867 protein-coding genes, 9 tRNA genes, 2 other RNA genes, 9 pseudogenes and 3 other annotated features (2 of these 890 cut by a window edge) are annotated in these 922,746 nt (G+C 55.4%); of the genes and pseudogenes, 406 read left to right on the forward strand and 481 right to left on the reverse strand.

Annotation, left to right across the window (positions count from 1 at the left end):
• The 10 genes from ACN1CO_RS04195 to ACN1CO_RS04240 all read left to right on the forward strand — a co-directional run.
• Positions 1-961, forward strand: the 3' portion of a protein-coding gene (locus ACN1CO_RS04195; RefSeq protein ID WP_419137921.1) for a sigma 54-interacting transcriptional regulator. The gene continues 32 nt to the left of window position 1, outside the view; the window shows 961 of its 993 coding nt (coding positions 33-993); its start codon lies off the left edge, out of view; it ends in the stop codon at positions 959-961.
• 141 nt (positions 962-1,102) lie between these two features.
• Positions 1,103-1,342 carry a hypothetical protein gene (locus ACN1CO_RS04200; protein WP_058956631.1) on the forward strand — a complete coding sequence of 80 codons (240 nt, stop codon included), beginning with the start codon at positions 1,103-1,105 and terminating at the stop codon, positions 1,340-1,342.
• 63 nt (positions 1,343-1,405) lie between these two features.
• Positions 1,406-1,774, forward strand: coding sequence for an EscI/YscI/HrpB family type III secretion system inner rod protein (locus tag ACN1CO_RS04205; protein ID WP_419137924.1), 369 nt, complete (start codon positions 1,406-1,408; stop codon positions 1,772-1,774).
• 5 nt (positions 1,775-1,779) lie between these two features.
• Positions 1,780-2,544 (forward strand): type III secretion system inner membrane ring lipoprotein SctJ, encoded by a 765-nt coding sequence (gene sctJ / locus ACN1CO_RS04210; protein WP_419137926.1) that lies wholly within the window; start codon positions 1,780-1,782, stop codon positions 2,542-2,544.
• 6 nt (positions 2,545-2,550) lie between these two features.
• Positions 2,551-3,132 (forward strand): serine kinase, encoded by a 582-nt coding sequence (locus tag ACN1CO_RS04215; RefSeq protein WP_419138970.1) that lies wholly within the window; start codon positions 2,551-2,553, stop codon positions 3,130-3,132.
• On the forward strand, positions 3,119-3,715 hold the full coding sequence (gene sctL, locus ACN1CO_RS04220) for a type III secretion system stator protein SctL (RefSeq protein WP_419137928.1): 597 nt from the start codon (positions 3,119-3,121) through the stop codon (positions 3,713-3,715). Before ACN1CO_RS04215 ends, sctL begins: the two co-directional genes overlap by 14 nt.
• 75 nt (positions 3,716-3,790) lie before the next feature.
• Positions 3,791-4,018 carry an HrpF protein gene (locus tag ACN1CO_RS04225; protein WP_419137930.1) on the forward strand — a complete coding sequence of 76 codons (228 nt, stop codon included), beginning with the start codon at positions 3,791-3,793 and terminating at the stop codon, positions 4,016-4,018.
• Positions 4,019-4,042: 24 nt separating this feature from the next.
• Positions 4,043-6,091, forward strand: a complete 2,049-nt coding sequence (sctC, locus tag ACN1CO_RS04230; RefSeq protein ID WP_419137932.1) for a type III secretion system outer membrane ring subunit SctC — start codon at positions 4,043-4,045, stop codon at positions 6,089-6,091.
• A 17-nt stretch (positions 6,092-6,108) separates the two neighbouring features.
• Entirely contained in the window at positions 6,109-6,294 is a 186-nt protein-coding gene (gene hrpT / locus ACN1CO_RS04235) for an HrpT family type III secretion system protein (RefSeq protein ID WP_419137934.1), read from the forward strand.
• Positions 6,295-6,405: 111 nt separating this feature from the next.
• A complete protein-coding gene (locus ACN1CO_RS04240) occupies positions 6,406-6,576 on the forward strand; it encodes a hypothetical protein (RefSeq protein WP_419137936.1) in 171 nt (56 codons plus the stop codon).
• A gap of 51 nt (positions 6,577-6,627) precedes the next feature.
• On the opposite strand, the gene sctU is transcribed toward ACN1CO_RS04240, so the two are convergent.
• The 11 genes from sctU to sctW are packed head-to-tail and all read right to left on the reverse strand — an operon-like array spanning position 6,628 to position 16,973.
• On the reverse strand, positions 6,628-7,713 hold the full coding sequence (sctU, locus tag ACN1CO_RS04245) for a type III secretion system export apparatus subunit SctU (RefSeq protein ID WP_419137938.1): 1,086 nt from the start codon (positions 7,711-7,713) through the stop codon (positions 6,628-6,630).
• Complete coding sequence (sctT, locus tag ACN1CO_RS04250) at positions 7,710-8,525, reverse strand: type III secretion system export apparatus subunit SctT (protein ID WP_419137940.1); 816 nt, start codon at positions 8,523-8,525, stop codon at positions 7,710-7,712. Before sctT ends, sctU begins: the two co-directional genes overlap by 4 nt.
• Positions 8,525-8,785 (reverse strand): type III secretion system export apparatus subunit SctS, encoded by a 261-nt coding sequence (sctS, locus tag ACN1CO_RS04255; RefSeq protein WP_419137942.1) that lies wholly within the window; start codon positions 8,783-8,785, stop codon positions 8,525-8,527. Before sctS ends, sctT begins: the two co-directional genes overlap by 1 nt.
• A gap of 7 nt (positions 8,786-8,792) precedes the next feature.
• The gene (gene sctR / locus ACN1CO_RS04260; protein WP_419137944.1) at positions 8,793-9,446 is read right to left on the reverse strand and encodes a type III secretion system export apparatus subunit SctR; all 654 of its coding nucleotides are present in this window, start codon (positions 9,444-9,446) and stop codon (positions 8,793-8,795) included.
• A 5-nt stretch (positions 9,447-9,451) separates the two neighbouring features.
• Positions 9,452-10,495 carry a FliM/FliN family flagellar motor switch protein gene (locus tag ACN1CO_RS04265; protein ID WP_419137946.1) on the reverse strand — a complete coding sequence of 348 codons (1,044 nt, stop codon included), beginning with the start codon at positions 10,493-10,495 and terminating at the stop codon, positions 9,452-9,454.
• Positions 10,492-11,031, reverse strand: coding sequence for a type III secretion system HrpP C-terminal domain-containing protein (locus tag ACN1CO_RS04270; RefSeq protein ID WP_419137948.1), 540 nt, complete (start codon positions 11,029-11,031; stop codon positions 10,492-10,494). The genes ACN1CO_RS04265 and ACN1CO_RS04270 overlap by 4 nt, the downstream gene beginning before the upstream one ends.
• The gene (locus tag ACN1CO_RS04275) at positions 11,028-11,492 is read right to left on the reverse strand and encodes a hypothetical protein (protein ID WP_419137949.1); all 465 of its coding nucleotides are present in this window, start codon (positions 11,490-11,492) and stop codon (positions 11,028-11,030) included. The genes ACN1CO_RS04270 and ACN1CO_RS04275 overlap by 4 nt, the downstream gene beginning before the upstream one ends.
• Positions 11,470-12,828, reverse strand: a complete 1,359-nt coding sequence (gene sctN / locus ACN1CO_RS04280; protein WP_419137951.1) for a type III secretion system ATPase SctN — start codon at positions 12,826-12,828, stop codon at positions 11,470-11,472. Before sctN ends, ACN1CO_RS04275 begins: the two co-directional genes overlap by 23 nt.
• Positions 12,828-13,694, reverse strand: coding sequence for an FHA domain-containing protein (locus tag ACN1CO_RS04285; RefSeq protein ID WP_419137953.1), 867 nt, complete (start codon positions 13,692-13,694; stop codon positions 12,828-12,830). The genes sctN and ACN1CO_RS04285 overlap by 1 nt, the downstream gene beginning before the upstream one ends.
• A gap of 2 nt (positions 13,695-13,696) precedes the next feature.
• On the reverse strand, positions 13,697-15,820 hold the full coding sequence (gene sctV, locus ACN1CO_RS04290; RefSeq protein WP_419137955.1) for a type III secretion system export apparatus subunit SctV: 2,124 nt from the start codon (positions 15,818-15,820) through the stop codon (positions 13,697-13,699).
• 10 nt (positions 15,821-15,830) lie between these two features.
• Complete coding sequence (gene sctW, locus ACN1CO_RS04295) at positions 15,831-16,973, reverse strand: type III secretion system gatekeeper subunit SctW (protein ID WP_419137957.1); 1,143 nt, start codon at positions 16,971-16,973, stop codon at positions 15,831-15,833.
• A 275-nt stretch (positions 16,974-17,248) separates the two neighbouring features.
• On the opposite strand from sctW, the gene ACN1CO_RS04300 reads away from it, so the two are divergent.
• The 3 genes from ACN1CO_RS04300 to ACN1CO_RS04310 all read left to right on the forward strand — a co-directional run bounded on the left by ACN1CO_RS04300 (position 17,249) and on the right by ACN1CO_RS04310 (position 20,033).
• Complete coding sequence (locus tag ACN1CO_RS04300) at positions 17,249-17,794, forward strand: RNA polymerase sigma factor (RefSeq protein WP_419137959.1); 546 nt, start codon at positions 17,249-17,251, stop codon at positions 17,792-17,794.
• Positions 17,795-17,920: 126 nt separating this feature from the next.
• Positions 17,921-19,399, forward strand: a complete 1,479-nt coding sequence (locus ACN1CO_RS04305; protein ID WP_419137961.1) for a PAS domain-containing sensor histidine kinase — start codon at positions 17,921-17,923, stop codon at positions 19,397-19,399.
• The gene (locus ACN1CO_RS04310; RefSeq protein WP_419137963.1) at positions 19,392-20,033 is read left to right on the forward strand and encodes a response regulator; all 642 of its coding nucleotides are present in this window, start codon (positions 19,392-19,394) and stop codon (positions 20,031-20,033) included. The genes ACN1CO_RS04305 and ACN1CO_RS04310 overlap by 8 nt, the downstream gene beginning before the upstream one ends.
• A gap of 191 nt (positions 20,034-20,224) precedes the next feature.
• Here ACN1CO_RS04310 and ychF read toward each other — a convergent pair whose 3' ends face one another.
• Both ychF and pth read right to left on the reverse strand, forming a co-directional pair.
• Positions 20,225-21,316, reverse strand: coding sequence for a redox-regulated ATPase YchF (ychF, locus tag ACN1CO_RS04315; protein ID WP_419137965.1), 1,092 nt, complete (start codon positions 21,314-21,316; stop codon positions 20,225-20,227).
• Positions 21,317-21,424: 108 nt separating this feature from the next.
• Positions 21,425-22,012, reverse strand: a complete 588-nt coding sequence (pth, locus tag ACN1CO_RS04320) for an aminoacyl-tRNA hydrolase (protein ID WP_135909094.1) — start codon at positions 22,010-22,012, stop codon at positions 21,425-21,427.
• Between the two features lie 255 nt (positions 22,013-22,267).
• On the opposite strand from pth, the gene ychH reads away from it, so the two are divergent.
• Positions 22,268-22,543 carry a stress-induced protein YchH gene (gene ychH, locus ACN1CO_RS04325; RefSeq protein WP_419137968.1) on the forward strand — a complete coding sequence of 92 codons (276 nt, stop codon included), beginning with the start codon at positions 22,268-22,270 and terminating at the stop codon, positions 22,541-22,543.
• Here the strand turns inward: ychH and ACN1CO_RS04330 are convergent.
• The 4 genes from ACN1CO_RS04330 to lolB form a co-directional block, all read right to left on the reverse strand.
• Positions 22,540-23,691, reverse strand: a complete 1,152-nt coding sequence (locus ACN1CO_RS04330; protein WP_419138971.1) for a GGDEF domain-containing protein — start codon at positions 23,689-23,691, stop codon at positions 22,540-22,542. The genes ychH and ACN1CO_RS04330 overlap by 4 nt on opposite strands.
• 213 nt (positions 23,692-23,904) lie before the next feature.
• Positions 23,905-24,852, reverse strand: coding sequence for a ribose-phosphate diphosphokinase (gene prs / locus ACN1CO_RS04335; protein ID WP_003850825.1), 948 nt, complete (start codon positions 24,850-24,852; stop codon positions 23,905-23,907).
• Positions 24,853-24,988: 136 nt separating this feature from the next.
• Positions 24,989-25,846: a 4-(cytidine 5'-diphospho)-2-C-methyl-D-erythritol kinase gene (gene ispE, locus ACN1CO_RS04340; protein ID WP_419137971.1), complete on the reverse strand. Its 858-nt coding sequence runs from the start codon at positions 25,844-25,846 to the stop codon at positions 24,989-24,991.
• On the reverse strand, positions 25,843-26,466 hold the full coding sequence (gene lolB, locus ACN1CO_RS04345) for a lipoprotein insertase outer membrane protein LolB (protein ID WP_150015460.1): 624 nt from the start codon (positions 26,464-26,466) through the stop codon (positions 25,843-25,845). The genes ispE and lolB overlap by 4 nt, the downstream gene beginning before the upstream one ends.
• A 216-nt stretch (positions 26,467-26,682) precedes the next feature.
• Between lolB and hemA the strand changes: the two genes are divergently transcribed.
• From hemA to kdsA, 6 genes are read left to right on the forward strand one after another with little or no spacing between them, the layout of a single operon-like run.
• Entirely contained in the window at positions 26,683-27,939 is a 1,257-nt protein-coding gene (gene hemA, locus ACN1CO_RS04350; RefSeq protein WP_419137973.1) for a glutamyl-tRNA reductase, read from the forward strand.
• Between the two features lie 43 nt (positions 27,940-27,982).
• Positions 27,983-29,065 carry a peptide chain release factor 1 gene (prfA, locus tag ACN1CO_RS04355; protein ID WP_179895952.1) on the forward strand — a complete coding sequence of 361 codons (1,083 nt, stop codon included), beginning with the start codon at positions 27,983-27,985 and terminating at the stop codon, positions 29,063-29,065.
• Positions 29,065-29,898, forward strand: coding sequence for a peptide chain release factor N(5)-glutamine methyltransferase (gene prmC, locus ACN1CO_RS04360; RefSeq protein WP_419137975.1), 834 nt, complete (start codon positions 29,065-29,067; stop codon positions 29,896-29,898). Before prfA ends, prmC begins: the two co-directional genes overlap by 1 nt.
• Before the next feature lie 23 nt (positions 29,899-29,921).
• The gene (locus ACN1CO_RS04365) at positions 29,922-30,314 is read left to right on the forward strand and encodes a SirB2 family protein (RefSeq protein ID WP_419138972.1); all 393 of its coding nucleotides are present in this window, start codon (positions 29,922-29,924) and stop codon (positions 30,312-30,314) included.
• Between the two features lies 1 nt (position 30,315).
• Positions 30,316-31,125, forward strand: a complete 810-nt coding sequence (gene sirB1, locus ACN1CO_RS04370) for an invasion regulator SirB1 (RefSeq protein WP_419137977.1) — start codon at positions 30,316-30,318, stop codon at positions 31,123-31,125.
• Between the two features lie 25 nt (positions 31,126-31,150).
• Positions 31,151-32,005 (forward strand): 3-deoxy-8-phosphooctulonate synthase, encoded by an 855-nt coding sequence (gene kdsA / locus ACN1CO_RS04375; protein ID WP_419137979.1) that lies wholly within the window; start codon positions 31,151-31,153, stop codon positions 32,003-32,005.
• A gap of 60 nt (positions 32,006-32,065) precedes the next feature.
• Here kdsA and chaA read toward each other — a convergent pair whose 3' ends face one another.
• A complete protein-coding gene (chaA, locus tag ACN1CO_RS04380; protein ID WP_419137981.1) occupies positions 32,066-33,157 on the reverse strand; it encodes a sodium-potassium/proton antiporter ChaA in 1,092 nt (363 codons plus the stop codon).
• Positions 33,158-33,530: 373 nt separating this feature from the next.
• Here chaA and chaB point away from each other — a divergent pair, with 373 nt between their 5' ends.
• Together chaB and ACN1CO_RS04390 are read left to right on the forward strand one after the other, a co-directional pair.
• The gene (gene chaB, locus ACN1CO_RS04385) at positions 33,531-33,761 is read left to right on the forward strand and encodes a putative cation transport regulator ChaB (protein ID WP_419137983.1); all 231 of its coding nucleotides are present in this window, start codon (positions 33,531-33,533) and stop codon (positions 33,759-33,761) included.
• Positions 33,762-33,987: 226 nt separating this feature from the next.
• Positions 33,988-34,662 (forward strand): gamma-glutamylcyclotransferase, encoded by a 675-nt coding sequence (locus ACN1CO_RS04390; protein ID WP_419137985.1) that lies wholly within the window; start codon positions 33,988-33,990, stop codon positions 34,660-34,662.
• A gap of 83 nt (positions 34,663-34,745) precedes the next feature.
• On the opposite strand, the gene ACN1CO_RS04395 is transcribed toward ACN1CO_RS04390, so the two are convergent.
• From ACN1CO_RS04395 to ACN1CO_RS04430, 8 genes are all read right to left on the reverse strand, one after another.
• Entirely contained in the window at positions 34,746-36,173 is a 1,428-nt protein-coding gene (locus ACN1CO_RS04395) for a serine/threonine protein kinase (RefSeq protein ID WP_419137987.1), read from the reverse strand.
• Between the two features lie 44 nt (positions 36,174-36,217).
• A complete protein-coding gene (locus ACN1CO_RS04400) occupies positions 36,218-37,171 on the reverse strand; it encodes a hypothetical protein (protein WP_419137989.1) in 954 nt (317 codons plus the stop codon).
• A gap of 14 nt (positions 37,172-37,185) precedes the next feature.
• Positions 37,186-37,962 carry a PP2C family protein-serine/threonine phosphatase gene (locus ACN1CO_RS04405; RefSeq protein ID WP_419137991.1) on the reverse strand — a complete coding sequence of 259 codons (777 nt, stop codon included), beginning with the start codon at positions 37,960-37,962 and terminating at the stop codon, positions 37,186-37,188.
• A complete protein-coding gene (tagH, locus tag ACN1CO_RS04410) occupies positions 37,959-39,095 on the reverse strand; it encodes a type VI secretion system-associated FHA domain protein TagH (protein WP_419137993.1) in 1,137 nt (378 codons plus the stop codon). The genes ACN1CO_RS04405 and tagH overlap by 4 nt, the downstream gene beginning before the upstream one ends.
• A gap of 36 nt (positions 39,096-39,131) precedes the next feature.
• Complete coding sequence (gene tagF, locus ACN1CO_RS04415; protein WP_419137995.1) at positions 39,132-39,830, reverse strand: type VI secretion system-associated protein TagF; 699 nt, start codon at positions 39,828-39,830, stop codon at positions 39,132-39,134.
• Positions 39,831-39,843: 13 nt separating this feature from the next.
• Positions 39,844-41,958 (reverse strand): type VI secretion system membrane subunit TssM, encoded by a 2,115-nt coding sequence (tssM, locus tag ACN1CO_RS04420; protein ID WP_419138973.1) that lies wholly within the window; start codon positions 41,956-41,958, stop codon positions 39,844-39,846.
• Complete coding sequence (gene icmH / locus ACN1CO_RS04425; protein ID WP_419137997.1) at positions 41,958-43,175, reverse strand: type IVB secretion system protein IcmH/DotU; 1,218 nt, start codon at positions 43,173-43,175, stop codon at positions 41,958-41,960. The genes tssM and icmH overlap by 1 nt, the downstream gene beginning before the upstream one ends.
• A gap of 85 nt (positions 43,176-43,260) precedes the next feature.
• On the reverse strand, positions 43,261-43,752 hold the full coding sequence (locus ACN1CO_RS04430) for an SH3 domain-containing protein (protein WP_419137999.1): 492 nt from the start codon (positions 43,750-43,752) through the stop codon (positions 43,261-43,263).
• Between the two features lie 488 nt (positions 43,753-44,240).
• On the opposite strand from ACN1CO_RS04430, the gene ACN1CO_RS04435 reads away from it, so the two are divergent.
• The 8 genes from ACN1CO_RS04435 (at position 44,241) to ACN1CO_RS04470 (ending at position 56,992) form a co-directional block, all read left to right on the forward strand.
• Positions 44,241-45,455, forward strand: coding sequence for a nitrate- and nitrite sensing domain-containing protein (locus ACN1CO_RS04435; RefSeq protein WP_419138001.1), 1,215 nt, complete (start codon positions 44,241-44,243; stop codon positions 45,453-45,455).
• Between the two features lie 262 nt (positions 45,456-45,717).
• Positions 45,718-46,968: a CmpA/NrtA family ABC transporter substrate-binding protein gene (locus tag ACN1CO_RS04440; RefSeq protein WP_419138974.1), complete on the forward strand. Its 1,251-nt coding sequence runs from the start codon at positions 45,718-45,720 to the stop codon at positions 46,966-46,968.
• A gap of 11 nt (positions 46,969-46,979) precedes the next feature.
• Positions 46,980-47,852, forward strand: coding sequence for a nitrate ABC transporter permease (gene ntrB, locus ACN1CO_RS04445; RefSeq protein ID WP_419138003.1), 873 nt, complete (start codon positions 46,980-46,982; stop codon positions 47,850-47,852).
• 10 nt (positions 47,853-47,862) lie between these two features.
• Positions 47,863-48,654: an ABC transporter ATP-binding protein gene (locus tag ACN1CO_RS04450; protein ID WP_370426366.1), complete on the forward strand. Its 792-nt coding sequence runs from the start codon at positions 47,863-47,865 to the stop codon at positions 48,652-48,654.
• Positions 48,655-48,664: 10 nt separating this feature from the next.
• Positions 48,665-52,729, forward strand: a complete 4,065-nt coding sequence (gene nirB / locus ACN1CO_RS04455) for a nitrite reductase large subunit NirB (protein ID WP_419138006.1) — start codon at positions 48,665-48,667, stop codon at positions 52,727-52,729.
• Positions 52,726-55,344 carry a molybdopterin-dependent oxidoreductase gene (locus tag ACN1CO_RS04460; protein WP_419138007.1) on the forward strand — a complete coding sequence of 873 codons (2,619 nt, stop codon included), beginning with the start codon at positions 52,726-52,728 and terminating at the stop codon, positions 55,342-55,344. Before nirB ends, ACN1CO_RS04460 begins: the two co-directional genes overlap by 4 nt.
• Positions 55,344-56,225: a uroporphyrinogen-III C-methyltransferase gene (gene cobA / locus ACN1CO_RS04465; RefSeq protein ID WP_419138975.1), complete on the forward strand. Its 882-nt coding sequence runs from the start codon at positions 55,344-55,346 to the stop codon at positions 56,223-56,225. Before ACN1CO_RS04460 ends, cobA begins: the two co-directional genes overlap by 1 nt.
• Before the next feature lie 458 nt (positions 56,226-56,683).
• Positions 56,684-56,992, forward strand: coding sequence for an addiction module antidote protein (locus ACN1CO_RS04470; protein ID WP_419138008.1), 309 nt, complete (start codon positions 56,684-56,686; stop codon positions 56,990-56,992).
• Between the two features lie 358 nt (positions 56,993-57,350).
• Here ACN1CO_RS04470 and ACN1CO_RS04475 read toward each other — a convergent pair whose 3' ends face one another.
• Complete coding sequence (locus tag ACN1CO_RS04475) at positions 57,351-58,163, reverse strand: DeoR/GlpR family DNA-binding transcription regulator (protein WP_039660387.1); 813 nt, start codon at positions 58,161-58,163, stop codon at positions 57,351-57,353.
• 352 nt (positions 58,164-58,515) lie between these two features.
• Here ACN1CO_RS04475 and ACN1CO_RS04480 point away from each other — a divergent pair, with 352 nt between their 5' ends.
• From ACN1CO_RS04480 to ACN1CO_RS04515, 8 genes are all read left to right on the forward strand, one after another.
• The gene (locus ACN1CO_RS04480) at positions 58,516-59,313 is read left to right on the forward strand and encodes a GolD/DthD family dehydrogenase (RefSeq protein WP_419138009.1); all 798 of its coding nucleotides are present in this window, start codon (positions 58,516-58,518) and stop codon (positions 59,311-59,313) included.
• A 54-nt stretch (positions 59,314-59,367) separates the two neighbouring features.
• Complete coding sequence (locus ACN1CO_RS04485) at positions 59,368-60,303, forward strand: D-ribose ABC transporter substrate-binding protein (protein ID WP_179895931.1); 936 nt, start codon at positions 59,368-59,370, stop codon at positions 60,301-60,303.
• A 45-nt stretch (positions 60,304-60,348) separates the two neighbouring features.
• Positions 60,349-60,960 carry a DUF2291 family protein gene (locus tag ACN1CO_RS04490; protein WP_419138010.1) on the forward strand — a complete coding sequence of 204 codons (612 nt, stop codon included), beginning with the start codon at positions 60,349-60,351 and terminating at the stop codon, positions 60,958-60,960.
• A gap of 10 nt (positions 60,961-60,970) precedes the next feature.
• Complete coding sequence (locus ACN1CO_RS04495) at positions 60,971-62,503, forward strand: sugar ABC transporter ATP-binding protein (RefSeq protein WP_419138011.1); 1,533 nt, start codon at positions 60,971-60,973, stop codon at positions 62,501-62,503.
• A gap of 38 nt (positions 62,504-62,541) precedes the next feature.
• Entirely contained in the window at positions 62,542-63,609 is a 1,068-nt protein-coding gene (locus tag ACN1CO_RS04500) for an ABC transporter permease (protein WP_136198982.1), read from the forward strand.
• Between the two features lie 11 nt (positions 63,610-63,620).
• On the forward strand, positions 63,621-64,418 hold the full coding sequence (locus ACN1CO_RS04505) for an SDR family oxidoreductase (RefSeq protein WP_419138012.1): 798 nt from the start codon (positions 63,621-63,623) through the stop codon (positions 64,416-64,418).
• Between the two features lie 174 nt (positions 64,419-64,592).
• Positions 64,593-66,026 (forward strand): YchO/YchP family invasin, encoded by a 1,434-nt coding sequence (locus tag ACN1CO_RS04510; protein ID WP_419138013.1) that lies wholly within the window; start codon positions 64,593-64,595, stop codon positions 66,024-66,026.
• A 192-nt stretch (positions 66,027-66,218) separates the two neighbouring features.
• Entirely contained in the window at positions 66,219-67,541 is a 1,323-nt protein-coding gene (locus ACN1CO_RS04515) for a methyl-accepting chemotaxis protein (RefSeq protein ID WP_419138014.1), read from the forward strand.
• A 140-nt stretch (positions 67,542-67,681) separates the two neighbouring features.
• Here the strand turns inward: ACN1CO_RS04515 and ACN1CO_RS04520 are convergent, their stop codons facing one another.
• The 3 genes from ACN1CO_RS04520 to ACN1CO_RS04530 all read right to left on the reverse strand — a co-directional run bounded on the left by ACN1CO_RS04520 (position 67,682) and on the right by ACN1CO_RS04530 (position 70,380).
• Positions 67,682-67,882, reverse strand: a complete 201-nt coding sequence (locus ACN1CO_RS04520) for a hypothetical protein (RefSeq protein ID WP_419138015.1) — start codon at positions 67,880-67,882, stop codon at positions 67,682-67,684.
• An 85-nt stretch (positions 67,883-67,967) separates the two neighbouring features.
• Entirely contained in the window at positions 67,968-68,462 is a 495-nt protein-coding gene (locus ACN1CO_RS04525; RefSeq protein WP_419138016.1) for a MarR family winged helix-turn-helix transcriptional regulator, read from the reverse strand.
• Positions 68,463-68,835: 373 nt separating this feature from the next.
• Positions 68,836-70,380 carry a methyl-accepting chemotaxis protein gene (locus ACN1CO_RS04530; protein ID WP_419138017.1) on the reverse strand — a complete coding sequence of 515 codons (1,545 nt, stop codon included), beginning with the start codon at positions 70,378-70,380 and terminating at the stop codon, positions 68,836-68,838.
• Between the two features lie 549 nt (positions 70,381-70,929).
• On the opposite strand from ACN1CO_RS04530, the gene ACN1CO_RS04535 reads away from it, so the two are divergent.
• Positions 70,930-72,486: a putative bifunctional diguanylate cyclase/phosphodiesterase gene (locus ACN1CO_RS04535; RefSeq protein ID WP_419138018.1), complete on the forward strand. Its 1,557-nt coding sequence runs from the start codon at positions 70,930-70,932 to the stop codon at positions 72,484-72,486.
• Positions 72,487-72,541: 55 nt separating this feature from the next.
• On the opposite strand, the gene ACN1CO_RS04540 is transcribed toward ACN1CO_RS04535, so the two are convergent.
• Positions 72,542-73,615, reverse strand: coding sequence for a porin (locus ACN1CO_RS04540; RefSeq protein WP_419138019.1), 1,074 nt, complete (start codon positions 73,613-73,615; stop codon positions 72,542-72,544).
• A 929-nt stretch (positions 73,616-74,544) separates the two neighbouring features.
• On the opposite strand from ACN1CO_RS04540, the gene ACN1CO_RS04545 reads away from it, so the two are divergent.
• From ACN1CO_RS04545 to spy, 6 genes are all read left to right on the forward strand, one after another.
• Positions 74,545-75,765 carry an aspartate aminotransferase family protein gene (locus ACN1CO_RS04545; protein WP_419138020.1) on the forward strand — a complete coding sequence of 407 codons (1,221 nt, stop codon included), beginning with the start codon at positions 74,545-74,547 and terminating at the stop codon, positions 75,763-75,765.
• On the forward strand, positions 75,762-76,793 hold the full coding sequence (gene astA / locus ACN1CO_RS04550) for an arginine N-succinyltransferase (protein ID WP_419138021.1): 1,032 nt from the start codon (positions 75,762-75,764) through the stop codon (positions 76,791-76,793). The genes ACN1CO_RS04545 and astA overlap by 4 nt, the downstream gene beginning before the upstream one ends.
• The gene (gene astD / locus ACN1CO_RS04555) at positions 76,790-78,259 is read left to right on the forward strand and encodes a succinylglutamate-semialdehyde dehydrogenase (RefSeq protein WP_419138022.1); all 1,470 of its coding nucleotides are present in this window, start codon (positions 76,790-76,792) and stop codon (positions 78,257-78,259) included. Before astA ends, astD begins: the two co-directional genes overlap by 4 nt.
• Positions 78,256-79,584 carry an N-succinylarginine dihydrolase gene (gene astB / locus ACN1CO_RS04560; RefSeq protein WP_419138023.1) on the forward strand — a complete coding sequence of 443 codons (1,329 nt, stop codon included), beginning with the start codon at positions 78,256-78,258 and terminating at the stop codon, positions 79,582-79,584. The genes astD and astB overlap by 4 nt, the downstream gene beginning before the upstream one ends.
• Before the next feature lie 50 nt (positions 79,585-79,634).
• Positions 79,635-80,630 (forward strand): succinylglutamate desuccinylase, encoded by a 996-nt coding sequence (astE, locus tag ACN1CO_RS04565; protein WP_419138976.1) that lies wholly within the window; start codon positions 79,635-79,637, stop codon positions 80,628-80,630.
• A gap of 307 nt (positions 80,631-80,937) precedes the next feature.
• Complete coding sequence (gene spy / locus ACN1CO_RS04570; protein ID WP_419138024.1) at positions 80,938-81,432, forward strand: ATP-independent periplasmic protein-refolding chaperone Spy; 495 nt, start codon at positions 80,938-80,940, stop codon at positions 81,430-81,432.
• A gap of 73 nt (positions 81,433-81,505) precedes the next feature.
• On the opposite strand, the gene cho is transcribed toward spy, so the two are convergent.
• The 4 genes from cho to ACN1CO_RS04590 all read right to left on the reverse strand — a co-directional run bounded on the left by cho (position 81,506) and on the right by ACN1CO_RS04590 (position 85,533).
• Positions 81,506-82,366, reverse strand: coding sequence for an excinuclease Cho (cho, locus tag ACN1CO_RS04575; protein WP_419138025.1), 861 nt, complete (start codon positions 82,364-82,366; stop codon positions 81,506-81,508).
• Positions 82,367-82,433: 67 nt separating this feature from the next.
• The gene (yddG, locus tag ACN1CO_RS04580; RefSeq protein ID WP_419138026.1) at positions 82,434-83,327 is read right to left on the reverse strand and encodes an aromatic amino acid DMT transporter YddG; all 894 of its coding nucleotides are present in this window, start codon (positions 83,325-83,327) and stop codon (positions 82,434-82,436) included.
• Positions 83,328-83,387: 60 nt separating this feature from the next.
• Positions 83,388-84,212, reverse strand: coding sequence for an ammonia-dependent NAD(+) synthetase (gene nadE / locus ACN1CO_RS04585; RefSeq protein ID WP_419138027.1), 825 nt, complete (start codon positions 84,210-84,212; stop codon positions 83,388-83,390).
• Positions 84,213-84,330: 118 nt separating this feature from the next.
• Positions 84,331-85,533: a multidrug effflux MFS transporter gene (locus tag ACN1CO_RS04590; RefSeq protein WP_419138028.1), complete on the reverse strand. Its 1,203-nt coding sequence runs from the start codon at positions 85,531-85,533 to the stop codon at positions 84,331-84,333.
• Positions 85,534-85,828: 295 nt separating this feature from the next.
• Here ACN1CO_RS04590 and osmE point away from each other — a divergent pair, with 295 nt between their 5' ends.
• The gene (osmE, locus tag ACN1CO_RS04595; RefSeq protein ID WP_010245718.1) at positions 85,829-86,164 is read left to right on the forward strand and encodes an osmotically-inducible lipoprotein OsmE; all 336 of its coding nucleotides are present in this window, start codon (positions 85,829-85,831) and stop codon (positions 86,162-86,164) included.
• 66 nt (positions 86,165-86,230) lie between these two features.
• Here osmE and ACN1CO_RS04600 read toward each other — a convergent pair whose 3' ends face one another.
• The 6 genes from ACN1CO_RS04600 to hxpB form a co-directional block, all read right to left on the reverse strand.
• Positions 86,231-86,638 (reverse strand): DUF6515 family protein, encoded by a 408-nt coding sequence (locus ACN1CO_RS04600; RefSeq protein WP_419138029.1) that lies wholly within the window; start codon positions 86,636-86,638, stop codon positions 86,231-86,233.
• A gap of 188 nt (positions 86,639-86,826) precedes the next feature.
• On the reverse strand, positions 86,827-88,218 hold the full coding sequence (locus ACN1CO_RS04605; RefSeq protein WP_419138030.1) for an L-cystine transporter: 1,392 nt from the start codon (positions 88,216-88,218) through the stop codon (positions 86,827-86,829).
• A 151-nt stretch (positions 88,219-88,369) separates the two neighbouring features.
• Positions 88,370-88,960, reverse strand: coding sequence for a metal-dependent hydrolase (locus ACN1CO_RS04610; protein WP_419138031.1), 591 nt, complete (start codon positions 88,958-88,960; stop codon positions 88,370-88,372).
• Between the two features lie 137 nt (positions 88,961-89,097).
• Positions 89,098-89,859, reverse strand: a complete 762-nt coding sequence (gene kduD, locus ACN1CO_RS04615; protein WP_419138032.1) for a 2-dehydro-3-deoxy-D-gluconate 5-dehydrogenase KduD — start codon at positions 89,857-89,859, stop codon at positions 89,098-89,100.
• 16 nt (positions 89,860-89,875) lie between these two features.
• A complete protein-coding gene (kduI, locus tag ACN1CO_RS04620; RefSeq protein ID WP_419138033.1) occupies positions 89,876-90,712 on the reverse strand; it encodes a 5-dehydro-4-deoxy-D-glucuronate isomerase in 837 nt (278 codons plus the stop codon).
• 176 nt (positions 90,713-90,888) lie between these two features.
• Positions 90,889-91,557, reverse strand: a complete 669-nt coding sequence (gene hxpB, locus ACN1CO_RS04625) for a hexitol phosphatase HxpB (RefSeq protein WP_419138034.1) — start codon at positions 91,555-91,557, stop codon at positions 90,889-90,891.
• Positions 91,558-91,706: 149 nt separating this feature from the next.
• Between hxpB and ACN1CO_RS04630 the strand changes: the two genes are divergently transcribed.
• The gene (locus ACN1CO_RS04630; RefSeq protein ID WP_003848337.1) at positions 91,707-92,243 is read left to right on the forward strand and encodes a YniB family protein; all 537 of its coding nucleotides are present in this window, start codon (positions 91,707-91,709) and stop codon (positions 92,241-92,243) included.
• A 13-nt stretch (positions 92,244-92,256) separates the two neighbouring features.
• Here the strand turns inward: ACN1CO_RS04630 and ACN1CO_RS04635 are convergent, their stop codons facing one another.
• Together ACN1CO_RS04635 and ghoS are read right to left on the reverse strand one after the other, a co-directional pair.
• Positions 92,257-93,150 carry a fructosamine kinase family protein gene (locus ACN1CO_RS04635; protein ID WP_419138035.1) on the reverse strand — a complete coding sequence of 298 codons (894 nt, stop codon included), beginning with the start codon at positions 93,148-93,150 and terminating at the stop codon, positions 92,257-92,259.
• Between the two features lie 78 nt (positions 93,151-93,228).
• Positions 93,229-93,549: a type V toxin-antitoxin system endoribonuclease antitoxin GhoS gene (ghoS, locus tag ACN1CO_RS04640; RefSeq protein WP_419138036.1), complete on the reverse strand. Its 321-nt coding sequence runs from the start codon at positions 93,547-93,549 to the stop codon at positions 93,229-93,231.
• Between the two features lie 351 nt (positions 93,550-93,900).
• On the opposite strand from ghoS, the gene ACN1CO_RS04645 reads away from it, so the two are divergent.
• The 15 genes from ACN1CO_RS04645 (at position 93,901) to ACN1CO_RS04715 (ending at position 107,719) form a co-directional block, all read left to right on the forward strand.
• Entirely contained in the window at positions 93,901-94,662 is a 762-nt protein-coding gene (locus ACN1CO_RS04645) for a DUF481 domain-containing protein (RefSeq protein ID WP_090961591.1), read from the forward strand.
• A 247-nt stretch (positions 94,663-94,909) separates the two neighbouring features.
• Positions 94,910-96,838, forward strand: a complete 1,929-nt coding sequence (thrS, locus tag ACN1CO_RS04650; protein ID WP_419138037.1) for a threonine--tRNA ligase — start codon at positions 94,910-94,912, stop codon at positions 96,836-96,838.
• 3 nt (positions 96,839-96,841) lie between these two features.
• Positions 96,842-97,393 (forward strand): translation initiation factor IF-3, encoded by a 552-nt coding sequence (gene infC / locus ACN1CO_RS04655; protein WP_029519030.1) that lies wholly within the window; start codon positions 96,842-96,844, stop codon positions 97,391-97,393.
• Between the two features lie 99 nt (positions 97,394-97,492).
• A complete protein-coding gene (rpmI, locus tag ACN1CO_RS04660) occupies positions 97,493-97,690 on the forward strand; it encodes a 50S ribosomal protein L35 (protein WP_010245683.1) in 198 nt (65 codons plus the stop codon).
• 44 nt (positions 97,691-97,734) lie between these two features.
• On the forward strand, positions 97,735-98,091 hold the full coding sequence (gene rplT / locus ACN1CO_RS04665) for a 50S ribosomal protein L20 (RefSeq protein ID WP_003853267.1): 357 nt from the start codon (positions 97,735-97,737) through the stop codon (positions 98,089-98,091).
• A 119-nt stretch (positions 98,092-98,210) separates the two neighbouring features.
• Positions 98,211-98,336, forward strand: a sequence feature (Phe leader region).
• Positions 98,216-98,260 carry a pheST operon leader peptide PheM gene (gene pheM / locus ACN1CO_RS04670; RefSeq protein ID WP_106120997.1) on the forward strand — a complete coding sequence of 15 codons (45 nt, stop codon included), beginning with the start codon at positions 98,216-98,218 and terminating at the stop codon, positions 98,258-98,260. Its footprint overlaps the feature before it by 45 nt.
• Positions 98,337-98,407: 71 nt before the next feature.
• On the forward strand, positions 98,408-99,391 hold the full coding sequence (pheS, locus tag ACN1CO_RS04675) for a phenylalanine--tRNA ligase subunit alpha (RefSeq protein WP_419138038.1): 984 nt from the start codon (positions 98,408-98,410) through the stop codon (positions 99,389-99,391).
• Positions 99,392-99,405: 14 nt separating this feature from the next.
• A complete protein-coding gene (gene pheT, locus ACN1CO_RS04680) occupies positions 99,406-101,793 on the forward strand; it encodes a phenylalanine--tRNA ligase subunit beta (RefSeq protein ID WP_419138039.1) in 2,388 nt (795 codons plus the stop codon).
• Positions 101,794-101,797: 4 nt separating this feature from the next.
• Entirely contained in the window at positions 101,798-102,100 is a 303-nt protein-coding gene (gene ihfA, locus ACN1CO_RS04685; RefSeq protein ID WP_003853259.1) for an integration host factor subunit alpha, read from the forward strand.
• 179 nt (positions 102,101-102,279) lie between these two features.
• Positions 102,280-103,263: a vitamin B12 ABC transporter permease BtuC gene (gene btuC, locus ACN1CO_RS04690; RefSeq protein ID WP_419138040.1), complete on the forward strand. Its 984-nt coding sequence runs from the start codon at positions 102,280-102,282 to the stop codon at positions 103,261-103,263.
• 61 nt (positions 103,264-103,324) lie between these two features.
• On the forward strand, positions 103,325-103,870 hold the full coding sequence (locus ACN1CO_RS04695) for a glutathione peroxidase (RefSeq protein WP_419138041.1): 546 nt from the start codon (positions 103,325-103,327) through the stop codon (positions 103,868-103,870).
• Positions 103,871-104,620 (forward strand): vitamin B12 ABC transporter ATP-binding protein BtuD, encoded by a 750-nt coding sequence (gene btuD, locus ACN1CO_RS04700; RefSeq protein WP_419138042.1) that lies wholly within the window; start codon positions 103,871-103,873, stop codon positions 104,618-104,620.
• A gap of 68 nt (positions 104,621-104,688) precedes the next feature.
• The gene (locus ACN1CO_RS04705) at positions 104,689-105,147 is read left to right on the forward strand and encodes a C40 family peptidase (protein ID WP_419138043.1); all 459 of its coding nucleotides are present in this window, start codon (positions 104,689-104,691) and stop codon (positions 105,145-105,147) included.
• Positions 105,148-105,441: 294 nt separating this feature from the next.
• On the forward strand, positions 105,442-106,188 hold the full coding sequence (locus ACN1CO_RS04710) for an EAL domain-containing protein (RefSeq protein WP_419138044.1): 747 nt from the start codon (positions 105,442-105,444) through the stop codon (positions 106,186-106,188).
• 79 nt (positions 106,189-106,267) lie between these two features.
• Complete coding sequence (locus tag ACN1CO_RS04715) at positions 106,268-107,719, forward strand: protein adenylyltransferase SelO (protein ID WP_419138977.1); 1,452 nt, start codon at positions 106,268-106,270, stop codon at positions 107,717-107,719.
• Between the two features lie 7 nt (positions 107,720-107,726).
• Here ACN1CO_RS04715 and ACN1CO_RS04720 read toward each other — a convergent pair whose 3' ends face one another.
• The gene (locus ACN1CO_RS04720) at positions 107,727-108,773 is read right to left on the reverse strand and encodes a 3-deoxy-7-phosphoheptulonate synthase (protein ID WP_419138045.1); all 1,047 of its coding nucleotides are present in this window, start codon (positions 108,771-108,773) and stop codon (positions 107,727-107,729) included.
• A 153-nt stretch (positions 108,774-108,926) separates the two neighbouring features.
• Positions 108,927-109,754: a pyruvate, water dikinase regulatory protein gene (locus ACN1CO_RS04725; RefSeq protein WP_003853242.1), complete on the reverse strand. Its 828-nt coding sequence runs from the start codon at positions 109,752-109,754 to the stop codon at positions 108,927-108,929.
• A 437-nt stretch (positions 109,755-110,191) separates the two neighbouring features.
• On the opposite strand from ACN1CO_RS04725, the gene ppsA reads away from it, so the two are divergent.
• Positions 110,192-112,573 carry a phosphoenolpyruvate synthase gene (gene ppsA / locus ACN1CO_RS04730; protein ID WP_419138046.1) on the forward strand — a complete coding sequence of 794 codons (2,382 nt, stop codon included), beginning with the start codon at positions 110,192-110,194 and terminating at the stop codon, positions 112,571-112,573.
• Positions 112,574-112,641: 68 nt separating this feature from the next.
• Here ppsA and rprA read toward each other — a convergent pair.
• Together rprA and ydiK are read right to left on the reverse strand one after the other, a co-directional pair.
• An RNA gene (gene rprA / locus ACN1CO_RS04735) (antisense sRNA RprA) lies at positions 112,642-112,749 on the reverse strand.
• Positions 112,750-113,041: 292 nt separating this feature from the next.
• Entirely contained in the window at positions 113,042-114,160 is a 1,119-nt protein-coding gene (gene ydiK, locus ACN1CO_RS04740; RefSeq protein WP_419138047.1) for an AI-2E family transporter YdiK, read from the reverse strand.
• A gap of 205 nt (positions 114,161-114,365) precedes the next feature.
• Here ydiK and ACN1CO_RS04745 point away from each other — a divergent pair, with 205 nt between their 5' ends.
• Positions 114,366-117,419, forward strand: coding sequence for an FAD-binding and (Fe-S)-binding domain-containing protein (locus ACN1CO_RS04745; RefSeq protein ID WP_419138048.1), 3,054 nt, complete (start codon positions 114,366-114,368; stop codon positions 117,417-117,419).
• Between the two features lie 33 nt (positions 117,420-117,452).
• On the opposite strand, the gene ACN1CO_RS04750 is transcribed toward ACN1CO_RS04745, so the two are convergent.
• Positions 117,453-117,857 (reverse strand): hypothetical protein, encoded by a 405-nt coding sequence (locus ACN1CO_RS04750; protein ID WP_419138978.1) that lies wholly within the window; start codon positions 117,855-117,857, stop codon positions 117,453-117,455.
• Between the two features lie 388 nt (positions 117,858-118,245).
• On the opposite strand from ACN1CO_RS04750, the gene sufA reads away from it, so the two are divergent.
• From sufA to ACN1CO_RS04785, 7 genes are read left to right on the forward strand one after another with little or no spacing between them, the layout of a single operon-like run.
• A complete protein-coding gene (gene sufA, locus ACN1CO_RS04755) occupies positions 118,246-118,620 on the forward strand; it encodes a Fe-S cluster assembly scaffold SufA (protein WP_033782940.1) in 375 nt (124 codons plus the stop codon).
• Between the two features lie 7 nt (positions 118,621-118,627).
• Positions 118,628-120,121 (forward strand): Fe-S cluster assembly protein SufB, encoded by a 1,494-nt coding sequence (gene sufB, locus ACN1CO_RS04760; RefSeq protein ID WP_283545526.1) that lies wholly within the window; start codon positions 118,628-118,630, stop codon positions 120,119-120,121.
• A 42-nt stretch (positions 120,122-120,163) separates the two neighbouring features.
• Complete coding sequence (gene sufC, locus ACN1CO_RS04765) at positions 120,164-120,910, forward strand: Fe-S cluster assembly ATPase SufC (protein ID WP_090961543.1); 747 nt, start codon at positions 120,164-120,166, stop codon at positions 120,908-120,910.
• Complete coding sequence (sufD, locus tag ACN1CO_RS04770) at positions 120,885-122,165, forward strand: Fe-S cluster assembly protein SufD (RefSeq protein ID WP_419138049.1); 1,281 nt, start codon at positions 120,885-120,887, stop codon at positions 122,163-122,165. Before sufC ends, sufD begins: the two co-directional genes overlap by 26 nt.
• Entirely contained in the window at positions 122,165-123,388 is a 1,224-nt protein-coding gene (sufS, locus tag ACN1CO_RS04775) for a cysteine desulfurase SufS (RefSeq protein ID WP_419138979.1), read from the forward strand. Before sufD ends, sufS begins: the two co-directional genes overlap by 1 nt.
• A 21-nt stretch (positions 123,389-123,409) precedes the next feature.
• Entirely contained in the window at positions 123,410-123,826 is a 417-nt protein-coding gene (gene sufE, locus ACN1CO_RS04780) for a cysteine desulfuration protein SufE (RefSeq protein ID WP_419138050.1), read from the forward strand.
• 56 nt (positions 123,827-123,882) lie between these two features.
• Positions 123,883-124,908, forward strand: coding sequence for a L,D-transpeptidase family protein (locus ACN1CO_RS04785; RefSeq protein ID WP_419138051.1), 1,026 nt, complete (start codon positions 123,883-123,885; stop codon positions 124,906-124,908).
• A gap of 79 nt (positions 124,909-124,987) precedes the next feature.
• Here ACN1CO_RS04785 and ACN1CO_RS04790 read toward each other — a convergent pair whose 3' ends face one another.
• The 6 genes from ACN1CO_RS04790 to ACN1CO_RS04815 form a co-directional block, all read right to left on the reverse strand.
• Positions 124,988-125,224: a major outer membrane lipoprotein gene (locus ACN1CO_RS04790; protein WP_003853216.1), complete on the reverse strand. Its 237-nt coding sequence runs from the start codon at positions 125,222-125,224 to the stop codon at positions 124,988-124,990.
• Positions 125,225-125,528: 304 nt separating this feature from the next.
• The gene (gene pykF, locus ACN1CO_RS04795; RefSeq protein ID WP_419138052.1) at positions 125,529-126,941 is read right to left on the reverse strand and encodes a pyruvate kinase PykF; all 1,413 of its coding nucleotides are present in this window, start codon (positions 126,939-126,941) and stop codon (positions 125,529-125,531) included.
• Positions 126,942-127,285: 344 nt separating this feature from the next.
• Positions 127,286-127,362: transfer RNA gene (locus ACN1CO_RS04800), tRNA-Val, on the reverse strand.
• A gap of 20 nt (positions 127,363-127,382) precedes the next feature.
• Positions 127,383-127,459 (reverse strand) — tRNA-Val (locus ACN1CO_RS04805).
• A 3-nt stretch (positions 127,460-127,462) separates the two neighbouring features.
• Positions 127,463-127,539 (reverse strand) — tRNA-Val (locus ACN1CO_RS04810).
• 153 nt (positions 127,540-127,692) lie between these two features.
• The gene (locus ACN1CO_RS04815; protein ID WP_419138053.1) at positions 127,693-129,066 is read right to left on the reverse strand and encodes an MATE family efflux transporter; all 1,374 of its coding nucleotides are present in this window, start codon (positions 129,064-129,066) and stop codon (positions 127,693-127,695) included.
• 201 nt (positions 129,067-129,267) lie between these two features.
• Here ACN1CO_RS04815 and ACN1CO_RS04820 point away from each other — a divergent pair, with 201 nt between their 5' ends.
• Positions 129,268-129,927: a riboflavin synthase subunit alpha gene (locus tag ACN1CO_RS04820; protein WP_283545521.1), complete on the forward strand. Its 660-nt coding sequence runs from the start codon at positions 129,268-129,270 to the stop codon at positions 129,925-129,927.
• 248 nt (positions 129,928-130,175) lie between these two features.
• Here the strand turns inward: ACN1CO_RS04820 and cfa are convergent, their stop codons facing one another.
• Together cfa and punC are read right to left on the reverse strand one after the other, a co-directional pair.
• Complete coding sequence (gene cfa, locus ACN1CO_RS04825; RefSeq protein ID WP_419138054.1) at positions 130,176-131,324, reverse strand: cyclopropane fatty acyl phospholipid synthase; 1,149 nt, start codon at positions 131,322-131,324, stop codon at positions 130,176-130,178.
• 308 nt (positions 131,325-131,632) lie between these two features.
• Complete coding sequence (gene punC, locus ACN1CO_RS04830; RefSeq protein WP_419138055.1) at positions 131,633-132,835, reverse strand: purine nucleoside transporter PunC; 1,203 nt, start codon at positions 132,833-132,835, stop codon at positions 131,633-131,635.
• A gap of 107 nt (positions 132,836-132,942) precedes the next feature.
• Between punC and punR the strand changes: the two genes are divergently transcribed.
• Positions 132,943-133,848: a DNA-binding transcriptional activator PunR gene (punR, locus tag ACN1CO_RS04835; protein WP_283545518.1), complete on the forward strand. Its 906-nt coding sequence runs from the start codon at positions 132,943-132,945 to the stop codon at positions 133,846-133,848.
• Here punR and purR read toward each other — a convergent pair.
• Entirely contained in the window at positions 133,845-134,870 is a 1,026-nt protein-coding gene (purR, locus tag ACN1CO_RS04840) for an HTH-type transcriptional repressor PurR (RefSeq protein WP_283545517.1), read from the reverse strand. The two genes, punR and purR, sit on opposite strands and share 4 nt — an antisense overlap.
• Positions 134,871-135,151: 281 nt before the next feature.
• Here purR and ACN1CO_RS04845 point away from each other — a divergent pair, with 281 nt between their 5' ends.
• Positions 135,152-135,241 (forward strand): YnhF family membrane protein, encoded by a 90-nt coding sequence (locus tag ACN1CO_RS04845; protein ID WP_419138056.1) that lies wholly within the window; start codon positions 135,152-135,154, stop codon positions 135,239-135,241.
• A 47-nt stretch (positions 135,242-135,288) separates the two neighbouring features.
• Here the strand turns inward: ACN1CO_RS04845 and ACN1CO_RS04850 are convergent, their stop codons facing one another.
• Positions 135,289-136,098, reverse strand: a complete 810-nt coding sequence (locus ACN1CO_RS04850; RefSeq protein ID WP_419138980.1) for a C40 family peptidase — start codon at positions 136,096-136,098, stop codon at positions 135,289-135,291.
• Positions 136,099-136,463: 365 nt separating this feature from the next.
• Between ACN1CO_RS04850 and ACN1CO_RS04855 the strand changes: the two genes are divergently transcribed.
• On the forward strand, positions 136,464-136,799 hold the full coding sequence (locus tag ACN1CO_RS04855; RefSeq protein WP_170933470.1) for a Grx4 family monothiol glutaredoxin: 336 nt from the start codon (positions 136,464-136,466) through the stop codon (positions 136,797-136,799).
• Positions 136,800-136,842: 43 nt separating this feature from the next.
• Here ACN1CO_RS04855 and rnt read toward each other — a convergent pair whose 3' ends face one another.
• The 4 genes from rnt to ACN1CO_RS04875 all read right to left on the reverse strand — a co-directional run bounded on the left by rnt (position 136,843) and on the right by ACN1CO_RS04875 (position 139,901).
• Entirely contained in the window at positions 136,843-137,511 is a 669-nt protein-coding gene (rnt, locus tag ACN1CO_RS04860) for a ribonuclease T (RefSeq protein ID WP_419138057.1), read from the reverse strand.
• A gap of 120 nt (positions 137,512-137,631) precedes the next feature.
• Positions 137,632-138,039, reverse strand: a complete 408-nt coding sequence (gloA, locus tag ACN1CO_RS04865; protein ID WP_008926200.1) for a lactoylglutathione lyase — start codon at positions 138,037-138,039, stop codon at positions 137,632-137,634.
• 116 nt (positions 138,040-138,155) lie between these two features.
• Positions 138,156-139,253, reverse strand: coding sequence for an alkene reductase (locus tag ACN1CO_RS04870; protein WP_283545515.1), 1,098 nt, complete (start codon positions 139,251-139,253; stop codon positions 138,156-138,158).
• A 51-nt stretch (positions 139,254-139,304) separates the two neighbouring features.
• Positions 139,305-139,901 (reverse strand): TetR/AcrR family transcriptional regulator, encoded by a 597-nt coding sequence (locus ACN1CO_RS04875; RefSeq protein WP_419138058.1) that lies wholly within the window; start codon positions 139,899-139,901, stop codon positions 139,305-139,307.
• A 174-nt stretch (positions 139,902-140,075) separates the two neighbouring features.
• On the opposite strand from ACN1CO_RS04875, the gene ACN1CO_RS04880 reads away from it, so the two are divergent.
• The 4 genes from ACN1CO_RS04880 (at position 140,076) to ACN1CO_RS04895 (ending at position 142,481) form a co-directional block, all read left to right on the forward strand.
• Positions 140,076-140,315, forward strand: coding sequence for a DUF1289 domain-containing protein (locus tag ACN1CO_RS04880; protein ID WP_003850275.1), 240 nt, complete (start codon positions 140,076-140,078; stop codon positions 140,313-140,315).
• A gap of 68 nt (positions 140,316-140,383) precedes the next feature.
• Entirely contained in the window at positions 140,384-141,280 is an 897-nt protein-coding gene (locus tag ACN1CO_RS04885; protein ID WP_419138059.1) for an aldo/keto reductase, read from the forward strand.
• 84 nt (positions 141,281-141,364) lie between these two features.
• On the forward strand, positions 141,365-141,883 hold the full coding sequence (sodC, locus tag ACN1CO_RS04890) for a superoxide dismutase [Cu-Zn] SodC (RefSeq protein WP_419138060.1): 519 nt from the start codon (positions 141,365-141,367) through the stop codon (positions 141,881-141,883).
• A gap of 130 nt (positions 141,884-142,013) precedes the next feature.
• Entirely contained in the window at positions 142,014-142,481 is a 468-nt protein-coding gene (locus ACN1CO_RS04895; RefSeq protein WP_419138061.1) for a hypothetical protein, read from the forward strand.
• 6 nt (positions 142,482-142,487) lie between these two features.
• Here the strand turns inward: ACN1CO_RS04895 and ACN1CO_RS04900 are convergent, their stop codons facing one another.
• Genes ACN1CO_RS04900 through ACN1CO_RS04910 form a run of 3 tightly spaced genes read right to left on the reverse strand, consistent with a single transcriptional unit; the run spans position 142,488 to position 145,584 of the window.
• Positions 142,488-144,488, reverse strand: coding sequence for an FUSC family protein (locus ACN1CO_RS04900; RefSeq protein ID WP_419138062.1), 2,001 nt, complete (start codon positions 144,486-144,488; stop codon positions 142,488-142,490).
• Complete coding sequence (locus tag ACN1CO_RS04905) at positions 144,485-145,342, reverse strand: efflux RND transporter periplasmic adaptor subunit (RefSeq protein WP_419138063.1); 858 nt, start codon at positions 145,340-145,342, stop codon at positions 144,485-144,487. The genes ACN1CO_RS04900 and ACN1CO_RS04905 overlap by 4 nt, the downstream gene beginning before the upstream one ends.
• Positions 145,343-145,347: 5 nt before the next feature.
• On the reverse strand, positions 145,348-145,584 hold the full coding sequence (locus ACN1CO_RS04910; protein WP_010245554.1) for a DUF1656 domain-containing protein: 237 nt from the start codon (positions 145,582-145,584) through the stop codon (positions 145,348-145,350).
• Positions 145,585-145,734: 150 nt separating this feature from the next.
• Here ACN1CO_RS04910 and slyA point away from each other — a divergent pair, with 150 nt between their 5' ends.
• Positions 145,735-146,172, forward strand: coding sequence for a transcriptional regulator SlyA (gene slyA / locus ACN1CO_RS04915; protein ID WP_419138064.1), 438 nt, complete (start codon positions 145,735-145,737; stop codon positions 146,170-146,172).
• Between the two features lie 40 nt (positions 146,173-146,212).
• On the opposite strand, the gene slyB is transcribed toward slyA, so the two are convergent.
• Positions 146,213-146,680 (reverse strand): outer membrane lipoprotein SlyB, encoded by a 468-nt coding sequence (slyB, locus tag ACN1CO_RS04920; protein ID WP_419138065.1) that lies wholly within the window; start codon positions 146,678-146,680, stop codon positions 146,213-146,215.
• A 282-nt stretch (positions 146,681-146,962) separates the two neighbouring features.
• Here slyB and anmK point away from each other — a divergent pair, with 282 nt between their 5' ends.
• Positions 146,963-148,084, forward strand: a complete 1,122-nt coding sequence (gene anmK / locus ACN1CO_RS04925; RefSeq protein WP_419138981.1) for an anhydro-N-acetylmuramic acid kinase — start codon at positions 146,963-146,965, stop codon at positions 148,082-148,084.
• 46 nt (positions 148,085-148,130) lie between these two features.
• Here anmK and ACN1CO_RS04930 read toward each other — a convergent pair whose 3' ends face one another.
• The 3 genes from ACN1CO_RS04930 to ACN1CO_RS04940 all read right to left on the reverse strand — a co-directional run bounded on the left by ACN1CO_RS04930 (position 148,131) and on the right by ACN1CO_RS04940 (position 150,424).
• Positions 148,131-148,364: a DUF4060 family protein gene (locus ACN1CO_RS04930; protein WP_003850264.1), complete on the reverse strand. Its 234-nt coding sequence runs from the start codon at positions 148,362-148,364 to the stop codon at positions 148,131-148,133.
• Between the two features lie 226 nt (positions 148,365-148,590).
• Positions 148,591-149,802: a diguanylate phosphodiesterase gene (locus ACN1CO_RS04935; protein WP_419138066.1), complete on the reverse strand. Its 1,212-nt coding sequence runs from the start codon at positions 149,800-149,802 to the stop codon at positions 148,591-148,593.
• Positions 149,803-149,902: 100 nt separating this feature from the next.
• Entirely contained in the window at positions 149,903-150,424 is a 522-nt protein-coding gene (locus ACN1CO_RS04940) for an N-acetyltransferase family protein (protein WP_419138067.1), read from the reverse strand.
• Between the two features lie 296 nt (positions 150,425-150,720).
• On the opposite strand from ACN1CO_RS04940, the gene ACN1CO_RS04945 reads away from it, so the two are divergent.
• Positions 150,721-150,954, forward strand: coding sequence for a hypothetical protein (locus tag ACN1CO_RS04945; RefSeq protein ID WP_090961461.1), 234 nt, complete (start codon positions 150,721-150,723; stop codon positions 150,952-150,954).
• 154 nt (positions 150,955-151,108) lie between these two features.
• Here ACN1CO_RS04945 and ACN1CO_RS04950 read toward each other — a convergent pair whose 3' ends face one another.
• The 3 genes from ACN1CO_RS04950 to ACN1CO_RS04960 are packed head-to-tail and all read right to left on the reverse strand — an operon-like array spanning position 151,109 to position 152,958.
• Positions 151,109-152,257: an MFS transporter gene (locus tag ACN1CO_RS04950; protein ID WP_419138068.1), complete on the reverse strand. Its 1,149-nt coding sequence runs from the start codon at positions 152,255-152,257 to the stop codon at positions 151,109-151,111.
• Positions 152,254-152,796 carry a TetR/AcrR family transcriptional regulator gene (locus ACN1CO_RS04955; RefSeq protein WP_419138069.1) on the reverse strand — a complete coding sequence of 181 codons (543 nt, stop codon included), beginning with the start codon at positions 152,794-152,796 and terminating at the stop codon, positions 152,254-152,256. Before ACN1CO_RS04955 ends, ACN1CO_RS04950 begins: the two co-directional genes overlap by 4 nt.
• 3 nt (positions 152,797-152,799) lie before the next feature.
• Entirely contained in the window at positions 152,800-152,958 is a 159-nt protein-coding gene (locus ACN1CO_RS04960; protein ID WP_419138070.1) for a hypothetical protein, read from the reverse strand.
• Between the two features lie 380 nt (positions 152,959-153,338).
• On the opposite strand from ACN1CO_RS04960, the gene ACN1CO_RS04965 reads away from it, so the two are divergent.
• On the forward strand, positions 153,339-153,611 hold the full coding sequence (locus ACN1CO_RS04965) for a hypothetical protein (RefSeq protein WP_419138982.1): 273 nt from the start codon (positions 153,339-153,341) through the stop codon (positions 153,609-153,611).
• A gap of 92 nt (positions 153,612-153,703) precedes the next feature.
• Here the strand turns inward: ACN1CO_RS04965 and ACN1CO_RS04970 are convergent, their stop codons facing one another.
• The 4 genes from ACN1CO_RS04970 to treZ all read right to left on the reverse strand — a co-directional run bounded on the left by ACN1CO_RS04970 (position 153,704) and on the right by treZ (position 161,038).
• Positions 153,704-154,468: an SDR family NAD(P)-dependent oxidoreductase gene (locus tag ACN1CO_RS04970; RefSeq protein WP_419138071.1), complete on the reverse strand. Its 765-nt coding sequence runs from the start codon at positions 154,466-154,468 to the stop codon at positions 153,704-153,706.
• Between the two features lie 127 nt (positions 154,469-154,595).
• On the reverse strand, positions 154,596-156,671 hold the full coding sequence (glgX, locus tag ACN1CO_RS04975) for a glycogen debranching protein GlgX (protein ID WP_419138072.1): 2,076 nt from the start codon (positions 156,669-156,671) through the stop codon (positions 154,596-154,598).
• Positions 156,672-156,728: 57 nt separating this feature from the next.
• Positions 156,729-159,257, reverse strand: a complete 2,529-nt coding sequence (gene treY, locus ACN1CO_RS04980) for a malto-oligosyltrehalose synthase (protein ID WP_419138073.1) — start codon at positions 159,255-159,257, stop codon at positions 156,729-156,731.
• Positions 159,254-161,038 (reverse strand): malto-oligosyltrehalose trehalohydrolase, encoded by a 1,785-nt coding sequence (gene treZ / locus ACN1CO_RS04985; RefSeq protein ID WP_419138074.1) that lies wholly within the window; start codon positions 161,036-161,038, stop codon positions 159,254-159,256. Before treZ ends, treY begins: the two co-directional genes overlap by 4 nt.
• A gap of 410 nt (positions 161,039-161,448) precedes the next feature.
• On the opposite strand from treZ, the gene ACN1CO_RS04990 reads away from it, so the two are divergent.
• Positions 161,449-161,745, forward strand: coding sequence for a hypothetical protein (locus ACN1CO_RS04990; RefSeq protein WP_419138075.1), 297 nt, complete (start codon positions 161,449-161,451; stop codon positions 161,743-161,745).
• A gap of 58 nt (positions 161,746-161,803) precedes the next feature.
• Here ACN1CO_RS04990 and ACN1CO_RS04995 read toward each other — a convergent pair whose 3' ends face one another.
• Positions 161,804-163,057, reverse strand: a complete 1,254-nt coding sequence (locus tag ACN1CO_RS04995) for a mechanosensitive ion channel family protein (RefSeq protein WP_419138076.1) — start codon at positions 163,055-163,057, stop codon at positions 161,804-161,806.
• 223 nt (positions 163,058-163,280) lie between these two features.
• On the opposite strand from ACN1CO_RS04995, the gene ACN1CO_RS05000 reads away from it, so the two are divergent.
• Positions 163,281-164,939, forward strand: a complete 1,659-nt coding sequence (locus ACN1CO_RS05000) for a methyl-accepting chemotaxis protein (protein WP_419138077.1) — start codon at positions 163,281-163,283, stop codon at positions 164,937-164,939.
• Between the two features lie 98 nt (positions 164,940-165,037).
• Here the strand turns inward: ACN1CO_RS05000 and katE are convergent, their stop codons facing one another.
• Positions 165,038-167,302: a catalase HPII gene (gene katE, locus ACN1CO_RS05005; RefSeq protein WP_419138078.1), complete on the reverse strand. Its 2,265-nt coding sequence runs from the start codon at positions 167,300-167,302 to the stop codon at positions 165,038-165,040.
• 387 nt (positions 167,303-167,689) lie between these two features.
• Here katE and zinT point away from each other — a divergent pair, with 387 nt between their 5' ends.
• From zinT to ACN1CO_RS05020, 3 genes are all read left to right on the forward strand, one after another.
• On the forward strand, positions 167,690-168,340 hold the full coding sequence (gene zinT, locus ACN1CO_RS05010; RefSeq protein WP_419138079.1) for a metal-binding protein ZinT: 651 nt from the start codon (positions 167,690-167,692) through the stop codon (positions 168,338-168,340).
• A 140-nt stretch (positions 168,341-168,480) separates the two neighbouring features.
• Positions 168,481-168,801 (forward strand): type II toxin-antitoxin system RelE/ParE family toxin, encoded by a 321-nt coding sequence (locus tag ACN1CO_RS05015; RefSeq protein ID WP_419138080.1) that lies wholly within the window; start codon positions 168,481-168,483, stop codon positions 168,799-168,801.
• Positions 168,794-169,078 (forward strand): helix-turn-helix domain-containing protein, encoded by a 285-nt coding sequence (locus ACN1CO_RS05020; protein WP_419138081.1) that lies wholly within the window; start codon positions 168,794-168,796, stop codon positions 169,076-169,078. The genes ACN1CO_RS05015 and ACN1CO_RS05020 overlap by 8 nt, the downstream gene beginning before the upstream one ends.
• Before the next feature lie 106 nt (positions 169,079-169,184).
• Here the strand turns inward: ACN1CO_RS05020 and ACN1CO_RS05025 are convergent, their stop codons facing one another.
• Positions 169,185-169,550: an MmcQ/YjbR family DNA-binding protein gene (locus ACN1CO_RS05025; RefSeq protein WP_419138082.1), complete on the reverse strand. Its 366-nt coding sequence runs from the start codon at positions 169,548-169,550 to the stop codon at positions 169,185-169,187.
• Between the two features lie 101 nt (positions 169,551-169,651).
• Here ACN1CO_RS05025 and ACN1CO_RS05030 point away from each other — a divergent pair, with 101 nt between their 5' ends.
• A complete protein-coding gene (locus ACN1CO_RS05030; protein WP_419138083.1) occupies positions 169,652-170,662 on the forward strand; it encodes a UV damage endonuclease UvsE in 1,011 nt (336 codons plus the stop codon).
• Here ACN1CO_RS05030 and ACN1CO_RS05035 read toward each other — a convergent pair.
• From ACN1CO_RS05035 to ACN1CO_RS05045, 3 genes are all read right to left on the reverse strand, one after another.
• On the reverse strand, positions 170,655-171,518 hold the full coding sequence (locus ACN1CO_RS05035) for a glucose 1-dehydrogenase (RefSeq protein WP_419138084.1): 864 nt from the start codon (positions 171,516-171,518) through the stop codon (positions 170,655-170,657). The genes ACN1CO_RS05030 and ACN1CO_RS05035 overlap by 8 nt on opposite strands.
• Before the next feature lie 62 nt (positions 171,519-171,580).
• The gene (locus tag ACN1CO_RS05040) at positions 171,581-172,429 is read right to left on the reverse strand and encodes a manganese catalase family protein (RefSeq protein ID WP_419138085.1); all 849 of its coding nucleotides are present in this window, start codon (positions 172,427-172,429) and stop codon (positions 171,581-171,583) included.
• Positions 172,430-172,709: 280 nt separating this feature from the next.
• Positions 172,710-172,904 carry a biofilm development regulator YmgB/AriR family protein gene (locus ACN1CO_RS05045; protein ID WP_419138086.1) on the reverse strand — a complete coding sequence of 65 codons (195 nt, stop codon included), beginning with the start codon at positions 172,902-172,904 and terminating at the stop codon, positions 172,710-172,712.
• 601 nt (positions 172,905-173,505) lie between these two features.
• Between ACN1CO_RS05045 and ACN1CO_RS05050 the strand changes: the two genes are divergently transcribed.
• A complete protein-coding gene (locus ACN1CO_RS05050) occupies positions 173,506-173,730 on the forward strand; it encodes a hypothetical protein (protein ID WP_283545489.1) in 225 nt (74 codons plus the stop codon).
• 108 nt (positions 173,731-173,838) lie between these two features.
• Here the strand turns inward: ACN1CO_RS05050 and ACN1CO_RS05055 are convergent, their stop codons facing one another.
• Positions 173,839-174,090: a hypothetical protein gene (locus tag ACN1CO_RS05055; RefSeq protein WP_419138087.1), complete on the reverse strand. Its 252-nt coding sequence runs from the start codon at positions 174,088-174,090 to the stop codon at positions 173,839-173,841.
• Between the two features lie 336 nt (positions 174,091-174,426).
• Here ACN1CO_RS05055 and umuD point away from each other — a divergent pair, with 336 nt between their 5' ends.
• Together umuD and umuC are read left to right on the forward strand one after the other, a co-directional pair.
• A complete protein-coding gene (umuD, locus tag ACN1CO_RS05060) occupies positions 174,427-174,846 on the forward strand; it encodes a translesion error-prone DNA polymerase V autoproteolytic subunit (protein WP_419138088.1) in 420 nt (139 codons plus the stop codon).
• Positions 174,847-174,848: 2 nt separating this feature from the next.
• Complete coding sequence (gene umuC, locus ACN1CO_RS05065; RefSeq protein ID WP_419138089.1) at positions 174,849-176,117, forward strand: translesion error-prone DNA polymerase V subunit UmuC; 1,269 nt, start codon at positions 174,849-174,851, stop codon at positions 176,115-176,117.
• A 341-nt stretch (positions 176,118-176,458) separates the two neighbouring features.
• On the opposite strand, the gene ycgZ (ACN1CO_RS05070) is transcribed toward umuC, so the two are convergent.
• The 5 genes from ycgZ (ACN1CO_RS05070) to ACN1CO_RS05090 form a co-directional block, all read right to left on the reverse strand.
• The gene (ycgZ, locus tag ACN1CO_RS05070) at positions 176,459-176,698 is read right to left on the reverse strand and encodes a regulatory protein YcgZ (RefSeq protein ID WP_419138090.1); all 240 of its coding nucleotides are present in this window, start codon (positions 176,696-176,698) and stop codon (positions 176,459-176,461) included.
• Positions 176,699-176,930: 232 nt separating this feature from the next.
• Entirely contained in the window at positions 176,931-177,203 is a 273-nt protein-coding gene (locus ACN1CO_RS05075) for a hypothetical protein (protein WP_419138091.1), read from the reverse strand.
• Positions 177,204-177,644: 441 nt separating this feature from the next.
• On the reverse strand, positions 177,645-177,875 hold the full coding sequence (locus ACN1CO_RS05080; protein ID WP_003848985.1) for a YgdI/YgdR family lipoprotein: 231 nt from the start codon (positions 177,873-177,875) through the stop codon (positions 177,645-177,647).
• Between the two features lie 15 nt (positions 177,876-177,890).
• Complete coding sequence (locus tag ACN1CO_RS05085) at positions 177,891-178,124, reverse strand: YgdI/YgdR family lipoprotein (protein ID WP_283545467.1); 234 nt, start codon at positions 178,122-178,124, stop codon at positions 177,891-177,893.
• Positions 178,125-178,467: 343 nt separating this feature from the next.
• A complete protein-coding gene (locus tag ACN1CO_RS05090) occupies positions 178,468-178,671 on the reverse strand; it encodes a hypothetical protein (protein ID WP_009090370.1) in 204 nt (67 codons plus the stop codon).
• A 190-nt stretch (positions 178,672-178,861) separates the two neighbouring features.
• On the opposite strand from ACN1CO_RS05090, the gene ACN1CO_RS05095 reads away from it, so the two are divergent.
• From ACN1CO_RS05095 to pdxY, 4 genes are all read left to right on the forward strand, one after another.
• Positions 178,862-179,176 carry an MliC family protein gene (locus ACN1CO_RS05095; RefSeq protein ID WP_419138092.1) on the forward strand — a complete coding sequence of 105 codons (315 nt, stop codon included), beginning with the start codon at positions 178,862-178,864 and terminating at the stop codon, positions 179,174-179,176.
• Between the two features lie 26 nt (positions 179,177-179,202).
• On the forward strand, positions 179,203-179,859 hold the full coding sequence (gene pdxH / locus ACN1CO_RS05100) for a pyridoxamine 5'-phosphate oxidase (RefSeq protein ID WP_419138093.1): 657 nt from the start codon (positions 179,203-179,205) through the stop codon (positions 179,857-179,859).
• Positions 179,860-179,999: 140 nt separating this feature from the next.
• Positions 180,000-181,274 (forward strand): tyrosine--tRNA ligase, encoded by a 1,275-nt coding sequence (tyrS, locus tag ACN1CO_RS05105; RefSeq protein ID WP_419138094.1) that lies wholly within the window; start codon positions 180,000-180,002, stop codon positions 181,272-181,274.
• Between the two features lie 56 nt (positions 181,275-181,330).
• Positions 181,331-182,191: a pyridoxal kinase PdxY gene (gene pdxY / locus ACN1CO_RS05110; protein WP_419138095.1), complete on the forward strand. Its 861-nt coding sequence runs from the start codon at positions 181,331-181,333 to the stop codon at positions 182,189-182,191.
• Positions 182,192-182,223: 32 nt separating this feature from the next.
• Here pdxY and gstA read toward each other — a convergent pair whose 3' ends face one another.
• Entirely contained in the window at positions 182,224-182,829 is a 606-nt protein-coding gene (gene gstA / locus ACN1CO_RS05115) for a glutathione transferase GstA (RefSeq protein WP_419138096.1), read from the reverse strand.
• Between the two features lie 163 nt (positions 182,830-182,992).
• On the reverse strand, positions 182,993-184,480 hold the full coding sequence (dtpA, locus tag ACN1CO_RS05120; RefSeq protein ID WP_419138097.1) for a dipeptide/tripeptide permease DtpA: 1,488 nt from the start codon (positions 184,478-184,480) through the stop codon (positions 182,993-182,995).
• A gap of 668 nt (positions 184,481-185,148) precedes the next feature.
• On the opposite strand from dtpA, the gene ACN1CO_RS05125 reads away from it, so the two are divergent.
• The gene (locus ACN1CO_RS05125; protein ID WP_419138098.1) at positions 185,149-185,844 is read left to right on the forward strand and encodes a CTP synthase; all 696 of its coding nucleotides are present in this window, start codon (positions 185,149-185,151) and stop codon (positions 185,842-185,844) included.
• A 39-nt stretch (positions 185,845-185,883) separates the two neighbouring features.
• Here ACN1CO_RS05125 and ACN1CO_RS05130 read toward each other — a convergent pair whose 3' ends face one another.
• The 12 genes from ACN1CO_RS05130 to ydgT all read right to left on the reverse strand — a co-directional run bounded on the left by ACN1CO_RS05130 (position 185,884) and on the right by ydgT (position 197,251).
• A complete protein-coding gene (locus ACN1CO_RS05130; protein WP_419138099.1) occupies positions 185,884-187,227 on the reverse strand; it encodes an enolase C-terminal domain-like protein in 1,344 nt (447 codons plus the stop codon).
• On the reverse strand, positions 187,205-188,548 hold the full coding sequence (locus ACN1CO_RS05135) for an MFS transporter (RefSeq protein ID WP_419138100.1): 1,344 nt from the start codon (positions 188,546-188,548) through the stop codon (positions 187,205-187,207). Before ACN1CO_RS05135 ends, ACN1CO_RS05130 begins: the two co-directional genes overlap by 23 nt.
• A gap of 264 nt (positions 188,549-188,812) precedes the next feature.
• Positions 188,813-189,532, reverse strand: a complete 720-nt coding sequence (locus tag ACN1CO_RS05140; RefSeq protein WP_419138101.1) for an HPP family protein — start codon at positions 189,530-189,532, stop codon at positions 188,813-188,815.
• Between the two features lie 205 nt (positions 189,533-189,737).
• The gene (gene nth / locus ACN1CO_RS05145) at positions 189,738-190,370 is read right to left on the reverse strand and encodes an endonuclease III (protein WP_003849001.1); all 633 of its coding nucleotides are present in this window, start codon (positions 190,368-190,370) and stop codon (positions 189,738-189,740) included.
• Positions 190,367-191,071 (reverse strand): electron transport complex subunit E, encoded by a 705-nt coding sequence (locus ACN1CO_RS05150; protein ID WP_419138102.1) that lies wholly within the window; start codon positions 191,069-191,071, stop codon positions 190,367-190,369. Before ACN1CO_RS05150 ends, nth begins: the two co-directional genes overlap by 4 nt.
• Positions 191,064-191,696 carry an electron transport complex subunit RsxG gene (rsxG, locus tag ACN1CO_RS05155; protein ID WP_419138103.1) on the reverse strand — a complete coding sequence of 211 codons (633 nt, stop codon included), beginning with the start codon at positions 191,694-191,696 and terminating at the stop codon, positions 191,064-191,066. The genes ACN1CO_RS05150 and rsxG overlap by 8 nt, the downstream gene beginning before the upstream one ends.
• A 3-nt stretch (positions 191,697-191,699) precedes the next feature.
• Positions 191,700-192,758 (reverse strand): electron transport complex subunit RsxD, encoded by a 1,059-nt coding sequence (gene rsxD / locus ACN1CO_RS05160; protein WP_419138104.1) that lies wholly within the window; start codon positions 192,756-192,758, stop codon positions 191,700-191,702.
• Positions 192,759-195,206, reverse strand: a complete 2,448-nt coding sequence (rsxC, locus tag ACN1CO_RS05165; RefSeq protein ID WP_419138105.1) for an electron transport complex subunit RsxC — start codon at positions 195,204-195,206, stop codon at positions 192,759-192,761. It lies immediately after the preceding gene.
• A complete protein-coding gene (gene rsxB / locus ACN1CO_RS05170; protein ID WP_010245386.1) occupies positions 195,199-195,777 on the reverse strand; it encodes an electron transport complex subunit RsxB in 579 nt (192 codons plus the stop codon). The genes rsxC and rsxB overlap by 8 nt, the downstream gene beginning before the upstream one ends.
• Positions 195,777-196,358: an electron transport complex subunit RsxA gene (gene rsxA / locus ACN1CO_RS05175; RefSeq protein ID WP_003853423.1), complete on the reverse strand. Its 582-nt coding sequence runs from the start codon at positions 196,356-196,358 to the stop codon at positions 195,777-195,779. Before rsxA ends, rsxB begins: the two co-directional genes overlap by 1 nt.
• Before the next feature lie 123 nt (positions 196,359-196,481).
• On the reverse strand, positions 196,482-196,925 hold the full coding sequence (locus tag ACN1CO_RS05180; RefSeq protein WP_419138106.1) for a DUF2569 domain-containing protein: 444 nt from the start codon (positions 196,923-196,925) through the stop codon (positions 196,482-196,484).
• 110 nt (positions 196,926-197,035) lie between these two features.
• Entirely contained in the window at positions 197,036-197,251 is a 216-nt protein-coding gene (ydgT, locus tag ACN1CO_RS05185) for a transcription modulator YdgT (protein WP_090961338.1), read from the reverse strand.
• A 685-nt stretch (positions 197,252-197,936) separates the two neighbouring features.
• On the opposite strand from ydgT, the gene ytfQ reads away from it, so the two are divergent.
• From ytfQ to yjfF, 4 genes are all read left to right on the forward strand, one after another.
• Complete coding sequence (ytfQ, locus tag ACN1CO_RS05190) at positions 197,937-198,893, forward strand: galactofuranose ABC transporter, galactofuranose-binding protein YtfQ (RefSeq protein WP_283545454.1); 957 nt, start codon at positions 197,937-197,939, stop codon at positions 198,891-198,893.
• Positions 198,894-198,969: 76 nt separating this feature from the next.
• Positions 198,970-200,490, forward strand: a complete 1,521-nt coding sequence (locus tag ACN1CO_RS05195; protein WP_419138107.1) for a sugar ABC transporter ATP-binding protein — start codon at positions 198,970-198,972, stop codon at positions 200,488-200,490.
• Complete coding sequence (gene ytfT / locus ACN1CO_RS05200; RefSeq protein ID WP_419138108.1) at positions 200,483-201,499, forward strand: galactofuranose ABC transporter, ATP-binding protein YtfT; 1,017 nt, start codon at positions 200,483-200,485, stop codon at positions 201,497-201,499. The genes ACN1CO_RS05195 and ytfT overlap by 8 nt, the downstream gene beginning before the upstream one ends.
• Positions 201,496-202,482: a galactofuranose ABC transporter, permease protein YjfF gene (gene yjfF, locus ACN1CO_RS05205; protein WP_090961327.1), complete on the forward strand. Its 987-nt coding sequence runs from the start codon at positions 201,496-201,498 to the stop codon at positions 202,480-202,482. Before ytfT ends, yjfF begins: the two co-directional genes overlap by 4 nt.
• 43 nt (positions 202,483-202,525) lie before the next feature.
• On the opposite strand, the gene ACN1CO_RS05210 is transcribed toward yjfF, so the two are convergent.
• The 3 genes from ACN1CO_RS05210 to ACN1CO_RS05220 all read right to left on the reverse strand — a co-directional run bounded on the left by ACN1CO_RS05210 (position 202,526) and on the right by ACN1CO_RS05220 (position 206,760).
• Positions 202,526-202,993: a GNAT family N-acetyltransferase gene (locus ACN1CO_RS05210; RefSeq protein ID WP_419138983.1), complete on the reverse strand. Its 468-nt coding sequence runs from the start codon at positions 202,991-202,993 to the stop codon at positions 202,526-202,528.
• A 573-nt stretch (positions 202,994-203,566) separates the two neighbouring features.
• Positions 203,567-205,066, reverse strand: a complete 1,500-nt coding sequence (gene araA, locus ACN1CO_RS05215) for an L-arabinose isomerase (RefSeq protein ID WP_419138109.1) — start codon at positions 205,064-205,066, stop codon at positions 203,567-203,569.
• An 8-nt stretch (positions 205,067-205,074) separates the two neighbouring features.
• The gene (locus ACN1CO_RS05220; protein WP_419138110.1) at positions 205,075-206,760 is read right to left on the reverse strand and encodes a ribulokinase; all 1,686 of its coding nucleotides are present in this window, start codon (positions 206,758-206,760) and stop codon (positions 205,075-205,077) included.
• Positions 206,761-207,125: 365 nt separating this feature from the next.
• Here ACN1CO_RS05220 and ACN1CO_RS05225 point away from each other — a divergent pair, with 365 nt between their 5' ends.
• From ACN1CO_RS05225 to ACN1CO_RS05245, 5 genes are all read left to right on the forward strand, one after another.
• Complete coding sequence (locus ACN1CO_RS05225; RefSeq protein WP_003853437.1) at positions 207,126-208,109, forward strand: arabinose ABC transporter substrate-binding protein; 984 nt, start codon at positions 207,126-207,128, stop codon at positions 208,107-208,109.
• A gap of 99 nt (positions 208,110-208,208) precedes the next feature.
• Entirely contained in the window at positions 208,209-209,729 is a 1,521-nt protein-coding gene (gene araG, locus ACN1CO_RS05230; protein ID WP_003853438.1) for an L-arabinose ABC transporter ATP-binding protein AraG, read from the forward strand.
• Positions 209,730-209,741: 12 nt separating this feature from the next.
• On the forward strand, positions 209,742-210,725 hold the full coding sequence (gene araH, locus ACN1CO_RS05235) for an L-arabinose ABC transporter permease AraH (protein ID WP_419138111.1): 984 nt from the start codon (positions 209,742-209,744) through the stop codon (positions 210,723-210,725).
• A 76-nt stretch (positions 210,726-210,801) separates the two neighbouring features.
• Positions 210,802-211,719: an arabinose operon transcriptional regulator AraC gene (gene araC, locus ACN1CO_RS05240; protein ID WP_419138112.1), complete on the forward strand. Its 918-nt coding sequence runs from the start codon at positions 210,802-210,804 to the stop codon at positions 211,717-211,719.
• A gap of 102 nt (positions 211,720-211,821) precedes the next feature.
• Entirely contained in the window at positions 211,822-212,868 is a 1,047-nt protein-coding gene (locus ACN1CO_RS05245; protein WP_419138113.1) for an oxidoreductase, read from the forward strand.
• Positions 212,869-212,948: 80 nt separating this feature from the next.
• Here the strand turns inward: ACN1CO_RS05245 and add are convergent, their stop codons facing one another.
• The 3 genes from add to malX all read right to left on the reverse strand — a co-directional run bounded on the left by add (position 212,949) and on the right by malX (position 216,866).
• Complete coding sequence (gene add, locus ACN1CO_RS05250) at positions 212,949-213,944, reverse strand: adenosine deaminase (RefSeq protein WP_419138114.1); 996 nt, start codon at positions 213,942-213,944, stop codon at positions 212,949-212,951.
• A gap of 143 nt (positions 213,945-214,087) precedes the next feature.
• Positions 214,088-215,260 (reverse strand): MalY/PatB family protein, encoded by a 1,173-nt coding sequence (locus tag ACN1CO_RS05255; RefSeq protein ID WP_419138115.1) that lies wholly within the window; start codon positions 215,258-215,260, stop codon positions 214,088-214,090.
• Between the two features lie 16 nt (positions 215,261-215,276).
• Positions 215,277-216,866, reverse strand: a complete 1,590-nt coding sequence (gene malX, locus ACN1CO_RS05260) for a maltose/glucose-specific PTS transporter subunit IIBC (RefSeq protein WP_419138116.1) — start codon at positions 216,864-216,866, stop codon at positions 215,277-215,279.
• A 174-nt stretch (positions 216,867-217,040) separates the two neighbouring features.
• On the opposite strand from malX, the gene malI reads away from it, so the two are divergent.
• Complete coding sequence (gene malI / locus ACN1CO_RS05265) at positions 217,041-218,066, forward strand: Mal regulon transcriptional regulator MalI (protein WP_419138117.1); 1,026 nt, start codon at positions 217,041-217,043, stop codon at positions 218,064-218,066.
• Between the two features lie 40 nt (positions 218,067-218,106).
• On the opposite strand, the gene ACN1CO_RS05270 is transcribed toward malI, so the two are convergent.
• A complete protein-coding gene (locus tag ACN1CO_RS05270; protein WP_419138118.1) occupies positions 218,107-219,606 on the reverse strand; it encodes a YdgA family protein in 1,500 nt (499 codons plus the stop codon).
• 132 nt (positions 219,607-219,738) lie between these two features.
• Complete coding sequence (gene manA / locus ACN1CO_RS05275) at positions 219,739-220,914, reverse strand: mannose-6-phosphate isomerase (RefSeq protein WP_419138119.1); 1,176 nt, start codon at positions 220,912-220,914, stop codon at positions 219,739-219,741.
• A 195-nt stretch (positions 220,915-221,109) separates the two neighbouring features.
• Between manA and fumC the strand changes: the two genes are divergently transcribed.
• Positions 221,110-222,507, forward strand: coding sequence for a class II fumarate hydratase (fumC, locus tag ACN1CO_RS05280; protein ID WP_419138120.1), 1,398 nt, complete (start codon positions 221,110-221,112; stop codon positions 222,505-222,507).
• A 44-nt stretch (positions 222,508-222,551) separates the two neighbouring features.
• Here fumC and tus read toward each other — a convergent pair whose 3' ends face one another.
• Positions 222,552-223,481 carry a DNA replication terminus site-binding protein gene (tus, locus tag ACN1CO_RS05285; RefSeq protein ID WP_419138121.1) on the reverse strand — a complete coding sequence of 310 codons (930 nt, stop codon included), beginning with the start codon at positions 223,479-223,481 and terminating at the stop codon, positions 222,552-222,554.
• Between the two features lie 188 nt (positions 223,482-223,669).
• Between tus and ACN1CO_RS05290 the strand changes: the two genes are divergently transcribed.
• The 4 genes from ACN1CO_RS05290 (at position 223,670) to ACN1CO_RS05305 (ending at position 226,398) form a co-directional block, all read left to right on the forward strand.
• A complete protein-coding gene (locus ACN1CO_RS05290) occupies positions 223,670-224,869 on the forward strand; it encodes an MFS transporter (RefSeq protein WP_419138122.1) in 1,200 nt (399 codons plus the stop codon).
• A gap of 207 nt (positions 224,870-225,076) precedes the next feature.
• On the forward strand, positions 225,077-225,571 hold the full coding sequence (locus ACN1CO_RS05295) for an RrF2 family transcriptional regulator (RefSeq protein WP_161732429.1): 495 nt from the start codon (positions 225,077-225,079) through the stop codon (positions 225,569-225,571).
• A 196-nt stretch (positions 225,572-225,767) separates the two neighbouring features.
• Positions 225,768-225,950 (forward strand): type II toxin-antitoxin system HicA family toxin, encoded by a 183-nt coding sequence (locus ACN1CO_RS05300; protein WP_419138123.1) that lies wholly within the window; start codon positions 225,768-225,770, stop codon positions 225,948-225,950.
• A gap of 22 nt (positions 225,951-225,972) precedes the next feature.
• A complete protein-coding gene (locus ACN1CO_RS05305; RefSeq protein WP_419138124.1) occupies positions 225,973-226,398 on the forward strand; it encodes a type II toxin-antitoxin system HicB family antitoxin in 426 nt (141 codons plus the stop codon).
• A 90-nt stretch (positions 226,399-226,488) separates the two neighbouring features.
• Here the strand turns inward: ACN1CO_RS05305 and oqxB are convergent, their stop codons facing one another.
• Both oqxB and ACN1CO_RS05315 read right to left on the reverse strand, forming a co-directional pair.
• Complete coding sequence (oqxB, locus tag ACN1CO_RS05310; RefSeq protein WP_419138125.1) at positions 226,489-229,641, reverse strand: multidrug efflux RND transporter permease subunit OqxB; 3,153 nt, start codon at positions 229,639-229,641, stop codon at positions 226,489-226,491.
• 12 nt (positions 229,642-229,653) lie between these two features.
• Positions 229,654-230,808 (reverse strand): efflux RND transporter periplasmic adaptor subunit, encoded by a 1,155-nt coding sequence (locus tag ACN1CO_RS05315; protein WP_419138126.1) that lies wholly within the window; start codon positions 230,806-230,808, stop codon positions 229,654-229,656.
• 302 nt (positions 230,809-231,110) lie between these two features.
• On the opposite strand from ACN1CO_RS05315, the gene ACN1CO_RS05320 reads away from it, so the two are divergent.
• From ACN1CO_RS05320 to ACN1CO_RS05330, 3 genes are all read left to right on the forward strand, one after another.
• Positions 231,111-231,452 (forward strand): helix-turn-helix domain-containing protein, encoded by a 342-nt coding sequence (locus ACN1CO_RS05320; protein ID WP_003853463.1) that lies wholly within the window; start codon positions 231,111-231,113, stop codon positions 231,450-231,452.
• 86 nt (positions 231,453-231,538) lie between these two features.
• Positions 231,539-231,973 (forward strand): ribonuclease domain-containing protein, encoded by a 435-nt coding sequence (locus tag ACN1CO_RS05325; protein WP_419138127.1) that lies wholly within the window; start codon positions 231,539-231,541, stop codon positions 231,971-231,973.
• Between the two features lie 2 nt (positions 231,974-231,975).
• The gene (locus ACN1CO_RS05330) at positions 231,976-232,239 is read left to right on the forward strand and encodes a barstar family protein (protein ID WP_150009996.1); all 264 of its coding nucleotides are present in this window, start codon (positions 231,976-231,978) and stop codon (positions 232,237-232,239) included.
• Here the strand turns inward: ACN1CO_RS05330 and ACN1CO_RS05335 are convergent.
• The 4 genes from ACN1CO_RS05335 to ACN1CO_RS05350 all read right to left on the reverse strand — a co-directional run bounded on the left by ACN1CO_RS05335 (position 232,236) and on the right by ACN1CO_RS05350 (position 240,303).
• Entirely contained in the window at positions 232,236-234,602 is a 2,367-nt protein-coding gene (locus ACN1CO_RS05335; RefSeq protein WP_419138128.1) for a virulence factor SrfC family protein, read from the reverse strand. The two genes, ACN1CO_RS05330 and ACN1CO_RS05335, sit on opposite strands and share 4 nt — an antisense overlap.
• Complete coding sequence (locus ACN1CO_RS05340) at positions 234,599-237,562, reverse strand: virulence factor SrfB (protein ID WP_419138129.1); 2,964 nt, start codon at positions 237,560-237,562, stop codon at positions 234,599-234,601. The genes ACN1CO_RS05335 and ACN1CO_RS05340 overlap by 4 nt, the downstream gene beginning before the upstream one ends.
• Positions 237,563-237,564: 2 nt before the next feature.
• Positions 237,565-238,959, reverse strand: coding sequence for an SrfA family protein (locus ACN1CO_RS05345; RefSeq protein ID WP_419138130.1), 1,395 nt, complete (start codon positions 238,957-238,959; stop codon positions 237,565-237,567).
• Between the two features lie 171 nt (positions 238,960-239,130).
• Entirely contained in the window at positions 239,131-240,303 is a 1,173-nt protein-coding gene (locus ACN1CO_RS05350) for a benzoate/H(+) symporter BenE family transporter (protein ID WP_419138131.1), read from the reverse strand.
• 120 nt (positions 240,304-240,423) lie between these two features.
• On the opposite strand from ACN1CO_RS05350, the gene ACN1CO_RS05355 reads away from it, so the two are divergent.
• From ACN1CO_RS05355 to ACN1CO_RS05365, 3 genes are all read left to right on the forward strand, one after another.
• The gene (locus ACN1CO_RS05355; protein ID WP_090961256.1) at positions 240,424-240,981 is read left to right on the forward strand and encodes a helix-turn-helix domain-containing protein; all 558 of its coding nucleotides are present in this window, start codon (positions 240,424-240,426) and stop codon (positions 240,979-240,981) included.
• 66 nt (positions 240,982-241,047) lie between these two features.
• The gene (locus ACN1CO_RS05360) at positions 241,048-241,473 is read left to right on the forward strand and encodes a MarR family winged helix-turn-helix transcriptional regulator (protein WP_419138132.1); all 426 of its coding nucleotides are present in this window, start codon (positions 241,048-241,050) and stop codon (positions 241,471-241,473) included.
• A gap of 15 nt (positions 241,474-241,488) precedes the next feature.
• Complete coding sequence (locus ACN1CO_RS05365) at positions 241,489-242,049, forward strand: isochorismatase family protein (RefSeq protein WP_419138133.1); 561 nt, start codon at positions 241,489-241,491, stop codon at positions 242,047-242,049.
• Between the two features lie 241 nt (positions 242,050-242,290).
• Here ACN1CO_RS05365 and ACN1CO_RS05370 read toward each other — a convergent pair whose 3' ends face one another.
• Together ACN1CO_RS05370 and pqqU are read right to left on the reverse strand one after the other, a co-directional pair.
• Positions 242,291-242,563: a hypothetical protein gene (locus tag ACN1CO_RS05370; protein WP_419138134.1), complete on the reverse strand. Its 273-nt coding sequence runs from the start codon at positions 242,561-242,563 to the stop codon at positions 242,291-242,293.
• 187 nt (positions 242,564-242,750) lie between these two features.
• On the reverse strand, positions 242,751-244,871 hold the full coding sequence (gene pqqU / locus ACN1CO_RS05375) for a TonB-dependent receptor PqqU (protein WP_419138135.1): 2,121 nt from the start codon (positions 244,869-244,871) through the stop codon (positions 242,751-242,753).
• 195 nt (positions 244,872-245,066) lie between these two features.
• Here pqqU and ACN1CO_RS05380 point away from each other — a divergent pair, with 195 nt between their 5' ends.
• Together ACN1CO_RS05380 and ACN1CO_RS05385 are read left to right on the forward strand one after the other, a co-directional pair.
• The gene (locus tag ACN1CO_RS05380; RefSeq protein WP_419138136.1) at positions 245,067-245,927 is read left to right on the forward strand and encodes an NAD(P)-dependent oxidoreductase; all 861 of its coding nucleotides are present in this window, start codon (positions 245,067-245,069) and stop codon (positions 245,925-245,927) included.
• Positions 245,924-246,703 carry an AraC family transcriptional regulator gene (locus tag ACN1CO_RS05385; RefSeq protein ID WP_419138137.1) on the forward strand — a complete coding sequence of 260 codons (780 nt, stop codon included), beginning with the start codon at positions 245,924-245,926 and terminating at the stop codon, positions 246,701-246,703. Before ACN1CO_RS05380 ends, ACN1CO_RS05385 begins: the two co-directional genes overlap by 4 nt.
• Here ACN1CO_RS05385 and leuA read toward each other — a convergent pair.
• The gene (gene leuA, locus ACN1CO_RS05390) at positions 246,624-248,339 is read right to left on the reverse strand and encodes a 2-isopropylmalate synthase (RefSeq protein ID WP_419138138.1); all 1,716 of its coding nucleotides are present in this window, start codon (positions 248,337-248,339) and stop codon (positions 246,624-246,626) included. The two genes, ACN1CO_RS05385 and leuA, sit on opposite strands and share 80 nt — an antisense overlap.
• A 164-nt stretch (positions 248,340-248,503) precedes the next feature.
• Here leuA and ACN1CO_RS05395 point away from each other — a divergent pair, with 164 nt between their 5' ends.
• From ACN1CO_RS05395 to ACN1CO_RS05470, 16 genes are all read left to right on the forward strand, one after another.
• The gene (locus tag ACN1CO_RS05395) at positions 248,504-249,520 is read left to right on the forward strand and encodes a dipeptidase (protein ID WP_419138139.1); all 1,017 of its coding nucleotides are present in this window, start codon (positions 248,504-248,506) and stop codon (positions 249,518-249,520) included.
• 143 nt (positions 249,521-249,663) lie between these two features.
• On the forward strand, positions 249,664-249,735 hold the full coding sequence (gene pqqA / locus ACN1CO_RS05400) for a pyrroloquinoline quinone precursor peptide PqqA (RefSeq protein ID WP_010245082.1): 72 nt from the start codon (positions 249,664-249,666) through the stop codon (positions 249,733-249,735).
• A gap of 54 nt (positions 249,736-249,789) precedes the next feature.
• Entirely contained in the window at positions 249,790-250,707 is a 918-nt protein-coding gene (pqqB, locus tag ACN1CO_RS05405; RefSeq protein WP_419138140.1) for a pyrroloquinoline quinone biosynthesis protein PqqB, read from the forward strand.
• A 3-nt stretch (positions 250,708-250,710) separates the two neighbouring features.
• Positions 250,711-251,466 (forward strand): pyrroloquinoline-quinone synthase PqqC, encoded by a 756-nt coding sequence (gene pqqC, locus ACN1CO_RS05410; protein WP_010245074.1) that lies wholly within the window; start codon positions 250,711-250,713, stop codon positions 251,464-251,466.
• Positions 251,467-251,469: 3 nt separating this feature from the next.
• Positions 251,470-251,748 carry a pyrroloquinoline quinone biosynthesis peptide chaperone PqqD gene (gene pqqD, locus ACN1CO_RS05415; protein ID WP_013357814.1) on the forward strand — a complete coding sequence of 93 codons (279 nt, stop codon included), beginning with the start codon at positions 251,470-251,472 and terminating at the stop codon, positions 251,746-251,748.
• On the forward strand, positions 251,711-252,877 hold the full coding sequence (gene pqqE / locus ACN1CO_RS05420; RefSeq protein ID WP_419138141.1) for a pyrroloquinoline quinone biosynthesis protein PqqE: 1,167 nt from the start codon (positions 251,711-251,713) through the stop codon (positions 252,875-252,877). Before pqqD ends, pqqE begins: the two co-directional genes overlap by 38 nt.
• Positions 252,877-255,153, forward strand: a complete 2,277-nt coding sequence (pqqF, locus tag ACN1CO_RS05425; protein WP_419138142.1) for a pyrroloquinoline quinone biosynthesis protein PqqF — start codon at positions 252,877-252,879, stop codon at positions 255,151-255,153. The genes pqqE and pqqF overlap by 1 nt, the downstream gene beginning before the upstream one ends.
• A 115-nt stretch (positions 255,154-255,268) precedes the next feature.
• A complete protein-coding gene (locus ACN1CO_RS05430) occupies positions 255,269-255,853 on the forward strand; it encodes a YceI family protein (RefSeq protein ID WP_013357817.1) in 585 nt (194 codons plus the stop codon).
• Between the two features lie 448 nt (positions 255,854-256,301).
• Complete coding sequence (locus ACN1CO_RS05435) at positions 256,302-257,282, forward strand: 6-phosphofructokinase (protein WP_419138143.1); 981 nt, start codon at positions 256,302-256,304, stop codon at positions 257,280-257,282.
• A 10-nt stretch (positions 257,283-257,292) separates the two neighbouring features.
• Positions 257,293-257,607 (forward strand): PTS sugar transporter subunit IIB, encoded by a 315-nt coding sequence (locus ACN1CO_RS05440; RefSeq protein ID WP_090961135.1) that lies wholly within the window; start codon positions 257,293-257,295, stop codon positions 257,605-257,607.
• Entirely contained in the window at positions 257,600-258,967 is a 1,368-nt protein-coding gene (locus tag ACN1CO_RS05445) for a PTS sugar transporter subunit IIC (RefSeq protein WP_419138144.1), read from the forward strand. Before ACN1CO_RS05440 ends, ACN1CO_RS05445 begins: the two co-directional genes overlap by 8 nt.
• Positions 258,954-259,796, forward strand: a complete 843-nt coding sequence (locus tag ACN1CO_RS05450) for a class II fructose-bisphosphate aldolase (RefSeq protein WP_419138145.1) — start codon at positions 258,954-258,956, stop codon at positions 259,794-259,796. Before ACN1CO_RS05445 ends, ACN1CO_RS05450 begins: the two co-directional genes overlap by 14 nt.
• A 95-nt stretch (positions 259,797-259,891) precedes the next feature.
• Positions 259,892-260,161, forward strand: coding sequence for a hypothetical protein (locus tag ACN1CO_RS05455; RefSeq protein WP_010245053.1), 270 nt, complete (start codon positions 259,892-259,894; stop codon positions 260,159-260,161).
• Between the two features lie 9 nt (positions 260,162-260,170).
• Positions 260,171-260,608 carry a PTS sugar transporter subunit IIA gene (locus ACN1CO_RS05460; RefSeq protein ID WP_419138146.1) on the forward strand — a complete coding sequence of 146 codons (438 nt, stop codon included), beginning with the start codon at positions 260,171-260,173 and terminating at the stop codon, positions 260,606-260,608.
• Positions 260,605-261,228 (forward strand): AAA family ATPase, encoded by a 624-nt coding sequence (locus tag ACN1CO_RS05465; protein ID WP_419138147.1) that lies wholly within the window; start codon positions 260,605-260,607, stop codon positions 261,226-261,228. The genes ACN1CO_RS05460 and ACN1CO_RS05465 overlap by 4 nt, the downstream gene beginning before the upstream one ends.
• Entirely contained in the window at positions 261,197-261,646 is a 450-nt protein-coding gene (locus ACN1CO_RS05470) for a thiol-disulfide oxidoreductase DCC family protein (protein ID WP_419138148.1), read from the forward strand. Before ACN1CO_RS05465 ends, ACN1CO_RS05470 begins: the two co-directional genes overlap by 32 nt.
• Here ACN1CO_RS05470 and ACN1CO_RS05475 read toward each other — a convergent pair.
• Complete coding sequence (locus ACN1CO_RS05475; RefSeq protein ID WP_419138149.1) at positions 261,633-262,571, reverse strand: quinone oxidoreductase family protein; 939 nt, start codon at positions 262,569-262,571, stop codon at positions 261,633-261,635. The two genes, ACN1CO_RS05470 and ACN1CO_RS05475, sit on opposite strands and share 14 nt — an antisense overlap.
• Before the next feature lie 73 nt (positions 262,572-262,644).
• Between ACN1CO_RS05475 and ACN1CO_RS05480 the strand changes: the two genes are divergently transcribed.
• Together ACN1CO_RS05480 and ACN1CO_RS05485 are read left to right on the forward strand one after the other, a co-directional pair.
• Positions 262,645-263,136, forward strand: coding sequence for a MarR family winged helix-turn-helix transcriptional regulator (locus tag ACN1CO_RS05480; RefSeq protein WP_419138150.1), 492 nt, complete (start codon positions 262,645-262,647; stop codon positions 263,134-263,136).
• Positions 263,137-263,150: 14 nt separating this feature from the next.
• The gene (locus tag ACN1CO_RS05485; RefSeq protein ID WP_419138151.1) at positions 263,151-264,050 is read left to right on the forward strand and encodes a LysR family transcriptional regulator; all 900 of its coding nucleotides are present in this window, start codon (positions 263,151-263,153) and stop codon (positions 264,048-264,050) included.
• Here ACN1CO_RS05485 and ACN1CO_RS05490 read toward each other — a convergent pair.
• The 5 genes from ACN1CO_RS05490 to ACN1CO_RS05510 form a co-directional block, all read right to left on the reverse strand.
• Positions 264,025-264,834: a molybdate ABC transporter substrate-binding protein gene (locus ACN1CO_RS05490; RefSeq protein WP_419138152.1), complete on the reverse strand. Its 810-nt coding sequence runs from the start codon at positions 264,832-264,834 to the stop codon at positions 264,025-264,027. The genes ACN1CO_RS05485 and ACN1CO_RS05490 overlap by 26 nt on opposite strands.
• A gap of 9 nt (positions 264,835-264,843) precedes the next feature.
• Positions 264,844-266,151 (reverse strand): MFS transporter, encoded by a 1,308-nt coding sequence (locus ACN1CO_RS05495; protein ID WP_419138984.1) that lies wholly within the window; start codon positions 266,149-266,151, stop codon positions 264,844-264,846.
• Between the two features lie 320 nt (positions 266,152-266,471).
• Positions 266,472-267,182: an ArsR/SmtB family transcription factor gene (locus ACN1CO_RS05500; protein WP_419138153.1), complete on the reverse strand. Its 711-nt coding sequence runs from the start codon at positions 267,180-267,182 to the stop codon at positions 266,472-266,474.
• A 4-nt stretch (positions 267,183-267,186) separates the two neighbouring features.
• Positions 267,187-267,570, reverse strand: a complete 384-nt coding sequence (locus ACN1CO_RS05505) for an amino acid-binding protein (protein ID WP_419138154.1) — start codon at positions 267,568-267,570, stop codon at positions 267,187-267,189.
• 1 nt (position 267,571) lies between these two features.
• Positions 267,572-267,886, reverse strand: coding sequence for an antibiotic biosynthesis monooxygenase family protein (locus ACN1CO_RS05510; protein WP_419138155.1), 315 nt, complete (start codon positions 267,884-267,886; stop codon positions 267,572-267,574).
• Positions 267,887-268,041: 155 nt separating this feature from the next.
• Here ACN1CO_RS05510 and ACN1CO_RS05515 point away from each other — a divergent pair, with 155 nt between their 5' ends.
• A complete protein-coding gene (locus ACN1CO_RS05515; protein ID WP_419138156.1) occupies positions 268,042-268,935 on the forward strand; it encodes a dihydrodipicolinate synthase family protein in 894 nt (297 codons plus the stop codon).
• Positions 268,936-268,947: 12 nt separating this feature from the next.
• Here ACN1CO_RS05515 and ACN1CO_RS05520 read toward each other — a convergent pair whose 3' ends face one another.
• The 3 genes from ACN1CO_RS05520 to ACN1CO_RS05530 form a co-directional block, all read right to left on the reverse strand.
• Positions 268,948-269,442 (reverse strand): AAA family ATPase, encoded by a 495-nt coding sequence (locus ACN1CO_RS05520; protein ID WP_419138157.1) that lies wholly within the window; start codon positions 269,440-269,442, stop codon positions 268,948-268,950.
• 260 nt (positions 269,443-269,702) lie between these two features.
• Positions 269,703-269,942 (reverse strand): hypothetical protein, encoded by a 240-nt coding sequence (locus ACN1CO_RS05525; protein WP_419138158.1) that lies wholly within the window; start codon positions 269,940-269,942, stop codon positions 269,703-269,705.
• A gap of 272 nt (positions 269,943-270,214) precedes the next feature.
• Positions 270,215-270,535 carry a cupin domain-containing protein gene (locus ACN1CO_RS05530; protein WP_419138159.1) on the reverse strand — a complete coding sequence of 107 codons (321 nt, stop codon included), beginning with the start codon at positions 270,533-270,535 and terminating at the stop codon, positions 270,215-270,217.
• Between the two features lie 139 nt (positions 270,536-270,674).
• Between ACN1CO_RS05530 and ACN1CO_RS05535 the strand changes: the two genes are divergently transcribed.
• A complete protein-coding gene (locus ACN1CO_RS05535; protein ID WP_419138160.1) occupies positions 270,675-271,313 on the forward strand; it encodes an RpiB/LacA/LacB family sugar-phosphate isomerase in 639 nt (212 codons plus the stop codon).
• Positions 271,314-271,379: 66 nt separating this feature from the next.
• Here the strand turns inward: ACN1CO_RS05535 and ACN1CO_RS05540 are convergent, their stop codons facing one another.
• The 6 genes from ACN1CO_RS05540 to ACN1CO_RS05565 form a co-directional block, all read right to left on the reverse strand.
• Positions 271,380-272,144: an ABC transporter ATP-binding protein gene (locus ACN1CO_RS05540; RefSeq protein ID WP_419138161.1), complete on the reverse strand. Its 765-nt coding sequence runs from the start codon at positions 272,142-272,144 to the stop codon at positions 271,380-271,382.
• 9 nt (positions 272,145-272,153) lie between these two features.
• Positions 272,154-273,020 carry an ABC transporter ATP-binding protein gene (locus ACN1CO_RS05545; protein ID WP_419138162.1) on the reverse strand — a complete coding sequence of 289 codons (867 nt, stop codon included), beginning with the start codon at positions 273,018-273,020 and terminating at the stop codon, positions 272,154-272,156.
• Entirely contained in the window at positions 272,992-273,897 is a 906-nt protein-coding gene (locus tag ACN1CO_RS05550; protein WP_419138163.1) for an ABC transporter permease, read from the reverse strand. Before ACN1CO_RS05550 ends, ACN1CO_RS05545 begins: the two co-directional genes overlap by 29 nt.
• Positions 273,894-274,925, reverse strand: coding sequence for an ABC transporter permease (locus ACN1CO_RS05555; RefSeq protein ID WP_419138164.1), 1,032 nt, complete (start codon positions 274,923-274,925; stop codon positions 273,894-273,896). Before ACN1CO_RS05555 ends, ACN1CO_RS05550 begins: the two co-directional genes overlap by 4 nt.
• Positions 274,922-276,448, reverse strand: a complete 1,527-nt coding sequence (locus ACN1CO_RS05560; RefSeq protein ID WP_419138985.1) for an ABC transporter substrate-binding protein — start codon at positions 276,446-276,448, stop codon at positions 274,922-274,924. Before ACN1CO_RS05560 ends, ACN1CO_RS05555 begins: the two co-directional genes overlap by 4 nt.
• Before the next feature lie 201 nt (positions 276,449-276,649).
• Complete coding sequence (locus ACN1CO_RS05565) at positions 276,650-277,804, reverse strand: mandelate racemase family protein (RefSeq protein ID WP_419138165.1); 1,155 nt, start codon at positions 277,802-277,804, stop codon at positions 276,650-276,652.
• Between the two features lie 335 nt (positions 277,805-278,139).
• Here ACN1CO_RS05565 and ACN1CO_RS05570 point away from each other — a divergent pair, with 335 nt between their 5' ends.
• The 4 genes from ACN1CO_RS05570 to ACN1CO_RS05585 all read left to right on the forward strand — a co-directional run bounded on the left by ACN1CO_RS05570 (position 278,140) and on the right by ACN1CO_RS05585 (position 282,402).
• The gene (locus ACN1CO_RS05570) at positions 278,140-279,255 is read left to right on the forward strand and encodes an ABC transporter substrate-binding protein (protein ID WP_419138166.1); all 1,116 of its coding nucleotides are present in this window, start codon (positions 278,140-278,142) and stop codon (positions 279,253-279,255) included.
• Between the two features lie 165 nt (positions 279,256-279,420).
• A complete protein-coding gene (locus ACN1CO_RS05575; protein ID WP_419138167.1) occupies positions 279,421-279,828 on the forward strand; it encodes a DUF2231 domain-containing protein in 408 nt (135 codons plus the stop codon).
• A 12-nt stretch (positions 279,829-279,840) separates the two neighbouring features.
• Positions 279,841-281,142, forward strand: a complete 1,302-nt coding sequence (locus ACN1CO_RS05580) for a PQQ-dependent sugar dehydrogenase (protein ID WP_419138168.1) — start codon at positions 279,841-279,843, stop codon at positions 281,140-281,142.
• A gap of 627 nt (positions 281,143-281,769) precedes the next feature.
• A complete protein-coding gene (locus ACN1CO_RS05585; protein ID WP_419138169.1) occupies positions 281,770-282,402 on the forward strand; it encodes a DapH/DapD/GlmU-related protein in 633 nt (210 codons plus the stop codon).
• An 11-nt stretch (positions 282,403-282,413) separates the two neighbouring features.
• Here ACN1CO_RS05585 and ACN1CO_RS05590 read toward each other — a convergent pair whose 3' ends face one another.
• Positions 282,414-283,298: an EamA family transporter gene (locus ACN1CO_RS05590; RefSeq protein WP_419138170.1), complete on the reverse strand. Its 885-nt coding sequence runs from the start codon at positions 283,296-283,298 to the stop codon at positions 282,414-282,416.
• Positions 283,295-284,500 carry an MFS transporter gene (locus ACN1CO_RS05595; protein WP_419138171.1) on the reverse strand — a complete coding sequence of 402 codons (1,206 nt, stop codon included), beginning with the start codon at positions 284,498-284,500 and terminating at the stop codon, positions 283,295-283,297. Before ACN1CO_RS05595 ends, ACN1CO_RS05590 begins: the two co-directional genes overlap by 4 nt.
• Before the next feature lie 125 nt (positions 284,501-284,625).
• Between ACN1CO_RS05595 and ACN1CO_RS05600 the strand changes: the two genes are divergently transcribed.
• Together ACN1CO_RS05600 and ACN1CO_RS05605 are read left to right on the forward strand one after the other, a co-directional pair.
• On the forward strand, positions 284,626-285,081 hold the full coding sequence (locus ACN1CO_RS05600; protein WP_419138172.1) for a winged helix-turn-helix transcriptional regulator: 456 nt from the start codon (positions 284,626-284,628) through the stop codon (positions 285,079-285,081).
• A 236-nt stretch (positions 285,082-285,317) separates the two neighbouring features.
• Positions 285,318-286,748, forward strand: coding sequence for a purine-cytosine permease family protein (locus ACN1CO_RS05605; RefSeq protein WP_419138173.1), 1,431 nt, complete (start codon positions 285,318-285,320; stop codon positions 286,746-286,748).
• A gap of 82 nt (positions 286,749-286,830) precedes the next feature.
• Here ACN1CO_RS05605 and ACN1CO_RS05610 read toward each other — a convergent pair whose 3' ends face one another.
• The 4 genes from ACN1CO_RS05610 to ACN1CO_RS05625 all read right to left on the reverse strand — a co-directional run bounded on the left by ACN1CO_RS05610 (position 286,831) and on the right by ACN1CO_RS05625 (position 290,628).
• Positions 286,831-288,153 (reverse strand): MFS transporter, encoded by a 1,323-nt coding sequence (locus ACN1CO_RS05610; RefSeq protein WP_419138174.1) that lies wholly within the window; start codon positions 288,151-288,153, stop codon positions 286,831-286,833.
• A gap of 188 nt (positions 288,154-288,341) precedes the next feature.
• The gene (locus ACN1CO_RS05615; protein ID WP_419138175.1) at positions 288,342-289,355 is read right to left on the reverse strand and encodes a GT-D fold domain-containing glycosyltransferase; all 1,014 of its coding nucleotides are present in this window, start codon (positions 289,353-289,355) and stop codon (positions 288,342-288,344) included.
• 421 nt (positions 289,356-289,776) lie between these two features.
• A complete protein-coding gene (locus tag ACN1CO_RS05620; protein WP_419138176.1) occupies positions 289,777-290,334 on the reverse strand; it encodes a helix-turn-helix transcriptional regulator in 558 nt (185 codons plus the stop codon).
• Between the two features lie 69 nt (positions 290,335-290,403).
• Positions 290,404-290,628, reverse strand: a complete 225-nt coding sequence (locus ACN1CO_RS05625; RefSeq protein WP_419138177.1) for a hypothetical protein — start codon at positions 290,626-290,628, stop codon at positions 290,404-290,406.
• Positions 290,629-291,103: 475 nt separating this feature from the next.
• Between ACN1CO_RS05625 and ACN1CO_RS05630 the strand changes: the two genes are divergently transcribed.
• From ACN1CO_RS05630 to ACN1CO_RS05660, 7 genes are all read left to right on the forward strand, one after another.
• Positions 291,104-293,461, forward strand: coding sequence for a membrane-bound PQQ-dependent dehydrogenase, glucose/quinate/shikimate family (locus ACN1CO_RS05630; RefSeq protein WP_419138178.1), 2,358 nt, complete (start codon positions 291,104-291,106; stop codon positions 293,459-293,461).
• 302 nt (positions 293,462-293,763) lie between these two features.
• Positions 293,764-294,744, forward strand: coding sequence for a TIM barrel protein (locus ACN1CO_RS05635; RefSeq protein ID WP_419138179.1), 981 nt, complete (start codon positions 293,764-293,766; stop codon positions 294,742-294,744).
• A gap of 53 nt (positions 294,745-294,797) precedes the next feature.
• Complete coding sequence (locus ACN1CO_RS05640; RefSeq protein WP_419138180.1) at positions 294,798-295,838, forward strand: substrate-binding domain-containing protein; 1,041 nt, start codon at positions 294,798-294,800, stop codon at positions 295,836-295,838.
• A gap of 16 nt (positions 295,839-295,854) precedes the next feature.
• On the forward strand, positions 295,855-297,357 hold the full coding sequence (locus ACN1CO_RS05645; RefSeq protein ID WP_419138181.1) for a sugar ABC transporter ATP-binding protein: 1,503 nt from the start codon (positions 295,855-295,857) through the stop codon (positions 297,355-297,357).
• A gap of 32 nt (positions 297,358-297,389) precedes the next feature.
• Complete coding sequence (locus ACN1CO_RS05650) at positions 297,390-298,361, forward strand: ABC transporter permease (protein ID WP_419138182.1); 972 nt, start codon at positions 297,390-297,392, stop codon at positions 298,359-298,361.
• The gene (locus ACN1CO_RS05655; protein ID WP_090961029.1) at positions 298,361-299,218 is read left to right on the forward strand and encodes a MurR/RpiR family transcriptional regulator; all 858 of its coding nucleotides are present in this window, start codon (positions 298,361-298,363) and stop codon (positions 299,216-299,218) included. The genes ACN1CO_RS05650 and ACN1CO_RS05655 overlap by 1 nt, the downstream gene beginning before the upstream one ends.
• Positions 299,219-299,220: 2 nt before the next feature.
• The gene (locus ACN1CO_RS05660) at positions 299,221-300,081 is read left to right on the forward strand and encodes a PfkB family carbohydrate kinase (RefSeq protein WP_419138183.1); all 861 of its coding nucleotides are present in this window, start codon (positions 299,221-299,223) and stop codon (positions 300,079-300,081) included.
• Positions 300,082-300,122: 41 nt separating this feature from the next.
• Here the strand turns inward: ACN1CO_RS05660 and ACN1CO_RS05665 are convergent, their stop codons facing one another.
• Entirely contained in the window at positions 300,123-301,154 is a 1,032-nt protein-coding gene (locus ACN1CO_RS05665; RefSeq protein WP_419138184.1) for an NADP-dependent oxidoreductase, read from the reverse strand.
• Between the two features lie 342 nt (positions 301,155-301,496).
• Between ACN1CO_RS05665 and ACN1CO_RS05670 the strand changes: the two genes are divergently transcribed.
• Positions 301,497-301,640: a hypothetical protein gene (locus ACN1CO_RS05670; protein ID WP_419138185.1), complete on the forward strand. Its 144-nt coding sequence runs from the start codon at positions 301,497-301,499 to the stop codon at positions 301,638-301,640.
• Positions 301,641-301,880: 240 nt separating this feature from the next.
• The gene (locus ACN1CO_RS05675) at positions 301,881-302,399 is read left to right on the forward strand and encodes a glutamate racemase (protein ID WP_419138186.1); all 519 of its coding nucleotides are present in this window, start codon (positions 301,881-301,883) and stop codon (positions 302,397-302,399) included.
• On the opposite strand, the gene ACN1CO_RS05680 is transcribed toward ACN1CO_RS05675, so the two are convergent.
• Complete coding sequence (locus ACN1CO_RS05680; RefSeq protein ID WP_419138986.1) at positions 302,392-303,141, reverse strand: DeoR/GlpR family DNA-binding transcription regulator; 750 nt, start codon at positions 303,139-303,141, stop codon at positions 302,392-302,394. The genes ACN1CO_RS05675 and ACN1CO_RS05680 overlap by 8 nt on opposite strands.
• An 83-nt stretch (positions 303,142-303,224) precedes the next feature.
• Between ACN1CO_RS05680 and ACN1CO_RS05685 the strand changes: the two genes are divergently transcribed.
• A complete protein-coding gene (locus tag ACN1CO_RS05685; protein WP_419138187.1) occupies positions 303,225-303,809 on the forward strand; it encodes an NUDIX domain-containing protein in 585 nt (194 codons plus the stop codon).
• A gap of 43 nt (positions 303,810-303,852) precedes the next feature.
• Here the strand turns inward: ACN1CO_RS05685 and ACN1CO_RS05690 are convergent, their stop codons facing one another.
• Both ACN1CO_RS05690 and ACN1CO_RS05695 read right to left on the reverse strand, forming a co-directional pair.
• Positions 303,853-304,953, reverse strand: a complete 1,101-nt coding sequence (locus ACN1CO_RS05690) for an NADH:flavin oxidoreductase/NADH oxidase (RefSeq protein ID WP_419138188.1) — start codon at positions 304,951-304,953, stop codon at positions 303,853-303,855.
• A gap of 180 nt (positions 304,954-305,133) precedes the next feature.
• The gene (locus tag ACN1CO_RS05695) at positions 305,134-305,883 is read right to left on the reverse strand and encodes a glucose 1-dehydrogenase (RefSeq protein ID WP_419138189.1); all 750 of its coding nucleotides are present in this window, start codon (positions 305,881-305,883) and stop codon (positions 305,134-305,136) included.
• Positions 305,884-306,036: 153 nt separating this feature from the next.
• Here ACN1CO_RS05695 and ACN1CO_RS05700 point away from each other — a divergent pair, with 153 nt between their 5' ends.
• Positions 306,037-306,954 (forward strand): LysR family transcriptional regulator, encoded by a 918-nt coding sequence (locus tag ACN1CO_RS05700; RefSeq protein WP_419138190.1) that lies wholly within the window; start codon positions 306,037-306,039, stop codon positions 306,952-306,954.
• A gap of 17 nt (positions 306,955-306,971) precedes the next feature.
• Here ACN1CO_RS05700 and uraH read toward each other — a convergent pair whose 3' ends face one another.
• A complete protein-coding gene (uraH, locus tag ACN1CO_RS05705; protein ID WP_419138191.1) occupies positions 306,972-307,394 on the reverse strand; it encodes a hydroxyisourate hydrolase in 423 nt (140 codons plus the stop codon).
• A 368-nt stretch (positions 307,395-307,762) separates the two neighbouring features.
• On the opposite strand from uraH, the gene ACN1CO_RS05710 reads away from it, so the two are divergent.
• Both ACN1CO_RS05710 and ACN1CO_RS05715 read left to right on the forward strand, forming a co-directional pair.
• Positions 307,763-308,956, forward strand: coding sequence for a thioredoxin domain-containing protein (locus tag ACN1CO_RS05710; protein ID WP_419138192.1), 1,194 nt, complete (start codon positions 307,763-307,765; stop codon positions 308,954-308,956).
• 880 nt (positions 308,957-309,836) lie between these two features.
• The gene (locus tag ACN1CO_RS05715; RefSeq protein ID WP_419138193.1) at positions 309,837-310,172 is read left to right on the forward strand and encodes a gamma-glutamylcyclotransferase family protein; all 336 of its coding nucleotides are present in this window, start codon (positions 309,837-309,839) and stop codon (positions 310,170-310,172) included.
• Between the two features lie 343 nt (positions 310,173-310,515).
• On the opposite strand, the gene ACN1CO_RS05720 is transcribed toward ACN1CO_RS05715, so the two are convergent.
• The 5 genes from ACN1CO_RS05720 to hipB form a co-directional block, all read right to left on the reverse strand.
• The gene (locus ACN1CO_RS05720) at positions 310,516-312,561 is read right to left on the reverse strand and encodes an FUSC family protein (RefSeq protein WP_419138194.1); all 2,046 of its coding nucleotides are present in this window, start codon (positions 312,559-312,561) and stop codon (positions 310,516-310,518) included.
• A 114-nt stretch (positions 312,562-312,675) separates the two neighbouring features.
• On the reverse strand, positions 312,676-314,049 hold the full coding sequence (locus tag ACN1CO_RS05725; protein ID WP_419138195.1) for a M24 family metallopeptidase: 1,374 nt from the start codon (positions 314,047-314,049) through the stop codon (positions 312,676-312,678).
• A gap of 209 nt (positions 314,050-314,258) precedes the next feature.
• Positions 314,259-314,465: a type II toxin-antitoxin system MqsA family antitoxin gene (locus tag ACN1CO_RS05730; RefSeq protein WP_013357880.1), complete on the reverse strand. Its 207-nt coding sequence runs from the start codon at positions 314,463-314,465 to the stop codon at positions 314,259-314,261.
• A gap of 94 nt (positions 314,466-314,559) precedes the next feature.
• A complete protein-coding gene (locus ACN1CO_RS05735; RefSeq protein WP_419138196.1) occupies positions 314,560-315,873 on the reverse strand; it encodes a type II toxin-antitoxin system HipA family toxin in 1,314 nt (437 codons plus the stop codon).
• Positions 315,873-316,121 carry a type II toxin-antitoxin system antitoxin HipB gene (gene hipB, locus ACN1CO_RS05740; RefSeq protein WP_419138197.1) on the reverse strand — a complete coding sequence of 83 codons (249 nt, stop codon included), beginning with the start codon at positions 316,119-316,121 and terminating at the stop codon, positions 315,873-315,875. The genes ACN1CO_RS05735 and hipB overlap by 1 nt, the downstream gene beginning before the upstream one ends.
• A gap of 219 nt (positions 316,122-316,340) precedes the next feature.
• Here hipB and ACN1CO_RS05745 point away from each other — a divergent pair.
• A pseudogene (locus tag ACN1CO_RS05745) lies at positions 316,341-316,517 on the forward strand (N-acetyltransferase); the annotation flags it as partial.
• Between the two features lie 29 nt (positions 316,518-316,546).
• Here ACN1CO_RS05745 and ACN1CO_RS05750 read toward each other — a convergent pair.
• The 4 genes from ACN1CO_RS05750 to ACN1CO_RS05765 all read right to left on the reverse strand — a co-directional run bounded on the left by ACN1CO_RS05750 (position 316,547) and on the right by ACN1CO_RS05765 (position 321,759).
• Positions 316,547-317,338: an inositol monophosphatase family protein gene (locus ACN1CO_RS05750; protein ID WP_419138198.1), complete on the reverse strand. Its 792-nt coding sequence runs from the start codon at positions 317,336-317,338 to the stop codon at positions 316,547-316,549.
• Positions 317,339-317,361: 23 nt separating this feature from the next.
• The gene (locus tag ACN1CO_RS05755; protein ID WP_419138199.1) at positions 317,362-318,423 is read right to left on the reverse strand and encodes an ABC transporter ATP-binding protein; all 1,062 of its coding nucleotides are present in this window, start codon (positions 318,421-318,423) and stop codon (positions 317,362-317,364) included.
• Positions 318,420-320,645 carry an ABC transporter permease gene (locus ACN1CO_RS05760; RefSeq protein ID WP_419138200.1) on the reverse strand — a complete coding sequence of 742 codons (2,226 nt, stop codon included), beginning with the start codon at positions 320,643-320,645 and terminating at the stop codon, positions 318,420-318,422. Before ACN1CO_RS05760 ends, ACN1CO_RS05755 begins: the two co-directional genes overlap by 4 nt.
• Positions 320,646-320,733: 88 nt before the next feature.
• On the reverse strand, positions 320,734-321,759 hold the full coding sequence (locus ACN1CO_RS05765; protein WP_283545364.1) for an ABC transporter substrate-binding protein: 1,026 nt from the start codon (positions 321,757-321,759) through the stop codon (positions 320,734-320,736).
• A gap of 222 nt (positions 321,760-321,981) precedes the next feature.
• Here ACN1CO_RS05765 and ACN1CO_RS05770 point away from each other — a divergent pair, with 222 nt between their 5' ends.
• The 3 genes from ACN1CO_RS05770 (at position 321,982) to ACN1CO_RS05780 (ending at position 326,084) form a co-directional block, all read left to right on the forward strand.
• Positions 321,982-323,016 carry a LacI family DNA-binding transcriptional regulator gene (locus ACN1CO_RS05770; RefSeq protein ID WP_419138201.1) on the forward strand — a complete coding sequence of 345 codons (1,035 nt, stop codon included), beginning with the start codon at positions 321,982-321,984 and terminating at the stop codon, positions 323,014-323,016.
• Positions 323,017-323,279: 263 nt separating this feature from the next.
• Positions 323,280-324,173, forward strand: a complete 894-nt coding sequence (locus ACN1CO_RS05775; protein WP_419138202.1) for an SDR family oxidoreductase — start codon at positions 323,280-323,282, stop codon at positions 324,171-324,173.
• A 93-nt stretch (positions 324,174-324,266) separates the two neighbouring features.
• Entirely contained in the window at positions 324,267-326,084 is a 1,818-nt protein-coding gene (locus ACN1CO_RS05780; RefSeq protein WP_419138203.1) for a glycoside hydrolase family 15 protein, read from the forward strand.
• Between the two features lie 35 nt (positions 326,085-326,119).
• On the opposite strand, the gene ACN1CO_RS05785 is transcribed toward ACN1CO_RS05780, so the two are convergent.
• The 5 genes from ACN1CO_RS05785 to ACN1CO_RS05805 all read right to left on the reverse strand — a co-directional run bounded on the left by ACN1CO_RS05785 (position 326,120) and on the right by ACN1CO_RS05805 (position 329,812).
• Positions 326,120-326,590, reverse strand: coding sequence for an RES family NAD+ phosphorylase (locus ACN1CO_RS05785; protein ID WP_419138204.1), 471 nt, complete (start codon positions 326,588-326,590; stop codon positions 326,120-326,122).
• Positions 326,590-327,042, reverse strand: coding sequence for an antitoxin Xre/MbcA/ParS toxin-binding domain-containing protein (locus tag ACN1CO_RS05790; RefSeq protein WP_419138205.1), 453 nt, complete (start codon positions 327,040-327,042; stop codon positions 326,590-326,592). The genes ACN1CO_RS05785 and ACN1CO_RS05790 overlap by 1 nt, the downstream gene beginning before the upstream one ends.
• An 88-nt stretch (positions 327,043-327,130) precedes the next feature.
• The gene (gene ampC / locus ACN1CO_RS05795) at positions 327,131-328,285 is read right to left on the reverse strand and encodes a class C beta-lactamase (RefSeq protein WP_419138206.1); all 1,155 of its coding nucleotides are present in this window, start codon (positions 328,283-328,285) and stop codon (positions 327,131-327,133) included.
• A gap of 31 nt (positions 328,286-328,316) precedes the next feature.
• Positions 328,317-328,562: a hypothetical protein gene (locus ACN1CO_RS05800; protein WP_419138207.1), complete on the reverse strand. Its 246-nt coding sequence runs from the start codon at positions 328,560-328,562 to the stop codon at positions 328,317-328,319.
• A 68-nt stretch (positions 328,563-328,630) separates the two neighbouring features.
• Positions 328,631-329,812: a glycosyltransferase family 4 protein gene (locus tag ACN1CO_RS05805; protein ID WP_419138208.1), complete on the reverse strand. Its 1,182-nt coding sequence runs from the start codon at positions 329,810-329,812 to the stop codon at positions 328,631-328,633.
• Positions 329,813-330,443: 631 nt separating this feature from the next.
• On the opposite strand from ACN1CO_RS05805, the gene hpxO reads away from it, so the two are divergent.
• Positions 330,444-331,601, forward strand: a complete 1,158-nt coding sequence (gene hpxO / locus ACN1CO_RS05810; protein WP_419138209.1) for an FAD-dependent urate hydroxylase HpxO — start codon at positions 330,444-330,446, stop codon at positions 331,599-331,601.
• Between the two features lie 38 nt (positions 331,602-331,639).
• Here the strand turns inward: hpxO and dcp are convergent, their stop codons facing one another.
• The 5 genes from dcp to guaD all read right to left on the reverse strand — a co-directional run bounded on the left by dcp (position 331,640) and on the right by guaD (position 339,630).
• Positions 331,640-333,682, reverse strand: a complete 2,043-nt coding sequence (dcp, locus tag ACN1CO_RS05815; protein ID WP_419138210.1) for a peptidyl-dipeptidase Dcp — start codon at positions 333,680-333,682, stop codon at positions 331,640-331,642.
• Between the two features lie 61 nt (positions 333,683-333,743).
• Complete coding sequence (xdhC, locus tag ACN1CO_RS05820; RefSeq protein WP_419138211.1) at positions 333,744-334,520, reverse strand: xanthine dehydrogenase accessory protein XdhC; 777 nt, start codon at positions 334,518-334,520, stop codon at positions 333,744-333,746.
• Positions 334,507-336,873: a xanthine dehydrogenase molybdopterin binding subunit gene (gene xdhB, locus ACN1CO_RS05825; protein ID WP_419138212.1), complete on the reverse strand. Its 2,367-nt coding sequence runs from the start codon at positions 336,871-336,873 to the stop codon at positions 334,507-334,509. Before xdhB ends, xdhC begins: the two co-directional genes overlap by 14 nt.
• The gene (gene xdhA / locus ACN1CO_RS05830; protein ID WP_419138213.1) at positions 336,863-338,305 is read right to left on the reverse strand and encodes a xanthine dehydrogenase small subunit; all 1,443 of its coding nucleotides are present in this window, start codon (positions 338,303-338,305) and stop codon (positions 336,863-336,865) included. Before xdhA ends, xdhB begins: the two co-directional genes overlap by 11 nt.
• Positions 338,302-339,630, reverse strand: a complete 1,329-nt coding sequence (guaD, locus tag ACN1CO_RS05835; protein WP_419138214.1) for a guanine deaminase — start codon at positions 339,628-339,630, stop codon at positions 338,302-338,304. Before guaD ends, xdhA begins: the two co-directional genes overlap by 4 nt.
• A gap of 397 nt (positions 339,631-340,027) precedes the next feature.
• On the opposite strand from guaD, the gene ydfG reads away from it, so the two are divergent.
• A complete protein-coding gene (ydfG, locus tag ACN1CO_RS05840) occupies positions 340,028-340,774 on the forward strand; it encodes a bifunctional NADP-dependent 3-hydroxy acid dehydrogenase/3-hydroxypropionate dehydrogenase YdfG (protein WP_419138215.1) in 747 nt (248 codons plus the stop codon).
• A 31-nt stretch (positions 340,775-340,805) separates the two neighbouring features.
• Here the strand turns inward: ydfG and ACN1CO_RS05845 are convergent, their stop codons facing one another.
• Complete coding sequence (locus ACN1CO_RS05845; protein ID WP_419138987.1) at positions 340,806-341,132, reverse strand: YnfA family protein; 327 nt, start codon at positions 341,130-341,132, stop codon at positions 340,806-340,808.
• A 133-nt stretch (positions 341,133-341,265) separates the two neighbouring features.
• Here ACN1CO_RS05845 and ACN1CO_RS05850 point away from each other — a divergent pair, with 133 nt between their 5' ends.
• Together ACN1CO_RS05850 and ACN1CO_RS05855 are read left to right on the forward strand one after the other, a co-directional pair.
• Complete coding sequence (locus tag ACN1CO_RS05850) at positions 341,266-341,589, forward strand: DUF1283 family protein (RefSeq protein WP_419138216.1); 324 nt, start codon at positions 341,266-341,268, stop codon at positions 341,587-341,589.
• Positions 341,590-341,634: 45 nt separating this feature from the next.
• Positions 341,635-341,931 carry a DUF1161 domain-containing protein gene (locus tag ACN1CO_RS05855; RefSeq protein ID WP_179895728.1) on the forward strand — a complete coding sequence of 99 codons (297 nt, stop codon included), beginning with the start codon at positions 341,635-341,637 and terminating at the stop codon, positions 341,929-341,931.
• Between the two features lie 39 nt (positions 341,932-341,970).
• Here the strand turns inward: ACN1CO_RS05855 and ACN1CO_RS05860 are convergent, their stop codons facing one another.
• Positions 341,971-343,437 (reverse strand): MDR family MFS transporter, encoded by a 1,467-nt coding sequence (locus ACN1CO_RS05860; RefSeq protein WP_419138217.1) that lies wholly within the window; start codon positions 343,435-343,437, stop codon positions 341,971-341,973.
• A 392-nt stretch (positions 343,438-343,829) separates the two neighbouring features.
• Here ACN1CO_RS05860 and osmY point away from each other — a divergent pair, with 392 nt between their 5' ends.
• From osmY to osmV, 4 genes are read left to right on the forward strand one after another with little or no spacing between them, the layout of a single operon-like run.
• Complete coding sequence (osmY, locus tag ACN1CO_RS05865; protein ID WP_136197944.1) at positions 343,830-344,546, forward strand: osmoprotectant ABC transporter permease OsmY; 717 nt, start codon at positions 343,830-343,832, stop codon at positions 344,544-344,546.
• A 17-nt stretch (positions 344,547-344,563) separates the two neighbouring features.
• The gene (locus ACN1CO_RS05870) at positions 344,564-345,475 is read left to right on the forward strand and encodes a glycine betaine ABC transporter substrate-binding protein (RefSeq protein ID WP_419138218.1); all 912 of its coding nucleotides are present in this window, start codon (positions 344,564-344,566) and stop codon (positions 345,473-345,475) included.
• Between the two features lie 9 nt (positions 345,476-345,484).
• Positions 345,485-346,132: an osmoprotectant ABC transporter permease OsmW gene (osmW, locus tag ACN1CO_RS05875; RefSeq protein ID WP_003853661.1), complete on the forward strand. Its 648-nt coding sequence runs from the start codon at positions 345,485-345,487 to the stop codon at positions 346,130-346,132.
• Positions 346,132-347,268 (forward strand): osmoprotectant ABC transporter ATP-binding protein OsmV, encoded by a 1,137-nt coding sequence (gene osmV / locus ACN1CO_RS05880; protein ID WP_090960909.1) that lies wholly within the window; start codon positions 346,132-346,134, stop codon positions 347,266-347,268. Before osmW ends, osmV begins: the two co-directional genes overlap by 1 nt.
• Before the next feature lie 339 nt (positions 347,269-347,607).
• Here osmV and ACN1CO_RS05885 read toward each other — a convergent pair whose 3' ends face one another.
• The 4 genes from ACN1CO_RS05885 to ACN1CO_RS05900 all read right to left on the reverse strand — a co-directional run bounded on the left by ACN1CO_RS05885 (position 347,608) and on the right by ACN1CO_RS05900 (position 352,218).
• The gene (locus ACN1CO_RS05885) at positions 347,608-348,984 is read right to left on the reverse strand and encodes a nucleobase:cation symporter-2 family protein (protein WP_419138219.1); all 1,377 of its coding nucleotides are present in this window, start codon (positions 348,982-348,984) and stop codon (positions 347,608-347,610) included.
• 180 nt (positions 348,985-349,164) lie between these two features.
• On the reverse strand, positions 349,165-349,863 hold the full coding sequence (bioD, locus tag ACN1CO_RS05890; protein WP_419138220.1) for a dethiobiotin synthase: 699 nt from the start codon (positions 349,861-349,863) through the stop codon (positions 349,165-349,167).
• Between the two features lie 113 nt (positions 349,864-349,976).
• Positions 349,977-351,194: an ROK family transcriptional regulator gene (locus ACN1CO_RS05895; RefSeq protein WP_419138221.1), complete on the reverse strand. Its 1,218-nt coding sequence runs from the start codon at positions 351,192-351,194 to the stop codon at positions 349,977-349,979.
• Positions 351,195-351,324: 130 nt separating this feature from the next.
• Complete coding sequence (locus ACN1CO_RS05900) at positions 351,325-352,218, reverse strand: LysR family transcriptional regulator (protein ID WP_419138222.1); 894 nt, start codon at positions 352,216-352,218, stop codon at positions 351,325-351,327.
• A 100-nt stretch (positions 352,219-352,318) separates the two neighbouring features.
• On the opposite strand from ACN1CO_RS05900, the gene ACN1CO_RS05905 reads away from it, so the two are divergent.
• The 3 genes from ACN1CO_RS05905 to ACN1CO_RS05915 all read left to right on the forward strand — a co-directional run bounded on the left by ACN1CO_RS05905 (position 352,319) and on the right by ACN1CO_RS05915 (position 355,460).
• Complete coding sequence (locus ACN1CO_RS05905; protein ID WP_419138223.1) at positions 352,319-353,569, forward strand: MFS transporter; 1,251 nt, start codon at positions 352,319-352,321, stop codon at positions 353,567-353,569.
• A gap of 159 nt (positions 353,570-353,728) precedes the next feature.
• Positions 353,729-353,989, forward strand: coding sequence for a hypothetical protein (locus ACN1CO_RS05910; protein WP_419138224.1), 261 nt, complete (start codon positions 353,729-353,731; stop codon positions 353,987-353,989).
• Positions 353,990-354,275: 286 nt separating this feature from the next.
• Positions 354,276-355,460: a sugar transporter gene (locus ACN1CO_RS05915; protein ID WP_419138225.1), complete on the forward strand. Its 1,185-nt coding sequence runs from the start codon at positions 354,276-354,278 to the stop codon at positions 355,458-355,460.
• Between the two features lie 76 nt (positions 355,461-355,536).
• Here ACN1CO_RS05915 and bhsA (ACN1CO_RS05920) read toward each other — a convergent pair whose 3' ends face one another.
• Both bhsA (ACN1CO_RS05920) and bhsA (ACN1CO_RS05925) read right to left on the reverse strand, forming a co-directional pair.
• Positions 355,537-355,794: a multiple stress resistance protein BhsA gene (bhsA, locus tag ACN1CO_RS05920; RefSeq protein WP_419138226.1), complete on the reverse strand. Its 258-nt coding sequence runs from the start codon at positions 355,792-355,794 to the stop codon at positions 355,537-355,539.
• 38 nt (positions 355,795-355,832) lie between these two features.
• A complete protein-coding gene (gene bhsA / locus ACN1CO_RS05925; RefSeq protein ID WP_419138227.1) occupies positions 355,833-356,090 on the reverse strand; it encodes a multiple stress resistance protein BhsA in 258 nt (85 codons plus the stop codon).
• 308 nt (positions 356,091-356,398) lie between these two features.
• Here bhsA (ACN1CO_RS05925) and ACN1CO_RS05930 point away from each other — a divergent pair, with 308 nt between their 5' ends.
• A complete protein-coding gene (locus tag ACN1CO_RS05930; protein ID WP_419138228.1) occupies positions 356,399-357,049 on the forward strand; it encodes a TetR/AcrR family transcriptional regulator in 651 nt (216 codons plus the stop codon).
• Positions 357,050-357,081: 32 nt separating this feature from the next.
• On the opposite strand, the gene rhaM is transcribed toward ACN1CO_RS05930, so the two are convergent.
• From rhaM to rhaB, 4 genes are read right to left on the reverse strand one after another with little or no spacing between them, the layout of a single operon-like run.
• A complete protein-coding gene (gene rhaM, locus ACN1CO_RS05935; protein ID WP_419138229.1) occupies positions 357,082-357,396 on the reverse strand; it encodes an L-rhamnose mutarotase in 315 nt (104 codons plus the stop codon).
• Entirely contained in the window at positions 357,386-358,228 is an 843-nt protein-coding gene (gene rhaD, locus ACN1CO_RS05940; RefSeq protein WP_419138230.1) for a rhamnulose-1-phosphate aldolase, read from the reverse strand. The genes rhaM and rhaD overlap by 11 nt, the downstream gene beginning before the upstream one ends.
• A 10-nt stretch (positions 358,229-358,238) precedes the next feature.
• Positions 358,239-359,495: an L-rhamnose isomerase gene (locus ACN1CO_RS05945; protein ID WP_419138231.1), complete on the reverse strand. Its 1,257-nt coding sequence runs from the start codon at positions 359,493-359,495 to the stop codon at positions 358,239-358,241.
• Complete coding sequence (gene rhaB, locus ACN1CO_RS05950) at positions 359,488-360,960, reverse strand: rhamnulokinase (protein ID WP_419138232.1); 1,473 nt, start codon at positions 360,958-360,960, stop codon at positions 359,488-359,490. The genes ACN1CO_RS05945 and rhaB overlap by 8 nt, the downstream gene beginning before the upstream one ends.
• Before the next feature lie 291 nt (positions 360,961-361,251).
• Between rhaB and rhaS the strand changes: the two genes are divergently transcribed.
• On the forward strand, positions 361,252-362,073 hold the full coding sequence (gene rhaS, locus ACN1CO_RS05955; RefSeq protein WP_419138233.1) for an HTH-type transcriptional activator RhaS: 822 nt from the start codon (positions 361,252-361,254) through the stop codon (positions 362,071-362,073).
• Positions 362,074-362,084: 11 nt separating this feature from the next.
• Positions 362,085-362,951: an HTH-type transcriptional activator RhaR gene (gene rhaR, locus ACN1CO_RS05960; protein WP_419138234.1), complete on the forward strand. Its 867-nt coding sequence runs from the start codon at positions 362,085-362,087 to the stop codon at positions 362,949-362,951.
• A 286-nt stretch (positions 362,952-363,237) separates the two neighbouring features.
• On the opposite strand, the gene rhaT is transcribed toward rhaR, so the two are convergent.
• Positions 363,238-364,272 carry an L-rhamnose/proton symporter RhaT gene (gene rhaT, locus ACN1CO_RS05965; protein WP_090960865.1) on the reverse strand — a complete coding sequence of 345 codons (1,035 nt, stop codon included), beginning with the start codon at positions 364,270-364,272 and terminating at the stop codon, positions 363,238-363,240.
• Positions 364,273-364,631: 359 nt separating this feature from the next.
• On the opposite strand from rhaT, the gene ACN1CO_RS05970 reads away from it, so the two are divergent.
• Both ACN1CO_RS05970 and ACN1CO_RS05975 read left to right on the forward strand, forming a co-directional pair.
• A complete protein-coding gene (locus ACN1CO_RS05970) occupies positions 364,632-364,955 on the forward strand; it encodes a hypothetical protein (protein WP_090960862.1) in 324 nt (107 codons plus the stop codon).
• 43 nt (positions 364,956-364,998) lie between these two features.
• Positions 364,999-365,097, forward strand: coding sequence for a YoaK family small membrane protein (locus ACN1CO_RS05975; protein ID WP_008925225.1), 99 nt, complete (start codon positions 364,999-365,001; stop codon positions 365,095-365,097).
• Positions 365,098-365,100: 3 nt separating this feature from the next.
• Here ACN1CO_RS05975 and ACN1CO_RS05980 read toward each other — a convergent pair whose 3' ends face one another.
• A complete protein-coding gene (locus ACN1CO_RS05980) occupies positions 365,101-365,367 on the reverse strand; it encodes a DksA/TraR family C4-type zinc finger protein (protein WP_419138235.1) in 267 nt (88 codons plus the stop codon).
• Positions 365,368-365,563: 196 nt separating this feature from the next.
• Here ACN1CO_RS05980 and aldA point away from each other — a divergent pair, with 196 nt between their 5' ends.
• Complete coding sequence (gene aldA, locus ACN1CO_RS05985) at positions 365,564-367,000, forward strand: aldehyde dehydrogenase (RefSeq protein WP_419138236.1); 1,437 nt, start codon at positions 365,564-365,566, stop codon at positions 366,998-367,000.
• Between the two features lie 306 nt (positions 367,001-367,306).
• On the opposite strand, the gene ACN1CO_RS05990 is transcribed toward aldA, so the two are convergent.
• The gene (locus tag ACN1CO_RS05990; protein WP_419138237.1) at positions 367,307-368,575 is read right to left on the reverse strand and encodes an MFS transporter; all 1,269 of its coding nucleotides are present in this window, start codon (positions 368,573-368,575) and stop codon (positions 367,307-367,309) included.
• Positions 368,572-369,993 carry a M20 family metallopeptidase gene (locus tag ACN1CO_RS05995; protein ID WP_419138238.1) on the reverse strand — a complete coding sequence of 474 codons (1,422 nt, stop codon included), beginning with the start codon at positions 369,991-369,993 and terminating at the stop codon, positions 368,572-368,574. Before ACN1CO_RS05995 ends, ACN1CO_RS05990 begins: the two co-directional genes overlap by 4 nt.
• A 139-nt stretch (positions 369,994-370,132) precedes the next feature.
• On the opposite strand from ACN1CO_RS05995, the gene ACN1CO_RS06000 reads away from it, so the two are divergent.
• On the forward strand, positions 370,133-371,047 hold the full coding sequence (locus tag ACN1CO_RS06000; protein ID WP_419138239.1) for a LysR family transcriptional regulator: 915 nt from the start codon (positions 370,133-370,135) through the stop codon (positions 371,045-371,047).
• A 244-nt stretch (positions 371,048-371,291) separates the two neighbouring features.
• Here the strand turns inward: ACN1CO_RS06000 and ACN1CO_RS06005 are convergent, their stop codons facing one another.
• Positions 371,292-372,887, reverse strand: coding sequence for an ABC transporter substrate-binding protein (locus ACN1CO_RS06005; protein WP_419138240.1), 1,596 nt, complete (start codon positions 372,885-372,887; stop codon positions 371,292-371,294).
• 127 nt (positions 372,888-373,014) lie between these two features.
• Here ACN1CO_RS06005 and pepT point away from each other — a divergent pair, with 127 nt between their 5' ends.
• Positions 373,015-374,241: a peptidase T gene (gene pepT, locus ACN1CO_RS06010; protein ID WP_419138241.1), complete on the forward strand. Its 1,227-nt coding sequence runs from the start codon at positions 373,015-373,017 to the stop codon at positions 374,239-374,241.
• 36 nt (positions 374,242-374,277) lie between these two features.
• On the opposite strand, the gene ACN1CO_RS06015 is transcribed toward pepT, so the two are convergent.
• Entirely contained in the window at positions 374,278-375,054 is a 777-nt protein-coding gene (locus ACN1CO_RS06015; RefSeq protein ID WP_419138242.1) for a transporter substrate-binding domain-containing protein, read from the reverse strand.
• 60 nt (positions 375,055-375,114) lie between these two features.
• On the reverse strand, positions 375,115-376,281 hold the full coding sequence (locus tag ACN1CO_RS06020; RefSeq protein ID WP_419138243.1) for a methionine aminotransferase: 1,167 nt from the start codon (positions 376,279-376,281) through the stop codon (positions 375,115-375,117).
• Between the two features lie 125 nt (positions 376,282-376,406).
• Here ACN1CO_RS06020 and ACN1CO_RS06025 point away from each other — a divergent pair, with 125 nt between their 5' ends.
• Entirely contained in the window at positions 376,407-377,288 is an 882-nt protein-coding gene (locus ACN1CO_RS06025; RefSeq protein ID WP_419138244.1) for a LysR family transcriptional regulator, read from the forward strand.
• Here ACN1CO_RS06025 and ACN1CO_RS06030 read toward each other — a convergent pair.
• From ACN1CO_RS06030 to ACN1CO_RS06045, 4 genes are all read right to left on the reverse strand, one after another.
• On the reverse strand, positions 377,246-378,910 hold the full coding sequence (locus ACN1CO_RS06030) for a methyl-accepting chemotaxis protein (protein WP_419138245.1): 1,665 nt from the start codon (positions 378,908-378,910) through the stop codon (positions 377,246-377,248). The genes ACN1CO_RS06025 and ACN1CO_RS06030 overlap by 43 nt on opposite strands.
• Positions 378,911-379,127: 217 nt before the next feature.
• Positions 379,128-380,648, reverse strand: coding sequence for a carboxylesterase/lipase family protein (locus ACN1CO_RS06035; RefSeq protein WP_419138246.1), 1,521 nt, complete (start codon positions 380,646-380,648; stop codon positions 379,128-379,130).
• Positions 380,649-381,076: 428 nt separating this feature from the next.
• Entirely contained in the window at positions 381,077-382,420 is a 1,344-nt protein-coding gene (locus ACN1CO_RS06040) for a VOC family protein (RefSeq protein WP_419138247.1), read from the reverse strand.
• 67 nt (positions 382,421-382,487) lie between these two features.
• A complete protein-coding gene (locus tag ACN1CO_RS06045) occupies positions 382,488-383,822 on the reverse strand; it encodes an MFS transporter (RefSeq protein WP_419138248.1) in 1,335 nt (444 codons plus the stop codon).
• Between the two features lie 322 nt (positions 383,823-384,144).
• Here ACN1CO_RS06045 and ACN1CO_RS06050 point away from each other — a divergent pair, with 322 nt between their 5' ends.
• Positions 384,145-385,065 (forward strand): LysR substrate-binding domain-containing protein, encoded by a 921-nt coding sequence (locus tag ACN1CO_RS06050; RefSeq protein ID WP_003853723.1) that lies wholly within the window; start codon positions 384,145-384,147, stop codon positions 385,063-385,065.
• Here ACN1CO_RS06050 and smrA read toward each other — a convergent pair.
• A complete protein-coding gene (gene smrA, locus ACN1CO_RS06055) occupies positions 385,062-385,628 on the reverse strand; it encodes a DNA endonuclease SmrA (RefSeq protein ID WP_419138249.1) in 567 nt (188 codons plus the stop codon). The genes ACN1CO_RS06050 and smrA overlap by 4 nt on opposite strands.
• A 315-nt stretch (positions 385,629-385,943) precedes the next feature.
• Here smrA and ACN1CO_RS06060 point away from each other — a divergent pair, with 315 nt between their 5' ends.
• The gene (locus ACN1CO_RS06060; RefSeq protein ID WP_010244686.1) at positions 385,944-386,696 is read left to right on the forward strand and encodes an FNR family transcription factor; all 753 of its coding nucleotides are present in this window, start codon (positions 385,944-385,946) and stop codon (positions 386,694-386,696) included.
• A 117-nt stretch (positions 386,697-386,813) separates the two neighbouring features.
• A complete protein-coding gene (gene uspE, locus ACN1CO_RS06065) occupies positions 386,814-387,770 on the forward strand; it encodes a universal stress protein UspE (RefSeq protein WP_419138250.1) in 957 nt (318 codons plus the stop codon).
• Between the two features lie 47 nt (positions 387,771-387,817).
• On the opposite strand, the gene pntB is transcribed toward uspE, so the two are convergent.
• Positions 387,818-389,206, reverse strand: a complete 1,389-nt coding sequence (gene pntB / locus ACN1CO_RS06070; RefSeq protein ID WP_283545310.1) for a Re/Si-specific NAD(P)(+) transhydrogenase subunit beta — start codon at positions 389,204-389,206, stop codon at positions 387,818-387,820.
• Positions 389,207-389,209: 3 nt separating this feature from the next.
• Positions 389,210-390,742 (reverse strand): Re/Si-specific NAD(P)(+) transhydrogenase subunit alpha, encoded by a 1,533-nt coding sequence (gene pntA, locus ACN1CO_RS06075; RefSeq protein WP_419138251.1) that lies wholly within the window; start codon positions 390,740-390,742, stop codon positions 389,210-389,212.
• Positions 390,743-391,281: 539 nt separating this feature from the next.
• Here pntA and ydgH point away from each other — a divergent pair.
• Positions 391,282-392,235: a DUF1471 family protein YdgH gene (gene ydgH / locus ACN1CO_RS06080; RefSeq protein WP_419138252.1), complete on the forward strand. Its 954-nt coding sequence runs from the start codon at positions 391,282-391,284 to the stop codon at positions 392,233-392,235.
• Between the two features lie 203 nt (positions 392,236-392,438).
• The gene (locus ACN1CO_RS06085) at positions 392,439-393,830 is read left to right on the forward strand and encodes a basic amino acid/polyamine antiporter (protein ID WP_419138253.1); all 1,392 of its coding nucleotides are present in this window, start codon (positions 392,439-392,441) and stop codon (positions 393,828-393,830) included.
• A gap of 19 nt (positions 393,831-393,849) precedes the next feature.
• Here ACN1CO_RS06085 and ACN1CO_RS06090 read toward each other — a convergent pair whose 3' ends face one another.
• The gene (locus tag ACN1CO_RS06090) at positions 393,850-394,263 is read right to left on the reverse strand and encodes a hypothetical protein (RefSeq protein ID WP_003853740.1); all 414 of its coding nucleotides are present in this window, start codon (positions 394,261-394,263) and stop codon (positions 393,850-393,852) included.
• A 179-nt stretch (positions 394,264-394,442) separates the two neighbouring features.
• Between ACN1CO_RS06090 and rstA the strand changes: the two genes are divergently transcribed.
• The 5 genes from rstA to ACN1CO_RS06115 all read left to right on the forward strand — a co-directional run bounded on the left by rstA (position 394,443) and on the right by ACN1CO_RS06115 (position 399,758).
• Positions 394,443-395,168, forward strand: a complete 726-nt coding sequence (gene rstA, locus ACN1CO_RS06095; protein WP_419138254.1) for a two-component system response regulator RstA — start codon at positions 394,443-394,445, stop codon at positions 395,166-395,168.
• Positions 395,165-396,466 carry a two-component system sensor histidine kinase RstB gene (rstB, locus tag ACN1CO_RS06100; protein WP_419138255.1) on the forward strand — a complete coding sequence of 434 codons (1,302 nt, stop codon included), beginning with the start codon at positions 395,165-395,167 and terminating at the stop codon, positions 396,464-396,466. Before rstA ends, rstB begins: the two co-directional genes overlap by 4 nt.
• 19 nt (positions 396,467-396,485) lie before the next feature.
• Positions 396,486-397,973, forward strand: a complete 1,488-nt coding sequence (locus ACN1CO_RS06105) for a carboxypeptidase M32 (RefSeq protein ID WP_419138256.1) — start codon at positions 396,486-396,488, stop codon at positions 397,971-397,973.
• Positions 397,974-398,132: 159 nt separating this feature from the next.
• Entirely contained in the window at positions 398,133-398,657 is a 525-nt protein-coding gene (gene asr, locus ACN1CO_RS06110) for an acid resistance repetitive basic protein Asr (protein WP_419138257.1), read from the forward strand.
• 291 nt (positions 398,658-398,948) lie between these two features.
• Positions 398,949-399,758 (forward strand): trypsin-like serine peptidase, encoded by an 810-nt coding sequence (locus ACN1CO_RS06115; protein ID WP_419138258.1) that lies wholly within the window; start codon positions 398,949-398,951, stop codon positions 399,756-399,758.
• A gap of 54 nt (positions 399,759-399,812) precedes the next feature.
• On the opposite strand, the gene hrpA is transcribed toward ACN1CO_RS06115, so the two are convergent.
• Positions 399,813-403,715: an ATP-dependent RNA helicase HrpA gene (gene hrpA, locus ACN1CO_RS06120; RefSeq protein WP_419138259.1), complete on the reverse strand. Its 3,903-nt coding sequence runs from the start codon at positions 403,713-403,715 to the stop codon at positions 399,813-399,815.
• A gap of 257 nt (positions 403,716-403,972) precedes the next feature.
• Here hrpA and ACN1CO_RS06125 point away from each other — a divergent pair, with 257 nt between their 5' ends.
• Positions 403,973-404,572: an FMN-dependent NADH-azoreductase gene (locus tag ACN1CO_RS06125; RefSeq protein WP_419138260.1), complete on the forward strand. Its 600-nt coding sequence runs from the start codon at positions 403,973-403,975 to the stop codon at positions 404,570-404,572.
• Positions 404,573-404,636: 64 nt separating this feature from the next.
• On the opposite strand, the gene ACN1CO_RS06130 is transcribed toward ACN1CO_RS06125, so the two are convergent.
• The 3 genes from ACN1CO_RS06130 to ACN1CO_RS06140 are packed head-to-tail and all read right to left on the reverse strand — an operon-like array spanning position 404,637 to position 407,802.
• Positions 404,637-404,975, reverse strand: a complete 339-nt coding sequence (locus tag ACN1CO_RS06130) for a YdbL family protein (RefSeq protein ID WP_419138261.1) — start codon at positions 404,973-404,975, stop codon at positions 404,637-404,639.
• A gap of 11 nt (positions 404,976-404,986) precedes the next feature.
• Positions 404,987-405,175, reverse strand: coding sequence for a YnbE family lipoprotein (locus tag ACN1CO_RS06135; RefSeq protein WP_003853757.1), 189 nt, complete (start codon positions 405,173-405,175; stop codon positions 404,987-404,989).
• Complete coding sequence (locus ACN1CO_RS06140) at positions 405,172-407,802, reverse strand: YdbH family protein (RefSeq protein WP_419138262.1); 2,631 nt, start codon at positions 407,800-407,802, stop codon at positions 405,172-405,174. Before ACN1CO_RS06140 ends, ACN1CO_RS06135 begins: the two co-directional genes overlap by 4 nt.
• 145 nt (positions 407,803-407,947) lie before the next feature.
• Here ACN1CO_RS06140 and ACN1CO_RS06145 point away from each other — a divergent pair, with 145 nt between their 5' ends.
• Positions 407,948-408,940 carry a 2-hydroxyacid dehydrogenase gene (locus ACN1CO_RS06145; protein WP_419138263.1) on the forward strand — a complete coding sequence of 331 codons (993 nt, stop codon included), beginning with the start codon at positions 407,948-407,950 and terminating at the stop codon, positions 408,938-408,940.
• A gap of 46 nt (positions 408,941-408,986) precedes the next feature.
• On the opposite strand, the gene ACN1CO_RS06150 is transcribed toward ACN1CO_RS06145, so the two are convergent.
• Positions 408,987-409,262, reverse strand: coding sequence for a DUF333 domain-containing protein (locus ACN1CO_RS06150; protein WP_003853763.1), 276 nt, complete (start codon positions 409,260-409,262; stop codon positions 408,987-408,989).
• Between the two features lie 184 nt (positions 409,263-409,446).
• On the opposite strand from ACN1CO_RS06150, the gene ACN1CO_RS06155 reads away from it, so the two are divergent.
• The 3 genes from ACN1CO_RS06155 to ttcA all read left to right on the forward strand — a co-directional run bounded on the left by ACN1CO_RS06155 (position 409,447) and on the right by ttcA (position 412,546).
• Positions 409,447-410,103: an MgtC/SapB family protein gene (locus tag ACN1CO_RS06155; protein ID WP_090960761.1), complete on the forward strand. Its 657-nt coding sequence runs from the start codon at positions 409,447-409,449 to the stop codon at positions 410,101-410,103.
• A gap of 207 nt (positions 410,104-410,310) precedes the next feature.
• Positions 410,311-410,568 (forward strand): hypothetical protein, encoded by a 258-nt coding sequence (locus ACN1CO_RS06160; protein ID WP_419138264.1) that lies wholly within the window; start codon positions 410,311-410,313, stop codon positions 410,566-410,568.
• A 1,042-nt stretch (positions 410,569-411,610) separates the two neighbouring features.
• On the forward strand, positions 411,611-412,546 hold the full coding sequence (gene ttcA / locus ACN1CO_RS06165; protein WP_419138265.1) for a tRNA 2-thiocytidine(32) synthetase TtcA: 936 nt from the start codon (positions 411,611-411,613) through the stop codon (positions 412,544-412,546).
• A 46-nt stretch (positions 412,547-412,592) separates the two neighbouring features.
• On the opposite strand, the gene ACN1CO_RS06170 is transcribed toward ttcA, so the two are convergent.
• From ACN1CO_RS06170 to ACN1CO_RS06180, 3 genes are all read right to left on the reverse strand, one after another.
• Positions 412,593-412,739, reverse strand: a complete 147-nt coding sequence (locus ACN1CO_RS06170) for a hypothetical protein (RefSeq protein WP_292992381.1) — start codon at positions 412,737-412,739, stop codon at positions 412,593-412,595.
• 324 nt (positions 412,740-413,063) lie between these two features.
• On the reverse strand, positions 413,064-414,047 hold the full coding sequence (zntB, locus tag ACN1CO_RS06175; RefSeq protein WP_419138266.1) for a zinc transporter ZntB: 984 nt from the start codon (positions 414,045-414,047) through the stop codon (positions 413,064-413,066).
• 118 nt (positions 414,048-414,165) lie between these two features.
• Positions 414,166-415,785 carry a peptide ABC transporter substrate-binding protein gene (locus tag ACN1CO_RS06180; RefSeq protein WP_419138267.1) on the reverse strand — a complete coding sequence of 540 codons (1,620 nt, stop codon included), beginning with the start codon at positions 415,783-415,785 and terminating at the stop codon, positions 414,166-414,168.
• A gap of 152 nt (positions 415,786-415,937) precedes the next feature.
• Between ACN1CO_RS06180 and mpaA the strand changes: the two genes are divergently transcribed.
• Complete coding sequence (gene mpaA / locus ACN1CO_RS06185; RefSeq protein WP_419138268.1) at positions 415,938-416,645, forward strand: murein tripeptide amidase MpaA; 708 nt, start codon at positions 415,938-415,940, stop codon at positions 416,643-416,645.
• Here mpaA and ycjG read toward each other — a convergent pair.
• A complete protein-coding gene (gene ycjG / locus ACN1CO_RS06190) occupies positions 416,620-417,603 on the reverse strand; it encodes an L-Ala-D/L-Glu epimerase (protein ID WP_419138269.1) in 984 nt (327 codons plus the stop codon). The genes mpaA and ycjG overlap by 26 nt on opposite strands.
• Before the next feature lie 146 nt (positions 417,604-417,749).
• Between ycjG and tpx the strand changes: the two genes are divergently transcribed.
• Entirely contained in the window at positions 417,750-418,253 is a 504-nt protein-coding gene (gene tpx / locus ACN1CO_RS06195; RefSeq protein ID WP_419138270.1) for a thiol peroxidase, read from the forward strand.
• 50 nt (positions 418,254-418,303) lie between these two features.
• Here the strand turns inward: tpx and tyrR are convergent, their stop codons facing one another.
• Complete coding sequence (tyrR, locus tag ACN1CO_RS06200; RefSeq protein ID WP_419138271.1) at positions 418,304-419,869, reverse strand: transcriptional regulator TyrR; 1,566 nt, start codon at positions 419,867-419,869, stop codon at positions 418,304-418,306.
• A 414-nt stretch (positions 419,870-420,283) separates the two neighbouring features.
• On the opposite strand from tyrR, the gene ACN1CO_RS06205 reads away from it, so the two are divergent.
• Complete coding sequence (locus tag ACN1CO_RS06205) at positions 420,284-421,702, forward strand: hypothetical protein (RefSeq protein ID WP_419138272.1); 1,419 nt, start codon at positions 420,284-420,286, stop codon at positions 421,700-421,702.
• Between the two features lie 43 nt (positions 421,703-421,745).
• Here the strand turns inward: ACN1CO_RS06205 and ACN1CO_RS06210 are convergent, their stop codons facing one another.
• From ACN1CO_RS06210 to pspA, 6 genes are read right to left on the reverse strand one after another with little or no spacing between them, the layout of a single operon-like run.
• Positions 421,746-422,807: a YcjF family protein gene (locus ACN1CO_RS06210; RefSeq protein WP_419138273.1), complete on the reverse strand. Its 1,062-nt coding sequence runs from the start codon at positions 422,805-422,807 to the stop codon at positions 421,746-421,748.
• A complete protein-coding gene (locus ACN1CO_RS06215) occupies positions 422,804-424,201 on the reverse strand; it encodes a YcjX family protein (RefSeq protein ID WP_419138274.1) in 1,398 nt (465 codons plus the stop codon). The genes ACN1CO_RS06210 and ACN1CO_RS06215 overlap by 4 nt, the downstream gene beginning before the upstream one ends.
• Positions 424,182-424,430 carry a phage shock protein PspD gene (pspD, locus tag ACN1CO_RS06220; protein WP_419138275.1) on the reverse strand — a complete coding sequence of 83 codons (249 nt, stop codon included), beginning with the start codon at positions 424,428-424,430 and terminating at the stop codon, positions 424,182-424,184. Before pspD ends, ACN1CO_RS06215 begins: the two co-directional genes overlap by 20 nt.
• Before the next feature lie 55 nt (positions 424,431-424,485).
• Complete coding sequence (gene pspC / locus ACN1CO_RS06225) at positions 424,486-424,836, reverse strand: envelope stress response membrane protein PspC (protein WP_419138276.1); 351 nt, start codon at positions 424,834-424,836, stop codon at positions 424,486-424,488.
• Positions 424,833-425,060 carry an envelope stress response membrane protein PspB gene (gene pspB / locus ACN1CO_RS06230; protein ID WP_090960717.1) on the reverse strand — a complete coding sequence of 76 codons (228 nt, stop codon included), beginning with the start codon at positions 425,058-425,060 and terminating at the stop codon, positions 424,833-424,835. The genes pspC and pspB overlap by 4 nt, the downstream gene beginning before the upstream one ends.
• A 35-nt stretch (positions 425,061-425,095) precedes the next feature.
• Positions 425,096-425,761: a phage shock protein PspA gene (gene pspA, locus ACN1CO_RS06235; RefSeq protein ID WP_419138277.1), complete on the reverse strand. Its 666-nt coding sequence runs from the start codon at positions 425,759-425,761 to the stop codon at positions 425,096-425,098.
• A 164-nt stretch (positions 425,762-425,925) separates the two neighbouring features.
• Between pspA and pspF the strand changes: the two genes are divergently transcribed.
• Entirely contained in the window at positions 425,926-426,927 is a 1,002-nt protein-coding gene (gene pspF / locus ACN1CO_RS06240) for a phage shock protein operon transcriptional activator (protein WP_419138278.1), read from the forward strand.
• 98 nt (positions 426,928-427,025) lie between these two features.
• Here pspF and ACN1CO_RS06245 read toward each other — a convergent pair whose 3' ends face one another.
• Complete coding sequence (locus ACN1CO_RS06245; protein ID WP_419138279.1) at positions 427,026-428,252, reverse strand: MFS transporter; 1,227 nt, start codon at positions 428,250-428,252, stop codon at positions 427,026-427,028.
• 439 nt (positions 428,253-428,691) lie between these two features.
• Between ACN1CO_RS06245 and ACN1CO_RS06250 the strand changes: the two genes are divergently transcribed.
• From ACN1CO_RS06250 to ACN1CO_RS06260, 3 genes are read left to right on the forward strand one after another with little or no spacing between them, the layout of a single operon-like run.
• A complete protein-coding gene (locus tag ACN1CO_RS06250; protein WP_419138280.1) occupies positions 428,692-429,177 on the forward strand; it encodes an Hcp family type VI secretion system effector in 486 nt (161 codons plus the stop codon).
• A gap of 3 nt (positions 429,178-429,180) precedes the next feature.
• Positions 429,181-429,597, forward strand: a complete 417-nt coding sequence (locus ACN1CO_RS06255) for a polymorphic toxin type 44 domain-containing protein (protein ID WP_419138281.1) — start codon at positions 429,181-429,183, stop codon at positions 429,595-429,597.
• Positions 429,575-430,003, forward strand: a complete 429-nt coding sequence (locus tag ACN1CO_RS06260; protein WP_419138282.1) for a hypothetical protein — start codon at positions 429,575-429,577, stop codon at positions 430,001-430,003. The genes ACN1CO_RS06255 and ACN1CO_RS06260 overlap by 23 nt, the downstream gene beginning before the upstream one ends.
• A 33-nt stretch (positions 430,004-430,036) precedes the next feature.
• Here the strand turns inward: ACN1CO_RS06260 and ACN1CO_RS06265 are convergent, their stop codons facing one another.
• Positions 430,037-430,162, reverse strand: a complete 126-nt coding sequence (locus tag ACN1CO_RS06265; RefSeq protein WP_419138283.1) for a hypothetical protein — start codon at positions 430,160-430,162, stop codon at positions 430,037-430,039.
• Positions 430,163-430,333: 171 nt separating this feature from the next.
• Here ACN1CO_RS06265 and sapA point away from each other — a divergent pair, with 171 nt between their 5' ends.
• The 5 genes from sapA to ACN1CO_RS06290 all read left to right on the forward strand — a co-directional run bounded on the left by sapA (position 430,334) and on the right by ACN1CO_RS06290 (position 434,710).
• Positions 430,334-431,956 carry an ABC transporter substrate-binding protein SapA gene (sapA, locus tag ACN1CO_RS06270; protein ID WP_419138284.1) on the forward strand — a complete coding sequence of 541 codons (1,623 nt, stop codon included), beginning with the start codon at positions 430,334-430,336 and terminating at the stop codon, positions 431,954-431,956.
• The gene (gene sapB / locus ACN1CO_RS06275) at positions 431,957-432,922 is read left to right on the forward strand and encodes a putrescine export ABC transporter permease SapB (RefSeq protein WP_419138285.1); all 966 of its coding nucleotides are present in this window, start codon (positions 431,957-431,959) and stop codon (positions 432,920-432,922) included.
• A gap of 157 nt (positions 432,923-433,079) precedes the next feature.
• Entirely contained in the window at positions 433,080-433,286 is a 207-nt protein-coding gene (locus ACN1CO_RS06280; RefSeq protein ID WP_419138286.1) for a hypothetical protein, read from the forward strand.
• 536 nt (positions 433,287-433,822) lie between these two features.
• Positions 433,823-434,251 (forward strand): SRPBCC family protein, encoded by a 429-nt coding sequence (locus tag ACN1CO_RS06285; protein WP_419138287.1) that lies wholly within the window; start codon positions 433,823-433,825, stop codon positions 434,249-434,251.
• A gap of 3 nt (positions 434,252-434,254) precedes the next feature.
• On the forward strand, positions 434,255-434,710 hold the full coding sequence (locus ACN1CO_RS06290; RefSeq protein WP_419138288.1) for a MarR family winged helix-turn-helix transcriptional regulator: 456 nt from the start codon (positions 434,255-434,257) through the stop codon (positions 434,708-434,710).
• Between the two features lie 173 nt (positions 434,711-434,883).
• Here the strand turns inward: ACN1CO_RS06290 and ACN1CO_RS06295 are convergent, their stop codons facing one another.
• The 8 genes from ACN1CO_RS06295 to ACN1CO_RS06330 all read right to left on the reverse strand — a co-directional run bounded on the left by ACN1CO_RS06295 (position 434,884) and on the right by ACN1CO_RS06330 (position 441,737).
• Positions 434,884-435,576 carry an amino acid ABC transporter permease gene (locus tag ACN1CO_RS06295; protein ID WP_419138289.1) on the reverse strand — a complete coding sequence of 231 codons (693 nt, stop codon included), beginning with the start codon at positions 435,574-435,576 and terminating at the stop codon, positions 434,884-434,886.
• Positions 435,577-435,592: 16 nt separating this feature from the next.
• Entirely contained in the window at positions 435,593-436,282 is a 690-nt protein-coding gene (locus ACN1CO_RS06300) for an amino acid ABC transporter permease (RefSeq protein WP_419138988.1), read from the reverse strand.
• 79 nt (positions 436,283-436,361) lie between these two features.
• Complete coding sequence (locus ACN1CO_RS06305) at positions 436,362-437,177, reverse strand: transporter substrate-binding domain-containing protein (protein WP_419138290.1); 816 nt, start codon at positions 437,175-437,177, stop codon at positions 436,362-436,364.
• 20 nt (positions 437,178-437,197) lie between these two features.
• The gene (locus tag ACN1CO_RS06310; protein WP_419138291.1) at positions 437,198-437,935 is read right to left on the reverse strand and encodes an amino acid ABC transporter ATP-binding protein; all 738 of its coding nucleotides are present in this window, start codon (positions 437,933-437,935) and stop codon (positions 437,198-437,200) included.
• Between the two features lie 12 nt (positions 437,936-437,947).
• Entirely contained in the window at positions 437,948-438,514 is a 567-nt protein-coding gene (locus ACN1CO_RS06315; RefSeq protein ID WP_419138292.1) for a peroxidase-related enzyme, read from the reverse strand.
• Positions 438,511-438,993, reverse strand: a complete 483-nt coding sequence (locus ACN1CO_RS06320) for a CMD domain-containing protein (protein ID WP_419138293.1) — start codon at positions 438,991-438,993, stop codon at positions 438,511-438,513. The genes ACN1CO_RS06315 and ACN1CO_RS06320 overlap by 4 nt, the downstream gene beginning before the upstream one ends.
• Positions 438,990-440,444 (reverse strand): NAD(P)-binding domain-containing protein, encoded by a 1,455-nt coding sequence (locus ACN1CO_RS06325; protein ID WP_419138294.1) that lies wholly within the window; start codon positions 440,442-440,444, stop codon positions 438,990-438,992. The genes ACN1CO_RS06320 and ACN1CO_RS06325 overlap by 4 nt, the downstream gene beginning before the upstream one ends.
• A gap of 333 nt (positions 440,445-440,777) precedes the next feature.
• Positions 440,778-441,737, reverse strand: coding sequence for a LysR family transcriptional regulator (locus ACN1CO_RS06330; protein WP_419138295.1), 960 nt, complete (start codon positions 441,735-441,737; stop codon positions 440,778-440,780).
• 304 nt (positions 441,738-442,041) lie between these two features.
• On the opposite strand from ACN1CO_RS06330, the gene ACN1CO_RS06335 reads away from it, so the two are divergent.
• Entirely contained in the window at positions 442,042-442,245 is a 204-nt protein-coding gene (locus ACN1CO_RS06335) for a hypothetical protein (RefSeq protein WP_313699353.1), read from the forward strand.
• Between the two features lie 5 nt (positions 442,246-442,250).
• Here the strand turns inward: ACN1CO_RS06335 and ACN1CO_RS06340 are convergent.
• Positions 442,251-442,352, reverse strand: a pseudogene (locus ACN1CO_RS06340) (DUF4102 domain-containing protein); the annotation flags it as partial.
• Positions 442,353-442,540: 188 nt separating this feature from the next.
• On the opposite strand from ACN1CO_RS06340, the gene sapC reads away from it, so the two are divergent.
• From sapC to ACN1CO_RS06365, 5 genes are all read left to right on the forward strand, one after another.
• Positions 442,541-443,431, forward strand: a complete 891-nt coding sequence (gene sapC / locus ACN1CO_RS06345) for a putrescine export ABC transporter permease SapC (protein ID WP_419138296.1) — start codon at positions 442,541-442,543, stop codon at positions 443,429-443,431.
• Positions 443,432-444,427 (forward strand): putrescine export ABC transporter ATP-binding protein SapD, encoded by a 996-nt coding sequence (sapD, locus tag ACN1CO_RS06350; protein WP_419138297.1) that lies wholly within the window; start codon positions 443,432-443,434, stop codon positions 444,425-444,427.
• Between the two features lies 1 nt (position 444,428).
• Positions 444,429-445,232 carry a putrescine export ABC transporter ATP-binding protein SapF gene (gene sapF, locus ACN1CO_RS06355; RefSeq protein ID WP_419138298.1) on the forward strand — a complete coding sequence of 268 codons (804 nt, stop codon included), beginning with the start codon at positions 444,429-444,431 and terminating at the stop codon, positions 445,230-445,232.
• A gap of 141 nt (positions 445,233-445,373) precedes the next feature.
• The gene (gene fabI, locus ACN1CO_RS06360) at positions 445,374-446,162 is read left to right on the forward strand and encodes an enoyl-ACP reductase FabI (RefSeq protein ID WP_419138299.1); all 789 of its coding nucleotides are present in this window, start codon (positions 445,374-445,376) and stop codon (positions 446,160-446,162) included.
• Between the two features lie 217 nt (positions 446,163-446,379).
• Positions 446,380-447,489, forward strand: a complete 1,110-nt coding sequence (locus tag ACN1CO_RS06365) for a CMD domain-containing protein (RefSeq protein ID WP_419138300.1) — start codon at positions 446,380-446,382, stop codon at positions 447,487-447,489.
• A gap of 5 nt (positions 447,490-447,494) precedes the next feature.
• Here ACN1CO_RS06365 and ACN1CO_RS06370 read toward each other — a convergent pair whose 3' ends face one another.
• From ACN1CO_RS06370 to ACN1CO_RS06385, 4 genes are all read right to left on the reverse strand, one after another.
• Complete coding sequence (locus ACN1CO_RS06370; protein ID WP_419138989.1) at positions 447,495-448,391, reverse strand: LysR family transcriptional regulator; 897 nt, start codon at positions 448,389-448,391, stop codon at positions 447,495-447,497.
• Positions 448,392-448,581: 190 nt separating this feature from the next.
• Complete coding sequence (locus ACN1CO_RS06375) at positions 448,582-449,313, reverse strand: YoaK family protein (protein ID WP_419138301.1); 732 nt, start codon at positions 449,311-449,313, stop codon at positions 448,582-448,584.
• A gap of 153 nt (positions 449,314-449,466) precedes the next feature.
• Entirely contained in the window at positions 449,467-451,011 is a 1,545-nt protein-coding gene (locus tag ACN1CO_RS06380) for a methyl-accepting chemotaxis protein (protein WP_419138302.1), read from the reverse strand.
• Between the two features lie 178 nt (positions 451,012-451,189).
• Positions 451,190-452,776, reverse strand: coding sequence for a PTS transporter subunit EIIC (locus ACN1CO_RS06385; protein ID WP_419138303.1), 1,587 nt, complete (start codon positions 452,774-452,776; stop codon positions 451,190-451,192).
• Between the two features lie 260 nt (positions 452,777-453,036).
• On the opposite strand from ACN1CO_RS06385, the gene ACN1CO_RS06390 reads away from it, so the two are divergent.
• From ACN1CO_RS06390 to pdeR, 5 genes are all read left to right on the forward strand, one after another.
• Positions 453,037-455,340 (forward strand): FdhF/YdeP family oxidoreductase, encoded by a 2,304-nt coding sequence (locus ACN1CO_RS06390; RefSeq protein WP_419138304.1) that lies wholly within the window; start codon positions 453,037-453,039, stop codon positions 455,338-455,340.
• Between the two features lie 112 nt (positions 455,341-455,452).
• Complete coding sequence (locus tag ACN1CO_RS06395) at positions 455,453-457,387, forward strand: exoribonuclease II (protein ID WP_419138305.1); 1,935 nt, start codon at positions 455,453-455,455, stop codon at positions 457,385-457,387.
• Between the two features lie 200 nt (positions 457,388-457,587).
• Positions 457,588-459,657, forward strand: coding sequence for a carbon starvation CstA family protein (locus tag ACN1CO_RS06400; RefSeq protein WP_419138306.1), 2,070 nt, complete (start codon positions 457,588-457,590; stop codon positions 459,655-459,657).
• Positions 459,650-459,940 carry a YbdD/YjiX family protein gene (locus ACN1CO_RS06405; protein ID WP_419138307.1) on the forward strand — a complete coding sequence of 97 codons (291 nt, stop codon included), beginning with the start codon at positions 459,650-459,652 and terminating at the stop codon, positions 459,938-459,940. Before ACN1CO_RS06400 ends, ACN1CO_RS06405 begins: the two co-directional genes overlap by 8 nt.
• Before the next feature lie 159 nt (positions 459,941-460,099).
• Positions 460,100-462,085, forward strand: coding sequence for a cyclic di-GMP phosphodiesterase (gene pdeR / locus ACN1CO_RS06410; protein ID WP_419138308.1), 1,986 nt, complete (start codon positions 460,100-460,102; stop codon positions 462,083-462,085).
• Between the two features lie 12 nt (positions 462,086-462,097).
• Here the strand turns inward: pdeR and ACN1CO_RS06415 are convergent, their stop codons facing one another.
• The 3 genes from ACN1CO_RS06415 to araD form a co-directional block, all read right to left on the reverse strand.
• Positions 462,098-462,964, reverse strand: a complete 867-nt coding sequence (locus tag ACN1CO_RS06415) for a crotonase/enoyl-CoA hydratase family protein (RefSeq protein ID WP_003853843.1) — start codon at positions 462,962-462,964, stop codon at positions 462,098-462,100.
• A gap of 145 nt (positions 462,965-463,109) precedes the next feature.
• Positions 463,110-464,093 (reverse strand): 2-keto-3-deoxygluconate transporter, encoded by a 984-nt coding sequence (kdgT, locus tag ACN1CO_RS06420; RefSeq protein WP_419138990.1) that lies wholly within the window; start codon positions 464,091-464,093, stop codon positions 463,110-463,112.
• A 217-nt stretch (positions 464,094-464,310) separates the two neighbouring features.
• The gene (gene araD / locus ACN1CO_RS06425) at positions 464,311-465,009 is read right to left on the reverse strand and encodes an L-ribulose-5-phosphate 4-epimerase (protein WP_419138309.1); all 699 of its coding nucleotides are present in this window, start codon (positions 465,007-465,009) and stop codon (positions 464,311-464,313) included.
• Positions 465,010-465,361: 352 nt separating this feature from the next.
• Between araD and osmB the strand changes: the two genes are divergently transcribed.
• Positions 465,362-465,577 carry an osmotically-inducible lipoprotein OsmB gene (gene osmB, locus ACN1CO_RS06430; RefSeq protein ID WP_003853848.1) on the forward strand — a complete coding sequence of 72 codons (216 nt, stop codon included), beginning with the start codon at positions 465,362-465,364 and terminating at the stop codon, positions 465,575-465,577.
• Between the two features lie 78 nt (positions 465,578-465,655).
• Here osmB and yciH read toward each other — a convergent pair whose 3' ends face one another.
• The 5 genes from yciH to pgpB form a co-directional block, all read right to left on the reverse strand.
• Positions 465,656-465,979: a stress response translation initiation inhibitor YciH gene (gene yciH / locus ACN1CO_RS06435; protein ID WP_039660138.1), complete on the reverse strand. Its 324-nt coding sequence runs from the start codon at positions 465,977-465,979 to the stop codon at positions 465,656-465,658.
• Positions 465,979-466,698, reverse strand: a complete 720-nt coding sequence (gene pyrF / locus ACN1CO_RS06440; RefSeq protein WP_419138310.1) for an orotidine-5'-phosphate decarboxylase — start codon at positions 466,696-466,698, stop codon at positions 465,979-465,981. The genes yciH and pyrF overlap by 1 nt, the downstream gene beginning before the upstream one ends.
• A gap of 198 nt (positions 466,699-466,896) precedes the next feature.
• Positions 466,897-468,066, reverse strand: a complete 1,170-nt coding sequence (gene lapB, locus ACN1CO_RS06445) for a lipopolysaccharide assembly protein LapB (RefSeq protein ID WP_419138311.1) — start codon at positions 468,064-468,066, stop codon at positions 466,897-466,899.
• Positions 468,067-468,072: 6 nt separating this feature from the next.
• Entirely contained in the window at positions 468,073-468,381 is a 309-nt protein-coding gene (locus ACN1CO_RS06450; protein WP_419138312.1) for a LapA family protein, read from the reverse strand.
• A 134-nt stretch (positions 468,382-468,515) separates the two neighbouring features.
• Positions 468,516-469,274 (reverse strand): phosphatidylglycerophosphatase B, encoded by a 759-nt coding sequence (pgpB, locus tag ACN1CO_RS06455; RefSeq protein WP_419138313.1) that lies wholly within the window; start codon positions 469,272-469,274, stop codon positions 468,516-468,518.
• Between the two features lie 227 nt (positions 469,275-469,501).
• Between pgpB and ribA the strand changes: the two genes are divergently transcribed.
• Positions 469,502-470,095: a GTP cyclohydrolase II gene (gene ribA, locus ACN1CO_RS06460; protein ID WP_419138314.1), complete on the forward strand. Its 594-nt coding sequence runs from the start codon at positions 469,502-469,504 to the stop codon at positions 470,093-470,095.
• 32 nt (positions 470,096-470,127) lie between these two features.
• On the opposite strand, the gene acnA is transcribed toward ribA, so the two are convergent.
• The 4 genes from acnA to topA form a co-directional block, all read right to left on the reverse strand.
• The gene (gene acnA, locus ACN1CO_RS06465) at positions 470,128-472,809 is read right to left on the reverse strand and encodes an aconitate hydratase AcnA (protein ID WP_419138315.1); all 2,682 of its coding nucleotides are present in this window, start codon (positions 472,807-472,809) and stop codon (positions 470,128-470,130) included.
• Between the two features lie 606 nt (positions 472,810-473,415).
• Entirely contained in the window at positions 473,416-473,574 is a 159-nt protein-coding gene (locus ACN1CO_RS06470) for a YmiA family putative membrane protein (protein ID WP_003853864.1), read from the reverse strand.
• A gap of 496 nt (positions 473,575-474,070) precedes the next feature.
• Positions 474,071-475,045 carry an HTH-type transcriptional regulator CysB gene (gene cysB, locus ACN1CO_RS06475; protein ID WP_003853865.1) on the reverse strand — a complete coding sequence of 325 codons (975 nt, stop codon included), beginning with the start codon at positions 475,043-475,045 and terminating at the stop codon, positions 474,071-474,073.
• A gap of 238 nt (positions 475,046-475,283) precedes the next feature.
• Complete coding sequence (gene topA / locus ACN1CO_RS06480) at positions 475,284-477,908, reverse strand: type I DNA topoisomerase (protein ID WP_419138316.1); 2,625 nt, start codon at positions 477,906-477,908, stop codon at positions 475,284-475,286.
• 371 nt (positions 477,909-478,279) lie between these two features.
• Here topA and ACN1CO_RS06485 point away from each other — a divergent pair, with 371 nt between their 5' ends.
• A complete protein-coding gene (locus ACN1CO_RS06485; protein WP_090960590.1) occupies positions 478,280-478,528 on the forward strand; it encodes a YciN family protein in 249 nt (82 codons plus the stop codon).
• A gap of 27 nt (positions 478,529-478,555) precedes the next feature.
• On the opposite strand, the gene sohB is transcribed toward ACN1CO_RS06485, so the two are convergent.
• Positions 478,556-479,602, reverse strand: coding sequence for a protease SohB (gene sohB / locus ACN1CO_RS06490; protein ID WP_419138317.1), 1,047 nt, complete (start codon positions 479,600-479,602; stop codon positions 478,556-478,558).
• 173 nt (positions 479,603-479,775) lie between these two features.
• Here sohB and ACN1CO_RS06495 point away from each other — a divergent pair, with 173 nt between their 5' ends.
• Entirely contained in the window at positions 479,776-480,537 is a 762-nt protein-coding gene (locus tag ACN1CO_RS06495; protein ID WP_419138318.1) for a YciK family oxidoreductase, read from the forward strand.
• Positions 480,537-481,127, forward strand: coding sequence for a cob(I)yrinic acid a,c-diamide adenosyltransferase (cobO, locus tag ACN1CO_RS06500; protein WP_419138319.1), 591 nt, complete (start codon positions 480,537-480,539; stop codon positions 481,125-481,127). The genes ACN1CO_RS06495 and cobO overlap by 1 nt, the downstream gene beginning before the upstream one ends.
• Positions 481,128-481,181: 54 nt before the next feature.
• On the opposite strand, the gene rluB is transcribed toward cobO, so the two are convergent.
• Positions 481,182-482,072: a 23S rRNA pseudouridine(2605) synthase RluB gene (gene rluB, locus ACN1CO_RS06505; protein ID WP_013358018.1), complete on the reverse strand. Its 891-nt coding sequence runs from the start codon at positions 482,070-482,072 to the stop codon at positions 481,182-481,184.
• A gap of 782 nt (positions 482,073-482,854) precedes the next feature.
• Between rluB and ACN1CO_RS06510 the strand changes: the two genes are divergently transcribed.
• Complete coding sequence (locus tag ACN1CO_RS06510; protein ID WP_419138320.1) at positions 482,855-483,502, forward strand: serine protease; 648 nt, start codon at positions 482,855-482,857, stop codon at positions 483,500-483,502.
• A 12-nt stretch (positions 483,503-483,514) separates the two neighbouring features.
• Here the strand turns inward: ACN1CO_RS06510 and ACN1CO_RS06515 are convergent, their stop codons facing one another.
• Entirely contained in the window at positions 483,515-484,135 is a 621-nt protein-coding gene (locus ACN1CO_RS06515; protein WP_419138321.1) for an L-threonylcarbamoyladenylate synthase, read from the reverse strand.
• Positions 484,136-484,147: 12 nt separating this feature from the next.
• On the reverse strand, positions 484,148-485,032 hold the full coding sequence (gene rnm / locus ACN1CO_RS06520; protein WP_419138322.1) for an RNase RNM: 885 nt from the start codon (positions 485,030-485,032) through the stop codon (positions 484,148-484,150).
• Between the two features lie 153 nt (positions 485,033-485,185).
• Positions 485,186-485,287 (forward strand) — a sequence feature (Trp leader region).
• Between the two features lie 24 nt (positions 485,288-485,311).
• Between rnm and ACN1CO_RS06525 the strand changes: the two genes are divergently transcribed.
• The 6 genes and pseudogenes from ACN1CO_RS06525 to ACN1CO_RS06550 all read left to right on the forward strand — a co-directional run bounded on the left by ACN1CO_RS06525 (position 485,312) and on the right by ACN1CO_RS06550 (position 492,339).
• On the forward strand, positions 485,312-486,877 hold the full coding sequence (locus ACN1CO_RS06525) for an anthranilate synthase component 1 (RefSeq protein ID WP_419138323.1): 1,566 nt from the start codon (positions 485,312-485,314) through the stop codon (positions 486,875-486,877).
• Positions 486,877-488,471, forward strand: a pseudogene (trpD, locus tag ACN1CO_RS06530) (bifunctional anthranilate synthase glutamate amidotransferase component TrpG/anthranilate phosphoribosyltransferase TrpD). The gene ACN1CO_RS06525 and the pseudogene trpD overlap by 1 nt, the downstream one beginning before the upstream one ends.
• A 2-nt stretch (positions 488,472-488,473) precedes the next feature.
• A complete protein-coding gene (gene trpCF / locus ACN1CO_RS06535; RefSeq protein ID WP_419138324.1) occupies positions 488,474-489,835 on the forward strand; it encodes a bifunctional indole-3-glycerol-phosphate synthase TrpC/phosphoribosylanthranilate isomerase TrpF in 1,362 nt (453 codons plus the stop codon).
• Positions 489,836-489,881: 46 nt separating this feature from the next.
• The gene (trpB, locus tag ACN1CO_RS06540; RefSeq protein ID WP_419138325.1) at positions 489,882-491,072 is read left to right on the forward strand and encodes a tryptophan synthase subunit beta; all 1,191 of its coding nucleotides are present in this window, start codon (positions 489,882-489,884) and stop codon (positions 491,070-491,072) included.
• Positions 491,072-491,875 carry a tryptophan synthase subunit alpha gene (gene trpA, locus ACN1CO_RS06545; protein ID WP_419138326.1) on the forward strand — a complete coding sequence of 268 codons (804 nt, stop codon included), beginning with the start codon at positions 491,072-491,074 and terminating at the stop codon, positions 491,873-491,875. Before trpB ends, trpA begins: the two co-directional genes overlap by 1 nt.
• A gap of 149 nt (positions 491,876-492,024) precedes the next feature.
• Positions 492,025-492,339: a BON domain-containing protein gene (locus ACN1CO_RS06550; RefSeq protein WP_003853895.1), complete on the forward strand. Its 315-nt coding sequence runs from the start codon at positions 492,025-492,027 to the stop codon at positions 492,337-492,339.
• A gap of 48 nt (positions 492,340-492,387) precedes the next feature.
• Here ACN1CO_RS06550 and ompW read toward each other — a convergent pair whose 3' ends face one another.
• Positions 492,388-493,023: an outer membrane protein OmpW gene (gene ompW, locus ACN1CO_RS06555; RefSeq protein ID WP_175501398.1), complete on the reverse strand. Its 636-nt coding sequence runs from the start codon at positions 493,021-493,023 to the stop codon at positions 492,388-492,390.
• A gap of 250 nt (positions 493,024-493,273) precedes the next feature.
• Between ompW and ACN1CO_RS06560 the strand changes: the two genes are divergently transcribed.
• Genes ACN1CO_RS06560 through yciA form a run of 4 tightly spaced genes read left to right on the forward strand, consistent with a single transcriptional unit; the run spans position 493,274 to position 495,526 of the window.
• The gene (locus ACN1CO_RS06560; protein ID WP_419138327.1) at positions 493,274-493,690 is read left to right on the forward strand and encodes a YkgJ family cysteine cluster protein; all 417 of its coding nucleotides are present in this window, start codon (positions 493,274-493,276) and stop codon (positions 493,688-493,690) included.
• A gap of 27 nt (positions 493,691-493,717) precedes the next feature.
• Positions 493,718-494,452 (forward strand): YciC family protein, encoded by a 735-nt coding sequence (locus ACN1CO_RS06565; RefSeq protein ID WP_419138328.1) that lies wholly within the window; start codon positions 493,718-493,720, stop codon positions 494,450-494,452.
• A 51-nt stretch (positions 494,453-494,503) separates the two neighbouring features.
• On the forward strand, positions 494,504-495,043 hold the full coding sequence (locus tag ACN1CO_RS06570; RefSeq protein ID WP_419138329.1) for a septation protein A: 540 nt from the start codon (positions 494,504-494,506) through the stop codon (positions 495,041-495,043).
• A 60-nt stretch (positions 495,044-495,103) separates the two neighbouring features.
• Positions 495,104-495,526, forward strand: a complete 423-nt coding sequence (gene yciA / locus ACN1CO_RS06575; protein WP_419138330.1) for an acyl-CoA thioester hydrolase YciA — start codon at positions 495,104-495,106, stop codon at positions 495,524-495,526.
• Between the two features lie 36 nt (positions 495,527-495,562).
• Here yciA and tonB read toward each other — a convergent pair whose 3' ends face one another.
• On the reverse strand, positions 495,563-496,306 hold the full coding sequence (gene tonB, locus ACN1CO_RS06580; protein ID WP_419138331.1) for a TonB system transport protein TonB: 744 nt from the start codon (positions 496,304-496,306) through the stop codon (positions 495,563-495,565).
• 197 nt (positions 496,307-496,503) lie between these two features.
• Here tonB and ACN1CO_RS06585 point away from each other — a divergent pair, with 197 nt between their 5' ends.
• Together ACN1CO_RS06585 and ACN1CO_RS06590 are read left to right on the forward strand one after the other, a co-directional pair.
• Positions 496,504-496,800, forward strand: a complete 297-nt coding sequence (locus tag ACN1CO_RS06585) for a YciI family protein (protein ID WP_003853909.1) — start codon at positions 496,504-496,506, stop codon at positions 496,798-496,800.
• 76 nt (positions 496,801-496,876) lie between these two features.
• A complete protein-coding gene (locus tag ACN1CO_RS06590; RefSeq protein ID WP_090960535.1) occupies positions 496,877-497,062 on the forward strand; it encodes a hypothetical protein in 186 nt (61 codons plus the stop codon).
• Positions 497,063-497,069: 7 nt separating this feature from the next.
• Here the strand turns inward: ACN1CO_RS06590 and ycgZ (ACN1CO_RS06595) are convergent, their stop codons facing one another.
• On the reverse strand, positions 497,070-497,306 hold the full coding sequence (ycgZ, locus tag ACN1CO_RS06595; protein WP_419138332.1) for a regulatory protein YcgZ: 237 nt from the start codon (positions 497,304-497,306) through the stop codon (positions 497,070-497,072).
• A gap of 346 nt (positions 497,307-497,652) precedes the next feature.
• On the opposite strand from ycgZ (ACN1CO_RS06595), the gene ACN1CO_RS06600 reads away from it, so the two are divergent.
• Positions 497,653-497,970, forward strand: coding sequence for a hypothetical protein (locus tag ACN1CO_RS06600; protein ID WP_419138333.1), 318 nt, complete (start codon positions 497,653-497,655; stop codon positions 497,968-497,970).
• Positions 497,971-497,986: 16 nt separating this feature from the next.
• Here the strand turns inward: ACN1CO_RS06600 and ACN1CO_RS06605 are convergent, their stop codons facing one another.
• Entirely contained in the window at positions 497,987-498,160 is a 174-nt protein-coding gene (locus ACN1CO_RS06605; RefSeq protein WP_090960525.1) for a YciY family protein, read from the reverse strand.
• A gap of 162 nt (positions 498,161-498,322) precedes the next feature.
• Here ACN1CO_RS06605 and cls point away from each other — a divergent pair, with 162 nt between their 5' ends.
• Entirely contained in the window at positions 498,323-499,783 is a 1,461-nt protein-coding gene (gene cls, locus ACN1CO_RS06610; protein ID WP_003853919.1) for a cardiolipin synthase, read from the forward strand.
• Between the two features lie 45 nt (positions 499,784-499,828).
• Positions 499,829-500,152, forward strand: a complete 324-nt coding sequence (locus ACN1CO_RS06615) for an HI1450 family dsDNA-mimic protein (protein ID WP_003853921.1) — start codon at positions 499,829-499,831, stop codon at positions 500,150-500,152.
• Between the two features lie 48 nt (positions 500,153-500,200).
• Here the strand turns inward: ACN1CO_RS06615 and oppF are convergent, their stop codons facing one another.
• The 7 genes from oppF to ACN1CO_RS06650 form a co-directional block, all read right to left on the reverse strand.
• On the reverse strand, positions 500,201-501,202 hold the full coding sequence (gene oppF, locus ACN1CO_RS06620) for a murein tripeptide/oligopeptide ABC transporter ATP binding protein OppF (protein WP_419138334.1): 1,002 nt from the start codon (positions 501,200-501,202) through the stop codon (positions 500,201-500,203).
• Positions 501,199-502,215, reverse strand: coding sequence for an ABC transporter ATP-binding protein (locus ACN1CO_RS06625; protein ID WP_283547858.1), 1,017 nt, complete (start codon positions 502,213-502,215; stop codon positions 501,199-501,201). Before ACN1CO_RS06625 ends, oppF begins: the two co-directional genes overlap by 4 nt.
• Before the next feature lie 11 nt (positions 502,216-502,226).
• Entirely contained in the window at positions 502,227-503,135 is a 909-nt protein-coding gene (oppC, locus tag ACN1CO_RS06630) for an oligopeptide ABC transporter permease OppC (protein WP_419138335.1), read from the reverse strand.
• Positions 503,136-503,149: 14 nt separating this feature from the next.
• Positions 503,150-504,070 carry an oligopeptide ABC transporter permease OppB gene (oppB, locus tag ACN1CO_RS06635; protein WP_283547856.1) on the reverse strand — a complete coding sequence of 307 codons (921 nt, stop codon included), beginning with the start codon at positions 504,068-504,070 and terminating at the stop codon, positions 503,150-503,152.
• Positions 504,071-504,161: 91 nt separating this feature from the next.
• Entirely contained in the window at positions 504,162-505,802 is a 1,641-nt protein-coding gene (gene oppA / locus ACN1CO_RS06640; protein ID WP_419138336.1) for an oligopeptide ABC transporter substrate-binding protein OppA, read from the reverse strand.
• 153 nt (positions 505,803-505,955) lie between these two features.
• Positions 505,956-507,581 (reverse strand): ABC transporter substrate-binding protein, encoded by a 1,626-nt coding sequence (locus ACN1CO_RS06645; protein ID WP_419138337.1) that lies wholly within the window; start codon positions 507,579-507,581, stop codon positions 505,956-505,958.
• Positions 507,582-508,162: 581 nt separating this feature from the next.
• On the reverse strand, positions 508,163-508,810 hold the full coding sequence (locus ACN1CO_RS06650) for a YchE family NAAT transporter (RefSeq protein WP_090960502.1): 648 nt from the start codon (positions 508,808-508,810) through the stop codon (positions 508,163-508,165).
• Positions 508,811-509,270: 460 nt separating this feature from the next.
• Here ACN1CO_RS06650 and adhE point away from each other — a divergent pair, with 460 nt between their 5' ends.
• Positions 509,271-511,958: a bifunctional acetaldehyde-CoA/alcohol dehydrogenase gene (gene adhE / locus ACN1CO_RS06655; RefSeq protein WP_419138338.1), complete on the forward strand. Its 2,688-nt coding sequence runs from the start codon at positions 509,271-509,273 to the stop codon at positions 511,956-511,958.
• 68 nt (positions 511,959-512,026) lie between these two features.
• Here the strand turns inward: adhE and tdk are convergent, their stop codons facing one another.
• Complete coding sequence (gene tdk, locus ACN1CO_RS06660; RefSeq protein WP_090960496.1) at positions 512,027-512,647, reverse strand: thymidine kinase; 621 nt, start codon at positions 512,645-512,647, stop codon at positions 512,027-512,029.
• A gap of 412 nt (positions 512,648-513,059) precedes the next feature.
• Here tdk and hns point away from each other — a divergent pair, with 412 nt between their 5' ends.
• Positions 513,060-513,470 (forward strand): histone-like nucleoid-structuring protein H-NS, encoded by a 411-nt coding sequence (hns, locus tag ACN1CO_RS06665; RefSeq protein ID WP_419138339.1) that lies wholly within the window; start codon positions 513,060-513,062, stop codon positions 513,468-513,470.
• 77 nt (positions 513,471-513,547) lie between these two features.
• Here hns and ACN1CO_RS06670 read toward each other — a convergent pair whose 3' ends face one another.
• The 5 genes from ACN1CO_RS06670 to rssA form a co-directional block, all read right to left on the reverse strand.
• Positions 513,548-514,555 carry an NAD-dependent epimerase gene (locus tag ACN1CO_RS06670; RefSeq protein WP_419138340.1) on the reverse strand — a complete coding sequence of 336 codons (1,008 nt, stop codon included), beginning with the start codon at positions 514,553-514,555 and terminating at the stop codon, positions 513,548-513,550.
• Positions 514,556-514,569: 14 nt separating this feature from the next.
• Positions 514,570-515,910, reverse strand: coding sequence for a UDP-glucose dehydrogenase family protein (locus ACN1CO_RS06675; protein WP_419138341.1), 1,341 nt, complete (start codon positions 515,908-515,910; stop codon positions 514,570-514,572).
• A 22-nt stretch (positions 515,911-515,932) separates the two neighbouring features.
• Positions 515,933-516,841: a UTP--glucose-1-phosphate uridylyltransferase GalU gene (gene galU / locus ACN1CO_RS06680; RefSeq protein WP_086905923.1), complete on the reverse strand. Its 909-nt coding sequence runs from the start codon at positions 516,839-516,841 to the stop codon at positions 515,933-515,935.
• Between the two features lie 193 nt (positions 516,842-517,034).
• A complete protein-coding gene (rssB, locus tag ACN1CO_RS06685) occupies positions 517,035-518,051 on the reverse strand; it encodes a two-component system response regulator RssB (protein WP_419138342.1) in 1,017 nt (338 codons plus the stop codon).
• A gap of 99 nt (positions 518,052-518,150) precedes the next feature.
• Positions 518,151-519,056 carry a patatin-like phospholipase RssA gene (rssA, locus tag ACN1CO_RS06690; RefSeq protein WP_033732842.1) on the reverse strand — a complete coding sequence of 302 codons (906 nt, stop codon included), beginning with the start codon at positions 519,054-519,056 and terminating at the stop codon, positions 518,151-518,153.
• 96 nt (positions 519,057-519,152) lie between these two features.
• Between rssA and ACN1CO_RS06695 the strand changes: the two genes are divergently transcribed.
• The 6 genes from ACN1CO_RS06695 (at position 519,153) to xthA (ending at position 522,010) form a co-directional block, all read left to right on the forward strand.
• On the forward strand, positions 519,153-519,608 hold the full coding sequence (locus ACN1CO_RS06695) for a YchJ family protein (protein WP_419138343.1): 456 nt from the start codon (positions 519,153-519,155) through the stop codon (positions 519,606-519,608).
• Positions 519,609-519,662: 54 nt separating this feature from the next.
• Positions 519,663-520,511 carry a formyltetrahydrofolate deformylase gene (gene purU / locus ACN1CO_RS06700; RefSeq protein ID WP_419138344.1) on the forward strand — a complete coding sequence of 283 codons (849 nt, stop codon included), beginning with the start codon at positions 519,663-519,665 and terminating at the stop codon, positions 520,509-520,511.
• 144 nt (positions 520,512-520,655) lie between these two features.
• Positions 520,656-520,740 (forward strand) — tRNA-Tyr (locus tag ACN1CO_RS06705).
• Between the two features lie 34 nt (positions 520,741-520,774).
• Positions 520,775-520,859 (forward strand) — tRNA-Tyr (locus tag ACN1CO_RS06710).
• A gap of 41 nt (positions 520,860-520,900) precedes the next feature.
• A non-coding RNA gene (locus ACN1CO_RS06715) (RtT sRNA) lies at positions 520,901-521,028 on the forward strand.
• Positions 521,029-521,203: 175 nt separating this feature from the next.
• The gene (gene xthA / locus ACN1CO_RS06720) at positions 521,204-522,010 is read left to right on the forward strand and encodes an exodeoxyribonuclease III (protein ID WP_419138345.1); all 807 of its coding nucleotides are present in this window, start codon (positions 521,204-521,206) and stop codon (positions 522,008-522,010) included.
• A 33-nt stretch (positions 522,011-522,043) separates the two neighbouring features.
• On the opposite strand, the gene ACN1CO_RS06725 is transcribed toward xthA, so the two are convergent.
• The 3 genes from ACN1CO_RS06725 to ACN1CO_RS06735 form a co-directional block, all read right to left on the reverse strand.
• Positions 522,044-522,355 carry a DUF1496 domain-containing protein gene (locus tag ACN1CO_RS06725; protein WP_419138346.1) on the reverse strand — a complete coding sequence of 104 codons (312 nt, stop codon included), beginning with the start codon at positions 522,353-522,355 and terminating at the stop codon, positions 522,044-522,046.
• Positions 522,352-524,268: a DNA topoisomerase III gene (locus tag ACN1CO_RS06730; protein WP_419138347.1), complete on the reverse strand. Its 1,917-nt coding sequence runs from the start codon at positions 524,266-524,268 to the stop codon at positions 522,352-522,354. Before ACN1CO_RS06730 ends, ACN1CO_RS06725 begins: the two co-directional genes overlap by 4 nt.
• Positions 524,269-524,461: 193 nt before the next feature.
• Positions 524,462-525,013 (reverse strand): NAD(P)H nitroreductase, encoded by a 552-nt coding sequence (locus tag ACN1CO_RS06735; RefSeq protein WP_419138348.1) that lies wholly within the window; start codon positions 525,011-525,013, stop codon positions 524,462-524,464.
• Between the two features lie 173 nt (positions 525,014-525,186).
• Between ACN1CO_RS06735 and sppA the strand changes: the two genes are divergently transcribed.
• The 3 genes from sppA to pncA all read left to right on the forward strand — a co-directional run bounded on the left by sppA (position 525,187) and on the right by pncA (position 528,770).
• Positions 525,187-527,046, forward strand: a complete 1,860-nt coding sequence (gene sppA, locus ACN1CO_RS06740; RefSeq protein ID WP_419138349.1) for a signal peptide peptidase SppA — start codon at positions 525,187-525,189, stop codon at positions 527,044-527,046.
• A gap of 85 nt (positions 527,047-527,131) precedes the next feature.
• A complete protein-coding gene (gene ansA / locus ACN1CO_RS06745) occupies positions 527,132-528,145 on the forward strand; it encodes an asparaginase (RefSeq protein ID WP_283547840.1) in 1,014 nt (337 codons plus the stop codon).
• Positions 528,146-528,161: 16 nt separating this feature from the next.
• Positions 528,162-528,770, forward strand: a complete 609-nt coding sequence (pncA, locus tag ACN1CO_RS06750) for a bifunctional nicotinamidase/pyrazinamidase (protein WP_419138350.1) — start codon at positions 528,162-528,164, stop codon at positions 528,768-528,770.
• Positions 528,771-528,807: 37 nt separating this feature from the next.
• On the opposite strand, the gene ACN1CO_RS06755 is transcribed toward pncA, so the two are convergent.
• A complete protein-coding gene (locus tag ACN1CO_RS06755) occupies positions 528,808-529,089 on the reverse strand; it encodes a YeaC family protein (protein WP_419138351.1) in 282 nt (93 codons plus the stop codon).
• A 5-nt stretch (positions 529,090-529,094) separates the two neighbouring features.
• On the reverse strand, positions 529,095-529,505 hold the full coding sequence (gene msrB / locus ACN1CO_RS06760) for a peptide-methionine (R)-S-oxide reductase MsrB (protein ID WP_222925402.1): 411 nt from the start codon (positions 529,503-529,505) through the stop codon (positions 529,095-529,097).
• Positions 529,506-529,847: 342 nt separating this feature from the next.
• Here msrB and gapA point away from each other — a divergent pair, with 342 nt between their 5' ends.
• Complete coding sequence (gapA, locus tag ACN1CO_RS06765; protein ID WP_003852747.1) at positions 529,848-530,846, forward strand: glyceraldehyde-3-phosphate dehydrogenase; 999 nt, start codon at positions 529,848-529,850, stop codon at positions 530,844-530,846.
• A gap of 73 nt (positions 530,847-530,919) precedes the next feature.
• A complete protein-coding gene (locus ACN1CO_RS06770) occupies positions 530,920-531,819 on the forward strand; it encodes a D-hexose-6-phosphate mutarotase (RefSeq protein WP_419138352.1) in 900 nt (299 codons plus the stop codon).
• On the opposite strand, the gene ACN1CO_RS06775 is transcribed toward ACN1CO_RS06770, so the two are convergent.
• Positions 531,816-532,667: an aldo/keto reductase gene (locus ACN1CO_RS06775; protein ID WP_419138353.1), complete on the reverse strand. Its 852-nt coding sequence runs from the start codon at positions 532,665-532,667 to the stop codon at positions 531,816-531,818. The genes ACN1CO_RS06770 and ACN1CO_RS06775 overlap by 4 nt on opposite strands.
• A gap of 81 nt (positions 532,668-532,748) precedes the next feature.
• A complete protein-coding gene (locus ACN1CO_RS06780) occupies positions 532,749-533,498 on the reverse strand; it encodes a MipA/OmpV family protein (RefSeq protein ID WP_419138354.1) in 750 nt (249 codons plus the stop codon).
• Positions 533,499-533,918: 420 nt separating this feature from the next.
• Here ACN1CO_RS06780 and yeaG point away from each other — a divergent pair, with 420 nt between their 5' ends.
• The 6 genes from yeaG (at position 533,919) to ACN1CO_RS06810 (ending at position 542,667) form a co-directional block, all read left to right on the forward strand.
• Positions 533,919-535,853, forward strand: a complete 1,935-nt coding sequence (yeaG, locus tag ACN1CO_RS06785) for a protein kinase YeaG (RefSeq protein ID WP_419138355.1) — start codon at positions 533,919-533,921, stop codon at positions 535,851-535,853.
• An 89-nt stretch (positions 535,854-535,942) separates the two neighbouring features.
• Positions 535,943-537,217: a YeaH/YhbH family protein gene (locus ACN1CO_RS06790; protein WP_090960440.1), complete on the forward strand. Its 1,275-nt coding sequence runs from the start codon at positions 535,943-535,945 to the stop codon at positions 537,215-537,217.
• Positions 537,218-537,465: 248 nt separating this feature from the next.
• Positions 537,466-539,193 carry a potassium/proton antiporter gene (locus ACN1CO_RS06795; protein ID WP_419138356.1) on the forward strand — a complete coding sequence of 576 codons (1,728 nt, stop codon included), beginning with the start codon at positions 537,466-537,468 and terminating at the stop codon, positions 539,191-539,193.
• A 78-nt stretch (positions 539,194-539,271) separates the two neighbouring features.
• Positions 539,272-539,505, forward strand: a complete 234-nt coding sequence (locus tag ACN1CO_RS06800; RefSeq protein ID WP_090960434.1) for a DUF1480 family protein — start codon at positions 539,272-539,274, stop codon at positions 539,503-539,505.
• 375 nt (positions 539,506-539,880) lie between these two features.
• On the forward strand, positions 539,881-541,347 hold the full coding sequence (gene wbaP, locus ACN1CO_RS06805) for an undecaprenyl-phosphate galactose phosphotransferase WbaP (protein WP_419138357.1): 1,467 nt from the start codon (positions 539,881-539,883) through the stop codon (positions 541,345-541,347).
• A 126-nt stretch (positions 541,348-541,473) separates the two neighbouring features.
• Positions 541,474-542,667: a multidrug effflux MFS transporter gene (locus ACN1CO_RS06810; RefSeq protein WP_419138358.1), complete on the forward strand. Its 1,194-nt coding sequence runs from the start codon at positions 541,474-541,476 to the stop codon at positions 542,665-542,667.
• Here ACN1CO_RS06810 and dadX read toward each other — a convergent pair.
• Both dadX and ACN1CO_RS06820 read right to left on the reverse strand, forming a co-directional pair.
• Positions 542,660-543,730: a catabolic alanine racemase DadX gene (gene dadX / locus ACN1CO_RS06815; protein ID WP_419138359.1), complete on the reverse strand. Its 1,071-nt coding sequence runs from the start codon at positions 543,728-543,730 to the stop codon at positions 542,660-542,662. The genes ACN1CO_RS06810 and dadX overlap by 8 nt on opposite strands.
• A 19-nt stretch (positions 543,731-543,749) precedes the next feature.
• On the reverse strand, positions 543,750-545,051 hold the full coding sequence (locus ACN1CO_RS06820; RefSeq protein WP_419138360.1) for a D-amino acid dehydrogenase: 1,302 nt from the start codon (positions 545,049-545,051) through the stop codon (positions 543,750-543,752).
• A gap of 504 nt (positions 545,052-545,555) precedes the next feature.
• Here ACN1CO_RS06820 and ACN1CO_RS06825 point away from each other — a divergent pair.
• Positions 545,556-547,091, forward strand: coding sequence for a SpoVR family protein (locus ACN1CO_RS06825; protein WP_419138361.1), 1,536 nt, complete (start codon positions 545,556-545,558; stop codon positions 547,089-547,091).
• A gap of 54 nt (positions 547,092-547,145) precedes the next feature.
• On the opposite strand, the gene fadR is transcribed toward ACN1CO_RS06825, so the two are convergent.
• Positions 547,146-547,865: a fatty acid metabolism transcriptional regulator FadR gene (gene fadR / locus ACN1CO_RS06830; RefSeq protein ID WP_090960416.1), complete on the reverse strand. Its 720-nt coding sequence runs from the start codon at positions 547,863-547,865 to the stop codon at positions 547,146-547,148.
• Between the two features lie 449 nt (positions 547,866-548,314).
• Between fadR and dsbB the strand changes: the two genes are divergently transcribed.
• Complete coding sequence (gene dsbB, locus ACN1CO_RS06835; protein WP_010260580.1) at positions 548,315-548,845, forward strand: disulfide bond formation protein DsbB; 531 nt, start codon at positions 548,315-548,317, stop codon at positions 548,843-548,845.
• A gap of 57 nt (positions 548,846-548,902) precedes the next feature.
• Here the strand turns inward: dsbB and ACN1CO_RS06840 are convergent, their stop codons facing one another.
• The 3 genes from ACN1CO_RS06840 to ACN1CO_RS06850 all read right to left on the reverse strand — a co-directional run bounded on the left by ACN1CO_RS06840 (position 548,903) and on the right by ACN1CO_RS06850 (position 550,666).
• Complete coding sequence (locus ACN1CO_RS06840; RefSeq protein ID WP_090960412.1) at positions 548,903-549,349, reverse strand: YcgN family cysteine cluster protein; 447 nt, start codon at positions 549,347-549,349, stop codon at positions 548,903-548,905.
• A gap of 65 nt (positions 549,350-549,414) precedes the next feature.
• A complete protein-coding gene (locus tag ACN1CO_RS06845) occupies positions 549,415-550,074 on the reverse strand; it encodes a fumarylacetoacetate hydrolase family protein (RefSeq protein ID WP_419138362.1) in 660 nt (219 codons plus the stop codon).
• Positions 550,075-550,390: 316 nt separating this feature from the next.
• Entirely contained in the window at positions 550,391-550,666 is a 276-nt protein-coding gene (locus tag ACN1CO_RS06850; protein WP_419138363.1) for a YcgL domain-containing protein, read from the reverse strand.
• Between the two features lie 155 nt (positions 550,667-550,821).
• Between ACN1CO_RS06850 and minC the strand changes: the two genes are divergently transcribed.
• From minC to minE, 3 genes are read left to right on the forward strand one after another with little or no spacing between them, the layout of a single operon-like run.
• Positions 550,822-551,535 carry a septum site-determining protein MinC gene (minC, locus tag ACN1CO_RS06855; RefSeq protein WP_419138364.1) on the forward strand — a complete coding sequence of 238 codons (714 nt, stop codon included), beginning with the start codon at positions 550,822-550,824 and terminating at the stop codon, positions 551,533-551,535.
• 33 nt (positions 551,536-551,568) lie between these two features.
• Positions 551,569-552,381, forward strand: a complete 813-nt coding sequence (minD, locus tag ACN1CO_RS06860; RefSeq protein ID WP_090960400.1) for a septum site-determining protein MinD — start codon at positions 551,569-551,571, stop codon at positions 552,379-552,381.
• A 3-nt stretch (positions 552,382-552,384) separates the two neighbouring features.
• Entirely contained in the window at positions 552,385-552,654 is a 270-nt protein-coding gene (minE, locus tag ACN1CO_RS06865; protein ID WP_008925314.1) for a cell division topological specificity factor MinE, read from the forward strand.
• Between the two features lie 53 nt (positions 552,655-552,707).
• On the opposite strand, the gene rnd is transcribed toward minE, so the two are convergent.
• The 6 genes from rnd to ACN1CO_RS06895 all read right to left on the reverse strand — a co-directional run bounded on the left by rnd (position 552,708) and on the right by ACN1CO_RS06895 (position 560,106).
• Positions 552,708-553,829 (reverse strand): ribonuclease D, encoded by a 1,122-nt coding sequence (gene rnd / locus ACN1CO_RS06870; protein WP_419138365.1) that lies wholly within the window; start codon positions 553,827-553,829, stop codon positions 552,708-552,710.
• Between the two features lie 98 nt (positions 553,830-553,927).
• Positions 553,928-555,604, reverse strand: coding sequence for a long-chain-fatty-acid--CoA ligase FadD (gene fadD / locus ACN1CO_RS06875; RefSeq protein ID WP_419138366.1), 1,677 nt, complete (start codon positions 555,602-555,604; stop codon positions 553,928-553,930).
• Positions 555,605-555,810: 206 nt separating this feature from the next.
• The gene (locus tag ACN1CO_RS06880) at positions 555,811-556,407 is read right to left on the reverse strand and encodes a Slp family lipoprotein (protein ID WP_419138367.1); all 597 of its coding nucleotides are present in this window, start codon (positions 556,405-556,407) and stop codon (positions 555,811-555,813) included.
• A 60-nt stretch (positions 556,408-556,467) separates the two neighbouring features.
• On the reverse strand, positions 556,468-557,166 hold the full coding sequence (tsaB, locus tag ACN1CO_RS06885; RefSeq protein ID WP_419138368.1) for a tRNA (adenosine(37)-N6)-threonylcarbamoyltransferase complex dimerization subunit type 1 TsaB: 699 nt from the start codon (positions 557,164-557,166) through the stop codon (positions 556,468-556,470).
• A 44-nt stretch (positions 557,167-557,210) separates the two neighbouring features.
• Positions 557,211-559,127: an ATP-dependent DNA helicase gene (locus ACN1CO_RS06890; RefSeq protein ID WP_419138369.1), complete on the reverse strand. Its 1,917-nt coding sequence runs from the start codon at positions 559,125-559,127 to the stop codon at positions 557,211-557,213.
• Between the two features lie 241 nt (positions 559,128-559,368).
• Entirely contained in the window at positions 559,369-560,106 is a 738-nt protein-coding gene (locus ACN1CO_RS06895) for a carbonic anhydrase (RefSeq protein ID WP_419138370.1), read from the reverse strand.
• 1,857 nt (positions 560,107-561,963) lie between these two features.
• Between ACN1CO_RS06895 and ACN1CO_RS06900 the strand changes: the two genes are divergently transcribed.
• On the forward strand, positions 561,964-562,638 hold the full coding sequence (locus ACN1CO_RS06900; RefSeq protein ID WP_033771956.1) for an ATP-dependent Clp protease proteolytic subunit: 675 nt from the start codon (positions 561,964-561,966) through the stop codon (positions 562,636-562,638).
• Between the two features lie 381 nt (positions 562,639-563,019).
• Here ACN1CO_RS06900 and ACN1CO_RS06905 read toward each other — a convergent pair whose 3' ends face one another.
• Positions 563,020-563,187 (reverse strand): hypothetical protein, encoded by a 168-nt coding sequence (locus ACN1CO_RS06905; protein ID WP_167432858.1) that lies wholly within the window; start codon positions 563,185-563,187, stop codon positions 563,020-563,022.
• A 350-nt stretch (positions 563,188-563,537) separates the two neighbouring features.
• Between ACN1CO_RS06905 and ACN1CO_RS06910 the strand changes: the two genes are divergently transcribed.
• Both ACN1CO_RS06910 and ACN1CO_RS06915 read left to right on the forward strand, forming a co-directional pair.
• Positions 563,538-563,897 (forward strand): hypothetical protein, encoded by a 360-nt coding sequence (locus ACN1CO_RS06910; protein WP_419138371.1) that lies wholly within the window; start codon positions 563,538-563,540, stop codon positions 563,895-563,897.
• 67 nt (positions 563,898-563,964) lie between these two features.
• A complete protein-coding gene (locus tag ACN1CO_RS06915; RefSeq protein WP_419138372.1) occupies positions 563,965-564,309 on the forward strand; it encodes a RidA family protein in 345 nt (114 codons plus the stop codon).
• A 12-nt stretch (positions 564,310-564,321) separates the two neighbouring features.
• Here the strand turns inward: ACN1CO_RS06915 and ACN1CO_RS06920 are convergent, their stop codons facing one another.
• Positions 564,322-564,516: a YoaH family protein gene (locus ACN1CO_RS06920; RefSeq protein WP_419138373.1), complete on the reverse strand. Its 195-nt coding sequence runs from the start codon at positions 564,514-564,516 to the stop codon at positions 564,322-564,324.
• A 110-nt stretch (positions 564,517-564,626) separates the two neighbouring features.
• On the opposite strand from ACN1CO_RS06920, the gene pabB reads away from it, so the two are divergent.
• The 4 genes from pabB (at position 564,627) to ACN1CO_RS06940 (ending at position 569,892) form a co-directional block, all read left to right on the forward strand.
• Positions 564,627-566,006: an aminodeoxychorismate synthase component 1 gene (gene pabB / locus ACN1CO_RS06925; RefSeq protein ID WP_419138374.1), complete on the forward strand. Its 1,380-nt coding sequence runs from the start codon at positions 564,627-564,629 to the stop codon at positions 566,004-566,006.
• A complete protein-coding gene (locus tag ACN1CO_RS06930) occupies positions 565,990-566,553 on the forward strand; it encodes a CoA pyrophosphatase (RefSeq protein ID WP_419138375.1) in 564 nt (187 codons plus the stop codon). Before pabB ends, ACN1CO_RS06930 begins: the two co-directional genes overlap by 17 nt.
• Positions 566,554-566,739: 186 nt before the next feature.
• A complete protein-coding gene (locus tag ACN1CO_RS06935) occupies positions 566,740-568,104 on the forward strand; it encodes an L-serine ammonia-lyase (protein WP_062757796.1) in 1,365 nt (454 codons plus the stop codon).
• A gap of 225 nt (positions 568,105-568,329) precedes the next feature.
• Positions 568,330-569,892, forward strand: a complete 1,563-nt coding sequence (locus ACN1CO_RS06940; RefSeq protein ID WP_419138376.1) for an EAL domain-containing protein — start codon at positions 568,330-568,332, stop codon at positions 569,890-569,892.
• 89 nt (positions 569,893-569,981) lie between these two features.
• Here the strand turns inward: ACN1CO_RS06940 and ACN1CO_RS06945 are convergent, their stop codons facing one another.
• On the reverse strand, positions 569,982-571,562 hold the full coding sequence (locus ACN1CO_RS06945) for a TerC family protein (protein WP_419138377.1): 1,581 nt from the start codon (positions 571,560-571,562) through the stop codon (positions 569,982-569,984).
• Positions 571,563-572,071: 509 nt separating this feature from the next.
• Here ACN1CO_RS06945 and manX point away from each other — a divergent pair.
• The 4 genes from manX to ACN1CO_RS06965 all read left to right on the forward strand — a co-directional run bounded on the left by manX (position 572,072) and on the right by ACN1CO_RS06965 (position 575,309).
• Complete coding sequence (gene manX, locus ACN1CO_RS06950; protein WP_419138378.1) at positions 572,072-573,034, forward strand: PTS mannose transporter subunit IIAB; 963 nt, start codon at positions 572,072-572,074, stop codon at positions 573,032-573,034.
• Between the two features lie 63 nt (positions 573,035-573,097).
• On the forward strand, positions 573,098-573,898 hold the full coding sequence (locus tag ACN1CO_RS06955) for a PTS mannose/fructose/sorbose transporter subunit IIC (protein ID WP_419138991.1): 801 nt from the start codon (positions 573,098-573,100) through the stop codon (positions 573,896-573,898).
• Positions 573,899-573,913: 15 nt separating this feature from the next.
• The gene (locus tag ACN1CO_RS06960; RefSeq protein WP_090960351.1) at positions 573,914-574,759 is read left to right on the forward strand and encodes a PTS mannose transporter subunit IID; all 846 of its coding nucleotides are present in this window, start codon (positions 573,914-573,916) and stop codon (positions 574,757-574,759) included.
• Between the two features lie 91 nt (positions 574,760-574,850).
• Positions 574,851-575,309, forward strand: coding sequence for a DUF986 family protein (locus ACN1CO_RS06965; RefSeq protein WP_419138379.1), 459 nt, complete (start codon positions 574,851-574,853; stop codon positions 575,307-575,309).
• On the opposite strand, the gene rlmA is transcribed toward ACN1CO_RS06965, so the two are convergent.
• From rlmA to ACN1CO_RS06985, 4 genes are all read right to left on the reverse strand, one after another.
• Positions 575,306-576,115, reverse strand: a complete 810-nt coding sequence (rlmA, locus tag ACN1CO_RS06970; protein ID WP_419138380.1) for a 23S rRNA (guanine(745)-N(1))-methyltransferase — start codon at positions 576,113-576,115, stop codon at positions 575,306-575,308. The two genes, ACN1CO_RS06965 and rlmA, sit on opposite strands and share 4 nt — an antisense overlap.
• 137 nt (positions 576,116-576,252) lie before the next feature.
• Entirely contained in the window at positions 576,253-576,462 is a 210-nt protein-coding gene (gene cspE / locus ACN1CO_RS06975) for a transcription antiterminator/RNA stability regulator CspE (RefSeq protein ID WP_003852684.1), read from the reverse strand.
• Between the two features lie 642 nt (positions 576,463-577,104).
• On the reverse strand, positions 577,105-578,115 hold the full coding sequence (locus ACN1CO_RS06980) for an MBL fold metallo-hydrolase (protein ID WP_419138381.1): 1,011 nt from the start codon (positions 578,113-578,115) through the stop codon (positions 577,105-577,107).
• Positions 578,116-578,133: 18 nt separating this feature from the next.
• Positions 578,134-578,406, reverse strand: a complete 273-nt coding sequence (locus tag ACN1CO_RS06985; RefSeq protein ID WP_419138382.1) for a YebO family protein — start codon at positions 578,404-578,406, stop codon at positions 578,134-578,136.
• Between the two features lie 204 nt (positions 578,407-578,610).
• Between ACN1CO_RS06985 and ACN1CO_RS06990 the strand changes: the two genes are divergently transcribed.
• Positions 578,611-578,847, forward strand: coding sequence for a YobH family protein (locus ACN1CO_RS06990; RefSeq protein ID WP_090960331.1), 237 nt, complete (start codon positions 578,611-578,613; stop codon positions 578,845-578,847).
• 30 nt (positions 578,848-578,877) lie between these two features.
• On the opposite strand, the gene kdgR is transcribed toward ACN1CO_RS06990, so the two are convergent.
• The gene (gene kdgR / locus ACN1CO_RS06995) at positions 578,878-579,669 is read right to left on the reverse strand and encodes a DNA-binding transcriptional regulator KdgR (protein WP_419138383.1); all 792 of its coding nucleotides are present in this window, start codon (positions 579,667-579,669) and stop codon (positions 578,878-578,880) included.
• Positions 579,670-579,856: 187 nt separating this feature from the next.
• Here kdgR and ACN1CO_RS07000 point away from each other — a divergent pair, with 187 nt between their 5' ends.
• Positions 579,857-581,227 carry an MFS transporter gene (locus tag ACN1CO_RS07000; protein ID WP_419138384.1) on the forward strand — a complete coding sequence of 457 codons (1,371 nt, stop codon included), beginning with the start codon at positions 579,857-579,859 and terminating at the stop codon, positions 581,225-581,227.
• A gap of 55 nt (positions 581,228-581,282) precedes the next feature.
• Here the strand turns inward: ACN1CO_RS07000 and htpX are convergent, their stop codons facing one another.
• The 4 genes from htpX to ACN1CO_RS07020 all read right to left on the reverse strand — a co-directional run bounded on the left by htpX (position 581,283) and on the right by ACN1CO_RS07020 (position 585,769).
• On the reverse strand, positions 581,283-582,164 hold the full coding sequence (htpX, locus tag ACN1CO_RS07005; protein ID WP_003852678.1) for a protease HtpX: 882 nt from the start codon (positions 582,162-582,164) through the stop codon (positions 581,283-581,285).
• 244 nt (positions 582,165-582,408) lie between these two features.
• Positions 582,409-584,448, reverse strand: coding sequence for a carboxy terminal-processing peptidase (gene prc / locus ACN1CO_RS07010; protein WP_419138385.1), 2,040 nt, complete (start codon positions 584,446-584,448; stop codon positions 582,409-582,411).
• A 19-nt stretch (positions 584,449-584,467) separates the two neighbouring features.
• Positions 584,468-585,172, reverse strand: a complete 705-nt coding sequence (gene proQ, locus ACN1CO_RS07015; protein WP_419138386.1) for an RNA chaperone ProQ — start codon at positions 585,170-585,172, stop codon at positions 584,468-584,470.
• 96 nt (positions 585,173-585,268) lie between these two features.
• Complete coding sequence (locus ACN1CO_RS07020) at positions 585,269-585,769, reverse strand: GAF domain-containing protein (RefSeq protein WP_033732889.1); 501 nt, start codon at positions 585,767-585,769, stop codon at positions 585,269-585,271.
• 214 nt (positions 585,770-585,983) lie between these two features.
• Between ACN1CO_RS07020 and yebS the strand changes: the two genes are divergently transcribed.
• The 3 genes from yebS to rsmF all read left to right on the forward strand — a co-directional run bounded on the left by yebS (position 585,984) and on the right by rsmF (position 591,571).
• Entirely contained in the window at positions 585,984-587,228 is a 1,245-nt protein-coding gene (yebS, locus tag ACN1CO_RS07025; RefSeq protein WP_419138387.1) for a membrane integrity lipid transport subunit YebS, read from the forward strand.
• Positions 587,197-589,830, forward strand: a complete 2,634-nt coding sequence (locus ACN1CO_RS07030; RefSeq protein WP_419138388.1) for an MlaD family protein — start codon at positions 587,197-587,199, stop codon at positions 589,828-589,830. Before yebS ends, ACN1CO_RS07030 begins: the two co-directional genes overlap by 32 nt.
• Positions 589,831-590,104: 274 nt before the next feature.
• Complete coding sequence (gene rsmF / locus ACN1CO_RS07035) at positions 590,105-591,571, forward strand: 16S rRNA (cytosine(1407)-C(5))-methyltransferase RsmF (RefSeq protein ID WP_419138389.1); 1,467 nt, start codon at positions 590,105-590,107, stop codon at positions 591,569-591,571.
• Between the two features lies 1 nt (position 591,572).
• On the opposite strand, the gene ACN1CO_RS07040 is transcribed toward rsmF, so the two are convergent.
• From ACN1CO_RS07040 to ACN1CO_RS07055, 4 genes are all read right to left on the reverse strand, one after another.
• On the reverse strand, positions 591,573-592,220 hold the full coding sequence (locus ACN1CO_RS07040; RefSeq protein ID WP_419138390.1) for a metallophosphoesterase: 648 nt from the start codon (positions 592,218-592,220) through the stop codon (positions 591,573-591,575).
• A 259-nt stretch (positions 592,221-592,479) separates the two neighbouring features.
• Positions 592,480-592,692: a DUF1272 domain-containing protein gene (locus ACN1CO_RS07045; protein ID WP_279767870.1), complete on the reverse strand. Its 213-nt coding sequence runs from the start codon at positions 592,690-592,692 to the stop codon at positions 592,480-592,482.
• A 126-nt stretch (positions 592,693-592,818) separates the two neighbouring features.
• Positions 592,819-594,168 (reverse strand): MFS transporter, encoded by a 1,350-nt coding sequence (locus ACN1CO_RS07050; RefSeq protein WP_419138992.1) that lies wholly within the window; start codon positions 594,166-594,168, stop codon positions 592,819-592,821.
• A 139-nt stretch (positions 594,169-594,307) separates the two neighbouring features.
• Positions 594,308-596,338: a choline transporter gene (locus tag ACN1CO_RS07055; protein WP_419138391.1), complete on the reverse strand. Its 2,031-nt coding sequence runs from the start codon at positions 596,336-596,338 to the stop codon at positions 594,308-594,310.
• A gap of 255 nt (positions 596,339-596,593) precedes the next feature.
• On the opposite strand from ACN1CO_RS07055, the gene betI reads away from it, so the two are divergent.
• The 8 genes from betI (at position 596,594) to ACN1CO_RS07095 (ending at position 603,549) form a co-directional block, all read left to right on the forward strand.
• Positions 596,594-597,187 (forward strand): transcriptional regulator BetI, encoded by a 594-nt coding sequence (gene betI, locus ACN1CO_RS07060; protein ID WP_419138392.1) that lies wholly within the window; start codon positions 596,594-596,596, stop codon positions 597,185-597,187.
• Between the two features lie 14 nt (positions 597,188-597,201).
• Positions 597,202-598,674 (forward strand): betaine-aldehyde dehydrogenase, encoded by a 1,473-nt coding sequence (betB, locus tag ACN1CO_RS07065; RefSeq protein ID WP_419138393.1) that lies wholly within the window; start codon positions 597,202-597,204, stop codon positions 598,672-598,674.
• Positions 598,675-598,697: 23 nt separating this feature from the next.
• Entirely contained in the window at positions 598,698-600,380 is a 1,683-nt protein-coding gene (gene betA / locus ACN1CO_RS07070; protein ID WP_419138394.1) for a choline dehydrogenase, read from the forward strand.
• A gap of 429 nt (positions 600,381-600,809) precedes the next feature.
• Complete coding sequence (mdtJ, locus tag ACN1CO_RS07075; protein WP_033779019.1) at positions 600,810-601,160, forward strand: multidrug/spermidine efflux SMR transporter subunit MdtJ; 351 nt, start codon at positions 600,810-600,812, stop codon at positions 601,158-601,160.
• Positions 601,147-601,476, forward strand: coding sequence for a multidrug/spermidine efflux SMR transporter subunit MdtI (mdtI, locus tag ACN1CO_RS07080; protein ID WP_010258739.1), 330 nt, complete (start codon positions 601,147-601,149; stop codon positions 601,474-601,476). The genes mdtJ and mdtI overlap by 14 nt, the downstream gene beginning before the upstream one ends.
• Positions 601,477-601,676: 200 nt before the next feature.
• Positions 601,677-602,819, forward strand: coding sequence for an acyltransferase family protein (locus ACN1CO_RS07085; RefSeq protein WP_419138395.1), 1,143 nt, complete (start codon positions 601,677-601,679; stop codon positions 602,817-602,819).
• A gap of 181 nt (positions 602,820-603,000) precedes the next feature.
• Positions 603,001-603,261, forward strand: a complete 261-nt coding sequence (locus ACN1CO_RS07090; protein WP_010258727.1) for a hypothetical protein — start codon at positions 603,001-603,003, stop codon at positions 603,259-603,261.
• A gap of 102 nt (positions 603,262-603,363) precedes the next feature.
• Positions 603,364-603,549 (forward strand): hypothetical protein, encoded by a 186-nt coding sequence (locus tag ACN1CO_RS07095; RefSeq protein ID WP_010258724.1) that lies wholly within the window; start codon positions 603,364-603,366, stop codon positions 603,547-603,549.
• Between the two features lie 97 nt (positions 603,550-603,646).
• Here the strand turns inward: ACN1CO_RS07095 and ACN1CO_RS07100 are convergent, their stop codons facing one another.
• The 3 genes from ACN1CO_RS07100 to ACN1CO_RS07110 form a co-directional block, all read right to left on the reverse strand.
• Positions 603,647-603,784, reverse strand: coding sequence for a hypothetical protein (locus ACN1CO_RS07100; RefSeq protein ID WP_010258717.1), 138 nt, complete (start codon positions 603,782-603,784; stop codon positions 603,647-603,649).
• A gap of 213 nt (positions 603,785-603,997) precedes the next feature.
• Complete coding sequence (adhP, locus tag ACN1CO_RS07105) at positions 603,998-605,020, reverse strand: alcohol dehydrogenase AdhP (protein ID WP_010258714.1); 1,023 nt, start codon at positions 605,018-605,020, stop codon at positions 603,998-604,000.
• Positions 605,021-605,411: 391 nt separating this feature from the next.
• Positions 605,412-606,122, reverse strand: a complete 711-nt coding sequence (locus tag ACN1CO_RS07110) for a hypothetical protein (RefSeq protein WP_419138396.1) — start codon at positions 606,120-606,122, stop codon at positions 605,412-605,414.
• A gap of 68 nt (positions 606,123-606,190) precedes the next feature.
• On the opposite strand from ACN1CO_RS07110, the gene ACN1CO_RS07115 reads away from it, so the two are divergent.
• The 6 genes and pseudogenes from ACN1CO_RS07115 to ACN1CO_RS07140 all read left to right on the forward strand — a co-directional run bounded on the left by ACN1CO_RS07115 (position 606,191) and on the right by ACN1CO_RS07140 (position 611,236).
• A complete protein-coding gene (locus tag ACN1CO_RS07115) occupies positions 606,191-606,439 on the forward strand; it encodes a hypothetical protein (RefSeq protein ID WP_083067871.1) in 249 nt (82 codons plus the stop codon).
• 252 nt (positions 606,440-606,691) lie between these two features.
• Positions 606,692-606,978: pseudogene (locus ACN1CO_RS07120) on the forward strand (STM2901 family protein); the annotation flags it as partial.
• Positions 606,972-607,271 (forward strand): DUF1493 family protein, encoded by a 300-nt coding sequence (locus ACN1CO_RS07125; protein WP_137227734.1) that lies wholly within the window; start codon positions 606,972-606,974, stop codon positions 607,269-607,271. The pseudogene ACN1CO_RS07120 and the gene ACN1CO_RS07125, both read left to right, overlap by 7 nt.
• Positions 607,272-608,342: 1,071 nt before the next feature.
• A complete protein-coding gene (locus ACN1CO_RS07130) occupies positions 608,343-609,566 on the forward strand; it encodes a hypothetical protein (RefSeq protein ID WP_419138397.1) in 1,224 nt (407 codons plus the stop codon).
• 10 nt (positions 609,567-609,576) lie between these two features.
• The gene (locus tag ACN1CO_RS07135; protein ID WP_419138398.1) at positions 609,577-609,996 is read left to right on the forward strand and encodes an ASCH domain-containing protein; all 420 of its coding nucleotides are present in this window, start codon (positions 609,577-609,579) and stop codon (positions 609,994-609,996) included.
• Entirely contained in the window at positions 609,986-611,236 is a 1,251-nt protein-coding gene (locus ACN1CO_RS07140) for a Druantia anti-phage system protein DruA (RefSeq protein ID WP_419138399.1), read from the forward strand. Before ACN1CO_RS07135 ends, ACN1CO_RS07140 begins: the two co-directional genes overlap by 11 nt.
• Positions 611,237-611,309: 73 nt before the next feature.
• Here ACN1CO_RS07140 and ACN1CO_RS07145 read toward each other — a convergent pair whose 3' ends face one another.
• Positions 611,310-612,350, reverse strand: a complete 1,041-nt coding sequence (locus tag ACN1CO_RS07145) for a phage portal protein (protein ID WP_419138400.1) — start codon at positions 612,348-612,350, stop codon at positions 611,310-611,312.
• Positions 612,351-612,464: 114 nt separating this feature from the next.
• Here ACN1CO_RS07145 and ACN1CO_RS07150 point away from each other — a divergent pair, with 114 nt between their 5' ends.
• Positions 612,465-612,887: a phage virion morphogenesis protein gene (locus tag ACN1CO_RS07150; protein ID WP_419138401.1), complete on the forward strand. Its 423-nt coding sequence runs from the start codon at positions 612,465-612,467 to the stop codon at positions 612,885-612,887.
• A gap of 4 nt (positions 612,888-612,891) precedes the next feature.
• Here the strand turns inward: ACN1CO_RS07150 and ACN1CO_RS07155 are convergent, their stop codons facing one another.
• Positions 612,892-614,118, reverse strand: coding sequence for a DUF3644 domain-containing protein (locus tag ACN1CO_RS07155; protein ID WP_419138402.1), 1,227 nt, complete (start codon positions 614,116-614,118; stop codon positions 612,892-612,894).
• Between the two features lie 105 nt (positions 614,119-614,223).
• On the opposite strand from ACN1CO_RS07155, the pseudogene ACN1CO_RS07160 reads away from it, so the two are divergent.
• Positions 614,224-614,813 (forward strand): annotated as a pseudogene (locus ACN1CO_RS07160) (phage baseplate assembly protein V).
• A gap of 546 nt (positions 614,814-615,359) precedes the next feature.
• On the opposite strand, the gene ACN1CO_RS07165 reads toward ACN1CO_RS07160, so the two are convergent.
• From ACN1CO_RS07165 to copC, 5 genes are all read right to left on the reverse strand, one after another.
• On the reverse strand, positions 615,360-615,800 hold the full coding sequence (locus ACN1CO_RS07165; protein ID WP_143990290.1) for a hypothetical protein: 441 nt from the start codon (positions 615,798-615,800) through the stop codon (positions 615,360-615,362).
• A gap of 21 nt (positions 615,801-615,821) precedes the next feature.
• Entirely contained in the window at positions 615,822-616,484 is a 663-nt protein-coding gene (locus tag ACN1CO_RS07170) for a hypothetical protein (protein WP_230873594.1), read from the reverse strand.
• A 577-nt stretch (positions 616,485-617,061) separates the two neighbouring features.
• The gene (locus ACN1CO_RS07175; protein ID WP_010670792.1) at positions 617,062-617,409 is read right to left on the reverse strand and encodes a YebY family protein; all 348 of its coding nucleotides are present in this window, start codon (positions 617,407-617,409) and stop codon (positions 617,062-617,064) included.
• Between the two features lie 28 nt (positions 617,410-617,437).
• Positions 617,438-618,313 carry a copper homeostasis membrane protein CopD gene (gene copD, locus ACN1CO_RS07180; protein ID WP_419138403.1) on the reverse strand — a complete coding sequence of 292 codons (876 nt, stop codon included), beginning with the start codon at positions 618,311-618,313 and terminating at the stop codon, positions 617,438-617,440.
• A gap of 5 nt (positions 618,314-618,318) precedes the next feature.
• Positions 618,319-618,696 carry a copper homeostasis periplasmic binding protein CopC gene (gene copC, locus ACN1CO_RS07185; RefSeq protein ID WP_419138404.1) on the reverse strand — a complete coding sequence of 126 codons (378 nt, stop codon included), beginning with the start codon at positions 618,694-618,696 and terminating at the stop codon, positions 618,319-618,321.
• A gap of 151 nt (positions 618,697-618,847) precedes the next feature.
• Here copC and ACN1CO_RS07190 point away from each other — a divergent pair, with 151 nt between their 5' ends.
• Complete coding sequence (locus ACN1CO_RS07190) at positions 618,848-619,081, forward strand: DNA polymerase III subunit theta (RefSeq protein ID WP_010258692.1); 234 nt, start codon at positions 618,848-618,850, stop codon at positions 619,079-619,081.
• Positions 619,078-619,749, forward strand: a complete 672-nt coding sequence (gene exoX, locus ACN1CO_RS07195; protein WP_022625523.1) for an exodeoxyribonuclease X — start codon at positions 619,078-619,080, stop codon at positions 619,747-619,749. The genes ACN1CO_RS07190 and exoX overlap by 4 nt, the downstream gene beginning before the upstream one ends.
• Here exoX and ACN1CO_RS07200 read toward each other — a convergent pair.
• Positions 619,743-621,806, reverse strand: a complete 2,064-nt coding sequence (locus ACN1CO_RS07200) for a prolyl oligopeptidase family serine peptidase (protein ID WP_419138405.1) — start codon at positions 621,804-621,806, stop codon at positions 619,743-619,745. The two genes, exoX and ACN1CO_RS07200, sit on opposite strands and share 7 nt — an antisense overlap.
• Positions 621,807-621,932: 126 nt before the next feature.
• Positions 621,933-622,589: a tellurite resistance TerB family protein gene (locus ACN1CO_RS07205; protein ID WP_419138993.1), complete on the reverse strand. Its 657-nt coding sequence runs from the start codon at positions 622,587-622,589 to the stop codon at positions 621,933-621,935.
• A gap of 165 nt (positions 622,590-622,754) precedes the next feature.
• Between ACN1CO_RS07205 and purT the strand changes: the two genes are divergently transcribed.
• Positions 622,755-623,933, forward strand: coding sequence for a formate-dependent phosphoribosylglycinamide formyltransferase (purT, locus tag ACN1CO_RS07210; RefSeq protein WP_419138406.1), 1,179 nt, complete (start codon positions 622,755-622,757; stop codon positions 623,931-623,933).
• Positions 623,934-623,967: 34 nt separating this feature from the next.
• Here the strand turns inward: purT and ACN1CO_RS07215 are convergent, their stop codons facing one another.
• Together ACN1CO_RS07215 and zwf are read right to left on the reverse strand one after the other, a co-directional pair.
• Complete coding sequence (locus ACN1CO_RS07215; protein ID WP_010258674.1) at positions 623,968-624,606, reverse strand: bifunctional 4-hydroxy-2-oxoglutarate aldolase/2-dehydro-3-deoxy-phosphogluconate aldolase; 639 nt, start codon at positions 624,604-624,606, stop codon at positions 623,968-623,970.
• A 215-nt stretch (positions 624,607-624,821) separates the two neighbouring features.
• On the reverse strand, positions 624,822-626,297 hold the full coding sequence (gene zwf, locus ACN1CO_RS07220) for a glucose-6-phosphate dehydrogenase (RefSeq protein ID WP_090960230.1): 1,476 nt from the start codon (positions 626,295-626,297) through the stop codon (positions 624,822-624,824).
• A gap of 364 nt (positions 626,298-626,661) precedes the next feature.
• On the opposite strand from zwf, the gene ACN1CO_RS07225 reads away from it, so the two are divergent.
• From ACN1CO_RS07225 to ACN1CO_RS07235, 3 genes are all read left to right on the forward strand, one after another.
• Positions 626,662-627,540 carry a MurR/RpiR family transcriptional regulator gene (locus ACN1CO_RS07225; protein WP_419138407.1) on the forward strand — a complete coding sequence of 293 codons (879 nt, stop codon included), beginning with the start codon at positions 626,662-626,664 and terminating at the stop codon, positions 627,538-627,540.
• 107 nt (positions 627,541-627,647) lie between these two features.
• Positions 627,648-629,090, forward strand: coding sequence for a pyruvate kinase (gene pyk, locus ACN1CO_RS07230; protein WP_419138408.1), 1,443 nt, complete (start codon positions 627,648-627,650; stop codon positions 629,088-629,090).
• An 84-nt stretch (positions 629,091-629,174) separates the two neighbouring features.
• Positions 629,175-630,407 carry an MFS transporter gene (locus ACN1CO_RS07235; RefSeq protein WP_419138409.1) on the forward strand — a complete coding sequence of 411 codons (1,233 nt, stop codon included), beginning with the start codon at positions 629,175-629,177 and terminating at the stop codon, positions 630,405-630,407.
• 295 nt (positions 630,408-630,702) lie between these two features.
• Here ACN1CO_RS07235 and lpxM read toward each other — a convergent pair whose 3' ends face one another.
• The 3 genes from lpxM to znuA form a co-directional block, all read right to left on the reverse strand.
• Positions 630,703-631,677 carry a lauroyl-Kdo(2)-lipid IV(A) myristoyltransferase gene (lpxM, locus tag ACN1CO_RS07240; protein ID WP_419138410.1) on the reverse strand — a complete coding sequence of 325 codons (975 nt, stop codon included), beginning with the start codon at positions 631,675-631,677 and terminating at the stop codon, positions 630,703-630,705.
• 125 nt (positions 631,678-631,802) lie between these two features.
• Positions 631,803-633,134, reverse strand: a complete 1,332-nt coding sequence (mepM, locus tag ACN1CO_RS07245; protein ID WP_419138411.1) for a murein DD-endopeptidase MepM — start codon at positions 633,132-633,134, stop codon at positions 631,803-631,805.
• A gap of 12 nt (positions 633,135-633,146) precedes the next feature.
• Positions 633,147-634,094, reverse strand: coding sequence for a zinc ABC transporter substrate-binding protein ZnuA (gene znuA / locus ACN1CO_RS07250; RefSeq protein ID WP_419138412.1), 948 nt, complete (start codon positions 634,092-634,094; stop codon positions 633,147-633,149).
• A 77-nt stretch (positions 634,095-634,171) separates the two neighbouring features.
• On the opposite strand from znuA, the gene znuC reads away from it, so the two are divergent.
• Both znuC and znuB read left to right on the forward strand, forming a co-directional pair.
• On the forward strand, positions 634,172-634,927 hold the full coding sequence (gene znuC / locus ACN1CO_RS07255; protein WP_419138413.1) for a zinc ABC transporter ATP-binding protein ZnuC: 756 nt from the start codon (positions 634,172-634,174) through the stop codon (positions 634,925-634,927).
• Complete coding sequence (gene znuB / locus ACN1CO_RS07260; RefSeq protein WP_419138414.1) at positions 634,924-635,709, forward strand: zinc ABC transporter permease subunit ZnuB; 786 nt, start codon at positions 634,924-634,926, stop codon at positions 635,707-635,709. Before znuC ends, znuB begins: the two co-directional genes overlap by 4 nt.
• On the opposite strand, the gene ruvB is transcribed toward znuB, so the two are convergent.
• The 6 genes from ruvB to aspS all read right to left on the reverse strand — a co-directional run bounded on the left by ruvB (position 635,710) and on the right by aspS (position 641,232).
• Entirely contained in the window at positions 635,710-636,714 is a 1,005-nt protein-coding gene (ruvB, locus tag ACN1CO_RS07265) for a Holliday junction branch migration DNA helicase RuvB (protein ID WP_078804488.1), read from the reverse strand.
• Positions 636,715-636,722: 8 nt separating this feature from the next.
• Entirely contained in the window at positions 636,723-637,337 is a 615-nt protein-coding gene (gene ruvA / locus ACN1CO_RS07270) for a Holliday junction branch migration protein RuvA (RefSeq protein WP_010670803.1), read from the reverse strand.
• Between the two features lie 96 nt (positions 637,338-637,433).
• Positions 637,434-637,961 (reverse strand): crossover junction endodeoxyribonuclease RuvC, encoded by a 528-nt coding sequence (gene ruvC / locus ACN1CO_RS07275; RefSeq protein WP_003849205.1) that lies wholly within the window; start codon positions 637,959-637,961, stop codon positions 637,434-637,436.
• A 34-nt stretch (positions 637,962-637,995) separates the two neighbouring features.
• Positions 637,996-638,739: a YebC/PmpR family DNA-binding transcriptional regulator gene (locus tag ACN1CO_RS07280; protein ID WP_090960203.1), complete on the reverse strand. Its 744-nt coding sequence runs from the start codon at positions 638,737-638,739 to the stop codon at positions 637,996-637,998.
• Positions 638,740-639,022: 283 nt separating this feature from the next.
• Positions 639,023-639,454 carry a dihydroneopterin triphosphate diphosphatase gene (nudB, locus tag ACN1CO_RS07285; RefSeq protein WP_419138415.1) on the reverse strand — a complete coding sequence of 144 codons (432 nt, stop codon included), beginning with the start codon at positions 639,452-639,454 and terminating at the stop codon, positions 639,023-639,025.
• Entirely contained in the window at positions 639,454-641,232 is a 1,779-nt protein-coding gene (gene aspS / locus ACN1CO_RS07290) for an aspartate--tRNA ligase (protein WP_419138416.1), read from the reverse strand. Before aspS ends, nudB begins: the two co-directional genes overlap by 1 nt.
• Before the next feature lie 211 nt (positions 641,233-641,443).
• On the opposite strand from aspS, the gene ACN1CO_RS07295 reads away from it, so the two are divergent.
• From ACN1CO_RS07295 to cmoB, 4 genes are all read left to right on the forward strand, one after another.
• A complete protein-coding gene (locus ACN1CO_RS07295; protein WP_419138417.1) occupies positions 641,444-642,265 on the forward strand; it encodes a DUF72 domain-containing protein in 822 nt (273 codons plus the stop codon).
• Positions 642,266-642,334: 69 nt separating this feature from the next.
• The gene (locus ACN1CO_RS07300; protein ID WP_419138418.1) at positions 642,335-642,730 is read left to right on the forward strand and encodes an MAPEG family protein; all 396 of its coding nucleotides are present in this window, start codon (positions 642,335-642,337) and stop codon (positions 642,728-642,730) included.
• 81 nt (positions 642,731-642,811) lie between these two features.
• On the forward strand, positions 642,812-643,540 hold the full coding sequence (gene cmoA, locus ACN1CO_RS07305) for a carboxy-S-adenosyl-L-methionine synthase CmoA (protein ID WP_419138419.1): 729 nt from the start codon (positions 642,812-642,814) through the stop codon (positions 643,538-643,540).
• Positions 643,537-644,505 (forward strand): tRNA 5-methoxyuridine(34)/uridine 5-oxyacetic acid(34) synthase CmoB, encoded by a 969-nt coding sequence (gene cmoB / locus ACN1CO_RS07310; RefSeq protein ID WP_419138420.1) that lies wholly within the window; start codon positions 643,537-643,539, stop codon positions 644,503-644,505. Before cmoA ends, cmoB begins: the two co-directional genes overlap by 4 nt.
• 3 nt (positions 644,506-644,508) lie before the next feature.
• On the opposite strand, the pseudogene ACN1CO_RS07315 reads toward cmoB, so the two are convergent.
• Positions 644,509-644,583, reverse strand: a pseudogene (locus ACN1CO_RS07315) (LysE family translocator); the annotation flags it as partial.
• A gap of 321 nt (positions 644,584-644,904) precedes the next feature.
• Here ACN1CO_RS07315 and ACN1CO_RS07320 point away from each other — a divergent pair.
• A complete protein-coding gene (locus ACN1CO_RS07320) occupies positions 644,905-646,002 on the forward strand; it encodes a glycerol dehydrogenase (protein ID WP_419138421.1) in 1,098 nt (365 codons plus the stop codon).
• 30 nt (positions 646,003-646,032) lie between these two features.
• Here the strand turns inward: ACN1CO_RS07320 and ACN1CO_RS07325 are convergent, their stop codons facing one another.
• From ACN1CO_RS07325 to cutC, 9 genes are all read right to left on the reverse strand, one after another.
• Positions 646,033-646,878, reverse strand: a complete 846-nt coding sequence (locus ACN1CO_RS07325; protein ID WP_419138422.1) for a hypothetical protein — start codon at positions 646,876-646,878, stop codon at positions 646,033-646,035.
• Positions 646,879-647,194: 316 nt separating this feature from the next.
• Positions 647,195-648,217: a C45 family autoproteolytic acyltransferase/hydolase gene (locus ACN1CO_RS07330; RefSeq protein ID WP_419138423.1), complete on the reverse strand. Its 1,023-nt coding sequence runs from the start codon at positions 648,215-648,217 to the stop codon at positions 647,195-647,197.
• 19 nt (positions 648,218-648,236) lie between these two features.
• Complete coding sequence (glnQ, locus tag ACN1CO_RS07335; RefSeq protein ID WP_419138994.1) at positions 648,237-648,959, reverse strand: glutamine ABC transporter ATP-binding protein GlnQ; 723 nt, start codon at positions 648,957-648,959, stop codon at positions 648,237-648,239.
• A gap of 2 nt (positions 648,960-648,961) precedes the next feature.
• Positions 648,962-649,618 carry a glutamine ABC transporter permease GlnP gene (gene glnP, locus ACN1CO_RS07340; RefSeq protein ID WP_033732934.1) on the reverse strand — a complete coding sequence of 219 codons (657 nt, stop codon included), beginning with the start codon at positions 649,616-649,618 and terminating at the stop codon, positions 648,962-648,964.
• Between the two features lie 51 nt (positions 649,619-649,669).
• Positions 649,670-650,422: a glutamine ABC transporter substrate-binding protein GlnH gene (gene glnH, locus ACN1CO_RS07345; protein ID WP_419138424.1), complete on the reverse strand. Its 753-nt coding sequence runs from the start codon at positions 650,420-650,422 to the stop codon at positions 649,670-649,672.
• A gap of 126 nt (positions 650,423-650,548) precedes the next feature.
• A complete protein-coding gene (locus ACN1CO_RS07350) occupies positions 650,549-651,103 on the reverse strand; it encodes a carboxymuconolactone decarboxylase family protein (RefSeq protein WP_419138425.1) in 555 nt (184 codons plus the stop codon).
• Entirely contained in the window at positions 651,100-652,428 is a 1,329-nt protein-coding gene (locus ACN1CO_RS07355) for an aspartate aminotransferase family protein (RefSeq protein WP_419138426.1), read from the reverse strand. The genes ACN1CO_RS07350 and ACN1CO_RS07355 overlap by 4 nt, the downstream gene beginning before the upstream one ends.
• A gap of 128 nt (positions 652,429-652,556) precedes the next feature.
• Entirely contained in the window at positions 652,557-653,414 is an 858-nt protein-coding gene (locus ACN1CO_RS07360; protein ID WP_419138427.1) for a MurR/RpiR family transcriptional regulator, read from the reverse strand.
• Between the two features lie 200 nt (positions 653,415-653,614).
• Positions 653,615-654,367, reverse strand: coding sequence for a copper homeostasis protein CutC (gene cutC, locus ACN1CO_RS07365; protein WP_283547764.1), 753 nt, complete (start codon positions 654,365-654,367; stop codon positions 653,615-653,617).
• 85 nt (positions 654,368-654,452) lie between these two features.
• Between cutC and ACN1CO_RS07370 the strand changes: the two genes are divergently transcribed.
• A complete protein-coding gene (locus ACN1CO_RS07370; protein WP_419138428.1) occupies positions 654,453-655,598 on the forward strand; it encodes a MalY/PatB family protein in 1,146 nt (381 codons plus the stop codon).
• Here the strand turns inward: ACN1CO_RS07370 and ACN1CO_RS07375 are convergent.
• Positions 655,595-656,155 carry a VOC family protein gene (locus ACN1CO_RS07375; protein ID WP_419138429.1) on the reverse strand — a complete coding sequence of 187 codons (561 nt, stop codon included), beginning with the start codon at positions 656,153-656,155 and terminating at the stop codon, positions 655,595-655,597. The genes ACN1CO_RS07370 and ACN1CO_RS07375 overlap by 4 nt on opposite strands.
• Before the next feature lie 314 nt (positions 656,156-656,469).
• Here ACN1CO_RS07375 and ACN1CO_RS07380 point away from each other — a divergent pair, with 314 nt between their 5' ends.
• The 5 genes from ACN1CO_RS07380 (at position 656,470) to ACN1CO_RS07400 (ending at position 661,127) form a co-directional block, all read left to right on the forward strand.
• On the forward strand, positions 656,470-656,592 hold the full coding sequence (locus ACN1CO_RS07380) for a hypothetical protein (protein WP_009089698.1): 123 nt from the start codon (positions 656,470-656,472) through the stop codon (positions 656,590-656,592).
• 210 nt (positions 656,593-656,802) lie between these two features.
• Entirely contained in the window at positions 656,803-658,533 is a 1,731-nt protein-coding gene (gene argS / locus ACN1CO_RS07385; RefSeq protein ID WP_419138430.1) for an arginine--tRNA ligase, read from the forward strand.
• Positions 658,534-658,622: 89 nt separating this feature from the next.
• Positions 658,623-659,570, forward strand: a complete 948-nt coding sequence (locus ACN1CO_RS07390) for a LysR family transcriptional regulator (protein ID WP_419138431.1) — start codon at positions 658,623-658,625, stop codon at positions 659,568-659,570.
• 124 nt (positions 659,571-659,694) lie between these two features.
• A complete protein-coding gene (locus ACN1CO_RS07395) occupies positions 659,695-660,693 on the forward strand; it encodes an aldo/keto reductase (protein ID WP_419138432.1) in 999 nt (332 codons plus the stop codon).
• 101 nt (positions 660,694-660,794) lie between these two features.
• Positions 660,795-661,127, forward strand: coding sequence for a HigA family addiction module antitoxin (locus ACN1CO_RS07400; RefSeq protein WP_419138433.1), 333 nt, complete (start codon positions 660,795-660,797; stop codon positions 661,125-661,127).
• A gap of 151 nt (positions 661,128-661,278) precedes the next feature.
• On the opposite strand, the gene flhE is transcribed toward ACN1CO_RS07400, so the two are convergent.
• The 18 genes from flhE to otsB form a co-directional block, all read right to left on the reverse strand.
• A complete protein-coding gene (flhE, locus tag ACN1CO_RS07405; protein ID WP_419138434.1) occupies positions 661,279-661,671 on the reverse strand; it encodes a flagellar protein FlhE in 393 nt (130 codons plus the stop codon).
• Positions 661,671-663,767 carry a flagellar biosynthesis protein FlhA gene (gene flhA / locus ACN1CO_RS07410; protein WP_419138435.1) on the reverse strand — a complete coding sequence of 699 codons (2,097 nt, stop codon included), beginning with the start codon at positions 663,765-663,767 and terminating at the stop codon, positions 661,671-661,673. Before flhA ends, flhE begins: the two co-directional genes overlap by 1 nt.
• Complete coding sequence (gene flhB / locus ACN1CO_RS07415; RefSeq protein WP_419138436.1) at positions 663,760-664,911, reverse strand: flagellar biosynthesis protein FlhB; 1,152 nt, start codon at positions 664,909-664,911, stop codon at positions 663,760-663,762. The genes flhA and flhB overlap by 8 nt, the downstream gene beginning before the upstream one ends.
• Before the next feature lie 188 nt (positions 664,912-665,099).
• Entirely contained in the window at positions 665,100-665,741 is a 642-nt protein-coding gene (gene cheZ / locus ACN1CO_RS07420) for a protein phosphatase CheZ (RefSeq protein ID WP_419138437.1), read from the reverse strand.
• A 9-nt stretch (positions 665,742-665,750) separates the two neighbouring features.
• Positions 665,751-666,140, reverse strand: a complete 390-nt coding sequence (gene cheY, locus ACN1CO_RS07425; RefSeq protein WP_419138438.1) for a chemotaxis response regulator CheY — start codon at positions 666,138-666,140, stop codon at positions 665,751-665,753.
• A 39-nt stretch (positions 666,141-666,179) separates the two neighbouring features.
• A complete protein-coding gene (locus tag ACN1CO_RS07430) occupies positions 666,180-667,229 on the reverse strand; it encodes a protein-glutamate methylesterase/protein-glutamine glutaminase (protein WP_419138995.1) in 1,050 nt (349 codons plus the stop codon).
• Positions 667,229-668,101 carry a protein-glutamate O-methyltransferase CheR gene (cheR, locus tag ACN1CO_RS07435; protein WP_090960153.1) on the reverse strand — a complete coding sequence of 291 codons (873 nt, stop codon included), beginning with the start codon at positions 668,099-668,101 and terminating at the stop codon, positions 667,229-667,231. Before cheR ends, ACN1CO_RS07430 begins: the two co-directional genes overlap by 1 nt.
• Before the next feature lie 80 nt (positions 668,102-668,181).
• Positions 668,182-669,858, reverse strand: a complete 1,677-nt coding sequence (locus tag ACN1CO_RS07440; RefSeq protein ID WP_419138439.1) for a methyl-accepting chemotaxis protein — start codon at positions 669,856-669,858, stop codon at positions 668,182-668,184.
• Positions 669,859-669,963: 105 nt separating this feature from the next.
• Positions 669,964-671,526 (reverse strand): methyl-accepting chemotaxis protein, encoded by a 1,563-nt coding sequence (locus ACN1CO_RS07445; protein WP_419138440.1) that lies wholly within the window; start codon positions 671,524-671,526, stop codon positions 669,964-669,966.
• A gap of 193 nt (positions 671,527-671,719) precedes the next feature.
• The gene (locus tag ACN1CO_RS07450; protein WP_419138441.1) at positions 671,720-673,390 is read right to left on the reverse strand and encodes a methyl-accepting chemotaxis protein; all 1,671 of its coding nucleotides are present in this window, start codon (positions 673,388-673,390) and stop codon (positions 671,720-671,722) included.
• Between the two features lie 163 nt (positions 673,391-673,553).
• The gene (cheW, locus tag ACN1CO_RS07455; RefSeq protein WP_090960141.1) at positions 673,554-674,051 is read right to left on the reverse strand and encodes a chemotaxis protein CheW; all 498 of its coding nucleotides are present in this window, start codon (positions 674,049-674,051) and stop codon (positions 673,554-673,556) included.
• Between the two features lie 23 nt (positions 674,052-674,074).
• Positions 674,075-676,054, reverse strand: a complete 1,980-nt coding sequence (gene cheA, locus ACN1CO_RS07460; protein ID WP_419138996.1) for a chemotaxis protein CheA — start codon at positions 676,052-676,054, stop codon at positions 674,075-674,077.
• An 11-nt stretch (positions 676,055-676,065) separates the two neighbouring features.
• Complete coding sequence (motB, locus tag ACN1CO_RS07465; RefSeq protein WP_419138442.1) at positions 676,066-677,007, reverse strand: flagellar motor protein MotB; 942 nt, start codon at positions 677,005-677,007, stop codon at positions 676,066-676,068.
• Positions 677,004-677,891 carry a flagellar motor stator protein MotA gene (gene motA, locus ACN1CO_RS07470; RefSeq protein WP_161733169.1) on the reverse strand — a complete coding sequence of 296 codons (888 nt, stop codon included), beginning with the start codon at positions 677,889-677,891 and terminating at the stop codon, positions 677,004-677,006. The genes motB and motA overlap by 4 nt, the downstream gene beginning before the upstream one ends.
• 133 nt (positions 677,892-678,024) lie before the next feature.
• A complete protein-coding gene (gene flhC, locus ACN1CO_RS07475; protein WP_346454059.1) occupies positions 678,025-678,603 on the reverse strand; it encodes a flagellar transcriptional regulator FlhC in 579 nt (192 codons plus the stop codon).
• Positions 678,600-678,953, reverse strand: coding sequence for a flagellar transcriptional regulator FlhD (gene flhD / locus ACN1CO_RS07480; protein ID WP_419138443.1), 354 nt, complete (start codon positions 678,951-678,953; stop codon positions 678,600-678,602). The genes flhC and flhD overlap by 4 nt, the downstream gene beginning before the upstream one ends.
• A 1,021-nt stretch (positions 678,954-679,974) precedes the next feature.
• Positions 679,975-681,411: an alpha,alpha-trehalose-phosphate synthase gene (otsA, locus tag ACN1CO_RS07485; protein WP_419138444.1), complete on the reverse strand. Its 1,437-nt coding sequence runs from the start codon at positions 681,409-681,411 to the stop codon at positions 679,975-679,977.
• On the reverse strand, positions 681,408-682,196 hold the full coding sequence (gene otsB / locus ACN1CO_RS07490) for a trehalose-phosphatase (RefSeq protein ID WP_419138445.1): 789 nt from the start codon (positions 682,194-682,196) through the stop codon (positions 681,408-681,410). The genes otsA and otsB overlap by 4 nt, the downstream gene beginning before the upstream one ends.
• 454 nt (positions 682,197-682,650) lie before the next feature.
• Here otsB and eptA point away from each other — a divergent pair, with 454 nt between their 5' ends.
• The 7 genes from eptA to ACN1CO_RS07525 all read left to right on the forward strand — a co-directional run bounded on the left by eptA (position 682,651) and on the right by ACN1CO_RS07525 (position 688,620).
• Positions 682,651-684,279: a phosphoethanolamine transferase EptA gene (gene eptA, locus ACN1CO_RS07495; RefSeq protein WP_419138997.1), complete on the forward strand. Its 1,629-nt coding sequence runs from the start codon at positions 682,651-682,653 to the stop codon at positions 684,277-684,279.
• Positions 684,279-684,959: a two-component system response regulator PmrA gene (gene pmrA / locus ACN1CO_RS07500; RefSeq protein ID WP_136198260.1), complete on the forward strand. Its 681-nt coding sequence runs from the start codon at positions 684,279-684,281 to the stop codon at positions 684,957-684,959. The genes eptA and pmrA overlap by 1 nt, the downstream gene beginning before the upstream one ends.
• The gene (gene pmrB, locus ACN1CO_RS07505) at positions 684,956-686,014 is read left to right on the forward strand and encodes a two-component system sensor histidine kinase PmrB (RefSeq protein WP_419138446.1); all 1,059 of its coding nucleotides are present in this window, start codon (positions 684,956-684,958) and stop codon (positions 686,012-686,014) included. Before pmrA ends, pmrB begins: the two co-directional genes overlap by 4 nt.
• Positions 686,015-686,324: 310 nt before the next feature.
• Complete coding sequence (locus ACN1CO_RS07510) at positions 686,325-686,891, forward strand: flavin reductase family protein (RefSeq protein ID WP_419138447.1); 567 nt, start codon at positions 686,325-686,327, stop codon at positions 686,889-686,891.
• A 59-nt stretch (positions 686,892-686,950) separates the two neighbouring features.
• Complete coding sequence (gene msrA / locus ACN1CO_RS07515; RefSeq protein WP_191922900.1) at positions 686,951-687,484, forward strand: peptide-methionine (S)-S-oxide reductase MsrA; 534 nt, start codon at positions 686,951-686,953, stop codon at positions 687,482-687,484.
• Between the two features lie 176 nt (positions 687,485-687,660).
• A tRNA-Ser gene (locus tag ACN1CO_RS07520) sits at positions 687,661-687,748 on the forward strand.
• Positions 687,749-688,062: 314 nt separating this feature from the next.
• Entirely contained in the window at positions 688,063-688,620 is a 558-nt protein-coding gene (locus ACN1CO_RS07525) for a serine acetyltransferase (RefSeq protein ID WP_419138448.1), read from the forward strand.
• 254 nt (positions 688,621-688,874) lie between these two features.
• Here ACN1CO_RS07525 and phoH read toward each other — a convergent pair whose 3' ends face one another.
• The 5 genes from phoH to putP all read right to left on the reverse strand — a co-directional run bounded on the left by phoH (position 688,875) and on the right by putP (position 695,184).
• Entirely contained in the window at positions 688,875-689,663 is a 789-nt protein-coding gene (gene phoH, locus ACN1CO_RS07530) for a phosphate starvation-inducible protein PhoH (RefSeq protein ID WP_003852284.1), read from the reverse strand.
• A 571-nt stretch (positions 689,664-690,234) separates the two neighbouring features.
• The gene (gene efeB / locus ACN1CO_RS07535; protein WP_419138449.1) at positions 690,235-691,512 is read right to left on the reverse strand and encodes an iron uptake transporter deferrochelatase/peroxidase subunit; all 1,278 of its coding nucleotides are present in this window, start codon (positions 691,510-691,512) and stop codon (positions 690,235-690,237) included.
• A gap of 2 nt (positions 691,513-691,514) precedes the next feature.
• Positions 691,515-692,630 carry an iron uptake system protein EfeO gene (efeO, locus tag ACN1CO_RS07540; RefSeq protein ID WP_419138450.1) on the reverse strand — a complete coding sequence of 372 codons (1,116 nt, stop codon included), beginning with the start codon at positions 692,628-692,630 and terminating at the stop codon, positions 691,515-691,517.
• A 54-nt stretch (positions 692,631-692,684) separates the two neighbouring features.
• Positions 692,685-693,509 carry an iron uptake transporter permease EfeU gene (efeU, locus tag ACN1CO_RS07545; protein ID WP_283547742.1) on the reverse strand — a complete coding sequence of 275 codons (825 nt, stop codon included), beginning with the start codon at positions 693,507-693,509 and terminating at the stop codon, positions 692,685-692,687.
• A gap of 190 nt (positions 693,510-693,699) precedes the next feature.
• Entirely contained in the window at positions 693,700-695,184 is a 1,485-nt protein-coding gene (putP, locus tag ACN1CO_RS07550; RefSeq protein WP_419138451.1) for a sodium/proline symporter PutP, read from the reverse strand.
• A 451-nt stretch (positions 695,185-695,635) separates the two neighbouring features.
• Here putP and putA point away from each other — a divergent pair, with 451 nt between their 5' ends.
• A complete protein-coding gene (gene putA, locus ACN1CO_RS07555) occupies positions 695,636-699,583 on the forward strand; it encodes a trifunctional transcriptional regulator/proline dehydrogenase/L-glutamate gamma-semialdehyde dehydrogenase (protein WP_419138452.1) in 3,948 nt (1,315 codons plus the stop codon).
• Positions 699,584-700,319: 736 nt separating this feature from the next.
• Here the strand turns inward: putA and ACN1CO_RS07560 are convergent.
• From ACN1CO_RS07560 to ACN1CO_RS07605, 10 genes are all read right to left on the reverse strand, one after another.
• On the reverse strand, positions 700,320-701,396 hold the full coding sequence (locus ACN1CO_RS07560; protein ID WP_419138453.1) for an acyltransferase family protein: 1,077 nt from the start codon (positions 701,394-701,396) through the stop codon (positions 700,320-700,322).
• 453 nt (positions 701,397-701,849) lie between these two features.
• Positions 701,850-702,602 (reverse strand): L-cystine ABC transporter ATP-binding protein TcyN, encoded by a 753-nt coding sequence (gene tcyN, locus ACN1CO_RS07565; RefSeq protein ID WP_419138454.1) that lies wholly within the window; start codon positions 702,600-702,602, stop codon positions 701,850-701,852.
• Positions 702,599-703,267 carry a cystine ABC transporter permease gene (tcyL, locus tag ACN1CO_RS07570; protein WP_003854540.1) on the reverse strand — a complete coding sequence of 223 codons (669 nt, stop codon included), beginning with the start codon at positions 703,265-703,267 and terminating at the stop codon, positions 702,599-702,601. The genes tcyN and tcyL overlap by 4 nt, the downstream gene beginning before the upstream one ends.
• The gene (tcyJ, locus tag ACN1CO_RS07575; RefSeq protein WP_031593429.1) at positions 703,267-704,067 is read right to left on the reverse strand and encodes a cystine ABC transporter substrate-binding protein; all 801 of its coding nucleotides are present in this window, start codon (positions 704,065-704,067) and stop codon (positions 703,267-703,269) included. Before tcyJ ends, tcyL begins: the two co-directional genes overlap by 1 nt.
• Positions 704,068-704,180: 113 nt before the next feature.
• Positions 704,181-705,179, reverse strand: a complete 999-nt coding sequence (locus tag ACN1CO_RS07580) for a D-cysteine desulfhydrase (RefSeq protein ID WP_419138455.1) — start codon at positions 705,177-705,179, stop codon at positions 704,181-704,183.
• Between the two features lie 206 nt (positions 705,180-705,385).
• Positions 705,386-705,889 carry a flagella biosynthesis regulatory protein FliZ gene (gene fliZ / locus ACN1CO_RS07585; protein WP_179895473.1) on the reverse strand — a complete coding sequence of 168 codons (504 nt, stop codon included), beginning with the start codon at positions 705,887-705,889 and terminating at the stop codon, positions 705,386-705,388.
• A 50-nt stretch (positions 705,890-705,939) separates the two neighbouring features.
• Positions 705,940-706,662, reverse strand: a complete 723-nt coding sequence (locus ACN1CO_RS07590) for an RNA polymerase sigma factor FliA (RefSeq protein WP_003854529.1) — start codon at positions 706,660-706,662, stop codon at positions 705,940-705,942.
• Positions 706,663-706,806: 144 nt separating this feature from the next.
• The gene (locus ACN1CO_RS07595; protein ID WP_419138456.1) at positions 706,807-707,775 is read right to left on the reverse strand and encodes an HNH endonuclease signature motif containing protein; all 969 of its coding nucleotides are present in this window, start codon (positions 707,773-707,775) and stop codon (positions 706,807-706,809) included.
• Positions 707,776-707,986: 211 nt separating this feature from the next.
• Positions 707,987-709,189 carry a flagellin lysine-N-methylase gene (fliB, locus tag ACN1CO_RS07600; protein WP_419138457.1) on the reverse strand — a complete coding sequence of 401 codons (1,203 nt, stop codon included), beginning with the start codon at positions 709,187-709,189 and terminating at the stop codon, positions 707,987-707,989.
• 161 nt (positions 709,190-709,350) lie between these two features.
• Positions 709,351-710,634: a FliC/FljB family flagellin gene (locus ACN1CO_RS07605; protein WP_419138458.1), complete on the reverse strand. Its 1,284-nt coding sequence runs from the start codon at positions 710,632-710,634 to the stop codon at positions 709,351-709,353.
• A gap of 336 nt (positions 710,635-710,970) precedes the next feature.
• Here ACN1CO_RS07605 and fliD point away from each other — a divergent pair, with 336 nt between their 5' ends.
• The 4 genes from fliD (at position 710,971) to amyA (ending at position 714,750) form a co-directional block, all read left to right on the forward strand.
• On the forward strand, positions 710,971-712,386 hold the full coding sequence (gene fliD, locus ACN1CO_RS07610) for a flagellar filament capping protein FliD (protein WP_419138459.1): 1,416 nt from the start codon (positions 710,971-710,973) through the stop codon (positions 712,384-712,386).
• Between the two features lie 8 nt (positions 712,387-712,394).
• A complete protein-coding gene (gene fliS / locus ACN1CO_RS07615) occupies positions 712,395-712,799 on the forward strand; it encodes a flagellar export chaperone FliS (protein WP_283547731.1) in 405 nt (134 codons plus the stop codon).
• Positions 712,799-713,164, forward strand: coding sequence for a flagella biosynthesis regulatory protein FliT (fliT, locus tag ACN1CO_RS07620; protein WP_419138460.1), 366 nt, complete (start codon positions 712,799-712,801; stop codon positions 713,162-713,164). The genes fliS and fliT overlap by 1 nt, the downstream gene beginning before the upstream one ends.
• 101 nt (positions 713,165-713,265) lie before the next feature.
• A complete protein-coding gene (gene amyA, locus ACN1CO_RS07625; RefSeq protein ID WP_419138461.1) occupies positions 713,266-714,750 on the forward strand; it encodes an alpha-amylase in 1,485 nt (494 codons plus the stop codon).
• A 102-nt stretch (positions 714,751-714,852) separates the two neighbouring features.
• On the opposite strand, the gene yedD is transcribed toward amyA, so the two are convergent.
• Positions 714,853-715,326, reverse strand: coding sequence for a lipoprotein YedD (gene yedD / locus ACN1CO_RS07630; protein WP_419138462.1), 474 nt, complete (start codon positions 715,324-715,326; stop codon positions 714,853-714,855).
• A gap of 253 nt (positions 715,327-715,579) precedes the next feature.
• Between yedD and ACN1CO_RS07635 the strand changes: the two genes are divergently transcribed.
• Positions 715,580-715,903: a DUF6388 family protein gene (locus ACN1CO_RS07635; RefSeq protein ID WP_419138463.1), complete on the forward strand. Its 324-nt coding sequence runs from the start codon at positions 715,580-715,582 to the stop codon at positions 715,901-715,903.
• Positions 715,904-716,003: 100 nt separating this feature from the next.
• Here the strand turns inward: ACN1CO_RS07635 and iraP are convergent, their stop codons facing one another.
• Positions 716,004-716,303, reverse strand: coding sequence for an anti-adapter protein IraP (iraP, locus tag ACN1CO_RS07640; protein WP_419138464.1), 300 nt, complete (start codon positions 716,301-716,303; stop codon positions 716,004-716,006).
• A 175-nt stretch (positions 716,304-716,478) separates the two neighbouring features.
• On the opposite strand from iraP, the gene ACN1CO_RS07645 reads away from it, so the two are divergent.
• Positions 716,479-716,718, forward strand: a complete 240-nt coding sequence (locus ACN1CO_RS07645; protein ID WP_003854508.1) for a DinI-like family protein — start codon at positions 716,479-716,481, stop codon at positions 716,716-716,718.
• Positions 716,719-716,756: 38 nt separating this feature from the next.
• On the opposite strand, the gene ACN1CO_RS07650 is transcribed toward ACN1CO_RS07645, so the two are convergent.
• From ACN1CO_RS07650 to ACN1CO_RS07660, 3 genes are all read right to left on the reverse strand, one after another.
• Complete coding sequence (locus ACN1CO_RS07650; RefSeq protein WP_003854505.1) at positions 716,757-717,023, reverse strand: hypothetical protein; 267 nt, start codon at positions 717,021-717,023, stop codon at positions 716,757-716,759.
• Between the two features lie 150 nt (positions 717,024-717,173).
• Positions 717,174-717,515, reverse strand: coding sequence for a hypothetical protein (locus ACN1CO_RS07655; protein ID WP_419138465.1), 342 nt, complete (start codon positions 717,513-717,515; stop codon positions 717,174-717,176).
• A complete protein-coding gene (locus ACN1CO_RS07660; RefSeq protein ID WP_419138466.1) occupies positions 717,499-717,885 on the reverse strand; it encodes a hypothetical protein in 387 nt (128 codons plus the stop codon). Before ACN1CO_RS07660 ends, ACN1CO_RS07655 begins: the two co-directional genes overlap by 17 nt.
• A gap of 135 nt (positions 717,886-718,020) precedes the next feature.
• Here ACN1CO_RS07660 and ACN1CO_RS07665 point away from each other — a divergent pair, with 135 nt between their 5' ends.
• The gene (locus tag ACN1CO_RS07665) at positions 718,021-718,653 is read left to right on the forward strand and encodes a helix-turn-helix domain-containing protein (protein WP_419138467.1); all 633 of its coding nucleotides are present in this window, start codon (positions 718,021-718,023) and stop codon (positions 718,651-718,653) included.
• A 57-nt stretch (positions 718,654-718,710) separates the two neighbouring features.
• Here ACN1CO_RS07665 and ACN1CO_RS07670 read toward each other — a convergent pair whose 3' ends face one another.
• On the reverse strand, positions 718,711-718,959 hold the full coding sequence (locus ACN1CO_RS07670; protein WP_419138468.1) for a hypothetical protein: 249 nt from the start codon (positions 718,957-718,959) through the stop codon (positions 718,711-718,713).
• Between the two features lie 314 nt (positions 718,960-719,273).
• On the opposite strand from ACN1CO_RS07670, the gene ACN1CO_RS07675 reads away from it, so the two are divergent.
• Both ACN1CO_RS07675 and ACN1CO_RS07680 read left to right on the forward strand, forming a co-directional pair.
• Positions 719,274-719,474, forward strand: coding sequence for a hypothetical protein (locus ACN1CO_RS07675; RefSeq protein WP_090960039.1), 201 nt, complete (start codon positions 719,274-719,276; stop codon positions 719,472-719,474).
• 391 nt (positions 719,475-719,865) lie between these two features.
• Positions 719,866-720,222: a hypothetical protein gene (locus ACN1CO_RS07680; RefSeq protein WP_419138469.1), complete on the forward strand. Its 357-nt coding sequence runs from the start codon at positions 719,866-719,868 to the stop codon at positions 720,220-720,222.
• Between the two features lie 162 nt (positions 720,223-720,384).
• Here ACN1CO_RS07680 and ACN1CO_RS07685 read toward each other — a convergent pair whose 3' ends face one another.
• Positions 720,385-720,726 carry a hypothetical protein gene (locus ACN1CO_RS07685; RefSeq protein WP_419138470.1) on the reverse strand — a complete coding sequence of 114 codons (342 nt, stop codon included), beginning with the start codon at positions 720,724-720,726 and terminating at the stop codon, positions 720,385-720,387.
• Positions 720,727-720,939: 213 nt separating this feature from the next.
• A complete protein-coding gene (gene fliE / locus ACN1CO_RS07690) occupies positions 720,940-721,251 on the reverse strand; it encodes a flagellar hook-basal body complex protein FliE (protein ID WP_090960026.1) in 312 nt (103 codons plus the stop codon).
• Between the two features lie 231 nt (positions 721,252-721,482).
• Here fliE and fliF point away from each other — a divergent pair, with 231 nt between their 5' ends.
• The 15 genes from fliF (at position 721,483) to ACN1CO_RS07765 (ending at position 735,330) form a co-directional block, all read left to right on the forward strand.
• On the forward strand, positions 721,483-723,207 hold the full coding sequence (fliF, locus tag ACN1CO_RS07695; RefSeq protein WP_419138471.1) for a flagellar basal-body MS-ring/collar protein FliF: 1,725 nt from the start codon (positions 721,483-721,485) through the stop codon (positions 723,205-723,207).
• Positions 723,204-724,196, forward strand: coding sequence for a flagellar motor switch protein FliG (gene fliG / locus ACN1CO_RS07700; protein ID WP_090960019.1), 993 nt, complete (start codon positions 723,204-723,206; stop codon positions 724,194-724,196). Before fliF ends, fliG begins: the two co-directional genes overlap by 4 nt.
• Positions 724,189-724,881 (forward strand): flagellar assembly protein FliH, encoded by a 693-nt coding sequence (gene fliH, locus ACN1CO_RS07705; RefSeq protein WP_419138472.1) that lies wholly within the window; start codon positions 724,189-724,191, stop codon positions 724,879-724,881. The genes fliG and fliH overlap by 8 nt, the downstream gene beginning before the upstream one ends.
• A complete protein-coding gene (gene fliI, locus ACN1CO_RS07710) occupies positions 724,881-726,242 on the forward strand; it encodes a flagellar protein export ATPase FliI (protein WP_419138473.1) in 1,362 nt (453 codons plus the stop codon). Before fliH ends, fliI begins: the two co-directional genes overlap by 1 nt.
• 28 nt (positions 726,243-726,270) lie before the next feature.
• Positions 726,271-726,714, forward strand: a complete 444-nt coding sequence (fliJ, locus tag ACN1CO_RS07715) for a flagellar export protein FliJ (RefSeq protein WP_003854478.1) — start codon at positions 726,271-726,273, stop codon at positions 726,712-726,714.
• Positions 726,711-727,979, forward strand: a complete 1,269-nt coding sequence (locus ACN1CO_RS07720; protein ID WP_419138474.1) for a flagellar hook-length control protein FliK — start codon at positions 726,711-726,713, stop codon at positions 727,977-727,979. The genes fliJ and ACN1CO_RS07720 overlap by 4 nt, the downstream gene beginning before the upstream one ends.
• Before the next feature lie 127 nt (positions 727,980-728,106).
• Positions 728,107-728,592: a flagellar basal body-associated protein FliL gene (gene fliL / locus ACN1CO_RS07725; RefSeq protein ID WP_419138475.1), complete on the forward strand. Its 486-nt coding sequence runs from the start codon at positions 728,107-728,109 to the stop codon at positions 728,590-728,592.
• 4 nt (positions 728,593-728,596) lie between these two features.
• Positions 728,597-729,604 (forward strand): flagellar motor switch protein FliM, encoded by a 1,008-nt coding sequence (gene fliM / locus ACN1CO_RS07730; protein ID WP_003854473.1) that lies wholly within the window; start codon positions 728,597-728,599, stop codon positions 729,602-729,604.
• Positions 729,597-730,004: a flagellar motor switch protein FliN gene (gene fliN, locus ACN1CO_RS07735; RefSeq protein WP_419138476.1), complete on the forward strand. Its 408-nt coding sequence runs from the start codon at positions 729,597-729,599 to the stop codon at positions 730,002-730,004. Before fliM ends, fliN begins: the two co-directional genes overlap by 8 nt.
• Before the next feature lie 10 nt (positions 730,005-730,014).
• Entirely contained in the window at positions 730,015-730,413 is a 399-nt protein-coding gene (gene fliO, locus ACN1CO_RS07740; RefSeq protein ID WP_090960002.1) for a flagellar biosynthetic protein FliO, read from the forward strand.
• Positions 730,413-731,144 carry a flagellar type III secretion system pore protein FliP gene (gene fliP / locus ACN1CO_RS07745; RefSeq protein ID WP_010247675.1) on the forward strand — a complete coding sequence of 244 codons (732 nt, stop codon included), beginning with the start codon at positions 730,413-730,415 and terminating at the stop codon, positions 731,142-731,144. The genes fliO and fliP overlap by 1 nt, the downstream gene beginning before the upstream one ends.
• A 26-nt stretch (positions 731,145-731,170) precedes the next feature.
• Entirely contained in the window at positions 731,171-731,440 is a 270-nt protein-coding gene (gene fliQ / locus ACN1CO_RS07750) for a flagellar biosynthesis protein FliQ (RefSeq protein ID WP_003854466.1), read from the forward strand.
• Complete coding sequence (fliR, locus tag ACN1CO_RS07755; RefSeq protein ID WP_283547714.1) at positions 731,440-732,225, forward strand: flagellar biosynthetic protein FliR; 786 nt, start codon at positions 731,440-731,442, stop codon at positions 732,223-732,225. The genes fliQ and fliR overlap by 1 nt, the downstream gene beginning before the upstream one ends.
• A gap of 628 nt (positions 732,226-732,853) precedes the next feature.
• Entirely contained in the window at positions 732,854-733,489 is a 636-nt protein-coding gene (gene rcsA, locus ACN1CO_RS07760) for a transcriptional regulator RcsA (protein WP_090959997.1), read from the forward strand.
• A gap of 140 nt (positions 733,490-733,629) precedes the next feature.
• The gene (locus tag ACN1CO_RS07765) at positions 733,630-735,330 is read left to right on the forward strand and encodes a methyl-accepting chemotaxis protein (RefSeq protein ID WP_419138477.1); all 1,701 of its coding nucleotides are present in this window, start codon (positions 733,630-733,632) and stop codon (positions 735,328-735,330) included.
• 108 nt (positions 735,331-735,438) lie between these two features.
• Here the strand turns inward: ACN1CO_RS07765 and dsrB are convergent, their stop codons facing one another.
• Positions 735,439-735,633 (reverse strand): protein DsrB, encoded by a 195-nt coding sequence (gene dsrB / locus ACN1CO_RS07770; protein ID WP_313700272.1) that lies wholly within the window; start codon positions 735,631-735,633, stop codon positions 735,439-735,441.
• 62 nt (positions 735,634-735,695) lie between these two features.
• Positions 735,696-735,854 carry a YqaE/Pmp3 family membrane protein gene (locus ACN1CO_RS07775; protein WP_003854456.1) on the reverse strand — a complete coding sequence of 53 codons (159 nt, stop codon included), beginning with the start codon at positions 735,852-735,854 and terminating at the stop codon, positions 735,696-735,698.
• Between the two features lie 316 nt (positions 735,855-736,170).
• Here ACN1CO_RS07775 and ACN1CO_RS07780 point away from each other — a divergent pair, with 316 nt between their 5' ends.
• The 3 genes from ACN1CO_RS07780 (at position 736,171) to ACN1CO_RS07790 (ending at position 738,801) form a co-directional block, all read left to right on the forward strand.
• On the forward strand, positions 736,171-736,389 hold the full coding sequence (locus tag ACN1CO_RS07780; protein WP_419138478.1) for a DUF2525 domain-containing protein: 219 nt from the start codon (positions 736,171-736,173) through the stop codon (positions 736,387-736,389).
• A gap of 369 nt (positions 736,390-736,758) precedes the next feature.
• On the forward strand, positions 736,759-737,550 hold the full coding sequence (locus tag ACN1CO_RS07785; protein WP_419138479.1) for a mannosyl-3-phosphoglycerate phosphatase-related protein: 792 nt from the start codon (positions 736,759-736,761) through the stop codon (positions 737,548-737,550).
• A gap of 30 nt (positions 737,551-737,580) precedes the next feature.
• The gene (locus ACN1CO_RS07790) at positions 737,581-738,801 is read left to right on the forward strand and encodes a glycosyl transferase (RefSeq protein WP_090959981.1); all 1,221 of its coding nucleotides are present in this window, start codon (positions 737,581-737,583) and stop codon (positions 738,799-738,801) included.
• An 88-nt stretch (positions 738,802-738,889) separates the two neighbouring features.
• Here the strand turns inward: ACN1CO_RS07790 and ACN1CO_RS07795 are convergent, their stop codons facing one another.
• The 5 genes from ACN1CO_RS07795 to ACN1CO_RS07815 form a co-directional block, all read right to left on the reverse strand.
• Positions 738,890-739,069: a YodC family protein gene (locus ACN1CO_RS07795; protein WP_283547707.1), complete on the reverse strand. Its 180-nt coding sequence runs from the start codon at positions 739,067-739,069 to the stop codon at positions 738,890-738,892.
• Positions 739,070-739,255: 186 nt separating this feature from the next.
• Positions 739,256-739,387 (reverse strand): hypothetical protein, encoded by a 132-nt coding sequence (locus ACN1CO_RS07800; RefSeq protein ID WP_003854444.1) that lies wholly within the window; start codon positions 739,385-739,387, stop codon positions 739,256-739,258.
• Positions 739,388-739,420: 33 nt separating this feature from the next.
• The gene (locus ACN1CO_RS07805) at positions 739,421-740,332 is read right to left on the reverse strand and encodes a DUF808 domain-containing protein (protein WP_419138480.1); all 912 of its coding nucleotides are present in this window, start codon (positions 740,330-740,332) and stop codon (positions 739,421-739,423) included.
• A gap of 10 nt (positions 740,333-740,342) precedes the next feature.
• Positions 740,343-740,618: a hypothetical protein gene (locus tag ACN1CO_RS07810; protein WP_419138481.1), complete on the reverse strand. Its 276-nt coding sequence runs from the start codon at positions 740,616-740,618 to the stop codon at positions 740,343-740,345.
• A 51-nt stretch (positions 740,619-740,669) separates the two neighbouring features.
• Positions 740,670-741,149, reverse strand: a complete 480-nt coding sequence (locus tag ACN1CO_RS07815) for a very short patch repair endonuclease (RefSeq protein ID WP_419138482.1) — start codon at positions 741,147-741,149, stop codon at positions 740,670-740,672.
• A 190-nt stretch (positions 741,150-741,339) separates the two neighbouring features.
• Here ACN1CO_RS07815 and dcm point away from each other — a divergent pair, with 190 nt between their 5' ends.
• The gene (dcm, locus tag ACN1CO_RS07820) at positions 741,340-742,716 is read left to right on the forward strand and encodes a DNA (cytosine-5-)-methyltransferase (RefSeq protein WP_419138483.1); all 1,377 of its coding nucleotides are present in this window, start codon (positions 741,340-741,342) and stop codon (positions 742,714-742,716) included.
• Positions 742,717-743,020: 304 nt separating this feature from the next.
• On the opposite strand, the gene ACN1CO_RS07825 is transcribed toward dcm, so the two are convergent.
• Positions 743,021-743,302 (reverse strand): Arc family DNA-binding protein, encoded by a 282-nt coding sequence (locus ACN1CO_RS07825; RefSeq protein ID WP_419138484.1) that lies wholly within the window; start codon positions 743,300-743,302, stop codon positions 743,021-743,023.
• 72 nt (positions 743,303-743,374) lie between these two features.
• On the reverse strand, positions 743,375-744,079 hold the full coding sequence (locus tag ACN1CO_RS07830; protein ID WP_419138485.1) for a phosphohydrolase: 705 nt from the start codon (positions 744,077-744,079) through the stop codon (positions 743,375-743,377).
• A gap of 607 nt (positions 744,080-744,686) precedes the next feature.
• On the opposite strand from ACN1CO_RS07830, the gene ACN1CO_RS07835 reads away from it, so the two are divergent.
• The 3 genes from ACN1CO_RS07835 to ACN1CO_RS07845 all read left to right on the forward strand — a co-directional run bounded on the left by ACN1CO_RS07835 (position 744,687) and on the right by ACN1CO_RS07845 (position 746,488).
• Positions 744,687-745,364, forward strand: a complete 678-nt coding sequence (locus ACN1CO_RS07835) for a hypothetical protein (RefSeq protein WP_419138486.1) — start codon at positions 744,687-744,689, stop codon at positions 745,362-745,364.
• A 171-nt stretch (positions 745,365-745,535) separates the two neighbouring features.
• A complete protein-coding gene (mtfA, locus tag ACN1CO_RS07840) occupies positions 745,536-746,309 on the forward strand; it encodes a DgsA anti-repressor MtfA (RefSeq protein ID WP_419138487.1) in 774 nt (257 codons plus the stop codon).
• A gap of 103 nt (positions 746,310-746,412) precedes the next feature.
• Positions 746,413-746,488 (forward strand) — tRNA-Asn (locus tag ACN1CO_RS07845).
• A 186-nt stretch (positions 746,489-746,674) separates the two neighbouring features.
• Here ACN1CO_RS07845 and ACN1CO_RS07850 read toward each other — a convergent pair.
• Positions 746,675-746,923: pseudogene (locus ACN1CO_RS07850) on the reverse strand (LysM peptidoglycan-binding domain-containing protein); the annotation flags it as partial.
• A 164-nt stretch (positions 746,924-747,087) separates the two neighbouring features.
• Here ACN1CO_RS07850 and ACN1CO_RS07855 point away from each other — a divergent pair.
• Positions 747,088-747,348, forward strand: a complete 261-nt coding sequence (locus ACN1CO_RS07855) for a GlsB/YeaQ/YmgE family stress response membrane protein (protein ID WP_419138998.1) — start codon at positions 747,088-747,090, stop codon at positions 747,346-747,348.
• Positions 747,349-747,374: 26 nt separating this feature from the next.
• Positions 747,375-747,755 carry a YidB family protein gene (locus ACN1CO_RS07860; protein WP_419138488.1) on the forward strand — a complete coding sequence of 127 codons (381 nt, stop codon included), beginning with the start codon at positions 747,375-747,377 and terminating at the stop codon, positions 747,753-747,755.
• Between the two features lie 385 nt (positions 747,756-748,140).
• On the opposite strand, the gene ACN1CO_RS07865 is transcribed toward ACN1CO_RS07860, so the two are convergent.
• A complete protein-coding gene (locus ACN1CO_RS07865) occupies positions 748,141-748,743 on the reverse strand; it encodes a hypothetical protein (RefSeq protein ID WP_419138489.1) in 603 nt (200 codons plus the stop codon).
• Between the two features lie 398 nt (positions 748,744-749,141).
• Here ACN1CO_RS07865 and ACN1CO_RS07870 point away from each other — a divergent pair, with 398 nt between their 5' ends.
• Positions 749,142-749,261 carry a SymE family type I addiction module toxin gene (locus ACN1CO_RS07870; RefSeq protein WP_419138490.1) on the forward strand — a complete coding sequence of 40 codons (120 nt, stop codon included), beginning with the start codon at positions 749,142-749,144 and terminating at the stop codon, positions 749,259-749,261.
• A gap of 101 nt (positions 749,262-749,362) precedes the next feature.
• Positions 749,363-749,905, forward strand: a complete 543-nt coding sequence (locus tag ACN1CO_RS07875) for an RNA 2'-phosphotransferase (protein ID WP_419138491.1) — start codon at positions 749,363-749,365, stop codon at positions 749,903-749,905.
• On the opposite strand, the gene ACN1CO_RS07880 is transcribed toward ACN1CO_RS07875, so the two are convergent.
• The 10 genes from ACN1CO_RS07880 to ACN1CO_RS07925 all read right to left on the reverse strand — a co-directional run bounded on the left by ACN1CO_RS07880 (position 749,906) and on the right by ACN1CO_RS07925 (position 770,301).
• Positions 749,906-750,301, reverse strand: a complete 396-nt coding sequence (locus ACN1CO_RS07880; RefSeq protein WP_419138492.1) for an SMI1/KNR4 family protein — start codon at positions 750,299-750,301, stop codon at positions 749,906-749,908.
• Between the two features lie 652 nt (positions 750,302-750,953).
• Complete coding sequence (locus ACN1CO_RS07885) at positions 750,954-751,337, reverse strand: hypothetical protein (protein ID WP_419138493.1); 384 nt, start codon at positions 751,335-751,337, stop codon at positions 750,954-750,956.
• Between the two features lies 1 nt (position 751,338).
• Complete coding sequence (locus ACN1CO_RS07890) at positions 751,339-751,689, reverse strand: hypothetical protein (RefSeq protein WP_419138494.1); 351 nt, start codon at positions 751,687-751,689, stop codon at positions 751,339-751,341.
• A 205-nt stretch (positions 751,690-751,894) separates the two neighbouring features.
• The gene (locus tag ACN1CO_RS07895; protein WP_419138495.1) at positions 751,895-752,341 is read right to left on the reverse strand and encodes a hypothetical protein; all 447 of its coding nucleotides are present in this window, start codon (positions 752,339-752,341) and stop codon (positions 751,895-751,897) included.
• Positions 752,316-752,651, reverse strand: a complete 336-nt coding sequence (locus tag ACN1CO_RS07900; protein WP_419138496.1) for a hypothetical protein — start codon at positions 752,649-752,651, stop codon at positions 752,316-752,318. The genes ACN1CO_RS07895 and ACN1CO_RS07900 overlap by 26 nt, the downstream gene beginning before the upstream one ends.
• 5 nt (positions 752,652-752,656) lie before the next feature.
• On the reverse strand, positions 752,657-765,187 hold the full coding sequence (locus ACN1CO_RS07905) for a hemagglutinin repeat-containing protein (protein ID WP_419138497.1): 12,531 nt from the start codon (positions 765,185-765,187) through the stop codon (positions 752,657-752,659).
• 15 nt (positions 765,188-765,202) lie between these two features.
• On the reverse strand, positions 765,203-766,870 hold the full coding sequence (locus ACN1CO_RS07910) for a ShlB/FhaC/HecB family hemolysin secretion/activation protein (RefSeq protein WP_419138498.1): 1,668 nt from the start codon (positions 766,868-766,870) through the stop codon (positions 765,203-765,205).
• Between the two features lie 409 nt (positions 766,871-767,279).
• The gene (locus ACN1CO_RS07915) at positions 767,280-767,435 is read right to left on the reverse strand and encodes a hypothetical protein (protein WP_283547691.1); all 156 of its coding nucleotides are present in this window, start codon (positions 767,433-767,435) and stop codon (positions 767,280-767,282) included.
• A 148-nt stretch (positions 767,436-767,583) separates the two neighbouring features.
• Positions 767,584-768,696 carry a lactonase family protein gene (locus ACN1CO_RS07920; protein ID WP_419138499.1) on the reverse strand — a complete coding sequence of 371 codons (1,113 nt, stop codon included), beginning with the start codon at positions 768,694-768,696 and terminating at the stop codon, positions 767,584-767,586.
• Between the two features lie 195 nt (positions 768,697-768,891).
• On the reverse strand, positions 768,892-770,301 hold the full coding sequence (locus ACN1CO_RS07925; RefSeq protein ID WP_419138500.1) for an EmmdR/YeeO family multidrug/toxin efflux MATE transporter: 1,410 nt from the start codon (positions 770,299-770,301) through the stop codon (positions 768,892-768,894).
• Positions 770,302-770,766: 465 nt separating this feature from the next.
• Between ACN1CO_RS07925 and ACN1CO_RS07930 the strand changes: the two genes are divergently transcribed.
• Positions 770,767-772,221: an AMP nucleosidase gene (locus tag ACN1CO_RS07930; RefSeq protein ID WP_419138501.1), complete on the forward strand. Its 1,455-nt coding sequence runs from the start codon at positions 770,767-770,769 to the stop codon at positions 772,219-772,221.
• 100 nt (positions 772,222-772,321) lie between these two features.
• On the opposite strand, the gene ACN1CO_RS07935 is transcribed toward ACN1CO_RS07930, so the two are convergent.
• The 3 genes from ACN1CO_RS07935 to ACN1CO_RS07945 all read right to left on the reverse strand — a co-directional run bounded on the left by ACN1CO_RS07935 (position 772,322) and on the right by ACN1CO_RS07945 (position 775,201).
• Positions 772,322-773,866, reverse strand: coding sequence for a methyl-accepting chemotaxis protein (locus ACN1CO_RS07935; RefSeq protein ID WP_419138502.1), 1,545 nt, complete (start codon positions 773,864-773,866; stop codon positions 772,322-772,324).
• Positions 773,867-774,298: 432 nt separating this feature from the next.
• Positions 774,299-774,883 (reverse strand): LysR substrate-binding domain-containing protein, encoded by a 585-nt coding sequence (locus ACN1CO_RS07940; RefSeq protein ID WP_419138503.1) that lies wholly within the window; start codon positions 774,881-774,883, stop codon positions 774,299-774,301.
• A gap of 21 nt (positions 774,884-774,904) precedes the next feature.
• Positions 774,905-775,201 (reverse strand): LysR family transcriptional regulator, encoded by a 297-nt coding sequence (locus tag ACN1CO_RS07945; RefSeq protein WP_419138504.1) that lies wholly within the window; start codon positions 775,199-775,201, stop codon positions 774,905-774,907.
• 207 nt (positions 775,202-775,408) lie between these two features.
• Here ACN1CO_RS07945 and ACN1CO_RS07950 point away from each other — a divergent pair, with 207 nt between their 5' ends.
• Positions 775,409-775,627, forward strand: coding sequence for a hypothetical protein (locus tag ACN1CO_RS07950; protein ID WP_419138505.1), 219 nt, complete (start codon positions 775,409-775,411; stop codon positions 775,625-775,627).
• A 1,163-nt stretch (positions 775,628-776,790) separates the two neighbouring features.
• Here the strand turns inward: ACN1CO_RS07950 and ACN1CO_RS07955 are convergent.
• Positions 776,791-777,168, reverse strand: a complete 378-nt coding sequence (locus ACN1CO_RS07955; RefSeq protein WP_419138506.1) for a hypothetical protein — start codon at positions 777,166-777,168, stop codon at positions 776,791-776,793.
• 1,137 nt (positions 777,169-778,305) lie between these two features.
• On the opposite strand from ACN1CO_RS07955, the gene ACN1CO_RS07960 reads away from it, so the two are divergent.
• Positions 778,306-778,989, forward strand: coding sequence for a helix-turn-helix transcriptional regulator (locus ACN1CO_RS07960; RefSeq protein WP_419138507.1), 684 nt, complete (start codon positions 778,306-778,308; stop codon positions 778,987-778,989).
• A gap of 4 nt (positions 778,990-778,993) precedes the next feature.
• On the forward strand, positions 778,994-779,659 hold the full coding sequence (locus ACN1CO_RS07965) for a PAS domain-containing protein (RefSeq protein ID WP_419138508.1): 666 nt from the start codon (positions 778,994-778,996) through the stop codon (positions 779,657-779,659).
• 622 nt (positions 779,660-780,281) lie between these two features.
• Here ACN1CO_RS07965 and ACN1CO_RS07970 read toward each other — a convergent pair.
• Positions 780,282-781,580, reverse strand: a complete 1,299-nt coding sequence (locus tag ACN1CO_RS07970) for an NCS2 family permease (RefSeq protein WP_419138999.1) — start codon at positions 781,578-781,580, stop codon at positions 780,282-780,284.
• 423 nt (positions 781,581-782,003) lie between these two features.
• Here ACN1CO_RS07970 and ACN1CO_RS07975 point away from each other — a divergent pair, with 423 nt between their 5' ends.
• On the forward strand, positions 782,004-782,747 hold the full coding sequence (locus tag ACN1CO_RS07975) for a response regulator (RefSeq protein WP_419138509.1): 744 nt from the start codon (positions 782,004-782,006) through the stop codon (positions 782,745-782,747).
• Positions 782,748-782,782: 35 nt separating this feature from the next.
• On the opposite strand, the gene ACN1CO_RS07980 is transcribed toward ACN1CO_RS07975, so the two are convergent.
• Positions 782,783-783,514: an SDR family oxidoreductase gene (locus ACN1CO_RS07980; RefSeq protein ID WP_419138510.1), complete on the reverse strand. Its 732-nt coding sequence runs from the start codon at positions 783,512-783,514 to the stop codon at positions 782,783-782,785.
• Between the two features lie 135 nt (positions 783,515-783,649).
• On the opposite strand from ACN1CO_RS07980, the gene ACN1CO_RS07985 reads away from it, so the two are divergent.
• A complete protein-coding gene (locus ACN1CO_RS07985; RefSeq protein ID WP_419138511.1) occupies positions 783,650-784,558 on the forward strand; it encodes an AraC family transcriptional regulator N-terminal domain-containing protein in 909 nt (302 codons plus the stop codon).
• A 41-nt stretch (positions 784,559-784,599) separates the two neighbouring features.
• On the opposite strand, the gene ACN1CO_RS07990 is transcribed toward ACN1CO_RS07985, so the two are convergent.
• The 4 genes from ACN1CO_RS07990 to ACN1CO_RS08005 form a co-directional block, all read right to left on the reverse strand.
• Positions 784,600-785,283, reverse strand: a complete 684-nt coding sequence (locus ACN1CO_RS07990) for a D-lyxose/D-mannose family sugar isomerase (RefSeq protein WP_419138512.1) — start codon at positions 785,281-785,283, stop codon at positions 784,600-784,602.
• A gap of 43 nt (positions 785,284-785,326) precedes the next feature.
• The gene (locus tag ACN1CO_RS07995; protein WP_419138513.1) at positions 785,327-786,265 is read right to left on the reverse strand and encodes an ABC transporter substrate-binding protein; all 939 of its coding nucleotides are present in this window, start codon (positions 786,263-786,265) and stop codon (positions 785,327-785,329) included.
• A 90-nt stretch (positions 786,266-786,355) separates the two neighbouring features.
• Positions 786,356-787,336, reverse strand: coding sequence for an ABC transporter permease subunit (locus tag ACN1CO_RS08000; RefSeq protein WP_008926895.1), 981 nt, complete (start codon positions 787,334-787,336; stop codon positions 786,356-786,358).
• 10 nt (positions 787,337-787,346) lie between these two features.
• A complete protein-coding gene (locus tag ACN1CO_RS08005) occupies positions 787,347-788,861 on the reverse strand; it encodes a sugar ABC transporter ATP-binding protein (protein ID WP_419138514.1) in 1,515 nt (504 codons plus the stop codon).
• Positions 788,862-789,008: 147 nt separating this feature from the next.
• Here ACN1CO_RS08005 and ACN1CO_RS08010 point away from each other — a divergent pair, with 147 nt between their 5' ends.
• Positions 789,009-791,636, forward strand: a complete 2,628-nt coding sequence (locus ACN1CO_RS08010; protein ID WP_419138515.1) for an ATP-binding protein — start codon at positions 789,009-789,011, stop codon at positions 791,634-791,636.
• Here ACN1CO_RS08010 and phnE (ACN1CO_RS08015) read toward each other — a convergent pair.
• The 14 genes from phnE (ACN1CO_RS08015) to phnF form a co-directional block, all read right to left on the reverse strand.
• Positions 791,590-792,474 carry a phosphonate ABC transporter, permease protein PhnE gene (gene phnE, locus ACN1CO_RS08015; protein WP_419138516.1) on the reverse strand — a complete coding sequence of 295 codons (885 nt, stop codon included), beginning with the start codon at positions 792,472-792,474 and terminating at the stop codon, positions 791,590-791,592. The genes ACN1CO_RS08010 and phnE (ACN1CO_RS08015) overlap by 47 nt on opposite strands.
• Entirely contained in the window at positions 792,471-793,331 is an 861-nt protein-coding gene (phnE, locus tag ACN1CO_RS08020) for a phosphonate ABC transporter, permease protein PhnE (RefSeq protein WP_419138517.1), read from the reverse strand. Before phnE (ACN1CO_RS08020) ends, phnE (ACN1CO_RS08015) begins: the two co-directional genes overlap by 4 nt.
• Before the next feature lie 94 nt (positions 793,332-793,425).
• Positions 793,426-794,352, reverse strand: coding sequence for a phosphonate ABC transporter substrate-binding protein (phnD, locus tag ACN1CO_RS08025; protein WP_283547675.1), 927 nt, complete (start codon positions 794,350-794,352; stop codon positions 793,426-793,428).
• A gap of 26 nt (positions 794,353-794,378) precedes the next feature.
• Positions 794,379-795,209 (reverse strand): phosphonate ABC transporter ATP-binding protein, encoded by an 831-nt coding sequence (phnC, locus tag ACN1CO_RS08030; protein ID WP_419138518.1) that lies wholly within the window; start codon positions 795,207-795,209, stop codon positions 794,379-794,381.
• Between the two features lie 79 nt (positions 795,210-795,288).
• Positions 795,289-796,059, reverse strand: a complete 771-nt coding sequence (phnP, locus tag ACN1CO_RS08035; protein WP_419138519.1) for a phosphonate metabolism protein PhnP — start codon at positions 796,057-796,059, stop codon at positions 795,289-795,291.
• Positions 796,056-796,592, reverse strand: a complete 537-nt coding sequence (gene phnN / locus ACN1CO_RS08040) for a ribose 1,5-bisphosphokinase (protein ID WP_419138520.1) — start codon at positions 796,590-796,592, stop codon at positions 796,056-796,058. The genes phnP and phnN overlap by 4 nt, the downstream gene beginning before the upstream one ends.
• Positions 796,592-797,728, reverse strand: a complete 1,137-nt coding sequence (phnM, locus tag ACN1CO_RS08045) for an alpha-D-ribose 1-methylphosphonate 5-triphosphate diphosphatase (RefSeq protein ID WP_419138521.1) — start codon at positions 797,726-797,728, stop codon at positions 796,592-796,594. Before phnM ends, phnN begins: the two co-directional genes overlap by 1 nt.
• Positions 797,725-798,438: a phosphonate C-P lyase system protein PhnL gene (gene phnL / locus ACN1CO_RS08050; protein WP_419138522.1), complete on the reverse strand. Its 714-nt coding sequence runs from the start codon at positions 798,436-798,438 to the stop codon at positions 797,725-797,727. The genes phnM and phnL overlap by 4 nt, the downstream gene beginning before the upstream one ends.
• The gene (gene phnK / locus ACN1CO_RS08055; RefSeq protein WP_419138523.1) at positions 798,439-799,200 is read right to left on the reverse strand and encodes a phosphonate C-P lyase system protein PhnK; all 762 of its coding nucleotides are present in this window, start codon (positions 799,198-799,200) and stop codon (positions 798,439-798,441) included. It abuts the gene before it with no gap.
• A complete protein-coding gene (locus ACN1CO_RS08060) occupies positions 799,190-800,038 on the reverse strand; it encodes an alpha-D-ribose 1-methylphosphonate 5-phosphate C-P-lyase PhnJ (RefSeq protein WP_008926903.1) in 849 nt (282 codons plus the stop codon). Before ACN1CO_RS08060 ends, phnK begins: the two co-directional genes overlap by 11 nt.
• Positions 800,031-801,107, reverse strand: coding sequence for a carbon-phosphorus lyase complex subunit PhnI (locus ACN1CO_RS08065; RefSeq protein ID WP_419138524.1), 1,077 nt, complete (start codon positions 801,105-801,107; stop codon positions 800,031-800,033). Before ACN1CO_RS08065 ends, ACN1CO_RS08060 begins: the two co-directional genes overlap by 8 nt.
• Positions 801,107-801,682 (reverse strand): phosphonate C-P lyase system protein PhnH, encoded by a 576-nt coding sequence (gene phnH, locus ACN1CO_RS08070; protein ID WP_090959849.1) that lies wholly within the window; start codon positions 801,680-801,682, stop codon positions 801,107-801,109. Before phnH ends, ACN1CO_RS08065 begins: the two co-directional genes overlap by 1 nt.
• Positions 801,682-802,128: a phosphonate C-P lyase system protein PhnG gene (gene phnG, locus ACN1CO_RS08075; protein ID WP_419138525.1), complete on the reverse strand. Its 447-nt coding sequence runs from the start codon at positions 802,126-802,128 to the stop codon at positions 801,682-801,684. Before phnG ends, phnH begins: the two co-directional genes overlap by 1 nt.
• Positions 802,129-802,131: 3 nt before the next feature.
• Entirely contained in the window at positions 802,132-802,845 is a 714-nt protein-coding gene (gene phnF, locus ACN1CO_RS08080) for a phosphonate metabolism transcriptional regulator PhnF (protein WP_419139000.1), read from the reverse strand.
• Positions 802,846-803,075: 230 nt separating this feature from the next.
• On the opposite strand from phnF, the gene ACN1CO_RS08085 reads away from it, so the two are divergent.
• Together ACN1CO_RS08085 and ACN1CO_RS08090 are read left to right on the forward strand one after the other, a co-directional pair.
• Positions 803,076-803,705, forward strand: coding sequence for a Vat family streptogramin A O-acetyltransferase (locus ACN1CO_RS08085; protein ID WP_419138526.1), 630 nt, complete (start codon positions 803,076-803,078; stop codon positions 803,703-803,705).
• 133 nt (positions 803,706-803,838) lie between these two features.
• Complete coding sequence (locus ACN1CO_RS08090; protein ID WP_419138527.1) at positions 803,839-804,336, forward strand: AAA family ATPase; 498 nt, start codon at positions 803,839-803,841, stop codon at positions 804,334-804,336.
• 219 nt (positions 804,337-804,555) lie between these two features.
• Here the strand turns inward: ACN1CO_RS08090 and ACN1CO_RS08095 are convergent, their stop codons facing one another.
• On the reverse strand, positions 804,556-805,104 hold the full coding sequence (locus tag ACN1CO_RS08095; protein WP_419138528.1) for a GNAT family N-acetyltransferase: 549 nt from the start codon (positions 805,102-805,104) through the stop codon (positions 804,556-804,558).
• Positions 805,105-805,408: 304 nt separating this feature from the next.
• Between ACN1CO_RS08095 and ACN1CO_RS08100 the strand changes: the two genes are divergently transcribed.
• Together ACN1CO_RS08100 and ACN1CO_RS08105 are read left to right on the forward strand one after the other, a co-directional pair.
• Positions 805,409-805,648: a hypothetical protein gene (locus ACN1CO_RS08100; RefSeq protein WP_419138529.1), complete on the forward strand. Its 240-nt coding sequence runs from the start codon at positions 805,409-805,411 to the stop codon at positions 805,646-805,648.
• Between the two features lie 54 nt (positions 805,649-805,702).
• Complete coding sequence (locus tag ACN1CO_RS08105) at positions 805,703-806,248, forward strand: immunity 42 family protein (RefSeq protein WP_419138530.1); 546 nt, start codon at positions 805,703-805,705, stop codon at positions 806,246-806,248.
• Between the two features lie 272 nt (positions 806,249-806,520).
• Here ACN1CO_RS08105 and ACN1CO_RS08110 read toward each other — a convergent pair whose 3' ends face one another.
• On the reverse strand, positions 806,521-807,612 hold the full coding sequence (locus ACN1CO_RS08110) for a mechanosensitive ion channel family protein (protein WP_419138531.1): 1,092 nt from the start codon (positions 807,610-807,612) through the stop codon (positions 806,521-806,523).
• Between the two features lie 417 nt (positions 807,613-808,029).
• On the opposite strand from ACN1CO_RS08110, the gene ACN1CO_RS08115 reads away from it, so the two are divergent.
• Positions 808,030-810,210 carry a putative bifunctional diguanylate cyclase/phosphodiesterase gene (locus tag ACN1CO_RS08115; RefSeq protein ID WP_419138532.1) on the forward strand — a complete coding sequence of 727 codons (2,181 nt, stop codon included), beginning with the start codon at positions 808,030-808,032 and terminating at the stop codon, positions 810,208-810,210.
• A gap of 27 nt (positions 810,211-810,237) precedes the next feature.
• Here the strand turns inward: ACN1CO_RS08115 and ACN1CO_RS08120 are convergent, their stop codons facing one another.
• From ACN1CO_RS08120 to ACN1CO_RS08130, 3 genes are read right to left on the reverse strand one after another with little or no spacing between them, the layout of a single operon-like run.
• On the reverse strand, positions 810,238-810,924 hold the full coding sequence (locus tag ACN1CO_RS08120) for a cysteine hydrolase family protein (RefSeq protein ID WP_419138533.1): 687 nt from the start codon (positions 810,922-810,924) through the stop codon (positions 810,238-810,240).
• A complete protein-coding gene (locus ACN1CO_RS08125) occupies positions 810,905-812,221 on the reverse strand; it encodes a purine-cytosine permease family protein (RefSeq protein ID WP_419138534.1) in 1,317 nt (438 codons plus the stop codon). The genes ACN1CO_RS08120 and ACN1CO_RS08125 overlap by 20 nt, the downstream gene beginning before the upstream one ends.
• Entirely contained in the window at positions 812,218-813,654 is a 1,437-nt protein-coding gene (locus ACN1CO_RS08130; RefSeq protein ID WP_419138535.1) for an amidase, read from the reverse strand. The genes ACN1CO_RS08125 and ACN1CO_RS08130 overlap by 4 nt, the downstream gene beginning before the upstream one ends.
• Before the next feature lie 366 nt (positions 813,655-814,020).
• Between ACN1CO_RS08130 and ACN1CO_RS08135 the strand changes: the two genes are divergently transcribed.
• Both ACN1CO_RS08135 and ACN1CO_RS08140 read left to right on the forward strand, forming a co-directional pair.
• A complete protein-coding gene (locus ACN1CO_RS08135) occupies positions 814,021-814,599 on the forward strand; it encodes a hypothetical protein (protein WP_419138536.1) in 579 nt (192 codons plus the stop codon).
• Positions 814,574-814,801, forward strand: a complete 228-nt coding sequence (locus tag ACN1CO_RS08140) for a hypothetical protein (RefSeq protein ID WP_419138537.1) — start codon at positions 814,574-814,576, stop codon at positions 814,799-814,801. The genes ACN1CO_RS08135 and ACN1CO_RS08140 overlap by 26 nt, the downstream gene beginning before the upstream one ends.
• An 87-nt stretch (positions 814,802-814,888) precedes the next feature.
• Here ACN1CO_RS08140 and ACN1CO_RS08145 read toward each other — a convergent pair whose 3' ends face one another.
• The 24 genes from ACN1CO_RS08145 to ACN1CO_RS08260 all read right to left on the reverse strand — a co-directional run bounded on the left by ACN1CO_RS08145 (position 814,889) and on the right by ACN1CO_RS08260 (position 846,359).
• A complete protein-coding gene (locus tag ACN1CO_RS08145; RefSeq protein ID WP_419138538.1) occupies positions 814,889-815,731 on the reverse strand; it encodes an oxidoreductase in 843 nt (280 codons plus the stop codon).
• A gap of 98 nt (positions 815,732-815,829) precedes the next feature.
• On the reverse strand, positions 815,830-817,611 hold the full coding sequence (locus ACN1CO_RS08150; protein ID WP_419138539.1) for a thiamine pyrophosphate-requiring protein: 1,782 nt from the start codon (positions 817,609-817,611) through the stop codon (positions 815,830-815,832).
• 62 nt (positions 817,612-817,673) lie between these two features.
• Positions 817,674-819,632, reverse strand: a complete 1,959-nt coding sequence (locus ACN1CO_RS08155) for a hydantoinase B/oxoprolinase family protein (protein ID WP_419138540.1) — start codon at positions 819,630-819,632, stop codon at positions 817,674-817,676.
• A gap of 1 nt (position 819,633) precedes the next feature.
• Positions 819,634-821,679: a hydantoinase/oxoprolinase family protein gene (locus ACN1CO_RS08160; RefSeq protein WP_419138541.1), complete on the reverse strand. Its 2,046-nt coding sequence runs from the start codon at positions 821,677-821,679 to the stop codon at positions 819,634-819,636.
• Positions 821,680-821,697: 18 nt separating this feature from the next.
• Positions 821,698-822,144, reverse strand: coding sequence for a GNAT family N-acetyltransferase (locus ACN1CO_RS08165; RefSeq protein WP_419138542.1), 447 nt, complete (start codon positions 822,142-822,144; stop codon positions 821,698-821,700).
• Positions 822,145-822,388: 244 nt separating this feature from the next.
• A complete protein-coding gene (locus ACN1CO_RS08170; RefSeq protein ID WP_090959808.1) occupies positions 822,389-822,901 on the reverse strand; it encodes an Lrp/AsnC family transcriptional regulator in 513 nt (170 codons plus the stop codon).
• 166 nt (positions 822,902-823,067) lie between these two features.
• Positions 823,068-824,384 (reverse strand): 4-aminobutyrate--2-oxoglutarate transaminase, encoded by a 1,317-nt coding sequence (gene gabT, locus ACN1CO_RS08175; protein ID WP_419138543.1) that lies wholly within the window; start codon positions 824,382-824,384, stop codon positions 823,068-823,070.
• Positions 824,385-824,497: 113 nt separating this feature from the next.
• Positions 824,498-825,631, reverse strand: a complete 1,134-nt coding sequence (locus tag ACN1CO_RS08180) for a M20 aminoacylase family protein (protein ID WP_419138544.1) — start codon at positions 825,629-825,631, stop codon at positions 824,498-824,500.
• Position 825,632: 1 nt separating this feature from the next.
• Complete coding sequence (locus tag ACN1CO_RS08185) at positions 825,633-826,559, reverse strand: 2-hydroxyacid dehydrogenase (protein ID WP_419138545.1); 927 nt, start codon at positions 826,557-826,559, stop codon at positions 825,633-825,635.
• On the reverse strand, positions 826,559-827,401 hold the full coding sequence (locus ACN1CO_RS08190) for a GNAT family N-acetyltransferase (protein ID WP_419138546.1): 843 nt from the start codon (positions 827,399-827,401) through the stop codon (positions 826,559-826,561). Before ACN1CO_RS08190 ends, ACN1CO_RS08185 begins: the two co-directional genes overlap by 1 nt.
• A gap of 11 nt (positions 827,402-827,412) precedes the next feature.
• Complete coding sequence (locus tag ACN1CO_RS08195) at positions 827,413-828,744, reverse strand: NAD(P)/FAD-dependent oxidoreductase (RefSeq protein WP_419138547.1); 1,332 nt, start codon at positions 828,742-828,744, stop codon at positions 827,413-827,415.
• Positions 828,745-828,869: 125 nt separating this feature from the next.
• On the reverse strand, positions 828,870-830,534 hold the full coding sequence (locus ACN1CO_RS08200) for an ABC transporter ATP-binding protein (protein WP_419138548.1): 1,665 nt from the start codon (positions 830,532-830,534) through the stop codon (positions 828,870-828,872).
• Positions 830,531-831,382: an ABC transporter permease gene (locus ACN1CO_RS08205; protein WP_419138549.1), complete on the reverse strand. Its 852-nt coding sequence runs from the start codon at positions 831,380-831,382 to the stop codon at positions 830,531-830,533. The genes ACN1CO_RS08200 and ACN1CO_RS08205 overlap by 4 nt, the downstream gene beginning before the upstream one ends.
• Complete coding sequence (locus ACN1CO_RS08210; protein WP_419138550.1) at positions 831,379-832,335, reverse strand: ABC transporter permease; 957 nt, start codon at positions 832,333-832,335, stop codon at positions 831,379-831,381. The genes ACN1CO_RS08205 and ACN1CO_RS08210 overlap by 4 nt, the downstream gene beginning before the upstream one ends.
• A 41-nt stretch (positions 832,336-832,376) precedes the next feature.
• Entirely contained in the window at positions 832,377-833,984 is a 1,608-nt protein-coding gene (locus ACN1CO_RS08215) for an ABC transporter substrate-binding protein (RefSeq protein ID WP_419138551.1), read from the reverse strand.
• Between the two features lie 82 nt (positions 833,985-834,066).
• Positions 834,067-835,344, reverse strand: a complete 1,278-nt coding sequence (locus ACN1CO_RS08220; protein WP_419138552.1) for an NAD(P)/FAD-dependent oxidoreductase — start codon at positions 835,342-835,344, stop codon at positions 834,067-834,069.
• Between the two features lie 10 nt (positions 835,345-835,354).
• Positions 835,355-836,023, reverse strand: coding sequence for a haloacid dehalogenase type II (locus tag ACN1CO_RS08225; RefSeq protein WP_419138553.1), 669 nt, complete (start codon positions 836,021-836,023; stop codon positions 835,355-835,357).
• 28 nt (positions 836,024-836,051) lie between these two features.
• Complete coding sequence (locus tag ACN1CO_RS08230) at positions 836,052-837,521, reverse strand: aldehyde dehydrogenase family protein (protein ID WP_419138554.1); 1,470 nt, start codon at positions 837,519-837,521, stop codon at positions 836,052-836,054.
• 447 nt (positions 837,522-837,968) lie between these two features.
• Positions 837,969-839,426, reverse strand: coding sequence for an NAD-dependent succinate-semialdehyde dehydrogenase (locus tag ACN1CO_RS08235; RefSeq protein WP_419138555.1), 1,458 nt, complete (start codon positions 839,424-839,426; stop codon positions 837,969-837,971).
• Positions 839,427-839,586: 160 nt separating this feature from the next.
• Positions 839,587-840,546, reverse strand: coding sequence for an HTH-type transcriptional regulator Cbl (gene cbl / locus ACN1CO_RS08240; RefSeq protein WP_275769123.1), 960 nt, complete (start codon positions 840,544-840,546; stop codon positions 839,587-839,589).
• A gap of 951 nt (positions 840,547-841,497) precedes the next feature.
• Positions 841,498-842,415 carry a nitrogen assimilation transcriptional regulator NAC gene (nac, locus tag ACN1CO_RS08245; protein WP_419138556.1) on the reverse strand — a complete coding sequence of 306 codons (918 nt, stop codon included), beginning with the start codon at positions 842,413-842,415 and terminating at the stop codon, positions 841,498-841,500.
• 454 nt (positions 842,416-842,869) lie between these two features.
• The gene (locus ACN1CO_RS08250; protein WP_170933484.1) at positions 842,870-843,895 is read right to left on the reverse strand and encodes an ABC transporter permease; all 1,026 of its coding nucleotides are present in this window, start codon (positions 843,893-843,895) and stop codon (positions 842,870-842,872) included.
• A 23-nt stretch (positions 843,896-843,918) separates the two neighbouring features.
• Complete coding sequence (locus tag ACN1CO_RS08255) at positions 843,919-845,403, reverse strand: sugar ABC transporter ATP-binding protein (protein ID WP_419138557.1); 1,485 nt, start codon at positions 845,401-845,403, stop codon at positions 843,919-843,921.
• 32 nt (positions 845,404-845,435) lie between these two features.
• Complete coding sequence (locus ACN1CO_RS08260) at positions 845,436-846,359, reverse strand: sugar ABC transporter substrate-binding protein (RefSeq protein WP_419138558.1); 924 nt, start codon at positions 846,357-846,359, stop codon at positions 845,436-845,438.
• Between the two features lie 505 nt (positions 846,360-846,864).
• Between ACN1CO_RS08260 and ACN1CO_RS08265 the strand changes: the two genes are divergently transcribed.
• Positions 846,865-846,940, forward strand: a tRNA-Asn gene (locus ACN1CO_RS08265).
• A gap of 90 nt (positions 846,941-847,030) precedes the next feature.
• Here ACN1CO_RS08265 and ACN1CO_RS08270 read toward each other — a convergent pair.
• Together ACN1CO_RS08270 and ACN1CO_RS08275 are read right to left on the reverse strand one after the other, a co-directional pair.
• Positions 847,031-847,333, reverse strand: coding sequence for a helix-turn-helix domain-containing protein (locus tag ACN1CO_RS08270; protein WP_419138559.1), 303 nt, complete (start codon positions 847,331-847,333; stop codon positions 847,031-847,033).
• 486 nt (positions 847,334-847,819) lie between these two features.
• Complete coding sequence (locus ACN1CO_RS08275) at positions 847,820-848,092, reverse strand: hypothetical protein (RefSeq protein ID WP_419138560.1); 273 nt, start codon at positions 848,090-848,092, stop codon at positions 847,820-847,822.
• Between the two features lie 532 nt (positions 848,093-848,624).
• Here ACN1CO_RS08275 and ACN1CO_RS08280 point away from each other — a divergent pair.
• Entirely contained in the window at positions 848,625-850,538 is a 1,914-nt protein-coding gene (locus tag ACN1CO_RS08280; RefSeq protein WP_419138561.1) for a methyl-accepting chemotaxis protein, read from the forward strand.
• Between the two features lie 296 nt (positions 850,539-850,834).
• Here the strand turns inward: ACN1CO_RS08280 and ACN1CO_RS08285 are convergent, their stop codons facing one another.
• Positions 850,835-851,095, reverse strand: a complete 261-nt coding sequence (locus ACN1CO_RS08285) for a hypothetical protein (RefSeq protein ID WP_419138562.1) — start codon at positions 851,093-851,095, stop codon at positions 850,835-850,837.
• 200 nt (positions 851,096-851,295) lie between these two features.
• Between ACN1CO_RS08285 and ACN1CO_RS08290 the strand changes: the two genes are divergently transcribed.
• Together ACN1CO_RS08290 and ACN1CO_RS08295 are read left to right on the forward strand one after the other, a co-directional pair.
• A complete protein-coding gene (locus ACN1CO_RS08290) occupies positions 851,296-851,430 on the forward strand; it encodes a hypothetical protein (RefSeq protein WP_419138563.1) in 135 nt (44 codons plus the stop codon).
• Positions 851,431-851,502: 72 nt separating this feature from the next.
• Positions 851,503-852,201, forward strand: coding sequence for an RluA family pseudouridine synthase (locus ACN1CO_RS08295; RefSeq protein WP_419138564.1), 699 nt, complete (start codon positions 851,503-851,505; stop codon positions 852,199-852,201).
• A 16-nt stretch (positions 852,202-852,217) separates the two neighbouring features.
• Here ACN1CO_RS08295 and ACN1CO_RS08300 read toward each other — a convergent pair whose 3' ends face one another.
• Positions 852,218-852,757 (reverse strand): DUF2058 domain-containing protein, encoded by a 540-nt coding sequence (locus ACN1CO_RS08300; RefSeq protein ID WP_419138565.1) that lies wholly within the window; start codon positions 852,755-852,757, stop codon positions 852,218-852,220.
• Between the two features lie 151 nt (positions 852,758-852,908).
• Here ACN1CO_RS08300 and ACN1CO_RS08305 point away from each other — a divergent pair, with 151 nt between their 5' ends.
• From ACN1CO_RS08305 to ACN1CO_RS08315, 3 genes are all read left to right on the forward strand, one after another.
• On the forward strand, positions 852,909-853,541 hold the full coding sequence (locus tag ACN1CO_RS08305; protein WP_419138566.1) for a TetR family transcriptional regulator: 633 nt from the start codon (positions 852,909-852,911) through the stop codon (positions 853,539-853,541).
• Positions 853,542-853,624: 83 nt separating this feature from the next.
• The gene (locus ACN1CO_RS08310) at positions 853,625-855,007 is read left to right on the forward strand and encodes a D-arabinono-1,4-lactone oxidase (protein WP_419138567.1); all 1,383 of its coding nucleotides are present in this window, start codon (positions 853,625-853,627) and stop codon (positions 855,005-855,007) included.
• A 12-nt stretch (positions 855,008-855,019) separates the two neighbouring features.
• Positions 855,020-855,850 carry a glycosyltransferase family 8 protein gene (locus ACN1CO_RS08315; RefSeq protein WP_419138568.1) on the forward strand — a complete coding sequence of 277 codons (831 nt, stop codon included), beginning with the start codon at positions 855,020-855,022 and terminating at the stop codon, positions 855,848-855,850.
• Between the two features lie 90 nt (positions 855,851-855,940).
• On the opposite strand, the gene ACN1CO_RS08320 is transcribed toward ACN1CO_RS08315, so the two are convergent.
• Positions 855,941-857,062, reverse strand: a complete 1,122-nt coding sequence (locus ACN1CO_RS08320; RefSeq protein ID WP_419138569.1) for a Gfo/Idh/MocA family protein — start codon at positions 857,060-857,062, stop codon at positions 855,941-855,943.
• A 333-nt stretch (positions 857,063-857,395) separates the two neighbouring features.
• Here ACN1CO_RS08320 and ACN1CO_RS08325 point away from each other — a divergent pair.
• Positions 857,396-857,471: transfer RNA gene (locus ACN1CO_RS08325), tRNA-Asn, on the forward strand.
• Between the two features lie 68 nt (positions 857,472-857,539).
• Here ACN1CO_RS08325 and ACN1CO_RS08330 read toward each other — a convergent pair.
• The 6 genes from ACN1CO_RS08330 to ACN1CO_RS08355 form a co-directional block, all read right to left on the reverse strand.
• Entirely contained in the window at positions 857,540-857,872 is a 333-nt protein-coding gene (locus ACN1CO_RS08330) for a type II toxin-antitoxin system PemK/MazF family toxin (protein ID WP_419138570.1), read from the reverse strand.
• Positions 857,873-858,130, reverse strand: coding sequence for an antitoxin (locus tag ACN1CO_RS08335; protein WP_419138571.1), 258 nt, complete (start codon positions 858,128-858,130; stop codon positions 857,873-857,875). It lies immediately after the preceding gene.
• Between the two features lie 310 nt (positions 858,131-858,440).
• Positions 858,441-860,660 carry a catalase/peroxidase HPI gene (katG, locus tag ACN1CO_RS08340; RefSeq protein WP_419138572.1) on the reverse strand — a complete coding sequence of 740 codons (2,220 nt, stop codon included), beginning with the start codon at positions 860,658-860,660 and terminating at the stop codon, positions 858,441-858,443.
• A 188-nt stretch (positions 860,661-860,848) separates the two neighbouring features.
• The gene (locus tag ACN1CO_RS08345) at positions 860,849-863,941 is read right to left on the reverse strand and encodes an efflux RND transporter permease subunit (protein ID WP_419138573.1); all 3,093 of its coding nucleotides are present in this window, start codon (positions 863,939-863,941) and stop codon (positions 860,849-860,851) included.
• Positions 863,938-865,035, reverse strand: coding sequence for an efflux RND transporter periplasmic adaptor subunit (locus tag ACN1CO_RS08350; protein WP_419138574.1), 1,098 nt, complete (start codon positions 865,033-865,035; stop codon positions 863,938-863,940). The genes ACN1CO_RS08345 and ACN1CO_RS08350 overlap by 4 nt, the downstream gene beginning before the upstream one ends.
• 423 nt (positions 865,036-865,458) lie before the next feature.
• Positions 865,459-866,481 (reverse strand): LLM class flavin-dependent oxidoreductase, encoded by a 1,023-nt coding sequence (locus tag ACN1CO_RS08355; protein WP_136198062.1) that lies wholly within the window; start codon positions 866,479-866,481, stop codon positions 865,459-865,461.
• A gap of 208 nt (positions 866,482-866,689) precedes the next feature.
• Between ACN1CO_RS08355 and ACN1CO_RS08360 the strand changes: the two genes are divergently transcribed.
• The 4 genes from ACN1CO_RS08360 to ACN1CO_RS08375 all read left to right on the forward strand — a co-directional run bounded on the left by ACN1CO_RS08360 (position 866,690) and on the right by ACN1CO_RS08375 (position 870,701).
• On the forward strand, positions 866,690-867,652 hold the full coding sequence (locus ACN1CO_RS08360) for a fatty acid desaturase (RefSeq protein ID WP_419139001.1): 963 nt from the start codon (positions 866,690-866,692) through the stop codon (positions 867,650-867,652).
• On the forward strand, positions 867,645-868,418 hold the full coding sequence (locus tag ACN1CO_RS08365; protein WP_419138575.1) for a phosphate/phosphite/phosphonate ABC transporter substrate-binding protein: 774 nt from the start codon (positions 867,645-867,647) through the stop codon (positions 868,416-868,418). The genes ACN1CO_RS08360 and ACN1CO_RS08365 overlap by 8 nt, the downstream gene beginning before the upstream one ends.
• Before the next feature lie 180 nt (positions 868,419-868,598).
• The gene (locus tag ACN1CO_RS08370) at positions 868,599-869,513 is read left to right on the forward strand and encodes a ketopantoate reductase family protein (RefSeq protein ID WP_419138576.1); all 915 of its coding nucleotides are present in this window, start codon (positions 868,599-868,601) and stop codon (positions 869,511-869,513) included.
• A 126-nt stretch (positions 869,514-869,639) separates the two neighbouring features.
• Complete coding sequence (locus ACN1CO_RS08375) at positions 869,640-870,701, forward strand: LacI family DNA-binding transcriptional regulator (RefSeq protein ID WP_419138577.1); 1,062 nt, start codon at positions 869,640-869,642, stop codon at positions 870,699-870,701.
• Positions 870,702-870,787: 86 nt separating this feature from the next.
• On the opposite strand, the gene tmaR is transcribed toward ACN1CO_RS08375, so the two are convergent.
• From tmaR to dacD, 3 genes are all read right to left on the reverse strand, one after another.
• A complete protein-coding gene (gene tmaR, locus ACN1CO_RS08380; RefSeq protein WP_004571340.1) occupies positions 870,788-871,114 on the reverse strand; it encodes a PTS system regulator TmaR in 327 nt (108 codons plus the stop codon).
• Between the two features lie 160 nt (positions 871,115-871,274).
• Positions 871,275-872,333 (reverse strand): FUSC family protein, encoded by a 1,059-nt coding sequence (locus ACN1CO_RS08385; RefSeq protein ID WP_090959708.1) that lies wholly within the window; start codon positions 872,331-872,333, stop codon positions 871,275-871,277.
• 252 nt (positions 872,334-872,585) lie between these two features.
• The gene (gene dacD, locus ACN1CO_RS08390) at positions 872,586-873,749 is read right to left on the reverse strand and encodes a serine-type D-Ala-D-Ala carboxypeptidase DacD (protein ID WP_419138578.1); all 1,164 of its coding nucleotides are present in this window, start codon (positions 873,747-873,749) and stop codon (positions 872,586-872,588) included.
• Positions 873,750-874,056: 307 nt separating this feature from the next.
• On the opposite strand from dacD, the pseudogene ACN1CO_RS08395 reads away from it, so the two are divergent.
• Positions 874,057-874,563: pseudogene (locus tag ACN1CO_RS08395) on the forward strand (DUF2778 domain-containing protein).
• 278 nt (positions 874,564-874,841) lie between these two features.
• On the opposite strand, the gene ACN1CO_RS08400 reads toward ACN1CO_RS08395, so the two are convergent.
• Positions 874,842-875,327, reverse strand: coding sequence for an Hcp family type VI secretion system effector (locus tag ACN1CO_RS08400; protein ID WP_419138579.1), 486 nt, complete (start codon positions 875,325-875,327; stop codon positions 874,842-874,844).
• Positions 875,328-876,008: 681 nt separating this feature from the next.
• Here ACN1CO_RS08400 and sbcB point away from each other — a divergent pair.
• A complete protein-coding gene (sbcB, locus tag ACN1CO_RS08405; protein ID WP_419138580.1) occupies positions 876,009-877,436 on the forward strand; it encodes an exodeoxyribonuclease I in 1,428 nt (475 codons plus the stop codon).
• A gap of 3 nt (positions 877,437-877,439) precedes the next feature.
• A pseudogene (locus tag ACN1CO_RS08410) lies at positions 877,440-877,670 on the forward strand (DeoR family transcriptional regulator); the annotation flags it as partial.
• 49 nt (positions 877,671-877,719) lie between these two features.
• Here ACN1CO_RS08410 and ACN1CO_RS08415 read toward each other — a convergent pair.
• Positions 877,720-879,078, reverse strand: a complete 1,359-nt coding sequence (locus ACN1CO_RS08415) for an APC family permease (protein WP_419138581.1) — start codon at positions 879,076-879,078, stop codon at positions 877,720-877,722.
• Positions 879,079-879,482: 404 nt separating this feature from the next.
• Positions 879,483-880,898, reverse strand: a complete 1,416-nt coding sequence (locus tag ACN1CO_RS08420; protein WP_419138582.1) for a glutamine synthetase family protein — start codon at positions 880,896-880,898, stop codon at positions 879,483-879,485.
• A gap of 204 nt (positions 880,899-881,102) precedes the next feature.
• Here ACN1CO_RS08420 and puuD point away from each other — a divergent pair, with 204 nt between their 5' ends.
• From puuD to ACN1CO_RS08435, 3 genes are read left to right on the forward strand one after another with little or no spacing between them, the layout of a single operon-like run.
• On the forward strand, positions 881,103-881,870 hold the full coding sequence (puuD, locus tag ACN1CO_RS08425) for a gamma-glutamyl-gamma-aminobutyrate hydrolase (RefSeq protein WP_419138583.1): 768 nt from the start codon (positions 881,103-881,105) through the stop codon (positions 881,868-881,870).
• Positions 881,863-882,420: an HTH-type transcriptional regulator PuuR gene (gene puuR, locus ACN1CO_RS08430; protein ID WP_419138584.1), complete on the forward strand. Its 558-nt coding sequence runs from the start codon at positions 881,863-881,865 to the stop codon at positions 882,418-882,420. Before puuD ends, puuR begins: the two co-directional genes overlap by 8 nt.
• Before the next feature lie 19 nt (positions 882,421-882,439).
• Positions 882,440-883,717 (forward strand): NAD(P)/FAD-dependent oxidoreductase, encoded by a 1,278-nt coding sequence (locus ACN1CO_RS08435; protein WP_419138585.1) that lies wholly within the window; start codon positions 882,440-882,442, stop codon positions 883,715-883,717.
• A gap of 166 nt (positions 883,718-883,883) precedes the next feature.
• Here ACN1CO_RS08435 and ACN1CO_RS08440 read toward each other — a convergent pair whose 3' ends face one another.
• Positions 883,884-884,711 carry an SDR family oxidoreductase gene (locus ACN1CO_RS08440; protein ID WP_107319916.1) on the reverse strand — a complete coding sequence of 276 codons (828 nt, stop codon included), beginning with the start codon at positions 884,709-884,711 and terminating at the stop codon, positions 883,884-883,886.
• Between the two features lie 179 nt (positions 884,712-884,890).
• Here ACN1CO_RS08440 and hisL point away from each other — a divergent pair, with 179 nt between their 5' ends.
• From hisL to ACN1CO_RS08510, 14 genes are all read left to right on the forward strand, one after another.
• Positions 884,891-884,938: a his operon leader peptide gene (gene hisL / locus ACN1CO_RS08445; protein WP_100396937.1), complete on the forward strand. Its 48-nt coding sequence runs from the start codon at positions 884,891-884,893 to the stop codon at positions 884,936-884,938.
• Positions 884,914-885,034: a sequence feature (His leader region), on the forward strand. It overlaps the preceding gene by 25 nt.
• A gap of 48 nt (positions 885,035-885,082) precedes the next feature.
• Positions 885,083-885,982, forward strand: a complete 900-nt coding sequence (gene hisG / locus ACN1CO_RS08450) for an ATP phosphoribosyltransferase (protein ID WP_419138586.1) — start codon at positions 885,083-885,085, stop codon at positions 885,980-885,982.
• 3 nt (positions 885,983-885,985) lie between these two features.
• Positions 885,986-887,290: a histidinol dehydrogenase gene (hisD, locus tag ACN1CO_RS08455; RefSeq protein ID WP_419138587.1), complete on the forward strand. Its 1,305-nt coding sequence runs from the start codon at positions 885,986-885,988 to the stop codon at positions 887,288-887,290.
• Positions 887,287-888,363 carry a histidinol-phosphate transaminase gene (gene hisC / locus ACN1CO_RS08460; RefSeq protein WP_419138588.1) on the forward strand — a complete coding sequence of 359 codons (1,077 nt, stop codon included), beginning with the start codon at positions 887,287-887,289 and terminating at the stop codon, positions 888,361-888,363. The genes hisD and hisC overlap by 4 nt, the downstream gene beginning before the upstream one ends.
• Positions 888,360-889,427 (forward strand): bifunctional histidinol-phosphatase/imidazoleglycerol-phosphate dehydratase HisB, encoded by a 1,068-nt coding sequence (gene hisB / locus ACN1CO_RS08465; RefSeq protein WP_419138589.1) that lies wholly within the window; start codon positions 888,360-888,362, stop codon positions 889,425-889,427. The genes hisC and hisB overlap by 4 nt, the downstream gene beginning before the upstream one ends.
• A complete protein-coding gene (hisH, locus tag ACN1CO_RS08470) occupies positions 889,427-890,017 on the forward strand; it encodes an imidazole glycerol phosphate synthase subunit HisH (protein ID WP_008926061.1) in 591 nt (196 codons plus the stop codon). Before hisB ends, hisH begins: the two co-directional genes overlap by 1 nt.
• The gene (gene hisA / locus ACN1CO_RS08475) at positions 890,017-890,754 is read left to right on the forward strand and encodes a 1-(5-phosphoribosyl)-5-[(5-phosphoribosylamino)methylideneamino]imidazole-4-carboxamide isomerase (protein ID WP_419138590.1); all 738 of its coding nucleotides are present in this window, start codon (positions 890,017-890,019) and stop codon (positions 890,752-890,754) included. The genes hisH and hisA overlap by 1 nt, the downstream gene beginning before the upstream one ends.
• Complete coding sequence (gene hisF / locus ACN1CO_RS08480) at positions 890,736-891,512, forward strand: imidazole glycerol phosphate synthase subunit HisF (RefSeq protein ID WP_004571310.1); 777 nt, start codon at positions 890,736-890,738, stop codon at positions 891,510-891,512. The genes hisA and hisF overlap by 19 nt, the downstream gene beginning before the upstream one ends.
• Positions 891,506-892,117, forward strand: a complete 612-nt coding sequence (gene hisIE, locus ACN1CO_RS08485; RefSeq protein WP_419138591.1) for a bifunctional phosphoribosyl-AMP cyclohydrolase/phosphoribosyl-ATP diphosphatase HisIE — start codon at positions 891,506-891,508, stop codon at positions 892,115-892,117. Before hisF ends, hisIE begins: the two co-directional genes overlap by 7 nt.
• Before the next feature lie 113 nt (positions 892,118-892,230).
• Positions 892,231-893,547, forward strand: a complete 1,317-nt coding sequence (locus ACN1CO_RS08490; RefSeq protein WP_419138592.1) for a type II toxin-antitoxin system HipA family toxin — start codon at positions 892,231-892,233, stop codon at positions 893,545-893,547.
• Positions 893,544-893,876: a helix-turn-helix domain-containing protein gene (locus tag ACN1CO_RS08495; RefSeq protein WP_419138593.1), complete on the forward strand. Its 333-nt coding sequence runs from the start codon at positions 893,544-893,546 to the stop codon at positions 893,874-893,876. Before ACN1CO_RS08490 ends, ACN1CO_RS08495 begins: the two co-directional genes overlap by 4 nt.
• Complete coding sequence (locus ACN1CO_RS08500) at positions 893,863-894,339, forward strand: YbaK/prolyl-tRNA synthetase associated domain-containing protein (RefSeq protein ID WP_136197179.1); 477 nt, start codon at positions 893,863-893,865, stop codon at positions 894,337-894,339. Before ACN1CO_RS08495 ends, ACN1CO_RS08500 begins: the two co-directional genes overlap by 14 nt.
• A 66-nt stretch (positions 894,340-894,405) precedes the next feature.
• Positions 894,406-895,197: an ABC transporter substrate-binding protein gene (locus tag ACN1CO_RS08505; RefSeq protein WP_419138594.1), complete on the forward strand. Its 792-nt coding sequence runs from the start codon at positions 894,406-894,408 to the stop codon at positions 895,195-895,197.
• Positions 895,198-895,303: 106 nt separating this feature from the next.
• A complete protein-coding gene (locus ACN1CO_RS08510) occupies positions 895,304-896,602 on the forward strand; it encodes a succinylglutamate desuccinylase/aspartoacylase family protein (RefSeq protein WP_419138595.1) in 1,299 nt (432 codons plus the stop codon).
• Between the two features lie 115 nt (positions 896,603-896,717).
• Here the strand turns inward: ACN1CO_RS08510 and ACN1CO_RS08515 are convergent, their stop codons facing one another.
• The 23 genes from ACN1CO_RS08515 to ACN1CO_RS08625 form a co-directional block, all read right to left on the reverse strand.
• Positions 896,718-897,038 carry a hypothetical protein gene (locus tag ACN1CO_RS08515; protein ID WP_419138596.1) on the reverse strand — a complete coding sequence of 107 codons (321 nt, stop codon included), beginning with the start codon at positions 897,036-897,038 and terminating at the stop codon, positions 896,718-896,720.
• Complete coding sequence (locus ACN1CO_RS08520) at positions 897,035-897,751, reverse strand: glycosyltransferase family 2 protein (protein ID WP_419138597.1); 717 nt, start codon at positions 897,749-897,751, stop codon at positions 897,035-897,037. Before ACN1CO_RS08520 ends, ACN1CO_RS08515 begins: the two co-directional genes overlap by 4 nt.
• Positions 897,748-898,377: an HAD family hydrolase gene (locus ACN1CO_RS08525; RefSeq protein WP_419138598.1), complete on the reverse strand. Its 630-nt coding sequence runs from the start codon at positions 898,375-898,377 to the stop codon at positions 897,748-897,750. Before ACN1CO_RS08525 ends, ACN1CO_RS08520 begins: the two co-directional genes overlap by 4 nt.
• Complete coding sequence (locus tag ACN1CO_RS08530; RefSeq protein WP_419138599.1) at positions 898,374-899,009, reverse strand: phosphodiesterase; 636 nt, start codon at positions 899,007-899,009, stop codon at positions 898,374-898,376. Before ACN1CO_RS08530 ends, ACN1CO_RS08525 begins: the two co-directional genes overlap by 4 nt.
• 1 nt (position 899,010) lies before the next feature.
• Positions 899,011-899,766, reverse strand: a complete 756-nt coding sequence (locus ACN1CO_RS08535) for a glycosyltransferase family 2 protein (protein ID WP_419138600.1) — start codon at positions 899,764-899,766, stop codon at positions 899,011-899,013.
• Between the two features lie 7 nt (positions 899,767-899,773).
• Positions 899,774-900,688 (reverse strand): FkbM family methyltransferase, encoded by a 915-nt coding sequence (locus ACN1CO_RS08540; protein ID WP_419138601.1) that lies wholly within the window; start codon positions 900,686-900,688, stop codon positions 899,774-899,776.
• 4 nt (positions 900,689-900,692) lie between these two features.
• Positions 900,693-901,886 carry a hypothetical protein gene (locus ACN1CO_RS08545; protein WP_419138602.1) on the reverse strand — a complete coding sequence of 398 codons (1,194 nt, stop codon included), beginning with the start codon at positions 901,884-901,886 and terminating at the stop codon, positions 900,693-900,695.
• Positions 901,883-903,250, reverse strand: a complete 1,368-nt coding sequence (locus ACN1CO_RS08550; RefSeq protein WP_419138603.1) for a glycosyltransferase — start codon at positions 903,248-903,250, stop codon at positions 901,883-901,885. Before ACN1CO_RS08550 ends, ACN1CO_RS08545 begins: the two co-directional genes overlap by 4 nt.
• A gap of 9 nt (positions 903,251-903,259) precedes the next feature.
• Entirely contained in the window at positions 903,260-904,465 is a 1,206-nt protein-coding gene (locus tag ACN1CO_RS08555; protein WP_419138604.1) for an ABC transporter ATP-binding protein, read from the reverse strand.
• Positions 904,465-905,259 carry an ABC transporter permease gene (locus tag ACN1CO_RS08560; RefSeq protein WP_419138605.1) on the reverse strand — a complete coding sequence of 265 codons (795 nt, stop codon included), beginning with the start codon at positions 905,257-905,259 and terminating at the stop codon, positions 904,465-904,467. The genes ACN1CO_RS08555 and ACN1CO_RS08560 overlap by 1 nt, the downstream gene beginning before the upstream one ends.
• Positions 905,260-905,332: 73 nt before the next feature.
• Entirely contained in the window at positions 905,333-906,742 is a 1,410-nt protein-coding gene (gndA, locus tag ACN1CO_RS08565; protein ID WP_419138606.1) for an NADP-dependent phosphogluconate dehydrogenase, read from the reverse strand.
• A 135-nt stretch (positions 906,743-906,877) separates the two neighbouring features.
• Positions 906,878-907,993, reverse strand: coding sequence for a glycosyltransferase family 4 protein (locus ACN1CO_RS08570; protein ID WP_419138607.1), 1,116 nt, complete (start codon positions 907,991-907,993; stop codon positions 906,878-906,880).
• Entirely contained in the window at positions 907,990-909,153 is a 1,164-nt protein-coding gene (locus tag ACN1CO_RS08575) for a glycosyltransferase family 4 protein (protein WP_419138608.1), read from the reverse strand. The genes ACN1CO_RS08570 and ACN1CO_RS08575 overlap by 4 nt, the downstream gene beginning before the upstream one ends.
• Positions 909,129-910,031, reverse strand: coding sequence for a GDP-mannose 4,6-dehydratase (locus ACN1CO_RS08580; RefSeq protein ID WP_419138609.1), 903 nt, complete (start codon positions 910,029-910,031; stop codon positions 909,129-909,131). The genes ACN1CO_RS08575 and ACN1CO_RS08580 overlap by 25 nt, the downstream gene beginning before the upstream one ends.
• 1 nt (position 910,032) lies before the next feature.
• Positions 910,033-911,073 carry a GDP-mannose 4,6-dehydratase gene (gmd, locus tag ACN1CO_RS08585; protein WP_419138610.1) on the reverse strand — a complete coding sequence of 347 codons (1,041 nt, stop codon included), beginning with the start codon at positions 911,071-911,073 and terminating at the stop codon, positions 910,033-910,035.
• A 48-nt stretch (positions 911,074-911,121) separates the two neighbouring features.
• On the reverse strand, positions 911,122-912,504 hold the full coding sequence (gene cpsG, locus ACN1CO_RS08590; protein WP_419138611.1) for a phosphomannomutase CpsG: 1,383 nt from the start codon (positions 912,502-912,504) through the stop codon (positions 911,122-911,124).
• Between the two features lie 14 nt (positions 912,505-912,518).
• A complete protein-coding gene (locus ACN1CO_RS08595) occupies positions 912,519-913,934 on the reverse strand; it encodes a mannose-1-phosphate guanylyltransferase/mannose-6-phosphate isomerase (protein ID WP_419138612.1) in 1,416 nt (471 codons plus the stop codon).
• Between the two features lie 544 nt (positions 913,935-914,478).
• Entirely contained in the window at positions 914,479-915,492 is a 1,014-nt protein-coding gene (galE, locus tag ACN1CO_RS08600; RefSeq protein ID WP_419138613.1) for a UDP-glucose 4-epimerase GalE, read from the reverse strand.
• A 42-nt stretch (positions 915,493-915,534) separates the two neighbouring features.
• Positions 915,535-916,437: a UTP--glucose-1-phosphate uridylyltransferase GalF gene (gene galF, locus ACN1CO_RS08605; RefSeq protein WP_419138614.1), complete on the reverse strand. Its 903-nt coding sequence runs from the start codon at positions 916,435-916,437 to the stop codon at positions 915,535-915,537.
• 278 nt (positions 916,438-916,715) lie between these two features.
• Entirely contained in the window at positions 916,716-918,056 is a 1,341-nt protein-coding gene (locus ACN1CO_RS08610; RefSeq protein WP_031591354.1) for a lipopolysaccharide biosynthesis protein, read from the reverse strand.
• On the reverse strand, positions 918,053-919,276 hold the full coding sequence (locus ACN1CO_RS08615) for a glycosyltransferase (protein ID WP_419138615.1): 1,224 nt from the start codon (positions 919,274-919,276) through the stop codon (positions 918,053-918,055). Before ACN1CO_RS08615 ends, ACN1CO_RS08610 begins: the two co-directional genes overlap by 4 nt.
• Positions 919,277-919,280: 4 nt before the next feature.
• Positions 919,281-920,543 carry a colanic acid biosynthesis pyruvyl transferase WcaK gene (gene wcaK / locus ACN1CO_RS08620; RefSeq protein WP_419138616.1) on the reverse strand — a complete coding sequence of 421 codons (1,263 nt, stop codon included), beginning with the start codon at positions 920,541-920,543 and terminating at the stop codon, positions 919,281-919,283.
• 155 nt (positions 920,544-920,698) lie between these two features.
• Positions 920,699-922,746 carry the 3' portion of a phage tailspike protein gene (locus tag ACN1CO_RS08625; protein ID WP_419138617.1) on the reverse strand. Its footprint extends 169 nt past the window's final position, so the window shows 2,048 of its 2,217 coding nt (coding positions 170-2,217); its start codon lies off the right edge, out of view — the gene reads right to left on this strand; the stop codon is at positions 920,699-920,701.

Consider the following 922,746-nt stretch of genomic DNA (forward strand, 5'->3'; position numbering starts at 1 on the left):
TATGACTGTCGATGAGGAGAGTGCGGATAACGTCTTACATCAGGTTGATTCCCGCCCACATGCGGCGGCAGCTTACCCGGAGCCCGTAACCGATATCCATGCTCATCTGTATAAGATTTTAAATACGATTGCACCGTTAAACATAGATGTCTTAATCGAGGGAGAAACGGGGACCGGGAAAGATGCACTGGCCCAGCGACTGTATCAACTTTCCGGCTGTCGCGGCCCGATGGTGCCGGTCAACTGTGCGGCCATCCCGGAGACACTTGCCGAAAGCGAGCTGTTTGGGGTCATGGCCGGGGCGTTCACCGGTGCCAGCAGTTCCCGCGCCGGATACATTGAGAGTGCTAACCACGGCGTGCTGTTTCTGGATGAAATAGACAGTATGCCGCTCACGATGCAGGCTAAGCTGCTGCGTGTACTGGAAAACCGCGCGGTAGAGCGACTGGGCAGCACCAAAAGTATCGGACTGGATTTGCGGGTGGTGGTCGCCTCGCAAATTCCACTGGCGCAGCTGGTGGCTCAGGGGCGTTTTCGTCGGGATCTCTTCTTTCGCCTCGACACCATTAAAATTGCCACGCCAACCGTTCGATCACGACCGGAGCTGATTTTGCCCATGTTTCGCCAGTTTACGCAGGAGGCGGCGCTGCGTCTGAATCAGCCCCTGCCAGCAGGATCGCTCGCGCTTGATGAAACCCTGCTGCTGCATAGCTGGCCGGGAAATATCCGTGAGCTGAAAGCAGCGGCTGAACGGTTTGTCCTGGGCTTACCGCCGCTGTGCTGTGAGATAAAGCAGGAAGGGCGCGTGTTATTAAAAGACAGAATGCGGCGCATTGAGCGCAGTCTGATCCACGACTGCCTGAACCGGCACGACAATCGTATCGATGATGTCATTCTTGAGTTAGGGATTCCCAGGCGCACCCTTTATCACCGCCTGAAGCTGTTAAAACTTACCGCCTGATACTTCGCCCACCTCTCTTGCCGTGGGCCAGAAGGCTTAATCTGCATAAATATTTTCTTTGCGATGGAACCGGCTAGCTTCATTTATTACTTAATGAATGCAACACCCAAATACAATCTATCATCAACGCGAGGAATGACTATGTCAGGTGCTAGCTTACTTTCCAACGGGATCACCAACGCAGCTTCTGCTTACACTCAGGTTGCGGGTGCCTATAGTGGTGCGAAATATATGGTCCGTTCGCAACAGGCAATGGACAAGATGCAGGAAAACCAGGCCGATAAAATGGATCGCGATGTAGAGTTCCAGCGCATTAACGGCATCGCCGAAAGTAATGCGCAGGCCGCGTCAGCCGCAGCCCAGGTCAAAATTCAGTACTAATCGACTCCGGCAGGGAGGTGTTTTTCATGTCTCCCTGCTCTCAATTCCCACAGGAGTTTGCTGATGAAAGTTTCTCAATCTTCCTTGCTCACTTCAGAGCCGGTTCCGTCAGTCGAAATGTACCAGGACGCACCGTCGGCGGAAGATATTCAATGGTTTAATGCAAAGTTTAATGGCCCAGCACCCGACAGCAGCCAGATGACCTCTTCAGAGCCGGGCGTGGTCGGCAATATTCTGCAATCGCTGAGCGGCAATCAGCGTGCGCAAAAAGAAGCCTTTAACGATCTCAGAGTCGCTTCGCGGTCATCCAGTGCGGAAGATTTCTCCCGCGCCAATGCGCAGCTCTCTGATTACTACATCCAGAGTCTGATGAACGCCAAAGTGATCGCCAAAACCGTTCAGTCAGTCGATAAACTCAGCAACCTGCAGTGAATCTTATGAATGGCGCTGTCATTAAATGCTTCTGTGCTCTGTGCCTGGCGCTGCTGCTTACCGGCTGCGGTGACCAGACCCAGTTGCACAGCGGGCTGTCAGAAAACGATGCCAACGATGTGGTGGCAGAACTGAGCCGCTTTAAGATTGAGGCGGAAAAACAGGTCTCTAAAGAGGGGATCAGCGTTAGCGTCGCGCGCAGTGATATTGAGCGGGCAGTGAATATCCTTAATGCCGCCGGACTGCCCCATCAGGCGCGAACCAACCTCGGCGCGGTTTTTCAGAAAAGTGGGGTTATCTCCAGTCCGCTGGAGGAGCGCGCCCGCTATATCTATGCGCTGTCACAGGAGGTAGAAGCGACACTGTCTCAAATCGATGGCGTCGTGGTGGCGCGTGTCCATGTCGTATTGCCGGAACGTATTGCTCCCGGCGAGCCAGTACAGCCCGCTTCCGCCTCGGTATTTATCAAATATCATGAAAACCTCGACCCGGACAGTATCGAACCGCGCATTCGCCGGCTGGTGGCGACCAGCATTCCGGGACTGGGCGGGCGCGATGATCGCGACCTGGCGATTGTCTTTGTTCCGGCGAAAGCCTGGCAGGATAAAATTGAAATGGTGCAGCTGGGGCCGTTTCAGCTTAGCCCGGAACGATACGGGATGATTAAGATAGTTACAACATTCTTAGGGGTGCTGCTGCTGTTACTGGTAGCAAATGCATTCATTCGTCAGGCACTGAGTCGTAAGCGCCAGGCTGCGCAGGCGAAGTGATTGATTATGATCAACGCTGCGCCTGATGAGGACATTGCCCTGCGCTGGTTGCGCTGGTGGCACGCTGACTTTTGGTTACAGGCTGATGAAAGCTGGCGCATCCAGCCACTGGCCCGGTTATCTGCGCCTTTGCAGAGGCACTATCTGCGCCAGCATGCCGCGTGCTGGCAACGCACGCTGGGTGTGTCAGGCGAACTGGTCGCGCCGGAGCCGATGGTGCTGGCCATCAGCGACCTAAGCAGCGAACAACGCGCGCAACTGTTGATTCTGGTCGCGGAAATCTGCGCCGGAGCCATGCCGCTGCCCGCAGAGTTAAAGATCTGGTTGCGGCGTCTGGCGAAAGGAATGCGCACTGAGTGCTGGCTGCCCGCCGGGCTGTTCACGACTGGCGACAGCGCCGACAGCCTCTGTCTGTTGCAGGCGTTATTTCCGGCTATCTGGCCGCGCCTGCGGCTACTCTTTCCGGCGAGCGACGCGCCGGTCAGCCCGGCGCTTTCACTGCCTGGCCATCGTCTGCGTCCTTTATGGGAAACGGCGCTCTGGCAGGTGCAACAACATTCGGGAGAGACGCGCGATGTGGAAACTTAAAACCCTGCATCTGCAGGGCGGCAGCGTGCCACCGGGTAATGTGCTGCGCCGCGAGGAGATTGCGCTCGGGCTTGAAGCAGCTTCCATCATTGAGCTGGCCCATAAGCAGGCGCAAACGATCCGTGAGCAGGCGCGCGCCGAGGCACAAGCCGAAAGGGCGGCCAGCCAGCGTGAATGGGAAGCCCGTTTCTGGCAGCAGGCGCAGACGCTGTTGGCGGACTGGCACGAACAGCGCGCAGCCGAAGAGACGCAACTGGTGTTGCTCGCCGGAAAGGTTCTGAACGAGGCACTGCAACAACTGCTTGATGAGGTGGATGATGAGCGCCGTTTTCACGCGTTGCTCAGACAGTTGTTACGTCACTATCCCCGTCAGCAGCAGGCGACGCTCTATTGCGCCAGCGGGCAGGAGCAGGAGATTAACGACTGGCTGGTCGCGCAGCCTCAGCTGAGCTGGACATTGTGCGCCGACCCGGTGCTAGAGCCAGATCGCTTGCGGCTTATTACCGAAGCAGGCGAGCTGATGGTTGACTGGCGAACGCTGTGCCAGCAGATCGCGCCAGCGCTGACAGAAGAGAGTGCATAAAAAAAGCAAAATCATTGGAACTGCTTCGTTTGTCGCGCCACTTAACAGGGGTGCCCAACAAGAGGAGTCAGCATCATGAGTTCCAACGATCTGTTACAGCGTCAGTTATCTACTAACTCAAACCGCAAACATCATGAAGCCTATCAGTTTGCCCGGGATGTTTCGGGCGAATCGTTCAGTATTGCGGATATGTATGCTTTCCAGAATCGCCTGCAGGATATGTCCAACGCCAGCTGGGCAAGTTCGCAATACACCCAGTTCAAATTTGGTATCCGTAAAGCGATCATCGACGCTATTAACTAAGCCCCTGTCAGCAAGGAGTCAGGCGTGTTTATGTTTTCTTTTCCGGGCCGCCTGCTGGCGGCCGTTACTCTGCTGCTACTGAGTATGGGCATCACAAACGCTCGTGTGCCGGATGAGTGGAAGAATGGTGCCTATGCCTATTCAGCAGATAATACCCCGCTTAACATTATTCTTGACGATTTTGCCAGCAGCTTTGGTGTTGAGGTCAATCTTGGCACGCTGGCCGACAGCAATGTCACCGGTAAACTGCGCGCAGACAGCCCGGAAGCATTCCTTAATCGCCTGGCGCTTGAGTATCGCTTTCAGTGGTTCGTGTACAACAACACGCTCTACGTCAGCCCACAGTCAGCGCAAACTTCCCAGCGCATTGAGATTTCGCCCGAAGCTGCGCCGGATCTGAAAGAGGCGCTGCGCGGTGTCGGCCTGCTGGAACCTCGCTTTGGCTGGGGCGAACTGCCGGATGAGGGCGTGGTATTGGTGACCGGCCCGCCGGAGTATGTGCGCCAGATTACGGAGTTTGCCCGTAAATCGGAAAGCAAACCTGAAGCCGAGGCCAGTAAAGATATGATGGCATTCCCGTTGCGCTACGCAGCCGTGGCGGATCGCACCATCCGCTATCGCGATCAGGAGCTACTGGTACCGGGAGTGGCCACCATACTGAATGAACTGCTGGGTCAGTCCAGCAACGCCTCTTCCGGAAAAGTGTCATCAGGCCAGGGAGAGGATGAACAGGTAACACGTGAACAGTCGCAAAGTGTTTTAAACGAGCTGATTAATCGCAATATGCCGGTCTCCGCGCGTAAAAAGGCACCTGTCAGCAGTCTGGCGGGTAAAGTTTCAGCGGATGTCCGCAACAACCTGCTGCTGGTGCGCGACGACCCGAAAACCCGGAGCGCTTATCAGGCATTAATTAACTCCATTGATGTTCCGCAAAAGCTGATCGAGATCGATGCGGTGATTGTCGATATCGATCGTAGCGCACTGAAGCGCTTCTCCAGCAACCTGGCCGGTCAGTTTGGCAGTGTCGCCAGCGGCGCCAATATGCTCTCCGGTGCCAGCACACTGTTTGTCACCGATTTTCAGCGATTTTTTGCCAGTATCGAGGCGATGGAGGGGGAAGGGACGGCATCCATTATCGCTAACCCCACTATCCTCACGCTGGAGAATCAGCCCGCGGTGATTGATTTCAGCGATACAGCCTTTATTCGCGCTATTGGGGAGAGGGTGGCGGATATTCAGTCTGTCACCGCAGGGACCAGCCTGCGGGTGACGCCACGCGCTATCAGCACTTCACAAAAGTCGGCTATCCAGCTCATTGTTGATGTGGAAGATGGCAAGCTCAATAAAGATGATGAGGGCGATGCGCAGGGAACCCATAACGCAGCGGTCAGCACCCAGGCGCTGGTGGAAGCACGGCGCTCGCTGGTATTGGGCGGCTTCCATTCCAAAGAGACGGGCGACCGCGAGCGACGCATCCCGATCCTCGGCAGTATTCCGCTGATCGGCAAGCTCTTTACCTCAACGCGCTATGAAACCTCCCAGCGTGAGCGGCTGTTTATTATTACGCCGCATTTAATTGGTGACCAGGTCGACCCAACCCGGTATATCGCTGCCGAGTCGCGCGAACAGCTGAATAACGCGATGGATGAGGTGACTAATCGTCATAAGTACACCGACGTCAAAGGGATGGTGGAAGGCGCGATGCGAGACCTTGCGCTCAACCGCGTGCCAGCGGGGATGACCAGCGGTGGCACGGGCCAGACGCTTTCCTCCCTGTGCCGCATTCCGGGCGCTTTTGGAAGCGATTTCCGCCGCCATCAGTGGTACGGCAACAGCAGCGTACAGATAACCGTTGGGGTGATTACCAACAGTACCCGCCAGACGCAGCGTTTTGATGAGAGTCTGTGCCGCAGCGATCGCACGCTGGCGGTAGCGGTCTGGCCGCGTGGAGAACTGCGCCCGGGTGAATCAGCGGAGGTCTTTGTCGCCTTTGATGGCAATGCACCGTCACGTCCGTCACGCGCTTCGCTGCTCTCTGCAGCAGGCGGCGCACCCGCTAAAAACCTCAACTGAGCTGATAAGGAAAAAGCATGTTAGTGAGAATAATCGTGCTGACCGCCGCCGCGCTGATGCTGAGTGCCTGCGCGAAGCCGCAGGGTGGATGTAATGACGTGGGCTGCCGCCCCTCTTCAGACCTGCATAACCTGACCATCTGGTGGCAACCACAACTGCGTAATAGTCCGAACGACTTCACGCGGATAACGGTAGATAACTGACCGCGTTCCGGCAGTCTCAGACCCCGGCTGATCGCTGGGGTCAAATTTGAGCGAGAATCGAACATCACCATTTCCCCCCTGTTTCTGGGAAGCCTGCGTGCGGCGCACTCTGTGTCGCCTGCCCGTGCCGGTAACACTCTTCCATTACGTCAGTTTTTCCCGCCGCCTGCAGCAGACCGCAGGCGGCTCTGTTATCAGCAACCGCTTGCCCGTTTAACCCCGGCGACCTTTAGCGCTTTCATGCTGGCTTTTATTCAGCTGGCAGGTGAGGTGCGACTGTGACTGTCGGGGAGTATTGCGGCCCGATAAGAGACTGCGGCGTTAAACTCCGCACTATTCTTCCCGAATCTCAATCACCTCATCCAGATAGTGATCCTCCAGCTCCCGCAGCAGACGATAGACCTGTGCGACGGCATTTAACGTTTCGCGTGGAACATAAGCCCCTTCGCGCGTGGTGCGCCACAGGGTGCGGGTCAGCCAGATAAAGCGGATCACCGGTCTCTTTTTACGCTGCGCCTCTTCAATTAATGCACGAGCCTCTTCATCGCAAGCCTTAAACAGCAGTCGCGGCAGCGGCGTTTCATCCGGGCGGTAATAGAGACCGACGGCAAAATGGGTGGGGTTGACCAGCAACACATCCGCCTCTTCCACGTTAATCTCACGGGCAGGCACCGGCTCTTCATTCAGGATCTCCTGCGCCACCTGACGGCGGTGGCCTTTCATGTGCGGATCGCCTTCGCTCTGCTTGAACTCGTTTTTGATATCTTCATGACTCATACGCTGCTGTTTAAGGAAGAAGTAGCGCTGAATACCAAAATCGAACAGGCTGATTATCAGCATCACCATCAGCACCCGACGTGACACCTTCATAAACAGCGCCATCACTCCCTGCCAGAAACCATTGAGATCGCCAAGCGCCAGCTGAGCAAGGCCACCGAGGTCCGGCATGATCGCCTGCCATACCACCAGGCCGATCACTACCGCTTTAAAGATGCTGGTCACAAGCTGGGTAAACTGGCGGGCGGAAAACATATTTTTCAGGTGATTAAACGGGTTAAGCGCATCCAGTTTCGGTGCCAGCGCTTCGGTGGAGAAGAGTGGGCCGAACTGCACCCAGCCGCCCACCACCCGCAGCAGCATGGCAATGGCGCACGGGATGCCCACCAGCACCAGCATGACGGTGACACTATCACTGATCACTTCCTCCATGGCGTGATCGAATGGGTCTCGCAGACGCGTTAACGGCAGCAGCATCATCGCCTGCAGCCGCTGCATCCCGGTGTCCACCAGAGCAAACAGGGTCTCAAGGATACCGATTGAGATAAGCAGTTTAGGGATATCCTGGCTCTGGCTGACCTGGCCTTTTTTGCGCGATTCTCTGAGTTTTTGCGGTGTGGCGTCTTCAGTTTTTTCGCTCATGGCGCGCTCCCGGCTGAAGGGGCAAATATCTGCGACAGGACAGGGATAAGATCGCGGAGTTCATACAACCGCGCATTACCCAGATGGTCCAGCAGCGGCAGATAGAGGATAAAAAACAACATGCCGAGCAGGCATTTCAGCGGAATGGTCAGGGCAGTCGCCTGTAGCTGTGGGCTATAGAGACTCATCACACCGATGGCAAAATCGAGCAGCAGCATCAGCGCCACCGGCGGCCCGGCGTAGAGCACCATATCGCTGAAGATTTTCGCCAACAGCGTAAGCCAGACGTGAAAGCCAGCCTCTGAGGGGAAAGGTATCCACTGGGTGGCGGACCACAGATGATAGCTGTCCCAGATAACCTGGGTGATGGTCGATAATCCCAGCCCTGTGACCAGCAGCAATATCAGCACCTGCTGCATTAACTTACCCAGCGGCGTCACATCCGGCCCCAGTTGGGGGTTAATTTGCCCACCCATTAAGGCACCACGCTGGTTATCGAATAACGCACCGACAGACTCATACAGCCAGAAAGGCAGCGCCAGCAACAATCCTAACAGGGTGCCTATCATCAGCTCTTTGAGTACCAGTCCGGCCAGCAGCATCATCGTCGGCTCAAGCGCATCAATTTGTTCTTTGATACCCGGGGTGATAAACAGCGCCAGCGCCACAGCAATGGCGGTTCGCAGTAGCCCTTTTATGACGCTAAAAGAGAAGATCGGTGTCAGTAACAGGCAGGGAAAGATGCGCGCCATGCCAAGTCCCAGCGCGAGGATGGCATGAAATGTATCGGTGAGTGGGTAACCTGTCAGCATCAGTAGCTGACCGTTGACATCATTGCAAACGCAGCCTGCGCCAGCTCCATCAGCTCAACACCGACCCAGCGCCCGGTAAGCGCCAGCGTCAGGCCGACCGCGATAAGCTTGATGCAGAATGGCAGGGTCTGATCCTGCAACTGCATCGCGGCCTGCACGAGGGAAATAATCACTCCGGAGATCACTGCCACCAGCAGCGGCGGCGCAGAGAGAATCACCACCAGCAGTAACCCCTGTCGAAACAGTGTCAGAATATCCATGATGACCTCATAAATAGCTGTAGAACAGACCGTCTAACAACCGCGTCCAGCCGCTGATGAGCACAAACAGCAGGATCTTCAATGGCAGCGAAACGGTCATCGGCGACACCATCTGCATCCCGAGCGCCAACAGGATATTCGAGACAATCAGGTCAACGACAATAAAAGGAATAAAGATCAGAAAGCCGATTTTGAAACCGTTCTGCAGTTCCGACAGCACGAAGGCCGGGATAATGAGCAGCATATTGTCGGGGGTGACCGAATCCGCCATTTTCTTTGGCCACATACGCTGGGCATTTTCCTGCAGATGGAGCACGATGTCCGGATCGGTGTTTTTATGCATAAACGTTTTCAGCGGTTCGATACCGTTAGTGACGGTATATTCGAGCCGCTCCATACTGCTGAAATCGACAGGGATCGCTTTCAGCCGGTCGGTCATATCGCTGAATACCGGCGCCATAATAAATAGCGTGGCCGCCAGCGCAATGCCGTTGAGCGCCATCGTCGGCGGCACCTGCTGCACGCCCATCGCGTTGCGCGTCAATTGCAGCACCATCGTAATTTTCAAAAAGCTGGTACAGATAATGAGCATCATCGGCAGCAGCGCCAGCGCGCCAAGAAACAGCGCCAGCATAATCGGGTTGAGTGGCCCCATCTCCATCGGAATCACCTGTTCACATCCCCGACGCTCGCTACGCCCGGCAGCATATGGGTAATCTGTAACCCCAGACGTCCTTCGACATCGACCAGTTCGCCTTTCGCCAGCGGAAACTCGCCGTGACACAGCAGTGCTTCACCGGGCACGACGTTTTCGACCGTGACCGTCGAGCCGACATCAAGACGATTTAACTCACCCAGCGTCAGTCTGAGATGGCCACAACGCACGGTTAAGGCCAGCGGGAGCGCATCAAAAGGTGATGCCACAGGCGCCGTTGTTTCAGTCAGACCTGCATCCGGTTGGGGGGTATCGGCAGGCAGATTATCTTCGGGGGTCACATTCATGTAACTATTCTCCAGACGGGTAATAAGAAAACGGGCAGGATGCCCCTCCCCGAACAGCAATTCGCCCTCAAGGTGCAATTGCGCAAGGCGAAGCTCGCCGCGACCGGTCGGGAAAAAATACGAGGTAGCAGGGAAAATCACATCGCCGGGGCGAAGTGTGCGTAACTGCGAGGGGGCAAACGACACTGCACCCAGGTCTATCGGCAGCGATAACGGCAGGGCGCTGCAAAGCGGTGCAGGAAGCGGAGCCCAGCCAGGCTGGTTTAACAACGTCGCAAGTGTGGCGGGCGCAAGATATAACTGACTGTGCGCCTGCGCCTCACCGATCGTGACGCTAATCGCAAGCCACATCCCCTCAGCCGGTGCGCAGAGCGGGTCCTGCGGCGTCAGGTCGCCAAACAGTGCGCGTAGTGCCGGGCTGAGATGCTGGTTAAAGAGCGGCCAGTACCAGTCAGCGCACGCCCCGGGTTCTGGCAGCAGCGGACAAGTGGAAAACAGACTCAGCAGCGCTTCGCTCTCCGCCAGAGATAACCCTCCCGCCTTGCAGGAGAAGCTCTGCGTCGGTGGCCGCTCGCCGGGGGTGGCGAGCCGCAGCTGAAGTTCACCCGCTTCGCCCGCAAGGGTAAAAGGATAGCCAAGGCCGTGGCCGATACGCTGCCGCAGGCTGGCTTCTTCGCGCGGCAGAGTGCGCAGGGACAAGGGTTTCATTCCCGGCCTCCGCGTTGCTCAAAGCGCAGGCGCACAGCGCAGGCCATCCGGCGGCGCAGGGACTCCCGGCAGCGCTCCTGATGGGCGGCCATCATCGACATAGCAGGTGGCGCAAAACGCAGGCTGATATCCCAGCCCGCGCTAAAAGGACTCAGGCGGGCATCCACTTCGCCTAAAAGGGGCAGCAGTAGCGTCATCGATATCGGACCAGCAGGCTCCTTTTCCACCATGGCGCACAGGGAGGGCTCCAGTTGTTGCCAGGCTCTGACCGGAGAGGCGGCAGGTGCAGGATCCTGGGGTAACTGTGACCCAAAAGAGGGGGAGCCCTCCCACGGGGTGATAAGCGGTTGCGTCGGTTCGCTGGGGGTGAGCAGCAGCGCATCAAACAGCGAACACTCTTCGCGAAACGGCTCGGCGCGGGATTTACGCTCGGACGATGCGGCATCTGAATGTCCGGTCTGCGGCGAACGGCGCTGCACCTCCGGGCGTGCCGGCGGCGCTGGATGATTTTGCGGAGGGTGGGGTAAGGCTGTCATCGTAATGCCTCGCTGTGCGCCATCAGATATTCCAGTTTTTCCACATCACGCAGACGCGCCTGTGTTTGCTGCTGTGCATGCTGTACCTGTTGTTGTTGCATGACCTGCTGTGCGCGGCACTGTTGCAGCTGATTACGCTGCCCACTCACCGCGTCGCTGGCCTGACGCTCCCGGGCCAATCCTCCGATCAGTCGCTCCTGTTTTTGCAGCCCCGACTGGTGGTGACCGGCAAAGCTATCGCGCAGCTGCTGATAATGTTGTTGTGCGGCTTCAAGCTGTTGTTCCGTTTCGGCTGACTGACGTTGTGTTTCGCACAGAGCCCGCTCCGCTTGCCGTTGCAACCGTTCGCTGCGGCGTAAGCTCTGGCGGCGAATCGGCAGCAGCAGAGAGAAGGCCTGCTGCAATTCAGCGCTGCTCTCATCAGTCATGATGTCGTGATCAGGTAACGGATGACGGCGCATGCTGGCTTACCTCCGCTAAGTGGTGCAGTGTGTCGTCATACCCGCAGGGCGCGTGCATCGCCTGTTGCAGATAGCCATTTATCGCCTCCTGAGCCGATACCGCCGCATCGGTCATGGCATCGTGACCCGGCTGGTATTCCCCCAGGCGGATTAACATCTCTACCTGCTGCCAGGCGGACATCATGCGGCGCAATTGCGTGGCGTCGCGGATATGCTCGCGAGTCGCGACGTTGCTCATGGTTCGGCTCAGACTTGCCAGAACATCAATAGCCGGATAGTGACCGCGCTCCGCCAGACGACGGGTCAGCACAATGTGGCCATCAATCAGGGATCTCACTTCATCTGCGACCGGATCGTTCATTGAATCGGCTTCAATCAGCACGGAATAGAGCGCGGTAATAGATCCGCGTGAGGTCTGTCCGGCACGTTCCAGCAGCGTGGGCAATAAGGTATAAACCGAAGGTGGCAGCCCGCCACGACCCGGCGGTTCGCCCAGCGCGAGACCGATTTCACGCTGGGCGCGGGCAAAGCGAGTCAGGGAGTCGAGGATCAACAGCACGCTCTTGCCCTTATCGCGCCAGGCTTCAGCGATGGCCGTGGCGGTAAAAGCGGCCCTGGCGCGCTCCATACTGCTGCGATCGGAGGTGGCACAGATGAGTACCGTACGGCTGCGCAGGGCTTCATCCAGTTCGTGGTCGAGAAACTCGCACAATTCGCGCCCACGCTCGCCAATCAAACCAAAGACAATGACATCGCAGGGCGTATTACGGGCAATCTCCGCCAGCAGGGTGGTTTTCCCGCAGCCCGCGCCGGCGAAGATCCCTACCCGCTGTCCCACACCGAGGGTCAGCGGACCATCAATAGCGCGAATGCCGGTCGGCAGTGGCCTATCAATGCGCGGACGATCGGTGGGTGCCGGGGCATCGCCCAGTACGCCTACCGCATCATCCACCGTACCGGGCAGGGCGAATGCGCCAGGCTGGCCCGCATCCAGTGGACGGCCAAAGCCGTCAAGTACGCTGCCGAGCAGGGCGTCCGACACCACAATACTGTGCGGCAGGCGCAGCGGAACCACGCGCGCCCCCCGGGCTATGCCGTCGAGCTGGCCGAGGGCGGAGAGCAGCGTGTGCTGCGGGTTAAAGCCGACCACTTCTGCCAGCACGCTTTGCCCGTCATCCCGGGCGATCTGGCAGAGATCGCCAATCCGCGCCTGGGGCAGGATGCTTTCGAGCAATATCCCGCTGATCCCGGTAATGCGGCCAAAACTCTCCACCGGCGAAAAGCTGCTCAGTCGCCGCCGCTGCTGCTGATACCACTGCTCCAGCGCCATCGTCATTACCAGCTCACCTTAATGTTATCGCGCCCGTTAAACTCGATCTGGTTACTGGTAATCGCCACCAGCCGCAGGTTGTCGACTTCATCGCCGATAAACAGACGCTGTCCATCATCAGTGACGATATTGGCGCGACTACCGGTGGTGATTTGCACAATGCGAAACGGCAGTCTGACCTTCAGCAGCCTGACCTGGTTATCCAGCGGGAGGTCGCTGGTGTACGTTGCGTTAAAGCGCTCCAGCATTCGTTTAAAGATTTGCATCTGTGGCTTACTGAGGCGGCCGGTAAGACGCAACCGCTGGTTATGCATGTCCACTTTCACGAGGCTCGCCAGATCGCGTTCGCGCAACATGTTCTGTAACGGAGCCTGCAATTCTGCGGGGGTGCTCAGTGGCCGGGAGGAGGTGACCTGAGTCTGGGCAACGGTCGGCTGCAATACCCAGCTCATTACCGTCAGGGTGAGCAGCAACATCAGGCTCCAGGTCAGCGCGCGGATGCTGCGGGTGAATATCCCTTTACGGGCGGCGGCAGGGGGAACGGCCTCAGTCGGCTTTTCAGCAGATTCTTCGGGCGCAGAAGGGGTGGCCGGCGGCATACATGCGGCCCACGGCGTGTCGATACGCGCCACGCAGAGCCAGACATCAGCGACCAGAAAAGGCTCTTCAATATTTATGCCACAGGCTTCCCCGCCGTCCGGTTGTGCCAGCCATTGAGTCTCTTCACGGCGCAGCTCGCACTGGCGGGCAGCAACGCAAGCATCGCTAAGCATCAGATCGGCCTCATCGGCGTGGCCAATCAGCCATTTATCGCCGAAGAGGGGTAACGCGGCGCCTAAATGCAGGCCAGACAGCACGCGCAGTTCGAACATGATTAACTCTCCCACGTGGTAAGTGAGTAAGCGGCTGGATCAGGCTCTATACGCCCCAGCACATTTACTGCGAGATTAGGTTGCAGCTCTGCAAATGAGAGCACCGGCACATAGTGGAACTCTTCCTGAATAAGCCCGCGCAACGGGCTACGCAGATCCTGGGCGACCAGCAGCACGGCGCTTTCCGGGGTGTCAGCCGGGAATGCGTTGGCGATGACCAGGAGAATGGCGCTGATCTGCTCATGGGTCAGCGCAAAGAACAGATCGTTTTGCGTCTGACGAAGCGAGTCACGCAACTGTTCTTCCAGTTCCGGTGTGAGCAGCCAGACATGCAGGCCGTCCGGGCGGGCATACTGGTAACAAAGATGGTTTTTTAACGAGATGCGCACCTGGTCGGTCAGCAGCCAGATGTCGCGCTCATGCTGCCCATGCTCGATCAGCGCTTCGGCAATTGCCCGAACCGATCGCAGCGGAATACGTTCTGAAACCAGTTTTTGCAGGACGCTGGAGAAACGTGAAAGGGGCATTACGCGCTGTAACTCCTGCGACAGCTCCGGCTGCTCTGACTCCAGCCAGCTCACCAGCGCGCGGGTTTCCTGCAGACCAATAAAATGCGGGCTGCTGGCGTGAATCGCGTTCTCCATACGCTTGACCAGGAGTTCGCGCGCCGTCCAGCGTTCGACCTCTTCGTTTTGCAGCAGCGGATGATCCGCTGGCAGCCAGATAAGATCGTTTTCCTGACGCCGCTCATCGCCCTCTGCCACGCTTTCCCTGTCGGCTGACGCTATCTCGTCCAGCCAGCGGCGTTTCACTGCCCGGTGCGACACGTTAAATGTGCCTTTTACTTTCGGGATTTCATAAACCGAGAAGCGAAACTCATCTTCCGTCTGCTGGTCGAGAAACTCGATATCGAACGCGGGCAGCGTAAAGCCGAAGTGGTAAACGATACGGTTACGCAGGCGGCGAATATCCTGCACCAGCTCCAGCATCTCCGGATGGCCGCGCCATGAGGACGAGAAATTGATCAGATAAGGTCGTGTCGGGTTGAACTGACGTAAATCCTCCTTGCCGTTCAGCTCTGGGGGAATGACCTCATTTTCCATTTGTGGCTGCGTAAGGCTCAGGGTCTTCCTGACGCGCCAGATCTGAAAACCGCCGCTAATCATCGTCAGTGCGGCCAGCAGTAAAAAAATTGCCGTTGGCATACCCGGCAGCAGGGCAAAGCCCACCATACCCATGGAGGAGAGCAGCCAGGCTTTCGGCTGGCTGGTTAACTGCTCGGCAATCTCGCGGCCAATATTATTATCGACCGTCTGTTCATCGTCGGACGAGACGCGGGTAATCAGCATCCCGGCGGTCAGCGAGATCAGCAGCGCAGGGATCTGCGCAATCAGTCCGTCACCGATGGTCAGAATCGAGTAGATATGCATCGCTTCGCCAGCAGGCATGCCCAGTTGCAGCACGCCAATACTGATGCCGCCAATCAGGTTAATCACGACAATCACCAGCCCGGCGATGGCATCACCTTTAACAAACTTCATCGCGCCATCCATCGCCCCGAATAACTGACTCTCTTTTGCCAGTTCATTACGCCGGTTTCTGGCCTGTACCCCATCAATCAGTCCGGCGCGCAGATCGCTGTCGATGGACATCTGCTTACCGGGCATCGCATCAAGGGTAAAACGCGCGGCCACTTCGGCTACCCTTTCGGAACCTTTGGTAATGACCAGAAAGTTCACGACGGTCAGGATCAGGAACATCACCATCCCAACCGCAAGGTTGCCGCCCACCACAAAGTTACCGAAAGCCGCCACCACATGGCCCGCATCCTGCTGAATTAAGATCTGGCGGGTGGTGGAGATTGAGAGTGCCAGGCGGAACATGGTGGTGAGCAGCAGCACGGCGGGAAAGGTCGAGAACGCCAGCGGCTTTGGCAGATACATGGCCAGCACGACCAGCAGAGATGACAGGCAGATATTCACCGCTATCAGCGCATCAATTAATGGCAGCGGTAACGGAATAATAAGCATGAACACCAGCGCCATGGCAAAAGCCGCACCGACCACTTCGGAGCGTTGCATGGCGCTAATAGCGATTCGATTCAGTATCTGAAACAGGGTATTCATCTTTGTTGCCTCACGACGCTGCGTTCCGGTTGCGGCGTTGCTGTTGCTGCTCAGTTTTGGTGACGTCTGTAATCATGCCGCGCAGCAGTTTTAACGCGTTGTCACGGTTTTCCTGGGCGGGCCACAGCGAGGCAGGCACGCTGTGAAGGAGCGGAAAAAGCGAACTAAAAAAGAGCGGCAGATGTTGCCTGTTCTGGCCGACAATCTCATCCGCCAGCCCGGTAAAATCACTCTGGTAAGCACCGTTATGGCTGATTTGCAACATCCGGCGCGCCAGAGTCAGGCTGTTCATGGCAACACCGGGCAATTTGCTGCGCATACGCTGCAAAAAGGTAGTGCTGTCGCTTAGCGTCTGGCTTATCCCGGCAGCGTCGCGCAGTCCGCGGTGGATACGTCCGAGAGTAATGACGCTGATTGAGGGGGCAAGCGCGGCGATATCATCCGCCAGCGCGCGCTGCATAGTTCGCAGCGTCGGTATCAGATTACGCGAGCCGACCAGCTCCAGCAGCATATCCAGCATCCGGGTTGCGGACTGCTGGTGGACGATGCCGTCGTAGTAGAGGTTGCGCAATGACTGTTTACGCTGTGGATCGCGGGTGTATCCGGCGATGGCTGACGCCGTGTTGTTGCCCGCACGAATGGCCTGGCCGTGAGTCTGTTGTAGCTTATTCAGCTGGGTCCCGGCCAGCCCGGCCAGTTCCCCGTCGCCTTCATCCTGTGCCTGTTCGCCGAGCATACGCAGTAGCAGGGCCGTGCGAGCCGGATCGCCGCCGGTCTTTTCAAGGAGTGTGTCGCTATCCGGTGGCGGATTCTGGCGCAGGGCGCTGCGCAGCCACTCCATCTGCTCCAGCGTTTGCTGTTCATCGCCGCCATCGAGCAGGGAAAATAGCGCATTCAGCTCACCGACTTTGCTGACCGCATGCTTGCCACGCTGCTGATTACGTGACGCGTTACGGCGGTCCTGCGCCTTTTGCCTGCGCTCCATCTTTTCACTGAACGTGGCGCCAATTTCTTCCATCGCGTCATTCAGTGACGATTCCCGCGCGCGGACATTATCCGGCAGGTCGTTTTTACCTGCTGCCTGTGGAGTATTTTTATGCAGAGCTTTTAGCGAGTGCGCCAGCGCCGGTATCGCATGTTGTATTTTGAGCATCGCCAGCCATCCTCAGTGGTTATTACTCTCTTTCTGTGTCAAAGCAGGCCTGTCGGTTCCGAAAAAAGCAGTAAAAATAAGTGCGAATAATTTCACCAGGAAATCAGTGCAATTTTTTGCATTACACAGCGATAAAGACGGGTAAAAACTTTCTCAGATAATTCTGTATTAAGAATTAATTGTTTTCATAAACAGTGGGTTATTTGTTGTGCGGCGGATGGCATATCTCTTGCTATGTCAGGCAATCAATGGCTACTACTCAGAGAGATAAGAAAATGATTAATTCAACGCTCGTATCCGCTGTCGCAGAGTCATCCTTAGCAATTAACGTAAACTGGGATGAGATCTTCATTACGCATAATAAGAAGCTGTTAAATTTCATTCGGAAACGTATTGCCAGCCATGAAGATGCTGATGACATCCTGCAAATGACCTGTCTGGAAGTGTTGTCTAACCGCCATAAGTTTCGCGGCGCATCCCGTCCGGAAACCTGGGTGTTTGGCATCGCAGTTAATTTAATTCGCAACTATTACAAGTCGAAACAGATCCACTATCTGTTTGATAACCTTAATGATGAGGTTGTCGCCGATCTGCTGCTGGATAATGATCCCAGCGATCTGACGGAAAACAGACAATTACTGAGTCATACGCTGGCCTCCCTGGAAATTTTGCCGAAAGACGTCAGGGTTATGTTGTCTATCCTTGTGGAGGAGGAGGGCAGCTATCAGGATATCGCTGAGCATTTAGCAATCCCGGTCGGCACCGTGCGTTCCCGACTCTCACGCGCGCGGGAAACATTGAAAGGGAGAATTTACGCCTGAAACTGGGCTTACGATAAATGGCAATTTAACTGCTAAGCTTATCAGCTCGTTAATATTTAGCGGGTTATGACTATTATGCCGTCGGGACGTTATTCTCTGCGGCATGATAAATTCGTGGAGGGAATAATGCTTTTACAGGGTGTATCTGGTCAGAATGAAAATCACGAAATTAATATCACCGGTTTATCAAATATTGCCTTAAACAAAATTCATGATGCGATATATTTGATAGACAGCCAGCTGCATATCAAATATGTCAACGATAAAGCCTGCCAGTTGACGGGATATTCCCGCGAGGCATTTTCGCAACTCAGCTTTGACATCATAGATAAAGAACTGCGCGACAATGATGTTTTTGCCCTGTGGTGGAAACTGAGTACCCGCCCTGAAGGGATACAATTCACTTCACATCATACCGGTCGGCATGACGTCTTTCCCGTGGAGGTGAGTTGTAGCGGATATCACCAGGATGGTGAGCTGCATATCTTATGCATTGTGCGTGATATGCATGAAATTCGTCGGCAAAAAGAGCAGCAGCAACTGCGGGAAAAACAGCTGCATCAGGTAGTGGAAAATTCTCCCGACCTCATTTTACGTTTTGATTTGCAGACCCGTTGCCTCTATGCCAACCTGGCGGTCCGCAGCTGGTTTAATCTTAGCGAAAACGATATCAGTCGGATGCCGCTGACCGAAAGCGTGCAGCGCGGGGGGATTGGACTGAGCCTGTTTAAGCTGGTCTCACGCACCATGGTTGATGAGAAAGTGGCCGAAGATGAGCTGGTGGTAACGCATCAGGGTGATAAACGCACCCTGCATGTGCGCTGCGTGCCGGAATATGATTTACAGGATGAGCTGGTTAGCGTGCTGGCGGTTGGGCGCGATATCACCGCAATCCGCAAGACCGAAGAGGAGTTGCGGCAGCTAACCCATAATCTGGAGCGGGCGCGGGAAGCAGAAAAAAAACAGCTGGCGCGTGATATTCATGACGAACTGGGCCAGCATTTAACCGCGCTGCGCACAGGGTTGTCGCTGCTGGCGATGCGTAAAGATCAGTCTGTCGATGCCCAGCAGGCAAAAATCCAGCAACTGATGGTGCATCTGGACAGCACGATTCAGGTGGTGCGCGATGTCTCGACGCGCCTGCGGCCTAATGTTCTCAATCTTGGGTTGATTCCGGCGCTGGAATGGTTGCGCGATCAGTTTATAAAAGACAATGGTATCCGCTGCATTTTGCTGGCACCTGATGAACACACCGTGGTGCTGGATGAGGCGACGCTGACGGCGGCCTTTCGCGTGGTACAGGAGTGCCTCACCAATGTCGTCCGCCATGCCAGAGCCAGCAATGTGTATATCTTCGTCAAACTCAAGCCGGATGCGCTGCTCATTGAAGTGGTCGATAACGGCAAAGGGTTTCATCTGAATCGTGTGAAGAAAGGGACGTGTGGGCTGCACGGCATCAGGGAGCGAGGACGCATGCTAAATGGAGAAGCGACCATCGATAGCACACCCGGTAAAGGGACCCGGGTTAAACTGAATTTCCCCCTCTCTGTAAGCGCTAAATCAGAAGCATCCAGTCCGAAACCGGGAGTATTAACCGATGAGTAAATGCATACGTCTGATGATTGCCGACGATCATGCCATTATGCGCGAGGGCCTGAAGCAAATTTTTGCTCTTGATGAAAATATTGACGTGGTATGCGAAGCATCGGATAGCGGCCAGGTGCTGGAGCGTCTGCGTCAGCACGAAGTCGATCTGCTGCTGCTGGATATTTCGATGCCTGGCATGAGCGGTGAAGATCTGATTACCCGCCTGATGCCTCTCTATCCCGGGCTGCGCATTCTGGTCTTGAGTATGTACAACGAACCGCAGATTACCCGGCGGGTATTAAATAATGGCGCGCTGGGCTATATCACCAAAGACAAATCGCCGGATGTTTTACTCAAAGCGATTCGTACCGTGGCGCAGGGATCACGTTATATCGATCACGATCTGGCACAGGAGATTATCTTCTCCGACTACCAGAGCAATAATCGTGCGCCTCATGAGAGCCTGACGATGCGCGAACGGCAAATCATGATCATGCTGGCCCACGGGGAGTCGATTAATGCGATAGCCGATGCGCTCTCCATCAGCAATAAAACCGTCAGCACCTATAAATCACGCATGATGAAGCGAATGAAATTCACCAATAATGCTCATATCGTCAAATATTCCCTGCAGCATAACCTGGTGCAATAACGTCTCAAGGCTCAGTCTGATAAGTCCCGGGCTGGGTCGATCTGAGCGTGTTTGAAAGCACGGCTAATGGAGGATGTATACGCCTGAGTTTTACGCCGACCACATAATGAAAAATCCACGCAGTTGCGTGGATTTTAAAGATTTTCGCATCGTCATGAGGTTTAGTGAAACCCCATGAGACAACAACCCAATCAGACGTTAAACAGGAAGTTCATCACATCGCCATCTTTCACGATGTACTCTTTACCTTCTGAACGCATCTTGCCGGCTTCTTTAGCGCCTTGTTCGCCCTTGTAGGCGATGAAGTCTTCAAACGCGATGGTCTGTGCGCGGATAAAGCCTTTCTCGAAGTCGGTATGGATTTTACCGGCTGCCTGTGGGGCAGTCGCGCCAACCGGGATAGTCCATGCACGGACTTCTTTCACGCCAGCGGTGAAATAGGTCTGCAGGTTCAGCAGGGAGTAACCGGCGCGGATAACGCGGTTCAGGCCCGGCTCTTCCAGTCCCAGTTCGGCCATGAATTCGTCACGGTCTTCATCTTCCAGTTCGGCAATGTCCGACTCAACAGCGGCGCACACAGGCACCACGACTGAACCTTCTGCTTCGGCGATGGCACGGACTTTATCCAGGTACGGGTTGTTCTCGAAACCATCTTCACTGACGTTAGCAATGTACATGGTTGGCTTCAGCGTCAGGAAGCTCAGATAGCGGATGGCCGCCTTCTCGTCCGCATCCAGATCCAGTGAACGCAGCATGCCTGCTTCAGAAAGGTGCGGCAGACACTTCTCCAGCGCAGCCAGTTCGGCTTTGGCATCTTTGTCGCCGCCTTTGGCTTTCTTCTGCACGCGCTGAATCGCACGCTCACAGGTCTCAAGATCGGACAGCGCCAGTTCGGTGTTGATAACGTCAATATCTTCAGCCGGATCAACTTTGCCCGCGACGTGGATAATGTTGTCGTTTTCAAAGCAGCGCACGACGTGGCCGATGGCTTCAGTTTCACGGATGTTGGTCAGGAACTGGTTGCCCAGGCCTTCACCTTTTGACGCGCCTTTAACCAGACCCGCAATATCGACGAATTCCATGGTAGTCGGCACCACGCGCTGCGGCTTAACAATCTCAGAAAGCTGGTCGAGACGCAGGTCAGGCATTGGCACCACGCCTGTGTTTGGCTCAATGGTGCAGAAAGGGAAGTTAGCCGCTTCGATGCCCGCTTTAGTCAGCGCGTTAAACAGAGTGGATTTACCGACGTTCGGCAGGCCCACGATACCGCATTTGAATCCCATGGTTTGATACCCTTTATAACTGGATGGACAGCGCGCCAGAAGGCGGACTGTCGGAGACGAATTGAAAAATTTCGCGCATTATACACGGAATCGCGACGATTCGGGCGTTTAAGCAGGCCTGAAGGCGTGCAGCCGGTTCATCGCCTTGATGCGATCCTCTTTCAGCCACAGTTCGGTGCAGCGCGCCGCTTCATCAATGGCATCATCAATCAGCTTCTGCTCACTGGCGGGCGGCTTGCCCAGCACAAATCCGGTCACCTTGTTGCGATCACCGGGATGCCCGATACCGATACGCAGACGATGGAAATTGTTGTTATTACCCAGTTTGCTGATGATGTCTTTCAGACCGTTATGGCCGCCATGCCCGCCGCCTTGCTTAAACTTTGCCACACCAGGCGGCAAATCGAGTTCATCGTGCGCCACCAGAATCTCTTCCGGCGCGATGCGATAAAAGGTCGCCATCGCCGCTACCGCTTTACCGCTCAGGTTCATAAAGGTGGTCGGCACCAGCAGGCGCACATCCTCTCCGGCTATCGCCAGACGGGCGGTGTAGCCATAGAATTTGCTTTCCTCTTTCAGTGACTGATTGTGGCGCTCAGCCAGTAAATCCAGATACCAGGCACCCGCATTATGGCGCGTAGCGGCATATTCAGCGCCCGGATTGGCAAGGCCCACAATCAGTTTAATGCTGCTCACAATGATTATCCTGCAGTTATCGCGAAAGGGCGTTAGTTTACTTCGCTACGGGCAGGATGACAAAGCACAAGCATTGAAATGATTCAGGACAGTGATTAATCATTTTCTATCTAAATCAACAGGCTGCAATCAGGTCCAGTGATTACTTTATGGCTGATGTGTGATCCATCCCGCAACGTTGCTTCTATCCATTGCCTAAACTTATGGCACTTAACATTGTGTGCGGTTTATTACTCATAAGGATGGAGGTGCAGCATGAAACATCAACATTGCCGCGTAGCGGGTAACAGTTTGATGGTACTGGGATTAGTCACAATGGTACTGGGCGTCGGTTTTTCAATTATTAATCAGCTTCCCTCACTCGACCTGCCGCAGCTTCTGGCGCAGGGTGCCATGTTAGGCATCTTTATCGGTGCTCTGCTGTGGCTGGTGGGGGCGGGTCTGAGTGGTCGTGAAAAGGTAGAAGACCGTTATTACTGGCATCGTCGCTATGACAATCGCTGCCGCAGGTATCACAATTCACACCATTAACTGATGGCTGCAGTAGCCGGATGCTGCGCAGTGCGGTTCCGGCCACTGGCTTTAGCGTGATAGAGCGCTGCATCCGCCAGCGCCAGTAAATCTTCAAACCCCTGCTGGGGGTTCGTTACCGTGGCAAAGCCAATGCTGACCGAATAGGGTATCGCATTGGGTTGCGACGCACAGACCGCCAGACGGATCGCTTCACACCATGCTTCTGCTTCATTTGCCTCTGCGGGGATTATCGCCGCAAACTCTTCTCCGCCCAGTCGCGCAAAGCGCCCCTCAGTCGGCAGTAACGCTCTGACAACATCGCAAAAGTGGATCAGGACCAGGTCGCCCTGATGATGACCATACTGATCGTTTATACTTTTGAAATGATCGAGGTCGAACAGTATCGCGCTGAAGGGCCGCTTCTGACGTCGGCAGCGCGTCACAATCTTTTCTGCTTCATTAAACAGGGCGCGACGATTCCAGACGCTGGTCAGGGGATCGTGCAAAGAGGTATGTTTTAAGGCTATCTGCATCCGTTCATTCACCATGGCCAGAATGGTAAACGTCAGGCCGATGACAAACAGAATGGATTCCAGGATAACGTAAACCGAGAAGTTCGACCCGCCAATCGCGCCAGGACGGGCGCTGGGAATTGCGTTGTCCAGAAATAGCCGCGCCAGGTGAAACAGCAGATGGATCCACAGCAGCAACTGCGCCGGCCAGAAGGTTGCCTTGAGCGTATCACGCGCCTGCCAGAGCAACTGAATCAGTGCCGCGGTGTAAACGCCGCAGGCGATGCACAATACCAGTACCCGCTTGGGCAAGCTGTAATAGAAGGCCGGAAAACAGCAGAGCAGTGCCCAGAGCAGGGCGCCCAGCAGCCAGTGGGTGCCGATGGGTTTGCCGCAGAAGCGCCGGAAAGCATTTAACAATCCCCCATAAGCCAGCATCATGACCACGTTACCCACCGCAACCGGCAGGAAATGCAGGCCACTGCTGCGCAGGCTACTTAAAAAGACGGCAATCAGCGTAAAAACCAGCGACAGGCAGGTGAAGCCAAGGACGCGATCATACTGCGATCCGATCCAGGCAAAAACCATGATGATGCTCAGAAACCCCAGCACATAGAGCTCGCAGACAAATAACGTATAGATATCCAGGCTCATGGCGGTCAGGTTCTCGGGGAAAGTGCGCAGCAAATTACCACTTTACGGCACAGGGCAGAAGCGGTGAACGCAGGGTTTAAGTAAAAGAGTGAGTGGCGTTGAAAATAGGGGGTTTTGAGGCGATTTTTCGCGGGAAAATCAGAAAAAGAAGTGCGTTAATCGGGCGAACGGCAGGCATAAAAAAACCGGGCACAGGGCCCGGTTCCGCGAAGATTAATGCTCGAACATCGCCGAGATAGATTCTTCGTTACTGATGCGGCGAATGGCTTCGGCCAGCATGCCAGATAAGGTCAGCGTGCGCACATTCGGCAGTGACTTAATCTCATCAGAGAGTGGGATGGTATCGCAGACGATCACCTGGTCGAGTACAGATTTACGCAGGTTTTCAACCGCATTGCCGGAGAAGATCGGGTGAGTCGCGTAAGCAAACACGCGCTTGGCACCACGCTCTTTCAGCGCTTCAGCCGCTTTGCACAGCGTGCCGCCGGTGTCGATCATATCGTCGACCAGCACGCAGTCGCGGCCAGCAACGTCACCAATGATGTGCATCACCTGAGAAACGTTCGCGCGAGGGCGGCGTTTATCGATGATAGCCATATCGGTGTCGTTCAGCAGTTTAGCGATAGCACGGGCACGTACTACGCCACCAATATCGGGAGAAACAACAATCGGGTTTTCCAGACCGATCTGCATCATATCTTCCAGCAGGATCGGACTGCCAAATACGTTATCAACCGGGACGTCGAAGAAGCCCTGGATCTGCTCGGCGTGCAGGTCAACCGTAAGAACACGGTCAACACCGACGCTGGAAAGGAAGTCTGCCACTACTTTAGCGGTGATAGGAACACGCGCGGAACGCACACGGCGATCCTGACGGGCATATCCAAAGTAGGGAATGACTGCGGTAATACGACCAGCAGAAGCACGACGCAGCGCGTCGACCATCACAACCAGTTCCATCAGATTATCGTTGGTGGGAGCACAGGTGGACTGGATGATGAAAATATCACCACCGCGTACATTTTCATTGATCTGTACGCTCACTTCACCATCACTGAAACGTCCTACTGCGGCGTCTCCCAGGCTGGTGTAAAGGCGGTTGGCAATACGTTGTGCTAGTTCCGGGGTGGCGTTACCAGCAAATAGCTTCATATCAGGCACGAGAAGAACCTCAGGCTTTGCGTCCAGAGAATGAACGGCATGACTGTAACCGGCGCGTACGGTCATGTGCGTTCACACGGGTGTGTTGATGCGAAACGTGCAGTGTCTGGAACGGGGTGACACTGTCACGCATTCGCTAATCGCCTCGCAGGGTACGCTGTAGCGGCGAAACATTTACGCCCCGGGCTACAAATCCGCGCACCCCATTCGGGGCAAGCTCCAGCACCTGACGGGCAGCAGACTCGGTGTCGAATTCAGCAAACACACAAGCGCCCGTGCCAGTCAGGCGTGACGGCGCGTATTCTAGCAGCCAGGAAACAAGCTCATCAACCTCGCGAAAACGTTTTCTTACCACTGCTTCACAATCATTGGTGAAGGGTGCAGCTAAAAGCGTCGATAAACTGCGCGATGGGGTGTCACGCGTCAGTTCGGGGTCGTTGAATACCACTGGGGTGCTGATGTTCACGCCGGGATGGGCAACAAGATACCACTTTTCTTCCGGCTCTGCGGGCTGAAGTTGTTCACCCACACCCTGCGCAAAGGCCGCAAAGCCCTTCACGAAGACCGGCACATCCGCGCCCAGCCTCACGCCAAGCGCCGCCAGCTCATCTGGTGTGAAACCGGTTTGCCACAGTTGATTCAGCGCCACCAGCACGGTGGCTGCATCTGACGAACCGCCGCCGAGACCGCCACCCATGGGCAGACGTTTCTCAATGGCAATCTGCGCGCCTGCGCGTGGAGGCAGGCAATGTTTGTCCAGTGCCGCCTGCCTCAGCATGGTCGCGGCGCGCATAATCAGATTGTCCGCATCCGCGACGCCCGCCACCGGTGTTAACAGCTGAATCGAATCGCTGTCATCAACGGTAATCTGCAACTGATCACCGTAATCCAGAAACTGAAACAGCGTCTGCAGGGTGTGGTAGCCGTCGGGACGACGGCCGGTGATGTAGAGAAAAAGATTCAGTTTTGCCGGGGCAGGCCAGTGGGTGATCATTGAACGGTCCAGCCGTCCATACGCAGTTTAATCCGCTGATCACCCTCTTTCAGCTCCAGGCTGGATGGCAGCGGCGGGGTAACTTTACTGTCGTAGCCCGCGATAGACACCTGCCAGTTTTGGCCGTCGCGGCTGTAGTTCAGACTGCTCAGCTGATAGCTATCGTTGAGCTGATAATCGGTGGCATCGCCAGGCAGACCCATCATCCACTGACGCAGATTGGCCAGCGGAATGTTCATGCCGGTCAGCTGCGAAATCATCTTCTGCGCATCGTTGCTGACGTAGCGCTTGCCCTTGTTGTCGACGATCTGCACCACTGAACCCTGCGCATCAAGCTGCAGTTCGGTGCTGCCCAGCGGGTTAGTCAGCAACAGGCGATAGCGGTCGGGCGCGGTCTGCTGCCAGTTGAAGCGGGCATAGACTTTCTGCTTGTCAGAAAGGTAGGCAAAGGCGCCGCGGGTCTGGTAGTGCGTGACCTTTGAGACCGCCTGCTGATGCTGTTGCCACTGTGGCGCGGTAACGCTGGGGCCCGGGCCTTGCGGTTTGTTGACGCTACAGGCCGCCAGCAGGACGCTGGCAAGGGGCAAAAGGCGCAACAGATTGCGTGGTGAATTAAGCATCAAGTGGTCATCTCCTCGGACACATTTATTATTCGTAACGGATAACGCTAACCGTCCCGGTTTTAACCGTCAATGCTGTTATGCAGCAAATTGAGCACGATCGGGTTAATCTTATTACAGTCATAGCCTTTGTATGGCTTTTCTTGATCTGCCGCATCTTGTAGAATGCGCCTCACAAAACCCTGACATTATTGGGACATCCCAACCAAAATCACCATGACGCTGCTCGCTCTCGGAATCAATCACAAGACAGCCCCCATTGCTCTGCGCGAACGCGTCTCGTTCGGGCCGGAGACGCTTGAGCAGGCGTTAAACAGCCTGTTATCACAGCCAATGGTGCAGAGCGGCGTGGTGTTGTCCACCTGTAACCGGACGGAACTCTACCTGAGTGTAGAGCAGCAGGCCGACTTACAGGCGCGTCTGGTGAGCTGGTTATGTAATTATCATCAGCTGGATGAAGAGGATGTGCGGAGCAGCCTCTACTGGCATCAGGATAACGAGGCGGTCAGCCACCTGATGCGCGTCGCCAGCGGACTCGATTCACTGGTGCTGGGCGAACCCCAGATCCTCGGTCAGGTAAAAAAAGCGTTTGCAGACTCCTCACGCGGTCAGGCGCTGAGCAGTGAACTGGAACGCATGTTCCAGAAAACCTTCTCTGTTGCCAAGCGCGTGCGCACGGAAACTGATATCGGTGCTAACGCCGTCTCGGTAGCGTTTGCCGCCTGTACACTGGCCCGTCAAATCTTCGAATCTCTCTCCTCCGTCAATGTGCTGCTGGTCGGCGCAGGCGAAACCATTGAGCTGGTGGCGCGTCATCTGCGTGAACATCAGGTCAAAAATCTGATCATCGCTAACCGTACCCGCGAACGCGCCGAAACGCTGGCGGCAGAAGTGGGTGCGGAAGTGATCACGCTGGCGGAGATCGATGCCCGTCTGGCAGAAGCCGACATTATCATCTCCTCAACCTCCAGTCCGCTGCCGATTATCGGCAAGGGAATGATGGAGCGCGCCCTGAAAGCGCGCCGCAACAAACCGATGCTGCTGGTGGATATTGCCGTACCGCGCGACGTAGAGCCGGAAGTGGGCGACCTGCCCAACGCCTATCTCTACAGCGTGGATGACCTGCAGGCGATCATCGAGCAGAACCTGGCGCAGCGCAAAGCGGCCGCGGTTCAGGCCGAAAGCATCGTGGTGCAGGAAAGCAGCGAATTCATGGCGTGGCTGCGCTCACAGGGCGCGGTAAATACCATCCGTGAATATCGTTCTCAGGCGGATGAGATCCGCGCTGAGCTGGAAGGCCGTGCGCTGCAGGCGCTGCAGCAGGGTGCCGATCCGCAGAAAGTCATGCAGGAACTGGCGCACAAGCTGACCAACCGTTTAATACACGCTCCAACCAAATCACTTCAGCAGGCCGCCCGCGATGGCGATAATGAACGCCTGCAGATTTTACGCGACAGCCTGGGTCTCGATTAGGCACAACGCTGTCGCCACCTGTTTACGGGAATCCCACATTTAAATGAAAACCTCTATAGTTGCCAAACTGGAAGCCCTGCAGGAGCGCCACGAAGAAGTGGAAGCGATGCTGGGCGATGCGGGTGTCATCGCCGATCAGGAGCGTTTCCGTGCGCTGTCACGCGAATATGCTCAACTGACCGATGTGACCCGTTGTTTCCGCGACTGGCAGCAGGTGCAGGAAGATATCGAAACGGCGCAGCAGATGCTCGACGATCCTGAAATGCGCGATATGGCGCAGGAAGAGTTGCAGGAAGCGCGCGAGAAGAGCGAAGTGCTGGAGCAGCAGCTGCAGGTTCTGTTGCTGCCGAAAGATCCCGATGATGAGCGCGCCTGCTTTATTGAAGTGCGCGCCGGAACCGGCGGCGACGAAGCCGCGATCTTCGCTGGCGATCTGTTCCGCATGTACAGCCGTTATGCCGAAGCGCGTCGCTGGCGCGTGGAGATCATCAGCGCCAACGAAGGCGAGCATGGCGGTTACAAAGAAGTCATTGCCCGCGTAACCGGCGAAGGTGCCTATGGACGCCTGAAGTTTGAGTCAGGCGGCCACCGCGTGCAGCGTGTGCCGGAGACCGAATCTCAGGGCCGTATTCATACCTCAGCCTGTACTGTGGCCGTGATGCCGGAAATCCCGGAAGCGGAACTGCCGGAAATCAATGCCGGTGACCTGAAGATCGATACCTTCCGCTCCTCCGGTGCAGGCGGTCAGCACGTTAACACCACCGACTCCGCGATTCGTATTACCCACCTGCCAACCGGCATCGTGGTGGAGTGTCAGGACGAACGTTCACAGCATAAAAACAAAGCCAAAGCGCTGGCAGTGCTGGGTTCACGTATTCACGCGGCAGAGATGGCCCGCCGTCACGCCGCCGAAGCCAGTACCCGTCGCAACCTGCTGGGTAGTGGCGATCGCTCTGACCGTAACCGCACCTATAACTTCCCGCAGGGCCGCGTAACCGACCACCGTATCAACCTGACGATCTACCGTCTGGACGAAGTGATGGAAGGCAAAATCGACAGCCTGATCGAGCCGATTGTGCAGGAGTACCAGGCGGATCAGCTGGCGGCGCTGGCTGGTCAGGATTAATGGATATTCGTCACTGGCTGAAACAGGCGGTCGCCACGCTGTGCGGGGGTGACAGTCCGAAGCGTGACGCAGAGATCCTGTTAGGTTTTGTGACCGGAAAATCACGCAGCTGGTTAATCGCCTTTGATGAAACGCTGCTGAGCGTTGAGCAGCTCGGACAACTGGATAGCCTGCTGGCGCGTCGCGCCCGGGGTGAACCGGTGGCGCATCTGGTGGGAGAACGCGAGTTCTGGTCGCTGCCTTTGCGCGTTAATGACGCCACGCTGATTCCGCGCCCGGATACCGAACTGCTGGTTGAACAGGCGCTGGCGCATCTGCCCGCGACACCCTCGACCATTCTGGATATGGGCACCGGCACCGGGGCGATTGCTCTGGCGCTGGCCAGCGAACGACCCGACTGTCAGGTCACCGGCGTCGATCGCATCGAGGCCGCCGTCGAACTGGCGAGCAGCAATGCGCAGCAGCTCAGCCTCACCAACACCACCTTTCTGCTCAGTCACTGGTTCCAGGCACTCACGCCGCAGCGCTTTACCCTCATCGTCAGCAATCCGCCTTATATTGATGCCAGCGATAGTCATCTGGAGCAGGGTGACGTGCGTTTCGAACCGCGCAGTGCGCTGGTGGCCGATGAAGCGGGGCTGGCGGATCTGCGCACGCTGATCGAGCAGGCACCCGCGTGGCTGGTGCCGGGTGGCTGGCTGCTGCTGGAACATGGCTGGCAGCAGGGCGAGGCGGTGGCCGCGCTGATGCGGCAAAATGGCTATCATGCCGTTGAAACGGTCGAGGATTACGGCGGCAATCCGCGTGTGACCTTAGGTCAGTTCCCCTCATAAAAGCGCTTTAAAAAGGATTGATGATGTTCGCCTTTTATCCCCTGATTAAAAATCTGCACATCTTAACGGTCGTGCTTACCGTGACGCTGTTCCTGCTGCGTTTTTACTGGCTGCGCCGGGGATCGGCGATGATGACGAAACGCTGGGTCCGCATTCTGCCACACGTTAACGACACCCTGTTACTGGTGACCGGTATCTCACTGGTGATGATTACCCACTTCTATCCCTTCACACCGCAAGGAAGCTGGCTGACGGAGAAGCTTTTAGCGGTTATCATCTACATCGCCTTAGGATTTGTGGCATTGAGTCGCCGTCCACGCACTGATCGCACCCGCTGGATCGCTTTTCTGGTGGCGTTAATCGCCCTGGTGACCATCATTAAGCTGGCGCTGACCAAAATGCCGTTATGGGGATAGCATGACCTCGACCGAACAATTAGATTTCAGCCAGACACCGCTGTGTGAAGCGGTGATTGGCGCTACGCTTGCCATCCGCGTCGATTTCCCGGCGTTGTCGGTGGAGACGCAACTTGCGGCGCTAGTCGCCGAAGCGCGTGAGTATGTCAGCGACATCGAAGATGCTGACATGCAGCTCGAAAAGCTGCTGGAGCTGTTCTATCGCCAGTGGGGCTTTCGCGGAGCCAGCGGCGTTTATAAACTTTCCGATGCGCTGTGGATCGACAATGTGCTGAAGACCCGTCAGGGTACTGCCGTATCACTGGGCGTGATTCTGCTGCACATCGCCGCCGAGCTGGAACTGCCACTGATGCCGGTGATTTTCCCGACGCAGCTGATTCTGCGCGCCGACTGGATTGATGGCGATAAGTGGATGATTAATCCGTTCAATGGGGAAACCCTGGATCGGCACACGCTGGAAGTGTGGCTCAAAGGCAATATCAGCCCGACCGCGCGTCTTTATGACGAAGACCTGGACGAAGCGAAAACCGTCACCGTGATGCGCAAGATGCTCGACACGCTGAAAGCGGCGTTGATGGAAGAGCAGAAGATGGAGCTGGCGCTGAACGTCAGTCAGGTGCTGTTGCGTATCGATCCTGATGATCCGTACGAAATCCGCGATCGCGGTTTGATCTACGCGCAGCTGCAGTGCGACCATATCGCCCTGAATGATTTAACCTACTTCGTTGAGCAGTGTCCTGAAGACCCGGTCAGCGAAATGATCAAAGTTCAGATTCACGCAATCGAACAAAAACAGGTCACGCTGCACTAAGCGGACCCACTGAAAAGGAAAGGGCATGACACAGAAAGTCGTGAGTATTGGCGATATCAAAGTCGCAAACGATCTGCCATTTGTGCTGTTTGGCGGGATGAACGTGCTGGAGTCGCGCGATCTGGCGATGCGCATCTGCGAACATTACGTCACCGTCACCAGTAAACTCGGTATTCCTTACGTGTTTAAGGCGTCGTTTGATAAAGCGAACCGCTCCTCTATTCACTCTTATCGTGGCCCAGGCCTGGAAGAGGGAATGAAGATTTTCCAGGAGCTGAAGCAGGCTTTCGGCGTGAAGATCATCACCGATGTCCATGAAGCGTCTCAGGCGCAGCCGGTCTCTGAAGTGGTTGATGTGATCCAGCTGCCGGCCTTCCTGGCGCGTCAGACTGACCTGGTGGAAGCCATGGCGAAAACCGGCGCGATCATCAACGTGAAGAAGCCACAGTTCGTCAGCCCGGGTCAGATGGGCAACATCGTTGATAAGTTCGCTGAAGGCGGCAACGAGCAGGTTATCCTGTGCGATCGCGGCAGCAACTTTGGCTATGACAATCTGGTTGTCGATATGCTGGGCTTTAACGTGATGAAGAAAGTCACCAAAAACAGCCCGGTGATTTTCGATGTGACTCATGCGCTGCAGACACGCGATCCGTTTGGCGCAGCCTCAGGCGGTCGTCGTGCGCAGGTGGCTGAGCTGGCGCGTGCGGGTATGGCGGTCGGCATTGCCGGTCTGTTTATCGAAGCGCATCCGGATCCGGAACACGCCCTGTGTGATGGCCCATCCGCGTTGCCGCTGGATAAGCTGGAGCCGTTCCTGGCGCAGATGAAAGCGATTGACGATCTGGTGAAGAGCTTCCCTGAACTCGATACCAGCAAGTAAGTTTGCTGCAAAAAAAAGAGCGATTAATCGCTCTTTTTTTTCGCCTGAAATCCGGTGACGTTACAGCATGATGGTCATCAGATAACCGATAAACAATGCCAGATGAGCGGCACCATTGAGTACATTGGTGCGTCCGGTCGAGAAGGAGAGCTGACACAGAATCAGCGACGCCATCATAATCACCATCTGTGGTGGCTCCAGGCCGAATATCAGCTCCTGTCCGGTCAGGGTGGCGATAATGGTCACCGCCGGGACTGTTAAGGAGATGGTCGCCAGCACCGAACCAAAGAACAGGTTCATGGCGCGCTGCACCTGATTCATCAGCACGGCTCTGATAGCGCCCAGACCTTCCGGTGAGAGGATCAGCAGAGCCACCAGGAAGCCGGTGAATTGTGCCGGTGCATTCAGATCTGTCAGCAGGCTTTCCAGCGTATTCGCATTCATCTTGGTCACGGCAATCACCGCAATCAGATGCACCAGTAGCCAGATCGTGTGCCAGACGCTGCTGTGCGCCGAGGGTTTGCCGTGATGCGGGTCCCCATCGTCACTCTCATCTTCGTGTTCGTAAACAAACAGGCTCTGGTGAGTTTTAGTCTGGATCAGCAGGAAAACGCCATACATCGCTGCGGAAATCGCTGCGATGAGCAGTGCCTGGGTGACAGAGAAATTACCGCCCGGCAACGCGTTGGGAAACACCAGCACCAGAATCGCCAGGGGAAAGATAGCAATCAGATATTGCTTCACGCCCGCCAGATTAACGTACTGCGTCGCAAATTTATTACCGCCCAGCAGCAGCGCAAAGCCAACCAGCCCGCCAGTCACAATCATCACAATCGAATACAGCGTATCGCGCATCAGGCCGGGTGCAGCATCGCCGGTCGCCATCAGCGCCGAAATCAGGCTCACTTCAAGAATGACGACAGAGAGACTCAGAATCAGAGAGCCATAGGGTTCGCCCAGCCGGTGGGCCAGCACGTCTGCATGTCGTACAACGGCAAATGCGCTACTGAGAATGGCAACCAGCGCCACTAAGTTGATAACGACGACTATCGGAAATGACGTGGTAGCACCAAAAAAATAAAGTATCCCCAGCGTGATAAGGGGAAATATCAGCGAGAATTCCTTGTGACGTGTTTTTTCATGTGAAGGCATTCACCATCCTCTCTGGTTAATGATTATCCGGACACAGCAAGTGCTGCTGTTAGAAATATAATCAGTTTTAGGGCAGGGCGCAGTTTATCTTTTCACCCGCCCCAGCGGGAGAAATTTACTGCTTTTTACTTAAATGCAATAAAGTCTCGAAGTGGTATTAACCTGAAGTTATCTCAAATATTGCAATAGTAATCAGTGCACAACAATTAGGGTTTATCCATTGAACGGGTGATTATCCCCCATAAAAATCGCTCTTCATTATAACTTGTGTGGCCTGATTCAGGTTTTTAATCTGAAGCGACGATAAAACACTGTTTGTGTTTTTTCTCTGCTGCGCCAGGCTTAACAGGTATCCATAAACTGAGGAGTAGTTATGCCTTACGCTAACCGAAACGACTTACCAGACAACGTAAAACACGTGCTGCCCGCGCATGCGCAGGATATCTATCAGCAGGCATTTAACAGTGCGTGGGATCAGTATAAAAAGGCGGAAGATCGCCGTGGCGATGAATCGCGGGAAGAGGTGGCGCACAAAGTCGCCTGGTCAGCCGTGAAAAAAGAGTATGAAAAAGGCGATGACGATAAGTGGCATCCTAAAAAATAATGCCCTCGCTAGCCTGTTCATGCCAAAGGGCCAGGATTATCTGGCCCTTTTTTTCGGCTTCGCTATCAGGTTTATCTGGTTTTTTTTAAGCTGGGACCGGAATCACCCTTGTAACCCCGCGCAGAAATAGATTAATGTCAATTTGATGAACGAAACGCAGTGCCGTTTTGGAGATCATGTTACTGGAGCCATTCTGCAGGACGCTGTTGAAGTTGAGGAGGTCGCATTGCTTACCCGGGAATTTCTATTAAAAGCGGATTGTAAAACGTCGTTCGGGGATATCGATGAGACGCTACTCTGGACTTGCGAGCAGCGCGCGGCCTCGCTGGCAGCCACCCTGGCCTGCCGTCCCGATCACAGCCCGGTGTGGATCTTTGGCTACGGCTCGCTGATGTGGAACCCGATTTTTGAGGCGGATGAAGTCGCATCCGGTTCGCTGGAGGGCTGGCATCGTGCTTTCTGCCTGCGGCTGATTGCCGGACGTGGCACCGCCACGCACCCAGGCCGCATGCTGGCGCTGAAGCAGGGCGGCCGCACCACCGGACTGGCGTTTCGTCTGCCGGAAGCGCGCCTGCATGAAGAGCTGGCACTGCTGTGGAAACGTGAGATGATCACCGGCTGTTATTTACCGACATGGTGTGAATTACAACTTGAGGATGGCCGCAGCGTGACGGCGCTGACTTTTATCATGGACCCGCGCCATCCGCTCTATGAATCAGACTCCTGCCCGGAGGCGATTGCGCCTCTCATCGCCGCCGCCAGCGGCCCGCTGGGCTCGAATGCGCAGTATCTGTTTGCGCTGGAAGAAGAGTTGACCCGACGCGGCATGGAGGAGGAGAGCCTGAGCCGGCTGGCACATCAGGTGCGGACGTTACAGCAATCCTGCCTGAAGCAGGCCTGAGCCGGGTCAGCAGCTCAGAAGCAGCATAGAAAAGGGCGCGACATTGTCGCGCCCTTTTACGATCCTGGCATTCGTTACCGGGATTAGTTACCCGGATTAATCAGCCAGGTGCCGGGCTTATCGATAGTCAGGGACTGGCTGTGCATCTCACTGCCATTCTTCACGTCAATTTTGTACTGGCCCGCCGCCAGATTCAGCGCGGCAAATCCGCTGCTGCCGGGTTTCACCTCGACCGGCTGTCCGTTCAGCACCACGCTCTCACCGCTTTCCAGCTTCAGATAGACCGTCGCCAGCGCGGCCGGAACGGCGGCGGCTGACGGAGCCGATGCGGGCGCCTGCGTCACGGCTGAGCTGTTGCTCACCACCTCCGGCGTCGCACTATGGCGATTCGTCAGCCATACCGTGACGATCACCGCCAGGATAGCCACGGCCGCCAGACCCAGGAGGCCTGGTGACAGTTTACGCACGGTGCGCGGCGTTACTGGCTCAGCAGACGCGGCGGCATGATTCATCGCCATCACAACCGGCGGAGCCGGCTCAACGACTTCTTCGATCGGCAGAGCAGGCGGTTCGCCCGGCACCGGGAAGCTGTTCACCACCGCTTCCACATCACTGACCGGCAGATCGATCAGCGCCGCAAAGGCGTCAATCGTTTGCGGACGATCGCCGGGTTTCATGGCCAGCGCGCAGTCAATGGCGTGCAACAGCGGCAGCGAGTAGCCTTCAGGCTGGCGTTCCACCAGCGGCTGATAATTATCTTCAATGCAGCGCACCACGCTCACCGGCGGTGGATTACCGGTAATCAGGCTGTGCAGCACCGCGCCCAGGGCGTAGATATCGGTCCACGGTCCCTGTTCGACTTCACCCTCTTCGCTGTACTGCTCAATTGGCGCAAAGCCAGGTTTAAGCATGATTTCCGTTTCGTCAGAGAGATTGCCAATCTCTTTACGCGCCGAGCCGAAGTCCAGCAGCACCGGCAACTGGTTCTCCTGCAACTGGATGTTGTCGAGCGAGATATCGCGATGCAGATAGCCGGCCTGATGAATGGTGCTGATGGCACCTAGCAGCGGCGGCAACAGACGACGGATCCAGGCTTCACAGATCGTCGCCGGGCTGGTGACCTGCCACTCTTTCAGCGTCATGCCGCTGTAATAGAGCGTACCCATATAGGCCGTGCCGTTCTGTTCCCAGAAGCGCAGTACGTGCAGTAATCCCGGATGGTTAAAGCGGGCCAGCAGACGCGCTTCCTGAATGAAGCTGTTCAGTCCGGCATTAAACAGCTTCTGGAAACGCTCACCGCGTAGCTCCAGCGTTAAATCGGCGCCACGGACGGCCAGCGACACCGGCATATACTCTTTGATGGCAATAGTGCGTTCTAGCTGATGATCCCACGCGCGATAGACGATGCCGAAGCCGCCGCCCCCGATCACTTCCTTGATCTCAAACTCATTGAAACGGTAACCGTCAGGCAGGGCATTCGGAACAGTTTTCGGATTATCATTTGCCGACATAGTGAACTCTCTGTACACGGCCTGATCGCCAGGCTGCGCGGTAATTAATTGATGTTACGCCAGGCACCAATGGCAGGATCAACCAGATCCGCGTGCAGGGTGTCGATGAGTAACACATTCACTTTTTGCTGTGGCATGAAATAGGGCGCCCACTGACTGCGCAATGTATCGACTCGCGATTTCACGGCGTCAGCATCCTGCTGCGCAGCATTCTTATCCATCTTTATCAACAGGGCACCGTTGAAGCGCCAGACATGCTGCCGGGCATCAAAGGGCAGCACCAGCCAGCTATCCGGCGTATCCGGGCGTGTCACAATCATGCGCTGATTGTTGGCGGCGATGACTTCCAGCTTGCTGTCCGGAATCGTCAGATTGGCGATGGGATAGCCCTGATAAAAGGTGACCGCGACCGGCGTGGGGTGATCCGGCGTCGCCAGCGTCAGTTCACTCTTGCCTTCTGCCCAGCCGTCCGGCGAGCACTGCTGCTTGCTGACGTCCGGGATAAACAGGGTCTGGGCATTCTCATCCCAGGCGGTGCGAAAGTGGCAGCCGCTGGGGAGATCAAAGTGTTGCAGCGGCGTGCTGTTGGCGGGCCGTGACAGGTCGAGTGGCACGGCATTGCTGGCACTGGCGCTGGCTGTGGCATCAGCCATCACGATAGGGCGCCAGTTCTGCAACTTGCTGGCGCTGCCGCTGGCCAGGACGCCACCCTCTTTATTGGTCATCTGCCACGGCAGCTCGTCCAGTAATCCACACTGATTCGCGAGCAGGGTGCCGACGCGCGGTAAAAAGGTGGTCAGTACCGACGAATCCTTACTCTTGCCGGAGACGATGCGTAGCGGCAGCGTCTCTTTACACCAGTCGTCAGGCGCTTTGCTCACCACATTATCGATGTAGACCTCCAGCGCCAGGCTGGGGGAGTAAACCACCCGATAATTTTCAGCCTGGGCGTTAGAGGCCATCAGCAGGGTGATGATGCCGGGCAACCACAGTTTCATAAGGATCCTTGGAATCAAAAACGAGGCGGCAGGAAGCGCGCCGAATCAGCCAGTGAATAGAGCAATGTTGCCTCTTCCGGCTCACCAATCCAGACCGCCAGTGCGCTGAGATTATCTTTCTTCACGTTGCGGCTTACCGCCTGTTCCATCAGAGCCAGCCACTCTTCGCAGGCGTTCACCATGCGCAGCGCCTGTTCCATTTCGTCACTGGTGAGGTTCAGCCAGAAGCCATCGGTGCAGACCAGAAAAGCGTCGCCATCTTCCAGCCCAATCTCCTGCGAAAAGCTCACCAGACGAGACGGTTCAGCGCCGAGCGCATTATAGAGTAAATTACTGTTAATGCCGGTATTTTCATAGCCTGCATCTTTCAGTTGCTGGGCCAGACTGTGATCCCGGGTCACCTCATGAAGCGCGCCACGGCGGAAGTGGTAAACCCGGCTGTCACCGGCATGCGCCCACCATGCACGCTGTTTCTGACGGTCAATAAACAGCGCCGCCAGGGTGGTGCTCATGCGTGCATATTTCGGATTTTTACCCTGTGCCTCCTGCAACGCCAGGCGGCACTGCTCAATCGCCTGGCGGGTCATTTCCGGCGTAAAGTCGTCGTGCGCCTGTATCTGACTCAACAGGGTGTCGCGGACCAGTTGGGCGGCCATCTCGCCGCCGGGCAGACCGGCCACGCCATCGCAGACCACGAAACAGGCTTTGCGCTCGTCCAGTTCCGCGCCGGTGCGATCCTGATTATCATCGCGTAGCCCCTGCTGGCAGCGGCTGGCAAAAACGATTTTCATGCTTCATCTACCCGCGTCTGAGAGTCCTTGTACTGATTGACCTCCATGTCATAGGCATGAAGAAAGGCCTCGCCAAACAGCGTGTGGAAATCGTCTTCGATCTCTCCGGCGGTACGCTGGTAATTACGCATGAAGTAGTCCCACAAGGCCGCTTTCTTCGCGGTGGAAAAGGGCAGTTTTGACACCAGACCATCGGCGCGCGCCTGCTCTTCCAGCCGCTGCGGATTAAAGGATTGCAGCATCGCCGCGATAATGGCGCGGATACCGGCAATCATGCCCAGCTGGTGGGCCTGCAGATCGACCAGCGCATCGCGAACCGCCTGTTCCGGCGGCATAAAGCCGGGCATCTGGCTTTGATACATCTGCATCAGCACGGTTTTGCCGGAGGGCAGGATCTTGAACGGGTTATTGGCCTCGTTCAGAATCATCGTCATGTCAGCTTTTACGCCACGCTTGAGAATGGATCGCGACGAGAGCAGCGCGACGGTGCCCTGGGAGAAGAGGCTCAGCATCCGGCCGGTAATGAACATCTGCTCTTCATCCACCGGCGTAGCGTGACCGTTACTCAGCCCCATGCCGTCGAGCAGGGCGGCGATTAGCCGATCCTGATCCACCGGCTGTGATTCCAGCGCCCGGCGCGGCTCACTGGCCTGTGGATCAATCGCCAGCCGCGCATCGTTGTGGCGCTCGTGGCGGGATGGGGTGACCTCATTGACCAGCAGCCGCTCATCAATCTCATGATATTCGTGAATACCCAGCGGATTCGCCGGCTCGGCACTGTCGCCCACGAACAGCGCGAGGGGATCGTTCTGCGCGTTCTGGCAGGCGGGGTCACGCACTTCCAGCGCATAGTCACCGATGCGTAACGCATCGCCATGCTTCAGCAGCACCTGCATGCCGCGACCCAGGGAAATGCCGTTATGTTCGACCGGTGTCACGCTGCCCTGGTTGGTCAGACGGCACTCTCCGTCATGGGACAGATGAACCAGCGCCTGCAGACGCGAGATGGCACGCGTCTCATCCGGCAGCACCAGATCGTTGTCCTGGCTGCGGCCAATGGTGCCGCCAGGCGGTTGAAAGGCGACGCTTTTGACCGGAACATCCGTAGTGCTTTGCACAATGGTAAATTGCATGAGTTATCCCAGATTAAACGGCAAACGCATCCGGCCTCACTCGAACATCGGAGGATAGAGGCCATTACGTCCCGGCAGTGAACCTGCCGCCGGGTTAAACAGTAACGAAAACAGTTGCGCGGTGAGGTTGCCGCTGTGCTTGTGGGTCGCATGGACAAACCCATCGCTGCGGTTACTCCACCAGTAGCTCATATGCTGCTGCGGATCGAAACGTTCCGCCACTTCACGCCAGCTCAGCGTGCAGGGCAGATCCTGAAAACCGAGCACATCCATGATTTCAGAGGGTTTGCGGGCGGGCACCAGAAGCGGCGGCAATGCCTGAATCTGCTGCTCTAACTGCTCGCCGTTCAGCGGGGTCTGAACCGCCTGTAACAGCGTCGCGCCCAGATCCTGAAACCAGTCGCCGGAGATAGTGAGCTGCGCCGGATGCCACTGCGCCAGCGGAAAGCTGTGCAGGGCCAGCAGTGGCCAGGCACGTCCAACGCGGTCGCAGGAGGGCAGTAAACAGCCCATCTGTATCTGTGGCCGGGTCGCGGTCACCGGCAGGACAAAATTCCACACCGGCGCGTGAAGAAAGTTGGCGCTGAAGGACCAGGCCTGCTGATGCCAGTGCATCAATCCCTGCTGGAACCAGTGATTCCACGGGCTAATCTGTTGCTCGCTCAGCCGATGGTGCAGAAAGTCACCGGTCGACGGCAGCTTGCCATACCAGCCGGGGGCCGTGTAAGCCGCCATGTTCACCTCACCATTACTCGCTATGCGAGTTTGACCGCGGGGCCGGGTGCAAAGGCGTTACCGCCAGCACAGAACCCGCTTCGCCCGCAATTTTCAGATTATCCGCCAGCTTGCGCATCATCAGTGCATTATCACGTGCATAAGGCGACGACTGAATCTGCTGATCCAGCAGCTGGCTGAGGTGCCAGTCGAGCTGCTGCAGATCGCGGGCACTGACCGTATCGGGCAGGGAGCGCTGGAGATTTTGCAGCAGCCAGGCCCGTAAAAACTCGCCGTCATAATTACGTGGTTGATAGAGCATCTGATAGGCGCGCAGCGCATTGCGGCTGTAGGCGTTATCATCACCCGGATCGTTGCGCAGAATGTTGGTGATCTGCTGCGCCACGCGCGGCAGCAACAAAGACTTAAGCGCATTTTGATAAAGCACCCAGGCAGCATCGCTGACCTGACTGCCGCGATACAAGCCCGCCCGCATAGTAAGCGGCGGATTATCGAGAGAAAAACGTTCCGACAGCGGCAGCTTCACCAGGTTATTCAGAAAGGGTAGCAGATCAAAAATATTATCAGCAGGCTGATGAATCACCTGCTGACTCTGCTCACGAATCGCGGGTACCCGCGCAGCAACCTGTTGCAGATAATGTTGATTCTGGTAGTAACTCAGGCCCCACAGACTGGAGGCGATCAGCAGCGCACCGGCCAGCACGCCGTAGCCAATCCAGTGGAACAGCTGATTGCGGTACTCCCAGCGGCGATTACTGCCTGCCAGACCGCTCTCTTTGAAGATCAGATCGCTGAGCAGGTCACGAATAAAGAAGCTCTGGCCTTTGTTGCCGGGAATCGGACTGTTGCGGTTAACGCTATCCCAGGCTGCAATTGAGTGGTCGCCCGCCTGGCGCAACTGCAGTTTGCGGCTCAGTTCACCCATCACCCGATCAAATGGCAAACCTTCCTGCGTACCGCTGGTGAAGAACAGCCCACGTGGGCTCCATGCGACCGCATCCTGATGTTCAGAAAAGACGATATCCAGATATTCGTTCAGCAGCGGACGCAGCGAGGCGAACTCCTGCGGAAAGAGGAAACATTCCGCGCGCTCGTTCAGATCGCGCTCCAGGGTCATCTGCTCTGCCAGATCCTGCTGGAGATTCTCTTCCAGCCGCTGAAACTGCTCGCCAAAATGGCGATGCCAGTCATCTTTGTGCGGCTTGCCCAGATCCCAGTTAAACGTGAAGCCCCAGATAGCGTCACGCCGCGCTTTATCCATGGAGCCGAAGTAGCTCATAAAGCCTTTCAGCAGATCGGTTTTGGTCACCATCACGTAGACCGGGAAGTGAATGCCGGTCTGCTGATGCAGTTCCGCCATGCGCTCACGCAGCGCGCTGGCCTGGGCGAAACGCGCCTCGGCTGAATCACTCAGCAGGTCGGCGACGCTGATCGTCATAATCACGCCGTTGATCGGCTGGCGGGTGCGATAGCGTTTCAGCAGATTAATAAAGCTGTGCCACTCCGCCGCATCGCGCACGCGCTGGCTCTCCTGCTGCGCATAGCGTCCGGCGGTATCGATCAGCACTGCGCTGTCAGTGAACCACCAGTCGCAGTTGCGGGTGCCGCCAACGCCACGAATCGCCTGTTTGCCCAGCGTATCGGTCAGCGGAAACTCAAGCCCGGCATTAAACAGCGCGGTCGTTTTACCGGCACCGGGCGCACCCATCACCAGATACCAGGGCAGCTGATAGAGATAATTGGCGTTAAAGCGTGAGAGCAGACTGCCGCTGTGACGACGGCCAAACTGGGCGCGTTTCAGTTGCATTGCCGCTTCGCTGAAGCGCTGGTTGAGCCGCTCTTCGGTCATCTGACGTTCTGCCGAATCCTCGTGGCCCGCCAGTTCGAGCTGGGTCAGCAGGCGGCTGTTAAACCAGGCACGATAAAGCGACGGGATCAGCTGGAACAGAATCCAGAGAAAATAGAGGGCGCTCACGGTGAGCTGACGAGGCAGAACCGGTTCCAGCGGGCGTGACTCGCCCCATGACCAGAACGGGCCCAGCATCCAGACCAGACAGCTCAGCGCCGTGACGCCGATAAAACTCCACAGCAGGCGGTGCGTTAGCAGCAGGCGAAGGGAGGCGCGCATCATTGTGCTCCTTGGTGATTACTGAGCGTTTCAGGCGCGGCAAACAGGGTGATTTCAACGCGGCGGTTGCGGGTCCGGTTTTCGCTGCTGTCGTTGGGCAGCAGCGGGTCGCTGTCGCCACGGCCTTCAGAGCGAACCGTATGACCGTCATTCAGCTGAACCTGTAACAGTTGAGTGATCGCACGGGCGCGGGCAAAGGAAAACTCATAGCTGGAGGCAAAGCGGCTGTTATCCACCGGATGATCGTCGGTAAACACTGAAACCAGAATGGTGCCTTTAACATCTTTCATGGCGTTTGAGACGCGTGCCAGCAGCGCGCGGCCCACCGGATTGATCACCGTGCCTTGCTCGGCAAACAGTTTGTCCGCCGGAATAATCACTTTGCTGCCAAAGGCGCCATCGCTGACTTCAAGTTGTCCGGCGGCGATCACATCATTCAGGCGCTGACGCAGATCGAGCAGCGCCTGCGGGGAAGAGGGACGGCGGCCCGCAGTAATCTGCGGCAGCGGCGTCTGATAGATGGTGCGCAGCAGCGGTTCGGCAGCATTGCCGAGCCGCCAGTTCAGGCCGCTGTAGATCAGGCAGCCAATCAGCGCGACCAGCATGGCACAGGCCCAGAGCGGCACCATCGGACGGGCGAGGGTGCTCACCAGCGGATGCACCTCAACCAGTGGCGGTTGCGGGGTCTGGCGCTGAGCGCGTGTTTCGTCAATCAGAGTTTTCAGGCGTTTACGGATACCGTCGCACTGGACGCGACCATTTTCACTGCCGCGATAGCGGCCTTCAAAGCCCAGCAGCAGGCAGTACTGCACCACTTCGAGCAGCCAGAGATGCTGTTGCGGGCTTTGGGAAATGCGTGACAGCAGCTGAAAGAATTTTTCGCCGCCCCAGCTTTCATTGTGGAAGGTGACCAGCATGCCGTTGCCAGACCAGACGCCGCGCGTGCCCCAGGGGGTCTGCGCCGCCGCTTCATCCAGCACGCTGCAGATGCAGTAACGCGCGCCGATAATCATCTCAAACGGCAGCCCTGCCTGTTTACAGCGTTGTTCAAACTGGCGGATTTCATCGATCAGAGACTGGCGCAGACCCGCAGGGTCGTCGTGGGTGGCTGCCTGACGAATTTGCACCACCGCGTTCAGCAGTGGCGCCGCTGCCTGAAGTAATAGATTCTCATTGCCTGAGGGGGTCGCCTCACGCGCAGGGGATTCCACAGTCATTAATTAGTGATCTTCCAGCCAATGGCCAATCCCTGTACCCGCAGCCCGGGACGGTGCTGCGGGCAATATGCGCCGGATTTCATATTCAGTCTAAGATCCAGGTCGCGGTATCGTTAGTCCGACAGGCTTTGCTGGCCCCACCGACGGCCACACAGACCTGTTTGGTTTTGCGGGGACGGGGACGATCGCTCTGCACCGTGACATCGTAACGATCGCTCGCTACGCCTGCTTTAAGCGGCACATAACCGATCAGCGGGCCGTCAGCCTGGTCAGCAATCGCCAGCCAGCTATGTTCCACATTACCTAATACTTCAAACGGTTTACCCGTTTCGAGATAGCGAACCACTTTGCCGCCGTAATCCGGCGAGGTCATGACGGAGGCACCATAGAGCGCGCGCCAGGTCTGATTGACCGGCTCAAATTCCGTCGGTGCCGCGACAGCGTGTCGATGGACCAGTTTGACGCCGTTAATTTCGCTGGTGACCAGCGTATCGTCAGTGACGGGCGGCGGCGGGGCCTTACAGCCTGCCAGGGTAAGAACCGCCAGCAGTGTTAACGCAAGACTCTTTTTCACCATGTTCCTCGTGATCTCATCAAAGTATCTGCATGTTGCCGGGCCCGATGCCAGGAGGCGCTGTTTGTCGCGCCGCATCGTGCCGAAATTCTGTTTTTCAAAAAAAGGTCAGTTTACATCAGGATAGTAACGTGTTCAGTCTACCTAAGACTTTTGAGAATTCAAACCATTGCACCCACTGCCGATGCGTGATAGCAGGCGCTTTACGGGCGGGTTTCGGTGTAAGAAAAGCGCCAGCTAATGTGATAGTTAAAGCGAACTGAATTATCGCAGAGACAAACTGATTGAGAACAGTGCCGCGCATTCTGACATGCAATGAATCCGATTGGAAACTATTAAGATTTACTAATAACTCGTTGCCGAAAAAATTTATCAGTTTGTGTTAAGAATCTCATCAAAATCAGAATTTACGCCTCTGTTGTGGCCCCTTTTTTTCCGGAAAGCGGCACGCCTTTTGCTACAAAAAGGTTTTAACCTCACAGAGGTAAGCAATGAGTGATGCCATGACCTGGCTACAGGCCTCGCGTGACAGCGATATTGCCAGCCTGCAACGGCTGCTTGAGACCGGCGAGCTGATGGCCGCCGTCAGTGAACTGGTTCATCGGCTGCAGCGTGAGCGTGGCGCGAACAACCTCTGGATCTGCTCAGACGGCGCGCTGTTCAGCGCCGAACGTCTCGCCCGCCAGCAGGAGGTCAGCGACGGTTTGCAGCACTTTTATCGGGTGCTGCCGCTTGCTGTGGCGCAGCCCGGCTATAGCCGCTTCTGTAACCTGATTGCGGCCGCTCTCCAGGCGCTGGACGGTCTGCCCGCGCTGCGCCAGCAAATCAGCCTGGGTGAGCTGGATCAGGCTGCGGCGATGGCCGCCTTTAATCAGGTGATCCGCACCTTACTCAATCTGGTGTTTGAGGCGGCCGACACCGCCAGCTATCCCGGCATTTCCCGCGCGCTAATCGCCCTGTTCAGCTTTATGCAGGGCAAAGAGCTGGCCGGACAGGAGCGGGCCATCGGCTCCGCTGGCTTTGCGGCGGGGCAGTTCACGCCCGACCAGCGCAGCCAGATGGTGGCCCTGATTGCGGCCCAGGAGCAGAGTTTTACCACTTTCCGGGAATTTGCCGACAGCGCCGCCTGTGAAAGCTGGCTGCCGCTGGCCCAGCCGGGTCAGGACATCGAACGTCTGCGGCGCATCGCCTGCACCGGCGGAAAGTATGACGAGACCGGTGCGCTGCACTGGTTTTCCCTGCTCTCCGGGCGGCTGGACCAGATGAAAACGCTGGAGGATGCGCTGACGGCCACGCTGATGCAGCGCTGCCGTGAGGCGATTGCTCAGGCGCAGCAGCAGTCGGCATTTCCGGTCGTGCAGGGCGACAGCAACTTCTCGCTCTACGTCTCCGGGGCTGACTGGCTGCCCGGTGCGGCTGCGCTCAACAGTGACGGCCTGGCTCCGCAGCTTGGGCGCTCGGTGCTGTCGCTGATTGGTGAGCAGTCGCAGCGTCTGCAACAGCAGGCAGACGAGCTGGCGTCGATGCGCGCCTCACTTGACGAGCGACGGGTGATCGATCAGGCCAAACACTGGCTGATGCAGCAGCAGGGTTTCACCGAAGAGGCCGCCTGGCAGGCGCTGCGCAAAAGTGCGATGAATCAGAACAAACGGGTACTGGAAATCGCACAGGCAGTGCTGGCGGTGGCGAAGACCCTGAACACCTAACCCGGATGAGGTAGCTGCACAGCCTTTGTGCGTGATCTGCGTCAGAAACGTGCAAAAACGGTTAATTTCTCACCAGTGCATTGCTGTCAGTCGGCATTCACGCGGCTTCGGCGATCTGGCACACCCTTTGCTTTAACCTTACAGAGAGTACGCATTGCTCCCGCCAATGGCGGTGGGATCAGTGCTTTGGATAAAGGCGTCCATCCGCAGGCTTCGGCTTGTCGGAGGACGCCTTTTTTTATTTCTGTTCAGGGGCAACATGATGAGCAAAACGCCATTTTCACTGACACGACGTCAGGCGCTGATCTCCGGTGCTGCGCTGGGTGCGGCCTGGATCGTTCCGGGATTACGAAATGCAGTCTGGGCGGCAGGTTCCGACGCGCCAGAGAAGGCGCAGGTGCGGGTGGGCTTTATTCCGCTTACCGACTGCGCGCCAGTGGTCATGGCGTCGGTAAAAGGCTTCGATAAGAAATATGGCCTGACACTGCAGGTCAGCAAAGAGGCGAGCTGGGCGGCGGTGCGCGACAAGCTGACCTCCGGCGAACTGGATGCAGCGCATGTGCTCTACGGCATGATCTACGCGCTGCAGCTTGGCGTAGCGGGGCCGCAGCACGACATGGCGAACCTGATGACGCTCAATCATAACGGCCAGGCGATCACACTGTCGAACCAGCTTAAAGCCAGTGGCGTCACCGATGCGGCCAGCCTGAAAAAAGCCGTTGATAGCCGCCCCAAAGGCAGCCTGACTTTCGCCCATACCTTTCCCACCAGTACGCACGCCATGTGGCTCTACTACTGGCTGGCCAATGCCGGCATTCATCCGTTTAACGACGTGCGCACCGTGGTTGTGCCGCCGCCGCAGATGGTGATGAACATGAAGATTGGCAACATGAGCGGCTACTGCGTCGGTGAGCCGTGGAACCAGCGTGCCATCAGCGACAACATCGGCTTTACCGCCGCCACCAGCCAGCAGATCTGGCCGGAGCATCCTGAAAAAGTACTCGGCACCCGCGCGCAGTGGGTGAAAGAGAATCCTAATACTGCCCGCGCGCTGACTGCCGCCGTGCTGGAGGCGGCGCGCTGGATTGACGCTTCAGACGATAACCGCCGTGAAACCGCGCAGGTGTTAGCCGGGCGCGCCTGGATCAATACCAAAGTGGAAACGCTGCAGGGGCGAATGCTCGGACAGTATCAGAACGGCCTGGGGCAGTCGTGGCAGGACGCGCATCCGATGCGCTTCTTCGACAACGGCAACGTCAGTTTTCCATGGCTCTCAGATGGCATGTGGTTCCTGACGCAGATGAAACGCTGGGGACTGCTCGCCAGCGATCCCGATTACCTCGCCGTGGCCCGCCAGATCAACCGCATCGACATCTACAAACAGGCCGCCAGCGCCGTCGGGCAGATTGCATTGCCCGCCAGTGAGATGCGCAGCAGCACCCTGATCGACGGCAAAGTCTGGGATGGCAGCAATCCTGCCGCTTACGCCGCCAGTTTCGCTATCAAACGTTAAGAGAGGTTGTTATGAAAACTGACGCGCGCGCCCTGGCTCAGCCGATGCAAACCCCCGGCAGTGCCACCGTTATTCCGTTACAGGTCACCCCGAAAGCCGCCGTTCGTCCGGCGCGGCTGCGTCCGTTTTTGCAGCGCTGCATTCCGGCTGCGGGCGGTCTGCTGCTGATGCTGCTGGTGTGGCAGATCGCCGCCCTGTCTGAACCTTCGTTTCCTTCGCCTTACGCGACCTGGCAGGCCGCGCAGGTGCTGTTCGCTGATCCGTTCTACAGCAATGGTCCCAACGATCAGGGCATCGGCTGGAATGTGCTGGCCTCCCTGCAGCGCGTCGCCATCGGCTTCGGTCTGGCTGCGCTGGTGGGCATTCCGGCCGGTTTTCTGCTGGGGCGCTTCACCTTTATGGCGCGGATGTTCAATCCGATTATCGCCTTACTGCGCCCGGTCAGCCCGCTGGCCTGGCTGCCGATTGGACTGCTGCTGTTTCAGCGCGCCGAGCCGGCCGCCAGCTGGACGATTTTCATCTGTTCGATCTGGCCGATGATCATCAACACCGCCGAAGGGGTGCAGCGCATTCCGCAGGATTACCTCAACGTCGCGCGGGTGTTACAGCTCTCTGAATGGACGGTGATGCGCCGGATTCTGCTGCCTGCCGTACTGCCTGCGGTGCTCACGGGGGTGCGTCTCTCTATCGGCATCGCGTGGCTGGTGATCGTCGCCGCCGAAATGCTGACGGGTGGGCTGGGGATCGGCTTCTGGATCTGGAACGAGTGGAACAACCTCAACGTGGCAAACATTCTGATCGCCATTCTGATTATCGGTGTGGTCGGGCTGCTGCTGGAACAGGGTCTGATGCTGCTGGCGCGTCGTTTCAGCTGGGAAAAATAAGGAGAACATCATGCAGCAACACATTATTCGCGTTCAGCAGGTGAGTCAGCGTTTCAATACCGACAGTGGTGAGTTCCTGGCACTGGACAACGTCAGCTTTGATATCCACGAAGGGGAAACCCTGAGCCTGATTGGTCACTCCGGCTGCGGCAAATCGACGCTGCTGAACCTCATTGCCGGACTCACCCGTCCCAGCAGCGGCGTGCTGCTGTGTGATAACCGCGAAATCACCGGGCCAGGCCCGGAGCGCGCGGTGGTATTTCAGAATCATTCGCTGCTGCCGTGGCTGACGGCATTTCAGAACGTCGAACTGGCGGTGCAGCAGGTGTTTAAAGGACGCTTCAGCAAAGCGGAGATGCGCGACTGGATCGAGCACAACCTTAATCGGGTGCAGATGAGCCACGCCATGCACAAGCGGCCTGGCGAAATCTCCGGCGGCATGAAGCAGCGCGTCGGCATTGCGCGGGCGCTGGCGATGAAGCCACGCGTGCTGCTGCTGGATGAGCCGTTTGGCGCGCTGGATGCGTTAACCCGTGCCCATCTGCAGGACAGCGTGATGCGCATTCAGCAGGAGCTGAACACCACCATTGTCCTGATCACCCATGACGTAGATGAAGCAGTGCTGCTCTCCGATCGGGTCCTGATGATGACCAATGGCCCGGCGGCGCAGATCGGCGAAATCCTGACTGTCGATCTGCCGCGTCCGCGCTCGCGGGTGGCGCTGGCGGATGAGCCGCGCTACCACCAGCTGCGCCAGAAAGTGCTGCATTTTCTCTACGAAAAACAGACCACGGCGGCATAAGGAGCAGACCATGAGGCAACGGTTGCTGGTGATAGGCAATGGCATGGCGGGAATGCAGATGGTGGAGAGCCTGCTGCAACGTGCGCCGCTGCGTTACGCCATCACGGTCATTGGCCGCGAGCCGCACGGCAACTACAACCGCGTGCTGCTGTCGCCGGTGCTGGCCGGTGAAAAGTCCTTTGGTGAAACCCTGATCCACGATCGCAACTGGTATCAGCGGCACGGCGTTACGCTGCTCACCGGCGAAACCGTGCTGCAGGTTGATCTGGCCGCGCGTACGGTGCAGACCGATCAGCGCCAGCTCGGCTGGGATCGGCTGGTGTTTGCCACCGGCTCACAGCCCCGTCTGCCCGCGATTCCCGGCATCGACGCGGAGTGCGTAATGGGTTTTCGCAGCATCGCCGACGTCCGGCGACTGCTGGCGGGCCAGGGATCGGTAGTGATACTGGGCGGCGGCTTTCTCGGCATTGAAGCGGCGGCGGCACTCCGCGCCCGTGGCCGTGAGGTCATGCTGGTCCATCACAAACCCTGGCTGCTGGATCGCCAGCTGGATGCCAAAGCGGGCGAGCTGTTGCTGTCGGCATTAGCACAGCGCGGCATTCGCTGCGAACTCAATAGCGGACTCACGGCGATTGACGAGGCGGGCGTAGTGCTGACCAGCGGTCGTCACTGCGCCGCCACGCAGGTGGTGATCGCCATCGGCGTGCAACCGGAGATCACGCTGGCGCAGGCGGCGGGTCTGCCGTGTCAGCGCGGCATTCTGGTCGATGGTCAGCTGCGCAGCGCCATTCCCGAGGTTTATGCGGTGGGCGAGTGCTGTGAAATCGCGGGCGAAACCTTTGGCCTGGTCGCGCCCTGCCTGGCGCAGGCACACATTCTGGCGGCGCAGCTGGCGGGATCGCCGCTGGCGGATTTTGTCAGCCAGCCGCTGGCGACGCGGCTTAAGGTCAGTGGCATTTCGCTGTTCAGCGCCGGTGATGTCAGCGAGGCGCCGTCCATCCGCAGTTTTGATCCGATCTCCGGCGACTATCGCCGCCTTTTCCTCCGTCAGGGCCGCCTCTGTGGCGTGCTGCTCTCTGGCGACACCCGGCAGGGCGCGGCGTGGCTGGAACGCCTGCAGCGCGCTGAACCTGTCACGCTCGATGTCCTGTTCGATCACGATCAACCTGAACCGCAGCCACAGGCTGCAGAGAGTCCTGAGATGAGTAAACCGGTTTTAGCCGTCATTGGTCACGGCATGGTCAGTCACCACTTTCTTGAACAGCTGGTTGCCCGCGAACTGCATCAGCACTATCACATCGTGGTTTACGGCGAGGAGCGCCAGCAGGCTTACGATCGCGTGCATCTGTCGGACTATTTCAACGGCAAAACGGCCGGTGATCTGTCGCTGGTCGGCGCAGACTTCTTTGCCCTGCACGGTATCGAACTGCGCAGCGGCTGCACGGTTATCGCGATTGACCGCCAGCAGCGCAGCCTGCGTGATAGCGCGGGCAATGAGCTGGCGTGGGATAAGCTGGTGCTGGCGACCGGCTCTCGTGCTTTTGTCCCGCCGGTGCCGGGCCACGACGGCGAACGCTGCTTTGTCTATCGCACGCTGGATGACCTTGATGCCATTGCCGCCTGCGCCCGTAATAGCCAGCGCGGCATTGTGATTGGCGGCGGTCTGCTGGGTCTGGAGGCGGCGAATGCGCTGCGGCAGCTCGGACTGGAGACGCACGTGGTGGAGTTCGCGCCGCGCCTGATGGCAGTGCAGCTCGATGAGGGCGGTGCGCTGATGCTGCGTCAGAAGATCGACGCGCTGGGCGTCACGGTTCACACCTCAAAACAGACCGAGCTGATTGAGCGTCAGGCCGATGGCAGCGTGGTGCTGCGCTTTGCCGACGGCAGCAGTTTACCCGGCGATCTGGTGTTGTTCTCTGCCGGTATCCGGCCGCGCGATGAGCTGGCGCGAGAGGCGGGCCTGACGCTGGGAGCGCGCGGCGGCATTGAGATTAACGATCGCTGCCAGACCAGCGATGACGACGTGTTTGCCATTGGAGAATGCGCGCTGTGGAACGGTCAGATCTTTGGCCTGGTCGCGCCGGGTTATCAGATGGCGCGGGTGCTGGCCGGGCATCTGGCGGCTGAACCGGCCGCCTTCAGCGGCGCGGACATGAGCACCAAACTGAAACTGCTGGGCGTGGAGGTGGCCTCCTTTGGTGATGCGCATGGTCGCACGCCAGGCAGCCAGCACTATCACTGGACCGACGGGCCAAAAGGCATCTACAAGAAAATCGTGGTCTCTGCGGAGGGCACCCGGCTGCTGGGCGGCGTGCTGGTCGGCGACAGCAGCGATTACGCCACGCTGCTGCAGATGATGCTCAATGACTTACCGCTGCCCACCGCCCCAGAAAGCCTGATCCTGCCTGCGCTGGCCGGTGCGCCGAAAGCGCCAGGCGTCGCGGCGCTGCCGGACAGCGCCCAGGTCTGCTCCTGTCACAACGTCAGCAAGGGTGATATCTGCGCGGCGGTAAAAGGCGGATGCGGTGAGATGAGCAGCATCAAGAGCTGCACCAAAGCGGCCACCGGCTGCGGCGGCTGCGCGGCGCTGGTGAAGCAGGTGATGGAGTTTCAGCTGGAAAATCTGGGCGTCGAGGTCAAAAAAGATGTCTGTGACCACTTCAGCTATTCACGCCAGGAGCTTTATCACCTGGTGCGGGCAGGCGAGTTCAGGACGTTTGATGCGCTGCTGGCCTCGCACGGACGGGGAAAGGGCTGTGAGATCTGCAAGCCGCTGGTGGCATCGCTGCTCGCCTCCTGCTGGAACGACTATCTGCTGAAACCGACGCATCTGCCGCTGCAGGACACCAACGACCGCTACTTTGCCAACATCCAGAAAGATGGCACCTATTCCGTAGTGCCGCGCGTCCCGGCCGGCGAAATCACGCCGCAGGGACTGATCGCCATTGGCGAGGTGGCGGCGCGTTACGATCTCTACACTAAAATCACCGGCGGTCAGCGTATCGACCTGTTTGGCGCGCGGCTCGATCAGCTGCCCGATATCTGGCAGACGCTGCTCGCAGCCGGTTTCGAAACCGGTCACGCCTACGGTAAGTCGCTGCGCACGGTGAAATCCTGTGTCGGTTCAACCTGGTGCCGCTACGGCGTGCAGGATTCGACCGCCTTCGCCATCGCGCTGGAGAACCGCTACAAGGGGCTACGTGCGCCGCATAAGATCAAGATGGCGGTTTCGGGCTGTACCCGAGAGTGTGCGGAAGCGCAGAGCAAAGATATCGGGGTCATCGCCACCGAAAAGGGCTGGAACCTCTACGTCTGTGGCAATGGCGGCATGAAGCCGCGCCATGCCGACCTGTTCGCCAGCGATCTCGACGACGCCACGTTGCTGCGTTATGTCGATCGCCTGCTGATGTTCTATGTCCGCACCGCCGATCGTCTGCAGCGCACCAGCGTCTGGATGGACAATCTTGAAGGCGGTCTGGATTACCTGCGTCAGGTGGTGATTGAAGATAGCCTCGGGCTGGGCGCGACGCTGGAGCAGGAGATGCAGCGGGTGGTGGAGGCGTATCAGTGCGAGTGGCAGACCACGCTGGCGGACCCGTCGCGCCTGGCGCTGTTTACGCCGACGGTCAACAGCGACCAGCCTGATGAATCGCTGCACTACAGCCGGGTTCGCGGCCAGCGCCAGCCTGAATCCGTGGCTGCGCGTCCGCTGCTGCAACTGCCCGCCGATCCGTGGAGTGCTATCTGCGCACTGGAGGCGATTCCGCCAGAGGCGGGGATCGGCGCGCGACTTGGCAGCGAGCGTGTCGCGCTGTTCCGCTTTGGTGATGCGCTGTTTGCGCTGGAAGATCGCGAACCTGGCAGCGACGCCAGCGTGCTGTCGCGCGGAATTCTGGGCGATGTTGGCGGCGAGCCGGTGGTGATCTCTCCGCTCTACAAGCAGCGGATACGGCTGCGTGACGGGCAGAGTCTCGATAATCCGCAGCATCAGTTGCGCTGCTGGCCGGTGAAGCTGGAAGCGGGTCAGATCTGGCTGGCAAACCGTCCGCTTAATCAGCTGGCGCAGGCATCATGAACAGCACCTGTCCCTATTGCGGCGTCGGCTGTGGCGTCTGCGTCACGCCGCAGGGAGCGCATCAGGCAACTGTGATCGGCGATCCACTGCATCCCGCCAATGCGGGCCGGTTGTGCGTTAAGGGCGCGGCGCTGGGCGAGACGCTGACCCCGCAGGGACGTCTGCTCACCGCCCAGGTTAACGGCCAGCAGGTCAGCCTCGATGCTGCGCTGGATGCAGCGGCGGCCGGATTGCGGGCGGTGATCGATCAATATGGTCCGCAGGCGGTGGCGTTTTATGGCTCCGGCCAGCTGCTGACCGAGGATTACTACGTCGCCAATAAGCTGATGAAGGGGTATATCGGCGCGGCCAATATCGATACCAATTCGCGGCTCTGCATGGCGTCGGCAGTGGTTGGCTATAAGCGGGCGCTGGGAGCCGATGCGGTACCCTGCTGTTATGAGGATCTGGAGCAGGCCGATCTGGTGTTGCTGGTGGGCTCTAACGCCGCCTGGGCGCATCCGGTGGTCTGGCAGCGGCTGATGCAGGCGAAGCTGCAACGACCGGCGATGCGCATTGTGGTGATTGATCCGCGCCGCACGGCCAGTGGCGATCAGGCCGATCTGCATCTGCCACTGCGTCCCGGCAGCGATTCGGCGTTGTTTTCCGGTCTGCTGCACTGGCTGGCACAGCACAATGGCCTTGATAGCAGCATGCTGCCTCATCTGAATGGGGTGAGTGAGACCCTGGCCGCTGCCGCGCAGTGGGATGTGGCGCGGGTGGCAGAGGCCTGTGATTTAACGGAACAGCAGGTGACGCACTTTTTCCGGCTGGTCAGTCAGAACGATCGGGTGCTGACGCTGTGGTGCATGGGAATCAACCAGTCCGCCACCGGCAGCGACAATAACCAGGCGATTCTTAATCTGCATCTGCTGACGGGCAAAATAGGCCGTGCGGGCTGCGGGCCTTTTTCGCTGACCGGACAGCCAAATGCGATGGGCGGACGCGAAGTGGGTGGCCTGGCGAATCAGCTGGCGGCGCACATGAGTTTTACGGACGCGGATTGCGATCGGGTGCAGCGTTTCTGGGGCAGCCCGTCGATAGCCCGTCAGCCGGGGCTGATGGCGCTGGATCTCTTCAGGGCGATTGCCGAAGGCGAGGTGAAAGCGGTGTGGATTATGGGCACCAATCCGGCGGTGTCGATGCCGGAGGGCAATCGCGTGGCGCAGGCGCTGGCGGCGTGTCCGCTGGTGATTGTGTCGGATGTGATGGCACAGACCGATACCAGCGCCTTTGCCGATATTCTGCTGCCCGCTCAGGGGTGGGGCGAGAAGAATGGCACCGTGACGAACTCAGAGCGACGCATTTCGCGTCAGCGCGCCTTTGCCGCCGCGCCAGGAGATGCCCGGCCTGACTGGTGGCTGCTGGCCCAGGTGGCGCAGCGATTAGGGTTCAGTGAGGGGTTTAACTGGCAGCATCCGTCGGAGATTTTCCGCGAGCACGCGGCGCTGTCGGGCTTTGAGAACCGGGGCCAGCGGGCGTTTGATATCAGCGGGCTGGCGCAGTTAAGCCAGCCCGAATGGGACGCGCTGCGTCCGGTTCAGTGGCCGGTGAACAGTGATTTTCCGCAGGGCTGTGCCCGGTTGTTTGGCGATCGCCGCTTTTTCCACAAGGACGGCAAAGCCCGGCTGCTGGTTCCGGCCATACCTGCCTTAACTCCGCGTGATGCTGCTTATCCGCTACTGATGAATAGCGGTCGGGTGCGCGATCAGTGGCATACCATGACGCGCACCGGGCTGGTGCCACGTCTGATGCAGCATTGCGATGAGCCGTTTGTGGCGCTGCATCCCGCTGACGCGGTGCAGTATGGCGTCGCGGCGGGCGGTCTGGCGCGGGTGCAGTCGGTGCAGGGCTGGATCAGTGCGCGGGTGCGCGCTGATACCGGGATGCGGCGCGGCGAGCTGTTTGTGCCGATGCACTGGAACCGGCAGTTCAGTCAGCAGAGTCATATCGGCATGCTGGTCGCCGCCCTGGCCTGTCCGTTTTCGGGGCAGCCCGCGCTGAAGCAGACGCCGGTGCGGATTCTGCCGCTGGCGGTGAGCTGGCAGGGCTGGTTGTGGCAGCGGGGAATTACGCCGCTTGCGGGATTGCGTTACTGGTCGCGTGCGCCCTATCCGGCGGTGCAGCGTTATGCGATAGCGGGCGAGGGATCGCCGCAGGCGTGGCTGGCCGGGCAGGTTGATTTGTCAGGTTGTGACGTGCAGTTCGCCACCGGCAGCGGTTATGATTACCGGTTGCTGGCATGGCGCGACGGTGAGCTGCAGCTGGCGTTTTATGTCGGTAGCGCGTTGCCGTCGCTGGATGGTGCGTTTGTTGCAGCAGCCTTTGCTGATGCCCCGCAGGATGCTGCCGGGCGGCATAGCGTGCTGGCGGGTCGGGCGGCACTGCGCAGCGCGGCGGGCCGGATTATCTGTAGTTGTATGTCGGTGGGTGAGCAGACGATTTTGCAGGCGATAGCGCAGGGGTGTCGCAGCACTCAGGCATTGGGCGAGAAGCTGAAGTGCGGCACACAGTGCGGCTCCTGTATTCCGGAGCTGAAGCAGTTGTTGCTGTCCGACGTAGTTGTGGAGGAATGATGACGCGAGCAATTGATTCTCTGGATAAGTTACTGGCTCCGGTCGGTGTGGCTAAGCAGCAGGGTGTGGTGTGGCTGGTGGGTGCAGGCCCTGGCGATGTGGAGTTGCTGACGGTGAAGGCGTTGCGGTTGCTGCAGCGGGCTGAGGTGGTGGTGTATGACCGGCTGGTGAGTGAAGCGGTGATGGCGGAGGTGCCGGAGAGCGCGTTATGCATTGATGTGGGTAAGCAGCCGGGGCAGCACGGGCTGAAGCAGTCGCAGATTAATCAGTTGCTGGTGGATCTGGCGCGCAGCGGGCGCGATGTGATCCGCCTGAAGGGCGGCGATCCGTTTATTTTTGGTCGCGGTGGCGAGGAGATGGTGAGTCTGCAGGAGGCCGGGATTCGCTGTGAGGTCGTGCCGGGGATTACGGCGGCGGTGGGCTGTGCGGCGGCCAGCGGGATTCCGTTGACGCATCGGGATTGTGCGCAGTCGTTGCGGTTGATTACCGGGCATGGCCGGAGTGGCGAGCCGCAGCTGGATGCAGCCGCGCTGTCGGCGGTGAATCAGACGCTGGTGTTTTATATGGGGTTGAGCTGGAGTGCGTCGATCAGTGCGCAGCTGCAGGCGCAGGGGCGCGATCCGGAGACGCCGGTGGCGATTATTGAGAAGGGCACACGGCCGGATCAGCGGGTGTTGATTACCACGCTGGGTGGGCTGGCGGAGACGGTCGCGCGGGATCAGCCGGTATCGCCATCGCTGCTGGTGGTAGGTGAGGTCGTGCGGTTTTATCGGGCGGATTTGCAGGTGCGGGGTGATGAGATGGGGAGCCGGTGCGACGTGGAGGAAGTCGGGTGCCTTGTGCAGGAAGTACGGTGCGTCGTGCAGGAAATGCCTGCCTGATCGCAAAGGAGTCCCGCATCCCTGCGGATTGGGCTCGCCATCCCTGGCTCGCACACTTTGCTCTTCAGGCAGGCCATTCCTGCACGGTTGGCATTGGGGCGGAGGTTTTGCGGAAGCGGGTCGGGATTAGGTGCAGGTAGGTTTGGGTGAGAAGGCAGGAATGGTTTGAAGAGCCGGTGCGTCGTGCAGGAAAAGCCTGCCTGATCGCAAAGGAGTCCCGCATCCCTGCGGACTGGGCTCGCCATCCCTGGCTCGCACACTTTGCTCTTCAGGCAGGCCATTCCTGCACGGTTGGCATCGGTGTAGTGTTTTGGGTAAGGATAGATCGTCCGATTGTACCGACCGTTACAGCCCGTATCGATAGCTTAAGAGCGTAGCTGCGTTGTAGTTTTTAGGCTACATTTGCTGATATAAATGAGGCTATTAATTGCCTTAAAGATTATTTAAAGAGGTGATGTATGGCTAAAGAACGTTTATATGATGACGTCATGGTTGATGCTCTTCGGGAGGATCCGGCGTTTGCTCAGGCTTATCTGCATCAGGCATTTCTGGATATTGACGAAGAGGGAGGACAGGAGGCGTTTTTACTGGCGTTACGCCATGTTGTCGAGGCTCGGGGAGGAATGGCGACTATTGCCCGGAAAGCCGGTGTTTCGCGTGAATCGCTGTATCGCACACTTTCTCCGACCGGTAATCCGACACTGAAAACGCTTCGCAGCGTCGTTCATGCAACCGGATTTCCATTCTCTTCGCTTGCCGGTTCATGAGGTTAGCGCCTGACATTTCCTCGAATAATTTAGCTCGTCTCCAATACACAATAAAGATTCAGTTTGCCGCAATATAGATTGCGTACAAGTGATGTAGTTCAGGGTTTAGTTTGGTAATGATGTTGCGGCAGGACGGTGCGTCGTGCAGGAAAAGCCTGCCTGATCGCAAAGGAATCCCGCATCCCTGCGGATTGGGCTCGCCATCCCTGGCTCGCACACTTTGCTTTTCAGGCAGGCCATTCCTGCACGGTTGGCGATGGTGTGGGGTTTTGCTGGAATGACCGCGCTTTTCTGCGCCTCAAATTCTTATTTCTCATCGCTCTGGAATCACTCACGTCACTTTGGTACGGGTGTTCAATTACATCGCCCGCTTCAGCGGCAGCGGGGCCACCAGCACTTTGACGCCTAAGGCTTCAAAGGCTTTGACCTGCGCGGGGCTGATGCCGCTGTCGGTGATCAGGTAGTGGATGTTGCTCCAGTCACAGGGCAGCGCGAACATGGAAACCTTGTCGATTTTGCTGGAGTCCGCCACTACGTAAACCGTGCTGGCGGATTTGATCATCGCCAGTTTTACCTTAATGTCCGTTTCGCTGGGGAAGCTCAGGCCCAGACGCGGTGAGATGCAGGCGGTCGCCAGGAAGAGTTTTTCGGCCAGTACGTTTTCGAAAAAACTGGCCGCTTTCTCGCCAGAGGTGGAGAGCGTCGGAAATTTAAAGGTGCCGCCGGTCAGCAGGATGTTGATCCCCGGTTCGCCACCTAGTTTCAGGGCGATATTGACCGCAGTGGTCACCACTGACAGGCGGCGGATGTGGCTGATGGCGTCGGTAATCGCGGTGGTCGTGGTGCCGGAATCGAAAATCACCGTGTCACCATTTTCGATATGCTGCGCCGCCAGCCGGCCAATCGCCTCTTTCTCTTCCAGATGGGTCTGCCGCTCCAGCAGCATCGCCCCGGTATTCTGCTTGCCCGTCATCAGCGTCGCGCCACCATGATAGCGCTGCACAAAGCCCTGTTTTTGCAGCATGCGCAGGTCGCTGCGTAATGTGGCTTCAGTCAGGCCAAAGGTCTCCGTCAGCGCTTTAACCGTGACCGTGCCATCCTCACGGATCATCTCCAGAATTTTCTCGCGGCGTTGCTGCATGTCAGCGAACTGCTCACTTTTGCTTTTCAATCGAAATGCTCCCTTTTCCAATAACCTGAGAGGTCGGCCAAACAAGGTCTCTGTGGCTGAGTTTAACGCGCCATTTTTATGAATGCGAGATAGCCCGAAGCGTCATTGATTTTCGAACGAAAATAAATAATCCGCAGGTTATTGAATCTCTCAGGCTTTCCCGATTGCAGCCAGGCGGCTTTATTTCGGGACTGGAAGCCAGATCACGTCTTTTCAATCAGATAAGCCGCTTAAGGCGGCAGGTGGTCGAAATTTGATCTGCTCCACACATCATTTCTTTTCGATAGCTTATATTTTTGTTCGAAAATGAGTGAAGCAACGGCATCCGCAAAATACTGAGGGGAAGAGTGGGATGAGTGGTGAATATGACGTAAACCTGCGCTACGGCGTAGATACCGCAATGAGTCTGGCCGACAAAGTGGCGGTGGTGACCGGTGGGCTGGGCGGCATCGCCATGGCGACTAATGGCATGTTGCTGGAGAAGGGCGCGCGTCTGGCATTGCTCTATCCGCCGTTCGAAGCGGAGAAGGTCGCCAGCCTGCAGGCGGAATTTTCGGCCGATCGGGTGCGGTTTGTCTGCTGTGACGTCACCGATCCCGCGTCGGTGGAAGAGGCGTTTGACGCGGTGGTTTCCCACTATGGCCGGATCGATATCCTGGTCAACTGCGCAGGCTACGTAATGCTGCAGCCGGTGATCGAGACCGATTTTGCCGAGTGGCAGAAACAGATTGCGGTGAACCTCACCGGGCCTTTCCTCTGCTCGCAGGCGGCGGCAAAGCTGATGATTCGTGCCGGTGCGGGCGGCAAGATTATTAATATCGCCTCCCAGGCGGCGTCCATCGCTATCGACAACCATGTTGCCTACACCTCCGCCAAAGCGGGCCTGCTGGGCATGACCAAAGTGATGGCCAAAGAGTTTGCTCCGCATCGCATCAACGTGAACACCCTGTCGCCCACTGTGGTGCTGACGCCGATGGGCGAGAAAGCCTGGCGCGGCGAGAAGGGCGAGCAGATGAAAAAACTGATTCCGCTGGGCCGCTTTGCTTATACCGATGAGATCGCCGCCGCCGTGCTGTTCTTCGCCAGCAACGGCAGCGACATGATCACCGGCGCAGATTTAATGATCGATGGTGGCTTCACCATCTGGTAAGGCCAGCCCAACACCGGGACTTCATACCCTGCCATAACGATAAGAGAGAACATCATGAAAAACCGTACCCTGCTGTGTACTGCCGTGGCTGCCTGTCTGGTTTCACAGGCGGCGTTTGCCGCCGAAAAAGGCACCATTATGATTCTGGTTAACTCACTCGATAATCCCTACTACGCCTCCGAAGCCAAAGGGGCCAACCTCAAGGCGCAGGAGCTGGGTTACAAAACCACGGTGCTGTCGCACGGCGAAGATGTGAAGAAGCAGAGCGAACTGATTGACGCGGCTATCGGCAAGAAAGTGCAGGGTATCGTGCTGGATAACGCCGACTCGACCGCCAGCGTGGCGGCGATTAAAAAAGCCAAAGATGCCGGGATCCCGGTGGTACTGATCAACCGCGAGATCCCGGTAGATGACGTGGCGCTGGCCCAGATCACCCACAACAACTTCCAGGCGGGATCAGACGTGGCCAACGTCTTTGTCGAGAAAATGGGTGAGAAGGGCAAATACGCCGAGCTGGCCTGTAACCTGGCCGACAACAACTGCGTGACCCGCTCTAAATCGTTCCATCAGGTACTGGATCAATATCCCGATATGCAGAGCGTGGCGCGTCAGGATGCCAAAGGCACCCTGATCGACGGCAAGCGCATCATGGACAGCATCCTGCAGGCACATCCGGATGTGAAAGGGGTGATCTGCGGTAACGGTCCGGTCGCGCTGGGCGCGATTGCCGCGCTCAAAGCCGCCGGTCGCAACGATGTGATTGTGGTGGGCATTGATGGCAGCAACGACGAACGCGATGCGGTAAAAGCGGGCACGCTGAAAGCCACGGTGATGCTGCAGGCGCAGGCGATTGCCGCCGAAGGTGTGACCGATCTCGATAACTTCATCCAGAAAGGCGTTAAGCCGGCCAAACAGCGCGTGATGTTCCGCGGCATTCTGATTACCCCGGAAAACGCTAAAGGCGTACAGGACTTTAACTACAAGTCGTAATTAACCGCTGTCGCGCCTGCGAAAGCGGGCGCCTGGGAGAAGAAGATGTCCCGAAGAGTCTGGCTGACGCTGGTGGTCATGCTGTTAAGCGGCTGCAAAATTGTGTCGCAGCAGGAGCTGGCTGAACTGAAAAATCCCCCCAATCCGAAAATGGCCAATATCGACCAGCTGTGGCAACAGAAGCTGGTGCCGCAGGTTCAGGCGGAGGCGAAACCGCTGGCGACGCTGATGAAGTCGCTGCAGTCTGCCAAAGACTTTGACAGCGCCTGCCAGACCTATGGCTATCGCAGTCAGGCTGAGAATCCCTGTGTCTTCAGCGTCTCCGTTCGCGGCGAGGTAACCGCTGTTAACACGACGTCACGCAGCGGAAAGATGACCGTGAAGGATGAATCAGGTGACAGTGTCACTATTCAGGTCGGGCCGATTATTCGCGGTACCGCGCTGCGGGATGTCTACAGAGGTGCGAGCTATCAGGACTTTAATGATCAGGTGCTGTTCGGCGATTACGGCAAGGCGATTAACCAGCACGCCTCCAGCCTGATGCAGCAGTTCGCGCCGAAGGTGGGCGATAAGGTGATGGTCAGCGGCGTGTTCAGCAGCTGGGATATTCCACAACAGCTGCCGGATATCACGCCGGCTGCGATCACCCGGCAATAAGGAGCGGCAGATGCAAAATCCTCAACCGCAACCGTCCGGCGACGTGATTATCGAAACGCGCAATGTGTCGCGTCTCTATCCCGGCGTGACCGCGCTCGATCAGGTCAGCTATCGGGTTTATCGCAACAAAGTGAATGTCCTGATCGGCGAGAACGGGGCCGGTAAATCCACCATGATGAAAATGCTGGCGGGGGTGGAAACGCCGTCGTCAGGCGAGATTCTGCTGGATGGCAAAGTCGTGTCGCTGAACTCCACGCATCAGGCGGAGAAGCAGGGGATCAGCATCATTTTTCAGGAGCTGAACCTGTTTCCCAACATGAACGTGATGGAGAACATCTTTATCGCCAACGAGTATTTCCAGCGCGGTGTGATCAATGAAAAGTATCAGTACGCGCTGGCGAAGTCGCTGCTAGAGCGGCTGCAACTGGATGTCGATCCCTATGCACCGCTGGGCGAGCTGGGGATTGGTCATCAGCAGCTGGTGGAGATCGCCCGCGCGTTGTCGAAGGATACCCGGGTGCTGATCATGGATGAGCCGACCAGCGCCCTGAGCCAGTCGGAAGTCAAAGTGCTGTTCAGCGTTATCGACCAGCTGAAGCGGCGCGGCGTCACCATCATCTACATCTCTCACCGGCTGGAAGAGCTGATGGAGATTGGCGATCACATCACCATTTTCCGCGATGGCCGTTTTATCAGCGAGCGCGAGGTGCGCGACGCCAGCGTGCCGTGGATCATCGCCCAGATGGTGGGCGATAAGAAAAAACAGTTCGACTATCAGCCAGCGCCACAAGGGGAAACGGTGCTGGAGGTCGAGGGGCTCACCGCGCTGCATCAGAACGGCGGCTACAGGCTGAATGAGGTCAGTTTTACGCTGCGCAAAGGCGAGGTGATTGGCATCTATGGCCTGCTGGGCGCAGGACGTACCGAGCTGTTTAAAGGGCTGATTGGCCTGATGCCCTGTCAGTCGGGCCGCGTACGGCTGGCCGGTAAGGATCTGGCGAAACGCAGCTTCCAGCAGCGGCTGAAAAGTGGCATCGCGCTGGTGCCCGAAGATCGCAAAGGCGAAGGGGTGATTGAACTGATGTCGGTGACGGCCAACATGACGCTCTCTGACTTCAGCCTGCGCGGTTTCCGTCGGGCGCTGGGGCTGCTGAATCCTGTCCGGGAGTTGCAACGGGTGAACGAGATGATCGGCCATCTGGCGATCAAAGTCAGCGATCCCGAGCTGCCGGTGACGGCGCTGAGCGGCGGTAATCAGCAGAAGGTGGTGCTCGGTAAAGCGCTGATGACCGGACCGCAGGTGGTGTTGCTGGATGAGCCGACACGCGGCATCGATGTGGGGGCTAAAACCGACGTCTATCACCTGATTGGCAACCTGGCCCAGCAGGGGCTGGCCGTGATGTTTTCCTCCTCTGAACTGGATGAGGTGATGGCGCTGGCGGACCGCATTTTAGTGATGGCCGATGGCCGGATTACTGCCGATCTGCCGCGTGCAGCGGCGACGCGAGAACATTTGATTGCGGCATCAACCCCGCAGGATTAAGCGCCTGACCCATTGGGCTAAGCTGGCCGGAGAATGTCATGAACCAAAAATATCTGCTCTATATGTACCTGCTCAAGGCGCGCACCTTTATTGCGTTGCTGATTGTGGTTGGCTTTTTCAGCGTGATGGTGCCGAACTTTCTGACTCCCTCCAACCTGCTGATTATGACGCAGCACGTGGCGATTACCGGGCTGCTGGCGATTGGTATGACGCTGGTGATCCTCACCGGTGGTATCGATCTTTCGGTCGGCGCGGTCGCCGGGATTTGCGGCATGGTGGCGGGCGCGCTGCTGACCAATGGCATTCCGTTATGGGGTGGCAATACGCTGTTTCTCAACGTGCCCGAAGTGATTCTGGTGGTGGCCATCTTCGGCGTGCTGGTGGGACTGATTAACGGCACGGTGATCACCCGGCTGGGCGTGGCTCCCTTTATCTGCACCCTGGGGATGATGTATGTGGCGCGCGGTGCGGCGTTGCTGTTCAACGACGGCGGCACCTACGCCAACCTGGTGGGGGTGCCCGCGCTGGGCAACACCGGTTTTGCTCTGCTTGGCTCCGGCACCGTGCTGGGCGTTTATCTGCCGATCTGGCTGATGCTCGGCTTTTTACTGCTCGGCCTCTACCTGACGCGCAAAACCCCGCTGGGCCGTTATATCTATGCCATCGGCGGCAATGAGTCCGCTGCGCGACTGGCGGGCGTGCCGATTATTAAAGTGAAGATCTTTGTCTACGCCTTTTCCGGCCTGTGCGCCGGTCTGGTTGGGCTGGTGGTGGCCTCTCAGTTGCAGACCGCGCACCCGATGACCGGCAACATGTTTGAGATGGACGCCATCGGTGCCACCGTGTTGGGCGGCACGGCGCTTGCGGGCGGCCGTGGACGGGTTTCCGGTTCGATTATTGGCGCTTTCGTTATCGTCTTCCTGGCGGATGGCATGGTGATGATGGGCGTCAGCGATTTCTGGCAGATGGTGATTAAAGGTCTGGTGATTGTGACAGCGGTGGTGATCGACCAGTTCCAGCAACGTCTGCAAAGCAAAGTGGTGCTGCTGCGTCGCCATGAAAAAAAGCAGCAGGCAGTGCCTCTCACTGATGTCCGTCACAGTTAACAGGAGCGATTATGAGCCGCGAACAACGTGGAAAAACAGTGGTGATTACCGGTGCCTGTCGCGGCATTGGTGCCGGGATCGCGGCGCGTTTCGCCCGCGACGGAGCCAGGCTGGTGATGGTATCGAATGCTGACCGGGTCTTCACGACGGCCGACCAGCTTTCGCAGCAGTACGGCAGTGAAATTCTGGCGCTGCAGGTTGATGTCACGGATGAAGCCGCAGTGCAGCAGCTCTATCAGCAGGTCTTTGATCGATTTGGTCAGATTGACGTCTCGATACAGAATGCGGGCGTGATCACCATCGACCGCTTCGACACCATGCCGAAAAGCGACTTTGAACGGATTCTGGCGGTTAACACCACCGGCGTCTGGCTCTGTTGCCGTGAAGCGGCAAAATATATGGTGCAGCAGCGCAGCGGCAGCCTGATCAATACCTCGTCGGGACAGGGACGGCAGGGCTTTATCTACACGCCGCACTATGCCGCCAGCAAAATGGGGGTGATTGGCATTACCCAGAGTCTGGCACTGGAACTGGCGCCGTGGAACATCACGGTCAACGCCTTTTGTCCTGGCATCATCGAAAGTGAGATGTGGGATTACAACGATCGCGTCTGGGGCGAGATCCTCAGCAGCGAGGAGAAAACCTACGGCAAAGGTGAGCTGATGGCGGAGTGGGTGAAAAATATTCCGCTGAAGCGCGCCGGTCAGCCGGAGGATGTCGCCGGACTGGTGGCGTTTCTGGCCTCGGACGATGCGCGCTATATCACCGGCCAGACCATCAATGTGGATGGCGGGTTAATCTTCTCCTGATACCCGCTTTTCGGCGTCGGGCCTGCTCTGAACGCAGGCCTTTTTTTGCCCGGATTTTTCCGGGATATGCACAATTCGCCGCTGCTGTCCTGCATCGCCGTCACAATATGTTAAGGTAAGTGCTGATGATTTGTCTTTAATCGCAGCAACACACTAATCAACGTGCCGGGTGACATGATACGGAAAACAGGGGTTCTCTCTTTAATTGCGCTGTCGCTGACTGCCACGCAGAGCGCCCGCGCCTTCCAGACCGAAACGGCGGTGTCTGAGACGCCCTTCGACGATCCGGCGCGCTACAGTGACTCGCTGCCGACGCTGGGCGGTGCCAGCGATCAGGATGAAGAGTGGAGCAAAAAGCTGGCGGCCGTGGCCAAAAGTATCGGTGAAGCCAGTAACAACAGCGACAGCAATGTGACCTTTGGTCAGCAGGCGGGCGTCTGGGCCTTCAATCATCTGCGCGATGAAGTGGCCGATCGGGTTGAGGGCGAAGGGCAGTCACTGCTTTCCCCGTATGGCAACGCGCAGCTGGATCTGAAAGTCGATATGAACGGGAACTTCAACGGCACCGGTGGCGATCTCTTCAGCGCCCTGGCCGATGAGAACAGCCTGCTTACCTTCAGCCAGCTTGGCCTGCACGATACCGATGAGGGTCTGGTCGGCAATGCGGGGCTGGGACAACGCTGGGACGCGGGTGACTGGCTGCTGGGCTACAACGGTTTTATCGACCGCACCTTCAGCAGTGGCTTGCAGCGCGCCTCTGTGGGCACGGAGGCGTGGAGCGATTCGATGCGTTTCTCTGCCAACTACTATCAGCCGCTCTCCGGCTGGAAAAACCTGAATGATACACAGCAGCAGCGCATGGCGCGCGGCTATGACATCACCAGCCAGAGCTATCTGCCTTTTTATCGCCAGGTGGGCGTCTCGGTGAGCTATCAGCAATATCTGGGTGAGAATGTCGATCTGTTTAACAGCGGCAATCGCTATCACAATCCCTCCGCCATGTCGTTTGGCCTCTCTTACACGCCCGTGCCGCTGGTGACCTTATCCGCTACCCACAAAACCAGCAGTGCTGGTGAGAGTCAGGATCAGCTCGGGCTGAAACTCAACTACCGCTTCGGCGTGGCGCTGAGCCGTCAGCTCGATGCCGGTAACGTCGCAGAAGCGCGTTCCCTGCGCGGCAGCCGTTACGATACCGTGACCCGCAGTGATACGCCGGTGCTCGCATTCCGTCAGCGCAAAACGCTCTCCGTATTTCTGGCGACACCTCCCTGGCAGCTGAGCAGTGGCGAGAGTCTGCCGCTGAAGCTCCAGGTGCGCGCCAGCAATGACATTAAGGCGGTAAGCTGGCAGGGCGATACCCAGGCGCTGAGCCTGACGCCACCGGCCAATAACGCCGATCCGCAGGGCTGGAGCGTGATATTACCGCAGTGGGATCCGGCACCGGAGGCCAGCAACGAATATCGTCTGTCGGTAACCCTTGAGGACAGTAAACAGCAGCGTGTCACCTCAAACTGGATCACCCTGAAGGTTGAACCGCCGATGGCGATGGACACGGCCCCGCAGAACGATCGCTATGATTTGATGGCACCTGCGGGCACGCCGATGTAACGGGAAAACGGGGCGGTGCGCGTTAACGCCCCGTTTACCGCAGCGCCGACCCTGAAAGGGTCATACGTCAGGGAACTGTGTCAGTAGTAACATCATGTTGCAATCATCAGGCGCAACTATCGCAGCGATGCATAATGGACGTCGCGCTAAAGCCGATAACTACAGCAATTCCTACTCAATCTGGTCTTGCTGATGCGCCTGAATTTACTGAAAAATCTTCTTCCTGCTTTTCTTCGTCAACGTGGCGGGCATTCTGCCGCGTCGTTCCGCTCGCTGGGGCGCGCGATGGCCGTTATTGAATTCACGCCAGCCGGTATGATTAAAAAGGCCAGTCCACTGTTTCTGGCCACCATGGGATACCGGGCGGACGAAATTGTGGGTCAGCATCACCGCATGTTCTGTCCGGCAGCGCTGGTTAACTCCGCAGAATATCAACGTTTCTGGCAGCGTCTGGCGGCAGGCGAAAGTTTCAGTGATAAATTTCTTCGGCTGGCCAAAGGTATGCGGCCGGTCTGGCTGGAGGCGAGTTATATTCCGGTCACTGATCGACGCGGCAGAGTCTTCAAAATTATTAAAATAGCTGCAGATATTTCCGAACGGATGCACTCATCTCTGGAACAGGAGTCGATCATCAATGCGATTGGTCGCTCCATGGCGGTGATCGCCTTTCGCCCTGACGGACACGTCCTTGAGGCAAACGACAATTTTCTTAAGGCCACCGGCTATCAGGCTGCTGAGGTCATAGGGCAGCATCACCGTCTTTTCTGTTCAGAAACGCTCACACAGAGCGACGAGTACCGTCAGTTCTGGGCGCGACTGAATCAGGGCGAGTTTTTTTCAGGCCAGTTTCCCCGCCTTAACCGGCGTGGTGAACCGCTCTGGCTCAGGGCAACCTACAATCCGGTATTTAACAGCGACGGGCAGCTCACTAAGATCGTTAAATTCGCCACCGATGTGACGGAACAGGTGCTGCGTAATCAGCAGGAATATGACGCGGCGTTAAATGCCTGGAACATGGCCGTTCAGACGCGGGGAAGCGCAAAGGCGGGCGCGGATGTTATCGACAACAGCATTCAGATGATCAACCGGATTGCAGACGAGATGAGCGTTGTGTCAGCGGATGTCTCGCGCCTGAATAGCCAGTCTGACAGCATTGATGGCATGGTTGAAACCATCAGACGTTTTGCCATGCAGACCCGGCTTATTGCACTGAATGCCGCTATTGAGGCCGCGCGGGCAGGCACATCGGGCCGCAGTTTTGCCGTCGTGGCGGCAGAAGTCCGCAACCTGGCTGCCAGTGTCAGTGGCGCAACTGAGGAGATTGAGCGGGTGGTCGCCGGGAATAATCAATTGGCCAGAGAGGTGCTGCGTGGCATTGAAAGCTCGCTGGCAAATACCGGTCAGGGCGTCATGCTGATGCGTGAAGCGGGAGAGGTGATTGCCAGCATTCAGAGAGATTCCGAGCGGGTAGAGAGCGCGGTCAGAGACGTTGCCCGTGCGGCACATGGCGAATAACGGTTAAAACCAGGGCCGCCGGATGCGCGCCCTGAAGGAAAAGAATCAGAGGCCAGGCAGGGCTTTTATTGAGTGCAGGGGATTAACAATAAAACAGTGGGCGGCCAGGATCCGGGCGCGCCGTAGTGCTTCATGACGCGTCAGTTAACCATGTTCGTCACAATACGAACGGCTCTGGCATAGACTTCTCGCTGACCGTTGACCGACCGCGCCTGCTGATGCTGCAGAAAAGCGATGATTTCCTGAATACCCGCCGTCTTGCCTGACTTCAGCAGGCTCGACACAGCCTGGCCTACTACGGCATGGACGTCATCCATATCCGCCGGTTTATTGCTGCTCAATAGAAACTCCAGCGGCAACTGTTCTGCTGAACAGCACCTGTCATGACGACGCTCAGCGTATCCGCGCGTTTATCGAAAACCCGTTTCATGGCACAGCCTTAAGCAGTTTTTCGCGTAGCGTGGCGACCATGGTCGTCAGGTCTCCCAGCTCGCTACAGTCGGTATCCATCACCGAGACCATATCCGCCGGGACGCCCGCCGCGTCGATTTTAAGCTGGTGGCCCTGTTCCGTCAGAGAGATAAACACCCGGCGCTCATCGTTTCCGGTGTCACGCTGACGGCTGATGATACCTGCGCCTTCCAGTCGCTTCAGAAGCTGGCTGAGCGTGCCGGAATCAAGCCGGACGCGGGCACCAATCTCAGAGACGGTCAGGTTATCCTTTTCCCATAGCACCAGCAGCACCAGATATTGCGGATAGGTCAGTCCCAGCGGTTTCAGCCGTGACTGATAGAGCTTAGTCATGGCCAGCGAGGCGGAATAGAGCGCAAAGCAGAGAAACTGGTCGATGGTTTCAGGCGCTGCACTGGCGGGAGGCGTATCAGAGATCCCCGCGGTTTCATCATTCATAGGTTTACTCATTCTGAGTCCGGGGTGGGACAGCCCGACCACAGGCGGTTTGCCGGCCATGTAGTCTCGCTTAATGTCTCGGGAAGATGTGGATTGCGGCAGCATCTCTTTTCTGGTGTCAGGCACCAGGCCTTTGAACGCTATCGCGGCGGAAGAGAAGTTATGAGCTACGGCTCCGCTTGAAAGGTGTCACAGTATTGAGTCAAATTATATTGAAGTCAACATAACTGGCCGCAACCCAGGCGCACAACGTGCGCAAGAGTGCTAAGCCGCTGATAGTGGCAGCCAGATTTCAGCGTTTAGCTCAGGCTGAAGCCAAAATATCGAATCCGTCATCGGCCTGTGAAGTCAGTTTTCCCGGCAGAGGACGCTCTGCCGGAAAGGCTTATACCGTGAAGGTCTCAACCATGCCGCGCAGGTCGCGCGCCTGGCCCAGCAGCGACTGTGACGCAGAAGAGGACTCTTCCACCAGCGCGGCGTTGTTCTGGGTGACGCCGTCCATCTGACTCACCGCAATGCTGACCTGGGAGATGCCCTGCATCTGTTCACCAGAAGAGAGGGAGAGGTTGTCCATCGCATCGGCCAGTTCACCGACGCGGCTGACGATTTTAAGGATACGCTCACCGGTTCCTGCGGCGACGGTCACACCTTCTTCGACCTGGGTCACGGCCTGCTCGATCAGTAGCTTGATGTCGCGCGCTGCGGTGGCGCTGCGCTGGGCCAGCGATCGAACTTCGCCCGCGACCACCGCAAAGCCGCGACCATCCTCACCGGCGCGTGCCGCTTCGACGGCGGCGTTGAGCGCCAGAATATTGGTCTGGAAAGCGATCCCTTCGATCACCGACGTGATATCGCGCACCTTAACGGCACTCAGAGAGATGTCATGCATGGTTTCCGACAGGCGCTGAACATCCGCTTCGCCCGCATGGGCCAGAGTGGCGGCCTCGCGCGCTGACCCTGCCGTCTGCTGTGCACCCGCCGCGTTGCTTTTCACCGTGGCGGTGAGCTGCTCCATACTGGCAGCGGTTTCCTGTAGCGCAGCCGCCTGCTGCTCGGTACGTGAGGAAAGCTCGGTGTTGCCCTGGGAAATCTCATCGGCGGCCAGCGCCACGGAAGCAGAGGCATCCTTAATTCGCGTCACCAGCCCGCGCAGGTTGGTCTGCATGCCGCCCAACGAGGCGAGCAGGCTTGTGCTGTCACCCCGACGCAGCGTGACCGGCGAAGTCAGATCGCCCGCGGCAATCGCCGCAGCCAGCGTCTGAGCCTGACCCGGTTCGCCGCCCAGCTGACGCATCAGAATCCGCGCAATCAATACGCAGGTCACAATCGCAGCCAGCACGGAGAGCGCCGCCAGAATAATCAGTATCCAGGTGGTGCGGGTAATAGCACTGGCGTTATCTCTAACGGCATCCCGGCTGTTACGCATCTCAAGCTCGGTGAGATCGTTGATCGCCTTCAGCAGGCTCTGCTGAGCCGGGCGCGCCACTGTTAACAGATAGCCGGTCACTTCCTGCTGACGATTTCCCAGCCCCAGTTTCCCGGCGGTCATCAGGGTAGAGAGGGCGGCGTCTTCTGTGGACACGATACGGTTCATCGCCTCCTTACCATCCTGACCACCATCTGCCTGCATCATGCGTGCAAGTTCTTCCCGGTTGCTGATATAAAGCGCCCGCTGTTTTTGCAGACGTTCCCACTCTGGCTGCATCGCAACCGGATCGCTCATCAGGGCAAGGTTACGCACTGCAATGGCCATGTCCCGCACACCGCCTCGCATATCCAGCACCGTCTGGTACTTTTTCAGCCGGACATTGACCACCTCGTCCATACTGGTGCGGGCGCTATTCAGCGCCTGAATCGCAGTACCGACACAGATAACAAACAGCAGAATAAGCAAGCCAAAACCTGCACCAAGGCGCGTTGAAATTTTCATCTATCTTTCCGGGAAAGTTTATTGGATACCACGATATCGGCAGGAGAAGAGGATTCTGGAGTGTTACATTTAACTTAGTCGCTCGCTATTTAATTTTGCGCAATAAAAATACCGAACGCATTTTTATCGGTTTACGTCAGTAAATCGTAGGAAGTGGCGGAGCTTAAGCTGCCTTCAATAAATTGATTACTCAGCTTTTATCGCCGGGTGAGCGTGACCCTTATGACGTTGCTTTGTGTCAGATAATGGCTGGCCCTGAGCCCGTCAGAACAGCCGAAATGCACAAAAATAACTGGACGGGCCTGTTAATTTTGTCCGCGCTGCCGATAGAACACTCAGCAGGATTGATGACGGAACCGACATGAGCGGGGCTGCGCCAATCGTCTGCTTTGCTGCCGTAAGGCTAAGAACGCGCGAATGCTATGAGGAGAAATAGCGCGGGGTGATTATTGTCTGCAGATTTGCAGACAGGTTGTGAGCAGTACGCCCCGGTTTTTTACTGACTATTAAAACAACACTCTGACACTTGCTATAACCGGGAACTAACGCATGCGCCTGAAACTTTTCTGGCTCGCAATGCTGAATATTGCGACCATCATTTTACTCTCCACGCTGTGGGAATTCGGGCTGGAGGGACGGATCTGCACCCTGCTGGGCCTGGGCTATGATCACAGTTTTGAAACCAGCGAGCGACTGCGGTTTATCCTGACCTCCTCCTCGTTTGCTATTCTGGCGATGTTTATTCCGTCGCTGTTGATCGTGAATCTGATCCGCAAAACCCTGATTGCGGAAAAAGATGCGCTCAGGCTGGCCGGAACCGATGCGCTGACCGGGGTTCTGAACCGCCGCTCCTTTAATGAGCATATTGCGACCCTTGATGCGGGTGGGACGCCCTATACCCTGACGCTGCTCGACATCAATGAGTTCAAGAGTATTAATGACCTGAACGGTCATCGTCAGGGCGATGCCACGCTGATCGCGCTGGCCAGTCTGCTGACGGCCTCGACGGGCAGCGGGAGTCAGGTGTTTCGCGTGGGTGGGGATGAATTTGCCGTTGTTGCCGACGCTTCAGAGACTGACCAGGCGCTGGATGCCGCCCGGAGTTTCTGCGAGCAGGCGTCATCCATCCGCACCGGTCCGCACACTTTCCTGAGTCTGTCTGCCGGTATAGCCAGCTCAGCCTGCACGGCGCAGGATGACGTGATGCGGGCGGCGGATCTGGCGCTGTTTGAGGCTAAGCAGGATATGAGCTCTCATCTGGCGCGCTTCTCGCCAGACATGGAGCAGCGCTTTCGCCAGCGCGAAAGGCTGGAGCAGGAGGTGGTTGCCGCCGTCAGCGGTCACGCCATCGTTCCCTTCCTGCAGCCGCTGGTTTCACTGCGCACCGGAAACATTACCGGCTTTGAGATCCTGGCGCGCTGGATCACCGCGTCGGGCCAGACCGTTTCACCCGCAGAGTTCCTGCCGGTAGTGGAGCGGCTGGGGCTGATGGACAGCATGACCGTAGCCTTATTGCAGGATGCGGTCAGTGCCACCCGGGCGTGGCCTGCCGGGCTTTGCCTGTCCCTGAACATTACCCCGGAGCAGCTGCTGAGGCCGTCGCTGACCTCCTGTCTGTCGCGCATTATGCAGCATGCCGGGCCGGTCATGCTGGAGCTTGAAATCACCGAAGAGAAAGTCATGGCTATCTCTGATGATGCCCGTGAGGCGATTCGTCTGCTGAAAGCGTCAGGTATCGGCGTGGTGCTGGATGATTTCGGCACCGGCTACTCCAACCTGTCGGTGTTGCTGGGGCTGGGTATCACCAAAATCAAAATTGATCAGTCGTTTATCGCCGGGATCGTGAACGGATCAGAACAGCGAAAAGTAGTGGAAACGCTGCTGGTGCTCTGTCAGGGGCTGAATGTGGTGATTACGGCAGAGGGCATTGAGGATGTCGCCACGCTGAGATGGCTGAGAAAACGCGGCTGTGATTACGGTCAGGGCTATCTCTTCAGTCGTCCGATTCCCGCCGGGCAGGCAACCACGCTGCTGGCATCCGCCAATGTGGAAGAGTTGATGCAGGAAGAGGCAGTAGCGGTTAGCTTAGTCAGAGCGCTGGGCTAGAAGTCGCATGACGCAATAAGCGGGCCTGGCGAGAAATGCCAGGCCCGCTGTCTCATCAGAACTGGTAAATCAGACCCAGCGCGGTGATGTCGTCGGTCGCCAGACCGAGCGGATTGTTGTCTTTCAGCAGATTGATGCGGTATTCACCGTATACCGACATGTTCTTGTTGAAGTAGTAAGTCGCACCCACGGCGGTGTATTTAATGATGTCGGCATCGCCGATATTTTCAATCTCTTTGCCCTTCGATGAGACGTAACCCAGCGACGGACGGAAACCGTTCAGGAACTGATACTGCGCCACGGCTTCAAAGTTCTGCGCCTTGTTAGCGAAGCCGCCCACAATCGGGGTGGCGTTCAGGGTTTCACCGTACATCGCGGCCAGATAAACCTGGTTCGCATCATATTTGACCGACGTCGCCCAGTGCTGGGCTTTCTCGCCTTCACCGCGTGCGGCCGTATTCTGCGCCGTGGTGCGATCCAGGCTGGCAAACGCACCCGCGAAGCTCAGGCCGAAGTCGAAGTCATAAGAAGCGGAGAGGGCGAAACCATCACCATTCGAACGACGCACGCCGTCGATATTACTGCTGCGATCGTTTTTGCCCTGATACTGCGCGGCAAGGTTTAATCCATCGACCAGACCAAAGAAATTGCTGTTGCGCCAGGTCAGCACGCCGGTTGAGCGGCCAGAGAGGAAGGCGTCGGTATAACCGGAGTCACCACCAAAGAACGGCAGCATATCGGTATAGCTCAGTGCGTCATAGACCAGGCCATAGTTGCGGCCATAATCCAGCGAACCCGCCTGGCCAAATTTCAGGCCCGCATAGCCCAGACGGGTGCGGTTGGTGGCCTGTGCGTCACTGCCTTCAGAGTTGTGAAGGCTGTACTGATATTGCCAGAAACCGTAGCCGGTGAGCTGGTCAGTAATCTTTGTCTCGCCTTTAAAACCAAAGCGGGCATAAGAGGAGGTGTCACCGTCATTTTTAACGTCATCAGAAAAGAGGTGTGACACGTTAATCTTGCCGACCAGATCCAGCTTATTGCCATCCTTGTTATAAACTTCTGCGGCCTGCGCGGAGGAGAGACCGATCAGTAACGGCATAACAGCCGCCAGTAAAGTGCGCTTCATCATTTAATTATTACCCTGTTTTAATTAATTATTATTCCCCTGTTTTCGGGGTGAAAAGAAAATGACACAAAAGGGTAAATTTACAAAGTGGAATATAAGTAACAAATTGTGATGTGTTTATTCAGCTGGGTTATAAACGCGACTAAAAGAAGATTAAATAGCAAAGTAATAAGATTTTCTTCTGATACTAAAATTTCAATAAAAATCATTTTTGTTTATGTTTAACAATGAATTGTATTGTTTGTTTTTCGAGAGAACTGGATTGAATTGTACACTTTTAAATCAAATTAATCCCGGATTAAATTATGGTTAACCGGTTCGAAAGAATAGAAATATAAGGATAATACTCTAACCATTAGGCTGCGTATTAATATTTGTTCATCTTTTAAGAAATAATATTTTATTCCAGGTAATAACTACCGAAATAATCCGCGCAAGCGCTGGTTAAATAATGATCGGCTTGCCGATAAAGTAGTCATAAAAAGACGCGAAGGTTCGCACACCTGCCGCGTTAAATGAAAATATTTTGTTAAATCTCGCCGACCAGCTTCTGCTTTTTGGGAAGACTCATCGATCCTGCACTGCACCAGCGTGAGGCAAACTGCGCTAAAAAAGGGCGTCAGACGGACTTTTCTGGAGAGATAATTCATCAGCGATCACAAAAGCGATATTTCATCCCGCAAATGCATAATTCCGCTGTTTAAAACCCGGCTTTGCCGCTGCAATCAGACAATTATTCACTATATATGCAAATTAAGTGAATATTGTAAGCGCGTAACCCATTGATATTCCGTTGTGAAGACTATTTTATGCATTAATTCTCTGGCTGGCACGTTAACTGCACTCTACAGTAGGGCTGCATTACAACATCTTTTAACAATTTTAAAACATAAGCTTTACCCAGCCGGTAAAGTAAAGCAGGAGAGTGGGTTATGGCACTGCACGTTTCACGTCACGATTTCGATCAATGGATGATGCCGGTTTATGCGCCTGCGACCTTTGTACCGGTTCGCGCGGAAGGCTCCACCGTCTGGGATCAGAATGGCAAAGACTATATCGACTTTGCCGGTGGCATTGCCGTCAATGCGTTGGGTCATGCGCATCCGGCGTTACAACAGGCGTTGCAGGAACAGGCCGCACGTTTATGGCACACCGGTAATGGCTACACCAACGAACCGATCCTGCGGCTGGCGAAGCAGTTGATCGACGCCACCTTCGCTGACCGGGTGTTCTTCTGTAACTCCGGCGCGGAAGCGAACGAAGCGGCGCTGAAGCTGGCGCGTAAAGTCGCGCATGACCGCGTCGGCCCGCATAAAAGTGGCATCGTGGCGTTTAAGAACGCGTTTCACGGTCGCACCCTGTTTACCGTGTCAGCCGGTGGTCAGCCCGCCTACTCAAAAGATTTTGCTCCGCTGCCGCCAGAGATCCAGCATGCGCCCTTTAACGATCTGGCTGCGGCGGCTGAACTGATTAATGACCATACCTGCGCGGTGATTGTTGAACCGATTCAGGGTGAGGGCGGCGTGCTGCCTGCCGATCCGGCGTTCCTGCGCGGACTGCGCGAACTCTGTGATCAGCATCAGGCCGTACTGATTTTTGATGAAGTGCAGAGCGGCGTGGGTCGTACTGGATCGCTCTACGCTTATATGCATTATGGCGTCACACCCGATGTGCTCACCAGCGCCAAAGCGCTGGGCGGCGGCTTCCCGATTGGTGCCATGCTGACCCGCGAAGATCTGGCGATGGTGATGGGCGTCGGCACCCACGGCACCACCTATGGCGGCAATCCGCTGGCGGGGGCGGTAGCTGGTAAAGTGATGGAGCTGATCAACCAGCCTGAACTGATGGCGGGTGTCACGCAGCGTCACGAGTGGATTGTTGCGGCACTGGATGAGATCAACCAGCGTCTGCATCTGTTTAAAGAAGTGCGCGGTCTGGGCCTGCTGATTGGCGCAGTACTGAGCGACGACTTTGCCAGTAAAGCCAAAGAGATCAACCTGGCCGCCGCAGAGATGGGCGTGATGGTGCTGATTGCCGGTGCTAACGTGGTGCGTTTTGCCCCGGCACTGAATATCAGTGAGCAGGAAGTGAAGCTGGGCATGGCACGCTTTGCCGAGGTGTGTGAACGCCTGGTTCGAGGGTCCGCATCATGATGGTAATCCGTCCGGTTGAACGCGATGACTTAAGCCAGCTGATGGCACTGGCCGGCAAAACCGGTGGCGGGCTGACCTCGCTGCCCGTCGATAGCGCCACATTACAGGCGCGTATCGATCGATCGCTGCAGACCTGGGAGGATACGCTGCCGCGCGCTGAGCAGGGCTATGTTTTTGTTCTGGCGGATAGTGAAGATAATCGCGCCGTCGGCATCTGCGCTATTGAGGTGGCGGTCGGCCTGCAGGATCCCTGGTACAACTTTCGTGTCGGCACACAGGTGCACGCCTCGAAAGAGCTGAATGTCTATGCCGCGCTGCCAACGCTGTCGCTGAGTAACGATCACACCGGCAGCAGTGAATTGTGCACGCTGTTTCTCGATCCCGATTACCGTGACGGCAAAAATGGTTATCTGCTGTCGAAATCCCGCTTCCTGTTTATGGCGAATTTCCGTGAACGCTTCACCGACCGCGTGGTGGCGGAGATGCGTGGCGTCAGCGATGAGCAGGGGCATTCGCCGTTCTGGGAGAGCGTGGGCAGCCGTTTCTTCTCTATGGAATTCAGTAAAGCTGATTTCCTCAGCGGCACCGGCCAGAAATCCTTTATTGCTGAGCTGATGCCGAAGCATCCGCTCTATATCGATTACCTGACGCCAGAGGCGCAGGCCGTCATCGGACAGGTGCATCCCCAAACCGCACCGGCCCGTGCGGTGCTGGAAGCGGAGGGTTTCCGCTACCTCAACTATGTTGACATCTTTGATGGTGGCCCGACGCTGGAGTGCGATATCGACCACATCCGTGCCGTGCGCAAAAGCCGTCTGCGCAGCGCAGAACGGGGTGAAAACCCGGCGGATGCGCCGCTCTGCCTGGTTGCCAGTAACAATTACCGCCAGTTCCGTGTGGTGCTGATCCCGGCCCATGCCGACAGCGACAGCGTGCAACTTACGGATGAACAGATGCGGGCGCTCCACTGCCAGCCGGGCGACAGCCTGCGCGTGGTGACGCTCAGCAAAGAGGAGAAAACAGCATGACGCACCTGATAAATGGAGAATGGCTGGGCGGTGACGCAGAGGTCCTGACCAAAGCGGATCCGGTCAGCGGCGAGACATTATGGCAGGGCCAGGCGGCCTCAGCCGCCCAGGTCACAGCGGCCTGTGAAGACGCGCGTGCCGCTTTTCCGGTCTGGGCCAGACGCCCGCTGGCGGAACGGCAGGCGATCATTGAGAAATTTGCGGCCGGGCTTGAAGCCCACAAAACGGAGCTGGCAGAAACCATCGCCCGTGAAACTGGTAAGCCACGCTGGGAAGCCCTGACCGAAGTCGGCGCGATGATCAACAAAATCGGCTTTTCGGTGAAGGCGTACCATAGCCGCACCGGTGAGCAGCATGAGGGCGAAAGCTCGCTGCGCCATCGTCCGCACGGCGTGCTGGCGGTGTTTGGCCCCTATAACTTCCCCGGCCATCTGCCAAACGGTCATATCGTTCCGGCGCTGCTGGCGGGCAACTGCGTGGTCTTTAAACCCAGCGAACTGACGCCGCTGACCGCCGAAAAAACCGTTGAGATCTGGCTGGCTGCGGGCCTGCCTGTTGGTGTGCTGGCGCTGTTACAGGGCGGCCGTGAAACCGGCCAGGCGCTGGCGAACTGTAGCCAGATCGATGGCCTGCTGTTTACCGGCAGCGCCCATACCGGCTATCAGCTGCATCGCCAGTTTGCCGGTCAGCCTGAGAAGATGCTGGCGCTGGAGATGGGCGGGAATAACGCCCTGATTGTGGAAGATCCGGCCGACCTGGATGCCGCCGTTAATATTACGCTGCAGTCAGCCTTTATTACTGCCGGTCAGCGCTGCACCTGCGCCCGGCGTCTGCTGGTTAAACGTGGCGAGGCGGGCGATGCGTTTCTGCAGCGGCTGGCTGAGGTGGCGGGGCGACTGCAACCGGCCGCCTGGAATGCTGAACCGCAGCCGTTTATGGGCAGCGTGATCTCCACCGGCGCGGCAGAGAAGATTATGAGTGAGTGGCAACGGCGGGTTGAGGCGGGCGGTGAGGTGCTGCTGGCGATGCGCTGGCCGGATCGCCACAGTGCCATTCTGACGCCTGGCATTATCGATTTGACCGGCGTGCAGGGCATTCCGGATGAAGAGGTCTTCGGCCCGCTGCTCGGCGTGATCCGCTATGACACCTTTGATGAAGCCATTGCGCTGGCGAACCAGACCCGTTACGGCCTGTCGTGCGGATTGATCTCCCCTTCGCGCCAGCAGTTCGATCAGTTGCTGCTTGAAGCGCGTGCCGGTATCGTCAACTGGAACAAACCGCTGACGGGCGCGGCGAGTACCGCGCCGTTTGGCGGCATTGGCGCCTCGGGCAACCATCGCGCCAGTGCCTGGTATGCGGCGGATTACTGCGCCTGGCCGATGGCTTCGCTGGAGACGCCGGACCTGACGCTGCCCGCCACGCTGTCGCCGGGACTCGATTTCTCTGCGCCGGAGAAGCGCTCATGAAGGCAACCGAAGCCAACTTTGATGGGCTGGTGGGATTAACGCACCATTATGCCGGGCTATCGTTTGGTAACGAAGCCTCGACCCGTAACCAGCTGCAGCCGTCAAATCCCCGTCTGGCGGCTAAGCAGGGGTTGCTGAAGATGAAAGCGCTGGCCGATATGGGCTACGTGCAGGGAGTGATCCCGCCGCACGAGCGTCCCAACATTGCGGCGCTGCGTCAGCTCGGCTTCAGTGGCAGCGATGAGCAGGTGCTGGCGGCGGCCGGAAAAACCGCGCCGGTATTACTCTCCGCCGCCAGCTCCGCGTCGGCCATGTGGGTCGCCAATGCCGCCACGGTTTCGCCGTCCGCAGACAGCCTGGATGGCCGGGTTCACCTGACGGTGGCAAACCTGAACAACAAATTCCACCGGGCGATGGAAGCACCAGAAACCGCCTGGCTGCTGCGTTCCATCTTCCGCGACGATCGCCATTTTGCCGTGCACGATGCGCTGCCGCAGGTGGCGATGTTTGGTGATGAAGGGGCGGCAAACCACAACCGTCTCGGCGGTGCCTATGGTGAGCGTGGCGTGCAGCTGTTTGTCTATGGCCGTGACAGCAGCCATGAGGGCAACGCGCCGCAGCGCTATCCGGCGCGGCAGACTCGTGAGGCCAGCGAGGCGGTCGCCCGTCTGCATCAGCTCTCACCCGAAAACGTGCTGTTCGCCCAGCAGAATCCTGCGGTGATCGATCAGGGCGTGTTTCATAACGATGTGATTGCGGTCAGCAACCAGCAAATGCTGTTCTGTCATCAGCACGCCTTTGTTGATCAGCCTGAACTGCTGGCGCAGCTTCGGGCGCGCGTCCCCGGTTTTGTGGCGCTGGAAGTGCCGGCAGATCGGGTGTCGGTGAAAGATGCGGTAGAGACTTATCTGTTTAACAGCCAGCTGCTGAGCCGTCCCGACGGCACGATGATGCTGGTGCTGCCGGAAGAGTCACGCCAGCATCCGGGTGTCTGGCGCTACCTGTGCGAACAGGTCGAGGGTGACTCGCCATTGAAAGCCCTGAAGGTGTTTGATCTGCGCGAAAGCATGTATAACGGAGGTGGTCCAGCCTGCCTGCGTTTGCGGGTTGTGCTGACGCCAGAGGAGCAGCAGGCAGTGAATCCGGCGGTGCTGATGAACGATAAGCTCTTCAGCACACTGAATAGCTGGGTTGACCGTCATTACCGTGATCGCCTGACGCAGACCGATCTGGTCGACCCGCAGTTGCTGCGTGAGGGACGCGACGCGCTGGATGAACTGACGAAGCTGCTAGACTTAGGAAATGTATACGCATTTCAGCAGTGAAGCAGGGGGCAGCAGAGTCTGCCATCTGCTCAGGGCGCAAAGGAGGAATGATGCAGGACTTTTTACAGCAAACGCTTTCCGGCGAGGTGCCGCGTAAGCGTAGTGGTGAAACGGCGCATCTTCGCTGGCAGTGGTTGTATCACGGCATACTGTTGATGGAGCCGACGGTGCCGGTTAAACAGGCGCTGGTGCTCTCTGCCGGGATCCACGGCAATGAGACGGCCCCGGTGGAAATCGTGAACCAGCTGGTTAATCCGCTGCTGCGTGGCGAAAAGCCGCTACAGCAGCGCATGCTGGTGATTCTCGGTAATCCCACCGCGCTGCGCGCCGGTAAGCGCTATGTGCGTTATGACATTAACCGGCTGTTTGGCGGACGCTGGCAGCATATTGATGATGGCGATGAGGCCCGCCGCGTGCTGCGGCTGGAGCAGGCGCTGGAGACATTCTGGCAGCTGGGCGAGTGCGATGAGACGCGCTGGCATCTCGACATGCATACCGCCATTCGCGGCTCTTACCATCCTCAGTTCGGCGTGATGCCGCACAACGAGCGCCCCTGGCCGCCTGCGTTTCTTGACTGGCTGGCCGCTGCCGGGCTGGAAGCGCTGGTGTTCCATCGCGCACCGGGCGGCACCTTTACTCACTTCAGCTGCGAACACTTCGGTGCAGCCAGCTGTACCCTTGAACTGGGCAAAGCGCTGCCGTTTGGCCAGAACGATCTCAGCCAGTTCAGCGCGGCGCAGCAGGCACTGGCTTCTTTACTCTACGGCGAAGCGATGCCTGCGGCGACGGTGAAACCGCGTCACTATCGGGTTGCGCAGCAGATTACCCGACTGAGTGAGCACTTTACGTTGCATATGTCGCCGGAAACGCTGAACTTTACCGCATTCCCGCAGGGGGCGTTGCTGGCAGAAGATGGTGACACGCGCTATTACGTGCAGCAGGCGCGGGAATACGTGTTGTTCCCCAATCCTGACGTGGCCGCCGGGCTGCGTGCCGGGCTGATGCTTATCGAAGAGGGCGAACAGACCCAGGCGCTGCCGGTTTGAATCCTCTCTTTACCCTTCCGGGTCATCGGCGATAAAAAATCGACAGGAAAACGGGAGATCGCCTTCCGCTTTCCTGTCGTAACCATTACACTCCTCCATGATTTCTGCCAGATTCGCTTTAAATTCATAAACTTTTTCAATTCCTCACGCCTTTCTTCTTATTCTCTTCATGATTGCCCGTTTTTCATCTTTTATGCTTTCACGGCTTTACTCAGGCTCTGAGTAGTTGACGTTCAGCGTCGTATGCTTGTTTCCGAAGACGCGACAGAGTGCTGTCGTCATTATCATGAATTATAAGGACACTATTATGCGCAAACTGACTTCCCTTTTACTGGCTTCTTCGCTGGCGTTTGGTGCAGCCAGCGCCGTCCATGCAGCAGCAGATAACCTGACTCCACCGCCAGCAGGCAGCGAAAAGGCGATGCACAAACCGCCAATGCGCCACGGGCCGGAGATGATGTTTAAAGGTCTGAACCTGACCGACGCGCAGAAAACCCAGATGCGCGACATCATGAAAGAGAGCCACAAAGATATGAAACGCCCGTCACTGGACGAGCGTCGTGCGGCTCACGACATTATTGCGTCTGACAGCTTCGACCAGAGCAAAGCAGAAGCGCAGGCAGAGAAGATGTCTGCTAATGCGAAAGAGCATGCGCTGAAGATGCTGGAAACCCAGAACAAGCTCTATAACGTGCTGACGCCGGAGCAGAAGAAACAGTACAACGCGAACTTTGAAAAGCGTCTGACTGAGAAAGGCCCGCATGAAGGCAAAATGGCGCCGCCAGCAGAACCCGCTGAATAATATTCGTTAAGCGAACGGTCTGAGACCGCCGACGCTGTCCACTGAATGTGAGTGGGCAGCGTCGGCGGTTTTTTTATAGCGGAAGAATAGGGTAGGCACCCGACAGAATCGGGCGGCAGAGGATTTTATAGCCGTCGTGATCAAAACCGCCTTTGGGCCGCTGCAGTTTTCTGGCCTCATCCATGCTGCTCACCGAACCGAGATAGAACCAGTGGTCGATGACGTGGATCTGCGTCATCTCTTTGCCTTCCTCAACCAGACCTACGGCACCCTGCCACGGCCAGCAGAAGACCCGCACATTTTCCAGCGCTTCCAGCAGTCGATCCTGATGATCGCTCACCGGCTCTTTACCGCAGCAGGCTCCGGCGCAGCGGCGCAGTGCCGAACGGAAGCAGCCGCGCCCCGCACTCAGCGCTTCCAGACCCAGCAGGCCATGACAGAGCTGATACTCATCCGCGAGTTGCTTGAGGCGTTCCAGCGCGGCAAAGCGGCTGCGATAGAGTCCAAACAGGTTGGGAGACTGACTGAAATCGAGATCTTTTGCGTAAACCACATTCGGTTTGCCGTCGGTAATCTGTAGCGAACAGAGCTGGCGGTTCTTACGCAGTCGCTTATTAAACAGCGGCTGCTGGGTTTTGATCATCTGCGCTTCCAGCAGCAGCGCACCGAGATCGCCCGCGGTGGGGATCCAGCTCACTCGCCGCGACTGGCGCAGCATCTTCGCCTCATCCGGGGTGCGGAAATGGGACATCACCCGCGAACGCAGATTGACACTTTTACCGATATAGAGCGGCAGTGACTCGCTTTCGCCATGAAAGGTATAGACGCCAGGATGATTCGGCAGGCCTTCCAGCCATTCACGCAGGTGTTCGGGATATTGATAAATTGCATTCGCGTCGGGTTCGGGGCGAAGAATGGCTGCACGTCTGACCAAAATGGACTCCACTTACTGGTTGTCCATACAGCATAACAGGCGGGTGAAATGATCGCCAGCCGTCTGGTTAAAGACGCCGTGTTGCCAGCCAGCAAATCAGCGAGCCCAGGGTGATCATCGCCACGCCCTGCCAGAAGGCCAGCGGCGGTGTCAGACCGAGCCACAGCGATCCCAGCAGGGCCGATAGCACCGGCGTGAAGTACGAGGCAGTGGCCAGCAGCGTCAGATTGCCCTGCTGAATCCCATGATTCCAGGCGGAGTAGGCGATGGCGGTGGAGAGTCCGACAAACAGCACTTCCAGCAACGGAACCAGCGCGAACGTCATCGGCACAGAGTGATCGCTCAGGGCATATTTCAGCCACAGCGCCAGTGCGGTCAGGATAAAAAACAGCGTAACGCCGTTCGCACCCCGGGCAAAACGACGGGTCAGGTTGTTGTAGAGCGCCCAGGTCAGGGCGGCGATAAAGGCGAGTGCATAGGCGACAGGGTTACGCAGCATATTCTGCCACAACAGCGCGGGCGAGCCGCTGCCGCTGCCTTTCATCACCCAGACGATCCCCAGCAGTGACAGCAGCAGTCCCGGCCAGAGCCAGACGCGGAAGCGCTGCTGATGATTAAACGGGATCGCCAGTACGATGGTCAGGCAGGGCCAGAGATAGTTGATCATCCCCAGCTCCAGCGACTGGCTGCGATCGCTGGCCAGCCCGATAGCTAGCGCCAGAGAGATTTCATAGCCGACAAAGAGAGCACCGCCCAGCCACAGGTAAAGAGCGGGCAGCGCGCCGGGTCTGGGCAGGCCGCGGGTCAGGCAGAGCAGAATCGCCGTGGTGGTGTAGATCAGCGCCGCGCCGCCGGTGGCGCCAAAGGCTTCACTGACGCTGCGCAGCAGACCTACGGTGGTGCTCCAGAGCAGAATGGCAATAAGCCCGATGAGGGTAGCGCGCGAAACGGTGGCAGGCATGCAGGGATCAACAAGGTGAAGGGGTGAAGCCTCCCTTGCCGGGGCAAAGGAGGCGCAGGATTACTTCCAGAAGTCGTCGAACACCGTGATGGGCGGGCGACGTTTGTGCTCGGTTTTCTGATACCAGCCTTCGATGATACGGGCGCTGTCAGGATTGATGCTTTTACCTTCCAGGTAGTCATCGATCATCTCGTAGGTGACGCCCAGCGCCACTTCATCCTGCAGGCCAGGGCGATCATCTTCCAGATCGGCCGTCGGTTTCTTCAGATAGAGATGTTCCGGGCAGTCAAGGTGTTTCAGTAACTGCTTGCCCTGACGCTTGTTCAGGCGGAACAGCGGGTTGATGTCAGTGCCGCCATCGCCATATTTGGTGAAGAACCCGGTGACGGCTTCAGCGGCGTGGTCCGTGCCGACCACCACCCCTTTGGTCATACCGGCGATGCTGTATTGCGCTTTCATTCGCTCGCGCGCTTTTTCATTGCCACGCACAAAATCGGAAAGCGTTATACCCGCCTCTTTCAGCGCGCGCTCACTGGCCAGCACGGACTCTTTGATGTTTACTGCCAGCGAACGGTCGGGTTTGATAAAGGTCAGCGCGTCCTGACAATCCTGCTCATCCGCCTGTACTCCATACGGCAGACGCACCGCAATAAAGGTGTAGTCGTTGTCACCGCTCTCCTGACGCAGTTCGCTGATCGCCGTTTGCGCCAGCTTGCCCGCCAGGGTTGAATCCTGTCCGCCGCTGATCCCCAGCACCAGCGTTTTCAGTCCGCTGTGACGTTTCAGGTAGGCTTTGAGAAAATCGACGCTGACGCGCACTTCCTGCTCGGCGTCGATAGTGGGCTTCACACCCAGTGCTTCAATAATTTCCTGCTGCAGTGACATGAACTTCTCCTCAGGTCAGTGGCCTGTCGGCTCGATGCGAACGTTTTAGTAAAGCTAACGTGCCTGCGTGAAAACAACAAGCTTAAGCGGCAACTGATTACGGCTAAACGTTGCGAAATCAGTGAGTTTTTACCTGCGGCTGCGGTTTTTTCGCCAGCACGTTAAACATCAGGATCGCCATCATAAAGCAGCCAAAAATGGTGGCACACATGCTGAGTACTGAGGTGCCGCCAATGCCGGTGATCGGCACGGTAATCGCGCCGAGCGTGAACATGGTGACGCCAATGACGGCTGAGGCGCTGCCAGCGCGATGACCCTGACTCTGCATCGCCAGTGACGAGGCGGTGGTGGCGATGACGCCGTTGCTGGCGATGGTAAAGAACAGCGCCACCAGCAGCAGCGCTAGCGGTGCATGGAGCAGCGCGGCCAGCAGCAGCAGGCTGGAGGCGACAAAGGCCAGCGTCAGTCCGCCTTTCAGCACCCGATATTCGCCCCACAACGGACAGAGGCGGGCGCTGGTCTGTGAAGCAATGATCAGGCCAAATCCGTTGGCCGCAAAGCAGAAGCTAAAGGCCTGAGGCGACAGACCATAGAGTTGTTGCAGCACGAACGGCGAGGCACCGATGTAGGCGAACATGCCGGACATCATAAAGCCCTGGGTCAGACAGAAGCCCATAAAGGGGCGATGCGTAACCACCTGCCCGAGTGCGGCGTAAGCAGAGAATATCGATCCCTGGCTGCGGCGTTCTTCGGGCAGGGTTTCATGCAGCTTCCAGCGCGCCAGCAGGATCAGCAGAATAGCAATGCCGCCCAGCACCATGAAGATGCCGCGCCAGTCGACTATCGTCATCAGCACGCCGCCCAGTACCGGCGCGCCAATCGGTGCCAGACCGTTGACCAGCATCAGCAGTGCAAAGAAGCGTGTCAGCTCATGGCCGCTGTACATATCGCGTGCAATCGCCCGTGACAGCACCGCGCCGCCCGCGCCCGCTAACCCTTCGAACAACCGCGCCACCAGCAGCTGGTGGATATCCTGCGCCAGCGCGCAACCCATTGAGGCGATAAACAGCAACACCAGCGACAGGGTCAATGGACGCAGGCGTCCAGACTTATCACTCAGCGGGCCAAACAGCAGCTGGCCAAAGCCCAGACCCAGCAGACCGGCGGTCAGACTCAGCTGCGCGGTAGCGGTTTCGGTGTGCAGATCCTGCGCCATCTGCGGCAGAGCAGGCAGATAGAGGTCGATGCAGAGCGGGCCGAGTGCGGCCAGAAGGCCCAGCGTAATGGCATAAACCAGTCGGTTGGAGTGAGCAGGGGTCATTGTTCCTCGGGATAGTCAGCGATGGGGTGAACAGAAAGCGGGTAAGAGAACAGGTTCCGGTAGTGCGACAATCACGCCAATCTGCACCTGTACCGATTGAGGGTGCGGAGGCTGAACTCGTGTCGCTTTCGGGACCTGTTTTGCCAGGAAGTATACGGCTGCGTTGACAGTAAAACAGCCTTATTTACGAAATCCTGACGTTTACGATGCCACTAATTGTTCCTCATAAACTTGATAATTCAGCATTTATGTTCCAGGCTTGTTTCCACATGGACAATCAATGAGGAACAACAAGATGAATAAAGTGATGGGATGTATCGCTGCGGCGCTGACACTGGCTGCACTGTCTGGTTGTACGACTTACGATCGTGCGGAAAGCTACGTGACTAAGCCAGTGGTAAAGGATGTTAAAAAGGGTATGACCCGTGATCAGGTTCGCCAGATCGCCGGTACACCTTCAACCGAAATCACCATGGTTCACGCGCGCGGCACCTGCCAGACTTATGTTCTGGGTCAGCGCGACGGTAAAGCTCAGACTTACTTCGTGAGCTACAACGACACCGGCCGTGTGATGAACTACGGCTTCCAGAGCTGTGCGGAATATGACACCGATCCGCAGGTTCAGCAGTAAGTTATAGCGCCTCTGAATAGTAAACGGCCCGTCATCATGACGGGCCGTTTTTCGTTGTGGCACAGACTACAATCCTGCCGGGCGCGGCACCTCAACATAATCGCCATCTATCTGCCGCTGGTAGTAGTGACCCGCCTGCACATAGAAGCGTTTGCCGTTAAAGTCGAGTACCCGCATCTCACTGCTGACCCGCGACTCGGCTGGCGGCTCTACCACCACATACTCATCGCCGTGGCGCTGATAATAACTGCCATTCAGCAGATAATAGGTCAGTCCGCCTATCAGCACCGCCGTTGCGGCCTCAGGCAGAAAGCGATACGGTCCCGGTCCGCCCCAGTGAGGTCGCGGACCAACCCAGTGTGGCCCAGGGCCGCCATGCCGTCCCCATCCCGGGCCCCAGTCGCCAGGATGGGCGAAAGCCAGAGCGGGCGTCAGAAGCGTCAGCGTCAGAAGCGAGGCGATTATCTTTTTCATCAGGTGTTCTCCTCATAAGACTGGATGCAGAATTCGCCTTTTATCGGGTAAAGACAAGCACTAAAGCGCCGATTTTTCGCCTGTTTACCATGCTTAACGCTTTCTTAACGGCGTCGCCATCAATGGGGGAGATTATGGAGAAGAGGGGCGGGAAAAACCTGGCGCGGGCGCGCCAGGTTTAAGGCAGATTAACGGTGCGCCAGCTCGGCGTTGTCGTCACTGTCCAGTACGCGTTTATCGGTCATCCCTAACCAGCGGCTGGTCAGAGAGCCGGCGGTCATGGAACCGTTGACGTTCAGGGCAGTACGACCCATATCAATCAGCGGCTCAATCGAGATCAGCAGCGCCACAAGGGTCACCGGCAGGCCCATCGCAGGCAGGACGATCAGTGCAGCAAAGGTGGCACCACCGCCGACACCGGCAACGCCTGCTGAGCTCAGCGTGACGATTCCGACGAGGGTTGCAATCCACAGCGGGTCAAACGGGTTGATCCCGACGGTTGGGGCAACCATCACCGCCAACATGGTCGGATAGAGACCGGCACAGCCATTCTGGCCGATAGTGGCGCCAAAAGATGCCGCGAAGCTGGCAATCGACTCCGGCACGCCAAGACGACGGGTCTGGGTCTCCACGCTCAGCGGAATGCTGGCTGCGCTGGAGCGGCTGGTGAAGGCGAAGGTGATCACCGGCCACACTTTACGGAAGAAGCGCATCGGGTTGATACCATTGACCGACAGCAGCAGGGCGTGAACACCAAACATGATGGCCAGACCGAGGTAAGAGGCGACCACAAAGCTGCCCAGCTTGATGATGTCCTGCAGGTTAGAACCGGCAACCACTTTGGTCATCAGCGCCAGTACACCATACGGCGTCAGCTTCATCACTAAACGCACCAGCTTCATGACCCACGACTGCAGCGTATCGATCGCCACCAGCACGCGCTGACCTTTAACTTCATCATCTTTCAGCAACTGCAGTGCAGCCACACCCAGGAAAGCGGCAAAGATCACGACGCTGATGATGGAGGTCGGACTGGCTCCGGTCAGATCGGCAAACGGGTTTTTCGGGATAAAGGAGAGCACCAGCTGCGGCACGGTCAGGTCAGCCACTTTGCCGACGTAGTTGCTCTGGATCGCACTGAGACGCGCGGTCTCCTGCACGCCCTGAACCAGACCTTCTGCGCTCAGACCAAACAGGCCTGTAACGAACACGCCGACCAGCGCCGAAATCGCGGTGGTAAACAGCAGAACGCCGATAGTCAGTACGCTGATTTTTCCCAGCGACGAGGCGTTATGCAGACGGGCGACTGCACTCAGAATAGAAACGAATACCAGCGGCATTACGACCATCTGCAGCAACTGGACATAGCCATTGCCGACGATGTTAAACCAGCTGATCGACTCTTTGACCACTGCGCTGTTTTCGCCGTAGATCAACTGCAACACCAGGCCGAACAGTACGCCGATCACCAGACCGGTCAGCACTTTTTTCGACAGGCTCCAGCTCTGACGGCTGAAGCGGGAGAGCAATACCAGCAGCACCACAAAGGCCACGATATTAAGCGTAAGAGGAAGGTCCATGCTGAAACTCCAGAGTAATGCGGCCTTCCGTCACGGGAAGGCCGCATAATGTTAATCACGAATTAAGACAGCAGGAATGGTAACAGCAGGTGCAGAGGGTGCCTTATATCCAAATGGAATGCTTTATAACTTAATGGTGGTTTATGCTCTTTTATTGCGCAGTATGACTGGAAATTAACCGCCCGACGCCATTTTGTAGCGTATCGAACAGCTGTGACGGCCAGCCGTTTGCACCAAAAGATGGCATCCCCACCGGAAACCACAGCGCATATCCCACCAGTCCCAGACACAATGCCCGCTCAAGCTGATTGCCTTTCTGGCTGCGAAGAATCGGCAGGCGGAAGCGCCAGCGGCAGGGCCACAGCAGCGGAACCCCGGCGGGCGTCAGCATGTCGGCCACGATATGGCTCAGGTAGCCCAGCGTCAGACCCTGCAGCACATCGGCCGGTATTGGCGACGACTGGGGCAGGTTAATCTGAAAAAGCCACAAACCGGCGGCGATGGCCAGCAAACTGTGGGTAAAGCCCCGATGGCCAAACGCCCGCGCAATAGGATGAGAGAGCCAGCTCAGTCGCTGTCCCAGCAGAGATTTAGGGTGATCGATATCGGGTAACAGACATGTCAGCAGGGCTGAGGGAACAAGATGCCACCAGTCGGCCTGCGCCAGCACGGGTGTCAGCTCAGCACGCTTAGCAAAAATAGCGCTGGCAATGGCAAAAATGATGTGGCCTTCGCCCGTCATGATAGAACCTGGTTGCAAAGAAAGCTGTCGATGCATCCAGTATAGGGATTTATCCAGTAAATGAGAACATGTGACGCTGTAACGAAGCATGAATATTAACAAGGCGGACAGCGATGAAACACTGCCCGCCCGAAAGATTAACGTGCCAGCCAGCCGCCATCAACTGCCAGGGTGTAGCCATTGACGTAATCAGACGCAGAAGAGGCCAGGAAGACCACCGGGCCCATCATGTCATCGGGCACGCCCCAGCGTCCGGCCGGAATACGGCCCAGGATCTCTTCGCTGCGTGACTCATCATTACGCAGCTGCTCGGTATTGTTGGTCGCCATGTAGCCGGGCGCGATGGCGTTGACGTTAATGCCATGTTTCGCCCACTCGTTTGCCATCAGACGGGTCAGGCCCATCACGGCACTTTTTGAAGCGGTATAAGAGGGCACCCGGATTCCACCCTGGAAGGAGAGCATAGAGGCAATATTGATAATCTTGCCGCCCTTACCCTGGGCGATAAACTGACGTGCCACCTGCTGTGACAGGAAAAACAGGCTCTTACTGTTGATGTTCATCACATCATCCCAGTCCTGCTCGCTGAAATTCAGCGCGTCTTCACGCCGGATAATGCCGGCATTGTTGACCAGAATGTCAATTTTGCCTGCCGCAGCCACTGCCTGTTCAACCACAGAGGTGACCACGCTGGTCTGCATCAGATCGGCCTGCACCGGCCAGAATCGGCGACCCAGCGCTTCAACTTTGCTTTGGGTATCATCCGGGCCATCACGGTTAACGCCGACGATATCACAGCCCGCCTGCGCCAGACCCAGCGCCATACCTTGCCCCAGACCGGTGTTACAGCCGGTCACCAGCGCCACTTTACCTTCCAGGTTAAACGTATTCAGTACCATGGTATTTCTCCTCTGCTCAGCGCAGTTCACTGATTTTGACGTGGTCCATGTCATCAAAGACCTGATTCTCACCCACCATGCCCCAGATAAAGGTGTAACGCTGGGTGCCAACACCGGCGTGAATTGACCAGCTGGGTGAGATGACCGCCTGCTCGTTGTGTACCAGCAGATGGCGGGTTTGCTGTGGTTGTCCCATCATGTGGAAGACGGCGCTCTCTTCACTCATATCGAAGTAGAAGTAGACTTCCATGCGACGTTCGTGGGTGTGGCAGGGCATGGTGTTCCACAGGCTGCCTTCATCCAGTTTGGTTAAGCCCATGGTGAGCTGGCAGGTCGGCAGCACATCCGGCACGATGAATTTGTTAATGGTGCGGCGGTTAGAGGTCGCGGCATCACCCAGCGTTGCGGTGGCCGCCTCCTGCAGCGTGATTTTCTTGTCCGGGAAGGTGCTGTGGGCGGGCGCACTGTTGTAATAGAATTTGGCGGGCTTAGACGGGTTCAGGCTGCGGAACAGCAGATTGCGCGCCCCTTTGCCGATGTAGAGCGCCTCTTCGTGACCGATTTCCCACGCTTTACCGTCTACTTCTACCAGCCCTGGCCCGCCAATATTGATCATGCCCAGCTCGCGGCGTTCGAGAAAATAACTGACGCCCAGCTGTTTTCCCATCTCATCACCGATCGTGACTGGCTTGTTCACCGGCATCACGCCGCCAATGATGATGCGGTCGATGTGGCTGTAGGTCAGGGTGTAGTCATCGGCAGTAAAAATGGTCTCAATCAGGAACTCGCGGCGCAGCGCGTCAGTGTCGAGTTGTTTTGCGTGATCGCTGTGGATACTTTGACGAATGTCCATCTCAGGCCTCTCTGCAGGTCAGGTTATTCATGCCCCGAACGGGGACGCTTCGGGCATCTTAGGCAGAGCGGCATGGGAATTCAATAAAAATGAAACGTTGTTTTATTTTATTGCGGGCGGGATCAAGTGAGAGGTGTAACAGGCAAAAAAAAAGCCCGCATCAGGCGGGCTGTTGATCATCCCTGCAGATGCTGCAGGCTGAGCTGTGTCAGATTGTCCAGCCGGACATCCGCCAGCGTCCAGCGGGGATCGTCGCGGTGTTCAGCCGCGGGCACCACAATTGACCGCATACGTGCGGCTTTGGTGGCGATCATGCCGTTAAAGGAATCTTCCAGCGTGACGCAGTTGAGCGGATCGATCGCCAGGCTGTCGGCAGCGTTGAGGTAGACCTGCGGATGGGGTTTGCTGTAGGGCAGTGCTTCTGCTGACGAGAGCACATCGAAATAGTGGCGCAGATTGAAGATCTCCAGCACCTGTTCCAGCATCCGGAGCGGCGATGCCGAGGCAAGGCCGATTTTCAGCCCCTGATCGCGGCACAGTTGCAGCGCCGTTTCCACGCCCGGCAGCAGAGGGCGAGTCTGGTCCACCAGTGTCATGGCGCGAGCGATAATGCGCTCGGTGACCTCCTGCTGAGAGGGGCCTTGCCAGGGCAGCGTTTCGTACCACATCCGCACCGTCTGATCGATGCGCAGACCCAGGGTGTCGGGCATTTCACTGCGACGTGACAGGTCAACATCCAGCGTTGAAAAGATATCCAGCTCAGCCTGATCCCACAGCGGCTCAGAATCGATCAGTAAGCCATCCATATCAAACAGGGCGGCGAGGACAGGGCGGTGCCAGGTCATCAGCGGTCTCCTTATAAATAAAGTCGGCTTTACCTTAACATCATTCTCTGCGGACGCACTCACTGCCCGATCGGCCACGCTTTATTTGGGAAATTTCACCGATGGCAGGTAGACTGACGGCAAATTGGATTCCGGGTTCAGGAGATATTATGACCTATCAACAGGCTGGCCGTATCGCCATCCTTAAGCGAGTAGCGGGCTGGGTGCTCTTTTTAGTGGCCCTGATGTCGACCATTATTTCTGTTCTGAGCTTTATGTTTAAGCACAGCGAAAAGCAGCCAGGCATTGACGCCGTCATGCTCGATTTCGTCCATGTCATCGTTGATATGCTGCGTTTTAACACGCCGTTCCTCAACGTCTTCTGGCATAACTCGCCGGTGCCGGAATTTAACGGTCAGATGAATCTGGGTTTCTGGCTGATCTACATTCTGATTTTTGTCGGACTGGCGCTGGAGTCATCAGGCGCGCGGATGGGCCGTCAGGCGCGTCACGTCAAAGAAGGTATCGAGGATCAGATGATTCTGGAGCAGGCAAAAGGTCCTGAAGGGCGCACCCGCCAGCAGCTGGAAGAGAAGGTGCGCGTTCCTCGCCACACCATCTTCCTGCAGATTTTCCCGCTCTATGTGCTGCCGGTAGTGATAGCGATAGCCGGTTATTTCGCGCTGTCGCTGCTGGGCTTTATCTGACAAGCCCCCTCAGTCAGGCCGGTCTGGCCTGACTGTTGCCGAGCGCATCCTCATCCAGCAACTGGCCAATGGCGAACTGTGCATCGCCAGGCCAGTGCCCGCCAAACACGTTAGCCCGGTTCAGCAGATAGTAGAGCTGGTAGACCGGCAGACGCTGCGAAAACCCATCCGGTAAGGGCCACACCGACTGATAGCCGTCGTAAATCTGACGAGGCAGGTTGGGGTACCAGCTCAGCATCGCTAAATCGCATTCGCGGTCGCCCCAGTAGCAGGCGGGATCGAACAGCCAGGGGCCGTTGTCACTGCTAGCGCAGTTAGCGGGCCAGAGATCGCCATGCAGCAGCGACGGTTGCGGATGATGCGAGGCGAGCACCCGCTGCACGGAGGCGATAATCAGCTCTGTATCACCGTATTGAATGCCTTTTTCCGCCGCCAGCTGCAATTGCCAGCCAATGCGCTGTTCGGCAAAAAACACCGACCAGCGTCGCAGCCAGCTATTGGGTTGAGGCGTAGTGGTAATGTTGTTGTCGAAATCCAGCCCGAACTGCGTCTGCTCGCTCCACTGGTGCAGGTGCGCCAGTTGCTGACCCAGCTGATACGCGCTCTGCTCATCAAGTGGCTGTGGCTGGATGTACTCCAGCAGCAGAAAGCTCTCTTCACGATGATGGCCCACACCATAAACTTTTGGCACCCGAACGGTGCCGGTGCGCGCCAGCAACGCCAGCTGATCGGCTTCCCAGGTAAAGAGCGACAACATTTCGCGGCTGTTACTTTTGACGAAGACGTCGTGGTCACCATAGCGGATGTGCCAGGTGGGATGGATATCACCGCCCGCCAGGGCGTGACGTTGGGTGATTTCGGCGTTGCCTAACTGCTCGCTTAACAGACGACTAATGGCTGACCACATAGGGCTATCCTCGTTATTCGCTGCGTAAGTCAGATTGTGATGCCTAAATATTCACCAAAACCTGCGCGATTGCACCTCTTATTCTGGCGCGGAGGTGGTCGGGCGATGATCGGCGGCGTCGCGCAGATATTCTTCAAAGGTCGTGACGGTCACCTCAGGTTTCTGACCCAGCGCACTTTCACCGGCCGCAGTGACCTGCTGTCGCAGATCTTCCGCGTCCAGCGTGCTGACAATGCCATAACTATTGGTACCCAGTTCATGGGGATGACCACTCTCATCCGCCAGCGTGGTCGTAAAACCGGCGGCGGTCATCGCGCTGGTCAGCTCCAGGATGTCACTTAATCCCGATTCCTGATAGTGAAAGGTCACGATATAGCGGGTTAATTCATTGCTGCTCATGAGGTATCTCCGGGGGAAAAGAAACTGAACTGAGCGTAGACCATGGCGAAAAATCAGGCGAATTATGAAGGAGATGCTGCATGTCTGACGTGACGCATAGCGTAAATCTGTGTAAGGAGCCAGTGAGGTGATGCAAAATTCTTCTGCCGTTACGTCTGGCTTTTCATTTGTGCAGCACTATAATGCGCGACGTTAATGAGATGAGTCCCAATTAACAGGGGTTGTCAGGGCGATTCCAGGCATTTTGTGTAAGTTAATAATTTTTTACAAAACTTACCGTAAATTGCATTGAATGCCCGGCAAAACGCTTCAGACTCTCCGTTTTTTAAACAGTCGCACGGATCACATTTAATGAAAGCCTATAACAAGCTGTCTGCTGTTCTTTTGCTCTCCGCCGGAGCTTTTTGTCACCAGGCACTGGCCGATAACGCCGTATTTACGTCAATGGATGACCCTTCTACAGCGAAAAAGCCGTTTGAAGGTTCTGCTGCTGCGGGATACCTGGCGCAAACCGGTAACACCACCAGTTCATCAACGACTGCTCAGACCAATATGACCTGGTATCAGTCGTCTATGGCTTACAGCTTGTGGGGTAACGCAGCCAACACCTCGTCAAATGATGAGCGCTCTTCTGAGACGTACAACATCGGTGGCCGTTCACGCTATAACCTCAACTCCTATGACTACCTGTTTGGACAGGCGAGCTGGTTAAGCGATCGTTTCAATGGTTACGATTCACGTGACGTGCTGACTGCCGGTTACGGTCGTCAGATCCTGAACGGTCCGGTGCACTCGCTGCGTGCGGAATTCGGTCCGGGTGTACGTTATGACGATTACCACGCAGGCGGTCATCAGACCAAGGCGCTGGGCTATGGCGCAGTCAGCTATCAGTGGCAGCTGACCGACACCACCAAATTCATTCAGGGCGTGTCCGTGCTGAGCAGCTTCGGAGAAGACACCACGGTGAACTCCGAAACCGGCCTGCAGGTGGCAATCAATAGCCACTTCGCACTGAAGCTGGCTTATAACGTCACTTGGAACAACAATCCGCCAGAATCTGCGCCGGATCGTACGGATACCAAAACCTCAATCATGCTCTCTTACGCGATGTAAGCGCATTTTTGCCCGTGGTATCCCCGGCGGCCTGACATTATGTCAGGCCGCTTTTTTTTGTTCTCTCCACGGCTTAGCGAAAAGGGCATGGGTTTTTCTCGCCGGGGAAAACTGCTATCATCTGCTCCGCACTGCAATCCTGGTGACATTCGGACAATGTGGGTCTGATATCACGCCAGGTCACTAATTTTACATTACGTTGCATGTAGGCTTTCGTGTGGCTTACCACTGCAAATAAGGATATGAAATGCCTGTAATTACGCTTCCTGATGGCAGCCAGCGCGTGTTTGACCGCCCTGTCAGTGTGATGGATATTGCGCTCGACATCGGCCCGGGTCTGGCGAAAGCCTGTATCGCTGGCCGCGTTAACGGTGAACTGGTTGATGCGGTTGATCCCATCACCGAAGATGCCGCCGTCGCGATTATTACCGCTAAAGATGAAGCGGGTCTGGAAATCATCCGTCACTCCTGTGCGCACCTGTTAGGGCATGCGATTAAACAGCTGTGGCCGGATACCAAAATGGCGATCGGCCCGGTCATTGATAACGGCTTCTATTACGATGTCGACATCGATCGTACCCTGACCCAGGAAGATATCGACCTGCTGGAAAAACGCATGCATCAGTTGGCTGAAACCAACTACGATGTGGTGAAGAAGAAGGTCAGCTGGCAGGAAGCACGCGACGTGTTTGCGGCGCGCGGCGAGATTTACAAGACCACCATTCTTGATGAAAACATCAGCCATGACGATAAGCCTGGCCTGTATCATCACGAAGAATATGTCGACATGTGCCGCGGTCCGCACGTGCCGAACATGCGGTTCTGCTATCATTTTAAACTGCAGAAGATCTCCGGTGCCTACTGGCGCGGCGACAGCAACAACAAAATGCTGCAGCGTATTTATGGCACCGCATGGGCAGACAAAAAGCAGCTGGCAGCCTATCTGCAGCGTCTGGAAGAGGCGGCGAAGCGTGACCATCGTAAGATTGGTAAGCAGCTTGATCTCTACCACATGCAGGAAGAAGCACCAGGCATGGTCTTCTGGCATAATGACGGCTGGACCATCTTCCGTGAGCTGGAAGTGTTTGTCCGCAGCAAGTTAAAAGAGTACCAGTACCAGGAAGTGAAAGGTCCATTCATGATGGATCGCGTCCTGTGGGAAAAAACCGGGCACTGGGAAAACTATAAAGAAGCGATGTTCACCACCTCATCTGAGAACCGTGAATATTGCATCAAACCGATGAACTGTCCTGGGCACGTTCAGATCTTTAATCAGGGTCTGAAATCCTACCGTGACCTGCCGCTGCGTATGGCAGAGTTTGGTAGTTGTCATCGTAATGAGCCATCAGGTGCGCTGCACGGCCTGATGCGCGTACGTGGCTTTACCCAGGATGATGCACACGTCTTCTGTACAGAAGAGCAGGTGCGTGACGAAGTGAACAGCTGTATCCGCATGGTTTATGACATGTACAGCACCTTCGGCTTTGAAAAGATTGTGGTGAAATTATCCACCCGTCCTGAGAAGCGCATCGGAACAGATGACATGTGGGATCGTGCCGAGGAAGATCTGGCTGCCGCGCTGAACGAAAACAATATTGAGTTCGAGTTCCAGCCAGGCGAAGGCGCGTTCTACGGTCCTAAAATTGAGTTCACTTTGTACGATTGTCTTGATCGCGCCTGGCAGTGCGGAACAGTTCAGCTAGACTTCTCCCTGCCAAAACGCCTTGAAGCAACCTATGTGGGTGAAAACAATGATCGTCAGACGCCAGTGATGATTCACCGTGCGATTCTGGGGTCAATGGAGCGTTTCATCGGTATTCTTACCGAAGAATTTGCCGGTTTCTTCCCAACCTGGCTGGCACCGCTGCAAGTCGTGGTAATGAATATTACCGATGGACAAGCAGAATATGTTGAGTCTTTGACGCGTAAGCTGCAGAATGCTGGCATTCGTGTGAAGGCAGACTTGAGAAATGAGAAGATAGGCTTTAAAATCCGCGAGCACACATTACGTCGCGTCCCTTATATGTTGGTCTGCGGTGATAAAGAGGTGGAATCTGGCAAAGTTGCCGTTCGCACCCGCCGTGGTAAAGACCTTGGGTCGATGGATGTCGATGTGTTTGTTGAGAAACTTCAGCAAGAGATTCGCAGCCGAAATCTTCAACAATTGGAGGAATAAAGTATTAAAGGCGGAAAACGAGTACTACCTACGCGTCCGAACAAAATTAACAGTGAAATCCGTGCTACCGAAGTGCGCTTAACAGGCATGGATGGCGAGCCGATTGGCATTGTCACATTACGCGAAGCTTTGGAAAAAGCCGAGGAAGCGGGCGGCGATTTAGTTGAAATCAGCCCGAATGCCGAACCGCCGGTCTGCCGCATCATGGATTACGGCAAGTTCCTCTATGAAAAAAGCAAATCTTCTAAGGAACAGAAGAAGAAGCAAAAAGTTATTCAGGTTAAGGAAATCAAATTCCGTCCTGGAACCGATGATGGCGACTATCAGGTCAAACTACGCAACCTGATTCGCTTTCTGGAAGAAGGCGATAAAGCCAAAATCACGCTCCGCTTCCGCGGTCGTGAGATGGCGCACCAGCAGATCGGTATGGAAGTGCTTAACCGCGTCCGTAAAGACCTGTGTGAAGATCTGGATTTGGCCATTGTCGAATCCTTCCCTTCGAAGATCGAAGGCCGCCAGATGATCATGGTGCTCGCTCCTAAGAAGAAACAGTAGGCTTTCAAGTAGCATTTACCGCGCAGCGTTCGCGCTGCGCGGTTAACTGTTCGCCTGTCTGGGTCATGTTATTAACAATGCGAAGTGGATATTTTTAAAATGCCAAAGATTAAAACTGTACGTGGCGCGGCCAAGCGCTTCCGGAAGACCGCTTCTGGCGGCTTCAAGCGTAAACACGCAAACCTGCGTCATATTCTGACTAAAAAATCTACTAAGCGTAAACGTCACCTGCGTCCGAAAGGCATGGTGTCTAAAGGCGATCTGGGTCTGGTAATTGCCTGCCTGCCGTACGCATAAGTAAATTTTTTTCATTAATTCAGAATATTAAACAGGAGAGCTAAATGGCTCGTGTAAAACGTGGTGTAGTTGCTCGCGCACGTCACAAAAAAATCTTAAAACAAGCTAAAGGCTATTACGGTGCACGTTCACGTGTTTACCGCGTTGCCTTCCAGGCTGTTATCAAAGCTGGTCAGTATGCTTACCGTGACCGTCGTCAACGTAAGCGTCAGTTCCGTCAGCTGTGGATCGCGCGTATCAACGCAGCGGCACGTCAGAACGGCATGTCTTACAGCCGTTTCATCAATGGGCTGAAAAAAGCAGCCATTGAGATTGACCGTAAGATCCTGGCAGACATCGCAGTATTCGATAAAGTGGCATTCTCTGCACTGGTCGAAAAAGCGAAATCAGCCCTGGCGTAAGTCAGATGGAAAAGGGAGCTTGCTCCCTTTTTTATTGCCTGTAACTTACGCAAATGATTGACTTTTTAGTCGCTGAGCATTTCAATAGTACACCCCCGTATAGCATGACAAGGTAACCGCAAGCATGAATGCTGCTATTTTCCGTTTCTTTTTTTACTTTAGCGCCTGACATTCGGGGGCTTTTGCGCATAAGAGAAGAAACGAAAAATCGCGCTGAAAGCCTCCCTCGTGGAGGCTTTTTTGTTTCTGGCGTAAGTATATTGGACCGGCAGGTCCCAACGAGAACTGACCAGCCTGACTGGAAAAAGAGGAAATTATGTCCCAACTCGCAGAACTGGTGGCCAGCGCCACGGCGGCCATCGACGGGGCGACGGATATCGCCGCCCTTGACGCTGTGCGCGTCGAATACCTGGGTAAGAAAGGACATCTGACACTGCAGATGACGACGTTGCGCGAGCTGCCAGCAGAAGAGCGTCCTGCAGCGGGTGCGGTAATCAACGAAGCGAAACAGCAGGTCACTGAGCGCCTGAATGCGCGCAAAGATGCCCTGGAATCCGCAGTGCTCAATGCCCGTCTGGCGGAAGAGACCATCGATGTCTCTCTGCCGGGCCGTCGCATTGAGAATGGTGGCCTGCATCCGGTCACCCGCACCATGGATCGCATTGAGACTTTCTTTGGTGAGTTAGGCTTTGCCGTCATGACCGGACCAGAAATCGAAGATGATTATCATAACTTCGATGCGCTGAATATTCCTGCCCACCACCCGGCGCGTGCCGATCACGATACCTTCTGGTTCGACGCCACGCGTCTGCTGCGTACCCAGACCTCTGGTGTGCAGATCCGTACTATGATGGCTCAGCAGCCGCCCATCCGCATTATTGCGCCGGGCCGCGTCTACCGTAACGACTACGATCAGACACACACGCCGATGTTCCATCAGATGGAAGGGCTGATTGTTGATAAAAATATCAGCTTTACCAACCTGAAGGGCACGCTGCACGACTTCCTGAACAACTTCTTCGAAGAAGATTTGCAGATTCGTTTCCGTCCATCCTATTTCCCGTTTACTGAGCCATCCGCAGAAGTGGACGTCATGGGTAAAAACGGCAAGTGGCTGGAAGTGCTGGGTTGCGGCATGGTTCACCCTAACGTGCTGCGCAATGTCGGCATCGATCCGGAAGTTTACTCCGGCTTCGCCTTTGGTATGGGCATGGAGCGTCTGACCATGTTGCGCTATGGCGTGACCGACCTGCGTGCTTTCTTCGAAAATGATTTACGTTTCCTCAAACAATTTAAGTAAGGGCAGGATATCCAATGAAATTCAGTGAACTCTGGTTACGCGAATGGGTAAATCCAGCCCTGGACAGCGCCGCGCTGTCTGAACAAATCACCATGGCCGGTCTGGAAGTGGACGGCGTTGAGCCGGTTGCCGGTGCGTTCCACGGCGTCGTGGTCGGTGAAGTGGTGGAGTGCGGTCAGCACCCCAATGCCGATAAGTTGCGTGTCACCAAAATCAACGTGGGCGGCGATCGCCTGCTGGATATCGTCTGTGGCGCGCCGAACTGCCGTCAGGGACTGAAAGTCGCTGTCGCGACCGTAGGCGCCGTGCTGCCAGGTGATTTCAAAATCAAAGCGGCCAAACTGCGTGGCGAGCCGTCTGAAGGCATGCTCTGCTCATTCTCAGAGCTGGGCATTTCCGACGACCACAATGGCATCATCGAACTGCCTGCCGACGCGCCGATTGGCACCGACATCCGTGATTACCTGCAACTGGATGACACCACCATTGAAATCAGCGTCACGCCTAACCGCGCTGACTGCCTGGGTCTGATCGGTATTGCCCGTGATGTCGCCGTGCTGAACGGATTACCGCTGAACGTGCCAGAGATGCAGCCGGTCGCAGCCACGCTGAACGAAACTTTCCCGATTCAGGTTGACGCAAAAGAAGCCTGTCCGCGCTATCTGGGCCGTGTCGTGAAAGGGATTAACGTCAAGGCGTCAACGCCGCTGTGGATGAAAGAGAAACTGCGTCGCTGCGGCATTCGCTCAATCGATGCGGTCGTGGATATTACCAACTACGTTCTGCTGGAGCTGGGTCAGCCGATGCATGCCTTCGATTTGGACCGCATTGACGGCGGTATCGTGGTGCGCATGGCGAAAGAGGGCGAAAAGCTGACGCTGCTGGATGGCACCGAAGCCAGCCTGCAGAGTGATACTTTAGTAATCGCCGATCATGAGAAGGCGCTGGCGATGGCCGGTATCTTTGGTGGCGAACATTCGGGCGTAAACGGCGAAACGCAGAACATCCTGTTCGAGTGCGCTTACTTTGATCCGCTCTCTATCACTGGTCGTGCCCGTCGTCAGGGTCTTCATACCGACGCATCACATCGCTATGAGCGTGGCGTTGACCCGGCGCTGCAACACACCGCGCTGGAGCGTGCTACTCAGCTGCTGCTGTCCATCTGCGGCGGTGAAGCAGGCCCGATTATCGATCAGACCCATCAGGCAGCCCTGCCGGTACCGGCGACCATTACGCTGCGTCGTGAAAAGCTGGACCGTCTGATTGGTCACGTGATTGCAGATGAGCAGGTCACTGACATTCTGACTCGCCTGGGCTGTAAAGTGACCGTGGGTGAAGGCCAGTGGCAGGCCGTCGCCCCGAGCTGGCGCTTCGATATGGCAATCGAAGAAGATTTGGTTGAAGAAGTGGCCCGTATCTACGGCTACAACAACATTCCGGATGTGCCGGTGCAGGCCGGTCTGGTCATGACTCAGCACCGCGAAGCGAACCTGTCGCTGAAACGCGCTAAAAATCTGCTGGTGGATAAAGGTTATCAGGAAGCGATTACTTACAGCTTCGTCGATCCGAAAATCCAGCAGCTGCTGCATCCGGGTGAAGAGGCGCTGTTACTGCCAAGCCCAATCTCCAGCGATATGTCGACCATGCGCCTGTCACTCTGGACCGGTCTGCTTAGCGCGGTGGTCTACAACCAGAACCGCCAGCAGAGCCGCGTACGCCTGTTTGAGAGCGGCTTACGCTTTGTGCCGGATACCCAGGCGGATTTAGGCATCCGTCAGGATCTTATGCTGGCTGGCGTCATCAGCGGTAACTGTGTTGAAGAGCACTGGGATCTGGCGCGTCAGACAGTTGACTTCTATGATTTGAAAGGCGATTTAGAGTCGCTGCTCGATTTAACCGGCAAACTGGATGACATCAGCTTCCGGGCTGAAGCGAATCCGGCGTTGCATCCAGGACAGAGCGCGGCGATTTATTTGCATGATGAACATATCGGATTTATCGGCGTGGTTCATCCTGAGCTGGAACGTAAGCTTGATCTCAATGGCCGCACCTTAGTCTTTGAACTGCTTTGGAATAAGGTCGCAGACCGCGTCCTGCCTGACGCGCGCGAGATTTCCCGCTTCCCGGCGAACCGTCGTGATATTGCCGTTGTGGTGGCTGAAAACGTCCCTGCAGCAGATATCATCGCGGAGTGTAAGAAAGTTGGCGTAAATCAGGTAGTTGGCGTAAACTTGTTTGACGTGTACCGCGGTAAGGGCGTTTCTGAGGGCTATAAGAGCCTCGCAATCAGCCTGATTTTGCAGGATACCAGCCGGACACTCGAAGAAGAGGAGATTGCCGCGACCGTTGGCAAATGCGTTGCGGCATTAAAAGAGCGATTCCAGGCAACCTTGAGGGATTGAACCTATGGCGCTTACAAAAGCTGAGATGTCAGAGTACCTGTTTGAGAAACTCGGGCTGAGCAAACGCGATGCCAAAGAGTTAGTAGAGCTGTTTTTCGAAGAGGTACGTCGCGCTTTGGAGAATGGAGAACAGGTAAAACTGTCTGGGTTTGGTAATTTTGACCTGCGTGACAAGAACCAGCGTCCTGGCAGAAACCCGAAAACGGGTGAAGATATTCCGATTACTGCGCGTCGCGTAGTAACGTTCCGCCCAGGACAGAAGCTGAAAAGCCGCGTAGAGAACGCTACACCCAAAGAGACTGACTGAATTTCAGCGTTTCAAAAAGGCCGCGAAAGCGGCCTTTTTTCATGGTTTCAGCACACAGAATCGCCGCTCTCCGCGCCCGTTAATGTCCACCGCAGCATGGCGCAATTCGCCTTATCAGCCTTTCTTTTTTCTGCAATCCCTCTACAATCAAATCACTGTTTTCTCAGCTAATCCTGCTTATGTCTCTGCTCGACACGTTCGCGCGCCAGTCCGATCGGCGCGGTCAGAAATGGCTGATTTCGCTGGCTCTTACGCTCGCTGCACTGCTCTGTCTCAGCCTCTGCGCAGGGGACAGCTGGATCGCGCCCTCAGCGTGGTTCACCGAGAGCAGCAGACTCTTTGTCTGGCAGTTGCGGTTGCCCCGCAGCCTGGCGGTGGTGCTGGTGGGGGCGTCTCTGGCGATATGCGGTGTTGTGATGCAGGCGCTGTTTACCAATCCGCTGGCAGAGCCTGGCCTGCTCGGCGTTTCGAACGGAGCCGGTATCGGCCTGGTGCTCGGCGTGCTGCTGGGCAGCGGCTCGCTGTGGAGCCTCGGGCTGGCGGCGATGGCTGGTGCGCTGATTATTACGCTCATCCTGCTGCATTTTGCGCATCGCCAGCTTTCGGTCACCCGGCTGTTGCTGACCGGCGTGGCACTGGGGATTATCTGCAGTGCCATCATGACCTGGGCGGTCTACTTCAGCACCAGTCTCGATCTGCGTCAGCTGATGTACTGGATGATGGGAGGATTCAGCGGGATTGACTGGCGCTACGGCTGGATGATGCTGGTCCTGCTGCCGGTAATGCTGGCACTGGGTGCGACCGGGCCAATCCTCAATCTTCTCGCCCTGGGCGAGACATCCGCCCGCCAGCTCGGGCTATCACTTTTCTACTGGCGCAATCTGCTGGTGCTGGCGATGGGCTGGCTGGTGGGCATCAGTGTCGCGATGGCCGGTGCCATTGGCTTTGTCGGGCTGGTGATCCCGCATCTGCTGCGCCTGAGTGGCATCAGCGACCACCGTTATCTGCTGCCGGCTTCGGCGCTGGCGGGCGCGGCTGTGCTGCTGGCTGCCGATATCGTGGCACGTCTGGCGCTGACGTCGGCAGAATTGCCGATTGGCGTCGTGACCGCGACACTGGGCGCGCCGCTGTTTATTATTTTACTGGTGAAATCTTCGCGCTAGCTTCGGCTGGTTATTCTGGATCCATAACGGCATCCACAACAGCATTCGCAAAGGAAATAGCATGAACATTTATGAGACTGAACTGGTTACGCTCGATGGGGAAAAAACCACGCTGTCACAGTGGCAGGGCAAGGTCCTGCTGGTGGTTAACGTTGCCTCGAAATGTGGTCTGACAGCGCAATATGAAGAGCTGGAGAACCTGCAAAAAGCCTGGCAGGATCAGGGCTTCAGCGTACTCGGTTTTCCCTGCAATCAGTTTCTCGAGCAGGAGCCGGGCAGCAATGAGGAGATCAAAACTTTCTGCAGCACCACCTATGGCGTCACATTCCCGATGTTTGCCAAAACCGAGGTCAATGGCGCAGGACGTCATCCGCTGTATGCTCAGATGATTGCAGCCCGTCCTGACGCGGTGCGTCCGGAAGGCAGCGGCTTTTACGAGCGCATGGAGAGCAAAGGACGCGCACCGAAAGAGCAGGGCGACATTCTGTGGAACTTCGAAAAATTCCTCATTGGTCGTGACGGCAGCGTCATCCAGCGTTTTGCACCGGACATGACGCCGGAAGATCCCATCATTCTGGAAACCATTAAGCAGGCGCTGGCAAAATAGATGCTGTTGCGCCTGCAACAGGCTGCCGTCTCCGGACGGCTGCTGGCACTGACCGGTGAGCTTGCTGCTGGTCAGTTGCTGCACGTAGCAGGGCCGAACGGGGCAGGCAAAAGCACGTTACTTAACGTGATTGCCGGACTGCAACCCGCCTCCGGCACGGTGCTGCTGGACGAAAAGCCGCTAGGTGACTGGAACGGCGCAGCACTGTCCAGGGTTCGCGGCTGGCTGCCACAGCAGCAGGCACCGCTGAGTCAGATGCCGGTCTGGCACTATCTGCGTCTACACCTGAAACAGACGGGATCGCAGTCCGATGCCCGACTCAGCTCTCTGCTGGAGCGGCTTCAGCTGCAGGACAAATTATCCCGTTCGCTGACCCGACTCTCCGGCGGTGAGTGGCAGCGCGTCAGGCTGGCGGCAGTCTGTGCGCAGATTGATCCCCTCATCAATCCCCACGGGCGATTGCTGATCCTTGATGAGCCACTGACGGCGCTGGATATCGGCCAGCAGAAAGCGGCAGACGATCTGATTTCGGAGCTATGCGCGGCGGGTATCAGCGTTATCGCCAGCAGTCACGACCTCAACCACAGCCTGCAACAGGCCGATCGCGTCTGGCTAATGAACAGGGGACAGGTGGTTGCGCAGGGCGAACCGGCAAAAGTCCTGACGCCGCAGCGGCTGACACCGCTCTACCAGATAGCTTTCCGGCAGATTCAACTCGAAGGACGCACGCTACTGACCGTCCTGCCCTGAGACTTGCTACCTGGCGGGCTTTACCGCTACATTAAGCCGGTTGTAACTTCTGATAAGGACATTTGGCGATGCGCCTGGGTTTGCTGATTTTAGTTCTGCTGCTGACGGGATGCAGTCATCACGCTCCGCCGATTAATGGCCGTCTTTCCGATTCGATCACCGTGATAGCGGAACTGAACGATCAGCTCGGTCACTGGCGGGGTACGCCTTATCGCTATGGCGGCATGAGTCGTAACGGCGTTGACTGCTCGGGCTTTGTCTATCTGACCTTCCGCGACAAATTTTCGCTGCAGCTGCCGCGCACCACCTCTGCCCAAAGCGATATCGGCACCCGTATCAGCAAAGATGAACTGCTGCCCGGCGATCTGGTCTTCTTTAAAACCGGTCGCGGCGAGAATGGCCTGCATGTGGGCATTTATGATACCGATAATGCTTTTATCCACGCCTCAACCAGCCAGGGCGTCATCCGCTCCTCGCTGGACAATGTCTACTGGCGAAAAGTGTTCTGGCAGGCGCGCCGTATTTAAACGCAGCTCGCCAGATCTGACTTAAGTCCAATTTTAAATAGAGTTAAAACAGAGAGTAAAAGGTTTATTTTAAATGACAGTTATTGAGCTTAGGTTTTAATAAACATAATTAATGCTTAATTAACTCCATTAATAACCGCTATTTTAGCGCGACTATTTGCCTTAAGCGTGATCGCCGATTGGCAAACGGCAATGGAAGGGTAAAGAAGTTCGTCTCATCAATGATTTGGCACTATTGCCTGTACCTGACCATTACTATACGATATCCCCATCGCCGCTTATTCTGGCATTAAAATGAAAATTCATCTCTCGGCCGACTATCAGTCGGAAATCTGGTTTTATCCTGTCTGTGATGTTCACGGACGGTTGACCGCTGTCGAGCTGGTCACGCAGTTTGTGCATGAAAGTGCTCCCATCACTCTGCCGCAGGACCTGTTGCTGCCGCAGCTTGATGAGTCGCACCAGCTGCGCCTGCTGCAAAGTCAGATTGGATTGCTGGAGCAGAATCGCGCGTTATTTGAAGCGCATTCAGTGTCAGCATTTATCCGTATTGATGAAGGTATGGCCCGGACACTGCTGGCCAGTGAATTAGTCATGCGAAAAATAAAACAGCTGCCTTTCATTCTGTTGAATATAACTGAAACGTTTCCGCAACTGAAACTGGGCAAAAATAATCCCCTGCTGGCGGACCTGCATGCTGAATTTAATTTAGCGCTTTCACATTTCGGCGCAGGCAAGGCACCCTCTAATGCGGTCTACGATAATTTATTCAGCTGCATCTGCCTGGACAAAGAATTTATTCATTCGCTGGCAAAACGCGCTTCATTCGTCCCCTTTATTCAGAGCATTATTGATAATTTCCGCGCTCATTGTGACCGGCTGATTATTTGTGGCATTGACGACGAAGTGCTGTTCGATAAAGTCAGCCAGCTGGACGGTGCCGACTTTCAGGGTGCGCTCTTCCCGGTCGTAAAATCTGATGCACTGCGTTCGCTGCTCTGTGCAGACGATCGCATGCCATCCTCTCAGCATCCCGGCTGATACTCCCTGTTAATCCCCGCTATCAGCGTTACACTAGAGAACTAATCTACGTATCGCTGAGCAGCGCATGGGAGAAACAATGTCCTCAGGCAAGGCCTCTTTTGACAACACCTGGTTCCGTGAACTGACAGGGTGTTACACCGCGCTAAACCCCACACCGCTGACAGGCGGACGCCTGCTGTATCACAACGCCCCGCTTGCAACCTCAATGGGTCTGGATAGCGCGCTCTTTGCCGGTAACGGTCATGACGTCTGGCACGGCGCAGCTCTGCTGCCCGGCATGCAGCCGCTGGCGCAGGTCTACAGCGGCCATCAGTTTGGCGTCTGGGCAGGCCAGCTTGGCGACGGGCGCGGCATTCTGCTGGGTGAACAGCGTCTCGAAGATGGCAGTAAACTGGACTGGCACCTCAAGGGCGCAGGCCTGACGCCGTATTCCCGCATGGGCGATGGTCGTGCCGTGATCCGTTCCAGCGTGCGGGAGTTTCTTGCTTCGGAAGCGCTGCACCATCTGGGCATCCCCACCACGCGCGCACTGACCCTGTCAATAGGCGATGAGCCGGTCTATCGCGAAACCACCGAGCGTGGCGCGATGCTGATGCGCATTTCACCGAGTCATCTGCGGTTCGGTCATTTCGAGCATTTCTTTTACAGCCAGCAGCAGGAGAAAGTGCAGCAGCTGGCCGACTACGCCATCCGTCATCACTGGCCGCATCTGGAAGAGGAAGCGGACCGCTATCAACAGTGGTTTACCGACATTGTGTTACACACCGCGCGCCTTATTGCGCTGTGGCAGAGCGTGGGATTTGCGCATGGGGTGATGAACACCGACAACATGTCGATTCTGGGCCTGACCATCGACTATGGCCCGTTTGGTTTTCTCGATGATTATCAGCCTGACTTCATCTGCAATCACAGCGACTATCAGGGACGATACAGCTTTGAAAATCAGCCGATGATTGGCATGTGGAATCTCAACCGGCTGGCGCATGCGCTGTCGGGTCTGCTGACCACCGAACAGTTGCGGACGGCGCTGAGCGCCTATGAACCTGAACTGATGCGGGTCTGGGGCGAGCGGATGCGGGCGAAGCTCGGCCTGCTGACGCAGCAGAGCAGCGATAATCAGATTCTGACCGATCTGCTGGCACTGATGACCCAGGAGCACAGCGATTACACCCTGACATTCCGGCTGCTGAGTGAGACCCAACAGGCTGAAAGCCGCTCACCGCTGCGCGACGAATTTATCGATCGTGAGGCGTTTGATAGCTGGTATCAGCGCTATCGCAACCGTCTTTTGGATGAGCAGGTCAGTGATGAAGAACGCCAGGCTGTGATGAAGGCGGCCAATCCGGCAGTGATTCTGCGAAACTATCTGGCGCAGCAGGCGATTGAAGAGGCGGAGCGGGGAGAACAGGGTGCGCTGGCACGTCTGCATCATGCGTTACAGCAACCCTTTAGTGATGAGACAGCCGCTGAGTATCGTCAGCGGCCGCCAGACTGGGGCAAAACCTTAGAGGTGAGCTGCTCCAGCTAATAGAGAATCAGAGGCGGTGAGAAACCGCCTCGGCCAGGAGGGCGAGCACCTGTTCGCTCTCCTGCCAGCCGAGGCAGGGATCGGTAATCGACTTGCCGTAAACCAGCGGTTCGCCGCCTGCCACTTTCTGATTGCCTTCTTCCAGGAAACTCTCAATCATCACACCGGCAACGGCCCGCGATCCTGATTTAATCTGCTCTGCCACCACTGCCGCGACATCCATCTGACGACGATGCTGCTTCAGGCAGTTGCCGTGACTGAAGTCGATCACCAGCTGCTCTGGCAGATTAAAGGCCGATAGACTCTCCGCTGCGGCGGCGACATCGCTGGCATGATAGTTAGGTTGTTTGCCGCCACGCAGGATGACATGACCGTGCGGGTTGCCGCTGGTCTGATAGATGGTCATCTGGCCCAGCTTATCCGGCGACAGGAACATGTGGCTGGCACGCGCGGCACGAATCGCATCCACGGCAATCTGTACATTTCCATCAGTGCCGTTTTTAAAGCCGACCGGGCAGGAGAGTGCCGAGGCCATTTCGCGGTGGATCTGGCTTTCGGTGGTGCGTGCGCCAATTGCGCCCCAGCTGATGAGGTCAGCAATAAACTGGCCGATCACCATATCCAGGAACTCGGTGGCGGTAGGCAGACCCAGCGCGTTGATATCAATCAGCAGCTTGCGGGCGATGCCGATGCCCCGGTTCACATCATAGCTGCCATCCAGATCCGGATCGGAGATTAAGCCTTTCCAGCCCACAACCGTGCGCGGCTTCTCGAAGTAGGCACGCATCACAATCTCCAGCCGGTCTTCATAGCGGATGCGTAATGCGTTCAGACGCTCAGCATAGTCCAGTGCCGCTTTCGGGTCGTGCAGCGAGCAGGGACCAATCACCACCAGCAGGCGGGGATCTTCACCGGTCAGAATACGGGCTATACGTTTACGGGCTGCAGTGACATTGTCGGCAATCGCCGCGGAGACAGGATGCTCAGCCGCCAGGCTGGCGGGGGTAATCAGAGTACCAATGCGTGCGGTACGCAGTTCGTCGGTTTTGTTCATGAGTTTCTCGAAAACGGTTCTTCGCAGCGGTGAAATACCGGGAAGTGATGGTGGTCACAATAAACCATTAGCCTGCGAATTCAACCCCGGGATTTGATAATGAAATCAAAAGCGACGGCAGCGCCGCTTTACAACTCCGACCCGATTAGCCACTTAATACATGCGACGCGTCAGGCCCATGATGTCGAGAATCTTAGTGGCTATCTCCTCCACTGAGTAGTTGGTGCTGTTGAGATAGCGGATCTGATGGGTGCGGAATAGCGCTTCCACTTCACCCACTTCCAGCCGGCACTGACGCATTGAGGCGTAACGGGTATTTTCCGCCCGCTCCTGACGGATCGCCGCCAGGCGTTCCGGATCGATGGTCAGGCCGAACAGTTTATTCTGGTGTGCACGCAGCGCAGGCGGCAGTTTCAGGTTATCCATGTCGTCAGCAATAAAAGGATAGTTGGCGGCGCGGACACCAAACTGCATCGCCAGATAGAGACTGGTGGGGGTTTTACCACAGCGCGACACGCCTAACAGAATAACCTGCGCATCCTCCAGCCCGCGCAGCGAGATACCGTCATCATGCGCCAGGGCGTAATCGATCGCCGCAATACGTGCATCGTATTTCCCCAGGTTACTGGCATCCAGTCCATGGGTACGGTGAGCAACCGGCGCGGGAGACAGGCCCAGCTCCTGCTGCAACGGTGCCACCAGCGCCTGCACGATATCCTGACAAAAACCGTCGCTCTGCACGATGATGTCGCGCACTTCCGGCGTGACGATGGAGAAAAATACCAGCGGCCGGACACCGCTCTGCTGATAGAGCGCGTTAATCTGGGCTTTAACCGCCAGCGCCCGCTGGACGTTTTCCACAAACGGCAGCGTCAGACTGGTGATATTGACCGGAAACTGCGACAGCACCGCATGACCCAGTACTTCGGCCGTAATGGCCGTACCATCGGAGATATAAAAAACGCTTCTGTCAGTTGTCATAACGAAATCAGCCTCAGACAAGAGTGAGCAATCAGCATGAGCCATGCGATTAAATAAATCATCTCTGATTTTAATTTCTGGAATATCTGTCCGGAATATTTGTCTGCTGTTTCATCAGGATAATAAAAAATGAGAGGGCGTTTCCGCTCAATGGAATTTTTTAAATCCTCATTAACGGCGCAAAGAGTTACGCAAGTGTTGCGCAACAAAATTAGAGGGTTAAATGGTTGGAAATCTGCCATTTCCTGCTGTATCAATCATTTAGCGAAAAATAGCCTCTTTGCGCAACATCAAAATAATCCGCTCACAATTCCGAAACTGTCGCTGAAATTCTGCTTTAACGATTCAACAGATCGTTATTGAGGGGGTGATATGGCAGGCTGAAGACAGATAGCTCCCTGTGTCCATTCATTGATAATTAATAAAGGATAAGCTCAATGTCCACTCAAGAACAGCCACTTGTGCTCTGGTATAACCAGCTTGGCATGCATGATGTTGACCGGGTAGGAGGCAAAAATGCCTCTCTGGGTGAAATGATTACTAATCTGTCGTCTCTGGGCGTTTCCGTGCCCAATGGATTTGCGACCACCTCTTACGCTTTTAACCTGTTCCTCGATCAAAGCGGACTAAACCAGCGAATTTATGCGCTGCTGGATGAGACCGATATTGATGATGTGGATGCGCTGGCCAAAGCAGGTAAACAGATTCGTCAGTGGGTGGTGGAGACGCCGTTCCTGCCAGAACTCGAGTCCGCCATTCTGGACGCCTATCAGCAGCTGTCTGCTGACGATGATGCCGCGTCGTTTGCCGTTCGCTCCTCTGCCACCGCAGAAGATATGCCCGACGCCTCCTTTGCCGGCCAGCAGGAAACCTTCCTGAATGTGCAGGGCATCGACGCCGTGATGGTCGCCGTGAAGCATGTCTTCGCCTCGCTGTTTAATGACCGCGCTATCTCTTACCGCGTGCATCAGGGTTACGACCACCGTGGCGTAGCGCTGTCGGCAGGCATTCAGCGCATGGTGCGCTCCGACCTGGCTTCGTCAGGCGTGATGTTCACCATTGATACCGAGTCCGGCTTTGATCAGGTGGTCTTCATTACCGCCGCGCTGGGACTGGGGGAAATGGTGGTGCAGGGTGCCGTTAACCCGGATGAGTTTTACGTCCACAAACCAACTCTGGCAGCCGATCGTCCGTCTATCGTGCGCCGCAATATGGGCTCGAAAAAGGTTCGCATGGTCTATGCCGATTCTCAGGCGCATGGCGAGCAGGTGCGCATCGAAGATGTGCCGGAAGCTGAACGTGACCGTTTCTGCCTGAGCGATGAGGAAGTACAGGCGCTGGCGAAGCAGGCCGTGCTGATTGAACAGCACTACCAGCGCCCGATGGATATTGAGTGGGCCAAAGATGGTCACACCGGCAAGCTGTTTATCGTTCAGGCGCGTCCGGAAACCGTGCGCTCCAATGGCCAGGTGATGGAGCGCTACACGCTGCAGGGTCAGGGCAGCGTCGTGGTTGAAGGGCGTGCTATTGGTCATCGTATTGGCGCAGGCGTAGTGAAGGTCATCCACGATATCAGCGAGATGAACCGTATTGAAAAAGGCGATGTGCTGGTGACGGACATGACCGACCCGGACTGGGAACCGATCATGAAAAAGGCATCAGCGATTGTCACTAACCGTGGCGGAAGAACCTGTCATGCGGCGATCATCGCCCGTGAGCTGGGTATCCCGGCCGTCGTCGGCTGTGGCGACGCCACCGATCGGCTGAAAGAGGGCCATCAGGTCACCGTTTCCTGCGCCGAAGGTGACACTGGCTACGTTTATGATCAGCTGCTCGACTTCGACGTCACCAGTTCGCAGGTCGATTCGCTGCCTGAACTGCCGCTGAAAATCATGATGAACGTGGGTAACCCCGATCGTGCATTTGATTTCGCCTGTCTGCCTAACGAAGGTGTGGGTCTGGCGCGTCTCGAATTTATCATTAACCGTATGATTGGCGTCCACCCTAAAGCGCTTCTGGAATTTGATCAACAGACGCCGGAACTGCAGCAGCAGATCCGTAAAATGATGAAAGGATTTGATAATCCGGTCGAGTTTTACATTGCTCGCCTGACCGAAGGAATTGCCACCCTTGGTGCGGCATTTGCACCGAAACGCGTAATTGTCCGACTTTCAGACTTTAAAACGAATGAATATGCCAACCTCGTGGGCGGTGAACGCTACGAGCCGGAAGAGGAAAACCCGATGCTGGGATTCCGTGGGGCAGGTCGCTATGTGGCTGACAGCTTCCGGGATTGCTTTGCGCTTGAGTGTGAAGCGGTGAAGCGTGTTCGCAACGAGATGGGCCTCACCAACGTCGAAATCATGGTGCCGTTTGTGCGCACCGTGGATCAGGCGCAGGCCGTGGTGGAAGAGCTGGCGCGTCAGGGACTGAAGCGCGGCGAGAACGGACTGAAGATCATTATGATGTGTGAGATCCCGTCCAATGCACTGCTGGCAGAACAGTTCCTGCAGTACTTCGATGGATTCTCTATTGGTTCCAATGACATGACTCAGCTGACGCTGGGGCTGGACCGCGACTCCGGCGTCGTCTCTGCACTGTTTGACGAGCGTAATGAAGCCGTGAAAGCGCTGCTCTCCATGGCGATCAAAGCGGCTAAAAAGCAGGGCAAATATGTCGGCATCTGTGGGCAGGGACCGTCAGACCATCAGGATTTTGCCGCCTGGCTGATGGAAGAGGGCATCGACAGTCTCTCCCTCAACCCGGACACCGTGGTGGAAACCTGGGTAAGTCTGGCGCAGCTCAATAAAACCGCCTGACACCGGTTGTAGCAATCAGAAAGGCCCGCATTGCGGGCCTTTTCTATTTATGGCTGGCCGGGTTCAGGCAAAAAAAAAGCCCATCACAGGGGATGGGCAAAGACTACACACAGCAATTCTTTACGCTACTCAGGGATATGAGGTTGTCTGGAAATCATTAGCTTGACTTCGAACATAGGAAACATGTTATTCATACGGCTGGCTGGCGTCTTTAAGAATCCTCTTATTAGTTTAAAGCCGATAATCTTTTGTCACCTTTACTTTGCCATTTGGCTTAAGAAACAGTGCAGAAAGTAATCTTTTTTAGCCATGAAAGGTCACTTTTCGGCCAAAGATGGCTTTTTTCTTAAAAATCGCTAATGAAAAACAGAATTTATCTGATTGGTAAGAGTGGGTGCGGTTAATCATCATTAACCGCACTAATCAATGCTCAAAAGGGAGATTGGCGAAGCGTGTTACTGCATCGCATTAGACGACAGGCGGGGTTTCCTCGTGATCAGCCAGGGCATCCGCCGAGGCCATCGGGTCATTATCCGGGGGTGGCGCTTCATGCATCCAGACGGAAACCAGACGGTAGGAAACCGCCAGAACCACCGGGCCGATAAACAGACCAATCATGCCGAACGCGAACAGGCCACCAATCACGCCGGAGAGAATCAGAATCATCGGCAGATCGGCGCCCATACGGATTAACATCGGGCGCAGAACGTTATCCATCGTGCCGACCACACAACTCCAGACCAGCAGCACGGTTCCCCAGGTGGTATCGCCGCTCCAGTAGAGATAGATGATGGCAGGAACCAGCACCAGCAGCGGACCCAGCTGTACCAGACAGCAGAGGATCATCAGCACCGTCAACAGCGTGGCATAAGGAATACCGGAGATCGCCAGACCGATACCGCCCAGCACACCCTGCACCAGCGCCGTCACCACCACGCCAAGCGCCACGGCACGGATGGACTGTGCTGCCAGCAGCACGGCGGCATCACCGCGTCGACCCGCCATGCGAAACGCGAAGTGACGGATGCCCTGGGCAGCCTGTTCGCCACGCCAGTAAAGCAGCACGCTGAACAGCAACATCACGCCCAGATGGATCATAAAGCGCCCGAAATGACCGGCCTGAGCCACAAAAAAGCCCGTGGTGCGACCAATATAAGGCTGTATTTTCGCCATCACGCCGGCACCGCCGCTCGCCACCAGCGTGTCATAACTGACATGAAGTTTTCTGCCGACCATCGGGATTTCCCTCAGCCACATCAGCTTCGGCATCGTGTGGCCCTGGGTCACCCAGGCAATCACCGGCGCGCTGTTATCAATCAGGCTGCTGACCAGCAGGGCGATAGGAATTATAAACAACAACAGCAGCAGCAGTGTCATCACGATCACTGCCAGTGAACGGCGTCCCCATAACAGTCGCTGAAATTTCAGCATCAATGGCCAGGTGGCAATCACCACCATGCTGGCCCAGGCAAAGCCCAGAATAAACGGCTGCACCACCCATAAACAGGCGACGATCAGCAGCAGAATGAACATCAGGGTGAAGAGTATTTGCGGTAAATCCATATCCCGGTACTGGCTTTTCATCATTGACTCATAACCTCGTCTTAATCCTTCATTTTCGGGCATTCGGATGCCCGTTTTTATCATGATCTATTTGCCAGGGATTAAACAGCGTCGTGGTGAAAGGTTTTTGCCTTTTCTGAAAAAAGGGCAGCCGCAGAAAAAATATGATAAAACGAGAAATCGCTAACGTATAAACGCAAACGTTTACAACACCTTCGGTCAGACAATCATGATCCCACAGATTTCGCAGGCACCGGGCCTCATTCAACTGGTGCTGACGTTCCTTGAGTCGCTGAAAGAGCAGGGTTTTACCGGTGACATGGCGACCAGCTATGCCGATCGTCTTTCACTCTCTACCGATAACAGCATTTATCAGTTGCTGCCCGACGCGGCGCTCTTTCCGCGCTCGACGGCGGATGTTGCGCTACTCGCCCGCGTGGCCGGAGAAGCGCGCTTTGCCAGCCTGGTGTTTACCCCGCGTGGTGGCGGCACCGGCACCAACGGGCAGTCGCTGAATCAGGGGATTGTGGTGGATATGTCGCGCTACATGAACCGCATCCTGGAGATTAATACGGATGAGGGCTGGGTGCGGGTCGAAGCGGGGGTGATTAAAGATCAGCTCAATGCGTGGCTGAAGCCTTTCGGCTTTTTCTTCTCGCCAGAGCTTTCCACCAGTAACCGGGCAACGCTGGGCGGCATGATCAATACCGATGCGTCGGGTCAGGGTTCGCTGGTTTATGGCAAAACCTCGGACCATGTACTGGGCCTGCGCGCCGTGCTGCTGGGCGGCGATATCCTCGATACGCGGCCCATGGCGACCGCGCTGGCTGAAACCCTGGCGCAGACGGCCACACCTGAAGGGCGGCTCTATCAGCAGGTACTGACGCGCTGCCGTGAGCACCGTGCGCTGATTCTGGAAAAGTTTCCGAAGCTGAATCGGTTCCTGACCGGCTATGACCTGCGTCATGTCTTCAGCGACGATATGCAAACCTTTGACCTGACGCGTCTGCTGTGTGGCGCAGAGGGCACGCTGGCCTTCGTCACTGAAGCACGGCTTGATATCACCCCGCTGCCAAAAGTGCGGCGGCTGGTGAACATCAAATATGACTCGTTTGATTCCGCCCTGCGTAATGCGCCCTTTATGGTGGAAGCGCAGGCGCTATCGGTTGAGACCGTTGACTCCAAAGTGCTGAACCTGGCGCGGGAAGATATCGTCTGGCACTCGGTGCGTGAACTGATTGCTGATGTACCCGACAAAGAGATGCTGGGGCTGAACATCGTTGAATTTGCCGGCGACAACGCGGCGCTGATCGATCAGCAGATTGAACAGCTTTGCGCCCGTCTTGACGCACTGATGGCGCAGCAGCAGGGCGGCGTGATTGGCTATCAGTTCTGTAACGACCTGGAGGGCATTGAGCGCATTTATAACATGCGTAAGAAAGCGGTGGGTCTGCTGGGGAATGCCAAAGGCCGCGCGAAGCCGATTCCGTTTGTGGAAGATACCGCCGTCCCGCCGGAAAAACTGGCGGACTATATCGTCGAATTTCGCGCGCTGCTGGACAGTCACGGCCTGAGCTACGGCATGTTTGGCCACGTCGATGCAGGCGTTCTGCACGTCCGCCCGGCGCTGGATATGTGCGATCCGCAGCAGGAGATGATGATGAAACAGATCTCCGACGAAGTGGTGGCGCTGACCGCGCGCTACGGCGGCCTGCTGTGGGGTGAACATGGCAAAGGATTCCGCGCCCAGTACAGTCCGGCATTCTTTGGCGAGACGCTGTTCAACGAACTGCGCCGCATCAAAGCCGCTTTTGATCCGCTCAACCGTCTTAATCCCGGCAAGATCTGTACGCCCTTTAACAGCAACGACGAGATGATGCAGGTCGATGCAGTGAAGCGCGGTACTTTTGATCGGCAGATTCCGGTCACGGTCCGGGACGAATGGCGTGGGGCGATGGAGTGTAACGGCAACGGCTTATGTTTTAACTTTGATGTCCGCAGCCCGATGTGTCCCTCCATGAAGATCACCCGCAACCGCATTCACTCACCTAAGGGGAGGGCGACACTGACACGGGAGTGGCTGCGGCTGCTGGCCGAACAGGGCGTCGATCCGCTGGCACTGGAAAAGCAGCTGCCGGAAAACAGCCTGTCGCTGCGCGGGATGATTGCCCGTACCCGCAACAGCTGGCACGCCAGTAAAGGGGAGTATGACTTCTCGCACGAGGTGAAAGAGGCGATGTCGGGCTGTCTGGCCTGCAAAGCCTGCTCCACTCAGTGTCCGATTAAAATTGACGTACCCGCTTTCCGTTCGCGCTTCCTGCAGCTCTATCACACCCGTTATCTGCGACCGGTCAGCGATCATCTGGTGGCGGCGGTCGAGGGCTATGCGCCCCTGATGGCGAAAGCGCCGAAGGTGTTCAACTTCTTCCTGCGCCAGCCGTGGGTGAAAGAGTTAAGCAAAACGCATATCGGCATGGTCGATCTGCCTCTGCTCTCAGCACCGAATCTGAAACAGCAACTCAGCGGTCATCCTGCCATGAACATGACGCTGGAGCAGCTGGAAGGGCTGTCAGCTGCCGAGCGCGCAAACTGCGTGCTGGTGGTGCAGGATCCCTTTACCAGCTTCTATGAAGCACAGCTGGTTAACGATTTTGTCAGGCTGATTGAGAAGCTGGGCTACCGTCCGGTGCTGCTGCCATTCTCGCCAAACGGCAAAGCGCAGCATGTGAAAGGTTTCCTGCAACGGTTCGCCCGCACCGCCGCCCGCACCGCCGATTTTCTTAACCGGGTGGCAAAACTGCAACTGCCCATGGTCGGTGTCGATCCGGCCACCGTGCTCTGCTATCGCGATGAATACCGTCAGACGCTGGGTGAATCGCGCGGCGACTTTAACGTGTTGCTGGTGCATGAATGGTTAGAGCGTGCGCTGGCTGAACGAGACGTGCAGGCGACGGGCGGGGAATCCTGGTATCTCTTTGCGCATTGTACGGAGGTGACCGCGCTGCCCTCCACACCGAATCAGTGGCAGGGGATCTTTGCCCGGTTTGGTGCGAAGCTGGAAAACATCAATGTTGGCTGCTGTGGCATGGCGGGCACCTACGGCCACGAAAGTAAAAACCTCGAAAACTCGCTGGGGATCTACTCGCTCTCCTGGCATCCGCAGCTCCAGCGACTCCCACGCCAGCGCTGCCTGGCCACCGGCTATTCATGCCGCAGTCAGGTCAAGCGTGTCGAAGGCAACGGCATACGCCATCCGCTTCAGGCATTGTTAGAGATAATGTAAAAAAATTGTGCGCGACGTCACGTCTTGGCTGGATTAGAATATCCAGCCTGCGTGACGCACGAAGTCACTTTGCAGCACGGTGGCTTTGTTCCACTCTCCGACCATGGACAGCTGATGGCAGAGTCGGGTCAGGGACAATCGCGCCAGTTGATAAGCCTGAAGGCGAAACAGGCGATCGCGATCGTTGTTTCCCATCTCCTGCACCAGTCGGTGATGCAGTTTACCCATGGCATGCAGGTAACTCTGATCGTCACCGTTCATCTGGTAGACTTCTGCCATATCCTGACAGGCATCATTGAACTGACGTAGCTGGTGGATCGTGCAGTCGGCCCGGTCGAGCTTTGCCTGCGCCATATAAAAGTCGACAGTGATATCCCGCACCGAAAACTGGTATTCGTCGATTTTGTGCTGCAGCCAGGCTGAGACAGAAAGTGTCATCGTGTCGCCCTGAATGTGAATGATAATAATTATCATATTCATCCGGGCCGGGATTGCAATTAGCGGGCAGAAAAATTTATCGATTTATCCCGCCTGTCGGTATAATCGGAAATAACAATCTGTTTACATCGAAGAAAGGCGTAACCTATCAATAAGCATTTTTCTCAAAAATGGTTATTTTAAAAAGAGTGATTTATTAATAGGTTATATCCGGCTTATTGACGCTGATTCTCTCACCGCAGGGTGAGCTGAAGCAGCTATGCTTAATAAATAGGCAGATAAAACAGCACTAGATGATTATCCCTGCAAAACAAGAGGTTGAAGTGATTGGTCAGATCACTACCATAGGGGGATAGCCTGAAAAGGTCCGGACTCAAGAGGTATCAACATGGCATCCGTTAATACAGACTCTTTCTCACCCGACGATTTTGTCTGGAAAGGGCTTACGCTGACTGAAACCGCAGCGCAACAAATTCTCAATCTGGCTGCTCAGGACCCTGATGTCAAGGGTCTGCGCCTTGGCGTGAAGCAATCCGGCTGTGCCGGTTTTGGCTACGTCATGGATCTGGTCAAAGAGCTCGTCGAAGACGATCTGCAGTTCTCTTTCCACGGTGCAACGCTGTTTGTGCCGCTACAGGCGATGCCATTTGTTGATGGCACCGAACTGGATTACGTTCGCGAAGGCCTGAATCAGATTTTTAAATTCAATAACCCTAAAGCTCAGCACGCCTGCGGGTGCGGTGAGAGCTTTGGCGTCGAGTAAGTGAAATATGTCACGACACAGCGAAACATCTGACGATGTACAAATCTGGGAAGGCAAGCTCAACTACAAAGAGGGCTTCTTTACCCAACTGCAGACCGAAGAATTTGCCAACGGCATCAATGAAGATGTGGTGCGGGCGATCTCGGCCAAGCGTAACGAGCCAGAGTGGATGCTGGAGTTTCGTCTTAAGGCTTTTCGTGCCTGGCTTGAAATGGAAGAGCCACACTGGCTGAAAGCACACTACGAAAAACTCGACTACCAGGACTATAGCTACTACTCCGCACCGTCCTGCGGCAACTGTGATGACAGCTGTGCTTCCGAGCCGGGTGCCACGCAGGCTTCAGGTAGTGCGCCAGCCAGCGACTATCTGACGCAGGAAGTGGAAAACGCGTTTAACCAGCTGGGTGTGCCAGTTCGTGAAGGGCGTGAAGTGGCGGTTGACGCCATTTTTGACTCCGTTTCGGTTGCGACCACCTATCGCGGCAAGCTGGCGGAGCAGGGGATTATCTTCTGTTCATTCGGCGAAGCGATTCAGGATCATCCGGAGCTGGTGAAGCAGTATCTCGGAACCGTTGTTCCGGCTAACGATAACTTCTTTGCTGCATTGAACTCAGCGGTCGCCTCTGACGGCACCTTCGTCTACATCCCGAAAGGGGTGCGTTGCCCGATGGAGCTGTCGACCTATTTCCGCATCAATGCGGCGAAGACCGGTCAGTTCGAACGCACCATCCTGATCGCCGATGAAGACAGCTACGTCAGCTACATCGAAGGCTGTTCCGCGCCCGTGCGTGATACCTATCAGCTGCATGCGGCCGTGGTGGAAGTGATTATCCACAAAAATGCCGAAGTAAAATATTCGACCGTTCAGAACTGGTTCCCTGGCGGCGAAGGTGAGGGCGGTATCCTCAACTTCGTGACCAAGCGCGCGCTGTGTGAAGGTGACCACAGCAAGATGTCCTGGACGCAGTCTGAAACCGGTTCAGCTATTACCTGGAAATACCCGAGCTGCATTCTGCGCGGGGACTACTCGGTGGGCGAATTCTATTCAGTCGCACTGACCAGCGGTCGCCAGCAGGCCGATACCGGCACCAAGATGATCCACATTGGTAAAAACACCAAATCGACCATTATCTCCAAGGGGATCTCGGCCGGTAAAAGTCAGAATACCTATCGCGGACTGGTGAAAATCATGCCAACCGCCACCAATGCCCGTAACTTTACCCAGTGTGACTCGATGCTGATCGGTCCGGATTGCGGCGCACATACCTTCCCGTATGTCGAGACCCGCAACAACACCGCTCAGCTTGAGCATGAAGCCACGACCTCACGTATCGGCGAAGATCAGATGTTCTACTGTCTGCAACGCGGTATCAGTGAAGAAGATGCGATCTCGATGATCGTGAACGGCTTCTGTAAAGACGTCTTCTCGGAGCTGCCACTGGAATTTGCCGTGGAAGCCCAGAAATTGTTAGCCATCAGCCTTGAGCACAGTGTGGGCTGATGCCGTCACACGCCTTGCCGGAAGCAATGTGAAGGAATAAGAATGTTAAGCATTAAAGATTTGCAGGTCAGTGTTGAAGATAAAGCCATTCTGCGTGGCCTGAATCTCGAAATTAAACCGGGCGAAGTGCATGCCATCATGGGCCCGAACGGCTCAGGTAAAAGTACGCTGTCAGCGACGCTGGCAGGCCGCGAAGATTACCAGGTCACGGGTGGTTCGGTCAGCTTTAAAGGTAAAGATCTGCTGGAACTGGCTCCTGAAGAGCGTGCCGGTGAAGGCATCTTTATGGCGTTCCAGTATCCGGTCGAGATTCCGGGCGTCAGCAACCAGTTTTTCCTGCAAACCTCGGTCAACGCGGTGCGCAAATATCGTCAGCAGGAAGAGCTGGATCGCTTTGATTTCCAGGACTTCATTGAAGAGAAAATTCAGCTGCTGAAAATGCCGGAAGACTTGCTGACCCGTTCAGTGAACGTCGGCTTCTCCGGCGGTGAGAAGAAGCGTAACGACATTCTGCAGATGGCGGCGCTGGAACCTGAGCTTTGCATCCTGGATGAGACTGACTCCGGTCTGGATATCGATGCGCTGAAAATCGTGGCGAACGGCGTGAACAGCCTGCGTGACGAGAAGCGTGCCTTTATCATCGTCACTCACTACCAGCGTATTCTGGACTATATCAAGCCAGACTTCGTTCATGTTCTGTATCAGGGCAAAATCGTGAAATCTGGCGACTTCTCGCTGGTGAAACAGCTGGAGGAGCAAGGTTATGGCTGGCTTACCGACGAAGAGTGATTCTGCGCTGCAACAGTGGCATCACCTGTTTGAGTCGCGTGGCGACGTGCGTTCTCTGCAGGCACAGCAGCACTGGCAGCAACTGATGCGCGTTGGCCTGCCAACCCGCAAGCATGAAAACTGGAAGTACACGCCGCTGGACACGCTGCTGTCTCAGCAGTTTGTGCTGCCCGACGCGCCACAGACACTGAGCGCTGAACAGGTTGATGCGCTGGCACTGCCGCTGGATGCAATCCGTCTGGTTTATGTCGACGGTCAGTTCCAGCCTGCTTTCAGCAGCCGCGACTGCGAACTGTTCGAGGTTCAGCACAGCGTGACCGCCGAGCGCCGTCCGCTGCCTGCTGCGGTTCAGCCGGAAGTTTTCCTGCATCTGACAGAGAGTCTGGCGGAAGAGGTCACGACCCTGCGTCTGGCACGCGGTAAATCTGCTGCACGTCCGATCTACCTGCTGCATATTACCAGCGGCCAGCAGACGGGCATGAACACAGTTCACTATCGTCATCACCTGCAGCTGGAAGAGAGTGCAGAAGCGGAAGTGATTGAGCACTACGTTTCACTGGATGAGCGCGCCCATTTCACCGGCACGCGCTTTACCTTTGCCGTAGGCGACAACGCAAAGCTGACCCACACGAAACTGGCCTTTGAAAGCAGCGCCAGCTATCACTTCGCGCACAACGATCTGGTGATTGGCAACGATGGCCAGGTCAGCAGCACCAGCTTCCTGCTGGGTGCCGGACTGTCGCGTCACAACACCAGTACGCAGCTGAACGGTGAAAATACTACCCTGGCGATCAACAGCCTGGTGTTGCCGGTGAAACAGGAAGTGGCGGATACCCGCACTTATCTGGAGCACAACAAAGGCCACTGTATGAGCCGCCAGATGCACAAAACCATCGTGCGTGACAAAGGCCGTGCGGTGTTTAACGGACACATCAAAGTGGCACAGCATGCGCTGAAGACGGACGGGCAGATGACCAACAACAACCTGTTGCTGGGCAAACTCTCTGAAGTCGATACCAAACCGCAGTTGGAAATTTACGCGGATGACGTGAAGTGCAGCCACGGTGCCACCATCGGTCGTATCGATGATGAGCAGATGTTCTACCTGCGTTCGCGCGGTATTGAACAGGACGCGGCGCAGACCATGATTATCCATGCGTTTGCTGCAGAGCTGACCGAAACACTGGAAAATAGCGTGATGCGTCAGGCTGTGCTGCAGCGCATTGCTGAACGTTTTCCCGGAGGCGACGTATGATGAACTTCGATCTCGAACGCATCAGGGCTGATTTTCCTATCCTGAAGCGTGAGGTCAACGGTCATCCGCTGGCCTATCTTGACAGTGCGGCCAGCGCACAGCGTCCACTCTCGGTGATTAACGCCGAGAGTCATTTCTATCAGCACGGCTATGCGGCCGTGCATCGTGGTATCCATACGCTGAGCCAGCAGGCGACCAGCGATATGGAGAATGTCCGCGATCAGGCTGCCCGTTTCATCAATGCGCAGTCTCAGGAAGAGATCGTCTTCGTTAAGGGCACCACCGAAGGCATCAATCTGGTGGCGAATACCTGGGGCAGCAGTAACCTCCAGTCGGGCGACAACCTGATCATCACTGAGATGGAGCATCACGCCAATATCGTTCCGTGGCAGATGCTGGCGCAGCGTACCGGCGCAGAAGTGCGTGTCCTGCCATTAAATGACAACGGTGAGCTGGCGCTGGAGCAACTGGCGGGGCTGATCGACAGCCGTACGCGGTTGCTGGCGGTCACGCACGTTTCTAACGTACTCGGCACCGTTAACCCGGTTAAAGCGATCGTGGCTCAGGCCAAAGCCGCTGGCGTGGTCACGCTGGTGGATGGCGCGCAGGCGGTCATGCATGACAAAGTCGACGTGCAGGATATCGGTTGTGACTTCTACGTCTTCTCCAGCCATAAACTCTATGGTCCGAACGGCGTGGGTATTCTTTACGGCCGCAAAGCGCTGCTGGATGAGATGCCACCGTGGGAAGGCGGCGGTTCAATGATCGGTCAGGTCGTACTGCCCACCGGTACCACCTGGAACAGCGCGCCGTGGCGTTTTGAAGCAGGGACACCGAATACCGGCGGCATTATCGGATTTGGTGCGGCACTGGCCTATGTGCAGACGCTGGGACTGGATACCATTCATCAGCGTGAAACGGCTCTGATGAACTACGCGCTCGATAAGCTGGGCACCGTACCGGATATTCAGATCTATGGCCCGCAGTCTCGCGCGGGTGTTATCGCCTTCAATCTGGGTAAACACCATGCCTATGACGTCGGCAGCTTCCTGGATCAATATGGTATTGCCATCCGCACCGGACATCACTGCGCGATGCCGCTGATGAAGCACTACAATGTCCCGGCGATGTGCCGTGCCTCGTTCACCTTCTATAACAGTGAAGAGGAAGTGGATCGTCTGGCTGCTGGTCTGACGCGCATTCATCGTCTGCTGGGCGGCTGAACAGTTTTAACGGAGTGAGTGATGGCGACTTTGCCTGAAAAAGAGAAACTGGTTCGCAACTTCAATCGTTGTGCTAACTGGGAAGAGAAGTACCTCTACATCATCGAGCTGGGTGCAAAGCTTCCGGAATCTTCTGAAACCTTACACCAGCCGGAGAACGTGATTTCGGGTTGTCAGAGTCAGGTGTGGATCAGAATGACCCCGCAGGAAGATGGTTCCATTGCGTTTGAAGGCGACAGCGATGCTGCTATCGTTAAAGGTCTGATTGCTATCGTATTTAGTCTTTATCAGAACCTGCCGCCCGCCGAAATCCTGGCGCTGGATGTGCGCCACTGGTTTGGCGAACTGGCCCTGATGCAGCACCTGACGCCCACCCGGTCGCAGGGGCTGGAGGCGATGATTCGGTCTATTCGGCATACCGCTCAGAACCTCAGCTAAGTTACACTCGACAGACGCCATCCGGCGTCTGTTTTTTTATCTGACGAGAAAATTGCATGAAACCTGCTTTACGTTTAGCCGGTGCATTGCTGCTGACCTGCTTTGGGCTCTCTGCACCCGCGTTCGCCACCGAATATCCGCTGCCACCGCCTGACAGTCGCCTCATTGGCGAAAACGTCCTGACTCAGGTTCCTGATGATAAACAACCCCTGGAATCCATCGCGTCCCGCTACCAGGTCGGCCTGCTGGGAATGCTGGAGGCGAATCCCGGTACCGATCCCTGGCTACCCAAAGCGGGCACCCAGCTGACGGTGCCGCTGCAGATGATCCTGCCGGATACGCCGCGCGAAGGGATTGTGGTGAATCTCGCCGAGCTTCGTCTCTACTACTATCCCAAAGGGGAAGATAAGGTCATCGTCTATCCCATCGGCATTGGCCAGCTGGGTGCGGCAACGCCCGTCATGGTGACGCAGATCAGCCAGAAGATCCCAAACCCCACCTGGACACCCACCCCGAATATCCGCAAGCGTTACGCTAAAGAGGGCATTACGCTGCCTGGTGTGGTTCCTGCCGGACCGGATAATCCGATGGGGCAATTTGCCATGCGTCTGGCGCGCGGCACCGGCCAGTACCTGATCCATGGCACCAATGCGAAGTTTGGCATCGGCATGCGCGTCAGTTCAGGCTGCATCCGTCTGCGTTCAGAGGATATCGAAGCGCTGTTTAACGCTGCGCCAAAAGGCACGCGTGTTCAGATCATCAATCAGCCGGTGAAGTACGCCGTGGAGCCGGATGGGAAACGCTACGTGGAAGTACATCAACCGCTTTCGCGTAACGACAAAGACGATCCGCAGACCATGCCGATTGCAATCACCAGTGACCTGAAGAAGTTCATGAAAAGTGAGAAGAGTGATAGCGCGCTGATTAAAGCGAGCTTAACGCGTCGCTCAGGCATGCCTGTGCTGGTCAGCAGTGGAGAACCGGTGCAGAGTGACACCGTGCCGCCTGCGGGGCTGGAGAATGCGTCTGCGGGCGCAGAAAACCCGGTTGTGCAGGCTGAAAGCAAAGCAGTTCAGCCCTGAAGTAATACGTGCCTGAAAGGGCACGAAATTCAGGCAAAAAAAATGGCGCCATAAAGGCGCCATTTTTAAACCAGAACTCTTACTTACGGTAAGAGTGAGCCTGGTTGTCCAGACGCTGGTTAGCGCGTGCTGCGTCATCTTTAGCAGCCTGAACGTCTGAACGCACTGCGTTCACGTCGTTGCTCAGCTGGTCAACTTTAGCGTTCAGAGTCTGAACGTCTGAAGACAGCTGGTCGATTTTAGCGTTGCTTGAGCAACCAGCCAGCATAGTTGAAGCCAGAACTACCGCGCCCAGTACCAGTTTAGTACGATTCATTATTTATACCCTCTAGATTGAGTTAATCTCCATGTAGCGTTACAAGTATTACACAAAGCTTTTTAAGTTGAGAATAAATTTTTGATGAGAAGATGCTTAAATTTGATCGTTCGCTCAAAGAAGCAGCGAATCCCAGAACATGATAGAAAAATTTAGCTAAAACAGAGAGATTTAATCGGATTAACCTTCATATAAAGCGTAATCGGATTGTTATTTTCGATTGGATTTTTCTGACATTTGCTTTAAGTAGAAATAAAAAAAAGCGCCTGAGTCAGGCGCTTTAAAATAACCGTTAAAAAAAGTTTTACAGTACGTGTACGGAAGCCGTGTTGGTAGTTCCGCTTGGTACTAATGCACCTGACACCAGCACCACGACATCACCTTTCTGACCATAGCCACTTTCCAGCGCCGCTTCTTTGCCCAGACGATAGAAATCGTCGGTTGACGCGATCTCGGTCACCAGACGCGTCTCAATGCCTTTGCTCAGAATCAGCTGACGGGCCGTGGTCGCATTGGTGGTCAGCGCCAGGATGGTCGCGTTCGGGAAATACTTACGCACGGCTTTAGCTGACTTACCGCCTTCAGTAGCGACCACAATCAGTGGGGCTTCCAGCTTCTCAGCCGTCTCAACGGCACCACGGCAGACTGCCTCGGTGATACGCATTTTGCGGTTATCACTCTGGCTGTCGATGCGGGATTTCATCACGCGATCGGTACGCTCACAGATAGTCGCCATGATGGTGACCGACTCCAGCGGATAACGGCCTTTGGCGCTCTCACCTGACAGCATGACGGCATCAGTTCCGTCGAGGATGGCGTTGGCGACGTCACCGGCTTCAGCGCGGGTAGGGCGCGGGTTCTTGATCATGGAATCAAGCATCTGGGTGGCAGTGATAACCACTTTGCGTGCTTTATTACATTTTTTGATCATCATCTTCTGCGCGAAGATCACTTCTTCAACCGGGATCTCAACACCCAGGTCGCCACGCGCAACCATGATGCCGTCTGAGGCTTCAAGGATTTCATCGAAGTTGTTCAGACCTTCCTGGTTTTCGATTTTGGAGATGATCTGGATGTGCTCGCCGCCGTTCTGTTTCAGGTGCTCACGAATTTCCAGCACGTCAGAACGTTTACGGATGAATGAGGCGGCAACAAAATCTACGCCCTGCTCACAACCAAAGATCAGGTCGCGCTTATCTTTTTCAGCCAGAGCTGGCAGCTGGATGGAGACGCCTGGCAGGTTAACGCCTTTGTTCTCACCCAGATCGCCATTGTTCAGGACTTTACACACCACGGTGTTTTCGGTGACTTCCGTCACTTCCATGCCGATCAGGCCATCATCGACCAGCACGGTGTTGCCGATTTTCAGGTCAGCAGTGAAGCCCGGGTAGGTGACCGCAACGCGCTCGCTGTTGCCGATCACGCTCTGGTCGGTCGTAAAGGTAAAGGTCTGACCCGCTTTCAGAGCAGCGTCGTTGCCGCCTTCCAGTTTCATGGTGCGGATTTCAGGGCCTTTGGTATCCAGCAGGATCGCGGCCTGACGGCCGGTTTTTTGCATTACGGCACGCATGTTGGTGATGCGCTGACCATGCTCCGCATAGTCGCCGTGGGAGAAGTTAAGACGCATAACATTCATGCCAGCTTCAAGCAGCTGAGTCAGCATCTCTTCGGATTCGGTTTTCGGGCCGATTGTACAAACGATTTTAGTCTTTTTCATGACGGATTTTCTGTAAGTTGTGATGGATGAATAAGGGCGGAATTCGATGGCAGCGCACCGAAGTGAAATTTCTGATTGAGACTGAAAAGGGCAGTACTGAGTAAGAATAGGTGACGAAGGCCAGGCGTGCAGGGAAGTTGTGCGGTTACGGTTGGTAACCACCACGCTGTTGTTGCGCAAATCATTTGAGTTATCGCAGTATGCACGTGATCGCTGAAACCTTTCAAGTAAGCAACGCGGGACAGTATAGACGCTAAGTATGCGAAAACCAATCAAAAAGCTGAGGGGGGTGACGATGCAGATCAATAAAAGTGGAGTTGCGCAAACTGAGGAAATTCTGAAAGTGGTGCGCTCTAATGGACTCGAACCATCGACCCCCACCATGTCAAGGTGGTGCTCTAACCAACTGAGCTAAGAGCGCATTTTAAATCTTCTGAATATTGGTGCGTCCGAGTGGACTCGAACCACCGACCCCCACCATGTCAAGGTGGTGCTCTAACCAACTGAGCTACGGACGCACTTGGTGCGCTCTAATGGACTCGAACCATCGACCCCCACCATGTCAAGGTGGTGCTCTAACCAACTGAGCTAAGAGCGCAACATGCTGTCAGGGCGACAGCGGGGACGAATATTAACGGCAGCGTGTAAGGCTGGCAAGGGGAAAATAGTTTTTTCGCCGTGACTGAGCAGCAACTGTGCTAACCGTCGTTTTTTTCGTCATTGCGGGCCATGAGTGACCCGCATTTTTTGGCTAGCGCGCCGCACGCGTCAGAATCATTTCAGCCGGGAATTGCTGTAACCGCCTGATGCGCCAGAGCATCATGATGGCAGCCGAGGTCAGGCCGATGATAAAGCCGCACCAGAAGCCCGCCGGTCCCATTCTGGGCACAATCCAGTCGGTCAGCGCAAGCAGATAGCCAGCTGGCAGTCCCAGCAGCCAGTAAGCGATAAAGGTAATAAAGAAAATCGACCGCGTATCTTTATAGCCGCGCAGGATACCGCTGCCAATCACCTGAATCGAGTCTGAGAACTGATAAATCGCCGCCAGCAGCATCAACTGTGCCGCCAGCGTCACCACCTCGGGATTGTCGGTGTAAAGCAGAGCAATCTGATGACGGAACGTGACGGTAAAAATCGCGGTCAGCGCCGCCATACTGATGCCGACACCCTGGGCGGTCCAGGCTGCCACCCTGGCCTGCTCGGTGGAGCCCTGACCCAGACGATACCCGACGCGGATGGTGGTCGCGACACCCAGCGACAGCGGCAACACGAACATCAGTGAACTGAAGTTCAGCGCGATCTGGTGACCGGCCACGTTCACGATGCCTAGTGGCGAGACCAGCAGCGCGACAACGGCGAACAGCGTGACCTCAAAGAAGAGGGCCAGCGCCACCGGCAATCCCAGCGTCATCAGGCGGCTCAGAATCGGACGCGAAGGCGGTGACCAGCGACTTTCCATCCGGATGTCGCGCATGCTGCCCATCCGACGCACCCAGAAGCGCATGCAGATAAACATCACCCAGTAAACCGATGCGGTTGCTACGCCGCAGCCGACTCCGCCCAGAGCGGGCATGCCGAAGTGCCCATAGATAAAGACATAGTTGAGCGGGATGTTGAACATCAGCCCCAGGAAGCCCAGCACCATACCGGGTTTGGTCTTCGACAACCCCTCGCACTGATTACGCAGCACCTGGAAGAAGAGGTAGCCAGGTGCACCGAACAGCAGGGCGTGCAGATAGCCTTCTGCTTTCAGCGCCAGCGCGGGATCGATGTCATGCATCGCCCGGATGAGATAACCGGCATGCCACAGCAGCACCATAATCAGCAGGGAGACGAAGAAGGCGAGCCAGTATCCCTGGCGGATCTGTTCGCCGATGCGTTCGCGGCGACCTGAACCGTTGAGTTGCGCAACGGTGGGCGTCAATGCAAGCAGAAGACCATGACCAAAGAGGATGGCCGGAAGCCAGACAGAGGTGCCGACAGCAACGGCGGCCATATCCGTGGCGCTGACTGCGCCGGCCATAATGGTATCCACAAATCCCATTGCGGTTTGAGCCACCTGAGCAAGGATGACCGGAATCGCAAGGGCCAGCAATTGACGCGCTTCTGTTAAATACTTCTGCACGTTAACACCTGACTTGTTGAATGAATTAAAAGGCAGAAAAGCCCAGGAAATTGCGCGAGCTAGTGTAACTGGCGTAACACTATTCGCCAATCTTTGTCACACAATGCGTTTTGCCACAGATTACAGAGGCGGCGCGGGCTGAATTCTAACAGCCGACCTGAGCTGTGATAAACTAGCGTAAACTTCGCAGAGGCAAAGACTATGTTTACCGGTATTGTGCAGGGCACCGCAGAAATCGTGTCCATTGAAGAGAAAGAACTGTTTCGTACCCACACTGTCCGACTGCCGGAAGACCTGTTACCGGGTCTGGCGCTGGGCGCATCGGTAGCCCATAACGGTTGCTGCTTAACCGTGACGGCAATTGAAGGCGACCGTGTCAGTTTTGATTTAATTAAAGAGACATTGCGGGTAACTAATCTTGGCGATTTACGTCAGGGCGATGTGGTCAATATTGAGCGTGCAGCCAGATTCAGCGATGAAATAGGCGGCCATCTGATGTCAGGTCATATTATGACCACCGCTGAAATCTGCAAGATTATCCAGTCAGAACATAACCGCGAAGTCTGGTTTAAAATCCAGGATCCAACGCAGATGAAATATATCCTGCATAAAGGTTTCGTTGGCATCGACGGTATTAGCCTCACGGTAGGCGATGTGACAAAGACTAAATTCTGCGTCTATCTGATCCCGGAAACGCTGGAGCGCACGACTCTGGGTGCGAAGACGTTTGGCGATCGGGTCAATATTGAGATCGATCCGCACACCCAGGCAATCGTAGAGACCGTTGAGCGGGTGTTAGCACAGCGCGATGCTGCGGCGGCAATGAGCATGCTGACCGGCCAGCCTGCCTCCGAGAGTTAATAAAGGGCGTGTAAGCGCCTTTGAGAGTAGTGATAGGATCTGAACTGTTTTGCTGTTTTACCGAGCCATCACAGGGAACACGGTCATATCGGAAAGACGCAAAATCCGCCATCCATGGCACGCTCGGCCCGCGCCGTCCCTGGCGCGGGACGCTTTCCTCTTCTGACCGTGTTCCCTGCGCGTTGAGCTTATTCGTTGCTGTGATATTCTATATGTTTTGGCATTCGCAGCGTTTGCATGACAGGGCACTACCGCGCCACCCGTAATCCCCCCTCAACACCCCGACTGAACACAATCTGCCACAGCTGAATATCACGCGCCCGGAAGGCACCGGCGCAGGCATTCAGATAATAGGAGAACATCCGCTTAAAGCGTTCGCCATATTTATCGGCCAGCTCGGGCCAGGCCTGCAAGAAGCGTTCATGCCAGGCCATCAGTGTTTTATCGTAATCGGCACCAAAGTTATGCCAGTCTTCCAGAATAAAATGAGGTTCGCTGGCATCCGCCACATGACGCACTGAAGGAAGACAGCCGTTGGGGAAAATATATTTATCGATCCAGGGATCGACACTCATATCGGTTTTAATCGCACCGATGGTGTGAAGCAGGAAAATACCATCAGGCTTTAAATTACGATCGACCACATCAAAATAGATGGCGTAATTTTTTGGCCCGACATGCTCAAACATCCCCACCGAAACGATGCGATCAAACTGCTCATTCAGGTCGCGATAATCCTGCAACAGAATCGTGACGTCTAAACCGCTACAGCGCTGCTGCGCCAGTTTCTGTTGTTCGGCGGAAATCGTCACACCATACACTTTGACGCCGTAATGACGTGCGGCAAATTCCGCGAGTCCGCCCCAGCCACAGCCGATATCCAGCAGCGACATTCCGGGTTCCAGCGCTAATTTACGGCAGATCATATCCAGCTTAGCTTCCTGCGCGGCTGCCAGCGTCGTCGCCTCTTTCCAGTAGCCACAGGAGTATTGCATGTACGGGTCAAGCATCAGTGTAAAGAGGTCGTTACCCAGGTCGTAATGCTCTTTACCGACAATCCACGCCCGTTTTTTTGATTGCAGATTAGTTAAGCGGGCGGCGGCAATGCGCAGCGTGTCTTTAAAGTGATGAGGAAGCTGCTGATCGAGTTTATGTTTAAGCACCTGATGGAAGAAGATATCCAGCCGGTCACACTCCCACCATCCATCCATATAGCTCTCACCGAGCCCAAGTGAACCCTCTTGCAGAACACGTTTAAAAAACCCGGGATGCGTTACATGGATATCCCAGGGACGTGAACCATTGATTTCGATATCTGCTTTTTCCAGCAGTTCATGAACGATGCGATACCAATGGTTCTCTTCAGGGCTCACTGCTTCTGCATAAGATGAACTCATAGCTGTTCCACCACCTGTCCAATCTGAACCTGAACAAAGAATAGCCAATTTCGTCAGGCATTGAGAAACGTCACGGATGACTCCGCACACCGGTTATTGTGTGATACAGAGGACTGGAAGAGCCTGCAACTGGTCGGTAGGGTGAGAATAACGCGCGCGAATACCGTCCCGGCAACAGGGTGCCAATCAGATTATTACGTTATTATATTGTTGATTTATTACAGATTTGTTGACCCGAATGAGTATATTCTCACGCGGGTCAATATTCAATCACTTATTGTTAGGATGCTAACTAAAAAGTCAGTGTGTCAGTGATTATCCTGGCAGGCAGGTTGCGGAGAGGCAACAACAGTTTGTGCGCTTGCGGCACGCTGCATGGCGTAACCGATCAACGCGAGCACAATGGTCACCGCCATCATCAGCGTGGTGGTAAACAGCGCCTGAGTTAATCCGGCTGATACCGCCAGGCTGGCGGCGAAGCAGAGTCCTAACTGCAGGGTGTTCTGCAACGCGGCCGCTTTACCGGTGGCATCCGGGAAGGGCATCAGTGCGCTGGAAACCACAATCGGATAGATCGCACCGTTAGCCAGCGCCATCCCGCAGAACGGCACCATCAGGCTCACCAGCGTGCTGTTACCTGCAAGCGCAACCGCAAACAGTGCCATAATGCTCAGGCTGTAGACGCCCAGCAACCAGGGCAGCAACTGTGCGCCGTTAAAGCGGTTGAGCAGGGCGCGACAGCCGAATCCGCCGATTAAAAAGGCCAGGGTCTGTGGCACATAGCTCAGACCGATATCGGCGGGCGAGAGACCCAGATCCGCCAGAATAAAGGGCGAGCCAGTCAGCCAGGCAAAGAAGCTGGCAGAACAGGCAGAGTAGATCAGCACGTTGCCGCTGTAGACCCGCGATTTCAGCAGAGTAAAGAAGCCCGGCTGCGCCCTTTTTTCACCTGCAACTTTACGAACGGTGGGCAGACGCAGCGTGGTCATAATTAATGCCACCGCAATCAGTGTCAGCACCAGGAAAATCGAACGCCAGTGGAAGTGGCCTATCAGCCAGGCACCCAACAACGGCGCCAGTGCCGGAGAGAGCGCAACCAGCGGCATAATGGTGGCAAAGACTTTGTTGGCACGCGCAGCAGGGTAGCGATCCACCACCAGTGCCTGCCAGCTCACGGCCGCAGCACAGACGCCAATCGCCTGCACAAAGCGCAGCGCCAGCATCAGATAAATATCATTCACCCACAGCATGCCCGCACAGCCGATGCCAAACATCACCAGTCCGGCTAGCAGCACAGGTTTACGGCCGATGCGGTCGGAGAGCGGTCCCCAGAAGAGCTGACCTGTGGCGAAGCCTCCCAGAAAGAGACTCATACTGGCGCTGATCAGGCCGGGCGAGGTATTAAAGGTTTGCTGCATCGCACCAAAGGCGGGCAGGTACATATCCGTGGCTAAAAAGCCGAGCATGCTCAGCAGGGCAAGGTAAGGCATAAATCCTTTATTCGACAACATCTCATTCTCATATTTGCAGGATAAACGCGGCAGAGTGTAAGAGGTGCGTTTGCTGCTGTGAAACGGTAATATTTGCCGATTGCTGTTAAAATTTTTGAAGGCAGATTATGTGGTCAGAATATGCATTAGAAGTGGTTGACGCGGTCGCCCGTGGGGGCAGCTTCAGCGCGGCCGCGCAGGAGTTACATCGGGTGCCCTCTGCCATCAGCTACACGGTGCGCCAGCTGGAGAACTGGCTGGCAGTGCCGCTGTTTGAGCGTCAGCATCGCGAAGTGGTTCTCACTCCGGCAGGCGAGCATTTTGTCCGGGAAGGGCGCAGCGTCATCAAAAAAATGCTTGCCACCCGGCGACAGTGTCAGCAGCTCGCCAACGGCTGGCGCGGGCAGCTCAGCATTGCCGTTGACCGTATCGCCAAACCTCAGCGCACCCGGCAACTGGTCAAAGATTTCTATCGGCACTTCCCCGATATGGAGCTGATCATCAGCTATGAAGTCTTTAACGGCGTCTGGGATGCGCTGGCCGATGGTCGGGTGGAGGTCGCGATTGGGGCCACCCAGGCAATTCCGGTGGGCGGACGTTTTGCGTTTCGCGATATGGGCACCCTCAACTGGCGCTGCGTGGTCGCGCCCGATCATCCATTAACGCAGGCGAGCCAGATCGATGATGACACGCTGCGTAGCTGGCCTTCACTGGTGCTGGAAGATACCTCGCGAGCGCTGCCGCGCCGTATGACATGGACGCTGGATAACCAGCGCAGGCTGGTGGTGCCGGAATGGCAGACCGGTCTGGAGTGCGTGCAGGCGGGATTGTGTGTGGCGATGGTGCCGGGTCATCTTGCCAGACCCCTGCTCGACAGCGGCGATCTGGTGGAACTGACACTGCCAGTGGCATTTCCGGATAGCCCCTGCTGCGTCAGCTGGGCTGAGGATCGCGCATCACCGGCGACAGGCTGGTTGCTCAGCTATCTGGGTGATGCGCAAACGCTTAATCAGGAGTGGTTAAGCGAGGATTAGCGGCGATAATCGCGGAACGGACCATCGGCCACGGAACGGCGTTCAATCAGCGTGGGATGGACTTCGATCGTTTGTGAAATTTCACGCTTACTGGTGATGCGGTCCAGCAGCATATCCAGCGCTTTTTCACCCAGTTGGGCTTTAGGCTGATGCACGGTTGTCAGGGCCGGTGCGAAATAGCGGGCATTGCGCACATTGTCATAACCGATCACCGAAATATCCTGCGGGACGCGCAGGCCCATCTCGTCGGCGGCGCAAATCGCGCCCATCGCCATGATGTCACCGCCGCAGAACACCGCCGTCGGGCGCTGTTTCTGTGACAGGATCTGCTGCATCGCCTGATAGCCTGACTCCGGCTCGAAGTCACCCTGCACAATCCATTCGGCGCGCGGCTGAATACCTGCTTCTTCCAGCGCTTTCAGGAAACCGGCATGGCGTCCGCCACCGGTGTTGCGCTCCATCTGGCCGGGGATTGCACCAATATCACGGTGTCCGCGTTCAATCAGATAGCGTCCCGCCAGATAGCCGCCCTGGAAGGCATTATCCAGCACCGTGTCGGTGAAGTCGGCGCGCGACTCGCCCCAGTCCATCACCACCATCGGGATATTGCGGTTCTCTTCCAGCATCTGCAGCAGGTCGTCCGGATACTCAGAACACATCACCAGCAGACCATCGACGCGTTTCTGCGCCATCATGCTGAGATAGGCGCGCTGTTTTTGCAGATCGTTATGCGCATTACCCAGAATCAGCGTGTAGCCTTTGTCAAAACAGTGATTTTCAACCGCTTCAATAATTTCAGCGAAATAGGGCGCTTCGCTGGAGGTGGCAAGCAGGCCCAGCGTTTTGGTGTGGTTCACTTTCAGGCTGCGCGCGACGGCGCTCGGCGAGTAGTGTAGCTCTTTGATCGCCTGCCAGACCGCGTTGCGCGTCTCTTCAGCGACAAAGCGGGTTTTATTGATGACGTGCGAAACGGTGGTCGTTGAGACGCCGGCGCGTTTTGCCACATCTTTAATTGTTGCCATGAAAATCGGACTCCAGTGCTTATCTAACTCTATGATAAGCGTAGTGTTAAACGTTTGCGTCTGCTCAGGGTTTTTTCCGCAAAAATGCAGCTTTTCTGGCCGGTAAACAGGCCGCTGGCGGAGAATAAACGTCTTAAAAGATGCGCAAACGGAATCAGAGTTGCGCGCGTTGCGCAACAAAGGCGGGATTCTAACAAGGCTGGACGGATAAAACGAGATTTTTACCGGGTCGTGTGGGAAAATGCCATATCCCTATAAATTGTATGACTAAGGAGCAAGCAATGAGTACCGATCTGAAACTGGCGTTAATGACCTCCGTGGGCTGTTTGCTGATGATTGTGGCCTTTAGTTTTACTGCCATTCTGCACTAATAAAAAAAGCCGGGATTATCCCGGCTTTTTTCTGACTGAACTGCTGCTCAGCGAATGGTTCTCGGCGTCATCACCCGACGGGCACCGATGTAGTGGCGCTGCCAGTAATCTTCCCCTAATGCGCTGATCTGAATATCTTTGCCGGTACGTGGCGACTGAATAAACTTACCATCGCCCAGGTAAACGCCGACGTGGTCAGCCGTACCGCGACCGTTAATGCGGAAGAAGACCAGATCGCCTTTCTCCAGCGACTCACGCTTGATGGGCGCGGCGTCACGCAGGTGATACATCTCGTTAGCGGTACGCGGGATCTTAAACTTCACCAGATCTTTATAGGCGTACCAGACCAGACCGCTGCAATCGAAACCGGTATGGGGTGAGGTGCCGCCCCACTGATAAGGTTTACCTAACTGGCCCATCAGCTTGGTCATCGCGGTTTCGCGTGCCTTCTGATAACGCTGACGGTGGGATTTGCTCATTTTAATCGTGCCCGGCTCGCTGGTGGTGATCTCAGCCGTTTTCAGCTGGCGCTGATGACCATAGCGTTTCTTCTCTTTATTTTTTTCTTTGGTTTTGCTGATACGGGCGGTTTTAAGCGAGGTCTTCTTAGCAGGCGTCTGTTTAGCAGTGAGTTCGACTTTTTTCTGTTTTTTCGTTTTTAGTTTTTGAACAGGGCTGAGGCGAGTTTTTTTGGTCACCGTTTTTACCTGGCGACGCTTGCGGCGCTCATCGTCGCGCGCACTCTTTTTTTCTGCTTTATGCGTACTGACGTTCACCGGCGCGTGCGGGGAAGCAGCAGCGACGTTGAAAAACAGTTGCGCAAAGGCCAGCATGAAAAGCGTAATGATTAAACGCATAGTCCGTTGATTAGTTAAGTTGTCAGGGCCACTACGCACCGCGACAAAGTTGAGATTAATCTGATCCAGGATCAGCGCCCAGGCCATTCTAGTCCAGTTCGTTTAAAAACTGTAATGCCTTTTAATATTAATCTTTGCAACCCACGTAATCGCGTTGAAAATGAACATTTTCAGCGTCTTATATCAACGAAATTATTACGAATTATTAAACTGTTACCAGCTGTTAATAATCAGGAAATCAGGCGTCCCGAAGCGGGACTTAACAATGATGGCGATTTAATCGGGCAGCGGTCAAAATCTCATTTTCAGTCACGCTGCGAAGTCGCTACAATAAACAAACACGAAGTGACGAATTAAGGAAGGCAATAATGAGTACTGTAGAAAAAATTCAGCGCCAGATCGCAGAAAACCCGATCCTGCTGTACATGAAAGGTTCCCCGAAACTGCCTAGCTGCGGTTTCTCTGCACAGGCGGTACAGGCGCTGTCAGCCTGTGGTGAGCGTTTTGCTTACGTGGATATTCTGCAGAACCCGGACATTCGTGCCGAGATGCCGAAATTCGCTAACTGGCCAACTTTCCCGCAGCTGTGGGTTGATGGCGAGCTGGTCGGTGGCTGCGACATTATCGTTGAGATGTTACAACGTGGTGAACTGCAGACGCTGATCAAAGAGACTGCAGAAAAGTTTAAAGAAGCAGAATAAAAAAAGGCCGACATCATGTCGGCCTTTTTCATTGCGGCATCCCTTATGCGGATGTCGTGGCTTCTGCATCACCTTCCGCGAAGGGCAGTGGCCAGCCACCTAACCGTTTCCAGCGGTTCACCAGCTCGCAGAACAGCGTTGCCGTCTGCTGAGTGTCATAAAGCGCCGAATGCGCCTGCGTACTATCAAACTCCATTCCTGCCGCAATACAGGCTTTCGCCAGTACCGTCTGACCCAGCACCAGTCCGCTCAGCGCTGCGGTATCAAAGGTGGCAAACGGGTGAAACGGATTGCGCTTCAGGCTGGCACGTTCCGCCGCCGCTGACATAAAGTTCAGGTCGAAGGTGGCATTGTGCGCCACCATAATGGCGCGATTACAGCCGCTGTCTTTAATGCCCTTGCGCACCATTTTGAAAATGGCGTGTAGCGCATCATATTCACTAACTGCGCCGCGAAGCGGATTACTCGGATCGATACCGGTAAAGGCCAGCGCTTCCGGATGCAGCAGCGAACCGACAAAAGGTTCGACGTTGAAGTGCAGCGTCTGGTCGATCTGAATCCATCCCTCTTCATCCATTTTCAGCGTGATAGCGGCAATTTCCAGTAACGCATCGGTTTGCGCATTGAAACCGGCGGTTTCAACGTCGATCACCACCGGATAGAAGCCACGGAAACGTTGATTGAGTGCATTAGGGGAATTCGATTCAGACATCAGGATCTCGTTGCAGAAAAAGGGCAGCGCGTATTATGGCAAAAAACGGGGCCGGGTGCAGCAGATGAAGCGAAGAGAAGGGGATTCAGCCCACCCGGGCGGGCAGGCTGAGGGGCAGGTTTAGTTGCCCAGGCCGTTACCGGCATCCTTGTTTTCGATCAGCTCGATTTTGTAGCCATCGGGATCTTCAACAAAGGCAATAATGGTGGAGCCGCCTTTAACCGGACCCGCTTCACGCGTCACGTTGCCGCCATCTTTGCGGATACGTTCGCAGGCTGCTGCTGCGTCATCAACGCCCAGCGCAATGTGACCATAGGCATTACCGAGGTCATACTTATCGACGCCCCAGTTGTAGGTCAGCTCGATCACCGCACCTTCGCTCTCGTCGGTGTAGCCCACAAAGGCCAGGGTATATTTATATTCGGTGTTTTCGCTCTGACGCAGCACGCGCATTCCCAGCACACGGGTGTAGAAATCGATAGAACGTTGCAGATCGCCAACGCGCAGCATGGTATGAAGTAAACGCATAACATCCTCTTTGAAATAAAATGCCATCGCCGGATGACCCAGGCGATAAGTATAGCGATGAAAATCGCCATTGAATAATGGCTGCCGCCATCGTCCCGGACGGCAGCCTAAAACGGTTACAGCGTCGGGTAGTCGATATACCCTTCAGCGCCGCCGCCGTAGAAGCTTTCAGGACGCTGTGGATTGAGTGGGGCATCCTGCTGCAGACGCTCAACCAGATCCGGGTTAGCAATGTAATCACGACCAAACGCCACCGCATCGATCAGACCGCGACCAATCAGATCATCCGCTTTCTCAACGGTATAGGCACCGGCACCAATGATGGCACCCGGGAACAGATCACGCACTTTCTGACGGAAGGCGTCAGTGTAAGGCTGACCACCGGCCCAGTCTGGCTCTGAAAGGTGCAGATAGGCGATGTTGCGTTTTGCCAGCTCGCCGATGTACCACAGCGCCGCTTCTTCTTCGTCCGGACCGTTGTCCAGATTCTGGAAGCTGCCGATAGGCGAGACGCGAATACCGATGCGATCGGCTGACCAGTTAGCAATCACCGCATCAACCACTTCCAGCGCAAAGCGACCGCGTTTTTCGATGCTGCCGCCATATTCGTCGGTACGCTGGTTTGAACCCGGCGCCAGGAACTGGTGCATCAGATAGCCGTGCGCGGAGTGCAGCTCAAGCAAATCAAAGTCCGCTTCACGGGCATTGGCCGCAGCCTGACCAAAATCGGCCACGATCTGCTTGATCTCTGGCACGGTCAGTTCACGCGGCACTGAGGTATCTTCGCGGTAGACGCTGCCATCTTCAGCACGCAGTGAAGTACGGGTGCCGGCAGCAATTGCTGATGGCGCGACCGGTGCTTTGCCTTCCGGCTGCACGCTGTTATGAGAGATACGACCGGTGTGCCATAACTGTACTGCGGTGTGACCGCCAGCCTGATGCACGCCTTCGTTAATCACTTTCCACGCTGCAATCTGTGGCTGCGTATGTAAGCCTGGCGCACCGGCATAGCCTTTCGCCTGGAAAGAGATCTGGGTCGCTTCGGTGATGATCAGACCGGCGCTGGCGCGTTGACGGTAATATTCCGCCATCATCGGGGTAGGGATGTCGCCTGGCTCAATGCTGCGCAGACGGGTCAGCGGTGCCATAAATACGCGGTTTGGGACGGTAATTGCGCCGACTTTCAGCGGACGAAACAGCTGGGTACTCGCCATATAGAGCTCCTGATTAGTAGACCAGTCGTCTACAAATACGTTTTTTAAAAATCAGTGGCTTTTAAGCCACTGTTCGATGGTACTCAATGCCAGACGCAGTGGCTGCGCCTCGCGGGAAATTTTGCTCTGCAGGCTCGCACCGAGCCACAGCAGCGACAGCAACTCCGCCATCTGTGCGGGAGGTTGCGGCAGGCTCAGCGGCTCCTGCTGTTCAGCGGCGATCAGCGTTCTGGCATAGAGCGCGGTAATCTTTCCTGCACCCTGCTGCAGTGCGTCACGCATCGGCTCAGAGAGATCGCATACCTCAGCGGAGACTTTGACACCCAGACAGCCGACGATATGGCCCTGCTGTACAAACAGCTCAACGGCAGCACGAAAATGATTAAGCAGGCGCTCACGCGGCGTGCCGTCAGTCTGGTTAAGTTGTAACTCTACATCCTGCAGGTAACGCGCAAAGTAGCGTTCCAGTAACGCCACGCCAAACGCCTCTTTAGAACGGAAATAGTAGTAGAAGGAGCCTTTCGGCACCGCCGCCTGCGTCAGCAGTTCGCTGAGGCCCATTCCGGTAAAGCCGCGTTGCAGACAGAGTTGCTCACCTGTCTGGAGCAGGTGTTCGCGGGTTTCATTGCGTTGTAGCGTCTTATTCATGGCAATGAGATTAGTAGACCAGTCGGTCTAATGCAACGCTGCACCGTGCATTTGGCACAGAGTGTTCACCTGTAACTGAAAGAAAAGGATAATTCTGATCGGGCGGGGCTTACTTCCTGCGCAACCAGGCTACGCTTTTTAATAGACTGTTTATTCTGTGAATCCGGAGTCGTGGTGGCCGAGCAGCTTGAGTTTTTCCCGGTTCCCAGCCCCTGTCGCGGCATCTGCCAGACTGATGCACGCGGCTACTGCCTGGGATGTTTACGCAGCCGCGATGAGCGGTTCAACTGGCTGCGCTTCAGCGATGCGCAAAAGCGTGAGGTGATACGCCTTTGCCAGCAGCGTCGTCAGCGCCTGCAACGGCAACAGAAAGGCGACGAGCCGCCCGAACCCCAACAGCCGGAGTTATTCTGACGACTTTGCGCTTTCCGTTATACTCTCTGACACATTAATTACAGCCCACGCGCAACAGGGAGAACGTCATGTTAGAACCGCAAGCCATCGCTTCACAGGGGCCCGATTTTTCACCGCTGGTTATGGGGTACTGGCGTCTGATGGAGTGGGGCATGTCGCCTCAGGAGCGGGTCGCCTTTATTGAGCACCATTTGAGGCTTGGCATTACCACGGTGGACCATGCCGACATCTACGGTGATTATCAATGTGAGGCGGCGTTTGGCGAGGCGCTGAAACTGGCACCCGGCCTGCGCGACCAGTTGCAGATAGTGACCAAATGCGGCATCGCCACCCGCGCCCGGCCTGAACATCAGATTGGCCACTACATTACGGATAAAAGTCATATCCTGCAGAGTGCTGAAAACTCACTGCGCCATTTCCACACCGATCGTCTCGACCTGCTGTTGATCCATCGTCCCGATCCGCTGATGGCCGCTGACGAGGTGGCTGAAGCCTTTATGGCACTGCATCAGAGTGGCAAGGTTCTGCATTTTGGCGTCTCCAACTTCACCCCATCCCAGTTTTCCCTGCTGCAATCGCGACTGCCGTTCTCGCTGGTGACGAATCAGCTGGAGATCTCCCCGGTTCAGCAAAGCGTGCTGCTGGATGGATCGCTGGATCAGTGTCAGCAGTTGCGCATTCGTCCGATGGCCTGGTCCTGCCTGGGCGGTGGCCGCTTGTTTAACGATCCGCATTTCCAGCCACTGCGAAACGAACTGGAAGCGGTGCGGCAGGAAACCGGTGCTACCAGCCTGGATCAGGTGGTCTACGCATGGATACTGATGCTGCCGTCGCGCCCGCTGCCGATCATCGGCTCCGGTAAAGCGGCGCGGGTCAGCGAAGCTGCGGGTGCACTGAACTTAATTCTGACTCGTCAGCAGTGGTTCCGCATTCGCAAGGCAGCGCTGGGATTTGATGTGCCCTGAAGCGTAAAACTGCGTCAATCTCCGGCAAAATAGCGCAACAGCGACCAGACTTATCTCAAACCCTGGGATGCAAATGGAGTCACCATGAAAATGAAAGCAATTGCGCTATTCGCTCTGATCGCCTGCGGTGCAGCACAGGCTGCCAGCGAGCAGGTTACGATCCATCAGGTTACTGCTGAAGGGATTGGAAAATCGCTAGGTACCGTAAAGATTGACGAGACACAGTATGGCTTGCAGTTCACGCCGGATCTGCAGGGGCTTCAGCCGGGCATTCATGGCTTCCATGTCCATGCCAAAGGCAGCTGTGAGCCGGGCGAGTCAGCCGGCAAAGTGGTCGCCGCCGGTGCGGCGGGTGGTCACCTCGATCCCGCCCACAGCGGCAAACATCTGGGACCGTATGCAGAGGGCCATCTGGGCGACCTGCCTGCGGTCTATGTCGATGACAAAGGCAACGCCACCTATCCGGTGCTGGCACCGCGTCTGAAATCGTTAAAAGAGATTAAAGGCAAAGCGCTGATGGTGCATGCAGGCGGGGATAATCATGCCGACCATCCTGAACCGCTGGGCGGTGGCGGGGCGCGCTATGCCTGCGGCGTAATCTGAATTTCCGGGCGGCCGACAGTGGCCGCCCGCTTTTCTCCAGACTGTTTATGAATTGTTGTACCATCCCTGACATTTCCCCCCTATGATATTGATTCAGGTACGAAAGCGTGATGGGGAAAGGAGCAGGAAAATGAAATTCAAGGGCGCATTACTGCTGTGTCTGCTGCTGGTGGGATGCGATAAACCCAATGATACGCAACTGGTTACCGAAACCGGACGCGAGCTTCAACGCACCATTGATACCAGTCCGATGCGTGCCACCTGTGAAAAGATCGCCAAAGGCCGTGAATGGCTGAGTCGCAACATGGTGCACAAGCTGGAAGCGCAGGGCTGTGATCAGGTCTTTCGCAGCGCAACCGAAACCAATTTCACGGATAGCACTATCTATCGCCACGCCATGACTATGGTGTGCGGGGGGATTCACGGTCAAAGTTTTACCGGCACTGAGCTGACGCGCCGCTTTATCTTCTCACCCGATGAGAAAGCGCTGGTGATTGAACCGATGACCGAAATGGATAAAACCCGCTTCGAAGGCCATAAAACGCTGCAACAGCTGCAGGATGATTTTAACCGGCAACAGCAGCAATATTGCCAGTAGTCGCAGTCACTCTGGCACCGCCTGCTTAAGCTGTGCCAGCGAACAGCGTAATCGCCAGATAATCCCCGCCAGTTCGCTGGCCTCGTTGTTTTCCAGCGCCAGCAGTGCGGCGATGGTCGCCTCCAGTTTCGTCAGCATCTGATCCAGCGAGCTGTGGCGCACGCCGCGGCTGCTGATAATCTGCTGTAAATTTTGCAGGCTGCTATCGCGAAACGTCATCAGCGCCGCCGAACCGGCGCGCCATTCACGCAGCTGCCAGACAATATGCGAGCAGTTGAGCAGCACTACGCCCCAGCGGAGTAGCCAGACGCGCGCCTGCTCATCCCGGCTGTGACTGAGCTGACTGATACGGTGATAAATCTGCGATTCAAAGCGGCTCTCGCTGAGCCGGGGTCGTTGCCGCAGCTGGTCGAGAAACGCCAGCCGCAGCGCCCGGATATGGCGACGGCTGCGCCGCGCATCGGAACTGGGCCGCAGAATCTGAAACGCCAGCCAGGCGAGCAGCACGCCGCAGACTTTGGCGATGTTATCGTTAAAGAAGTCCTGATAATCCCAGGTGGGCGGATTGGTCACCGCAATAAACGATCCCATAAAGACGATAAACTGCCCCCACATCCCGGCGCGCTGTTTCTGCTGCAGCTTGAAGAGTTGCAGCGTGACCAGCAGCGGAAACAGAAACAGTAAAAACTGCCACAGCTGACTGATCTGCACCATCAGGCCAAATTTCATCACAAAGCTAAACGCAAACAGCCACAGCAGCGTTTTCAGCAGCAGCGTGACGCTGCCGCCGGGTGAGGGCACAGAGGCGTAAAGCACGCAGGCAATGGCGGTTAAGGTCAGCGCGGAAGCCCCGGAAGACCATTGTGTGTTGATCCAGAAGGCGCAGCCCAGCACGATCACACAAAAGGTGCGCAGGGCGCTCCAGCCCGCTTCGGCACTGTCACTGTCGCGCGCCAGCGCCGGAACCGGCGGCGGCTGAAAACGGGTATCGGCATCGGCGCGATCCAGCAGCCGGATCCAGCGCAGCACGTTGAGGTACATCCAGCAGAAGTAGCGCAGTCGCTGACAAAAGGCACGCTGCCGGTAGTCGCCATCTGCCGCAGGCGTCACGCTGCGCAGGATTTGCGCCAGACGATATTTATCGCACGCCGGTTTCGCCAGCTCAGCCAGCAGGAGCTGCAGTGCCTCAAACAGCGCCTCTGGCGCGTCGGGCCAGTTCAGCAACATGCGGCGCAGGCTGGAGAGCACGCTGGTGAGTCGCAGCTGCTGGTGCAGCACATAGTTCAGGACGTTGTTCTGTCGCCGAAAGCGGTAGTGGCTCCAGAATGCCTGAATCCGCAACAGATTCATGGTCAGGATCTGGCTGATGACGTTTTCATGCGCGACACGAATAGTATCGCTGGCCGAGGGCTGCAGCAGTAACACCGCATGCTCCAGCAGGCGGGCATGCATCTGCTTCAGTGAGGTGATCAGCGTCTCGCCGTCGGAGGTGCTCGGCAGCACCATCATCATCAGACCGGCGCAGAGAATGCCGGAGATCACTTCGCAGACGCGTGCCTGGGCGATGGTCCACAGTGTGGTGATATCGGTGATATTAACGCTACTGAAGGCGATGATGGCGGCGGTGTAGCCCGCCAGCGAAAACGCATAGGCGACGTTGTTCTGATAGTGATTTGAAATGCCGGTGCAGAGCGCCAGCCACCCGGCAATCGCAAAGGTAAATAGCCATGGCTCATTCAGGGTATGCCCGGCGATCAGCAGCGCGGCGCTGGCCCCCAGCAGGCTGCCGACGATGCGGCCAAGACTTTTACTGATCGCGCCGCCAACGGTTGGAAAGCTGATCACCGCAGCCGAGGTCATTGCCCAGTAAGGCTCATCGAGATCCAGCCCATAGGCGATGCTCAGCGCCAGACACATGGCGATAGCATTCCGCAACGCATAGCGCCACTGACCGGCGCTTGCCTTAATCCAGGGCAGTTGATCCCAGGCCAGCCACTGAAAATTCATGGCTGGATGGTGATGGTGCAGCTGGTGCCGGCCACCAGATCGGCATCGGCCGGAAGCGAATCGAGACGAATGCGCACCGGCACCCGCTGCGCCAGCCGCACCCAGGGCACGTTGGGTTTGATATCGGGCACCAGGCCGCTGTCGGTCTCAATGCTCTGGTCATAGATAGCGCGGCCAATACTGTCCACCTGGCCCTGCAGCCGCATGCCATTGCTGTAGAGTACCACCTGGGCCGCGGCGCCTGGACGAATATGGCGCAGCTTGGTTTCTTCGAAATAGCCCATGACGTAGTAAGAGTGGCTGTCGACCAGCGCAAACAGGGGCGAACCGGCGGTGGCATAGTTGCCGGGACGCAGTGTGAGATTGGTGATCCAGCCATCAGTCGGTGCGGTCAGCGTGGTCTGTTGCAGATTCCAGCGCGCCCGTTCCCACTCCGCCTGCGCGGCTTTGGTGCTGGCGGCTGCCGCTCCGGCGCTTAAGCGTGCCGCATCGAGATCCTCGGCGGAGATGATGTTGCGCGGCAAACTGCTGCGTCGGTTAAATTCGTGCTGCGCTTTCGCCAGATCCGCCTGCGCTTTGCTGAGTTGAGCGGCAGCGTTGTCGAGCGCGATCTGCCACGGCACCGTGTCCAGGGTGAGCAGCAGCTCGCCCTTGTGCACAAACTGATTGTCTTTGACCTTCAGTTGCGTAATCCGGCCCGAGACCTGAGGCGTGATGTCCACCAGCTCTGCCCGCACTTTCCCGTCACGGGTCCAGGGCGACTGCATGTAGTAGTTCCACAGCCAGCCACCGGCCAGCAGCGCCAGGGCAAAGACAATCAGCGTTGAGAAGTATTTTACCGCGTTAAATTTCATATCGATTATCCGTGACCGATGAGCCAGAGTGCAGCGGTAACGCACAGCACAAACAGGGAGAGATCAAACAGGGTGGGATGCCAGACATCGCCAGAGTAGATCCAGCCGCGCACCAGTGGGTGGATCAGCAGCCAGAAAAAGAAGCCAAGGATCACCGCTTTGAATATCGGCGGGAAAAACAGTGAGGCGCCCACGACCAGATCGGTCAGCGGATTCGCACCTGAAAAAGCAGGAGTGAGCACGTGATAACATCCTTCGTTAACCCAAACGGCAGAGGGGAAGCGCTGCCCCGTTATCATGCCCTGGTCGGGGATTTGTAATTTGTCCTGTAAACTCGCAGAATAGTGTAAAATCTGGCTTGATAGCTAGCAAGCTAATTATAAGGAGCTGAAATGGATACGCCCCTCGGAACGGATTTATCTCGTCTGGTGCGCATCTGGCGCGCGTTGATTGATCAGCGGCTCAAGCCGCTTGAGCTGACGCAGACTCACTGGGTGACATTGCACAATATTCATCAACTGCCGCCCGAACAGTCGCAGATTCAGTTAGCCAAGGCGATTGGTATTGAACAGCCCTCGCTGGTACGCACCCTGGATCAGCTGGAAGAGAAAGGACTCATTACCCGTACGACCTGCGCTAACGATCGTCGTGCCAAGCGCATCAAGCTGACGCAGCAGGCGGAGCCGATTATCGAACAGGTTGAGAGTGTGATTGATGAGACGCGGGACGATATCCTGTCCGGCATCAGTCGGGAAGAGATCAGTCAGATGGTGACGCTGATTGCCCGGCTTGAGAAAAACATTCTCGAACTTCAGAACAAAGAGAAATAAAAAAACCGACGCCAGGGCGTCGGTTTTTTGTTTTACAGCATTAGCGAGGTGAAACCGTCACCTGGCTGCCGTTTGACGCCATCGCGACACGCTGGCCAACAGAGTAACGCGAGGCAGCCTGCTTCTGAACTACCATGATGGTATTGCCATCATCCTTGCGGATTTCCAGCTCAACGCCATCCGTTTTATTGACTGCGCCCTGTACGCCCTGGCCTGCTACGCCACCCAGAACCGCACCACCGGCTGTCGCCAGGCTACGTCCGGTGCCGCCACCAATGGTGTTACCCAGGAAGCCACCCAGCACCGCACCACCGATTGCACCGATGACGTTGCTCTCATCGCCGCCCTGGATTTGCACCGGACGCACAGAGACGAGGGTACCATACGATACATTCTGCACCTGCTTCGCTTCACTGGCACTGTAGGTATCACCCGACAGCGTACTGGTATTGCTACAACCTGCCAGCATAGCACCGGCCAGAGCGACCACAATTACACGCTTAATCATTTGAAACTCCTTTAGTCGAGAAGGCGCCACGTTTACCGCTGTATCCTGCACTCAGTATAAGACACAAACCTGGCAAATTAATCCCTGTCCGAATAAAACACGGTTGGACGAAGCATAGACTATGCAGGATCAACAATAATTCAATCGTGGATTAAAAATAGTCCCGTTGCGTTATCGGTGAGCACGATTGGATAAAAACAATTTAATCATAGAATTAGCGATCATTATTTGTCAGGCTAACCGCAGATGAATCGCACTTCCCGCCGGAAGTAAGGAATGGCTATGAAATCAGGACGCTATATCGGGGTAATGTCAGGCACCAGCCTGGATGGGGTAGACGTGGTGCTGGCCGCCATTGATCAGAATATGGTAGCGCAGCAGGCGAGCTACTGCCATCCGATGCCACCAGAACTGCGTCAGGCGATTCTGGGGATTTGTCAGGGACAATCTCTGACGCTGTCACAGCTCGGCCAGCTCGATACCCGCCTCGGCCAGCTATTTGCTGAGGCCGTGGTGACATTGATGAAGCGCGAGTCGCTGGAGGCCAGCGATATCACGGCGATTGGCTGTCATGGTCAGACCGTCTGGCATGAGCCGCAGGGTGACGCACCGAATACGCTGCAGATTGGTGATAACAACCAGATTGTGGCGGCAACCGGCGTCACCGTGGTGGGCGATTTCCGCCGCCGTGATATGGCGCTGGGCGGGCAGGGCGCGCCGCTGGTGCCCGCGTTTCATCAGGCGCTGCTGATGGATGCTACTGAACGCCGCATGGTGCTGAATATTGGCGGTATCGCCAATCTCTCCGTGCTGATCCCGGGTCAGCCGGTGCGCGGCTTCGATACCGGCCCGGGCAATATGCTGCTCGATGCCTGGATCTGGCGTAATCAGGGACTGCCCTATGACAAAGATGCGCAGTGGGCGCGCAGCGGGACGGTCATTCAGGCGCTGCTGGAGGCGCTGTTGCAGGAACCGTGGTTTGCATTGCCGCCGCCGAAAAGCACCGGGCGTGAACACTTTAACCTGGGCTGGCTGGAACAGCATCTGCGCTACTTCCCGGGTCTGGCACCGCAGGATGTGCAGGCCACGCTGGTCGAGCTGACCGCCGTCACTATCACGCAGCAGGTGTTACTCAATGATGGCTGCGACCGTCTGCTGGTATGTGGCGGCGGGAGTCGTAATCCGCAGCTGATGGCGCGTCTGGCGGCGCATCTTCCCGGCACAGAAGTCACCACCACCGATGCAGCGGGTATCAGTGGCGACGACATGGAAGGGCTGGCGTTTGCCTGGCTGGCATTCCGCACGCTCTCGGGCCTGCCAGGCAATCTGCCTGCGGTGACGGGCGCACGGGAGCAAAGCGTGATTGGCGCAATCTATCCGGCTAATTCACTCTACCGGCGTTAAGCGGGGAGGCGGGGGCAGTCTGCCCCCGCAGGCGAACAGGCTGCCGTCAGGCGGCACCAGAGAGATGCGTCAGGTTGCGAACCCCGGTTATCACCGTGGCCACCATAGTTTCACGTCGGGTAATCACCTCAACCTGATAAAAACGGCTGCGGTAGGCGATGGAATAGATAATGGGATGGTACTTATTACCTTCTCCGTAGCGGGAGTAGTGCGCTTCAAGCGCACGGGTCGCTGCCAGGATATGGGAGGGTTCTTTATCACCGCGGATGATTTGCTTCATTCAGTTCCTCAAATGCTGTCCCTGGAGTCACGTCGCCTGCATGGCGCGTAGCGCTGGCCTAAACACTGAACATCTGACTGCTAAACATTTAATCACTGATTTTGTTATGACTGACTGTGACGCGGGAAGATGACAGAAAGATGATCCCCCGGCGCTGTTAATTATTTAGCAGCAGCCGGGGGATCCAGCAAGGCGGGGAATTGCAAATTCATCCAAATCGCAGCGGTTAAACCAGCTCTGGCCAGGCGACGGCCGCAATGCCATTCAGTTCAGGTCTGGAGAACAGGAAGCCCTGGAACTGGGTCACGCCTGCCGCTTCCAGCCACATCCACTCTTCGGGCTGTTCAATGCCTTCAGCGATAACGCCGATCTCCAGCGAGGCGCAGCATTTCAGAATGGCATGAATGATCGCCTGCTTCGGTCCACTTTTATGCACATCAGAGATAATGGCGCGGTCGATCTTAATCTTGTCGGGCTGAATGCGGGTCAGCAGCGACAGCCCGGCAAAACCGGCACCGAAATCATCCAGCGCCAGGCTGATGCCAGCGGCCTTAAGCTGCCTGATGGCGGCTTCAAAGGCCTCAGGCTGCGAGATAATTTCATTTTCAGTGAACTCGACCATGATCTGCTCCGGCACCAGCCCCTGCGCAGCAATCTCATCCAGCAAAAACGGAACGGCGTCCGGCACTTCCACCAGCGTCATCGGTAGCAGATTGATCGACAGGGTCATCCCCTCAATCCCCAACTGCTTCGCCTGGGCGAAGGCGATTCGTTTTGATGACAGATCGATCTGATAGAGCTGCTCACGTGATAGCCGGGCAAAGTATTCGAGCGGCGGCTCACCCTGCGGCCCGCGCAACAGCGCCTCCAGCGAGACGATTTCGCAGGCGAAGGGATCGACGATGGGCTGAAACGCAAATCTGACCTCATCCGTTGCCACCAGCGCCGCGTTGCCTTCGCGCTGTTCTGACTCATTACGGATAAACGTCCAGCCGCTGGCGGCAGGGATCTCGAAATAGTTCTCTTTTTCGCGTGCTTCGACAAAAGTGCGCAGGAACTGCAGGGCGCGATCGGCATAGGTCAGCTGATATTTCGTCGTGCACTTTGCCAGCACCGCCTCCAGCACTGTCTCTTTATCATGCAGTCGCAGGTCGAACAGCTCCATCCCGACGTGACCAAAACGTCGCGCCGGGGCGTAATCGCGCAGCAGTTCGACCAGATTATGGTGGCGCGGATCCTGACAAATCCGGCTGTAGACCGACTTTACCGCTGCTTCCGGGCCTTCCAGCAGCTGGAAAAAATGCGTGCCATTGAACAATAAAATTCCGGTGATGCTGGAGGATTTGTTGGTTTTATTCGCTTTCCGCGCCAAATCATTCAGCATCTCAAGCGGCACATGTTCAGTAATGTGGCTGCGATAGATGATTGTCGACAACATAAAGGTTTCCGGAATTTTTTATTTTTTGTTACGGCACCTTACCAGAAGCTTCTCCTGGGGAGAACGAGGGCCAGTACGTCTTTCTTACACTCACTTTATTTTAGTCTAACGGCAGCGCAGTATCGCCCGTTCCCAGAGAACGCTGCATAAAAACGGTATCAAGCCAGCGACCCTGTTTAAACCCCACCGAGCGCAGGATACCGGTCATTTCAAAGCCCGCGGCGCGATGCACCGCAATCGAACCCTGGTTCTCGCTGTCGCCGACGTTAGCGATCAGCTGGCGGAAGCCTTTCTGCTCCGCCCACTGGATGGCATGCTCTAACAGACGTGAACCGGCACCGCGCTTCTGAAATCCGGGATCGATATAAATAGAGTCTTCCAGCGTATGCCGGTAGGCGTGGCGAGGACGATAGGGGGCCAGATAGCAAAATCCCCGCACTTCCCCGTCGCTGACGGCGATGAACCACGGCAGGCCCGCCTGCTGAATCTTTCGCATCCGCTCGCCAATCTCTGCGGCGTCGGGCGGCACGGTCTCAAAGGAGCCGGTGCCGTTAAGGACGTGCCAGGCGTAGATCTGCTGAATCGCCGCGATGTGGCGTTCATCTGCTTCAAAAATTTCCATAACCTGCTCCGGTTTTTGACCTGAAAATCTGCACCTGGTGAAAAAACAACGGTATAGCGGGCGGTGAAAGGGCGCAATATAAATATTTCGCGGCGCCATCATTTCATGTCCGCCCAGTTTTCCAGGAATATTCCTGGCAGAACGTGGATAAAATAAACACGCCGCTTTAGTGCCACTACTGAATGGCGGTTAAGCCTATTCTGAAAACAGCCTCAGCCGGGTGATTCGTGCCGGGGTTAAGGCTATTATCTCTGCGATTCTGATTGGGGTGATTAATTATCTGGAGGCGCAGCGTGATGCGATTTGTTGATTTTTTGAATAGTAAGCAGGGGCTGCGTGCAGCAAGAAATCACTGCTTTGAATTAAATGGTGTGGTACTGGGCCATTTCACGGCATTATTCCTGCACGACAACCAGATTATTTTTACCAAAGATGGTAAGCAATGCGCTGTGCCTTATTATCTGGGTCCCGAAGAAGATTTGCTTCAGCAGAAAGTTAATCCCCGCATTAAAAATATCCGCGCGATCTGATTCGCATTGATAATTCTTAAATCGTAGATAATCTGCCGGATGACATTATTAATCCTGATTAGCCAGGCAATTATTTCCTGACTGTCTGGCATGGCATATCAGAGACTATTTATTGCGCTGCACCCGCTATTTTATCCCCTTCGTCCATGCCTGCTTATTTACCTGCCTCTCCGCTGTTCTGTGCGGGTGCAACAAACAGCAACAGCAGGGCCGCGATCGCAAAGAGCGTTAAGGCCGTAGTGGCACCCCAGCAGGCGTAAAGCTGACCAAACAGCAGCGACCCCAAAACCTGACCTGCCGCCAGCATAAAAAACAGGATGCCGACGCCGGTCGCTGGGTCTTCTGCGGTGGCGCAAGCGCCCCATACCAGCAGCACACCCGACAGCGTGACGTAACCTGCGCCGCAGCAGGCAACCGCGATACCTAAGCCGATAGAGTCACCATGACTGAAGGCCAGCACCAGCAGTGGCAATGCCATCCCGCACAGTGACAGCCGGTAAACCCCATTCAGCCCGATACGGGCAGCGACCAGGCCGGTTGCCGCACCCGCAATGCCTGCACTCCCGGCAATCAGCCAGAGTAAGCGTGCCGTCTCTGCATCAACACCGACATGCTGACGCAGAAGCGCCGAACCAAAGCTCCACCAGGCTGCACTGATCAGGCCCGCCGTCAGCGCGATCCCCATCAGCTGGCGCATAGAGCGACGATACAATCGCTGGTGCCAGTGACGCACTCTGGAGGCGCGTTCAGCAGCATGGCCTTTTAACACGCGCATGACGGGCAGCACACAGACCAGTGATAGCAGGGCAAACAGCAGGCAGGCGGCGCGCCAGCCGCCAGGCAACAGGCTCAGAATGACCACCGTCAGCATAATGCCCGCGCTGGTCCCTGCATTGATCAGCGTATTTGTGCGCGGCTGACGTGCTGCAGGAATCCGGTGACTCACCGCCGCGGCCAGTGCGGGTGAAGCCAGACCGGAACTCATTCCGGCGATAAACAGTCCGGCCGCCAGCATCAATGCCGAAGAGGCACTGGCAAGCAGAAGCAGACCTGCCGTTGCACTCAGTGAGGCCAGCAGCGCGGTTACGCGCGCGCCATAGCGGTCAGTCAGCGCTGCTGACGTGAGAATAGTGAAGCAGTAAGCCGCAAAGCTGCATGCCGACAGCAACCCCGCCTGCTGTGGACTGAACGGGATATCTGACGCGATTGCGGGCAACATCAATCCCCATGAAAAGCGGGCCATGCCGTAAGTCGCGGCGATCAGACTAAAGCCGGTGAGTGCCAGCGCTGCAGACGATCTCATCCGTTCGCGCCGTTTTGACGCAGTAGCTGACGGGCGACCTGAGCCGCCTGCCGGGCTGCGGCGGGACCGGTCAGCAGCGCCGTGGTAATTGCGCCTTCGAAGAGTATCCAGATGGCATCACTCAGAGGCCGATCTTCAGCGCCGTGCAGATGGGTCACACACTCCGTGATGTAGTGGCGCATTGTGGCCCGGAAGGCCAGTGCCTGAGCGGCCAGCTCGCTGTCGCGCTCAGCATATTCCCCCCAGGCTTTCAGGAAGAAGCAGCCATGGGCACCGTTCGCCTTTGTCCAGTCGCCCAGCACCACAAACAGCTGCGCTATCGCTTCTGGCTGCTGCGGTGGCAGCAGGTCAGCCATAAATCGCTGCTCGCGAGCATTCATTACGGCAGACGTCAGTGCTTCACGTGAGGCGAAGTGATGATAAAGCGTACGCGTAGAGACACCCGCTTCGCGACAGAGTTGATCGGTGCTGGTGGCGTGGAAGCCCTGTGTGTAGAAGAGCCGCTCGGCAGCCTGAATGATATCGTTTCTCTTTTTCATGACTCAAAAGTAAACCGATCGTTTTACTTTTTCAAGCCCAGTTCTATTCTTTACAGCCAGCGGTATTGATAAATCCCTGACGCCACGTACTCTGGCGCTTCGCTTAAAGGCGCGCGGCAAGCCGCTTTCACTCTTTTTCAGTTTCAGTTTATCAATACTCATACTTACCCCGATGGGGGTTAACTTTGTTAGTTGTGACTCTAATCATAACGGAGGGTACTTGCAGCATCTGCTCGCCATCATGGTATATAGTTTATTGTTTTAAATGGATTATTTTAATTTTAGCTGCTTTATTGATGCATTAGCATCGCAAATACAAGCGGAGCTGCAAAACGAGTGGAGATGTTTCAGGGGGGCGAATGCCTGAAGCGATGTCAGCGGCGAAAAAGGGCATATTCTCAAAGTCAGTTTGAGTTACGCAATAAAGTGGTTTTAGGGTAAATTCTCAGTTAGTTTAATAACGCTTCAGATTACAAAAAAAACCTCTTACGAATTTTGGTTCGTTTTTTACGATACATACAGCAACTACCAGGATGACTACCATGCTCAAAGCCAGCTACTATTATCTGTGCCCGCGTCCCATGGGTGGATGGATTTTACACAAAGAAGGTTGCGTTAATCTGTCAAAGAACGACAAACGCGTTTTTATTGGTTCGCTATATACCCGACAGCAGGCGCTGGCGGTGGCGAAAGTCCATCACGCTAATGCCATACTCTGTAATGCCTGTCTGAGCACGTTTATTTGCCCGACCAGCACCACGGCAATTAAACCCACGCGTGCGGCAACGCCAACCCGTCATACACCAAGACATTAATTCGCTGGCAAAATATGGCTGTATAAAAAAGAGAATTAACAGGGCAGGGCGTTCAGAATAAAAAAGGCAGCGTAAAGACGCTGCCCTGATAATTATGCCTGTTTAGGCTGGCCATTAGAGGCGGTAATTCCGCCATCGACCGGCAGATTGACGCCGGTAATATAACTGGCTTCGTCGCTGGCAATAAACAGAATGGCACGGGCGATATCATCCGCTTCACCGGCACGGCGCAGCGGAATGCGATCGTAAAAGCGTTCCATCAGTTCCTGATCCTGACTGGCATCTTCGGTCAGATCGGTGAGCGTAAAGCCCGGACAGACTGCATTAACCCGCACGCCATCGGCGCCGTAGTCCATCGCCAGCGCGCGGGTGAAGTTGGTGATCGCCCCTTTGGCAGCGTTGTAGATGCTCATGCCCCAGTCGCCGCCTAAGCCGGAAACGGAAGAGATGTTGACCACATTGCCTTTGCTCTTTAACAGAGCAGGCATGAAATAGTGTACGCCGTGGAAAACGCCATCAAGATCGGTTTTCATCAGGGTTTTCCATGCGTCGAGTCCGACTTCATGGACGCGGCCCTGTACGATGACGCCCGCGTTATTCACCAGCACGTCAACCCGACCATACTTCTTCAGCACGGTTTCTGACAACTGTTTAACCTGTTCGGCTTCTGAAACGTCGCACGGGGCCACCAGGTGATCGCCCGGCGTCATTCCGGCCAGCGTCTCTTCCAGTTTCTGCGCGGTACGTCCCACCAGGACCACTGATGCCCCTTCTTCAGCGAAGCGCTTTGCGCTGGCTTCGCCAATGCCGGACCCGGCGCCTGTCACAACCACAACTTTCTGCGTAAATCTGGACATTATGCCTCCTTATCAGCATCAATTCTCACTGTTAACAACCGGTTAAGCCTGGCAGCCATGACCAGAAACACAAGCGCAGCGCGAAATGCGCTGCGCCAGGTGACTGCTTTTTAACCGGGTTTAGTGACTAGGGACGTCTGAACAGAGCGAAGCTGCGTCCTTCCAGTTCGAAATCCTTCTCTTTGGTGATCACCAGACCGCGTTTCGCCACGTCGCTGGTCGTCAGCTCCAGCACCCAGCCGCCTTCTCCGAACTGCGGAATCCGGAACGGCACATTACCCTCAAACGGATTAAGCAGCATCAGCACGTCATGCCAGATGCCTTCCTCGGTCTGCAGATCCGGCCGGCCGATATAAACGCCCAGCGTTGAGCCTTCATCCCACTGCTCAGCCTGCTGGAAGCCGCCACCGGCGTTAAACCACTTGATATCCATGCCGTCGCGCCAGTTTTCACGACGCAGCAATGGCTGCTGAGCACGCAGTGTCAGGATCTGGCGGGTGAACTCGCGCAGCGCCTCAGCGGACTCTGGCAGGTTATCCCAGTGCACCCAGGAGATTTCGCTGTCCTGGCAGTAGCCGTTGTTGTTACCCATCTGGCTGCGGCCAAACTCATCGCCCGCCAGCAGCATCGGCGTGCCGTGGGAGAAGATCAGCGTGGCGAGGAAGTTGCGCTTCTGACGCTCGCGCACCGCGTTGATGCCTTCATCATCGGTCGGGCCTTCGACGCCATAGTTGTACGAGCGGTTATCGTTGTGACCGTCGTTGTTATCTTCGCCGTTGTCTGCATTATGTTTGTCGTTGTACGACACCAGATCGTTGAGGGTGAAGCCATCGTGCGCAGTAATGAAGTTGACGCTGGCCCACGGACGACGACCGTGCTGATCGTAGAGGTCGCCGGAACCGAGCAGGCGCGCAGCAAAATCGGTGGAGACGTTGTTGCCTTTCCAGTAGTCACGCACCGTATCGCGGTACTGATCGTTCCATTCCGCCCAGCCCGGCGGGAAGCTGCCGACCTGATAGCCGCCCGGACCGATATCCCAGGGCTCGCCAATCAGCTTTTTCTGCGACAGGATCGGGTCCTGCATCACAGCATCGAAGAAGCCGCCGCGCGGGTCGAATCCATCGGGTTCACGGCCGAGAATGGTGCCGAGGTCGAAACGGAAACCGTCGATATGCATCGACTCCGACCAGTAACGCAGCGAATCGAGCACCATCTGCAGCACGCGCGGATGCGAGGTGTTCACGGTGTTACCGGTGCCGGTATCGTTGATGTAGTAACGATGCTGGTCTGGCATCGTGCGATAATAGGAGAAGTTATCGATGCCCTTAAACGACAGCGTCGGACCCAGCTCATTGCCCTCGGCGGTGTGGTTATAGACCACGTCGAGGATCACCTCGATACCGGCATCATGGAAGGCGCGCACCATGTCACGGAAGCCCTGAATGCCGCGCGGCCCGAAGTAGCGGGTGGCGGGTGCAAAGAAGCCCAGCGTGTTGTAGCCCCAGAAGTTTTTCAGCCCCTTATCCAGCAGATGCTGATCGTCCGGGAACCAGTGCACCGGCAGCAGTTCAACCGAGGTAATGCCCAGACTTTTGATGTAGTCGACGGTCGATTTGTGGCTCATACCATCAAAGGTGCCGCGTAGTTCCGGCGGCAGCGCGGTGTTGAGCTGCGTGAAACCTTTCACGTGGGTTTCATAGATGACGGTTTTCGGCCACGGCACATTCGGGCGGTTTTTATCCTGCCAGTCGAATTCATTCGGGTCGATCACCCGGCACTTTGGCGTAAATGGCGCGCTGTCGCGGGTGTCGAACGTCAGATCTTTATCGTCGTGATAGAGATCATACGCGAAGTGCGCCTCGTTCCAGGCGATGTCGCCCGCCAGTTCACGGGCGTATGGGTCGAGCAGCAACTTGTTCGGGTTAAAGCGATGACCATTTTCCGGGTCATAAGGACCATAGACGCGATAGCCGTAGAGCGCGCCGGGCTTCAGGCCCGGAATGTAGCCGTGCCACACTTCATGGGTATATTCCGGCAGCTCCAGCCGGGCAATTTCCGTTTTACCGCTGGGATCGTACAGACAGAGTTCAACCCGCTCGGCGTGGGCGCTGAACAGGGCGAAGTTCACGCCCTGGCCATCAAAGTTGGCCCCCAGCAAATGGCTGTAACCCGCCGTAATTTCAAAACGCTGACTGTTTGACATTTATGCCTCGTTATTCAATGAACAGATTGACGCGTAATCAACAAATTTCTTCGGATGTCACTGTGCCACTAGCACGGCGCACCACTGTGACGCCAGCGCTGTAAGCGGCAGCTGGTCGCCTGCAACGAGAGTTTTACCGCTCAGCACATCCTGATACTCACGCTGACTCAGCGAGGCTGGCAGGGCGATATGCGTATCAGCCCAGCGCGATGCAGGCGGCTGATCGAGGTTCTCCGGCAGTGAGTTAAAGACGCGGCGTGACACAATCACGATCACCGCCTGATCCTGCTGCGTACGGGCAAAGGCGAGCACCTTGTCCTGCTGCTCACCCTCTGCCGACAGTGCCAGATAGTCACCGTGGCGGAACAGCGCTGGCTGCTGTTGACGCAGTGCCAGCAGCTTCACAATCGCCTGCTGATTGATCTGACCGCGCAGCCAGTGCGCCTCATTGCTGTCCTGCTGCGGCGCGTTAAGCATCGCGGCCAGCGCGTCGAAATCAGGCTCGCGGCGGTTATCAGGATCGACCAGGCTGAAGTCCAGCGCCTCGCTGCCCTGATAAATATCAGGTACGCCAGGTGCGGTAAGTTTCACTACGGTCTGGGTCAGACTGTTGACCAGACCTGCACGCATAAAGGGTTGCAGCGACTGGCAGAAATCACTGAGGAAGGCGCTGTTGGCGGGCGCGAGCAGATGACGGGCGTAGCCCAGCACCGCCTCTTCGTAAGCGTCGTTGTTGTCGGCCCAGTCGGTGCGCAGTTTGGCTTCACGCAGCGCTTTCTCGACATAAACCACAAAGCGGGCTTCCAGCGCCGCCAGACCCTCGGCATCCTGCGGCTGGAGAGTGGTTGGCCAGACGCCTGCCAGCGCTTCATACAGCATCCACTCAACCGCCGGTTCCGGTGCCGGGCCATCTTTCAGGTGAACGACATGATCTTTGTTCATCTCCCGCCAGCGGCTGACGCACTCCGCCCAGCGCTGTGGCGCTTCGGTCAGCGTATAGAGACGCGCACGGGCATCTTCACCGCGCTTGGTGTCATGCGTTGAGGTGCCCGACAGCGCATCGGGCTGATGTTCGCGCCGCGCCTGCATCTCTGCATGGAACTGATCCAGCGAGAAATGACGTGCCAGCGGTTCAGCGCCGACTTCATTCAGCGCCAGCGCCATATGCTGACGGAAGAAGAGGGTGTCCTCGACCGATTTCGCCATCAGCGGGCCGGTCAGTTGCTGGAAGCGGGTGCGGAACTGTGTCGCATCGTCGCGGGCAGCGTCGGCAACTTCAGCACGCAGAATACGCGTCAGGAAGTCGAGCGCCTGGGTGTTGGGTGCAGAGTCGCTGGCTTTCACCTCGCTGACGACCTGTTGCAGCAACGCGGTATCGGCGGGCGTCAGGCCCTGCGGCGTGCCGTAGGTGCGGTAAACCGGGAACGCCACCAGCAGCTCACGCAGCGCATTTTTCAGTTCTGCTTCTGGCTGAGGTGCGTCTTCCGTGTCAGCAATCTTCAGTGCCAGTTGCTGTAACCGGTTAAATTCACCGGCGAAGTTGCGGTTCGCCATCAGCAGCTTGGCGGCACGCAGCTCCGCTTTCATGTCGACGGTTTTGCCGATGACGGTCTGATACGCCTTGCGCAGTCCGCTCAGGCGATCGCTGTCGACCAGCAGATTGGCGAGCGCGGCCATAAACTCATAACCGGTGGTGCCGGAAACCGGCCACTCGTCAGGCAGCTGTTCATTGTCACCGAGGATTTTCTCCACGGTGAGATAGCAGTGGGGACCGGCAGCCTGGCGTAACTGCTCCAGATAGCCGCGTGGATCGGCCAGGCCATCCACGTGGTCTACGCGCAATCCCTGCACCGCGCCGCTGTGGACCAGTTCGAGGATTAACTGATGTGCGGCATCAAAGACGGCCTTGTCTTCCACGCGCACGCCCACCAGACCGGTCACTTCGAAGAAGCGGCGGTAGGAGAGGTCACTGGGTGCATCGCGCCAGGACATCAGTCGCCACGGCTGCTGGTCATGCAGTTCGGCAATCTGTGCGGCATCGCGCAGGGCGAGCACTGCTTCTTCCCGATCCTGCCAGGTCTCAGGTTTCAGCGGATAGAAATTGTCGAAGTAGGCCAGCGCCGGTTTGCCGGTCTGCGGATCGCGCTTCACGCTGATCTCACCGTTTGCCAGCACCGCCTCAAAGGTGTCACCGAGGAACGGCAGCGTCAGGCGGCGTGACCAGTCGATATCGAAATAGTGCCCGTAGCGACTTTGTTCGCCATGCTCAATGACGTCGCGCCACCACGGGTTCTCCAGCGAGGCGGCCATATGGTTAGGCACGATGTCGAGGATCAGTCCCAGCCCGGCCGCTTTCAGGGCGGCAGCCATGCGATCAAAGCCTTCACGGCCGCCAATCGACGGCTCGATCTGGTTAACGTCAGTCACGTCATAGCCGTGGGTCGACTCCGCAGTCGCGCTGAAGATCGGCGAGGCGTAAAGATGGCTGATGCCCAGCTGTTTCAGGTAGGGCACCAGCGCCGCCGCACGGTCAAAGGTCATGCCGTTACGGAACTGGATGCGGTACGTTGCGGTAGGAATGTTCATTCTGCTTCTCTCTTTTCCAGACGCACCACGATTGCGTTGGGAATCAGTTCGGTTGCGGTCTGCGGCCAGGCAAACAGGGTCTCGCCCGGCAAATCGGGGATCGGCTGCGTGCTGTCGCCGACGTTCAGCGCCAGTGACAGTGTGCCCAGCGGGAAGTCCCAGCGCACTGCCAGGAATCCTTCTGCCGTTTTCACTATCTGACCGGCATCACCCCCGGCAGTCTGCAGTAGCGGCACGATATGTTCCTGACGCAGCGCCAGCAGATGACGCGTCAGCGCCAGCCACTGCTGACCTTCCGGCGTTTCTGTGCGCGGCCAGTTGAGTTTCGACTGTTCAAAAGTGGTGACATCATTGGGATCCGGCACCGTTTCGCCGTGACCAGCATGCCCTTCAAACTCGCGAGCGCGACCTTCACGCACCGCTTTGGCCAGATCGCCGTGGAAATCGGTGAAGAACAGGAACGGCCGGGTTTCGCCATACTCTTCGCCCATAAACAGCAGCGGGATGTGCGGCGAGACCAGCAACATGGCCAGCAGCACCTGCGTCCGTTCTGCGCCTGCCAGCGAGACCAGCCTTTCGCCCTGCGCACGGTTGCCCGTCTGATCATGGTTCTGGATAAAGTCGACAAAAGCGACCGGCGGCTGGCTGCTGCTTTTCACGCCGCGTGGCTCGCCTGACTGCGGCGAGACTTCGCCCTGATAGACAAAGCCTTCTGCCAGCGCCCGCGCGACCCGCTGTTCCGGCTGATCGGCGAAATCCCGGTAATAGGCGTGGGTTTCACCGGTTGCCAGCACATGCACGGCGTTGTGGAAGTCATCGTTCCATTCGCCGGTGAACAGCGGAGCGTCCCCGTTTTCGTCACGCGGATGCAGGAAGGTGACGTTACGGCAATCTTCGGTAGTGAGATGAACAGGGCGGTCGGTAATGGTGGCACGGATGCGCTCAGCGATCTCAATCAGCACATGCTTTTCGCTCGGGTCATCAATCTGGTCGATGGCGTCAAAGCGCAGGCCATCCAGATTAAACTCCTGCAGCCAGTAGAGTGGCGCTTCCACGATGTAGCGGCGCACCGCATCAACGTCATAGGCGATACCTGCGCCCCACGGCGTCTGGCGCTCCTTGTGGAAGAAGTCTGGCGCGAGCAGCGGCAGATAGTTGCCCTCCGGGCCGAAGTGGTTCAGCACGATATCCAGCACCACAGACAGACCATGGCCGTGTGCCGCATCGATAAAGGCTTTGAAATCATCGGGTGAACCATAGGCTGCATGCGGTGCATAGAGCAGCACGCCATCGTAGCCCCAGCCGCGATTGCCGCCAAACTGCGACACCGGCAGCACTTCAATCATGGTGATGCCGGTTTCAGCCAGCATTGGCAGTTTCTCAATTGCCGCCCGGAAGGTACCTTCAGGCGTGAAGGTGCCGATGTGCAGTTCATACACCACCGACTCCTGCCACGGGCGACCCTTCCAGCCAGTGTTCTGCCACTGATACGCATCAGGATCGATCACCAGCGACGGGCCGTTAACTTCTGCTTTCTGGGCGCGGGCGGCGGGATCGGGCACGGCTGTGCCATCCGCCAGCACAAAATCATATTCGGCATTTGCCGCCACACCGGCGACCTGGGTTTCAAACCAGCCATCCGCCTGCGGTGTCATTTCAATATCTTTGCCGGAGAGACGCAGCGTCACGCGTTGCTGACCGGTTGCCCAGAGGCGGAAACGCACCTCATCACTGGCAATCCGTTCAGCGCCCCAACTTTTTAAAAAAGATTTGGATTCCATTCAGTTGCCTCATTTAGCCTGGAAATACGCGATGGCGGCCACCGCGCGAAAAGGATGTCGATGACGTAAGCGTCAAAAACCTTGCAGCGAGACCAGGATGCCAGGTGGGCTGGCGCGTCTCTTCAGCCAGGAAGCTGGACTGATATTCAGCGTGATGCGGCGGGAAGGAAGGCGTGAGACCGCTTCCACGCGGCATACAGAGACTAATCATAGACTAAGATGTTGCAATCGCAGGGCTGCGGGGCGTCTGGCGGCATTAATTTGCGTTAATTGCCGTGAATCGGACTCTGGTGGGGGGAAGAAGGCGGTTTTGGCCCAGAAATCCCTGCCGGATGGCGCGGATTCGCTATAAGCTTAAGCGCGATTGCGCTGGATGACCTGCGGCGCTGAATACTTCAAAAGGATGTTACGTGACGAAAAGAGTTCTGCTAGCCGCGCTGCTGTTGCTGCTCGCCGCCTGTTCTAATCAGGTCGGGCACCGGCTGGACAACAGTAATCTGCAGCATATTCATGCCGGTCAGACTACCAAAGCTCAGCTGGTCGCGCTGTTTGGTCAGCCGGACAGTGAAACGCCTTACCCCGACGGGCAGCGGCTGCTGAAGTGGACCTACAGCGAGGCGCGCACCCTGAACACCACCGAGGGCCAGACGCTGACTGTGCAGATGAAAAATGACAAAGTGCTGAACTATGCGCTAAGCAAGAGTTAATGCTGAGCAACGTTTAATCACGGCAGTGGCAGGCGATCGCCACCGCCGTGACCGGTTTTTACACGCCGCTCTGCTGTGCATCCCGGCTGTCGGGCCGTGGCTGAGCCAGACGGGCGAAATCAGATCCTGCCGGATGCTGGTAAATCTGCAGCTCAAAGAGGCGGGCCATCGCATAGATATACTCAAAAATCGCCGCCTGGGTATTTTCATAATCGGCCCAGAAAATCGATGAGGTGAAGCAGTAGATCTCCACCGGCAATCCATCCGGCGACGGCTTCAGCGGCCGCACCACGATATACATCTCTTTCATAATGTCATCGCGCTGCGCCAGCCAGGCGGTCAGGTATTTACGGAACACCATCAGATTGGTGATGCCGTTCTCCATAAACCAGCGTTCGCCGACGGCGTTGATATCGCGTCCATCCAGCAGCTCAGTGATCGTTTCGCCCGCGAGGCGGATCTGGCTCATCGACTGCAGCATCTCCTGATTCACAAAGGTGATCGACTTCTGATCAATATAAAAGCTGCGCATGATGCGGCGCGCGCCCGAGGAGAACATCGCCTGCCAGTTGGTGTAGGTCTCGGTCAGGAAGTTCTTGGTCGGGATGCGCGAGATAGTGTTGTCCCAGTTGCGGATGGTGATGGTATGCAGCGCAATATCGATCACCTCGCCGCTGATGTTTCTGTCCGGCATCTCAATCCAGTCGCCCAGCTGCAGCACATCGTTGGAGGAGAGCTGAATGTTCGCCACCAGCGACAGCAGCGTATGCTGGAAGATCAGCATCAGCACCGCGGCGACCGCACCCAGCGAGGAGATGATAATCGCCGGGGATTTGTTGGACATAATCGCCAGAATCATGATGGCGGCGATGATATGCACCAGGATTTTGCCAATCTGGATATAGCCCTTGATCGAGTGATTCTTGCGCTTGGATTTGCGCGTATAAGAGTTGTTAACAATCTCCAGCACTTCGTTGAAGAAGATCGACAGATAGACAAAAAACAGGATGCCGCAGATGGTCTGAATCGCGACTTTCAGGTTTTCAGGCAGGCCCGGCATGAATTGCAGGAAGTTGTAGACCACAATCACCGGCACAAAATTTGACAGCTTCTGAGAGAGGCGGATGTCCTTATCCAGCGGAACGCCCTTTTTATGGCTGCTGAAAAAGACTTTCCTGATCACTTTGACGATGAAAAATTTGCAGATCAGGTGAGTGACCATCCCGGCCACGATCAGCAATAACAGGCTGAAGCTGATCGACAGCACCCGGTTTCCCTCAATAAAACTCATCAGACTCTGAATGTAATGCATGTTAACCACGTACGAAAAAGTAAGGGGCGAATTCAACCACAGCACGGGGTCGGTTGTTAAGCGCCGAATGCGTTCAGGCGAAGCCGTTATTATTTTTATGGCGTGAATGGCGCGCAGGCTGCGCCCGGCGAGTGGCGAAGGGCGGCTTTCTCTGCTACGACACTCAGATTAATCTCAGGCTGGCCGATAACCACTCTATCTCCTCTGATATGAGCCTGCGGACATGCTTAAAAATCTTAAAATAACCCACGGTATTCTGGCGGTGCTTGCCGTCTTTATTACGTTACTGACCCTGACCGGATTTCTGTTCTACAACGGCGTCTCGAAAGCCGATAAAAACTTCGTGGCAGCCGAACAGCTGACACTGCAACAGCAGCACCTGAGCGATGCGGTGAAAACCCTGATCAAAACCCGCGTCACCATCAACCGTGTGGCGATCCGTTTCCTGAAAAATCAGCAGGATCCTAAATCCCTGGCGGCCATTGCCACGCTGCTGGAGCAGGCGGGGCAGTCTGCGGACAGAGCCGATGCCGATTTTAAAGCGTGGCAGGCGATGCCGCGCAAAGAGGGGCAGGGCGAAGCCCAGGCGACGCAATTTCAGACGGCCTATCAGCAGATGCGTGACACCATGCTGTCCTCCATTACCTTTCTGAAGCAGGGTAACTATGCGGCCTACGGCAACCTTGAAGCGCAGGCGGCACAGGACCAGCTCGACTCGGCCTATGAAGCCTGGCGTGCAGTGAACATGCAGCTGATGAAAGATACCTCTGAACATAACCAGCGCAGCCTGACGGATGCGCTCTGGGCGCTGCTCACTATCGGCCTGATTACGGCTGTGATTGGCGTGGCGGTCTGGATGGGACTGCAGAAGCTGCTGATTAACCCGCTGGGCCGACTGACCGGCTATATGCGCGCCATTTCGGCAGGTGATTTAACCTCTGATATTCAGCACGAGGGCCGCAACGAGATGGGCCTGCTGATTCAGGAACTGCAGCAGATGCGTGATGCGCTGGTGGTAACCATTACCTCGGTGGATGACGCGACCCGCTCTATCTTTACCGGTGCCGCGGAAATTTCCGCTGGCAGCACCGATCTCTCTTCCCGTACCGAGCAGCAGGCTGCCGCGCTGGAGCAGACCGCCGCCAGCATGGAGCAACTCACCTCGACGGTGAAGCTCAACGCAGATAATGCGCAGCAGGCGACTACGGTGTCGAAAGAGGCGTCAGCCACCGCTCAGCAGGGTGGCGAAACCGTTGCCCGCGTTATCGCCAACATGGATCAGATCAGCGAAAGCTCGAATCAGATCGCCGGTATTATCGCCATTATCGACAGCATCGCTTTCCAGACCAATATCCTGGCGCTGAACGCCGCGGTTGAAGCTGCGCGTGCCGGTGAGCAGGGTCGTGGATTTGCAGTGGTCGCAGGTGAAGTGCGTTCGCTGGCTGGACGCAGCGCCAGCGCCGCGCAGGAGATCCGTGGACTGATCGACCGCTCAGCCGAGCGCATCAAAACCGGTGCCGGTCACGCTTCTCAGGCGGGCATCGCGATGGAAAGCATCGTGAAGTCGGTGAGCCGTGTGACGCAACTGATCGAAGAGATCGCCGCCTCCTCGACTGAACAGACCCGTGGCATTGAGCAGGTCTGCATTGCGGTCTCTGAGATGGATGGCGTGACGCAGCAGAACGCCGCGCTGGTGGAGGAGTCGGCCACTGCCGCCGCTTCACTGGAAGAGCAGGCGAGCTATCTGCGTAAAACGGTATCAGTATTCAAAACCGGCAGTCTGCATACGGCGTTCTCCGCCGCGCCGGTTGCGAAGGCGATCGCCGTGCCAAAACGTCAGCCTGTCGCCGTGACGGACAATGAGAACTGGCAGACCTTCTGATAACGGAACGTCTGACGGATCACCGCGTACGCGACAGTGCGCCGGTTTCCGGCATAAAAAAACCGCCCCCAGGGGCGGTTTTCTATTTACTCAACGCATCAGGCCGGAACGGACTGTGCCTTCTGGCTACGGGACCAGACGCGGTGCGCTTTCATCGCCTGAGTAAACTCAGACATCAGTGCGCTCTCCGCTGAGTCGCCCTGCACAATACCTTCTTCCTGATCGGCATCTTCCAGACCGAACTGCGCTTTAAAGCGACGCGCGTCGCCCACCAGACCAATCACCTTGAGGTGCTTGTAGGCTTCCAGCAGGAAGTAGCGGGCATCGCCGCTTAACAGCAGGGCATCGATATTGCCATTCGGCACCATCACTGCATCAAAGGTCAGTGAAGGCAGACCGGCGAAAGTCGCATCGACCGGCAGTACCGAACCATCGTCGGCACGTACCTGGCCCATATGCGGCGCCAGCAGTTTGGCGTGCACGCCTTCCGCTTTCAGCCCCTGCAGAATCGCCAGCACATCTGCTGCCTTCACGCCATCGCTCAGCAGCAGCGCGACCTGACGGCCTTTAATCTCACCATCCGGAATGGCGTAGAGACTCAGACTGTCATCTTTAGTCAGGCCGTTCACCGCAGCAGGTGGCTGGATGTTGAGCTGCTCATCGGTCAGCGCGATGCCCAGATTATCCGCCACGCCCTGCGCCAGCTTAATATCGATGCGTGCGAGATGATCCACCACGCGCTCACGGATATAGGCGCGACCCACTTTACTCAGTTCAAACGAGTAGGCACCGATGATGTGCTGCTGCTCGACTTCAGTCTGGCTGTTCCAGAACAGGCGCGGCTGGGAATAGTACTCACCGAATGACGGGCTGCGCTCGCGCACTTTATGGCCCTCAACGCGCTCCTGATAACTCTCGAAGCCGCCGCCTTTTGCAGCCGGTGGGGTTTCGCGCGGCCAGTTGTCATTGATTGAGTTCGGCTCGTAGTTCGCCGGATTGGTGTCGATATCCTGACGATGCATGCCCTGACGCTGGAAGTTATGGTACGGGCAGGTCGGACGGTTGATCGGGATCTCATGGAAGTTCGGTCCGCCCAGACGACTGATCTGCGTGTCGGTATAGGAGAACAGACGGCCCTGCAGCAGCGGATCGTTGGAGAAATCCAGCCCCGGCACGATATGGCCAGGGTGGAACGCCACCTGCTCGGTTTCGGCAAAGAAGTTGTCCGGGTTACGGTTCAGCACCATCTTGCCGACAATTTCCACCGGCACCAGCGCTTCCGGGATCAGCTTGGTGGCATCCAGAATATCGAAGTCGAATTTGAACTCATCCTCTTCCGGGATCAGCTGCAGACCCAGTTCATATTCCGGGAAATCACCGGCTTCAATCGCTTCCCACAGATCGCGGCGATGGAAATCGGGATCGCGGCCGGTCAGTTTCTGCGACTCATCCCACAGCAGCGAGGCTTTCCCGGCTACTGGCTTCCAGTGGAAACGGACAAAGGTCGCTTTGCCTTCGGCGTTGATGAGGCGGAAGGTGTGAATACCAAAGCCTTCCATGGTGCGATAGCTGCGCGGAATGCCGCGGTCAGACATCGCCCAGATGACGTTGTGCATGGTTTCCGGCTGCAGAGAGACGTAATCCCAGAAGGTGTCATGGGCGCTCTGACCCTGCGGGATTTCGTTGTGCGGCTCCGGCTTAACGGCGTGCACAAAATCAGGGAATTTATGCGCATCCTGAATAAAGAACACCGGCGTGTTGTTGCCGACCAGGTCAAACACACCTTCTTCGGTGTAGAACTTGGCGGCGAAACCACGGATATCACGCACGGTATCTGCAGAACCCGCTCCGCCCTGAACCGTGGAGAAACGCACGAACACCGGCGTGGTCTGCTGTGGATCGCTGAGGAACTGCGCTTTGGTCAGATCGGTCAGGGAGCGGTAGGGCTGAAAATAACCGTGCGCAGCAGAGCCACGGGCGTGCACGATACGCTCCGGGATACGCTCATGGTCAAAGTGCGTGATCTTCTCACGCATAATGAAGTCTTCCAGCAGCGTTGGACCCCGCGAACCGGCACGCAGTGAGTTTTGATCATTGGCGATGCGTGTGCCCTGGTTAGTGGTGAGGGCGCTGCCGGTGCCGTTTTTGCGGCTGGCTTCAAGCTGGTCAAGTTTGGCGTTATGCGTCTGGGGTGCTTTCAGGCTGCCTGGGGCGGTAGGCTGCTTGCCTGGTGGGGTCGGTTCGGCTGGGGGCTGATGCGAACCATCTTTCGGTGCCAGCGATCCCAGACCCGGTTCTGATGATTCCGGACCGGTGGTGGGCGCGCGTTCACTCAGGCGTTTCTTCTCTGTTTCTTTCGACATTAATCCATGCTCCAGCTGTTATTTTACTTTCGACGACACTAAATATAGAACAACCTGAACAATGCTGAGGGTAAACCGGCCATTTAACCGCAGTGACTGCGCCTTTTTCGTCCGGCAGAAAAACCAGACTTATCGCTGAGTGCCCATTATCGCTTCGCTTATCCACGCCTTGTGCCGTCTGGCTTAGCGGCGCGTCAGCCCGCGCCCGCTATGCTGGCAACCCGCTTTACTCTCCCGCCAGATTTGCCCGCCGCAGGCGCGTGGCATATTCCGGGAGAGGGTGATAATTAATAAATAAAATTAATATAGATAGATGACATCTCAGGTTGAAGTGTGAAATGTTATATCATAACATTTCACTTTGTATCTTTAACTGAGGATCAGGCTTTGACGAATCACGCAGGTAAATGGATTGGGATCATGGGCGCGCTGCTCATCAGCCAGCAGTCGCTGGCGCACGGCACGCATAACCATGGCAAACCGCTGTCAGCGATGGAGCAGAAAGCAGCAGAAGGGGTCTTTGCTGACAGCGACGTGAAAGACCGTCCGCTCTCTGACTGGGACGGGCTGTGGCAGTCGGTCTATCCGCTGTTGCAAAGTGGCGAGCTGGACCCGGTCTGGCAGAAAAAAGCGCAGCAGAATCCCCATAAAACGGCAGAGGAAATTAAAGCTTATTATCGCAAAGGCTACGCTACCGACGTCGATACCATCGGTATCGAAAATGGGGTGATGGAGTTCCACGTCGGCGATCGGGTCAGCGCCTGTCACTACCACTATGCGGGCCATAAAATCCTGACCTATACCTCGGGCAAAAAAGGGGTGCGCTACCTGTTTGAGTGTCAGGACGCCAGCAGCAGCGCCCCGAAATATGTGCAGTTCAGCGATCACACCATCGGACCGCGCAAGTCCGCCCACTTCCACATCTTTATGGGCAACCAGTCTCAGCAGGCGCTGCTGGCTGAAATGGACAACTGGCCGACTTATTACCCTTACCAGATGACGAACTCAGACGTCGTGGAGGAGATGCTGCACCACTGAGTGCCGGACCGGATCGGATGGCCCGCTGGTCAGGGTTCTTTTGCAAGAATAGCGCCTGGATTCATTTACCCCGTCTGAGAAAGATATAGATCCTTGAGTTAAGTTAACTCATGAGTTAACTTAACTCCAATGGAGGATTTATGTTTGAGATAACGATACACAGGGAAGCGCTCGCTGAAATTAAGGCAATGCCAGAGATGCTCCGGGCTAAGCTAGCCCGGCAAATAGATAAACTGGCTGCCCGTGGAACTGATTTGAGAGAGCCGGATACCAAACCATTAGGGTCGGGTTTTTTTGAGCTCAGGGCGAAGGCAAATGAGATTGGGCGAGCGGTGTATGTTTACCAGAAAGGCAGACGTATTTTTATCCTGAAAGCTTTTGTGAAAGAGACAAAGAAAACGCCAGCAGCAGTCATGATCGCAGCGGCGCACCGTTTAGAGGAGATGTTAAACGATGAGTAAGAAATCAATTGCGTGGACGACGGCCCGCAAAGAAATTTTATCAGATCCGGTTGTTCGCGAGCATTATGAGGCTGAAGTACGGGCAGAGCACCTGCGCGAGCAGTTAGCCAGATGGCGGGAAAGCGCGGGAATGACCAGCGCCCAGGTCGCAGAGGCGCTCGGTGTCAGTCCCTCTGCAGTGTCGCGTACCGAGCGCCGCGCAGATAAAGCCACAGTTGAAACACTCGCCCGCTATGCCCGCGCCTGTGGCGTTGAAAATCCTCAGATCTCCCTCTGACTGATACAGGATGGCAGGAGTCGATTCTGGTCCTGCTATGGATGATTCCTGCCATCAAACGCACTTTCTCACCAGCTCAGGATAATACCTCTCCCATCCACCGCCTTCATCCCACCCACACCGGGCGGCGTGAGGCGGGGATGCCGCGCACCACCCGCTGATATGACTCCTCAACCAGCTGCTGAATCAGGCCAGGTGATAGGCCGTCACCGGGATACACCGTGATCCAGTGGCGCTTGTTCATATGATAACCGGCGGTGATCGAGGGATAGATCACCCGGTGCAGCTCCGCCTGCTGCGGTTCGCACTTCAGGGTGATAATCGGCACGCCCCGCAGCTCAGTCAGCAGTAAAAACACTTTTCCACACACTTTAAAAACCTGATGTTCCGGCCCGAACGGATAGCCCGATTCGGCGGCGGGCAGCTGTTCAGCCGCGTCGATAGCGATGCGCTGGATCGCGTGACCCTGCATAGTGATTCTCCCTGTCATGATTAAGCCGATCTCTCTGGCCCGCGACTGGCTGGTCGCCAGAGGCCTGTTACACTTCTGATAAGCATAAATCAGGAGCAGACATGAAATTAGGCTTTGCATGTAAGTATCTCAATAGCGACGGCAAACAGTTTTTTCCGTTTCGCGCCACCACCCGTAAACGATTTCTGAGTTTACAGCAGGCTGAACGTCATCAGCTGGTTCATGAGATTACCGTTACCAACCTTAATAATCTCTACCTGACGCTTGAGCATCTGGCCAGGTTACCGGAGCCACTCAGGATGATGCGTATCGGCAGCGATCTGCTGCCACTCTATACCGTGCCCGAAGCCACGCCGCTGTTTGCGGAGTTCCTGCCTGAGCTCTATCCGCTGTTTGCCCGCTGTGGCGAGCTGGCGCGGGCGCATCAGATCCGGCTCTCCTTTCATCCGGGACAATATACGGTGCTGGCTTCCGACAATCCCGATGTGGTGGTGCGCGCGCTGGAGGATGTGGAGTATCACACGCTCTGCGCCTGTCTGATGGGCTACGGCAAGACCTTCCAGGATTTTAAAATCAACATCCATATGAACGGCAAGGCGGGATTCAACGGTTTTAAACAGTCGTTTAATCAGCTTAGCCCGGAAGCGCGCCTGATGCTGACGGTGGAGAATGATGAGATCTCCTGCTCGCTGGATGATGTGCTGCAGGCGGCACCGCTGTGTCCGGTGGTGCTGGATATTCACCATCACTGGGTCAAAGAGAGTGAGTTTATTCAGCCGGATGATGCGCGTGTTGCCCGGGTCATCGAGTCGTGGCGTGGCGTGCGGCCAGTGCTGCACTATTCGATTTCACAGGAGGGGATTATTCCGCAGGAGGGCTGGCCCGATCAGCAGCAGCTGGGCGTGAGCAAAAGCAAACTGCGGGCGCACTCGGACTACTTCTTTAATCCGACGCTGAATGGCTGGGCGTTGTCGTTCCAGGATTTCGACATCATGTGTGAAGTGAAAATGAAGAATCTGGCGCGGGAGCCGCTTTATCAGTGGGGAATAACGCAGAAGCTGATAGAGAATCCCCTGGCCGAAGCGACCAGGGAATCGGCGAACGTTAAATAATGGCCACGCCGCCCGTGACGGCGATCGTCGCTCCGGAAATGTAGCTGGCTTCGTCACTGGCCAGCATCACGTAGGTGGGCGCCAGCTCAGCAGGTTGACCGGCACGCTGCAGCGGCACTTCACTGCCAAAGTTCTTCACCTGTTCAACCGGCATGGTCGAGGGGATCAGGGGTGTCCAGATAGGCCCGGGCGCGACCGCATTGGCACGGATGCCTTTCTCCGCCAGCAGGGCGGCCAGGCCACCGGAGAAGTTAACGATGGCGGCTTTGGTGGCGGAGTAGGCGAGCAGCTTCGGTTTCGGCTGGTCAGCGTTGATCGAGGCGGTATTAATGATCGAACCGCCCGCCGGCATATGCTTCGTGGCCGCTTTAGTGATGTAAAACATCGCGTACAGGTTGGTCTTCATGGTGCGATCAAATTCGTCGTCGCTGATTTCATCCAGCGACTCCCGCGTCATCTGATACGCCGCGTTATTGACCACAATGTTAATCTCACCAAAGGCTTCCACGGCCTTATCGACCAGCGCATTGCAGTGTGACGCATCGGTGATATCGCCAGGCACCAGAACGGCTTTCTGGCCTGCGGCCTCGACCAGTCGGGCGGTATCCTGCGCATCCTCATGCTCATCAAGATATGAGATCAGCACATCGGCACCTTCCCGGGCAAAGGCAATCGCGACGGCCCGGCCAATACCGGAATCCCCGCCGGTAATAATCGCTTTTTTACCCGCCAGACGGCCTGAACCCTGATAGCTCTCTTCGCCATGATCGGGCTGTGGCTGCATCGCGGCGGTGCTGCCAGGCCACGTCTGCTGCTGTTCGGCAAAAGGGGGTTGTGGACGCTGAGTGGATGACATGACTTTTCCTCCGTAAAAATGGAACAACCCTGTCAGGGCATCGGACCCTGACAGGCGAGGGATTAAGGTTTGGATGGTGTGACGCCGTCAATCTGTTCTGACTGCGCACCGGAACCGGGACGGGCATTGCCGAGCACCGGCTCATCGCCCAGGATATCGGGCTGCTGTTTCGCGCTGAACTGACCATGACCATCGTAAGCCGGGCCGCTGCTCCAGCGACCTTCCGGCAGCGGTTTATCCAGCGAGGTATTCAGGCAGTAGTAAGAGTGTTCCTGCGCCTCATGTTCCTGCGGGAAGCTGTTCGGGATCGGCAGCGACGCGTTTAGTCCGCCCATCTCTTCGATCACCGCCAGCCACTGCTGCTGGTGCATGGTGTCACGGGCGATCAGGAAGGAGAGGAAATCCTTCATGCCTTTGTCTTCGGTCATGTTGTAGAGGCGGGTAGCCAGTACGCGGCCGGTGGCTTCGGCGGTGACGTTAGCCAGCATATCGGCGGCCACGTTGCCGGAGGCGTAGATATGGCTCATGTCGAACGGCATGCCGTTGGCGTTTACCGGCATCGCAGCCAGACCGGAAGAGAGGATGTGGCGTGGGTTCATGCCGCCCAGAATGGCATTGACCACCGGATCTTTCGCTGACGCTTCCTGGTAAGAGAGCGGCGCGCCTTCAAGATTCAGCGCTACGGCGTAGCCCAGCATTTCGATATGGCTCAGCTCTTCGGTGGCGGTGGAGATCAGCAGATCCCGAATCCGCACATCACCCCGTGCGCCCATCGCCTGGAAAAAGTATTGCATCGCTACACGAATCTCACCTTCGACGCCGCCGATGGCCTGCTGTAACAGCATGGCAAACTCTGGATCGGGCTTCTCTACACGAACCGGGAATTGAAGTTTTGATGAATGATGGAACATAGTTATTTTCCTCGTCTGTGTTTGCAGTAGATGCAGGAAAAGCCTGGACACAGATATCGGATAAATAAAGCGAAACGAGAGCAATTAACCGGAATTTGCGGTCAAATAAGCGGCAAAAGAGGGGGTTTCCGGAGCTATATCTGGTCCGGCAGAGCAGGAAAACTCAGCGATAGGAAGGGGACGCAAGACTCAGTGCAGAAGACATAAAAAAAGCCCCTGAAAAGGGGCTGATTCGTGACGGGAAAAGCATCCATGCTCATTCGCATTTCCGCTTAACAATTTAGCTTTCGCTGGTGGCCGTTGCACGCTGCAGAACATGCTCCAGAGCCTGACGGTAAATATCCTGCTTAGCCACGTCACGCTCGCTCTCGAGGCGATTAATCAGGCCCAGCACGACGTCTTTATCTGAGACATGGGCTTTCGAACGGGCGAGTTCAGCGTGGACCGCCGCGATAACCTGTTGTTCGGTGGTCATGGCGGTGCCAGAGTTCATGAAGTAATCAGAAATCTGAGACTCTGTATTCATCGTTGTTTGCATGTCAGGCCTCATAAGAAATTGGGGAAGAATGCGTCGATTCAGATCCGGTTGCCGGCTGACGCAAAAAAAATGCATCTGAAGGTGGAAATCCACAACACCTTCAGATGCGGTGCAAAGCACCTTTCGTTACAAGTGATTTAACATCACGAGACAAAGTTATACAAGAATTGCAAACTTGTACAATGAAATTTGACAAAAATTAACTGGTTGGTGGTGTATATAAAATGCATGTTTTAGGCGTGCAAATAGATTGTTGCCGATTAATGCATAAAATACAGGGTATTGAGGATTTTCTCAGGACGATCAGGATTTTCAGGTCAAAAGGCCGAGGATTTTACTGATAACACCCTGACGTGCTAAAAGGGCATTTTTGGATGGATTTCAGCAAAAGCTGTACAGGTTTTAGCGCAGAAAAAACGCAGGGTGCAACGGTACTGCTGCAATCCTGGCCGTCTGACAGGCCACGCCACATAATTCGCTTCCCACGCCTGAAGCAGAAGGCTAAGGTTAAGCCCTTATTCATCACAAGGAAATGATCATGGTTCACGACTATTTCGCGATTCCGCCTGCGGGCGTGACTCAGGAACAACATAAACGTTCAGTGGCGGTGGCAGCTGCGCTGTCAGTGGCAAAAGAGTCCGTCAGTGCCTCCACGTCGGCAACCGGCTCAAAAACCTCTTGGGACCTGCAGGCCGTGGCGAATGAAATTGGTAATCTGGCCGATGCGATTCAGGATGCGCTGGAGAGTGACAGCCAGGCTTAACCCCTGACCTGCAACGCCTGAGGCCGTTGCCGGAGCGGGGCAGGTCCGGAGAATGGCAGCGTTCAGGAGCCGGTCATATCCGGCAATCGGACGCTGCCACAAGCCCGCTTATTCCACGGCAGGCGGCTCATATTTAATATATTCACGCAAGGCATCATGGATGGCCTGATTATTACCTTCCTCCAGACCGCGTTCGGCATATTCCTTCGCCAGCGCCGCCAGCACATCGTCAAACTTCCCTTTGTAATTAAGATTATTCAGCGCGATTTGCTGACCGAGTATCGCTTTTAATACCGTGGTCTCAACCTTTAACTGTGCGACTGCCTCTTCCAGATGTTTGATTCGATCGTCGTCTGCCATAACCCCTCCGTGCTTTAAAAAGGCAGAATAACCAGCCCGCTCGTAATATTCAAACCTCCGCGAATGCCAGAGAGGCGTTGTCAGATTTTCCTTAAGTCAGAATAATCAGCGGCGGAATTTATAAGATTAGTTACTGGAAGAAAAAACGCGGATATTTCCACAGTGCGGCGAAAGTAACCCGTTTCCGCTTACTCTCGCGGCAATGCGAAAAAAGTGGTTAAAAAAAAGTGCATTACCATCAACCCCTTCGCTTAAAAAACTTTTCTGTTACTTGATTAAAAGGGGGATTAGCTATTACTGTATTTATATACAGTAATTTGAAAAAGGAGTGACATTATGGAATTCATTAAACCTGCGGACATTCGCGCCGTTATGCCGTTACCGCTTTATATCGAACGTGTGCCCTGTGGATTTCCCTCCCCGGCGCAGGATTATGTCGAACAACGTATCGATCTCAATGCGCTGATGGTCCAGCACCCCAGCGCCACCTATTTTGTCCGGGTCAGTGGCGAGTCGATGATTGAGGCGGGCATTAACGATGGTGACATGCTGGTGGTCGACAGCTCACTCAACGCCTCACACGGCGATATCGTGGTCGCCGCCGTCGACGGTGAATTCACCGTTAAACGTCTCCAGCTTCATCCCTGCCTGCAACTGATGCCGATGAATACCAAATTTAAACCGATCGCTATCCAGACCGAAGATGCGCTGGAGGTGTTTGGCGTGGTGACCTTTGTGATTAAAGCGACACACTGATCATGTTTGCGCTGGTCGATGTGAACTGCTTTTATGCCTCGTGTGAGACTGTGTTCCGGCCCGATCTCCGAGGTAAACCGGTGGTAGTGCTGTCGAACAATGACGGCTGTGTGATTGCCCGCAGCGCCGAGGCAAAGAAAGCCGGCATTAAAATGGGCGCGCCCTATTTTAAAATGCGTGAAGAGCTGACGCGTCACGCGGTGCAGGTCTTCAGCTCGAATTATGCGCTCTACGCCGACATGAGCCTGCGGGTGATGACCATACTGGAAGAGATGGCCCCGTCGGTGGAGATCTACTCGATCGACGAGGCCTTTATGGATCTCACCGGCGTGCAGAACTGTATGGCGCTGGAGACCTTTGGCCGTCAGGTCAGAGAGCGGATACGCAAAGAGACCCATCTGACCGTCGGCGTCGGCATTGCCCAGACCAAAACGCTGGCCAAGCTGGCGAATTTTGCGGCCAAAAAGTGGAGCAAAACCGGCGGTATTGTCGACCTGTCGGACCCCGAACGGCAAAGAAAGCTGCTGGCGCTGATTGATGTGGCTGACGTCTGGGGCGTCGGTCACCGGATCGGCAAACGGCTCAACGCCATGGGCGTCATAACCGCGAAAGATCTGGCCGATCAAAGCACCGAGTCCATTCGCAAACAGTTCAGCGTGGTGATGGAGCGCACTGTCAGAGAGCTGCGCGGCGAATCCTGCCTGGAGCTGGAGTCGGTGACACCGATAAAACAGCAAATCATGTGTTCACGTTCGTTTGGCAGCCGTATCTCCGACTACCATCAGATGCGCGAGGCCGTCTGCGCCTATGCCGAGCGCGCGGCAGAAAAGCTGCGTCGTGAAAATCAATATTGTCGCCAGATAGGGGTGTTTGTGCGTACCAGCCCGCATGCGACTGACGAACCCTTTTATGGCAATCAGTCCACCGGCCAGTTGCTGATCCCGACGCAGGATACCCGCGACATTGTCAGCGTCGCGATGGCGTGTCTGGATAATATCTGGATTGAGGGACATCGCTACATGAAAGCGGGCATCGTGCTGGGGGATTTTTTCAGCCAGGGTGTGGCTCAGTTGGATCTGTTTGACGAACATCAGCCACGCCGCAATAGCGAAGAGCTGATGAAGCTGATCGACACCGTCAACAAGCTCGGCAGCGGAAAGCTCTGGTTTGCGGGGCAGGGGATCAACAAAGCCTGGTCGATGAAGCGCGAGATGCTGTCGCCTGCCTATACCACACGGGTAACCGATCTGCCGGTGGTTGCGCTAAAGTAGAGGCGGGCATAAAAAGTGCCGGAATAACGGTTCTGAGGCAGAACCCTATAATCAGTAAACAGACACTTTCTGGTATCACGCTTTCCGCACAGAGAAATTCTGCACTTTCCTTTCCCCACCTGGGATTCTGTGCCAGGCTTTCACGCTTTATTTTATAGCGTGGAAAATTAAGGCCTGTCTCGTGAAAACTTCAATCTTACTGACACTCGTAGCAGCGATTAGCTGTTCTGTTTTTGCCGCCCGTGGTGGGTTTGAAACCCAGACAGCCAAACATCCACAGGCACAGCGGGTGACGGAAAGCGGGGAGCCGCTGACGCGCTGATAGGGGACGTGGGGGAGAATTAACGACCAAACAGCAGGCTGATGAGCGCGCGGTAATGGCGCTCTTCTTCCTCAGTGGACGCCGTTTCAAGCCGTAACAGGAGTTTGGTGCAGATCGATTTGCGATTCACGTTCCCTCCGGCATTCAGAATGTCCACCACCACCTGTCCCAGCGTCTCCTGCTGCGAAGGCAGGCTTGCCGCATTGAAATAACGGGCAATATCGTCTGCCGTCCGCGGCAGTCTCTGGGTTGGGTACATGGGTGAGTTCCTGGATGGTGATAGAGAAACGATCAGATAGCCGCGAAGTTATACAATAGCAGTGCAACTGTACAGCTATTTCAGCCGTGATGGTTAATGAGTTGATTATCCCGGACGCCGGGGCAAAGAGAGACGGGGTAAACCGGGCCGCAGAGGGAAATACCCTCAGGCTGACAGGCACCGGACGGGCGTCCGGCGCCATGTGAAATGAACAGCAATGACTCGTACATAATTAACGATAATCTTTAAGGGAAACCGGAGCCTGTCCGGTCTCAACCAGCCAGTTCAGTTCGGCGCGATCGCGGGTTTTGGGATCAATGAAACCTTTGAGCCAGTTTCGCGCATCTGCAATCTGCTCTACCCGATCATCGCTGCGCTCGTTCTCAGCCATTTCGCCCAGCTGGCGAATCAATGATACCAGGGTGATTTCCTGCTCTTCAAATGCCAGATTAATGGCTGCTTCACCAAGAATCATATGACCGGTTGTTTTATCGTGATAAACCATCTGTACCCTCCTGATTAAATAGCGATATAAATATTCTAGTTAAAGGTGTGCTGGACTAAAAGGTCGCAAATCCCGGCTGAAGGCAGTTAAAAATAGCGAAAATAAACTGAACCTTTAAGCGAGGCGCTAACCTGCTGATAGTAAATAATAAAAGCAGGCCGTATTGATTCAGCAGAAAAACACTGAGCTATTATGCTGGTCAAAAAACAGGGGCGTTGCCTGAAATTCAGATAAGGAAAGCGCCTGTGAAATTCATATTTTGTAATACTTCCGGCTCGATGACTGTCAGTGCTTAGCAATATTATTGCCATGCTTCTCCGGATATTTCTGATTTAATAGAGATCGGGAATAGACATCTTTTTGTCCCAGTCAGCGCACTGGTTACAGGCAAAAATAAAGCCGCCCGAGGGCGGCTTTATTAACGGGCTAACAGCACACTGTTTATTTGTGCGGAACTTCAGAGACGGCTTTAACGTCTGCTTTATTAATCTGCTGCTTCACGCCATTTGCATCGGTATACGCCAGCAGGCCAGCATCCGATTCAGAAGGCTTGCCATCACTAATAATGGTGCGTCCATCGTTAGTCTGAATCGCATAACTGGTACGGGTGCAGCCGGTTAATACGGTCATACCAATCAATGCAGCGAGAGGTAAAATCAGCGCTTTTTTCATCGTCTTCACCTTATATTAGTTGTCGAGTTCACTCATATTACTGATCTCATTACGATTGATCTGCTCAGTTTTACCTGTCTGAGCATTACGGTAAGAAACCAGACCCGTATCTGAATCAATCTGCGGTTTGCCATCAGTCACAATCGTGCGGCCATCAGTGGTCTTAATCGACTGATTCGAGGCGCAGCCTGCCAGCGTACCTAAAGAGAGGGCCAGCAACGCGATGGCTGACAGGGATTTCAATTTCATTTTCTGCTCCATGAATTATATCCAGACGTTTACAGCATAGACGGCTTTATAAAGTTTGCTGACCCTGTAGCGTCTCGTTGCCTGTTTTTTAGACAAAATCAGCGGGCAGGCGGACGATTAGGCGATATAACGCCGGGAAAGAGCATTTATTGCAAATGTAAAACGCGTTTCAGCGGATCATTCATCACAGCGAAATAACATCGAGGCCATCGCGGGAAATAAGCCTGCGGATATTTAGCAAAAGCCGGAATAACCCTACGGTAATACACCGGATTGGCATTAATATCTGGCGGGATGCGCGGGTCCGATCCCTGGCGAGTTATCGGACCCGTAGAGAAGGGGATCAGAGAACGGAGTCTTCGCCCGCTTTGGCGGCCGCTTTTTCAGCTTTCATGGCGCTGACCGGGTCTGATGCGCTCAGCCAGCGGTCGAATTTCTGGTAGGTGTCAATAAAGGTTTTAAAGTAGCTGCTGGCGATGGTGGCATTCTCTTTGTGGTTCATAAACGCCACTGCCAGCTTGAATGCATCTTCGTTATCAAATTTCATGTTTGTCTTCCTCGCTTAAGAATCTATAGAGCGTAGCCTGAGAACGCGGCCTGCGCATTCAGACAACCGCCTGAAAAGGCGCAATAATTCAGCCTGCCTGACAGCATCCACCAGATTGGCGCGGATTCCCACTTACTTCGCGCTAAATCCTTCTTATAATGCCAGCTTCACTCGTGAAGGAGACCCGCTTATGTTGAAAGGATTAACCGTTGCCGCGGTGCTGCTGCTCTCGGGCTGTAGCCTGATGCATAAACAACCACCGTCGCCGCAGACCCTGCACTATCGCTGCGGAACGCTGCCGCTGACCGTAACGCTGGACGAGGCGAAGCAGCAGGTGAGCTTCATCATGGACGGCAAGCCCCTGACGCTGAAGCAGACCGTATCTGCCTCCGGCGCGCGCTACAGCGATGACACTTATGTTTTCTGGTCCAAAGGAAACGGCGCATTTATCGAACGTAACGATAAAATTGTCGTGAATGATTGTGAGCTGCAACCTGCCAGCTGACTTTATCTCTGAATAGGCGAGCATTAATGAGCGACAGCGAAACGCTACACACCATTGCCCATCTGCGGCGTGAATATACCCGCGGCGGATTGCGTCGTAAGGATCTGCCGGATAATCCGATTGCGCTGTTTGAACAGTGGCTGAGCCAGGCCTGTGAGGCAAAACTGCCCGATCCTACCGCCATGACCGTGGCTACCGTGGATGAGCAGGGCCAGCCGTGGCAGCGTATCGTGTTGCTGAAACACTTTGATGCGCAGGGCATGATCTTTTACACCAACCTCGGCAGCCGTAAGGCGTTGCAGCTGGCGCACAATCCGCGCATTTGCCTGCACTTCCCGTGGCACTTTCTGGAGCGTCAGGTGATGGTGCTGGGCGAAGTGGAAAAACTGTCGCCGCTGGAGGTGCTGAAATATTTCCACAGCCGTCCGCGCGACAGTCAGATTGGTGCGTGGGTGTCGAAGCAGTCGAGCCGGATTTCGGCACGTGGCATTCTGGAAGGGAAGTTCCTGGAGCTTAAGCAGAAGTTCCAGCAGGGCGAAGTGCCGCTGCCCAGCTTCTGGGGGGGGTATCGGGTGAAATTTCATACGGTGGAGTTCTGGCAGGGAGGCGAACATCGTCTGCACGATCGTTTCATCTATCAGCGCGATCATGATGGCTGGAAAATCGACCGTCTGGCACCCTGAATCTGCACGATTTACCCCTATCAGCGCTGGCACAGAAGGCGTCAGCGCTTTATGCTATAGCCCTGTTTTTTTTCGATTCCGCAACTCGGCGGAAAGCTGTGTACCAGCATAGGTGCAGTCTGATCAATTTGGAGTCAGTAATGACCAGCAGTAACCTGATACAACAATTGCAGGAGAGGGGCCTTATCGCCCAGGTGACGGATGAAGACGCGTTAACAGAGAAACTGGCGCAGGGGCCAATTTCGCTCTATTGCGGCTTCGACCCCACTGCTGACAGCTTGCATTTGGGCCATCTGGTACCGCTGCTCTGCCTGAAGCGTTTTCAGGATGCCGGCCACAAGCCGGTGGCACTGGTCGGCGGTGCAACCGGCCTGATTGGCGACCCGAGCTTTAAAGCCGCAGAGCGTAAACTTAATACCAGCGAAACCGTCAACGAATGGGTTGAAAAGATCCGCCAGCAGGTGGCGCCATTCCTCGACTTCGATTGCGGCAGCAACAGCGCCATCGCCGCCAACAACTACGACTGGTTTGGCAGCATGAACGTGCTGACCTTCCTGCGTGATATCGGCAAGCACTTCTCTGTTAACCAGATGATCAACAAAGAAGCGGTGAAGCAGCGTCTGAACCGTGACGATCAGGGCATCTCCTTTACTGAGTTCTCCTACAATCTGCTGCAGGGTTACGACTTCGCCTGCCTGAACGAGCTGCACGGCGTGTCGCTGCAGATTGGCGGCTCCGATCAGTGGGGTAACATCACCTCCGGTATCGATCTGACCCGTCGTCTGCATCAGAACCAGGTCTTTGGCCTGACCGTTCCGCTGATCACCAAGTCTGACGGTACCAAATTCGGTAAAACCGAAGGCGGCGCAGTCTGGCTGGATGCGAAGAAAACCAGCCCGTACAAGTTCTATCAGTTCTGGATTAACACTGCGGATGCTGACGTCTATCGCTTCCTGAAGTTCTTCACCTTCCTGAACATTGACGAGATTAACGCGCTGGAAGAAGAGGACAAAAACAGCGGCACCGCGCCACGTGCACAGTATGTGCTGGCTGAGCAGGTGACGCGTCTGGTGCATGGCGAAGCGGGCCTGTCGGCGGCGAAACGCATTACCGCCAGCCTCTTCTCCGGTTCCGTGAGCGAAATGACCGAAGCGGACTTTGAGCAACTGGCGCAGGATGGTATGCCAACCATCCTGCTGGGCGCTGACGATGATCTGCAGCAGGCGCTGGTGAAAGCCGAGCTGGTACCGTCACGTGGTCAGGCACGCACCATGATCGGCTCCAATGCCGTTTCTCTGAACGGTGAAAAGCAGTCTGATGCGGAATACCGCTTCAGCGACAGCGATAAACTGTTTAACCGCTATACGCTGCTGCGTCGCGGCAAGAAACATTACTGCCTGATTAACTGGCAGTAAGATTTCAGGGCCGGTTTCCGGCCCTTTTTTATGGCAAGGCAGGACAGGGCAAACAAGTGAAAAATATCTTAGCGATTCAGTCGCACGTTGTTTTTGGTCACGCCGGTAACGCGGCGGCTGAGTTTCCGATGCGCCGCCTGGGTGCAAACGTCTGGCCGCTGAATACCGTGCAGTTTTCCAACCATACGCAGTATGGCCACTGGACCGGCACGGTGATGCCTGCAACGCATTTAACTGACATCGTTAAAGGCATTGCGGACATCGACCGTCTGAAGACCTGTGACGCGGTGCTGAGCGGTTATCTGGGCTCGGCGGAGCAGGGTGAGCAGATTCTGCAGATTGTTCGTCAGGTAAAAGCGGCCAACCCGAATGCCTGGTATTTCTGCGACCCGGTGATGGGTCATCCGGAGAAAGGCTGCATTGTGGCACCGGGTGTGGCGGAGTTTCACTGCAAAATGGCGATGCCTGCCAGCGACATTATCGCCCCGAACCTGCTTGAGCTGGAGATGCTGAGCGAGCGCACTATCACGGACGTCGATGCGGCGGTAGACGCTGCGCGGGCGCTGATTGCCCAGGGACCACGTGTGGTGCTGGTGAAGCATCTGGCACGTGCCGGTCGTCGCAGCGATCGTTTTGAGATGCTGCTGGTGACGGCGGAAGATGCCTGGCACATCAGCCGTCCGCTGGTCGATTTCGGTGTCCGTCAGCCGGTCGGCGTGGGCGATCTGACCAGCGGTCTGCTGCTGGTGAATCTGCTGCACGGCAAATCCCTGCAGGATGCGCTGGAGCACGTGACCGCGGCGGTGTATGAGGTGATGCTGAAAACCCATGAGATGGGCGAGTATGAACTGCAGCTGGTGGCGGCACAGGATGCTATCGCCAGTCCAACGCAGCACTTCGCGGCAGAAAAGCTGTAAAGCAAAAGGGCCGGTTAACCGGCCCTGTTCACTCAGGCTAAGCCTTCCGCTTTCAGCGCCGCCTGCACCGCAGGACGTTCCGCAACGCGATCAAACCACGCGCCCAGCGCCGTAAAGCCGGATAAATCCAGTCCCAGCGCTTTTGCCCAGCGCGTCACCACAAACAGATAGGCATCCGCTACGCTGAAATGCATCCCTGTCAGCCACTGTTTGTCACGCAATGACTCATCGACATAGCGGAATTTTGCTTCCAGCTGGCTGCGGGTCTGCGCCTTCACCTCATCGGAGTATCCCGGGCGGAACAGCGGACCGAAGCTTTTGTGCAGCTCGCTGCCGATGAAGCTGAGCCACTCCACGGTGTGATAACGTGTCAGGCTACCGACCGGTGCCAGCAGATGACGATCGGGCTTAAGGTCAGCCAGATACTGCACAATCGCGACGCCTTCTGTCAGTACGGTGCCATCGCTGAGCAGCAGCGCGGGCACCTGGCCCTTAGGATTGACCTTGCGAAAGTCGTCGCCGCGTTCAGTGAGTTTTGTTGCCAGATCAACATTCACCTGAGTGAAGTCCAGCCCGCATTCGCGCATAACAATGTGGGGAGAGAGAGAGCAGGCTCCTGCTTTGCAAAACAGTTTCATGACCATGTACTCCTTGTTGCAATGGGATCACAGCATAGTAAAGGCTCAGGGTGGAATTACCAGTGATAAGGATCAGGGATCTGCAGAGGGCGTTGCGGCGGGGCATAAAAAAGCCGGGCAGAGCCCGGCTTAACTTAAACGCGGTGGCGATGACGCCTGCGTCTTATAATTTTGCGTCGCTGTCCTGCGCCTGGGTCATACGGTTCAGCAACGGAGCCGTAATCAGCATCAGCAGAGCAATCACTGCCGTCACGATACCAATCTCCTGGAAGACGCGGCTGTAGGTCGCCAGCGAAACCAGGGGATCGTTCACATTTTCAGGCACGGCCATCAGGTTTGCCACTTTACCGGCAATCACGGCTGCGCCCGCAGTGGTCAGGAACCAGGAGCCCATGATGAAGCCCATCAGACGCTGTGGCACCAGCTGCGCCACCATCGCCAGGCCGAGGCCGGAGATCATCAGCTCACCGATACTTTGCAGCGCATAGCTCAGGATCAGCCAGTTAACCGAAACGATACCGGCATCGCTGGCGAACTTCGCGCCCACCGGCAGCACCAGGAACGCCGCAGAGCAGAGCACCATACCAAAGGCAAACTTGTGCGGCATCGGCAGTTTGTCGCCCAGCTTGTTATACAGCGCCGCCAGCAGCGGACTCGCCAGCATGATCCAGAACGGGTTCAGCGCCTGGAACTGCTCGGGCGCAAAGGTAATGCCGAAAATGGTGTGCTCAACGTTGCGGATAGCGAAAAAGTTGAGTGACGTTGGCATCTGCATATAAAGCACGAAGAACAGAATCGCTTCGACCATTAGCAGGAAGGCAACAATCATCTTACGACGCGCCGCGCCCTGCAGGGCGAAGGCTTCTTTGGCAAACACCAGCACGATACCCAGCGCAATCACCGCCAGTACCAGGCGTGCAATAGACTGGTGATGCAGCATCCAGTTGGCTAGCGCGATCAGTACGACGATGCCGACCAGGGTCATCAGCAGTTTGCCGACCTGCAATGGCGCAAAGTCCGGCTTAGAACCGTAATCTTTGACCATGCGTTTGCAGAACAGGAAGTTAAACAGGGTGATAATCAGACCGATAACGCATAGCGAGAAGGCCACGCTGTAACCATATTTCGCCGCTAACCACGGTGTCAGCATCATCGAGAAGAGCGAACCGATGTTGATCGACATATAGAACATGGTGAACGCACCGTCTAAACGCGGATCATCTTTGTCGTAGCAGGTAGAGAGCAGTGAAGAGGGGTTTGCCTTGAACAGGCCGCTGCCCACCGCGATGGTTGCCATACCGACATAGACGATGCTGACGTTATGACCGGAGAACGCCACCAGCGCATAGCCCAGAGCCAGCACCAGAACACCCAGTACGATGACGCGTTTGGTGCCCAGCACCTTGTCACCGAGCCAGCCGCCGATGGCGACCAGACCATAAACCAGCGCACTGAATGAAGAGAACAGGGTAATAGAGTCTGATTCGGACAATCCCAGTTGCTTCACCAGGTAAACCGCCATAATGGCCTGCAGGCCATAGAAACCAAAACGTTCCCACAACTCAATCGAGAAGATTAAGTAGAACGCCTTCGGCTGTTTAAACGCATTGAGACTGACAGCCTCATCAGTGTGTTTGTTTGCAGTTGACACATGTACCTCAGTTTTTTCATACCCTGTTTCGGGACAGGAATTAAGTCCGCGTCATGTGAGTTTTCCATGCGCAAGATTGTTATTAGAAGGGAAAAGCGGCGACTAATTTGGCTGATTACGGGCGGCAGGGCAAGAATTTTCTGACAACTCGTCAGGTTCAGAAATGTTGGGTTAAAAAACTTATAACAAACTGTTAATTGGTTTTAAATGTTGAGCCGATGAAAAATATCAGTACAGATACTCTGGATAAGCGCCGCAGACGGGAGAGTATTAACATTAACTGCTAATGCGGCGTTAACCAGATAAATCGGTTGTTGAATAATAATCAGACAGCACTAACGGCAGGTTGCTGGCTGATATGCAGTCAATCTGACGAATTATCAGGCGTAACGCGCCCGCCATTGCCGGAAAAACAGCCAGAGAGCGATCCGGCGCACAAACAGATGATTTATTTCAGAAAGGAAAAAAAGAAACCGATTGCGTCATGCGGTCTGGCGCGTGAGCACAGGGCGGTGTAAGCCAGTGGCAAGAGAAAACAGGCCCGGCCAGTCGGTGAAATATCGCGCAGGCGTGTTAAAAAACTTATCAATACGCCGCGGCATCATCTCTCTCTCGACAGAAAATTAACATTCCTGTAACCTCTCAATTTCCCCCAGAAGGATCAGTTAATGTCGTCTCCTCTGCGTTTATCTCTCGTTGGTGACTACCGCGCCGATGCGGTTGCCCATCAGGCCATTCCCCTTGCCATTGAACGTGCTGCACGCTGGCTGAACATCTCCGTTGAAGCGGAGTGGATCGCTACCGACCAGCTTGACCAGACCGACCTCACGCGCAGTGACGCGGTGTGGGTTGTGCCGGGCAGTCCATATCGTAACGATGCCGGTGTTTTTGAAACCCTTCGCTGGGCGCGGGAGAGCGGGAAGCCGTTGCTGGGTTCCTGCGGGGGATTCCAGTATGCGGTGATCGAGTATGCGCGCAACGTACTGGGCTGGCACGATGCCAGTCATGCAGAGACCGACACCGGCGGACGGATGGTCATTGCCCCGCTGAGTTGCTCGCTGGTGGAGCAGCGCGGCATAGTGAGGTTTGAAGCAGATTCACGTATCGCCAGGGCCTACGGCACACTGGAGAGCGATGAGGGCTATCACTGTAACTTTGGCGTTAACCCGGACTTCAGTGACGCGCTGGGCGATAACACGCTGCGCATCACCGCCTGGGATGAGGCGGGTGATGTGCGCGGTGTGGAGTTGCCGGGTCATCCCTTCTATGTGGCGACGCTGTTCCAGTCAGAGCGCGCGGCACTGCAGGACAAATCGTCTCCGCTGGTGATTGCCTGGATGCAGGCGGCGCTGGCGCAACGCTAAACAGAGCCATCCTGTGACAGTGTCACAGGATGGCAGTTATCAGCGCAGCAGCGCCGGACGTTTTGCATTAAACGACCAGTTATCAATCAGAAACTGCATGCCCAGCGCGTCGTTACGGTTTTTATCGGGTAGCGAATGGTAGAGTGCATGGGCGGCTTCGACCCGCGCCATATCCAGGGTAATACCCAGCCCTGGCCCCTCTGGCAGTTCCAGATATCCATCCCGAATCTGCGGCGCATGCTGCGTCAGTTGCTGGCCATCCTGCCAGATCCAGTGGGTATCAAAGGCGGTAAGGCGAGCGCCCGGTGCGGCGGCCCCCAGATGCGCCACCATGGCCAGTGACACGTCAAAATGGTTGTTTGAGTGGCACCCAGTGGTCAGGCCCCACTCATTGCAGAGCTGCGCCACGGTATGCGCGTTACGCATCGTCCAGAAGTGCGGATCGGCCAGGGGAATGTCGATGGCGTTGAGCTGCAGAGCATGCTGCAACTGTCGCCAGTCATTGGCGATCATATTAGTGGCGACCGGAATGCCTGTGGCCCGCTTAAACTCCGCCAGCGTTTCCCGGCCGGAATAACCCTGCTCGGCGCCGCAGGGATCTTCCAGATAGGGAATGCGGCCCGCCAGCTGTTTGCCATAATAAATAGCCTCATCCAGCGACCAGCTGGCGTTGGGATCAACCGTGACCCGCGCCTGTGGAAAACGTGCCAGCAGGGCGTTAACCGTCTCCACTTCCACTTCGGCATGATGTACGCCGCCCTTGAGTTTGAAATCCCGGAAGCCATAACGATCCGCTGCCGCCTCCGCCAGCCGCACTACACCTTCCGCATCCATCGCTTTCTCATGACGCAGTTGCAGCCAGGCATCGCCGCCAGCGTGTCCCGCCTGATAGTTCATGCTGGTCAGGTTGCGGTCGGCGATATAGAACAGATAGCCGAGGACCGGCACCCGATCGCGCTGCTTGCCGCTGGCAAGTAACTCGGCAACCGGCAGATTCAGGTGCTGACCCAACAGATCCAGCAACGCCGCTTCAATCGCCGCGGTGGCGTTGTAAAACTTCTCCGGGTTCATCTGTGGAATATGAATGTCGTCGGTATGCGCGGTCTGCTGGTGGCGTGCGTCGCTGGCAAACAGCGTGGCGATAGTGGCATTCAGCCGCAGCAGTTCGCTGCCCTCAATCTGCGGACGAAAGCGCTCCAGCAGCGCCAGTGTTGAGGCGTGGCAGGGACTTTCGCCGACGCCGGTACGGCCTGCGGAATCGGTCAGGATCACCAGGATGCGGGTAAAGTAGCAGTTGTGCGCGCCGCCAATATTCAGCAGCATGCTGTCATATCCGGCGACGGGCACCACCCGCATTGTTTTAATGACTGGACTGTCTGACATGTTGATTCTCCATAGGATCGAGGGAAGGCGGGGACGGCTTGCGGCGCAGCAGCAGCCACAGACCGGTCAGGAGTGAGACGCTGGTCAGGGCATAGAGTCCGCCGGTAGTGGAGCCGGTCGTCATCTCCAGATAGCCAAACACCGTCGGTGCGAAGAAGCCGCCCAGGTTGCCCACAGAGTTCACCAGTGCGATACCCGGTGCGACAATCGAGGCGGGCAGCTCTCCCTGCGGCATCGGCCAGAAAAAGGTGGCGCTGACTTTCGAGCCAATACAGGCCACGATCATCGCCAGGAAGCCAAACCACGGGGAACCCAGCGTGGCCATAAAAGTGCCGCAGGCCGCGACCAGCATGGCGACGCCCAGCGCTTTATCGAGTTTGTCGCGGTGGCGATCTGAAAAGCGGCTCAGCAGATTGATGGCAATAATGGCGCAAAGCCACGGCACGGCGGTGAGAATACCGATGCCAAAACTGCTGAAGCCCTGAATGCGCTGAATAATCTGCGGCAGCCAGAACACCAGCGTATAACCGGTCATGGTCATGGTGAAGAAGATTGCGCAGAAGAACAGCAGGCTGCGGTTGCGTAACAGCGACATTTTGCCTGGGGCGCGATTAAGCTCGTCACGCTGTGTCTCTTCATTTTGCAGCTGCTGCACCAGCGCCTGTTTCTCCGCGTCACTCAGCCAGCGCGCATCGCCAGGTCGCGACACCAGCACCCAGGCGGCGAGAATGCCGACCAGCACGGAGGCACCACCTTCGAGAAACATCACCCATTTCCAGCCGGCAATGCCCATAAAATCGTGCATCATCAGGATGGCGCCGGTAATCGGCCCGGAGAAAAGAAAGGCACCAGCGGTGGCACTCAGCACCATGGCGGTGGCCCGACCGCGCCAGGCATTCGGTACCCATTGACGGAAATAGAACAGCACGCCAGGAAAGAAGCCCGCTTCAGCCACGCCGAGTAAAAAACGCAGCAGATAAAACTGGATGGGTGAGGTGACAAATCCGGTCAGGACGACCACCAGTCCCCAGGTAATCATGATGCGCGTCAGCCAGACGCGAGCGCCAAAGCGCTTCATCATCAGGTTACTCGGCACCTCAAACAGCGCATAGCCGATAAAAAACAGGCCCGCGCCCAGACCAAAGGCTGCCGCGCTGATCCCGGCATCGGTGCGCAGTTCCGCCTTGATAAAGCCAATGTTGGCACGGTCAATCTGGTTAATGATCAGCATCACCACCAGCATCGGGATGATATGGGTGAAGAACTTTTTGATGGCGGAGGCGATCAGCTCATCGTGCTGCGGGGACAAGGCGCTATCCATCGGTCTTCCTCATGAGAAACGTAAAGAAGAGCAAAGTGTAGGGCGCTGAAAAGGGCGGCTCTATGGGCATTCGCCCAGGACCAGATGGGCGTCCGGCCTGGGTGGCTGTGTTATCAATATGTTACTGGATAAGGCGGGCGAAGCGGCTGCGTAAAACTGTGGCAGCGATCAACAATGTGAGACGTTAGTTCAGTCTGGCAGGGAGCGGAAAGCCAGAAGCGGAGCGCCAGCGATAAAACTGCACCCGTGCTCCGCAGACCGGCTTCAGCCGCTAAACTGACGGCGCTGGGCAATCTCTTCAGCACGCAGCAGCAATTCCTGCAGATCATCCTGATCAATATCCAGCAGTTCACCACCCTCTAATGCCTGATGCAGATCGGCGCGCGTCAGCGGGACCGGCATCGCAACCGGCTCGGGTTTAACTTCCTGAGGCGCCAGCGGGTGGGGGTAGCGACGACCGGCCAGATTATTTAACAGCAGGGCCAGTAGCGCCAGGGTCAATGAGTTAAGCAGAATCGGAGTCAGGACAAACTGATAACCCAGTTGCTGTACTGAAGGCCCGCCCAGAATAGCAGTCAGGGCCACTGCGCCGCCAGGCGGATGCAGACAGCGCAGCTGGAACATCAGCAGGATCGCCACACACGCCGCGACGCCGCAGGCGATGGCCGGATCGGGGATCAGCCTGCTGACAGTGACGCCTGCCAGCGCAGAAAGAGTGTTGCCGCCGACTATCGCCCATGGCTGAGCCAGCGGACTGGCGGGCAGACCAAAGAGCAACACCGCCGAGGCACCCACAGGGGCAACGAACCACAGATTCAGTTCGCCCAGCATCCAGTGGCTCAGCAGGCTGGTCAGCACCAGGCCAATGCCTGCACCAAGTCCGGCGATCACGACATGCTTTTTACTTACCGCCAGCGGATGTGGCCAGAGTCGCGCCAGAAACAGGCGCAGCGAATGCTTCCCTGCAGCAGGTCCTTTGTTCATTACTTTACTCACCGTGTCATAACATTTTCTTATCGTCAGGGGCGGCGATTTTCCATCATCAACATCAATGTAACAACCCGACAAACTGTGGCGTTATTCAGATGAGTCAGAGAGTGCGGTGAATAAGGGGATAAAGCAGGGCGTGAGGTTGCAGAGCTTTTAACCAGACAATAAAAAACCCGCCGCAGCGGGTTAATCAGGGGAATTACTCGACTTTATCGGGATACTCGCAAAGATCTTCTATCAGGCAGGAGCCGCAGCGCGGTTTACGCGCCACGCAGGTGTAGCGCCCGTGCAGAATCAGCCAGTGATGGCAGTCAACCTTATACGCAGCCGGAACCACCTTCAGCAGCTTCTGCTCGACCTCTTCCACATTCTTACCCGGCGCAAATTTTGTCCGGTTGCTGACGCGAAAGATATGCGTATCGACGGCAATCGTCGGCCAGCCAAATGCGGTGTTGAGCACCACGTTAGCGGTTTTACGGCCTACACCGGGCAAAGCTTCCAGCGCCGCACGATCTTCCGGCACTTCGCCGTTATGCTGTTCCAGCAGAATGCGGCAGGTCTTAATCACATTTTCCGCTTTGCTGTTAAACAGGCCGATGGTTTTGATGTATTCCTTTACGCCATCCACGCCCAGCGCCAGCATCGCGGCAGGCGTATTCGCCACCGGATAGAGCTTTGCAGTGGCTTTGTTGACGCTGACATCAGTCGCCTGCGCCGAGAGCAGCACCGCAATCAGCAGCTCAAACGGCGAGCTGAAGTTCAGCTCGGTGGTCGGATGCGGATTGTTCTGCTGTAGCCGATGGAGAATCTCGGTGCGTTTGGTCTGATTCACACTGGTTTTCCGACGACGTTCTGAGGCGCAGCGGTTTCGGCGGCCTGAGCACGCAGCGCTGCACGCTGTTTCATCTTCTGATCGATCAGGTATTTGCACGCCAGCATCATGCCCAGGCCGATAAACGCGCCAGGCGGCAGCATCGCCAGCAGCATCGGTGAGTCAAAGTGAACCACTTCGATACGCAGCGATTTCGCCCACGGGCCAAGCAGCTGATCGGCACCGTTAAACAGCGTGCCACTGCCGATAATTTCGCGCAGCGAACCCAGCACCACCATGGCGCAGGTCGCGCCCATGCCGATGGCGAAGCCATCCAGCGCGGCAAGCGGGATGCTGCTCTTAGAGGCGACGGCTTCGGCACGGCCAACCACGATGCAGTTGGTTACGATCAGCGGGATAAAAATCCCCAGCGACTGATAAAGGCCGTAGGCATAGGCGTTGATCAGCATCTGCACGCAGCTCACCACTGAGGCGATGATCATGACATAAATCGGGATACGGATTTCCGACGGCACCCAGCGCCGCGAGGCGGAAATAAAACTGTTGGTCAGTGTCAGCACCAGCGTGGTAGCCAGACCTAAACCCAGCGCATTCGTCGCCGTTGCCGTAACCGCCAGCAGCGGGCAGAGGCCCAGCAGCTGCACCAGTGCCGAGTTGTTCTTCCACAGTCCACCTACCAGCAGACTTTTAGCTTCACTCATTTGCGTCTCCACATGCCGGTAACGAAGAGAGTCTCTCCGGAAGCGTTTTCATCAACAGCGCGGTGCGTTTCGTCGCATTGACCACCGCGCGTGGGGTAATGGTGGCGCCGGTAAACTGATCAAAGTCGCCGCCATCTTTTTTAACCGCAAACGCTTTATCCGACGGACCATGAACCACTTTGCCATTAAAGCTGTTAATCCAGTCAGAGATGCGCAGTTCGATCTTATCGCCCAGGCCTGGCGTTTCATGGTGTTCGATCACCCGCACGCCCAGTACTTTACCCTGGAAATCGGCACCGACCAGCATCTGTATCGCACCAGAATAGCCGTCAGGGGCGGTTGTCTCCAGTGCGGCAGCAACCGGCTGGCCGCCTTTACGCGCCAGGAAGAGATGGTGCGGGGCATTATTGCCCAGCGCTGCATCCGTGACAACGTAACAATCCTGCTGAATGTTGTTGTCATACAGCTCTGTAGGCACCACCTGATCCAGCAGGTTTTTCTGCTGCAGCAGGGTCTGATGTTCCACCGTCGGCTTGGTGACCGTATTCACGACTGCCGTAGCCGCCGTGGTGATCGCGGCGAAAATCGCCAGCGTGACCCCATTTTTGCGAATCGTCTCCAGCATCGCTTAATCCTTCTGATGGCCGTAAACGCGCGGCTGGGTGTAGTAATCGATGAGCGGCACGCAGATGTTGGCCAGCAGCACAGCAAACGCCACGCCATCCGGATAGCCGCCAAAGCTGCGGATCAGCCAGACCAGCAGTCCAATCAGTGCGCCATAGATCAGACGGCCACGATTGGTGGTAGAGGCGGTCACCGGGTCGGTGGCAATAAAAAACGCGCCCAGCATGGTGGCACCGGAGAACAGGTGAATCAGCGGACTGTTCAGCGATTCCGGTGAGAAGAACCAGCCCAGCGTCGCGCAGACCGCCAGTGACAGCAGCATAGCGGCAGGGATATGCCAGCGAATCGCACTCTTCCACAGCAGGAACAGGCCGCCCGCCAGATAACCGACGTTAACCCACTGCCAGCCGAGACCGGCCAGCACGCCGCTGTAAATCGGCTGCGCCAGCAGATGTTCGGCGCTGTGACCTGCACGTAAACCGGTTTTAAAGGTATCAAGCGGCGTCGCCTGGCTGATGCCATCAACACCCATCTGTAATTGCTGCATGGTTTCGCCCGCCAGCGTGTGGCCGTGGAACACCATGCTCAGACTGTCCATCAGTCCGGGTTTGATCGCCTGCAGGGTGTCAGGCGGCAGCCAGCTGGTCATCTGCACCGGGAAGGAGATCAGCAGCACCACATAGCCGACCATCGCCGGATTAAACGGGTTCTGGCCCAGACCGCCATACAGCTGTTTAGCAATGACGACCGCAAACAGCGTACCGATCACCACCAGCCACCACGGTGCCAGCGGTGGCAGGCTGATACCGATCAGCACGGCGGTTAGCAGCGCCGAGTTATCCGCCAGGGTGCTGGCGACCGGCGCTTTGCGCAGACGCAGAATCGCCGCCTCGGTCAGCCAGGCGGTCAGCGTTGCAAGTAAAACCTGCAAAAAGGTGCCATAGCCAAAGAAATAACACTGTGCAGCAAAACCCGGCACCGCGGCCAGCACCAACAGCAGCATGATGTTGCCGGTGCTGCGGCGATTATGGGTGTAGGGAGAACTTGCGATACGAAAAGCCATTTAATCCTCAAGCGTCGTAGACGACTGCGCTTTACGCGCTTTGGCACGGGCGATGGCGGCAGCAATAGCGGCCTTGCGCGCATCATCGGGTTGATTCAGTTCAGGTGCCTGTTCAGGTTCAGCATTGGCATTGTTGGCCTGCTCCTGAGCCTGCTCTGCTTTCTCCACCGCAAAATGCGCGGCGGTGGCCAGTGCGGCAGCATCGCGTGACGCGGCATCCGCATCACTTTCAGCCTGCGCGGCTTTCTTTGCTTTGGCACGGGCGATGGCGGCCTGAACGGCGGCTTTACGCGGATCGATTTCGGCGGTCGCATTTGGGGCGGCTTCTGTAACGCTCTGCGATGCAGCCGGAGCCGTCGCATCAGCGCCTTCAGCCTGCGCGGCTTTCTTCGCTTTGGCACGGGCGATAGCGGCCTGAACCGCGGCTTTACGCGGATCGATTTCAGCAGCGGCGTCTGATGCGGTTTCTGGAACGCCTTCGGATGCAGCCGGAGTGGTCACATTAGCACCTTCCGCCTGCGCGGCTTTCTTCGCTTTAGCACGGGCGATGGCGGCCTGAACGGCGGCTTTACGCGGATCGGTTTCAGCGGCGGAGTCTGCCGCGGCTTCAGCAGCGCTCACCGATGCAGCCGGAGCCGTCACATCAGCGCCTTCCGCCTGAGCCGCTTTCTTCGCTTTGGCACGGGCTACCGCAGCCTCAACGGCGGCTTTGCGCGGATCAACGCTGGCTTCAGCCGCGGTTTCCACTGCATCAACCTGCGAGACTTTCTTCGCCTTCGCCCGGGCAATGGCCGCTTCAACCGCCGCTTTACGCGGATCGACAGTCTGACGCGTCACCGGCTGGGTTTCAGCCTGCGCCTCAGCCTGACGCAGACGCGCCTGCGCATGGCGGGCTTCACGCTGCGCTTCAAGCGTTGCTTCATCCGGCTCAGCGGTCTGGCGGGCTTTCACCCGTGCTTTAGCGGCGGCCAGTTCGCTGGTATCAGTACGGGCAACACGCTGTTTCGCCTCTTCATGACGCGCTTCACGAGCCTGCTTCTCACGCTCCAGTCGCGCCTGACGCGCTTCAAAGCGCGCTTTGGCTTCCAGCGTGCGTTTCGCTTCCAGATCGATGGCGCGCAGCTCCGCTTTTTCCTGACGGTAATATTGCACCAGCGGGATGTTACTCGGGCAGACATAGGCGCAGGCGCCACATTCGATGCAGTCATCGATGTGGTGTGAGCGCGCTTTATCATGATCGCCGCCCTGGCTGAACCAGTAAAGCTGCTGAGGCAGCAATTTAGCCGGACAGGCGTCGGCACAGGCGGAACAGCGAATGCAGGATTGCTCTTCGTCGTTGTTGCCCATCTCATTCGCAGACGGAGCAAGAATACAGTTGGTGATCTTCACCACCGGCACATCCAGTGATGGCAGGGTAAAGCCCATCAGCGGACCGCCCATAATCACCATCTGACGCGGCGCAGGCGTAAATCCGACCTGATGCAGCAGATGGCTGATTGGGGTGCCGAGACGACTCCAGACGTTACGCGGCTGGGCAATCGCCTCGCCGGTCAGCGTCACCACGCGTTCGGTAATCGGTTCACCATTGATGATGGCCCGCTTAACCGCCCAGGCCGTACCGACGTTCTGCATCAGCACACCGATATCGGTGGAGCGGCCGCCGTGCGGCACTTCCAGCCCGGTCAGAATACGGGTCAGCTGTTTGGCACCGCCGGAAGGATATTTGGTCGGGATCACCCGGATTTGCAGATCGCGCTCGCTACCCAGCGCCTGTTTCAGCGCGGCAATCGCCTCAGGTTTGTTATCTTCAATGCCAATCAACACCTGCTCAGCCTGCAGAACCCAGGCGAGAATGCGGCTGCCTTCCAGCACTTCGGCGGCGTAATCCTGCATCAGGCGATCGTCAGCGGTGATATACGGCTCGCACTCCGCCGCATTGATAATCAGGGTTTTAACCCCGCGCAGGCCGCCTTTCAGTTTGGTGGCGGTGGGGAAGCCCGCGCCGCCCAGGCCCGCGATGCCGGCGTCGTGAATACGCTGCACGATATCGGCGCGCGGGTGCTGACGGTAGTCAGGCAGCGGATCGAGCGGCATCCAGCGATCTTCACCGTCGGGCGTCATGAAGATGCAAAGCTCGGAAAGACCGGACGGATGCGCGGTCATATGCTGACCGATATCCTCAATCACGCCAGAGGTTGGCGCATGCACCGGCAGCATACGGCCCGTGCCAAACGTCAGGGGCTGACCGCGCAGCACTTTGTCGCCAGGCGCAACGCAGATCTCACCTTCGTGTCCGATGTGCTGTTTCAGCGGAATAATAAAACGGTGCGGCAACGGCAGTTCGCTGAGCGGCGTGCCGTTGGACTGGGTTTTCATTTCGGGCGGATGAATACCGCCCTGAAAATCCCAGACCTTCTCTTTTTTCAGGAAGTTAAACAGATTAAGCATGAGTTTCTACCGGGATCACCCGTACAGGAATGGTATTCAAATCCCACTTCCAGTTAGCTGGCGTGGTGGCAACCGGACGCATTTCAATACAGTCAGTCGGGCAGGGCGCGACACAGAGATCGCAGCCGGTGCAGACATCGCTCAGCACGGTGTGCATGGCGCGGGTTGCCCCGACAATCGCATCCACCGGACAGGCCTGAATACATTTGGTGCAGCCAATGCAGTTGGCTTCATCAATAAACGCCACGGTGCGAACCGGCTCTTTCGCCGTTTCATCACCATCAATCGGCTGCGGCTCAACGTTAAGCAGCGCGGCCAGCTTAAGCATGGTCTGCTCACCGCCCGGCGCGCATTTGTTGATCGCTTCACCGTTGTTACCGACCGCATCCGCATAAGGACGGCAGCCAGGATAGCCGCACTGGCCACACTGGCTCTGCGGCAGAATGGCATCAATCTGCTCGACGATAGGATCTTCTTCGACTTCAAACCGACGTGAGGCGTAACCCAGCAGCGCGCCGAACACCAGGCTCAGTGCACTTAATACGGCAACAGCAATCCAGATCGCGGTCATCAGAATTTCACCAGACCGCTGAAGCCCATAAACGCCAGCGCCATCAGGCCCGCAGTAATCAGGGCGATGGAGTTACCTTTAAACGGGGCAGGGACATTGGCCAGCACCAGGCGTTCACGCATACCGGCGAACAGCACCATCACCAGCGAGAAGCCGATAGAGGCACTGAAACCATAGAGCGCGGCCTGCATAAAGGTGTGGTTGAGGTTGACGCTCAGCAGAGGCACGCCCAGCACCGCACAGTTGGTGGTGATCAGCGGCAGAAAGATACCCAGCAGGCGATAGAGCGACGGGCTGGTTTTACGCACCACCATTTCGGTGAACTGCACGACGACGGCGATCACCAGGATATAAGCCATAGTGCGCAGATAGACCAGGTCCAGCGGCAGCAGGATCAGATGGTTGACCAGCCAGGCGCAGATCGAGGCCAGGGTGATCACGAATGTCGTGGCGAGGCCCATGCCAATCGCCGTTTCCAGTTTTTTGGAAACGCCCATAAAAGGACAAAGGCCGAGAAACTTCACTAATACGAAGTTATTCACCAGCACGGTGCCAACAAAGAGAAGCAGATAATCGGTCATTTTTTCGCCTGGGAGCCAGAAAGCGGCTTATTATCATTGATAGCGCGGCGTATCTCAACACCCGCGCCACCCGCAAGGCGGCAGACCGCACTCAGAATTAAATTCCTGACATAACTCACGGCGTTACGGCGCGATAAAGGTCGTTTTTACCCGTGCTGAGCGTTTGAAATAGGGCACAAACACCGCAGCGGCCAGCAGCGACAGCAGTAATGTCTGAAGAGCACGGCTATCGGCGACCGGCGTAAAGGCAAAGGTTTTCAGCCCCAGCAGTACGGTAATCAGCAACCAGAGCAGATAATGGCGCGGCAGGCGGCGGGAGCGCTTCAGGAACAGCCAGCTGATCCAGAGACTATAGGCCCAGACCGCCACCGCAGTGAGCAGCGAAATGGCCCAGTAAGAGAAGAGTGTGCTGCCGTGAGAAAACAGCGCGACACGCCATTCCGGATTAAACAGTGGTGTCAGATACATCGCCAGCACCAGAATGGTGGTTAACAGGGTCATTATCAGCCAGGCCAGCGGCAGCAAAAGCCAGCCACCAATACGCGGCGCAGCAACCTGTTCATTCATCGTGGTTATTCCTGTCTCGGAGAGTCGAAGCGCAGCAGAATAACATGTCCAGAGGGGCACGCCCATCCGGACAGAGTCAGCGGTAAAAAAGGCGATTAATCAGCCTGAAATCAGACGACGTAGCGCCACACCGTTCTGGGAACGCAGCCCAGATCATATAACTTCCCGCCAGAGACCAGTTCAGCACGTCGATGATCGGCAGCCCGGTACATATTGATAATTTCCATATCATTGGTCAGGGAGTAATTAAGATGATCGAAAAGCTTTTCCAGACTGTCTGAATTATTTACTTTGCGGAATTTAAGCAGGTAATCGTGCGCAGTCATCATTGCCATAACAGATATAAGTAACAAAGGAGTGCTCAGTATAGGGAGCAGGCTTGGTCTGTCCAGATCATGCGGGTGAAAAAGGGCGAAAATCAGACAAAAGCACCTGATTAGTCATTAAAACTCCATATTTAGCTTTTTTACTATTGTCAGAGCCGGTAGCTCACTGCTGTTGACTTAAACGCCCGATTAAGCTCAGCCGGGAAAGTGCGGCAATCAAAGGTTAAAAGAAGAAACAAAACATTATTTTTATTTCATTTGCCTCTGTCAGCAAGTCAGTGCCTTCTTTCTTACATTTTACCGCCGAAAATTTAACCTTCCTTCAACCCGCACTGTAGAAACGTTTCGCTCCCGACCTGAAGTCGCTGACGACTGTGCGGAAAATCACAAATCCCATTTTTTGTTCATCGCAAAGCAGATAACCCGTTTTGTACGCCTGTCTGTAATCGTTTCCAGTGGCGATAAACATAAGCGATTCTGTTTATTACAATTATTTAACGGGCATTGTCATTTTAATCAGCCGTTTTATCCATAATGCTCCTGTCAGCGAACCCGCCACTCTGCACGTAACCCCTTTAAATTGCTCTGTTTTGTGAAGTGTGTCGCCATTATGCACCCTTTTTTAGTCCAGTCTAAGCAGGCTCTCTACCCTAAACAGCAAACGCCTTTCAGAGGATTAAAAACTATGTGGAAACGTTTACTTCTGACCACGCTGGTCAGCGCCGCGTTAACCGGCCCGGTACTTGCCGCAGATATGACGGTCGGCTTCTCGCAGGTCGGTTCGGAATCTGGCTGGCGCTCAGCGGAAACCAACGTAGCGAAAAGCGAAGCCAAAAAACGCGGAATCACCCTGAAAATCGCCGACGGACAGCAGAAACAAGAGAACCAGATCAAAGCAGTACGCTCGTTCATCGCCCAGGGCGTTGATGCCATCTTCATCGCGCCAGTGGTACAGACCGGCTGGGAGCCGGTACTGGAAGAAGCCAAAGATGCCAAAATCCCGGTTTACCTGCTGGACCGCGCCATCGTGGTGAAAGATAAATCGCTGTATCAGGCCGTGGTCACGGCGGACAACGTGCTGGAAGGCAAGCTGATTGGTGACTGGCTGGTGAAAACCGTCGGCGACAAGCAGTGTAACGTCGTGGAGCTGCAGGGCACCGTGGGCGCCAGCGTCGCGATCGATCGTAAGAAAGGCTTTGCCGAAGCGATCAGCAACCATCCAAACATTAAAGTGATCCGCTCGCAGTCCGGTGACTTTACCCGCAGTAAAGGTAAAGAGGTGATGGAGAGCTTTATTAAGGCTGAGAACAACGGCAAAAACATCTGCATGGTTTACGCGCATAACGATGACATGGCGATCGGTGCCATTCAGGCGATTAAAGAAGCGGGCCTGAAACCCGGCAAAGATATTCTGACCGGTTCGATTGATGGTGTGCCGGATATCTACAAAGCGATGCTGGCGGGTGAGGCGAATGCCAACGTTGAGCTGACGCCGAACATGGCTGGCCCGGCGTTTGATGCGCTGGAAAAATTCAGGAAAGATGGCACGCTGCCGCCAAAAGTGATCAAGACCGAGTCGAAGCTGTTCCTGCCTGCCGACGCGCAGAAGGAGCTGGATAAGAAAAATGGTATGGGTTACTGATTCATCGACCCGCCACAGACCAGCCGCAGACCGCCTTACGGGGCGGTTTTTCATGACGTAAGGCGGAGTGAGCAGAATGACCACGCAAAATGAAACACCGCTGTTATCCATCAGCGGCGTCAGCAAAGGGTTTCCCGGCGTCAAAGCGCTGAGCAATGTTTCCTTTGATATCCGCAAAGGGGAGATCATGGCGCTGCTTGGCGAGAACGGCGCGGGCAAATCCACCCTGATTAAAGTGCTGACCGGTGTTTATACACGCGATGCCGGCACGATCACCCTGAATGGTGAGCCGATAACGCCGCATAATACGGCGCAGGCGCAGGAGATGGGCATCGGCACCGTCTATCAGGAAGTGAATATGCTGCCGAACATGTCGGTGGCGGATAACCTCTATATTGGCCGTGAGCCGCGCCGCTTTGGCATGATCGACCGTCGGAAGATGGTGCGCGATGCCGATGCGCTGATGCGGAATTACGGTTTTTCCCTTGATGTGACGCGCCCGCTGGGCCACTACTCGGTAGCGATGCAGCAGATTATTGCCATCTGCCGCGCGGTCGATCTGTCGGCCCAGGTGTTGATCCTCGATGAGCCGACAGCCAGTCTGGATGCCAGCGAAGTCGAAATGTTGTTTACCCTGATGGCGCAGTTAAAAGCCAAAGGGATGAGCCTGATTTTTGTGACCCACTTCCTCGACCAGGTTTACCGCATTACTGACCGGATTACCGTGCTGCGCAACGGGCAGTTTATCGCGACCCGCGATACCGCCACGCTGCCGCAGATTGAACTGATTAAGCTGATGCTGGGTCGCGAACTGCTGGAGACCGCTTTACAGCGTCAGGGCAGCACGCTGCGCAGCAATCAACCTGTGGTGTCGTTTGAAGATTACGGCAGGAAGGGCACCATCGAACCCTTTAATCTGTCGGTTCGTCCCGGTGAGGTCGTTGGCCTGGCCGGTCTGCTGGGTTCCGGCCGCACCGAGACCGCCGAGGTGTTGTTTGGCATTCGACGTGCCGATCGCGGAACCGCGAAGATCAAAGGCAAAGTGCAGAAGATTACCAACCCGGCGAAAGCCTCACAGCTTGGCATGGGTTTTTGCCCGGAAGATCGTAAGACGGACGGGATTATCGGCGCGGCCTCAGTGCGCGAAAATATCATTCTGGCATTGCAGGCGCAGCGCGGCTGGTTACGGCCTATTAAGAAGCGTGAGCAGCAGGCAATTGCCGATCGTTTTATCAAGAGCCTGGGCATTCGCACGCCACACGCCGAGCAGCCGGTGGAGCTGTTATCGGGCGGCAACCAGCAGAAGGTGTTGTTGTCGCGCTGGCTGGTGACCAAACCGCAGTTTTTAATCCTCGACGAGCCGACGCGCGGTATTGATGTGGGTGCGCACGCCGAGATTATTCGTTTAATTGAATCCCTGTGCGCCGATGGTCTGGCGCTGCTGGTGATCTCCTCTGAACTCGAAGAGCTGGTCGGTTATGCCGATCGGGTGTTGATCATGCGCGATCTGAAGCAGGTGGCAGAAATTCCGCTGGAACAGCTTTCGGTGGCGTCGATCGTGAATGCTATCGCGGACGGAGGGGCAAAACATGCCTGATACCTCTATGACATCTGAAAAAATGCCACGTCGTAAGCTGAAACTCCCGCCAGGGATGCCGCAAATCGCCGCGCTGCTGTTGGTGCTGTTGATCGACAGTCTGGTAGCTAATAACTTTTTTGCGGTGCATTTGCAGGATGGCCGTCTGTTCGGCAGTCCGATCGATATTCTTAACCGTGCGGCACCGGTTGCCTTACTGGCGATTGGGATGACGCTGGTGATCGCGACCGGCGGCATCGATCTTTCCGTGGGTGCGGTGATGGCGATAGCGGGCGCGACGGCCGCGACACTGACCGTCGCCGGACACGGTGTGCCGTTTATTATTCTCTGCACGCTGGGAACCGGTTTAGCCTGTGGTTTGTGGAATGGGGTGCTGGTCGCGCTGCTGCGCATTCAGCCGTTTGTTGCCACGCTGATTCTGATGGTCGCCGGGCGCGGTATCGCTCAGCTGATTACCCAGGGACAGATTGTAACGTTCGACAGCGACAGTCTTGGCTGGTTTGGTAACGGCTCGCTGTGGATGTTACCGGTGCCGGTCTGGATTACGCTGGTGGTCGCGCTGGTCGTCTGGCTGCTGACGCGCAAGACCGCGCTGGGTCTGTTTATCGAAGCGGTGGGGATTAACCTGCGCGCGGCCCGCAATGCGGGTGTGACGGGCTGGCTGGTGGTGATGTCCACCTATGCGATCAGCGGCGTCTGTGCCGCGGTTGCCGGGCTTATCGTCGCGGCGGATATTCGCGGTGCGGATGCCAATAACGCCGGTTTATGGCTGGAGCTGGATGCGATTCTCGCCGTAGTGATAGGCGGGGCTTCGCTGATGGGTGGTCGCTTTAATCTGGTGTTATCACTGATTGGCGCGCTGATTATTCAGTCGATGAATACCGGGATTCTGCTTTCCGGGTTCCCGCCTGAGCTGAATCAGGTGGTGAAAGCGGTGGTGGTGATGTGTGTGCTGTTACTGCAGTCACCGCGGTTTATTGCGATGTTGAAACGGAGACGCCCGACATGATTAAACGTCATCTTCCGCTGATGATCACTCTGCTGGTGTTTGTGGCGGGTTATCTGTTCTGTCTGAGTCAGTTTCCGGGTTTTGCCTCCACCCGGGTGATCTGCAATATCCTGACCGATAACGCCTTCCTCGGCATTATCGCCGTCGGCATGACCTTTGTGATTTTATCGGGCGGTATCGATCTGTCGGTCGGCGCGGTGATTGCCTTTACCGGCGTGTTCCTGGCGCGGGCAATTGGCGATTTCCATGTCGATCCGTTGCTGGCGTTTGCGCTGATTCTGTCCATGGGTGCGCTGTTCGGGGCCATGATGGGCTGGCTGATTGATGCCCTGAAGATCCCGGCCTTTATCATTACGCTGGCGGGGATGTTTTTCCTGCGCGGCTGCAGTTATCTGGTGTCCGAGAATTCGATCCCCATCGACCATCCTTTCTACTCCATGCTTTCCAGTCTGGCGTGGAAAGTGCCGGGCGGAGGGCGTCTCAGTCTGCTGGCGGTGATTATGCTGGTGGTGGTGTTTGGCGGGATTATTCTGGCGCACCGTACGCGCTTTGGTAACCGCGTTTACGCCATCGGTGGCAATATGACGTCGGCTCAGCTGATGGGCGTTTCGACCCGGGCGACTACCATCAAGATTTATATGCTTTCCACCACGCTGGCGACGCTGGCTGGCATCGTGTTCTCGATCTATACCTCAGCAGGTTATGCGCTGGCCGGGCTGGGTGTGGAGCTGGATGCTATCGCATCGGTGGTGATTGGCGGCACGCTGTTGTCGGGCGGTGTCGGAACGGTGCTGGGCACGCTGTTTGGTGTGTTGATTCAGGGGCTGATTCAGACCTGGATTAACTTTGACGGCACGCTGAGTTCGTGGTGGACCAAGATCGCCATCGGGATTCTGCTGTTTGCGTTTATCGCCCTGCAGCGGTTACTGACGGTGATCTGGGATCGTCAGCAGAACGCGCCAGTCAAACGAATCCCTACCTGATTATTGAGTATCCTGGATAAAGGCGGCTCTCAGGAGCCGCTTTTTACTGCGCCAGATGCAGCACCATCACCGTGACCTCTTCACTCGCTATATGCCGCTGTTCCACCGCCTGCCATCCTGAACGCTGATAGTACGCCTGTTGATCCGGGGTATAGAGCCAGAGTTCACCAATCTGCTGTTGTTTTGCTCGCGCAATCGCCTGCTGGATCAGGGCTTTTGCCACGCCCTGGCCCCGGAATTTTTTGTCCGTCACCACTTCACCTATCCAGTATTCCCTTGCCGTGATGTCGTCCAGTTCATAACGGATGACGCTACAGGTCGCGATGACCGTTTTGTCATCCTTCGTGGCAACAAGAGTGAATTCCGCCGAGGCTGTCTGGTTCCGTTGTTTTAAGCGCTCAAGGATGGTGGGCTGATGTGACCATGCAGGGTGATGTGACCATTCAGCATGTAGCAGTTGTGCGGTTTGTGGGGCGTAGTCGGGATGCTGGTTCAGATCGGCAATTTGCATGGCGCTGGCTACCTTTGTTTTATCAGGTATGTAGCAATACAGGCTGGTGGGAGAAAGTGCAAGATGATGAAAGAGTTGAGTTTTAGCAAAGAGACCGGAGCTCTTATGTATTACCGGGAAAACAATCGCTATGGGATTCAGGTGTAAGGTCAGGAAAGGTATGCCTGATCGCAAAGGATTCCCGCATCCATGCGGATCGGCCGCGCCATCCCTGGCGCGGACGCTTTGCTCTTCAGGCATACCTTTCCTTCCCGGTTGGGCTTGATCATGGCTTTTAAAAACATGTGCTGAACTATCAAAAAGGAGGGGATGGCGGGCAGTGGAGTAAAGCGTCCGCCGCATGGACAAAAACGCCGGGAGCGTTTTTGAACAACGCGAAGCGTTGGCCCGCTTGCGGGCGAGCCTCATGGATGAGGCGAGTAGTCCGGCGGCAGAGCCTACAGGGATGTATTTACGGCGACTTTACGCAACGCCCGCCATTCCCGACTGAATTGCACTAATTCTCTACCAAACGGCGCCTTACCTTCCCTGAAACTATCTTTTAAAGAGTCCTAAGGCGCCAATGATCGCTAATTAACGTTTCAGGCGGTAATACGCTTCATTCCAGCGCAGCGCATCTTTAAACGAAGGCAAGGTGGTGTGCTCATCAATCACCAGCACTTCGATATCGTTCATCTCACCATACAGATACATATCCTCCAGCGTCAGCGCCTGACTGAACACCGTATGGTGCGCGCCGCCGCCCAGAATCCACGCTTCGGAAGCGGTCGCCAGTGATGGCTGCGCTTTCCACAGTGCGCGCGCAACCGGCAACTTCGGCAGCGGTTTAGGCTGTTCGATAGCATCCACCACGTTAACCAGCAGACGGAAACGATCGCCCATATCGATCACGCTGGCGTTAACCGCACGACCGGCTGGGGTGGAGAAAATCATGCGCGCCGGGTCGGCTTTGTCACCAATGCCCAGGAACTGCACATCAATTAAAGGCTTCTCTTCAATGGCAATCGACGGGCAGACTTCCAGCATGTGTGAGCCGAGCACCAGATCGTTGCCTGGTGAGAAGTGATAAGTGTAATCCTCCATAAATGAGGTGCCACCTTTGCGATCGCCTGCCAGCACTTTGAAAATGCGCAGCAGCGCAGCAGTTTTCCAGTCACCTTCGCCTGCGAAGCCATAACCCTGACCCATCAGACGCTGAACCGCCAGACCCGGCAACTGCGTCATGCCATGCAGCGTCTGGAAGTTGGTGGTGAAGGCGTGACAGCCTTCGGCTTCCAGGAAACGCTTCAGACCGAGTTCGATACGCGCAGCATCCAGCACGTTCTGACGTTTTTCACCGCCGGAAGCGGCGACATCGGTAAAGCGATAGAGGCTTTCGTACTCATCGACCAGCGCAATCACGTCGCCATCGCTGACGCCATTGATCACCTCAACCAGATCGCCAATGCCCCAGCCATTAACGGAATAACCGAACTGAATCTGTGCGGCGACTTTATCGCCTTCGGTCACGGCCACTTCACGCATGTTGTCGCCAAAACGGGCGACTTTCAGCTGCTGGCTGGCCTGTTTAGCCAGTGCCGCTCGCATCCAGTTGCCAAGACGCTGCTGGCTGGCGCTGTCTTTCCAGTGACCTGTCACCACGCTGTGCTGCAGGCCCATACGCGCGCCGATGAAACCGAACTCGCGGCCGCCGTGTGCGGTCTGGTTCAGGTTCATAAAGTCCATGTCCATGCTGTCCCACGGGATCTCTGCATTGAACTGGGTGTGGAATTGCAGCAGCGGTTTATTCAGCACGCTCAGGCCGCCGATCCACATCTTGGCTGGAGAGAAAGTGTGCAGCCAGGTAATAATCCCGACGCACTGCTTGTCATAGTTGGCGTCGCGACACAGGGCTAGCGCCTCATCCGGTGACTTCACCAGCGGTTTCAGCTCCAGACGCACGGGTAAACCGGCCTGATTCAATCCCTCGACGACCTGACGTGCATTCTGTTCAACCTGGCGTAACGTCTCCGGCCCGTAGAGGTGCTGCGTGCCGATGACAAACCACACGCTGTAGCTGTTTGACTGTTCCATAAGACTCCTTACTTAGCGGAAGCGGGGCGGGCGGCATATTGCGGTTCAGCCGTCACGCACCATTGTTGATAGCGTTGATAAAGTTGTTGATAGCGGGCGACACGCGCCGGATCGGGCTGCAGCGTCACGGCAATCGGACTGGCCATGACCTGCTGTGCATCAGGGACGCTGGCGTGAACACCGGCGGCGACGGCGGCGAAAATGGCCGCCCCCAGCGCACAGCACTCGTCAGAGGCGACAATATCCAGTGGCCGGTTCATCACATCGCAGCAGGCCTGCATGATCGCCGGGGATTTCCGCGCGATACCGCCGAGGGTCAGAATGCTCTCGACCGGGATCTGCTGCTGCTCGAAGCACTCCATAATGGCGCGCGCACCAAACGCGGTTGCCGCCACCAGACCGCCAAACAGCGCGGGCGCATCGGTGCCCAGATTCAGGTCGGTAATCACCCCTTTCAGCCGCTGATTGGCGTTGGGTGTGCGGCGACCGTTAAACCAGTCCAGCACCACCGGCAGATGGTCGAGCTGCGGATTGGCAGCCCAGGCCTCGGTCAGATCCTTAATCAGATTCTTTTGCATCTCAGCCAGCTGAGGCTTCAGCTCAGGATGCTGCTGCGCCGCCAGTTGCAGCGGCCAGCCCAGTAAACGACTGAACCAGGCGTAAATATCACCAAAAGCAGACTGCCCCGCCTCCAGCCCGATAGCGCCTGGCACGACGCTGCCATCAACCTGACCACAGATGCCTTTGATGTCACGGTCGCCGACTTTTTCTGTGTCAGCAATCAGGATGTCGCAGGTTGAGGTGCCGATTACTTTCACCAGCGTATAAGGTCTGGCTCCGCCACCGACTGCGCCCATATGACAGTCAAACGCGCCACCGGAAAGCGTGACGGTCTGCGTCAGGCCCAGACGCTGCGCCCATTCCGGGCTGAGCGTGCCGACCGGCAGATCCGCAGTCCAGGTATCCGTAAACAGCGGCGAGTCGAGCTGCTGCGTCAACAGCGGGTCGAGTGCATTAAGGAAATCGACATCGGGCAGGCCGTTCCAGTCGCCGTGCCACAGCGCTTTATGTCCGGCGGCACAGCGGCCACGACGCAGCTTGTCTGGCGCGGTGGTGCCGCTTAACAGGGCAGGCACCCAGTCGCACAGTTCGACCCAGGAGACCGCGGCCTCACGCACGGCCGCATCTTCGCGCGACACGTGCAGAATCTTCGCCCAGAACCACTCCGAGGAGTAAATGCCGCCGATATAGCGGCTGTAATCCTGGAAGCGGCCGCTGTGGCACAGCTGATTAATCTCTTCCGCTTCTTCTATAGCGGTGTGATCTTTCCACAACACGAACATCGCGTTGGGGTTCTCCGCGAATTCGGGACGGAGCGCGAGCACGTTGCCGTCGCGGTCAATCGGCGCCGGGGTAGAGCCGGTGCTGTCAACGCCAATGCCGACGACGGCGTTGCGCTGATCTTCACTCAGTGCATTCAGAACGCCGAGCAGCGCCTGCTCCATCGCGTCGATGTAATCCTGTGGATGGTGACGAAAACGGTTAGTGTGCGGATCGCTGTATAAGCCCTGTTGCCAGCGCGGATAGCTGAACACCGCACTCTGCAGCTCTTTGCCGCTATGACAATCCACGGCCAGCGCACGCACCGAATCACTACCAAAGTCCAGCCCAAGGGTGATGGCTCCAGCACGCATCGGAATCTCCTGTAGTTAGTTAACTCCTGTATCCTGGGTTCGGCGCGCCAAATCAGTTAGTCATCGCTGGCTGACAATATGCACTTTTCTGTCATCGGCAGTGATTTTGTGATCCATTGCAAAAGTTAAGCGCCGGTTAAATTTGCTGAATATATGGATCATTTTGTCGTGATTTTAATGTGTGATACCGCTCTACATTTTTCTTCGCTAATACCGCTAAAACTAGCCCAGCGTCTGGACAGTCTGTCAGCACATGCCAGCCTAACGCACTGATTTATGGCTGTACCCACAAAACAAAACAAACTGGTAGCGTTTACACCGATTCGTTATTAGCAGCGAAAAATAACCTGGTACCGGAGAGCATCATGCATAAATTCACTAAAGCATTCGCGGCCATCGGCCTGGCAGCGGTTATGTCACAATCCGCTATCGCCGAGACCATGAAGCTGGGTTTTTTAGTCAAGCAACCAGAAGAACCCTGGTTCCAGACTGAATGGAAATTCGCCGATAAAGCAGGCAAAGATCTTGGCTTTGATGTCATTAAAATTGCCGTGCCGGATGGTGAAAAAACCCTGAATGCCATCGACAGCCTGGCGGCCAACGGCGCGAAAGGTTTTGTCATCTGTACGCCTGATCCAAAACTCGGCTCTGCCATCATGGCGAAAGCGCGTGGCTACGGTCTGAAAGTCATCGCCGTGGATGACCAGTTCGTCACCGCCAAAGGCAAACCCATGGACACCGTGCCACTGGTGATGATGGCGGCCACCAAAATTGGTGAGCGTCAGGGTCAGGAACTCTATAAAGAGATGCAGAAACGCGGCTGGGATGTGAAAACCACCGGCGTGATGGCGATTACCGCGAACGAACTCGACACCGCACGTCGTCGTACCGGCGGCTCAATGGATGCGATCAAAGCCGCTGGCTTCCCGGCAGCCCAGATCTACCAGGTGCCAACCAAATCTAATGACATCCCTGGCGCGTTTGACGCCGGTAACTCCCTGCTGGTTCAGCATCCAGAAGTTAAACACTGGCTGATTGTCGGCATGAACGACAACACCGTGCTGGGCGGCGTGCGTGCCACCGAAGGTCAGGGCTTTAAAGCGGCTGACGTTATCGGTATCGGCATCAACGGCGTTGATGCCATCAGTGAACTGTCGAAAGACAAGGCGACCGGCTTCTACGGTTCGCTGCTGCCAAGCCCGGATATCCACGGCTACAAAAGCAGCCAGATGCTCTACAACTGGGTCAGCAAAGGTGAAGAGCCACCGAAATTCACCGAAGTTACTGATGTGGTGCTGATCACCCGTGACAACTTCAAAACTGAACTGGCGAAAAAAGGACTGATGTAACTCTGAGCCTGTCGGGCTGTCCGCAGCCCGGCATCCTTAATAGCCCATTTCGCGTCGCCCGCCATAACAGGCCGGTGGCGCGAAAGAGTGAGGATTAACATGAACACTGATTCAGCATTTCTGTCGTTTCATGGCATCAGTAAAACTTTCCCTGGCGTGAAAGCGTTGCAGGATATCTCTTTCGACTGCCGTGGCGGTGAAGTCCATGCTCTGATGGGCGAGAACGGCGCAGGCAAATCGACGCTGTTAAAAATACTCAGCGGCAGTTATCAGCCGAGCGGCGGTGAGATTCGCATTAAAGGCAAGCCGATGAGCTTTCAGCGCACCACGGATGCGCTGGACGCGGGCGTCGCCATTATTTACCAGGAACTGCATCTGGTGCCGGAAATGAGCGTGGCGGAGAACATCTATCTCGGCCAGATTCCGCACAAACATGGTCTGGTCAACCGTAAGCTGATGCGCTTTGAGGCGGGCGTGCAGCTGAAAAATCTCGGCATGGATATCGATCCCGATATGCCGCTGAAATACCTGTCGCTGGGGCAGTGGCAGATGGTGGAGATTGCCAAAGCGCTGGCGCGCAATGCGCGCATTATCGCCTTTGATGAGCCAACCAGCTCCCTGTCAGCGCGTGAAATCGACAACCTGTTCCGCGTCATCCGCCAGCTCCGCGAGGAGGGCCGGGTGGTGCTCTATGTTTCTCACCGCATGGAAGAGATCTTTGCCCTCAGCGATGCCATCACCGTGTTTAAAGATGGCCGCTACGTGCGGACGTTTACTGACATGGCTAACACTCATCACGACGATCTGGTGCAGGCGATGGTGGGACGTAACCTCGGAGATATCTATGGCTACTCACCGCGTCCTAAAGGAGAAGTACGTCTGGAGCTGGACAAAGTCGAAGCGAAGGGCGTACGTACGCCAATTTCGCTGAAAGTCCATGCTGGTGAAATCGTCGGGCTGTTTGGCCTGGTCGGTGCCGGACGCAGTGAACTGCTGAAAGGCCTGTTTGGCGGCACGCGTCTGCGCGGCGGTCAGGTGATTCTGGATGGCAAACCGCTGCCGCTGCGGGAGCCGATCGACGCTATCCGCGCGGGCATCATGCTCTGCCCGGAAGACCGCAAAGCTGAGGGCATTATTCCGGTGCACTCGGTGCGTGACAACATCAACATCAGCGCCCGTCGTCACAATCTTACCGCCGGTTGCCTGATTAAAAACGGCTGGGAAAACAAGAACGCCGACAGCCACATCCGCTCGCTGAACATCAAAACGCCCAGCGCCGATCAGCTGATCATGAACCTCTCTGGCGGTAACCAGCAGAAGGCGATTCTGGGACGCTGGCTCTCTGAGGATATGAAAGTGATCCTGCTGGATGAGCCCACGCGCGGCATTGATGTCGGTGCTAAACATGAAATTTATAACCTGATTTATCAGCTGGCGAACCGGGGCATTGCGGTGCTGTTCGCCTCAAGTGATTTACCGGAAGTGATGGGACTGGCCGATCGTATCGTTGTGATGCGTGAAGGTGCCATTGCCGGTGAACTGCTGCACGACGACGCCACGGAGCAGCAGACGCTGAGCCTGGCGATGCCCAAAACCACTCAAGCGGCCGCCGTGGCCTGACAGGAGATCATCATGGCTTCATCCACGACCTCAAATACCCCGCAGCCCGCTTCACGCGGCGGCCTGCAGTTAGGTCGCATCTGGGACAACTTCGGCATGCTGGTGGTTTTTGCACTGCTGTTTATTGTCTGTGCGATTTTTGTGCCCAACTTCGGCTCGTTCATCAATATGAAAGGCTTAGGGCTGGCGATGTCGATGTCCGGCATGGTCGCCTGCGGCATGCTGTTCTGCCTGGCCTCCGGTGATTTTGACCTGTCGGTCGCCTCGGTTATCGCCTGTGCGGGTGTGGTCACCGCCGTGGTGATCAACATGACTGAAAGCCTGTGGATTGGTGTGGCAGCCGGTCTGGTGCTCGGCATGATCACCGGCTTTATCAACGGCTTTGTGATTGCCCGACTGAAGATCAATGCCCTGATCACCACGCTGGCGACGATGCAGATCGTGCGCGGCCTGGCTTATATCTTCTCTGACGGTAAAGCGGTCGGGATCGAAGATGAGCGCTTCTTTGAACTCGGCTTTGCCAACTGGCTGGGCGTCCCGGCGCCAATCTGGCTGACGCTGGCCACCATGGTGATCTTCGGCTTCCTGCTCAACAAAACCACCTTTGGTCGTAATACCCTGGCGATTGGCGGTAATGAAGAGGCGGCACGTCTGGCGGGTGTGCCGGTGGTACGTACCCGCATCATCATCTTCATTCTGTCCGGTCTGGTTTCTGCGGCGGCGGGCATTATTCTGGCATCACGCATGACCAGCGGCCAGCCAATGACCTCCATCGGCTATGAGCTGGTCGTCATTTCCGCCTGTGTACTGGGTGGCGTGTCGCTGAAGGGCGGTATCGGTAAAATTTCTTACGTGGTGGCAGGGGTCTTAATCCTCGGCACGGTAGAGAATGCGATGAATTTATTGAATATCTCGCCATTCTCACAGTATGTGGTACGCGGTCTGATACTGTTAGCTGCGGTGATTTTTGACCGTTACAAACAGAAAAAAGCCTGATTGAGCGAGCCGTTGGCCCGCAGAGGCAGAAGCCTCTGCGGGCTATCCGAACAATAACAGACTGAGTGAGGACGCTATGTATCACCGCGAATTACCGGCCGAGCAGCAAAACCCCCTGTTGCCAGGCTATTCATTCAATGCCTGGCTGGTGGCGGGGCTGACGCCCATCGCCGCCGATGGTCCGCTCGATTTCTTTATCGATCGCCCGCACGGCATGAAAGGTTACATTCTGAACCTCACCATTAAAGGCAAAGGGCGGGTATTCGATGGCGAGCGGGCGTTTGACTGCGAACCGGGTGAAATGCTGCTGTTTCAGCCAAAAACCGCCCACTATTATGGTCGTGCGCCGGACAGCCCGCAGTGGTTCCACCGCTGGGTCTACTTCCGTCCGCGCGCTTACTGGCATGACTGGCTGCGCTGGCAGGATGAGCAGGAGGGCGTGGGACGTCTGCTGCTGCCGGAATCCCTGCGCGGTGAATTCGACCGCCTGTTTGCCAGCATCGAACAGACCCACAACTCAGGTCGTCGTTTTGCAGAAGAGCTGGCGATGAACCTGCTGGAGCGACTGCTGCTGCGCGCCGTCGAAGAAGATCCGCGCAGTCATCAGTTAATCCGCGATCCGCGTGTGATTGAAGCCTGCCAGTATGTCACCAACCATCTCGCCAGCGAGGTGAAGATTGAAGAGGTGGCACGCCACGTTTGCCTGTCACCGTCGCGGCTGGCGCACCTGTTCCGCGAGCAGATGGGGGTAAACCTGCTGCGCTGGCGTGAAGATCAGCGGGTAATCCGCGCCAAACTGCTGCTGCAGACCACCCAGGAACCCATCGCCTCGGTAGGGCGTGAAGTGGGTTACGACGACCAGCTCTACTTCTCGCGCGTGTTCCGTAAGCGAGTCGGTGTCAGCCCCAGCGACTTCCGCCGCCGTAACCAGGACGCGCACGACAGCCTGGCGGCGCAGACAGCCTGGCCCCTGGCCCGAAGTGCTATCTCTTAGTTTTTTCGGGGGATTCCTCCTTGTCCTCACCTGGTTAATAGTCTTAAATCAATCAGGTTATCAATGATGGGCCTGACCAGTCAGGCTCTAAGAGGAATCCAAATGAGCGATAAATTACGTGTTGGTTTGATCGGCTACGGTTTTGCCAGTAAAACGTTTCACGCCCCGCTGATTGCAGGGACGCCGGACGTCGAGTTGGCAGCCATTTCCAGTAGCGACGCCAGCAAAGTCCACGCCGACTGGCCTGCCGTTAAGGTGGTGGCCGATCCTCAGGCGCTGCTGGACGACCCGACTCTGCAACTGATTGTTATTCCTACCCCCAACGACACCCATTTCCCGCTGGCTAAAGCGGCGCTGAACGCCGGTAAACATGTAGTGGTCGATAAGCCGTTTACCGTGACACTGTCACAGGCGCGTGAACTGGATGCGCTGGCAAAAGCCAAAGGTCTGCTGCTGTCCGTGTTCCATAACCGCCGCTGGGACAGTGATTTCCTGACGCTGAAATCCCTGCTTGAAGCAGGCTCACTTGGTGAAGTGCGCTACTTCGAATCCCACTTTGACCGCTTCCGTCTGGAAGTGCGTAATCGCTGGCGCGAAATGAAGGGCGCAGGCAGCGGGATCTGGTATGACCTGGGGCCGCATCTGCTGGACCAGGCGCTGCAGCTGTTTGGTCCGCCGGTCGCTATCAATGTCGATCTGGCCGAGATGCGTCCGGGCGCGCAGACCACCGACTACTTCCACGCCACGCTGACCTATCCGCAGCGCCGCGTCGTGCTGCACGCCAGCATGCTGGTGGCGGCGGAATCCGCCCGTTATACCGTCCACGGCACGCGCGGTAGTTACGTCAAATATGGTCTGGATCCGCAGGAAGATCGCCTGAAGTCGGGGGATTTCCCGCCGCAGGAGGACTGGGGCTATGACATGCGCGACGGCACGCTGACGCTGGTTGACGGAGATTCTCTGACCGAAACCACGCAGCTGACTCAGCCGGGCAACTATCCCGCTTACTATGCGGGCATCCGCGATGCGATTGCCGGACGCGGTAACAATCCGGTGACGGCGGAAGAGGCGATTCAGGTGATGGAGCTGATCGAACTGGGTCTGCAATCCGCCGAGAAACGCCAGACGATGTCGCTGAAGCGCGTTTAATGGGTGAGTGCTTAACGCAGTAAGCAAAAAGCAGAACGGGCCGGATATCCGGCCCGTTTTTTATGGCTGAGGCGAGCGGATTACTGCACGCGGGCGCGGATAGCCGCTTTCTCAGCCTCGCTGAGGAAGGCAATTGTCAGACCATTCTCCTGCGCCTGACGCATCTGCGCTGCGCTCAGGCCAGCAGCCGGTGCGGCGTGCTGATACTCATGCGCCAGCTCAATGCCCTGAACCGCCGGATCATCGGTGTTGATGGTCGCCAGAATGCCATGCTCAAGGAAGGTCTTCAGCGGATGCTGCGCCAGAGATGGCACAGTGCTAGTCTGGATGTTAGAGGTCAGGCAGGATTCAACACCAATCCGGTGCTCCGCCAGGAAATCCATCAGCGCGCGATCTTCAATCGCTTTCACACCGTGACCGATACGCTCAGCACCCAGCTCGCGAATCGCCTGCCAGATGCTCTCGGGTCCGGCGGCTTCGCCCGCATGCACGGTAACGCGGAAACCGGCATCGCGTGCCTGAGTAAAGTGGCTCAGAAACTCGCTGCCCGGGAATCCCAGCTCATCACCGGCCAGATCGACCGCCGTGATGTGATCGCGATGAGCAAGCAAACCTTCCAGCTCGCCGAGGCAGGCATCTTCGCCAAAAGTACGGCTCATAATACCAATCAGACGCACATCGATATTGTGCTGCTGACGACCCGCGCGCACGCCGTCGATCACCGCTTCAACCACACCGGCAATCGGCAGGTTGTGGGTCATCGCCATATAGCCAGGGGAAAAACGCAGTTCAGCATAGTGGATGCCTGCACGGGCGGCATCTTCGACATTCTCCTGCGCAATCCGGCGGCAGGCATCCAGATCGCCCAGCACTTTCACGCCCCAGTCGAGCTTCTGCAGGAAGCTGACCAGGTCAGGTTCGTTCTCGCCGACCTGCACATGCGGAAGCAGCGTCTCAAGCGTGGTGGCGGGCAGGGTAAGGTTAAACTGGCGACCTAAATCGAGAATGGTTTGTGCACGAATGTTGCCATCAAGGTGGCGGTGAATATCAGTCAGAGGAATTTTAGAATCGATCATGGCGCACTCGCTCAGTTGTCGGTGAAGTGCAGAGCATTATAAAAATATCTTGCGCAACAGCGCCAGCTATTTGCGCAACAGCCGCGCCGGATGCTGCTTAATTACGCATAACCGGCGAGTGAGGACCGCTTCGCCGGTTGAAGTCAGCCCTGCAAATGATGGATCGCCGCAATCAGGCGCGAAATGCCATCCTCAACTTTGCTGCGCGGACAGCCAACGTTAAGACGCAGAAACCCGGTGCCTGCGTCGCCATAGGTTGAGCCGGGCATAATCGCAACCCGTTGCTGGATCAGCGCCTGTTGCAGTGCCTTTTCAGCGATGCCCAGCGGATTGATATCGATCCATGCGAGATAGGTCGCCTCAGGGATGTGCCAGTCAAGTGCGGGAAACTCAGCGTTCAGGCGATCGGCAACCAGCGTGAAATTGCCGTAAAGATAGCTGCGTAGCGCATCCAGCCACGGCGCACCCTGACGGTAGGCAGCCACATGGGCTGTGACGGCCAGCACTGCCGGAGACGAAAGGCCGTCGGCACTTTTCAGGGCCTCAAACCAGGCGGCTCTGTCAGTGGCAACCGGGATAATTCCCCATGCGCCGGTCAGGCCAGGCACGTTGAAGCTTTTCGAGGCCGAGGTAAACAGCACCCAGTCACTGCGCGCCACGCTGGCCCACGGAATATGCGGCTGGTTACCCATGATCATATCCATATGGATTTCATCGCTGATCACCCGCACGCCGTGGCGCTCGCAAAGCACCGCCATTTGTTGCAGCTCCGTTGCCGTCCACACTTTCCCGGTGGGATTGTGCGGGCTGCAGAGCAACAGAACTTTGCAGCGCGGACGCGCCAGTCGCGTTTCCAGCGCTGCCATATCACATCGCCAGCGCCCGTTATCCCGCTGCAATGGCATCTCCAGCACCTGTCGCTGATTGCCACGAACAGTTTTATAAAAGGCATCGTAGGCGGGAGTATGCAGTAGCACTTCATCCCCCGGGTTGCTCCAGTGGCGCAGCATCTGCGCCACCATATAGATTACCGATGGGCCATAAACCAGACTGTCAGCGTCGGGCTGGTAGCCAAAACGGCTGCGCATCCAGTGACAGCAGGCGGAGAGAAAATCATCATGCTGCCAGCGACTATATCCCAGCACGCCGTGTGCCACGCGTTGCGCCAGCGCCTGCTGAACCGCTGGCGCAGTTCTGAAGTCCATATCTGAAATGGTAAACGGTAACAGATCGGATACGCCAAAGCGGTCAGCCACAAAATCCCATTGCGTAGACCAACTGCCACGGCGATCAATGACTTCGTCAAAGTTAAACATTATCGGCTCCAGCGCATCATGCAGTCACGTTCATCAGGTGTGACAATTCATCTTTCACCGACTGCACCTGCGGGCCAATGACCACCTGCAGGCTGGTCTGGTTGAGATGTACAACCCCAATTGCGCCGTTGGCTTTCAGCGCCGCATCGTCCACCTTACTCATATCCGCTATGGTTAAACGCAGACGCGTCAGGCAGTTGTCCAGCGAGGTAATATTTTCAACGCCGCCCAGCGCCGTCAGGATAGCCGGTGAGTTATAGCCCGATTTACCTCTGCCGGCATTGCTGACCTGCTGCGCAACCGCACTGGCATTTTCTACTTCGCGGCCCGGAGTTTTGATGTTGAAGTGCAGAATGGCGAAACGGAAAATCAGGTAGTAACCGGCAAACCAAATCGCCGCCACAACCGGCACCCAGTACCATTTTGTCGACAGGCCGTGCAGCACACCAAACACCACAAAGTCGATGATATTGCCGTCTGTATTACCGATAGTGACCCCGAGTATCGCCATGATACTAAAGCCAACGCCGGTCAGCAGGGCGTGGATCAGATAGAGGAAAGGGGCGACAAACAGAAACAGGAACTCGATCGGTTCAGTGGTGCCGCCGACCACGCAGGCCACTACGCCGGAGATCAACAGACCTTTAATCTTATGACGATTCTCGGGACGGGCGCAGTGGTAGATCGCCAGTGCCGCGCCAGGCAGTCCGCCCAGGAAGGCGGGCATTTTGCCCTGTGACAGGAAACGGGTCGCGCTTTCAGCAAAACCGTGCGTTTCCGGGCAGGCGAGCTGCGCCTGAAAAATAGTCAGGGCACCGCTAACGCTCTTGCCGCACACATCAAGCGTGCCGCCCGCATCGGTAAAGCGCATGATTGCCACCAGAATATGCTGCAGGCCAAACGGCAGTAGCAGGCGTTCGCCGGTACCAAAGATCATCGGGCCAAAGTCACCCGCGCTGTTGATCATCCAGCCTAAACCGGTAATGCCCCGTGCGAAAAATGGCCAGATCAGCGGCACGACCAGCCCCAGCAGACCAATCACCAGCGTCGTGATAATCGGTACAAACCGGGTGCCGCCAAAGAACGCCAGCGCATCGGGCAGTCGGATGTTATGAAAACGCTCATGCAGCCAGAACACGACGATGCCCACAATCACCGCACCCAGAATGCCGGTATCGATCGACGGGATCCCCAGGATCGGCTGAACGTTATTCGCTTTCAGCAGTGCGGCATCGGTGGTTGGCAGAATGCCATTGATATTTAGCCAGAAGTTGATGCTGAGGTTTAACACGGCATAACCCACGAAACCGGCAAACGCCGCAACACCTTTGTTCTCGCGCGCCATACCCAGCGGAATCGCAATGGCGAACATCACTGGCAGATAGCTGAAGGCGAACGATCCCAGCTTGGCCATCCACAGAAAGAGATATTGGAGCCAGGAGTGATCAAGCACAGGCAACAGAGTCAGAACATCGCGGCTGCTCAGTGAGCTGCCAATCCCGAGCATGATGCCGCAGAATGAGAGCAGGGCAACCGGCAGCATAAAGGTTTTCCCCAGACTCTGGAAAAATTCCCAGACAGACATTTTTTGGTGAGAGGGTGACATGAACGCTCCTGGATAAAAGGACCACTGAGTAAAGTCGCAGGATGATAAAACGTTTTACCAGGATCTTATGCGCGCTGAATCACACTCTTCAGGCCACAGGCGATATTATTCTGACGCTATAAGGTGTAACGTTTTACCTTGTTTTCTAACCCTCTAATTCAGTTGAGTAATCTGATGAGTAAAATCACCATCAATGATGTTGCGGCGGCGGCGGGTGTGTCGGTGACCACGGTATCTCTGGTGTTATCCGGCAAGGGACGGATCTCTGCGGCAACCATGGCGCGCGTGAATGAGGCCATTGAGCAGCTCGGATTCGTCCGTAACCGTTCCGCGACCATGCTGCGCGGCGGTGAGAGTGGCGTCATTGGATTGATCGTCCGCGATCTCAGTCAGCCGTTTTATGCAGAAATGACGGCGGGTCTGAGCGAAGCGCTGGAGAAGCAGGGTAAATTGCTGTTCCTGACCCAGAGCGGTGCTCAGGGCCAGCATCTGCATCGCTGCTTTGAGTCACTGGTCGCTCAGGGAGTGGATGGCATCGTGCTGGGCGGCGGTGCCGACAAGGCCGGGCAGATTGTGACGCGAGCCAGAGAACTGAATATGGCATTAGTCTGTGCGGCGCGCGCCAGTAGCCTTGAGGAGGTCGATGCTATCCGACCTGATAATGCTCAGGCTGCGCGTCTGGCCACCGAATACCTGATTCGCCAGGGTCATCAGCGCATTGCCTGGCTGGGAGGGCATAGCGCATCACTGACACGGGCGGAACGGCTTGGCGGCTATTGCGCCACCCTGCTGCAATATGGTCTGCCGTTCCGGCCGGAGTGGATTATTGAATGCGGCAGTACGCAGAAAGCGGCGGCTGAAGCGGCGGTACAGTTGTTTCAGCAACATCCCCGATTGACCGCCGTGCTGGCCTACAATGCCACGACCGCGCTGGGGTGTTATTTTGGCCTGATCCGCACCGGGCGCACATTTGCCCGAGGTGCAGTCGACAGCTATTACGATCAACAACTGGCTTTAATGGGATTTGGCGATGAACCACAGGCGGAACTCACCGATCCACCTCTGACGTTTGTCACCAGTTCCGCACGGGAGATTGGCCGCGTGGCCGCAGAGCGTATCCTGCAGCGGATGGCGCATCCTGACGCCGCCCGGCAGAACGTGATTATGCCGCCGCAGCTGGTCATTCGCGGATCGGCATAAAAAAGGCGACCCGGAGGTCGCCTTTAATGAAAGAGTGCTCTTACTGCGGCATGCCTTCGCTGGTCGGCATACCCAGCATATAACGGGACATGAACTGCTCCAGCGTCATCTTGTCGCCGTTCATGTTCACCTGACCGTTGGTGTACTGCAGGCTGGTCACGATATTGTTATCCTGCTGCTGAGTCAGACGGAACATCTGACCCATCGCCGCGAGACCTTTCACCTGCTGATCCGCCAGCTTCTGTGCGTCGTCGGCCTGATAACCCTCAGCCAGACCCACTTTATGCATGGTTTCGGTCGCCATCGGCATATTGATGACCAGCTTACTGTCCAGGCTCTTCAGCACCCGATCCACCATAGCGCTAAGGGTCTGTGGTTCACCGGTTACAGCTGAAGGGTCGTTGAAACTGGCGGTCAGATTAAAGGTGCTTTCACCTTTATCATTCTTCCAGCTCAGCGGCGCGATGCTGATGGATGGCGAGCCTTTCAGCAGCATCGGCAGGTTACTCATCAGAATCTGATGTACGCCCGCCTGGTAGCGAATAGGATCTTCTGCAACGCCAGGCTGGCTCAGCAGTTCCTGCATCTGTTGGTTATAACGATCGGAGAAGGCTTTAACCGCCTGCGCGTCAAACTGGGACAGCTTCATCTTCAGCGCGGCCTGACCAAAGTCCTGCTTCTGCAGCTGAACGCCTTCAACCTTGTAATCGATATCGCCGCCAATCTTACCGGCGCTGTTATCGAAAGAGGAGGTGCCTTTCATTTTGTTCAGCGTCAGGGCGTCCTGACCATTGATGCTGGCATTCACTTTCTCAATGTTTACCGACTGGTCGCCGATACGGACGCCTTCCGGGCTGAGGTGCGTGTTACCGCTCAGCTTCAGACCGTTGATGGTAAACAGCACCGGCTGGCCCATCTCATTTTTAGTGGTCAGAGCAAGGCTATCAACATCACTGTCCAGCGACACTTTATCGCCTTTATTATCTGCGCTGACGTTGAAGGTGCCGCCATTGGTGGCCAGCCGTTCGCCGGTTTGTGCATTCTGATAATCCACCGGCAGCACGCGCAGCGCCGTGTCGGTAGCACCGCTGTAGCCGATGCGGGTATCTGCATTAATCAGCGATTTGTTGCCGGTCAGCTCAAACAGCTTCTTCACCGCATCGGTGTTAGCCAGTTCGGTATGCACCGATGCCATGCTTGGGATCAGATTGAAATGCTTCAGCTGGGCAAACGGGAAAGGACCATGATCGATGGTCTCATTCAGGATGATGCTCTGACCCGGCTTCAGCAGCGGATTATCTTCCGTCTGCGAGTTGGCCTGAACCACCAGATTCACTTTGCTGCTGAACACGCCGCGCTGATAATCCTGATAGCTGATCTTCAGTCGGCTGTTAGGGGCATAAGCATTCAGCTGTGCATTGGCGTTCTGCATCAGCTGGTCCCTGTGGCTTTCAATCTGCTTGCCGGTGAACCATGCCGCGCCAGTCCAGACAACGCCCAGTGCGATGATCACACCTACGGCAACATTGGTCTTTTTCATTGCTGATTCGTCCTTATCCTTGAGTCCGCTTATGCCGCAGGTTTACCCCAGCGACCGAAGAAAAACGCCCGCAGGCGTTTAAAAGCTAATAGGTTGAAATAATAGCAGTTAACAGGCATTCCGTCAGCCGCTTCACCCTAAGTCGTTAAATACCCGCGCCAGTCGGCCCGTACCAGCGACTGTTACCGGTGATTCGCTGGCGGCAATGAAGCAGGATTCACCCGGTTTCAGCGTTACCTGCTGCTCATCTTTGGCGATTACTGCCTGGCCTTCGATACAGAACAGCAGGGCGGCGCTCTGCTGCGCCAGCGACTGCGGTTCTGCGTTCAGGCTGTGAATGGCAAAGGCGAAATCCTCGACCGGAATCGGGAAGCGCAGCGCGTTGCCCTGTTGCTCCGGCTTGGTCAGCAGCGCACTGGCGGGCTTCTCATCAAACTTCAGGTTAGCCATCAGCTCGGCGATATCGATATATTTCGGGGTCAGACCGGCCCGCAACACGTTATCGGAGTTTGCCATCACCTCCAGCGCCACGCCTTTCAGGTAGGCGTGCGGGGTTTCAGCATAGAGGAACATCGCCTCGCCGGGCTGCAGGGTGATCACATTCAGCAGCAGCGGTGAAAACAGGCCGGTGTCGTCAGGATACTCAGCCGCAATCATGCGGATGGTTTGCCACGGCTCGCCCTGTTGCGCATCAAGTGCGGATTTCAGTACGCCCAGCGCCAGCGATTTCTCCTCGCCCCCCAGTGACAGCAGGGTAGAGAACAGCGCGGCCAGCGTCTCCTGATCGGGATGCTGCAGAAAATGGGCAATCTGAGGATGCGCGCCCGCCACCGGCTCCAGCAGTGAAACCATCTGCGTCAGCGTGCGAAAACCATTCATCGCCTGGAAGGGCGTCAGCGCGTAGACCAGCTCCGGCTTGTGGTTGGCATCTTTGTAGTTGCGCTCAGCCGCCGTCAGCGGAATACCAGCTGCATTCTCACGAGCAAAACCCACTTCAGCCGCGTGCTTGCTGGGATGAACCTGAATCGACAGCGGCTGATCGGCACACAATACTTTGAACAGGAAGGGCAGTTCACCAAAACGCTGTGCTACCGCATCACCCAGCATCGCGGCAGGCGCAGCATCAATCACGTCACGCAAAGAACGCTCGCTGCCCTGATCCATCACGGTGGAGGGGCTTTTCGGATGCGCACCCATCCAGAGTTCCGCCATTGGCAACCCTTCCGGGTTCGCAATCCCATAAAGCTCAGTCAACGCAGTTTTACTGCCCCACGCGTAATTTTGCAGCGAATTGTTCATTTTTTGCATCGTATAACCCTTTATCACGGGAAATTATTGCGGCTATTAAAGCAGAAACTGCCGGTAAAAATACATATCCAGCGCAAAAGGACGCTAAGCTCTGATGATGTTAAATTATTGTGTATTACTATCCTGACCGCCCGATAGTTGATTGCAACGACCTGGCGGTCATTCTTTTAAAAACAAGGTGAAGGAGACGTATTCATGGCAGGCAACCGCATTGAGAAAGATTCAATGGGCCCCATCGACGTACCGGCAGACAAACTATGGGGCGCGCAGACGCAGCGCTCACTGGAACACTTCCGGATCTCAACCGAAAAAATGCCGACCGCGCTGGTGCATGCCCTGGCACTGACCAAGCGCGCCGCGGCCAGCGTGAACCGCGATCTGGGACTACTGCCCGCCGATCGTGCCGAGGCGATTGTCAGCGCGGCGGATGAAGTGCTGGCGGATAAGCATGCGGATGAATTCCCGCTGGCGATCTGGCAGACCGGCTCCGGCACTCAGACCAACATGAATATGAATGAGGTGCTGGCGAACCGCGCGAGTGAAATCCTGGGCGGAGAGCGCGGTATGTCGCGGCTGGTCCATCCCAACGATGATGTCAACAAGAGCCAGAGCTCGAACGATGTCTTCCCGACGGCGATGCATGTTGCCGCCGTTATCGCCCTGCGCGAACAGCTGATCCCACAGATTCAGGTGCTAAAGAAAACGCTGAGTCAGAAGTCTGATGCCTTCAAAGATATCGTCAAAATTGGCCGTACTCACCTGCAGGATGCGACGCCGCTGACGCTGGGTCAGGAGATTTCCGGCTGGGTGGCGATGCTGGAGCACAACCTGAAGCATATCGAACAGAGCATTCCGCACGTGTCGGAACTGGCGCTGGGCGGAACCGCGGTGGGCACCGGCCTGAACACCCATCCGGAATATGCGGTGCGCGTGGCGAAGGCGCTGGCCGATCTCACGCAGCAGCCGTTTGTCACTGCGCCCAACAAGTTTGAGGCGCTGGCCACCTGTGATGCGCTGGTGCATGCACATGGCGCGCTGAAAGGGCTGGCCGCTTCACTGATGAAAATCGCGAATGACGTGCGCTGGCTCTCTTCTGGCCCGCGCTGCGGCATCGGCGAAATCGCCATTCCGGAGAATGAACCAGGCAGCTCCATTATGCCGGGCAAAGTGAATCCGACGCAGTGCGAAGCGATGACGATGCTCTGCTGTCAGGTGATGGGTAATGATGTGGCGATCAACATGGGCGGCGCGTCCGGTAACTTTGAGCTGAACGTCTTCCGTCCGATGGTCATCCATAACTTCCTGCAATCGATTCGCCTGCTGGCGGATGGCATGGACAGCTTTAACAATCACTGCGCCGTCGGCATTGAGCCGGTGCGCGAGCGCATCGATCAACTGCTCAACGAATCGCTGATGCTGGTGACGGCGCTGAATACCCATATTGGCTATGACAAAGCGGCAGAAATTGCCAAGAAGGCGCACAAAGAGGGGCTGACGCTGAAAGGCTCGGCGCTGAAACTGGGTTATCTCACTGAAGAAGAGTTTGATGCCTGGGTCCGGCCGGAAGAGATGGTCGGCAGCATGAAGTCGTAAGGTTTAAGATGAGTCAGAGGCCAGCGGATGCTGGCCTTTTTTATTCAGATGGGGCAATCGACCCACAGATGCAGTCGGGGGATCAGCAGATTCAATGGTTCAGCGGCGGGCTTATGGCGATGCGTGATGTTGTCGGCGTCATAATTGAGCAACTCGCCCAGTACCGGAACCTGAGTGCGATCGCGACAGATCACCAGTATCGGTGAAGGACAGGCCAACTGGGTCTGCTTTTGTTCATCCGCGCGCCAGACGCGTGCCACCGGCTGGACTTTCACCGGACGCTTGATTTTCAGCCGTGCCGAGGCGGGCAGGGCGCGCACGCTTGCCAGCTCCTCCTGTACTTTTTCCGCCCACTGTTCCCGTGACCAGGGTGCCTTCGCGCGTCCCGACTTCAGGCTTTTTTCCAGCTGGGCGATCACCTCTTCGCGCTTGAGATTCTTGATGATGTGCTTGTTGGCCCAGCCGAAACGCAGGCTGTCTGGCGCGCTGAGCAGGGTGATCGTGCGATAGGCATTCAGGGTAATCAGGCCGCGTAAATGCTGGTGAACGAACTCAAAACGCGCTTCGCTCGGCAGGCCCGAGTCCACCGTGATCAGCTGCTCCAGCCGGGCTTTCAGCTGGTTGATGAGGTCGACCAGCGAGCCGATCTCTGCTTCGCGCTGCGCATCGCATTCGATGCAGAGTGCGCCGGGTAAGCGAACGGCAGCCTTGGTGCTCAGCTGTTCAGACTGATGCTGCATAAACAGGCGGCAGTAGTGGTCGAGAGCCATCTTCAACGCGCTCTCGCCGAGATGCTGCTCAACGGCAATCTGAGTAATCGCTTCATGTTCGCGGCCTTTCACTACCGGCGGCAGGCTGAAGACGCGGGCGATCAGCAAAGGCTGCGCCTCAATCTGCTGACGCAGTTCGCCCAGCGCCAGTTCCAGGTCATTTACACACTGATGCATATCAGCCACTAAGTCGTAGCGCGTCATGTTGTGCCTCCATAGTTACAACGTCCACAATGTGGCAGAAGCCCGGCGAGGATGCAAGCGACATATAGTTACAACATACGTTTAATTATTCCACTAAAAACGTGCAGCCTGCCTGGTCATCCAGCGAAAAGGGCGTCACGCATTTTTGCCTTATCGCAGAACATGTTATAAAAACGATTCGCCTGCTAATGAAGAGATCGCCTGTGAATCAGAATAACAAACCCGGTATCGCCGCCATTTTTACACTGGGCTGGGTGCAGATCCTGTCATGGGGTGGGTCGTTCTATCTGATGGCAGTAATGGCGAATCCAATTGCGGCTGAGACAGGCTGGTCACAGCAATGGATTTATGGCGCGCTCTCAACCGGGATTCTGGTGTCGGGACTGCTGTCACCGCTGGCGGGCAGGATTATCGCCCGAACCGGCGGTCGTCTGCTGCTGGCGCTGAGCGGCGTGGTGATGGCGGTGGGGCTGGTGATGATGGCGTACAGCTACTCGCTGCCGCTGTTTCTGTTCGCGTGGGTGATAATTGGCATCGGGATGGCGATGGGGCTTTATGATGCGCTGTTCGCCACGCTCGGCACCTGCTATGGCGGTCAGGCGCGTTCCGCCATCACCAGTATTACGCTGATATCGGGCTTCTGCACCACGCTGGTCTGGCCGGGCACGGCATTGTTAATCCACGGATTCGGCTGGCGGGATGCTTCACTCATTATTGCGGCAATGATGGTCATCTGCGTGCTGCCTGCCTATCTGTTTGCCTTACCCGCGAGTCACACTAAGCGGCCTGTTAAACCAGGGATCAAGCAGCCTGCCACGGCGGAGATCGAACCCGCGCTGTTCTGGCTCCTGTGCGCCATCTTTACCCTGGCATCCGTGATCATGACCGCGATTTCCGTGCAGCTTATCGCCCTGTTACAGGCCACAGGTCATACGCTGACTTCGGCGCTGGCAATCAGCGCCGTGATGGGCCCGTGCCAGGTGGGGGCCCGTATCGTCGATATCGTCTTTAAACGCAGCCATCCGATTCGTACCACCTTTTTCTCCGTCGGGCTGGTCGCGCTGGGCCTGCTGCTGCTGGCTCTTTTCCCGCAGATGGCGCTGCTGAGCATGGTGCTGTATGGCGCAGGAAATGGCTTACGTGCCATCGTGCGCGGAACTTTACCGCTGGCGATGGTCAAACCAGAGTCCTACGCGATTGTTGTGGGTAGAATGGCCCGCCCGGCGCTGATGGGACAGGCACTGACGCCACTGATAGGCGGTTATGTGTTTGAAAGGATGGGCGCCCCGGCGACGCTCTGGTTGCTTTGCGCCTTAGCAATCTTTAACGTGGTACTGGTTATGGCGCTGAAGCAGCGATTACCACCGGTAGCGGCCACCACCGTATAACGGCGCTGTTCCTCCTGTTCCGCGGGGAGAGGGCCGTCAGCAGGCTGAGCACCTTGTGCTATCGGGCCTCCGCCTTTGGTGAATACGTGCCTTGTCGCTGCCGGTTAGCTTCAAAAAAGCAACAGTGTTTGTTATATTTATTGCTCATTGATTGTTCACTTATGCGGCAATAAAACAATAAGATCCACCGCAACTCAGGATAAAGAAATGCTTGATTACCGCTTCCCGACAGCTTTGCAAATGGTTCTGAGCGTAGCGATGGCGGAGCAAATGGGTAAACGCTCTACCAGCGCGATTCTGGCCTACGGGCTGGAAGCGAATCCCAGTTTCATTCGAAAATTAATGGTCCCGCTGACCCGTGACGGCATTATCGTCTCTACGCTGGGCCGAACCGGTTCGATTCATCTGGGTCGTCCTGCGGCTGAAATTACCCTGCGGGATATCTATGTCTCAGTCATCGAAGACAAAAAGATCTGGGCTGCACGTCCTGATGTCGCGCCGCGCTGTCTGGTCAGTGCCAACCTCTGCTGGTACTTTAAGTCGATAGCCGATGAAGCCGAGCAGGCGTCGCTGGATGTGCTGGCAAAACGCACCGTGGCAGACGCGCTCAACGAGCTGAAGAAACGCGATACCAGCAACTGCACCGCCGTACCGGAACCTGAACCCGAAGAGAGTGAAGAACTCTGCAAAAAAGGCCGCTGATGAGCGGCTTTTTTTATGCCTGCTGATCAGTAATGTCCTGCCTCAAATCCGCCATGAATCAATACCTATCTTTCTGACTTTGGTCATCGCGCTGAACGTAATGGATCGTTTGAAAATCCAGCAATAGCCACAACATTATTGTTGTATTGATTATCACTAATGTTATTCTTGCTGTTATACACAGCGAGGGAACGCGATGAAGTACAGTGAATTCAGACGCTGGCTCATTCAGCAGGGCGCTATTTTGACTAAGCACCGTAGTGGAAGCAGCCATTTCAAGGTCTTCCTGGGCGAAAGGCAATCCATTTTTCCGGATCACGGAGCGAAAGAAATGCCTGAAGGTACCCGCAGAAAAATTTTAAAAGATCTGGGCCTGTGAGCCCGATCAGAGAGGTAACACTATGTTTAATTATGCCGTCAGCTTAACTCATGACGCAAAAACCGATACCTATGAGGTCTCGTGTCGTGATTTGCCGTTACTGCATTCCGTCGGCGCCACCGTTGAGGAAGCACTGTCAGAAGCCGAAGATGGACTGGTGACGGCTATCTCTCTTGAGATGGATACCCGTCGTCCGATTCCGATCGCCAGTAAACCGCTGGAAGGTGAATACATTGTCTCCGTCCCGGTGCTGGTGGCGATGAAAGCGGCGCTTTATAACGCAATGATTGAAACCGGCACACGTAAAGTCGATCTGGCACGCCAGCTGGGCGTGAATGGCCCACAGGTTGATCGACTGCTGGATGTTGAGCACTCGTCGAAAGTTGAAAAAGTGGAACTGGCACTGGCGCAGCTGGGAAGAAAAGCCCGGATTGAGATTCGCACCTGATTATCTGTCCGCAATCAGAATGGCGGCGGGGTTAGTTATCAGACAAAAAAAAGGGGCGATCACCGGATCGCCCCTATTAACTTTTACGGTTTACGCCGTCACTGACTCCGTATTCCCTGACCGGCGCGTCACCAGCTTGCGCAGGGCAACATAGAACACCGGCGTCAGGAACAGGCCGAACAGCGTCACGCCGAGCATACCGGAGAAGACGGTAATACCGGTCACGCCGCGCACTTCTGCACCCGCGCCTTCACCCAGAATCAGCGGTATCGTACCGGCGATAAAGGCGATGGAGGTCATCACAATCGGACGCAGACGCAGGCGACACGCTTCCAGCGCCGCTTCCACGATCCCTTTGCCCTGAATCTCCAGCTCACGGGCGAACTCGACGATAAGAATCGCGTTCTTACAGGCCAGTCCCATCAGCACCACCAGTCCGACCTGCACGAAGACGTTGTTGTCACCGCCGGTCAGCCAGACGCCAAACAGCGCAGAGAGCATCGTCATCGGTACAATCAGGATCACCGCCAGCGGCAGCGTCCAGCTCTCATACAGCGCCGCCAGCACCAGGAACGCCAGCAGGACCGCCATTGGGAAGACAATCAGCGCGGTATTACCCTGGGTTGACTGCTGGTAACTCAGATCCGTCCACTCGATGTTCATGCCGTTCGGCAACAGCTGACCGGACATCGCTTCCAGCTGGCTCATCGCCTGCGCCGAAGAGAGCACGCGCGGGTCGGCATCGCCAATCAAATCCGCTGCCGGATAGCCGTTATAGCGAATCACGGGGTCGGGACCATAGGTGGTGGTGATGTTCACCATGCTGCCAATCGGCACCATCTCACCGCGATCGTTACGGGTGCGCAGGTTAGCAATATCTTCGACGCTGTCGCGGAAATCCCCATCCGCCTGCGCCATTACCCGCCAGGTGCGGCCGAAACGGTTGAAGTCATTTACATACGACGAGCCAAGATAGGTCTGCAGCGTACTGAACAGCGCGGTCAGCGACACGCCCTGTGCCTTGGCTTTATCCCGGTCAACCTTCACATCAAGCTGCGGAACGTTGGCCTGATAGGAGGAGATAGGGAAGTGCATGCCTGGCGTCTGCATGATGCTGCCCGACAGGGTATTAATCGCCGTCTGCAGGGCACCATAGCCCAGACCCGCCCGGTCCTGCACATAGAGCGAATAGCCCGAGCCCTGACCCAGCCCCAGAATCGGCGGTGGCATAATCGAGAAGCCAAAGCCCTGCTGGATTTGCGAGATCTTCGCATTGATCTCGGCGTTGATCTCCGCCGCAGTATGTTTGCGCTCATTAAACGGCTTCAGACCAAAGAACACTGTGCCGCTGTTCGGCGTATTGGTGAACTGCAGCGCATTCAGGCCGGGGAACGCCACCGCATAGGCGACGCCTTCGGTCTGCATACCGATTTCGCTCATCCTGCGAATCACTTCATCGGTGCGCGCCAGTGACGAGCCTTCCGGCATCTTCACGCCGCCAATCAGGTAGAGCTTATCCTGAGTCGGGATAAACCCGCCTGGTACGGTATGGAACATAAATCCGGCACCGGCCAGCAACAGCAGATAGACACCAAACACCGCGCCACGGCGACGCAGTGTGCGGCCAACCATGGACTCGTAGCCATGCGCACTGCGCTGGAAGAAGCGGTTAAACGGACGGAACAGCCAGCCAAACAGCGCATCAATGATCCGCGTCAGCCGGTCTTTCGGCGCGTCATGTCCTTTCAGCAGCATCGCCGCCAGGGCAGGCGAGAGCGTCAGCGAGTTAATCGCCGAGATCACCGTGGAGATCGCGATGGTGGTAGCGAACTGCTTGTAGAATTGCCCGGTGACGCCGGAAAGAAACGCCATCGGCACAAACACCGCACACAGAACCAGCGCGATGGCGATGATCGGCCCGGAGACCTCTCGCATCGCCTGATGCGCTGCGGCACGCGGCGACAGTCCCATCTCAATGTTACGTTCGACGTTCTCCACTACCACAATGGCGTCATCCACTACGATACCGATCGCCAGCACCAGCCCGAACAGGCTCAGGGTGTTCAGCGAGAAGCCGAGCAGATAAAGCACGCTAAAAGTACCAACGATTGAAACCGGCACCGCCAGCAACGGAATGATCGAGGCGCGCCAGGTCTGCAGAAACAGAATCACAACCAGCACCACCAGGATCACCGCTTCCAGCAGGGTCTGAACCACCGCTTTGATCGAGTCGCGAACAAACACCGTCGGGTCGTAAGGTGCGGCCCATTTAACATCGTTGGGGAAGCGGGTTGCCAGCTCATCCATTTTGGCGCGAACCGCATTGGAGAGATCGATGGCGTTGGCGCCAGGTGCCTGGAAGATACCGATACCAACCGCATCTTTGTTATTGAGCTGCGAGCGCAGTGCATAGCTGCCTGAACCCATCTCAATACGCGCCACATCACGCAGCCGCACCAGCGAACCATCTTCTGAGGTTTTCAGGATGATATCGCCGAACTCCTGCTCGCTCTCCAGTCGTCCCTGGGTGTTGATCGACAGCAGGAAGTCGCTCTGCTTCTTCAGCGGCTCAGCACCCAGCTGACCGGCAGAGACCTGCACGTTCTGCTCCTGCATCGCCGTCACCACGTCAGAGGCGGTCAGGCCACGCGCCGCCACTTTGTTGGGATCAAGCCAGACGCGCATCGCATATTCACCCGCGCCGAAAATCTGAATCTGACCGACGCCCGGCAGACGAGCCAGCTCATCTTTCACCTTCAGCGTGGCGTAGTTACGCAGGTAGAGCGAATCGTAGGTATTGTTCGGTGAGAACATGTGGACGACCAGCGTCAGGGTCGGTGACATCTTCTGGGTGGTGACACCCAGCCGACGCACATCTTCCGGCAGACGAGCTTCCGCCTGCGCCACGCGGTTCTGCACCTGTACCTGCGCCTGATCGGGATCGGTACCTGGACGGAAGGTAACAGTAGTCACCAGCACGCCGTCCGAACCGGCCACTGATTTCATGTACATCATGTTCTCGACGCCGTTGATCGCCTCTTCCAGTGGCGTCGCCACGGAATCCGCAATCACTTTCGGGTTAGCGCCCGGATATTCAGCGCGTACCTGCACGCTGGGTGGCACCACGTCGGGATATTCACTGATCGGCAGCAGCGGGATGGAAATCACGCCAGTGACAAAAATCAGGATCGACAGCACCGCAGCAAAAATCGGCCGGTCGATAAAAAAGCGGGAAAAGTCCATAGCGGCCTCGAATTATTGAGCGGCTGCCGCACGCATGGCGACCTGCTGAGCAGTGACCGGCATGCCGGGCATAAATACTTTTTGCAGACCGGCGATGATCACCCTGTCACCGGATTGCAGACCCGACTTAACGATACGCAGGCCATCTATCATCGCGCCGGGCTGGATATCGCGCCGCTGCGCTTTGCCTTCTCCATCCACCACGTAGACATATTTGCGATCCTGGTCGGTTAATACCGCTTTATCATCAATCAGCACCGCCTCGAACTGCGCGCTGCCTGGCAGACGCACACGGGCAAACAGGCCGGGCGTGAACTGACGCTGTTGATTGTCGAGCAGGGCGCGCATCCGAATGGTGCCAGTGCTGGCGGTCAGCTGGTTATCCATGAAATCGATTTTGCCCTGATGCGGGAACCCCTGTTCGCCGACCAGCGCAATCTCTACCGGCAGCGCGTGACGCTGCTGACCCTGACGCGCCATCGCCTGATAGTTCAGGAAGGTGTTCTCATCGACATCGAAATAGACATACATCTGCTGCTGCGACACCAGCGTGGTTAGCACACTGGCGCTGTCGCCGGCAGTCACCAGGTTACCGGCGGTGATCTGTGCGCGGCTGGCGCGGCCATCAATCGGCGCGGTGACGCGGGTAAAGTCGAGATTCAGCTGCGCCATATCGACCGCGGCTTCTGCGGCCAGCACATCCGCCTGCGCCTGACTGGCGGCAGAGCGACGCTGTTCCCACGCCTCGCGGGAAATCGCCTGGGTACCAATCAGCTTCTCGCTGCGTCCCGATTCACTGCGGGCCAGACTTGCCTGACTGCGCGCACGGGCCAGTTCCGCTTTGGCCTGCTCCAGCGCCGCGCGGTAACTGCGGTCATCAATGGTAAACAGCACCTGACCTTTTTTGACCTCATCGCCTTCGCGATAGTTAACAGAGTCGATGTAGCCCGAGACGCGCGGACGCAGCTGCACGCTCTGCACCGCTTCAACCCGGCCATTGAAATTGTCCCACTGGCTGACCGGCTTGATCAGCACGGGTGCGGCACTCACTTCAGGCGGTGGTGGCGGGGCGTTTTGCGCCACACCCTTGTCGCAGCCGCTCAGTTGAGTGATGAGCAGTACCATCCCTAAGAGGGTTAAACCCTGACGAACCCGGTTCGTGATCATTTTTGTTATTCCGCGATAGATATAAACAGGCGGCCTGCAGGCCAATATTTGCAACTTTTAAGATTGCAATTAATCGCAGTGAGTGTAGGCTTGCGTGGCTGGCAACTGCAAGAATAACAGATACACTTTATGTGCGGTTTGGGGCGGGGCGATGAAGACCTGAACAAATCAGTAAAAACCCCACAAATAGTGCGGCATTTAATGTACTAATAAAACTTGCATTAAATGGCATAGTCAGCCACCCTTAAGTGTAACTGCAACTGATACTAATACTTTTCGCCACGGCGACAGGAGAGACTGGAATGATGAGTGACGCCTTTATTCACGATTTAATCGACTGGATTGATAACAACATCGAAGCACGCCTGGATCTGGACACCGTTTCAGAGCGCGCGGGTTACTCCAAGTGGCACCTGCAGCGCATGTTTAAAGAGCACACCGGCTATCCACTGGGTGAATATATCCGCGTTAAGAAGCTGAAGAAATCAGCCGATCGCCTGACCACCACCGATGAGCCGATTCTGAATGTGGCGATCTCGTTAGGTTTCGACTCCCAGCAGTCCTTTAATCGCAGCTTCAAACGTCAGTATGGTGTCGCGCCGGGTGCATGGCGTCGTCACAGCGGGGAATCGCACGCCGCATAACCTCGCCAGGGCCAGCTTGTCTGGCCCGCGCTTTTCTCTCTGCGCAAAACTGGTATCATCTGCGTCCTGTTGTCTCGGATGCCATCATGTCAAAAAAACTCTGGATTGGACTTTTCCTCGTCCTCGCGGTCTGCTTCTACGGCCTGAAACCCTGGCTGAACACCGTTTCAGCTCCTGCTCAGGCGGATATCGCCACCCTGACCGATGCCCATACCGTGGCGCGCTGGGTCCTGCAGCATCAGCAATTGCCGGACTACTACGTCACCAAAAGTGATGCGCGTAAGCGTGGCTGGAATCCGGCCAAAGGCAACCTGTGCGACGTGCTGCCTGGCAAAGCCATCGGCGGCGATCGTTTTACCAACCGTGAAAAGCGTCTGCCATCGCGTGCAGGCCGTCAGTGGTATGAGGCGGATGTGAATTATCGCTGTGGTCATCGCGACGCCGACCGCCTGGTCTACTCCTCTGACGGGCTGGTATTTCTCTCCACCGATCACTACCGCAGCTTCAGACAGGTGCCCTGATCATGCTTAATCTGACCTTTGATCTGCGCCAGCTCACCACGCGCGCGGCCTTTTACCAGCAGTTTGCTGAGCAGAGCGGCTGCCCGCAGAGTTTCGGACATAATCTGGATGCGTTATGGGACTGGCTGACGGGCGGAATGGCGCTGCCTGCCACGATGTGGCTGCAGCACTATGCTGCGCATGAGGCGGATTTAGCGCCGGTGCTGGCGCTGCTGGAAGAGGCGGCGCAGTCGCTGGAGGGCGAACTGCGCCTGATTATCGATTAAGCGCGCAGTGGCTTAAGCAGCGCAACCAGCGCTTCGCGGGCCGCCAGCGGCAGATCGCCGCCGCCGGTGTAACCATTGTTCTCAATGATCACCTGATTCAGACCCACCAGCCAGTCGTAGATATAGTAGGCCGTGTGGTTAGCCGGCGCCGCAGAGAGTTTAGTCAGACGCTGACCGGCACTGAAGCTGACGCTGGGTGCCGGAGGGCGTGAAAAAATCACCTGACCCCGGTTAACGCGGCTGGGCGGACGTTCGGATTCAGGACGCTGTAAAAAGCCGAGCCAGGCCACAAAATCCCCCAGCACTGTCATCGCGCGCGTCACCTGACGATCGGCGCGGGATTCATGGCTGACGCTCTGCGTATCCGGCTCATGCAGCGCCTGCTGCAGTTTCTGCGCGATATCGGTGCGGAAACCGGCCGTGATCAGCTCCTCAACCAGCCACTCCATCGTCGCCTTGTCCACGTTCAGCAACGCCAGCAGGCTGCGGTTTTCCGGCAGCTGACGCAGATGATCCAGCCACAGCAGCAGCACCTGACGCGGGAACTGCTGGGCGCTCTGCAGGCTCTGACGCGGCTGAACCGGTGCTTCAGCCGGGCTCTCACTGAACAGGTCAAATTCAAACCCGATGCCGAACTGATTTTCCGGTGCCTGAATATTGGCCGGTTTGCTGCCCTGCAGGGCCGACTGATTAAGCCACAGCTGGCGCAGCGCTTCCCGCGGCGGCTGCAGACGTTCCAGCAACTCGCCATGCAGGCCGGTGCGATGCTGTAAACACTTCAGCAGCGTATCGGCGATGTTCTGTTTGCGTGCCGCCTGTTCCGGGCTGGCACCTGCTTCGGTCCAGGGCAGCAGACGGCGCTCCACCACGGTGTGCTGAATCTGCGCCAGCTGAGCCAGCAGCATGTCGCGGCGGGCTTCCGGCTGCATCTCTTCCAGCAACCAGCTTGCCATGCGGTCAACGCCCGCGCGATCCAGCGCCAGCATCGATCCCCAGTGCTGACCGGGTTGTCCCATCTGACGCTGCACCGCTTCATCCACGTTGACCTGCTGATGGCGGGCATCGAACGGGGTAATCGCCCAGATCAGGCGCGGTTTCTCAGCCGATTCCTGAGCGGGCTGCTGACGCTGCCATTCGCGCAGCGTTTCACTGGCGAGGTCAGCATCCTGACGGTGGCTGGCTGCGGTGCAGACCAGCAGCAGATCAATCGCCTGACGCGCGGCATAAAAGCCGGGCAGCAGGGCGCGTTTCTGTTCCAGCAGCTGCGCACGCAGCGGATCCTGCTGCTGCAGGCGCTGACGATCTTCCTGAGTCGCCCCGTCGGCGGACTGGCCCGGCGCGGGCAGCTCCAGCATATCGGCGTCATCATAGAGCGCGGTGCGTGGTGTGGAGCTCAGCGGCACCAGTACTTCCAGCGTCACCAGCGCCAGTAATCCCAGCGGCACGTTCTGCGCCTTGCCGATGCGGTTGCCGTTCAGCGGGCAGACTTCGACCAGCTGCTGCAGATCCTGCTCACTGGCTGGCACAATCAGCTGCTCGGCTGGCAGCAGTGACGCGTCGGTCAGCAGGCTCAGCGGGGCAAGCACGCGGGTGCTGTTACGCAGCTGGTGACGCAGATGCAGCAGGCTGCGCAGCATCTCATTCAGTTCGGGCTGACCCGACCACAGCAGTGAAAAGAGCTGCACCCGGTCGTCAACGCTGAGCCAGGGCGCCAGTTCAACCGCCTGTGGCCAGAAGTGACGATCGAGCCGCACATCGTGGTGCGGACGGCGGCGACTCCAGGACCAGAGTGTGACCAGCGCATCACCTTCCAGACCGGCCAGCGGCGTGGCAAGGCGATGACGCTGCAGGCGCTGCAGTGCGCTGTCGATCTGCGTGGTGTCGGGCGTGGTCGCGCCGGCACAGGCGATCATCAGCCGCACGATCTCCGCTTCGCTCAGCAGCGCCAGTTCAACCGGCCACTCGCCTGACAGCGGTTCGCGCTGATGGCTGAAGCGGGTCGCGGTAGCAAAATCGAGGTTGCCGGGATTGATATGCTGGAACCAGCTCAGCTGTTTGTCGCCCATGCGGGTCACTAACTGACCCTGGGCATCGGCCACCATTTCGTTCAGCAGCCAGGCTTTGCCCGCCTGCGACTGACCAAACAGCGCCAGCGTCACCGGCCGCGCCACCTGCTGCGCCAGTGCCTGAGCCTGCACGCGCGCCTGACGCAGTTGCAGCGTCAGGGTTTCGGCTTCCAGCGCCAGACGCGGCGACTGCTCGCGCGTGGTTTCAATCCACGTCAGGCTGTTATTCAGGGCGTCCTGCAACAGGCTGAGGCGTTTTGCCAGCGTTTGTGGCTGACGGGGTTTCAGAGCTTTCATCGTTTACACACGCTCCCGCTGTCAATCCAGTATTGCGCATTGGCATTGCCGGTCGCCGACAGGGTATTCAGCTTAAGACTTAACTGCTCCAGTGGCACACGGGTGCCATCATCCAGGCGCGCATCGCTCAGCACCAGGGTTTCCGGGCCAGCCGCATCAGGGCCCGCTTTCACGGCCAGGCGGATGCGCAGCACGCTCTCACCGGCCACTTTACGCGCCAGCGTGGCGTCGTTCAGCGTCAGGCTGTAGAGCGGCGAGGCAGGCCAGCGTTCGTTATCGAGTTGACGGAAGCCGAGACAGACGTTGCCGCGAATACGGAAACTGCCTTTCTTATCCAGTGCATAGCCAGGATTGTCGAGGTCAATTTCGCTGTAACAGAGGTTCTCGTCTGTCAGCGCCTGGTTTTCATCGAGCACGCCAAGGTAGCGAATTGTCGAGTAGGGTTCAAAATCGCCCGCGCGGAACCAGAAGCTGCTGAGGCGCAGATCCAGCGCCAGCAGGCAGAGCATCGCGCCGACCGCCGCCGTGGATTTTGGGTTGTCGATGCGGCCATGCTTGTTAAACGGATACCAGTCGCTGGTGTGATAGCCTTCCAGCGACAGAATCCGGCTGCCCGGCAGTGGTTGCAGATGGCGCACCAGCGCCTGAATGCCAGGGAAGCGCGAAGGACGCCCGGTCAGCAGCAGCACGTCACACTGATAGAGCGACACCACTTCACACATTGAGCGCAGCGCCGGAATGATCGCCATGCGGTGCTGCATAAATTCGCCATGCAGCTGTGCCAGACTGACGACCAGCGGCACCTGCAGCAGGTCAAAGCGGCTGTTGCCGCCCAGTTCACGCTGAATCTCGCCATTAACAAACGCCAGCACCGCCTCGCCAGGTGGCTGATCGACCAGCTCGCCAAACAGGGCATTGATTTCTGCGTGGCTCTCCAGCGGATCCCAGTTTTCGTATCGCTCCAGCACCGCCTGCGCCAGCGGAATAAACAGCTGTAAGGTGACCTGCTGACGCAGTGTCGCCTGACCGTCCATGCGGCTGTCATGACCAAACAGCTTGTTCATCAACGGTTCTGCCAGTGTCAGACCCGCTTTCTGCAGATGCTGCTGCAGCGCCGGTAAAATCCACAGCTGAATCACATCCAGCAGGATGTCGTCGCCCGCCACTTTAAAGCCTTCGCGGAACAGCAGGCGCGGGGTGATTTTGACGTTGTTGCCCTGACCATCATCCAGACGATACTGGGTGATGGCGAGGTCGGTTGTGCCGCCGCCGATATCAATCGAGGCGATACGCAGGCTCTTGCCTGGCAGTTCGTCAGCCTCGCGCGGGCGATCCGGACGCGCCATGCTGCTGAAAAAGTCTTCGGCGCGACCGGCAAAGTTGACCTGGGTTTCATTGAACAGCCAGACCATCTGACCACAGGTTGCTTCATCCCACTCCATCTGCACATCCGGCAGCGGTTTCGGGTTCTGGCGCGGCAGCGAAGGTGACAGGTCATCTTCGTCCGCCAGCCAGCCTTCCGCTTTCCAGACCAGCGCCAGCGCTTCCTGCATCCGGCGGCGGAAAATTTCACGCTCCGGTTTCGGCATCGCTGACGGCAGCGTCAGGATCACATGGCGCAGCTGACGCGGCGCGTGGCTCTGCGGCATCCGCTGACGCTGTGCCGCACTGTTCATCTGCATCAGCGCCTGAGCCAGCAGCTCACACAGCATAAAGGTCATCAGTGAACTGCGGCTGTAGTGCGGTGAAAAAACCGGCAGACGATCGTCCGGTGCCAGCGTAGAGAGCGGCTGGCCTTCGTCGTTCAGCAGGGTGGTAAAGGGCGCGGCATAGGCCAGTGGTTCAGCCTGATCGCCGGGCGTATTAAAGCGCCAGCCTGGCTGATAACGCGCCTCATCCCACAGATAACGGCGCGGGCTGGAGAGGCCGGTGCTGCCTTCCAGTCCCACTCGCTGCAGGGCCAGACGGCTCGCTTCGCGTCCGACGCGCGTCAGAGAGGGCCACATAAAGGCCTGCTCACGACCGCTTTCCAGCGAGAAGTTCGCTTTGCCAAAACGGGTCTCGGCAAATTCCAGGCGGCTGTCAAACAGCTCGTTGTAAACCTGATGCGGCTCAGAGAGATCGCGCAGCTGCAGCTCATAGGTCTGCTTCAGGCCGTTGCTCTCTTCCGGATGATCTTCCACCAGCACGCCGCAGGTGTGGGAGTTGCCGACATCCAGAATGATATCGACGTTGACCGCCGGGGTCTGTAGCGTGGCGGCCTGAATGTAGATCTCGCTGAGGTCGAGCTGTTCGCCCAGCAGCTCCAGCAGATTGAGGTAGTGCGCCTGATACTCAAATTCGCGCAGCGCCTGATTAATCGCCTGTTCGCGGCGATCGGAAACACGATCGGTAAAGGATTCGCGCAGCCAGCCGTCAACCCAGGTCAGGTCCAGAAACTCACCCAGCTCGTAGTTGTGCCAGGCGAGCGCAAAGGTCACGCCATTCTGCGCATCGGCAGCGCTCAGGCCGAGCTGTTCGCCGCCATCCTGTTCCGCCACGCAGCGGGTATCGAAGGCCAGGCTGACGCGATGAGTATTGCCCGCCGCATCGGGCGCGGGCAGGGCAACCAGACGCATCCGCGCCCAGTTTTCAGGGCCGCCGATAAAACGACGTCCGCTGGCACAGCGCAGCATCGGTAATGGCAGCCAGCAGGCTGACAGCAGGGTCAGTGAGTCCGCCAGGGCGATATCGGACTCCGGGCGCACCACTTCCGCTCCGCCACCATCTTCCGGGTAGAGCAGGAACTTACCGCTGTTGCCATCGACCTTAAGGCGCAGCAGCGGGCCGTTGGCGGTCTGGCGCACAAACTGTCGGCGCGCCGGGGTATCTGAGAGTTGCAGGCCAAAATCCAGAAACTGCACACCGCTGTTTTCAATCAGCGAAATTTTTTGTTTGTCATCGATCAGGGGAGCCAGCATCGTTATTTACTCTCACGCTTAATCGTCATCGGGAAGACCCGGTCATCAGCATACTGTGCTTCACACACTGCGGCGCCCATACTCGCATGGCAGACCAGCAGTGGCATACGGTAGCGCGAATTGTTCTGGCATTTCGCCGTGTAGCGGCTCTCAATCACCAGGTTACCGGCACTGGTCATGGCGGCGCTGACATCGGCTTTACAGGTGGTATTACCCTGGGCGACCTGCACGGTGCCTTTGCCATTTTTAAACTGGAAGCGCATCACCGGCGGCTTACCGGTTGGCGTCTGCATCTGGTCGATAGTGACACGCCAGCGGCCATCAATCACCTGCACCTGGCCTTCGCGGACGGCGTCCGGCGTGACGATCAGGTCATCGGCTTTCGCCGGAACCGGCGGGGTCACCACACTGGCAAGGGTAGCAGATGAAGCGGCAGGTGCGGCTTCGGTCGTGCCAGCGCTGTCTGGTTTCTGTGGCAGCGACTCAGGTTGTTTCTCAGCGGTTGCTGTCTCAGCAGGTGTCGTAGCAGACGGCGCAGCAGAAGGTGTCGCCGCAACCGGTGCCTGCGTCGCAGCGGGCGCTGGGATTGATACCGGCGCTGGAGTGGTTACCGGTTTCGTTGTCGCAACCGGAGTGACCACAGGTTCCGGTTTATGCAACAGCACGGCCACCGTTACGGCAGCGGCAATCGCCACAGGCGGCAACAGATACCAGACGCGGAAACGGCGGCGAGCCGCCACCGGCGTGACCGGCTGAGGTTCAGCGGGTTCCGCAACCGGCAGGGGTTCAGCAACCGCTTCGGGTTCAGGTTTTAGTTCAGGCTCAGGTTCAGCGACAACGACCGGCTCAGCGACTACCGGTGCGGCAGGCAGCTCAGGCAGCGGTTCAACCAGCGTAACTGGCAGGTTCTCTTCCAGGGTGTCACGCAGGCAGGCCAGCGCGTCATCGCGACTGCGCGCCTGGGCATCGACAAAGCCCCAGAAGGTGATGACCGGTTTGCCATCAACCAGATAGACATACTGCTGGTCGGGGAATTGCAGGGTTTTGCTCAGCAGAGCACCAAACAGGCGCATCGACGGGTTCTCCGCCGCGCGCGCGCGCGTACTGAGTTCCTGCATATCCTGCTGACAGGCGGTGAGCTGTTGCAGCGCCGCACGACGTTCATGATCGCTGGCGCCCAGCCAGGATTTCACCCGACCGCTAATAGGGGAATACCAGTCGAGGCGATCGCCCCGTTCATTAGCCTGGGGAATCGCCAGGCAATCTGCCAGTGCGCCCTGACGGCGCAGGCGCAGGGTTTCACGAATTTGCAGTGCTGAGGCGTAGACCGGCTGGCCATTTTCACCTAACGCCAGAACTGCATCTAAATTACCGCTGCGCAGAATAGTTTTTGCCACCTGTTGGGCCCTTATCGGTCGTTGTCTGAGGCAGAAAATCGCGTGTTATCGACGATTAGGTTGATTTTACGCGGGGCAATGACAAATCAAACGGCAGAAAAGGAGGTAAATCCAGTGTTTTTTTCACTGGCGGGTGGAAAAATAACCGATATTTCAGCAGGTATCACGCAATCAGGCGGTTTTACGCACCAGCAGCAGGTGAGCAATAACGCCGCCCACCAGTCCCCAGAAAGCAGGACCAATACCCAATAGAGAAACGCCCGACGCGGTGATCAAAAATGTGATCAGTGCACTGTCGCGTTCTGCAGGTACATCCAGTGCGCGATGCAGACTGCCACCCAGCGTAGCAAGCAGTGCCAGACCCGCCAGCGCCTCGATCAGCACCGCAGGCAGCGCACTGAACAGCACGGCAATCAGCGTACCGGATGCGCCCGCCAGCAGGTAGAACACCCCGGCCAGCACCGCCGCACGCCAGCGTTGTTGAGGTTCAGGATCGACCTCATCGCTCATGCAAATCGCCGCCGTAATGGCCGCCACGCAGACCGAAAAGCCCCCAAACGGCGACAGCAGCAGGGCAGTGAATCCGGTCCAGCCCATCAGTGACGAAACCGGTGGACGGTAGCCGTGCGCCTGCAACGTCGCGATGCCGGGAGCATTCTGCGACGCCATCGTCACCAGGAAATAGGGCACGCCGATCCCTAATAGCGTAGTCAGGGTAAAGTGCGGCATCACCGGCTCCGGCAGCACCAGCATAATCGACTGTGGCGGAAAGTGAATGGCGTGCTGCGCCAGCGCGACCATGATACCCACCAGCAGCGTCACCAGAATGGCATAGCGGGCCAGCCAGCGACGGGCCAGCAGCCAGGCCAGGCACATGCCGCCGCACAGCACAAAGTTGCTCTGCAAATCGGCAAAGGTCTGAAGCCCGAAGCGCAGCAGAATACCCGCCAGCATAGCCGCCGCCAGTGAGGCGGGAATGTGGTTCATCAGCCGGGCAAACAGGCCGGTCACGCCGCACACAACAATCAGCAGATTGGCGAAAACAAAGACGCCCACCGCCTCATTCAGCGAAACGCCGTGAAAACTGGTGGCCAGCAGCGCGGCACCCGGCGTGGACCAGGCGGCCAGTACCGGCATGCGGTAGCGTAATGACAGACCCAGCGAGACGATCCCCTGCGCGAGACCCAGCACCGACAGCCAGCCGCCAATCTGCGCAGGTGTGGCGCCAGCCGCCTGAAACATCTGATAGATAATCGCGCCGCTGCTGCTGTAGCCCACCAGCACGGCAACGAAGCCGGAGACCAGCATCGGCAGTGTAAAACGGGACGGTTCTGCTCTCGTCATGATCGGACTCTCAGTGAGATTGTGCGTTATAGCGCACATGGTCGCATGATGCGCTATAACGCACAAGTGTTACACTACCGCCATAATGTCCCTCATCTGGACTGGAATTCAGGAGAAAAAATGGCGGATTTTCAGCAACACCTGAGCGGCGCGCTCAGACAGTTGCGTCAGGCCAATGGCTGGAGCCTGACGCTGACGGCGGAGCGAACCGGCGTCAGTAAAGCGATGCTGGGGCAAATCGAGCGCGGCGAATCGAGTCCCACCGTGGCGACGCTGTGGAAGATTGCCACCGGTTTCAACGTTCCCTTTTCCTTTTTTATCGACGGCAGCGCGCTGCCTGCCGGCACAGCTTCAGGGTTCAGTCAGCCGAATGCCGAAATGTCGGTAAGGTCGCTGCTGCCTTACGATCCGCAACTGCGTTTTGATCTGCTGGCGGTGGAGCTGGCAGCCGGCGCACAGAGTCACTCATCGCCGCATGAAGCGGGCTGCGTGGAGCAGGTAGTGGTGATTGAGGGCGAACTGCTGCTGGGTGTCGGTGATCTCTGGCGACGTCTGCTCACCGGAGAAGCGTTTCAGTTCAGGGCCGACGTGCTGCACAGCTACCGTAACCCGCTCAGCACGCCGCTGCGCTTCCACAGCCTGATTCACTACCTGCAACGCCCGGACGTTACAAATTGATACCGGAGCAAACTACACAGTTTACCTTCGTATCTTTATACTTTCGCTTATCGATGGAGACGAGTAATGAGCGATCTGACTGAATCTGCTGCCATGCTGCGGATGCTGGTGGGCAAACTGGGCCGCCGGTTACGCGAGTCGGCACCGCCTGGCGAACTCACCTGGTCGCAGGTTGCGGTGCTGGGGCATCTGGTGCGCGACGGGTCGATGACGGTAACGCAACTGGCGGCTGCCGAAGGCGTACGCACCCAGTCAATGGGCGCGACCGTCGCCGGGCTGGTGGCGGCAGAGCTGGTGACGGGCGAGCCTGATCCCCATGATGGCCGGAAAACCCGCTATCGGCCCACTGAATCCAGCCTCGCGGTGATTAACTCAAGTCGCGCGATGCGCGATGACTGGCTGGTCCGGACGCTGGAAGTACAGCTCAGCCCGGCTGAACAGCAGAAGCTGACAGACGTTCTCCCTCTGTTGCAACGACTCACTGACGATTAAACCCGAGGATTCAACATGGCTGTAACCACACTTGATGCAAAAACTGCGCTGATTGTTATCGACCTGCAACACGGTATTGTCGCGCTGCCGCTGGTTCATGAACCGCAGCCGGTGATCGAACGCTGTGCCGGTCTGGCTGAGGCGTTTCGCGCGCACGATCTGCCGGTGGTGCTGGTGAACGTGGCGGGTGGCGCGCCGGGCCGTAACGAGCAGGCGCGTCACAGCGGCGAACTCCCTGCCGACTGGGCGACGCTGGTTCCTGCGATGACCCCACAGCAGAATGATCTCACCATCACCAAGAAAACCTGGGGTGCGTTTCATGCCACTGCGCTGCACGAGGAGCTGCAACAGCGCGGCGTTACTCAGGTGGTAATCTGCGGTATCGCGACCAGCATCGGCGTGGAATCGACTGCGCGTCAGGCATATGAGCTGGGTTACAACGTCACGCTGGCGACGGATGCGATGACCGATCTCAATATGGACACCCATAACAACAGCGTGAAATTGATCTTCCCGCGTCTGGGTGAAACCGGCAGCTGTGAAGATATTGTGGCGCAGTTAAAAACGCGCGCCTGATTCGTGTTTAGGTTCGGGCTACCATAACGGTGGCCCGGATGATTTCAGCGAAAGGTGTAACCCAGCGTTAAACCGAGGCTGTAGTTGCGGCCCGGCGCAGAGCTAAAGAACCACGGCGAAATGCCATAAAACAGCTAAGTTCATCACAAAGCGCAGTTGCGTGAGCCGAAAATAAAGCGGCATTCAGCACGTTCATAACAGGGGCTTACGGGCGCTTTAAGAACGGCTTTGAATTTGGAAATTATCTATCCTTTGAATTTTCAATCACATCTATACCCGCTGAGTTGATGCGGGTTAATTGCGCGTTGACCTGCCATTCAGAGACAAACACATCGAATGACATCTCAGTATTTATCAGCCCCTTTTCCCATAAATATAACAGATGCGCATCAAGCACTGTTTCGCCGCCCAGCTCTTTGGCCAGTTGTTTATAACCCTCTTCATTAAGCATGAATGGATAAACTTCCTGAAGCTTATACAGAATGGTTTTAATGTGATGTTTTGATAACTCCATATCGTAAACCTTTTACTGTGTAAGATGCTTATTGCACCAGTAATAGTTATAAATCAGGCTAACCATTATAGGGGTTTAATTAGTCGCTCAAACGCTCAGGTTATGCACCTTAAAATTGCTGAGGTGAATGGAGATCGGGCTGATTCGCATTCAGATTCGGGCCACCAGAACGGTGGCCCGGATGAGTTTAGCGGAAAGCGTAACCCAGCGTTAACCCCACGCTGTAGTTGCGGCCTGGTGCAGATTCAAAGTAGCGACCATTACTCTCATTCACGATCACTGAACCCACGTAGTGCCGGTCAAAGAGGTTATCGACCCGGCCGAACAGATCCAGCGTCCAGTTCTCAACCAGCCACTTATAGCCACTGTTAACCGCCGCCACGGTGTAGGACGGGGTATTCACCGCATTCTGATCTTCAGCGGCGATCTGGCTCAGATAGCGCACTTCACTGCCTGCATAAAAGCCCTGTTCCGGCAGATAGCCGAGTCCGGCGTAAGCCATGTTACGGGCGATGCCAGGGATGCGGTTGCCGTCACAGCTCTCGCTGCCACAGGCGTTGCTGCGATAGCGCGCATCCAGCAGCGTGTAGGCCATCTTCAGCCGCCAGTCCCAGGCAAACTGCTGATCCAGACTTAACTCCAGACCGCGACGGCGGGTCTGACCGGCATTTTTATAGGTGGTGCGGCCGCCGCTGCTGGCATCCGCGACAATCTCATCGCGGGTATCGGTCTGGAACAGCGCCGCGCTGATCATGCCGTTACCAATGCGTTTTTTGCTGCCGATCTCCAGCGTGTCGCTGGTGGCCGGTTTCAGCCCCAGATTCAGGCCCGTCGCGCCATCCGAGCGGTATGAAAGCTCATTAATGGTCGGGGTTTCGAAGCCGCGACCGGCGGAGATCCACGCGTTCCAGCTGGGGTCAAAGGCATACTTCAGCGCGGCAGCAGGCAGCCACTTGTGATAGCGCGCATCGCCGCTGTCGTCGCCGTTACCGGGCCGGACATAAAAGTCATTCGAGTCGAAGTTAACGGTGCTGAAGCGCACGCCTGCATCCAGCGACAGCTTATCGGTCAGCTGCCAGGCGGTCTGCAGATAGGGATCGAGCGTCCACATCAGATTGCGTTCGTTGCGGCGCAGATTGCCCTGTTCGCCCAATTGCGTCACACCGTTGCTGACCGTGAAGTTCTCATAACCCTTGCGGCGCTCGGTCATGGTTTCGTAGTCAAGGCCACCGGTCACCGCTACCGGAATCGACAGCAGCGTGTCGCGATGCGTCCAGCGGGTATCGACGCCCTGATAGTGGCGGGTCAGGGCGATCACGCCACCGGGATGTGCCGGGTTGCGCTGAACAGCGGCGGGAATCGACTGGAACTGAGTGGTTTCGCGCATCCCGGCGTAGAGCATCACGCTGAGATCATCATTTTCACTCATCTGGCGCTGATAACGCAGGCCGCCCTGAGTCTGATCCACGGTTTTACGGGTGTTGTAGAGCGGAACGTTGCTGACGACCTGGCGCGGATTGTCACGCCATTGCGCCTCGGTCAAGCCGCCGGGATCCTGCGCGTCGATGTGAACGCTGTTAAACAGCAGCGTCAGGGTGCTGACATCATCGATCCGCACGCCAAGCCGCGCATTGCCGAGGTTCTTCTGAGCTTCGCTGTGATCGCGATAGCCGTGAGTGGTAAAGCGGGAGGCGGAGATGGTGTAGTTCACATCCCCGGCATGGCTGCCGTCACCGGTGGCACCGCTGGCTTTGACGCTGTTGCGCCAGCTGCCGTAACTGCCGTACCAGCTGCTGGCTTCCAGCGTGGTCGGTTGCTGACCCTGCTGGGTCGTCACGTTGATCACGCCACCTGAGGCGTTGCCATACAGCGCTGAAAACGGGCCGCGCAGCACCTCGACATGATCGATCGAGCCGATATCAATATTGGAGGTCTGCGCCTGACCATCCGGCATGGTGGCCGGAATCCCATCCACGTAGATACGCAGACCGCGCACGCCGTAGGTTGAGCGGGAGCCGAAGCCGCGCATCGACAGCTGCAGGTCCTGTGCGTAATTCTGTCTGTTCTGGATCTGCAGACCCGGCACGCTGCTGAGGTTTTCCGACAGGTTAACGCGCGGTGCTGCCTGACGCATGTCGTCGCCGCTGACAACACTCAGGGCGGCAGGCGTATCGAGTTCATTAAGGCCCGTTTCCGGCGGGGCGGCCGTGACGACCAGGGTATTGTCATTATCCGCCGCCAGTAGCGGCAGCGGTAAAAGTGCAGGCAACATCAGCAGCGTCGCCTGACGCAGAGAGATTATTTTCATTATCAGAGGCCTGAAAAAAGAAGCGTAAATGAACCAGGTGGAACAATTGCCGCGTATGGTAAGGGTTTGATGCGCCGGGGTACACCGTTTCGGGGTGGATTTTTTCTCTGTTTACCGCCAGGCTGGAATCCATCTTTTGCAGTGACAAGGCATCCGATATTGTCGGATGCAGACTAAAAACTTACGGGAGTCAGCATGAAACAACCTGAAGTGGCGGTTCTGGGATTAGGCGCAATGGGGCACGCATTTGCCGCCAACCTGCTGAAAAAAGGCTTTCGCGTACACGGCTGGAACCGCACCCGCGCGCGCGGCGAGGATCTGCTGGAGGCCGGATTGCAGCTGGCTGACTCGCCGGAAGAGGCGGTGCGTCAGGCGGATGTGGTGATCGCCATGCTCTCCGATGGCGACACCACAGAGCAGGTGCTGCATCAGGCGAAAGAAGCCTTTAAGCAGGGCGCGACGCTCTGCCAGATGGGCACCATCGGCGTGGAAAAAACCGATGCGCTGATCGCCTTTTTCGCAGAAAAGCGTCCCGATATGCTGCTGATCGACGCACCGGTTTCCGGCACTAAAGCGCCAGCAGAAAATGCACAGATTCTGGTGCTGGCCAGCGGCGACCAGAGCCGGGCGCAGGCGGCAGAGGCGGTATTTGCCGCCATCAGTAAAGGAACAAAATGGCTGGGTGAGGCAGGCAAAAGCACCCGCATGAAACTGGTCATCAACAGCTGGCTGATCGGCATGATGCAGAGCCTGGCGGAGAGTACCCGGCTGGCAGAGCAGTTCGGCTTTTCCACCGACGATCTCTGGCAGGTGCTGGAGGGCGGTCCGCTGGCCGCGCCCTATGCAAAAATGAAGCTCGGAATGATCGCCAGCGACGACTACACGCCGCAGATGCATCTGATCTGGGCGCTGAAAGATGCCCGCCTGGCGCTGGATGCAGCAGAAACGCCACTGCCGGCGCTGGAGAACATCGCGCAGCTCTGGCAGCAGGCGGTGGACGCCGGACTCGGTGAAGAGGATCTGGCGGTCATCTACCGCTATCTGAAGGCGCAATGAGTCAGCAACATTTTGACTTCAGCACGCGCCCGCTGGTGCCACTGGCGCACGACTACCTGCACGGTGCCAGCGAACCCTGGCATCATCACGCCTGCGCGCAGCTGATCCACACGCTGAGCGGCGTAGTGCGGGTCGAGACGGAGTTCGGTAGCTGGATTGTGCCGCCGAGTCGCGGCGTCTGGCTGCCCGCGTTTACCCGCCATGCGCTGCAGATTACCGGCACCGTCGCGGCGCGTACGCTGTTTATCGATCCGCTGGCGCGCGCCGATCTGCCCGCCAGTTGTCAGGTGGTGCAGATCTCGCCGCTGCTGCGCGAGCTGATTGTCACGGCGCTGAGCCTGCCGGAGCAGTACAGCGCCCGGAGCCGGGCCGAGCGGGTGATGGAGTTGATTCTGGATGAGATTCGGGGCATGGATGTGCTGCCGTTTGCGCTGCCGACGCCCGACAGCCCGCGGTTACAGTCGCTGTGCGAGCAGATCCAGCAGACGCCCGGTGAAAGCTGGACGCTCGAGCGTGCCAGCGCTCAGATGAATGTCTCGGGCCGCACGCTGGCCCGTCATTTCATGCGCGAAACCGGCCTGCAGTTCAGCGACTGGGTGCGACGTGCCCGTCTGGCAATCGCCCTGACGCGGCTGGCGCAGGGCGACTCCGTGTTGCGGGTGGCGCTGGAGCTGGGCTATGAAAGCCCCAGCGCGTTTAGTGCGATGTTTCGTCGTCTACTGGGCGTTGCGCCCACTGACTACTTTCCGCCGGCAGAAACTGGCCTGCCGCGCTGAGCAGCGCCTGCAATGCGGCTCGGGCCGTATCGTTGTCGATACTCACTCCCCAGGCCCGTACACCCCGGGCATCCACGCAGCTGATATAGGCCACAGAACGGCTGTCGCTGCGCCGTCCCAGCGTATGCTCATGATAGTCCTCAATGGTCAGCTGCAGGTCAAACGCGCTGCGCAGGGCATTCACCGCCGCCGACAACCAGCCGTTGCCGCTGCCGGTCAGTGTCAGTGAGCGGTCCTGAACCACGACGCTGGCGCTGATCTGCGTCTGCCCTCCGCTGTCACTCTGACTGTCAGCCCGCTGCAATGCCACCGCAGGCTGCGTCACGCCATACTGGCGGCAGAAGAGCTGCCACAGCGCGTAGTGCGTCATCTCGCCACCGTGACGGTCCGTCTCCTGCTGAACACAGCGGCTGAAATCCTGCTGCAGCGCACGCGGCATTTGCAACCCGTGATTCTGCTCCAGCAGCCAGGCGGCACCGCTTTTTCCTGACTGACTGTTCACGCGGATCACCGCCTCATAGCTGCAGCCAATGTCGGCCGGATCCAGCGGCAGGTAGGGCATCTGCCACTCTTTCTCCTGCTGTTCGGCGCGGATGGCGAATCCTTTTTTAATCGCATCCTGATGAGAGCCGGAGAAGGCGGTGAAGACCAGCTCGCCCGCATAAGGATGACGCGGATGAACTGGCAGCTGGTTACAGCGGGTCACCACCTCAATCACCTCATGCATCTGGCTGAAATCGAGCTGCGGCGAAACGCCCTGGGTGTAGAGATTCAGCGCCAGCGTTATCAAATCGACATTGCCGGTGCGTTCGCCGTTGCCAAACAGGCATCCCTCTACCCGGTCAGCGCCCGCCAGCAGCGCCAGTTCGGCACAGGCGACGCCGGTGCCGCGATCGTTGTGCGGATGTACGCTGATGCAGACGGCGTCGCGGCGGCTGAAGTGGCGGCAGAAAAACTCAATCTGATCGGCATAGACGTTGGGGGTATTCACCTCCACCGTGGCGGGCAGGTTAATGATCATTGGCCGCTGTGCGTCTGGCTGCCAGACATCGGCCACCGCCTCGCAGATCTCCAGCACAAACTCCGGCTCGGTAAAGCAGAAGGTCTCAGGCGAATATTCAAAGGTCCATTGAGTCTCCGGCTGCGCCTCGCATTCCGCGCGGATCTGCCGTGCGCCCGCCGTCGCCAGCGCCACGATTTCCGCTTTGCTCTGTTTAAACACCCGCTCGCGAAACAGCGGCGCGGTGGCGTTGTAGAGATGCACGATGGCACGCGGCACACCCTGTAATGACACAAACGTGCGGGCAATCAGATCCTCGCGTGCCTGAGTCAGCACCTGTAACGTCACCTCCTCCGGGATGCGCTGCTGCTCAATCAGGTCACGCACGAAGTCGAAATCCGTCTGCGACGCCGAGGGAAAGGCGACCTCAATCTCGCGAAACCCGCAGCGCAGCAGCAGATCCCAGAAGGCCATCTTCCGCTCCCGATCCATCGGTTCAGCCAGCGCCTGATTGCCGTCACGTAAATCAGTAGAGAGCCAGCGCGGGGCCTGGGTGAGCTGGCGCGAAGGCCACTGGCGATCGGGCAGGGAGACGACCGGGGAGGGACGATATTTATCAGAAGGTTGGGTCAGCATAGGATTCTCCTTGTGTTTTTTACCAGTCTGCCGACACGCCCTGCGGGCCGCGCGCGCAATGCTGACAACCTGACGCGCAAAAGTGACAACACGCTGCGTGCACCTGTTTGATGAATCCGCCAGGTGGGGTTAGCATGGTCGCCTGTTTATCTGGGTGGACGCTTATGCTGATTTTTGACGGTCACAACGATCTATTGCTTAACCTCTGGCTGCATCATCGCGATGCGCCTGCGCAGGCGTTTTATCAGGGGATTGAACGGGGCCATCTCGACTTTCCGCGCATTCAGCAGGGTGAAATGGGCGGCGGGCTGTTTGCGATCTTTGTGCCGCCGCAGGCGTACATCGCCAGCACCGTTCCGGCACTCGCTGGGGAGCCGTATCAGCCGCTGGAGATCATGTGGCAACAGCTCGATATCCTGCAGCAACTGGCTGAAGCGTCCGGCGGACGGGCGCGACTCTGCCGCAGCAGTGACGACATTGCCGCCTGCCGCGCCGACGGCGTGCTGGCGATGGTGGCCCACATCGAAGGGGCCGATGCGCTGGATGAGGAGGGCGAGCAGCTGCACGCCTTCTGGCAGGCGGGTGTACGCAGCATCGGGCCATTCTGGAACCTGCGCAGTCGCTTTGGTGAAGGCGTCAGCGGCAGTTTTCCTGGCTCGCCGGATACCGGGCCGGGGCTGACCGCTGCCGGTGAAAGACTGATTCAGCAGGCGGGTGAGATGAAGATGATGATCGACGTGTCGCACATGAATACGAAGACGTTTTGGGAGACCGCTCGTCTCTCCAGTGCGCCGCTGGTCGCCAGCCACTCTAACGCGCACGCCCTCTGTCCGCAGCCGCGCAATCTGACCGATGATCAACTTGAGGCGATCCGCGACAGCGGCGGTCTGGTCGGCATCAATTTCGGCAATGCGTTTCTGCGCGCCGACGGTAAACGCGACGCTGACACGCCTTTAACAGAAATTGTTAAGCATTGTGATCATCTGATGAAGATAATGGGCAGCGACCATGTAGCCTTTGGCTCCGATTTCGATGGGATTACTCCTCCGGCAGCGCTGGGCGATGTCAGCGGAATGCCGCGATTGCTCGCCGCTTTTCAGGAAGCGGGCTATGATCAGACACTGACAGAGAAACTGGCATGGGGAAACTGGCAGCGGGTTTTACAACTGACCGGGCTGTGATAACAATTTCCTTACGTTCCGGACTTGATCCCGACGCGCCATTGGCGCAACATCTGCCTGGAAATTGTGACGGCGGTCTCATTCATTGCCGGTCACGCTGATTTCAGGCAGCTCATTTACTGTTAACCAAGAGGAAGTAACTCATGTGGAAAAAACCAACTTTCGTTGATATGCGTCTCGGTCTGGAAGTGACTCTTTACATCTCCAACCGTTAATCGTACTGCCCGCCCTCTGAGCGGGCATTTTTTTTCAACTTCTGGTTTTCCTCTATGTTTATCAAAATCCTCGGTTCAGCCGCGGGTGGCGGGTTTCCGCAGTGGAACTGTAACTGCGCCAACTGCCACGGCGTGCGTAATGGCACGATCCAGGCTCAGGCACGCACGCAATCGTCGATTATCCTTAGCGATAATGGCAAAAACTGGGTGTTATGCAACGCCTCACCCGACATCAGCCAGCAGATCCTGCATACGCCCGAACTGACCCGCCAGGGCGTCTTGCGCGGCACGGCGATCGGGGGGATTATCCTCACCGATAGCCAGATCGATCACACCACCGGGCTGCTGAGCCTGCGGGAAGGCTGTCCGCATCAGGTGTGGTGTACGCCGGAAGTGCATGCCGACCTCAGCACCGGCTTCCCGATCTTCCCGATGCTCACCCACTGGAACGGCGGCTTACAGCACCGACCGATTGCGCCACTGACGCCGTTCAGCGTCGATGTCTGCACCGATCTGCAGTTCACCGCGATTCCTATCATCAGTAATGCACCGCCTTACTCGCCGTATCGCGACCGGCCACTTCCTGGCCACAACGTGGCGCTGTTCATTGAGAACCGGGCGAATGGCCAGACGCTACTCTACGCACCCGGTCTGGGCGAACCGGATGCGGTGATCCTGCCATGGCTGCAAAAAGCAGATTGCCTGCTGATTGATGGCACCGTCTGGCAGGATGATGAGCTGCTCACCACCGGCGTAGGTCACAACACCGGCAAAGCCATGGGCCATCTGGCGCTGGCGGAAGAGCAGGGGCTGATGGCGCTACTGGCGTCGCTACCGGCAAAGCGCAAAATTCTGATCCACATTAACAACACCAATCCGATCCTTAACGAGCAGTCACCGCAGCGTCAGTTTCTGACTGAGCAGGGAATAGAGGTGAGCTGGGACGGGATGGCGATCCACCTTCAGGGCTAAATCATGCAGATCACTGACACGCTGTCACCGCAGGCTTTTGAACAGGCCCTGCGCGACAAAGGCGCTTACTACCATATCCATCACCCGTATCACATCGCGATGCATAACGGTCAGGCCACGCGCGAGCAGATTCAGGGCTGGGTGGCGAACCGCTTCTATTACCAGACCACCATTCCACTGAAAGATGCGGCGATCATGGCGAATTGCCCCGATCCGGCCACCCGACGTAAATGGGTGCAGCGCATCCTCGACCACGACGGCAGCAACGGCGAAGAGGGCGGCATTGAGGCCTGGCTGCGGCTGGGCGAGGCGGTCGGGCTGACGCGCGAAGAATTATTGTCAGAGCAGCATGTGCTGCCGGGCGTGCGCTTTGCGGTCGATGCTTACATTAACTTCGCCCGCCGCGCTAACTGGCAGGAGGCGGCCTGCAGCTCACTGACCGAGTTGTTCGCCCCGCAGATCCACCAGTCACGGCTCGACAGCTGGCCGCAGCACTATCCGTGGATCAAAGAAGAGGGCTATTTCTACTTCCGCAGCCGCCTGGGTCAGGCGAACCGCGATGTGGAACATGGTCTGGCGCTGGCGCTGGAGTATTTCACCACCGCAGAAACGCAGAACCGGATGCTGGAAATTTTGCAGTTTAAGCTCGATATTTTATGGAGCATGCTGGACGCCATGACCATGGCTTACGAGCTGAAACGTCCGCCTTATCACACCGTCACCGACAAGGCGGCGTGGCACACCACCCGACTGGTATAACAGATGAATGAAAACTCGATTGCCGCGTTTCGTCGCGGCTACCGCATGCAGTGGGAAGCCGCCCAGGATACCCATGTGGTGCTCTATCCCGAAGGCATGGCGAAGCTGAACGAAACCGCCGCGGCCATTCTTGAGCTGGTGGATGGCAAACAAGATATCGCCGCGATTATCGCGACGCTGGATAGCCGTTTTCCGGAAGCGGGCGGCGTAGGGCCGGACGTTTTAGAGTTCCTGCAGTCAGCCTATGAACAGAAGTGGATACAGTTCCGTGACCCCGCATAAACCTGGTGTGAATCCGCCGCTCTGGCTGCTGGCCGAGCTGACCTATCGCTGTCCGCTGCAGTGTCCTTACTGCTCTAACCCGCTGGACTTCGCGCAGCAGGAGAAAGAGCTGACCACGGAGCAGTGGATTGAGGTTTTTCGCCAGGCGCGCGCCATGGGCAGCGTCCAGCTTGGATTCTCCGGCGGCGAACCGCTGGTGCGTAAAGATCTGCCGGAGCTGATCAAAGCGGCGCGCGATCTCGGTTTCTACACCAACCTCATCACTTCAGGCATCGGCCTGACCGAGAAAAAGCTGGATGCGTTCAGCGAGGCCGGTCTGGACCATATCCAGATCAGCTTCCAGGCGAGTGACGAAACTCTGAATGCGGCGCTGGCCGGTTCGAAGAAAGCGTTTCAGCAGAAGCTGGAGATGGCGAAGGCGGTGAAGGCGCACGGCTATCCGATGGTGCTGAACTTCGTACTGCATCGCCATAACATCGACCAAATCGATAAAATCATCGAGCTCTGTATTGAGCTGGAGGCGGATGACGTGGAACTGGCGACCTGTCAGTTTTACGGCTGGGCGCAGCTCAACCGCGAAGGCCTGCTGCCGACGCGTGAGCAGATTGCCCGTGCGGAAGCGGTGGTGAAAACCTACCGTGAGCGGATGAGCACCACCGGTAATCTGACCAATCTGCTGTTCGTGACGCCAGACTACTACGAAGAGCGACCTAAACCCTGCATGGGCGGCTGGGGCGCGATCTTCCTCAGCGTCACGCCAGAGGGCACCGCGCTGCCCTGTCACAGCGCGCGCCAGTTGCCGGTAGAATTTCCGTCGGTGCTGACACAAAGTCTGGACGATATCTGGTATAACTCGTTCGGTTTTAACCGCTATCGCGGTTTTGACTGGATGCCGGAGCCGTGCCGTTCCTGTGATGAGAAAGAGAAAGATTTTGGCGGCTGTCGCTGTCAGGCTTTCATGCTGACAGGCAATGCCGACAACACCGATCCGGTCTGCAGCAAATCACCGCATCATGGCAAAATCCTTGAAGCCCGGCGTGAGGCGGATTGCAGCGACATTAAAATTGGTCAGCTGCAGTTCCGTAACCGCAGCAATTCGCAACTGATCTACAAAACACGGAACCTCTGATGAAAACGCGTTGCCTGGAGATAAACGGTCTGACGGTTGAACTGGTGCATCAAGCTGATGCCAGCCAGGCCGCCGCCCTGATTCAGGTGGGAGCAGGGAGCCATGACGAGCCAGAACGCTGGCCCGGACTGGCGCATCTGCTGGAGCATCTGCTGTTCACTGGCAGCAGCGGCTGGCCGGATGAAGGCCGGCTGATGAGCTGGATTCAGACGCAGGGTGGCAAAGTAAACGCCACTACGCTGGCCCGGCGCAGCGCGTTCTTTTTTGAGGTGACGCCGTCGCTGCTGTCAGACGGAATGGCACGACTACAGGATATGATCGTCTCTCCGCTGCTGGATAATCAGGCGATCGCGCAGGAAGTGGCGGTCATCGACGCCGAATATCAGCTGTTGCAGCGCCATCAGCCATCCCGCATCGAAGCGGCACTGCTGCACGCCGTGCAGTCACCCGCTGAATTCCAGCGCTTCCATACTGGCAGCCGGGAGAGCTTTGGCGATGAGATGTCAGCCCTGCAACGTGCGCTGCGTCAGTTCCACCAGCGCTACTGTTTCGCCAGCAATATGCGGCTCTGGCTGCAGGGACCGCAGTCACTGGATGAGCTGGAACAGCTGGCGCGTCAGTTTGCCGCCGCGCTGCCTGCCGGTCAGTGGCAGCAGGATTTACCCCCGCCGCAGCTGAGCAGCAATCCCTGCTGGCAGCTGGCCGATACCGCTTCGCCTGCGCTGTGGCGCACATGGCTGCTGAATAGCGGTGACGGTGTCACGTTATGGCGTGAGTTTCTGCTGGATGAAGCGCCCGGATCGCTGCTGGCGACCCTGCGTGAGCAGGGGCTGGCAGAGTCGCTTGAGCTGAAGTGGATCTATCAGGCAGGCGGCGCACTCTGGCTGGCGCTGGGCGTCGAAACGCATCAGCCTGATACCGTTAACGTGATTATCGACCGCTATCTGGACGCGCTACGCCAGACCGGTGAAGCGCAACATCAGCACTATCATCAGCTGGCGAAACAGCGATTTGTGACCCTGTCACCGATGGAGCAACTACGCCAGCGCGCTATCGGCTTCGCCCCGGATGAAACCCTGCCAGAACTGCTGCCTTTGCTGGCAAGATTTAATACCGCGCCCGGCACGCTGCTGAATTGCACACCGCAACCGGCAACGGAAAACCTCGTCACACAGGGTTTCAGCCTGGCACTGACGGACTGGCACCCATCGCTGCCTGAGGCGCTGCCCGCGGTGAATTTCACTTTCTATCCGCTCGACACCACTATCACGTCTGAGCCGCTGCCCTCGCAGGCGGTGGCCTTGCCGCATCATCCGTCAGACGACCCTCAGGCAACGCTGATCCTGCGGCCGGAGTTTTACTCAACCTTTAACGCGGAAACCGGCGAAGCGCTGGGACGACGGTTGCGTCCGCTGTTTGCCGCGCTGCGTCATCAGGGCGGAAACGGCAGCTGGCAGGAAGTGGAGGGCGTATGGCAACTGACGCTCCAGCTGACAACGGATGACGCGGTAACTGACCAGGCGCTGAGCCAGATTGTCGCCGCCCTGGCCTTGCCGGTTGAGGCAAATCTGCCATCGCCTGTCGAGAGCATTGCTATCCGCGCGCTGCTGCGGCAGTTGCCCTATCAGCTGGCGGCGACCTTTACGCCGGATTGCTGGCGGGCGGCGCTGAAAGGTAGCAACGCCGCGCTGCATTCACGGATTGCCCGGCGTCTGAGCGCGCTGTCGCTGCCGGTTAACCCCGACACGCCGCCAAAGCGCATGACTACGCAAACTGGCATGACGCGTCTGCTACACGCCAGCGCGGATAACGCGCTGCTGCTGTTTATTCCGCTGCACCGTCCTCAGCAGCTGGTCGCATTGCGCGCGCTGGCGCTGATCTACGAGCCGCGTTTCTTCCAGCGCTATCGTGTTGAGCAGCCTATCGGTTATGTGGTTAACAGCCGCTATATGCGCTGTGCCGATGAAGATGGCGTCTTGTTCGCGCTGCAGTCGCCCGATTACAGCGCGCTGTCTCTGCTGCGCTACTGCCGCAACTTCCTGCGTTCACTCAATGAAACGCTGGCAGGTTGTGATCTGGTGGCATTGAAAGCGCGTCTGCTGAGCCAGGACGTGGCACAGCCGCTGGCACAGTTACGCCGGGAAAATGGTCTGGCAGAACCGGACGCGGCGCAGATTGCTGCGCTGACGCTTATCGATCTGCAACAGCTGCACCGCACGCTGATTCAGGATCGTCGCCGCTGGCGGGTGCTGTTCACTGGTGGCGAGAATGTGTAGCACCCGAGATAAAGTTGCTGAATTTATTTGAAAATTACGGACAAATCTCTTCACTGTCTATTCCGGCCAAACTGGACCACACTCAGTTCACATTTGTCCGCATAAGGAATTGACCGTGAAGAACTTCAAACGTATCGCACTGCCCCTGTTAGCCGCTGCTACCCTCTATGCCCCGTTATCGCAGGCTGAGGCGATGCACTACCAGCTGAACCCTGAGCATACGTCGGTAATTGTTGCCTGGAACCATTTTGGCTTCTCAAATCCAACCGCGGATATCCCGGATGCAACCGGTACTCTGGTGTTCGATAAAGATCATCCGGAAGCATCACGCGTTGACGTGACCCTGCCAGTCAGCAAAATCGACAGCCATGTTGCGGCACTGACCAAAGAGTTCAAAGGCGCTGAGTACTTTGACACCGCAAAATACCCGACTGCGACCTTCCACAGCACCAAAGTGGTTGCGAAGGGCGACAACAAGTTTGACGTTGAAGGCAACCTGACCCTGAAAGGCATCACCAAGCCAGTTACGCTGCACGCCACGCTGAACAAGCAGGGCGAGCATCCGATGGTGAAGAAGCAGGCGATTGGTTTTGACGCCACCGGCACCATCAAGCGTTCAGACTTCAAGCTGGACAAATATGTCCCGGCAGTTAGCGATGACGTCACCCTGACGCTCTCTACCGAAGCCTACGCGAAGTAAGTTTTTCGGTGCGTAGCAGTTCGCTGCTGCGCACCAGATTAATTTTTACCTCTCCTGCATCCTCTGGAATAATCCTGCCAAATCTGTCCTGAAATAATCCTGCCAACCCTCTTAAAACTATTTTCCTGACGCTTTAACAGGGCCAGAACCGGGAAAAATGAGGCGAAAGTCACAAATTCGCAATGTCAGTTTCACGCGCGATCTCCCGTTATTCTGTCAGCCAAAACAAAATCCCGTTCTGCAATCTAACCTGATGATTTTTATTGATTCGTCCGTGAAGTAATAAGTTGGAATAGCGTGACTAAAATCACAAATAAAGGTTTTAAACTGCTGCTGTCAACATGCCTGCCCAAAAAATACCGCGCGTAACTGTGATCTCCTCTGCAAATAGCAACCCGGCGAACCGGAAGAATGGCCCTCAGCAGATTTAGCCAGCGAGGTGAGGGAAATGCGCATTGGAATGGTGATCAGTGGCGGGGATGTCACCGGCATTAATAATTTTGTCTTTCAGATAGGGCGTCTGGCGCAGGCTGAGATGGTGATATTTGACGGCGGCATTCCTGGCCTGCTGGCAAATAACCATCGTGATATCAGCCAGCGCGATCTGCTCGACTTTGCCATCGCCCCGATTCCCGTTATGCAGTCGGGACGCACGCAAAAGAAACTGGTGCGCAGTGAATATGAGTTAATTGCGCGCCAGCTGAAAAGCGCCCGCATTGACGTATTAATTTTGGCGGGCGGTGACGGGTCGCTGCAGTTTCTTCACATCCTGTCTGAGTCTGGCGTTAATTGTTTTGGCGTCGGTATGACCATCGATAATGATGTCTTCGGCAGTGATTACACGCTGGGATTTTCCACCGCCTGTGAACAGGTATTAAAAGAAGTCGCGAAACTGCGTAATACCGGCCGCGCCTTACCCGGTCGGGTCTTTATGCTGGAGTTGCTCGGCGGCTACTGCGGTGAATTAACGCTGCAGTCGGCGATTAAATCTAATGCGGACATTGCGTTAATCCCGGAGTGCCAGATCCCGCTGCCACAACTGGCGCAGCGCATCACCGGGCGACTGGCAGAACAGAACAGCGTGGTCATTCTCTGTTCAGAAGGCTACACCCGGGAATATTCGCCGGGTTTTCAGGGGGCGATCGACACCTTAATCAAACAGCTTGAGCCGCTTATTGGCGTGCGCGTCCGTAAAACCATTCTCGGTTACGGACTGCGCAATGGTGATCCTACCTGCGAAGAAATTTATCAGGGCACCATTATGGCCAGTGAAGTGGTGCGTTGTATTCAGTCAGGCATGCGGAATAAAGCGGTCATTATTAATGGCAGCAATAAACCGATCCCGATTGATTTAATAAGCATGCAAAAACGCCTGGTCGATATTGACGGGTACCATTACAAACTCGCTAAACAACTCAATATAGTGTGAGGAAAAAACCATGCTGAAAATATTATGTGTCTGTGGTTGTGGATTAGGATCCAGTTTTGCGATTGAGATGAGCGCAAAAGCGGTATTAAAAAAACTGGAGATTGAGGCCGACATCGATCACACCACTATTTCAGAAGCGAATGCCTTTAAGTCAGATATGATCCTGACGCAAAAAGCCTTCGCCGATGTATTAAACGCCGACGCCAGTCCGGAACAGATTAAACGGGTCATTATTCTTAACCGGCTGACTGATAAAGCGGAAATAGAGCAGAAGATCCTGGCCTTTTTAAAAGAACGCAACGAGAAGGTCGCCGCCCATGAATAGTGTGATCGACTTCCTGGTAAAAGATCTGCTGGGGCAGGCATCCATTCTGATCGCATTTATTGCTCTGATTGGTCTGCTGCTGCAAAAAAAATCGGCAGGTAAAGTGGTGGAAGGCACCTTTAAAACGCTGCTCGGCTTTTTAATTATGATGGCGGGTATCAATATTATTGTGGGAACCCTGACGTTCCTCAATACCATTTTTACCCACGGTTTTGGTATGCGCGGCTATATCACCGATGTTGCCGCCATTGCCGGGCTGGCCAACCGTGAGCTGGGATCTGAAGTGGCGCTGACGCTGCTGGTGATCTTTATCGTCAATATCATCATCGCCCGACTGACGCCGTTTAAGTACATCTTCCTGACCGGCCAGGCTCTGTTGTGGATGGCGACGATTGGCGCGGTCATCGGCTACAAAGCGGGGCTGACCGGCCTGCCGCTGATTCTGACTGGCGGTATCTTTGGCGGGATCATGGCCGTCGTGATGCCTGCGCTGGCGCAGCCGGTGGTGCGGCGGATCACCGATTCCGATGACGTGGCGCTGGGTCACTTCTGCACCATCGGTTATCTGGTCACGGCGGCGGTCGCCAAGGTGGTCGGCAAAGGATCGCGCTCCACCGAAGACCTGAAGCTGCCGGATAACTTCAAGTTTCTGCAGGATACCTATCTGTCGATGGCGTTGGTAATGGTGCCGATGTACCTGATCCCCGCCGTGGCAGCGGGTCCGGCGTTCATCGCCCAGTACAGCAACGGCATGAACTACCTGATGTACGCCTTTATGCAGTCGATTCAGTTCGTGGCCGGGGTCTTTGTGCTCTACAGCGGCGTCCGTCTGCTGCTGAACGAGCTGGTGCCTGCCTTCCGCGGTATCGCTATGCGCGTCGTGCCGGATGCAAAACCAGCGCTGGACTGCCCGGTGATGTTTCCCTACGCCCCGAACGCGGTGATCGTCGGCTTCCTCGCCACCACGCTGGGTTCCATCGTCGGCATGCTGGTCTTCCCGATGTTTGGTCTGGCGATGATCCTGCCTGGCCTGCTGACCAACTTCTTCGCCGGTGGCACCGCCGGAGTATTTGGTAATGCCATGGGTGGACGGCGCGGCGCGATGATTGGCGGCTTCGTCCACGGCCTCTTTATCACCATTCTGCCCGCCATCCTGGTGCCCATGCTGGAGAGCTACGGCTTCACCGGCGTGACCTTCAGTGACTCCGATGTGATCAGTACCGGCCTGGTGCTCGGCCATGCCTTCCAGAATAACTGGCTGTTCGTCGCCCTGTTTATTGCCTTTGTCACCGCGCTTGCCTGGTTTGTTAACGGCAAAACCACCAAACCTCAAGAGGAAAAAATCCATGAAACTTTATAACTTCGCCGACCTGTTAACGCTGGCTAAACAGCGTGACTTTAAAGCGGTGGGTTCTTTTAATCTTCACTGCCTGGAAATGCTGCCCGCCTATTTTAAAGCGGCAGAGAAAACCAACAGCCCGTTAATGATTCAGATCTCTACCGGCACGGCGAAATATCTCGGCCATAAGCTGCTGGTCGATGCAATTAAATCGCTGTCCGAAAGTATGAATGTGCCGACCTGTCTGCATCTCGATCACTGTTCCGATTTAGCCGCGATTCAGACGGCGATTGATGCCGGATTCAGTTCCGTAATGTATGACGGGTCACATCTTTCGATCGAAGAGAATATTGCCAATACCCGCCGGGTGATTGATATGGCGCGTCCGCATAATGTCTCGGTTGAAGCGGAGCTGGGCGCGATTGGCGGCTCGGAAGATGGTAAATGTGTGGAGATGGAGGCGATCGCTTTTACGCCGGTGGAAGATGCACGCCGCTTCGTCGAAGAGACCGGCGTCGATATGCTGGCGATCTCAATCGGCACTGTACATGGCCTTTACACCGGTAAAGCGCATATTCAGCATCAGCGACTGGCGGATATTACGGCGGCAACCCATACGCCACTGGTACTGCACGGCGGCACCGGCGTCAGCGATGAAGATATGCGGCTGGCGGTGAGCAGTGGAATTGAGAAGGTGAATGTCGGCACCGAAATGAACGTTCAGTGGGTGGCGCAGTGCAAATCAACCTTCGAAAAAGGCAAGGTGAATGACAGCGTGCGTAATTTCCTGGTACCGGCCAATGATGCGGTGACGAATGTGCTGGTAGAGAAAATGCAGTTATTCCGTTAATTGCCCGCGTCGCCATCACCGGGTTATTGCGTTAAACGTTTTAATCATCACAATTAATCTGAGCTACCCCGACATCATAGGGGGCAGGAGAGCCTATGTTTGGATTCTTAAAAAAGTCTCCGGCTGTGGAACAACCCAGCGAGCAGCAACAGGATCATCTGGCGGAATTAAGTCGCGAGAAAATAACGCAACTGGAGCAGCAGCTGGCTATTAATCCGCGTGATGGCGAAACGCAAAAACAATTAATGCTGGAATATAACCGGGCATTAAGTTTATTTGCGAAAAGCCGTCGCTACCGCAATGAAATTGATGCGCTGTTTGTCAAAATCGATGAATTACGCAATGTGGTTCGCCAGTCGATTTAAGGAGAGCTGATGACGATTAAGCAGTTATTGCAAGAGGCCAACGCCATTCAGATTGGCATCGACGCCACGGACTGGCGTCAGGTTATCGCGCTGGCCGCCGAACCGCTGGTCAGCGGCGGCTATCTCGCGGCCTCCTATCCGGATGCGGTGATCGCCAACACGCTGGCCCATGGCGCTTATTATGTGTTTGAGGAGGGCATCGCCATTCCCCATGCGCGACCGGAAGCGGGGGTAATCCGAGACTGTTTCAGTATGATCCTGCTGAATGAGCCAATCTCGTTTGAAGGCGGTGATAAGGCAGACATTGTGATTATGTTTGGCGCGCGTGACAGCAATGCGCACATCGAAGAGGGGATCCGCGCGATTGTGTCGCTGCTGGAGGATGAGGAGACGCTGGTCCGGTTACGTCAGGCCAGCAGTGTCGCGGAGGTTATCGATATCTTATGACGCAAAACTCCCCTCCTAAACGCGTGGTGCTGGTTAACGGCATTCCGGCATCGGGAAAGAGCACCCTGACGCACGCGCTGTCACAACACTTTGGCTGGCCGGTGCTGACGCTCGACAGCCTCAAAGAGCCCTTTATGCACGCTTTCGCGCCGGTCGATCGCCAGCGTAACCGGCAACTGGGCTGCGCGGCTTATCAGGCGATCTGGAATATCGTTGAACAGGCGCCCGCCAGTCAGGTCTGGCTAATCGATGCCTGGTTTGGTTTTCAGCCGCGCACGCTGCTGGAGCAGGGACTGCAACAGGCGGGCGTTGAAGAGGTGCTGGAGCTGTGGCTGACGATCGCGCCGGAGGTGGCGGTGGCGCGCTATCAGGCGCGTCTGTCGCAGCGACTGCCGGGCCATCCGGGCGCGGAGTATCTGCCGGAGCTGCGCCTGCTGGCGCAACAGGCCAGGCCGATGGCGCTGGGACCAGTGTGTGAAGTGGATGCCTGTGCCCAGGATCACGCTGCCGTTATCCACTGGCTGCAACAGCAACTGACCAGAACCCGCTACACTTCAGCTCATCATCAGAGGAGTGAGGAGTTGCAGGATGTCGTTGCCCCCGTATCTGCAAACCGGTGAGAGCGCCGTGCTCTATGACGGCGTCTGTAAGCTCTGTAACGGCTGGGTTCAGTTCCTGCTGCGTCACCATCTGGCGCGGCAGGTGCGTTTTGCCTCGGTGCAGAGCGAGCAGGGCAAAGCGCTGCTGCGCTGGGCCGGTATGCCGGAAGAGAACATCAGCACCATTGTCTACATTGACGGTAATCAGCACTGGCTGCGGGCGCAGGCGGTGTTCCGCGTGATGCAGCACCTGCCGGGCCCGTGGCGAGGACTGGCGGTGCTGCGCCACTTTCCCGACGCGATCAGTAATTTTGCCTACGACCGCATCGCATTAAACCGCTATAAGCTGTTTGGCCGCTACAGCAGCCAGCACGCCATTCAACCCGATTATCCAGGTCGATTTCTGCATGAGGTGGAGCCGTCTGTTACGGAAGGGTAAATACCGTCCGGCAGCGGCTGTCGTCGCCTTGCCATTCCTCCGCGATATCACTTAATGGCCTCGACCGGAAAGGAATGGTAAAACCGTGCGGTCCGGCGGCCTGCAGCATTTCCCCTATCGAGGCGATGAGTTCACGATCTGACACACTGCCCAGCCCGCTTCCCATCAGCGTTAGCCCGGATGAGCGCAGTAGCTTACTGTGCAGGGAAATTTCCTGTCCGCTCAGCGAACCAATCTGCACAAAGCGCACGATTTTGTCGCCACCCCGAACCGCCGCAGTCATGATCGCCAGTGCGCTCTCACCCCACAAATAATCCAGTACGACATCAACGCCCTCTGCCATCAGGGCGGGAAGTTCGGCGGGCAGCGCATCCAGCGTCAGAGTGATATCAGCACCCTCATTGTGCAGCTGCTGCAGCGTTTCTCTGTTACGGCCAGTGGCAATGATTTTACCTGCACCCAGCGCACGGGCTATGCGGATCGCCAGGCGACCCGAAGTGCCGGTCGCGCCATTGATCAGGACGGTCTCGCCGGGGCGAAGTGCGGCCCGACGGGTCAGCGCTGCCCAGGAGGACATGCCCGGATTCGCGAGAGCGGCAGCCAGCACCAGATCAAGGCCAGAAGGCAGTGGGATGATGTGTTCACTACTGACTACCGTGCGCTCGGCCATACTGCCCGAGGCGGAGTCAAAAGCCAGAAAGTAGACAGCCTCACCGTTGTCGAGGTAGCCCGTTCCGTCAATGCCCGGAATAAACGGGAATTGCGCAACGGCGCTGTAGTGGCTGCCCGCCGCCCGGGCTTTTGCCAGCTGGCTGAGTGCTGCGGCTCTGACGGTGATCCGCTGCTGATGCTCACCGGCCTGGGGTTCCGGCCTGTCACCGTAGTGAGGTTTTGCGCCTGCCTGATCGATTATTGCTGCTTTCATGGTTGATCCGCCTTCTGTCTGGGGGATAATGGGTGTAAAGTACACACATTATCCCTGCCTCTGGATGGCGTCAATGAAAAGTGTGCAAAATACACATAAATACGATGCGCTGCATAATTGTCTGCTGACGATTGCAGGCGCGCTTAACCGGCCCCAGCGCGATATGGCGATGATCAAAGCGGCGGGTATTGAACTCGATCGGGCGCTGTTTCCGTTGCTGGTTCAGGTCAGCCGCTTCGGGCCGATCGGCGTAGGCGAACTGGCCGATCGGGTGGGGCGTGACTACAGTACGGTCAGCCGGCAGGTGGCGAAACTGGAGGAAACCGGGCTGGTCATGCGGCAGAAAAATCGTCAGGACAAAAGGATCAACGAGGCAGTTATTACCGCGGATGGCCGGGCGATGACCGATAAAATCGATGCGCAGCGCGTGAAGGTCTATCAGCGCGTTTTCCAACACTGGCCGGAGAGCGATCGCGAAACGCTGGAGCAACTCCTCAGCAGATTTGTTACCGATTTCACCCTGACGGAAGGTGACGAAAATGATGACAAGCATGATGCGGTTTAAGGGAAGAGGGATTTATGCCAGTTAATTTCGATCTCAACGATCTCTACGCGTTTCGCGCGCTGGTGGAGTTTGGCAATTTTCGTCTGGCGGCGGAATCGATCTGCCTCTCACAGTCGGCGCTAAGCCGCCGTATCGACAAGCTGGAAACCACGCTGGGAATCAAACTGTTTGAGCGGACCACGCGTCGTGTCACGCTGACGCTGAAAGGACATGCGTTTGCTCAGCGCTCGGAAAAGCTGCTGGCCGATTTTGAAGAGGTCATGGCCGATCTGAGTGAGGTGAGCTTAGCCCGCACCGGATTGATCACCGTGGCCTGCGTGCCGTCAGCCGCCTACTACTTTATGCCCAGCATCATCCGGCTGTTTCAGGCGCGCTATCCAAAGGTGCGGGTGAAGCTGATCGACAGCAGCGCGGCCAACGTCTATGACGCGGTGATTGGCGGGCAGGCCGACTTCGGCATCAGTTTTTCAAGCCGCTCGCAGCCGGATGTGCATTTCCAGCCGCTGATGGATGACCCATACGTCGCGGCCTGTCGGCGTGACCATCCGATAGCAGGCAAAAAGAGTCTGAGCTGGCAGGCGTTTTATCAGTATGAGTGGGTCGGGCTGGATAAGACTTCCGGCAATCGTAACCTGCTGGATCTGGCGTTGCAGGCGGTAATGCCGGAGAAGCCCTGTATCTGTGAAACCCGGCACGTGACCACCATGCTGGGGATGGTTGAGGCGGGGCTGGGCATTGCTGCTGTCCCCGCCATGTCGATGCCTGGCTACGATCACGCCATGCTGATGGCGGTGCCGTTAACTGACCCGGAGGTAAAACGCACCGTGGGTCTGTTGCGTAAAAATGGCCGCACGCTATCGCATATCGCCAGCGAACTCGAGAACCTGATTATTGAACAGTATCAGCGACTTTAACCGGTTTGGACGCTTTCACAGTGTGCAGACCGCTGGCGTGCACCGCCTGCTGAGCCTGAGGTGAGGCGAGCCAGTGCAGCAGCTTCGCTGCCTCGTCCGGCTGCGCGGATTTGCGCACCACGGCACCGGCGAAGCGGGTGGTGTACTGCAGTTTGTCCGGCAGTTCGCCAATGAACGTTACGCCGGAGACCGGCAGCAGTTCACTGACCTGCTGAAAGCCGATAGCGTATTTACCCGCCGCGACCTCTGATGCCACCGGGATGCGCTCAACCTTCACCGCTTTCGCCTTCACCTGATCCTCAATGCCCAGTCGGCTAAACAGCTGGCTGCTGACATATTTGCCGCTGGCGCTGTCAGAGTAGGCGATGGAAGGGGCGTTCAGCAGGGCTGCACGCAGCTCGCTTTCGCTGCCGATTTTAACCGGCGTAGCCCCTTTTTTAATGACCGCGCCGATGCGGGAGTCCGCCAGTTCAACCCGTGAACCTGGCAGCGTCTCGCCCTTTTTTTGCAGATCGCTTAACGCATCGCCGACCATAATCACCACATCGGCCGGTTCGCCGCGCGCCAGTCGGTTCGGAATTGTCTGCGGTGTCTTGCCCATTGACGGGCCAGCAACGGTGTTGATGGTGATGCCTTCCTGTTTTGCGAATTGGGGCGACAGGGTATCCCACGCTGCTTTGAAACCACCGGAGATCATTACCGTCAGTTCTTTCGCCTGCGCCGTGGCGCTGCCCGCCACGCTGAACAGCAGGGCAGCGTACAGCGACATCGTTTTCAGTTTCATCTTCATTCCTCAGCTTACAGTTTCATGGGCAGGCGATACGGCACTGCGGGTACGACGATAAAGATATAGTGTTGCACCCAGGGCGCAGACGGCCGCAAAACTCATCCAGTAGCCTGGCGAGGCTTTGTCGCCGGTCATCTCAATCAGGCCGGTTGACATCACCGGGGTAAAGCCACCAAACAGCGCCGTTGCCAGGCTGTAGGCCAGCGAGAAGCCCGCCACACGCACTTCCGCTGGCATGATTTCGGTCAGCGCCGGGATCATCGCGCCGTTGTAGAGTCCGTAAATCATCGACAGCCACAGCAGCACGCCCAGCATCATCGAGAAGCCCGGCGCTGCCGCCAGCATGCTCAGCGCCGGATAGGTGGTGACAATCGCCAGCAGGGTCATGGCGACCAGCACAGGCTTACGGCCAAAGCGGTCGGAGATCGCGCCGCCAATCGGCAGCCAGATAAAGTTTGATACTGCCACCAGCAAGGTCACCAGCAGGCTGTCAGAAGCGCTCAGCAGCAGCACTTTCTTACCAAAGGTCGGTGCGTATACCGTAATCAGATAAAAGGCTGTGGTCGTCATTGCCACCATCAGCATCCCGGCAATCACCACCTGCCAGTTGTTGAGCAGGATGCGGAACACCTGTTTCACATCAGGATGGCTGCGACGGTTGTTGAACTCCTGCGTCTCTTCCAGTTTGCGACGCAGCAGGAAAATAAACGGCACAATCAGGCAGCCAAACAGGAACGGGATACGCCAGCCCCATTCGCGGATGGCACTCTCTTCCAGCACGGCGTTGAGGATAAAGCCCATCGCCGCCGCAACCATAATCGCGACCTGCTGACTACCCGACTGCCAGCTGGTGTAGAAGCCTTTGCGGCCCGGCGTAGCGATCTCCGCCAGATAGACCGACACACCGCCCAGCTCTGCACCGGCGGAGAAGCCCTGAAGCAGTCGGCCAATCAGCACCAGCATCGGAGCCCACAGCCCAATGCTCTGGTAGGAGGGGATCAGCACGATCATAAAGGTGCCCGCCGCCATGATGGAGAGCGTAACGATCAGCCCCTTACGACGACCGACCTTATCGATGTACGCGCCCAGCACCACGGCGCCGATAGGACGCATCAGGAATCCTGCGCCAAACACGGCAAAGGTCATCATCAGTGAGGCGAACTCACTGCTGGCCGGGAAGAAGGTATGGGCGATATAGGTGGCATAGAAACCGAACAGGAAGAAATCGAACTGTTCGAGGAAATTTCCCGAGGTCACACGGAATATGGCGCCGATCCTGGCGCGGTGAGTCATGGGTGAGGTTGTCTGCATCAGTAACTCCAGTAAGGTTTGACGCTTTTTGCCGCGCCTGTGAACTGAAGAGTGGATCAGCGCCCGGCGCGAAATAAGTGCAAAAAGGGCATGGATTGATGTGTGTGCCGCATGATTGCCTGGCGTTACCATTTAAAAGCATTGTGATTCAGAAGGTTATCGGGGTTGGCGATTTTATCCGCATGTTATCGGCTCTGAGGCGAGTTTGCGGAAATGTGACAGAATTCATAAGCTGGTTACGGGCTTAAAGGGGGATTACGGCCAGTCTGAGGCCAGCCGCTCAGAGCCTGGCGGCAAATGGGGCAGGCCTCAGGCGGGCTGTGTCAGCGAAGGGTGATATCGAAAACCTGACGTAACTGCCGGATGCCCGCCGCCGTAAACGCGACCTCACGATAGCCGGGCTGACGGGTGAGCCAGCCCTGTGCGTCAAAGGCGGTCAGCAGCGCAGCACCCGCGTAGCCGCCGAGATGGAACCGGCGCTCACTCCAGTCGAGACAGCCGCAACACCCCTTGCGGCGTCCGGGTTGTGACAGATCAATCCGCAACGCGGCAAACTGCTGCTCTCCGTAAAGGGTGACCGCGCTGCCCTCCGGCGTGATCCAGCCCTGTTGCGCCATAACGGCGTAGATCTGCACGGCGACTTCGCCTGCCAGATGGTCGTAACAGGTGCGGGCGGTGCGAAGCGATGCTGGCGTGCTGCTCTCTGGCGCGGCGATCCGTTGCCACGACACGCCCATCATGTTCTCAATCAGCGCAGCGACATCACTGCCGGTTAGCCGGTAATAACGGTGACGCCCCTGCGCCACACAGACGATCAGACCGCTGTTAATCAACCGGTTCAGATGCGCGCTGGCGGTAGAGGGCGCCACGTCGGTGACGGCACAGAGTTCCGTGGCGGTCCAGGCGCGTCCATCCATCAGCGCTGACAGCATCCTGACCCGTGACGGATCGGCCATCGCGGCAGCGACGCCTGCAATCGCGTGCTCAAGCGTGTCGCTGTTGTCCGGCGCGTGTTGCGGCTGCGGTCCTGCCATCAGATTACGGTGCCCATTCTGTAGTCAGCCCGGCGGCTGACTGATTGTTATCGGTGATCAGGATCAGCTGGTTAGCGTGATCGCTGTATTGCACCTGGATGTTGATCCCGGCATCGGCCAGGCGTGCCGTAATCGCCCCCAGCTCGCCGGGGCGCTGCTGCGGAAGCCTGCGAATCAGCGGAACGCTGACGGCCTGGACGGCGATCCCTTCTGCTTCCAGCACAGCGCGCGCCCGTTCACCTTCCACGACCAGAAAATGGGCGTGGCTCTGCTCACCAAAAGAGAACAGGCCGCCGCCCTCCAGTCCGATGCCATGACGGCCCAGTAGCGTGGTGAGTCGGGAAAGTGTCCCTGGACTATTTTGCAGGATCACATGAATATCGAACATGTTAACTTACTCCCTGTTGTGAAGCATATTCTCTGACCAGCGTGACGATGCGCAGCCGATAACCGGCAAAAAGGGTCTCACGGCCTTCCTTTTGCGCGGCCTGGTGGCACAGGTTGCGCTTCCAGGCCAGCACCGACTCCTCATCGCGCCACCAGGAGAGCGAAAGAATTTTTTTCTCATTGGTCAGGCTTTGAAAGCGTTCAAGAGAGATAAATCCGCTGTTCTGCATCAGCAGCGGTTTAAGGTCAGCAGCCAGTTGCAGGTAACGCATCTGGTGTTCCGGTCTGGCCTCGGCTTCAAACAGTACGGCAATCATCGCTATTATCCCTGGGTTTAGATTAAAAAAGTTGTGAGCAAAAAGGGTGATAGCGCCAACATAGCGGGCGGGGCGAACCGATGCTTCGGCCGGTGACGAAATATGGCTGTACGGGTGATGTCCAGCCCGTTCACATTTACGATGGAGCAGACGATATGTTCAGCGGACTCAGTGCCTTTCCCCTTACTCCCTTTGTTCATGGCAAGCCCGATGAAGCGGCCTTTTTGCGTCTGCTGCGCAGGCTGACTGAGGCAAAAGTCGACTCCCTGGGCGTGCTGGGGTCAACCGGCAGCTACGCCTATCTGACCCGCCCGCAGCGCAGGCGCATCGCAGAGCTGGCGGTTGAGCATGCAGAGGCGATTCCGGTGATGATCTGCATTGGCGCGGTGAGCACCGATGAGGTGCTGGCACTGGCGGAGGACGCGCAGCAGGCGGGCGCATCCGCGTTACTGCTGCCGCCACTGGGTTATCAGGCATTGAAAGAGGATGAGGTGCTTGGGCTGTTTGAGACTGTGACGCGCCACGTTTCGGTGCCGATCTGCATCTATGACAATCCGGGCACCACCCATTTTACGTTTTCCGATGCGCTGCTGAGCCGGATCGCCGCACTGCCCGGTGTAGGCTCAGTGAAAATTCCGGGTGTTCCGGCGGAGCAGTCCGCAGCGAATGATCGCCTGGCTCAACTGCGCGGCACGCTGCCTGCTTCCGTATCGATTGGCATCAGCGGTGACGCCTCTGCCGCCAATGCGTTGATTGCCGGATGTGATAGCTGGTATTCGGTGTGCGGCGGGCTGTTTCCGCGCGTCGCTAAAGCGATGACCGACGCGGCAGCCGCAGGCGATTATGAGAGCGTCAGGGCGCAATCCGATCGCCTGCAGCCCTTATGGGCGCTGTTCCGCCAGCACGGCGGCAGTTTCCGGGTGATCAGTGCGGCGGCGGGGCTGCTGGGCCTGACCGAACGCGACTGCCTGCCGCGTCCGCTATTGCCGCTCACCGATGGAGATTGCCAGCAGATAGCTGACGTGCTCGCGGCACTCGATCTCGCTTAAATTCAGAAGGCGTTAACCGTGGCGCACCAGGTTAAAGCCTTCCTCCTCCTGCGGTGGTTCGAAATAGCGGGTAATCAGCGTGAACTGCTCGTCCGTGGCGGCAAAGGCGTGTTCGCCACCCTGATTACGGGCGTGCAGCCGCGATTTACAGAGCGCGTCCGGCACGTCCAGATAATGCAGGCGATGATCGGCAGAGGATGCCTCAATCACCGAGCGCATCCAGGCACGATTCGCCCGGGTGTTGGCCGGAAAATCGAGCACCACCGACACGCCCGCGTTTAGCAGCGCCACCAGATGGGGCGTCATCGCCTTTCTGAGTTTTGCCGCAACGCGCACGTAGTCGGCCACCGACTGCATCTCATCCTGATAAAGCGCGGCCAGCCACTGATCCTCGCTGATGACCACGCAACCGGGCACAGCACCCAGCTCCGCTGCCAGCGTCGATTTTCCGGAAGCCATTTTTCCACACAGCAGATGCAGTGTGGCGGTGGAAGAGGTCATGGTCATATCACTCCTGTGGAACCTGATAATGAATCGGTGAAAATTCAGGCTAACAAAAGTGTTGAGAGAGAAGCAATGGGAGTCGTGAGGTCGTTATAATCGGAATAAACGCGCGTAACTGCATCCGCTTCGGTGTGCATGGCGGCGCAAAGGAAAAAGGCGGCTTTTACTGGAGAGGTGACGCGCCTGAACGGGGAAATACGGTCAGGCGAGTTTTCGTGGTGATGCTGTGCGTTGAATCTGCGCTGAACAGCCAGCCACAGGCTTCATTTTTGGGCCATCAGCAACGTAAGCAGTTCACGGCAGCAGGCTTCTTCTTCGGCACTGTCTGCAGAGGCCAGATGACGCAGCAGTTCCATGCAGCTTTTTTCCTTGCCCGCTTCCATTAACTCTTCGATCAGAAAATGGAGTTTGTCCTGCTCAGATGCTGCAAAGGATGAACGGAACTCATTTTTAACCGAGACGTTGTGGTTCAGCGGCAAGGTGAGGGTGTTTTGCATTGGCATATTATTATCCTTGTTCGGGTTAAAAAACGCACTGGTGTTGCTATTAAACTTATACAACGATCCGGGTTTTGTACAGGAATGGGCCTGATTGATTTTTTAGCCGAGGCTAAGCGTAGCGCGGGAACAGATTAACTTTATGTTAGTTAACTGTTTAATCCGGCAATGCGATTCCGGGGATTTATCGATTATTTCTGGAGGATTTTGGGAATAATTAAAAACCAGTGAACTGATGTTTCGCCAGGCGGCCCGGCAGGCCGCGCAGGCAATGTTACTTACAGGAAATCTTCGCGTTGTGGCGTAAAGGTATCCAGCAGCACACCCGCCTCAAGACAGACACAGCCATGAACCACATCGGGTGCTTTGTAGAGTGTATCGCCCGCACCCACTTCCCGCGTTTCGCCATCAATGGTGAAGGCAAAGCGTCCGCTGAGCACATAGGTCAGTTGCTCGTGGGGATGATGATGCAGCGGGCCGACAGCCTCTTTTTCGAAACTCACTTCAACCGCCATCATCGTGCCGCCATGCGCCAGTACGCGACGGGTCACACCGTTACCCAGATCTTCCAGTGGTCGCTCTTTATGGTAGATAAACATCTTTATCCTCATGCGGTAGTGGGCGCTGCAGTGACCATTTTGTGATGGGTCTCACAGCACCAGGGTGAATTAGTCCATGCACTTTAGTGGTTTTTCTCTAAAATGAAACAGTGTTTCATTAATTTTATGAGGGTAGATCATGAAAATCGCGTTAATGATGGAAAACAGCCAGGCCGCTAAGAACGTAACCGTGCTGAAAGAACTGGAAGGCGTCGCGCAGCCGCTGGGCCATCAGGTCTTCAACGTCGGGATGAGCGATGAGCAGGATCACCATCTGACCTACATTCACCTTGGCATCCAGGCCAGTGTGCTGCTTAACAGCCAGGCGGTAGATTTCGTGGTCGCGGGCTGCGGCACCGGCCAGGGCGCGCTGATGTCGCTGAACATTCATCCGGGCGTGGTCTGCGGCTACTGTATCGATCCGGCGGATGCTTACCTGTTCGCGCAGATCAACAACGGTAATGCCTTATCCCTGCCATTCGCCAAAGGGTTTGGCTGGGGGGCTGAGCTGAACCTGCGCTTTATCTTTGAAAAAGCGTTCACCGGCGAGAAGGGCAATGGCTATCCGCCAGAGCGTAAAGAGCCGCAGGTACGCAACGCCGGTCTGCTGAATCAGGTTAAAGCTGCGGTGATCAAAGAGAACTATCTCGACACCCTGCGCGCCATCGATCCTGAACTGGTGCGCACCGCCGTCAGCGGCCCGCGTTTCCAGCAGTGCCTGTCTGAACATGGCAAAAATCAGGAGATCGTTGCCTTTGTGCGTCAGCTGACTCACTAATTCTTCCGATTTCACCGGGCCGGTCTGACCGGCCCTTTTTTATCTTCTTTCTGGGTCAGTTACTCTTCAGCTCTGCTGCGCCAGCGCAGGAGGGCTGTGGCGACTCGCCTCCACCAGCATTCGCGTGTAGGGCATCGCGGCGCGATCGGCCACCAGCGTCGGCACATCCAGCGTCTCCAGCACCTTGCCGTGTTGCATCACCGCCACGCGATGACAGAGATGCGCCACCACGCCAAGATCGTGCGTCACCATCAGATAGGTCAGGTTCTCCTGCTGCTGCAGATCGCTGAGCAGATTCAGGATCTCCGCCTGCACCGAAACATCCAGTGCGGAGGTCGGCTCATCCAGCAACAGCACGCGCGGCTCTAAAATCAGCGCCCTCGCAATCGCCACGCGCTGACGCTGCCCACCGGAAAGCTGGTGGGGATAGCGCGTCTGCCAGGCGCGATTCAGCCCGACCTTATCCAGCATCGCCACCACGCGCTGCTGACGCTGTCCGATGCCCTGAATCTGCAACGGCTCTTCAAGGATATCGCCCAGCGTGTGACGCGGGTGCAGCGAACCGTAAGGATCCTGAAATACCATCTGCACCTGCCGACAGCGCGCCCGATCGATGCGATGAGTCAGCGGCTGGTTTTCAATCGTCAGCTCTCCCTGCCAGTGCGTAAACAGGCCCGCCAGGCACTTCAGTACCGTGGTTTTACCCGATCCCGACTCACCGACCAGCCCGAAGATTTCACCCTGTTTGACCTGCAGATTCACGTCGAACAGCACCTGATTGCGCACGCCCTCATCGCCGAAGCTGAGGTTGAGATTTTTCACTTCGATCATCGCGACTCCTTAGTCGGTTAACCAGCTTACGTGACGTTGTAACACCGGCAGGCGCGTACGGCGTTGATCAAGATCGGGCAGCGCCGCCAGCAGGCCCTGGGTGTAGGGATGCTGCGCGCGGTCAAGTTCACTGGCGGCCAGCGACTCCACGACACGCCCGGCATACATCACCAGCACCCGATCGCAGAAGCTGCGCACCAGACTGATGTCGTGACTGATAAAAATCAGCCCCAGCCCGCGGGCTTTCACCAGATCATCCAGCAGCGCCAGCACCTGCAGGCGAACTGAGACATCCAGCGCAGAGGTCGGCTCGTCAGCAATGACCAGTTCCGGTTCAGTGATCAGCATCATGGCGATCATCACGCGCTGCCCCTGACCGCCGGAAATCTCATGCGGATAGAGCTGATAAACCCGTTCCGGATCGCGGATCTGCACCTCCTCCAGCATCGCCAGCGCCCGCTGACGTGCCGCCGGTTTCTGGTCGCGATGGTGACTGCGCCAGGCCTCGGCGATCTGCTCGCCAACCCGAATCACCGGATTCAGAGAATATTTCGGGTCCTGCATTATCATTGAGATGCGTTTGCCGCGAATGGTGCGCATCTGTGCCGGGCTGGCGTGCAGCAGGTCGATATCGCCAAACTGCATCCGGCTCGCCTCGATGCGCGCCTTCGCCGGATGCAGCTGCAGCAGGGCGCGGCCCACCGTGGATTTACCGGAGCCGGACTCACCGACAATCGCCAGCTTCTCCTGACCGAGCTGAAAGGAGACGCCGCGCACCGCCGGGGTTACCTGGCGTCCGTTAACAAAATTTACGTGCAAATCGCGCACGTCGAGCAACGGCGAGGCGTTACTCACTGCGGGGATCGAGCAGGTCACGTAGGCCATCTCCTAAGAAGTTAAATGCCAGGCTGTTAATCAGGATCGCCAGACCGGGCACGGTGACAACCCACCAGCACTCCAGCATGTAGGTACGGCCGCTGGCGATCATCGCGCCCCATTCGGGATCGGGCGGCTGCGCGCCCAGCCCGAGAAATCCCAGCCCGGCGGCGGTGAGGATAATGCCTGCCATGTTCATGGTGATGCGGATAATCACCGACGGCAGGCAGAGCGGAATAATGTGTTTCCACAGCACCCGCAGCGGCGACGCGCCCTGTAAACGCACCGCCGAGATAAAGTCCGCCTGACGCAGCGACAGTGTTTCGGCGCGCGCCAGACGGGCGATGGGCGGCCACGCGGTGAGCGTAATGGCAATCACCACATGCTCCAGACCCGGCCCCAGTGCGGCAACAAACGCCAGCGCCAGTACCAGGCTCGGAAAGGAGATGAAGATATCGGTGACGCGCATCAGCACGCCGTCGACTTTGCCGCCGAAGTACCCGGCGGTGACGCCCAGCAGCAGGCCCAGCGGCCCGACGGTGACTGACACCAGCAGCACGATGTAGAGCGTGATGCGCGCCCCCCACACCAGACGGCTGAAGATATCGCGGCCAAACTCGTCGGTACCGAACCAGTGCGCCGCGCCGGGCGGCGTTAAGGCGTTGTCCAGATCCTGAATCAGCGGATGATAGGGCGCGATCCAGGGCGCAAACAGCGCCACGATACAGAGCAGCAGTACAATGCCGCCGCCAATGGCGGTCAGGGGATTACAGGCCATGCGCCACAGGAAGTAGCCGCAGCGGGCAGCAAAACGCTGGCAACGTGCCAGTCGCTCACGGGAATGACTGACAGACGCAGCATCAAACGAGATCGTCATACTTTGGTCCTCGGATCGAACACCTGATAAAGCAGGTCGGAGATCAGATTAAGCAGCACAAAAATCAGGCCCACCACCAGCACACAGCCCATTACCGCATTCATATCGCCCAGCATCAGGCTGCCGGTGAGGTAGGAACCAAAGCCGGGCCAGGAGAAGACCGTCTCGATCAGCACCGCGCCCTCCAGCAGCGAGCCATAGGCCAGCGCCACCACGGTCAGCAGCTGCACCAGAATATTGCGGAAGGCGTGCTGCCAGATCACCTGCCATTCGGTCAGGCCCTTGACCCGCGCGGTGAGAATGAACTCCTGTGACAGTTGCGCCAGCATAAAGCTGCGCGTCATGCGGCTGATGTACGCCATGGAGTGAAAGCCGAGCAGTGAGGCGGGCAGCACCAGATGATTCAGCGCGTTCCAAAACACCTGGCTGTTGCCGGCCAGCAGGGCGTCGATCAGCATAAAGCCGGTGCGAGGTGGCACGATGCCATCGAGGCTGAAGTCCACCCGTCCTGCGCCGCCGACCCAGCCGAGATGGGCATAGAACAGCAGCAGGCCCATCATGCCGACCCAGAAAATGGGCGTGGAGTAACCGGCCAGGCTGAGCATCCGCACCACATAGTCGATGACGCTGTTACGACGCGCCGCCGCCAGCACACCCAGCGGCACGCCGAGGCCAGCGCCAATCACAATCGCCAGCGTGGCCAGCTCTACCGTGGCGGGAAAAACGCGCAGCATGTCATGCACCACAGGCTGGCCGGTCAGCAGCGCATGGCCGAGATCGCCATGCAGTAGCGCATTTAGATAGAGGCCAAACTGCACCCACAGCGGTTTATCAAAACCGAGCTGATGATAGACCTGCTGATACGTGGCCTGATCGGCGTCGGGGCCGACAATCGCCAGCACCGGGTCCAGCGGCATCACCCGGCCAATAAAAAAGGTCAGCAGCAGCAGGCCGAACAGGGTAATCAGCACCTGCACCGCGCGATGGCTGATGCGGCGGCAACGATGTCGGGTCAGGGTCAGAATCATGGGGTGCCTCCCGCCAGGGCTTCAGGGGTTTTCCAGACGTCACGCAGGAAGGTGGTCGCGGAAGGATGGGGCTGATACGCCTGCACCCGGTTACTGACCACCACGGAGTCGAGCATTTGTGATATCGGCATCAGTGCAGGCACCAGCTGGTCATAGCGCTGCTGGATGGCGAAATAGTCCTGCTGCTGGCGGGTTTTGTCGCGTTCCACCAGCGCCTGATCGATCATGCGATTGAGCTGCGCGTCGTAGAAACCGGTGCGCCAGCCCTGGAAGTTGGTCAGCCGGGCACTGTCCGCATTGTTCGGGTTGTAAACCAGCGATCGCAGGCTGGAGTGGGGATGCGGCTCGACGCCGCTGCCGCCGCGTCCGACCAGCAGGTTAAACTGGCGATCGCGCATCGCGCCATAAATCTGGTTGCCGGTACCGGTAATGATTTTTGCCCGAATTCCGCCCTGCAGCAGCGTCGACTGCACCGCGATGGCGATATTCAGGAACGGCTGATCAGCCAGCACCCGCAGCGTGGTGTCGAAGCCGTCCGGATAACCCGCTTCAGCCAGCAGCGCACGGGCGCGCGGCACATCGAGCCGGTAACCGGGGTCAGGCAGCGTGGCGGGCATCCCGGCCTGAATCGGGCGCTGATGCAGTTCGCCGTAGCCGGTCATCAGGCTTTTATTGATGCCCTGATAATCGACCAGATAGCGGACCGCCTCACGCACTTTGATATTGCTGAAGTGCGGATCTTTCATGCTCATCGCCAGGTAGTAGAGGGTGCCTTTTTTTACCGCGTCGATGGTGAGGTCGGGATCGTGACGCAGGGCGCGCACGTCGGGGATCGCCATATTACTGGCGATATCCAGATCGCCTTTCTCCATCATCAGCCGCAGGGTCTGCGACTCCTGCAGGTGTCGGAATACAACCCGCGACATCTTCGCCTCACCGCGCCAGTAGTCTGCCGAGCGACTCATCCGCAGCACATCTTTTGCCTGCCAGACATCCAGCCGGAACGGGCCGGAACCTGCCTCATGGGTGGTCAGCCAGCGATTGCCCCAGTCGCCATCGACCTCATGCTGCTGCACCGTTTTGCGGTCCAGCACCACCATGCTGCCCAGCGCAGCCAGCGAGTAGATCACCAGTTGCGGATCGTTTGGCTTGGGCAGGGTGATCACCAGCGTCTGATCGTCGGGGGCGGTGATCATCTGGTCAACGTTGTCGCGGCTGAAACCGTACGATTTCCACACCGATGCCTGTGCCAGATTCAGATGCAGCACCCGCCGCATCGACCAGACCGCATCGGCGCTGGTGAGCGGATTCCCGGAGTGAAACCTGACGTTGTCGCGCAGATGAAAGGTCAGGGTGCGGTTATCCGGGCTGACTGACCAGCGTTCCGCCAGCGCCGGGCGCACCCCGGTGAGCTGCTGCGGATTCAGCTCCACCAGGCCGTCATAAAGATTCACCACAATGCCGACCACTTCGTTGCCGGTCATGGCGGCCGGATCCAGGGTGAGCAGGTTGTTCATGTTCATGCCGACGATCAGCTGGTCATCCGGGGTCTTCGCCTGGATTGACGTACTGCCCGTCAGCACCAGCAGCGTGATCAGCCACGCGCCACATCGTTGTGTCAGGGTCATAGGGAAAGTCCAGCAGGTCAGAGGTTTTTCCCGTTTACCGCGTCGTCAAGGGGTCAGGGGCGCGGTAAAGGGGTTATTATTATTTGCCGTACTTCATTACCAGCGGTTCAGGGTGTGAGTCTCAATCCAGCTGAAGTTGATGTCTTCCCCCAGGCCGCTACGGGTGGGCAGGGTGACGAAGCCCTGATCGTCCATCGGATCAACCAGGCTGTTGAGGTAGGCGGGCGGCGTCTCATAATCCAGGAAGGGATGCAGCAGGCCGCGCTCATACCAGCGGCAGTTACGGATCGCCCCGACCACCGCCAGGCTGGCCGCGCCGTTGCCATGCACTTCGCAATCCATACCAAAGGCTTCAGCCAGATTCGCCACTTTCAGGGTGGCGGAGATGCCGCCCACGCCGTTGGCTCCGGCGCGCAGAATGTCGCAGGCACCGGCACGAACCCAGTCAGCGCGGCTGTGATGTTTGCCACCCAGGCTCTCCGGGCCGAGCACGTCGATAGAGAGGTTGTCCGCCAGCCAGGCGTAAGAGGCCATGCTCTCCTCCTCCATGGGCTCCTCGAACCAGGCGAAGTTAAGCTTTTCCAGTGCCTTGCCGATGGTCAGCGCGTCACTGCGGCTGTACCAGTGGTAGCCATCCAGCATCAGTGCGATATCGGGACCGACCGCTTCGCGGACTGCCGCGCAGGCTTTGATATCCATCGCCGGGCTGGGGGCAAAGGAGACCGGCGGCATCCAGGTGTGCAATTTGATCGCCTGATAGCCGCGCGCCACCAGTTTTTCCGCGAACTGAGCATACTCATCCGGCGTCGATAAACCGCCGCTCAGCTCGTCGCCACACATGGTGCTGCCGTAAGCCGGGATCTTTTCGCGATAGCCGCCCAGCAGTTTGTGGACCGGCTGTTTCAGTTTGCGCCCAATCAGGTCCCAGAGTGCCTGCTCCACTGCGGAGAGCGCCCGCTCGGTGAGCTGATGGGCGCTGCCGCGCTGCCAGTGCGCCAGATCCTGCCACAGACGCTCCCGGTCAAAGGCGTTCTGACCGATCAGCACCTTGCGGAAGAAGGCGTTAACCACGTGAGAGCGCACCACCTCTGGCGGCGCAAAGGCGTAACCGCAGTCGCCATCCTCGCTGGTCAGGGTCAGTAACGCCATCTGCGCATCATTTTCCGGGCCGGGATGGGAGTGGCCAGCGCTGTCGGCGCAGCGCTGGGTGGGATAGGTAAAAAGGGTGACATCAATGGCGCTGATCTTCACGGTTACGCTCCTGTGGCAGGCTTTCCTGATTGATTATTAAAACGCTGTTTCATTTTCAATCTAGCGTTCACAATTCATTAACGCATCAGCCAAAACAATACGATTGACGGCTAATATGTGTGCAACTGCCCAGGGTGTTGTGAACATATTCACGAAAGCTGACCGTTTTGTGAGCCGCGACACGCTGCGCTTTTCTCCTCCTTTAGCTTCCTTTCTGCCTTTTCATCTCAGCCGCAAAAAACATTTAGCCGGGACTTCCCCTGACCGCACTTTTAGGTGATAGTAACGCCGCTTTACATTAATAATTCTCATTATCATTTGTGCGGACTTTTACAATGAAAAAATGGTTTTTAGCGCTGGGGCTGCTCACGCTGGCAGGGACGGCTTCGGCCAAAATGATTACCGATGTCGCAGGCCGTCAGGTCGAGGTGCCGCAGGAGGCCAAACGCATCATTCTGGGTGAGGGCCGTCAGATTTATCTGCTGGCCGCATTTGATACCGATGCCCCGTTTAAACGGGTGATTGGCTGGCGTGATGACCTGCATAAAGCGGACTGGGATGGTTATCAGGCGTATGAGAAACGCTATCCGCAAATCAAAAAATTACCGACCTTTGGCGGCGCGAAAGATGGCACCTTTAACGTCGAGCAGGCGTTAACGCTGAAGCCCGATCTGGTGCTGATGAATCTGGAATCCAAAGCCGCCACCGATGAAGGCAAGCTGATTGAAAAACTGCAGGCGGTCGGCGTGCCGGTGGTGTTTATCGATTTCCGCGAAGCGCCGATGGTGAACGCGGAGAAAAGTATCCGCATCATGGGCGAACTGGTGAATAAACCGGAGCGTGCTCAGGAGATCATCACCTTCCGCCAGCAGCAGATTGACCTTGTCACCTCGCGTCTGAAGAACTTCACCGGCTACCGCCCGAAAGTGATGATTGACCGCGCGGGCGGCTACAGCGACGAGTGCTGCATGTCGTTTGGCAATGAGAACTTTGGTCAGATGGTGGAGATCGCAGGCGGTCGCAACATCGCTAAAGATCTGATCCCTGGCACCTTCGGCACCGTTAATCCGGAGCAGATCATCGCCAGCCAGCCCGATGTGGTGGTGGTGACCGGCGCGAACTGGAAGAACTACAACACGGTGGGCAAATGGGTCGGCGTCGGTCCGGGCGCCAATGTCACCGAAGCCACGGCGCGTCTGAAAGCGCTGATGATGCGTGATGCCTTTAAAACTCTGCCGGTCGCGCATAACGGCAACGTTCACGCCATCTGGCATCAGTTCTACGACAGTCCGTATCAGTTTGTCGCTATCCAAGCGCTGGCAAAATGGCTGCATCCCGATCTCTTTGCCGATCTGGATCCGGACGCCACTTTCCGCACCTTCCACGAGAAGTTTCTGCCGCTGCCTTACCAGCCAGGATACTGGGTGACATTACCCGCTGATAAGCCCTGACAGACCGGCGATGACAGGGACGTCATCCGCCTGATTTGCAATTCCTTCCGAATAAACCCTCTGTTTCTCTTCAGATTTACTAATCTTTTACTGGCGCGGGGTCGGTTGCTCTGAGCAGCGCGACGTCTGACCCAATCCGCATTCACGTTAAAAATGGAGAGAAACATGCGCAATACCCTGGGAAGATCGGCCTTTGCCGTGACGCTGTATGCCCTGCTGGAGCCTGTGCCGCTGGGCTTTTTTGTGGCGGGCTGGCTGTTCGATATTCTCTACATGCAGACCTATGTGCAGTTCTGGACGGATGCCGCCAGCTGGCTGATTGCGCTGGGGCTGATACTGGCGATTGTGCCGCGAATCATCGCGCTGGTTTATCTGTTTCGCGGTAGCGACAGTGCAGAGAAGGCCCATTTCTGGCTGTGGCTGGTGGCGATTGTGATCGCTATCGTCAATGCGTTTATTCACAGTCGTGATGCCGCCGCTGTGATCCCGCTGGGCGTGACGCTTTCGACGCTGGTGGTAGCGCTGCTGCTGCTGGCGAATGTGCAACTTGCGTTACGTCAGCGTAGCGCTTAAGGAGGAGCCATCATGAACATACCGCATAAAACGCTGCTCGCGCTGTCCCTGACCACGTTGCTGGCAGGCTGTGATGATGGTGCGCGGGTCGATCCGCAAAAGCAGACTGGACCGAACCCCGAACTGCCTCAGGCGCAGAACTTCTTTATGCCGCCGATGCAGGTGCCGGAAGGCACGCCCTGGAAAGCCGGTGAAATGCCAAAAGTGGCTGACGGGCTGAAGATTGAAAAAATCGCTGAGAATCTGCAGCATCCGCGTCAGGTTTACGTCCTGCCGAATAACGATGTGCTGGTGGCGGAATCCAACGGGCCACCGAAGCCAACTACCCGGCCGAAACAGCTGATTATGGGCATTGTGCAGAAAGCGTCCGGCAAGGGCGGGGATGGCGGTAACCGCATTACGCTGCTGCGCAACGTCAATGGTAAATGGGAGCAGCACCGCTTTATTGAGAATCTGCACTCGCCGTTTGGCATGCAGCTGATCGGCAATACGCTTTACGTGGCGAATGCCGACAGCCTGGTGAAGTTCCCGTATCGCGAAGGCGAGACGGAGATCCGCACCGCGCCAGAAGAGGTGACGGAGCTGCCGGGCGGACCGATTAACCACCACTGGACGAAATCGCTGTTAGCCAGCCCCGATGGCAGCAAGCTCTATGTGGGTGTCGGTTCTAACAGTAACGTCACCGAGAACGGCATTGGCGCAGAGTATCGCCGTGCGGCGGTGCTGGAAGTGGATGCGGCCAGCGGTGCCAGCCGTATTTATGCCAGCGGACTGCGCAACCCCACCGGCTTACAGTGGGAACCGCAGAGCGGCAAACTGTGGGCCGTCGTCAACGAGCGTGACGAAATCGGCTCCGATCTGGTGCCTGATTACATGACCTCGGTGCAGGATAAAGGCTTCTACGGCTGGCCCTACAGCTACTATGGTCAGCATGTCGATACCCGCGCCGAACCGCAGCGTCCCGACCTGGTAGAGAAGGCGATCAAGCCCGATTATGCTCTCAGTTCGCATGTCGCCCCGCTGGGCCTGCTGTTCTATGGCGCCGATAATATGCCGCAATACCAGGGCGGTGCGTTCATCAGCGAGCATGGCAGCTGGAACCGGACGCCGCTGAATGGCTACAAAGTGGTGTGGGTGAAGTTCGAAAACGGCAAGCCGGTCGGTCAGCCGCAGACGGTGGTCTCAGGGTTCCTGACGGAGGATGAAAAGCAGGTGCGTGGTTTGCCGGTAGGTCTGGCCAGCGACAAACAGGGCGGCGTGCTGATTGCGGATGATGCAGGCAATACCGTCTGGCGAATCAGCGCGGCGAAATAGGTTCTGCGCTGATTTTTTGAGCAGGTGACAGGTATAAAAAAAGGATTTGGCATCTCGCCAAATCCTTTATTTTTTGTTCGCGACCCGGCTGGTAACCGCGCTGCGAACGAGGTGCTCAGCACTCTCCACAAACAAGATTGTAAAATGTGCGGCTAAGGATTTCAAGTTTCGCCAAAATGCTGTATGTTTATACAGGTGTTGAGTGTTGAGCATCGCCTCATTGTCGACTGGCCGCTCCCAGGGGCACGGTTTTAAAATCCCGGCAGGCATCAGGTGGTGCTGGCCTGTGGCTTTAACCATGAGTGCCGCTCAGCCCTCTCCACAAAGATGTGCTTAGGCGCCCGGCGGGTAGAGTCAAAGCCCTGGTTGCCGAACAGCGCGCTCCTGTAAAAGGAGAAGGAAAGTGATGGAACTGACTAAGCTGATTCTGGATCTTATCCGGGTCATCTTGCAGATCATCGTTGCCCTTATGCAACTGACCGGTCACGCAGGTTAACCGGAACTTGAAACAAGGCGGAGCTAACCACTCCGCCTTTTTTCTGTGTCAATTCTCTGTCATCCGGGGCGGGTAAGGTGGTGCGGCAAAAGCACGCCGCCGGGGCGCTGCTTATCCAGACCGGGAGTTCTATGTCCATTGCCGCCGTTATGCCCGCCCGTTTAGCGCACACCTGTATTGATGAGAGTGTGAAGATGCGGGAAACCACTGTAGGTCAGCAGTGTGAGATCCTGGCGCACAGCTCGCTGGAATATAGCGAGCTGGGTGACTTCTCCTATGTGGGCGAGCACTGCTGCCTGGCCGATACTCAGATAGGGCGATTCTGCGCCATCGCTAATCAGGTGCGGATCGGCGCGCCGAATCATCCCATGGACCGCGCCTCCCAGCATCGCTTTACCTACTGCCCGGAGTATTACCATCCCGACGCCCGTCGCGATCGGGGCTTTTTTGCGGCCCGCCGCGCCGATCGGGTGGTGATCGGAAATGATGTCTGGATCGGCCACGGCGTGATTGTGCTGCCCGGCGTCACGATTGGTGATGGTGCGGTGCTGGCCGCAGGGGCTGTGGTCACGAAGAACGTCGCGCCCTACAGCGTGGTGGGCGGTGTGCCTGCCAGACCACTGCGGGTGCGGTTTACGCCTGCGATTGCGGCGCGCCTGCAGCGCATTGCCTGGTGGAACTGGCCGCTGGAGAAACTGATGGCGAATCTGCCCGACTTTCAGCACGGCGACATCGAAGCGTTCTGCCAGCGGCACGGTGAATAGCCTTCTCAGCGTCAGGCAGATCGCACGCTGATAAAGCGCACGACCCGCTGCCCGTACAGTCCCACCGCCAGGCCGGCGATGATCAGCAGCAGCGCAACGATCTTCGGGGCTGAAACCGTTTCGCCAAATATCGCCACTGACCCCAGGATGCCGAACACCGGCACCAGCAGCGACAGCGGCGCGACGGTGGAGACCGGATACTGCTTCAGCAGCCAGTTCCACACCCAGTAGCCGAGCAGGGTGTTGGGATAGACCTGAAACAGTATCGATAACACCGCCTTCATATCCAGCTGGGTAAACAGCGCGTGATAGCCCGCGCTGCCATTGACCAGCCCGTCCAGCATGAAGAGCGGAATGGGCGCAAAGGCGCTCGACCAGACCAGAAAGGCAAAAACCTGCCGTGTGCCCGCTTTCTTATTGATGATGTTGGCGATGCTCCAGGCTATCGCGCCCGCCAGCACCAGCAGCATCCCGGAGAGCGTCACCGAGCCATCGGTAATGAAAAAAATGCTCAGCAGACCAGCGCAGGCGAGCAGACAACCGGCGATCTGATAGCCGCTGAGGCGCTCTTTGAATACCCAGCCACCCAGCAGGAGGGTGAAAAAGGCGCTGAACTGCAACAGCAGCGAGGCGATGCCCGCCGACAGCCCGGTTTTAATCCCCAGATTCACCAGACCCCATAAACCGATCCCGAAAACCAGGCCATAGCCGATCAGGTAGCGCCATGGCACGTCCGGTTTTTTAATAAAGAACAGCGCTGGCAGGGCACAGAGCGTAAAGCGGATGCCTGCCAGGATAAAGGGATCGACCGCATGCAATCCGAGTTTGATAACGGAAAAGTTAACGCCCCAGATGGCGGTGATCAGCACGGCGAGCAACAGATGAGAGAGTTTCATGCGTGACGTGCTCCATACCAGCAGAGAAAGGCAGAAGCGCTGACCGCGGCACCGGCATAGCAGACGGCCTGCCATCCCCAGTGGGCGTAAAGCTGGGTAGCGGCAATCGCCCCCAGCGCGCTGCCCAGCGAGTAGAAGCACATATAGGCCCCGACCAGACGACTGGCCGCCTCGGGCCGGGCCGCCACCAGCAGGCTCTGATTAATGACATGTACCGTCTGGATGGCGAAGTCGAGCAGGATCACCCCGAAAACCAGCAACAGTAGCGAGCTTTGCAGCGCGGCTATCGGCAGCCAGGAGAAGGTCAGCAGTGCCAGTGCGAAGCCGGTGGCGCGCTGCCCCCGTCCCTGATCAGCCCATGCGCCCGCTCTGGAGGCCGCCAGCGCCCCGGCCAGACCCGCCAGTCCGAACATCCCAATCGCGGTGTGTGTCAGCGAGAGGTCCGTCAGCGGCAGCACCATTGAAGACCAGAGCATACTGAAGGCGGCAAAAATCAGCAGCGCGAGGATGCCTCGCCTGCGTAACAGCGGGTCCGTGCGGAACAGCCGGAGCACCGACAGTAACAGCTGAGGGTAAGCGGTGCGCTGCGGCTGGCCGGTTGTTGCGGGCAGCACTTTCATCAGTACCAGCGAGATCAGCAGTAACAGGCCGGCGGCCGTCAGATAGACCGCGCGCCAGCCTGCCAGATCGGCAATCATCCCGGAAACAAAGCGCGCCAGCAGGATGCCGATCACGATGCCACTGGTCACGCTGCCTACCACCTGTCCGCGCTGCGCGGGCGACGCCAGCATGGCGGCCCAGGCCACCATCAGCTGAGTGACTACCGCCATTAATCCCACCAGCAGCATCGCACAGAGCAGCGTCATCAGGTCGGGCGCGAAAGCCGCGGCGGTTAATGCCAGCACAGACAGCAGCAACTGGGTGAGCACCAGTTTTTTGCGGTTGATGCAGTCACCCAGCGGCACCAGAAAGATCAAACCGAGGGCGTAGCCGGTCTGGGTGGCTGTGACCACCGCGCCAATGGTGCCGGGAGAAACATTCAGGCTGGCGGCTATCGACTCCAGCAATGGCTGCGCCGAGTAAACATTGGCGACCGCCAGCGCAGAGGTGAGTGAGAATAACAGGATCATCCGGGGCGAGAGCACCGTTGTCGCGGCTGGCGGTGGATCGGCTTCCTGAACCTTGCATGTCGTCGTGGTCATGATTACGCCTTCTGGTTTTTATTTGAAACTGGATTGGCAATATCATTAACCGGGCTGGTTTTTTTTTGCAACTTCTTTTCAGGGTGGTAAGCTGGCGTCATCAGATAGGCAGAGTGAGAGAGAACATGGCTAAGCAGGAATCCCTGAGAACCAGCGAGTGTCCGGTCGCCAGAACCCTGGAGTCGATAGGTGAACGCTGGTGCATGATGATCGTGCGTGAAGCCTTTGATGACGTCCGCAGATTCAGTGACTTTCAGCGCAACTTAGGTCTGGCGAAAAATATCCTGGCGTCGCGCCTGAAGCAGCTGGTTGAGACTGGCGTGTTTGAGATTGCGCCAGCCTCGGATGGCAGCGCCTACAGCGAATATGTCCTGACCGAAAGAGGCCGTTCGCTGTTTCCGGTGGTGGTGGCGATGCGCCAGTGGGGCGAACGCTATCTGTTTGAAAAGGGCGAAACGCACTCGGTGCTGCTGGATAACGCGGAAGGCAAGCCGCTGCCGCGCCTTGAAGTTTACTCTTCGCAGGGGCGAAAACTGGAACCCGCAGACTGCCATCGTCAGCGGGTAGTTGCTAAGGGTTAACCGTCAAAGTATTGCCTCTTCTGAGTACACCTAACCTGGCAGGCCTGACATCGCACGCGATCCCGATCATCGTTGTCAGCCTGTCGATATCATCACATTTTCCAATGACAGGTCGCCTTGTAACTTGCCGATGCGCATGACATCCTCGCTAATTGTATAGACATGTATCTTCAACCATGAATCGGGCCCATCACCTTTTCAGTTAACGCGTCTCTCACTGTTCCAGCGAGGAATCTATGTCGGTTAAATCATCTGTATCAGATTATTCAGGCGCTGAGAAACCGCGCCTGTCAGAAACCCGTTCCATTGATTACATCCCGTTGCGTGAACGTCATGGTCATCCCTTTAGCCAGTTCACGCTCTGGTTTGGTGGCAACCTGCAGATCACGGCCATTGTCACAGGTGCGCTGGCCGTGGTGCTGGGCGGTGATGTCGTGTGGTCGCTGATCGGCCTGCTGGTGGGACAGATTCTGGGTGCAGCAATCATGTCGTTGCATGCGATCCAGGGTCCGCGCCTGGGTTTACCGCAGATGATCACCAGCCGGATGCAGTTTGGCGTGTTTGGTGCCGTCATTCCTCTGGTGCTGGTGTGCATGATGTATGTGGGGTTTTCAGCCAGTGGTACAGTCCTGGCGGGGCAGGCGCTGGCTAAACTTATCGGTGTCAGCAATTCAGCCGGGATGATCCTGTTCAGTACCCTTATCGTGATCATCGCGGTACTGGGCTATCGCGTGATTCATCAGTTGGGGAAGGTGGCGAGCGTCATCGGTGTTTTAGCCTTCGCTTATCTGTTTATCACGCTGTTCACTACGCATGACTTATCCGCTGTCTGGCAGAATCAGCACTTTACCCCGGCCAGTTTCCTGCTGGCGGTCTCTCTTTCTTCCTCCTGGCAGATTGCCTTCTGTCCTTATGTCTCGGACTATTCGCGCTATCTGCCAGCAGATGTCTCCGCGAAGAAACTGTTCAGCTCGGTCTTTCTGGGCACCGTGCTTGGCACCCAGGCGTCAATGACGCTGGGGGTGATCGTCGCGGCTATTGCCGGAAGTGCGTTTGCAGGCAATGAAGTCGGTTACATCGTGAGTATGGGCAGCACCGCGACCATGGGCATGGTGATTTATTTCGCGATTTGCTTTGGAAAAATCACCTTTACCACGCTGAATGCGTACGGCAGTTTTATGTCTCTGACGACCATTGTCTCTGGCTTCCGGCAGCAGACTACGCTGAGTCGGGGCGCGCGCATTCTGTTTGTAGTGCTGATGGTGGCGCTGGCCTGCATCATTGCTCTGCTCAGTGAACCGGCCTTCCTGAAATCCTTTACTCACTTCCTGCTCTTCCTGCTGGCTTTCTTTGTGCCCTGGAGCGCGATCAGCCTGACCGATTTTTATCTCATCACCAAAGGCAGAGTGGATGTCCCGGCGCTGTCGCAGCCGGACGAACGCTATGGGCGCTGGAATCTGGCCGGTATTACCGTCTATTTTCTGGGTGTGCTGGTGCAACTGCCGTTTATCGATAATCCGCTGCACCACGGATCGCTGACCTGGATTTTTGCCGGTAATGATGTCTCGTGGATCATCGGATGGTTTGCGACGGCACTGATGTGGCTCATTGCCAGCCGCTGGGATCGCCGTGGCACACCTGAAAAGTCAATTTATCCCGCTGTATGAAAGGATTAAGCCACCGGCGTTCCGGGGAGAGTCTGCGCGGGTGAGTGAACACCCGCGTGTCAGGGAATCTGCGCGTCTGAAATCAGGCGGCTGAAACATCCGCCGCGCCGGTCTGCGCGTCGGCCACCAGCGGCTTCTCCGGCTGTAACAGCGTCATCGCCAGCATGCTACCGAAGGTGATGACCGCAGTGACGGTAAACATCGCGTTGTAACCGTAATATTCCGCCAGCCAGCCGCAGAGCATCGGAGAGATAATCGCCGCCAGATTGGCTATCGCCAGCGTCATGCCGCTGTAGGTGCCGACCGATGCTTTCGGGGTGACATCAATCACTACCGACCAGTAGACATTATTCACCAGCGCATTCAGCGCATTGCCCAGGGTCATCAGCGCAATGATCCCGGCGGCCGACTGCACATACGGGATCGCCATAAAGCAGCAGGCGGTGCCGCACAGCGTGACGGCGGCAAACAGATTGCGCGCCAGCCGCAGATTATGGAAGCGGGCCAGCAGGGCGTCGGCAATGCGACCGCCCAGCAGCACCGTGATGCAGGCACCGCTCCACGGGATCATCGCTACATACCACAGCGAATGCAGGTCGTAATGAAAATTATCCTGCAGATACTTCGGCATCCAGGTCACCAGGGTAAAGGTGATGTAGAGGAAGGAGAAGTAGCCCAGCGCGTTGCAGACCAGCGTGCGGCTGGTGAAGAAGCGCCACCAGGGCAGTGGCACGCTGTCGCCCGCGCTGCGGCGCTGACCGTTCTGGATCAGCGCGCGTTCTGCCGCATTGGTATGGGGACTCTTATCCGGGCTGTCGCTGAAGGTGTGGGCAAACAGCGCCATCGCCAGTAGCGAGAACACCCCCAGCAGGATAAACATCATGCGCCAGTCATGGGTCAGCAGCAGCAGGCCAACCGCAATCGGTGCTGTCAGCAGCGCGCCAACCTGCGTCGAGAGCAGGCCGATCCCCAGCGCAAAGCCACGCTCCTTATCGGGTGCCCAGTGGGCAATCGCCTTGTTCATCAGCGCATAGGCCGGGCCTTCGGAGAAACCAAACAGGATGCGCAGGGCAGCAAAGCCCATAATGGCGGAGCCGCCAAACAGTGCCATGCCCAGTTCACCCGCCCAGGCGGTGGCGATTTCCAGCAGCGACCAGAGCACGCCGGCCAGCAGCCAGACCTTTTTCGTGCCGATACGGTCGGCAAGGAAGCCGCCGCACAATGAACCAAACAGATAGCCAAAGCCAAAGTAGCCCAGCACCGCGCCGAGCTGGACTTTGCTGAAGTGGTACTCCGCCGCAATGGCGTTGGCCGCAAATGACAGGGCGCCGCGATCGATGTAGTTGATCAGGGCGATCAGGAACAGCAGTGAAAATATGGTGTAACGGTAACGGCTGGATGTCATCTCACTTCTCCTGATTAAGTGTCTCAGTAAAACAGAAGCAAAATTGATGCCGGAAGGGCCGTTATCCGGCAAACAGTGGCGGGAAGTGCGTGCGGGCTGCAAACCCGCATTAAAGGCTGTTAACTGATCCGGCTAATTATTTGCCTGCGCATCAATGCGGTGCAGCCGTTGCCTGTCGCTGGTGAGTCTCAGGCGGCGTTGTGATGCGTTGTGCTGACGTGTGGCAGTGGGATAACCACGGCTTCATCGATGGCAACCTCTTCAGCGGTCTTGCTCTGCGGCATTTCGCCTACGTGCAGCAAAATCTGCTGCTGGTAAGTGGCATCGGCCACTGTAGTCTCTTCACTCAGCAGTACGCCCGCTTCATTGACGTTTTTGCCTGCCACTTTTATTTTTGTAGTGGCACTGGCCAGCATCCACTCATATTCAATATCGACATGGCCACTATCAATACAGCGGATACCGCGATGACTTAAATCATACGCCAGCACCGTGGCTGTCGGCCCTAATGAAATTAAGACCAGGTCAAAGTTGACGGCATTCTCTGAAACGGTTTCAAACAGGCGATCATAAACGGAAAAGGCATTACGGTTCAGCGTGGTAATACGTTTAACTTCGCTGGCCCCCTCCAGTAAATCATTGCCTAATCCCAGACGTGTGCCACTGCCTTCAACAATTAATACCCGGCGGCCCTGATAGAGTTGTTTGAATTTATCAAATATCGTCCGGGATAATTGCTTGCCTTTATAATCGTGATAAGGCCGGGTCACAGACGTATTTCCATAGTGGATCTGGTTATTCAGCAGAGACTCATAATATTTAAAGTAAAAGGATTTATGGAAGAACCAGAACAGGGCCGATCCACTTCGCATATTCCGGGTGGTGCGAAACGCATCCGGCAGACAGATCAGACAATTGGGGTTGGCCGCAGTCTCCTGCTGCAGCAGGGCTTTGAGCCGGGCAGAGAGCTTCGGGTCAAACGGCTGGAAACCAATATTTTTATACCAGGTCATTTCCAGTTCACCGTCGCCATATCGGGCCAGCGATAATTGTGGATTATTTAATAACAGATCAATGGTTTCTTCTATCGACATGACGGAATAACGTTTTACCCGTGCCTGTGCAGCCGGATAAAGAAGGGCAGCATGGATAAATTTAAATGGGAAACGAAACTTGCGATAAATAGCATGAAGTGCGGACATGGTTAACCTGCCTGGGTTATTGCTGCCAGAGAAAATCCCGCCTGCTGGCCGGATAAATAATAAGAGTGATGATATATATCACAGATAAAAAACGCGTCAGGCTACGGAATATCTGAAATCGGTTTCATCGGCGAAATTCCTTCTTTCATTAATCTATTCCCTGTTTTTGATTTTCCTGGAAATTAATAAGTTCGTGGTGTGTTCTGAATCATTAAATGATTTTAAAAGCCATCACACCACGTCAGCATTGATGATCATCCTGATAAAAACAGCAGGGCAATCACTTTGCCGATTTCAGCATTAAGAGTTATTGCAGGGCAAGGTGAATAAACCATTATGATTATTTGACACTGAAAATCGTTCACCCTGGTCATCAGCCAGGACGTGATTGAAGATTTCGATCGCTACCTTTTCCCGAAAACTATGCACATACCTGGCGGCGTCGTTCGATCAGTCTGGTGGCGATCGACTCCACTTCCGCAAAGTCTTTTGAAACACTGGCTCTTAGCGCCAGATTCCATTTGCTGAGTGTACGGGCGTTAGCAACCAGTTCGCTGCCTGCTTTAATTCGCCCATTCTCTGCCAGCCATTCAGCAACGTCAGCCCAATCCCAAAGCGGTGACTGGCCTTTAATGCGCTGAATCGGGCAGGGGAAGTCACCGTTACCCCGCGTGCCGTCTTTCAGCATAGCGATGGCCTGGCGGGACATTTCGGTGATCTCTGCAATGTCACTTAGCCCGACCAGTGCAGAATCCACAGACGTTACTGTCGCGCCGATACGGGCAGACTCAACGTTATCAATTGCAGATGCAATAGCGTAGTTCAGAGAGTCTGCTTCACGGTCAAATTCCAGATAAACAGAACGGCCATATGCGCAAATTAGCGCATCGTCACAGCCGCTTTCAAACAGCACATCTTCCAGTCCTTCGGTCTCATACGTTACGCCTGAGAGTGTCAGAGTGAAGTTATAAAGCGCCATAGTACCTCTCCTTTTCGTTGGTATGTGACCCGGTAAACAGTGGGGTTAACCGCTGCTTACCGGGCAAAATCATTTGCAGTGATCGACCTTGCGCCTGACTTGCTTAGCGTGGTTCTCCGGGCTTCGTGGAGTAGACCACACACTCATTTGATGATCCCGATGCTCATCTGCTGGATTCCCGCAGCGCAGCTTGCAAAAGCAGTGAGCTGAATCGCCCGGTGGAACCCAAACCCAGCCATTCTTTAGCGCATAATCAACGGCTGCCTGAATATGCTTGTTCGGATGTTTCTTCATTCGCCTCCGAATAATTGGATTCTATTCTCTGCGTTGACATTCGTCAACGGTGATTGAGTCCACCCGTTGATGCATAGGTGAGTGTCAAAGTGATGAGATGCAGTCCATATGTGAAGTGATTTATTACTGGCCTGAGAAGGAGATTCCATTTAGCTGGCCATGAATATCAATTTGGTAAAAACGTTTAGCCGGGAATTACAGAAGCACCGCTTGTCTGATAATCGTTCGCCTTTGAACAAAAGGTGCGATAGTTAGCCGCCTATGGTTAACTTTTTGTGATGGTTATCTCGTTATTCCCTCTTCAGAAAGTAAAAAAAGCGGCCTGAACCCCTCAGCAGGTAACATTTATAATAAATATTACTAATGATTTACGCCTGCACACGTTTTTACATATTTCGACCTTACGTTAAAATCTCGTTGAATTTATGTTTCCAGCTTAACTTTTTAATCGCCGCTAATGACCCGAGGAAGGATCATGATCAATAAAATAACCAGTATAATCATGGTGATATTTGCTATCGCCCTGATTTACATGGGAGGACAACTCCTGCTGGCAGGAGGCAGCGCGTTCTATGCGCTGATGGGCGTGGGCGTTCTGCTCAGCGCGATTCTGCTGATGATGAACAAACGCAGTGCGCTGACGCTTTATGCGCTGCTGATGTGGGTCACGCTCTTCTGGACCATCTGGGAAGTGGGCTTCGACAAATGGCAGTGGATCCCGCGCGGCGACCTGTTTGGTGTGCTGGGCGTCTGGCTGGCTCTGCCATGGGTAGTACGTCCGCTCTATCAGGGGCAGCGGCGTTTCCATCCTTTCCTCGGTGGTTCGGTGGTGCTGATGGTGCTGCTGGTTATCGGTCTCTGCTTCTACGATCCGCTGCCGCAGCAGGGCACCATCAACACGCCGCGCAACGCCTCTGCGACCGGGGGTGCCGCTGAAGAGTGGAGCGCCTATGGCGGCACGGCGGATGGCCAGCGTTTCTCCGCGCTGAAGCAGATCACCAAAGATAACGTCAAAGATCTGGAAGTGGCCTGGACTTATCACACAGGCGATCTGCGTCAGGGTGATGATGCGACTGAATACACCTTTGAAGCGACGCCGCTGAAAGCCAACGGCATGCTCTACTTCTGTACGCCGCACAACGAAGTCCATGCTCTCGACCCGGAAACTGGTGCGGTGAAGTGGAAAACGATGCCGGATAAAAACCGCTCCTATCTGCAGCAGCATCAGACCTGTCGTGGCGTGAGCTACTTCGACGCCGGTCAGCAGGCGCAGCAGCAGACGGGCGCAACGCCGGCCCTCTGCCGCAAGCGTATCTTCAATGCAACCACCGATGCCCGCCTGCTGGCGCTGGATGCCGACACCGGCAAGCCGTGCGCTGACTTTGGTGACAACGGTGTGGTGAACCTGCGCGCCAACATGGGCGAGGTGCGTCCGCATGCGCTGATGCAGACCGCAGCACCGCTGGTGGCGGGCAATCTGGTGATTGTCGGCGGTTCGGTGATGGATAACGGCTTCAACAACGGCAACCCATCCGGTGTAATCCGTGCCTATGACGCCGTCAGCGGTCGTCTGGTGTGGAACTTCGATCCGGCTAACCCGGATAACACCGCACCGGTCGCGGCAGGGGCAACCTATCCGCAGGATACCCCGATCGCCTGGGCGACCCTGAGCGCGGACCTGAAAAACGGCCTGGTCTATGTGCCGTTTGGTAACGCCTCGCCGGATGAAGTCGGCATTGAACGCGATCCGGCCAGCAACACCGAAAAATTCCGTGATGCGCTGGTGGCACTGGATCTGAAAACGGGTGCCTTCAAATGGCGTTATCAGAGTTCGAACCACGATCTGTGGGATCGCGATAACCCATCACAGCCGTCGCTGGTGGACATCAACTATCAGGGCAAACCGCAGCCTGCGGTGATCCTGCCGACCAAAACCGGCAATCTGTTTGTACTGAACCGCCTGACCGGCGAACCGGTTTACCCGGTAGAGCAGGTTAAGGTCTCCACGGATGGTATTAAGGGCGAGCAGTATGCGGCGACGCAGCCGGTCTCCAGCCTGAACTTCATTCCGCAGCCGCTGACTGAGAAGTCAATGTGGGGCATCACGCCGTTTGACCAGATGGCCTGCCGCACCACCTTCCGTGAGCTGCGTTATGACGGTAACCCGTGGACGCCGCCAACCGAGAAAGGCTCGCTGATCTTCCCGGGCAATATCGGAGTGTTTAACTGGGGTTCCGTGGCCGTTGATCCACAGCGTCAGATGCTGATTGCGGCACCGGTGCGCCTGGCATACAAATACAACCTGATTAAGCGCACGCCGGAAACCGAAACCCAGCGTACCTTTACCAAAGATGGCACGCCGTACTGGAATGAGAACTTCCACGGTGACTACGCTATCCACATCCAGCAGATGGCGTCGGGTCTGGGTATTCCCTGCATCGCGCCACCGTGGGGACGGATGGTGGGTGTGGATCTGACCACCGGCAAAACCGAATGGCTGCGCCGCGTCGGCACCACCAAGAACCTCAAGACCAGCTTCCTGCCTGGCCGCTTCCCGCTCGGTTTCCCGATGGGAATGGTCGCGCACGGCGGACCGCTGCTGACGGCGGGTGATCTGGTGTTCCACGGCGCAACGGCAGATAACTTCTTCCGTGCTTACGACAGCACCACTGGCGAACTGCTGTGGCAGACTGAACTCAGCGCCGGGGCGCAGGCCACGCCATCCACCTTTATGGGTAAAGATGGTAAGCAGTATGTGGTCATTGCCGCAGGCGGCCACGGCTCGCTCGGCACCACGGCGGGCGACAGCGTTGTCGCTTTCCGTCTGAAGTAAAATCATCCCGACCTGCTGAGCGCCGCCCTGGCGCTCAGCTTTTTTCATATTTATACCAGCCAGTTTTTACCGCCAGCTTCCAGCTACAACCTCTTGTATTTCAGTTTAATTCTCCCCACGCTGCCTGTAATCCATCTGATAACACACCGAAACTATTTCGTGACAGCGCTCCCGGTTTAAGGATTTCCCCGGCCTGACAGACTTGCGCATTGAAGCGCGAGGCGTAGATTAATACATAACTTCACAATTAATCGTGAACATGAAAAGTACTTCACAATACGCACTCTGAAGGATTGATGCTCATGTCGGAACTGAAATTTGCTACCCGTCTCAACTCTTTCGCCTCGGGGGCGCACCTCTACTGGCCTGATCAGCAGGGCAAGCCCTCTGTGCTGCAGATGGTTGCCCGCGCAGGCCAGGTAAAAGGCTTAACGCATCTCGACCTCAACTTTCCTCAGCATCTGACCAGCGATATTCCCACTTTGCGCCAGGCGATCAGTGATGCGGGTCTTGCCGTCAACGGTATGCAGATGCGCTGGGATGCGCCGCAGTTCAAAATCGGCGCGTTTACCCATCCTGATGCCAGAGTACGGCGTGAAGCGATCGAGCTGACCAAGCGTGGCATCGATGCAGGCCGCGAGTTTGGTTCGCGGCTGATGACCCTGTGGATGGGGCAGGATGGGTTCGATTACTGTTTCCAGGCGGACTATAAGAAGATCTGGGAGGATGCGGTCAGCGCCGTGCGCGAAGTGGCGGAGTATGCCCCGGACGTCGACGTCAGCATCGAATACAAACCCAATGAGCCGCGCGCCTACAGCATCTTCCCCAACGCCACCACCTGCCTGCTGGCGGTGGAAGAGGCGGGCTGCGCCAATCTGGGCATCACCCTGGATTTTGCGCACGTGCTGTTTGCCAATGAGATCCCGGCCTACGCCGCTGCCATGGTGGCGCGCCGCTCACGGCTGCTGGGGCTGGATCTGAATGATGGCTGGGGCAAACGCGACGACGGCCTGATGGTCGCCTCGGTTAATCCGCGTGCCACGCTGGAGTTTCTCTGGCAGATGCAGCGCGACGGCTACAGCGGAGCCTACTACTTCGATACCTTCCCGGATGCCAGCGGGCTTGACCCGATCCGGGAAGCAGAAAGCAATATCGCAACCGTGACCCGGCTGCTGAGGCTGTGCGACCAGCTGCACGGCAACGCGGCATTACTGGCGGCCATCGAGCGCCAGGATGCGGTGGCCTCCCAGCAGATCATCAATGACATCATGCTGGCGCGATAACAGCTGCACCCTGCATAACAAAAAACTCTACCCAACACGCTGAGAATAAAAAAATGAAAAAACGCCTGCTTGCCTTTATCGCTTCCTCACTGCTGTGCAGCACCGTCTACGCGGCAGAACTGGCTCCGTTGCAGTCAGACACTGAACCGGATCGCACCGACTGGACCCAGCTCGACACCAAATATGGCGCGCTGCCGAAAGTCGATAAGTCGCTAAAGATTGGCGGGGTATCGAAAACCCTGACCAATGAGTACTGGCGCCTGCTCGGCCAGGGCTACCAGGATGCGGCGAAAAAGTATGGCATTACCGTCGAGTATCAGGCAGCAGCCAATGAAGACGATCAGCTCGGTCAGCTTTCGATTGCAGAAACCCTGATTTCGCAGGGCTTCAACGGCCTGCTGGTTTCGCCGCAGACCGACATCAACCTGCAGCCTGCGCTGGAGAGTGCCAACAGTAAAAATATCCCGGTGGTGAACGTCAACGATGCGGTGATGCCGAATGTGCGCTACTACGTCGGCAATGTGCAGAAGGATAACGGCGTGCGGGTCGCGAAGTGGTTTATTCAGCATCATCCGCAGGGCGGCAAGGTGGCGGTGATTGAAGGGCAGCCGGGCGTATATGCCGCCGGACAGCGCACCCGGGGCTTCAAAGAGACGCTGGACGCAAATGGTAAGTTCACCATCGTCGCCAGCGTGCCGGCGAACTGGAGTCGCGAGCAGGCCTTCAACGCTGCGTCGACCATTCTGCAGCAGCATCCCGATCTGATCGGTTTCTACGCTAACAACGACACCATGGCGCTGGGCGTGGTGGAAGCGGTGCGGGCGCAGAACAAAGCCTCACAGGTGGCGATCTTCGGCACCGACGGAATTTCCGATGCCTATGCGTCGATCAAGCGCGGTGAACTCACCGGCACGGTCGACAGCTTCCCGGTGCTGACCGGTGAAGTGGCGATGGATGTGATGATCCGTCTGATCAATGGACAGAAACTGTCGCGCGTGATCTCTACGCCACAGGCGCTGATCACCAAAGAGAATGTCGAGGCGTTCTCCACCAAAGACAACAACCGGTTGCGCGAGCTGCTGGCTCAGCAATAAGCCGGCGGAGGCGGGTATGGAACAGTTTCGCTTAATGATGCGCGGTATCAGCAAAAGTTACGGTAACGCCGCTGCGCTGCAGGATGTCGATTTCTCAGTGCGGCCCGGCGAGGTGCATGCGCTGATTGGGGAAAACGGCGCGGGTAAGTCGACGCTGCTGAATATCCTTTCCGGCGTGCGCGGCGCGGACAGCGGGGAGATCAGCGTCAACGGCAACCGGGTGCAGATCCGCAGTCCGCTTAGCGCCCGTCAGGCCGGGATCGCCATGATCCACCAGGAGTTGCAGCACGTTCCTGAGCTGTCCGTGGCGCAGAACATGTTCCTGGGTCGTCCGCTGACCCGCGCTGGCGGCTGGTGGGTAGATAAAAAAGCCCAGCTGGCGCGGGCGACGCTGATTCTTAAGACGCTGGATCCCACGATCGATCCCGATACGCCGATCAGGAACCTCAAGGTGTCGCAGCAGCAGATTGTGGAGATTGCCCGGGCGCTGCTGGATGACGCGAAAATCATTGCGATGGATGAGCCGACCTCCAGCCTGACGCCCCGCGAGTTCGACCGGCTGGCGGAGCTAATTGGCGACTTAAAATCGACCGGCGTCTCGCTGATCTACGTGTCGCATAAGATGAATGAGATTTTCCGGGTCTGCGACCGCGCCACCATTATGCGTGACGGAAAGCAGGTGGGCGTGGTCAACATCAGTGATGAAGACGAGGAGAGCATCGTCGCCAAAATGGTCGGACGGAAGATCGACAAGCTCGACCATCAGGCGTTTGTCAGCGATCGCGAAGTGCTGCGGGTCGAGGACCTGACGCGTGGCAACGACGTGGTGGCCGCCAGCTTCAGCGTGCGGGCTGGCGAAGTGCTGGGAATTGCCGGGCTGGTGGGGGCCGGGCGCACCGAACTGCTGAAGCTGATTGCCGGTATCGACAGACGCACCGCTGGCACGGTAAGCGTCAACGGCAATGCAGTGCAGAACCACAACGTACGCGCGGCGATCAAAGCGGGTATTGGCCTGGTGCCGGAAGACCGCAAGAAAGAGGGCATTATCAAAGAGCGGGCGGTGAAGATGAACATGGCGCTGCCGTCGATGCACCGTTTTACCTCGGCGGGGCTGATGAACCAGGCCCGACTCGATCGGGAAGCGCTGAGGGTGATGGGCGACCTGAAACTGCGTCCGCTCGACATCGAAAAAACCATCGGCACGCTGAGCGGCGGCAATCAGCAGAAAGTGATCATCGGTCGCTGGGTAGCCGCGGATGCCAATGTGTTCCTGTTTGATGAGCCGACGCGCGGCATCGACATTGGCGCCAAGTCTGAAATCTATCACCTGATCGAAAAACTGGCGCAGGCGGGCAAAGCCATCGTGGTCGTGTCGTCAGAGATGACCGAGATCATGCGCATCTCTGACCGGGTGCTGGTGATGCGGGAGGGGCGGATCACCAAAGAGCTCACCGGCAGCGCGATTACCGAAGAGAACATCGCCCGCTATGCCATTAAAGATATCGACCAGACCGCCTGACCGCTTACCTGACACTATTTAAGGTTAACATTATGACGACTCAGACCTCCACCGGGCCGGGTACCCGACCCGCGCTGCGGCTTAAATTTAACGTGCGCGATGCCGGTACCTTAATTGGCTTACTGATTATCGTGGTGACATTTTCATTTCTGTCGCCGGTCTTTTTCACGGTGCCAAATCTGCTGAATATCCTGCAGCAGTCTTCGATCAACGCCCTGATTGCCCTGGGCATGACGCTGGTGATTATCTCCGGCGGGATTGACCTCTCGGTCGGTCCCACGGCAGCGCTCTCGGCGGTGCTGGGTGCTACGCTGATGACTTTGGGGGTGCCGGTGCCGCTCGCGATCCTCGCCACGCTGGGCGTCGGCGCGATGTGCGGGCTGTTCAGCGGTTCGCTGATTGCTTATGCCGGGCTGCAGCCGTTTATCGTTACGCTGGGCGGCCTGTCGCTGTTCCGTGCCATCGCGCTGATCTATACCGGCGGCAATCCGGTGTTCGGGATTCCGCTGGAATTCCGCACACTGATTAACAGCATGCTGTTTGGCATTCCCACGCCGATTGTGATTGTGGCGGTGATTGCGCTGGTGCTGTGGACGGTGATGAATAAGACCCCGCTGGGGGAATATATTCTGGCGATTGGCGGCAATGAAGAGGCGGCGCGGGTGGCGGGTGTGCCGGTGAAGCGCACCAAGGTGACGGTTTACATCTTCTCCGGTCTGCTGGCGTCACTCGCCTCGCTGATTCTGATTGGTCGTCTGGGTGCTGCCGAGCCGACGATCGGCAACCTGTGGGAGCTGGACGCTATCGCAGCGGCGGCCATTGGCGGCGCATCCCTGATGGGCGGTAAGGGGAGTATCTTCGGCACGCTGATTGGCGTGGTGATCCTCGGGGTGTTACGTAATGGCTTGACCTTACTGAACATTCAGGCCTTTTATCAATTGCTCGCTACCGGCCTTATTATTATCATAGCGATGTTGATTGACCGGGCGACCCGAGGCAAGTAATGAAGCAAGATCCGCGAGCCATTGGCGCTCAGATTCGTATGCGTTTGCCCCAGCTGACGCCGTTAGAACGACGTGTGGCGGAGGCAATTATTGCCCGAACCGACATTACCGAGCAGTCCTCTCTCAAGGAGATTGCGCAGGAGAATAATGTCTCTGAAGCGATGATCGTTAAGATTACCAAAAAGCTTAACTTCACCGGCTTCAGGCATTTCAGAAGTGGTCTGATCTACTACAACCAGTCTGAAGTGGCGGGGCTGCATGCGGAAATTGAGCCGGATGATTCGTCGGAGCAGTTGCTGGCCAAAGTGTTCAGAACCTCTATCCAGGCCATCGAAGAGACCTTATCGATTCTGGATGTCTCTGAATTCAATCGGGCGGCGGACATCATCTTTAAAGCGCGTCATATCGATCTCTATGCCGTCGGCGGGTCTGCCGCCGTGGCGCGGGACCTGTCGCACAAGATGCTGAAGATCGGCATCAAGTCGACCGCCTATGACGATGCTCACATCATGCTGATGTCCGCCGCCGTGTTATCTGATGACGATGTGGTTATCGCCATCAGCCATTCGGGTGCGACACGTGCGGTGAACGATCCGGTCAAACTGGCGGGAAAGAATGGCGCGAAGGTGATTGCCATTACTAACTACGCCGAATCCCCGATCGCGCAGAGTGCGCATGTGGTCCTCAATTCAACCTCTCAGGGATCGCATCTGCTGGGTGAAAACGCCGCGTCACGCATCGCCCAGCTCAATATTCTGGATGCGCTGTTTGTCGCTATCGCCAAGAAAGATCTGAAGCGGGCGGAGAAGAACCTGATGAAAACCCAGCATGCGGTTCAGGATCTGCGGGAATTCTAGCTATGAGCAAAATTGCAGTCACCGGCAGTCTTCATTACGACATTATGCTGGACGCGCATCATCGTCCGGAGAAAGGCGAAACGGTGATGGGCAGCGCCTGTCACTATAAGTTTGGCGGCAAGGGCGGGAATCAGGCGGTGGCGGCGGCCCGTGCGGGTGCAGCGGTGCGATTTGCCGGTGCGGTGGGACGCGATCAGCAGGGGCAATTCCTGCTGGATCATCTGCAGCAGGCCGGTGTCGATTGCACGCAGGTGAGTGTGATCAGTGAGCTTCCCTCGGGAATGAGCGTGGCGATTACCGATGCCGAAGGGGATTACGGTGCGGTCGTGGTCTCCAATGCGAATCAGCAGATCCCGCTGGCGACCTTTGAACAGCCCGGCTTCTGGCAGGATGTCTCGCTGCTGGTACTGCAAAACGAGGTCCCGGAAGCGGTGAACCTCTGCGCGGCCCAGGCAGCACGGCAGCGGGGGATTACGGTCTGCGTCAACGCGGCGCCCGCCCGGCCGTTGTCGGCAGCGTTTGAAGACTGTATCGATCTGCTGGTGGTGAACGCTATTGAAGCACGTGATATGTGCGGGATCGGCGTGCAGGATCTGACCTCCGCGCGTGCCGCAGCGGAATCGCTGGCGGGACGCTTTGCCAGAGTGGTCGTGACAGCGGGTGAAAACGGTGTGGCTTACAGCGAAGCCGGAGAGACGCACACGCTGGCGGCGCAGAAGGTGACGCTGGTCAGCACGCACGGTGCCGGGGATTGTTTTGTCGGGGTATTGTGTCAGCGCCTGAGTGTCGGCGCGACGCTGGGCGAGGCGGTCAGTGAAGCTAACCGTGCCGCTGCCGAACATGTTTCCCGGCAGCCGCACTGATTCATAGCGTGCCACGTCAGCGACGCGGCACGCTAACGCAATTATGCGCCGACGTTCACCACGGTTTTACCGAAGTTCTTGCCGTTCAGCATATCGATAAACGCCTGTGGCGCGTTTTCTAATCCTTCAATCATGTGCTCGCGATAGTGGATTTTTTTGCTTTCCACCAGTGGCGTCATCGCCTTCAGGAACTCCGGATAGCGGTCGCCATAATCCTGGAAGATGATAAAGCCCTGCATACGGATACGACGCTTCAGAATACCCGCCATGATCAGTGAGGTTCTGTCCGGGCCTTTCGGCAGTTCACGCTGGCTGTAAGCGGAGACCAGACCACAGACCGGCACGCGTGCCGCGGTGTTCAGCAGCGGGAATACCGCATCAAACACTTTGCCACCGACGTTTTCGAAATAGATATCGATACCCTCCGGGCAGGCATTTTTCAGCTGCTCTTCAAAGTCGGCACTGTGGTGATCGAGGCAGGCATCAAAGCCCAGCGTATCAACCGCATAACGGCATTTCTCTTCGCCACCCGCGACACCGACGACGCGACAGCCTTTCTGTTTACCCAGCTGACCGACCGTTGCGCCCACCGGGCCGGTTGCGGCGGCAACCACCAGGGTTTCACCCGCTTTCGGCTGACCGATATCCATCAGACCCATATAGGCGGTAAAGCCTGGCATACCGAGAATGCCCAGCGCCCATGAAGGATGTGGCATATCGTTGCCCAGCTTGGCGATCTCTTTGCCATCGGAGACGGCATATTCCTGCCAGCCGCTCTGCGCCAGCACTAAGTCACCGGTTTTGAAGTCGCTGTTTTTCGATTCGGCGACCTGACAGACGGTGCCGCCCACCATGGGCTGATCCAGCTCTGCGGGCGCGGCGTAGGACTTACCGTCATCCATCCGGCCACGCATATAGGGATCAAGCGAGAGGTAGAGGGTCTTCAGCAGCACTTCACCCTCTTTAATTTCCGGCAAGGGCTGCGCTACATGGCGGAAATTCTCTTTGGTCGGCTCACCGTGAGGGCGTGAAGCCAGTAACCAGGCGTGGTTCTGGGTTGCTTGTTCAGTCATATTGTCTTCCTTTTATAGCCGGGCCATGCACAGGGCATTGCCGTATGAATACCGGGAAAGTGTAGATGACTGCAGCGGGAATGCGTTTAGCGCTCTGAGCGGTAAGGTGATTTCCTGGATAATCGGTAAAGCGTGCTGACCGCAGCAGCGCGGCAGTTGCAGGGAGATTTCCGGCTCGGGATTATCCTGAAGACTATTCACATCTTCTTGCAAAAACGGTCAGGCGTGTCATCAGCAGTGCGGCATGACACGCATGCAGGAACTAATCAGGGTGGATACGCGCTTCACCCCGTGATGTAATATATGAAGTAAACATCGCCCCAGGCGAAGGAGGAAGAGGTTATGTACTCAAAACACGATATTTCAGCCATGAAAAAAATGACAGTTGCAGAGCGTAAAGCGGAAGCAATGCGTCAGCTCAAAGAATCTTTTGATCTGGCAGAGCGCTCAGGCACATTACGCTCCCGTGAAGTAAAAGCAGGTTGACCGTCAGCTTCCTCCAGAACCCGCTAAGGCGGGTTTTTTTATGCCTTAAATTTATCGGCAAAGGATGGTTATCGTGTCGTTATCCAGCATGCCGTATGGCCACCCGCACGCTGACATTATGATGAACCGGAGCTTACCCTGAATATTCTTTGCTTTCATACCGCAGCCAGTAATATCGCAATCTTTGATGATGCCGCCCGCGCACTGGCACGTGTCAATCCGCCCTTAAATCATCTGGTAATGCCTGCGCTGCTGGCCGAGGCGGAACGCAGCGGCGGGATGACGGCGGCGTTACGCCTCCGTATCGCGCAAATGATCAAGGCGCTGCTGCCGCAGTTCGATGCGGTGCTGATCACCTGCTCGACGCTGGGGCCGGTTGCCGATGAGTTCTCTGTGCAGGACAGGGTGATGCGCACCGACGGGATGTTAGCGGAAGCGTTGCAGGATCAGTCAGGCTCAACGGTGGCGCTCTGCGCGGCTGAATCGACCCTTGCGGCGACGCGGGCACTTTTCTGTCAGCCCGGCAGCCAGGTGAACGTTGCGCTGGTGGAGGGCGCATGGGCGGCGTTTAAAGCGGGAGATACAGCAGGCTATTTTGCACTTATCAGGGCGGCGGCAGAGCAGGCTTATCAGCAGGGAGCGGTTGCCGTAGCCCTGGCGCAAAGCTCGATGACGCCCGTTGCACAGCAGTTTCCCGATATGCAGCGACCGCTGACCGGACCGCATCTTGCGTTGCAGGCCTGCTACGATCTCAGATGATCGTCACACTATGCTGGCTGAGCGCCTGTTGCAGCGCCTCGTCCGGCTGGGTTTCCACGACCAGCATATTCGCCAGCGACAGATCGCCAATGGCAAATGCCGAAGCCGAATTCAGCTTTTCGGCGGACGCCAGCACCACGGTTTCCGCTGCGCGTCCTGCCAGCGCCCGTTTCACCGTCGCCTCTTCAAAATTCCCGGTGGTCAGGCCCGCCGCCGGATGCACACCGGTGACGCCCATAAAAAAGAGATCGGCGTTGATGCGGTTGATCGACTCCAGCATTGCTGCGCCCACCGTTACTACCGAATGCTTATAGAGCTGCCCGCCAATCAGTATGATCTCCACGAGTGGATGATCGGCCAACGCCAGCGCCACGCTGGGACTGTGGGTCACGGCGGTAAAGCTGAGCGTGGCGGGTAACTGTCGCACCAGTTCCGCGCTGGTGGTCCCGCCATCAATCAGCACAATCTGTCCCGGCTGGATCAGCGAGACCGCCTTCTGCGCGATAACCTGTTTGGACGCGGTCTGCACGCTTTTGCGTGTTTCAAACGTACCCAGCGCAGCAGAAACCGGCAGCGCGCCGCCATGCACCCGCTGCAGCAATCCTTCGGCCGCCAGTTCACGCAGGTCGCGGCGGATAGAGTCTTCGGAGAGGCCAAAACGCTGACTAAGATCGCGCGACTGTACCTGTTTTTCCTTGGCGAGGAGGGCGAGGATCGTCTGTTTTCTCTGGCTGGATAGCATGATTTGTCTCTGCATGTTTTTTCTTGAAGTTGCACGATTGTGCATGATAGCGTGAAGGCTGTCTACTCATCCTGGAGAGCATCATGCAGCAGAACCATCCCCGCGTGCGCATCATCAACGAGCAGTTGCTGTCAGATAACTGGTATACCCTGAAGAAATATACCTTCTCGCTGCTGCGCCGTGATGGTCAGTGGCAGGAGCAGAGCCGTGAAGCCTATGACCGGGGTAACGGCGCGGTGATCCTGCTTTATAACCGTGACAAACGCACGGTGGTACTGACCCGGCAGTTTCGCTTTCCGGTTTTCCTGAACGGGCATGATGGCTTTCTGATTGAAGCGGCCGCCGGTCTGCTGGATAACGCCTCGCCGGAAGCGCGTATTGTTGCCGAAGCGGAAGAAGAAACCGGTTTTCGTGTGAGTCGGGTAGAGAAGGTGTTTGAAGCCTTTATGAGTCCCGGTTCGGTGACCGAGAAGCTTTACTTCTTCATTGCTGAGTATGGTGATCAGGCGCGCAGCGGGGAAGGCGGCGGAATCGCGGAAGAGGGCGAAGATATTGAGGTGCTGGAGATCGGTTTCGACCAGGCACTACGGGCGATTGATCAGGGCGAGATTGTGGATGCCAAGACCATTATGTTGCTGCAGCATCTGCGGCTGAAAGGCATTTTATAAGAGAGCGGGCAGGCCACGGTTAACGCGGCCTGCCCGTTAAAGCTTACTGATCCTGCGTCAGGATGCCTTTTACATCGTGCGGTTCGGAACGCAGATACTGCGGCGGAACCTGCACTTTGCCATCCAGCGCGGCAGCGGCGTGCCATGGCCAGCGTGGGTCATAGAGAATGCCGCGTGCGAGCGCCACCAGGTCCGCTTCGCCCCGTTGCAGAACATCTTCTGCCTGCTGGGGTTCAGTGATCAGGCCAACCGCAATCACCGGAATCGACACCTGCTCACGAATATCGCGGGCGAACGGCACCTGATAATTCGGGCCGACGCTGATTTTCTGTTTTTCCGACAGTCCGCCACTTGAGACGTGAATATAGGCGCAGCTCAGCGCTTCCAGCTCACGGGAGAAGGCGAGCGACTGCTCGATTTCCCAGCCGCCTTCGACCCAGTCAGTTGCGGAAATGCGCACGCCGACCGGCACGGCAGCCGGTACGGCTTCACGAACGGCTTTGAATACCTCCAGCGGGAAGCGCATACGGTTTTCCAGCGAACCGCCATATTCATCGCTGCGCTGATTCGACAGCGGCGAAAGGAACTGATGCAGCAGATAACCGTGCGCGGCATGTACTTCGATCAGCTCAATACCCAGACGCACCGCGCGACGGGCGCTATCCACGAAGGCCTGTTTCACTCGCTGCAGATCGTCAATGCTCATGGCCAGCGGTTTAACTTCACCCTCGCTGTAGCTCACGGCTGACGGGGCTACGGTTTGCCAGCCACCGGCATCGGGCGCAATCTGCTTTCCGCCTTCCCAGGGAACGGCACACGATGCTTTGCGTCCCGCATGGCCCAGTTGCATACCGATCGGAATAGAGGAGTAGCGGCGCACATCTTCCAGAACTGTTTTCAGCGCGGCTTCATTGTCATCATTCCACAAACCGAGATCGCCGGGAGAGATACGGCCAATGTCTTCGACGGCAGTGGCTTCAATAATCATCAGACCGGCGCCGGAAAAGGCCAGCTGACCAAGATGGATCCGGTGCCAGGCGGTCGCATTGCCTGCTTCAGCGGAGTACTGGCACATCGGCGCAATCACAATGCGGTTATCCAGCGTAAGTTCGCCCAGCGAGACAGTGGAAAAAAGTTGGCTCATGTTATCTCCATGGTGTTATGACGGACGTGACAGGGAATAACTATAGCGGGGGATTGACCGGGCGGGATGAATGCAACGTGACTTTTTGTGACTGCGGCTGGGCTTAGCTGAGTAATCCGCTGCGCTTAGCCAGCGAGATGCATACCCCGCTGCCGTTGCAACGGGGTCTGTTATCAGCACTCAGACCTGGGCCATTCCGCCATCGACAAACAGTTCAGTCGCATTAATAAAGCTGGCGGCATCAGAGGCCAGAAACGCCACGGTTCTGGCTACCTCCTGCGGCTCACCTATGCGGCCAAGCGGTATCTGTGCGGCCAGCGCATCAAACAAGCCCTGACGCTGATCTTCACTCACCAGATCGCCCAGCCCAGGCGTACGAACCGGACCAGGGCTCACGACATTGACCCGGATGCCGCGATCTTTCAGATCCAGCGCCCACGAACGGGCAAAGTTACGCACTGCCGCTTTACTGGCGCTGTAGACGCTAAACGCCTCTGTTCCCTGTGTCCCGGCAGTTGAACCGGTCAGAATCACCGACGCGCCATCAACCAGTAAAGGCAGAGCTTTCTGCACGGTAAACAACACGCCGCGCACGTTGGTACCAAAGATCCGGTCAAAATGCTCTTCAGTAATCGCGCCCAGCGGCAGCATGTCGCCGCCACCGGCATTGGCGAACAGGATATCCAGCCGTCCTGCCTGTGATGCGATGCGGGAGTAAACCTCGTCGAGATCGTGCAGTTGTGAGGCGTCTGCACGGATGCCGCTGACGGTTCCGCCAATGTCAGCAACCGCGGCATCCAGCTCAGCCTGGCGTCGGCCGGTAATGAATACCTGCGCGCCCTGTGCCGCCAGCTCCCGTGCGGTGGCCAGGCCAATACCGCTTGTTCCGCCTGTAACCAGTGCAATTTTTCCTGCGAGTGATGCGTTCATGTGCTCTTCTCCAAATGGTTTCTTTGACAGATTTATCTCTTCACGGTCAGCGGGGCTGCCGGACTGATGGCTACTGTAAGAGAGGCGGATTGACGGATAAATCCGTTAAAATGAAAATGACTATCCATGTGGGTGGATAATAGAGGGGATGGAATGGATCAGCTTATGGCGATTAAAGCCTTTTCACGGGTAGTGGAAAGCGGCAGTTTTACCCGGGCGGCGGACTCGCTGAACATGCCGAAAGCGACGCTGAGCAAGCTGGTTCAGGAGCTGGAAGCGCATCTCTCCGTCCGGCTACTGCAGCGCACCACGCGGCGCGTGACCGTCACCGCGGAAGGTCAGGAATACTATGAGAAAGCGCTGCGTATCCTGCACAATCTCGAGGATATTGATGCCTGTTTTAATGCGCGGCGCAGTAAACCGCGCGGGCAGTTACGTGTAGATATTGGCGGGTCTACCGCCAGAGATATTCTTATTCCGCTACTGCCTGATTTCTTTGCCCGCTATCCGGACATTACGCTGGACCTTGGTGTCTCCGATCGCCCGGCCAATCTGATTAGCGACAACATTGATTGTGTGATCCGGGGCGGTCCGCTGGTCGATTCCACCCTGATTGCCCGGCTGATAGGGCACGCCACGCTGATCACCTGCGCGACGCCCGCCTATCTGAAAGCATTTGGCGTTCCAGCCTATCCCGATGAACTGCGTAACGGACACCGGCTGGTGAGTTATCTTTCACCGCAAACCGGCAAGCCATTTCCGCTACGGTTTGAACGTCAGGGGGAGAAAATTGAGATCACCAGCGCGCATCGCATTGGTGTAAATGAAAGTAACGCGCATCTGGCGGCGGGACTGGCCGGGTTGGGAATTATTCAGACGTTCAGCTATTCGCTGTCGTCGATTCTGCGGCAGGGCGATATGGTGGAGATTCTGCGCGACTGGCGTCCTGCGGGTTATCCGTTTCATCTGGTCTATCCGCAAAACCGCCATGTGACGCAACGGCTACGGGTATTTATCGACTGGCTGGTGGAATGTTTTCCTGCGCGGGTAGCGGGGGAATCCGGCACCTGAGTGCCGGATTGGGCAGATTAATTGCCGCGATAGGTTGAGTAACCAAACGGGCTCAGCAGTAACGGAATGTGGTAGTGTTCACCGCTGGCTTCCATGTTGAACTCAACCGGGATCTCCGGGAAGAACGTTTTCTGGTTGGTCTTTTTATAGAAATCACCGGTTTTAAATACGACGCGGTAGCTGCCTGCGCTGGCGGTTTTATCCTGAGGGAACAGGGCGCTGATGCGACCGTTATTATCGGTGACACCTGACGCCAGTTTCACCCAGTTATCCTGTTGCTTTTGATCCAGTTCAACCTCAATACCTGCCGTAGGCTGACCGGTTTGCAGGTTAAGAACGTGCACACTCAGCGGGTTTTTAGCCGCAACCGGCTGGGCTGCGATAGCAGATGCGCCAGAGGTCATCAGTAATGTTGCGATCAAAGCATATGAAGTTTTCATCAACGTTTCCTTTATTGATTGTCTGAAGTCGGGTGACAGTGCGCAGAGAGTAAAGCGCATGAGGGCGAAGGGATAATGAACAGAGGGAAATGTGAAATTTCTGAGAAAGGGACATGCTTTTAGTTACATCATACAAATTTTATATTGATCCCTTATTCAACCTTCGTGCGGTTATAGCCAAGCAGAAAACAGAAGCTGCAGATTAAATCTTCTGTAAATTCAGCAGAAAAGCAGGGCGGCAACAGGTTTAAATCGGTTTTACATGACGTGAGTCAATGAGTTACAGACCCCACTAATGAAAATACCCAGCGCGGCACTGCCGAAATCGCCATCACACGTGAGCGATCCCACATTCAGGACGATAAGCAATGAGAATGAATAAACTGGCGCTGGCCATGATGTTACTGGCTGGCGCTTCCGGCGTTTCAACTGCAATGGCGGCAGAACCCGCGGCTGCTGATCCCGCGGTGAATACCGTTATCCAGCCTGAAGCGGCTGCATCCGCTGTTTCGCAGCCGGATCAGCAGCCAGCCAGTTCTGAAGCGCCAGCCGTGACAGAAACCCGTGAGCCATCGCAGCAACCGGATGATTCCGTGGCGACAACGTCATCCAATCCGGCTTCGGTAGAGCAGCCATCCGTCGCGACTGCGCCAGAAGCCAGCGCCGCTCCGGCATCGCAGGAAGCTGCGACTTCTGCGCCAGTTCAGGCACAGCCTGAGAGCAATCAGCCTTCACCGGCTGCTAATCCGCCTGCTGAGGCAGCTCCCGTGGCAGAAAAGAGTGAGCCACAGCCAGCAGTAACCGATAGGGATGCCACGCAAAAAACCGCGCAGACGCCAGCCGATGAGGCGCTGTTTACGCCTGAACAGGAAGCGCGTATTGGCGAACTGGCGAAAGACTATCTGTTAAAGCATCCGGAATTACTGATTGAAGTGGATCAGAAACTGCAGAAAATTCAGTATGATGAGCAGATGAAAGCGATGACCACAGCAGCCATTCAGCATCAGGATGAACTGCTGAATGATAAAACCGTGCCTGCCATTGGACCTGAGGACGCTAAAGTCGCGGTTATCGGATTCTTCGACTATCAATGCAGCGTCTGCGCGCGTCAGGCACCGATCATTCAATCGCTGATGAAGAATAATTCTCAGGTGCGCTTTATCTTCAAAGAGTGGCCCATTTTTGGTTATCGCTGGAAACCGTCTTTCCAGGCGGCCGAAACCGGATTACGAATCTGGCAACAAAAGGGCGGTGATGCCTATATGAAGTACCACAATGCGCTATTTGCCAGTGGACATGTTGAAGGTGCGCTGACTCAAAAAGATGTCACCAAAGCTGCGTCTGCAGCTGGTGCCGGTAAGTTAAAAAGCAGTGATATGCTCGGCACATTGTCCCGCACGGATATCCTGGCGAAAAATACCGGTTTTCAGGGAACACCGGCAATGATCGTTATGCCTCTGTCAGGTGCGACCGCAGAGACGGTGACAGTTTTCCCGGGTGGTGCAATGGAAGAGATGCTGCAGGCGGCGATCAATAAAGCCCTGGGTTCGGCAGGTAATTAAACCCGGCATACTCACCGTAACGTAATGACAACTGAGTTCGGAGAAACCCCCGCGAGATTTAGCAGCGGGGGTTTCTATTTAGCGGATGCGCTGGAGAAACAGTGAGTGCGTATCTGGGGCCAGTCATCAATGTGAAAGTCGTGAATGATGACGGAGGTTCACGGGCAGAAGATGCGATGACGTTTTATCTCACGGCCAGCAGCAGGCGCCATTGAGGACAATGATGATCAACGAGGATAACAGCACGGCAGGGAACAGAATAATGAGGCTAAACGGCTAACCAGATATCTTATTTAACATAATATACATTATGCGCTCTTTGGTGCCTACTTCATTATGATGCCCGGACACCGCTGAATTCCCGGATTCTGACCTTTTATGACATTCTGCCCAGTCAGCTTATCACACCCATCAGACTGCGCGATTTTCGCAGGCTTCATGATTGCCCTCTGCCTTCCTATCACAGTCAGTTCCGCTCCGTCATTTTTGGGTGTCCGTTGTTGTCAGGAACCTTTCCAGGCTGAGCACGCTGTTCTCATAGCTTTGCACTGTTCTGCTTTAAACGTTCTGCCCGTCATCCCGCAGCTCATCGTTAGGCAATCAGGTTTGATAACGCAAATGTCGCACGAGCCATCCCATCAGGAATCTCCCGCTTCACTGAGCCAGACCTAACAATATGCTCAATTCAAAATGGCGACGCTACGTAAATTCTGAGATGCCCATGTGGCCCTTTGGTCGCAGAATTTGTCACAGCGCGTCATTTCGACCTGCGTTTTTGGCCCGTTTATCCATCCATTCCAGAAAATCCCCACAGCGACATGACATCCGATTTCAGGCACGTTAAAGTTGCTGGCTTCGACGGATTCCATGATGAGAGAAAATGAAGCGCTTATTTGTTTATGGCACGCTCTGCCCGGGCCGCGAGAACGCCCATATCCTGGAAAACATTGGCGGAGACTGGCTGGCGGGTTCGGTGAACGGCACCTTCTATGAGCGTGGCTGGGGCGCAGCGGCCGATTTTCCTGGCATCGTTCTGGATGAGCATGGCCCCGAAGTACCGGGATATCTGTTTATCTCCGACCAGCTGGATGCCCACTGGCCCATGCTGGATGCGTTTGAAGATGGCTATGATCGCGTCGAAGCTCGCGTTTCTGCCGGCGATAATCAGCATTACACCGCGTGGATTTATCAGCTCCAGCCACAGATAAACAACTGAACCACATTCCAGCCCGCACTGAATTGCGCGCGCCCTGCTCTTATTGCTGGTTTAAGCCGCTGCAGGATGCGCGTCTGGGCTGAATACCCAAATGACGGTATCTGTGTCTGGCTGACAGGAAATAGTATGCAACACACTGATTTTAAATCAGTATAATGTCGGATCAAACCCTCACTTCGTCATCCCTGTCTTTCTTACACAGCCAGCCCATTTTTGTGCCAGACCACATAAACAGGCACGATGTCTGACCTTATTTTAAGGCCAGACCTTTTGTATGATGTAACTAAAAAGCTATCTGCTACTTTAATTACTACCGTTCTAAACACCACCAGCCCTATACGCTTTACTCCGGCCAGCGCTGATGCGGAAACAGTGACACCCGGATATTAAACAGATGAATTAACGGCGCGACGGCTGCACTTTCCTGTCGTGCAATCGGCTCCAGCCGCAACAGCAACAAATCCAGCTCTTCCAGCAGATCCTGATGCGGCGCTAACTGCAGTGACTTCATCTTGCGCTTCAGATAGAGCGCCAGCTCGTGAAACATCTGCCCGCTATCTATCCGGTGACTCTCCAGCACGTCGCGATATCGTGCATAGAAGTCATAGCAGTTGGCACCCAGCCAGGTCTCCGTGATCAGATACCCTCCCACCACTATATCCGGTACCGGATCGAGCCGTTTACGCGGCAGAATAATGTTCACCCTGTCGAGCATCCGGGCAATAAATTGCTGACGTGACAGCAATGTAGCAGAGTTGCGCTCTATCATTTTGATAAACCCCAACAGGTCGCGCAGCCCACGCTGCACCGCTCTTCTGGCTATCCATGAAGGCCGTTTGTTGCGGATTAGCGCCGTCAGCACCACCGCGAACAGGATCCCCACCATCGAGGAGATGGCCGCATTCAGAGTGACGATCAGGTTCGGCACAAAGTGATGGCTTAATCCGATAAAACCCGGGATCTGAATGGCGACACTCAGCCCTATCAGATTGGTCGCGGGATTGGCGATCACCAGACTCAGCAGCATCAGACCGGGCAGCAGACAGATCATCAGCGCCTGTAAGGTATTGGCCTGCGGGATCAGAAAAGCGATGTAGAACAGGCTCACCACCAGCGCTATCACCACCCCTTTCACAAACAGCTTCATCGGCGTCACCGGGGAATCAACCCCGGCAAAGAATGAACTGATGATTGCTGCCATCAAAGGCGCATTGGCACCGTCAGCCCAGCCGCTGCCAATCCAGAACAGGCTGGAGAGAAAGGTTGCCAGAAACGCGGTCAGTGCGGACAGCCTTAGCAGGCCTTTATCGATATGACGATGCTCCCGGATATTGCGGATCGCCGCGCCATCACCGTGGCTGTAGAGATCTCCGGCGCGCGCGCTGACATTCTCATAGGCATCGGCAATACGCACAAAGTTAGCCATCCGCTCCAGCAAGCCAATCAGCAGCAGGCTCTCTTCGGTTGGCAGTCGCCCTGCCCGCCACTCCTCTTCCAGGGTCGCCTGACTGGCAGCAATCGCCTCGCGCAGCCCGGCAATATCGTTAATGCGGTCGTGATGAAGCCACAACAGAAATTCCTGAAACACGTCGGTGACGCACTGCGGAAAACGAATGTTCAGTTCGGCCAGTACCCCCAGCCGTGACTCAATCGCGGTCAGGGTCGGGAGCAGATAGGTCAGATGTTGATACTGCACGCTGACCAGACGGATGACATTGCGCGCCGCCTCACCCTCATAGACGCAGTGCGTCAGCAGCGTTTCAACATTCAGCGGATACCCCGCCATCTGAATCAGGATATCTTCCCGCTCCAGCGATTTATTCTTCGCCATCCCGCTAATCAGTTCATCACAGAGTTTGCGCGCGTTCAGAAACCAGAGATTGACGCTCTGCCCCAGCAGATGATGCATCGACACCGGAAACACCAGCCGGTGAACCAGCGTGCTGCAGAGGATCCCCAGCGTGATCTCCTCAATACGTGAAATCACCGTGTTGATAATCGCCGACGGCGTATCCACGTCGGGAAAGCCCATAATTGCCGCGCTGTAACCGGCCAACATAAAGATGTAGCTCTTCGGCGTGCGGTCATGCAGAGAAAGATAAAGGCAGACCGTCACCCATAGCGACACACAGAGGCTGAACAGGACCGGCGACTGCACGGTTTCGGGATAGATGAGCAGAATAAAGATGCCGCCCAGCAGCGTGCCCAACAGTCGAAACAGCGATTTCGAGACGGTTGAGGCCGCATAGAGTTGCGAAGTGACAAATACGGTCGTCAGCGCCCAGGCAGGTTTTTCGAAGTTAAGTAACAGCGCCACAGAGAGTGCGATAAACGCGGCAAGAGAGGTTTTGCAGGCAAACAAAACCGCGTTTTTGGTAAACCATTTCATCTAATGAGAGCAACCAGGAACTTTCTGAGGCGCGTATCCTGACAGATGCGCCTGCGTTTTACTCTTAGTTAAATTATACAAATTATTACCGGCCGCATCAGGCCGGTTAATCCTTTACTGGCGTACCAGCGCACGGCGCTTATCCAGTAAAAAAGGGCGCAGATACCCTACCGTGTTCGAGAGCAAAATCACCTCTTCCGGCAACCGGATTTTCAGCACTTCAGTCAGGTACGCTTTGCGCTGGATCATACGCTGCCAGACATCCGGATAAGCGCGTGCCAGTTCATCACGCAGTGCCGCGTCGGCCAGTCCGACCGTATCTTCGATACTGCAACCGCCATAGCCCGGCACTGACGGGATGATATCGATCTGCAGCAGCATACCGCTTTTCAGTGTCACGGCTGAATCAGGATAGATGGGCGAACTCAGCCACTCTTCATCCGCCACCAGATGCCCCGGATTAAGGTGCCAGCCATACTGCGCTTTGGGCAGTACCGTTTCGATCAGCGTATAGAGTTCGCCGCCGGTGATCCCGATACGCAACTGCTCCAGCCAGCTGACGACCGCGTGATAATAGGGGATCGCCAGACGGGTTAACCAGTCAGAAACGTGACACTGTAACCCAGAAGCCTCACTGACTACATAGGCAGCACGGCTGGTCAGCCCACCTTTGTAGCCGGTAGTCAGCGAAAGCCTGTCGCCCTCTGCAATCCGTTTATCTGAGGGATAAAGCCGGGCATGAGCAAAACGTTCGCCGGTTGCCGCAATCGTCACTACCGTATTCGGCTGCCCTTCTGCGTTAAGATGTGCGCCTAACGTCTTCTCGGTAATGCCTGGCTCCACGCTATCCAGCGCAGCCATCATTGCGGTTGAAGCCAGGTTGGCGCCAGCCTCATAAAATGCCACTTCATCGGCGCAATTAACGCAGCGCGCCCCGTTGTCAGGCGAGATAAATAGTCCGGTCGCGTTCACCAGCTGCGTCTCACCTCCCGCCGCCTGAGCCGCTGCGGTACAGATGAAATGCGGCAGATCGAACAGTCTGCCGGTAAGCAGCTTCCAGCCCACCAGCCCGGTGCGTTCTCCCGCTACAATACCGGCCTCGGTTAACAGCTGCTCCAGCGGCTGCTCCCCGTGCATTGGCTGATTGGGCAGAGAAAAGACCGGTGCATGCAGACAGCGACCTGGATTGCGTGCAAAAGGCACCAGCTTAAGGTTCTCATTGCCCATGATATAAGTCAGCTCGCCCTGCTGATTCACCACCAGCAGCGCCTCTTCGAAGCGTGGAATGAATCCCGCCAGATATTCAAAATTGCTGCCGTGCTCTTTGTCGGCATAGATAATCAGCTGCGCAATCTGCTGCTGCCGCATCCGCTGGATAATGGCGGCCAGACGGCGATGCAGCGTTTCATCAGACATCACCGGGCTGGCGACATCGGGAAACACCGGCGGCGACGGGACGACTTCCAGGGCATAGCGATTGGCATTCATAACGCACTCAGGTGGTCAGATTGATGTGATTGTGATTTCCGTTCCCAGGGTAAACCTAAGGTTTCTCCTGTACGGTGCCACCATCACACAACTTACTCGTTGCGTGTTATCAAAAGATGGACATTCCCTTGTAACGATTTGCCTGCCGCGTGCAGGCTTTTTTATGGGTGAGTCAAAAAAGAAAGCCCGCACTAAGCGGGCTCCGGAGGTTATTTGACAGGCACGCCTGCATTTTCCAGCGCTTCAGCCTTTTCGGGATAAAGCTCCGACGTGCCGGCATTCATGATCACCGCGCCACAACGAATGCAGTGATCGCCCTTCACATCCGGCACCACGTCATCCGGATTACCCGTATTCAGACTGACATCGCGCGTGGCGTACACAAACGCTTCTCCTTCACAACCCGGACACTTCATACCCTGACTCCCCTGTTAAATCTGTCAGATAAGCATAGCTGACAGGCTCTTAGCGATACATGGGAGCACTGGCTTTTCAGGATAGTGCCAGCCATCACTCTTTGTGCCGCAACCGCTCCAGCATAATCAGTGAATGGCTGAAAATAGCGTCGGCGATGTGCTGCGGAAAATCGGCCGGCAAAGCATCGCGCACCGAGACCACCGCCTGGGGAAACGCCTTAATGAAGAAGTCGAAGATCTGCTGCAGGCTGTCACGATCAAAACTCACCTGCTTCGCTGTAGCGATAAAATGGCGCGGGAAGATTTTGTCGATCTCCGTCTTCTTCCCCTTAGTGGCACGCAGCCCCATCGCCAGCTTCAGCGCACGCTTATTCAGGCCGGTGCCGCCCAGCACCGGATACGCGGAGATCACATCATAAAAGGGGGTGAGGCGATAACTGCCGCCGCGCTCAATAAACAGCGAGAAGTTCTTGGCGTGACCGTCTGTAGCGCCAATCAGCCACTGAAACACCTGGAACATCATAAAGCGATAACGATCTTCAATGGCGTTGCTGGATCCCATCAGTATCTTCATGATCTCCGCGATACCTGGTCCGCCGTCCGACTCATATTTGGTCGAGGATGGCAGTCCCAGCGCCTGACAGAAATCCTCCTGCGGCAGACGAATCAGCCGGGTTTTATCCCGTGACCAGCGGCGGTCAAAGCGTTCAACGGCCAGGGCACGCATCTTTCCGGCCCGGATAATGGTTGCCTGCGGCACGTCGATACCCAGTGCACGGGCCAGCGCCAGACAGAGATATTCATTCTCTACGCTTTCACGCATATCCAGCGTCGCGGCCGGCTGTTTAATCTCACCAATCGGCAGCTTAATAATGTGCGAGGTGGGCGTGGCACCGGCAGGAATGCTCCAGCCTTCTTCAGTCAGCAGCAGCGCGGTTTTCTCCTGCGCGCCTGCCACCGAGATGCGGAAATCGGTCTCTTCACGCAGCATTCCCAGCGGAATATCGGATTGGTAGGCCGACAGCACGCTTTCGAGCCGGGTTTCATTCAGCACCTCAAAACGGGCCTGCAGGGCGGGCAGCGGCATATCGGGCGGCAACAGCATGGTCGCCCCGACGCTGTCACGTCCCACTTCCTGCAACAGATCAAACGGCTGACGGGATTTAATCTGGTAGCGCGCCACGATTCTGTCGCGAATCAAGGGGCTATCCGGCAGCAGGTTGTCGAAGAAGTTAATCACGGCGTGTGAGGTGATCGCCTTAACCTGCAATGGCATCGAGAGTGACAGTGGCCTGGAGAGCGGATTACTCAGCCAGCTGGTGTCATACTGAAACTCATGAGCGCCGTTTCGCTGCCGGGTCAGCACGCCTACCCGTTCACCGTTCATCCACGCAATCAGCCTTTGCATTACCACTCATCCTCATCATGCAACAGAGGCGCTGCGACCTCCTCTTTCTCCAGAACGGCCAGACTCACTTCCAGTGCCTGTAGCAGCTTAAACAGCGTGGCCAGCGAGGTGCTGTCAGGCGCATTTTCAAAGTGAGAGATGGTAGCCTGTTTCAGCCCGACCTTTTTCGCCAGCTCACTCTGGGTCCAGCCATTGCGCTGACGGATAAGCTTCAGCCGGTTTGCCAGCTGTAGCGGGCTATATATCATGGGTGACTCCTCTGATCACAGGCTGTAAGCATAGCGCAGACGCGTTATCCCCGACAGGGTATAAATCACCGCTTACCCCCTGCAGGGGATAATAATTACTTTATACCCTATAACGGATAAACAGGCAATTATCCTTTATAGGGGATAAAGACAACTGCAGATATGAGACGGAGAGGATGAGCACATTTACCCTTGCCCATCCGGAAAATGACAACGATCGAGGAGGTGAAGAAGATGGGATGTCTCTTTGCGCTGGTGGATACCTTCAGCTTTCAGGCTCTGCCGTTTTATCAGAAACAGGGTTATCAGTCGCAGATGTCCCTGCCCGATTTTCCGCAGACCGGGATACGGCGTCATGACCTGACGAAAACGCTTAAGATAATAGAATCACGCTGACCGCAATTAAAGCAGTCAGCGTGACAGGGTCACAAACCCGCAATGCGGCGCAGGTCTGCTTCGGCACCGGGGGCGACAGCCAGAACCTGCGCCCCTTTGGTGATGCGATCGCCTTCGGTGTTAAACGGGTGATACCAGCCGCCCGCCTCTTTCACCAGGCAGTAACCTGCCAGGCAATCCCAGGCGTGCATATAAGGTTCGTAGTAACCCACGACCCGACCGGCGGCGACCCACGCCAGCATCAGCGCGCCGGAGCCAATGCGGATGAAGTTACCGCCCGCCGATAGCAGCGACGCCACAATCTCGCCCACCTGCTGCGGGCTGACATAGCTGTTGGCACCAAAGCCGGTGACGTGGTTTTGCAGCGTACGTGTGGGATCGACCTGCAGACGACGACCGTTCAGTGTCGCGCCCTGCCCCAGGGCTGCCACATAGCACTCCTCATAGGTGGGGGCGAAAATCACGCCGATAACCGGCACATCGCCGTGCAGCACCGCAACTGAAACACACCAGCTCGGCATACCATTGAGAAACGGGCTGGTGCCATCGATCGGATCCACCACCCAGGTATAATCAGAGGTTCCTGCCTGCAGCCCCGACTCCTCGCCCAGAAAGCCATCATCGGGAAATGCATCCCGGATGCGGCGGGCGATCAGCTGCTCCACTTCCCGGTCGGCAATCGACACCACATCCTGCAAATCGTACTTGGTTTCCACCACCAGCGTATCGCGGCGGTTAAACCAGGATAACGCGGTCGCGCCACCTTCACGGGCCACGGCCTCCGCTAAAGCCAGTCGCGCCATTATTTCCTGCGATTCCATGCGAACTCCTCGGTTTAATCAGATTAACGGGCAATCAGGGCAAGGCCCTGCGGCTTAAAGTTGACGCCGACCGTGGTGGCGAGCGGCAGACGCTGTTCCATCTGCGGATCGATAATGAACAGCGCGCCCAGCTCGGTAGCCACTTCATATTCGATATGGTCGCCCAGCCAGGTGCTGTGGATCACTTCACCCTGCAACGCGCCCTGACCGTCGCCGGACAGGGTAATAAACTGCGGGCGCACCGCCAGCTGAGCACTGCCGGTTTTTGCACCGGCACCCCGCACCCGGAAGCGCTGAGTACCCAGACGGACCAGCGCGTCATCTGCATCCGCCTGTTCCACTTCACAGGGCAGAATGTTCGCTTCTCCCATAAAGTCGGCGATGAAGACCGAATTGGGCGAATGGTAAAGCGTCTCCGGCGCGCCCTGCTGGGCAATATCCCCCTCTTTCATGACAATAATCTTATCGGAGACCGCCAGCGCCTCCTCCTGGTCATGGGTGACGTAGACGGCGGTGAACCCGAGCCGCTGCTGCAGATCGCGGATATCGGTGCGCACCCGACGGCGCAGACGCTCATCCAGATTCGACAGCGGCTCATCGAGCAGCAGCACCTGCGGCTCCAGCACCAGCGCACGCGCCACCGCAATACGCTGCTGCTGTCCGCCAGAAAGTTCAGACGGCAGCCGCTGGCCCTGATTCTCCAGCCCCACCAGCTTCAGTCCTTCACGCGCCCTGTCCTGCGCCTCGCGTTTGTTCATGCCCGAGGAGAGCAGCCCGTAAAGAATGTTGTCGATGGCGTTCATGTGGGGAAACAGTGCGTAGGACTGAAACACCATCGCCACGTCACGTTCGTTGGCGGGCAGATGGGTGACATCTTTGCCGCCAATCAGAATCCGCCCTGAGGTGGGATGCTCCAGCCCGGCCAGCAGCCGCAGCGTGGTGGTCTTGCCGCAGCCGGAGGGCCCGAGCAGTGTCACCAGCGTGCCCGGCTCCACAGTGAGCGACAGATCCGGCACTGCGGTAAAACCGGCAAAACGCTTTGCGACATGTTCAAACACCACCGATCCGGCGTTAATGGTCGTCATACGGCTCTCTCCTGAGTCAGAGTGGATGCAGAGGGTGCGGCAACGATCACCGCCGGTTGGGTAACACGGCGCAGGCGGCGTTCGCCCACCAGCAGCTGGAACAGACCAATGATCAGCAGCATCACCACGATCAGGACCGAGGAGTAGGCAATCGCGACGCCATACTCACCGTTCTCCACCAGCCCGACAATGTAAGAGGTCGCCATGTTGTACTGAGCGCTGACCAGGAAAATCACCGCGCTGATCGAGGTAATAGCCCGCACAAAGGCGTAGACCAGCGCGGCACTGATCGCCGGTTTCAGCAGCGGCAGCACCACTTTGCGCAGCGTGCGGAAACTGTTGGCACCCAGCGTCAGCGAGGCTTCATCCAGGCTTTTATCCAGCTGGCTCATCGCCGCAATCCCGCCCCGCACGCCGACCGGCATATTACGGAAGACAAAGCAGGCGATCAGGATCATCGCGGTGCCGGTGATCTCCAGCGGCGGCAGGTTATAGGCCATGACATAACTCACACCGATGACCGTGCCGGGAATGGCAAAGCTCAGCATCAGCATGAATTCAAAGGTCTGACGGCCAGCAAACTTCTGCCGCACAATCAGCCAGGCGGTCAGCAGCCCGACAATGGCGGTGAGCGGTGCGGCGATCAGGGCAATCTCCAGCGTGGTCCAGAAGGAGTTCCAGGCGACGCCGCTCCAGACCAGCTGTCCCTGATTCACGCTGATGCTGAAGGCGCGGATATAGTGATCCAGCGTCAGGTTGTTATTCAGCCCCCACGACTGCACAAAGCCGCCAATCATGATCATGCCGTAGATCACCAGGGTGAAGAGTCCCCACGGGATCACCATGCCATAGACGCTGTAGCGCACCGGACGCGGCAGCATCACGTGACGACCACCGTCGCCTTTGCCGGTCACGGTGGCGAAGCTTTTGCCGGAGAGCCAGACGCGCTGCACCAGAAACGCCGTCAGGGTAAAGCCCAGCAGGATCATCGCCAGCACCGCTGCGCGGCTCGGGTCGTTCTGTGCGCCGACCACAGAGAAGAAGATCTCTGTCGAGAGCACGCCATGACTGCCGCCCAGCACCATCGGGTTACCGAAATCGGCCATGCTTTCGATAAAGCTGATTAAGAAGGCGTTGGCCAGACCCGGCGCCATAAGCGGCAGCGAGATGCGGGAGAAGGTGCGCCAGCGGCTGGCACGCAGCGTCTGAGACGCCTCTTCCAGTGACGGACTGACACCCTCAACCACGCCAATCAGCACCAGGAAAGCGATTGGGGTAAACGACAGCACCTGCGCAATCCAGATGCCGGTCATGCCATAGAGCCAGCGGCCCGGCTCAATGCCGAACAGCGTCGCCAGCGATTCTGTCACCACGCCGGAACGGCCAAACAGCAGGATCAGCGCCAGCCCGATGACAAAGGGCGGCGTGATAATCGGCAGAATGGTCAGCATCCGCAGCGCTTTCTTGCACGGCAGCGAGGTGCGCGTGGCCGCCAGCGCAAACGCCAGGCCCAGCAGCGTTGAACCACTGGCGGTCATCAGCGCCAGACCGAGCGTGCGCCAGGCGGTGCCGCAGGTGCCACCGGTGAAACAGGAGAGACTCCAGATGGCAGGGTCCTGCATATTGGCAATCAGTCCGTCCGGTTTGAAGCTGCCATCAATATCCTGCACCGAGGCGACAAACAGGCTCAGCACCGGATAGAGCACAAAGGTGGTGACCAGCGCCACCAGCAGCACAATCGACGCCACTACAAAGGCATCACCTTTCAGCACGCCACGCTCCGCCAGCGCAAAGGCGAAGATCAGCAAAAATACGGTCAGCAGCAGCAGCGCGCCCGCGCCCATCGCCGGTTGCCCCTGCGCCAGCGGGCCAAAGAGATTTTCCAGCCACAGCCAGCTCCAGCCGCTGAACCCGATGGCATGCCCTTCCAGCACCAGAAACAGGATGCCCGCGACGCTGAACAGCAGTAGCAGTGTGCTGCGCGTGCGACCGGGCGGCAGAAAGACGCTGGCCGCAGAGAGCAGCCACAGCGCCACGGCGATAGTCAGCCAGCTGTGTAACGCGAGCTGCCCCAGCGCCGGTGCGTTGTTCTCATCGCCCCATAAGCTGAACAGCCAGTCCCCACTGAAGAATCCCTGCTCCAGGCTATACCAGGGCAGCAGCGTCAGCGCGACGGCTCCCACCAGCAGCGCGCCGGTTAAGCGACGATTGTGCGCATTCATAAATCACCTCGATCAGGAAGCGGACATCAGGCTTACGCCACCGCGGTCTGGCACCAACCCGGCTCAGACAGCCGGGCAGACACCCCCGTTATTGCGCGCTGGCACCAATCTCTTTATCCCAGCGGCCCAGCAGCGCTTTGCGTTTTGCCGAGTCGCCGTAGGTTTTGAAGTCGTAATCGATCAGCTTGATGTTCTCGAAGCGCGGCGCATATTCAGAGATCTCCGCCTTGCGGTTTGACGGCAGCTGGAACGATTTCGCGTCTTTCATGTGCGACTGCGCCTCAGCGCTGAGCGCCCAGTCATACCAGGCTTTGGCGTTTGCCAGATTGCGTGTCCCTTTGATGATCGACATCGAACCAATCTCATAGCCGGTGCCTTCGCAGGGCGCGACGGGCTTAATCGGGAAGCCATCTACTTCCATCGCCACGGCATCGTGCATAAAGACAATGCCGATGGTGGTCTCACCGCGCGCCGCGGCTTTAACCGGTGCCGAGCCGGACTTGGTGTACTGCGAGATGTTGGCGTTGAGCTTCTTCAGATAATCAAAGGCTTTGTCTTCGCCCATGATCTGAACCAGCGTCGCCAGGGTGTTATAGGCCGTGCCGGAGGAGTTGGGATTGGCGATCTGAATCTCGCCCTTAAAGCCCGGGTCGAGCAAATCAGCCCAGCAGGCCGGGACCTTCAGCTTTTTCTCTGCCAGCAGTTTAGTGTTGTAGCCCCAGCCCAGCGCACCGGCATAGACACCCACAGTGCGATAACCGGAGATCTCCGCCACTTTTTGTGACCAGGGCTGCTGCTGATCGAGCAAAGGGGATTTGTAGGCCTGGGTTAAACCCTCTTCGGCCGCCTGCATGTGCGGATCGCCGGTGCCCGCCCACCAGATATCGGTACGGGGATTGCGTGCTTCACTGCGAATACGGGCATAGGCTTCACCGGCAGAGAGCCGCACCATGCTGAGTTTGATGTCGGGATGACTCTGGCTGAACAGCGTGGTCATCTGTTCGCACACCACCACATCCGCAGAGCAGATCATATTCAGGTTGCCGGCCGCCGAGGCGGCAAACGGCATCATAGGGCAGACAATGACAGCAGCGAGCAGAGAGGAATAACGCATGATGTTCTCCTGGGGCTGGATGACGCAGGTGCGCCAGTTTTGCACGTGTGTGCAAACGTATGCGCAAAGTAGTACGGCGACCCGGCGATGCTGTCAATTCAGTTGTTACGCAATTGTCAGGCGCTGTCACAAATTTGAAACACTTTACGTGCAGCCATGCTTTGCACAGCCTTGCAATTTCAGGCAGACTCAGTGCAGACAACGGTGAGACGAGGAAAAAAGATGCAGCAGCTTAAAGCGGTGGTGAGTGCGCAGGATGTGGCTGACCGGGCAGGCGTCTCCCGGTCAGCGGTCTCCCGCACCTTTACGCCAGGGGCCAGCGTGTCGGAAGCCACACGTCAGCGGGTGATGAAAGCGGCAGAAGAACTGGGCTATCACGTCAATCATCTGGCGCGTGGTCTGGTGCGCAACCGCAGCGGTATCGTCTGCTTAATTGCCTCCGAGGTGGACACGCCCTACCGTGCCAGCCTGGTGCGCTGGATGACCCAGTACCTGCAGGAAGCGGGAAAAGTGGCAATGCTGATTAACACCGACCGTTCAGATGCGCGGGTTTCCGCCGCGCTGCAGCAGGCGATTAATTTCCGCGCCGACGCCTCGATTATTCTCTCCGGTATGCCGGACAGCGGCATTACCCGACTCTGCTACAAACATGGTCAGCATCTGGTGCTGATTAACCGCGACGAATCCCTGCCCGGCACGCTCAATATTAATCTCGACTCCCGCCCTGCTGCCGAAATGGCGGTTAACGCCTTTATCCGGGCGGGATGCAGTCGCATCGCCTTTGTAAATTCACTGGCGGGCACGCCGAGCCTGCTGAAGCGCGAAGCTGATTTTCTGGCGGCGGCGCAGAAAGCGGGCGTCACGGTTCAGGTTGAGCGGTTCGGCTCGACCTCCTATGAAAGCGGACAGATTCTGGCCCAGCGCCTGATGACGCGGAAAGTTCGTCCCGATGCGGTTTACTGCGCCACCGACCTGCTCGCCTGCGGCTTTATGGATGAGGCACGTCGACGCTTTGCGCTGCGCATTCCGGAGGATCTTTGCATCATGGGACACGACAACATTGCACAGTCGGGCTGGGCCTCATACAACCTCACCACCTTTGCGCAGCCGGTGGAGCAGTTCGCCCGCGATGCCATTGCCTGGCTGGTGGAGACGGAAGCGCAACCGGAGACACTGATGCCCAAAAATGAACAGCAGCAGGAGCGCAGAATATATCCGGTGGATGTGGTCTGGCGGGGTTCGGTACGCGGCGGTTAACCGCCTTGTTTTATTTTCTGCCGATGCGCTTTATTCGCTTAAATAATCCCCACACATTTTCACGCTTCGCTTTAAATATCCCCTTACCTCGTTGAAAAATAATCAGACACTACAGCCCATAATTCCGGTTTCATGACTACGCTTTATCTGCATTATTAAGTTTCTCTGGTTTTACCTGCTCAATGATTCAGCAGTCAGATGTGACAAATATCACATTTGTGCCAGGCTTAATGTCTCAGATAACTCTGTTCAAGGAGCATACAATGGCTACACCTACTAACAAGACGCTCGATCTGGATCAATTTCCTAAGCCTCCTTTTGAGGACCAGCCACAACAGGCGCCAGGCCTTGCCAGCAAGATGATTCCGGTTCCCGACCACGGTGAAACCAGCTATCGCGGCACGGGCCGACTGACCGGCCGCAAGGCGCTGATCACCGGTGGTGACTCCGGTATTGGCCGCGCAGTAGCTATCGCTTATGCCCGTGAAGGTGCAGACGTGGTGATTAACTATCTGCCAGAAGAACAGCCCGACGCCGATGAAGTGATTAAATTAATCGAAGCGGAAGGCCGTAAAGTTTTCGCTATTCCTGGTGACATTCGTTCTGAAGAATTCTGTCAGCAGCTGGTTAAAGACGCTGCTGATAAATTAGGCGGCCTGGATATTCTGGTTAATAACGCCGGTCGTCAGCAATATAATGAGTCCATTCGTACCCTGAGTACGGAAGATTTTGACGCGACGTTTAAAACCAACGTTTATGCCATGTTCTGGATTACCAAAGCGGCACTGGAATATCTGCCACGCGGTGCGTCGATAATTAATACCTCGTCGGTACAGGCGTTTAAACCCAGCGATATTCTGCTCGATTATGCGCAGACGAAAGCGGCCATTGTCGCCTTTACCAAATCCCTGGCGAAGCAGCTGGGTGGCGACGGTATCCGGGTTAACGCCGTAGCACCGGGTCCATACTGGACCGTGCTGCAGTCCAGCGGCGGACAGCCGATGGAAAAAGTGAAGCAGTTTGGTGCCGATACCCCGATGGGCCGTCCGGGCCAGCCGGTGGAGATCGCCCCACTCTACGTCACCCTGGCATCAACCGAGAGCAGCTACTCCTCCGGTCAGGTCTGGTGCTCTGATGGCGGCACCGGCACACTGTAATTACCCTCTGATGGCCGCATAACGCGGCCATTTTTTTGTCCCGATTTTGACCCTTCAAAGAATCCTTGCCACTGTGAAATAAGGAAGCAGAACATGGAAAACCCGATCTTTCATTCGCCGGTCAGAAAAGATGGCTTTGCGGGTCTGGGTGATTATGCCGCCATTGGTGAAGGCCGTTCGGTCGCGCTGATTGCGCCGGATGGTTCCATTGACTGGTGGTGCGCGCCCAACCTCGATGCGAAACCGCTGTTTGATCGCCTGCTGGATGCCGGACTCGGTGGCTACTTTCAGATTGCCCCGCGCGCGCCTTATCAGGTCTCGCGCCGCTACCGGGATAACAGCAACGTGCTGGAGACCCGCTTCGAAACGGAGAGCGGCATCGTACTGCTCACCGAATCGATTAACAGCACGCTGGCGGGCCGTCTGCCGTGGTGCGAACTGGCGCGCCGTATTGAGGGCGTCAGCGGTGAAGTGGAACTGTCGATCACCCTGCGCTTCGGCACCGCGGCCGAAACCCGTTCGCCGTGGGTGGCCGACAATGAAAAAGGCAAGGTGTTTCACATCGCGGAAATCATGGCGATGTTCCGCACCAGCGACGATATTCAGATTACCCAGCTGGATGACGAGCAGGTCTGCGCCACGCTGCGCACCACTGCCGGTTCCCGCTCGCTCTGCGCGCTGCTGGTGACCGAGAAAGAGCCGCTGGCGGTGCCGCCGCTGGAGGCTATCGATCAGCGGATTGAAACCAGCCACACCGGCTGGACCAGCTGGGTGGAGAGCCTGAGTTATGCGGGCAGCTACCCGGCGCTGGTGAAGCGTTCGGCCCTGTCGCTGAAGTTTCTCTGGTACTCCCCGACCGGCGCGCTGGCCGCTGCCGCGACGACCTCCTTACCGGAGGGGATCGGCGGCGAGAAAAATTATGATTACCGCTACGCCTGGGTGCGCGACGCCTGTCTGATTATCAAAGCCTTTGTTTATATCGGGGCGCTGGAAGATTGTAAGGCGGCGTTTTCGTGGCTGTCGCAGACCATTATGCGTCACGGCGTCAGGCTGCGCGCCTGCTATGCCCTGAACGGTGATGAGGTGCCCGCCGAGCGCTATCCGTCGCTAAGCGGCTATCAGAATTCGCAGCCGGTGCGGGTCGGCAATAATGCCCGCGACCAGCTGCAGCTCAGTATGTATGGCGACATGCTGGTCACCGCGCAGCGCTTTATAGAGGCGGGACACGTGCTGGATATCACGACTGCACGCATGCTGGCCGAACTGGCGAACTGTTGCGCCGATCACTGGCGGCAGAAAGATTGCGGCATCTGGGAATTGCCGGAGCTGCAACATTATACCCACTCCAAAATGGCCTGCTGGATGGCGCTGGATCGGGCGGTGGCTTTGGCAGAAAGTCAGCACGTCGAGCCGACCTGGCTGGAGCGCTGGCAGCGGGAACGTGATCGCATCCGCGACTGGATTGAGTCGCACTGCTGGTCAGAACAGAAACAGGCTTACCTCTTTTACGCCGGTAGTGACGATCGCCTGGACGCGTCGCTGGCACTGGTTCACAGCTACGGCAACGCGGTTAATCCGCAGCGGATGCTCTCGACCTATCGCGCGATTCAGCAGGAGCTGGGCGATGGCAGCGCCATGCTCTATCGCTACAGTGGAGTCAGGCAGGAAGAGAGTACGTTTCTTGCCTGCGCCTTCTGGCTGGTGGAAGCCTGGGCAGAGATGGGCGAGGTAGACCACGCGGAACAGGCGATGCAGGAGATTCTGGCTACGCTGGACGGCCACGGTAACGTCGATATCTTCAATGAGATGTATGACGTCCACAGTCAGAGCTGGCGCGGCAATATGCCGCAGGGGCTGAGCCATCTGGCGCTAATCTGCGCGGCGCAGGCGCTTTCAGAATCGCAGGCGTAAGCAGAGGCGTTGAGCAAAGGGGACGACTCAGCGCCCTACTGCAGCCGGAAGCGCGGGTCGAAGAAAAATGGCTCCACCACAACCTTATTGATGATGCCCGCCGCTGCCGGATGACGGGGATTGAACAGCGCATTCCATTCACCGGTCAGCGTGCTCGGCACTTTCAGCACCAGGCCGTTATCCGTGCTGGCGAGCCAGTCGTCGCCAATCTGCCGCGTAGAGGCGGGCGCTGGATCCGCCTGCCAGTCATCCGGTAACGCGGCCAGCGACAGCTCGGTGATCAACGATTCCGGGACGCTAATCGCCAGCATCGAATAGTCGTGCGCCAGATCCTGAATGGTGAGATGCACCAGCGCCTCCAGCACACAGAGCGCCCGGCTCGATCCCATATAGACACAGACCGTTCCGACAGAATTCCAGCGCCCGCCATACGTGCGGGCACCAAACCCATCAAAGGCGGTCATCGCATACTCACTCTTCACCAGGCGAAAGAACGGCACCGCCATCAGGTGATCACGCCATGTTCAAGCTGACCAATCAGGTTAATCACCGCTTCTGCACCGGCTACCGTGGTGGTCATCTCCGCCGGTTTTTTACCGCCCAGCGCTTTAGCGGGCGTTTCCAGCCACTGCACCAGACGTTCTCTGTCGTCACGAAACAGTTTGCTGGCGGCAGAGAGAACGCGGATCAGCATGTAGATGCGTCCGCTCTGATCGGGCGAAAAAGTCTGCGCTGGATCTTTCACTTTGCGGTTGTAAGTGGTGCGATCGATGCCCGCCAGACGACACAGCCAGCCCTCGTCAAAGGTGGACAATGACGCCGTGCGTTTCAGCACGCCGCTGCTGAACCCCACCGCGATACGCTGGTGCGCATCGGGCAGCGTTTCCGGCAAATTCAGGGCATGCAGCAGCGACGTATCGCGACGATGCTGAGCGGGTGTGTAGATGGCGATGGACATAGCAGCCCTCCTGTTCATTTGATTTTTATTTTAGCGCAAATGAACAAGAGGTGCCAGCCTGCCCTGTGCTGAGCAGGCGTAATGCCGGTTATTGAGGTGCGCCCTGCTGTAACGCCTGCAGAATCTGCCACGCTGCCCTGATGCGCAGCGGATTGGGGTAATTCTTGTTGGCCAGGATCACGATGCCGCTGTTCTGCTCAGGAATAAAGGCGATATAGGCACCAAATCCATTGGTGGCACCGGTTTTATGCACCCAGCTGGCGCTCTGCGACGGCCCGACCGGATTGATCAGGGTCGCCGGACGCGGTTTCAGCGCCACACCATTATCACTGTCGCTGATGAGCGTGTCGGCAGTAACCGGCCAGTCATAGATCTCCCAGCCCAGCCCCTGATAGAAACTCCCGACTTTGAAATAGCGCGACTGCGCGGTGCGGATGGCATTGCGCAGCACGGCATTGCCCGAGGATAAGCGGTTGGGATCGACGTTGGCCTGCATAAAGGTCAGCATGTCACGCGCGGTGGATTTAATGCCATAGGCTTCGGCATCCAGCATGCCGGGGGAAACCCGGACCGGCTGACCCTTTTTATAGCCCCAGGCGTAGTTCAGCATCATCGACGGCGGAACGGTAATGTAAGTGCGCGTCAGGCGCAGCGGCTGAAACACATGTCGCTCCATCGCCTGCTCATAATCGCCCTTCACCATCAGCGAGCCAAACAGGCCAATACTGGCGTTTGAGTACTGACGCAGCGTGCCTGGTGCTGCCGTTGGCTGCCAGTTTTGATAGAAGCTGAGCAGCGAAGCCTGATCGGTCACCTCATCGGGCAGCTGTAAAGGCAGGCCGCCCGCGGTATAGGTCGCCAGATGCAGCATCCGCACCGGACGCCACTGCTCCCCGGTCAGCTGCGGCCAGACTTTCTGTACCGGATCGTTAAGGCGTATTTCGCCGTTGCGGATCATGATCCCGGCCAGCGTGCCGGTAAAGGTTTTACTCACCGAACCCAGCTCAAACAGCGTGTTTTCCGTGACCCGGCGGCCTGATTCGAGATCCGCTACGCCGAAGTTCACAAACTGCGCCCGGCCTTTATACAGCACCGCCACCGACATGCCGGGGATCGCCTGCTGCTCCATCAGCGGTTCGATCGCGGCTTTAACCAGAGAAGTGACCTGCTGTGAGGAGAGATCGGCGGCAACACAGCTGGCAGAGAGAGACAATAACGCAAGGTAAAACAAAGACTTTTTCATTGGCAACTAAGGGTTTCTTCACTGAATCGAATTATTTACATTGGCTGGAACAAGCCTGCACACACATCTGAGCCTGCGAACTGCAGGAACCGTTGTCCCGGGTGTTGCAGTGGGATTGTTCTGTGTAGCAGTGGGTCTGACAGGCGGAGAGATCGCAGCGTGCAGCGACAGGCGTCAGCTGGACCAGGGGCGCGCGGGACGGAAAAAGCGGTGCGGGCTGAGCAAAAGCGCTGCTGCCCAGTAATCCGGACAGCAGCAGCGAGAGGATAATTTTCATAATATTTCTCCAGGGGGACGCTGCACATAAGTATGGCCAGTCTGGCGCGCCCCGTCAGAGAAATCTAATCAAATTGAGACAACAGGGGGATGTTGAGTGACATTTACCACGCCACGGCTGTAAATATCGTTGAGCCGGGCAATATAACGATCGGTATCATGCTGCTCTTTGATACGCAGAATAGCCGCTTCGCCTTTCTCCTGCAGCATCTCAGGACGTTCGAGGATGGCGAGGATCGTTGATTTCAGCCCCTCCACCAGCGACTGGCGCAGCTGCTTTTTCAGCTCAACAGACGTAATACTGTATTCACGGTCAGCGTTTAGCGGACTCGCAATCACCCAGCCCGCGCTGGCAGGATTGATCTCTGGCAATGCGCGAACGTTGCTGGTGATCACCGGGCAGCCGCTGGCCTGCATCTCCAGCACCGAGAAACCGTAGGTCTCCTGCCAGGTCGGTAACAGTCCGGCATCGCTCTGGCGGAACAGCTGCAGCAGCGCACTGTTTTCCATCTGTGAATGATGCGTGAAGCAGCGATAACGCTTGATGCGGTTCTCAATGCCCGTGTAAAAAGCCTCATCATCCTGGAACTGGCGGTGAGCCACGTTGCGACGCTTGGCGAGATCGCCAATCAGCTGCACATCCAGTTGCGACTCATCGATTCTGCGCTCTTCAATCAGCTCGCTGATCGCCAGCACCACTTCGGCCCCGCCTTTGCGGTAGAACTCGTTACCGGCAAAAATCAGTTTCAGCACACCCGACTGACGCGGCGCTTTATGCTGCACGAAGAGCTTCTGCGGCGGATGCAGCACCAGAGTTTTACGGCGGATTTGCTGGGCGATATCCGGTTTGAACAGCTTCATCTGAATGTTCAGCGTGGCGTCCGAGATAGCAATCAGTCCCAGACAGTTATCTTTTAACAGATAGGGAATCAGGCGTTTCAGCTCAGGATTATCCTGCTTGGCGACGCCCGCTACCGGCAGCACACGCGGCAGCTCCGTCTCAAACGACGCAACCCACTTCTGCTGGGTAATGGCGACTTCGTTGAAAAGATGCAGGATGTCCGCCCGGGATGCCCCTGAAAAAGGCACAGGCTGAAAGACAAAGGTTTTATTCTTTTTAAGCAATCGGGTTCGTAACGGATTAATAAAGTAGAAAAGATTGCTCTTCTTCAGATTGATATATTGGTTATCCGGATTAACTAAGATATTTCGTTGCTCCGGATACTGGTTATTTGTTATTCCAATTTTCATGATCGTTTTCCAGAGTCCTTTATGTCCAGAGTGATCTATATCACGCGATCGATGTGGATACGTTTGAGCAATATCCTAAAAGCCCCTTCTCATGCGCCTTCACCAGTTTTTCTAATGATTACGCCCGGTGATAAAACGGTCATAGTTGTGTCTGATTATGAATATGCGTTTTTTATTAACAGGTGTGTTTAACTGTTTCAGGCTAACTCTCTGTTGAATATAGTGAGAATTCTTTGGGCAATATTCGCGCCAGTTGTTATGTGAATGTTTTATTATTTGTCAGTAATTATATTTAAGCGAAACGGTAATTTAGTTTATAACTTTTAACGTAATAAACCAGGTAAGACGCACAGTGGTACGATATTGCCCTCTGACAGATCACTGGCCCTGAAGCAGAACACCATCAACGACGGTCATGATGAAACGAATGATGCAGCATACGGGTTCCTGCACCCTTTTAGCTCGCTGATTTGCCACATTTAAGTGCATTACCTCAGAGCTCCGACGTGCGCAACAACGCAACCAGCACCACTCAAGGTAATGATTAAATTAGATTTAATGATAACCAGCTATCTAAGCACCTGTCTGGTACAAAAGTTGCAAGGATGAAAGATGCAGACAGGAGAGCATTATGAAAGCAATCGTGATTGGTGGCGGTATTGGCGGAATGAGCAGCGCCATTGCGCTGGAGAAAGCCGGAATTGACGTGGAAGTCTATGAAGCTGTTCAGGAAATGAAGCCCGTCGGCGCGGCAATTTCCATCTGGCCCAACGGGGTTAAATGCCTGAATGCGCTGGGTATGAAAACCGCCCTGCGCGAGCTGGGCGGCAATATGGCCTTTATGGCCTATCACGACGGCGCAACCGGCTCAACCCTGACCCGCTTCAGTATGGAGCCGATGGTGAAACAGGTTGGCGAATATCCCTGTCCGGTGGCGCGCGCAGAGCTGCAGGCGATGCTGATTGATACCTTTGGCCGTGAGCGGGTGCAGTTCGGTAAGCGGGTGATCCACGTCGAAGAGACCACAGACGGCGTGATCGCCACTTTCTCGGATAACAGTCAGGCACGCGGCGATTTTCTGATTGCCGCCGATGGCACCCATTCGGTGATCCGCGAGTATGTGCTGGAGGAGAAGCTGGAGCGCCGTTACGCCGGTTACGTTAACTGGAATGGCCTGGTCACCATTGACGAGCGCATTGCGCCTGCCGACCAGTGGACTACGTTTGTCGGTGACGGCAAGCGCGTGTCACTGATGCCGGTCAGCGGCAACCGGTTCTACTTCTTCTTTGATGTGCCGCTGCCGAAAGGACTGCCGCAGAATCGCAACACCGTGAAAGCGGACTTAACCGGCTACTTCCAGGGCTGGGCGGAGCCGGTGCAGCAGCTGATCGCGGCGATTAACCCCGACACTACCAACCGGGTTGAGATCCACGATATCGAACCGTTCAGCCGCTTTGTCAAAGGACGCGTTGCTCTGCTGGGCGATGCGGCTCACAGCACCACGCCCGATATCGGTCAGGGCGGCTGCGCGGCGATGGAAGATGCCGTGGTGCTGGCCTCGACGCTGGCTTCTCATTCGCTGGGCATTGAAGATGCGCTGCTGCGTTATCAGGCGCGTCGCGTTGAGCGGGTCAAAGATCTGGTGCTGAAAGCACGCAAACGCTGTGATGTAACCCATGCTCGCGACCCGGCGGTCACGGCGGAGTGGTATCAGTCACTGAAAAACGAAACCGGTGAGCGGGTGCTGGCCGGAATGTGCGAAACCATTGAAGGTGGCCCACTGGGCTAACCCAGAAACAAGGGCTGTCATCGTGACAGCCCTTGTTATTAATCCGCCAGACCGCGATTCTTCAGCATCGGCTCCAGCTGCGGGGGTGTGCCCCGCCAGCTTTCATACAGCGTTTTAAGATCGCTGCTGTTCCCCCGTGACAGAATTTTCTGCCGGAAGATGTCGCCGTTTTCACGCGTCAGTCCGCCATGCTCTGCAAACCACTGATAGCCATCGTCGGCAAGCATCTGCGTCCAGATATAGGCGTAATAGCCTGCGGCATAGCCACCGCCCCAGATGTGCTGGAAATAGCTGGACCGATAGCGCGGCGGCACCGCGGTCAGCGCCATATTGTCGCTCTGCAACGCCTGCTGCTCGAATTCCTCCACGCTTTGCGGCGCGGAGTCACGCTTAATGCTGTGCCAGTGCAGATCAAGCAGCGCGGCAGCCAGCAGTTCGCTCATCTCATAGCCTTTATTGAACGTCGCGGCCCGGACGATCTTTTCATGCAACTTGGCAGGCATTAACTCATGAGTCTGATAGTGACGGGCATAGTTGCGGAACACTGCTGGCTCGCTGGCCCAGTGCTCATTAATCTGCGAAGGGAACTCGACGAAATCGCGCGGCGTTTCCGTGCCCGACAGGCTCGGATAGCGCTGGCTGGCAAACAGGCCGTGCAGCGTGTGGCCGAACTCGTGAAACATCGTGATGACGTCGTCCCAGCTCAGCAGGGCCGGTTCACCGGCTGGCGGTTTAGTGTAATTGCAGACGTTGTAGATCACCGGTTTGCTGTCGAGCAGCGTTGACTGGTTGACGAAATTACTCATCCAGGCCCCGCCGCCTTTGCTGTCGCGCTTAAAGAAGTCGGTATAGAACAGCGCCAGCGGCGTCTCATCGGCATCGAAAATCTCATAGACCTGCACGTCGGGATGATAAACCGGCAGATCCTGTCGCGCGGTAAAACGGATGCCATAGAGCTGCGTCGCCGCCCAGAAGACCCCATTCTGCAGCACCGAATTCAGCTCAAAATAGGGCTTAATCTGGCTTTCATCCAGATCGTAGCGGGCGCGCCGCACCTGTTCGGCATAGAAACGCCAGTCCCAGGCCTGCAGCGTGAAATCGCCCTGTTGCTGATTGATAGTCTGCTGAATGTCCGCCGCTTCACGTTCAGCACGGGCGCGCGCGGCTGGCACGATGTTATGCATAAATTCCAGCGCCGCTTTGGGGGTTTTTGCCATCTGATCCTGCAGTTTCCACTCGGCATAGCTGGCAAATCCCAGCAGCCGGGCCTGTTCCGCCCTGACCTGCGCCAGCCGTAACACCAGCTCGCGAGTGTCGTTCTCATCGCCTTTTTCCGTGCGCGTCACGCCCGCCTTAAACAGCGCTTCACGGGTTGCGCGATCGGCCAGGCTCTGCAGCGCCGGTTGCTGGGTGGTGTTCTGCAGCACCAGTAGCCAGCTTTTCTCCAGACCGCGTGCCTGCGCTTCCGCCTGCGCCACCGCGAGGTCGGCCGGTGACAGTCCCGCCAGCTGCTGCAAGTCATCGATCACCAGACCGCCCGCTTTGGTGGCGGCCAGCAGTTTATTGGTAAAACGGGTGCTGAGGCGCGCCGCTTCCTGGTTCAGCGCTTTAAGCTGCTGCTTCTGCGCCTCCGGCAGATTGGCGCCCGCCAGCTGGAAGCGCTGCCAGATCACCTCAACCAGCCGTTTTGATTCGGCATCCAGTTTTGCGCGCTGCAGATAGACCGCATCGAGCCGCGAAAACAGCGGGCGGTTGAGCATGATGTCGTCGTTAAGCGCGGTAAGCTGGGGTGCTACCTCCTCATCGACCTGCTGCAGATAAGGGCTGGTATGGGCTGAGGTCATGGCACCGAAGACCAGATTCACCCGGTTGAGCAGCTGGCCGCTTTTCTCCAGCGCCTCAAAGGTGTTGAGAAAGGTGGGCGCTTCGCTGTTCAGGGCGATGGCCTCGATCTCCTGACGCTTCTCTTCGATGCCCGCCTGCAGCGCAGGCAGGAAATCCTGCTCCTCAATCTGGTCAAAGGGAGGTGCATGGTAAGGCAGTGTGCTGACGCTAAAGAAGGGATTCTGACGGGCGTTCATGGTTCGCTCCTGATGGGCATCGCAAAGTCTTATCCTGACAGGTTGCCGCGCAGGCGACAACTCAGGCGATTTGCTGCTGATAAACGCTGATGATTTCACCGGCAATCGCTACCGCAATCTCAGCGGGCAACTTGCCTTTAACGTCCGGCAGGCCAACCGGACAGCGCAGGCGCGCCAGCGGTTCGCTCTGAACACCCTTGCCTGCCAGCCGGTAGCGGAAACGCTGATTTTTGGTCTCTGAGCCGATCAACCCCGCATAGCGAAAATCGCCGCGTTTCAGCACCGCTTCGCACAGTTCGAAGTCGAGCGGATGATGATGGGTCATGATAATAAAGTAGCTGCCCGCGGGTGCCTGTGCCACGCAGTCGAGTGGGTCCTCAGGCTGCCAGGTCACGACGCCTGGGGGAACGCGGCTGAACTGCCCTGGCCGGCTGTCGATCCAGTTTATGTGACAGGGTAACGTCGCCAGCAGATTTACCACTGCCTGTCCGACGTGGCCCGCACCAAAGAGGAAGATTTCCGGCTGCGCCTGCAACAGCGGCTCAAACAGCAGCGTGGTTTTGCCGCCACAGCACTGTCCGAGCCGCGCGCCAAGACTGAAATCCTCGGTGTGTGGTGCGGTCGCCCCGCTCTGCAGCATCGCCCTGGCCTGGGCGATGCACGCAAACTCCAGATGACCGCCTCCGATGGTCAGGAAGGTCTCCTGCTGCGTGACGACCATTTTGCTGCCGCTGTCGCGCGGCACCGAACCGTGCTCACTAAGCACGGTGATTAATACGCAGCTCTGGCGTTTTTCGCGCAGCTGATGCAGCACGCCTATCCAGTCATGATAGATCATCACTGGCTCCCGTCAGGCGCTGCACGCCCCAGAAGATGCGCTCCGGCGTCGCGGGCGCATCCAGCAGCGGATGCTGCCGATAATTGGCCACGCTGGCGACCGCATCCTGCAGTGCGCACCAGGCGGCGATTCCTAACATAAACGGCGGTTCGCCCACGGCCTTGGAGTGAAACACCGTGTCCTTCGGGTTTTTGCGGTTCTCCACCAGCGTTACCCGCAGGTCGGCCGGAACGTCGCTGATGGCGGGAATTTTGTAGCTCGCCGGACCATCAGTCAGCAACTGGCCTTTCTCACTCCACACCAGCTCTTCGCAGGTAAGCCAGCCGACGCCCTGAACGAAGCCGCCTTCAACCTGGCCGATGTCGATGGCTGGGTTCAGCGAGGCCCCGACGTCATGCAGGATGTCAGCGCGCAGCAGGCGGGATTCACCGGTTAAGGTGTCGATCACCACCTCGCAGCAGGCCGCGCCATAGGCGTAGTAGTAGAACGGCGTGCCGCGCCCGGCCACCCGGTCGTAATGAATGCCCGGCACGCGGTAGTAGCCGGTGGCGGAGAGCGGCACCTGATTCAGCCAGGCCAGTTTCGCCACCTCGGCGAAGGTGTAATGTTTCTCTCCGGCACGCACCACGCCGTTGCGGAAGCTCACCGCCGCTGCGTCGCACTGATGCAGCTCGCAGAGCATCGCAGTCATGCGGTCGCGCAGGATTTCAGCGGCATTCTGCGCCGCTTTACCGTTGAGATCAGCGCCGCTGGAAGCCGCCGTCGGCGAGGTGTTAGGCACTTTACCGGTGTCAGTGGGGGTAATCTGGATCTTATCGGTCTCGATCTGCAGGACTTCGGCGACAATCTGAATCACCTTGGTGTTCAGCCCCTGGCCCATCTCGGTGCCGCCGTGGTTCAGCTGTACCGTACCGTCGGTGTAGATCAGGATCAGCGCGCCCGCCTGATTGAGGAAGCTGGAGGTAAAGGAGATGCCGAATTTTACCGGCGTCAGCGCCAGACCACGTTTCAGCAGCGGACTGCGGGCGTTAAACGCCGTGATTTCCGCGCGGCGCGCCTGATAGTCGCTGCTCAGCTCCAGCTGTTCGGTGATCTCATCCAGCAGATTGTCCTCGACCTGCTGGTGGTAATGGGTGATGTTGCGATCCTGCTTGCCGTAGTAGTTACGCTTGCGCAGCGCCAGCGGGTCCAGCCCACGATCGCGGGCGATGTGATCCATGATCTGTTCAATCGCCACCATGCCCTGCGGTCCGCCAAAGCCGCGATAGGCGGTGTTGGAGGCAGTATTAGTGCGGCAGCGATAGCCGGTTACCCGCGCATCGCCCAGGTAATAGGCGTTATCGGCGTGGAACATGGCACGATCGACGATCGATCCGCTAAGATCCAGTGAATAACCGCAGTTTCCGGCCAGATCGATTTTGATGCCACACAGACGACCATCCTCTTCAACGCCCGCATCGTAGCGCACAAAGAACGGATGGCGTTTGCCGGTCACGCGCATATCGTCGCGGCGCGAAAGACGCATCTTCGCTGCCCGGCCAGTCTGACGCGCCACGATAGCGCAGAGACAGGCGACACCCGCCGCCTGCGTCTCTTTGCCGCCAAAGCCGCCGCCCATCCGGCGCATATCTATCGTTACCTGATTCAGGCTGATGCCCATCACTTCCGCTACCAGCTTCTGCACTTCGGTGGGATTCTGGGTTGAGGAGAAGACCTGTAGCTGCTGATCTTCGCCAGGAATGACCATCGCCGTCTGGGTTTCCAGATAGAAATGCTCCTGGCCGCCAATATGAAACGACCCGCTGACCCGATGCGGCGCACGCGCCAGCGCCGCATCCACATCCCCGCGCTGGTGGATGTGCGGTTCCTGCACAAAGCTGCCCTGCGCCAGCGCCTGCTCCACATCCAGCAGCGGTTCCAGCACGTCATATTCAATCACCGCTGCGGCCGCGCCAAGACGCGCAGCGTCAGGGGATTCCGCCGCCACCGCGATCACGATCTGCCCCAGGTATTCCACTTTGTCATGGGCCAGCAGAGGATCGCCCGGCTCCAGCGGCCCGACATCATTGATGCCAGGCACATCCTGCCAGGTTAAAACACTCACGACGCCAGGAATGGCATAGCACGGCTGCACGTCTATATGCAGAATCCGCGCGTGCGCGTGTTCACTCAGACGCGGGCAGAGATGCAGCAGACCCGGCAATTCCGGTTTGTCGTCGATAAAACGCGCCTCGCCGGAGACATGTTTTTCCGCGCTCTCATGGCGGTGACTGCGACCCACGCCGCTCTGTAAATCCGCGGCATACTGTGCCTTGATCACCTCTTCGTTGAGTTCAGGACGATTATGAGACATAGCGGGAGACCTCGAGGCAGGTGATTTCGCCGTTGTGGCGATGCCAGTAGCGGCGTAGCAGGTTTCTTGCCACCTGAAGGCGGTAGTCACTGCTGGCGCGGAAATCGGAGAGCGGCTGGAAATCTTCCTCCAGCGCGGCGGCTGCACGTGACACCGTCACGGCATTCAGTGGCTGGCCCATCAGCGCCTGTTCACAGTGGCGGGCGCGTAGCGGCGTCGCTGCCATGCCGCCAAAGGCGATACGGGCGGAACTCACCACGCCCTGTTCGATTTGCAGGTTAAAGGCGGCGAACACGGCGGAGATATCATCATCCAGCCGTTTAGACACTTTCCAGGCGACAAAATCAGGTGACACCGTCACTTTATCGATACGAATAGCGCGGATAAACTCCCCTTTTTCCAGCTGCGTCTGGCGATAGCCGGTAAAGAACTGGTCCAGCGGAAGGCTCCGCTGCTGCTCACCGCGCTGTAACAACAGGCTGGCATTCAGGGCCAGCAGCACTGGCGAGGCATCGCCTATCGGGGAGGCGTTGCCGATGTTACCGCCAAGTGTGCCCTGCAGGCGGATTTGCAGTGAAGCAAAGCGCTGCAGCATCTCGCTGACGCCAGGAATGCGGCTGGCAAGAAACTCGCTGACCTGCTGCAGCGATGCACCTGCGCCCAGAAGGTAGTGATCGTCAAACTCGCTGCAGACTTTCAGCGCGGCAACCTGCTCCAGCGCAATCAGCAGCGGTATTCTCTTATGCTGCTGGGTAATCATCAGGCTGAGATCGGTGCCACCGGCAATCAGCTTCGCATCGGGATGGGCCAGATAGATTTCGGCCAGCTGAGACGGGGTTTTGGGCAGGAAGCAGCGGCGACCCTCACCACCTATCTCCTGCATCTCCGGGGTGGCCAGCGCCTCCAGCCGCTGCACGGTGGCGGCAGCGCTGTGATCAAACTGGTCCGTGACCGGCTGCGAGCAGAGCTGTTCGGCGGCAGCCATGATGGGCCGGTAGCCGGTGCAGCGGCAGAGGTTGCCCGCCAGCGCGGTCTCCGCCTGATGACGATCCCAGCCCGCTGCCTTTTTTTGCAGACTGAACAGCGACATCACAAAACCTGGCGTGCAGAATCCGCATTGCGAACCGTGGCAGTCGACCATCGCCTGCTGCGCAGGATGCAGTGCGCGACCATGACGCAGATCCTCGACTGTGATCAGCTGCTTGCCCTGTAACGCAGAGACCAGCGTCAGGCAGCTGTTAATCGTTTCATACTGCATTTCTCCCCCGACGGCCTTGCCGAGAGTGACGCTGCACGCGCCGCAGTCGCCTGAGGCGCAGCCCTCTTTGGTGCCAGGACGATGCTGCCGGGTGCGCAGGTAGTTGAGCACCGTGAGATTCGGGTCGAGCGCATCTTCACTGACCAGCTGGTTATTTAACAGAAACTGGATCATGCGGCTTGCTCCTGTGCATCGCGCTGCCAGACCGGACGACCGCCGACCCAGGTCTGGGCAATGTTGCGGTCGTCGCCCAGCGTCATTAATACAAACAGTTTTTCCCAGATATCTTTGCTGTTGCCGATGCGCAACTGCTGCAGCGCAGAGACCGCCGGGTCGAGCACCACAAAGTCTGCCTCTTTGCCGATGTTGAAATTCCCGATTGCGTGGTCGAGATCCAGCGCGCGTGCCCCGCCCAGCGTGGCGTGATAAAAGGCTTCGGCGGCGCTGAGCCGGTAGTGCTGTAGCTGACCCACTTTGTAGGCTTCGCCCAGGGTCTGCAGCATGTTAAAGGTGGTGCCTGCGCCGACATCGGTGCCGATCCCCACTTTCACGCCCTGCTGCCAGCTGCGCTTGATGTTAAACAGGCCGCTGCCGAGGAACAGGTTCGAGGTGGGACAGAAGGCAATAGAAGAGCCGGTATCGTGCAGACACTGCCACTCTTCCTCCTCCAGATGCAGGCAGTGCGCAAAGACGCTGCGGCGGCCGGTCAGCTGGTGATGATGATAAACATCCAGATAGCCCTCACGCTCCGGGAACAGCTCTTTCACCCACGCGACCTCCTGCGGGTTTTCGCTGAGATGGGTATGCAGCCAGGTGTCCGGGAACTCCTGACGCAGCTGTTGCACTTTTGCCAGAAGCTGCGGGGATGAAGTCGGTGCAAAGCGCGGCGTCAGGGCATAGCTCAGGCGTCCACGCTGGTGCCAGCGCTTAATCAGCGCCCGCGTCTGCTGGTAGCTCTGTTCCGGGGTTTCGGTGAGATTGTCGGGCGCATTGCGATCCATCATCACTTTACCGGCGATCAGCCGCATGTTCAGAGCTTCGGCGGCGCTGAACAGCGCCTCCACCGATTGTGGATGAACGGTGCCAAACACCAGCGCGCTGGTGGTGCCGTTAGAGAGCAGCTGATGCAGGAAGAAGGCGGACATTTTTGCAGCGTGATCCGGGCAGTGATACTGCGCTTCGACCGGGAAGGTGTAGTGATTCAGCCACTCCAGCAGTTGTTCGCCGAAAGCGCCAATCATCTCTGTCTGCGGATAGTGAATGTGGGTATCGACAAATCCCGGCACGATCAGTTTGCCGCGCAGGTCGGTCACCGGATGACCCGCCAGCAGCGCCTCGCTGTTCTCCCAGCTATCCAGCCCCACCACGTGTCCATCACGCAGCAACAGCACCCCATCCTCCAGATAGCGCGCCTGCCCGGCCAGGTCGTCGGGATGATCCACCACGCCAGTAAAGTCAAAGAAGCTGGCGCGTATCGCCGTGTCGGTTGCTGATAGCATGGGTATGTCCTTTCTGAATGCGCGATTTTAATGTGCAGATGATGATCTAAACCTTGCAACCTGCGTGCCAGAACTGGAATGGAATAAAATTCTTATATATCAATAAAATAACCAAAAAAAGAGGGTGTTGCGCAACAAAACTGGCCTCTTGAGGCTTAGCAACCGTTTGCGGAGTGGATGCAAACGGTTGCGATGCGGATTGGCGCACAGTAATCATTCTGAGTATGGCCTGCTGTCCGTAAATCTGCCCTTTTCAGGTGCAGGCTGCCCCATAAAGGCGCAGCGGATAGCATGGTAAAATCCGTTTACAGGCAGGGCTGCTTTTCCACGCGCAGAAGCGGAAACGAAATGCTATGGTGAAGCCAACGACTCTGAAAATGGCATAAGGAACAGTGAGATGATTATTTTTGTCACCGGCGCGACCGCTGGTTTTGGTGAAAGCATCACCCGCCGCTTTATTGAGAATGGCCACAAAGTGATTGCCACCGGACGCCGCGCCGAACGTTTAAAAGCGCTGAAGGATGAGCTGGGCGAGAACCTGTATACCGTGCAGCTGGATGTGCGTAATCGTGCCGCTATCGAAGAAGCGGTGGCACAGTTACCGGCTGAATGGCGCAATATCGATGTGCTGGTTAACAACGCCGGTCTGGCGCTGGGCATTGAGCCTGCGCACAAGGCCAACGTTGATGACTGGGAAAACATGATCGACACCAACACCAAAGGCCTGGTCTACATGACTCGCGCCCTGCTGCCACAGATGGTGGAGCGTGATGTAGGTCATATCATCAATATCGGTTCGATTGCCGGTAGCTGGCCGTATGCCGGTGGCAACGTTTATGGTGCGACCAAGGCCTTTGTTCGCCAGTTCAGCCTTAACCTGCGTACCGATCTGCACGGCACCGCGCTGCGCGTGACCGACATTGAACCGGGACTGGTTGGCGGCACGGAGTTTTCCAACGTGCGTTTTAAAGGCGATGATGACAAAGCGGGTCAGGTTTATGAAGGTGCAAAAGCGCTGACGCCGGAAGATGTGACAGAAGCGGTCTGGTGGGTCGCCACACTGCCTAAGCATGTCAACATCAACAGCCTTGAGATGATGCCGGTCAGCCAGACGCTGGCGGGTCTGAAAGTCCACAAGCCGTAACACTCTTTAGCGCCAGCCCGTCCGGCTGGCGTTAGCCGCGTCCCCAGCCCAGCACGATGATCAGCATGCCACTGAACGCGATCAGTGCCCCGCTCCAGTCCCACGCGCTTAACTTCACGCCATCCACCACCCGTAACCAGAGCAGTGCGGTGAGTACATAGACGCCACCGTAGGCGGCATACACCCGTCCGCTGGCAGCCGGATGCAGGGTCAGCAGCCAGACAAACAGCGCCAGACTGGCCGCTGCAGGCAATAACAGCCAGGCCGATCCGCCCTTTTTCAGCCACAGCCACGGCAGAAAGCAGCCGGTGATCTCCGCCAGTGCGGTAACAAAAAACAGCAAGGCGGTCTTAATCAGCACCCTTACCTCTCCTGAACGTAAACAAACGTCTCACCACTGGTGAGCAAAGAAACGGCGATGATATACTATGAGTACTCGCTGCAACAGCCATCCTGGATGGCGATGTTTGCGTTAACTAAAGGATAGTGTGATGAAAAAAATGATCCCTGCCGTTCTGATGGTTCTGCTGTCTGGTATGGCTTTAAACGCTGGCGCGACTACCAACCGTCTGATCATTGAAGATGGCAGCACCGCGCTGGGCAATGAAACGGCGCGTCAGGATAAAGAGCAATGGAATGACACGCGTATGCTGCGTAACAAAGTGAACACCCGCGTTGAAAAAGAGTTTGATAAGACCGATCGCGCCTTTGATACCCGCGACAAATGCGAGCAGAGCCTCAATCTCAACGCCTACTGGGAGCCAACCACCCTGCGTTGCCTGGATCGTCGTTCAGGTCGCCCGGTAGCGCCGTAAATTTGAGCTATAGTAATGACGGACGACTAACATAAGGAAGACGAGATGAAGCTACAGAGGGTTTTGTTAAGCGCGGCGTTTTTAGCTCTGCCGCTGATGGCACAGGCATCCTGTGAATCGGTGAAAGCTGATATCAGCCAGAAAATCATTCAGAACGGTGTGCCTGAATCAGGTTTTAGTCTCGACGTTGTCGCCAACGATCAGGTTGATCAGGCGGGCGGTCAGGTCGTCGGACATTGTGAAAACGACACACAAAAGATTGTTTATAAGCGCACAGGACGTGACGACGAAGCCAGCGTCCCTGCAAGTGCCGGCAGTTCGCAGGACGCGCCTGCACAGTAGTCAGATTCAAATCAGGGCGACATCCTGTCGCCCTGCCTGCTAGTCCGCCTGTTCCGGCCGCTGACGCGGCATCATCCATGCCACACCCACCGCAAACAGCGCAATCACCAGTGCCACGACGAACACCCAGTGCAGTGATGTCGCTATCGCCGCCACCATCTGCTGCAGGGTTTCCGGCTGCAACTGCTGACGACTGGGCTCGGACATAATCTGCTGCACCGGATCCTGCACCTGCGGCAGTCGCCATTGCAGATTCAGATTCAGCACTGCGCCCATAATTGCCGTCCCCACCGCCGAGCCGATCATCCGGCTGAACATGATTGATGCGGTACAGATGCCACGAATCTGGTAGTCCGCCTGGTTCTGCACCGAAACCAGGAACGTGGTACTGGTCATCCCCATGCCGGTCCCGATCAGAAACGCCGTGAAGCCCGCCTGATAGAGAGAACTCTCGGGCTGTAAGAACAACAGCAATGCGCTGCCGGTGACCAGCAACAGCGCGCCGAGTTGGGCGGTGAAACGATAAGAGGTGTGCAGCATCAGTCTGCCGCTCAGGGTGCTGGCCAGCGGCCAGCCAATCGACATCATCGCCAGCACGCTGCCCGCCTGCAACGGTGAGCCGCCGCGTATCCCCTGAATCCAGGTGGGCAGAAACGCGCTGATGCCCATCATGGCCGCCCCGATAATCAGATTCCCCGCGTTACCGGCCACGATAAGCCGGCTGCGCCAGATGATCAGCGGAAACAGCGGTGCCGCTGAACGCTGCTCATGGCGCTTAAGCTGCCAGCCCGCGAACAGCGAAAAAAGCAGGAACGGCACCAGCCAGACGCCCAGCTGTTCCGCCTGCAACAGCGCAACCAGCAGCGCGGTCACGCAGAGCATCAGCCAGCCGCTGCCTGCCAGATTCAGCGGCTGCGATTTCTCCTCCTTCTGGTGCGCCGGTAACCAGCGCGCCAGCATCAGCATGCTGATCAGGCCAATCGGCAGATTGACCCAGAAAATCACCGACCAGTTAAAGTGCTGCACCAGCCAGGCACCGGTCAGCGGCCCCACTATCGCCGCCACACCCCAGACGCTGGAGAGCCAGCCCTGCACGCTGGCACGTTCGCGCGGCGAATAGATATCCGCCACGATGGTGGAGCTGAGCGGCATGATCGCGCCCGCCCCCAGCCCCTGAAACGCCCGGAACAGGATGAGCCAGGTCATAGTATGGGCGAAGCCACACAGCACCGATCCCACCAGGAAGATGGAGGTGCCGACAAAAAACATCGTTTTGCGCCCCACCATATCCGCCAGCCGCCCGTAAAGCGGCACGCTGACCGCCTGTGTCAGCAGATAGATGGAGAAGACCCAGCCAAACTGCGAAAAACCGCCAAGGTCAGCAATGATGGTGGGCATCGCCGTAGCCACAATGGTGACTTCAATGGCCGCCATAAACATCGCCAGCATGCAGGCAATTAATATCCAGTGGCGATGACCGGTCTGGAGTTGTGCGCTTTCAGTCATAGGGTTCCTTTTTTAATCTGCAAGGCTAGCTCAAAAACGGCCAAAGCAGTTTCCCGCGCGTGCGCATCTTCTGCGCCATCTGTGACGGTGTCACTAAAAGTCGATGAATTTTTTTTATTGTCGCATTAGCCCAGCGGCTACGCGGCTTTAACACCATTTTAACCTGTTTCTATCTGCCTGATATATGGCTTAAAAGCTGGCTTGTGCAAAAAAGGCCTGTTATAGCATTACCCCATCTTATTCGGTATTCACTGAAAAAGAGTGGATAAACAGTCATTTTATCTACATTTTATCGCAGTTTCGGTTTTGGGCGCGGCTGCAGTTTTTGTCGCACCTGTCGGGCTGTTTATGGTTGTTATAACAATTGAGATCGTCATCAGGGAGATTTTCCTATGCAAAATGCTTCACTGGCCCAACGCGCCGGTCTGGCACTGCTTGCAGTGGTCGCGGTGATCGCAGTGCTGATCTGGGGCTTAGGCTGGGATCAGCTGGTCGCACGTAAAGTCGATCTGCTCTATCTCGGGCAGCAACACCTCTTCTTAGTTTTCTGGTCAATGTTGTTCGCCCTGCTGGTCGGTATTCCCAGCGGCATCCTGCTCAGTCGCCCGTTTGCGCGTCGCTGGGCCGAGTATGTGATGCAGATTTTCAATGTCGGTAATACCCTGCCACCACTTGCCGTGCTGGCACTGGCGATGGTGATTATCGGCATTGGCGATCGTCCGGCGCTGATTGCGCTGTTTCTGGCGTCGCTGCTGCCTATCGTCCGCAACACCTTCTCTGGTCTGAGCGCGGTTCCACCGTCGCTGATTGAGGCCGCCAACGGCATCGGCATGACCAAATGGCAACGTCTGCGTCAGGTTGAACTGCCCAATGCCATGCCAGTGATCCTTGCAGGCGTGCGCATCGCCACCGCCATCAACGTCGGTACTGCCCCACTGGCCTTCCTGATTGGCGCCAGCAGCTTTGGTGAGCTGATTTTCCCGGGCATCTATCTGAATGACTTCCCGACGCTGATCCTGGGCGCCGTCGCCACCGCGCTGGTCGCGCTGGTACTGGATATGATGCTGGCCGCGCTGGGTCGCTTTCTGAGCCCGCACGCTGCGGCCTGATCACAAGGATTTTTGTAATGCTAACGAAGTGGATTAAGAAAAGCGTTGTCGCGCTGACCGCGACGCTGCTGCTAAGCCAGACGGCTCAGGCTGCTGCCCCGCTGGTGATGGCAACCAAGAGTTTTACCGAGCAGCATATCCTGTCAGCGATGACGGTGCAGTGGCTGCAGAAGAAAGGCTTTGAGGTGGTACCAAAACGTAATATCGCCACCACTATTGGTCGTAATGCGCTGCTGAATAAGCAGATTGATATGGTCTGGGAATATACCGGTACTTCACTGATCATCTTTAACCATATCAATCAGCCCATGTCTTCACAGCAGGCGTATGAGACGGTGAAAAAGCTGGATGCAAAACTGGGTCTGGTCTGGCTTAACCCGGCACCGATGAACAACACCTATGCCTTTGCCATGACCCGTGAACGGGCCGAAAAAGAGGGCATCAGCACCATGTCGCAGCTGGTTGCGAAGATTGAGCAGGTGCGGAAATCCGACCCTGATCATAACTGGCGTCTGGGTCTGGACCTGGAGTTCTCCGGTCGTTCCGATGGCATGAAGCCGCTGCAGAAGACTTATAACCTGGCGCTGGATCGTCCGCAGATCCGCCAGATGGATCCGGGTCTGGTCTACAACGCCATTCGCGACGGATTCGTGGATGCCGGCCTGATCTACACCACCGATGGCCGGGTCAAGGGCTTCGACCTGAAAGTGCTGGAGGATGATAAACACTTCTTCCCGAGCTACAACGTGACGCCAGTCGTGCGTCAGGATGTGCTGGCGAGCCATCCGGGGCTGGATACCGCGCTGAATCAGCTTTCTGCGCAGATCACCGATGAGGCGATCACGGAGCTGAATAAGCGGGTCGATATCGACCATGAGTCACCGGAAAAAGTGGCGCGTGATTTCCTTCAATCCAAAAACATGCTGTAAGGAGGCACTGTGGATACCCTTCACTACATCATGGATAACTGGAGCACCTTGCTCACCCTGAGCTGGCAGCACAGCTGGCTGGTGCTGGTGGCCGTCGGTCTGGCGATTGTGATTGGCGTGCCGCTGGGCATTCTGATTGTCCGCGTCAGATGGCTGGCCACGCCGATTCTCGGCATCGCTACCGTGGTGCTGACCATCCCTACCATTGCGCTGTTTGGTCTGATGATTCCGGTGTTTTCACTGATCGGTCAGGGCATCGGCGCGCTGCCAGCGATTACCGCCGTGTTCCTCTACTCGCTGCTGCCGATTGTGCGCAACACCCACACCGCGCTGGAGAATCTGCCGGACGGTCTGCGTGAAGCGGGTCGCGGCATCGGCATGACCTTCTGGCAACGTCTGCGCTGGGTTGAAATCCCGATGGCGCTGCCGGTGATTTTTGGCGGCATCCGTACCGCCGTGGTGATGAACGTTGGCGTGATGGCGATTGCCGCCGTGATTGGCGCGGGCGGTCTGGGCCAGTTGCTGCTGGATGGTATCAGCGGCAGTGATATTCGTATGTTGATTGCCGGGGCATTGATGATTTGTCTGCTGGCTATTTTTCTTGACTGGCTGCTGCACCGTTTGCAGCAGGCGCTCACACCAAAGGGGATTCGATAATGATTACGCTGGAAAACCTGACGAAAACCTTTACTCAGAAAAACGGCACCACTAATAAAGCCGTCGATAACGTCAGCCTGCATGTGCCAGCCGGCGAGATGTGTGTGCTGCTGGGACCTTCGGGCTGCGGTAAGACCACCACGCTGAAGATGATTAATCGTCTGATTCCCGCCACCAGTGGCCGGATCCTGATTAATGGTGAGGATACCAGTACCCAGGACACCACCACCCTGCGCCGCAATATTGGCTATGTGATCCAGCAGATTGGTCTGTTTCCCAACATGACCATCGAGGAGAACATTACCGTGGTGCCGCGCATGCTGGGCTGGGATAAAAAGCAGTGCCGTGAGCGGGCCACCGAGCTGATGAGCATGGTCGCGCTGGACCCGACTAAATTCCTGCACCGCTATCCGCGTGAGATGTCCGGTGGTCAGCAGCAGCGTATCGGCGTGATCCGTGCCCTGGCCGCGGATCCACCGGTGCTGCTGATGGATGAGCCGTTTGGTGCCGTTGACCCGATTAACCGTGAAGTGATTCAGAACGAGTTTCTCGACATGCAGCGTCAGCTGAAGAAGACCGTGATGCTGGTGAGCCACGATATCGATGAGGCGCTGAAACTGGGCGATCGCATCGCGGTATTTGGTCAGGGTAAGATCGTGCAGTGCGCCAGTCCGGATGAGCTGCTGGCCACGCCAGCCAATGATTTCGTTGGTTCGTTTGTCGGTCAGGACCGCACGCTTAAGCGTCTGTTACTGGTGCAGGCGGGCGACGTGACCGATCAGCAGCCGACCATCACCGTGCGCCGCTCGACGCCGCTGGATGAAGCTTTTGGCATGATGGATGATAACGATATGCGGTCGATTACCGTGGTCGATGAGGATGGTAAGCCGCTGGGCTTCGTGAAGCGTCGTGAGGCGCGTAACGTGAGTGGCCGTTGTGAAGAGAAGCTGCACACCTTTAAGGTCACCGGTAAAGCCGAAGAGAACCTGCGCGTGGTGCTGTCAAAACTCTATGAGCACAACACGGTCTGGATGCCGATTGTCGATGAAGAGGGTCGCTACAGCGGGGAGATTTCGCAGGATTATATCGCGGATTACCTCAGCTCGGGTCGAACCCGTCGTCGTCTGAATCCGTAATTTCGTCACAGTGATTTAAGCCAGACAAAAAGGGCCACTCTGGCCCTTTTTTCGCAGAATAACCCAAGTCCGGGTAAATCCTGCCGCAACACATCAGCTTAATGCGAAGGGAACTGGGACAGAGGAGGAAAGCATTCCGCGCCATGGACAAAAACGCCGGGAGCGTTTTTGAACAACGCAACGCGTTGGCCCGGTTACGGGCGCACCTCATGGATGAGGTGCGTAATCGTGCGGGCCGAGCGTGCCATCCCTGGCCCGCTATGCTTTGCTACTGGCGTATGCTCCCATCGCTTTAAATTTCTGAGCCGTCTGTGAGAGATACATCGGCTCTTCTGCTTTTTAACTTTCAGTCAGCGTTTCTACCTCTACCTCTTCCACCGCAGGTGCCTCGTCTGGCAGGACCAGATTGAGCACAATGGCGAGAATGCCGCCGGTTGTTACCGCATGACCAAACAGACTGTTAATTAGTGGCGGGAACTGCTTCAGCACCTCCGGCACTGCTTCTACACCCAGACCAATCCCGAATGAAATCGCGACAATCAGCATCTCGCGGCGGCCCAGCGGCGTCTGGGTCATCACCCGGATACCCGCAGCGACCACGCTGCCAAACATCACAATGGTTGCCCCACCCAGCACGGACGGCGGGATCTGCTGCAGCAGCGAGCCAACAAACGGAAAGAGTCCCAGCAGCGCCAGCATAATTCCCAGCAGCATGCCGACATAACGGCTGGCAACGCCGGTCATCTGAATCACGCCATTGTTCTGCGCAAACGTGGTGTTAGGAAATGCGGAGAAAACCGCTGCCAGCACGCAGCTCAGGCCGTCGGCGACAATGCCGCCCTGCAGCCGCTGCTGAAAAGGCTTGCCGGTGATCGGCTGCTGGGAAATCAGGCAGTTGGCGGTGAGATCGCCGACCGCTTCAATCACCGCGATGACAGATACCAGCGCAATCGGCAGGAAAATAGTCCAGTCGAAGGCGAAGCCAAACCGGAAGAAAGCCGGCAACACCAGCCAGCTGCTCTCCGGCGCGATTTTCAATTGCAGATGACCGGTTAAGGCCGCCGCAACACATCCCACTGCGATGCCGGCCACTACCGCCACCAGCCGCGCCCAGCGGTTGCGCGAACGGTTCAGCGCCACAATCACCAGCAGCGTCAACGCGCCCAGCGCCAGATTGCCCGGCGAGCCAAAATCGGTGGCGTTGTGACCGCCAGCCCAGTCGGTGATGCTCACTTTGATCAGGCTGATGCCAATCAGGGTGATCACCGTGCCGGTCACTACCGGCGTCAGCACTTTGCGCAGCGAGCCAACGCAGCGGCTGATCAGAACCGGAATCAGCGCCGCCACCAGGTTGCAACCAAACAGCATCGCCATAATCTCTTCCGGTGAACCACCGCGCCCTTTCACCATCAGGCCACCGGAGAGGATCACGCCCAGAAACGCAAAGCTGGTGCCCTGCAGGCAAATCATCCCTGCCCCGATGCCATAAAAGCGTCTGGCCTGCATAAAGGTGCCTAAGCCGGAGACAAACAGCGACATGCTGATCAGATAAGGAAGATAGGTCTGCAACCCCAGCACCGAACCAATAATCAGCGGTGGCGTGATGATGCCCACCACGCTGGCGAGCAGATGTTGCAGCGCGGCGAAAAATGCCGGGACGGGACCAATGCGGGCCTCAAGCCCATATAACAAACCTTTCTCGTGTGAGTGCGACATGGTGGAACTCCGGCTCTGTGTGATAAGCGGAGTTAATGCATTTTCTGCGCCATACCGTCACCCTTTCGCGTATTACGCGCCAGGTCATTCAATTTTAAGTTGAAATTTATACAGAGAGCCAGCGGTGAGCCTGAAACTTTAGGCTCACCGCTGATTCAGATGATTTGTTTTGTTTCATAATCAGGCGATCTTTGCACTCACAGCGTGCATCGTGTCTGGCTCCAGCAGGGAAATATCAATGTAAGGCGTCAGATCGCGTTGCTCGGCCCGCGGCAGATAAGGCAGTTCGCCCAGCAACGGCGCCGCAATTTTTTCCTGCAGGATTTCAATAATGTCGCTGTACTGCGCCAGTCCCGGATTGATGCGATTTGCCACCCACCCGACCAGCGGCAGGCCATCCAGCGCTATCGCTTCTGCTGTCAGCAGCGCGTGACTGATACAGCCCGACTGAATACCGACCACCAGCACCACTGGCAGTTGCTGCTCAACGACCCAGCAGGAGAGCGGACGGCCGTCGTTCATCAGGCTGCGCCAGCCGCCGGTGCCCTCCACTACCACGCGATCGGCCTGCTGCGTCAGGCTGGTTAAGCCGCGCGTCAGCAAACCATAATCAATGTTCTGCCCCGGATGGGTGCAGATCTCTTCTTCCTGGAAAACCAGCGGATTGATCGCTTCATAGGGCAAGTCGATGGAGGAAGCGCTTTGCAGAACCTGTGCATCTTTGTTACGCAGGCCATCAGCGGTTTTGACCGCACAGCGCGCGACGGGCTTAAAGCCGACGGCACTGCATCCGGTCTGGATAAAACTTTGTAACAGGGCGCGTGACACCACCGTTTTGCCCACTGCGGTATCGGTGCCGGTAACAAATAGTCTGTTCACTCAACTTCTCCTCTCAAACCGTTGCGGTTAATCGGTGATTAACCTTGCTGCGAAACAGCATTTTAAGGAATGGAGGATGAGAACGGATTGCGTTAGCGCAAGTTCAGGTCTGCTTAACCTTGCAACAGTTTCACTAACAGATGTCCGTTATAGAGGGCATCTTTGATCAGCGCGGCACCGCCAAGCGTTCCCGGCTCGCTAAATTCAGTGGGTGCGAGCTGGATGCTCGCGCTGTAGGCGGGCAGTGATTGCTGCAGAATAGTATTGCTCACCGCCGGAAACAGCACATCAGCGGCAGCATTGAGAGGGGAACCGATAAGAATATGTTGTGGATTGAAGATGTTGACCATCATCGCCAGAATCCGTCCAACGTGATGACCGACGCTGGCGATGGTGTCGCGCGCCAGACGATCACCGGACTGCGCGGCCGCGCACAGTGACTCCAGCGTCAGCGGCTGGTTGTTGAGCAGGCTGTCAGGCTGGGCAGGCAGACGTTGCGCCGCCAGCGCCAGCAGGCTGCCGGTGCTGGCCACCGTCTCCAGACAGCCATGATTTCCGCAGTAGCACTGCTGACCATACGGATCGATCTGGGTATGGCCAATCTCGACCAGTGCCCTGCCACTTTTATGCAGCAACTGACCGCCACTGATAACGCCAGCGCCCACGGTCTCATCAATCACAATCTGAATCACATCCTGCGCACCGCGTGAGGCACCAAACAGCGACTCCGCCAGCGTCCAGGCGGAAATGTCATGCTGCACAAACACGGGCAAGCCGGTTCGCGCCGCCAGCGCGTCGCCCAGCGGCATATCGCGCACCGCATACCCCGGCAGCCGATGCACCACGCCTGACGCGGCGTTGATCAGCCCCGGCAGCGTAATAGCAATCGCCGTGAGGCGTTCCAGCTTCTTTTGATGACGGATAAAGAAGGCATCAACCTGTTCAATCAGCGCGGTGAGTAACGGCTGCGCGGATTCATCAGGCAGCGGCAGGCTATCTTCCACCAGCGCCCGGCTGCTAAGGTCGCGCAGCGTAAACGTCATCGCGCCGCGATGAAGACGGATCGCCAGATAGTGCCAGGCGTCGGTATCCAGTATCAGGCCAATCGCCGGACGGCCACGACTGCCAGGATCCTGATACTCGGTCTCCTGCACCAGATGCGCATCCAGCATCTCGCGCACAATTTTGGTGATACTGGCCGGGGCGAGCTGGGCACGGCGGGAAAGTTCGATACGCGAAATGGGACCGTGACGGTCAATTAATCGATATACGACGCCAGCATTGGTCTGCTTGATCTGGTCAATGTGGCCAGGTTGACTGTCCGGATTCACAACCCTGCTCCCGGTTATTTTCGCGCTTCTAAATAAACATGCGCCATGGTGAGGCAGATCAGGCGACAGCGTCAAATATTTGATTAGAAATGTGATTTATCGCACAGATTGATGCGGTGAATCGGGCGCTTCAGGGCCGATTTTCCCGCAGCAACGCCATCATGTTCTCCATCTGCGCATTCATTTCCCGTCCGGCTGAACAGACCAGCCACAGCTCTGAAATGGCATCCTCTTCCGTTAACGGCAGCCAGACCAGATCGGCCAGTCGCGCCCGCCGGAATGAGGCAGGCAGAATGGAAACGCCCAGACCGGTAGCTACCAGACCCAGGATGGTCATCGCTTCACCCACTTCCTGGGTGATGTAGGGCTTGATGTGATAGCGGTGCAGCAGCGCCAGAATATCGCTATAGAGCGCGGTTCCGCCCTGAGGATCGAAGAAGACGAAGGGTTCCGCCGCCAGGGCATTGACAGAGATTTTGTCGGCGTCAGCCAGCGGATGCGCCTTATGCACCACGGCATAGAGCGGCTCGCTCAGCAGCAGTTGATGCCGCAGATCGGCGGGCAGCGGCGTGTTGCGCATCACGCCGAGATCGAGCCGTCCATCATGCAACGGTGCCAGCTGCTGGCGGGTGTTGATCTCCTGCATCTGAATATGTACCTGTGGCCAGCGCTGACGAAACCGGAACAGCGCGTCGGAGACCACGGCGGTAAACGGAGCCGACGAGGTAAAGCCAATCCGCAGCTCTCCCTCTTCGCCACGATGTAACCGGGCAGCGCGATCGGCCGCCTGCTCAACCTGCAGCAGAATCGCCCGGGCATCGCTCAGCAACTGATGCCCGGCAGCGGTGAGCTGCACGCTGCGGTTGGTACGGTTAAACAGCCTTGCGCCGGTCTCCGCTTCCAGCTGGATAATCTGCTGGCTGAGCGGCGGCTGTGAGATGTTGAGGCGTTGGGCTGCCCGCCCGAAATGTAACTCTTCGGCGACCGCAACAAAGTAGCGCAGATGACGCAACTCAATATTCATATGTTAAACGTCTTATTTGAGATTATTAATATATTAGACATCATAATGCCGCTTTCCTAAGCTGACGACAGGTTTTCTGACAATTAATTAAGGAAGATGTGTGAGTCGCTCAATACAGGCAACAGTGGAGGAAGAAGCGGTGCCTGCCGCGCCGGAGTCTGCTGCCGCTTCAGGTTATATCCGCCGGGGAACGCCCAAATTTATGCGCGTAACGCTGGCCCTTTTCTCCGCCGGACTGGCAACCTTTGCCCTGCTCTACTGTGTGCAGCCCATTCTGCCAGTGCTCTCTCAGCAGTTTGGTGTTTCTCCGGCGACCAGCAGCCTGTCGCTCTCCATCTCCACCGGGCTGATGGCGCTGGGCCTGCTGGTCACCGGTCCGCTCTCTGATGCTGTCGGGCGAAAATCGGTGATGGTGACCGCCCTGATGCTGGCCGCCATCTGCACGCTGATCTCCGCCACGATGACCAGCTGGCACGGCATTCTGATTATGCGGGGGCTGATGGGCCTGTCGCTCAGCGGCGTTGCGGCAGTGGGCATGACCTATCTCAGCGAAGAGATGGATGCGCAGGTCGTCGCCTTTTCGATGGGTTTGTATATCAGCGGTAACTCGATAGGCGGGATGAGCGGACGTCTGCTGAGCGGTGTGCTGACCGACCTGTTCTCCTGGCGGATCGCTGTGGCAGTGATCGGCTGTTTTTCGCTGGCCTCGGCACTGATGTTCTGGAAGATCCTGCCCGCATCGCGGCATTTCCGGCCCATCACGCTGCGTCCGCGTAATCTGCTGATTAACTTCCGGCTGCACTGGCGTGATCCGTGCCTGCCATGGCTATTTGCCGAAGGATTTCTGCTGATGGGCGCCTTCGTCACTCTGTTCAATTACATTGGCTATCGCTTACTGGATGCGCCCTGGCATCTCAGTCAGGCCGTGGTCGGGCTGTTATCAGTGGTCTATCTCACCGGTTCCTGGAGTTCGCCTAAAGCAGGCGCGCTGACCAACCGCCTGGGACGCGGACCGGTGATGCTGGGCGCAACGGCCATCATGCTGCTGGGTTTGCTGATCACCGCCTTTAACTCCCTCTGGCTAATCCTGCCGGGGATGATGCTGTTCACCGCCGGATTTTTTGCTGCCCATGCGGTCGCCAGCGGCTGGATTGGTCCGCGTGCTCGCCGGGCGCGTGGCCAGGCCTCTTCGCTCTATCTGTTCAGCTACTATGTGGGTTCGAGCGTGGCGGGCACGCTGGGCGGGTTGTTCTGGCATCACTTTGGCTGGAGCGGGATAACGCTGTTTATCAGCATCCTGCTGATACTGGCGCTGGCAGTTGCCTGGCGTCTCCACAGAAAAAAACTTTGATAATTCCTTCTTTCGCCAGGCCTGACCGGGCCTGGCGGCGCATTACGATGAACGTTTCATTCAGTTCCACAACAAACAAAACGCCTGTTTGCCGCTATAATCCTTTTTATTGTAATAATTCATCTGCTTTGCCTTTTAACACGGCAACAAGGAACGCCTGTGGCTCTCTACTATTACGTCAATAAACAATCGGGATATAACAATAATCATGTGGTTCATGCGGCAGGGTGCCCCCATCTTCCCGACATAGATAACAGACTGTTTCTGGGCAGTTTTTATCACGTGAACGCCGCCATTTTGCAGGCAAAAAAATATTATGCAGGTGCTATAGGTTGTGAAAACTGCTGTCCGCTCAATAACACAGAACAGCAGGCCGCTCAGCTCAGTGTGGCCCTGAAACACACTCAGACGCCCCGTTAAACCCCTCGGGCAGCTCAGTGGCAAACGCTTCCCGCTGCGCTGTCCCGCCTCTTTCTGCTTAAAGGCAAACCCCTGCTGCGACTGAATCCCGCTCATCATCGCCCTCAATAACCTCAGGCTATCGACCTGTGACAGGGCGATAATAAAAATTCAGTAATAAAAGGCGTTTATAAGGTTTCTCTTCCCGGCTTATTGACTACAATAGCGGTTAATTTGTGACACAGGTCACTTTCGCTGGGTGTTTCTGCCACATCCAAATTCGCTTTTTTGACTGACTTGACTCCTCATGCAATCAACAACTGTTTCACGTAAAACTGCCTGGCTACGCGTGGTATTGCTGGCCATCGCCGCCTTTGTGTTCAACACCACCGAATTTGTGCCGGTTGGCCTGTTATCTGATATCGCGGCGGACTTTTCCATGCCGACGGCGGATGTCGGGATCATGCTGACCATCTACGCCTGGGTGGTCGCTCTGCTTTCCCTGCCACTGATGCTGCTGACGCGCAATGTTGAGCGACGGCTGCTGCTGGGCGTGCTGTTCCTGATCTTTATCGTCAGTCATGGACTTTCGACCGTCGCCTGGGATTTCCGGTCGCTGATGGTATCCCGCGTGGGCATCGCCCTGTCTCATGCGGTGTTCTGGTCGATCACCGCCTCGCTGGCGATTCGCGTTGCGCCAGCCGGTAAGAAAACGCAGGCACTGAGTATGCTGGCGACTGGTACCGCTCTGGCGATGGTGCTGGGCGTGCCGATTGGTCGCGTGGTCGGGCAGTATCTGGGCTGGCGCACCACCTTTGGCGCGATTGGCCTTTCGGCGCTGGTGCTGATGATTATGCTGGTGCGGATCCTGCCGCGTCTGCCGAGTGAGCATACCGGCTCGCTGAGCAGTGTGCCGATGCTGTTCCGCCGTCCGGCGCTGGTCAGCATGTATCTGCTGGTGACGCTGGTGGTGACCGCGCACTACACCGCTTACAGCTATATCGAACCGTTTATGCAGAACGTCGCCCATTCCAGTGGCAATTTCACGACTCTGCTGCTGCTGTTGTTCGGCTCAGCCGGTATTGTGGGCAGCGTGCTGTTCAGTACCCTCGGCAATAAATTCCCCTCCGCGCTGCTGATTGCCGCTATCGCGCTCATCACCCTGTGCATGGGACTGCTGATTTTTGCTGCCGTCCGCCCTGTTGCTATCTCAACGCTGTGCGTTGTCTGGGGTATGGCGATGATGATGATCGGACTGGGGATGCAGGTGCGTGTGCTGTCGCTGGCACCGGATGCCACGGATGTGGCGATGTCGCTGATGTCGGGTATCTACAATATCGGTATTGGCGCGGGCGCGCTGCTGGGTAATCAGGTGAGTCAGCATCTGAGCATGGCGGAAGTCGGGAACGTCGGCGGGATGATTGGTCTGGTGGCGTTACTCTGGTGTGTTTACATCTTCCGTCGCTATCCCCAATTGCGGAGCAACGGATAACGCGCGCAATAAGAATAAAAAAGGCTTCAGATAAGTGGGTTTATCTGAAGCCTGATTATGAATATTTATCGTGCTTTTACTTATAAAGAACGGCTGTGCCATGCAGGTTGTTGCTGCCAGAGGTCGAAGTGATGCGGAAAGACTTTGCCCCGACATCGCTGGCCTTATCTGACAGTTGCTGCTCCAGCGAGGTCAGATTAGTACTGCCCGTTGCGCTGATGACGCCGATTTTCTGCTGATCCAGTGGTGTACTGCTGACCTGCTGGGCCGCCACGGTGGCAAATGAGAGGCCGCTGAGTACAGCTGCCGCCACCATCATATTGATACGTTTCATAACGAACCCCTTCTCACTTTGTCTGTTGAAAAACCAAATTACTGATAAATCACAGCCGTGCCGTGCAGTTTGTTCTGGCCACTGGTTGAGGTGATGCGGAACGATTTCGCACCAGCTTCATCCGCTTTAGCACTCAGCTGTGATTCAAGGGAAGTCAGGTTGGTGCCGCCCTGTACTGAGATAGTGCCAACTGGCTGCTGATTAGTCGGTTCGCTGGTCACGAGGTCAGCGGCATAGGCGCCAAAAGTCAGAGTTGTCAGTGCCAGAGCTGCCAGGGTGGTTTTGATGGTTTTCATAATATTCTCTCTATTCGGTAATTGAATTCGGTTGGATTGAATTGGGTTGTCGCTATTTAATTAATGACCGTTAAACAAATGATAGACCCCGATGCGGCTCGTCGTCAATATTTATTTAATGAGCGTTATTTTAATCGCGAAGTGGCGTGATTATGGGCTTCAGCCCCTTTTCTGACTTAACCATAGGGGCGGTAAGATTGCGCTGGCGCACAAAATGGCAACCCCTGCTGGCGGGATCTACAGCGGGCCTTGCACATTTTTATAATGATCGGTAATTTAATAGGATGTTTTACTGTCAGTGAGGGTGTATGAGTCAGGTTCAGGATTGCGATGTAAAGAAATGCCGTGGCCGACCCAAAGTGTTCGATCGCGAAGCGGCGCTCGATAAAGCCCTGACTCTGTTCTGGACACACGGTTATGAGGGCACGTCTCTGTCCGATCTGGTGGCCGCAACCGGTGCTAAAGCGCCGACCCTTTACGCAGAATTTGTGAATAAAGAGGGACTGTTTCGCGCAGCGATGGAGCGCTATGTGGAGAAGTTCAGCGCATGGCGTGAAGCGGCGTTAGGTGATGACCAGTTACCAGTGGATCGTGCGATTGAAGGCTATTTCCGCGCCACCGCAGCCTGTTTTACCGAACGCGACTCTCCCGGCGGCTGCTTCTTTATCTGCACCTCAACCGCCCTGTCGGCGGCGTCGAAAGAGATTGCCACCATGCTGCAACAGCAGCATCAGTCGCAGGAGCATGTGTTAAGAAATTTTCTTCTGGCACGTCAGCAGCGTGGTGAACTGAGTGCGTCAGTGAACATTCCGGCGCTGTCCCGATATCTGGGTTGTATGCTGCAGGGGATGTCGGTACGGGCGCGTGAAGGCGTGGATCGAGACGATCTTGAGAGCATTATTGATACGCTGATGGCGATGTGGCCGACGCTGACAGGATTGTGTCAGGCTAAGCGGTAAAGTATCAGGGCGGCTTTGCCGCCCTTTCTCCACTATTCCAGAAAGAACACCGGTTTCAACGGCTGACTGATCGGGCTGTTATCCGCATTCGACGGCATCAGATCTTTCATTGAGGCCCACCAGCGCTGACACACCTCCGTCTTTGCTACCGCGTTCCAGCGCTCCTCAGACTCAATCTCAACGCTGGCGAACAGCAGATGCCGTTCGGCATCCAGCCAGATGGCATAGTTGTGTGCGCCATGCGCTTTCAGGGTTTCGGCCAGTTCAGGCCAGATCGGTGAGTGGCGACGCTCATACTCTGCATGACAGTCAGCATTCACCTGCATCACAAAGGCTTTACGCAGCATTAGCCGGTCCCACATCCAGCGCCGGTTGCCACGGCTTCACGCCGAAGCGCTCACCCAGTGCGACCAGCTGTTCGGTGGTGATGCTCTGACGAATACCGCCCATCGACAGCACTTTGACGATCACTTCGGACGATTTCTCCGCCGTGTCTATCAGACCAAAGGTCTCATCAAGGGTCGGGCCTGTGCCGAAGACGCCGTGGAACGGCCACATCACCAGAGTATGTGACTGCATCTGCCCGGCGGTCGCGGTACCGATTTCATCGGTGCCAGGCACCATCCAGGGTAAAACCCCTACGCCATCCGGGAACACCACCAGACATTCAGTGCTGCCTTCCCACAACAGGCGGGTGAAGCGGGCAGAATCCATCTCCACTACATAGCTCAGGGCCATAAAGTTGGTGGCGTGACAGTGCATGATTACCCGATCTGCACCCTTGCTGACTGCTTTACGCACCGCGTGAGACTGAAAGTGTGACGCCAGCTCGGAGGTCGGCAAGCCGCCATTCGACAGGCCCCAGTGAATTTTATATGAGAGTCCTTTGTCATCGACCTGCAGCAGCGCCAGGCAATCCGCCGGATCCAGCTGGACGTTACGCATGAATTTCCCTGACCCGGTCACCAGAAACCAGTCATTCGCCAGTGCGGGCGCGGGTTGTGTCAGCTCAATGCAGCGCGGCGCTTTGCAGAAGTCGGCGGCAAAGGGTCTGACCTCCTCCTCCAGCAGACGCAGGCTGACGTTGCCGCCGTTACGTTCGTCCCAGCCCTTCAGCCACATGTCGCTGGTCGCTTTGACCATTCCCTTAACAAACCCGGAAGAAAGAATGCTTTGCATAGTGAAATCCTTAACGTTGGCTCAAGATCTGTTGTTCATAATGACGGACATCGCCTAACCAGCTGGCATCGGCCGGGACGTCATGGCGCAGGCACCAGGCTTCCCATACCGCCTGCCATGGCAGCGATTTTTGCTCTTCCAGCAGAGCCAGACGCGCGGTGTAATCGCCGCTGTTTTCGGCCTGACGCAAACGGTCAGTCGGCTCCAGCAAGGCACGGAGCAGCGCTTTTTTAGTGTTACGGGTGCCGATAACCCAGGCGGCAATCCGGTTGATGGAAGCGTCGAAGAAGTCGAGTCCGATGTGCACTTTATCGAACAGCTTGTGACGGACGATCTCACTGGCGATCGCCTGGGTTTCATCATCCAGCAGTACCACATGGTCGCTGTCCCAGCGCACCGGGCGGCTGACGTGCAGCAGCAGACGCGGCACATAGAGCATCGCGGCAGAAATTTTGTCGGAGATCACTTCGGTCGGATGGAAATGCCCTGCATCCAGACACAGCGCCGTCTGGCGGCTGGCGGCGTAACCGAGATAAAACTCATTGGAGCCCACGGTATAGCTCTCTGCGCCAATGCCAAACAGCTTGCTCTCTACCGCATCAATATGGTGCTGCGGATTGAGTTTTTCTGAGATGACTTCATCCAGCGCGCTCATCAGGCGCTGACGCGGAGCCAGGCGATCCACGGTGATATCTTTCATGCCGTCCGGCACCCAGATATTCATCACTGACGGCGTGCCCAGCTGCTCACCAAAATACGCGGAGATGCGGCGACTCGCTTTGCAGTGATCGATCCAGAACTGTCGCACTTTTTTATCACTGTGGGACAGCGTAAAGCCGTCGGCGCTCATCGGATGCGAGAAGCAGCTGGGGTTAAAATCGAGCCCTACATGATGCTCTTTGGCCCAGGCCACCCAGTTGGCGAAATGGGCAGGTTCAATAGCATCCCTATCTACTGGCTTGTCGCTTTCCAGATAGATGGCGTGCAGGTTCAGGCGTTTTGCGCCGGGGATCAGCGACATCGCCTTGTCGATATCACTGCGTAATTCACTGGCATTCCGTGCCCGACCTGGATAGTTGCCGGTCGCCTGAATACCGCCGGTCAGTGCGCCCTGCGGATTCTCAAATCCCCGAACATCATCCCCCTGCCAGCAGTGCATCGAGACCGGAATGCGGTCCAGCTGACGGATAGCCTGTTCAACATCAACCCCAATGTCGGCGTAACGTTGTTTAGCCAGTTCAAAAGCCTGTTCAATCTGCTTAGTCATAAGCGGGTTCCTTAGCGGTTTGACTCAGCGTCGCGAAGCGTGCCTGACTGGCACGGAAGACGTTGTGAGTTTGCGGTTCGAATTTTTCGAGTGGGAAATTGTTGATAACGCTGCAGCGGAAATCAGCCACATCGATCAGTTCGCCCAGCGCAATCAGCTGGCAACCGACGTTACCCAATGTGGAGGCTTCAACCGGACCGGCCAGTACCGGAATCTGGCAGGCATCGGCACAGAGCTGATTAAGAAAGCGGTTCTGACTGCCACCGCCCACCACATGCAGCTGGCTGAACGCCTTGCCGCGCAGCGTAGCCAGTTCGTGAATGACTTCGCGGTAGAGCAGCGCCAGGCTGTCAAAAATGCAGCGCGCCAGTGCCGCGGCCGATTGCGGAACCGGCATTCCCTGCTCTGCGCAGGCATTCTGAATCTCGTTGACCATACTGTCGGGATTGATAAAGCGCGCATCGTTGGGATTGATCAGTGACTCACAGGCCGACTGGCGGGCCGTCTCTTCAATCAGCGTGCTGAGATCCTCAATCTGCAGTTCGCCGCAGATGCGCTGCAACAGCCATAAGCCCATGATGTTCTTCAGTACCCGGTAGCCTTCTGCGCCGCCTTCATTGGTGATATTGGCGCGCAGCGCGGCATCACTGGCATAGGGCTGCAGACTTTCAAAGCCCATCAGCGACCAGGTTCCGGAGCTGAGATAGGCAGCATCGTCCTGCATCAGCGGCGTTGCCAGCACAGCGCTGGCAGTGTCGTGGGTGGCGACGGCGATCACCGGAACCGGGATGCCCGCGCTATTGATCCAGTGTCCGACCGTATTACCCGGCGCCTGCGGCTGACCGAACCATTGCGCATCAACGCCCGCCCAGGCGAGCAAATCACGATCCCACTCGCCGCTGTGGATATTGAGCATCTGCGTGGTGGTGGCGTTGGTGTATTCCCAGTTGAGGTTGCCGGTCAGGCGATAATGCAGGTAGTCAGGGATCATCAGCGCATGCGCCACACGTGCCTGCCAGTCGGGATGCTGCTGATGCAGGGCGCGCATCTGATAGAGCGTGTTGAACGGCAGAAACTGAATGCCGGTTCGGGCGTAGATAGCACTGCGGCTCAGTTCCTGCTGCGCCTGCTCCATCAGACCATGGGTGCGCGCATCACGGTAGCTGACCGCCTCACCTACCGGCTCGCCCTGCGCATCCAGCAGCACCATATCCACGCCCCATGTGTCGATGCCGATACTGTCAGGTGCGATCCCCTCTTCATCTAACTGAGCCAGCCCGGCTCGGATCTCCTGCTCCAGCATCGCCAGATCCCAGCAGTCATAACCGGCACGACGCTGACGCCTGTTTTTAAAGCGCCGGACCTCACGCAGCGCGAGCTGGCGCTGTTCGGCATCCCAGCTGGCGAGCATAACCCGTCCACTGGATGCGCCGAGATCGATAGCAACAATGTTTCTCCTGGTCATGGCGAGGATTCCCTGTGATTGAGTGGTCACAGAGTAAAAAGCTTGCCGCTTTAACACCTTCCCCCGAGTGCCAGCGGCGGATAAGCCCTGGCAGACTTGCAAAGAACTTCGTGAGAGAGATCACAGAGGCGCCAGTCAGGAGGATGTGACCCCTGCCGCAAAACGGTTAACTGCTGAGGATTTCTTGAAAAATCAGCAGGATTCCTGCTGAGTCAGGGTGAAAATTCAAGGTAAGGTGACAGCGTGCTGATTAGACTGCGTTACGGTTTTGTTAATCAGCGAGAGAAGATCATGACCATATTGCACAGTGCGGATTTCTTCCCCGAGGGCGATTACGCGATAGCGATTGAACCCCGGATACCGCAGGCAGCCTTTCCGGAACATCATCATGATTTCCATGAGATTGTGCTGGTTGAGCTAGGCTCCGGCATTCATGTGTTTAATGGTCAGCCACAAACGCTGTGCGCTGGTTGTGTCTGCTTTGTACGCGATCACGATCGTCATCTCTATGAACAGACCGATAATCTATGCCTGACCAACGTGCTTTATCGCAGTCCCGGCGCGTTTCGCTTTCTCTCCGGGCTGCAGGCTTTACTGCCCTGCGATCAGGATGGGCAATACAGCTCTCACTGGCGCATCAATCACAAAGTGATGGCGCAGGCGCTGAGCGTGGCGGCGCAGATGCAGCCCGATGATGCCTGGTCGCTGGAAAAGCAGGCGCGGCAGGAGCAGCTTTTTTTACAGCTACTGGTGCTGTTGCGGGAAGCGTGTATTGATGGACAGAGTCAGGACCAGGAGGCACGGTTACATCGCCTGCTCGACTGGCTGGGCGATCATTACAGTGACGAGATCGTCTGGGAGGAGCTGGCCGATCGCTTTTCGCTCTCGCTGCGTACCCTGCATCGGCAGATGAAACAGCAGACCGGCAGTACGCCGCAGCGCTATCTGAACCGTTTGCGGCTGTTGCAGGCCCGTCATCTGCTGCGTCACAGTGATATGCGTATTACCGATATCGCCTTCCAGTGTGGATTTGGTGACAGCAACCATTTCTCAACCCTGTTCAGGCGCGAATTTGGCTGTGCACCGCGAGCGGAGCGCCAGCAGATGATGTAAAGGAGTCGAACATGGCGTTGATACTCAGTCGGGATGACTATTTTCCCGCCGCTACTCTGCCGGTGGCGGTAGCCGAAAGGATGCCCCAACCCTCTTTCCCGCCGCACCGACATGAGTTCAGTGAAATCGTAATTGTCTGGCGCGGCAACGGCCTGCATGTCCTCAACGATCGCCCGTGGCTGATAACCTGCGGCGACGTTTTTTATATCCGCGACACTGACTGCCACAGCTACGACAGCGTCCACGATCTGGTGCTGGATAACATCCTCTACTGTCGTGACCGCTTTGGTCTCGCTCTTGACTGGAATCAGCTGCTGCCACAACAGGGTACGGATGCCCCGGGTTGCTGGCGGCTGACCACGCGAGGGATGGCGCTGGCCCGGGGCGTGATCAGCCAGCTGGAGCGTGAGAGCCGCAAAAGCGATCCGCTGTCCGTTCAGCTGTCAGAAGCGCTGTTTTTACAGCTGGCGCTGATTCTGCGTCGTCACGGCTATGCCGCCGACCGTCCGTGGGCGTTACCGGAAGGCGAACAGCTGGATCTGCTGATGTCCGCCTTACAGGGCGCGATTGCCCGCCCCTTCGATCTGCCGGCGTTTTGTCAGCAGAACCAGCTCAGCGAACGGGCGCTGCGGCAGCTTTTCCGCCAGCAGACCGGGATGACCATTGGTCATTACCTGCGTCAGCTGCAGCTCTGTCAGGCAAAATATCTGCTGCGCACCCAGGATTGTCTGATTAGTGAGGTCGCCGCCCGCTGCGGCTTTGATGACAGTAATTATTTCTCGGTGGTCTTCACCCGCGATACCGGTTTAACGCCCACTGCCTGGCGTCAGCGATTTATTGCGCCACGGCAGGCTTTGAAAAGTACCGAGTCTGAATAAAATGGGCCTGTGTTGAAAGCCCGTTCAACACCCTTCCGGCAAGCAATTTAGCGCACTGAAATTCCCCCAATGAATTATTAGCAGCAATGAATATGCTAAAAAGCGCAGGGAACACGGCCAGAAGAGGAAAGCGTCCCGCGACAGGACGTCGCGGGCCGAGCATGCCATGGATGGCGGTTTTTGCGTCTTTCCGATCTGACCGTGTTCCCTGAGCGGGCACGATCTGACCGCCATTCTGCAAACTCTAAGGGCCTTCTTTATAAAGACAGCGTCTCTGTATTCGCATTCAGGCTGCCATACCCAGACCAACAATATTGGCAGCAATGATAATCACCACACAGCCGATCGATAACACGCTCACCGGGCGACGTCCCGCTGACTTCCACTCTTTCATCAGCAGACCTACCAGACCGCCACAGAGAACGTAAAGGCTCATGTGCAGCATCCAGCTGACATAGTCATACTGCGCCGGGATCCGGGCATGTCCCCAGGCGTAGAAGAAGAACTGCAGATACCACATGGTGCCGCCGAGCACGGCAAAAGCGGTATTAGCAATCAGCAGTGACTTCCCGACGGAGAAGTCTTTACGCACCGACAGCTCAGGCCGGGTGGCCAGCCGCCAGAAACAGAAGGCCAGATTAACCAGCGCCCCGCCGCCCATGATGATCACGTAGCTGGGTAACGCCACATAAAGCGGATCGATGCCGAGATTAGCGGCGGCCTGATGCATTGGTTTCGCCGCATCCATCGCAAACGACATACCGGCCGAGAAAATGCCGCACATCACCGCCAGCACCAGTCCCTTTCTGAGATTAAACTCCTCCGCGTTAATCCCCAGCGCCCGCTCCTTTAACAGCCCGGCGCGCGACACAATCCCGACGCCAATCAGCGCCACCAGCACGCCCAGCAACGTCAACCGGCCACCCGCCGAGGCGAACAGCTCACCAAAGCGCCCCTGTAATAGCGGTGTCATCAGCGTGCCGACCACCAGGGTAATTCCAATCGCGATACCGATGCCCATCGACATCCCGAGATAACGCATAGTCAGGCCGTAGTTAATGTTGCCTATGCCCCACATCGCGCCAAACAGAAATACCGGCGTCAGCTGCGACAGCGTAAAGCTGCTGTAATAAGCCATAAAGTCCGGCAGCAAAATGGCACTCACCGCCCACGGCAGGATCAGCCACGACATCAGGCCGCCAATCGACCACATGGTTTCCCATGACCATCTTTTCACCTGCTTAAAAGGTGCGTAAAAACACGCAGCGCTGGCAGCTCCGACAAAATGCCAGAAGATACCCGCAATAATGGCACTGTTCATTGTTATTCCCCGGTTAGGTTGAGGCCTGTCGGAAACCTGTCTGCTTCCGCTCAGCAGGCAGTCTACGTTTTGCAGGAATTGATCAGCCTTTGGATAAATGCCGGAAGCCGGAGCGAAGTGGCAATTTCTGACCGTTAATCCCGTCAGGGATCACAATTTCACAGTTGTTATAAAATCGGACCATTAATTAGCTAACTCGCTTATTATTCTCTGTTTTTTACCATTCTGCCGTGTGGCGCAGCACAATTCTGATCTGACTGCCATTGATGCTGGTATGGTGGCAAATCTGCAAAGAAGCCTTTTATTAACGCGGGCAAGGTCGTATAAACTGGGGAAAATTGATTGGTTCAGGGATTGGGATGACATCAAAGTGGTTAACACTGTTTCTTTCGCAGTCAGTCAGCCGGGTGATGCTGGATGATTTGCGGGCGATATTACCCGCAGAGGCGATAAAGGTGTTTGTGAATGGTATGGATGAAACGCACTACGCCACCATTGAGTGTCTGCAGGCGGAGAAGCATTGCGCGCTTATCGCCTCAGCGATTGTGGTCTGGCGTCAGCTCGGCCATGTGCATCATATTCTCTATAAAAAAGGCGAGGTGTTGCGCGAGGAGAACGATGCCACGCAGTTCCAGCTCTTTACTCTGCTGAAAACCCACCGCGCAGTCCTCCAGATCTCATGATAAGATCGCCGACCCTGAAATCGCTCTTTGCAGCAGGTTGAATATGAGAATTGGAATTCTATTTCCGATCGCCATCATCGTGGCGGGCGTGGGCTTTCTGGCATGGTTTATTGGCAGCGGCCTGGCGATGCCAGGCTCCTGAGCGTTAGCGCAGCTGACTATCTTTACTGCCCCGACGATTATATAAGCTGCTGGTCTGCTGCTGTTTATCGATTTTTTCCTGACACGCTACGCAGTAGTGCACGCCTTTCAGCGCCTGACGACGCGCTTCCGGAATCGGTTCGCCGCAGAGTTCACATTCGGTGGCGCTTTCGCCCTGCCCGATCGATTGTCTCACCCGCTCAATTCCGTCATTAACAGTGCTATCAATCTGCTCCTGTACTGCGCCGTCTCCTGCCCATCCGCTTGCCATGATTTAACCCCTTTTCTACGACTTCACTCCTTTAAATCTACAACAGATTGACGTTTTTGCCGCAGAACTCACCGATATCTGTGATTGGCTGCCAGCCGCTCCCGGCAACTGGCAATCAGCAAAAGGTGGCGCCTGGCATTCTGTTTCACCCTGCCATCACATTGCTGCAACGTATCGATAGCGGAGAGATAAACACATGACAACACATCATCAACATTACATTAATGGCGGGTTCGTCGCTCATCAGGGTGACCAGTGGATTGAGGTGATTAACCCGGCCACAGAGACACTGCTGTCACGTATTCCCGAAGGCACTCGTCAGGATGTCCGCCTTGCCATCGACGCCGCAGAAGCGGCTCAGCCTGGATGGGAAGCACTGCCTGCGGTGGAGCGCGGTGTCTGGCTGCACAAAATCGCCAGCGCTATCCGCGACCGCGAACCTGAACTGACGGCAACCATTGTGGCGGAGGGCGGAAAAACTCAGGGACTGGCGAATACCGAAGTACTGTTCACCGCCGACTATCTCGATTATATGGCCGAGTGGGCACGGCGTTATGAAGGCGAGATCATCAACAGCGATCGCCCCAACGAGAATATCTTCCTGTTTAAAAAGGCGATTGGCGTCACCACCGGGATTTTGCCGTGGAATTTCCCTTTCTTCCTGATCGCCCGTAAGGCGGCACCAGCTTTGATCACCGGTAATACCATCGTACTTAAACCCAGTGAGCTGACGCCAAACAATGCGGCACTGTTTGCCGACATCATCCAAAAGCTGGGCCTTCCTGCGGGTGTGATTAACATTGTCTATGGCCTGGGGCCGGAAGTAGGACAGGAGCTGGCGGCAAATCCAAAAGTCGGACTGGTGAGTCTGACCGGCAGCGTCGGCGCCGGTATCGCCACCATGGAAGCCGCCGCTAAAAATGTCACCAAAGTGTCGCTGGAACTGGGCGGCAAAGCCCCCGCCATCGTGATGGACGATGCGGATCTCGATCTGGCGGTGCAGGCGATTGTCAGTTCGCGGATGATCAATAGCGGCCAGGTTTGTAACTGTGCAGAGCGGGTCTATGTGCAGGAAGGCATTTACGATCGTTTTATCAGCGCGCTGACTACCGCATTTCAGCAGGTGACATTTGGCGATCCAGCCGAACGCAGCGATATCGACATGGGCCCGCTGATTACGGCCGCAGCCCGGGATCGGGTTGAGCAGAAAGTGGCGGATGCCGTCGCCGCCGGGGCTAAAATTGTGCTGGGCGGCAAGCGCGCCGGGGATAAAGGCTTCTTCTTTGAACCGACGCTGCTGACCGATGTGCGTCAGGAGATGGCCATTATGCAGGAGGAGATTTTTGGCCCGGTGCTGCCGGTGATGGCCTTCAAAACGCTGGATGAGGCGATTGCCCTGGCTAACGACTGCGAGTATGGGCTGACCTCCTCGATTTATACCCGGAATCTCAATACCACCATGACCGCGCTGCGAAAACTGAAGTTCGGCGAGACCTATGTTAATCGTGAGAATTTCGAGGCGATGCAGGGCTTTCATGCCGGCTGGCGTAAGTCGGGTATCGGCGGTGCCGATGGGAAACATGGTCTGGAGGAGTATCTGCAGACCCATGTTGCTTATTTACAGTTCAGTTAAGCGCAGGCTCGATTTTCAGACCTGACAGATTAGTGACAAGACTGAATCAGTGTGATTCTGGCAGCACCCCATAGGCTCAACACGCAGGAAACACGGTCAGAGGAGGAAAGCGTCCCGCGCCAGGACAAAAACGCCGGGAGCGTTTTTGAACAACGCAACGCGTTGGCCCGTTTACGGGCGCACCTCAGGGATGAGGTGCGTAATCGTGCGGGCCGAGCATGCCAGGGATGGCGGCTGTTGCGACTTTCCGATCTGACCGTGCTTTCTGCGCAGGCTCGATCTCATCACAGAACGTTCCTGGCTCTGCTATGCCACCCGCTTACTGCAGCGCAGCAGCGCGATGCCACTCAGCACCGCTACTGCCATCAGGTAATAGCCTGGCGCCAGGCTGCTGCCGGTGGCGGCAATCAGCATGCTGCAAATCAGCGGCGCAAACCCGCCAAATACCGTCACGGCCACGTTGTAACTGATCGCCATACCGCTGGCGCGCGTGGTCGCCGGGAAAAGATCCGCCATCACCGACGGCACCGTCGAGAAATAGACCGACTTCAGCAGCGCCATCCAGGCTACCAGCAGAATCAGCGTGGTGGGCGTAGTGTGATCGACCATCCATTTAAAAGCAGGATAGATGGTCGCCATCAGCAGCAGCAGCGATCCCCACATCAGCGGCAACCGGCCAATCCGCTCTGCCCACAATCCCATGATGGGCGTCACCACCGTCAGGATAATCCCTGCTATCAGCGTGGCGGTGAAGGCGACCGATCCCGGTAGATGCAGGGTTTTGGTGGCGTAAGTCGGAATGTAGTTGAGCATGTAATTGACTGCGGTCGAAATCACCATTACGCCAATCGCCAGCGTGATCAGCGCTTTCTGCCGCCCGAACAGCGTTTTCAGCGGCGCGGCTTCCTTCTCCTGCGTGGCAAAGCTGGCGGGTTCCTGCACATGACGGCGAATGTAAATCCCCAGCGGGCCAATCAGCAGGCCAAATGCAAACGGAATGCGCCAGCCCCACGCCTGAATATCACTTTCGCTCAGCCAGTGGGTCAGACCCAGCCCGAATGCCGATGCCATCAGCGTGCTGGCCCCCTGGGTGGCGAACTGCCAGCTGGCGATAAAGGCTTTACGCTCGGGAAAGTGCTCCACCAGGAAGGCGGTCGAACTGCCAAATTCACCTCCGGCGGAGAAGCCCTGAATCAGACGCGCCAGGATGATCAGTAACGGTGCTGCCAGACCGATGGTGGCGTAGCCCGGCATAAACGTAATGATCGCCCCGCCCAGCATCATCAGGTTAATCGACAGCAGCAGCGCCTTTTTGCGGCCATGACGGTCGGCATAGTTGCCGAGCACAATGGCACCGAGAGGGCGAATCAGGAAGGAGATACCGAAACTGCCAAAGGTCAGCAGTAGCGATACCGACGGATCGCTGACCGGGAAGAAGACGTGCGCGATGTAGCTGGCGAAAAAGCCGTAGACCGCGATGTCGAACCACTCCAGCGCGTTGCCGATGCAGGTGGCGAACAGCGTTTTGTGCAGGCTCGGTTTCACCTGCGGGGTCGTCTGCGCGATGCTACTCATTGTTCACCTCTCCGCCACTGATGGTGGAGTGTCATCAGCTGATCGCCCTCTTCGCCCAGTTGCCAGAAGAGCCGGGTCATAATCGCCAGGCCTTCGCGTGCAATGGAATTGAGCATGTGTTCGTTGACGCCGTGCTGGCCGCAGGCGGGATAAGAATGCGGCACCCACAGCGTCGGCAGGCCCAGGATATCGGCGAAGACTTCATTGGGCAGTGAACCACCGAGATTGGGTAACAGCGCCGGTTTTTTACCGCTGCTGCGGGCCAGCGTATCCAGCGCCCAGGCCACCAGCGGATCCTGCGGATCGAGCCGCGTCGCCGGTGAACCGCGCAGAAACTTCAATTTGACGTTATCGAAGCCGTGCTGACGCAGATGACTTTCGACATGCTGCACCAGATTTTCCCAGTCAGTGCCGACCACAAATCGCAGCTGGCACACCGCCATGGCGCTGCCCGGAATGGCGTTCATCGGACGTGCAGGATTGCCGGTTTCAAACGCCAGCACCTCCAGCGTGTTCCAGCCATAAAGCCGCTCTGCAGGCGTCAGGCCTGGCTCACCCCAGCCTTCTGCCAGCGCCGGATCGCCCGGCATACCGCCTACATCAATATCGCTGAGGATGGCGCGCACCGCGTCAGTCAGAGAGTCCGGTTTCAGCGCAGCGACCTGCAATACGCCCTGCGCATTCACCAGACAGGCGATCGCATTGGCCAATTGGGTGCCGGGATTACTGAGCAGTCCGCCCCAGTTGCCGGAGTGATAGGCGTTGTCACGCGCCTGAATAGTCAGACGGAAGTTCGCCGCGCCACGCGAGCCCAGGAACAGCGTGGGTCGCACTGCATTGAGTCGTGGGCCATCAGAGGCGATAAAAAGATCGGCTTTTAACAGTGCCTGCTGCTGCTGGCAGATTGCCGCCAGCCCTGGCGAACTGATCTCTTCACCCATTTCAAACAGGATTTTGCAATTGAAGCCCAGCGATTCACCGCGCGCCCGCCACACCTGCTCCAGCGCCGCGAGATTAACGCAGTGCTGGCCTTTGTTGTCCGCGCTGCCGCGTCCATACAGGCGATCGTCTTCAGCAGTGAGTTGCCATGGCGATAAGCCTTCGCGCCAGTTTTCATCGTCGCCGAATACCACATCACCGTGGCCATAGCAGAGCAGCGTTGGTTTTAGCGGATCTTCGATGCGGGTGGCGATCAGAAACGGCGGGCTGCCGGGTTGCGGATTGTCAAACGGGTGCAGCGTGAACCCCATTTTCGCCAGCTGCGGGCCAATTTCCTGTTGCAGATAGTGGTCCAGCTCCGCCTTTCTGCTGGGGTGCTGGCTTTCGGTCACGCAGGCGACGCGACGCGCCAGCAGCTGCTGAAACTCACCGCTATCGAAATAGTGCATCGCCTGGTCAACTGCCTGTTGCTCTGTCATGTTTGCCCTGTCTGTTTTTTTTATCGTGCTTTATCTTTGACAAACTTCTCTCTTTGCCACAATTATCAATTTATCGAGTGAGCGTTGCTTTTAAAGCAACGTACCGCTGCCCTTTTATGATGCGTTTTCCGGAGTGACGATGATAAGCAGCGAGATCCGCTATTTCCTGGCGGTGGTTGAGAGTGGCTCGCTGAGCGCCGCCAGTGAGCAACTGTTTGTCGCGGTGTCGGCGATCAGTCGTCAGATTCAGCGGCTGGAAGCACAGGTCGGGGTGCCACTGTTTGAGCGTCATGCGCGCGGCATGGTGTTGAATGAGGCGGGTGAGATTTTTGCGCATCATGTGCGTAAGAGTCAGCTCGATATGGAGTATGCGCTGGCGGAGATTAAGGGGTTGAAAGCGGTACGCCGCAGTCTGATCCGCATCGCCTGCACGGATGGGATGGCGTTCAGTCTGTTGCCAGGCCTGCTGGCGGAGTTTCGCCTGGCGAATCCCGGTGCGCTGTTTGCGATTAACGTGACGCACTCACAGGGCGTGGCGGCGTGCGTCAGGGCGGGTGAATGTGATGTGGCGCTGCAGTTTAGCCTGCAGCCGGAGCGCAGCGTTGAGGTGCTCGGCTCGTGGTCCGCACCGGTGTTGCTGGCGATGCATGAGTCACATCCGCTGGCGTCACGTGAGGTGACGCTGGGCGATCTCCATCGCTGGCCGCTGGCATTGCCGGGTCATCACACCACTGTCCGGCAGCTGTTTGATCTTTCCTGTCAGATGAATGACTGCGTGGTGGAGCCGGTGCTGACCTGCGACTATTTCGCTACGCTTTATCACTTTTTGCTGCATACGCCGCAGGCGGTGACTATCTGTAGCGCGTTTACTCTGTTGTTTGAGCGCGATGTGCAAAATCTAGTGTTGCGGTCGATGGGGGTGGATCAGTTGAGTCAGCGGACGTTGCAGCTTCAGACAGTGTCTGGACGTCAGCGCAACGCGGCTTTGACGCTGTTTCTGCAGTTTTTGCAGCAGCGGCTGACGGAGATGGATCAGCAGGTGAGGATGGGATAAGGATTAAGGTCTGCAAAGATTTGCTATAAGACCGTGATGGCTAAGGGAACTCGACCCGATCGGAAAGTCGCAAAAGCCGCCATCCATGGCATGCTCGGCCCACGCAGTCCTGGCGTGGGACGCTTTCCTCTTCGGGTCATGTTCCCTTCGCGTTGAGCTTATTTATTGCTGTCAGATCTATCCTGACTTAGGTGCATAAGCAGAGACTAACTACGGAGTAGGCCTCTGGGTTTGTGGCAGTCGCTTACTGCTTAATATCCACCTGATAGAAGATGTGCTTGCCGAACGGATCGACCTGATAGCCGCTGACCGATTTGCGCACCGGCTCGAAGATGGTGGAGTGCGCAATCATCACGGCAGGCATCTGGTCATGCATTATCTGCTGCGCCTGCAGATAGAGCGCGGTGCGTTTGCCCTGATCCGGCTCGGCGCGGGCTTCGGTTATTAACTTCTCGAACGGCTGGTAGCACCATTTTGAGGAGTTAGAACCGCCCTGCGCAGAGGTGCAGCTGTAAAGTGGGCCGAAGAAGTTGTCGGGATCGCCGGTCGCAGTGGTCCAGCCCATCAGCGCGGCCTGATGCTCGCCGCTGCGCACGCGTTTCAGGTATTCGCCCCACTCATAGCTGACGATGTTGGCTTTGATGCCGACTTTGGCCCAGTCCGACTGAATCATCTCCGCCATGCGGCGTGCATTCGGGTTGTAAGGCCGCTGAACCGGCATCGCCCAGAGTGCAATCTCGGTGCCCGGCTTGACGCCGGCCTGTTGCAGCAACGCTTTGGCCTTCTCCGGATCGTATTCGTAATCTTTCAGGTCTTTATCCGCACTCCAGACGCCCGGTGGCAGGATATTTTTTGCGACCGTGCCGGTGCCTTTAAATATCGCCTCGATAATTGCCGGTTTGTTGATCGCCATCGCCAGCGCCTGCCGCACTTTGACATTGTCGGTTGGCGCTTTAGTGGTGTTAAACGCCAGGAATCCGGTGTTCAGACCCGCCTTCTGTTCCAGAGTGATATCCGGGTTGGCGCGCATTTTTTCCAGATCGGCGGGATTGGGGAATGGCATCACCTGGCACTCGTTCTTCTCCAGCTTGGCGTAGCGCACAGAGGCGTCCGGTGTAATGCTGAATACCAGCCGATCGAGTTTCGCTTTGCCCTGCCAGTAGTCCGGGAAGGCTTTGTAGAGGATGCGGGAATCTTTCTGGTACTGCACCAGTTCAAACGGGCCGGTGCCAATCGGGTTCATATCGACCTTCTCCGGCGTCCCCGCTTTCAGCATGGCATCCGCGTATTCAGCCGAGTGGATCGAGGCGAAATACCAGGCGAGGTCGGCAAGGAACGGGGCTTCCGGATGGGCTAGCGTGAAGCGCACGGTGTGGTCATCCACCCGGTCGATACTTTTAATCAGCGTGGAGAGTTCGAGGCTTTCGAAGTTGGAATAGGTGCCGCCAGAGACATTGTGGTAGGGATTTTTCGGGTCCATCTGGCGCATGAAAGAGAAGATCACATCATCGGCGTTGAAGTCGCGGCTGGGTTTGAACTGTTTGTTGCTCTGGAACTTTACGTTCTTACGCAGATGGAAGGTGTAGACAGTGCCATCCGGGCTGATCTCCCAGCTTTCCGCCAGGCTCGGCACCAGGTTGGTGGTGCCCGGTGTGAAGTCTACCAGCCGGTTAAAAACCGGCACCGCACTGGCGTCAACACTGGTTCCGGAGGTATAGAGCTGAGGATTAAAATTCTCTGGCGATCCCTCAGAACAGTAGACCAGCGTTTTGGCGTTAACGCTGCCAGCCAGCGCTATCCCAGCAGTAACAAGCGCTAAGGTGGCTATCTTGATTTTCATTATCATCCTCGCTTTGTATTGACTTCCGGTGATCACAATATCTAAATGAATCATTCAGATGCTTCATTGATAGCACGATTCGGCACCATAGCGAACCCCGCCCGTGGCTGACTAATAAGGAATAGTGATGACAGACAAACTTGAGTCGCAACTCACCGAACGTTTTTTCCGTTACCTCGCCGTCAGCAGTCAGAGCGATGCTAAATCGACAGCTTTGCCCAGCACACCGAGCCAGCACGCCATGGCGGAACTGCTGGCGGACGAGCTGCGCACCTTAGGGCTGGATGAGGTGGTGATTGATGACCATGCCACGGTGACGGCGGTGAAACGCGGCAACCGTCCTGACGCACCGCGTATCGGATTTATTACCCACATCGATACCGTTGATGTGGGTTTGTCGCCCGATATCCACCCGCAAATCCTCACCTGGCAGGGCGAAGATCTCTGTCTGAATGCCGGGCAGGATATCTGGCTGCGCCGCGATGAACATCCGGAGATCGCGCCCTATGTGGGTCAGCAGGTGATCTTCAGTGACGGCACCAGCGTGCTGGGCGCGGATAACAAAGCGGCGGTGACCGTGGTGATGACGCTGATGGCGAACCTGAAGGGCGATCATGGCGATATCGTGGTGGCCTTTGTGCCGGATGAGGAGATTGGTCTGCGCGGGGCGAAAGCGCTGGATCTGGAAACGCGCTTCAATGTCGATTTTGCCTGGACCATCGACTGCTGCGAACTGGGCGAAGTGGTGTACGAGAACTTTAATGGCGCCGCTGCAGAGATTGTGTTTACCGGTGTGCCGGCACATCCGATGTCGGGCAAAGGCGTGCTGGTCAATCCGCTTCTGATGGCCCATGACTACATCAGCCTGTTTGATCGTCAGCAGACACCGGAGCACACCGAAGGTCGCGAAGGCTATATCTGGTTCAATGAGATTCAGGCCAACGCCAGCAAGGCGACGCTGAAGGCCTCAATCCGTGATTTTGATCTGGCCAGCTTCGCGGCACGCAAGCAGCAGCTACAGCAGGCGGCTGAAGAACTCACGGCGCGTTATCCCACCGGTGAGGTAAGTATCACTATCAGCGATATCTACAGCAACATCAGCAATGCGCTGGGTGAGGATCGTCGGGCAATTGACCTGATCTTCAGTGCCTTTGCCGCGCTGGAGATTGAGCCAAAAGTGATTCCGATGCGTGGCGGCACGGACGGGGCGGCGCTGTCAGCTAAAGGGTTGCTGACGCCGAACTTCTTTACCGGCGCGCATAATTTCCATTCACGTTTCGAGTTTTTGCCGATTACGTCGTTTGTGAAGTCCTATCAGGTGGCAGAAAAACTCTGTTATCTTGCGGCAGGTTAAGCAGGAAAATCGGGCGCAGAACGCGCCCGATTGTGATTATGGCTTCGCGCTGACATCAATACCGGGGAAGTATTTTTCAGCCAGCTTTTTGATGGTGCCATCGCCCTGCACTTTGGCGATCGCCGCATCCAGTGACTGTTTCAGCTTCGCGTCATCTTTGCGCAGGCCATAGCCGATGCCTGAGCCGAGAATCGCGTCATCTTCGACGGGCTTGCCGACAAAGCCAAAGCCTTTGCCCTGCGGCTTATCGAGGAAGCCCGACTGACCGGCCGCGGACATCACCAGCGTGCCATCAAGGCGGCCTGCGACCATGTCGTTGTAGACCTGGTTCTGATCCTGATACGACGTGACCGTTACGCCCTGCGTCTCCCAGTGCTTCTTCGCATAGGTTTCCTGAATCGACCCCTGCAACACGCCGATGTTTTTGCCTTTGAGACTTTCGGCGGTCGGTGCCAGATTTTCACCGTTCTTCGCCACTAACATGGTCGGAATACGGTAGATCGGCTGCGTAAACGCGATGCTTTTGGCGCGCGCTTCGGTGATGTTCATCGCCGAGTTAATGGCGTCGAATTTCTTCGCCTGCAGTGCCGGGATCAGCGCATCAAAGCTGCTCTCGACCCAGTGGCAGCTGAAGTTGCCTGCCTTACAGATGGCATTACCCAGCTCGATATCAAAGCCTTCTAGTTCGCCCTTTGCATTGCGACTTTCAAACGGCGGATATTGTGACTCCACGCCGTAACGTAAATCCTGTGCCAGTGCCTGTACCGATGTCATCATGCCCAGAGCGAGAAAAAGCGCGTTCAGTTTCTTCATTATTTACCCCGAAAAGTCCTGGTTACCTGTTCCCGGTGCTGACCCACGCGGTGGCGTGATTCAGTGAGAAAAAGCACATAGCGCAGCCGCGCCAGCCTCTAGTGTCGCCTCGTCTTTCGCAAAAGAGAGACGAATCAGTTTGTTGTCTGTGCCATCCATATAAAACGCCGACAGCGGTATGGTTGCCACACCGTGATCGACGATAAGACGTTTTACCATTTCACTGTCTGGTTCGTCACTGAAATGTCCATAGCTTGCGAGCATAAAGAACGAACCGGCACTCGGCAGCAGCCGGAATGGGGAGTTCTCCATCAGCGCGATCAGCCGATCGCGCTTCTGCTGATAGAAAGCGTTGAGCGACAGATAGTTCTCCGGCGTCTGCAGATAGTGTGCGAAGCCAACCTGCATCGGCGTATCGGCGGCGTACATCATAAACTGATGCACTTTCACCAGCTCGGTCATCAGCTCTGCCGGTGCCAGACAGTAGCCCACCCGCCAGCCGGTGACGTGGAAGGTTTTGCCAAACGAGGAGACGATAACACTGCGCGCCGCCAGCTCCGGATGCGTCGCCATCCCACAGTGCGGACGTCCATCAAACAGGATATGTTCGTAAACCTCATCGGAGAGCACCACGATATCGGTGTTGCGAATCAGAGCCGCCAGCTGATTGAGGTCATCGGGGGTCAGCACCTGCGCGCTGGGGTTGTGCGGCGTATTAATGATGATCATGCGGGTGCGTGGCGTGATCGCCGCCCGCAGCTGATCCCAGTCGATCGCAAATGATGGCACCTGCAGCTTCAGGCCTATCGGTGTTCCACCCTGCAACCGCACCACCGGCGCATAACTGTCAAATGCCGGTTCAAAGAAGATCACCTCATCGCCCTGATGGACCAGGGCGGTAATCGCCATATAGATTCCCTGGCTGGCACTGCCGGTGATTAGCACCTCACTGGCGGCATCATAGGTCTGCCCATAGAGCGCCTGCACTTTGCTGGCGAGCGCCTCGCGCAAGGCGGGCAGACCCATCATGGCGGCATACTGATTGTGCCCCTCCTGCATCGCACGGCTGACGGAATCGACCAGTGCCGGATCACAGGGAAAATTGGGCGCGCCCTGCGACAGGTTGATCGCCTGATGCTGCGCCGAGAGCTGGCCAATCACGCTAAAAATAGTGGTGCCGACGTCCGGCAGTTTTGAGTGGATAGCGACAGGCGTTTTCAGGGACATATTCTCTCCATCAGGGGCATAACTGGTCAGATGCGGTAAATAACTATTCAACGGGCTGCGACTTGAGTCGGCAAGCGAAATGTCGTCATAATAGCCATGATAAAAATGCATAGCTGAGGTTTACCGTGTCGCGCTTAACGCTGCCGCTTAATGCCATTCACGCCTTTCTGGTGACCGCCCGTCATCTCAATCTGACGCATGCTGCCCGCGAGCTGTGCCTGACCCAGGGTGCCGTCAGTCGCAAGATCGCCGCGCTGGAGCAGTGGCTCGGCGTGACGCTGTTTGACCGCCACGCACGCGGCCTGCGGCTCACACCTCAGGGCGTCGCGCTGCTGCCCGAACTCAGTCAGGGTTTTGAGCTGATGGTGCAGGCCAGCGAAAAGGTTCGCCGCAGTCAGGTTAGCATTCGCCTGAAAGCTCCGACCTGTGCGATGCGCTGGCTGGTGCCCCGGCTGATGGCGCTGGAACAACAGCGACCGGAACTGCATGTGGCCCTGACGACAACGCTGGATCATGCTGCGCAGCTTGAGAACTTTGATGCCGCGATCGTATATGGCAAGCCGCATCCGGAGGGGATCTGCCTGTTCAGTGAGTCGCTGACGCCGGTGATGGCAGCGGATCAACCCTGCCCCGACTCGCCGTCTGCGCTGGCCGCAATGACCTTTCTGCATCCCACAGCGGATACGCGTGACTGGCAGTGCTGGCTGCAGACGCAGCAGGTGACGCTGAGCATGATGCGAAACCAGCATTTTGCCACGATGGACTTAGCGATTAGTGCAGCGATTCAGGGGTTTGGCGTGGCAATTGCCGACAGCAATCTGGTGGAGAGTGATATTGCCAGCGGCAGGCTGATTAAGCCGTTCGCTGGCGAGGTCAAAACCGGTGCCGTTTACAGTTTACTGCAACGGCCCGCACTGGATGCGCCACCGTTCCTGGCGGAACTGGTGGCGTGGCTTTGCAGGGATCAGAAGGTGACCCAGTCGCCATTATCAGCAGGTTTGGCCTGAGGCGCACTCAGCACAGGGGCTTTTGGCGCGGCAGGTTTATTACTGATAGCAGGTGCGATTTTGCGGTCGCTGGAGAGACGGAACTTCGATACAGAGGCCTGCAGCGCTTCCGTCTGCAGTGCCAGCGCGCTCGCTGCTGCAGAGACCTCCTCGACCAGTGAGGCGTTCTGCTGCGTCACGCTGTCCATTTCGGTTACCGCTGCACCTACCTGAGAAATCCCTTTGCTCTGCTCTTCAGAGGCAGATGCGATCTGTTTCATGATCGCATCCACATCCTGAACCGATTTCAGAATATTATTCATGGTGCCGCCGGTGGTGTTCACCAGCTCGGCGCCTTTACCCACGCGCTGTACGGACTCTTCTATCAGCGTCGCGATCTCTTTGGCCGCGTTGGCGCTGCGCTGCGCCAGGTTGCGCACTTCAGATGCCACGACCGCAAAGCCACGCCCCTGTTCACCGGCACGTGCCGCTTCTACGGCGGCGTTCAGCGCCAGGATATTGGTCTGGAAAGCGATGCCGTTAATCACGTTGGTGATTTCAGCAATTTTCTTCGAGCTGCCAGAGATGCCATCCATGGTGGTGACTACTTCACTGACCAGCTGGCCGCCACGTTGTGCCGTGGTGGTCGCGGTTTCTGCCAGCAGACTCGCCTGACGCGCGTTGTCGGCGTTGAATTTCACCGTCGCCGTCAGCTGCTCCATACTTGCCGCAGTCTGCTCCAGCGCAGCGGCCTGCTCTTCGGTACGTGAAGAGAGGTCGTTGTTACCGGCAGAGATCTCTGCCGCACCGCGTGAGATATTTTCGGTACCGCTGCGAATGGCGCTGACCGCTTCACGCAGGCTGTCCTGCATGGCGCTCAGCAGCGGCACCAGTTTACCGACGCAGTTGCGACCGAAATCCGATACCGGCTGGCTGAGGTCGCCCGTGGCGATCACCGCAAAGTGGGTGCGAATGCTTTCCAGCGGACGGACCAGCATCGCCACCAGATAACGGTCGGTGAACAGCAGAATAAACAGGCCGATGATGACCGTGATGGTGATAATCGTTTTGGTCGTCGCGGTGAGGTGATCCACTTCTACCCGGGTGGTATCCAGCTTTTGCGCTGCGCCCTGGCTGAATTTCTCTGCGCTGACGCCAAATGCACGGCTCAACGGCGGTGTAACATTGTTCGCCTGCTGGCGATACGCATCAGGTGAAGCCTGACGGGCCAGCTGCAGTTGTGGTGTCACGCCCTCATCCAGCAGCTTTTGCCAGCTCTGAATCACGCCATCCACCACATCCGGATTCATTGGGCCAGGTGCCAGCTGTTTAAAGCGCGCCAGTTGCTGGGTCATACCATCCAGCGCCTGCTGCACCGGGGCATAAGCCTCATCGGTCAGCGCTTTGCCCGCCGCTTTGCCTTCCATTACGCGGGATAATCGCGTGATAACACGAAAATATTGATCGTTACCTTTGCTCAGCACCGTCATTTGCTCAACCAGATGACGGTCAACCTCGTTGCCTTCGCTGAGCGCGCCAAGAGAGTGGATGCTATACAGCCCGACGCCGCTCCACAGTAAGCAAAACAGTCCCAGAATCGTCAGCATCACTGCGCGAATGGTAAAATTTTTGAGCATTCCCATACCAAAATCCTATACACGTTGACCCGCAAGCGTCGGGCATAGGAGATTTATCGGCATGTGATAGTGAAAATGTAACTGTTTTGTTACCTATTAATTTACAGCGTCAAATATGATTATTTCAGTTAAATATCATTAAATTCAGCAGCTTAAAATTAAATAAGCAGATTAATTCCATTCGCATAACTTAATGGTTAGCAGCCTAACCTTCATCATCTGCTCAGAGCCTGACCATTCGCGTCATTAACAGCCGGAAAAGGCGCATACGGGCGCGCATGAAGTTTCGTTTCAGAACCAGTCCGCTATTACGATCATCGCCAAGTGACATTGTCACATCATTGCCTGGATGCCAGGCTGGCCAGACGACCTCGCCTTCCAGCTGATGCTTATATTCCGTCGCGTCTCGGGCAAAGATAAACCAGTACTCGCTGACCCGCGCGGCAAAGGCCCGATCGGCTTCACTGAATGGCCGCGCTTCATTCGGATCCGGCATCTGGCTCAGCGTATTCAGAACATAAGGTACTTCGTTGCCGTGCCAGGTGCCGTGCGGATAGAGGTCACGCGCATGCTCGGAGACATAATCAAACCAGTAGCGCCAGCCGGGCATTCCGGTATTGTGCTGCGCCCGCATCACCAGCCACGGCACCAGACTGAAGGCCATATCACGCGCCACTGCCCGTCCCAGCCGCTGATCGTCATGGATGTCATACATCCATTTCAGCGTACGGTAAGTGAGACGATTTTTAGCGCGCAACTGATGCAACACGGCGGTCGCATCCACGCCAAAATATTCCAGCACGCTGGCTTCGTCGCTGTTACTGCCCGCCATCAGCGGCAGACGATGCTGTTTGCCAGCCATAAAGGTTTTCAGCATCGGCTCAGGCAGGACGGCATCACCGGCAATCGGCACCGGCGGGATCGCAAGTTGCCCTTCCAGCGACCAGAAGGCATCGGCGGGCAGTGCGCGCAACGCCTCTGCGCTGGCATCGGGCGGCAGGCCGAAATGTCGGGCCACCGCCACACCCTGCTGACGCGCTTTTTTCAGCGGCGTGTCTGGCAGGCTGTAGGCGCTCTGTACGATGCCTTTGTGAAACAGCCCTTCTGCCAGCGGCGAACAGCAGAGGGAAAGCACACTGCGCGCGCCAGAGGATTCACCGAAAAGCGTTACATTGCGGCGGTCGCCGCCAAAAGCAGGAATGTTGCGCTGCACCCACTGCAGTGCGGCAATCTGATCGAGCAGACCAAAGTTGTTGACCGTTCCCGCAGCAGGATACTCAGCATCCAGGGACGGATGCGAGAAGAAGCCGAGATGGCCGAGCCGGTAGTTAAGCGTGACCACCACCGCGCCGCGTGAAGCCAGTGGCTTGCCACTGTAGGGTGCCAGCCCGCCCGCGCCAATGGTGTAGCCACCGCCGTGCAGCCACACCATCACCGGCAGCGGCGTGGACGGCTCGACATCGGGTGTCCAGACATTCAGGTAGAGGCAATCTTCACTGAACTCACCGGGATCGCCACCGCCTACCGCCTGGCAGTAAGTCCGGTTTTGCCAGCCGGACGGCCCGAATGCAGTAGCGTCGCGCACCTGCGGCCACGGTGAGACCGGCTGAGGCGGACGCCAGCGCAATGCGCCAACCGGTGCCGCCGCATAAGGTATACCTTTGAATACGAAAAGGTCATCGTCCATGCATCCACGCAACTCCCCCTCAGCAGTCATGATCCTCAGACCTGTTTCGCTTTTCATTCCTGTTTCCCTGTTCAAACGTACCTCCATTATTTGCAGGCCCGCCAGCATTGTCCAGGTACGGGAGGGATTTGCAGAATATGCCGAAGAGTGAGAGGCAGGCGTAAACAGGCTCATCAACAGGTTGAGAGAGTCGGTTTCGGTGATGCTTTAACGTCGTTTATCACTCAGTAATGGGTTAACAGACGGTCAGCGCACGTGAGCGCGTCATTCAGCTGACGTCCCGGCTGTTTCTGGCGCACTCAATCAGTCAGTCTGTTAATGGATCAGGATACTCACGCGGGTAAACCTGCGCTGGCGGATAAAGCGTCGGGTTTTCCAGTGACGCTCAGCAAATATCCCAGGTTGCCTTGCTTCAGGGCCATCAGCGTTGCGGGGCGGGCGCAGAGAATGCGTTGCGGGCAACAGGGCGTTACCCGCAAATAAACTCAGTCCGGACGCAGGCCGCACTGCACAAGGGAGCGCTGCTGACGTTCTTCATATAACGCCATCTCATCCAGCACGGCAGCGCCCAGCGCGGCTTCAAATGCCTGACGGCTTGACTGTCCTGCCGAACGAACCTGCGCCCGATCGCCGAGGTTGGACTGAAAAATACCGGCTGCGCTGACGGGCAGGAAATCTTCATAGGTGATGGGATCGGCCAGCACACGACCTTCTTTGATGAGCGTCTCCAGCGATTCACCCTGAGCGGGTGGCGTCGCGATGCCCTTTTCACTCAGGCGATAATGGAACCAGGCCAGCCCCTGCTGGCGCAGCGTCGTTTCGTCGTCGGGGAAGTCACGGAAAATTGCCGCCAGATGTTGCTGATGCTGCTGGTTATCCTGACCGCTGCCCGCCTCGCTCAGCAATCGATCGTAGAGTGCGCGTCCTGCAGGCGTCAGCGCCACACCACGCTGCTCAATTTCACCGAAGCGCGCTGTATGCGTTCCCTGATGCCCATCCTTAAAGATGATCGGCTCTTCCAGCGCTTTAAAGCTCGTCTGACGCAACAGGATAGGCACCTGACGACGCGGCGGTCCCTCGATCAGGGTTTTCGGATCGATACCGCGCGACGGCATCAGTTGCTGGACGCGGTCGATATCCAGCGTGCGCGGCGTGAGATGGTTGATGTGGCAGCCGGGGAAGCAGACCACATCCGCAATCAGCCGATGCTGATGGTTCAGTGCCTGATAGGTCTGACTGTCTACGCTGCTGTGAGCGTGCCAGCGGAAGGTTTCCAGTGCTTCAATAACAAATTCAGTGGCCTGCTCGTCAGTTAATCCGCCCTGCTGCTGATGCAGCTCCAGCAGTTCCCGGCAACGGGGAGTGAAAATGTCGCGCGCAGCAAGAATCTCCGCCGCTTTTTCGCGCAGCGCCTGATCGTCGATCAGTTCAGGGCGTAACAGCGAGGTAAAGACCCGGAAGGGATTGCGTCGCAGCGCCGCATCGCTCACCGGCCGGAACGCCGTGGAGTGGACGGGTACTCCCGCCTGAGAGAGGTCGTAATAGCCCACCGGGTGCATCCCCATCACCGCAAACAGCTGCCGCAATGTGGCTAATTCCTCTGCCGTTCCGACGCGGATTGCACCGTGACGTTCCAGATTGAGTCGGTCGATTTCATCGGCGGCTGCGAGGCGATCTTTCAGCGCGATATCCGCTTCCAGCGCGCGGTCGTTGACGGTCGCCACCAGCTGCATCAGCGTGCCATATTGCGGCACTTCCTGCTGATACATGACTGACATCGCCTGAGAGAAACGGGTGCGGATGAGATCCGCACTCAGAAAGTTGTCCATCTTATCCACCTGACACCATGAGCGTTGCTGCTAATGTAATGCAACGCGCTGGCGTAAGTGGAAAAAATCACGAATCTGTGATCGGCTTAAAGCCGTAACGGTTTTTTAACAGCAGCATCAGGGTGGTGATCACAGCCGGTATCGCCAGCAGCAAAAAGATGAAGCTGAAGGACCAGCCGAGGGACATCATCTCTGCGCCCACAAATGCGCTCAGAATCGCGCCGATGCGGCCCACCCCGTGCATCCAGCTGGAGCCGGTGGCACGGGCATGAGTCGGATAATAGCTGGCCGATAACGCATTCATGCCGGTGTTGGCGCCGTTGAAACAGAAGCCGCTGCAGAAAGCGATTGCGCTCATCATGCCCACTTCCGCAGGCGAAAAGCCGAGTGCCACAATAAACAGTCCGCCGCAGCCGTAAATCGCCGCCAGCGCCAGGTTAGCGTTGAAGCGATCCATCATCCAGCCAGCAAACAGCGAACCCAGCGTCCCGCCCGCCTGATACATCGCAGTGATAATCGCCGCTTCGGTGACCGACATGCCCAGGGTATTCACCAGTGACGGCAGCCAGCTGCCAATCAGGTAGACCATGAACAGCCCCATGAAATAGCCGCCCCAAAGCATGGTGCTGCCAAACACATAGCGGCGTGACAGGACAGTGCCAATCGCGCTGCCTGCCGCCACGGTGGCCTCTGGTGCGTGAAACGCAGAGTCGGGTCGGGTTTTGCCCGGCATCATCCGGTCGAGGATAGCGTGAATGCGTTCAGCCGGTGCGCCACGGCTAATGAGGAACCGCACTGACTCCGGCAGGCCACGGATTAAAAAGGGCAATATCAGCAGCGGCAGAATGCCGCCCAGCAGCAGCACGGAGTGCCAGTTATAACGCGGTAACAGCCATGAGGCGGCAAATCCCCCGCTGGCCGCCCCAAAGGTGAAGCCACAGAAGACGACCGTGATGAGAAAGGCCCGTCGCCGCTCATGGGCATATTCCGCCACCAGCGTACCGACGTTGGGCATCGCCGCACCCAGACCCAGCCCGGTCAGGAAGCGGAACAGCATCATCTGTTCGATGTTCTGCGACAGCGCCGTTGCCAGCGTCCAGAGGCCGAAAAAGAAGACGCTGAGAATAATCATCATGCGACGGCCATAGCGGTCAGCCAGCGGCCCCGCCACCATCGCGCCCAGCGCCAGACCGATTAAGGCGGCGCTGATGACAGCCCCAAGCTGATGATTGGTTACGCCCCACGCGGCTTTCAGCGTTGGCGCAATAAATCCCATGATCGCAATGTCCATGCCATCGAGTGCCACCACAATGAAACAGAGCGCAATGAGCCGCTTTTGCCAATGGCTCAGCTCCTGCTGGTTGATAAGCTGGCGGACATCTACCGCCTCGACACTGGTCAATGAACACTCCCCGGGAGTTACGAAATCTGGCATCAGTTTAAGTAAAAAAAACGGCGTTTATGATAGCCGATCGTTAACGTTAAGCGGTCGGATTTTTAGTTGATAGTGAGAATTATTCAATTTTAAAGCGGTAAGCTATTGATTTGCTGCGAGACCGGGATGATGGACTTCTCAGGCATTTTCTCATGACTGCTTTTTTATCAGAGAGTTAGCCAATAAAGCAGCCATTCCAGCACGATTGTTAAAATAAATTTGCAGCTAAGTTAACAGAATTCATTTTTAACAGTTGCCTGATGGCGCTCATTCTCATTAAGTTTAGGATATGGAAAAAAATATCCTTTTCAATCAGCGCATTCGCTTGCGCCATTTACATACCTTTGTTGCGGTCGCGCAGCAAGGCACGCTGGGCCGGGCGGCTGAGACGCTTAGCCTGAGCCAGCCTGCCCTGTCTAAAACCCTGAATGAGCTGGAGGAGCTGACCGGCGTTCGTCTGTTTGAACGGGGCCGGTTGGGCGCGCAGCTGACGACAATGGGGGAACAGTTTCTGACCCACGCAGTGCGGGTGCTCGACGCGCTGAACCATGCCGGACAAAGTTTTAATGAGCAGCCGGGCGATGCGCCGGTGATTATCCGGCTGGGAGCATTGACCACGGCCGCGATGGGGATGCTGCCTCGCATTCTTGATCGCTTTCATCAGCTGCAGCCTAATACCACCATCCAGGTGGCGACGCTGCACAACAATGTGCTGCTGGCGGGATTGCGCGGCGGGGAGTTTGACATCGGCATTGGCCGCATGGCGGACAGCGACATGATGACCGGGCTGACCTATGAACTGCTATTTCTGGAGTCGCTGAAGCTGGTGGTCAGACCCGAGCATCCGCTTTTAAGTGACAACGTCACTCTTTCGCGTGCGATGCAGTGGCCGGTGGTGATTTCGCCCGAGGGCACCGCACCACGCCGGATTGCGCAGCAGATGCTGGATGAACAGGGTTGCACTCTGCCACCGCACTGCATTGAGACGTCCTCAACTTCACTGGCGCGCCAGCTGGCTCTTCGCTACGACTACATCTGGTTCGTTCCTTCCGGCGCGATTAAAGAAGATCTCAGCCATAACGCGGTCTGTGCGCTGCCGATCAACTCATCCGGACCGGGCGAACCGGTGGGCATTATCACCCGCACCGGCGCAGAACTGAGCCTCAGTGCCGAAGTCTTAATGTCCACCATTCGTAAGTTTCACAGCTAACGGCTGCGTTTCGCGTGTCGCTCGCGGTTTTCAAGGCGTGCCTTATCGGTTTTGCGCAATCCCACGTACAGTGCCCCGGCTCCGCCATGGCGGGTCTGGGCCACGCAATAAGTCTGTACGTCATCAAACTGCTGTAACCAGCGCGCCAGATAGCTGCGCACAATGTTGGCGTGCGATTCGTCATCCCGGCCTTTGCCGTGAATGATCAGCAGATTCCGCAGCCCCTGCTTGTGCGCCTGCGTCATAAAGTTAAACAGTGCCTGACGACAGGTTTCCACTGGTTGCCGTAACAGGTTGAGGCTGGCATCCAGCTTGTACTCCCCCCGACGTAGCTTATCCAGAATCCCCTGCTGGATGCCGTCGGCTTTATATTCCAGCGGGGTGTTAAGCGGCACAACCTCCAGATAACCGCGTGTCAGGAAGTTCTCCTGTTCCGACTCACCCGGCGGTTTGCGAGGCGCTTTGGTTGAAGGCGCTTTGAGCCACAAGGTAGAAGTGGTGTCTTTTAACGGCGTGACATCGCCCATGGCATCCCGAAAGAGATCATTATCATCAAGGTTCATGGTTTTCTCACACCTGGTTAAATTGATCGAATAGGCAAATCAGGCTTTAACAGTCAGCGTAGCAAATGCTGTAATCACCCGCCCACCCCACTTTTCGAACGTAACGGGCTGTGCAGAATCGTGTCGCAGATCACAAAAGCGGAAACTTATCGTGACAGTGTGATGTACCGGCGTTCTGAGAAGCCCGTCACATCAGTGTTTGACGTTGTGTGCTTCATCCATAATGTTTGTGGGTGTAAAACTGCTCGGATGAGTTCCCTTCAGCACAAAAAATGTTAAAATTGACCCCAGTCAATAATCGTCGAGCAAACCATTATGATCCCTGAAAAACGCAGCATTCGTCGTATTCAGTCGGGCGGTTGTGCCATTCACTGCCAGGATTGCAGCATCAGTCAGCTCTGCATCCCCTTCACGCTAAATGAACATGAGCTGGATCAGCTCGACAATATCATTGAGCGTAAAAAACCCATTCAGAAAGGGCAAACCCTTTTCAAAGCGGGAGACGAACTTAAATCTCTGTATGCGATTCGCTCCGGCACCATTAAAAGCTACACCATTACCGAACAGGGTGACGAGCAAATCACCGGTTTCCATCTCGCAGGCGATTTAGTCGGCTTTGATGCCATCATGGGCTCCAGCCACCCCAGCTTTGCGCAGGCGCTGGAAACAGCCATGGTCTGTGAGATCCCTTTCGAAACGCTGGATGACCTGTCGGGTAAAATGCCGGCCCTGCGTCAGCAGATGATGCGTCTGATGAGCGGTGAAATCAAAGGCGATCAGGATATGATCCTGCTGCTGTCGAAGAAAAATGCTGAAGAACGCCTGGCGGCGTTTATCTGGAACCTCTCCCGTCGTTTCGGCCAGCGTGGTTTTTCACAGCGCGAATTCCGCCTCACCATGACGCGTGGCGACATCGGTAATTACCTGGGCCTGACGGTTGAAACCATCAGTCGTCTGCTGGGTCGTTTCCAGAAGTCCGGTATGCTGGCGGTGAAAGGCAAATACATCACGATTGAAAACCACGCCCTGCTGGAAGAGTTAGCCGGTCAGAGCCATCAGGCCGCCTGATCCGCAGCCGGATCAATAAATCTTATTTTGTTGATCCGGCAGTAACTTTTTCACTTCTTCCGCTGTGCAACATAGGCTATCTTTAACCCAGTCGCTCTGGTTTAAGGAGAACGCCTCATGTCCCAGTACCAAAACATTCTGGTCGCCATTGATGCCCAGCAAGACGATCAGCCCGCGCTGCGACGTGCGGTCTATCTGAATCAACGTCTCGGCGGAAGAATTAAAGCCTTCCTGCCTATCTATGACTTCTCATATGAAATGACTACCCTTCTTTCGCCGGATGAACGCGCGTCGATGCGCCAGGGCGTCATCAGCCAGCGTACCGAATGGATCCGCGAGCAGGCCCGCGCTTATCTCGATGCCGGTGTCGAAATTGACATCAAAGTGATCTGGCACAACCGCCCCTTCGAGGCCATTATTCAGGAAGTGCTCGCCCATCAGCACGACCTGGTGCTGAAGATGGCGCATCAGCATGATCGCCTTGAGTCTGTAATTTTCACCCCGACCGACTGGCATCTGCTGCGTAAATGCCCTTGCCCGGTGTGGATGGTTAAAGATCAGCCGTGGCCGGAAGGCGGTAAAGCCATTGTCGCGGTCAATCTCGCCAGTGAAGAGCCGCATCACGATGGCCTGAATCAGAAGCTGATCCGTGAAACGGTTAAGCTGGCGGAAAAAGTGAATCAGACCGAAGTCCATCTGGTCGGTGCCTACCCGATTACCCCAATCAATATTGCTATCGAACTGCCTGATTTTGATCCCAGCGTCTACAACGACGCTATCCGGGGCCAGCATCTGGTGGCCATGAAAGCGCTGCGCCAGAAATTCTCCATTGGTGAAGAGTTCACCCACGTGGCTAAGGGCCTGCCGGAAGAGGTCATCCCCGATCTGGCGGCACATCTCGGTGCCGGTGTAGTGGTGCTGGGTACCATTGGACGCACGGGCCTGTCGGCGGCGTTCCTGGGCAATACGGCGGAACAGGTGATTGATCATCTGCGTTGCGATCTGCTGGCGCTGAAGCCTGACGATTTTAAATCGCCGATTGATCTGGATGATGAAGAGGATGAGGAGGAGTGATCCTCCTCTTACAGAAGACGGGCGGCTGATTAGCCGCCCTTTTTTTATTACAGTGCTTTGAGAATGGCTTCTACGCTGGCTTTTGCATCGCCAAACAGCATCTGGCTGTTCTCTTTGAAGAACAGCGGATTCTGCACCCCGGCATAGCCGGTATTCATTGAGCGTTTGAAGACCACCACGTTGTGCGCTTTCCACACTTCAAGCACCGGCATGCCAGCAATCGGACTGCGGGGATCATCCTGCGCCGCCGGGTTGACGGTGTCGTTAGCGCCGATGACCAGCACCGTGTCGGTGTCACTGAAGTCATCGTTGATTTCGTCCATCTCCAGCACCACATCATAAGGCACCTTAGCCTCGGCCAGCAGCACGTTCATATGGCCAGGCAAACGCCCTGCCACCGGATGGATGCCGAAACGCACCTTGATGCCGAGCGCGCGCAACCGGGCAGTAATTTCCGCAACCGGATACTGCGCCTGCGCCACTGCCATGCCGTAGCCAGGGGTGATAATCACCGAGCTGGAGGCCTTAAGCATCTCTGCGGTCTCTTCAGCTGTGATCTCACGATGCTCGCCCGCTTCCTGCGTTTCATCACCACTGCTAACTTCAGTACCAAACCCACCCGCGATCACGCTGATGAACGAACGGTTCATCGCTTTACACATGATGTAGGAGAGAATCGCACCGGACGAACCGACCAGCGCACCGGTCACAATCAGCAGATCGTTGCTGAGCATGAAACCGGCAGCCGCAGCGGCCCAGCCAGAGTAGGAGTTCAGCATCGATACCACGACCGGCATATCAGCACCGCCAATCGACGCAACCAGATGCCAGCCAAACGCCAGTGCAATCACCGTCATCAGGAGCAGTGCAAAGACCTGTGCAGCGGTGCTGCTGGTGTTAACAAACCACAGCAGCAGCAGGAAAGAGACCACCAGTGCCAGCAGATTCAGCTTGTGACGATGCGGTAACGCCAGCGGTTTTGAGGAGATTTTGCCGCACAGCTTGCCAAACGCTACCAGCGAACCGGTGAAGGTGACGGCACCGATAAAGATACCGATAAACACTTCACTCAGATGGATATTCTCCATCACCGCTGGCAGGCCAGGCGCATGATCGATATAGCTGTTGATGCCTACCAGTACCGCGGCCAGACCGACAAAGCTGTGCAGAATGGCGACCAGCTCCGGCATTTCCGTCATTTCGACTTTCTTCGCCAGCCGAATACCAATAGCGCCGCCAATCACCATCGCCAGCAGGATCCAGACTACGTTACCGCTGTCCGGGCCGAAAATGGTGGCGACCAGCGCAATTGCCATGCCGCTGATACCGAAAATATTACCCCGCTTAGAGGTCTCATGACGCGAGAGACCAGCAAGGCTACAGATGAACAGAATTGCAGCCACAATATAGGCTGCAGTGACTAATCCGCCAGACATGTGTTACCCCTTACGAAACATTTTCAGCATGCGCTGGGTGACGGTAAAGCCACCAAAGATATTGATGCTGGCAATCAGCACGGCAATAAAGGAGATAAAGGTGACCCAGCCACCGTGGCCCATCTGCAACACCGCACCGATGACAATGATGCCTGAGATGGCATTGGTCACGGACATCAGCGGCGTATGCAGCGCATGACTGACGTTCCACACCACGTAATACCCCACCACGCAGGCGAGCGCGAACACGGTAAAGTGGGAGAGGAAATCGGCTGGTGCCGCGTTGGCCAGGCAGCCAAACAGCACAATAGCCAGCGCGATCAGCAGAATGTTGCGCCACGGAGAAGCGGGCTTCGCTTCAATTTTCTCTGCGGGTTTCGCGGCTGCCGGTGCTGCTTTTGGTGCAGCGGAGACCTGAATTGGCGGAGCCGGCCAGGTGACCTCACCCTCGCGCACCACGGTCACGCCACGCACGACCACATCCTCGAAATCAACCTGGATTTCACCATTCTTCCCTTTGCACAGCAGCTTGATCAGGTTGACCAGGTTGGTGCCATAGAGCTGGGAGGATTGCGTCGCCAGACGGCTCGGCAGATCGGTGTAACCAATGATTTTAACGCCGTTCGGTGTGACAGTGACCTGATCCGCGACGGTCAGCGCGCAGTTACCGCCGGTCTGCGCCGCCAGGTCAACAATCACGCTGCCCGGCTTCATGCTGGCGATCATCTCTTCGGTAATCAGCTTCGGAGCCGGTTTGCCTGGGATCAGCGCCGTGGTGACAATGATGTCCACCTCTTTAGCCTGGCTGGCAAACAGCGCCATCTCGGCTTTGATGAACGCCTCGGACATCACTTTGGCATAGCCATCACCGCTGCCCGCTTCCTCTTCAAAATGGAGTTCAAGGAATTCGGCGCCCATACTCTGCACCTGTTCTTTGACTTCGGGACGGGTATCAAATGCCCGGACGATCGCGCCCAGGCTGCCCGCTGCGCCAATCGCGGCCAGCCCGGCCACACCGGCCCCAATCACCATTACTTTTGCCGGTGGGACTTTCCCGGCTGCGGTAATCTGACCGGTAAAGAAGCGACCAAATTCATGGGCGGCTTCAACAATGGCGCGATAACCGGCAATGTTCGCCATGGAGCTCAGGGCATCCAGCGACTGCGCCCGTGAAATACGCGGCACCGAATCCATCGCCATGACCGTGACCTGACGTGCGGCCAGCTTTGACAGCAGGTCGGGATTCTGTGCGGGCCAGATGAAACTGACCAGCGTACTGCCCGCGCGGGTCAGCGCAATCTCTTCGTCATCCGGCGCATTCACCTTCAGCACGATATCGGACTGCCAGACCTGCTCTCTGTCGCCGAGTGTAGCACCCGCCGCGACATAGCTTTCATCATCGAAGCTGGCGCGTTTACCCGCGTCATGCTCAAGGGTGACGCTGAAACCCAGCTTGATGAGTTGTTCTACGGTCTTTGGCGTGGCGGCCACGCGCGACTCGTTTGGCAACCTTTCCTTGGGTATTCCAATTAACATAGTGTTTCCTTTCATCGGTTAAAGATGATGGCCCGAATCTGCACTACGACAGCGCAACTGAAACGCTGTTTCAGCTACTTATAGACGAAATGCATGTATTTCAAAGTGTTTATAACCTACTGAAAATGTGACGAGCGATCTATAGGGTCTACGCAGAGTGACGACATTCACCCGATTATTCAGCGTTCTGCTAAAAAAGCTGTGTTATCCCACTGCAAAACAGCCCGACAGGCAGATATTCTGCCAGAGATAATTATGTATGGGCGAATTAAGCATCAATAAAAACCGTTAATTAACAATGTATTAACTGTTTAACCGCTAATAGTTATCGCTTTTAGTGGTAACCGTCGCTAAAACGGGACATAACTGCGTTTGATGACAAACAAATGAAAAAATCATGGTTGAATAACGCGATTTGACACAAAAAATCGCTGCGACAGTCTGTTTATAACATGCAATAATCAGCGGCTAATCTGTTATACATCAAGAGTCCAGCACGTTTTCGTACTCATTTTTGCGTAAGGCGAAGGATTATTTTTATGAAGCTGAAGAACACTATTCTGGCGTCAACCTTGTTGTCCCTGCTGGCAGCCAACGCATTCGCTGCGCAGGAGTTAACGCCAGAAAAAGCGGCCGCGTTGAAGCCATTCGAACGTATTAATATCACCGGCCGTTTCAACGCCATCGGCGACGCAGCCGATGCAGTCTCTAAGCGTGCAGATCAGATGGGCGCTGCCTCTTATTACATCCAGGGGATCAACGACAGTAACGGCAACAGCGGTAACTGGCGCGTGACGGCTGACCTCTATAAAGCCGATGCCCCTGCAGCCTCCGAGTCCACATCGTATCGTCGCTTCAACGGCGTCAATGAACTGCCAAAAGCAGAAGCCTACAGACTCGAACCGTTCGATACCGTTTCGGTCAGCGGCTTCTTTGCCAGCCAGCCGGACGTTAACGACGCGATTTCAAAAGCCGCAAAACAGAAAGGCGCGGCCTCCTTCTTTATTGTTCGCCAGATCGATGCTAACAGCGGCGGCAATCAGTATGTCACTGCTTATGTCTACAAAGCGGATGCGAAAGAACGTGCAGTGCAGACCCCGAACGCCATCCCGGCTGATTCAGAAGCGGGTAAAGCCGCGCTGGCAACCGGTGGTGCGGCGGCAGCTAGCGTAGAGATTCCAGGCGTGGCTTCGTCTGAAACCCCAAGCAATAAAGTGGGCCGTTTCTTCGAAACACAAAGCTCTACCGGCAAGCGCTACACGGTGAATCTGCCTAACGGTAAATCTGTGCAGGAAGTCAATGCGATTACTGCCGCGCAGATGCAACCGTTTGATACCGTGACCTTCACCGGCCACTTCGGTTCACCTACTGAGATTTCAGAAGAAGTGGCGAAGCGTGCGTCTGATAAAGGTGCGAAGTTCTACCACGTGACCCGTCAGTGGCAGAACCAGAGCGGCGGTAACCTGACCGTGACGGCTGACCTGTTTAAGTAAACCCCTACAGGGCGGCGCCCGCCGCCCTGCTGTTTGCAAACCTGCTTTGTTTTGCATAGTCATGCATTGCGATCCCCTGCCACACTCCGTAAAATCCTTCGCCTGTTTTACCGGATATTGTCCCTGAATTGTGCCATTTGTCTGACATAACCCAGCGACAGAATCCGATTTACCCAGCCATATATGCTAGCGGGAAGGTTGTTTTGGAGAAAAAATTAGGTCTCGGTGCGCTGACGGCGCTGGTGCTCAGCTCAATGCTGGGTGCAGGCGTGTTCAGTCTGCCGCAAAACATGGCCGCAGTGGCCGGACCGGCCGCGCTGCTGCTGGGCTGGCTGATTACCGGCGTCGGCATTATCTTTCTGTCGCTGGCGATGCTGCTGCTGACCCGCCTTAAACCCGATCTGGATGGCGGCATCTTTACCTATGCCCGTGCCGGCTTCGGCGAACTGATGGGCTTCTGTTCTGCCTGGGGCTACTGGCTGTGCGCGGTGATCGCTAACGTCTCCTATCTGGTGATTGTCTTCTCTGCCCTGAGCTTCTTCACCGATACGCCGGACCGGATTATCTTTGGGGATGGCAACACCTGGCAGGCGATGCTGGGGGCATCCGTGCTGCTGTGGCTGGTTCACTGGCTGGTGCTGCGCGGCGTGCAGACCGCTGCCAGCATCAATCTGATGGCGACGCTGGGCAAGCTGGTGCCGCTGCTGATCTTTATTGTGCTGGCGGTGATGGCGTTCAACTATGATCGCTTTCGCTTCGATTTTTCCGGCGTCACGCTGGGACAGCCGCTCTGGGAGCAGATCAAGCAGACCATGTTGATCACTCTGTGGGTGTTTATCGGGGTCGAAGGTGCGGTGGTGGTCTCTGCGCGTGCGCGCCAGAAAAAAGATGTGGGCCGCGCCACCCTCTTCGCCGTGCTGGCTGCGTTGCTGGTCTATCTGCTGGTAACACTGCTGTCGCTGGGTGTGGTGCCGCGCGCTGAACTGGCCGGGATGCGTAACCCTTCCATGGCGGGACTGATGACCCGACTGATGGGCAACTGGGGCGATGCGGTGATCGCGGTGGGACTGATTATCTCCGTCTGTGGTGCCTATCTAAGCTGGACGATTATGGCCGCTGAAGTGCCGCTGATTGCCGCACAACAGGGTGCGTTTCCACGCAGTATCGCCCGGCAGAACTGCCATAATGCGCCAGCCGCCTCGTTGTGGCTGACCAACGGCAGTATTCAGCTTTGCCTGATCCTGATTGCCCTGACCGGTGCTAACTACAACAACCTGCTGACCATTGCCTCGGAAATGATTCTGGTGCCTTATCTGCTGGTGGGGTTATATCTGATCAAAGTGGTGCGTGGACAGCATAAGCCTCTGGCGATGGCGGTTGGCGTCGGCGCCAGTGTGTATGGCATCTGGTTGCTCTACGCCTCCGGCCCCCTGCACCTGATGATGTCAGTAGTGCTCTACACACCGGGCCTGCTGCTGTTTCTGTTTGCCCGACGCGGCGGCCGCGCAGATGTTGCGCTGACCTCGCTGGAGCGGATTGCGATGGGATTGCTGATTGCCGCGACGCTGCCCGCCGTGTGGCAGCTGACGACTTAGAGCCTGATAGAAAGGGCTGTCAGTGTGACTGCACTGGAATGGATACACACAGCAGGTCATCCTGCTGTGTGAGATTCAGCGGCTTCGAATATTCATGATGGATCGCGTCCAGCTGCTCCGCTGACAGCGGATAAGGGAGCTGGATATCGAAGCGACTAATCTGCTGTTGTTCCGCGAGCGTAATCAGGCGCGCGATGTTAATTTCGTCACTGACCTGAGTAGAAATGATTTGTAATGCTAATTCTTTTAACGGGTCGTCACTGCCCTGTAAACGGTGTGCTGATTTACGTGTCACCATGCCAAAGATCGGCATCACACCATAAATAGCATCGACGAAGCTCCAGCGCTTTTTGCAGGAAGCGGAAAGAAAGTCACTGTAATTGAAGCAGATGCGGTCGGGGTATATGGCTGATGCCAGCTCTTTATCAGACACACTAACGCTCCTCATGGTAATCATCAATATCCCAAACCTGGCGCAAAAAGGCCGCGCTAATGATTGCACATTTTGCCGGATAGATACCAGCAAGCCCTGGATATTTCGTGCGATAACGTAGAGCTCAGGACCAGGAAAAGATATGCTTTCGCTCACTTCCTGTCTCTGCTCTGTGAACTATGAACAAAATTGTTTATGTAGAAGATGAACCCGAAGTGGGTTCGCTGATTGCGGCCTATCTGGGTCGCCATGATATTGAGGTGATCGTCGAGACGCGCGGTGACCGTGCGGAAGCGGTGATAGTGGAACAGCAGCCTGACCTGGTGATGCTGGATATCATGTTACCGGGCAAGGATGGCATGACCATCTGCCGTGACCTGCGGGCCAACTGGCAGGGGCCGATCGTGCTGCTCACCTCACTCGACAGCGACATGAACCATATTCTGGCCCTGGAGATGGGTGCGCAGGATTACATCCTGAAAACTACCCCGCCGGCGGTGCTGCTGGCCCGTCTGCGCCTGCATTTGCGTCAGTCCCATCAGGGACAGCCGGAAGATACGCCGAGCGCACCTGCCGCCAACCGTATGCTGCGTTTTGGCTCGCTGACCATTGATGCCCTGAACCGCCAGGTCACGCTGTTTGAGGAGCAGATCGCTCTTTCCACCGCAGATTTTGACCTGCTATGGGTGCTCGCCAGCCATGCGGGTCAGACGCTTAACCGGGATGCGTTGCTGAAAACATTGCGTGGCGTCAGCTATGACGGACTGGACCGCAGCATCGACGTGGCGATCTCCCGCCTGCGCAAAAAGCTCCACGACAGCGCCACCGAGCCGTTCCGCATCAAAACCATTCGTAACAAAGGCTATCTGTTTGCGCCTCAGGCCTGGGATACCCGCGGACAATGAGAAAGCTTTTTATTCAGTTCTATCTGCTGCTGTTTGTCTGCTTTCTGGTGATGGCGCTACTGGTAGGCCTGGTCTACAAGTTCACCGCTGAGCGCGCGGGCCGCCAGTCGATGAATGACCTGATGGCCAGTTCGCTCTATCTGATACGCAGCGAACTGCGCGAGATCCCGCCGCGCGACTGGAATAAAACCATCAAAAGTCTCGATCTCGGCCTGTCGTTCGACCTGCACATTGAGCCGATGAATAAATATCAGCTTGATGAGAGCAACATGCGCCGGTTGCATGCCGGAGAGATTGTCGCGCTCGACGACCAGTACACCTTTTTGCAGCATATTCCGCGCAGCCACTATGTGCTGTCGGTCGGGCCGATCCCCTATCTCTTCTATCTGCATCAGATGCGCCTGCTGGATATTGCCCTGCTGGTGTTTATTGGCATGTCGCTGGCGCTGCCGGTATTTATCTGGCTGCGGCCCCACTGGCAGGAGATGCAGCGACTGGAAAAGGCGGCACAGCGTTTTGGCCGGGGTGAGCTGGATGTGCGTACCCATTTTGACAGCACCTCCAGCCTGTTCCGGCTCGGCATCGCGTTTAACCAGATGGCGGAGAACATCAACACGCTGGTCGCCAGCAAGAAGCAGCTGATTGATGGCATTGCGCATGAGTTGCGAACCCCGCTGGTGCGACTGCGCTATCGGCTTGAGATGAGCGACAACCTCACGGAGGGTGAACGGGTGGCGCTGAATCGCGACATCGGCCAGCTTGAAAGTCTGATTGAGGAGCTGCTGACCTATGCGCGACTTGACCGCCCTCGCGTCGATCTCAATCTGAAAACGCTGGACCTGGCCAGCTGGCTGAGCGAGCGGCTGGACGATTTCCGTACCATCAACCCGGACATACGGCTTGACCTTGATCTGCCGCAGCGGGAAAACATCGGTGTTTCGGATACGCGCCTGATGGAACGGGTGCTGGATAACCTGGTGAACAACGCGCTGCGCTATGCGCAGCAGCGGCTGCGCGTCAGTTTATGGTTCGACGGCCCGATTGGCTGTCTGCAGGTAGAAGATGATGGTCCGGGCATTCCGCCGGAAGAACGTGAACGGGTTTTCGAACCCTTTGTCCGGCTTGATCCCAGCCGCGATCGCGCCACCGGCGGCTGCGGACTCGGTCTGGCGATTGTTCACTCCATCGCCCAGGCGCTGAGCGGCAGTGTAACCATTGAGTCCAGCCCGCTGGGCGGCGCCAGCGTTCGCTTTTGCTGGCCGGTTGATCTAACCTTGCGGGAAATTCCGCTGCGTTAAAAACCACAAGGAGTCTTACGTGACCTCAGCGTATCAACAACTTACCAAAACCTTCCAGCGCCTTTCACGTTTCAGTCACGTCACAGCCATTGCCGGATGTGACATGCAGACCACTATGCCGCCAGGCGGCAGTCAGGCGCGTGGTGAAGCGCTGGCCGAAATGAGCGTGTTGCAGCACCAGATCCTCACCGCCCCTCAGGTCGGCGAGTGGCTTAAAGCCGCTGAGCAGCAGTCGCTGAATGATGTCGAGCGGGCCAATCTCAACGAGATGCAGCGCGCATACCAGCAGGCCACCCTGCTACCTGATGATTTTGTTGAAGCCAAATCGATCGCCGGTTCGGTCTGTGAACATGCCTGGCGCACTCAGCGTCCCGCTAATGACTGGCAGGGCTTTGCTGCCAACCTCAAAGAGGTGGTGCGTCTGAGTCGTGAAGAGGCTCAGCGCCGCGCCGACGCCAGTGGCTGTTCGCGTTACGATGCGCTGCTGGATCTCTATGAGCCGGGGATGACCCGCGCCCGGCTGGATGCAACCTTTGGCGAACTGAAAACCTGGCTACCTGATTTATTGCAGCAGGTGGTGGAAAAACAGGCGCAACAGCCATTCATCACGCCGCAGGGGCCGTTCGCCGTTCCTGCGCAGCGCCAGCTCGGTCTCAGCATCATGGAGACCCTGGGTTTCGACTTTAACCACGGCCGTCTCGACATCAGCGCGCATCCCTTCTGCGGCGGCGTACCGGAAGATGTGCGCATCACCACCCGCTACAATGAAAATGAGTTTCTCAGCGCCATGATGGGCGTGATTCATGAAACCGGTCACGCCCGCTATGAGCAGAATCTGCCGCAGCAGTGGCGCGGTCAGCCAGTGGCGCTGGCGCGCTCTACGGCTATCCATGAATCCCAAAGCCTGTTTATGGAGATGCAGCTGGGTCGCAGCCGCGAATTCCTGCAGCGCATTCTGCCGCAGGTGATCGCCACCTTTGGCGATCAGCCCGCCCTGCAGGCGGATAATTTCGTCCGCCTGACCCAGCGGGTTTTGCCTGGCCTGATCCGGGTTGACGCCGATGAGCTGAGTTATCCGGCGCACGTCATTCTGCGTTATGAAATCGAGCAGGCGCTGATCGAAGGCGAAATTGAAGTTGAGGATATCCCGGCGCTGTGGGATGAGAAGATGATGCAGTCGCTGGGCCTGGATACCCGTGGTAACTACCGCGATGGCTGTATGCAGGATATCCACTGGACCGACGGGGCCTTCGGCTACTTCCCGACCTATACGCTGGGCGCAATGTACGCCGCACAGCTGTTCCGGTCGGTCCAGGACGCCATTCCTCAGCTCAGCGAGCTGATTCAGCACGGTGAGCTGCAGCCGGTATTCGACTGGTTACAACAGAACATCTGGCAGCACGGCAGCCGTTTCTCCACCGACCAGCTGCTGATCAACGCCACCGGCGAAGCCCTGAATCCGGCTTTCTTCCGCCAGCATCTTGAACAACGCTATCTGAATAGCTAAGCTCTCGGGCGGTCATCTGACCGCCCTTTCCCGCCTTTGTACAATCGGTTACACGCCGATACCAAACACCCACGGACACCGTTCATTGATTTCCCTATAGTCTCTTCACCGGCCCCGCAGTGGGCTACACATGAAAAAATAGTCTCCGAGGGATTTGCAATGAAAAAATTATTTGCACTGGTTGTCGCCGCTGCTATGGGTATGTCTTCTGTTGCTTTCGCTGCTGACACCACAGCTGCTCCAGCTGCTGCGCCAGCCGCAACAACGACTACTACCGCTGCAGCACCGGCTAAAACCGTTCACAAGACTGCGCACAAGAAACACCATAAAGCCGCTCAGAAAGCCCAGGCTGCTAAGAAACACCACAAAAAAGCAGTGAAAAAAGATGCAGCGCAGAAAGCGCAGGCTGCTAAAAAAGTTCACCACAAGAAAGCGGTAAAACCTGCTGCACAGAAAGCTCAGGCCGCTAAAAAAGTTCACCACAAAAAAGCAACTAAACCAGCCGCTCAGAAAGCTCAGGCTGCTAAAAAAGTTCACCACAAAAAAGTAACTAAACCAGCTGCTCAGAAAGCCCAGGCTGCTAAAAAAGTTCACCACAAAAAAGTAACTAAACCAGCTCAGAAAGCTCAGGCTGCTAAAAAAGTTCACCACAAAAAAGTTGTGAAACCAGCAGCTAAAAACTAAGGTCGCCTTCAGCGCACGGCCACATGATGATTTAAAACACCCGGTTCTGCCGGGTGTTTCTTTACTGGAGTGGATGAAATGACGAGAGTGGATGAAATAGTGCGTCGCTATCGCTTCGAAATTATTCTGCTTGTTATGATCCTGTGTGGCATTGTTGCAGCCAGCTTTTTTATTTAGATGCTGTAGCGTACTGATTAACCGATAAAACTCCCTTTTTCAACGCTCACCGACTATAGTTACCGTACTTCAGTAATAACAATAACGTTAACTTTTCTCGCCATTGAGATTTCTATGCGCCTGGCTACCCTGTTAATGGTTGGACTCTTCAGCTTTGCTACCACTGTTCATGCCGATGATGCCGATGACTCACCGACTCCAGCTGAAATTAAGATGCTGTTCTTCGGTAAGGATCATCGCCAGGCAATCACCGATATTACCGCTGCCCCCTGGGATGCCATTGGTCAGCTGGAAACCGAAAGCGGCAATCTCTGTACAGCCACGCTCATCTCTCCGCATCTGGCGCTGACGGCCGGACACTGTCTGCTTTCCCCGCCGGGTAACTTCGATAAGCCGGTTGCGCTGCGATTTATGGCCAGCGATAAAGGCTGGCGTTATGAGCTTCATGATATTGATGCGCGGGTTGAACCCTCGCTGGCGTCAAAATTAAAAGCGGATGGTGAAGGCTGGATCGTGCCGAGCAGTGCGGCACCTTATGATTACGGCATCGTGATTTTACGCAATCCGCCGTCGGCGATTACGCCTATTCCGCTGTTTGATGGCTCACGCAGCGATCTCACTGCGGCGCTGAAGCTGACCGGACGTAAGGTGACGCAGGCGGGTTATCCAGCCGATCATCTGGATACGCTCTATTCTCACAGCGATTGCCTGATTACCGGCTGGGCGCAGCGCGCCGTGCTGTCGCACCAGTGTGACACTCTGCCGGGCGACAGCGGTTCACCGCTGCTGCTAAAAAGCGACAAAGGCTGGCAGTTAATCGCGGTACAAAGCTCAGCACCGGCAGCGAAAGATCGCTACCTGGCTGACAACCGCGCGATTTCAGTCACCTCGTTTAAAGATAAGCTGGAATCCCTCGCGCAGTAACCGCACTGACATCTCACCATCAGGTGCGCGCCTGCTAAGGCGCGCACCCTGGCTTTAACCCGCTATCTGTTCCATCGTCTGCATAATACGTTTTTCTGAGATGGGATACGGCGTACCCAGCTGCTGTGCAAAGTAGCTGATACGCAGCTCTTCGATCATCCAGCGGATGCTTTGCACCTCTTCATCATCCTGACGCTGCGGCGGCAATTTGTTACGCCACGCCTGATACGCCTGTTCCACTGCCTGCACCTTTAACATCCGCGCGCGATCGCTGTGCGGATCGGCAGGCAGTTTTTCCAGCCGCCGCTCAATGCCCTGCAGATAACGCAGCGTATCGCCCAGTCGCTGCCAGCCGTTGCCCGTGACAAAGCCGTGATAGACCAGACCATTTACCTGCGCCTTGATGTCTGATAAGGCCAGCGCCATGGTCATATCCACCCGGCCCTTCAGGCGCTTATTGATGTTGAAGACGGCTGTGAGGATCTGCTCAACCTGCTGTGCAATCGTGACGACGGTCTCGTTGAGTTCGCCACGCACCTTGTCACGCAACTGCTCAAACGCGCCCTGATCCCAGGCCGGACCGCCCGCTTCCCCTATCAGCTTGTCGATGCCACAGGCGATACAGTCGTCGATCAGCTCCAGCACTTTGCCATAAGGATTAAAGTAGAGTCCGAGCTTGGCTTTGTTCGGCAGCTTTTCATGCAGATATTTAACCGGTGACGGCACGTTCAGCAGCAGCAGACGACGCTGACCGCGCCACATCATCTTTTGCTGCTCCTGCTCACTGTCAAACAGACGAATCGCGACGCTCTCTTTCTCATCGACCAGCGCAGGCCAGGCTTTGACCTGATAACTGCCGCGCTTCTGTTCATAGCTGCGCGGCAGATCGCCAAAGCTCCAGATATGCAGTCCGCTCTGCTCCAGCCCGTCATCCGCCACTTTCGACAGCGTTTCCTGCACTTTATCTTTCAGCTGAGCCTTGAGCGCGGTGAGATCTTTGCCTTCCAGTAGTTTACGGTTGTGCTCGTCCACCACACGAAACGTCATTTTCAGATGATCGGGCACCTGTTCCCACTGCCAGTTTTCCCGCTCCAGCGTGACGCCGGTCATGCGTCGAAACTCCCGCGACAGCGCATCGAGCAGCGGCATCTCCATCGCTTTCACCCTTCCCAGGAACGCCTCAGCGTAGTTGGGTGCAGGCACCAGGTTGCGGCGCAGCGGCTTGGGCAATGACTTAATCAGCGCGATGATCAGCTCACGGCGTACGCCGGGGATCTGCCATTCAAAGCCGCTATCCTCAATCTGATTTAGCAGCGGCAGCGGAATATGCACCGTGACGCCATCTGCATCTGCACCTGGCTCGAACTGATAACTCAGCTTCAGTTTGAGGTTGCCCTGATGCCAGAAGTTGGGATAGTCGAGCTGGCTGACTTTATCCGCGCCCTCTTTGATCAGCATCTGCTTGTCGAAGTTCAGCAGCTCGGCGTTTTCACGGCTGGCTAGCTTCCACCAGCTGTCGAAATGTTTCGCCGAGACGACCTCTTTGCCGATGCGCTGGTCATAAAAAGCAAACAGCGTTTCGTCATCCACCAGAATGTCGCGGCGACGGGATTTGTGTTCCAGATCTTCGACTTCACTGCGCAGCTTCTGGTTAGCCCGGAAGAAGGCATGACGGGTCTGCCAGTCGCCTTCTACCAGCGCGTGGCGGATAAACAGCTCACGGCTCAGGGTGGGATCGATACTGCCATAGTTCACCTTGCGGGCGGCCACAATCGGCAGACCATAAAGCGTGACTTTTTCGGCAGCCATCACCGCGCCCTGCGATTTCTCCCAGTGCGGTTCACTGTAGCTTCGCTTGATCAGGTGCTGTGCCAGCGGCTCAATCCACTCCGGCTCAATGCGCCCTGCGGTGCGGCCCCACAGGCGGCTGGTCTCGACCAGTTCCGCGACCATGGTCCACTTCGGCGGCTTCTTAAATAGCCCGGAGCCAGGGAAGATGGAGAAGCGGGTGTTGCGTGCACCGGTATATTCCTGCTTATCAGTATCTTTCTGGCCGATATGCGATAGCAGACCGCTTAACAGCGCGCAGTGAACCGGCTGCAGTTCAGCCGGTTCGCTGTTCACCGGAATCCCCAGCTCACGCACAACCTGGCGCAGCTGGGTATAGATATCCTGCCATTCACGCACACGCAGATAGTTAAGGAAGTCAGTTTTGCACTGGCGACGGAAAATATTGCCGGACAGCGCTTTCTGCTGCTCCGCCAGGTAATTCCAGAGGTTCACGTAGGCAAGGAAGTCGGAGTCTTTGTCGGCAAAGCGCCGGTGCTTCTCATCAGACGCCTGCTTTTTATCTGCCGGACGCTCACGCGGGTCCTGAATCGACAGGCCAGCGGTGATAATCATCACTTCGCGTACGCAGCCAAATTTCTGCGCTTCCAGCACCATCCGCGCCAGGCGAGGATCCACCGGCAGCTGCGCCAGCTGACGCCCTGAGCCGGTCAGCTTGTAGTGACCGTTCTCTTCGTTCAGGGTCAGCGCGCCCAGCTCTTCCAGCAGGCGAACGCCATCCTGAATATTGCGCTTATCCGGCGCTTCCACAAACGGGAAGGCCGCGATATCGCCGAGTCCCAGCGAGGTCATCTGCAGGATCACCGACGCCAGGTTGGTGCGCAGGATTTCAGGATCGGTAAAGGCCGGACGACTCAGGAAGTCATCTTCTGCGTAAAGGCGAATACAGATACCGTCCGAAACACGACCGCAACGCCCCTTACGCTGATTGGCCGAGGCCTGCGATATCGGTTCAATCGGCAGGCGCTGCACTTTGGTCCGGAAACTGTAGCGACTGATACGCGCCATACCGGGATCGATCACATATTTGATCCCCGGCACCGTCAGCGAGGTTTCCGCGACGTTGGTCGCCAGCACTATGCGACGGCCACTGTGGGACTGAAATACCCGATTCTGTTCTGCGTTCGACAGTCGTGCATAAAGCGGCAGCACTTCGGTGTGCGGCAGGTCACGTTTGTTCAGCGCGTCTGCGGTATCACGGATTTCGCGCTCACCGCTCATAAAGATCAGAATGTCGCCACGGCTTTCCCGTCCCAGTTCATCCACCGCATCAAAAATCGCCTGCAGCTGATCACGATCGCCATCATCCGCCTCTTCGACGACAGGACGGTAGCGCACTTCAACCGGATAAGTCCGGCCAGAGACTTCGATCACCGGCGCATTATTGAAATGACGGGAGAAGCGCTGCGGATCGATGGTCGCAGAGGTGATGATGACCTTCAGATCGGGGCGACGCGGCAACAGCTCACGCAGATAACCCAGCAGGAAGTCGATATTCAGGCTGCGTTCATGCGCTTCATCAATGATGATGGTGTCATATTGCACCAGCAGGCGATCCTGCTGGATCTCTGCCAGCAGAATCCCGTCGGTCATCAGTTTAATCTGCGTCAGATCGCCAACCTGGTCGTTGAACCGCACTTTATAGCCGACACAGCCGCCCAGCGAAGTGCTCAGCTCATCAGCAATACGATTCGCCACGGTGCGCGCAGCCAGACGGCGCGGCTGCGTATGGCCAATCAGGCCGGTGACGCCGCGTCCCAGCGCCAGACAGATTTTCGGCAGCTGGGTGGTTTTACCCGAGCCGGTTTCACCGGCGACAATCACCACCTGATGATCACGAATCGCCTCAGCAATATCCTGCTGCTTCTGACTGACCGGAAGATTGTCCGGGAAGGTAATCGCAGGCGTAGCCGCGCGGCGCTGGGCCACACGCTGTTCGGCGGTGACAAATTCCTGCTCCAGCTCGCTGGCGAGGCCCTGCTGTGCCTCAGGATTTTTGGCTTTTCTGGCACCCTGTAGACGGCGCTGTAGCCGCTGGCGATCGCGCAGCATTAAACCGTCGAGCCGTGACCAGAGCGCTGCCAGTGGGGAAGTATCGGGAGATGACATAATTGTGACGTACCTTACTCAGACGGTGTCGCTGCCTGAAGCAGCGCCCTGCAAGCCGGGATAACCAGCTGATTCAATAAAAATAATTGTGCGCATCATAGCACATTTTGAACCGTTCCGGCGGCTGGCCCCGGTTACGCTTATTCAATAAATTCGAACATAGGTCTCGAAATATTGCGCTTTCACCGCGCCATCGATAACCGTAGAGTGTAAACCATTGAGCGGAAAGTCTTCCGCGTTACAGACAGGAAACCACCATGACCAAAGTTTTAGTTCTGAAATCAAGCATCCTTGCAGGCTACTCACAATCAAGCCAGCTCGCTGACTTCTATGTTGAACAGGCAAAGGCACAGGGTAAAGAAGTCACTGTACGTGATCTGGCCGCTAACCCGATTCCGGTTCTGGATGGTGAGTTAGTGGGTGCAATGCGCCCTTCAGAAACGCCACTGTCACCACGCCAGCAGGAAGCGCTGGACCTGTCGGATGAACTAATTGCAGAACTTCAGGCTCATGATGAAGTGGTGATTGCCGCGCCAATGTATAACTTCAACATTCCTACGCAGCTGAAAAACTATTTCGACCTGATTGCCCGTGCTGGCGTGACGTTCCGTTACACCGAAGCAGGCCCGGAAGGCCTGGTCAAAGGCAAAAAGGCCGTGGTTATCTCCAGCCGTGGCGGCATTCACAAAGATACCCCAACTGATCTGCTGACCCCATACGTTAAGCTGTTCCTGGGCTTCATCGGCATCACTGACGTTGAGTTCGTGTTTGCTGAAGGCATCGCGTACGGTCCGGAAGTGGCCAGCAAAGCGACCGCTGAAGCGAAAGACGCTATCAAACAGATCGTGACTGCATAAGTCTCACTCACCTCAGGGTGACGATTTGAAAGACCGGGCCATGCGCCCGGTTTTTTTTCGCCGGTCACTGACCACCGTCTGTTTCCTTTCTCAGCCACTGACCGTTGATGCCGCGCACATATTCCCCCGCTGCCGCACGGCCCACCAGCTTCTGTCCGGCAATGCTGGCGACATCGGCTGTGGAGAGATTATTCTGCTCTGCCAGCCGCTGATACTCCTGCTGGCGTCCGGCATTAATCCGCTGCACCAGCGCCAGCGTTTCACTGTCCAGCGGACGTGCCGCCAGATAGCCGGAAAGCGTTTCACCTGCCCGGCCCGATTGCCGCGCCTCATTGAGCGTCAGTGCCCAGGCAGGCTGTGCCATCGCCAGGGCGAGTAACAGCGCCGCGCTTATGCGTTTCATCGTGGCTCTCCTCAGAACAGGCCGCTCTGGTTTTTTAGTAACGCCTCCACATCTTTATCGACTTTGATGTGGATCTCATGCTCAATTTTCACGTTCATATTGATAGTGATGGGATCTTTGGGTGCCGTGACTTCAATGCGCGGCACGCAGCCGATGCTCAGCAGTCCGGCTGCCAGAACCAGTAGTGGCCTCAGGCTCATGGTGAAGTGTCCTTGTTCGATGGCAGAGTCGCATGTTGCTCTAACCAGGATTGCAAATTATCGCCAAAGCGCAGGCTGCGCCACAGCTGAAACAGGTTTTCCTGATGACGATAGTTAAGATTGACCGTCTGACGACGGTTACTGAACTGGCTGACGCCCTGAACCTGCGCTTCCATGGTGAGGTCGCCGAGGTTATCCAGATTGATCGTCGCCCAGCTGCGGGAGACTTCCATGTAGCGTAACCAGTCCAGTGCCGCGCCGGTCGCTACGTTATTGCGGGTAATGGCATCCGCCATATCTTTATCCAGCCGGAAGGTCAGCGGACCGCTGTTGGCAATCCACCCTTTCTCCACCAGCCAGCGCGGATTATTGAGCCACAGCGGCAGCTCGCCGTTAACCTTGCCCGACATGGCAAACTGTTTAGGCTTCAGTGCCGTCACCAGCTCGCTGAGGCTGATATTTCGCAGCGACACCCGGGCTGGCTCATGTTGCGGCATGCGCAGGGATGGCAACGTGATTTGCCCGCCCAGCAGATCCAGGCTGACATCCTGTAATGTCAGTGGCGCCTCTTCAGACCACGGCCAGTTACCCTGCAGGTCAGCGCGAATATTCTGCATCGCAAACTGATTCTTCACCTCGGCAATGCGCAGTGAAACCGGGCCATGCTGACCAAACTGCCACTGCTGCTCCTGGAATCTGAACGGCAGCGAGAAGTCGATACCGTTCACCTGGCTGTCCGGCGTCCAGACGCTGCCCTGCTTAACCGTCCAGTGGCCTCCGGCCTGGAAACCCTGTTCACTGGCGGCAGAGAAAGCGACCTGTGCCTGCAAACTGCCGCCCTGAATCTGCATTTTCATATCGGGGCTGAGCAGCGGCTGAAACACGGTCAGCGACTGTGTCGGCCACCAGGCCTGGCCGCGTAACCGTTCGCCATCCCAGCGACCATTCACCCGCAGTGGGCCAACCTTGCCCGCTTTTAATTCGCCCCGCCAGAGGAAATAGCCGGGATCGCGGCCTTTCGCCTCGAAGTCCAGTGTGGAGTCAGCCAGACGGCCGCCATAGCTGAAGTGGGTCGGCCCCGCCTGTAATTTGAAATGGCCATTAAAAGAGGGTTGCGCAGGATCACGCTGCCAGTTTACCGGTTCAGTCAGCGTCAGACGCGGTTTTGCGACGTTAACACTGCCGTAGGCCAGCTGATTAAACCCGGTGGAGAGCGTATCCAGGTGGATTAATGTATCGTGCCAGCCGCCGGTGCCTTTGACATCCCAGCGCGCCTGCAGCGGCAGCAGCTCGCCACCGCCCCAGTAGCGCCAGTTCCATTCGCCCTTGTCAGGCCAGAAATCCGTAGCGCGACCATCGAGATGCAGTCGGAAGCGGCCAAAGCTGGCATCGTGCGCGTTGAGAATGGCCTGCAGGCGGCCATCAATCCCCTGCGAGGAGAGTCGCACGCCCGCCAGCGGCCAGCGCGCCTCGTCCACCTCCAGCGTAGACAGCAATCGGCCACGCAGACGCAATAGTGATTTAGGCTGCAGCACTAACTGTGGGTCAAGCAGCGAGCCGCTGAGCACGCCCGGAATGGAGCCATAGAGTTGCAGATCGGCCAGCTTGCTTTCGCCAGTCAGCTGAAACGGCAGATTGCTGTTAGTCAGGCTGAGGTTGCCGGGACCGACGCCCAGCACCACGTTGCCCTTGCCGCCACGTCCCTGCGTCAGCAGGTTAATGCGACCGGTAATCTGGCTGCCCTCAAGGCCAGACTGCCAGTTATCCAGCGTCAGGTTAACAAACCCTGACAGCGGCTGGGCTGCCAGTGGCCAGAAGTATTCGCTCTTTTCAATCCGAATCTGCTCGCGACTGATCTGCCAGGGCAGTCTGAGAAGCGGCCGGTTCTCATCCGCCATCGCCACGCGCAGCTCGCCCTGCTGCTGCTGCCAGTTAAGTGTCAGTTGCAGCGGATGCGGCAGAGCGTCGAGCGCCAGCTGCCCGGCCACCTCGCCATTCACCGGCAGATCCGTGGCAAAGGTGGGTAACTCCAGATGACCACTCAGCGTAATGGGTTCAGGAAGTGCAGGATGAGTGAGCGTCAGGCGACCGATCGCGAGCTGCTGACCGGTCAGGGTGGCCGCCAGCTGCAGATTATCGCCGTGGTAACTAAGCTGCTGGCGATCTTTTTCCAGCGTCAGATCCAGCGCGCCCGCATAGGTCTGCCACGGCGCAACGATGAGTTTGTCCAGATGAACGTCTGCGCCAGGCAGCATTGCCTGCCATTCGGCCAGCGTTTTGGGGGCTGCGGTGCTCTGTTCACCCGCAGGTAATTTTTGCAGGCAGTCGCTGTCCAGCGTCAGCTCTTCGGCATTGAGTTTCCAGCGCGACTGATGCCAGCCCAGTGACACCGCCTTTACGGTTGCCAGCGAGCAATTACCCGCGAGATAACGAATCTGAGGCAACCACAGGCCACCCTCGCGCCAGCGCGGCGCGCCAGACAGCTCAATGCGGGTATCATCAGGCAGCCAGATGCCGACCAGTCGTGGCAGCCATTGCGTTACCGTCAACATCAGGCCGAGCAGCAGCAGAATCAGCGCCAGAATGGCCGCCAGCCGTCGCCGGAAAATCCGTGGCATAAAAGCCATAATCCTTTTCCTTACAGTATCCTGACAACGATGATGGCATGTAATCTGTCAGAGGTGAAGGTCTGCGCCGGATGCAGGTCAGCTGTTTCAGCAAAGTCAGTCAGAAAGCGTTATCCTTGGTCTATCACTCTGCAGGAGCATAACGATGAAGATCGCGGTTTACAGCACCAAACATTACGATCAGAAATACCTTGAGCAGGTTAATCAGCAGTTCGGTTTTGAACTGGTGTTTTTTGACTTTTTACTCTCTGAAAGCACGGCCAAAACCGCTGTGGGTTGCGATGCCGTCTGCATCTTTGTAAACGATGACGGCAGCCGTCCGGTTCTGGAAGAGCTGGCCGGACTGGGTGTGAAATACATCGCGCTGCGCTGTGCCGGTTTCAATAATGTCGATCTGGCTGCGGCGAAAGAGCTGGGTCTGGAAGTCGTCCGCGTTCCGGCCTACTCACCGGAAGCCGTGGCTGAACACACGATCGGCCTGATGATGACGCTGAATCGCCGTATTCACCGTGCTTATCAGCGTACCCGTGACGCGAACTTTTCGCTCGATGGGCTGACCGGCTTTAACATGCATAACAAAACCGCGGGCGTGATCGGCACCGGTAAAATCGGGATTGCGACGATGCGCATTCTGAAAGGTTTTGGTATGCGGCTGCTGGCGTTTGATCCCTACCCGAGTGAGCAGGCACTGGAACTAGGCGCGGAGTATGTCGATCTGAAAACGCTGTTTGCTGAATCCCACGTCATTACGCTGCACTGTCCGCTGACGCCGGAGAATCATCATTTGCTTAACGCCGATGCGTTTAAACAGATGCGCGATGGAGTGATGATAATCAACACCAGTCGTGGTGGTCTTATCGATTCACAGGCAGCAATTGACGCACTGAAACAGCAGAAAATCGGCGCACTCGGCATGGATGTTTATGAGAATGAACGCGACCTGTTCTTTGAAGATAAGTCGAATGATGTGATTCAGGATGATGTGTTCCGCCGTCTGTCGGCGTGCCATAACGTGTTATTCACCGGCCATCAGGCGTTTTTAACCGCCGAAGCACTGACCGCCATTTCTGAAACGACACTGGATAATCTCAGCCAGCTCGACCGGGGTGAAAACTGCCCGAACCGACTCACTGCCTGACCATTCTCTGTGTGACTATGCGGGCCGGAGCAATCCGGCCTGATCATCAGCGCGCGCAATTCCCGCCAATCAACGCCTGCTCATCACAGCGACGGCCATTCACTAACTGACACATTCCCACACGCGATCCATCCAGCTGATGTGAGAACGCCAGCGTTCCACCCGCATTTGAACAGGTGCTTTCTGCCAGGGAAGACATCACCACCCGTGGCTGGATATGGGCGGCGGTGGCCTGTTGCGGTGGCTCGTTATCATCACTGTTGCTGCTGCATGCAGAGAGTAATAATGCGGCACCGGCCAGCAAAAAGGTGGCTGCTTTCATCAATCGAACTCCGGGAATGGGGGTAATAGGCTGGCTCAGCATATGTCAGGCAGCACAAGGGGTCGAGAGGTGAAACAGCTTTTTACAAAATTCTCCGGCGTCATTTGCAAGCAGAATTATCTTGTTTACCTGTTATCGCTGAACTGGCACCCTTTTTCGGACCCTACTATTTCGGAGTTAAGCCATGTTAATGGATATGTTAATTCGCATCGCCCTGGCCGGTATTCTCGGCGGCCTGATTGGCCTGGAGCGTCAGATGCGGGCCAAAGAAGCGGGACTGCGCACCCATATTCTTGTCGGTATCGGCAGTGCCATGTTTATGCTGGTATCAAAATATGGCTTCGCCGATATGCTCACCAGTGACCATGTTGCACTGGACCCAAGCCGTATCGCAGCCCAGGTCGTCAGCGGCATGGGCTTCCTGGGCGCGGGCACCATTATGATCCAGAAGCAGGTGGTAAAAGGCTTAACCACAGCAGCAGGATTATGGGTGACGGCGGCTATTGGTCTGGTGATCGGCAGCGGCATGTATGAGATCGGTATTTATGGCACGGTGCTGGCGCTGGTGGTGCTGGAAGTGTTCCGCCGCCTGAGCCATCTGTTGATCGGCAAACATCATACGCTGCTGGTTTTCCTCAAGCCTAAAAGCGTGCCGCTGGTGCTGCTGGTGATGCAGCGTGAAGGCATTCGCTACGGCAACGTGACGGTGATTAATCGTGATGAGGAAAGCGGTCTGTGCGAACTCAGCGTTCAGGTGACGCTGTCCCGCAAGTCCAATGATGCGCACCTGTACGATAAGGTCATGGAGATCAAAGGTGTGCAGTCACTTGAGATGATGTAACTCCCCTTCTGATATCCTTATCTTCAGATCCAGATACCCGGATCCTGCAGAAGGCGGAGAGCAGTCACCGCCCTCTGTCCCCCATTCACCTTCCTCTTCTGTAAAAACCAGAATCCCCTGCAGCCTGACCTGAAACATAGAGCCCGCCGGGAATTAATGGCATAATCCGTTATTGTTTAATTGCGTAATCATTTTATCCGGAAACCAATGTCTCAAAACTCTGACCATCCTGAAGATGCCTTGTCCGTTGCCGCGCCTAAGAGCAGGTTAGCAGCAGGCGTGCTGATTTTTATTCTGATTGCATGTGCTATCGCCATCATGATGATTCTGGATCATCGGAATTCGGTAAATAATGCGCTGGAGACCGGGCAATGTCTGGCGGAAGAAGGTGCAGAAGATTTCCTGGAAGTGCTCAGACATTTTTTACATCACGCTTATCGCTGGATTTTTAAAGCCTGTGGCTGAGTGTACAAATACAGCACAACGTCAGTGCAGCAGAAAGTGGAGTAATCCGTGCCGGTTTACCAGTAGCAAAACGCCGCAATACATCACTGCAACATAGCAGAGTAAAAAGAGTATCAGCGTTATAATAAATCTCATGCCATACTTTTTTATTTTGTGACGTCTATCCGAATGTCTCATTGTCGTTAAAATTTGATTCATTATTTTACTCACATATTTAGCCGGACATTAAACGGCTTCATCTGCATTCTGTATTGCCGAAATGTGCGAAAGGAATCATCTGCCAAGGGAGATTTCATAATAATCCTTTACTCGCAGGGCTAATCGCTCGTCTCTTTACACTTTGCTGATTATTATGATTTAAATGATACACATTCACTCTGAAAAGGAACGACACCAACGGGTGCAAAGCGGGCAGGTAAAAGCGATTTAAATTTAATAGTATACATTTTGGCAGTAACATTGAGAGTGATTATATACCCGTTGGGTCAACGCATATTCAACAGACGACGCCTTTCAGATTGTTACGCCTGAAAATCCATCATGCGTCACAAAATAAACGCCTGCGGATTTATAAAAAAGATTTAATTTGATTCATGTCAAATCAGACGCGCACAAACTGGAACCTGTTTATACCGGATTGATTAATAGCAGCGCATGCTGTTTTTATTTACTCATTCCGGTCGCAATGATGAAAACGCTGTTAATTCTCTCTGTCATATTTATGACCGCTGGTTGTGCGGCAAAAAAAGAACCTCTGCGGGCAGATGCTTACCAGGCATCACCCCCCTCCTGCTCAACGCACAATGATGAAATTGATTGTCAGTGGTAAGATGTGCCCGCCAGCTGACATCACACTCATGACCTCTCTCATTGTCGCCTCTGTCGGCGATTATCCGCGGATTACTTCACTCCGGTACTGGCATTCGCGGCAACAATCCGTACCATACGCTGCATATTCGTGACACCGCAGTGAAGTGTCTGGCTGAACGCGCACGGCAATTTGCCCTTCGGCTACGCTTTCTGGTTTTTGAGATAGGTAAAAATGCAAGATAATCAAACGGTTGACAAGAAAGAACAGTACAACCTGAATAAACTGCAGAAGCGACTTCGTCGTAACGTCGGCGAAGCGATTGCAGATTTTAATATGATTGAAGAAGGCGACCGCATCATGGTCTGCCTGTCGGGCGGTAAAGACAGCTACACCATGCTGGAAATTTTGCGCAGTCTGCAAAAAAGCGCCCCGGTCAACTTCAGCCTGATTGCCGTCAACCTAGACCAGAAACAGCCTGGCTTCCCTGAGCACATCCTGCCGCAATATCTTGAGGCACAGGGCGTGGAGTACCGGATTATCGAAGAAGATACCTACTCCATCGTCAAAGAGAAGGTGCCGGAAGGCAAAACCACCTGTTCACTCTGCTCGCGCCTGCGCCGTGGCATTCTTTATCGCGTCGCGACTGAACTGGGTTGTACTAAGATTGCGCTGGGCCACCATCGCGATGACATCCTGCAGACGCTGTTCCTGAACATGTTCTACGGTGGCAAACTGAAAGGCATGCCGCCAAAGCTGATGAGCGACGATGGCAAGCAGATCGTGATCCGCCCGCTGGCTTACTGCCGCGAGAAAGATATCATCCGCTTCTCAGAAGCGCGTCAGTTCCCGATTATCCCGTGCAACCTCTGCGGTTCTCAGCCGAACCTGCAGCGTCAGGTCGTGGCCGATATGCTGCGTGACTGGGATAAGCGTTACCCTGGCCGTATCGAAACGATGTTCAGCGCGATGCAGAATGTGGTGCCGTCGCACCTGGCAGATATCAATCTGTTCGATTTTAAAGGCATCAAACATGGCGATGCCGTGGTTGATGGCGGTGATCTTGCCTTTGACCGGGAAACTCTGCCGTTACAGCCTGTTGGCTGGCGGGCTGATGAAGAGGACGCACCGGATCTCAGCGCGCGTCTGGATGTGCTTCAGATAAAATAAGTACCTGATAAGATTAAGGGCGTGCTGCTGGCAGCACGCCCTTTTTTTATATATTGCGGTGAGGCGGTGGATCCATTATCGGCGGATATTCCGGATCGGTCGGCTGATCAGGCTGGGGTTGCGGATGGGGAATCGGCTCAGGAATCGGGACTGGATCCGTAGGGATCGGCTCGCTGTTAAAAATCGCGCTCATGCCGTACTCCTTTTCTTGCGAATGGACTTTAAGCTTAGGAAAGGATTGGCGTTCCAGCCAGGCGGGCAAAAAAAAAGCCGGCACAATGGCCGGCATGTTTCGAATTAAATGTGCTATGCAATAATTCTAAATATGGAAGTAAGACAATATGGAGCGCAACGCCCATCGCTTGACGTTGCATTCACCTGCGGGAGAGAGTTTGCGTCAGCGGCGACATTGGGTTCTTGATGTCGATCAGCTTTTGCTTTCTTAATGCGATTTTCAGCCCACCTGGCGGCATTGTCTTAATCAAAGGAGACTCCCGCCGTGGTCATCTCACACACGTTACAGCCAGCGTCGTTTACGCAGGTAGCCCGCAACGCCCACAGCCAGCACCACCAGCAGCAGACAGAAGATAGTAAAGCCATATTCCCATCCGCCGCCCGGAATGCCGCCCAGGTTGACGCCAAACAGGCCGGTCAGGAAGGTGGCGGGCAGGAAGATCATCGCCATCAGCGACATGGTGTAGGTACGGCGGTTCATCGATTCCGCCATCGCAGAGGCGACTTCGTCAGCCAGAATCGCGGTACGCGCCACGCCCGCATCCAGATCATCCAGTCCGCGTCCCAGTCGATCGGCGATCTCCTGCATCCGGCGGCGTTCGCTGTCATCCATCCAGGCCAGCTTTTCACTGGCCAGTCGCGCATAGACATCGCGCTGCGGTGCCATATAACGTCGCATCACAATCAGCTGTTTGCGCAGCAGGCCCAGCTCACCGCGGGCAGGCATCCGCTGATCAAGCAGCGCATCTTCCAGCTCGATGATTTTGTCATGTAACTCTTCGATAAATTCGCTCGTGTGATCGGTCAGCGCATCACAGACATCGACCAGCCAGCTGCCACAGTCAATCGGACCGTTACCGTTTTGCAAATCGGTGAGCACTTCATCGACAGCAGAGACTTTACGCCGCCGGGTCGAGACAATGAGCTTATCGTTGATGAACACCCGCATCACCACCAGCTGGTCGCGACGCGCATCGGTGTTATGGTTAACGCTGCGCAGCACGATCATAAACCCATCGCCCAGTCGGCTGACGCGGGGACGCATGCTGTCGCCCGCTAAGGCGTCACGCACGGCATCAGGGATCTGAGGCGTTGACTGCAGCCATTCGGCGCTCTTACTGTGGGTATAGTTCAGATGCAGCCAGCAGGGCTGCTCACACTCAATAACTTCATCTTCAGCAATCGGGATCATCCCACCCTTGCCATCCAGCTGGCATGAGATGATGGCATCTGAAACCTGTAATGCTTTTCCTTCAATGACGTCCACAACGTTGCCTCACCACTAAAATCAATACGATACAGTCTACCGTGACGGCAATGAGTTGCAATCTTCGGGCTGTGTAGAAAGATGTCAGCAGGTGGCCGAAAAATCGGCCACCACAGGATTAGTGCTTTTCAATCCACAGTTCACGACTGTAGGCGACATCTTCAGGGTTGGTGATGGGATAACCTTTGACCCAGGGTTTAATCAGGCGGCCATTGGTGTACTGATAGATGGGGGCGATCGGTGCCTGCTCTGCCAGGATCTGCTCGGCACGGTTGTAATCGCTGTTACGCGCCTGATCGCTGGTCTCGCGGCTGGCTTTGGCGATAACCGCATCATAATCCGCGTTGCTGAAGCGCGCGATGTTGCTGCTATTGCCTGATGTGAGCAGGTTCAGGAAGGTAGAGGGCTCATTGTAGTCTCCGACCCACGAGGCGCGGATCACATCGAAGTTTCCGCTGTTACGGCTGTCGATGTAGGTTTTCCACTCCTGATTCTCCAGCGTGACATCCACACCGAGGTTCTTTTTCCACATCGAGGCCACGGCAATCGCAATCTTCTGATGGCTTTCAGAGGTGTTGTAGAGCAGTTTGAGTTTCAGCGGCTTGCCGGGACCGTAGCCGGCGGCGGCGAGCAGCGATTTAGCCTGTGCATTCAGGCTGTTCTGATCGTGCTGCTGAATGAACACAGGTAGTGGCTTAAAGCCTGCGGTCACATCGGGTGTAAAGTGCCACGCTGGTTTTTCACCCGTGCCCAGCACTTTTTCAGCAATCACTTTACGGTCAATAGACCATGACAACGCTTTGCGAACGCGCACATCGGCAGTCGGCCCTTTTTGCGTGTTAAACGCGTAGTAATAGGTGCCTAACTGGTCAGGTGTGTAGACCTCTCCCGGCAACGTTTTCTTCAGAAGCGCATACATGTTTTTAGGGAAAGATTCGGTGATATCAATGTCGTTGGCACGATAACGTTTGGTGGCGCTCGACTCTTCGTTAATTGGCACGAAGGTCACTTTCGTCAGCACCGAGTGCGCATCATCCCAGTAGTGAGGATTACGGGTCAGGACGATTTTTTCGTTCACCACCCTTTCGCTCAGCTGATAGGCCCCGTTGCCGACCAGTTTGCCGGGCGCCGTCCAGCTGTCACCTTCCTGCGCGATAATTTTCTGTGGCACCGGGAAGAGCGCCACGTTAGCCACCAGCGCCGGGAACCATGGCACCGGGCGATCCAGCGTCACCTTCAGCTGGTGTTTACCCAGTGCAACCACACCCAGCTTATCGGGCGTCATTTCGCCTTTAGTAATCGCCGCTGCATTTTCAATCCCGCTTAAGCCCGCGAACCAGGCAAAAGCAGAACTGTTCTTAGGATCAACCAGACGCTGCCAGCTGTAGACAAAATCCTGAGCGGTGACCGGATCGCCATTCGACCAGCGCGCGTTATTGCGCAGGGTGAAGACCCAGATTTTGTTATCGCTGCTGCTCCAGCTCTGCGCCACGCCCGGCACAATTTTGCCCTGTGCATCCTGATTCGTCAGGCCTTCAAACAGATCGCGAATCACCTGAATTTCAGGCAGTCCGACCGCTTTAAGCGGATCGAGCGAAGCGGGTTCATCTTTAATATGGCGGACGATTTGCTGCTGTTCAGCCAGCTGCGCGCCTGCAGGTGGATTCGCCGCGATGGCGGGTGTGAGGATGCTGCTCAGACTGATTGCTGCCAGCGTCATGCGAAAGGTCTTAACCATTATCACTCCTTTACCCCAAAGAAGTGCTGCATCAGTCTGTTGCCGATGCAGCTTGTGCAGGGCACTTTATCGCAAATGGCTGACAGATAAATAGCTATTTTCCGCGCACGGCTTTTCCGCTACTTTGAGTAAAACCCTTTGAGGAAATGAGTATGTCGCTACTACATCCGCGTACCCTGCGCGGCAAACTGGATGTTCCGTATCAGCAGTATGGCCGCTCAGTGCTGGGCGCACCGCTGCTGTGGTTTCCGGCCCCGCTGGGCGATGCTGACAGCGGTCTGATCCTGGCCGGCACCCACGGCGATGAGAATGCGGCCATCGCCACCCTCTCCGCCGCATTACGGACGTTGCCCGACGGCATGCGTCGGCATCACGTGGTGCTAGCGGTCAATCCTGATGGCTGTCAGCTGGGCCTGCGCGCAAACGCAAACGGCGTTGATCTCAACCGCAACTTCCCGGCGGCGAACTGGCAGTCCGGCGAGACGGTGTATCGCTGGAATAGCGCGGCCGATGCGCGCGATGTGGCACTCTCGACCGGAACGCATCCGGGTTCTGAACCTGAAACCCAGGCGCTCTGTGCCCTGATTCATCAGCTGAAACCACGCTGGATTGTCTCCTGGCATGAACCGCTGGGCTGTATTGACGACCCACATCAGGTGGAGATTGGCGGCTGGCTGGCCAGCCACACCGGCCTTCCCTGCGTCAGCAGCGTCGGTTATGACACGCCGGGCTCATTCGGCAGCTGGTGTCACGATCTCAGCCTGCCCTGCGTGACCGCTGAAATGCCGGTGATTTCAGTGGATGAAGCGACGGAGACCTACCTTGAGATGATGGTTAACCTGCTGCGCTGGCAGCAATAATCAGCTGACCATTGCGCACGGTGATCGCCGGTTCTGCATCTACCGCCAGCCAGGTCGGCCCGTCGAGATCGGCGAAGCGGGTCTGCGGCACCAAAGGCAGCGCAGCGCGTATCGCCCGCGAGGTGCAGAGCATGCAGCCGAGCATCACCGCAAAGCCCTGCTGCTGGGCGGCATCGGCCAGCGCCAGCGCCTCGGTCAGCCCGCCCGCTTTATCCAGCTTGATGTTGACCATCTCATAACGGCCTCGTAACGCCGCCAGGCTTTCGCGGGTATGACAGCTCTCATCGGCGCAGATCGGCAAGGGATGGATAAAGTTCTCGAGCGCCGCATCTTCACCCGCTGGCAGGGGCTGTTCCAGCATCGCCACATTGATGTCCGCCAGCAGCTGACAGCGTGCCGCCAGGCCTTCAGCGTGCCAGGACTCATTGGCATCCACGATCAGCGTCGCGTCCGGCACAGCGGCACGGATCGCCATCAGCCGTTCGGTAATGAAATTATTATCCAGCTTAACTTTCAGCAGCGTTGCGCCATGCTGCCACAGCGCCTGCGCGCTGCTGGCCATCGCCTCAGGCGTATCAATGCTGACGGTCTGCGCGGTGACGACATCCTCCGGTGCGTTGACGCCAGTGAGCTGCCAGAGGCTGCCCTCCTGCTGGTGTGCGGCGAGATCCCACAGTGCGCTGTCGATGGCGTTGCGGGCGGCCCCGGCGGGCAGCGCCTGTTGCAGCGCCTCACGTGTCATGCCCTGTTGTAGCGCAGGCAGCAGCGTAGCGATTTGCGCCAGCACCGAGGCTTCGCTTTCACCGTAGCGGGCATAAGGTGTGGCTTCTCCGACGCCTTTTACGCCATCTTCCTCAATTTCAACCACTACCACTTTGACTTCGGTCCGGGTTCCACGGGCAATGACAAACGGCGTATGCAACGGCCAGGCTTCGGGATAACTTTTTACCGTTCTCATTTCCACTCCACAGTGTGTGACGCAGTGGCAGACCGCCACGTTATATTCCACAATTGAACTCGTAAACCCTTAACATTTATGTCATAAACAACGGCTATCTTTAGCCGTTTTGTGTCAGATTTTTTTATCCATCAAAAGGAATCACCATGTCTCAGACTGTTCATTTTCAGGGTAACGCCGTACCGGTTGCAGGTCAGTTTCCTCAGGCTGGCGATAAAGCCAAAGCTTTCACGCTGGTCGCTAAAAACCTGGTCAACGTCGCGCTCTCTGAGTATGCAGGAAAACGCAAAATTCTGAACATTTTCCCAAGCGTTGATACCGGTGTCTGTGCTTCATCAGTGCGCAAGTTCAATCAGGCTGCAAGCGAGCTGAATAACACCGTGGTGTTATGCATCTCTGCCGATCTGCCCTTTGCCCAGTCACGTTTCTGTGGCGCAGAAAACCTGAACAACGTGGTGACGCTGTCAACGCTGCGCGGTTCAGAGTTTAAGTATGATTATGGCGTGGAAATTGCCGATGGTGCGCTGGAGGGTCTGACCGCTCGTGCCGTGATCGTGCTGGATGAAAACGATAAAGTGATCTACAGCCAGCTGGTTGATGAAATTACCACTGAGCCTGATTACGACGCTGCGCTGGCCGCGCTGAAGTAATAAAAAAAGCGGATAACCGTGTTATCCGCTTCTCACCTTCTGTTTGCCGCTTATTCGCTTTCGTTACGCTTCTGCCCCAGACCATATTCCCGCAGCTTATTAGCAATCGCGGTGTGCGAAACACCCAGCCGTTTTGCCAGCTTTCGGGTGCTGGGATAAGAGAGATAGAGCCGCGTCAGAATTGAACGTTCGAAACGGCTGGTGATCTGATCCAGTGTTCCTTCCAGCGCCTCATCCCCCAGTGACACATCCAGCGCCTGTTCGGGCAACACGATATCCTGCGGACGCAGTTCGTAGCCTTCCAGCTGAGTTAATGCGCGGTAAAGGGAATTTTTCAGCTGACGCACGTTGCCAGGCCAGGCATAGCGGGTCAGAAACGCATTGAGCTGTGGCGACAGACGCGGACGCGCCATCCCCTGCTCATCCGCAAAGCGGGCCACAAACATCTCGGTCAGCGGCAGAATGTCCTGCGGACGATCGCGCAGAGGCGGCAGTTGCAGCGTCAGTACGTTGAGGCGGTAAAAGAGATCTTCGCGGAACTCCCCGCGCTGCACCAGCTCAATCAGGTTCTTCTGCGTCGCGCAGATCACCCGCACGTTGACATGCACTTCATGCTCTTCGCCGACGCGACGGAAGGTACCGTCGTTGAGAAAACGCAGCAGCTTGGTCTGCATTCTCGGCGACATCTCGCCAATCTCATCCAGCAATACCGAGCCGCCACTGGCCTGCTCGAAAAAGCCTTTCTTGCCTTCCAGCGCATTCGGATAGGCGCCAGCGGCATGGCCAAACAGCTCGCTTTCCGCGACGTCGTCGGGCAGCGAGGCACAGTTCAGCGCCAGGAAAGGATTCTTTCCGCGCGCACTGCGCAGATGACAGGCGCGTGCCAGCATATCTTTCCCGGTGCCGGTGTCGCCGACAATCAATAAGGGCGCATCGAGCATTGCCAGTTTGCGTGCCTGATCGACCACCTGACGCATCTTCGGCGTGACGGCAATGATATGGTCAAACTCCGATTCGTCGGTGACGACCAGATTCTGCAACTGACGACCCATGCGTGCAGTTGACTTCAGCATCACCATCGCGCCCACCGGCCTGTCGTTCTGGCCCTCTTCGCCCGGCAGGTAGATAGGACGCGCTTCCATCAGGAAATCGCGACCTTCAATGACAACATGCTGCGCCTGCGCCTCAACCCGATCACTCTCCAGCCAGCGCATAAAGTTAAAGCCGTTGATCAGGTTACCGGCGCTGAAGTTGCGCATCTTCTCTTCATCGAGATTGAACAGGTTCTGAGCCGCCGGATTAGCCAGTTCAACTTTGCTTTTCAGATCGATGGAGAAAACCGGATCCGGCATTGCCACCAGCAGCGCACTCAGCGCACGATGCTCCCGTTCAGAAGGCATGTACGTGACCGTGCGCACATCTGTTACGCCTGGTGTACGACGGATTTCCGCCATCAGATTACTAAAGGCGTCAAATTCCAGTGCAGCAAAGTTCAGATAGATGCGCCCCAGCGCCGTGATTTCGATACCGCGTAAATCAATATTGCGTGCCACCAGTAGATCGAGCAGTTCACGCGTCAGACCGATGCGGTCCTGACAGAACACTTCCAGACGCATTGCGTTCGCCTTAATCAGGTTCAGATAGGTTAATAATACGCTATGTGAAGTATCCGCAGAAAGGGTTCTGTCAGGAAAAGTTGACAGCTGAGGCGCATATGGCGGAGTTTTGTACTGCCCGACCGGATTCAGAGTTCAATCGCTGATTGTCAGCCTTTGTCAGCACCAGGCTGTTGATTACTGGCTGATTGCGGTATATTTTCCGAATCATTCACAACCATTTTGAAACCGCAACATTCTTCAGAGGCTGACCTCATTTTTAAACGTTCAACAGCGCATCTGATCACTTCCATGCTTTCGGGAGGCTTCGCTACATTTTACGTAATCCGGGCCAGCTAAAATAAACCCACCTCAGTTATCCGATTAACCCGCAGATCGGTCTCAGACAAATGGTTATATCAACAAGGATGAAAGATGTTCGCCACTGATAACGGCATAAGCCGCCGTAAGGTTTTTTTGCTTATTGCGATCGTTTTTCTGATTGCTTACAGCCCCGCTTATTTAACCCATTACGCCTATACCGATGACTGGACGAATCTCTACTGGGCCAACTTTGATAAGCTCAGTATTTTAAACTGGGACACGTTATCCGGCCGGCCGGTGTATGGCATTATTCAGTACAGCGCCTCGTTTCTGGTAGAGAGCGTAGAACGGCTGTCGCTATTGCGTACTGTTGCGATTGTTCTGCTCATTTTTACCGGATATTACATCTACCGCTTGTGTCAGAAAGATACGCTGCTGGAGAATCAGGCTCAGCGGATTACCTTCGCGTTACTGCTTTGTCTGCTGCCTTCATTCCAGGTTTATGTTGCATGGGCATCCTGTTTCCCCTTTATCGCTGCAATTCTGCTGGCAGGCGCCAGCTACCGTTTTTCGATTCAACCTGGAATCGCATGTCGTATTCTGGCGGTATGCCTGCTGACCATGGCCTTCTGTCTTTATCAACCCGCAGCGATGAGCTTTACTTTCTTTGCCGCGCTGGACCTTTGCTTTTCTGAGCGGAAAATTGATAAGAAGCGGGCGCTGATCTCTCTGATGGTGCTGGGCGGAGGCATGTTTGCTGCGCTAATCGCCTCGAAGGTCCTGCCCGTCTATCTTTATGGTCATTCGCTGCCGCGTTCTGCATTCAGTAATGACATTCCGGTTAAGATGAAATGGTTTTTCAGCGAATACCTGAAGAACGTTATCTGTAATTTTGACCTCGGCGCAAAAACGGTGTCGGTGATCATCTCCTCGATCATTATTGGTTTTGGCCTGAAGAAAATTAAAGCCGCCGGCAACGACAAATTTTATCTGATGTTTGTGTTACTGCTGATCGCCGCACTGCCCAATCTGATTGTCAGTGAAAGTATGGCGGCTTACCGCACGCTGATTGCCGGTGCCCTGATTACCACCAGCGCGTTTATCCTCGGCCTGTTTGAAATCAGTAAAAAGTTAAAATGGAAAAATGCTTTTTATGCTCTGCTGGTTACAGCGGCCACTTCGCTGGCAATCAGTCATCTGATCAACGGTTACTCAGTTCCGGCTCGCAAGGAATTTGCTCTGCTCGATCAGGCGATCACGCAGCAGGTACCAAAAGATTTCAGGGGCGCACTCTATTATCGCCTGACTGGTGAGTATTTGCCGAAGGTCGCGACGTTACGAAAATATGATGATTTCGGCGGGCTGGGCCTGAGCATGTCATGGACATTTGCCGGGATGGCGCATTTCATCAGGGAGAAAAATGGGATGGCCTTTACGCTGCCGGCGAATCCGGTGATCACTGATGAATCAACCTGTCCGGGTGAGTGCCTGACGATCGATTCCCGGCAGGTGCTTCGCCAGCCACACTAAATAATAAAGGCGGCTATGCCGCCTTTATTATTTCACGTAAATGTCAGGCTGACTTATTGCCGCCCTTCTGTAACGCCTCTTTCAGCTGACCCAGCAGTTCACCACGGAAATCGCCGAGTCGTGGCTTATCCTGCTCCAGCCACGGCAGTGGACGACAAAGCTCCATCGCTTTGATACCGAGTCTTGCCGTCAGCAAACCTGCACCAATGCCCTGCGCGGCTCGCGTGGAAAGCCGGGCAGCGATATCCTGCGACATCCAGTCCATCCCCACTTCCCGCACCAGCTCCGATGCGCCAGCAAAGGCCATGTTGAGCAGCACCAGCCGGAACAGCCGGATGCGGCTGAAGTAGCCCAGCTCGATGCCATATATCGCTGCGATGCGATTGACCAGTCGCAGATTACGCCAGGCGATAAACGCCATATCGACCAGTGCCAGAGGACTGACCGCAATCATTAATGTCGCTTCCGCAGCATGGCGGCTGATTTCGCGCCGTGCCTGCCGATCCAGCACTGGCTGCACCAGCTGGGCATATAAGCGAACGATTTCACTGTCATTGTGGGTTTCATGCAGCGAGGCATGCCAGCGCTGCAGAGCCGGATGCGCCTGATCCAGCTCCGCCTGCTGCGCCAGTTTTTCGCAGAATGCCCGGCCTTTGCCGATGCCATGACTGTGCAGCAGCTCCCGGCCCACATCCCGTTCCTCAGCACGCTGACGCAGCTGATAGAGACGACGCCACTCGGTAGTCAGTGCACCCACACCTGCCAGTACAATCAGGCCGCCCGCCACGCCGCTGCCCAGCGAAAACCAGTCGCGGGCCAGCCAGGCGTCATGTGTCCATTGCACACCCTGCGCAATCACACTGACGCCAAACAGGAGCGCGCCTGCCGTCACCATTTTGCGCCACAGACTGCGCTTAGGTTTCAGCGCGGCTTCAACCGCCCGTTCACCGGCACCCTCCTCTTCGACAGCGACATCTTCATCCTGCACTGCCAGAAACGCAGCCTGCGCGTCCGCTTCAAAAGTCTGCGCCGGACGCAGCGGCGTGGTGCTGCTCTCATCCAGCGGGCGGGCAAAATCGATACGCGGCTTCAGCGGATCACTCATCGCAATTTATCTCCCAATAGAAATTCCAGCGCGGCATCCATGCGGATATGCGGCAGCGGTCGATCGACGTCGAGCTGCTGCGGCCGGAACTGTTCAAACTGAAAACCCTGCTGCTGCCAGAAGGCATTACCGGGCAGGCGCGGCGGGACTTCGCCCGGATAGACGGTGAGTGGCTCGCCATCATCCAGTCGATTGCCGCGCAGGGCCGGGATCTTCTCACCACGGTGATCGACCAGCCCGCTCTGCGTCGCCTGCACCGATGCCAGCCCGATGCAGTCCATGCTGATTCCCTCAAACGCCGCGTTCTGCCAGGCATCCTGCACCAGCTGCTGCAACAGCGACACCATGTTGCCGTGCTGATCGCTGGTGATGTGGTCCGCTTTGGTCGTGGCAAACAGCAATTTGTCGATCACCGGTGAGAACAACCGGCGAAACAGAGTGCGCTGACCGTAATGAAAGCTCTGCATCAGTTGAGTCAGCGCCAGCCGCATATCATTAAACGCCTGAGGCCCGCTATTCAGCGGTTGCAGGCAGTCCACCAGCACAATCTGGCGATCAAAACGCAGGAAGTGATTTTTATAAAAGCCTTTCACCACATGCTGGCAGTAATAATTAAACCGCTGCTGCAGCATGCTGAAGTTACTGCCCTTGTCCGCCTGGGCCAGCTTAGTGAGTTGCGCTTCATCAGCCGTCGGCCAGGGGAAGAACTGTAGCGCAGGCGCGCCTGCCATATCGCCAGGCAGCACGAAGCGGCCGGGCTGGATAAAGTGTAAGCCTTCAGACTTACAGCGATGCAGGTAGTCAGTCCAGGCAGCCGCAATCTCTGCCAGCTGGGTTTCATCGGCGGGAGCAAGCGGATCGAGTTTTTCGCAGAGCGTACGCCAGGGCTTTGCCCACTCCGCACGATCGCCCTGCAGCAGTCCGTTCATCTGCCGTGACCATGCGAGGTAATCCTGCGCCAGCATCGGCAGATCCAGCAGCCATTCACCGGGATAGTCGACAATCTCCAGATAGAGCGTCGCTGTCTCTTTCAGGTGGCGCAGCAGCGAATCATTGGGACGGTAACGCAGCGCCAGACGCATTTCGCTGACGCCACGGGTTGGCGTCGGCCACGCGGGAGGCGTGCTATAGAGCTGAGCCAGGCCTTCATCGTAGGTAAAACGCGCCGTGCCCATGTCACGCTGTGGCACCCGTTTTACGCCTAATAGCCGCTCATCCCGCACAACGGAAAACAGCGGCAAACGAGCGCCGCTGTGAACCGTTAAAAGCTGATTAACCATTGAAGTAATAAAGGCAGTTTTACCGCTGCGGCTTAATCCGGTAACGGCCAGCCGCAGGTGGCGATCAACGCCACGGTTCATCAACGCCATTAATTCAGTTTGCAGTCTTTTCATCGTTCTCCCTGATGAAGCGCGATGCCACCCGGCTCATCACGCGTTTCAGCAATGGCTCAAGGGCCACAGCGAGCAGCAAACGTAACGGGCGTCGCGCTACCGATTTGACCGCCCAGCCAGTGACACCAGCGGGACCGTAGGTAACAGCATTGATAATGATGAATTTAGCCGCCGACTTCAATGCAGGTGCCGCGCGGTGACGAAAAACAGTGGATCGCGAAAAAGACATTAACACCTCCATTGAGAGAGCGGACGGGCCTGAAAACGGCCCGGCAGTAAAATAATCAAATCTGGCGGAAGCGGCTGCGTACGCTGAAGGTTTCAGACGTCACATAGCGTTCCACGTCGCGCACGCTGCGCTCATCCTGCTGCAGCGCACTCTCCAGCTGATCCAGCAACTCGCTGGCGGTGGGCTGGCGTTCGCCTTCATAAGCGTTAGCAGGCTTCACATCCAGCACAAAACCCAGCACGAAGTAGGCGATCACCGTGAACACAAACAGACCAAAGAACAGCGATAACACCACAATGACCCGCAGCAGACGGACCGGAATATCGAGATACTCTGCCAGACCTGCGCAGACGCCCATCAACTTTCCTTCGTCAGGCTTGCGCCACAACTTGCGGCCTTTCATCATGGCTGCCTCCAGTTTGGATGTTCGGCATCCAGAATCGCTTCCAGTGCGTCGATGCGTTCACGCATCCGCTGCGCATCCTTCGTGACGCGCTGCAGGCGCTGGATTTCGCTTTGCGACAGTTCCGAACCGCCGTTGCGTTTGTTGTTGTAATGCAGCCATAACCAGATCGGTGCGACAAACAGCACGAAGATCGTTAAGGGTATGGCGAGAAAAAGTGCGCTCATTGACTCTCCTTAATCACTTATTGCAACGTCGATAATTACTCACTGCGGTTCATTTTCGCCTTCAGCGCGTTGAGTTGCTGGCTGATTTCATCATCCGCTTTCAGGTCAGTAAACTGCTGGTCCAGGGTTTTAGGTTTACCAAAACCGTGGCTCTCAGCTTCCGCTTCCATGTGGTCGATACGACGTTCAAAAGATTCGAACCGTGCCATCGCTTCATCGATTTTACCGCTGTCCAGCTGACGACGAACATCGCGTGATGAAGAAGCCGCCTGATGACGCAGGGTTAACGCCTGCTGACGGGCACGTGTTTCAGTCAGTTTTTTCTCCAGCTCGCTGATTTCGCCTTTCATGCGTTCCAGCGTCTCTTCAACCTGGCCCACTTCCTGTTTCAGGGAGGCAATCAGATCGGTGAGTTTCTGTTTTTCAATCAGCGCAGAGCGCGCCAGGTCGTCTTTGTCCTTGCGCAGGGCCAGTTCAGCTTTTTCCTGCCATTCGGCCTGCTGGATTTCAGCCTGCTCAATACGGCGTGACAGCTGTTTCTTTTCAGCCAGCGACCGCGCAGAGGTAGAACGTACTTCCACTAAGGTGTCTTCCATTTCCTGAATCATCAGGCGAACCAGTTTCTGCGGATCTTCTGCACGCTCCAGCAGGGAATTAATGTTGGCATTTACGATGTCAGCGAAACGAGAAAAAATACCCATAATGATGTTCCTCTTTTAATGTTTTAAAACGTGATGTCCTACTTAGCTAATACAATATGCGTGCCAATTTTTCATAGCACTGATTTTAAAGGGATTTGATATTTTACAGCTCTGTACGCATGTTTTAAGATAGTGAAAATGATTAAGAGGTGGTGAAATTCATCATGACAGGCACTAACGATAATCTTCTGGGCGAGTCGAACAATTTTCTTGAAGTGCTAGAGCAGGTTTCCAAACTGGCTCCGCTGGAAAAACCGGTTCTGGTGATTGGCGAGCGCGGGACAGGTAAAGAGCTGATCGCCAGCCGTCTGCACTATCTCTCTGACCGCTGGCAGGGACCGTTTATCTCGCTGAACTGCGCCGCGCTGAATGAGAACCTGCTCGACTCTGAACTGTTTGGTCATGAGGCGGGCGCCTTTACCGGCGCGCAGAAGCGCCATCTCGGGCGTTTTGAACGTGCCGACGGCGGCACGCTGTTTCTGGATGAGCTTGCAACCGCACCGATGCTGGTTCAGGAAAAACTGCTCAGGGTAATTGAATATGGGCAGCTGGAGCGCGTCGGCGGCAATCACTCTCTGCAGGTAAATGTGCGACTGGTCTGCGCGACTAACGAGGATCTGCCTGCGCTGGCAGCCGAGGGGAAATTCCGTGCCGATCTGCTGGATCGTCTGGCCTTCGATGTGGTGCAGTTACCGCCCCTGCGCGAACGCCGCAGCGATATTCTGGTGATGGCCGAGCATTTTGCCATCCAGATGTGCCGCGAACTTGGCCTGTTACTGTTTCCCGGCTTTACCCCACGGGCGCAGCGGGCTCTGCTCGATTACCACTGGCCCGGCAACGTCCGTGAGCTGAAGAACGTGGTGGAGCGCTCGGTCTATCGTCATAACAGCAGCGAGCAGCAACTGGATAACGTCATCATTAACCCGTTTGCTTCACGCCCTGAACCGGTTGCTGTTATTCGTGCCAGTCAGAATGCGGAGAGTAGCGGCCTGCCTGCCCTGCCGCTGGATCTGCGCCAATGGCAGAATCAGCAGGAGCGGGATCTGGTGGAAGCCAGCCTGCAACAGGCACGTTATAACCAGCGCCGCGCCGCCGGGTTATTAGGGGTTACTTATCATCAGCTGCGCGCAATGATGAAGAAGCACGATATCAAAGCGGAAAACTAAACAACTGCATGATTTTCTGTACGTCAGAATTTCTGGTTAATCGGTGTCGAAACAGTACGGTATATTCCGGGCTGCTTTGGCAGTAATAAAAATAGCGATTACGTCTTAGTTCCCATTCTTTCAGGTTGCCTGACGGCAGGAACCATTCCGACGGCAGCGGTAACAATCACCACGGCGAGCGCTGATATCAGAAGTACTTTGCCAATGCCGTATTGCGTTGCCAGCGGCCCCGCAACCAGTTGACCAAAGGGAATGGAAATAAAGGAACCCATTGCATCATAGGCGTAAACGCGAGCCAGTTTATCGGCTGGGATGTGAGTCTGTAATGAATGCGCCCAGGTTACGCCGAACAGACCTAATGAAACGCCAGCAATAAAGAACCCCGCAATCAGCCATGCTGCTGACGCATTCTGGCTCAGCATAAATACTGGCAGTGCGCAAAGACCCGCCAGCATAGCGCCAATCAGAAGATCACGACGTGGATGCCATTTCATCGCCAGAAATGAACCCGCAATTAAACCTGCGCTATGGGCGGCCACAATAATTCCCCACTGCGCCCGCCCGAAAGAGGCGTCGGCAATCATCGGGCCATAGACCTCTACAATGCCATTGAAAGCGACGTTGATAATGGCGAACTGAAGGACTATCGACCAAATCCAGCTTCGCCCGGCAAATTCTGCCCAGCCCTCTTTGATATCGCGCAGGATATTGCCTTGCGTTGTCCCGGTATTGTTCGGGCTCACACGCATAAGGAAATAAAGCGGCGCGGAAACCGCAAAGCCCAGCGCATCAATCGCCAGTCCCCAGCCAGGCCCGACAGCGCTGGTAATCACGCCTCCCAGCGATGCGCCCATCACCGTACCACCATAAACACCTAGCTGAATCAGCGCATTAGCCTGACGCAGGTGCTTTTCAGGCACGACCTGCGGCACCAGCGCGGACGAAGCAGGCAGTGCGATGCCCGCTGCCGCGCCATTCAGAGCACCCAGCAAGGTGAGGCTGATTACCGTGGCTGAACCCTCAAGCACAGACCACGCAACGAAAGCCTGAGAAACAGCAGCAACCAGCGCCGATACAACGAGTACCCGACTGCGTGAATAGCGGTCGGCAACCACACCACCCACCAGCAGAAACAGCACGTTGAACAGGGAACGGGACGCCACTACCACGCCTAAATCAGAGGCTGAGCCACCCATATCCAGCACCGCAAAGGCCAGCGCAATCGGTGCAATTCCATTGCCTAGTACGGTAAACAGACGTCCGAAAAAGAGATAACGAAAGGATGCATAATGGAAAGCCTGAGCGCTTTTCTGGAGTTTATTCATTGTCCGGAGTTGGGTGAGCAGAAGTTGTGCTTATAGTAACTGCGTTTCTGAAAATGTTAAGCATGAGATTACACTTGTCCAGCATCATACAGATGGAGTGGCAACGGAGATAAATACATTTCAAAATTAAATAAATAGCATCTCCCATCGTTCAAATTCGCGCCTGCATAAAATGAATGACAATAGTAAAATCAATAACTCAAACACAACATCAATAATAGTTAAAATCGATTGATACGATGAGTTTCACCTTCCTTTTTTCATCACACAGCACTGATATATAAAAGCCCTGAACAATAAACAGATAACAGATAACAGGTAAAGGTTGATCTCAATCATCATGCGTTCGATTTTTTTAATATGTATTTGAGTATCATATAAAGCCAGTATTAACTACCACTACGAAAGGAATGTAACTCACATTTTAAAGGATTTTACTATGGCTATCCCCGCGTACCTCTGGCTAAAAGATGATGGTGGAACAAGCATCAAAGGTTCGGTAGATGTAAGAGATAGAGAAGGGAGCATCGAAGTAACTGGTTTTTCTCATAACTTAAGACTGCCCACCGATTCAATGACAGGCAAGCCAACAGGCACAAGAAAACATGCACCCATTATCATTCAAAAAGAGTTCGATTCATCTTCGCCCTATCTTTATAAGGCTGTAGCTACCGGGCAAACATTAAAGTCAGCCGAGTTTAAATGGTATAATATTAACCACGCAGGTGAGGAAGAAGAATATTTCAACATACTGCTTGAAAATGTCAAAATTGTCGGAATCTCGCCCATAATGCATGACACAAAAGACCCGGAAAAAGAAAAACACAATCATCTGGAATGCGTTGAGTTTGCTTACGAAAAAATAACCTGGAAGCATTGTGATGGTAACATCATTTTTTCAGATAGCTGGAATGAGAAGTCATAAATCATGAGATATCCTGCCTTAGCTGCTACTCCAGGACCACCTTATGATGTTATGTCATTTACTCCAGCGGGAGTTTCGTTAATAAATAATATGATGATTGCACGTTTTCATAGAGGACCCTCGGCCCTGACATATGTCTGGTTTTATAACCAGGTAAAAGGGCATGGGCCATGGGATTACAAATTTCAGCATGGGACTCAATATGAACATTTTGGTAACTTTCATTACGGTGCTGTGGGTCATGCAGCTGGAATAAAGGAAGCTGTTCTTCTTCGCGCAGCCGGTTGGGCGCAAAGCCGGGCCGGAACCAGCAGAGAGGAATTTGATGTCTGGTATGGCGCGTCTCCTTTTGGCGATGACCCTGACGATCAATACTGGATAAGAGCAGGGATAGACTATGCAAAACGCGCCGGTTTTTAAAAAGCGAACGCTGTTACTGGTTCTGATGCTGATGATCCTCGTGTTTGCAGGCTGGCGGCTGTCACAGTTGTCACCGCTGGAACAATCGATCATCAGGAAAGTTAACGTTAGTAACCACGTTAACCTTTACATCACCGAAGCCAGTGCGGGGGCCACAACTGACTTCTCATATCGTTTTTATCTCTACGATGCATCCAGAAGCGATGAGTCTTTCAAAGCGAGTCTGGCCGACAACCTGCAACCTTTCCTGATCACCTCTGATGGTGACGCCTTTAAACGGGTTCAGGACAAGGCGATCTATTTAATGGTTAAAGGCGAAATTTTCGCATTTCATAGTTCACCTGGCCTTCGTATCAACGATGTTATCTATTCCGTTCCGGTGTTCCTCACTGCCTCTCCCTTTTAAGATCGCCACCTCTCTCAAAAGTGCTCGTGCCCTTCAGGCCGCCGCACCAGCCAAAAAAAAGCCCGCCATAAGGCGGGCAACAATACTGGAAGCAATGTGAGCAATGTCGTGCTCTTCTTCGGCAGAGCCGCCGTCGAAGTGCAGATGAATAATAATCATTCTTATTATCATCTGTAAACCACTAATTGAGAATTTTTCTCATTACCACACCTTCTGTACGCTCTTTTTGCTGCCGTAGGGATGAAAAACAGGCTGGCAGCGGTTGCAGGTTTTGGGACAATGCCCGCTTTGCGATACACTCTGTTTAATGCCTCAAAATCGTTGAGTTCTATGTCAAAACTATTATGTTCGCTGTTGCTCAGCCTCAGCGTGTTGAGTATCCCTGCGTGGTCAGCGCCGGCTGGTGATATTCGCCAGACCGGCTTTGTCTATTGCGTCAGCGGCACGCTGAACACTTTTAATCCGCAGATGGCCAGCAGCGGGCTGACTGTCGATACGCTGGCGGCGCAGCTTTATGACCGTCTGCTGGATGTCGATCCCTACACCTATCGCCTCAAGCCCGATCTGGCGTCGAGCTGGGAAGTGCGCGATAACGGCGCGACGTATCGCTTTCATCTGCGCAGCGGCGTGCAGTTTCAGCAGACTAATCAGTTCCGCCCTACCCGCGCGCTGAACGCCGATGACGTGGTATTCAGCTTCGCCCGGATGTTCGACCGGAATCACCCCTGGCATAACGTCAACGGCGGCAACTATCCCTACTTTGATAGCCTGCAGTTTGCCGATTCGGTTCAGAGCGTGAAGAAGATCGATAACAGAACGGTTGAGTTCAGGCTGAACAGCCCGGATGCGTCGTTCCTGTGGCACATGGCGACCCACTATGCGCCAGTGCTGTCGAAAGAGTATGCAGACCAGCTTACTGCTCAGGGTCGCCAGGAGGAGATGGATCGGCAGCCGGTTGGTACCGGTCCTTACCAGCTCAGCGAATATCGCACCGGCCAGTACATCCGTCTGGCACGCAATCCTCATTACTGGAAAGGTGTGCCGCGTCTGCAACAGGCGGTGATCGATCTTGGCTCTGGCGGCACCGGACGGTTATCCAAACTGTTAACCGGTGAATGCGACGTGCTGGCCTATCCTGCAGCCAGCCAGCTCAGCATCCTGCGCGATGACCCGCGCCTGCGGATGACGCTGCGTCCCGGCATGAACATCGCCTATCTCGCCTTCAATACCCGCAAACCGCCGCTCGACCGCCCTGAAGTGCGTCACGCGCTGGCGCTGGCGATTAACAATGAGCGGTTGATGGAGTCGATTTATTACGGCACCGCCGAAACCGCCGCTTCCATCTTACCGCGTGCCTCATGGGCTTATGATAATGATGCGCGCATTACCGGCTACGATCCGGAGAAGTCCCGCGCGGCACTGGCGGCTCTGGGCATTACCGATCTGCATCTGCGGCTGGTGGTGCCTGCCGCGTCGCAGTCCTGGAATCCCAGCCCGCTGAAAACCGCCGAACTGTTACAGGCGGATCTGGCGCAGGTTGGCGTCCGTCTGACGATTGTGCCGGTAGAGGGCCGCTTTCAGGAGGCGCAATTGATGGCGATGAATCATGACCTGACACTGACTGGCTGGGCGACCGACAGCAACGATCCGGACAGCTTCTTCCGGCCGCTGCTCAGCTGCGCGGCAATTCGCTCGCAGACCAATTATGCGCACTGGTGTTATCCGGCCTTTGACGAAACGCTGCAGAATGCCCTGTTATCACAGCAACTCGCTGGCCGCATCGACAGTTATGACAAAGCGCAGCTGATACTGGCGCAGGAGTTGCCCGTGCTGCCGCTGGCATCCTCTCTGCGACTTCAGGCGTTTCGTCATGATATTAAGGGGCTGGTGCTGAGTCCGTTTGGTAACGCTTCCTTTGCCGGGGTTTATCGTGAAGCTGATGAGGGTAAGTAAGTGATTATCTATATTCTGCGGCGCCTGCTGCTGCTGCTCATTACGCTGTTTCTGCTGTCGCTGGTCAGCTTCAGCCTGAGCTATTTTACGCCTAACGCGCCGCTGGAAGGCGCGGCGCTCTCGGACGCCTGGTGGTTCTGGTTCAATGGGATGCTGCAGTTTGATTTTGGCGTCTCCAGCACCAACGGCCAGGAGATCGGCCTGCAGTTGCGCGAGGTGTTTCCGGCCACGATGGAGCTGTGTATCCTGGCGTTTTTGTTCGCGCTGCTGGTGGGGATCCCACTGGGGATCTGTGCCGGGGTGATGCGCAATAAATGGCAGGATAAAACCATCAGTGCGCTGGCGCTGATTGGCTTCTCTGCACCTATTTTCTGGCTGGCGCTGATTCTGACGCTGTTCTTCTCACTGACCCTGGGCTGGCTGCCGGTGTCGGGTCGTCACGACCTGCTCTATCCGGTGCAGAACGTTACTGGCTTTGGGCTGATTGACGCCTGGCTGAGTCATTCGCCATGGCGACATGAGATGATTATCAGCGTCCTGAACCACCTGATTTTACCGGTGCTGGTGCTGGCGATGGCACCGACGACGGAAGTAATCCGCCTGCTGCGTAACAGCACCAGCGACGTGATGGACAAGAACTATGTCAAAGCGGCCGCCACGCGCGGTCTTTCGCGCTTCACGGTGATCCGCCGCCACGTGCTGCATAACGCGCTGCCGCCGGTGATCCCGCGTCTTGGCCTGCAGTTTTCCACCATGATAACGCTGGCGATGATCACCGAGATGGTCTTCAACTGGCCGGGTCTGGGACGCTGGCTGATCAACGCCATTCGTCAGCAGGATTATGCGGCGATCTCCGCTGGCGTCATGGTCATTGGAGGGCTGGTGATTCTGGTGAATGTGATTTCTGACGTGATTGGTGCGGCAATGAATCCGCTGAAACATAAAGAGTGGTATGCGCTGCGATAGGGCTTTCGATGTTGATGGAAAGTGTTTTAGAAACAGCAAGATGGTGTTTTATCTTGCTGAAACGGCTTTTACAGAACGCATTCCTGTAAACAAAATTTTCTCTGTCGTGAACGGTTTGTGTTTAAATCGTTAAAATTTGATGAGGTTCTGAATATTTATGGATGATGTTGATCTGGCACAGGAGCGTGAAGAAGCGCATCTCGCCGCCTCCCTGGCAGCCCGAAAGAGTAAGCTTCAAAGCCCTAACGGCTTATGCATCTGGTGCAAAGATGAAGCTGTCGTGGCCGAGACGGCTTTCTGTTCAAGCGAATGTGATGAGGATTATCACAAACATCAGCGCGAGAAGAAGCAGCGCATCAGTTAATCGCGGCTGGTATTCAGACGCGTCCGGTGTAGACCAGGCAGATTATTCGTACAAGTAAAGGCTATGCTCAGCAGAGTGCTTCTGCCTTTCATAACGTGCTCACGCTTCGCTATTAAAGCCTCTGCCACTATCTATCGCACCCGAACACTGTAAGGTGTGCGAGTCAGCCTTAGCTGATGCTACGATTTTCCTTTCTTGATGCAATTTATGCCTGCGTAACGCGGGCTTTTTTGTGCCAAAAATCTGCCCGTCATCGGTTTCAGCAGCATGCCGTTATGCCTTAAGTTTTCGCAGCTACGGTCGATAAACAAAGTGCACATGAGTTGTGCACGAGAAAGCTTCTCTATTGAATGCACTGTAACGATTTGCCCGCCTATGGCGGGTTTTTTTTCGGGTTGTTAATTTGTACATCTGTGGTCGATCATCTGATTGCTTCTCAACTCATCTCCCGGCGTTTCCTTTTGACAGGCAAACCGCTTGTGATATTGTAAGTGCACATATCATATGCTCACTTATGTTAACTGCTGGTGATGAACATGACTCAGGCTGAACACTGGAATAAATCGTATGAACATCCTATCTCTGCCAAACCGGATAAGATCTGGCAGGCGCTTAAAGACACCTCCTCGTGGAAACACTGGAATCCGGGCGTTAAATCGATAGCGCTGGAGGGGGCATTTCAGGCGGGGACGTGGTTTTCAATGGAGTTGCCTGATGGGGAAATGATCCGTAGCAAGCTCATTGATGTCGCAGCCGAAAAACATTTCACTGATGAGACACTGATTGGTGAGACGCTGGTCAAAGTGGAGCATCGCATTGAACCATCAGATCAGGGTCAGTGTCAGCTTGTCTATGCAATAAGCACACAGGGACCGGATGCTCAGGCGCTCGGAGAAGGTATCAGCGCGGACTTTCCAGATGTGATGGCCGGACTGGCAAACTATCTCGCAGAACATAAGGCTTAGGCTATGACGTCTGAAAGCCGTAAACCTCTTCCCAGTAGTTTTGAAGGGCCGGACGAAAGCCCGGGTTTTCTCCTCTGGAGAATCTCGAATCGCTGGCAGCGTGAGCAGCGGAATGCCCTGCAGCCTCTGGGACTGACACATACGCAATTCGTTGTTCTGGCAGTGGCCAGCTGGTTTCAGGGAAAAGAAACGCTTACTCAGGCACGGCTGTCACAACTGACGGGCAGCGATACCATGACGATTTCGCAGGTGGTCCGGGCACTCGAAAAATCGGGATATATTCAGCGCCTACCCCATCCGGAAGATACCCGTTCAAACGTTATTGTGGTGTCAGAAGCAGGCAGGACGCTTGCCGGACAGGCCGTTAAGGTTGTCGAAAAAACGGACGAAGCGTTTTTCATGCCCCTTGGGGACGATGGACAGTCACTGCTGACGCTTTTTAAAAAACTTCTCGGCTGAACCTGATGAAACTTCAAAAGCTTCATGCTGGATAAAGGTTTCGGGTCAAAAAATCATTCTGGTCTGTCGCAATTCCCCGCCAGTCGCGGAGTGCTGAAAATAGCATCGCCTTGACTTATCTGAAGAAACGGCATCAGCCTCACTGCGATGCCGTTTCTTTACAACGCGATAAATCAGGTGCGCACGCGCAGCGCCGCCTCAATTTTGTCGGCAATTTTAGTGACTACATAGGCAATCACCATGTAGAACACCACCGCAATCAGGAAGGCTTCGAGGTAGTAGAAGTTCAGTGCCGCCGTTAATTGTGCCTGGGCAAAGATATCCACCACTTCGATGGCAAACGCCAGCGACAGGGCTTTCATGATCACCATAAACGCATTCGCCAGATCGGGAATCGCCGCCACGATAATCTGTGGGAACATCACCCGACGAAACAGCTGTCCTCCGCTGTAGCCGAGCGACAGGGCGGCATCCGATTGTCCGCTGTCGAACGAATTCAGTGCCCCTTTCCACACTTCAGCCTGGAAGGCCGCGACGCAGGCACTCAGCGCCACAATGATGATCACCCAGTTTGGCAATGAATGGGCATTCACCTCTACGCCAAATAACGTGGCCATAAAGTGCAGCGCCGGTGGCAGGCCGTAATAGGCGAGGAAAATTACCACCACCATCGGCACGCCTTTGAAGGCGATTTTGTAGGTGATCACCAGCTGGCGCAGCACCGGAATGCGACGATGCTCAATAAACGCAAACAGCCCGCCCAACAGCGTCGAACAGATAAACACCGTCACCGCCATCAGCAGTGTGACCGGCACGGCATCCAGAATGCTCCAGAAGTCTGGCAGCAAAACCTCAGCATCAAACATGGTTTTTCTTCCTCACTCAGACGCTGGTGGTGAACTTCACGCGCGGCGCAGACTTCGAGCTGTACTTCGCATGACGTTGTTCAAAGAAGCGGATAATCAGCCACGCCACACCGCACAGCAGTGAATAGAGCACGGCCAGCACCAGATAAGTGCCGAACTGATACTGGTTGTAATCGCGTTCCATGATCAGGTGCGCGGTCGCCATCACATCCGCCGCTCCGATGTACATCACCAGCGCCACGTTATGAATCAGATAGATAATGGCATTGCCGTAACCCGGCAGCGCAAAGTGCACCGCCTGTGGGCCGATAACACGCAGCATTTTCTGGCGGAAGCTGTAGCCCAGGCTGTCGGTGGCATCGTGCTGACCCCGCTCAACCGCCAGGTACGCCGGGCGCATCACTTCCGACAGATAACCACCGTGATACAGGCTCAGACCGATCATCGCCGCCACGTTGGCCGTGAAGAAGTCACTGAAGCCAAAGTTATCGGTAATCAGCGGCATACCGTAGAAGGCGACAAACAGCTGCAGCACCACGGGCACGCTGCGCGCATAGGAAACATAGAGATCGGCCAGCTGGCTGATAACGGGGATACGGCGCACGCGGAAAAACGTCGCGATGAGCGCCAGAAAGAACCCGACAATCATCGCCACAAACATGATGCCGAGCGTCAAAGGCAGCGCCGACAGCAGTTCTGGAATCATGGAGGATAGATTCACGGTGAAACACTCCTGCTAAAAAGGACAGCATGCGCCCGGCTCAGCGCCGGACGCAGTGAATCTGTTACTTCATGTACTTCGTAACGTCTTCGCCAAACCACTTCTGCGCCAGCTTATCCAGCGTGCCGTCCGCCTTCAGCTCTTTCAGGGTTTTGGTGATGTCATCATTCAGTGCCTGATTCTCTGCAGAACGGTGGATCAGCACATAAGTGTTATTGATCGCCACCGGCTCACTGGCTTTGATCGCCAGCTTCTGGTTGTCGATCACCGTCTGCTCACCCAGATTTGAAGGCAGGATTAGCGCGTCATATTTCCCGTTCTGCACTTCTTTCAGGCGATCCGGGTAAGGCACGCCAGCGCTGGAGGCCTTGATGGTGATTTTGTCGTTTGGGTTATCCTGTTGCCACTGAGTGACGAACTTATACACGCCACCGCCTGCGGTCACCGGCACGATCTTCTTACCGACCAGATCTTTCATGCCGTTGATATTGCTGTCGCTGCGGCTGTAGATCTTCATCAGGCTGGCACCCATAGGGGCATCCGGGATCAGGAACTGTTTGCTGCGCGCTGGCGCTTTGTAGTATCCGCCTGTCGCCATGTCATATTTGCCGGTCACCAGACCGGTTTCCTGCGCGATGTCCGCCGCGCCTTCCATCACAAACTTGTACTGTGGCAGTTTCGCGTTGATGGCTTTCAGCACGTCCGGCTCGTAGCCCTCAGGCTCATGGCCGATCGCGCCCCACGACAGCGGTTTGGATTCTGCTGCGGTGGCGATTTTGATGGTGCGTACGGCGTCAGCAAAGCTATTACCGCTGATCAGGGCCAGTGCGATGATGCCAGGCACGGCCAGGCGACGTAATGTGGTTTTGATTGCAGGCATGTCTCTGATTCCTTTAATTATTAGAATACTTTTTCTGAGTTGAGGAACTGGGCAAGGCGCGGCAGCGCTGGGTTATCAAACATCTCAGCTGGCGTCCCCTCCGCAGCCACCACACCCTGATCCATGAACACGATGCGATTCGAAATGCTTTTCGCGAACTGCATTTCGTGCGTCACCAGCAGCGAGGTAATGCCGGATGACGCCACATCTTTAATCACTTTCAGCACTTCACCCACCAGCTCGGGATCGAGCGATGAGGTCGGTTCATCAAACAGCATCACATCCGGACGCACCGCCAGAGCACGCGCGATACCGGTACGCTGTAACTGGCCGCCGGACAGCTGCGACGGATAGTGATCGCGTTTCGCCCCCAGGCCGACGCGCTCCAGCTCCTGCACGGCGATGTCGCGTGCCTGCTGTTTAGTTTTACGCTGGATGACGATCAGCGGATCCATCACATTCTCCAGCACCGTCATGTTCTTAAACACGTTGAACTGCTGAAACACCATGGCGGTGCGCAGACGAATGGCCTGGATCGCCGCTTTATCCGGTGACTGATAATCCATGCGGATCTGATCGAGTTGAATCGTCCCGGCTGACGGCTTCGCCAGATAGTTGATACAGCGCAGTAGCGTGGTTTTCCCGGTACCGCTTGGTCCGATGATTGACACCACATCGCCGCGTTTTACCGACAGATCGACGCCTTTAAGAATCGGATTGCTGCCGTAAGCGAGCGTAATATTGTTGAGTTCTAACATCCGGTGCAGCCCTTATTTGTTCAGGTCAGCATGGCCGAGCACATGCATCAGACGGTTGGCCCAGCCAAAGATGGCGATAGCGTGGATCAGGTCGAGAATCTCCTGATCGTTCATGCCGACGGCGCGCAGAGCAGCGACATCGTCCGGCGTGGCTTCAGATGGCGTGACCGATAAACGACGCGCAAAGTGATAGATCGCCGCGTCGCGTTCACCCAGCACATCCGCCCGGTCAAAATAGATGGCGCTGACCACGGCGTCACTGTCGGCCAGCTGCGCATGACGGCGCGCATGCACCACCGCACAGTAGCGGCAACCGTTAACGATTGAAGCCCCGAGCGCACCCAGCTCACGATCCGCACGGTCCAGGCCTCCTTCAACATACATAATGGCGTTGAACAATCCGGTACGTGCGGTATAGCTCTCTGGGTCATGGACCAGCGTGCGCACGTACTCCGAAATTTTCTTGTTGGACGGTGTCACTTTCATCGCATCGAGCTGCGCCGGTGTCGCCTGTTCAACATCCACTGGTACGATATAGGGATGCCAGTGCAGCGGCTTGAGATTAACCGACGGAATCATGCGGACCTCATCAGACGTAAGCCAGCCGCGACGCGCGTCTGGAAGTTAACAAAGGCGATCAGTTCAGAGAGTGCTACAATTTGCGGATTGCTTAAACCGGCCTGCTCCAGCAGGCGAATGTGCTGTTCGGTTGCCTCAATCGGTTGCAGTGTCACCCTGTCGGCATGGCGTGCAATCGTTGCCAGCGGCTCTTCACTCACATTGCTGCCAGCCGCAAGCGCCAGCAGCGCTTCAGAGGGGTTGAACGCCGCCAGTTGTGCCTGATAATCACGTTGCAGCGGCGCATCGCCGTTCAGAACCGCCATACGCTGTGCCAGCGCCAGGCGCAGATCCGCAGACAAGCCCTGGTCGTCTTCCGGCGTCAGCACTGACACACGACACGCTTCTGCGCCTTCAACAAATTCGGGACGCAGGCGGCGCGTCTGATACAACGCCTCATCGGGGGTTAATCCGGCTGCCTGATCAATTACGTCGCTCACAACGCATTCTCCTGTTTTAGTAGCGGAGTTGAATCCACCCATTCATCGCCCTGCAATTCAGGGGTGTCATAAGCCTGTAAGTTCGCAAAATGCTGCTCCACGTCATCGGCAAACAGTGAGGCAGCAATGCCGCGCACCAGACGATCGGCGCCCGCGCTCACTGCCGGGATATCGCCGGAGACTTTGCCGTGCGTCAGCATCGCGGCATCGTTAAAGCAGTGGATATGAGCCAACATCGGGCAGGCACCAGGCGTCAGTTCGCGGAACTCAAATGAAGGACCGAGATCCGGCGCTTCCAGCAGGCTGTGACGCGCCTGACCCATCTCTGGCTGATAGCGGCCGTCGGACCAGCTGCGGATATGCGGCGCGATAGCAGCAAACTCCGGGCGGCCGTGGAAATCGTTGGTGAAGCCAGTGGCGGCAATCAGGAAGTCGTAGCGCAGTGCGCCCTGGGTGGTTTCAATCAGCAAACCATCAGCTTCCTGCTTAACGGCGTTAATGCCGCAGTCGAGGAAGAAACGCGCATTGTCATGACGGGATACGCGCAGAGTTGAAGAACGCGGCGGCGGGGTTTGTGTCGCGGCGGTGTAATCGACAAACTTCCACTTCCACGCGTCCGGCAACTGATGCATGCCGTGCACCACGCCCTGGCTGCCAATGCCGGTCATCTTGTTTATCCGCGGCATCTCTTTACGACGAATCAGCAGATCCACTGCGCTCGCGCCCTGCTCCAGTGCGGTGGCCGCGTTATCCATCGACGATGCGCCTGCACCAATCACGGCAACGCGTTTGCCCTGTAACGCCGCAAAATCGATGTCATCGGCGGAGTGCGCCCAGAACCGGCGGTCAATGCCCTGCAGGAAATCCGGTACGGCAAAACCGCCCAGTCCTGAACGCCCGGTGGCAAGCACCAGACGGCGTGTATAGACACGGCCGGTTTCGGCACCGTCCACATCGAGCGCAATAACATCCCCGGCCTGCGCGATATTGCTGACGCGCACGTTGTTCTGCACCGGCAGATTCAGCACCCTGCGATACCAGACCAGGTAATCCATCCACTGCGCTTTAGGGATCTTGTCCAGCGCCTGCCAGGCTTCGTTGCCATGCTGCGCCGTAAACCACGCACGGAAGGTCAGCTGTGCGAGACCCAGAGCCGGGCCGTGCAGCGTTTTCGGCGAGCGCAGGGTTTCCATGCGCGCAAAGGTGATCCACGGCCCTTCCAGTCCGGCGGGTGCGGCGTCATAGGCCACCACATTGGTGATGCCGGTGAACTGTAATTTCGCGAGCGCTGCCAGACCGCACATACCCGCACCGATCACCACCACATCGCGTACCGGTGCACGCTGATAAGTGCGTTCCGGTACCCAGGGTCTGGCGGGCAGTTCCAGAAATTCCAGATCCTGCTGTAGCTGTGCTTCCAGCGCGGCAAGCCCTTTGGCGGCATACGTCATAGAGAGTTTCCTGGTGTCAGCGATCGCCTGAAGGCGAGCGAAAACGGTTAAAACGCGCTGATGCCTCTGCTTTTCCATTATCTGTAAAAAACATAATAGATAGCTAACAATCACCAAAACGCATAGTAAGAGCTAAGTTTTCGCATAATCCTCTCGCCCTAAATCGGAGTCAAGAATTGCGCTCAGGATCTGACCAATGGATTTCTTATATGTTATGCAGGAATTGTTATAAGCATTGATAATAAACGTGTTTTTATAGCGGTGTAGCCGTCTGGCCCTTATCGCGAAATAGCAGGGTCACCCTGCAGCGTGACCCTGGCATGTAAACCGACATCAATCCTGGTTGATGATTCGCATAATGCGTGGATGTTCGCTGGCGGTCAGACGTTCAAACCCCGGCAACAGTTGCGCGGCGGCATCCGCCAGTGCTTCGACCAGCGCCTGCGCCGCGCCAGAAATCTGGCGGCCTTGTGGGGTGATCACGCCAAAGAAATAGGGAATGTCTTCCTGAATCGGACGTATCGCCACACCGGCGAGCGGCATGCCCCAGCCCGTAACCGGTTCGAGGATCGCCACGCCTAATCCCGCCCGAACGCAGCCCAGAATATTCGCCGACGAGTTGGTCTCGATGGTTTCCAGCAGCGGCGCTTTAACCTTCTTCAGCGCTTTTTCATAGCGCCCGCGTAAGCGCTGCGGGCTCCAGGGGGCAATTAAACGGCGACCTGCCAGCTGGCTCAGCGACAGCTCACTGTTCGCCGTCAGCTCATCGTCTTCCGGCAGCGCAATCACGCACTGCGACTGCCCAATCCAGTGCAGTTCGACCGCATGATGCTCCAGCGGCAGGCTGCATAAACCGATATCAGCCTCGGCGGTGATCACCGCATGTGCCGTCTGTACGGCGGATTCACTGATGATCTGCACTTTGTTTTGCAGGTTCAGCGCGGCCAGTGCCTGCGGCAGCAATCCGGCCGCCAGCGCGGGCGTTGCAGCAATACTGAGTGGACGATGCTGCTGATGCGCAATCTCCTGGGCACGTAAGCGGATCTGCTGCAATGACAGCAGCGCTTTTTGCACATACTGATGCAGCTGTAACGCCTCTTCTGACGGATGAATGCGCGGACCATTGCGAATAAACAGCGGGTAACCCAGCGACTGTTCCAACTCCTGAATCAGACGGGTAACGGCGGGTTGCGAACGGTTCAGCGCTTTGGCTGCCGCCGTGACGCTGCCCGCAGAAATTACCGCCGAGAAGGCTTCCAGCTGACGCAGATCGAGGTCATTTAACAAGGTCATCGCGAGGGTAATTCCCTAAGTTATTGATCGTGCCCGATAAACATTCGGGGAAAAATTTATCATAGAGAGAGTCTGGCGAATTAGCCACAACGAGAAAGCCGTCCACGCATCAATACTTCCTTTGCAAAGGAGAGTGTGATGCTGGCTCAGGCCCACCTGAAACCCGCCAGTAACTACACTTAATGTCAGGATGGAGTAATCCGCTGTGCTTCGGGTATTTTTCAGGCCCGGCTAAAATTCTATGAGTCAGCATCAGCAAATGACATTGAGGTCACGACGCGGCTCATCACCAAGAGGACAGAAAATGAAATACGCTGTGATTTTTGAAGATACTGGCGTTGAAGAGGAACATGAGTTTGACACCAAACCTGTCGCCGGAGATTTAGTGACGTTAACCCGCGACGGAACAGGTAAAGATTATATCGTGATCATTGAGCCGGATCCGGACCACACCCATGACGATGGCCCCGATGGACACCCGACGAAAGCCAGGGTCCGGCCAGCGTAGTTCGCGATGATCTGCCGACGCGAGTGGTAACCCGCTGTCATCCCGCGCCGAAATTGCTGACGCCCTTCCCTTGCCTGCGACAGGGATATCGACGGATAATCCCCGTAACAGGCTGAACAGGCTTACCCTCCCGGCGACAACGCCGGGAAAATTGTGCAAAAAACCTTTAAATCAAAGCAATTCAGAGTCATCGATGACAAAGCAATATCAAGCATACGCGCGGGGCAAACACCTGATATGAATGATTTTTATAGAGCAATGTTGCCCAACGTTAAGCAGAGTAAAGTGAACACGTATGCCCTCTGATAATATCTACGCCGAAAAACGCCTGCCCAGCGCGTTTCGTCAGAGCTGGCACCATTTCTATGGCAATCCGATCTCGATGGTCGGCCTGTATGGCTTTGGTGCGCTGCTGCTGCTCTGCCTTTTTGGCGGTCTGATCGCGCCCTACGGTATCGATCAGCAGTTTCTGGGGTATCAGCTGCTGCCGCCCTCCTGGTCGCGCTACGGCGATGTATCGTTTTTTCTCGGCACCGACGATCTGGGTCGCGATGTCCTGAGCCGCCTGCTGAGTGGTGCAGGCCCGACGGTAGGTTCAGCGATCCTGGTGACGCTGTTCGCTACACTGGGCGCGCTGGTGCTCGGCGTACTGGCGGGCATGACGCACGGCATTCGTTCGGCGGTGATGAACCACGTGCTGGATACCCTGCTCTCTATTCCGTCGCTGTTACTGGCGATTATCGTGGTCGCGTTTCTGGGTCCGCGACTGGAACATGCGCTGCTGGCGGTCTGGCTGGCGCTGATGCCTCGCCTGGTGCGCGAAATCTACAGCGCCGTGCATGACGAGCTGGAAAAAGAGTATGTGGTGGCGGCACGCCTTGATGGCGCGCGTGGCCGCAATATTCTGCGTTACGCTATCCTGCCGAATATTCTGCCGCTGCTGATTACCGAAATTACCCGCGCGCTGTCGATGGCGATTCTGGATATTGCCGCACTCGGCTTCCTCGACCTGGGCGCGCAGCTGCCTTCGCCGGAATGGGGAGCGATGCTGGGCGATTCGCTGGAACTGATTTACGTCGCACCCTGGACCGTTATGCTGCCCGGTGTGGCACTGATGATCAGCGTATTAATTGTTAACCTGCTCGGTGACGGCATCCGTCGTGCCGTCGAAGCGGGAGTGGAATAAATGCCGTTACTCGATATCCGTAATCTGACCATTGAATTTATGACCGCTGACGGGCCGGTCAAGGCGGTCGATCGCATCAATCTGACGCTGGGTGAAGGCGAAATCCGCGGCCTGGTCGGCGAGTCCGGCTCCGGTAAAAGTCTGGTCGCTAAGGCGATCTGCGGCGTAACCAATGATAACTGGCGCGTGACCGCCGATCGCATGGTATTTGATGATGTAGACCTGCTGCGCCTGTCGACGCGTGAGCGCCGCCGCATTATCGGGCATAACGTCTCGATGATTTTCCAGGAACCGCAATCCTGTCTGGATCCCTCTGAGAGCATCGGTCGTCAGCTGATGCAGGTGATCCCGCGCTGGACGTATAAAGGTCCGTGGCTGAAACGCTTCTGGTTCTGGCGCAAAACCCGCGCCATCGAGCTGCTGCATCGCGTCGGCATCAAAGATCACAAAGACATCATGCGCAGCTTCCCCTATGAGCTGACCGAAGGCGAATGCCAGAAAGTGATGATCGCCATAGCGCTGGCTAACCAGCCGCGTCTGCTGATCGCCGATGAGCCGACCAACGCCATGGAACCGACTACGCAGGCGCAGATTTTCCGTCTGCTGAGCCGTCTGAATCAGAACAACAACACCACGATTCTGCTGATCAGTCACGACCTGCGCACCATGAGCCAGTGGGCGGACCGTATCAACGTGATGTACTGCGGTCAGACGGTGGAAACCGCCCAGAGCGAAGATTTAATGAGTACGCCGCATCATCCTTATACGCAGGCGCTGATTCGGGCGATGCCCGACTTTGGTCGCGCTCTGCCGCACAAAAGCCGTCTCAATACCCTGTCAGGCGCGATTCCGTCGCTGGAAAGCCTGCCGATTGGCTGCCGTCTGGGGCCACGCTGTCCCTATGCGCAGCGCAAATGTATTGAAACGCCTCGCCTCACCGGCAGTAAAACGCATCTCTTCGCCTGTCATTTCCCGCTGAATATGGAGGGCCAGTAGCATGGAGACCCTGCTGGAAGTGCGCAATCTGAGTAAAACCTTCCGCTATCGCACGGGACTGTTCCGCCGTCAGCATGTTGAAGCAGTGAAATCGGTGAGCTTCACCCTGCGTGAGAAACAGACGCTGGCGATTATCGGCGAAAATGGCTCCGGCAAGTCCACGCTGGCGAAGATGCTCAGCGGCATGGTTGCGCCTACCGAAGGTGAGATTCTGATAGACGATCATCCGCTGACCTTCGGCGATTATGGCTATCGCAGTCAGCGCATCCGCATGATTTTTCAGGACCCTTCCACCTCACTGAATCCGCGTCAGCGTATCAGTCAGATCCTGGAGTTTCCGCTGCGGCTCAATACAGAGCTTGATGCGGAAGCGCGCGAGAAACGTATTATCGCCACCCTGCGTCAGGTAGGCTTACTGCGCGATCACGCCGGCTATTATCCGCACATGCTGGCACCCGGTCAGAAGCAGCGTCTGGGCCTGGCGCGCGCATTGATCCTGCAGCCCAAAGTGATTGTGGCCGATGAAGCATTAGCCTCGCTGGATATGACGATGCGCTCCCAGCTGGTGAACCTGATGCTGGAGCTGCAGGAGAAGCATGGAATCGCCTACATTTATGTCACCCAGCATCTGGGCATGATGAAGCACATCAGCGATAAAGTGCTGGTGATGCATCAGGGCGAAGTGGTCGAGCGCGGCGGCACGGCTGATGTGCTGGCCTCCCCGCTGCACGATCTGACCCGACGGCTGATCAGCAGCCATTTTGGCGAAGCACTGAGTGCCGAAGCCTGGCGGCGTGAGCGCTGATTTTTGCTGCATATCGCGGAAATTGCGGGCCGATTTACCTGATTTATGAGAGACGTGCTAGAATCCGCACGTCGATTAACGTCGGTCGCTTACTTATTAATCATGCGGCCGCCAACTACAATGACCATAAGGATTACAGCTATGGGTTTTCTTTCCGGTAAGCGCATTCTGATTACTGGCGTTGCCAGTAAACTTTCCATCGCCTACGGTATTGCACAGGCGATGCACAAACAGGGCGCAGAACTGGCTTTCACCTACCAGAACGACAAATTAAAAGGTCGTGTGGAAGAGTTTGCCAAAGATTTGGGTTCAGACATCGTGCTGCCATGTGACGTAGCCGAAGATGAGAGCATCAAATCGCTGTTCACTGAACTGGCAAAAACCTGGCCGAAATTTGACGGTTTCGTTCACTCTATCGGTTTCGCCCCAGGCGATCAGCTGGTTGGCGACTACGTGAACGCCGTTACCCGCGAAGGCTTCAAAATCGCGCATGACATCAGTGCTTACAGCTTCGTCGCGATGGCCAAAGAGTGCCGCGAGATGCTGAATCCACATTCTGCGCTGCTGACCCTCTCTTACCTGGGTGCTGAGCGCGCAATCCCGAACTACAACGTAATGGGTCTGGCGAAAGCGTCGCTGGAAGCTAACGTGCGTTACATGGCTAACGCCATGGGCCCGGAAGGCGTGCGTGTTAACGCCGTTTCTGCAGGTCCGATCCGCACCCTGGCGGCATCAGGCATCAAAGATTTCCGTAAAATGCTGCAACATTGCGAAGCGGTTACCCCAATTCGCCGTACCGTTACCATCGAAGATGTCGGCAACTCAGCAGCATTCCTGTGCTCTGACCTGGCTGGCGGCATCACCGGTGAAGTGGTACACGTTGATGGCGGTTTCAGCATCGCCGCAATGAACGAACTGGAACTGAAATAAGTTCTGTAAGGGCGAGCCTGGCTCGCCCTTTTCTTTGCTCCCGCCTCGCTCTTCCTGCCTGATTTCGCTCCCGTTATACCGTAACGCTATTAATTATCACCGATCATTCTTTTGCCCCGGACTGCCCATCAGCGACGATAAGCCTGCCCTTCGGTTTATGCACATTTTCAGAATTTGCCGCCTGCATGCCGAACCCGAATTTGCAAAAGGATTGATCATGGAACAACGCCGCTATCCGGGCCATAACCACTGGTTTTACGAGAGCCAGACCAGTCCACGTACCTCTCAGGCCGCACCGCTGGTGCCCGAGGCCGCCCTTATTGATGACCGTTTCCTGCTGGAATGCTACGCCGATAACGCCGTGGTGCAGGCCCTGCTGCGCACGAATCAGCCGGCCCTGCTGGCAGCGCGCGATCTGGCACAATTACTGTTCCCGGATCGCGTGGTGACGTCACTGACGCACACATTGACACTCTACGATCGCCTCAGCACCGCGCTGACCGTGGCGCAGGTCGCGGGTGTGCAGCGCTTATGTAATCACTACTCTGCCCGCCTGAATCCGCTGCCCGGACCTGACTCTTCGCGCGAAAGTAATAATCGCCTGACCCAGATTACGCAGTATGCGCGTCAGCTGGCGATGCAGCCTGAGCTGATCAACGCCAGTGCGATCACCGCCCTGGATACGGTCGGCCTGACCGAACCCGATATAGTGACGCTTAATCAGGTGATTGGCTTTGTCAGTTACCAGGCTCGGGTGGTCGCCGGATTGCAGGCGCTGCAGGCCCAGCCGGTTCGCTGGCTGCCAGGCAGTACCGCACCACCCGACGCCGACGCTACCGGTTTTGACCAGCCTGCCCACTGGCAGCCGGTGCTGAAACCGCTGGAGTTGCGTTATGCCAGTGCAGAGCAGCTCGCTGCCGTTACCCGTTGTCAGTCTTTGCCAGGCATGCAGGAAGCGGTATGGCTGCTGGCCCACGACCCCGCCGCGCTCTATGGCTGGGCGCAACTGCGTCAGCATCTCTCTCACGAGAACACGCTGGCCGAGGCGACCGCTGCCCGTATTCTGGGCAGTCGCTGGGCGTTCCGGCTGCTGGCCGGAAATGACGTTTTAATTGAGGGGGTCGATGAGGTTTCTAAAGGTGAGGAGCAACAGATAATTGCGCTGGCGGCGCAGTTGACCCGCTCGCCCGAGCGATTTAGCGCGGCTCACCTGCAACCGCTGATGGAGGCGGGCTGGGAGCCTGAGGCGCTGTTCGCGCTGATTCAGAGCGTGGCGATAGGCAACTGGAATAGCCGCCTGTTTTATGCGCTGGGCGAAGCGCAGTAACTGCGCTATACCGGCAGCAGAGCGCGCGCTTCGTCGAAAAAGTGCTGTGCCAGCGGTGTGGCACGACCCGGTTCGGCTATCACCAGCGCGGCCTCGCGCGCCATCGGCGGCAGCATAATTGCGCGCTGCTGCAGCCCCTGAAGTGACGCGGGCAGCAGATGACCGACCGGTGACACCAGCAGACCCAGACCGACCTGCGCGCACTGCATCAGCTGCATAATCGAGGCGCTCTCCACAATCACCCGGGGCACCAGCGCCGCTTCACGAAAAGCCATATCGAGGTAGCGGCGGAAATAGCGAGTCGGCTCCGCCAGGCAAAGCGGCTGTTGTGCCAGTTCATCCAGCATCAGCGGGGTTTCGCCCACCAGCGCCGGGAAATGGTCAGGATGGAAAACGGCTTCAACGCCCCGGTCTGCCAGCATCTCGGTCTGAAAATGGAGTTCCCGCAGAGTCGCCATCTCAAAAAAGCCGATCCCGACATCTACGGTATGGCTGTTAAGCGCCTCCAGCAGCTGGTCAGCACTCAGCACCGCAATGCGATAGTCGAGCTGAGGATAACGCGCCTGCACCGCTTTCAGCAGCAGCGGCAGTGCCATGCTGCACTGCGGCACTACGCCAACCCGCAGCGTGCCGTTCACCCCATGCTTCAGCGATTCGACTTCCAGCTTCAGCCCCTGATAAACCGACACGATCTCCCGCGCCCATGCCAGCACGCGATCGCCCTCGGGCGTGAATCCGGCAAAATTATTGCTGCGGTTAATCAGCGGCAGGCCCAGCTCGCGCTCCAGATTTTTCAGACGCATCGAGAGGGTTGGCTGTGTAACAAAACTGGCTTCTGCGGCCCGACCGAAATGGCGTTCCCGCTCCAGGTTACACAAGTAAATAAGTTGTTTGATATCGATGTTAATTATCCATCAGCAGGTTGAAGGCTGTTCGCGTCACTGTCTTACCGGCAGGATCAACCAGAGTATAAGGCTGAATGTTACTCTGCGCAGGACCGGATGGTTTAACCGCACGGTTCATTTGCCCCGCGGAACGTTGAAATCAGGGCTAAATACCGCCCTGATTTTAACAGCTGTGGATAATGCACCATTAAACCATCGCGTTCCCGGGTTTCACTGGCTTAGTGAAAATAGCATTCAGCGCCAGGCAGATTAACCCGAACCCGACGGGCAGCAGAAAATCGTAACTGAGCAGTCTGTAAAGCCCGATTCCGGCCACCCCACCCGCCAGAAAAGCCAGCAGCGTCAGGCAGTGCAGCCGCAACCGGCCCAGATAAAGAGGCGCATCTTTCGGTGACGCTTTACGTCGCTGCACCTCAAACAGCATCGCCAGCTCAATGCCGATATCGGTCGCCGTGCCGGAGATATGGGTGGTGCGAACGCGGGCATTAGAGATCCGCGTGACGACCGCATTCTGCAATCCCATCAAAAAGCTCAGGCTCATGATCAACACCACGCCAGGCGACAGCGGCGGAAAGTGATTCTCAATCACGCCCAGCGCAATCAGCGCGGTGCCCTCAATCAGGATGACAAACGCATAGATGGTGCGGATGTTTCTGCAGTGCCCGGCATTGATGATCAGCGTTGAAAACAGGGAACCGGCAATAAACAGCAGGATGATCGACAGAAAAAACAGGCCAGGCCCCAGATTCGCTTTTGCCAGATGATCGGACAAAAGCGAGACATTTCCTGTCATGTTGGCTGAAAAGAAACCGACAATCTCAAAGGCAGCGGTATTCAGCGCGCCTGCGGCAGCTGCCAGCGTGCAGGCCAGTCGGGTATCGGCGCCGTTACTGCGGGCGCTTTCTGTGCTGATTAGCATGACAACCCTGTGTTCAACGGAAAACGTTATGATCCGCCGATTAAACTTAAGTCGCAAGATGCTGAATCAAACTCTCCCGTCTATGCCGGACGTTGCTCAGCATTGTGGCATTCAGGACTCCGCGCTGCATACACACAGCGCGGAGTGGCCTGATTAACTGCTTGCCAGACGGAAGGTGGAGATCGACTGCGTCAGATACTGCACCTGCTCTTCCAGCGAAGCAGACGCCGCCGCAGACTCCTGCACCAGCGCCGAGTTCTGCTGGGTAACGCTGTCCATCTCAGTAACCGCCTGCTCGATCTGACCGATGCCGCGACTCTGTTCATCAGACGCGGTAGAGATATGCTCCATCAGCTGATTCACGCGGCTGACCGAAGAGATAATCGCGCTCATCGCGTCACCAGTCCGGCTGACCTGATCGGAACCGGCGTGAATGATGGAGACCGATTCTGCAATCAGCCCCTCAATCTCTTTGGCTGCCGTGGCGCTGCGCTGGGCCAGATTACGCACTTCCCCGGCCACGACAGCAAAGCCACGTCCCTGCTCACCCGCACGGGCAGCTTCGACTGCCGCGTTCAGCGCCAGAATATTGGTCTGGAAGGCGATGCTGTCGATCACGGTGGTGATCTCCTCAATCTTCTTCGAGCTGGCGTTAATCAGCGCCATTGAAGTCACCACTTCCTGCGAAACTTTTTCGCCGCTTTCCGCGTTTTTCACCGCTTCACTGGTCAGACGGCAGGCTTCAAAGACGTTTTCGGTGTTCTGTTTCACCGTTGCGCCCAGCTGCTCCATGCTGGCCGCCGTTTCGGTCAGCGCGGCAGCCTGCTGTTCGGTACGCGAGGCGAGATCGATGTTACCTGCCGCAATCTCCTGCGAGGCGGTTGAGACTGAGCGGGTTGAATCACGCACCTGAAGAATAATGGCGGTCAGCGCGCTGCGCATCTGCTCCAGCGAGCCCATCAGCAGCTGAATTTCACTGCGTGAACCCGGTTTAACCGGCACGGTGGCATCCAGCACGCCCGCCGCAATCAGCTTACAGTGTTCCTGCGCTTCATTGATTGGCGAAAGCACATAGCGCTTCATGAAGATGTAAATGGCGACGATGATGGCGAAAAACAGCACACCAAACAGCCCCAGTAGCGTGATGCCGGATGTGAAGTGACTCTGTGCGTCGCTGTTCAGCTTTTTAGCATAGGTTTCATGCTGTGCCAGTACCCGGTCCAGAATGATTTCATACTGACGATCGAGTCGAACCACATTAGGGATCTGACTTTTAAAGCGCACCTGATCGTGTGCCTCTGCCGCATCAATCAGCGGCTGCAGACCCTGCTGGCGATAGGCCAGATAAGCCTTGCTGTACGCGTCTGCTTCGGCCTCTTCACCTGGCAGACGCGGCGCGTTCATGTAGGCCTGGAATGCGGCATCGGCTTTGCCGGCTACGGTCCGCACGCTGTCCAGCGTGGCGGAATTACTGGCGTCGCTGCCCTCAATCTCCTTCATGTACTCCATCAGACGAACGCGAAGCGTGCGGCTGTGGTTAATCGGGTCAATCACCGAGAGCACCACGCGGATCTCTTTATTAACCGAATTCAGGGAGTGATTGCTCTGAACCAGCAGCCAGGTACTGATCGCCACACTGGTAAGAAACAACGCCAGCAGGAAGGAGAAGATAATCAGGGAGGATTTTTTTAACGACATTGCAACGTTCCGAAAATTAGATGGATTAGTCGCTATATCGGCAGAAAGAGGCGACCCATTAGGGTCAGGCTTTTTTTAGTTACAATAAGCGGGACGGCAGCGGTCACAATCTGCGCAACAAGCGGGGCTGACCCCCTGCGGGCGGTTAGCCTGTGATGTAACCTGAAGCGGGCCGCCGTTACGCGACGCCCAGCGCCATTTTCACTTCGTTAGCGATCTTCTCGACCTGCGGGCCGTAGATCACCTGAATGTCATACTCGCTGACGCGATTAATGCCGTTGGCCCCGGTGCTCATCAGTGTCTGATCGACCACCTGATTCATCTCTTTGACCCGCACCCGCAGCCGGGTAAAGCAGCAATCGACATCCTCGATATTGGCCTGCCCGCCCAGTCCACTGATAATCACCTGCGTCCGCTCATCCGCAGCGACCTGTTGCGGTTTCTCATCCTCCGACTCCCGGCCCGGGGTTTCGACATTCATCCGGGTAATCACCAGCCGGAACGCATAGTAGTAGATCGGCGCATAGATCACGCCCAGCGCCAGCGTCCACCACCAGTGGGTTTTCGCGCCGCCCAGCATGCCGAACACCACCAGGTCGATAACGCCGCCCTGCACGTTGCCGATCATCAGATGCAGCATCGACATCAGCATAAACGACAGGCCGGTCAGAAAAGCGTGCAGCAGGTAGAGCACCGGTGAGACAAAGATAAAGCAGAACTCCAGCGGTTCCGTAATGCCGGTGGTGAAGGAGGTCAGCGCCCCCGCCATCACCAGCGCTTTGACCCGCTGTTTATGTTCTGGCCGCGCGGTGTGATAGATCGCCAGCGCCGCTGCGGGCAGGCCAAACATCATCACTGGAATCTTGCCCTGTGCCAGGAACTGCGTGGCGGTGCGCAGCGTCTCATCAGGGATCGATCCGGGATGAGTCAGCGAGGCGTTGAAGATGTTCAGCGCACCCACAACCGTCTGACCATCGACCACCGCCATGCCGCCAATCGGCGTGAAGCGCACGGTTTCGTTGAGGATATGATGCAGGCCGGTGGGGATTAAAATGCGCTCAAAGGCCCCCAGCAGAAACGCGCCATACTGTCCGCTTTTGCCAATCATCTGACCTATCCAGGCGATACCGTCACCAATGGTCGGCCAGATCAGCGCCAGCAGCACCCCAACCAGCGGCAGGCAGACCACGGTGACGATCGGCACAAAACGCCGCCCGCCAAAAAAGCTGATCGCCGTTGGCAACTGCTGGGTATAGAAACGATTATGCAGCACCACCGTGATCAACCCGGCGATCACCCCGCCCAGCACGCTCATGTTGTAGGTGAAGACGCCGAGCATGTTGATGTATTCCGCCGAGGTCATCATGGCGGTCGTCTGATCCATCCCCGCCTGCTGCAGGGCTGCCGGTGTGGTGGTGGCCGCCGTAATACCTTTAGCCGCCAGGGTGGCGCTAATGCCGACGTTCATCACGATGTAGCCAATCACCGCAGCAAACGCGGCGGTAGGCTTTTCCGCTTTCGCCAGTCCGATGGCACTCGCCACCGCAAAGAAGACCGGCAGGTTTGCGAACAGCGCCCCTGCGACCTTGCGAATAAAACCGATGATTAACTGCGGTACCTGCATCTGCGCAAAGGCATCGCCGGTCACCGCCGGGTTCTGCATCGCCGCCGCCAGCCCGAGAAAAATACCGGCGGCCGCGATGACCGAGATTGGCATCATCAACGCTTTGCCAAACGCATGGATCTGGCTGGTCAGCTGTTTCATGGAGTCGCGCCCTCTCTGATAGTGAACAGCAAGTATTAGCCTGTTGTGAGGAGAACTCCCGTTATCAGCCCGTTAAAGGCGGGTAAAATCTGACCACCATCACATTTCTGGCCGATGCACGATAAACGCCAGCTATCGCACCATTATGTCAATCAATTAGACAAGGTATGAGGATATCTGCAGACTTCCTTTCACCATCAGGATATAACCTGATAACAAACACCAAACAATAATTCCTACTATAAAAGCCTGCACTCAATATGAAATTTAAACGCCAAATCAAACCCTATCGCGCGGCTGCGGGCGGCTGGGGTTCACTGGAAGCCACCACGCGTTTCGTTCTTGACAGCAAAGCGGCCCTGAAAAATATGCGCAACCTGATGCGCATGAACAAAGCACGCGGTTTTGACTGTCCAGGCTGCGCCTGGGGTGATGACAATAAAAGTACCTTCAGCTTCTGTGAAAACGGGGCCAAAGCGGTGACGTGGGAAGCGACACGTCGCATGGTCGACACCGACTTTTTCGCTAAACACAGCGTCACCACGCTCTATACCCAGAGTGATTACTTCCTGGAGTATCAGGGACGTCTGACTCATCCGCTGCGCTACAACGCGGAAACCGACCATTACGAGCCGATCAGCTGGGATGATGCCTTTGCGCTGATCGCACAGCACATCAAAGCGATGGATCATCCGAATCAGATGGAGCTTTACACCTCCGGTCGCGCCAGCAATGAAGCCTCCTGGCTCTATCAGCTGTTTGGTCGCCTGATGGGCACCAATAACTTCCCTGACTGCTCCAACATGTGCCACGAAGCCAGCGGCACCGGTCTGAAACGCAGCATTGGCGTCGGTAAAGGCACCATTCGTCTGGATGATTTCGACCACGCCGATGCCATTTTCGTCTTCGGTCAGAATCCCGGCACCAACCATCCGCGCATGCTGCACAGCCTGCGTCATGCTGCCGATCACGGTGCGAAGATCGTTACCTTCAATACCCTGCGCGAGCGCGGTCTGGAACGTTTTGCCGATCCGCAGAAACCGCTGGAAGTGGTGACCTCGAAAGCGGGCAACATCAGCTCCTCCTATTATCAGCCGAACCTGGGCGGTGATATGGCGGCGGTGCGCGGCATGGTGAAATCCCTGCTGGAAACCCATCGCGCACGTCTCGAAGCCGGTGAAAGCGGCCTGTTTGACCAGACCTTTATCAATGCTAAAACCAACGGCATTGAGGCCTATCTCGATGCGGTGGATAACACCAGCTGGATGCAGATTGTGGCGCAGTCGGGCCTGACTCAGGCGCAGATCCGTGAAGCCGCGGCGATCTACCAGAGCGCTGACCGGGTGATCTGTACCTGGGCGATGGGCATCACCCAGCACAAACACTCGGTGGACACGGTTCGCGAAATCACCAACCTGCAGCTGCTGTTTGGTCAGCTGGGCAAAAAAGGCGCAGGCCTCTGCCCGGTTCGCGGTCACAGTAATGTGCAGGGCAACCGCACGATGGGCATCGATGAGAAACCCGCTAAAGCCTTCCTGGATTCGCTGGGTCATCATTTCAGTTTCGAGCCACCGCGTGCAGCGGGCCACAACACCGTTGAAGCGCTGAACGCGATGCTGCGTGATGAAGTGAAAGTGCTGATCGCGCTGGGTGGCAACCTGGCCGCGGCTGCACCGGATTCACCACGCACCGAAGAGGCGATGTCACGCTGTGGTCTGACCGTGCATATCAGCACCAAACTGAACCGCAGCCATCTGGTGCCGGGTCACGAAGGGCTGATTCTGCCGACGCTGGGCCGCACAGAACGCGATCTGCAGGCGACCGGCAATCAGTTTATTACCGTGGAAGACTCCTTCAGCATGGTGCACGCCTCTGAAGGGATTGGTATTCCGCTGGCGGAAACCCAGCGTTCTGAGACCTGGATTGTTGCCGGTATCGCGCAGGCGGTGCTGGGTGATGAGAAAGTGAAATGGCGCGAGCTGGCTGGTGATTACAACCTGATCCGTGAGCATATCGCTGCGACGATTCCGGGCTTTGCCGACTTCAACGCCAAATGCGATATCCCGGGCGGTTTCTATCTGGGTAACGCGGCGGCCGAGTTGCGCTTCAATACGCCAAGCCAGAAAGCGGAGTTCAACGCCTCGGCGCTGCCGACCTCGCTGTTCCCCAATCTGGATCAGGACGTGCCATTTACTCTGCAGACGCTGCGTTCTCACGACCAGTACAACACCACTATTTACGGCCTTGATGACCGTTACCGTGGCGTATTTGGTCAGCGTGAAGTGGTGTTCATCAACCCGGACGATATGGCAGACCTGGGCTTCACCGAAGGCCAGAATGTCGATATCGAGACGCTGTGGAATGATGGCATTACCCGTCGCGTCAGCGGCTTCAAGCTGGTTCCCTATAATATTCCGCGCGGTAACCTCGCGGCCTATTACCCGGAAACCAACCCGCTGGTGCCGCTGAACAGCTTCGGTGATGACAGCGGAACGCCGACCTCTAAATCGGTGCCGGTTAAGCTGGAACTGTCGTCAGCACTGGCCGATCAGCGCATCGCCTGATAGCCCCTTCACCACTCCCTGAAAAGCCGGTTCGTCCGGCTTTTTGCCTTGCCGCGCGGCGTCGATTCGCGTAAAACTGTCAGCCGCAATCAGGCCACGAAACGTAAAAATTATGTTCCAGGATAACCCGCTGCTCGCGCAGCTAAAACAAAAGCTCCATTCGCAAACGCCTCGTGCTGAAGGCGTCGTCAAAGGCACCGAGAAAGGCTTCGGCTTTCTTGAAGTCGATGCGCAGAAAAGTTACTTCATTCCGCCTCCGCAGATGAAAAAAGTGATGCATGGCGACCGTATTACCGCCGTGATCCACAGCGATAAAGATCGCGAAAGCGCTGAGCCGGAAACCCTGGTTGAGCCGTTCCTGACCCGCTTTGTTGGCCGGGTTCAGAAGAAAGACGATCGCCTGTCGATTGTGCCGGATCATCCCTTGCTGAAGGATGCGATCCAGTGTCGCCCTGCACGCGATGTCAGCCATGAGTTTGAGAATGGCGACTGGGCAGTGGCAGAAATGCGACGCCATCCGTTAAAAGGCGATCGCGGCTTTTATGCCGAACTTACCGATTTTATTGTTAAAGCTGATGACCATCTGGCGCCGTGGTGGGTGACGCTTTCGCGTCATAACCTTGAGCGTGAAGCGCCTGACGTCAGCTTTGGTGAGATGATGGATGAAAATCTGACGCGTGAAGATCTGACCGCGCTGGATTTCGTTACCATCGACAGCGCCAGCACCCAGGATATGGATGATGCGCTCTATGTGGAAGCGCAGGACGATGGCAGTCTGCGTCTGACCATCGCAATTGCCGATCCGACCGCCTATGTGGCGGAAGGGAGTCAGCTCGATAAGCTGGCGGCACAGCGTGCGTTCACCAACTACCTGCCGGGCTTCAACATCCCGATGCTGCCGCGCGAACTCTCTGATGATGTCTGCTCGCTGCGTCCGAATGTGCGCCGTCCGGCGCTGGCCTGCCGCGTGACCGTGGCAGCCGATGGCACCCTGGGTGATGACGTCGAATTCTTTGCCGCGTGGATCGAGTCCAAAGCCAAACTGGCTTATGACGACGTCTCTGACTGGCTGGAAAACAGCGGCAACTGGCAGCCGGAGAGTGAGGCGATTGCTGAACAGATTCGCCTGCTGCACCGCCTCTGTCTGGCGCGCAGCGAGTGGCGTCAGACCCACGCGCTGGTGTTTAAAGACCGCCCGGATTACCGCTTCCTGCTGGGTGAAAAAGGCGAAGTGCTGGAGATCGTGGCGGAACCTCGCCGCATCGCCAACCGCATCGTCGAAGAGTCGATGATTCTGGCAAACATCTGTGCGGCGAAAGTGCTGCGTGACCGCCTCGGCTTTGGTATCTATAACGTCCATGCCGGTTTCGATGCCACCAATGCTGAACAGGCTGCTGCCGTGCTGGCCAATCACGGTATCACCGTGGATGCGCAGGCGATCACCACGCTGGAAGGTTTCCGCGTGCTACGTCGTGAGCTGGACGCCCTGCCGACCCAGTTCCTCGACAGCCGGATCCGTCGTTTCCAGACCTTCGCTGAGATCAGCACCGAGCCAGGTCCGCACTTCGGCCTGGGCCTTGAGGCTTACGCCACCTGGACTTCACCGATTCGTAAGTTCGGCGACATGATTAACCATCGTCTGCTGAAAGCGATTATTCGCGGTGAGCAGATCTCGCGTCCGGATGATGCGCTGACGGTGACGATGAGTGAACGTCGCCGCCTGAATCGCATGGCGGAACGTGATGTGGGTGACTGGCTCTACGCCCGTTATCTGGCACCGTTCGCGGCTACCGACCGTCGCTTCAGTGCCGAGATTATTGATGTGTCGCGCGGCGGCATGCGCGTTCGCCTGGTCGAGTTTGGCGCAGTCGCCTTTATCCCGGCACCGTTTATTCACGCGGTGCGTGATGAGATGGTCTTAAGCCAGGAAAATGGCAGCGTACAGATCAAAGGTGAAGTGGTTTACCGTGTTACCGACGTGATTGATGTCACCATCGCCGAAGTCCGCATGGAAACCCGCAGCGTCGTGGCTCGTCCCGCCGTCTGAACCCCGCTTTTCTAGGCCGTCAATCTGGCGGGATAACCTGGTTATCCCGCCTGTTCCCGCCCCGCCCACGTTGCAAAAAAGTTAAATTTGTACCCCGCTTCACACTTCTCCACTGATTAACTTTCACTTACATTCCATTACATTAAGTTTAACTCGTTGTTTTCGATCGCTTTCCTCTCGGTCCTCACAAGGAGTTAGTCATGAAAAACGTCAAAACCAGTGTCATCTGGTTAGTGGTGGCGTTAATCGGCGCGGGCGCTTTCGCCATGCTGGCCCTCAGCCGCGGCGAACACGTCAACGCAGTCTGGCTGGTGATAGCCGCTGTCGCCTGTTACAGCATTGCTTATCGCTTCTACAGCCTGTTTATCGCCCGCAATATTTTCGAACTGGACGACCGCCGGATGACGCCTGCCGAGCGACTGAGCGACGGGCTGGATTATGTCCCGACCAATAAATGGGTGCTGTTTGGCCACCACTTCGCGGCTATCGCGGGTGCCGGTCCGCTGGTCGGTCCGATTCTGGCGGCGCAGATGGGCTTTCTGCCGGGCACCATCTGGATCCTTGTCGGGGTGATGCTGGCGGGCGCGGTACAGGACTTCCTGATCCTGTTTATCTCCACCCGCCGTGACGGCCGTTCGCTGGGCGAGATGGCGCGGCAGGAGCTGGGTTCGTTTGCCGGTGTAGTGACGATGCTCGGCGCGCTGGGCGTCATGATTATTATTCTGTCAGCGCTGGCGCTGGTCGTCGTGAAGGCGCTGGCAAACAGCCCGTGGGGCCTGTTTACCATCGCGGCCACCATCCCGATTGCGCTGTTTATGGGCGTCTACATGCGCTTTATCCGCCCCGGTAAAATCGCCGAAGTCTCCCTGATTGGCTTTGTGCTGATGATGGCGGCGATTATCTATGGCGGCGACGTAGCCCAGCATCCTTACTGGGGTCCCTTCTTTACCCTGAAAGGCACCTCGCTGACCTGGGTGCTGGTGATCTACGGGTTTATTGCCTCGGTGCTGCCGGTCTGGCTGCTGCTGGCTCCGCGCGACTATCTTTCGACCTTCCTGAAAATCGGCGTGATTGTCGGTCTGGCGGTGGGCATCGTCTTCGCCATGCCGGAGATGAAAATGCCGGCTGTCACCAAATTTATCGACGGCACCGGCCCGGTATTCTCTGGCGCCATGTTCCCGTTCCTGTTTATTACCATTGCCTGCGGCGCAATCTCCGGCTTCCATGCGCTGGTCTCCAGCGGCACCACGCCAAAACTGATTGAGCGGGAAAGTCATATCCGCTTTATTGGTTATGGCGCGATGCTGATGGAGTCCTTTGTGGCGATCATGGCGCTGATTTGTGCTTCGGTGCTGGATCCCGGCGTCTACTTTGCTATGAACTCACCGGCCGCGCTGATTGGCACCACGGTTGAAAGCGCCTCTCAGGTGATCAACGGCTGGGGCTTTGTCGTTACACCAGAAATGCTGAGCGGCATCGCCCGCGACGTGGGTGAAGGCTCGATTCTCTCCCGTGCAGGTGGCGCGCCGACCTTCGCCGTGGGCATGGCTCATATCATTACCGAGATCTTTAACAGCCGGGCGATGATGGCGTTCTGGTATCACTTCGCCATCCTGTTTGAAGCGCTGTTTATCCTGACCGCCGTGGATGCCGGCACCCGCGCCTGCCGTTTTATGGTGCAGGATCTGGTCGGTACCGTGGTGCCATCTATGGCGAACAACCGCTCCTGGCTCGGCAATATGGCAGGCACAACCGTCGCTGTCGCAGGCTGGGGCTTCTTTGTCTATCAGGGTGTGGTCGATCCGCTGGGCGGCATTAACACCCTGTGGCCACTGTTTGGTATCGGTAACCAGATGCTGGCATCGATGGCACTGATTCTCGGTACCGTGGTGCTGTTCAAAATGAAAAAGCAGCGTTACGCCTGGGTGACTATTTTGCCGACCGTCTGGCTGTTTATCACCTCGATGACCGCGGGCTGGCAGAAAATCTTCCATGAGAAACCCTCTATCGGCTTCCTGGCACAGGCCAATAAGTTCCGCAAAGGGCTGGATGAGGGCGTGATCATTGCGCCGGCCAAAAGCGTGGCGGATATGCAGACCATCGTGTTCAGTAATCAGATTAACGCCGCGCTGTGCGCCTTCTTTATGCTGGTGGCGGTAACGATGCTGATCTCGGCGTTCTTTGTGATTCGGCGTGCGCTAAACAGTACGGTGCCGACCACCAGCGAGACGCCGGTGGCACTGCGCAACAAGGAGGTGCGCCATGTCTGATGCTATCTTTCAGGCCCACCTTCCACAGGGAAAGTGGCAGATTATCCGCTGTCACCCGGCCGCCCCGGCGCAGCCACAGACATTCAGCTGGCGCGGATTCTGGCGCGGCCTGCAGCAATGCTTTCGCTTAATGGTCGGGGTACAGGATTATCAAAAATATCTGCAGCATATGCGTCTGCATCATCCCGACCAGCCGCCGATGAATGAGCGGGATTTCCACCGTTACTGTCTGGATGCCCGCTTCCCCAGCCAGGCAGGTAAACTGGGCAAATGTCCCTGCTGAATTAACTCAACAGCCCCGCTCTGTCGGGGCTTTTTTGTGCCATTCTTATCTGGATGGGAAAATATATTCGGTTTGCATCTTGTGCTTGCATCAGATGATGAATACTGTTGCTAAAATAATGAGATAACGCCTGCAGAGCACTTCCCGGAGGAAGTTTCCATGACCGATGAACACGGGCAAACGTTGTTGTACACTCTGTTTGGTACAACCAGCCCTCATTGGCGTCTGACGGCGGACAGCGATGCGTTGCATTTTGCCGAAGATGAGTCGTCACAAACCAATATCGCCCTGCCGTTAACACCCGGTCAGGCCGCAATGATCCGCGCGATGCCGGTCATCACCTCAAGTATCAATCTGACCATGACTCTGCAGGGCATTGATGTGCCAATGCATTTTGTCGGGCGCAAAGTGAACCAGGCCTCATGGGCCGGAACCGCCTCTGCCTGGGGGGATACGTCTGCGGTCGCCCGCGACTTAACCCTGGGTCTTTCATTCGCCGAACAGGTGGTTTCTGAAGCCAACTCCGTGATCGTGATCCTCGATCAGCGCGGCAATATTCAGCGATTTAACCGCCTGAGTGAAGAATATACCGGTCTGAATGAGCATGAAGTTATTGGCCGCAACGTCTTTCAGCTGTTTATGACTAAACAGGAAGCCTCACAGTCGCGACGCAACATTGCGGGCTTCTTCCGTGACGGCAACTCGTATGAGGTTGAGCGCTGGGTTAAAACCAAAAAGGGCCAGCGACTGTTCTTGTTTCGTAATAAGTTTGTTCACAGCGGCAGTGGCAAAAATGAAATTTTCCTCATCTGTTCTGGCACAGATATAACAGAGGAGCGCCGGGCCCAGGAACGCCTTCGGGTGCTGGCAAACACCGATACGGTGACTGGTTTGCCTAATCGCAACGCCATTCATCAACAGATTAGCCTGGCGCTGGAGCGGGCTGAGGGCGATGAGACCGGCGTGGTCTATCTCGATCTCGATAATTTTAAAAAAGTGAATGACGCCTACGGTCATATGTTCGGCGATCAGTTACTGCAGGCCGTCTCGCTGGCGATTCTCAGCTGTCTGGGCAAAGACCAGACGCTGGGTCGCCTGGGTGGTGATGAGTTTGTGGTGCTGGCTGAGCACACCAGCCAGGCGGCACTGGAAGCGATGTCCTCCCGCATTCTTGAGCGTCTGCGTCAGCCTTTCCGAATCGGACTGATCGAAGTTTACAGCGGCTGTTCTATCGGTATCGCCTTCGCGCCGCTGCACGGCGAAGATCGTGAGAGCCTGATTCGCAACGCGGATACCGCGATGTATCACGCGAAAGAGAACGGTCGCGGCAAGTTCTGCGTCTTTGCGGCGGAGATGAACCAGCGGGTCTTTGAGTATCTGTGGCTGGATACCAACCTGCGCAAGGCGCTGGAGTTGGATCATCTGCTGGTTCATTATCAGCCGAAAATTGACAGCGATGGACAGGTTCGCAGCGCCGAAGCGCTGGTGCGCTGGAATTCGCCTGAGCGCGGCCTGGTCTCGCCTGCGGATTTCATTCCCTATGCCGAAGAGTCGGGGCTGATTGTGCCGCTGGGACGCTGGGTGATGCTCAATGTGCTCAAGCAGATTATCCTCTGGCGCCAGCAGGGTATTTTCCTGCGCGTCGCCGTTAACGTATCGGCGCGTCAGCTGATCGATCAAAGCATCTATACCGATCTGAAACAGGCGCTGCATGAGGCGAATGTCACCGATTGCCCTATTGATATTGAGCTGACTGAAAGCTGCCTGATTGAGAATGAAGCCGAAGCCCTGCGCTTGATGAAGCAGTTCCAGGAGCTGGGCGCACAGGTTCATCTGGATGACTTTGGCACCGGTTACTCCTCGCTCTCTCAGCTGGCACGTGTGCCGATCAATGCCATCAAGCTCGACCAGAGCTTTATCCGCGATATTAACAAGCAGCCGGTTTCACAATCGCTGGTGCGTGCTATCGTCGCCGTCGCCAAGGCGCTCGATTTGCAGGTGATTGCGGAAGGTATTGAGACGTCGGATGAAGAGAAGTTTGTCCTCAAAAGTGGTGTCGATGGGCGTCAGGGTTACTATTACGCAAAACCAATGCCCGCGGAACAATTTGGGCATTGGCTGGCTAAGCATCCTGCCCGCGTTTAACGCTGGTTCAGATTATCCCGCTTTACGCAGTGATGCGCTGTGGCGGTTTTGTAACTGGACCAGGCGTTCCATGTAAGCAATATCTTTGGGTTCGATGGTAAACGCGTAATCGACCCAGTCTTCTGTGATATCCATCAGCTCGGCGCGTGACAATTGCAGCACGCGCTGACGCGCTTTCAACATCGCCCGTACGCCATTGAGTTTTGGCCGTAACGTATCGATAAAGGTGCGAGTGGCACGGTAGCTATCGCCCGGCTGGAAGACTTTATCCACCAATCCGCGCGTCTCATACCACTCCGCGCTGTGGGACTCCCCTTCACAGATCAACTCCTCAGCCAGTTTCATGCCGGAACGACGCGCGACCAGCGAGTAGCCGCCCATGCCGGGAAACAGGTTAAAGGCGATTTCCGGGAAGCCCATCCGCGCGTTGTTCTGCGCCAGAATGAAGTGATGCGCCAGCGCCGCTTCGAATCCGCCACCTAACGCACTGCCCTCAATCATCGCCAGCGTCACCGCACCGGTGTCGAACCCGCGTGCTGCGGAATGGATGCAGTCAACACAGGCACGGGCATAGGCCCGCAGCGCCTCACGGCGGTTATTGCGAATGCACTCGACGAAGAAGCGCAGATCGCCACCGGCGTTGAACATCTGCGGCACCAGTGAACCCGTGACCCAGAAATCGATCGGCAGACCGGAACGCTGAGCGGCATAGCTCAGGTTCATGATCTCCTCAATCAGCTCATGGTTGAAGCTCGGACGGGGCTGTGCACGCAACATCATCCACATGGTACGACGCCCTTCTTCGTAATAGGCGACTAATTGCGTGGTGTTGCCGACTTCGGTAAATAATCTGCACGTTGCTTGGTTAATAACTGTCATTGTCTCATCCTCTGTTTATATTTTGATGCGTTAAATACGCCACATCAGCGTAATGCAGAGTGAGGCCAGACCCAATTAGAGATTGATTTACAACACAAAATCCAGAGTGATCCCCGACTCGCGCGCCGGGGATTGATTAGGTGGGTTACTTAATAGCGGCACGCTGCCCGACGGCAACATGAAGACGCTTAAGACGTTTTGAATAGATCGCAGTAATAATTGGCACCAGAACCGAGGTCACAATGACGGAAGTGGCAACCAGCGCCGTCGCCGCAGGCGCCACCGGTTTAAACTGCGGCAGCATCTCGGCAATCAGCACCGGTGTCGCCACCGCCGCACCTGCCGTACTGGATGCCGCGATGCCAGCCGTGCCGTCCCCGCCACCAATCAGCCTGTCGGCCAGAATAAGCGGGATGCCGGTGATGATGATCACGGCTACGCCGAGCATGATGCCCAGCAGTCCGGTTTCCGCAATCACACCCAGGTTAATGGTGTTGCCCAGGGCAAAGGCGAAGAAAGGGATCAGCGTATGTACAGCTTTACCGAAGAAATCACGCAACTCCGGATCAAGATTCCCTAATGCAAATCCCACCACAAACGGCAGGACCGCGCCGACAAACACATGCGGTTCAAATGAGGCGATACCGGCGGTGCCCAGGATAACCATGGTCATTAATGGCCCGGACTCCAGCGACATTAGTACAAATGCGCCCGCTTCCTCTTTAGAACCATACTGCTGCATGATTGAAGCATAGAGGCCGCCATTGGTCATATCCATCGCAGCCACTAGCGCCAGCGTCGATAAACCGGCGAACATCCCCACTTCTACGCCATTCTCCGGCATTACGCGTGAGGCGATGGCGGCGACCACCCAGGCCACGGCAATTTTGGTGAGCACCAGCGTGCCCGATTTCCGCAGCACCGTTCCGGTGGCGCTGAGCTTGATCGACGCGCCCATACAGAAGAACCAGACGGCCAGAATCGGCACGGTGCCGGTCATCAGACCGTTGGTGAATGAACCGAAGTATTTCCCGGCTCCGGGAGATAACGTATGACAGAGTGCGCCGATAAACAGCGGAATGAGCATCATGCCGCCCGGAATTTTGTCTATTGCCCGTTTGATGTGCATATGAGTGTCACCTTTGCTTTGCCAGTGTGGGTGCAGGAAGTGCCCGAAGGCGATGCAGGCAAAGTAGTGACTTAAGGTAATCAAAACAGTGATCGCCTCGATAATATGAAACGCTGTTTTACTTTTGTTGATAAGTTGTTTTGATAACTATGATGGGGATCGCCATACCAGTCTCAAATGAGACTAAAAAAAACGGGACGCTATTGCGTCCCGCCTGTTATTTTTGCCCGTACCAGGCGTTCTCGCCATGCTTTCGCAGATAGTGCAGGTCAAGCAGCGTCTGGTTAATCGGCGGCAGGTCTGGTGTCAGCTGCTGGCTGAACAGGCCCATATAGGCCACCTCCTCCAGCACCACCGCGCTATGCACGGCCGCGTGGGCGTCTTTGCCCCAGGCAAACGGGCCATGTGAGTTGACCAGCACCCCAGGAATGGCTGAGGGAGACAATCCGCGCTGCGCAAAGGTTTCGATAATCACTTCACCGGTGTTCCACTCGTACTCGTGCTGAATCTCTTCGTTGCGCATTGCGCGGGTACAGGGGATCTCGCCATAGAAATCGTCAGCGTGGGTAGTGCCCCAGGCCGGAATCGGGCGTCCTGCCTGCGCCCAGATGGTCGCATGGCGCGAATGGGTATGGACAATGCCACCGACTTCCGGCCAGGCGAGGTAGAGCGCGCGGTGCGTTGCCGTGTCTGATGAAGGGCGTTTATCCCCTTCCACTACCTTGCCACTCGCCAGATCGACGACGACCATGTCGTCACGCTTCATCACCTCATAGCGCACGCCAGAAGGCTTAATCACCAGCAAACCCTGTTCGCGATCAATCGCGCTGACATTGCCCCAGGTGAAGGTCACCAGGTTGTATTTAGGTAGATCCAGATTCGCTTCCAGAACCTGTTGTTTAAGCTGTTCCAGCATGCCTTTTCTCCTGCTGACAATCGTCCCTGAATTTTGCGGAGTCAGACGCCAAAGGGTTATGGAGCAATTGGCTATAAACGCAGAAGGAATGGCTGTGAATGCAAAAATGTGTCGTGATTTCAGAATTTTCTATCTTCGGAATTATTGCAGAACGCTTAGAATCGTCTCAGGCAATGCGTGGACCTGTTCTGACGGGCTGGCATTGTGACTCACCCGCTACAAACGGTTTGTCCATGGTGATCACATTTCTATGCCGTCAGGGATGCGGCAATGATGCGACACAAGCGGGCTGAGGAAATATCGGAGCTATACTAAGAGTGTTGCCTCTGTGAGCACATCAAAGGAGAAGGGTATGACAACAACAATGAAACGAATCACTGCCGTTGTACTGGCGACCACGTTAGCTGTTGCACTGAGCGGCTGTTCTAACTGGTCTAAGCGTGACCGCAACACCGCCATAGGCGCGGGCGCGGGTGCGATTGGGGGTTCAGTATTGACCAATGGTAGCGCACTCGGCACAGTCGGTGGCGCCGCTGTCGGTGGTATTATCGGTCATCAGGTCCACTAAGGACCTTATTAAAAGAATAGTCGGCTACGCTAAGCATCTACACAACAATCGGGCTACTCAGGTAGCCCGATTTTTTATTCAGCCGCCCGCCAGTTTGACCTTCATGCCTTTGGCTTCCAGCAGGCTTTTCAGTAAATCGCGTTTATCACCCTGAATCTCAATAACCCCCTCTTTTACCGAACCGCCACAGCCGCACTTCTTTTTCAGTTCAGCCGCCAGCAGCGTCAGTGCCGCATCATCCAGGTCGATGCCGGTGATCAGGCAGACGCCTTTGCCCTTGCGTCCGCTGGTCTGGCGCTGGATGCGCACAATGCCATCCCCTTTAGGCCGTTCCGCTTTGGTCTCCGGCTGGGTAATGCGCCCGCTGTCGGTGGAGTAAACCAGTCGATTATCATCTGCCATTATTGTGTCTCCAGACTGTGCAGGATTGCCTGCAGGGTGGCGGCGGGATCGGCTGATTGGGTGATCGGACGCCCGATGACCATGTAGTCCACGCCTGCCTGCTTCGCCTGCTGGGGAGTCATGATGCGACGCTGATCGCCTGCATCGCTGCCCGCCGGGCGAATCCCCGGTGTGACCAGCGCAAAGTCCTGCCCCAGAACCTGTTTGAAGCGAACCGCTTCATGCGCAGAACAGACCACGCCATCCAGCCCGCACGACTGGGTCAGCTTCGCCAGTCGCTCTGCCTGCTCAGCAGGAGAAAGCGTGATGCCCAGCCCTTTGAGATCGTCTGCATCCATGCTGGTCAGTACGGTGACCGCAATCAGCAGCGGCGCATCTTTACCAAAGGGAAGCAGCGCCTCGCGTGCCGCATTCATCATCCGCGCCCCGCCGCTGGCGTGGACGTTGACCATCCAGACACCCAGATCGGCAGCGGCCGCCACGGCATGTGCGGTGGTGTTGGGAATATCGTGGAATTTCAGGTCGAGGAAGATTTCAAAGCCGCGCTGCTGCAGGGTTTTGACCAGCGAGGGGCCAAACAGCGTAAACATCTCTTTGCCCACTTTCAGGCGGCAACTGCGGGGATCGATCTGGTCGACGAAACGCAGGGCGCTGTCGAGGTCATGATAATCCAGCGCGACCAGAATTGGCGAAGCAGTCACGTTGTGGGATGAAGGCATGGCATTTCCTCTGCAGTGGGCACCCGCAGGCGCAATAGACAAACGGCAAGCATTCTACCTGCGGTGTCTGACCATCACAATCGCCATTGCCCCTCTGTCCGGCAACTTTTGCACTGTTGCCGAGGTCCGGAGAATGATTACTCTTTTAGTATGTTGTAACTACATTAGGATGCCGCCGATAAGTCTGGAACGGCCTTTTTACTGGCCGTCGAGCCCGCGGATAGGTTTAACAGAGGACCAGGTGCGGCACGATGGACAGTGCCAGTAGAGTGCGTGAGCGGTGAAGCCACACTTCTGGCAGCGATAGCGTGGCTTAGTGCGGATCTGTTCGCCAACCATATCACGCAGCACCATCAGGCTATCTTTAGCGCGACCCTCTTCCGCTTCGTGCAGGTTTAAATCCATCAGGCGATGGAACACGCGCATTGTCGGATGGCGCTGCAGCTGACGACTGATGTAGTTCTGGGCCGCTTCGGCACCCTGCTGCTGCTCCATGATGTCGGAGAGATAGAGTTCCGCTGCCGCACCCGTGTTCTCTTCCACACAGCGCTGCAGGAAGTCAGCCCAGGCTTCTGGTTGATTGAGGCGCTGAAAACAGGTCTCCAGCATGCCCAGCGTTTCACTGACCAGCTCTTTATCCTGATCCAGCACACGTTGAAGATGGCCAACGGCTTTGGCGAAATCCTCTTTCTCCATCAGAATCCGGCCCATCATGATAGAGATGCGTGCGCTGTTACGATCGGCCGCCTCCCCTTTCTTCAGCAGGCTCATCGCACGATCCAGGTCGTCGCTGCTCATCGCCTGTAACGCCAGTTCGCAGTAGAAGTGGGCGATTTCGCCTTTCTGCTTCTCTTTGCCGAGCTTAACCAGTCGTTCTGCAACCTCAATCGCCTGCTGCCAGTCGCTGGTTGCCTGATGGATCAGCAGCAGCTGCTGCAGCGCCCCCACCCGAAAATCCGTTTCGTCGGTGAGCTGCTTAAACATATCTTCAGCGCGGTCATATAAGCCCGCCGCCATGTAGTCGCGACCGAGTTGCTGCACGGCAAGCAGACGCTGCTCGTAGCTCAGAGACGCGCTTTCCATTAACGCCTGATGGATGCGGATGGCGCGGTCAACTTCTCCGCGCGACCGGAACAGGTTACCCAGCGTCAGGTGCGCTTCAACCGTGCCGCTGTCCTCTTTCAGCATATCAAGGAACAGATCGACCGCTTTATCCTGCTGGTTTGAGAGCAGGAAGTTTACGCCAGCGACATACTCACGAGAGAGTCGGTTGGCTTCCTGTTGCTTGTCCTGATGCGCGCTGCGACGGCCCATATACCAGCCATACGCAGCCGCTACCGGCAGTAACAGAAACAGCAATTCATGCATCGGGGATTATTCCCGGCCAGCCGGAGAAGATGGCGTGGTCGCCAGAGCGGTACTCTGCTCGATTTGGGCCTGCATACGCTTAATTTTCCGGTTGGCATTCGCCAGGGAGACGCGGGTCCGTAACCAGAACAGACCGCAGATGATCCAGCCAAGCACAAAACCTGCGCCAAACAGTGATGCCAGTAAGGTCGAGATGCTGAACTCACCCTGCGCCAGCAGATAGTTAAAAGTAATGACCTGATCGTTGTGCGCACCCAGGGTGACGGAAATAATGAAAATGACCAGTACCACTAAAAAAATCAGCAAATATTTCACAGTGCATCCTGTTGTGAGGTTGTCAGGTAGAATTATGCCAAAACTCCAGCAAAAATGCTGCTCCCAGCAGCATCGGGCGAGTCGCTTTTGCGCAGGCCTGCCTAATAATATGGGGTCTTAAGGGTGAATTACAATCAGGGCTCCCGCTGCGCCACCTCTTTTTGCTCTTCCGGCGGCAGCGTCAGCGGCCCACAGAAACGTTGTGCCAGCCACGTCGCAACGGTGACCAGTATCCAGGAGAGGACTGTTGCCATTGCCAGATCGCGCGGCCAGTGCATGCCCAGCAGCAGACGGCTCGCCATCACGCCCGTAGCCCAGAGGAAGATCACCACCACGCTTTTATAGTGCCGACGCGGCCAGAGCAGACCCAATGCCAGCAGCGCCCAGCTGGCGGCAAACATGGTGTGGCCTGATGGAAAAGCAAAACCGGTTTCAAACGCCCAGTGCCGTTTCAGCCAGCCCGGGATCTGCGTTTCATCGGCAATCAGCGAGGTCACCATCTCGCCACGCTGTTTGCGCTTCAGCTCGTAGAAGGTCTTCTCATCCAGACCGTGATGCTGTTCCAGCCAGATCACATAGGGACGCGGCTCCTGAATCTGCTCTTTGATAAAGGATTTGGTGTATTGCCCGGCCAGAATCGTCGCGTTCATGATCAGCAGCAGCAGAATGGCGGGCTTCAGGCGGAAGCGCAGGCACCAGAGCATCCAGGCACTCAGCAGCACGCTGGTGACAATGCCCCACGGATTGGTGACGGTTTCGGTCATCCAGAAGAGACCTTTGAGCACCGCATTGCTTTCACCCGGCTGCCAGCGCCAGCCGGTAAGCCAGACGGCAACCGGTATGATGAGCAGCAGCAGCATTCCGAAGGTGGTTCGACGCGAAATCTTAAACATCCTCTTCCCTTATCCCGGTGTTAAAAGACAACAATTGCATAACTTTAGCTTAAAAAAGAATAACATAACCGTTGCCGATTGGATAATTGTGCTTTATCACTGCAATTGGTATCAGAGATTACCAGCCCGCTTGCGGGTTGTGGCACAATATTGCACGTTTGTCGGGCCACACCGGCCTGTGCACTATCATGATGATAGTGCATCCTCTGAAGGTTCTGGAGAGTCACATGCAGCTTAAACGGGTGGCAGAAGCCAAACTGCCCACGCCATGGGGAGATTTCCTGATGGTTGGTTTTGAAGAACTGGCAACCGGACATGACCACGTTGCACTGGTCTTTGGTGATATTAACGATAACGAGCCGGTACTGGCGCGCGTTCATTCCGAATGCCTGACCGGCGATGCACTCTTCAGCCTGCGTTGCGACTGTGGTTTTCAGCTGGAAGCCGCCCTCAATGCGATCGCAGAAGAGGGTCGCGGCGCGCTGCTTTATCACCGTCAGGAAGGCCGTAATATTGGTTTGCTGAACAAGATCCGCGCCTATGCGTTGCAGGACAGAGGGTATGACACCGTAGAAGCGAACCATCAGCTGGGTTTTGCCGCCGATGAGCGCGACTTCACCCTGTGTGCCGATATGTTCAAACTGCTGGGCGTGAATGAAGTGCGTCTGCTGACCAATAACCCACGCAAAGTGGAGATCCTGAGCGAAGCCGGGATCAACATCGTTGAGCGTGTGCCGCTGGTCGTGGGGCGTAACCCGAAGAATGCGCACTATCTGGATACGAAAGCGGAAAAGATGGGGCATCTGCTGCCGAAGTCATAAATGAAAAAAGCCGGGTTTCCCCGGCTTTTTTGTCAGTCCAGCATATTGCGGATAACGTAGTGCAGGATGCCGTCATTGCGGTAATAGGTCAGCTCATTACCGGTATCAATGCGACAGCGGGTATCCAGCTCTTCCTTACTGCCGTCAGCACGGGTCAGCGTCACTTTCACGCTGCAACCTGGCGTCAGTGCCTGAAGATTTTCCACGTCGATGCGCTCTTCACCGGTCAGCCCCAGAGTTTTGCGGGTCACGCCCTGCGGGAACTCCAGCGGCAGAATACCCATCCCGATCAGATTAGAGCGGTGAATACGCTCAAAGGATTCCGCAATTACGACCCTGACGCCCTGCAGACGTGGCCCTTTGGCCGCCCAGTCGCGGCTTGAACCTGAGCCATACTCAAGACCGGCAATCACCGCCAGCGGCACGCCTTCCGCCTGATACTTCATCGCTGCATCATAGATAGCGAGCTGTTCGCCACTCGGATAGTGGCGGGTGTAACCCCCCTCCACACCCGGCACCATCTCATTACGGATACGGATGTTGGCGAATGTACCGCGCATCATCACTTCATGGTTACCGCGACGTGAACCATAGGAGTTGAAGTCGTTGCGCTCAACGCCGTGTGACTGCAGATAACGCCCCGCCGGACTTTCCGCCTTAATGCTGCCCGCTGGCGAGATATGGTCCGTAGTCACGGAGTCGCCTAACAGGGCGAGAACCCGCGCACCGCGGATATCCTGCACCGGTTTGGGCTCTTTCTCCATATCATTAAAGAACGGCGACAGACGGATGTAGGTCGAGCCTTCATCCCAGTCGTAAGTTGCCGCTTCACTGACCCTAATTTCCTGCCACTCTGGCGTGCCATCGAAGACTTCAGCGTACTCTTTGTGGAACATGTCGCTGGTGACCTGCTGCACGGCTGTGGCGATCTCTTCCGGCGACGGCCAGATATCTTTCAGATAAACCGGCTGGCCCTGGCGATCGTGGCCCAGTGGCTCCGTCTGCAGGTTGATCTTCATGTTTCCGGCCAGCGCATAGGCCACCACCAGCGGAGGTGACGCCAGCCAGTTGGTTTTAATCAGCGGATGAATACGGCCTTCAAAGTTACGGTTGCCGGATAGCACGGCCCCTACGGTGAGATCCCCCGCTTTAATCGCAGACTCAATCTCATCTTTTAGCGGACCAGAGTTACCGATACAGGTGGTACAGCCATAGCCCACCAGGTTAAAGCCCAGTTCATCGAGATACGAGGTCAGCTGGGCGACGGCCAGATAATCGGAAACTACCTTAGAACCTGGCGCCAGTGAAGCTTTGACCCAGGGCTGCCGTTTCAGACCACGCTCGACCGCTTTCTTCGCCAGTAAGCCCGCCGCCATCAGCACGCTGGGATTCGACGTGTTGGTACAGGAAGTAATCGCACTGATCACGACTGCCCCATCGGTCAGCGTATGCGTCAGTCCGGTATCACTGTCGGTATATTCAACATTTTTATGCGGTTTCTGCGCCTGATTCACTTCCAGCTCGTTGCTGGCATCAAACGCAGCGGGTACATCGCCCAGTGATACCCGATCCTGCGGACGTTTTGGTCCGGCGAGGCTCGACTCCACTTCATTCATATCCAGCGCCAGCGTGCTGGTAAAGCGCGGCTCATCGCCTGGATTGCGCCACAGACCCTGCGCTTTGGCATAGGCTTCCACTAAGGCGACCTGTCCGGCATCGCGGCCGGTCAGTGTCATGTAACTCAGCGTCACATCATCGACCGGGAAGAATCCGCAGGTCGCGCCATATTCTGGTGCCATATTAGCGATGGTCGCGCGGTCTGCCAGCGGCAGATCGGCCAAACCATCACCGTAAAACTCGACGAATTTACCCACAACGCCATGCTTACGCAGCATCTGAGTGACGGTCAGCACCAGGTCGGTTGCCGTAATCCCTGCCTTTAGCTTGCCGGTCAGTTTGAAACCCACGACATCCGGGATCAGCATGGAGACAGGCTGACCGAGCATAGCCGCTTCGGCTTCGATTCCCCCTACTCCCCATCCCAGCACACCCAGCGCGTTAATCATGGTGGTGTGGGAGTCCGTGCCGACCAGCGTATCGGGCCAGGCATACTCTTCACCGTTAACGGTTTCATGCCAGATCGCCTTGCCAAGATACTCCAGGTTCACCTGATGGCAGATTCCGGTTCCCGGCGGCACGACGCGGAATTTATCAAACGCTTTCTGGCCCCAGCGCAGGAAAACGTAGCGCTCATGGTTGCGCTCCATCTCCAGCCGGACGTTTTCCTCAAAGGCGTCATCGTCGCCAAAATGATCGACCGTGACGGAGTGGTCGATAACCAGATCGACCGGGGTTAACGGATTCACTTTAGCCACATCGCCGCCCAGACGATTCACCGCTTCGCGCATCGCCGCCAGATCAACCACGGCGGGTACGCCGGTAAAGTCCTGCATCAGTACGCGGGCGGGACGATAGGCGATTTCACGATCGGCGTGGGCATCTTTTTGCCAGTCAACCAGCGCCTGGATGTCCTCTGCCGTAACCGAGTCACCATCCTGCCAGCGCAGTAAATTTTCCAGCAGAACTTTGAGGGATTTGGGCAGGCTATCGATATTGCCGAGATGTTGAGCAGCGCGGGGAAGACTGAAGATGTGATATTTTTTGGTGTCGACCTGCAGTATTTCCTGACTCTGCTCGCGTAGGGTAGACGACATAGCTCCTCCTTTTTCGTTCATGGTCTTAAACCTTAGAGAGACAAAGGCTTATGTTAAAGATAGACCACAAATTCGTTAACGTTTTGATTACAACACAAATTGCTACAATCGCGCATAAACGAAAATGCCCCGTGAAGTCACGAGGCATTATAAAAAGGTGATTTTAAATCAAATTACAGCGTTATCCACACCGCCGCAGACCAGAACGCAAAGGAGAAAGCATACGCGCTGAGCCAGGACATTTTTATCATATTCATTTGGTTCACTCCTTCGCCGGAATCGGGCGTAAAAGTTTTTTGCGGTCACCCTATCTGAAAAGGCGACACCCTTTGGTCGTACAGGATGTGGAAAGGGGCATTTAAAAAAGCCCGCCGGAAATTCCGGAAATAAAAGAACAGCCAGTAACAGGTGGTATGAAAACGTTATTTATTTTTAGGGTCCAGAAACGACTCAATAAAAAGTCTCTGGTTATCACTCAAATCCCATGACTCGGGGATAGACACTTTCTCGTCCTTTGCAAGCGCTTCTTTTGCCTTACAGGCAACAGGCTTGTGCTGACGCGAGGTCAGGGAACGTTTATGGCTGAGTGTGTTTGCCCACATGGCTTTAGCCCCAGATACGCCAGATCATTAACGCTACTACCACCCAGAACAGCGCAGAGGCAGCGAATACGGTTAACCAGGCATTGCGACGAGTGTTGCCGGTACGCTCAACCTTGGTGCTTTTTGCCGGGAAACCCGGTTGTACAGTCAGTCGTGTATTCATAGTTTTTGATAATCACTCTCAACAAAATGATTGATAACATCGATTAAGATTTAGGAGGAATCCTAAACGCGTTAAGGCCAAAAATCCAGTTATTTTTATTGAGTAAAACGATTAACGGTATTAATCAATAGGCTCCGGTAACGTTAGAAATGATTAACTCCGGAACAATTTTTTATTTAAACAGGCAGCTAATAAATTTGAGTTAATTTAAAAACAGATCCATTTAAAACTTTAGTGACTACTTAAGAACCTTATGTTTACTGGCTTCCCACATCAGCTCTTAACTGGAGTATGGGAATAATCCTGGCAAGCCGCAAAGTGACATAGTTAAAAATGTGTTGTAATTCGCATTTAAGAAAGCCCAATCGGAAAACATGTGATCAATGTTTTATTTACAAAAAAATCATAAAAACTTTTGAGTCTCATTTGGCGCTAAACCCTGGAGACAAAAAAGGCTGCACAAGGCAGCCTTAAGTGTATGTGGAGAGCGTAAACTCTATTTAAACGGCAGTTTGATATCTTTAAACATTGCCTCAATGTCTTCGTTTGAGCGCAGTGCCACCGCAGTATCTACCACGTCGCGCGTCAGGTGTGGTGCAAAACGTTGGATGAAATCATACATATAGCTACGCAGGAAGGTGCTGCGGCGGAAGCCAATCTTGGTGGTGCTATTGGTAAAGATGTCGGCAGCTTCTATGCGAATCAGGTCAGGATCGGCCACCGGGTCCACTGCCATGCTGGCGATAACACCCACGCCCAGACCTAACCGGACATAAGTTTTGATAACGTCGGCGTCGGTAGCGGTGAAAACGATACGTGGCGTTAATCCCGCCCGATTGAAGGCCGTATCCAGTTCTGAACGCCCGGTAAAGCCAAAGGTGTAGGTCACCAGCGGATATTCAGCCAGCTCCTCGATAGTCACCTGCCCTTTTCCCGCCAGCGGATGGTCAGCCGTGACGACAATCGCCCGGTTCCAGTGGTAGCACGGCAGCATGATTAAATCGTCATAGAGATGCAGCGCTTCGGTGGCAATCGCAAAATCGGCATTACCCTTGGAGACCGCTTCGGCGATTTGAGTCGGAGAACCCTGATGCATGTGCAGGGAGACGCGCGGATAGCGCTCGATAAAGCCTTTAATCACCCCTGGCAGCGCATAGCGTGCCTGAGTGTGCGTCGTCGCGACATAGAGCGAGCCTTTGTCCGGCCAGGTGTGCTCACCGGCCACTGACTTGATCGCATCGACTTTAGAGAGCACTTCACGCGCTATACGGATGATCTCTTCCCCTGCGGGCGTCACCTGGGTGAGATGCTTGCCGCTGCGGGCAAAGATTTGCACGCCCAGTTCATCTTCCAGCATGCGCACCTGTTTACTGATGCCGGGTTGAGAGGTGTAGAGACCTTCCGCTGTCGAAGAGACATTGAGATTATGGTTCACCACTTCGACGATATAGCGCAACTGCTGTAATTTCATATCTATTCCATCCGGTAAGTTACAGAGTCGCATCCCCGGTTGACGTATAGTCGCGAGGGTAAAGAAAGGCTATGCATCAGGAAAGGTCGGAAATGCTATAACAACTATATCAGTTTAAGTGAGAGAGTAGAACGGATTGATATAAGGCTCAGAAAAAGGCCAGCGAGCGCTGGCCTGAGTGTGACTGACGAATCGCAGTCGCGCAGAAAAAAGGCCAGCAAACGCTGGCCTGTATGGATTACTTCTTCGCGACCTGCCATTTGCCATCTATATAGAAGGCGGACCAGCCCGTTGCCTTGCTCTCTTTTTCAGAGGAGACATACTGCTGTTTGGTCTTGCGGCTGAAGCGCACCATCGCTTTATTACCTTCCGGATCGGCTGCTGGCGCGTCGGCCAGGTATTTCAGCTTCTCAGGCAGACGGTCTTTGAAGCGCTGAAGCTCTTCCACCAGCGGCGCACGCGTTTCGCGTGATTTCGGGAAGGTGTTGGCCGCGAGGAAAACACCCGCTGCGCCGTCACGCAACACGAAGTAAGCATCGGACTTCTCACACGCCAGTTCAGGCAGTGGAACCGGATCTTCTTTCGGCGGTGCAACTTCACCACTACGCAGAATCTTGCGGGTGTTTTTGCACTCTTCGTTGGTACACCCCATGTACTTACCAAAGCGTCCCATCTTCAGGTGCATCTCAGAACCACACTTCTCGCACTCCACTATCGGGCCGTCATAGCCTTTGATGCGGAATTCGCCCTTCTCGATTTCGTAACCATCACATTCCGGGTTATTACCACAGACATGCAGTTTACGTTCGTTGTCGATCAGATAGCTGTCCATGGCCGTGCCACACTTCTGGCAGCGACGACGGGCACGCAGAGCGTTGGTCTCAGCATCATCCCCTTCCAGAATATTGAGAACTTCATTCTCCGGAATCAGGTTGATGGTCTGTTTGCAGCGCTCTTTAGGTGGCAGCGCATAGCCGGAACAGCCCAGGAAAACACCGGTGCTGGCGGTACGAATCCCCATCTGACGGCTACAGGTCGGACACTCAATGGAGGTCAGCACCATCTGGTTCGGCTGCATGCCGCCCTCTTCAGGATCTTTCTCAGCCAGCTCAAGCTGCTGAGTAAAGTCGGCGAAGAAGTGATCGAGCACCGCTTTCCATTGCGCTTCGTTGTTGGCAACCAGGTCGAGGTTGCTCTCCATGCGGGCGGTAAAATCGTAATTCATCAGTTCGCGGAAGTTCTCTTCCAGACGATCGGTGACGATTTCACCCATTTTTTCCGCATAGAAACGGCGGTTTTCCACCCGTACGTAGCCACGATCCTGAATGGTCGAGGTGATGGCAGCGTAGGTTGAAGGACGACCAATACCGCGCTTCTCCAGCTCACGCACCAGTGACGCTTCGCTGAAGCGCGCCGGTGGTTTGGTAAAGTGCTGGCCGGGCAGTAGCTGTTGCAGGTCCAGAACATCACCCACCGTCACCGCAGGCAGCGTACGATCTTCATCATTCTTACGCAGCGCTGGCATCACTTTGGTCCAGCCGTCGAAACGCAGAATGCGGCCTTTCGCCTTGAGTTTAAAATCACCCGCCGCCGCCGTAATGGTGCTGGAGTCATATTTGGCCGGTGTCATCTGACAGGCAACAAACTGACGCCAGATCAGCTGATAGAGTTTCTGCGCATCCGCTTCCATATCTTTCAGCTGTTCCGCCACGACTTCCACATCAGAAGGACGAATCGCTTCGTGCGCTTCCTGGGAGTTCTCTTTGCTGGCGTAGGTAATGGCGGTTTCAGGCAGATACTTTTTACCGAAATTGCTTTCGATATAGCCACGCGCCATCGCGACCGCATCCTGACTCAGGTTGGTCGAATCGGTACGCATGTAAGTGATGTGACCGGCTTCGTACAGACGCTGGGCCATCATCATGGTCTTCTTGACGCCAAAGCCGAGACGGGTACTGGCAGCCTGCTGCAGTGTCGAGGTGATATAAGGCGCGCCCGGCTTGCTGCTGGTCGGCTTGTCTTCACGATCAACGATCTCATAGCGTGCTTTTTCCAGCAGCGCGACGGCGGCATAAGTCTCGTCGCGGTTGACCGGACGGAAGGCTTTATCGCCTTTGTGCGTCACGTCCATCGACAGCTCATCGCCTTTCGGCGTGGTCAGCGCGGCATTAACTTCCCAGTACTCTTCGGGAACAAACGCTTTGATCTCACGTTCACGTTCCACCACCAGGCGAACCGCAACGGATTGCACACGGCCGGCAGAGAGACCACGGGCAATCTTCTTCCACAGCAGTGGCGAGACCATGTAGCCCACCACGCGGTCCATGAAACGACGCGCCTGCTGAGCATTCACCCGATCAATATTCAGTTCGCCCGGCTTTTCAAACGCCTGACGAATCGCATTCTTAGTAATTTCGTTAAAGACCACGCGGCTGAAGCGTGAATCATCACCCCCGATCACTTCCCGCAGGTGCCAGGCAATGGCTTCCCCTTCGCGGTCAAGGTCGGTTGCGAGATAGATGTGGTCAGCATTGGCGGCTAACGCCTTCAGTTCGGCAACCACTTTCTCTTTGCCGGGCAGAATCTGATAATCCGCTTCCCAGCCGTGATAGGGGTCAACACCCATGCGGCTGACGAGTGCGGCTTTCTCATCTTTTTTAACTTTTTTGACTTTCTTGTCAGTCGCAGCGTCTTTGGCTTTCTTTTCAGTCGAGGCGTCAGCACTCTTCTTCGCGGTTGAACCACTGGTCGGCAGATCCCGGATATGACCGACGCTGGATTTAACCACGTAGTCATTGCCCAGGTATTTATTGATTGTTTTAGCCTTTGCCGGGGACTCAACAATAACGAGTGCTTTACCCATATTTACCTTTACCTAATGAAAACATCCTGCTTAACGGGAGAGGATTGGATGCCCAAAAACCCATTGGGTTCAATATTGCTGCGCCTGTTTAACATTTCAAGGCGGAGGGGTCAATCTCAGATCAGACGATGTGGCGTTATGCAACTGCATGATAAAGCGTGCTTTTTCAATCTGAACTCTTCGCACATCCCGGTGCAAAATCCCTGAAATCGGAATCGCCCACACTCTACCTGATAAAATCTGTTACGCAACTTAATTAGCACTCAGCCCGAACTTACGCCAGGTTTTCATCGTTGAGACCGATTTGTCACACCGCCTGACAGGACAGTAATATAGAAGAAATCAGGATGCAGTGAAAAAGGAGTGAATAGATGCAAAGATCGACGGAGGCTATTTCCCGCCAGGCATTGCTGGAAAAGGCTAATGCGCTGATTAAAGAGCATGATGATTATTTAGCCGGCATGCAGGCGGACGAGGTGATTCAGCAGGCGGATGTGCTGGTCTTTCGCGGACCGTTTTTTCTCGATGCAGAGGGATTGCCAACCGCGAAAACCACCGCAGTGTTTAACGTCTTTAAACACCTTGCCGTGGTGCTGTCGCCGCTCTACCACCTGGAATAAAAAACCCGGCACTGGCCGGGTTTCGCATCAGAGCAGTGGCTTCTCGCCGCGCTGCCAGAGTTTCAGCAGCAGACCCTCTGCCACCGAACCGGCGCTTTGGGTAAAGCGGTCCATCATTTTGCGGCGGCGGGCGTAATGCACGCCGAGCACGTTGAACTGATCCATCTGACGGATGATCAGATCATCGCTGGTGCCGATTTCGTCAATCAAACCCAGATCCAGCGCCTGACGTCCATACCAGTGTTCACCGGTTGCCACCCGGTCAATATCGAGTGTCGGGCGCATCTGGTGAACAAACTGCTTGAACAGCAGGTGCGTTTCGTCGAGATCTTCCTGGAATTTCTCGCGTCCCTCTTCGGTGTTCTCACCAAACAGCGTCAGCGTGCGCTTGTACTGTCCTGCAGTATGCAGCTCAACATCAATATCGTTACGCTTCAGCAGACGGTTAAAGTTTGGGATCTGCGCAACCACGCCGATGGAGCCAATGATTGAGAATGGCGCTGCCACAATGCGATCGGCCACACAGGCCATCATATAACCGCCGCTGGCCGCCACTTTATCCACGGCTGCCGTGATGCGCAGACCCTGATCGCGCAGACGCTGCAGCTGCGAGGCCGCCAGGCCATAGCCATGCACCACACCGCCAGGACTTTCAAGCCGCAGTAGCACTTCATCGCCAGGCTGCTTAACGGCCAGCACGGCTGAAATCTCTTCACGTAGTGAGGCTACTTCTCCGGCATCCATACTGCCTTTGAAATCGAGCACATAGAGCGTCGGTTTCACACTGTCAGTCCGGCCCTGCTTCGCCGCCTGCTTTTCCGCTTTGGCTTTCAGCTTTTCGCTTTTTTTATGATTCTTCAGCCAGACTTTCTGCGCCTGAGGCTGCATTTTTGCCAGCTGTAAATCCTCTTTCATCTGCTGATAGTCATCACCCAGATGAGTCAGGCGAAGCTGACCGCTTTGTGCCCGTTTGCGTAACGCGGCATTCATGATAATCATGACAATCGCAGCGACGGCAACCACCAGTGTCACCGCTTTCGCTAAAAACAGTCCATACGTTGAAATAAAATCCATCAGGTCGCCTTAGTTGCAGAGAATCAAAAACAGTTCGCCAGTTTAGCCGTTTTGCCCTGCTCCGTCGCCTGAAATGCCAGCAGCTGGCACAGAATGCGTGGGTTGGCGATTGCGCCCATTCGTAAATTCAGGCATAAAGCGGAATCATGCTGTTTTCGCCGGAGGAACCCGCTGTGCATTATCAACCGAAAAGCGACCTGCTCAATCACCGTATTATCCTGGTTACTGGCGCTTCAGATGGCATTGGCCGGGAAGCGGCGCTGACTTACGCCCGTTACGGCGCTGAAGTGATCCTCATGGGCCGAAACCCTGAGAAACTTCAGCAGGTCGAACAGGCCATCAATCAACTTAATCAATGCCCTGCTCATTCCGTGGTGTTCGATCTGGCCGATGCCACACCGGAACGTTGCCACCAGGTCGCAGAACAGCTGTCACAACAGTTTCCACGTCTTGACGGCGTGCTGCATAACGCCGGGATCCTGGGTGAGATTGTGCCGCTGGCTGAACTCGACCCACAGGTCTGGCAGCAGGTGATGAACATCAACCTGGACGCCACCTTCTTCCTGACGCAGGCGCTGTTGCCGCTGCTGTTAAAGTCAGATGCCGGTTCACTGGTGTTTACCACCTCCAGCGTTGGCCGCACCGGTCGGGCGGGCTGGGGCGCTTACGCCGTCTCTAAATTTGCCACCGAAGGCATGATGCAGGTGCTGGCCGATGAGTATAAGACGCAGGCATTGCGGGTGAACTGTATTAATCCCGGCGGTACACGCACCAAAATGCGCGCCAGCGCATTCCCGCAGGAAGATGCGAATAAGCTGAAAACCCCTGCCGATCTGATGCCGCTCTACCTTTATCTGATGGGTGATGACAGCCGACGCAAAACCGGGATCAGCTTTGATGCTCAGCCGGGCAGAAAACCGGGAGCCGCGGAATAATGGCTGAGGATCGTCATCAACAGCGTCAGCAACGGTTAAAAGAGCAGGTCGATGCGCGCATTGCGGCGGCCACTGAGGTTCGTGGCATCCTGATAGTGTTCACCGGCAATGGCAAAGGCAAAACCACTGCGGCCTTTGGCACGGCACTACGCGCCACCGGACATGGCAAGCGTGCGGCGGCGATTCAGTTTATCAAAGGTGACTGGCCGAATGGCGAGCGTAATCTGCTGGAACAGCACGGTGTCGAATTTCAGGTGATGGCAACCGGGTTTACCTGGGACACGCAGAACCGCGCAACGGATACCGCCGCCTGTCTGGCCGTGTGGCAGCATGCAAAACGGATGCTGGCCGATGAGCAGCTCGATCTGGTGGTGCTCGACGAAATCACCTATATGGTCAGCATGGATTATCTGCCGCTGGACGATTTGATTACCGCCCTGCAACAACGGCCCGCGCATCAGAGTGTGATCATTACCGGACGTGGCTGTCATCGCAGTCTGACTGAGATGGCGGATACGGTCACGGAGATGCGGCCGGTTAAACACGCGTTTGATGCCGGTATACAGGCTCAGCAGGGAATTGACTGGTAGCAAAAAAAGAAAACGCAGCCCTGGGGCTGCGTTTTTCGCTATCGGGCAACGGGATTAACCGGAGTTACGTTTGCTGCCCGGATTGCGGCGTGGCGCACGGGGAGTGCTGCTCACTTTGCTGTGGCGTTTCACCGCACGACGAATCTGGTTCGCCTTGGTGCGACGGCGATCTTTCTCGACCACCAGCTTGGTGACGGTTTCATCATCCAGTTCAACCAGGTTACGCAGGTAGTTCACCGCGGGCAGATCCAGTTCGGTCCAGCCACCGCGTGGCAGGCCTTTTGGTAGCGTGATATCGCCGTAGCGAACACGCATCAGACGACTGACCTGCACACCGACCGCTTCCCACAGACGACGCACTTCACGGTTGCGTCCTTCAGTCAGGGTCACGTTGTACCACTGGTTGATACCTTCTCCGCCGCCAAACTTCAGGGTTTTAAAAGCAGCCGGGCCATCTTCCAGCTGAACGCCCTTGCTCAGCTGACGAATTTTATCATCGTCGACCTGACCAAACACGCGCACCGCATATTCACGTTCTACTTCACGGCTCGGATGCATCAGGCGGTTCGCCAGTTCACCATCGGTGGTGAAGAGCATCAGACCACAGGTGTTCACATCCAGACGGCCAACGGCAATCCAGCGTGAACCACGAAGACGAGGCAAACGGTCAAACACCGTCGGGCGGCCTTCAGGATCGCTGCGGGTACAGAGTTCACCTTCCGGTTTGTAGTAAGCCAGCACGCGGCAAACTTCGGTTGCTGATTCAGCAATCGATACCAGATGGCCATCAATACGGATTTTCAGGGATTTGCTGCTTTCGACGCGGTCGCCAAGGGTGGCGATCTTGCCGTCAACGCTGACACGGCCAGCAGCAATCATTGATTCGATTTCACGACGCGAACCATGACCGGCACGCGCTAAGACTTTCTGTAACTTTTCGCTCATTGAGCTTCCTCTTTGTCGCCTTCCCAGGCGTCATAATTGGGTGATAATCCTTTCTAAATCAACAAGTTAACTTAGTAAGTTTGCCCCATTATACAGACATTTAACGCTGATGTAACGCGCTTTATGAATGGCCGGATAGCTAATAAATAAAGGTCAGCCTCTGATAGTTTGAGATCTGATAATACTTAATACTGAATTAAATAATGCCCGATCCAATGATAAGAAAATATGTTTAATAAAACGCATGTTTCGAAAACTTTATAGCTGATGACAATTAAATTTTCTAACCACTCCTTTATCCTCAAAGTGATGTTCTGAGGATGAAAACCTTAACACTATCTTACACTTCCACCGTTTTAACATGACTTAAGATCCTCTGAAAAAAATATTAAAGTCAGCATAAAATGCTATTTAATTGAATTTATTCATGATGTATATGCTGCAAAAATGCACAAGTCAGATTATTCCTAATGGAGATTAATTTAAAACCTTATTTCTCATGACATTTGGATTTTATTAGATTTAATAAATTGTACGACACTATTAAGCTGATACACTTTATCTCAGCAGCACAATAAAAAAGCAAAGCACGCGATAAAGCGGTCTTGCGAGATTACCGTCTGGCTTATTTCATTCGTTAATAAAAATAGTGTTTTTACATTAATCCAATAAACCGGCGCATCCGGAGTTGTTGCGTTAATACGGTTCAGTGATGAACCTTGCTTGCATGTCAAAAATCTTCACCAGGGATTTCCCGACATGCCTGAATAAAGAAAACCATCATGAGAAACCTGTTTCTGTGCCCGGTGCTTGCTGCACTGGTCCTGAGCGGGTGCTCTGTGGGCCACACTGAGTACAGTCGTACGGCGATGCAGCACGTAGATATGAGCGTGACTGGCATTCCGACGATCCTCGGTCTCGGCACACTGGGCACCAGCATACCTCTGACGCCTGAATATAGCCTCACCGCTGCGCATGTTGCTAAAACTGCCGTGCAGCGCGTGAAGTCTTATCACCCTTATTGCGACCTTGCGATTATTTATCACAAGAATGATGCCGGCACGCTGGCTAAATTCCGCAGCGGTGACATCGGCGATCCCGTTAAAATGTATGGCTACAGTTTTATTTCCGCGATGCCGGTTGAGTCTACCGGGGTGAATTTAGCCCGCACGGCAATCCGGAATGACTGGAATAAAAGTCCCTGTATCGCAATGGCGTCTAACGCAGGCGTGGTTCAGGGAATGTCGGGCGGCGGTGTTTATAACCGTGATGATACGCTGAGCGGCGTTATTGTTGGCTATTCTGATTCGATTAAGAATGGGCGAAATAACAAAGTGATTCTGAAAGATGTGTCACTTTATATTCCGTACGGCCAGTTTAAGAACTGGTTAGAGTCGAATCTGGCTCAGACACCGACCCACGGTGTCTGAAGCCCGACTTAATTACAGGAACGGGCGGGTGTCGCCCACGCCTTCACGCACGATTTCCGGCGCATCGGTGGTCAGATCGACCACCGTGGTTGGCTGTTGCCCCAGCGTACCGCCGTCAATGATCAGATCGACCAGTTTACCAATGCTGTGCTGGATCTCTTCCGGGTCAGACTCGGTGAAATCGTTGCCCGGCAGGATTAATGAGGTCGACATCATCGGCTGATTAAGCGCTTCCAGCAGTGCCAGCGCCACTGGATTCGAAGGCACACGCAGACCAATGGTCTTACGTTTGTCATTCATCAGGCGACGCGGCACTTCTTTGGTCGCCTTAAGAATAAAGGTGTAGTTGCCTGGCGTGTTGTTTTTCAGCAGGCGGAAGGCGGAGTTGCCCACCTGCGAATAGACCGACAGCTCAGAGAGATCCCGGCACATCAGGGTGAAGTTGTGGTGCCCGTCGAGCTGACGGATACGGCAAATGCGCTCCATCGCGCCCTTCTCTTCCAGCCGACAGCCCAGCGCATAGCCGGAATCGGTAGGATAGACGATGACGCTGCCTTTGTTCAGGTAGTCGACCGCCTGACTGATCAGGCGCGGCTGTGGGTTGTCCGGATGAATGTGAAACAATTGACTCATAAAAACCTCGTGTCACCTTTCCGTGATTGCCAGGCTGGGAGCGAGATCCGGGAAGCGTTCCCAGACCGGCTCAACCGCCGCGGGCAGCCAGAGTTTGCGGCCCAACTCAATCCACGGGCAGGGTTGATGAAAATCAGAACCTTGTGATGCGGCCAGTTCATTATCTCTGGCGTATTGCGCCAGTGTGGTGCGCTCATTGGGTGGCTGCTGGCACTGAGCAACTTCAATTGCATCGCCGCCCGCTTCGCGGAAATGGGCGACCAGTCGCTTAAGCCACTTCGCCGATAAACCGTAACGACCGGGATGCGCCAGCACGGCACAACCACCAGAATGATGAATCGCATCAATAGCTTGTTTAATTGTACACCATTGTGGCGGCACGTAGCCGGTTTTGCCACGCGCCAGATAATTTTTGAATACCTGCGCCATGTTCTCCGCTTTGCCCTGCTCGATCAGGAAGCGGGCAAAGTGACCACGGGTAATGATGCCGCCATCCGCCAGTCGCAGCGCCCCCGCCAGCGCATCCGGGATGCGCGCCTTCGCGAGTCGCTCACCAATCTCTTCTGCCCGCATCCGACGGCAGGCGTGTTGTCCAGCCAGAAAGGTCACCATCGCCGGATGATGGATATCAATATTCAGGCCGACGATGTGAATCTCATGGTTCTCCCACAGCGTGGAGATCTCTGCGCCTGCCAGCACCTTTATCGGTAAATCGAGGTCGAGTGCCGTTTGCTGCGCTTCCTCTACCCCTGCAACGCTGTCGTGATCGGTGATCGCCAGTACGCCGACGCGCATCTCAACGGCTCGCTGCACCAGCGCGACTGGCGTCAGTAAGCCATCGGAGGCACGCGTGTGGCTGTGTAAATCATAAACCGGGAAACGGGCGATATCGCTCAAGAGAACTCCTGCTGAAACTAAACCGGCCAGCATGATAACGATTTTAACGCTCAGTGAAAAAGGCTATTGACATTTCCGCCCTGAACCCGTTAACTAGTACACAAGTTCACACGTAACGGGTATTCAATCATGGCTGTTGTAATCACGCATTTAAACGGTTGGCGCGATGTTCCCGAAAACGGGCGACTGGGTCGTGCACACTTTGCGTAAACGCTGTGCGAATACCTGAGCCCGCCACCGAGCGGGCTTTTTTTTTGAGCGAAATTCAGAGAAATCATCATGCCAAATGCGAAACCTACAGTGAAGTTGATTACCGGCAACGCGCCCTATCGCGAAGATCCGGCCGCAGTGTTTCATCAGCTGTGCGGCGCACGTCCGGCAACCCTGCTGCTCGAATCTGCCGACATCGACAGCAAGCGCAATTTAAAAAGTCTGCTGATTGTCGACAGTGCGCTGCGTATCAGCGCCATGGGTAATAAGGTTACCGTTCAGGCGCTGTCAGAAAATGGCCGAGCCGTACTGCCGCTGCTGGATGAGGCTCTGCCCGCCTCCGTCAGCAATCAGGTCCGTCCCGATGGGCGCGAACTGACTTTCCCTCAGAGCACCGACCATCAGCAGGACGAAGATTCACGCCTTAAGGCACTGTCGGTGTTTGATGCACTGCGCCTGATTCCCCAGCTGGTTAACTCCTCTGCCGACGAGCGCGAAGCCGTGCTGCTGGGTGGGTTGTTTGCTTACGATCTGGTGGCCGGTTTCGAAGCCCTGCCAGAGCTGGATAATCAGCAGCGCTGCCCCGATTACTGTTTCTACCTGGCAGAGACCTTACTGGTGATCGATCACCAGACCCGCAGTGCGCGTCTGCAGGCCAGCCTGTTCTGCCCGTCCACCAGCGAGTTCCAGCGCCTGCAACGCCGCATTGAGCAATTACATGGTCAGATGTTGCAGCCAGCGCCTGCTCTGCCGGTTCATTCAGTTGAACAGATGACGCTGACCACCAGCCAGAGTGATGAAGAGTATTGCGATGTGGTTCGCACCATGCAGCAGGCGATTCGCATCGGCGAAATTTTCCAGGTCGTGCCGTCGCGCCGCTTCTCGCTGCCGTGCCCGTCACCGCTGGCCGCCTACGACACGCTGAAAAACAGCAACCCAAGCCCGTATATGTTCTTTATGCAGGATCAGGATTTCTCTCTGTTTGGCGCCTCGCCCGAAAGCTCGCTGAAGTATGACTCGACCTCACGTCAGATTGAGATCTACCCGATTGCCGGTACCCGTCCACGTGGTCGCCATGCCGATGGCTCACTGGACCGCGATCTCGACAGCCGTATTGAGCTGGAGATGCGCACTGACCATAAAGAGCTGGCTGAGCATCTGATGCTGGTGGATCTGGCGCGTAACGATCTGGCGCGTATCTGCGTGCCCGGCAGCCGTTATGTGGCTGATCTGACCAAAGTCGACCGCTACTCATTTGTGATGCATCTGGTTTCCCGCGTGGTGGGCACGCTGCGCGCCGACCTCGATGTGCTCCACGCGTATCGCGCCTGTATGAATATGGGCACCCTGAGCGGCGCGCCAAAAGTTCGTGCGATGCAACTGATTGCCGGAGCTGAACGCACCCGTCGCGGCAGCTACGGCGGCGCGGTGGGCTACTTCACCGCTCAGGGCGATCTCGATACCTGTATCGTTATTCGTTCGGCCTATGTCGAAGATGGCGTCGCCACCGTTCAGGCGGGCGCCGGTGTGGTGCTGGATTCCAATCCGCAGGCTGAAGCGGATGAAAGCCGCAATAAAGCCCGGGCCGTTCTGCGCGCTATCGCGACTGCCCATCACTGCAAGGAGATCTTCTGATGGCCGATATTCTGCTGCTCGATAACATCGACTCTTTTACCTACAACCTGGTTGATCAGCTGCGGACCTTTGGTCACAACGTGGTGATCTACCGCAACAACCTGCCTGCAGAACTGTTAATTGAACAGCTGCAGCGGATGGAAAATCCGGTGCTGATGCTCTCCCCCGGCCCCGGCGCGCCAAAAGACGCGGGCTGTATGCCGGAGTTGCTGCGGGTGCTGCGCGGCCGTCTGCCGATTATCGGCATCTGTCTGGGCCATCAGGCGATTGTGGAAGCCTATGGCGGCCATGTGGGTCAGGCAGGCGAGATCCTGCACGGCAAAGCCTCTTCTATTGTCCATGACGGCGAGGCGATGTTTGCCGGCCTGAGCAATCCGCTGCCGGTGGCGCGCTATCACTCGCTGGTGGGCAGCAACACGCCGGATGAGCTGACGGTCAACGCCAGTTACAACGGGATGGTAATGGCCGTTCGCCATGAAACCGATCGCGCCTGCGGGTTTCAGTTCCATCCTGAATCGATTTTGACTTCTCAGGGCGCGCGACTGCTTGAGCAGACGCTGGCCTGGGCGCTGGCGAAGTAACAGGGAGAATAACGATGCAACAGACACTGGAAAAACTTTACCAGGCGCAGACGCTGAATCAGGCTGAGAGTCATCAGCTGTTCAGCGCCATTATTACCGGACAGCTGGAGCCAACGCAGCTCGCTGCCGCGCTGATCGCCATGAAAGTGCGCGGTGAAACGCCGGAAGAGATCGCCGGTGCCGCTACGGCGCTGCTGGAAGATGCTAAACCGTTTCCCCGCCCGGATTACGCGTTTGCCGATATCGTGGGCACCGGCGGCGATGGCAGTAACAGCATTAATATTTCGACGGCCAGCGCCTTTGTGGCCGCGACATGCGGTCTGAAAGTGGCGAAGCACGGTAACCGCAGCGTCTCCAGTAAATCCGGTTCGTCCGATCTGCTGGCCGCTTTTGGCATCAATCTGGATATGCCCGCTGACCGGGCGCGCCAGGCGCTGGACGATCTGAACGTCTGCTTCCTGTTTGCACCGCAGTATCACACGGGCTTTCGCCACGCGATGCCGGTCCGTCAGCAGCTGAAGACCCGCACGCTGTTTAATGTGTTAGGTCCGCTGATCAACCCGGCGCGTCCTCCACTGGCGGTGATCGGTGTTTACAGCCCGGAACTGGTTATGCCGATTGCGCAGACCCTGAAAGTGCTGGGTTATCAGCGTGCGGCGGTGGTTCACGGTGGCGGTATGGATGAAGTGGCGCTGCACGATGTGACCCATGTGGCGGAACTGCGTGAAGGGGAAATTACCCGCTATCAGCTGTCGCCAGAAGACTTTGGTTTTGGGTTCCATCCCAAAGAGGCGCTGGCGGGCGGCTCGCCGGAAGAAAATCGTGACATTCTGACGGCTTTACTCCAGGGTAATGGCCAGCAGGCCCATGAGGAGGCGGTCGCCGTTAACGTGGCGATGTTGCTTAAAGTATTCGGTCAGGAAGATCTGCGTGAAAACGCACAGCAGGCGCTTAACGCCATCCGCAGCGGACAGGCTTATGAGCGTGTAGTCGCACTGGCAGCAAGAGGATAATCATGAAAGGCACCGTGTTAGAAAAAATTGTTCAGGACAAAGCGATTTGGGTTGAAGCCCGTCAGCAGCAGCAGCCTCTCTCCACCTTTCAGAACAGCATTGAACCTGCCAGCCGTCATTTCTACGATGCGCTGCAGGGTGCAAGAACCGCGTTTATCCTGGAGTGTAAAAAGGCGTCACCGTCAAAAGGCGTGATTCGCGAGGATTTCGATCCGGCCGCCATCGCCGGGGTTTACCGCCATTACGCTTCTGCGGTGTCCGTGCTGACCGATGAAAAATATTTTCAGGGTGACTTCGCCTTTCTGCCGATTGTCAGCGCCGCCATCACCCAGCCGGTGCTGTGCAAAGATTTTATCATCGACCCTTACCAGATCTATCTGGCCCGTTACTACCAGGCGGATGCGATCCTGCTGATGCTCTCGGTGCTGGATGATGAGCAGTATCGTCAGCTGGCCGCCGTGGCACACAGCCTGAAGATGGGCATTCTGACGGAAGTGAGTAATGAAGAAGAACTGGAGCGGGCTATCGCGCTGCAGGCCAGAGTCGTCGGCATTAACAACCGCGATCTGCGTGACCTCTCTATCGATCTCAACCGTACCCGCCAGCTGGCGCCACGCCTGTCGCACGGCGTCACGGTGATCAGCGAATCGGGCATTAACAGCTATGCCGATATCCGCGAGCTGAGCCACTTCGCGAACGGCTTCCTGATCGGCTCAGCCCTGATGGAAGAAGCGGACCTGACCGGCGCAGTGCGTCGCGTCACACTGGGCAGCAATAAAGTCTGCGGTTTAACCCGCGCTGAAGATGCGCGTGCCGCCTATGAAGCCGGCGCGATCTACGGCGGTCTGATCTTCGCTGAAGGTTCACCGCGCCAGATTGACACCGCCACGGCGCAGACCGTGATTGCCGCCGCACCCCTGCGCTATGTCGGCGTGTTCCGCAACAACTCAGTCAGTGACGTTGTAACTCAAGCCACGACACTTTCACTGTCAGCCGTTCAGCTGCATGGCAACGAGACGCCAGAATTTGTGGCCGAACTGCGCGCGGCTCTGCCAGCAGAGATTCAAATCTGGAAGGCGCTGCGTATTGAAGGCGTACTACCGGCGCGCGACTGGCCGCACGTTGACCGCTATGTGTTTGATAATGGCGATGGCGGCACCGGACAGCGTTTCGACTGGTCGCTGTTACAGGGTCAGAACCTGAACAATGTGCTGCTGGCTGGTGGCCTGAGCGCAGATAACTGTGTTGAAGCCGCGCAGCTGGGCTGTGCCGGACTGGACTTCAACTCTGGCGTGGAAAGCGCGCCTGGCATCAAAGATGCCCGTAAAATTGCCGCGGTGTTTCAGACACTGCGTGCCTACTGATTTGCCCGGCCTGCTCAACGGCGGGCCCGAGAAAGGAAGATAAAAAATGACGTTACTCAATCCCTACTTTGGCGAATTTGGCGGAATGTATGTTCCGCAGATCCTGATGCCAGCCCTGCGCCAGCTGGAACAGGCATTTGTCGACGCCCAGAAAGATCCTGAGTTTCAGGCCGAGTTTACCGACCTGCTAAAGAACTACGCGGGTCGTCCTACTGCCCTGACGCTGTGCAAAAACCTGACCAAAGGCACCAAAACCCGCCTCTATCTGAAGCGTGAAGATCTGCTGCACGGTGGCGCGCACAAAACCAACCAGGTGCTGGGTCAGGCGCTGTTAGCCAAACGCATGGGCAAAAACGAAATCATTGCCGAAACCGGCGCCGGTCAGCACGGCGTGGCTTCAGCGCTGGCCTGTGCACTGCTGGGCATGAAATGCCGCATCTATATGGGCGCGAAAGATGTCGAGCGTCAGTCACCTAACGTGTTCCGTATGCGTCTGATGGGCGCAGAAGTGATCCCGGTTCACAGCGGCTCCGCCACGCTGAAAGATGCCTGTAACGAAGCGCTGCGCGACTGGTCTGGCAGCTACGAGACCTCACACTATATGCTCGGCACCGCAGCGGGTCCGCATCCCTTCCCGACTATTGTACGTGAGTTCCAGCGCATGATTGGCGAAGAGACTAAAAAGCAGATTCTGGAAAGAGAGGGACGCCTGCCCGACGCGATCCTCGCCTGTGTGGGTGGTGGCTCCAATGCTATTGGGATGTTTGCCGACTTTATCGATGAGGCCAGCGTGAAGCTGATCGGCGTAGAGCCAGCAGGCCACGGCATCGAAACCGGCGAGCATGGCGCACCGCTTAAGCACGGTCGCGTCGGCATCTACTTCGGTATGAAATCGCCGATGATGCAGACCCATGACGGCCAGATTGAGGAGTCTTACTCAATCTCTGCCGGTCTCGACTTCCCGTCGGTTGGTCCGCAGCATGCGCACCTCAACAGCATCGGTCGTGCGGAGTATGTCTCCATTACCGATAACGAAGCGATGGACGCCTTTAAACTGCTGTCTCGTGCGGAAGGGATTATTCCGGCGCTGGAGTCGTCTCACGCCCTGGCACACGCCCTGAAGATGATTCACGCTGAGCCGGAAAAAGAGCAGTTGATTGTGGTCAACCTCTCTGGACGTGGCGACAAAGATATTTTCACCGTTCATGACATTTTGACAGCGCAGGGAGAAATCTGATGGAACGTTACAATCAACTTTTTACCCGTCTGTCAGCGAATAACGAAGGCGCTTTCGTTCCTTTTGTTACGCTGGGCGACCCTTCCCCTGAGCTTTCACTGCGCGTGATTGATGCGCTGGTTGAAGGTGGTGCAGATGCGCTGGAGCTGGGTATTCCCTTCTCCGATCCTCTGGCGGATGGGCCGACCATTCAGAACGCGACGCTGCGCGCCTTTGCGGCGGGCACCAATACCAGCCAGTGTTTTGAGATGCTGGCGACTATCCGCCGTAAATATCCGGTTCTGCCGATTGGTTTGCTGATGTACGCCAATCTGGTCTTTACTAACGGCGTGGATGAGTTCTATGCCCGTTGTGCAGAAGCTGGTGTTGATTCAGTGCTGGTGGCGGATGTGCCGGTTGAAGAGTCTGCGCCTTTCCGTCAGGCGGCTCTGCGTCACGGCGTGGCACCTATCTTTATCTGTCCGCCTAACGCCAGCGACGAGCTGCTGCGTGAGATTGCGTCGCACGGACGGGGTTACACCTACCTGCTGTCACGCGCGGGCGTTACCGGTGCGGAAAACCGCGCCAGCCTGCCGCTGAAGCACCTGATCGACAAGCTGCGTGAATATCATGCCGCGCCGCCGCTGCAGGGCTTTGGTATCTCAGAACCTGAACAGGTTAAAGAAGCGATCGCTTCCGGTGCCGCGGGTGCTATCTCCGGTTCTGCCATTGTCAGAATCATTGAAAAGCATCATTCAGAACCTGAAGTGATGCTGAGCGAACTGAAGAATTTCGTCAGCCGCCTCAAAGCCGCCAGCCGTTAATCCTGCCATCATGCCTTATCACGCGATAAGGCATGATTTGTTTCCTTTTTTTTCATTCCGCTATTTGCCCTTTTTGCAAAATCTGCACCACAATGACAAAGCGTCGTTACGGTAACGTCGCATCCAATTTGTGACAGGGAGAGAAAGCAATGAAATTCGTTAAACTGCTGACAGGTGCTGTACTGGCTGGCGTTGTTGCGCTGACACTGAGCGCCTGTGCGCCAACCGCAACCAAAGAGGGAACCGGTGGCTATATTGATGACACCGTGGTGACCACAAAAGTTAAAGGTGAACTGCTGAAAGACGAGTCGCTGAAATCAACTGAAATCAACGTAGAAACCTTCAAAGGTAAAGTTCAGCTGAGCGGCTTTGTTTCATCACCACAGATGGCTAATCGTGCCGTTCAGGTTACGCGCAGCGTGCCAGGCGTGAAGTCAGTCGTCAACAATATGCAGATCAAATAACGTCGTAACAGACAAAAAAAGGCCGCTGATTCAGCGGCCTTTTTATCATCAGAAGCGGTAACCCGCACCGAAGAAGAAGACCCACGGATCGATGCGCATATTGATGTTCTGCTGCTCGCCACCGGCTTTAAACTTCACTTCTGTATCAATATCCATGTACCACACCGACGCATTCAGCATCCAGTCACGGTTAATCTGGTAATCCAGACCGACCTGACCTGCCACACCCCAGGAATCCTTGACACTAAGATCGGTCAGGCCCGCATCGCGGCCTGTCTGGTTGAAATCGGCATCGTAAAAGGTGGTGTAGTTGATACCCACGCCAATGTAAGGACGCGCTTTGCTCTTACTGTCAAAGAAGTAGTACTGCGCCATCAGCGTTGGCGGTAACTGGCGCACGGTAGCCAGCGTGCCGGTCGGACCAAGACCCACTTTATGACGGAATGGCGTGGCCGCCAGTAACTCGACACCAATGTTGTCCGTGGCCATGTAGGTAAAGGTCAGGCCCAGCTGCGTGTCGTTGGACGCGCTGAACTCGCCCATTCCCAGCACATTATCAGAACCTTCAGTGGGACGGACGGTGGCGCTACCGGCCCGCATAAAGAAGTCGCCCGCTTCGTGGGCCATTGCCAGCTGGGGTAAAGCCAGAGCCAGCAGCATCGCGCATTTTGCCAGTTTCATCATCACTCCTTTGCTTAATGTTAAAATAGCGAACGTCATCGCTTTTTTGCTGGCAATTATTTAACGTGATTTACAGAAAATTGCACTCAGTACCCTTCAGATAAAGTGCTTATAAAACAATGGATTGATTTAGATCAATTTCGGCCAGGGCTGGCGCAGCAAAATTCCCCTTGCTGAATAATTTTGCCCGCTCTATGTTGCTTATCTTCATTGTGGATTTTGGTTCGATGCCCTGGGAGGGGCGGGTGATCAAATGAGTGAAATATCTAACCCTTGTGTCAGCTGTGGCGCCTGCTGCGCCTATTTCCGTGTCTCATTTTACTGGGCTGAAGCCGATGATGCGGGCGGTCCGGTGCCGACCGAATTAACCGAGCCGCTCAGCCTGTTAATGCGCAATATGCGTGGCACTAACAGCGCAGCGCCCCGCTGCGTTGCGCTGCAGGGCGACGTTGGCGGCTGTGTCTCCTGCGGTATCTACGAACAGCGTCCGACACCCTGTCGGGAGTTTACTCTGTCCGGTGAAGCGGGTATCCATAATGAAGCCTGCGATCGCGCCCGCGCGCGTTACGGCCTTCCTGCCCTTTTTGCACCCTCTTTACCTCATATTACAGAAAGTTATGCCCTGCCGGGTGCCCCGGAGCTGCCAGAACATGTACAATCGCCGGGTTAATTAACCCGGTTCCTCCAAGGAGAGTACATGTCTATCACGGCAAGCTCGTTATACCGTGACACAGGAAATTTTGCGCGCCATCAACTCTCTACAGTGCTGTTGATGTCGCTGCTGGCCGCTTTTGTCACCGTCATGCTGGTGCATGTGCTGACACCCGGCGCCGATCAGATGGCCATCCTGCAACAGGGCGATGACAGTGCCAGTTCGTTGTTTGAGATGGTGCAGAATATGTCACCGGAACAGCAGCAGGTGCTGCTGCGTGCCTCGGCGGCCAGCACGTTTGCTGCGCTGATGGGGAATACGTTGCTGCTGGGCGGCATGCTCTATCTGATTCCGATGGTCTCTTCCGGCCAGCGTGTCAGTGCGCTGCGGGCGATTGGTGCGTCAGCTCCGCTGCTGCCAAAGCTGCTGCTGCTCACCTTCCTGATGACGCTGGTGGCGCAGCTGGGCTTTATGGTGCTGGTGGTGCCGGGCATTCTGCTGACAATGCTGCTGTCGCTGGCACCGGTAATGGTCGCCAGTGAGAAGATGGGTGTCTTTGCCGCGATGCGCGCCAGCATGCGGATGGCGTGGAAGAATGTGAGGCTGATTGCCCCCGCCATTCTGCTCTGGCTGCTGGCTAAAGTGATAGTGATGCTGTTCTTCTCTTCGCTGACGGTATTACCGCTGAATGTTTCTTCGGTGATTTTCACTGCGGCTGGCAATGTGGTTTCAGCGATGTTGATTATCTATCTCTATCGGCTCTATATGCTGTTACGTTGATTGACGGTGTGCCTGAGGGCACATTTGCAGCCAACTCTGAATGGAAAAACTATGAAGCAGCTACTCGACTTTCTCCCCCTGGTGGTCTTTTTCATCTTCTACAAGCTGTATGACATTTTTGTCGCCTCGGGCGCTCTGATTGTCGCGACCGGTCTGGCGCTGGTGATCAGCTGGGTGCTCTATCGCAAGCTGGAAAAGATGACGATTTTCACCTTTGTGCTGGTGGCCATCTTTGGCACCCTGACGCTGGTGTTCCACAACGATGAGTTCATTAAGTGGAAAGTCACGGTGATCTACAGCCTGTTTGCCGCCGCCCTGCTCTACAGCCAGTTTTTTATGGAGCAGACGCTGATTCAGCGCATGCTGGGCAAAGAACTGCAGCTGCCCGATGCAGTATGGCGCAGGCTCAACGTTGCCTGGGCGCTGTTCTTCCTGATCTGCGGCCTGGTAAACATCTATGTTGCATTTTGGTTATCTCAGGCGTTTTGGGTTAACTTTAAAGTGTTCGGTCTTTCCGGTCTGACCTTACTGTTTACCCTGCTCAGCGGGCTTTACATCTGGCGACAGATGCCGCAGCAGGAACAAAAATAATCATCTGCCCGGCTCGCCGGGCATTTTTTTAGCATTCACCTGCATAAAAAAGTGGAAGCAATGGGCGAAAAACATAAATTGCCGCAAGGCGAAATGGTGCTGCGTACGCTCGCCATGCCGGCTGATACCAACGCCAATGGCGATATTTTTGGTGGCTGGCTGATGTCACAGATGGATATGGGTGGCGCTATCCTGGCGAAAGAGATCGCTGAAGGACGCGTGGTCACGGTACGCGTCGACGGCATGTCATTCATGAAGCCCGTTGCGGTGGGCGATGTGGTGAGCTGCCATGCGAGCTGTCTCCGTACCGGCAACAGTTCCATGACAATTAACGTTGAAGTGTGGATCAAAAAAGTGTCGTCTGAGCCGATTGGACAGACATACTGTGCTACTGAAGCGGTCTTTATTTACGTCGCGGTCGATAACGAGGGCAATTCACGTCCTCTGCCTGCCGGTCGCGCCAATCAGCAACATGCCGAATAAGTAACGGGTCAGGCGGCTTCTGCCTGACCCGGTGCCTTACTCCAGGCTGGCACCGCCATTAATCTTAAATACGATATTCATTGTCAGCCCCTGTCCTGGCTGTCCACTCTGGTAGCGCCACTTTTTCATTGCCTGCTTTACTTCCCGCTCAAACATATTGCGTGGCTCAGCAGAGACGATCTGGATGTTATCTACCCGTCCGTCGCTATCCACATCAAATTTCACCCGCACACGGCCTTCTACGCGCAATGCAAAGGCACGCTGCGGATAACCTGGCTTACTCACACTCAGCGCTTTAGGGCCAGTTGATGCCGACGCCGAGGGTGACGGCGTAGCTTTTGGCGCAGTCGCCGGTTTGCTCTGCGTCAATGGGGCTTCCTGCTTAAACGGGTCGGCCTGGGGTTTACTTACCTGACGCGGCTTCACCTCACGTTTTGGCTGCTCCCGCTTGTGCTCAGGTTTGGGTTTCGGCTTTGGCTTCGGTTCAGGCTTGGGAATAGGTACCGGTTCCGCTTTCGGCGGTTCGGGCACGGGCTGCGGTTCCGGTTCAGGCTGCGGTTCGGGCTGCGGCGCAGGCGGCTGCACGATGGCCGGTGCAGGCTCGGGCTGAACGTCAGGCGCGACCATGGTTACGCTAATTGGCTGCGACGCTTTAGGGACCTCACTCACCTGCTGGAATGACGCATACAGAATTCCGGCAATCACGACCCCATGCAGAGCAACAGACAACAGCATGGAGACAGGCGTGCGTTTAGGTAATGGCATAGTCAGCGTGGTCATAACAGTCGCAGTGATTGAATAGAGCAGCGATTTTAAATGCAAATAGCAATCAGTTTCAATAACTCCCGCCATCCCGCCTGAAGAAAAGCGCTTTTTAGCCCTTTATGCTGAGCCTTTAACCGCCCACAGGTTTCGTTTGCACTCTAATCGTCAATCCCTTAACGTGTTGCAAAATTCTGATAACCAGGAGTTCCTTAGTGCTTTACGTCATTTATGCAGAAGATACTGCAGAGTCACTGGAAAAACGTAACGCCGTGCGCCCTGCCCACCTGGCGCGCCTCAAACTGTTGCAGGAAGAGGGACGCCTGATCATCGCAGGCCCGATGCCTGCTGTGGATAGCAACGATCCTGGTGTAGCGGGCTTCACCGGCTCAACCGTGATCGCTGAGTTCCCATCACTGGAAGCCGCGCAATCCTGGGCGCAGGATGACCCTTACTTTGCCGCAGGCGTCTACAAACAGGTTTCAGTCAAACCGTTTAAACGCGTCTTCTGATAGAAATCGTGCAGTGAAAATGGCTTCTGTGCCTGGCACAGAAGCCATTTTTGTTTTGATCGTGTAGAGAGAAAAAATGCAGATAATCATTCTGGGGCTGCTGGCAATTATTACCGGCCTTATTGGCGGCGCAGTCTATCTCTGGCGCAGCCAGGGCTGGCGTAATAAAAAGCAGTGGATTGTGATGCTGGTCGTGCTGGCGGCGGCACTGCAACTGGTGAACGTGACGCTGATGATGTCGGCACAACGTCTCGCGGGTTAAGCATCTCTTAATCGAGAATGAGTCTAATCAGCGCGTGATAATGCTGCTCTTCTTCCGGGCTGGTGACATGCTGTAAACGACCAATCAGTTTCGAGCAGATCGCTTTACGGTTCAGAGTTCGGCCTGACTGGACAATTTCGGCTACTACAGAACCCAGAATAGCCTGCTGAGAAGGTTGCGCAGCGCTATGCAGATAAGCGGTGATGTCAGAAACTGAAGCGGGAATATGAACGTTAGTCTGCATGGTTGAGCCTCATTAAGTTTGTTTTAGGTTACTAACCGATGCGGTAAAGCTATACAAGAATATTCATCCTGTACAGATATTTAGTTCATTATATCACCCGGCATCGCCTAAATTTCAACAAACCCATATTTAATAGACACTTACCGTAATGTAAAGTTGTACAGGTTTATATTTTTGGGGTGTACAATCCCCGAAATATCACCACGGCATGTCCCCTTTTGCTTAAAAAAACGATCACCCCGTCATTTTTTTAGCCGCGAGGAGGAATTATCTGACAGAGCTGTCTACATTTAGCGATTGTGAGTTGAACCTCTGAATGGATGCACAGCACAGACGCGGGCAAATTATGCATAAAACTTATCCTGGCCAGGCCCTTACTCTGCTCAATCCGTTATTATCGCGGATCGCGGCGATTGCCGATCCCAGAATAGAAGTCATCAGTGGCTACCCGGCTAATTGCTCAGCATGGCTCACAGTCTATTATCAGCGTAAATCAGGTCAGTGGTCTTACGAATGGTATGATCGTGCAGGATACCGCAGGCCGACGGCGCTGGGCAGCACGATGGAGTGTCTGATGTGTGAAGTCAGTGACCGGGGCGCGTCGCGTCAGGAGCACGCCATGGCGCGACGGGTGATGGCAGAATCAGGATTTTTTGAAGCCTGAAAGTCGCCATCATTAATCAGATGATCTGCGTGATAAACAGGATTGAGCGACGCTGCTGCTGTGCCAGCTGATGGCGGATGCTGTGGATACGCTTGTAACGGCGCGACTGCCCTTCCAGCCAGCGGGAGCGACGGCGATGCGCCTGACGTAACATTCTCCAGCGCGCCACTTCATTTCTGCTTCGTTTCATCACTTCCCCTCTGACGTCATACACGCGAGACCTGTGCGAGGGCATTATAGAGATCTCTGCGATAATGCCAAATCGGATCTGCATGTCCGGGATAAAGGGTTCCGTTAGCCGGCAACTGCACGTAAACTTGCCAGACGAAAGCGCGAACGGGACGTCCACTTTATGACCACTTTTTATACCCTGATCAGCTGGTTGCTGGTATTTGGTTACTGGCTGCTGATTGCCGGGGTTACGCTGCGCGTGCTGATGAAGCGACGGGCAGTGACTTCCGCGATGGCCTGGCTGCTGGTGATCTATATTCTGCCGCTGGTGGGCATTATCGCTTATCTCTCGTTTGGCGAACTGCATCTGGGTAAACGTCGCGCAGAGCGCGCCCGCACCATGTGGCCGTCGACCGCCCGCTGGCTCAGTGATCTTAAACAGTGCCGTGAAATTTTTGCCACAGAGCACAGCGACGTTGCGCGTTCGCTGTTTGAGCTTTGCTACCATCGCCAGGGCATCGCCGGGGTCAAAGGGAACCAGCTGCAACTGCTCACCAGTTCCGACGATGTCATGCAGGCGCTGATTCGTGATATTCAGCTGGCCCGCCATAACATCGAGATGGTGTTCTATATCTGGCATCCCGGCGGTCTGGCAGATGAAGTCGCCGAATCGCTGATGGCGGCCTCACGCCGAGGCGTTCACTGCCGACTGCTGCTCGACTCAGCGGGCAGTGTCGACTTTTTCCGCAGCCCCTGGGTCGGCATGATGCGTAATGCCGGGATCGATGTGGTGGAAGCATTGCAGGTCAGCCTGCTCCGCGTCTTCCTGCGACGGATGGATTTACGTCAGCATCGCAAAATCGTCCTGATCGATAATTACATCGCCTATACCGGCAGCATGAACCTGGTCGATCCCCGTTTCTTTAAACAGAGCGCAGGTGTGGGCCAGTGGATTGACCTGATGGCGCGTATGGAAGGCCCGGTGGCGACTGCGATGGGCATTGTTTTCAGCTGCGACTGGGAGATTGAGACCGGTAAACGCATTCTGCCGCCGCCGCCCGATCGCAACATTATGCCATTTGAACAGGAGAGCGGCCATACGGTGCAAGTGATCGCCTCCGGTCCTGGCTTCCCGGAAGATATGATCCATCAGGCGCTGCTGACCGCGGTCTATTCAGCGCGTGAACAGCTGATCATGACCACGCCTTATCTGGTGCCGAGCGACGACCTGCTGCATGCTATCTGTACCGCCGCGCAGCGTGGCGTTAACGTCAGCGTGATCGTGCCGCGTCACAACGACTCGCTGCTGGTCGGCTGGGCCAGTCGCTCGTTCTTCAGTGAGATGCTGGAAGCGGGCGTGAAAATCTATCAGTTTGAAGATGGGCTGCTGCACACCAAAAGTGTACTGGTCGATGGACAGCTGAGCCTGGTGGGCACCGTGAACCTTGATATGCGCAGTTTATGGCTGAATTTTGAAGTGACGCTGGTGGTGGATGATGCCGGTTTTGGCAGCGATCTCGCCTGTGTGCAGGATGACTATATCGCCCGTTCACGCCTGCTGGATGGCAAGCGCTGGGCAAAACGTGCGTGGTGGCAGCGCATCGTCGAACGACTGTTTTACTTCTTCAGCCCTTTACTGTAAAACGAGCCAGATTGTGTAAATGGCCGCAGGCCGACAGGACAGACTATGGATTTAAATAATCGCCTTACCGAAGATGAAACGCTGGAACAAGCCTACGATATCTTTCTCGAACTGGCTGTCGACAACCTTGATCCGGCAGACGTCATCCTCTTCAATCTGCAGTTCGAAGAGCGCGGTGGCGCAGAGCTGTTTGATCCGTCTGAAGACTGGAAAGATCATGTCGATTTCGATCTGAACCCGGACTTTTTCGCCGAGGTCGTCATTGGGCTGGGTGAAGCGGACGGTGAACCGATTACCGACGTCTTTGCACGCGTGCTGCTGTGCCGCGAGAAAGATCACAAGCTCTGTCATATCCTGTGGCGTGAGTAAGCGTCAAATCAGATAAGAAAACGCCGGGCATTTGCCCGGCGTTTTGCATTACAGCGGGTCGACTTTCAGACAGGAGACCGCGTGGTGGAAGCTGCCTTCCAGCAGCGGACGGGTTTTCGCACACTCCGGACCGGCAATCGGGCAGCGGGTGCGGAACACGCAGCCTGATGGCGGATTGATCGGCGACGGCAGCTCCCCTTCCAGCAGCTGAATCTGCTTGTTCTTCTCCTTGTCCGGATCGGGAATCGGCACAGCAGACATCAGCGCACGGGTGTAAGGATGCTGTGGATTGGTGTAGACCTCTTTGTAGGTCCCCAGCTCCACCGCATGCCCCAGATACATCACCAGCACCCGGTCAGAGATGTGTTTCACCACCGCCAGATCGTGCGCGATGAAGATCAGTGACAAGCCCATTTCGCGCTGCAGCTGCTGCAGCAGGTTCACCACCTGCGCCTGAATCGAGACGTCCAGCGCAGAGACCGGTTCGTCACAGATAATCAGCTTCGGCTCCAGAATCAGCGCGCGGGCAATACCGATACGCTGACACTGACCACCCGAGAACTCATGCGGATAGCGGTTAATCAGATTTGGCAGCAGCCCCACTTTCATCATCATATTTTTGACACGGTCTTTGACTTCCTGACGTGCCATTTTCGGCTGATAGGTGCGAAGCGGCTCCGCGATGATGTCGCCGATGGTCATGCGCGGGTTCAGTGACGCCAGCGGATCCTGGAATATCATCTGGATATCGCTACGGGCTTTACGCCACTCCTCTTCACTCTGACCCAGCAGATCGCGACCTAACCAGGCGACACGACCTTCTGTAGCTTTCACCAGACCGATAATGGCGCGCGCCAGGGTCGATTTACCGCAGCCGGACTCGCCCACCACGCCCAGGGTTTCCCCTTCATACAGACGCAGACTGACACCATCCACCGCTTTCAGGGTTTTTGAGGGCTGCCAGAACCACTGCTTGCCATCTTTAATGTCGAAATGCACCTTGAGATCGGCGATTTCCAGTAACACTCTTTTTTCAGCTACGGTGCTCATACTAACTCCTCCACCGGCTTAAAGCAGGCGCGCAGACGGCCATTGCCGAACGGTTCCAGCGGCGGTGCCTGGGTGCAGATATCCATCGCGTGCGGACAACGTGGCTGGAACGGACAGCCCTGCGGCAGACGCAACAGGTTCGGTGGATTGCCCGGAATGGTGGTCAGGGTTTCACCTTCGATCGCATCAAGACGCGGCACCGCATTAAGCAGGCCAATCGAGTAAGGATGGGCTGGCTGATAGAAGACATCGCGGGCGCTGCCATATTCCATGGTGCGTCCGGCATACATCACCAGCACTTTGTCGCAGATCCCTGCCACCACGCCAAGATCGTGCGTGATCATGATAATGGCGGTGTTGAACTCGCGCTTCAGGTCGTTGAGCAGCGTCATAATCTGCGCCTGTACGGTCACATCGAGCGCAGTGGTTGGCTCATCGGCAATCAGCAGTTTAGGACGGCACAGCAGCGCCATGGCGATCATCACGCGCTGACGCATCCCGCCGGAGAACTCATGCGGGTACATCTTCATGCGCTTGCGCGCTTCCGGCATTTTTACCGCGTCCAGCATTCTCACGGACTCTTCAAACGCCTGCGCGCTGTTCATGCCTTTGTGCAGCTTGAGCACTTCCATCAGCTGCTCGCCCACCCGCATATAGGGGTTGAGCGAGGTCATCGGGTCCTGGAAGATCATCGCAATCTGTTCGGCGCGCAGCTTATTGAGCTTGCTCTCGGGCAGATTCAGGATCTCTTTGCCGTTAAACATCGCCGAGCCGCCAATGCGGCCATTTTTTGCCAGCAGCCCCATCAGAGCAAAGGCGGTTTGTGACTTACCGGAACCGGACTCGCCGACAATGCCCAGCGTCTCACCGGCGCGCAGCGAGAAGTTCAGGTCGTTGACGGCAGTGACATCGCCATCGTGCGTGCCAAAGGTCACGCGTAAATCTTTGACCGTAAGTAGCTGTTCGCTTCCCGCGCGGGCCGCCATTGCTGGCTGGAATTCATGAATAGTCATCGGGAAACTCCTTAACGATCTTTCGGGTCGAGGGCATCACGCAGGCCATCGCCGATAAAGTTGAAACAGAACAGCGTGACCACCAGGAACCCCGCCGGCCAGAGCAACAGCCACGGTGAGACTTCCATCGAGTTGGCCCCATCGCTCAGCAGTGCGCCCCAGCTACTCAGCGGCTCCTGTGTACCCAGACCCAGGAAGCTGAGGAAGGATTCAAACAGGATCATGCTCGGCACCAGCAGTGAGGCGTAAACCACCACCACGCCCAGCACGTTCGGCACGATGTGGCGCACCACAATTTTCCAGGTTGATACCCCGCCGACATGGGCCGCTTCGATAAACTCTTTGCGCTTCAGGCTCAGCGTCTGGCCGCGCACAATACGCGCCATATCCAGCCATGAAACCATGCCGATAGCGGCAAAAATCAGCAGGATGTTGCGGCCGAAGAAGGTCACCAGCAGGATCACGAAGAACATAAACGGGAAGGAGTTGAGGATCTCCAGAATACGCATCATCACGGAGTCGATTTTGCCGCCGAGATAGCCAGCAACTGAGCCGTACAGCGTACCCACGATCACCGCGATTAACGCAGACGCCACGCCCACCATCAGTGAGATACGGCCACCGATCGCCACACGCACCAGCAGGTCACGTCCCGATGAATCGGTACCGAACCAATGGCCAGAGGTGGTATCAGGCGGTGAAGACATCATCCCCCAGTCGGTATCGTCGTAGGTGAAATGGGCCAGCATGGGGGCAAAAATCACGAACAGCGTGATCACTAACAGCACCAGCAGGCTGATTAAAGCGGCACGGTTATGGATAAAACGACGACGCGCGTCCTGCCAGAGACTGCGCCCTTCTACTTCCAGCTTCTCACTGAACGCATCAAGAGCTTCGCTGTTTTTCTTACTTAACATCATGGCGAACTCCGCAATCAGTAACGAATTTTTGGATCGATAACGGCATAGAGCACGTCAACAATCGCGTTAAACAGAATGGTCAGTAAACCGACCAGAATGGTCAGGCTCATCACCAGTGAGTAGTCACGGTTCAGCGCGCCGTTCACAAACAGCTGACCGATGCCCGGCAGACCGTAGATCGACTCAATCACCATCGAACCGGTGATGATGCCGACAAACGCCGGTCCCATGTAGGAGATCACCGGCAACAGCGCGGGCTTCAGCGCATGACGCAGCACAATGCGGCGCAGCGGTAAGCCTTTGGCGCGTGCGGTGCGGATAAAGTTGGAGTGCATCACTTCAATCATCGATCCACGGGTGATACGCGCGATACTGGCGATATAAGCCAGCGACAGCGCCACCATCGGCAGCAGCATGTAATTCCACTGCCCGCCGTTCCAGCCGCCGCCCGGCAGCCATTTCAGGGTGATGGCGAACAGCAGAACCAGCAGCGGCGCCACCACGAAACTGGGTATCACCACGCCGGTCATTGCCACCCCCATGACCGCGAAGTCCCACAAACTGTTCTGCTTGAGTGCGGCGATCACGCCCGCAGTGACGCCCAGCACCACCGCCAGCAGGAACGCGGCCAGGCCGAGTTTGGCAGAGACCGGGAACGCATGCGCGACCAGATAGTTGACCGAATAGTCTTTGTATTTAAACGAAGGGCCGAAATCGCCGTGCGCCAGCTGTACCAGGTAATCGACATATTGCTTACCGATGGGATCGTTGAGGTGATATTTCGCCTCAATGTTGGCCATCACTTCCGGGGCCAGGGTGCGCTCGCCGGTAAACGGGCTGCCGGGTGCCAGGCGCATCATAAAGAAGGAGATGGTGATCAGGACGAACAGCGTCGGAAGCGCTTCAAGCAAGCGACGCAGGATGAATTTTAACATTGCCGTACCTACCAGGCTGTTGCATCACAACATATAAAAAGTAAAAAAGGCGGCGCGAGGCGCGCCGCCACTGCTGATAGCCTGAATGCTATTAGTGTTTAATGATGTAGAAGTCTTTAGACAGCGTTTTATCCAGTGGATCTTTACCGGTATAACCGCCGACATACGGTTTCACCAGACGCGTATTCACGTAGTAGTAAACCGGCACGATGGTGCTGTCTTTATCCATAATCTGCTCGGCCTGCTGATAATCCGCCGCGCGGGCTTTAGCATCCGGGGCCTTAATCGCGTCGCGAATCACCTTATCAAACGCATCGCTCTTATAGTGCGAGGTGTTACTGCTGCTGTTTGACAGCATGGTGTTCAGGAAGGAAGTAGGTTCGTTGTAGTCCGCACACCAGGCAGCACGGGAAACATCGTAGTTACCCTGATGACGGGTATCCAGGAAAGTTTTCCACTCCTGGTTTTCCAGCTTGATGTTCACACCGATGTTTTTCTTCCAGATCGATGAGGCAGCAATTGCCAGCTTCTTGTGCAGATCAGAGGTGTTATACAGCAGGTTAAAGGTCAGCGGTTTGTCGGCGGTGTAGCCCGCTTCAGCCAGCAGCTTTTTCGCTTCGGCATTACGCTTGTCCTGTGACCATTTGAACCAGTCTGGCGGCAGAATATCCATGCCGTCGGTTGATGGCGGCGTATAGCTGTAGGCTGGTTTCTGGCCCTGTGCCAGCACTTTGTTGACCATGATGTCACGATCCAGACCCAGCTTCAGGGCCGCGCGGACGCGAGGATCGGTGAATGGCGCTTTCTGGTTGTTGATTTCGTAGTAGTAGGTGCACAGATAAGGATCGATGTGCAGCTCTTTACCATTGTCACGCTGCAGCTTTTTAAACAGCTCAATTGGCAGATTGTTGTAGGTCATGTCGCTGCCGTTCTCGGAGAAGTAACGGTTAACGTCACTGACTTCAGAACTGATTGGCAGGTAGGTGACTTTGTTCAGCACGGTGTGCTCATTGTCCCAGTAGTTCGGGTTACGCACCAGGGTGATACGCTCGTTGATTACGTGCGCGTCCAGTTTAAAGGCGCCGTTGCCGACCCAGTTCTGTGGCTGCGTCCACTGATCGCCAAACTTCTCAATTGCCGGTTTGTAAACCGGTGACATCACGGAGTTAATCAGCAGCTTATCAAAATAGGGCACCGGCTCACTCAGGGTGACTTCCAGCGTGTGATCGTCCAGCGCTTTCACGCCCAGATCGGTAATTGGTTTTTTACCGGCGATGATGTCATCGACGTTCAGAATATGACCATACTGCGGATAGCTGGCGTACGGTGAAGCGGTTTTAGGATCAACCAGACGCTCCCAGCTGTATACGAAGTCCTGCGCGGTCACCGGCTCGCCGTTGGACCACTTGGCATTTTTACGCAAGTGGAAAGTCCACACTTTGAAATCTTTGTTTTCGTAACTTTCCGCTACAGCCGGGATCGGTTTACCGTTGCTGTCATTGACCAGCAGACCTTCATAAAGATCGCGCGCCACGTTGTCTTCCGGCACGCCTTCAATTTTGTGCGGATCGAGCGACTGGACTTCATCGCCATTGCCGCGAACCAGCTCCTGTTTTGCGGCCAGTTCAACGCCCGCAGGCACGGTTGCCGCGAAAGCCGCATTCCCTGCCAGAGCACTCACTGCGGCAAAAACACCCGCTGCTATCAGGCTTTTTTTCGTGATGTTGTTCATTATTACACTCCAGTTTTATTATCGTCACCGTGGCGATGCTCTGCCCCGGCGTCCCCCGTCTCCGGGCTCCCTGGCCTGTTACCAGGGAGATTGACCCCAAAATGGTCTGTACGCTGATGCGTTCCCGACTGTCTCGCCGAACAGGCGATCAGATCAGTGTTGTTTGATGAAATAGTACTTCAGGTCTGTCATGTCCTGCGGGTCTTTACCCGTAAAGCCGCCAACCCAGGGCTTTACCAGGCGCACACTTACGCGGTAGTAAACTGGCACAATTGGTGAGTCTTTGTCGAGTTGTGTTTCAGCCTGCTGATACAGGTCGGCGCGCTGCGCCTCAGTGCCCGCTGTCAGCGTCTCCGCCATCAGACGATCAAAGGTTGCGCTGCTGTAAAACGCGGTGTTGATCGAGGCGTTGCTGATCAGCATGTTCAGGAAGGTAGAGGGCTCGTTGTAATCGGCACACCAGGTCGCACGGACCACGTCATACTGAGCCTGATGACGCGTCTCCAGCATGGTTTTCCACTCCTGATTCTGCAGCGTCACTTTCGCGCCCAGGTTTTTCTGCCACATCGACGCGGCCGCAATCGCCTGCCGTTTGTTTTGATCAGAGGTGTTATAGAGCAGCGTAAAGGTCAGCGGATGGGCGGCATCGAAGCCTGCCTCGGCCAGCAACTTCTTCGCGGCTTCATTACGCTGCGCCTGCGTCCAGGTGAACCAGGCGGGCGGCGTGAGTTTTATGCCCGCGGTGAAAGGCGGCGTCAGGCTGTAAGCCGGAATCTGCCCCTGGGCCATGATCTTATTGGCGATCACCTCGCGATCGAGGGTCATTTTCAGCGCGGCACGTACCCGGGCATCGGTGAACGGCGCTTTTTTGTTGTTAATTTCGTAGTAGAAGGTGCAGAGCAGCGGGCTGACCTTAACTTCATCGCCCAGCTCTTTGCGCAGCTTGCCAAACATCTCCGGCGGCACCGCACTGTTGGTAATGTCCGTGCCGCCGCTGCGGTAGCGATTGATATCACTGTTCTCAGAGGCGATCGGCAGGAAGGTCCCCTGCTCAATCACCGTGTGTGCATTGTCCCAGTATTGAGGATTGCGCTTCACGACGATTTTTTCATTCACTACCCAGTCGCCCAGCGTATAAGCGCCGTTACCGATGTAGTGGCCCGGACGGGTCCAGGCATCGCCCCACTGCTTTATGGCTGGCGCATAAACCGGCTTCATCGCCGTATGCGCTAACATCGCCACCAGGTAAGGGACCGGTTCGCTCAGGGTAATCTGCAGGCGATGGGCATCCAGCGCTTTGACGCCCAGCTGATCGGGTGAGGCTTTACCGGCAAGAATGGCATCGATATTGGCAAAATGGGCTGCCTGCGGGTAGCTGGAGTAAGGCGATGCAGTTTTCGGGTCCACCAGCCGACGCCAGCTATAGACGAAATCACTGGCGGTCACCGGCTCACCATTGCTCCACTTCGCATCATCACGCAGATTAAAAATCCAGACGGTGGGTTGTGGGTTCTCCCAGCTTTTAGCGACGCCCGGCACGACCTGACCGCGGTTATCGGTGTTTACCAGACCATCCAGCAGGTTTTGAATAACATTGGATTCCGGCACGCCTTCGGTTTTATGCGGATCCAGCGAGGAGACTTCACTTCCGTTATTAATCACGATCTGCTGTTGCGCGGCCAGTGTCGTTCCCGGCGGAACCGTGGCGGCATAGGTCGGCGATAAAGCCATTAACAGGACACCTGCGAGTGTCGACCGCTGTTGCTGCAAATTCTTCATCCCAATCATCCGAAACGCCAACCTTATTTAAGTATCCCGATAGGCTTAAGCAAAAAGCGTTCTCACTTTGGGCTTTCGGAGAAAAAAATTCACGTTGGGCCAAAAATTATCAGAAGCCGTGAGGGGGCGCCAAAGCAAAATAACGAAAATGTTAACTAATTCTCTTTTATCATGAGATGTCAGGCAGCGGAAGTGTTAATTTTCGTCCTGAAAATATCATATCGATATGAAAAATAGACGATTTAGCGGGAAAGCCCTTTCCATAGCTGAATGCAGTCACAAATTGCGCCTGTTTTGGCATTTATATTCAAAAATTCAGCTTAATCGTGATGAAATTCAGCTCACCGGCTTTTACATGGCGGATTATGAGGCAATCGAAAAAAAAGAGAGGAGAATATCGTGTGAAAATAGTGACATTATTTCGCAGAAAAAAGTCTGTGACCAGACACGCAGTAATGAAATTTATAATCGAGTGATTCTGTTAAGCTTCCCGAATAATTGCATCGTATTGGTGCAATAAATGACTCTATTGCACCAATCTGGATCACATATTCACTTCACTGCCTGAAATAAGTGAAGGTTTAATTGACCAGGCCGGGAAAAATAGACTTTATGCCGGTCACAACAAATTCAATACCCAGCGCCATCAGCAACAGACCCATGATTCGGGTAATGACGTTGATACCGGTCTGTCCGAGAATACGCACCATTAATGGTGCGGCACGGAAAAGCAACCAACAGCAGAAGGCAAAGATGGCAATCGCCAGGGTGAAGCCAAGCAGGTTGAGCCAGCTGTGATAGCGGGTACTCCAGACGATGGTTGAGCTGATGGCACCCGGCCCCGCCATCAGTGGCAATGCCAGCGGCACAACCCCCACGCTTTCACGAATCGCCGTTTCTGACTTCTCCTGCTTGTTCTGCTTATCCTCGCCCAGCTTGCCGCTGATCATCGACATCGCAATGGTGACGACCAGAATCCCGCCTGCAATGCGGAAAGAGTCAATCGAGATGCCAAACACATGCAGAATCGCATCGCCCAGAAAAAGTGACGTCCAGAGAATAATGGCAACCGCCAGGTTGGCAGTAAGGTTGGTTTTATTACGCTCAGCCACGCCCTGATAACGGGTCATGCTGATAAACACCGGAATAATTCCCACCGGATTGACCAGCGCAAACAGCCCGACAAAAAATTTTATATAGCCTGATAAATCTAACAGCGCAGGGTTCACGACTTAACTCCGTACCACAGGGGGGAAAACGCGCCTAATGTATGTTAAATCGGACCCGGACGCCAGATGCTGACCCAGCTATTTATACTGATAAATCAATGCACCTTTAGCGCTTTACGCCAGAGATTAAAATCTGGCTGGATTTAGCCGCTGCCAGGGTGGTTGCAAGGAAGAGCAAACAGATTTGACTCAGTAGCACAACAAAGGGGTGCTGAAAGGTGTCAGCTTTGAGTTAAATTGATCTGAATCAAAATTGCCCTACCCCAAACCAGGTAATCTTTTCGTAACGGAAGTATTAGCGGTAGCGAAGAAAGCTTCGTTGCCGGCAACAGAAGACTTGTTCAGTAAACATTTGAAAATCCGGGCGTTCTTTCCCAGCCAGACGCGTTATTTTAGCGTGACTATACTCAGGGCGCAGGATTGTTTACTAAAAAAGTTTAACTTCCTTCAGGAGAACACCATGGCCGTAACCAATGTCGCTGAACTTAATGCACTGGTAGAACGTGTAAAAAAAGCCCAGCGTGAATATGCCAACTTTTCTCAGGAACAGGTCGACGCCATTTTCCGTGCCGCCGCCCTCGCCGCCGCAGACGCCCGAATCCCGCTAGCCAAGATGGCCGTTGCCGAATCCGGTATGGGCATCGTCGAAGACAAAGTGATCAAAAACCATTTTGCTTCAGAATATATCTACAACGCCTATAAAGATGAAAAGACCTGTGGTGTGTTAGCCACTGATGATACCTTCGGCACCATTACTATCGCCGAGCCCATTGGTCTGATTTGCGGCATCGTCCCGACCACTAACCCGACGTCAACCGCCATCTTCAAAGCCTTAATCAGTCTTAAAACCCGAAACGGTATTATCTTCTCGCCTCACCCACGCGCTAAAGACGCGACAAACAAAGCGGCTGACATCGTCCTGCAGGCCGCGATTGCCGCCGGTGCGCCTAAAGACATCATCGGCTGGATCGACGCCCCTTCTGTTGAGCTGTCAAACCAGCTGATGCATCACCCAGACATCAACCTGATTCTCGCCACTGGCGGTCCGGGCATGGTGAAAGCGGCTTACAGTTCCGGTAAACCTGCAATTGGTGTCGGTGCGGGTAACACACCAGTGGTCATTGATGAAACCGCCGATGTGAAACGTGCCGTTGCTTCCATTCTGATGTCGAAAACCTTTGATAACGGCGTGATCTGCGCTTCTGAACAATCAGTGATTGTGGTTGATTCGGTCTATGACGCCGTGCGTGAACGTTTCGCCAGCCATGGTGGCTACATGTTGCAGGGTGCTGAACTGAGTGCTGTGCAGAATATCATCCTGAAAAACGGCGGCCTGAATGCGGCTATCGTGGGTCAGCCTGCCTTCAAAATTGCGGAGATGGCCGGACTCAGCGTGCCACCAAGCACCAAAATTCTGATTGGCGAAGTGAAACTGGTGGATGAGTCTGAGCCGTTCGCTCACGAGAAACTTTCACCGACGCTGGCGATGTATCGGGCGAAAGATTTCCAGGATGCGGTCAATAAAGCGGAGAAACTGGTCGCCATGGGCGGTATCGGTCACACCTCCTGTCTTTACACCGACCAGGACAACCAGACTGAGCGCGTGCACTACTTCGGCGACAAAATGAAAACCGCACGTATTCTGATCAACACGCCGGCTTCACAGGGCGGTATCGGTGACCTCTACAACTTCAAACTGGCACCGTCTCTGACGCTGGGTTGTGGTTCATGGGGCGGCAACTCTATTTCAGAGAACGTCGGACCAAAACACCTGATCAATACCAAAACTGTCGCCAAGCGAGCTGAGAATATGTTGTGGCATAAACTTCCTAGATCCATCTACTTCCGTCGGGGTTCACTGCCAATTGCGCTGGAAGAAGTGGCAACGGACGGCGCGAAACGTGCCTTTATCGTTACTGACCGCTTCCTGTTCAATAACGGCTATGCCGACCAGGTCACCCGCGTGCTGAAATTACACGGCATCGAGACTGAAGTGTTCTTCGAAGTTGAAGCTGACCCGACGCTGAGCATCGTACGTAAAGGTGCAGAGCAAATGAACAGCTTTAAGCCTGATGTCATCATCGCGCTGGGCGGCGGTTCCCCAATGGATGCTGCGAAAATCATGTGGGTGATGTACGAACATCCGGAAACCCACTTCGAAGAGCTGGCGTTACGTTTCATGGATATCCGTAAACGTATCTACAAGTTCCCGAAAATGGGCGTCAAAGCGCGCATGGTTGCCATCACCACCACTTCCGGTACTGGTTCAGAAGTCACACCGTTTGCCGTCGTCACCGATGATGCGACAGGCCAGAAATATCCACTCGCTGACTATGCGTTAACCCCGGACATGGCGATTGTCGATGCCAACCTGGTGATGGAGATGCCGCGTTCACTCTGCGCCTTCGGGGGTCTCGATGCCGTGACCCACGCGCTGGAAGCCTATGTTTCCGTGCTGGCAAATGAGTACTCTGATGGACAGGCGCTGCAGGCACTGAAACTGCTGAAAGAGAATCTGCCAGCCAGCTATGCCGAAGGGGCTAAAAATCCGGTGGCACGTGAGCGCGTTCACAATGCCGCGACTATCGCCGGTATTGCGTTTGCCAACGCCTTCCTTGGGGTCTGTCACTCAATGGCGCACAAACTGGGTTCAGAGTTCCATATCCCACACGGTCTGGCCAACGCCCTGTTAATCTCGAACGTGATTCGCTACAACGCGAATGACAACCCGACTAAACAGACCGCTTTCAGCCAGTACGATCGTCCGCAGGCGCGTCGTCGTTACGCCGAGATTGCTGACCACTTAGGTCTGAGCGCACCGGGCGACCGCACCGCACAGAAAATTGAGAAGCTGCTGGCCTGGCTGGATGAGATTAAAACTGAACTGGGTATCCCGACCTCTATCCGTGAAGCGGGTGTGCAGGAAGCGGACTTCCTGGCGAAAGTCGATAAACTGGCCGATGATGCGTTCGATGACCAGTGTACTGGCGCTAACCCACGTTATCCGCTGATTGCTGAGCTGAAACAGATTATGCTCGATACCTTCTACGGACGTGAATTCACTGAACCGTTCTCAAGCGTCGCCCAGGCGGTCGCTGAGCAGCCGGTAAAAGGCATTAAAGCTGACAAGAAAGCCAAAAAAGTCTGATAATGCCGTTCTGATTCTCAGATAAAAAAACCCGCCTCGGCGGGTTTTTTATTGCCTGAACAACGCAGCTATTTCAGCGGCGTCTGTGCGCCATGAATCGCCTGCAACGAGCCCTGCTCTATCGCCTGCTTATAATGTTTACGGCAGACCGAGATATAGCTTTCGTTACCGCCAATTACCACCTGCTCCCCCTCGCTGAAAGGTTTTCCTTCGCTATCCAGTCGCAGCACCATGCTGGCCTTACGGCCACAGTGACAAATGGTTTTAAGTTCAACCAGCTTATCCGCCCATGCCAGCAGATACTGACTGCCCACAAACAGTTCACCGCGAAAATCGGTGCGCAGGCCATAGCAGAGCACCGGAATATCCAGATCGTCCACGACATCAGAGAGCGCTTTGACCTGCTCGCGGGTCAGAAACTGACTCTCATCAACCAGCACGCAGTGAATCGGCTGCGCGGCATGTTCTGCGGCAATATCACTGTAGAGTGAGGTCTCTGCGTTGTAGAGCATGGCTGGCGACGAAAGTCCGATGCGGGAGCTCACCTGCCCGGCACCAAAGCGATTATCGATTTCAGCGGTGTAGACCAGTGAACGCATGCCGCGCTCCTGATAGTTATAGGAAGATTGCAGCAGTGCGGTCGATTTCCCTGCATTCATTGCAGAGTAATAGAAATAGAGTTGGGCCATAGGAGCGTATCTTCATCGGAACTTAACGGAATGGCGCGCATATTAACACAAAGCGCCAGCGATTCGCTGCGGTTGATGGGGGAATAAAGCGTAACGGCGACTCTTTTATACCTCTGCTTGCTGTTTACGGTGCCGGTTATGTGCGCGACTTCAGAGAATAAGTTTTGCTTATTTTACCCGCAACAAAAGGAATGACATTTTTGTTACTGCCGTAAATACATTAAATTTATTTGATATCGGACTAACCTAAAATATTTTTTATTCACTCTGACAATGAGTTTTTCTGGCTGAAATTATTTTTAGTCACCAAAGTAATTAGTTGTCAGTACTTATTTGTGATTGAAGTTATTTAATGTCACCACTACTATTAGCGGGCAACACAACTTTTTTCCCTTATTCAGAGACCAGGACAATGAGCGAAGCACTAAAAGTTCTTAATAATATCCGTACGCTGCGCGCCCAGGCCAGAGAGTATTCCGTAGAAACACTGGAAGAGATGCTGGAAAAACTGGACGTGGTGGTAAAAGAACGCCGCGAAGAAGAGTCGCATTTTCAGGCAGAAAATGAAGAACGCACGCGTAAGCTTAATCAGTATCGTGAAATGCTGCTGGCCGATGGAATCGACCCGAATGAACTGGTTAACACGCTGAACGTCGCCCCCCGAGCTGCGGCAAAAGGTAAACGCTCAGTGCGCCCGGCTAAATATGGTTATACCGATGAAAAAGGCGAGTCCAGAACCTGGACCGGTCAGGGTCGTACCCCGGCTGTGATTAAAAAAGCGCTGGAAGAACAGGGTAAAAAGCTGGACGATTTTTTACTGTAATAGTACGCAACTTTGCTGCAATAGCGGCAGTGTGATGCGCAACAAAAAAGGAAGCCGAAGCTTCCTTTTTCTTTTAATCAGACGCGATAAAAATCGCGGTACCAGTCAACGAATTTTTTAACGCCCTCTTCGACGCCGGTCTGCGGTTTAAAGCCAATGGCCTTAAACAGAGCCTCGGTATCCGCACTGGTTTCCAGTACATCACCGGGTTGCATTGGCATCAGGTTTTTCTTCGCAGTCATCCCCAGTGCTTTCTCAATCGCTTCAATATAGTTCATCAACGTAACAGGCTGACTGTTACCAATATTATAAACACGATAAGGCGCTGAACTGGTTGCCGGTGAACCGGTTTCAACCGTCCAGTTATCATCCTGCTGCGGAATAACATCCTGCAGACGAACAATCGCTTCGGCAATATCATCAATATAGGTAAAGTCGCGTTTCATCTGGCCCTGGTTATAAACATCAATCGCTTCACCGGCAATCATTGCGCGGGTGAATTTGAATAATGCCATATCAGGACGGCCCCACGGACCATAGACGGTAAAGAAGCGCAATCCGGTTGTCGGCAACTGATAGAGATGCGAGTAAGTGTGGGACATTAACTCGTTAGCTTTTTTCGTCGCCGCATATAAAGAAACCGGATGATCAACGCTGTCTTCAGTTGAGAACGGCATCTTACGATTCAGACCATAAACGGAACTGGATGACGCGTAGAGCAGATGTTCAATTTTATGATGACGGCAGCCTTCAAGGATATTGAGGTGACCGATCAGATTGGAATCTGCGTAGGCATGAGGATTTTCAATGGAGTACCGGACGCCGGCCTGAGCGCCAAGGTGGATAACGCGCTGGAATGTGTTCTGGTCGAACAGTGACGCCATTGCGTCACGGTCCGCCAGATCCATCTCAATAAAAGTAAAACCCGGATCGGCTTTAATTAAATTGAGACGGGCATGCTTGAGATTTACGTCGTAATAATCATTCAGGTTGTCGATACCGACAACCTGGTGACCGGCGGCCAGCAGACGCTGACTGACATGAAAACCAATAAAGCCTGCGGCGCCGGTGACCAGAAAGTTCATAAATCCCTCGTTAATTATGCAGTTTGAATAGACGCTCCGCGGCCGATTGCATAATAAACGAAACCGCGTTTGCTGATACGCTCTGGATCATACAGGTTACGACCATCAAAAATCACGGCTTCTTTCAGCGCATTTTTGATGATGTCGAAGTCAGGTGCACGGAAGTTTTGCCACTCCGTACAGATGACCAGACCGTCAGCGCCCTGCAGTGCCGCTTCTTTGGTACCCATCAGCTTAAGATCGCTGCGGTGACCATAGATGCGCTGCGCTTCATCCATTGCTTCAGGGTCAAACGCCTGAACAGAGGCGCCAGCTTCCCACAGCGTTTCCATCAGCACACGGCTGGAGGCTTCACGCATGTCGTCTGTATTCGGCTTGAATGACAGGCCCCAGAGTGCAAACGTTTTACCTTTCAGATCGTCACCAAAATGGCGCTTGATGAAGGTAGGCAGTTTGTTTTTCTGGTTGTCATTCACATCTTCCACGGCCTGTAACAGACGTGGCTGATAGCCAATAGACTCAGCGGTACGGATTAACGCCTGCACATCTTTCGGGAAGCATGAGCCGCCGTAGCCACAGCCAGGATAGATAAAGTGGTAGCCAATACGGGGATCAGAACCGATACCCTGACGTACTTTCTCAATGTCCGCGCCTAAACGTTCAGCCAGGTTAGACATCTCATTCATAAAGCTGATTTTGGTTGCCAGCATGCAGTTTGCTGCATACTTGGTCAGCTCTGCGCTGCGGATATCCATCATGATCATGCGATCGTGGTTACGGTTAAACGGCTCATAGAGCTCGCGTAACAGTTCTACCACGTCGTCATTGTCGGTACCGACAACGATACGCTCCGGACGCATACAGTCATTAACTGCAGCACCCTCTTTCAGGAATTCAGGGTTTGATACCACATCAAAAGTGATGTTGGCGTCACGCGCTTTCAGCGCTTCCGTCATAACTGCACGAACTTTGTCTGCTGTGCCAACCGGAACGGTTGATTTGTCGATAACCACTTTGTGATCGTTCATATGCTGCGCAATGGTGCGCGCTACGGCGGTCACATATTTCAGATCGGCAGAGCCGTCTTCATCAGGTGGAGTACCGACTGCAATAAACTGCATAACACCATGGTTTACGCCCATCTCAGCATCAGTGCTGAACTTAAGACGACCCGCTTCGTAATTGGACATTACCAGCGGCGTTAAACCTGGTTCGAAAATAGGAATGATGCCTTTTTTCAGATTTTCGACTTTATTAGCGTCGACATCAATGCAGAGAACGTCATGTCCGACTTCGGCTAACACCGCAGCCTGAACCAGACCGACATAGCCGATACCAAATACAGTGACTTTCATCGAGTTATCCTGTGTTTATGAATTACTTTTTGTTGCCAACTGCGCCATCGAGCCATTCAGAGAAATCTTTGCCCAATACCGGATGACGAACACCGTACTCAACGAAAGCCTGCATGTAGCCCAGCTTGTTACCACAGTCATGGCTCACGCCTTTCAGGTGATAAGCTTCAACAGTCTCTTTTTCCATCAGCATCGCGATGGAATCAGTCAGCTGAACTTCACCGCCTGCACCTGGAGGGGTTTTTGCCAGCAGTGGCCAGATGTCTGAAGAGAGAACATAACGACCAACTACAGCCAGGTTTGAAGGCGCTTCTGTCGCTTTTGGCTTCTCAACCACACCGACCATTGGTGCGCTGTCGCCTGGGTTCAGTTCTGCGCCCTGGCAATCGACAACACCGTAAGCAGTCACATCGGCAACCGGCTCAACCATGATCTGGCTGCGGCCAGACTCTTCATAACGGCTCAGCATTTCTGCCAGGTTATCTTTGGTTGGGTTAGATTCGTATTCGTCGATGATGACGTCTGGCAGGATGACCGCAAATGGCTCATCACCGATCAGTGGATGTGCACACATAACAGCGTGACCCAGACCTTTAGCGATGCCCTGACGGACCTGCATGATGGTAACGTGTGGCGGGCAGATAGACTGGATTTCGTCCAGCAGCTGACGCTTAACGCGTTTTTCCAGCATTGATTCCAGTTCGAAGCTGGTATCAAAGTGGTTTTCGATGGCATTTTTTGATGAATGCGTTACCAGCACAATCTCGTTGATGCCAGCAGCGATACACTCGTTAACGACATACTGGATTAACGGCTTATCAACCAGCGGTAACATCTCTTTTGGAATCGCTTTGGTAGCCGGGAGCATACGCGTACCCAAACCCGCTACCGGGATTACCGCTTTTTTTACTTTGGTATTATTGGCAGACATTAAGATACCTCTCTTATAGGCCGTTCAAGTTAATACTTGATATGTCGGTTTAAAATCGGAAATGAGTATATCAGTTAGTATCGAACGGATTTATCCTGGAAGGGACCAAACCGTCGAAATTAAGACTATTACCCAACTGTAAAGCTAAACTCTGGCCCTGTCTTCAGCGCCAGAATTCCTGTGTTATTACGGCTTATTCTTCCGTCGACAGCATCAGCCGGATGCGCCCGCCCGCGCCCCAGACGTGGCATTGCCAGTTTTCTGCGCGCTGACTGATCTGGTTAAGATGGGTGCTGCCCATAGTGCCAAGGGGGACGCCATTACTGAGTTGAATCTGATGGGCATGAACATGAAGGGTGGCATTTAATCCGGCCGAAACCAGGATTAAATTTTTTAAACCGCGGTGATAATAACCCACCAGCAACGGGAACTGACCGCTCAGGTTCGCCTGACGCAGCAGCAGATTGACCTGTCTGAGCAAGCCATTAAGCTCCGGCAAGCGCTGTTTTTGCCCGGTCAACTGCTCCTGCAGCAGGCCATTAAACAGCGCCCGCAGCAACAGAGCCGCCAGCACGCCGTTGTCACCGGCCCGCGTCACATCCAGACAGTAAAACGCCAGATCTTTATCGGAGAGCGCCGCGATATCCAGCACCAGCCCAGGCTGCTCCGCCATCGTCAGCTGACGGTAATTAACCCGGCAGTTAGCAATCGTCTGTTGCACCGGAGGCTGGAGTTGCTTGAGCAGCTTGGCAGCGGCTTTGGGATCGCGAACCAGTGCATCCCAGTCCTGGAACAGCTGTTCATCCTCTTCCACTTTCGAGGTGAACATAGAGGGATAGAGACACTCATAGACCGCTTCACGGAAGCGTTCGAAATTCTTCAGTGGCTTGAGCAGCACATCCTGTACCCCGAGACGCAGCACGTGGGCAATATCAGACATGTTTTCGGTGGCCGAGATAATTAAAATCGGCACGACGTTGCCACGGGTACGAATGTGTTCAACGAACTGGATGCCACTCATACGGGGCATTTCCAGATCGCAGATAATCAGGTCGACAGTATGCTGTTGTAGTTGTGCAATTGCTTCCAGACCATCTTCCGCTTGTAACGTCACAGCACCCATCGATAACAAAAATTGGTCCAGCAACGAACGGAAAACAGCCTCATCTTCGACAATGAGTATCTTTTTGCCGAGTAGTGGTTTTTCCATTCTTTCCCCCTGCGTACCAGATATTTCAATAGTGGTTCATAAAACGCAGTTGCGCCTTTCAGAATTGCCCGAAGTCACCGCTTTGAATGAACAACTTCATTATCTGCCACGGACCAGTGGTAATAGTTCATCCATTTTCTTCTCTACGGCGGCCCTGCCTGCCTCGATAGCCTCTTCAGCACGATGAAAGTCCAGCGTCGAAATTTGCGGACAGACCGGCTGGATCAAAACATCAGGCGGATCGCCTGCCATGCGGTTTCGTTTAAGGCGATTCTCCAGTACCTGAATTGAGGTGGACATAATCTCCATCGCGCCAGGCGACTGAGAGGCACGGCGCTGGGTGAAATTCACCAGGCGCTGTCGCAACTTCCCACCCCAACTCAATGCCGCTGCGGCGGCTTCTTCTTCACTGTTCTGAGGTGTAACGGAAAAGAGATCCTGCTGCATTAAATGCGCGTCGTGCTGTAAATCAACGGCGATCACAATGTCTGCCCCCAGGGCGCGGGTCAGTGAGATCGGCACCGGATTGACCACGGCACCATCCACCAGCCAATACCCATTGTAGCCCACCGGCGGCAATAAACCTGGCATACTGCACGATGCGCGAACGGCCTGATGCAGATCGCCCTCGGTCAGCCAGAGTTCACGGCCGGTGCTGAGGTTGGTTGCCACCACACCAAAAGGTTTATTACAGTGCTCAATCGCATCATTGGGGATCAGCTGACGAACATGGCTGAACACCCGCTCGCCGCGTAACAGGCCACCCCGCTGCCAGGAGACATCCATCAGGCGAATAACATCCCAGTAGCGAAATGCACTGACCCATTTCTGCATCAGCGGCAGGCGGTTATTGACATAGGCAGACCCGACTAATGCCCCGACAGAGCAGCCCGCGACGACGTCGATCTCAATACCTGCACGTTCCAGCGCGTTGATCACGCCGATGTGCGCCCATCCCTTGGCCGCTCCAGACCCCAGAGCCAATCCAATTTTTACCTTTCTCATTTGTATCTGGTCCTGCCGTCAATACGTAGCGTCACAACGTGGGGTCAGCTAACATAGCGCGCCTGTGAAATCGACTCATCATTCCCTGGAGATAATGTGTCAGAAACCTGCCCATGTTGTAGCGGAGAGCAGTATAGCGTATGTTGCGAGCCCTTTCTGCAGGGCAACCAGATTCCTGTTACAGCTGAACAACTTATGCGATCCCGTTATTGCGCTTATGTTCAGCAGAACGCGGAATATCTGGTTGCGACCTGGCATCCTGAGAAACGTCATCCGGCGTTGTCAGGGCTTTTATCTGAAAGTTTTCCGGGAACCACCTGGCTTAGCCTGAATGTAACCCGTTGTAATCATGGAAGCCATGAGAACGAAGCTTTCGTCACCTTTTTTGCGCGATACCGCGAGAAAACCAACATTCACACCATTCATGAGTGTTCACGCTTTCTTCGTGAGGATCAACGCTGGTACTATGTTGACGGTACAAAACCGCCCGTGGGGCGTAACGATCCCTGTCCGTGCGGCAGTGGCAAAAAATACAAAAAATGTTGTGGTTAAGCTGATGGCTGCCTCAGCGGTTTACCCCTAATGCTTTGACAGGACTCAATTGAGATGCAAGCGCAAACCATGCAAAGAAAAGTTTTACGAACCATTTGTCCCGATGCAAAAGGTCTGATCGCCAAAATCACCAATATTTGTTACAAGCACGAACTCAATATCGTGCAGAACAATGAGTTTGTTGATCATCGCACCGGGCGTTTTTTCATGCGCACCGAGCTGGAAGGGATTTTCAACGATAATACCCTGCTCGCCGACCTCGACAGCGCCCTGCCAAAGGGTTCCGTGCGTGAACTGCACAGCGCCGGTCGTCGTCGCGTAGTGATTCTGGTCACCAAAGAGGCGCACTGCCTGGGCGATCTGTTGATGAAGAGCGCGTTTGGCGGCCTGGATATGGAAATTGCGGCGGTCATTGGTAACCACGATACGCTGCGTTCTCTGGTTGAGCGTTTCGACATTCCATTTGCGCTGGTGAGTCATGAGGGGCTGACGCGGGAAGAGCACGATAACCGCATGGTGGAAGAGATTGACCGCTATCAGCCGGATTACGTGGTGCTGGCGAAATATATGCGTGTTCTGACCCCTGCTTTCGTGCAGCGTTATCCGAACCAGATCATCAATATTCACCACTCGTTCCTGCCGGCCTTTATCGGTGCCCGTCCTTACCATCAGGCTTATGAGCGCGGCGTGAAGATCATCGGTGCCACCGCGCACTACGTGAATGATAATCTCGATGAAGGCCCAATCATTATGCAGGATGTGATCAATGTCGATCACAGCTACACCGCCGATGAGATGATGCGCGCCGGTCGCGACGTAGAAAAAAATGTCCTGAGCAACGCACTCTACAAAGTGCTGGGGCAGCGCGTGTTCGTTTACGGCAACCGTACGATTATTCTTTAAGCAGCCAGCGCGCTGAATTGTCTGCAGATTCAGCGCTACGCGTAAAAAGTGGGCAAACAGTTGTGGTTTTGCCAGTGGGCGCTTTACACCCTTATCGCATTTGGTATGATGCGCCCCGCTTTAAGAGAGAAAGATTCAGGCCATGGTGGGATTCCCGAGCGGCCAAAGGGAGCAGACTGTAAATCTGCCGTCACAGACTTCGAAGGTTCGAATCCTTCTCCCACCACCATCTGAATCATCTTAAGCCTCTTCAATATATCCCTGGTGGGATTCCCGAGCGGCCAAAGGGAGCAGACTGTAAATCTGCCGTCACAGACTTCGAAGGTTCGAATCCTTCTCCCACCACCATCTTGCATATCGCACTCCATCCCAAAACGAATTCTGAAGCTTCCTGTTCTGCGGGGAGAGGGATGAGAACCTTCGATCGAGGTTCGGGTCGAGCATTGCGAGACAACGCGCTTCAGCGCGGCCCGAAGGGTGAGGCGCAACGCGCCGAATAATCCTTCTCCCACCACCATCTCGTATGTCGCACTTAATCCCAAAACAAATTCTGAAGCTTCCTGTTCTGCCCATCTGCACTAACAGCTAATCCCTTATCCGCTTTCGCACAATCTTCCCCTGTTCCGTCATGACTTTATGCATAAAAATCGCTACCATCTGCGGCTATCACTTGCTGAACAATGGTCGATCTCATGAAATTTGTTTCATTTAACATCAATGGGTTGCGTGCCCGCCCGCATCAGCTTCAGGCGCTTGTCGAACAGCATCAGCCCGATGTTATCGGTCTGCAGGAAACCAAGGTCCATGACGACATGTTCCCGCTGGAAGAGGTCTCAAAGCTCGGCTATCACGTCTTCTATCATGGACAGAAAGGCCATTATGGCGTGGCGTTGTTAACCAAAGCTCAGCCGGTGTCAGTGAGCCGGGGCTTTCCGGGCGATGACGAAGAGTCCCAGCGCCGCCTGATCATCGCGGAAATCCACAGCCCGATCGGCGACATCACCGTGATTAATGGCTATTTCCCGCAGGGCGAAAGCCGCGACCATCCCACCAAGTTTCCGGCTAAAGAGAAGTTCTACCGCGATCTTCAGCGTCTGCTGACCGACGATCTGCCTGCCGATAAACCGGTTCTGATTATGGGCGACATGAATATCAGCAGCACCGATTTGGATATCGGTATTGGCGAAGATAGCCGCAAGCGCTGGCTGCGCACCGGCAAATGCTCCTTCCTGCCGGAAGAGCGCGAGTGGATGGATCGCCTGCTGAGCTGGGGACTGGTTGATACCTGGCGTGAGCAGAACCCGGAAGTGGCGGACCGATTCTCGTGGTTCGATTACCGTTCGAAAGGGTTTGACGATAATCGCGGGTTACGTATCGATCTGGTGCTGGCAAGTAAAAACCTCGCGTCGCACTGCATTGAGACAGGCATTGATTACGATATCCGAAGTATGGAAAAACCTTCTGACCATGCGCCCATCTGGTCAACCTTCCGCTTTTAACTGACGGTCGCGTGGCAGAGCGCCACGCGACGGCTATTTCACTATCTTCCAGATCAGGTTATTGGTGCCAATGGAGTGTTCATCCCGGGTGCATTGCAACAATACGCCTTCTGATTTCACCACCGCGCCTTCCGTGTAGTTACGGTTCTCGAAGATACAGCAGCGGAGACAGTCAGGCTGACGTCTCTCTGCCTGCGACCAGGCCTCTGGCGGAATATCCACCACCACATCGGTGTTTCCACCGTTATTACCCTGTTGTGGCATCGACTGATAACGACTGTTCGCCTGTGCCGCGCTGGTCGCCAGCGCCAGAACTGCGACCAGTAATACTGAATAACGCCTCATTCCGTCTCCTTCACTTTACGCCTGGTTTTGCGCACCGGACGTTTCTGTCCGGTGGACGGTAATCCCCGAAAGGCATGCGCCGCAGGCTGCTGTCGCGCCTGCTGGATAATTCCGGTTAAGGTCTGCACCAGCGGCTGCATGAACTCATCATAGCGGCAGGCCTTTTCGCTGATACGCGTCAGTGTCGATTCCCACTGCGCGGTCATATCCGGGCGGGCTGCCAGATCGGGTAAAGAGTGAATCAGGGCGCGCCCGGCATCCGTCGAATTGATGTAACGGCCCTTCTTCACCAGGAAGCCACGACGAAACAGTAATTCAATAATGCCGGCGCGTGTGGCTTCCGTTCCTAAACCATCGGTCGCACGCAGCACTTTCTTTAATTCTTTATCCTGAACGAAACGGGCAATACCGGTCATCGCCGAGAGAATGGTGGCGTCGGTGAACGGGCGCGGTGGCTGCGTCTGCTTCGCCAGCACTTCGCCGCGCTCGCACAGCAGCTCATCCCCTTTCGCCACCACCGGCAGCGGCATGCCGTCGTTCTCTTCATCCCGCTCTTTGCTGCCCAGAAGCGCGCGCCAGCCCGCTTCTGCGAGGAAGCGCGCTTTGGCTACGAATTTGCCGCCCGCAATATCAAGGTCGATCACACATTTGCGGAATACCGAATCCGGGCAGAACTGCATCAGATACTGGCGCGCCACCAGTTCGTAAATATTCTGTTCATTTTCACTGAGCTTTACCGCGCTGGAACGGGCCGTGGGAATAATGGCGTGATGGGCATCGACTTTTTTATCATCCCAGCAGCGGTTTCTGCGATCGACATCGAAATCCGTCGGAGGAGTCAGCTGAGACTGATGCGCCTGTATCGCCTTTAACACCGCATGACGACCGGCAAAATGCTCTTCAGGCAGATAACGGCTGTCCGAACGGGGATAGGTAATCAGCTTGTGGGTTTCATAGAGCCGCTGGCAGGTATCCAGCACCGTCTGCGCACTGAGTCCGTAGCGTTTAGCGGCTTCGATCTGCAGGCTGGAGAGAGAGAATGGCAGCGGAGCCACCTCATTTTCGCGCTTATCACTGTAGGCGCTGACGATCGCGGGCTGGCCGGTGATACGCGCCACCACATGATCGGCCAGCGCGCGTTTGAGCAGCCGGCTCTCTTCATCCTGCCAGGGCTCACAGGCTTCGCTGGGGATCCAGCTGGCGATAAACTGAGTGCCGTCAGGCGTGATAATATGCGCCTTCACTTCGAAGTAATCTTTCGGCACGAAGTTTTCGATCTCTTCATCACGCCGGACCACCAGCCCCAGCACCGGCGTCTGCACCCGACCGACCGAGAGCACACCGTCGTAGCCCGCATTGCGGCCCAGCAGCGTCCAGGCACGAGTCATGTTGATGCCGTAGAGCCAGTCCGCACGGGCGCGGGCCAGCGCAGAGACGCACAGCGGGATAAACTCGCGATTCTCACGCAGCCGGTTTATGGCCCGGTCTACTGCCTGAGGGTTGAGATCGTTGATCAGACAGCGCTGCACTTTTCTGCGTTTCTCAGCGGGCAGGTTCAGGTAATCGAGCACCTCATCCACCAGCAACTGCCCTTCCCGATCCGGGTCACCGGCATGTACCACTTCACTCGCCTGCGCCAGCAAACCCTCAACCACCTTCAGCTGCTTTGCAACAGAAGGACGGGGTTTCAGCTGCCACTTTTCCGGAATGATTGGCAGATCGGCCAGCGACCAGCGCGCGTAACGGCTGTCATAGCTGTCGGGTTGCGCCTGCTCCAGAAGATGGCCTACACACCAGGTGACGATCTGATCGTTGCCGCAGGCAATGAATCCATCACCACGTCGATGCGGTTTCGGCAGCACATCTGCGATAGCACGCCCAAGGCTCGGTTTTTCCGCAATAAACAAACGCATTGAATCAGGACATCCTTAACATCAGGGGAACACAGTGATAACCGGTTGTTCGCTGTCGGTTGGAATCTCGCGGGCTATGTTAGCCTGGCTGGTCTTCTGGCGTAAGCATGACGCGCGGTGTTAGCGATCGTTCGCACAGGAACCGTGCAACAGGCAGGGCTGGAAAGCACCCTGCCGGAACCGGACAGGCAGATCAGAAGTATCGGACGAAAGGCGCAGTGTCTGGCGGGAGCACCGTAGTGCTGGATTTCAGTTGCGGGGTGCCCAGGTAGAGGAAGCCGACGATGGCATCCTGCTCGCGGCAGCCAAAGCCCTGGCGTACCTGCTCATCATCGGTCCACGCACCGCTGCGCCAGATACCATTGTAACCCTGAGCCACGGCCGCCATTTGCATCGCCATCACGGCACAGCTGGCCGAGGCGATCTGTTCCCAGCGGGGCACTTTGTGGTGCTCTTCACAATGGGCCACCACCGTGATGATCATCGGCGCGCGAAACGGCGCCTGGCTCGCTTTGTTAATCGCCTTTTCATCCAGCTGATTATCACGTGCTGCCTTCTCAAGCAGCTGACTCATCCGGTCGCGGCCTTCATTTTCCACAATGATAAAGCGCCAGGGTTGCAGCGTGCCGTGATCCGGGGCGCGCATACCTGCCCGCAGGATATTTTCCAGTGCGTCACCCGCGGGTGCTGGCTCAGTCAGGCGTGAGGCCGAACGTCGGTTGACCAGTAACTCCAGTGCGTCCATGTTTCTCTCCCGATCTCTGTAATGTTGCCGTTATCCTGGCACAGGCAGATTTTTTGTAACAGTGCGCAGTGATTTCCTGCTGACTTTTAACACGCTGCTCTTTAGGATGAGCTCGTCGGGGAAGTCTGGTCCGCGCGGCGGCCACTTCCTGCTACATATTTATGGAGAGTCTGATGCGCACATTGTGGCGAATAATTGCAGGTCTGTTCCGCTGGAGCTGGCGGGTACTGAATTTTATCAGGGAATTTATTCTGAATATTTTCCTGATTTTGTTGATTGTGGTGGGTGTTGGGATCTGGTTACAGGTCAGCGGTTCGGGCGGCAGTTCGGCGCCGATCCAGCAAGGCGCACTGAAAGTCGATCTTAGCGGCGTGCTGGTGGATAAACCGTCAGTGAGCAACCGTCTGAGTAAAATCGGCCGCCAGTTGCTGGGTGCCAGCAGTGACCGTTTACAGGAAAACTCGCTGTTTGATGTGGTCGACGCGATTCGCCAGGCAAAAGGCGACAGCAACATCAAAGGCATGGTGCTCGACTTACGTGAATTTGCCGGTGGCGATCAGCCTTCACTGCAATACGTAGGCAAAGCGCTGCGTGAATTCCGTGATAGCGGTAAGCCGATTTATGCCCTGGGCGACAGTTACAGCCAGGCACAATACTACCTTGCCAGCTACGCCACCAAAATCTATCTGTCACCGCAGGGCACTGTAGATCTGCATGGCTTCGCCACCAACGGGCTTTACTACAAAACGCTGCTGGATAAGCTGAAAGTCACCTCGCACGTCTTCCGCGTCGGGACTTATAAATCAGCAGTTGAGCCATTCCTGCGTGATGATATGTCCCCTGCTGCACGGGATGCTGACAGCCGCTGGGTCGGTCAGCTGTGGCAGAACTACCTGAACACCGTGGCAGCCAATCGCCAGATTACCCCGGAACAACTCTTCCCGGGCGCAGCGGCGATTATTGCCGGATTAAATGCGGTGAAAGGCGATACCGCGCAATATGCACTGGATAACAAGCTGGTCGATGCGCTGGGTTCCCGTGCAGCGGCCGATGAAGAGCTGGTAAAAACCTTTGGTCTGGATAAGCAGAGCAACGATTATCGCAGCGTCAGCATCTATGACTACAGCGTGAAACCGGCCTCCTCGCAGGATGGCAATATCGCCGTCGTGATGGCCAGCGGAGCGATCATGGATGGCGAAGAGACGCCGGGCAACGTCGGTGGCGACACCACGGCCGCTGAGATTCGTGATGCGCGTCTCGATCCGAAAATCAAAGCGATCATTCTGCGGGTGAACAGTCCGGGTGGCAGCGTAACGGCTTCGGAAGCGATTCGTGAAGAGCTGGCGGCGGCTCAGGCAGCCGGCAAGCCGATCGTGGTTTCAATGGGCGGTATGGCGGCATCCGGCGGTTACTGGATTTCTACGCCTGCCAGCTACATTGTGGCGAACCCAAGCACGCTGACCGGCTCGATTGGTATCTTCGGTGTGATTAATACGCTGGAGAACAGTCTGGACAGCATTGGCGTGCACACGGATGGTGTTGCGACCTCCCCGCTGGCGGATATCTCGACCACCAAAGCGCTGCCAACGGAAGTTCAGCAGATGATGCAGCTGACTATCGAAAATGGCTACCGCAACTTTGTGGGTCTGGTGGCGAAGTCCCGTCATAAAACGCCAGAGCAGATTGATGCGATTGCACAGGGCCACGTCTGGACCGGTAGTGATGCCAAAGCCAACGGTCTGGTTGATGCGCTGGGTGACTTCGATGATGCCGTGAAGAAAGCCGGTGAACTGGCGAAAGTCAGTAAGCCGATGCTGAGCTGGTATCAGGATGATCCGAGCTTCCTGGATATGATGCTGAGCCAGATGAATGCCTCTGTGCAGGCGGTATTGCCGCATACGCTGAAAGCCTGGCTGCCCGCACCGATGCTGGATGTCATGAATGCCATGAAAGCCCAGCCGGGTCTGTTCGACAAGCAGAACGATCCTCAGAACCGTTATGCCTTCTGCCTGAACTGCGGCGAAGTGCGATAAACCTCTCAGCCCGGCCGCTGGTCGGGCTGCTTTTCCCCGCTATTCCCCTTATACTGCGCGTTTTATGGCGAGTCTGAGTTCTCTAATGCAAAAGAAAAACATCTACGTAGCCTACACTGGCGGGACAATCGGTATGCAGCGCTCAGCGCAGGGCTATATTCCGGTCTCCGGACACCTGCAAGAGCAGCTGGCCAACATGCCCGAGTTCCACCGCCCCGAGATGCCTGATTTCACCATTCATGAATATCAGCCGCTGATCGACTCTTCCGACATGACCCCGGAAGACTGGCAGTCTATTGCCGAAGATATCCGTCAAAACTACGATCGCTACGATGGTTTTGTCATTCTGCATGGCACTGACACCATGGCGTTTACCGCCTCTGCGCTCTCCTTTATGCTGGAAAATCTGGCCAAGCCGGTGATCGTGACCGGTTCGCAGATTCCCCTGGCAGAGCTGCGCTCAGATGGTCAGCAGAACCTGTTAAATTCGCTCTATGTGGCGGCCAATTATCCGATCAGCGAAGTGTCACTGTTTTTCAATAACACGCTCTATCGCGGCAACCGTACCACTAAGGCCCATGCCGACGGCTTCAACGCTTTTGCTTCGCCAAACCTGTCTGCGCTGCTGGAAGCGGGCATTCATATTCGCCGCCTCAATACGCCGCCTGCCCCGTCTGGTCAGGGCGAACTGAAGGTTCACACCATTACGCCTCAGCCTATTGGCGTGGTGACCATCTATCCGGGAATTTCGGCAGACGTGGTGCGTAACTTCCTGCGTCAGCCGGTAAAAGCGCTGATCCTGCGCTCTTATGGTGTGGGTAACGCGCCACAGAACAAAGAATTCCTGGCCGAACTTCAGCAGGCCAGTGAGCGTGGCATCGTAGTGGTGAACCTCACCCAGTGTATTTCTGGCAAGGTCAATATGGGCGGCTATGCCACCGGTAATGCGCTGGAAGAGGCTGGCGTGATCAGCGGATTTGACCTGACGGTAGAAGCCGCGTTAACCAAGCTACACTTTTTACTCAGCCAGGATCTTTCGGCCGACCAAATCCGTGCGAAGATGCAGCAGAACCTGCGCGGCGAACTGACCGAAGACTGAAACGGAGCAATATGTAATGAAGCGGGCACTCATCATTATTGATATTCAGAACGATTTTTGCCCTGGCGGACCGATGGCAGTCCATGAGGGCGACCACACGGTCGAGGTGGCAAATCGTTACGCGCGTATGTTCCGTGAAAACGGGGAATGCGTACTGGCCCTGCAGGACTGGCACCCGGCCGATCACGGCAGTTTTGCCTCGGTCTCCGGTGAGCCGGTCTATACGCTGGGCGAATTGAATGGTCTGGCGCAGATCTGGTGGCCGGATCACGGCATTCAGGGCTCGACGGGCGCGGATTTCCATCCTGGCCTGGATCGTTCACTGTTTGATGCGACGTTCCACAAAGGTGAAGACCAGGATGTCGACAGTTACAGCGCCTTTTTTGACAACGGCCATCGCCGTAAAACCGAGCTGGACAGCTGGCTGCGTGAGCGTGGCATTACCCATCTGGTGATGCTGGGGCTGGCGACGGATTACTGCGTGAAATATAGCGTGCTGGATGCGCTGGAACTGGGGTATCACGTTGAGGTGGTGAAAGAGGGTTGCCGCGGCGTGAACCTGAATCCTGAGGACAGTGAGATCGCTTTTGCTCAAATGACCGCTCAGGGCGCGATTCTGATTTAAAAAAGGAGCTGGCGTTACGCCAGCTTTTTTTATGCCGTCAGTGCAGGTGGATGCGGGTCACATCCGGATCAATGCCGAACTCTTCTTTCAGCTCTTTTTTCGTCTTCATCACCATCTCGCCACCTTTGGCAATGGTCATGTGCTGTGGCGCATCGTTGTGCCTCGCCTGCCACATCATCACCAGCTGCAGGCAGTTGTCGCGCTGCTCCTGAGTCAGTGCCACGCCATCCGGCCACTTTCCAATCTCCACTGCCGTCGCCAGCCGCTGATAGACTTCAGGCGTCATTGACGCAAGCATAGCTTCAAGTTGTTCCTTCATCGCCGTTACCCTTTGGTCTGTTCGCCCTGCTCGTCAGTAAAATTCAGCGAGGCGGAGTTAACACAGTAGCGTTCGCCGGTCGGTTGCGGACCATCGGGGAAGACATGCCCCAGATGCGCATCGCAGCTGCCACAGCGGATCTCAACACGCTGCATGCCGTGTGAATTATCTTCGATGTAGCGAATAGCATCGTCACTGAACGGCTGATAGAAACTGGGCCAGCCACAGCCAGAATCATATTTGGTCTCTGAGAGAAAAAGTGGCGCCTCACAGACCAGGCAGTGGTAGATCCCTTCCTGCTTGTTGTGCAGCAGTGCGCCGCTGTAAGGCGGTTCCGTTCCGCGTTGCTGAGTCACATAACGCTGCATTTCTGTCAGCTCGGCGATTTTTGCGTCGGGTGCGGTGTCTTTAGCCATTTTTAGGATTCCGGGGAAGTGCCATTCTGAAAAATTCGACTATTATTCTAACAAATGATCAACATTACCGGGTCTTTTTTTGTGCTCACCCTTTCATGCCGTCCACTGCAAAGCGTAATTGTGACTTCGATCACCTTTTATCCCGGGCATCCCTATATATTCGGCGATTGATTCGACGAAACGCGATATCATTGGCGGCGCGCAAGCGGTTGCGCATCGAATTATTCCTATCAGGCGAATTGACCTGTCGCAACAATTGACACGATTCCGCTTGACGCCTGGTAAGGTTTTTGTAATTTTACAGGCAACCTTTTATTCACTAACCAATAGCTGGTGGAATATATGACTATCAAAGTAGGTATCAATGGTTTCGGCCGTATCGGTCGCATCGTTTTCCGTGCTGCTCAAAAGCGTTCTGACATCGAAATCGTTGCTATCAACGACCTGCTGGACGCGGATTACATGGCGTACATGCTGAAGTATGACTCTACTCACGGTCGTTTCGACGGCACCGTAGAAGTTCAGGATGGCGCACTGGTGGTTAACGGTAAAAAAATCCGTGTTACTGCTGAACGTGATCCAGCGAACCTGAAGTGGGATGAAGTAGGCGTTGACGTTGTTGCTGAAGCAACCGGTATCTTCCTGACCGACGAAACCGCGCGTAAACACATCACCGCAGGTGCTAAGAAAGTCGTTCTGACCGGTCCATCTAAAGATGACACCCCAATGTTTGTTCGTGGTGCAAACTTCGACAAATATGATGGCCAGGATATCGTTTCTAACGCCTCCTGTACCACCAACTGCCTGGCACCGCTGGCAAAAGTCATCAACGACAAATTCGGTATCGTTGAAGGTCTGATGACCACTGTTCACGCTACCACTGCTACCCAGAAAACCGTTGATGGCCCGTCTCACAAAGACTGGCGCGGCGGCCGCGGCGCATCGCAGAACATCATCCCTTCATCAACTGGCGCAGCTAAAGCCGTTGGTAAAGTTCTGCCAGAGCTGAACGGCAAACTGACCGGTATGGCATTCCGCGTACCAACCCCTAACGTTTCCGTTGTTGACCTGACCGTGCGTCTGGAAAAAGCGGCTTCTTACAAAGAAATCTGTGCTGCAATCAAAGCAGCTGCAGAAGGTGAGATGAAAGACGTTCTGGGCTACGTTGAAGATGACGTGGTTTCTACCGACTTCAATGGCGAAATCCTGACTTCAGTGTTTGACGCTAAAGCCGGTATCGCGCTGAACGACAACTTTGTGAAACTGGTTTCCTGGTACGATAACGAAACTGGCTACTCAAACAAAGTTCTCGACCTGATTGCACTGGTTTCTGCTAAATAAGGCAGCCAGACATCATTGAGAATAAGGGCGACTTCGGTCGCCCTTTTTTTATCCGCACAGGAAGGAATCGAACATGCAAGATAAGCTGTTTTCTCTGCCGGTGGTGAACCAGATCTCCCCTTACCTCTCACAGCGTCAGGTGGGGGAACTCCCGGCGATTGTGATCAGTCACCCTAAAGTGCGGGCAGCAGTCACTTTGCAGGGCGCGCATCTGATCGCCTGGCAGCCGAGTGGCGAAAAGCCGGTACTCTGGCTGAGCGATAAGAGTCTCTTCTCACCAGGTAAAGCGATTCGTGGCGGCGTACCGATCTGCTGGCCGTGGTTTGGCCCGGCAGGCGAACCGGCGCACGGTTTTGCCCGTGTTCAGCCGTGGAAGCTGACGGCGCATGATGAGAATGAAGATGGCGTGATGCTGACGCTGGTGCTGGAGAGCAACGCACAGACGCTGAAGCTCTGGCCGCATGAGTTTACTCTGATTGCCCGCTTCCGCCTGGGCCAGCATTGTGAGATTGAGCTGGAAGCCTATGGCGACTATGAAGCCACGGCAGCGCTGCACAGCTACTTCACCGTCAGCGACATCAACGGTGTTGAGGTCTCCGGTCTGGGCAACCGCTATATCGACAAAGTGAATAACGGTGAGGTTGCCAGCAGCGATGGCAGGCAACGTTATCCTGGACGCATCGATCGTATCTTTACCGCAGCAGAAGATTGCTCGGTCATTAATGATACGACGGGTGAGCGACAGATTGAGGTTTATCACCATCATCATAGTGACGTTGTCACGTGGAATCCTGGTGTTGAACTCTCCTGCAGCATGTCGGACATGGCGAATGAAGGTTACAAAACCATGGTCTGCGTAGAGACGGCGCGCATAAGCAAACCGTTACGCAGCGCGGGTGAGAAGCCAGCACGACTGGCCACGACGTTCCGCCTGAAGAAGAAAGCCGCAGCCATCGACAAGGTCAACGGCTAAACGATATCCAGCGGTAACTTATGCTGTGGTGCTGGCCAGGCACGATCGATGAGCTGCAACTCTTCATCGGTCAGCACGCCCCCCAGCGCCGCAGCGTTTTCCTGAACGTGAACCACAGAACTTGCTTTAGGAATGGCAATCACTCCAGGCTGACGAATCACCCAGGCCAGCAGGAGTTGCGCTATGCTGATGCCCTTCTGCTGTGCAATCTGAGTCAGTACCGGGTCGGTGAAGAGTGAGTCACGCAACCTTCCCGCCTGTGCCAGCGGACAATAGGCCATCACCGGCATTCCACGCTGCTGACACGCTGGCAGCAGATCAAATTCAATACCGCGTGACGCCAGATGGTAGAGCACCTGATTAGTCGTACACTCATTCCCTTGCGGTTCATCCCACAGTTCGGCCATATCCTCTGTGTCAAAATTCGAGACGCCCCAGTGACGGATCTTGCCCTGCTGCTGCAGACGTTCCATGGCACGAAGGGTCTCTTCAAGCGGAACATTGCCACGCCAGTGCAACAGATAGAGGTCAAGATAATCGGTCTGCAGACGGCGGAGGCTCCGTTCACAGGCTTCGATGGCATCCACTTCGCCTGCATTCCACGGATAGACTTTTGACACCAGCAGAGCCTTGTCGCGACGCCCCAGCAGGGCCTGCCCGACCACCTCTTCAGCTCCGCCGTCTGCGTACATTTCGGCGGTATCAATCAACTGCAAACCACACTCAAGACCCACCTGTAACGCAGCGACTTCTTTGTCACGCTGGGCCCGGTTTTCGCCCATATACCAGGTACCCTGGCCAATGACCGGCAGGTCGTTGAAGCCAGCAAAATTAATCGTGTTGTGCATTCAGCTCTCCCACCCCATTCCAGGGCCCCGTAAAAGAACAGAGGGCAGTAAATGCCCTCTTTTGGTGCGTATGAAGCGTTATCAGAAGGTATAGCTGACGCCCGTCCAGATTAACGCCTGGCCGCTTTTATCGATCATCGGGCTATCTTTGATTTCACTGCTGAAGCTGACGTACCGCCCGGTCAGGCTGGCATTCCACTGTGGCGCAATCTGATAGCTGGCATTCAGTTCAACATAAGGTGACCAGCTGTCATCCGGTTTATAACGGCTGATGCCGGTACGCGCGCTTTCATGTGCAGATACACCATAGTAATAACGGTTTTGATTGGCGCTGTTCCAGACTGCACCAATGCCCGGTGTCAGGCTGAAGTCACCCATCTGAAAGCGATAAAGGTAAGTCAGGTCCCACATCATTCCGTTGCTGTTGTTAAGCACATCACCCAGCAGTGAAGTACGGACAATCCCCCAGTCAGCAGTATGACGATAGGTTGCGCCACCCATCAGCGTCATGCGGCGTTTATCCAGCCCTTTCATGTCACCAAGGTCGTTGTCACTCGGTTTGTACTCCTGCGGTGAACCCAGCAGCGTCAGCGACAGCTGGTTCTGGGGATCTTTCCACAGGTAGTAGCCGCCCTGCAGGCTGCGGAACCAGAAGTCCTCACCCTCATAATTGATGACCGGAAGTGGGATATACCGGTCCTGACCGCCGCGATAAGGTGACTCGGCGTAAATGACCGATGCGCCCAGAGAAAGCGGTGCGGCAATAGCCTGTGAGGTCAGTAAATAACAAGGCAGAAGTGCAACAAGCGTCTTAAATTTGAATTGGTTCACAATTTATTCATTCCATAAATATAACAATCAAACAGGAAGTCTAACGTTTTTTTACGACTGGATTAACTTATATCGAATTACTTTAAGTGACTCATCGATGAAAGTGGCATCAAAGGTTAAAAACACGTTAAGTTAAAGCATCAGCCATATGAACTCATCTCACAACAAACCCGAACAACGCTTGATCTCCCCCTCATTCACCCAAACCCGTGGAGGAAATTTCCTAGAAGCCATCTATAGTTAGAAGTAACAGCAGAGATTTTGACCGAGCAGAGTAACCACAAACGTTGTGTATCCCGATAAAAAAGATCAGGTTGGCATAAGGGTTGCTGTACTCAACAGAGAATATCTTCCGGGAGCTGCTACAAGCCTCTAATTACGCTCCTTACCTGTGCTAAAAACGAAAGGACGGGCATCGCTATGAATATATTCGATCACTATCGTCAGCGTTATGAAGCTGCCAAGGACGAAGAGTTCACACTGCAGGAATTTCTTGCTATCTGTAAGCAGGATCGCAGTGCATACGCCAACGCTGCAGAGCGACTGTTAATGGCTATCGGAGAGCCGGTAATGGTCGACACTGCTCAGGAGCCACGCCTTTCCAGAATATTCTCCAACCGTGTGATGGGACGCTATCCGGCGTTCGAGGAGTTTTACGGCATGGAGGAAGCGATTGAGCAAATCGTCTCCTACCTGAAACATGCCGCTCAGGGACTGGAAGAGAAGAAACAGATCCTCTATTTGCTGGGCCCGGTCGGTGGCGGTAAATCGTCGCTGGCGGAACGGCTTAAGTCGCTTATGCAGCGGGTGCCTATCTATGTACTGAGCGCCGACGGCGAACGCAGCCCGGTAAATGATCACCCTCTCTGCCTGTTTAACCCGCAGGAAGATGCGCATATTCTTGAAAAAGAGTATGGCGTACCGCGCCGTTACCTCGGCACCATTATGTCGCCGTGGGCCGCTAAACGCCTGCACGACTTTGGTGGCGATATTTCACGGTTTAAAGTCGTGAAAGTCTGGCCGTCGATTCTGGAACAGCTGGCGATCGCCAAAACCGAGCCGGGTGATGAGAACAACCAGGATATCTCCGCGCTGGTGGGTAAAGTGGATATCCGTAAACTGGAAAACCATGCGCAAAACGATCCCGATGCCTACGGCTACTCCGGCGCACTCTGCCGCGCGAACCAGGGAATCATGGAGTTCGTGGAGATGTTTAAAGCGCCAATCAAGGTGCTGCATCCATTACTGACAGCGACGCAGGAAGGGAACTATAACGGTACCGAGGGCATTTCGGCGCTGCCGTTTAACGGTATTATTCTGGCGCACTCCAACGAATCAGAGTGGGTGACGTTCCGTAACAACAAGAATAATGAGGCGTTCCTTGACCGTGTCTATATCGTCAAGGTGCCCTACTGCCTGCGCGTCTCTGAAGAGATCAAAATCTACGACAAGTTGCTTGACCACAGTGAGCTGGCGACCTCGCCCTGCGCACCTGGCACGCTGGAAACACTGGCACGCTTCTCTATCCTGTCACGTCTGAAAGATCCTGAGAACTCCAGTATCTATTCCAAAATGCGGGTGTACGATGGTGAGAGCCTGAAAGATACCGACCCTAAAGCGAAGTCGTGGCAGGAGTATCACGACTACGCCGGTGTGGATGAGGGGATGAACGGTCTCTCGACCCGCTTTGCGTTTAAAATCCTGTCGCGGGTGTTTAACTTCGACCACGCTGAAGTGGCGGCTAACCCGGTACATCTGTTCTACGTGCTGGAGCAGCAGATTGAGCGCGAGCAGTTCCCGCAGGATCAGGCTGAGAAATACCTTGAACACCTCAAGGGCTATCTGATTCCAAAATATGCTGAGTTTATCGGCAAAGAGATTCAGACCGCCTATCTGGAATCCTACTCTGAATATGGTCAGAACATCTTTGACCGCTATGTGACCTATGCCGACTTCTGGATTCAGGATCAGGAGTATCGCGATCCCGATACCGGACAGCTGTTTGATCGTGAATCGCTCAACGCAGAGCTGGAGAAAATCGAGAAGCCCGCTGGCATCAGTAACCCGAAAGATTTCCGTAACGAGATCGTTAACTTCGTGCTGCGCGCCCGGGCACACAATAATGGTCGCAATCCGAACTGGACCAGTTACGAGAAATTACGCACCGTGATCGAGAAGAAAATGTTCTCGAATACGGAAGAGTTGCTGCCGGTGATCTCGTTTAACACCAAGACCTCTACTGATGAGCAGAAAAAGCATGATGATTTTGTCGATCGCATGATGGAAAAAGGCTATACCCGCAAACAGGTTCGCCTGCTGTGTGAATGGTATCTGCGTGTGCGTAAATCGTCCTGATAAGAGTCTGTAAGCTTGCCGGTAAGTGATACCGGTCTGACAGGGTCGGGTTCGCCCGGCCTGCTTACAATGTAGTTTGGGGGAATACCATGGCCTATTTCATCGATCGCCGGCTTAACGGTAAAAACAAGAGCGCGGTCAACCGCCAGCGCTTTTTACGCCGTTATAAGTCGCAAATTAAGCAGTCGATCTCCGAGGCCATCAACAAACGCTCGGTGACCGACGTCAGCAGCGGTGAGTCTGTCTCTATCCCGATTGACGACATCAATGAGCCGATTTTCCATCAGGGACGCGGTGGGAATCGTCATCGGGTCCATCCGGGCAACGACCATTTTGTGCAGAATGACCGTGTCGAGCGCCCGCAGGGTGGTGGCGGTGGCGGCAGCGGCCAGGGCAATGCCAGTCAGGATGGTGAAGGACAGGATGAGTTTGTCTTTCAGATCTCGAAAGATGAGTATCTTGACCTGCTGTTTGAAGATCTCGCCCTGCCTAACCTGCGCCGCAACCAGCATCGTCAGCTGAATGAATATAAGACCCATCGTGCCGGTTTCACCTCTAATGGCGTACCGGCCAACATCAGCGTTGTGCGTTCGCTGCAGAATTCACTGGCGCGTCGTACGGCCATGACGGCGGGGAAACGCCGCATGCTGCACGAACTGGAAGAGACGCTGCAGGAGATTGAGAAATCTGAACCGGCTCAGTTGCTGGAGGAGGAGCGGCTGCGCAAAGAGATTGCCGAGCTGCGGGCGCGCATCGAGCGTGTTCCGTTTATCGATACCTTCGACCTGCGCTATAAAAACTTTGAGAAACGTCCGGAGCCTTCCAGCCAGGCGGTGATGTTCTGTCTGATGGATGTTTCCGGTTCGATGGATCAGGCCACCAAGGATATGGCGAAACGCTTCTATATCCTGCTCTACCTGTTCCTGAGCCGCACCTACAAGAATGTCGATGTAGTTTATATCCGCCATCACACCCAGGCCAAAGAGGTGGATGAACAGGAGTTCTTCTACTCTCAGGAAACCGGCGGCACGATTGTTTCCAGTGCGCTGAAACTGATGGATGAGGTAGTGAAAGAGCGTTATGACCCGGCGCAGTGGAATATCTACGCAGCGCAGGCGTCAGATGGCGATAACTGGGCGGATGACTCACCGCTTTGTCACGAGATTCTGGCGAAGCATATTCTGCCGGTGGTGCGCTATTACAGTTATATCGAGATCACCCGTCGTGCGCATCAGACGCTGTGGCGCGAGTATGAGCATCTGCAGGCGACGTTTGATAACTTTGCTATAGAGCATATCCGCGAGCCGGAAGATATCTATCCGGTGTTCCGATCGCTGTTCCATAAACAGGCAACGGAAGCCTGACGCACTAAGCCGGTTAACCACCGGCTTTTTTTATCTCCTGAATAACCTGCTAAAACGGTCTGTTTTCTGCCGCTTGCCTGCCAACCCCCTCATTCTTCACATTAATCTGATTCCATACCCTGTTAAGCAATTCGTATAATGATCATTTTCACAATGACAACTCCTTGATAAAACATTATCTTTCAGAGATAGCATGGATATTTGTCATCAGTTGCTGCATCGCACAGTCATATCTCAGGAGACCGGGTTTGAACCACACTATTGTCTACAGTCTGTTTATCATCGGTTCCGTGCTGGTAGCATCGAGTATTCTGCTCAGCTCTTTCTCGTCCCGGCTGGGCATCCCAATTCTGGTTATCTTCCTCGCACTGGGCATGCTGACCGGTATTGATGGTATCGGCGGCATCGCTTTTGATAACTATCCGGCGGCTTACTTAATTTCCAACCTGGCGCTGGCGATCATCCTGCTGGATGGTGGCATGCGGACCAAAGCCAGCTCGTTTAAAGTCGCGCTGGGTCCCGCGCTATCGCTGGCCACCGTCGGGGTAATGATTACCGCAGGCTTAACCGGTGTGGTGGCCGCCTGGCTGTTTAAACTCGACATGATGCAGGGCTTCCTGATTGGTGCGATTATCGGCTCGACGGATGCTGCCGCCGTCTTCTCCCTGCTGGGAGACAAAGGTCTGAATGAGCGCGTCAGCTCCACGCTGGAGATTGAATCGGGCAGCAATGACCCGATGGCCGTGTTTCTGACCATTACCCTGATTGAGATGATTGAACAGGGCCGCAGCGGCCTTGACTGGATGTTCCTGGTGCACCTGGTGCAGCAGTTCGGTCTGGGCATCGTTTTAGGCCTGGGGGGCGGCTGGGCGCTGCAGCAATTGATTAACCGCATCAGTCTGGCCCCAGGGCTTTATCCGCTGCTGGCGTTGAGCGGCGGCATTCTGGTGTTCGCTCTGACCACGGTATTGGAGGGCAGCGGCATCCTGGCGGTCTATCTGTGCGGCTTCTTACTGGGCAACCGCCCGATTCGTAACCGTCATGGCATCCTGCAGACCTTTGATGGTATGGCGTGGCTGAGTCAGATCGGCATGTTCATTGTGCTGGGGCTGCTGGTGACGCCGTCTGATTTGTGGCATATCGCGGTGCCGGCGATGATCCTTTCACTGTGGCTGATTCTGGTGGCGCGTCCGCTGTCGGTATTTATTGGCCTGCTGCCGTTCCGTAACTTCACCACCCGCGAGCGGGTCTTTATCAGCTGGGTCGGCTTACGCGGCGCGGTACCGATTATCCTGGCGGTCTTCCCGATGATGGCCGGCTTAGAGAACGCCTCGCTCTATTTTAATATCGCCTTCTTCGTAGTGCTGGTCTCCCTGATGCTGCAGGGCACCTCGCTGGGCTTTGCCGCGAAAAAAGCCAAAGTGGTAGTGCCGCCTACCGCCTCGCCGATCAGCCGTATCGGTCTGGATATTCATCCGGAAAACCCGTGGGAGCAGTTTGTCTATCAGCTCAGCGCCGACAAGTGGTGCGTGGGTGCCGCGTTGCGTGACCTGCAGATGCCGCGCGAGACGCGCATCGCTGCTCTGTTCCGTGACAATGTATTGATGCACCCCAACGGCGGGACGCGACTGAAAGAGAACGACGTCATCTGCGTTATTGGCCGCGAGCGCGATCTTCCGGCACTGGGCAAAATGTTCAGCCAGTCACCGCCGGTCTCACTCGACCAGCGTTTCTTCGGTGACTTTATTCTGGATGCAGAAGCACGCCTGCGCGATGTAGCGCAGATTTACGGGCTGGAGCTGGATGAGAGTACCAACGATCAGCAGTCACTGGGACAACTGGTGCTGGCGATGCTGGGGGGCTCGCCGGTGGTAGGCGATCAGGTCGAGTGGAATCAGCTGACCTGGACCGTCGCAGAGAAAGAAGATAACCGCATTGTGAAAATTGGTGTCCGTCCGGCGGAAGAGAAGGAATAATCCTAATCATTCAGCCACGTTATTTTCTCTTAATACGCTAAGCTTAAGTGTCTATGCCAGTAAAAACGGGAGAAATGAATGGGACACGTGGTTAAAATTGGTCGTTATGAGATTGTAGATGCCGATCTTGACAGTGAGCACGCTGACACCGTCAGTATCCCCTGTCACACCAATCCCGGCTTAATTACCCAACTTGATGGCTGGGATCGCGATACCAGCGTTCCTGCCTGGATTGATGGGGAACCGGTGAATCTGCAGATTGGCCATTACGATAAACAGCAGGACCGCTGGATTTTAAAGAAACCTGCCTGAGCCTTTATCACTACCGCCAGTCGTAAGATTCGGCGGTAATTCCTAAAAAGCGTCTTAAACAGTTTGGTTATAAACGACCCCTTCCTTATTTTATCCAAAATAAACATCAACTTAGCTTTTTAAAACTTTAATCACTTTTGATGTTTTCAGATTTTTTCCGTATTAACTCTGTCAAATAACTCCTGCATACTCAATCTCAATGCTGCAACATTCCGTGAGTACCGTCACGCTTTAATCGTTATCTTTTTTGCAGCTGCACTGGCTTTACTGACTGCAACAGACTGAAAATTATTTTTTAATTTTTCAGAGCCCACTCCTGAGCGCGTACCTGATTCTGGTCAGGCCATCTTTTACTTGAGAAAGAGAGCTGGTTTTATGGCAAGTACATTGATAATGAATAGCCCGAGCCGCTCATGGAGCGGCACGCGTAAAAATATCATCGTGAAATTCGCCCTGAGTTTTTCCGATCTGATTGCACTTAACCTTGCACTGTTTTTATCTGCCGCGACGATACAGGGTATTTGGGGCGAGCTGGATACCTTTATTCCACCGCATCAGATTGAATATCGTTTTGTGGCACAGTTTATTATGTCAGTAATGTGTACCGGCTGGTTCTGGGTACGCCTGCGTCATTACACGTATCGCAAACCTTTCTGGTTTGAACTGAAAGAGATCGTTAAAACGTTATTTGTTTTCTCGCTGCTCGACCTCGCACTGATTGCCTTCTCTAAATGGGATTTCTCCCGCATGGTGTGGGTCTTCAGCTGGACCTATGCCCTGCTGCTGCTGCCACTGATGCGTGCTCTGGTTAAACGCGCGATTAACAAGGCGGGTCAGTGGCAGAAAGAGACCATCATTATTGGTTCCGGCAAAAACGCGACCGAAGCCTATGCGGCGCTGCAGAGTGAAGAGATCCTGGGCTACAACGTACAGGCCTTTATCTCGGTCGATGATGTTCCTGCTCAGCAGAGCGTGAATGGTGTGCCCGTCATTACCTGGAAGGACATTAACTGGCAGACCATTGACCGTGACAACGTGCAGTTTATTGTCGCCATGGAGTATGAGCAGCAGCCGATGCGCGATCGCTGGCTGAAATTCCTGTCTAAGATGAACTGCCGATCCGTTTCTGTGATCCCGACGCTGCGCGGTGTGCCGCTTTACGGCACAGACATGTCGTTTATCTTCAGTCATGAAGTGATGATCCTGCGCGTCAGCAACAACCTGGCGAAACACTCTTCCCGTTTCATGAAGCGTGCCTTTGACATCGTGGTGGCGTCAATGCTGCTGCTGTTCCTCGGCCCGATCTTCGCCCTGCTTTGCTATATGGTGAAACGCGATGGCGGTAATGCGATTTATGGTCACGAACGTGTGGGCCAGAATGGCAAGAAATTCAAATGTCTGAAATTCCGTTCCATGGTGACCAACTCCAAAGAGGTGCTGGAGAAATTACTGGCGACCAGCGAAGAGGCCCGGTTGGAATGGGATAAAGATTTCAAACTGAAGAATGACCCGCGCGTGACCCGTATTGGTAGCTTCCTGCGTAAGACCAGCCTGGATGAGTTACCGCAGCTGTGGAACGTGATTCGTGGTGAGATGAGTCTGGTTGGCCCGCGTCCGGTTATTGAAGCTGAACTAGAGCGTTACGCCGGTGATGTCGACTACTACCTGATGGCGAAGCCCGGCATGACCGGTTTGTGGCAGGTTAGCGGACGTAACGACATCGACTATGACACCCGCGTCTACTTTGACTCCTGGTACGTCAAAAACTGGGCGCTCTGGACCGATATCGCGATCCTGTTCAAAACCGCAGGTGTGGTGTTACGCCGCGACGGCGCTTACTAAGTCAGTAATGCGATGCCTGTTTACAGCAGGCATCGCACTTTCCGCACGACTTCCTCTATCTTTTTTGCCTCTGAATCATTACCCTCTGCGATCGTTTTTTAACAGAACGCTTACCCTCTGGTTGTTATGCAAAAATTTACTCTGCTGTTATTAAGCCTGGTGCTGCTGGCACCCTTAGGCATCGATCTCTATTTGCCCACGCTGCCACAAATCGCAGAAGGGCTGGATACACCGGTTAATCTGGTGCAGACCACCATTCCTCTGTTTCTGCTGGTGATGGGGCTGGGACAACTGGTGACCGGTCCGCTGGTGGACAATTATGGTCGTAAGCCGATTGCCCTGCTGGGCCTGGCGCTCTACATCACGGGCAGCGTTGTCGCTGCCACCGCCACCTCATTCCCGCTGTTCGTGCTGGCTCGCTTGGTGCAGGGCTGTGGCGTCTGCTGTAGCGCCGTTGTCGCCTTTAGCGGCGTGCGTGACCGCCTGAGTGGCGATGATGCCGCCCGCGCCTATGGCTTCCTGAACGGTGCTTTGAACATCGTTCCGGCTCTGGCCCCGCTGCTGGGTGGCCTGCTGGCCAGCGCCTTTGACTGGCGCGCACCCTTCTGGTTCCTCTGCGCCTACGGCCTGCTGATTACGCTGCTGGTGATTATCTGGCTGCCGGAAACGCGCCCGGCGGATACGCTGCGGGTGAAAGGCTTGCCGATTAAGCAGTACGCTGAAATCCTGCGTCAGCCGCGCTTTCTGGCCTTTGCCTTTGCCAACGCCGGTGCGCTGGGCATGGTGCTGACCTATGTGTCGCTGGCCCCGCAGGTTTTAATGACCGAAGGCGGGCTGACACCGATCCAGTTCTCATTCGCTTTCGGAGCTAACGGTTTCTGGATCATGTTTGTCAGCATGTTCGTGAATAAAGCGATTCGCAAAGCGGGTCGCCCGTTCTGTCTGGCGATGGGATTCTTCACTATGCTGCTGGGCGCAGTAATGCTGGTGGCGGGAACGCAGATTTTCCCGGCGGAGATGCAGTCGCACTGGGCGCTCTACATGTTCCCGGTGGCGGTATCGGTTGCCGGACTGGCCTTTACGGTGGGACCGGCCACCAGCTATGCGCTGGAGCCGTATCAGCAACAGGCGGGCGTGGCGTCTGCCCTGCAGGGATTCATTCAGATGGCGGGCGGTGCGGCAGGCAGCCTGGTGATCGTCGCGCTGCCGGTGGCAGAGAAGCTGTCGTTGAGTCTGATGATGCTGCTGGGTGCAGCGCTGGCCTTTATCGCCTGGCGCTGCAGCAGAAAGATGCGCGGCAGCCTGACCGCGCTTAAATAACGGTGACCGGAACGCGGGGTGCCAGCGCGCACATCAGCTCGTACCCTACCGTTCCGGCCGCTTTTGCCACCTGATCGATTTTCACCTGCTCACCCCACAGCTCAACGGCGGAGCCAATGCCAGCCTGCGGACAGGGGGTTAAATCTACGGTGATCATATCCATGGAAACCGAGCCGACTACCTGCGTCATCACACCATCAACGCAGACCGGCGTGCCGGTTGGGGCATGACGCGGATAGCCATCGGCGTAACCGCAGGCCACAACGCCAATCCGTTGTGTCGTGCTGGCGTGATAACGGTAGCCGTAACCCACGCCATCGCCTGCCTGTAACTGCTGAACCGCGATAATCTCACTGCTCAAGGTCATCACCGGTTTCAGACCACTGCCTGCAATATCCTGCCAGTCACCGCTGGGTGACGCGCCATAGAGGATGATGCCGGGGCGAACCCAGTCAAAATGCGCTTCAGGATGCCATAAGGTGCAGGCGGAGTTAGAGAGCGAACGCGGGCAGTTCAGTCCCTCAGCCGCCTGCTCCACGCGCTGTAGCGGCGCAATCAAGCCCTGTGGATTTTCGGCATCGGCAAAATGGGCCATCAGCGTCATCTCACCGACATTGCTCAGCGCCCGCAGCTTCTGCCATGCGCCGAAAACCCGCTCCGGGCGGAAGCCCAGACGGTTCATTCCGCTGTTCATTTTGAGATAGATATCCACCGGCGCAGAAAGCGTGGCGCTGGCCAGCGCTTTGATTTGCCAGTTGCTGTGCACGCTGGTGGTCAGGCGATAGCGGTCGATAAGCTGCAGATCCTCAGGCTTGAAAAAACCCTCCAGCAGCAGAATCGGCTTTTTCCAGCCCTGCTCACGCAGCAGGATCGCCTCTTCCATATTGAGCAGTGCAAAGCCGTCGCTAGCAGATAACGCCTCGCGAACGCGATCAATGCCATGGCCATAAGCATTAGCTTTCACCACGGACCAGACGCGCGATGCGGGCGCCGCCTGGCGAACGACCGTCAGGTTATGACGTAACGCCTGCTGACTGATGGTCGCGATAATCGGACGTGACATCCTCTCTCTCCCTGAATACTTAACGAGTTGCGTTGGCGTTACGCAGCGGCGATGAGGTCGCCGCGAAACCGGGTAAGTAGCGGAACACCGCTAAGTCATCCGCCGCAATGGCAGGCTTTTTACCGGAGATGAGATCGGCCAGTAACTGACCCGAACCACACGCCATCGTCCAGCCCAGCGTACCGTGACCGGTGTTGAGCCAGAGGTTAGAGAGCGGCGTGGCACCCACAATCGGCGTACCGTCTGGCGTCATCGGACGCAGACCGGTCCAGAAGCTTGCCTGCGCGACATGACCGCCTTCAGGATAGAGATCACTGACGACCATCTCCAGCGTTTCCCGCCGCGCTTCGGTGAGTTTGGTGTTAAAACCAACAATCTCCGCCATCCCGCCGACGCGAATACGATCGTCAAATCGGGTCACCGCCACTTTATAGGTCTCATCCAGAATCGTCGAAACCGGTGCGGCATCAGGATTTTTGATTGGAATGGTGAGCGAGTAGCCTTTCAGCGGATAGACCGGAATATCAATGACGTTTTTTAACAGCGCAGTGGAGTAGGAACCAAATGCCACCACATAACTGTCCGCCTTGATAATCTCCTGGCCACACTTCACGCCATAAATCCGGTTACCATCGCGCAGCAGATGATCGACCGGCGTGTTGAAGCGGAAAACCACGCCCGCCTCTTCGGCCATTTTTGCCAGCCGCTGTGTAAAGAGCTGACAGTCGCCGGTTTCATCGTTAGGCAGTCGTAATCCGCCGGTGAGTTTATGCTGGGTCGCCGCCAGCGCCGGTTCAACGCGTGACAGCTGATGTGCCTCTAACAGCTCGTAAGGCACGCCCGCATCGCGCAGCACCGCAATATCTTTACTGGCGCTGTCGAACTGCTGCTGGGTGCGGAACAGTTGCAGCGTTCCGCCCTGACGGCCCTCATAGGCGATGCCGGTCTCAGAACGCAACGCTTTCAGACAGTCACGGCTGTATTCGGCAATTCGCACCATGCGACTTTTGTTCTGCTGATAGTGGTTGATGTCGCAGTTGCGCAGCATGTGCCACATCCACTCCAGCTGGAAACTGCTGCCATCGAGCCGGATAGCCAGCGGCGCGTGGCGCTGGAACATCCACTTCACCGCTTTCAGCGGCACGCCCGGTGCTGCCCAGGGCGCGGCATAACCCGGTGAGATCTGACCGGCATTGCCTGCGCTGGTCTCCATCGCCGCGGCGGGCTGACGATCGATGACGGTGACCTGATGTCCGGCTCGCGCCAGATACCAGGCGCTGGCGACGCCAACCACACCACTTCCAAGAATGACAACGTGCATAGCTCCCCCACCCGGCATGTAAAAGCATAATTCACTGTTCAGAAGATGATAGTCAGCGGATTTACACAGCGGACACCAACCCATAAATTCAGCATCCATTTCACATCTTTTTCACTTTTCAGGTAACTAAAATCTTGTCGCACGGCCAATTTCAGCGCTTTATGCGCCTTAATCCATAAACACAGAAATAAATGACAACAGAAGCAGTTAAATCTGCGCATGGCAGGAGAATCATTCAACCCCATACATTCTGCTTATAAACAGGATGATATTCCGCGTTTTAAAATAACGTTCGAATTAAAGGCTATTAAATTCTCCGCCACATCCTTCTTAATGATTTTGTGCCAAAGAATTCGTTTGAGTTCGCATTTCGGATAAGCGACAGTGGGCTATCATTGTTGTGTTCGCTCAGTTTTTTTCGGGTTCCCTTTTTCAGGATGAAGCCTTAAATAACCAGAACGGGTTGTCTTTCGGGTCAGCCGGTTTGCATAAAAGAGGTGCGCTATGACGACAATCTTTGACGAAGCCATCAGAGACAGCAAACGACTCAATGACGGACCAGACTGGACATTCGAACTGCTCGATGTCTACTTAGCAGAGATCGATCGGGTCGCTAAACTTTACCGGCTTGATACCTACCCGCACCAAATCGAAGTCATCACCTCTGAACAGATGATGGATGCTTATTCCAGCGTCGGCATGCCCATCAACTATTCACACTGGTCATTCGGCAAAAAGTTTATTGAGACTGAGCAACGCTACAAGCATGGCCAGCAGGGTCTGGCCTATGAAATTGTCATCAACTCGAATCCCTGCATCGCCTATCTGATGGAAGAGAACACCATGACCATGCAGGCGCTGGTGATGGCGCATGCCTGCTATGGCCACAACTCTTTCTTCAAGAATAACTATCTGTTCCGCAGCTGGACGGATGCCGGATCGATTGTCGATTACCTGCTGTTTGCCAAAAACTATATCAGTGACTGCGAAGAGCGCTATGGCGTCGAAGAGGTCGAGCGACTGCTCGATTCCTGCCATGCCTTGATGAATTATGGCGTTGATCGCTATAAACGTCCGCAGAAGATCTCCCTGCAGGAGGAGAAAGCGCGGCAGAAGAGCCGTGAAGAGTATCTGCAGAGTCAGGTAAACACCCTGTGGCGTACGCTGCCACGACGCGAGACAGAGGCCGTCGCTTTTGAAGCCGCGCGCTACCCTTCTGAACCGCAGGAAAACCTGCTCTATTTTATGGAGAAAAATGCTCCGCTGCTGGAGTCATGGCAGCGTGAGATCCTGCGCATCGTGCGTAAGGTGAGCCAGTATTTCTATCCGCAGAAACAAACCCAGGTAATGAATGAGGGCTGGGCGACCTTCTGGCACTACACCATCCTCAATCACCTCTATGATGAAGGCAAAGTGTCGGAACGCTTTATGATGGAATTCCTGCACAGCCACACCAACGTTGTGTTTCAGCCGCCCTATAACAGTCAGTGGTACAACGGTATCAACCCTTACGCCTTAGGGTTTGCGATGATGCAGGATATCAAGCGTATCTGTCAGTCACCGACCGAAGAGGATCGCTACTGGTTCCCGGATATTGCCGGTTCAGACTGGCTGGAAACGCTGCATTTTGCGATGCGTGAGTTCAAGGATGAGAGTTTTATCAGCCAGTTCCTGTCACCGAAAGTGATGCGCGATTTCCGGCTGTTTACCGTGCTGGATGATGACCGCAATAACTATCTCGAAATCGCCGCGATTCATGATGAAGCAGGCTACCGGGCGATTCGCCAGCAGCTCTCTGCGCAGTACAACCTGAGTAATCTCGAACCGAACATTCAGGTTTATAACGTGGATGTGCGCGGTGACCGTTCACTGACCCTGCGCTATGTGCCGCAGAGCCGCACGCCGCTGGATAAGAGCCGTCGCGAAGTACTGAAGCATGTGCATCGTCTGTGGGGATTTGATGTGATTCTGGAACAGCAGAACGAAGATGGCAGTGTGGAACTGCTGGATCGCAATCCTCCACGCGGTTCTTCATTCTGACCGATAATCCTTACGAGTCAGAAACAAAAAACCGGACGCGATGTCCGGTTTTTTTTAGCGCTTGTTGCCGAGGTCTTCAGGCAGGTTCTTCTGCATGCTGTGCCAGATTTCCCCGCTGCGGCGGCCATAGTTGCGCACCACGTCCACGATCTCATCCTGTCCGGGTTCTTTGTCGCACAGCGCCAGCAGTTTGAGATAGAAATCGCGCGCGACCTGACGGGCTTCCGGATTAGAGAAGTAGTGACGGCCAACGCGGGTGTAGAGACCTTTCAGGCCATTCAGGATCAGACCGTAAATCGGGTTACCTGACGCAAACGCCAGACCACGGAACACCCGGTAGTCGAGTTCGGTATAGGCATCCGCCTGATCGGCTGCGGCACTCACCGTCTCCAGCACTTCACGCGCTTTGTCCGGATGATGGCGCAGCGCGCGGCTGATAAAGATCGATGAAATATTACTGCGGACTGACAGCAGGTTATCAATCAGCACCGGAACGCTGTCGTGATCGAGACGGGCCAGCGTTTCCAGAATATTCAGGCCGGACGTCTCCCAGAAATCATTCACCCGCGTCGGTTTGCCGTGCTGAATCGTCAGCCAGCCATCGCGCGCCAGGCGCTGCAGCACTTCACGCAAGGTGGTGCGCGTCACCCCAATCAATTCAGAAAGCTCACGCTCAGCAGGAAGAATCGATCCAGGTGGAAAGCGACTGTTCCAGATGCTTTCAATAATATACTCTTCAGCAAATCCCGCTGGACTCTGAGCCTTTATAACCATAGCAATGTGTTCTCGTTGCTTTTCTAATCATGATGAGGACTCATCATACCAGACGCCCTATAGCGGATATAGCCTGCATAACTATTAAAACCGGGCGCGGGCGCATATTTCAGAATGGCTGACAGTTAATTCTGCTGCTTTGTGACGAGTGTCATTTGATACGATTTTCCGTGCTGAAACGATGCGTGAGCCAGCGCCGCAAAATGTCGTCCGAAAGCGCGAAATGTTCTCACCGGATAGCCTGCGTCTGCCGTTTCGCTTGCTGCCGACAGCAGCCCGATTCACTGTCCGCTCTGTTTGCTGACCAGGCATCACCCTTTTTATCCTCATTTAACCTGCTCTGGATCAGAATCAGGTCATGTTTGCACACGATTTTTCCTGGTCCCTGGCTGGTTTGTAAACGCTTTTGGTTTACACTGCGTGGCATTAACGTTTACAGGGAATGCAATATGTTGCGATATCTGAATCAATGTTCACGGGGACGCGGAGCCTGGTTATTACTGGCACTGACGGCGCTTGCACTGGAATTGACGGCTCTCTTTTTTCAGCACGTGATGGGTCTTAAGCCCTGCGTGATGTGTATCTATGAGCGTAATGCGCTGTTTGGTGTGCTGGGCGCGGGCCTGGTGGGCGCGATTGCGCCGAAGTCACCGTTGCGTCTGGCGGCGCTGGCGTTGTGGATCTACAGTGCCTGGGAAGGTCTGCGTCTCTCTTATGAACATACGATGATTCAGCTGCACCCTAACCCGTTCACCACCTGTGATTTTGCTGCCCGCTTCCCCAGCGGGTTACCGCTGGATAAGTGGCTGCCGTCGGTATTTCTGGCCAGCGGTGACTGCGCAGAACGCAGCTGGACGTTTCTGACGCTCAGCATGCCGCAGTGGATGATTGTGGTGTTCGCCGGTTATCTGCTGGTCGCAGCGCTGGTGCTGATTGCCCAGCCGCTGAAACCGAAACGCCGCGATCTGTTTGGTCGCTGAGATCAAAAAAGGCTGCCACTGGCAGCCTTTTTGCTATCCGGGTTGATGCAGCGATGCTTAGCCGTTGCGATCGGGACGATCAATAATGTGATCTTCCCAGTCCCGTACTTCACTCTCCCGCACTGCAATATAACGTACCGAAATACGCTGCGCGTGCATCGCGGTTTTCGAACCGGCCCGCAGCGGATGCCAGGCGGGTAGATCTTTGCCCTCACCCAGCAGCCGGTAAGCGCAGGTGCGCGGCAGCCAGTTAAAGGTGGTCAGATTTTCACGCGTTAACTTGATGCAATCCTCTTCAAGCTCGAAGCGGCGCTCATAGTTACGGCACTGGCAGGTTTTAATATTGAGCTGATCGCAGGCGACATTGGTGAAGTAGATTTCATCGGTGTCGGCATCCTGCAACTTGTTCAGGCAGCACTGTCCACAACCATCACACAAGGATTCCCATTCCTCATCGCTCATTTGTGCCAGGCGTTTTTGTTGCCAGAAAGGGGTGTCAGTCATGATGATTTGTCCGGATTGTGCCTAAACCGCACCTTATAAAGCCTATGCTGCGGTGATGCAAGTTTTTAGAGTACGCGCGTGCTGATGCCGTGGCCCGCCAGAGAGACTTCCAGCTGATCACCCGAGCGCATCGGACCAACCCCTTCTGGTGTGCCGGTCAGAATCACATCGCCAGCGCGGAGGGTAAAGTAGTGGCTCATGTGGGCAATCAGCGGCAGGATTTTATGAATCATATCCCCGGTATTGCCGTGCTGACGCACTTCACCGTTCACCACCAGCTTCAGTTCGACATTCTGAGGGTCGCCACTGAACTCTGACACCGGGATAAAACCGGAGACTGGACAGGCGTTATCAAAGCCCTTGGATTTCTCCCACGGCTGGCCCGCTTTTTTCAAGCCGGACTGCAGGTCACGCAACGTCAGATCCAGCGCCACGCCATAACCTGCAATCGCCTTAGCCACGTGTTCTTCAGTCGCCTGCTTCAGGGTCGCGCCAATCAGCACCGCCAGCTCCACTTCGTGATGGACTTCGCCAAAGGCGTCGGGAATCGAGAGCGGCTGGCGTAAATCACACAGTGACGTTTCCGGCTTGATGAAGATTACCGGTTCCGTCGGTGTTGCGCTGCCCATCTCTTTGATATGTTTTGCATAATTACTGCCGACGCAAACCACTTTGCTGACCGGAAAATCTAACAAGGCGCCTTGCCAGTTACGATGCTGATACATGCTCATCCCCTGTTCAGGTTAGGTGTGATGCCAGCGCTGCTGGCGGGTTGATGTTTGCTTATGCGTTGATCGAAATGCCAACCTCATGGCGTGATAATAAGATCCTTTTAACGGTCCAGGGTGCGGAATTTGTCAAAAAGCGTAAATGAAGGCGTTGGAGCGCTGAATAATCGACCAAATCGGGGAAAAAAAATGCGCAGGTAATTTAGTAATGAGTGAAACAGATAAGCTGCACCGTTAATTTTGCGCCGCTTCAGAGCAATATTATCCTGCCAGGATCGCACCGACAGGATTTATATTTACAGAAGAATCCGAGTTAAACTTTTTTATCGGTCTCTAAATGAATTTTTAGCAGACTTTCAATCGGCGGAGGAAGCTGTAAATAATAGCCCTGCTCACTCAATCCCTGCTTCACTTTATTGATATCCGCGTTAGCCAGCCTGTCGCGGCCCGCCAGCTTTAGCACCATCGCCAGCTGCGGCTTGCCAAAACCTTTCAGCAATTCTTGCGGAACGCGCGAAAAATCGTCCTTTTTTTCAACATAGAGATAAGTCTGGTCACGTAACGGGCTTCTGTAGATCACACAAAACATATTTTTTACTCGAATTAACCGGCGTTGAGGCTTGTCTGAATATAGCTGTAACTATAACATGCTTGCAGAACTTCGAATATTCACCGTTAGCGCTTCAACGATGATTTTATCATCGCCTTGCTAACGGTAGTGAAAACAGGACTGAGTCGGGACAGATGTCGCAAACGCCAATCGAATTCAAAGGTAGCAGTTTCACCCTGTCTGTCGTCCATTTGCATCACCATGACCCTGCGGTGATTCGCAAGGCACTCCAGGACAAGATTGACCAGGCTCCGGATTTCCTGAAAAACGCCCCGGTTGTACTTAACGTCGCCACATTGAGTGCCGATGTTAACTGGAAACAGATGCAGCAGGCGATTCTCGCCACCGGTTTACGCATCGTCGGCGTGAGCGGCTGCAAAAATGACGCACTGAAACGCATGATCTCCCGTGCAGGCCTGCCGGTACTGGCAGAAGGTAAAGAGGCCCGACCGCGCGCTGAAGCGCCGCAGCCGGCTCCCCTGCCTGAACCGCAGCCGGTTGTAACCGAGACGGTGGCAACCAAAACCCGCATCGTGAACACACCGGTGCGCTCAGGCCAGCAGATTTATGCGCGTGACGCTGATTTGATTATCACCAGCAGTGTCAGCGCCGGCGCCGAACTGGTCGCCGATGGCAACATCCATATTTACGGCATGATGCGTGGTCGCGCACTGGCAGGTGCCAGCGGTGACCAGAACTGCCAGATTTTTTGTACCAACCTGGCTGCCGAGCTGGTCTCGATTGCCGGAGAGTACTGGATCATGGATCAGATCCCGCAAGAATTTTTTGGTAAAGCTGCGCGCCTGTGCCTGCAGGATGGCGCGCTGACTATCCAGACACTTAATTAGGCCCCTTTTCTTTTGTTAAGGAAATCAACATTTATGGCACGCATTATTGTAGTTACATCCGGTAAAGGGGGCGTTGGTAAGACCACGTCAAGCGCGGCCATCGCCACCGGTTTAGCGCAGAAAGGCAAAAAGACGGTTGTCATCGACTTTGATATCGGTCTGCGTAATCTGGATTTGATCATGGGCTGTGAACGCCGTGTGGTCTACGACTTCGTCAACGTCATCCAGGGCGATGCCACACTGAACCAGGCGCTGATTCGCGATAAACGCACCGAACTGCTCTATATCCTGCCTGCGTCGCAGACCCGTGATAAAGATGCGCTGACCCGTGAAGGTGTTGAAAAGGTTCTGAACGATTTAGCGGCGATGGAGTTCGATTTCATCGTCTGCGACTCACCAGCAGGGATTGAAACCGGCGCACTGATGGCGCTCTACTTTGCAGATGAAGCCATTATCACCACCAACCCGGAAGTCTCTTCTGTCCGTGACTCCGACCGTATTCTTGGCATCATCTCATCCAAATCCCGTCGCGCTGAGAACAGTCAGGACCCTGTGAAGGAGCATCTGCTGCTGACCCGCTATAACCCTGGCCGGGTGAACCGTGGCGATATGCTGAGCATGGAAGATGTGCTGGAAATCCTGCGCATTCCTCTGGTCGGCGTGATCCCTGAAGATCAATCGGTGTTACGTGCCTCTAACCAGGGCGAACCGGTGATTCTTGACGGCGAATCTGATGCTGGCAAAGCCTATGCCGATACCGTTGAACGGTTGCTCGGTGAAGTACGCCCCTTCCGCTTTATCGAAGAAGAGAAGAAGGGTTTCCTGAAACGCCTGTTCGGGGGATAAACCATGGCATTACTTGATTTCTTTTTATCCCGGAAGAAGAACACTGCCAACATAGCCAAGGAAAGGCTGCAGATTATCGTGGCAGAACGGAGAAGGGGCGACAGTGAGCCCCACTATCTTCCGCAACTTAAGCGCGACATTCTGGAAGTGATTTGCAGATATGTGAAGATCGATCCAGAAATGGTGACGGTTCAGCTCGATCAGAAAGGTGATGACATCTCGATTCTGGAGCTGAACGTAACGCTGCCGGAAACGGATGAAGTGACTAAATGACGCTGACCGTTTCCTGAATTTCCCCTGCGCTCTGGCAGGGGAAATTTAACCGGTTAACAACCCGCCAGAATTTCCTCAATGCCGGGTTTCAGCAGTTCGCCCCGCCATCCGGTGAGTAACTCCGGCTGACGCCCCTGTGGCTTCAGGCCCCAGTGCTGGCTTAATACCTGATTAATCTGACGTCGTGACGCCAGTAACTCCTGACTGAATCCACTCTGCTCGCTAACCTGCTGCACCAGCGCTTTCATCGCCTTGAACACCTGCTTGTAGTGCGGATGATCGATCAGATTGCCCAGCGGAGCCGGCAGTTCACTCTCATCCAGCGCCTCCGCTTCAGCCACCAGCGCCACCAGCGTTTTACCGTGAAAACGGATCTCGTGACCTGACAGCCCCAGATGGTCCAGTTCACCCAGTGAACCCGGCATAAAGCGCGCCACTTTCCACAGGTGCTCTTCGCGCACCACAAAGTTAACCGCCATATCCTTTTCACGCGCCAGTTTCAGACGCCAGGACGCCAGTCGCTGCAGTGCCGCCAGCTGACGCGGGCGCAGTTGCCAGGCATTGGTGATATCACGCCAGGCTTCCTCTGGCGACAGGCTGTCCAGACGACGCTGACACAGGTTATTGCACTCACTTAGTGCCGCCGCCATGTTGCCAGCCTCTTCCGTGTTGATCATCAGCTGACGGGCAATCGGCAGCAGATAGTGAACGTCTGCCGCCGCATACTCGCACTGACGCTGGGTCAGAGGACGTGCCAGCCAGTCGGTGCGTGACTCACTTTTATCGAGTTCGACCTGGGTGAAATGCGCCACCATCGAAGCAAAGCCCCAGGAGAGCGGCTGGCCGGAGAAGGCTGCCAGAATCTGGGTGTCGATCATAGGCGTCGGCAGCACGCCGAAACGGTGCAGGAAGACTTCCAGATCTTCACCACCGGCATGCAGGAATTTGGTAACGCCAGTGTCAGTCAGCATGGCAATAAAAGGTGACCAGTCACGGATATTCAGCGGGTCAATCAGCACCAGCTGATGATCGTCAAACAGCTGGATCAGGCCAAGCTGCGGGTAGTAAGTGCGGGTGCGGACAAATTCGGTATCCAGTGCCACCGCCGCGTGCTGGCGCGCTTTCTGACACACGTCTGCCAGTTGATCATCCTGGTCAATAAGGGAATAGTTCACGTCTGATTTCCACCGCAGCCAACAACGCGCGGCGCTCCATGTTAAAAACAATAAAAACGCCGGACATGCCGGCGTTCAACCTCAATTCCTGCCCGGATTCAGCTCGCGCCGGGTTTCGCCTCGTCGCGCAGCTCACGCCGCAGGATCTTGCCGACATTGGTTTTCGGTAACTCATCACGAAACTCAATGATTTTCGGTACCTTGTAACCGGTCAGCTGACGGCGGCAATGGTCGAGCACCTCTTCTTTGGTCAGCGATGCATCTTTTTTCACGATGCAGACTTTGACTGCTTCGCCAGAAAGATCGCTGGGCACGCCAATCGCCGCGGCTTCACGCACTTTCGGGTGCTGCATCAGCACATCTTCGATTTCATTCGGATAGACATTAAAACCGGAGACCAGAATCATATCTTTTTTGCGGTCCACGATGCGAATAAAGCCTTCCCGATCAACGGTAACAATATCACCGCTGTGGAGCCAGCCATTTTTCAGCACTTCCGCGGTCGCTTCCGGATGTTGCCAGTAGCCGAGCATCACCTGCGGACCGCTGATGCAAAGCTCGCCCGGCTCACCTGGCGGCACTTCATTGCCGTCGTCATCCAGAATCCGCACATCGGTAGACGGCACCGGCAGGCCGATACTGCCGGTATGAGAGCTGATGTCATACGGATTGACCGACACCAGCGGCGAACATTCGGTCAGGCCATAACCTTCCAGCAGATAGTGTCCGGTCAGCTTTTCCCAGCGCTCAGCCACCACTTTCTGCACCGCCATCCCGCCACCGGCAGAGAGACGCAGCGTGGAGAAATCGAGTTTATTGAACTGCTCATCGTTAAGCAGCGCATTGAACAGCGTATTCACGCCGGTAATCGCGGTAAACGGGAATTTCCCCAGCTCTTTAACGAAGCCGGGAATATCACGTGGGTTGGTGATCAACAGATTCTGACCGCCCAGCTCCAGGAAAAGCAGACCGTTCACCGTTAAGGCGAAGATGTGGTAAAGCGGCAGCGCGGTGACAACGCACTCTTTGCCGTCGCGCAGCACTTTGCCGTAGGTCGCGCGGGTCTGTTCCAGATTCGCCTGCATGTTGCGATGGGTCAGCATTGCCCCTTTGGCCACGCCGGTGGTACCGCCGGTATATTGCAGGAAGGCGAGATCGTCATTCGAGACGGTCGGACGCTGATAGTTGAGCGTGGCACCCACTTCGAGGACCTGACGAAAAGAGATGGCACCCGGCAGATGATACTTCGGCACCAGCTTCTTCACATACTTGACGACAAAGTTAACCAGCGTCGCTTTTATCGGCGCCAGCTGATCGCCCATGCGCGTCAGAATGACGTGACGCACTGCGGTGTCCGCCACCACTTTTTCCAGGGTATGGGCAAAATTCGAAACGATGACGATGGCGCTGGCACCGCTATCATTGAGCTGATGCTTTAGCTCACGCGGCGTATAGAGCGGGTTCACATTGACCACCACCATACCTGCACGCAGCACACCAAACAGCGCCACCGGATACTGAAGTAAGTTAGGCATCATCAGAGCCACGCGGTCACCCGCTTTCAGGCCCAGCTGCTGCTGGAGATAGGCGGCAAACGCACGGCTCTTCTCTTCCAGCTGGCGATAACTCATCTTCTGACCCATGTTCACGAACGCGGGTTGATCGGCGTAGCGTTTTGCAGCCTGCTCAAACAGATCCACCAGCGAGGTGTAACGATCTGCACTTATTTCGGCAGGCACATCTGCCGGGTAGCGTTTCAGCCAAACCTTATTCAAGGATCCACCCCGATAATTATGTTGTATTTCCATCGCTGCCTCAGCCAATCAGGTTTGTTAACAATATTTTAACTGATTGTACCAGTTTGCCTGTTTCGGCATGTTGAGGTTGCGAAGTGCATCACTAAATTTCGTGCGAAGAAATCAGGCCAATAAAAAGCCCGGCAGCGAGCACCGCGACCGGGCTGGATAAAATCAGTTGTACATTACTCGGTCAGAATAGTCTGGACCTCTGTCGGGCCACTGTTGACCATGCCCCAGTAGGGATTCGGCCCCCAGTATCCGCCGCGATGACGGGTCGGGCCGTACCAGATCCAGGGATCCATCGGCTGTGGCGGTGCCGTTACCTGCTGAGCAAGGCGCCAGCGCTGATAACCCCGCACATCGATGACTGCAAATTTATAATCTGCCTCACCAATTTTGCCCTGCTCCGTGCCCTTCAGCGTACCCAGCACCGTGACATACTGATTTTTCACATCCACCGGATCAACAAAACCGTGGATATCGGCATAAATCCGGCCAACCGAAGCCGCACCCAGACGCGGTCTGGCGCTATCATCCAGCGGCTGTGCCGCAATCTCAAGCCGGGTTTTGCCGTTCAGATTAGTGACATTCACTACCTTGCCGCCAAAGCGCGATTCCTCTCCGACGTAGATCGCAGGATTGTTCATCACCCGCAACAGGTCCTGCTGCGGCTGAGGTGAACTGCCCTGCAGCGTGTCAGGAATGGAGACACAACCGGTTAACGCCAGCACACAGGTCAGCAGCAGACCTGAAAGCCCTTTACCACACATTGACGACATAGACGTTCTCCCGTTAGGTAAAGACTTAGACTGGACGCATAACAATAAGTTGCGTGCATTTTACCGGCCAGGTAATTTTTTCCAGGCGACTTCATTTCGCAGATACGTCGGCTCTGCCGTTTCCGGAAGCAGCGTATTCCCCTGCGCCAGCGCAAGGGTCGCCAGCGGCAGCATATCCTGTGCGGCAGGCAGCGTAACGTCACTGGCGGTCAGGGTCAGATTGTGTCCCTGCTGCAGCGCCGGATAAGCCTGCCAGCCGGTGCCTGCGGTCATCCACTTGCCAGAGAGCGCCTGCATCCGTGCCAGTGCCGCCTCGGGCGACAGCACGCTTTCGCTGGCCTCACCCTGCCAGGCACCCTGTTCATCACGCTGATATTCGGCCCAGTAGACCTCGCCCATCCGCGCATCAATAGCGGTTAATACGCGGGTAGCACCGTGCAGACGCCATGCGCCTTCCGCCAGCGTGGCAAGCGTGGAAATCGCGATCATCGGCAGTGAAGCGCCCAGTGCCAGTCCCTGCGCAATACCAATGCCAATCCTCACGCCGGTAAAACTGCCAGGGCCGCGACCAAAGGCGAGCGCGTCCAGGTCGGTCAGTTCCAGCTGCTGTGCCAGCAGTAGCTCTTCAATCAGCGGTAAAATACGCTGGGTGTGATCGCGCGGGGCAATTTCGAATCGGGCATCAATCTGTTGCTGATTCAGCAAGGCGGCTGAACAGGCTTCTGTCGCCGTATCCAGCGCTAAAATTCGGGCTGACATGACTACCTCAGAAGAAAGAAAACGGCGCGCATCTTAGCATAAAATTACGCGTCTGGTTCGGGTTGCTGGCGGATAAAGGCGATGGCGCGGGCAATGTCCCGGGTGCGCGGCGTCGGCGGCAGACTGTTGAGAAACAGCGCGCCATAAGGACGGGAGACCAACCGCTGATCGCAAATCACCAGCACGCCACGATCGTCGGTATCACGGATTAAGCGTCCCACACCCTGCTTCAGGGTGATCACCGCATCCGGCAGTTGTACATCCGTAAAGGGATCGCCGCCACGAATCCGGCAATCTTCCATTCTGGCTTTTAACAGCGGATCTTCCGGCGAGGTGAACGGCAGCTTGTCGATGATGACCAGCGACAGCGCATCCCCCCGCACATCCACACCCTCCCAGAAACTGCTGGTGGCCACCAGCAGGGCATTGCCCTTGTCGATGAACTGTTTCAGCAACTGACCTTTACTGGTTTCACCCTGCACCAGCACGGGCAGCGTCATTGAGGCGCGGAATTCTGCCGCAAGTTCACGCATCATCAGGTGCGACGTGCAGAGGAAGAAACAGCGGCCTTTATTAGCATCAATCAGCGGCTTCATCATCGCAGCCAGCTGGCGTGCGCCGCCGGGACGGTTAGGTTCAGGGAGATTGCGCGGCACGCAGAGCAGTGCCTGTTTCGCAAAGTCGAACGGGCTATTCAGAATCAGACTTTTTGCCGCATTTACACCCAGCCGTTCGGCGAAGTGGGCCATCTTCTCATCAACCGCCAGGGTGGCCGAGGTGAAGATCCAGGCCGCCTTGCGGTTATCCATTACCTCACGGAAGCGTTCGGCTACCGAAAGCGGCGTCAGCGCCAGGATAAAGTGGCGTGAGGTACATTCATACCAGTAGCTGTAGCCCGGCTCGTTAATCGCCCGCAGCCGTTTTAACCGGCCACGGTAGAGCGCGGCTCGCTCGAAGGCTGCATCCAGCAGGGCTGAACGGCCCAGTGAGAGTTTGATAACGTCGTAACAGAGCTCAAGCGCATCATCCAGCAGCGTAAACATCCGCAGGATGTTGTTATCGCTCAGCAGTTCACGCAGGTTACCGCGATAGCCGGGATCGCCTAATGACAGGCGAAAATCCTGCGCGCACTGCGCCAGGCGGTCAGCGGATTTCTGCAGCTGCTGAGCATCACGCACCTCGGTGCGGTAGGCGGTAATAATATCTTTGGCGAGATCGAGTAACTGGCGGCTGGAGAGCTGCTGACCAAAATACTGACTGGCGATATCGGGCAGCTGATGGGCTTCATCGAAGATCATCACATCAGCTTCGGGAATAAGTTCGCCAAAGCCGCCCTCTTTCACCACCAGGTCAGCAAGAAACAAGTGGTGGTTCACGACCACTACATCGGCGTCCATCGCGCGCTTACGCGCTTTGACCACAAAGCACTCTTTATAGCGCGGGCAGTCAGTGCCGAGGCAGTTATCGTTGGTGCTGGTGACCAGCGGCCAGACCGGGCTGTCTTCGGTCACGCCCGCACAGCTGCTGATGTCGCCATCTTCCGTCTGCGATGACCAGCTGCGCAGCGTCACCAGTTCGGTCAGCCCCTGCGCGGTGAGATCGCCGCCCGCCATCGATTGCTGTTCCATGCGTTCCAGGCAAAGGTAGTTGGAGCGTCCTTTCAGCAAGGCCGTTTTACCTTTAAAATCCAGCGCCTTGATCATCGTAGGCAGATCGCGGCCATAGAGCTGATCCTGCAGCGCCTTGGATCCGGTGGAGACAATGACTTTTTTACCGGCCCGCAGAGCGGGAGCCAGGTAGGCATAGGTTTTTCCGGTGCCGGTACCGGCCTCGACCACCAGTTCACCCTGCTGTTTTACGGCTTCAGATACCGCCTGCGCCATCTCACGCTGTGCTTCACGCGGCTTAAAGCCTGCGATCGCCAGCGCCAGCGCGCCATCCACTGCAAAATCGTCTGCCACATACCCTCACTAAGAACGGCAAAAACACTGTAATTATGTCAGTATTGGATCAACAAAGCAAAATTGATAATTATCAATGGCTTGTCTATTTTTTGCCGTTGGGAGTGTGGCAGCCAGTGGCTCAGGATCGCGTCTGAAAGATGAGAAAAAGGCGGCACGGGGCCGCCTGAAGAGAAGCGCTCGCCGCACCGGGATGCCTGATGGAGAGTCGCACCGCGAGAGGAAGCAGAAATCGCTGTAACTACTCTACAATCATGCGCCCATTGAGATGCTGCAACGGACGATTGTTGGTGGTTTTCAGAGCCTGTTTAAAGGCGTCGAGCTGCGCCTGAGAGAGCGTAACCGGCTGTTTCAGCACCAGCCAGCGGATCCCTTCGCTGCAGGGCGGCGTCGTCAGGGAGCCGCTGAAACGATAATAGTGCAGATCTTCCGGGAAGAGATCGCGTAAGTTTACCTGACGATTAATGGTTACCTGCTGGTTTTCCTGTTTCGGCATAGCGTCGATCAACGGTGCCAGCGCCGGATTCTCTTTACCGACCTTAAACATCACCGCGACCACGGCCAGATCGCCATCCTCTTTGCTGTGTACAAAGTGGGCTTCAAGGGGAAAGGTGTGCCCATTGATCTGGTTCTCACTCGGCGTATGGAAGTGATACTGACGCAGCGTGAACTTTTCACTATCCAGTACAAAATCATCTTCTTCATCAACGGTCACCTGAATCGTGTGGCCATTGTTGATCACCTTCTCAGCCGACGTATGGTAGGCCAGATCGAGTGCCTGTAAATGTCCCTCAATCGGATCTTTAATATTGATAGGCGACTGGGACTTACCTTCGTGGCAGATGTGGAAGTCGCTGGTCAGTTCGCTCCAGTGTTCCGGGCCAGCTTTGCCTTCGTACGTCCAGTGCGGTTCCGCCGCACCGGCTACGTTGAGGGTAGAAAGCGCCACAACCAGACTTAACATTTTTGGTAATTTCATTTTTATCCCTGCTTTATAAGCTTATTTGCGGCAGGGATACTATTCCGCTGACTACTGAATCAGCAAGGTGACAAAATGCGTTAAATCAAAATCAGAACGAATAAAGAGTTTATAATTACAATCAGTGTTAATTTAATTAACAAACATCACGATGTGACGTTTTTAAGCACTTCAGGAAAGGGTTGATATCAATCTCTCTGAATAAAAGAGTTTCATTTTTCTGTATTTATCATTTTGATCGTCGAAACGAGCCGGGAGGGAAATTTTGCACTAAATTCAGGCGACGTAAGAAACCGCAAAACTGCACGCAGGCGGTTTTGCGGTGCAACGCGATAACGCGTCATAAAAGATTATGCAGGTGACGCTAGACATCCTTTTCTAATGGTTCCTCTTCTTCATCTTCTTCCTCATCTTCAGGATAAATCTCAGCGTCATCGGGCAGCGGCTCATCGTAATCAGGGCGTTCAGACATAATTTCCTCCGGTGTCAGATAGCAATTTTGCTATGCCCTTTGAGTGTAGCTTACTCCTGCCATCTGTTTTGCAAGGCTCGCAAAAGATATCAGAAATGCGGGCGCTGCCGCAGACTCTGCTTCGCCACTGCGTGAAACAGCCTTGCGTCACAGCCGGTGCTGATAGCGTACCGGTTAATCGGATGCCCATTCGCCTCCCCCAGCCGCGTTATCATTGACGTCAGTCTGATAGCGGGTTTAATAATTCGCCGCTGAAAAAACTGTGTTTTCAAAAAAACCTCTTACTCGTTTAATGAATAAAAGGCCGGAACTTAACTGCCTATAATACAGGGACACGAAAAGTTAATGATGCGATTCAAAGCACAATTATGCACAAAGAAAGGTAACATTAAATAAAAACTCAACAGGAGTAGCATTAAACATCGTTATGTTGTTATAAGAAAAAATCCCTGATATAAAAGAGACAGAATTTAAACGTAACCTGTGAGCATTAGCGGATTGAATATTTCCTCTGATGCAGCCACGCTGACTTAACAGATGGTAGAGAGGTAATTAAAAATTCAGAAATTATGTTATCTTTCACAGGCAATAAAAAATTGTCGCCGGATGAGTCACATCACAATAGAAACCATGCCCCACGGCATCCGTCCTCTTTAAAAGGCCGTTTAAGACTATTTCGCTAAAGATATCCGTTAATGTAAATGAAGTGGGGTTTTATATTATAAGTTAAGTGGGATGTAATCTGGCTGTTGCTGCCCTGTTGCATCTCTCCGTCAAAATGGACACCATTATCTCAACAAGGAGAAATATCATTGTTCCCAAAATTACCCCGGTATAGCTTAGTGATTCTGACGCTGAGCGGTTGTGTTACCAACGATGAGGTCAAACTTAACCCAGTTGGTCAACATAGTGAACCTGTCATGCCGCATATAAACCAGGGGATCAGCCCTGCACAGCGGCGCGCGATTATGTCCGGCGAACAACCAGACTGGTCTGACGTTTATCCTCAGCGAATCAATAAAAACTCGTCAGCAGTCAGAAAATGATCTGCACGTCGTAACGGCTAACGTCGTTACTCCACCACTCACATAGCGTAAAAAACACTGTGGAAAATAATCAAAACGTCGATGATGTCTCCCTATGGGATTGGATTGTAACATTAATTTTAACCGGCATACCCGTATTAAATCTTTTCATGCTGCTTTACTGGTCCTTAAACCGAAGGACTAAACGTTCAAAGAAAAACTACGCCAGGGCGAGTTTATTATTGATATTCATCGTACTTATCTTCTATATCATCACCCTGGAAGTTACAACGGGCTATTTTCTTTTTAAACATTACTGATCCTTAAACTGACAGCGTCACACCCTTAAATGGAGTTTTTATGGTGCGTTATTTCACTTTTCTATTATTGGGCGTCACTTCCGCTTGCTGCATAGCAAAAACGTCAGTGGTGATAAATAACACCCTGAAAGCGCAAGAGATAAAATCGGCAAAAATTGTTTACATTGGCGAGGTTAATGGCACTAAAGTGGCAGAATTGATGGCAGGCATCGATGATATTAATGCAAGTTACCCTGCTGTAAAAGAAATATCGCTTTATATAAACAGCTTTGGCGGCGACATGGAAGCTGGCTATATGGGCGGCCAGGCCGTCAGGGGGTCAAGGATTCCTATAAAAACCATCAATGCCGCAATGACAGGTTCGGCGGCTACCCTGATTTATTGCTCAGGGGCGCAAAGGGAAACATTACCCAGCGCAACATTTTTAATCCATCCTGCAGCGAGTCAAAACATTCAGAGCAACTATCTGAAAAAAAATGAAGTCATTTTACTCAGCAGAGATATCGATAATGTCAGTAAAATATTCAGGGACACCTATGCATCCTGCTTCAAAGATGACGGGAAAGAGATAGATAAAGCCCTATTCAGTGAAGACAACCGTATTTACCTGCGTTTTCCAGAATCTGTAAAACAGGGTATTGCACAAAAACGTATTGAAGGAATCGTACCCGCTGATGTCGCTTATTACATTTTCACTTCAGAGGCCAGCGGCTAGCAAAAATAACGTTATTTATGCCTGCTGGACGAATACTTTTTATCAGATATGCGCCGCCTGGACAGATGGGCGTGCTGGCGGGGAGACATATCGAGCCGTTAGCGGGTAATCCAGAGAAGAACATAACGCAGACGACGTTCAGATGGGACGCCGCAGGATCTCACCATCAATATCACGGTGGATTTTCGCAGTAAGCGCTACCCTTGCATGGTGAGTTTTTTGAGCAGCAATAGCAGGGTTGATTCAACACTGGCCGATAAAAAGCGGCAAATAAAGCAGGCCGCTCAGCCAGATACGGCTTATTCTGGTACAGGGCGTTTATCTGTTTCTGGCTGGTGACCTGATATCACGATTATTGGCGACGCTGCTCTTGCGACCTGCTTATAAGCGGACGTACAACGCGCCCGCCAGCATAACGATGAACAGAATAGCGAAGGTAATAAAGCCCTGCTTAGTGCCACGGGACAATCCAACAAACGCCGAAACCACAATAAACAGCAGCGTCAGTGCGCCGACCATCACCCAAAAAAGATACTGCGTATTCGCCATGCCTGAATCCTCATCCGTAGCGCGATTTATCTGCTGTTTTATAACATTTTTATGCCGCGCGTGCCCTCACTTCTCCCGCTCTTTCGACGCTTTATGCTGCTTTAGTGCAGCAGGGCTGCAACAGTGACAACGTCCGCGGCTCATGATCATGATGCAGACAGTGTGATGCAGTTAGCAAATGCAGAGGAACGCAGCGAGTAAACAAACGCGCGGATTATAATGATTAAATCAGCTTACCGTTGGGATGTGGCACCCGTAGGCTGACGTGCTGAGACTGGTTTAACATTGCCGTTCAGGCGGTGTAAAACAGATGGCCTTAACCCGACTGCCTGACTCAGGCGGAGGAATGTATGAACTGTTTCCGCATCGGCTCTCTGGCTGGCGTGCTGCTGCTCTGCGGCTGCCAGGCACCCACGCCTGATCAGGCTCGTCTGCAGCAGCCTGTTTTTCAGGGTCAAAGCACCCGCACCGTCCCTCAGCTCAGCGACTGTATTTATCGCGGCTGGTCCACCACCAGCGTCATTGCCAGAGATAACACCACCCACACCCAGCCCAACGGCAGCGAGATCAGCGTTTTTACCTGGGAAGATTCGATTTTTGCGGATGTGTCGCCCCGCCGAAAAGGGGCTGAGGTGAAATATTTCACCACCTTCCGGATGTCCCCGGAGGTGATGGCGGACAGACAGGCGATTGTTAAGCGCTGCCTGTAAGGCGAAGGAGGTGACAGCGATGTCAGGAGTGTGCCAGGCTAATGCGCAATTAACCAGGGAGAAACCGATGAGTATTACCCGCATTGACCCGGAACACCGTATGTCCGAAGCCGTTATTCACAACGACACGATCTATTACACCAGCGTGCCTGAAAATCTGGATGCCGACGCAGAAGCACAGACCGCCAATGCGCTGACGGTGATTGACGCAATTCTGACGCGCCTTGGCAGCGATAAAAGCAAAATTCTGGATGCGACGCTGTTTCTGGTGGATAAAGCCGATTTCCCTGCCATGAACCGCGCATGGGACGCCTGGGTCTCGCCCGGCAATGCGCCAGTGCGCTGTACGGTTCAGGCCGGGCTGCTGAATCCAAAGTACAAAATCGAAATTAAAATCATTGCCGCACGTTAATAATCCAGGGCGTTATTCTTCTTCGTTTTCGTCATCTTCGTCGTCGAACATCGCCCTGACACGTTCGCCCTTGTGATTCTGCCGGATTTCCTGCGCCACCATGGTGATCGCTTCGCCGCTCGATAAACCCCCTGCCATCAACTCCTGAATACGTTCGACGGCCTGCTGTTGTTGCTCATGTGAGAGAGCCGGTAATCCAATAAACATATTTCACTCCTGCGTTGGGTCAGACAGTATCCCACGAGGAACTAACAGGTGCCAGTCAGGAAAAAATATGTCAGTCTGACCGCCTCTTTGCTTTCTGATTTGTCTGCCCGATGATTGTTGAAACCCTCACGCTTGATTATACCCCGGATGCGCTGACTCAGCGTTTCGCCACCCTTGCTCATCTGCCCTGGGCAATGTTGCTTTCCTCCGCGCAGGCCAGCCACAGCGATAACCGTTTTGATATTCTGACTGCCGATCCCCGCGCCACCCTGGTCACCCGCGATGCGATCACGATCGTCAGCGACGCGACCGGCACAACCGAGTCGACGGCCGATCCGCTGCTGCTGGTACAGCAGCAGTGTGATGCGCTGGGCATTACGCCCGCAGCCAGCGAGGCCCTGCCATTCCAGGGCGGTGCGCTGGGCCTGTTTGGTTATGATCTGGGACGCCGGTTTGAATCGCTGCCCCAAAAAGCCGCCGCCGATCTCACAACGCCGGACATGGCAATGGGGATCTATGACTGGGCATTGATTGCCGACCATCATCAGCAAACCCTGACGCTGGTAGCACTGAATAACGTTGAAGCCCGCGCCGCCTGGCTGACCCAGTGGCCCGCACGCGACGTCGTGCCCTTTTCACTGACCAGCCGCTGGCGCTCTAATCTGAGTTATGCCGAATACGCGATGCGCTTTGCCGCTGTTCAGGCCTATATTCAGGCCGGTGACTGTTACCAGGTTAACCTGGCGCAGCGTTTTCAGGCCGGTTATCAGGGTGATGAATGGCAGGCATTTACTCTGCTGAATGCGGCAAACCGCGCGCCGTTCAGCGCTTTTCTGCGCCTGCCTGACAGTGCGATTCTCAGCCTGTCGCCGGAGCGCTTTCTGTCGCTGAATAACAGGCAGATCGAAACCCGACCCATTAAAGGCACCCGGCCACGCTGCGACGACCCGATTGCCGATGCGCAACAGGCTGAGTCGCTGCGTCGTGCGGAAAAAGATCGGGCCGAGAACCTGATGATTGTCGATTTACTGCGCAACGATATTGGCCGCGTGGCGCTGCCCGGCTCGGTCACCGTGCCGGAGCTGTTTGTGGTTGAACCCTTCCCTGCCGTGCATCATCTGGTGAGCACAGTGCGGGCGCAGTTGCCTGATAATCTGCAGGCCACCGATCTGCTGCGCGCCTGTTTTCCAGGTGGTTCAATAACCGGTGCGCCCAAGATTCGGGCGATGGAGATTATTGATGAACTGGAGCCGCAGCGGCGTAATGCCTGGTGTGGCAGCATCGGCTATATCAGCCTGTGTGGCCGGATGGATACCAGTATCACTATCCGCACGCTGATCGCCGAAGGCCAGCAGCTCTACTGTGCCGCCGGTGGCGGGCTGGTGGCAGACAGCGATCCGCAAGCGGAGTATCAGGAGACGCTCGACAAAGTCAGCCGGATTTTACCGGCGCTGGAACAGACAGGAGGTTCAGTTGGCTCTGACGCTTGAGGTTTTCCGCAGTCGTTTTCTGTTACAGCAGCCTGCCCGCAGCACACAGCACCTCTCCGGCCGCCATGCGGCGGTGCTGGTGCCGATCGTCGCGCGGCCTGAACCGGGTCTGTTGCTGACGCAGCGTTCGCACGCCCTGCGCAAACACGCCGGACAGGTCGCCTTTCCCGGCGGCATGCAGGATGACACCGACGCCTCGCTGATCGCCACCGCGCTGCGGGAAGCCCAGGAAGAGGTCGGCATCAATCCGCAGCAGGTCGAGATATTAGGCGCGCTGCCCGCCGTGACCAGCAGCACCGGCTTTCAGGTGACGCCAGTGCTGGGCATTATTCCGGCCGATCTGCAGTTAACCATTAATCCGGATGAAGTCAGCAGCGCCTTTGAGATGCCGCTGGCCGAGGCTCTGCAGCTCAGCCGTTACAGCGCGCTGGAAGTACATCGGGCTGGCGTTCGTCACCCGGTCTGGCTGTCGCGCTATCAGGATTATCTGGTGTGGGGCATGACCGCCGGAATTATCCGTTCATTGAGCACGCAGATCGCATTCTGAGACCTATTTAACGGTTTTTTTCCTTACAGGCCCGTCAGTGAACTGCCGGCCTGCGCTATAATTTTTTCTATTGTTTTTGATAAGTTTATTTCATGCGAAAAGCTGCTCTTTCCTGGTGCATGGCTATTACTATGGGCGCCATAAACTGCCCCGGCAGACTGATAATAATTGTGAGGAGTGTCACCTGTGATTAGTGTTTTCGACATGTTCAAAGTGGGCATCGGCCCCTCGAGTTCGCATACTGTCGGCCCGATGAAAGCGGGTAAACAGTTTGTGGATTTGTTGTGCGAACAGGGAAAGCTGCAGGAGGTCACCCGGATCGCCGTGGATGTTTACGGTTCTCTGTCTCTGACCGGTAAAGGCCATCACACGGATATCGCGATTATTATGGGTCTGGCGGGCGAATCGCCGGACACGGTAGATATTGATGCGATCCCCGCGTTCATTAAAGATGTCGAACAACGTGAGCGACTGCTGCTGGCGAAAGGCGCACATGAAGTCGATTTCCCGCGCGAAGGCGGCATGGTGTTCCGCAGTGAGAACCTTTCGCTGCATGAAAATGGCCTGCGCCTGCTGGCATTTGCGGGCGATCTGCTGATCCTGTCGAAAACCTATTACTCGGTGGGCGGCGGTTTCATCGTGGATGAAGAGCACTTCGGACAGTCGGCTCTGGATGAAGTCTCTGTGCCGTGGCCGTTCCACTCCGCCAAAGATCTGCTGGCGCACTGCCGTGAAACAGGTCTGTCACTCTCGGGCCTGGTAATGAAAAACGAGCTGGCGCTGCACAGCCGCGACGAGATCCACGCCTATTTCACCAACATCTGGCAGACGATGCAGGCCTGTATCGATCGCGGTCTGAATACCGAAGGCGTATTGCCTGGACCGCTGCGCGTGCCACGTCGTGCCGCCTCACTGCGTCGCCTGCTGACCTCCTCTGACAAGCACTCCAGCGATCCGATGATTGTCATCGACTGGATCAATATGTATGCGCTGGCGGTCAATGAAGAGAATGCTGCGGGCGGCCGAGTGGTGACCGCGCCGACCAATGGTGCCTGCGGTATCGTGCCTGCGGTGCTGGCTTACTACGATCACTTTATCGAGCCGGTGACACCCGATATTTTCCTGCGCTATTTCCTCGCCTCTGGCGCTATCGGCGTGCTGTATAAAATGAATGCTTCTATTTCAGGCGCGGAAGTAGGCTGCCAGGGTGAAGTGGGTGTCGCCTGTTCGATGGCGGCGGCCGGTCTGGCTGAGCTACTGGGCGGCAGTCCGGAGCAGGTCTGCGTAGCTGCTGAAATCGGCATGGAGCATAACCTCGGACTGACCTGTGACCCGGTGGCGGGTCAGGTTCAGGTGCCCTGTATAGAGCGTAATGCTATTGCTTCGGTTAAAGCGATTAACGCGGCGCGCATGGCCCTTCGTCGCACCAGCGAACCCCGCGTCTCGCTGGATAAGGTTATCGAGACCATGTATGAAACCGGCAAAGATATGAATGCTAAATACCGGGAAACCTCACGCGGTGGCCTGGCGATTAAAGTACAGTGTGACTAAGCGAAACGTTTAAATGTTTAAATTACGTGCAAACGTAATAAAATCCGTACCCTGCGCTATCCCGGCGCAGGTTTAAACGGTAGAGTGATTTCCGCGCAGCCGTCCGGCTTACGCAGCTTACCAGACCCGCTTTTCTCTGTTCCGGCCTCAATATTGACCTGGTCGTGCCGATACTAACCCCGTAGTTTTTTGCTTTATTCTGGCTTTTTGGGAAGGTGGATACTGATGTTTATGGCCCAGCAATTTGTTGGACAATTCAGACGCAAGCGTTTGCTTATTGCACTGTCTATCGCCCTTGTGGTGATGATATTGACGCTGGCCTTTCGCTATATTGAAGAGAAGTCACGTATCGAACAACAGGCGATGGATTTCGCCGATAAAGCCATTATGCGGTTTGACCGGATGTTTTCCCCGCTGGAGGTTTCCGCGAATAACACGCTGGGTCTGGTTGGCGTCCCCTGTAAAGATGTGCGTTTTCCGCTGATCGAAAAAATCTCTTCCCTGCAGACGGTGCGGGCGATCCTGCTGGTCGATAACGACGTGCTTTACTGCTCCAGTGTTTTTGGACCCCGGTCTATTCCCTTCAGCCAGACCTACCCCGACCTCGCCTATAACGGCGAACGAATGACGCTTTCAACCGATCAATATCTGCTGAAAGGCTCGCCGGTTTTAATGCTGTGGACGCCAAAGAGCCAGGATAACCGCTCCGGCATTTTGCAGGTGATTAACATCGAGATGATGAGTAATTATCTGCTGGAGCCGCAGTTGCCGTGGGTGGAACGCGCCGTCTTTAACGTCAACGGCGAGAGCCTGGAGTATGGTAATCCGCTGATTGAGTCCACCGTGGCTGCAGAAGATGAAGTGAGTTATGAGCAGGGTTCGCTACGCTATCCGTTTACGCTAACCCTCTATGGTCCCTCTCCGACCCGGCTGGCGCTGGCGACGCTTCCTTCACAGTTGCCGCTGGCGCTGCTGCTGAGTCTGCTGATGGGCTATATCGTCTGGCTGGCGACCGCAAATCGTATGAGCCTGAGCTGGCAAATCAGTTATGGCATCACCGCCAAAGAGTTTATGGTGTATTGCCAGCCGCTGATCAACAGCAAAAGTGGTGAGTGCGACGGCATTGAGCTGCTACTGCGCTGGCATAATGCCCGTCAGGGCTGGATTGCACCCGACGTCTTTATTCCTCTGGCCGAGCGCCAGAATCTGATCAAGCCGCTGACGCGCTTTGTGCTGAACGAGGTGGTGAAAGAGTTGCCTCAACTCCCCAGAGATCCCGCCTTCCATATCGCCATCAATGTTGCCGCCAGCCATTTTCGCGATCGCGCCATCCTTGAGGATCTGCAAAACCTCTGGTGGCCGGCTACGCCGGTGCCGAAACTGGTGGTGGAACTGACCGAGCGGGATGCCTTGCCGGTGGTGGATCAGTCGGTCATTGCACAACTGCACGACATTGGTGTCCGGCTGGCGATTGATGACTTCGGCACCGGTCACAGCTCACTCTCCTACCTGAAGGATTTGCAGCCCGATGTGCTGAAGATCGACAAAATTTTCACCGCTGCGATTGGCACTGACGCCATTAACGCCACGGTGACGGATATGGTGATTTCGCTGGCCCAGCGTCTGAATATCAGTCTGGTGGCCGAGGGCGTGGAAACGGCGGAGCAGGCGGATTATCTGCGCGAACGCGGCGTGGATCATCTGCAGGGTTACTATTTTGCCCGTCCGATGCCGCTGCAGGATTTTCCGGCGTGGCTGTTGCTGCATCAGGCTGATGTTCATAGATAAAAGAACAGCCGCGGCGTTGAAGCAGCGGCTGTCGGGAAGATTCGGCGCGGCCAGTTATATCAGCCGCGTCTTAGCAACAAAGCGAAGCATTAACCCTCTTCATCCTCGTCATGCGGCTTATCTTTAGTCACACGCACCAGATCGATGCGGTAATCCGTCGCTTCGATGATCTGGAAGTGCAGTGGAGTGATATCAATCACATCGCCAGGCAGCGGTAACTGCCCTTTCTGCTCAATCAGCAGGCCCGCCAGCGAGGCGTGGTCTTCTGTCGGGTCCACCAGTTCATGGAAGTCGAGCAACTGCTGCAGCGAGTGCAAATCCGTTCCGCCTTTCACTAACCAGCCATCCCCATCCGCAATAATATCGGGCGTTTCATCTTCATCCGGAAATTCACCCGCAATCGCTTCCAGCACGTCCAGCGGGGTAATCAGACCCTGAACCACGCCAAACTCGTTGGTGACAATCACGAAGCTGCCCTTGGCACGACGCAGCACGCCAAGCAGGTTGATCGGATCCAGCGTCTCCGGCACCACGATGGTCGGCGTGTTGGCCGCAAAGGTCGCGACGTCCACGCCGTGCTCCAGCGCCACCAGTAGCTCTTTAGCGCGCACTACGCCGACAATTTCATCCAGCTCGCCACGGCAGACCGGGAACAGGCTGTGCGGCGTGTCCAGCAGCTGACCGCGAATTTCATCCACCGGACGATTCGCATCGACCCAGGAGATTTCACCGCGCGGCGTCATGATGCTGCGAATCGAGCGGGAAGCCAGCGTCAGCACGCCATTAATCATGTAGCGCTCTTCATCTTTAAACGCTTCCTGCGGCATCGCTTCCGCCAGCGCAGACTCTTCACTATTGCTGGCGTTGCTGTTGCTGGCCGTCTGGGCGCGGTTACGGCCTCCCATCAGGCGCAGAATCGCCTCTGCGGTGCGTTCACGCATCGGGCGATTGGACTGATGGCGGATAAAGTTACGACGCGCAATCTGGTTAAACATCTCAATCAGAATCGAGAAGCCAATCGCCGCATAGAGGTAACCCTTAGGAATATGGAAACCGAAGCCTTCTGCCACCAGCGACAGACCGATCATCAACAGGAAGCTCAGACAGAGCACCACCACGGTCGGATGCGCGTTAACGAAGTTGGTTAACGGCTTAGACGCCAGCAGCATCACACCCATCGCAATCACCACGGCGGTCATCATCACCGGCAGGTGGTTGACCATACCCACGGCGGTGATCACGGCATCCAGCGAGAAGACCGCGTCCAGCACCACAATCTGCGTCACGACTGCCCAGAAACTGGCATATCCCCGATTACCTGACCCGTCGAGCTGCCGGTTCTCCAGCCGCTCGTGTAGCTCCATCGTCGCCTTGAACAACAGGAACAGACCACCCGCCAGCAAAATTAAATCACGACCGGCAAAGCTGAAACCGCCTACGCTGAAGAGAGGCGTCGTCAGCGTCACCATCCAGGAGATCAGCGACAGCAGGCCCAGGCGCATGACCAGCGCCAGCGACAGACCGATTAAGCGTGCTTTATCTCGCTGCTTTGGCGGCAGTTTGTCGGCCAGAATGGCAATGAACACCAGGTTATCGATGCCCAGTACGATTTCCAGCACGATGAGCGTCATCAGGCCCACCCAGATTGAGGGGTCGAATAAAAATTCCATTATTTATGACTCCAGAACAGGGAACAGATTGAGCCGGTGCGTATCAGCGCAGCAAAGCGTGACATCCGGGTAGTCGGGAAAGCGGTGAAAACGCCGCGAGGCGAAAGGTGACGCGCCAGCAGGCGCAAAGAACAGGTTAAGCGACGTCGGTGACGATCCATAAAGGTGGGCTGAAGCCCGTTACTCCTGAGTAATAAACAGAACGTTAATGTATCAGGTCGGGGAATTGCGTCAAAAAATTTTCTTATTTTTACAATCTGCAGAGCGGATGATCGGGCGCATAAAAAAGGTGACTCGCCTCTTCACGGGGTGAATAGCTGACAGACATCACATAATTTATTTTTTCGATCACTAAAATAAATCGCGACTTTATCGCCGTAACGTCATTAACCCCTATTTTTTCGACGTTATACCGATTAATCGAATCACCCGGTTAAAACAATAACCAAAGCATGACTCAAAACAGTTCATTGACTCAGATGAGCATCTCTAGCGAACGGAGGTAGCACGTGACCATTGCGATTGTAATTGGGACACACGGCTGGGCAGCGGAACAACTGCTGAAAACAGCAGAAATGCTGTTGGGCGAGCAGGACAACGTCGGCTGGATAGACTTTGTCCCCGGTGAAAATGCAGAAACGCTGATTGAAAAATATAACGCACGACTGGCAGAGCTGGATACCAGCAAAGGGGTTCTGTTTTTAGTCGATACCTGGGGTGGCAGTCCGTTTAATGCGGCTAGCCGTATCGTGGTCGACAAGCCACAGCATGAGGTCATCGCCGGGGTCAATATCCCGATGCTGGTCGAAACCCTGATGGCGCGCGATGACGATCCCGGCTTCGACGAACTGGTCGCCATCGCGGTGGAGACTGGCCGTGAAGGGGTTAAAGCCCTGAAAGCCAAAGAGGCCGAACCGGCACCGGTTGCAGTAAAACCGGCCGCTGCAGCGCAACCGGTGAAACCGATGGCGCCTGGCGATCACATGAAAATCGGGCTGACACGTATTGATGACCGTCTGATTCATGGCCAGGTCGCGACGCGCTGGACCAAAGAGACCAACGTTCAGCGCATTATCGTGGTCAGCGATGAAGTGGCCAACGATCACGTGCGTAAGACCCTGCTGACGCAGGTCGCCCCGCCGGGAGTGACGGCTCATGTGGTGGATGTCGATAAGATGGTGCGGGTGTGGAATAACCCGAAGTATGGTCAGGATCGCGTGATGCTGCTGTTTACCAATCCCACCGATGTTCTGCGTGTCGTGGAACAGGGTGTGGATATTAAAACGGTGAACATCGGCGGAATGGCGTTCCGCCAGGGGAAAACCCAGGTTAACAATGCGGTCTCGGTGGATGAAAAAGATATTGCCGCCTTCCGCAAACTCAATGAACGCAATATTGAACTGGAAGTGCGTAAAGTTTCCAGTGACCAGAAACTGAAAATGATGGATCTGATTGCGAAAGTTAACGCGTAACAGAAGCACTTCTGCGCCTGCGTTTCCGGGCTCGTCGTTATCCTGCTGAGGACAAGAAGTATGATGGAAATAACCTCGCTACAAATTATTTTGATTTTTATTGTCGCCTGTATTGCCGGTATGGGGTCGATACTGGATGAGTTCCAGTTTCACCGTCCGCTGGTCGCCTGTACCCTGATTGGTATCGTGCTGGGTGATATGAAAACCGGCATTATCATCGGTGGTACGCTGGAGATGATTGCGCTGGGCTGGATGAACATCGGTGCCGCTGTGGCCCCTGATGCCGCCCTCGCCTCCATCATCTCGACCATCCTGGTCATCGCTGGCGGTCAGAGTGTGGGAGCCGGTATCGCACTGGCGATTCCGCTGGCTGCCGCCGGACAGGTGCTGACCATTATCGTGCGTACGCTGACCGTGGCCTTCCAGCACGCGGCTGACAAAGCCGCTGAGAAAGGTAATCTCACGGCGATCTCCTGGATCCATGTCTCTGCCCTGCTGTTACAGGCGATGCGTATCGCCATCCCGGCACTGATTGTGGCGATTTCGGTCGGCACCAGTGCGGTTCACGCCCTGCTCAGCTCTATTCCTGAAGTGGTCACCAACGGCCTGAATATCGCCGGCGGCATGATTGTGGTGGTCGGTTACGCGATGGTGATCAACATGATGCGCGCAGGCTACCTGATGCCGTTCTTCTACCTCGGCTTCGTCACCGCGGCCTTCACCAACTTTAACCTGGTGGCGCTGGGCGTGATTGGCGTAGTCATGGCGGTGCTCTACATTCAGCTCAGCCCGAAATACAACCGTGTGGCGGGATCACCAAATGGTGCAGCAACCGCAAACGATCTTGATAACGAACTCGATTAAGGAACAGGTGAGCACATGGTTGATATTACGAAAGTCGAAAAGAAACTGACGCCCGGGGATGTCCGTGCCGTCTTTATGCGCTCTAACCTGTTCCAGGGTTCATGGAACTTTGAACGTATGCAGGCGCTGGGCTTCTGCTTCTCAATGGTGCCGGTGATCCGCCGTCTCTATCCGGAGAACAACGATGAGCGCAAGCAGGCGATTAAGCGTCATCTGGAGTTCTTTAACACGCATCCTTATGTGGCCGCGCCGGTACTGGGCGTTACCATGGCGATGGAAGAGCAGCGTGCCAACGGAGCACCCATCGACGACGCGGCGATTAACGGCCTGAAAGTCGGGCTGATGGGACCGCTGGCCGGTGTCGGCGACCCGATCTTCTGGGGTACAGTGCGTCCGGTGTTTGCCGCGCTGGGTGCCGGTATCGCAATGAGTGGCAGTCTGCTGGGACCGTTGCTGTTCTTTGTGCTGTTTAACCTGGCGCGCCTGCTGACCCGCTACTACGGCGTGGCGTATGGCTATCGCAAAGGGATCGACATCGTCAGCGACATGGGCGGCGGTTTTCTGCAGAAGCTCACGGAGGGCGCCTCGATTCTGGGCCTGTTTGTCATGGGAGCACTGGTCAACAAGTGGACGCACGTTAACATCCCGCTGGTTGTCTCGCGCATTACTGACTCCACCGGTAAAACCACCGTCACCACGGTACAGTCGATCCTTGATCAACTGATGCCGGGCGTGGTGCCGCTGCTGCTGACCTTTGGCTGTATGTGGCTGTTACGCCGTAAAGTGAACGCGCTGTGGATTATCGTCGGCTTCTTCGCCATCGGTATCTTTGGTTACTGGATCGGCCTGCTCGGTCTGTAATTTTACCCGGCCGGGAGCCTGCGCTCCCGGCTTTTAAGCGTGGTGAGCTGAGCCACAACCGGCTGAGCTCACCCTGTTTGAGGTAGATGTAATGTCTTTAACTGACGCACTGATTGCGTGTTGTATCGCCGCCCTGATGGGGTTTGCCATTTACCATGAGGCGATTCTGCCGCGTCGGCATGGCCCCACCCGCCTGCGGGTGGTGCTGCGCAGGCAGCATAAGCTCGATAGCCTGATTTTTATCGGCCTGCTGCTGATCCTGCTATGGAACAACGTCAGTCATCACGGCCCGCAGCTCACCACCTCACTGCTGATGGTGCTGAGTTTTCTGGCGTTCTGGCTCTTCTGGCTGCGAAAACCTACGCTACTGATGAAAAATGAGGGATTGTTTTACGCCGGTGTCTGGATCGATTACCGGCGGATTCAGGGGATGAATCTCTCTGAGGATGGCATTCTGGTGATTCAGCTGGAACAGCGTCGGCTGCTGATCGCAGTGCAGCAACTCGACGATCTGGAGCGTATCTATAACACTCTGGTGGAAGCGCGTTAGTCGCGCTGCCACACAGTCAGGCTAAAGTCGGCATCGCAGCTGAACTGCTCGCTCTGCTTCAGCGTTTGCCAGACCTCCTCCCGCGCCCGCCAGGCAAATGGCGTCATCTGCAGCAGGGTTGTGGCGGCTGCACCGGTTAATGCCATCGGGTAGCGCAGCGCCTGCTGAGTCACCTGAGTGAATCCGGGATAGGCTTTCTGTTCCGGCACATGCAACTGCACTTCGCGGTAAATCAGTGCTTTAAACTGCTGCAGATGATGCGGGCCCGGTGTGACGGTCAGCACCAGGCCACCCGGCTTCAGCACGCGGGCCAGTTCCGCTTCATTGCAGGGGGCGTAGATGCGTACCACCGCATCCAGAGCGTGATCGGCAAAAGGTAAGCGCTGGCTGGAGGCGACGCAGAAGCGCACCGCAGGATAGCGCTTTGCCGCCAGCCGGATGGCCATTCTGGCGACATCCAGCCCATAAATCTGTGCCTCTTCGCCTGCCGCCTCGGCCAGTGCGGCGGTGTAGTAACCTTCGCCGCATCCGATATCCAGGATTTTGCATTCCGGCTGATCCAGCGCGGGTGCGAGAAGGCTGACGACCCGATCACGCAGCGGCTGATAGTAGCCGGCTTCAAGGAATTCCCGTCGCGCCTGCATCATCTCCGCACTGTCACCCGGCTCCCGTGACCGTTTATGCTGAACGGGCAGCAGATTGACGTAGCCTTCTTTCGCCTGATCAAACTGATGGCGATTTTCGCAGCACCAGCTGCGGTCGGTGAAGGTCAGAGGAGAGTGACAAAGAGGGCAAATCAGGGACATAAGGTGCTCCGGCATCAGATAACGCGGCGCAGTGTAACCTTAACGTTTCCGCATCGGAAGCATAAAGAAAGCCCCGGCTGAAGAGCCAGGGCTTTAAGATTCCGTGTCAGGGTGCAATGCACCGAGGCGGAGTCGAATCAGATAGCAGTGACGTTAACTGCTGCCGGGCCTTTCTGGCCGTCCTGAATTTCGAACTCAACGCTCTGGCCTTCAGCCAGGGTTTTGAAACCATTGCCCTGGATTGCAGAGAAGTGTACGAACACATCTTTGCTGCCGTCAGCAGGGGTGATAAAACCAAAACCTTTAGACTCGTTGAACCACTTAACCTGACCTTTAATCTTTGCCATTTTGCAAATTCCTTTAGATGTTTATTTAGCCCGAAGGCTGTCATACAGAAAAACCAGAGACATTACTGCATGAGGCACTAATTAAAGTTCGGCAAGGAAGCGGTATTCAACGTCAACGTCTTAACTCGTACTTCTTTACTGAAGATGCCATGCATAAACAGAACTGTACCTCGTTTAACTCAGGAATTGTTATCACATATCCTAAAAATAATGGCAAGCCATTTTTAAGGCCTCCGCAAGCCTGCGCACATAATTGCCAGAAGGCTCACACTGCCTGTTATGTGAGGTTTACAAAATCCCGTGTGAATAACGCGCCAGCGCGGCCAGCGCCCTCTTCAGCCCCTGCTTCCAGGGCTAACCCGATGGATACCATAAGAAATTAATATTTCACAAATATGGCAATGACAGAATTAATAAGCGAAGCGGTAACGGAGACAGTTATCAGAAATCAGGCGTCAATCCTGTACAGCGCATTTTATTTCGTACAAATAACACTTTTTTTGCACCAAAAGCAGGAGAGACACATTAGCCTTGCTCCAAATAAAAGCAACGAAGCCGATTTTACTTATTAAGAATTTAACTTTTGATTTGAAAAATTGATATCAGATAAAGAACTGCCGGGATTTTTTTATCCCGGAGGCTTTAGGATAATTCCTGGGCGTAATTATTCAGCCTGCGGCTTTCGCCTATTCGCCAGGGCGCGAAGCCGCCATTCTGCTCGTTTGCCCGCTGCAACGCATCCGCCAGCTCTTTGGGTGGCGCATCCAGTGACTCATCGGCCAGTTCGAATACCCCCCAGTGAATCGGCAGCGTCAGCGGCCTGCCTGCTGCCTGCCACAGCGCCACCGCCTGATCGGGATCCATATGCTGGCTCGCCATGAACCATTTGGGTGCATAAGCGCCAATCGGTAAAGCCGCGAGGCTGAATGGGCCAAGACGGGCGGGAATTTCCAGCAGGCTATCGCTGTAGCCGCTGTCACCCGAGAACCAGAACCGCACAGAGGCAGAACGCACCACCCAACCGCACCATAGCGAACGGTTTCGATCGCGTGGCGTTCGCATACTCCAGTGACGTGCCGGTACCGCATCAAAACAGAGGTCGCCAACCGTTAACTGCTGCCACCAGTCGAGCTGATGGACGTTTTTCACGCCTCGCGCCCTGCACCACTTTGCCAGCCCCAGCGGGACAATAAAGGTGGTCTGCGGAAACCGCCGGACAATGGCTTTAACCGTCTGCCGATCAAGATGATCGTAATGGTTATGGGAAATCAACACGACATCCAGACGCGGCAGATTGGTAATGCTGAGCGGCGCGGGCGTTTTTCGCTGCGGACCAGCAAACGACAGCGGCGAGGCGCGGGATGAGAGCGCGGGATCGATCAGGATATAGAGCCCCTTCAGCCGCAACAGCACGGCGGCATGTCCCAGCCACCAGATGCGATCGTCACTGCCGCTGATATCGGCAGGCTGCCACCATTGATCGGTGAAAGCCCTGTAGCCCTGTTGGGGTGGCAGCGGCAGCGCCTCTGCTTTGCGTTCTCTGCGCCAGCGCTGCAGATCGCCTGGCTTGCGCTGCTCCGGTTCAGGATTACGGAATCCCTCTGGCGTGTGGTGCGCTTTACTGCTGTCATACCACGGATTTTTCCAGCCCATCCCGCCTCTCTGCTGTGTTTAACGTTCCGGGATCAACCGGATAAAGTCGCGCTTATCACTATCGTCTTCGGTTTTTTTAACCCCGGCGTCGGGCTGCATCTCAATCAGTCGGCGCAGCAGCTGATTCTGTTTCTTCTGCTCTTCCAGCAAAGACTCCAGTAGATGGATTTGCTCACCGGCGCGCACGCTGGCCCGGTTAACGAAGAACCAGGCGATAAACGCCACAATCAAAATAATGACCAGCAGGCCATAGCTGACCAGGGGTCCCGAATTTGCGGCTAACTCATTCATAACTGCCTCGTAAAACTCAGTGGAAATTTAATAACCGTTCATTCTACCTGTAGCCACCGCAAAAGATAATGGGGTTAGCATCAATGCAGATTTTGCCGTTTCAGTTATCTCTGATCGATCCCGCCAGAAAAGCGAGGCATGCTGATATCATCATAACCGGCAGCACCAGGTGGAGCGCTGAGTTATCTTTCACAAGGAGACACAATGAAACTGTTTATTCGCACGATAGGCTTGCTGGCGGTGATCTGGCTGGCGATGCTGTTTACCGGCTATGGCGTGTTAACCGGCAGTACGAAGAATGCCGCCGGACTTGGCCTGCAGTGCAGTTATCTGACCGCGCGCGGCGTGATCAGTGCGCAGTATCTGCATACTGACAGCGGCGTCGTGGGCGTGACGGATTGTCCGTTGCTGAAGAAAAGCGGAGAAGTGATCGATAATTAGCAAAACAGCGGGCCGCATGGCCCGCTGTTATCAGAACGGGTAGTCGTGATAGCCCATTTCTGATGAAAGCGTGCGCGCCGCGCGATGCAGCATGGCCACGTAATCCTGGCGGGCATCTTCTGAAAAACGAATGGTGGGAAAAGAGATACTCAGTCCCGCAATCACCACGCCAAAACGGTCGAATACCGGCACGGCGAGGCAGCGTAATCCCTCTTCCTGTTCTTCGTTATCTTCACCATAACCCTGCGCTCTGACCTGATCCAGCGTCGTAATCAATGCCTCCGCGCTTAACAGCGTATTGGCCGTGCTGCGCTTGAACTCCACATCCCGCAAAATCTCTTCAACTTCGCTGCGGTCGCGCCAGGCGAGCAGGACTTTACCAATCGCAGTGGTATGCAGCGGATTACGACGGCCAATACGCGAATACATCCGCAGGTTATAGAGCGAGTCGATTTTGTGGATGTAGACAATGCTGTCCTCTTCCAGCGCACCCAGGTGAATCGTCTCTTTGGTCAGACGCGACAGCTCACGCATCTGCACATCCGCGCTGCGGATTAAATCGACGTTCTGCAGCGCTTTGGCACCCAGTTCAAACAGCTTCAGCGTCAGGGAATATTTCTCGCTCTCACCTTCCTGCGTGACATAGCCCAGCGACTTCATGGTCTGCAGAAAACGGTAGACGGTGCTTTTTGACATCATCACGCGCTGAGCAAGCTCGGTAATACCATGATCGCGCTCTTCACCCAGCGCCTGCAAAATGCCGAACACTTTAAGTACCGAAGAGACGGAATCGGGCTGTTTATCATTTTCAGCAGAGGACATCGCGCACCTTGTTAAACCTGTTTCAAAAAAAATGGAACGGATCGTCAGTATAGAGTGAGGCACAGGAAGGCAGCAATGCTTTAACCGTTAAGTCATATTTTAAGACAGTTTTTTATCTCCGTGATCGCTGCATTTCAGCGCTAATTTCATTAGCATGATGATATTCACCTTCATTAGTAATTAACTTATGACACTCTCCCCTCCTCAGGATGGATTACCGACGCGTCAGCGCTATATGGCTATCGTCACCATTGCGCTGGGCCTGACCATGGCAGTGCTGGATGGCGCGATTGCCAACGTCGCACTGCCTACCATTTCGCGTGAACTGAATGCCAGCCCGGCGCAGTCAATCTGGATTGTGAATGCCTATCAGATTGCGATTATCGTCTCGCTGCTGTCGCTCTCGTTTCTGGGCGATATGCTGGGCTACCGCCGCGTCTATCAGACAGGCCTGGCGCTGTTTATTGCGACCTCAATGTTCTGCGCCTTCTCGACCACGTTAACTATGCTGACCTTTGCCCGCGTGCTGCAGGGGCTAGGCGGTGCGGCGCTAATGAGTGTGAATACCGCGCTGATACGCATTATTTATCCCCAGCGTTACCTGGGACGCGGCATGGCAATCAACTCGCTGGTGGTGGCGGTTTCAACTGCGGCAGGCCCTACGGTGGCGGCCGCAATCCTGTCGGTAGCGAGCTGGAAATGGCTGTTTCTGATTAACGTTCCGCTGGGTGCGATTGCACTCTGGCTGGCGCTGCGCACGCTGCCCGATAATCCGCAGAAAGCCACCGCACAGAAATTCGATGTGCCCAGCGCGATCATGAACGCCCTGTTCTTTGGGCTGATCATCTCCGCACTGAGCGGTTTTGCTCAGGGTCAGAGCCATCTGCTGGTGCTGTCGGAGGTCGTTGTTCTGCTGGTAGTAGGCTGGTTCTTTATTCGTCGTCAGTTAAACATGGCGGTGCCGCTGCTGCCGGTTGATCTGCTGCGTATCCCCATTTTCAGCCTGTCGATGGGCACCTCGGTCTGTTCCTTCTGCGCGCAAATGCTGGCGATGGTTTCGCTGCCCTTCTTCCTGCAGAATGTCCTGCATCGGAGTGAGGTGGCAACCGGTTTACTGCTGACGCCCTGGCCGCTGGCGACAATGGTGTTCGCGCCGATTGCCGGACGGTTGATTGAGCGGGTGCATGCCGGGCTGCTGGGCGGTATCGGGCTGGCGATGTTCGCCACCGGGTTGTTCCTGCTCGCCTGGCTGCCGGCAAATCCAGTCGATGGCGATATTATCTGGCGCGTGATGTTGTGCGGTGCCGGTTTTGGGCTGTTTCAGTCACCCAATAATCACACGATTGTCACCTCTGCTCCACGTAACCGCAGCGGCGGCGCCAGCGGCATGCTGGGTACCGCGCGCCTGCTGGGGCAAAGTATGGGTGCCGCGCTGGTCGCGCTGATGTTTAATCTGTTTGATGATCGTGGCACACACGTTTCGCTGCTGCTGGCGGGGAGCTTTGCCGCCGTGGCGGCGCTGGTGAGCGTGTCGCGCATGACGCAGACCCGCGCCTGATGCCATAAACAAACAAGGCGACCCCGGGGGTCGCCTTGTTTTGCTCTGCATGGCGCTACTTCAGATACTGACCGCTGCGCAGGGCTTCAATACGCTTGTCTAACGGCGGGTGCGACATGAACAGCTCGCTGAACGATTTGCCCTTACCGTTGATGCAGAAGGCCATCATGCTGCTCGGCTCCTGCGGTTCGTAGCTGGTTTTCAGACGCTGTAACGCCGCAATCATCTTCTCACGACCGACCAGCTTCGCTGAACCGGCATCGGCATGGAACTCACGGTGACGGGAGAACCACATGGTGATGATGCTGGCGAGAATACCAAACACCAGTTCCAGCACCATCGACACCGCAAAGTAGACCAGCGGGTTGCCGTTGCTGCTCTCCTCGCCATCACGGTTGCCGGACATAAAGCCCGCGGCAATCTGCGCCAGAATACGGGAAACGAAAATGACAAAGGTGTTCACCACACCCTGGATCAGCGTCATGGTGATCATGTCGCCATTAGCGATGTGTGACACTTCGTGAGCCAGCACCGCTTCCGCTTCATCACGGCTCATGTTCTGCAGCAGACCGGTTGAGACAGCAACCAGTGAGGCGTTACGCCGTGCGCCAGTCGCAAAGGCGTTGATGTCAGGTGCGTGATAGATCGCGACCTGTGGCATCGCAATGCCCGCCTGCTGGGCCTGACGGCCAATAGTATCCACCAGCCAGCGCTCGGTCTCGTTGCGTGGCTGTTCAATCACTTCACCGCCAACCGATCGCAGCGCCATCCACTTCGACATCAGCAGTGAAACAAACGCACCGCCGAAGCCAAACAGGCCTGCCATGATCATCAGGCCCTGAACACTGCTTGACTGTATCCCTGTCAGGCTGAGAATCAGCCCGAATACCAACATCACAGCCAGGTTGGTCATCAGGAAAAGAGCAATACGCATCATTTTTGTTAATCTTCCTCAGTAGTTCACGCGCCTATACGCGGATCCATATCCTATGAGCATTGGGCGGCTTTTCAAGCGACCTTAACGTTTAAGTGCCTAAAAAGACATAACTTTACATTCTGACACGCCTGATGAGCAACCCAGCCTGCAGGCGGCTTCTCGCGCGCTCATCATTGGTTACTGGAAACTTTTACGGGCGCAAAAAAAAGCACCGCTAAGCGGTGCTTTTTCTGGCATCAGCGGGCTATTTCGCCGCTGGCGCGTCTGGCTGGGATTTCTCCAGCTGGGCAAGATCATTCGCGATCTTCACCGTCTCATCGAGATACGGATCCGGCTCTTTATAATCTTTCGGCAGCTCATCCAGGTTTTTCAGCGGTTTTTTGCCTTCAGCCTGATAGCGCGCGTTGATTCGCTCCAGTCGTGACGCATCATCTTCGTGGTTCTCTTTCTCGCGCTGAGCAAGGTTAAGTGACACGATGTTGCGCTTATCTTTCAGGGCATTATAACGGGCAATGTCCTTCATGATGTACTGGAACTCGCGATCCTGTGCGATGCGATCAGCATGCTGCTTCGTCAGCTGCGCCACCAGCGGTTTAACATCGCCGGTTTTGGTGTAGGTTGCTGCTTTGATGCTGTCCCACGGCAGCGCGTTATCCTCAAATTTCTCACCGGTTTCAGCCGCTTCTACGCCGGTAGGCATCAGCAGATCCGGCGTGACGCCTTTACGCTGTGTACTGCCGCCGTTGATGCGATAGAACTTCTGAATGGTGTAAGAAACGGAACCTAACGCTGGCCACTCCGGACGCAGCATCTGATCGTAGATGCGGTTCAGAGAGCGATACTGCTGAACGGTGCCTTTACCAAAGGTTGGCTCGCCGACAATCACTGCACGACCATAATCCTGCATCGCGGCAGCGAAGATTTCAGAGGCTGAGGCGCTGAAACGATCGACCAGCACGACCAGCGGACCTTTGTAGTAAACAACGCCGTCGTTATCGCTGTCTTCACGCACCCGACCATTGTTGTCGCGAACCTGCACCACCGGACCACTCGGAATAAACAGGCCGGAAAGCGATACCGCTTCGGTCAGCGCACCGCCGCCGTTGGTACGGAGATCGATCACCACGCTGTCGACGTTCTGTTTCTGCAATTTCTGCAGCTGAACTTTCACGTCGTCGGTCAGACCCACATAGAAGCCAGGAATATCGAGCACGCCCACTTTCTGCTTGCCGACATTTTTGATAGTCAGTTTAACCGCGCGATCTTCCAGACGGATTTTCTCACGCGTCAGCGTCACGGTACGGGTTTTGGTGCCCTTACCGGCTGGCAGCACTTCCAGGCGCACTTTGCTGCCCTTCGGTCCTTTGATTTTTGCCACGACATCATCCAGACGCCAGCCGATGACATCTTCCATCGGCTTGCCTGGCTGACCGACACCGACAATGCGATCGCCAACGGTAATGGCTTTGCTTTTCGCTGCCGGACCGCCTGCCACCATCGAGTTGATCACGGTGTAGTCGTCATCCATCTGCAGTACCGCACCAATGCCTTCCAGTGACAGGCTCATCTCGGTGTTGAACTGCTCTGTGTTACGCGGCGACAGATAGCTGGTGTGCGGATCGATTTCGCGGGCGAAAGCGTTCATCACCAGCTGGAAAACGTCTTCCCCGTTGCTCTGGGCCAGTCGACGGATCGCGAAGTTGTAACGCTTGGTCAGAACGTCGCGAATCTCATTATCGTCTTTGCCTGTCAGCTTCAGACTCAGCTGGTCATATTTGACTTTGGCATCCCAGAGGGCGTTCAGCTCTGACTGATCTTTCGGCCACGGCGCTTTAGCACGATCAATGTCGATAGTGTCATTGCCGCTGAAGTTCATCGGACGCGCCAGCACCGTCAGCGCATACTGATAGCGCTCAAAACGGCGTTTCTGCGCCAGATTATAAATATCGTAAAAGAGATCCAGCTTGCCGCTGCGCAGCTCATCGCCGACGGTGGTTTTTTTGCTGGCAAACTGCGCCACATCCGACGCCAGCAGCACATTGTGGCTGTAGTCAAGCATGTTCAGATAGCGATCAAAAATTTTCGCTGAAAAGTTCTGATCCAGATCGAACTGGCGGTAATGAGAACGGGTAAAGCGCGACGTGACGCGCTCACTGACCGTTGGGTCCTGCGGGTCTTCGTGAAGCTGGGGAATCTGATCGGCGCGCGTAATGTTTTCCGCACCGAAGGTTGGGCCTGCTAAAAGCAGGCCCGCAATAAGTCCAACTTTAAAAAGGGTGTTCATGCCGGGGTTAGCCTCCGTTTCAGAACTGCAAGTGTTCTGCGCGCACAATCATTGCCATGCCGGAAGCGAGCTGGACCCGAACGCCGTCTTTTGATACTTCAAGAACGGTAGCGTCCATCGCACTTTTGCCTGCTTTAACTTTAATACTCTGGCCGGGTTGCAAAGTTGAGGTATCAGTGATGGGTCGGGCTTCCTGCTCCGGACGTGGGGCTGGCTTGCGATGCTGTGAAGCGGTCGCACGCGGTGCTGCAGTGGTCTGCGGACGCGGTTTACGCGCAGCCTCACCTTCTGCAGGCTTACGAGCCGCGGGCTTGCGTGGACGACGCGGTGCTGCGCCCTCTTCGCTTTCGCCTGCTTCACGACGTGCAGCGCGCTGCTGGTCACGCTGCGCCTGGACGCGGGCTTTCGCTTCTTCCAGCTGCTTACGTGCATGCTCAACGTGTTGCTCATCCAGCACGCCACAGGCGTTGCCGTCGAGATCGACACGGATAGCACCGGCTTTAATGCCGTAAAGATAACGCCAGCTTGACGTATAAAGACGCAGCGCGGAACGCAGCTGTGTTTTGCTCAGACCCATTTCGCCCTGAACACGCTCTACCAGATCCTGAAAGATACCGATTTTGAGCGGACGCGCTTCACCTTCAGCGCTAAAGCAGTGCGGAAAGCGCTCCGCCAGAAAAGTGATGACTTCTTTACTGCTATTCAACTTAGGTTGATTTTCCATGAAATTTCCTGATTACAACGGGTTTGCCGACCAGCGCAGGCATGAACAGGCGACATTATAATGACAACATCGCTAAATGCCATGTGATCCAGTCGATTAGCTGCGCGTCAGCTGCAGATATTTTTCTAAGTCGCTGTTCGCAAGCACTTCACAAAGCCCATCAGTCAGTGTGACCAGCCCCGATTCGTCGTCGCTGTCAAAGCGATTGTACTCCACGCTGTCGATGTCCAGCACCCCAACCACAGTGCCATTCACTTTCAGAGGAATCACAATCTCAGCATTGCTGGCAGCGTCGCAGGCGATGTGGCCCGGGAAGGCATGCACATCATCTACGCGTTGCACTTTTTCTTCTGCCAGCGCCGTGCCACACACACCTTTACCGACCGGAATGCGCACACAGGCGATTTTGCCCTGGAACGGGCCCAGCACCAGCGTATCGGCTTCCGTCAGCAGGTAGAAACCTGCCCAGTTCACGCCATCGAGACGTTCGTACAGCAGCGCGCTAAAGTTTCCCATCGCGGCGAGGAACGCCGTTTCTCCCGCCAGTAAGGCGCGCATATCGCGATTCAAATCGGCGTAAAAGGCAGTTTTGTTCATTATTCAACCGTTACCAATGACATCTGAACGGGATGATGTAGTCCGTTCGTTAAAAATAAGTTTTAAATATCCAGAGCCACAAGGTGAATCATAGCGTTAGTTGCTATACCCTTAGCATTCTGTGGATCGAAGCGTGATGCCCGAGACAGGCACACAGACAATGTCTTAATGACCGATATCTGTTACTTCTGAAGAGCGAAGATTGCATCACCCTATGAAAATTCACGCTATCAGCCAGACATTGCCTCACGCACGTTATCAGCGTTGCCCGCAATGCGATACCCTTTTTTCCTTACCGGATGTGAAATCGCATCAGTCGGCACATTGCCCCCGCTGCAACGCCGAAATTCTCAGTGGCCGCGACTGGTCCATGACCCGTCTTATGGCGATGGCCGCCACTATGATCGTGTTAATGCCCTTCGCTTTCTCCCTGCCGCTGGTGGATATCCGGCTGCTTGGCATGCGCATTAATGCCAGCGTGCTGGAAGGCGTGATCCAGATGACCCAACAGGGTGATGTGCTGACGGCCTCAATGGTCGCGTTCTGCACCATTGGCGCGCCGGTGACCCTGGTGGCCGGCATCTGTTATCTCGGCATCGGCAATCGGCTCGGCATGAACCTGCGACCGGTATTGCTGATGCTGGAGAAACTCAAAGAGTGGGTGATGCTCGATATCTATCTGATCGGCATCGCCGTGGCGTCGATTAAAGTGCAGGACTATGCTTCGCTGGAGATTGGTTACGGGCTGGCGGCTTATATCGCCCTGACGGTGCTCAGCGTTCTGACGATGATCCATCTGAATATGGAGCAGCTGTGGGAGCATTTCTACCCGCAAAGCCCCGGCAATATGGCCCGCGACGATATGCAGGTCTGCCTGAACTGTCACAACACCAGCGTCCCTGACGAACGGGGCCGCTGCCCGCGCTGCCACACGCCGCTCGACTTCCGACGCCGCCATAGCCTGCAAAAATCCTGGGCATCACTGATTGCCTCGATTGTGCTGCTGATTCCCGCGAATCTGATGCCTATTTCCGTGGTTTACCTCAACGGTTCACGGCGTGAAGACACCATCTTCTCCGGCATCCTGGGGCTGGCTGAAGGTAATATTCCGGTGGCGGCCATTGTCTTTATCGCCAGTATCCTGGTGCCCTTTATTAAGGTGCTGGTGATGCTGACTCTGTTACTCAGTATTCATTTTCGCTGTGAACAGGGACTGAGAACCCGCATCCGGTTGCTGCGGTTTGTCACCTGGGTTGGCCGCTGGTCAATGCTCGATCTGTTTGTTATTTCGTTAACCATGTCGCTGGTCAACCGTGATCAGCTGCTGGCTTTTACCATGGGACCGGCGGCGCTATTTTTTGGCGCGGCCGTCATCCTGACCATTATGTCTGTTGAGTGGCTGGACAGCCGCCTGCTCTGGGATGCACATGCAACAGGAAACGCCGACTACACCGACTAACGCAACGCTGCGCAATAAGCGTAAAATTTCGCCCTTCTGGCTGCTGCCGATCATTGCGATGCTGATCGCGTGCTGGCTGCTCTGGACCAATTATCAGGAGCGCGGCACCACCATCACCATCAATTTCCAGACGGCGGATGGTATCGTGCCGGGTCGCACCCCGATCCGTTATCAGGGCGTGGAAGTGGGCACCGTGCAGGGCATTAATCTCAGCGACGATTATCGCCGCATCCAGATTAAAGCCAGCATCAAGAGCGACATGCGCGACGCGCTGCGTGAAGATACGCAATTCTGGCTGGTGACGCCTAAAGCCTCACTGGCAGGTGTGTCGGGTCTGGATGCGCTGGTCGGCGGTAACTATATCGGGATGATGCCAGGCAAAGGTAAACCCAGCGAGGCGTTTACCGCGCTGGATACCCAGCCGAAATATCGCGTGAATACCGGCGAATTGATGATCCATCTGCATGCGCCCGATCTCGGCTCGCTCAACACCGGCTCGCTGGTTTATTACCGCAAAATTCCGGTTGGACGGGTCTATGACTACAGCATTGATAATAAAGCCGATGGCGTGGCGATTGATGTGCTGATTGACCGTCGCTTTACTAATCTGGTTAAAACCAACAGTCGCTTCTGGAACGTGTCGGGCATGAATGCGGACGTCAGCCTGAGCGGCGCTAAAGTCCAGCTGGAGAGTCTGGCGGCGCTGGTCAATGGCGCGATTGCATTTGACTCACCTCAGGGTGCGGAAAGCGCCAAAGCTGAGCAGAACTACCGGCTCTATCCCGATCTGGCGCACAGTCAGCGCGGCGTGCAGATCACGCTGGATCTGCCTGACGGCAAAAATCTAAAAGCGGACAGCACCCCGCTGATGTACCAGGGACTTGAGGTCGGTACGCTGACCAAACTGAACCTGCTGGATGGCGGCAAAGTTACCGGCGAGCTGACCATCGATCCTTCCGTGGTCGGTCTGATGCGCAGCGGCACCCGCATTGAGATGCACAGCCCGAAAATCAGCCTGACCGATACCAGCCTCAGCTCCCTGCTGACCGGCAACACGCTGGAACTGGTGCCTGGCGAAGGCGAGCCGCAGCAGCACTTCACCGTGCTGGCGTCCAATGAGACGCTGCTGCAAAAACCTAATGTGCTGACGGTCAAACTCAGCGCGCCGGAGAGCTACGGTATCGATCAGGGCCAGCCGCTGATGCTGCATGGCATGCAGATTGGTCAGGTGATATCGCGTTCGCTGGACGAAAATGGCGTCAACTTCGTAGTGGCGGTCAATCCTGAAAATCGCGACCTGGTGCATGGCGACAGCAAATTTGTCGTTAACAGCCGGCTCGATGTGAAGTTTGGTCTTGATGGCATGCAGGTATTAGGTGCCAGCGCCCGTGAGTGGGTGGATGGCGGTATCCGGCTGGAACCGGGCAAAAAGGGCGAGCCGAAAAGTGCCTATCCGCTGTTTGCCGATGCTGAAAAAGCGGAAGAAGGCATTACCGGCGATGGCCCGTCTACCACGCTGATGCTGACCGCCACCAGCCTGCCTGACGTGCAGGCGGGTTCTATCGTGCTTTACCGCAAGTATCAGGTGGGTGAGATTGTCAAAGTCACACCGCGTGCTGATGCGTTTGATATCGCCGTCCATATCCAGCCGGAATATCGCAAGCTGCTGACCAGCGAAAGCGTGTTCTGGGCTGAGGGTGGCGCACGCGTCAGCCTCAACGGCAGCGGCCTGACGGTGCAGGCCTCGCCGCTTAACCGCGCGCTGAAAGGCGCAATCAGCTTCGACAATATGAGTGGTGCGCAGTCGGCCAAAGGGGCCAAACGCGTGCTTTATCCGTCTGAGACTGCGGCACGCGCGGTGGGCAGTCAGATTACGCTGCACACCTATGACGCCAGCAAGCTCTCTGCCGGGATGCCGATTCGTTATCTGGGTATTAATGTCGGTCAGGTTGAGTCGCTGTCGTTAAGCAAAGATAACAATCAGGTGGTGGCAAAAGCGGTGCTCTATCCGGAGTATGTGAATGATTTCGCCCGCCTTGGCAGCCGTTTCTCGGTGGTTTCACCGGAGATTTCCGCCACCGGTGTGAATCATCTGGAAACCCTGTTGCAGCCTTACGTTAACGTGGATCCAGGCAAAGGCGGCGCCATGCGCACCTTCGAGCTACAGGAGAGCACCATTACCGATTCGCGCTATCTGAATGGCCTGAACATTTATGTTGATGCTACAGAGGCCGGTTCACTGTCACTGGGTACGCCAGTGCTGTTCCGGGGTGTGGAAGTGGGTACGGTGACCGGCACCTCGCTGGGTACGATGGCGGATCGCGTGCAGATCGCCCTGCGTATCAGTAAGAAGTATCAGCATCTGGTGCGGAATAACTCGGTGTTCTGGCAGGCGTCTGGCTACAACCTCGATTTCGGTCTGGTGGGCGGCGTGGTGAAAACCGGCACCTTCCAGCAGTTTATTCGCGGTGGCATTCAGTTTGCGACGCCACCGACGGTGCCGCTGGCACCGCAGGCGAATCCGGATAAACACTTCCTGCTGCAGGATGAAGCGCCGAAAGAGTGGCGTAACTGGGGAACGGCGATTCCGTCTCCGCGTTAAAGGCTGACTCAACCGGGCGGACGTTTCTGCCCGGTTGAGCGTTTAAATCAGCACCGGCTCAGGGAGCATACGCCTTCCGCAAAGACGCAAAAGACGCCATCCCAGGCAGGCTCAGCGCGGCCCGTCCCTGGCCCGCGATGCTTTGCTCCAGGCGTATGCTCCCATCGCTTTGCGTTTTGAGTCGTCTGAAAAAGCGGATTCCGAGCGGCCAATATGAGCCTTCACGTTATTCACACCCTCAAACGGGCAGCCTGGCTGCCCGTTTTCTTTCCTCATGGTACACTGCCGCCTTTGCCTTAACTGGAATGTGCCCGTGTCAGATGCTTCTTCTTTTTTCCCCGCCGATTTTCTCTCGTTAATGCGTCAGAGCCTGCCCGATGAGGCGAGCTTCGCGCAGTTCATCGCCTGTAGTCAGCAGCCTCTGCGCCGCAGTATTCGCGTCAATACCCTGAAGATCAGTGTGGCCGATTTCCTGAGCCAGACCGCCGGATATGACTGGCAGCTGACGCCGGTGCCGTGGTGCGAAGAGGGATTCTGGATCAGCCGGGAAGATGAGAGCCTGCCACTGGGCAGCGTCGCTGAGCATCTCAGCGGCCTGTTCTACATTCAGGAAGCCAGCTCCATGCTGCCGGTGACGGCGCTGTTTGATGCGCAATCAGAGGTCAGCGCGGTGATGGATATGGCGGCGGCGCCAGGTTCCAAAACCACCCAGATCGCTGCGCGGATGGGCAATAAGGGCGTTATCCTGGCTAACGAGTTCTCCTCCAGCCGGGTGAAAGTGCTGCACGCCAACATCAGCCGCTGCGGGGTCAGCAACAGTGCCTTAACGCACTTTGACGCCCGGGTCTTCGGGCCCGCCCTGCCGGAACAGTTCGATGCCATCCTGCTCGACGCGCCCTGCTCCGGCGAAGGGGTAATTCGCAAAGATGCTGATGCGCTGAAAAACTGGTCGCTGGCCAGCACGGAAGAGATCGCCGCCACTCAGCGCGATATCCTCGACAGTGCGTTTCACGCGCTTAAACCCGGCGGCACGCTGGTTTATTCCACCTGTACTCTGAATCAGATTGAGAATCAGCAGGTCATTGACTGGCTGCTGCAGCGCTATCCGGATGCGGTGGAAGTCGTATCGCTTAATGGACTATTTATGGGTGCAGAACAGGCGGCGACACCCGAAGGTTATCTGCATGTCTTCCCGCAGATGTTCGACAGCGAAGGCTTTTTCGTGGCCCGTCTGCGTAAAACCGCGTCGGTTGAGCCACTCCCTGTGCCGGGCTACAAAGTCGGTAAGCTGCCCTTCTCACACCTCAGCCGCAAGCTGGAAAGTGAGATCGCCCAGGCCGCCGCCGCAGTCTCTATTAAATGGGATGATTCGCTGGAGCTATGGCAGCGTGATAAAGAGATCTGGCTGTTCCCTAAAGCCGTCACCCCGCTGCTGGGTAAAGTACGCTTCTCGCGCATTGGCCTGAAGCTGGCAGAGACCTTTGCTAAAGGCTATCGCTGGCAGCATGAAGCGGTCATCGCGCTGGCACAACCTGATGCGACGCAGACTTTCGAACTGACGGCAACAGAAGCAGAAGAGTGGTATCGCGGCCGGGATATCTATCCGGAAACCGCCCCCGCGAACAATGAGATGATTGTGACCTATCAGCAGCAGCCGCTGGGGCTGGCAAAAAAAGTCGGCACCCGCATCAAGAACAGTTATCCACGCGAACTGGTGCGCGACGGACGCCTGTTCCGCTAACTCACTTGAGTTGCAGCATCGTCAGATGATTGCCAAACACTGCGCCGGTATCGATGTAATGCAGATTGGCAATCGTCAGCGGCTGTTTCAGCGGCGTGTGACCGAAGTAAAAGGCATCTGCGCCACGGATGCCCGCCTCGTCCCCTGACTCCATGCCCTCCAGCCGCTGACGGCTCCAGACCACCTGTTGCCAGTCGAGTGGCTTATTCAGCGCATATTCCTGAGCCGGATAATCCGCATGAGCAATCACAATAATGCGTACACCCAATTGCAGATGAAGGATAAGCGGCAGCTCACGACAGCGCTGCAACGCGTGACGCGCCGCAATTAATGCTGCGCCGCGCAGCCGGAAGAACCAGTCGCCGCCGTTCATCCGCCAGAGCGACATCTCCTGTTCCTGCAACGCCGACAGCGCCATCTCTTCATGATTCCCCCGCACACAGCGAAACCAGGGTTCTTCCAGCAGCGCCAGACAACCCAGACTATCAGGCCCGCGATCGATGATGTCGCCAACCGAAATCAGTAAATCCTGCTGCGGGTCAAACTGATGCTGTTCCAGCAACGCATCCAGTTCGCGGCGGCAACCATGAATATCGCCCACCACCCAGATCCGTCGCCACTCTGCGCCATTCAGGACGTGGTAATACATCGATGCACCCGGCCTCTCTGCTGAAAATATCATCAGAGTATAGTCAGTGCTTAGACTTAACCGGTGTGACGAAGGGGGAAGCAGAATCAGTAAGGCTTCAGGGCGAAGAGAGATAAAAGGTGGGTAAAAGGTGCGTCCCTCCCGGCGCTTATCTCCGGCACTCAGTTAAGGTGTTAGCTCTGTCAGGGACGAAATTCATCATAACGACATCAAGCACGACAGGCTATTCTGCCCGAATCATATTTGTCGTCATTTGGGATCAGCTGCGCAATTTAGCCGGGTATTTTTGCAACTTCTCTGCCGGACGCACCGGACGGCGCACCAGCTCACCGCCGCAGTTGGGACAAACATGCGCGAGATGCTCATCGCAATCAGCGCAGAAGGTACATTCAAACGAGCAGATGCGTGCCGCCAGAGAGGATGGCGGCAGATCAATGTCGCAGCGTTCACAGTTGGGGCGAAGTTCCAGCATGGTGTGACTCCTGAATGGTGTGACTCCTGAAGAGGCGTAACACTCAGCATCGCGGTTACTGGCCCGAATGTCGAGCCAGTAACCGGACAGGTGTGTGCCAGATCGGGACATCATGCCCCGCCACGGCTATTTATGTGGCTGATCGCCGGGAACGTCATCGGCCAGAACCTCTTCGACGTCAGCGTCATCGTCATTCGTGCCCTCCTCTGCTGGCTCCTGACCGCCCATCGACGCATGAATCACCTCCTCTTCCAGCGTCGGGATCAGCGCGGCACCCAGTGGCGAGGTCGCCAGACTGTCAGGCATGACCACGTGCGGCAACGGCACTTCGGTGGTCGGAAGCGGACCCGGCGCACGCACAAAACTGAGGCCGCCAATCACCAGCGCGCAAAGCATAAAGAAGAGATAGAGCATATTGCTGCCCAGCGGCTCCATCAGCGCGCCCACCACCAGCGGCCCGATACTGGCGCCGATACCAAACGCCATCAGCAGACAGGCCGTTAAGGATACACGGCGCTCGGCGGCAACCTGATCGTTGGCCAGCGCGACCTGCAACGGATAGAGCGCAAACTGCATCATGCTGGCGGCAAAGGCGATGCCAATCATCCAGTGGAAAGTCAGATGCGGCAACACCACCAGCGGCAGGCAGGCCACGGCAAACAGGATCGCAATGATGAACAGCAGTCGCTGACGATCGAAACGGTCAGACAGCCAGCTCAGCGGAAACTGCGACACCAGTCCGGCAAAAATCGTGAGACTCATAAAGTAGCCGGTCTGGCTGGTGGTGAAGCCTTTGCTGCTGCCATAAACCGGCGCCAGACCGTAGAACGCGCCGATCGCCATGCCGGTCACCAGCGTGGTGCCGAGCAGTTTGGGGATGGTGCGGATAAAGTAGCCCAGCTCCATCGGCGCGGGCGTCATCGGCCTGACGTGGGTTCGGGTGGTCAGCGCTATCGGCACCAGGCAGAGCGCAAAGCAGAGCGCCACAATCAGCAGCGTGCTGACACCAAAGCCCGACTGCAGGCTCAATATCACCTGGCCGCCACTGAGTCCAAGGTAGGTGGCGACCATATATAAGCCGAAGATCATGCCGCGCTGGGACGACTCCGCCTGATCGTTGAGCCAGCTCTCCAGCACCATGTACTGGCACATCATGCAGAGTCCGATAATCAGACGCAGAAAGACCCATAGCGGAATAAAGTCCGTCAGCCCATGGCCCGCCACGGAGGCGGTAATGATTCCGGCACAGGCCACGTAGGCGCGGATGTGGCCGACGCGGGCAATCAGGTTGTGCCCCACTTTGCCGCCAATCACCAGCCCGATGTAGTTGGCCGCAATGATTGAGCCGATCAGCGCGCCATTCACCTGCTCGCTGGCCAGCCGTAATGAGACATAGGTGGTCAGCAAACCGGAACCCAGCAGCATCAGCAGCGTGGTCGTGTAAAGCGGCAGAAACGTACTGAATATTTTTCCCATCATGACTCCCTGTCTATGCTTATCAGGCATCAGGCCAGCAAAGCCCTAAAGATAGACGATTTCGGCAGGCGACGGAGCATTGCACCCAGCCGATGGCAAAAAAAAGCCCGCCAGCAATTTCTCACTGACGGGCCCGGATTTACACGCTCGGGAAGCTGATATTGCTGCCCGGTGCTTCACGGTTGAGATGGATGAAGTTCAGGTGTCGCTCATACTGATCCAGTATGTCGATAATCACCTGCTCTTTGCTGTAATCCATTAAGTCGTTACCCTGGCTGCCCTCCATCAGGAAGGTTTCCAGTCGGTAGTAGGTCGACTTACCGCTGCGGGCGCGATAGGTAAAGCCCGGAATCGAATATTGCTGCGGCCAGACCTGATAGACAAAGTCCTGCTCTTCGCCCAGATGAACGCGCAGATCCAGATAGCCAATCGGGTTAGTCTCATCTGCCTCAACGCTTTCCAGCGTCACGCGGCCATCACGCAGTTCCAGCTCTTTTGCCACTTCCTGCATCGCCGGGAAAATCGTTTTTTCCATCATCTGCTGGGTATAGCGCGAGCCAGGGTAGTTCATCAGACGTGACAGACGCTTCTTCCAGGTCAGACGATCGGTCGCATGAGCCAGATAAGGCGCGGTGTCGCGCGTGGCGCTGGCCCGACGGTGATCTTCAATTTTCAGAGATTTAAACAAACCCGCCATCACAAAGAAGATAACAAAGCTGAACGGCAGCCCCATGATCACCGTGGTGTTCTGCAAGGCCGTGATCCCGTTGGTCATCAGCATGCTCAGGGTCAGTACACCAATCGCCACAGACCAGAAGACACGCAGCCAGTTCGGTGCATCACTGTTGATGTCTTTCAGTCTCGAGGTGAAGTTACCCAGTACCAGCGAACCGGAATCCGCCGAGGTCACGTAGAACAGCATCCCGGTGATGGTGGCGACCGAAGCACTGAGTTTAAACGCCGGATACTGCGCCAGCAGGCTGTAGAAGCCGCGCTCCGCATGGTTCATTACTTCCTGCGCAAACTCCGTATTGCCATGAATAATCTGATACAGCGCGGCATTACCGAACACGGACAGCCACAGCAGCGTAAAGGTGAACGGAATAATCAGCGTGCCCAGTACGAACTCACGTATGGTACGACCGCGTGAGATACGCGCCAGGAACAGGCCGACAAACGGTGACCAGGCCACCCACCACGCCCAGAAGAAGAGCGTCCAGCTGTTCATCCACTGAGTCGGCCGATCAAAGGCAAAGGTATTCAGCGTCATGCCCATAAAGCGGTTGATATAGTCGCCAACGTTCAGCACCAGCGCATTCAGCAGGAACTCGGTGTTGCCGAAGAACAGCACAAACAGAATCAATCCCAGCGCCATGATCACGTTGAGTTCGGAGAGAAAACGAATCCCCTTATCGACGCCCGACGTAACAGAGATAGTGGCGATCACCACGGAGAGGACAATCAGCGCAGCCTGCGCGGTAAAGCCTTCCGGGATATCAAACAGCACTTTCAGGCCGTAGTTGAGCTGCACAACCCCGATGCCGAGCGTAGTGGCGATACCAAAGATGGTGCCGACCACGGCCGCAATATCTACCGTGTGACCAATCGGTCCATAGATGCGTTTACCGAAGATGGGATAGAGCGCGGAGCGGATGGTTAGTGGCAGGTTATAGCGATAGCTGAAGTAGCCCAGCGCGATGCCCATCAGTGCATACATCGACCAGCCGGTCAGACCGTAGTGGAACAGCGTCCAGACCATCGCCTGGCGGGCGGCTTCCAGGGTCTGCCCTGCGCCCTCCGGCGGCTGCATATATTGCGTCACCGGTTCGGCGACCGAGAAGAACATCAGGTCGATACCGATCCCGGCGGCAAACAGCATGGCGGACCAGCTGAGCACGCTGAACTCGGGTTTGGAGTGCTCCGGCCCGAGCTTGATCGAACCAAAGCGTGAGCAGGCCATGTACAGCACAAACACGATATAGAGCGTGGCAGCCAGCATGTAGTACCAGCCGAAGGTGGCGGAAACCCAGTTTACCGCCTTGAGGATCCAGCTCGCGGCCAGTTCACTGTAGAGAATCGTCACAAGTGAAAACGTCAGAATCAATCCGGCAGAGGTATAAAATACAACGGGATTGAGTCTGTCTTTTTCACCGGCAGGTGGATTATTCATCGATTACCTCTGGTTAATGTCCTGAAAATACGCAATGGATAAGGCTTGCCGTCCACGGTTTTCCAGCCGTGCGGCCCTGTTTCGTTCTGTTACTTCCTGTTAATCGCTCAGACAAACCAGCCTATTTTAGCACTCATTGCCGTTTCGCTTTGGCTACATTTCGAGAACAGCATCCTAACAAAGTTTCTTTTTATATTGAACGTGCAATCAAAAAAAGTTTTAATAGGGGCTCGATTTGAGGGTGGAGCTGGAGCTATGCCAAAGGTAGGGATGCAGCCGATACGTCGTCGGCAACTGATTGATGCGACCCTGAGCACGATTAATGAAGTGGGGATTAATGATGCCACTATCGCCCAGATCGCTCGTCGGGCGGGGGTATCCACCGGCATCATCAGTCACTATTTCAAAGATAAGAACGGCTTGCTGGAAGCCACGATGCGTGATGTGACGCGTCAACTGCGCGAGGCGGTCCTGTCGCGGTTACAACCGCTGGCCACTGCCCCGGCAGAACAGCGGCTGTGTGCCATTGTTGACGGTAATTTCGATGAAACCCAGGTGCACACGGCAGTCATGAAAGCCTGGCTCGACTTCTGGTCGAGCAGCATGCATCAGCCCCAGCTTAATCGCCTGGAGCGGGTCAGCAGCCGGCGGCTCTACTCAATGCTGGTGGTCGAATTCCGGCGTGAACTGCCGCTGGAAAAGGCGCGACTAGCCGCACACGGTCTGGCTGCCCTGATAGATGGACTCTGGCTGCGTGCCGCGCTGAGCGGTAAGCCATTTAATCCTGCTATCGCCCTCACACTGACCACCCAATTCATCCGTCAGCAACTGGCTGGCGAGCACGAATAACGGAAGGAGAAAACATGTCCCGATTCACCGAGCAGAAACTCTACATTGATGGCGCTTATGTTGCCGCAGCGTCTGGCGAAACATTCCAGACGATTAACCCGGTCAACGGCGAAGTGCTGGCAGAGGTTCATGCCGCAGGCCAGGAAGATGTCAATCGCGCCGTTGCTGCCGCCAGAAAAGGCCAGAAAGTCTGGGCCGCGATGACCGCCATGGAGCGTTCGCGCATCCTGCGTCGCGCCGTCGATATTCTGCGTGAGCGTAATGATGAGCTGGCAGAGCTGGAAATGCTCGATACCGGTAAGCCTTACAGTGAAACCTCCGCGGTCGATATCGTCACCGGTGCCGACGTGCTGGAGTATTACGCGGGTCTGGTTCCGGCGCTGGAAGGTCAGCAGATCCCCCTGCGTGAAACCTCCTTTGTCTACACCCGCCGCGAACCGCTGGGCGTGGTCGCCGGTATCGGTGCCTGGAACTACCCGATTCAGATCGCCTTGTGGAAATCTGCACCCGCGCTGGCAGCCGGTAACGCGATGATTTTCAAACCCAGCGAAATGACCCCGCTCACCGCCCTGAAGCTGGCGGAAATCTACACCGAAGCGGGCCTGCCGGATGGCGTGTTCAACGTCCTGCCGGGCATCGGTTCGGTCACCGGCCAGTTGCTCACCGAGCATCCTGGCATCGACAAAGTCTCCTTCACCGGCGGCGTTGTCAGCGGCAAAAAAGTGATGGCCAATGCAGCGGGTTCAACGCTGAAAGAGGTCACCATGGAACTGGGCGGTAAATCACCGCTGATCATCTTCGACGATGCCGATCTCGATCTGGCCGCTGACATCGCCATGATGGCGAACTTCTACAGTTCCGGTCAGGTCTGCACCAACGGCACCCGCGTCTTTATCCCGGCAAAACTGCAGGCGGCTTTCGAGGCAAAAATCAGCGAACGCGTTGCCCGCATTCAGGCTGGCGATCTGCGTGACCCGGCCACTAACTTTGGCCCGCTGGTCAGCTTCAGCCATCGCGACAATGTGATGCGCTACATCGAGTCCGGCATTGCTGAAGGCGCACGCGTCCTGTGCGGCGGCAAACGTCTGACCGGTGGCGACTTCGACCAGGGTGCGTGGGTTGCACCGACCGTGTTCACCGACTGCCGTGATGAGATGAAGATTGTCCGTGAAGAGATCTTTGGACCGGTCATGTCGATCCTGAGCTACGAAACCGAAGAAGAAGTGATCCGCCGCGCCAACGACACTGAATTTGGTCTGGCCGCCGGACTGGTGACGCAGGATCTCAATAAAGCACACCGCGTGATTCATCAGATCGAAGCCGGTATCTGCTGGATTAATACCTGGGGCGAGTCCGCCGCAGAGATGCCAGTGGGTGGCTACAAACACTCCGGTATTGGCCGTGAGAATGGCCTGATGACACTGCAGAGCTACACCCAGGTGAAGTCCGTGCAGGTTGAGCTGACGCGTTTTCAGTCAGTCTTTTAATCACTTAACCTGAGGAACGACGAATGGAATTTGATTACATTGTTATTGGAGCCGGCTCCGCAGGAAACGTTCTGGCGACCCGTCTGACTGAAGACAGCAACGTGAGCGTTCTGCTGCTGGAAGCGGGCGGCCCGGATTACCGTTTTGATTTTCGCACCCAGATGCCTGCGGCCCTCGCCTTCCCGCTACAGGGCAAACGCTATAACTGGGCGTATGAAACCGAACCAGAGCCATACATGAACAATCGCCGCATGGAGTGTGGTCGCGGCAAAGGTCTGGGCGGTTCATCACTGATTAACGGCATGTGCTACATCCGCGGTAACGCGATGGATCTCGATAACTGGGCCAGCGAACCGGGTCTGGAGAACTGGAGTTATCTGGATTGCCTGCCCTATTACCGTAAAGCAGAAACCCGCGATATCGGCCCGAATGATTTCCACGGCGGCGATGGCCCGGTGTGCGTCGCGACGCCTAAAGCGGGCAACAACGTGCTGTTTGAAGCGATGATTGAGGCGGGTGTGCAGGCGGGTTATCCGCGCACGGACGACCTGAACGGCTATCAGCAGGAAGGTTTCGGTCCGATGGATCGTACCGTAACGCCGAAAGGTCGCCGTTCCAGCACCGCCCGTGGCTATCTCGATATGGCCAAAGGCCGCCCTAACCTGAAGATCATCACGCATGCCACCACCGATCGCATTGTGTTCGATGGCAAGCGCGCGGTTGGCGTGGAGTATCTGCAGGGCGACAGCAACACCATTAATAAAGTGACCGCTCGCCGTGAAGTGCTGCTGTGTGCCGGTGCTATCGCCTCGCCGCAGATCCTGCAGCGTTCTGGCGTGGGTTCACCGGAGCTGCTGAAGCAGTTCGACATCCCGCTGGTTCACGATCTGCCGGGCGTGGGTGAGAACCTGCAGGACCATCTGGAGATGTATCTTCAGTATGAGTGCAAAGAGCCGGTTTCTATCTATCCGGCCCTGAAGTGGTGGAACCAGCCGAAAATCGGTGCAGAGTGGATGTTCAACGGTACCGGTATTGGTGCCAGCAACCAGTTTGAAGCGGGCGGCTTTATCCGCAGCCGCGAAGAGTTCACCTGGCCGAACATTCAGTATCACTTCCTGCCGGTCGCGATTAACTACAACGGTTCTAACGCCGTTGATGCGCACGGCTTCCAGTGTCACGTCGGCTCTATGCGCTCTCCGAGCCGCGGTCATGTGCGCCTGAAGTCACGCGATCCACGTCGTCATCCGGCCATTCTGTTTAACTACATGTCACATGAGCAGGACTGGCATGAGTTCCGCGATGCTATCCGCATTACGCGCCAGATCATCAACCAGCCGGCGCTGGATAAGTATCGTGGCCGTGAAATCAGTCCGGGCCTGGATTGCCAGACCGATGAGCAGCTGGACGAGTTCGTGCGTAACCACGGCGAAACCGCCTATCACCCATGCGGCACCTGTAAGATGGGTAACGACCCGATGGCCGTCGTGGATGGCGAAGGTCGTGTGCATGGTCTGGAAGGATTACGCGTGGTCGATGCGTCGATTATGCCGCTGATCATTACCGGTAACCTGAACGCGACCACCATCATGATTGGCGAGAAAATTGCCGATAAGATTCGTGGTCGCGATCCGTTGCCACGCAGCACCGCCGCTTACTATGTCGCGGGTGATGCGTCCGTTCGCACGGTTCCGCAGCGCGCTGAATAATACGTGACAGCGTCACTTAATAATAGCCGGGCACTTTTATTGCCCGGCTATTTTTTTTATTACGGTTTACCACAGATCCTTTTCCACACGTCACCCTTTTCAAATCATCAAACCTTAACAGACATCAAACAAAGCAGCATCTGCTGTTGATTTGGTGATGTGCAGAATGCTATAAATCCAGCGTCTATTTAACCGGAGGCACTATCCGTCCACTGATGAGAAGCAACAATGTGGATGTGTTGTAAATTTTATGAGCAGAATGTTCATGTCAACCCCCCTGCATTCCCCCTCTTGCCTTTCTGGCTGGAACGCCGCCGATCAGCACTGGCGTAACGCCCTGTAGTCCCCTCACCACTTCGAACTGTTCTGAGTCTGCCCGCACATTGTGCGTTGTTGCAGGTCGTCATTTATCGTTGCTGGAGAGCACCCATGCGCGCCTGGGTTTTATTATCACTCGCTATTGTTACGGAAATTATTGGTACCCTTTTTATGAAATGGTCCAGCCTCAATGGCAGCCATTCCGGCTACCTGATGATGCTGGGCATGATTGCCTGTTCTTATATTCTGCTGAGTTTCGCCATTAAACGTATCGCCCTGGGCGTGGCTTATGCGCTGTGGGAAGGTATCGGCATCATGCTGATTACGTTATTCAGCGTGCAGCTGTTTGGTGAAACGCTGTCAGCGCTGAAGGTCTGTGGGCTGGTGACGCTGATTGTCGGAATTGTGTTGATCAAAACCGGCACCCAATCATCAGCGGAGGTTAATCATGCTCATCGCTGATCTTGTTCATGCGTCCTGGCTGGCGCTGGCTATCGTGCTGGAGATTGCCGCTAACATATTCCTTAAATATTCTGATGGGTTTAAGAAACCGCTTTACGGTCTGCTTTCCCTCTGCTGTGTCCTGCTCGCGTTCAGCGCACTTGCTCAGGCGGTTAAAGGTATCGATCTCTCGATCGCCTATGCGGTCTGGGGCGGTTTTGGGATTATCGCCACTGTCGCGGCCGGATGGGTGTTGTTTGGCCAGCGGCTGAACCGCAAAGGCTGGGCCGGCCTGACCCTGCTGCTGGCCGGTATGATCCTGTTAAAACTGGCCTGATCGGCCATCTCAATCAGTGATATTGATTAAGGGTGTGCCACTGCACGCCCTTAACTTCCTGTGCTTTCCCGCCCTGTTTCGATTGATTTTTCCCTCTTACCTGTGCTCGGAATCTTCTTACTTTTGTAAAGGCCCGTTTACATATCTGTTGCCTTGAGGCTTAGTGAGCGCCGAAGGTCGGATAAAAACGAGGAATAGTTATGTCTGCAACACGAGGTTGGTCTACGGAGCTGGAGGGATTACGCGGCATCGCTTCTCTCTGGGTATTAGTTGGCCATATCAGCTTACTGGTTCATTGCCATATCACGCTTATTTCATCCCCTGGCATCGGGGTCGATCTGTTTATTCTGTTATCGGGTTATCTGATGGCGAAAAACTACGTCGAGCGTCAGCAGAAAGAGCCGTGGCAGAGCACAGAGACCATTAAGAAGTTCTGGATCCGGCGCTTCTTCCGCATCGCCCCGCTCTACTATCTGCTGTTAATCATCGCCCTGATTTATGGCCCGTGGTTTGGCGAGATGCGTGACACCATTGCTCATTTCTATTCCGGCACCGCCACTGAGTCGTCGCGTTACAACGACCAGTCGCTGGCAAACATTCTGACCCACTTCAGTTTCCTGTTCGGCCTGCTGCCCGAATATGGTTTTAATACCGTGCTGCCTGACTGGAGCATCGGGCTGGAGATGCAGTTCTATCTGCTGTTCCCGTTCATCATGCTGGTGACGCTGCGCTTTGGTTATGCCGCCTCGCTGATTGGCGTCATGGCGCTCTGCTGCGCTGGCCGGTATGTGCTGGCAGATTATTATGAGGCGTTTGAGATGCCTTCAATGATCCTGATAAAGCTGAATATGTTCCTGTCGGGGATGCTGCTGGCCGAGGCGATTCGCCGTAAATCCCTGCTCTACGTCGCTTTTGCGCTGCTCGGCCCGGTTGCCAGCGTGGCGATGGGCCTGGGCGCGATTAAGCTGCAGGTGATTATGGAGGCGCTGATGATCGTCGGTATGACGGCGATTCTATGGCAATACCCGCAGGGCAGCCTGATGGCAACGCTGATTGCTCTGCCGCGTAAGCTGCTGAACAACCGTCTCAGCACCTGGCTGGGCGACGTGTCGTTTTCTGTCTACCTGCTGCATCTGCTGATTGTAATCCCGCTGATCGCACTGCTGCTCAATCACACCGATATTGAGTTTAAGAGCGACATGATGCGCTTCCTGATTGTCTGCGTCTCTGCCATCCCGGTGACCTATGCGCTGGCCTCTTTACTCTATAAGTATGTTGAGAAGCCCGGCATTCAGATTGGTAAGCGCGTGCTGAAGCCGAAGCTGGCCGATCAGACCAGCTGAGTTTTTAAGGCAGGCCATCCCTTTCTTAAAAGCCCCTGACTCCGGGGCTTTTTTTTTGCCAGGAAAAGCGCAATTGGCTGTGATAACGAGCCTGCTCAGACATTGATTAAGCCCGTCGCCAGCACACCCGCTGAGGTGAACTACACTTTGCCGGTTAGCAATCTGACTCAGAGGAGAGAACATGAGCATTCAGCATCTGCTGCTATCCACCGACGGTGGCGCAGTGATCATTGAAGCAGAACAACTCGAAAGTGAGCTGGTTATCCCGCCCCACCTGCAGACCCTGACCGGCGGTGAAGCTGACAGCGATACCGGCCATCGGGTGGCGGTAACAAAGCACTACTGCAAGGGACGCTACTATGCGGTTGCCCTTGATCGTCATGCGGCCAGCAATGAAATTGACGACGTGATCGACCTGCTGCATCCGGCCCCGCTCGATTAGTCTTTGTCAGACCGAACCCGTACATGTTCCGCTGAACTGCTGGCGGGAAAGCTCAGTATTGCCGGTGTGCGGCATTTACCTATTCAGAAGAGGATAAGCATTATGCAAAAGAAGAAGTGGTTTGTTTCTTACGTGATTAAGCCCAAAGGTGAAAATCATGTCACGACTCACGCCTTTATCGAGGGCGACGATGTCGAGGAGGCGCTGGAAGCCTTTATGTTCGAAACCAAAAAAAGCCTGTCGCTGGAAACCGAAGAGCTGACTCTGCTTTCGGTGAGCCTGGTGTAGACTCTGATTAACCTCGCGATTGCGGGGTTTTTTATGTCCTGTATCAGGATCAGTTATCTATTTATATTATTTATAATTTCCCTGGTGCGGCACTCAATTACTTACTGGGATACGGCCAGGCGTGATCAACGCCAGTTGATGAAAGCAGACCGGTAACCGCCAGATACGCCAGTATCAGGACAAACAGCACAATCGCTGCAATTTCAATGGATTTGAGTAAGTGATGCTTAGCCATAAATAACCCTCCTTCAGATGTGTGTAATCAGACTTCACCCCATAAACTATAATGTTACCGGTAAAGTTCAAGTGAAAATCACATCATGAAACATAAAGCCGCGCTTATTAATGCTTTAACGGAATGTGCTCTTACGTATTCAGAGGGAGGGAACTGGCCTTACAGGCATAAAAAAGCCCGCACGGCGCGGGCTTCTGCGATTATCAGCACGGATTATTCAGCAGACTGACCGCTAAAGTCGATTACCATCCTGCCGCGGATCTTGCCCTGAATCATCTCATCGAAGATGGCATTGACCTCACCAATCTTCCTTTTGGTCACCTTCGGCACCACCTTCCCTTCTGCCGCAAACTGGAAAGCTTCCGCCAGATCGTTACGCGTCCCGACCAGCGATCCTACTACCTGAATGCCATCGAGCACCAGACGTGGAATATTCAGGCTCATCGCTTCCGGCGGCAGTCCGACAGCCACCACCCGACCACCGGCCCTGACCGCATCGACAGCAGAGTTAAACGCTGCTTTGGCAACCGCCGTTACCACAGCCGCATGCGCCCCACCGGTTTGCTCCTGAATAAAGCGAGCCGCATCTTCGCTGGCCGAGTTTACGACCAGGTCGGCACCCATCTCTTTCGCCAGTGCCAGTTGCCCATCGCTCACATCAACCGCGATCACTTTGGCGTTAAAGACGTTTTTCGCATATTGCAGAGCGAGGTTTCCCAGCCCGCCAAGACCGTAAATCGCCAGCCACTGACCCGGTTTTACCTCGGACACTTTCACCGCTTTATAGGTGGTGACACCGGCGCAGGTGACACTACTGGCGGCGTAAGGATCAAGCCCGTCGGGGACTTTGACCGAATAGTCTGCAACGACGATACACTCTTCAGCCATACCGCCATCGACGGTATAACCGGCATTAACGACCTCTCTGCAGAGCGTTTCGTTACCGGAGTTGCAGTATTGGCAGTGACCGCAGCCCTTAAAGAACCATGCCACGCTGGCACGATCGCCTGGCTTAAGTGAGGTCACATCTGGCGCGACTTCCTCAACAATACCGATACCTTCATGACCCAGCGTCACGCCGGTTTTATCACCGAAATCCCCGTTCTTCACATGCAGATCGGTATGGCATACGCCACAGCATTCCATCCTGAGCCGTGCTTCGCCCGTTTTGAGAGGACGCAGCGTCTTCTCAACCACTTCAACCTTGTGTTCACTGTTAGCAATTGCCGCTTTCATAAACGATGCTCCTTTTGATTGAAGCTTTAAGGATAAGCCAAACCGCGGTGATGACAAGATGACAGGTAAGCTTTGGGTGCGAGGCTGGCAGGGTTGTTTCTGCTTTTGCAGAGTGGAGTGGGTTTTTGGGATGCAGACCGGGCACCTTAAGCTAGTAGGGTTATTTTGCGTTCGCTTTTCCACTCAAATTTTAAGCTCACTAATATGTCAGGATTTTATCAATACCATCGGTTAAATTTAATATACACATAAGAAACTACGATAACCCATGCAAAACTAAGAAGTGCTGCATACTGCGGAACAAAGCAGATGAAGATATACACGCCAGCCACAATAACTGCAGCAGGAACTAAATATAAAAATGACTGAATCAGCCATAAAATAGCACGCTTCATTTATTCAGAATCCCATATAGAGCATCAGCAATTTTCACCTGATTGTTATCTCCCGAATTTACCTGATAAATGATCTTTGTCATTTGAGGTTCAATAAGAAAATAAAGCATCTCAAGATTTTCCCGGCATAAAGAGTGATAGTATAAAGAATCTTGAAACTTCAGCCTGTTAGCAGCAGATGCGGCTATTTGTGCATTAGCATAAAGTGTGGCGCCATTTACAAACCAGGTAGAAAAAGAGTTAACAAGTCTGATGTGTTTCTTTTTGAAATCGACACTCTCGAGGACTAAATTAGCGAGAGTCAGTGATAGAGCCAACTTACTGGCTTTCGTTGAAGCATGTTCTGCTGCTTTACCTAACAGTTGCTGAACACGTGACACCAGCTCATTACTTTTTTCATCCCCAAGCTTTTTTAGTGTTTTACGAAAATAAATTTCAACCATATCAAGACTGACATCATTTCTTGCATATATCTCACCCAAAGCGAGAACTAACCTTTTGTCCTCTTTCCATGTGTCACGGCACGAACTGCGATAATATGAGTCAGGGACAACACATGATCCATAGTTTATAAGTCTTTGTCCGCCCAACTTTAATTTTTCAATTGTCGACATATGATCGGCATGGATGTCATTAAGTGATCTCGTTAACGCGATCGCTAGTTGCTTGTTAGCCTGCATTTTCAATTGCAAATAGGTTTGTGACATCCTGTAGCTCCATGCTGTATCATTTAACTGATTTTTGATCATGTTCACTATCAAGGGCAAGAATGAATATGAAAAAAGCAAAAAAATTATTGATTTATGTCTTTGTGGTTATTATGTTTGTGCTAATTATTCCGGAGATAATCCTTCGGGTATCAACACCTCACCAGCTCGCAAGGATTAGCGATTTCACAAGTTTAGGGGGAATACTCAACCCCTTACTCTCGCTGATTTTGTTTTTAGCCCTTTTCTCCATCGCTTTGGCTGTAATCACGATATTAGCTGTTAAAAAGATTTATCAGCCAGGAACGCGCTCTTAAAAACTGAAGTCTGGCATTAGCTTTTATAGCCAGCAATAGCAGGAGTACACGATTATGAATGCGTCGGTTAATCTGAAAAGAATAACATCAGATACGATCTGAGCGACCAAAGGAACCAGTCCGCTTTCTGTCACAAACCGCATGAATATCCTCCAGAGACTTAACAAACTACAGCGAATAATTAACTGGGCAAAAAAGTTATGTGCAGAATGGGCATATACGATTAATGTCGAGCGGGAAGTGGGTTCCGTCGTATCAGGTAAGCTAAACGGAGCATGTAAAGGCACCTCTTATGCTTCAGTCTAATCTCGAAAGCTGTTACGTGATTACCGTCTTCCATTCAGTTTACCCACGTGGATACAGAACCCTAAAAACACTCTTCAAATTAAAATGTTAATGACTCACAAGCTGGGGACGTTCGTCGGTCGTACAATCCCGGTTTTAGGCTGGGTAATTATAGCCGCTGATGTGGCAGAAATTGGCTGGAAAACTACGGTAAATATAATCTTATTGCTCATAAGGAAGACAAGATATGGTAAGTGAGGATATAGAGAAGGCTGTATTTGCGCTTGTTGAAGATTATAACGGCAGAAGTTTGTTTACGTTCAGACGCTATAAGCTTGAACTGGATACCGATCTGAACAATGACTTTCGCATGGATCCTCTTGACGCGTATGAATTGCTAGAGCGGTATGCTGAAACATTTGGCATTAATCCCAGTACTATCACGTTTGCCGAATATTTCCCGGAAGATTTCACCGCGCCGCACGATCCGCTGACTATTCGTCTGTTAATTGAGTCTGCACAGGCCGGACGCTGGTTGGGCAAATAATTATCGCCTGCAAACACAGGCGTTAATCTCTTCAGTTTGTTGCGGCCTCTTCCAGAGGACAAGAGTGGAAAACGTGCCGTTGATTTGGGTTTTGAATTTAAGGACGCGTCCACGTCCTCTCGGAGTTCTGTCAATAACTGTACGGAGCCGACAGGCTCTGAAGCCGCTATCGATTTCACAAAACCCCTTACTCGTGCCGAGCGAAGAAGGATCATTAAGCGATTAAAAGAAAAGCCAGCGCAGGAGCAACCTAAGCCGGACAAATACCCACCTGAAGAGAGTCATTGCACAGAATGGGAGGCGTTGAAAAAGAGTTTCTTCGAGATCTCCTGGTTAACACTGTCCGACGACGAAGCTGTGCCATGATGAAAGGCTATACAATCAAGGTTGGGGAGCTTTCTTACTGGAGCGGTACAAGCGGCTATCTGTTCCATAGACGGAACAAGAATCCTACTCCCTTAAAAAGATTTAATGCTCTTGCGATAAAAAGCGGCATACCTGTGCCTGATTAATAAAACGGCAGTCAGACTAATCTGAGCCACACGATTCTTTACGATTCAAAAACGTCATGATACTGTTTATACATACAGTATATTTTAACTAGAAGAAGTTAATCATTTGATGGACCTAGATAATCTAAGCTAGACGGTTGCACGCATCCAGTTCATTGCTGACGTATCACTGATCGCACACTGCAAAGAAGATGAATTAAAAATGGCACTGTCGATGATCAGCGACATGGCAGGGACAATCGACACATCTGTTTTCGAAGCTGCCATATACCGCCAGGCTGAATGATTAATTGCCCCTTCCCTTCCCGTTCACTAGCCACCTTTCAGGTGGCTTTTTGCTTCTGCGTCAAAGTGCGTGGCTTGCATGAATCCGCATGATCCAAATTGGATCGCTGAGCGTTTGTAAGGCCAGAGCTGGCGCCTTCAGAGGTGGTACACGCACATGCATGAAAAGCGATGCATAAAGCGGGCAGGCGTGGCGGGGATAGCATTGCGCGCGAAGGGTACTCCCGAGTATAGTACTTTTATAAAGATGGTTGTGATACGCATAGGGAACGAAATGCGCGACTTGATAATTTTTGATACAGCTCTGCATGCGGATTATTACTCAGATGTTCATAGCTTATTGGCTTTGCCATATGGCAGCCTATTAACATATGACTATGGTGAAAAGTATGTCAGCGAAGACGCCATTAAAGTTCTTGAAGATTTGAGCCTAAATTTTCTTCAGACAAGAGTTGTTTTATGTTATGTACAAGATTCAAGAAACAAAAAATCTGATTACAAATTTTCCAAAACGGGAAAAATTGCTAGTCAGAACAGATTTCAAAAGCTCACTAGATATGGCGAAGTAATTTTATGCAAAAAATTAGAAATTGATGGTGGCATAAGATATTATTTGGATATTAAGTTGTTGGGATACCCTTACGATATAAAAAATTTAATCACTAAACATCTTGTTGATGATTTATATGACAAACAGTCAATCCCAATGGAGAAGTTCATATTAACAAGCAAGAGCTATATAACAAACGGATTCTTTAGCCAAAAAAAAGAACTTGAAACTGCCGCATTCGATAACATTTGCAAATATTTAACTAGGAGCAATACTCAGTTTTGTGATGACACCTTCTGGCGTATCGTCAATATCAGCATTGAAGAAAAAAGCATCATTCCTTTTAAAAAAAATAAAAAAAAGAGCGTACCTCTTCATATACATTTAGACAAGCTCCCGGAATCCAAGAGTTTTAGCTATATTAAAATTACTGATCAGAGCACTTTAGATTTTAAGATACAATTTTACGCTGACAAAACAAAAAAGAATTATGTTCGTCGCATCTTGACTTTAACTAGCAGTAAAAATATAGATGCCTTCCTAATTAATGAAAGAATCCTCAGCAGAGCAACAGGTTATAGCAATTACGATATAAAAATCCCTACATCATTGAGCTTAAGACTAATCAACTCTGAAATAAGATTAAAAACTAGCTCCTTAAATAAAGATGAAGAAGATTATCCGGTTGGCCCTGAGGTTTACTTAAACATTAAGGTTAAGAAGAAATTATCAGCTACTCTTCTTGCTATTAGTTTAACTGTCGTTGCTAGCTGTTTATTTGCATATGGCGCATTATCAACCGGAACTCTAATGAATAGTGGGCACCCATTAGAAATCACTCCTATTTCAATAAGAGTCGCATGCATTGGAATAGGGGTTGTTGTTAGCGCGTGGGCTTATTATTTATGGCATGATGAATTATCTATCGATAAGATAAAAAGAGGATGATGAGTTAAAAATGATTAAATGCTTAAGTATTAGACAACCGTGGGCTGATGCAATATTCGAACAGGGAAAGGACATTGAAAACCGTAACTGGTCAACAAATTTCAGAGGGATGGTAGCAATTCATTCAAGTTTAAAACGAGATGACAGCTTCTTCTCGAAATTCGTCGAAGACAGGAAAATAAACTTGCGTCCTTTTGAAGAGTTATCACTTGAAGGTTACATCATTGGAGTTGTTAATATTACTGACAGCGTTAAATATCATAACTCGTTGTGGTTCGAAGGGGAATACGGATTTCTACTATCAAACCCAGTAAGGTTAAAGCCAATTAAAATGAAGGGATCTTTGAAATTATTCGATCTTCCTGTTGAGATTGAAAAAGAGGTACAACAGCAATTGAAAAACCTTAAAGGTAGTAATCATGAAATATAGTATGCATGATTTTTTTGATAGCTTTATTGATGATCTGGGTGATTTTTTCGAAAGAACAGAATCAGATCCACCATTCCAGTTAAAAAAAATAAAATTTAAGGATTTCAAAGAGGAGCAAGAGAAATTAAAAGAAGCCTATAATAAAAACCATAGAGAATACATCATTAAAAATATTGAAAAAATCAAACTCCTTGAAGGAAACCTTTCTCAGCATTTAATTAAGAATCTTAGTGATTTCAATATTGACAATATAGTGCCCGTATTAAGACCTCTGCTTCATGATAAAAACCTAATCAACAAAAAAGATTCATATCTTATTGAATATATGCGCATCTATCAAAAAGTTAAGTCTAGGAAATCCATTGGCAGAGAAAATATTTTCATTCTTGAAGATCATAGTGGCCATTACATCAAAACTATGGGTATGCTCATTCTTTCTAGCCCATTGTATTTTGTGGGTAAAAGAGACAAATTTTTAAGTTGGGAAAACAGCCAACATTATAAATTAATAAGAGAGAAAGGCTTAGCTCGAATGATGCACTTATCATTATGCTGCGCCCTCCCCCCTTATAATAAATTAGGAGCAGCAAAGCTACTCTCAATCTCTGCTTTCTCAGATGTAGTTTATGACGATTATTGCATTAAATGGGAAAAGAAGGACAAGGAAGATGTTGACTTGGCAATTATAACCACATCAACATCCATGGGTTTAACAGGCACTCCATTTCAAAGAATAAAATTGGAAAAAATATTGCACTCAGATCATGAGTCAAGTAAAAGCAATTCTATTCTTTGGCATAGAGTCAAAAATATCGGCAGCCATGGTGAAGCTTACTCTTACTCTTACGCACTTGACTTCTTAAGTGAGAGATCTAAAGAAATAGCAAATACCTTATACTCTTGTGAAAATAAACCCACTGCAGCTATATTGATGAGTCTCCTAAAAAAAATGGGAATTAGTAACAAGGATGCACAAATGAATAAAAGAGGCTTCTTTATTGGATATCTCAATGAAGAAGCCCTAAAGTCTATTCAATCGGGGATAAAAAGAAATTCTCGGCCGGTGATTGATTGGGAAAATGCAGCCCTATATTTCAAGGGACTGTATGACAATGAACACATTCAGAATGCAGGAAAATTTAACCACCTTCCTAATGTTAATGCAGCTTATCTAAGAAGACGTGAGAGGGCTAATCATTGCAGTGAAAAAGATATATTTATCAGTTCTTTTATCAATTAATTTAAATATCAATTTTTCGCTCCCACTAGAAACATAGGAAATAAACATGATCGAGGCTCCAATTAAGTGAAAATTAAAGTTCGTAAGTATTGAAAGCAATTACTTTTTCGCCAAGCCATATGTTAATTTCTTTTAATTGCTCCTGTAATGGTGTCAGCTCAATACGCACAAATACCTGCGACGCCTTCACCGCGTCACCAAATCCGCCGGAGTTGTCCGGGATAATCCCCATCATCTGCGGCGGCACGCGGTGCGCGCTTAACAGGTCATCGCGGCTGGCCTTCTTGATGTTAAAGAAATCGTCTTTGGTCGCGACTTCACTGAGCGGCAGTATCTTGATCCCGTCCGGCTTACCGTTCGGCGCGTACATGAAAAGGTTGCGGAAGTTACCCAGCCCTTTCGTGTCGCGCATCGCCTGCCGCATCCGGTCAACGTCGCTGCTGCTCTGCGCCGCATCGGTCATGTAAAGGATATAACCGGCGTGCGCACCATTCTGGTAATACTTGCGGCGGAACAGCGTCGCCGCCTCATTCAGCCAGGCGGAGTTAAGCGCGCTAAGGTATTCCGGCAGGCCGTACAGCTCCTGATTAATATCCGGCTCCAGCAGGTGAAACACGCTGCCGGCCGAAAACTCGTGCGGCTCTTTCCAGTCGTTAACAAACCAGTAAACGCCATGCTTCACGCCCCTGCGGGTAAATTTGGCTGGAGTGGTTTCAAGGCGCAGCGGCTTACCCAGGCCATTGCGGCGCAGCTCGGCGAAGGCATTGCCGAAGACGAGATAGTCCAGCGCAAACTTGCTGAACCCCTGCTGACTCATCATCGGGTGCGGAATAAACGTTGAGGCCAGAATGTTGCGCTTCACGTAAATCGGCGAGCTGAGATGCACGGCCGAGCGCAGCCTTTTAGCCAGCGTGTTAAAGCTGACCGTCGTCTCAAACCAGCGCCCGTTATCGATGCACTCGGCGTAATCCAGAATGTCGCATTTATCCATGACCAGCATCGGATTGCCAAAGGTAAACGCCTCGGCGTGCTGCTGAGGTGCGTTTGCCTTATCAGTATTGAGCTGCAGCTGTGCGAGCGCGTGATCGTGAAGCAGGCAGACAGCGCGATGCATGTAACACACGTCGGCAAGAATCCGCTGCCTGTGAGTCACGCGCGGCCGGTGCAGCTCTATGTTCACGGTGAGCTGGTAAGCGAGTGGCAGTCATGAGCGACCTGCAGCCGATAAATGATCTCTGGAGGCGCTTCCAGCAGCCTGTCAGCCCCGGCACGTAAACAAATAGCGCGTAACATTGGCCGCAAGCTGCGCGCAAGGCAGCAGCGGAACATTAAGCGCCAGCAATCACCTGACGACACGCCGTTTAAGCCCCGCAAAATGCAGCCGGTGCGCAGCAAAAAGGGCCGCATAAGGCGCGAGCTGTTCGCAAAGATGCGCACGGATAAATACATGATGACACAGGCAAGCCTGAATGAGGCTGTTATTGAGTTTACGGGTAACGTGCAGCGCATGGCCCGTGTGCATTACGGGCAGCGCGTCCGGCCATCGTGTAAAGGTAAAGGGGTACAGTATGAATCGCGGCTGTTACCAGGTCTTAAAAATGATGATTATGAGGCAATAATTAACTGCCTCATGGAGTTTCTTTCAAAATGAACCTTCATTTTCTTGTATAATGTGCATCCATAAAATTCAGTACGGATTCACTATAGAAAAACTTAAAAATACTATTTGGATTTGAGGGTTCTAACCTTCTTTCTCGGCAGTATTTTTCACCTGAGTTTTTTATTTGCCGGTGCAATTCATGGAATTTTGCATTCCTTAAGAAATCACTATATCTTGAACTTAATTTTTGAGTAAGTGCATCATATGTGAGAGGATATCTTTTCAACATATCCTCTTCTGTAAAGGTTATTTGTGTAGCTTTAGAATCATTAGTCATCATAAATTCGATGGCTTCATCTGATGATGTTTTTATCAATTTAGTTGAGAGGCGCAAAGAAATGCTAAAGTTTGGATCTGCATCATCCTTGTGAGACTCTTCCATTTTCTCCAAATAGGATTTCAGATTATCAGCCGAGTGATTTAACACGCTAAAACTCTCAATATCACTAAGATGGTAAAGAGAGACTGGCATTAGGAAAAAATTATACTTTCTAAAATCATAATCAAACCAATCAATAGATAATGTCATATAGTTTTTTAAAGATGCTGTTCCTATACACTGTATTTTTGTGCTAAGTGACATATCTTCATGGATAAAATGAACTGAATGGTCGCGAATTTCAATTAATAACTTAATGTTGTCTTCAACAATCTTTTTAAGGCATCCATTAGCTGATAAAACATTTATTGCTTTGGATATGCTTATAGTTTTAGGTGAACCTGACTCAGATACTTCAATCGCCCCCTTAGACTTCAAGTAAATTGAAGTTTTATCATCTCCATTTAGTGATAGAATCTTCGCCTTTAGTAGTAACTCCCACGCGTTTATCATCAGGATTGAAAAGCTCTCTTCTCTGAATTTAAAATCTGGTTTGTTATAAACCTCAATTGCTGTAATGCATGCGGAAATTGACTTTTCTAAAATGCTTTCATAAAAAGTCTTGGGCGTATTTTCATTCTGGCTATGATGCTTAATAAAAGACGATAAATTAAAAGAATCAAACTTTGGAGAGACGAATAATTCATTGTTTTCTTTTATTATAAATGTTGACCATTTTTTTGATAGGTAAGTTTTAACGGTACTTTGACCCCAACCGGTTTTGTTAGCGATTTCATCTACTGTGAAGTATTGCTTGGAACGTTTTTTCTCTGAAAAAAAATTGAAAGCAAGTTCTATCTTTTGATTTTTATTGAAACTGGAAGGGTTTGGCTTCGTTTCCATATGCTGTAATCCCATATCTCTTATTGAATTTAAAAAAATGTACGCTCATTGCTAAACAAACAGCGTTGGGTAGTCATTGTTTGCAAACAGATTCATCCTACTCACATGAACTCATTCGATCAAATTTCCGAAATTCAGCGCCTGCTGCGCAACCTGATCCGCATAGCAACCGTGTCGGCCGTCAATCTCGACGGCGAGTTATGCCCCGTCGATACAGGAAAAAACACAACCAACTGGCTGCACTGGCTGAGCACCCTCACGGGTAAAACCCGTTCCTGGAATGCGCAGTCAGTGGGTGAGCAGGTGCTTGTTCTCTGCCTGGGCGGCGAACTCGATACCGGTTTAGTACTTCCGGGCATTTCTCAGATGACAACCCTGCTCTGTCTGCCTCGGCCGATGCGCTGCACTGGTGATTTCTCGACGGCGTGGTGATCGAGTACGAGCCGGAAACCGGTGCTCTGACCGCAACCGACATACAGACGGCAACCAATAAAGCAGCGGTAAAAATCCTGTTCGACTCGCCAGAAGCTGAATGCACAGCGCTGCTTAATACTGCACAGCTGGAAGTCACCCAGGGCGGCACGATGAAAGGCGGCGTTGTGCATACCGGCGGCAATCTTTCCTCAAAAGGCAAGGTGCTGCATTCGAATATCCAACCGGGCGACAGCGGTGGGAAAACGGGAGCGCCAGTATGACAACCGTATAATACATCGGCATGGAAAGGGAAACCGGCGGCATGCTAACCGACCTCGATCACATCCAGCAATCCGTGCGTGACATTCTGCTGCCCCCTGTCGGCACCAGAGTGATGCACCGCCAGTATGGTTCTCTTTGTCCACACTGATTGACCAGCCGTAATACGAGGAGCTGCGCCTGCAGATTATGTCGGCTGACTATAGAGTGCCTTTGAGGCGAAGCTCACCGCATACGTTATCGCGCAAAAACGACTTGGCCGCGACCATTCGCCTGTCTGCGCTCTATGCCGCCATACACGTTGAGAGCGTGCAGCGCGTCAACCTTATCAAGCCTTCCGCTGACGTGGTGCTCGACAAACGCAGACCGCTTACTGCACGGGTTACACGCTGACCTTGGGAGGCATTGCTTACGGCATGGATGAACTACATGCAAGCAGTACAGGTACTTGATACTGCCGCATCGAATAGTACATAGACGGAAAGGACTGAATTAAAATCCATTCTATGCCCGAATTTTTCAATTAAAAACTTTCAATGAAAAAATCTTTAATTCTGCCATTGAATCATTTCATCCAGCCTCTTCAGAATGTCGGGGAAATAGCTTTCATTAAGGCCAAAGCTGCCTTTAACCTGAACGCTGTCGGCATGAGGCTCCGGTCGAAGGATAAAATCAATAGTTACGCTATCAATAGTATTTTCATTTGTCAGTATCATATCAAGCTGATGAATATCGCTCTGATATTTAAACGACTTTAACTTTTTCTGAGCAATTATCGCCTGATGAAAAGCTGAAAATTCTTTCTTCAACATTTTCAACTCTCCAACAGTGAACTTAGTCTTAAACGCCACCTTCAGGCCGCTTACCGAGAATTCTATCCAGGACTGTATCCAATCCCAGTGATGATTAACCGGATCGACTTCGTTATCGACAACCCGTTCAAAAGGCGACACTGCAAAAACGAATTCTTCATCTCTGATATCAAACATATGTACGTTCCTGTCGGTTAATCAAAAATACTTAAAATGAGTTATCGTCCAATCTGATACCCTTACCACAACCTCAAGAGTGTACTTCTTATACTCAGTGATATTTTTTTTACGGTGTAATTTATACATTTCCGTTTCATAACGATACATACCCTCTCCGTTGCGAGGATCGGCCATGCGTCTGCCATAGCGGATAGCTCTTTCCTGAATATGTAACGGAACATAGCGACCCGGCTCATACATGTGCCTCGCCGCTGTTTCGGTCATTTTCAGGTTACACGCCGATAAACCTGTTTTTAACCTGGCACGCAGGAACATTATTGTTGCCTGGCTGAGTCTGGCACTTATAGCAGCTCGTGTACCAGCCTCCAATAATGCGCGACCAGCGCGGAAAATTCGAAATACACCAAACGCAAGAAGCGCTATGTCTGTAGGATCAATCAGTGGCGTTTCGAGAGGTGCCTCTTCAAGTCGAACAAAATGCCCCTGCACATCGTATATCTGCCACAGACCGGGAGCCTGAGCCACAGAATAACCAATGCACATGCCGCTGGACTCATCCAGCACCGGCTGTGCGTTTCGTGGCAGCACACGTGGTCTCAATTCAAAAAATACGTTGCCCGATAGTGGTGACTGAAATGTGTAATATCTGCCAGGTTCTGTGATTGCATTCCCTGCATTCATTATCGTTCCCTCATTTTCATGTGACTTAATAGAGTGCCACAGGATAGTAGAGCGGTCATTACCGAGTACTGCAACGCCGTTCACTCTCAGCAAACTTCTCTCGCACGGGCTGCACAGCCTATACCTGATGCTCCTGGCAGGGCTTCAACCATGAGTAAAACAGGTGGCAGATTATCGCCACGGTGTCCCTTTCATAGAGAGGTAATAAAGCAGGGTTGTAACTTATATGAATAGGAAAAATGGCAATGACATAATGGAATGGCGTCTTGCAGAAGAGTGGAGAAGAACACAACGGAAAAAGACTAAGTTATTGATTGAAAATCATTAACTGATGGGCGGCATCTGACAAAAAAAGACCGAATACGATTCCTATATTCGGTCCAGGGAAATGGCTCTCAAGGAGCCGTGCGCTAAAAGTTGGCATTTATGAAGGCGATGTCGCCTTGCCATTTAACATTAGAACAGCGCGGTGGAATTGCCAGCAAACGGGAAGCGCAGGGGCATAAACCGGACCAGTTTGTGATCGCAACGGCAAAAAAGAGGGGTTGGGCGCAGCGCGGTGCTGCACCCGACAGGTTTATTTACCGCACAACGCCTGGGTGCGCTCAACAATCGGCTGCAGACTCATCATCTGGCCCGGATGCGCTTTATCTTCGGCCTGGATCACGCTGATCGGCTGCGCTTTCACCTGTTTGTTTTTAAACAGCGTATCGGCGATGTCGTTCAGGGGGTATGTCATCAGTGTGCTCGGGTTGATGGCAAACATCGCACCATCTTTCTCGCAGGTCAGCATCACCTCTTCACGGTTAAACGGCCACTTCTCTTTACCGATCTCAAAGCGGCTGACGGTAATGATTTGTGCCGCCAGCGCCTGGCCGCATACGGATAACAACAGGATTGCGGGGATCACTTTCTTCAGCAACATAACTACCCTTTTCTCTCTTAAACCACATTCAGGCTGGCGACAGCGTGGCAAATACGCTGACCAGCCCAACCACTCCGCACGCCAGCAGCAGTTCAAGCTGCGTCATGCGAATAAATTTTTGCTGCGTCCCGCTGCCCGCCAGGCGGAATCGCGGCACCAGCCAGTATCGGTTAATCAGCGCCACCAGCACCATCAGGGCAACCAGCAGCACTTTACACAGCAACAATACAATGTAGCGTGAATCGTGCCACGTGAGCGGCCAGCCCACGATCATCACGCTATTTATCAGGCCACTCAGCAGCGTTAACGCCACCGCCAGATGACCATAGCGCGAAAAGCGCATCATGGTGCGGATAGCGTCGGTGCGGCGATCGATCTGGCGCGCCTCCCGCATCAACAGCAACAGAGGCAGTAATCCGCCCGTCCAGAACGCCGCGGCAATCAGATGCAGTGCATGATTGATCTGCTGAAGCAATCCCGGCCAGCCATCGCGCATCGCGGCATGACCAATCAGAGCCATGCAGGCCAGTTGCAGAACGCCCGCCAGCAGTAACACCTGCTGACGCAGCCGCCCGGTCAGTAACAAACCGGCAACGGCCAGCAGGCTAAACAGGATTTCCCACAGCCACACGCCACCGAAGTGCGTGCCAATCACCGCCAGCCAGATATGGACATCGGCCAGATTGGCGCTGTCGCCGCTCATCAACACATTCTGGCAGGCCAGCATCGCCAGTGCACTCAGCAGCGCCAGCCAGGCGCTCCCTTTCACCAGCGGGTTTAACCGTAGCGCCAGCAGGGGTCGATAGCGTCCGGGTGCCAGCAGCGCACTGTAACAGGCGCTGCCGGTCAGCAGCATCACGGCGGCAAAATGCAGCGCGCGTAACAGGATCCAGAGGGTGGTCACCGGCGTTACTTCACGCTAAAGCGATAGCTTCCTGCGGTTTTATGTCCATCCACTGACAGCACATGCCAGTTAACCTGATAGCTGCCCGCTCGCAGCGGCTGAGACAGGCCCACAATCAACCGGTTTTTCTGGCCAGATTCAACGCGGGCTTTAGCAGTGGCGACAGGCTTCTGTTCACTATCCAGCAGCGTGACGCCGCTGAATGCCGCTTCAATATCTTCACTGAAGTTCAGCGTCAGCGCATCGGTGGATGTCGTTACCTGCGCTTTAGCCGCCGGGATAGAAGACTGGAGATGCGCATGCGCCGCTGCCAGCGAGCTGAATGTCATCAGTCCGGCTACCGCCAGCGCAATAACCATGCGGGAAATCAGTTTTTTATGCATAAGATCATCCTTTTAACCGCCGCCAGGGCGATAAACGTGGCAAAAGGATACGCTGCTGTATTTGCACTGTCGAGGCCAGCGATGCGATCCTTTATCCTTGATTCAGACCGCCGAAAACATTACTTTTGCCCGCTATCGTCAGGAGAATATTATGAGCCATAACCTTGCTCTGCTGTCCCAGGAAGAGAAAGACAAGATTAATGTCGATTTGGCGGCAGCGGGTGTGGCGTTTAAAGAGCGCTATAACATGCCGATCGTCGCCGAAATGGTGGCGCAGGAGCAGCCCGAAGCGCTGCGTGACTGGTTTCGTCAGCGTCTGATGCATTACCGCCAGGCGTCGCTCAGCCTGTCGCGCCTTCCTTATGAACCGAAGATGAAGCAATGATATTTCGCGTTATTGATACCGAAACCTGCGGTCTGCAGGGTGGCGTAGTCGAAGTGGCGTCCGTGGATGTGGTCAACGGTCAGATTGTGAATCCGATGAGCGATCTCACCCTGCCCGATCGCCCTATCAGCCGTCAGGCGATGGCCGTGCATCGCATCACCGAAGCGATGGTCGCCGGTAAGCCGACCATTGAAGAGGCGATCCCGCGCTATCACGGCAGTGCTTTTTACGTGGCGCACAACGCCAGCTTTGATCGCCGGATGCTGCCGGAGATGTACGGAGAGTGGATCTGCACCATGCAGCTGGCGCGTCAGCTCTGGCCGGGCATTAAATATGGCAATCAGGCACTGCGTCATTCGCTGAAGCTGGATGTCACGCCGCCCGCCGACCTGCATGCCCACCGCGCGCTCTATGATTGCTATGTTACGGCGGCGCTGCTGATTCGTATTATGGAGACCTCCGGCTGGAGTGCCTCCGAGATGATTGTGCGGTCACAACCGGCAGCCCAGCGCGATGACGTTCTGCCCTTTGGCAAATACCGCGGCCAGGCGATCGCGGTGGTCGCGCGCAAGGATCCGGGCTATCTGAAGTGGATGCTGGATAACGTCAGCGATCTGCGCCCGCCATTGCGGCAGGCGCTGCGTAAGTACCTGACCGAATCTCAGTAATACTGGGCTGGCGGTAAGGTGCCCTGCGCCAGCCCCAGCAGGAAGGTGTATTCCATCGCGATCCCTTCATAGGCTTTGTAGCGCCCCGACTTGCCGCCGTGACCCGCATCCATGTCGGTGCAGAGCAGCAGCAGGTTATTGTCGGTTTTCATCGATCTCAGCTTCGCCACCCACTTGGCTGGTTCCCAGTACTGCACCTGCGAATCATGCAGGCCGGTGGTGACCAGCAGGTGGGGATAGGCTTTCGCCTCGATGTTGTCATAAGGGCTGTACTGGCGGATATAGCGATAGTACTCCGGATCGTTGGGGTTGCCCCACTCGTCATACTCGCCGGTCGTCAGCGGGATCGACTCATCCAGCATCGTGGTGACCACATCCACAAACGGCACCTGAGCCACCACGCCGTGGAACCGTTGCGGTGCCATGTTGATCACCCCGCCCATCAGCAGACCGCCCGCACTGCCGCCCATTGCATAGAGCCGTTCCGGATGTCCGATGCCGCGTGCCACCAGCGCGTCAGTCACATCTATAAAGTCGGTGAAACTGTTCATTTTGTTCAGCAGGCGACCGCCGTCATACCATTGCTGCCCCAGCTCACCGCCGCCGCGCACCTGTATCAGTGCGTAGACAAAACCGCGATCCAGCAGGCTCAGGCGGCTGACGCTGAAATCGGCATCCATGCTGCTGCCGTAGGCACCATAACCATAGACCAGCATCGGGTTCTGGCCTGGCTGATAGTGTTTGCGGTGATAGACCAGCGATACCGGCACTTCGGTACCATCGCTGACTTTGATCCAGTGATGCTCGCTTTTGTAATCTTCCGCGTTAAAGCCTTTAACCTGGCTCTGTTTCAGTATGTGGCGTTCACCGGTATCCATATCCAGTTCAAACAGCGTGGTCGGCGTGGTCATCGACGAATAGCCGTAGCGCAGTTTGCTGGTACGCGGCGTGGGATTGTAGGCGAGCCAGGTCACATAGGTTGGATCGTCAAAGGCAATGCCGCTGGTCTCGCCGCTGGCCCAGTTAATCTGGCGCAGGCTGGTTAAGCCACGCTGACGCTCTTCCACCACCAGCCAGTCACGGAACAGCTGGAAGTCTTCCATCACCACCTGTTCGCGTGCCGGGATCAGCGTTTCCCAGCGTGACTCATCCAGATAGCGGCTGCGATACAGCCCGAAGTTTTTGCCATCCCGGTTGGATCGAATGAAAAACTGATGATCGTAATGGTCGATGCTGTACTCATGGTCGCGGCGACGCGGCAGAAACACATGCGGCTGCGCATCGGGGAAATTCGCATTGATCAGCTGGATTTCGCTGGTATTGGTGCTGTAGAGCGCAATCATGATGAACTGTTTGGAGGTGGTCTTATGCACGCTGAGATGATAGGTGTCATCCCGCTCTTCATAGACCAGTTGATCATCGGACTGTGGCGAGCCCAGTTCATGTCGCCAGACCTGATAGGAGAGCAGCGTCTGCGGATGTTTGCGCACGTAGTAGACGGTACGCGAATCGTTGCCCCAGGCGAAGCTGGATGAGGCGTTACTCAGCACTTCAGGATACCAGCTGCCGCTCTCAAGGTTGCGGAACCGGATGCCATATTGCCGCCGCGACAGGAAATCTTCGGCCAGCGCCATGACCCGGTTATCGGGGCTGATATGCAGCGCGCCCATCGTATAGAAATCGCTGTGCGAGGCGCGCTGGTTGGCATCCAGCAGCAGGCTCCACTCACCTGACTCCTCACTCGCCGCAGGCTGGCGATAATAAGCCGGATATTCGTTACCGGTCTGGTAGCGACTTTGATAACGGTAGCCGTTTTTCACATAAGGTACTGAGTGATCTTCAGGCGGCAGCCGATCGATAATCTCTTTTAATACCCGGTCCTGCAGCGGTTGCTGTGACGACATGATTTTTTTGCCGTAATTGTTTTCGGCACGCAGGTAATCAAGGACCTCGCTGTTTTCGCGTTTGTCGTCGCGCAGCCAGTAATAGTCGTCAACGCGCGTCTCACCGTGCAGCGTCATCTCGTGGGGAATTTTTTTTGCGATGGGTGCTTTCATCCATCCGTCTCCATGAACGTAATGATCTGTAAGCGTAACACTTCAGCAGCGGGAAGCCAGAGATGGCGAGAGAAGCTGCCGCTGGCGAATCACATCCTGTGACCCGTCAGCGGAATATCGGGGGGATTAACTGGCAGGCAGACGGGCTTTTTCAGCTTCAAGATCCTGCTGAATGCCGTCGCGCACATCCTGAGGAATTTTCAGCGCGTCGCCCAGCGCAGAGAGATAGCTGCGCTCCATAAAGTGATCAACGTCGATGGCGGTACAGCTGAGGAAGTAAAGCTCCAGCGCCTCTTCCTCATTTTTCACATCGGCGGCCAGCCACTGCGGATCCAGCGGGCGGTTCATCGCTTTATGGATCAGCTGTTCCGCATCCTGGCCGTAACCGGATTGATGAATATTATGCTCGATGGCTGCCCGTTCCTGATCGTCGATGTGCCCGTCGCTTTTGGCAGCAAACACCAGCGCCGTCACCAGACGTTCGGCGCGCAGATCAACGGGCGTCTGCGCCACGCCGAAGTCCGGTTCATTCTGGTGCGCTTCGCTGACCCGCTGCTTGTATTTGTTCCACAGCACCGCGCCTGCGGCCGCGCCACCACCCACAATCAGGGCTTTACCGCCATATTTGGTCAGCAGTTTGCGCGACGACTTACTGGAGATCAGCATGGCGGCCAGACCGCCCAGCGCGCCGGGTGCCAGCATGTCACTTAAGCCGCCGCCCGATTTTCCCTCACCGCCCTTCTTTGTCAGCACCGACTGAATCTGTTGCAACCAGTTATTCATCATTCACTCCTTTCAGGATGTCAGCCGCTATCCTGACCAAAAGGATGTCAGGAAACGTCAGAGCGGGAAAAGTACGGCAAACGACGGTGTCATATGGACGAAAGATGAGAACGCAAACGTTTTCGTTTATACTTGCGCGCGAATTTTGACTGCTTAGGGGAATGTATGACGACTCTCGGAACAGCGCTGCGTCCGGCGGCGACGCGCGTGATGCTATTAGGTTCAGGTGAACTGGGTAAAGAGGTGGCGCTGGAGTGTCAGCGTCTGGGTGTGGAAGTGATCGCGGTAGATCGGTACGCCGATGCGCCGGCAATGCACGTCGCCCATCGCAGCCATGTCATTAACATGCTGGATGGCGCGGCACTGGCTGCGCTGATAGCCGAAGAGAAGCCTGACTTTGTGGTGCCGGAAATTGAAGCTATCGCCACAGATACGCTGGTCGAGCTTGAGCAGCAGGGCCAGCGCGTGGTCCCGACCGCCCGCGCCGCAAAGCTGACCATGAACCGCGAAGGCATTCGTCGACTGGCGGCTGAAGAGCTGTCGTTGCCGACCTCCAGCTATCGCTTTGCCGACAGCAAGGCGCGCTTCGATGAAGCCGCCGCAGAGATTGGCTTCCCCTGCATTGTGAAACCGGTGATGAGCTCATCCGGTAAAGGTCAGAGCTTTATCCGCGACGCCAGCCAGCTTGATAAAGCCTGGGACTATGCGCAACAGGGTGGCCGTGCCGGTGCCGGTCGCGTCATCGTTGAAGGGGTCGTCAATTTTGATTTTGAGATCACCCTGCTGACCATCAGCGCGATCGATGGCATTCATTTCTGTGCGCCGATTGGTCACCGTCAGGAAGATGGCGATTACCGTGAATCCTGGCAGCCGCAGCAGATGAGTGACCTGGCGCTGCAGCGTGCGCAGGATGTCGCTGCGCAGGTTGTTAAGGCGCTGGGCGGCTATGGCCTGTTTGGCGTGGAGCTGTTTGTCTGTGGTGATGAGGTGGTATTCAGCGAAGTGTCACCGCGTCCACATGACACCGGCATGGTGACGCTGATTTCGCAGGATCTGTCTGAGTTTGCGCTGCACGTGCGAGCGTTCCTGGGTCTGCCGATTGGCGGGATTCGTCAGTATGGTCCATCGGCGTCTGCCGTTATCCTGCCGCAACTGACCAGCCAGAACGTGCAGTTTGTGAATGTCGAAGCGGCGCTGGGTGCCGGTCTGCAACTGCGGCTATTCGGCAAGCCGGAGATCAGCGGTCAGCGTCGTTTAGGCGTGGCGCTGGCGAGCGGTGACACCACCACTCAGGCGATTGCACGTGCAGTTGCCAGTGCTGCCGCGGTCACGGTTCAGGGGTAAAGGTGTGCGGTGAGCAGATGCTCACCGCCATCACTTACTTCGCGCCTTCTACAGCTTCGCGTGCCAGGCGGGTGATGCGATCCCAGTCGCCCGCTTCCAGCGCGTCGTTAGGAACCAGCCATGAACCGCCGATGCACAGCACGCTTTTCAGCGCCAGATAGTCACGGTAGTTGGCCGGAGAGATGCCGCCGGTCGGGCAGAAACGCACCTGCGGGAAAGGTCCGCCAATCGCCTGCAGCGCTTTAACACCGCCATTCGCTTCTGCCGGGAAAAACTTAAACTCGCGCAGACCATAGTCCATACCGGTCATTAACTCAGAAACGGTGCTGATACCCGGAATCAACGGAACCGGCCCTTCAACCGCTGCTTTCAGCAGTGATTCCGTGACGCCAGGGCTGATAACAAACTGCGCACCGGCATCGGTCACTTCCTGTAACTGCTGCGGATTGATTACTGTGCCCGCACCGACGATCGCATCCGGCACTTCTTTGATCATCGCGCGTAAGGCATCCATCGCCACCGGTGTGCGCAGCGTCACTTCCAGCACTCTGACACCGCCTGCCACCAGCGCTTTCGCCATCGGCACGGCGTGTTCCAGTTTGTTCACCACGATGACCGGCACGACAGGTCCGGTGGTCAGAATCTGTTCAGCACTCGTTTTCCAGTTTTTCATCAGTTCCCCTTGCTTGATAACACCGGGATTGCGACCCGGTCATGGAGCTTCGGCTCCTGCCCTGTAAATTGCGTCACTACCATACATGATCAGCTTCCTGAGCGTCTATCATCCTGCGACCCTTTTTGAAACAGCAGTTCAGTTTTATCTGCATCCATTGGCCCGGTTTAAGGGCGAAAAAAAAGCCCGCGTTGCGGGCTTCATCATCACTTCAGTTATTCAAACTCATTCCACGAGCGGCCATCGCGGGTGATCATCGCTACTGAGGCCACCGGGCCCCAGGTGCCTGCCTGATACGGCTTGGATGAGTCGCCATCCGCGGCCCACGCATCGATGATCGAATCGACATAGGTCCATGCGGCTTCCACTTCATCACGACGAACAAACAGCGCCTGAATACCGCGCATGCTCTCCAGCAGCAGACGCTCGTAAGCATCAGCAAGGTGCGACTGGTTAAACGTCTCGGAGTAGCTCAGATCCAGCTTGGTGGTCTGCAGTTTGTGCTTGTGATCCAGACCTGGCACTTTGTTCAGGATCTCGATATCCACACCTTCGTCCGGCTGCAGACGAATCGTTAGCTTGTTCTGCGGCAACTCTGAGTAAGAATCTTTAAACAGGTTCATCTCAGGATTCTTGAAGTAGACCACGACTTCAGAGCACTTGGTCGGTAAACGCTTACCGGTACGCAGGTAGAACGGTACGCCTGCCCAGCGCCAGTTGTCGATATCGACACGAATAGCCACGAAGGTCTCGGTGGCGCTCGACTTATTAGCACCCTCTTCTTCCAGGTAGCCCGGCACTTTTTTGCCCTGCACAAAACCAGAGGTGTACTGACCGCGCACGGTTTTCTCGCGCACGTTGGTCTGATCGATGCGGCGCAGCGAGCGCAGCACTTTGACTTTTTCGTCACGGATGCTGTCGGCGCTGAGATCGGACGGCGGTGACATGGCGATCATGGTCAGAATCTGCAACAGGTGGTTCTGGATCATGTCGCGCATCTGGCCCGCTTTATCGAAGTAACCCCAGCGGCCTTCGATACCCACTTCTTCGGCCACAGTGATCTGCACATGGTCGATGGTACGGTTATCCCAGTTATTTACGAAGATAGAGTTAGCAAAGCGCAGCGCCAGCAGATTGAGCACGGTCTCTTTGCCGAGATAGTGGTCAATACGGAATACCTGGCTCTCTTCGAAGTATTCGCCAACGCTGTCGTTGATCTCCTGCGAGGTTTCCAGTGAGGTGCCCAGCGGCTTCTCCATCACGACGCGCGCCGGTTTAGCATTCAGCTTCGCGGTGCCCAGGCCCTGACAGATCGCGCCGAAGGTGCTCGGTGGCATCGCAAAGTAGTTGATGGTGGTGCGGTTTTTCTGGTCCAGCATCTTGCCCAGTTTCGGGAAGTGCGTGGTGTCATTCACATCGAGGTTGCAGAAGTCGAGACGGTTGCTGAGTTTGTCCCACAGCGCTTCGTCAATCTTCTCCTTCATGAAGGTTTCCAGCGCTTCACGTACCACTTTGGTGTATTCCGCTTTATCCCACTCAGCACGGCCGACACCAATAATGCGGGTTTCCTCATGGATCTGACCCGCTTTCTCTAACTGGTACAGTGAAGGCAACAGTTTACGGCGTGCAAGATCGCCTTTGGCACCGAAAATCACCAGATCGCATGCCTGGGCTATTTGTGTTACCGCCATTTTCCTCTCCTCGTTGCAGGATAGTCCGGTGGTGATGCATCCTCTGCCACCGGGTCCAGGTTATTATTTTCTTTCAGCACAATGTACTTTTTTCCCCGCGCCAGGTAAACCGACTCGCCGGGTCAACCGCAATAACTCTGTACCGGATGTGCTAAGCGCGTGTGATGACACGTGCGGATTGCCGGTTTTTTCTGTTTCTGTTGGTGTCAGAAAAATCAGGCACCGGTCAAAGTATCCCAAAAAATGGGGCGCCACACTTGTCAGCCGTTGCGCTTGCCGGGTGCTGGCGCGATATAGTCGCTGTTAATCGGCTCCTGCGACAGTGATAATTGAAATTGATAAAAGTGATTATGGTCATCGGCTTATGAATATGCTGGAAAAAATTGAGGCGCAGTTTGCTGCGCTGAGCAAAGCGGAACAGAAAGTCGCCCGGCAGATTCTGGCTGAACCGCAGGCGGCGATGCACTCCAGCATCGCGACCCTGGCTGGCATTGCCGGTGTCAGTGAGCCCACCGTGAATCGCTTCTGTCATCGACTGGGCGCACGGGGCTTCCCCGACTTTAAACTGCAGCTGGCGCAGAGCCTGGTGAAAGGCAGCAACTGGGTCAGCCGGGGCGTAGAAGATGACGACACGGTGGAGAACTACAGCCACAAAATCTTCGACTCGGCGCTGGCCGGGTTGCAACGGGTCCGGGATCAGCTGAACAGCGCGCAGCTAGAACAGGCGGTGAACCTGCTTGCGCAGGCCGATAAACTCGCCTTTTTCGGGCTGGGTGCATCCGCTGTAGTGGCACATGACGCTTTCACTAAATTTCTGCGCTTTAATCTGCCGGTCATCTGGTCAGACGATATTGTGATCCAGCGCATGAGTTGCATAAATAGTCGAGCCGGTGACGTTTTTGTTCTCATTTCGCATACTGGGCGCACAAAAAATATGGTAGAACTGGCTCGCCTGGCCCGTGTAAACGGTTCCACCGTTATTGCCATCACCTCTCCCGATTCACCCCTTGCCCATGAAGCAGCGATAGCTTTAGTGCTTGATGTCCCGGAAGATACTGATGTCTATTTGCCGATGGTGTCGCGCCTGGCGCAGTTGACCGTGATCGATGTGCTGGCGACCGGTTTTACCCTGGAACGGGGTGCGCCCTTCCGGGAAAACCTGAAACGCGTGAAAGAGGCGTTGAAAGCGTCGCGTTACGAAAAGAACACCGTTCGGGAAGAGGATGATCAGCAAAAAAATTAACATCACATTTACAATGTGAGTCGTATCACAACCCATCGATCATATAGAATAGATAACCATGCCGTGTCCACAGTCCATGACACGCTTAAATGTATATGGAGTCCCCGATGTCAAGACGTCTCAGAAGAACCAAAATCGTTACAACCCTCGGCCCGGCCACCGATCGTGATAATAACTTAGAAAAAATCATCGCTGCCGGCGCGAACGTTGTACGACTCAACTTCTCTCACGGCACGCCAGAAGATCACCAGCTTCGTGCCGATAAAGTGCGCGAGATTGCTGCCAGACTGGGTCGCCACGTGGCTATCCTGGGTGACCTCCAGGGTCCAAAAATTCGTGTATCTACCTTCAAAGAAGGCAAAGTTTTCCTGAATATCGGCGACCGCTTCCTGCTGGATGCCAATCTGGGTAAAGGCGAAGGCGATAAAGAGCGCGTCGGTATCGACTACAAAGGCCTGCCTGCAGATGTGGTGCCGGGCGATATCCTGCTGCTGGATGATGGCCGCGTGCAGCTGAAAGTGCTGGAAGTTCAGGACATGAAAGTGTTCACCGAAGTCACTGTTGGTGGCCCGCTGTCGAACAACAAAGGCATTAACAAGCTGGGCGGCGGCCTGTCGGCTGAAGCACTGACCGAAAAAGATAAAGCGGACATCATTACCGCCGCTAAAATCCGCGTCGATTATCTGGCCGTCTCCTTCCCACGTTGTGGCGAAGATATGAACCTGGCGCGTCGCCTGGCGCGTGAAGCGGGTTGCGACGCTAAACTGGTTGCTAAAGTGGAACGTGCGGAAGCCGTAGCCAGCCAGGAAGCGATGGATGACATCATCCTGGCCTCTGACGTCGTGATGGTGGCGCGTGGCGACCTGGGCGTTGAGATTGGCGATCCGGAACTGGTCGGCATTCAGAAAGCATTAATTCGCCGTGCCCGCCAGCTTAACCGCACCATCATTACCGCGACTCAGATGATGGAGTCGATGATCACGAACCCGATGCCGACCCGTGCAGAAGTTATGGACGTAGCGAACGCCGTGCTGGATGGTACCGATGCCGTGATGCTCTCTGCGGAAACCGCAGCGGGCCAGTATCCGGCTGAAACCGTCTCGGCAATGGCGAAGGTCTGCCTGGGCGCGGAGAAGATCCCAAGCGTCAACGTCTCCAAGCACCGTCTGGACGTGCAGTTCGACAACGTCGAAGAAGCAATCGCCATGTCTTCTATGTACGCGGCGAACCACCTGCAGGGCGTCACGGCGATCATCACCATGACCGAGTCGGGCCGTACTCCGCTGATGACCTCACGTATCACCTCTGGCCTGCCGATCTTCGCGATGTCACGCCATGAACGCACCCTGAACCTTACCGCGCTCTATCGCGGTGTAACGCCGGTGTTCTTCGACAGCAACAACGACGGTGTGGCAGCCGCACACGACGCGGTTAACCTGCTGCGTGATAAAGGCTTCCTGGTCTCCGGCGATCTGGTCATCGTGACGCAGGGTGATGTGATGGGCGCCACCGGCACCACCAATACCACCCGTGTGCTGCGCGTGGATTAATTGAGCCTGGGTTTACATTGTCGGTGTAGAATCAACGACGCGACTGCCTGGCAGTCGCGTTTTCTTTTCTGACAAGGAGGCAAGATGCCCCGTTTCCAGCCCATCAGCCAGCTTACCGGCCGAATTTTACTCTTTCCTCTGGCGTTAGTGCTGTTCGAGTTTGCCACTTATATTGCTCATGACATGATCCAGCCTGGCATGCTGATCGTTACCAATGAGTTCTCCGTCGGCCCTGAATGGGTTTCCACCTCGTTAACCGCTTACCTGATGGGTGGCGTGGTGCTGCAATGGCTGCTGGGTCCGCTCTCCGATAAGTTTGGCCGGCGACCGGTGATGCTCTTCGGCATCCTGTTCTTTGCTGTCGCCTGCATGCTGACGCACTGGGTCAGCTCGATTGAAGAATTTGTCAGCCTGCGCTTTATTCAGGGCATCAGCCTCTGCTTTATTGGCGCGGTCGGCTATGCCGCGATTCAGGAAGCCTTTGATGAGGCGCTGGCAGTGCGCATGATGGCGCTGATGGCCAACGTCGCGCTTTTGGCTCCGCTGGCAGGCCCATTGGCCGGTGCAGCCTGGCTCACCGTGGGTAGCTGGCGTAGCATGTTCTGGCTGTTTGCCGCCTGCAGCCTGGTCGCTTTTGTGGTGCTGTGGCGCGTCATGCCCGAAACCGCTGGCGACCGCAGTCACTCCATCGCCCTGCCTAATCTGGCGCGCAACTATGGCCGACTGATGAAAGATCGGCTGGTGATGTTTGGCTCCTTTGCTATCGGGCTGGTGTTTATCCCGATCCTCACCTGGGTTGCCCTTTCGCCGGTCATCCTGATGCATGACGAAGGTCTGTCACGCATGCAGTACGCGCTGCTGCAGCTGCCGGTGTTCCTGGCGATGATCGCCGGTAATCTGACGCTGAGTAAGCTGGCCGGACGCGTGCCGATTGAACAGCCCGTGAAGTTCGCCGCCTGGCCGATTCTGATTGGCCTGAGCCTGGCACTGGTGGCAAGCCTCCTCAACAGTCACGGTTATCTGCTGATTACTGCGGGCCTGAGCCTCTACGCCTTTGGTGCTGGCATGGTGAATGCCGGACTCTATCGCCTGACGCTTTACGCCAGCAATGAAGGCAAAGGCAGCGTAGCGGCGATGCTGGGGATGATCAGTATCCTGACGCTGGCGGTGGGAATTGAACTGGCGAAAAGCGGTTACTTCAGCGGCGGCACGCTATGGTTCTGTCTGATTAACTTTATCAGCGGCGTGCTGTGGTTTGGTCTGGTGATCCTGTTTATGCGCGAGCGTAAACGTCGCAGCAGGCTGGAGGCATTATAAAAATACGGCGGGTTATGGTTTCAATCTGACAGTGGTGAATAAACTTAAGGCGCAGGGAACACGGGCAGAGGAGGAAAGCGTCCCGCGCCAGGGACAAAAACGCCGGGAGCGTTTTTGAACAACGCAACGCGTTGGCCCGGCAACGGGCGCACCTCAGGGATGAGGTGCGTAATCGCGCGGGCCGAGCGGCCAGGGAATGGCTTAAGCGCCTTTCCGATCTGACCGTGTTCCCTAAGCATTCTCGCTATTCAGAACGGATAAAACGTACAAAAAAGGCCGCGAAAGCGGCCTTTTTCTATTTGCGCGGATAAAGCTCTTTGCGCGAATAGGGTTCAATATCACCCTCTTTACGGGTCTTCAGCAGCTTCAGGATCCACGTGTACTGCTCGGGATGCGGGCGGACAAACACTTCCACCTCTTCATTCATCCGGCGAGCCAGCTGATGATCATCCGCTTCCAGCAGGTCATCCATCGGCGGACGCACATAAATCTCAAGCTTGTGCGTTTCACTGTTATACACCGGGAACAGCGGCACCACGCGGGCACGACACACCTTCATCAGTCGGCCTACCGCAGGCAGTGTCGCCTTATAGGTAGCAAAGAAATCGACGAACTCGCTGTGCTCAGGACCATGATCCTGATCGGGCAGATAATAACCCCAGTAACCCTGACGAATCGAACTGATAAACGGCTTGATCCCGTCATTACGGGCATGTAACCGACCGCCATAACGACGACGTGCTGTGTTCCAGGCATAGTCCATCAGCGGGTCGCTCTGATTATGGAACATCGCCGCCATCTTCTGGCCTTCTGACGCCAGCAGCATGGCAGGAATATCCACCGCCCAGCCGTGTGGCACCAGGAAAATGACATTCTGCTGGTCAGCCATCATCTGATCGATAATGTCACGACCATGCCACTCAACACGCTCACGGATACTCGCCGGATCGCGCAGTACCAGCTCGGTCATCATTGCCATTGCCTGCGGTGCGGTCGCAAACATTTCATCAACCAGCGTGGCACGCTGCTCTTCGCTGAGTTCAGGCAGACAGTAATAGAGGTTAATGAGCGCACGGCGACGTGCACCCTTTGCCAGCTTACCGGCGAAACGGCCTAAGCGGCCCAGCAGCGGATCGCGCACTTTCGGCGGTAAATAAGCCAGACCCGCCAGCGCACCAATTGCCAGCCAGCTGCCCCAGTACTTAGGTTTGAGAAAAGAACGTTCAAAAACGGGAATAAATTCAGTGTTATTTTTTTTACGGGTTTCCATGCACTCGCCTCAAGCAATGACCGGCTAATGATAGTGACGACCTGAAAATTTGCAATCATCCTGCGCCAGATAGCAAAAAACCGACGGGGAAACCGTCGGTTTTTGCGCGATTTGACGAAATTCGCTTACTTCAGACCCAGCTGAGGCAGCCAGGATTTCACCTGTGCCATATAATCGCTGCGATCTTTGCCGGTCAGGCCTTCCATGCGCGGCAACTTCGCCGTTAATGGGTTGACCGCCTGATTATTGATCCAGATTTCGAAATGCAGATGCGGCCCGGTGGAGCGTCCGGTATTGCCGGACAGTCCGATACGGTCGCCACGCTTCACTTTCTGACCTGGCTTCACCAGCACTTTCTTCATGTGCATATAGCGCGTCATATACTGACGGCCATGTCGGATAGCGACGTAGTTACCGGCGGCTCCGCCGTTCTTCGCCACGACGATCTCACCATCACCCACCGCCAGCACTGGCGTACCGATTGGCAGCGCGAAGTCGACGCCTTTGTGCGGCGCAATGCGGCCAGTCACCGGATTAAGACGACGCGGATTAAAGTTTGAAGAGACACGATACTGCTTAACCGTCGGGAAGCGCATAAAGCCGCGAGCCAGACCAGAGCCGCTGCGATCGTAGAACTTGCCATCTTCGGCGCGGAAAGCGTAATAGTCTTTGCCACCGCTGCGCAGGCGCACCCCCAGCAACTGACTCTGCGCACTCTTACCATCCAGCATTTCGCGTGACATCAGAACGCTGAACTGGTCACCGGCACGCAGCTTACGGAAGTCCATCTGCCACTGCATCGCTTTGATCACGGCGCTGGCTTCGGCACTGCTCAGCCCTGCTCGCTGGGCGCTGGCGGCAAAACTGCCACGCACTTCGCCCTGCATCACGCTGTTGCGCCATTCGCCCTTCTGCATCTCCGCATCCATCTTAAAGCCACCTGCCGGGGTGCGCTCATAGGTGCGGGTCTCGCGGCGGGAAATTTCCCAGCTCAGGGTTTTCAGTCCACCATCATCATCCAGCGTCCAGCTCAGCTGCTGACCGACCTGCAGATTTCGCAGATCGCGATCGCTCACCACCAGCGCATTAATATCGCTGATGTCGATGCCATACTGATTCAGTGCACTGCTCAGGGTATCGCCGGATGACACGGTGTAGTCGTGAACCCCTGCCGTATCCGGCGCGTCGGTGTCGACATCGTCCGCAGGCAGCTCTTCGTCCGGTTCCGGTGTGCTCTGATCGATCGGCTCACTGGCTTCCGGCAACAGCGTGCGGAACGTGTTCTTATCCAGCTCAATGTTTTTAACGATGGGCGTGACATCATCGGTGGGATGATAAACGTAGGGCCGCCAGACTGCGACGGCCAGAGTCACTACAGTTAAAGAACCCAGCATTACGCGGTGGGGGCGCGGCAAATTATTAAATGCGAGGGCGACAGAGCGGGCTATCTGCTGCACTTTTACCTATTCCTATGCTCCATTCAGGCAGCTTTCATACTGGCTCGACAGTTGTGAGAGAAATTTCACATAGCTGTCTTTGGCTAAGCTGATGTCTGTGCCCAGGGGATCGAGCGTGCCTTTACGCACCTGCGTTCCGCGGGAGACAGCATCGATGACTGCTGGTCTGAATTGTGGCTCAGCAAAGACGCAGACCGCCTTTTGCTCAACCAACTGTGTTCGTATCTGGTGTAAACGCTGAGCGCCCGGTTGAATTTCAGGATTGACGGTAAAGTGCCCGGTGGGCGAAAGACCGTAGTGCTTTTCAAAGTACGTGTAAGCGTCGTGAAAAACGAAATATCCTTTATTTCTTACCGGAGCAAGTTGTGCGCTAACGCGTTTGTCCGTGTCCGCCAAAGCTACCTCAAACTGCTGGAGGTTGGCGTCAAGTTTGGCCTTATCCTGCGGCATAAGTTCCAATAATTTTCCATGGATTGCAACCGCGGTTTTGCGCGCAATCTCTGGCGACAACCACAGGTGCATATTAAACTCGCCGTGATGATGGTGATGAGCTTCAGCATCCTGATCTTCGGATTTTTCCGCTGTGTGTTCATCTTCATCTTCACCACCGCTAATCAATAACGGTTTTACCCCGTCGATGTTAACCATCGCGAGGTTTTTTTGGGCCGGGAGTTCAGCCGCAGATTTCGCCATAAAGGCTTCCATTTCAGGCCCGACCCAGACGACTAAGTCCGCGTTTTTTAAGCGTTTTGCATCAGAAGGTCGCAGGGAGTAATCGTGTTCAGACGCACCGTCCGGCAGCAGTACCTCAACCGGCGTAACGCCATCAGCAATGGCCGCAGCAATAAAACCTACCGGTTTGAGTGAAGCCACGACATTCGCCTGGGCAGGAAGGGTTAACAAAGCTGAAACAGATAAAGCCGTTAAGGCGAAAATTGCGCCCTTTTTATTATGTAACATATTGCGTCATTCCATCGTGACCATGAGGTGGAATGTGATATTATAACATTCGAAATTCTGTGCAACCTGTAAATACTATGACCTCACTTGTCACACTCGATAACGTTTCGATAAAATTTAACCAGCGCAATGTGTTATCAGGCGTCAGCCTGACCTTGCAGCCTGGCCGCATCCTCACCCTGCTGGGTCCTAACGGTGCCGGAAAATCAACGCTGGTGCGTGTGGTGCTCGGCCTGCTCGCACCCACGACCGGGTCTGTTAAGCGTGATCCCGATCTGCGTATTGGCTATGTGCCGCAGAAGCTGCACATCGACCCTACCCTGCCGGTGACGGTAGAACGCTTTATGCGTCTCACGCGTGGCAGCAAAAACGCCGAGATCCTGCCGGCACTGAAACGTGTTCAGGCGGGTCATCTGCTCCATTCCCCGCTGCAAAAGCTCTCCGGCGGTGAAACCCAGCGTGTGCTGCTGGCGCGCGCCCTGCTGAATCATCCTCAGTTGCTGGTGCTTGATGAGCCGACACAGGGTGTGGATGTGAATGGTCAGGTTGCGCTGTATGACCTTATCAACCAGCTTCGCGTGGAACTGAACTGCGGCGTGCTGATGGTCTCCCACGATCTGCATCTGGTCATGGCCAAAACAGACGAAGTGTTGTGCCTCAACCACCACATCTGCTGTTCCGGTACCCCGGAAGCGGTCTCGCAGCATCCGGAATTTATCGCCATGTTCGGCCCTCGCGGCGCAGAAGAGCTGGCGATCTACCGTCATCATCATAATCACCGTCACGACCTTCAGGGACGTATCGTTTTACGCAAAGGACAGGGTTCATCATGATTGAGTTGTTATTACCGGGCTGGATAGGCGGTGTGATGTTAGCGCTGGCTGCCGGTCCGCTGGGTTCGTTTGTGGTCTGGCGCAAGATGTCTTATTTCGGCGATACCCTGGCGCATGCATCCCTGCTCGGCGTGGCATTTGGCCTGCTGTTGAACGTCAATCCTTACTACGCAGTGATTCTGGTGACGGTCTGCCTGGCGCTGGGACTGGTCTGGCTGGAGCGTCGTCCGCATCTGGCAATCGACACCCTGCTGGGGATTATGGCGCATAGCGCGCTGTCGCTGGGGCTGGTGGTCGTCAGCCTGATGAAGAACGTGCGCGTCGATCTGATGGCGTATCTGTTTGGCGACCTGCTGGCGGTGACGCCAGACGATCTCTGGATGATGGGTGGCGGCGTGGTGATTGTGCTGCTGGTAATGGCGTGGCAGTGGCGGTCGCTGCTGTCGATGACCATCAGTCCGGAACTGGCGCAGGTCGATGGCGTCAACATCCAGCGAACCCGACTCATTCTGATGCTGGTCACGGCGCTGACGATTGGGGTAGCGATGAAGTTTGTCGGTGCGCTGATTATCACCTCACTGCTGATTATCCCTGCTGCAACCGCACGCCGTTTCGTGCGCTCACCGGAAGGCATGGCGGCCGTCGCGGTGGTCATCGGGGTCATCGCCGTCACAGGCGGTCTGACCTTCTCCGCATTTTACGATACGCCAGCCGGGCCGTCAGTGGTGCTCTGCGCCGCCATCCTGTTTATCTTCAGCATGGTGCGCAAACCGGAAATGTAACTACTCTTCGCGCGTCATGCCGAAGTGACGATAAGCGTGCTGCGTGGCCATCCGGCCACGCGGTGTGCGCTGAATAAAGCCCTGCTGAATCAGGAAGGGTTCAATCACATCTTCGATGGTTTCCCGCTCTTCACCAATCGCAGCAGCCAGGTTATCCAGCCCTACCGGTCCACCCATAAATTTGTCGATGATCGCCAACAACAGTTTTCGGTCCATGTAATCGAACCCTTCGCTGTCTACATTAAGCATATCCAGCGCACTGCAGGAGACTTCACCGCTTAAATCACCGTTTGCCCGCACTTCTGCGAAGTCACGCACGCGACGCAGCAGGCGGTTGGCGATACGCGGTGTGCCGCGTGCGCGGCGGGCAATCTCTAATGCCCCTTCGTCACTCAGCGTCAGACCCAGACAGGCGGCGCTGCGGCCCACGATGTGCTGCAGATCTTTAACCTGATAGAATTCCAGACGCTGCACAATGCCAAAACGATCGCGCAGCGGCGAGGTCAGCGAGCCTGCACGCGTGGTGGCACCAATCAGGGTAAACGGCGGCAAATCGAGCTTAATGGAACGCGCAGCCGGGCCTTCGCCAATCATAATATCCAGCTGATAATCTTCCATCGCCGGGTAGAGTATCTCTTCCACCACCGGTGAGAGGCGATGGATTTCATCGATAAACAGGACGTCATGCGGTTCAAGGTTGGTCAGCATCGCCGCCAGGTCGCCCGCCTTCTCCAGCACCGGACCTGAGGTCGTGCGAAGATTAACGCCCATCTCGTTGGCCACAATGTTCGCCAGGGTGGTTTTACCCAGTCCCGGCGGACCGAAGATCAGCAGATGATCGAGCGCATCGCCGCGCAGCTGCGCTGCCTTGATGAAAATCTCCATCTGCTCACGCACCTGCGGCTGACCGACATACTCGGTCAGCATCTTCGGGCGAATAGCGCGGTCAATAACCTCTTCTTCGCTGATACTGGCAGCGGAGATCAGGCGGTCGGCTTCTATCATGAATTACCTCAAATGGCGGCGCGAAGCGCTTCGCGGATCAGGGTTTCGCAATCCGCATCCGGTCGACCGACTTTACTGATCATACGGCTCGCTTCCTGCGGTTTATAACCCAGTGATACCAGCGCGGCAACCGCTTCGGCTTCCGCATCATTGGTTTCCGGTTCGGCGCTCGGCGTGGTCAGCGTAAACGCTGAATCACCGCCAAACAGGTCGCCGTGCATCCCTTTGAAGCGGTCCTTCATTTCGACCACCAGACGCTCAGCCGTCTTCTTGCCTACGCCTGGCAGTTTCACCAGTGACGCGATCTCTTCTTTCTCAACAGCGGTCACAAACTGCTGCGCCGACATGCCGGAGAGGATCGCCAGCGCCAGCTTGGGTCCGACGCCATTCACTTTAATCAGTTCGCGAAACAGCGCGCGTTCCTGCTTGCTGTTAAAACCAAACAGCAGCTGCGCATCTTCACGCACCACGAAGTGGGTAAAAATCACCGCTTCGTGCTGAAGTTCAGGCAACTCATAAAAACAGGTCATGGGCATATAAATTTCATAGCCGACGCCGTGTGCCTCAAGCAGCACCAGTGGCGGCTGCTTTTCCAGAATATTGCCCCGTAAACGACCTATCACCTGAATGCTTCCTTAACTAACGAATGTGGTGGATTTTATAACATAAAAAAGGCTGGATGAATATCCAGCCTGAGAGTGAGACCTGAGCGATGACGGCTAACCTGAGCGTAACCGTCCGCGCGTCAGCACCAGCTTGCTGTCACTCATGCGAGCCGCATTCTGCGCCACATGACAGTGCGTAATGGCAATCGCCAGCGCATCGGCGGCATCGGCCTGAGGGTTTGCTGGCAGCTTCAGCAGGGTTCGCACCATGTGCTGCACCTGACTTTTCTCGGCACTGCCGATGCCAACGACAGTCTGTTTCACCTGACGGGCAGCATACTCAAACACCGGCAGATCGTGGTTAACCGCAGCCACAATCGCGGCACCGCGCGCCTGGCCGAGCTTCAGCGCTGAGTCTGCGTTCTTTGCCATAAACACCTGTTCAATGGCGAAGAAATCGGGTGAAAACTGCGTGATGATTTCGCAGACGCCCGCATAAATCAGCTTCAGGCGGGCGGGCAATTCGGTGGTATTGGTGCGGATACAGCCGCTGCCCAGATAAGTTAGCTGGCGGCCAGTCTGACGAATAACACCATAACCGGTGATGCGTGAGCCGGGATCGATACCCAGAATAATCGACATTACGCCTCTCCGGTTAACAGGGCGACAGACGCCATTACAGCGTTTCCGCCACCTCGTCGGAGATCTCACCGTTGTGATAAACCTCCTGCACATCGTCGCAATCTTCCAGCATGTCGATCAGACGCAGCAGTTTTGGTGCGGTTTCCGCATCCATTTCGGCTTTGGTCGTCGGGATCATCGCCACTTCTGCGGTATCCGCTTTCAGGCCGAGCGCTTCCAGTGCATCACGCACTGTGCCCATCTCTTCCCATGCGGTGAAGACATCAATGGCGCCGTCGTCATAGGTGACGACGTCTTCGCCGCCCGCTTCCAGGGCCGCTTCCATGACCGCATCTTCATCCTGACCCGGCGCATAGGAGATCACGCCTTTCTTGTTGAACAGGTAGGCTACGGAGCCGTCAGTGCCCAGGTTGCCGCCGGTTTTGGTAAAGGCGTGACGCACTTCTCCCACGGTACGGTTACGGTTGTCACTGAGGCATTCAATCATGATGGCTGAGCCGCCTGGACCGTAACCTTCATAGATGATGGTTTCCATGTTGGCGTTGTCATCGCCGCCTACGCCGCGCGCGATAGCGCGATCCATGGTGTCACGGGTCATGTTATTCGCCAGGGCTTTATCCATCGCTGCACGCAGACGCGGGTTTGAACCCGGATCGCCGCCGCCCAGCTTGGCCGCTGTCACCAGTTCACGAATAATTTTAGTGAAGATTTTGCCGCGCTTGGCATCCTGGGCTGCCTTACGGTGTTTGGTGTTAGCCCACTTACTGTGTCCTGCCATTTTAAATTTTCTCCGATCTTTTACAGGGTGCAGGCTATCCTGGCTGCGAGTCTGTTTACCGTCCGTGCTCATACAGATTTTAAAAAATCCGTCTGCCCTCAACGGGCGAGCGTCGCGCATCATCGGCACGTACAGTACGTTGATAACTTCGCGCTGGCGGTAGACAATGTCGCGGCGAGGATGACGCCTGACTATTCAATATGTTGGTGAAGTCCTGTTAAAACTCACCAGATTCATAAAATTTAATCTATTCGCCGCCGGAATACCGGGCGATGGCGAGCATTCAGATAAATTCTTCAATTGCCTGGCGGTTACTCCATGATCGGGTTAATGCTGCAGCGTCAGCCGGAGCCAGCCAGCGAAACGCCAGATGCTCGGTCAGCGTCACATCACGCTCTTCCGGCAGTTGCAGGCGAAACCAGTGTTCGTGATTATGAGTGACATCGGGTGCATAGCGATGGCGGAAATGGGGAAAGATTTCAAAGTCGATTTGACGCTGACAATCCTCCACCTCCAGCCGCTCTGTCAGCACGTCGATGCCGATCTCCTCATTCACTTCACGACACGCGGTCGCCAGCGGTGACTCCCCCGCTTCCAGGCTGCCGGTGACCGACTGCCAGAACGTGGGATCGTCACGCCGCTGCAGCATCAACACCCGGCCAGTATCGCGCGCCGAGATGACGACCAGCACTGAAACCGGGTGTTTATAGCCCATTATTTATTCTCAGGCTTTTCTTTTTTAACGACCTGAATACCCAGCTCCAGCAGGGAAGCAGGGTTCGCTTCGCTTGGCGCTTCGGTCATCATGCAGGCGGCCGCCGTGGTTTTCGGGAACGCGATAACGTCACGAATGTTGTCGGTGCCGGTCAGCAGCATGGTCAGGCGATCCAGACCAAAAGCCAGGCCCGCATGCGGTGGTGTACCGAACTTCAGCGCATCCAGCAGGAAGCCAAACTTCTCGCGCTGCTCGTGCTCTTCAATACCCAGAATGCTGAACACCGTCTGCTGCATTTTGCCGTGGTGGATACGCACTGAACCGCCACCCACTTCATAACCGTTGATCACCATGTCGTAGGCATTCGCCACGGCACGGGTTGGATCCGCAGCCAGCTCTTCTGCGCTCATCTCTTTTGGCGCAGTGAACGGATGGTGCATTGCGGCCAGACCGCCTTCCTCGTCCTCTTCGAACATCGGGAAGTCGATCACCCACAGCGGGGCCCAGGCTTTCTCATCGGTGATATTCAGCTCGCGGCCCACTTTCAGACGCAGCGCACCCAGGGCATCAGCAACCACTTTAGCGCGATCGGCACCAAAGAAGATGATATCGCCATCCTGAGCGCCGGTGCGGCTCAGAATACCTTCAACGATCTCTGCATTCAGGAACTTGGCAACCGGGCTCTGCACGCCTTCCAGACCGTCGGCACGGACGTTAACCTTCATCCACGCCAGGCCTTTCGCGCCGTAAATTTCTACGAACTTGCCATATTCATCAATCTGTTTACGGCTCAGTTGCGCACCGGTCGGTACGCGCAGCGCCGCAACACGGCCTTTTTCATCGTTAGCCGGGCCAGAGAAGACCTGGAACTCCACGTTTTTCAGCAGGTCGCCAACGTCCACCAGCTCCATCGGGTTACGCAGGTCCGGCTTATCGGAACCGTAGCGATGCATCGCTTCCGCGAAGGTCATCTGAGGGAACTCGCCGAGATCAACGCCCTTCACGTCCTGCCACAGATTGCGGATCAAACGCTCCATGATTTCACGCACCTGTGGCGCGGTCATAAAGGAGGTTTCGACGTCGATCTGAGTAAATTCTGGCTGACGATCGGCACGTAAATCTTCATCGCGGAAGCATTTAACGATCTGATAGTAGCGGTCAAAACCGGACATCATCAGCAGCTGTTTGAACAGCTGAGGTGACTGCGGCAGCGCATAGAACTTGCCTTTGTGAACCCGGCTTGGCACCAGATAGTCACGTGCGCCTTCTGGCGTCGCTTTGGTCAGCATCGGGGTTTCGATATCCAGGAACCCTTCGTCATCCATAAAGCGACGGACAAAGCTGGTGATTTTTGCGCGGGTTTTCAGACGCGTCACCATCTCAGGGCGACGCAGGTCCAGATAGCGGTATTTCAGGCGCGCTTCTTCGCTGTTGGTCTGATTCGAGTCCAGCGGCAGTGGCTCAGAGCGGTTGATGATGGTCAGCTCATGGGCAAACACTTCGACTTCACCGGTCGCCATTTCACTGTTTTTGTTCTTCTCATCACGCGCACGCACGGTGCCGGTGATCTGGACGCAGAATTCGTTACGCAGTTCAGAAGCCAGCTTAAAGACGTCCTGGCGATCGGGGTCAAAGAACACCTGCACGATGCCTTCACGGTCGCGCATATCGATAAAAATCAAACTGCCCAGATCGCGACGGCGGTTTACCCAGCCGCAAAGCGTGACTTGCTGACCCACATGAGACAGATTGAGCTGTCCGCAATATTCTGTACGCATAACACTATCCTTTTAACTTCGCCGCTGCAGCCGACAGCATCCGGCCGCGTTACCTGTTGCGATGCTGTCGCAAAAATGGCGGTCATTATAATGGAAAAAGCCAGGCAGGATAAGCAGATCCGCGCCAAAGCGCCGATTTCCTGTGTGCATTTGCCCCCCTGCCTGACCATAGCCGATAATGGGGTATCTTAACCTGCCGCCAGGAGCGCGCGTGACACTTCGTATTGGCCTGCCCCAGTGGCAGCATTCACACTGGAAACGCTGGGGTATTGAGAGCCTGGCGGACTATGCCCGCTACTTCCACTGTGTAGAGGGAAATACCACGCTTTATGCGCTGCCGAATGCGGAAACGGTGATGCGCTGGCGCGATATGACGCACGATGCGTTTCGCTTCTGCTTCAAATTTCCCAATACCATCAGCCATCAGGCGGCGCTGCAACACAGCGATGACCTGCTGACCGATTTCCTGCGCCTGATGGAGCCGCTGGCCGATCGCATCGGTCAGTACTGGCTGCAACTGCCCGCCAGCTTCTCTCCGGCACAGCTCAACGACCTGTGGCGTTTTCTGGATAGCCTGCCGCGCCGTTTTGATTACGGCGTGGAAGTCCGCCATCCGGCTTTCTTTGCCAAAGGTGACGCCGAACGGGCGCTGAATCGCGGATTGCTGGCGCGCGGCATCAATCGTGTGATGCTCGACAGCCGTCCGGTTCACGCCTCCACCTCGCAAAGTCCGGCGGCGCTGGTCGCGCGTTCGCAGAAGCCCAAAGTGCCGCCTCATGCCCTGCGAACCGGCTCGCAGCCGATGGTGCGGTTTATCGGCAGCGACAGCGTGGAAGAGAGCGTGCCGCTGTTTCAGATCTGGCGAGACAAGCTGACGGAGTGGCAGCAACAGGGTGACGCCATGCTGTTTCTGCACACGCCCGATATGGGCCAGGTTTTTCCACTGGTGCAGGCGCTGTGGCCGCAACTGCAGCAGATCGATCCCGGCATTGGCAACGGACCGGACTGGCCGCAACAGACGTCACTGTTTTGATGACTGCACAGGACAGCGTGCTGTGCGCTGGCTAGAATAGCCATTTTACGGATGGATACCGGAGTCACAATGATTAGCGCGTTATACGTGGTACTGGGTGCATTGCTGGTGATGAAGTTTACGATGGACGTGGTGCGTTTCCGCCGTTTCTATCGCGTGGCCTATGGCGATGGTGGCTATCACGACCTGAAAATGGCGATTCGCATTCACGGCAATGCCATCGAAACCATTCCGATGGCGCTGTTGCTGCTGGTGATGATGGAGATGAACGGCGCGGACATCTGGATGGTACATCTCACCGGCCTGCTGTTCTTCATCAGCCGGTTGCTGCATGCATGGGGTTTACGCAGCAGCGCCATGGCAGGCCGCAAATATGGCATGCTGCTGACGCTGTTTTCACTGTGCGGCATGGTGATCTTCAACCTCATCTATCTGCCGTGGGAACTGGTGCTGACACTCCATTAACCCGTCCTGGGTTAAGGGGTGCAGGCCGCCCCACTTTCTGCGAGAATAGCGCCCTTTCCGTCGTCTCTTCGGATTTTCGATATGTCTGACCGCGATCAACTCTTCTCAGCGCCCATTGCAAAACTGGGCGACTGGACTTTTGACGAGCGCGTAGCTGAAGTCTTTCCTGACATGATTCAGCGCTCGGTGCCGGGCTACTCCAACATCATTTCGATGATTGGCATGCTGGCAGAACGTTTTGTTACCCCGGACAGCAAGGTGTATGACCTGGGCTGCTCGCTGGGTGCCGCCACACTTTCGGTGCGCCGCAATATTCATGTGCCCGGTTGCCAGATCATCGCGGTGGATAACTCCCCGGCGATGGTGGAGCGCTGCCGTCGTCATCTGGATACCTTTCGTGCGGATACACCGGTCACGGTGCTGGAAGCGGACATCCGCGACATCGAAATTGAGAACGCCTCGCTGGTCGTGCTCAACTTCACGCTGCAGTTTCTGGAACCACCTGCGCGTCTGGCGCTGCTGGAAAAAATCTGGCAGGGACTTAAACCAGGCGGAGCGCTGGTGCTGTCGGAGAAGTTTAGTTTTGAAGATGCTGAGATTGGTGAACTGCTGTTCAATATGCATCATGACTTCAAGCGGGCCAACGGCTACAGCGAACTAGAAATCAGCCAGAAACGCAGCATGCTGGAAAATGTGATGCTGACTGACAGCGTTGAAGCTCATAAAGCCCGCCTGAAACAGGCCGGTTTCTCGCACGCCGAACTCTGGTTCCAGTGCTTTAATTTTGGATCTCTGGTGGCGTTGAAATGATCGATTTTGGCCGTTTTTATCAGCAAATTGCGGTAGGTCCGCTGGCGAAGTGGCTGGAAGTGTTACCGGCGCAAATCAGCGAGTGGCAGCGTGAAAATCTGCATGGGCACTTTCGTGACTGGTATAAGTCGCTGGAGTATCTGCCGTTGCTGGAGCCGCAAAAGCTCGACCTGCTGCACAGTGTGACCGCCGACCGCGATGACATCAGCGATCGCCATCGTCAGGGCATTGAGAAACTCCTGCGCAATCTGATGCCGTGGCGTAAAGGGCCTTATTTCCTCTATGGCACCCACATCAACACCGAGTGGCGCTCTGACTGGAAGTGGGAGCGTGTGCTGCCGCACATCTCCTCACTCGCGGGCCGCACGGTGCTGGATGTGGGCTGTGGCAGCGGCTACCACATGTGGCGGATGATCGGCGCGGGTGCGCATCTGGTGGTCGGCATCGATCCGATGCAGCTTTTCCTGGTTCAGTTCGAAGCGGTGCGTAAGCTGCTGAATGACGATCGCCGGGCGCACATGCTGCCGCTGGGTATTGAGCAGTTGCCGATGTTACAGGCGTTCGATACCGTATTTTCGATGGGCGTGCTCTATCATCGTCGTTCCCCGCTGGATCACCTGTTGCAGCTGAAAAATCAGCTGGTGAGCGGTGGCGAGCTGGTGCTAGAGACGCTGGTGATCGAGGGTGATGTGAATCAGGTGCTGGTGCCGGGAGAGCGTTATGCGCAGATGCGCAATGTCTTCTTTATCCCGTCCGCCGAGGCGCTGAAAAGCTGGCTGGAGAAAAGTGGCTTTGTCGATGTACGAATTGTCGATTTCGCCCTGACCACCACCGAAGAGCAGCGCCGTACCGACTGGATGACCAGCGAGTCGCTGGCTGAATTCCTCGATCCCAATGACCCGAGCAAAACAGTTGAGGGCTATCCGGCTCCGCTGCGCGCCGTACTGGTCGCCACTAAGCCTTAAGTCTCAGCGGCGAGACAACGCCAGTTTCGCCGCGAATCCAATAAATACACAGCCGGTCAGGCGATCCATCCCCTTCATCCCCATAACTATTTCCAGAGCAGATAATCCAGCGTCATCCCAGGAACGTTAGCGCAGGCACGCTGTCAGCTCTGCGCGATGGCGGTTCGCAGCAACAGTTCGGTATCAAACCCGGGTGCAAGCGTCAGAATGATTTTCGCAAACAGAAATGAAAAGAGCGCGGCGGTCGTGGTGATTTCTCCGTTATCTCTCTTCAGGCACATGAGGGTGTTCACGCAGCTTAACAGCCGCGGGTGTATAAGACCCTGGATCAACTGCCACTATTACCGGATTGTGCCAGGCTGGATCGGGTCGAACCATTCATATTAAGGAGATGTGATTATGAGTAAATTTATTTTTTCATCACCCCGTAAATATGTGCAGGGCACAGGTGTGCTGGATGAGCTGGGCACGTACCTGACTGAACTGGGCGATCAGGCTTTTCTGGTGGCGGATGACGTTGTCTGGAAACTGATTGGCGAACGGACGCAACAGACGCTGCAGTCCGCCGGTGTGAAATTCAGCTGGCAGCAGTTCAACGGCGAGGCCTCCAGTAATGAGATCACCCGCCTCAGTGCGCTGGCGAAGAGCCAGGGCTGTAACGTGGTGGTCGGGCTGGGCGGCGGCAAAACGCTGGACACGGTTAAGGCGGTGGCGGACGAACTTAAACAGCCGGTAGCAATTGTGCCCACGATCGCCTCCACTGATGCACCCTGTAGCGCCCTTTCGGTCATCTACTCTGACAGCGGCGTATTTGAGAGCTATCGCTTCTACAGCAAGAATCCTGATTTGGTGCTGGTGGATACGGCAGTCTGCGCCAGTGCGCCTGCAAGACTCTTTGCCTCCGGCATTGCCGATGGCCTGGCCACCTGGGTTGAAGCGCAGGCCGTGGCTCGTTCGCATTCGAAATCAATGGTCAATGGTGATCCGACACTTGCCGGCCTGGCGATTGCCCGTGCCTGTGAAGAAACGCTTCTTACATGGGGGTATAGCGCCTATATCGCCGTTACCGAAAAACGGGTCACGCCCGCTGTGGAAGCGGTGGTTGAGGCGAATACGCTGCTCTCGGGGCTGGGCTTTGAAAACGGCGGGCTGGCAGCCGCCCACGCTATTCACAATGGTTTTACCGCTATTGATGGTGACATCCACCACCTGACTCATGGCGAGAAAGTCGCCTATGGCACACTGACGCAGATGGTGCTGGAGCAGCGTCCGGATGAAGAAATTGCACGCTATATCCGTTTCTATCGCAGCATAAACATGCCGACCACGCTGCGTGAAATGCATCTGGAAAATGAAAGCTGGGAAAATCTGGTGAAAGTCGGGGCACTGGCGAACAGTGAGGGCGACACGCTGAAAAATCTCAATCCTCACCTGTCACCGGAAGATATTGCCAACGCCCTGCTGGCGCTGAATGCCTTTAGTCAGACGGTGAAATAACCTGCCAACAGGCGGTCATCCGATCGCCTGTTACTCTTCTGCCGCAGGCTGATCCCAGTACTCATATTTGTAGGCGGAACTGAGATGGCGTTCGATGGTGCCCCGCGTAAAGATTTCGGTCTCATGCAGATAACTCAGTGTACAATTGCCGACCTCATCCCAGGACTGACACTCATCAACCGAGCGGATAGTGCTCAGCGGTGTATTCGCCGTGCCATTCAGCCGGACTTCACGCCACTGGGGATCGTAGGTGTATTCATCGGTGCCTCTGGGGGAGGTCGTGCGCGTCACCAGCCCCTTCGGGTTCCAGTGGTAGTGAAATTCACCGTTGGTCAGCGGATCGCTGCCGCGCGCTATGCTCTTCTCCAGCCGGAGCTGGCGATCGTAGCGATAGGTGGTGTCGGTAAAGCCGCTTTTACCCATACTGGTAAATCTGTCGGAGGCGCTGGTGATATTGCCATGCTGGCCTTTCTGCCAGTTAATCGTGCCCTGGCGGTTATCAACAACGACCTCTTTGCCCTCTTTCAGCACTTTGACCAGATAAGCGTACTCGGCCACCCAGCCGCCCTGCACCCGGGCAATGTGTTGCTCCATACTGAGGATGACGTTGCGTTCGCTTTTGTCATAGCTGACGTCAGCGACCGTCAGATCGCCACAGGCGTCAAACTGACCCAGTACCCGCTTTTGCGAATTGACATCTTTGCCAAACTCACCCGCAATCACCTGTTTCACCGCGCCTTTTGCATTACCGCCCAGCAAAATCAGCGTATTGCTGTTAGCAACAGCAGTGTTGTTCGGGCTGCATGCGCTGGCCGCAGCGCTTCCAGCACCAGCAGTCAGCATCAGGCTTAAAACAAGAATCTGATTGCGTTTCATAGGATGAGTTCCAGGCGACATTGCTTTCAGTGTAAACGCTGTGGGGATGAACAGCGGCGATCTGTGATGATTTAAATCGACATGATTCCACGAGATAAATCGGGTGTGGCAAGCGTAACGGATATGCAGGCAGATTATGTTGCTGCTTCTTATAAAAGTCCTGGATGACATTTAAAAATTCATACGCGTGCAGCAAAACAGTTTTCTGCCTGTCCCACTACAGGCAGATGAAGTGCTGATTACGGATGAATTTCTGCTCATAAAAAACCCGCCTGAGCGGGTTCCTGATGTGTTAATTAGCTCATGCCGCAAGGTGTTATTCAGTCACTGCGCCCTGCAAAATGGCCTGTTCACGATCCTGGGTGAACACCTGCCACTCAACCTCTTTTGCTTTCACAATGAAGATAGCCGTTGCCAGCGTATTTTCTTCATCCGGATCCTGCGGAGAGAGCCGATAGATGGGCAATACGGCATCGTGCTGGTCGGAGAGAATCGCATTTGCTGCTGACTCATCAAGCCCAGTCTGTCCCTTCTGCCATTCGTCTAAGCGCTGCTGGCGTGAAGCAGAGCTGTCAGTGACCACCTGATCTATTGCAGTAAATCCGGGATGCACAAGATGGTTAGCATGGGTGAACAGAGCGTTGAGTTGCCTGACTGAACAACCTGAACCCGTGGCTTCAACGCTGAACAGCCGGCTGTCACCCATCTGACCCAGCGTATGATGAAACGCGCCTGCGCGCGGAGAGGTCGTCAGCAGCGTCATCGCCTCATCAAGGGTTGCTGCATTCAATGCTGCGCGCGCCAGAATCTGACGCGGCAGGCCTGCCGGGCGATGCATGGCGCGAATGTTATTCACCGTATTCACCACGCCGCGATCGTTGATGGCAAACGTATGACCGCAAATCGACCCCGGATAGGCGAAGCTGATGAAACCCATGCCCTGATCCGGCGTGACATGGACCAGAGCACAGTCACCACGCAACTGGGGATAACCATCTTCATTATGCGCAATGATTAATGCCCCATCACCGCGCTGCCCGGCCACTGTGGTGCAGCCATCCGAAGTAGAACGCACCAGATCGCCACGACAGTTCCACGCAAATACCTCGTCGAGGGGTGCCTGCAAACCACTGGCCAGCCCTTCAAGCTCAAGCCAGATTTGCGGAAATTGCGCCTGCACCTGCGCGACCATACGTCTTGTCTGTTCGCCCTGCTTCATGGCGGTAACAGTCTGCCACAGCGCGGTTTGCGTCAGTTTCTGATGCCATGCCTCGCGACCGAATTCACCGAGTTGCTGACCGATTTCAAACGCTGAACCACTGATTGAGATTTTGTTCATTTTGCTGTCATTCACTTCTTCAGGAGACGTGTTGCAGGAATTCTTTAAGACGCGGATTGGTGCTGTCGGTAAGCAGCTTATCAGGTGAGCCATCTTCAGCAATGGTGCCCCCATCAATAAAGATCAGCCGCGAGGCCACATCGCGGGCAAAGCCAATCTCATGGGTCACAATCACCATAGTCATGCCCTCCTCCGCGAGCGAGCGCATCACTTTCAGCACTTCATGGCGCAGTTCGGGATCCAGCGCGGAAGTGGGTTCATCAAACAGCATCATTTTGGGTTTCACCGCCAGCGCGCGCGCAATTGCGACACGCTGCTGCTGCCCGCCAGAAAGTTCTGCCGGGTAGTGGCTGGCGCGGTCACGCAGGCCGACACGGTCCAGCAGGGCCAGCGCCTGTTCACGGGCCGCCGCTTTGCTTTGCCTGCGGACGCGGATTGGACCAAACATCACATTTTCCAGCGCAGTAAGGTGAGGAAACAGGTGGAACTGCTGAAACACCATCCCTGCCTCACGGCGGATATCACATTCACTGGCGTGCGGATCCGTGATGTGCTTTCCTGCCACCAGCAGCGTTCCGGAGGTAATCTCCTCCAGCTTATTGATGCAGCGCAGCAGGGTTGATTTCCCCGATCCTGACGGACCGATGATCACCACGACTTCGCCTGCCTCAATCTTCAGATTGATATCGTGCAGAACCTGCGTCGTGCCGAAATTTTTCGACACTGCACTAAATTCAACCATGCTCATAGAATGTGAATCCTTTTTTCCAGTTGCTTCAGCAGGAAACTCAGGCAGAGCGTCACCAGCAGATAAATCATCGCGACGGCCGTCCACACCTCCAGTGCACGGAAATTACCGGCAATAATCTCCTGTCCCTGACGGGTTAACTCGGCCACGCCGATAACAATAAACAGCGACGTATCTTTAATACTGATAATCCACTGGTTGCCCAGGGCGGGGATCATGCGCCGCAACGCCAGCGGCATAATCACATGCCACAGCGTGCTGCGCTGCGATAATCCCATGGCAAGACTCGCCTCTTTAAACCCTTTATTAATGGAGAGAATCGCCCCGCGTGTAATCTCGGCAATATAGGCGCCGGAGTTAATGACAATGGTCACAATGGCTGCGGTGATCGGATCAATACGAATCGGTATCACCATCGGCAGTGCAAAATAGATAAACATCACCTGCACCATGATTGGGGTACCACGAATTAACTCGACAAAGATCAGCGAAAGCGTTTTTGTTATTCGCCCACCCAGTGCGCGGCAGGTTCCGGCCAGCAAACCAATGACAAAACCTCCCAGCAAACCCGATAATGAAATAATCAGCGTAAGCTGCAATCCCTGCAATAATAGCGGCAGGGATTCCCAGATATATTTACTGTCAAAATTCATAGTTCGATCCATTAGGGCGAAATGAGGTCGGACAGCGCCGACCTGGCTGGATTATTTCGGCTGTTTCGCAAACCACTTCAGATAAATTTTGTCGTAGGTGCCATCCGCGCGCAGCGCCTGCAATGCAGCGTTAACTTTAGGTGTCAGGCTGCTGTTCTTCTGCATCGCGAAACCGTACTGTTGTGGCAGAATGCTGTCAGTCTCACCCGTGGATTTCACTTTGCCATTACCCGCCGTTTTCACGTAATAGAGCACATTCGGCGAATCATGAACTACAGCATCGAGATTACCCGCCTGCAAATCGAGGTAGGCGTTATCGATGTTAGGGAATTCAACATAGTCCGCTTTGTATTTACTCTTCATAAAACCGGCCGCGGCCGTACCCTGTTTCAGGCCGACTTTTTTTCCGGCTAAATCACTGAATTTATTAATGGAATGATCGCTGCTTTTTACTGCCATCAGCAGATCAGCGTTATAATAGCCATCACTGAAATCAACGACCTGCTTCCGCGCATCGGTAATCGTAATGCCGGCCATAGCCACATCCAGATTACGGGACTGCAGCCCCGGAATTAACCCGCCAAAATCCATTGGGCGTAATTCGTAACTGACGTTCATCTTCTTAGCAATCGCGTTCCATAAATCAATATCGAAGCCTACATACTTATCACCCTGTTTAAATTCAAAGGGCACAAAAGCGGTATCGACACCCACCATCAGTTTATCCTGAGCGGTAGCAATAAAGCTGGCTGAACAGGCAACCAGCGCTAAAGTAACTTTTAATTTAGAGAATAATCCAGACATAATAACCCTCGACGTCAGTGAAATAGCGTGCAGTGAATATCACCCGACGAAGATACGCCGGGATAAATAAAACGAACTTATTTGATATGCAGGGCGAATCAGGATGCGCCCGGATTAAATGAAAACTTATTCAGGAATAAGATGATCCTGCGTGTCGGGTACCGGCGTCTGTGCGCCGTTCATGATCATTGAGAGAAAACTGTAATAACCATTGATGCCTATCAGATCCACCACGCCCTTTTCGCCCCACAACCCGATGGCCTGCTGCCAGGTCGCGTCACTGACTTTCTGCTGCTGATGAAGTTGCTGGCAGAAGTGGTAAATCACCCACTCGTCGGACTTAAGATCATCCGGCTGACGTTTTTCATTAATCGCCTGCACCGCTGCCGCAGAAATGCCCTTCTCTCGCGCTATCGGCGCATGAATGGCCCACTCAACCGGCTGGGACCAGTGCCGGGCTGTCACCAGAATGGCCAGTTCCGACAGACGCTGCCCCAGCGCACTGCGATACCGCAGATATTCCCCCATGCGCTGTGCGTGCGCCATCAGCTCCGGGCTGCGCAGCAATGGCTCAAAGGGCGGTAACAACGCACCGCGTGGCCCGTTGATAATCTCCTGCGCCAGCGGACGTTGCTGCTCGTCCCACGCGTGTTCCGCCAGCGGCGGCAGACGGTTAATCATACTCTGACTGTCTCTTCACGAATGACCTGCTCCAGCGTTTCCACCACAAAATCGAGCTGGGCCGTCGTGATGATAAAGGGCGGTGCAATCAGAATGTGATCGCCATATTGCCCGTCAATCGTTCCGCCCATGGGATAGACCATTAATCCACGCGCCATACAGTTGGCTTTTATTCTGGCGTGCAGTTTCAGCGCCGGATCGAACGGCGTTTTACTGGCTTTATCACGCACCAGCTCAACCCCGGCGAACAGGCCGCGTCCACGTGTATCACCGACCTGCGGTAACTCACCCAGCACATCACGCAGCGCCCGCTGCAGGTAATCGCCCTGCCGTTTCACAGCGTCTAATAAATTGTCGCGCTCAATGACCTGCTGCACCGCCAGGGCGGCTGAAGCCGCTGTGGCATGGCAGATGTAGGTATGACCATGCTGGAACAGACCACTGCCAGCCTGCAGCGCGGAGACAATCTTTTCGCTCGCCAGCACCGCACCAATCGGCTGATAGCCGCCACCCAGTCCTTTGGCGATAGTCACCAGATCAGGCACGACATCATCCTGTTCAAATGCGTGGAGCGTACCGGTGCGTCCCATGCCGCACATCACTTCATCGGCGATATAGAGCAGGCCATATTTGTCGCACAGGTTGCGCACACCTTTGAAATAACCTGGTGTGGGCGGGGTTGCCCCTGTGGTCGCGCCCACCACGGTCTCTGCGCAAAAACCGATGATTGTCTCCGGCCCGGCATCAATAATTGCCTGCTCCAGCTCGTTTAACAGGCGCTGCGTATATTGCTGCTGGGTTTCATCAGCACGGCGGTCACGATATTCATTACAGGCAGACACACGGATCACGTCGATTAACAGAGGGGCAAACTGGCGACGACGCCATTCATTACCGCCGACCGCCAGCGCACCCAGCGTATTACCGTGATAACTCTGCTGGCGGGCGATAAACCGGGTGCGGGACGGCTGACCGATTTCAACAAAATATTGCCGGGCCAGTTTCAGCGCAGTTTCAACCGCTTCAGAACCGCCTGATACGAAATAGGCATAGTTGAGATCGCCAGGGGCGTTGCGGGTCAGATGTTCGGCGAGTTGTTCAACCGTGTCGCTGGTGAAGAAACCGGTATGCGCATAGGCGAGCTGGTCAATCTGGCGATGCATCGCAGCCAGCACGTCAGGATGTGCATGGCCTAAGCAGGAAACAGCGGCCCCACCGCAGGCATCCAGATACTGTTTTCCCTGTGCATCAAAGATGTACGCCCCTTGCGCACTAGCAGCCACGGCGGGCGTGCTGCGCAGACTGCGGTGAATGATATGGCTCATGCTGGGTCCTGCTCCTGGATACGCTGCGATAACTCAGCGCATCTTGCCGGATCCATTTGGATTACGTCAACGCAAGAATGATACATATGCATTCTGTTTTCTTATGACGGATACAAATGGATCCTGAATCAGGGCTTACCCGGCACCACATAGGCACCTGAATCAATCAGGTAGCGTTCGGCATTTTCAATTTTAGTGACGGCCTCGCGGCCATGACGTGCCACCAGCATCGCCAGCAGACACTCGGCCAGCCCCATACCGGACACCACAGAAGGAAAGAAAGAGGGGCTATCCACCGAGAACAACAGGGTACAGTCGGCGGCCTGCGCCAGAGGGGAAACAGGCGAATCTGTAATCGCGATGATTCTCGCGCCCGCCTGCCGGGCAGCCTGCAATACGGTCAGTGATTCACGTGAATAGGGGGCGAAACTGGTCAGCAATATCGCATCCTGCGCCGTGAGTTCGCGGGTAAAGACTTCGATATTGCTCGCCAGACCATCAATCAGCGAGACCTGCCGGTTGAATAATCGATAAATATAAAACAGTGACCAGGCGATGGGAAAACTGGCACGAAATCCACAGATATAAACGTTGTCAGCCGCATCCAGCAGGGTGACAGCCTGATCCATCTTCTGATGATTTTCACGTTGCGTCGCTGCAAGGTTAGCCTGGTGCGCCTGAAAGACCTCCTGGTAGAGCTGAGGCTGCGTCGGTTTCGCGATCAGTTTTTCAGCTTTGGAGACATAGGTATCATCGCGTAAACCCATATCATCGATAAAAGCGTCTTTGAGTTCACCCCAGCCGTCATAGCCCAGGCGCTGTGCCAGTCGCAGAAGCGTCGCAGGTTTTACGCCTGCCTCGCTGGCAAAAGCACGCATTGATTGCACCACAAGCTGATTGGTATTCTGGAGTGAGAACTCGGCAGCACGTTGCAACTCAGGCGACAACGCACTGAACTGGCTGACAATATTTTCTCTGGGATTCATAGCGGCACTTCATCGGCTGGCAGATGCTGGCATCTAATCACATTTAGGATTAAGACTCTACTGTCAGAGATTAACCCGGGGAAGTGTCGCCAGAGAGGCAGGTTTTACACAAAAAGAACCCCAGCAAGCTGTACTGGGGTTTGGTACTTGCAAACACCACGTCAATGATCGGCGTGCTGCGCGGCAAAATCTGTTGTGGTTCAGGCGACCCGGACGGTGCTCATCTGCATCACGCTTTTCATCGCCTCAACCACATCGCCGTCTACACAGTAGCGGCTGAACTCGTCGGTTTCGGCTTCTGAACACATGGAGACCCCCGCTTTGCGGTAGCGCATCGGTGACGCCATCAGGCGACTGGCCGAGCTGTGGACTTCATCAATCCCCATGTCGAGAAACTTTTGCAGGTTGCTGAGACGAACGCCGGCACCCGCCATAATAATAGGACCGGTGCTGGTCTCATTAAGTTCCCTGAGTAATGCAATTCCGTTTTCAGCGCTCTGCTGCTGGCCGGATGTCAGAATCCGCGCCACACCCAAATCCGTTAATTCTTCGAGTGCACGCTTAGGGCTGTGGCAGAGATCGAAGGCGCGATGAAAGGTCACGGCCATGCCGTCACACAGCGCCATAATCTGCCGCATCTGACCATGATGAATGTGGGCCTCTTCATCCAGCATCCCAATCACCAGTCCGGGAAAACCGAGTTCGCGGATTAACGCCACGTCCGATTTCATCGCTTCGAATTCGCGTGAGCTGTAACAAAAATCCCCACCCCGTGGCCGGACAATGGGATGAACCGGAATCGAAACCTCACGCCGGGCAGCATTCAACATGCCCGCCGAGGGGGTCAGGCCACCTTCACGCGGTGCGGTACAAAGTTCCACCCGATCGGCGCCCGCCTCTTGTGCAGTCACGGCGCAATCCACGCCATAGCAGCAAATTTCCAGTGTGGTCATTCTCTTCTCCTTTACATGACTCTGGTTCAGGGCAGATTCATCAGTTAGTCTGGCTGCTGGAATGAGTTTACCGGGAAAGTTAACTATGGCATTCAATTTCGACCAACGGATAGACCGTCGTCACAGCGATAGCCTTAAATGGAACAAATATGCGGACCAGGACATTCTGCCGTTGTGGGTGGCAGATACAGATTTCCGATCGCCTGACTGCGTTATCGATGCGATTAAAACCCGCGCCGAACATGGGATTTTTGGCTATGGCGACACGCCAGTGGCGTTCATCGACAGCGCCGTCGCCTGGATCGCCTCACGCTATCAGTGGCACATTAATCCGGAGTGGATTGTGGTGTTGCCGGGCGTAGTAACTGGACTGAATCTCGCCGTGCGGGCGTTTACCGCGCCTGACGAGCTGACGATTGCCCCTACTCCCATCTATCCGCCGTTTCGCGGTGCGGCAAAACTGGCAGAGCGGGAGCAGGTCAATCTGCCCTTAATACTGGAAGAGGGACGCTGGCGGCTGGATCTGGCTGCGGCAGAGGGTCAGATGGGCGGTAAAGAGCGGCTGTTGATGCTGTGTAATCCGCAGAATCCGGGCGGCACCGTCTATCGCCATGAGGAGCTGCAGGCGCAGCTGGAATTTGCGCAGAAGCATAATCTGATTGTCTGTTCCGACGAGATCCACAGCGACCTGCTGCTGGAACCGGGCGTTCAGCACATTCCGTTTGCTTCACTGAGTGAAGATGCGGCCCAGCGCAGTGTGACGCTGATGTCACCCTCAAAGAGCTTTAACATTGCCGGTCTGGGTGCGTCTATCGCCATTATCCCGAACGCCGAACTGCGTGCGCGCTTTAATCGGTTGCGACGCGGCATTGTGCCGGAGGTTGATATTCTGGCACTTACCGCTGCGGCAGCGGCATGGCGCGAAGGTGAACCCTGGCTGAAGGCGCAGAATGCCTACCTGCGTAGCAACCGTGACTGGCTGGTATCGCAGGTCAATAAGATGACCGGCCTGTCAGTCGCCACGCCGGAAGCGACCTATCTCGCCTGGATCGACGCCAGCGCGCTGGGTGTGGCCAGCCCTGCCCTCTATTTCGAGAAGCACGGACTGGGCTTAACGGCCGGACGTGAGTTTGGTAATGACCAGTTTGTCCGGCTCAATTTCGGCTGTACCCGCGCCCTGCTGGATGAGGGCGTAGCGCGCCTGAAGCGCGCCGTGGCCGCCCGCATTTAGTCCTGTTCGCTGGCGACTATCTCCTCCAGTCGCCACGGATGAAACTTGATTGTCGTCTGCCCATCCGTCACCGCCAGGGTCGGATTGGGCAGGCGTTCATTCTCGCCCTGCGGTGAGCTGGTTTTAAAGGAAATCCCCGGCTGCGTCAGCGCCTCATCGGACAGTAATGCCATCGCACGCATGCCCAGCGTCCCGGGGTCGCCGCGTAACACCACCTCAATATGCTCCCAGCCTTCATGGCGATAACGCTTCTCACCCGGCCACGGCAGCTCAACCACATCAATCTCTCTGCCTGCTACGACCAGTGGATCATGTAGTTTAAACAGGCAAATCTGACGTCCGTTGATCGTTGCCGCTGAAAACTGCGTACCAATCTGCTGCAAGCCTTGCTGCCAGCGCATTGCCGTCGTGTCCTGATGACAACGAACCGAAATATGGTCTACATCCAGATCGTTAAGGCGCAAACCGAGTCGCTGCGCAAAATTTTGCAACGATTCTTCAAAACGTTCTAAATCTGTCTTTAAATCATCCAATTCTGCCGGAAAAGATCGCTCCACCACCCTAAATCCTCTCTATTTGTTTAGCTTTTATAATCAGTCTGGTTTATTGTGCGCCGCGTGCTCAGCGTCACAAAACGGTAAGATTCATCTTATTTGGACTGAAATTTAACGCAAAACCGTATAATAACATCTTTCATTTCGGATTTATCTCCTGTTTAGGACCATGAGTTGCTTGATGAAAGTAACTTAACTTCATGATTTAAATGAACTTCTTTAATACAATAAGATAACTCTCATTTGAAGAGCAAACAATTGCAGCCTTCCCCTCCTTCCTATAAATTTGACCTAACACAACCAAAAGGAATGGCTCTATGTCTATGCTCATCGTTGTCGCTGTCCTGATCGCACTGATGGGATTTGCAATTTCCCGCCATTGGAAGGTGCGCGAAGATAAAAGCGTAAAGAACCCACGCCGTCATCTTCGACGTCGTTAACGCCTCTGGGAAACATCTTCTTCAGCTCTGTTTCCCCGCTTCATCCAACTGCTGACGCCCACCCACATTTCACGTATACTTTTCCCCTCATTTTTTTCCGTTTTGTCTGCCCCATCCGTTTCTGCCTATCCGTTACGCGATGCGCTCAGACAAGATGATGACAGCCCGGCTTTTTAGTCCAGGCGTTGTTCAGCACATGAAGGTAACTCGGTGAATATTCAGGCACTTCTTTCCGCAAAAGTCAGCCAGGCAATGGTTTTAGCCGGCGCACCCGCCGATTGCGAACCGCAGGTTCGTCAGTCCGCACGGGTTCAGTTTGGAGACTATCAGGCCAACGGCATTATGGCCGTGGCGAAAAAGCTGGGACAGGCACCGCGACAATTAGCGGAAACGGTGATTCAGCACCTCGACCTGACCGGTATCGCCAGCAAGGTCGAAATTGCCGGGCCGGGCTTCATCAATATCTTCCTCGACCCTGACTGGCTGGCAACCCACGCCCGTGAAGCGCTGAGTCTGCCGCGCCTGGGCGTGCAGCTGGCCGAGCCGCAGACTATCGTGGTCGACTACTCTGCTCCTAACGTCGCAAAAGAGATGCACGTGGGCCACGTGCGCTCCACCATTATTGGTGATGCGGCGGTGCGTACGCTGGAGTTCCTCGGTCATAAAGTGATCCGTGCTAACCATGTGGGCGACTGGGGTACGCAGTTCGGCATGCTGATCGCGTTCCTGGAAAAGCAGCAGAATGAAGATCATGCAGAGATGGCGCTGGCCGATCTCGAAGGCTTCTACCGTGAAGCCAAGCGCACCTATGATGAAGATCCTGAGTTTGCCGAGCGCGCGCGCAGCTATGTCGTGAAACTTCAGGGTGGCGATGAATACTGCCGCCAGATGTGGAAGAAGCTGGTCGACATCACCATGAGTCAGAACCAGAAAATCTATGACCGCATGAACGTGACGCTGACGCGCAACGATGTCATGGGTGAAAGTCTCTATAACGATATGCTGCCTGGCATTGTCTCCGACCTGAAGCAGAAAGGCTTAGCGGTTGAGAGCGAAGGCGCGACCGTGGTGTTCCTGGATGAATTCCAGAACAAAGAAGGTGAGCCAATGGGCGTCATCATCCAGAAAAAGGATGGCGGCTACCTCTATACCACCACCGATATCGCCTGTGCGAAGTATCGTTATGAAACGCTGAAGGCCGATCGGGTGCTCTATTACATCGACTCACGTCAGCATCAGCATCTGGTTCAGGCCTGGACCATCGTGCGTAAAGCGGGTTATGTGCCGGAATCTGTGCCGCTGGAGCACCATGCATTCGGCATGATGCTGGGCAAAGATGGCCGTCCGTTCAAAACCCGTAGCGGCGGCACCATCAAGCTCTCCGATCTGCTGGATGAAGCGTATCAGCGTGCCTACACGCTGGTGCGTGAAAAGAACCCGGAGATGAGCGAAGCGGAAGTGAAGACGCTGGCAGAAGTGGTCGGCATCAGTGCAGTGAAATATGCTGACCTGTCAAAAAGCCGCACCACGGACTACATCTTCGACTGGGACAACATGCTGGCGTTTGAAGGCAACACTGCGCCTTATATGCAGTACGCCTATACCCGGGTGCTGTCTGTATTCCGCAAAGCGGGCATTGATGCCGACTCGCTGGATGCCGCGATTGTAATCAGCGAAGAGCGTGAAGCACAACTGGCTACCCGTCTGCTGCAGTTCGAAGAGGTCATCACTCAGGTGGCTCGTGACGGTACGCCACACGTGATGTGTGCTTATCTGTATGATCTGGCAGGCCTGTTCTCTGGCTTCTACGAGCACTGCCCGATCCTCAGCGCGGAATCCGAAGAGACTCGCCTGAGCCGACTGCAGCTGGCCGCGCTGACGGCGAAAACGCTGAAGCAGGGTCTGGATACGCTGGGTATCGACACCGTCGAACGCATGTAATCTCAGAAACGGAGAGGTTTTCCCTCTCCGTTTTTGCTTTCAGTTATCCTCTCTGCACTTCCCCCAAGTCTCCGCAGCAGGAGAGTGTTATGTCTGTCGCCGCGCACCTTATCAGCAGCCACCTTCCCACCATTAAGCAGTTGCAGTGCTTTCTGGCTGTCGCGCATGAGCTTAATTTTCGCCGCGCCGCAGAACGGCTCAGCATGACGCAGCCTCCGTTAACCCGCCAGATTCAAAGCCTGGAAGATCTGCTCGGTCAGTCGCTGTTCAGCCGCACAACACATGAGGTGACGCTTACCGAATCTGGCCGTGCCCTGGTCGCAAAAGCAGAAGCGATCCTCACGGCGTTAAGTGCTTTAAAGCAGGAAGCCCAGCCTGCCGCCGCACGGCTGCGCATCGGGCTGACCCGCACGCTGAACTTTGAACTGATCGCGCCGCTTAATAAGCAGCTCGCCGGTTTTCATGCCCGCGATGAGATGGAGATGCCCAGTCTGACCTCCGCTCAGCTGTTACAAAGCCTGGCGAAAAACAGCCTGGATTTGATCCTCACCGGCGAAAAAGGGCCTGATGCGGAACAGGCCGTTCAGTACGTCTGGGTTTACCGCGAGCCGCTGCTTGTCGCCTTGCCGTCGGCGCACCCGGCCAGTCTGGCGGAAAAAGTCTCGCTGGACGCGCTGGCAGACCTGCCGTTGTTCTGGTTTGCGCGCAGTGCCAATCCGCAGTTTTACGATAAATGCGAGCGCTACTTCGCCACGCTCAGCGTCACGCTGAAACGGGTGAGAGAGCCGGATGATTCCCTGCTGATGCTGTCGCACATCGCCAGAGGCAAAGGGTTCGCACTGATGCCGCGGTCAAAATGTACCTTTAACCAGGCAGGTCTCTGTTATCGACCGCTGACGGAAGGCGCGGCGCAACAGCTGGCCATTGATGTTTATGCGGCTATTCGCGCCGATGAAAACAATGAGGTGGTTCTCGATGCGCTGAGAGCTCTCTCGCAGCCTGCTGAACCCGAAGCCCCCGCCCGTCCGCGCGGCTAAGTCGCTGTACTACCCATACCGCTATTGCCTGAAGCTCCCTGATACCTTTTTTGCATAACCGAAAGAGCAATTCATTGCTCTAACGCGGAGTGAAACAATCGCGTCTCATTTACGAGGAGAGACAATGAAAAAGCGAACGTTAACTCAGGGTCTGGACGTCAGCGCCATCGGCTATGGCGCGATGGGGCTCAGCGAATTTTACGGTCAGACCGATGATCGTCATTCCCTGCAACTGCTCAGCCAGTTGCGCGATCTGGATATCACCTTTATCGATACCGCCGATCTCTATGGATGTGGCCATAACGAGCAGCTGATCGGCCAGTTTCTTGCCGGGCTGAGCAAAGCTGAACGGCTGAAGTTCACCGTCGCCACCAAATGTGGCATTGAGCGGCCGGCGGATGAGGCCTATGCCCGCACCATCAACAATCAGCCGGACTATATTATCCGCAGCTGCCATGCCTCCCTGAAACGACTGGGCGTTGAGCGTATCGATCTCTTTTATCTGCATCGCATCAGTCCGGCGACGCCGATTGAGGAGAGCATGCAGTGTCTCAGCCGTCTGGTGCAGGAGGGAAAGATCGCCCGGATTGGGCTGTGTGAAGCGTCGGCTGCAACGCTGAACCGGGCGCAGGCAATCCATCCGCTGGCCGCGTTGCAAACGGAATATTCACTCTGGACGCGAGACATCGAGGAAGAAATTCTGCCAACGGTGAAAAAGCTCGGCATTGGCCTTGTGCCCTATTCGCCGCTGGGCCGGGGTTTTCTGACCGGCAAATACCGCAAAAACAGTGATTTTGCCGAGGATGATTTCCGCAAAAACAATGATCGTTTCCAGCAGGAGAATATCGATCACAATCTCCAGCTTCTCAACGCGGTGACGCCGCTGGCGGAGAAATACGACGCCACCACCGGGCAGATCGCGCTGGCCTGGCTACTGGCACAGTATGAAAAAATTGTGCCGATTCCAGGCACCAAACAGATCGCTTATCTCGCGGAAAACGCGCAGGCCGCCGATATCGAGCTGGAAGAGCAGGACCTCCGGATACTGAATGCGATTCATCAGCAGATTGAGGTCAAAGGCGGTCGCTATTCTGAGGAGGGAATGAAGGGGGTAAATGCCTGAAGACACATAATGCACTTGAGCACTGTGCAACGGTGCGCTAGCCTTCTGCCTGAATGAATGGGCCTCATCAAACTTTGTCAGTAAATAAAGAGATTAAGACTATGAACCAGGCGACCCGCAAACCGACCACTGTCGGCGATGTTTTACTTTACGAATATCTGGAGCCAACCGGCCTGAAGATTCTCGACTTAGCGGAGATGCTCAAGGTGCACCGCAACACGGTCAGCGCCCTGGTGAACAACAACCGGAAGCTGATGCCGGATATGGCTTTCAGGCTGGCAGCAGCCTTTGAAACCAGCGTTGAGTTCTGGCTTAACCTGCAAAACAATGTCGATATCTGGGAAGTGATGCATGATGCCAGGGCACAGGAAGAGATCAGTCGCGTGACGCCCCTGAAGGATTTTCTGGCGCAGAAAGAGAATCAGGTGGCGTGAAAAGCGTTATCACGCACAGCTCATGACGGGATGTAAAACGGGTGCATCATCAGATACAACGTCAACTTCAGTTTATAGCCAGAACCGTCACGAAAAAGGGAGCCAGAATTGATCTCTGGCTCCCCCTTCAGTCAATTCAGCAACAACACGCTTACTCGTAGTTGACCATCACTTCGCTGCTCACCACCCGTAATCCGGGTGGGAGCGCCCCGCTGCCGGCAAAACCAAACACCATGTGCAACGTCTCACCGGCATTCAGATGTGCCAGCCCGCGCGTGGTGCCGCTGGCACCCTCAAGCGACGTACAACGCTGCTCGCCACACAGTCGGACTTCCAGGCCAGACGGTGCCGGTCTGCTCAGTTCATAACGCCAGTTAACGATGCTGACTTCCCCGCCGACATCGGCGGGTGGCGTCAGCGGCTGGGCCCGTTGCCAGCTGCCACGGTTCGCCAGCAGCGGTCCGTTGGCCGTGGCGCTCCAGGCACCGCCTGCCGCCTGAGCTATCAGCGGCAGCATTAACAACGCAGTCACCAGCCAGCGCATTATTTGCCTCCGATGGTGGCAGTCATACGGATCTGGCGGTTGTCGCTCAGTTCCAGATTAGAGAGCACCACCAGCTGTGGCAGATTGCGGCGCAGGAATCGCGCCAGCAGCGCACGCAGCGGATGATTGACCAGCAACACCGGAGGCGCGCCCAGCATCTCCTGACGCTGCAATGCCGCCTGTGCCTGACTTAACAGTCGATCGGCCAGACCCGGCTCCAGTCCGCCACCGCCCTGCAACGCCTGTAACAGCAGACGCTCAAGCGTAGAATCCAGCCCGATAACCTGCACTTCATCATTACCCGGGAACCACTGCTGAGTAATCGCACGGCCCAGCGCGACACGCACGACGCTGGTCAGCTCCTGTGGATCGCTCTGCACCGGCGCATGTTCTGCCAGCGTTTCGATGATGGTACGCATATCGCGAATCGACACCCGCTCCACCAGCAGATTCTGCAATACCTTGTGCAGCGTGGTCAGTGAGATCACACCCGGCACCAGATCTTCGGTCAGCTTCGGCATCTCCTGGGTCACACGATCAATCAGTTGCTGCGCTTCCTGGCGGCCAAACAGCTCACTGGCGTACTGACCAATCAGATGGTTAAGGTGCGTTGCCACGACGGTACTGGCTTCAACCACGGTAAAGCCCTGAATCTGCGCCTGCTCTTTCAGCGCGCTGTCAATCCAGACCGCCGCCAGGCCAAAGGCCGGATCGACGGTTGCTTCACCCGGCAGGCTGCCAGCAGCCGTGCCCGGGTTAATCGCCATCCAGCGGCCAGGATAGGCATCACCGCTGCCAATCTCCACCCCTTTCATCAGGATGCGATAGCGTGCAGGCGGCAGATCCATGTTGTCACGGATATGCACCACCGGCGGCAGGAAACCGACATCCTGAGCCACCTTCTTACGGATACTGCGGATACGTCCCAGCAGCTCACCGTTTTGCTGATGATCGACCATCGGAATCAGGCGATAGCCCACTTCCATGCCCAGCGTATCTTCCAGCTGCACATCGGTCCACGACGCTTCGGTGGCCGCTGGCGTGTCCGCCGTTTTGTTGCTGATGCTGCCGGCAACTTCCACTTTCTTCTTCGGCTGTGTTTCGCGACCACGTAGCCACCAGGCCAGACCCAGTAAGGCGGCGGTGAACAGCAGGAAGACGAAGTTAGGCATGCCAGGCACCAGACCCAGCAGGCCAATTACACCGGCGCTGAGCATCAGTACACGAGGATCTTTAAACAGCTGGGTGACCATCTGCTCGCCGACATCCTGATCGGTAGCGACGCGCGTTACGATAACACCGGCAGCGGTAGAGATAACCAGCGCCGGGATCTGCGCAACCAGACCATCACCAATGGTCAGCAGCGTATAGGTCTCGGCCGCGTGGCCCGCATCCATACCATGCTGCACCACGCCCACCAGCAGGCCGCCGATGACGTTGATCACCATGATCATGATACCGGCGACGGCATCACCACGAACGAATTTACTCGCACCGTCCATCGAACCATAGAAGTCAGCTTCCTGGGTCACTTCAGCACGGCGGCGTTTGGCGTCATCTTCACCAATCAGACCGGCGTTGAGGTCTGCATCGATCGCCATCTGCTTACCGGGCATCCCGTCGAGCACAAAGCGCGCGCCCACTTCGGCGATACGACCGGCACCCTTGGTGATAACCATGAAGTTGATGATGACGAGGATGATAAACACCACGATACCGATGGCGAAGTTACCGCCCACCAGGAAGTGGCCGAACGCTTCAACCACCTGTCCTGCGGCGGCGGCACCGGTATGCCCTTCCATCAGGATGATACGGGTTGAGGCCACGTTCAGTGCCAGACGCAGCAACGTAGAGAACAGCAGGATCGTCGGGAACGCCGCAAACTCCAGGGTCCGCTGGGTGAACATCGCTACCAGCAGGATCATGATCGACAGCGCAATGTTAAAGGTGAACAGCAGATCGAGGATGAACGGCGGTAATGGCAGAACCATCATCGACAGGATCATCAGGATCAGTACCGGACCGGCCAGCACCTGCCACTGCATATCTTTAAAGTTGCCCGGTAAACGTAGTTTTGCGGCCAGGTTATTAGCCATCGTTTTTACTCTCTCCTGCAAAGTCCATCTCTGCCGGAACCGGCAGGTCTTTTGGTTTGGTTGGGATCAGGCCGCCTTCGCGCTTCCAGCGACGCGACTGCCAGACCCACGCCAGCACTTCGGCCACGGCGGCATAGAGCGCGCCGGGGATGTGCTGACCAATTTCGGTATGTCGGTATAACGCACGCGCCAGCGGCGGTGCTTCCAGAACCGGGATGCGATGTTCAGCAGCCAGTTCACGAATTCTCAGGGCGATCTCGCCCGCGCCTTTCGCAACAACCTTCGGTGCACTCATCTTCTTCTCGTTGTACTGCAGTGCGACCGAGTAGTGCGTCGGGTTGGTGACGATAACGTCGGCTTTCGGGACATCCGCCATCATCCTGCGTCGCGCAGCGGCGCGCATCTGCTGACGAATACGCCCTTTAACATGCGGGTCGCCTTCCTGCTGCTTATGCTCGTCGCGAATTTCCTGCATCGACATCTTCAGCTTCTTAAAGTGGCTGTGCAGCTGCCAGAAGACGTCATAGCCCACCATCGGAATCAGCCCCAGCATCACCAGCGAGCAGCAGATCGCAATCATCTCCATGCCGTGAATCAGCGCGGTGACGGGCGCTTCGCTGATCAGCCGCAGCATCTCAGGCCAGTGGCTCCAGATGTACCACCAGCCCACCGCGCCGACCAGGATAGTCTTGAGGATGCCTTTAAACAGTTCGGTCCAGGCCTGCGCGGCGAACATCCGCTTGAACCCCGCCATCGGGCTCATCTTCTTCAGGTCGAACTTGATCGATTTACCGCTAAAAACGAGTCCGCCCAGCAGCATGGGCGCGGCGATGGCCACCAGCACCAGACCGCCCATCAATGGCAGCAGCGCCATCAGTGCCTGGGTGATCAGGCTGCCGATGTGGCTGACAATAATTTTGTCATCTCTGACCATGCCGTGATCAAAACGGAGTCCGGTGGCGACCATCGCCGCCAGCCGGTGCGCCATGATATTGCCGCCCATCCACAGGATCATGATGCCGGCCAGCAGCATCAGTACGGATGTCAGTTCGCGCGAACGCGGAATCTGGCCCTCTTCACGCGCTTTCTCAAGTCGGTGGGCCGTGGGCGATTCTGTTTTGTCTTCGTCGCTATCTTCAGCCACGACAAACCTCGGTTGGCAGGAATTCTGAGCTTAGAATGCCAAATCTGGCTTAAGTTAAAGCGGAGATAAGAAGGAGGAAACAGGCGTTCTTTCGGGGATGGATGTGACAATGCAGAACGGGGCCACCCAAAGGTGACCCTGTTTAGTTTATTTTGCAGTGGTTTTGCCCGCCCGCAGGCGGATGAAAACTAGAAGCCTAAGCTGTCCAGCAGGTCATCAACCTGATCCTGGTTCGCCACCACGCCCGGTGCATCGGTGTGGATCTGCGGACCGTTCAGCAGGCTGTTACCGACCTGACGCTTCTCAGCGCTGACTTCTGGCATGTTCTCCAGCAGCACCATTAACAGCTGGCGCTCGATTTCCTGGATCACATCCATCATGCGCTTGATAACCTGACCGGTAAGGTCCTGGAAATCCTGCGCCATCATGATTTCAAGCAGCTGCTTGTTGGTAAAGGCGGTATGCTCTGGCACAGCGGTGAGGAATTCGCGCGTATCCGTCACCAACTCCCGCGCATCACCCAGTTCAATCGGGTTCTCAAACCACTCATCCCAACGCCCTTTCAGCTGCGTTGCTCCGGCTTCCATCTTATCCTGATGGGGTTGTGCTGCTTCAACACAGTTCAACGCACGGTCGGCGGCCTGCGCCGTCATCTGCACCACATAATCCAGACGATCGCGGGCATCAGGAATGGCTTCAGCTGCATCGGCAATGGCTTTATCCAGCCCCAGCTCGCGCAGACTGTCGCGCAGCATGCGCGTCAGAGAGCCAATGCGTGAAATGATGTCGGGTGCCGCGGCATCCTCAGTTGGTTTCGGAAAGTCGCTCATCACATCCCCTTACATGCCCAGTTTTTCGAAAATTTTACCCAGCTTTTCTTCCAGAGTAGCCGCGGTGAATGGCTTCACCACATATCCACTGGCACCCGCCTGGGCGGCGGCGATAATGTTCTCTTTCTTCGCTTCCGCGGTTACCATTAACACCGGCAGTGTATTCATTGCCGCGTCGGCACGAATGGTCTGCAGCAGCTGCAGGCCATCCATGTTTGGCATGTTCCAGTCGGAAATCACGAAGTCGAAACCACCCGCTTTCAGTTTGCCGAGGGCATCCACACCATCTTCCGCTTCTTCTACGTTATTGAAGCCCAGCTCTTTCAGCAGGTTACGCACAATACGACGCATCGTATTGAAGTCGTCTACTACCAAAAAGCGCATGTTTTTATCAGCCATATCTACTCCTGAGTTGTCTCGCCCGGCGGGACGGGCCTGTTAAATACGCAATGCCTGTCCGGCGCTAATTTTCGCCAGCATGTGCTGGCTGATGTTGCTTAAATCTACGACTTCGCTCACGCCGCCTGTGGCGATGGCCTCACGCGGCATGCCAAATACCACACAGCTGGCTTCGTTCTGGGCGATAGTCCAGGCGCCTGCCCGATGCATTTCCAGCATCCCGGCCGCACCGTCGTTGCCCATTCCGGTAAGGATGACCCCTACCGCATTTCGTCCTGCAAAGGTTGCTACCGATTTGAACAGCACATCCACTGAGGGTTTGTGCCGGTTAACCGGAGGACCTTCATTCAGTTTCACCACATAGTTGGCACCACTTCGGGCCAGTTCCATGTGCATTGCGCCTGGCGCGATATAGGCGTGCCCCGGCAAAATACGCTCACCATCTTCGGCTTCTTTCACCGTAATCTGACACAGCTTGTTCAGACGCTCGGCAAAAGAGCGGGTAAAGCCTGGTGGCATATGCTGAGTAATCAGCAGTGCCGGGCTGGTCGCCGGTAACGGCTGCAGCACATGGCGTATTGCCTCGGTTCCGCCGGTAGAGGAGCCAATCGCAATCAGCTTCTCACTACTCAGCAGCGGACCCGCTTTCAGTGTCGCTGGCACCGGCATCGCTGTACGGTTGTGCAGACGGGCACGGGAAGCGGCACGAATTTTGTCGCCAATCATCTGGCTGTACGCCAGCATTCCTTCGCGGATGCCGAGCTGAGGTTTGGTGACAAAATCCACCGCTCCCAGTTCCAGCGCACGCAGCGTAATTTCGGAGCCTTTCCCGGTCAGTGATGAAACCATCACCACCGGCATTGGCCGTAACCGCATCAGTTTTTCGAGGAAATCGAGGCCATCCATGCGCGGCATTTCCACATCCAGCGTCAGCACCTGCGGATTGAACTGCTTAATCAAATCGCGGGCGACCAGCGGATCGGGCGCCGTAGCGACCATCTCCATATCCGGATGGCTGTTGATGATCTCTGTCATCAACTGCCGCATCAGCGCAGAGTCATCTACGCACATCACGGTGATTTTGCTCATCATCTTTCCTTCGTCAGTCCATAGACGGTTTGTCCGCGCAGCCAGAACTCTTTACTGATCTGACTGAAGTTTTCTGAGTGCCCGGCGAACAGAATGCCGCCCGGCTTCAGCAGTGGGACAAACCGACGCAGAATCTTCTCCTGCGTCTCTTTATCGAAATAGATCATCACATTGCGACAGAAAATTGCGTCGAACTGACCCGGCAGTGCCCAGTCATTGGCCAGCAGGTTAAGCTGCGCGTAAGTGACCATATTGGTCAGCTCGGGACGTGCCCGCACCATACCGGCATGAGGACCGGTGCCGCGCAGGAAGTAGCGCTGCATTTGCGCCGGTGACAGCGTGCGCAGCTCTTCCTGGCGATACACACCCGCCACCGCTTTTTCCAGCACCTGGGTGTCGATATCGCTGGCATGAACCTGGAACTTGCCCGGCCCAGTGCCCAGCGCTTCCGCCAGCGTCATGGCGATCGAATAAGGCTCTTCGCCGGTTGACGCTGCGGTACTCCAGACGCTGAAGTTGCCCTGGCGCTTACGCGCATGCTCCGCCAGAATCGGGAAGTGATGCGCTTCGCGGAAGAACGCGGTCAGGTTAGTGGTCAGCGCGTTGATAAATGCCTGCCACTCAGCACTGTTCGGATCGGACTCCAGCAGCGCCAGGTAGCGACCGAAATCATCGATGTTCAGCGTACGCAGGCGACGAACCAGACGGTTGTAAACCATCTCACGCTTGTGATCGGCCAGTACGATACCGGCACGCTGATAGATCAGCTGGCTGATACGACGAAAATGCGTATCGGAGAGCGGTAAACGCTGCACCATCTGCGACAGCAGCGTTGTCGTCTCACTTTGATCTAAAATTGTCGATTTTTTCATCTCTGCACCTGGCCCGAACTGAATATATTATTTTTCTGCTGCGATGCCCGGCGGCTTAACGGCGACCGGGCCACGGGCGATTAAAAGGTTTCCCAGTTGTCGTCGCTGCGTGCAGCAGCCGGACGACCAACGGCTAACGGTGCTTCTGACTGGAGAGTTTTCATCGCCGTTGTCTTGTTAACGGCCTGAGCGACAAATTCTTTACCAATATTGAACACTGAAACCGCTTGTTTTAAGTGACTTGCCTGATCTTCGAGCGCTGCAGCCGCTGCTGCTGACTCCTGAACCAGTGAGGCGTTCTGCTGGGTGACGCGATCCATCTCGGTCACCGCAAGGCCCACCTGGTCAATGCCACGGCTCTGTTCGTCTGATGCGGAGGCGATCTCACCCATGATGTCGGTGACGCGTGTTACCGCGCTGACGATGTTGCTCATGGTGTCACCGGCGCTCTCTACCAGCACCGAGCCGGTATTAACGCGGCTAACCGAATCTTCGATCAGACCTTTGATCTCTTTGGCGGCCTGAGCGCTGCGCTGCGCCAGGCTGCGTACTTCACCGGCGACGACCGCAAAACCGCGACCCTGCTCACCGGCACGCGCCGCTTCAACCGCCGCATTCAGCGCCAGGATGTTGGTCTGGAAGGCGATGCCATCAATCACACTGGTAATATCGGCAATCTTCTTGGAACTGCCCGCAATCTCTTTCATGGTGGTGACCACGCCATCCACCACTTTGCCGCCCTGCTGCGCGGTTTCAGAGGCAGTCAGCGCCAGCTTCGACGCCTGACGGGCGTTTTCGGCATTCTGCTTCACAGTCGCGGTGAGCTGCTCCATGCTGGCAGCGGTCTGCTCCAGAGAGGCGGCCTGCTGTTCGGTACGCGCGGAGAGATCGTTATTGCCGATGGAGATTTCGCTGGCACCGGTATAGATGGCATCAGAGCCATCACGCACGGTACGTACAGTACGCACCAGCTCCTGCTGCATGTGATGCAGCGACGTCAGTAACTCACCGATTTCGTTTCGCACGTTAATCTCAACCGGCCGGGTCAGATCGCCGCGTGCGATGTGCTGGATATGCTCAATGCTCTGACGCAGTGGGCGGATCAGCACGGAACGCATGACGTTCCACACCAGGATAATCATCAGCAAAGTCACCGCCAGCGTGGCGATAACAATAGCGATGGAGCGGCTGTACGCCTTCTGATTAGATTCCACACCCTGCTGTGCCAGCTCTTTGTTGTGCTCAAGCCAGGCGCTGTAATCTTTCTGGAACTTGTCCTGGAAACTCTGGGTCGGCTGGTCCACAAAACCTTTGAAGTTGCCGTTGGTGAAGAACACCATCAGCTCCGCCAGTGCATCGTGATAGGCCTTGTAGTTCGCCTGTAACGTCAGAACGTTTTCGGCCGTTTTGCCCTGTTCAGTCAGGTTATCGTTGAAGATCTGATAGTTGACTTCCGCTTCTTTCAGCTCCTGACCCGCCAGGGCGACCAGGTCTTTTACGCTGGCACCCGAGCCCGACATCTGTGCATCCTGCAGAAAACGAATACCGGCGCGGTTAAGGGTGTTGCGCGCCTGAACAAGCGAAACCCATGAGGTGCCCATCGCCTGTTGCAATGTATTCAGGCGCTGGTTGTAGGCAAAATTCTCTTTATCTGAACTGACAGTTTTGAAAAACATTCCGCCCGAAAAAAGCTGCAGCAGCGCAAACAGCGCCAGCACGCACAGCAGGCCGGAAACGACTCGTACTCGACTAAACATAAACACCTCATTGGTTGGCGATTCGTGTTTATTTATCGGCGCAGACGGGGGGAACTTTATGCATGGCAGCGGCTTTAAGCCGCCGCCATGGTGAAAGGCGGGAAATCAGGCGCGGGAAATTTTGAAAACGGAGACGGCCTGGGTCAGTACGCTGGCCTGCTGCTCCAGTGCGGCCGCAGCGGCGGCAGACTCTTCAACCAGTGAGGCGTTCTGCTGAGTCACGCGATCCATCTCAGTGACGGCCAGACCGACCTGCTCAATACCACGGCTCTGCTCATCAGACGCAGAGGCGATTTCGCCCATGATATCGGTCACGCGGGTCACGGCGCCCACGATCTCATTCATGGTGCTGCCAGCACTTTCAACCTGCAGTGAACCGCTGTTGACGCGTGATACGGAGTCTTCAATCAGGCCTTTGATCTCTTTCGCAGCCTGGGCGCTGCGCTGTGCCAGACTGCGCACCTCACCTGCCACTACCGCAAAACCGCGACCCTGTTCACCGGCACGCGCCGCTTCAACGGCTGCGTTCAGCGCCAGGATGTTGGTCTGGAAGGCGATGCCGTCGATCACGCTGATGATGTCAGCGATTTTCTTCGAGCTGCCCGCGATCTCTTTCATGGTGGTGACCACGCCATTCACCACTTTACCGCCCTGCTGTGCAGTTTCGGAAGCGGTCAGTGCCAGCTGTGACGCCTGACGGGCGTTATCAGCATTCTGCTTCACCGTGGCGGTGAGCTGCTCCATGCTGGCTGCAGTCTGCTCCAGTGAGGCGGCCTGCTCTTCGGTGCGGGATGAAAGGTCGTTGTTACCGGCGGCAATTTCGCTGGCACCGGTGAAGATGGCATCAGAGCCGTCACGCACATTACTCACTGTCATGACCAGCGACTGCTGCATCTCATGGATGCCTGCAGCCAGCTGGCTCATCTCATTGCGACCTTCAACCACAATCGGCTGGGTCAGATCGCCAGAGGCGATAGCACGAATCTGTGCCAGCAGCTGTTGCAGCGGCTGAATCAGCACCTGACGCAGGCCAAACCAGCAGGTAATAATCACCGCCAGCACCACAGCACCAATGGTGGCCAGCAGCCACATCATCTGAGTAAACGCTTTCTGATTCTTTTCCATACCCTGATCGGAAAGTGCAGTCTGGAGTGCACGCCATTTGTCATAGCTGCCCTGCATCGCCACCTGTTTCTGCTCAATATTCTGCTTGAACATACCTTCCAGGTCGCGCGCCTGCAGACTTTTTACCATCGCTTTCAGGCCGCTTTCGTAATTGGTGTAGTCGGCTTCCAGCTTGTCGCCCAGCTTCTCATCAAGACCGGGAGTGGTAGGCAGATGGTAATAGATTTTGAAGTGGCGATCGGCTTCCACCAGTTGCTTACTGGCTTTATTAATCAGCTCATCAAGCTGTCCGCCGTTCATCTGCGATGCCATGCTGGTCTGTAAGCGCAGCATGCCGCGGTTCAGCGTAGTACGGCTGTTGTTTAAGGCAATATAAGCGTCAGTCATCTCGGTGACATTGCGATTAGAGACCTGCGACAGTGCGAAGGACTCCTTGTCTTTATTGAGAGCTGACCAGAAAAGGCTGCCAGCGACTAACTGGAGCGCGCCAAAGATAACCAGGACTGCGATTAAACTGGTCACCACTTTTATTTTTTTTAACATTATGTTCCCCTGCAGGTTAATTTAGGTGCAGCGGCTATATCGGCGTGTTTATAGGATTAATTAACGCTTTTCGGCGCTTTCAGGAGAGAAGTGGCTTTTGTAATTAATTTTATCAGCAGGAGCTGCTGAGTTTGGCTTTAAGCAGAGGAATAAAGGGGGTAGCTGCGCATCCCGCAGGATGCGCAGCTTTACATCAGAAGGTTTCCCAGTGCGTATCACTGACGGGAGCCGTCAGGGCTTTGCGGGGTGCCATAGCTGCCGTAGCGGGCGCGGCTATCGGCAGATGCTTTGTCAGCGTCTGCATGGCTTCACGTTTGATTCTGAAGACAGACACGGCCTGGCTTAAGCGGCTGGCCTGATCTTCCAGTGAGGCGGCCGCCGCAGCGGACTCCTCCACCAGCGAGGCGTTTTGCTGGGTCACGCGATCCATCTCGGTGACCGCCTGGCCGACCTGATCGATCCCACGGCTCTGCTCGTCCGACGCCGAGGCGATTTCGCCCATGATGTCGGTGACGCGCGTAACCGCACTGACGATATCGCTCATGGTTTCCCCGGCGGTGCCGACCAGCTGCGAACCGACATTAACCCGGTTCACGGAGTCATCAATCAGTCCTTTGATCTCTTTGGCCGCCTGGGCGCTGCGCTGTGCCAGATTACGCACCTCGCCCGCGACCACCGCAAAACCACGACCCTGTTCCCCGGCGCGCGCCGCTTCAACTGCCGCATTCAGCGCCAGGATATTGGTCTGGAACGCGATGCCATCAATCACGCTGGTGATATCTGCAATCTTCTTCGAACTACCGGCGATTTCGCTCATGGTTTTCACCACGCCAGCCACCACGTTGCCGCCTTTTTCTGCGGTTTCGGAGGCGCTGAGTGCCAGCTGTGAAGCCTGGCGGGCGTTTTCGGCGTTCTGCTTCACGGTCGCAGTCAGCTGCTCCATGCTGGCCGCCGTCTGCTCCAGTGAGGCAGCCTGCTGTTCGGTGCGGGCAGAAAGGTCATTGTTCCCGGCAGAGATCTCACTGGCGCCGGTGAAGATCGCATCCGATCCTTCACGCACGTTAGTCACGGTGCGCACCAGCGACTGCTGCATCTCATGCAGGCTGGCCGCGAGCTGGGTCATCTCGTTGCGCCCTTCCACCACGATGGGCTGGGTTAAATCGCCCTGGGCGATGTGCTGAATGTGATTGATGCTGCTGTTCAGCGGCGTCATCACGATTTTGCGCAGGCCAAACCAGCAGAGCACGATCACCGCGACCACGGCGGCCATGATGGTGGAGAGGATCCACATCATTCGGGTATAGGCGCTGCTGTTCTCTGCCACGCCCAGCGTGGTCAGCCGACTCTGATCGGCGCGCCACTCTTGATAGAGTGTTAAAAATGCACTCTGACTTGGTGCCACCGGGGCTTTTGCGGCCGCGGCCATATCATTGACCTGGAGCGCGCTCTGCAGGCTGCTTAGCGCACCCGCATAGTCGCCGAAGCGCTGGTCAAGCTGGTTGTTGAGTTGCTCATCCTGTCCTGGGGTATCTGGCGTATCTTTGAACGTCTTGTAAAAACCCCCTGCCGCCTGCTGGAAACGCTGACTATCCTCAAACAGCGAGGCGACATCAGCCGTTTTACCTTCCAGTTTACTGGTGGCGATACGCAGCTGAATGCGGGTCAGCAGGACACGGCTCTGGTTAAGACTCATATAAGCGTCATTAAGCGCCTGGGTGTTTTGCATGGCCAGCTGGGAAACGGCGAAGCTTTGCTTATCGTGGCTTAATGCGGAGTAAAAGACAGAACCGGAGAAGGCCTGTAACAGCCCGAACACCAGCAACACCAGTAACAGACTGGTGACAACACGGATTTTCGTTAACATGAGTAACCCTGAACAAAGTAGGTAATTAAAAAGTGACTCAGGGATTATCGGCAGGTAAAAGCAGGAAATTAGGGGGCGGAGAGGCTTTATTATATGATTTTAAAGGAATTATCACCAGCCGGAACTATCACGGGCCAGCCAGAACCGGCCCGTGATGATTCGATTACGCGCTACGCAGGTTATCAACCAGCGCCATCTCGTCGCTGCTCAGCAGTTTCTCGATGTCGACCAGAATCAGCATGCGGTCACCCAGTGCGCCCAGACCGGTCATGTACTCGGTAGACATGGTCACAGCGAACTCAGGTGAAGGACGGATCTGATCCTGGGTCAGTGACAGCACGTCAGAGACACCGTCAACCACGATACCGACCACACGGTTTTCCAGATTCAGTACGATCACCACGGTGTTTTCGTTGTACTCCACATCGGGCTGCGCAAACTTCACACGCAGATCGATAATCGGCACGATAACGCCACGCAGGTTAGTGACACCGCGGATGAATTCAGGGGTATTCGCAATACGTGTTACCTGATCGTAACCGCGAATTTCCTGAACTTTGAGGATATCGATGCCGTACTCTTCGTCGCCCAGCGTAAAGACCAGAAACTCCTGACCTACTGTTTCGCCAGCAATTTTTGTCACGGTTGCCATTCCATTCATGTTATTTACCCTTTCGTTATCAATCAGGCGGCAGCGCCAGCCACACGTTTTTCACGGTTAAGTGATTGCAGTGCTGAAACATCAACAATCAGCGCTACGCTACCATCGCCAAGAATGGTGGCAGCTGAGATGCCCGGCACTTTGCGATAGTTACTTTCGAGGTTCTTCACCACCACCTGATGTTGGCCAATCAGCTGATCGACCAGCAGCGCATAGCGTTTGCCCGCGCTTTGCAGGATCACCACGATGCCCTGAGTGGCTTCGGTTTTGGCATCCTGCACATCAAAGACTTTCCACAGCTCAACCAGCGGCAGATATTCGCCACGCACTTCCAGCACGCACTCGCCACCGGCCATCGGTTTCAGATCTTCGTCACGCGGTTGCAGCGACTCCATCACCGCATTCAGCGGCAGAATAAAGACTTCATCGGCGACGCGGACGGACATACCATCCAGGATGGCCAGCGTCAGCGGCAGCAGGATACGGATGGTGGTGCCTTTGCCCTGCTTCGAGGCGATTTCGACGTGACCGCCCATCTCCTGAATATTTCGTTTCACCACGTCCATACCGACGCCGCGTCCGGAAACATCCGTCACCTGCTCTGCCGTAGAGAAGCCTGGTGCGAAGATCAGCATGCCGACTTCTTCGTCGCTCATGTTCTCGTGAACCGGCAGGCCTGATGACAGTGCCTTCGCCAGAATACGTTCACGGTTCAGACCCGCACCGTCATCAGAGACTTCGATGCAAATGTTGCCGCCCTGATGTTCTGCTGACAGCGTCAGGTTACCGGTGGCCACTTTACCGGCCACCAGACGTTTCTCTGGGGTTTCGATACCGTGGTCAAGGCTGTTACGCACCAGGTGCGTTAATGGATCGATAATGCGTTCAATCAGGCTCTTATCGAGTTCGGTTGAGCTGCCCAGCAGGGTCAGTTCGACCTCTTTGCCGAGTTTGCTCGCCAGGTCACGCACCAGACGCGGGAAGCGGCTGAAGACATATTCCATTGGCATCATACGAATCGACATCACCGATTCCTGCAGATCGCGGGCGTTACGCTCCAGCTGACCCATGCTGTTCAGCAGGTCGCCGTGCGCCACCGGATCCAGTTCACCTGAACGCTGAGCGAGCATGGACTGGGTGATCACCAGTTCGCCGACCAGGTTGATCAGCTGATCCACCTTCTCTACCGCCACACGAATGCTGGTCGATTCGCTCGCTTTGGAAGGAGCCGCGGCACGCTTACTTTCACGCTTCACCGCTGCCACAGGCAGTTCGGTGACGGTCGCGGTGTGAACTTCTTCCACTACCGGTGCAGCGACGGCAGCAGCAACGGGCTCTTCAACAGCTTCATCAGCGGCCGGGAAGCGGATCTGCGCTTCGTCGATCACGAAGCAGAGCACCGCCACGATGTCATCTTTACCGACGCCATCAATGCAGACGTCCAGCATGTTGCTGCCTTTCTGCACGTTGGTCAGGGTGCCGAGATTGCTCATCTCTTCCAGCATCAGATCGACTTCTTTCTCTTTGAGATCGATCAGCTGGACACGCAGGCCGCTGTTGCTGGCAGACTGTGCGCTGGCAGGTGCAACACTGGCCGGTGCGTCAACCGGCAGACCTTTGGCCTCTAGCGCCAGCTGGCGCAGTGCTTCACAGATATATTTGAAGCTCTCCGCGTTAGGCTCCTGCGCGGTTTTATAAGCATCGAGCTGTTCCTGCATAATATCTTTGGTTTCCAAAAACAGGTTGATGATGTCGGTGCTGAGCTGCATCTCGCCGCGACGAGCACCATCCAGAATGTTTTCCAGGATATGAGTCGTTTCCTGTAATACCGTAAAACCAAAGGTTCCGGCACCACCCTTAATAGAGTGAGCGGCACGGAAGATGGCGTTAAGCTGTTCCGAATCTGGCTCCTGCGGGTCTAAGCCCAACAGGTGTTGTTCCATATCCGCTAATAGCTCATCGGCTTCATCAAAAAACGTCTGGTAAAAATCGCTGATGTCCATACTCACGGGAATCACCTCGGCTGTGAGGGGGCTGCTGTATTCACCGCGCTGCCTGGTGTTGCAGGTGCGGTAATCTGTTGAATGGCGGCCGGATCACTGATCTGGACGGCATCACTTTCTGCGTTCTCTTTTTCAATTGCCGCTTCGGTGTCGTGGTTCAACACCAGCAGGCTGATGCGGCGGTTAACGGCGTCATTACCGCCACGATTTTTCAGGCTCATGGTGTCGGACATGCCTAACACCCGTAAAATTTTTCCGCTGTCTAAGCCACCCGTGACCAGTTCCCGGCGTGAGGCGTTAGCGCGGTCGGTCGACAGTTCCCAGTTGCTGTAGCCTTTCTCACCGTTGGCATACTGAAAATCATCGGTATGTCCGGCCAGGCTGATGCGGTTCGGGATGTCGTTTAAGATCGGCGCTATGGCACGCAGAATATCGCGCATATAAGGCTCGACTTCGGCCCGACCGGTCTTAAACATCGGGCGATTCTGACTATCGATAATCTGGATACGCAGCCCCTCTTCCACCATGTTGATGATCAGATGCGGGCGCAGCGCTTTCAGGCGCGGATCCGCTTCAATCAACTGGTCGAGCTTTTCACGCAAACGGTTAAGGCGAATCTCATCCAGTTTGCGTTTCTGCGCGTCCATATCGACGACTTTGTTCACTTCGCCAATTTTCTTCGTTGGATCATCACCGCCGCCGGGGATCGGGCTTTCGCTGTCGCTGCTGCGCGCCCCGCCGGTAATCGCGACCTTCAGCGGTGTTTTGAAGTAGTCTGCTATCTGCACCAGCTCCTGCGGGTTGGCGATAGAGAGCAGCCACATCACCATAAAAAAGGCCATCATCGCCGTCATAAAGTCGGCGTAGGCAATCTTCCACGAACCGTGGCTGCCTTCATGGCCTTTATGTTTGCGCTTTTTGATCAGCACAATTGGGCGATTGCCGTGTTTCATGAAGCCTCGTCAGAAGTCTGTTTAGCCGGGTTCTTAGCGTTACGTACGTGCTCTTCCAGTTCACTGAACGATGGGCGCTCAGCGGAGTAGAGCGTCTTACGACCAAACTCCACCGCAATCTGCGGCGCATATCCGTTCAGGCTCGACAGTAAGGTCACTTTGATGCACTGCATCATCTTGGTGGTTTCCGCACACTTCTGGCGCAGTACTGACGCCAGCGGAGAGACGAATCCGTAGGCCAGCAAAATACCCAGGAAGGTTCCCACCATCGCATGGGCCACCAGCGCACCGAGTTCAGCGGCCGGACGGTCGGCCGAGGCCAGCGCATGGACCACGCCCATTACTGCGGCGACGATGCCGAATGCCGGAAGACCATCGCCGACTGCAGATATACTTTGCGCTGGTACGTCACACTCGTGTTCGTAGGTCTCAATCTCTTCATCCATCAACGCTTCGATTTCAAAGGCGTTCATGTTGCCGCTCACCATCAGGCGCAAATAGTCGGTAATAAAATCTACTAACTGTTTATCGGCAAGAATGCGGGGATAATTAGCAAAAATTTCACTCTGACTCGGATCTTCAATATCGCGTTCCAGCGATAACATCCCCTGCTGACGCGACTTCGCCATCAGGCGATAAAGCAGCGCCATTAAATCCATGTAAACAGCTTTGTTGTACTTGGAGCCGCGAAATAACTTAGGCAACGCTTTCAGCGTTTTTTTAATCGACTTGCCATTGTTGCCGACTAAAAAAGCACCGGCACCGGCACCGCCAATCATTAATAATTCGGCTGGCTGATAAAGCGCGCCCAGATGGCCACCTACCAGCGCATATCCGCCCAACACGGAGCCTAAAACAATCAGGTAACCTATAATTATCAGCACAAAAATATCCTTACGTCCGTAACGTGTTGGTGGAAGTTAAGCCAGAGAGCCGCAGGTGTTATTCCTGAACCGCAAGCAAAAAAAAAGCAGCGGTATTAACCGCTGCTGGATGACTTCCACAATGCGAACAAATTTAAACGGCGTGTTTAACCTGTTCATCCAGCAGTTGTGGAAAGATATCGGCAGGTTCTGCCGAAAGTTTACGTCTTTTTACGGCACGTGATGGCGGCTGGCACAGGCTGCAGGTAAAGCTGCCAACCGGCTGATGTGCATGGTTAATAAAGCTGCCGTTGCAGCTCTTACAATCTGCCAGTTCCAGCATACCGCTATCAACGAATCGGACCAGGGTCCAGGCACGAGTCAGCGCCAACAGCGGGCCCTCGTCCGATTGAGGACACTGTTCAAGATACAGGCGGTAGGCTTTGATCACGGCATCGACGCCGCTGCACAGGCCCGTTTTCAGTAAAAACTTCCAGGCGTTACAGAACATAGAAGCATGAATGTTCTGCTCCCACGTCATAAACCAGTCCGTGGAGAACGGCAGCATGCCTTTCGGTGGCGGACTGCCACGTAATTCTTTATAGAGCTTGATCAGACGACCGCGGCTCAGCTGCGTTTCGCTCTCTAACATCTGTAAGCGTGCACCTAAAGTGATGAGTTCCATCGCGAGATGAATATCACGTGCTTCCTGAACAATACTTTTCTCACTCATGACATTGCTCTCTTTTTAGCAGGTGCTTCATCTTTAGACGCATTACGCAGTAAACGGCTGGATAATAAAATGCCGGTATGGATTTGTTGTAAATCATCCACGCGTGATTCCTGCGTCAAACGATTAATGGTGCTGCTTTCGGTAAAACGGAACTGGCAAACCAGTTGATTGGTTTCCGCCATTTTTACCATCTCAGGCAATGTTAATTCAGATAATGTGTTCGCCATTTTTTCGTCAATTCCGAGACGAAACATTGCGGTAGCTTTATCCTGGTTAATTAAACGCTGCGCAAGCAGTAAATAAGACAAGTTGAGATCGTAAATAGGTTTCAATACATCAGAGGTGTTCATTATTTTTCCATCCTGAGAGATGCGACGTAACTGTATCGCAGAGAAAACTCTGCGGTTCGAGCTGCTGTTTGTTAAATCAAAAGATGGCAAAAAAAACTTCACATAATCTCAATGTCACTGTTTTCGCCTTCTGCTTTTGTGTGGGTTTCAGACCCACCGAAGGTCGAAAATCCATGCCATTCTATTTTCGAGTTCTGGACATCTTCCGTGACATCTTCTTACGTTTTTTAGGACTATTCCGAAAACAAGGCAAATCTATATCGTCTGATTTCGACATACAACGACAGGGAAGCGTAATTTTAGATAAAGTGTGACGCAGATCACACTTTTAACGCAAATTTCTTCAGTAAACCTTTACGGTTTCTTACTGACTGGTCATTTTTTATACAAAAAAGCCCGATTTTAAGTCCAATTGGTCCTGAGAAAGGTTTAATAGGGGGTAAAACCATCGCTATTCGACGCTTTGAGCAGTCCGGAATGAATATCGAGTGTTAATCGTTTTAACACCCTATTTAGAACCAGCCAAACAAGAGTTATCAGATGATTATGCTGGTGAAGCAGGCAGGTAATCGCTGTTAAATTAGTTACTTAAGGGGAGTATCGCAGGGCGTGAGTAATGAAATCGTTAAGGTTTCTACGGTATCAGGGGGGATTTATAGCAACCTGGTGTTAACAGTGACAGCAGTGTGTTCAGGCTCCGATACCCAATGTAACAAGGGGTTACATAAGAAAGTCGAATGAATTAACGAGGGGTTATGCGTTGGCACTATTACTATCGGCAGCCTGATGAAAAACTTGAGCAATGTAGGTAAAGAAAGCGGCAGAGCCTGATATGACAAGGTTTGCGGGCTCGCTTGCAGGAATCGGGCCACTCCGCGCGGTCACTTAGTTGATCAACGAACACTCTCTGCAAGCGGCCTTTAACAGATACCGGCTGGGCTTTCTGTGATCGGGGCCAAAAAAAAGCAGCGATACCACCCTGCGGGTATCGCTGCTTTCAGCATCTGAATCAGGACTTAATTCAGGCGAGTTTTGGGAAGGTTGCGACCTTGTTGTCCGTGTTGTGGTCAACGCTGCGTGGGTCAATGCGCTCCAGGTCTTTCAGGAAGCTTTCACGCCATGCGGTAATATCATTCTTACGCAATACCGCCATCATGTCGTTGTAGCGTGAAATCCTTTCGGTACGCGGCATGGTAATCGCCTTGTCCAGCGCGGCGGCCACTTCATCACGGTCGTAAGGATTCACGATCAGGGCGGAGGTCAGCTCATTGGCCGCCCCGGCAAAGCGCGACAGCACCAGTACACCCGGATCGTCCGGGTCCTGCGCAGCCACATACTCTTTCGCCACCAGGTTCATACCGTCACGCAGCGGCGTCACCAGACCGACATCGGTCAGGCGGAAGATCTTCATCAGCAGGCGACGGTCAAAATGCTGGTTAAGGTAGTAGAGCGGGGTCCAGCCCAGCGTACCGTACTTACCGTTGATGCGCCCTGCTTCGGTCTCGAGCTGATGACGGATATCCTGGTATGCCTGCACATCGCCACGCGAGGTTGGTGCAATCTGGGAATAGCGGATCTTGCCGCGATGCTCCGGGAAGTTTTCCAGTAGCGCTTCATAGGCAAGGAAACGCTCAGGCAGACCTTTGGAGTAGTCGAGACGTTCGCAGGCAATGATATTGCGTGCATCGCCCAGCTCTTTCTTCATCGCAGCCATTTTCGGCGGCAGCGGTCCTTCGGCCATCTCTTTAATGCTGTCTGGCTCAATCCCGATTGGGTAAACCTCAGTCACAAAGGTATTGCCAAAGGCGCGATGTTTTTTGTCGCCTTTATTCTGCAGCTGCGTGAGCTGGCTGACGCTGTCGAGGAACGCCACCCGATCGGACTCGGTCTGGAAGCCCAGCAGGTCATATTCGCACAGCATCTCCAGCAACTCTTTGTGTGGAGGCAGCGCATTGAAGATTTCAGGTGTCGGGAACGGAATATGCAGGAAGAAACCGATGCGGTTATTAATGCCCGCCCGACGCAGTGCGGCGGCAAACGGTAAAAAGTGATAATCGTGGATCCAGACAATGTCATCAGGCTTGATCAGCGGTTTTAAACGCTGCGCCACTGAATCATTGACGTCGCAATACCCTTCCCACGCTTCACGCTGGAACTGCACCAGGTCGAGGCGATAATGGAAGGCAGGCCAGATCACCGTGTTAGAGAACTGGCAATAATAGAGATCGTAATCGTTCTGGCTCAGCGGGAACGAGGCATACTCAATCCCCTCATGCTCCTGAACCTTGACGTCTTCGACGTCTTCGCCTGTGAACTCGCTGATTTCACCGTTCCAGCCAAACCACATTCCACCGGTGCTTTTCAGTGCATCGAGAATACCGACGGCCAGTCCGCCAGCGCTGGTTTTAGACCCATCTGGCATGGCGACACGGTTAGATACAACCACTAAACGACTCATAACCTAAACTCCTTACCGACGTTGTCTTGCTCTAATAGTAATAATGTTCTTTCCAGCCAGCCGTAAACCGCATCGACATCAGTGAGCCGATAATCGGCCTGGCTGGAACCTTCGCCGACTTTGATCGAGACGCCCTGCCGTTCGTTGACGGCCAGAAAGCCCTTCTCATCAGTGAGATCGTCGCCAATAAAGACTGGCGTACGTCCGGCAAAAGGGGACTGCTGCATAAAGTCGCCAATGGCGGCGCCTTTATCAATACCTGCGGGTTTAATCTCAACCACACATTTTCCCGGCTGAAGCGCCAGTCCGGGGAAGCGCTTCACGGACTGTTCGGCCAGCCGCATCACATCCTGCTCATGCTGCATCGCCTGACGGTAGTGAAGGGCAAAAGCCATGCCTTTGATCTCCAGCTGCGTGCCAGGCCAGGAAGCCATCGCTTCCTGCAGTTCGGCTCTGAGCGGTTGCTCGACCTCCACCGGCAGGCTGATGCGTTGCAGATGACCCTCTGCATCACGGCGCTCAGCGCCATGCACGCCCGCAGCCGGGCCGTGCCACGGCGCGGCCAGCGCATCAAGTTGTTCAATAGGTCTGCCGGAAACCAGCGCAAGTGCACCCCCAGAGAGGGCGGAGAGCTGCTGGAGTTGTGCGATGACCTGCTCAGGAATGAATACCGCTTCGGGACGGGACTGAATCGCTGCCAGCGTGCCGTCGACATCAAAAAAGAAGGCGTACTGCCCGCTCGTTAATGTCGGGTACCTGGCATGGGTGTCTGCCGCTTGAGTCACGTTACGTCTCCTGGAAATCGAAATTTAATAAAACATTGAGTTAAAACAAGAATGTCCTGACGCAGTCAGGTCAGCAAGCGGGAAATTCTGATAAAGCGGTGATTGAGGGATAAAACGTGGTGATTGAATAGGTCACTCTCCTCAAACTTGCAAGCGCATTGCTGACAATACTTCCTGACTGAGAACATCTTCACATTAAGTGTAGTCATTAACAGGGGTAATGCCAGAAAGATGCAGGTTTCATGCCAGCCGCTGCGGTTAAATCAGCATAAACGTACCGTTCTTATTGGCATTGCCTTAGAAGAACCCGCCGGACCCGATCCGCGGCTGGCTGGAGTCACTGTCGTAATACTCGCTGTACAGAGGACCCGCCCCGAACCTTAAGCTTCTTAAGGTATTCCTAATATTGAAAGCGCAATCTCATGACACTTTTATTACTCTGGTTCCTGCTCACATGGCGTTTACCCTGAAGAGGCCGCTGATTAGCCGCCTTACGTTGCTGATTCTGGCTGCGGTTTATATCGCGGTTTTCCTTAATATTGCCTATTACCGTCAGGTACTGGCGGTGATGCCGCTGGATAACCTGCATACCACGCTGGTGTTTTTATCGATGCCGCTGGTCGCCTTTAGCGTGATTAATATCGTGATTACGCTGGCCTCGTTTATCTGGCTGGATCGGCTGCTGGCCGCGCTGTTTATTCTGCTCTGCGCGTCGGCACAGTACTTTATTCAGACCTATAACATCGTGGTCGATCGCTCGATGATCACCAACATGATGGATACCACCGCGTCCGAAACCTTTGCGCTGATTACGCCGAAGCTGCTGCTCACCCTGCTCACTTCGGGTCTGCTGATGGCGCTGCTGGTGTTCTGGCCGCGAATCAAAAAACAGCAGTGGCGTGGCGTACTGGCGCGGCTGCTTAGCGTGCTGCTGTCAGCTGCGCTGATCGTGCTGATCGCCCTGCTCTTCTATAAAGATTACGCCTCGCTGTTCCGCAACAACCGCGAGCTGGTCAAAGCACTCAGCCCGTCTAACAGTATTGCGGCGACCCTCTCCTGGTATAAGCATGAGCAGTTGCAGAACGCACCGCTGATTCGTATCGGTGAAGATGCGCACCTGCAGCCCAGCCGCACCAGCGGCAAGCCGAATCTGACCATTCTGGTACTGGGCGAAACCTCACGCGCGCAAAACTTCTCGCTGGGCGGTTATGGTCGTCTGACCAATCCCTTACTGGCGAAAGATGATGTGATCTATTTCCCGCACACCACCTCGTGCGGCACGGCGACAGCGGTTTCTGTGCCCTGCATGTTCTCAAACATGCCGCGCGCTCATTATGATGATGTGCTGGCCGCCCATCAGGAGGGACTGCTGGATGTGATTCAGCGTGCCGGGATCAGCGTGTTGTGGAATGAGAACGATGGCGGCTGTAAAGGGGCCTGCGATCGCGTTCCGCACCAGGATATGACCAGCCTGAACCTGCCGGGCATGTGTATTGACGGTGAGTGTTACGACGACGTGCTGTTCCACGGACTGGATGAGTACATCAGCCAGTTAAAAGGTAATGCGGTGATTGTGCTGCACACCATCGGCAGTCATGGCCCGACGTACAGCCATCGCTATCCGCCGCAGTTCCGTCAGTTTGAACCGACCTGTGACACCAACCAGATTCAGGACTGTTCGCAACAGCAGCTGGTCAACACTTATGACAACACGCTGGTCAATGTGGATCATATCGTCGATAAGGCTATTAATGTCCTGCGTGCGCATCAGGATCGCTTCACCACCAGCCTGGTCTATCTTTCTGACCACGGCGAATCGCTGGGTGAAAATGGGGCTTACCTGCATGGCCTGCCTTACGCTATCGCGCCGGATACCCAGAAACATGTGCCGCTGCTGATCTGGCTTTCGGATGATTATCAGAAACGTTATGCGGTTAATCGCGGCTGCCTGAATAAACTGGCGGCGACAGACGATTTTTCACAGGATAATCTGTTCTCAACCATGCTGGGATTAACCGGCACCGCGACCCACGAATATGTGCCTGCGGATGATATTTTGACGTCGTGTCGGAGCCAACCCTAATGAAGATACTGATAGTTGAAGATGACGCCCTGCTGCTGCAGGGTCTGATGCTGGCGCTGGAAGGCGAAGGCTATGTCTGCGACGGCGTGACGCGGGTGCGGGATGCGGAAGCACATTTCGCCAGCGGCCTGTATAGTCTGGTCGTGCTGGACCTGGGCCTGCCGGACGAAGATGGCCTGCATTTCCTGATACGACTGCGTCGCCAGAAGAAAATGACGCCAGTGCTGATCCTGACCGCGCGCGACACCATCAACGAGCGCATTGCCGGACTCGACGCTGGCGCGGACGACTATCTGATCAAACCGTTCTCGCTGGATGAGTTGCTGGCGCGTATCCGCGCACTGATCCGCCGTCACGTTAATCAGGGCGACAGCCATGTCAGAGTGGGGGCGCTGGCGCTGGATATGACGCATCGCCAGATCATGCTCAATGATGTGCTGCTGGATCTGACCCCTAAAGAGTTTGCGATTCTGTCACGGCTGATGCTCAAGGCCGGGAATCCGGTACACCGTGAGATTCTCTACCAGGATATCTATAACTGGGAGACCGAGCCTTCTACTAATACGCTGGAAGTGCACATCCATAATCTGCGCGACAAAATTGGCAAAAGCGCTATTCGCACGGTGCGCGGTTTTGGTTATGCACTGGTGACGCAGGATGGCGTTCGCGAGGCAACATGATAAGACGTTTCGATCACCGCAGTATGCGCTTTCGCCTCATCCTGACCATTGGTCTGATCCTGCTGGTATTCCAGGTGATCAGCGTGGTCTGGCTGTGGCATGAGAGTAAAGAGCAGATTCAGTTTCTGGTAGAGGCGCAGTTGCAGAAGCGCAACATGGACAGTCACGTTAAACGTGAAGTGCATGAAGCGGTGGCCAGTCTGGCGGTGCCGAGTCTGGTGATGATTACCCTGACGCTGCTGCTCTGCTATCAGGCGGTGAAATGGATCACCCGGCCGCTCTATCAGCTGCAGCGTGAACTGGAGAGTCGCAGCGAAGAGAATCTCGAACCTGTCGCCTGCTACAGCCAGGTTCATGAGATCGATGCGGTCACGCAGGCGATCAACCAGCTGGTCGCCCGTCTGAATACCAGTCTGGAACGGGAACGGCTGTTCACTGCCGATGTGGCGCATGAGTTGCGCACGCCGCTGGCGGGATTGCGTCTGCATCTGGAGTTAATTGAGCGTAACAGCGATGTCAAAGTTCAGCCGCTGGTGCAGCGCCTGGATCAGATGACGCACAGTGTGTCGCAGCTGCTGAATCTGGCACGCGCTGGACAGTCGTTTACCTCTGGCACCTATCAGAACGTCGGGTTGATCGAAGATGTGATTCTGCCGATGGAGGCGGAGCTGAGTATTATGCTGGAAGCGCATCAGCAGACGCTGGTGCTCGATCTGCCGCAGGAGCAGTTTGTACGTGGTGATGCCACGCTGCTGAAGATGTTGCTGCGTAACCTGGTGGAGAACGCCCATCGCTATAGCCCGGATAACAGCACCATCAGTGTGCAACTGTTATCTGTTCCACACCCCATGATGGTGGTGGAAGATGAGGGGCCTGGCATTGATGAGAGTAAAAGTGGCGAGCTGAGTAAAGCGTTTATCCGGATGGACAGTCGCTACGGCGGTATCGGACTCGGGCTGAGCATTGTCAGCCGCATCGTCCAGCTACACCGGTTTCAGTTTTTCTTAGGCAATCGTCGCGACCGAAGCGGTTGCCGGGCCGTCGTTAAGTTTTAAGCGGTGAACCAGGCAGACAGAAACAGAACAACGGTGGCTGCGGCAATCAGCAGTGCAGCATATTCGCTCATCGGACGCGAAGCCGTGACAGACAGGGTAACAGGAGCAGTTTTCATAGCATTATCCTCAGTTAATGCTGGCAGTATCGCGAGGGTATATTAAGGAAACCTTAAGCTCGCGATACTGCCGGTAAAATATCGGCTCTGCCCGCACTTCCTCACCCACCTCGCATTTCTGACTTCTGGCGTTCCTGCTGCACCCGCAGCGTGCTCTACACTTAATGGCACCCTTCCGTTTAAGGAGTTACGCCATGAGCCAACGCATGCACAAATATGCTTTTCCGGTCAGCAAAGCCCGCAAGTACCTTGAACCCGGACCGGTGCTGCTGCTCAGTTCCCAGTATCAGGATCAGCACGACATCATGACGCTCGGCTGGCACACGGTGCTGGAGTTCTCGCCTTCCCTGGTCGGCTGCATGATTTCCGGAATGAATCACAGCCACGAGCTGATCCGCAACAGCGGTCAGTGCGTGCTGAATATCCCCTCCGCTTCACTGATTGATGAGGTTGTCGCAATCGGCAACAGCCACGGCGACCAGCTGGATAAATTTGAGGCGTTTGGCCTGACGCCGGAACCGGCGCAGGTTGTGGGCGCACCGATGATTGCCGAATGCTTTGCCAGCTTTGAGTGTCAGCTCTATGACGATTCGATGGTCGCCAACTACAACCTGTTTATTTTTGAGATTGTGAAAGCCCATGTCGCCGAGCAGCCGGAATATCCCGCTACCCTGCACTACACTGGCGAAGGCCGCTTCAGTGTGATGAGCGAAAAAATGCTGGATAAGAGCGGCGATTTTAAACCGGAGATGCTGATCTAGTTGAAAGCGGTCTGCCGCGCCCCCATTCACCTCTTTCGACCTGACAGGAGTAAATTATTATGGCAATCGAATACGCAGTTATCGCTGGCGGCTGTTTCTGGTGTACCGAAGCGGTCTTTAAGGATGTGATCGGCGTTGAGTCGGTGGAAAGCGGCTATACCGGCGGTGCCCGTCCTAATCCGACTTATGAGCAGGTCTGCAGCGGTGCAACCGGTCATGCTGAAGCGATTCGCATTGGTTTTGATCCGGAGAAAGTGACTTTCGGCGATCTGCTGGATATCAGCTTTGTCACACATGATCCGACCCAGCTTAACCGTCAGGGCAACGATATCGGCACACAGTATCGCTCGGCGATTTTCCCGGCTAATGCAGAGCAGGAAGCGGAAGCCCGTGCCGCCATTGAACGCGCCCAGGCCGATCATAATGTGCCGGTGGTGACCACCATCGAACCGCTGAAAGAGTGGTATCCCGCTGAGGCCTATCATCAGGATTACTGGGAAGGTGCGGGCCAGCGCAACGGTTACTGCATGGCGGTGATCCCACCGAAGCTGCAGAAGCTGCGCAAAAGTTTCGCGAATCGGGTGAAGAGCTGATTTAACCTTTGACGGGGCAAAATCTGCGGCATAAATCCCCGGTTTTATGCCGCAGTAAATCGATTCGTTCAGAGCTTAAGCGAATAGAACAAAAGAGGAAAATAGTGCTTGACCGTTTTCGGCCGACTCCCTATAGTACCGCCCCGTTGACCCAGCGCGGTCAGTGAAGTAAATCTGGTGAGGTGTCCGAGTGGCTGAAGGAGCACGCCTGGAAAGTGTGTATACGGCAACGTATCGAGGGTTCGAACCCCTCTCTCACCGCCATCTTCAGAGAAGAGCCTGAACTTTTGTTCAGGCTTTTTTTTTGCCTGTTGCACGCTGAGATGAGTGTGAGAAGCCCCGCCGGGGTCTGACAACATGCTGAGCGAATCCTTCCCTTCCCTGACCTTCCCTTTCTTTACAACTTCCATCCTTTGATCATTATTCTTATTTGAGCCCGCTAATTAAATTCACGTGATGCTCAAATGAGACACCTTGCAGTTAATTCTGCGACAGGTTAAATGACCTGCCTCAAATAGTGTTTGCTGTAGCCTGCTACCATGCGCGGCTAAAAAATTGCAAACCGCTGATACATAATCATGAAAAAATATGAATTAAAAAAACACCTGCATGAGTGTTTACGTCGCGAAGTGATGATGAGCGATAAGCCTTTTAGCTGGGCGCGTACGATTCATAAAGCGATTAAATGCCCGGAAAGGCGATTTAACTTCTGGTGGCGGATAGTCTCCTTTCTTTATAAGAATGACAGTAAGCTATTAAAGAAGCTCGCGCGGCGCATCAACAGGAAACTCATTCAGAAATACCATACTGAAATCCAGCCCGGCACCGCAATTGGGCCAGGACTGACCGTAAGCCACTTTTTATCGGTGGTGATAAATGAATGCACGGTTATCGGCTGCAATTTCAAAATCCGCCAGAACTCAACAATCGGCATCTCCGGGCGCCCAGGTTGCGCCACGCCAGCGCGCATCATTATTGGCGATAATGTTGAAGTCGGTGCCGGAACCTGCATCATAGGCGACGCGCTGATCATAGGAAGCAACGTCACTATCGGAGCGATGTCGTTTATCAATAAAGACATCCCGGGCAATAGCGTTGTTTACACGGAAAAATCGCTGATCATCAGAACCAGATAAAGTGAAGATCCGAATAGACAGGCTTATCAACTTAAGCCTGTAACGCGCTCTGTTAACGGATTAAGTGAATATAAATCGGCCTCATCTGTTTATATTAGCCTTTAAGCTGAGCCATCATTAATAACTCACATCTTAACTATTAATATCACGCTAAAATCTGACACCAGTTCCGGCACAAAGTCATGAACGGAACAGATAAAAAGAAAACCCGGCCGAAGCCGGGTTTGGGCGCTACACTTCTACTCAATCAAACGCTAGCTATATGCGTGCAGGGTGCGCTGACACAGCGCAGAACGCACACAATCCTCTTTGCCAAAGCGCACAATGCCAACCATCTCGTCCTCTTCAAAACGCGCCAGCGCGTCCGCGAGACCAGAAGGCACCCCAGCGGGCAAGTCGCACTGGGTAATATCGCCGTTAACAATGACCGTGACGTTTTCGCCCAGTCGGGTCAGGAACATTTTCATCTGCGCGGCGGTTACGTTCTGCGCCTCGTCCAGAATCACCACAGCATTTTCAAAGGTGCGGCCACGCATATAGGCGAAGGGCGCAATCTCTACTTTGGCAATTTCCGGACGCAGACAATATTGCATAAATGATGCGCCAAGACGTTTAACCAGAATGTCATAAACCGGGCGGAAATAAGGGGCGAATTTCTCAGAAATATCACCGGGCAGGAATCCCAAATCCTCATCTGCCTGAAGTACCGGGCGCGTAACGATAATCCTGTCGATATCCTTATTAATCAGGGCCTCAGCTGCTTTCGCAGCACTGATCCAGGTTTTACCGCAGCCGGCTTCACCGGTTGCGAAAATCAGCTGTTTCGTTCCTATGGCATTAAGATAGTGCGCCTGAGCTTCATTACGGGCTTCAATCGGTAACCGGTCACGCGTATCGCGCGCCATACCAATTGCATCCAGTCCACTCATATGCACCAGCGAAGTGACCGACTCTTCTTCGCGCTGACGATGACTGCGTGAGTCACTGCGAAGCACTCTTCGTGCTTCACGACGCGCTTTGATCACTGCTTTCTGTCTTCCCATAGTGGCACCTTTCAGTTGGTTTCATTTCCCGCGCAAGGCCGGTGGCCCGTTGCGATTACGTGAACGCTTTAGAGGTTTCAGTTGGCTTCCTTTAGAGCCATGACAGGACAGGATAGTGGGTATGCAACAACGTAATGGCGTGGCTGAACACCGGATAAAACAGGATGCGATAAGACAAAAGAATAGGTTGAGGAGAGGGAGAAATAACGAGGCAGAATTGCCCTCGCGGTCAGGCGCAATTTATTCAGTGACAGTGACGTTCCATTAAAGACTCGACCCATGCGCGAACTCCAGTGTGATACATCGACACATACGATTACGCCTGTTGAATAAAGTGCATCATTTCGTTAGAGGTTTGCAATAGTAATTTTACCTGCTGGCAAAGGAATTGCTCATCACGCGCAGGTATTTCTTTTACGCCAAAATGTAAAAACGATAATTTACAATGAATTAGCTTATTTTATATAGACTGAATACCCGCGAAATCTCAGTTTAAACTCAGCAAGCTTCACGCTGAAAATGAAAACGTGGGCGGCCAGAGAGAGGCTCGCCCACTGTGGTCGAAATTTAATCAGGCTTCAAGCAACGACTGCGCTAAATAATGGCTGGCGTCGGGGATACCGGGTAAAACGAAAAAGTAACCGCCGCCAAACGGCCGGATATATTCTTCCAGCGCTTCGCCATTCAGGCGCTGCTGCACCGTCAGGAAACCGCGTTCCAGATCGTGCTGATAGCAGACGAACAGTAACCCCATCTCCAGCTGGCCGGATGCGGAGATACCCGCCGAGTAGCTGTAGCCGCGTCGCAGCATCAGGCTGCTGGCGGTCTCCGGCGTGCGGGGATTCGCCAGACGGATATGCGCATCCAGTGCAATCACATCGCCGTCCGGGTCACGGGCGTAATCCGGAACGTCATGTTCATGCTTCATCCCCAGTGGTGCGCCGCTTAGCTTCTCACGTCCAAAGATGGTCTGCTGCTCACCCAGCGGTGTGCGATCCCACATTTCCACATGAAAGCGGATGAGCCGCACGGCCTGATAGCTGCCGTTGCGCGCCCAGGCCGGTTCTTCCTGGTCTGCGGTCACCCACAGCAACTGATTCATCAGCGCAGAATTGTGGGTATCCGGATTAGCAGTGCCATCTTTGAAGCCCAGCAGATTGATCGGCGTCTCCTGTCCCTGACTGCGTGCTGCGTGGTCGGAGATAAAGCCCTCACGTCGCCAGCGTACGCCCAGCAGGTCAGGCGTATGCTTGATGATGTCGCGCAGCGCATGAATCACCGTATCCTGCGTGTTGGCACAGATCTGCAACAGCAGATCGCCATGACACTGACTGGCATCAAGCGAATCATTGGGGAAGCGCGTCATCGGCTGCAATTTTTTCGGCTTGTGCGGCGCTAAACCAAAGCGTTCATCAAACAGTGAATTGCCGACCGATACGGTAACCGTCAGATTATCCGGCGCGATAGTCGCCCCAAGAATGCCGGAATCCATCGGCGGCAGCTGCGGATTAGTGACCGCAGGCGCCGGACCGCCGGTAGTGAGAAAGGCGATACGCTGGGTCAGCAGCTGAAACAGACGCTTCAGCTCCGCTTTATCACTGCTGAGCAGGTCAAACGCCACCAGCATCATCGATGCCTGCTGAGGCGTGGTGATGCCCGCCTGATGCTGACCGTAAAACGGCTGCATCTGCTGCCGCGCCTGCGGCGTGACCGTACCCGGCGAAAAGCTGTCCGCCGCAGCGGCATGGAACGGACAACCGCCGCCGATGGCCGCCGCACCGCCCAGCAGACCCAGACCTTTCAGTAAACGACGGCGCGCAGGCTGCGCGTCATCTTCCTTACGACTCATGATTAATCCAGACCCAGGGTGCCACGAAGTAATGAAAGATCTTCCGCCAGCGCGGTGATCGGTCCTTTCAGCGCGTTGCGATCGGCGCTGGTCAGTTTCTCATAGGATTCGAAACCGGTCTTGGTGCGGTACTTGCTCAGGATCGCATCCACTTTTTTGAAGTTGGCGTCAACCTTGGCCAGCAGCTGCGGATTCGCCTTGCTCACCAGCGGTCGCAGCAGCTCAACAATTTTCTGCGCGCCATCGATGTTGGCCTGGAAGTCCCACAGGTCGGTGCGGCTGTAGCGATCTTCTTCGCCGGAGATTTTGCTTGAAGCCACTTCTTCAATCAGACCGGCCGCGCCGCCGACCACTTTGGCTGGCGGGAAGGCCAGTTCACTGATGCGCACCTGCAGATCTTTCACATCTTTGTTCAGCTTCTCAGCGTAGTCCGCCATGTCTTTAGTGCTGTTATCAGCAAACAGCGCTTTCTCCAGACGGTGGAAACCGGTGAACTTAGGATCGGCCGCTTTCTTCTCATAGTCATCTTCACGGGCATCAATGCTGCCGTCGAGATCGGAGAACAGCTCAGCAATCGGCTCAATGCGCTCGTAGTATTGACGGGTCGGGGCAAACAGCGCTTTGGCTTTTTCCACATCACCCGCTTTAACGGCATCAGTAAACGCCTGGGTGTTGCTCACCAGCTGGTTCACCTGCTCCGTCACATACGCTTTATAGGCGGTGATCGGGCCTTCCAGCTGCATACGAGCGGAAGGAGTGCTTTTCGCCGCGCCCTCACCGGCCTCTACAATCAGCTTGCCTTTTGGATTGCTCAGCAGGCCGCAGGTCATTTCATATTCACCTGCTTCCAGATTGGCGGTCAGCTTCTGACTGAAACCTGGCGCGATGTTCTCACGCTCTTCTACCACCAGCACGCCTTTGAGGATTTCCCACTCCAGCGCTTTCTGGCTGTTGTTTTTAATCAGGAACTGGGTCTTGCCGGCCTTGACCGTTAAGTTCATCGGCTCACACTGCTTGTCAGTGACGCTGACGGTAACCTGAGGAACCGCCGCAGCCGCGGAAGCGGAGATTGCCAGCAGAGGAAGCAGCAGTGCCTTGCGGCGAAAACGCATTGTCATCTCGATATTCCCTGTTAAGTTACAGGCGCGGCGAACGCGCCCAAAAATGTCTGATTAAACCGTGGCTGATGCAGCAGGACGCGCAGGCATAAAGAACAGAATCAGCGCCGGGATCAGGTAGACGAAGTAAACCGTCACTTCGCTGACGCTTGGCGTCTCCTGATAACCCAGTATCCCTTCCAGCAGCGTGCCGAACAGCGAATGGGTTGATAAGGTATTGCTGAGATCGAAGGCCACATCCTGAAAGCGATTCCATAAGCCCGCTTCGTGGAAGGCGCGAATCGCTCCGGCTGCCAGGCCCGCGGCGACAAACAGGATGAACACGCTGGTCCAGCGGAAGAAATGCGCCATGTTCAGGCGGATACCGCCCCAGTAGAGCAGCATGCCCAGCACCACGGCGGTTGCCAGCCCCAGCACCGCGCCAATCGGCGGCGCATAACCGACATCCTGGGTAAAGGCTGCCAGCAGGAAGAACACCGACTCCAGCCCTTCACGTGCCACGGCCAGAAACACCATCAGCACCAGCGCCAGACCGCCACGGCCGGAGCGTTGCAGCGCCTGATCGACCGCCTGCTCCAGCTCGACCCGGATATTGCGGGCGACTTTACGCATCCAGAACACCATTGAGGTGAGGATCACCACCGCAATCAGCGCCACGATGCCTTCAAACAGCTCCTGCTCTTTTTGCGGGAACTCACCGGTAGTGGCATTGATGAACAGACCCAGGCCAAGACAGAGCGCAGCGGCGATAAACACGCCCGCCCACATCGCCGGGAACCATTGGGTGCGCTGGGTGCGCTTGAGATAGCTGGCTATCAGGCTGACTATCAGCGCGGCTTCGAGCCCTTCGCGCAGCATGATGAGAAAAGGAACAAACATCGCCAACCTCTTGAATGTTAAGCAGCGTCAATAAACAGTAAAAACAGGTAAAGTGTAAACGATACCGATTATCATTATCGCTGAGAAAAAAACAAGTTACTGGCGGAGATAATTTCATCTTTGGGTGATTTATCTTTGTAACAAAAAGGCCCGTCCCTTGCGGGACGGGCCTTCGTGATTAACGCTTCGCTTATTTAGTCTGGAATTCGGCCTCAGCGGCGGCAAAGCGCTGCTGCGCTTCTGCTGATGGCTCACGTCCCATCAGGCTGAAGACCACAATCGCGATGCTGGCAAAGATGAAGCCAGGGATGATTTCATACAGGCCCAGCCAGCCATACTGTTTCCACACCAGCACGGTCAGCGCACCGATAATCATCCCCGCCAGCGCACCGTTGCGGTTCATGCGCTTCCAGCAGACGCCAAACAGCACCACCGGACCAAACGCCGCACCAAAGCCCGCCCACGCGTAGCTCACCAGGCCCAGCACGCGGTTTTCCGGGTTAGCCGCCAGCGCGATCGCAATCAGCGCCACCAGCAGCACCATCAGACGCCCTACCCAAACCAGCTCTTTCTGGGAGGCATTTTTACGCAGGAAGCCTTTATAGAGGTCTTCGGTCAGGGCGCTGGAGCAGACCAGCAGCTGACAGCTCAGCGTTGACATCACCGCCGCCAGAATCGCTGACAGCAGAATGCCGGCAATCCACGGGTTAAACAGGATGCGTGCCAGCTCGATAAAGACGCGCTCAGCGTTGGCATTAACGCCGGTGGCCAGCGTCGGGTTGTTCTGGAAATAGGCAATACCGAAGAAGCCCACCGCGACCGCACCTGCCAGACAGAGCACCATCCAGGTCATACCGATACGGCGAGCGGTACGGATTGAGCGATGCGAATCCGCCGCCATAAAGCGCGCCAGAATATGCGGCTGCCCGAAGTAGCCCAGGCCCCAGCCGAGCAGCGAGATCACCGCGACGAAGTTCAGCCCTTTCAGCATGTTGAGGTTTTCCAGGCTCTTCGCCTCAATCACCGCCATCGAATCGGACCAGCCGCCGACGGCGATAATCACAAACACCGGCGTCAGGATCAGCGCAAAAATCATCAGGCTCGCCTGAACGGTATCGGTCCAGCTCACCGCCAGGAAACCACCCACCAGCGTATAGAGGATGGTCGCCGCTGCACCTGCCCACAGGGCGGTCTGGTAACTCATCCCAAAGGTGCTTTCAAACAGACGCGCACCGGCCACCACGCCCGAGGCGCAATAGATGGTAAAGAACACGAGGATAACGATGGCGGAGATGACGCGCAGAATTTTACTGTGGTCTTCAAAGCGGCTGGTAAAGAAGTCCGGCAGCGTCAGCGCATTGTTGTGATGCTCGGTCTGGACGCGCAGGCGACCGGCCACGATTTTCCAGTTCAGCCAGGCACCGATGGTCAGGCCAATGGCAATCCAGCTTTCAGAGATACCGGAGATGAAGATGGCACCCGGCAAGCCCATCAGCAGCCAGCCGCTCATATCCGATGCACCGGCAGAGAGTGCCGTGACCACGCTACCCAGGCTGCGACCACCAAGGATGTAATCATCGAAGTTTTTGGTCGAGCGATACGCCGCAAAACCGATTAATACCATCCCAAGAATATAAACCAAAAAGGTCACCAGCATTGGTGTACTTACACTCATCTGTCTCTCCACTTATTATTTGATATCCCAGAGAAATCGCCAGCTACCCGCCTGCCGGAACGGGGCAGAACGGGCCGATTTTCTTCGTCAGGGCGTCAGTCATGTCCCAGCGGCGCGGTATCCTGCCGGAAAGGCGTTGTGCGCACAATGGATTTAACACAGGCGTTACAGTGATTTCACTAACCGTTTGTGAAAACGTGCTGATAGGTTGCACTCGCTCACAGTTATCCGGTTGCACCTCTGTAATACCTGCCTGAAACCCGCTTTTTATCGGGCCTGCCAACCTGGCGAGGATTTTGCAGCAATATCCGTGCCGCATTGCAAAATTTAACAATCGGCGACATTAAAAGGGTGTTAACTGGCTCACATTTAACACGGTTGCACAAAGTTGCAACTTAAGTGATAGTGCAGCCAACGCCGTATTGAACCACTATCAAGGAGCTCTGGAGTCATGGCTACAACCACCATGGGTGTAAAACTGGATGACGCGACACGCGAGCGCATCAAACTGGCTGCGCAGCGAATTGATCGCACGCCACACTGGCTGATCAAACAGGCGATCTTTAACTACCTGGGGCAGCTGGAAAGCGGCGATACCGTGCCGGAGATCCCGCTTTCTGCCCAGGCGGCAGCGGAGTCCGATGAGACCCAGCCAGAGGAGTCGCACCAGCCGTTCCTTGACTTTGCAGAGCAGATTTTACCTCAGTCAGTGACCCGTTCAGCCGTGACCGCCGCCTGGCGTCGTCCGGAGACCGATGCGGTGCCGATGATGCTGGAGCAGGCGCGCTTACCGGCGGCGCTGGCAGAGAAGACCCATCAGCTGGCTTACCAGCTCGCCGACAAGCTGCGGCACCAGAAAGGGGCAACCGGACGCGCTGGCATGGTGCAAAGCCTGCTGCAGGAGTTCTCCCTTTCCTCTCATGAAGGTGTGGCGCTGATGTGCCTGGCCGAAGCGTTATTGCGTATTCCCGACAAACCAACGCGCGATGCGCTGATCCGCGACAAGATCAGCAATGGCAACTGGCAGTCACATCTGGGACGCAGCCCGTCGCTGTTTGTGAACGCGGCGACCTGGGGCCTGCTGTTTACCGGCCGTCTGGTCTCGACCCACAACGAAGCCAACCTCTCAAGCTCACTTAATCGCATTATCGGGAAAGGTGGCGAGCCACTGATCCGCAAAGGCGTGGATATGGCGATGCGGCTGATGGGTGAACAGTTCGTCACCGGTGAAACCATTGCCGAAGCGCTGGCGAATGCCCGCAAGCTGGAAGAGAAAGGCTTCCGTTACTCCTATGACATGCTGGGCGAAGCGGCCCTGACGGCGGGCGATGCCAAAGCCTATCTGCTCTCTTATCAGCAGGCGATCCACGCCATCGGTAAAGCGTCCAATGGCCGTGGCATCTATGAAGGCCCGGGCATCTCCATTAAGCTCTCCGCGCTGCATCCCCGCTACAGCCGTGCGCAGTATGAGCGCGTGATGGAAGAGCTCTACCCTATTCTGAAATCGCTGACGCTGCTGGCTCGCTCTTATGACATCGGCATCAACATCGATGCAGAAGAAGCTGACCGGCTGGAACTGTCGCTGGATATGCTCGAGAAACTCTGTTTCGAGCCAGAGCTGGAAGGCTGGAACGGCATCGGCTTCGTGATTCAGGCCTACATGAAACGCTGTCCATTTGTGATTGATGAGCTGATCGATCTGGCGCAGCGCAGCCGTCGTCGTCTGATGATCCGTCTGGTGAAAGGTGCGTACTGGGACAGCGAAATCAAGCGCGCCCAGATGGAAGGACTTGAAGGCTATCCGGTTTACACCCGCAAGGTTTATACCGATATCTCTTACCTGGCCTGCGCCCGCAAACTGCTGGCTGTGCCCAGCCTGATCTATCCGCAGTTTGCCACCCACAACGCCCACACGCTGGCGGCGATTTATCAGCTGGCGGGCAATAACTACTATCCGGGTCAGTATGAGTTCCAGTGCCTGCACGGCATGGGTGAACCGCTGTATGAGCAGGTAGTCGGCAAAGTGGCGGACGGTAAGCTTAATCGTCCGTGCCGCATCTATGCGCCGGTCGGTACTCATGAAACCCTGCTGGCCTATCTGGTTCGCCGTCTGTTAGAAAACGGGGCCAACACCTCGTTCGTAAACCGCATCGCGGATACCTCGCTGCCGATTGATGAGCTGGTGGCCGATCCGGTTACTGCCGTCGAGAAACTGGGTGCCAGCGAAGGCGCCATTGGTCTGCCGCATCCGAAGATACCCCTGCCGCGCGAGCTGTATGGCGAGAACCGCGTGAACTCGGCGGGTCTGGATATGGCTAACGAACACCGTCTCGCCTCACTTTCCAGCGCCCTGCTGAGCAGCGCGGCACAGCCCTGCCTGGCCGGACCGATGATTGACGGTGAAGCGGGTGCGGGTGAGTTGCGCGACATTCTTAACCCGGCGGCACCTGGCGATCGCGTGGGTCAGGTACGTGAAGCCACTGAGCAGGAAGTCTCTGTAGCGCTGGATGCCGCCGTGAATAGCGGGCCGATCTGGTTTGCTACACCGCCGCAGGAGCGTGCGGCGATTCTGGAACGCGCCGCACAGATTATGGAAGGCCAGATGCAACAGCTGCTTGGCATCCTGGTGCGTGAAGCGGGCAAGACCTACAACAACGCCATCGCGGAAGTGCGCGAAGCGGTGGATTTCCTCTATTACTACGCCGGTATGGTGCGCGACGATTTTGACAACGAAACGCATCGTCCGCTCGGTCCGGTGGTCTGTATCAGTCCGTGGAACTTCCCGCTGGCGATCTTTACCGGTCAGATTGCGGCTGCACTGGCCGCAGGCAACAGCGTGCTGGCTAAACCGGCTGAGCAGACCCCACTGATTGCCGCGCAGGCGGTTCAGATCCTGCTGGATGCGGGTGTGCCGCCAGGCGTGCTGCAACTGCTGCCGGGTCAGGGTGAAACCGTGGGCGCGCAGCTGACCGGAGACAATCGGGTGCGTGGCGTGATGTTTACCGGCTCGACGGCGGTCGCGACCCTGCTGCAGCGTAATCTGGCCGGTCGCCTTGACCAGCACGGTCGCCCGGTGCCACTGATTGCTGAAACTGGCGGGATGAATGCGATGATCGTCGACTCGTCTGCGCTGACTGAGCAGGTGGTGATCGATATCGTCGCCTCTGCCTTCGACAGTGCCGGACAGCGCTGTTCTGCCCTGCGTCTGCTCTGCATTCAGGAAGATGTCGCCGACCATACGCTGAAGATGCTGCGTGGTGCGATGGCGGAGTGCCGCATGGGCAATCCGGAGCGCTTCTCAACCGATATCGGCCCGGTGATTGATGCCGAGGCGAAAGCCAATATCGATCGCCATATTCAGGCGATGCGTAACAAGGGCTTCACGGTTTATCAGGCGGTGCAGAATAATCCGCAGGACAGCAAAGAGTGGAACAGTGGCACCTTTGTTAAGCCGACGCTGATCGAGCTAAATCAGGTCAGCGATCTGGATAAAGAGATCTTTGGACCGGTGCTGCACGTGGTGCGCTTCACCCGCAACAACCTGCCGAAGCTGGTTGAGCAGATCAACGCCTCCGGCTATGGCCTGACGCTGGGCGTGCATACCCGCATCGACGAAACCATCGCGCAGGTCACGGCGAATGCCAGGGTCGGCAACCTCTACGTCAACCGCAACATGGTGGGCGCGGTGGTCGGCGTGCAGCCGTTTGGCGGCGAAGGCTTATCCGGAACCGGTCCGAAAGCCGGTGGCCCGCTCTATCTTTATCGCCTGCTGGCGAATCGCCCGGATAGCGCGCTTCGTCTGACCTTTGATCGTCAGGATGCCGAACGCCCGGCGGACAGCACGCTGCGTCAGGCACTGCTGGCACCGCATCAGGCACTCAGCAACTGGGCAAAAGATAAACCGGAACTGGCGCAACTCTGCCAGCACTATGGCGATCTGGCCCAGGCGGGCGTCGTTCGTCTGCTGCCTGGCCCGACCGGCGAGCGCAATACCTTCTCGCTGTTGCCGCGCGATCAGGTGCTCTGTCTGGCGGATAACGAGCAGGATGCGTTAATCCAGCTGGCTGCGGTCACCAGCGTCGGCAGTAAAGCGCTATGGCAGGATGATGAGCTGCATCGCGCCCTGCGAGCCTCGCTGCCTGATGCGGTGAAAGCGCGCATTACGCTGGCGCGTGATCCGTTAACGGCGGAGTTTGATGCGGTGATCTATCACGGTGATGCCGATCAGCTGCGCACCCTGTGCGAGCAGATTGCGGCACGTGACGGCGCGATTGTGTCGGTGCAGGGCTTCGCTCGTGGCGAGACCAATCTGCTGCTGGAGCGTCTGCTGATTGAGCGTTCGCTGAGTGTGAATACGGCGGCGGCAGGCGGTAATGCGAGTCTGATGACGATTGGGTAGCGGTGACGCTTAAGGGGGGAGTGTTCGCTGCGCGAACGGGCTATGAGAGGGTTTCGTTCGCTTGGTGAGCCGGGCAGTTTCAGTCACGCCTCTGCAGGCGACCAACAAGGGGGCGCCAGTCGCCGCGCCCCCTTGACCCCGGGCTCCGGCCTGCTTCACCGCCGCTTCGCGGTCCCTTCGCCTCTTCCGGATTTCTCACGGACCGCCGGGACGCGCCATCCCTGGCGCGAACCCGCCTCTTCGCGACATCCCTGTCGCTCGTCCTGAAATCCCTCATCCGCTCAGCGGTTCTGACGGCCTCCCTCCCCCGCTTTTATCTCTTCTCTTAATGTTAAGTGCCTAACTGCGGTGAGTTTCAAAGATGGTCTTCGGCTCTCATGCGAGCAGACAACGCTGCATCAAAGAAACACAAAAATTTTGCAGGCGAGGTTTGTCAGAGGCATCCGAAGCGCTGAGGAACAACCGGAGGCAAGGATGAGCCGACAGGACGTCGGCGAAAGGACGGCACGAGCCAGGGATGGCGAGTCCGGACGGTCCGCGGGCCGCAGGGCGTGACGAAGGTACCCCGTGAAACGGGGCGCGGAGGCAGCCGGACGCCGGGATTGTTAAGGGGCGGGCGTCCGCCCCTTGACGCGTCCGCCTGCACGGGCATCCTGAAACTCCCCACCGCCTGGCGGGCGTAACCCGCTCATAGCAAGCCCGCAGCAAAGCCTACCCTGCATGCTGCTAAGCGAAACTACCCCCTGCTATGTGCCCGCTTAACTAATGTCGGAAACACAAACAGCGATTGCCCTACCCCGCGATTAGTCAGCGACCAGATCGCCACTGAACAGAGCGAGCAAATCCCCACGATCGCCACCGGATAGAAGCACGCCCACAGAAACGAAAACCACGCCTGCTCAAACAGATGATGGCGCTGCGCGAACAGAATCGCGGACATGCCAAAGAACTCGATGAAAATACGGTGGATGACGTAAATCTGCAGCGTATTGCGGCCCACCCAGTTGAGATAGCGCATGCTGAAATGCTGATTCAGCCAGCGACAGGCGGCGATACTGAATAACACCGCCAGCACACACAGGAACAGACTCTTATCCAGACCAAATATCACATGAATCCCGGCGACTGCCGCCAGTAGCGCCCAGGGCATCAGATTCTCCCGCCGCCATTCACTCAGGCGTAGCATGGTCTGACTCCAGAACGCACCCAGCAGGAAGAACAGGAAATATTGCGCCAGGCTCTGGGGTCCCCAGAACGGAATCACTTTTTCGACCGCCAGATAATTGAGCAGGATCGCCACCGCCACCAGGGCCAGCTTATAGTGACGGAAAACTTTGGCGCAGAGGAAATACAGTCCCAGCCCATAGAGATACCACGAGGTACTCATGGCCATAAACGTCAGCTTGAGAAACTCGAATAACGAACCGGCATAGGCGGCATTCAGATTCTGTGAAATACGCTGGCCGGTAATTTCGGTGGAGATGCCAATAATTGACCACCACTGAATAAAGCCCCATAGAATATAGAGATAAAAGAGATTGGTGATGCGACTGGTAAACACCTGTTTCCAGGGCCGGTTAATAATGCCATTGGTCGCCAGCAATCCCGACACAAAGAAAAAGGCGGGCATACGCAACGGCGACAGGACCGTATTAAACTGTATCCATATTTCGGCGGGGATCCATCCGGCAGTAAGGTATTTCATCGTCCCTTCAAAGCCGGGTAAAACCGTGTGGTACAGGACCACCAGCAATATGCAGGCGCCCTTCAGGGTATCTACCCACAATATCTGGTCTGACTTAGTCTGGCTCATTCAATGACTCCTGCTGTGTAGGTCAGAATGCTGGAAAGTAAAAGCGAGGAAATCAGTATTGCTTTTATGATTATCCAGCGATTATTCGCCATTGAACCGGTGATGAATGTAGCGAAACTCTTAAAAGCCGCTGGCTGGCCCTGTTGCCACAGTTATTTACTTAGCAGAACGTTTCCTTACACTTATTAATCAGCGTGGCAATAAGCGAATAATCTGCGCCACAGCCAGACTTAACAATAATATCGTTTGATGATCGAAAAAATATAATTAAGAGAAAGCGGCAGCCGTAAAAGCCATTTAATATCCGATGAAAGTAAAAGATTTGTCAGATGTGGCAAAAGGTTTAACGCCTGAATAATTATGTGTGCTAACACATGTCAAATTAAGCGGATTGCGGCAGGAGAAAAAGGGGGTTAAACAGGTTAAAACTGCCTCCCGAAGGAGGCAGTGAGGTTACTGATTGAGGAATTTATCGAGGAACTGACGGGTCCGCGGCTGCTGCGGATTGCTGAACAACGCTTTCGCCTCGCCCTGCTCCACAATGCGTCCCTGATCCATAAATATGGCGCGGTCGGCAACGTCTCGGGCAAAGCTCATCTCATGCGTGACGATGACCATGGTGCGTTTCTCTTCGGCCAGCGCGCGAATGGTGCTGAGCACCTCGCCCACCAGCTCCGGATCCAACGCCGAGGTCGGTTCATCGAAGAGGATCACTTCCGGCCGCATCGCCAGCGCACGGGCAATCGCCACGCGCTGCTGTTGTCCACCCGACAGACGGCGCGGATAACTCTCCTCTTTGCCGTGCAGTCCGACCTTCTCCAGCAGCGTGCGTGCGCGGGCTATTGCATCCGCCTTCGATTCGCGTTTGACGATAACCGGCCCTTCAATAATGTTCTCCATCACCGAACGGTGCGGAAACAGATTGAAGTTCTGGAAGACAAACCCGACCTGCTGACGCAGACGTCGCACCTGCTCTTTCTGCTTACTCTGGGCCAGCGCCGCATCCACGGTAATCTCCCCGACCCGGATAGTGCCGCTATCCGGGACTTCCAGCAGGTTGATACTGCGCAGCAGCGTGGTTTTACCCGAACCGCTGGGACCGATAATCGCCACCACTTCACCGGCCGCCACATCAAGGTCGATGTCGTGCAGCACCGTCTGGCCGTTAAACGATTTCACCAGCTTTCTGACTTCGATGGCGCTCATTTCGACTCCGAATCCTGACGATTAACATGCTGTTCCAGCCGGTTCTGCAACGCAGATAACACCGTTGCCATCACCCAATAGATCAGGGAGGCCGCCAGATACATGGTGAAAACTTCCAGCGTGCGCGAGGTGATCAACTGCGCCTGACGGAACAGCTCCGGCACCTGAATGGTCGCCGCCAGCGAGGTATCTTTCACTAGGCTGATAAAGCTGTTACCCAGCGGAGGCAGCGCGGTGCGTGCTGCCTGTGGCAGGATGACGCGACGCAGGGTCTGCCAGCGCGTCATACCGATACTGGCTGCCGCTTCCCACTGACCGCGCTCAATCGATGAAATCGCGCCGCGCAGAGACTCTGACGCATAGGCGGCGGTATTCAGGGAAAGACCAATCATTGCCGACGGGATCGGATCCAGCTCAATGCCAAACTGCGGCAGGCCGTAGTAGATCATAAACAGCTGGGCGATCAGCGGCGTGCCACGGAAAATCGAGACATAGATCCGCGCCAGCCAGCGAACCGGCCAGAAGCGCGACAGGCGCATCAGCGCCAGAATAAAGCCCAGCAGCAGACCGAAGAACATCCCGCCGATGCTGAGCTGCAGCGTAAACAGCGCGCCTTTTAATAAAAAAGGTGCTGAATCCAGCACCAGTTGAAGACTTTCCTGCATTATTTCGTCACGTCCGCGCCAAACCATTTCTGAGACAGCTTGCTCAGCGAGCCATCTTTCTGCATGTCAGCAATGGCCTGGTCAATCGCTTTCAGCAGATCGTCATTGCCTTTACGAACGGCAACGCCCGATTCCTGACGTGAGAAGGCATCACCGGCAACCGCCATGGTATCGCCAGTTTTCTTCACCAGATCCAGCGCAGCCAGACGGTCCACCAGGATGGCATTCAGACGGCCAGAACGCAGATCCTGATATTTCGTCGGGTCATCATCATAGGTACGGATGTCCACGCCTTTCACATTCTCACGCAGCCACTGCTCGTAGTTGGTGCCCAGACCCACGCCCACCTTCTTGCCCGCCAGATCAGCCGGTTTGGTGATGGTGTTCGCGTTGGCTTTCATGGTCAGTGCCTGAATACCGGAGACGGTGTAGGGCGTGGAGAAGTCATACTTCTTCTTACGCTCATCAGAGATGGTGACCTGGTTGATCACTACATCGATGCGTTTCGCATCAAGTGAGGCCAGCATGCCATCCCACTTGGTCGGTTTCAGGCTCGCTTTGACGCCCATGTGCTGCGCCAGCTGCTCTGCGAATTCCACTTCAAAGCCAGTCAGCTTGCCCTTTTCATCCTGGAAGCTGAATGGCGGATACGTCCCTTCCAGACCCACCAGCAGCGTGCCGCGCTCTTTAATTTTGTTCAGCAGGTTTTCCGCTGCAAAGGTTTTAACGTTGACGCCAGCAATCAGCGCCACAGCCATGACGCCCATCACCATCTGACGACCTGCACGAGAAAAGGACATATTCACCCCATTATTGACAGTATTGTGTGTGTGTTCTTATAAGGGCAGCGCCGCTTATCGCTGCCAGTCCAAAATGATAACGCACGGAGTATAAACTGTTTTATTCGCTTGTCTCAGACCGAAGGATGATAAGCAAATAACGCCGGTGCCCCGCCCGTATGAATAAACAGCAACGGACCTTCACGACGGAAGCGATTCTGGCTGATGCCATCCAGCAGTCCGGCCATCGCCTTGCCGGTATAAACCGGGTCCAGCAGGATCCCTTCCAGCTGCGCCAGCAGTTTCACCGCAGCCATGCCTTCATCATTCGGCTCGCCGTAGCGCGGTGCGAAATAGTCATCCCACAGGGTGATCGGTGCCTTAGCCTGCACTTCCAGCTTCTCTGCCAGCGACTGACGCAGTCGCTCGACCAGCGGCAACTGCGCTTCGACCTGACGTGAAACGGTGACGCCCACCAGCTCGGTTTCGGGCAGCAGATGCTCCAGACCCACCGCCAGTCCGGCATGCGTACCGGCACTGCCTGAGGCGACGACCACGGCGGCAAAATCGACCACGCCTTCACTCTGATGAGCGATCTCCTGCGCGCACTCTACATAGCCTAGCGCACCCAGCGCATTTGAGCCGCCGACCGGCACGATGTAAGGACGGAATCCCTGGGCTTCAAGGCGCGTGGCCTCTTCAGCCAGCTGCTCTGCGGGATTGTGCAGTGCATCGACCATAATCACTTCCGCGTCCATCAGATCCAGTAACAGACGGTTGCCGTTGCTCAGGTAGTTTTCGGAATGGGTACCAATCGGGTTTTCCAGCAGCGCCACGCACTTCAGGCCAAGACGGGCCGCGACGGCCGCCGTCTGACGCACATGGTTGGACTGAATGGCGCCCGCGGTCAGCAGCACATCGGCGCCTTCACGCAGCGCGTCGGCCGCCAGGAATTCGAGTTTACGGAGCTTGTTACCGCCCATCGCTACAGGCGTGAAGTCATCGCGCTTAATAAAGATATCGCGACCCAGATAATCGGAGAGCCGTGGCAGATGTTCTAACGGCGTCGGTGCGCCCAGCAATTCAAGACGAGGGAATTGGTGTATCAGATGTAAAGACAATGCTGCCTCCATTCGGGCACTGGAATTATCTTTATAGTGTTGCAGAAGATGCGCAAAGGATCACCCTGATTCAGGTGTCCGCAGATGCGGTGAGACACAGGCACTGAGAAAAATGCGAGGAGAAAAGAGCGCCGTGCTCCCCCTTCCCTCGACCCGGCTGGCGGGCATAGGGAGAACGTGCCGCAGGCACGCGGGGGAGCAATCGGTGCAGATCAGGCTTACGCCTGCTGCCAGCCTAAGAACTGATCGTACTTGCGCAGCGCGATGCGGTAATTGTTATTACCGGCATCAGGCAGATCGCTTTCCAGACACTGATGCCAGCTATTTCCTTTAAGCCGGTCGGCCGGGAAATTTTTGGCTTTCAGCATCTCATCCAGTCGACGAAGACGCACCACATATTCACGAATCGTGCTGGGGCTCATCTCTGTCTGCTCAAACAGGTACTGTTTGAACGCCATAATGTCGAAGTAATTAGGATGGGTATTGCAAAAAATATCACTGCAAAAACGACAAAGCGCAGTCAGTTCGGGCTGAAGCTTCAGCCACAGCTGCTCATCAATCATCTGGTCCATCCGAGCGATGGCCTCTTTATTGATGATCTGGCCACGAAAAACGAGCGCCATGCGATCTAATACCTTGCCACAGTGTGAACAATTGCTCTGGCTGTGTTTATAGTCTTTAAGATAACGACTTAACGGTCTGGCCTTGGTCTTGGCTCCCATTACTGAGTCCCCGGTTTTTTATAATTTTGAATCGCCAGGAACTGATACTGCTAGCGCGCTCCCGCAAGTCGGGCCCGCAGGCGTTTGATCGCCTGACTGTGCAACTGGCTGACACGGGATTCACCCACATCAAGCACCGCGCCAATCTCTTTCAGGTTCAGTTCTTCCTGGTAGTACAGTGTCAGCACCATCTTTTCACGATCGGGTAACGCTTCGATCGCTTCAATAACGCGCTCACGCAGACTCCCTTCAAGCAACTGGTGAAGCGGATTAGCCTCTTCATGGCCTTCCGTCACCAGCTCCGCGCTGTCGCCGTGCTCTTCCCGATACTCGTCGTAGGAGAAAAGTTGACTGTTGTTGGTGTCCAGCAGGATCTGCCGGTACTCCTCCATGGAAACATTCAGCTGCTGCGCCACTTCCTGCTCGGAGGCAGAGCGTCCCAGCGACTGTTCCACTCTGTGCATTGCTCCGGCCACCTCACGTGCGTTACGACGCACGCTGCGAGGTGCCCAGTCCCGACTACGAAGCTCGTCGAGCATGGCGCCACGAATACGCTGCACGGCATAGGTGGTAAAAGCTGTACCCTGAAGCGCGTCATAGCGCTCTACGGCATTTAACAGCCCTATCCCACCCGCCTGCAGCAGGTCGTCAAGCTCAACGCTTGCCGGCAGGCGAACCTGCAGACGCAGCGCTTCATGTCGCACCAGCGGCACGTAGCGCTGCCAGAGCGAATGCTTGTCCATCACGCCTTCGGCGGTATAGAAATCGTTCACGTTGACTATCCTGCGTTAATGAAGTTATCGGCATGATTATGCAATTCTGTAACGATTTCGATTGACTGAATAGGCGGGGTAAAACGAGGCTATTTCATTTTTGTTACGTCAGAGTGCAGATCCTTCTGCACTCATCAGTGACAATTAACGACGGGCGCGCAGCCGTTGCCGCGTGGCGGGTGGCACTGCGGCCCACAAGCTGCAGATGCGACCGTCCAGCTCCTGATACCAGGGCGCAATATGCTGTCGCGCCTCGTCGCCAGGGTGCACCTGAATCTCTCCCGACTCACCATTAATGCTAATCAGTCGGTTAATAAATAATCGCTGTAAATCACTGCGTAAAAACAGGCCGTTATCGATGCTGTTATCGGCCAGCACGCCGTCATCGCCTTCCAGCGTGTCGATATGGCAGGCTTCTACCCACGGCCAGCCGTGGCGTTCGGTCAGCTCGGTTCCGGTCATCACACAGGCACCGTAGCGGGCTTTGACACCGGCGCTGAATTCCGCCTGACTGGCGCGCTGCAGCACCCGAGCTTTGACGCGACGCCCGACTTCGGTTCCTGGCATCACCGCCGCCGGGACTTTGTGCTGTGGCGTACTCAGCACCACGATGAACTGAATGCGCTGCGATTGCGGAAAACAGGGATCCGCCTGCGGACTGAAGAGCTGCCAGTAAGCGTCATCATCATCCTGATGCATCATCACCAGTTTATATCCGCGACTGTTCAGCAGATTTTGTGCCGTGGCAGATTGCGGGTCGATCATCGCAAAAACCTGACTGCTGCCCATCACCTTCCACAGGTTGTCGCGCTTCTCGTTCTCGCTGCGACGGAAATAGAGGAATGAGAGATTCTGCTTCAGGTAGTACTCAAAGCGACGCAGGTAGTTTTTACGCTCGTTGTCATGAGAGATGAACAGCAGGTCCTCCAGCGGACTGTTGCTCTCCTCCTGCGCGAAAATGGCACGAATTTTCAGCGTGCGCAGGCCGGTTGACGGACTCAGCAAGGCGCGCGCCGTCAGCTCTTTATCATCGGGGTATTGCAAGGCATAACGCCGGGCGATCTCTTCGAAGGTCAGCCGCTCGCCCGGTAACAGGTCATAATTGAAGCGCATAGACACTCCACAAAGTTAAAATCATTAATGATGTTGTTCTGTAGAGAGTTATCGGCAGGCTGAGGGGGAACTGTAACGGGTTGGGAATATAGGGATGAGAGAAAGCGAGCCTGCACCGTTAAGGTCAGGGTTTTGGACAACGGTTGCTTCACTATTGTGTGCGAATGCCCTGGCGTGGCGGTGTGAAAATCACCCGGCACGCCATCCGGGATTATTTCAGCAGGTAAATCAGCGACAAATCGTCATTGACCTTAACCTTGTTAATCTCTGCCAGAAACGCACTCACTGACTGTGAACTGTGTTTTGTTATTGAGTGGTAGCTGTAGATGATATTGATAATATCCTCCTCATCAATCGTTCCGACCAGTTCAACACTGGCGGCTATCAGTGACTTAAGCTGGAACCATTCTGCCGTCAGAAGGTACAGGCTCAGTAACGGGCTGCGAGTTTCATCATTAGGGAAAAACTCATCATAAATGCGGTACTGAATATAGTTATTCATGATCCACGGGCGCTCAGCCAGCCACGGCATAACCTGATTTTGCCAGACGTTGTCCAGCCGGATCATCGACTGGCTGACGTCATCGGTTTTAGCCCCTTCCGACAAAATATAAATTAGCTTATTCAGATAGTGATCCAGAGTGGGAAAGGCACGCCTGTATGTCTTTCCGCCGAACCAGGTCTGCAATCTCAACAGTAAAGACCATTGCAGATTATGGTCAGGCTTAATCTGGTCAAGCTGCCGCCTGATTTCGCCCTGTGCCAGATTATCGAGCACGTCAGAAAAATGACGTTCCATCTTTTCCAGCCAATCCTCTTGGGGGCTGACTTTTTCAGCCGCCAGCAAAAAGGTGGCCAGCGCGTAAAAAGCTTCATCCAGCTTCTCACCGCTCATTTTAACAATATTGAGACACATCAGATTCAGCAGCTTCTTGTGCTGATTGAGATCTTTGGCTTTATTGGCTTCTGGCTGAGTCTGAATGGTCTGTTCGAAGAGCATGGCATCGGGTGAGGCTAATAACTGCCGGGTGGCTTCCGGGCAGGAGAGCACCAGCGTCTTTTGCCGTTCATATTTAAATGTCCTGGCTGAGCGCGGATAAGTAGAGCAGGTCTTACTCAATGCCTCGGCGCCCAGAGTGGAGTGCACCTTGCACAGCAACTCTTCATCCATAAAAGCACAGTTGCCAGAGGCATTCAGCTTCATGGTGCCCCAGTTGGCGACGCTTTTTCCGGTAATGACGATATTTTCGGTCGCCAGGGTTTTTATTTCAATCTGTGAGGATTTCAGATAGCGCTTAACCGTGGGCTTATCCAGATTGATATCCCAGCCTTTGCAGCAATGATCGCGACACTCACTGCCAATACATTTAAAAGCAGTGACAAACAGCGGTTCCACAACAGTAATATTTTTCATTATTTACCTGCTCAACCAGGGTATTAAAAAGCATGAGGGTCAGAGTCAGGATAAATGAAAGCGAGGAGAGTAATTGGCAGAGAAAGGATTAAAAACCAGGCTAATCGTACGCATAAAAAAAACCCCGCCGAGGCGGGGTTTTGAATTTGGGTCGAAGGCGATTAGCCCTGCAGCAGAGACAGAACCTGCTGTGGAACCTGGTTAGCTTTAGACAATACTGAGTTACCAGCCTGCTGCACGATCTGTGCTTTAGACATGTTGGAAACTTCAGTTGCGTAGTCAGCATCCTGAATACGAGACTGTGCTGCAGACAGGTTAGTGGTGGTGTTGTTCAGGTTAGTCACCGCTGAGTTCAGACGGTTCTGTACTGCACCCAGGCTTGAACGGAAGTTATCGACAGAGGCGATAGCTTTATCCAGCAGTGCCAGTGGGTTAGCGGTAGCTGAACCAACGTGCTTGTTAGCGTTAGCAGCATCAGCGATATCGCCGATAGCGCTTGCTACGCCAGCAGTAGGTGTTGCGCCGCCATCAGTGATTGCACCCGCTGCGGTGTTGTAGTCTTTGCCCTGAACAGTCACATAACCCTGTGCTGCGCCAGTTGCATCGCCGCCAACTTTAACGAACTGAGCAGACATAGTACCAGCAGTAACGCCGTTAGCCGTGTCGGTGTAAGTCACGTCAGTGGTGTTCAGTGCAACTTTACCAGTCGCATCATCTACAGAGACTGCATAGTTGTCGCTGCCTGAAGAGACAACGTAAGTTGCAGTGGCTGCGCCAGCTGAAGTCTGTACGTTTTTCAGTGACAGTGAGCTTGCATCTACTTTCAGAGAAGCAGCAACAGCTGACAGGTCAACGTTTTTCAGTGAACCGCTTGCGCCAACCTGAGAGATTGCATCGCTGGTTTTCAGTGCGTTTTTAGAGACGCCGAAACCTGACAGGCCCAGAGTAGAAGAGTCAATCTTCTTCAGGTCGATGTTGATGGTTTCGCCGTCGTTTGCGCCAACCTGGATTTTCATTGCGCCGTCTTTAGCCAGCACGTTCACGCCGTTGAACTGAGTCTGACCAGATACGCGGTCGATTTCGCTCAGACGTGATTTGATTTCGTCCTGGATTGAACCGAGGTCAGAATCAGAGTTGGTGCCGTTCTGAGACTGTACAGTCAGCTCACGAACACGCTGTAAGTTGTTGTTGATTTCTGACAGCGCGCCTTCAGTAGTCTGCGCAGCAGAGATACCGTCGTTAGCGTTACGAGCAGCCTGAGTCAGGCCCTTGATGTTAGAGGTGAAACGGTTGGCAATTGCCTGACCAGCAGCGTCATCTTTCGCGCTGTTGATACGTAAACCAGAAGACAGACGCTCCATTGAAGTAGACAGAGCTGACTGGTTCTTGTTGATGTTGTTCTGAGTGATCAGCGAGAGGCTGTTGGTATTAATGACTTGGGCCATGATGAATTTTCCTGTTAATCAAGTCTTTCGGTTAAGGTGTGGGCTTCAACCCGCCGGCTTCAGCGCCGTCAAAGTTGTTATCGTCTGCCGTTTAACAACCTTTAGAATTTTTTTAGTACCAGGCGAATTTTTCTGCTTCAACCTGTCACGTTTTAAGTTATCGCCAACCTTGCCAACTTCTTTAGACTTAATTCATTAATTTTCTAGCCGCTGAATTACCCTTCTCTATAGTGCTTATTTACCTCATTACCCTAAGGCAAATAACCTTAAACTTTCCTTATTCAAGGCCGATAACCCAGGTATCAATTTCTCTGTCGACCTTATAAAGGAATGAACATGGCTAGTATAAGCAACCTTGGTGTGGGCTCCGGCCTGCCACTCAGTACCATGCTTGACAGTTTGACCACCGCTGAAAAAGCTTCACTTACACCCATTTCCAAGCAGCAGTCGGCTTATACGGCCAAGCTCAGTGCCTATGCCACGCTGAAAAGTTCACTGACGACTTTCCAGACTGCCAACACCAAGCTGAACAGTGCTGACCTGTTTACCTCGACCACCGCAGCCAGCAGCTCGACGGCGTTCAGCGCGACGACCTCTGGCAGCACTGTGGCCGGTAAATATGCCATTAACGTGACGCAGCTGGCGCAGGCGCAGGTTCTGACCTCCTCCGTGCAGAGCAGCAACACCGCCGCGCTGGGCGATAGCTCAGTGGCCAGCCGCAGCATCGCGATTACCTTAAAAGATGGTTCAAGCAAAAGCGTGACGCTCTCCAGCGATCAGACTTCGCTGACCGGTATGCGTGACGCTATCAATGGCGCCAATGCCGGCGTCACTGCCACCATTATTAAGGTGTCGGATGGCAGCTTCCGCCTCTCCATGAATGCCAACAAAACTGGCAGCGACAATGCAGTGGCAACGATTGCCGTTACCGGCGACAGCACGCTGCAGGGCGTTGTGGGCTTTGATGCCTCTGCCAGCAGCAATCCGATGACGCAAAGCGTTAAAGCGCAGAATGCCCAGCTCACGGTTAACAACGTTGCGATTGAGAACAGCAGCAACCAGATCAGTGATGCGCTGGAAGGGATTACCCTGAATCTGACCGCGCAGACAGTTGGCGATCAGTCGCTGACGATTACCAAAGACACGTCAAAAGCCTCCAGCGCCATCAGCGGCTGGGTATCTGCTTATAATACGTTGCTGGATCAGTTCAATACCCTGACCAAATACACCAAGGTTGATACCAACACGGATTCTCAGGACTCCGGCAATGGCGCCCTGATCGGTGACAGCACATTGCGCACGATTGAAACGCAGCTGAAAAGCATGCTGACCAACGCGCAAAGCTCCTCTTCCTTCAAATCGCTGGGGCAGATTGGTGTCACCACCGATCCTAAAACCGGTTCACTGTTAATTGATACAACGAAGGTTAACGCAGCGCTGGATAAAGATTCCGCCGGCGTAAAAGAGATGATCGTGGGCGACGGTAAAACCACCGGTATTACCACCAAAATCGCGACCAACATCACGGGCTGGTTATCGACCAAAGGGATTGTTCAGTCCGCCACCGATGGCGTCAGCAAGACACTGAATAACTTAACCGCCCTCTATAACACCACCAGCGATCGCATTGATGCGGATATCGCACGCTATAAAACACAGTTTACTCAGCTTGATCTGGCCATCAGTAAACTCAACTCGACCAGTACGTATCTGACGCAGCAGTTCGATACCTCAAGTTCTAATAAATCATAGGAGTGACCATGTACAGCGCTACAGGCACCAAAGCCTATGCAAAAATTGGCGTCGAAAGCGCCGTCATGAGCGCCACCCAGCAGCAGCTGGTTGGTATGCTGTTCGACGGTGCACTGAGCGCGTTAATCCGCGCCCGCTTGTTTATGCAGGATGGCAATATTGAAGGCAAAGGCAGCTCCATCTCCAAAGCGATCAATATTATCGAAGCGGGCCTGAAAGAGGGTCTGACTGAAAACCGTGGTGATGAGCTGGCAGACAATCTGCTGGATCTTTACAACTACATGACGCGTCGCCTGTTGCATGCCAACCTGCACAATGATGTTGCAGCGGTTGAGGAGGTCGAAGGCCTGCTGCGCAATATCGCGGACGCGTGGAAAGAAGTGGTTCACTCAATGATTCAGGACGCCGTTTAATGACAACTGCACCGCATCTGATTACCGTTTACCAACAGTTACTCGATCTCAGCCACGGAATGCTGCGTCATGCAGTACAGGGCGAATGGGATGAATTGATCAGCAGGGAGATGGAGTATGTCAGTGCGGTGCAGAACTTAGCCCAATCGACAGATGCTGTGTCGCCCTCGTCGCAGACGCAGGAGCAGTTACGCCCGGTACTGCGCCGTATTCTGGATAACGAATGCGAAGTAAAACGTCTGCTGCAGGCGCGGATGGATGAGCTGGCCACGCTGGTCGGTCAGAACACCCGTCAGAAATCAGTGATGTCCGCCTACAGCAGTCAGGGCGGTTTAGTCATGGTACCGCGCGAAACCCTCTCCTGATCCCCTGCTCTGCTACGCCGCCAGATTTATTTCTCTGCGCGGCGTCTCTTTTTTGCCGCTTACTCCATACTTGATTCTCATCATCCCCTGGAGTGTGGTACATGCAAAACCCAACGTTATTACAGTTTTTCCATTGGTATTACCCGGATGGCAGCAAACTGTGGCCGGAAGTCGCCGATCACGCGGCCTGGCTCAGCGAAATCGGTATCACCATGGCGTGGTTGCCACCGTGCTACAAAGGGGGTTCTGGTGGCTATTCTGTCGGTTACGACAGCTATGATCTGTTCGACCTAGGGGAATTTGATCAGAAAGGTGGCGTTGCCACCAAATATGGCGACAAAGCGCAATTACTGGCGGCGACAGAAGCCCTGCGCAGCCACAACGTCGGGGTGCTGCTGGATGTGGTGCTGAACCACAAGATGGGCGCTGACGAGAAAGAGGCGATCAGCGTTAACCGAGTCAATCCGGATAACCGCGATGAAATTTATGAAGAGGTTGTCGAATGCGAAGCCTGGACCAAATTCACCTTTCCGGCCCGCGCCGGGGAATATTCGAAATTTGTCTGGGACCACAAATGCTTTAGCGGCGTAGACCACATCGAAAATCCGGACGAAAACGGCGTATTCAAAATCATCAATGACTACACCGCCGAAGGCTGGAACGATCAGGTCGATAACGAGCTGGGCAACTTCGACTATCTGATGGGTGCCAACATCGATTTCCGCAACAATGCGGTCCGGGAAGAGCTGAAATACTGGGCGCGCTGGGTGATGGAACAGGTGCCCTCCTGCACCGGCTTTCGTCTGGATGCGGTAAAACATATCCCGGCCTGGTTCTACAAAGAGTGGATCGAGCATATTCAGGAAGTCGCTGAAGAGCCGATGTTTATCGTCGCGGAGTACTGGTCGTTTGAAACCGAGAAGCTGCAGGAGTATGTGCATCAGGTGGAAGGCAAAACCATGCTGTTCGATGCGCCGCTGCATATGAACTTCCATCAGGCTTCGACCGCGGGCAGCGCCTACGATATGAGCCAGATTTTTGCCAACTCGCTGGTGGTGGCTGATCCCTGGCATGCCGTGACCATCGTTGCCAACCACGATACCCAGCCGCTACAGTCGCTGGAAGCGCCGGTTGAAGCCTGGTTTAAACCGCTGGCCTATGCGCTAATTCTGTTGCGTGAACAGGGTGTGCCTACCATTTTCTATCCTGACCTGTTCGGGGCAAGCTATGAAGATGAGGGCGGCGACGGCGAGAAGTACAAAATTGAGATGCCGGTGATCCCTGAACTGGAAGGATTAATCCGGGCGCGCCAGCAGTATGGCTGGGGTGTACAGACCGACTATTTTGATCATCCCAACTGTGTTGCATTCAGCCGCAGTGGCACCGAAACGCAGCCGGGCTGTGTTGTCATCATGTCGAACGGCGATGCGGGCGAGAAAAGCGTGCCGATGGGTGAAGGTTTTGCCGGTAAGGTCTGGCGCGATCACCTGGGGAACCGTGAAGAGACCATTACCGCTGACGAGCACGGCACCGCAGTGTTTGTCTGTAACGGTGGCAGCGTCAGCGTCTGGGTGGTTGCAGAATAAAGTCTTTATAGAATTGACGTGGTAAAAACAAAAACCGCCCCGGCAGGCAAGAGCGTGAAGTGCGCTCTGCCCGACCGGGGCGGTTCTGTTATAAGTCTGCTGTTACGACTTCGCGTTGTTTTCAGTAATCGGTGTGCGCAGCAGTTGCGGTTCGATGTTCTGAATCACGGCGGCTTTTGGCTGCTTCGCGACTTCTTCCAGTGCCTGCTGACATTCGACGGTCGGACGCTCAACTTTACGCAGGGTCATCCGGTCGTAGCTCAGTTCGCCATTTTCCACCACCAGCGGCATCACCCGCAGCTGGCGTGTCACGTTGACATAATCGCCGCCGAGACGCGTCAGTTTGCCCGGCTTCGCGATCACCCGCATCCACTGACGGCAATCCAGGGTGCTGCCATCCGCATTAATGATCACGCTGGCCATCGCCTTTTCGTTGATCAGGCTGCTCTGTGGGCCGACAGTTTGCCAGGTTCCCTGCAGATCAGCGGGCGCCGGCGTCTGCACCGCGTTTTCATAATCGTTAATTTGCGCACAGCCACTCAGTGCCAGGGCGGCAATCAGCATCCACTTTTTCATGTTTAATCCCTAAGATCACGTCAATGGCGGCTACGTTATAATTTTTCCACCGCGTAACGCAAGATATCTGGGTGTTCAGACACCACGGAAACCCTGATTGCGGCAGAATTTAACCGGCAGCGAGTTCAGTGGTCTGCGTTTTGACCGGCAAATCGCTGGCGAAGCGGGTTCATCCAGGGCCTTTGCCACGCCTGACAAGCGATAAACAACCCGCTACACTGGCGCGCTGCAACAGACTTACAGGAATATGAACATGAAAACGCCAGAAGCCTACTATGCCCAGGCACGCAAGATGTTTTTTACCGCGCATCCCGACTTTCAGTCTGCATTGGATGAATTAACCGAGAGCGATGCCCGTGCCGCCAACCTGTCACTGCGACAGCTGCGCGAATGGCATGCCGAACGCATCTATGCGGCCTTTTTGCGTCAGAAGAATCTGGATGGGATGATTTTCTCTATTCAGCTCGCTGAGCCGGATAAAGCGGTAGCGGCTGAAGCGATCGAGACCTATCTTAAATCTCATGCTGAGTCGCTGGGGATGAGCTGGGAAGAGTTTTGCATTAAAAACGAGCTGTAATCAGCGCCACGCAGAAGATGCCTGACACAAACAGTGCGCTTGCACTGCCTCTGGAGATGTTGCTGGATTGCCACCTTCAGAGGCGAATTTTTTCCTGGCCCTACTCTCTCTCTTCCATAGTCTTACCTTTCACTTCTACATAACTCGCGACGGCGAGCAGACGATTAATGTGCGTCAGCAGCAGGTCAACATCAGACTGCAGAAATTCGGTTGAAGATTGCGAAGCGGTAATAATCGCATCCTGCACCGTTTCTGAAATGGTCAGCGAGTTATCCTGTTTCGCCTGCACCAGCAGCGCTGCAACCAGCAGGGACTGCGCTTCCAGCTGAGCAGTCAGCTCTTTCGCATCCACATCCATCTTTGACAGTTTAAGCAGAATTTCTATTACCAGTTGTCGCATCGCAGGCCTCCTGAAGAGTAAGCCGCCATTATGTCGCGATGCGTACGCATTTTGCTAGTCGAAGATCGCGGTTTACGCGAGATAAAAATTTACGCGAAATCGGGCGCGCTGCCTTGCCACTGTTTTTATTTACAGTATTATATGTCAGCGATTTTGCCCTGAATGGATTGCCATCATGTTTGTTGAGTTAATTTATGACAAGCGCAACGTTGCCGGTTTACCGGGTGCTCGCGAGATGATTCGTGAGGAGCTGGAAAAGCGGGTGCATCGGGTGTTTCCTGACATTGAAGTCAAGGTCAAGCCGATGGAACGTAACGCGATTGATACGGATTTAAGTAAGAACGATAAAGCGACGGTTGCGCGGATTGTTGAGGAGATGTTCGACGAAGCGGAAATGTGGCTGGTGGCCGATTAATCCCTTAACGGCCACCGCATCAGTTAGCGGGAGATGACTTAGCTCTCCTGCTCGCTGTGATTAATTTCAATCTCGATGTCCTGAATAGCGGCATCCAGATCTTCCAGCAGTTTACCCTGCTTATTCAGCAACGCATCGATCCGGTCGGCGTTGGTCTTGTCTTTGTACTCACCGGCATCAAACGCTAACCAATGGCTGGAAAGGGTTTCGGTGTTGGTCTGCGCATAGTGGCGCATCTCTTTTAGCTGAGAAGTGACGTCACGCAGATAGTCAGTTTTGGTCTTGGTTTCTGTTGAATCGCTCATGCTAAATTTCCTTCTGGTCAGTTATCCAAAGTGATTAGGCTTAGCGGTTCATCAACCGGCCAATCAGCGGGCGGGCATTCAGATACAAATGTCGCCCGGAGATTTAAAACTAGTCGATAATAGCGAAGCCGCACTAGGAATAATCGGAAGTTACGGTTTCTGAGCCGGCTTCGTTGCTGGCGCCTCACTGACAATGACCACTTCTTTGACTTTTGTTACCGTTTTGTCGGCTATACGATCCGGTATGGTATCGAGCTTGTGCTGTAATGCGCCGACCTGTTCAGTCAGCAGTTCTACCCGATCATCTCGTCGCGCCGCAATTATCCGATAATCCGCCCGAATCTCCTCGATCCGCCTGTTTGCCGTGTTACTGACATACAGGAAAATAATCGTCATCAGGATGCAAATCATCGAACAGCTCAGCAGAATGCAGCCGAGAATAACTTTGCGCCGGTATGACATCGGAGCTTTAGTGCTATTGATCGTTGGCATGGGTATGATCCTCCAGAGTTGAGATGAGCCGATCAATCTCATTACGAAATTTATCGTTGTGATCGGTTTCGGTCATGGCCAGTAAAATCCCTACCGCATTCTTGATTAACCGAAGATCGGTTTCGAGTGTCGAGATACGCCGCAGATTCCTGTCGTGCCGGTCGCGTAACTCATCATTCTCCTCACGTATCAGCAGGTTGCTCTCTTTCAGCAATACCACCTGCTCTTTGTAGCTGGTTATAATTTCGCCGCCTGCCCGATTACTGGTTACGATTGACGCGATACCCGCCAATAACGGTTTCCAGAACAGTGCTGCTGCGCCCCCACCCAGAACTAACGCACCCATACTGGTAATAAGACTACTTTCCATGCCACACCCCTTTGTCCGGTAAGGTCTCTGGAACCACTGCGTGCTGAACAGCCACGTCCTCAGCCTGAAATTTAAGATTGCTTAAATACCAAGCTTAAGTATACTTAAGTCATTATCAACCAAAAAGTCAAGCTGATGAAAAATGAAACGCTGGGTGACCGCATCCGACTCCGACGTAAATCACTGCAGTTAACGCAGAAGCAATTGGCGCAGAAGGTAAAAGTGTCCCATGTGGCGATTTCGCAATGGGAAAAAGAGGAGACATTGCCGCGTGGTGAGAACCTGCTACGGCTTGCCGAAGCGCTGGGCTGCGCCCCGGCTTTTCTTATAGATGGGGATGGTCCTGTTTTCAGTGAAAGCGCGTATGGTGGTCTGCATCAGATCCCACTGCTGGCACAACGCGATGTTGCGCAATGGCTGACAGACGCCAGTTCTGTTCGGCATGAGCTGCTGATGCACAACGACATGGCGCTTTCGCAACAGAGCTTTGCCATTCGGGTGGAAGAACAGGCGATGACGCCTGCAATTCTGAAGGAAGATGTGGTGATCATTGATCCCAGCCTGACACCTCAGCCCGGCGACTGCGTGCTGGCATTGCAGCAACAGGTCGCCCTGCTTCGTACCTGGCGTCAGCGCGGCTGTGAAGATGGCATCACGCAATTTGAACTGGCACCGGTGAATATCAATTTCCCTGAGCTGCATTCCAGCCGGGATAGCCTGAAACTGCTGGGTACGCTGGTAGAGTTACGGCGTTATCGCCAGCCATAAAAAAACCCGCAGACGCGGGTTAATTTTTCATCGTACAACGGGGGTCCGGGCGGGCACTTACAGGGCGTCGGTGAGTTGATCCACAATCACCTTGCCCTGCAGATCGGTCTGCATAATGCGGTAATTCACCGGCCATGAGCGGCGGGTACTGAGTTTATCGAACAACGTCACACCGCCTTTTTTGACACCCTGGCGGTTAACAATAATCCATTCGGTCACTTCTTCCTGACCACGATTTTTCAGGCTCACCGAACGTTGTTCGATCAACTGATCTTCAGCTTCAATCTTTAAATAGTCTCGTAACATAATTTCTATCTCCTGGTAACGCAGGTCACTATATGCCTTTTGTTAATCCGTTCAATCGAATTTATTTATCGATCATTTTATCGACAATGTGACCTGCCGCAAGCGAGACGACAGGTTTGTCCATTTCAGCCGCATCAATTCCCCGTTAGCATGATCCTGCTGTACACACCCGAACATCGAAAAATGACGTGTTCAGTATGAGAGAAACTCCGATTAGCCCGCCTCTGGCGGGCTTTTTTTGTCTTCAATCTGCTGCGAATGCGGGATTTCAGTGCTGGTCTAGACTTAAGGGACTGGGATAAAAGGAGTGAAATATGTTTAAGCACAATACGAATGAAGAACGTAAGAAAGAAGGTGATGTCAGCAAAAGCCTGCCCGAAGCCGCGCCACATGCCGGTAATGCTTATGAGGAAGATGATCATCCCGCCACTGATGCCCCAAAAGATCATGGCGAAGTGCCGCGCAAAAACGATGACAGCCAGGATGATAAGAAAGATCCTTACAAAGCAAGCTGATGTGCGAGAGGCGCGCCCGTGGGGCGCGCTGCTTACAGTTATAAATTAATGCTTCTGGAATGCGTCGCCAGCACCTCTAATCCTGAAAGTTAGTGAGTCTCCCCTTCTATCCCCCTCTTGCCGTTGAAGTTACACACCCGCGAGAATCCTCCGGACTCTGCTGAATGAATCCTGAGAATTAGCCAGCGTGCAGCACTTCATGAATGTGTGTATGCATTCCCGTAATTGACCCTCTCATTCTCTGCTGGCTATCAAAAGGTCTGGTCCGGCATGCGCTGTGTTCAGGTTTGAGTAACGCTAAATGTTGTAATATCAGATCCGGTTAGCTGAGTGACTCAATCGCAGCAACGTGGGTACAAATGCCGGAAAAAATTTAATGAGAATGCATGTCATGAAAAGAATGATTGTTGGCCTGAGTCTGGTTCTGCTGGGCGGATGTGTGGATATGGGACGGGTTGGGTTGCACCCGGATACGAAAACCGCTTATTTCGACGGTCATCCTTATCAGGTTGAATCCTGCCTTACGGTTGCGGCACAGGATCGGAGACTCTATCTGGAGCAGGATGATCCGCTGCCGAATGGCGGTAAGCGATTTAACCTGGTAGAGGATAATGAAACCATAGCCTGGGTTGAGATTTCAAAGTTCAGCCATCATCAGACCAGCGCGACGTTTTACTATGATCCAAAAGCAGCGGATATCAGTGCATCTGTTTCAGCGATGATCGCGGCATGCAAAACATCGCTTTAGTGGCGTCGTAAGAATGGCGTGTTAAGTCGCTCGTGATATTGAGATCAGTTGTCAGATCAGCCGTAATACAAGCGCTTGCCTGACAACCTCTATCACTCTTCTCAACGGGAATGTTAATCAGACCCACTTCAGGATTATGACACTCTCAGGAGTGTGTATTACCTATTTAGCTGTTTCGCAATCATAGTCACCTCGGATACGGATCTGACTCTGGCTGGTGCGGACAATTTCCGCTCTCAACAATCCTTTGCCATCGCGCGTCGTCTGCTCCATATCCACCATTCCCGGTGCTTTGCTGTTTTTAACCAGCAGTTTGACCGTGGCGTTGTTGTAATCACCCTTCTGTTTCGCAAACGTCACTTTCTGGGTTTTTGCACGTTCCCCGTTCACTGAGAACCAGCCACTTTTATCGGTTTTAAGATAGAACGGCCCGCACTGCGTGGCAGCAAAGGCTGGAGCCGACAAGCTGATTAACGATGCGATAAGTATGAGTTTTTTTAGCATAGGGTGGCGTCCTGCTGATGGGGGATGAGTCGACAGCACCGAAAAGTGAGTTCCCTGCTGCGCGGCTCGTAATAAAGAGCAGTATAGTCAATGACGCCTGTATTATCGCCAATACAGGGTCATAGGCTCAGCATAGAGATCGGCATTGATGCTGGCATGCTAGCACACAATTTTCTATCAGCAGGAAGACTCTAATCCGCAGGATCAGTTCAACTACACCTGCATATTCATAATTTCGCTATACGCCGACACCAGCTTGTTCCTGACCTGAATCCCCATCTGCATTGAGATTGACGATTTCTGCAGATCAACCATCACATCATTCAGGGCGATACCGGGTTTCCCCATCTCAAAATCCTGCGCCTGGGTGCGTGCGGTGGTCTGCGTCTCGCTGATCTTATCCAGCGCTGCTTTCATGGTTGCGCCGAAATCGATCTGATTAGGGGATTCACTGCTGCGGTTACTGGCCTGCAGTGAGGTTGCCTGTAGCTGCTGCAGTACGCCATCAATTGCCTGAATGGACATGAACGATACCTTATAAAGAGGGTGATATTTTTGATGTGAGCAAAAGTTAGCACGTTGTCAATGAGACAAAGCCGCTAAATGACATCAAAAACCCTACCTTATCCAGGCATCGAATTTTACTTAACACCCAATAATGCCTGGCATTGAAGTGGAAATTTTATCTACGAAGGTCAGGGAGTCTGTTTTGCCATCTCAACTTACCCGGTCAATTACGTCAGGCAGGAAACGGTCATGAATGCGAGTACAGCCGCCACAACAGAACAAGAAAAGAAAGGCTTCGGTGACCTGTTTGCTCGCCTGCGTGCAAATCCGCGTATTCCTTTAGTCATCGCCGCTGCTGCCGTACTGGCAATCGTCATCGCGATGGTGCTCTGGGCGAAACAGCCATCTTATAGCGTCCTTTATAACAACCTCACTGATGAGGATGGCGGTGCCATCGTCACGCAGCTGACGGCGATGAACATCCCTTTCCGCTTCGCCGAAAACGGCGGCGCATTAATGGTGCCTGAAGCCAACGTGCATGAGCTGCGTCTGCGTCTGGCTCAGCAGGGTCTGCCGAAAGGCGGCTCGGTAGGCTTCGAGCTGCTGGATAAAGAGAAGTTCGGTATCAGCCAGTTCAGCGAGCAGGTTAACTACCAGCGTGCGCTGGAAGGCGAACTGGCACGCACCATCGAATCGCTCGGCCCGGTAAAAAGCGCCCGAGTTCATCTGGCGATGCCAAAACCAACCTTATTTGTACGTGAGCAGAAAGCGCCATCCGCCTCTGTCACCTTAATGCTGCAGCCAGGCCGTGCGCTGGATGAAGGCCAGATTCAGGCCATTACTCACATGGTCTCAAGCAGCGTCGCCGGTTTGCCGCCGGGCAACGTGACGGTGGTCGATCAGACTGGTCGCCTGCTGACCCGCTCTGATTCAGCCGGTCGCGATCTGAATGATGCACAACTTAAGTACTCATCTGAAGTTGAAGCGCGCTATCAGCAACGTATCGAAGCGATCCTGAATCCGATTCTCGGCCAGGGCAATGTGCATGCGCAGGTTACCGCGCAGATTAACTTCGACACCGCCGAGCAGACCGACGAGAAATATCAGCCTAACGCGAACCCGACGAACTCAGCGGTTCGTTCGCGTCAGACCAGCACCAGCGATCAGTCAGGCAGCCCTTATCCGGGCGGCGTGCCGGGTGCACTCTCTAACCAGCCTGCGCCAGCCAACACCGCGCCGGTAACGACACCTAATAACAATGCAGCCAACGGTCAGGCCGCGAATGGTCAGAACAACGCAGCGAATAACGCTAACCAGACCACCAGCACCGCACCGGCCAGCTCAGGCCCAACCAACTCGCGTCGTGATGACACGGTGAACTACGAGCTGGATCGCACCATCCGTCATACCAAGGTTAACGTGGGTGACGTACAGCGCCTGTCGGTTGCGGTGGTAGTGAACTTCCGTGCAGATGACAAAGGCAAAGCCGTTGCGCTGAACGAACAGCAGCTGAAGCAGATTGAAGACCTGACCCGCGAAGCGATGGGCTACTCCCAGAATCGTGGCGACAGCATCAACGTAGTGAACTCGCAGTTCAACACGACAGAGCCAGTGACCGCCGACCTGCCCTTCTGGCAACAGCAGTCCTTCTTTGATCAGCTGATGAACGCCGGTAAATGGCTGTTGATTGCCCTGGTAGCCTTCATCCTCTACCGCAAACTGGTTCGTCCGCACCTGGTTCGCAAGCAGGCCGCAGAGAAAGCCGCCGCTGAAGCGATTGCCGCTCGTGCGACAGAGCAGCCGGAACAGGAAGCCTTTAATGTGCAGCTCAGCAAAGACGAGCTGGATCAGGAACGTAAGTCTAACAACCGCATGAGCGCAGAAGTGTTGAGTCAACGCATCCGCGACATGTCAGAAAACGATCCGCGCGTTGTAGCGCTGGTAATTCGCGAATGGATGAGTAAAGAGCTATGAGTCTGACCGGAACCGAAAAAAGCGCCATCCTCATGATGACCATTGGTGAAGAGCGCGCCGCGGAAGTTTTCAAACACCTGAACCAGCGTGAAGTGCAGCATCTGAGCGCCTCGATGGCCAACATGCGTCAGGTGTCCCATAAACAGCTGACCGAAGTACTGCGCGAGTTCGAAGCGGATGCCGAGCAGTTCGCGGCGCTGAGCCTGAACTCAAACGAATACCTGCGTTCAGTGCTGACACGTGCACTGGGCGAAGAACGCGCCTCCAGCCTGCTGGAGGACATTCTCGAAACGCGCGAAACCACCAGCGGTATGGAAACGCTCAACTTTATGGAACCGCAGGCCGCCGCCGACCTTATCCGCGACGAGCATCCACAGATCATCGCGACCATCCTGGTGCACCTCAAGCGTGCCCAGGCCGCCGATATCGTGGCGCTGTTCGACGAACGTCTGCGTCACGATGTGATGCTGCGTATCGCGACCTTCGGTGGTGTGCAGCCAGCCGCACTGGCCGAACTGACCGAAGTGCTGAACGGCCTGCTGGATGGCACCAACCTCAAGCGTGCGAAGATGGGCGGCGTGAGAACGGCAGCCGAGATCATCAACCTGATGAAAACGCAGCAGGAAGAGGCGGTTATCGAAGCGGTACGCGACTTCGATGGCGAACTGGCACAGAAAATTATCGACGAGATGTTCCTGTTCGAAAACCTGGTGGCCGTGGACGACCGCAGCATCCAGCGTCTGTTGCAGGAAGTGGAGTCCGAGCAGCTGCTGGTCGCACTGAAAGGTGCCGAACAGCCACTGCGCGAGAAGTTCCTCAAGAACATGTCAGCCCGTGCGGCCGATATCCTGCGCGACGACCTGTCCAACCGTGGTCCGGTTCGTATGTCGGCAGTGGAAAACGAACAGAAAGCGATCTTGCTGGTGGTACGCCGCCTGGCCGAATCTGGCGAGATGGTGATTGGTGGTGGCGAGGAAACTTATGTCTGATGCATTTTCTGCCCGTCCCTGGCAGTTGTGGCAGCCCAGCGATTTAGGCCGTTTTGATGAGCCTGAACCTGAGTTGCAGCCAGAAATTTACGAAGCACAGGATGGCGTTGATGAGCAGCAACAGCAGCTCGAACGTCTGCAGCAGCAGATGCGCAAAGAGGCACAGAGCCAGGGTTACAACGAAGGCTATCAGCAGGGTGTGACCGAAGGTCAGAAAGCGGGCTACGACGCCGGTTTTCAGCAGGGACTGGCCGATGCCCAGCAGCAGCAGGCGCCACTTCAGGCGCGGATGCAGCAGCTGGTTACGGAGTTCCAGAACACGCTGGAATCCCTGGACAGCGTCATCGCTGCCCGTCTGATGCAGCTGGCACTGGAAGCGGCTCGCTCGGTGATTGGTCAGGCGACCACGGTCGATGGCACCGCCCTGCTGCGCCAGATTCAGGGTTTACTGCAGCAGGAACCAATGTTCAGCGGCAAACCGCAACTCCGTGTTCACCCGGATGATTTACAACGTATTGAGCAGACCCTGGGTCCGACGCTGGATCTGCATGGCTGGCGCCTGATCGCTGACAGCACCCTGCATCCTGGCGGCTGCAAACTCAGCGCAGAAGATGGCGACCTGGATGCCAGCGTCGCGACGCGCTGGCAGGAACTCTGCCGTCTTGCTGCACCTGGAGAAATTTAATGACCACCCGTCTGAATCGCTGGCTTGGCTCGCTTGACGCCTTTGAGAAACGCATCGCCCAGGTGCAACCGGTGCGCCGTTATGGCCGCCTGACCCGCGCCACCGGCCTGGTGCTGGAAGCAACCGGCTTACAGCTGCCGCTGGGTGCGACCTGCGTGATCGAACGCAACGATGGCAAAACCATCAGCGAAATCGAAAGCGAAGTGGTGGGATTCCATGGTCAGAAACTGCTGATGATGCCACTGGAAGAAGTGGACGGCATTTTACCGGGTGCGCGGGTCTATGCGCGCCAGAACGGTGAGAACCCGCAGGCGGGCAAACAGATGATGCTGGGTCCGGAACTGCTGGGCCGCGTACTCGATGGCAGTGGCCGACCGCTGGACGGCCTGCCGTCACCGGATACCGGCTATCGCGCACCGCTGAACACCCCGCCGTTTAACCCGCTGCAGCGTACGCCGATTACCGACGTGCTGGATACCGGCGTCCGGGCGATCAACGCCCTGCTGACGGTCGGTCGCGGGCAGCGTATGGGTCTGTTCGCCGGTTCTGGCGTGGGTAAAAGCGTGCTGCTCGGCATGATGGCGCGCTACACCAAAGCCGACGTGATTGTGGTGGGTCTGATTGGCGAACGTGGCCGTGAAGTAAAAGATTTTATCGAGAACATTCTCGGAGCTGAAGGCCGCGCCCGTTCGGTGGTCATCGCCGCGCCGGCCGACGTGTCACCGCTGCTGCGTATGCAGGGTGCCGCTTACGCCACGCGCATCGCGGAAGATTTTCGCGACCGCGGCAAGCATGTGTTGCTGATTATGGATTCCCTGACCCGCTACGCCATGGCGCAGCGTGAGATCGCCCTGGCGATCGGTGAGCCGCCAGCGACCAAAGGCTATCCGCCTTCCGTGTTCGCCAAACTGCCTGCGCTGGTTGAGCGTGCCGGTAACGGCATCGACGGCGGCGGCTCGATCACCGCCTTCTATACTGTACTGACAGAAGGCGACGATCAGCAGGACCCGATTGCCGACTCCGCACGCGCCATTCTCGACGGCCACATTGTGCTGTCGCGCCGTCTGGGCGAAGCGGGCCACTATCCGGCCATTGATATTGAAGCCTCGATCAGCCGTGCGATGACCTCGCTGATCGATGAGAACCACTATGCGCAGGTGCGCCAGTTCAAGCAGTTGCTCTCCAGCTTCCAGCGAAACCGCGATCTGGTCAGCGTCGGGGCCTATGCCGCCGGCAGCGATCCGATGCTCGATAAAGCAATCACGCTCTATCCGCAGATGGAAGCCTTCCTGCAACAGGGCATCTTTGAGCGCAGCGATTACGACGACGCCAGCCTGCATCTGCATGCGCTGTTTGGCTAGTCACCATGATTAACGCGAGGTAACGGCAATGAAAACTGCAAATGCCATCGATACGCTGCGCGACTTAGCGGAGCAGGATCTCGAACGTGCCGCCATCTATTTAGGCGATATGCGTCGCGGCCAGCACGCCGCTAACGAGCAGCTGACGATGCTGCTCGATTATCAGGACGAGTATCGCAACAAGCTCAACGATGACATGTCATCCGGTATCGCCAGCACACGCTGGACCAACTACCACCAGTTTATTCAGACGCTGGAAAAAGCGATTGAGCAGCACCGCAATCAGCTCAATAACTGGAATCAGCGACTGGAGCAGGCGCTGATTAACTGGCGCGACAAACAACAGCGGCTGAACGCCTATCAGACTCTGATAACGCGCGCAGCGGAAAATGCATTACGACAGGAAAACCGTCTCGATCAGAAACGGATGGATGAATTTGCCCAACGGGCCGCATCGAGGAGAGGCGAATGATTACGCTGCCAAACATTGCCATGAAAGCGTCGGTGAAAACCGACGCGGAACCATCAGTCTCAACCGACCTTGCTGTGGGTGAAGATGCCCTGCCTAAGGACTTTCTGACTGCGCTGGGAAACCAGCTGATCGGCCTGGCTAAACAGCATGGAAAAGTGGCGCAATCCGCTGACGCCAAAGCAGAAACTGCCGATGACGCCCGCCCTAAGGCACCCCTGAATGCACTGATGGCGGCGCTGGATAATCCTGCTGCGCTGACCGCCCTGTTTAAACCTGAAAATATTAAAGCTGGGTCAAAATCAGCCGATGATAAAGACAAGCCGGACGTGGCACCCTTAAGCGCCACCGACATGCAAAATGTGCAGGCATTGTTCGCCATGTTACCCGGTGCGGTGATGCCGACAGCAACACCTTCAACCCCGGCCAGCAGTGAGGCGGGCGAGCTGATTGCCCAGACCGACACCGGCCGTAAAAGCCAGACTTCGTTAACGCAACTGCTGAGTAACGCTCAGTCGAGCCACGCAGAGGGTGACGATGAAAAGGCTGAAGTCAGAAGCGACGCGCAGGGCAAACCTGCCGTCACCACTGCCGCTAGCCAGAGCAACACCGCCGCGCAGAGTGCGACCAGCAATGGCCTGACGCTCGACAGCAGTTTTCAGCAGGCGCTGAGCAATATGGTTAAGCAGGATGATCAGGGCGCCATTAAAGCCAGCGCCAGCGATAGCACGATCAACGCGATGCCCGTCGCCACCGCCAGCAGCCTGCCCGCTCCGGTGACCGCCTCCGCGACCATCAGCACCCCGTCAACGCCAACGCTGAACTCACAGCTGGGCAGTGACGAGTGGCAGCAGGCGCTGAGTCAGCAGATTGTGATGTTCACCCGCAACGGCCAGCAGAACGCGGAGTTGCGTTTACATCCGGCAGACCTTGGCGCTATCCAGATCAGCCTGAAACTGGATAACGACCAGGCACAAATTAATCTGGTTTCCGGCCATAGCCACGTCAGAGCGGCACTGGAAGCCGCGATACCGCAGCTGCGCAGCGCGCTGGCAGAAAGCGGTATCAACCTGGGCGAGAGTCAGGTGAGCAGTGACAGTTCCGCGCAGGGCCAGCAATTCCAGCAGCAACAGGAGGCGCGCCGCGATGGACAGCATGGCCGCTTCTCCCTCACCCAGGACAGTGACACCGACATTACGCCGATCGCCGTTCCCGCCGCCCTTCAGGCTCGCGTTAGTGGCAATAGCGCCGTCGATACTTTCGCCTGATAGCGGCAAACGCTGAAGGTAAGCGTAAAACCCGCGTCTTATCTACCCATTGGTTTGACTTAAGACGCGGATAATCTGTCTCGTGAGCCGAGAGGCTTGCCTATAATTCACAGGAAGTAACTGCACCATGTCTGATAACGCGAAAGCAAAAGGCAGCAAACGTAAAATCTTAATACCAGTGTTGCTTATTTTGACGCTGGCCGCTTGCAGCGTGGCAGGCTATGCAGTCTGGCGAATGATGAATAAACATGAGGGCGATAAGCCTGAGGTGGCGAAAGTTGAACCGCCTCCCGCTCCGGTCTTTTTTGCACTTGATACATTTACGGTTAACCTGGTCAATCCCGACAACGATCCCGACCGCGTGCTTTACGTAGGCTTTACCCTGCGTCTGGCCGATGAGGAATCCCGGAGTCGGATGAATGACTATCTGCCTGAGGTGCGCAGCCGTTTGCTGCTGCTGCTCTCGCGTCAGAGTGCTGCGGCGCTGGCGACAGAGCAAGGAAAACAGGCGCTTGTTGAACAAATCAAACAGGCGCTGACACCTCCGCTGGTAAAAGGTCAACCTCCGCAGGCTGTAAACGACGTGCTGTTTACTGCCTTCATTTTGAGGTGAATCAATGGGCGATAGCATTCTCTCCCAGGCTGAAATTGACGCCCTTTTAAACGGCGACAGCGGCAGCGCGGAAGAAGAAAAGAAACAAAACGGACCGGAAGGCGATATTCGTCCTTACGATCCGAATACCCAGCGCCGTGTGGTTCGCGAGCGTTTGCAGGCGCTGGAGATTATTAACGAGCGTTTTGCCCGTAGTTTCCGTATGGCGCTGTTTAACCTTCTGCGCCGTAGCCCGGATATCAGCGTCGGGGCGATCAAGATTCAGCCGTATCACGAGTTTGCCCGCAATCTGCCGGTGCCAACCAACCTGAACCTGATCCACCTGAAGCCGCTGCGCGGCACCGCGCTGGTGGTGTTCTCACCGAGCCTGGTGTTTATCGCTGTCGACAACCTGTTTGGTGGCGACGGACGTTTTCCGACTAAAGTCGAAGGCCGTGAGTTTACGCATACCGAGCAGCGCGTGATTCGCCGCATGCTGAAGCTGGCGCTGGATGGTTACAGCGACGCATGGAAGGCCATTTATCCACTGGACGTCGAATATGTACGTTCAGAGATGCAGGTAAAGTTCACCAACATCACCACTTCACCGAACGATATCGTGGTTAACACGCCGTTCCAGGTGGAGATTGGTAACCTGGTGGGTGAGTTTAATATCTGCATCCCGTTTTCAATGATTGAACCGCTGCGCGAGCTGCTGGTGAACCCACCGCTCGAGAACTCCCGTCAGGAAGATAACCACTGGCGCGATAACCTGGTCAAACAGGTGCAGCACTCTGAGCTGGAACTGATTGCTCACTTTGCCGAAACCTCACTGCGTCTGTCACGGATTCTGCAGCTGAAACCCGGTGATGTGCTGCCGATTGAGAAACCTGAACGTATTATCGCGCATGTCGATAGCGTCCCGGTATTAACCAGCCAATATGGCACGATGAATGGTCAGTACGCGCTCCGTGTCGAACACCTGATTAACCCGATTTTGAATTCGCTGAACGAGGAACAGCCCCATGACTGACAGTAATAAACCGTCTGACGATGTCTCTGCGGACGATCTGTGGGCTGAAGCGATGAATGAGCAGGTCGGCAGCAGCAGTGCGCCGCAGGCCGACGAAGTCTTCAAATCATTCGACAGCGGCAATGTCGCTGGCTCGCTGCAGGATATCGATCTGATTATGGATATCCCGGTGAAACTCACCGTGGAACTGGGTCGCACCAAGATGACCATCAAAGAGCTGCTGCGTCTGGCGCAGGGTTCCGTGGTGTCACTGGATGGCCTGGCAGGTGAACCGCTGGATATTCTGATCAACGGCTATCTGATTGCGCAGGGTGAAGTTGTGGTTGTGAACGACAAATATGGCGTTCGCATCACTGACATCATCACCCCTTCTGAACGTATGCGTCGTCTGAGTCGATAAGAGTTACATTATGAATAGCCAGAATCAAACGCTGCAACCGGCTGCACCGCACGCTCAGGCGATCTCGACCGGCTCTATGCTGGCTCAGGTCAGCAGCGTGTTAGCCGTGATTATCTTATTGATTCTGGCCTGCGCCTGGCTGGCGCGCCGTGTCGGCTTCGCGCCGAAAAAGGTCAGCAGCCAGGAGCTCAAACTGACAGCCAGCGTCTCGGTGGGCCAGCGTGAGCGGGTGGTGATTATCGATACCCCTGATGCACGTCTGGTGCTGGGCGTCACCGCACAGCAGATTACCCATCTGCATACGCTGCCGCCGGGTGAGCCGGTCTCTGTGACGCCAGTAAACAGTGCGCCACAGGATTTTCGTCAGCTGTTACAGAATCTGGTTAAACGTCCCGGAAAACCACAATGATGCGTCGACTGCTTCCTTTATTGCCACTGCTGTTACTGGCACCGGTTGCCCATGCCCAGCTGCCGGGCCTGGTGAGTCACTCACTGCCAAATGGCGGTCAGAGCTGGTCACTGCCGGTTCAGACACTGGTCTTTATTACTGCGCTGACCTTTATTCCGGCCGTGCTGCTGATGATGACCAGCTTCACCCGTATCATCATTGTGTTCGGTTTACTGCGTAACGCCCTGGGCACGCCATCGGCGCCGCCTAACCAGGTGCTGCTCGGACTGTCGCTGTTTCTGACCTTCTTTATTATGGCGCCGACCTTCGACAAAATTTATCAGGACGCCTATCTGCCGTTCAGTCAGGACAAGATCAGCATGGAAGTGGCGATTGATAAAGGTGCCCAGCCGCTGCGCGAGTTTATGCTGCGTCAGACCCGCGAAGCCGATTTAGCGCTGTTTGCCCGTCTGGCGAACACCGCGCCGATTGCCGGCCCTGAAGCCGTGCCAATGCGTATTCTGCTGCCAGCTTATGTCACCAGCGAGCTGAAGACCGCATTCCAGATTGGCTTTACCGTGTTTATCCCGTTTCTGATCATCGACCTGGTGGTTGCCAGCGTGCTCATGGCGCTGGGTATGATGATGGTCCCGCCAGCGTCTATCGCGCTGCCGTTTAAACTGATGCTGTTTGTTCTGGTCGATGGCTGGCAACTGCTGGTCGGTTCACTCGCGCAAAGCTTCTACTCCTGATCCCCCTTTTCTTACCGGAGCAACACATGACACCCGAATCAGTAATGGTAATGGGACAGGAAGCGATGCGCGTCGCCCTGATGCTGGCCGCCCCGCTGCTGCTGGCAGCCCTGGTCAGCGGTCTGCTGATTAGCCTTATCCAGGCGGCGACCCAGGTCAACGAACAGACCTTATCCTTTATTCCTAAGATCCTGGCCGTCGCCACCACCGGTATCATCGCCGGCCCGTGGATGCTGAATCTGCTGCTGGATTATATCCGCACCGTCTTTACCAACCTGCCTTACATCATCGGCTGATGATTACTCTCGATAGCAGCCAGCTGGTTCATTGGGTCAGTCAGTTCTTCTGGCCCCTGGTGCGCATTATGGCGTTATTCGCCACCGCACCGATCCTCAATGAACGATCTATCAGCAAGCGTGTCAAAATCGGTCTGGCGGTGATGATCACCTGGCTGGTCATGCCGCTGTTACCGGCTGTCGATGTCACCCTGTTTTCACCGCCCGGCTTTCTGCTGCTGATTCAGCAGATGCTGATTGGTATCGCGCTCGGTTTCACCATGCAGTTCGCTTTTGCTGCCGTGCGCCTGGCCGGGGAAGTGATTGGTTTACAGATGGGCATCTCGTTCGCGACCTTTTTCGATCCTGGCAGCCGTCTGAACATGCCGGTTCTGGCCCGATTTCTCGACATGCTGGCGATGCTGCTGTTCCTGACCTTTAACGGACATCTGTGGCTGATTTCGCTGCTGGTGGACAGTTTTCATACGCTGCCGATTGGCGGTGAGCCGATAAATGCCAATGCGTTTATGGCGCTGGTGAAGTCTGGCGGATTAATTTTCCTTAACGGCATGATGTTAGCGCTGCCCTTAATCGTTTTGTTACTCATGGTAAATCTGGTACTGGGTTTGTTAAACCGTGTTTCACCACAGTTATCAATCTTCGCAATTGGCTTCCCGATTACCTTATCAGTCGGAATTTTAACCATCAGCTTGCTGATGCCCCTGCTAGCCCCGTTCTGTGAGCGTTTGTTCGGTGAAATATTTGATTTACTCGCCGTGTTCCTGACAGAACTATCCCGCCCCTGAACATTAAGTTTCTAACTACCTTTGCATAACGATACTTAAGTATCGCAAAACCATCCATGCATTTTCAGAACCATGTTTTCCAGAATGCAACTAAGGAAATTCTGATAAACGTGCGCAGAGTCTGAAAATAATTCTTATTAAACCGGGCTTCGCGTATTTTAGTGGGGTGGTTCACAGGAGCGGTCAGACTGTGAAAGTGCAGGCAAAATTGGCAAAACACTGTATTTACAAGAAAAAAATCTTTAAGTGATTTTTCTTGTTAAAAAATGTTTTTTCCGGCATTGTCAACGCACGCTGAGACATCACACTTTCGTAAAACAAATGTTTTTGAGAATTGTCCTATCAGAAAACACCCTGTTTTCAGGGATAGTGACACAGCTCTCAAAAAAATGAGCTTTACTGACTCTCCGGCACTTCACTGGCATTCCCCGCCATTGCCGGAGGATGTGTGACGTCATAGCAGCACAAATTTTTTGCAGAACCGGTCAGGGATGAAGACTTTTACGGGCGTTTGCCCGTTGCCACACTGCACGAGCAGAATAAAAAAGTATCTAAGAAATCTCTCTCGTACCGCAACGCGTATTCATCGTTGATTTAAACGGATAACAAATTGGTGAGGGTCGCTATTATGCCAACTATTATTATGGATTCCTGCAACTACACACGCCTGGGATTATCAGACTATATGTCTTTAAAAGGAGTTAAGAAGAAAAATATCTCTTCTGTCTCCGATATTGAGCAACTACAGCAGAAATGTGAGCAATTAAACCCTGGTGTCGTCTTTATTAATGAAGATTGTTTCATTCATGAGTCAGATTCCAGTGAACGTATCCGCACTATTATTACGCAGCATCCCGATACGCTGTTCTTTATATTCATGGCGATCAGCAACATCCATTTTGAAGAATATCTCTACGTTCGTAAGAACCTGATTATTACGTCAAAAGCGATGAAGACATCGACCCTGGACTCTTTACTCGGTACCTATTTGCAGAAGAAGCTTAACCAGTCCGCACGCATCTCTTCGGGCATGGATGTTCATCCATTAACCCTGAGCCAGACTGAGTCAAACATGCTGAAGATGTGGATGTCAGGTCATGATACCATCCAGATCTCAGATAAAATGCAAATTAAGGCCAAAACGGTATCGTCACACAAAGGTAATATTAAACGCAAAATCAAAACCCATAATAAGCAGGTTATTTATCATGTGGTGCGTTTGACCGATAATGTGACCTCGGGTATTTACGTTAATATTCGCTGATCGTAAAACCTGAATAACCGGCCTTTATGGCCGGTTTTTTTTGCTCAAAATTGCGATCCACATCTCACTCTTACTGCTAAGCCTTTACGTTCTTTTGCCGATGTTATGCCTTATAACAACAGCCTCAAGAGAGCAAGGATATGAACACTGCATTAGATAATGATGGACGAAAAAGCGCAGGCATCTGGCAGAATCTCCGCCTGGTACCGCTGTTTAGCCTGATCTTCGGTGGCATTTTGCTGCTGTTCGCACTCTGTATTGGTGTCGCCAGTTACTTTCTGATTTTAGGTAATCACTCACTCGATGATGCCACGGACGAGATTCAGGTTCGTATGGGCCTCTCTAACAGTTCAAACCACCTGCGTACGGCGCGCCTGACGATTATTCAGGCCGGTGCCGCCGCACGTATTGGTGACATGGACGAGTTCCGCGCCAACGTCGCTGCCGCTGAAAAACGTATTCAGCAGGCAAAAGATGGCTTTGCTGTTTATCAGGCACGTGAAGTGAAGACTCCGGCTGACACTGAACTCGACGCCACGCTGCAGGCTCGTTTCAACGATTACATTACTAAAGGCCTGCTTCCGATGATCGAGGCCGGTAAGCAGGGCAGCTTCGAGGGCATTATCGCGCATGAGACCGACGTAACCCGCAAGCTGGATGAAGACTATAACGCGGTGTTACTGAAGGCGATAAAGATCCGTACTGACCGCGCCAATGCTATTACCGCCGAAGCCGACCAGCAGTCGCGCATCGGCTTTATCTCGATGGCCGTGGCGTTCAGCGCCGCACTGGTGCTGGTGCTGCTGACCTTTGTCTTCCTGCGCCGCGTGGTGATTAACCCGCTGCGTCAGTCGGTGATGCGTATCGAACGCATTGCACAGGGCGATCTGACCTCCGCTCCCCTGCCCTTTGGTCGCAGTGAGATTGGTACGCTGATCCACAACCTGCAACTGATGCAGCAGTCGCTGGTCACCACCGTCGGAACGGTGCGTGAAGGTGCTGTGGCGATTTATCAGGGCTCCAGTGAAATCTCAGCCGGTAACACCGATCTCTCTTCACGCACCGAGCAGCAGGCGGCGGCACTGGAGCAGACGGCTGCCAGCATGGAAGAGCTGACGGCTACCGTTAAGCAGAACGCCGAGAATGCCCATCACGCCAGCCAGCTGGCCGCGGATGCCTCCGGCAAAGCGCGCAGCGGTGGCGACCTGGTCAATAGCGTGGTGAAAACCATGACCAATATCTCCGGCAGCTCGAAGAAGATTGCTGAGATTACCAACGTCATTAACAGCATTGCCTTCCAGACCAACATTCTGGCGCTGAACGCGGCGGTAGAAGCGGCGCGTGCGGGTGAACAGGGTCGTGGTTTTGCGGTGGTAGCCAGCGAAGTGCGGAGTCTGGCTCAGCGCAGTGCGCAGGCGGCCAAAGAGATTGACTCCCTGATTGCTGAGTCGGTCACGCTGATCAAGGACGGTTCGCAACAGGTTGGCGAAGCCGGCAGTACCATGGGTGAGATTGTCGAAGCGGTTCGTCGCGTTACCGATATCATGTCGGAGATTGCTGCGGCGTCAGACGAGCAGAGCCGCGGAATTCAGCAGGTGAGCCAGGCGGTCACCGAGATGGATAACGTGACCCAGCAGAACGCCTCGCTGGTGGAAGAAGCTTCTGCCGCAGCGGCCTCGCTGGAAGATCAGGCGGGTAAACTGACCCAGGCGGTAGCCGCATTCCGCCTGCAGGATACCCCCGCGACTACAGCTCTACGTGCCTCTGCCCCGTTGAAAACACCGGTTCTGGCTCCGCGTCCGGCTCTGGCCGCCGGAACAGATAACTGGGAAACCTTCTAGGGACCTTCCGGCTGATATTCAGCGGCTGACGTCAGCCGCTGAATATCCCACAGCAAAAAGCCGCCTTTCCGGCAATCGGAAAGGCGGCTTTTTTAATGCACGTCAGACTCAGGCGTCCTGGCAGGGCTCTACAAAGATGCCATCCGGCTGGTGAGTCTCGTTAAAAAACCAGATGCCCAGCGGATAATCTTCCAGGGCGACCAGGAACATGGTGCCTTCATTAAACGGCTCCATCGCCAGGATGGTGCCAATGCGACGCGGGCCGCCATCGGTTTTGACGCTGACGCGGTCATTTACCTTCATTTCGGTTCTCCTGATTATTTACTGAGTACAGTCTAAACGAAGAACCGTGCCGATGCAGCGCGTTAGCGGCGGGCAATGACCCAGACGGCATGAATAATACCGGGGATATAACCACAGATCGTCAGCAGGATGTTCAGCCAGAAGGCACCACCGAAACCGACCTGCATAAACACGCCCAGCGGTGGCAGCAGAATCGCGATAATAATTCTTAAGATGTCCATAACCATTCCTTTAGGTATTGATAAAAATCAGCTTTATCAACAACTATAGCTGAATCTGCTCTGTTCAGGCGAAAAGTCAGGTAAATCTGAGTAAGGACGGACTTTTGCAATTTCTTAACATTTCACCGCAAGACTTCTTACGCGCCTGGCATCTACACTCTTTTTACTGCACCACCCCCATAGGTGCAGCCAACCTAAAAGTAACAAGGATTTTGCCCGCGCAGCGCGGGCTTTTTTTTGCCTGCGATCTGCCCGCCCCCGCCTTTCTGCATCGCGTTCTATACTGAATATTCTGTTTGCTCTCAGGAGTCTGAAAATGACAGACGATAAACAGCACAGCGAGGGTCAGCCGTCGGATTTGCAGGTTGATGTCGAGGGTTTACTGGCGGCGATTCAGGCCAGAACGTCAGGAGAGATACGTGAGTATATGGATCAGGGGCAGACGCCACGGCTGGAAGTAGAAGGACAGGTTTACCACTCCTATACCGAACTGGCGGAGGCGTTTGAAATCGATATTTCTAACTATCGCACCTGACAACTCAGCCGATGAAATCGATTTCAAAAAAATACCCGGCAGGATGGCCGGGTAAAAAATTCAATTCGTTACACCAGGGAATTCTTAACACCTCTGCAGATTACGCTATCCCGATTCCGAAACAAGTATCAGATATGCACGTTTCTGCAACATATCGGGTAAATATAACGCAATGGTTACCGAAAATTCTGCGCCTGTCAGTGACTTATCCCCGCACACTTCATGCATCCCCCCTTTTTCTGCCGTGCCGTTTTAAGAATTATCCTGGATTTCGCGCCAGCGTGGCAGGAAAAAAAGTGTGAGCCATATTCAACTATAATATTGAAAAATCGCTGCTTTAGCCGCGAACGTGATGAAAGGAGCCTGTAAATGCCCAATCTCCACCAGCCGTTAATGGTTATTACCGATCTGGATGGTTCATTACTTGACCATCATACCTATCGCTGGGATGCGGCCGCCGAGTGGCTCACCACGCTGAAACAGCACGAGGTTCCGCTGGTGATCTGTTCCAGCAAAACGGCAGCCGAGATCATTCCGCTGCAAAAACGACTCGGCATCAGCGGTTCACCCTTTATTGCTGAAAACGGGGCCGTGGTGCAGACGCGCGATCTCCAGCGGGTTCGCCTGCCCGATAATACGCTGACCTATGACGCCATCTGTCAGCGGCTGGCTGCTTTGAAAACCCATTACCGTTTTACCGGCTTCCATGACTTCTCCGATCCGGAGGTTTCTTCAATGACCGGCCTGAGTGAGGCGGATGCAGAACTGTCCCGCCAGCGCGACGCATCTGAAGTCATTGTCTGGCGCGATAGCGATGAAGCGTTTGACCGATTCCTGGACGCGCTGCGATCCGAAGGCCTGGCGCTGACGCAGGGTGGCCGTTTCTGGCACGTGATGCCGGCAGGCAGCGGCAAAGGCGAAGCGCTGCGCTGGCTGCTGGAGCACTCACCCGGTGAGGCGCGCACGACCATCGGACTGGGTGACGGGCCAAACGATGCCCCGATGCTGGATGCGGTTGATTATGCTGTGGTGATTAAGGGCTACAGTAAAACACCGGTCACACTCAGCCGGACCGACCAGCAGCAGGTATATCACACCGCCCATCATGGCCCTGAAGGCTGGCGTGAAGGGCTGGACTATTTTTTGACTCAACCTCAATAAGCTGCCCACGGGCATTAAAAGGATGATGCGATGAGTGACTTTTATCAGAATGGCGTAATCACTAACTTCCACAACCTCACCCACCGTAGCGTGGAGTCGCTGGAAAAAGAGATGGTACGCTTTGCCCGCAAACGCAAAATGGGGCTGATCCTGCCATCGCTGTTTTCCGAACTTGAAGGCCCGGCGCTGACGAAAATCGTCGATGAGCTGGCTAAAGTGCCCTATCTGGATGAGATCGTGATTGGTCTGGATCGGGCTGACCGCGACCAGTTCCTGTTTGCCCGCGAGTTTTTCTCCCGCCTGCCACAACGGCATCGCATTCTGTGGAACGATGGCCCGCGTCTGAAGGCAATTGATGCAGAGCTGGACAAAGAAGGTCTGTCACCGACCAATCCGGGTAAAGGTCGTAACGTCTGGTTCTGTACCGGCTATACGCTGGCGTCGGACCGCACCAGCTGTGTGGCACTGCATGACTGCGATATCGTGACCTATGAGCGCGGCATGCTGGCGCGTCTGCTCTACCCGCTGGCTAACCCATCGTTTCAGTATGAGTTCTGTAAGGGCTTCTATGCACGCGTCGCGGATGGCAAGCTCAATGGCCGCGTAGGTCGTCTGCTGGTCGGGCCGCTGTTGCGCTCACTGCAGAAAGTCTATGGCCATTCGGAATACCTGGATTACCTGTCGAGCTTCCGCTATCCGCTCTCCGGCGAGTTCGCCATGCGGACGCATGTGCTGAACGGCATCAAAATTCCCGGCGACTGGGGGCTGGAAATTGGCGTGCTGTCGGAGATTTACCGTAACTACACCACCCGTCAGTCGTGCCAGGTTGAGATCGCCGACAATTACGATCACAAGCACCAGCCGCTGGCGGAAGATGATGGCACCGGCGGCCTGAAGCGCATGAGCAGCGATATCGTCCAGTCACTGCTGCGTAAGCTCGCTACCATGGGCGTGCCGCTGACCAGCGACTCGTTCCGTGTATTGAAGGCAACTTATTACCGTAATGCGCTGGATATGATGGAGACCTATAACCATGAGGCGGCCATGAACGGGCTGAAGTTTGATCAGCACGTCGAAGAGGCGGCGGTAGAGATGTTTACCCAGTCGATTCTGGAAGCGGGCCAGGCCTTTATCGAGCGTCCTAACGATAAGCCGTTTATACCCAGCTGGAGCCGTGTGCAGTCTGCGTTCCCGGACGTATTGCAGCGTATCTATCAGGCCGTGGAAGAGGATAACGACGGTAACGTCTGAAACAGGGCGGCACAGGGATGTGCCGGGCCATAAAGAAGCAGAAAGCGGGCCTGGCGGGTCGGAGGACCTGCAGGCCTGATGTAAGTTATCAGCTCGCCAGTTGCTGCGCAGGATTCAGGGCGCATAACTCATCGCTGCGAAACGCCTCGCTGCGCACGGCATAACCGTCATACCAGCGGCACTCCACCATGCCACTCGCGAAGCCGGTCACCACCATCGTCTGTCCCTGTTCCTTGTGCTGCACTTCTTCACTGATTGCGAAAACCATGTTGCGCTCCTTAAATGGATGTTACTAACCTGAGTGATTATTGTCTTTATAGCAGGCAAAGCCGACCCTTGCCTGTTAAGGCACGCAAAAAAAAGGGCAAATTCGGAATTAATCAGCTGGATATGCGGAAAATAAAAAAAGCGGATAAGAAAACTTATCCGCTTTGATGAAGTATTGACGCTGACGTCAGATTTTGCAGCCTTCGCAATCGGCTTCGTCGCCGAGATCGTCCGGCACTTCGCTGGCTTTTTTCTCTGCTTTCGCTTCAGCCTGCTCAAGTTGTGCGTCGATATCAAATTCAAACATGTCGTCGTTCATCTTCATTCTCCTGACCGTAAATCACAGTGCGCTTTATACCGATTTTCCGCGCACTCTGGCAATAAGGTTGACCACTAACAGCACGATCGACCCAATGATAAAACCGAGCACCAGGTTGGCGCCGTTGCTCAGCAGCATCGCAATCCAGCCGCTGAAACCACCGCTGACTTCTTCGATCAGATGATGCAGCGGCGCGATGCCATGCACCACGATACCGCCACCGACCAGGAACATCGCGATGGTGCCGACCACCGAAAGAATCTTCATCAGCCAGGGCGCGGCAGCCAGTAGTACGCTGCCAATCCCCTGCGCAAGGCGTGAGGTTTTTTCACGTAGCCAGAAGCCAAGGTCATCAATTTTGACGATGGCGGCCACGATGCCGTATACGCCAATGGTGACCAGGATCGCGATGCCCGCCAGGATAATCACCTGATTGAGCAGCGGCGCTTCCGACACGATGCCTAAGGTAATCGCGACAATCTCGGCCGACAGAATGAAGTCGGTGCGCACCGCGCCTTTGATCTTCTTCTTCTCAAACTCTGCGGCATTCTGATTCGCCAGCGCATCGAGTCGCTGCTTACGCGCTTCCGGCGATTTGCTCTGCTTGTCCTGCTGCAGCGTATGCATCACCTTCTCCACGCCTTCGTAGCAGAGATAGGCACCGCCGATCATCAGCAGCGGCGTAATCAGCCAGGGCGCAAACGCGGAGATAATCAGCGCCAGCGGCACCAGGATCAGTTTGTTGAGAAACGATCCCTTGGCAACGCCCCATACTACCGGCAGCTCACGGTTGGCTTTTACGCCGGTGACCTGCTGTGCATTCAGCGACAGATCGTCGCCCAGTACGCCAGCGGTCTTTTTCGCCGCCACTTTCCCCATGACGGAAATATCGTCCAGAAGTGTTGCAATATCATCAAGTAAAGTCAGTAAACTGGTGCCTGCCAAAATCTTATCCTTAGTCTGGTTCGTTATGTTGACAACATGGGCAGCGCTCAATTTCCGTAACGGTCATGTCAGCGATGCCCTCACAATCCCACTCTACCCGCACCGTCTCGCCTGCTGCTCCTTCAGCATGCAGATATTTGCTGACCGGGCTTTCGGTCATGCCGGTGATCTCCTCCGTGGCAATAAGCCTGTCGCCGCAATAGACCCGCGCGGTCGCTTTGGTGTTCACCATTCGCTCGTCACGAATCTGGTAAAGGCGTTTTACCGTCAGTTTTATGCTGCTCATTGAGGCTCCTGGCCACGGAGAAAGCGCAGATCTAACCAATTATGTCCCTGATTAGCAATCGGCGTTGTAATGATGGATGCCCTGATGGTCGATCTCGGCACTCTCCGACATCGCCAGCAGCCACTCCTCCAGCCGCTCCAGCAGGTCCTGATCGTCCAGGCGCAGCTTGCCGCGAAGGGCACATTCCCAGATGATCAGCACTTTCCAGCCGGCTTCCTGCAGCTGCCGCACATAGCGCCGATCACGTTCAACATTGCTGTTGATTTTGCCGGTCCAGAACTCTGTGCGCGTCGCCGGCATTTTAAACAGATAGCAGTGATGACGATGCCAGAAGCAGCCATGAACAAAGATAATCGCATGCTGTTCTGTCAGAACAAAATCGGGCCGTCCCGGCAGATTTTTATCCTGCACGCGAAAGCTGAACCCCCGGTCTTTCAGCAACAGCGCAATACGTTGCTCAATGGCCGTATCCTGAGCGCGAATGGCACGCATATTTTTGCTGCGTGTTTCGCTGGAGTGAACATCAGCCATAACCTCTCCTTTTTTGCTGGTTCAGTAACTTTAGTCTGCGCCACGAAAAGCGAAAGCCGCAGCCGGACGACTTCGTAGCGTGCGCCGCAAAAACAGAACTTTCCGGGGAGCAGGCACAGGGCACTTCCCGGCAATTTCCTCACAGCGTCTGGAGTGTTAGCATAGGCACCTTACTGTTAAGGAAAAACGCATGCATCCCGCCGCCCTCGCTGAACCACTCTCTGCTGCACTTTCATCTGCTGATGCGTCTGAACTCTTTCAGCAGGTGCTGGCAATCTATTCGGTTCGTGATCTCACGGGCCGCCTGCAGCAGGCGGGATTTTCCTGCTGGACGCCGGCGCTGCTGAACCGGATTCGTCAGGGTAAAAGCGCCCTGCCGCCGCTGTGCGATGCGGAGCTGTCGCTGTTGCAGAGTCTGCTGCCGACCCGACCGGCTCATTATGATAATCCTGAGTTTCGTTTTATCGATCTCTTTGCCGGGATTGGTGGCATCCGTAAAGGATTCGACGCGATCGGCGGCAAGTGCGTTTTTACCAGCGAATGGAATAAAGAGGCGGTTCGCACTTATAAAGCTAATCACTACAGCGATCCGCTGGAGCATCACTTTAATACCGATATCCGTCAGGTCACACAGCCGGAAGGGCTGACCGGTGATGACGAGATTTACCGCGCGATTGATGCAGCGATTCCCGATCATCAGGTCTTACTTGCCGGTTTTCCCTGCCAGCCCTTTTCGCTGGCGGGCGTCAGCAAGAAAAATGCGATGGGGCGCGCGCACGGTTTTGAGTGTCAGGTACAGGGCACGCTGTTTTTCGATGTCGCCCGCATTCTGGCCGCCAAGAAGCCGCCCTTCTTTGTGCTGGAGAATGTGAAAAACCTCAAGAGCCACGATAAGGGCCGCACCTTCGCCATTATCATGGAGACACTGGATGAACTGGGCTATGACGTGGCCGATGCCGGATCCGGCAGCCCGGATGCCAAAGTGATCGATGCGCGTCACTTCCTGCCGCAGCATCGCGAACGCATTGTACTGGTGGGGATTCGCCGCGATCTGAAAAAACAGGACTTTACACTGCGCGATATCCGCCGTTTCTACCCGGCGCAGGTGCCCAGCCTGCAAAGCCTGCTGGAGAGCGTGCCAGACGACAAATATATTCTATCGCCGGTACTGTGGCGCTACCTCTACCAGTATGCGAAGAAACATAAAGCCAAAGGCAATGGCTTTGGTTTTGGCCTCAACGATCCGCGCAATCTTAACTGCTGCGTGCGCACGCTGTCGGCGCGTTACTACAAAGATGGCTCAGAGATTCTGATCGATCGCGGCTGGGACACCGCACTGGGTGAAGCGGAGTTTCAGGATGCGGATAACATGGCGCGGCGGCCCCGCCGTCTTTCTCCGCGCGAGTGCGCCCGACTGATGGGCTTCGATGTGCCAGGTCGCGAGCCGTTCCGCATTCCGGTATCGGATACTCAGGCTTATAAGCAGTTTGGTAACTCAGTGGTGGTGCCGGTGTTTGCGGCGGTCGCGCAGTTGCTGCTGCCGCATATTCGTCAATTGAAGTCGTAATCCCGTCCAGATTAGCTGTGAGATTGCGCCAGCTCAGGGAACAGGGTCAGATCGGAAAGACGCAAAAACTGTCATCCATGACTGCTCGGCCCGCGCAATTACGCACCTCCTCCATGAGGTGCGCCCGTTGCCGGGCCAACGCGTTGCGTTGTTCAAAAACGCTCCCGGCGTTTTTGTCCATGGCGCGGGACGCTTTCCTCTTCTGACCCTGTTCCCTGCGCGTTGAATTATTGCGTTGCGGACAGATTTAACGGATTTAACCCACGAAAGAATTAAAAAACCCGTCTTGCGACGGGTTTCTGTTTTATTTCTTCTTCTTGCTCTGCTTCTTCAGCAGCAGACGAATCTGCTTCAACTCGCTGGCGCTTAATCCAGCGTCCTTCACGTCAGTGGCAGCTGATCCCTCAGTCCCCTCTTCAGTGATGTCCTGATTATCAATCGCCGGATGTTGATGCGTTTCCAGACTGGCCTGCAAACGTTGCACAATTTCCTGACTCATTGAAATCTGGTTTTCCAGCGCCAGCTGTTTAATCGTTTCTTTCAGTTCAGCATCAATTTTTATCGTTAAATTAACAGTTTCGGTCATCGGGCAGCTCCTTTTTTGTTATCGCTACACGCTACCGGATGACCGTTTCGATTAACATACTGTCATAAAAATTTAATATTCGGTTTGCAAAGGGGTGAAGTCCCGCAGCACGCCCTCATCCATTCCCACCAGATTGCCCTGCAGCTCGGCATAAAGCTTCGCCATATAGCGCACCAGAAAATCAGCGTTGTGCTCAGCCAGCATGCGGCCGGTTTCGGTGTGCATCGTTTCCGGCAGACGCAGCAGCTTCTTCTGGAAATGGTCCAGCGTCCACTTAACATCATTCAGCTCGCGATCTTTACCCAGTGGGTCCTGACTGTCGAATAATGGACGATTAAGTGCACCCGCGGTGTAGAAGACCCGTGCCAGCCCGATTGCGCCCAGCGACTCCAGCCGGTCAGCATCCTGCACGATTTTGGCTTCCAGCGTCTGAGGCGGTATACCGGCGCTGAAACTGTGAGTTTTAACGGCATGCATTACCGCCTCAATCTTATCAGCAGGGAAATCGAGAAAGTCCTGCTGCAGGATGCGCTGGGTTTCCGTGGCGGCATAGGTCGAGGCGAGATGGCGTTCCGGATGATTCTTCGGAAGATTCACCACATCGTGAAAATAGCAGGCGGTCAGCACCACCAGCGGATCAGCAGGTGTGCTCTCCATGATGCGCTGTGCGCTCATCCAGACACGCCGCAAATGGGCGATATCGTGCGCGCCGTCGTCGTGAATCCAGTTGGCCTGAAACCAGCTTTCATAGCGAGATTGCCAGAGTGTGAGTGACATAATCTATCTCCCTGTAGTGATCGACAGCAGATTCATCGCGTCAGTGCGCGAACGGCAAGCCATCATAGCGACTGGCTAATGACACTTTTCTTACAGTGCTGTTGAAAAGAGCGGCGCTGCCAGCGTTTTCGGGCAGAAAAATGAGATCTGGATCATCTGTATAGCATCTCTGTTACACAATAACCGCAATTTTGGCGGTTTTCAGCCTTTACTCAGTGAATTTCTGCTAAGAAAATTAGTTTAACAGCTGTAATGTTTGGCTGGTCCTTAAACGATATTCAGGACCCTGCTGAACTTTTTTTTGTCACGCGATTAATTGTAAAACTGTGCGCAATGAGAGGTGAAAAAGTCTGAAAAGGTTCCTATTTTTATCGTTATAACGTACTGTATCCGTGCTGTTCATCGCGATCGGCCAGTTGTATAAAATGCGTTGGTGCGCTTTTTGCATTTTGGTGGTTTTTAGCACTGAACGTGACACTTTCAAAGTGACTGTCAGTCGACAAATTATTAAGCAAAATGATTTAAAGCTTTTATGCTAACTCTCAGATGTGAAGCAAATGGATGTATGTAGCAGTAACCGGGTTCTACTAATAAAAAGAGGTAATCAATGAAAGAACGGCCGATTCTTTTTTCCGAACAGCGTGTTCGTGCCCTGTTGGTTGGCCAGCAAACGCAAACCCGGCGCATTATGAAAACTCAGGCTTTCGGTCCGGGACAGGATCATCACGAAGGCGTACACGCCTTCGATGTGAGTGCTAACCATCTGCATGGCTACAAAATGATGTCGATGACCGACATCAGCTATCAATGCCCCTATGGCAAACCGGGTGACATACTCTGGGTGCGTGAAACCTGGCGTGGCCCGATGGTGCCAGAGAGCGATCTGGCCGAATATGAACGTGATCCGACACCGTTTCGCATGCCGGAATATTGCCAGTATCGTGCCGACAGCAATGAGCTGGGACAGCATGCGCTGAGCACGCCAGAAGCCGAAGAGTTTGGCTGGCAGACCGCCATCCACATGCCGCGCTGGGCCAGTCGCATCAACCTCGAAATTACCGGCGTCCGCGCGGAGAAGATTCAGGACATCAGTGAAGATGACATCAGGGCCGAGGGCGTACAGACCGACTCGCACTTCCTGAATAACTTCTTTACCATGAATGCCAACTCTGAATCGCCCAAAGAGGCGTATCGCAAAGCCTGGGAAAAACAGTACGGCGCGACCAGCTGGGAAGTAAATCCGTGGGTCTGGGTCATTGAATTTCAGCGCATCGAACGCAACTGATGCATCAGCTTGCGCTTTGCGGGTTGAATCACAGACAACGGCCGCGCTAACGGGTTGAATAGACAGCCTTCAGCCCTGCAGTCAGATAGTTGATGCCAGCATTCGATGCTGGCATTTTTATGTCTGGCGCGTCAGGATAGCCAAATAGTCCGGTTCTGTGCGGGAGTTGCGATGTTTAAATGGCCCTGGAAAACGCATGATGACATGCTGGCTGCGCTGCCGTGGCAGCAGGGGCTGGCACAGCCGGTATTCAGCCCGCTCAGTGATGCCGAACAACAGTCGCTGGTTGAACTGGCGAAGCGCTTTCTGCAACAGAAGAAACTGGTTCCCCTGGACGGTGCTCAGCTGGATGAACTGCGCAGCGTGCGCATCGCCCTGCTCTTCTGTTTACCTGTCCTGAAACTGGGTCTGGAGTGGCTGGACGGTTTTCACGATGTGCTGATCTATCCAGAGCCGTTCGAAGTTGACGATCACTGGCAGGATGAGCACGGGCTGGTTCACAGCGCGCCTGCCGTCCACTCGGGCCAGAGCTGGACGCAGGGACCGGTGGTCCTCAACTGGCTCGATATTCAGGACTCTTTCGATCTCTCCGGCTTTAATCTGGTCATTCATGAAGTGGCACACAAACTGGACGCGCGCGGCAGCGGTTATACCAGCGGCGTTCCGGTGATACCGCTGCGTGACGTCGCACTGTGGGAAAAAGATTTGCGTGCTGCGATGGCGGAGATTGAGAGTGAGGTTGAACTGGTTGGCGAACAGGCTGCCACTATCGATCCCTACGCTGCCAGCGATCCGGCTGAATGCTTCGCCGTACTCTCTGAATATTTCTTTACGGCTCCGGTTCTGCTGGCCGAACGCTTTCCCGCCATGTATCAGCATCTGCGCCAGTTTTACCAGCAGGATCCGCTGACCCGAATTGCTGCTGACACAGCTCAGACTGCTTAAATCACGATCGCTTTGCGTTAAAGCTAGCCAGTTGAATGATAATGTATTTTTTGCTGTTGACACCTTAGAGCGACGCCGTTAATATTCGCCTCGTTCAAACGATTCCTCTGTAGTTCAGTCGGTAGAACGGCGGACTGTTAATCCGTATGTCACTGGTTCGAGTCCAGTCAGAGGAGCCAGATTAGAAAAACCCGCTCAGGGAAACCTGAGCGGGTTTTTTGCTTTTCAGTGATCTCACCGTGACGGACTCTTCATCTTAGCCATCCTGCCATTGCGCAGGTCGCCCTGGTCATTCCGGCGGCTTTAAATGAAAAAAACCAGCCGGGCAATCTATGCTCCAACTGGCTCAAACTATCGGCGAAATATTATTCAGGAATAGTCAGCACCTGGCCTGGCGCAATTTTATCCGGGCTGCTGAGAAGGTTTTTATTCGCCTCAAAGATTTTCATATATTGCGAGGCATCATTATAAAACTGCTTAGCGATTGCGCTGAGCGTGTCACCCGATTTAACCGTATAAGTACGATCACCTGCTGCTGCGCTTGCAGGCTTATCTTCAACATTTTTATCTACAGCATGTAACAACTCATCGCCAATATTTTTAATATTATCCAGAATGCTCATATTTACTCCCCTATCGTTTCCGATACGTTTACTTTAATTAAAAAAACAGGATTGCCAGACAAATACTACGCGGCGTACGATACACCTGCTTTTATTTCATGGATTAAACCACTGTTAAACGCGTAGTAATTTATATAAAAAGAGGGACGTTGATGATGGGTATTTTGTCATGGGTTGTATTCGGGCTGATTGCCGGAATTATCGCCAGATGTATTATGCCAGGTAAAGAACACATGGGTATTTTCATGACCATGATTCTGGGCATTATCGGCGCGCTGATTGGCGGTGTAGCGAGTACTGCACTGGGTTTTGGCAATGTCAGTGGTTTCAATATTTACAGCATTGCGATTGCCACCGTGGGTTCAATTATTGTGCTGTTTGTGATTCATAAAATCAGAGCGTGTAAACAGGCTTAACAGATAACTATTCAGGGGATAATAGAATGAGTTTACTGGAAACAGTATTGGCCATGTGCGGCCTGAATAATCAGACCAGTCAGGAAGTGAAAGGCGTGCTGGAGTGGGTTGAGCAGCAAGGTGGTTTACACACCATCGTGGGCCACCTTCAGAGCGGTGAGTACAGTGAGGTCGTCAACTCATGGCTCGGCGATCAGCAGAACGTGGCCCTGAGCAGCGATCTGGTGCAGAAAATGATTAACTCTGAGGCCATTGAACAGCTGGCTGCGCGGATGGGCATCAACACCAGCGATGCACTGAACCTGCTGGCAAAATATCTGCCGCAACTGGTTGATAAGGCTTCGTCAGCGGGCGTGATTGACAAAAAAGCCGATCTTACCGGGCTGGTCAGTCAGTTAATGCATTAAGCTTGATGCAATTGAAAGATAAAAGCCTGCAGTTAAAGTATGGGCTTTTATCTTTTAGATTTCAGGTGTGATGATAAAGAGTAACTATCGAGCGATTTCATCTAACAATAACAATCCATCTAACACATTCTAAAAAAATAACAAATTCTGAAATGAGAACATTCTATTTCACTCTGAATATTATGCTAAATTATTTTTGATCATAAGACCTTGTGCAACACCAATAATCACTGAAATTCCAATCGATTTCCCATATAAAATGCGCAGTCTTGAGCCGGTACTGCTACCATTACTCATGCCCCCTCAGCTAACAACCCGACTCACAGCAGAAGCATAACCATCTGAAATATACAAAAAAGCACCATTAATGGCGGGATTTTTCCATTTACATCTTTAATTTCCAAAAATTCATACCATTAATAAGCCAGTATTGCTCTTTATCTGGTACTAACAAGCCAAAATCACTATTTGCCTGGGCGTTCCAGTCAGAAGGTACGGACGCTTCGTGACTTCTATCCCAATCAGTATGGCGATATATTTTCTTGTCAAAGTTAATATAAAAATTAGGTAGCCGCATTCTCCAGCTATCCCACTCAACTGATACTGGATCTGTTAATGTAGATAGAAATTGCTCAACATAATCATAAAAGCTGACAAGTTGCCTGTCATTTCTACCCGATGTGAAGAATGATCTCATCCACTCAACTGTATAAGCAGCAACATCATTTCTGATTATGTAATCTTTAAAGTTATCCTTAGTTAATACAGGAACTCCATTTCTGAATGAACTTACTGCCTCGTCATAAAGAGACTCTTTCATCCATCCTTTAGCTATATACGCCTTATATTCCGGCTTAACATCTATGCAGAAGTTGTCTTTATTATCAACCAGAAAATGATGAACCCCATCCACAACAAAGATAGCTATATCTTTATCACCATTAAAAATGGCATCGAGTAAATTCTGATACTCATTTGTTAAATTCATTCAGAAATTCCTCTTTTGTTAATACGCGAGCTTTTGATGAGTTCTGCTCTATCAGCCTATCCCACACCTTAGGTAGTTCAAGAGAAACACTTGGTTGACCTTTTGTAGGAGGGCAACCTTATGAGCGTCCGGATCTTTCGGTACCCCTGCTGGAATAGAAGATCGAGGTGACCAGCCAGCTATCTTAGGCCCGCCAGAAGATAGTGGCCGAGATGCTGGATGCAGTGATTACACAGGCGCAGCAGCAGGAGACAGGCAGCTGACAGACAGATTTTTTAGCGCGGGTTGAAGGGGTGGAACACCGACAACCCGCTAATCATAAGTAATTATACGAGCTAATGAACATGGCTAGAGCAGATTTTACGTCATAACCCGTCGCACCCCAAACACGTAAAAGTGTGATAGATTACCGCACCAACGGTGGCAGGCCGAATCCGCTGCCGCAACTGACGATTAAGGGAAGATGGCCGGAGCAGCTCGGATTCACCACCGGACAGAGCATCGAAATGATCATCTAGCTGCGGAAGTCGATCATCCGGCTAGTAATAAAAACATAGCTGGCTAACATATAAATTGATATACCGCCAACAAGGGCGAGATTTATTCGAGACTTTCACAAATGAGCAAAAATTATACCGAATTAAGCAAATTTCTAAGTTATGTATTACGCCACCAACCAGAAACCATTGGTTTATCGTTAGATGAGGACGGGTGGGCTGTTATAGCTGAACTGATTATTTGTGCAGACAAACAAGGCTACAGGCTTGATCATAAACTTATCCAATCTCTCATTGCTGATAGCGACAAGAAACGCTTTACACTATCAGAAGATGGGTTATATATCCGTGCGGCTCAAGGACACTCAACACAACAGGTCAACATAAAGTATCAGGAAAAAACTCCCCCTACGCTCTTATTTCATGGAACAGCGACACGTTTTTTACTATCAATACGAGAGCAAGGGTTGATTTCAAAAACACGTCAGTACGTGCATTTGTCTTCAGATGAAGAGACGGCAATACAGGTTGGTCAACGTCATGGCAAACCAATTGTACTAAAAATTAAAGCTCTGCACATGTTCGAACAGGGCTTTAAATTCTATCAAGCTGATAACGGAGTTTGGCTATCGGGTTCTATCCCTTATAAATTTATCCAGGAATAGTTACTCCTCATTTTCTGCACGTTCTAATTTATAACTGGCAGATTCAAGACGAGCAATCTTCAACCATTCAGCAAAACTATCTGTGTACCCCCTGTCTTCCCAACCTGCGGAGGCAAAGGCATGAACATAGTATACTTTTGGATCTCCTAAAATATCCTCACCGTCAAAACAAGCAATATCATCAGAGTAATTTACCTTCGCAAATGGTACTAACTTTCGAGAGGGATATTGTTTCTTCAATTCGATCATCCAAAATGAAGCAGATTCCTTAAATTCACAGATAAATGACCATGGTTCAAGATCAGGTATAACCTCTAAGGACATTAGATCGGTATAAGCAACGGGATATTTGAAATCATCCGGGAGCTCAGTTTTGGCATATAAATAAATTCCCATTAGTTACTTCCCTTTTCCAGTAATTCTGGGTGGCTCATTTGAACCATAAGGATTGTTATTACTAAATCCACCAGACTGCTTATTTATCCTTCCAATTATTGCCTCATCATAGAGTTTGTAGGTTCGGTTCCAGCGTTTCTATTATAACCGGCTTTCCCAAGCGTATGTTTACCATTCAATTGATAAACTAGCCCATTTTCAGCTCTGGTTGGGTTAGGAACATACATCGCGCTTCCTATACTTTTCCCGATTCCAGCTGCTATCCCTGCCGCGCTGGTTCCAACTGAATCGAAGTACCCTGAAGGATTGATAGGTCGTACTGTTCAAACGTGTTTAATTTGCCATGAAGGCGGGATTGTTCTATTAGCTCACTTGCGCGATTGGCATAATCTGCCATGGGCAACGATCAGTGCGAGGCATCGGCGGATTTGAACGTCAGCAAGGGGGGCAATAAATGCCAGTATATTGCGGATCCTGCCATGATAATTTACGGGTGATCACGTGCTGGATTGTCGGGACGTCGCTCTGACCAATGCTTTTTGGAGGCTCGCCATAAAGCGCTAATCCAAAAAACATCTTCTCTGAAGGTGATGAGCACAGGACATAAAACCCCGACTCACAAGCCGGGGGTTAATGAATTTATTAATTAATCTCAGTTTGACTGACCATTATTATGGTCAGGATTAGCTTCATAACGTGCATCCTGAATAATGTAAGGTTCTGCTACATCTTCCCATACAACTTTCGCCATTTTTTGCCATTCAGTTAGGTTTTGCTGCTTTGCAATATAGTCACTGATTAACTTTACAGCCCTGTTAAAATCAGCCTTATTTAACTCAATAAACGAATAAAATTTTAGGTACTCGCCTTCTTCTGACTTTATTATTTCATGCAGCCCTGAATGGTTGGGTAAAAAAACATCATCCAACAGGTCGCCAAAAGCATCCCAATAGCTACCATTAACATATGTGGATTTAAATTTATCCTCAATTTTATCTATAGCATCATTTCGGCTAAAAAATATGACTGCACCCATCTTATGGCCTCATAATAATAATTTTTTCTTGCTGTGCCTTTGGTAACGTACTTACGTAACTCATAAAGATATTCTGATTTTCAGGGGTTAAAATCCTAAAGTCAACAGGTACAAAGTCCGCTTTTTGCAAGTGATCCTGGATAACATCTCTTCCACTACCGATACTCATGTTCTTCTCATAAAACCTATTTAACCCATCTATTTCTTTTTGTGACAGCCTATCGGTAGTATACATGGCATCAACGGTTTTACCTTTATTAGGTCCTGATATAATCACAAAGTCAGGCGATGTTCCTGATATTGCCCCTAGCGGTGGGCATAACGTTCCATTGTGCCTCAGTGTAACTACCATATTCACCAGCAGGGAAATACCTTCATTACTGGTTTTGGCTTAGATACGGGCGTAATCAGGAAGACAGGTTGAAGATAGCCGCTGGGCTTTACCACTGGTCAGCGGATCGAGGTGCCCACCGAACAGGGACAGTTGATCATCCGGCTGGCTAAGGAGTGATCTGCTGGTAAAAAAATCCCGGTTTTCAAAGGCCGGGACTGAGTGTTTATTCAAGTGAGGATTTTTGTTTTTTTCTTTCCTTTAACCAGATTTTTATCAAGATTCCGACACCCAGAATAAGGCCACCGACATATCCAGATTTAAAGAAAGATATGAAAACATCATTCCAATTGAATGCGAAAAAGCCATTATCAAAATAAATAATAGAGGATCCAAGTAGTACTAATATAACATCGAAAAATAGAAATAGCATCAGGCACATAAATATTAACTTTATTAATAAGAGTAAATTACTTTTTATTTTCATTTTCTCCTTCCCATCTAAATTTTCTTTTACATAATTTCCTGTTTTCTCACTGATATAGCTACCACCAATAACACCAGTTAAATCAGAAACTGCCTCTTCCGCAACTTTTGATGTCACGCCATTAAAGCAGAGGCCCGGCAAGATGGCCGGACCTCTTGTCTTAACTTTTTTTTTGATAACGTTCATCTTGTTGAATAAGGGGTTCCATTTCCTCTTCCCACATACTTTTCTGATAGGACTGCCATTCCGTTGCTTCTGTTCGATTATGGATGCAATTTCTAATTTTTTTTATGGCTAAATTAAAATCAGCACTACTCAGTTCAGTAAAACTAATCTGATCAAGTACTAAGACCTCCATTATTTTTTCATGGATATCTGGGCAGTCACTCTGCAATGCCTCATCGAACAGCGCCTCTAATGCATTAGAAGCTTGCCTATTCAAAGTAACATGCAAATCTTTCCCCTCTGGATAACCGATAAAAAAAGTTGCTCCCATAACACTTACCTCATGATGATAATTTTTTCTTGTTGTGATTTAGGCAATGTCTTGATGTAGTCAGTAAATATTTTCTGATTACCTGGCGACAATACGCTGAAGTCAACAGGAACAATGTCGGCTTTGTTTAAGTGATCCAATATTTGTTGCTTGCCATCTGGTAACTTTTCAGGTGCTTTTGAAACGGTCATGTTCTTCTCAAAAAACTTATTGATCCCATCAACTTCTTTCTGAGACAAGTTCTTTGTTGTATACATCAAATCAACCGTTTTACCTGCGTTAGAGCCACTGCTTATAATAAAATCAGGTGTTTTCCCACCAGTATCAGGCGCTCTTTCTAGTGTCCCTAACACATCTTCAAGCCTTGCAGCTGCCGCAGCTTCTGCGGGATTTAACTTCCCATTACCAGTGACATCTGGCGTGTTTAAACGCTGCTGCCCTTCTAAAGGAGTCGAATTTATTTTTACCTCATAAATCCCATCTGCATTCTTAACAAGTGAACTTGCTGCCCCTGAAGCCGAAGCTTTATTGTTGAGCGCTACATCCTCCCCGAACTGCTTCGCCAGTGCACCAGACGCGACTACAGCACTCACTCCACTCGCGATGTACATGGAACCAACATAGGATCCTGCTCTCGCTTTGGCCTCATCCTCCGTGTACCCAAACGACATGAATGCCTGAGTATACCCTTCCAGAATATTGAATACTTCCTTCGCATTCGGATCTGTAGAGTTCAGCAAGTTCACTATCTGCTGATAACCCGCCTGAGCCTCTTTCGGATTCTGGTAAGTCTGGTTGAAGTAGGTATCTTGCGCGGCCTTAGCTTTTGCTCTTTCTGCCTGACAGCCAGCGCCTGTGCCATTACAGGCCGCATAAACAGCCAAATCGCTTTCCAGATCCTTACGATTTAACCTCTCCTTATCTTTCTGCTCTTCTGGCGTCAGGTTCTGTTTGTTGTTGAGATATGTCTGGCGGCTCTTCTCCGTGCTGCTCAGATAGTTATTCTCAACCTCAGTTCTACCGGCAAACGCCCCACTACCTACCCCAGCGCTGCCATCAACCGCACCGCCCGCTGCTGCACCTGCCAGCGTTACAATGTTGGCAATCAGCATCTTGTCATCGGCTGACAACTCCGATACATCTTTACCGTACAGCAGGTGACTTAGCGCATTGTTATAGCTGAGCATCCCTGCAGTCAGTCCACCTGCCGTGCCACCAATGGCGCTGCCACCCTGCGCTTTAGCAATCAGCCCTGATGCCAGCGTGTGCAACAGCACGCGCATAGGCTCGTTACCCTGCGACACCTGCTTGACCATCTGCGCCAGCAGTGGTGCTGCACCTGCCGCCACCGCGCCGCTGACGTTACCACCCGCCAGACCGGCAAACAGCCCGCTGATAGCCTGCGCAGCAATCTGAAGGTCCGACCCGATACCGTACTTCTCCTCAACATTCTGATCGATTTTATCGAGTACTTTTTTCTGATCCGCCTTTGAAAGCTTATTGAATGCAGCATCATTTTTAAGCTTGTTGCTCTCCTGCTCCTTCTCCTGCTCCTTCTCCTGCTTCTTCAACGCATTAAAGGTCTGCTGAATCGCCTGCTGTCCGAGTACGGTCATCTCACGCTGGATGGCAAGGCTGCCTTCTGCTTTTTGCACATCAAACTTATCTTTCAGCACATTCTCCGCCGCGGCGGTATCGCGGCTGATTTGAGACACATCCTGCTTCTGCGCATCCGTATTGCGAATTTCAATCGTTCCCGGTGAGATGGCGCTGTAGGTGGTAGAACTTGCCCGGTCTTTAGTCTGCTGCAGCGTGCCCATAGGCAGCGAGTTGCCGCCGGACGGCTGGGGCTGCCCGGATTTCGATATATTGTTGATGAAGCTGTCAGACGCGGGCTTGGTGGTTTTACCCATACTGCCGCTGACAGCTGCGCTGAAGCCACTGCCGCCCGCATTGGCGTGGTTTTCAATATCCGTCCAGCCCAGTGTCCCGGTGCTGAGGTGATTTTTGTCCGGCGTCGCGGATGAGGCGATGATCGCGCCATCAAGCTGGGTATGGTTGCCAACGTAAATGTTGTAGCCGCCATCACCTGCGCTGATCCCGCTCTGCTGCCGTACAGAATCAAAATCATTGTAAATCTTGCTACCGCTCATGCTGGCACTGCCCTGCACCGGTACGCCCGCACAGATAGGCGGTATGCAGATACTGGCACTGAAGCCGGATGAACTCTGATGGCTGTCGTAGCTAGCGCGGTCCTGCTGACTGGCAATTTCCAGGTTGCGGCCCGCATTGAGGTCAACGTGATTACCGTTGAGGTTTGCTCCGTTCAGCCTGACGTCCTGACCCGCTTTGACCGTCAGATCACCCGCTGCGGACACCTCGCTATTGTGGTGAGTAATGCTGTTGCCGTTACCGTTTGCACTGTTCTGGCTGGCGGCCAGCTCAAGGGAGAAGCCGTTCTGGCTGCCGCCGAGGCCGAAGCCAACACCGACGCCGTATTTGCTGCCACCGCTGCTTGATTGCTGGTTACTGGTGTCCACGGCACTGTTCAGGGCGATATCGCGACCCGCATTCAGCGAGACGTTATCACCGCTGATTTTTACGCCTTCGCCTGTGATGTCCTGCTTAGCCGTGACTGCGACGTCGCCGCCCGCCTTGAGCACGCTACCGCTCTGCTGCGTGCTTTTCTGTTCCATGGACTGATGGCTGCTACCCACGGTGGCGCTCACCGTGACTTTGACGGCTGCGGTGTTCTGGTTGTAAGCCGACAGCGCGGTCATGGCCGCCTGCGCGGCATAAATGGCCTGCAGACGCGGATCGTCACTTTGTTTGTGCGACTGAGCCACCTTATCCGCCGCCTGCGCCATGCTTACACCATAACCCGATACCTGCGCTGTGATGCCATACTGCGAGGATTTACTGCTGCTGCTGGCGTCGTGCGTATCTTTCGCAGGGTCGAGGTGGATGTTCTCACCGTTGACGCTCAGCGAATTACCTGCGTAGACGTCCGCACCTTGCAGGTTAACGTCTTTACCTGCATTAATCGAAACGTTACCCAGCGTACTGACTATACCGCTGCGCACTGTGTTCTGCTGTGTGCCCGTGCTGGCGTTTTTCCAGCTGTTATGCCCCACGCCAACCGTTCCGCTGTAACCATCGCCGCCCAGATCGCCTATAGCGTGGTCAGACCCGGAGGCCGATGCCTGCTGGCGGTCTTCGCCTGCTACGACGCTGACCTTACCCTGCTCCGCTTTAAGCGAGACGCCGGTGGTGCCGGTCAGGGTTGAACCGCTGATAGCGATGTCACCTTTATGGCTGGTGACGTCAACACTGCCGGCGGTTATCGCGGAAGTGTGTTGCGCGAGCATGCTACTGTCACCGCTCATCTGGGTGTTTTTCGAGCCGTAATTAGTCCCTGCCGAACCATTGTTCGGCGACCCGCCGCCGCTACGTGCCAGCGCACCAAGTGAGGCTGATGTCGTTGCCGACCAGCTCTTGCTGCTACTGCTGCTGGCAGCCTTCTGGTTGTCAGAAGCTGTGGTGATGTCAATATTACGCGTAGCGTCCAGCGAGGCTCTGGCACCAGCGTTCAGGCTGCTGCCTTCCACCAGAATGTTGCCGGTATGGATATCTGAATCGCCGCGGGCCTTCAGTAGCAGATTTCCGGTGGTATTGAGCGTGCTGCCGCTCTGATAGATGCTCTCGCTGTTCTGGCTGACTTTGCTGCCTGAACGGCCATAGGTCAGGCCCGGCCCCGGTGAATCCAGCGAACTGGCGCCCAACTCATTGCCAGTCTGCTTGATCTGCTCATACACCGAACTGTTGTTGTTCATGATGTCACGCAGATTGCGCACGGTATCCAGTGGCGTTAAGTTCAGACTCAGGCCAAACCCACTGCTTTTTGACTTCTGTTTCGCAGTCTCGCGTACCTGGTCCTGACCCGCTACGATGGCGATGTTTTTCGCCGTCACGCTGATTTCGCCGTTCTGGCCGCCCGCAATAACGTCGCTTCCCTTGATCAGCGCGTTGTTACCCGCCGTCATGCTGACCACACCATTACCTGCACCCACCAGGCTTCGCGCATCGCTCTGCGTAACCTGGTCGCCGTTACGTTCACTTTTAGCAGACTGCTTACCATAGCTAAGTCCCAGACCACCGCCCATCAGGCCACTTTTCTTCACTTCTTTCATGCTGTAGGTGGATTGAGTATTAGTGGCCGTAACAATCTTCAGGTCATTGCCTGCACTCAGTGCGACGCCTTTGTCACCGGCGACAGAGGAACCCTGAACGGTCAGGTCGTTTCCGGCAATGACAGACACGGTGTTGCCGCTCAGTTGTGAGGCCTTTTCACGACTGTCGCTGTTTTCCTGAATGGTGTGCGTAGTGGTCTTTTTCAGGAAACCTTTTTTGGTTTTGGTCTCTTCGCGGTAGGCATAATCACTCTCCGTGGCAGTGGTGATATTGACGTCGTGCCCAGCCTGCAGCGCCAGATCCTTATCGGCTGTGATAGTTGCGGCCTGGCTGGTGATGTCATTACCCGCCACCAGCCTGGTACTCCCACCGCTAGCAATTTCAGTGCCCTGCTGGCGAACCGACTCATTAATCTCAACCTTCTTACCCGATTTGTAGCTATTGCCAGAACCGGTTTCAGCCGCCAGCAGATTGACGTCACGCCCTGCCTGTAAAGTGACGTCTTTGTCTGCGGCAAGGCCTGCCGCCTGGCTATTAATATCGCGTCCGGCCTGAAGAGCTAAATCGCCGCCGCTGGTCAGCGTCGTGCGATCCAGACCCGTTGAATGGGTTTCACGTTTGCCCTTAACATCATTCTGGCTGGTCGTCGCGCTATTGAGATTCAAATCGTTACCGGCTGCCAGCGCCGCGTTTTTACCGGCGTTGAGGCTGCTGGCGGTAACGGTCAGATCGTGACCCGCCTGCATCGCCATGTTGCCGCCTGCGACGATCTGGCTGCCGACCGTGTTGACCGTGGTTGTGCTGGTCGCATCAACCTTTTGCCAGCGGTTTCCGAAACCGGACTGCGCGCTGCCAGTGACGTTTTGATTGCCGGTGATGGCAATATCATTCCAGGCGTTCAGCAGCAGATCGCCACCCGCCTTGAGGTTAGCGCCGGTGACGGCAATATTGTTGCCCGCCTTAAGGCTCAGAGAATCCAGTGACGTGATGCTCGCCGTTGGCCCGCTCAGAGTTTCGGTATAGGATTTCTTCGCACCCTTACCGTTGTCGGCATCCAGATGCCAGAGCTGCGACGTGGTCAGGTTGTTGATGTCACCGTTAACACTCTCCAGAGCCACCTTTTTACCGCTGATAGTCGCGCTGACGTTGTTGATATCATTCAACGCGCTGAGTTGCAGATCGCCACCCGCATGGAGCAGGCCAGCATTGAGGTTACTGAGCGTATTCTGGCTGTCGATAGTCAGATCGTTTTTGGCCATCACGCTACTGCTGGTGTTGGTGATGTTCCCGCCTTTCAGCGTTACGTTGTTCCCCGCAATCACGCTGCCATCGCGCATTTCCACATCTTTTGTCGACAGATAGAGCTTCGGCACCATCACCGTTTCACCGTTGATCGTGGTGGCTTCCCACCAGACCATGCTCTTGTCTAAAGAGGCGAGTTGGTCAGCAGAGAGTGAAACACCGAACTGCAGGCCCAGCGACTGCTGCGCCGCTGCCGCGTTGTCCATCAGATAGTGCATCTGGGCGAGATCGGATCCCAGGCCGTTGATGTAGCGGTTGCCGGTCTGGTTCAGTACCGCATTGCTGACGTAACGGGTATCAAATGCAGCATCGCCGAGAAAACGATAATCATAATCGGGCTTCAGGTTCAGGCGACTGAGCATGTAAGAGGAGCCGAGGAAGGCATTCTCGTCAGTGTATTGAGGGCGGGTTTCCTGTAATGGCGTGGTCGCAGGCTGTTTGCCCAGTTTTGCGTTCAGTTCGCCGAACAGACTCTGATCCAGCTGCCCAAGGCCGTTAAGTTTGGGGTTAACGGTAATGAGATAGCGGCTATTGGTGTTCGACGCGACAAAGTAGCCGTTCTGACCCGAAGGTAATGGATAGGCGCTGATATCGACCTCAGCGGCCTTATAGTTATGCAGCGATGCAGGCCCCTGAGTTGCACTTGTCAGGTTGATGGCTTTACCCAGTGCAGCGTTGTTTTTACCCGCCGTGGCATATTGCGTCAGCGGTGCGCTTCCCTGTGAAGCGCTCTCCAGCGCACCTGCGCCATTGACCTGCTGCAGCGCATTCTGGAGCTGATCGCGCCATTGCGGCGTATTGATTGCGGCTTTGTCGGCAGTAGCCAGTTGCTGATGCGGCTGCGCACCAGCCGTGCCTGCAGCGGTTAAGCCGCGTAAACCTGGGGCAGAGAGTGTATTACCACTCCAGCCGGCATTCGCGGTGGTGTTGGTATTACTGATATCGCCGCTGAAGTTAGCAGAGACATTGCCGCCGGCCTGAATAACGGCGCGGTAGAGTTGACCAGGTGTAAAGGTAGTTTCATGGCCGGTGAGCGTGTAAGTGAATTCACTCCCTTTTGTGCCGTTTCTCGTTCTTTCAGCACCAATTTTTCCTGTTGCTATCGCTCCTTTATATTCGTAAACAACATTGTCATTTTGGGTGCCTGCCTGCCAGCTCTGATTATTAAGCTGGTTGCCAGAAAGTGAAACATTCCCATTAGCTAGTATGTTGCTGGCTTGGTTATCCAGCGTGCCTCCATTGATATTGAGATTGTTGCCTGACGCAATTCGCGCTGCACCTCCATTACTGACCACATCAACGGTAGTACTTGAAAGTGCGAATTTTTGGGTAGCAGCCTCTTTCGTAGGTGCATACAAGTCTTTGGTAACAGTCGAGCCTCCAGAGCAACCGCAACCGGAGTGGTTGCCCCCACCCCCTGTTTCCGGTGTAGTAGTGGTCTGAGTGTAATAACCATAATCCCCCGCAGCTAACTGCCAGATGGTGATTTTCATTGTTGCATCACCAACGCCCGCACGAGCAGGTGAGGAAGTGCTGGACTGAGTTATATGCAACCCATCCCTTGTATTCAGCAAATGCCCGGTATTAATCGTGATATCGCCGTTCTGGGTTTCAATGGTGCCGGAGTTATTAATGACCTCGCCGTTGGCATTACCCGCGGCATCGCCCTGAAGCCACATACTGCCGCCTGCCAGCATATCGGCACGCTGGTTACGAATACTGTTAGCAAATAGTGAGAGATTACCGGCCGCATAAAGCAGCGCGGTGTTAACGATGCTGCCCGGTGCGCTGAGAGTCAGATTGCCCAACGTACCCGTGAAACCGTCCAGGGTGATATCGCTGCGGCTGGCTAAGCTGATATTCCCGCCGCCCTGCAGACTGCCATTCCCGTTCATGGCGATACGATTGCCACTTAACGCACTGTCGCCCGAACCGGTCGTGAGCTGACCATTATTGGTGAGATCGCCGCCTGCACTCAGCGTCAGCGCTCCGCCCTGCATCGTGCCTTGGTTGTCTATTGCACCATTACTGCTGACGGTGAGTCGCCCGCCCGCCGCCAGTACATCGCGACCGGTAAAGCCATTCGCGACTTCCAGCGTGGCGTTACCCAGCGCCACAACCTGACCGCGCTGGTCAAAGCCGTTGCTGTGAACCAGCAGGTCGCCGCCGCTGAACAGGCGACCGCTGCTTTGCTGACCAACCTGAGCGGCCATCACGCTTAGCCGGTTGTTGCCCAGCAGCGTGCCGCTGTTGTTTACCTGCTGATAATTAACCTCAAGGTTGCCGCCCTGGGCCGTGCCCAGGTTGCTGAAGCCATTGCCGGTCAGCGTGCCCTGGCCGTCGGCCAGCAGCGTACCGTTGTTGCTGGCATGGGTCGCATTAAGAATCAGCTGCGACGCCTGTAACCAGCCGTTGTTATTCAGCTGCGGTGTATTGAGAGTCTGCACGCCACCCGACAGCCACCGGCCTTCATTTTGCGTTAAGCCAGTTGTCGTCGCGACACCGTTGCCGTTGCCCTGAATCAGGCCATAGTTGAACAATTCTGGCCCGGTCAGCGTCAGGGCGTTTTGCGTGATCATGGCGCCATTGCCGCCATTGGTAATGCGTCCACCGGCATTAACCAGCAGACTGTTGTCACCCTGTAAACGTCCATTGTTATCCACCGCGCCCGTGGTGATCTGCAGGTCGCCGCCCTGTACGCGTCCGGCATTATTGAGCGAGGATGACTGAAGCGTCAGCCTGCCCGCGCTGAGCAGCATTTTATCCTGCTGCTGGGTCAGTGCGCCATTAAGGCCAACCGTCAGTGCATCGACACCGGTCACGGCACCGTTATTGTTTAACGTGTCGCCGCGTAGCGTCAGGGTTCTGGCTATCCATTCACCCTGATTGGTCAGTGTCAGTGCCTGCAGTGCCGCAGTGCCATTCGCTGAAATCTTACTGCCCGCGCCCGCATCAAGGCGATCCGCCAGAATCAGCTGCAGCGCATCCGCACTCTGGATCGCGCCATTATTGGTCAGCTGTCGGGCATTCAGCAGGATCTGCTGACCCTGCCAGCTGCCGTTATTCACAACGTCATCACCGTTGAAGTTCAGCGTGCCCTGCGTCAGCAGCGATCCGCCCTGATTATTAATCAGCTGACGTGATGGCGCGGCCAGCGCCCTGAGCAGCATTCTTCCGGCCATCTGTGGCATCGCAGCAAACGTTAATGCCTGCAGACCGATCAGGCTGCCCTGATTAATGACGCTGGCCGGGGTAATGGTCAGGGTTTTACCCTGCACCGATCCGCTGTTATTCAGCGCGGCGCCGTTCAGCGTCATCGCCCCTTCACTGAGCAGTGAGCCGCTGTTGTTCAGCGTATTAGCCGCGATCTGCGCACTATCCTGGCTCATCAGAGAGCCGGTGTTATGCAGCTCATTGCTGACGCTGACGTTCAGGTCTTTGCTGCCCAGCAGCGATCCCTGATGCAGCCAGTTGTCCGCGTTAACCGTCGTCTGATCGCCCTGCAGCACACCCTGGGTGTTGAGCTGGCCCGCAGTGAGCGTAAGTGTTCCGCCGCTCAGCGTTTTGCCACCGGCAGATTGCGTGATGTTATCGGCCTGAGCCGTCAGCGCCGTGTTGCCCTGTAACAGACCGTCGTTGTTCAGGCTGGTGCTCTGCAACCCCAGCTGGTCAGCCATTATTTTGCCGCTGTTGCGCAGCGTGGTGGCATTCAGGTCACTATTGCCCTGACTGACCAGCGTGCCGCTGTTGATCAGATCGCTGGCGATGTCTGCGTGCAAGCCGCTGATGCCATTGATGCTGCCGCGGTTATCGAGAGAATCCAGCGTGACGTCGAGTTGCTGACCCTGCCAGCTGCCATCATTGGTCGCGCTGCCACCCTTAACGATCAGCCGATCGCCGCTCAGCAGTTGCCCATTGTTGTGGTTGAGGGTCTGAGCAAATCCGAGATCCACCAGCGTGTCGCCCTGCAACAACCCGCCGTTTTCCAGCGTATTGCCGCTGGCGCTGAGTTGCCCGGCCGCAATCTGGCCGCTGTTACTGAGCGTGTGAGCATGCAGATCGGCCTGATGAGCGGTAACGATCTGCCCCGTTTCACTGTTATTCAGCGTATCGGCAATCTGAAGATTGAGGTCATCGCTAAGCAGACGTCCGCTGTTGTTGAGACGGTTACCGTTGACCGCAAGCTTACCGTTGACCTGCAGCAACCCGTCGTTATCCAGCTGATCTGACGTCAGCGTCAGCGGACTCCCGGCGATTAACTGGCCGTCATGGAGGTTGTGAATCTGCTGATGATCGAGCGTTAAGGTACTGTTGCCCTGCAGCAGTCCGGCGTTACTGAGCGAGGGGGCATGCAGGCTGAGGTTATCCGCCGCCAGGGTGCCCTGATTATCAATCTCCGCTGCCTGCAGATTCATCTGCTGCTGGCTGAGCAGACTTCCGCTGTTGGTCAGCGCACCGTTAATCACAGCGGTTAAGGCTTTGCCGACGCGAACTGTGCCGCCGTTCTGCAATGTCCCGGCGTTTAACGTCATCTCCCCGGCCTGCATTGCGCCGTGGTTATTCAGTGCAGTGAAGTCGCCCTTCAGGGTCCCGTCACTCAGTAACTGTCCGCCCTGCTGATTATCCAGCTGGTTGCCTGCCAGCGTAATCTGCTGATTACCCTGAATCAGGCCACTGTTAATCATGTCGCCACGCAGCGTCAGCGCCTGGGCAATCAGCCAGCCGCTGTTATCGGTGTGGTTCGCTTTCAGCGCAATGCCCTGCTGTCCCAGAATTTTGCCGCTATTGTCCAGGGTGTCGCCTTGCAGATCGGCGTCGGCTTCGCTCAGGGCATTGCCGCTGTTCTGCCAGCGGTCAGCCTTCACTGTCAGCTGTTTGCCCTGCATCAGTCCGCTGTTGTCCAGCGTCTGCTGTTGCACATTCAGCTGGCCTGCGCTGAGCAGCGTGCCGCTGTTGGTTAACCCGCTGCCCTGCAACGATAATGCCTTGTCGCCCTGGAGCGTCCCGCTGTTATTAACCTGACTGACATCACTGTTCAGCGTTCCGGCAGCCATCATTCCCTGATTGATCAGCGCATCACCCTGCAACCGGAGCTGATCATCAGCCAGCAATTTACCGCCCTGCTGATTATTTAAATTTTTGAGGGTGGTGTTCAGGCTGGCAGCGTTGATCTCTCCGCTGTTATTCAGCTGTTCGCCAGTGACCGTCAGTGTTTTGCCGCTGGTGATTAATCCGCTGTTATTAAGCTGCGGCAACGCGAGGGCAAAGTCGTTGTCGGAGCTGATCGTACCCGCAGCCAGGTTATCCAGCTGTCCGGTATTGAAAGAGAGCAGTGTATTGCCCTGAACCAGGCCGCCATTACTGATTTGCCCGGCGGTCAGGGTCAGATTGGGTGCGATTAATGACCCTGAGTTCCGCAGCTGGGCGCTGTTCATAATCAGGGCGTTCTGACTGCTGATGGCTCCCTGATTTTCCAGCCAGTCACGCGCGGTCAGTTGCACGTTACCCCCAGCCGAGAGCGAGCCATTTTGTTGCAGCGTATCGCTGTTAATCACGACATCGCCATTACTCACCATCGCGCCGCTGTTATTCAGGGTCGGGGCATCGATTTGCAGACGCTGACCGATCAGCTTGCCGCTGTTATCAAGGCTCCCGCTCTGGATGTTCAGGTCGCCGCCACTGATTTCATCGCGGTTATTCAGCAGTCCGCTGACCACTACCGTGTTTTTACCCTGCGCCAGCAGCTTACCGTTCTGTTGCAGAGTGCTAGTGCGAACCTGTACGTCACCATTACTGGACAGGCTGCCACTGTTGGTGATCTGTGTAGCCTGGATATCGAGGTTTTTTGCTGCGGCGAGCTGACCGGCATTGTCCAGCTGAGATGTGGCAGAGAGCTGCAGCGCGTCTACCGCACTACCGCTGCTGCTGTTATCCACAATCAGGCTGCCGCTGTTAAGCCGCACATTCTGGCCAGCTTTAACGCTGCTGCCTTGGAGCGTGATGCTGCCCTGACTGTTGAGATTCAGCGAGGCGTCGCTGCCCAGCGAGGCCCCATTTAAAGCGATATCCTGCTGCGCAGTCAGCGCGACGTTGCTGCCGGCTTTATGTTCTCCCTGCAGGGCGATGCTGCTGCCTTTGACATTCAGCGTGCCGCTGGTCAGGCTGTTGTTGATGCTTAACCGACCCTGCGCATCCAGCACCATATCGCCCTGGCGGGCATTGAGATTACCGAGATTGACGCCGACGCCATTTTCGCTGGAGACCAGATGGATGCGGTTTGCGTACATGCCGCCCAGCGCGCCGGTATCCACGGCGACCGATGGCGCAGCCCCTTCGCCCGCAATGGGTGTCACGCTGCCATCAGCACCGACCCGGTTTGCGCCCAGCGTCACATTGAGATCTTTAGCATGAATGCCCGCGTTGATTTCTGTTGCGCGCGCGATGATCGAGACCGCATCAGCCTGGCTGCCATCCAGCCCTTTACCCTCAATGCTGATGGCACCTTTCGTCACTTCCAGCGATTGCAGATTGCCCTGCGCATCCAGCTGCGGCTTACCGGTAGTCAGCGTAACGTTGGGCGTATTGATAAAACCGCAGCCGTTACAGGTGATGCCATAGGGGTTGGCGACCATAACGTTTGCCGCTTTACCCGCCACTTCGGTGTAGCCCTGAAGCTGGGAACGGTTGGCCCCGACCACCTCGTTGATGATTGCCCGGGCTTCCTGACCCGCTTTCAGATTCGGGTTGTTCTGGATGAGTCCACCCAGCTGTGTCTGCGTCAACCGGCCGGTTGCGTTATTCAGGATCAGCCCTTCCTGGCCGACGTTGTAATTCTGATACTGGTTGTGTGACAGGCCTGACGCATTCGGCGTCGCGATATTGATGACCGGCACGCCATTTCCGGCAGCATCGACCTGAGTCCCCTGTGTTGCAGGCGTTATCACGGCCGAAAAGGCGGGCAGCAGGGGCTGAAAAGCGATCAGCGAGCAGATGAGATAGCTCAACAGACGACGCGGCAGTGAAAGCTTTAATTGATCATCCATAATCGGGGCCTTTTTTTAGAAAACGAGTCCAATACGCGCGTAAACGCTGAGGCGATCAGGCGCAAGGTAATCGGGATAGCTGACGGGGATGCCCAGCGACAGCTGAGTCGAGACGTGGGCGTTTCGGGTGCCAAGCCCCAGTGAACTGCCCCACAGCGTGCCAGCTGCATAGCGATCCTGTTTATCGCTCTGCAGCCACCCACCATCCAGTGCCAGCGTGGTATTGACCTCACCAATGGCTGGCAGGGTAAACAGCGTGTAATTGAGTTCGTTGCGCAGGTAGCCGCCAACATCGCCGGAAAGGTATTGTTCTTTGTAACCGCGAACCGAGCTTTCACCCCCAATCGTCAGGCGTTCGCTGCCATACAGACGATCCGGCGACCACTGGGCGTAAAAGCTACTGAGCCACCACATTTTCTGAGTCACCGGCCGTTGATAGCTGCTGCTGACACTCCATTTACGGAATTGCGCTTTGGGTAAATCGTCGCTTTTACCGCTGTCGCTTTCGGCATCGAACCACGGCATCCCACGGCTCAGCATCGGGTTAAGTGTGGCAACCCCGCCTGCGACTTTTTGCGTATGGTTAAAGCCAATCTGCAGACTGGTCATTTTGCGGCTGCTGCTTTGAAGCAGCGTCTGGTTCAGCCAGTTATGGCTGACGTAATGGTTCAGACCCGCCTGAACGCCGGTTTTGATTTCCCCGTTACGGAACAGCACCCACGAGCCGCTGAGGCGGTTAGAAATGTTATCGCCGTTGCTATACCAGTCGAAAGTATTGGCATTAAAGCGGCTGTGATAGTTGCTCCAGCTATAGCTGTAATCCAGCAGACCATAGCCATAAGGCACGCTGACGCCCGCCTGGAAATTTTGCGCATCGCGCCAGTCGCTGAACGCGCTGCTGCGGCCACCGCTGACAAACCAGCGATCGGCAACACCCAGCAGGTCGTTGCCCACCAGCGAGGCGGAGAGCTGACCAATGCCTGTGCTTCGCTGGCCGCTGTTGTCCATATTCAGGCCCAGCGTCAAAGGAAATTCAGGTTTGCTGGTCAGATTGACGATGGAATATCCGGGCTTAGCCGACGGGATTATTTCAATCTGAACCGGTGTGGTACGGAGCCGGTTTATCTGCTCCATACCCTGCTCAATGTCGCGTAAATTTAAAATACGACCGGCACCGGTCGGGAATGCCATTTTCAGCTGACGTGAACTGGCCCCCTGCAAACGAATCTCTTCCAGCCTTCCCTCCAGCACGGTGATAATCAAAACGCCGTGAGAAAGGTTCTGTTCTGTCAGGAAAGCCCGGCTGGTGATATATCCACGCTGGACATACCATTCTGATATCTCGCGTACCAGCTGATTAATGCGCGCCAGGCTCAGACACTGATTGATATAAGGCGCGATAATTTTCGCCTGTTTATCCGGCGCGATTAATGTCGCCTGTTGCAGGATAATCTGGCGAATATCAAAACAGGGACCGCTGGCAGGAACCGCCCCGGTTTTTTGCAGCTCAACCTGATGCGCCTGGGTTAAGGCATCACGCTGCTGCTGGTTCTGCTCCAGGCGCTGCTGCTGCTGATTCTGAATAGCGTCAAGGTCGCCAGGGGTAACCGGCGCAGCCATGAGATTGCTGATAAATAAACTGGCACCGAAAACCAGCCACTTCCCTGTTGCAGGCATTTTCATCGAAGGTTTAACAACGCTTATTGTAAGGTTTGTGTAAGCACAGGCGTGCAGGTTACCACCTTAATAATCAGAAGTTCCTTATTGACTTAAAATAACAACCTCCTGATGGAAAAAGTAAAATTGCCAGTGAGATAATGTTTTCTAAGTCAAATTCACCGTCGTTTGATCACTTTCTTCGCGTAAGGGGGATTTTGTGAATGTTAAGAGAATGAATGCAAAAACATGCATTTGTGAATATTCATCCGCACAGGATTACTCATTCATATAACCGCGCTGGGGTATTAAGTGGGATTAAAAGTGAGGAGGTTGCTGTTTTTCGTGGTGAGCGCTGCGGGCCGTTATCTCACCCCCTGAATGCAAAAAGGCCCGCATCGTAGCGGGCCTTTAACCAGGCAAAACACAGCAACCATTATTTTTCATGATAACGATGCACTGCCGGATAATATTCCAGTCCATAGAGCTGGCTCAGCGGCAGCAGCAGTTCAACGTTAATGTCATGGCTGTGCGCATCCGCCGCAGAGCCGTTCAGCAGCTGTTCAAACCAGGCTATCAGTTTCTGTTTCATCTCAGGATCTCCGCATCAGTTGATGACCTGAGTAAACCTGCTTATGCGCCCAATCTGAAGCAAAAATTTCTGCGCTGCTTATGCCGGAAATGGCATAAGCCACCTGCCTGATTGTTTAGCCAGCGTCAGACACTGGCTCTTAAAATGTTTACTGCGTTATCAGTGTCACCCAGTTCGCGCCTTTACCGGCCGGCGCTTCAGCAACCCGTTTGAGTTCGCCGCTGGCGGGATCGATGGCGTAGCTGCCAATCATGGCACTCTTCTCTCCGCTGACGATCAGCCATTTGCCCTGCGTATCAATCGCGATACTGCGCGGCTGTTTTTCCACCGGCCAGCTGCCGATCAGGGTTAACTCACCCGACTGTTTATCGACCCGGTAGCCGCTGACGGTGCTGGAGGTGCGCTCAGTCACATAGATAAATTGCCCGTCCGGCGTGATTTTGATGTCTGCCGCCCAGATGCGCGGCGTCAGATCGCTATAGCCCGCCGGTCGCTGCTCGCCATGCTGCAGGTTATATTTCTTCGCCACCGCATTCGGCCAGGTTTTCAGCTCCGTCAGCGTGCCATCCGCCGCGCGCCGGAACTGCGTGATGGTGCCGCTCATCTCCGCGAGGTTATAGAGAAAGCGATTATCCGGCGAGATCACAGAATGCCGCGCACCGCTGTTCTTCTCGCCCTGAACAAAACCGGTGCCCAGCGGCGTGATCGCCCCGTCACTGGCAAAAGCATATTGCAGCACCCGATCCGCGCCAAGGTTGCCAACGTAGAGTGAATGATTGCTGACGTCGGTGATCACCGAATGGGCGTGTGGCCCGGTTTTCACCTCGCCCGTAACCTGCGCGGTCACAATCCCTTTGTTATCAATCCGGTTGCTGGTAACGATATCGCTGTCATAGGAGGCGGCCAGCAGATAGCGCCCGCTCCTGTCAGTGGTGATCCACGGAAAGCTGGCCTTAACCGGCGTCACCGCCAGTTTCTGCAAATCACCATGCGGCCCGGTGACGCGCCAGCTGATGATCGAATACGGCAGACTGCGCAGCGCGCCATAGAGATGTTTACCGTCGGGGCTGGCCGCCAGCGGCATAATCTTTTTCCCGGCAGGCGTATCGCCCCGCCATCGCAGGCTGCCGTTCGACTCACTGAGCTGATAGCGGGAAACGGTGCCGGATTCGGCATTCGACACATAGACAAAGGTTGTCGCCCACAGCGGGCAGCTACACAGCAATGGCAGGAGGGCCAGCGCCGTTTTCAGACGGATCATAGGGTCACCTTTATAAGTATTGTCTGCGTCAGTGCGCAGCAGGCATTACGCTAACCCTGTCTGATGAGTCTCGCTTTGTGCAACTGACCGAAAATAGGCGCGGAAGTCTGGAGATGTGACGGAGATGTTATTTTTGGATGGGGAGATGAGATTCAGCGCCTTCCCCCTGAGCCAGGGGAAGGCGTGAAGAGAAATCTAACCGGTTTTAGCGATCATTTTACGATAGCGGTTCAGCCACTTGCCGCTGTTAAGCCGCCACCAAAAGAAGATGCCGCGCACCGTCCAGTCAAGGAACATCCCCAGCCAGACCCCGGTGACGCCCATCCCCAGCATTATGCCGAGCACATAACCCACCACCACGCGCGCGCACCACATGCTGAACATCGACACATACATGGTGTAACGCGCATCGCGTGCGCCCTTGAGTCCGGCGGGCAGCACCCAGGACGCGGCCCACAGCGGCATAAACAGCGCGTTAAGCCACAGCAGATGCTTGGTCACATTAATGACTTCCGGATCGCTGGTATAGAAGCGCGCCAGCAACCCGGCCAGCGGCACCGTCAGCAGTGCTATCACGCTCAGACACAACGTCGCCAGCCAGAAGACATGCCGCACCTGACGCTCCGCCTGGAAGACCTGATTTCTGCCCAGACGGGTGCCGGTAATAATGGTTGATGCGGAACCCAGCGCATTGCCCGGCAGGTTGATCAGTGAGGCTACCGAGAAGGCGATGAAGTTACCGGCAATCTCACTGGTACCCATGCCTGCAACAAACACCTGGGTCAGCAGTTTACCACCGTTAAACAGCACGGACTCGATACTGGCAGGCACACCTATCCCTAAAACTTCCATCAGAATGCTGCTGTTCCAGCGCCGGAAATAGCTCGACAGCGTGATTTTCAGCGAGGCGTTGAAGCCGATCATCAGCACGTAAATCACCGCGATCGCCCCGATGTAGCGGGTGATGGTCAGTCCAAGCCCGGCCCCGACAAACCCTAAACCCTCCCACGAGAAGCAGCCATAAATCAGCACGCTACTGATGATGATGTTGAGGATGTTCATGCCGCCATTAATCAGCATCGGAATTTTGGTATTGCCTGCACCGCGTAGCGCCCCGCTGCCGATCAGCGTGATGGCAGCAGCCGGATAGCTCCAGGCGGAGGTCTGCAGGTAGCTCAGCGCCAGCGCTTTGACTTTGGGATCGGCAGCACCGGCTATCGCATCAACGATCAGATGGCCCCAGAACTCAATGGCGATCACCAGCACAAAGGCGAGTATCGTCATCATGGCCAGCGACTGACGCGTGGCAGCGCGGGCGCGCTTGCCGTTGCGTTTTGCCAGGCTGAACGCCACCACCACTGTGGTACCGAGATCAATGGCAGCAAAGAACGAGATGATCACCATGTTGAAGCTGTCGGCCAGACCCACGCCCGCCATCGCCTCTTTACCCAGCCAGCTGACCAGGAAGGTGCTCAGTACGCCCATTAACAGCACACAGGCGTTCTCGAAGAAGATAGGCACTGCTAATGGCGATATTTCACGCCAGTAGAGCGTGCGATAAGAGCGGCGTTTCGGATACCACGCCGTGCGCTTGATCGCCTGCATCACTGCTACGCCAGGATTTTGCAAAGGATTACCAAATCAGAAGAGACTGGACAGGAGATCTAATGATGATAGGGGGCAGAGAAATATGCAAAGTCTTTCCGGCGCAAATTAATCATGGTTACAAACTTTTTAATCCCGTTACGGCAGATTCTGCCTCACCGCCCCGCCCGCTGTAGCAAACCTGATTATTTCCCTGACGTTATGATCGACTGTTAATGCATTGCTGCTGCCTGCTTCGCCTATCTGTTGTCATCGGAAGCGTATCTGAATGCAGCGATTTTTCTTCTTAGATAGTAAAGTTTTTCTTAATGGATTTCACTGCGCCAGATTCTCTCGTAAAACCGCACTGCTCAGAATAGCCGCATCATTAGAGCAAAAAAAAGCCGATCACAGATTCTTCACCAATCTCTGCAACAAACCCGCTAAGCTTGGGGCAAATTGCGGAAAAAAATGGAAGGAGAAACCATGCCGACACTACGGAAAAACCTGACCAGCCAGCAGGCGCTGGATGAACTTGAACGCCTGTACGACGGTGCCGTCGATGCACTGCGCGCGGCAATTAAAGCCTTTACCGAAAACGGCACGCTGCCGGATGAGGCCGATCGGGCAAAGGGACTGTTTGTCTACCCGGAGCTGCGCATCAGCTGGCACGGCGAAGGTCCACAGCAGAACCGTACGCGTGCCTGGGGACGTTTCACCCACACCGGCAGCTACAGCACCACGGTCACCCGTCCGGCGTTGCTGCGTCACTACATTTCGGAACAGCTTCAGATGCTGGAGAAGGAGTATGAGCTGGAGATCGACGTGGGGCCGTCCAGCCAGGAGATCCCCTATCCTTACGTGATCGACGGCTCGGATCTGTCACTGGATCGCACCATGAGCGCCGGTATTGCGCGCCACTTCCCGACCACCGAACTGTCGCAGATTGGCGATGAGACCACCGACGGTCTGTTCCATGCCGATGCCAAATTCCCGCTGTCGCATTTCGACGCGCTGCGCACCGACTTCTCACTGGCCCGTCTGCGTCACTACACCGGCACCAGCGTGGAGCACTTCCAGCCGTTTGTGCTGTTCACCAACTACACCCGCTATGTGGATGAGTTTGTGCGCTGGGCGATTGAGCAGGTGCGCGATCCCAATACCCCTTACGACAGCCTGGCCTGTGCCGGTGATGTCGTGCTGACCGCCGACACCGCCGACAGCGAGTCGATGCTTTCTGACCTGGCGTGGAAGAAGCACCAGATGCCGGCCTGGCATCTTACTTCGCCGAATCGTCGCGGTATTACGCTGATCAATATCGGTGTCGGCCCGTCGAATGCCAAAACCATCTGCGATCATCTGGCGGTGATGCGCCCGCATGCCTGGCTGATGATTGGTCACTGTGGCGGTCTTCGCGAGAGCCAGCGGATCGGTGACTATGTGCTGGCCCACGCCTATCTGCGTGACGATCACGTCCTCGACAGCGTGCTCCCGCCAGATATCCCGGTGCCAAGCATTGCCGAAGTGCAGCGCGCGCTGTATGACGCCACCAAATCGGTGAGCGGCATGCCAGGCGAAGAGGTGAAGCAGCGTTTGCGCACCGGCACCGTGGTGACCACGGACGACCGAAACTGGGAGTTACGTTATTCCGCGTCGGCACTGCGCTTTAACCTGAGCCGCGCGGTAGCGGTCGATATGGAGAGTGCCACCATTGCCGCGCAGGGTTATCGCTTCCGTGTGCCCTACGGCACACTGCTGTGCGTTTCGGATAAGCCGCTGCACGGCGAGATCAAGCTGCCGGGCCAGGCGAACCGCTTCTATGAGGGCGCAATTTCGGAGCATCTGCAGATTGGTATCCATGCAGTTGAACTGCTACGTGCCGAAGGCGACAAGCTGCATTCACGGAAGCTGCGAACGTTTAATGAGCCGCCTTTCAGGTAAGAGTTTAACCGCCTGATGCGATAGAGGCCGGTACTGCTGACAGGCAGTACCGGCCTCTTACTTTGGAATTTAGCCAAAGCGCATGTCATGCCGGGACAATTCAGACTTTAAAGGTCTCTACAATCAGCCGGAGAGACTGCGCCTGTTCAGAGAGAGACTGTGACGCACTGGAAGACTCTTCGACCAGAGCAGAGTTATTTTGCGTCACCCCATCCATCTGACTGACAGCGATGCTCACCTGAGTAATCCCCTGCATTTGTTCAGCCGACGACAGCGCAATGGCATCCATGGATTCCGCCAGCTCATCAACTCTATGGACTACTTTGAGAATACTCAGGCCGGTATCACTGGCTACGGCCACGCCGCAATCGACCTGCCCGACCGCCTGTTCAATGAGTGTCTTGATGTCTTTCGCTGCTGTAGCGCTTCGCTGTGCCAGCGTTCTGACCTCTGAGGCGACGACAGCAAAGCCGCGCCCTGTCTCTCCCGCGCGTGCTGCTTCAACCGCCGCATTAAGGGCAAGGATATTGGTCTGGAATGCGATACTTTCTATGACGGCGGTGATATCTCTGACTTTAGACGCACTCTTAGAAATATCACTCATGGTGTCTGACATTCGTTTGACGTCAGTTTCACCTTTTTTAGCAATCGAGGCGGTATCTCTTGCTGAGTTAGCCGTTTCCCGGGCCGTTTTGCTGTTGCTTTGTACGGTAGCGGTCAGCTGTTCCATACTCGCAGCCGTTTCCTGCAATGCGGCAGCCTGCTGTTCAGTGCGGGAGGCCAGCTCATTATTACCTTCAGAGATTTCATTCGCAGAAAGGGCGACTGAAGAAGAGCCTGATTTAATCTCTGAGACAACATCGCGCAGTCGTACCTGCATACTATTCAACGAGGCCATGAGGCTGAGCGTGTCATTTTTCTTCAATCTGACCGGCGTGGTCAGATCCCCGTTGGTGATGGCATAAGCAAGGTTTCGCGCTGTACCGGGTTCAGCGCCCAGTTCCTGCATAAGTTTACGGATCAGGTAAACGCTGGTGCCTGTGCCAAACAAAATAGCCGCCACTAAAAGCGTCAGCAGGATGATGAAGGCTCTTTCTGTACTTTTCGCGTTTTGAGCCACTGAAGCCTCTGACTGCTGAGTCAGGATTTCAGTCATTTGGGTTAAGCCATCCAGCAACGGAACCTGCGCAGGCCGGACGATTTCCAGCAGATACTTAACGGTGATATCACTGTTCTTAGCGAGTGCCAGTGGAACGGTATTGCTGAAGGCGTCCAGGGCATTCTTCTCACTGTCCGTGATCTTCGTGAACGCTTTAAGTTCTTCACTGTCACCCGACGCGCTAATCATCTTATTCAGTTGATCTATGCTGGCCGCAAATTTGCCTTTTAGTTTCTCCAGGCGTTCCGACTGCGCCTGAATCAGGGCCTGATCAGAAAATAGTGACAAGTTCCTGACGGTTATTGCCATGTCGCGCTGCGCCAGGGTTAGCTCATTGATGAGTTTTGTTTTTTTCATATCACCCTGGACCACGGATTCAAGGGTGGTTTTAGCCTGATACAGAGAGTGAATAGCGACAACGATACAGATGGAAAAGAAGATGATTAACGTGCCAAATCCGGAACCGAGACGTGTAGATATTTTCATTATAATTCCTTAAGGGGGACGGCGATGCAGATATATCGGCATATATCTTTCTGACTTCAGTGAATATTTATCATGTAAAATGCTTTCATTAGAATTAATAAATAATCACGGGGGATATTAAAAAAACTCAAAAAATTTCGGGCGCTGACATGTACCCATAATCTCTTTAAAACAATCAGGCTTCTTATGTTTAAGATTGCCTGAGTCTATTATTGCGTAACGCACCCTTTCCTGTGCCCTGCTAAGCGTGTCATAAAAAATTCATTTATCTCTCTCACGCATCATGTTTCGGGCTGCTATTAACGAGAGCCGTTCTCCCGACACACAAAAACTCCAAAGAAAACGCATCATAATTTTTTATTACACATTTCACATCGGATAAAAAAGAACACTAATTTATAAAACACCCTTACAAATAACATCCGAAACGATTTAGTCTGGAACGACAGAAAAACTTGTCATCGCCTTCCTGAATTTCTGAATAGCTGGAGAGGCATCACGATGTCGGGTAGCGAGTAAGACAGCCGTATTGAGTTTCTGATTTTCAACCGGTAAGAACATGATCCCACCATGTAAACTGTTGCGCATAGAATCGGGGACAATTGAAATACCAAAACCGGCACTGACCATCGGAACGATCGCCTCAACCTGCAGGGCATACTGCTCGCACAGGGGCATAAATCCCGCCTGATGACAGGCCGCCATAAGGTCATCAGAAAGTTTCCCGATGTTGTTTCTCTCACACAGAATAAAATTTTCCTGCGCGAGTTTGTCCAGCGAAATAGCACCGCCTGCAATCGCCAGCCGATGATTTACAGGTAATACAATAGCTAAAGGCTCCAGCGCAATCGGTGTAAGCTCAATGCCCTCGGGCATATCCGTTAGCGGACGAATAAATGCCGCATCCACATTGCCCTCAAGAAGTTTCCGGATAAGTTCAGGTGTATGCCCCGCCAGAACGGACTTCATCCGTAGTTCTGAATGATTACTTTTAAACTGGATGAGACGTGCGGACACCTCCTGGTTTAACCAGGTTCCTCACGCAAACCCTGAATTTATTTCGTTGCTTTCACTTCGCCTGAAGCGTTGTACGTCATTCAATGCATCATCAACATTGGCCAGAATATGGCGTGCATGCCTAAGTAATACCCTCCCGCCTTCAGTCAGTTCGACACCTCGGGAACGGCGATGAAATAATTTTATTTGTATCCGTTTCTCCAGTCGCTGTATTTGCAAACTTAAGGGCGGCTGGCCTATTCCTAACCGTTCAGCCGCGCGGCCAAAATGCCCTTCTTCTGCTACAGCAATGAAATAGCGCAGGTGGTGCAATTTCATATATTTGCCCTTCCATTTTTCACTAAAAGATATCAAAAAGAATACTTAAGATGTATTGCTCCGATAAATCTGCCGTGCATACTGCTGCATCTTAAAGATTTGCATTCATAGGCCATTTAAATTCAGGTTAGCAGAAGCAGTCTGACTGATTAATACAAAACCGGAGCACATGCTTTGAAAAAGAACCGAAGAACTGTGTGGATATTAATGATGATCTTCTGTGTGCTGTGCTGGATTCTGGTGTTCTCTGTCCTTAATCATGCCCTGGCGGCCGACCAGTATCATAAAAATAACGACGGCTATGGTGACGTTCCTCCGGAAGAACTTGTGCAAAAGATAAAGCGACTCGATTTGACGGAACAGCAGAGAAACTTCCTTGAATCCTTATTGCAAACCGATGAGGCCGCAGATCAAAAGAGTGATTAGTACTTTGTTTACTTTCATCTTATTAGGTTGCGTTGATGGCTAACCTGAAAAAATTTTGCAGTGCCATTATCACCCGGCCTGTGAGGGCAATTTCAGGCAGAAAGTTTCCGAAAGTTACCCCACCCCGGGTAGCATTGCGTTCTAAAGTCAGCCGGTGAAGTCGCTCATCACTGCGAGTCTAAATACCAGCCTCAACAGAGAGGATGTCAGCGTGAGCATCAGAAGAAAAATCTGGAACCTTTCAGAACCGTAGTGAAGTGGCTATTTTTCACCATAACGTCTGAACCACAGCGCCGCGTTCACAAATTATCGGCAACTTTGCTGGTAACAACAGTTATGTAAGTAACGTCATTCTCGGGGCTCAGAAGGAACAGGCAGGATGTTAAAATATTTTTGAACGCTGACACAAAATGACCGGGTACAAGTCTCTGATTTGATTGATTTGGGGAACGAGAAATCTAAAATTATTTATATTGATAAAATTAAACTGCAAACTTTGCGATTTTATTTTATAGAATATGATGGAAAACCATCATTTCAAGCGGCAGCGTTTTTTATAAATTGCGGTTATGTCGTAGCTCCCTGATAAAATACGGCCCCGATCTGCTCACTCATCTAAGAGCGCTATCGCAACCTCTGTTTATCTCAGATTTGGATGCGCTTTCCTTCTGAGCGGGCATCACCCCTCCATCATTTCATTTAAGCTGTAGCACCCGACTCACGGGTATGAGTGCCGTTCAGTAAGACAAGAACAGAACCGTGCAGTTGAGAGCTTTTGGTGTGCAGACGAACACTTCCAGAGTTGACTAAAAAATACACACACAAATTAAAAATGTGATGCCTGTCAAAAAAAATCTATTACGGGTGCGCTTATTAATGCTGAAAGACGGTCGATAACTTTTTATATCCTTCACCAGGGATATATTAAAAGTTGAACAACTGCTGTATCTGGCTCCCTCCGGGAGCCTTTTTTTATGGGTGTGATTTATCTCTGGCTTGCGTAAGAAACTTATTAAATAAGCTAAACAGATGCGGACATCGGATATTACCGCTTCGGTTTATCTGACACAGAAACGATATTTATTATTAATTCGGACAGACTAAAATATCAGTTATCCTGACGACGCCATTTCGCAGGCGACAAAAGTGAGGTTTTGCGGACATCACTGAACTCTGTGACACAACTGACCTGCCAGTTCATCAAGCTCTCTGTCATAAGAGGCACGCTCCGCCGCACTCAGAAAACCCTGCAGCTTAACAAAATGTGAAGCGTCGCTTCGCACCTGCCCGGCCTGCTGCCACAACCTGTCAGCCTGTTCCTGCGTCAGTCGACGAGCCTTGCGTGCAGTACTGATGTCAGCCTGCAGTATATTAACCCTTACGGAAATATGCGCCTCACGCGCATCAACTATATTGCCTCCCGTTTCACCTTTGGCATTGCGTTGTGCCTGCAAGTCGCAGGATGGGTACTGCTCAGGTGTGAGATCTGCCACTGCCTGAACAGAGGCCAGCATGATGAGTCCGGCCATGAAATATTTCATAAAGCTGCTCCAGAATTTTTATTGGCAGTCAGTGTAGATCTCTTACGGGGAACAGACATAACCGGGAAATGTCGGATTGTTTCTGAGTGCTTCAGCGCGGACGCATGCGCTAAAGCTGGGGATGTTCGCTGCGCGAACGGGCTATGAGAAGGTTTCGTTCGCTTTGCAGCGGGCTGACGCTGAGAAGGTTTCGTTCGCCTGAGCAGTTGGGCAGTTTCAGTCACGCCTCTGCAGGCGACCAACAAGGGGGCGCCAGTCGCCGCGCCCCCTTGACCCCGGGCTCCGGCCTGCTTCACCGCCGCTTCGCGGTCCCTTCGCTTCTTCCGGATTTCTCACGGACCGCCGGGACGCGCCATCCCTGGCGCGAACCCGCCTCTTCGCGACATCCCTGTCGCTCGTCCTGAAATCCCTCATCCGCTCAGCGGTTCTGACGGCCTCCCTCCCCCGCTTTTATCTCTTCTTTTTAATGTTGATTCATTGTCGCTGGAAGTTTTCGAAACTGGCTTTGGCTTTCAGGCCAGCAGACAACACTACATCCGGGAAAAAAAATATCAAAAACGAGGTTTGTCAGAGGCATCCGAAGCGCTGAGGAACAACCGGAGGCGAGGATGAGCCGACAGGACGTCGGCGAGAGGACGGCACGAGCCAGGGATGGCGAGTCCGGACGGTCCGCGGGCCGCAGGGCGTGACGAAGGAACCCCGCAGAGCGGGGCGCGGAGGCAGCCGGACGCCGGGATTGTTAAGGGGCGGGCGTCCGCCCCTTAACGCGTCCGCCTGCACGGAGAACCTGAAACTCCTCAACGCCTGGCGGGCGTAACCCGCTCATAGCAAACCCACTGCAAAGCGAAATTTATGCGGATTACTAAGTCCTATAGTTAACCACAATTAAACCCCGTAATTAATCTACCTCTTAAAGCAAAAAGCCCATAACCTTCCGGTTATGGGCACACTTCTTTTTTTATTATTAAGACAACTTTCCCTAAGCATTGGCTTGTGCTATTACTTTCACACCCATTACGGTTTGTATAAAGGTACAATCAAAGTACGGCACTTTATATAAAGTGTTATTTCTTTGTAGGGTTATTAAGTTGCAAGGTCAATTTAATGTATAGCAATGAGAAATGTAAGGACACGCTCATGAAAGAAATTACATTACCTGCCAGGCTTGTCGGGATGTTTGAAAACGATCTTGTTGTCGGCTGGGGAGTGAAGGACAATCAGTCCCGCTTTGTTTATGTCAATAATACATTCAAAAGCTGGCAGACGCTTTCAACAAGATTTGACTATGAAGGTCGCCATATCAGAGATATGCCTGTTCCGGTTGCAGAATTTGCTGACCTGTTCAGTCAGCAGGAAAGAGAGATAGAAAGAACTGGCCAGGCGGTAAGAGCGATTACCACACATATTCAGGGCAAAGAGAAAATCATGCAGCCTGCATACAGCGTTCAGGAGCCACTGTACGATGACGCGCATAACTGTATAGGAACACTGGTCAGCGTCAGGCATGTCAGGATCATCACACCGGGTGCATTGCTGGACGGCAAAATAATTCAGCATGCGACTTTTGAATCGCCCTCATCCGTCTTCACAGAAAAAGAGTGGGAAGTCGTTTATCTGCTGGTCTGTGGCATGAACATAAAAGAAATAAGCAGCATCCTGGCGATTTCAGCCGACGCAGTTAATGGCAGACTCAGAAGTTGTTACAGAAAGACTGGACTGAATTCGCTTTCCGCACTGACCGGCTATTGCCGTGAAAATAAATTAGATCACTATATTCCATCGTTCTTCCTGAAAAAAGGTCATATTATAATAAGAGGATGAACTGATGCTCACAAAGATGAATCCTGTTGAATATTACTTTGATAACTCGCTGTTTGGCTGGGCCATAAAAAACAGTGCCTCACGGTATGTTTATGCAAATAAGCTTGCATGCAGCTACTTCAACGTTCCGTCTGAAACGATTATGGGGACATTTGACACCGACCTGACGCCAGACATTAGCGATTATTACCACCATATTCTGCATGATGATAAAAAAATCTTGAATACAAAAGAAATGAGCATTGTGCTTAAGACTTTTCAATACGGAAGAGAGAACAGGCTGAGATCTTTTATGGTGGAAAAACGCCCGTGGACGTTCAGTGACGGAACCGATGGTGTTATCTGTACCTACCTTGAGATCACCAATGTTTACTTCTCAACTTTTCTCAGGCCGCGCGACAGGAGACCCTTTGTCTTTACACGGCCCGCGAATATTTTCACGGATAAGGAATGGGAAGTGATTCTTTTATTACTTTGTGGGGTAAAGCAGAACCTGATGCCTGAGATTCTTGGCATCAGCCCTCCCGCACTTCGCAACCGGCTTATACGCTGTTACGACAAATCAGGTGTAACAAACAACGCTGCTCTAAAGCAACATTGTATACAGGAAGGATGGGATAATTACATTCCTCCTTTTTTCCTGAACAAAGGGCATGTGCTGATTAACTGAGGCGCTGAGGAACAAGCGGATGCCCGGAAGAGCCGACAGGGCGTCAGAATTGTTCGCTGCGCGAACGGGCTATGAGAATTTTTCGTTCGCCTGGTGAGCCGGGCAGTTTCAGTCACGCCTCTGCAGGCGACCAACAAAGGGGCGCCAGTCGCCGCGCCCCCTTGACCCCGGGCTCCGGCCTGCTTCACCGCCGCTTCTCGGTCCCTTCGCTTCATGTTTTTGGAAGAGTCTCTGGCCAGCAGACAACACAGCACCAAAACAACATAAAAATTTTGCAGGCGAGGTTTGGGAAAGGCATCCGTAGCGCTGAGGAACAACCGGAGGCAAGGATGAGCCGACAGGACGTCGGCGAAAGGACGGCACGAGCCAGGGATGGCGAGTCCGGACGGTCCGCGGGCCGCAGGGCGTGACGAAGGGACCCCGCAGAGCGGGGCGCGCAGGCAGCCGGACGCCGGGATTGTTAAGGGGCGGGCGTCCGCCCCTTGACGCGTCCGCCTGCACGGAGAACCTGAAACTCCCCACCGCCTGGCGGGCGTAACCCGCTCATAGCAAGCCCGCGGCCAGGCGTAACCTTCTCAGACTCAGCCCGCTGCACAGCGTTCCTTAACCGCAACGCGGTGAATCAGGCACTCAACCACCCAAGCTTAATCACAAACAAAATCGACAGAATCACCAGCGCCGCATTCACCTCTTTCATACGACCGCTCAGCAGCTTCACCAGCGTCCAGGTAATAAAACCAAACGCGATGCCGTTAGCGATGGAATAGGTCAGCGGCATGGTCAGCGCAGTCACGGTGACTGGCGCAGCGGTAGTGATATCTTTCCAGTCGATATCAGCCAGACTGGATGTCATCAGTACCGCCACAAACAGCAGCGCAGGCGCAGTGGCATAAACCGGCACGCTGGAGGCCAGCGGCGAGAAGAACAGCGCCAGCAGGAACAGCACACCCACCACGATCGCGGTCAGGCCGGTACGGCCACCGGCGCTCACGCCTGCCGCCGATTCCACATAACTGGTGGTGGTCGAGGTACCCAGCAGTGAACCAAACAGCGCAGCCGCACTGTCGGCAATCAGCGCACGGCCCATCTTCGGCACATTGCCCTGCTCATCCGCCAGACCGGCACGTTTGGTCACGCCCAGCAGTGTGCCGGTGTTATCAAACACATCAACAAACAGGAAGGCAAAAATCACGCTGATCAGGCCGACGTTAAATGCCCCGGCGATATCCAGTTGCAGGAAGGTCGGTGCAATCGACGGTGGTGCAGAGAAGACGCCCGCAAACGGCGACAGACCGATGCCCATCGAGATAAAGGTCACCAGCAGAATGCCGATCAGCACCGCGCCGGTGACGCGACGTGCTTCCAGTACCACGATCACCACAAAGCCGAGCATCGCCAGCAGCGGACCCGGTTTGGTCAGATCGCCAATGCCCACCAGCGTCGCCGGGTTATCGACCACGATGCCCGCCCCTTCCAGCGCAATGATCGCCAGGAACAGGCCGATACCAGCACCAATCCCGGCGCGCAGCGGCAGCGGGATACTGGCAATAATCCACTCACGAATCTTAAACAGCGACATCGCGAAGAAAATCACCGCCGAGAGAAACACTGCGCCCAGCGCAACCTGCCACGTGTAGCCCATGTGCAGCACCACGGTGTAGGTGAAGAAGGCGTTCAGCCCCATGCCCGGTGCCAGCGCAATCGGGTAGTTGGCAATCAGCCCCATCAGCACGCAGCCAATCGCCGCCGCCAGACAGGTGGCGACAAACACCGCGCCCTTGTCCATGCCGGTAGCGCCCAGAATGCTCGGGTTCACAAACAGAATATAAGCCATCGCCAGGAAGGTGGTGATCCCGGCGATAATCTCGGTACGAACCGTGGTGTTATGCGCTTTGAGTTTGAATAGTTTTTCTAACATCATCATCTCTCGATACAGGAGACATCAGTCTCTCTTGCCAAAGGGGTTTGCATGCTGATTTATTCTGTTTCCGGGACATGGATACCGGCCGCTGCATACTTGCGTGCCAGAACCGCCTGAAATCCCTGCCTTACCCACTGCCCAAAGCAATTGCCATGCCATCTGCCGACGCAATCGATTACCTGACAGAGCCGGACACGCCTAAGAAGATTCCGAACCAAAACGAGGCGCGATTATGGTGCAATGCACCGATTCCGCGCAATCGTTTTCCTGCGGCAAACGGGCACCCCCGAAAAACTCTGCGCCAGCGCACGGTTCCGCACTCTCACAGGCGAAGCTGGTCACGTTTCAGCACGCTGCCTCAGCAACCCTTTCTGGTCTGTGTAGACTCCAGAATTAACTCTTTCGTAACATTGAGGCCGCGCCATGAAGCCAGCGATTTTGGTGGTGGATGACGATCCTGCTGTCTGCGACGTCCTGCAGGATGCGTTAAGTGAACATCTGTTAACGGTCTACCGCTGTCATCAGGGACGTGAGGCGCTATCGATGCTCAGCGAACATCCGGAGATCTCGCTGGTGATGCTGGATATGATGCTGCCCGATACCAATGGGTTACTGGTGTTGCAGCAGCTTCAGCGACAGCGACCGGAAGTGCTGGTGATTATGCTGACCGGCATGGGCTCGGAAGCGGAGATGGTGGTGGGTCTGGAGATGGGTGCAGATGATTACATCGCCAAGCCCTTTAATCCACGCGTGGTGGTGGCGCGCGCCCGGGCGGCCCTGCGTCGCAGCGGACGCATTGCGCAGCCCGATCCTGAACAGGAGGGTTGGCGTTTTGGCGGCTGGCAACTGGACGATGGCCGCTGCCAGCTGTTTAATCCGCAGCGTGAGCTGGTGCCGCTGACGCAGGGAGAATATACCCTGCTGCGCGCGCTGGTGCGTCACGCCCGCAAGGTGCTGACCCGCGATCAACTGCTGGAGCTGACCCACAGCGAAAGCCTCGATGTGTTTGACCGCACCATCGACGTGCTAATCATGCGACTGCGCCGCAAAATCGAAACCAACCCGCATCAGCCTGATCTGATCCGCACCATCCGCGGTCTGGGTTACGTCTTTTCGGCTGACGTAATGAAACCCGAAACCGCGCCGCGCGCCAGCCAGATCGCCTGAGTCATCCTGCCGGGCCTGCAAACAGCGGCCCGCGCCTACCCATCATAACTCCCGCCATACGCGCGCGGCACCAGATCGACCTGCGCTTCCCCGCTCCGGATGACGGCGAGAATCGTTTCGGCCACGCGTTCAGGAGTGTGAGCGAACGCGGCGGATGCGGCGCTCTGCTCCGTCGCGACGTCCTGTCCCGATTTCACTGACTGATAGAATTCCGAGGCGGTCATAAACGGATACACCGTGGAAACAGTTATCCCGGCGTCAGCCAGCTCCAGCAGTGCTACAGCCGAGAGCATATTCAGCCCTGCCTTGGAACTGGTGTAGGCCGCCGATCCCGGATAGGTCGCCAGCGTCGCCCCGGAGCTGATGTTGATAATGCTCCCTGCGCCCTGCCGCCGCATCTGCGGGATCACCGCCTGCATCATCATCAGCGGAGCCATCAGGTTGAGGTCGAGCAGCGCCCTGAATGCCGCCGCATCTATCTCCTCAACCGACGCGAACAATCCCTGCCCGGCATTGTTGATTAGCACATCAATCCGGCCAAATCGTGCCATCCCGAGTCTGACGGCATTTTCAATCTGGTCGGCCTGGGTGACATCGCAGGCCACCGCCAGCGCATTGACGGACGTCTCAGCCAGGGCATCAATGCGCTGTTTACGCCGCGCCAGTAAGATTACCCGTGCCCCCGCCTGCAGCGCCGCACGCGCCGTGGCTTCACCGATTCCCGACGATGCGCCGGTAATCATGATCACTGAATCTTCAAGTTTCATTAAACGCCTTCCTTCAAAACGGACAGAAAACGAGAATAAACCTCAGCCGGTTGCGCAGCGGCTGTAATCCTGCCTAAAATTTGCCTGTTCCTGCTTTTCTCCTGACAGGCGCGGTAACCGCCGGAGAGACGTGACATGAAGAGTTTTGATGCGTTAAGAGAGGAAGTGCTGGCATACGCGGCTGACGAACTCACTGCCACGACGATTCCGCGCGTGGATTTTTATCGCGTCAGCCAGCCGATGGCCCTGCCGCCGGAGATCTATTCGCCCTTTGTCAGCCTGATCCTGCATGGGGAAAAAAGGCTGCAGGTGGGCGACCGCGCTATCCGTTATTCCGCCGGAGAGATGTTTACCGCGTCATTCGACCTGCCCGCCACTGGCGAAATCACGGTTGCCAGCGAAACCTCGCCCTATCTGGCCGTGCGTCTGACGCTCGATTTTGCCGCCATCAGCGATCTGCTGCACCAGATGCCCGTTACCGATCTTCCTGCGACGAAGAAGGGTATTTCAGTCAATCGGGTAGATGAGGCGCTCACGGATGCCTGGCTGCGGATGGTGCGCCTGCTGGCAAAGCCGGATGAGATTGGGGTGATGGCCCCGTTAGTCGAGCGCGAGATTCTTTATCGGCTATTGCAGGGTCCGCAGGGCGGCGTGCTGCGTCAGGCGGCAGAGGTGAACGGACATTTCGCGAAGATCAGAAAGGCGCTGGTCTGGCTGCGTACCCACTATGCCACCGCGTTTCGCATTGAGGCGCTGGCGGCGATTGCGGGCATGAGTCTGTCGGCTTTTCATCGTGGCTTCCGGGCCTGCACCGGACTCTCGCCCCTGCAGTATCAGAAACATCTGCGGCTTTATGAGGCGCGCAACGCGCTGGCGCTGCGGCCCGGCAATGTCGCCGCCGTCGCGGCGGATGTGGGTTATGAAAGTCTGACGCAGTTTACGCGGGAGTATGCGCGGCTGTTCGGTGAGCCGCCTGCCCGCAGCATCCGAAAACTCAGGCTGACCGGCGCTGAACCCTTACAGGGAATCGGATCGCAGGGTTAATGCGGCCTGCCGATCTGACGACGGCGTGTCTGCACTAAGCTTCAGAGAAAGCCGTTTGAATAGTCATTACACAGCAGCCAGCGCGGCGCTTCATCCTCATCCAGCGGGTTGAAACGGGCCAGCGGCGTCAGAAACACGTTGTCGTTTTCGTCATCGTTGGGCATCGACACCTCGCCGACCAGTACGTCGCCGAAGCCATTTTCGCCCCAGAAACTGTGCCAGATGCCCGCCTCCAGCGTCACGCTTTCACCCGGAGAGAGCCGCAGTTGTGTTCCGGCGGCATGGGTCTGGCGCAGGCCATCCAGCGAGACTGCCACCGGCGAGTCAGCCAGCCCGTCACCGTCGCGGTTATGCAGTTCGACAATCAGGTTGCCGCCGCCGCGATTGATGATGTCTTCCATCTTGCGCGGATGATAGTGCATCGGCGTCAGCTGCCCTTCACGCACGTGCATAATCTTTTCGGCGTAGGATTTGTGCCACGGCTGTCCGCTTGGCGATCCGTTGCGGAGGGTAAACAGCGTCAGGCCGGTGTGCATAAAATCTGCCGCGCCAAAGCTGGTAAGATCCCAGCCCAGCCGCAGCGCCAGAATCTCCTGTGCCATCTCACGATCCTGGGCGCGCCACTGGCTTACGCTGTAATCGGCCCACCGCGGCAGATGCACATCCTGCTGCCGGAAGAACTCACGGGTATGTTGCAGGTAGTAGTTAACCTCTGAACGTTGCATGGTGGCCTCCTGAGGGCGGCACCCGAAGGTGCCGCATTAAAGCCTATTTCACCGTCCAGCCCTGATAGCTGCCGATATTATTACGATCGATCAGTTTCACCGGGATCAGCACGGGCTTATCCGGGGCCGGCTTGCCCTGCAGGATGTCATAGCCAATCTCGACCGCTTTGGCCGCCATCACCTGTGGGTCCTGGGCTGGCGTGGCGACAAACAGTGAGTTTTTGCGCTTCAGCGCCTCTTCCCCGTCAGGCGATCCATCGACGCCCACGATAAAGAATTCACTGCGCTGCGCCTGTTTCGCCGCTAAATCGGCACCAATCGCGGTCGGATCGTTGATGGCAAACACCGCATCAATTTTCGGGTTAGCCGAGAGCAGACCGGTCATCACTTCCAGTCCGCCTTCACGACTGCCTTTGGCGTTCTGGTTGGAGGAGAGCAGCTTGATCTCCGGATGGGTTTTCAGCTCATTCATGCAGCCTTCAACACGGTTCTGCACGGCAGAAACCGGCGGTCCGTTGATGATCACCACGTTGCCTTTGTTCTTCAGGCGGTCAGAAATATATTTACAGGCCATCGCGCCCGCCTCGGTGTTATCGGAGGTGATGGTCGCATTCGCGCCATCGGCTGCCACGTCGACCGCCACCACCACGATACCGGCGTCACGTGCGCGCTTCACCGCCGGGGCGATCCCTTTGGAGTCGGCGGCATTGAGGATAATCATGTCGACTTTTGCCGCAATAAAGTTATCAATCTGGCCGACCTGCTGACCGAGATCGTAGCCGCTGGAGACCAGCGTCACGTTGACCTTGTCGCCCGCCAGCTGACGCGCCTTCATCTCTGCGCCTTTGGTGATCTGCACGAAGAAGGGGTTAGCCAGATCGCCGACCGTGACGCCGATAGATTTGAGTTCTTTTGCCTGAGCCAGGCCGGTGCTGAACAGCGTTGCCGCCAGCAGCCCGGTTACAATCGGATTAAAACGCATAGACCTTCTCCTGCTGTTTTCAAGGTGCCAACCGCTTAATGGCGTTTTTTGGGTGGCGGAGGCGACATCGTGCATCCGCCCTTTTAAGCCTCAACTCACATGATGACGGGTACGATATTTGTCGATCAGGACCGCGATGATGATCACCGCGCCCTTAATCACCAGCTGCCAGAAATAGGAGACGCCCATCAGCGTCATGCCGTTATTCAGCGTGGCGATAATCAGTGCGCCAATCAGCGTGCCGGTGATGGTGCCGATGCCGCCGACAAAACTGGTGCCGCCGAGGATCACCGCCGCAATGGCATCCAGCTCATAGCCGACGCCCAGGTTGCCGTTGGCGCTGTAGAGCCGCGAGGCGCTCATCAGACCGGCCAGCCCTGACAGCAGGCCGCTCATGCCGTAGACAAACAGCAGCACGACGCCGACCTTGATACCGGTAAGACGTGCAGCCTGAATATTGCCGCCGACCGCGTAGATATGAACGCCCAGCGTGGTGCGACGGAGGATGAACCAGCAGATGGCAATCACCGCAAAGGCAATCACAATCAGCCACGGCACCGGCCCGAGATAGCCGTTGCCGATCCACTCAAAGTTGATATCGGAGTTGATCACCGTGGTGCCGTTCGCCAGCAGATAAGCGGCTCCGCGCAGCGCGGTGTAGGTACCTAGCGTGACGATAAAGGGCGGCAATCCGGCCCAGGCGACCAGGATGCCGTTGAACAGCCCCATCACCAGGCCCGCGCCCAGCGCCATCGGAATGGTCAGGGACGCAAGCATCGGATCCAGCGACGCCACCAGCGCCACCACTGCGGTAGTGCCCAGCATCGATCCCACCGACAGGTCGATACCGCCGGTAAGAATCACAAAGGTCATGCCCGCCGCCAGCACGATATTGATCGACGCCTGACGGGTGATGTTGAGCAGGTTCGCTTCGGTAAAGAAGTTCGGCGTGACGAAACCAAATACCGCCACGATCAGGATCAGAATGGGCAGGATACCCACCGTTTGCAGCAGATCGCCCATCAGGGCGCGTTTCAGCGTCGGCGCTTTGGTGCGGGCCAGTTGTGTCATGGTGGTCTCCTTAGATTTCGCCTGCTGACGCGCTGTGCGCACCGGTTGCCAGCGTCATAATATTTTCCTGACTGATGTGGCTGCCCTCCAGCTCACCGACGATGGTGCCTTCGTGCATCACGTAAACGCGGTCGCTCATCCCGACCACCTCCGGCAGTTCGCTGGAGATCATTAAAATCGCCACGCCCTGCCGCGCCATCTCCTGCATCATGCGGTAGATCTCGCTTTTCGCGCCGACATCGACACCGCGCGTCGGCTCGTCAAGGATCAGGATGCGCGGGCCAATCGCCACCCAGCGTGAGATCAGCAGCTTCTGCTGATTGCCGCCCGACAGGCCGCCTGCCCGGACCTGAGCGTGGGGTACACGAATATTGAGTGAGGCGATTGCCTCATTGGCGATGGTCTGCCCTTTGCGGCGGTTGAGCATGCCATAACTGGCATCACGCTCCAGCGTCGCCATCACGATGTTCTCCTGCGCGGCCATCTCCAGAAACAGCCCCTGCTCTTTGCGGTTCTCGGTGAGGAAGCCGATGCCGCGCGCAATCGCATCACGCGGTGAATGAATGGTGACCTTCTCGCCGTCGATCCAGATCTCGCCCTCTTTCGGCTTGTGCACGCCGAAAATCAGCTGCGCCAGTTCGCTGCGGCCTGCGCCGACCAGACCGGCCAGCCCGACTATCTCTCCGGCCCGCACTTCCAGACTGCTGGGATGCACTTTGCCGCCGTCAGTCAGGTGATTAATTGCCAGCCGGATGTTGCCTAAAGGGATCCCGCGATCTTTGTTGAACAGGTCGCTGAGCGGCCGTCCGACCATCATCCGCACCAGTTCGCTGGCGTTGAGCTGGTCACGCGTCAGGCTGCCGACATACTCCCCGTCACGTAGCACGCTGACGCGATCGGACAGCTCATAGACCTCCGCCATACGGTGACTGATGTAGATAATCGCCATGCCTTCGCTGCGCAGTCGTTTGATCAGTGCGAACAGCTGTTCGGTTTCGCGATTAGAGAGCGCGGCGGTCGGCTCATCCATCACCAGAATGCGGCTGTTGCGTTGCAGCGCACGGGCGATCTCCACCTGCTGCTGCTCGGCGATGCTCAGCCGACTTACCAGATCCCAGGCGCTGAACTGCGCACCGAGCCGGTCAATCACTCGCTGCGCCTCTTCGGCCATCTGCCGCCGCTTAACCAGCCCGCCGGGTGCGATTTCGCTGCCCAGAAAAATGTTTTCCGCCACCGTCAGGTTAGGTGCCAGGTTGATCTCCTGATAAATCAGGGTGATCCCGGCGGCCAGCGCCTCTTTCGGCCCTTTCAGGGCGTACGGCTTGCCTTCAATTAAAATTTCCCCGCTGCTGGCGGTATAGGCACCGGCCAGAATCTTCATCAGTGTGCTTTTACCCGCGCCGTTCTCTCCCATCAGCGCGTGAACCTCACCGGGATACACCGTGAGATCGACGCCCTTCAGGGCATAAAAATTGCCGAAGCGCCGGGTAATTCCCCGCATTTCCAGTATCGGTGTGGCTGTCATCGCCTCGCTCCTGCGGACTGTGGATAGCCGCCAGTAAAGCAACGCCAGATAAACGGAAAATGTCAGCGGCCATTCATATTTGTCATAAACGCCCGACATCACGCTCCTATACTCGGCGCATCGTTGCAGTGATTAAGAGGTCGTGGGATGCAGCGCAGTTATCCGTGGCAGGCCGGGGCGCGTGGACGCCTGTTGATGTTCAATCTGCTGGTGGTGTCGGTCACACTGATGGTCAGCGTGGTGGCGATCATCGGCTTTCGTCATGCCGGAGCGATTCAGGAGCAGGCACAGGCGCAGACGCTGGCGGATATGAACGGCAGCCTGGCACTGGCGCGCGATACTGCCAACGTGGCGACGGCGGCGGTACGGCTGTCGCAGGTAGTCGGCGCGCTGGAGTATCAGAGCGAATCACAGCGATTGCAGCAGAATCAGCAGGCGTTACAGCAGTCGCTGAGCCTGCTGGCCAGCGCACCGCTGGCGGCCCGTCAGCCGGAGCGTATCGCCCGGATCCGCGCCCGCAGCCTGATGCTGGAACAGACGATTAACAGCCTGCTGCTGAACAGCCATCAGCGGCATCTGCAGCGCAACAACATGCTGAGCGACCTGTGGCAGGCGCAGATTCTGCTCAGTCACATCGACCAGTTAGTGCAGCGGGAACAGCGGACACTGCCGGATCCCGCACTGCGCGAGCAGACCGAACGGCTGATCACCATCGCCATCCGTACGCCCTCGCCCATCGCCGTCATTGAGCAACTTCAGCAGGTCATGACCCAGTGGCGCAACGTGCCGCTGACCGGCGTCACCGGCGAGAACGTACAGCGACTGCTGGCCACCCAGCAGCGCCTGCTGCCGCTGGCGGAGGCGCTGGAACAGAGCGACCTGGCGATCGCCTACGCCACCTACCGGGTAAAAGCGCTGGTGGCGATGCTGAACGACGATATCAATGCCTCGGTGCAGCAAGTCGCGCTGCAAAGCGAGGCGCGCACCCAGGCCACCCATCACGAACTCGACTCCATCATCGGCTTTATTGCGCTGTTTGTGGTGCTGGCGCTGGCGATCACCGGTTATGCCGGGATCTATATCTATCGCAACCTCGGGTCGAGCCTGACGGCGATTGCGGGGGCGATGACGCGGCTGGCGCAGGGTGAGCAGAACGTCAGCGTGCCGGGACTGCAACGGCGCGACGAGCTGGGCGAACTGGCGCGCGCCTTTAACGTCTTTGCCCGTAATACCGCCTCACTGGCCCACACTTCGCGGCTGCTGAAAGAGAAGAGCAACCAGCTGGAGTCCACGTTCCTGGCGATGCGTGACGGCTTTGCCCTGTTCGACAATAACGGTCAGCTGGTGGTGTGGAACGCGCAGTATGCGGAGCTGCTCGGTATTGCGCCGCGTGAGCTGCATCGTGGCGTCCACTATCAGCAGTTGCTGGCCCCGCTGGCGGTCGATCTGCACGATCCCGGTGAACAGCAGGAGATCCGTCTGGCCGATGGCCGCACGCTGGAGCTGCGCTTCAGCCCGATTCCGCGGCGTGGCATGGTCAATACCGTGCTGGACCGGACCTCGCGGAAAACCCTGGAGGAGGCGCTGCAGCACAGCCAGAAGATGAAGGCGGTCGGTCAGCTGACCGGCGGACTGGCGCATGACTTCAACAATCTGCTGGCGGTGATTATCGGCAGTCTGGCGCTGACCGAAGGCCAGCTGATGCCCGGTCCGCTGGCAACCCGGATTGAGCGGGCGCGTCAGGCCGCCGACCGCGCCGCCCAGCTGACGCAGCGTCTGCTGGCGTTCTCGCGCAAGCAGGCGCTCTATCCGCGCGCGGTGTCGGTGGTGACGCTGGTGGATAACCTGCAGGGATTGCTCCAGCACTCGCTGCTGCCGGGACAGCAGCTGATTATTGATGCGCAGCGTCCCGGCTGGCCCGCCTGGATCGATGCCAGCCAGCTGGAAAATGCGCTGATGAATCTGGTAGTGAACGCGCGCGATGCGATGAACCGGCAAAGCGGCGAAATCCGGCTGCGCATCTGGAATCAGCGTCGTCTGGAAGGCGGTGAAAAACGTGACAGAGTCACAATAGAGGTGATCGACCACGGTTGCGGCATGTCGGCCGGAGTTCGTGAGCAGGTTTTCGAGCCGTTCTTCACCACCAAAGCGACCGGCAGTGGCAGCGGACTGGGGCTGTCGATGGTTTACGGCTTCGTGCGGCAGTCAGGCGGGCAGATCGAACTGGAAACCGCGCCGGGCCAGGGCACCACGGTGCGGCTGCTGTTGCCGCGCGCAGCGGAAGCCGCCGCCGCAGTTATCGCCCCGCCATCGCGCGCGCCCATTGATGCGGCGGAGATGGCGGCAGACATTGACGCGGCCAGCAACCGGCTGGTGCTGGTGCTGGATGATGAACCGGCGGTACGCCAGACGCTGTGTGAGCATCTGCATCAGCTGGGTTATCTGACGCTGGAGTGTGGCGACGGTGAAGAGGCGCTGGCGCTGCTACGCCAGACACCGGATATCGACCTGCTGATCAGCGACCTGATGTTGCCCGGCGAGATTAACGGCGCGGAGGTGATCCGCCAGGCGCAGCAGAACTGGCCGCAGCTGGCGACGCTGCTCATCAGCGGTCAGGATCTGCGCCACCAGCCGGTGACGCTGCCGCTGTGCGAACGGCTGGCGAAACCCTGGCAGCAGGCACAGCTGGTGCAGGCGCTACAGCGCGCCTGGCAGCGCAGCGAGCGGCTTAATCGCGCGCAGCAGGCTGCCACAACGGAACCGGCTTCCCACTGATGTAGCGCTTACGCAGGCGGCTGGAGATGACATCCATGGCCATCACTACCACCACCAGAATCAGCGTCAGGAACATCACCACATCCCAGTTCCACAGCCGCATGTTCTCGGCATAGACCAGGCCGACGCCGCCCGCGCCGACAAAGCCCAGTACCGCCGCCGAGCGGGTGTTGGACTCGATCTGGTAAAGGCTCAGCGCCAGGAACTGCGGGAAGGACTGGGTGAAGATGCCGAAGCGGTGTTTCTGCAGACTATTAGCCCCGACGGCACCCAGACCCCGACCCGGTGAACGTTCCACCGCTTCGTGCCCTTCGGCGTAGAGTTTGCCGAGCAGGCCGACATCCTGCAGGATAATCGCCAGCACCCCGGCCAGCGGTCCCATGCCCACCGCACGGACGAATATCAGCCCCCAGATCGCCATATCGATACCGCGCAGCACATCGAAGAGGCGGCGCATCATAAACGCCAGCGGTTTAGCCGCCCGATCGTGCATCACGTTGCGCGCCGCCAGAAACGACAGCGGCAGCGCCAGCAGTGAGGCGGTCAGCGTCCCGGCAAAGACAATCCCCAGGGTGATTCCGACCTGTGAAAAATAGTAGCCAAACGGCCAGTTCAGGAAGTCGTGCCAGACAAACATCCGCAGGAAATAGCGCCCCAGCTGCTGGCAGCCCATCAGCAGGCGCGACCACTCCAGGCCAAATACCGAGAAGAAAAAGAGGTAATAGAGCAGCACCGCCAAAGCCATCAGCCCGATGCGACGCAGATAGCGCGGCTGCGCGGCGAACAGTTCACGATGCTGCTGCTTCAGCAGCACGACATCCGGTACGTGGCTTATCATGTCCGATCTCCTGTCACACGCCGACGAAGCTGGCCGGAAAGCGTATCCAGCAGCGATACCACAATCAGAATCAGCAGCAGCGTAATACTCACCTGATCGTAGCGGTCCAGTTTGATATTGGTCATCAGCTCCTGGCCGATACCGCCTGCGCCGACCAGCCCGAGGATGGTTGAGGAGCGGAAGTTAATCTCCAGGCGCATAAAGCTGTAGGAGAGAAAGACTGGTTTCACCTGAGGCCAGAAGGCGAAGCGCATCCGCTGCAGCTTGCTGGCGCCGCAGGCGGCCAGGCCGCGCACCGGCTTATCCGAAGCCGACTCAATCGCCTCATAAAACAGCTTGGTCAGGCTGCCCACGGTGTGCAGCGCCAGCGCCAGAAAACCGGGGATTGCCCCGATGCCAAACGCCATCACAAACATCACCGCCCACGCCAGCTCCGGCATGGTGCGCAGAAAGGCGACACAGGCGCGAATCGTCATCCGCACGCTGACCGGCGTCTGGGTATTGTCGGCAGCGAAAAAGGCCAGCACCGCCGCCACAGCCACCGCGACCAGCGTGGAGGCCAGCGCCAGCTGCAGCGTTTCCCAGATCAGCGGCAGCTGAATCGGCAGACGGTAGCCCCAGTAAGCCAGCGAGCCTTCGGTTTTGCCGTCGGCAAACAGCAGCGGCAGATGCAGCACCGGCAGAATTTCATGCAGATAGTCGAAGAAGTGCGGCAGCGACTGCCAGATGGTGAGCAGATTAAATTCTGCCACTCTGCCGGCCGCCAGATAGAGCGCCACCAGCAGCAGTGACCAGAGCAGCGTGTCACGTTTCTGCTGGCGGCGGATGCGTTGATAGTAGTGTTCGAATTCGGTCAAGGGGGATCTCCGGCGCTAAAGCAGCGGGACGCAGGCGGGGTTGCCGCGTCCCGCTCTCCCCGCCTGGGCGGGGACAGTCAGGGCGTCGTCGGCCTTAGCCGCGGCTGCCTTTCATCAGGTCACGCTTCATATCGATAATGCTTTTATAGTCAGCAACCGTCGCATGACCGATATGCTGCTCGCCGCCTACCGCTTTCACGAAGCAGGCGTGATCTTCCTTATCCAGCTTTTTAATTGCCGACACCACTTTCGCTTTGAAGTCAGCGGGCAGCTTGTTGCTGACCAGCACCGGACCGTTAGGGATCAGCGGCGACTTCCAGATGATGCGGATCTGCTTCATCAGGTCCGGATGGTCCATGCGGATCAGACGGCCAAACGCGCCAGAGGTGTAGCCGCTGTTGTAGTCACCGACCAGAGAGGTCCAGGTGACGGCACCATCGAACTGGTTGTTCAGCACGCCCAGAATGTCCTGCTCATGGCCGCCAGAGAAGGTGACGCTGGAGAAGGTGTTGTTATATTTGTCATCCACCGAGCCGCCGAACATCTTCTTAAATGCCTGGTTTGGCATCAGGAAGCCGGACGTCGAGTCGGGATCGGCCATACCGAATGATTTGCCTTTCAGGTCTTCCAGCTTTTTGTATGGGCTATCCGCTTTGACGATGACGACTGAGTGGTAGCCGCGTGACTGATCTTTGTCATCCACCACAATGCCGACCACATCCACCGCTTTCGGGTCCTGAATATAGACCGAGGCGAACGAAGCCGGTGACATGCTCAGCACCATATCGATCTTGCCGCCCAGCAGGCCCTGAATCACGCCCGAATAGTCAGAGGCGTTGCGCATCTGGGTATCGACACCCAGCTCTTTATCAAAGAAGGTCTTCACACACTGATTGTCGCCGATCTGCTGGGTGGCGTTCTGCCCGCCCAGAATCCCCAGATTAAGCTGTTTCGGCGCATCCGCTGCGCTGACACCAAACGCCATGACACTGGTCAGAAGTGCTAAAGAAGTCAGTTTCATTCGGAATTATTCTCTTGCTGTGGACGTTAATGGATTTGGTTAAGTTCATCACCGTACAGCTGGTGCAGCAGGCTGTCGGAGAGTCGGGAAGGATGGCCGTCAAACAGCACCACGCCGCGCTGAATGCCAATCACGCGGGTGCAGTAGCTTTTCACCAGCTCAATCGAGTGCAGGTTAACCATGACGCTGATGCCCTGCTCGCTGACCTGACGCAACACATCCATGATGCGTTTGGTATTTTTAGGGTCCAGCGACGCCACCGGCTCATCGGCCAGCAGAATTTTCGGGTTCTGCATCAGGGCGCGGCAGATCGCCACGCGCTGCATCTGTCCGCCAGAGAGGTTTTCCGCGCGCTGCAGCGCCTGCGGCAGCATGTTCATCCACTGCAGCAGTTCGATGGCGTGCGCCCGGTCCTGGTCAGAGAAGATTTTAAAGAAGGACTTCAGCGTGCTGGTCTGGCTCAGACGGCCCAGCAGCACATTGGTCAGCACGTCAAGGCGCGGCACCAGACAGAAATCCTGAAAGATCATGCCGCACTGGCTGCGCCATTCGCGCATCTGGCGGCTGTTGAGTGTGACTACGTTACGATCCGCTTCGCCCTGATGCAGACTGACAATCGCGCCGGACGTGGCATTAATCGTGCCGTTGAGCATGTGCAGCAGGGTCGATTTACCCGCGCCAGAGCGGCCAATCACCGCCACCAGCTCACCGGCGTGCAGGTCAAAACTGACCTGATCCAGCACCTGCGTGTCGCCGTAGGCTTTGCTCAGTTTCTGGACCGACAACACTTTTTGTCCGCTGAGGCTGGCCGGTGGCAGATCGTTATCGACCACCGTTTTCAGAAGTGCCTGTGCCATGGTGTTCTCCGTCATCGCTGTTTGCGTTCTGCCGGTTATTAAGGCGTGACGCGATGAACACGAGATGACAGCGAGATGATCAAACCGTGACAGGCCAGTGCGCACCGCACAGCAATGTCTGGCCGTCACGGGCTGGCAGCACACCGTCCGGTAACGGGTTTTCGGCTAACCAGTTATCCATCTCATGGCTAAGGTGGGTGAGCCACGTCTGACGCGGCTGGAGCCTCTCTGCTATCGCCAGCGCCTGGGTCAGATCATTGTGATTACGCGGCTCTGCACACGGCGGATCGTTGCAGTCAATCACCAGCTGATCCAGCGGCTGGCCACGCAGGAAATCGGCGGTGTCGGGTGGCAGCCCGCAGGTGTCGCACAGCCAGGCGAGACGGGTGTCATGCCAGTCAAACAGATAGCCGTGCGTCAGCTTCGAGTGTTGCAGCGGCAGCGGCGTGACCTGCAGTTCACCAAAGGCGTGCGCCACAAAAGGGGTTAAGGCGGGACGGAAATCGAGCAGGCCAGGATGTTTATAGAGGTCGTCACAGCCGCGCGGATCGGGCGGTCCCCAGACCGGAATCGGTGCGCCCACGCCCCAGCGCAGCGCAAACAGGCCCTGCACATGATCCATGTGGTAATGGGTCAGCAGAATGCGGGTCAGCGTGCCGGGCGGAAAGCGCGATGCCAGCAGCGGCAGACCGGCATCCAGCAGGATGCGCTCGTGACCGAACTCAATCAACGCGCTGCAGGGCGCACGCGCATGGATGCTGTTTCGCTGCGCCCGATGACAGGCGCGACAGTCGCAGCCCGGCAGCGGTGCCGCAGTAACGCCGCCGGTGCCCAGAAAGGTAAGTTTCATTGATGCGCCTCCAGTATCTGACGCAGCTGGCAGACGGTATCCGCCAGCGCGCCATCGTTGTTGAGGATCAGGCAACCATCGGGCTGCGGCTGGGCAGCGCGCGCCAGCCGCCGGGCGATCTCCGCCTCATCTTCCCGTCCGCGCTGACGCAGCCGCGCCGCCAGCACGGCGGGCGACACCTGCAGACAGACCGGCAGCAGCTGCGTGCCAAAACGCGCCTGCGCCTGCGCCAGATGCAGCCGCGAACCGTTCACCACCACATTCTGCCCGCGCAGCAGCCACTGCTCCGTCTCACAGCCAATGCCGTAGCGGAAACCGTGCGCCTCCCAGCTCACCGCGAACAGACCGAGTGCGGCGCGACGCTCAAACTCCGCCCCGGTCAGCGCCACATGGTTTTCACCGCCCGCATCGGCGGCGCGGGTGATGTAGCGATGGGCGATCAGCAGACGCGGCGGCGGTGCCTCCCGCAGCGCATCCAGCAGGCTATCCTTGCCGGAACCGGAGGGACCGGTGAGCCAGATCAGCTGCGCCATCAGTACACCTGCCGGCCTTTGCTCCAGACATGCCGCACGTGCGGGTAGCCGTGTGCGGTGTGCGCCAGCACCAGATCGGCGCGACAGCCTTCGGCGATCACGCCGCGATCTTCCAGCCCTAGTGCGCGGGCCGGATTACAGGTCACCAGTGCGATGGCCTGCGCCATGCCGAGGCTGTTACGCTCGTCCTCCGCCAGCCGGAACGCCGCATCCAGCAGGCTGGCCGGGTAGTAATCGGACGACAGAATATTCAGCAGGCCGTGTGACGCCAGTTCCCAGGCGGCGACGTTGCCGGAGTGCGAGCCGCCACGCACAATGTTGGGTGCACCCATCAGCACCTGCATGTTGCGGTAGCGTGAGGCACGCGCTGCCTCCAGCGTGGTCGGAAACTCCGCGATGCGGCTGCCTGCCGCATGGGACTCTTCCACGTGCGCCGCCGTGGCGTCATCGTGGCTGGCAATCGCGATGCCATGTTCCCGGCACAGTCCGGCAATCGCCTGACGATTGGGCTGCGACCACTCTGCTGCCAGGGTGAGCTGGTCGTGCTCGAACTGATCCATCTCGGCGTCGTTGAGCTGATATTTGCCCTGATAATATTCGCGATATTTGGTCAGCGACGCGTACTGACGCTGGCCCGGCGAATGGTCCATCAGCGACACCAGCGCCAGCTCCGGCGTGCCCATCAGCGCTTCAAACAGCGGAGCGGTAGTCGGGTGCGGCAGTTCGCAGCGCAGATGCAGCAGATGCTCCGCCCGGTTCAGCCCTTTGCGGTTGCTGTCGCGGATGGCATCGATCATCTTGCTGAGGTTATCCAGCCGGTGCCCGCCGTCGCGCACATCGCCGACGCCAATCGCGTCCAGCACCGTAGTAATACCGCTGGAGACCATCAGCGCATCGTGGCTGCTCATCGCGGAGTGTGCGGGCCAGTCCACTTTCGGGCGCGGCGTGAAAAACTTGTCGAGGTTGTCGGTGTGCAGTTCAACCAGCCCCGGCAGCAGCCAGGCCCCTTCGCCATCCAGCGCACCCGGCTGCTGGCTGGTGGTTTCGCTGAAGCTGCTGATGCGCTCATCGCGAAACTCCAGCGATCCGTTCACCACTTCGTTTTCCAGCACCAGTCTGACGTTATTGATGATCATGCCTGCACTCCTGTGTCTATCGGGTGCATCAGGTGCAGCCGGTCGGCTACCCGCTCGCGCACCGCCCGATCGTGAAAAATACCGACGATGGCGGCACCCCGGGCGCGCGCCTGTTCAATCAAGCTCACTACGGCCTCGCTGTTGACGTTGTCGAGCGAGGCGGTGGGTTCATCCAGCAGCAGCACCGGATAGTCGGCGATAAAGCCGCGTGCGATATTCACGCGCTGCTGCTCACCGCCGGAAAACGTAGACGGGGCGAGCGACCAGAGACGCTGCGGCACATTCAGTCGGGTCAGCAGTTCGGCGGCGCGCGCTTCGCAGAATTCACGGTCAACGCCGCGCTCCAGCAACGGCTGCATCACAATCTCCAGCGTCGGCACGCGCGGGATCACCCGCAGAAACTGGCTGACCCAGCCCAGCGTGTCGCGACGCAGGGCGATAATCTGCCGCGCTGATGCCTGCGCCATGTCGATCCACTCGCCCTGATGTGCGACGCGGATGTGGCCGCTGTCGGGCTGATAGTTGCCGTAAAGCGCGCGGAGCAGCGTGGATTTACCGCTGCCGGAGTGACCGTGCAGCACCACGCATTCGCCCTCGCCTACCGTCAGGCTGGCGTTGTGCAGCACCGGCAGCGCCGCGCCGTTCTGGTTGTGCAGCACAAAGGTTTTACACAGATTTTCTACACGCAGGCGCGGAGTGTTAGTCGTCATTTAATTGAGCACCGAAGAGACCAGCAGTTGAGTGTAAGGATGATGAGGATCGTCCAGCACGCGGTCGGTCAGACCGCTCTCCACCACCCGCCCCTGTTTCATCACCAGCAGGCGATGCGCCAGCAGTCGCGCCACGCCGAGATCGTGGGTGACAATCACTACCGCCAGATTCAGTTCGCGCACCAGCGTCCGCAGCAGATCCAGCAGTCGCGCCTGCACCGAGACATCCAGCCCGCCGGTCGGCTCATCCATAAACATCAGCTGCGGCTGCGTCACCAGGTTACGGGCAATCTGCAGACGCTGCTGCATCCCGCCGGAAAAGGTGGTCGGCAGATCGTCGATGCGACTGGCGTCAATCTCTACCGCCTGTAACCAGCGGCTCGCCTCGGCGCGGATGTCGCCATAGTGGCGCTCTCCGGTCGCCATCAGCCGTTCGCCGATGTTGCCGCCCGCGCTGACCTGCGAACGCAGTCCGTCCATCGGATGCTGATGCACCACGCCCCACTCGGTGCGCAGCAGACGACGGCGATCGCTTTCACTCATCTGATAGAGGTCGCGGTTTTGATAGAGAATGCTGCCCTGCTGCGGCGTCAGACGCGCCGACAGACTCTGCAGCAGCGTGGTTTTACCGGAGCCGGACTCGCCGACAATCCCCAGCACTTCGCCGGGATAGAGATCAAAACTGACCTGCTCAAACCCTTTGCCCGGCGCATAAAGATGGGTGAGCTGGTTCACCGCAAGCAGCGGCTGTTCACTGTGCATGTTGCTGTTCCTGCTGCTGATGGCAAAAGTCGGTGTCGGAGCAGACAAACATCCGCGTTCCCTGATCGTCCATCACCACCTCATCGAGATAGCTGTGGCGCGAGCCGCACAGCGCGCAGGGTTCATCCCACTGCTGAACGGTGAACGGGTGATCGTCGAAGTCGAGGCTCTCTACGCGGGTGTAAGGCGGCAAGGCGTAGATGCGCTTTTCACGCCCGGCACCAAACAGCTGCAGCGCGGGCATCATGTGCATCTTTGGATTGTCGAATTTGGGGATGGGCGACGGATCCATCACGTAGCGATCGTTGACCCGGACCGGATAGGCGTAGGTGGTGGCGATATGGCCGTAGCGGGCGATATCTTCATAAAGCTTCACCTGCATGATGCCGTACTCCTCCAGCGCATGCATGGTGCGGGTCTCGGTTTCGCGCGGCTCAATAAAACGCAGCGGCTCGGGAATCGGCACCTGAAAAATCAGGATCTGATCCTCTTCCAGCGGCGTTTCCGGGATGCGGTGGCGGGTCTGGATCAGCGTGGCATCGGCGGTGCGCTCAGTGGTTGCCGCGCCGCTGACCCGCTTAAAGAACTGGCGGATCGACACTGCATTGGTGGTGTCATCTGCGCCCTGATCGATCACCTTGAGCACATCCTGATCGCCAATCACGCTGGCGGTAATCTGGATGCCGCCGGTGCCCCAGCCGTATGGCATTGGCATCTCGCGTCCGGCGAACGGCACCTGATAGCCGGGGATCGCCACCGCTTTGAGGATGGCGCGACGGATGGTGCGTTTGGTCTGCTCGTCGAGATAGCCGTTGTTATAGCCGGTGAGTTCAGCCATGGTTGCGCTCCTGATAATCGTGCTGCAGCTGTTTAAGCAGCGCCAGCTCGGCCTGGAAATCGACGTAGTGCGGCAGCTTGAGGTGCGAGACAAAGCCCGCGGCTTCGACATTGTCGGCATGCGACAGCACAAACTCTTCGTCCTGCGCCGGGCTGGTCACCCGCTCATTCTGCTCGCGGCTTTGCAGCGCCCGATCCACCAGCGCCATCGCCATCGCTTTGCGTTCGGCGCGGCCAAACACCAGCCCGTAACCACGGGTAAACTGCGGCGCAGCGTCGTCACTGTGGGCGACGCCGTTGACCATTTCACATTCGGTCAGCAGCAGTTCCCCAATCTCCAGCTCAAAACCCAGCTCTTCGGGACAGATGCTGACGCTGAGAGTGCCGGTGCGGATCTCGCCAGCAAACGGATGGGTACGGCCATAGCCGCGCTGGGTCGAGTAGCCCAGCGCCAGCAGAAAACCTTCGTCGCCGCGCACCAGCTGTTGCAGTCGCGCGGCACGCGAGGCTGGAAAACTCATCGGCTCGCGGGTGATATCAACCGGCTCGCTGCCGTCATCTACTTCGCCAGCGGCCAGACCTTCGTCGGTCATCATGCTGAACATGTGCGGGCACTGGTCAGGCATCGAGCGATCGTCACGCGGCGCGGCAGGCGTTTCGCCATTGGCCAGCAGGGTGAAGTCGAGCAGACGGTGGCTGTAGTCATAGGTTGGCCCCAGCACCTGGCCGCCCGGCAGATCTTTATAAACCGCCGAGATGCGGCGTTCGATGCGCATCGCACTGGTCGCCAGCGGCGTGCTCTCTGCCAGGCGTGGCAATGTGGTGCGATAGGCGCGCAGCAGAAAGATCGCCTCAACCAGATCGCCGCTGGCCTGCTTGATGGCCAGCGCCGCCAGTTCGGGATCGTAAATCCCGCCCTCGGTCATCACCCGATCCACCGCCAGCCCCAGCTGTTGTACCACCTGGTCGCAGCCGAGTTCGGCTACTGCCCTGTCGCCGCGTCGCAGATCGGCCTGCAGCTGGTGGGCATTAGAGATGGCTTTTTCGCCCCCTTTCACCGCGACATACATCAGCACACCTCCACAACGGTGGTGCGCGGCACGGCCATGATCGCTTCGCCACAGGTGAAGATCAGATCCACGCCCTGCGGGAAGGGATGCGGACGGGTGCGCAGATATTCGAGTACGCTTTCCGGCAGCTGTGGCGCGATGGCGCGGGTTTCCCGCAGGCCAGGGCCGGAGAGGCGCAGCGTTAATCCGCCATTCAGCGACGGCACTTCGATGATCAGCGTGGTGCTTTTTTCCGGCGACATGTTGTCACCCGCCGCGAACTGCGTCGGATCGGGCTGCGCCGCCGCATGGCTCAGCGCGAACGGTGCGTCCTGCTGCGTGGTGATGGGCGCGCCGGTGTGGAAGCGCAGATTGTTGCGCAGCTGTTCATTGTCGATTTGTGCATCCAGCCAGACCGGGCTTTCCTGATCGACCAGCGTCAGCAACAGCGCCGTGGCCGCCGGTGACAGTGCGCCCCATCCCTGTTGCAGCGGCAGCGAGACCATCACGCCCGGCTCGCTCATCGCTTTCAGGATGCGGCGAAACGCGCGCTGTGCATCCGCGACCGGATGGTTAAAACTTGCCAGTAAAGTCATCAGTTATCTCCGCGAACCAGCGTAAAGAAATCCACTTTGCTGCTGGCGATTTCACGAGCGCGCAGCTGTCGCTGCTCATCGCGCCATGCCGCCAGCGGGGTAATAATCTTCTCCTCCAGCAGTGACCGGGTTTCCGGCTGCTGCAACAGCGCATCCAGCAGGGCGCAGCGTTCGGCATGGGCTTTGTCGCGCCCCAGCAGGTAGCTGTAACCCAGGGTGCCGTCGCCCAGCTGCACCACCGCGCGCGTTACCGTGGCATCGCCCATCACAAAGCGTTTGCCGGTAGCACCCATCCGCGCCTGTAACCGCGTCAGCCCGATCTCTGCCGGACGAACCAGGGTGAACTCGGGCTGGAGGTTAAGCGCCTGCCAGTGCTGTTCAAGCAAGGCGGCGCTGCTGTGCGCCAGTACCGACAGCCAGCGCTGGCGATCCGTTTGCTGTTCCATTAGTTAGTGCTCCAGAGTCAGTTCGATCATGTCGCCGCGCGTCAGGCTGACGGAGTATTCCGCCACTGCGCCATCACTGGTTTTGTTCAGGGTCCGCACGCAAAGCAGTGGCGCATGCAGCGCGATGTCGAGCTGCCGACACTCCTTTGCCTGCGCACGGCGGGTGCTGATACGCGTCTGGGTGCGCACCAGCTGTTTGCCGGTGTGCTCCACTAAGAAGTCGTGCAGCGATCCGCTGTTAAATTGCTGAAGCTGTGGCCACCAGCTGAGGTCGGCGAGGAAATGGTTGATCAGGCAGAGCGGCACGCCATTGGCGCGGCGCAGGGTCCGCAGGTGAATGACGTTGTCGCCCTCTTTTACGCCCAGCGCACTGGCGACGTCGTTGCTGGCCGGACGCAGTACCGCCAGCAGCCGTTCGCTGGTTGGGTGACTCCCCTGCTCCATCAGGTTCTGGCTGAAGCGCGCCTGGGCATGCAGCGGATAGTCATACGGGCGCATCAGCACCAGGATGCCGACGCCATGACGGCGCTGCAGCAGCCCTTTGTGCACCAGCTCATCGACGGCCCGGCGCAGCGTGTGGCGATTCACCTCATAGTGATCGGCCAGCTGTTGTTCGGAAGGAAGATAGTCGCCGCAGCGGTAACGCTCTTTCAGCGCCAGCTCCAGTTGTGCGGCAACAGCCTGATAGACAGTGGTCGGATGTCTGGATAACTCCATCACGATGAAATCCTCACGGGTTACAGAGTGGGAACGCAGTGATAAGACGCTGCGGGATGGTGTTAGCCTGAGGGAAGCAGATGACAGAACCGTGACGCGGGGGTGAAGGTGGGGTGAATGTGGCAGTCAGGGATTTACAGCAAGCAGGAAGACATTGAGTCTGTACGCACAGGACGGCTGGCTGCCTGGTGTACACTGGAACGAACTCATTCAGCGTTTAAGGAGAGACTATGTACGGACCGGATCCGGCCAATTCCCATCCAATGGAAGGCTTCCCACAGGTTTGTTTTATCAAAAACACGGTGAAGAACCCCAACATCATCATCGGTGATTTTACTTATTATGATGACCCTGAAGACTCCCAAAACTTCGAGCGCAATGTCCTGTATCACTTCCCGTTTATTGGCGACAAACTCATCATCGGCAAATTCTGCGCTATCGCAAAAGGCGTTCAGTTCATTATGAATGGGGCTAACCACAGCATGGCGGGGTTCTCCACTTATCCGTTCTACATCTTCGGAAACGGATGGGAAGCCAGTCAGCCTCAGCCCGGCGATTTGCCTTACAAAGGCGATACGGTGATTGGGAATGACGTATGGATGGGTTATCAGGCACTGATTATGCCAGGCATTCACATCGGCAACGGCGCGATCATCTCGTCACGTTCTGTCGTGACGTCGGATGTCCCGGCTTATTCAGTTGTGGGTGGCAATCCGGCCAGAGTTATCAGGCAGCGTTTCGACGATGAAACCATTTCGACACTGGAGAAGCTGGCCTGGTGGGACTGGCCCGTAGAAAAGATTACCCAACACCTTCCGGCAATCATCTCAGCAGACCTTAAAGCCTTGCCAGACGAATAGTTGTGCAGAATCATCACCGTTCGCTGCGGGCAAACGGTGGCACTCACCTGTAATGCGTTGGGAAAATTCGCGCAGCCTGATTTCCAAAATTGCCTGCTTTACCACTGGAGCGCAGGTTAAAACAGGAGTCGTTATGCTCTACATTTTTAGTGGCCTTCCGGGTTGCGGAAAAAGCACTATCGCTAAACTGTTATCTGAAAAATTAAAAGCGGTGTATTTACGCGTCGATACGATCGAACAGGCTCTGCGTAATGGATCAGCGGCTTCCAGGGATATTGGCCCGGAAGGCTATTTCATCCTGTATGAGCTTGCGCGCGACAATCTGAAACTGGGATTACCGGTTGTCACTGATTCGGTGAATGACCTTAATCTGGTGCGTGATAGTTTTCGGGATATCGCAATATCTTCAGGTATTCCCTTTCTGGAAATCGAAATCCTCTGTTCGGATCCTGAACAGCATCGTGTGCGTGTAGAGAGCAGAACCTCTGATATTCCCGGCTTGAAAGTGCCCGACTGGCAGGCCGTTGTGGATCGTGATTATGAACCGTGGGAAAGAGAACATTTGAAGCTGGATACGGCGGGGTTATCGCCTGCTGAGTGCGTTGAGGAGATTGTTAGGGTTGGGGGTTAGTGATGGGCGCCGTCAGACCATGCCATTGGCTGTAATGGATGGGTTGAGTCTCACGCTGATTCTTGCGCTGCTTTCACGAACTTAAAGCGACCAAATCACTCTATTCGATCAGGTCATAGTGATGATATCAGCGGAATTTCGGAGAGTATTGAAGAGCAAAACAAGTCTAAATAGAGTTTGGTCCTCTATAAGCGAGAAGCGGACGTGATATTCCTGGTATCATTGAAATTTTCGAGCATTCCACTCATCGCGGGTGATTTCCCAAAGCTCAGAATCCAGAAGGCCGCTGACATAATCCTTCTTAACAGTTTTGATAAGCCACATTCCGCTAGTGACCGAAATACGCTGTGAGCGGCTGTTAAGGGCTGCTTTAGGTGCGCGTAACACCGGCTTATTCAACACATTGAACCAGTAATCTGTAGCCGCAATACTAGCCTCACGCATATAGCCCTGACCCTGATATTCCGGTGCGAGCCAGAATCCACGATTGTTATCTTCTTCATCGTAAAGACAGATCAAGCCCATGACTTTATCTGGTATCTCACGATTTCTTATAGTCCAGAACCATGCAATTCCTTTCGCCATGTCAGGCAGAACAACGTTATTGACGTAATTCTCTGCACCATTCTCTGGATAAGGCCAGGGGACCGATACCACCATATAGCGGACTATTTCCCAGCGGGGATAAAGCGTCTGGATCTGCTTAGCATCTTCGGCGACTAATGGTTTTAAAAGCAACCGATCTGTTGTAAGTGTGGGGGTTGGCATGGGCAATTATCCTTGCTGGTTGATCAATTCCCGATCAGATTTTGTTTACCTTACGAAAATATGCACATACCGTCATCTGTTGCATCATTCAAAGATGGTATTACGGCTTCAGCGTCCGCTTCTGGCAGAAAAATGAATTGCGGCAGGCTAAGGTCCGCTATGAGCGAGCAGCGGATATTTTCACCTTACGAACAGACTTAAATATGAATTTTTTCAATTGTGTAGTGGCTCTGATGGTCTGCATTGACATGTTATCTATGCAAAAATTAAAAAAAATTAAATCATTTATGAAGTCTGGCAAACCATGGCTATTATGTTTATTCCTGATTTTGCTGCACTGCTTGAAGCTAAAGAGATGGACTCCGGACGAGAATTGACCCGAGAGGATGTTGAGTCAATACGAGATAATGCTACTGCTATTGAATTACCTGCAGAGTTTTCCAGAGACATGATCAAAAGCCGAGGCTATCCCGATATTGATGCGGAGAATGTTTGGAATGAGTTATTACTATATAAAAATACTAAGAATCAGAGGGCGTATTGATGTGCTGCGAGCAGAAATTCTCGAAATCGTTAAGCGATTCGAAAGAGGAATATTATGATTTTCGGTGATCCCTATCGCTTTGCAATCTGGATTGAACATGTTCCCCAGTGGGGCGAGTCTATAAAGAATGGTTTCTTTTATTTCTTTTTGAACGGCAATATGTATCCTAATGACATCCGCACGTCGACCTTATTCGTTGATTATGATGATGTTGTTGATCATGAAAATGCGCTTGTAGCTATGCCATTCGATGACGAAATATTTAACGCACCTACGGATAAAGCTTTTAAATACCTGTATGAAATGGCTTATCCACAACTCACGCCAGAAGATGAATATCCTGAGGGAATTAGCAAGTTCAAAGCTTCACCCACAATAATTTTAGAGTCTGGGGCATGTTTTTTTGCCGTCTCGAATAAAGACTTTGTTAGAGTATTAGGTGGTAAAGTGTCTGAATTAGTTGATTGTGGTGAGAGACGCAATTGGCAAGACATAGAGCATCCTGTTATAGAAGATATAACTCTAGCGAAAAAGGAAGTTAATGAAATAATTTCAAGCTTTAGGGAGCACACCGCTTCTTTATTACATTTAAATAGTTAAGGATGGTCAAAGGGCAGGTTTTTAGTATCTAAAACACTTATACCCTCATCTGAGAACATCACAACAAGGACGTTTGTAACATCTAGTATTCAGCTCATATGTGCAAGAGTTTCTCCCACTCAATAGGCTTGAACCATGTGGCAAACGTCCGCTTTTGGCACAGAGCGGACACATCCACCAGCGCCCACATCCTATTAATAAAGAACGGAGCAACAGCCATCAGGATGCTCACACATCTCATCAGACTGCCGCTCCCAACCTCTAAGAACTCCCTACTCCATCACCCCTCTCCCAACCTTCTCCGACCCACTATCCGTCAGCGACGCCCTGACCTGTGGCAGGCTTTCCGGGTAGTTCTGCTGAATAAACTCAATCATCTTCTCACGCACATAACAGCGTAAATCAAAGGCGATCGGGGAGTTCTGGGCGGTCATCAGCATCCTGATGGTCATGGTTTTTTCGGTGGTATCGGTCACCTGAAGCACTGACGTTTCCTGATCCCAGAGCTTGGTTTCACTCAGCACTTTTTCAAAATGTTTGCGCAGCGGCTCCAGCGGCATTGAGTAATCCACATAGAGAAACACCGAGCCTAAAATCTGGGCATTGTTGCGCGTCCAGTTCTGAAATGGATTCTCGGTGAAATAGGTAATCGGCAGCACCAGACGACGCAGATCCCAGATGCGCACCACCACATAAGTCAGATTGATCTCCTCAATCCAGCCCCACTCCTTTTCCACCACCACCGCATCATCAATCTTGATGGGCTGGGTAAAGGCAATCTGAATACCGGCGAACAGGTTAACCAGCGACTTCTGTAAGGCGAAACCAATAATAATACCGGCCACACCCGCACCGGCCAGAATGGTGGTACCGAATTTACGGACGCCGGGGAAGCTCAGCAGAATCAGCGAAACACAGAACAGCACCAGGATGACAATAACGACTTTTTTGACATAGATAATCTGCGTACGGATTTTGCGCGCACGAAGGTTATTGGAAATATTAATGTCATAGCGGATATAGAGCATATCCTGCGCGACGTTGGTCAGCCGTATTAAGACTGAACAGAATGACATAATAATAAAGACGTTGATGATATTGGTGATCAGATCAAGTGAGGCAGGACGGAAGTTTATGTAGTTAATCCCGACATTGATCATTAATAGCGGCACGAAAAAGAACATGGAGCCGCTAAGATGCTTCTCAAGGGATTTGAACAGCTTTCTGTCACGTCCCTGCCAGTAGCGGATGAACCGGAGCAGGATAAGACGGGCCAGGAAGCCCAGCACAAATGAAAGCGAGACGAGTAATACAACAGGCACCCATGACGGGAAGCCAGATAACTCACCGAATAACAATGGCATTATTTTCCCTTTTAGTAAGCTGACACCCTCAGGCTGTCAGTTAAGTGACAAACTCAGTAACCGTTGTCATCACGGTTATCCGTTCGTAACACAATCAGCGCTCATGAGTATGAACCATAGCGGCGAAGTTGGCAGGAAATGCAGAGTGATGCAGTGACTATCTCATCGGCGCATCGGCGTCATTCCCACTGATAACAGTGCACAATATCAGCTTCCAGGTCACCTTCCTGCCATTCCGACTTCATTAAAATAACTGATACAAAACACCCTCTTCTCTGCTCCCGTTTTTAAGCTCTCCTTTACCCACACTTAACAAAAAACGTTGCCAGAATCACTAACCGCAGCGGTTAACGTGAAACATTTATTAGCATCTGCTAGTTTTTATTCTGTTCCCCTGCTGCTGAGAAAAACAACAATATGATTAACACCCTTAAACTTTCCTCTGATTTTCGCCGCAGTTTCCTGCGTGAAGTGTTGGTGCCGCTGGTGGCTATCCTGTTGCTGACGTTTGTGGGTGCAGGCGCTGCGCTGTTTGTGGGTACCTCACTCACTAATGCCGAGGCCCGGCATCAGCAGCAACGGATGATTGAAGCCTCTTTTTCACAGAGTCTGAATGAGCATCTGCGCCAGCTGCATAGCCTGTCACGCTGGCGCCCCTTTGAGCAGCATCTGGCAGCGGGCAACAGCGACAGATGGCTGGATGACAATATCGGGCAGTGGCTGTATGAGATGTTCGGCCACCAGTTGATTATGGTGCTCGACCCTCAAAACCAGATCGTCAGAGTCTGGCGTGAAGGCCAGCCCGTCTCCGCCGCTGACAGTGACCCGCTGATTGGTGAGGTGCTTAAAAACCCGATGGTGAAGGATCCGGCGCGCCAGGATAACGCCGATTATGCGCGTCTGACGAACCGTGCTGCTGCGCTGGCCGTGGGTAATATTCAGCGTGACAGCGACGCCCAGCCGCATTTCCGGCTGGTGAGCCTGAAGTATCTCGATGACGGCTACCTGGCGGGACTGGCTGAACGCAATCAGCTTCAGGGGCTGCACTTCTCCGACGGCACATCACCGTCGGGCACCGATGCGCGTTATCTGCTGATCGCGCAGGCGGGCGAAGCGGTCGGCTATCTGAACTGGATCCCGTCCCGTCCGGGTGCACAGATGCTGCGCACCATCGGGCCTTCTACCGGGCTGGCGGTGCTGGCGATTTCCCTGCTCTGCCTGTATATGGTGCGGCGACTCTGGAACTCGTCTGTCAACCTCTCGCAATCGATGCTCAGGCTTGGCGCGTCGGAGGCGCAGGCACAGCATCTGGCGTTTCATGATGTGCTGACCGGCCTGCCGAACCGCGCGCTGGTCGAAGACCGCCTGACCCAGGCACTGGCGCTGGCGACGCGCAACGATCAGCGGGTAGCGCTGCTGCTGATCGACCTCGACCGCTTCAAGGCCGTTAACGATACCCATGGTCATCACGCTGGCGATGAGCTGATCATCGCGGTGGCGCAGCGCCTGAGTCGTATCGTGCGGGCCAGCGATACCGTGGGACGCATTGGCGGCGATGAGTTTATTGTGGTGATGCCGGAGGTCGATAACATCGGTCAGGTGAATAGCCTGGCGCAGCGCATTATCGATGAGCTGGCTCAGCCTTTCACCCTGTTCGGCAATGATGTCTGGAGCGGTGCCAGCATCGGACTGGCGCTGGCACCCCGGGATGGCATCGATCGGCTGGAGCTGATGCGTAAAGCCGATATCGCGCTGTATGAAGCTAAAAGTGGCGGACGCGGCCGGTTTCGTCAGTTTGAGCGGGCGATGGATGAGTCGGTGCGAACCCGTCAGACCATCGCCGACGATTTACGCACAGCGCTGCAGACCGGACAGGAGCTGAAAGTGTGGTATCAGCCGCTGATGGATGCAGGCGGTCAGCAGATGGTCGGCATCGAGGCACTGCTGCGCTGGCACCATCCGACGCGCGGCCTGATAGCACCCGGTGAGTTTATTGCGATTGCCGAAGAGACCGGCCTGATCATCCCGCTCGGCGAGTGGGTGCTGGCGGAAGCCTGTGTCACCCAGCAGCGTTTCCCGGAGCTGCTGGTGGCGGTCAACGTCTCGCCGGTACAGTTCCGCTCCAGCGGCTTTGTTGAGCGGGTAATGGCGATTGTCAGCCAGCACGGCGGTGATCCGAAGCGGCTGGAGCTGGAGATCACCGAAGGAGTGTTAATCGAGGATGAACGTGAAGCCCGCGATATTATTGTGACGCTACGGGAAGCGGGCTTCCGCATCGCGCTGGATGACTTCGGCACCGGCTATTCCAGCCTCAACTATCTCAGCACCTTCCCGGTGGACAAGATTAAAATTGACCGCTCGTTCACCCAGTCGCTGGGCGTGGCGGAGAATTCAGTGGCGATTGTTGAATCGGTGGTGAAACTGGGTCACGCCATGGGGCTGATGGTGACGGCGGAAGGCGTGGAGACGCCAGGGCAGATGTCTGCGCTGGCGGATGCGGGCTGTAATCAGTTGCAGGGTTATCTGTTCAGTCAGGCGGTGCCCGCCGATCAGCTTGAAGCGCTGATGAACTCATCCGCGCCCGATCAGCAGAGTTAACCGACTGTCTGGATAGCCTGAGCGCGGCTAAACGCCCAGGCTATCCAGCAGCGCTGCAGATGTGGCGACCGCGCCAAAGATACCGCCCTGCATATGGATCATGCTCAGCGCTGCCTCATGATGCCGCCGCTCTGTCGCGGCACAGCAATCGGACAGTACCAGGCACTCAAAGCCGCGATCGTTGGCTTCGCGCAGCGTGGTATGGACGCAGACGTCGGTGGTAATGCCGGTGAGGATCAGATTACGGATGCCGCGACTGCGCAGTATCAGCTCCAGATCGGTGGCGTAAAACGAACCCTTACCCGGCTTATCGATCACCACTTCCCCCGGCAACGGGGCCAGCTCCGGAATAATCTCCCATCCCGGTTCGCCGCGCACCAGAATACGGCCACACGGTCCGACATCCCCAATCCCGGCGTTCATCCGTCGTGACCGCCAGCGTTTGTTAGCGGGCAGATCGCTGAGGTCGGGCCGGTGCCCTTCGCGGGTATGGATAACAGGAAACTGCCGGGCGCGCATCGCCGCCAGCACCTGCTGCAATGGAGCGATGGGCGCGCGGGTCAGGCTCACGTCATAACCCATGCTATCGACATAGCCGCCGACGCCACAGAAGTCGGTCTGCATATCAATCACCACCAGCGCGGTGTCAGCCGGGGTAAAGCTGCCGTCAAACGGCCATGCGTAAGGGGTTGAATTAACGCTGTAGTCGGGCATTACTGTTCTCCATTACCGGGCGCGGCATGCGCATTTTAGTGATCACGCTGTAGCTGATGGCGGCGGTCACCAGACCAATCACTGCTTCACCAAACTGCGGGAAAGCCACGTGGGCGATCACCGCGCACAGGCTGCCAATCGCCCACGCGGCAAACGCGGTACCACGGAAACGCTGCGCCGGACGCTGCTCGCTGATGCGCGCCATAAAGATCAAATCCACAATCATCACGGCACCAAACGGCGGCACTACAATTCCCAGCAGGCTGAGCCACTGCAGGAAGTAAGACCAGACGCCCGCCAGCGCCAGCACGCCGCCAATGGCTCCGAGGATCAGCGTCCAGATCCGCATTTTGCTGCTGAACAGATGGCTGAAGCCCACCGCGCCGTTGTAGAGACAGTGGGTGCAGACCGATCCCAGATTGATAAAGACAAACAGGCAGGCCACTACCGACAGGAAGGCGCTGTGGCCCATCAGCATCGGCAGGAAGTTACCGCCGTTGGACAGAGGATCAACTGCCGCGCCCACTGCCACGATTACCACGCCAAACAGATAGGAGATCACATTGGCGACCGGGAAGGCAGAGAACGCGGCGATTACCGCCGAGCGGCCATTCTTCGACCAGCGGGTGAAGTCAGCGGTCATGGTGCCGGAGTCGGCAAAACCGGCCACGACCATCGTCACGGCGGTGCCCATGCTCATGGCACCGGCTGCGCTGGCGCTGCCCTTCCACTGCGTCACGATGGAGAAGTCATGCTGTTTGCTGATCAGCCACAGCGCCACCATCCCCAGCACCACAAACAGCGGCGCGGCGATCATCCCCAGCACCGACAGCGCCCGCACGCCCAGGAACGTGATGCCGGTGTAAAGGATCATGGCAAAGGCCGTCACCGCCAGCGCATTCCAGCCAAAGGTCTGATTAATCACTGTGCCGGTGAGACCGGTCTGGAAGGCATACCAGCCGATCACCACCGTCGAGAGAAGACCGGAGACCAGGATGTAGCCTTTGCTGCCAAAGGTGCGTCTGGCCTGTAAAGCAAAGTTCATCCCGGTGTTACCGGCGTACCAGCTCAGTGCGCCGACATAGGCGAACAGCACCAGGTTGCCCAGCAGAATGGCGATCAGCGCGGGCCAGAACCCCAGATGCCAGGTGATGATGCCGCCAAACAGCGCGTTGGTGAGGATCATCGGAAATCCAAACCAGACGGCTGAGACGGAGCGGGTTGAATGGCGGTGCGACAGCGGCACCGGCTCATGTTCAAACTCCTGCTCCAGGGCAGGTGTATCAGATTTTTTCATTGGGCGATTCCGGGTTGAAGGTGATTCCACGGCTGAATGCGCTCGAAAGCGGCACTGGCAGCCAGCACTAAAGCATCATCAAGATGACGTCCGACAATCTGCAGACCGACGGGCAGGCCGCTGGCGGTGAAACCGGCGGGCACGGACGCGGCAGGCTGACCGGTGAAGTTGAACGGGTAGCAGAACGAGAGCCAGTGATCGTTGCGGACCATACGGCCATCAATGATCTCCGGTCCCTGCATCCCCAGCGGAAACGGCGGCACCGCCAGTGTTGGCGTGATCAGCAGATCGAAGCGCTGCATAAAGCGCCACAGGCTGTTGCTGACCGCTTTGCGGGTGGCGATGGCATCGGTGAAGTTTTCCGCCCGCCAGTCGCGCTGCAACATGGCGACCAGATGCGGCGACATCTCGCTGCCCTGTTCCACCATCATCTGGCGCATGCCGGTGAGGTCGCTCTCCATCGCCACCAGCGCGCCAAAGGCAGCAGCCGGATCGGAAAAGCCGGGATCGGCCAGCTCCAGCTCCGCACCGATTTCAGCGGCAAAGCGCTGCACCGCTGCGCTGACCACCGCCCGCACTTCCGGGTCAACGGCCACATAACCAAAATCTGCGCTGAAAGCGATGCGGAGTTTGCCGGGCAGATGCTCTGTTGCGCCGAGCCAGTCAACGTCGCTGCAGGGGATCGAGTGACGATCACGCATATCCGGTCCCGCCATCAGCGACATCATCAGCGCGGCATCGCGCACGCTGCGCGTCATCGGTCCGATGTGTTCCAGCGATTCCCAGCTCGACACGCCGGGATAGCGCTCATCACGACAGCCGGGCCACAACGGCACCCGCCCCATCGACGCCTTGAAACCAAAAATGCCGCAGTGCGCCGCCGGAATGCGTACCGATCCGCCGCCGTCGCTACCCAGCGCAATAGGACAGAGCCGCGCCGCCACCGCCGCACCCGATCCGGCGCTGGAACCGCCTGGCGTCATCGCCAGATTCCAGGGATTGCGCGGCGACGTGAACAGCGGATTGTGCCCGACGCCGCTGTAGCCAAACTCCGGCGCAGTGGTTTTGCCCAGCAGAATGGCGTCGGCGGCCAGCAGGCGTTCCACCGTGATGTCGTCATCTTCCGGCACGAAGTCTTTGTACGCCGCCGAACCGGAGGTGGTTCTGACGTTTGCGGTGCAGATGAGATCTTTTACCGCCAGCGGCACGCCAGCCAGGGCGCCCAGCGTCTCTCCGCGCGCCCGTCGGGCATCCACGGCTCTGGCCTGTTCCATCGCCCGTTCCGGCGTCGGAGTACAAAAGGCCTGTATCGCCGGTTCCCGCCGCTCCATCCGCGCCAGCGCCGCCCCGGTCAGCTCACACGCCGAGACTTCTCCACTGCGGATCAGTGCGGCCATCGTGGTGGCATCTTCGTCTAATAAGGAGTCAAACATGGGTTACCTCGCCAAAAGTGTACCTGTCAGCGAGTGCATTAAGCGTGCCAGATAGCGGTGAACCAACCGGTCAGAGTCAGGGATGCCAGTTGGAATACGGGCTGGGATACAAGATCGAATTCTTATGATGTCGCGGACGGACAGCTGTTTATTTTTTCAGCACGATGATGGCGCAGGGCTGCGCGATAAGGGGGCGTCTTAGGTGAATGGTTTGCGGGCTGGCTTACAAAACGATGTTGTTAATCCGCAACAGCAGATGAAATGCTGGAACGCATAACCATACTTTTAATATGGATATTTGACGAATCTCAGCAGCAACTTAAAAATCGAGTCTCATGGATTTATATGCAGCAGCAGGGATGAGAAGTGCACATTGAAGAAGATATCTATCTCAAAAACTACGAAATCAGACGAAAAAGATTCATTTATGATCGCCAGATTTATCACAGCTACGTTTTTGTTGTCGGTAGTGAGACTTACACCGTCATCGTTGGCTGCCGGATAGATGAACAGACCTTTACGCGTCTCGGATACCTGATGCCATCAGGTATCTCCTTTCCGGTTAATGGCCTGGCTGAAGTCTGTTTTGACGTGTTCGATGGTCTGGAGTGCCTGGGCGACTTTCGCCACATCAGCATTCCCGGATTAGGTAGTGCAGTCGTTTTAAAAAGCGTAGTACTTGCATTAATGGCACACCATGAAAGCTTCTCTATCGGCGGTTTTGTTTTCCAGCCTGCGTCAGGCGAGATCGTTGAACGCAATCGTCCGACGCCTCTGGAAGAGATTTATGACGCCATGCTTGGGTTAAAAAATGAACTACGCTACAATCGCCGGACAGGGTTGCCGAAGAAAGCGCCGCAACCTTTAATCCCGGACTGTTTCCAGGCTTATAAAGTAGTGACTACAGGGAGAGCTTGCTATGTCGTTTTACGATACACACGATGAAACAACCCCTTTGGCTCCGGTTGAAACCCGATATAAGGAGTTAAGGGCACTTTTGATTGCAGAGTGGCTGGCCAGGCCCGATCTGCCCGCCATTAAAGCTCAATTAGCTCAGGCGAGAAAACGTTCCTCATCTGCCCTGTTGCGCCGCAAGCTGAAAGAGTTGAATGCGCGCGAAAGGCAGGAAGCTAAGATCCCCGATTAGCACTTAAAGGCCCGAGATACGGGCCTTTCGTATTTTAACCGCTTCTGCTTCACCCGCAGGCGGCTTCCCGCCACCCGCAACTCACCTTTACTCCGGAAAATCCGTCTCTACCGACGTCTGTTTCCACGCTTCGATCTCAGCCAGACGCTCTTTGAGCTTGCTGGTCACAGCGTCATGGCCCCAGGCACCCATCACCAGATGGCGTGGCGGGTTGGCATGATCGGTGATGGCGATCATCGCCGTGGCGGCCCGCGCCGGATCGCCCTTCTGAGTGCCGCTGTATTCGGCGGTGGCTTTCATCCGCGCAGCCGCGGTATCCGCATATTCCGGCAGAGTGCTCGGCGTCTGATGCAGTGAGCGTCCGGCCCAGTCAGTGCGGAACGGGCCCGGCTCGACACAGGTCACGTGAATGCCCAGCGGACCGGCTTCCAGCGTCAGCGAATCGGACCAGCCTTCCACGGCATGCTTGCTGGCAGAGTAGTAGCCTGAGCTGGCAAAACCAATCAAGCCCGCCACCGAGGTAATGTTGATGACGTGGCCGCTGCGCGCCTTTCTCATCGCGGGCAGCACGGCGCGGGTCAGGGCAAACAGGCCGAAGACGTTGGCATCAAACTGTGCGCGGATTTCGCTTTCCACACCCTCTTCCACCGAACTCTGATAACCGTAACCAGCGTTGTTGACCAGCACATCAATGGTGCCGAACGCGTCCAGTGCCGCCCTGACTGCCTGGTCGATGCTCGCCTGCTGGGTGACATCCAGCGCAACCGCCAGTGCGTTTTCGTGTCCCTCAACCAGATCGGCAATGGACGAGGTGTCACGCGCCGTCACGACGACTTTAAAGCCACGCGCAATGGTCTGCTGCGCCAGTTCACGACCAAAACCGGTCGAACATCCCGAGATTAACCAGACAGGGCTGGAATGAGCAGTCATAACAAGACTCCCGTTGAGTGTGATGAAGGTGTTTAAGACCCGGACGCGAGGGCATCCGGGGATCAAGGTTAGCGAGGCGGGACCGCCCCACTTAGCCCTTAATGCTTTTTATGGAACAGCTGGCTGGCGGTGTCGCTGATAATCTGCGCCGCGCCGCGATCGCCTTTCACCATCGACGCCATAAAGGCTTTCGCCTGCTTAAAGGTGATGTGCGGCGGTAACGGCGCAACTTCCGGATCGGTTTTCACCTCCAGCAAGACAGGACGATCGGCGCTGAGCGCACGCTGCCACGCACCGGCCAGATCGTCAGGATTATCGACAAAGATACCGATCATCCCCAGAGACTGCGCAAACTCAGCGTACTTCACGTCCGGCAGCTGCTGCGAAGCGTCAAAGCGCGGATTACCCTCCATCACGCGCTGCTCCCAGGTGACCTGATTAAGATCCTGGTTGTTGAATACACAAACGATCAGGCGCGGGTCGGCCCACTGCTGCCAGTATTTCTGGATGGTGATCAGCTCAGCCATATTATTCATCTGCATCGCGCCGTCACCCACCAGCGCCACCACTGGCTTTTCCGGGTGGGCAAATTTCGCGGCAATCGCGTAAGGCACCGCTGCGCCCATACAGGCCAGACCGCCGGAGAGCGAAGCGCGCTGCCCCTGTTTCACCCGATAGTCGCGGGCAAACCAGTTGGCGCAGGAGCCGGAGTCTGAAGTAACAATGGCGTTGTCCGGCAGCTGAGGCGACATCTCCCACACTACCCGCTGTGGATTGACCGGATTAGCCGGAGCCATCGCACGCTCTTCCATCAGCGTCCACCAGTCCCGCACCTGAACCGCGATATCCTCCTGCCAGCTGCGATCCTCTTTGTGCTCAAGCAGCGGCAGCAGCGCGCGCAGGGTTTCAGCCGCATCGCCATGCAGGTTCACTTCGCTGGGATAGCGCAGGCCCAGCATGGCCGGATCGATGTCGATCTGCACTGCACGCGCCTTGCCCTCTTCCGGCAGGAATTCCGTCCACGGGAAGCCGCTGCCAATCATCAGCAGAGTGTCGCAGTTCTGCATTAAGTCTGATGAAGGTTTGGTGCCGAGCAGGCCAATCGAGCCGGTCACAAAGGGCGCGTCGTCCGGCAGGACATCTTTGCCGAGCAACGCTTTCGCCACGCCCGCGCCCAGCACATTGGCGACCTGCACCACTTCCACAGCGGCGTTGCGCGCGCCTGCCCCAATCAGAATCGCCACTTTTTTACCGGCGTTCAGCACCTCGGCGGCGCGTTGCAGATCCGCTTCGTAAGGAATGACTTTAGGACGTTGATAGCCGCTGCCGGAATGGGTAAAACCGTGCAGATGCTGCGGTGGCTGCCACTCCTCATCCTGAATATCTTTAGGGATGATGATCACCGCCACACCGTTTTGCGCTTTGGCGATGCGTACGCCACGGTCCAGCAGATGGCGTACCTGCGTCGTGGTTGAAGCTTCCTGAACGAAGTTGGCAACGTCCGAGAAGATACGATCCAGGTTCATCTCCTGCTGATAGCTGGCACCGCGCGCGGTCGCTTCCGCCTGTCCGGCAATCGCCAGCACCGGAGCGTGGTCCATTTTGGCGTCATAGAGCCCGGTCAGCAGATGGGTTGCGCCCGGCCCGCCGGTTGAGAGGCAGACGCCCAGCTCGCCGGTGAATTTCGCGTGCCCCGCTGCCATAAAGGCCGCCATCTCTTCGTGGCGCACCTGAATAAATTCGATGCCGTCGCCTTTGGCGTTCGCGCGCTGAATGGCCCCCAGCACGCCGTTAATCCCATCTCCCGGATAGCCGTAAATGCGTGTGACGCCCCACTCTTTCAGGCGCTGGACAAAAAAATCACTGGTTTTCATGCTCATCGTCGCGTTTCCCCTCGTAGTCCATGCAGACTTAAAGCGTAGTAGACGATGCGCAATCGCCGTTAATTGTTCGCCATGGCCGGGTATCGCTGACGCAAATCACTGAATATTTGATTCATATCCGCCGTTTCGCCTATCGCGGCTACAGCCCGGAATACCTGGGTTTTCAGGAAGTGACGCCAGCTGACCGGCGCGCTGGCCAGGAATGTGGTGAGTAGCTGATAACGCTGTGGCGTCCAGAGCGTTTCGAAGCGACTCCGTGCTTCACCGTGCTCAAAATGGTGCGCGGCCTGCTGCGGCAGGGTGGCGCGCAGCGTTTCTGTAGCCGCCTGATCCACGCGGTGATCTGTCACTACCACGCCATACTGCGCCCTGGCGGCTGCGACGCTGAGATAGCCGCAGCGGACATCCTGCATGACCGCATCGGCATCGCGCTGCGACGGCAGGCCGTAACCGCCTGCGCCGGGTCCGCGCACTTCGACCACGTCACCCGGCTGGCAGTGGATCACATCGGTGTTGCCGTGATTGATGACTTCGCCGTCACGCCGGGTACGGAAATAAGACAGCGCTCCGCTCTGCCCGCCCACCACGCCCGCCGAGGCAAACACCGACCGGTTACGGTTGCGCGCGGTAATGGTGGTATTGGGCGAGAAAATCTCAAAGGCCATTTCTGTTGCCAGGCCGCCGCGATAGCGACCGGCTCCGGCGCTGTCCTGCGCCAGTCCATAGCGATGAAAACGGATCGGCACTTCCGCTTCGTTGATCTCAATCGGGGTGTTTTTCAGGAAGGCGGAAAGCCCGCCGGAGCCATCGGGTCCGTCGTGACGCGGCGTGCCACCCGCGCCGCCGCCGACCGGTCCCAGCGAGGCGACCACGCTGCGGTTCTGCGTCTGAGTGCGGATGTTCATGATCGAATTGCCGCCCGGTGAATTGGCGGGCAGACGGTCCGGCATCGCCAGCGAGAAGACACCGACAGTGGCAATCTGCGACAGCGCACAGGTCAGCGAGCGCATCCCTACCGCTGCGGGTGCCTCACAGTTCATCACGGTGCCAGGCGGCAGGATCGCCCGCGTCGGCCGCAGCGTACCGGCGTTGAGCAGCAACGAACGATCAAGCGTTGAGAGCACATAGGTGACACCCACCAGCGCCAGCGGATGCCGTTCGCGTCCGCCGGTCGGCATGTTCAGTGACGAAGCCAGTTGCGGGTCGCTGCCGGTGTAGTCCAGCTCCAGCTGATCGCCCTGCACCCGCAGCGTAATGGCGATGCGGCAGGGATAACCGCCCTCGCCATCTTCATCGGCGTAGTCGGCATAAAAGTATTCCCCGTCCGGAATGGTACTGATAATGCTGCGCGCCTGCGCTTCGGCGTAATCGAGAATGCCCTCAATGCCCTGCAGGAAATCATCGATGCCAAAGCGGGCAATGATGTCGTGAATTTTGCGCTCGCCCACGTTCACCGAGGCCAGTTGCGCCTTGAAATCGCCCCAGTTCTGGTCCGGTACACGCACGTTGAGCCGCATGATGCTGGCAACCTCTTCGTTAAGCTGCCCCTGGCGCATAATCTTCAGCGGCGGAATGCGGATCCCCTCCTGCACGATATCGGTCAGCGAGCGCGACAGCGAGGCGGGCACCGCGCCGCCGACGTCGGTGTTATGAATATGGCCGACTACGAAGCAGACGATTTCGCCCTCGTGGAACACCGGTTTCCAGATGTGGATGTCGGGCGAATGGGTCGCGACGTTGCCAGCGTAGGCGTCGTTGGTGATGCAGATATCGCCGTCGGCATACTCTTCAATCAGCGCCAGTACCGGTGCATAGTCGATGCCGCTGTACCAGGGCGCGCCGAAGCTGCGCGGCGAAGCAAACGCCAGCCCGCTGCGGCTGACGATCTGGCAGGAGAAATCTTCCGTCTCTTTAACAAAGGTGGAGTGCGCGGTGCGCATCAGGGTAAAGGCCATCGCATCGGCAGCGGCGGCGCAGTAGTTCGCCAGAATCTGTAAGTTACGTCCATCAATCGCCATGTTATGCCTCGCCTGCCGTGATCAGCAGATTACCGAATGAATCGACCGTGACGCCCATGCCGGGCGGCACGCAGGTGGTGCAGTCGTCCTGGGCGATGATGACCGGGCCGCTGAGCTGATGTCCGGCGCGCAGCACCGAACGCAGTACTATATCCACCTGATGCCAGTCGCCGTCGATCCACGCCCTGGTCTGCTTCAGTACCGGCACCGGTTCCGTAGCGTGGGCCAGTTGATTAATCACCGGTTTCGGCGTCGGTGAGGCGATGACCAGCCGCAGGTTGATCAGCTGCACCGGTGCCTCCGGGTCACAGTGACCAAACAGCTGCTGATGCTGGCGATCGAAGGCGTCATGCAGCGCAGTGAAATCCGCCTGCGTCAGCCAGCTCGCCTCCAGCGGCACGTCGATCTCAAACGACTGACCGCGATAACGCATATCTGCGCTGAACTGCAGGCTGTAAGGCATATCGCTGCCATGCTCCTGCGCCAGCCAGCCGCAGGCCCGCTGCTGCAAGGCTTCGGCTTCACTGGCTAAGGTGTCTGCCAGCGCAGGCGTCAGATCGCCATAAAGCGTGCGGATGAAGTCATTGCGGATATCCGCCACCAGCCCGCCCAGCGCAGAGAGTACGCCCGGCGTCGGCGGCACGATTACACCTTTCATGTTCAGTTCGCGGGCGAGAAAACAGCCCATCATCGGGCCCGCTCCGCCAAAGGCCATGAACCAGAATTCACGCGGGTCGAGTCCAAAGCGCGACAGCAAACCGCTGGTGTCGCTGTACATGCTGGAGATCGCCAGCTGGATAGCGGTCTCGGCGGTCTCCTCTACCGAAATATCGAGTGCATCGGCCAGTGGCTGCCAGGCCGCACAGGCTGCGGCGACATCCACAGTGACCGCGTTGTAACCCAGCGCACCGTGGCCCATCATGCCGCAGGCAGCAAAGGCATCAGTGGCGGTCGGCTGCGTGCCGCCGCGCTGGAAGCAGACCGGCCCCGGCAGCGATCCGGCACTGTCCGGCCCCATCTGCAATACGCCCTGCCCATCGATCCACGCCAGCGACCCGCCGCCCTGACCCACCGAGGTGACGGCGACAGAAGGAATAAAGATCGGGAAGTCCCCGATGATTTCGCCGTTGCCCTGCGCCACTTTGCCGTCGATGATCACCGCCACGTCGGCGCTGGTGCCGCCGATATCCAGGCTGAGGATTTTGTCAAAACCGCAGGCACTGGCGAGATAACTGGCCCCGATCACCCCGGAGGCGGTGCCGGAGAGCACCATCTGCACGCATTCGCGTTTCGCCTGGTCAACGCCCATAACCCCGCCGTTGGATTTGGTGATGCGCGGCGGCGGCTTCACGCCGAGCCGTTTCAGTGCCTGCTCAAAGGATTCGAGGTAATGGATCACCATCGGCTGCACGTAGGCGTTGATGGTGGCGGTAATGGTGCGTTCATATTCGCGGATGATTGGCCAGATGTCGGCGGAGCAGGAGGTCAGCAGCTCAGGTGCCACCTCATCAATAATCGCTTTTACCGCCGCTTCATTGTGCCGGTTGCGATAACTGTGCAGCAGCGACACCACAATGCCCTGACAGCCTGCGGCGCGTGCCTGCTCAATGGCGTCGAGCACGCTCTGGCGATCTACAGGTTCCAGCACATTGCCCTGTGCGTCACTGCGTTCGCGGATGGCAAACACCCTGTCGCGGGTAATCAGCGGTGCGGCCCGCCGTGAAAAAAGGTCATGGATATGCGGAATTTTCAGCCGGGCCAGCTCCAGCACATCGCAGAAACCCTCGGTGGCGAACAGCGCCAGCCGCACGCCACGCCGCTGGATCACCGCGTTAATGCCTACCGTCGTACCGTGGGTGAAGTAGCCAATCTCGGCGGGATCGATGCCCTGATGCTGCTGAAACTGCGCCAGCCCGGTTACGATTTCGCTGCCTGGCTGGTCCGGGCGCGACAGGACTTTCAGGGTGTGGATCTGGTTCGTTTGCTGATCGAGCACGGCGAAATCGGTAAAGGAACCACCAATATCCACGCCAACGCGGTATCGCATATCGGGTTAACTCCAGTGTCAGGAAGGGGGAAATTCCATCAGCGTCTCGGGATGCTGCACCACACGCCAGCCGAGCCGCTGGTAGACCTGATGCGCATCCTGGGTTGAGAGCATCCAGCGATGCACCGTTTGCAGCTCCGGATGTTCACGGACGCAGGTCGCCAGCCAACTGCCCAGCCCGTGACCGCGCCAGTTTTCATCAATCATCACGTCGCACAGCCAGCCAAAGCGGGTGTAATCGGTAATGAGTCGCGCAAAGCCAATCTGTTGCTGCTGGTGATAGAGGCCAAACGGCAGCGAACCAGCAATCGCCCGCAGAGTTTTGGCCTGCGGCTGACCTTTGGCCCAGTAGGACTTCTCAGCCAGCTGGATGTGGATCCAGGCCAGATCGAGCCGCTGGCGATCGGTTGAGACGGTGAACGCATCGCGCTGCCACTGCTGGTCAGCAATCTGTAATGAGTCCATGACAACTCCTTGTATCAGTTGAATTCAGTGTAAAAGGGTTCGCCCAAGGGTTGAGGCTGTAGCGCGCCACAAAACCGGGTGCAGCAGCTGAATTTTGCAGCGGAAAGAAATTTTATGCTGAGGGGAATTGGGCAGATTAAAGCGGGTAACGAAGCAGAGGGATAACGCTTTAAGATGGCAGTGACAACGTGGGATTGCGGTGACGGCCCTCTCTCCGGGAAAGCAAGAAAGGGTCGACCGCCTGTTATGCGCCAAACTCGACGGAATTGTGCTTGCTGATTAACGATCGCAACGGCACGCTGCTTTTCATGATCGGGGATTTAATCACGATATAGCTGAAGTACTTGTCGATACCAATCTGCGCATCGAGCATCTTCTCAATCACTTCCTGGTAATGTTCAATGCTGCGGGTAATAAAACGCAGCAGATAGTCATAGCCGCCGGTGATCAGATGGCACTCCATCAGCTCATCGACGTCGCGCATCGCACTTTCGAATTTCATAAAGTCTTCACGGCGATGGCCGGACAGGGTGACTTCGGTAAAGACGGTCACCGAATCGGTAATGCGGGTGAGATTAATGTGCGCTTCATAACCGGTGATAAAACCGGCCTGTTCCAGACGTTTGACCCGTTGCAGACAGGGACTGGGCGAGAGGCCTACGGCGTCGGCGAGGTTAACGTTGCTGATACGGCCATCTTTCTGGAGTTGCACCAGGATGTTGATGTCGATGCGGTCGAGTTTCATTAAGCCGTTCATAGCACCCCCCTCATTGTCAGAGCCTGTTGGGCCAGGCGCTTAATCAAATGTTCAGAACCTCCCGAAGATATAACACGCTTTACCGTAAACGCGCCAGCGCTTCGCAGTGGTTATACCAGCGGGAGATTTTCAAATTACTCTAACAAAATCAATGAGGAATACGGGTTTAACCCAACCGGCCAGTGGCGCGGGCCAGCGCAATATCGAAGATATGCAGCGCCTCTTCCAGCTGTGAGTCGGTGGTCACCAGCGGGGCCAGGAAACGGATGGTGTTGCGATGCAGACCGCATTTAATCAGCAGCAATCCTTCCTGACAGGCGCTGTCGAGGATCTTCTGGGTCAGCGCTGCATCCGGACGACCGGTTTCGAAGTCGAGAATTTCCACCGCCTGCATGAAGCCCACGCCGCGCACGTCACCGATGCAGGCATATTTATCCGCCAGCTGTCGCAGACGGGCATTGAGCTGTTCACCGAGCTGACAGGAGCGCTGCAGCAGGTTCTCATTCTCAAACAGATCCAGCACCGCCAGCGCCGCCGCGCAGCCCAGCGCGTTGCCGCCATAGGTGCCGCCTAATCCGCCGGGCGTTGGCGCATCCATGATCTCTGCACGTCCCACCACGCCGGAAATCGGCAGACCGCCACCCAGGCTTTTCGCCAAAGTGATTAGATCCGGTTTGATCCCCAGCTGCTGGAAGGCGAACATCGTACCGGTGCGCCCGAAGCCGGACTGGACTTCATCACAGATCAGCAGAATGCCGTGCTGGGTAGTAATGCGGCGCAGTGCCTGCATAAAGGCTGGCCCGGCAGGCAGGAAACCGCCGTCGCCCTGAACCGGCTCAATGATAATCGCCGCCACACGCTCCGGCAGGATCTGCACCGCAAACAGCTGATCCATCGCCTTCAGACAGTCCGCTTCGGTGATGCCGTGCAGCGGGTTCGGGAATGGCAGACGGTAGATATCGCCGGGGAACGGACCAAAGTTCTGTTTGTAAGGCGCGGACATGCCGGTCAGGGTCACACCCAGCAGGGTGCGGCCATGAAACGCGCCATCAAAAGCGATGATGCCGGGGCGCTGAGTGTGTGAGCGAGCAATTTTCACCGCATTTTCTACCGCTTCAGCGCCGCTGGTGAAGAAGACGCTTTTGTACGCCTCACCGCCACCGACCAGTTTGTTCAGCCGCTGCGCCAGCTCGATGTAGCCCGGATAAGCCACCACCTGGAAACAGGCGTGAGACACCAGACCGAGCTGGCGGGTTACCGCATTGACGACCGCCGGGTGATTGTGCCCGACATTCAGCACGCCGATACCGCCGACAAAGTCGAGATAGCGATTGCCCTCTACGTCCCACACTTCACTGCCTCTGGCGCGCTCGATCACCAGCGGATGGGCGGTAACGACACCGCGCGGCACATTCTGCTCGCGTGCATCCAGTAACAGGCTGTTATCGGAATATGCTTGCTGCTCTGCCATGACATTCTGCATTTTAAACCCTCATCCACGTATCGTTCGGTTGGCTCAAGTATCGCAACCTGCTGGTTTCTCACGCTGCCGTAATTGCCCGGGCAGCGGCATTTCCTGTCAAAATCCCGCTGCATTCAGCAGGGAAATTTCTCTGCCAGCGCCTGACGAATCAGCGTGACAAAAACATTAACGCCATGCGGGATCAGCGCATCGTTGAAGTCGTAAGCGGCATGATGCAACGGCTTGCAGGGGGCCGATCCCAGCCACAGATAGGCACCGGGGCGCGCCTGCAGCATAAAAGCAAAATCTTCAGAGGTGAGCGCGGGCCTGGGCGCGGCCTCCGCCGGGATGCCCGCCTGCGTCAGCGCCTCCAGGCAAAACTGCGCTTCCGCCGCGCTGTTAATCGTCGCCGGGTAGTAACGCTGATAGTTCACTTCTGCGCGCAGGCCATGGGCGGCGGTGATGTGCTCCGCCATCTGGCGCAGCCGCTTTTCAATCGTATCCTGCGCCGCCGGGCTGAAGGTGCGCACCGTGCCGGTGATGTTCGCCTCTGCCGGGATCATGTTGTGGGAAAAGCCGCCCTGCATCCGGGTGACGGTGAGCAGCGCCGTTTCGCACGGATCCAGGGCGCGTGAGACCAGCGTATTCAGCTGCACCACCAGTTCACTCGTCGCCAGCAGCGTATCGTGAGTCAGGTGCGGCTGTGCGGCGTGACCGCCTCCGCCCAGCACCCGGATATCAAAGCGATCAGCCGCCGCCATGATGGCACCTGGCCGGGTCTGCACCTGGCCGAGCGGCAGTTCTGGCCAGTTATGAATGGCGTAGACCGCCTCACAGGGAAAGCGGCTAAAGAGGCCGTCGTCAATCATGGCTTTTGCGCCCGCCAGCCCCTCTTCGGCGGGCTGGAAGATAAAGCAGACGCTGCCGTCAAAGCTGACATCGCGCGCCAGTTGTTCGGCGGCACCCAGCAGCATCACGGTGTGACCGTCGTGGCCGCAGGCGTGACTCACCTGCTCTGCCCGGCTCTGCCAGCTGGTGCCGCTTTGATCCTGCATCGGCAGCGCATCCATGTCGGCGCGCAGGCCAATCATCCGTTCACTGCTGCCCTTCTTCAGTATCCCGACCACGCCGGTTTTACCGATACCGCGGTGCACCTCAATGCCCAGCTGCTGCAGGAAATTCGCCACGATGTCGCTGGTGCGCTGCTCCTGAAAGCCCAGCTCCGGGTGCGCATGCAGATCGCGGCGCAGTGCCACTAAATGTTCCATTTTAATATCCTCGCGAACGGTCAATCTCGCCGTGCAACGGTTCGCCACGCTGGTAGCGCCGCAGGTTTTCCAATAGTGCCGCAATGGCGCTCTCATTCTGCGTCTGGCTGGCGATGTGGGGGGTGAGCCAGATGGCGGGATGGTGCCAGAACGGATGACCCGCCGGTAACGGCTCCGGGTCGGTCACATCAATCACGGCCGCACGGAGCTGACCGCTCTCCAGCGCTTCCAGCAGGTCGTCATGATTCAGCTGCTGACCGCGTCCGGCCTGCACCAGCGCCGCGCCCTGTGGCAGCTGGCTGAACAGCGTCTTATTCAGTAACCCCTGTGTGGTGTCAGTCAGCGGCAGCAGGCAGATCAGAATCTCGCTGTGCGCCAGAAAGTCAGCGAGTTGTTCCGCGCCGTGCCAGCAGCGCACGCCAGGGAGCTGGCGCGGTGTGCGGCTCCAGCCTGCGCAGTCAAAGTTCAGCGCCACCAGCTGCGCTAACGCGGCCTGCCCCAGTTCGCCCAGCCCCATAACGCCTATCCGACGCTGCGCGGCCGGTAAGGCTGCATGGGCCAGCCACTGCTGCTGGCGCTGCTGATGGAAATAGCGCGGCATGTCGCGATGCAGACCGAGCACCGCGAAGGTGACATATTCCACCATGCCCTGCGTCAGGCCTGGCTCGATCATGCGGATCACCGGCAGGCCGGGCGGCAGCGCAGTGAAGTCAAACTGATCGGCTCCGGCCCCCACCGAGAACAGCAGTTTCAGCCGGGGAAACCGCGCCGGAATGTCTTCGGGTGGCTGCCAGGCGACCAGCGCCTCAACCTGCGCCGGATCACCGGTTTCGGGCCAGATATGCAGCTGAATGTCAGGCGCATGTTCCGCCAGCCAGCGCTGCCAGATCCGGCCACGTTCCGGCTCCGATTTATAGACGATATGCATCAGGCCATCGCCTGCGTCATCAATCCAAACGCCTGCATCCCCTGCGGTGTCCAGGGCGTGCCGCGCACCATGGTGGTGGGCGCATCGACCTGAGGAATGCCCAGACTCTCCAGCCAGGCGGCCATTGGCAGCGCCCCGTCGGTGTCAATACGCAGGAACTGCCCCTGTAGCGACTGCATCAGCGAGGCGACCAGCGCCTGAGCGGCCTGGAAGTCCGCTGCAATGACCGGGCCTATCGCCCAGCCGTGACCAAAGCGGCGCAGGCTGGCGAAGCCCTGAATCTGCTGTGCCGCGTCCTCTAAGAGCACCGTCTGGCAGTCGCACAGTAAATGCTCAATCAGCGCCGGACGATGCATACCATTTGCCTGGTGATCCAGCCTCACCAGCGTGGCGTGATCGATCCGGGTCGCGGGTCGCAGCTGCAGTCCCGCCGGGATCACGACGTCAGGCAGCGTGGTGACTTCACGGGTCTGGTGCTGACGAATTTCACCGCAGCTGACAAAGCCGAGCTTTTCATACAGGCCTTTGCCCATTTCGGTCGCGTGCAGACGCACATTACAGTCGGGCAGTTTTTCCAGCTGCGCCAGCATCAGCTGTTTGCCCAGACCGCGCCCCTGCTGCTGGTTGTCGATAATGATCAGTCCCAGCGTGGCGAAACTGTCGCCCCAGCGCCACAGCACGGCGCTGCCAATCAGCTTACCCTGCTCTTCAATGACCGTGCCCTCGCCCAGCTGCAGCGCCAGCGCCCAGTCTTCGCGTCGGTGCGGCCATTTCAGCGCCTGCGTTAAGGTGAAACATGGTTCGAGATCGTCTGGCGTCATTGCGCGTATTGTCAGGCTCATAAAAGCTCTCCTTACATCATGCCTGGCGTTTCAAGTCCGCTGCCGTCAACCAGACGGCTATAGCGGTAAGGGGTCGGATCAACTATCGGTGTCGCCTCAGTCGCCAGGTCGGCCGCCAGTCGTCCGGCACCCGGTCCGATACCGAAACCGTGGGCGCTGTAACCCGCCGAGAGCACCAGCCCCTGCAGTTTCGCCACGGTTGAGATGACCGGAATCGCGTCCGGGGTGCTGTCAATCATGCCGCCCCACGATTGCGCCAGCTTAAGATTCGCCAGCGCTGGATATTCACGCCGCATCGCCGCCAGGCCCTCTTCCACAATCTTTGCATCGGCAGCTGGATCGAGAATGCGCATGCGCTCAAACGGCGACTCGCGGTCGAATGCCCATTTCCCCATCGCCTCCGGGCCGTTGAAGAATGGCGACAGGCCGAGATTCAGGGTGAGATTCTTGCGGCGACTTTTAAAGGTCGGATAGAACTGGCGGGCATAGCGCAGCCCCTGTGCTCCCGGCTCCAGCCGACCGCGACCCGAGACGGAGACGGTGTAGCTGCCGTCCATCTGTGGCCGACAGGCAAAGCCCGGCGTGTAAAGCGGCATGGCGATCGCCTGCTCAATGGGCTGCGTGCGGAAGGCGGTGCCAATCACATTACCCAGCGGCAGGTCGATGCCGTGACGACGACAGAACATTGAGGTCCAGGCGCCGGCAGCACAGATGACCCGGCTGGTTTTGATCAGGCCACGTTCGGTCCAGACCCCGCTGACCCGACCTGCGGCGATATCCAGCCCGCGCACCGCGCACTGCTGAAACAGCAGCGCACCTTTTTTCAGCGCGCCCGCCACCAGTCCCGGTGCGGCCAGACTGGGCTCGGCGTGGCCGTCTGTAGGCGCTGAGAGACCGCCGCGCCAGCTTGTGGTGCTGCCCGGCGTCATCGCTTTGGCCTGCTCCGCCGTGAGAATCGAACTGTTTACGCCATAGCCTTTTGCCATCTGGATCCACTTGTCCCAGGCCGCGATGTCCGACTCTTCCTGCGTGGCGTAGACCAGCCCGCTGCGGCGGAATCCCAGCTCTTCGCCGGTTTCGTCATTCAGTTCACCCCAGCGTTGCAGCGCATAGATAATCAGCGGCAGCTCTCGCTCATCGCGGTTCTGCTGGCGACACCAGCCCCAGTTGCGGCTCGACTGCTCCGCCCCTACCAGGCCTTTTTCAATCAGCACAACCTTCAGTCCCTGCTTCGCCAGCTCCCAGGTGGCTGCGGCACCGGCAATACCGGCGCCAATCACCACCACGTCGGCGGAATCGGGGAAATTCGCACTGTCCTGTACATAACGAATCGGTGCAGGCATAACAAGATGACCTCTGTTGTCAGTATCTGGTCTGACACAGGGCAGAATCGCCGCTGTGCCAGACCCGCGCCGCCTGCGCAATGCATCAGTGCCGTGCAGGCGGGTAAATCAGAGCGCGCAATAACTCACTCTGCTTTTAAAATTTCTTCATGCTCATCCAGCCAGCCCTGACGCAGCTCTGGTACCGCGCGCTTCAGGCGCTCGAAATACAACTCGCTGGTCGGCTTGTCGTAGTCGTTGCGCGACAGCTGGGTAACGATACGACCGCTCTTCATCACCACAATTTCGTCGCATACCGCGCGAACGGCATGCATGTCGTGGCTGATAAAAATCACCGAGAGCCCCAGCTCGCGGCGCAGTTCGCTGATTAAGTCGAGAACGGCGGCGGCGACCACGGTATCCAGCGCCGAGGTCACTTCATCACACAGGATCAGGTCCGGTTCAGCCGCCAGTGCACGCGCCAGATTGACGCGCTGTTTCTGTCCGCCGGAAAGCGCCCAGGGACGTCGCCACAGCACGCTGCGCGGCAGCTTGACCAGATCCAGCAGCTGATAAAGTCGCTGCTGGCGCGCCGCCCCGCTCAGGCCATGAAACAGCGTCAGCGGTCGCGACAGGATGCGTTCAACACTGTGGGCCGGATTCAGTGCGGTATCCGCCATCTGGAACACATACTGAATGCGCCGCAGCTCATTGTCAGGGCGTTTTTGCATATCGCCCGCAATGTAGTGGCCGTTAAACAGGATGTGGCCGTGACTCGGCGCGTTGAGTCCGGCAATGGCGTGCGCCAGGGTGGTTTTACCCGAGCCTGATTCACCGATAATGCCAATCGCCTGTCCTTTCCAGAGCTTGAGGTTGATCTCCTCCAGAATGCGCACTTTCGGATGGCCGTCGTTACCGCGCGGGCCATAACCTGCGCTGAGGTCACGCACCTCCAGCAGTGGCTGAATATCGGCGGCGGCCGGGCACCAGTTGCTGGGCCGCTCCTTCTGCCGCGCAGCGTCCATCAGTAAGCGGGTGTACTCCGCCTGCGGTGCGCCAATCAAAGTCTCAGTACTGCCATACTCCGCCATCTTGCCGCGCAGCAGCACCAGAATCCGGTCAGCCATCTGCGCGACCACGGCCAGATCGTGGCTGACGTAAATCGCGGTGACGCCACGCTGCACGACCACGCGGCGAAACGCTTTCAGCACTTCCACCTGGGTGGTCACGTCCAGCGCAGTAGTCGGTTCATCAAGGATGACGACGTCAGGATCGCCAATCAGCGCCATCGCCGTCATCAGACGCTGCAGCTGACCGCCCGATACCTGGTGCGGGAAACGGTCGCCAATGGTTTCGGGGTTCGGCAGTGCCAGTTCGCGGAACAGACCAATTGCCTTCTCTTTCGCCGCTTTGCGGGTCAGGGTGCCGTGGATAACCACCGGCTCAATCACCTGATCAAGAATCTTCATTCCCGGATTAAACGACGCCGCCGCGCTCTGGGCAATATAGGCGACTTTGTTGCCGCGAAAGGCACGCAGCTGGCCCGGTGTCAGGCTGTTAACGTCGGTGCCGGCAACGTGAATGTTACCTTCGGCGATGCGGCAGCCGCTGCGGGCATAGCCCATCAGCGCCATGGCGATGGTGGTTTTACCGGAGCCGGATTCGCCAATCAGCGCCAGCACCTCGCCCTTCTGTACGGTAAAGTGGATGTCGGAAACCAGGTCGATCTCTTCGCCGCGATCGGTCTGCGCAGTAACGCGCAGTTTATCTACCGAAATCACCGGCATGGCGGTATGTGGTGTCACGTTCATGCTCCCTCCTTCGCCAGCGTCATCGGACGCATCGCCTGCAGGCTGTCGATAAACAGGTTGGCGCCAATGGTCAGACTGGCAATCGCCAGCGCGGGCATCAGCACCGCAGGCGAACCGTCAAACAGCCCCTGCATATTTTCACGTACCAGCGTGCCCCAGTCGGCATACGGCGGCTGCACACCCAGGCCCAGGAAGCTCAGGCCGCTCAGCAGCAGCACGATGTAGACAAAGCGCAGACCAAAGTCCGTCAGCATCGGGTGCACCATGTTGGGCAGGATGTCATGAATGGCGATATACCAGCGGCTTTCGCCCCGCAGGCGCGAGGCGCGAACGTAATCCATGCTGCGCAGCGAGCTGGCCATTGCAAAAGCGATGCGGAATGCGCCCGGCCAGTAGGTGAACACGGCAGTCAGGATCAACATCGGCAGCGAGGAGCCAAATACCGCAACGATCATCAGCGACAACACTTTGCCCGGTAGCACCAGTAGTGCATCGTTTACGCGGCCGAGTAACTCCTCCAGCCAGCGTCCCGTCACCGCCGCCAGCAACGCCAGCAGCGTGCCGATCAGGCTGGCCAGCAGCGCCGCACTCAGAGCCAGGCCGATTGAAAACTTCGCGCCATAGAGAATGCGGCTCAGCATGTCGCGTCCCAGATAGTCGGTGCCCAGCAGGTTATCGGCCGTCAGGCCGCCCATCAGCGGGCCGCCGCCGATGTCATCAATGCTGTGCGGCGCCAGCGGCGTGCCGAACACCGCCATCAGCAGCCAGAACAATGACATCATCAGACCCAGCCGACCCGACCAGGAAAGCGACTGAAAGAAACGCCAGGGCAACAAGAGAGTATTCATGCGCTTCTCCATTTAGGGTTAAAGGCGATTGTCAGAATGTCGGCCGCCAGCAGCAGCACCAGATAGCAGGCGGCAAACAGCATCACGCAGAGCTGCACCACCGGCAGGTCGCGGTTACTGACCGCATCCACCAGCTGGCTGGCCAGTCCGGGATAGCTGAAGATGGTTTCAATGATGATCACCCCGCCAAACAGATAGGAAAGGCTGAGTGAGATCGCGTTGGCGATGGGTCCGACCGCGTTAGGCAGCGCGTGCCGCAGCACGGCGCGAAGCGGCGACACCCCTTTCAGCAGCGCCATCTCCAGATAAGGGCTGTCGAGCTGGTTGATAATGGCGGCCCGCGTCATGCGCGCCATCTGCGCCACCAGCACGCAGCAGAGTGTCAGCACCGGCAGCGCATAGGCCTTGAGGTAGCTCAGCAGGTCGCTGTCAGGGCTGCCGAATGACATCGCCGACACCCAGTGCAGCTTGACGGCGAAAATCAGTACCGCCACCGTCGCCACCAGAAACTCCGGCACAGCTACCGTCGCCATGGTGCCGATAACCAGCGCCCGATCGAGCCGGGAACCGCGATTCATCGCCGCGATAATGCCGATGATCAGCGCCATCGGCACGCAGATCAGCGTGGTGATGCCCGCCAGTTGAAAGGTGGCGGGAATACGCTGCGCCACCAGCTGCGAGACCGGCAGATGGCTGGCAAACGAGGTGCCGAAGTCACCCTGCACCATGCCGGTCAGCCAGTGGATATAGCGCATCAGCAAAGGCTGATCGAGACCCAGCTGCTGCCGTAACGCCGCCACCGTTTCCGGCGTGGCGTTCTGGCCGAGGATCATCTGTGCCGCGTCACCCGGCAGCAGGCTGGTGATGAAAAACACCACCGCCGAGACGATAAGCAAAGTCAGGATGCCGGCGCCAATCCGCCGGGCAATCAGGAACATCATGTATCGGTTCATCGGCGTACTCCTTATAAATAGCCTGATGAGACAGGCTGGGATCAGGCGCTTAGCCAGGCAAACTCATGGAAGCGATAGCCCATCATCATGCCTGACGGCCAGGCCTCGACCCCTTTGACCTTTTTGCTGTAGCCATCGGTAGAGCTGATAAAGGTCGGAATGATCGTGCCACAGTGGTCATAAATCAGCGTCTGCATGTCGCCATACATCTGCTTGCGTTTTGCCTGATCGCGTTCACCGCGGGCGGCGACCACCAGCTGATCAAACTGGGGATTTTTCCAGCCCGATTCATTGTTCGGTGCCGTTGAGAGATAAAACTGTGAGAAGAGCATGTCGATAGTCGGACGCGGATTTATCGAGCCATATCCCACCGGATCTTTCATCCAGTGCGTTGACCAGTAACCGTCATACGGCACACGTCGCACTTTCACGTTGAGTCCTGCGCCGCGTGCCATCTGCTGGATCAGCTGGCCGCCTTCGCTGGCACCTTCGATATTCGGCGTGGTGATGATCTCTACTGTGGAGCCAGCCATGCCCGCTTTTTTGATGTGGAACTTCGCTTTTTCCACATCGAGCGGACGCGGTTTGAGGTCGGCGTTGTAGAGCGGATGCCACGGCGGCACCGGGGTGTCATTACTGACGTCGCCGTAGCCCTGCAGCACTGTTTTCACCAGCATTTCACGCGGCTGCAGGTATTTCATCGCCAGCACGAAATCTTCGTTGCTGCCTGGCTTCATGTCGGTGCGGATAATCAGGTTGGTATACATGCCCGATTTACTCTCCAGCACGCCAAAATCGCTGGTGGCTTTGATGCGCTTGCAGTCGGCGGCGGTCAGGGCAGCGACGATCTGAAGGTCGCCTGACATCAGGGCATTGACGCGTGCAGCGTTGTCCGTGACGCCAATCAGCTCCACCTCATCCAGACGCGGCAGGCCCGGCTTGTAGTAGTTGGGATTTTTGGTGCCGATAGTGCGGGTGCCCGGCATAAAGGTTTTGCAGATAAACGGACCGGTGCCGATGCCTTTGCTGAAATCGGTGGTGCCGTCCTGCAGAATCAAAAACGGCGGTGCTGCCAGCATGTAAGGGACGTCGAAATTGGCGCTGTTCAGTTCCAGCTGGACCTCGTTATCATTCACCGCGGTGAAGGTTTTGAACTGATCGGCCAGCTTAAAGGCGATAGAGGCGATGGCCGGATCTTTATGGCGGCTGAGCGAGAAGATGACATCTTTGGCGGTCAGCGGTTTGCCATCATGGAAGGTGACGCCTTTACGCAGTTTGATATGCCAGGTGATGCCGTCGCTGGAGTCCAGCGATTCGGCCAGCGCCGGTTGCGCCATCAGGTTTTTATCCAGCTCGGTCAGGCCGCTGTAGAACATGAACTGGCGGGTGTAGTCCGCGCTGTTGTTACTTTTGGCCGGATCGAGCGTATCGGTGGCCGAGGAATTCGACATCGCCGCACGCAGTTTACCGCCTATGACCGGCTTGTCGTCTGCCAGTGCTTCCCCTGAAAAACCGATCAGGCCACTGCTCATCACCGCACCTGCGGAGAGCATTTTCATCAGGCTGCGACGTGACAGTGAGCCTTCGGTGATCATGCGCGTCAGTGCCGGATTTACCGCATCAGCGTCGTTATTATCAAATTTACTCATCTCTGTACCCTCAATAGTCAGGCGAACCGGGGATCATTTTCTGGCGGTGCTGGACACCTGGCGGCCAGCACCCGACGGGACGTTATGAAAGGCGATCCTTTGCTTTGTAATAGAGTCCTGCGAGCGGTAAAAACCATGGCTTGCCGTGATAACCGGGCAGCGCGGGCCATGCGTCGCGCTGCCAGGGATTTTCAGTGCGCTTTTCGGCCAGCAGGTCGGCCATGATGCGCCCCATCCAGACCGACATCTGGGTGCCGTGACCGCTATAGCCGAGCGAATAGAACAGGCCGTCCTGTTCACCCGCATGCGGCAGACGGTCGGCGGTCATGTCGACCATGCCGCCCCAGCAGTAGCCCACCCCAGCCTTGCCCAGCTGCGGCAGCATCTGCGTCATCGCGTGGCGCAGGATCTCGCCGCTGCGCGAATCAGAGGTTGGGTTGCTGACGGCAAACCGGGCGCGGCCGCCAAACACCAGACGGCTATCGGCGGTGGTACGGAAGTAGTTGCCGATATTCAGCGACGTCACATAGGTCCGGTTATTGGGCAGTACCTGGCGCAGCAGCGCGGGGTCGAGCGCTTCGGTCACGACGATAAAGCTGCCGACCGGCACAATGCGACGCTGGAACCATGGAAAAGGTCCGACGTTGGAGCACCCGGTCGCCATCAGCACTTTATCCGCCAGAATGGTGCCCTGCGCGGTGTGTATCCGATGCTGATAGCCCTGCAGACGTTCTAACTTCGTCACGGCGTGATGCGGGAAAATCTTCGCGCCGCTGCGGGCAGCGGCTTCTGCCAGCCCGACGCCAAACTTACCCATGTGCATCTGACCGCCACGCTTCTGCAGCAGGCCGCCGTGGAAATCGTCGCTGGCGATCTCGTCACGCACCGCCGTTTTATCGAGCAGTTCGATCTCCGGGTCCACAGTGCGGCGCATCAGTTCATACGCCTCCCGCAGCCCGGCCATATGCGACGCTTTGCTGGCGAGCTTGAGCTTGCCGCACAACCGGAAGTCGCAGTCGATCGCTTCATCCTGGATCAGTTGCTGGACGTAGCTCACCGCATCGTCAAACGCCCGGTAGAAGCGACTGGCCTGCTCCATACCCTGACTTGCCACCAGCGAGGCGAAGTTCTGCGCCACACCAGTGTTGCAGTGGCCGCCGTTTCGGGCCGACGCCTGGCTCATCACGTCACCGCTCTCCAGCAGCACGACGCTGATGCCGCTGCGCGCCAGGTTAAGCGCCGCCGAGACGCCGGTGAAGCCGCCGCCGATGACCACTACGTCCGCCTGTGCGGGCAGCGGTTCACGGGCGGCGCCGGTAAAGGCCGGAGCGGTAGCCTGCCAGAACGATTCCAGTTTCATGGGGAATTCCTCAGAGTCCGACGACGCCAGGCAGGCCGCCGATATCTTTGATTTCGGTGTACTGGTAGTACGGGTTCGCCGGTTCATGACCGCGATTGACCCAGACTTTATTTTTGATGCCGAGATCGTGGGCGGTCATCAGGTCATAGCGGAAGCTGGAGGAGACATGCAGGATATCCTCCGGGCCGCAGCCGAGCTTATCCAGCATGTACTCGAAGCCTTTCATTTGTGGTTTGTAAGCACCCGCCTCTTCCGCCGTGATGGTCATGTAGATGGGCGCGCCCAGACGCGGTTCGTGATGCGGGATCAGGTCTTTCATTGAGTTGGTCAGCAGCACCAGCGGAAACTCCTTCGCCACTTTTGCCAGACCGGCAGGCACGTCGGGATGCGGACCCCAGCTGGCGCAGTCGGTGTAGATAAAGTCGCTGTCGGCTTTGTCCCACTTCACGCCCCACTTTTTGCAGGTGCGCTGAATCGCGTTGCTGACTACGTCGTAATAAGGTTTCCATGCGCCGAGCACTTCATCCAGACGATAGCTGGCAAAGTCGGCGGTAAACGCGTCCATTGCAGCCGGGTCGACGCGGTCGCTGAAACAACGTTGGGCTGCGCCCGCCATATCAAAGCGAATCAACGTGCCGTAACAGTCAAACGTGATGAATTTCGGTTTAAACAGTGCCATGTAACACCCTCGTCTTTGTCAGTTGCGCTTAGAAATCGATGAGTACACTCTTCTGGCGCTGGCAGGCCTGAAACGCCTGACGCCCTAAGTCTTTCCCAATACCGGAACCCAGGAAGCCACCGGTTGGAATGATGAAGTCGCCGGAGCGGCCATAGCGGTTGATCCAGACGGTGCCCGCATCGATTGCGCGCATCGCCCGCAGGGCGCGCGGCAGACTCAGGGTGTGGACCCCGGCGCAGAGGCCATAGGTGTCATGGGCGGCCATCGCCAGGCCCTGCTCTTCATCGTCAAAGGTTTGCACCGTCAGCACCGGACCAAAAATCTCCTGCTGCACGGCCGGATTATCCTGCTCTACATGGCTCAGCAGCGTAGGCTGCCAGAACCAGCCGCCTTCGGTGTCGGCAAAACGCTCTCCGCCCACCAGCACCTCTGCGCCCTGCGCTTTTGCTGCCTCAATCACCGAGCAGACTTTGTTGCCCTGGCGTTCGTCGATCAGCGGCGCGTAGCGACTCTCTTCGTGCCAGGTGACGCCCGGTTTGAGTTCGCGGCAGAGCTGTGCCAGCCGCTCAACCAGCGGGTCGGCAATATTGCGCTGCACAATAAGGCGGGTGCCCGCCACGCAGGCCTGACCGCCGTTGGCGGTGAAGCCGCGCAGAATACGCTGGGCCAGCACCTCAAGGTCACCCGCGTCATCAAACACCAGCTGAGGACTTTTGCCGCCCAGTTCCAGCGTCACCGGTTTCATGCCGTGCTGCGCGGCGTCGCTCATGATGCGTTTTCCAGTCACGGTCGAGCCGGTAAAGGAGACTTTGCGCACCAGCGGATGGGTCACCAGCGCGCTGCCAGTTACGGCACCGCTACCCTGCACAATGTTCAGCACGCCCGCCGGTAAACCCGCCTGAATCGCCAGTTCGGCCATGCGCACGGTAGAAAACGGGGTGAGTTCAGAGGGTTTGAGGACGACCGCATTGCCCGCTGCCAGCGCCGGTCCGCATTTCCACGACGCCATCGACAGCGGGAAATTCCACGGGGTAATCGCAGCGATGACGCCATAAGGTTCGGCAATCAGCATGCCGAGGCTGCTGTCGCGGGTAGGAAAGAGGTCGCCGCTGTATTTGTCGGCGCATTCGGCATAGAAGCGAATCGCTTCGGCGGTAAACGGGATTTCGTGCAGCACCACGTCGTTGATCGGCCGGGTGGAGCCCAGCGCTTCCAGCTGTGCCAGCAGCGGGTCCTGCTCAATCAGATCGGCCCAGCGGCGTAATACACGACCGCGTTCGCGCGGTGGACAGCCGGACCAGCCGCTGGTTTTCAGCGCCTGATGCGCGACGGTAACAGCGCGATCGACATCCTGCGGTGTGGCGTCCTGCAGCGTGGCATAGACTCTGCCATCAGAGGGACGTTTAACCTCAAAGGCTGCGCCCTGGCTCTGGCAGTGCTGGCCGCCAATATAATGGCCAGCCGGAAGAGAAACTTTTTCTGGGTCGAAACTTAACATGGAAGAATTCCTTATTTGTTACACCCATCAGTTGCTGATTAATTAGCGTTTACAACGGCCGATTTCTGCGGTGTTAATAAGCTAATGCAGAAAGTATGCCAGCCAGGCAAAAAATAAAAATGCGTTTAAAACAGCGCAAAAAAATTTTCTGCCGTATTGCCGGGGGATTTTTTGCGGAATTGCCGAACAATTAAACAGATGATTTACTTCACAAAATTTATGCGCCCTGCTGGTGCAACCTGCACGGAAATTGCACCAAAGCGGATATTACGGTCCAGCCTGTTCATTTCAGTGCCAGGTCCCCGCCGATTTGCCGACCGGTCTCACATCCCTGATAAATTCTTTCGTTCTTAAAGACTATTATTTGACGCCGAAGAAATTATGCTGAGCATCAGGCAAAAAAAAAAACCAGCCGGATCATCCGGCTGGCGTTCTATTAATATTTAATTACAGACTGCCAATGTGAAATGTTTTTTGTTCCAGATATTCATCAATTCCGTAGCGGGAACCTTCCCGGCCAATACCGGAGAGTTTCACGCCGCCAAACGGCGCAACCTCCAGGGAAATCGCGCCGGTATTAAAGCCGACCATGCCAAACTCCAGCGCTTCCGCTACCCGCCACGCCCGCCGGATATTCTCGGTAAAGAAATAGGCGCCCAGGCCATAAGGCGTGTCGTTCGCCATCGCGATCGCCTGCTCTTCATCATCAAAGATAAACAGCGGCGCGACCGGGCCGAACGTCTCTTCATGGGCGATACGCATGCTGGACGTGACCTCACCGAGCACCGTGGGCTGCACGAAGGTGCCGTTGCCCTGGCTGATGCCGCCGGTCAACAGGGTTGCTCCCTGACTGAGCGCATCGTCGATGTGACCATTCACTTTCTCCACTGCGCGGCTGTTGATCAGCGGGCCAATGGTGCTGTCGGGCGCAAAACCATCGCCCACTTTCAGGGTGGCGACCGCCTCCAGCAGTCTTGCGGTGAAGCGCGGATAGATGCTCCGCTGCACCAGAATGCGGTTGGCGCAGACGCAGGTCTGCCCGGCGTTGCGGAACTTGCTGAGCATGACGCCGGCAACCGCAATCTCAATATCGGCATCATCAAACACGATCAGCGGCGCGTTGCCGCCCAGCTCAAGACTCAGGCGCTTTATGCTGTTGGCGCTCTGCTGCATTAATAACTGCCCGATGCGGGTCGATCCGGTAAAGGAGATTTTTCGCACCGTGCGACTTTCAGTCAGCGCCGCCCCAATATCTGTGGGCAGGCCGGTCAGCACCTGCAACACACCCGACGGGAAACCGGCGCGCTCTGCCAGCACCGCCAGTGCCAGCGCCGAGAGCGGCGTTAACTCCGAAGGTTTCACGATAATCGGACATCCGGCGGCCAGCGCTGGGGCAACCTTGCGGGTGATCATCGCAATCGGGAAGTTCCACGGGGTGATCGCGGCGGCAACACCCACCGGCTGTTTCAGCACCAGGATGCGACGGTCTTCGCTAGGCGCGGGAATGGTGTCGCCATAGATACGACGCGCCTCTTCCGCAAACCATTTCACAAAACTGGCACCATAGAGCACCTCGCCTCTGGCTTCCGCCAGCGGCTTGCCCTGCTCGGCGGTCATGATGATCGCCAGGTCGTCAGCATGTTCAACAATCAGCTGATGCCATTTTTCCAGCAGCGCGGCCCGGCTGGCATTGGTGGTTTTGCCCCAGCTGATGCGCACCGTTTCCGCATAGGCTATCGCCTGCTCCGTCTCCGCCCGGCCCAGTGCCGGAATGGTAGCCAGCGTTTCGCCCGTGGCAGGATCGGTAACCGGCAGCGTGGCGCCCTGATGCGCATCCTGCCAGTGCCCGGCAAACAGCGCCTGCTGGCGTAGCAGATCGCTGTCTTTAAGTTTTAATCGCGACATAACATCCCCTCGTGGTCAGTTAATTCCACTTTATCGCGCCGGGTCAGCGCAGGATGTTGTTGTGCGGGGTGAGAAAGTGTCGTGAAGGAGTTTTTTGCGGTGATTTGAAATTTTATGCCGTGCGGGAACGGTAGCGCATCCGGCGGGATGCGCACGCGCTTTAAATCTGGAAGTCGATGACCGGTTCGTCGTCGTTACTGTAGGAGAGCGCCTGGCGTTTGATCTCTTCCAGCGACAGGTTGGCGTTGCAGAGTTCCAGGAACTGCCAGACGTAGTTGCGCTGCAGCTGACCGCGCTTGAGGCCGAGCCATACGGTGCTGGCATCGAACAGATGCGTGGCATCCAGCCGTTCCAGCTCTTCATTCTCTTCGGTTTCACACGCCTGATCGGCCAGGATTCCGACGCCCAGACCGAGTTTGACGTAGGTTTTCACCACGTCGGAGTCCTGGGCGCTAAGCACGATATCCGGTTTCAGGCCCGCCGTCTGGAAGGCACGGTCAACCCGCGACCGTCCGGTGATGCCCTGCCGGTAGGTAATAAGTGGATAGCGGCTGAGGGTGCTCAGTGAGACCGGCTGATTCTGCACCAGCTCATGCCCTTTCGGCACCAGCAAGGCGTGATGCCAGCTAAACCACGGGAACGCCGCCAGACTGCTGTTGTTGACCAGCATTTCACTGGCGATGCCGATATCCGCTTCACCCGCCAGCAGCATGGTGACAATTTCCTGCGGCGATCCCTGATTCAATTCAAGCCGGACGTTGGGATAGAGCTGGCGAAACGCTTTGATCACTTTCGGCAGGCTGTAGCGCGCCTGAGTATGCGTGGTGGCGATGGTCAGAATACCGCTGGTTTCATTGGTAAAGACATCCGCCAGCCGCCGCACTTTTCCCGCTTCATCCAGGATACGCTCGGCAATGGTCAGCAGCGCTTTGCCCGGTTCCGTCATCCCCAGCAGGCGCTTTCCGCGACGGATAAAGATCTCCACACCCAGTTCATCTTCCAGATCGCGGATGTGCCGACTGACACCCGACTGGGAGGTAAACAGCGTGTTAGCGACTTCCGTTAAATTAAACTCACAGCGGGCCGCCTCGCGGATGATTTTAAGCTGCTGGAAATTCACGATATTTACCTCCCTTTACATAATCTGATTCTCTGATGGTAAGAACTATTATTGATAACCGGAAATACTAAAAAATTTGGGTTTATGACTTTAGGGAATAAAGGGAGGGGTGCGCTGATGCGCTGAGGTGTTCGCTGCGCGAACGGGGCTGGGAAGGTTTCGTTCGCCTGGCGGGCTGGCATGTACCCTGATGTTCGCTGCGCGAACGGGCTATGAGAGGGTTTCGTTCGCCTGGCGGGCTGGCATGTCCCTGGTGTTCGCTGCGCGAACGGGCTATGAGAGGGTTTCGTTCGCCTGGCGGGTTGGGCAGTTTCAGTAACGCCTCTGCAGGCGACCAACAAGGGGGCGCCAGTCGCCGCGCCCCCTTGACCCCGGGCTCCGGCCTGCTTCACCGCCGCTTCGCGGTCCCTTCGCTTCTTCAGGATTTCTCACGGACCGCCGGGACGCGCCATCCCTGGCGCGAACCCGCCTCTTCGCGACATCCCTGTCGCTCGTCCTGAAATCCCTCATCCCCTCAGCGGCTCTGACGGCCTCCCTCGCCCGCTTTTATCTCTTATTATTAATGTTGATTGAGTGTCGCTGGAAGTTTCCGAAACTGGCTTTGGCGCTCATGCGAGCAGACAACACTTCATTCAGGAAAAACAGAGATATTAAAGGCGGGGTTTGTCAGAGGCATCCGAAGCGCTGAGGAACAACCGGAGGCGAGGATGAGCCGACAGGACGTCGGCGAAAGGACGGCACGAGCCAGGGATGGCGAGTCCGGACGGTCCGCGGGCCGCAGGGCGTGACGAAGGGACCCCGCAGAGCGGGGCGCGGAGGCAGCCGGACGCCGGGATTGTTAAGGGGCGGGCGTCCGCCCCTTGACGCGTCCGCCTGCACGGAGAACCTGAAACTCCTCACCGCCTGGCGGGCGTAACCTTCTCATAGCAAGCCCGCTGCAAGCGCCCCCCTTTACCCCACTAACATCAACTCCCTCTCTTCACTCAACGGCTTATTCAGCAGCGACAGCAGAATATTTTTCACGGCCTGTGCAGAAGGCGACAGCGGTAACCGGGCGGAGATGTTCAGCGACAGCGGCAGACTCAGTGACGGACTGTTGATGCGTGACATCCAGGCATCCGTCGAACCCACCAGCGAGCGGGCGGCGGATTCGGGTAATACGGTGACACCCATGCCGCTGGAAATGGCGGAGGTCAGGGTTGAAATCGATTCGATCTCACCGATGATGCGCGCGCTCAGGCGACGCAGTGAAAATGCCTCATCAACGCGCTTGCGCACGGCACTGTAGTCGCGCGGCAGGAACAGACTCATCTGCGCGACATCGGCCAGATCGACGCTGGCACCCGGATAATCGGTGGCACCGACCAGGAAGAGATCCTCTTTCATCAGCGGCATGCTATTGATGCCGGCAGTGGGTGCGCGATCGTACAGCACCGCCATATCCAGCTGACCGCTCATCACTTTCTCATTCAGCACGCTGCCACTGTTTTCGTGCAGGTAGACCAGCACTTCCGGAAACTGATCGCGGACGGTCTGCAGCAGCGGCATGGTCAGCGAGGATGCCGCTGTGCCCGGTGCCAGACCAATCGACACCTGACCGCTCAACACCTGACCGGCATTGATCACCGCCGTCTGAGCCTGCTCACACTGGCGCAGAATGGTGCGCGCATGGCCATAGAGAATCTTACCGGCTTCCGTTGGCGTGACGCCGCGCTTGGTGCGAATCAGTAACTGCTGATCCAGCTCATTCTCCAGCGTCGCGACCTGCTGACTGAGTGCAGGCTGTGCGATGTGCAGCACTTCGGCTGCCTGCGTCAGACTGCCGATATCGACGATTTTCACAAAGTACTTCAGTCGTCTTAAATTCATCTTGCCTCCGTCACTCACCCCGAATAGCGAAATGGGTCTGATCCCATCGCCCTGATAACAGAGATTTTGCAAGATGCAGGCCAGGTTTAAACGACTCCCGCCAGCCAACCGCCAGATTTTTCCTAACGGCCCGGAAAATAAGCGTTTCTGATTACCTCTTAAGGGTTAATAAGCATCAGGAATGCCTGAACAGCCAGGGTGACAGGGCCAGGCGCACTGTGACAGTGCAGACGCTGCGAGTCAGACGTGCAGAAAAGTGATGACAGGCTGTACAGTTTTAGTGCAGTGGAAACGCTTTGCACCCGATGAAGGCTTACCGGGCCTGAAGCGAAGCGTGACAGAGGGGGTTGAAGATGTAACCGCTATCAGCGGGATTTCTTATTGCTGGCGGATATAAGAGGGAAAAAGCAACCGTTGCCCTCTCCCGCATGCGGAAGAAGGCAACGCCTGCTGATTAACGTTTTTTGCGGTTACGGTGCATATCGATAGAGACCGCAGCCACGATGATCATCCCTTTGATAATGTCCTGAATGTACGCATCGACACCCACAAAGGTGAAGCCGCTTTTGATCAGGCCGAGGATGACTGCGCCAATTAATGTGCCGGTGATACGTCCCACGCCGCCCATCAGGCTGCTGCCGCCGATAACGGCTGCGGCAATCGCATCCAGCTCGTAGGACATCCCCATGCTCGACTGGCCGCTGCTGACACGCGCCGCCAGTACCACACCCGCCAGGCCAGAGAGCGCACCGGCAATGGTGTAGACGATGATCAGATACTTGTTAACGTTGATACCGGACACTTTCGCCGAGGTCATGTTGCCGCCGATGGCGTAAACATATTTACCGTAGCGGGTATGTTTCAGGGCGATGTGGAACAGCAGTGCCACCACCAGGAAAATCACCACCGGCATTGCGCCCTGTCCGATTGAAGTAAAGCCGTCGGACAGGAAGCTGATAGGATTACCCTGGGTGTAATACTGCGCCAGACCGCGTGCCGACACCATCATGCCCAGCGTGGCGATGAATGGCGGAATACCGGTGCGGGTAATCAGCACACCATTGACCACACCCGCCAGCAAACCGACGCCGATACCGGCCGCGATAGGGATCACCGCAGGCATATTCACCAGCGACGGATACATCGGTGACAGGCTGTCAGAAGTCTGCGCCAGGCTCGCCGCGACGACCGCCGCCAGGGCGATTACGGAACCGGAGGAGAGGTCGATGCCGGTGGTGATAATGACCTGGGTCACGCCAACGGCGATGATCCCGATAATCGCCACCTGCAGGACAATCAGGATCAGACGGTTGGTGTTGAGCAGGAAAGACTGGTCACGCACGTACCAGCCAAACATTTCAAAAATTAACGCAATCCCCACCATCACCACGAAAATGCCGGTATCTTTCGGCAATTTATGACGCAGGCTGGCAAAAAAAGAGGGTTGCTGCGGGGCTGCCGGGGTGGCAGTAGCTTTCATATTGCTCATAGTGGTCTCGCGCCTCACTCGGATGCCAACGACAGAATGGTTTCCTGATCGGCTTCTTCTTTATCGAGGATGCCGGTTATACGCCCGCCGTGCATCACCATCACCCGGTCACTCATGCCAAGGATTTCCGGCAATTCAGAAGAGACCATGATGATAGCCACGCCACGGTTGGCAAGTTCACTGATCAAGCGGTAAATCTCCGCTTTTGCACCGACGTCAATACCTCGCGTCGGTTCGTCCAGAATCAGAATCTTCGGTTGCGCCAGCAGCCAGCGGGCAATCAGAACCTTCTGCTGATTACCGCCGCTGAGGTTATTGATGATCTGATCCATGGTCGGCGTTTTGATATTGAGCCGACGGATTTGGTCCATGCAGTCCTGCGCCATCTTCACATGGCTGACAAAACCGCTTTTGCCGCTGTACTCCGGCATATTGACGATGCTCATGTTCTCCATCACCGACAGCACCAGGAACAGCCCGGACTTTTTACGGTCCTCGGTGAGAAACGCCATGCCCTTTTCAATCGCCGTTGAAGGTGAGTCGATCGTCACTGGCACGCCATCAATTAGGATCTCACCGCTGTCGAAGCTCTCCATGCCGAACAGGCTCTCCATCACCTCGCTGCGACCAGCACCCACCAGTCCGGCGACGCCGAGGATTTCACCCCGACGCACACTGAAACTGACATCGGTGAAACGATCTTTGCAGGTGAGATTGCGAACCGTCAGCACCTCTTCCCCGATGGCGCTGTTGAATTTCGGGAACAGCTGGGTCAGCTCGCGACCAACCATCTGGGTAATCAGCGACTGGCGGGTATATTTCGCCGTCTGATCGCTGGCGATCCAGGCGCCGTCGCGGAAGATACTGACTTCATCAGTGATATTGAAAATTTCATCCATCTTGTGGCTGATGTAGATGATTGCTTTGCCCTGCTCCCGCAGGTCACGAATGATGGTAAACAGATGCGCGACTTCGGTTTCGGTCAGCGCGGAGGTCGGCTCATCCATGATGACGATGTCTGAATCCCAGGAGACTGCTTTGGCAATCTCGACCATCTGCTGTGAGGCAATGCTCAGCTCGCCCACCATCCGATCGGCTTTCAGACGAATATTCAGACGGTTGAGCAGTTCCTGCGTCTTCTGATTCAGTCGGCCGTGATCGACAAAACCAAACTTCATCGGCTCACGACCCAGCCAGATATTCTCGGCGACGGTCATGTAAGGCACCAGGTTGAGTTCCTGGTGGATCATTGAAATGCCGGAACGCAACGCGTCCATGGTGTCCTGAAACTGCACTGGCTCCCCTTTAATTTTGATGGTGCCCTTATCGGGACGATACATCCCGATAAGGCACTTCATTAAAGTGGATTTGCCCGCGCCATTTTCGCCCATCAAGGCATGTACCGTTCCCGGACGCACCCGCAATGACACATTGTCGAGGGCTTTAACGCCGGGGAAGAACTTGCTGATGCCTTCGGCTTCAAGCGCAAACGCGGTCATACATCACCTCCGTACAGCTGGGTCGGGAACGATTATTTCAGGTTACGATTGGCAAACTGTTCCATGTTATCTTTGGTAATCAGCTGGTAAGGGATATTGATGATTTTCTGCACTTTCTCGCCTTTAACCAGTTTGATCGCCGTCTGCACCGCACCTTCACCCTGGCCCTGCGCATCCTGGAACACCGTGGCGACCATCTTGCCCTGCTTCAGCATCTGCAGCGCATCCGGGGTGCCATCGACGCCAGCAATCAGGATTTTGTCCGGGTTTTTACCCAGCGCCTGCAGCGCACCGATCGCCATTTCATCGTTGTTTGAGGCAATGGCATTGATCTGATCGCCGGCCGTCATCCAGTTACTGACGACATCCACCGCGTCGTTACGGGTAAATTTGGCCGTCTGTTTCTGCACGATTTTGATGCCAGGGAATTTAGCCGCGACTTCTTCCACGCCTTTGGTACGGTCGCGGGTGGCTTCGTTCGCCAGGTCACCCATCAGGATGGCGACGTTGCCTTTGCCGTTCATCGCTTTAGCCAGCGCTTCCATCTGTAAGCGTCCGGCCAGTTCTGAATCGGAACCGACATAGGCCATTTTGCCCGTCAGCTCAGCGCCTGGACGGCGGTTCACGAAGATCAGCGGGATACCCGCTTTGCTCGCCTGATCCATAATCGGTTTCACCGCGTTGGTGTCGACCGGGTTAACGATCAGCGCATCAACACCCTGACCGATAAAGTTCTGAACCTGCTGCAGCTGCTGTGAAACGTCGCCCTTTGCATCCTCAACCTGTCCTTTGACGCCATCTTTCTGCATCTCTTTCTGCATTGAGGTACGCAGAATCGTCAGGAAGTTGTCATCAAACAGCGCCATCGAGACGCCAACCGAGATATCTTTTGCCATTGCTGCGGCAGGTAACATGCAGGCTAACAGTGAGGCGACAATCGTTTTTTTAATGTTCATAGGGACCCTTCTTATTTGTTAACTTGCTCAGCGGCTGTGACCGCGAATGAAAAATATCTTTTACATTCACCCAGCCTGTCTGGCGTCTGTTTCGGGAAATTTGAGGTAAGTCTTCAGGTTCTGGCTATTTTTGTGATCGACCACTCCTTTTCACAATCACTTGATCTACAAACAGTTAGTTTCAAAATGCTGTTTCACTTCCGGACAATGATGACGACCGTGATGATAAGCAGTTTATTTATTCCATATAATCTCGTTTTGAAATTTTTATCATAAAAGCACTGAAACGATTGTTTTAACATCGGCAAATAACAAAACTTTGACATGCCTCTAACATCTACTGAGAAATGCCCGCAAAGTGAGATCCTGCTGGCAGTTTGAAAATCCATCAGAATCAGGTAAAAATCACCAATCCGCTGCTTTTACGAGCATCTGAACGCAATTCAGTAAACAGGGCTTTGACAAGCGGGATCAGCGCCGCTAATATTCGCCCCGTTCAAGCGATTCCTCTGTAGTTCAGTCGGTAGAACGGCGGACTGTTAATCCGTATGTCACTGGTTCGAGTCCAGTCAGAGGAGCCAGAATTAGAAAAGCCCGCTCAGGGAAACCTGAGCGGGCTTTTTGCATTTAACTTGTCGGTCACGGCGGGAGCGCTTTTCCGCCTGAGTGGCCTACTCCATGAACCCGTAGTGCGAGCCGTCTGGTAGCTCCACCACCAGTCGCAGCTTACCTCCTGCCGCATCGACGTAGCGTTTCAACGTAGAAAGCTTCAGGTCACGCCCCGGCTTCTCCATGCCCGCTACAGTAGGCTGTGTGATGCCCAGCGCCTGCGCCATTTCCACCTGCGTTTTCTGCACTTTCTCACGCAGTTCGGCAAGGTGAATATTGAGCAGGATTTCTGTCGCCATTGCCTTTGCTTCCGCAACGACTTCCGGTTTTTCATCCGCTATGAGCTGTTCCAGCGTTCTGCCCATCACGTTACTCCTTATGGTTAAAGCTCTTTAGCCAGTGTGTGAATTCCCGGTCGGCAACCGGAAGCACGCAGGCGCGGTCACTGTCATTAAGCAAGGTAAACCAGCAATCAAACCGCTCCGTCGTTTTAATCATCCACACGGGATCTCCTTATTAATATAGCTCTAATACTATATAGTCGTAAAGCTATAATGGAGTGTGATGCGGCGGAATGTGGAATGCATGGGTGTTTGATGAAATGCGAGAGAGGGGTTCCGTTCACTATATGATGACACGCACTAAACCTGCACGGATTAGCGAGCTGTCGCTGAATTTGTTCGGGCTAATGAGGTGAATAATTCGGATGCGAATAAAAAAACCCGTTCAGGCTCAGCCGAATGGGCATTTACGTTACCGGGTCAGTGAAGAATGATTACTGCCTGGACGCATCGCATCTTTTACAACGGCACCGTACGTTACTGAGCGTCGGCAGAGGTAAAAAATCAGGACTATTTTTTACGCCAGAAGAGAAAAGCAGCCAGCGCTGTGAGCACCCCAATCCACGGCATTGTGCCTGCACCTGCCAGAAAGTTATGTCGATCAATCGCATCGTTTTTTCTTATATCTGTAAAGCGCGCGGCGGCCTGCTTTTCATGAACGGCGTACACTTCCTCAGCCTCTTTTGTATACCCCTGCACCAGAAGATGAGTGGCGCGGTTCACATCCGATCTTGCCACGACAACGGTCTGTTTTCCCTGCGTATAGAAACAGTAATCTGGCATTGGCTGTGCTCAACATTTAGAGTCGGACTTCTACTCTATCGGATGCAGATCGGGATCGGTAGCATTGATTAAGCGATAAATTTTTTATAGGTGAGGTGCGATTTCAGTTCGACTAGCCCTCTCTCTTCTGAATTTTCAGGCTTTCCTCTCATGTCAGGAAATTAATTAGTCGCTCAGATTGAAGCTTATTTCAATTTACACCACCTGCATATTCATCACTTTAAAATAGTCTCTCTGCTCCACTCATGCTTTCACCGTCATAACTTTGATCAATATCAATAAATGATAATTAATTTTACAAAACATTACTTAACTTATATTAACTAATTTTACTCAATGACTTAGCCATAAATTAGTCAAATGTTAGCAGCCAGATAATTACCATCAAAAACAATATACATCTAATTAATTATTCCGTGACACAATCTGAAATAACTTTAAAGATTAATTTTACCCTGACGATAAGAAGATCATCTTTGGAATTATTTAGTGCTTTTTCTCTGCTTCTGATACCTCATTAAAGGTGAACCTCATGGGTCTTGCTCAACGCATCTCCAATATTAAAATCGGAAAAAAACTGGGCGTCGGTTTTATCATCGTCATCGCTGCCTCCCTTGCCATTACCGTTATCGCTTTCGATTGTTTCCGCAGTATTAAAGACAACTCGGCCCGGCGCACTATTACCGTGGAGATGGTCAACACCTTAAGCAAGGCCCGCCTTAATCGCACCCTGTACCAGTACACCAAAGATCCTAAATTTGCCTCGCAGAATGTTCAGGCCCTGAAAGAGTTAGATGCCCTTTATAACCGCCTGGATGGATTCAAATGGGATGAGATTGGTCAGCAGAAAGTCGCGCTGATTGGTCAGTTACTTAACGAGTATAAGAACCAGCGTGAGAAGTTCGTGGCGTCTGCTGAGGCGACATCTGCTGCCTTTGATGCCATTAAACCGGGCGCCCTGATTGCTCTTGCGCATCAGTTTGAATCACTCGATATGGCTCTGGCACCCGATGCGGCGCTGCCGGTCATGCACATGGCCGCTGCGCTGTTTGATGCAACCAATGTTGAAAAAGCGTTTCTCGATAAGCCGTCTGAGGCAAGCAGAAATGCAGTTATTGAGGAATACACTGCGATCACCACCCTGAGTGAGCAGCTGGACGGTTTCGCTCAGCCAGCTATCAATGAGGTCACGCGGAATGTAATCAGCACTCTGGCGCAGCAGCGCGAACCGTTGACGCTTTATGTTGATGCTTCAGAGAAAGAAAAAGGGGAATCTGCGAGCCTGAGCACCACGGCGGAGCGCCTCAATGCGGCGGTATCTGATACCTTTGCCTTCCAGTCCCAGCTCTCCGCTGAATTTATCAAACAGGCGGAGTGGCGCATTGCGTTTGCCGCACTGACCTGCGTCATCCTGAGTCTGCTGATTGCCTGGCGGATTACCCGCAACATTACGCTGCCATTGAAAGAGACGCTTAACGCCGCGCAACGTATTGCCAGCGGTGATTTAACCACCACCCTGAACACCACGCGTGGTGATGAGTTAGGCCAGCTAATGCAGGCGGTAGATGCGATGAACAGTAGTCTGCAGAACATCATCACCAACGTGCGTGATGGTGTCAGCAGTGTGGCGCGCGCTTCGGCGGAAATCGCTGCGGGTAATACCGACCTGTCTTCCCGCACCGAGCAGCAGTCTGCTGCCGTGGTTCAGACGGCTGCCAGTATGGAAGAACTGTCGTCTACGGTGAAACAGAATGCGGAGAACGCCCATCATGCGAGTCAGCTGGCGACCGATGCGTCGGTGAATGCCGGACGCGGGGGTGAGATTATTCGTGACGTTATCGTGACGATGAACAATATCAGTCAAAGCTCCGGTAAGATCGGCGAAATCATTAATGTGATAAATGGCATTTCCTTCCAGACCAATATTCTGGCATTAAATGCCGCGGTTGAAGCGGCTCGTGCCGGTGAACAGGGTCGCGGGTTTGCAGTCGTTGCCGGGGAAGTCAGAAATCTGGCCCAGCGCAGTTCGCTGGCCGCCAAAGAGATTGAAACGCTGATTCGCGAGTCACTGGACCGGGTTCATGACGGTTCTGAGTTTGTGGAACGCGCCGGTAGCACCATGGATGATATCGTTCGCTCTGTCAGTCAGGTTAAGGACATTATGGGCGAGATTGCTGCCGCATCCGACGAGCAAAACCGCGGCATTTCTCAGATTGCGACGGCAATGGCTGAGATGGATACCACTACGCAACAGAATGCCGCGCTGGTTGAAGAGTCTTCCGCCGCCGCCAGTTCACTGGAATCTCAGGCAGACGAACTGGAAAAAACGGTGGCCGTTTTCCGTCTCTCTCCAGGCCAAAACCGGGCTGCTCCTGTCCAGGCACCACGTTCAGTGCCCGCGATGCCGGTTACGGCATCCGCAGACGCCAGCTGGGAAAGCTTTTAACGGTCTGCGAGGCGTTAATCTGGTCTGAATGCTGATACAGCCAGCCTGGTTTTAACCAGGCTGGCTGTATGACAAGATTCGTTTGATGCCCGGAACGATCCGGCTCGCGCCTGATTTTTGTTTATAGCCAGGCAGGTTCTCAGAAGGGAGAGGAAAAGAGTCGCGATGGCGAGAGAAGTGTCGTCCCTGACATTTTCTCCGGCCGGTATACGCTTTCGCGCAACCGTTGAGGTCGTCCGCTTCGTCGTTTTCCGGCCGGAGCCGGACTACGTCCACTGGCGTCAGTTCACTTACTGCTAGTTCAGTTCTTCGTTCAGGCCTGCAAGAGTCTGCAGGTACGGCACCTGCTTTTGAGCAACCGACGGTGACTTAAAACTACTCAGCCAGCTTCTGGCTTCGGAGATTTTCGTCAGCCGATCCGCGTTGCGTTCAGATTTAGCCATAAAACCCAGTTGGGTAAAAAGTGATGCGATACTGATTTCTTTCTCACCCAGGGCAAGGCTTAGTGCCGCTTCGCCAATAATGACGTGGCCTTTCTCGTCGTTTTGAAATAACACAGAAAATCCTCCATTTGGTACGAATTGATGACAACCTCACCAGAGACTGTAGTCATAAAAACGAGACCTGCCCGAATTAATCACTAAAAATCGCGCAACCTTCTGATCGAATGTACTAAATGTTTTTTTCCGGATTGTTCTGTTTGTCTCTGCCATCCTTCCTGCCAGACTGGCAGGTCTTTTCAGCACGGGATGCCACCATGAAACTCTCTGTTCTTCTCACGTTGTTAGCTGCGACGGTATGCTCAGTATTTGCTGCCCATGGTGGATTCGCAACGCATCAGGCCAGCCAGTCACTCTCCACGCAAAGCGGCGAAGCCATTACTGAAGAATAATTGCCTGGCCCGACGTCGTCTCTGACCAGGCAATCGGTTATGATCCTCTGCCCTTTTCCTGCTGGTTGCCCGATGTCTGCCATTATCGATACGTTTATCGCCCCACCCTGCTTTGATGAGATCGCCCTTCTCTTTGAGGACGAGCATCTGCTGGTGATCAATAAACCCAGCGGGCTGCTGAGCCTGTCCGGCAAAAATCCACAAAACCTCGATTCAGTGCATCATCGGCTGGTGAAGCTTTTTCCTGGCTGCACGCTGGTTCATCGGCTCGATTTTGGCACCTCCGGACTGATGGTCGTCGCACGCAACAAGGCGATTAACGCCGCACTCTGCCAGCAGTTCAGCCAGCGCAGTGTGAACAAAACCTATCAGGCACTGCTGTGCGGACACCTTGCCGATGACTCGGGGATCATTGATGCCGCGATAGCCAAAGATCCGGCGCAGTTTCCCCGCATGGTGATATGCGCGATCCAGGGCAAACCCGCGCGATCGCGCTATCGGGTCATTGAACGCAGTGATTATCAGGGGAAAGAGGGAGAGGTGTTGCCGGTAACGCGGGTTGAACTGACGCCAGAGACCGGGCGCACCCATCAGTTGCGCATTCACTGTCAGCAACTGGGGTACCCGATTCTGGGCTGTGATCTTTATGGCGGGCTGTTACTGCCTGGCGCGAAGCAGGCAGAGAGACTGATGCTGCACGCCAGCGAGCTGCGGTTTGTTCATCCTGTCAGCGGCGAGACGCTCACAGTATCTGCCGCCAGCCCGTTCTGAATGCGTCAACGCGTCATTACCACATTAAATCATCTGGCACTTTGAAATCAGCATAAGGATCATCTTCGTCCTGAGCTTCTTCGCTTAATGCGCTGTTTAAGACGATGGCGCTGGCATCGCGCTGGGCAATTTTATCCGCCACGCTGGCCGGGATGATGGCGTACTGGTTCTCACCATTCGCGTCAGCTGCCAGGCGGGCAATGGCGAGACGGCCATTGATCAGCTGAGTCTGCGTCGGCTTATCCACCATGATCTTTTTAATCAGGTTATTGTCGGTGAAGTTGAAGCTGATGTTGCCTCTCTCCACGGCAATTTTGTTCATTTCAATCAGCTGTTTGACCTGTGCTTTGTACTCTTTCGACAGTACAGCCAGCTTCTGCTGCTCGTTCAGCTGCTTATCACGCTCAAGCTGCGCTTTTTTGTTATCTTCCACTGCTGCTCTGGCTTCGCGTGCCTGAACCCTGGATTTCTTGGCGGTCCGCTGAACCTTGTCCATCTTCTTGCTGGATACTAATCCCGCTTTCAGCATCTGCTCTTGCAAGGTGAGTTTTGTCATTGTCGTCTCTGAACCTGTGAAATAATGTCCGGGATTATACCTGCAATCGTCCGGAGTGTGCCAGGTTGCCGCATTTGCCGCGCCCGCGGTTGCGGGCAGTCTCTCAACACTGTGCTAACATTCCCTGGTCAAAATCACCTTATTGAGCACCATGTCAGAATTCACAAAACGTAAAAATGACCCTGAAGGGCTGAAGAAACGCATTATTGCAGGCGCACTGAAAGCCTTTGCTGAGTTTGGTATGCAGGGAGCCAGGCTTGAGCAGATCGCTGAGCATGCGCAGACCACGAAGCGGATGGTGGTCTATCACTTTGGCAGTAAAGAGCAGCTTTATATCGAGGTGCTGGAGCAGGTTTATCAGCAGATACGTCTGCATGAAACGGGCCTGAACCTGGCGGCGATGGAGCCGGAACTGGCCATGACGCGGCTGGTGGAAGCCAGCTTTGATTACCACGTCGAGCATCCCGATTTTATCCGGCTGGTGTGTAGTGAGAACCTGTTGCGTGGTCGCTACATCACCCAGTCGCCGCAGATCAAAGCGCTGAACCGCAGCGCGCTGGATCTGCTGGATGACATTCTGGCACGCGGTCAGCAACAGGGCGTGTTCACTGCCGAGGTGCAGACCATCGATGTCCATCGCCTGATCAGCAGTATCTGCGTTCATCACGTTTCAAACCGCTATACCTTCAACGCTCTGTTCAGCCCTGATAAGAGCGAAGCAGAGAGTATCCGCCGCAATCGTCAGCTCGCTGTCACCGCAACGTTACGCTATATCCGCAAATAAATGCCCGCAGGCCCGGCTCCGCTTAGCAATAGTCTACGCTTAGTTAAACCTGTCATTAAAATGCAATAATAAGGAATGCTGTTGTGAGCAGAGACGCACGCCTCTATCCGCTTCGCCAGACCCATGTTGAACCCAATGATGATGCGCTGTGGAACTGGGCGCAGAATGCGCAAATTGGCAGCCGTCAGCAGGTTCAGCGTCCCGCCAGCGAAGCGGAACTACAAAAACTTCTCCGCGAGTCACGCGGCAGGATTCGGGTGATCGGCAGCAAGCTGTCGCCCGGCCGGATGCTGCATGTCGCCGATGACGATGTGCTGCTCGATCTCAGCGCACTGAGCGGCCAGCTCGCCAGTGATGAGCAGAGCGTGACCTTCGGTGGCGCGACCCCGCTTGAGCAGGTTTATCGCAGCCTGACCGAAATGAACCGCATGCTGGCGTCATCGCCGGGTGTGATTGCGATTCAGACGCTGGCAGGTGCGATGGCGACCGGCACGCACGGCCAGGGTTTGCAGCAGAGTTCGATTGCCGATGAAGCACTGGCCATCCGGATGGTGCTGGCCGATGGCAGCGTGCGCGAATTTGTCCGTGGTGACGCTGACTTCCCGGCGGCACAGGTTTCGCTGGGGGCGTTGGGCATTGTTACGGCGGTGACATTGCGTACTCAGCCGTTTCAGATTTTCACCTGCCACAAAAATGCCGTATCAGCCGATACGCTGGAAGAGGATCTGCTGCAGTGGAACAACGACTATCCGCTGAGCAAGGCCTGGTGGTTTGTCGACGACAATCTGGTCCACGTCTGGAATGCCCATGAGGCGAGCGATGAAGAGCGTCAGCGCTATGAAGCCCAGGGTCGCCAGGTGGTCGAGCATGAAGGTGAAGTTGATGAAAGTCTTAACGACACCATCGACCAGACGCTGGCGCATATGCACCGCGACACGCAGATCCAGGGCAAAGGCGGAAAACAATTCCGCACCGTCACCCGCTTTCGCGACTTCACCGATGTTACCGGTGACATTTATCAGCTCTTCTGCCGCGGCATCGCGGTCCCCCAGATCAACGTGGAAATCGGCGTGCCGCTGGCAAGAACCCCGGCCATTATCCGCCGGATCAAACAGTGGTACGCAGAAAACCGTCCGCATATGCACTACCCGATTATTTTGCGCTGCACCGGCGCATCATCGGCCTGGCTCAGCCCGGCTGCTGGTCAGCCAACCTGCTTTTTCGGCTTTGTGGTCTATTACGCCGACGATGGCTCGCTGTCACAGGAAGGACTGCACTTCCTGACAGAAGTGGAAAAACTGCTCGCCGAAGAGGGTGGACGCCCGCACTGGGGCAAGTATTACGACGAAGAACGTTATAACTGGCGTGAGATCTATCCGCAGTGGGATGCCTTTCGCACCCTGCGCAGCCAGCTCGACCCGCAGGGCCGACTGGGGAACGACTACATCACGCCACTTTTTGACTGATTGAGGAAAGCTATGTTTGCCTGGGTAACGCTGTTAACACAACCCGACTATCTGGTGGGCGTGAAAGCGCTGCACCGTTCGCTGAAAGAGAGCCAGAGCCAGTGGCCGCTGGTGGTGATGACCACGTTGGCGATTTCAGAAGCTGACTGTCAGATTCTGCAGGATGAAGGCTGCGTGATTAAACCGGTCGAGCCACTCTACCCGCGTGACGATCTGGATCAGCATTACGCCTCGGCGCAGTTCGGTGAAGTCTGGACCAAGCTGCGCGCCTGGCAGCTGACCGATTATCAGCGCGTGGTGTTCCTGGATGCCGATATGCTGGTGCTGCAGAACATGGATGAGCTGTTTACCCTGGATCTGGGTGATAACCCGCTGGCTGCCTGTCACGCCTGCCGCTGTAATCCGAACCAGATTGCCTCTTATCCGCCAGAATGGCAGCCAGAGCAGTGCCACTATACCTGGCAGGCGCGCGGTGAGCAGGCCCCGGAGAGCGTCGACTACTACCTGAACGGCGGTTTTCTGGTGCTGAAGCCCGACAACGCGATGTTCGACGCACTGGAAAAACGGATTGCCGCGATTGATGATCTCAGTGCTTATCCTTTCTCGGAGCAGGATTTGCTGAATGAGGTGTTTGCCGATCGCTGGAAACCGCTCTCTTATATCTACAATGCGTTAAAAACGCTGCCGTTCCAGCACAGCGGTCTGTGGCAGGGTGATGAGGTGAAGAACCTGCACTATATTCTGGCGAAGCCGTGGAAGCGCGATCTCAGCCAGCCCGAGAGCCAGCGCGATCGCTTCTATGCGCTGGATAAATTGTGGTGGGAGAAAAGTGGTCTGATCTGATTGGGTCCGGGCGGGAAACTACAGCTTCCCGCCCTGCCCGCCTGCGTTAACCAACAAAACGGCATTAGCCTCTTTCACTCAGCTTCTGCACTACACCTCTATCCAGCGGCGCTGCTCTGCTGAATGCGCAATCGCTTCCAGCACCTTCTGCACCTGCAATCCCTCTGCGAAGTCGGGCCACATGCGATCGCCCGCTGCGATGCCGTTAATCAGGTCCCGGATCTCCACCGTTTTCTGATCGTTGAACCCGATGCCGTGCCCGGCAGAAACACAGAAGTTTGCGTAATCCGGGTGTGCCGGCCCGGTCAGAAGTGTTTTAAAACCCTGCCGCCCGGCGGGATCGTCATGCAGATAAAGCTCCAGCTCCGCCATGCGCTCCTGGGTGTAACGCAGCGTGCCTTTGGTGCCGGTAACGACGTAAGTCAGGCCCATTTTTGCGCCACAGGCGATGCGTGAGGTTTCAATCACGCCGTGTGCGCCATTATGGAAGCGAAGCAGCGCGCTGGCCTGATCTTCGTTTTCTACCGGCAACTGCCGCGCAGGTTCTTTTGGGTCAGGCCGTGAGGTGATGACCGTCATCATGTCGCCGCTGACTTCTGCAATGTCACCGACCAGGTAGTGCGCCATATTGACGATGTGCGCCGCCAGATCGCCCAGCGCACCCAAGCCAGCCAGCGCTTTCTGGCAGTGCCAGTCGAGCGGCGTTTCCGGTCTGGCGAGGTAATCCTCGTTATGGGTGCCGTAGAAATGCACCACGTCACCAATCTCGCCTCTGGCAATGATCTCTTTTGCCAGCTGGCTGGTGGGGTTTTTCATGTAGTTGAAGCCAACCAGCGTTTTCACCCCTGCAGCTTCGGCAGCCGCCACCATCTCCCGCGCATCCGCCACGCTCAGCGACAGCGGCTTTTCTGAATAGACGTGCTTGCCATGGCGTATCGCCTCCAGCGCCATCTCTTTGTGCAGGAAGTTAGGGGCGCAGATATCCACCACATCAATTGCCGGATCGCTGACCAGCGCCCGCCAGTCACCGGTGGAGCGCGCAAAACCAAAGGTCGCCGCCTGACGCGCCGCCAGCTCAGGATTCACTTCGGCCAGCATCTCCCGCACGATTTCGCCTTTCAGCGCGAATACAGTGGGGGCCTGGGCATAGGCTATCGCGTGGCAGCGCCCGATATAGCCGCTGCCGATCATGCCGATTCTGACTTTGTTCATTTCAACTCCGGATATTCAGTTCAGGGTTGAAATGAAATCTACGTTTCATATTTATTGCTGACAAAGTCAGAATGGAGACTTTGTGACGCCTGTAAAAAACTATCCGGTTAAATCACGCGCACTGCCGTCTGACAAGGGCCGTACAGCGTCAGAACACCTCATAAACACCTCAGTTCGTCGTTTGCTTTTTAACTGCTCTCACGGGTCCTGCAGGCCATGCTTTCGGGGCTTAACACAGCATTATGGCGACTATTTCAGCAGTCGCGCTAATTTATGAAAAAGAGCTTTGACATGGCCCTGCGTGGCCGTTACTATGCGCCCCGTTCAAACGATTCCTCTGTAGTTCAGTCGGTAGAACGGCGGACTGTTAATCCGTATGTCACTGGTTCGAGTCCAGTCAGAGGAGCCAAATTCGAGAAACCCGCTCAGGGAAACCTGAGCGGGTTTTTTATTGGCTGTTTTCAGCGACAGCCCCCTTCAGTTCAGAATGGCTTCCAGCCGCGCCAGCACTTCATTCACAATAGCATCAGGTAATCGCTCAAGCCGCCTGCCTTCGCGGGCTTCCATATCGAGCGTCCCCGGTTGATCGCAGCGAATCACGCCCGTCGTCCTGCACCCCGCCCCATCCAGTGAAACGGCAAAACCTGCTGCGCGGGCAAAGGTTCCGCCGCTGGTGACCGGAACCACAATCGGTAATCGGGTGAACGCATTAAACGAGGCCGGAGAAACGATAAGTACCGGACGCTTCCCACTTTGTTCATGGCCCGTGGTGGGATCGAGTGTCACCAGCCAGACTTCTCCTCTCTCCATTTACAGGTTCTCCTTACCTGTTGCAGGCGCATCAATCCATTCCCGATCCTCTTTGCTGATCTCAGCATGCGGATCGCATTGCGCAAGCAGTTCCTCAAGGGAATATCGTGGACGATTCTGAGGCTTAACGATCAGATAACCATTATCGATAGTCATACCGACTTCGCTGTTTGTCGACAACGAGAGCGTTTTCAAAACGGCGGGAGGAACCGCCAGCATGACTGAGCCACCAACCTTTTTAAGACGCGTGATAAACATAAAGCACCTCCTAATGTTATATTTTAATATAACATCGGCGGGCGATGGCGAGCAATGAGTAATCAGTTCCATTGCCGTGTTCTCCTGAATTGGGCCTGCGCGGGAATAAACTGACTTCTTCATGAGGAGAGTAAAAAACGTTTCGGGGGATGCAAAGGATTAGGCTAGATCAGATGAAAAAATTGCGGCGCGGCTTCCATACGCAGATTAGAGGACGCGTAATCAGAAGATGTGCGACAAAAAAAACTGCACCTTACTCAGTCGGGTCTCCAACCTTTGGGGTGCAGCAGAGTTTCAGTTTTTACAGCAATCAGATATCAAACCGATCCAGATTCATTACTTTGGTCCAGGCGGCGACAAAGTCTTTGACGAATTTTTCACGGGCGTCGCTGCTGGCATAGACTTCCGCCGAGGCGCGAAGCACCGCGTTGGAACCAAACACCAGATCGGCGCGGGTGGCGGTGAAACGGGTTTCGCCGCTGACGCGATCGCGTCCAATGAATTTCTCATTGGTGGCATCGGTGGCTTTCCACTCGGTACGCATATCCAGCAGATTCACGAAGAAGTCTGTGTTCAGCGATCCCACATTGTGCGTGAAGATGCCGTGCTGGCTGCCATCGAAGTTTGCGCCCAGTGCACGCATCCCGCCCACCAGCACCGTTAACTCCGGCACGGTCAGGGTCAGCTGCTGTGCCTTGTCGATCAGCAGGCTTTCGGTGGTGGTTTTGCCGAAGCCGGTGCCGTAGTTACGGAAACCATCCGCACGCGGTTTGAGCAGATCGAACGACTCAATGTCGGTCTGATCCTGACGCGCATCGACACGGCCCGGCGTAAAGGGCACGTCGATTGAGACGCCCGCCGCTTTCGCCGCCTGCTCAACGCCAACGATACCCGCCAGCACGATCACATCTGCCAGTGAAGCTTTGTGGGCTTCGCGCTGAATGGCTTCCAGCGCGGGCAGGACGCGTGCTGCGACGGCATTGACGTCCCACTCACGCTGCGGCAGCAACGCCAGTCGGGCACCATTGGCACCACCGCGCTTGTCGCCACCACGGAAAGTCGACGCCGAAGCCCAGGCAACCGAAACCAGCTCGCTGACGCTAAGGCCGGATGTGGCAATCTTCTCTTTCAGCTGCGCGATATCAGCCACGGTTGGATGATAAACCGGTGCAGGCAGAGGATCCTGCCAGATCAGATCTTCCTGCGGAACTTCAGGACCGATGTAGCGCGCTTTTGGCCCCATATCACGGTGCGTCAGTTTGAACCAGGCACGGGCAAAGGCTTCATTGAACGCCTGCGGATCGTTGTGGAAACGACGCGAAATTTTTTCAAATTCCGGGTCAAAACGCAGCGTCAAGTCGGTGACCAGCATGGTCGGTTTGTGTTTCTTAGTGGAATCAAACGCATCCGGGATGATATCCGGCGCATCAGCGGCCACGAACTGAATGGCTCCCGCCGGGCTGCGCGTCTGCACCCACTCATATTTGAACAGGTTCTCGAAGAAGTAGTTGCTCCACTGGGTTGGTGTCTGAGACCAGATCACTTCCAGACCGGAGGTAATCGCATCTGCGCCAACGCCTGTGCCGTGGCTGTTAACCCAGCCCAGGCCCTGCGCTTCAATCGGGGCGGTTTCGGGATCAACGCCGACGTGGCTGGCCGGTGCGGCACCGTGGGTTTTACCCAGCGTATGTCCACCTGCAATCAGTGCCACGATCTCTTCGTCGTTCATGCCCATGTTGCCAAAGGTGGCACGAATAGCCGGGGCCGCAGAGGCAGGATCGCCGCTGTGTTCCGGACCTTCCGGGTTCACGTAGATCAGACCCATTTCGGTCGCGCCCAGTGGCGACTGCGCCAGGGATTCCGGGTGACGGTGTTCCAGCCAGGCGGCTTCTTCGCCCCAGTTCACATCCAGATCCGGTTCCCAGACATCGTCGCGTCCGGCACCAAAGCCAAAGGTACGGAAGCCTGAGTTCTCCAGCGCGACGTTACCCGCCAGAATATAGAGGTCGGCCCAGGAGATCTTCTGGCCATACTTCTGTTTCACCGGCCACAGTAAGCGGCGCGCTTTATCCAGGCTGACGTTGTCTGGCCAGGAGTTTAACGGTGCGAAACGTTGCTGACCACGGCCCGAACCACCGCGTCCGTCTACGGAGCGATAGGTTCCGGCGCTGTGCCAGGCCATACGAATGAACAGGCCGATATAGCTGCCCCAGTCAGCAGGCCACCAGGCTTGTGACTCGGTGAGCAACCCTTTGATGTCAGCTTTCAGCGCAGCGTAATCTAATTTGGCAAATTCTTTACGGTAATCGAAGGATTCATCAAGCGGGTTCGAACGGGATGAGTGCTGGTTCAGCAGGTCAACACGGAGTTGATTAGGCCACCAGTCGCGGTTGGTTGTGCCGCCGCCCGGAGCCTGGTTTGACTGGGGTGGTTTACCCGCATGAAAAGGACATTTGCCCTCAGGCGCTTCGCGATCGGCTTCGACAATAGGCTTTGCATCTTTTGCATCTTCATCAACGGAATTGCTCATGGTCACACCTCTTTTTTGTATTTTCATCGCTACTCTATAGAGGATTTTCAGGGTCGCACACCTGTCTCATCCTATATGTTTGATAGCTTTTACCTTTTTATGCACCTTCTTCAAAAGCTTGAGACAATGAATCGACGGCCGCCGCTGTGCTTAAAAAAAGCAGCGAAGCGGCAACCGCCACCATGAGACTATTCCGACGGCGTCGGTTTCACAACTGCCGTTTTACTGTCCGGCAGACGAATGCGGAACCAAATCGCGTACATCGCAGGCAGGAACACCAGCGTAATGAGGGTGCCGCCCAGCGTACCGCCGATCAGGGTGTACGCCAGCGTCCCCCAGAACACCGAATGCGTCAGTGGAATAAACGCCAGAATCGCCGCCATTGCCGTCAGCAGCACCGGACGCGCGCGCTGCACGGTTGCTTCCACCACCGCAGCAAAAGGTGCCAGACCCTCCTGTTCGTTATGGTGGATCTGCCCTATCAGGATCAGCGTGTTACGCATCAGGATACCCGACAGGGCAATCAGCCCGACCAGCGCATTGATACCAAACGGCTGACCGAACAGCAGTAGCGTCGGCACAACACCAATCAGCCCGAGAGGTGCGGTCAGGAAGACCATGACCATCGCCGACAGAGAGCGCACCTGCAGAATAATGATCAGCAGAGTGATCGCTATCATGATTGGGAACAGCGGTGCCATCGCCTGAGTCGCTTTACCGGACTCTTCCAGCGAACCGGCCAGTTCAATACGGTAGCCTGCAGGCAGCGTCGTGATGATCGGTTGCAGGGTTTTATTCAGCGCCGTGGAGACATCCGGCGGCTGCAGGGAATCGGCAATATCACCCCGCACGGTAATGGTCGGTGTGCGGTCGCGCCGCCTCAGCAGGGGATCTTCCATTTTCACCTGCACATCACCAATCTGCGACAGCGGGATACGCTGACCCGCAGCCCCCACCAGCGTGAAGTCGGTAATTTTAGCCGGATCGAGCCGGATTTCCCCGGCGGCACGCCCCACAACCTGGACCGCTCGGATATCTTCCCGCACGGTGGTGACAGGCACGCCCGTCAGCAGAAACTGTAACTGCCGGGCGACCTCACTGGAGGTCAGCCCCACCGCCTGCAGACGGTTCTGATCCAGCGAGAAATGCAGCGTCGGTACGGGCGCGCCCCAGTCGGTGTTCACCGTCCTCATCATCGGGCTGGCCCGCAGTACCGCTTCCACCTGATTAGCAATTACGCGCAGGCGTGCCGGATCCGGCCCCATGACACGCCATGCCACCGGATAAGGTGAATAGGGCCCAAACACCAGTTGCGTCACGCGAACCTGCGCTTCAGGCACCAGACCGCTGGCGATTGCGGCACGTAGCTCTGCTTTCAGGGCATCGCGCGCATCCTGACTGTCGGTCAGCACCACCAGCTTGGCAAAGGATGGATCGGGCAGTTCAGGTGCCATCGCCAGATAAAAACGCGGCGGTCCCTGACCAATATAGGTGGTAATGATTTTTGCCTCACGCTGCTGTTTAAGCCAGGTCTCAACCTTTTCAGCGGCAGCCCGGGTCTGTTCAATGGCGCTGCCGTAAGGGAGCTGAACTTCAACCAGCACTTCCGGTCGATCCGATGTCGGAAAAAACTGTTTTTTCACCAGTGCCATACCGAGCACAGCGGTAATGAACAGAGCAATGACCACGCCTGCTACCCAGCCTTTACGGGCAATCACGCGGCTCAGCAGCTGGCGAAAGCGATTGTAGTGACGGGTGTTGTAGATGGCTGCGTGACCGCCTTCAACCGTTTTAATGGCAGGCAGCAGCTTCACGCCGAGATAAGGAGTGAACACCACCGCGACGATCCAGGAGGCGATCAGGGCGATGCCGACTATCCAGAACATATTGCTGGTGTACTCACCCGCCGTGGACTGTGCAAAGCCATTGGGCATAAACCCTACGGCGGTGACCAGAGTGCCCGCCAGCATCGGTGCCGCCGTATGACTCCAGGCATAAGCCGACGCCTTGATACGGTCGTAGCCCTCCTCCATTTTCACCACCATCATCTCGATGGCAATAATGGCGTCATCCACCAGCAGGCCGAGCGCCAGAATCAGCGATCCCAGCGTGATACGGTCAAAGTTTTTGCCGGACGCCTCCATGACCACAAACACTACCGCCAGAGTCAGCGGAACGGCAGCCGCCACCACTACTCCGACACGCCAGCCCATGCTGACAAAGCAGACCACCATCACCACCAGCAACGCCACGACGAACTTAACCATAAATTCATCAACCGCCGAGCGGATATTGACGGACTGATCGGTGACCTGAGTCAGCGACATCCCCAGCGGCATCGCCTGGTTAATACCGGCAGTTTCAGCGGCCAGTGCCTTGCCTAATTCCAGGCCGTTCCAGCCATCACGCATCACGATACCAAGCAGCAACGCCGGTTCGCCCTGATTGCGCACCATAAATGTGGCGGGATCTTCGTAGCCTCGGGTCACCGTGGCCACGTCCGCCAGTTTCAGGCTTCTGCCCTGCGCCACAATCGGCGTCTCACGGATTTTCTCCAGCTTATCGAATGCGCCATCCAGCCGGATAAAGACCTGCGGCCCCTGAGTATCAATTGAGCCCGCGGGCGTCAGAACGTTCTGGTCGTTCAGCGCAGCAAAAATCGTCTGGGGGGTGATGCCGAGCGTCGCCAGCCGATCGTGTGAAAACGACACATAGATGCGTTCACTCTGCTCGCCGATAATATTGACCTTTTTCACACCCGGCAGATGCAGCAGTCGCTGACGCAGCGATTCCGCCTCACGCACCAGCAGGCGCTGCGGCTCCCCTTGAGCCTTCAGCGCCAGCAGCGCAAAGGTCACGTCGGAAAACTCATCGTTGATCATCGGCCCGATGACCCCGGCGGGCAGGTTTCTGCTCTCATCGCCCAGCTTCTTACGTGCCTGGTAAAACTCCTCCTGAACCTGAGAGGGCGGCGTTTTGTCCTGCAGGGAGAGCATGGTGAAAGCCAGGCCAGGTCGCGTATAGGTTTCACTGCGGTCATACCACCTCAGTTCCTGCAGCCGCTTCTCCAGCGGTTCGGCCACCTGATCCTGCATTTCCTGCGCCGTCGCACCCGGCCACGCGGAGATAATCGTCATCTGCTTTACCGTGAATGGGGGATCTTCTGCCCGTCCCAGTTCGAAAAATGACAGGATGCCCGCCACAGTAATCAGGATGATCAGAAACAGCGTGATGGCGCGTTCGCGCACGGCCAGTGCTGACAGATTAAAGCGTCCGTTCATGGCAGACTCCCGGCAACGGCAGCGTCATCGGGCCGCACGCGTTCGCCCTGCTGCAACAGATGTGCGCCCAGCGCCACTATCCGATCACCAGCATTAAGCTGCCCCGTCACGGTGGCCGCCTCGTCACCGATCGCGATCACCGTGACCGGGCGCCAGGCCACGGTGGCAGGCTCACCGGTAATATCAAAGACGCCGGGTCCTTTACCGGCATCGTAGATCGCAGCCAGCGGCACCTGCAGCAGCGGTTGCGCCGGTTTATTCGTCAGTGAGAGCGTAACGGTGGCACCCAGCGGGGCGCTGGCCAGTGCGCCCTCCAGCACGTATCTGGCCTCATAGGTGCGCGTCATCGGATCGGCCACCTCAGCCAGTTGCCGCAGTCGGGCGGAGACCCGCGCACTGCCCGCACCATAGAGCGTGGCCTGCGCCTCACTGCCCACTGCCGGACGCAGAGTCTCCGGCAACTGCACGCTCGCCTCACGCTGTCCGGCTCTGGCCAGTCTGATGACGGGCTCACCCGCACTCACTACCTGCCCCGGCTCCGCCAGCGTTGCCATCACCACACCGTCATCATCCGCCAGTAACAACGCATAGCCGCTGGCGTTACCGGCCACGCTGGCCTGCGCCTGTGCCGCTTTCAGATCAGCCTGAGCGGTGACCGCAGCGGCCCGAATCTGGTCGTAGGCCGATACGGAAACTGCTCCGGTTGCCACCAGCGTGCGGTAACGCGCCTGGTCGGCGCTGGTCTGTCTGACCCGAGCCTGTGCAGCGGCAACAGCCTGCTGCTCTGCCTGGGCCTGCAGTCGCAGATCGACCGGGTCGAGCCGCATCAGTGGCTGACCCCGCTTCACACGCTGGCCGCTATCCACCAGCCTTTCGAGGATTTTGCCCGAGACCCGAAAACCGAGGTCACTCTGAACCCGGGCTACCACGACGCCGCTAAACGCACGGCTGCCCCCGGTGGCACTGATGACCTTCGTTACCCTGACCAGTGGCGGCTGGGTGCGCGGATCCGCTTTGGGCGCGTTATCCCGACAGCCTGACAGCGCCAGGGGCAGCAGACAAACAACCAGGATGGCAGGACTGAACCTGAGCATAGATGACCTTCAACAGTAAGCATGAGAGTGCCGCCATTTTCATATCACGTGACCAATATTGTCAATGGTCACTAATTGCGGAAAGGGATTATCTGTTTATGAAGGTTGCAGGAAAGCCGAATTAAAGGAGGTGACGCCCATAAAGAGGCGAGGTTAATTCTGAGTATACGCTGGAACCTGATGGCACAGCGGTGACCATTTAAACCATAAGTCACAAAATAGAGAATCACGGGCGTCGGAAAATAATTAAGCGCAGTGCACTGTCAGGCCAGAAATGGCTCGCCGGAGATCAACTCAGGGAGGATAAAGCAGAAGAAAACAGGGAGTGAAGAAACGCGTTTGCAGGAGACATTGCCCTGAACGCGCACCCTCTGCGCGTCAGGACAATCAAACTGCGCCCTGTTTTGCAGGGCGCTCTGTGACTTAACGCCAGCCGAGTTCCGGGGCAACATACTTCAGAATCGCCTCAATCACATGGGCGTTATAGGCGACGCCGAGCTGATTAGGCACGGTGAGCAGCAGCGTGTCCGCTTCGGCAATCGCCTCATCCTGCGCCAGTTGCTTAATCAACGCTTCAGGCTCTGCGGCATAGCTGCGGCCAAAGATGGCGCGGGTTTTCTCATCGAGGAAACCCACAGAATCCTGGTCGTTGCCGCTGCGGCCAAAGTAGGCGCGGTCCATATCATTCACCAGCGCAAAGATGCTGCGACTGACGGAGACGCGTGGCGCATGCTGATGCCCCGCCGCTTTCCAGGCCTCGCGATAGGCGCGGATCTGTTTCGCCTGCTGAATGTGGAACGGCTCGCCGGTTTCATCATCTTTCAGGGTTGAACTTTGCAGGTTCATGCCCATTTTTGCTGCCCATTCTGCGGTAGCGTTGGAGCCGGAGCCCCACCAGATACGGTCACGCAGGCCTTCAGAGAGCGGCTCAGGGCGCAGCAGACCCGGCGGGTTCGGGAACATCGGCTGTGGATTCGGCTTAGCAAAGCCTTCGCCGCGCAGCACTTCCAGAAACTCTTCGGTGTGACGACGCCCCATATCCGCATCGCTTTCACCCGCTTTCGGTTCAAAGCCAAAGTAGCGCCAGCCATCGATCACCTGCTCCGGTGAACCGCGGCTCAGACCCAGTTGCAGGCGACCGTTGGAGATGAGGTCTGCTGAACTGGCGTCTTCCACCATGTAGAGCGGATTTTCATAGCGCATGTCGATAACACCGGTGCCGATCTCAATCGTTTTGGTGCGCGCTGCCACGGCAGCCAGCAGCGGAAACGGCGAGCTGAGCTGGCGGGCAAAATGGTGGACGCGGAAGTAAGCGCCATCTGCGCCCAGCTCTTCGGCGGCGACCGCTAAGTCGATCGATTGCAGTAATACATCCTGCGCTGTGCGTGTGGCGGACTGTGACGAAGGCGTCCAGTGACCAAAAGATAAGAAGCCAATATTTTTCATCTGTATTTCTCCTGACAGGCGCTAAACGCCTGTGGGCTATAGGCGATTTTTGATAGGGAAAGGTTACGCCCTCCGCGCGGCGACTGATAGTGAATATCTTTAAGCGCCATGTTCAGGATTTTCGACATAGCTAAGCAGATTATCTACTTTGTCTTTGATCGCCCTTTCTTTCACTCTCAAGACTCTTGCTTCCGCTGTCAGGTGAATGATGCACAACGGCTATCTCTCTTTACAGCAGCGCGCCTGGCTGAAACAACGCGCGCGCGGCTGGCTCTGGCGCAGCGAACTGCCGACCTGGCTGCTGATGGGCGTGATTTACGGCGGCTGGTTCTCAGTGATGCTTAACTGGCAGACGCTGGGACGACTGCCCGCTACCCTGCTGCTGATCGTCTTTACCACCTGGTATATGTCACTGCAGCACGAGCTGATCCATGGCCATCCCACGCGCTGGCCGCGAATGAACCAGCTGTTCGGCACCCTGCCGCTGGCGGTCTGGTATCCGTACGGGCTCTATCGCGATTCTCATCTGGCCCACCATTACAATCACACCCTGACCGAGCCGGAAGAAGATCCGGAAACGTACTATTTTTCCGCTGCACGCTGGGCACAGTTGCCGCGCTGGCAGCAGCAACTGGTTCATCTGCGTAACACCTTTCCGGGCCGTTTGCTGCTCGGCCCGCTACTGGATATCGCGTCGACCATTGGCGGGATGTGGCAGGCGTTGCGCCGTGGCGATCGCCCTGCGACGGGCATGTGGCTGCTGCATGGCGCGCTGCTGGCTCTGCTGTTTTACTGGATGGCGGGGCTTGGGTTTTCACCGCTGTGGTATCTGCTGGCGGTAAGTTATCCGGCGCTGGCGCTGACCAAGATACGTTCTTTTTACGAGCATCGTGCGGCGGACGATCCGCTGGCGCGTTCGGTGAATAATGAAGCGGCCTGGCCGTGGCGCATCCTGTTCCTGAATCTGAACTACCATTCAGTGCATCACGATCTGCCTGGCGTTCCGTGGTATGGCCTGCGCCTGCTCTACCTGCGCGACCGCGATCAATACTATCAGCGCAACCACGGTTTTCGGGTGGCGGGCTATCGGATCTGGCTGCGTCAGTTCTGGGCCAGACCGGTTGGCGTCAATGTCCATCCGGGCCGCTCAGTGGAGAAAAAGCATGAATAACCTGCTCGCTTTGCCAATGTATGCGATTCATCCGCCCGCCACAGAGGCGCTGATGCAGGCAATGGTTGCCCTGCTGGCGCAGCACAGCATCGCCGCGCAGCCGGTCTGGCCTGACGATCTGCTGGCACACTGGCAGGATGACCGACTGCTGCTGAGCCAGACCTGCGGCTATCCGCTGGTCAGCCAGCTGCCTTCGGTGCAGCTGGTCGGCACCTTTCACTATCAGGCACCCGGCTGCAGCGGTCGCGATTATCGCAGCTGGCTGGTGGCACGGGATAAACAGGCAACGCTCGCCGATTTCAACGGTCAGCGGGCAGTGGCGAACAGCCTGGATTCTCACTCCGGTTATAACGCGCTGCGTCTGGTGGCCGCACTTCAGGGCGTGACGTTTTCGCAGCTGTTGCTGAGCGGCGGACACCGTCAGTCGCTGGCGGCGCTGCGTGATTCACAGGCGGATATCGCGGCGATCGACTGTGTCAGCTGGGCGCTGCTGGCGCGCTATGCGCCTGAAGAACTGCGCGGCCTGCATATCATCGGTGAGACGTCAGCCGCACCCGGATTGCCACTGATTACGGCAGCCTCAACATCAGCGACGCTGCTTGCGACGTTACGCACGGCGCTGCATCAGTTGGTGAGCGACTCCGCTTTTCGTGCCGTCTGCGACGACAACCTGATCGGCGGATTCAGCCCGGTACAGCGGGACGATTATCAGGGCGTGCTGGCGTGGGAACAGCAGGCCGCCGCGCTGGGCATCACCCGGCTGTAATATCCTGCTCCATTTCAATCCTCTGAACGGGAAAATCTGATTTCTCAGCATCATCAGCCCCCTGCTCACGCTTTCCCGGCTTGCTATTTCATGCTCCCCGCTATGCTTCAACCGCGCCTGAGGCTGGTAAGCCCGGTCACGGCGTTTTAATGTAGAGGTTTTCAGCAGAGGGAGAGTGGGATGCGCATTCTGATGGCAGGTGCCGGCGCGACTGGCGGATATTTTTGTGCAAGACTGGCTCAGGCGGGTCAGGACGTGACCTTTCTGGTCCGTGAACGGCGTTATCAGCAGCTTCAGGCCAATGGACTGGTATTGCAGACGCCCAAAGGCACGGAAAAGTTACAGCCGCAACTGACCCAGGCAAGCACTCTGACGGGCCACTATGATCTGATCATCGTGACGGTAAAGAGCTTCGCACTCGATCAGGTGATGGATGACATTACGCCTGCGGTCGGCCCGGACACGCTAATCATGCCGATTCTCAACGGAATGCGGCACATCGCGACGCTGCAACAGCGTTTCGGCGAAGATAAGGTGATTGGCGGCCTGTGCAAAATCAACGCCACGCTGGGCGACAAGGGCGAAGTGATCCAGATGACGCCACTGCATCAGCTGTTATACGGCGCGCTGGACGGCAACAACGATGCGCGGCTACATCGGGTTGATGCGGCGCTGCGCGATTGTCAGGTTGATACCCTGTTCAGCGATAACATTATGGATGAGCTGTGGGAGAAGTGGCTGCTGCTGAGCACGCTCGGCGCCGTCTGCTGCCTGGCGCGCGGTAATACCCAGCAGATCCTGACCTCGCGCGGTGGCGAAGCGCTGTTACAGGGAATTTTTGCGGAGATTCTTTCCGTCATTACTGCCGAAGGCTATCAGCCGCGCCCGGCGGTCACCGCCCGCATTTTTGAGCTGTTAAACAATCCGGCGACGCCGATGACCTCTTCCATGTACCGCGATCTCACCCAGGGCTTTGATATTGAAGCCGATCAGGTGATAGGCGATCTGCTGCTGCGGGCGAAACGGAATGGTCTTGCCACACCGTTGCTGAACGCAGTGGATGTGAATCTGCAGGTCTATCTGCAACAGCGTTAATAACGGCCGACTGCGCTGCTCGGGTGCGGCAATAGCCCCGGCAGCGTGGCGGTGAAAGTGTGGTTGGCAGCAGCAGCGCAGCAGGAAAATTTGCTACACTCGTCGCTTCATATACTGGAGAGTTCAATGACTTCCCGCTCCGTGACCCTCGATGATGTCGCTCAACTGGCCGGCGTCTCATATCAAACCGTTTCACGTGTTTTAAATCGTTCTGAACAGGTGTCAGCCCGCACGCGGGAAAGGGTTGAGGCGGCGATGCAGCAGCTCAATTATGTGCCCAACCGGGTGGCGCAGCAGCTCGCGGGCAAGGCCACGCGCACGCTGGGTCTCGCCACCAGCGATCTGGCGCTGATGGCACCGGCGCAGATCGCCTCGGCGATTCAGCAGCGTGCTGCGAGTGCGGGCTATCATCTGGTGATCGCCATGGACAGCGGTAACGATGCGGCCGCTACCGTCAATGAACTGTTGGCACAGCGGGTCGACGGGCTGCTGATTAACCTGCCGCTGGATAAGGATGAGGCGCAACAGATCCAGTTGCTGTGTGGCAGCAAACCGGTGCTGTTTCTGGATGTCGAACCGCAGGCCGCGGTGGCCCAGTGCCAGTATCCAAATGAGTCTGGCGCGCGTGCCGCCGTAGAACATCTGTTGGCGCTGGGCCATCGTCAGATTGGCCTGTTAAATGGCCCGCAGCGCTCGGTGTCAGCCCGTCAGCGTGAACATGCCTGGCGTCAGGCGCTGGCCGATCATCAGTTAACGCCGCACTGTTCCCTGCGCGGCGACTGGAGCGCGCAGTCGGGTTACCAGGCGCTGCTGGCGCAGTTGCCCGACGACCTGCCGCAGGCGCTGCTGGTGGCGAACGATCAGATGGCGCTGGGTGCGATGCGGGCGCTGCATCAGTATGGCGTGGCGATTCCGGGTGAGATCTCGGTGATTGGTTATGACGATACCGCCGAGAGCGCGTGGTATCAGCCGCCGCTGACCACGGTGCGGCAGGATTTACACTTTCTTGGCGCGCAGAGCGTCGAGCGGATGCTGGCCCGGCTTCAGGATGAAGAGGCTTCCCACATCGCGCTGGAAACCACGCTGGTGATCCGCGAGACCACCGCCCCACCGGCTGATAAGCAGGTTGATTTAGTGGCGCTGTCACAGCAGTTACAGGGGATTGCCCGCAGGCTGGCGGGCAAATAACGACGCGCTGATAAGGGCAATAAAAAACCCGCTCCACCAGAGTGGAAGCGGGTTCGTAAGGCGCGTAAGCGCCCGGCTATATGCGCTTACGCTTTCGGGTGTTCGCCCACGCCCATCGCTTTGATCTTTTTAGACAGCTCGCGACGCTCTTTAGACAGGTCGGCGTTTTTGATGATGTACTCATCCACGCGATCTTCGTAATCCACACGCATGCTGGCGATGATTTCCTGAATAGCCTCAACGCTCATGCCCGGTTTGATATATTCGCTCAGGTTGTCGAGCAGCAGAACGCGCTTCTGGTTGTCGCGAATTTTCTTCTCGTTGTCGACGATTTCACGCTGCAGTTTGTTTTTGCGGCGGAACATACGCACGAACTCCAGTACGTCCTGAAATGACTGCTTGGCATTTTCCATGATGGCACCTTTCTTTGAGCCTGCTGACGCAGGGAGAGAGTCAAAACGATCAGCTTAGCGGCTAGCCCGCCAGGTAAGCAATTTTCACAGCTAAATTCAGACTGGCTCTTATCTTAGCGCAAAGAAACCCGGTTTCACATTAAGTCATTGTCTGAGGTGATTATTTGCGCAGCGCCATGCGCATCAGATCGGTCATCCGCTCCAGCTGTTTCGCCAGCTCCAGCGTCAGCCAGACGTAGCCGTAGATTGGCGTTTCCTCGAGTCCGTCGCTGCCCGCGTCGGCGATCAGCCGCCGCAGTTCGCCGCTGATTTCGGTCAGCTCATGGCTGTTGGCAATCACCTCTTCCGTTTCCCCTTCAATCGCCATCACCGACAGCGCCCGCAGCGTGTTCTCGGTCATTTGCTGAGTGCGACGAAGTGCGGGCGCATTGAGCATAATCAGATGGCTCTCGCGCGATGCCCACCAGGCATTAATCTGCATCTCAATGGTGTTAACCATATTACGGTTAATGGTCTGAATGGCTTCAAGGACCGACTTCGGAATGCGCGTCTCTTTGCTCGACGGCTCCAGCAGCGCACGCATCTTAATCACGCTGCTCAGCAATTTGCTCAGCGGTTTGTTGAGACGCGGCTTTTCAACCAGGTTGGGCGAGAAACCGGCGTGATAGATCTTCGCCATCTCCGCCAGCGCATCAGAGAGCTGAATGCGCCAGTGGGTGTACGCACGCTGCGCCCAGATGGCGGTAAACAGCAGCGCCATCAGCGATCCCAGAATCACATCACCCCCACGCCACAGCGCCATGGTGAAATCGCCGGTTGGCGCCCCCACCACGACGCTCAGCGTAATCCCGATCAACAGCGCCATATACGGGTGTTTGCCCAGTGTCAGGTAGCCGCTAATCACCATGATGATGCCGCACCAGACCAGCATTATTGGCATCGAGATTAACTCCAGCTTCAGGGCAATCAGACCGGAAATGGACCCCGCCACCGTGCCGCTGATGCGCTGCAGCGCACGCGGAAAGACATTCCCCCAGGTGGAGATCGGCCCCATCACCACCACCAGCGTAATCAGCGGCCAGGTCCCTTCCGGGATATCGGTCGCCCGGACAAAAATAAAGCAGAGGATGAAGGCGATGGCGATGCGCACGCCGTGTACGGAGCGGTAATGGCGATAAAACCAGAATTCCAGTTTTGATATGGGCTTATCAGGACGCAAAGTGACTTTCCGGTTGCGGGAACATAATGAGGCTATCTTAACCCTGAACGCGGCTCAGGCTTAGCACGGGCGGGATATTTCAAACGGTTTTGACGTTCGCTTACAATTATCAACATCCGTCTCACATAACTGCCCGGAAGTTAAAAACAACTGACTACGGCTCTGTAACCTTTTCCGGTACCCGGTCACAAGGCAGCAATGTGAAAACGGGCAGCCCGCAGGCTACCCGTTTTAGTGCTGACAATCGGCTAATCAGAACTTCTGTTTGAGATAATCCGTCAGGCGGGTAATGACACCGGCCGGTTCAACCGCACTCAGCGCCACCAGCGGATAGTGAGCAATCTGCTGATCTTTATCCATCACCTGAATTTCACCAATCACTTCGTTGGCTTTCAGCGGCGCTTCCAGATCTTTGCGATCGATAACGTACTTCGCCTTCACGTTCTGCACTTCACTGCGCGGCAGCGACAGATAAACATCTTCTGCGGTTCCGACATCGACCTGATGAGGATTACCGTACCAGACGTTTTCGGTACCAATCTTCTTACCGGCATGGAACAGCTGAACGGTATCAAAGGTGTTCTGGCCCCAGACCAGCAGTTTACGCGCCTGCTCTTCACGGCCTTTCGAGCTTTTACCGCCCATGACGACGGCGATCAGGCGGTGCTTGCCCACCACATTCGAGGCAATGATGTTGAAGCCTGCGGTCTCAGTGTGACCGGTTTTCAGCCCATCGACGTGAAGATTATTGTCCCACAGCAGACCATTGCGGTTGTTCTGAGTGATGCCGTTCCAGGTCAGGGTCTTCTCACTGTACATGGCATAAAAGTCAGGCTCACCATCGATAATGGCACGCGACAGTTTCGCCATATCCAGCGCACTGGAGAACTGACCCGGCGCATCCAGACCATGCACGGTTTCAAAATGGGTGTTCTGCAGGCCGAGCTTCTCAACGTAGTGATTCATCATGCCGACGAAGTTCGCTTCGCCGCCCGCCACGTAATCAGCCAGCGCAACGCAGGCGTCGTTACCGGAATCGATGATGACGCCACGGCTTAAATCCCGGACGCTGAGCTTATCGCCTGGCTTCAGGAACATCAGCGAGGAGCCTTTGAACACTGGATTACCCGCTCCCCAGGCATCTTTTCCGACCGTGACCATGTCGTCGCGGCTGATTTTCTTCTGGTCAATGGCGCGATCGACCACGTAGCCAGTCATCAGTTTGGTCAGGCTGGCGGGATTGCGTCGTTCATCGGGATTGCCTGCAGTCAGCACCTGCCCGGTGGTGGCATCCATCAGCACCCAGGAAGCGGCATCAATCGCCGGAGGCGTCACAGGAAAGGGGATCGCATCAGCCTGTGCCAGCGAGGCCCAGAAAACAGTAACGGTAACGGTGAACAGCAGACGCCTTTTCAACACTTCATCCTTAATTGCACGGGAGAGAAAATTTCTAAAAACGAAACGGAAACAGCCGCACGTTTTACGGCAAAAGCGTTGTGAAGGTTTGAATAAATTGAAAAAAAGTATGAACTGAGATGAGATATTTCGAGAACACATCAAACGTTGTCATGCGTAATCGAAAGCGGTAGTCATCTGATTGTTTACAAAGTATGCATATAACCTTATTTTATGTGCGGTCAATTGACCAGCCTTTTGCTGGCAGTTTTTCATGGAATGACACGCGATTTGTTGATTTATCAATCGGGCTTAAGGAAGAGGCAATATGGCTTTGCATGGAAAGTTTGAACTCAATGATGCTGATTATTCACCACTGACTTTTCCTGGTGTAGGTACTTTTCTGGCGTTCTCCGGTGATGGGGCCTGCCGTAATCACGTGACCTGTGGGGCTATCCCAACTCAGGGGCCAGTGCCAGCAGGCTTGTACTGGATTGTTGATCGTCCAGAGGGAAGCACATTCAATCAGGTCAGAGCAATAATGGGTGATACCTTCAATCGCACTTTTAAAGGTGCGGTTTTTTCGCACAGTGAATGGTTTGCTTTATTTCCTGACAACTGAGGCAATGTGAAAGATAGTCTATGGATTGAGGGGGTAAGTCGTGGCGGATTTCGGCTTCATCCTGGTCAGTTATCTGAAGGGTGCATTACTCTGGCGCATAACACTGACTTTGGTCTGCTTCGAAACGCGTTATTAAGAACCACAAAAACACCTGTAACCTGTATGAAGAACATGATGGCGTATGGCACTATCAAGGTGATCACAAATGGCTAAGATAGCTCTGAAAGCGCTAAAGATTTTTTATTTCTGTATTTTACTCATGACTGTCACCCATTTATATCATCCATACTATTACTCAATAATTAGCTTAAACTCAGCCTCAAAAATATCAGAGTATTTCAATGGTCATGCTTTTCCTGAAGAAACAGATGATGTTTACTTTTACATTAATTTCTTTATAACGATTTCTGGTACGATAATATTTTACATTGCTACAACAGAATTGATCTCTTTTCTCTGGAAGAAAAGGCGGAGTTGATCCGCCTTAAAATTCAGCTTCTGACATTCCAGTCATCGGTGAACTGCACATTACCGTCAACATAACGCCATGTGATTTTATCGTACAGTAAAGAGACGCTCTCTACATGATTGATTGCGTCATTACTTTGCCGTTTAGTATTGGGCATTGCCGGATTCACACCGGTAACCTTGACGTTTTCAGCTGTCATCACAAAGTAGCACTCTTCCTGTCCCGAGTAGTTTATGCGGTACCAGCGAATTTCAGCGCTTTTAAGGGTTTGCCCTTTAGCAACCGCTCTATAAAGATACGGACTCGATGAATCGAACTCTTTTTCCAGTAACATGGGAGAGTGTGAACGCGTGCCGGTTATTTTACCGTTGGCACTGTCAACAGGGATATTGAGACCGTGACTGAAACCAATTATTTCTATACTGCCCTCTCTGTCCTTAACATCGACAGAACCTTTAATGTCGCTACCGCCATCATCTTTAAGCCATAAATAAGCCGGAATTGGCATAATAAAACTCCTTTTTCATTAAGTGCAGCGGCATACTATAACCACTCATTGTAAATTTCCATATCGAACCGGCCAATTCGTTATTTAAATTTCAACACAGTGGATTGGGGCTGAAACTAACATAACAACCAAAACTTAATAATGGTGTTAACTTACTGTACTCAGTAATATTAAACGCAGATGTTCTCACATTATGTCCACATTCGTTTTCAGACTTTATTTTTTCATGAATTTTGAAGCCACTCGCAAAATCTTTAGGATAATCGGGTTCACTAAGTTCCTTGCTGCTTGTATCAACTCAACACGCAAAATGATTAACCAGAAAATAAAAACCTTTAACTTATTGTTATTAATGAAATTAGTTATCATTTTGGGATGATTAAGACCATAAAAAAAATTAATTCCGTGAAATATGAAAGCACAATTCCGGTCTGGCAAGATTGCTTACTGCGGGAGCCCACGAGACAGGATACTTTGAAGGCGAGGCAGGACATGGTTTACCATGTGTCAGGCCAGATGTTGCTCCGGACCGCTATAATCTTCCCTGTGCAACCATTCGGGCACTACATTCGCAGACACAATGAACAAAATTAACCCTGCGTGTAATCAGATTCAGAGCGAACAGAAAGCCGTGGGCTTTCTGTTCATAAAGTCAGTGAACGCAATGAACGGATATGAAATTTGAATAACGACCGCGTACAGCCCACTTTCCTCTTTCACGATTACGAGACGTTCGGCACCAGCCCGTCTCGTGACCGGCCCGCCCAGTTTGCCGGCCTGCGCACCGACAGTGAGTTCAATCCGGTCGGCGAGCCAGAGGTGTTCTACTGCCGTCCGCCAGATGACTATCTGCCTCAGCCCGAAGCGGTGATGATTACCGGCATTACTCCGCAGATCGCGATGAGTCGCGGTGTGATCGAAGCAGAGTTCGCCGAACGCATCCATGCGCTGTTCACCAAAGAGCAAACCTGTGTGGTGGGCTACAACAACGTGCGTTTCGATGATGAAGTGACGCGCAATATCTTCTATCGCAACTTTTACGATCCCTATGGCTGGGCCTGGCAAAACGGCAACTCACGCTGGGACCTGCTCGATGTGATGCGTGCCTGCTATGCGTTGCGGCCCGAAGGGATCAACTGGCCGGAGAATGAAGAAGGCTTTCCCAGCTTCCGGCTTGAGCATCTGACTAAAGCCAATGGCGTGTCCCACGAAAATGCACACGATGCGATGTCCGATGTATACGCCACGCTGGCGATGGCGAAGCTGGTCAAAGAGAAGCAGCCGAAACTGTTTGAGTTTTTGTTTACCCATCGTAACAAAAACAAGCTGATGAACCTGATCGACATCCCGCAGATGAAACCGCTGGTCCATGTCTCCGGCATGTTCGGTGCCGCGCGCGGTAACACCAGCTGGATCGTACCACTCGCGTGGCATCCCGATAACCGCAATGCGCTGATCGTGGTCGATCTCGCGGGCGATATGTCGCCGCTGCTGCAACTGGATGCCGACACGTTGCGTGAGCGTCTTTACACGCCGAAAAACGATCTCGGCGATCTGTCCCCGGTGCCGGTCAAACTGGTGCATATCAATAAGTGTCCGGTGCTGGCGCCTGCCAGTACGCTGCGCCCGGAAGATGCTGCCCGGCTGGGCATTGACCGTCAGCACTGTCTGGCGAATCTGGCGCTGCTGCGTCAGCAGCCCGACGTGCGCGAAAAACTGGTCACGCTGTTTGCCGAAGCAGAGCCGTTTACGCCATCAGATGACGTTGACACGCAACTCTATGATGGATTCTTCAGTGATGCCGACCGCGCCGGAATGAATATCATCCGCCAGACTGCGCCAGCCAATCTGCCTGCGCTGGACCTGAGCTTTGAGAGTGCGCGCGTGGCGAAACTCCTGTTCCGCTACCGGGCGCGTAACTTCCCCGGCACGCTGGATGATGCCGAGCAGCAACGCTGGTTGCAGCATCGCCGTGAAGTGCTGAATGCTGAGCGGGTGCAGGCGTTTATGCAGGAGCTGGAAGGACTGGCGAATCTGCATGAAGCGGATGCAGAAAAGGTTGGGCAGCTGAAAGCGCTCTATCTCTATGCGCAGGAGCTGGTCTCCTGAATCCCGCAAGGCTTGTTTACGCCGGATGAAGATAAGGTGATGGTGAAGCAGGCGGTGAATGAGGTGAGCAGTAAGCGGGTGCTGCTGAGTGACCGTTCGAAGTACAACAGGATCGCGACGTTTCTGGCATTACCGCTGGAGAGGTTTGATGTGGTAGTGACCGACAAAAAGCGGAGTGATGCAGGGCGAGAGTTGTTAGATTCGGGTAGCTGGGAGCGGGTGCTGGCCAGTTAAAACGTTGCCGCCTTGCCGGAAGACCGGAAAGGCGGCAACGTGAGCGCGATTACACTTCTTCGCTGAACTGCGGCACCGGATTACGGAAGCTGCGGGTTACGAACGCCAGGTAGATAATCCCGATGGCGGCCCAGATCAGGCCCAGCTCCATAGAACTCTCTTCCAGGTTTACCCACAGCGCACCGACCGTCAGTGCACCCAGCAGCGGCAGCAGCAGATACTGAACGTGATCTTTCAGCGTACGGTTACGCTTCTCACGGACCCAGAACTGCGCGATCACCGACAGGTTAACGAAGGTAAACGCGACCAGCGCACCAAAGTTAATCAGCGCGGTGGCTGTTACCAGGTCAAAGTTAATCGCCATCAGCGCAATCGCACCGACCAGCAGCACGTTAAGTGACGGAGTACGCCATTTTGGATGGATGTAACCGAAGAAACGCTCCGGGAACACGCCATCACGACCCATCACATACATCAGACGTGATACGCCAGCGTGCGCTGCCATACCGGATGCCAGCACTGTGACCACCGAGAAGATCAGGATGCCGACCTGCAACGCTTTACCGGCCACGAACAGCATGATTTCCGGCTGTGAGGAGTCCGGATGCTGGAAGCGCGTGATGTCCGGGAAGTAAAGCTGCAGGAAGTAAGATGCGGCGATAAAGATCACACCACCAATCAGCGCAGTCAGGAAAATGGCACGCGGAATGGTGCGTTCTGCATCTTTGGTCTCTTCCGACAGCGAACTGATGCCATCAAAGCCGAGGAACGAGAAGCAGAGAATCGTCGCACCGGTAATCATCGGCACCACATGCGCATTCTCAGACCAGAATGGACGGCTGCTCACCAGCGTGCCGGAACCGACGCCGCTTGCCACACCGTAGATCACCATCGCGGTAATCCCGAGCATGACAACGACCTGCAGCACCACAATCACACTGTTGAAGTTGGCGACGGTTTTGATGCCCTTGAGGTTAGAGAGCGTCATAAAGCCGACCAGCAACACTACGAAAATCCACGACGGGATGCCCGGCACCAGCGATTCGAAATAGTTTTTAGCCAGCAGGATGTTGATCATCGGCATGAACAGGTAGTCCAGCAGAGATGACCAGCCGACCATAAAGCCGACGTGCGGACTGATCGCCTTCTGAGCGTAGGTATAAGCGGAGCCCGCAGAGGGGAAGCGGCGTACCAGCTTACCGTAACTCACGGCAGTGAACAGAATCGCAATCAGCGCGAAAGCATAAGCGGTGGCGACGTGACCTTCGGTCAGCCCGGAAACGATGCCAAAGGTATCGAACAGGGTCATAGGCTGCATGTAGGCTAAGCCCATCATGACGACCGGAAGTAACGTAAGTGTTTTTTTGAGTTGCGCACGCTGCGGTGCGGCGGAGGTATTAAGCGACATGCTTCAGTCCCCCATGTGCGACAACCTGGCTGGGTTGGGTCACAGGGCAACTGCGCATTAAGCGACAGGGAGTAAGGTTAGCGGTTAACGCGGCGCCGTAGTCATCACGAAAACGCGTACCAGCATTGGCTGGCAGAGTGAAAAACATCCCCATCTTTGTCATCCTCAATCTCACGCTAACGCGTGTTTTCAGTGTTTATCTATCCGGGTGCGTGCCCGGCCTCGGTTAAGTCAGCAAAAAACGCTCTAATAAAACTGGATGCAAAAAAATAACCGGCGCGTGAAGCGTCGGTTATCATCTGATTTTGCAGGCCGCGTATTCTGCCCTAAGCCGTGGCAGAAATACAAGCCATCGGGGCATGTTATGCAAAAAAAGCGCACGCAACTGCCGGAAAACAGGCGTTTCAGGCGTTTTTCAGCATCCAGTCGATTTCCGTAGAGGTAATCAGCCGTTCAAACTGCATCAGTTCATAATGTTTGCAGCTGTGCCAGACCCTGGCAAAACGTTCGCCCAGTAACTTCTGCAACGGATAGCTGCTGTCAAACTCATACAGCGCATCGCTCTGACGAATCGGCAGTGCAAGCCCTTCGGCATGATGACCGTTGCCGGTGACCGGATGCGGTAAAGGCAACTGGGTATCCAGCCCGTGCAGCATCCCGGCCAGGATAGCCGACACCACCAGATAAGGGTTGGCATCTGCACCCGCCACGCGATACTCAATACGATGGTTATCGATATCACCACACGGCACGCGCAGTGCAACGGTCCGGTTGTTATGGCCCCACGAGGCCTGCAACGGCACATAGGCCTCCGGGACAAAGCGGCGATAGGCATTTACGTTGGGTGCCAGCAGCGCCATTGAAGCCGGCATCAGGTCGATCATGCCGGCCAGCGCGCGTTTCATCATCGGCGAATCACTGCCGTCATCGCAGGCGAACGCATTATGGTCGGCGGCATCCAGCATGCTGATATGTACATGCATCCCGCTGCCCGCGTACTCCTCATACGGCTTCGCCATAAACGTGGCGGTCATACCGTGATTTTCTGCCACCTGACGAATCAGCCGCTTCAACTGCACTGCGTGGTCACAGGCGCGCAGCACGTCGCGGGTATGATGCAGGTTAATTTCAAACTGTCCGGGCGAGGCTTCTGCCAGCGCACCATCGGCCGGGATGCCCTGCTGACGTGCCAGATCGTCGATGTCGCGCAGTACATCGGCGAAGTGATCGAGGTTATCCACCGAGTAAACCTGGCTCTGCATATTGCGTTCATCACTGCCGGGGGAACATGGCGGCTGGATAAAGCCTTCAGCATCGCGCTTTTTGTCCACCAGATAGAACTCCAGCTCTACCGCTACCACCGGGAACAGACCTCGGTTACGCAGCTGTTGCCACAGCCGGTTAAGGACATTTCGGGGTTCAACGTCAAAGGGAGTGCCATCTTGGTTGCACATGGTCAATAGCAGCTGCGCAATGTGTTGAGGGTCAGAAGCAGAGGGAACTAAGGTACCGGAGACAGGCAGGCAGAGATTATCGGGTTCGCCCAGTGACTGGCCGAGTCCCGCGTCTTCTACCGTGTTGCCGAGGATATCCATGGCGAACACAGAGGCGGGGAAATAACACCCTTTTTCGAGCTTAAGCAGCGCAGAGACCGGAATGCGCTTACCGCGGAACACACCATTCAAATCATTTAACAGGATGTCGACATACTGCGTTTCAGGATGGCGCTCCAGCCAGGCTTTCACCTCATGCTGGAACGCGCTGGTTCGTTTCTCTTCACTGTGAAGCATAAAGTCTTCGACTTCTACCAGGTTAGTCATGATCTCACCCGCCCCTATTAGGTTTGCGTAATGCTCAAAATAACAGCCACACCACTAACATAGCGCCAACATAAAAAGTGTGCAAATGTAACAAATCTGTTTGAAGAACCACCAGCAGATTGCTAGATTGAAAAAATATTGCACACTTAACCGCCAGACGTGCCCTTTCGGTAGATATTTCGAACAGTGATGCGAGGACGTGAGATGGGCATTATTTTTGACAAGCCGTTGATTGGCGTAGTGATGTGCCAGAAAGATCTGGGTGGTCACTTAACTCAGACGGTTCACAACAAATATTCCGATGCGGTTATCCTTGCGGGCGGCGTGCCGCTGGCCCTGCCCCACAGTCTGATGAATGCGCCTCATCTATTAGAAAACGCTATGGCCGTTCTGGATGGCCTGCTGCTGACCGGCAGCCCCAGCAATATCGAACCCTGGCATTATGGCGAGGCGGGCGAAGAGCCGCATGCCGATCCGGGCCGTGACCGTCTTGCCTTTCAGCTGATCACCTGGGCCACCAGCCACAAAATGCCGATGTTCGGCATTTGCCGTGGAATGCAGGAACTGGTGGTGGCCAATGGCGGAGCGCTATGGCGCGAGGTCAGTGAGCAGCCGCCGTTTCAGCGTCATCATGAAGATGAGACGCTGCCACTGGATCAGCAGTATGCGCCGGCACATCAGGTCACTATCGAACCGGATGGCGTGCTCGCGACATTGCTGGACAGCGACAGCCCGCTAAGGGTCAATTCACTGCATCACCAGGGCGTACGTGAGCCGGGCCCGCAACTGCGCGTAGAAGCACGCGCGCCGGATGGCCTGATTGAGGCAGTGAGTCTGCGTCATCATCCCTTCGCCCTGGCGGTGCAGTGGCATCCTGAGTGGCAGCCGGAAAGCACGGCGGGTTCGCAGGCGCTGTTCAGCGGCTTTATACAGGCCGCCCTTCGCTATCACAGGGGAAAAGCCGATGAGTGATACCACGCTGGCACCGGGACGACGGCTGGCGCAGATCCGGCAGACGATGGGGCTGTCGCAACGTCGCGTTGCCGAACTGGCCGGACTGACCCACAGCGCCATCAGCACCATTGAGCAGGATAAAGTCAGCCCGGCGGTCAGCACGCTGCAGAAGCTGCTGAAAGTTTATGGGCTGTCGCTGTCAGAATTCTTCTCGGAACCCAAAGCGGATGCGGAACCGAAGGTGATTGTCCGCGCCAGCGATCTGCTGGAGATTGGCAGTCAGGGCGTTTCGCTGAAGCTGATCGACAACGGTCGTGCGCAGCGCACGCTGGGCATGCTGCTGGAAACCTATCAACCCGGCGCCAGCACCGGCGAGAAGCTGCGTCATCCAGGGGAAGAGACCGGCACGCTGCTGGAAGGTGAAATTACGCTGGTCATCAACGGACAGCAGTTTCATCTCTCCGCCGGAGAGAGCTATGTGATTGATACCGGCTTACCTCACAGCTTCACCAACAGTGCTGAAATTCCCTGCCGCATTGTCAGTGCCCACACGCCAGCCAACTTTTAGGCGCTTCAAGGAGGTTGTTATGAATTATGTGGAGAGTTATTACGCAGCGACAGCCAATCCGCATGCGCCCTGGCCGACCTTACAGGAGAGCATTCAGTGTGACGTCTGTATTATTGGTGGCGGTTTCACCGGTCTTTCGGCGGCGCTGCATCTGACCGAAGTCGGCTACGACGTGGTCGTGCTGGAAGCGGCCCGGGTTGGCTTCGGTGCCAGCGGGCGTAACGGCGGCCAGGTAGTGAATTCCTATAGCCGCGACGTAGATGTGATTGAGCAGCGCTATGGTAAAGAGAGCGCCCGTATGCTGGGCAGCATGATGTTTGAAGGCGCTGAGATTATCCGCGATCGCATTAAGCGGTATGCGATTGAGTGCGATTACCGGCCTGGCGGCGTGTTTGCGGCCCTTAATGCGCGCCAGATGGCGCATCTGCAAAAACAGAAGACGTTGTGGCAGCATTATGGGAATCACGATCTGGAGCTGCTGGACGAACGCGCCATTCGCCGCGAAGTCGCCACCGAACGCTACGTCGGTGGGCTGCTGGATCGGCGCGGCGGTCATCTGCATCCGCTGAACCTAGCACTGGGTGAAGCGGAAGCCATCCGGCGACATGGCGGGCGCATCTATGAACAGTCTGCCGCAACTGAGGTCGTTTATGGCACACCTAACCGGGTGAAGACCGCCCAGGGCGAGGTGAGCGCGCAATTTGTTATCTTCGCCGGTAACGCCTACCTGTCACCCCAACTGGAGCCGCGTCTGAGCCGGAAAAGCATGCCGTGCGGATCGCAGATTGTGGCGACCGAGCCGCTGACATCTGACCAGGCGTTGTCGCTGATGCCAAACAATTACTGTGTGGAAGATTGTAACTACCTGCTGGATTACTTCCGTCTGACCGCAGACAACCGGCTACTGTATGGCGGTGGCGTCGTCTATGGCGCAAGGGAACCGGCCGATATCGAAGCGTTGATTCGACCCAAGCTGCTCCGCACTTTCCCGCAGTTACAAAACGTGAAGCTGGACTTCAGCTGGAGCGGCAATTTCCTGCTGACGCTGTCGCGTATGCCGCAGTTTGGCCGGCTGGAAAAGAATGTCTATTTCATGCAGGGCGACAGCGGTCATGGCGTGACCAGCACCCATCTGTCCGGCAAGCTGATTAGCGAAGTGTTACGTGGCGACGCCGAACGGTTTGACGCCTTCGCCCGCTTGCCCCACCTGCCGTTCCCCGGCGGGCGGCGCTTTAAGGTGCCGCTGACGGCGATGGGAGCGGTATGGTACGCATTGAGGGATCGGTTGGGTGTGTGAGGCTGAGGGCCAGACTTTACTGTCTGGCCTGTCTAGCTTCGGTCTGTCTGCGGGCACATTTTGCACTGCCCTTGAAACCTTAAAGTATGTTGTAACTAGTCAGGAGACAGAACGATGAAACAATTCAGCGGGGGCACCCTGCCCCCGCAACCACACCAGCCGCCGGTTACTCCAGCGGCATTTTAACCGGATCGTCATAGCGGTACTCGAAACCGAGTTCGCTACAGATGCGGGAACCATCTATCAGTTTACCACTGTCTTTCACTGCTTCTGGCGCGAACTGCGGCGGCTGCAGACCCAGCTGGCGCGTAACCGCAGGATAGAAGGTGTCACGCGTCGGGTGTTTAGGCGCACTGAGGTTGTACACCCGGCCTCCTTTCGGCGACTGCAGTAGCAGCGTAATCGCCTCGACCACATCATCCAGGTGCACCAGATTCACGCCCTGCGAGCCATTCGCCACATCCTGCTTGCCGGCCAGGAATCGTCCCGGATGACGCTTTGGCCCGACCAGACCAGACAGACGCACAATATCCACACTGGTTCCCGGCAGATCGTGCAGCCAGCTCTCCAGTTTGACCAGCGTCTTTCCGGCTACCGTTTCTGCGGTCAGCGGGCTGTTTTCCCGCTTCACACCGGAGCTGCCACCATAGACTGATGTTGAGCTGGTAAAGATGATGCGCGGCACTTTATAAACCAGCGCGGTATCGACCACATTCTGCACCGCCTGCAGATAGGCCTCGCCGCCTTCTGCGGTGCGGCTGGCGGGCAGCGTGACGATCAGCGCATCAACGTTGAACAGCGGCTCGATATCGGCGGCATCACACAGCAGTTCCGGCGTCAGTTCCAGCTGGAACGCCTCGATGCCACAACGGCGTGCGGCTTCCACTCCATCTGGCGTGGTTTTGCTGCCGGTGACCTGCCAGCCTCGCGCGGTTAATGCCGTGGCCAGCGGCATACCCAACCAGCCCAGTCCCACAATCGCGACCTTCTTCATTTTGACTCCTGACGTGAAACATCAACCCTGACTTCACCGTAGTTTGCCCCCGGATTGCAAACCAGAACAACCTGTTTCAGCGCTTTCCGAACCGCCCGTTTAAAAAAGTGTTGCCAAGCGCAGCCATCTTCGCTAGGTTAAACCCCACAAATGAATACTCATTCATCGACGAGATTATTATGACACGCGTTCAGTTCAACCATCATCACCACCATCATCCTGACTAGTCTTTCAGGCGATTGGTGCTGGAAGACTCTCAAGATCTTCCAGTGGTGTGAACGCAAGAGAACCCCCGGAAGATCGTCTTCCGGGGGTTTTTTTATGGGCTGATGCAACCACACATTCAGGACAGGATTAAGAGGACAGGAACCATGTTAGATAACACCCGTTTACGCATAGCTATGCAGAAATCTGGCCGTTTAAGTGATGATTCACGCGAACTGCTGGCGCGCTGCGGCGTTAAAATCAACCTTCAGCAACAGCGCCTGATTGCGTTTGCGGAGAACATGCCGATCGACATCCTGCGTGTACGCGATGACGATATCCCTGGTCTGGTGATGGATGGTGTGGTCGATTTAGGCATCATCGGTGAGAACGTGCTGGAAGAAGAGCTGCTCTCGCGCCGTGCCCAGGGTGACGATCCGCGTTACTTTACGCTGCGCCGCCTGGATTTCGGCGGCTGCCGTCTGTCGCTGGCGATGGCGACAGACGCCGAGTATACCGGCCCGGAATGCCTCGATAAATCCCGTATCGCTACCTCTTATCCGCACCTGCTCAAACAGTACCTCGACAAGAAAGGCGTCAGCTTCAAAACCTGTTTACTGAACGGTTCAGTCGAAGTGGCGACCCGCGCCGGTCTGGCGGATGCCATCTGCGATCTGGTTTCTACCGGTGCCACGCTGGAAGCCAACGGCCTGCGTGAAGTTGAAGTGATCTATCGTTCGAAAGCCGTATTGATTCAGCGTGACGGCGAGATGCCTGCCGCTAAGCAGGAGCTGATCGACAAGATGATGACCCGTATTCAGGGCGTGATTAAAGCGCGTGAATCGAAGTACATCATGCTGCACGCGCCGAGTGAGCGCCTGGAAGAAGTGATCAGCCTGCTGCCAGGTGCTGAGCGTCCGACCGTGCTGCCGCTGGCAGGCGATGTCAGCCGCGTGGCAATGCACATGGTCAGCAGCGAAACTCTGTTCTGGGAAACCATGGAAAAACTGAAAGCGCTGGGTGCCAGTTCGATTCTGGTACTGCCTATTGAGAAGATGATGGAGTAAGCCATGGCCTTTTCTACCCCGATTGAGTGGCAGCAGTGTACCCCCGAACAGCAGCAGGCGCTGCTGTTACGTCCTGCCATCGCCGCCTCTGAAAACGTCACGCTGACGGTGCGTAATGTGCTGGAACAGGTAAAGCTGAACGGTGATGACGCTCTCCGCGAGTTCAGCGCCCGCTTCGATAAAGCGCAGGTGGAAAACCTGCGTGTGACGCCGCAGCAAATCGCAGAAGCCAGCGCACGTCTGAGTGACGAGCTGAAGCAGGCGATGGCCGTCGCGGTGGGCAATATCGAAACCTTCCACAACGCCCAGATTCTGCCGCCGGTGGATGTGGAAACGCAGCCCGGCGTGCGCTGCCAGCAGATCACCCGCCCGGTGAAGTCGGTCGGGCTTTATATTCCTGGTGGTTCCGCCCCGCTCTTCTCTACCGTGCTGATGCTGGCGACCCCTGCCCGCATCGCCGGTTGTGGTCGCGTGGTGCTCTGTTCACCCCCGCCGATTGCCGATGAGATCCTGTATGCTGCGCAGCTGTGTGGCGTAGAAGAGGTGTTTCAGGTGGGCGGCGCGCAGGCTATCGCCGCGCTGGCCTTCGGCACTGAAACCGTGCCGCGCGTCGATAAGATTTTTGGCCCGGGCAACGCCTGGGTCACTGAAGCCAAACGTCAGGTGAGTCAGCGTCTTGATGGCGCGGCGATTGATATGCCAGCCGGTCCTTCAGAAGTGCTGGTGATTGCTGATGAAGGTGCCACACCTGCGTTTGTCGCGTCTGATCTGCTTTCACAGGCTGAACATGGCCCTGACTCGCAGGTGATTCTGCTGACGCCGTCATTAAAGCTGGCCGAGGCGGTCGCGGTCGCAGTTGAACAGCAGCTGGCGCAGTTGCCGCGTGCGGCCACGGCGCGTCAGGCGCTGGAGAGCAGCCGCCTGATTGTGGCGCGCGACCTTGAGCAATGCGTTGAGATTTCCAATGTTTACGGCCCGGAGCACCTGATTCTGCAGACCCGTCAGCCGCGCGATCTGGTGGAGTCAATCACCAGCGCCGGGTCGGTATTCTTAGGCGACTGGTCGCCGGAGTCCGCAGGCGACTACGCCTCGGGCACCAATCACGTGTTACCGACCTATGGTTACACCTCGACCTGTTCCAGCCTAGGCCTGGCCGATTTCCAGAAACGCATGACGGTGCAGGAGCTGACGCCGCAGGGCTTCCTGAATCTGGCCGCCACGATTGAAACGCTGGCCGCCGCCGAGCAGCTGGATGCCCACAAGAATGCCGTCACCCTGCGCGTTGCCGCACTGAAGGAGCAAGCATGAGTCAGAATATTGAGCAGCTGGCGCGCGCCAATGTGCGCGCTCTGACGCCCTATATGTCGGCGCGTCGTCTGGGTGGCAACGGTGATGTCTGGCTCAATGCCAACGAGTTTCCGCTGCCGGTGCCGTTCGAGCTGTCGCAGCAGACGCTGAACCGCTATCCGGAGTGTCAGCCTAAGCTGGTAATTGAGCGCTATGCTGCTTATGCAGGCTTGACGCCGGAGCAGGTGCTGGTCAGCCGTGGCGCGGATGAAGCCATCGAACTGATCATGCGCGCCTTTTGTGAGCCGGGTCAGGATGCGATTCTGTTCTGTCCGCCGACCTATGGCATGTACAGCGTCAGCGCTGAAACCATCGGCATTGAATACCGTACTGTCCCGGCGCTCAGTGACTGGCAACTGAACCTGCCTGCCATCGCGGAACAGCTGGATGGCGTCAAAGTCGTTTATCTCTGCAGCCCGAACAACCCGACCGGCAACCTGATTGATCAGGATGATATCCGTCAGCTGCTGACGATGACCGCGGGCAAAGCGCTGGTCGTGGCCGATGAGGCTTATATTGAGTTCTGCCCGCAGGCGACACTCACCGGCTGGCTGAAGGATTATCCGCACCTGGTGATCCTGCGTACGCTCTCTAAAGCCTTTGCGCTGGCGGGCCTGCGTTGCGGCTTTGCGCTGGCGAACAAGCCAGTGATCGACCTGCTGATGAAGGTGATTGCACCCTACCCGCTAGCCACACCAGTGGCCGATGTGGCCGGTCAGGCGCTGAGCGAGCTAGGCGTTGCGCTGATGCGTGAGCATGTGGAACAGCTGAATGCGAACCGCGGCTGGCTGCAGACTGAACTGGCTCAGCTGACCTGCGTTGAGCAGGTTTTCCCCAGCGAGACTAACTATGTGCTGGTGCGCTTTACCGATTCACCAAAAGTCTTCAAAACCTTATGGGATCAGGGCATTATCCTGCGTGATCAGAACAAAAATCCGGGCCTGTCGGGATGCCTGCGCATCTCCATCGGCACGCGTGAAGAGTGCGAACGAGTGATCGCCGCGCTGCAAGCCTTTTCTGTGGAGCAAGCATGAGCCAGAAGACCCTTTTTATTGACCGCGACGGTACATTAATCTCTGAGCCGCCTGAAGATTATCAGGTGGACCGACTGGATAAGCTGGCATTTGAGCCAGACGTTATCCCGGCGCTGCTGGCGCTGCAGGCCGCCGGTTATCGCCTGGTGATGATCACCAACCAGGATGGTCTTGGCACCTCGAGTTTTCCGCAGGCCGATTTCGATGGTCCACACAATCTGATGATGCAGGTTCTGACCTCGCAGGGCATCGCGTTTGACGATGTACTGATCTGCCCGCACCTGCCGGACGATCACTGTGACTGCCGCAAGCCAAAAACCAGAATGGTGGAAGCCTGGCTGAAGGAAGGTGCGCTGGATACCGCCAACAGTTATGTCATTGGCGATCGCCTCACCGATGTGCAGCTGGCCGAGAACATGGGCATTCAGCCTATCCGCTACGGCGCGGACGGCGAGAACTGGCAGACCATTCAGCAGCGTCTGACCCAGCGTGACCGCCATGCGCTGGTGCAGCGCAACACCAAAGAGACGCAGGTGCGGGTTGAACTGTGGCTCGACCGCGAAGGCGGCAGCAAGATTAATACCGGCGTGGGTTTCTTCGACCACATGCTGGACCAGATTGCGGTGCACGGCGGTTTCCGCATGAACATCGAAGTGAAAGGCGATCTCTACATTGACGATCACCACACGGTGGAAGATACCGGTCTGGCGCTGGGCGAAGCACTGCTGAAAGCGCTGGGCGACAAACGCGGCATTGGCCGTTTTGGCTTTGTGCTGCCGATGGACGAATGTCTGGCGCGCTGCGCGCTGGATATCTCCGGCCGTCCGCACATCGAGTTTAAAGCAGAGTTCAACTATCAGCGCGTGGGCGACCTCAGCACCGAGATGGTCGAGCACTTCTTCAGCTCGCTCTCTTACGCCATGATGAGCACCCTGCATCTGAAAACCAAAGGCAAGAACGACCATCACCGCGTCGAAAGCCTGTTTAAAGCTTTTGGTCGTACGCTGCGCCAGGCGATCCGCGTTGAGGGCAATACTCTGCCAAGCTCGAAGGGAGTGCTGTGATGAACGTGGTGATCATGGATACCGGTTGCGCCAACCTCTCATCGGTAAAGTGGGCGATTGAACGTCTGGGCTACACCCCGGAAGTGAGCCGCGATCCCGATGTGGTGCTGCGCGCCGATAAACTGTTTCTGCCGGGCGTCGGCACCGCGCAGGCGGCAATGAATCAGCTGGAAGAGCGTGACCTGATCGATCTGGTGAAAGCCTGTACCCAGCCGGTGCTGGGGATCTGTCTGGGTATGCAGCTGCTGGGACGTGGCAGCGATGAAAATGGCGGCGTGCCGACGCTGGGCATTATTGATGAGCCGGTTTCGTTAATGGACACCCACGGCCTGCCATTGCCGCACATGGGCTGGAACCAGATTACGGCGCAGGCGGGCAATCATCTGTTCCGTGGCATCGACGAAGGCTGCTATTTCTACTTCGTCCACAGCTACGCGATGCCGGTCAATGCCAGCACCATCGCTCAGTGTCACTACGGTGAAGCTTTCACCGCCGCGGTACAGAAAGATAACTTCTTCGGCGTTCAGTTCCATCCGGAACGCTCGGGCAAAGCGGGCGCGCAGCTGCTGAAAAACTTCCTGGAGATGTAATGATTATCCCCGCGTTAGATTTAATTGACGGCAAAGTGGTTCGTCTGCATCAGGGCGATTATGGTCAGCAGCGCGATTACGGCAGCGATCCGCTGCCACGTCTGCAGGATTACGTCAGCCAGGGCGCGACCGTGCTGCATCTGGTGGATTTAACCGGCGCGAAAGATCCGGCGAAACGCCAGATTGCGCTGCTGAAAACCCTGCTCGACGGCGTTGATGTCACGGTGCAGGTCGGTGGCGGCATTCGCAGTCGTGACGATGTGCACGCGCTGCTGGAAGCTGGCGCGAGTCGTGTGGTGGTCGGTTCCACCGCCGTGAAGCAGCCTGAAGAGGTGAAGCGGTGGTTTGCAGAGTTTGGCGCAGAGGCGATTGTGCTCGCATTAGATGTGCGCATTGATGCCAGTAACCGCAAAGAAGTGGCGATCAGTGGCTGGCAGGAAGCGGCAGGCGTGACGCTGGAAGAGGTGATTACCGATTTTCAGCAGGTGGGTCTGAAGCACGTGCTGTGCACCGACATCTCCCGTGACGGCACCCTGAGCGGTTCCAATGTTGCGCTCTATCAGGAAGTGACGGCGCGCTTCCCGACGATTGCTTTCCAGTCCTCGGGTGGCATTGGCGACCTCAATGATATCGCCGCCCTGCGCGGCAGCGGCGTTCAGGGCGTGATTGTCGGACGTGCGCTGCTGGAAGATAAATTCACAGTTTCGGAGGCGATCTCATGCTGGCAAAACGGATAATTCCCTGTCTGGACGTACGTGACGGCCAGGTGGTCAAAGGCGTACAGTTTCGCAATCACGAGATCATCGGCGACATCGTACCGCTGGCGCAGCGTTATGCTGCCGAAGGTGCCGACGAACTGGTGTTCTATGACATCACCGCCTCATCTGATGGCCGCGTCGTCGATAAAAGCTGGGTGTCACGCGTTGCGGAAGTGATCGATATTCCGTTCTGCGTCGCAGGCGGCATTAAAACCCCGGAAGACGCAGCGCGCATTCTGGAGTTTGGTGCGGATAAGATTTCGATTAACTCGCCAGCGCTGGCCGATCCCTCGCTCATCACCCGCCTCGCGGACCGTTTTGGCGTGCAGTGTATCGTGGTCGGCATCGATACCTGGTTTGACGAAGCCAGCGGCAAATATCAGGTGAATCAATATACCGGTGACGAAGCGCGTACCCGCGTAACACAGTGGGAGACGCTAGAGTGGGTGCAGGAAGTGCAGAAGCTGGGCGCAGGCGAGATCGTGCTGAATATGATGAATCAGGATGGCGTGCGTAACGGCTATGACCTGGTGCAGCTGAAGAAAATGCGTGAAGTCTGCAACGTGCCCCTGATCGCCTCTGGCGGCGCAGGCACCATGCAGCACTTCCTCGATGCGTTTACTGAGGCAAATGTGGATGGTGCGTTAGCCGCCTCGGTATTCCATAAGCAGATTATTAATATTGGTGAGCTGAAGAGCTTTCTGATCGACAACGGAGTGGAGATTCGCGCGTGCTAACTGAACAACAACTGACCCTTCTCGACTGGGACAAAACACAGGGCATGATGCCAGTCATCGTTCAGCACAACGTCTCAGGCGAAGTGCTGATGCATGGCTACATGAACCCTGAGGCGCTGGAAAAAACCCTGGCAGAAGGCAATGTCACCTTTTTCTCACGCACCAAAAACCGTCTGTGGACCAAAGGCGAGACCTCCGGCAACTTTCTGCAGGTGGTGAGCATCACGCCTGACTGCGACAACGACACGCTGCTGGTGCTGGCGAACCCGATTGGCCCGACCTGCCATCTGGGCACCACCAGCTGCTTCTCTCCGGCCGTGCCTGAGTGGACCTTCCTCTATCAGCTGGAAGAGCTGCTGGCGTCGCGCAAAACAGCCGACCCTGAAAGCTCTTATACCGCACGCCTCTACGCCAGCGGCACCAAGCGCATCGCGCAGAAAGTGGGCGAAGAAGGGGTTGAGACCGCGCTGGCGGCAACCGTCAACGATCGGGAAGAACTGACTAATGAAGCGTCAGACCTGGTCTATCACCTGATGGTGCTGTTACAGGATCAGGATCTCGACTTCAGCGCCGTGATTAATAACCTCCGCGCCCGCCATCAATAATTGTGCAATATGCTGCTCAGAATTTCGTTTTTATGCGGATTCTGAGCAGAATCCTTCTCAAAAATTAAATTAAACGCTATTGTTGAGCATAATATTGCTCAACAGGTGTTGCCATGCTCACACTCCAGCTATTTATTAAGGGCCGCTGGTATGATGCCGCCCAACTCAATATTCAGCATCCCCTCCAGGGCCGTGAAAGCGCCGCCTTACTTGCGTACGACTTTGACTACGCTGTTGAGTATCTTGATCGGAATGATTACGCCAGTTGCAGTCTGAATTATCCGGTCATGCTTATTGGCAGTTATGCCGCACGTCCGTGGTTCACCTTCCTTGATGACATCATTCCTGCCGGGGCCAGCCGACGTTACTGGGTTCAGCAACTGGGGTTGCAGGGGAAATCTGCGGTTGAGCAGGACTACTGGCTGTTGAAATCGGGCACGATTGCGCCAGTGGGAAACTTGCGTATTAAAGAGTCAATACCCACATTGCCCGCTCAGAGTCAGTTACGCGATCGGCGCTTCCCATCTGAATGGGTCATCGAACGTGACAGTGATTTTCTGGCGTATGCACAGCAAATGGGTGCAGCCAGCGGCGGAGCGACCGGGGCTGGTGGTGAGGCACCCAAACTCTTATTACGCTGTACGCCGCAGGATGAAGTATGGATAGATACCTGGCAGGATGATTTACACAATCAGGATGCCCATTATCTGGTCAAGTATCCGCGCGGAACGCGTAGTGCAATCGACTGCGACATACTTCGCGCCGAATACCACTACTATCATGAGCTGGAGGCAATGGGTTTCGACACGATTCCTTGTGAGCACATGAAGTTGCGTGAAGGTAGCCGCTATCCTTCCTTATGGTTACCTCGCTTTGATGTCAGTTACATTGAGGGCGAAAAAGTGATGTATGGCCTGGAGTCTGTCTATTCGATACTTCAAAAACCACCAGGCAGCTATCTCAATCATTTCGAGGTGATCCGCACTCTGATTAAACGACTTAATCCTGAAAGAGGCGCGCAGGAGGCATTCGTCATTGAGTGGGTAAAACGCGACATGCTAAATATTGCGTTTGGCAATTCAGATAATCATGGCCGTAACAGCGCAATCCTGAAACAGAACACCGGTATGTGGCTTGCACCCATCTATGATTTTGCCCCGATGAAGGCGGATCCTGAAGGCGTGGTACGAACGACGCAATGGGGATCACCTTTTGAAGAGGGAGGATATTATCAATGGCAGCAGATTGCTGAGGCGTTAGGTGATCTGGTCCCCTCTGACAGATTACTGGCCGAACTGGCCGCGCTGGCTCGCCAGCTAACCGGACTCAGAGAGCGCCTGCAGCAACGCGGCGTTCCGGCATCAATTCTGACTATGCCAGCGATGGGATTCGATTATCTGGATCAGCGTATTGAAGGCTGGCAACTATGAAAAAAACGCTGTCACCTTTTGAACGCGAAGCGATGCTGCTGGACCTACTTCAGCAGTTTCTTGAAGAGAAACTGTCACAGGGCGAGCTCCTGATGCAGCTTCGCAAAAACGTGCTGGGATTCTCTCAGGAACGTTACGCCGCGCTGGCCGGGATTAGCCGCCGGACACTGTCTGATATTGAGCAGGACAGGGAGAATACCACGCTGGCTACCCTCAACCGGGCGCTTAAACCGCTGGGTCTGAAAACCGGCATATTGCCGCGTCAACCGCACATGCTGCAGGCACTGATGCTGCAACTGACCGCAGGAGAGAACCGTGACGACCCATGAAAAATTAATCGCCCTGCTCGACCAGCACCAGGCACGCTATCGCCTGATGGAACACGAGGCGACCGGTAAATGTGAAGCCGTTGCGGCGATACGCGGCACCGAAATCGGCCAGGGCGCGAAAGCGCTGGTCTGTCATGTAAAGGGCAACGGCGTTAAACAGCATGTGCTGGCGGTTTTACCGGCCGATCAGCAGGCCGATCTGGGCAAAGTCGCAGCAGCGGTCGGTGGACGACGCGCCTCACTCGCCAGTCCGGCGGAGACCGATCTGCTGACCGGCTGCGTATTCGGGGCGATCCCGCCGTTCAGCTTTCATCCCGACCTCAGACTGGTGGTCGACCCGGCGCTGTTTGAACGTTATCCGGAGATCGCATTTAACGCCGGTCTGCTGGAGCGCTCAGTGATCCTGAACACCGAAGATTACCGATCGCTCTGTGCGGCTGACGTGGTGAAGATAACGCAGTAATTGCCATCCCGGCAGCCCGGCGATACTCTGCATAAACACTCATCACGACAGAATAAGAGCAAAATCATGAACATTTTCACTCAACGCCTGCGTCAGACGCTGGCTGTGGCAGTTATGGCAGGCTGCGCTTTTGGCGCTCAGGCGAAAATCGAACAGGTGCGTTTCGCGGTCGATCCGACCTATCCGCCGTTTGAATCGAAAACGCCACAGGGCAAGCTGGTCGGTTTTGATATTGATCTGGGCAATGCGCTCTGTACGCAGATGCAGGCGAAGTGTGTCTGGGTTGAGAGCCAGTTTGACGGCATGATCCCGGCGCTAAAGGCCCGTAAATTTGACGCCATCCTGTCTGACATGGGGATTACCGAAGAGCGCCTGAAGCAGATCGATTTCACCGTGCCGCTCTATGACACCCACACCCAGCTGGTTGCCCGCAAAGGTTCTGGCGTGCTGCCGACGGTTGAGTCTCTGAAAGGAAAAACGGTTGGCGTGGAACAGGGAACGGTGCAGGAGCGTTATGCGCTGGCGAAATGGCAGCCCTATGGTGTGACTGTGGTGCCTTATGGCGATCAGGCACAGGTTGAAAGCGATCTGGTTTCAGGCCGACTGGATGCGGTCTTCACCGATGCGGCACAGGCGGCCATTGGCTTCCTGAAGCATCCGCAGGGCAAAGATTTTGAACTGGCTGGCCCGATTATTCAGGATCCGATTATCGGTCCCGGTACAGCAATTGGTCTGCGTAAAGGCGATACCGAACTGAAAACGGCGCTGGATAATGCCTTCGCTGAAATCAAAAAGAACGGCACCTTTGACCAGATTCAGAAGCGCTACTTTGCTACGGATATCTCTATCCAGCAGTAACCTCGCGATCGCCCTTTTTCGTCCTCACCGCGATCCGGCACTATACTTTAACTTTTTCAGGACGGCGCGCTGTCGTCCTTTGCCGATTAAAGGACATTAACACGGTATGCATCAACAACATCATCCACTGTTAAGCGCCTCTTTAGGCACCCAGCGTGAAATCATCAGTTTCCATTTTGCTCCGGACAACGAGCGCCAGGTTTATATCCAGGCTGCGCTGCATGGCGACGAACTGCCCGGTATGGCGGTGGCATGGTTTCTGAAACAGAAACTGCAGACGCTGGAGTCGGCCGGACAACTCAAAGCCGCCTTTACCCTGGTTCCGGTTGCCAATCCTCTGGCACTGGGACAGCACTGGCACGGCACCCATCTGGGTCGCTTCCATACGCTCTCCGGTCAGGACTTTAATCGTCGTTTCCCGTCACTGGGCACCACTCTGGCCGCCGGGCTGGCCGAAAGCCTGACCCAGAGTGAAACGCAGAATAAGAGTCTGATCCGTGAGGCGATTGATCGTCACTATCGCGATACCGTGCCCAAAACCGAGCTGGATGCGCAGCGCTATACACTGATGCGGATGGCCAGCCAGGCGGATCTGATGATTGACCTGCACTGTGACTGGGAAGCTGTGCCTCATCTCTACACTACGCCACACGCCTGGCCGGACATTGAGCCACTGGCGCGCTGGTTAGGCAGTGAAGTACAGCTGCTGGCGCAGATCTCTGGCGGTGAGCCGTTTGATGAAGCCTGCTGCGAACCCTGGCTGACGCTGGCTGAACGATTTGGCAAAGATTACCCGATGCCACGTGGATTGCTGCCGGTGACGCTTGAGTTACGTGGCGTGCGTGATGTGTCGCCTGAACAAGCGGAGAAAGATGCGGATGCGATTATTTCGGCATTGCAGGAAGGCGGTTATATCGGCTACAGCGAACCTTCAATTTCCGTCGAAGTGGCTGCGCCCGTCATTGGCGGCGATGAGCTGGTCCCGGCGAGCGCGGGCGGTGATGATATCGTGGCCATCAATGACGGGCCGATTGGTTTAAACGTGCCAGACCTCACTGAAGCACCGGGAGAGACCGGCGTCATCAAAGAGCGTCATAGCGAAGGATCGGCGGCGGCCTCCCCTGCCCTGAAAAATCCACCTACGCCGTTAGCGGGCTGTGAATATATTCATTCACCGGTGTCAGGTCTGATTCTGCATCGTAAACCTTTAGGCGCATTGATTCGTCCGGGAGAAGTAGTGGCTGAGATTGTCGATCCGCTGACCGACCACATCACGCCACTGGTAGCAGAGCATGGCGGTATTCTCTATGCGAGACACTGGGTGAAGTTTGCAACGGCAGGCATGCTGGTTGTGAGACTGGCGGGTGAAAGAGAGATTCGTAGCGGGGATTTGCTGGTAGGGTAAATATATTTTGCTAAAGAGCACCAAAAAAGGTGATTAGCAGGAACGGTTACTGATAAGCAGTCATGATAGAATCGGGCTAAAAGATAAGGTGGTGTAAATGTACACCACCATTTTTTCACACTACATACTTATCATTTAAAGCACCGGGTAACTTTACAACTGTCGTAATGACATCGGTTAAAGCTTCAAATGAAGTAATTTCTCCTGGTTCCAGAACGATAATGTCGCCTGTAGTCCATTTCTTGCCGCACATAATTACTTCACCTTCAACGATGCAGGTTATTTCCGTCGCAATTTTATGATAATGCTCTTTCTCGAAAGCACCTTTCTGATAACGTTTAACGGCTACTTCACAGGTATCATCCGAAAAAGCGGTGGGCTGGAAACCACCAACAAACCAGCCTGCTGTCATTTTATCAAGTTCAAAGCTTTTCACAGGTCACCCTTATTAGAATCAAATTGGGTTTGAGTTTTCAGAGGATGATAAAAACTTTTATCAATCTCTTTAACACCTATTGTTTTCCCTAAAAGAATAAGCTCATTAAATGAAGGGCAGATGTAAAAATGCTCATTGACTCGTGCATCTTTACGAATCATATTCATTACCGAATTGGAAAAATCGTGGGTTTTACTGAACCAGTAAACGCCAGCAGTAGCATTACGGCTGATTGGATTTTTTTCAGATGCTTCAACAACGGTTTTCTGTTCATCCAGCAACACATACGAATACCTTGGATGAACGGAATCAAAAATTACTGTGCCAGCATCATAGTTATTAGATTTCATCTCAGTTGTGAATTCCTGATAATCGATATCTAAATACTGATTAGCACTAACAATTAACAATGGCTCCTCCTGGTCAAGACCGACAACGCCCAATAGTGCAGTGCAGGCAGCACCTGCAGTATTTTCAGGCACAGGAAAGGATTCAAAATTACCATTACTCAGAAGCTGAACAATATTGTTTAAATGATGTTTTTTAATGTGTTTATCCTGAAAGAGGAAAACAGTTTTGCCGGCATTAAATGCCAGTTTTTCAGAAATCTTCTGCAGCAGTGGAACGCCATTAAATTCAGTAAGACAAAGCGGATAACCTTTATCTGCACTGTCTGTGTAGCTCTCTCCAGCAGCGAGTACAATTACATTCACTTTAATTCTCCACTAACAGAGTCGATATAAGCTTTAATGTTACGATAAGTCACATCGCTGACATCATGCACAACCAGCACATTTGCGCCTGCTGCAGTAGCAGATTTGATACCGTTCTCGTTATCTTCAACGACGACGCACTCTTCGGCTTTCAAACCCAGGAGGCCAATTGCCTTCGTGTAAATTTCTGGATCAGGCTTGCCTTTTTTCACATCTTCATTAGAAAGCATGACTTCCAGATACTGACTCAGAGCGGCCTTTTCCATCATTGTTGTGACGGTATTTTTTATGGAGTTTGATGCGACTGCTAAGAGAAGTCCTTCAGACTTTAATCGTGATAAAGCATATTCATGAATGAAAAGAGGTTTACACTTCGTGTGTACAATTTCCATTGTATAATGCTGCTTCATCTCATTGATGAAAGCATGTAATTCGCGGGGCAATGAATATTCAGCGGAAAGAATATTCAACTTATCCTTAGTCGGCAGACCATCAAATTTAGTTAAATGGTCATATCGATTAATATTGTAGCCAAAAAGATTCAAAGCCTTGTTGAGGGCCTCGTAATGCCATTCTTTGGCTTCAATCAATACACCATCCATGTCGAAAATAACAGCCTTGATCATTTTGACTCCTTAAAAAAAGCAATAGCTTCTTCTGGAAAATCTGTACAGAGAATGACATTCTCGGAATCTTTAAGACCAGAAACTGAAAGCATATTCCAGAGGTCTTTATAATCATCTCTTTTATGTAACTCAGGGCTAACAATACAAACTTTCTTACCGTCATTCAGAATGTTTTGTATGTATTTTTCATCATACCAGACAGATTTGAATGCATCCAGCCATACACCGTGACATGTCTCATATAACGAAATAACGGGTTCATATTCACTGGCGCGGGAAAAAAATGAAATTTTACCATTTCGCGCATAGGATATCTGGTCTGGAACTGACATATCGAAAACAAATGCATTTCGAATATTATACTGTTCGATAAGCTGACTAAGTTTATCGACCAAACCGTCAGATTTAATATTCAGAGCCAAAGAAAACGTTTCATCACCTACCAGCTTAAAAAACTCTTCAACCGTCATCTCACTGCCGGTAGGAATATCATGTGATATCACCAACTGACCATTGAAGTCTCTTACATCGGTTTCAGTGCCTAAACCGAGATCAAAAGAACGATTGAAGGCTTCCAGAGCATTTTTTTCACTGGGAGACTTCCAGTACCCACGATGGCTAATAATCTCCATTTTATATCCCCGCAGTGGCTTTTTTAGACAATTCAAGAGATTTGAAAAGATCTAAATCTGCTGGAATTCCTAAGCCATACATACCATCGGCTTCAGAACCCACATTAAATACGCCGATAGACGCTCCATTCGCAATGAGATAATTGTAGACCGGAGCAACATAAAACTCGTTATTTACACGCTCATTTTTATTAATCATTTCTTCAGCGGCATTAACAAACTCACTACCTTTACTAAAATTATAAATACCAACAGTAGCTTCGTCAGAAATTACTTCTTTCTCAACAACTTTATTGACTTTACCTTCAGCATCGAATCCAACAAAAGACCACTTAGCGTCATCAGCCTTCATCGTCATTATCAATCCGTCATAGTTATTCGATGTCATGAAATTCAGATATTCATCAACAGAGCAGTCTACATATTGATCGCTATTAGCAATCATTAACGGATCATCTGAGTTGATATGATCTTTTGCTAATAAAACAGTACAGGCAGCACCTTCAGTAAGGCCGTCTGTGGTTACTACTTCACAAGTAGGCTCCCAACTTTTTAATAAAGCAGAAAGCTGATAGCGTTGTTCATGTTCTTTTTGAATGATAAAAATAAACTTATGCGGCTGTTCAGGCTTAAGGTTGTTAATAACAATATTAACCATTGGTACGCCATGCACCTTAATTAATGGCTTTGGATCCAGGTAACCAGCTTTAGCAAAACGACTTCCAGCGCCAGCCATTGGAATTACAATATTGAGCATATCATTCTCACTTAATTAATTTAATCGACTTTAAGAATCGCACGGCTTTATTACTTTGAATTGCGTCTAAAGCCTGCTTCAATTCATTATTTTCAGAAATTACAGAGTCTATTTTTAACTTCAATGACTCAACTTCCTGCGTTTGCGAAGAAATAACTTCATTTAAGTTCAAAATATGTTGTTCAGGATTTTCAAGTTTATGAGATGGCGCATGCCAGAAATGCTTCCCATCATAGAAATGAAAATTAAGCAGATTGAGCTGTTCCTCAATTTTTTTGTAGTCCAGACCCTTTCTGGCGAAGAATACATTGAATTCGTTTGCTGCTGGATCGTTTGGTTTTACCGCATAAACACTGAAGCCGCTCTCTTTCAGGAACGCTAACGCAGACATTAAGTCTTCACTGGTATTGTCATAGAGTGACTTTGAAAGTACAGAGGGCACTTCTAACATACCCGCCTGAATCCTGTTCAAATATGAACCCGACGATTTCAATACGGCAAGATCAAGGCCCTGAACATCAATTTTGATAAAAGCGACATTATTAAAACTGATTTCATCAAGAATCTTTTCAAGTGGCTTAGCGTGAACAACAACACTCTTTGAATGGTGCAAATCACTTCGGTCTTTCCAGTACTCATCATGAGTTATATTGTCCTGAGAAAACGGGAGCAAACTGGAAGTACCATGGTCTCCCAGTTCGGAGACATAAAACTGAAAATCCCCCTCCTCTTCATTGACCGCACAATTGATAACTTTATGATTCTCTAAGCCATTATTCGTAGCATTTTCATCTAATTGCGTAGCTAAATTTGGTTCAGCTTCAATAGCATAGACATTATAGGTTGGATTTCTTTTAGCTATTTCTAAAGAGAAACCACCAAAGTTCGCACCAACATCAATGATAATATCATTTTGCTTCATTATACTAACCCTTTAACTTCCGTTTGATTTTTTTTAAAAATGCAACTGGATCTCTTAACAATTGCAGCAGATTTCGATAGATGAAACTATTATGATTGTATTGATTTAGTGTTCCAGACGAGAACTGATCGATATTACGATAGAAATTATTCAGGTCAGGAGTAATAAAGTCTGCGATGATTTCTTTTCTGAGTTGCAAAACTTTTGTTATACATCTGCTATTGAGCCGGGGTATATAATCCATCGACATGAGTCGCTGAGATAACTCAACATCTTCAGCCATATTCCAGGTACCGAGATCATTAAAAAGGTTCTTAAGCAAGATATGTCTTTTTGCAATAACCAATCCTCCCGGGACATACATGTAAGGAGAGTAGTCACCGTAATTCAGCAAATAGTTAGCGGTTAACTTTTGGTCAGATGCTTGTGAAACCCAATCAGGTACTCGCTCACCTGTTTCAGTAAGAACCTGTTTGACAACACAGACGTCAAAGTCATGCTGGATTCGGTCAAAACTCTTAATAAAATTATCATCCAGCTGATATCTGTTGTGAGCAATACAGATATTCTCGTATTTAGCCTTTTTGATTATTTTATTTTTTTTTCTCGAAATATTGGAATATTTCTCGGTATGCTCATCACTAATAATTACAGAGTGATCAATGTTAATATCAAATGAAGGTTCAGGCCCGCAAATAATAAGTTCGATTTCTGAATTATATTTTAATTGCTTTTCAACACTCCGCACATAGGATTCAAGGTGGTTTTCATTTTTACCATCCCAGACAATGCCAAAACTCCAGGAACGTTCACTGGAAAAGGCTCTCCTCAATGCTTTGAAGTTGAGTATGTAGATGCCTGCAACATCGGTGTTTTCAAGTGACAGTAACTCTACAGTACCATCAGAAAGGTGATGGATTTGCTTATAAAACTTTGGCACCGAGAAAGTGCTCGATAGTGTATTAAACTTTATTACGAATTGGGACTCACCATCACTCAGTTTAAATAATTCATCAAGTATAAAAGGCCATTTCGCAAAGTCTGAGATACATGCTTCTGTGAAATTTATGACTTTGTATTTATGATAATGTTCAGATGATAAACGCGTTTCAGCGGTGTTAATAAAATCGAGACTGACATTAACATAATCAACAGGGGAATCTGGCCCCAGCCATATTGCGTTACATATTTCGGTCACTGAATTTTTTCCTCATCGCTAAAAACATGTTTAATGTCCAATGAGAAATCCTGCCAACTTCTTAACTTGTGCTTGTTCTCTTCAATGATATTTAATCGCTGCTGATAATATTCATCGTCAGTCATAAGCTTTTTAAATTCATTGTAATATTCTTTATAGTTTGGATATTCAACGGCTACAGTCATACCATATCCCGCTTCTTTAAGAGAAGATGTATCAAAGTGCAGGCAAGGTTTGCCTAGCGCAAGCGATTCGCCCAGAGGCAAACCCCAGCCTTCATAATGCGAAGGGAATGCGGTGAATCGGCAATTTTTATACAGCTCAGCGATCTCAGCATCCGATGCATCATGCATAACGATAACGCTGCCATAGACATGACCAGAATAGGTAAGCTGTTTCGCTAACTCTTCAGTGTCCCATAACCATTTGCCCGCAATGACTAGCTTCTGGTTAGCATATTCAGGACTATTGAAGAATTTAATCCAGGTAAGAATAAGATTTACGTGGTTTTTACGTGACTCGATAGAACCTACACAGAATGCGTACTGCTCATTTTGTAATTTTCTAACGCGTAATGGATATTCAAAATCGGGATCTGTTTTTACTTTACCCGAAGCAGCAGGTAACTTATGAGATAAATGTACGACATCAATATCCGGAGCCGTAATGCCATGGCCTGAACAATAGGTGACCAGGTCCATTTTACAACTGTTAGAGTTAACAATGATTTTGTCAGCATGCTCAAGAACAAAAGGAATATATTTTTTGAACATTGCTTTTAGTTCATCAGGAACATAAGGTGAGACAATTGGAATCATATCGTAAACCATGAAGACTTTACGTAGGCCGTGCCATTTAGTTTCCATGAGTGTCTGATATTTATCCTGGAAATTCCAGACGCCACCGAATAAGGCAACAGAGGCCCCATCCGTGAAGTTCTCTATTTCAGAAACGGTCAACCCAGGATATAAAGAAATTTTATTTCTTAAATATTTAATAACTGCAGCATGACTGATTTTTTTGACACTCGGTATTTTTGAGAAGATGAAGTAAGAATCACTGACTGCTTTCTTTTTTCTGCCAAGTGTACGTAGTTTTTCGAAATACTTATCGAGATTACCACTGCTTTTTGATATATAAATATCGGCGTAGATCCACAGGTTTACAAACGGTGTAAGATCGTTAATTTTTATGTTTTCTAATCCGCTTACTTTATATGTCCTTCCAGTAATAGGGCTCATAAAAAATATTGTATAATCCCCATCCAGACCACGCAGACCTTCAAGAACAACGCGCTGTATACCACTCACCTTAGTAGAAAATTTAGAGTGATTGATAATGTCAGTAATATCATAATAAATCATAATCTGTCCTTAATTAACGGAAATTGTTGGTTCAATATTAAAAATCCCAGCCCATTTATTAATATCTGGGTTATCGATTACCTGAAATGAGATTATTCTTTCGGTTAATGATATTACTGTATCAAAAAGTCCATCTCCATGCCCACCTGACTCAATCCCCATTGCTAGTGTATATTCACCAGGGGTAAGGTTATTTTTAAAAGAGAATTTTATGCGATCAAATTTCTTATTTTCAAGATTAGTTTTTTGACAGAAGGTATTAGTCTCGTAGAGTACCTGCCCTAACCTGTCCTGCATGCGAAAACCAACATGTGGATCAGAGTATTCCTCCAGCCCTGAACAGGATATTTCAAATGAGTAATTCTTCCCTACTTCCATGCAATTGACTGGCTCATTTGATTCATTAAGTATTATAACATCTTTAACGAACTTATTAATCTGAACAAATCGATGCTGCACGTGGCTTTCTTCTTTTACCACTGCTTTGCTATTGTTTAAATATCCATAATATCTTTCGACAACCTCTACTGTTTTACCAATATACTGGCAGCGACCAGAGGCTAACAGTACGGCTTTATCACAGATTTTATGTAATGCAGAAAAGTCATGAGTAACAAACAGAATGCTGGTACCCTGATTTTTGAATTTTTCTATTCTTTCGATACATTTTTGCTGGAAGTAGATATCGCCAACCGACAAAGCTTCATCAATAATCAGCAAGTCAGGTCTGATAATTGTCGCCACACTGAATGCGAGTCTGACCTGCATCCCGCTTGAATAGACTCTGACTGGCTGATCTATATAAGGACCTATCTCAGCAAACTCTTCAATCTCGGGCATTAACCTTGATATTTCTTCAACAGTTATGCCTAATAGCTGACCAGCCATATATGCGTTTTGTCTGCCCGTAAATTCCGGATGAAACCCCATCCCCAATTCGAGCATTGCGGCTACACGACCATTTACTTTGACTGATCCAGTTGTAGGTTTTGTCGTGCCGGTAATCATTTTCAACAAGGTACTTTTACCAGCACCATTCACACCGATTATCCCCAGGGACTCTCCTGGTTCAACGGTAAAATTAATATCCTGAATAATCCATTTTACACTGTGTCTTGGACCAGCGAATGGAATCATCCATTCAATTAATCTTCCAAGTTTGCTGTTATAGCGTTTATAAGCCTTGCTTAAATTTTCAATAACTAATCGAGACATTATAATTCATCCACCATGTCGCCCGAATGTTTAACAAAAAGTCGCATGCCAAGCATACAAAGCACTAAACCAAGAGCTAAAGGGTAAATTAAATCAGGCCAATGCGGCCATTGGTGCTGAACTAATACTCTCTGAAAAGAGGTAATGATTCCCAGCATTGGATTGAACCTGATAATATTTTGAAACTGTGCTGGCAGAATTGCTGGAGAGTAAACAATCGGCGTTAGCCAAAACCAGAACTGCAAGATGATTGAAAATAACATCCCGACATCGCGGAAAAAAACATTCATCACACCTAATGTAATTCCCAGACCAATCGCAAAAATCACAAGCACTAACGTTAAAGGTATTATCGACAGAAAAACTACACCTGGGAATTCATTTGTCAGTATTAAAAAAAGAGTAAATAATGTAAATACAATAAGAAAGTTCAAAAGCCCATTAATTATAACTATTATAGGAAGGCATATTCTGGGGAAACTTATTTTCTTTATAAGATTTGCTTGCTCAATAAATACATTCTGGCCTCTGGCAATTATTTCTGAAAAAAGCCCCCAAGTAAGTATTCCTGCACACAAATAAATGCTATAGGCAAAAGTATCGGAAACGCCTGGCAGCTTAGCTTTCATTACCTGTGAGAAGATCACTGTATAAACGGTAATCATGGCAAGTGGGTTCAAAACGTTCCACGCGGCGCCAAGAATTGAGTTTTGATATTTTACCTGAAACTCTCTTTTGACATTACCTAGTATAAAGCCTCTGTATCGCCATATAGTGCGAGCCATACCAACCATCAATCTAATCCTCAATAAACGAAAGCACACCCTAAGATGTGCTTTTTTGTATATCACATTATTACGTTAGAAATTAATCTAACCACTCGGTGTGGAACACACCGTCTTTATCAATACGCTTATAGGTATGCGCACCGAAGTAGTCACGCTGCGCCTGAATCAGGTTGGCAGGCAGTACTTCTGAACGGTAACTGTCATAGTAAGCGATCGCCGCAGAGAAGGTTGGCGTCGGGATGCCGTTCTGAATCGCGTAAGAAACTACATCACGCAGCGCCTGCTGATACTGATCTGCGATATCTTTGAAGTACGGAGCCAGCAACAGGTTAGCGATGCCAGCATCTGCTGCGTAGGCATCAGTGATCTTCTGCAGGAACTGGGCACGGATGATGCAGCCAGCGCGGAAGATCTTAGCGATTTCACCGTAGTGCAGATCCCAGTTGTTCTCTTCTGACGCAGCACGCAGTTGTGAGAAGCCCTGCGCATAAGAGACGATTTTACCCAGGTACAGAGCGCGACGGACTTTCTCGATGAACTCCGCTTTGTCGCCGGTGAAGGCTTTAGCCTGTGGGCCGCTCAGTACTTTAGAGGCCGCAACACGCTGCGTTTTCAGTGAGGAGAGGTAACGGGCGAAGACAGACTCGGTGATCAGTGACAGAGGTTCGCCAAGATCCAGTGAGCTCTGGCTGGTCCATTTACCGGTGCCTTTGTTCGCTGCTTCATCCAGAATCACATCAACCAGATATTTACCTTCTTCGTCTTTCTTGGTGAAGATATCTTTGGTGATGTCAATCAGGTAGCTGCTCAGCTCGCCGTTGTTCCACTCGGTGAAGGTTTCAGCCAGCTCTTCGTTGTTCAGACCCAGTGCGCCTTTCAGCAGAGCATAGGCTTCTGCGATCAGCTGCATGTCGCCGTACTCGATGCCGTTGTGAACCATCTTCACATAATGACCCGCACCGTCCGGACCGATGTAAGCCACACAGGCTTCACCATCTTCCGCACGTGCCGCAATCTTATCCAGGATCGGTGCTACCAGCTCGTAAGCTTCTTTCTGGCCGCCAGGCATGATTGATGGGCCTTTCAATGCGCCCTCTTCACCGCCGGAAACACCGGTACCGATGAAATTGAAGCCCTGGTCAGACAGTTCTTTGTTACGACGGATGGTGTCTTTGTAGAAAGTGTTACCGCCATCGATAAGGATGTCGCCTTTATCCAGGTGTGGAGTCAGTGAGGCGATAGTCTTGTCAGTCGCTTCACCCGCCTGAACCATCAGCAGGATGCGACGAGGTTTTTCCAGCGATTCGACAAACTCTTCAACGGTGTAAAAAGGAGCAAGCTTCTTGCCCTGGTTCTCGGCGATGACTTCGTCAGTCTTTTCGCGTGAACGGTTGAAGATTGAAACAGTGTAACCGCGGCTCTCAATGTTAAGAGCCAGGTTGCGGCCCATCACTGCCATACCTACAACGCCGATCTGTTGCTTGGACATTACATACTCCTGTCTGTGGTCTCGCATGGTGTTACCCGTAACACCACTTCGTAAGTGATCAGTATGTTAACTCAGGATAGCGAATTAAAGGTAATGAATGGTGCGGTCGCAGGGATGAAATTTTCTGAAAAAAAATCACACACTTAACAAGGATTTATAAAGCTTTGTATAGCTTTGAATCATTCTATCTGCTGTAAAAAGGGATTCAAAGCGCGCCAGTGCAGCCGCACCATAGGTCATGGCCAGTTCAGGGTTCTGCCAGATTTCATCCATCGCCTGTCGTAACGCTATGGGATCGGATGGCGGGACCACTAATCCGGTGACACGATCAATATTGATAAAGGTCGTCCCGGTTCCAATTTCGCTGGAAATCAGCGGTTTTGAATAGAGTGCCCCTTCCAGCAAAGAGATACCGAAAGCTTCTGAACGTAAATGAGACGGGAAAACCAGACAGGTACACAGCTGCAGTAAGGCAGATTTTTCACTGTCTTCCAGCGCGCCCAGGAAATGAATATTGTCCACACCTAATTGCTGTGCCTGCGCTTTGAGCTCAGCCTCAATCGGACCAGCACCAACCACGACGATTGGGTAATGGCTGTTTTTTGCCGCCTCGATTAGAATATGCAGGCCTTTGTAATAACGAAATGTCCCAATAAACAGGAAGAAGCCATCCGGAAATCTTGCCTGCCATTTGTGCAGAACGGCAGGGTCATTGTTTTGATAAAACTGTTTATCAAGACCGTAAGGAATAACTTCAACCTTGTCTTTGAACTGCTGGAGTACCGGGCTGCTTTCAACATAGTTTGGCGACGCAGCAACGATGCGATCAACACTGGAAAGAAAGCGATTCATCAACGGCGTATAAAGCTTTAATAGCACCTTCTGCTTAACGATATCTGAATGGTAACTCACTACTGATGGCTTTTTAATGCCAGCAGCAAAATGCATAAAGTCCATAAAGGGGTACGGGAAGTGATAATGGATGATATCCGCATCCTGAGCCAGCTCCCTGAATTCCTTTATGGCTGCATAGGAAAAGGGTGTGGAGGCAAATTCACACTGCGTTTTTACCCGGTAAATATGATGATTATCCAGTGATTGTTTTTTGTTTTCGAAATCTGGACTATGGGTGAACACTACGGATTCTATATTTTCCTTAATACCGCCTTCAGAAAGCTGATAAATTACCTGCTCAATACCACCGAAAGTATCAGGGTAATAGGTTTTATAACAGTGTAAAACTTTAATCATATATATTTTGCGACCTGCTCATAAGCTTCAATGGTTTTATCGGCACACAGTGACCATGAAAATTCGCGGGCACGCGCTAATCCCGTATCAATCATACGGCGCTTTTCATCTGCACTTTCAATCATCATCTGAATGTAAGTTGTCAAAGCATGAACATCCTGAGGCTCATGCATTAATGCTGCATCTCCAGCGACTTCCGGAAGTGACGTTGCATTTGAGCAAATCACAGGCGTTCCTGATGCCATTGCTTCAAGTACTGGTAAACCGAAACCTTCATAGATGGAAGGGAAAACAAAACTCGTTGCAGCACTGAATAAAAGCGGCAGATCTTTACCAGGTACAAAACCTAAATATTTTAACCACCCTTCTCTCTCGCCTTTATCGAAGAGTTTAAAGAGTTGTTCATTTTCCCAACCTTTATAGCCACTAATGACTAACGGGAAGGCGGATTTTTCCTGAGCGGGCAGACGATCATAGGCTTGCAAGAGCGTCAATATATTCTTTCTTGGTTCAATCGTACCGGTATAAAGAAAGAAACGTCGCCACTTCAGATTATACTTTTCAAGCACCTGCTGGGTCTCTGCTTCATCACGAGGATGAAACTGTTCGTTGCAGGCCAGAGGAGCGACGGTAATTTTATTATCTTCAATGCCAAAGAAATCAATTAACTCGTTCTTTGTGTAACACGAATCAGTGATCAACATCGACGCACGCGAAACGGAATTCCTTAACTCTTTTTGCATCAGATGAACACGGCCAGCCGGATGAAATTGCGGCCAGTGGAACACAGACAGATCATGAAAGGTGGCAACACAGTGGTTCACGCGAGGAGGTAAGTAATAGTTTGGGCTATGAAATATATGACTCTTAAATTTTCTCAACGCCATCATCTTCATTACCGGAAAAGTCAGGCGATATATTTCACTTACAGTTTTACTTTTTTGTAATTTGCGTTTAAAAGATTGAACCGACTGAGCAGACTCACTCGCAACAGCCAGTGAGTCGCGAGTCTTCGTACCATGAAGAAAGGTCAGCGCGACGTTTTCTCTTTCCTGAAGCTGTTTAGCAAGCTCAAACGCATAACGGCCAATACCAGTTAAAGGATATTTAATACAGTCCGTAGAATAAACGACGTTTATTGCTTTGCTTCCAGCATCCATTTCAGGGTATCTCTAAGAGGGATTTTAGACGAAGTCTCACCGACTAAGCTACTGAGCAAAGTGATATCGCCACAAAGTTCTTTTATTTCATTTGGCCGGACAAAATCAGGATTAACTTCAATCTTAATATCATGGCCTGTCAGGGATTGGCAGAGATCAACGACTTCCCTCAATGAATGCATTTTACCTGAGGCAACATTGACAGTCTGACCAGATGAGTGGGAATGAAGTAACGCTGAATAGCTTTTAACGACGTCACGCACATCAGAAAAATCACGCCATACATCTATGTTGCCCAGTTCAATGACTTCTTTTCTCTCACGAAAATGTTTGACGATTTTCGGTATCAGGAAGTTTTCTGCCTGACCGGCGCCAGTGTAATTAAATGGCCGGGTAATAATAATCGGCAATTTTTTATAAAACAGACTGGTCATATACTCCATAGCCAGCTTACTTACCGCATAGTCATTTGCAGGTCTGGCAGGAATCGACTCTGCTAATTTCCCCGGTGTGTTATTACCGTAAACATTAGCACTACTGGCGATCAAAACTGCGTCCGGCATTTTTGCTGATTCGCTAAGCGCCTGTAACAGGTTACGCGTACCGCAAAGGTTCACATTATAGAACGCGTTCGGGTCAGCGTGCCCAACAAAAGCGATGGCTGCAAGATGAATAACGACGTCAGGCTGAATACTGTCAACAGCATTTTTTACCTGTGCTGGATTGGTAAGATCAACCTGAAAATAACGTGAGGAATTCTGGGCAGGAGTTGAACCGAAACCATAAACTTCATATCCGGCAGCGGATAAATCCGCTGCCATATATTGGCCGGTAAAGCCCTTGATCCCAGTGATCAAAGCTTTTTTGCCATTAGTCATATCAGAAGGAGAACCCTTGTTTATTGCGGCGCAGATCTTCTTCTACCATCATCGCGCACAGTTCTTCGAGCGTGGTTTTTGGTTCCCAGCCCAGAATGTCTTTTGCGCGCTGTGGATTACCAATCAGTAATTCTACTTCAGCAGGACGGTAGAACTTAGGATTGACCTTAACCACTACTTTGTTGGTGGCGATATCGATGGCAACTTCCTGATCATCTTTGCCTTCGAAGCGCAATTCAATGCCAGCAGCTTTGAACGCCATTGAAACGAAGTCACGGACCGTTTCAGTGCGGTTGGTGGCCAGGACAAAAGTATCTGGTTCATCAGCCTGCAGCATGCGCCACATGCCTTCAACATATTCCTTAGCAAAGCCCCAGTCACGCTTGGCGTCCATGTTACCTAATTCAAGCACATCCAGTTTGCCGAGCTTAATTTTCGCTACTGAATCGGTGATCTTACGGGTCACAAACTCTTGTCCACGCAGTGGCGATTCGTGGTTAAACAGAATGCCGCTTGATGCGAAAATGTTGTAGCTCTCACGGTAGTTAATGGTCATCCAGTGGGCATACAGCTTTGCAACGCCATATGGGCTACGCGGATAGAAAGGTGTGTCCTCTTTCTGCGGAATAGCCTGCACTTTACCAAACATCTCTGAAGTAGACGCCTGATAAAAACGAATTTTAGGGTTAACAATTCGAATAGCTTCTAACAGATTTACCGGACCAATACCGGTAATTTCAGCGGTGGTCAGTGGCTGGTCGAAAGAAACACCTACAAAGCTCTGAGCCGCAAGGTTGTAAACTTCGGTCGCTTTGCTTTGCTGAAGTAAACGAATGCTTGATGACAGGTCAGTCAGATCATATTCGACCAAATGAAGATTAGGGTTTTGTTTAATTCCTAACTCTTCAATGCGCCAGAAGTTTACTGAACTGGTACGGCGATAAGTGCCATAAACTGTATAGCCCTTATTCAAAAGTAACTCAGCAAGATACGCGCCATCTTGCCCGGTAATTCCAGTTATAATTGCAATTTTGTTCGTCATTCGTAAACCCATCATTTAGGAAATTAATATTATCAACTATATGTGAAATTAAACTGTCGTAGCTTTAATAACGGCGTCGATTTCTTTCAATATTTTACTCAAGGCTTCAGCATTGCCTTCAGTTTCGACGTTGAGTCGCAGTAAAGGTTCCGTATTGGACGTTCTTACGTTGAATCTCCAGCCCTGGCAAACAAGGCTTATACCGTCGGTGTTATCCTCAGCTATCGCAGAACTAAGGTATTTCGCTTTCAACGCTGCGATAACCGACGTTGCATTCGATACTTTGTAATTAATCTCACCGCTGCAAGGGAACGCCTTCATTCTTTCCGAAACCAGTCCGGAGAGCGTCTCCCCTTTCACTGCCAGTAGTTCAGCCACCAGCAGCCATGGAATCATGCCGCTGTCGCAGTAAGCGAAGTCGCGGAAATAGTGGTGCGCACTCATCTCACCACCGTAAACCGCGTCTTCTTCACGCATGCGCTCTTTGATAAACGCATGACCGGTTTTGGACATCACCGGAATACCACCCGCTTTGGTCACCACATCAATGGTGTTCCAGGTCAGACGCGGATCGTGAATGATTTTCGCTCCCGCTTCTTTCTTGAGGAACGCTTCGGCCAACAGCCCAACGATGTAATAGCCTTCAATGAACTCAGCATTTTCATCGAACAGGAAACAGCGGTCAAAATCACCGTCGAAGGCGATACCCATATCCGCCTGATGCGCACGCACCGCATCAGAGGTATCTTTACGACACTCCGGCAGCAGCGGGTTCGGGATGCCATTCGGGAAATTGCCGTCAGCTTCATGATGAACTTTGATAAACGATACAGGCGCATTGGCCTGCTTAAAGCGTTTTTCAATCTCATCGATGATATGACCCGCAGCACCGTTACCTGAGTTGATCACCAGCTTCATCGGCTTAGTGAAATTTTTCAGATCGATGTAGCCCATCAGATGATCAACGTAGGCATCCAGTACGGAAATCTGCTTGAAACCGCCGCGTTTGCTCTCTTCTACCGGAGCAAAATCATTGGCTTCCGCCAGTCGCTGAACGTCGCGCAGACCGGTATCGCCGCTGACCGGACGCGCACCTTCCCGCACCAGTTTCATGCCGTTGTAGTTCATCGGATTATGGCTGGCAGTCACTTCAATGCCGCCATCAATGCCTAAATGGAACGTGGCGAAATAGATCTCTTCTGTTCCGCTCATACCGATATCGAGCACGTCAGTGCCCGCATCCCGCAGTCCATTGGCCAGTGCCAGCTTTAACGACTCGCTGGTTAATCGGACATCGCCGCCCACTACGATCGTTTTCGGACGGATAAATTCGCCATAGGCCCGGCCAATGCGGTAGGCAATGTCTTCATTGAGTTCAGTGCCCAACTCGCCACGAATGTCATAAGCTTTAAAACAGGTCAGTGCTGCCATGTTCTTGTCAGTCCTTACTTACTTGCAAACTGTTGTTTAATCAAAATCAGGTCGTCGTCACCAAGGTAAGAGCCCGACTGAATCTCCAGCAGTTCCAGTGGAATCTTGCCTGGGTTTTCTAAAGTATGCGGGTGACCGATTGGAATAAAGGTTGACTGGTTCTCTGTCAGCAATAGGGTCTTATCCTGAATGGTCACTTTCGCTGTACCTGACAGGATCACCCAGTGTTCGGTGCGGTGATAGTGCATCTGCAGCTCAAAGGCCTCACCCGGCTTAACCGTAATGCGATTAACGTTGAAGCGACCCGTGTTAACCACCAGATCACAACGTCCCCATGGCCAGTAAGTTTCACGATGGCGGCGATATTCGCTGCGGCACTCGTTTTTCAGGAACTCAACCACACGCTTAACATCCTGAACCTGATCTTTACGCGCGACCAGGACGGCATCTTTCGTATTCACGATGACCAGGTTTTCAACGCCAATGGCGGCAACCAGTTGATCTTCGCTGTTGATGTAGCAATTTTTGGTGTTGTGCAGGAAGGTATCGCCCTTCAGGGAGTTACCATGATCATCTTTATCATTGACTTCCCACAGCGCAGACCAGGAGCCCACATCACTCCAGCCAGCCGCCAGCGGTACGACGACGGCGGCGTCGGTCTGTTCCATCACTGCATAATCCACTGACTCATCAGGACAGGCGATAAAATCATCTTTATCGATGCTGATGAAATCGTTGCCTTCTTTGACGTTGGCCATAGCACGACGGCACGCTTCCAGGATGTCCGGACGGAATTTCTCCAGCTCCTGCAGATAGCGTTTAGCGCGGAACATGAACATACCGCTGTTCCAGTAGTACTCACCGGATTCAAGGTACTGCTCAGCAGTGTTCTGGTTCGGTTTTTCGACAAAGCGCTGAACCTGGTATGGACCATTCTCTGCGCCAGGCAGCGCTTCGCCACGCTGAATGTAACCGTAGCCGGTTTCCGGACCCGTTGGCACGATGCCGAAAGTCACCAGCTTGCCCTGTTTGGCATAGGCGGTAGCGACTTTGATAGCCTGATGAAACGCAGCACGGTCTTCAATCACGTGATCGGCGGCCAGCACCAGCAGAACCGGATCATCGCCCTGCTCTACGGCGTTTAGTGCAGCCAGTGCAATAGCCGGAGCCGTGTTGCGTCCTACCGGTTCGAGAATAATGTTATGAGATAGCTTGTTAATTTGTCGCAACTGCTCGGCAACCAGGAAACGATGCTCCTCGTTGCAGATGACCATCGGTGCGCGTGCTTCGACGCCGCTCAAACGATTAACGGTCTCCTGCAGCATGGAGTGTTCACCATGCAGACAGATGAACTGTTTAGGATAAAGTTCGCGGGAAAGGGGCCATAAGCGGCTGCCGGTTCCTCCGGCCATGATTACGGGAAGTAACATTCCACATCCTCTAACAAATTTAAACATGCTATGCATATAAGCGGGTCAATTTTTATTCACTACGAATAAATAGCCACGCTACCGCCCCTGGCTTGCAGCAACCAATGCGCTGTGTGAAGGGATCTGGCCTTCACAGATTAGCTTGTCGATGCGCTGATTATATTTTATTCAATCGCATACGGGTTCCGGGATAACTGCAAATAGTACATTTTGTGCGGCAAAAATAATATGCCTAATCTTTGATTGCCACGGACAAAACTTAAGAGTGACTAAACATTGATCCCACACTGCATTGATAAATGTAATCAATGACAAAACAGCATAGTAGCGTATGGAGAATCACGCTTTGCGCCTCTTCACAGAGTCGGATTACCTGGTATTGTGATTAATCGCGACTGAAGCCTGACCAGGATAATTCCGTATTGAGACATCAAACAGTCACAATCTGGCATTGAGATGAGAACAGGAGGCAGGAATATTCAATTCCTCTTAACGCAGGCAAAAAAAAACCCGGCCAAAGCCGGGTGTTTGCAGATTTTTTCAACTACCGAAACCCATCCGGGTTCTTACTCTGCCAGTTCCACGTATCGCGCATCATCTCATCGATGCCGCGCGTCACGCGCCAGTCGAGCGTACTGTTAGCGAGTGAGGCATCGGCCCAGAACGCAGGCAGGTCGCCGTCACGACGTGGCTTGATCTCAAACGGAATCGCCTTACCAGACGCCTTCTCGAATGCCTTGATCATCTCAAGCACGGAGAAGCCTTTGCCGCCGCCCAGGTTGAAGGCGGTGTAGCCTTCCACTTTGCTCAGATGATCCAGCGCTTTCAGGTGTCCTTCCGCCAGGTCAACAACGTGGATGTAGTCACGCAGACAGGTACCGTCTGGCGTATCGTAATCGCCGCCAAACACACCGAGCTTCTCCAGGCGGCCAATCGCGACCTGCGCGATGTACGGCAGCAGGTTGTTCGGGATGCCCGCCGGGTCTTCACCGATTTCGCCTGACTCATGTGCGCCAACCGGATTGAAGTAACGCAGGGCAATCGACTTAAACTTCGGCTCTGCTTTGGCGAAATCGCGCATCACGAATTCGGTCATCAGCTTTGAGGTGCCGTAAGGACTGGTCGTGCCGCCAATCGGGGTGGTCTCAACGTAAGGAACCGGTGCATCTGCGCCGTAGACGGTCGCGGATGAACTGAAGATGAAGTTCCAGACGCCGGCATTGCGCATCTCTTCCAGCAGCACCACGGTGCCCGCAACGTTGTTCTCGTAGTACTCCAGCGGCATGCGGGTCGATTCACCCACCGCTTTAAGCGCTGCAAAGTGGATTACGGCTGAAATGCTGTTGGATGCGAACAGGTCACGCAGACAGGCGCGGTCACGGATATCGCCTTCTACGAAGGTCGCTTTTTTACCCGCCAGTTTCTCAACGCGATTAATTGCTTCGCGAGAGGCATTGCAGAGGTTATCCAGAACCACAACATCATCACCGCGCTGCAACAGCGCCAGTACCGTATGGGAGCCGATGTACCCTGCTCCGCCCGTTACCAAAATTGCCATGTGAGCTCCTTTCAATCAGCCGCGCAGAACGCGGCGAATGGTTTACTTTTGTTTTGCGAGGATGGTCTGGATAGCTTCGCGGAAATCACGACCCTGCGCGTTGCTGCGCAGTCCGTAAGAGACAAACGCCTGCATGTATCCGAGTTTACGACCGCAGTCGAAACTGTGACCGGTCAGCAGCGAAACATCAACGGCTTTATGTTTGCTCAGGCTGGCAATCGCATCGGTCAGCTGGATACGACCCCACGCGCCTGGCTCAGTGCGCTCCAGTTCCGCCCAGATATCAGCAGAGAGAACATAGCGGCCTACCGCAGCCAGGTCAGAACTCAGGCCTGCAGTATCTTCTGGCTTCTCAACGAAACCAGTAATGGTGCTCACGTCGCCTGGGTGATCGATTGGCTCTTCAGTGGTGATGACGGAGTACTCAGAGAGATCTGACGCTGGCATATGCTGCGCCAGGACCTGGCTGTGGCCGGTCTCTTCAAAACGGGCAACCATCGCTGCGAGGTTATAACGCATATGGTCAGCGGTAGAGTCATCCAGCAGGACGTCTGGCAGCACGACGACGAACGGGTTATCACCAATCATCGGACGGGCACAAAGAATGGAGTGGCCCAGGCCCAGCGGCTGCGCCTGGCGCACGTTCATGATGGTTACGCCTGGCGGGCAGATAGACTGCACTTCGCTCAGCAGCTGACGCTTCACGCGCGCTTCAAGCAGCGCTTCCAGCTCATAGGTGGTGTCGAAGTGGTTTTCTACCGCATTTTTAGATGCATGCGTGACCAGCACAATCTCTTTAATACCTGCGGCAACACACTCGTCAATGATGTACTGGATCATCGGTTTGTCGACGACAGGCAGCATCTCTTTCGGAATGGCTTTAGTCGCAGGGAGCATATGCATACCGAGGCCCGCAACCGGGATTACTGCTTTAAGCTTGGTCATATTTATTCCGTTTAATAAAATGAAGATGTGGGTCGATTATGCAGGATCGGCCGGAAGAGCAAGTATAATCTTTATCTGAAAAGCGGACAGTAACTCTCTGTCATAACTTGGAAATTCGGCATTTTGCCCATTGCCAGCGACGGCATAAACTGAGTAAAGACAAACAGTAATCGAATATCGCCACTGTGATCTACAGCACTATTCGTTGCAGGGCTGAGACCAGCCATAAATGAAAACGGGCGACCCTGAGGTCGCCCGTTGATATATCTGCGCAGTAATCAGAGCCAGCCTTCAAACCACTCTGGCATCACAAACAGATTAAAGTGATTTACCAGCAACATGATGCCGACAAATACCACCGACACCGCCACCCATTGCCGGGCATAGGGAATAAACCGAATGCCAATGACCGGCTTGATGAAGAACGGATGAGCCAGTGCCGAGATCAGGATCTGCGAGATGGAGAGCGTCAGCGCCACATAGAGCACGTTCGGCCAGATAAAGGTGGTCGCCAGCACCGCCAGAACCACAATACTCGCCACAATGTTCCAGTAGAACTCAACGTTGGTCCGTCCGTTAGCCTGCGAAATCGCCCCGGTAAGACCGCCCATCGGCCGCAGCATACCAAACAGTAGCATCAGCGGAATCAGGTGATAGACCTGCTCATGCGACGCGCCATACAGGACACGCACAATGACGGGTGACAGGATGCCGATCGCCAGGTACATCGCGCTGCTGAACAGCATGATTCCCAGAGTGCCCTTCAGGAACAGCTTCTTCAACTGCTCGGCATCGTGCTGCTTCTCAGCAAAGCGCGGCAGTGCAAGACGGTTGATCACCGGCGTTACCAGCTTCAGCGGTTGCAGCACCAGCTCTTTCGCCAGCGAATAGACGCCCAGCATCTCGGCGCCCATCACTTTACCCACCACCAGCGCATCGGCCTGTGTACGCAGCTGGTTAATGGTCTGCGAGCCGAGCTGATAACTGCCGTAGCGAATTGCACCGATAAAAGTCGCTTTGTCGAACTCCCAGGTCGGACGCCATGACTTCTCACCCAGCGCAATCATGCAGAGGATGCGGGTAAAGGCGTTGATAAACAGACCGAGAATCGCCGCCGCGACGGTCAGGGAGGTGAACTCCAGCATCGCCACGACACAGAGGAAGGCAAACAGCTTGGTGCCCATCTCAATCTTCGCCAGCGAAACCATCCGCTTGGTTTTGATGTAGTGCGCCTGATACTGCGACAGATGCCCCAGCACCAGGAAGTTGAGGCTGGTCAGCATGATCAGCCCTACCAGCTCCGGCAGATGATAGAACCAGGAGACCGGGAAGGCGATCAGCAGCATGATCAGACCAGTGCATAAACTGAGTGAGACGTTCACCCAGTAGATGGTGCTCTGCTCACGACGGGTAATGTTCTGGCGATGCACCAGATAACTGCTCATCCCCATATCCTGCAGCACACCCGCCACCGCCAGAATGGCGTTGATGATGGCTAGCAGCCCCAGCTCGTGGGTTTCCAGTTTGCGGGCGAGAAAGCTCAGCTGTGCAACCTGCAGCACCGCAGAAAAGCAGGTGCTGCCGAACAGCCAAATCGCCTGTGACTTAAATCCACTCACACCAGTCGCTCCAGAATCTGTGCCAGTTCGCCGTAGGCGATATGCTGATTGAATTCAGTCTCAACTTTGTGGCGTGCGGCCGCAACGACCGGCGCCACATCCACTTCGCCCTGAGAGAGCTTCAGCAGCGTTTCCGCCAGCGCCTCAGGATCGTCCTCTTCCACCAGCCAGCCAGAAACGTTGTTCTCAATCAGCTCCGGAATGCCACTGTGGAAAGTTGAGACCACCGGCAGGCCCACCGCCATCGCCTCCATCAGCGCGACCGGAATCCCTTCCATGTCGCCATCTGCGGCGGTTTTGGATGGCAGCAGGAAGATGTCAGCCTCACTCAGCGCGCGACGGATCTCCTCCTGCGGTTTAAAGCCCGGCATACAGACGCAATCTTCCATCCCCTCACGGGCGATGAAATCACGCATCATCTCATCCTGATCGCCGTTGCCGATAATGGTGTACTGAAACTGACCGCCACGCTGCTTAAGGATGGCGCTGGCTTTGACCGCCACATCCAGGCCTTTTTTCTCGGTCAGACGTGCCACCGAAACGATACGCAGCGGCGTCTGAAACGCCTGGCGCGGCTGGAATTTAAACTTCTCCGGCTCAATGCCCATACGCGTCACGTGAATTTTTTCCGGCGGACAGCCCATCTCGATCAGCTTGTTCTCCCACAGATGGCTGATAGGCAGCATCAGCTCACTCTGGCGGAACAGATTCACATAATCGAGTTTGTGCTCTTCCAGAATGTGACGACGGGAAATGTCGGCGCCATGGAACACGGTCGCCTGTTTACCCTTAAGCACGCCCAGCTCACGCAGCTTGTTCGCCAGCGCACCGGCATAGCCGAAATGCACCAGGAACACATCTGCGGTGAAGGTCTGCTTTGCATTCGCCACAATCGACGGCAGCAGCAGTTTGCTGGACTGCGCGCCATAACGGCGCACATTCAGCGAACGCAGCAGCGACGGCTTCGTCACTTTCGGCAGTACCAGTTTGATACGCTGGTTCAGCTTATCAACAATCGAGACTTTCTCTTCTGGCAGCAGATAGTGCGTCTTCGCCGCCAGACCATACTCATCAAACGCGGCATGCCGGTTCACTAAATCGCCGGGAAAGACTGAAATGATCTCCACCTCGTAACCGGCATCAATAAAATGGGTCACCTGATTTAGTACGAATGTCTCAGAGGCAACCGGGAAACGCATGGTGAAAAAAGTCAGTTTCATCACATTACCCTAATACTTTGAGAATCTCTTCAGTGATCCGATTGCCAATTTCCCTTTCATTCGCAACGGCCGTGTCGACCTTCAGCTTGATGTTGTCGTAATCGGCAAGGACCGTTTTGACCTTGTCGATCAGCGAGCCATCCATCAGGCTTTTCACATCGGTTGCCATCTGCGGCAGACCAAGCTGGTTCATCACACCCATCGACTTGTGCTCGTAGTTGATCGCCACAGCCGGGGTGCCAAAGTTCATGGAGATAATCGCCGAATGCAGGCGGGTACCAATGGTCAGATGGCAGTGATTCAGCAGGATGCCCAGTTCCAGGTCATTAAACTCATCCATGATGACATGGTAATGTTCAGGCTGCGTCACGTGGTCACGCAGCGTCAGTGCAACCATGCGGTCATCTTTGGCATAGCTGTCGATGCCGGTACAGGTTGAGAACGCCACGACCTGATAGCCTTCAGCGATCATGGCATTAATTACCCGGCCAAACGCCGCTTCATACTCTTTCTGTGTGACACCCAGACGTTTATCAAACGGCGCCAGTTCACGCACCGTAATCGCAATGGTTTTACGTCCATCGATAATGCCCTGCCAGTAGAGCAGGTTGTGGCTCGGATTTTCGACTTCCCGCGCACGCACCAGGAAAGCGGTATCCACACCCGATGCCACTTTAGAGCTGGTCACGCCGTCGCGCTTCATCAGATCAAGGCTGACCGACTCGCGCAGCACCAGGCTGTCGACACGATCAAAGACAAAGTTCGCCAGCGCATTGACGCGCGGGTTCTGGAATGGCCCCACCGAGTGACCGATCAGGTAGATCGGCTTTTTCGCCATCAGCGCACAGAGCGCATGGTCGAACTGGGTCACGCCATAGAGGTCAACGAAGAAGGATCCGCCAACCTGAATAATGGCATCATATTTTGCCAGGCTTTCCGTAAACGCTTTCAGGTGAGGCGGAACAGAGAAAGACTTAAAGATCCCGCCCTTGCCCAAATGCGCCATCATGATATCGGGCATCAGGCGGTTCGCGACTTTACGCTTAAACGAACCGACCAGACCTTTACCTGACTTGCTGTTGTGCAGATACAGCGCATCCTGCTGAATATCCTGCTGGAGCAGATAACCGGAGCTGGTTGGATAACGGCTAATAACGTCAATGTCTAAATCACTGCGTGCAGACCTCATTGAATCAATCAGTCCACGAAGAATCGCGCCATCCCCGCGATTCCCACACGTATGGTTACCCACCAATAAAATTTTCATAACAACTCCGAATGAATTTTTTTAATTCTGAAAGCCGCCCAGATCCGAAATGGGCAAAATGAACTCTGATTAAAGTAATGCTTTACGGGATAACGCACCCAAAGGTACAGCTCCTGTTAAAACCGGCCGCCTCCATTGTGGCGGCCGTCAAGGTGTTACAACTTAATCGCGAAGTAAGGCAGTGCGACCTGTTTGCCGTTGATGACCACGGAAACAAAGCCTTCCGGCTTGCTGGTATCGACCTGATCGGCGGAGAGCGGGCGGGAAGCCATCAGCAGATCGCCCTGCTCGTTGGCACCCACACCCGCTTTGCCGTTGTGCAGGCTAAAGCGCTGCGGCGCACGTTTGGTTGCGTCGCCCGATGGGGGATTGCCCTTCTCCATGACCGCATTGACCCGCGCACAGCGGCCAGTCACAAAGCGATCTTTACCGGTGGTTTTCACCAGCACCGCGGCTGACGGCGTCCAGCCCGCCAGTTTGACGTAGATATGCACATCGGTGTCATGCTCAGCCACATAGCGAACATCAACTATCGGGCTGCTGCCTTCGGCCGACCAGCTCGCTTCTGAGAGGTCTTTCTTGCGCTGCACGTGGATCACCGCGCGGCCGCCGGTGGTCTTGTCACCGATCAGGTTCATCAGCGGCTTATCACCACTGCCGTTGCTGAACTGCGACTGTCCAAAGATTTCAATCTCCCACGAATCCCCCACCGTCGGTGAGTAGAGGCTGCCGAGATCAAACCAGGTTTCCTGGTTAGTGTTGTTCTCTAAACGCCAGCGCGAGGTGATGTAGTTGTACTTCAGGCTGCCATCCAGCGCGACGCCATAAGATTCGACGCGGGTCGATCCCATTTCCCAGATGCTGAGCAGACGGTCGCCCTGCATGGAGTTGTCGATCCAGCTCCCTGACTGCAGACTGGTCTGACGCATATTCAGACGGGTGTTGTGCGCGATCAGCGGATTCTTACAATCCTCCAGGCTCAGCGCATCGACGATCCACTGACCGTTGGAAAGATCGCCCGGGTTGTCACAGTGCTCAATCCAGCCGTTATGAATAATCGACTGGCCGCAACGCGGCAGGTTGAGGACTTTGCCGCCACGGCAATACTGCGCATTGAAGTTCGACAGTTCAATTGCGGTGCTGTGGTCCCATTTGCCCTGCTTCTGACCTGACCAGCCCGATTTGATCACATCACCGGTACAGCGTGAGGCGTACCACTGGTCGATCTTACAATCGAGGGTATCCTGCAGGCTGATGGCGGTGCCGCCAACGGCATTAAAGCGCAGGCAGGCACCACGGAAATATTGTCCGCCAGGGCAGTTGTTATGGAAAAAGCCCTGCTGGTTGGGACTCTTATCGGTGTTGCCGACGAAATTAAGGTTGGAAAGCTCGACACGACGGGCATTCATCTCAAAGACGAACTCAGACTTACCATCCGAGACAATGGTGGTCGCCGGGAAGTAGCCGAAGTTCACCATCGCACCGGACATGCGGAAGAAGTTGAGATATTTAGTACCAAGATTACAGGCGGAGACCATGAAGGTACCGGCCGGGAACTGGACACAGATCTGCTGGTTAGCCTGCTGTGACCACTCGAACATCGCCATAATGGCGGGTGCCGTGTCGGTTTTGCCATCGGCAATCGCACCGAAATCAAACAGCGTGAGGCGGTTAAAATCGTCTACGACGCGACGCCAGGAGAAGCCCTCGCCGGAAAAGTTTACGCCGCCATCATTCTGAGCGGGCTGGAAGCTGCCGACAAACTCGCCGCCGCCGACTTCCCGTCCTTCATGCCAGCTTTTCAGCTTAACCTTGGCCCCTTCAAACAGCGGACGGGTTTTACGTAACTCCGCCACGGACGGAATCTCACCAATCAGCTGATAACCCGCTGGCTGCGCCAGACGCTGACTGAAATCTGCAGGGCCTGGACGACTGACATCGGCGATGTTAAACAGCGTCTGACCGCTGCTGTCCTCGACCGTCATCGAATGTGAAGGATTGGCAATCAGCGCAGCGTTATCCTGAATGAACTGCGCAAAGTTGCCTTTGTTCAGCGCGATAGGCTGCGTAATCTCTGACACTTTGCCACTGGCATCGCGCAGGAAAACCGGGATCTGGTTGCCTGGCTTGCTGGCATCCACACCGGCTTTACCAATCCAGAGTTTGCCCTCAAAGCCCTGCCAGAACTGCGGTGGCATGGCGT

The sequence above is a fragment of the Pantoea sp. R13S299 genome (genome assembly GCF_048515925.1).
Classification (GTDB): Bacteria; Pseudomonadota; Gammaproteobacteria; order Enterobacterales; family Enterobacteriaceae; genus Pantoea.

Coding starts and splice junctions, on each gene's coding strand:
- ACN1CO_RS04200 (WP_058956631.1), top strand. CDS start 1,103: ATGTCAGGTGCTAGCTTACTTTCCAACGGGATCACCAACGCAGCTTCT.
- ACN1CO_RS04205 (WP_419137924.1), top strand. CDS start 1,406: ATGAAAGTTTCTCAATCTTCCTTGCTCACTTCAGAGCCGGTTCCGTCA.
- sctJ (WP_419137926.1), top strand. CDS start 1,780: ATGAATGGCGCTGTCATTAAATGCTTCTGTGCTCTGTGCCTGGCGCTG.
- ACN1CO_RS04215 (WP_419138970.1), top strand. CDS start 2,551: ATGATCAACGCTGCGCCTGATGAGGACATTGCCCTGCGCTGGTTGCGC.
- sctL (WP_419137928.1), top strand. CDS start 3,119: ATGTGGAAACTTAAAACCCTGCATCTGCAGGGCGGCAGCGTGCCACCG.
- ACN1CO_RS04225 (WP_419137930.1), top strand. CDS start 3,791: ATGAGTTCCAACGATCTGTTACAGCGTCAGTTATCTACTAACTCAAAC.
- hrpT (WP_419137934.1), top strand. CDS start 6,109: ATGTTAGTGAGAATAATCGTGCTGACCGCCGCCGCGCTGATGCTGAGT.
- sctU (WP_419137938.1), bottom strand. CDS start 7,713: ATGAGCGAAAAAACTGAAGACGCCACACCGCAAAAACTCAGAGAATCG.
- sctT (WP_419137940.1), bottom strand. CDS start 8,525: ATGCTGACAGGTTACCCACTCACCGATACATTTCATGCCATCCTCGCG.
- sctS (WP_419137942.1), bottom strand. CDS start 8,785: ATGGATATTCTGACACTGTTTCGACAGGGGTTACTGCTGGTGGTGATT.
- sctR (WP_419137944.1), bottom strand. CDS start 9,446: ATGGAGATGGGGCCACTCAACCCGATTATGCTGGCGCTGTTTCTTGGC.
- ACN1CO_RS04265 (WP_419137946.1), bottom strand. CDS start 10,495: ATGAAACCCTTGTCCCTGCGCACTCTGCCGCGCGAAGAAGCCAGCCTG.
- ACN1CO_RS04270 (WP_419137948.1), bottom strand. CDS start 11,031: ATGACAGCCTTACCCCACCCTCCGCAAAATCATCCAGCGCCGCCGGCA.
- ACN1CO_RS04275 (WP_419137949.1), bottom strand. CDS start 11,492: ATGCGCCGTCATCCGTTACCTGATCACGACATCATGACTGATGAGAGC.
- sctN (WP_419137951.1), bottom strand. CDS start 12,828: ATGACGATGGCGCTGGAGCAGTGGTATCAGCAGCAGCGGCGGCGACTG.
- ACN1CO_RS04285 (WP_419137953.1), bottom strand. CDS start 13,694: ATGTTCGAACTGCGCGTGCTGTCTGGCCTGCATTTAGGCGCCGCGTTA.
- sctV (WP_419137955.1), bottom strand. CDS start 15,820: ATGAATACCCTGTTTCAGATACTGAATCGAATCGCTATTAGCGCCATG.
- sctW (WP_419137957.1), bottom strand. CDS start 16,973: ATGCTCAAAATACAACATGCGATACCGGCGCTGGCGCACTCGCTAAAA.
- ACN1CO_RS04300 (WP_419137959.1), top strand. CDS start 17,249: ATGATTAATTCAACGCTCGTATCCGCTGTCGCAGAGTCATCCTTAGCA.
- ACN1CO_RS04305 (WP_419137961.1), top strand. CDS start 17,921: ATGCTTTTACAGGGTGTATCTGGTCAGAATGAAAATCACGAAATTAAT.
- ACN1CO_RS04310 (WP_419137963.1), top strand. CDS start 19,392: ATGAGTAAATGCATACGTCTGATGATTGCCGACGATCATGCCATTATG.
- ychF (WP_419137965.1), bottom strand. CDS start 21,316: ATGGGATTCAAATGCGGTATCGTGGGCCTGCCGAACGTCGGTAAATCC.
- ychH (WP_419137968.1), top strand. CDS start 22,268: ATGAAACATCAACATTGCCGCGTAGCGGGTAACAGTTTGATGGTACTG.
- ACN1CO_RS04330 (WP_419138971.1), bottom strand. CDS start 23,691: ATGAGCCTGGATATCTATACGTTATTTGTCTGCGAGCTCTATGTGCTG.
- ispE (WP_419137971.1), bottom strand. CDS start 25,846: ATGATCACCCACTGGCCTGCCCCGGCAAAACTGAATCTTTTTCTCTAC.
- lolB (WP_150015460.1), bottom strand. CDS start 26,466: ATGCTTAATTCACCACGCAATCTGTTGCGCCTTTTGCCCCTTGCCAGC.
- hemA (WP_419137973.1), top strand. CDS start 26,683: ATGACGCTGCTCGCTCTCGGAATCAATCACAAGACAGCCCCCATTGCT.
- prfA (WP_179895952.1), top strand. CDS start 27,983: ATGAAAACCTCTATAGTTGCCAAACTGGAAGCCCTGCAGGAGCGCCAC.
- prmC (WP_419137975.1), top strand. CDS start 29,065: ATGGATATTCGTCACTGGCTGAAACAGGCGGTCGCCACGCTGTGCGGG.
- ACN1CO_RS04365 (WP_419138972.1), top strand. CDS start 29,922: ATGTTCGCCTTTTATCCCCTGATTAAAAATCTGCACATCTTAACGGTC.
- sirB1 (WP_419137977.1), top strand. CDS start 30,316: ATGACCTCGACCGAACAATTAGATTTCAGCCAGACACCGCTGTGTGAA.
- kdsA (WP_419137979.1), top strand. CDS start 31,151: ATGACACAGAAAGTCGTGAGTATTGGCGATATCAAAGTCGCAAACGAT.
- chaA (WP_419137981.1), bottom strand. CDS start 33,157: ATGCCTTCACATGAAAAAACACGTCACAAGGAATTCTCGCTGATATTT.
- chaB (WP_419137983.1), top strand. CDS start 33,531: ATGCCTTACGCTAACCGAAACGACTTACCAGACAACGTAAAACACGTG.
- ACN1CO_RS04395 (WP_419137987.1), bottom strand. CDS start 36,173: ATGTCGGCAAATGATAATCCGAAAACTGTTCCGAATGCCCTGCCTGAC.
- ACN1CO_RS04400 (WP_419137989.1), bottom strand. CDS start 37,171: ATGAAACTGTGGTTGCCCGGCATCATCACCCTGCTGATGGCCTCTAAC.
- ACN1CO_RS04405 (WP_419137991.1), bottom strand. CDS start 37,962: ATGAAAATCGTTTTTGCCAGCCGCTGCCAGCAGGGGCTACGCGATGAT.
- tagH (WP_419137993.1), bottom strand. CDS start 39,095: ATGCAATTTACCATTGTGCAAAGCACTACGGATGTTCCGGTCAAAAGC.
- tagF (WP_419137995.1), bottom strand. CDS start 39,830: ATGGCGGCTTACACGGCCCCCGGCTGGTATGGCAAGCTGCCGTCGACC.
- tssM (WP_419138973.1), bottom strand. CDS start 41,958: ATGCGCGCCTCCCTTCGCCTGCTGCTAACGCACCGCCTGCTGTGGAGT.
- icmH (WP_419137997.1), bottom strand. CDS start 43,175: ATGACTGTGGAATCCCCTGCGCGTGAGGCGACCCCCTCAGGCAATGAG.
- ACN1CO_RS04430 (WP_419137999.1), bottom strand. CDS start 43,752: ATGGTGAAAAAGAGTCTTGCGTTAACACTGCTGGCGGTTCTTACCCTG.
- ACN1CO_RS04435 (WP_419138001.1), top strand. CDS start 44,241: ATGAGTGATGCCATGACCTGGCTACAGGCCTCGCGTGACAGCGATATT.
- ACN1CO_RS04440 (WP_419138974.1), top strand. CDS start 45,718: ATGAGCAAAACGCCATTTTCACTGACACGACGTCAGGCGCTGATCTCC.
- ntrB (WP_419138003.1), top strand. CDS start 46,980: ATGAAAACTGACGCGCGCGCCCTGGCTCAGCCGATGCAAACCCCCGGC.
- ACN1CO_RS04450 (WP_370426366.1), top strand. CDS start 47,863: ATGCAGCAACACATTATTCGCGTTCAGCAGGTGAGTCAGCGTTTCAAT.
- nirB (WP_419138006.1), top strand. CDS start 48,665: ATGAGGCAACGGTTGCTGGTGATAGGCAATGGCATGGCGGGAATGCAG.
- ACN1CO_RS04460 (WP_419138007.1), top strand. CDS start 52,726: ATGAACAGCACCTGTCCCTATTGCGGCGTCGGCTGTGGCGTCTGCGTC.
- cobA (WP_419138975.1), top strand. CDS start 55,344: ATGACGCGAGCAATTGATTCTCTGGATAAGTTACTGGCTCCGGTCGGT.
- ACN1CO_RS04470 (WP_419138008.1), top strand. CDS start 56,684: ATGGCTAAAGAACGTTTATATGATGACGTCATGGTTGATGCTCTTCGG.
- ACN1CO_RS04480 (WP_419138009.1), top strand. CDS start 58,516: ATGAGTGGTGAATATGACGTAAACCTGCGCTACGGCGTAGATACCGCA.
- ACN1CO_RS04485 (WP_179895931.1), top strand. CDS start 59,368: ATGAAAAACCGTACCCTGCTGTGTACTGCCGTGGCTGCCTGTCTGGTT.
- ACN1CO_RS04490 (WP_419138010.1), top strand. CDS start 60,349: ATGTCCCGAAGAGTCTGGCTGACGCTGGTGGTCATGCTGTTAAGCGGC.
- ACN1CO_RS04495 (WP_419138011.1), top strand. CDS start 60,971: ATGCAAAATCCTCAACCGCAACCGTCCGGCGACGTGATTATCGAAACG.
- ACN1CO_RS04500 (WP_136198982.1), top strand. CDS start 62,542: ATGAACCAAAAATATCTGCTCTATATGTACCTGCTCAAGGCGCGCACC.
- ACN1CO_RS04505 (WP_419138012.1), top strand. CDS start 63,621: ATGAGCCGCGAACAACGTGGAAAAACAGTGGTGATTACCGGTGCCTGT.
- ACN1CO_RS04510 (WP_419138013.1), top strand. CDS start 64,593: ATGATACGGAAAACAGGGGTTCTCTCTTTAATTGCGCTGTCGCTGACT.
- ACN1CO_RS04515 (WP_419138014.1), top strand. CDS start 66,219: ATGCGCCTGAATTTACTGAAAAATCTTCTTCCTGCTTTTCTTCGTCAA.
- ACN1CO_RS04525 (WP_419138016.1), bottom strand. CDS start 68,462: ATGAGTAAACCTATGAATGATGAAACCGCGGGGATCTCTGATACGCCT.
- ACN1CO_RS04530 (WP_419138017.1), bottom strand. CDS start 70,380: ATGAAAATTTCAACGCGCCTTGGTGCAGGTTTTGGCTTGCTTATTCTG.
- ACN1CO_RS04535 (WP_419138018.1), top strand. CDS start 70,930: ATGCGCCTGAAACTTTTCTGGCTCGCAATGCTGAATATTGCGACCATC.
- ACN1CO_RS04540 (WP_419138019.1), bottom strand. CDS start 73,615: ATGATGAAGCGCACTTTACTGGCGGCTGTTATGCCGTTACTGATCGGT.
- ACN1CO_RS04545 (WP_419138020.1), top strand. CDS start 74,545: ATGGCACTGCACGTTTCACGTCACGATTTCGATCAATGGATGATGCCG.
- astA (WP_419138021.1), top strand. CDS start 75,762: ATGATGGTAATCCGTCCGGTTGAACGCGATGACTTAAGCCAGCTGATG.
- astD (WP_419138022.1), top strand. CDS start 76,790: ATGACGCACCTGATAAATGGAGAATGGCTGGGCGGTGACGCAGAGGTC.
- astB (WP_419138023.1), top strand. CDS start 78,256: ATGAAGGCAACCGAAGCCAACTTTGATGGGCTGGTGGGATTAACGCAC.
- astE (WP_419138976.1), top strand. CDS start 79,635: ATGCAGGACTTTTTACAGCAAACGCTTTCCGGCGAGGTGCCGCGTAAG.
- spy (WP_419138024.1), top strand. CDS start 80,938: ATGCGCAAACTGACTTCCCTTTTACTGGCTTCTTCGCTGGCGTTTGGT.
- yddG (WP_419138026.1), bottom strand. CDS start 83,327: ATGCCTGCCACCGTTTCGCGCGCTACCCTCATCGGGCTTATTGCCATT.
- nadE (WP_419138027.1), bottom strand. CDS start 84,212: ATGTCACTGCAGCAGGAAATTATTGAAGCACTGGGTGTGAAGCCCACT.
- ACN1CO_RS04590 (WP_419138028.1), bottom strand. CDS start 85,533: ATGACCCCTGCTCACTCCAACCGACTGGTTTATGCCATTACGCTGGGC.
- osmE (WP_010245718.1), top strand. CDS start 85,829: ATGAATAAAGTGATGGGATGTATCGCTGCGGCGCTGACACTGGCTGCA.
- ACN1CO_RS04600 (WP_419138029.1), bottom strand. CDS start 86,638: ATGAAAAAGATAATCGCCTCGCTTCTGACGCTGACGCTTCTGACGCCC.
- ACN1CO_RS04605 (WP_419138030.1), bottom strand. CDS start 88,218: ATGGACCTTCCTCTTACGCTTAATATCGTGGCCTTTGTGGTGCTGCTG.
- ACN1CO_RS04610 (WP_419138031.1), bottom strand. CDS start 88,960: ATGACGGGCGAAGGCCACATCATTTTTGCCATTGCCAGCGCTATTTTT.
- kduD (WP_419138032.1), bottom strand. CDS start 89,859: ATGGTACTGAATACGTTTAACCTGGAAGGTAAAGTGGCGCTGGTGACC.
- kduI (WP_419138033.1), bottom strand. CDS start 90,712: ATGGACATTCGTCAAAGTATCCACAGCGATCACGCAAAACAACTCGAC.
- hxpB (WP_419138034.1), bottom strand. CDS start 91,557: ATGACCTGGCACCGCCCTGTCCTCGCCGCCCTGTTTGATATGGATGGC.
- ACN1CO_RS04630 (WP_003848337.1), top strand. CDS start 91,707: ATGACCTATCAACAGGCTGGCCGTATCGCCATCCTTAAGCGAGTAGCG.
- ACN1CO_RS04635 (WP_419138035.1), bottom strand. CDS start 93,150: ATGTGGTCAGCCATTAGTCGTCTGTTAAGCGAGCAGTTAGGCAACGCC.
- ghoS (WP_419138036.1), bottom strand. CDS start 93,549: ATGAGCAGCAATGAATTAACCCGCTATATCGTGACCTTTCACTATCAG.
- ACN1CO_RS04645 (WP_090961591.1), top strand. CDS start 93,901: ATGAAAGCCTATAACAAGCTGTCTGCTGTTCTTTTGCTCTCCGCCGGA.
- thrS (WP_419138037.1), top strand. CDS start 94,910: ATGCCTGTAATTACGCTTCCTGATGGCAGCCAGCGCGTGTTTGACCGC.
- rpmI (WP_010245683.1), top strand. CDS start 97,493: ATGCCAAAGATTAAAACTGTACGTGGCGCGGCCAAGCGCTTCCGGAAG.
- rplT (WP_003853267.1), top strand. CDS start 97,735: ATGGCTCGTGTAAAACGTGGTGTAGTTGCTCGCGCACGTCACAAAAAA.
- pheS (WP_419138038.1), top strand. CDS start 98,408: ATGTCCCAACTCGCAGAACTGGTGGCCAGCGCCACGGCGGCCATCGAC.
- pheT (WP_419138039.1), top strand. CDS start 99,406: ATGAAATTCAGTGAACTCTGGTTACGCGAATGGGTAAATCCAGCCCTG.
- ihfA (WP_003853259.1), top strand. CDS start 101,798: ATGGCGCTTACAAAAGCTGAGATGTCAGAGTACCTGTTTGAGAAACTC.
- btuC (WP_419138040.1), top strand. CDS start 102,280: ATGTCTCTGCTCGACACGTTCGCGCGCCAGTCCGATCGGCGCGGTCAG.
- ACN1CO_RS04695 (WP_419138041.1), top strand. CDS start 103,325: ATGAACATTTATGAGACTGAACTGGTTACGCTCGATGGGGAAAAAACC.
- btuD (WP_419138042.1), top strand. CDS start 103,871: ATGCTGTTGCGCCTGCAACAGGCTGCCGTCTCCGGACGGCTGCTGGCA.
- ACN1CO_RS04705 (WP_419138043.1), top strand. CDS start 104,689: ATGCGCCTGGGTTTGCTGATTTTAGTTCTGCTGCTGACGGGATGCAGT.
- ACN1CO_RS04710 (WP_419138044.1), top strand. CDS start 105,442: ATGAAAATTCATCTCTCGGCCGACTATCAGTCGGAAATCTGGTTTTAT.
- ACN1CO_RS04715 (WP_419138977.1), top strand. CDS start 106,268: ATGTCCTCAGGCAAGGCCTCTTTTGACAACACCTGGTTCCGTGAACTG.
- ACN1CO_RS04720 (WP_419138045.1), bottom strand. CDS start 108,773: ATGAACAAAACCGACGAACTGCGTACCGCACGCATTGGTACTCTGATT.
- ACN1CO_RS04725 (WP_003853242.1), bottom strand. CDS start 109,754: ATGACAACTGACAGAAGCGTTTTTTATATCTCCGATGGTACGGCCATT.
- ppsA (WP_419138046.1), top strand. CDS start 110,192: ATGTCCACTCAAGAACAGCCACTTGTGCTCTGGTATAACCAGCTTGGC.
- ydiK (WP_419138047.1), bottom strand. CDS start 114,160: ATGATGAAAAGCCAGTACCGGGATATGGATTTACCGCAAATACTCTTC.
- ACN1CO_RS04745 (WP_419138048.1), top strand. CDS start 114,366: ATGATCCCACAGATTTCGCAGGCACCGGGCCTCATTCAACTGGTGCTG.
- ACN1CO_RS04750 (WP_419138978.1), bottom strand. CDS start 117,857: ATGACACTTTCTGTCTCAGCCTGGCTGCAGCACAAAATCGACGAATAC.
- sufA (WP_033782940.1), top strand. CDS start 118,246: ATGGCATCCGTTAATACAGACTCTTTCTCACCCGACGATTTTGTCTGG.
- sufB (WP_283545526.1), top strand. CDS start 118,628: ATGTCACGACACAGCGAAACATCTGACGATGTACAAATCTGGGAAGGC.
- sufC (WP_090961543.1), top strand. CDS start 120,164: ATGTTAAGCATTAAAGATTTGCAGGTCAGTGTTGAAGATAAAGCCATT.
- sufD (WP_419138049.1), top strand. CDS start 120,885: ATGGCTGGCTTACCGACGAAGAGTGATTCTGCGCTGCAACAGTGGCAT.
- sufS (WP_419138979.1), top strand. CDS start 122,165: ATGAACTTCGATCTCGAACGCATCAGGGCTGATTTTCCTATCCTGAAG.
- sufE (WP_419138050.1), top strand. CDS start 123,410: ATGGCGACTTTGCCTGAAAAAGAGAAACTGGTTCGCAACTTCAATCGT.
- ACN1CO_RS04785 (WP_419138051.1), top strand. CDS start 123,883: ATGAAACCTGCTTTACGTTTAGCCGGTGCATTGCTGCTGACCTGCTTT.
- ACN1CO_RS04790 (WP_003853216.1), bottom strand. CDS start 125,224: ATGAATCGTACTAAACTGGTACTGGGCGCGGTAGTTCTGGCTTCAACT.
- pykF (WP_419138052.1), bottom strand. CDS start 126,941: ATGAAAAAGACTAAAATCGTTTGTACAATCGGCCCGAAAACCGAATCC.
- ACN1CO_RS04820 (WP_283545521.1), top strand. CDS start 129,268: ATGTTTACCGGTATTGTGCAGGGCACCGCAGAAATCGTGTCCATTGAA.
- cfa (WP_419138054.1), bottom strand. CDS start 131,324: ATGAGTTCATCTTATGCAGAAGCAGTGAGCCCTGAAGAGAACCATTGG.
- punC (WP_419138055.1), bottom strand. CDS start 132,835: ATGTTGTCGAATAAAGGATTTATGCCTTACCTTGCCCTGCTGAGCATG.
- punR (WP_283545518.1), top strand. CDS start 132,943: ATGTGGTCAGAATATGCATTAGAAGTGGTTGACGCGGTCGCCCGTGGG.
- purR (WP_283545517.1), bottom strand. CDS start 134,870: ATGGCAACAATTAAAGATGTGGCAAAACGCGCCGGCGTCTCAACGACC.
- ACN1CO_RS04845 (WP_419138056.1), top strand. CDS start 135,152: ATGAGTACCGATCTGAAACTGGCGTTAATGACCTCCGTGGGCTGTTTG.
- ACN1CO_RS04850 (WP_419138980.1), bottom strand. CDS start 136,098: ATGCGTTTAATCATTACGCTTTTCATGCTGGCCTTTGCGCAACTGTTT.
- rnt (WP_419138057.1), bottom strand. CDS start 137,511: ATGTCTGAATCGAATTCCCCTAATGCACTCAATCAACGTTTCCGTGGC.
- gloA (WP_008926200.1), bottom strand. CDS start 138,039: ATGCGTTTACTTCATACCATGCTGCGCGTTGGCGATCTGCAACGTTCT.
- ACN1CO_RS04870 (WP_283545515.1), bottom strand. CDS start 139,253: ATGGCGAGTACCCAGCTGTTTCGTCCGCTGAAAGTCGGCGCAATTACC.
- ACN1CO_RS04875 (WP_419138058.1), bottom strand. CDS start 139,901: ATGAATAAGACGCTACAACGCAATGAAACCCGCGAACACCTGCTCCAG.
- ACN1CO_RS04885 (WP_419138059.1), top strand. CDS start 140,384: ATGTTAGAACCGCAAGCCATCGCTTCACAGGGGCCCGATTTTTCACCG.
- sodC (WP_419138060.1), top strand. CDS start 141,365: ATGAAAATGAAAGCAATTGCGCTATTCGCTCTGATCGCCTGCGGTGCA.
- ACN1CO_RS04895 (WP_419138061.1), top strand. CDS start 142,014: ATGAAATTCAAGGGCGCATTACTGCTGTGTCTGCTGCTGGTGGGATGC.
- ACN1CO_RS04900 (WP_419138062.1), bottom strand. CDS start 144,488: ATGAATTTTCAGTGGCTGGCCTGGGATCAACTGCCCTGGATTAAGGCA.
- ACN1CO_RS04905 (WP_419138063.1), bottom strand. CDS start 145,342: ATGAAATTTAACGCGGTAAAATACTTCTCAACGCTGATTGTCTTTGCC.
- slyA (WP_419138064.1), top strand. CDS start 145,735: ATGGATACGCCCCTCGGAACGGATTTATCTCGTCTGGTGCGCATCTGG.
- slyB (WP_419138065.1), bottom strand. CDS start 146,680: ATGATTAAGCGTGTAATTGTGGTCGCTCTGGCCGGTGCTATGCTGGCA.
- anmK (WP_419138981.1), top strand. CDS start 146,963: ATGAAATCAGGACGCTATATCGGGGTAATGTCAGGCACCAGCCTGGAT.
- ACN1CO_RS04930 (WP_003850264.1), bottom strand. CDS start 148,364: ATGAAGCAAATCATCCGCGGTGATAAAGAACCCTCCCATATCCTGGCA.
- ACN1CO_RS04935 (WP_419138066.1), bottom strand. CDS start 149,802: ATGTTGTCGACAATCATCTATCGCAGCCACATTACTGAACATGTGCCG.
- ACN1CO_RS04940 (WP_419138067.1), bottom strand. CDS start 150,424: ATGGAAATTTTTGAAGCAGATGAACGCCACATCGCGGCGATTCAGCAG.
- ACN1CO_RS04945 (WP_090961461.1), top strand. CDS start 150,721: ATGCGATTTGTTGATTTTTTGAATAGTAAGCAGGGGCTGCGTGCAGCA.
- ACN1CO_RS04950 (WP_419138068.1), bottom strand. CDS start 152,257: ATGAGATCGTCTGCAGCGCTGGCACTCACCGGCTTTAGTCTGATCGCC.
- ACN1CO_RS04955 (WP_419138069.1), bottom strand. CDS start 152,796: ATGAAAAAGAGAAACGATATCATTCAGGCTGCCGAGCGGCTCTTCTAC.
- ACN1CO_RS04960 (WP_419138070.1), bottom strand. CDS start 152,958: ATGAGTATTGATAAACTGAAACTGAAAAAGAGTGAAAGCGGCTTGCCG.
- ACN1CO_RS04965 (WP_419138982.1), top strand. CDS start 153,339: ATGCTCAAAGCCAGCTACTATTATCTGTGCCCGCGTCCCATGGGTGGA.
- ACN1CO_RS04970 (WP_419138071.1), bottom strand. CDS start 154,468: ATGTCCAGATTTACGCAGAAAGTTGTGGTTGTGACAGGCGCCGGGTCC.
- glgX (WP_419138072.1), bottom strand. CDS start 156,671: ATGTCAAACAGTCAGCGTTTTGAAATTACGGCGGGTTACAGCCATTTG.
- treY (WP_419138073.1), bottom strand. CDS start 159,257: ATGAACATTCCTACCGCAACGTACCGCATCCAGTTCCGTAACGGCATG.
- treZ (WP_419138074.1), bottom strand. CDS start 161,038: ATGGAATCCAAATCTTTTTTAAAAAGTTGGGGCGCTGAACGGATTGCC.
- ACN1CO_RS04995 (WP_419138076.1), bottom strand. CDS start 163,057: ATGCATTACATTCAGAGTCTGATGAGTTTTATTGAGGGAAACCGGGTG.
- ACN1CO_RS05000 (WP_419138077.1), top strand. CDS start 163,281: ATGCTTAAAAATCTTAAAATAACCCACGGTATTCTGGCGGTGCTTGCC.
- katE (WP_419138078.1), bottom strand. CDS start 167,302: ATGTCGAAAGAAACAGAGAAGAAACGCCTGAGTGAACGCGCGCCCACC.
- ACN1CO_RS05015 (WP_419138080.1), top strand. CDS start 168,481: ATGTTTGAGATAACGATACACAGGGAAGCGCTCGCTGAAATTAAGGCA.
- ACN1CO_RS05020 (WP_419138081.1), top strand. CDS start 168,794: ATGAGTAAGAAATCAATTGCGTGGACGACGGCCCGCAAAGAAATTTTA.
- ACN1CO_RS05025 (WP_419138082.1), bottom strand. CDS start 169,550: ATGCAGGGTCACGCGATCCAGCGCATCGCTATCGACGCGGCTGAACAG.
- ACN1CO_RS05030 (WP_419138083.1), top strand. CDS start 169,652: ATGAAATTAGGCTTTGCATGTAAGTATCTCAATAGCGACGGCAAACAG.
- ACN1CO_RS05035 (WP_419138084.1), bottom strand. CDS start 171,518: ATGTCATCCACTCAGCGTCCACAACCCCCTTTTGCCGAACAGCAGCAG.
- ACN1CO_RS05040 (WP_419138085.1), bottom strand. CDS start 172,429: ATGTTCCATCATTCATCAAAACTTCAATTCCCGGTTCGTGTAGAGAAG.
- ACN1CO_RS05045 (WP_419138086.1), bottom strand. CDS start 172,904: ATGACCACCGAACAACAGGTTATCGCGGCGGTCCACGCTGAACTCGCC.
- ACN1CO_RS05050 (WP_283545489.1), top strand. CDS start 173,506: ATGGTTCACGACTATTTCGCGATTCCGCCTGCGGGCGTGACTCAGGAA.
- ACN1CO_RS05055 (WP_419138087.1), bottom strand. CDS start 174,090: ATGGCAGACGACGATCGAATCAAACATCTGGAAGAGGCAGTCGCACAG.
- umuD (WP_419138088.1), top strand. CDS start 174,427: ATGGAATTCATTAAACCTGCGGACATTCGCGCCGTTATGCCGTTACCG.
- umuC (WP_419138089.1), top strand. CDS start 174,849: ATGTTTGCGCTGGTCGATGTGAACTGCTTTTATGCCTCGTGTGAGACT.
- ycgZ (WP_419138090.1), bottom strand. CDS start 176,698: ATGTACCCAACCCAGAGACTGCCGCGGACGGCAGACGATATTGCCCGT.
- ACN1CO_RS05075 (WP_419138091.1), bottom strand. CDS start 177,203: ATGGTTTATCACGATAAAACAACCGGTCATATGATTCTTGGTGAAGCA.
- ACN1CO_RS05080 (WP_003848985.1), bottom strand. CDS start 177,875: ATGAAAAAAGCGCTGATTTTACCTCTCGCTGCATTGATTGGTATGACC.
- ACN1CO_RS05085 (WP_283545467.1), bottom strand. CDS start 178,124: ATGAAATTGAAATCCCTGTCAGCCATCGCGTTGCTGGCCCTCTCTTTA.
- ACN1CO_RS05090 (WP_009090370.1), bottom strand. CDS start 178,671: ATGAAATTTGATAACGAAGATGCATTCAAGCTGGCAGTGGCGTTTATG.
- ACN1CO_RS05095 (WP_419138092.1), top strand. CDS start 178,862: ATGTTGAAAGGATTAACCGTTGCCGCGGTGCTGCTGCTCTCGGGCTGT.
- pdxH (WP_419138093.1), top strand. CDS start 179,203: ATGAGCGACAGCGAAACGCTACACACCATTGCCCATCTGCGGCGTGAA.
- tyrS (WP_419138094.1), top strand. CDS start 180,000: ATGACCAGCAGTAACCTGATACAACAATTGCAGGAGAGGGGCCTTATC.
- gstA (WP_419138096.1), bottom strand. CDS start 182,829: ATGAAACTGTTTTGCAAAGCAGGAGCCTGCTCTCTCTCTCCCCACATT.
- ACN1CO_RS05125 (WP_419138098.1), top strand. CDS start 185,149: ATGTCGTCTCCTCTGCGTTTATCTCTCGTTGGTGACTACCGCGCCGAT.
- ACN1CO_RS05130 (WP_419138099.1), bottom strand. CDS start 187,227: ATGTCAGACAGTCCAGTCATTAAAACAATGCGGGTGGTGCCCGTCGCC.
- ACN1CO_RS05135 (WP_419138100.1), bottom strand. CDS start 188,548: ATGGATAGCGCCTTGTCCCCGCAGCACGATGAGCTGATCGCCTCCGCC.
- ACN1CO_RS05140 (WP_419138101.1), bottom strand. CDS start 189,532: ATGAACAAAGGACCTGCTGCAGGGAAGCATTCGCTGCGCCTGTTTCTG.
- ACN1CO_RS05150 (WP_419138102.1), bottom strand. CDS start 191,071: ATGAGTGAAGCTAAAAGTCTGCTGGTAGGTGGACTGTGGAAGAACAAC.
- rsxG (WP_419138103.1), bottom strand. CDS start 191,696: ATGCTGGAGACGATTCGCAAAAATGGGGTCACGCTGGCGATTTTCGCC.
- rsxD (WP_419138104.1), bottom strand. CDS start 192,758: ATGGCTTTTCGTATCGCAAGTTCTCCCTACACCCATAATCGCCGCAGC.
- rsxC (WP_419138105.1), bottom strand. CDS start 195,206: ATGCTTAATCTGTTTAACTTCCTGAAAAAAGAGAAGGTCTGGGATTTT.
- rsxB (WP_010245386.1), bottom strand. CDS start 195,777: ATGACCGCGATCTGGATTGCTGTTGCCGTATTAAGTGCACTGAGCCTG.
- rsxA (WP_003853423.1), bottom strand. CDS start 196,358: ATGACCGATTATCTGCTTCTCTTTGTTGGCACCGTGCTGGTGAATAAC.
- ACN1CO_RS05180 (WP_419138106.1), bottom strand. CDS start 196,925: ATGAATGAACAGGTTGCTGCGCCGCGTATTGGTGGCTGGCTTTTGCTG.
- ydgT (WP_090961338.1), bottom strand. CDS start 197,251: ATGACTGCGCACGATTACCTGCTTAAATTCCGCAAAGTAAATAATTCA.
- ytfQ (WP_283545454.1), top strand. CDS start 197,937: ATGTGGAAACGTTTACTTCTGACCACGCTGGTCAGCGCCGCGTTAACC.
- ACN1CO_RS05195 (WP_419138107.1), top strand. CDS start 198,970: ATGACCACGCAAAATGAAACACCGCTGTTATCCATCAGCGGCGTCAGC.
- ytfT (WP_419138108.1), top strand. CDS start 200,483: ATGCCTGATACCTCTATGACATCTGAAAAAATGCCACGTCGTAAGCTG.
- yjfF (WP_090961327.1), top strand. CDS start 201,496: ATGATTAAACGTCATCTTCCGCTGATGATCACTCTGCTGGTGTTTGTG.
- ACN1CO_RS05210 (WP_419138983.1), bottom strand. CDS start 202,993: ATGCAAATTGCCGATCTGAACCAGCATCCCGACTACGCCCCACAAACC.
- araA (WP_419138109.1), bottom strand. CDS start 205,066: ATGGAACAGTCAAACAGCTACAGCGTGTGGTTTGTCATCGGCACGCAG.
- ACN1CO_RS05220 (WP_419138110.1), bottom strand. CDS start 206,760: ATGCGTGCTGGAGCCATCACCCTTGGGCTGGACTTTGGTAGTGATTCG.
- ACN1CO_RS05225 (WP_003853437.1), top strand. CDS start 207,126: ATGCATAAATTCACTAAAGCATTCGCGGCCATCGGCCTGGCAGCGGTT.
- araG (WP_003853438.1), top strand. CDS start 208,209: ATGAACACTGATTCAGCATTTCTGTCGTTTCATGGCATCAGTAAAACT.
- araH (WP_419138111.1), top strand. CDS start 209,742: ATGGCTTCATCCACGACCTCAAATACCCCGCAGCCCGCTTCACGCGGC.
- araC (WP_419138112.1), top strand. CDS start 210,802: ATGTATCACCGCGAATTACCGGCCGAGCAGCAAAACCCCCTGTTGCCA.
- ACN1CO_RS05245 (WP_419138113.1), top strand. CDS start 211,822: ATGAGCGATAAATTACGTGTTGGTTTGATCGGCTACGGTTTTGCCAGT.
- add (WP_419138114.1), bottom strand. CDS start 213,944: ATGATCGATTCTAAAATTCCTCTGACTGATATTCACCGCCACCTTGAT.
- ACN1CO_RS05255 (WP_419138115.1), bottom strand. CDS start 215,260: ATGTTTAACTTTGACGAAGTCATTGATCGCCGTGGCAGTTGGTCTACG.
- malX (WP_419138116.1), bottom strand. CDS start 216,866: ATGTCACCCTCTCACCAAAAAATGTCTGTCTGGGAATTTTTCCAGAGT.
- malI (WP_419138117.1), top strand. CDS start 217,041: ATGAGTAAAATCACCATCAATGATGTTGCGGCGGCGGCGGGTGTGTCG.
- ACN1CO_RS05270 (WP_419138118.1), bottom strand. CDS start 219,606: ATGAAAAAGACCAATGTTGCCGTAGGTGTGATCATCGCACTGGGCGTT.
- manA (WP_419138119.1), bottom strand. CDS start 220,914: ATGCAAAAAATGAACAATTCGCTGCAAAATTACGCGTGGGGCAGTAAA.
- fumC (WP_419138120.1), top strand. CDS start 221,110: ATGGCAGGCAACCGCATTGAGAAAGATTCAATGGGCCCCATCGACGTA.
- tus (WP_419138121.1), bottom strand. CDS start 223,481: ATGACGCGCTACGACTTAGTGGCTGATATGCATCAGTGTGTAAATGAC.
- ACN1CO_RS05290 (WP_419138122.1), top strand. CDS start 223,670: ATGAAGAGATCGCCTGTGAATCAGAATAACAAACCCGGTATCGCCGCC.
- ACN1CO_RS05295 (WP_161732429.1), top strand. CDS start 225,077: ATGCTTGATTACCGCTTCCCGACAGCTTTGCAAATGGTTCTGAGCGTA.
- ACN1CO_RS05300 (WP_419138123.1), top strand. CDS start 225,768: ATGAAGTACAGTGAATTCAGACGCTGGCTCATTCAGCAGGGCGCTATT.
- ACN1CO_RS05305 (WP_419138124.1), top strand. CDS start 225,973: ATGTTTAATTATGCCGTCAGCTTAACTCATGACGCAAAAACCGATACC.
- oqxB (WP_419138125.1), bottom strand. CDS start 229,641: ATGGACTTTTCCCGCTTTTTTATCGACCGGCCGATTTTTGCTGCGGTG.
- ACN1CO_RS05315 (WP_419138126.1), bottom strand. CDS start 230,808: ATGATCACGAACCGGGTTCGTCAGGGTTTAACCCTCTTAGGGATGGTA.
- ACN1CO_RS05320 (WP_003853463.1), top strand. CDS start 231,111: ATGATGAGTGACGCCTTTATTCACGATTTAATCGACTGGATTGATAAC.
- ACN1CO_RS05325 (WP_419138127.1), top strand. CDS start 231,539: ATGTCAAAAAAACTCTGGATTGGACTTTTCCTCGTCCTCGCGGTCTGC.
- ACN1CO_RS05330 (WP_150009996.1), top strand. CDS start 231,976: ATGCTTAATCTGACCTTTGATCTGCGCCAGCTCACCACGCGCGCGGCC.
- ACN1CO_RS05335 (WP_419138128.1), bottom strand. CDS start 234,602: ATGAAAGCTCTGAAACCCCGTCAGCCACAAACGCTGGCAAAACGCCTC.
- ACN1CO_RS05340 (WP_419138129.1), bottom strand. CDS start 237,562: ATGCTGGCTCCCCTGATCGATGACAAACAAAAAATTTCGCTGATTGAA.
- ACN1CO_RS05350 (WP_419138131.1), bottom strand. CDS start 240,303: ATGACGAGAGCAGAACCGTCCCGTTTTACACTGCCGATGCTGGTCTCC.
- ACN1CO_RS05355 (WP_090961256.1), top strand. CDS start 240,424: ATGGCGGATTTTCAGCAACACCTGAGCGGCGCGCTCAGACAGTTGCGT.
- ACN1CO_RS05360 (WP_419138132.1), top strand. CDS start 241,048: ATGAGCGATCTGACTGAATCTGCTGCCATGCTGCGGATGCTGGTGGGC.
- ACN1CO_RS05365 (WP_419138133.1), top strand. CDS start 241,489: ATGGCTGTAACCACACTTGATGCAAAAACTGCGCTGATTGTTATCGAC.
- ACN1CO_RS05370 (WP_419138134.1), bottom strand. CDS start 242,563: ATGGAGTTATCAAAACATCACATTAAAACCATTCTGTATAAGCTTCAG.
- pqqU (WP_419138135.1), bottom strand. CDS start 244,871: ATGAAAATAATCTCTCTGCGTCAGGCGACGCTGCTGATGTTGCCTGCA.
- ACN1CO_RS05380 (WP_419138136.1), top strand. CDS start 245,067: ATGAAACAACCTGAAGTGGCGGTTCTGGGATTAGGCGCAATGGGGCAC.
- ACN1CO_RS05385 (WP_419138137.1), top strand. CDS start 245,924: ATGAGTCAGCAACATTTTGACTTCAGCACGCGCCCGCTGGTGCCACTG.
- leuA (WP_419138138.1), bottom strand. CDS start 248,339: ATGCTGACCCAACCTTCTGATAAATATCGTCCCTCCCCGGTCGTCTCC.
- ACN1CO_RS05395 (WP_419138139.1), top strand. CDS start 248,504: ATGCTGATTTTTGACGGTCACAACGATCTATTGCTTAACCTCTGGCTG.
- pqqB (WP_419138140.1), top strand. CDS start 249,790: ATGTTTATCAAAATCCTCGGTTCAGCCGCGGGTGGCGGGTTTCCGCAG.
- pqqC (WP_010245074.1), top strand. CDS start 250,711: ATGCAGATCACTGACACGCTGTCACCGCAGGCTTTTGAACAGGCCCTG.
- pqqD (WP_013357814.1), top strand. CDS start 251,470: ATGAATGAAAACTCGATTGCCGCGTTTCGTCGCGGCTACCGCATGCAG.
- pqqE (WP_419138141.1), top strand. CDS start 251,711: ATGAACAGAAGTGGATACAGTTCCGTGACCCCGCATAAACCTGGTGTG.
- pqqF (WP_419138142.1), top strand. CDS start 252,877: ATGAAAACGCGTTGCCTGGAGATAAACGGTCTGACGGTTGAACTGGTG.
- ACN1CO_RS05435 (WP_419138143.1), top strand. CDS start 256,302: ATGCGCATTGGAATGGTGATCAGTGGCGGGGATGTCACCGGCATTAAT.
- ACN1CO_RS05440 (WP_090961135.1), top strand. CDS start 257,293: ATGCTGAAAATATTATGTGTCTGTGGTTGTGGATTAGGATCCAGTTTT.
- ACN1CO_RS05445 (WP_419138144.1), top strand. CDS start 257,600: ATGAATAGTGTGATCGACTTCCTGGTAAAAGATCTGCTGGGGCAGGCA.
- ACN1CO_RS05450 (WP_419138145.1), top strand. CDS start 258,954: ATGAAACTTTATAACTTCGCCGACCTGTTAACGCTGGCTAAACAGCGT.
- ACN1CO_RS05455 (WP_010245053.1), top strand. CDS start 259,892: ATGTTTGGATTCTTAAAAAAGTCTCCGGCTGTGGAACAACCCAGCGAG.
- ACN1CO_RS05460 (WP_419138146.1), top strand. CDS start 260,171: ATGACGATTAAGCAGTTATTGCAAGAGGCCAACGCCATTCAGATTGGC.
- ACN1CO_RS05465 (WP_419138147.1), top strand. CDS start 260,605: ATGACGCAAAACTCCCCTCCTAAACGCGTGGTGCTGGTTAACGGCATT.
- ACN1CO_RS05470 (WP_419138148.1), top strand. CDS start 261,197: ATGTCGTTGCCCCCGTATCTGCAAACCGGTGAGAGCGCCGTGCTCTAT.
- ACN1CO_RS05475 (WP_419138149.1), bottom strand. CDS start 262,571: ATGAAAGCAGCAATAATCGATCAGGCAGGCGCAAAACCTCACTACGGT.
- ACN1CO_RS05480 (WP_419138150.1), top strand. CDS start 262,645: ATGAAAAGTGTGCAAAATACACATAAATACGATGCGCTGCATAATTGT.
- ACN1CO_RS05485 (WP_419138151.1), top strand. CDS start 263,151: ATGCCAGTTAATTTCGATCTCAACGATCTCTACGCGTTTCGCGCGCTG.
- ACN1CO_RS05490 (WP_419138152.1), bottom strand. CDS start 264,834: ATGAAACTGAAAACGATGTCGCTGTACGCTGCCCTGCTGTTCAGCGTG.
- ACN1CO_RS05500 (WP_419138153.1), bottom strand. CDS start 267,182: ATGGCAGGACCGCAGCCGCAACACGCGCCGGACAACAGCGACACGCTT.
- ACN1CO_RS05505 (WP_419138154.1), bottom strand. CDS start 267,570: ATGTTCGATATTCATGTGATCCTGCAAAATAGTCCAGGGACACTTTCC.
- ACN1CO_RS05510 (WP_419138155.1), bottom strand. CDS start 267,886: ATGATTGCCGTACTGTTTGAAGCCGAGGCCAGACCGGAACACCAGATG.
- ACN1CO_RS05515 (WP_419138156.1), top strand. CDS start 268,042: ATGTTCAGCGGACTCAGTGCCTTTCCCCTTACTCCCTTTGTTCATGGC.
- ACN1CO_RS05520 (WP_419138157.1), bottom strand. CDS start 269,442: ATGACCATGACCTCTTCCACCGCCACACTGCATCTGCTGTGTGGAAAA.
- ACN1CO_RS05525 (WP_419138158.1), bottom strand. CDS start 269,942: ATGCCAATGCAAAACACCCTCACCTTGCCGCTGAACCACAACGTCTCG.
- ACN1CO_RS05530 (WP_419138159.1), bottom strand. CDS start 270,535: ATGTTTATCTACCATAAAGAGCGACCACTGGAAGATCTGGGTAACGGT.
- ACN1CO_RS05535 (WP_419138160.1), top strand. CDS start 270,675: ATGAAAATCGCGTTAATGATGGAAAACAGCCAGGCCGCTAAGAACGTA.
- ACN1CO_RS05540 (WP_419138161.1), bottom strand. CDS start 272,144: ATGATCGAAGTGAAAAATCTCAACCTCAGCTTCGGCGATGAGGGCGTG.
- ACN1CO_RS05550 (WP_419138163.1), bottom strand. CDS start 273,897: ATGACGATCTCGTTTGATGCTGCGTCTGTCAGTCATTCCCGTGAGCGA.
- ACN1CO_RS05555 (WP_419138164.1), bottom strand. CDS start 274,925: ATGATTCTGACCCTGACCCGACATCGTTGCCGCCGCATCAGCCATCGC.
- ACN1CO_RS05560 (WP_419138985.1), bottom strand. CDS start 276,448: ATGAACATGAACAACCTGCTCACCCTGGATCCGGCCGCCATGACCGGC.
- ACN1CO_RS05570 (WP_419138166.1), top strand. CDS start 278,140: ATGAAAAAATGGTTTTTAGCGCTGGGGCTGCTCACGCTGGCAGGGACG.
- ACN1CO_RS05575 (WP_419138167.1), top strand. CDS start 279,421: ATGCGCAATACCCTGGGAAGATCGGCCTTTGCCGTGACGCTGTATGCC.
- ACN1CO_RS05580 (WP_419138168.1), top strand. CDS start 279,841: ATGAACATACCGCATAAAACGCTGCTCGCGCTGTCCCTGACCACGTTG.
- ACN1CO_RS05585 (WP_419138169.1), top strand. CDS start 281,770: ATGTCCATTGCCGCCGTTATGCCCGCCCGTTTAGCGCACACCTGTATT.
- ACN1CO_RS05590 (WP_419138170.1), bottom strand. CDS start 283,298: ATGAAACTCTCTCATCTGTTGCTCGCCGTGCTGATCACCGCCATCTGG.
- ACN1CO_RS05595 (WP_419138171.1), bottom strand. CDS start 284,500: ATGACCACGACGACATGCAAGGTTCAGGAAGCCGATCCACCGCCAGCC.
- ACN1CO_RS05600 (WP_419138172.1), top strand. CDS start 284,626: ATGGCTAAGCAGGAATCCCTGAGAACCAGCGAGTGTCCGGTCGCCAGA.
- ACN1CO_RS05605 (WP_419138173.1), top strand. CDS start 285,318: ATGTCGGTTAAATCATCTGTATCAGATTATTCAGGCGCTGAGAAACCG.
- ACN1CO_RS05610 (WP_419138174.1), bottom strand. CDS start 288,153: ATGACATCCAGCCGTTACCGTTACACCATATTTTCACTGCTGTTCCTG.
- ACN1CO_RS05615 (WP_419138175.1), bottom strand. CDS start 289,355: ATGTCCGCACTTCATGCTATTTATCGCAAGTTTCGTTTCCCATTTAAA.
- ACN1CO_RS05620 (WP_419138176.1), bottom strand. CDS start 290,334: ATGGCGCTTTATAACTTCACTCTGACACTCTCAGGCGTAACGTATGAG.
- ACN1CO_RS05625 (WP_419138177.1), bottom strand. CDS start 290,628: ATGAAGAAACATCCGAACAAGCATATTCAGGCAGCCGTTGATTATGCG.
- ACN1CO_RS05630 (WP_419138178.1), top strand. CDS start 291,104: ATGATCAATAAAATAACCAGTATAATCATGGTGATATTTGCTATCGCC.
- ACN1CO_RS05635 (WP_419138179.1), top strand. CDS start 293,764: ATGTCGGAACTGAAATTTGCTACCCGTCTCAACTCTTTCGCCTCGGGG.
- ACN1CO_RS05640 (WP_419138180.1), top strand. CDS start 294,798: ATGAAAAAACGCCTGCTTGCCTTTATCGCTTCCTCACTGCTGTGCAGC.
- ACN1CO_RS05645 (WP_419138181.1), top strand. CDS start 295,855: ATGGAACAGTTTCGCTTAATGATGCGCGGTATCAGCAAAAGTTACGGT.
- ACN1CO_RS05650 (WP_419138182.1), top strand. CDS start 297,390: ATGACGACTCAGACCTCCACCGGGCCGGGTACCCGACCCGCGCTGCGG.
- ACN1CO_RS05655 (WP_090961029.1), top strand. CDS start 298,361: ATGAAGCAAGATCCGCGAGCCATTGGCGCTCAGATTCGTATGCGTTTG.
- ACN1CO_RS05660 (WP_419138183.1), top strand. CDS start 299,221: ATGAGCAAAATTGCAGTCACCGGCAGTCTTCATTACGACATTATGCTG.
- ACN1CO_RS05665 (WP_419138184.1), bottom strand. CDS start 301,154: ATGACTGAACAAGCAACCCAGAACCACGCCTGGTTACTGGCTTCACGC.
- ACN1CO_RS05670 (WP_419138185.1), top strand. CDS start 301,497: ATGTACTCAAAACACGATATTTCAGCCATGAAAAAAATGACAGTTGCA.
- ACN1CO_RS05675 (WP_419138186.1), top strand. CDS start 301,881: ATGCCTGCGCTGCTGGCCGAGGCGGAACGCAGCGGCGGGATGACGGCG.
- ACN1CO_RS05680 (WP_419138986.1), bottom strand. CDS start 303,141: ATGCTATCCAGCCAGAGAAAACAGACGATCCTCGCCCTCCTCGCCAAG.
- ACN1CO_RS05685 (WP_419138187.1), top strand. CDS start 303,225: ATGCAGCAGAACCATCCCCGCGTGCGCATCATCAACGAGCAGTTGCTG.
- ACN1CO_RS05690 (WP_419138188.1), bottom strand. CDS start 304,953: ATGAGCCAACTTTTTTCCACTGTCTCGCTGGGCGAACTTACGCTGGAT.
- ACN1CO_RS05695 (WP_419138189.1), bottom strand. CDS start 305,883: ATGAACGCATCACTCGCAGGAAAAATTGCACTGGTTACAGGCGGAACA.
- ACN1CO_RS05700 (WP_419138190.1), top strand. CDS start 306,037: ATGGATCAGCTTATGGCGATTAAAGCCTTTTCACGGGTAGTGGAAAGC.
- uraH (WP_419138191.1), bottom strand. CDS start 307,394: ATGAAAACTTCATATGCTTTGATCGCAACATTACTGATGACCTCTGGC.
- ACN1CO_RS05710 (WP_419138192.1), top strand. CDS start 307,763: ATGAGAATGAATAAACTGGCGCTGGCCATGATGTTACTGGCTGGCGCT.
- ACN1CO_RS05715 (WP_419138193.1), top strand. CDS start 309,837: ATGAAGCGCTTATTTGTTTATGGCACGCTCTGCCCGGGCCGCGAGAAC.
- ACN1CO_RS05720 (WP_419138194.1), bottom strand. CDS start 312,561: ATGAAATGGTTTACCAAAAACGCGGTTTTGTTTGCCTGCAAAACCTCT.
- ACN1CO_RS05725 (WP_419138195.1), bottom strand. CDS start 314,049: ATGAATGCCAATCGCTATGCCCTGGAAGTCGTCCCGTCGCCGCCGGTG.
- ACN1CO_RS05730 (WP_013357880.1), bottom strand. CDS start 314,465: ATGAAGTGTCCGGGTTGTGAAGGAGAAGCGTTTGTGTACGCCACGCGC.
- ACN1CO_RS05735 (WP_419138196.1), bottom strand. CDS start 315,873: ATGCAAAGGCTGATTGCGTGGATGAACGGTGAACGGGTAGGCGTGCTG.
- hipB (WP_419138197.1), bottom strand. CDS start 316,121: ATGATATATAGCCCGCTACAGCTGGCAAACCGGCTGAAGCTTATCCGT.
- ACN1CO_RS05750 (WP_419138198.1), bottom strand. CDS start 317,338: ATGGAATCGCAGGAAATAATGGCGCGACTGGCTTTAGCGGAGGCCGTG.
- ACN1CO_RS05755 (WP_419138199.1), bottom strand. CDS start 318,423: ATGACGACCATTAACGCCGGATCGGTGGTGTTTGAACATGTCGCAAAG.
- ACN1CO_RS05760 (WP_419138200.1), bottom strand. CDS start 320,645: ATGAATGCGCACAATCGTCGCTTAACCGGCGCGCTGCTGGTGGGAGCC.
- ACN1CO_RS05765 (WP_283545364.1), bottom strand. CDS start 321,759: ATGCGTTATTCCTCTCTGCTCGCTGCTGTCATTGTCTGCCCTATGATG.
- ACN1CO_RS05770 (WP_419138201.1), top strand. CDS start 321,982: ATGCAGCAGCTTAAAGCGGTGGTGAGTGCGCAGGATGTGGCTGACCGG.
- ACN1CO_RS05775 (WP_419138202.1), top strand. CDS start 323,280: ATGGCTACACCTACTAACAAGACGCTCGATCTGGATCAATTTCCTAAG.
- ACN1CO_RS05780 (WP_419138203.1), top strand. CDS start 324,267: ATGGAAAACCCGATCTTTCATTCGCCGGTCAGAAAAGATGGCTTTGCG.
- ACN1CO_RS05785 (WP_419138204.1), bottom strand. CDS start 326,590: ATGGCGGTGCCGTTCTTTCGCCTGGTGAAGAGTGAGTATGCGATGACC.
- ACN1CO_RS05790 (WP_419138205.1), bottom strand. CDS start 327,042: ATGTCCATCGCCATCTACACACCCGCTCAGCATCGTCGCGATACGTCG.
- ampC (WP_419138206.1), bottom strand. CDS start 328,285: ATGAAAAAGTCTTTGTTTTACCTTGCGTTATTGTCTCTCTCTGCCAGC.
- ACN1CO_RS05800 (WP_419138207.1), bottom strand. CDS start 328,562: ATGAAAATTATCCTCTCGCTGCTGCTGTCCGGATTACTGGGCAGCAGC.
- ACN1CO_RS05805 (WP_419138208.1), bottom strand. CDS start 329,812: ATGAAAATTGGAATAACAAATAACCAGTATCCGGAGCAACGAAATATC.
- hpxO (WP_419138209.1), top strand. CDS start 330,444: ATGAAAGCAATCGTGATTGGTGGCGGTATTGGCGGAATGAGCAGCGCC.
- dcp (WP_419138210.1), bottom strand. CDS start 333,682: ATGAACGCCCGTCAGAATCCCTTCTTTAGCGTCAGCACACTGCCTTAC.
- xdhC (WP_419138211.1), bottom strand. CDS start 334,520: ATGATCTATCATGACTGGATAGGCGTGCTGCATCAGCTGCGCGAAAAA.
- xdhB (WP_419138212.1), bottom strand. CDS start 336,873: ATGTCTCATAATCGTCCTGAACTCAACGAAGAGGTGATCAAGGCACAG.
- xdhA (WP_419138213.1), bottom strand. CDS start 338,305: ATGATCCAGTTTCTGTTAAATAACCAGCTGGTCAGTGAAGATGCGCTC.
- guaD (WP_419138214.1), bottom strand. CDS start 339,630: ATGCTATCAGCAACCGACACGGCGATACGCGCCAGCTTCTTTGACTTT.
- ydfG (WP_419138215.1), top strand. CDS start 340,028: ATGATTATTTTTGTCACCGGCGCGACCGCTGGTTTTGGTGAAAGCATC.
- ACN1CO_RS05850 (WP_419138216.1), top strand. CDS start 341,266: ATGAAAAAAATGATCCCTGCCGTTCTGATGGTTCTGCTGTCTGGTATG.
- ACN1CO_RS05855 (WP_179895728.1), top strand. CDS start 341,635: ATGAAGCTACAGAGGGTTTTGTTAAGCGCGGCGTTTTTAGCTCTGCCG.
- ACN1CO_RS05860 (WP_419138217.1), bottom strand. CDS start 343,437: ATGACTGAAAGCGCACAACTCCAGACCGGTCATCGCCACTGGATATTA.
- osmY (WP_136197944.1), top strand. CDS start 343,830: ATGCAAAATGCTTCACTGGCCCAACGCGCCGGTCTGGCACTGCTTGCA.
- ACN1CO_RS05870 (WP_419138218.1), top strand. CDS start 344,564: ATGCTAACGAAGTGGATTAAGAAAAGCGTTGTCGCGCTGACCGCGACG.
- osmV (WP_090960909.1), top strand. CDS start 346,132: ATGATTACGCTGGAAAACCTGACGAAAACCTTTACTCAGAAAAACGGC.
- ACN1CO_RS05885 (WP_419138219.1), bottom strand. CDS start 348,984: ATGTCGCACTCACACGAGAAAGGTTTGTTATATGGGCTTGAGGCCCGC.
- ACN1CO_RS05900 (WP_419138222.1), bottom strand. CDS start 352,218: ATGAATATTGAGTTGCGTCATCTGCGCTACTTTGTTGCGGTCGCCGAA.
- ACN1CO_RS05915 (WP_419138225.1), top strand. CDS start 354,276: ATGCAATCAACAACTGTTTCACGTAAAACTGCCTGGCTACGCGTGGTA.
- bhsA (WP_419138226.1), bottom strand. CDS start 355,794: ATGAAACGTATCAATATGATGGTGGCGGCAGCTGTACTCAGCGGCCTC.
- bhsA (WP_419138227.1), bottom strand. CDS start 356,090: ATGAAAACCATCAAAACCACCCTGGCAGCTCTGGCACTGACAACTCTG.
- ACN1CO_RS05930 (WP_419138228.1), top strand. CDS start 356,399: ATGAGTCAGGTTCAGGATTGCGATGTAAAGAAATGCCGTGGCCGACCC.
- rhaM (WP_419138229.1), bottom strand. CDS start 357,396: ATGCTGCGTAAAGCCTTTGTGATGCAGGTGAATGCTGACTGTCATGCA.
- rhaD (WP_419138230.1), bottom strand. CDS start 358,228: ATGCAAAGCATTCTTTCTTCCGGGTTTGTTAAGGGAATGGTCAAAGCG.
- ACN1CO_RS05945 (WP_419138231.1), bottom strand. CDS start 359,495: ATGACTAAGCAGATTGAACAGGCTTTTGAACTGGCTAAACAACGTTAC.
- rhaB (WP_419138232.1), bottom strand. CDS start 360,960: ATGACCAGGAGAAACATTGTTGCTATCGATCTCGGCGCATCCAGTGGA.
- rhaS (WP_419138233.1), top strand. CDS start 361,252: ATGACCATATTGCACAGTGCGGATTTCTTCCCCGAGGGCGATTACGCG.
- rhaR (WP_419138234.1), top strand. CDS start 362,085: ATGGCGTTGATACTCAGTCGGGATGACTATTTTCCCGCCGCTACTCTG.
- rhaT (WP_090960865.1), bottom strand. CDS start 364,272: ATGAACAGTGCCATTATTGCGGGTATCTTCTGGCATTTTGTCGGAGCT.
- ACN1CO_RS05970 (WP_090960862.1), top strand. CDS start 364,632: ATGACATCAAAGTGGTTAACACTGTTTCTTTCGCAGTCAGTCAGCCGG.
- ACN1CO_RS05975 (WP_008925225.1), top strand. CDS start 364,999: ATGAGAATTGGAATTCTATTTCCGATCGCCATCATCGTGGCGGGCGTG.
- ACN1CO_RS05980 (WP_419138235.1), bottom strand. CDS start 365,367: ATGGCAAGCGGATGGGCAGGAGACGGCGCAGTACAGGAGCAGATTGAT.
- aldA (WP_419138236.1), top strand. CDS start 365,564: ATGACAACACATCATCAACATTACATTAATGGCGGGTTCGTCGCTCAT.
- ACN1CO_RS05990 (WP_419138237.1), bottom strand. CDS start 368,575: ATGAGTAGCATCGCGCAGACGACCCCGCAGGTGAAACCGAGCCTGCAC.
- ACN1CO_RS05995 (WP_419138238.1), bottom strand. CDS start 369,993: ATGACAGAGCAACAGGCAGTTGACCAGGCGATGCACTATTTCGATAGC.
- ACN1CO_RS06000 (WP_419138239.1), top strand. CDS start 370,133: ATGATAAGCAGCGAGATCCGCTATTTCCTGGCGGTGGTTGAGAGTGGC.
- ACN1CO_RS06005 (WP_419138240.1), bottom strand. CDS start 372,887: ATGAAAATCAAGATAGCCACCTTAGCGCTTGTTACTGCTGGGATAGCG.
- pepT (WP_419138241.1), top strand. CDS start 373,015: ATGACAGACAAACTTGAGTCGCAACTCACCGAACGTTTTTTCCGTTAC.
- ACN1CO_RS06015 (WP_419138242.1), bottom strand. CDS start 375,054: ATGAAGAAACTGAACGCGCTTTTTCTCGCTCTGGGCATGATGACATCG.
- ACN1CO_RS06020 (WP_419138243.1), bottom strand. CDS start 376,281: ATGTCCCTGAAAACGCCTGTCGCTATCCACTCAAAACTGCCGGACGTC.
- ACN1CO_RS06030 (WP_419138245.1), bottom strand. CDS start 378,910: ATGGGAATGCTCAAAAATTTTACCATTCGCGCAGTGATGCTGACGATT.
- ACN1CO_RS06035 (WP_419138246.1), bottom strand. CDS start 380,648: ATGAAAAGCGAAACAGGTCTGAGGATCATGACTGCTGAGGGGGAGTTG.
- ACN1CO_RS06040 (WP_419138247.1), bottom strand. CDS start 382,420: ATGGACAACTTTCTGAGTGCGGATCTCATCCGCACCCGTTTCTCTCAG.
- ACN1CO_RS06050 (WP_003853723.1), top strand. CDS start 384,145: ATGGAAAAAAATATCCTTTTCAATCAGCGCATTCGCTTGCGCCATTTA.
- smrA (WP_419138249.1), bottom strand. CDS start 385,628: ATGAACCTTGATGATAATGATCTCTTTCGGGATGCCATGGGCGATGTC.
- ACN1CO_RS06060 (WP_010244686.1), top strand. CDS start 385,944: ATGATCCCTGAAAAACGCAGCATTCGTCGTATTCAGTCGGGCGGTTGT.
- uspE (WP_419138250.1), top strand. CDS start 386,814: ATGTCCCAGTACCAAAACATTCTGGTCGCCATTGATGCCCAGCAAGAC.
- pntB (WP_283545310.1), bottom strand. CDS start 389,206: ATGTCTGGCGGATTAGTCACTGCAGCCTATATTGTGGCTGCAATTCTG.
- pntA (WP_419138251.1), bottom strand. CDS start 390,742: ATGTTAATTGGAATACCCAAGGAAAGGTTGCCAAACGAGTCGCGCGTG.
- ydgH (WP_419138252.1), top strand. CDS start 391,282: ATGAAGCTGAAGAACACTATTCTGGCGTCAACCTTGTTGTCCCTGCTG.
- rstA (WP_419138254.1), top strand. CDS start 394,443: ATGAACAAAATTGTTTATGTAGAAGATGAACCCGAAGTGGGTTCGCTG.
- rstB (WP_419138255.1), top strand. CDS start 395,165: ATGAGAAAGCTTTTTATTCAGTTCTATCTGCTGCTGTTTGTCTGCTTT.
- asr (WP_419138257.1), top strand. CDS start 398,133: ATGAAAAAATTATTTGCACTGGTTGTCGCCGCTGCTATGGGTATGTCT.
- ACN1CO_RS06115 (WP_419138258.1), top strand. CDS start 398,949: ATGCGCCTGGCTACCCTGTTAATGGTTGGACTCTTCAGCTTTGCTACC.
- hrpA (WP_419138259.1), bottom strand. CDS start 403,715: ATGTCATCTCCCGATACTTCCCCACTGGCAGCGCTCTGGTCACGGCTC.
- ACN1CO_RS06125 (WP_419138260.1), top strand. CDS start 403,973: ATGACCAAAGTTTTAGTTCTGAAATCAAGCATCCTTGCAGGCTACTCA.
- ACN1CO_RS06130 (WP_419138261.1), bottom strand. CDS start 404,975: ATGAAACGCATAAGCGCGGCGCTGTTACTCGCCCTGGCGATGGCACAG.
- ACN1CO_RS06135 (WP_003853757.1), bottom strand. CDS start 405,175: ATGAGCCTGAGGCCACTACTGGTTCTGGCAGCCGGACTGCTGAGCATC.
- ACN1CO_RS06140 (WP_419138262.1), bottom strand. CDS start 407,802: ATGGCTTTTATGCCACGGATTTTCCGGCGACGGCTGGCGGCCATTCTG.
- ACN1CO_RS06145 (WP_419138263.1), top strand. CDS start 407,948: ATGAAGATCGCGGTTTACAGCACCAAACATTACGATCAGAAATACCTT.
- ACN1CO_RS06150 (WP_003853763.1), bottom strand. CDS start 409,262: ATGAAAGCAGCCACCTTTTTGCTGGCCGGTGCCGCATTATTACTCTCT.
- ACN1CO_RS06155 (WP_090960761.1), top strand. CDS start 409,447: ATGTTAATGGATATGTTAATTCGCATCGCCCTGGCCGGTATTCTCGGC.
- ACN1CO_RS06160 (WP_419138264.1), top strand. CDS start 410,311: ATGTCTCAAAACTCTGACCATCCTGAAGATGCCTTGTCCGTTGCCGCG.
- ttcA (WP_419138265.1), top strand. CDS start 411,611: ATGCAAGATAATCAAACGGTTGACAAGAAAGAACAGTACAACCTGAAT.
- ACN1CO_RS06170 (WP_292992381.1), bottom strand. CDS start 412,739: ATGAGCGCGATTTTTAACAGCGAGCCGATCCCTACGGATCCAGTCCCG.
- ACN1CO_RS06180 (WP_419138267.1), bottom strand. CDS start 415,785: ATGGTTAAGACCTTTCGCATGACGCTGGCAGCAATCAGTCTGAGCAGC.
- mpaA (WP_419138268.1), top strand. CDS start 415,938: ATGTCGCTACTACATCCGCGTACCCTGCGCGGCAAACTGGATGTTCCG.
- ycjG (WP_419138269.1), bottom strand. CDS start 417,603: ATGAGAACGGTAAAAAGTTATCCCGAAGCCTGGCCGTTGCATACGCCG.
- tpx (WP_419138270.1), top strand. CDS start 417,750: ATGTCTCAGACTGTTCATTTTCAGGGTAACGCCGTACCGGTTGCAGGT.
- tyrR (WP_419138271.1), bottom strand. CDS start 419,869: ATGCGTCTGGAAGTGTTCTGTCAGGACCGCATCGGTCTGACGCGTGAA.
- ACN1CO_RS06205 (WP_419138272.1), top strand. CDS start 420,284: ATGTTCGCCACTGATAACGGCATAAGCCGCCGTAAGGTTTTTTTGCTT.
- ACN1CO_RS06210 (WP_419138273.1), bottom strand. CDS start 422,807: ATGAGTGATCCGCTGAAGCCGCGTATCGATTTTGCCCGCCCGCTGGAT.
- ACN1CO_RS06215 (WP_419138274.1), bottom strand. CDS start 424,201: ATGAAAAGACTGCAAACTGAATTAATGGCGTTGATGAACCGTGGCGTT.
- pspD (WP_419138275.1), bottom strand. CDS start 424,430: ATGTCTTTTTCGCGATCCACTGTTTTTCGTCACCGCGCGGCACCTGCA.
- pspC (WP_419138276.1), bottom strand. CDS start 424,836: ATGATGAAAGGCCGCAAGTTGTGGCGCAAGCCTGACGAAGGAAAGTTG.
- pspB (WP_090960717.1), bottom strand. CDS start 425,060: ATGAGCGCACTTTTTCTCGCCATACCCTTAACGATCTTCGTGCTGTTT.
- pspA (WP_419138277.1), bottom strand. CDS start 425,761: ATGGGTATTTTTTCTCGTTTCGCTGACATCGTAAATGCCAACATTAAT.
- pspF (WP_419138278.1), top strand. CDS start 425,926: ATGACAGGCACTAACGATAATCTTCTGGGCGAGTCGAACAATTTTCTT.
- ACN1CO_RS06245 (WP_419138279.1), bottom strand. CDS start 428,252: ATGAATAAACTCCAGAAAAGCGCTCAGGCTTTCCATTATGCATCCTTT.
- ACN1CO_RS06250 (WP_419138280.1), top strand. CDS start 428,692: ATGGCTATCCCCGCGTACCTCTGGCTAAAAGATGATGGTGGAACAAGC.
- ACN1CO_RS06255 (WP_419138281.1), top strand. CDS start 429,181: ATGAGATATCCTGCCTTAGCTGCTACTCCAGGACCACCTTATGATGTT.
- ACN1CO_RS06260 (WP_419138282.1), top strand. CDS start 429,575: ATGCAAAACGCGCCGGTTTTTAAAAAGCGAACGCTGTTACTGGTTCTG.
- ACN1CO_RS06265 (WP_419138283.1), bottom strand. CDS start 430,162: ATGATTATTATTCATCTGCACTTCGACGGCGGCTCTGCCGAAGAAGAG.
- sapA (WP_419138284.1), top strand. CDS start 430,334: ATGTCAAAACTATTATGTTCGCTGTTGCTCAGCCTCAGCGTGTTGAGT.
- ACN1CO_RS06280 (WP_419138286.1), top strand. CDS start 433,080: ATGGATGATGTTGATCTGGCACAGGAGCGTGAAGAAGCGCATCTCGCC.
- ACN1CO_RS06285 (WP_419138287.1), top strand. CDS start 433,823: ATGACTCAGGCTGAACACTGGAATAAATCGTATGAACATCCTATCTCT.
- ACN1CO_RS06290 (WP_419138288.1), top strand. CDS start 434,255: ATGACGTCTGAAAGCCGTAAACCTCTTCCCAGTAGTTTTGAAGGGCCG.
- ACN1CO_RS06295 (WP_419138289.1), bottom strand. CDS start 435,576: ATGTTTGATGCTGAGGTTTTGCTGCCAGACTTCTGGAGCATTCTGGAT.
- ACN1CO_RS06300 (WP_419138988.1), bottom strand. CDS start 436,282: ATGATTCCAGAACTGCTGTCGGCGCTGCCTTTGACGCTCGGCATCATG.
- ACN1CO_RS06305 (WP_419138290.1), bottom strand. CDS start 437,177: ATGCCTGCAATCAAAACCACATTACGTCGCCTGGCCGTGCCTGGCATC.
- ACN1CO_RS06310 (WP_419138291.1), bottom strand. CDS start 437,935: ATGTTAGAACTCAACAATATTACGCTCGCTTACGGCAGCAATCCGATT.
- ACN1CO_RS06315 (WP_419138292.1), bottom strand. CDS start 438,514: ATGATTCCGTCGGTTAATCTCAAGCCGCTGCACTGGCATCCCTATATC.
- ACN1CO_RS06325 (WP_419138294.1), bottom strand. CDS start 440,444: ATGACGTATGCCGCCAAAGGGCTTGCCGCGCTGGAAGCACAGCTACAG.
- ACN1CO_RS06330 (WP_419138295.1), bottom strand. CDS start 441,737: ATGACCTTGTTAAATGACCTCGATCTGCGTCAGCTGGAAGCCTTCTCG.
- ACN1CO_RS06335 (WP_313699353.1), top strand. CDS start 442,042: ATGAAATACGCTGTGATTTTTGAAGATACTGGCGTTGAAGAGGAACAT.
- sapC (WP_419138296.1), top strand. CDS start 442,541: ATGCCCTCTGATAATATCTACGCCGAAAAACGCCTGCCCAGCGCGTTT.
- sapD (WP_419138297.1), top strand. CDS start 443,432: ATGCCGTTACTCGATATCCGTAATCTGACCATTGAATTTATGACCGCT.
- sapF (WP_419138298.1), top strand. CDS start 444,429: ATGGAGACCCTGCTGGAAGTGCGCAATCTGAGTAAAACCTTCCGCTAT.
- fabI (WP_419138299.1), top strand. CDS start 445,374: ATGGGTTTTCTTTCCGGTAAGCGCATTCTGATTACTGGCGTTGCCAGT.
- ACN1CO_RS06365 (WP_419138300.1), top strand. CDS start 446,380: ATGGAACAACGCCGCTATCCGGGCCATAACCACTGGTTTTACGAGAGC.
- ACN1CO_RS06375 (WP_419138301.1), bottom strand. CDS start 449,313: ATGCTAATCAGCACAGAAAGCGCCCGCAGTAACGGCGCCGATACCCGA.
- ACN1CO_RS06380 (WP_419138302.1), bottom strand. CDS start 451,011: ATGTCGTTAAAAAAATCCTCCCTGATTATCTTCTCCTTCCTGCTGGCG.
- ACN1CO_RS06385 (WP_419138303.1), bottom strand. CDS start 452,776: ATGAAACAGCTGACCAGCCAGATCCATGCGTTTGGCAAAGCGTTGATG.
- ACN1CO_RS06390 (WP_419138304.1), top strand. CDS start 453,037: ATGAAATTTAAACGCCAAATCAAACCCTATCGCGCGGCTGCGGGCGGC.
- ACN1CO_RS06395 (WP_419138305.1), top strand. CDS start 455,453: ATGTTCCAGGATAACCCGCTGCTCGCGCAGCTAAAACAAAAGCTCCAT.
- ACN1CO_RS06400 (WP_419138306.1), top strand. CDS start 457,588: ATGAAAAACGTCAAAACCAGTGTCATCTGGTTAGTGGTGGCGTTAATC.
- ACN1CO_RS06405 (WP_419138307.1), top strand. CDS start 459,650: ATGTCTGATGCTATCTTTCAGGCCCACCTTCCACAGGGAAAGTGGCAG.
- pdeR (WP_419138308.1), top strand. CDS start 460,100: ATGACCGATGAACACGGGCAAACGTTGTTGTACACTCTGTTTGGTACA.
- ACN1CO_RS06415 (WP_003853843.1), bottom strand. CDS start 462,964: ATGACAGTTATTAACCAAGCAACGTGCAGATTATTTACCGAAGTCGGC.
- kdgT (WP_419138990.1), bottom strand. CDS start 464,093: ATGCACATCAAACGGGCAATAGACAAAATTCCGGGCGGCATGATGCTC.
- araD (WP_419138309.1), bottom strand. CDS start 465,009: ATGCTGGAACAGCTTAAACAACAGGTTCTGGAAGCGAATCTGGATCTA.
- osmB (WP_003853848.1), top strand. CDS start 465,362: ATGACAACAACAATGAAACGAATCACTGCCGTTGTACTGGCGACCACG.
- yciH (WP_039660138.1), bottom strand. CDS start 465,979: ATGGCAGATGATAATCGACTGGTTTACTCCACCGACAGCGGGCGCATT.
- pyrF (WP_419138310.1), bottom strand. CDS start 466,698: ATGCCTTCATCCCACAACGTGACTGCTTCGCCAATTCTGGTCGCGCTG.
- lapB (WP_419138311.1), bottom strand. CDS start 468,066: ATGCATGAATTGCTGTTTCTGTTACTGCCGGTAGCGGCTGCGTATGGC.
- pgpB (WP_419138313.1), bottom strand. CDS start 469,274: ATGTTTAAGATTTCGCGTCGAACCACCTTCGGAATGCTGCTGCTGCTC.
- ribA (WP_419138314.1), top strand. CDS start 469,502: ATGCAGCTTAAACGGGTGGCAGAAGCCAAACTGCCCACGCCATGGGGA.
- acnA (WP_419138315.1), bottom strand. CDS start 472,809: ATGTCGTCTACCCTACGCGAGCAGAGTCAGGAAATACTGCAGGTCGAC.
- ACN1CO_RS06470 (WP_003853864.1), bottom strand. CDS start 473,574: ATGAATACACGACTGACTGTACAACCGGGTTTCCCGGCAAAAAGCACC.
- cysB (WP_003853865.1), bottom strand. CDS start 475,045: ATGAAATTACAGCAGTTGCGCTATATCGTCGAAGTGGTGAACCATAAT.
- topA (WP_419138316.1), bottom strand. CDS start 477,908: ATGGGTAAAGCACTCGTTATTGTTGAGTCCCCGGCAAAGGCTAAAACA.
- ACN1CO_RS06485 (WP_090960590.1), top strand. CDS start 478,280: ATGCAAAGATCGACGGAGGCTATTTCCCGCCAGGCATTGCTGGAAAAG.
- sohB (WP_419138317.1), bottom strand. CDS start 479,602: ATGGATTTTATTTCAACGTATGGACTGTTTTTAGCGAAAGCGGTGACA.
- cobO (WP_419138319.1), top strand. CDS start 480,537: ATGGCTGAGGATCGTCATCAACAGCGTCAGCAACGGTTAAAAGAGCAG.
- rluB (WP_013358018.1), bottom strand. CDS start 482,072: ATGAGCGAAAAGTTACAGAAAGTCTTAGCGCGTGCCGGTCATGGTTCG.
- ACN1CO_RS06510 (WP_419138320.1), top strand. CDS start 482,855: ATGAGAAACCTGTTTCTGTGCCCGGTGCTTGCTGCACTGGTCCTGAGC.
- ACN1CO_RS06515 (WP_419138321.1), bottom strand. CDS start 484,135: ATGAGTCAATTGTTTCACATTCATCCGGACAACCCACAGCCGCGCCTG.
- ACN1CO_RS06525 (WP_419138323.1), top strand. CDS start 485,312: ATGCCAAATGCGAAACCTACAGTGAAGTTGATTACCGGCAACGCGCCC.
- trpCF (WP_419138324.1), top strand. CDS start 488,474: ATGAAAGGCACCGTGTTAGAAAAAATTGTTCAGGACAAAGCGATTTGG.
- trpB (WP_419138325.1), top strand. CDS start 489,882: ATGACGTTACTCAATCCCTACTTTGGCGAATTTGGCGGAATGTATGTT.
- trpA (WP_419138326.1), top strand. CDS start 491,072: ATGGAACGTTACAATCAACTTTTTACCCGTCTGTCAGCGAATAACGAA.
- ACN1CO_RS06550 (WP_003853895.1), top strand. CDS start 492,025: ATGAAATTCGTTAAACTGCTGACAGGTGCTGTACTGGCTGGCGTTGTT.
- ompW (WP_175501398.1), bottom strand. CDS start 493,023: ATGATGAAACTGGCAAAATGCGCGATGCTGCTGGCTCTGGCTTTACCC.
- ACN1CO_RS06560 (WP_419138327.1), top strand. CDS start 493,274: ATGAGTGAAATATCTAACCCTTGTGTCAGCTGTGGCGCCTGCTGCGCC.
- ACN1CO_RS06565 (WP_419138328.1), top strand. CDS start 493,718: ATGTCTATCACGGCAAGCTCGTTATACCGTGACACAGGAAATTTTGCG.
- ACN1CO_RS06570 (WP_419138329.1), top strand. CDS start 494,504: ATGAAGCAGCTACTCGACTTTCTCCCCCTGGTGGTCTTTTTCATCTTC.
- yciA (WP_419138330.1), top strand. CDS start 495,104: ATGGGCGAAAAACATAAATTGCCGCAAGGCGAAATGGTGCTGCGTACG.
- tonB (WP_419138331.1), bottom strand. CDS start 496,306: ATGACCACGCTGACTATGCCATTACCTAAACGCACGCCTGTCTCCATG.
- ACN1CO_RS06590 (WP_090960535.1), top strand. CDS start 496,877: ATGCAGATAATCATTCTGGGGCTGCTGGCAATTATTACCGGCCTTATT.
- ycgZ (WP_419138332.1), bottom strand. CDS start 497,306: ATGCAGACTAACGTTCATATTCCCGCTTCAGTTTCTGACATCACCGCT.
- ACN1CO_RS06600 (WP_419138333.1), top strand. CDS start 497,653: ATGCATAAAACTTATCCTGGCCAGGCCCTTACTCTGCTCAATCCGTTA.
- ACN1CO_RS06605 (WP_090960525.1), bottom strand. CDS start 498,160: ATGAAACGAAGCAGAAATGAAGTGGCGCGCTGGAGAATGTTACGTCAG.
- cls (WP_003853919.1), top strand. CDS start 498,323: ATGACCACTTTTTATACCCTGATCAGCTGGTTGCTGGTATTTGGTTAC.
- ACN1CO_RS06615 (WP_003853921.1), top strand. CDS start 499,829: ATGGATTTAAATAATCGCCTTACCGAAGATGAAACGCTGGAACAAGCC.
- oppF (WP_419138334.1), bottom strand. CDS start 501,202: ATGAGCACCGTAGCTGAAAAAAGAGTGTTACTGGAAATCGCCGATCTC.
- ACN1CO_RS06625 (WP_283547858.1), bottom strand. CDS start 502,215: ATGACTATTCATGAATTCCAGCCAGCAATGGCGGCCCGCGCGGGAAGC.
- oppC (WP_419138335.1), bottom strand. CDS start 503,135: ATGATGTTAAGTAAGAAAAACAGCGAAGCTCTTGATGCGTTCAGTGAG.
- oppB (WP_283547856.1), bottom strand. CDS start 504,070: ATGTTAAAATTCATCCTGCGTCGCTTGCTTGAAGCGCTTCCGACGCTG.
- oppA (WP_419138336.1), bottom strand. CDS start 505,802: ATGAACAACATCACGAAAAAAAGCCTGATAGCAGCGGGTGTTTTTGCC.
- ACN1CO_RS06645 (WP_419138337.1), bottom strand. CDS start 507,581: ATGAAGAATTTGCAGCAACAGCGGTCGACACTCGCAGGTGTCCTGTTA.
- adhE (WP_419138338.1), top strand. CDS start 509,271: ATGGCCGTAACCAATGTCGCTGAACTTAATGCACTGGTAGAACGTGTA.
- tdk (WP_090960496.1), bottom strand. CDS start 512,647: ATGGCCCAACTCTATTTCTATTACTCTGCAATGAATGCAGGGAAATCG.
- hns (WP_419138339.1), top strand. CDS start 513,060: ATGAGCGAAGCACTAAAAGTTCTTAATAATATCCGTACGCTGCGCGCC.
- ACN1CO_RS06670 (WP_419138340.1), bottom strand. CDS start 514,555: ATGAACTTTCTGGTCACCGGCGCCGCAGGCTTTATTGGTTTTCATGTC.
- ACN1CO_RS06675 (WP_419138341.1), bottom strand. CDS start 515,910: ATGAAAGTCACTGTATTTGGTATCGGCTATGTCGGTCTGGTTCAGGCT.
- galU (WP_086905923.1), bottom strand. CDS start 516,841: ATGTCTGCCAATAATACCAAAGTAAAAAAAGCGGTAATCCCGGTAGCG.
- rssB (WP_419138342.1), bottom strand. CDS start 518,051: ATGGAAAAACCACTACTCGGCAAAAAGATACTCATTGTCGAAGATGAG.
- rssA (WP_033732842.1), bottom strand. CDS start 519,056: ATGAGAAAGGTAAAAATTGGATTGGCTCTGGGGTCTGGAGCGGCCAAG.
- purU (WP_419138344.1), top strand. CDS start 519,663: ATGCAAGCGCAAACCATGCAAAGAAAAGTTTTACGAACCATTTGTCCC.
- xthA (WP_419138345.1), top strand. CDS start 521,204: ATGAAATTTGTTTCATTTAACATCAATGGGTTGCGTGCCCGCCCGCAT.
- ACN1CO_RS06725 (WP_419138346.1), bottom strand. CDS start 522,355: ATGAGGCGTTATTCAGTATTACTGGTCGCAGTTCTGGCGCTGGCGACC.
- ACN1CO_RS06730 (WP_419138347.1), bottom strand. CDS start 524,268: ATGCGTTTGTTTATTGCGGAAAAACCGAGCCTTGGGCGTGCTATCGCA.
- ACN1CO_RS06735 (WP_419138348.1), bottom strand. CDS start 525,013: ATGGACGCACTGGAGTTACTGGTCAACCGACGTTCGGCCTCACGCCTG.
- sppA (WP_419138349.1), top strand. CDS start 525,187: ATGCGCACATTGTGGCGAATAATTGCAGGTCTGTTCCGCTGGAGCTGG.
- ansA (WP_283547840.1), top strand. CDS start 527,132: ATGCAAAAGAAAAACATCTACGTAGCCTACACTGGCGGGACAATCGGT.
- pncA (WP_419138350.1), top strand. CDS start 528,162: ATGAAGCGGGCACTCATCATTATTGATATTCAGAACGATTTTTGCCCT.
- ACN1CO_RS06755 (WP_419138351.1), bottom strand. CDS start 529,089: ATGAAGGAACAACTTGAAGCTATGCTTGCGTCAATGACGCCTGAAGTC.
- msrB (WP_222925402.1), bottom strand. CDS start 529,505: ATGGCTAAAGACACCGCACCCGACGCAAAAATCGCCGAGCTGACAGAA.
- gapA (WP_003852747.1), top strand. CDS start 529,848: ATGACTATCAAAGTAGGTATCAATGGTTTCGGCCGTATCGGTCGCATC.
- ACN1CO_RS06770 (WP_419138352.1), top strand. CDS start 530,920: ATGCAAGATAAGCTGTTTTCTCTGCCGGTGGTGAACCAGATCTCCCCT.
- ACN1CO_RS06775 (WP_419138353.1), bottom strand. CDS start 532,667: ATGCACAACACGATTAATTTTGCTGGCTTCAACGACCTGCCGGTCATT.
- yeaG (WP_419138355.1), top strand. CDS start 533,919: ATGAATATATTCGATCACTATCGTCAGCGTTATGAAGCTGCCAAGGAC.
- ACN1CO_RS06790 (WP_090960440.1), top strand. CDS start 535,943: ATGGCCTATTTCATCGATCGCCGGCTTAACGGTAAAAACAAGAGCGCG.
- ACN1CO_RS06800 (WP_090960434.1), top strand. CDS start 539,272: ATGGGACACGTGGTTAAAATTGGTCGTTATGAGATTGTAGATGCCGAT.
- wbaP (WP_419138357.1), top strand. CDS start 539,881: ATGGCAAGTACATTGATAATGAATAGCCCGAGCCGCTCATGGAGCGGC.
- ACN1CO_RS06810 (WP_419138358.1), top strand. CDS start 541,474: ATGCAAAAATTTACTCTGCTGTTATTAAGCCTGGTGCTGCTGGCACCC.
- dadX (WP_419138359.1), bottom strand. CDS start 543,730: ATGTCACGTCCGATTATCGCGACCATCAGTCAGCAGGCGTTACGTCAT.
- ACN1CO_RS06820 (WP_419138360.1), bottom strand. CDS start 545,051: ATGCACGTTGTCATTCTTGGAAGTGGTGTGGTTGGCGTCGCCAGCGCC.
- ACN1CO_RS06825 (WP_419138361.1), top strand. CDS start 545,556: ATGACGACAATCTTTGACGAAGCCATCAGAGACAGCAAACGACTCAAT.
- fadR (WP_090960416.1), bottom strand. CDS start 547,865: ATGGTTATAAAGGCTCAGAGTCCAGCGGGATTTGCTGAAGAGTATATT.
- dsbB (WP_010260580.1), top strand. CDS start 548,315: ATGTTGCGATATCTGAATCAATGTTCACGGGGACGCGGAGCCTGGTTA.
- ACN1CO_RS06840 (WP_090960412.1), bottom strand. CDS start 549,349: ATGACTGACACCCCTTTCTGGCAACAAAAACGCCTGGCACAAATGAGC.
- ACN1CO_RS06845 (WP_419138362.1), bottom strand. CDS start 550,074: ATGTATCAGCATCGTAACTGGCAAGGCGCCTTGTTAGATTTTCCGGTC.
- ACN1CO_RS06850 (WP_419138363.1), bottom strand. CDS start 550,666: ATGTTTTGTGTGATCTACAGAAGCCCGTTACGTGACCAGACTTATCTC.
- minC (WP_419138364.1), top strand. CDS start 550,822: ATGTCGCAAACGCCAATCGAATTCAAAGGTAGCAGTTTCACCCTGTCT.
- minD (WP_090960400.1), top strand. CDS start 551,569: ATGGCACGCATTATTGTAGTTACATCCGGTAAAGGGGGCGTTGGTAAG.
- minE (WP_008925314.1), top strand. CDS start 552,385: ATGGCATTACTTGATTTCTTTTTATCCCGGAAGAAGAACACTGCCAAC.
- ACN1CO_RS06880 (WP_419138367.1), bottom strand. CDS start 556,407: ATGTCGTCAATGTGTGGTAAAGGGCTTTCAGGTCTGCTGCTGACCTGT.
- tsaB (WP_419138368.1), bottom strand. CDS start 557,166: ATGTCAGCCCGAATTTTAGCGCTGGATACGGCGACAGAAGCCTGTTCA.
- ACN1CO_RS06895 (WP_419138370.1), bottom strand. CDS start 560,106: ATGAAATTACCAAAAATGTTAAGTCTGGTTGTGGCGCTTTCTACCCTC.
- ACN1CO_RS06900 (WP_033771956.1), top strand. CDS start 561,964: ATGGTGCGTTATTTCACTTTTCTATTATTGGGCGTCACTTCCGCTTGC.
- ACN1CO_RS06905 (WP_167432858.1), bottom strand. CDS start 563,187: ATGGCGAATACGCAGTATCTTTTTTGGGTGATGGTCGGCGCACTGACG.
- ACN1CO_RS06910 (WP_419138371.1), top strand. CDS start 563,538: ATGAACTGTTTCCGCATCGGCTCTCTGGCTGGCGTGCTGCTGCTCTGC.
- ACN1CO_RS06915 (WP_419138372.1), top strand. CDS start 563,965: ATGAGTATTACCCGCATTGACCCGGAACACCGTATGTCCGAAGCCGTT.
- ACN1CO_RS06920 (WP_419138373.1), bottom strand. CDS start 564,516: ATGTTTATTGGATTACCGGCTCTCTCACATGAGCAACAACAGCAGGCC.
- pabB (WP_419138374.1), top strand. CDS start 564,627: ATGATTGTTGAAACCCTCACGCTTGATTATACCCCGGATGCGCTGACT.
- ACN1CO_RS06940 (WP_419138376.1), top strand. CDS start 568,330: ATGTTTATGGCCCAGCAATTTGTTGGACAATTCAGACGCAAGCGTTTG.
- ACN1CO_RS06945 (WP_419138377.1), bottom strand. CDS start 571,562: ATGGAATTTTTATTCGACCCCTCAATCTGGGTGGGCCTGATGACGCTC.
- ACN1CO_RS06955 (WP_419138991.1), top strand. CDS start 573,098: ATGGAAATAACCTCGCTACAAATTATTTTGATTTTTATTGTCGCCTGT.
- ACN1CO_RS06960 (WP_090960351.1), top strand. CDS start 573,914: ATGGTTGATATTACGAAAGTCGAAAAGAAACTGACGCCCGGGGATGTC.
- ACN1CO_RS06965 (WP_419138379.1), top strand. CDS start 574,851: ATGTCTTTAACTGACGCACTGATTGCGTGTTGTATCGCCGCCCTGATG.
- rlmA (WP_419138380.1), bottom strand. CDS start 576,115: ATGTCCCTGATTTGCCCTCTTTGTCACTCTCCTCTGACCTTCACCGAC.
- cspE (WP_003852684.1), bottom strand. CDS start 576,462: ATGGCAAAGATTAAAGGTCAGGTTAAGTGGTTCAACGAGTCTAAAGGT.
- ACN1CO_RS06980 (WP_419138381.1), bottom strand. CDS start 578,115: ATGGGCTGGAAAAATCCGTGGTATGACAGCAGTAAAGCGCACCACACG.
- ACN1CO_RS06985 (WP_419138382.1), bottom strand. CDS start 578,406: ATGAATGAGTTAGCCGCAAATTCGGGACCCCTGGTCAGCTATGGCCTG.
- ACN1CO_RS06990 (WP_090960331.1), top strand. CDS start 578,611: ATGAAACTGTTTATTCGCACGATAGGCTTGCTGGCGGTGATCTGGCTG.
- kdgR (WP_419138383.1), bottom strand. CDS start 579,669: ATGTCCTCTGCTGAAAATGATAAACAGCCCGATTCCGTCTCTTCGGTA.
- ACN1CO_RS07000 (WP_419138384.1), top strand. CDS start 579,857: ATGACACTCTCCCCTCCTCAGGATGGATTACCGACGCGTCAGCGCTAT.
- htpX (WP_003852678.1), bottom strand. CDS start 582,164: ATGATGCGTATTGCTCTTTTCCTGATGACCAACCTGGCTGTGATGTTG.
- prc (WP_419138385.1), bottom strand. CDS start 584,448: ATGAACACCCTTTTTAAAGTTGGACTTATTGCGGGCCTGCTTTTAGCA.
- proQ (WP_419138386.1), bottom strand. CDS start 585,172: ATGGAAAATCAACCTAAGTTGAATAGCAGTAAAGAAGTCATCACTTTT.
- ACN1CO_RS07020 (WP_033732889.1), bottom strand. CDS start 585,769: ATGAACAAAACTGCCTTTTACGCCGATTTGAATCGCGATATGCGCGCC.
- yebS (WP_419138387.1), top strand. CDS start 585,984: ATGAAAATTCACGCTATCAGCCAGACATTGCCTCACGCACGTTATCAG.
- ACN1CO_RS07030 (WP_419138388.1), top strand. CDS start 587,197: ATGCAACAGGAAACGCCGACTACACCGACTAACGCAACGCTGCGCAAT.
- rsmF (WP_419138389.1), top strand. CDS start 590,105: ATGGTACACTGCCGCCTTTGCCTTAACTGGAATGTGCCCGTGTCAGAT.
- ACN1CO_RS07040 (WP_419138390.1), bottom strand. CDS start 592,220: ATGTATTACCACGTCCTGAATGGCGCAGAGTGGCGACGGATCTGGGTG.
- ACN1CO_RS07045 (WP_279767870.1), bottom strand. CDS start 592,692: ATGCTGGAACTTCGCCCCAACTGTGAACGCTGCGACATTGATCTGCCG.
- ACN1CO_RS07050 (WP_419138992.1), bottom strand. CDS start 594,168: ATGGGAAAAATATTCAGTACGTTTCTGCCGCTTTACACGACCACGCTG.
- ACN1CO_RS07055 (WP_419138391.1), bottom strand. CDS start 596,338: ATGAATAATCCACCTGCCGGTGAAAAAGACAGACTCAATCCCGTTGTA.
- betI (WP_419138392.1), top strand. CDS start 596,594: ATGCCAAAGGTAGGGATGCAGCCGATACGTCGTCGGCAACTGATTGAT.
- betB (WP_419138393.1), top strand. CDS start 597,202: ATGTCCCGATTCACCGAGCAGAAACTCTACATTGATGGCGCTTATGTT.
- betA (WP_419138394.1), top strand. CDS start 598,698: ATGGAATTTGATTACATTGTTATTGGAGCCGGCTCCGCAGGAAACGTT.
- mdtJ (WP_033779019.1), top strand. CDS start 600,810: ATGCGCGCCTGGGTTTTATTATCACTCGCTATTGTTACGGAAATTATT.
- mdtI (WP_010258739.1), top strand. CDS start 601,147: ATGCTCATCGCTGATCTTGTTCATGCGTCCTGGCTGGCGCTGGCTATC.
- ACN1CO_RS07085 (WP_419138395.1), top strand. CDS start 601,677: ATGTCTGCAACACGAGGTTGGTCTACGGAGCTGGAGGGATTACGCGGC.
- ACN1CO_RS07090 (WP_010258727.1), top strand. CDS start 603,001: ATGAGCATTCAGCATCTGCTGCTATCCACCGACGGTGGCGCAGTGATC.
- ACN1CO_RS07095 (WP_010258724.1), top strand. CDS start 603,364: ATGCAAAAGAAGAAGTGGTTTGTTTCTTACGTGATTAAGCCCAAAGGT.
- ACN1CO_RS07100 (WP_010258717.1), bottom strand. CDS start 603,784: ATGGCTAAGCATCACTTACTCAAATCCATTGAAATTGCAGCGATTGTG.
- adhP (WP_010258714.1), bottom strand. CDS start 605,020: ATGAAAGCGGCAATTGCTAACAGTGAACACAAGGTTGAAGTGGTTGAG.
- ACN1CO_RS07110 (WP_419138396.1), bottom strand. CDS start 606,122: ATGTCACAAACCTATTTGCAATTGAAAATGCAGGCTAACAAGCAACTA.
- ACN1CO_RS07115 (WP_083067871.1), top strand. CDS start 606,191: ATGAAAAAAGCAAAAAAATTATTGATTTATGTCTTTGTGGTTATTATG.
- ACN1CO_RS07125 (WP_137227734.1), top strand. CDS start 606,972: ATGGTAAGTGAGGATATAGAGAAGGCTGTATTTGCGCTTGTTGAAGAT.
- ACN1CO_RS07130 (WP_419138397.1), top strand. CDS start 608,343: ATGCGCGACTTGATAATTTTTGATACAGCTCTGCATGCGGATTATTAC.
- ACN1CO_RS07135 (WP_419138398.1), top strand. CDS start 609,577: ATGATTAAATGCTTAAGTATTAGACAACCGTGGGCTGATGCAATATTC.
- ACN1CO_RS07140 (WP_419138399.1), top strand. CDS start 609,986: ATGAAATATAGTATGCATGATTTTTTTGATAGCTTTATTGATGATCTG.
- ACN1CO_RS07145 (WP_419138400.1), bottom strand. CDS start 612,350: ATGCATCGCGCTGTCTGCCTGCTTCACGATCACGCGCTCGCACAGCTG.
- ACN1CO_RS07150 (WP_419138401.1), top strand. CDS start 612,465: ATGATCTCTGGAGGCGCTTCCAGCAGCCTGTCAGCCCCGGCACGTAAA.
- ACN1CO_RS07155 (WP_419138402.1), bottom strand. CDS start 614,118: ATGGAAACGAAGCCAAACCCTTCCAGTTTCAATAAAAATCAAAAGATA.
- ACN1CO_RS07165 (WP_143990290.1), bottom strand. CDS start 615,800: ATGTTTGATATCAGAGATGAAGAATTCGTTTTTGCAGTGTCGCCTTTT.
- ACN1CO_RS07170 (WP_230873594.1), bottom strand. CDS start 616,484: ATGAATGCAGGGAATGCAATCACAGAACCTGGCAGATATTACACATTT.
- ACN1CO_RS07175 (WP_010670792.1), bottom strand. CDS start 617,409: ATGTTGCTGAAGAAAGTGATCCCCGCAATCCTGTTGTTATCCGTATGC.
- copC (WP_419138404.1), bottom strand. CDS start 618,696: ATGCATAAAAAACTGATTTCCCGCATGGTTATTGCGCTGGCGGTAGCC.
- ACN1CO_RS07190 (WP_010258692.1), top strand. CDS start 618,848: ATGAGCCATAACCTTGCTCTGCTGTCCCAGGAAGAGAAAGACAAGATT.
- exoX (WP_022625523.1), top strand. CDS start 619,078: ATGATATTTCGCGTTATTGATACCGAAACCTGCGGTCTGCAGGGTGGC.
- ACN1CO_RS07200 (WP_419138405.1), bottom strand. CDS start 621,806: ATGAAAGCACCCATCGCAAAAAAAATTCCCCACGAGATGACGCTGCAC.
- ACN1CO_RS07205 (WP_419138993.1), bottom strand. CDS start 622,589: ATGAATAACTGGTTGCAACAGATTCAGTCGGTGCTGACAAAGAAGGGC.
- purT (WP_419138406.1), top strand. CDS start 622,755: ATGACGACTCTCGGAACAGCGCTGCGTCCGGCGGCGACGCGCGTGATG.
- ACN1CO_RS07215 (WP_010258674.1), bottom strand. CDS start 624,606: ATGAAAAACTGGAAAACGAGTGCTGAACAGATTCTGACCACCGGACCT.
- zwf (WP_090960230.1), bottom strand. CDS start 626,297: ATGGCGGTAACACAAATAGCCCAGGCATGCGATCTGGTGATTTTCGGT.
- ACN1CO_RS07225 (WP_419138407.1), top strand. CDS start 626,662: ATGAATATGCTGGAAAAAATTGAGGCGCAGTTTGCTGCGCTGAGCAAA.
- pyk (WP_419138408.1), top strand. CDS start 627,648: ATGTCAAGACGTCTCAGAAGAACCAAAATCGTTACAACCCTCGGCCCG.
- ACN1CO_RS07235 (WP_419138409.1), top strand. CDS start 629,175: ATGCCCCGTTTCCAGCCCATCAGCCAGCTTACCGGCCGAATTTTACTC.
- lpxM (WP_419138410.1), bottom strand. CDS start 631,677: ATGGAAACCCGTAAAAAAAATAACACTGAATTTATTCCCGTTTTTGAA.
- znuA (WP_419138412.1), bottom strand. CDS start 634,094: ATGTTACATAATAAAAAGGGCGCAATTTTCGCCTTAACGGCTTTATCT.
- znuC (WP_419138413.1), top strand. CDS start 634,172: ATGACCTCACTTGTCACACTCGATAACGTTTCGATAAAATTTAACCAG.
- znuB (WP_419138414.1), top strand. CDS start 634,924: ATGATTGAGTTGTTATTACCGGGCTGGATAGGCGGTGTGATGTTAGCG.
- ruvB (WP_078804488.1), bottom strand. CDS start 636,714: ATGATAGAAGCCGACCGCCTGATCTCCGCTGCCAGTATCAGCGAAGAA.
- ruvC (WP_003849205.1), bottom strand. CDS start 637,961: ATGTCGATTATTCTGGGTATCGATCCCGGCTCACGCATCACCGGTTAT.
- ACN1CO_RS07280 (WP_090960203.1), bottom strand. CDS start 638,739: ATGGCAGGACACAGTAAGTGGGCTAACACCAAACACCGTAAGGCAGCC.
- nudB (WP_419138415.1), bottom strand. CDS start 639,454: ATGGGCTATAAACACCCGGTTTCAGTGCTGGTCGTCATCTCGGCGCGC.
- aspS (WP_419138416.1), bottom strand. CDS start 641,232: ATGCGTACAGAATATTGCGGACAGCTCAATCTGTCTCATGTGGGTCAG.
- ACN1CO_RS07300 (WP_419138418.1), top strand. CDS start 642,335: ATGATTAGCGCGTTATACGTGGTACTGGGTGCATTGCTGGTGATGAAG.
- cmoA (WP_419138419.1), top strand. CDS start 642,812: ATGTCTGACCGCGATCAACTCTTCTCAGCGCCCATTGCAAAACTGGGC.
- cmoB (WP_419138420.1), top strand. CDS start 643,537: ATGATCGATTTTGGCCGTTTTTATCAGCAAATTGCGGTAGGTCCGCTG.
- ACN1CO_RS07320 (WP_419138421.1), top strand. CDS start 644,905: ATGAGTAAATTTATTTTTTCATCACCCCGTAAATATGTGCAGGGCACA.
- ACN1CO_RS07325 (WP_419138422.1), bottom strand. CDS start 646,878: ATGAAACGCAATCAGATTCTTGTTTTAAGCCTGATGCTGACTGCTGGT.
- ACN1CO_RS07330 (WP_419138423.1), bottom strand. CDS start 648,217: ATGAACAAAATCTCAATCAGTGGTTCAGCGTTTGAAATCGGTCAGCAA.
- glnQ (WP_419138994.1), bottom strand. CDS start 648,959: ATGGTTGAATTTAGTGCAGTGTCGAAAAATTTCGGCACGACGCAGGTT.
- glnP (WP_033732934.1), bottom strand. CDS start 649,618: ATGAATTTTGACAGTAAATATATCTGGGAATCCCTGCCGCTATTATTG.
- glnH (WP_419138424.1), bottom strand. CDS start 650,422: ATGTCTGGATTATTCTCTAAATTAAAAGTTACTTTAGCGCTGGTTGCC.
- ACN1CO_RS07350 (WP_419138425.1), bottom strand. CDS start 651,103: ATGATTAACCGTCTGCCGCCGCTGGCGGAACACGCGTGGGACGAGCAG.
- ACN1CO_RS07355 (WP_419138426.1), bottom strand. CDS start 652,428: ATGAGCCATATCATTCACCGCAGTCTGCGCAGCACGCCCGCCGTGGCT.
- ACN1CO_RS07360 (WP_419138427.1), bottom strand. CDS start 653,414: ATGAATCCCAGAGAAAATATTGTCAGCCAGTTCAGTGCGTTGTCGCCT.
- cutC (WP_283547764.1), bottom strand. CDS start 654,367: ATGACCACACTGGAAATTTGCTGCTATGGCGTGGATTGCGCCGTGACT.
- ACN1CO_RS07370 (WP_419138428.1), top strand. CDS start 654,453: ATGGCATTCAATTTCGACCAACGGATAGACCGTCGTCACAGCGATAGC.
- ACN1CO_RS07380 (WP_009089698.1), top strand. CDS start 656,470: ATGTCTATGCTCATCGTTGTCGCTGTCCTGATCGCACTGATGGGATTT.
- ACN1CO_RS07390 (WP_419138431.1), top strand. CDS start 658,623: ATGTCTGTCGCCGCGCACCTTATCAGCAGCCACCTTCCCACCATTAAG.
- ACN1CO_RS07395 (WP_419138432.1), top strand. CDS start 659,695: ATGAAAAAGCGAACGTTAACTCAGGGTCTGGACGTCAGCGCCATCGGC.
- ACN1CO_RS07400 (WP_419138433.1), top strand. CDS start 660,795: ATGAACCAGGCGACCCGCAAACCGACCACTGTCGGCGATGTTTTACTT.
- flhE (WP_419138434.1), bottom strand. CDS start 661,671: ATGCGCTGGCTGGTGACTGCGTTGTTAATGCTGCCGCTGATAGCTCAG.
- flhA (WP_419138435.1), bottom strand. CDS start 663,767: ATGGCTAATAACCTGGCCGCAAAACTACGTTTACCGGGCAACTTTAAA.
- cheZ (WP_419138437.1), bottom strand. CDS start 665,741: ATGAGCGACTTTCCGAAACCAACTGAGGATGCCGCGGCACCCGACATC.
- cheY (WP_419138438.1), bottom strand. CDS start 666,140: ATGGCTGATAAAAACATGCGCTTTTTGGTAGTAGACGACTTCAATACG.
- ACN1CO_RS07430 (WP_419138995.1), bottom strand. CDS start 667,229: ATGAGCAAAATCACCGTGATGTGCGTAGATGACTCTGCGCTGATGCGG.
- cheR (WP_090960153.1), bottom strand. CDS start 668,101: ATGAAAAAATCGACAATTTTAGATCAAAGTGAGACGACAACGCTGCTG.
- ACN1CO_RS07440 (WP_419138439.1), bottom strand. CDS start 669,858: ATGTTTAGTCGAGTACGAGTCGTTTCCGGCCTGCTGTGCGTGCTGGCG.
- ACN1CO_RS07445 (WP_419138440.1), bottom strand. CDS start 671,526: ATGTTAAAAAAAATAAAAGTGGTGACCAGTTTAATCGCAGTCCTGGTT.
- ACN1CO_RS07450 (WP_419138441.1), bottom strand. CDS start 673,390: ATGTTAACGAAAATCCGTGTTGTCACCAGTCTGTTACTGGTGTTGCTG.
- cheW (WP_090960141.1), bottom strand. CDS start 674,051: ATGAATGGAATGGCAACCGTGACAAAAATTGCTGGCGAAACAGTAGGT.
- cheA (WP_419138996.1), bottom strand. CDS start 676,054: ATGGACATCAGCGATTTTTACCAGACGTTTTTTGATGAAGCCGATGAG.
- motB (WP_419138442.1), bottom strand. CDS start 677,007: ATGAAACACGGCAATCGCCCAATTGTGCTGATCAAAAAGCGCAAACAT.
- flhC (WP_346454059.1), bottom strand. CDS start 678,603: ATGAGTGAGAAAAGTATTGTTCAGGAAGCACGTGATATTCATCTCGCG.
- flhD (WP_419138443.1), bottom strand. CDS start 678,953: ATGAACACCTCTGATGTATTGAAACCTATTTACGATCTCAACTTGTCT.
- otsA (WP_419138444.1), bottom strand. CDS start 681,411: ATGAGTCGTTTAGTGGTTGTATCTAACCGTGTCGCCATGCCAGATGGG.
- eptA (WP_419138997.1), top strand. CDS start 682,651: ATGGCGTTTACCCTGAAGAGGCCGCTGATTAGCCGCCTTACGTTGCTG.
- pmrA (WP_136198260.1), top strand. CDS start 684,279: ATGAAGATACTGATAGTTGAAGATGACGCCCTGCTGCTGCAGGGTCTG.
- pmrB (WP_419138446.1), top strand. CDS start 684,956: ATGATAAGACGTTTCGATCACCGCAGTATGCGCTTTCGCCTCATCCTG.
- ACN1CO_RS07510 (WP_419138447.1), top strand. CDS start 686,325: ATGAGCCAACGCATGCACAAATATGCTTTTCCGGTCAGCAAAGCCCGC.
- msrA (WP_191922900.1), top strand. CDS start 686,951: ATGGCAATCGAATACGCAGTTATCGCTGGCGGCTGTTTCTGGTGTACC.
- ACN1CO_RS07525 (WP_419138448.1), top strand. CDS start 688,063: ATGAAAAAATATGAATTAAAAAAACACCTGCATGAGTGTTTACGTCGC.
- phoH (WP_003852284.1), bottom strand. CDS start 689,663: ATGGGAAGACAGAAAGCAGTGATCAAAGCGCGTCGTGAAGCACGAAGA.
- efeB (WP_419138449.1), bottom strand. CDS start 691,512: ATGAGTCGTAAGGAAGATGACGCGCAGCCTGCGCGCCGTCGTTTACTG.
- efeO (WP_419138450.1), bottom strand. CDS start 692,630: ATGACAATGCGTTTTCGCCGCAAGGCACTGCTGCTTCCTCTGCTGGCA.
- efeU (WP_283547742.1), bottom strand. CDS start 693,509: ATGTTTGTTCCTTTTCTCATCATGCTGCGCGAAGGGCTCGAAGCCGCG.
- putP (WP_419138451.1), bottom strand. CDS start 695,184: ATGAGTGTAAGTACACCAATGCTGGTGACCTTTTTGGTTTATATTCTT.
- putA (WP_419138452.1), top strand. CDS start 695,636: ATGGCTACAACCACCATGGGTGTAAAACTGGATGACGCGACACGCGAG.
- ACN1CO_RS07560 (WP_419138453.1), bottom strand. CDS start 701,396: ATGAGCCAGACTAAGTCAGACCAGATATTGTGGGTAGATACCCTGAAG.
- tcyN (WP_419138454.1), bottom strand. CDS start 702,602: ATGAGCGCCATCGAAGTCAGAAAGCTGGTGAAATCGTTTAACGGCCAG.
- tcyL (WP_003854540.1), bottom strand. CDS start 703,267: ATGCAGGAAAGTCTTCAACTGGTGCTGGATTCAGCACCTTTTTTATTA.
- tcyJ (WP_031593429.1), bottom strand. CDS start 704,067: ATGTCCTTTTCTCGTGCAGGTCGTCAGATGGTGATGGGCGTCATGGCT.
- ACN1CO_RS07580 (WP_419138455.1), bottom strand. CDS start 705,179: ATGGAGGCAGCATTGTCTTTACATCTGATACACCAATTCCCTCGTCTT.
- fliZ (WP_179895473.1), bottom strand. CDS start 705,889: ATGGGAGCCAAGACCAAGGCCAGACCGTTAAGTCGTTATCTTAAAGAC.
- ACN1CO_RS07595 (WP_419138456.1), bottom strand. CDS start 707,775: ATGCGCTTCAATTATGACCTGTTACCGGGCGAGCGGCTGACCTTCGAA.
- fliB (WP_419138457.1), bottom strand. CDS start 709,189: ATGAAAAATATTACTGTTGTGGAACCGCTGTTTGTCACTGCTTTTAAA.
- ACN1CO_RS07605 (WP_419138458.1), bottom strand. CDS start 710,634: ATGGCCCAAGTCATTAATACCAACAGCCTCTCGCTGATCACTCAGAAC.
- fliD (WP_419138459.1), top strand. CDS start 710,971: ATGGCTAGTATAAGCAACCTTGGTGTGGGCTCCGGCCTGCCACTCAGT.
- fliS (WP_283547731.1), top strand. CDS start 712,395: ATGTACAGCGCTACAGGCACCAAAGCCTATGCAAAAATTGGCGTCGAA.
- fliT (WP_419138460.1), top strand. CDS start 712,799: ATGACAACTGCACCGCATCTGATTACCGTTTACCAACAGTTACTCGAT.
- amyA (WP_419138461.1), top strand. CDS start 713,266: ATGCAAAACCCAACGTTATTACAGTTTTTCCATTGGTATTACCCGGAT.
- yedD (WP_419138462.1), bottom strand. CDS start 715,326: ATGAAAAAGTGGATGCTGATTGCCGCCCTGGCACTGAGTGGCTGTGCG.
- ACN1CO_RS07635 (WP_419138463.1), top strand. CDS start 715,580: ATGAAAACGCCAGAAGCCTACTATGCCCAGGCACGCAAGATGTTTTTT.
- iraP (WP_419138464.1), bottom strand. CDS start 716,303: ATGCGACAACTGGTAATAGAAATTCTGCTTAAACTGTCAAAGATGGAT.
- ACN1CO_RS07645 (WP_003854508.1), top strand. CDS start 716,479: ATGTTTGTTGAGTTAATTTATGACAAGCGCAACGTTGCCGGTTTACCG.
- ACN1CO_RS07650 (WP_003854505.1), bottom strand. CDS start 717,023: ATGAGCGATTCAACAGAAACCAAGACCAAAACTGACTATCTGCGTGAC.
- ACN1CO_RS07655 (WP_419138465.1), bottom strand. CDS start 717,515: ATGCCAACGATCAATAGCACTAAAGCTCCGATGTCATACCGGCGCAAA.
- ACN1CO_RS07660 (WP_419138466.1), bottom strand. CDS start 717,885: ATGGAAAGTAGTCTTATTACCAGTATGGGTGCGTTAGTTCTGGGTGGG.
- ACN1CO_RS07665 (WP_419138467.1), top strand. CDS start 718,021: ATGAAAAATGAAACGCTGGGTGACCGCATCCGACTCCGACGTAAATCA.
- ACN1CO_RS07670 (WP_419138468.1), bottom strand. CDS start 718,959: ATGTTACGAGACTATTTAAAGATTGAAGCTGAAGATCAGTTGATCGAA.
- ACN1CO_RS07675 (WP_090960039.1), top strand. CDS start 719,274: ATGTTTAAGCACAATACGAATGAAGAACGTAAGAAAGAAGGTGATGTC.
- ACN1CO_RS07680 (WP_419138469.1), top strand. CDS start 719,866: ATGAAAAGAATGATTGTTGGCCTGAGTCTGGTTCTGCTGGGCGGATGT.
- ACN1CO_RS07685 (WP_419138470.1), bottom strand. CDS start 720,726: ATGCTAAAAAAACTCATACTTATCGCATCGTTAATCAGCTTGTCGGCT.
- fliE (WP_090960026.1), bottom strand. CDS start 721,251: ATGTCCATTCAGGCAATTGATGGCGTACTGCAGCAGCTACAGGCAACC.
- fliF (WP_419138471.1), top strand. CDS start 721,483: ATGAATGCGAGTACAGCCGCCACAACAGAACAAGAAAAGAAAGGCTTC.
- fliG (WP_090960019.1), top strand. CDS start 723,204: ATGAGTCTGACCGGAACCGAAAAAAGCGCCATCCTCATGATGACCATT.
- fliH (WP_419138472.1), top strand. CDS start 724,189: ATGTCTGATGCATTTTCTGCCCGTCCCTGGCAGTTGTGGCAGCCCAGC.
- fliI (WP_419138473.1), top strand. CDS start 724,881: ATGACCACCCGTCTGAATCGCTGGCTTGGCTCGCTTGACGCCTTTGAG.
- fliJ (WP_003854478.1), top strand. CDS start 726,271: ATGAAAACTGCAAATGCCATCGATACGCTGCGCGACTTAGCGGAGCAG.
- ACN1CO_RS07720 (WP_419138474.1), top strand. CDS start 726,711: ATGATTACGCTGCCAAACATTGCCATGAAAGCGTCGGTGAAAACCGAC.
- fliL (WP_419138475.1), top strand. CDS start 728,107: ATGTCTGATAACGCGAAAGCAAAAGGCAGCAAACGTAAAATCTTAATA.
- fliM (WP_003854473.1), top strand. CDS start 728,597: ATGGGCGATAGCATTCTCTCCCAGGCTGAAATTGACGCCCTTTTAAAC.
- fliN (WP_419138476.1), top strand. CDS start 729,597: ATGACTGACAGTAATAAACCGTCTGACGATGTCTCTGCGGACGATCTG.
- fliO (WP_090960002.1), top strand. CDS start 730,015: ATGAATAGCCAGAATCAAACGCTGCAACCGGCTGCACCGCACGCTCAG.
- fliP (WP_010247675.1), top strand. CDS start 730,413: ATGCGTCGACTGCTTCCTTTATTGCCACTGCTGTTACTGGCACCGGTT.
- fliQ (WP_003854466.1), top strand. CDS start 731,171: ATGACACCCGAATCAGTAATGGTAATGGGACAGGAAGCGATGCGCGTC.
- fliR (WP_283547714.1), top strand. CDS start 731,440: ATGATTACTCTCGATAGCAGCCAGCTGGTTCATTGGGTCAGTCAGTTC.
- rcsA (WP_090959997.1), top strand. CDS start 732,854: ATGCCAACTATTATTATGGATTCCTGCAACTACACACGCCTGGGATTA.
- ACN1CO_RS07765 (WP_419138477.1), top strand. CDS start 733,630: ATGAACACTGCATTAGATAATGATGGACGAAAAAGCGCAGGCATCTGG.
- dsrB (WP_313700272.1), bottom strand. CDS start 735,633: ATGAAGGTAAATGACCGCGTCAGCGTCAAAACCGATGGCGGCCCGCGT.
- ACN1CO_RS07775 (WP_003854456.1), bottom strand. CDS start 735,854: ATGGACATCTTAAGAATTATTATCGCGATTCTGCTGCCACCGCTGGGC.
- ACN1CO_RS07780 (WP_419138478.1), top strand. CDS start 736,171: ATGACAGACGATAAACAGCACAGCGAGGGTCAGCCGTCGGATTTGCAG.
- ACN1CO_RS07785 (WP_419138479.1), top strand. CDS start 736,759: ATGCCCAATCTCCACCAGCCGTTAATGGTTATTACCGATCTGGATGGT.
- ACN1CO_RS07790 (WP_090959981.1), top strand. CDS start 737,581: ATGAGTGACTTTTATCAGAATGGCGTAATCACTAACTTCCACAACCTC.
- ACN1CO_RS07795 (WP_283547707.1), bottom strand. CDS start 739,069: ATGGTTTTCGCAATCAGTGAAGAAGTGCAGCACAAGGAACAGGGACAG.
- ACN1CO_RS07800 (WP_003854444.1), bottom strand. CDS start 739,387: ATGAACGACGACATGTTTGAATTTGATATCGACGCACAACTTGAGCAG.
- ACN1CO_RS07810 (WP_419138481.1), bottom strand. CDS start 740,618: ATGAGCAGCATAAAACTGACGGTAAAACGCCTTTACCAGATTCGTGAC.
- ACN1CO_RS07815 (WP_419138482.1), bottom strand. CDS start 741,149: ATGGCTGATGTTCACTCCAGCGAAACACGCAGCAAAAATATGCGTGCC.
- dcm (WP_419138483.1), top strand. CDS start 741,340: ATGCATCCCGCCGCCCTCGCTGAACCACTCTCTGCTGCACTTTCATCT.
- ACN1CO_RS07825 (WP_419138484.1), bottom strand. CDS start 743,302: ATGACCGAAACTGTTAATTTAACGATAAAAATTGATGCTGAACTGAAA.
- ACN1CO_RS07830 (WP_419138485.1), bottom strand. CDS start 744,079: ATGTCACTCACACTCTGGCAATCTCGCTATGAAAGCTGGTTTCAGGCC.
- ACN1CO_RS07835 (WP_419138486.1), top strand. CDS start 744,687: ATGAAAGAACGGCCGATTCTTTTTTCCGAACAGCGTGTTCGTGCCCTG.
- mtfA (WP_419138487.1), top strand. CDS start 745,536: ATGTTTAAATGGCCCTGGAAAACGCATGATGACATGCTGGCTGCGCTG.
- ACN1CO_RS07855 (WP_419138998.1), top strand. CDS start 747,088: ATGGGTATTTTGTCATGGGTTGTATTCGGGCTGATTGCCGGAATTATC.
- ACN1CO_RS07860 (WP_419138488.1), top strand. CDS start 747,375: ATGAGTTTACTGGAAACAGTATTGGCCATGTGCGGCCTGAATAATCAG.
- ACN1CO_RS07865 (WP_419138489.1), bottom strand. CDS start 748,743: ATGAATTTAACAAATGAGTATCAGAATTTACTCGATGCCATTTTTAAT.
- ACN1CO_RS07875 (WP_419138491.1), top strand. CDS start 749,363: ATGAGCAAAAATTATACCGAATTAAGCAAATTTCTAAGTTATGTATTA.
- ACN1CO_RS07880 (WP_419138492.1), bottom strand. CDS start 750,301: ATGGGAATTTATTTATATGCCAAAACTGAGCTCCCGGATGATTTCAAA.
- ACN1CO_RS07885 (WP_419138493.1), bottom strand. CDS start 751,337: ATGGGTGCAGTCATATTTTTTAGCCGAAATGATGCTATAGATAAAATT.
- ACN1CO_RS07890 (WP_419138494.1), bottom strand. CDS start 751,689: ATGGTAGTTACACTGAGGCACAATGGAACGTTATGCCCACCGCTAGGG.
- ACN1CO_RS07895 (WP_419138495.1), bottom strand. CDS start 752,341: ATGAACGTTATCAAAAAAAAAGTTAAGACAAGAGGTCCGGCCATCTTG.
- ACN1CO_RS07900 (WP_419138496.1), bottom strand. CDS start 752,651: ATGGGAGCAACTTTTTTTATCGGTTATCCAGAGGGGAAAGATTTGCAT.
- ACN1CO_RS07905 (WP_419138497.1), bottom strand. CDS start 765,187: ATGGATGATCAATTAAAGCTTTCACTGCCGCGTCGTCTGTTGAGCTAT.
- ACN1CO_RS07910 (WP_419138498.1), bottom strand. CDS start 766,870: ATGAAAATGCCTGCAACAGGGAAGTGGCTGGTTTTCGGTGCCAGTTTA.
- ACN1CO_RS07915 (WP_283547691.1), bottom strand. CDS start 767,435: ATGAAACAGAAACTGATAGCCTGGTTTGAACAGCTGCTGAACGGCTCT.
- ACN1CO_RS07920 (WP_419138499.1), bottom strand. CDS start 768,696: ATGATCCGTCTGAAAACGGCGCTGGCCCTCCTGCCATTGCTGTGTAGC.
- ACN1CO_RS07925 (WP_419138500.1), bottom strand. CDS start 770,301: ATGCAGGCGATCAAGCGCACGGCGTGGTATCCGAAACGCCGCTCTTAT.
- ACN1CO_RS07930 (WP_419138501.1), top strand. CDS start 770,767: ATGCCGACACTACGGAAAAACCTGACCAGCCAGCAGGCGCTGGATGAA.
- ACN1CO_RS07935 (WP_419138502.1), bottom strand. CDS start 773,866: ATGAAAATATCTACACGTCTCGGTTCCGGATTTGGCACGTTAATCATC.
- ACN1CO_RS07945 (WP_419138504.1), bottom strand. CDS start 775,201: ATGAAATTGCACCACCTGCGCTATTTCATTGCTGTAGCAGAAGAAGGG.
- ACN1CO_RS07950 (WP_419138505.1), top strand. CDS start 775,409: ATGATGATCTTCTGTGTGCTGTGCTGGATTCTGGTGTTCTCTGTCCTT.
- ACN1CO_RS07955 (WP_419138506.1), bottom strand. CDS start 777,168: ATGAAATATTTCATGGCCGGACTCATCATGCTGGCCTCTGTTCAGGCA.
- ACN1CO_RS07960 (WP_419138507.1), top strand. CDS start 778,306: ATGAAAGAAATTACATTACCTGCCAGGCTTGTCGGGATGTTTGAAAAC.
- ACN1CO_RS07965 (WP_419138508.1), top strand. CDS start 778,994: ATGCTCACAAAGATGAATCCTGTTGAATATTACTTTGATAACTCGCTG.
- ACN1CO_RS07970 (WP_419138999.1), bottom strand. CDS start 781,580: ATGATGTTAGAAAAACTATTCAAACTCAAAGCGCATAACACCACGGTT.
- ACN1CO_RS07975 (WP_419138509.1), top strand. CDS start 782,004: ATGAAGCCAGCGATTTTGGTGGTGGATGACGATCCTGCTGTCTGCGAC.
- ACN1CO_RS07980 (WP_419138510.1), bottom strand. CDS start 783,514: ATGAAACTTGAAGATTCAGTGATCATGATTACCGGCGCATCGTCGGGA.
- ACN1CO_RS07985 (WP_419138511.1), top strand. CDS start 783,650: ATGAAGAGTTTTGATGCGTTAAGAGAGGAAGTGCTGGCATACGCGGCT.
- ACN1CO_RS07990 (WP_419138512.1), bottom strand. CDS start 785,283: ATGCAACGTTCAGAGGTTAACTACTACCTGCAACATACCCGTGAGTTC.
- ACN1CO_RS07995 (WP_419138513.1), bottom strand. CDS start 786,265: ATGCGTTTTAATCCGATTGTAACCGGGCTGCTGGCGGCAACGCTGTTC.
- ACN1CO_RS08000 (WP_008926895.1), bottom strand. CDS start 787,336: ATGACACAACTGGCCCGCACCAAAGCGCCGACGCTGAAACGCGCCCTG.
- ACN1CO_RS08005 (WP_419138514.1), bottom strand. CDS start 788,861: ATGACAGCCACACCGATACTGGAAATGCGGGGAATTACCCGGCGCTTC.
- ACN1CO_RS08010 (WP_419138515.1), top strand. CDS start 789,009: ATGCAGCGCAGTTATCCGTGGCAGGCCGGGGCGCGTGGACGCCTGTTG.
- phnE (WP_419138516.1), bottom strand. CDS start 792,474: ATGATAAGCCACGTACCGGATGTCGTGCTGCTGAAGCAGCAGCATCGT.
- phnD (WP_283547675.1), bottom strand. CDS start 794,352: ATGAAACTGACTTCTTTAGCACTTCTGACCAGTGTCATGGCGTTTGGT.
- phnC (WP_419138518.1), bottom strand. CDS start 795,209: ATGGCACAGGCACTTCTGAAAACGGTGGTCGATAACGATCTGCCACCG.
- phnP (WP_419138519.1), bottom strand. CDS start 796,059: ATGAAACTTACCTTTCTGGGCACCGGCGGCGTTACTGCGGCACCGCTG.
- phnN (WP_419138520.1), bottom strand. CDS start 796,592: ATGGCGCAGCTGATCTGGCTCACCGGTCCCTCCGGTTCCGGCAAGGAT.
- phnM (WP_419138521.1), bottom strand. CDS start 797,728: ATGATCATCAATAACGTCAGACTGGTGCTGGAAAACGAAGTGGTGAAC.
- phnL (WP_419138522.1), bottom strand. CDS start 798,438: ATGACGACTAACACTCCGCGCCTGCGTGTAGAAAATCTGTGTAAAACC.
- phnK (WP_419138523.1), bottom strand. CDS start 799,200: ATGCACAGTGAACAGCCGCTGCTTGCGGTGAACCAGCTCACCCATCTT.
- ACN1CO_RS08060 (WP_008926903.1), bottom strand. CDS start 800,038: ATGGCTGAACTCACCGGCTATAACAACGGCTATCTCGACGAGCAGACC.
- ACN1CO_RS08065 (WP_419138524.1), bottom strand. CDS start 801,107: ATGTATGTCGCGGTGAAAGGGGGCGAAAAAGCCATCTCTAATGCCCAC.
- phnH (WP_090959849.1), bottom strand. CDS start 801,682: ATGACTTTACTGGCAAGTTTTAACCATCCGGTCGCGGATGCACAGCGC.
- phnG (WP_419138525.1), bottom strand. CDS start 802,128: ATGGAACAGCAAACGGATCGCCAGCGCTGGCTGTCGGTACTGGCGCAC.
- phnF (WP_419139000.1), bottom strand. CDS start 802,845: ATGGAGTTATCCAGACATCCGACCACTGTCTATCAGGCTGTTGCCGCA.
- ACN1CO_RS08085 (WP_419138526.1), top strand. CDS start 803,076: ATGTACGGACCGGATCCGGCCAATTCCCATCCAATGGAAGGCTTCCCA.
- ACN1CO_RS08090 (WP_419138527.1), top strand. CDS start 803,839: ATGCTCTACATTTTTAGTGGCCTTCCGGGTTGCGGAAAAAGCACTATC.
- ACN1CO_RS08095 (WP_419138528.1), bottom strand. CDS start 805,104: ATGCCAACCCCCACACTTACAACAGATCGGTTGCTTTTAAAACCATTA.
- ACN1CO_RS08100 (WP_419138529.1), top strand. CDS start 805,409: ATGGCTATTATGTTTATTCCTGATTTTGCTGCACTGCTTGAAGCTAAA.
- ACN1CO_RS08105 (WP_419138530.1), top strand. CDS start 805,703: ATGATTTTCGGTGATCCCTATCGCTTTGCAATCTGGATTGAACATGTT.
- ACN1CO_RS08110 (WP_419138531.1), bottom strand. CDS start 807,612: ATGCCATTGTTATTCGGTGAGTTATCTGGCTTCCCGTCATGGGTGCCT.
- ACN1CO_RS08115 (WP_419138532.1), top strand. CDS start 808,030: ATGATTAACACCCTTAAACTTTCCTCTGATTTTCGCCGCAGTTTCCTG.
- ACN1CO_RS08120 (WP_419138533.1), bottom strand. CDS start 810,924: ATGCCCGACTACAGCGTTAATTCAACCCCTTACGCATGGCCGTTTGAC.
- ACN1CO_RS08125 (WP_419138534.1), bottom strand. CDS start 812,221: ATGAAAAAATCTGATACACCTGCCCTGGAGCAGGAGTTTGAACATGAG.
- ACN1CO_RS08130 (WP_419138535.1), bottom strand. CDS start 813,654: ATGTTTGACTCCTTATTAGACGAAGATGCCACCACGATGGCCGCACTG.
- ACN1CO_RS08140 (WP_419138537.1), top strand. CDS start 814,574: ATGTCGTTTTACGATACACACGATGAAACAACCCCTTTGGCTCCGGTT.
- ACN1CO_RS08145 (WP_419138538.1), bottom strand. CDS start 815,731: ATGACTGCTCATTCCAGCCCTGTCTGGTTAATCTCGGGATGTTCGACC.
- ACN1CO_RS08150 (WP_419138539.1), bottom strand. CDS start 817,611: ATGAGCATGAAAACCAGTGATTTTTTTGTCCAGCGCCTGAAAGAGTGG.
- ACN1CO_RS08155 (WP_419138540.1), bottom strand. CDS start 819,632: ATGGCGATTGATGGACGTAACTTACAGATTCTGGCGAACTACTGCGCC.
- ACN1CO_RS08160 (WP_419138541.1), bottom strand. CDS start 821,679: ATGCGATACCGCGTTGGCGTGGATATTGGTGGTTCCTTTACCGATTTC.
- ACN1CO_RS08165 (WP_419138542.1), bottom strand. CDS start 822,144: ATGGACTCATTACAGATTGCTGACCAGCAGTGGCAGCGCGATGCGTTC.
- ACN1CO_RS08170 (WP_090959808.1), bottom strand. CDS start 822,901: ATGAACGGCTTAATGAAACTCGACCGCATCGACATCAACATCCTGGTG.
- gabT (WP_419138543.1), bottom strand. CDS start 824,384: ATGCAGAATGTCATGGCAGAGCAGCAAGCATATTCCGATAACAGCCTG.
- ACN1CO_RS08180 (WP_419138544.1), bottom strand. CDS start 825,631: ATGGAACATTTAGTGGCACTGCGCCGCGATCTGCATGCGCACCCGGAG.
- ACN1CO_RS08185 (WP_419138545.1), bottom strand. CDS start 826,559: ATGCATATCGTCTATAAATCGGAGCCGGAACGTGGCCGGATCTGGCAG.
- ACN1CO_RS08190 (WP_419138546.1), bottom strand. CDS start 827,401: ATGAGCCTGACAATACGCGCAATGACGCCAGACGATCTCGAACCATGT.
- ACN1CO_RS08195 (WP_419138547.1), bottom strand. CDS start 828,744: ATGCCTGCACCGATTCGTTATGTACAGGACAGTGCGAATTTCCCCGAT.
- ACN1CO_RS08200 (WP_419138548.1), bottom strand. CDS start 830,534: ATGAACGTGACACCACATACCGCCATGCCGGTGATTTCGGTAGATAAA.
- ACN1CO_RS08205 (WP_419138549.1), bottom strand. CDS start 831,382: ATGAATACTCTCTTGTTGCCCTGGCGTTTCTTTCAGTCGCTTTCCTGG.
- ACN1CO_RS08210 (WP_419138550.1), bottom strand. CDS start 832,335: ATGAACCGATACATGATGTTCCTGATTGCCCGGCGGATTGGCGCCGGC.
- ACN1CO_RS08215 (WP_419138551.1), bottom strand. CDS start 833,984: ATGAGTAAATTTGATAATAACGACGCTGATGCGGTAAATCCGGCACTG.
- ACN1CO_RS08220 (WP_419138552.1), bottom strand. CDS start 835,344: ATGAAACTGGAATCGTTCTGGCAGGCTACCGCTCCGGCCTTTACCGGC.
- ACN1CO_RS08225 (WP_419138553.1), bottom strand. CDS start 836,023: ATGGCACTGTTTAAACCGAAATTCATCACGTTTGACTGTTACGGCACG.
- ACN1CO_RS08230 (WP_419138554.1), bottom strand. CDS start 837,521: ATGTTAAGTTTCGACCCAGAAAAAGTTTCTCTTCCGGCTGGCCATTAT.
- ACN1CO_RS08235 (WP_419138555.1), bottom strand. CDS start 839,426: ATGTCGCGATTAAAACTTAAAGACAGCGATCTGCTACGCCAGCAGGCG.
- nac (WP_419138556.1), bottom strand. CDS start 842,415: ATGAATTTAAGACGACTGAAGTACTTTGTGAAAATCGTCGATATCGGC.
- ACN1CO_RS08250 (WP_170933484.1), bottom strand. CDS start 843,895: ATGAAAGCTACTGCCACCCCGGCAGCCCCGCAGCAACCCTCTTTTTTT.
- ACN1CO_RS08255 (WP_419138557.1), bottom strand. CDS start 845,403: ATGACCGCGTTTGCGCTTGAAGCCGAAGGCATCAGCAAGTTCTTCCCC.
- ACN1CO_RS08260 (WP_419138558.1), bottom strand. CDS start 846,359: ATGAACATTAAAAAAACGATTGTCGCCTCACTGTTAGCCTGCATGTTA.
- ACN1CO_RS08270 (WP_419138559.1), bottom strand. CDS start 847,333: ATGGGCAGAACGCTGGAACAGCTCATAGCGGATGAAAAACCGGAAGTC.
- ACN1CO_RS08275 (WP_419138560.1), bottom strand. CDS start 848,092: ATGCCAGATTACTGTTTCTATACGCAGGGAAAACAGACCGTTGTCGTG.
- ACN1CO_RS08280 (WP_419138561.1), top strand. CDS start 848,625: ATGGGTCTTGCTCAACGCATCTCCAATATTAAAATCGGAAAAAAACTG.
- ACN1CO_RS08290 (WP_419138563.1), top strand. CDS start 851,296: ATGAAACTCTCTGTTCTTCTCACGTTGTTAGCTGCGACGGTATGCTCA.
- ACN1CO_RS08295 (WP_419138564.1), top strand. CDS start 851,503: ATGTCTGCCATTATCGATACGTTTATCGCCCCACCCTGCTTTGATGAG.
- ACN1CO_RS08300 (WP_419138565.1), bottom strand. CDS start 852,757: ATGACAAAACTCACCTTGCAAGAGCAGATGCTGAAAGCGGGATTAGTA.
- ACN1CO_RS08305 (WP_419138566.1), top strand. CDS start 852,909: ATGTCAGAATTCACAAAACGTAAAAATGACCCTGAAGGGCTGAAGAAA.
- ACN1CO_RS08315 (WP_419138568.1), top strand. CDS start 855,020: ATGTTTGCCTGGGTAACGCTGTTAACACAACCCGACTATCTGGTGGGC.
- ACN1CO_RS08320 (WP_419138569.1), bottom strand. CDS start 857,062: ATGAACAAAGTCAGAATCGGCATGATCGGCAGCGGCTATATCGGGCGC.
- ACN1CO_RS08330 (WP_419138570.1), bottom strand. CDS start 857,872: ATGGAGAGAGGAGAAGTCTGGCTGGTGACACTCGATCCCACCACGGGC.
- ACN1CO_RS08335 (WP_419138571.1), bottom strand. CDS start 858,130: ATGTTTATCACGCGTCTTAAAAAGGTTGGTGGCTCAGTCATGCTGGCG.
- katG (WP_419138572.1), bottom strand. CDS start 860,660: ATGAGCAATTCCGTTGATGAAGATGCAAAAGATGCAAAGCCTATTGTC.
- ACN1CO_RS08345 (WP_419138573.1), bottom strand. CDS start 863,941: ATGAACGGACGCTTTAATCTGTCAGCACTGGCCGTGCGCGAACGCGCC.
- ACN1CO_RS08350 (WP_419138574.1), bottom strand. CDS start 865,035: ATGCTCAGGTTCAGTCCTGCCATCCTGGTTGTTTGTCTGCTGCCCCTG.
- ACN1CO_RS08355 (WP_136198062.1), bottom strand. CDS start 866,481: ATGAAAAATATTGGCTTCTTATCTTTTGGTCACTGGACGCCTTCGTCA.
- ACN1CO_RS08360 (WP_419139001.1), top strand. CDS start 866,690: ATGCACAACGGCTATCTCTCTTTACAGCAGCGCGCCTGGCTGAAACAA.
- ACN1CO_RS08365 (WP_419138575.1), top strand. CDS start 867,645: ATGAATAACCTGCTCGCTTTGCCAATGTATGCGATTCATCCGCCCGCC.
- ACN1CO_RS08370 (WP_419138576.1), top strand. CDS start 868,599: ATGCGCATTCTGATGGCAGGTGCCGGCGCGACTGGCGGATATTTTTGT.
- ACN1CO_RS08375 (WP_419138577.1), top strand. CDS start 869,640: ATGACTTCCCGCTCCGTGACCCTCGATGATGTCGCTCAACTGGCCGGC.
- tmaR (WP_004571340.1), bottom strand. CDS start 871,114: ATGGAAAATGCCAAGCAGTCATTTCAGGACGTACTGGAGTTCGTGCGT.
- ACN1CO_RS08400 (WP_419138579.1), bottom strand. CDS start 875,327: ATGCCAATTCCGGCTTATTTATGGCTTAAAGATGATGGCGGTAGCGAC.
- ACN1CO_RS08415 (WP_419138581.1), bottom strand. CDS start 879,078: ATGTCGCTTAATACCTCCGCCGCACCGCAGCGTGCGCAACTCAAAAAA.
- ACN1CO_RS08420 (WP_419138582.1), bottom strand. CDS start 880,898: ATGACTAACCTGGTAGAAGTCGAAGACTTTATGCTTCACAGTGAAGAG.
- puuD (WP_419138583.1), top strand. CDS start 881,103: ATGGGCATTATTTTTGACAAGCCGTTGATTGGCGTAGTGATGTGCCAG.
- puuR (WP_419138584.1), top strand. CDS start 881,863: ATGAGTGATACCACGCTGGCACCGGGACGACGGCTGGCGCAGATCCGG.
- ACN1CO_RS08435 (WP_419138585.1), top strand. CDS start 882,440: ATGAATTATGTGGAGAGTTATTACGCAGCGACAGCCAATCCGCATGCG.
- ACN1CO_RS08440 (WP_107319916.1), bottom strand. CDS start 884,711: ATGAAGAAGGTCGCGATTGTGGGACTGGGCTGGTTGGGTATGCCGCTG.
- hisG (WP_419138586.1), top strand. CDS start 885,083: ATGTTAGATAACACCCGTTTACGCATAGCTATGCAGAAATCTGGCCGT.
- hisD (WP_419138587.1), top strand. CDS start 885,986: ATGGCCTTTTCTACCCCGATTGAGTGGCAGCAGTGTACCCCCGAACAG.
- hisC (WP_419138588.1), top strand. CDS start 887,287: ATGAGTCAGAATATTGAGCAGCTGGCGCGCGCCAATGTGCGCGCTCTG.
- hisB (WP_419138589.1), top strand. CDS start 888,360: ATGAGCCAGAAGACCCTTTTTATTGACCGCGACGGTACATTAATCTCT.
- hisH (WP_008926061.1), top strand. CDS start 889,427: ATGAACGTGGTGATCATGGATACCGGTTGCGCCAACCTCTCATCGGTA.
- hisA (WP_419138590.1), top strand. CDS start 890,017: ATGATTATCCCCGCGTTAGATTTAATTGACGGCAAAGTGGTTCGTCTG.
- hisF (WP_004571310.1), top strand. CDS start 890,736: ATGCTGGCAAAACGGATAATTCCCTGTCTGGACGTACGTGACGGCCAG.
- ACN1CO_RS08490 (WP_419138592.1), top strand. CDS start 892,231: ATGCTCACACTCCAGCTATTTATTAAGGGCCGCTGGTATGATGCCGCC.
- ACN1CO_RS08495 (WP_419138593.1), top strand. CDS start 893,544: ATGAAAAAAACGCTGTCACCTTTTGAACGCGAAGCGATGCTGCTGGAC.
- ACN1CO_RS08505 (WP_419138594.1), top strand. CDS start 894,406: ATGAACATTTTCACTCAACGCCTGCGTCAGACGCTGGCTGTGGCAGTT.
- ACN1CO_RS08510 (WP_419138595.1), top strand. CDS start 895,304: ATGCATCAACAACATCATCCACTGTTAAGCGCCTCTTTAGGCACCCAG.
- ACN1CO_RS08525 (WP_419138598.1), bottom strand. CDS start 898,377: ATGATCAAGGCTGTTATTTTCGACATGGATGGTGTATTGATTGAAGCC.
- ACN1CO_RS08530 (WP_419138599.1), bottom strand. CDS start 899,009: ATGGAGATTATTAGCCATCGTGGGTACTGGAAGTCTCCCAGTGAAAAA.
- ACN1CO_RS08535 (WP_419138600.1), bottom strand. CDS start 899,766: ATGCTCAATATTGTAATTCCAATGGCTGGCGCTGGAAGTCGTTTTGCT.
- ACN1CO_RS08540 (WP_419138601.1), bottom strand. CDS start 900,688: ATGAAGCAAAATGATATTATCATTGATGTTGGTGCGAACTTTGGTGGT.
- ACN1CO_RS08550 (WP_419138603.1), bottom strand. CDS start 903,250: ATGATTTATTATGATATTACTGACATTATCAATCACTCTAAATTTTCT.
- ACN1CO_RS08555 (WP_419138604.1), bottom strand. CDS start 904,465: ATGTCTCGATTAGTTATTGAAAATTTAAGCAAGGCTTATAAACGCTAT.
- ACN1CO_RS08560 (WP_419138605.1), bottom strand. CDS start 905,259: ATGGTTGGTATGGCTCGCACTATATGGCGATACAGAGGCTTTATACTA.
- gndA (WP_419138606.1), bottom strand. CDS start 906,742: ATGTCCAAGCAACAGATCGGCGTTGTAGGTATGGCAGTGATGGGCCGC.
- ACN1CO_RS08570 (WP_419138607.1), bottom strand. CDS start 907,993: ATGATTAAAGTTTTACACTGTTATAAAACCTATTACCCTGATACTTTC.
- ACN1CO_RS08575 (WP_419138608.1), bottom strand. CDS start 909,153: ATGGATGCTGGAAGCAAAGCAATAAACGTCGTTTATTCTACGGACTGT.
- ACN1CO_RS08580 (WP_419138609.1), bottom strand. CDS start 910,031: ATGACTAATGGCAAAAAAGCTTTGATCACTGGGATCAAGGGCTTTACC.
- gmd (WP_419138610.1), bottom strand. CDS start 911,073: ATGACGAACAAAATTGCAATTATAACTGGAATTACCGGGCAAGATGGC.
- cpsG (WP_419138611.1), bottom strand. CDS start 912,504: ATGGCAGCACTGACCTGTTTTAAAGCTTATGACATTCGTGGCGAGTTG.
- ACN1CO_RS08595 (WP_419138612.1), bottom strand. CDS start 913,934: ATGTTACTTCCCGTAATCATGGCCGGAGGAACCGGCAGCCGCTTATGG.
- galE (WP_419138613.1), bottom strand. CDS start 915,492: ATGGCAATTTTGGTAACGGGCGGAGCAGGGTACATCGGCTCCCATACG.
- galF (WP_419138614.1), bottom strand. CDS start 916,437: ATGACCAAGCTTAAAGCAGTAATCCCGGTTGCGGGCCTCGGTATGCAT.
- ACN1CO_RS08615 (WP_419138615.1), bottom strand. CDS start 919,276: ATGAAACTGACTTTTTTCACCATGCGTTTCCCGGTTGCCTCTGAGACA.
- wcaK (WP_419138616.1), bottom strand. CDS start 920,543: ATGAAAATTTTATTGGTGGGTAACCATACGTGTGGGAATCGCGGGGAT.